At 63.5% G+C, this 912045-nt stretch carries 805 protein-coding genes, 3 tRNA genes, 29 pseudogenes and 3 riboswitches (2 of these 840 only partly in view); of the genes and pseudogenes, 476 read left to right on the forward strand and 361 right to left on the reverse strand.

All coding sequences use genetic code 11. The features are described 5' to 3' along the window. From ACNJYB_RS07735 to ACNJYB_RS07745, 3 genes are all read left to right on the forward strand, one after another. On the forward strand, positions 1-70 hold the 3' portion of the coding sequence (locus ACNJYB_RS07735) for an MATE family efflux transporter (protein WP_439373405.1). It extends 1352 nt beyond the left edge of the window; only the last 70 of its 1422 coding nucleotides appear in the window; its start codon lies off the left edge, out of view; the stop codon is at positions 68-70. A gap of 201 nt (positions 71-271) precedes the next feature. After that, complete coding sequence (locus ACNJYB_RS07740; protein WP_439373406.1) at positions 272-829, forward strand: 4'-phosphopantetheinyl transferase family protein; 558 nt, start codon at positions 272-274, stop codon at positions 827-829. Beyond that, positions 829-999 carry a hypothetical protein gene (locus ACNJYB_RS07745; protein WP_439373407.1) on the forward strand — a complete coding sequence of 57 codons (171 nt, stop codon included), beginning with the start codon at positions 829-831 and terminating at the stop codon, positions 997-999. The genes ACNJYB_RS07740 and ACNJYB_RS07745 overlap by 1 nt, the downstream gene beginning before the upstream one ends. Positions 1000-1210: 211 nt before the next feature. On the opposite strand, the gene ACNJYB_RS07750 is transcribed toward ACNJYB_RS07745, so the two are convergent. The 11 genes from ACNJYB_RS07750 to ACNJYB_RS07800 form a co-directional block, all read right to left on the reverse strand. Continuing rightward, entirely contained in the window at positions 1211-2086 is an 876-nt protein-coding gene (locus tag ACNJYB_RS07750) for a hypothetical protein (RefSeq protein ID WP_439373408.1), read from the reverse strand. Between the two features lie 130 nt (positions 2087-2216). Next, positions 2217-3425 carry a hypothetical protein gene (locus tag ACNJYB_RS07755; RefSeq protein ID WP_439373409.1) on the reverse strand — a complete coding sequence of 403 codons (1209 nt, stop codon included), beginning with the start codon at positions 3423-3425 and terminating at the stop codon, positions 2217-2219. Positions 3426-3766: 341 nt separating this feature from the next. Then, the gene (locus ACNJYB_RS07760) at positions 3767-4417 is read right to left on the reverse strand and encodes a chloramphenicol acetyltransferase (RefSeq protein WP_439373410.1); all 651 of its coding nucleotides are present in this window, start codon (positions 4415-4417) and stop codon (positions 3767-3769) included. Positions 4418-4558: 141 nt separating this feature from the next. After that, positions 4559-5248, reverse strand: a complete 690-nt coding sequence (locus tag ACNJYB_RS07765; RefSeq protein ID WP_439373411.1) for an ATP-binding cassette domain-containing protein — start codon at positions 5246-5248, stop codon at positions 4559-4561. Then, positions 5235-5981, reverse strand: a complete 747-nt coding sequence (locus ACNJYB_RS07770) for an ATP-binding cassette domain-containing protein (RefSeq protein ID WP_439373412.1) — start codon at positions 5979-5981, stop codon at positions 5235-5237. Before ACNJYB_RS07770 ends, ACNJYB_RS07765 begins: the two co-directional genes overlap by 14 nt. Continuing rightward, on the reverse strand, positions 5978-6994 hold the full coding sequence (locus ACNJYB_RS07775) for a branched-chain amino acid ABC transporter permease (protein ID WP_439373413.1): 1017 nt from the start codon (positions 6992-6994) through the stop codon (positions 5978-5980). Before ACNJYB_RS07775 ends, ACNJYB_RS07770 begins: the two co-directional genes overlap by 4 nt. Before the next feature lie 4 nt (positions 6995-6998). Further along, on the reverse strand, positions 6999-7862 hold the full coding sequence (locus tag ACNJYB_RS07780) for a branched-chain amino acid ABC transporter permease (protein ID WP_439373414.1): 864 nt from the start codon (positions 7860-7862) through the stop codon (positions 6999-7001). A gap of 84 nt (positions 7863-7946) precedes the next feature. Beyond that, a complete protein-coding gene (locus ACNJYB_RS07785) occupies positions 7947-9182 on the reverse strand; it encodes an ABC transporter substrate-binding protein (protein ID WP_439373415.1) in 1236 nt (411 codons plus the stop codon). A 117-nt stretch (positions 9183-9299) separates the two neighbouring features. Further along, a complete protein-coding gene (locus tag ACNJYB_RS07790; protein ID WP_439373416.1) occupies positions 9300-10535 on the reverse strand; it encodes an ABC transporter substrate-binding protein in 1236 nt (411 codons plus the stop codon). A 125-nt stretch (positions 10536-10660) separates the two neighbouring features. After that, positions 10661-11497 carry a phosphodiesterase gene (locus ACNJYB_RS07795; protein ID WP_439373417.1) on the reverse strand — a complete coding sequence of 279 codons (837 nt, stop codon included), beginning with the start codon at positions 11495-11497 and terminating at the stop codon, positions 10661-10663. Positions 11498-11524: 27 nt separating this feature from the next. After that, a complete protein-coding gene (locus ACNJYB_RS07800) occupies positions 11525-12697 on the reverse strand; it encodes a cobalamin-independent methionine synthase II family protein (RefSeq protein ID WP_439373418.1) in 1173 nt (390 codons plus the stop codon). An 869-nt stretch (positions 12698-13566) separates the two neighbouring features. Between ACNJYB_RS07800 and ACNJYB_RS07805 the strand changes: the two genes are divergently transcribed. After that, positions 13567-14463 (forward strand): LysR family transcriptional regulator, encoded by an 897-nt coding sequence (locus tag ACNJYB_RS07805; RefSeq protein ID WP_439373419.1) that lies wholly within the window; start codon positions 13567-13569, stop codon positions 14461-14463. A 781-nt stretch (positions 14464-15244) separates the two neighbouring features. After that, the gene (locus ACNJYB_RS07810; protein ID WP_439373420.1) at positions 15245-20461 is read left to right on the forward strand and encodes a Ulp1 family isopeptidase; all 5217 of its coding nucleotides are present in this window, start codon (positions 15245-15247) and stop codon (positions 20459-20461) included. Between the two features lie 386 nt (positions 20462-20847). On the opposite strand, the gene ACNJYB_RS07815 is transcribed toward ACNJYB_RS07810, so the two are convergent. From ACNJYB_RS07815 to ACNJYB_RS07830, 4 genes are all read right to left on the reverse strand, one after another. Beyond that, the gene (locus tag ACNJYB_RS07815; RefSeq protein WP_439373421.1) at positions 20848-21495 is read right to left on the reverse strand and encodes an FMN-binding negative transcriptional regulator; all 648 of its coding nucleotides are present in this window, start codon (positions 21493-21495) and stop codon (positions 20848-20850) included. Positions 21496-21722: 227 nt separating this feature from the next. Beyond that, on the reverse strand, positions 21723-23165 hold the full coding sequence (phnY, locus tag ACNJYB_RS07820; RefSeq protein ID WP_439373422.1) for a phosphonoacetaldehyde dehydrogenase: 1443 nt from the start codon (positions 23163-23165) through the stop codon (positions 21723-21725). A gap of 157 nt (positions 23166-23322) precedes the next feature. Then, a complete protein-coding gene (locus ACNJYB_RS07825; RefSeq protein WP_439375499.1) occupies positions 23323-23685 on the reverse strand; it encodes a thiamine pyrophosphate-binding protein in 363 nt (120 codons plus the stop codon). 43 nt (positions 23686-23728) lie between these two features. Then, the gene (locus tag ACNJYB_RS07830; RefSeq protein ID WP_439373423.1) at positions 23729-24814 is read right to left on the reverse strand and encodes a methyltransferase; all 1086 of its coding nucleotides are present in this window, start codon (positions 24812-24814) and stop codon (positions 23729-23731) included. Between the two features lie 392 nt (positions 24815-25206). Here ACNJYB_RS07830 and ACNJYB_RS07835 point away from each other — a divergent pair, with 392 nt between their 5' ends. Then, a complete protein-coding gene (locus ACNJYB_RS07835) occupies positions 25207-26847 on the forward strand; it encodes a flavin-containing monooxygenase (protein WP_439373424.1) in 1641 nt (546 codons plus the stop codon). An 88-nt stretch (positions 26848-26935) separates the two neighbouring features. After that, positions 26936-29353: a CoA transferase gene (locus tag ACNJYB_RS07840; RefSeq protein ID WP_439373425.1), complete on the forward strand. Its 2418-nt coding sequence runs from the start codon at positions 26936-26938 to the stop codon at positions 29351-29353. Between the two features lie 288 nt (positions 29354-29641). On the opposite strand, the gene ACNJYB_RS07845 is transcribed toward ACNJYB_RS07840, so the two are convergent. Continuing rightward, positions 29642-30103, reverse strand: coding sequence for a hypothetical protein (locus tag ACNJYB_RS07845; protein ID WP_439373426.1), 462 nt, complete (start codon positions 30101-30103; stop codon positions 29642-29644). Positions 30104-30801: 698 nt separating this feature from the next. Then, the gene (locus ACNJYB_RS07850; protein WP_439373427.1) at positions 30802-31068 is read right to left on the reverse strand and encodes a thioredoxin family protein; all 267 of its coding nucleotides are present in this window, start codon (positions 31066-31068) and stop codon (positions 30802-30804) included. 1103 nt (positions 31069-32171) lie between these two features. Between ACNJYB_RS07850 and ACNJYB_RS07855 the strand changes: the two genes are divergently transcribed. The 4 genes from ACNJYB_RS07855 (at position 32172) to ACNJYB_RS07870 (ending at position 36872) form a co-directional block, all read left to right on the forward strand. Next, positions 32172-32942, forward strand: a complete 771-nt coding sequence (locus ACNJYB_RS07855; protein WP_439373428.1) for an outer membrane protein — start codon at positions 32172-32174, stop codon at positions 32940-32942. Between the two features lie 329 nt (positions 32943-33271). After that, the gene (locus ACNJYB_RS07860; protein WP_439373429.1) at positions 33272-34192 is read left to right on the forward strand and encodes a 3-hydroxyacyl-CoA dehydrogenase; all 921 of its coding nucleotides are present in this window, start codon (positions 33272-33274) and stop codon (positions 34190-34192) included. A 233-nt stretch (positions 34193-34425) separates the two neighbouring features. Then, on the forward strand, positions 34426-35325 hold the full coding sequence (locus tag ACNJYB_RS07865) for a 3-keto-5-aminohexanoate cleavage protein (RefSeq protein WP_439373430.1): 900 nt from the start codon (positions 34426-34428) through the stop codon (positions 35323-35325). A 221-nt stretch (positions 35326-35546) separates the two neighbouring features. Next, a complete protein-coding gene (locus ACNJYB_RS07870) occupies positions 35547-36872 on the forward strand; it encodes an MFS transporter (protein ID WP_439375500.1) in 1326 nt (441 codons plus the stop codon). A 326-nt stretch (positions 36873-37198) separates the two neighbouring features. On the opposite strand, the gene ACNJYB_RS07875 is transcribed toward ACNJYB_RS07870, so the two are convergent. From ACNJYB_RS07875 to metE, 3 genes are all read right to left on the reverse strand, one after another. Further along, a complete protein-coding gene (locus tag ACNJYB_RS07875; protein ID WP_439373431.1) occupies positions 37199-37705 on the reverse strand; it encodes an avidin/streptavidin family protein in 507 nt (168 codons plus the stop codon). Between the two features lie 248 nt (positions 37706-37953). After that, positions 37954-39167 (reverse strand): IS3 family transposase gene (locus tag ACNJYB_RS07880; protein ID WP_271580986.1). Its coding sequence is split into 2 segments (ribosomal slippage): positions 37954-38891 and positions 38891-39167, totalling 1215 coding nucleotides; the frame shifts between segments, so codons are not numbered across the junction. Between the two features lie 400 nt (positions 39168-39567). Next, positions 39568-41895, reverse strand: coding sequence for a 5-methyltetrahydropteroyltriglutamate--homocysteine S-methyltransferase (gene metE, locus ACNJYB_RS07885; RefSeq protein WP_439373432.1), 2328 nt, complete (start codon positions 41893-41895; stop codon positions 39568-39570). 106 nt (positions 41896-42001) lie between these two features. Beyond that, positions 42002-42222: riboswitch (cobalamin riboswitch) on the reverse strand. 562 nt (positions 42223-42784) lie between these two features. Here metE and ACNJYB_RS07890 point away from each other — a divergent pair. The 3 genes from ACNJYB_RS07890 (at position 42785) to ACNJYB_RS07900 (ending at position 47657) form a co-directional block, all read left to right on the forward strand. Next, positions 42785-43714 (forward strand): TauD/TfdA dioxygenase family protein, encoded by a 930-nt coding sequence (locus ACNJYB_RS07890; RefSeq protein WP_439373433.1) that lies wholly within the window; start codon positions 42785-42787, stop codon positions 43712-43714. A gap of 779 nt (positions 43715-44493) precedes the next feature. Further along, complete coding sequence (locus tag ACNJYB_RS07895) at positions 44494-46047, forward strand: carbohydrate porin (protein ID WP_439373434.1); 1554 nt, start codon at positions 44494-44496, stop codon at positions 46045-46047. 218 nt (positions 46048-46265) lie between these two features. Next, positions 46266-47657 (forward strand): aspartate ammonia-lyase, encoded by a 1392-nt coding sequence (locus tag ACNJYB_RS07900; RefSeq protein ID WP_439373435.1) that lies wholly within the window; start codon positions 46266-46268, stop codon positions 47655-47657. 144 nt (positions 47658-47801) lie between these two features. On the opposite strand, the gene ACNJYB_RS07905 is transcribed toward ACNJYB_RS07900, so the two are convergent. Both ACNJYB_RS07905 and ACNJYB_RS07910 read right to left on the reverse strand, forming a co-directional pair. Then, entirely contained in the window at positions 47802-48959 is a 1158-nt protein-coding gene (locus ACNJYB_RS07905) for a ribonucleotide-diphosphate reductase subunit beta (protein ID WP_439373436.1), read from the reverse strand. A 10-nt stretch (positions 48960-48969) separates the two neighbouring features. Continuing rightward, entirely contained in the window at positions 48970-51870 is a 2901-nt protein-coding gene (locus tag ACNJYB_RS07910; protein WP_439373437.1) for a ribonucleoside-diphosphate reductase subunit alpha, read from the reverse strand. Positions 51871-51990: 120 nt separating this feature from the next. Continuing rightward, positions 51991-52204: riboswitch (cobalamin riboswitch) on the reverse strand. Between the two features lie 436 nt (positions 52205-52640). On the opposite strand from ACNJYB_RS07910, the gene ACNJYB_RS07915 reads away from it, so the two are divergent. The 6 genes from ACNJYB_RS07915 (at position 52641) to ACNJYB_RS07940 (ending at position 58332) form a co-directional block, all read left to right on the forward strand. Next, positions 52641-53243 carry a DJ-1/PfpI family protein gene (locus ACNJYB_RS07915; RefSeq protein WP_439373438.1) on the forward strand — a complete coding sequence of 201 codons (603 nt, stop codon included), beginning with the start codon at positions 52641-52643 and terminating at the stop codon, positions 53241-53243. Positions 53244-53338: 95 nt separating this feature from the next. After that, positions 53339-53737, forward strand: coding sequence for a ribbon-helix-helix domain-containing protein (locus ACNJYB_RS07920; RefSeq protein ID WP_439375501.1), 399 nt, complete (start codon positions 53339-53341; stop codon positions 53735-53737). Positions 53738-53908: 171 nt separating this feature from the next. Beyond that, a complete protein-coding gene (locus ACNJYB_RS07925; RefSeq protein ID WP_439373439.1) occupies positions 53909-54064 on the forward strand; it encodes a hypothetical protein in 156 nt (51 codons plus the stop codon). A gap of 104 nt (positions 54065-54168) precedes the next feature. Next, on the forward strand, positions 54169-56409 hold the full coding sequence (locus ACNJYB_RS07930) for a tetratricopeptide repeat protein (protein WP_439373440.1): 2241 nt from the start codon (positions 54169-54171) through the stop codon (positions 56407-56409). Positions 56410-56765: 356 nt separating this feature from the next. After that, positions 56766-57944 carry a hypothetical protein gene (locus ACNJYB_RS07935; RefSeq protein ID WP_439373441.1) on the forward strand — a complete coding sequence of 393 codons (1179 nt, stop codon included), beginning with the start codon at positions 56766-56768 and terminating at the stop codon, positions 57942-57944. A 16-nt stretch (positions 57945-57960) separates the two neighbouring features. Next, on the forward strand, positions 57961-58332 hold the full coding sequence (locus ACNJYB_RS07940) for a DUF3088 family protein (protein WP_439373442.1): 372 nt from the start codon (positions 57961-57963) through the stop codon (positions 58330-58332). Between the two features lie 29 nt (positions 58333-58361). Here the strand turns inward: ACNJYB_RS07940 and ACNJYB_RS07945 are convergent, their stop codons facing one another. Together ACNJYB_RS07945 and ACNJYB_RS07950 are read right to left on the reverse strand one after the other, a co-directional pair. Then, positions 58362-59309 (reverse strand): LysR substrate-binding domain-containing protein, encoded by a 948-nt coding sequence (locus ACNJYB_RS07945; protein WP_439373443.1) that lies wholly within the window; start codon positions 59307-59309, stop codon positions 58362-58364. A 587-nt stretch (positions 59310-59896) separates the two neighbouring features. After that, complete coding sequence (locus ACNJYB_RS07950) at positions 59897-62017, reverse strand: prolyl oligopeptidase family serine peptidase (RefSeq protein WP_439373444.1); 2121 nt, start codon at positions 62015-62017, stop codon at positions 59897-59899. Between the two features lie 1158 nt (positions 62018-63175). Here ACNJYB_RS07950 and ACNJYB_RS07955 point away from each other — a divergent pair. The 16 genes from ACNJYB_RS07955 (at position 63176) to ACNJYB_RS08030 (ending at position 77783) form a co-directional block, all read left to right on the forward strand. Further along, positions 63176-63985 (forward strand): class I SAM-dependent methyltransferase, encoded by an 810-nt coding sequence (locus ACNJYB_RS07955; protein WP_439373445.1) that lies wholly within the window; start codon positions 63176-63178, stop codon positions 63983-63985. 878 nt (positions 63986-64863) lie between these two features. Next, on the forward strand, positions 64864-65271 hold the full coding sequence (locus ACNJYB_RS07960) for an HAD family hydrolase (protein WP_439373446.1): 408 nt from the start codon (positions 64864-64866) through the stop codon (positions 65269-65271). A 25-nt stretch (positions 65272-65296) separates the two neighbouring features. After that, a complete protein-coding gene (locus ACNJYB_RS07965) occupies positions 65297-65545 on the forward strand; it encodes an HAD family hydrolase (RefSeq protein ID WP_439373447.1) in 249 nt (82 codons plus the stop codon). 361 nt (positions 65546-65906) lie between these two features. Then, positions 65907-67079, forward strand: a complete 1173-nt coding sequence (locus tag ACNJYB_RS07970; protein WP_439373448.1) for an ABC transporter substrate-binding protein — start codon at positions 65907-65909, stop codon at positions 67077-67079. Between the two features lie 22 nt (positions 67080-67101). After that, a complete protein-coding gene (gene tnpA, locus ACNJYB_RS07975; protein ID WP_439369410.1) occupies positions 67102-67563 on the forward strand; it encodes an IS66-like element accessory protein TnpA in 462 nt (153 codons plus the stop codon). Continuing rightward, entirely contained in the window at positions 67560-67913 is a 354-nt protein-coding gene (gene tnpB / locus ACNJYB_RS07980; RefSeq protein WP_027577378.1) for an IS66 family insertion sequence element accessory protein TnpB, read from the forward strand. Before tnpA (ACNJYB_RS07975) ends, tnpB (ACNJYB_RS07980) begins: the two co-directional genes overlap by 4 nt. 50 nt (positions 67914-67963) lie before the next feature. Continuing rightward, positions 67964-69523 carry an IS66 family transposase gene (tnpC, locus tag ACNJYB_RS07985; RefSeq protein ID WP_439375492.1) on the forward strand — a complete coding sequence of 520 codons (1560 nt, stop codon included), beginning with the start codon at positions 67964-67966 and terminating at the stop codon, positions 69521-69523. Continuing rightward, complete coding sequence (locus ACNJYB_RS07990) at positions 69520-70143, forward strand: UPF0149 family protein (RefSeq protein WP_439369411.1); 624 nt, start codon at positions 69520-69522, stop codon at positions 70141-70143. The genes tnpC (ACNJYB_RS07985) and ACNJYB_RS07990 overlap by 4 nt, the downstream gene beginning before the upstream one ends. A 157-nt stretch (positions 70144-70300) precedes the next feature. Then, positions 70301-70453 (forward strand): hypothetical protein, encoded by a 153-nt coding sequence (locus ACNJYB_RS07995; protein ID WP_439373449.1) that lies wholly within the window; start codon positions 70301-70303, stop codon positions 70451-70453. Positions 70454-70508: 55 nt separating this feature from the next. Further along, a complete protein-coding gene (locus tag ACNJYB_RS08000) occupies positions 70509-71468 on the forward strand; it encodes a carbohydrate ABC transporter permease (RefSeq protein ID WP_439373450.1) in 960 nt (319 codons plus the stop codon). Positions 71469-71479: 11 nt separating this feature from the next. Beyond that, positions 71480-72340, forward strand: a complete 861-nt coding sequence (locus tag ACNJYB_RS08005) for a carbohydrate ABC transporter permease (protein ID WP_439373451.1) — start codon at positions 71480-71482, stop codon at positions 72338-72340. Further along, on the forward strand, positions 72337-73278 hold the full coding sequence (locus ACNJYB_RS08010; RefSeq protein WP_439373452.1) for a ribokinase: 942 nt from the start codon (positions 72337-72339) through the stop codon (positions 73276-73278). Before ACNJYB_RS08005 ends, ACNJYB_RS08010 begins: the two co-directional genes overlap by 4 nt. Continuing rightward, complete coding sequence (locus tag ACNJYB_RS08015) at positions 73275-74045, forward strand: SDR family NAD(P)-dependent oxidoreductase (protein ID WP_439373453.1); 771 nt, start codon at positions 73275-73277, stop codon at positions 74043-74045. Before ACNJYB_RS08010 ends, ACNJYB_RS08015 begins: the two co-directional genes overlap by 4 nt. Then, on the forward strand, positions 74038-74862 hold the full coding sequence (locus tag ACNJYB_RS08020) for an HAD-IIA family hydrolase (protein ID WP_439373454.1): 825 nt from the start codon (positions 74038-74040) through the stop codon (positions 74860-74862). Before ACNJYB_RS08015 ends, ACNJYB_RS08020 begins: the two co-directional genes overlap by 8 nt. Then, positions 74862-75974, forward strand: a complete 1113-nt coding sequence (locus tag ACNJYB_RS08025; RefSeq protein WP_439375502.1) for an ABC transporter ATP-binding protein — start codon at positions 74862-74864, stop codon at positions 75972-75974. Before ACNJYB_RS08020 ends, ACNJYB_RS08025 begins: the two co-directional genes overlap by 1 nt. A gap of 45 nt (positions 75975-76019) precedes the next feature. After that, positions 76020-77783 carry a phosphoenolpyruvate hydrolase family protein gene (locus ACNJYB_RS08030; protein WP_439373455.1) on the forward strand — a complete coding sequence of 588 codons (1764 nt, stop codon included), beginning with the start codon at positions 76020-76022 and terminating at the stop codon, positions 77781-77783. A gap of 8 nt (positions 77784-77791) precedes the next feature. On the opposite strand, the gene ACNJYB_RS08035 is transcribed toward ACNJYB_RS08030, so the two are convergent. From ACNJYB_RS08035 to ACNJYB_RS08045, 3 genes and pseudogenes are all read right to left on the reverse strand, one after another. Further along, positions 77792-78394, reverse strand: coding sequence for a hypothetical protein (locus tag ACNJYB_RS08035; RefSeq protein ID WP_439373456.1), 603 nt, complete (start codon positions 78392-78394; stop codon positions 77792-77794). A gap of 89 nt (positions 78395-78483) precedes the next feature. Next, positions 78484-78829: pseudogene (locus ACNJYB_RS08040) on the reverse strand (hypothetical protein). Next, a pseudogene (locus ACNJYB_RS08045) lies at positions 78811-78970 on the reverse strand (IS5/IS1182 family transposase); the annotation flags it as partial. The pseudogenes ACNJYB_RS08045 and ACNJYB_RS08040, both read right to left, overlap by 19 nt. A gap of 574 nt (positions 78971-79544) precedes the next feature. Between ACNJYB_RS08045 and ACNJYB_RS08050 the strand changes: the two are divergent. From ACNJYB_RS08050 to ACNJYB_RS08105, 12 genes and pseudogenes are all read left to right on the forward strand, one after another. Beyond that, positions 79545-80837: a M16 family metallopeptidase gene (locus ACNJYB_RS08050; protein ID WP_439373457.1), complete on the forward strand. Its 1293-nt coding sequence runs from the start codon at positions 79545-79547 to the stop codon at positions 80835-80837. Next, positions 80834-82207 carry a M16 family metallopeptidase gene (locus ACNJYB_RS08055; protein WP_439373458.1) on the forward strand — a complete coding sequence of 458 codons (1374 nt, stop codon included), beginning with the start codon at positions 80834-80836 and terminating at the stop codon, positions 82205-82207. Before ACNJYB_RS08050 ends, ACNJYB_RS08055 begins: the two co-directional genes overlap by 4 nt. Before the next feature lie 376 nt (positions 82208-82583). Further along, the gene (locus ACNJYB_RS08060; protein ID WP_439373459.1) at positions 82584-83873 is read left to right on the forward strand and encodes a cytochrome P450; all 1290 of its coding nucleotides are present in this window, start codon (positions 82584-82586) and stop codon (positions 83871-83873) included. Between the two features lies 1 nt (position 83874). Beyond that, entirely contained in the window at positions 83875-84183 is a 309-nt protein-coding gene (locus tag ACNJYB_RS08065; protein ID WP_439373460.1) for a ferredoxin, read from the forward strand. Positions 84184-84270: 87 nt separating this feature from the next. Then, positions 84271-85614 carry a cytochrome P450 gene (locus ACNJYB_RS08070; protein WP_439373461.1) on the forward strand — a complete coding sequence of 448 codons (1344 nt, stop codon included), beginning with the start codon at positions 84271-84273 and terminating at the stop codon, positions 85612-85614. A 136-nt stretch (positions 85615-85750) separates the two neighbouring features. After that, the gene (locus tag ACNJYB_RS08075) at positions 85751-86758 is read left to right on the forward strand and encodes a polyprenyl synthetase family protein (protein WP_439373462.1); all 1008 of its coding nucleotides are present in this window, start codon (positions 85751-85753) and stop codon (positions 86756-86758) included. 248 nt (positions 86759-87006) lie between these two features. Then, positions 87007-88557, forward strand: a complete 1551-nt coding sequence (locus ACNJYB_RS08080; protein WP_439373463.1) for a hypothetical protein — start codon at positions 87007-87009, stop codon at positions 88555-88557. Next, positions 88554-89455: pseudogene (locus ACNJYB_RS08085) on the forward strand (terpene synthase family protein). The gene ACNJYB_RS08080 and the pseudogene ACNJYB_RS08085 overlap by 4 nt, the downstream one beginning before the upstream one ends. Before the next feature lie 49 nt (positions 89456-89504). Further along, a pseudogene (locus ACNJYB_RS08090) lies at positions 89505-89748 on the forward strand (type 2 isopentenyl-diphosphate Delta-isomerase); the annotation flags it as partial. Between the two features lie 211 nt (positions 89749-89959). Beyond that, positions 89960-91213: a Tm-1-like ATP-binding domain-containing protein gene (locus tag ACNJYB_RS08095; protein ID WP_439373464.1), complete on the forward strand. Its 1254-nt coding sequence runs from the start codon at positions 89960-89962 to the stop codon at positions 91211-91213. After that, the gene (locus tag ACNJYB_RS08100; RefSeq protein ID WP_439373465.1) at positions 91194-92030 is read left to right on the forward strand and encodes a phosphoenolpyruvate hydrolase family protein; all 837 of its coding nucleotides are present in this window, start codon (positions 91194-91196) and stop codon (positions 92028-92030) included. The genes ACNJYB_RS08095 and ACNJYB_RS08100 overlap by 20 nt, the downstream gene beginning before the upstream one ends. 2 nt (positions 92031-92032) lie before the next feature. Beyond that, a complete protein-coding gene (locus ACNJYB_RS08105; protein WP_439373466.1) occupies positions 92033-93841 on the forward strand; it encodes an FAD-dependent oxidoreductase in 1809 nt (602 codons plus the stop codon). Between the two features lie 1275 nt (positions 93842-95116). Here ACNJYB_RS08105 and ACNJYB_RS08110 read toward each other — a convergent pair. From ACNJYB_RS08110 to ACNJYB_RS08125, 4 genes are all read right to left on the reverse strand, one after another. Then, positions 95117-96424 carry a type II toxin-antitoxin system HipA family toxin gene (locus tag ACNJYB_RS08110; protein ID WP_439373467.1) on the reverse strand — a complete coding sequence of 436 codons (1308 nt, stop codon included), beginning with the start codon at positions 96422-96424 and terminating at the stop codon, positions 95117-95119. Further along, positions 96424-96678, reverse strand: a complete 255-nt coding sequence (locus ACNJYB_RS08115) for a helix-turn-helix domain-containing protein (protein ID WP_439373468.1) — start codon at positions 96676-96678, stop codon at positions 96424-96426. Before ACNJYB_RS08115 ends, ACNJYB_RS08110 begins: the two co-directional genes overlap by 1 nt. 993 nt (positions 96679-97671) lie before the next feature. Further along, positions 97672-97851 (reverse strand): hypothetical protein, encoded by a 180-nt coding sequence (locus ACNJYB_RS08120; RefSeq protein WP_439373469.1) that lies wholly within the window; start codon positions 97849-97851, stop codon positions 97672-97674. 1143 nt (positions 97852-98994) lie between these two features. Then, positions 98995-99228 carry a DUF6894 family protein gene (locus ACNJYB_RS08125; RefSeq protein WP_439373470.1) on the reverse strand — a complete coding sequence of 78 codons (234 nt, stop codon included), beginning with the start codon at positions 99226-99228 and terminating at the stop codon, positions 98995-98997. Between the two features lie 551 nt (positions 99229-99779). Between ACNJYB_RS08125 and istA (ACNJYB_RS08130) the strand changes: the two genes are divergently transcribed. The 4 genes and pseudogenes from istA (ACNJYB_RS08130) to ACNJYB_RS08145 all read left to right on the forward strand — a co-directional run. Beyond that, positions 99780-101318 carry an IS21 family transposase gene (gene istA, locus ACNJYB_RS08130; RefSeq protein ID WP_439373471.1) on the forward strand — a complete coding sequence of 513 codons (1539 nt, stop codon included), beginning with the start codon at positions 99780-99782 and terminating at the stop codon, positions 101316-101318. Between the two features lie 15 nt (positions 101319-101333). Further along, positions 101334-101867: an ATP-binding protein gene (locus ACNJYB_RS08135; protein WP_439373472.1), complete on the forward strand. Its 534-nt coding sequence runs from the start codon at positions 101334-101336 to the stop codon at positions 101865-101867. A 49-nt stretch (positions 101868-101916) separates the two neighbouring features. Further along, positions 101917-102939 (forward strand): IS110 family transposase, encoded by a 1023-nt coding sequence (locus ACNJYB_RS08140; RefSeq protein WP_439373148.1) that lies wholly within the window; start codon positions 101917-101919, stop codon positions 102937-102939. 265 nt (positions 102940-103204) lie between these two features. Continuing rightward, positions 103205-103450: pseudogene (locus ACNJYB_RS08145) on the forward strand (ATP-binding protein); the annotation flags it as partial. A 1032-nt stretch (positions 103451-104482) separates the two neighbouring features. Here the strand turns inward: ACNJYB_RS08145 and ACNJYB_RS08150 are convergent. Then, entirely contained in the window at positions 104483-104629 is a 147-nt protein-coding gene (locus ACNJYB_RS08150) for a hypothetical protein (RefSeq protein ID WP_439373473.1), read from the reverse strand. Beyond that, the gene (locus ACNJYB_RS08155; RefSeq protein WP_439373474.1) at positions 104626-105282 is read right to left on the reverse strand and encodes a hypothetical protein; all 657 of its coding nucleotides are present in this window, start codon (positions 105280-105282) and stop codon (positions 104626-104628) included. The genes ACNJYB_RS08150 and ACNJYB_RS08155 overlap by 4 nt, the downstream gene beginning before the upstream one ends. 9 nt (positions 105283-105291) lie before the next feature. On the opposite strand from ACNJYB_RS08155, the gene ACNJYB_RS08160 reads away from it, so the two are divergent. Next, positions 105292-105606 (forward strand): hypothetical protein, encoded by a 315-nt coding sequence (locus ACNJYB_RS08160; RefSeq protein WP_439373475.1) that lies wholly within the window; start codon positions 105292-105294, stop codon positions 105604-105606. A gap of 486 nt (positions 105607-106092) precedes the next feature. On the opposite strand, the gene hemN is transcribed toward ACNJYB_RS08160, so the two are convergent. The 3 genes from hemN to ACNJYB_RS08175 form a co-directional block, all read right to left on the reverse strand. Continuing rightward, positions 106093-107427 (reverse strand): oxygen-independent coproporphyrinogen III oxidase, encoded by a 1335-nt coding sequence (gene hemN, locus ACNJYB_RS08165; protein WP_439373476.1) that lies wholly within the window; start codon positions 107425-107427, stop codon positions 106093-106095. Between the two features lie 261 nt (positions 107428-107688). After that, on the reverse strand, positions 107689-108270 hold the full coding sequence (locus tag ACNJYB_RS08170) for a hypothetical protein (RefSeq protein WP_439373477.1): 582 nt from the start codon (positions 108268-108270) through the stop codon (positions 107689-107691). Between the two features lie 563 nt (positions 108271-108833). Further along, positions 108834-109115, reverse strand: a complete 282-nt coding sequence (locus ACNJYB_RS08175; protein WP_439373478.1) for a LexA family protein — start codon at positions 109113-109115, stop codon at positions 108834-108836. 154 nt (positions 109116-109269) lie between these two features. On the opposite strand from ACNJYB_RS08175, the gene ACNJYB_RS08180 reads away from it, so the two are divergent. Next, positions 109270-109401 carry a hypothetical protein gene (locus tag ACNJYB_RS08180; RefSeq protein ID WP_439373479.1) on the forward strand — a complete coding sequence of 44 codons (132 nt, stop codon included), beginning with the start codon at positions 109270-109272 and terminating at the stop codon, positions 109399-109401. Positions 109402-109414: 13 nt separating this feature from the next. Here the strand turns inward: ACNJYB_RS08180 and istB are convergent, their stop codons facing one another. Both istB and ACNJYB_RS08190 read right to left on the reverse strand, forming a co-directional pair. Continuing rightward, the gene (gene istB / locus ACNJYB_RS08185) at positions 109415-110227 is read right to left on the reverse strand and encodes an IS21-like element helper ATPase IstB (RefSeq protein ID WP_439373480.1); all 813 of its coding nucleotides are present in this window, start codon (positions 110225-110227) and stop codon (positions 109415-109417) included. After that, positions 110224-110376, reverse strand: coding sequence for a hypothetical protein (locus ACNJYB_RS08190; RefSeq protein ID WP_439375816.1), 153 nt, complete (start codon positions 110374-110376; stop codon positions 110224-110226). The genes istB and ACNJYB_RS08190 overlap by 4 nt, the downstream gene beginning before the upstream one ends. Positions 110377-110428: 52 nt before the next feature. Here ACNJYB_RS08190 and ACNJYB_RS08195 point away from each other — a divergent pair. Next, positions 110429-110691: pseudogene (locus ACNJYB_RS08195) on the forward strand (transposase); the annotation flags it as partial. A gap of 239 nt (positions 110692-110930) precedes the next feature. Here ACNJYB_RS08195 and ACNJYB_RS08200 read toward each other — a convergent pair. Next, a complete protein-coding gene (locus ACNJYB_RS08200; protein ID WP_439369438.1) occupies positions 110931-111983 on the reverse strand; it encodes an IS110 family transposase in 1053 nt (350 codons plus the stop codon). 68 nt (positions 111984-112051) lie between these two features. On the opposite strand from ACNJYB_RS08200, the pseudogene ACNJYB_RS08205 reads away from it, so the two are divergent. After that, positions 112052-112964 (forward strand): annotated as a pseudogene (locus ACNJYB_RS08205) (IS3 family transposase); the annotation flags it as partial. Positions 112965-112999: 35 nt separating this feature from the next. Here the strand turns inward: ACNJYB_RS08205 and istA (ACNJYB_RS08210) are convergent. After that, positions 113000-114373 (reverse strand): annotated as a pseudogene (gene istA / locus ACNJYB_RS08210) (IS21 family transposase); the annotation flags it as partial. A gap of 355 nt (positions 114374-114728) precedes the next feature. Here istA (ACNJYB_RS08210) and ltrA (ACNJYB_RS08215) point away from each other — a divergent pair. The 3 genes from ltrA (ACNJYB_RS08215) to ACNJYB_RS08225 all read left to right on the forward strand — a co-directional run bounded on the left by ltrA (ACNJYB_RS08215) (position 114729) and on the right by ACNJYB_RS08225 (position 117955). Next, entirely contained in the window at positions 114729-116060 is a 1332-nt protein-coding gene (gene ltrA, locus ACNJYB_RS08215; RefSeq protein ID WP_439373481.1) for a group II intron reverse transcriptase/maturase, read from the forward strand. Between the two features lie 196 nt (positions 116061-116256). After that, a protein-coding gene (locus ACNJYB_RS08220; RefSeq protein WP_439375503.1) for an IS630 family transposase occupies positions 116257-117331 on the forward strand; the annotation gives its coding sequence in 2 pieces (ribosomal slippage) (positions 116257-116397 and positions 116399-117331; 1074 coding nt in all). 441 nt (positions 117332-117772) lie between these two features. Beyond that, entirely contained in the window at positions 117773-117955 is a 183-nt protein-coding gene (locus tag ACNJYB_RS08225; protein WP_439373482.1) for a hypothetical protein, read from the forward strand. 384 nt (positions 117956-118339) lie between these two features. Here ACNJYB_RS08225 and ACNJYB_RS08230 read toward each other — a convergent pair whose 3' ends face one another. Further along, a complete protein-coding gene (locus ACNJYB_RS08230; protein WP_439373483.1) occupies positions 118340-120136 on the reverse strand; it encodes a sigma 54-interacting transcriptional regulator in 1797 nt (598 codons plus the stop codon). Between the two features lie 7 nt (positions 120137-120143). Beyond that, complete coding sequence (locus ACNJYB_RS08235) at positions 120144-120434, reverse strand: hypothetical protein (protein WP_439373484.1); 291 nt, start codon at positions 120432-120434, stop codon at positions 120144-120146. 94 nt (positions 120435-120528) lie between these two features. Between ACNJYB_RS08235 and ACNJYB_RS08240 the strand changes: the two genes are divergently transcribed. The 3 genes from ACNJYB_RS08240 to ACNJYB_RS08250 all read left to right on the forward strand — a co-directional run bounded on the left by ACNJYB_RS08240 (position 120529) and on the right by ACNJYB_RS08250 (position 124195). Then, positions 120529-122004, forward strand: a complete 1476-nt coding sequence (locus ACNJYB_RS08240; RefSeq protein WP_439373485.1) for a benzaldehyde dehydrogenase — start codon at positions 120529-120531, stop codon at positions 122002-122004. Positions 122005-122086: 82 nt separating this feature from the next. Beyond that, positions 122087-123187 carry an NAD(P)-dependent alcohol dehydrogenase gene (locus ACNJYB_RS08245; protein WP_439373486.1) on the forward strand — a complete coding sequence of 367 codons (1101 nt, stop codon included), beginning with the start codon at positions 122087-122089 and terminating at the stop codon, positions 123185-123187. 249 nt (positions 123188-123436) lie between these two features. Then, a complete protein-coding gene (locus ACNJYB_RS08250; RefSeq protein WP_439373487.1) occupies positions 123437-124195 on the forward strand; it encodes an alpha/beta hydrolase in 759 nt (252 codons plus the stop codon). 813 nt (positions 124196-125008) lie between these two features. On the opposite strand, the gene ACNJYB_RS08255 is transcribed toward ACNJYB_RS08250, so the two are convergent. After that, positions 125009-125947: an ImmA/IrrE family metallo-endopeptidase gene (locus ACNJYB_RS08255; RefSeq protein ID WP_439373488.1), complete on the reverse strand. Its 939-nt coding sequence runs from the start codon at positions 125945-125947 to the stop codon at positions 125009-125011. Positions 125948-126084: 137 nt separating this feature from the next. Here ACNJYB_RS08255 and ACNJYB_RS08260 point away from each other — a divergent pair, with 137 nt between their 5' ends. Genes ACNJYB_RS08260 through ACNJYB_RS08280 form a run of 5 tightly spaced genes read left to right on the forward strand, consistent with a single transcriptional unit; the run spans position 126085 to position 130059 of the window. Continuing rightward, positions 126085-126351, forward strand: a complete 267-nt coding sequence (locus ACNJYB_RS08260) for a multiubiquitin domain-containing protein (RefSeq protein WP_439373489.1) — start codon at positions 126085-126087, stop codon at positions 126349-126351. A 1-nt stretch (position 126352) separates the two neighbouring features. Then, on the forward strand, positions 126353-126733 hold the full coding sequence (locus ACNJYB_RS08265; protein WP_439373490.1) for an E2/UBC family protein: 381 nt from the start codon (positions 126353-126355) through the stop codon (positions 126731-126733). Then, positions 126730-128070, forward strand: a complete 1341-nt coding sequence (locus tag ACNJYB_RS08270; protein WP_439373491.1) for a HesA/MoeB/ThiF family protein — start codon at positions 126730-126732, stop codon at positions 128068-128070. The genes ACNJYB_RS08265 and ACNJYB_RS08270 overlap by 4 nt, the downstream gene beginning before the upstream one ends. Continuing rightward, positions 128063-129535, forward strand: a complete 1473-nt coding sequence (locus tag ACNJYB_RS08275) for a hypothetical protein (protein ID WP_439373492.1) — start codon at positions 128063-128065, stop codon at positions 129533-129535. The genes ACNJYB_RS08270 and ACNJYB_RS08275 overlap by 8 nt, the downstream gene beginning before the upstream one ends. Before the next feature lie 5 nt (positions 129536-129540). Next, on the forward strand, positions 129541-130059 hold the full coding sequence (locus tag ACNJYB_RS08280; protein WP_439373493.1) for a DUF6527 family protein: 519 nt from the start codon (positions 129541-129543) through the stop codon (positions 130057-130059). A gap of 325 nt (positions 130060-130384) precedes the next feature. On the opposite strand, the gene ACNJYB_RS08285 is transcribed toward ACNJYB_RS08280, so the two are convergent. Further along, positions 130385-131029 (reverse strand): hypothetical protein, encoded by a 645-nt coding sequence (locus ACNJYB_RS08285; RefSeq protein WP_439373494.1) that lies wholly within the window; start codon positions 131027-131029, stop codon positions 130385-130387. Between the two features lie 128 nt (positions 131030-131157). Further along, positions 131158-131337: pseudogene (locus ACNJYB_RS08290) on the reverse strand (biotin-independent malonate decarboxylase subunit beta); the annotation flags it as partial. Here ACNJYB_RS08290 and ACNJYB_RS08295 point away from each other — a divergent pair. Beyond that, positions 131336-131695, forward strand: a pseudogene (locus tag ACNJYB_RS08295) (integrase core domain-containing protein); the annotation flags it as partial. The pseudogenes ACNJYB_RS08290 and ACNJYB_RS08295 sit on opposite strands and share 2 nt — an antisense overlap. A 467-nt stretch (positions 131696-132162) precedes the next feature. Here the strand turns inward: ACNJYB_RS08295 and ACNJYB_RS08300 are convergent. From ACNJYB_RS08300 to ACNJYB_RS08315, 4 genes are all read right to left on the reverse strand, one after another. Continuing rightward, positions 132163-133461, reverse strand: a complete 1299-nt coding sequence (locus tag ACNJYB_RS08300; protein WP_439373495.1) for a hypothetical protein — start codon at positions 133459-133461, stop codon at positions 132163-132165. Positions 133462-133576: 115 nt separating this feature from the next. After that, entirely contained in the window at positions 133577-134182 is a 606-nt protein-coding gene (locus ACNJYB_RS08305; RefSeq protein ID WP_439373496.1) for a DUF1134 domain-containing protein, read from the reverse strand. Between the two features lie 229 nt (positions 134183-134411). Beyond that, positions 134412-135062, reverse strand: a complete 651-nt coding sequence (locus ACNJYB_RS08310) for a Fic family protein (RefSeq protein WP_439373497.1) — start codon at positions 135060-135062, stop codon at positions 134412-134414. Between the two features lie 68 nt (positions 135063-135130). Further along, complete coding sequence (locus ACNJYB_RS08315; RefSeq protein WP_439373498.1) at positions 135131-135325, reverse strand: hypothetical protein; 195 nt, start codon at positions 135323-135325, stop codon at positions 135131-135133. Between the two features lie 323 nt (positions 135326-135648). Here ACNJYB_RS08315 and ACNJYB_RS08320 point away from each other — a divergent pair, with 323 nt between their 5' ends. Next, positions 135649-136134 (forward strand): YHS domain-containing (seleno)protein, encoded by a 486-nt coding sequence (locus ACNJYB_RS08320; protein ID WP_439375504.1) that lies wholly within the window; start codon positions 135649-135651, stop codon positions 136132-136134. Here the strand turns inward: ACNJYB_RS08320 and ACNJYB_RS08325 are convergent. Further along, positions 136128-136955, reverse strand: coding sequence for a 3'(2'),5'-bisphosphate nucleotidase CysQ family protein (locus ACNJYB_RS08325; protein WP_439373499.1), 828 nt, complete (start codon positions 136953-136955; stop codon positions 136128-136130). The two genes, ACNJYB_RS08320 and ACNJYB_RS08325, sit on opposite strands and share 7 nt — an antisense overlap. 185 nt (positions 136956-137140) lie before the next feature. Between ACNJYB_RS08325 and chpT the strand changes: the two genes are divergently transcribed. The 7 genes from chpT to ACNJYB_RS08360 all read left to right on the forward strand — a co-directional run bounded on the left by chpT (position 137141) and on the right by ACNJYB_RS08360 (position 144610). After that, complete coding sequence (gene chpT, locus ACNJYB_RS08330) at positions 137141-137794, forward strand: histidine phosphotransferase ChpT (protein WP_439373500.1); 654 nt, start codon at positions 137141-137143, stop codon at positions 137792-137794. Positions 137795-137991: 197 nt separating this feature from the next. Further along, positions 137992-140790 carry a hybrid sensor histidine kinase/response regulator gene (locus tag ACNJYB_RS08335; RefSeq protein WP_439372476.1) on the forward strand — a complete coding sequence of 933 codons (2799 nt, stop codon included), beginning with the start codon at positions 137992-137994 and terminating at the stop codon, positions 140788-140790. Positions 140791-140814: 24 nt separating this feature from the next. Next, the gene (locus ACNJYB_RS08340; protein WP_439373501.1) at positions 140815-141285 is read left to right on the forward strand and encodes a chemotaxis protein CheW; all 471 of its coding nucleotides are present in this window, start codon (positions 140815-140817) and stop codon (positions 141283-141285) included. Positions 141286-141357: 72 nt separating this feature from the next. Beyond that, entirely contained in the window at positions 141358-141723 is a 366-nt protein-coding gene (locus tag ACNJYB_RS08345) for a response regulator (RefSeq protein ID WP_439373502.1), read from the forward strand. A 75-nt stretch (positions 141724-141798) separates the two neighbouring features. Continuing rightward, complete coding sequence (locus ACNJYB_RS08350; RefSeq protein ID WP_439373503.1) at positions 141799-143001, forward strand: protein-glutamate methylesterase/protein-glutamine glutaminase; 1203 nt, start codon at positions 141799-141801, stop codon at positions 142999-143001. Then, a complete protein-coding gene (locus tag ACNJYB_RS08355) occupies positions 142998-143870 on the forward strand; it encodes a CheR family methyltransferase (RefSeq protein WP_439373504.1) in 873 nt (290 codons plus the stop codon). The genes ACNJYB_RS08350 and ACNJYB_RS08355 overlap by 4 nt, the downstream gene beginning before the upstream one ends. A gap of 308 nt (positions 143871-144178) precedes the next feature. After that, positions 144179-144610, forward strand: coding sequence for a hypothetical protein (locus ACNJYB_RS08360; protein WP_439375505.1), 432 nt, complete (start codon positions 144179-144181; stop codon positions 144608-144610). 56 nt (positions 144611-144666) lie between these two features. On the opposite strand, the gene ACNJYB_RS08365 is transcribed toward ACNJYB_RS08360, so the two are convergent. From ACNJYB_RS08365 to ctrA, 4 genes are all read right to left on the reverse strand, one after another. Continuing rightward, positions 144667-145827, reverse strand: a complete 1161-nt coding sequence (locus ACNJYB_RS08365; protein WP_439373505.1) for a glutathionylspermidine synthase family protein — start codon at positions 145825-145827, stop codon at positions 144667-144669. 3 nt (positions 145828-145830) lie between these two features. Continuing rightward, the gene (locus ACNJYB_RS08370) at positions 145831-146232 is read right to left on the reverse strand and encodes a hypothetical protein (RefSeq protein WP_439373506.1); all 402 of its coding nucleotides are present in this window, start codon (positions 146230-146232) and stop codon (positions 145831-145833) included. Position 146233: 1 nt separating this feature from the next. Continuing rightward, positions 146234-146638, reverse strand: a complete 405-nt coding sequence (locus tag ACNJYB_RS08375; protein WP_439373507.1) for a DUF350 domain-containing protein — start codon at positions 146636-146638, stop codon at positions 146234-146236. A gap of 408 nt (positions 146639-147046) precedes the next feature. Then, positions 147047-147748 (reverse strand): response regulator transcription factor CtrA, encoded by a 702-nt coding sequence (ctrA, locus tag ACNJYB_RS08380; RefSeq protein ID WP_008138878.1) that lies wholly within the window; start codon positions 147746-147748, stop codon positions 147047-147049. A 443-nt stretch (positions 147749-148191) separates the two neighbouring features. Here ctrA and fliI point away from each other — a divergent pair, with 443 nt between their 5' ends. The 7 genes from fliI to ltrA (ACNJYB_RS08415) all read left to right on the forward strand — a co-directional run bounded on the left by fliI (position 148192) and on the right by ltrA (ACNJYB_RS08415) (position 156566). After that, a complete protein-coding gene (gene fliI, locus ACNJYB_RS08385) occupies positions 148192-149517 on the forward strand; it encodes a flagellar protein export ATPase FliI (protein ID WP_439373508.1) in 1326 nt (441 codons plus the stop codon). A gap of 121 nt (positions 149518-149638) precedes the next feature. Beyond that, positions 149639-150058, forward strand: a complete 420-nt coding sequence (gene fliJ, locus ACNJYB_RS08390; RefSeq protein WP_011084990.1) for a flagellar export protein FliJ — start codon at positions 149639-149641, stop codon at positions 150056-150058. 316 nt (positions 150059-150374) lie between these two features. Continuing rightward, entirely contained in the window at positions 150375-150920 is a 546-nt protein-coding gene (locus ACNJYB_RS08395; protein WP_439373509.1) for a sigma-70 family RNA polymerase sigma factor, read from the forward strand. A 74-nt stretch (positions 150921-150994) separates the two neighbouring features. After that, positions 150995-152053, forward strand: coding sequence for an anti-sigma factor (locus tag ACNJYB_RS08400; RefSeq protein ID WP_439373510.1), 1059 nt, complete (start codon positions 150995-150997; stop codon positions 152051-152053). A 237-nt stretch (positions 152054-152290) separates the two neighbouring features. Then, a complete protein-coding gene (locus ACNJYB_RS08405; protein WP_439373511.1) occupies positions 152291-153250 on the forward strand; it encodes an AraC family transcriptional regulator in 960 nt (319 codons plus the stop codon). 103 nt (positions 153251-153353) lie between these two features. After that, a complete protein-coding gene (locus ACNJYB_RS08410; RefSeq protein ID WP_439373512.1) occupies positions 153354-154574 on the forward strand; it encodes an NAD(P)/FAD-dependent oxidoreductase in 1221 nt (406 codons plus the stop codon). A 612-nt stretch (positions 154575-155186) separates the two neighbouring features. Continuing rightward, complete coding sequence (gene ltrA, locus ACNJYB_RS08415; RefSeq protein ID WP_439368145.1) at positions 155187-156566, forward strand: group II intron reverse transcriptase/maturase; 1380 nt, start codon at positions 155187-155189, stop codon at positions 156564-156566. Positions 156567-156775: 209 nt separating this feature from the next. On the opposite strand, the gene ACNJYB_RS08420 is transcribed toward ltrA (ACNJYB_RS08415), so the two are convergent. From ACNJYB_RS08420 to ACNJYB_RS08455, 8 genes are all read right to left on the reverse strand, one after another. Then, positions 156776-156976 carry a hypothetical protein gene (locus ACNJYB_RS08420; RefSeq protein ID WP_439373513.1) on the reverse strand — a complete coding sequence of 67 codons (201 nt, stop codon included), beginning with the start codon at positions 156974-156976 and terminating at the stop codon, positions 156776-156778. 294 nt (positions 156977-157270) lie between these two features. Next, positions 157271-159412, reverse strand: coding sequence for a flagellar biosynthesis protein FlhA (flhA, locus tag ACNJYB_RS08425; RefSeq protein ID WP_439373514.1), 2142 nt, complete (start codon positions 159410-159412; stop codon positions 157271-157273). Positions 159413-159765: 353 nt separating this feature from the next. Then, on the reverse strand, positions 159766-160068 hold the full coding sequence (locus ACNJYB_RS08430) for a copper-binding protein (protein ID WP_439373515.1): 303 nt from the start codon (positions 160066-160068) through the stop codon (positions 159766-159768). 16 nt (positions 160069-160084) lie between these two features. Beyond that, positions 160085-160540 carry a cupredoxin domain-containing protein gene (locus ACNJYB_RS08435; protein WP_439373516.1) on the reverse strand — a complete coding sequence of 152 codons (456 nt, stop codon included), beginning with the start codon at positions 160538-160540 and terminating at the stop codon, positions 160085-160087. A gap of 32 nt (positions 160541-160572) precedes the next feature. Then, on the reverse strand, positions 160573-161910 hold the full coding sequence (locus ACNJYB_RS08440) for a copper oxidase (RefSeq protein WP_439373517.1): 1338 nt from the start codon (positions 161908-161910) through the stop codon (positions 160573-160575). A gap of 13 nt (positions 161911-161923) precedes the next feature. After that, positions 161924-163348 (reverse strand): TolC family protein, encoded by a 1425-nt coding sequence (locus ACNJYB_RS08445; RefSeq protein WP_439373518.1) that lies wholly within the window; start codon positions 163346-163348, stop codon positions 161924-161926. A gap of 9 nt (positions 163349-163357) precedes the next feature. Beyond that, positions 163358-163642, reverse strand: coding sequence for a hypothetical protein (locus tag ACNJYB_RS08450; protein ID WP_439373519.1), 285 nt, complete (start codon positions 163640-163642; stop codon positions 163358-163360). A 73-nt stretch (positions 163643-163715) separates the two neighbouring features. Continuing rightward, positions 163716-164120, reverse strand: coding sequence for a hypothetical protein (locus ACNJYB_RS08455; protein ID WP_439375506.1), 405 nt, complete (start codon positions 164118-164120; stop codon positions 163716-163718). Between ACNJYB_RS08455 and ACNJYB_RS08460 the strand changes: the two genes are divergently transcribed. Both ACNJYB_RS08460 and ACNJYB_RS08465 read left to right on the forward strand, forming a co-directional pair. Then, a complete protein-coding gene (locus ACNJYB_RS08460; RefSeq protein ID WP_439375817.1) occupies positions 164107-164409 on the forward strand; it encodes a hypothetical protein in 303 nt (100 codons plus the stop codon). The two genes, ACNJYB_RS08455 and ACNJYB_RS08460, sit on opposite strands and share 14 nt — an antisense overlap. Continuing rightward, on the forward strand, positions 164307-165572 hold the full coding sequence (locus ACNJYB_RS08465; RefSeq protein WP_439373520.1) for an MFS transporter: 1266 nt from the start codon (positions 164307-164309) through the stop codon (positions 165570-165572). Before ACNJYB_RS08460 ends, ACNJYB_RS08465 begins: the two co-directional genes overlap by 103 nt. Here ACNJYB_RS08465 and ACNJYB_RS08470 read toward each other — a convergent pair. Continuing rightward, positions 165569-165974, reverse strand: a pseudogene (locus ACNJYB_RS08470) (DUF4864 domain-containing protein). The gene ACNJYB_RS08465 and the pseudogene ACNJYB_RS08470 overlap by 4 nt on opposite strands. Before the next feature lie 66 nt (positions 165975-166040). After that, positions 166041-166680, reverse strand: a pseudogene (locus ACNJYB_RS08475) (TetR/AcrR family transcriptional regulator). Between the two features lie 250 nt (positions 166681-166930). Here ACNJYB_RS08475 and ACNJYB_RS08480 point away from each other — a divergent pair. From ACNJYB_RS08480 to ACNJYB_RS08490, 3 genes are read left to right on the forward strand one after another with little or no spacing between them, the layout of a single operon-like run. Next, complete coding sequence (locus ACNJYB_RS08480) at positions 166931-167428, forward strand: (2Fe-2S)-binding protein (protein WP_439373521.1); 498 nt, start codon at positions 166931-166933, stop codon at positions 167426-167428. Continuing rightward, a complete protein-coding gene (locus ACNJYB_RS08485; protein ID WP_439373522.1) occupies positions 167425-168480 on the forward strand; it encodes an FAD binding domain-containing protein in 1056 nt (351 codons plus the stop codon). The genes ACNJYB_RS08480 and ACNJYB_RS08485 overlap by 4 nt, the downstream gene beginning before the upstream one ends. Beyond that, entirely contained in the window at positions 168473-170734 is a 2262-nt protein-coding gene (locus tag ACNJYB_RS08490; RefSeq protein WP_439373523.1) for a xanthine dehydrogenase family protein molybdopterin-binding subunit, read from the forward strand. The genes ACNJYB_RS08485 and ACNJYB_RS08490 overlap by 8 nt, the downstream gene beginning before the upstream one ends. Positions 170735-170779: 45 nt before the next feature. Here ACNJYB_RS08490 and ACNJYB_RS08495 read toward each other — a convergent pair whose 3' ends face one another. Both ACNJYB_RS08495 and ACNJYB_RS08500 read right to left on the reverse strand, forming a co-directional pair. Beyond that, positions 170780-170932: a hypothetical protein gene (locus ACNJYB_RS08495; protein WP_439373524.1), complete on the reverse strand. Its 153-nt coding sequence runs from the start codon at positions 170930-170932 to the stop codon at positions 170780-170782. 198 nt (positions 170933-171130) lie between these two features. Continuing rightward, on the reverse strand, positions 171131-171679 hold the full coding sequence (locus ACNJYB_RS08500) for a cupin domain-containing protein (protein ID WP_018646206.1): 549 nt from the start codon (positions 171677-171679) through the stop codon (positions 171131-171133). Between the two features lie 149 nt (positions 171680-171828). Here ACNJYB_RS08500 and ACNJYB_RS08505 point away from each other — a divergent pair, with 149 nt between their 5' ends. Then, a complete protein-coding gene (locus tag ACNJYB_RS08505) occupies positions 171829-173157 on the forward strand; it encodes an aspartate aminotransferase family protein (RefSeq protein ID WP_439373525.1) in 1329 nt (442 codons plus the stop codon). Positions 173158-173227: 70 nt separating this feature from the next. After that, a complete protein-coding gene (locus ACNJYB_RS08510) occupies positions 173228-174493 on the forward strand; it encodes a D-amino acid dehydrogenase (RefSeq protein ID WP_439373526.1) in 1266 nt (421 codons plus the stop codon). Between the two features lie 458 nt (positions 174494-174951). Here ACNJYB_RS08510 and ACNJYB_RS08515 read toward each other — a convergent pair whose 3' ends face one another. Further along, the gene (locus tag ACNJYB_RS08515) at positions 174952-175608 is read right to left on the reverse strand and encodes a helix-turn-helix domain-containing protein (RefSeq protein ID WP_439373527.1); all 657 of its coding nucleotides are present in this window, start codon (positions 175606-175608) and stop codon (positions 174952-174954) included. Positions 175609-175789: 181 nt separating this feature from the next. Here ACNJYB_RS08515 and ACNJYB_RS08520 point away from each other — a divergent pair, with 181 nt between their 5' ends. Genes ACNJYB_RS08520 through ACNJYB_RS08535 form a run of 4 tightly spaced genes read left to right on the forward strand, consistent with a single transcriptional unit; the run spans position 175790 to position 179261 of the window. Further along, positions 175790-176548, forward strand: a complete 759-nt coding sequence (locus tag ACNJYB_RS08520; RefSeq protein ID WP_439373528.1) for an ABC transporter substrate-binding protein — start codon at positions 175790-175792, stop codon at positions 176546-176548. Between the two features lie 32 nt (positions 176549-176580). Then, positions 176581-177234, forward strand: coding sequence for an amino acid ABC transporter permease (locus ACNJYB_RS08525; protein ID WP_439373529.1), 654 nt, complete (start codon positions 176581-176583; stop codon positions 177232-177234). Then, positions 177231-177962, forward strand: a complete 732-nt coding sequence (locus ACNJYB_RS08530) for an amino acid ABC transporter ATP-binding protein (RefSeq protein WP_439373530.1) — start codon at positions 177231-177233, stop codon at positions 177960-177962. The genes ACNJYB_RS08525 and ACNJYB_RS08530 overlap by 4 nt, the downstream gene beginning before the upstream one ends. Positions 177963-177974: 12 nt before the next feature. Continuing rightward, positions 177975-179261, forward strand: a complete 1287-nt coding sequence (locus ACNJYB_RS08535; protein ID WP_439373531.1) for an NAD(P)/FAD-dependent oxidoreductase — start codon at positions 177975-177977, stop codon at positions 179259-179261. Positions 179262-179310: 49 nt separating this feature from the next. On the opposite strand, the gene ACNJYB_RS08540 is transcribed toward ACNJYB_RS08535, so the two are convergent. The 4 genes from ACNJYB_RS08540 to ACNJYB_RS08555 all read right to left on the reverse strand — a co-directional run bounded on the left by ACNJYB_RS08540 (position 179311) and on the right by ACNJYB_RS08555 (position 182033). Beyond that, positions 179311-179541, reverse strand: a complete 231-nt coding sequence (locus ACNJYB_RS08540; protein WP_439373532.1) for a hypothetical protein — start codon at positions 179539-179541, stop codon at positions 179311-179313. A 194-nt stretch (positions 179542-179735) separates the two neighbouring features. After that, positions 179736-181325 carry a gamma-glutamyltransferase family protein gene (locus tag ACNJYB_RS08545; RefSeq protein WP_439373533.1) on the reverse strand — a complete coding sequence of 530 codons (1590 nt, stop codon included), beginning with the start codon at positions 181323-181325 and terminating at the stop codon, positions 179736-179738. 287 nt (positions 181326-181612) lie between these two features. After that, positions 181613-181789 (reverse strand): hypothetical protein, encoded by a 177-nt coding sequence (locus tag ACNJYB_RS08550; RefSeq protein ID WP_439373534.1) that lies wholly within the window; start codon positions 181787-181789, stop codon positions 181613-181615. A gap of 10 nt (positions 181790-181799) precedes the next feature. Beyond that, on the reverse strand, positions 181800-182033 hold the full coding sequence (locus ACNJYB_RS08555) for a DUF6894 family protein (RefSeq protein ID WP_018646193.1): 234 nt from the start codon (positions 182031-182033) through the stop codon (positions 181800-181802). A gap of 232 nt (positions 182034-182265) precedes the next feature. Here ACNJYB_RS08555 and ACNJYB_RS08560 point away from each other — a divergent pair. The 3 genes and pseudogenes from ACNJYB_RS08560 (at position 182266) to ACNJYB_RS08570 (ending at position 186408) form a co-directional block, all read left to right on the forward strand. Then, a pseudogene (locus ACNJYB_RS08560) lies at positions 182266-184301 on the forward strand (PQQ-dependent sugar dehydrogenase). Continuing rightward, a complete protein-coding gene (locus tag ACNJYB_RS08565) occupies positions 184258-185196 on the forward strand; it encodes an SMP-30/gluconolactonase/LRE family protein (protein ID WP_439373535.1) in 939 nt (312 codons plus the stop codon). The pseudogene ACNJYB_RS08560 and the gene ACNJYB_RS08565 overlap by 44 nt, the downstream one beginning before the upstream one ends. 186 nt (positions 185197-185382) lie before the next feature. After that, positions 185383-186408, forward strand: coding sequence for a histone deacetylase family protein (locus ACNJYB_RS08570; protein ID WP_439373536.1), 1026 nt, complete (start codon positions 185383-185385; stop codon positions 186406-186408). A 137-nt stretch (positions 186409-186545) separates the two neighbouring features. Here the strand turns inward: ACNJYB_RS08570 and ACNJYB_RS08575 are convergent, their stop codons facing one another. The 4 genes from ACNJYB_RS08575 to ACNJYB_RS08590 form a co-directional block, all read right to left on the reverse strand. Beyond that, complete coding sequence (locus ACNJYB_RS08575; protein WP_439373537.1) at positions 186546-187526, reverse strand: LLM class flavin-dependent oxidoreductase; 981 nt, start codon at positions 187524-187526, stop codon at positions 186546-186548. Beyond that, positions 187523-188254: a 4'-phosphopantetheinyl transferase family protein gene (locus ACNJYB_RS08580; protein ID WP_439373538.1), complete on the reverse strand. Its 732-nt coding sequence runs from the start codon at positions 188252-188254 to the stop codon at positions 187523-187525. Before ACNJYB_RS08580 ends, ACNJYB_RS08575 begins: the two co-directional genes overlap by 4 nt. Before the next feature lie 247 nt (positions 188255-188501). Continuing rightward, a complete protein-coding gene (locus ACNJYB_RS08585; protein WP_439373539.1) occupies positions 188502-188672 on the reverse strand; it encodes a hypothetical protein in 171 nt (56 codons plus the stop codon). A gap of 144 nt (positions 188673-188816) precedes the next feature. Next, complete coding sequence (locus ACNJYB_RS08590) at positions 188817-195251, reverse strand: amino acid adenylation domain-containing protein (protein ID WP_439373540.1); 6435 nt, start codon at positions 195249-195251, stop codon at positions 188817-188819. 135 nt (positions 195252-195386) lie between these two features. On the opposite strand from ACNJYB_RS08590, the gene ACNJYB_RS08595 reads away from it, so the two are divergent. The 3 genes from ACNJYB_RS08595 (at position 195387) to ACNJYB_RS08605 (ending at position 200693) form a co-directional block, all read left to right on the forward strand. Continuing rightward, positions 195387-198857 carry an ATP-binding protein gene (locus ACNJYB_RS08595; RefSeq protein WP_439373541.1) on the forward strand — a complete coding sequence of 1157 codons (3471 nt, stop codon included), beginning with the start codon at positions 195387-195389 and terminating at the stop codon, positions 198855-198857. Next, positions 198854-199648: a protein-L-isoaspartate O-methyltransferase family protein gene (locus tag ACNJYB_RS08600; RefSeq protein ID WP_439373542.1), complete on the forward strand. Its 795-nt coding sequence runs from the start codon at positions 198854-198856 to the stop codon at positions 199646-199648. The genes ACNJYB_RS08595 and ACNJYB_RS08600 overlap by 4 nt, the downstream gene beginning before the upstream one ends. A 94-nt stretch (positions 199649-199742) precedes the next feature. Further along, the gene (locus tag ACNJYB_RS08605; protein ID WP_439373543.1) at positions 199743-200693 is read left to right on the forward strand and encodes a DUF6492 family protein; all 951 of its coding nucleotides are present in this window, start codon (positions 199743-199745) and stop codon (positions 200691-200693) included. Positions 200694-200730: 37 nt separating this feature from the next. On the opposite strand, the pseudogene ACNJYB_RS08610 reads toward ACNJYB_RS08605, so the two are convergent. Both ACNJYB_RS08610 and ACNJYB_RS08615 read right to left on the reverse strand, forming a co-directional pair. Further along, positions 200731-201799, reverse strand: a pseudogene (locus ACNJYB_RS08610) (endo-1,4-beta-xylanase). Continuing rightward, entirely contained in the window at positions 201796-202884 is a 1089-nt protein-coding gene (locus ACNJYB_RS08615; protein ID WP_439375507.1) for a glycosyltransferase, read from the reverse strand. Before ACNJYB_RS08615 ends, ACNJYB_RS08610 begins: the two are co-directional and overlap by 4 nt. A gap of 262 nt (positions 202885-203146) precedes the next feature. Between ACNJYB_RS08615 and ACNJYB_RS08620 the strand changes: the two genes are divergently transcribed. Both ACNJYB_RS08620 and ACNJYB_RS08625 read left to right on the forward strand, forming a co-directional pair. Then, entirely contained in the window at positions 203147-204583 is a 1437-nt protein-coding gene (locus ACNJYB_RS08620; protein ID WP_439373544.1) for a lipopolysaccharide biosynthesis protein, read from the forward strand. 246 nt (positions 204584-204829) lie between these two features. Further along, positions 204830-206392, forward strand: a complete 1563-nt coding sequence (locus tag ACNJYB_RS08625) for a L,D-transpeptidase (protein WP_439373545.1) — start codon at positions 204830-204832, stop codon at positions 206390-206392. A gap of 21 nt (positions 206393-206413) precedes the next feature. Here the strand turns inward: ACNJYB_RS08625 and ACNJYB_RS08630 are convergent, their stop codons facing one another. Then, complete coding sequence (locus tag ACNJYB_RS08630) at positions 206414-207226, reverse strand: class I SAM-dependent methyltransferase (RefSeq protein WP_439373546.1); 813 nt, start codon at positions 207224-207226, stop codon at positions 206414-206416. Between the two features lie 101 nt (positions 207227-207327). On the opposite strand from ACNJYB_RS08630, the gene ACNJYB_RS08635 reads away from it, so the two are divergent. The 5 genes from ACNJYB_RS08635 (at position 207328) to ACNJYB_RS08655 (ending at position 210764) form a co-directional block, all read left to right on the forward strand. Beyond that, positions 207328-207492 carry a hypothetical protein gene (locus ACNJYB_RS08635; protein ID WP_439373547.1) on the forward strand — a complete coding sequence of 55 codons (165 nt, stop codon included), beginning with the start codon at positions 207328-207330 and terminating at the stop codon, positions 207490-207492. A gap of 73 nt (positions 207493-207565) precedes the next feature. Beyond that, positions 207566-208150: a HutD/Ves family protein gene (locus ACNJYB_RS08640; RefSeq protein ID WP_439373548.1), complete on the forward strand. Its 585-nt coding sequence runs from the start codon at positions 207566-207568 to the stop codon at positions 208148-208150. Positions 208151-208228: 78 nt separating this feature from the next. Further along, entirely contained in the window at positions 208229-209419 is a 1191-nt protein-coding gene (locus ACNJYB_RS08645; RefSeq protein WP_439373549.1) for an adenylate/guanylate cyclase domain-containing protein, read from the forward strand. 103 nt (positions 209420-209522) lie between these two features. Continuing rightward, on the forward strand, positions 209523-209702 hold the full coding sequence (locus ACNJYB_RS08650; RefSeq protein ID WP_439373550.1) for a hypothetical protein: 180 nt from the start codon (positions 209523-209525) through the stop codon (positions 209700-209702). Positions 209703-209966: 264 nt separating this feature from the next. Further along, positions 209967-210764, forward strand: coding sequence for an adenylate/guanylate cyclase domain-containing protein (locus ACNJYB_RS08655; RefSeq protein ID WP_439373551.1), 798 nt, complete (start codon positions 209967-209969; stop codon positions 210762-210764). Positions 210765-210809: 45 nt separating this feature from the next. On the opposite strand, the gene ACNJYB_RS08660 is transcribed toward ACNJYB_RS08655, so the two are convergent. From ACNJYB_RS08660 to ACNJYB_RS08670, 3 genes are read right to left on the reverse strand one after another with little or no spacing between them, the layout of a single operon-like run. Beyond that, complete coding sequence (locus ACNJYB_RS08660) at positions 210810-211823, reverse strand: SIS domain-containing protein (RefSeq protein ID WP_439373552.1); 1014 nt, start codon at positions 211821-211823, stop codon at positions 210810-210812. Beyond that, positions 211820-212776 carry an N-acetylmuramic acid 6-phosphate etherase gene (locus tag ACNJYB_RS08665; protein ID WP_439373553.1) on the reverse strand — a complete coding sequence of 319 codons (957 nt, stop codon included), beginning with the start codon at positions 212774-212776 and terminating at the stop codon, positions 211820-211822. Before ACNJYB_RS08665 ends, ACNJYB_RS08660 begins: the two co-directional genes overlap by 4 nt. Before the next feature lie 19 nt (positions 212777-212795). After that, positions 212796-213719 carry a BadF/BadG/BcrA/BcrD ATPase family protein gene (locus ACNJYB_RS08670; protein WP_439373554.1) on the reverse strand — a complete coding sequence of 308 codons (924 nt, stop codon included), beginning with the start codon at positions 213717-213719 and terminating at the stop codon, positions 212796-212798. 118 nt (positions 213720-213837) lie between these two features. Between ACNJYB_RS08670 and nagA the strand changes: the two genes are divergently transcribed. The 10 genes and pseudogenes from nagA (at position 213838) to ACNJYB_RS08720 (ending at position 224936) form a co-directional block, all read left to right on the forward strand. Beyond that, positions 213838-215016: an N-acetylglucosamine-6-phosphate deacetylase gene (nagA, locus tag ACNJYB_RS08675; RefSeq protein WP_439373555.1), complete on the forward strand. Its 1179-nt coding sequence runs from the start codon at positions 213838-213840 to the stop codon at positions 215014-215016. Then, positions 215017-216249 carry an aspartate kinase gene (locus tag ACNJYB_RS08680; protein ID WP_439373556.1) on the forward strand — a complete coding sequence of 411 codons (1233 nt, stop codon included), beginning with the start codon at positions 215017-215019 and terminating at the stop codon, positions 216247-216249. It abuts the gene before it with no gap. A 177-nt stretch (positions 216250-216426) separates the two neighbouring features. Beyond that, positions 216427-217176, forward strand: coding sequence for an IclR family transcriptional regulator (locus ACNJYB_RS08685; RefSeq protein WP_439373557.1), 750 nt, complete (start codon positions 216427-216429; stop codon positions 217174-217176). Between the two features lie 86 nt (positions 217177-217262). Beyond that, positions 217263-218210, forward strand: a complete 948-nt coding sequence (locus ACNJYB_RS08690) for an amidohydrolase family protein (protein ID WP_439373558.1) — start codon at positions 217263-217265, stop codon at positions 218208-218210. Then, entirely contained in the window at positions 218207-219130 is a 924-nt protein-coding gene (locus tag ACNJYB_RS08695) for an SMP-30/gluconolactonase/LRE family protein (RefSeq protein ID WP_439373559.1), read from the forward strand. Before ACNJYB_RS08690 ends, ACNJYB_RS08695 begins: the two co-directional genes overlap by 4 nt. A gap of 488 nt (positions 219131-219618) precedes the next feature. After that, entirely contained in the window at positions 219619-220983 is a 1365-nt protein-coding gene (locus ACNJYB_RS08700; RefSeq protein ID WP_439373560.1) for an MFS transporter, read from the forward strand. A gap of 3 nt (positions 220984-220986) precedes the next feature. After that, entirely contained in the window at positions 220987-221901 is a 915-nt protein-coding gene (locus tag ACNJYB_RS08705; RefSeq protein WP_439373561.1) for a DUF1932 domain-containing protein, read from the forward strand. Positions 221902-221950: 49 nt separating this feature from the next. Beyond that, a pseudogene (locus ACNJYB_RS08710) lies at positions 221951-223266 on the forward strand (MFS transporter). Next, positions 223263-224222, forward strand: coding sequence for an amidohydrolase family protein (locus ACNJYB_RS08715; protein WP_439373562.1), 960 nt, complete (start codon positions 223263-223265; stop codon positions 224220-224222). Before ACNJYB_RS08710 ends, ACNJYB_RS08715 begins: the two are co-directional and overlap by 4 nt. A 36-nt stretch (positions 224223-224258) precedes the next feature. Continuing rightward, positions 224259-224936 (forward strand): RraA family protein, encoded by a 678-nt coding sequence (locus ACNJYB_RS08720; protein WP_439373563.1) that lies wholly within the window; start codon positions 224259-224261, stop codon positions 224934-224936. A gap of 155 nt (positions 224937-225091) precedes the next feature. On the opposite strand, the gene ACNJYB_RS08725 is transcribed toward ACNJYB_RS08720, so the two are convergent. After that, on the reverse strand, positions 225092-225589 hold the full coding sequence (locus ACNJYB_RS08725; RefSeq protein WP_439373564.1) for a winged helix-turn-helix transcriptional regulator: 498 nt from the start codon (positions 225587-225589) through the stop codon (positions 225092-225094). Positions 225590-225794: 205 nt separating this feature from the next. Between ACNJYB_RS08725 and ACNJYB_RS08730 the strand changes: the two genes are divergently transcribed. The 9 genes from ACNJYB_RS08730 (at position 225795) to ACNJYB_RS08770 (ending at position 235911) form a co-directional block, all read left to right on the forward strand. Then, complete coding sequence (locus ACNJYB_RS08730; RefSeq protein ID WP_439373565.1) at positions 225795-226433, forward strand: 2-hydroxychromene-2-carboxylate isomerase; 639 nt, start codon at positions 225795-225797, stop codon at positions 226431-226433. Between the two features lie 60 nt (positions 226434-226493). Continuing rightward, positions 226494-228041, forward strand: a complete 1548-nt coding sequence (locus ACNJYB_RS08735; RefSeq protein ID WP_439373566.1) for a class I adenylate-forming enzyme family protein — start codon at positions 226494-226496, stop codon at positions 228039-228041. A 45-nt stretch (positions 228042-228086) separates the two neighbouring features. Next, positions 228087-228824 carry an SDR family oxidoreductase gene (locus ACNJYB_RS08740; protein WP_439373567.1) on the forward strand — a complete coding sequence of 246 codons (738 nt, stop codon included), beginning with the start codon at positions 228087-228089 and terminating at the stop codon, positions 228822-228824. Between the two features lie 11 nt (positions 228825-228835). Beyond that, positions 228836-230017 carry an acyl-CoA dehydrogenase family protein gene (locus ACNJYB_RS08745; RefSeq protein WP_439373568.1) on the forward strand — a complete coding sequence of 394 codons (1182 nt, stop codon included), beginning with the start codon at positions 228836-228838 and terminating at the stop codon, positions 230015-230017. Positions 230018-230039: 22 nt separating this feature from the next. Further along, positions 230040-231170 (forward strand): acyl-CoA dehydrogenase family protein, encoded by a 1131-nt coding sequence (locus tag ACNJYB_RS08750; RefSeq protein WP_439373569.1) that lies wholly within the window; start codon positions 230040-230042, stop codon positions 231168-231170. Positions 231171-231185: 15 nt separating this feature from the next. After that, positions 231186-232376 (forward strand): acetyl-CoA C-acyltransferase, encoded by a 1191-nt coding sequence (locus ACNJYB_RS08755; protein WP_439373570.1) that lies wholly within the window; start codon positions 231186-231188, stop codon positions 232374-232376. Positions 232377-232395: 19 nt separating this feature from the next. Continuing rightward, complete coding sequence (locus tag ACNJYB_RS08760; protein ID WP_439373571.1) at positions 232396-233406, forward strand: NAD(P)H-dependent flavin oxidoreductase; 1011 nt, start codon at positions 232396-232398, stop codon at positions 233404-233406. A 72-nt stretch (positions 233407-233478) separates the two neighbouring features. Further along, entirely contained in the window at positions 233479-234639 is a 1161-nt protein-coding gene (locus ACNJYB_RS08765; RefSeq protein ID WP_439373572.1) for an iron-containing alcohol dehydrogenase, read from the forward strand. A gap of 72 nt (positions 234640-234711) precedes the next feature. Beyond that, positions 234712-235911, forward strand: coding sequence for an ABC transporter substrate-binding protein (locus ACNJYB_RS08770; protein ID WP_439373573.1), 1200 nt, complete (start codon positions 234712-234714; stop codon positions 235909-235911). Between the two features lie 268 nt (positions 235912-236179). On the opposite strand, the pseudogene ACNJYB_RS08775 reads toward ACNJYB_RS08770, so the two are convergent. Next, a pseudogene (locus ACNJYB_RS08775) lies at positions 236180-236299 on the reverse strand (LysR family transcriptional regulator); the annotation flags it as partial. A 434-nt stretch (positions 236300-236733) separates the two neighbouring features. Between ACNJYB_RS08775 and rpoH the strand changes: the two are divergent. Continuing rightward, the gene (gene rpoH / locus ACNJYB_RS08780; RefSeq protein ID WP_439373574.1) at positions 236734-237627 is read left to right on the forward strand and encodes an RNA polymerase sigma factor RpoH; all 894 of its coding nucleotides are present in this window, start codon (positions 236734-236736) and stop codon (positions 237625-237627) included. A 43-nt stretch (positions 237628-237670) separates the two neighbouring features. On the opposite strand, the gene ACNJYB_RS08785 is transcribed toward rpoH, so the two are convergent. Continuing rightward, positions 237671-237898, reverse strand: coding sequence for a hypothetical protein (locus ACNJYB_RS08785; protein WP_439373575.1), 228 nt, complete (start codon positions 237896-237898; stop codon positions 237671-237673). 290 nt (positions 237899-238188) lie between these two features. On the opposite strand from ACNJYB_RS08785, the gene groES reads away from it, so the two are divergent. The 5 genes from groES (at position 238189) to ACNJYB_RS08810 (ending at position 242133) form a co-directional block, all read left to right on the forward strand. Then, on the forward strand, positions 238189-238503 hold the full coding sequence (gene groES, locus ACNJYB_RS08790) for a co-chaperone GroES (protein ID WP_439373576.1): 315 nt from the start codon (positions 238189-238191) through the stop codon (positions 238501-238503). Positions 238504-238538: 35 nt separating this feature from the next. Then, positions 238539-240161, forward strand: a complete 1623-nt coding sequence (gene groL / locus ACNJYB_RS08795) for a chaperonin GroEL (protein WP_439373577.1) — start codon at positions 238539-238541, stop codon at positions 240159-240161. Between the two features lie 197 nt (positions 240162-240358). Further along, on the forward strand, positions 240359-240700 hold the full coding sequence (locus ACNJYB_RS08800) for a hypothetical protein (protein WP_439373578.1): 342 nt from the start codon (positions 240359-240361) through the stop codon (positions 240698-240700). Positions 240701-241221: 521 nt separating this feature from the next. Then, positions 241222-241677 (forward strand): Hsp20 family protein, encoded by a 456-nt coding sequence (locus ACNJYB_RS08805; protein ID WP_439375508.1) that lies wholly within the window; start codon positions 241222-241224, stop codon positions 241675-241677. A 12-nt stretch (positions 241678-241689) separates the two neighbouring features. Further along, positions 241690-242133, forward strand: coding sequence for a PDZ domain-containing protein (locus ACNJYB_RS08810; RefSeq protein ID WP_439373579.1), 444 nt, complete (start codon positions 241690-241692; stop codon positions 242131-242133). A 62-nt stretch (positions 242134-242195) separates the two neighbouring features. Here the strand turns inward: ACNJYB_RS08810 and greA are convergent, their stop codons facing one another. Then, complete coding sequence (gene greA / locus ACNJYB_RS08815) at positions 242196-242675, reverse strand: transcription elongation factor GreA (RefSeq protein WP_439373580.1); 480 nt, start codon at positions 242673-242675, stop codon at positions 242196-242198. Between the two features lie 319 nt (positions 242676-242994). Between greA and ACNJYB_RS08820 the strand changes: the two genes are divergently transcribed. Both ACNJYB_RS08820 and ACNJYB_RS08825 read left to right on the forward strand, forming a co-directional pair. Beyond that, a complete protein-coding gene (locus tag ACNJYB_RS08820) occupies positions 242995-243219 on the forward strand; it encodes a hypothetical protein (protein ID WP_439373581.1) in 225 nt (74 codons plus the stop codon). 287 nt (positions 243220-243506) lie between these two features. Then, positions 243507-243710: an ATPase domain-containing protein gene (locus ACNJYB_RS08825; RefSeq protein ID WP_439373582.1), complete on the forward strand. Its 204-nt coding sequence runs from the start codon at positions 243507-243509 to the stop codon at positions 243708-243710. 212 nt (positions 243711-243922) lie between these two features. Here the strand turns inward: ACNJYB_RS08825 and ACNJYB_RS08830 are convergent, their stop codons facing one another. Further along, a complete protein-coding gene (locus ACNJYB_RS08830) occupies positions 243923-244066 on the reverse strand; it encodes a hypothetical protein (RefSeq protein WP_439373583.1) in 144 nt (47 codons plus the stop codon). On the opposite strand from ACNJYB_RS08830, the gene ACNJYB_RS08835 reads away from it, so the two are divergent. Further along, positions 244065-245009 carry an ATPase domain-containing protein gene (locus ACNJYB_RS08835; protein WP_439373584.1) on the forward strand — a complete coding sequence of 315 codons (945 nt, stop codon included), beginning with the start codon at positions 244065-244067 and terminating at the stop codon, positions 245007-245009. The genes ACNJYB_RS08830 and ACNJYB_RS08835 overlap by 2 nt on opposite strands. A 141-nt stretch (positions 245010-245150) precedes the next feature. On the opposite strand, the gene ACNJYB_RS08840 is transcribed toward ACNJYB_RS08835, so the two are convergent. The 3 genes from ACNJYB_RS08840 to ACNJYB_RS08850 all read right to left on the reverse strand — a co-directional run bounded on the left by ACNJYB_RS08840 (position 245151) and on the right by ACNJYB_RS08850 (position 246937). Next, positions 245151-245648 carry an Hsp20/alpha crystallin family protein gene (locus ACNJYB_RS08840; protein ID WP_439373585.1) on the reverse strand — a complete coding sequence of 166 codons (498 nt, stop codon included), beginning with the start codon at positions 245646-245648 and terminating at the stop codon, positions 245151-245153. Positions 245649-245729: 81 nt separating this feature from the next. After that, positions 245730-246185, reverse strand: a complete 456-nt coding sequence (locus tag ACNJYB_RS08845) for an Hsp20 family protein (protein ID WP_439373586.1) — start codon at positions 246183-246185, stop codon at positions 245730-245732. 215 nt (positions 246186-246400) lie between these two features. Then, entirely contained in the window at positions 246401-246937 is a 537-nt protein-coding gene (locus tag ACNJYB_RS08850; protein WP_439373587.1) for a hypothetical protein, read from the reverse strand. A 125-nt stretch (positions 246938-247062) separates the two neighbouring features. Between ACNJYB_RS08850 and ACNJYB_RS08855 the strand changes: the two genes are divergently transcribed. Continuing rightward, complete coding sequence (locus ACNJYB_RS08855) at positions 247063-247647, forward strand: hypothetical protein (RefSeq protein WP_439373588.1); 585 nt, start codon at positions 247063-247065, stop codon at positions 247645-247647. Between the two features lie 209 nt (positions 247648-247856). Further along, complete coding sequence (locus tag ACNJYB_RS08860; RefSeq protein WP_439373589.1) at positions 247857-248639, forward strand: LuxR C-terminal-related transcriptional regulator; 783 nt, start codon at positions 247857-247859, stop codon at positions 248637-248639. Here the strand turns inward: ACNJYB_RS08860 and ACNJYB_RS08865 are convergent. The 4 genes from ACNJYB_RS08865 to ACNJYB_RS08880 form a co-directional block, all read right to left on the reverse strand. After that, complete coding sequence (locus ACNJYB_RS08865; RefSeq protein WP_439373590.1) at positions 248636-250054, reverse strand: HlyD family type I secretion periplasmic adaptor subunit; 1419 nt, start codon at positions 250052-250054, stop codon at positions 248636-248638. The two genes, ACNJYB_RS08860 and ACNJYB_RS08865, sit on opposite strands and share 4 nt — an antisense overlap. A gap of 80 nt (positions 250055-250134) precedes the next feature. Continuing rightward, complete coding sequence (locus ACNJYB_RS08870) at positions 250135-251841, reverse strand: type I secretion system permease/ATPase (protein ID WP_439375509.1); 1707 nt, start codon at positions 251839-251841, stop codon at positions 250135-250137. Between the two features lie 138 nt (positions 251842-251979). Next, a complete protein-coding gene (locus ACNJYB_RS08875; RefSeq protein ID WP_439373591.1) occupies positions 251980-252438 on the reverse strand; it encodes a hypothetical protein in 459 nt (152 codons plus the stop codon). Positions 252439-252687: 249 nt separating this feature from the next. Next, the gene (locus ACNJYB_RS08880; RefSeq protein WP_439373592.1) at positions 252688-253851 is read right to left on the reverse strand and encodes a hypothetical protein; all 1164 of its coding nucleotides are present in this window, start codon (positions 253849-253851) and stop codon (positions 252688-252690) included. An 894-nt stretch (positions 253852-254745) separates the two neighbouring features. On the opposite strand from ACNJYB_RS08880, the gene ACNJYB_RS08885 reads away from it, so the two are divergent. Then, the gene (locus ACNJYB_RS08885) at positions 254746-256695 is read left to right on the forward strand and encodes a PAS domain S-box protein (RefSeq protein ID WP_439373593.1); all 1950 of its coding nucleotides are present in this window, start codon (positions 254746-254748) and stop codon (positions 256693-256695) included. A gap of 625 nt (positions 256696-257320) precedes the next feature. Here the strand turns inward: ACNJYB_RS08885 and ACNJYB_RS08890 are convergent. The 5 genes and pseudogenes from ACNJYB_RS08890 to ACNJYB_RS08910 all read right to left on the reverse strand — a co-directional run bounded on the left by ACNJYB_RS08890 (position 257321) and on the right by ACNJYB_RS08910 (position 262761). Then, positions 257321-257548, reverse strand: a complete 228-nt coding sequence (locus tag ACNJYB_RS08890; RefSeq protein WP_439375510.1) for a hypothetical protein — start codon at positions 257546-257548, stop codon at positions 257321-257323. A gap of 375 nt (positions 257549-257923) precedes the next feature. Beyond that, a pseudogene (locus tag ACNJYB_RS08895) lies at positions 257924-258215 on the reverse strand (site-specific integrase); the annotation flags it as partial. Between the two features lie 139 nt (positions 258216-258354). Continuing rightward, positions 258355-259731: a SagB/ThcOx family dehydrogenase gene (locus ACNJYB_RS08900; RefSeq protein ID WP_439373594.1), complete on the reverse strand. Its 1377-nt coding sequence runs from the start codon at positions 259729-259731 to the stop codon at positions 258355-258357. A 93-nt stretch (positions 259732-259824) separates the two neighbouring features. Then, positions 259825-262071 (reverse strand): TOMM precursor leader peptide-binding protein, encoded by a 2247-nt coding sequence (locus ACNJYB_RS08905; RefSeq protein ID WP_439373595.1) that lies wholly within the window; start codon positions 262069-262071, stop codon positions 259825-259827. Between the two features lie 219 nt (positions 262072-262290). Continuing rightward, the gene (locus ACNJYB_RS08910) at positions 262291-262761 is read right to left on the reverse strand and encodes a hypothetical protein (RefSeq protein WP_439373596.1); all 471 of its coding nucleotides are present in this window, start codon (positions 262759-262761) and stop codon (positions 262291-262293) included. Positions 262762-263056: 295 nt separating this feature from the next. Between ACNJYB_RS08910 and ACNJYB_RS08915 the strand changes: the two genes are divergently transcribed. Continuing rightward, entirely contained in the window at positions 263057-263866 is an 810-nt protein-coding gene (locus ACNJYB_RS08915; protein WP_439373597.1) for a VOC family protein, read from the forward strand. A 402-nt stretch (positions 263867-264268) separates the two neighbouring features. Here ACNJYB_RS08915 and ACNJYB_RS08920 read toward each other — a convergent pair. Further along, positions 264269-264344, reverse strand: a tRNA-Ile gene (locus ACNJYB_RS08920). 383 nt (positions 264345-264727) lie between these two features. Beyond that, positions 264728-265702: a Bug family tripartite tricarboxylate transporter substrate binding protein gene (locus tag ACNJYB_RS08925; RefSeq protein ID WP_439373598.1), complete on the reverse strand. Its 975-nt coding sequence runs from the start codon at positions 265700-265702 to the stop codon at positions 264728-264730. A 107-nt stretch (positions 265703-265809) separates the two neighbouring features. Here ACNJYB_RS08925 and ACNJYB_RS08930 point away from each other — a divergent pair, with 107 nt between their 5' ends. Continuing rightward, on the forward strand, positions 265810-266772 hold the full coding sequence (locus tag ACNJYB_RS08930; protein WP_439373599.1) for a TAXI family TRAP transporter solute-binding subunit: 963 nt from the start codon (positions 265810-265812) through the stop codon (positions 266770-266772). A 114-nt stretch (positions 266773-266886) separates the two neighbouring features. Here the strand turns inward: ACNJYB_RS08930 and ACNJYB_RS08935 are convergent, their stop codons facing one another. Further along, positions 266887-268101, reverse strand: a complete 1215-nt coding sequence (locus tag ACNJYB_RS08935; RefSeq protein WP_439373600.1) for an ABC transporter substrate-binding protein — start codon at positions 268099-268101, stop codon at positions 266887-266889. Between the two features lie 104 nt (positions 268102-268205). Further along, positions 268206-269099: a substrate-binding domain-containing protein gene (locus tag ACNJYB_RS08940; protein WP_439373601.1), complete on the reverse strand. Its 894-nt coding sequence runs from the start codon at positions 269097-269099 to the stop codon at positions 268206-268208. Positions 269100-269400: 301 nt separating this feature from the next. Between ACNJYB_RS08940 and ACNJYB_RS08945 the strand changes: the two genes are divergently transcribed. From ACNJYB_RS08945 to ACNJYB_RS08955, 3 genes are read left to right on the forward strand one after another with little or no spacing between them, the layout of a single operon-like run. After that, positions 269401-270234 carry a substrate-binding domain-containing protein gene (locus ACNJYB_RS08945; RefSeq protein WP_439373602.1) on the forward strand — a complete coding sequence of 278 codons (834 nt, stop codon included), beginning with the start codon at positions 269401-269403 and terminating at the stop codon, positions 270232-270234. Between the two features lie 54 nt (positions 270235-270288). Beyond that, complete coding sequence (locus ACNJYB_RS08950) at positions 270289-271395, forward strand: molybdopterin-binding protein (RefSeq protein WP_439373603.1); 1107 nt, start codon at positions 270289-270291, stop codon at positions 271393-271395. Between the two features lies 1 nt (position 271396). Continuing rightward, a complete protein-coding gene (locus tag ACNJYB_RS08955) occupies positions 271397-273355 on the forward strand; it encodes a molybdopterin biosynthesis protein (RefSeq protein ID WP_439373604.1) in 1959 nt (652 codons plus the stop codon). A 102-nt stretch (positions 273356-273457) separates the two neighbouring features. On the opposite strand, the gene mobA is transcribed toward ACNJYB_RS08955, so the two are convergent. Both mobA and fdhD read right to left on the reverse strand, forming a co-directional pair. Continuing rightward, positions 273458-274099 (reverse strand): molybdenum cofactor guanylyltransferase MobA, encoded by a 642-nt coding sequence (gene mobA, locus ACNJYB_RS08960; protein ID WP_439373605.1) that lies wholly within the window; start codon positions 274097-274099, stop codon positions 273458-273460. Continuing rightward, a complete protein-coding gene (gene fdhD / locus ACNJYB_RS08965; protein ID WP_439373606.1) occupies positions 274080-274970 on the reverse strand; it encodes a formate dehydrogenase accessory sulfurtransferase FdhD in 891 nt (296 codons plus the stop codon). Before fdhD ends, mobA begins: the two co-directional genes overlap by 20 nt. 210 nt (positions 274971-275180) lie before the next feature. Here fdhD and mobB point away from each other — a divergent pair, with 210 nt between their 5' ends. The 8 genes from mobB (at position 275181) to ybaK (ending at position 285215) form a co-directional block, all read left to right on the forward strand. After that, positions 275181-275708, forward strand: coding sequence for a molybdopterin-guanine dinucleotide biosynthesis protein B (gene mobB / locus ACNJYB_RS08970; RefSeq protein ID WP_439373607.1), 528 nt, complete (start codon positions 275181-275183; stop codon positions 275706-275708). Positions 275709-275717: 9 nt separating this feature from the next. Then, positions 275718-276974 (forward strand): molybdopterin molybdotransferase MoeA, encoded by a 1257-nt coding sequence (locus tag ACNJYB_RS08975; protein WP_439373608.1) that lies wholly within the window; start codon positions 275718-275720, stop codon positions 276972-276974. Positions 276975-277018: 44 nt separating this feature from the next. Then, positions 277019-277282, forward strand: a complete 264-nt coding sequence (locus tag ACNJYB_RS08980) for a sulfurtransferase TusA family protein (protein ID WP_439373609.1) — start codon at positions 277019-277021, stop codon at positions 277280-277282. A 316-nt stretch (positions 277283-277598) separates the two neighbouring features. Further along, on the forward strand, positions 277599-279254 hold the full coding sequence (locus ACNJYB_RS08985) for an OFA family MFS transporter (RefSeq protein ID WP_439373610.1): 1656 nt from the start codon (positions 277599-277601) through the stop codon (positions 279252-279254). 86 nt (positions 279255-279340) lie between these two features. After that, a complete protein-coding gene (locus ACNJYB_RS08990; RefSeq protein WP_439373611.1) occupies positions 279341-279622 on the forward strand; it encodes a hypothetical protein in 282 nt (93 codons plus the stop codon). 285 nt (positions 279623-279907) lie between these two features. After that, positions 279908-281611, forward strand: coding sequence for an NADH-ubiquinone oxidoreductase-F iron-sulfur binding region domain-containing protein (locus ACNJYB_RS08995; RefSeq protein ID WP_439373612.1), 1704 nt, complete (start codon positions 279908-279910; stop codon positions 281609-281611). Beyond that, the gene (fdhF, locus tag ACNJYB_RS09000; RefSeq protein ID WP_439373613.1) at positions 281608-284376 is read left to right on the forward strand and encodes a formate dehydrogenase subunit alpha; all 2769 of its coding nucleotides are present in this window, start codon (positions 281608-281610) and stop codon (positions 284374-284376) included. Before ACNJYB_RS08995 ends, fdhF begins: the two co-directional genes overlap by 4 nt. A gap of 365 nt (positions 284377-284741) precedes the next feature. After that, complete coding sequence (ybaK, locus tag ACNJYB_RS09005) at positions 284742-285215, forward strand: Cys-tRNA(Pro) deacylase (RefSeq protein ID WP_439373614.1); 474 nt, start codon at positions 284742-284744, stop codon at positions 285213-285215. 9 nt (positions 285216-285224) lie between these two features. Here the strand turns inward: ybaK and ACNJYB_RS09010 are convergent, their stop codons facing one another. Next, on the reverse strand, positions 285225-285908 hold the full coding sequence (locus tag ACNJYB_RS09010; protein ID WP_439373615.1) for a GntR family transcriptional regulator: 684 nt from the start codon (positions 285906-285908) through the stop codon (positions 285225-285227). A 158-nt stretch (positions 285909-286066) separates the two neighbouring features. Between ACNJYB_RS09010 and tcuA the strand changes: the two genes are divergently transcribed. The 3 genes from tcuA to tcuB are packed head-to-tail and all read left to right on the forward strand — an operon-like array spanning position 286067 to position 289622. Then, the gene (tcuA, locus tag ACNJYB_RS09015; protein ID WP_439373616.1) at positions 286067-287458 is read left to right on the forward strand and encodes an FAD-dependent tricarballylate dehydrogenase TcuA; all 1392 of its coding nucleotides are present in this window, start codon (positions 286067-286069) and stop codon (positions 287456-287458) included. Between the two features lie 30 nt (positions 287459-287488). Continuing rightward, positions 287489-288517 carry an esterase gene (locus ACNJYB_RS09020; protein WP_439373617.1) on the forward strand — a complete coding sequence of 343 codons (1029 nt, stop codon included), beginning with the start codon at positions 287489-287491 and terminating at the stop codon, positions 288515-288517. A gap of 4 nt (positions 288518-288521) precedes the next feature. After that, entirely contained in the window at positions 288522-289622 is a 1101-nt protein-coding gene (gene tcuB, locus ACNJYB_RS09025; protein ID WP_439373618.1) for a tricarballylate utilization 4Fe-4S protein TcuB, read from the forward strand. On the opposite strand, the gene ACNJYB_RS09030 is transcribed toward tcuB, so the two are convergent. Continuing rightward, positions 289623-290297, reverse strand: a complete 675-nt coding sequence (locus ACNJYB_RS09030) for an esterase/lipase family protein (protein WP_439373619.1) — start codon at positions 290295-290297, stop codon at positions 289623-289625. Positions 290298-290302: 5 nt separating this feature from the next. Further along, entirely contained in the window at positions 290303-293707 is a 3405-nt protein-coding gene (locus ACNJYB_RS09035) for an acyl-[ACP]--phospholipid O-acyltransferase (RefSeq protein ID WP_439373620.1), read from the reverse strand. Between the two features lie 671 nt (positions 293708-294378). On the opposite strand from ACNJYB_RS09035, the gene ACNJYB_RS09040 reads away from it, so the two are divergent. Then, a complete protein-coding gene (locus tag ACNJYB_RS09040) occupies positions 294379-294999 on the forward strand; it encodes a TetR/AcrR family transcriptional regulator (RefSeq protein ID WP_439375511.1) in 621 nt (206 codons plus the stop codon). Positions 295000-295012: 13 nt separating this feature from the next. On the opposite strand, the pseudogene ACNJYB_RS09045 reads toward ACNJYB_RS09040, so the two are convergent. From ACNJYB_RS09045 to ACNJYB_RS09055, 3 genes and pseudogenes are all read right to left on the reverse strand, one after another. Next, positions 295013-295159 (reverse strand): annotated as a pseudogene (locus ACNJYB_RS09045) (GGDEF domain-containing protein); the annotation flags it as partial. 93 nt (positions 295160-295252) lie between these two features. Beyond that, complete coding sequence (gene pncB / locus ACNJYB_RS09050) at positions 295253-296557, reverse strand: nicotinate phosphoribosyltransferase (protein WP_439373621.1); 1305 nt, start codon at positions 296555-296557, stop codon at positions 295253-295255. Positions 296558-296638: 81 nt separating this feature from the next. Then, complete coding sequence (locus tag ACNJYB_RS09055; protein ID WP_439373622.1) at positions 296639-297568, reverse strand: LysR family transcriptional regulator; 930 nt, start codon at positions 297566-297568, stop codon at positions 296639-296641. A gap of 94 nt (positions 297569-297662) precedes the next feature. On the opposite strand from ACNJYB_RS09055, the gene pcaH reads away from it, so the two are divergent. Both pcaH and pcaG read left to right on the forward strand, forming a co-directional pair. Then, the gene (gene pcaH / locus ACNJYB_RS09060; RefSeq protein WP_439373623.1) at positions 297663-298451 is read left to right on the forward strand and encodes a protocatechuate 3,4-dioxygenase subunit beta; all 789 of its coding nucleotides are present in this window, start codon (positions 297663-297665) and stop codon (positions 298449-298451) included. 4 nt (positions 298452-298455) lie between these two features. Continuing rightward, a complete protein-coding gene (gene pcaG, locus ACNJYB_RS09065; protein WP_439373624.1) occupies positions 298456-299082 on the forward strand; it encodes a protocatechuate 3,4-dioxygenase subunit alpha in 627 nt (208 codons plus the stop codon). A 23-nt stretch (positions 299083-299105) separates the two neighbouring features. Here pcaG and ACNJYB_RS09070 read toward each other — a convergent pair whose 3' ends face one another. Both ACNJYB_RS09070 and ACNJYB_RS09075 read right to left on the reverse strand, forming a co-directional pair. After that, a complete protein-coding gene (locus ACNJYB_RS09070) occupies positions 299106-299717 on the reverse strand; it encodes a LabA-like NYN domain-containing protein (RefSeq protein ID WP_439373625.1) in 612 nt (203 codons plus the stop codon). Between the two features lie 351 nt (positions 299718-300068). Continuing rightward, complete coding sequence (locus ACNJYB_RS09075) at positions 300069-300974, reverse strand: helix-turn-helix domain-containing protein (protein WP_439373626.1); 906 nt, start codon at positions 300972-300974, stop codon at positions 300069-300071. Positions 300975-301024: 50 nt separating this feature from the next. Here ACNJYB_RS09075 and pobA point away from each other — a divergent pair, with 50 nt between their 5' ends. Continuing rightward, complete coding sequence (gene pobA / locus ACNJYB_RS09080; protein ID WP_439373627.1) at positions 301025-302197, forward strand: 4-hydroxybenzoate 3-monooxygenase; 1173 nt, start codon at positions 301025-301027, stop codon at positions 302195-302197. An 87-nt stretch (positions 302198-302284) separates the two neighbouring features. Here the strand turns inward: pobA and ACNJYB_RS09085 are convergent, their stop codons facing one another. Further along, a complete protein-coding gene (locus ACNJYB_RS09085; protein WP_439373628.1) occupies positions 302285-304435 on the reverse strand; it encodes a CHASE2 domain-containing protein in 2151 nt (716 codons plus the stop codon). Positions 304436-304454: 19 nt separating this feature from the next. Next, the gene (locus ACNJYB_RS09090) at positions 304455-305123 is read right to left on the reverse strand and encodes a hypothetical protein (RefSeq protein ID WP_439373629.1); all 669 of its coding nucleotides are present in this window, start codon (positions 305121-305123) and stop codon (positions 304455-304457) included. Positions 305124-305783: 660 nt separating this feature from the next. On the opposite strand from ACNJYB_RS09090, the gene ACNJYB_RS09095 reads away from it, so the two are divergent. After that, the gene (locus tag ACNJYB_RS09095; protein ID WP_439373630.1) at positions 305784-306230 is read left to right on the forward strand and encodes a hypothetical protein; all 447 of its coding nucleotides are present in this window, start codon (positions 305784-305786) and stop codon (positions 306228-306230) included. Between the two features lie 125 nt (positions 306231-306355). Beyond that, positions 306356-306640 (forward strand): hypothetical protein, encoded by a 285-nt coding sequence (locus tag ACNJYB_RS09100; RefSeq protein WP_439373631.1) that lies wholly within the window; start codon positions 306356-306358, stop codon positions 306638-306640. Between the two features lie 200 nt (positions 306641-306840). On the opposite strand, the gene ACNJYB_RS09105 is transcribed toward ACNJYB_RS09100, so the two are convergent. Both ACNJYB_RS09105 and ACNJYB_RS09110 read right to left on the reverse strand, forming a co-directional pair. After that, positions 306841-307092: a hypothetical protein gene (locus ACNJYB_RS09105; RefSeq protein WP_439373632.1), complete on the reverse strand. Its 252-nt coding sequence runs from the start codon at positions 307090-307092 to the stop codon at positions 306841-306843. 228 nt (positions 307093-307320) lie between these two features. After that, entirely contained in the window at positions 307321-307494 is a 174-nt protein-coding gene (locus tag ACNJYB_RS09110; RefSeq protein WP_439373633.1) for a hypothetical protein, read from the reverse strand. A 331-nt stretch (positions 307495-307825) separates the two neighbouring features. On the opposite strand from ACNJYB_RS09110, the gene ACNJYB_RS09115 reads away from it, so the two are divergent. Both ACNJYB_RS09115 and ACNJYB_RS09120 read left to right on the forward strand, forming a co-directional pair. Continuing rightward, positions 307826-308464, forward strand: coding sequence for a hypothetical protein (locus ACNJYB_RS09115; RefSeq protein ID WP_439373634.1), 639 nt, complete (start codon positions 307826-307828; stop codon positions 308462-308464). Positions 308465-308515: 51 nt separating this feature from the next. Beyond that, on the forward strand, positions 308516-308938 hold the full coding sequence (locus tag ACNJYB_RS09120) for a hypothetical protein (RefSeq protein ID WP_439373635.1): 423 nt from the start codon (positions 308516-308518) through the stop codon (positions 308936-308938). An 18-nt stretch (positions 308939-308956) separates the two neighbouring features. Here the strand turns inward: ACNJYB_RS09120 and ACNJYB_RS09125 are convergent, their stop codons facing one another. Next, positions 308957-309691: a metallophosphoesterase family protein gene (locus tag ACNJYB_RS09125; RefSeq protein WP_439373636.1), complete on the reverse strand. Its 735-nt coding sequence runs from the start codon at positions 309689-309691 to the stop codon at positions 308957-308959. Positions 309692-309861: 170 nt separating this feature from the next. Then, on the reverse strand, positions 309862-310140 hold the full coding sequence (locus tag ACNJYB_RS09130; RefSeq protein WP_439373637.1) for a hypothetical protein: 279 nt from the start codon (positions 310138-310140) through the stop codon (positions 309862-309864). Positions 310141-310481: 341 nt separating this feature from the next. Here ACNJYB_RS09130 and ACNJYB_RS09135 point away from each other — a divergent pair, with 341 nt between their 5' ends. The 3 genes from ACNJYB_RS09135 (at position 310482) to ACNJYB_RS09145 (ending at position 314334) form a co-directional block, all read left to right on the forward strand. Next, positions 310482-311906, forward strand: coding sequence for an undecaprenyl-phosphate glucose phosphotransferase (locus tag ACNJYB_RS09135; protein ID WP_439373638.1), 1425 nt, complete (start codon positions 310482-310484; stop codon positions 311904-311906). 142 nt (positions 311907-312048) lie between these two features. After that, on the forward strand, positions 312049-313146 hold the full coding sequence (locus tag ACNJYB_RS09140; protein WP_439373639.1) for a hypothetical protein: 1098 nt from the start codon (positions 312049-312051) through the stop codon (positions 313144-313146). Between the two features lie 27 nt (positions 313147-313173). Beyond that, positions 313174-314334, forward strand: a complete 1161-nt coding sequence (locus tag ACNJYB_RS09145; RefSeq protein ID WP_439373640.1) for an acyltransferase family protein — start codon at positions 313174-313176, stop codon at positions 314332-314334. A 17-nt stretch (positions 314335-314351) separates the two neighbouring features. On the opposite strand, the gene ACNJYB_RS09150 is transcribed toward ACNJYB_RS09145, so the two are convergent. The 6 genes from ACNJYB_RS09150 to ACNJYB_RS09175 form a co-directional block, all read right to left on the reverse strand. Then, positions 314352-315020, reverse strand: coding sequence for a hypothetical protein (locus tag ACNJYB_RS09150; protein ID WP_439373641.1), 669 nt, complete (start codon positions 315018-315020; stop codon positions 314352-314354). A gap of 115 nt (positions 315021-315135) precedes the next feature. Beyond that, positions 315136-317346, reverse strand: coding sequence for a Wzz/FepE/Etk N-terminal domain-containing protein (locus ACNJYB_RS09155; protein ID WP_439373642.1), 2211 nt, complete (start codon positions 317344-317346; stop codon positions 315136-315138). A gap of 20 nt (positions 317347-317366) precedes the next feature. Further along, on the reverse strand, positions 317367-317951 hold the full coding sequence (locus ACNJYB_RS09160) for a hypothetical protein (protein WP_439373643.1): 585 nt from the start codon (positions 317949-317951) through the stop codon (positions 317367-317369). Between the two features lie 328 nt (positions 317952-318279). After that, a complete protein-coding gene (locus ACNJYB_RS09165; protein WP_439373644.1) occupies positions 318280-318921 on the reverse strand; it encodes a transglutaminase-like cysteine peptidase in 642 nt (213 codons plus the stop codon). Positions 318922-319082: 161 nt separating this feature from the next. Further along, the gene (locus tag ACNJYB_RS09170; RefSeq protein ID WP_439373645.1) at positions 319083-319685 is read right to left on the reverse strand and encodes a hypothetical protein; all 603 of its coding nucleotides are present in this window, start codon (positions 319683-319685) and stop codon (positions 319083-319085) included. 74 nt (positions 319686-319759) lie between these two features. After that, positions 319760-321139 carry an O-antigen ligase family protein gene (locus ACNJYB_RS09175; RefSeq protein WP_439373646.1) on the reverse strand — a complete coding sequence of 460 codons (1380 nt, stop codon included), beginning with the start codon at positions 321137-321139 and terminating at the stop codon, positions 319760-319762. Between the two features lie 362 nt (positions 321140-321501). Here ACNJYB_RS09175 and ACNJYB_RS09180 point away from each other — a divergent pair, with 362 nt between their 5' ends. The 6 genes from ACNJYB_RS09180 to ACNJYB_RS09205 all read left to right on the forward strand — a co-directional run bounded on the left by ACNJYB_RS09180 (position 321502) and on the right by ACNJYB_RS09205 (position 328152). After that, on the forward strand, positions 321502-322692 hold the full coding sequence (locus tag ACNJYB_RS09180) for an acyltransferase family protein (RefSeq protein WP_439373647.1): 1191 nt from the start codon (positions 321502-321504) through the stop codon (positions 322690-322692). Positions 322693-322698: 6 nt separating this feature from the next. After that, entirely contained in the window at positions 322699-324051 is a 1353-nt protein-coding gene (locus tag ACNJYB_RS09185; RefSeq protein WP_439373648.1) for a hypothetical protein, read from the forward strand. Positions 324052-324127: 76 nt separating this feature from the next. After that, on the forward strand, positions 324128-325180 hold the full coding sequence (locus tag ACNJYB_RS09190; RefSeq protein ID WP_439373649.1) for an acyltransferase family protein: 1053 nt from the start codon (positions 324128-324130) through the stop codon (positions 325178-325180). Between the two features lie 72 nt (positions 325181-325252). Continuing rightward, positions 325253-326683 carry a lipopolysaccharide biosynthesis protein gene (locus ACNJYB_RS09195; protein WP_439375512.1) on the forward strand — a complete coding sequence of 477 codons (1431 nt, stop codon included), beginning with the start codon at positions 325253-325255 and terminating at the stop codon, positions 326681-326683. A gap of 31 nt (positions 326684-326714) precedes the next feature. Next, positions 326715-327293: a serine O-acetyltransferase gene (locus ACNJYB_RS09200; protein ID WP_439373650.1), complete on the forward strand. Its 579-nt coding sequence runs from the start codon at positions 326715-326717 to the stop codon at positions 327291-327293. A gap of 211 nt (positions 327294-327504) precedes the next feature. Beyond that, a complete protein-coding gene (locus ACNJYB_RS09205) occupies positions 327505-328152 on the forward strand; it encodes a class I SAM-dependent methyltransferase (protein ID WP_439373651.1) in 648 nt (215 codons plus the stop codon). Positions 328153-328299: 147 nt separating this feature from the next. Here the strand turns inward: ACNJYB_RS09205 and ACNJYB_RS09210 are convergent, their stop codons facing one another. Then, on the reverse strand, positions 328300-332655 hold the full coding sequence (locus tag ACNJYB_RS09210; protein WP_439373652.1) for an RHS repeat protein: 4356 nt from the start codon (positions 332653-332655) through the stop codon (positions 328300-328302). Between the two features lie 856 nt (positions 332656-333511). Between ACNJYB_RS09210 and ACNJYB_RS09215 the strand changes: the two genes are divergently transcribed. After that, positions 333512-334711: a glycosyltransferase family 4 protein gene (locus ACNJYB_RS09215; RefSeq protein WP_439373653.1), complete on the forward strand. Its 1200-nt coding sequence runs from the start codon at positions 333512-333514 to the stop codon at positions 334709-334711. A 12-nt stretch (positions 334712-334723) separates the two neighbouring features. On the opposite strand, the gene ACNJYB_RS09220 is transcribed toward ACNJYB_RS09215, so the two are convergent. From ACNJYB_RS09220 to ACNJYB_RS09240, 5 genes are all read right to left on the reverse strand, one after another. Beyond that, positions 334724-336115: a hypothetical protein gene (locus ACNJYB_RS09220; RefSeq protein WP_439373654.1), complete on the reverse strand. Its 1392-nt coding sequence runs from the start codon at positions 336113-336115 to the stop codon at positions 334724-334726. Positions 336116-336186: 71 nt separating this feature from the next. Next, positions 336187-337398, reverse strand: a complete 1212-nt coding sequence (locus ACNJYB_RS09225) for a glycosyltransferase family 4 protein (protein WP_439373655.1) — start codon at positions 337396-337398, stop codon at positions 336187-336189. Between the two features lie 57 nt (positions 337399-337455). After that, positions 337456-338652 carry a glycosyltransferase family 4 protein gene (locus tag ACNJYB_RS09230; protein ID WP_439373656.1) on the reverse strand — a complete coding sequence of 399 codons (1197 nt, stop codon included), beginning with the start codon at positions 338650-338652 and terminating at the stop codon, positions 337456-337458. A gap of 33 nt (positions 338653-338685) precedes the next feature. Then, positions 338686-339999, reverse strand: coding sequence for a hypothetical protein (locus tag ACNJYB_RS09235; protein ID WP_439373657.1), 1314 nt, complete (start codon positions 339997-339999; stop codon positions 338686-338688). A 138-nt stretch (positions 340000-340137) separates the two neighbouring features. Further along, the gene (locus ACNJYB_RS09240) at positions 340138-341367 is read right to left on the reverse strand and encodes a polysaccharide biosynthesis/export family protein (RefSeq protein ID WP_439373658.1); all 1230 of its coding nucleotides are present in this window, start codon (positions 341365-341367) and stop codon (positions 340138-340140) included. Between the two features lie 425 nt (positions 341368-341792). Here ACNJYB_RS09240 and ACNJYB_RS09245 point away from each other — a divergent pair, with 425 nt between their 5' ends. Beyond that, complete coding sequence (locus ACNJYB_RS09245; protein ID WP_439373659.1) at positions 341793-341936, forward strand: hypothetical protein; 144 nt, start codon at positions 341793-341795, stop codon at positions 341934-341936. An 11-nt stretch (positions 341937-341947) separates the two neighbouring features. On the opposite strand, the gene ACNJYB_RS09250 is transcribed toward ACNJYB_RS09245, so the two are convergent. Further along, positions 341948-343108, reverse strand: coding sequence for a glycosyltransferase (locus ACNJYB_RS09250; RefSeq protein WP_439373660.1), 1161 nt, complete (start codon positions 343106-343108; stop codon positions 341948-341950). An 82-nt stretch (positions 343109-343190) separates the two neighbouring features. After that, the gene (locus ACNJYB_RS09255) at positions 343191-344645 is read right to left on the reverse strand and encodes a glycosyltransferase family 4 protein (protein WP_439375513.1); all 1455 of its coding nucleotides are present in this window, start codon (positions 344643-344645) and stop codon (positions 343191-343193) included. Between ACNJYB_RS09255 and ACNJYB_RS09260 the strand changes: the two genes are divergently transcribed. The 3 genes from ACNJYB_RS09260 to ACNJYB_RS09270 all read left to right on the forward strand — a co-directional run bounded on the left by ACNJYB_RS09260 (position 344598) and on the right by ACNJYB_RS09270 (position 348183). Continuing rightward, positions 344598-345608, forward strand: coding sequence for an NAD-dependent epimerase/dehydratase family protein (locus tag ACNJYB_RS09260; protein ID WP_439373661.1), 1011 nt, complete (start codon positions 344598-344600; stop codon positions 345606-345608). The genes ACNJYB_RS09255 and ACNJYB_RS09260 overlap by 48 nt on opposite strands. Positions 345609-345768: 160 nt before the next feature. Then, positions 345769-347082, forward strand: coding sequence for a UDP-glucose dehydrogenase family protein (locus ACNJYB_RS09265; RefSeq protein ID WP_439373662.1), 1314 nt, complete (start codon positions 345769-345771; stop codon positions 347080-347082). Between the two features lie 210 nt (positions 347083-347292). Beyond that, complete coding sequence (locus ACNJYB_RS09270; RefSeq protein WP_439373663.1) at positions 347293-348183, forward strand: aldose 1-epimerase family protein; 891 nt, start codon at positions 347293-347295, stop codon at positions 348181-348183. Between the two features lie 30 nt (positions 348184-348213). On the opposite strand, the gene ACNJYB_RS09275 is transcribed toward ACNJYB_RS09270, so the two are convergent. Next, positions 348214-348381, reverse strand: a complete 168-nt coding sequence (locus tag ACNJYB_RS09275; RefSeq protein WP_439373664.1) for a hypothetical protein — start codon at positions 348379-348381, stop codon at positions 348214-348216. Between the two features lie 89 nt (positions 348382-348470). Between ACNJYB_RS09275 and ACNJYB_RS09280 the strand changes: the two genes are divergently transcribed. Further along, complete coding sequence (locus ACNJYB_RS09280) at positions 348471-349286, forward strand: winged helix-turn-helix domain-containing protein (RefSeq protein ID WP_439373665.1); 816 nt, start codon at positions 348471-348473, stop codon at positions 349284-349286. A 2-nt stretch (positions 349287-349288) separates the two neighbouring features. Here the strand turns inward: ACNJYB_RS09280 and ACNJYB_RS09285 are convergent, their stop codons facing one another. After that, complete coding sequence (locus ACNJYB_RS09285; RefSeq protein ID WP_439373666.1) at positions 349289-350422, reverse strand: alpha/beta hydrolase family protein; 1134 nt, start codon at positions 350420-350422, stop codon at positions 349289-349291. A gap of 225 nt (positions 350423-350647) precedes the next feature. On the opposite strand from ACNJYB_RS09285, the gene pgm reads away from it, so the two are divergent. The 4 genes from pgm (at position 350648) to ACNJYB_RS09305 (ending at position 355396) form a co-directional block, all read left to right on the forward strand. Beyond that, the gene (gene pgm / locus ACNJYB_RS09290) at positions 350648-352303 is read left to right on the forward strand and encodes a phosphoglucomutase (alpha-D-glucose-1,6-bisphosphate-dependent) (RefSeq protein ID WP_439373667.1); all 1656 of its coding nucleotides are present in this window, start codon (positions 350648-350650) and stop codon (positions 352301-352303) included. A gap of 284 nt (positions 352304-352587) precedes the next feature. Continuing rightward, positions 352588-353637, forward strand: coding sequence for an aromatic ring-hydroxylating dioxygenase subunit alpha (locus ACNJYB_RS09295; RefSeq protein ID WP_439373668.1), 1050 nt, complete (start codon positions 352588-352590; stop codon positions 353635-353637). A 6-nt stretch (positions 353638-353643) separates the two neighbouring features. Beyond that, positions 353644-354405, forward strand: a complete 762-nt coding sequence (locus ACNJYB_RS09300; RefSeq protein ID WP_439373669.1) for a GntR family transcriptional regulator — start codon at positions 353644-353646, stop codon at positions 354403-354405. 10 nt (positions 354406-354415) lie between these two features. Further along, on the forward strand, positions 354416-355396 hold the full coding sequence (locus ACNJYB_RS09305; RefSeq protein ID WP_439373670.1) for a PDR/VanB family oxidoreductase: 981 nt from the start codon (positions 354416-354418) through the stop codon (positions 355394-355396). Between the two features lie 141 nt (positions 355397-355537). Here ACNJYB_RS09305 and ACNJYB_RS09310 read toward each other — a convergent pair whose 3' ends face one another. Further along, positions 355538-357499, reverse strand: coding sequence for a putative bifunctional diguanylate cyclase/phosphodiesterase (locus tag ACNJYB_RS09310; RefSeq protein ID WP_439373671.1), 1962 nt, complete (start codon positions 357497-357499; stop codon positions 355538-355540). Positions 357500-357732: 233 nt separating this feature from the next. Here ACNJYB_RS09310 and ACNJYB_RS09315 point away from each other — a divergent pair. The 4 genes and pseudogenes from ACNJYB_RS09315 to ltrA (ACNJYB_RS09330) form a co-directional block, all read left to right on the forward strand. Continuing rightward, a pseudogene (locus ACNJYB_RS09315) lies at positions 357733-357994 on the forward strand (TetR/AcrR family transcriptional regulator); the annotation flags it as partial. A gap of 53 nt (positions 357995-358047) precedes the next feature. Then, entirely contained in the window at positions 358048-359673 is a 1626-nt protein-coding gene (locus tag ACNJYB_RS09320; RefSeq protein WP_439373672.1) for a GMC family oxidoreductase, read from the forward strand. A 25-nt stretch (positions 359674-359698) separates the two neighbouring features. Beyond that, entirely contained in the window at positions 359699-360679 is a 981-nt protein-coding gene (hemC, locus tag ACNJYB_RS09325; RefSeq protein ID WP_439373673.1) for a hydroxymethylbilane synthase, read from the forward strand. Positions 360680-361273: 594 nt separating this feature from the next. Next, positions 361274-362653: a group II intron reverse transcriptase/maturase gene (ltrA, locus tag ACNJYB_RS09330; protein ID WP_439371053.1), complete on the forward strand. Its 1380-nt coding sequence runs from the start codon at positions 361274-361276 to the stop codon at positions 362651-362653. 423 nt (positions 362654-363076) lie between these two features. Here the strand turns inward: ltrA (ACNJYB_RS09330) and hemE are convergent, their stop codons facing one another. Further along, positions 363077-364111, reverse strand: coding sequence for a uroporphyrinogen decarboxylase (gene hemE / locus ACNJYB_RS09335; RefSeq protein ID WP_439373674.1), 1035 nt, complete (start codon positions 364109-364111; stop codon positions 363077-363079). 106 nt (positions 364112-364217) lie between these two features. Here hemE and ACNJYB_RS09340 point away from each other — a divergent pair, with 106 nt between their 5' ends. Next, positions 364218-364433, forward strand: coding sequence for a hypothetical protein (locus ACNJYB_RS09340; protein ID WP_439373675.1), 216 nt, complete (start codon positions 364218-364220; stop codon positions 364431-364433). 172 nt (positions 364434-364605) lie between these two features. Further along, positions 364606-366507: a sensor domain-containing diguanylate cyclase gene (locus tag ACNJYB_RS09345; protein ID WP_439373676.1), complete on the forward strand. Its 1902-nt coding sequence runs from the start codon at positions 364606-364608 to the stop codon at positions 366505-366507. Between the two features lie 16 nt (positions 366508-366523). On the opposite strand, the gene ACNJYB_RS09350 is transcribed toward ACNJYB_RS09345, so the two are convergent. Next, positions 366524-366694 carry a SlyX family protein gene (locus ACNJYB_RS09350; RefSeq protein ID WP_439375514.1) on the reverse strand — a complete coding sequence of 57 codons (171 nt, stop codon included), beginning with the start codon at positions 366692-366694 and terminating at the stop codon, positions 366524-366526. Between the two features lie 37 nt (positions 366695-366731). Continuing rightward, positions 366732-367484 carry an oxygen-dependent tRNA uridine(34) hydroxylase TrhO gene (trhO, locus tag ACNJYB_RS09355; protein WP_439373677.1) on the reverse strand — a complete coding sequence of 251 codons (753 nt, stop codon included), beginning with the start codon at positions 367482-367484 and terminating at the stop codon, positions 366732-366734. Positions 367485-367689: 205 nt separating this feature from the next. On the opposite strand from trhO, the gene ggt reads away from it, so the two are divergent. The 5 genes from ggt (at position 367690) to ACNJYB_RS09380 (ending at position 373902) form a co-directional block, all read left to right on the forward strand. After that, positions 367690-369276: a gamma-glutamyltransferase gene (gene ggt, locus ACNJYB_RS09360; protein WP_439373678.1), complete on the forward strand. Its 1587-nt coding sequence runs from the start codon at positions 367690-367692 to the stop codon at positions 369274-369276. A gap of 221 nt (positions 369277-369497) precedes the next feature. Next, a complete protein-coding gene (locus ACNJYB_RS09365) occupies positions 369498-370061 on the forward strand; it encodes a (2Fe-2S)-binding protein (RefSeq protein WP_439375516.1) in 564 nt (187 codons plus the stop codon). A 4-nt stretch (positions 370062-370065) separates the two neighbouring features. Next, the gene (locus tag ACNJYB_RS09370; protein WP_439373679.1) at positions 370066-371082 is read left to right on the forward strand and encodes an FAD binding domain-containing protein; all 1017 of its coding nucleotides are present in this window, start codon (positions 370066-370068) and stop codon (positions 371080-371082) included. A gap of 2 nt (positions 371083-371084) precedes the next feature. Further along, on the forward strand, positions 371085-373376 hold the full coding sequence (locus ACNJYB_RS09375; RefSeq protein WP_439373680.1) for a xanthine dehydrogenase family protein molybdopterin-binding subunit: 2292 nt from the start codon (positions 371085-371087) through the stop codon (positions 373374-373376). A 61-nt stretch (positions 373377-373437) separates the two neighbouring features. After that, positions 373438-373902: an FKBP-type peptidyl-prolyl cis-trans isomerase gene (locus ACNJYB_RS09380; protein ID WP_439373681.1), complete on the forward strand. Its 465-nt coding sequence runs from the start codon at positions 373438-373440 to the stop codon at positions 373900-373902. A gap of 56 nt (positions 373903-373958) precedes the next feature. Here the strand turns inward: ACNJYB_RS09380 and ACNJYB_RS09385 are convergent, their stop codons facing one another. After that, positions 373959-374177 (reverse strand): CsbD family protein, encoded by a 219-nt coding sequence (locus ACNJYB_RS09385; RefSeq protein ID WP_439373682.1) that lies wholly within the window; start codon positions 374175-374177, stop codon positions 373959-373961. Positions 374178-374305: 128 nt separating this feature from the next. Here ACNJYB_RS09385 and ACNJYB_RS09390 point away from each other — a divergent pair, with 128 nt between their 5' ends. The 3 genes from ACNJYB_RS09390 (at position 374306) to ACNJYB_RS09400 (ending at position 375908) form a co-directional block, all read left to right on the forward strand. Then, positions 374306-374821 (forward strand): cupin domain-containing protein, encoded by a 516-nt coding sequence (locus ACNJYB_RS09390; protein ID WP_439373683.1) that lies wholly within the window; start codon positions 374306-374308, stop codon positions 374819-374821. A 135-nt stretch (positions 374822-374956) separates the two neighbouring features. Next, complete coding sequence (locus ACNJYB_RS09395) at positions 374957-375385, forward strand: VOC family protein (RefSeq protein ID WP_439373684.1); 429 nt, start codon at positions 374957-374959, stop codon at positions 375383-375385. Positions 375386-375419: 34 nt separating this feature from the next. After that, on the forward strand, positions 375420-375908 hold the full coding sequence (locus tag ACNJYB_RS09400; protein ID WP_439373685.1) for a VOC family protein: 489 nt from the start codon (positions 375420-375422) through the stop codon (positions 375906-375908). Between the two features lie 254 nt (positions 375909-376162). On the opposite strand, the gene ACNJYB_RS09405 is transcribed toward ACNJYB_RS09400, so the two are convergent. Beyond that, complete coding sequence (locus ACNJYB_RS09405; RefSeq protein WP_439373686.1) at positions 376163-377359, reverse strand: hypothetical protein; 1197 nt, start codon at positions 377357-377359, stop codon at positions 376163-376165. 2 nt (positions 377360-377361) lie between these two features. Further along, positions 377362-378063 carry a FecR family protein gene (locus ACNJYB_RS09410; RefSeq protein WP_439373687.1) on the reverse strand — a complete coding sequence of 234 codons (702 nt, stop codon included), beginning with the start codon at positions 378061-378063 and terminating at the stop codon, positions 377362-377364. Between the two features lie 52 nt (positions 378064-378115). Here ACNJYB_RS09410 and ACNJYB_RS09415 point away from each other — a divergent pair, with 52 nt between their 5' ends. After that, complete coding sequence (locus tag ACNJYB_RS09415) at positions 378116-379543, forward strand: phospholipid carrier-dependent glycosyltransferase (protein WP_439373688.1); 1428 nt, start codon at positions 378116-378118, stop codon at positions 379541-379543. Between the two features lie 65 nt (positions 379544-379608). On the opposite strand, the gene ACNJYB_RS09420 is transcribed toward ACNJYB_RS09415, so the two are convergent. Next, entirely contained in the window at positions 379609-380250 is a 642-nt protein-coding gene (locus ACNJYB_RS09420; protein WP_439373689.1) for an OmpA family protein, read from the reverse strand. 73 nt (positions 380251-380323) lie between these two features. Between ACNJYB_RS09420 and ACNJYB_RS09425 the strand changes: the two genes are divergently transcribed. The 4 genes from ACNJYB_RS09425 to ACNJYB_RS09440 all read left to right on the forward strand — a co-directional run bounded on the left by ACNJYB_RS09425 (position 380324) and on the right by ACNJYB_RS09440 (position 382625). Then, complete coding sequence (locus tag ACNJYB_RS09425; RefSeq protein ID WP_439373690.1) at positions 380324-380605, forward strand: hypothetical protein; 282 nt, start codon at positions 380324-380326, stop codon at positions 380603-380605. 119 nt (positions 380606-380724) lie between these two features. Continuing rightward, complete coding sequence (locus ACNJYB_RS09430) at positions 380725-380970, forward strand: hypothetical protein (RefSeq protein ID WP_439373691.1); 246 nt, start codon at positions 380725-380727, stop codon at positions 380968-380970. Positions 380971-381088: 118 nt separating this feature from the next. After that, entirely contained in the window at positions 381089-381343 is a 255-nt protein-coding gene (locus ACNJYB_RS09435) for a hypothetical protein (protein ID WP_439373692.1), read from the forward strand. Positions 381344-381458: 115 nt separating this feature from the next. Further along, positions 381459-382625: a winged helix-turn-helix domain-containing protein gene (locus ACNJYB_RS09440; RefSeq protein ID WP_439373693.1), complete on the forward strand. Its 1167-nt coding sequence runs from the start codon at positions 381459-381461 to the stop codon at positions 382623-382625. Between the two features lie 68 nt (positions 382626-382693). Here ACNJYB_RS09440 and ACNJYB_RS09445 read toward each other — a convergent pair whose 3' ends face one another. Further along, positions 382694-383158: a DUF2809 domain-containing protein gene (locus tag ACNJYB_RS09445; protein ID WP_439373694.1), complete on the reverse strand. Its 465-nt coding sequence runs from the start codon at positions 383156-383158 to the stop codon at positions 382694-382696. Positions 383159-383251: 93 nt separating this feature from the next. On the opposite strand from ACNJYB_RS09445, the gene ACNJYB_RS09450 reads away from it, so the two are divergent. The 10 genes from ACNJYB_RS09450 to ACNJYB_RS09495 all read left to right on the forward strand — a co-directional run bounded on the left by ACNJYB_RS09450 (position 383252) and on the right by ACNJYB_RS09495 (position 397414). After that, entirely contained in the window at positions 383252-384583 is a 1332-nt protein-coding gene (locus tag ACNJYB_RS09450; protein WP_439373695.1) for an MFS transporter, read from the forward strand. 287 nt (positions 384584-384870) lie between these two features. Continuing rightward, entirely contained in the window at positions 384871-385977 is a 1107-nt protein-coding gene (locus ACNJYB_RS09455; protein WP_439373696.1) for an efflux RND transporter periplasmic adaptor subunit, read from the forward strand. 174 nt (positions 385978-386151) lie between these two features. Next, entirely contained in the window at positions 386152-389289 is a 3138-nt protein-coding gene (locus ACNJYB_RS09460) for an efflux RND transporter permease subunit (protein ID WP_439373697.1), read from the forward strand. 33 nt (positions 389290-389322) lie between these two features. Next, a complete protein-coding gene (locus ACNJYB_RS09465; RefSeq protein ID WP_439373698.1) occupies positions 389323-389922 on the forward strand; it encodes a TetR/AcrR family transcriptional regulator in 600 nt (199 codons plus the stop codon). A gap of 193 nt (positions 389923-390115) precedes the next feature. Further along, positions 390116-390739, forward strand: a complete 624-nt coding sequence (locus ACNJYB_RS09470; protein ID WP_439373699.1) for a flavin reductase family protein — start codon at positions 390116-390118, stop codon at positions 390737-390739. Positions 390740-390919: 180 nt separating this feature from the next. Continuing rightward, the gene (locus ACNJYB_RS09475; RefSeq protein ID WP_439373700.1) at positions 390920-393187 is read left to right on the forward strand and encodes an acyl-CoA dehydrogenase; all 2268 of its coding nucleotides are present in this window, start codon (positions 390920-390922) and stop codon (positions 393185-393187) included. Beyond that, entirely contained in the window at positions 393187-394470 is a 1284-nt protein-coding gene (locus tag ACNJYB_RS09480) for an acetyl-CoA C-acetyltransferase (RefSeq protein ID WP_439373701.1), read from the forward strand. Before ACNJYB_RS09475 ends, ACNJYB_RS09480 begins: the two co-directional genes overlap by 1 nt. Positions 394471-394472: 2 nt before the next feature. After that, a complete protein-coding gene (locus ACNJYB_RS09485; protein ID WP_439373702.1) occupies positions 394473-396569 on the forward strand; it encodes a 3-hydroxyacyl-CoA dehydrogenase NAD-binding domain-containing protein in 2097 nt (698 codons plus the stop codon). 21 nt (positions 396570-396590) lie between these two features. Then, entirely contained in the window at positions 396591-397001 is a 411-nt protein-coding gene (locus ACNJYB_RS09490) for an acyl-CoA thioesterase (protein WP_439373703.1), read from the forward strand. A 221-nt stretch (positions 397002-397222) separates the two neighbouring features. Then, on the forward strand, positions 397223-397414 hold the full coding sequence (locus tag ACNJYB_RS09495; protein WP_439373704.1) for a hypothetical protein: 192 nt from the start codon (positions 397223-397225) through the stop codon (positions 397412-397414). 220 nt (positions 397415-397634) lie between these two features. Here ACNJYB_RS09495 and ACNJYB_RS09500 read toward each other — a convergent pair whose 3' ends face one another. Further along, positions 397635-398102: a nuclear transport factor 2 family protein gene (locus ACNJYB_RS09500; RefSeq protein ID WP_439375517.1), complete on the reverse strand. Its 468-nt coding sequence runs from the start codon at positions 398100-398102 to the stop codon at positions 397635-397637. Positions 398103-398256: 154 nt separating this feature from the next. On the opposite strand from ACNJYB_RS09500, the gene ACNJYB_RS09505 reads away from it, so the two are divergent. Both ACNJYB_RS09505 and ACNJYB_RS09510 read left to right on the forward strand, forming a co-directional pair. After that, a complete protein-coding gene (locus ACNJYB_RS09505; protein WP_439373705.1) occupies positions 398257-398943 on the forward strand; it encodes an HAD family hydrolase in 687 nt (228 codons plus the stop codon). A 92-nt stretch (positions 398944-399035) separates the two neighbouring features. Beyond that, positions 399036-399881, forward strand: a complete 846-nt coding sequence (locus ACNJYB_RS09510) for a DeoR/GlpR family DNA-binding transcription regulator (protein WP_439373706.1) — start codon at positions 399036-399038, stop codon at positions 399879-399881. Between the two features lies 1 nt (position 399882). On the opposite strand, the gene ACNJYB_RS09515 is transcribed toward ACNJYB_RS09510, so the two are convergent. After that, positions 399883-400308: a type II toxin-antitoxin system VapC family toxin gene (locus ACNJYB_RS09515; RefSeq protein WP_439373707.1), complete on the reverse strand. Its 426-nt coding sequence runs from the start codon at positions 400306-400308 to the stop codon at positions 399883-399885. Further along, entirely contained in the window at positions 400305-400589 is a 285-nt protein-coding gene (locus ACNJYB_RS09520; RefSeq protein ID WP_439373708.1) for a type II toxin-antitoxin system Phd/YefM family antitoxin, read from the reverse strand. Before ACNJYB_RS09520 ends, ACNJYB_RS09515 begins: the two co-directional genes overlap by 4 nt. A gap of 233 nt (positions 400590-400822) precedes the next feature. Here ACNJYB_RS09520 and glpD point away from each other — a divergent pair, with 233 nt between their 5' ends. From glpD to ACNJYB_RS09555, 7 genes are all read left to right on the forward strand, one after another. Beyond that, positions 400823-402373 (forward strand): glycerol-3-phosphate dehydrogenase, encoded by a 1551-nt coding sequence (glpD, locus tag ACNJYB_RS09525; protein WP_439373709.1) that lies wholly within the window; start codon positions 400823-400825, stop codon positions 402371-402373. Next, positions 402370-403446, forward strand: coding sequence for an ABC transporter ATP-binding protein (locus ACNJYB_RS09530; protein WP_439373710.1), 1077 nt, complete (start codon positions 402370-402372; stop codon positions 403444-403446). Before glpD ends, ACNJYB_RS09530 begins: the two co-directional genes overlap by 4 nt. A 12-nt stretch (positions 403447-403458) precedes the next feature. Next, a complete protein-coding gene (locus ACNJYB_RS09535) occupies positions 403459-404544 on the forward strand; it encodes an ABC transporter ATP-binding protein (protein WP_439373711.1) in 1086 nt (361 codons plus the stop codon). Next, positions 404544-405518, forward strand: coding sequence for a carbohydrate ABC transporter permease (locus ACNJYB_RS09540; protein WP_439373712.1), 975 nt, complete (start codon positions 404544-404546; stop codon positions 405516-405518). The genes ACNJYB_RS09535 and ACNJYB_RS09540 overlap by 1 nt, the downstream gene beginning before the upstream one ends. After that, positions 405518-406324 (forward strand): carbohydrate ABC transporter permease, encoded by an 807-nt coding sequence (locus ACNJYB_RS09545; RefSeq protein ID WP_211407701.1) that lies wholly within the window; start codon positions 405518-405520, stop codon positions 406322-406324. Before ACNJYB_RS09540 ends, ACNJYB_RS09545 begins: the two co-directional genes overlap by 1 nt. A gap of 11 nt (positions 406325-406335) precedes the next feature. Further along, positions 406336-406665, forward strand: coding sequence for a DUF2160 domain-containing protein (locus ACNJYB_RS09550; protein ID WP_439373713.1), 330 nt, complete (start codon positions 406336-406338; stop codon positions 406663-406665). 129 nt (positions 406666-406794) lie between these two features. Continuing rightward, positions 406795-408537, forward strand: a complete 1743-nt coding sequence (locus ACNJYB_RS09555; protein WP_439375518.1) for an ABC transporter substrate-binding protein — start codon at positions 406795-406797, stop codon at positions 408535-408537. A 191-nt stretch (positions 408538-408728) separates the two neighbouring features. On the opposite strand, the gene ACNJYB_RS09560 is transcribed toward ACNJYB_RS09555, so the two are convergent. The 6 genes from ACNJYB_RS09560 to ACNJYB_RS09585 form a co-directional block, all read right to left on the reverse strand. Further along, the gene (locus tag ACNJYB_RS09560; RefSeq protein WP_439373714.1) at positions 408729-409829 is read right to left on the reverse strand and encodes an alkene reductase; all 1101 of its coding nucleotides are present in this window, start codon (positions 409827-409829) and stop codon (positions 408729-408731) included. Positions 409830-410007: 178 nt separating this feature from the next. After that, entirely contained in the window at positions 410008-410511 is a 504-nt protein-coding gene (locus ACNJYB_RS09565; protein ID WP_439373715.1) for a DUF1993 domain-containing protein, read from the reverse strand. 50 nt (positions 410512-410561) lie between these two features. Then, positions 410562-410762, reverse strand: coding sequence for a hypothetical protein (locus ACNJYB_RS09570; RefSeq protein WP_439373716.1), 201 nt, complete (start codon positions 410760-410762; stop codon positions 410562-410564). Between the two features lie 14 nt (positions 410763-410776). Then, positions 410777-412078, reverse strand: coding sequence for a lytic murein transglycosylase (locus ACNJYB_RS09575; protein WP_439373717.1), 1302 nt, complete (start codon positions 412076-412078; stop codon positions 410777-410779). A 91-nt stretch (positions 412079-412169) separates the two neighbouring features. After that, positions 412170-414110, reverse strand: coding sequence for a glycosyltransferase (locus ACNJYB_RS09580; protein WP_439373718.1), 1941 nt, complete (start codon positions 414108-414110; stop codon positions 412170-412172). Further along, positions 414107-415450, reverse strand: coding sequence for an HlyD family secretion protein (locus ACNJYB_RS09585; RefSeq protein ID WP_439373719.1), 1344 nt, complete (start codon positions 415448-415450; stop codon positions 414107-414109). Before ACNJYB_RS09585 ends, ACNJYB_RS09580 begins: the two co-directional genes overlap by 4 nt. 265 nt (positions 415451-415715) lie before the next feature. Between ACNJYB_RS09585 and htpX the strand changes: the two genes are divergently transcribed. Both htpX and ACNJYB_RS09595 read left to right on the forward strand, forming a co-directional pair. After that, on the forward strand, positions 415716-416678 hold the full coding sequence (htpX, locus tag ACNJYB_RS09590; protein ID WP_439373720.1) for a zinc metalloprotease HtpX: 963 nt from the start codon (positions 415716-415718) through the stop codon (positions 416676-416678). A 135-nt stretch (positions 416679-416813) separates the two neighbouring features. After that, a complete protein-coding gene (locus tag ACNJYB_RS09595) occupies positions 416814-417449 on the forward strand; it encodes a tetratricopeptide repeat protein (RefSeq protein ID WP_439373721.1) in 636 nt (211 codons plus the stop codon). 64 nt (positions 417450-417513) lie between these two features. Here ACNJYB_RS09595 and ACNJYB_RS09600 read toward each other — a convergent pair whose 3' ends face one another. Together ACNJYB_RS09600 and ACNJYB_RS09605 are read right to left on the reverse strand one after the other, a co-directional pair. Further along, complete coding sequence (locus ACNJYB_RS09600; RefSeq protein WP_439373722.1) at positions 417514-417864, reverse strand: hypothetical protein; 351 nt, start codon at positions 417862-417864, stop codon at positions 417514-417516. 160 nt (positions 417865-418024) lie between these two features. Then, positions 418025-418825: a hypothetical protein gene (locus ACNJYB_RS09605; protein WP_439373723.1), complete on the reverse strand. Its 801-nt coding sequence runs from the start codon at positions 418823-418825 to the stop codon at positions 418025-418027. 231 nt (positions 418826-419056) lie between these two features. Here ACNJYB_RS09605 and ACNJYB_RS09610 point away from each other — a divergent pair, with 231 nt between their 5' ends. Next, positions 419057-419350, forward strand: coding sequence for an antibiotic biosynthesis monooxygenase (locus tag ACNJYB_RS09610; RefSeq protein ID WP_080137665.1), 294 nt, complete (start codon positions 419057-419059; stop codon positions 419348-419350). Positions 419351-419486: 136 nt separating this feature from the next. On the opposite strand, the gene ACNJYB_RS09615 is transcribed toward ACNJYB_RS09610, so the two are convergent. Next, on the reverse strand, positions 419487-420932 hold the full coding sequence (locus ACNJYB_RS09615) for a helix-turn-helix domain-containing protein (protein WP_439373724.1): 1446 nt from the start codon (positions 420930-420932) through the stop codon (positions 419487-419489). A gap of 291 nt (positions 420933-421223) precedes the next feature. On the opposite strand from ACNJYB_RS09615, the gene ACNJYB_RS09620 reads away from it, so the two are divergent. The 3 genes from ACNJYB_RS09620 (at position 421224) to ACNJYB_RS09630 (ending at position 423852) form a co-directional block, all read left to right on the forward strand. Beyond that, positions 421224-422858, forward strand: coding sequence for an isocitrate lyase (locus ACNJYB_RS09620; protein ID WP_439373725.1), 1635 nt, complete (start codon positions 421224-421226; stop codon positions 422856-422858). A 31-nt stretch (positions 422859-422889) separates the two neighbouring features. Then, positions 422890-423099, forward strand: a complete 210-nt coding sequence (locus ACNJYB_RS09625) for a DUF4170 domain-containing protein (RefSeq protein ID WP_008560963.1) — start codon at positions 422890-422892, stop codon at positions 423097-423099. A gap of 198 nt (positions 423100-423297) precedes the next feature. Then, a complete protein-coding gene (locus tag ACNJYB_RS09630; RefSeq protein WP_439373726.1) occupies positions 423298-423852 on the forward strand; it encodes a hypothetical protein in 555 nt (184 codons plus the stop codon). A gap of 98 nt (positions 423853-423950) precedes the next feature. Here the strand turns inward: ACNJYB_RS09630 and ACNJYB_RS09635 are convergent, their stop codons facing one another. Further along, positions 423951-424832 (reverse strand): metallophosphoesterase family protein, encoded by an 882-nt coding sequence (locus ACNJYB_RS09635; RefSeq protein WP_439373727.1) that lies wholly within the window; start codon positions 424830-424832, stop codon positions 423951-423953. 92 nt (positions 424833-424924) lie between these two features. Between ACNJYB_RS09635 and ACNJYB_RS09640 the strand changes: the two genes are divergently transcribed. Together ACNJYB_RS09640 and ACNJYB_RS09645 are read left to right on the forward strand one after the other, a co-directional pair. After that, complete coding sequence (locus ACNJYB_RS09640; protein WP_439373728.1) at positions 424925-425416, forward strand: NUDIX domain-containing protein; 492 nt, start codon at positions 424925-424927, stop codon at positions 425414-425416. A gap of 268 nt (positions 425417-425684) precedes the next feature. Then, positions 425685-426200, forward strand: a complete 516-nt coding sequence (locus ACNJYB_RS09645) for a GNAT family N-acetyltransferase (protein ID WP_439373729.1) — start codon at positions 425685-425687, stop codon at positions 426198-426200. A gap of 209 nt (positions 426201-426409) precedes the next feature. Here the strand turns inward: ACNJYB_RS09645 and ACNJYB_RS09650 are convergent, their stop codons facing one another. The 6 genes from ACNJYB_RS09650 to ACNJYB_RS09675 form a co-directional block, all read right to left on the reverse strand. Beyond that, the gene (locus ACNJYB_RS09650) at positions 426410-428824 is read right to left on the reverse strand and encodes a TonB-dependent receptor (RefSeq protein WP_439373730.1); all 2415 of its coding nucleotides are present in this window, start codon (positions 428822-428824) and stop codon (positions 426410-426412) included. A 147-nt stretch (positions 428825-428971) separates the two neighbouring features. Then, complete coding sequence (locus tag ACNJYB_RS09655) at positions 428972-429376, reverse strand: DUF2946 family protein (protein ID WP_439373731.1); 405 nt, start codon at positions 429374-429376, stop codon at positions 428972-428974. Positions 429377-429711: 335 nt separating this feature from the next. Further along, positions 429712-431775 carry a hypothetical protein gene (locus ACNJYB_RS09660; RefSeq protein WP_439373732.1) on the reverse strand — a complete coding sequence of 688 codons (2064 nt, stop codon included), beginning with the start codon at positions 431773-431775 and terminating at the stop codon, positions 429712-429714. A 67-nt stretch (positions 431776-431842) separates the two neighbouring features. Beyond that, a complete protein-coding gene (locus ACNJYB_RS09665) occupies positions 431843-434656 on the reverse strand; it encodes a DUF4159 domain-containing protein (RefSeq protein WP_439373733.1) in 2814 nt (937 codons plus the stop codon). Then, positions 434653-435597: a DUF58 domain-containing protein gene (locus tag ACNJYB_RS09670; protein WP_439373734.1), complete on the reverse strand. Its 945-nt coding sequence runs from the start codon at positions 435595-435597 to the stop codon at positions 434653-434655. Before ACNJYB_RS09670 ends, ACNJYB_RS09665 begins: the two co-directional genes overlap by 4 nt. Then, complete coding sequence (locus ACNJYB_RS09675; RefSeq protein WP_439373735.1) at positions 435597-436595, reverse strand: AAA family ATPase; 999 nt, start codon at positions 436593-436595, stop codon at positions 435597-435599. Before ACNJYB_RS09675 ends, ACNJYB_RS09670 begins: the two co-directional genes overlap by 1 nt. Positions 436596-436858: 263 nt before the next feature. On the opposite strand from ACNJYB_RS09675, the gene ACNJYB_RS09680 reads away from it, so the two are divergent. The 6 genes from ACNJYB_RS09680 to ACNJYB_RS09705 all read left to right on the forward strand — a co-directional run bounded on the left by ACNJYB_RS09680 (position 436859) and on the right by ACNJYB_RS09705 (position 441728). Further along, complete coding sequence (locus ACNJYB_RS09680) at positions 436859-437470, forward strand: DUF1285 domain-containing protein (RefSeq protein ID WP_439373736.1); 612 nt, start codon at positions 436859-436861, stop codon at positions 437468-437470. After that, on the forward strand, positions 437467-438150 hold the full coding sequence (locus tag ACNJYB_RS09685; protein WP_439373737.1) for a CoA pyrophosphatase: 684 nt from the start codon (positions 437467-437469) through the stop codon (positions 438148-438150). Before ACNJYB_RS09680 ends, ACNJYB_RS09685 begins: the two co-directional genes overlap by 4 nt. Beyond that, positions 438147-438410 carry a DUF6111 family protein gene (locus tag ACNJYB_RS09690; RefSeq protein ID WP_439373738.1) on the forward strand — a complete coding sequence of 88 codons (264 nt, stop codon included), beginning with the start codon at positions 438147-438149 and terminating at the stop codon, positions 438408-438410. Before ACNJYB_RS09685 ends, ACNJYB_RS09690 begins: the two co-directional genes overlap by 4 nt. 10 nt (positions 438411-438420) lie before the next feature. Next, positions 438421-439689, forward strand: coding sequence for a CCA tRNA nucleotidyltransferase (locus tag ACNJYB_RS09695; protein WP_439373739.1), 1269 nt, complete (start codon positions 438421-438423; stop codon positions 439687-439689). Continuing rightward, positions 439686-440456, forward strand: a complete 771-nt coding sequence (locus ACNJYB_RS09700; RefSeq protein ID WP_439373740.1) for a sulfite exporter TauE/SafE family protein — start codon at positions 439686-439688, stop codon at positions 440454-440456. The genes ACNJYB_RS09695 and ACNJYB_RS09700 overlap by 4 nt, the downstream gene beginning before the upstream one ends. Positions 440457-440744: 288 nt before the next feature. Continuing rightward, entirely contained in the window at positions 440745-441728 is a 984-nt protein-coding gene (locus ACNJYB_RS09705) for an ABC transporter substrate-binding protein (protein ID WP_439373741.1), read from the forward strand. Positions 441729-441953: 225 nt separating this feature from the next. On the opposite strand, the gene ACNJYB_RS09710 is transcribed toward ACNJYB_RS09705, so the two are convergent. The 3 genes from ACNJYB_RS09710 to ACNJYB_RS09720 all read right to left on the reverse strand — a co-directional run bounded on the left by ACNJYB_RS09710 (position 441954) and on the right by ACNJYB_RS09720 (position 444098). Further along, positions 441954-443087 carry a L,D-transpeptidase family protein gene (locus ACNJYB_RS09710; protein WP_439373742.1) on the reverse strand — a complete coding sequence of 378 codons (1134 nt, stop codon included), beginning with the start codon at positions 443085-443087 and terminating at the stop codon, positions 441954-441956. Between the two features lie 339 nt (positions 443088-443426). Then, entirely contained in the window at positions 443427-443861 is a 435-nt protein-coding gene (locus ACNJYB_RS09715; RefSeq protein ID WP_439373743.1) for a cupin domain-containing protein, read from the reverse strand. Between the two features lie 21 nt (positions 443862-443882). Continuing rightward, a complete protein-coding gene (locus ACNJYB_RS09720; RefSeq protein ID WP_439375519.1) occupies positions 443883-444098 on the reverse strand; it encodes an MmyB family transcriptional regulator in 216 nt (71 codons plus the stop codon). 98 nt (positions 444099-444196) lie between these two features. Between ACNJYB_RS09720 and ACNJYB_RS09725 the strand changes: the two genes are divergently transcribed. Beyond that, entirely contained in the window at positions 444197-445129 is a 933-nt protein-coding gene (locus ACNJYB_RS09725; RefSeq protein WP_439373744.1) for a transglycosylase, read from the forward strand. Between the two features lie 910 nt (positions 445130-446039). Here ACNJYB_RS09725 and ACNJYB_RS09730 read toward each other — a convergent pair. The 5 genes from ACNJYB_RS09730 to ACNJYB_RS09750 are packed head-to-tail and all read right to left on the reverse strand — an operon-like array spanning position 446040 to position 449189. Continuing rightward, positions 446040-446780: an HAD family hydrolase gene (locus ACNJYB_RS09730; RefSeq protein ID WP_439373745.1), complete on the reverse strand. Its 741-nt coding sequence runs from the start codon at positions 446778-446780 to the stop codon at positions 446040-446042. Beyond that, positions 446777-447676, reverse strand: coding sequence for an oxygen-dependent coproporphyrinogen oxidase (gene hemF, locus ACNJYB_RS09735; RefSeq protein ID WP_439373746.1), 900 nt, complete (start codon positions 447674-447676; stop codon positions 446777-446779). The genes ACNJYB_RS09730 and hemF overlap by 4 nt, the downstream gene beginning before the upstream one ends. Before the next feature lie 4 nt (positions 447677-447680). Beyond that, positions 447681-448046 (reverse strand): 6-pyruvoyl trahydropterin synthase family protein, encoded by a 366-nt coding sequence (locus tag ACNJYB_RS09740; RefSeq protein ID WP_439373747.1) that lies wholly within the window; start codon positions 448044-448046, stop codon positions 447681-447683. A 17-nt stretch (positions 448047-448063) separates the two neighbouring features. Continuing rightward, the gene (gene queE / locus ACNJYB_RS09745) at positions 448064-448696 is read right to left on the reverse strand and encodes a 7-carboxy-7-deazaguanine synthase (RefSeq protein ID WP_439373748.1); all 633 of its coding nucleotides are present in this window, start codon (positions 448694-448696) and stop codon (positions 448064-448066) included. A gap of 10 nt (positions 448697-448706) precedes the next feature. Further along, on the reverse strand, positions 448707-449189 hold the full coding sequence (locus ACNJYB_RS09750; RefSeq protein ID WP_439373749.1) for a tRNA (cytidine(34)-2'-O)-methyltransferase: 483 nt from the start codon (positions 449187-449189) through the stop codon (positions 448707-448709). Between the two features lie 280 nt (positions 449190-449469). On the opposite strand from ACNJYB_RS09750, the gene petA reads away from it, so the two are divergent. From petA to ACNJYB_RS09775, 5 genes are all read left to right on the forward strand, one after another. After that, entirely contained in the window at positions 449470-450000 is a 531-nt protein-coding gene (petA, locus tag ACNJYB_RS09755; protein ID WP_011085272.1) for a ubiquinol-cytochrome c reductase iron-sulfur subunit, read from the forward strand. A gap of 62 nt (positions 450001-450062) precedes the next feature. After that, the gene (fbcH, locus tag ACNJYB_RS09760) at positions 450063-452135 is read left to right on the forward strand and encodes a cytochrome b/c1 (RefSeq protein WP_439373750.1); all 2073 of its coding nucleotides are present in this window, start codon (positions 450063-450065) and stop codon (positions 452133-452135) included. A 240-nt stretch (positions 452136-452375) separates the two neighbouring features. Beyond that, positions 452376-453050: a dienelactone hydrolase family protein gene (locus ACNJYB_RS09765; RefSeq protein ID WP_158670283.1), complete on the forward strand. Its 675-nt coding sequence runs from the start codon at positions 452376-452378 to the stop codon at positions 453048-453050. A gap of 317 nt (positions 453051-453367) precedes the next feature. Next, positions 453368-455533: an anthranilate synthase component I gene (locus tag ACNJYB_RS09770; protein ID WP_439373751.1), complete on the forward strand. Its 2166-nt coding sequence runs from the start codon at positions 453368-453370 to the stop codon at positions 455531-455533. Between the two features lie 147 nt (positions 455534-455680). Further along, on the forward strand, positions 455681-456220 hold the full coding sequence (locus tag ACNJYB_RS09775) for an adenine phosphoribosyltransferase (protein ID WP_439373752.1): 540 nt from the start codon (positions 455681-455683) through the stop codon (positions 456218-456220). 40 nt (positions 456221-456260) lie between these two features. On the opposite strand, the gene ACNJYB_RS09780 is transcribed toward ACNJYB_RS09775, so the two are convergent. The 8 genes from ACNJYB_RS09780 to ACNJYB_RS09815 all read right to left on the reverse strand — a co-directional run bounded on the left by ACNJYB_RS09780 (position 456261) and on the right by ACNJYB_RS09815 (position 465977). After that, a complete protein-coding gene (locus tag ACNJYB_RS09780) occupies positions 456261-456929 on the reverse strand; it encodes a hypothetical protein (RefSeq protein WP_439373753.1) in 669 nt (222 codons plus the stop codon). A 62-nt stretch (positions 456930-456991) separates the two neighbouring features. Next, positions 456992-457744: a hypothetical protein gene (locus ACNJYB_RS09785; protein WP_439373754.1), complete on the reverse strand. Its 753-nt coding sequence runs from the start codon at positions 457742-457744 to the stop codon at positions 456992-456994. A gap of 207 nt (positions 457745-457951) precedes the next feature. After that, positions 457952-459160 (reverse strand): M48 family metallopeptidase, encoded by a 1209-nt coding sequence (locus tag ACNJYB_RS09790; RefSeq protein WP_439373755.1) that lies wholly within the window; start codon positions 459158-459160, stop codon positions 457952-457954. A 32-nt stretch (positions 459161-459192) separates the two neighbouring features. Continuing rightward, positions 459193-459753 carry a LemA family protein gene (locus ACNJYB_RS09795; protein WP_439373756.1) on the reverse strand — a complete coding sequence of 187 codons (561 nt, stop codon included), beginning with the start codon at positions 459751-459753 and terminating at the stop codon, positions 459193-459195. Positions 459754-459892: 139 nt separating this feature from the next. Then, complete coding sequence (locus ACNJYB_RS09800; protein WP_439373757.1) at positions 459893-460870, reverse strand: small ribosomal subunit Rsm22 family protein; 978 nt, start codon at positions 460868-460870, stop codon at positions 459893-459895. Between the two features lie 128 nt (positions 460871-460998). Beyond that, positions 460999-464463: a chromosome segregation protein SMC gene (gene smc / locus ACNJYB_RS09805; protein WP_439373758.1), complete on the reverse strand. Its 3465-nt coding sequence runs from the start codon at positions 464461-464463 to the stop codon at positions 460999-461001. Between the two features lie 216 nt (positions 464464-464679). Continuing rightward, positions 464680-465351: a DsbA family protein gene (locus ACNJYB_RS09810; RefSeq protein WP_439373759.1), complete on the reverse strand. Its 672-nt coding sequence runs from the start codon at positions 465349-465351 to the stop codon at positions 464680-464682. Positions 465352-465479: 128 nt separating this feature from the next. Next, positions 465480-465977, reverse strand: a complete 498-nt coding sequence (locus ACNJYB_RS09815; protein WP_439373760.1) for a DUF721 domain-containing protein — start codon at positions 465975-465977, stop codon at positions 465480-465482. A gap of 109 nt (positions 465978-466086) precedes the next feature. Here ACNJYB_RS09815 and mutY point away from each other — a divergent pair, with 109 nt between their 5' ends. Together mutY and ACNJYB_RS09825 are read left to right on the forward strand one after the other, a co-directional pair. Next, a complete protein-coding gene (gene mutY / locus ACNJYB_RS09820; protein ID WP_439373761.1) occupies positions 466087-467205 on the forward strand; it encodes an A/G-specific adenine glycosylase in 1119 nt (372 codons plus the stop codon). Between the two features lie 52 nt (positions 467206-467257). Beyond that, the gene (locus tag ACNJYB_RS09825; RefSeq protein WP_439373762.1) at positions 467258-467677 is read left to right on the forward strand and encodes a PaaI family thioesterase; all 420 of its coding nucleotides are present in this window, start codon (positions 467258-467260) and stop codon (positions 467675-467677) included. Between the two features lie 214 nt (positions 467678-467891). Here the strand turns inward: ACNJYB_RS09825 and ACNJYB_RS09830 are convergent, their stop codons facing one another. Continuing rightward, entirely contained in the window at positions 467892-469172 is a 1281-nt protein-coding gene (locus tag ACNJYB_RS09830) for a flavin-dependent oxidoreductase (RefSeq protein ID WP_439373763.1), read from the reverse strand. A gap of 129 nt (positions 469173-469301) precedes the next feature. Between ACNJYB_RS09830 and ACNJYB_RS09835 the strand changes: the two genes are divergently transcribed. The 4 genes from ACNJYB_RS09835 (at position 469302) to ACNJYB_RS09850 (ending at position 475668) form a co-directional block, all read left to right on the forward strand. Next, positions 469302-469922 carry a glutathione S-transferase family protein gene (locus tag ACNJYB_RS09835; protein ID WP_439373764.1) on the forward strand — a complete coding sequence of 207 codons (621 nt, stop codon included), beginning with the start codon at positions 469302-469304 and terminating at the stop codon, positions 469920-469922. 194 nt (positions 469923-470116) lie between these two features. Beyond that, the gene (locus ACNJYB_RS09840) at positions 470117-470857 is read left to right on the forward strand and encodes a biliverdin-producing heme oxygenase (RefSeq protein ID WP_439373765.1); all 741 of its coding nucleotides are present in this window, start codon (positions 470117-470119) and stop codon (positions 470855-470857) included. Beyond that, entirely contained in the window at positions 470854-473397 is a 2544-nt protein-coding gene (locus ACNJYB_RS09845; RefSeq protein ID WP_439373766.1) for an HWE histidine kinase domain-containing protein, read from the forward strand. Before ACNJYB_RS09840 ends, ACNJYB_RS09845 begins: the two co-directional genes overlap by 4 nt. 261 nt (positions 473398-473658) lie before the next feature. Then, positions 473659-475668, forward strand: a complete 2010-nt coding sequence (locus ACNJYB_RS09850; protein ID WP_439373767.1) for a methyl-accepting chemotaxis protein — start codon at positions 473659-473661, stop codon at positions 475666-475668. Between the two features lie 52 nt (positions 475669-475720). Here the strand turns inward: ACNJYB_RS09850 and ACNJYB_RS09855 are convergent, their stop codons facing one another. The 3 genes from ACNJYB_RS09855 to ACNJYB_RS09865 form a co-directional block, all read right to left on the reverse strand. Next, positions 475721-476407: a glutathione S-transferase family protein gene (locus tag ACNJYB_RS09855; protein ID WP_439373768.1), complete on the reverse strand. Its 687-nt coding sequence runs from the start codon at positions 476405-476407 to the stop codon at positions 475721-475723. A gap of 130 nt (positions 476408-476537) precedes the next feature. Then, positions 476538-476864: a hypothetical protein gene (locus ACNJYB_RS09860; RefSeq protein ID WP_439373769.1), complete on the reverse strand. Its 327-nt coding sequence runs from the start codon at positions 476862-476864 to the stop codon at positions 476538-476540. A gap of 190 nt (positions 476865-477054) precedes the next feature. Continuing rightward, positions 477055-478185 (reverse strand): site-specific DNA-methyltransferase, encoded by a 1131-nt coding sequence (locus ACNJYB_RS09865; RefSeq protein ID WP_439373770.1) that lies wholly within the window; start codon positions 478183-478185, stop codon positions 477055-477057. 415 nt (positions 478186-478600) lie between these two features. Between ACNJYB_RS09865 and ypfJ the strand changes: the two genes are divergently transcribed. After that, positions 478601-479539: a KPN_02809 family neutral zinc metallopeptidase gene (ypfJ, locus tag ACNJYB_RS09870; protein WP_439373771.1), complete on the forward strand. Its 939-nt coding sequence runs from the start codon at positions 478601-478603 to the stop codon at positions 479537-479539. A gap of 98 nt (positions 479540-479637) precedes the next feature. Further along, positions 479638-480201, forward strand: a complete 564-nt coding sequence (gene moaB / locus ACNJYB_RS09875; RefSeq protein ID WP_439373772.1) for a molybdenum cofactor biosynthesis protein B — start codon at positions 479638-479640, stop codon at positions 480199-480201. 209 nt (positions 480202-480410) lie between these two features. On the opposite strand, the gene ACNJYB_RS09880 is transcribed toward moaB, so the two are convergent. After that, a complete protein-coding gene (locus ACNJYB_RS09880) occupies positions 480411-481340 on the reverse strand; it encodes a bifunctional helix-turn-helix transcriptional regulator/GNAT family N-acetyltransferase (RefSeq protein ID WP_439373773.1) in 930 nt (309 codons plus the stop codon). A 68-nt stretch (positions 481341-481408) separates the two neighbouring features. After that, positions 481409-481984 (reverse strand): glycosyl transferase, encoded by a 576-nt coding sequence (locus ACNJYB_RS09885; protein ID WP_439373774.1) that lies wholly within the window; start codon positions 481982-481984, stop codon positions 481409-481411. Positions 481985-482307: 323 nt separating this feature from the next. On the opposite strand from ACNJYB_RS09885, the gene ACNJYB_RS09890 reads away from it, so the two are divergent. After that, positions 482308-483150: an RMD1 family protein gene (locus ACNJYB_RS09890; RefSeq protein WP_439373775.1), complete on the forward strand. Its 843-nt coding sequence runs from the start codon at positions 482308-482310 to the stop codon at positions 483148-483150. 190 nt (positions 483151-483340) lie between these two features. Here the strand turns inward: ACNJYB_RS09890 and ACNJYB_RS09895 are convergent. Together ACNJYB_RS09895 and ACNJYB_RS09900 are read right to left on the reverse strand one after the other, a co-directional pair. Continuing rightward, a pseudogene (locus ACNJYB_RS09895) lies at positions 483341-483624 on the reverse strand (acetate/propionate family kinase); the annotation flags it as partial. 24 nt (positions 483625-483648) lie between these two features. Then, positions 483649-486063: a phosphoketolase family protein gene (locus tag ACNJYB_RS09900; RefSeq protein ID WP_439373776.1), complete on the reverse strand. Its 2415-nt coding sequence runs from the start codon at positions 486061-486063 to the stop codon at positions 483649-483651. 209 nt (positions 486064-486272) lie between these two features. Between ACNJYB_RS09900 and ACNJYB_RS09905 the strand changes: the two genes are divergently transcribed. From ACNJYB_RS09905 to ACNJYB_RS09920, 4 genes are all read left to right on the forward strand, one after another. Then, on the forward strand, positions 486273-487436 hold the full coding sequence (locus ACNJYB_RS09905) for a PA0069 family radical SAM protein (RefSeq protein WP_439373777.1): 1164 nt from the start codon (positions 486273-486275) through the stop codon (positions 487434-487436). A 24-nt stretch (positions 487437-487460) separates the two neighbouring features. Continuing rightward, entirely contained in the window at positions 487461-487916 is a 456-nt protein-coding gene (locus tag ACNJYB_RS09910) for a VOC family protein (RefSeq protein ID WP_439373778.1), read from the forward strand. A gap of 77 nt (positions 487917-487993) precedes the next feature. Further along, positions 487994-488842: a ribonuclease HII gene (locus ACNJYB_RS09915; protein WP_439373779.1), complete on the forward strand. Its 849-nt coding sequence runs from the start codon at positions 487994-487996 to the stop codon at positions 488840-488842. 99 nt (positions 488843-488941) lie between these two features. Further along, positions 488942-490450, forward strand: a complete 1509-nt coding sequence (locus tag ACNJYB_RS09920; RefSeq protein WP_439373780.1) for a glycosyltransferase family 39 protein — start codon at positions 488942-488944, stop codon at positions 490448-490450. Positions 490451-490569: 119 nt separating this feature from the next. Here the strand turns inward: ACNJYB_RS09920 and ACNJYB_RS09925 are convergent, their stop codons facing one another. Then, positions 490570-491373 (reverse strand): uracil-DNA glycosylase family protein, encoded by an 804-nt coding sequence (locus ACNJYB_RS09925; protein WP_439373781.1) that lies wholly within the window; start codon positions 491371-491373, stop codon positions 490570-490572. A gap of 235 nt (positions 491374-491608) precedes the next feature. On the opposite strand from ACNJYB_RS09925, the gene ACNJYB_RS09930 reads away from it, so the two are divergent. The 3 genes from ACNJYB_RS09930 (at position 491609) to ACNJYB_RS09940 (ending at position 496344) form a co-directional block, all read left to right on the forward strand. Continuing rightward, entirely contained in the window at positions 491609-493270 is a 1662-nt protein-coding gene (locus tag ACNJYB_RS09930; RefSeq protein WP_439373782.1) for an electron transfer flavoprotein-ubiquinone oxidoreductase, read from the forward strand. A 307-nt stretch (positions 493271-493577) separates the two neighbouring features. Beyond that, complete coding sequence (locus ACNJYB_RS09935) at positions 493578-495374, forward strand: tetratricopeptide repeat protein (RefSeq protein WP_439373783.1); 1797 nt, start codon at positions 493578-493580, stop codon at positions 495372-495374. An 85-nt stretch (positions 495375-495459) separates the two neighbouring features. Then, a complete protein-coding gene (locus tag ACNJYB_RS09940) occupies positions 495460-496344 on the forward strand; it encodes a 4-(cytidine 5'-diphospho)-2-C-methyl-D-erythritol kinase (RefSeq protein ID WP_439373784.1) in 885 nt (294 codons plus the stop codon). 103 nt (positions 496345-496447) lie between these two features. On the opposite strand, the gene ACNJYB_RS09945 is transcribed toward ACNJYB_RS09940, so the two are convergent. The 5 genes from ACNJYB_RS09945 to ACNJYB_RS09965 form a co-directional block, all read right to left on the reverse strand. After that, a complete protein-coding gene (locus ACNJYB_RS09945; protein ID WP_439373785.1) occupies positions 496448-497326 on the reverse strand; it encodes an alpha/beta fold hydrolase in 879 nt (292 codons plus the stop codon). After that, on the reverse strand, positions 497319-497951 hold the full coding sequence (locus ACNJYB_RS09950) for a LysE family translocator (RefSeq protein WP_439373786.1): 633 nt from the start codon (positions 497949-497951) through the stop codon (positions 497319-497321). Before ACNJYB_RS09950 ends, ACNJYB_RS09945 begins: the two co-directional genes overlap by 8 nt. A 44-nt stretch (positions 497952-497995) precedes the next feature. Further along, positions 497996-499258, reverse strand: coding sequence for a beta-ketoacyl-ACP synthase II (fabF, locus tag ACNJYB_RS09955; protein ID WP_439373787.1), 1263 nt, complete (start codon positions 499256-499258; stop codon positions 497996-497998). Between the two features lies 1 nt (position 499259). Continuing rightward, the gene (locus ACNJYB_RS09960; protein WP_439373788.1) at positions 499260-499775 is read right to left on the reverse strand and encodes a winged helix-turn-helix transcriptional regulator; all 516 of its coding nucleotides are present in this window, start codon (positions 499773-499775) and stop codon (positions 499260-499262) included. A gap of 264 nt (positions 499776-500039) precedes the next feature. Beyond that, on the reverse strand, positions 500040-501047 hold the full coding sequence (locus ACNJYB_RS09965; protein WP_439373789.1) for a polyprenyl synthetase family protein: 1008 nt from the start codon (positions 501045-501047) through the stop codon (positions 500040-500042). Positions 501048-501183: 136 nt separating this feature from the next. Between ACNJYB_RS09965 and ACNJYB_RS09970 the strand changes: the two genes are divergently transcribed. The 6 genes from ACNJYB_RS09970 (at position 501184) to glyS (ending at position 506879) form a co-directional block, all read left to right on the forward strand. Continuing rightward, positions 501184-501411: a putative signal transducing protein gene (locus tag ACNJYB_RS09970; protein ID WP_439373790.1), complete on the forward strand. Its 228-nt coding sequence runs from the start codon at positions 501184-501186 to the stop codon at positions 501409-501411. Further along, positions 501404-502171 (forward strand): tRNA1(Val) (adenine(37)-N6)-methyltransferase, encoded by a 768-nt coding sequence (locus ACNJYB_RS09975; protein WP_439373791.1) that lies wholly within the window; start codon positions 501404-501406, stop codon positions 502169-502171. Before ACNJYB_RS09970 ends, ACNJYB_RS09975 begins: the two co-directional genes overlap by 8 nt. A 215-nt stretch (positions 502172-502386) precedes the next feature. After that, on the forward strand, positions 502387-503295 hold the full coding sequence (locus ACNJYB_RS09980; RefSeq protein ID WP_439373792.1) for a S49 family peptidase: 909 nt from the start codon (positions 502387-502389) through the stop codon (positions 503293-503295). Between the two features lie 105 nt (positions 503296-503400). Further along, positions 503401-503592, forward strand: coding sequence for a hypothetical protein (locus tag ACNJYB_RS09985; protein WP_439373793.1), 192 nt, complete (start codon positions 503401-503403; stop codon positions 503590-503592). 222 nt (positions 503593-503814) lie between these two features. Next, on the forward strand, positions 503815-504750 hold the full coding sequence (locus ACNJYB_RS09990) for a glycine--tRNA ligase subunit alpha (RefSeq protein ID WP_439373794.1): 936 nt from the start codon (positions 503815-503817) through the stop codon (positions 504748-504750). Beyond that, complete coding sequence (glyS, locus tag ACNJYB_RS09995; RefSeq protein WP_439373795.1) at positions 504750-506879, forward strand: glycine--tRNA ligase subunit beta; 2130 nt, start codon at positions 504750-504752, stop codon at positions 506877-506879. The genes ACNJYB_RS09990 and glyS overlap by 1 nt, the downstream gene beginning before the upstream one ends. A gap of 237 nt (positions 506880-507116) precedes the next feature. Here the strand turns inward: glyS and ACNJYB_RS10000 are convergent, their stop codons facing one another. After that, complete coding sequence (locus ACNJYB_RS10000) at positions 507117-507470, reverse strand: DUF1236 domain-containing protein (RefSeq protein WP_439373796.1); 354 nt, start codon at positions 507468-507470, stop codon at positions 507117-507119. A gap of 224 nt (positions 507471-507694) precedes the next feature. Here ACNJYB_RS10000 and ACNJYB_RS10005 point away from each other — a divergent pair, with 224 nt between their 5' ends. The 3 genes from ACNJYB_RS10005 (at position 507695) to ACNJYB_RS10015 (ending at position 512703) form a co-directional block, all read left to right on the forward strand. After that, positions 507695-507850: a DUF3096 domain-containing protein gene (locus tag ACNJYB_RS10005; RefSeq protein ID WP_074077234.1), complete on the forward strand. Its 156-nt coding sequence runs from the start codon at positions 507695-507697 to the stop codon at positions 507848-507850. Between the two features lie 96 nt (positions 507851-507946). After that, a complete protein-coding gene (gene ppdK, locus ACNJYB_RS10010) occupies positions 507947-510796 on the forward strand; it encodes a pyruvate, phosphate dikinase (protein ID WP_439373797.1) in 2850 nt (949 codons plus the stop codon). 452 nt (positions 510797-511248) lie between these two features. Next, positions 511249-512703 carry a cell wall hydrolase gene (locus tag ACNJYB_RS10015; protein ID WP_439373798.1) on the forward strand — a complete coding sequence of 485 codons (1455 nt, stop codon included), beginning with the start codon at positions 511249-511251 and terminating at the stop codon, positions 512701-512703. 137 nt (positions 512704-512840) lie between these two features. Here ACNJYB_RS10015 and nadC read toward each other — a convergent pair whose 3' ends face one another. The 3 genes from nadC to nadA all read right to left on the reverse strand — a co-directional run bounded on the left by nadC (position 512841) and on the right by nadA (position 516621). Then, the gene (nadC, locus tag ACNJYB_RS10020; protein ID WP_439373799.1) at positions 512841-513719 is read right to left on the reverse strand and encodes a carboxylating nicotinate-nucleotide diphosphorylase; all 879 of its coding nucleotides are present in this window, start codon (positions 513717-513719) and stop codon (positions 512841-512843) included. Positions 513720-513730: 11 nt separating this feature from the next. After that, positions 513731-515338 carry an L-aspartate oxidase gene (locus tag ACNJYB_RS10025; RefSeq protein WP_439373800.1) on the reverse strand — a complete coding sequence of 536 codons (1608 nt, stop codon included), beginning with the start codon at positions 515336-515338 and terminating at the stop codon, positions 513731-513733. Between the two features lie 179 nt (positions 515339-515517). After that, the gene (nadA, locus tag ACNJYB_RS10030) at positions 515518-516621 is read right to left on the reverse strand and encodes a quinolinate synthase NadA (protein WP_439373801.1); all 1104 of its coding nucleotides are present in this window, start codon (positions 516619-516621) and stop codon (positions 515518-515520) included. Positions 516622-516940: 319 nt separating this feature from the next. On the opposite strand from nadA, the gene ACNJYB_RS10035 reads away from it, so the two are divergent. The 6 genes and pseudogenes from ACNJYB_RS10035 (at position 516941) to ACNJYB_RS10060 (ending at position 524101) form a co-directional block, all read left to right on the forward strand. After that, positions 516941-518191 carry an MFS transporter gene (locus ACNJYB_RS10035; protein ID WP_439373802.1) on the forward strand — a complete coding sequence of 417 codons (1251 nt, stop codon included), beginning with the start codon at positions 516941-516943 and terminating at the stop codon, positions 518189-518191. 41 nt (positions 518192-518232) lie between these two features. Further along, positions 518233-519219: an acrylyl-CoA reductase (NADPH) gene (gene acuI, locus ACNJYB_RS10040; protein ID WP_439373803.1), complete on the forward strand. Its 987-nt coding sequence runs from the start codon at positions 518233-518235 to the stop codon at positions 519217-519219. Positions 519220-519332: 113 nt separating this feature from the next. Next, positions 519333-519932 (forward strand): hypothetical protein, encoded by a 600-nt coding sequence (locus ACNJYB_RS10045; protein WP_439373804.1) that lies wholly within the window; start codon positions 519333-519335, stop codon positions 519930-519932. A gap of 165 nt (positions 519933-520097) precedes the next feature. Then, positions 520098-520241: pseudogene (locus ACNJYB_RS10050) on the forward strand (DUF6894 family protein); the annotation flags it as partial. A gap of 205 nt (positions 520242-520446) precedes the next feature. After that, positions 520447-522180, forward strand: a complete 1734-nt coding sequence (locus tag ACNJYB_RS10055) for a methyl-accepting chemotaxis protein (protein WP_439373805.1) — start codon at positions 520447-520449, stop codon at positions 522178-522180. A gap of 232 nt (positions 522181-522412) precedes the next feature. Beyond that, the gene (locus tag ACNJYB_RS10060) at positions 522413-524101 is read left to right on the forward strand and encodes a methyl-accepting chemotaxis protein (RefSeq protein ID WP_439373806.1); all 1689 of its coding nucleotides are present in this window, start codon (positions 522413-522415) and stop codon (positions 524099-524101) included. 180 nt (positions 524102-524281) lie between these two features. Here ACNJYB_RS10060 and ACNJYB_RS10065 read toward each other — a convergent pair whose 3' ends face one another. The 6 genes from ACNJYB_RS10065 to ygfZ form a co-directional block, all read right to left on the reverse strand. Beyond that, on the reverse strand, positions 524282-526993 hold the full coding sequence (locus ACNJYB_RS10065) for a DUF2339 domain-containing protein (RefSeq protein WP_439373807.1): 2712 nt from the start codon (positions 526991-526993) through the stop codon (positions 524282-524284). A gap of 48 nt (positions 526994-527041) precedes the next feature. Further along, complete coding sequence (locus ACNJYB_RS10070; RefSeq protein ID WP_439373808.1) at positions 527042-528010, reverse strand: NUDIX hydrolase; 969 nt, start codon at positions 528008-528010, stop codon at positions 527042-527044. 205 nt (positions 528011-528215) lie between these two features. Then, positions 528216-528722, reverse strand: coding sequence for a tyrosine phosphatase family protein (locus ACNJYB_RS10075; protein WP_439373809.1), 507 nt, complete (start codon positions 528720-528722; stop codon positions 528216-528218). A gap of 146 nt (positions 528723-528868) precedes the next feature. Next, positions 528869-529483 (reverse strand): YfbR-like 5'-deoxynucleotidase, encoded by a 615-nt coding sequence (locus ACNJYB_RS10080; RefSeq protein WP_439373810.1) that lies wholly within the window; start codon positions 529481-529483, stop codon positions 528869-528871. Further along, positions 529480-530106, reverse strand: coding sequence for a DNA-3-methyladenine glycosylase I (locus tag ACNJYB_RS10085; RefSeq protein ID WP_439373811.1), 627 nt, complete (start codon positions 530104-530106; stop codon positions 529480-529482). Before ACNJYB_RS10085 ends, ACNJYB_RS10080 begins: the two co-directional genes overlap by 4 nt. Further along, complete coding sequence (ygfZ, locus tag ACNJYB_RS10090; RefSeq protein ID WP_439373812.1) at positions 530103-530978, reverse strand: CAF17-like 4Fe-4S cluster assembly/insertion protein YgfZ; 876 nt, start codon at positions 530976-530978, stop codon at positions 530103-530105. The genes ACNJYB_RS10085 and ygfZ overlap by 4 nt, the downstream gene beginning before the upstream one ends. Positions 530979-531074: 96 nt before the next feature. On the opposite strand from ygfZ, the gene ACNJYB_RS10095 reads away from it, so the two are divergent. Both ACNJYB_RS10095 and ACNJYB_RS10100 read left to right on the forward strand, forming a co-directional pair. Next, the gene (locus ACNJYB_RS10095) at positions 531075-532409 is read left to right on the forward strand and encodes a dihydroorotase (RefSeq protein ID WP_439373813.1); all 1335 of its coding nucleotides are present in this window, start codon (positions 531075-531077) and stop codon (positions 532407-532409) included. A gap of 164 nt (positions 532410-532573) precedes the next feature. Continuing rightward, on the forward strand, positions 532574-533443 hold the full coding sequence (locus ACNJYB_RS10100) for a sulfurtransferase (protein WP_439373814.1): 870 nt from the start codon (positions 532574-532576) through the stop codon (positions 533441-533443). 14 nt (positions 533444-533457) lie between these two features. Here the strand turns inward: ACNJYB_RS10100 and ACNJYB_RS10105 are convergent, their stop codons facing one another. From ACNJYB_RS10105 to ACNJYB_RS10120, 4 genes are all read right to left on the reverse strand, one after another. Next, a complete protein-coding gene (locus ACNJYB_RS10105) occupies positions 533458-533724 on the reverse strand; it encodes a hypothetical protein (RefSeq protein WP_018648760.1) in 267 nt (88 codons plus the stop codon). Between the two features lie 165 nt (positions 533725-533889). Then, positions 533890-534267 carry a TIGR02301 family protein gene (locus tag ACNJYB_RS10110; protein ID WP_439375520.1) on the reverse strand — a complete coding sequence of 126 codons (378 nt, stop codon included), beginning with the start codon at positions 534265-534267 and terminating at the stop codon, positions 533890-533892. 45 nt (positions 534268-534312) lie between these two features. Further along, entirely contained in the window at positions 534313-534747 is a 435-nt protein-coding gene (locus tag ACNJYB_RS10115) for an NUDIX hydrolase (protein ID WP_439373815.1), read from the reverse strand. An 18-nt stretch (positions 534748-534765) separates the two neighbouring features. Then, on the reverse strand, positions 534766-535266 hold the full coding sequence (locus tag ACNJYB_RS10120; RefSeq protein WP_439373816.1) for a hypothetical protein: 501 nt from the start codon (positions 535264-535266) through the stop codon (positions 534766-534768). A gap of 63 nt (positions 535267-535329) precedes the next feature. Between ACNJYB_RS10120 and ACNJYB_RS10125 the strand changes: the two genes are divergently transcribed. After that, complete coding sequence (locus tag ACNJYB_RS10125; protein WP_439373817.1) at positions 535330-536094, forward strand: SOS response-associated peptidase; 765 nt, start codon at positions 535330-535332, stop codon at positions 536092-536094. A gap of 113 nt (positions 536095-536207) precedes the next feature. Here ACNJYB_RS10125 and ACNJYB_RS10130 read toward each other — a convergent pair whose 3' ends face one another. From ACNJYB_RS10130 to ACNJYB_RS10155, 6 genes are all read right to left on the reverse strand, one after another. Further along, a complete protein-coding gene (locus ACNJYB_RS10130) occupies positions 536208-537401 on the reverse strand; it encodes a CaiB/BaiF CoA transferase family protein (protein ID WP_439373818.1) in 1194 nt (397 codons plus the stop codon). Between the two features lie 35 nt (positions 537402-537436). After that, positions 537437-538366, reverse strand: coding sequence for a glycine reductase (locus ACNJYB_RS10135; RefSeq protein ID WP_439373819.1), 930 nt, complete (start codon positions 538364-538366; stop codon positions 537437-537439). Positions 538367-538514: 148 nt separating this feature from the next. Continuing rightward, positions 538515-539096 carry an NUDIX domain-containing protein gene (locus tag ACNJYB_RS10140; protein WP_439373820.1) on the reverse strand — a complete coding sequence of 194 codons (582 nt, stop codon included), beginning with the start codon at positions 539094-539096 and terminating at the stop codon, positions 538515-538517. 201 nt (positions 539097-539297) lie between these two features. Beyond that, the gene (locus ACNJYB_RS10145; protein ID WP_439373821.1) at positions 539298-539741 is read right to left on the reverse strand and encodes a GNAT family acetyltransferase; all 444 of its coding nucleotides are present in this window, start codon (positions 539739-539741) and stop codon (positions 539298-539300) included. Then, positions 539738-541165, reverse strand: coding sequence for an FAD-binding oxidoreductase (locus ACNJYB_RS10150; RefSeq protein WP_439373822.1), 1428 nt, complete (start codon positions 541163-541165; stop codon positions 539738-539740). The genes ACNJYB_RS10145 and ACNJYB_RS10150 overlap by 4 nt, the downstream gene beginning before the upstream one ends. A 99-nt stretch (positions 541166-541264) precedes the next feature. Further along, the gene (locus tag ACNJYB_RS10155; protein ID WP_439373823.1) at positions 541265-542350 is read right to left on the reverse strand and encodes an L-threonylcarbamoyladenylate synthase; all 1086 of its coding nucleotides are present in this window, start codon (positions 542348-542350) and stop codon (positions 541265-541267) included. Between ACNJYB_RS10155 and ACNJYB_RS10160 the strand changes: the two genes are divergently transcribed. Further along, a tRNA-Pro gene (locus ACNJYB_RS10160) sits at positions 542323-542399 on the forward strand. The genes ACNJYB_RS10155 and ACNJYB_RS10160 overlap by 28 nt on opposite strands. Positions 542400-542462: 63 nt before the next feature. On the opposite strand, the gene ACNJYB_RS10165 is transcribed toward ACNJYB_RS10160, so the two are convergent. Then, entirely contained in the window at positions 542463-543671 is a 1209-nt protein-coding gene (locus tag ACNJYB_RS10165; RefSeq protein ID WP_439373824.1) for a tyrosine-type recombinase/integrase, read from the reverse strand. An 843-nt stretch (positions 543672-544514) separates the two neighbouring features. Between ACNJYB_RS10165 and ACNJYB_RS10170 the strand changes: the two genes are divergently transcribed. The 5 genes from ACNJYB_RS10170 (at position 544515) to ACNJYB_RS10190 (ending at position 547828) form a co-directional block, all read left to right on the forward strand. After that, on the forward strand, positions 544515-545204 hold the full coding sequence (locus ACNJYB_RS10170; RefSeq protein WP_439373825.1) for a helix-turn-helix domain-containing protein: 690 nt from the start codon (positions 544515-544517) through the stop codon (positions 545202-545204). Positions 545205-545330: 126 nt separating this feature from the next. After that, positions 545331-546320, forward strand: a complete 990-nt coding sequence (locus tag ACNJYB_RS10175; RefSeq protein ID WP_439373826.1) for a hypothetical protein — start codon at positions 545331-545333, stop codon at positions 546318-546320. Positions 546321-546966: 646 nt separating this feature from the next. Further along, complete coding sequence (locus ACNJYB_RS10180) at positions 546967-547155, forward strand: hypothetical protein (protein WP_439373827.1); 189 nt, start codon at positions 546967-546969, stop codon at positions 547153-547155. After that, a complete protein-coding gene (locus tag ACNJYB_RS10185) occupies positions 547155-547538 on the forward strand; it encodes a hypothetical protein (protein WP_439373828.1) in 384 nt (127 codons plus the stop codon). Before ACNJYB_RS10180 ends, ACNJYB_RS10185 begins: the two co-directional genes overlap by 1 nt. Before the next feature lie 119 nt (positions 547539-547657). Then, a complete protein-coding gene (locus tag ACNJYB_RS10190; RefSeq protein ID WP_439373829.1) occupies positions 547658-547828 on the forward strand; it encodes a hypothetical protein in 171 nt (56 codons plus the stop codon). Positions 547829-548170: 342 nt separating this feature from the next. Here ACNJYB_RS10190 and ACNJYB_RS10195 read toward each other — a convergent pair whose 3' ends face one another. From ACNJYB_RS10195 to ACNJYB_RS10205, 3 genes are all read right to left on the reverse strand, one after another. Then, positions 548171-548863 carry a recombinase family protein gene (locus ACNJYB_RS10195; RefSeq protein ID WP_439373830.1) on the reverse strand — a complete coding sequence of 231 codons (693 nt, stop codon included), beginning with the start codon at positions 548861-548863 and terminating at the stop codon, positions 548171-548173. A 130-nt stretch (positions 548864-548993) separates the two neighbouring features. Then, positions 548994-549218, reverse strand: coding sequence for a hypothetical protein (locus tag ACNJYB_RS10200; RefSeq protein WP_439373831.1), 225 nt, complete (start codon positions 549216-549218; stop codon positions 548994-548996). A gap of 12 nt (positions 549219-549230) precedes the next feature. Next, positions 549231-549395, reverse strand: a complete 165-nt coding sequence (locus ACNJYB_RS10205; RefSeq protein ID WP_439373832.1) for a hypothetical protein — start codon at positions 549393-549395, stop codon at positions 549231-549233. A 379-nt stretch (positions 549396-549774) separates the two neighbouring features. Here ACNJYB_RS10205 and ACNJYB_RS10210 point away from each other — a divergent pair, with 379 nt between their 5' ends. Both ACNJYB_RS10210 and ACNJYB_RS10215 read left to right on the forward strand, forming a co-directional pair. Continuing rightward, positions 549775-551202 carry a phage tail tape measure protein gene (locus ACNJYB_RS10210; RefSeq protein ID WP_439373833.1) on the forward strand — a complete coding sequence of 476 codons (1428 nt, stop codon included), beginning with the start codon at positions 549775-549777 and terminating at the stop codon, positions 551200-551202. Further along, a complete protein-coding gene (locus ACNJYB_RS10215; protein WP_439373834.1) occupies positions 551199-551939 on the forward strand; it encodes a hypothetical protein in 741 nt (246 codons plus the stop codon). The genes ACNJYB_RS10210 and ACNJYB_RS10215 overlap by 4 nt, the downstream gene beginning before the upstream one ends. 648 nt (positions 551940-552587) lie before the next feature. Here the strand turns inward: ACNJYB_RS10215 and ACNJYB_RS10220 are convergent. Further along, complete coding sequence (locus tag ACNJYB_RS10220) at positions 552588-553343, reverse strand: phytanoyl-CoA dioxygenase family protein (RefSeq protein ID WP_439373835.1); 756 nt, start codon at positions 553341-553343, stop codon at positions 552588-552590. A gap of 181 nt (positions 553344-553524) precedes the next feature. After that, positions 553525-554049 carry a 4'-phosphopantetheinyl transferase family protein gene (locus tag ACNJYB_RS10225; RefSeq protein WP_439373836.1) on the reverse strand — a complete coding sequence of 175 codons (525 nt, stop codon included), beginning with the start codon at positions 554047-554049 and terminating at the stop codon, positions 553525-553527. 247 nt (positions 554050-554296) lie between these two features. On the opposite strand from ACNJYB_RS10225, the gene ACNJYB_RS10230 reads away from it, so the two are divergent. The 11 genes from ACNJYB_RS10230 to tnpC (ACNJYB_RS10280) all read left to right on the forward strand — a co-directional run bounded on the left by ACNJYB_RS10230 (position 554297) and on the right by tnpC (ACNJYB_RS10280) (position 577411). Then, positions 554297-554503: a hypothetical protein gene (locus ACNJYB_RS10230; protein ID WP_439373837.1), complete on the forward strand. Its 207-nt coding sequence runs from the start codon at positions 554297-554299 to the stop codon at positions 554501-554503. A gap of 314 nt (positions 554504-554817) precedes the next feature. Beyond that, positions 554818-556203, forward strand: a complete 1386-nt coding sequence (locus ACNJYB_RS10235) for a hypothetical protein (RefSeq protein ID WP_439373838.1) — start codon at positions 554818-554820, stop codon at positions 556201-556203. 160 nt (positions 556204-556363) lie between these two features. Then, a complete protein-coding gene (locus ACNJYB_RS10240; protein WP_439373839.1) occupies positions 556364-557320 on the forward strand; it encodes a 2OG-Fe(II) oxygenase family protein in 957 nt (318 codons plus the stop codon). 51 nt (positions 557321-557371) lie between these two features. Further along, entirely contained in the window at positions 557372-558283 is a 912-nt protein-coding gene (locus ACNJYB_RS10245) for a CmcJ/NvfI family oxidoreductase (RefSeq protein ID WP_439373840.1), read from the forward strand. A gap of 217 nt (positions 558284-558500) precedes the next feature. After that, positions 558501-569486: an amino acid adenylation domain-containing protein gene (locus ACNJYB_RS10250; RefSeq protein ID WP_439373841.1), complete on the forward strand. Its 10986-nt coding sequence runs from the start codon at positions 558501-558503 to the stop codon at positions 569484-569486. Positions 569487-569499: 13 nt separating this feature from the next. Beyond that, a complete protein-coding gene (locus ACNJYB_RS10255) occupies positions 569500-570513 on the forward strand; it encodes a 2OG-Fe(II) oxygenase family protein (protein ID WP_439373842.1) in 1014 nt (337 codons plus the stop codon). A 113-nt stretch (positions 570514-570626) separates the two neighbouring features. Next, entirely contained in the window at positions 570627-571799 is a 1173-nt protein-coding gene (locus tag ACNJYB_RS10260) for an aminotransferase class V-fold PLP-dependent enzyme (protein WP_439373843.1), read from the forward strand. Between the two features lie 375 nt (positions 571800-572174). Beyond that, entirely contained in the window at positions 572175-573500 is a 1326-nt protein-coding gene (locus tag ACNJYB_RS10265) for an IS5 family transposase (protein ID WP_439371789.1), read from the forward strand. 1541 nt (positions 573501-575041) lie between these two features. Then, a complete protein-coding gene (tnpA, locus tag ACNJYB_RS10270; protein WP_173637247.1) occupies positions 575042-575437 on the forward strand; it encodes an IS66-like element accessory protein TnpA in 396 nt (131 codons plus the stop codon). After that, the gene (gene tnpB, locus ACNJYB_RS10275) at positions 575434-575781 is read left to right on the forward strand and encodes an IS66 family insertion sequence element accessory protein TnpB (protein ID WP_050382259.1); all 348 of its coding nucleotides are present in this window, start codon (positions 575434-575436) and stop codon (positions 575779-575781) included. The genes tnpA (ACNJYB_RS10270) and tnpB (ACNJYB_RS10275) overlap by 4 nt, the downstream gene beginning before the upstream one ends. A gap of 94 nt (positions 575782-575875) precedes the next feature. Continuing rightward, positions 575876-577411, forward strand: a complete 1536-nt coding sequence (gene tnpC, locus ACNJYB_RS10280) for an IS66 family transposase (RefSeq protein ID WP_439375521.1) — start codon at positions 575876-575878, stop codon at positions 577409-577411. Here the strand turns inward: tnpC (ACNJYB_RS10280) and ACNJYB_RS10285 are convergent. Both ACNJYB_RS10285 and ACNJYB_RS10290 read right to left on the reverse strand, forming a co-directional pair. Further along, positions 577341-577703, reverse strand: coding sequence for a restriction endonuclease (locus tag ACNJYB_RS10285; protein WP_439375522.1), 363 nt, complete (start codon positions 577701-577703; stop codon positions 577341-577343). The two genes, tnpC (ACNJYB_RS10280) and ACNJYB_RS10285, sit on opposite strands and share 71 nt — an antisense overlap. Next, positions 577631-577945, reverse strand: a complete 315-nt coding sequence (locus ACNJYB_RS10290; protein ID WP_439375818.1) for a hypothetical protein — start codon at positions 577943-577945, stop codon at positions 577631-577633. Before ACNJYB_RS10290 ends, ACNJYB_RS10285 begins: the two co-directional genes overlap by 73 nt. A 313-nt stretch (positions 577946-578258) precedes the next feature. On the opposite strand from ACNJYB_RS10290, the gene ACNJYB_RS10295 reads away from it, so the two are divergent. From ACNJYB_RS10295 to ACNJYB_RS10305, 3 genes are all read left to right on the forward strand, one after another. Continuing rightward, a protein-coding gene (locus ACNJYB_RS10295; RefSeq protein ID WP_439368046.1) for an IS3 family transposase occupies positions 578259-579436 on the forward strand; the annotation gives its coding sequence in 2 pieces (ribosomal slippage) (positions 578259-578556 and positions 578556-579436; 1179 coding nt in all). Between the two features lie 363 nt (positions 579437-579799). Continuing rightward, positions 579800-580315 (forward strand): hypothetical protein, encoded by a 516-nt coding sequence (locus ACNJYB_RS10300; protein ID WP_439373844.1) that lies wholly within the window; start codon positions 579800-579802, stop codon positions 580313-580315. Then, positions 580312-581175 (forward strand): Kiwa anti-phage protein KwaB-like domain-containing protein, encoded by an 864-nt coding sequence (locus tag ACNJYB_RS10305; RefSeq protein ID WP_439373845.1) that lies wholly within the window; start codon positions 580312-580314, stop codon positions 581173-581175. Before ACNJYB_RS10300 ends, ACNJYB_RS10305 begins: the two co-directional genes overlap by 4 nt. Positions 581176-581188: 13 nt before the next feature. On the opposite strand, the gene ACNJYB_RS10310 is transcribed toward ACNJYB_RS10305, so the two are convergent. From ACNJYB_RS10310 to ACNJYB_RS10330, 5 genes are all read right to left on the reverse strand, one after another. Further along, positions 581189-581968 (reverse strand): hypothetical protein, encoded by a 780-nt coding sequence (locus ACNJYB_RS10310; protein WP_439373846.1) that lies wholly within the window; start codon positions 581966-581968, stop codon positions 581189-581191. Positions 581969-582214: 246 nt separating this feature from the next. After that, the gene (locus ACNJYB_RS10315) at positions 582215-583483 is read right to left on the reverse strand and encodes an IS256 family transposase (protein WP_439370872.1); all 1269 of its coding nucleotides are present in this window, start codon (positions 583481-583483) and stop codon (positions 582215-582217) included. A 613-nt stretch (positions 583484-584096) separates the two neighbouring features. After that, complete coding sequence (locus tag ACNJYB_RS10320; RefSeq protein WP_439373847.1) at positions 584097-586469, reverse strand: Piwi domain-containing protein; 2373 nt, start codon at positions 586467-586469, stop codon at positions 584097-584099. Continuing rightward, positions 586459-587400 (reverse strand): PD-(D/E)XK nuclease family protein, encoded by a 942-nt coding sequence (locus ACNJYB_RS10325; protein ID WP_439373848.1) that lies wholly within the window; start codon positions 587398-587400, stop codon positions 586459-586461. The genes ACNJYB_RS10320 and ACNJYB_RS10325 overlap by 11 nt, the downstream gene beginning before the upstream one ends. Continuing rightward, entirely contained in the window at positions 587400-587753 is a 354-nt protein-coding gene (locus ACNJYB_RS10330; protein WP_439373849.1) for a helix-turn-helix domain-containing protein, read from the reverse strand. The genes ACNJYB_RS10325 and ACNJYB_RS10330 overlap by 1 nt, the downstream gene beginning before the upstream one ends. Before the next feature lie 185 nt (positions 587754-587938). Between ACNJYB_RS10330 and ACNJYB_RS10335 the strand changes: the two genes are divergently transcribed. From ACNJYB_RS10335 to ACNJYB_RS10345, 3 genes are read left to right on the forward strand one after another with little or no spacing between them, the layout of a single operon-like run. Beyond that, positions 587939-588628 (forward strand): dual OB domain-containing protein, encoded by a 690-nt coding sequence (locus ACNJYB_RS10335; RefSeq protein ID WP_439373850.1) that lies wholly within the window; start codon positions 587939-587941, stop codon positions 588626-588628. A 59-nt stretch (positions 588629-588687) separates the two neighbouring features. Next, positions 588688-589299: a DUF488 domain-containing protein gene (locus tag ACNJYB_RS10340; protein ID WP_439373851.1), complete on the forward strand. Its 612-nt coding sequence runs from the start codon at positions 588688-588690 to the stop codon at positions 589297-589299. A gap of 3 nt (positions 589300-589302) precedes the next feature. After that, positions 589303-589755 (forward strand): DUF488 domain-containing protein, encoded by a 453-nt coding sequence (locus ACNJYB_RS10345; RefSeq protein WP_439373852.1) that lies wholly within the window; start codon positions 589303-589305, stop codon positions 589753-589755. 455 nt (positions 589756-590210) lie between these two features. Here ACNJYB_RS10345 and ACNJYB_RS10350 read toward each other — a convergent pair whose 3' ends face one another. Both ACNJYB_RS10350 and ACNJYB_RS10355 read right to left on the reverse strand, forming a co-directional pair. Then, positions 590211-590537 (reverse strand): hypothetical protein, encoded by a 327-nt coding sequence (locus ACNJYB_RS10350; protein WP_439373853.1) that lies wholly within the window; start codon positions 590535-590537, stop codon positions 590211-590213. Between the two features lie 202 nt (positions 590538-590739). Beyond that, the gene (locus ACNJYB_RS10355) at positions 590740-590964 is read right to left on the reverse strand and encodes a hypothetical protein (RefSeq protein WP_439373854.1); all 225 of its coding nucleotides are present in this window, start codon (positions 590962-590964) and stop codon (positions 590740-590742) included. Between the two features lie 234 nt (positions 590965-591198). Between ACNJYB_RS10355 and ACNJYB_RS10360 the strand changes: the two genes are divergently transcribed. From ACNJYB_RS10360 to ACNJYB_RS10380, 5 genes are all read left to right on the forward strand, one after another. After that, positions 591199-592158, forward strand: a complete 960-nt coding sequence (locus tag ACNJYB_RS10360; RefSeq protein ID WP_439373855.1) for an N-carbamoyl-D-amino-acid hydrolase — start codon at positions 591199-591201, stop codon at positions 592156-592158. A gap of 405 nt (positions 592159-592563) precedes the next feature. Next, entirely contained in the window at positions 592564-593184 is a 621-nt protein-coding gene (locus ACNJYB_RS10365) for a TetR/AcrR family transcriptional regulator (protein WP_439373856.1), read from the forward strand. A gap of 52 nt (positions 593185-593236) precedes the next feature. Beyond that, positions 593237-594430: an MFS transporter gene (locus ACNJYB_RS10370; RefSeq protein WP_439373857.1), complete on the forward strand. Its 1194-nt coding sequence runs from the start codon at positions 593237-593239 to the stop codon at positions 594428-594430. Between the two features lie 168 nt (positions 594431-594598). Continuing rightward, entirely contained in the window at positions 594599-595015 is a 417-nt protein-coding gene (locus tag ACNJYB_RS10375; protein WP_439373858.1) for a DUF4118 domain-containing protein, read from the forward strand. Positions 595016-595154: 139 nt separating this feature from the next. Continuing rightward, a complete protein-coding gene (locus ACNJYB_RS10380; RefSeq protein WP_439373859.1) occupies positions 595155-595364 on the forward strand; it encodes a hypothetical protein in 210 nt (69 codons plus the stop codon). Between the two features lie 240 nt (positions 595365-595604). Here the strand turns inward: ACNJYB_RS10380 and ACNJYB_RS10385 are convergent, their stop codons facing one another. Further along, entirely contained in the window at positions 595605-596582 is a 978-nt protein-coding gene (locus ACNJYB_RS10385) for a LysR family transcriptional regulator (RefSeq protein WP_439373860.1), read from the reverse strand. A gap of 120 nt (positions 596583-596702) precedes the next feature. Here ACNJYB_RS10385 and ACNJYB_RS10390 point away from each other — a divergent pair, with 120 nt between their 5' ends. The 9 genes and pseudogenes from ACNJYB_RS10390 to ACNJYB_RS10430 all read left to right on the forward strand — a co-directional run bounded on the left by ACNJYB_RS10390 (position 596703) and on the right by ACNJYB_RS10430 (position 605565). Then, entirely contained in the window at positions 596703-597740 is a 1038-nt protein-coding gene (locus tag ACNJYB_RS10390; RefSeq protein WP_439373861.1) for a class 1 fructose-bisphosphatase, read from the forward strand. Positions 597741-597752: 12 nt separating this feature from the next. Further along, positions 597753-598628: a phosphoribulokinase gene (locus ACNJYB_RS10395; RefSeq protein ID WP_439373862.1), complete on the forward strand. Its 876-nt coding sequence runs from the start codon at positions 597753-597755 to the stop codon at positions 598626-598628. A gap of 16 nt (positions 598629-598644) precedes the next feature. Continuing rightward, a complete protein-coding gene (gene tkt, locus ACNJYB_RS10400; RefSeq protein ID WP_439373863.1) occupies positions 598645-600663 on the forward strand; it encodes a transketolase in 2019 nt (672 codons plus the stop codon). Positions 600664-600674: 11 nt separating this feature from the next. Then, positions 600675-601760 (forward strand): class II fructose-bisphosphate aldolase, encoded by a 1086-nt coding sequence (fba, locus tag ACNJYB_RS10405; protein WP_439373864.1) that lies wholly within the window; start codon positions 600675-600677, stop codon positions 601758-601760. Positions 601761-601786: 26 nt separating this feature from the next. Further along, on the forward strand, positions 601787-603247 hold the full coding sequence (locus ACNJYB_RS10410) for a form I ribulose bisphosphate carboxylase large subunit (protein WP_439373865.1): 1461 nt from the start codon (positions 601787-601789) through the stop codon (positions 603245-603247). Between the two features lie 11 nt (positions 603248-603258). Further along, entirely contained in the window at positions 603259-603666 is a 408-nt protein-coding gene (locus ACNJYB_RS10415) for a ribulose bisphosphate carboxylase small subunit (protein WP_439373866.1), read from the forward strand. Between the two features lie 99 nt (positions 603667-603765). Then, positions 603766-604692, forward strand: a complete 927-nt coding sequence (cbbX, locus tag ACNJYB_RS10420) for a CbbX protein (protein ID WP_439373867.1) — start codon at positions 603766-603768, stop codon at positions 604690-604692. Between the two features lie 59 nt (positions 604693-604751). Further along, positions 604752-605158, forward strand: a pseudogene (locus ACNJYB_RS10425) (ribulose-phosphate 3-epimerase); the annotation flags it as partial. Between the two features lie 206 nt (positions 605159-605364). After that, entirely contained in the window at positions 605365-605565 is a 201-nt protein-coding gene (locus ACNJYB_RS10430) for a hypothetical protein (RefSeq protein WP_439373868.1), read from the forward strand. Between the two features lie 14 nt (positions 605566-605579). Here the strand turns inward: ACNJYB_RS10430 and ACNJYB_RS10435 are convergent, their stop codons facing one another. Next, positions 605580-606416 carry a universal stress protein gene (locus ACNJYB_RS10435; RefSeq protein ID WP_439373869.1) on the reverse strand — a complete coding sequence of 279 codons (837 nt, stop codon included), beginning with the start codon at positions 606414-606416 and terminating at the stop codon, positions 605580-605582. 210 nt (positions 606417-606626) lie between these two features. On the opposite strand from ACNJYB_RS10435, the gene ACNJYB_RS10440 reads away from it, so the two are divergent. Then, complete coding sequence (locus ACNJYB_RS10440) at positions 606627-608168, forward strand: Do family serine endopeptidase (RefSeq protein ID WP_439373870.1); 1542 nt, start codon at positions 606627-606629, stop codon at positions 608166-608168. A 243-nt stretch (positions 608169-608411) separates the two neighbouring features. Continuing rightward, positions 608412-608774: a hypothetical protein gene (locus ACNJYB_RS10445; protein ID WP_439375523.1), complete on the forward strand. Its 363-nt coding sequence runs from the start codon at positions 608412-608414 to the stop codon at positions 608772-608774. 12 nt (positions 608775-608786) lie between these two features. Here ACNJYB_RS10445 and ACNJYB_RS10450 read toward each other — a convergent pair whose 3' ends face one another. Together ACNJYB_RS10450 and ACNJYB_RS10455 are read right to left on the reverse strand one after the other, a co-directional pair. Further along, on the reverse strand, positions 608787-609068 hold the full coding sequence (locus ACNJYB_RS10450) for a DUF6496 domain-containing protein (protein WP_439373871.1): 282 nt from the start codon (positions 609066-609068) through the stop codon (positions 608787-608789). An 80-nt stretch (positions 609069-609148) separates the two neighbouring features. Continuing rightward, complete coding sequence (locus tag ACNJYB_RS10455; RefSeq protein ID WP_439373872.1) at positions 609149-609343, reverse strand: DUF3072 domain-containing protein; 195 nt, start codon at positions 609341-609343, stop codon at positions 609149-609151. A 115-nt stretch (positions 609344-609458) separates the two neighbouring features. Here ACNJYB_RS10455 and ACNJYB_RS10460 point away from each other — a divergent pair, with 115 nt between their 5' ends. Next, positions 609459-609683, forward strand: coding sequence for a hypothetical protein (locus ACNJYB_RS10460; RefSeq protein ID WP_439373873.1), 225 nt, complete (start codon positions 609459-609461; stop codon positions 609681-609683). An 18-nt stretch (positions 609684-609701) separates the two neighbouring features. Further along, the gene (locus tag ACNJYB_RS10465; protein WP_439373874.1) at positions 609702-609911 is read left to right on the forward strand and encodes a hypothetical protein; all 210 of its coding nucleotides are present in this window, start codon (positions 609702-609704) and stop codon (positions 609909-609911) included. Positions 609912-609998: 87 nt separating this feature from the next. Here the strand turns inward: ACNJYB_RS10465 and ACNJYB_RS10470 are convergent, their stop codons facing one another. Together ACNJYB_RS10470 and ACNJYB_RS10475 are read right to left on the reverse strand one after the other, a co-directional pair. Further along, on the reverse strand, positions 609999-610232 hold the full coding sequence (locus ACNJYB_RS10470) for a hypothetical protein (RefSeq protein WP_439373875.1): 234 nt from the start codon (positions 610230-610232) through the stop codon (positions 609999-610001). 93 nt (positions 610233-610325) lie between these two features. Beyond that, positions 610326-610595 carry a hypothetical protein gene (locus tag ACNJYB_RS10475; RefSeq protein ID WP_439373876.1) on the reverse strand — a complete coding sequence of 90 codons (270 nt, stop codon included), beginning with the start codon at positions 610593-610595 and terminating at the stop codon, positions 610326-610328. 140 nt (positions 610596-610735) lie between these two features. Between ACNJYB_RS10475 and ACNJYB_RS10480 the strand changes: the two genes are divergently transcribed. Beyond that, on the forward strand, positions 610736-610957 hold the full coding sequence (locus ACNJYB_RS10480; protein ID WP_439373877.1) for a hypothetical protein: 222 nt from the start codon (positions 610736-610738) through the stop codon (positions 610955-610957). Here ACNJYB_RS10480 and ACNJYB_RS10485 read toward each other — a convergent pair. After that, positions 610954-612444 (reverse strand): HWE histidine kinase domain-containing protein, encoded by a 1491-nt coding sequence (locus tag ACNJYB_RS10485; protein ID WP_439373878.1) that lies wholly within the window; start codon positions 612442-612444, stop codon positions 610954-610956. The genes ACNJYB_RS10480 and ACNJYB_RS10485 overlap by 4 nt on opposite strands. A 13-nt stretch (positions 612445-612457) precedes the next feature. Then, complete coding sequence (locus ACNJYB_RS10490; protein WP_439373879.1) at positions 612458-618754, reverse strand: HAMP domain-containing protein; 6297 nt, start codon at positions 618752-618754, stop codon at positions 612458-612460. Between the two features lie 282 nt (positions 618755-619036). Here ACNJYB_RS10490 and ACNJYB_RS10495 point away from each other — a divergent pair, with 282 nt between their 5' ends. Next, positions 619037-619333 carry a hypothetical protein gene (locus ACNJYB_RS10495; RefSeq protein WP_439373880.1) on the forward strand — a complete coding sequence of 99 codons (297 nt, stop codon included), beginning with the start codon at positions 619037-619039 and terminating at the stop codon, positions 619331-619333. Positions 619334-619338: 5 nt separating this feature from the next. Here the strand turns inward: ACNJYB_RS10495 and ACNJYB_RS10500 are convergent, their stop codons facing one another. Continuing rightward, positions 619339-619845 carry a DUF4142 domain-containing protein gene (locus ACNJYB_RS10500; protein WP_439373881.1) on the reverse strand — a complete coding sequence of 169 codons (507 nt, stop codon included), beginning with the start codon at positions 619843-619845 and terminating at the stop codon, positions 619339-619341. A 96-nt stretch (positions 619846-619941) separates the two neighbouring features. Here ACNJYB_RS10500 and ACNJYB_RS10505 point away from each other — a divergent pair, with 96 nt between their 5' ends. The 3 genes from ACNJYB_RS10505 to ACNJYB_RS10515 all read left to right on the forward strand — a co-directional run bounded on the left by ACNJYB_RS10505 (position 619942) and on the right by ACNJYB_RS10515 (position 620673). Next, positions 619942-620136 carry a hypothetical protein gene (locus tag ACNJYB_RS10505; protein WP_439375524.1) on the forward strand — a complete coding sequence of 65 codons (195 nt, stop codon included), beginning with the start codon at positions 619942-619944 and terminating at the stop codon, positions 620134-620136. Positions 620137-620254: 118 nt separating this feature from the next. After that, positions 620255-620386: a hypothetical protein gene (locus tag ACNJYB_RS10510; RefSeq protein ID WP_439373882.1), complete on the forward strand. Its 132-nt coding sequence runs from the start codon at positions 620255-620257 to the stop codon at positions 620384-620386. Positions 620387-620466: 80 nt separating this feature from the next. Then, entirely contained in the window at positions 620467-620673 is a 207-nt protein-coding gene (locus ACNJYB_RS10515; RefSeq protein WP_439373883.1) for a hypothetical protein, read from the forward strand. Between the two features lie 155 nt (positions 620674-620828). Here the strand turns inward: ACNJYB_RS10515 and ACNJYB_RS10520 are convergent, their stop codons facing one another. After that, positions 620829-621077, reverse strand: coding sequence for a hypothetical protein (locus ACNJYB_RS10520; RefSeq protein ID WP_439373884.1), 249 nt, complete (start codon positions 621075-621077; stop codon positions 620829-620831). A 173-nt stretch (positions 621078-621250) separates the two neighbouring features. Between ACNJYB_RS10520 and ACNJYB_RS10525 the strand changes: the two genes are divergently transcribed. After that, positions 621251-621409: a hypothetical protein gene (locus tag ACNJYB_RS10525; protein ID WP_439373885.1), complete on the forward strand. Its 159-nt coding sequence runs from the start codon at positions 621251-621253 to the stop codon at positions 621407-621409. 148 nt (positions 621410-621557) lie between these two features. Here ACNJYB_RS10525 and ACNJYB_RS10530 read toward each other — a convergent pair whose 3' ends face one another. From ACNJYB_RS10530 to ACNJYB_RS10555, 6 genes are all read right to left on the reverse strand, one after another. Then, entirely contained in the window at positions 621558-622040 is a 483-nt protein-coding gene (locus ACNJYB_RS10530; RefSeq protein ID WP_439373886.1) for a DUF3147 family protein, read from the reverse strand. Beyond that, complete coding sequence (locus ACNJYB_RS10535) at positions 622040-622387, reverse strand: DUF3147 family protein (protein ID WP_439373887.1); 348 nt, start codon at positions 622385-622387, stop codon at positions 622040-622042. The genes ACNJYB_RS10530 and ACNJYB_RS10535 overlap by 1 nt, the downstream gene beginning before the upstream one ends. Further along, a complete protein-coding gene (locus ACNJYB_RS10540; RefSeq protein WP_439373888.1) occupies positions 622384-622959 on the reverse strand; it encodes a phosphatase PAP2 family protein in 576 nt (191 codons plus the stop codon). The genes ACNJYB_RS10535 and ACNJYB_RS10540 overlap by 4 nt, the downstream gene beginning before the upstream one ends. 114 nt (positions 622960-623073) lie before the next feature. Continuing rightward, complete coding sequence (locus ACNJYB_RS10545) at positions 623074-623625, reverse strand: DUF4142 domain-containing protein (protein ID WP_439373889.1); 552 nt, start codon at positions 623623-623625, stop codon at positions 623074-623076. 76 nt (positions 623626-623701) lie between these two features. Continuing rightward, complete coding sequence (locus tag ACNJYB_RS10550; RefSeq protein WP_439373890.1) at positions 623702-623929, reverse strand: hypothetical protein; 228 nt, start codon at positions 623927-623929, stop codon at positions 623702-623704. Between the two features lie 3 nt (positions 623930-623932). Continuing rightward, positions 623933-625720 carry a thiamine pyrophosphate-requiring protein gene (locus ACNJYB_RS10555; protein WP_439373891.1) on the reverse strand — a complete coding sequence of 596 codons (1788 nt, stop codon included), beginning with the start codon at positions 625718-625720 and terminating at the stop codon, positions 623933-623935. 132 nt (positions 625721-625852) lie between these two features. On the opposite strand from ACNJYB_RS10555, the gene ACNJYB_RS10560 reads away from it, so the two are divergent. The 5 genes from ACNJYB_RS10560 (at position 625853) to ACNJYB_RS10580 (ending at position 631060) form a co-directional block, all read left to right on the forward strand. Then, complete coding sequence (locus ACNJYB_RS10560) at positions 625853-626227, forward strand: PRC-barrel domain-containing protein (RefSeq protein WP_439373892.1); 375 nt, start codon at positions 625853-625855, stop codon at positions 626225-626227. 479 nt (positions 626228-626706) lie between these two features. Further along, positions 626707-627774 (forward strand): NAD(P)H-dependent flavin oxidoreductase, encoded by a 1068-nt coding sequence (locus ACNJYB_RS10565; protein ID WP_439373893.1) that lies wholly within the window; start codon positions 626707-626709, stop codon positions 627772-627774. Between the two features lie 40 nt (positions 627775-627814). Further along, positions 627815-628234: a hypothetical protein gene (locus ACNJYB_RS10570; protein WP_439373894.1), complete on the forward strand. Its 420-nt coding sequence runs from the start codon at positions 627815-627817 to the stop codon at positions 628232-628234. Positions 628235-628520: 286 nt separating this feature from the next. Beyond that, positions 628521-630095, forward strand: a complete 1575-nt coding sequence (locus ACNJYB_RS10575) for an alkaline phosphatase D family protein (RefSeq protein ID WP_439373895.1) — start codon at positions 628521-628523, stop codon at positions 630093-630095. Between the two features lie 146 nt (positions 630096-630241). Continuing rightward, a complete protein-coding gene (locus tag ACNJYB_RS10580; RefSeq protein ID WP_439373896.1) occupies positions 630242-631060 on the forward strand; it encodes an aldo/keto reductase in 819 nt (272 codons plus the stop codon). Between the two features lie 70 nt (positions 631061-631130). Here ACNJYB_RS10580 and ACNJYB_RS10585 read toward each other — a convergent pair whose 3' ends face one another. Next, positions 631131-631358: a hypothetical protein gene (locus ACNJYB_RS10585; RefSeq protein ID WP_439373897.1), complete on the reverse strand. Its 228-nt coding sequence runs from the start codon at positions 631356-631358 to the stop codon at positions 631131-631133. Positions 631359-631455: 97 nt separating this feature from the next. Then, positions 631456-631908, reverse strand: a complete 453-nt coding sequence (locus tag ACNJYB_RS10590; RefSeq protein ID WP_439373898.1) for a hypothetical protein — start codon at positions 631906-631908, stop codon at positions 631456-631458. 157 nt (positions 631909-632065) lie between these two features. On the opposite strand from ACNJYB_RS10590, the gene ACNJYB_RS10595 reads away from it, so the two are divergent. Beyond that, entirely contained in the window at positions 632066-632338 is a 273-nt protein-coding gene (locus tag ACNJYB_RS10595; protein WP_439373899.1) for a helix-turn-helix domain-containing protein, read from the forward strand. A 7-nt stretch (positions 632339-632345) separates the two neighbouring features. On the opposite strand, the gene ACNJYB_RS10600 is transcribed toward ACNJYB_RS10595, so the two are convergent. Continuing rightward, the gene (locus ACNJYB_RS10600; RefSeq protein WP_439373900.1) at positions 632346-633578 is read right to left on the reverse strand and encodes a PLP-dependent aminotransferase family protein; all 1233 of its coding nucleotides are present in this window, start codon (positions 633576-633578) and stop codon (positions 632346-632348) included. Positions 633579-633664: 86 nt separating this feature from the next. After that, positions 633665-634186, reverse strand: a complete 522-nt coding sequence (locus tag ACNJYB_RS10605; RefSeq protein ID WP_439373901.1) for a DUF3124 domain-containing protein — start codon at positions 634184-634186, stop codon at positions 633665-633667. Between the two features lie 67 nt (positions 634187-634253). On the opposite strand from ACNJYB_RS10605, the gene ACNJYB_RS10610 reads away from it, so the two are divergent. From ACNJYB_RS10610 to ACNJYB_RS10625, 4 genes are all read left to right on the forward strand, one after another. Then, positions 634254-635981, forward strand: a complete 1728-nt coding sequence (locus tag ACNJYB_RS10610; RefSeq protein WP_439373902.1) for a cation:proton antiporter domain-containing protein — start codon at positions 634254-634256, stop codon at positions 635979-635981. Positions 635982-636170: 189 nt separating this feature from the next. Beyond that, the gene (ribB, locus tag ACNJYB_RS10615; RefSeq protein WP_439373903.1) at positions 636171-637247 is read left to right on the forward strand and encodes a 3,4-dihydroxy-2-butanone-4-phosphate synthase; all 1077 of its coding nucleotides are present in this window, start codon (positions 636171-636173) and stop codon (positions 637245-637247) included. A gap of 193 nt (positions 637248-637440) precedes the next feature. Further along, positions 637441-638655, forward strand: a complete 1215-nt coding sequence (locus ACNJYB_RS10620) for an acyl-CoA dehydrogenase (protein WP_036004014.1) — start codon at positions 637441-637443, stop codon at positions 638653-638655. 152 nt (positions 638656-638807) lie between these two features. Beyond that, positions 638808-639728 carry an MBL fold metallo-hydrolase gene (locus tag ACNJYB_RS10625; RefSeq protein WP_439373904.1) on the forward strand — a complete coding sequence of 307 codons (921 nt, stop codon included), beginning with the start codon at positions 638808-638810 and terminating at the stop codon, positions 639726-639728. Positions 639729-639867: 139 nt separating this feature from the next. Here ACNJYB_RS10625 and ACNJYB_RS10630 read toward each other — a convergent pair whose 3' ends face one another. Next, positions 639868-640722: a DUF1499 domain-containing protein gene (locus ACNJYB_RS10630; RefSeq protein ID WP_439373905.1), complete on the reverse strand. Its 855-nt coding sequence runs from the start codon at positions 640720-640722 to the stop codon at positions 639868-639870. A gap of 139 nt (positions 640723-640861) precedes the next feature. Continuing rightward, entirely contained in the window at positions 640862-642490 is a 1629-nt protein-coding gene (locus ACNJYB_RS10635; RefSeq protein WP_439373906.1) for a fatty-acid--CoA ligase, read from the reverse strand. A gap of 65 nt (positions 642491-642555) precedes the next feature. Here ACNJYB_RS10635 and ACNJYB_RS10640 point away from each other — a divergent pair, with 65 nt between their 5' ends. After that, positions 642556-643638 carry an extensin family protein gene (locus tag ACNJYB_RS10640; RefSeq protein ID WP_439373907.1) on the forward strand — a complete coding sequence of 361 codons (1083 nt, stop codon included), beginning with the start codon at positions 642556-642558 and terminating at the stop codon, positions 643636-643638. Between the two features lie 36 nt (positions 643639-643674). Here the strand turns inward: ACNJYB_RS10640 and ACNJYB_RS10645 are convergent, their stop codons facing one another. After that, positions 643675-644361 (reverse strand): L,D-transpeptidase, encoded by a 687-nt coding sequence (locus ACNJYB_RS10645; RefSeq protein WP_130370235.1) that lies wholly within the window; start codon positions 644359-644361, stop codon positions 643675-643677. A gap of 349 nt (positions 644362-644710) precedes the next feature. Here ACNJYB_RS10645 and ACNJYB_RS10650 point away from each other — a divergent pair, with 349 nt between their 5' ends. Together ACNJYB_RS10650 and ACNJYB_RS10655 are read left to right on the forward strand one after the other, a co-directional pair. Next, the gene (locus tag ACNJYB_RS10650) at positions 644711-645688 is read left to right on the forward strand and encodes a magnesium transporter CorA family protein (RefSeq protein ID WP_439373908.1); all 978 of its coding nucleotides are present in this window, start codon (positions 644711-644713) and stop codon (positions 645686-645688) included. A 205-nt stretch (positions 645689-645893) separates the two neighbouring features. Further along, positions 645894-646127: a hypothetical protein gene (locus ACNJYB_RS10655; protein ID WP_439373909.1), complete on the forward strand. Its 234-nt coding sequence runs from the start codon at positions 645894-645896 to the stop codon at positions 646125-646127. A gap of 521 nt (positions 646128-646648) precedes the next feature. Here ACNJYB_RS10655 and ACNJYB_RS10660 read toward each other — a convergent pair. Continuing rightward, positions 646649-647401: an SDR family NAD(P)-dependent oxidoreductase gene (locus ACNJYB_RS10660; protein ID WP_439373910.1), complete on the reverse strand. Its 753-nt coding sequence runs from the start codon at positions 647399-647401 to the stop codon at positions 646649-646651. A 50-nt stretch (positions 647402-647451) separates the two neighbouring features. Further along, positions 647452-648093, reverse strand: coding sequence for a pyridoxamine 5'-phosphate oxidase (gene pdxH / locus ACNJYB_RS10665; protein ID WP_439373911.1), 642 nt, complete (start codon positions 648091-648093; stop codon positions 647452-647454). Between the two features lie 113 nt (positions 648094-648206). On the opposite strand from pdxH, the gene ACNJYB_RS10670 reads away from it, so the two are divergent. Next, positions 648207-648614, forward strand: coding sequence for an RT0821/Lpp0805 family surface protein (locus ACNJYB_RS10670; RefSeq protein ID WP_439373912.1), 408 nt, complete (start codon positions 648207-648209; stop codon positions 648612-648614). A 109-nt stretch (positions 648615-648723) separates the two neighbouring features. Next, positions 648724-649686 carry a DnaJ C-terminal domain-containing protein gene (locus tag ACNJYB_RS10675; protein ID WP_439373913.1) on the forward strand — a complete coding sequence of 321 codons (963 nt, stop codon included), beginning with the start codon at positions 648724-648726 and terminating at the stop codon, positions 649684-649686. Between the two features lie 416 nt (positions 649687-650102). Here ACNJYB_RS10675 and ACNJYB_RS10680 read toward each other — a convergent pair whose 3' ends face one another. Both ACNJYB_RS10680 and ACNJYB_RS10685 read right to left on the reverse strand, forming a co-directional pair. Further along, positions 650103-650876 carry an anti-sigma factor family protein gene (locus ACNJYB_RS10680; RefSeq protein WP_439373914.1) on the reverse strand — a complete coding sequence of 258 codons (774 nt, stop codon included), beginning with the start codon at positions 650874-650876 and terminating at the stop codon, positions 650103-650105. 76 nt (positions 650877-650952) lie between these two features. After that, a complete protein-coding gene (locus ACNJYB_RS10685) occupies positions 650953-651441 on the reverse strand; it encodes a sigma-70 family RNA polymerase sigma factor (RefSeq protein WP_011085414.1) in 489 nt (162 codons plus the stop codon). Between the two features lie 173 nt (positions 651442-651614). Between ACNJYB_RS10685 and fabI the strand changes: the two genes are divergently transcribed. The 6 genes from fabI to ACNJYB_RS10715 all read left to right on the forward strand — a co-directional run bounded on the left by fabI (position 651615) and on the right by ACNJYB_RS10715 (position 657199). After that, entirely contained in the window at positions 651615-652430 is an 816-nt protein-coding gene (fabI, locus tag ACNJYB_RS10690) for an enoyl-ACP reductase FabI (RefSeq protein WP_439373915.1), read from the forward strand. Between the two features lie 12 nt (positions 652431-652442). Next, entirely contained in the window at positions 652443-653042 is a 600-nt protein-coding gene (locus ACNJYB_RS10695; RefSeq protein ID WP_439373916.1) for a histidine phosphatase family protein, read from the forward strand. Positions 653043-653138: 96 nt separating this feature from the next. Beyond that, on the forward strand, positions 653139-654227 hold the full coding sequence (gene aroC / locus ACNJYB_RS10700; protein WP_439373917.1) for a chorismate synthase: 1089 nt from the start codon (positions 653139-653141) through the stop codon (positions 654225-654227). Between the two features lie 114 nt (positions 654228-654341). After that, positions 654342-655532, forward strand: coding sequence for an adenylate/guanylate cyclase domain-containing protein (locus ACNJYB_RS10705; RefSeq protein ID WP_439373918.1), 1191 nt, complete (start codon positions 654342-654344; stop codon positions 655530-655532). 173 nt (positions 655533-655705) lie between these two features. Beyond that, a complete protein-coding gene (locus tag ACNJYB_RS10710; RefSeq protein ID WP_439373919.1) occupies positions 655706-655984 on the forward strand; it encodes a hypothetical protein in 279 nt (92 codons plus the stop codon). A gap of 33 nt (positions 655985-656017) precedes the next feature. Continuing rightward, positions 656018-657199 carry a radical SAM protein gene (locus ACNJYB_RS10715; RefSeq protein ID WP_439373920.1) on the forward strand — a complete coding sequence of 394 codons (1182 nt, stop codon included), beginning with the start codon at positions 656018-656020 and terminating at the stop codon, positions 657197-657199. Between the two features lie 80 nt (positions 657200-657279). Here ACNJYB_RS10715 and clpS read toward each other — a convergent pair whose 3' ends face one another. The 5 genes from clpS to ACNJYB_RS10740 are packed head-to-tail and all read right to left on the reverse strand — an operon-like array spanning position 657280 to position 660023. Continuing rightward, positions 657280-657585, reverse strand: coding sequence for an ATP-dependent Clp protease adapter ClpS (gene clpS, locus ACNJYB_RS10720; RefSeq protein ID WP_439373921.1), 306 nt, complete (start codon positions 657583-657585; stop codon positions 657280-657282). 44 nt (positions 657586-657629) lie between these two features. Next, entirely contained in the window at positions 657630-657971 is a 342-nt protein-coding gene (locus ACNJYB_RS10725) for a DUF190 domain-containing protein (RefSeq protein WP_439373922.1), read from the reverse strand. Positions 657972-657973: 2 nt separating this feature from the next. Further along, entirely contained in the window at positions 657974-658399 is a 426-nt protein-coding gene (gene crcB / locus ACNJYB_RS10730; RefSeq protein WP_439373923.1) for a fluoride efflux transporter CrcB, read from the reverse strand. A gap of 6 nt (positions 658400-658405) precedes the next feature. Then, positions 658406-658795, reverse strand: coding sequence for a fluoride efflux transporter CrcB (gene crcB / locus ACNJYB_RS10735; RefSeq protein WP_439373924.1), 390 nt, complete (start codon positions 658793-658795; stop codon positions 658406-658408). Between the two features lie 22 nt (positions 658796-658817). Further along, the gene (locus ACNJYB_RS10740; protein WP_439373925.1) at positions 658818-660023 is read right to left on the reverse strand and encodes an MFS transporter; all 1206 of its coding nucleotides are present in this window, start codon (positions 660021-660023) and stop codon (positions 658818-658820) included. Between the two features lie 96 nt (positions 660024-660119). After that, a riboswitch (Fluoride riboswitch) is annotated at positions 660120-660195 on the reverse strand. Positions 660196-660509: 314 nt separating this feature from the next. Here ACNJYB_RS10740 and ACNJYB_RS10745 point away from each other — a divergent pair. Continuing rightward, a complete protein-coding gene (locus tag ACNJYB_RS10745) occupies positions 660510-661373 on the forward strand; it encodes a DUF1194 domain-containing protein (protein WP_439373926.1) in 864 nt (287 codons plus the stop codon). 166 nt (positions 661374-661539) lie between these two features. Next, positions 661540-662175, forward strand: a complete 636-nt coding sequence (locus ACNJYB_RS10750) for a hypothetical protein (protein ID WP_439373927.1) — start codon at positions 661540-661542, stop codon at positions 662173-662175. A gap of 312 nt (positions 662176-662487) precedes the next feature. Here the strand turns inward: ACNJYB_RS10750 and ACNJYB_RS10755 are convergent, their stop codons facing one another. Continuing rightward, a complete protein-coding gene (locus tag ACNJYB_RS10755) occupies positions 662488-663546 on the reverse strand; it encodes a class I SAM-dependent methyltransferase (protein ID WP_439373928.1) in 1059 nt (352 codons plus the stop codon). Between the two features lie 220 nt (positions 663547-663766). On the opposite strand from ACNJYB_RS10755, the gene ACNJYB_RS10760 reads away from it, so the two are divergent. Then, the gene (locus ACNJYB_RS10760; protein WP_439373929.1) at positions 663767-664369 is read left to right on the forward strand and encodes a hypothetical protein; all 603 of its coding nucleotides are present in this window, start codon (positions 663767-663769) and stop codon (positions 664367-664369) included. Between the two features lie 5 nt (positions 664370-664374). Here ACNJYB_RS10760 and ACNJYB_RS10765 read toward each other — a convergent pair whose 3' ends face one another. From ACNJYB_RS10765 to ACNJYB_RS10800, 8 genes are all read right to left on the reverse strand, one after another. Continuing rightward, positions 664375-665622, reverse strand: coding sequence for a class I SAM-dependent RNA methyltransferase (locus ACNJYB_RS10765; protein WP_439373930.1), 1248 nt, complete (start codon positions 665620-665622; stop codon positions 664375-664377). Then, positions 665615-666349, reverse strand: a complete 735-nt coding sequence (locus ACNJYB_RS10770) for a TlyA family RNA methyltransferase (protein WP_439373931.1) — start codon at positions 666347-666349, stop codon at positions 665615-665617. Before ACNJYB_RS10770 ends, ACNJYB_RS10765 begins: the two co-directional genes overlap by 8 nt. 24 nt (positions 666350-666373) lie before the next feature. Further along, a complete protein-coding gene (locus ACNJYB_RS10775) occupies positions 666374-666928 on the reverse strand; it encodes a nucleoside 2-deoxyribosyltransferase (protein ID WP_439373932.1) in 555 nt (184 codons plus the stop codon). 193 nt (positions 666929-667121) lie between these two features. After that, positions 667122-669050 carry a 1-deoxy-D-xylulose-5-phosphate synthase gene (dxs, locus tag ACNJYB_RS10780; RefSeq protein ID WP_439373933.1) on the reverse strand — a complete coding sequence of 643 codons (1929 nt, stop codon included), beginning with the start codon at positions 669048-669050 and terminating at the stop codon, positions 667122-667124. Positions 669051-669627: 577 nt separating this feature from the next. After that, on the reverse strand, positions 669628-669879 hold the full coding sequence (locus tag ACNJYB_RS10785) for an exodeoxyribonuclease VII small subunit (protein WP_439373934.1): 252 nt from the start codon (positions 669877-669879) through the stop codon (positions 669628-669630). 74 nt (positions 669880-669953) lie between these two features. Continuing rightward, positions 669954-670883 (reverse strand): histone deacetylase family protein, encoded by a 930-nt coding sequence (locus ACNJYB_RS10790; protein ID WP_439373935.1) that lies wholly within the window; start codon positions 670881-670883, stop codon positions 669954-669956. 133 nt (positions 670884-671016) lie between these two features. Further along, on the reverse strand, positions 671017-672675 hold the full coding sequence (locus ACNJYB_RS10795; RefSeq protein WP_439373936.1) for a bifunctional metallophosphatase/5'-nucleotidase: 1659 nt from the start codon (positions 672673-672675) through the stop codon (positions 671017-671019). 274 nt (positions 672676-672949) lie between these two features. Beyond that, positions 672950-673708, reverse strand: coding sequence for an enoyl-CoA hydratase-related protein (locus ACNJYB_RS10800; RefSeq protein ID WP_439373937.1), 759 nt, complete (start codon positions 673706-673708; stop codon positions 672950-672952). A gap of 307 nt (positions 673709-674015) precedes the next feature. On the opposite strand from ACNJYB_RS10800, the gene ACNJYB_RS10805 reads away from it, so the two are divergent. Next, entirely contained in the window at positions 674016-675269 is a 1254-nt protein-coding gene (locus ACNJYB_RS10805; RefSeq protein WP_439373938.1) for an MFS transporter, read from the forward strand. A gap of 138 nt (positions 675270-675407) precedes the next feature. Here the strand turns inward: ACNJYB_RS10805 and ACNJYB_RS10810 are convergent, their stop codons facing one another. Further along, a complete protein-coding gene (locus ACNJYB_RS10810) occupies positions 675408-677186 on the reverse strand; it encodes an acyl-CoA dehydrogenase (protein ID WP_439373939.1) in 1779 nt (592 codons plus the stop codon). 273 nt (positions 677187-677459) lie between these two features. On the opposite strand from ACNJYB_RS10810, the gene ACNJYB_RS10815 reads away from it, so the two are divergent. After that, a tRNA-Gln gene (locus tag ACNJYB_RS10815) sits at positions 677460-677534 on the forward strand. Between the two features lie 321 nt (positions 677535-677855). On the opposite strand, the gene ACNJYB_RS10820 is transcribed toward ACNJYB_RS10815, so the two are convergent. Next, positions 677856-678836, reverse strand: a complete 981-nt coding sequence (locus tag ACNJYB_RS10820) for a LysR family transcriptional regulator (protein ID WP_439373940.1) — start codon at positions 678834-678836, stop codon at positions 677856-677858. Between the two features lie 102 nt (positions 678837-678938). Here ACNJYB_RS10820 and ACNJYB_RS10825 point away from each other — a divergent pair, with 102 nt between their 5' ends. The 11 genes from ACNJYB_RS10825 to aroQ are packed head-to-tail and all read left to right on the forward strand — an operon-like array spanning position 678939 to position 687207. Next, positions 678939-679883 carry a ketopantoate reductase family protein gene (locus tag ACNJYB_RS10825; RefSeq protein WP_439373941.1) on the forward strand — a complete coding sequence of 315 codons (945 nt, stop codon included), beginning with the start codon at positions 678939-678941 and terminating at the stop codon, positions 679881-679883. A gap of 4 nt (positions 679884-679887) precedes the next feature. Then, positions 679888-680274: a VOC family protein gene (locus tag ACNJYB_RS10830; protein ID WP_439373942.1), complete on the forward strand. Its 387-nt coding sequence runs from the start codon at positions 679888-679890 to the stop codon at positions 680272-680274. A gap of 12 nt (positions 680275-680286) precedes the next feature. Then, entirely contained in the window at positions 680287-680757 is a 471-nt protein-coding gene (locus ACNJYB_RS10835; RefSeq protein ID WP_439373943.1) for a MaoC family dehydratase, read from the forward strand. Then, positions 680754-681980 carry a CaiB/BaiF CoA transferase family protein gene (locus ACNJYB_RS10840; RefSeq protein WP_439373944.1) on the forward strand — a complete coding sequence of 409 codons (1227 nt, stop codon included), beginning with the start codon at positions 680754-680756 and terminating at the stop codon, positions 681978-681980. The genes ACNJYB_RS10835 and ACNJYB_RS10840 overlap by 4 nt, the downstream gene beginning before the upstream one ends. 3 nt (positions 681981-681983) lie before the next feature. After that, positions 681984-682811, forward strand: coding sequence for a shikimate dehydrogenase (gene aroE / locus ACNJYB_RS10845; protein WP_439373945.1), 828 nt, complete (start codon positions 681984-681986; stop codon positions 682809-682811). Positions 682812-682818: 7 nt separating this feature from the next. Continuing rightward, positions 682819-683673, forward strand: a complete 855-nt coding sequence (locus ACNJYB_RS10850) for a shikimate dehydrogenase (RefSeq protein WP_439373946.1) — start codon at positions 682819-682821, stop codon at positions 683671-683673. A gap of 51 nt (positions 683674-683724) precedes the next feature. Continuing rightward, positions 683725-684393 (forward strand): amino acid ABC transporter permease, encoded by a 669-nt coding sequence (locus tag ACNJYB_RS10855; protein WP_439373947.1) that lies wholly within the window; start codon positions 683725-683727, stop codon positions 684391-684393. Positions 684394-684403: 10 nt separating this feature from the next. Next, positions 684404-685060: an amino acid ABC transporter permease gene (locus ACNJYB_RS10860; RefSeq protein WP_439373948.1), complete on the forward strand. Its 657-nt coding sequence runs from the start codon at positions 684404-684406 to the stop codon at positions 685058-685060. A gap of 52 nt (positions 685061-685112) precedes the next feature. Further along, positions 685113-685940, forward strand: a complete 828-nt coding sequence (locus tag ACNJYB_RS10865; protein WP_439375525.1) for a transporter substrate-binding domain-containing protein — start codon at positions 685113-685115, stop codon at positions 685938-685940. A gap of 57 nt (positions 685941-685997) precedes the next feature. Next, on the forward strand, positions 685998-686744 hold the full coding sequence (locus ACNJYB_RS10870) for an amino acid ABC transporter ATP-binding protein (protein WP_439373949.1): 747 nt from the start codon (positions 685998-686000) through the stop codon (positions 686742-686744). Positions 686745-686757: 13 nt separating this feature from the next. Further along, positions 686758-687207: a type II 3-dehydroquinate dehydratase gene (gene aroQ, locus ACNJYB_RS10875; RefSeq protein WP_439373950.1), complete on the forward strand. Its 450-nt coding sequence runs from the start codon at positions 686758-686760 to the stop codon at positions 687205-687207. Positions 687208-687636: 429 nt separating this feature from the next. On the opposite strand, the gene ACNJYB_RS10880 is transcribed toward aroQ, so the two are convergent. Then, positions 687637-688359 (reverse strand): Crp/Fnr family transcriptional regulator, encoded by a 723-nt coding sequence (locus ACNJYB_RS10880; RefSeq protein WP_439373951.1) that lies wholly within the window; start codon positions 688357-688359, stop codon positions 687637-687639. Positions 688360-688539: 180 nt separating this feature from the next. Here ACNJYB_RS10880 and ACNJYB_RS10885 point away from each other — a divergent pair, with 180 nt between their 5' ends. The 3 genes from ACNJYB_RS10885 to ACNJYB_RS10895 all read left to right on the forward strand — a co-directional run bounded on the left by ACNJYB_RS10885 (position 688540) and on the right by ACNJYB_RS10895 (position 689649). Then, positions 688540-688764 carry a hypothetical protein gene (locus ACNJYB_RS10885; RefSeq protein ID WP_439373952.1) on the forward strand — a complete coding sequence of 75 codons (225 nt, stop codon included), beginning with the start codon at positions 688540-688542 and terminating at the stop codon, positions 688762-688764. Between the two features lie 246 nt (positions 688765-689010). Further along, positions 689011-689211 (forward strand): hypothetical protein, encoded by a 201-nt coding sequence (locus tag ACNJYB_RS10890; protein ID WP_439373953.1) that lies wholly within the window; start codon positions 689011-689013, stop codon positions 689209-689211. A gap of 18 nt (positions 689212-689229) precedes the next feature. Next, complete coding sequence (locus tag ACNJYB_RS10895) at positions 689230-689649, forward strand: hypothetical protein (RefSeq protein WP_439373954.1); 420 nt, start codon at positions 689230-689232, stop codon at positions 689647-689649. A gap of 181 nt (positions 689650-689830) precedes the next feature. Here ACNJYB_RS10895 and ACNJYB_RS10900 read toward each other — a convergent pair whose 3' ends face one another. After that, a complete protein-coding gene (locus tag ACNJYB_RS10900) occupies positions 689831-691513 on the reverse strand; it encodes a helix-hairpin-helix domain-containing protein (RefSeq protein ID WP_439373955.1) in 1683 nt (560 codons plus the stop codon). Positions 691514-691904: 391 nt separating this feature from the next. Here ACNJYB_RS10900 and ACNJYB_RS10905 point away from each other — a divergent pair, with 391 nt between their 5' ends. Next, the gene (locus tag ACNJYB_RS10905; protein WP_439373956.1) at positions 691905-692090 is read left to right on the forward strand and encodes a DUF3606 domain-containing protein; all 186 of its coding nucleotides are present in this window, start codon (positions 691905-691907) and stop codon (positions 692088-692090) included. 1079 nt (positions 692091-693169) lie between these two features. Beyond that, positions 693170-693514 carry a response regulator gene (locus ACNJYB_RS10910; protein WP_439373957.1) on the forward strand — a complete coding sequence of 115 codons (345 nt, stop codon included), beginning with the start codon at positions 693170-693172 and terminating at the stop codon, positions 693512-693514. A gap of 359 nt (positions 693515-693873) precedes the next feature. On the opposite strand, the gene ACNJYB_RS10915 is transcribed toward ACNJYB_RS10910, so the two are convergent. Beyond that, complete coding sequence (locus ACNJYB_RS10915; protein WP_439373958.1) at positions 693874-694056, reverse strand: hypothetical protein; 183 nt, start codon at positions 694054-694056, stop codon at positions 693874-693876. A gap of 327 nt (positions 694057-694383) precedes the next feature. On the opposite strand from ACNJYB_RS10915, the gene ACNJYB_RS10920 reads away from it, so the two are divergent. The 3 genes from ACNJYB_RS10920 to ACNJYB_RS10930 all read left to right on the forward strand — a co-directional run bounded on the left by ACNJYB_RS10920 (position 694384) and on the right by ACNJYB_RS10930 (position 696299). Next, positions 694384-694866, forward strand: a complete 483-nt coding sequence (locus ACNJYB_RS10920; RefSeq protein WP_439373959.1) for a hypothetical protein — start codon at positions 694384-694386, stop codon at positions 694864-694866. A gap of 147 nt (positions 694867-695013) precedes the next feature. Further along, positions 695014-695799, forward strand: coding sequence for a succinate dehydrogenase iron-sulfur subunit (locus ACNJYB_RS10925; RefSeq protein WP_439373960.1), 786 nt, complete (start codon positions 695014-695016; stop codon positions 695797-695799). Between the two features lie 71 nt (positions 695800-695870). Beyond that, positions 695871-696299 carry an NUDIX hydrolase gene (locus ACNJYB_RS10930; RefSeq protein WP_439373961.1) on the forward strand — a complete coding sequence of 143 codons (429 nt, stop codon included), beginning with the start codon at positions 695871-695873 and terminating at the stop codon, positions 696297-696299. A 285-nt stretch (positions 696300-696584) separates the two neighbouring features. Here the strand turns inward: ACNJYB_RS10930 and ACNJYB_RS10935 are convergent, their stop codons facing one another. From ACNJYB_RS10935 to ACNJYB_RS10950, 4 genes and pseudogenes are all read right to left on the reverse strand, one after another. Then, the gene (locus ACNJYB_RS10935) at positions 696585-697619 is read right to left on the reverse strand and encodes a patatin-like phospholipase family protein (protein WP_439373962.1); all 1035 of its coding nucleotides are present in this window, start codon (positions 697617-697619) and stop codon (positions 696585-696587) included. After that, entirely contained in the window at positions 697616-697864 is a 249-nt protein-coding gene (locus tag ACNJYB_RS10940) for a DUF3551 domain-containing protein (RefSeq protein ID WP_439375526.1), read from the reverse strand. The genes ACNJYB_RS10935 and ACNJYB_RS10940 overlap by 4 nt, the downstream gene beginning before the upstream one ends. Positions 697865-698769: 905 nt before the next feature. Next, a complete protein-coding gene (locus tag ACNJYB_RS10945; RefSeq protein WP_439375527.1) occupies positions 698770-699867 on the reverse strand; it encodes a tetratricopeptide repeat protein in 1098 nt (365 codons plus the stop codon). Positions 699868-700122: 255 nt separating this feature from the next. Beyond that, positions 700123-700353 (reverse strand): annotated as a pseudogene (locus ACNJYB_RS10950) (winged helix-turn-helix domain-containing protein); the annotation flags it as partial. 144 nt (positions 700354-700497) lie between these two features. On the opposite strand from ACNJYB_RS10950, the gene ACNJYB_RS10955 reads away from it, so the two are divergent. The 3 genes from ACNJYB_RS10955 (at position 700498) to ACNJYB_RS10965 (ending at position 703434) form a co-directional block, all read left to right on the forward strand. Beyond that, the gene (locus ACNJYB_RS10955; protein ID WP_439373963.1) at positions 700498-701859 is read left to right on the forward strand and encodes an FAD-binding oxidoreductase; all 1362 of its coding nucleotides are present in this window, start codon (positions 700498-700500) and stop codon (positions 701857-701859) included. Between the two features lie 24 nt (positions 701860-701883). Then, positions 701884-703068: an MFS transporter gene (locus tag ACNJYB_RS10960; protein WP_439373964.1), complete on the forward strand. Its 1185-nt coding sequence runs from the start codon at positions 701884-701886 to the stop codon at positions 703066-703068. Positions 703069-703218: 150 nt separating this feature from the next. Beyond that, positions 703219-703434 (forward strand): hypothetical protein, encoded by a 216-nt coding sequence (locus ACNJYB_RS10965; RefSeq protein WP_439373965.1) that lies wholly within the window; start codon positions 703219-703221, stop codon positions 703432-703434. Between the two features lie 122 nt (positions 703435-703556). Here the strand turns inward: ACNJYB_RS10965 and ACNJYB_RS10970 are convergent, their stop codons facing one another. The 4 genes from ACNJYB_RS10970 to ACNJYB_RS10985 form a co-directional block, all read right to left on the reverse strand. After that, a complete protein-coding gene (locus tag ACNJYB_RS10970) occupies positions 703557-704705 on the reverse strand; it encodes an amidohydrolase (protein ID WP_439373966.1) in 1149 nt (382 codons plus the stop codon). 107 nt (positions 704706-704812) lie between these two features. Further along, complete coding sequence (locus ACNJYB_RS10975) at positions 704813-705901, reverse strand: mandelate racemase/muconate lactonizing enzyme family protein (protein WP_439373967.1); 1089 nt, start codon at positions 705899-705901, stop codon at positions 704813-704815. 145 nt (positions 705902-706046) lie between these two features. Continuing rightward, entirely contained in the window at positions 706047-707240 is a 1194-nt protein-coding gene (locus ACNJYB_RS10980) for a M20/M25/M40 family metallo-hydrolase (RefSeq protein ID WP_439373968.1), read from the reverse strand. 67 nt (positions 707241-707307) lie between these two features. Then, on the reverse strand, positions 707308-708549 hold the full coding sequence (locus ACNJYB_RS10985; protein ID WP_439373969.1) for an MFS transporter: 1242 nt from the start codon (positions 708547-708549) through the stop codon (positions 707308-707310). A 240-nt stretch (positions 708550-708789) separates the two neighbouring features. Here ACNJYB_RS10985 and ACNJYB_RS10990 point away from each other — a divergent pair, with 240 nt between their 5' ends. Then, the gene (locus ACNJYB_RS10990; protein ID WP_439373970.1) at positions 708790-710208 is read left to right on the forward strand and encodes a TAXI family TRAP transporter solute-binding subunit; all 1419 of its coding nucleotides are present in this window, start codon (positions 708790-708792) and stop codon (positions 710206-710208) included. A 110-nt stretch (positions 710209-710318) separates the two neighbouring features. Here the strand turns inward: ACNJYB_RS10990 and ACNJYB_RS10995 are convergent, their stop codons facing one another. The 4 genes from ACNJYB_RS10995 to ACNJYB_RS11010 all read right to left on the reverse strand — a co-directional run bounded on the left by ACNJYB_RS10995 (position 710319) and on the right by ACNJYB_RS11010 (position 713675). Next, the gene (locus tag ACNJYB_RS10995) at positions 710319-710870 is read right to left on the reverse strand and encodes a hypothetical protein (RefSeq protein WP_439373971.1); all 552 of its coding nucleotides are present in this window, start codon (positions 710868-710870) and stop codon (positions 710319-710321) included. Positions 710871-711019: 149 nt separating this feature from the next. Then, a complete protein-coding gene (locus ACNJYB_RS11000) occupies positions 711020-712534 on the reverse strand; it encodes a CYTH and CHAD domain-containing protein (protein ID WP_439373972.1) in 1515 nt (504 codons plus the stop codon). 269 nt (positions 712535-712803) lie between these two features. Next, positions 712804-713073 carry an HGGxSTG domain-containing protein gene (locus ACNJYB_RS11005; RefSeq protein ID WP_439373973.1) on the reverse strand — a complete coding sequence of 90 codons (270 nt, stop codon included), beginning with the start codon at positions 713071-713073 and terminating at the stop codon, positions 712804-712806. Next, positions 713070-713675 carry a hypothetical protein gene (locus tag ACNJYB_RS11010; protein WP_439373974.1) on the reverse strand — a complete coding sequence of 202 codons (606 nt, stop codon included), beginning with the start codon at positions 713673-713675 and terminating at the stop codon, positions 713070-713072. Before ACNJYB_RS11010 ends, ACNJYB_RS11005 begins: the two co-directional genes overlap by 4 nt. A gap of 408 nt (positions 713676-714083) precedes the next feature. Between ACNJYB_RS11010 and ACNJYB_RS11015 the strand changes: the two genes are divergently transcribed. Continuing rightward, the gene (locus tag ACNJYB_RS11015) at positions 714084-715067 is read left to right on the forward strand and encodes a Bug family tripartite tricarboxylate transporter substrate binding protein (protein ID WP_439373975.1); all 984 of its coding nucleotides are present in this window, start codon (positions 714084-714086) and stop codon (positions 715065-715067) included. 78 nt (positions 715068-715145) lie between these two features. Here ACNJYB_RS11015 and ACNJYB_RS11020 read toward each other — a convergent pair whose 3' ends face one another. Beyond that, complete coding sequence (locus ACNJYB_RS11020; protein ID WP_439373976.1) at positions 715146-715607, reverse strand: NUDIX domain-containing protein; 462 nt, start codon at positions 715605-715607, stop codon at positions 715146-715148. Positions 715608-715703: 96 nt separating this feature from the next. Between ACNJYB_RS11020 and ACNJYB_RS11025 the strand changes: the two genes are divergently transcribed. Continuing rightward, positions 715704-716804, forward strand: coding sequence for a DUF1236 domain-containing protein (locus tag ACNJYB_RS11025; RefSeq protein ID WP_439373977.1), 1101 nt, complete (start codon positions 715704-715706; stop codon positions 716802-716804). 48 nt (positions 716805-716852) lie between these two features. Here the strand turns inward: ACNJYB_RS11025 and ACNJYB_RS11030 are convergent, their stop codons facing one another. The 4 genes from ACNJYB_RS11030 to ACNJYB_RS11045 all read right to left on the reverse strand — a co-directional run bounded on the left by ACNJYB_RS11030 (position 716853) and on the right by ACNJYB_RS11045 (position 720356). After that, on the reverse strand, positions 716853-717815 hold the full coding sequence (locus tag ACNJYB_RS11030) for a lytic transglycosylase domain-containing protein (RefSeq protein ID WP_439373978.1): 963 nt from the start codon (positions 717813-717815) through the stop codon (positions 716853-716855). A 205-nt stretch (positions 717816-718020) separates the two neighbouring features. Continuing rightward, positions 718021-718158: a hypothetical protein gene (locus ACNJYB_RS11035; protein WP_439373979.1), complete on the reverse strand. Its 138-nt coding sequence runs from the start codon at positions 718156-718158 to the stop codon at positions 718021-718023. A 22-nt stretch (positions 718159-718180) separates the two neighbouring features. Continuing rightward, a complete protein-coding gene (locus ACNJYB_RS11040) occupies positions 718181-718996 on the reverse strand; it encodes a VOC family protein (protein WP_439375528.1) in 816 nt (271 codons plus the stop codon). 169 nt (positions 718997-719165) lie between these two features. After that, a complete protein-coding gene (locus ACNJYB_RS11045) occupies positions 719166-720356 on the reverse strand; it encodes a urate hydroxylase PuuD (RefSeq protein ID WP_439373980.1) in 1191 nt (396 codons plus the stop codon). A 239-nt stretch (positions 720357-720595) separates the two neighbouring features. Here ACNJYB_RS11045 and ACNJYB_RS11050 point away from each other — a divergent pair, with 239 nt between their 5' ends. Beyond that, positions 720596-721927, forward strand: a complete 1332-nt coding sequence (locus ACNJYB_RS11050) for a PQQ-dependent sugar dehydrogenase (protein ID WP_439373981.1) — start codon at positions 720596-720598, stop codon at positions 721925-721927. 156 nt (positions 721928-722083) lie between these two features. Here ACNJYB_RS11050 and ACNJYB_RS11055 read toward each other — a convergent pair whose 3' ends face one another. Further along, positions 722084-722884 carry an SDR family NAD(P)-dependent oxidoreductase gene (locus ACNJYB_RS11055; protein ID WP_439373982.1) on the reverse strand — a complete coding sequence of 267 codons (801 nt, stop codon included), beginning with the start codon at positions 722882-722884 and terminating at the stop codon, positions 722084-722086. A 249-nt stretch (positions 722885-723133) separates the two neighbouring features. Here ACNJYB_RS11055 and ACNJYB_RS11060 point away from each other — a divergent pair, with 249 nt between their 5' ends. From ACNJYB_RS11060 to cyoD, 4 genes are read left to right on the forward strand one after another with little or no spacing between them, the layout of a single operon-like run. Then, positions 723134-723967 carry a cytochrome ubiquinol oxidase subunit II gene (locus ACNJYB_RS11060; protein ID WP_439373983.1) on the forward strand — a complete coding sequence of 278 codons (834 nt, stop codon included), beginning with the start codon at positions 723134-723136 and terminating at the stop codon, positions 723965-723967. Then, complete coding sequence (gene cyoB, locus ACNJYB_RS11065; RefSeq protein ID WP_439373984.1) at positions 723957-725957, forward strand: cytochrome o ubiquinol oxidase subunit I; 2001 nt, start codon at positions 723957-723959, stop codon at positions 725955-725957. Before ACNJYB_RS11060 ends, cyoB begins: the two co-directional genes overlap by 11 nt. Continuing rightward, positions 725957-726598, forward strand: coding sequence for a cytochrome (ubi)quinol oxidase subunit III (locus tag ACNJYB_RS11070; protein ID WP_439373985.1), 642 nt, complete (start codon positions 725957-725959; stop codon positions 726596-726598). The genes cyoB and ACNJYB_RS11070 overlap by 1 nt, the downstream gene beginning before the upstream one ends. Continuing rightward, positions 726595-726984, forward strand: a complete 390-nt coding sequence (gene cyoD / locus ACNJYB_RS11075) for a cytochrome o ubiquinol oxidase subunit IV (protein WP_018646144.1) — start codon at positions 726595-726597, stop codon at positions 726982-726984. The genes ACNJYB_RS11070 and cyoD overlap by 4 nt, the downstream gene beginning before the upstream one ends. Before the next feature lie 214 nt (positions 726985-727198). Here cyoD and ACNJYB_RS11080 read toward each other — a convergent pair whose 3' ends face one another. Continuing rightward, the gene (locus ACNJYB_RS11080) at positions 727199-727987 is read right to left on the reverse strand and encodes a thermonuclease family protein (protein WP_439373986.1); all 789 of its coding nucleotides are present in this window, start codon (positions 727985-727987) and stop codon (positions 727199-727201) included. 196 nt (positions 727988-728183) lie between these two features. On the opposite strand from ACNJYB_RS11080, the gene ACNJYB_RS11085 reads away from it, so the two are divergent. From ACNJYB_RS11085 to ACNJYB_RS11100, 4 genes are all read left to right on the forward strand, one after another. After that, the gene (locus ACNJYB_RS11085) at positions 728184-729782 is read left to right on the forward strand and encodes a GMC family oxidoreductase (protein ID WP_439373987.1); all 1599 of its coding nucleotides are present in this window, start codon (positions 728184-728186) and stop codon (positions 729780-729782) included. A 197-nt stretch (positions 729783-729979) separates the two neighbouring features. Continuing rightward, positions 729980-730429: a hypothetical protein gene (locus ACNJYB_RS11090; RefSeq protein ID WP_439373988.1), complete on the forward strand. Its 450-nt coding sequence runs from the start codon at positions 729980-729982 to the stop codon at positions 730427-730429. 102 nt (positions 730430-730531) lie between these two features. Beyond that, positions 730532-731551: a S1C family serine protease gene (locus ACNJYB_RS11095; protein WP_439373989.1), complete on the forward strand. Its 1020-nt coding sequence runs from the start codon at positions 730532-730534 to the stop codon at positions 731549-731551. 58 nt (positions 731552-731609) lie between these two features. Further along, positions 731610-733334 (forward strand): FAD-dependent oxidoreductase, encoded by a 1725-nt coding sequence (locus ACNJYB_RS11100; protein ID WP_439373990.1) that lies wholly within the window; start codon positions 731610-731612, stop codon positions 733332-733334. 161 nt (positions 733335-733495) lie between these two features. On the opposite strand, the gene ACNJYB_RS11105 is transcribed toward ACNJYB_RS11100, so the two are convergent. Beyond that, on the reverse strand, positions 733496-736972 hold the full coding sequence (locus tag ACNJYB_RS11105) for an indolepyruvate ferredoxin oxidoreductase family protein (RefSeq protein WP_439373991.1): 3477 nt from the start codon (positions 736970-736972) through the stop codon (positions 733496-733498). Between the two features lie 167 nt (positions 736973-737139). Between ACNJYB_RS11105 and ACNJYB_RS11110 the strand changes: the two genes are divergently transcribed. The 3 genes from ACNJYB_RS11110 (at position 737140) to ACNJYB_RS11120 (ending at position 740873) form a co-directional block, all read left to right on the forward strand. Beyond that, positions 737140-738105: a hypothetical protein gene (locus ACNJYB_RS11110; protein ID WP_439373992.1), complete on the forward strand. Its 966-nt coding sequence runs from the start codon at positions 737140-737142 to the stop codon at positions 738103-738105. A 391-nt stretch (positions 738106-738496) separates the two neighbouring features. Then, entirely contained in the window at positions 738497-739195 is a 699-nt protein-coding gene (locus ACNJYB_RS11115) for a cysteine hydrolase family protein (protein WP_439373993.1), read from the forward strand. A gap of 10 nt (positions 739196-739205) precedes the next feature. Beyond that, positions 739206-740873: a regulator gene (locus ACNJYB_RS11120; RefSeq protein ID WP_439373994.1), complete on the forward strand. Its 1668-nt coding sequence runs from the start codon at positions 739206-739208 to the stop codon at positions 740871-740873. A 55-nt stretch (positions 740874-740928) separates the two neighbouring features. On the opposite strand, the gene ACNJYB_RS11125 is transcribed toward ACNJYB_RS11120, so the two are convergent. The 10 genes from ACNJYB_RS11125 to ACNJYB_RS11170 all read right to left on the reverse strand — a co-directional run bounded on the left by ACNJYB_RS11125 (position 740929) and on the right by ACNJYB_RS11170 (position 750260). Next, positions 740929-741753 (reverse strand): carbohydrate ABC transporter permease, encoded by an 825-nt coding sequence (locus ACNJYB_RS11125; protein ID WP_439373995.1) that lies wholly within the window; start codon positions 741751-741753, stop codon positions 740929-740931. Then, positions 741750-742688, reverse strand: a complete 939-nt coding sequence (locus ACNJYB_RS11130; protein ID WP_439373996.1) for a carbohydrate ABC transporter permease — start codon at positions 742686-742688, stop codon at positions 741750-741752. Before ACNJYB_RS11130 ends, ACNJYB_RS11125 begins: the two co-directional genes overlap by 4 nt. Then, a complete protein-coding gene (locus ACNJYB_RS11135) occupies positions 742685-744010 on the reverse strand; it encodes an ABC transporter substrate-binding protein (protein WP_439373997.1) in 1326 nt (441 codons plus the stop codon). Before ACNJYB_RS11135 ends, ACNJYB_RS11130 begins: the two co-directional genes overlap by 4 nt. A gap of 79 nt (positions 744011-744089) precedes the next feature. Continuing rightward, a complete protein-coding gene (soxA, locus tag ACNJYB_RS11140; protein ID WP_439373998.1) occupies positions 744090-744866 on the reverse strand; it encodes a sulfur oxidation c-type cytochrome SoxA in 777 nt (258 codons plus the stop codon). Continuing rightward, a complete protein-coding gene (soxZ, locus tag ACNJYB_RS11145; protein WP_439373999.1) occupies positions 744863-745180 on the reverse strand; it encodes a thiosulfate oxidation carrier complex protein SoxZ in 318 nt (105 codons plus the stop codon). Before soxZ ends, soxA begins: the two co-directional genes overlap by 4 nt. After that, entirely contained in the window at positions 745180-745647 is a 468-nt protein-coding gene (locus ACNJYB_RS11150; protein WP_439374000.1) for a SoxY-related AACIE arm protein, read from the reverse strand. The genes soxZ and ACNJYB_RS11150 overlap by 1 nt, the downstream gene beginning before the upstream one ends. 4 nt (positions 745648-745651) lie before the next feature. After that, the gene (gene soxX / locus ACNJYB_RS11155; RefSeq protein ID WP_439374001.1) at positions 745652-746053 is read right to left on the reverse strand and encodes a sulfur oxidation c-type cytochrome SoxX; all 402 of its coding nucleotides are present in this window, start codon (positions 746051-746053) and stop codon (positions 745652-745654) included. A gap of 226 nt (positions 746054-746279) precedes the next feature. Beyond that, complete coding sequence (locus ACNJYB_RS11160) at positions 746280-747563, reverse strand: FCSD flavin-binding domain-containing protein (protein ID WP_439375529.1); 1284 nt, start codon at positions 747561-747563, stop codon at positions 746280-746282. Between the two features lie 48 nt (positions 747564-747611). Further along, on the reverse strand, positions 747612-749798 hold the full coding sequence (locus ACNJYB_RS11165) for a molybdopterin cofactor-binding domain-containing protein (RefSeq protein WP_439374002.1): 2187 nt from the start codon (positions 749796-749798) through the stop codon (positions 747612-747614). A gap of 12 nt (positions 749799-749810) precedes the next feature. Beyond that, positions 749811-750260 (reverse strand): (2Fe-2S)-binding protein, encoded by a 450-nt coding sequence (locus ACNJYB_RS11170; protein WP_439374003.1) that lies wholly within the window; start codon positions 750258-750260, stop codon positions 749811-749813. A gap of 313 nt (positions 750261-750573) precedes the next feature. On the opposite strand from ACNJYB_RS11170, the gene ACNJYB_RS11175 reads away from it, so the two are divergent. Next, a complete protein-coding gene (locus ACNJYB_RS11175) occupies positions 750574-752193 on the forward strand; it encodes a B12-binding domain-containing radical SAM protein (RefSeq protein WP_439375530.1) in 1620 nt (539 codons plus the stop codon). A gap of 4 nt (positions 752194-752197) precedes the next feature. Here ACNJYB_RS11175 and ACNJYB_RS11180 read toward each other — a convergent pair whose 3' ends face one another. Further along, on the reverse strand, positions 752198-753586 hold the full coding sequence (locus ACNJYB_RS11180) for an MFS transporter (protein ID WP_439374004.1): 1389 nt from the start codon (positions 753584-753586) through the stop codon (positions 752198-752200). A gap of 170 nt (positions 753587-753756) precedes the next feature. Between ACNJYB_RS11180 and ACNJYB_RS11185 the strand changes: the two are divergent. Further along, positions 753757-754817 (forward strand): annotated as a pseudogene (locus ACNJYB_RS11185) (isocitrate/isopropylmalate dehydrogenase family protein). 260 nt (positions 754818-755077) lie between these two features. Further along, positions 755078-756178 (forward strand): calcium/proton exchanger, encoded by a 1101-nt coding sequence (gene cax, locus ACNJYB_RS11190; protein WP_439374005.1) that lies wholly within the window; start codon positions 755078-755080, stop codon positions 756176-756178. Between the two features lie 87 nt (positions 756179-756265). Here cax and ACNJYB_RS11195 read toward each other — a convergent pair whose 3' ends face one another. Continuing rightward, entirely contained in the window at positions 756266-756712 is a 447-nt protein-coding gene (locus ACNJYB_RS11195) for a hypothetical protein (protein ID WP_439374006.1), read from the reverse strand. 375 nt (positions 756713-757087) lie between these two features. Between ACNJYB_RS11195 and ACNJYB_RS11200 the strand changes: the two genes are divergently transcribed. The 3 genes from ACNJYB_RS11200 (at position 757088) to ACNJYB_RS11210 (ending at position 759233) form a co-directional block, all read left to right on the forward strand. Next, on the forward strand, positions 757088-757528 hold the full coding sequence (locus tag ACNJYB_RS11200; protein WP_439374007.1) for a hypothetical protein: 441 nt from the start codon (positions 757088-757090) through the stop codon (positions 757526-757528). Between the two features lie 117 nt (positions 757529-757645). After that, complete coding sequence (locus ACNJYB_RS11205; RefSeq protein ID WP_439374008.1) at positions 757646-758761, forward strand: HWE histidine kinase domain-containing protein; 1116 nt, start codon at positions 757646-757648, stop codon at positions 758759-758761. Positions 758762-759041: 280 nt separating this feature from the next. Further along, complete coding sequence (locus ACNJYB_RS11210; RefSeq protein ID WP_439374009.1) at positions 759042-759233, forward strand: hypothetical protein; 192 nt, start codon at positions 759042-759044, stop codon at positions 759231-759233. A 264-nt stretch (positions 759234-759497) separates the two neighbouring features. Here the strand turns inward: ACNJYB_RS11210 and ACNJYB_RS11215 are convergent, their stop codons facing one another. The 3 genes from ACNJYB_RS11215 to ACNJYB_RS11225 all read right to left on the reverse strand — a co-directional run bounded on the left by ACNJYB_RS11215 (position 759498) and on the right by ACNJYB_RS11225 (position 761459). Then, positions 759498-759842: a response regulator gene (locus ACNJYB_RS11215; RefSeq protein ID WP_439374010.1), complete on the reverse strand. Its 345-nt coding sequence runs from the start codon at positions 759840-759842 to the stop codon at positions 759498-759500. A 13-nt stretch (positions 759843-759855) separates the two neighbouring features. After that, positions 759856-760065 carry a hypothetical protein gene (locus ACNJYB_RS11220; protein WP_439374011.1) on the reverse strand — a complete coding sequence of 70 codons (210 nt, stop codon included), beginning with the start codon at positions 760063-760065 and terminating at the stop codon, positions 759856-759858. A 443-nt stretch (positions 760066-760508) separates the two neighbouring features. Further along, a complete protein-coding gene (locus tag ACNJYB_RS11225; protein ID WP_439374012.1) occupies positions 760509-761459 on the reverse strand; it encodes a helix-turn-helix domain-containing protein in 951 nt (316 codons plus the stop codon). A gap of 241 nt (positions 761460-761700) precedes the next feature. On the opposite strand from ACNJYB_RS11225, the gene ACNJYB_RS11230 reads away from it, so the two are divergent. After that, positions 761701-763356, forward strand: coding sequence for a winged helix-turn-helix domain-containing tetratricopeptide repeat protein (locus ACNJYB_RS11230; RefSeq protein WP_439374013.1), 1656 nt, complete (start codon positions 761701-761703; stop codon positions 763354-763356). A 196-nt stretch (positions 763357-763552) separates the two neighbouring features. On the opposite strand, the pseudogene ACNJYB_RS11235 reads toward ACNJYB_RS11230, so the two are convergent. Further along, positions 763553-763738 (reverse strand): annotated as a pseudogene (locus ACNJYB_RS11235) (hypothetical protein); the annotation flags it as partial. Between the two features lie 277 nt (positions 763739-764015). Here ACNJYB_RS11235 and ACNJYB_RS11240 point away from each other — a divergent pair. Beyond that, the gene (locus ACNJYB_RS11240) at positions 764016-765017 is read left to right on the forward strand and encodes an ABC transporter substrate-binding protein (RefSeq protein ID WP_439374014.1); all 1002 of its coding nucleotides are present in this window, start codon (positions 764016-764018) and stop codon (positions 765015-765017) included. A gap of 165 nt (positions 765018-765182) precedes the next feature. On the opposite strand, the gene ACNJYB_RS11245 is transcribed toward ACNJYB_RS11240, so the two are convergent. The 4 genes from ACNJYB_RS11245 to ACNJYB_RS11260 all read right to left on the reverse strand — a co-directional run bounded on the left by ACNJYB_RS11245 (position 765183) and on the right by ACNJYB_RS11260 (position 767936). Then, a complete protein-coding gene (locus tag ACNJYB_RS11245) occupies positions 765183-765446 on the reverse strand; it encodes a GlsB/YeaQ/YmgE family stress response membrane protein (RefSeq protein ID WP_439374015.1) in 264 nt (87 codons plus the stop codon). A gap of 39 nt (positions 765447-765485) precedes the next feature. Then, the gene (locus ACNJYB_RS11250; RefSeq protein WP_439374016.1) at positions 765486-765941 is read right to left on the reverse strand and encodes a YidB family protein; all 456 of its coding nucleotides are present in this window, start codon (positions 765939-765941) and stop codon (positions 765486-765488) included. 146 nt (positions 765942-766087) lie between these two features. Further along, positions 766088-766567, reverse strand: coding sequence for a DUF2269 family protein (locus tag ACNJYB_RS11255; protein ID WP_439375531.1), 480 nt, complete (start codon positions 766565-766567; stop codon positions 766088-766090). Positions 766568-766892: 325 nt separating this feature from the next. Beyond that, positions 766893-767936 carry a medium chain dehydrogenase/reductase family protein gene (locus ACNJYB_RS11260; protein WP_439374017.1) on the reverse strand — a complete coding sequence of 348 codons (1044 nt, stop codon included), beginning with the start codon at positions 767934-767936 and terminating at the stop codon, positions 766893-766895. 176 nt (positions 767937-768112) lie between these two features. Here ACNJYB_RS11260 and ACNJYB_RS11265 point away from each other — a divergent pair, with 176 nt between their 5' ends. Both ACNJYB_RS11265 and ACNJYB_RS11270 read left to right on the forward strand, forming a co-directional pair. Then, positions 768113-768424, forward strand: coding sequence for a hypothetical protein (locus ACNJYB_RS11265; protein WP_439374018.1), 312 nt, complete (start codon positions 768113-768115; stop codon positions 768422-768424). Between the two features lie 219 nt (positions 768425-768643). After that, the gene (locus tag ACNJYB_RS11270; protein ID WP_439374019.1) at positions 768644-770209 is read left to right on the forward strand and encodes a winged helix-turn-helix domain-containing tetratricopeptide repeat protein; all 1566 of its coding nucleotides are present in this window, start codon (positions 768644-768646) and stop codon (positions 770207-770209) included. 9 nt (positions 770210-770218) lie between these two features. Here the strand turns inward: ACNJYB_RS11270 and ACNJYB_RS11275 are convergent, their stop codons facing one another. Next, a complete protein-coding gene (locus ACNJYB_RS11275) occupies positions 770219-770473 on the reverse strand; it encodes a DUF1127 domain-containing protein (RefSeq protein WP_439374020.1) in 255 nt (84 codons plus the stop codon). Positions 770474-770633: 160 nt separating this feature from the next. Here ACNJYB_RS11275 and ACNJYB_RS11280 point away from each other — a divergent pair. Continuing rightward, positions 770634-770903, forward strand: a pseudogene (locus ACNJYB_RS11280) (winged helix-turn-helix domain-containing protein); the annotation flags it as partial. A 348-nt stretch (positions 770904-771251) separates the two neighbouring features. Here ACNJYB_RS11280 and ACNJYB_RS11285 read toward each other — a convergent pair. Next, positions 771252-771995 (reverse strand): SDR family NAD(P)-dependent oxidoreductase, encoded by a 744-nt coding sequence (locus tag ACNJYB_RS11285; protein WP_439374021.1) that lies wholly within the window; start codon positions 771993-771995, stop codon positions 771252-771254. A 147-nt stretch (positions 771996-772142) separates the two neighbouring features. Between ACNJYB_RS11285 and ACNJYB_RS11290 the strand changes: the two genes are divergently transcribed. From ACNJYB_RS11290 to ACNJYB_RS11310, 5 genes and pseudogenes are all read left to right on the forward strand, one after another. Then, entirely contained in the window at positions 772143-772913 is a 771-nt protein-coding gene (locus ACNJYB_RS11290; protein WP_439374022.1) for a methyltransferase domain-containing protein, read from the forward strand. A gap of 210 nt (positions 772914-773123) precedes the next feature. Continuing rightward, a complete protein-coding gene (locus ACNJYB_RS11295; protein WP_439374023.1) occupies positions 773124-774125 on the forward strand; it encodes a DctP family TRAP transporter solute-binding subunit in 1002 nt (333 codons plus the stop codon). Between the two features lie 334 nt (positions 774126-774459). After that, positions 774460-774678, forward strand: a pseudogene (locus ACNJYB_RS11300) (TRAP transporter small permease); the annotation flags it as partial. Positions 774679-774969: 291 nt separating this feature from the next. Beyond that, positions 774970-776253: a TRAP transporter large permease gene (locus ACNJYB_RS11305; RefSeq protein WP_439375532.1), complete on the forward strand. Its 1284-nt coding sequence runs from the start codon at positions 774970-774972 to the stop codon at positions 776251-776253. 267 nt (positions 776254-776520) lie between these two features. After that, positions 776521-778449: an alkyl/aryl-sulfatase gene (locus ACNJYB_RS11310; RefSeq protein ID WP_439374024.1), complete on the forward strand. Its 1929-nt coding sequence runs from the start codon at positions 776521-776523 to the stop codon at positions 778447-778449. Positions 778450-778627: 178 nt separating this feature from the next. Here the strand turns inward: ACNJYB_RS11310 and ACNJYB_RS11315 are convergent, their stop codons facing one another. Next, entirely contained in the window at positions 778628-779698 is a 1071-nt protein-coding gene (locus tag ACNJYB_RS11315) for a glycosyltransferase family 4 protein (protein WP_439374025.1), read from the reverse strand. Positions 779699-779973: 275 nt separating this feature from the next. On the opposite strand from ACNJYB_RS11315, the gene ACNJYB_RS11320 reads away from it, so the two are divergent. The 4 genes from ACNJYB_RS11320 to ACNJYB_RS11335 are packed head-to-tail and all read left to right on the forward strand — an operon-like array spanning position 779974 to position 785894. Next, positions 779974-781737 (forward strand): ABC transporter ATP-binding protein, encoded by a 1764-nt coding sequence (locus ACNJYB_RS11320; protein ID WP_439374026.1) that lies wholly within the window; start codon positions 779974-779976, stop codon positions 781735-781737. A gap of 57 nt (positions 781738-781794) precedes the next feature. Next, positions 781795-783999: an amylo-alpha-1,6-glucosidase gene (locus ACNJYB_RS11325; RefSeq protein WP_439374027.1), complete on the forward strand. Its 2205-nt coding sequence runs from the start codon at positions 781795-781797 to the stop codon at positions 783997-783999. Between the two features lie 23 nt (positions 784000-784022). Further along, positions 784023-784556 carry a PRC-barrel domain-containing protein gene (locus ACNJYB_RS11330; RefSeq protein WP_439374028.1) on the forward strand — a complete coding sequence of 178 codons (534 nt, stop codon included), beginning with the start codon at positions 784023-784025 and terminating at the stop codon, positions 784554-784556. Positions 784557-784580: 24 nt separating this feature from the next. Then, complete coding sequence (locus ACNJYB_RS11335; protein WP_439374029.1) at positions 784581-785894, forward strand: MFS transporter; 1314 nt, start codon at positions 784581-784583, stop codon at positions 785892-785894. Between the two features lie 38 nt (positions 785895-785932). Here the strand turns inward: ACNJYB_RS11335 and ACNJYB_RS11340 are convergent, their stop codons facing one another. The 4 genes from ACNJYB_RS11340 to fixL all read right to left on the reverse strand — a co-directional run bounded on the left by ACNJYB_RS11340 (position 785933) and on the right by fixL (position 789336). Next, positions 785933-786631, reverse strand: coding sequence for a helix-turn-helix domain-containing protein (locus ACNJYB_RS11340; protein ID WP_439374030.1), 699 nt, complete (start codon positions 786629-786631; stop codon positions 785933-785935). Positions 786632-786734: 103 nt separating this feature from the next. After that, the gene (locus ACNJYB_RS11345; protein WP_439374031.1) at positions 786735-787157 is read right to left on the reverse strand and encodes a response regulator; all 423 of its coding nucleotides are present in this window, start codon (positions 787155-787157) and stop codon (positions 786735-786737) included. 43 nt (positions 787158-787200) lie between these two features. After that, positions 787201-787818 carry a response regulator FixJ gene (gene fixJ, locus ACNJYB_RS11350; RefSeq protein ID WP_439374032.1) on the reverse strand — a complete coding sequence of 206 codons (618 nt, stop codon included), beginning with the start codon at positions 787816-787818 and terminating at the stop codon, positions 787201-787203. A 3-nt stretch (positions 787819-787821) separates the two neighbouring features. Beyond that, entirely contained in the window at positions 787822-789336 is a 1515-nt protein-coding gene (fixL, locus tag ACNJYB_RS11355) for a sensor protein FixL (protein ID WP_439374033.1), read from the reverse strand. Positions 789337-789542: 206 nt separating this feature from the next. Between fixL and ACNJYB_RS11360 the strand changes: the two genes are divergently transcribed. The 10 genes from ACNJYB_RS11360 (at position 789543) to ccoS (ending at position 799113) form a co-directional block, all read left to right on the forward strand. Further along, positions 789543-790376 (forward strand): universal stress protein, encoded by an 834-nt coding sequence (locus ACNJYB_RS11360; RefSeq protein ID WP_439374034.1) that lies wholly within the window; start codon positions 789543-789545, stop codon positions 790374-790376. Between the two features lie 37 nt (positions 790377-790413). Then, positions 790414-790839: a CBS domain-containing protein gene (locus ACNJYB_RS11365; RefSeq protein WP_439374035.1), complete on the forward strand. Its 426-nt coding sequence runs from the start codon at positions 790414-790416 to the stop codon at positions 790837-790839. Positions 790840-791100: 261 nt separating this feature from the next. Next, the gene (ccoN, locus tag ACNJYB_RS11370) at positions 791101-792750 is read left to right on the forward strand and encodes a cytochrome-c oxidase, cbb3-type subunit I (protein WP_439374036.1); all 1650 of its coding nucleotides are present in this window, start codon (positions 791101-791103) and stop codon (positions 792748-792750) included. A 12-nt stretch (positions 792751-792762) separates the two neighbouring features. Beyond that, the gene (ccoO, locus tag ACNJYB_RS11375) at positions 792763-793497 is read left to right on the forward strand and encodes a cytochrome-c oxidase, cbb3-type subunit II (RefSeq protein ID WP_439374037.1); all 735 of its coding nucleotides are present in this window, start codon (positions 792763-792765) and stop codon (positions 793495-793497) included. 13 nt (positions 793498-793510) lie between these two features. Beyond that, positions 793511-793675, forward strand: coding sequence for a cbb3-type cytochrome oxidase subunit 3 (locus tag ACNJYB_RS11380; RefSeq protein WP_018646866.1), 165 nt, complete (start codon positions 793511-793513; stop codon positions 793673-793675). A gap of 6 nt (positions 793676-793681) precedes the next feature. Then, positions 793682-794554 (forward strand): cytochrome-c oxidase, cbb3-type subunit III, encoded by an 873-nt coding sequence (gene ccoP / locus ACNJYB_RS11385; protein WP_439374038.1) that lies wholly within the window; start codon positions 793682-793684, stop codon positions 794552-794554. A gap of 221 nt (positions 794555-794775) precedes the next feature. Next, on the forward strand, positions 794776-796242 hold the full coding sequence (ccoG, locus tag ACNJYB_RS11390; RefSeq protein ID WP_439374039.1) for a cytochrome c oxidase accessory protein CcoG: 1467 nt from the start codon (positions 794776-794778) through the stop codon (positions 796240-796242). Positions 796243-796257: 15 nt separating this feature from the next. Beyond that, the gene (locus tag ACNJYB_RS11395; protein ID WP_439374040.1) at positions 796258-796743 is read left to right on the forward strand and encodes a FixH family protein; all 486 of its coding nucleotides are present in this window, start codon (positions 796258-796260) and stop codon (positions 796741-796743) included. Between the two features lie 10 nt (positions 796744-796753). Continuing rightward, complete coding sequence (locus tag ACNJYB_RS11400) at positions 796754-798946, forward strand: cation-translocating P-type ATPase (RefSeq protein WP_439374041.1); 2193 nt, start codon at positions 796754-796756, stop codon at positions 798944-798946. After that, on the forward strand, positions 798946-799113 hold the full coding sequence (gene ccoS / locus ACNJYB_RS11405) for a cbb3-type cytochrome oxidase assembly protein CcoS (protein ID WP_439374042.1): 168 nt from the start codon (positions 798946-798948) through the stop codon (positions 799111-799113). The genes ACNJYB_RS11400 and ccoS overlap by 1 nt, the downstream gene beginning before the upstream one ends. 97 nt (positions 799114-799210) lie before the next feature. Here ccoS and ACNJYB_RS11410 read toward each other — a convergent pair whose 3' ends face one another. Then, entirely contained in the window at positions 799211-800410 is a 1200-nt protein-coding gene (locus ACNJYB_RS11410; RefSeq protein WP_439374043.1) for an MFS transporter, read from the reverse strand. A gap of 248 nt (positions 800411-800658) precedes the next feature. Continuing rightward, a complete protein-coding gene (locus ACNJYB_RS11415) occupies positions 800659-801138 on the reverse strand; it encodes a cupin (protein WP_439374044.1) in 480 nt (159 codons plus the stop codon). A 15-nt stretch (positions 801139-801153) separates the two neighbouring features. On the opposite strand from ACNJYB_RS11415, the gene ACNJYB_RS11420 reads away from it, so the two are divergent. The 3 genes from ACNJYB_RS11420 (at position 801154) to ACNJYB_RS11430 (ending at position 802456) form a co-directional block, all read left to right on the forward strand. Then, entirely contained in the window at positions 801154-801327 is a 174-nt protein-coding gene (locus ACNJYB_RS11420; RefSeq protein WP_439374045.1) for a hypothetical protein, read from the forward strand. 48 nt (positions 801328-801375) lie between these two features. Next, entirely contained in the window at positions 801376-801660 is a 285-nt protein-coding gene (locus tag ACNJYB_RS11425; RefSeq protein WP_439374046.1) for a hypothetical protein, read from the forward strand. Between the two features lie 79 nt (positions 801661-801739). Next, positions 801740-802456 carry a peroxiredoxin-like family protein gene (locus ACNJYB_RS11430; RefSeq protein ID WP_439374047.1) on the forward strand — a complete coding sequence of 239 codons (717 nt, stop codon included), beginning with the start codon at positions 801740-801742 and terminating at the stop codon, positions 802454-802456. A 199-nt stretch (positions 802457-802655) separates the two neighbouring features. Here the strand turns inward: ACNJYB_RS11430 and ACNJYB_RS11435 are convergent, their stop codons facing one another. Then, on the reverse strand, positions 802656-803543 hold the full coding sequence (locus tag ACNJYB_RS11435; RefSeq protein ID WP_439374048.1) for a LysR family transcriptional regulator: 888 nt from the start codon (positions 803541-803543) through the stop codon (positions 802656-802658). A gap of 197 nt (positions 803544-803740) precedes the next feature. Between ACNJYB_RS11435 and ACNJYB_RS11440 the strand changes: the two genes are divergently transcribed. Together ACNJYB_RS11440 and ACNJYB_RS11445 are read left to right on the forward strand one after the other, a co-directional pair. After that, entirely contained in the window at positions 803741-804889 is a 1149-nt protein-coding gene (locus tag ACNJYB_RS11440) for a DUF3734 domain-containing protein (RefSeq protein ID WP_439374049.1), read from the forward strand. Between the two features lie 91 nt (positions 804890-804980). Next, positions 804981-805967 carry an oxygenase MpaB family protein gene (locus ACNJYB_RS11445; RefSeq protein ID WP_439374050.1) on the forward strand — a complete coding sequence of 329 codons (987 nt, stop codon included), beginning with the start codon at positions 804981-804983 and terminating at the stop codon, positions 805965-805967. A gap of 136 nt (positions 805968-806103) precedes the next feature. Here the strand turns inward: ACNJYB_RS11445 and glgA are convergent, their stop codons facing one another. Further along, positions 806104-807519: a glycogen synthase GlgA gene (gene glgA / locus ACNJYB_RS11450; RefSeq protein ID WP_439374051.1), complete on the reverse strand. Its 1416-nt coding sequence runs from the start codon at positions 807517-807519 to the stop codon at positions 806104-806106. A gap of 196 nt (positions 807520-807715) precedes the next feature. Between glgA and ACNJYB_RS11455 the strand changes: the two genes are divergently transcribed. From ACNJYB_RS11455 to ACNJYB_RS11470, 4 genes are all read left to right on the forward strand, one after another. Then, a complete protein-coding gene (locus ACNJYB_RS11455; protein ID WP_439374052.1) occupies positions 807716-808912 on the forward strand; it encodes a CaiB/BaiF CoA transferase family protein in 1197 nt (398 codons plus the stop codon). Positions 808913-809059: 147 nt separating this feature from the next. Continuing rightward, positions 809060-810127 (forward strand): alcohol dehydrogenase, encoded by a 1068-nt coding sequence (locus tag ACNJYB_RS11460; RefSeq protein ID WP_439374053.1) that lies wholly within the window; start codon positions 809060-809062, stop codon positions 810125-810127. Between the two features lie 165 nt (positions 810128-810292). Beyond that, the gene (locus ACNJYB_RS11465) at positions 810293-811372 is read left to right on the forward strand and encodes an isocitrate/isopropylmalate dehydrogenase family protein (protein WP_439374054.1); all 1080 of its coding nucleotides are present in this window, start codon (positions 810293-810295) and stop codon (positions 811370-811372) included. An 11-nt stretch (positions 811373-811383) separates the two neighbouring features. Then, positions 811384-811800: an ASCH domain-containing protein gene (locus ACNJYB_RS11470; RefSeq protein WP_439374055.1), complete on the forward strand. Its 417-nt coding sequence runs from the start codon at positions 811384-811386 to the stop codon at positions 811798-811800. 118 nt (positions 811801-811918) lie between these two features. Here the strand turns inward: ACNJYB_RS11470 and ACNJYB_RS11475 are convergent, their stop codons facing one another. The 5 genes from ACNJYB_RS11475 to ACNJYB_RS11495 form a co-directional block, all read right to left on the reverse strand. Beyond that, positions 811919-812200 carry a hypothetical protein gene (locus ACNJYB_RS11475; RefSeq protein WP_439374056.1) on the reverse strand — a complete coding sequence of 94 codons (282 nt, stop codon included), beginning with the start codon at positions 812198-812200 and terminating at the stop codon, positions 811919-811921. Positions 812201-812303: 103 nt separating this feature from the next. Then, positions 812304-813119, reverse strand: coding sequence for an enoyl-CoA hydratase (locus ACNJYB_RS11480; protein ID WP_439374057.1), 816 nt, complete (start codon positions 813117-813119; stop codon positions 812304-812306). A gap of 121 nt (positions 813120-813240) precedes the next feature. Continuing rightward, positions 813241-814590 carry a L,D-transpeptidase family protein gene (locus ACNJYB_RS11485; protein WP_439374058.1) on the reverse strand — a complete coding sequence of 450 codons (1350 nt, stop codon included), beginning with the start codon at positions 814588-814590 and terminating at the stop codon, positions 813241-813243. A gap of 400 nt (positions 814591-814990) precedes the next feature. Then, entirely contained in the window at positions 814991-815362 is a 372-nt protein-coding gene (locus ACNJYB_RS11490) for a helix-turn-helix domain-containing protein (RefSeq protein ID WP_020608151.1), read from the reverse strand. A 17-nt stretch (positions 815363-815379) separates the two neighbouring features. Further along, the gene (locus ACNJYB_RS11495) at positions 815380-816438 is read right to left on the reverse strand and encodes a LysR family transcriptional regulator (RefSeq protein WP_439374059.1); all 1059 of its coding nucleotides are present in this window, start codon (positions 816436-816438) and stop codon (positions 815380-815382) included. 485 nt (positions 816439-816923) lie between these two features. On the opposite strand from ACNJYB_RS11495, the gene ACNJYB_RS11500 reads away from it, so the two are divergent. Together ACNJYB_RS11500 and ACNJYB_RS11505 are read left to right on the forward strand one after the other, a co-directional pair. Beyond that, positions 816924-817190, forward strand: a complete 267-nt coding sequence (locus tag ACNJYB_RS11500) for a hypothetical protein (RefSeq protein WP_439374060.1) — start codon at positions 816924-816926, stop codon at positions 817188-817190. Between the two features lie 203 nt (positions 817191-817393). After that, positions 817394-818125 (forward strand): cytochrome c biogenesis CcdA family protein, encoded by a 732-nt coding sequence (locus ACNJYB_RS11505; RefSeq protein WP_439374061.1) that lies wholly within the window; start codon positions 817394-817396, stop codon positions 818123-818125. Between the two features lie 27 nt (positions 818126-818152). Here ACNJYB_RS11505 and ACNJYB_RS11510 read toward each other — a convergent pair whose 3' ends face one another. The 5 genes and pseudogenes from ACNJYB_RS11510 to ACNJYB_RS11530 form a co-directional block, all read right to left on the reverse strand. Continuing rightward, entirely contained in the window at positions 818153-818809 is a 657-nt protein-coding gene (locus tag ACNJYB_RS11510) for an HAD family hydrolase (protein WP_439374062.1), read from the reverse strand. Between the two features lie 229 nt (positions 818810-819038). Then, positions 819039-819956, reverse strand: a complete 918-nt coding sequence (locus ACNJYB_RS11515; RefSeq protein ID WP_439374063.1) for an MBL fold metallo-hydrolase — start codon at positions 819954-819956, stop codon at positions 819039-819041. Positions 819957-820048: 92 nt separating this feature from the next. After that, positions 820049-820285 (reverse strand): annotated as a pseudogene (locus ACNJYB_RS11520) (NAD(P)/FAD-dependent oxidoreductase); the annotation flags it as partial. 824 nt (positions 820286-821109) lie between these two features. Then, complete coding sequence (locus tag ACNJYB_RS11525) at positions 821110-822618, reverse strand: sensor histidine kinase (RefSeq protein WP_439374064.1); 1509 nt, start codon at positions 822616-822618, stop codon at positions 821110-821112. Positions 822619-822909: 291 nt separating this feature from the next. Next, entirely contained in the window at positions 822910-823248 is a 339-nt protein-coding gene (locus ACNJYB_RS11530; protein WP_439374065.1) for a DUF1236 domain-containing protein, read from the reverse strand. Positions 823249-823385: 137 nt separating this feature from the next. Between ACNJYB_RS11530 and ACNJYB_RS11535 the strand changes: the two genes are divergently transcribed. Continuing rightward, entirely contained in the window at positions 823386-823619 is a 234-nt protein-coding gene (locus ACNJYB_RS11535; RefSeq protein ID WP_439374066.1) for a hypothetical protein, read from the forward strand. Between the two features lie 148 nt (positions 823620-823767). On the opposite strand, the gene ACNJYB_RS11540 is transcribed toward ACNJYB_RS11535, so the two are convergent. Then, on the reverse strand, positions 823768-825042 hold the full coding sequence (locus ACNJYB_RS11540) for a serine hydrolase domain-containing protein (RefSeq protein ID WP_439374067.1): 1275 nt from the start codon (positions 825040-825042) through the stop codon (positions 823768-823770). A gap of 163 nt (positions 825043-825205) precedes the next feature. Between ACNJYB_RS11540 and ACNJYB_RS11545 the strand changes: the two are divergent. The 12 genes and pseudogenes from ACNJYB_RS11545 (at position 825206) to ACNJYB_RS11600 (ending at position 840221) form a co-directional block, all read left to right on the forward strand. Beyond that, a pseudogene (locus tag ACNJYB_RS11545) lies at positions 825206-826122 on the forward strand (intradiol ring-cleavage dioxygenase). Between the two features lie 464 nt (positions 826123-826586). After that, complete coding sequence (locus ACNJYB_RS11550; RefSeq protein ID WP_439374068.1) at positions 826587-827903, forward strand: CmpA/NrtA family ABC transporter substrate-binding protein; 1317 nt, start codon at positions 826587-826589, stop codon at positions 827901-827903. Positions 827904-827964: 61 nt separating this feature from the next. Next, a complete protein-coding gene (gene ntrB / locus ACNJYB_RS11555) occupies positions 827965-828861 on the forward strand; it encodes a nitrate ABC transporter permease (protein ID WP_439374069.1) in 897 nt (298 codons plus the stop codon). A gap of 13 nt (positions 828862-828874) precedes the next feature. Next, complete coding sequence (locus ACNJYB_RS11560; protein WP_439374070.1) at positions 828875-829669, forward strand: ABC transporter ATP-binding protein; 795 nt, start codon at positions 828875-828877, stop codon at positions 829667-829669. A 337-nt stretch (positions 829670-830006) separates the two neighbouring features. Next, positions 830007-831398 (forward strand): MFS transporter, encoded by a 1392-nt coding sequence (locus tag ACNJYB_RS11565; RefSeq protein ID WP_439374071.1) that lies wholly within the window; start codon positions 830007-830009, stop codon positions 831396-831398. Positions 831399-831575: 177 nt separating this feature from the next. Continuing rightward, positions 831576-831992: a globin family protein gene (locus tag ACNJYB_RS11570; protein WP_439374072.1), complete on the forward strand. Its 417-nt coding sequence runs from the start codon at positions 831576-831578 to the stop codon at positions 831990-831992. Positions 831993-832014: 22 nt separating this feature from the next. After that, entirely contained in the window at positions 832015-833232 is a 1218-nt protein-coding gene (locus ACNJYB_RS11575; RefSeq protein ID WP_439374073.1) for an NAD(P)/FAD-dependent oxidoreductase, read from the forward strand. A gap of 1 nt (position 833233) precedes the next feature. Then, positions 833234-835936 carry a molybdopterin-dependent oxidoreductase gene (locus ACNJYB_RS11580; protein WP_439374074.1) on the forward strand — a complete coding sequence of 901 codons (2703 nt, stop codon included), beginning with the start codon at positions 833234-833236 and terminating at the stop codon, positions 835934-835936. Positions 835937-836145: 209 nt separating this feature from the next. Then, positions 836146-837042 (forward strand): SMP-30/gluconolactonase/LRE family protein, encoded by an 897-nt coding sequence (locus tag ACNJYB_RS11585; protein ID WP_439375533.1) that lies wholly within the window; start codon positions 836146-836148, stop codon positions 837040-837042. A 74-nt stretch (positions 837043-837116) separates the two neighbouring features. Then, positions 837117-837956: an aldo/keto reductase gene (locus ACNJYB_RS11590; RefSeq protein ID WP_439374075.1), complete on the forward strand. Its 840-nt coding sequence runs from the start codon at positions 837117-837119 to the stop codon at positions 837954-837956. Between the two features lie 188 nt (positions 837957-838144). Further along, positions 838145-839086 (forward strand): DMT family transporter, encoded by a 942-nt coding sequence (locus ACNJYB_RS11595; protein WP_439375534.1) that lies wholly within the window; start codon positions 838145-838147, stop codon positions 839084-839086. A gap of 55 nt (positions 839087-839141) precedes the next feature. Continuing rightward, a complete protein-coding gene (locus ACNJYB_RS11600) occupies positions 839142-840221 on the forward strand; it encodes a zinc-binding dehydrogenase (protein WP_439374076.1) in 1080 nt (359 codons plus the stop codon). A gap of 193 nt (positions 840222-840414) precedes the next feature. Here ACNJYB_RS11600 and ACNJYB_RS11605 read toward each other — a convergent pair whose 3' ends face one another. Beyond that, positions 840415-840876: an Lrp/AsnC family transcriptional regulator gene (locus ACNJYB_RS11605; protein ID WP_439374077.1), complete on the reverse strand. Its 462-nt coding sequence runs from the start codon at positions 840874-840876 to the stop codon at positions 840415-840417. A 136-nt stretch (positions 840877-841012) separates the two neighbouring features. Between ACNJYB_RS11605 and ACNJYB_RS11610 the strand changes: the two genes are divergently transcribed. Next, a complete protein-coding gene (locus ACNJYB_RS11610) occupies positions 841013-843376 on the forward strand; it encodes a transketolase (RefSeq protein WP_439374078.1) in 2364 nt (787 codons plus the stop codon). Between the two features lie 262 nt (positions 843377-843638). Further along, complete coding sequence (locus ACNJYB_RS11615) at positions 843639-845069, forward strand: aldehyde dehydrogenase family protein (RefSeq protein WP_439374079.1); 1431 nt, start codon at positions 843639-843641, stop codon at positions 845067-845069. A gap of 185 nt (positions 845070-845254) precedes the next feature. Here the strand turns inward: ACNJYB_RS11615 and ACNJYB_RS11620 are convergent, their stop codons facing one another. Then, a complete protein-coding gene (locus tag ACNJYB_RS11620) occupies positions 845255-846232 on the reverse strand; it encodes an SMP-30/gluconolactonase/LRE family protein (protein ID WP_439374080.1) in 978 nt (325 codons plus the stop codon). 89 nt (positions 846233-846321) lie between these two features. Here ACNJYB_RS11620 and ACNJYB_RS11625 point away from each other — a divergent pair, with 89 nt between their 5' ends. From ACNJYB_RS11625 to ACNJYB_RS11635, 3 genes are all read left to right on the forward strand, one after another. Next, positions 846322-847146, forward strand: coding sequence for an NAD-dependent epimerase/dehydratase family protein (locus ACNJYB_RS11625; RefSeq protein ID WP_439374081.1), 825 nt, complete (start codon positions 846322-846324; stop codon positions 847144-847146). Between the two features lie 241 nt (positions 847147-847387). After that, positions 847388-847684, forward strand: coding sequence for a hypothetical protein (locus ACNJYB_RS11630; RefSeq protein ID WP_439374082.1), 297 nt, complete (start codon positions 847388-847390; stop codon positions 847682-847684). Between the two features lie 180 nt (positions 847685-847864). Beyond that, positions 847865-848482 carry a hypothetical protein gene (locus tag ACNJYB_RS11635; protein WP_439374083.1) on the forward strand — a complete coding sequence of 206 codons (618 nt, stop codon included), beginning with the start codon at positions 847865-847867 and terminating at the stop codon, positions 848480-848482. Between the two features lie 175 nt (positions 848483-848657). Here ACNJYB_RS11635 and ACNJYB_RS11640 read toward each other — a convergent pair whose 3' ends face one another. Continuing rightward, a complete protein-coding gene (locus ACNJYB_RS11640; RefSeq protein WP_439374084.1) occupies positions 848658-849209 on the reverse strand; it encodes a hypothetical protein in 552 nt (183 codons plus the stop codon). 42 nt (positions 849210-849251) lie between these two features. Further along, complete coding sequence (locus ACNJYB_RS11645) at positions 849252-850253, reverse strand: TAXI family TRAP transporter solute-binding subunit (protein ID WP_439375535.1); 1002 nt, start codon at positions 850251-850253, stop codon at positions 849252-849254. 469 nt (positions 850254-850722) lie between these two features. Between ACNJYB_RS11645 and ACNJYB_RS11650 the strand changes: the two genes are divergently transcribed. Beyond that, a complete protein-coding gene (locus ACNJYB_RS11650; protein WP_439374085.1) occupies positions 850723-850986 on the forward strand; it encodes a GlsB/YeaQ/YmgE family stress response membrane protein in 264 nt (87 codons plus the stop codon). A gap of 23 nt (positions 850987-851009) precedes the next feature. Further along, complete coding sequence (locus tag ACNJYB_RS11655; protein WP_439374086.1) at positions 851010-851423, forward strand: hypothetical protein; 414 nt, start codon at positions 851010-851012, stop codon at positions 851421-851423. Between the two features lie 16 nt (positions 851424-851439). Here ACNJYB_RS11655 and ACNJYB_RS11660 read toward each other — a convergent pair whose 3' ends face one another. Beyond that, complete coding sequence (locus ACNJYB_RS11660; RefSeq protein ID WP_439374087.1) at positions 851440-852372, reverse strand: hypothetical protein; 933 nt, start codon at positions 852370-852372, stop codon at positions 851440-851442. A 572-nt stretch (positions 852373-852944) separates the two neighbouring features. Continuing rightward, on the reverse strand, positions 852945-853622 hold the full coding sequence (locus ACNJYB_RS11665; protein ID WP_439374088.1) for a GntR family transcriptional regulator: 678 nt from the start codon (positions 853620-853622) through the stop codon (positions 852945-852947). Positions 853623-853796: 174 nt separating this feature from the next. On the opposite strand from ACNJYB_RS11665, the gene ACNJYB_RS11670 reads away from it, so the two are divergent. From ACNJYB_RS11670 to ACNJYB_RS11685, 4 genes are all read left to right on the forward strand, one after another. After that, on the forward strand, positions 853797-855512 hold the full coding sequence (locus ACNJYB_RS11670) for an IlvD/Edd family dehydratase (protein ID WP_439374089.1): 1716 nt from the start codon (positions 853797-853799) through the stop codon (positions 855510-855512). A gap of 55 nt (positions 855513-855567) precedes the next feature. Further along, the gene (locus ACNJYB_RS11675) at positions 855568-856575 is read left to right on the forward strand and encodes a TRAP transporter substrate-binding protein (RefSeq protein WP_439374090.1); all 1008 of its coding nucleotides are present in this window, start codon (positions 855568-855570) and stop codon (positions 856573-856575) included. Positions 856576-856758: 183 nt separating this feature from the next. Continuing rightward, positions 856759-857337, forward strand: coding sequence for a TRAP transporter small permease (locus ACNJYB_RS11680; RefSeq protein WP_439374091.1), 579 nt, complete (start codon positions 856759-856761; stop codon positions 857335-857337). Then, a complete protein-coding gene (locus tag ACNJYB_RS11685; protein WP_439374092.1) occupies positions 857334-858674 on the forward strand; it encodes a TRAP transporter large permease in 1341 nt (446 codons plus the stop codon). Before ACNJYB_RS11680 ends, ACNJYB_RS11685 begins: the two co-directional genes overlap by 4 nt. Here the strand turns inward: ACNJYB_RS11685 and ACNJYB_RS11690 are convergent. Both ACNJYB_RS11690 and ACNJYB_RS11695 read right to left on the reverse strand, forming a co-directional pair. Next, complete coding sequence (locus ACNJYB_RS11690; RefSeq protein WP_439374093.1) at positions 858634-859242, reverse strand: histidine phosphatase family protein; 609 nt, start codon at positions 859240-859242, stop codon at positions 858634-858636. The two genes, ACNJYB_RS11685 and ACNJYB_RS11690, sit on opposite strands and share 41 nt — an antisense overlap. Then, positions 859239-860033: an enoyl-CoA hydratase/isomerase family protein gene (locus ACNJYB_RS11695; RefSeq protein ID WP_439374094.1), complete on the reverse strand. Its 795-nt coding sequence runs from the start codon at positions 860031-860033 to the stop codon at positions 859239-859241. The genes ACNJYB_RS11690 and ACNJYB_RS11695 overlap by 4 nt, the downstream gene beginning before the upstream one ends. Positions 860034-860261: 228 nt before the next feature. Here ACNJYB_RS11695 and ACNJYB_RS11700 point away from each other — a divergent pair, with 228 nt between their 5' ends. After that, positions 860262-861482 (forward strand): NAD(P)/FAD-dependent oxidoreductase, encoded by a 1221-nt coding sequence (locus tag ACNJYB_RS11700; RefSeq protein ID WP_439374095.1) that lies wholly within the window; start codon positions 860262-860264, stop codon positions 861480-861482. 152 nt (positions 861483-861634) lie between these two features. Here the strand turns inward: ACNJYB_RS11700 and rbsK are convergent, their stop codons facing one another. Both rbsK and ACNJYB_RS11710 read right to left on the reverse strand, forming a co-directional pair. Beyond that, positions 861635-862543, reverse strand: coding sequence for a ribokinase (rbsK, locus tag ACNJYB_RS11705; protein ID WP_439374096.1), 909 nt, complete (start codon positions 862541-862543; stop codon positions 861635-861637). Beyond that, positions 862544-863437: a sugar kinase gene (locus ACNJYB_RS11710; RefSeq protein WP_283020814.1), complete on the reverse strand. Its 894-nt coding sequence runs from the start codon at positions 863435-863437 to the stop codon at positions 862544-862546. A gap of 204 nt (positions 863438-863641) precedes the next feature. Between ACNJYB_RS11710 and ACNJYB_RS11715 the strand changes: the two genes are divergently transcribed. The 10 genes from ACNJYB_RS11715 to ACNJYB_RS11760 all read left to right on the forward strand — a co-directional run bounded on the left by ACNJYB_RS11715 (position 863642) and on the right by ACNJYB_RS11760 (position 874076). Continuing rightward, on the forward strand, positions 863642-864490 hold the full coding sequence (locus tag ACNJYB_RS11715; protein ID WP_439374097.1) for a VOC family protein: 849 nt from the start codon (positions 863642-863644) through the stop codon (positions 864488-864490). 194 nt (positions 864491-864684) lie between these two features. Then, positions 864685-865392: a TetR/AcrR family transcriptional regulator gene (locus ACNJYB_RS11720; RefSeq protein ID WP_439374098.1), complete on the forward strand. Its 708-nt coding sequence runs from the start codon at positions 864685-864687 to the stop codon at positions 865390-865392. Positions 865393-865672: 280 nt separating this feature from the next. Next, on the forward strand, positions 865673-866482 hold the full coding sequence (locus ACNJYB_RS11725; RefSeq protein WP_439374099.1) for an ABC transporter permease: 810 nt from the start codon (positions 865673-865675) through the stop codon (positions 866480-866482). A gap of 57 nt (positions 866483-866539) precedes the next feature. After that, positions 866540-867532 (forward strand): ABC transporter substrate-binding protein, encoded by a 993-nt coding sequence (locus ACNJYB_RS11730; RefSeq protein ID WP_439374100.1) that lies wholly within the window; start codon positions 866540-866542, stop codon positions 867530-867532. Further along, complete coding sequence (locus tag ACNJYB_RS11735) at positions 867529-868374, forward strand: ABC transporter ATP-binding protein (protein WP_439374101.1); 846 nt, start codon at positions 867529-867531, stop codon at positions 868372-868374. Before ACNJYB_RS11730 ends, ACNJYB_RS11735 begins: the two co-directional genes overlap by 4 nt. A gap of 235 nt (positions 868375-868609) precedes the next feature. Beyond that, complete coding sequence (locus tag ACNJYB_RS11740) at positions 868610-870007, forward strand: hypothetical protein (protein ID WP_439374102.1); 1398 nt, start codon at positions 868610-868612, stop codon at positions 870005-870007. Then, positions 870004-871155: a Gfo/Idh/MocA family protein gene (locus ACNJYB_RS11745; RefSeq protein WP_439374103.1), complete on the forward strand. Its 1152-nt coding sequence runs from the start codon at positions 870004-870006 to the stop codon at positions 871153-871155. The genes ACNJYB_RS11740 and ACNJYB_RS11745 overlap by 4 nt, the downstream gene beginning before the upstream one ends. A 128-nt stretch (positions 871156-871283) precedes the next feature. Continuing rightward, positions 871284-872474 (forward strand): dihydrodipicolinate synthase family protein, encoded by a 1191-nt coding sequence (locus tag ACNJYB_RS11750; protein WP_439374104.1) that lies wholly within the window; start codon positions 871284-871286, stop codon positions 872472-872474. Continuing rightward, positions 872474-873337 carry a sugar phosphate isomerase/epimerase family protein gene (locus tag ACNJYB_RS11755; protein ID WP_439374105.1) on the forward strand — a complete coding sequence of 288 codons (864 nt, stop codon included), beginning with the start codon at positions 872474-872476 and terminating at the stop codon, positions 873335-873337. The genes ACNJYB_RS11750 and ACNJYB_RS11755 overlap by 1 nt, the downstream gene beginning before the upstream one ends. A 529-nt stretch (positions 873338-873866) precedes the next feature. Continuing rightward, positions 873867-874076, forward strand: a complete 210-nt coding sequence (locus ACNJYB_RS11760) for a hypothetical protein (protein WP_439374106.1) — start codon at positions 873867-873869, stop codon at positions 874074-874076. 42 nt (positions 874077-874118) lie between these two features. On the opposite strand, the gene ACNJYB_RS11765 is transcribed toward ACNJYB_RS11760, so the two are convergent. After that, entirely contained in the window at positions 874119-874727 is a 609-nt protein-coding gene (locus ACNJYB_RS11765; protein ID WP_439374107.1) for a tetratricopeptide repeat protein, read from the reverse strand. 19 nt (positions 874728-874746) lie between these two features. Then, the gene (locus ACNJYB_RS11770) at positions 874747-876345 is read right to left on the reverse strand and encodes a hypothetical protein (RefSeq protein ID WP_439374108.1); all 1599 of its coding nucleotides are present in this window, start codon (positions 876343-876345) and stop codon (positions 874747-874749) included. Between the two features lie 426 nt (positions 876346-876771). On the opposite strand from ACNJYB_RS11770, the gene ACNJYB_RS11775 reads away from it, so the two are divergent. Further along, the gene (locus tag ACNJYB_RS11775; protein ID WP_439374109.1) at positions 876772-877629 is read left to right on the forward strand and encodes an HD domain-containing protein; all 858 of its coding nucleotides are present in this window, start codon (positions 876772-876774) and stop codon (positions 877627-877629) included. 183 nt (positions 877630-877812) lie between these two features. Here the strand turns inward: ACNJYB_RS11775 and ACNJYB_RS11780 are convergent, their stop codons facing one another. Next, positions 877813-878334, reverse strand: a complete 522-nt coding sequence (locus ACNJYB_RS11780) for a Cache 3/Cache 2 fusion domain-containing protein (protein WP_439374110.1) — start codon at positions 878332-878334, stop codon at positions 877813-877815. A gap of 709 nt (positions 878335-879043) precedes the next feature. Between ACNJYB_RS11780 and ACNJYB_RS11785 the strand changes: the two genes are divergently transcribed. The 3 genes from ACNJYB_RS11785 (at position 879044) to ACNJYB_RS11795 (ending at position 880360) form a co-directional block, all read left to right on the forward strand. Next, positions 879044-879610, forward strand: a complete 567-nt coding sequence (locus tag ACNJYB_RS11785) for a hypothetical protein (protein WP_439374111.1) — start codon at positions 879044-879046, stop codon at positions 879608-879610. 255 nt (positions 879611-879865) lie between these two features. Next, positions 879866-880054, forward strand: coding sequence for a hypothetical protein (locus ACNJYB_RS11790; RefSeq protein WP_439374112.1), 189 nt, complete (start codon positions 879866-879868; stop codon positions 880052-880054). 120 nt (positions 880055-880174) lie between these two features. Continuing rightward, on the forward strand, positions 880175-880360 hold the full coding sequence (locus tag ACNJYB_RS11795; protein ID WP_439374113.1) for a hypothetical protein: 186 nt from the start codon (positions 880175-880177) through the stop codon (positions 880358-880360). Positions 880361-880685: 325 nt separating this feature from the next. On the opposite strand, the gene ACNJYB_RS11800 is transcribed toward ACNJYB_RS11795, so the two are convergent. Next, a complete protein-coding gene (locus tag ACNJYB_RS11800) occupies positions 880686-882095 on the reverse strand; it encodes a GGDEF domain-containing protein (protein ID WP_439374114.1) in 1410 nt (469 codons plus the stop codon). A gap of 531 nt (positions 882096-882626) precedes the next feature. Here ACNJYB_RS11800 and ACNJYB_RS11805 point away from each other — a divergent pair. Continuing rightward, entirely contained in the window at positions 882627-884324 is a 1698-nt protein-coding gene (locus ACNJYB_RS11805; RefSeq protein ID WP_439374115.1) for a putative bifunctional diguanylate cyclase/phosphodiesterase, read from the forward strand. Continuing rightward, a complete protein-coding gene (locus ACNJYB_RS11810) occupies positions 884317-884457 on the forward strand; it encodes a hypothetical protein (RefSeq protein ID WP_439374116.1) in 141 nt (46 codons plus the stop codon). Before ACNJYB_RS11805 ends, ACNJYB_RS11810 begins: the two co-directional genes overlap by 8 nt. A 53-nt stretch (positions 884458-884510) precedes the next feature. Here ACNJYB_RS11810 and ACNJYB_RS11815 read toward each other — a convergent pair whose 3' ends face one another. The 5 genes from ACNJYB_RS11815 to ACNJYB_RS11835 all read right to left on the reverse strand — a co-directional run bounded on the left by ACNJYB_RS11815 (position 884511) and on the right by ACNJYB_RS11835 (position 893334). Next, on the reverse strand, positions 884511-887882 hold the full coding sequence (locus ACNJYB_RS11815) for an AAA family ATPase (protein WP_439374117.1): 3372 nt from the start codon (positions 887880-887882) through the stop codon (positions 884511-884513). 36 nt (positions 887883-887918) lie between these two features. Then, the gene (locus ACNJYB_RS11820; RefSeq protein WP_439374118.1) at positions 887919-888305 is read right to left on the reverse strand and encodes a YybH family protein; all 387 of its coding nucleotides are present in this window, start codon (positions 888303-888305) and stop codon (positions 887919-887921) included. A gap of 439 nt (positions 888306-888744) precedes the next feature. Then, positions 888745-890379: a Spy/CpxP family protein refolding chaperone gene (locus ACNJYB_RS11825; RefSeq protein WP_439374119.1), complete on the reverse strand. Its 1635-nt coding sequence runs from the start codon at positions 890377-890379 to the stop codon at positions 888745-888747. A gap of 289 nt (positions 890380-890668) precedes the next feature. Then, positions 890669-891883: an ornithine--oxo-acid transaminase gene (rocD, locus tag ACNJYB_RS11830; protein WP_439374120.1), complete on the reverse strand. Its 1215-nt coding sequence runs from the start codon at positions 891881-891883 to the stop codon at positions 890669-890671. A 230-nt stretch (positions 891884-892113) separates the two neighbouring features. Further along, on the reverse strand, positions 892114-893334 hold the full coding sequence (locus ACNJYB_RS11835) for a cytochrome P450 (protein ID WP_439374121.1): 1221 nt from the start codon (positions 893332-893334) through the stop codon (positions 892114-892116). A 105-nt stretch (positions 893335-893439) separates the two neighbouring features. Between ACNJYB_RS11835 and ACNJYB_RS11840 the strand changes: the two genes are divergently transcribed. From ACNJYB_RS11840 to cnbZ, 9 genes are all read left to right on the forward strand, one after another. Continuing rightward, complete coding sequence (locus ACNJYB_RS11840) at positions 893440-893982, forward strand: phosphonopyruvate decarboxylase (protein ID WP_439374122.1); 543 nt, start codon at positions 893440-893442, stop codon at positions 893980-893982. Further along, positions 893979-894569, forward strand: a complete 591-nt coding sequence (locus ACNJYB_RS11845; RefSeq protein ID WP_439374123.1) for a thiamine pyrophosphate-dependent enzyme — start codon at positions 893979-893981, stop codon at positions 894567-894569. Before ACNJYB_RS11840 ends, ACNJYB_RS11845 begins: the two co-directional genes overlap by 4 nt. 131 nt (positions 894570-894700) lie before the next feature. Continuing rightward, positions 894701-895402, forward strand: a complete 702-nt coding sequence (locus ACNJYB_RS11850) for a TetR/AcrR family transcriptional regulator (RefSeq protein ID WP_439375536.1) — start codon at positions 894701-894703, stop codon at positions 895400-895402. A gap of 1 nt (position 895403) precedes the next feature. Further along, entirely contained in the window at positions 895404-896597 is a 1194-nt protein-coding gene (locus ACNJYB_RS11855; RefSeq protein ID WP_439374124.1) for an efflux RND transporter periplasmic adaptor subunit, read from the forward strand. Between the two features lie 70 nt (positions 896598-896667). Then, a complete protein-coding gene (locus tag ACNJYB_RS11860) occupies positions 896668-899763 on the forward strand; it encodes a MexW/MexI family multidrug efflux RND transporter permease subunit (protein ID WP_439374125.1) in 3096 nt (1031 codons plus the stop codon). Between the two features lie 162 nt (positions 899764-899925). Continuing rightward, positions 899926-902526 (forward strand): ATP-binding protein, encoded by a 2601-nt coding sequence (locus ACNJYB_RS11865; protein WP_439374126.1) that lies wholly within the window; start codon positions 899926-899928, stop codon positions 902524-902526. Next, on the forward strand, positions 902523-902912 hold the full coding sequence (locus ACNJYB_RS11870; protein WP_439374127.1) for a response regulator: 390 nt from the start codon (positions 902523-902525) through the stop codon (positions 902910-902912). The genes ACNJYB_RS11865 and ACNJYB_RS11870 overlap by 4 nt, the downstream gene beginning before the upstream one ends. Next, entirely contained in the window at positions 902909-904159 is a 1251-nt protein-coding gene (locus ACNJYB_RS11875) for an adenylate/guanylate cyclase domain-containing protein (RefSeq protein ID WP_439374128.1), read from the forward strand. The genes ACNJYB_RS11870 and ACNJYB_RS11875 overlap by 4 nt, the downstream gene beginning before the upstream one ends. A 10-nt stretch (positions 904160-904169) precedes the next feature. Then, positions 904170-904916, forward strand: coding sequence for a 2-amino-5-chloromuconate deaminase CnbZ (gene cnbZ, locus ACNJYB_RS11880; RefSeq protein WP_439374129.1), 747 nt, complete (start codon positions 904170-904172; stop codon positions 904914-904916). Positions 904917-904981: 65 nt separating this feature from the next. Here the strand turns inward: cnbZ and ACNJYB_RS11885 are convergent, their stop codons facing one another. The 7 genes in view from ACNJYB_RS11885 to ACNJYB_RS11915 are tightly spaced (at most 22 nt apart) and all read right to left on the reverse strand, a layout consistent with a single transcriptional unit that may run on beyond the window. Then, a complete protein-coding gene (locus tag ACNJYB_RS11885) occupies positions 904982-905869 on the reverse strand; it encodes an ABC transporter permease (RefSeq protein ID WP_439374130.1) in 888 nt (295 codons plus the stop codon). A 3-nt stretch (positions 905870-905872) separates the two neighbouring features. Further along, entirely contained in the window at positions 905873-906814 is a 942-nt protein-coding gene (locus ACNJYB_RS11890) for an ABC transporter permease (RefSeq protein WP_439374131.1), read from the reverse strand. A 10-nt stretch (positions 906815-906824) separates the two neighbouring features. Then, the gene (locus ACNJYB_RS11895; RefSeq protein WP_439374132.1) at positions 906825-908336 is read right to left on the reverse strand and encodes an ABC transporter substrate-binding protein; all 1512 of its coding nucleotides are present in this window, start codon (positions 908334-908336) and stop codon (positions 906825-906827) included. Positions 908337-908358: 22 nt separating this feature from the next. Then, positions 908359-909465 (reverse strand): ABC transporter ATP-binding protein, encoded by a 1107-nt coding sequence (locus ACNJYB_RS11900; protein ID WP_439374133.1) that lies wholly within the window; start codon positions 909463-909465, stop codon positions 908359-908361. Beyond that, positions 909465-910454 (reverse strand): ABC transporter ATP-binding protein, encoded by a 990-nt coding sequence (locus ACNJYB_RS11905; RefSeq protein ID WP_439374134.1) that lies wholly within the window; start codon positions 910452-910454, stop codon positions 909465-909467. Before ACNJYB_RS11905 ends, ACNJYB_RS11900 begins: the two co-directional genes overlap by 1 nt. Next, entirely contained in the window at positions 910451-911161 is a 711-nt protein-coding gene (locus ACNJYB_RS11910; RefSeq protein ID WP_439374135.1) for a DUF1028 domain-containing protein, read from the reverse strand. The genes ACNJYB_RS11905 and ACNJYB_RS11910 overlap by 4 nt, the downstream gene beginning before the upstream one ends. A gap of 9 nt (positions 911162-911170) precedes the next feature. Further along, on the reverse strand, positions 911171-912045 hold the end of the coding sequence (locus tag ACNJYB_RS11915; protein ID WP_439374136.1) for a gamma-glutamyltransferase family protein. The gene runs 931 nt beyond the window's last position; 875 of the gene's 1806 nt are visible here — the last part of the coding sequence; its start codon lies beyond the right edge, outside the window — the gene reads right to left on this strand; its stop codon occupies positions 911171-911173.

Consider the following 912045-nt stretch of genomic DNA (forward strand, 5'->3'; position numbering starts at 1 on the left):
CATGTTCCACCAGTTCGCTGAGCTCCGACGAGCGTTACGGACTCCCTACGGCGTCACTCAAATCGCATGATGAGCTTGTCTCCGAGTCTTAAATCTCTTGTGGTCTCAGGTCCACCGCAGCCTCGTGCGCCTCGAAAAACGGCACGTCATAGCTATGAAAGCGCTCACGACTATAGGAGCTGCCCTCAGTGCAGCCTCGCGGCATGAAATCACCTTTTCGGGCGGGCCAATACATGATCCTGCTCCCTCTCCGTTTCTTCCTGAAGCTAGAATGCTCGGAAATGTGTCCCCACGTCGTCGGCGTGAATTCGCTTGGGGGCGGCATCATGCTCGTGAGGCATTGCGTCGCCTTGGTTTCGCTCCTGTTCCGATTTTGTCTAGAGGTGATCGGGCTCCCCTTTGGCCTCCAGGGGGCGTCGGGAGCATCTCCCATTCTTCGTCTGATTGTGGCGCCGTTGCGGGACGCTCAAGCGACGTCCTCGCTCTGGGACTGGACATTGAAGATGAAGAGCCGCTCGGGGCTGATCTTCTGCCAATCATATGCAGCTCCGCGGAACTACAACGTCGGGAATGGTCCAGCAATCGCTTTGGCCCTAAACTAATCTTCGTAATCAAGGAGGCTGTCTACAAATTATATTCGCCAGTAACTCGTGAATTCCTGGATTTTCAAGATGTCAGTGTCAGGACGGGTGATCACACCGGGCTGTTCGAGGCCGAGATCATCAACCCGGAAAAGCCGACGAGTTTCGGCAGTCGAACAATCAATGGAATTTACCTTCCGTTTCGCGGAGGCATTCTTGCACTGGCCGTGCGATTTCGAGGCGCGTAATGTACCGTTTTTTATCGGCCATCTCGCTCGACGTCTTTCCGATCATCCCGCTCATCGGGATAATAAAGTCCGCGCACCGACGGCTGCGGATTTGGAAGCCGCCAAACCAGCTCCAGGTCGATGTCCAGGCCAGCCGCGTGCCCTGGTCTGATGATCCCTGGTTCGATTGAATGCGACCCTTGATCTGATGTTCATGAGGGATGCGGCGAAGCTGGATAGAGAGCGTCGGGCCATTCAGCTCGACACGCTCAGAGAGCACCTCGGGAGCGGTGAGACAGCCTTGATCGAGTGGGCGTCTGACGACCTGATCGACCGCGACCGGCTCCTGATCGAGCCAGTTGCTTTTGCCACAATAATCATGACGCCGCTGCGGTTACGTCGTCACCCCTTACGTCTATATTCTCGGATCCACGCAGCCGTCTGCCGAAGGCCACCGAACCCGAAGAAGTGCGCTCGTAATGATCGCAACTGAATTGTTGTCTCCATTTGTTGCAAGATTCTATTAATTAGCTCCCGCGGCTCATAACCGACCACAAGACGGCTTAATCTATGACCCTGAGCGCGCAACGCATGAGCAGAGTTTGATACCCCACATATGAGCGCCAAACGCATGACGCTCTTTAGCGTGGCAGGTCCCGCCAATCCGACGCGAACATCGTTCATTATCCCTCGCACCTGCAAGCGTCTGATATGCGCTGTTATCGCGTCTGGCTCGAAGCAGAACTGGCTCACCACCCAAGGCGTCATCCCCTGCCGAACGGTGAGCGAAACCTTTTGATCGAGTTCGCCATTTAATACGTCGGTCGTGATGTGCGGATGGCGTTGCGGATAGGTAGCGAAGCCAAGACGTTCGAACCCATAGCGAGCGAATAGGCCCGTTTCAAGCAACGCTCGACTGGAAGGAAACGGGCCGACAACGTGCGCCACGTCGCCACCCAGCAACAGTGCTCGATCGACGCCGACCTCTTGCAGTCGGCCCAGGGTCGTCTCGAGTTGATTATGGCTTTCGTATCTGCGTGCAACCACGTGAGGGACCGGAATGAACCCTGAGGTCCTGAGTTCTTGCGCTCTTGCAATCACCGTCTCTACCGGCTCTCCTGATAAACTCGGAAGGTAAATCTCTGTCCCGGGCGAAAGGGCCCGCCTCGCCATCTCAACCGCGCGGTTATCGCGCGGTACGATTTCAATGGAATACTGACCGAGGAATTGCTGGCAAGCGTCCCCCTCGTTGCAAGCGTGGGCCGTTGATCCGGTCATGAACTGTTCCTATTTCGGCCGCAACGCGAGCGCGCGGCAACTCTCGGGCAGAGGCTCGGTGTCACCGGCCGGGTCTGGATTGAGGTTGGAAGCGTGCGAAGGTCCCGCGCCGAAGCGGAGGAGCGAACTATCATGGCTCGTGGTTTCGGGAGATGACGTAAGATTCGTCCCAGAACCATAGTCCATTGTGCTTGCGCAGGATCTCCTTAGTGCATGCCAGGTACCGATCGTCCGTCATCGCCCGGGCCAGTCGCTCGTCCTCAATCTGTGCCACGTAGTTTGCATTATTCCAGGCTGCAAACAGGGTCGACGTACCGATGGATGTGGCCTCCGCGTCAATTTCGTTGGGCAACGTATACATCACATACTTGAATTTTGACTGCTCATCGCTCAGCGCATTGAAGCTGTACTGACGCGCCTCCTGCCCCATGGCGAGCATGGTTTCGCGCAGTATATCTCGTCGACCGTTTGCGAAGGGTTCTTCCTTGGGCCACACGGTCTGAATGAGCTCCAGACCTGGATCCCCGCCGCACGAATGAATGCCTACCAATCGACCTCCCGGAGCAAGCGCGAGCGCCAATGGCGCAACGACCTTTTTTGCCTTGAACTCCGCCGAGGCCCGTGCCCGATAGGGCTGCGAAGCGATGACAAGATCGTAGTCCGCCCTGATCGCGCCTTGTCTGGGAATGATTTGGTCCAACAGGAACCGGCAGCTTTGCAGATACAGCACCAGAACGACCGGGCGCTCGTAGATCGGATTGCCGGATCTTTTGCTTACGCTGGCCCTCCAATGCTGAGCTAGGAACGGCTCAAGATCATTGATCTGGCGCTCGTACTCGGCCGCCGTCCGCCCGCTCAGCGCCACTTCATGCCAGATGAGGCTGGATGCGGATGATGCCGAGCTTGCCGAAAGATATGGGGCTTCGTGATAGTAAAGGTTGGTCAGAACGATGACTGTCGCCGGGTGCTCGTGGAACCGGTCAGGCAGCTTCTCGAGCGTCAGGCGAATGTCTTCAAGACTGATCTCTTTGCCGACGACGTAAAATGGCAAATGCTCGTAGCGCCGATGCATTGATCGCAGCACGCGGGCCAGAACCGTCCCATCGCCAACACCCGCATCAAAGACCCGTACAGCAGGCGGACGCGGACGAATCCGATCGAGTTCGAGTGCTATTCGTTCCGATACGACGCGCTTCTCGCTGCACGTATTGACAAACATCAGGTACTTTTGTCGATTGTCATAAAATCGAAAGTTCTTTGCGGGTTCAGTTTCTTCAGTCGCTTGAATCTCAGCGTTCGCAAACTGTGCAACGGACAACACGTCAGTCTCTTCCTTCATGATGGTAATGTTTCATTCGCGGCGTAGCCGTAGCCAATGCACGGCTCAGCCCGCACGAGACCAATGAGCGTGATCAGATCTTTCGGACGAGCTCGACATCTGCTTCGTGGCCGGCCTGTAAGCTTCACATTTCTGACTAAGGGTCCCAAAGGTCGCGCTTGGCTTCCGGAGTGCGCGACTGGAGAAGTGCGCTCATTTCTTCCGCCAAGCGGGAGCTAACTGATCTTAGCGACGCAATCGGGACCGAAACGGGATCCCCATCTCGGTGAGCGGTTGCGAGAGCGGCCAAAGGGAACAAGCCGCGAGCCTTTGATAACCAAAAGCCAGTTTGCTCGAACCGATCAACGCGGAGAATCCAACCTGGCAGGGTCGACCGCTTCGTACTTGCTTAGGAAATCTTCAATCGTTAGCTTGCGGAAATCTGCCAGCGCCGCATGCAAGCATTCGTGATCCCAGTCCCACCAGGCAAGCTTGGTGAGCCGCCCGGCGATGTCGTCCGAGAACCTCGGCCTGACGAGGCGGGCTGGATTGCCCGCTACGATTGCGTAGGCCGGCACGTCTTTGGTAACGATTGCACCGCCTGCGACCACGGCACCGGTACCGATGTTGCGGCCTGGAAGTACGATTGAGCCGTGACCGATCCACACATCGTGACCGATGTGGACCTGATGCTCCCTCCGCCAATCGAAGAATTCTGCCTCGTCACTCTCACCGGGAAAATAGGCGCTCGCCCGATACGTGAAATGCGATTGGCTCGCGCGGTGCATCGGATGGTTGCCAGGGTTGATGCGGGTCATTGCCGCAATCGAGCAGAATTTTCCGATCGTTGTGTAGGTGATTTGGGAGTCGTTTTCGACGTAGGAATAATCACCCATCGTCACTTCTCGCAAGATCGTGCGCGCACCGATCTCGCAGTATGCGCCGAGTTTTGTATCGTGCAGCTGCGCGGCGGGATGGATGGTCGGTTGGACTGAGAGGCTTTTAGGGGTCATAGCTGCTCTGCAAATGAACGGTGGGCACTGGTCTTGAACCGATTGATCGTGATTTTCGGACTGATAGAGGCTGCCTTGCGAAATCTGGACAGCAGGACACTGTGACCTCCAGCATCGCTGGGGCGCAGGGCCGGCATGAGCTCAGTCCCTGTCGAAGACACTATCGGCGAGGAGTTCAGTCGGATTGCGCTCCGCCACGATCTGTCCTTTCTGGACGACAAGCGCTCGGCCGACCAGCGAGGCTACGAAACTGAGATCCTGATCGGCAATGATCATGGCAGTCTTTTCCAACCGATGAATGGATAACAGGCATTCGGCGATTTCGTCGGTGATCGAAGGCTGAATGCCCTCTGTCAGTTCATCGAGCAGAAGAAGCCGGGGCGAGCGAACCATGGCGCGTGCCAGGGCAAGCAACTGCCGCTCGCCGCCGCTCAACGCAGCGCTGGGGCGAGAGAGAAGCTTTTCAAGCCTTGGAAAGAGACACAATATTTCGGCAAGCGGCTTTGCCTTGCTGACACCCGGCATCATGCCCGCGAGCAGCAAGTTCTCCTTGACGGTCAGGCAGGGAAAACCCGCACCGCCTTGCGGCGTGTAATTGAAGCCCAGACGACTGCGCTGATGGGCAGGCAGAGTTTCGATGGCAACCCCGTCCAGCACGATCCGGCCACCTTCGATCGGCAACAAACCCATGACAGTCTTGAGCAAGCTGGTCTTGCCCATACCATTGATGCCGATGATCCCCAGGATCTCCTGAGCGCCGAGATCAAAGCTTAAGCTGCGCAGCACCTGTGTCCTGCCATATCCTGAGACCAACCGTTCACCTTTCAGCATGAATGGTCTCCTTCTTGCGGCCGAGATAGATGTCTCGAACAGTCTCGTTTGCCTCGATCTTGTCCATGGTGTCCTCAACCAGAACTTTTCCTCTGTGCAAGACGGTAACTCTTTGTGCGAGACGGGCGATGAACTCCAGGTCGTGCTCGACCACGATCACCGTTGCGCGGGTGTTGAGACGTTTGATGATATCGACGGTCCTTAGCATCTCCTCGCGCGTCATGCCGGAGGTTGGCTCGTCGAGCAGCGCAAGACGGGGATCGCTCGCGAGCAGCATGCCGAGCTCGCACCACTGGCGATGAGCGTGCGACAGCGTAACCGCCGGCTGGCTGGCAAGACGCGAGTCGAAGCCGATCTCGGCCAGCACCAGATCAACGACCCTGTCCAGCTCCCGCTTCGCAAGGCGTCTACGCAGCGCCGCAATGCGGATATTCTCCCGAGCGTCTAAGTTGGCGTAAACGCTGGGGATCTGGTTCTTGATGGCAATCCCCAGGCGCGCAATATGATGGGTCGCCAGCCCCTGTAGGTCTCGGCCCTCGAAAAGAACGTGGCCGCTGGTCGGTTGGTGCTGATGGGTCAGGCATTTGAACAGCGTACTCTTGCCGGCGCCGTTTGGGCCGATCAGGCAGCGGATTTCACCGGCCGCCACATCCAGGTCGACGCCGTCAACCGCTGCAACGCCGCCGAAACGCTTAACGAGACCTCGCGTTGCGAGAATTGGCCTGCCGCTCATGCCGGTTTCTCCTTCCGCCGCAAGCTGCCGAAACGGTTGGGGAAGCTCAGATTCGACAGCTTTAGAATCATCGGCAGCAGGCCCTGCGGCGCCAGCAGGACGAACAGCATGATCGTCGCGCCGAAAATAAGCTCGGTATTGAGAACCGCGTTGGCGCCGAGGTGGCTGCTGAGAAGCTGGAAAGCGACGCTTGCTACGACCGGCCCGACGAAGGTCCCGAGTCCCCCGGCAATCACCCACAGAACGAATTGCGAAGCTTGTGGGAGATCGAAGACGTTCGGGCTGACGAAACCCATCACTGCTGTGTAAAGCGCCCCGCCAAGGCCCGCAATGGCAGCACTTATGGCAAAGCCAACGAGCTTATAGAATCGGATGTCGTAGCCAAGAAGCTCGCTTCGCAACTCGCTTTCGCGGATCGCGGTCATGATCCGGCCGGCATCGCTCGTACGCAGGAACGAGAGCAGGATGTAAATGCCGGCGAGCGCCATCAGGCAGATCGAGAACGTTGCCTCGGTCGACAGAAATCCCTGCGCATCACCCGGGATATTGAGCGATGGTACTGCCGTGATGCCATTGAAACCACCGAGCGGCACCGGACCGATGTGAAACCAGGGATCGGCCGTTGAGGTCATGAAGGAATAGAAAATCAGCGTCACGCAGAGTGTAATGACGCCGAGATAGACGTCCCCCAGACGGCTGAAGAACAGAAAGTAGCCAAGGACTAGAGAGAATACGACCGGAAGTACGGTCCCAACCAAGACCGCAATCGTACTGTCGCCGACGTTGGAGACGGCGATGGCATAGGCGTAGGCTCCCAGACCGAAAAAAACCGAATGTCCGAGGTTCAGGATCCCGAGTGTCCCCCAGACGAAGGCGAGACCGAGAGCTGCAATCGCCATGGCCGAAAACGCGGACAGATTGACGAGGTCGAACGGCTCGAGAATGAACGGCCCAAGGATCGCGAACAGCACGAGAGCGGCCGGAAACAAAGCATATCTGAGTTGGCGCAGCATGATTCTATCTCCCTCCGGTCCAAAAGCTGGAGACGCCCGTCGGAAACAGGCGCAGGATGATCACGGCCAAAAGCAACAGCGAGGCCTGACCGACGACCGGTGTCGCGAAATAGGAAAGCAACGCCTCAACTGGCCCGAGGATCGTTGCAGCCGACAGGAAACCGGTAATCAGGGCGCCACCACCGCTGATCACGGTGACAAAGGCGCGTGCAACGTAGGCCGCGCCCATGTGCGGAAGGACACCGGATATCGGCGCAAGCAGCGCGCCGGCCAAGCCGCTGATTGCGGCGCCGATAATGAAGGTGACAGCATAGACGCGATCACAATCGACCCCGAGGGTCGCGGCCATCTCCGAGTTCTGCATCGCAGCCCGTGCGATCAGACCGTATTTCGTCCAGTGCAATGCCAGGAGAGAACATAGAACGAGCAGAGCTGTGATCGCGATCAAGACGAGTTGGTAAGCACCGATGGAATAGACACCAATCGGAATATTGCCCAGCGGCGAGCTCACGCCCATCGTTGTATTACCAAATATGGCGGTCACCGCGCCAATTAAGAACAGGCTGAGCCCCCAGGTCGCCAGCATCGTCGTCACCAGATGCCCGTAGAGCCGGCGAATAATGAGGCGCTCTACCAAAGCGCCGATCAGGCCGACGGTTATGGGGGCGACAACCATCATAGAAAGCCAAAGATTGAGGCCGGCATGATTGGCGATCACAGTGGCGTATCCGCCGAGCATGATGAACTCGCCATGGGCGAAGTTGATCACCCGCATCATGCCGAAAATGATCGAAAGCCCCAAGCTGATCAGGGCGAGAAGCGCAATGGAATTAACCACCGCGAAGCACAATACGACGAATTGATCCATAATTCATCTCGGCTCGTGAAAACGGAGACAGGCGAATCGGGCTGCGGCGCCGCGTAAAATGCGGTGCCGCGAGCGCCGGCCCACCTAGATCTGCGGCATCAGAAAATCGGTCTGATTGGGATTGGTGAAGACGTTGCATTTGCCGCCATATGTATCCGGCGGAATCTGCTCCTTTTTCTCGATCAGGCTCCAGCCGCGATTCTTGACCTTGATGATGTGAACGTCTTGGGTCGTGTTGTGGGTGGGGCCGTCCGTGGTCATGATCCCGGCCGGACCGTCCCAGCGGATACCGCCTTCGAGGGCAGCCAGAACCGCCTCCCGCTCGAAGCTGCCGGCACGCTTGACGGCTTCGGCCCAGAGCATGACACCGCTATAGCCGCCGAACACCTCGCCGTTGATATAGGGATGGTTCTTGCCGGCGACGGCTTCGACCTTCGCCAGGAATTCCTTGTTCCTCGTCGTATCGAGTTCCTGGAAGTAGTTGTAGGCGACGATCACGCCGTCGGTTTCTTCTGGAGCAAGAACCTCGTGCTCGTTGCCTGCGGCAAACACGATTGAGATGATCGGAATCTTGTTCAGCATTCCAGCCGCTGCCCACTGCCGATAGAACGACATGGCCGGGCCGCCAACGAGGCAGGAATGGACGATATCTGGCTTCGCGGCCTGGATTTTTGCGATGGCCGCGGTGAAATCCGTCACATCCAGCGGGTAGTAGTCGTCGGCTACGACTTGGCCGCCTTCGCGCTTGGCCATCACGTGATTCCAGATGCCGAAGTTGCGGGGGGCGTTATAGTCCGACGCGATATAGTAGAGCTTCTTGCCGAGATTCTTGAATGACCATTCGAGTAGCGGAACGACTTGTTGGTTGCCACCCGTGTTGACGCAGAACGTGTTCTTCTCGCAAAGCTCGCCTTCATAAAAGGAGCCATAGATGAAGGGTATCTTGTGCTTGCGTAAGACGGGGCGCGTGGCCTCGCGCGCGGCGCCGCTAAGTGCTCCCTGCACCATGACGACCCGATCATTCAGCGCCGCCTTCTGCGCATATTGCGGGTACTTGTTGATATTGGACTGCCCGTCATAGACCCTGAGCTCGACCTTCTTGCCGAGCAGACCGCCGGCGGCATTGATCTCCTCGACGGCGACCCTCATGCACAAATTCGATGGCACACCGTAGATATCGAGAGGCCCCGACAAATCGTGCAGTGAGGCGATAGCGACGGTATCTGCCGCGGCCCAGGCGCGTTTGGAAAATGATCCGGCGATGGACGCAGCGGAAAGCGCGGTGGAAGCGCCAAGAAACGTACGACGGGACAATTTCACGAGAATTCTCCTTCGGCGGCCCGGCAAAAGAGCAATGCTCTCCCTTCGGGTTGTGTGAGACACAGGCATCAGGCCTAGGCGCCGCTTGGAAAAATGCGGCGCCGCGAGCTCGATTTGCTAGATCTGCGGCATAAGGAATTCCGTCTGGTTCGGATGGGCGAACACGTCGCACCTGCCGCCATAGCTGTCCGGCTGGATCTGCTCTTTGGTTGCAACAAGGCTCCAGACGCGATTTTCGACCCTGATGATACGCACGTCTTGGGTCGTGTGGTGCGTCCGCCCGTCTGTGACCATTTTTCCGCCGGGCCCTTCCCAGGTGATCCCGCTTTCCCAGGCCTTCATAACCGCATCGCGCTCGAAGCTGTTCGCGCGCTTGACAGCTTCGGCCCACAACATGACGGTGTTGTAGCCACCGATCGCCTCGCCATTGATGTAGGAGTGATTCTGCCCCATCGCCTCGGCGAAGCGCGCCAGGAAGGCCTTATTTTGTAGCGTATCGAGCTCCTGGAAATAGTTGTACGCCGCATAGATCCCGTTCGTCTCTTCAGGCGCCAAGATCTCGTGCTCCTGCCCGCCACCGAAAATGATCGACACAATCGGGATCTTCTTCAGCATCCCCGCTGCAGCCCACTGCCGGTAGAAAGACATCGAGGGGCCACCAACGAGACATGAGTGAATGAAATCCGGCTTTGCCGCCTGAATCTTGGCGATTGCGGCGGTAAAGTCCGTTACGTCGAGCGGATAGTAATCGTCGGCCAGCACCTCACCGCCTTCGCGCCTGGCCATCAGGTGGTTCCAGGCGCCGAAGGTGCGCGGCGCGTTGTAGTCGGAGGCGATGTAATAGAGCTTCTTGCCGAGATTTTTGAACGACCACTCGAGCAGTGGAACGACCTGCTGGTTGCCTTCAGTGTTGCAGCAAAAGATGTTCTGCTCGCAGGCACCGCCCTCATAGATCGAACCATAGAAGTAGGGCACCTTGTACTTGCGCAGGACCGGCCGGGTTGCCTCCCGGGCAGCTCCCGTCAGGGCGCCCACGGCCATGACCGCCTTGTCCTTGAGCGCCGCTTGCTGCGCGTATTGGGGCCCCTTGTTGATGTCCGACTGGCAGTCATACGCCTTCAGGACGACCTGCTTGCCAAGTAGCCCTCCTGCTTTGTTCAACTCCTTTACGGCGAATTCCGTGCACATGTTGGACGGAGCGCCGTACACGTCGAATGGTCCGGACAGATCGTAGACTGAGGCAATGGTGACGGTGTCCGATGCTGCGGACGCCGAGCTGGCAAGTGAGCCGACCACGGCCGCAGCCGAGACCGCCGCAGAAGACTGGAGAAACGTACGGCGTGACAAATGCATGTGAATGCTCCTTCGAGTCCTGAAAATAAGAGCCCAATGGCGCGAACAACCGCTTCCGCCGGGGCCAGACGACGGACGGCAAGGCGTGAAATGGCCGGCGAGGAGCCGCCTCGCCGGGGGCGGATTTAGGATTGCGCTCGTCGTGCCATTGGAACGACTTGCCTCTCGACGGGTAGGTCCGGCTCGTACAGGTATTTTGCGCTTGCATCGAGAAAGTCGTGGGTGTGGATCACCACGGCATCCGGGTTCAGGAATGCGATGGCATAGGCCGGCGGCTCCATGCTGCAGGGAATCCCTCGCTTGTGATTGAAATCGAGCCACAATTGATGATTGAGCCCTCGCAAGGTGGAAAAGGGAATGTTCTGCCAGCTTCCGGCGATTGGACGATGCACATGCCCGAAGAACAAATGACGGATGGGATGTCCCTCAAGGATCTTTCCGAATGCTGCCCCGTGGTCGAGCATGATGTCGTCCGCGGGCCGGAAGTGAACCTGCAGCGGCGGGTGATGCATGAACAGATAGATTGGCCGGCCTTGCGCCTCCTCCAAACGAGCGCGTAGCCACGTCTGTCGGTCTTTACAATAGAGGCCCGCATGGCTGTCGGAGCGCTTCGTATCGAGGAAAAGAAAGCGCCCGGCCGGCGTGTCGAGCGCTGATTGGACGAAGCCGAAATCATCGAGGGGGGCGTCGGGAAATACAGTGTGGAAACTAGCGCGATCGTCATGGTTTCCCATGAGCAGCTGCACCGGCATCGGCAGCACCTGAAGCGCTTCACGCAAACGAACATAGGCGTCTCGCTCGCCGTGGTGAGCGAGATCGCCAGTGATGACGCAAAGTTCTGCATCTGCATGGTGCTTGGCGACATCTGCGAAGCAGGCCTTTAGGCGCTCACCCGGGTCGTTGTCGAAGAGACGATCGCCAGGCGGGACCAGGTGAAGGTCGGTGATTTGAATGATTTTCATCTCAGCTATCTGCAGACTGATTAGGTGTCAGGAGGCGACGGCCTTAGCGGTCGACCTGGAATTCGCCGTCCAGAGCCGGCGAGATGCAATCTCGGCGCCTTGCACAAGTGATTCGAGCTTGCGCCAGGCGATGTCGGGATCGACAGTGTGGAAAGTTGCAAAGCTGGCAAAGCCGCAGTCGGTGCCGGCGATCACTCGTTCCCGCCCGACCAAATTGGCGTATTGTTCGATGCGCTGAGCAACGACCTCGGGATGTTCAATGTAGTTCGTGCAGGTGTCGATGACGCCGGGCACGATGACTTTGTCGTCGGGGAGCCGCGTCTCCTTGAAGAAGCTCCATTCGTGCGAGTGACGTGGATTTGCCGCCTCCAGCAGAAGTGCCATCGGCCGCGCCTTGATGATGATGTCGAAGATCTCATGCAGATCGATATCGTGATGGTGGGGCGATTCGTAATTGCCCCAACATAGATGTAGTCGCATACGATCGGCGGGAATGTCGCGGAGCGCATGATTGAGGACTTCGACGTGAAGGGCAATTTCCTCGCGAAATTCCACCACTTCCATCGGTTTCGCCCGGAAATGCCGTCCAAGCGCCAGATCAGGACAGTCGATCTGCAGAAGGATGCCAGATGCAGCAATAGCGTCGTATTCCTTCTTCATCGCGTCGGCCAACGCATAGAGATAAGCCTCTTGCGATGGATAATATTTGTTCGGCATGTAGTGTGCCATGATGCCCGGAGAGGAGGCGTTCATAAACGCTTCCTCTACAGAAACCGTATTGAGTGCCGCATCGAGATTGGCGATATCTGTCGCCACAGCAGCCTCTCCCTGATACTCGATGGGTCCCACGCAGGCCGGAGTTTTGATATCTAGATTGACCCTCTTTGCGAAATTCGAAAACTCCGCCAACTCCGATAATGCAAGTGGCTGATCAACCCCGGTCAGGCCTGTCATGCGCTCCCGCGCATAGGTCGAATACGCGTATTTGCTCATCTCGCCGTCATCGACAATCGCCAGGCCAATGAGCGATTGCTTTTTTACGATGTCGAGGACCGCTGAACTGATGCTTGGCGACAGCAACGGACTGCGGTCGCTGTCCAGTTCGCTTTTCTCCTTCGCCAAGAGCATTTCCTCCAATGCAGGCGGCCGCGGTAGACTGCCGACATGGGTTGTGAGGATTCGGTCGCTGCTTATTTTCATTCGTCTCTCCTACTCGTTCGTAGCGAAGTCGGCAGACGGCGCCCCAATTCCCGTTCTGATGGGGAGAGGGCCACGACACGCGCGATTTCGTCGTGCGTAAGCATTGCGCTCTCTATGGTCCTTGAGAGTACAGCCGTTTGCGACCTGCTTCCGGAGACGAGGCGTAGCAAGCGTAATTAACGCGGAAATGTCTTGTTATTAGTCCTGCTAATGGTTGAAGCATTGCTTCAATTAAATGGCTGGCATCAAATCGACTGCGCCAACCTTATTCTGCACAACAGCCAGAACATGCGCAGCAAATCATTTCAGATCTGGCAGAGTTCGCCGAGAAAATGCGTCGTACAAGCTATTTAAATACTGGAGGGGTCCCTCGCGAAAACGGTGCACAAAGGGCGCAGTCGGAATTAAACGCTGTTTTTTTTGTCGCGTCTCCTGCCGAGCAGGGGGGCATGTTTTGCTTATGCTCTAGAATAGTAGCAGCTCGCGAGCAGTGTTTAGAAGCAGCAGAAGTGTGGCTTTTCAGATCCCTGTCTGATGTTCATTTTCAACTACGGGGGTAGGAACTCTACTGCGAGGGAGCCGCGGGATCTTTCGTCGTTCTACGATCTTGAAGCGCATGGTGGGGGAGGGCGATATGGGACAGTCACGCCGACAAGCCATTTCGATCGTCACTCGTGATGGTGATCAAAATACATCAAGAAGGAGCTTGAGAATGTCCGCCTGAATGACCTGAACATGTGGCGCTAGGGCCACCTTTGGCCCAGCACATACGGTGTCCGATCTCGCGGGGATAGGTAGGGGTGCGCGAAAGGCCTTGAACCCGCGTTGGAAATTGCATTCGCGGCAACAGGAGGAGTAGGCGTCGAGGCATGAAAATCAGTTCTCACCAGATTGCGGCCTTCACAGAGGTCTTCCGGCAGAGAAGCGTTTCAGAAGCGGCAGCTGTTCTCGGTGTCACCCAATCAGCCGTCACTCAGCACCTTGCCAAGCTTGAGCAACACATGGGGACGACACTCTTTATCCGCCATCGCAGCGGACTCGAGCCGACCAAACCGGCTCAGGAACTGTTTGCGCTAACTGATCGCGTTCGCGTCCTTGAGCAGCTCGTCGGGGAGAAGATCAATGCCTACAGTGACCTGTCGGCCGGACATCTAACCGTGATCGCGAACGCGCCGCGTCCGGCGATGCCAATTATTTCCGAGTTCAACCGGCATTTTCCCGCAGTAAGAATCACGTTCTCACTCGTGCCCTGGGAGCTTGCTAAGCAACGACTTGAAGCGCGGGATGTCGATATTGCTATCATCACTGAGCCTGATGACATTGCCAACCTATTCCACGTAGAGCTAAGCAAAACTCGGCTAATGGCGCTCATGCCGCGAGAGCACCGACTTGCCTCTAGACCGACGCTCACTCTTGCTGAACTTGCACAAGAAAGAATCATTTTGACCGAGGACGGTTCGCTGACGCTCCGCGAAGTAGAGAAAGCGTGTCTTGAGAATAGTATAAACACGCCTAATGTTATCAAAATGGCGACTTATCCTGTTCTGAAGGAGGCTGTTCTGCATGGAATTGGCATCGGAATTCTTCTCGAAGACAGCGTGTTTCCGGCAGAGGAGCTCGTTTATAAAACAGTCGACGAACTCAGCATCGATTTCAAAACGTATATAGTTACGACGTCCGATAAAAGACGCCTACGATGCGTTAAATCGTTCTTCGAAACCGTAGAAATCTCTTTAGAAGACCAAGGAAATAGTTTTCGTCGTTAGATAGATTTGAGTTGCTGACGAAGGGTGGAATACATCGGAGCTCGAAGGACTTGCCTGAGCCTTGTGCGACAGCGGAAAATCTCCATCAGCAAGTGCGCTGCCGCTGCAGAATGAGTTTGGCGGCGCATCGAATTCAGGGTCGGCATATAATCCGGCTACGACCCAGGTCCGCTCGTCTATCAATGTACCTGCCTTCAGCCGTCCGGCACGGGCGCAACGAGCCCCGGTAATATTTGATAGAGACAATGCGCTTGCTTACCGTGCTGCCGAGCGCGATTTTCCCGGAAACGAATTGTCCCCTCCACGGCGTGAACGAACCGCGAAGTTGAAGTCATCGCGCCAGGAGGATTTTGAGGCTTCTATGCCCCACCTGAACTCCTAATCGCTTGGTCCGTTCTCCGGGAGGGCTATTCTTGCCATCGGCTCGCCCGCTCGCCAGATGCGACGAGGAACTCGGCGATAAGGTCAAAGCCAGCTTCTCGCCAGCGACGCCCCCGCGGCGCACGCCGTGTGTGGTATGACCTGCTCACCCCCAACCTCCGAGGCACGCATGCTGCCTTGGCGCGGCACTCGGAAGAGCGTCGTCGTCAGGTTCTCGACAGCTATCGCCCATAGCTGTCCAGATGGCAATCATAGCTTGCCGATCGGATGCAAGAACATGGGGCTCGTGGTTGGATGCTTGAGGAATGGGACGTTCACGGTAGCTTTCCGCCGGTTCCGACGATGCCGAGTCGAGGCAGACCAGGCTTCAATTTGTGCCATATTCTGAAGGCGAGAACGAATGGAGTTCCCATCAACAAACCGGGTGCGTCAACAATCGGGCAGCGCAGGCGCGCAAGAGAGCTCACCGGTTCAGTCCGCGGATGCGACGGCCTTTGAGCAGCAGCTGAGCGAAATAGGCAATTCAGGTGGTCGCGTGCTGATGCAGCCGCTCATCCATCGACCGGGTGCATCGGCATCGGAGGCTCAGCCCATCTTGCAACGGAGCGGGGCACAAGATAGCGCGGCACCACATCGTGGCGGCGGAGGCGGCTCGGCGCAACCGAGTAAGTCAACTGGGGTTTTGGTCGGTCACAGCAATCGCCCTGTCTATTCCGAAGATGCGCTCATCATTTCGAGACTTGGGCCAGCCCTCGTCAAAGGAAACGCTGCGAAGTGCACCGCAGAGAACAATGTAAGTAATCTTCTCACTCTCGACCGCTGGCTCTTTGAAAATAGGAGGGGGACTATCGCTGCTCGGCTCGACGACGAGTCGCTGGCGGCTGATGTCGAGGAGTTCATAAAAAACGGCGGTACCAAGAAGGTCCGTAAGGCACTAGATCATCTTCGCACCTCCGAGTCCGCGGGCGGAGTTGTGCCGATCGCGGGCGTCGTTAAGTTGAGCCCTTATCCAGAGGACGCGGTCCTCATCAGGCAGTACAAGAACGAAACACGGACCCCTACTGGCCAGAACAACGCAACTGCTCTTACCAGGTTCAGTGACTACCTACGCGAAAAGAACAAACGGAGGATTGCTGGCCGGCTTTCCGACCAGTCGCTGGACCATGATGTCGACGACTATAAGAAAACGCCCGGATATGACCCGAAAATCGTGTCCGCATTGGGTCGACTCCGAAAATCCCAAGCGGGCGTACAAGCGATTGAAGTCGAGCGCCGTATCCCGCCAGCTCCATGTTCTGAAGACGCGGTCCTGACGGAGGCGACGTGCATTGGGGACGGCGCTACGCAGCCGGACGTAGGTATCAGCTGGCCAGAGGTCCTTCGTGCGGAAGGTCAGGATGGGGATGTTTCTTTGGAGGTGATGGACGAAGCGGACCGCTCGTCGTCTCTCCAGTCGAGTACCCAAGTAGGCGCATCGCTCGGGGGTGCGCCGCTCATCATGCAACTGAACGTGCAGGACAATTCGCCAGCTCCGTATGGTGAGGACGGCAGAGCGATGCTGAGCGCCTCGCTAGTGCAGTCGGCTCGGTCAGCTGCGGTTTACGTCGATGGCAGCGTGCTCCCTCTCTATTCCGATGACGCATCCCTTATCCTCGGCCTCGAGGAGACCGTCGTTGGGTCCAATGGAGAGCAGTTGCTCAACTTAGCTCGCTGGCTCTTTGCAAGTGATAAGCCGGGCATCGCAGCTCGGCTGCACGACGACTCTCTAACTCAGGATGTCGAAGAGTTCGAGAGAAGCTGTGGCTCCTCGTCCGTCGTTACGGCACTAACTCTTCTCAAGGCTCCCCGGTTGGAAGACGCTGCCCCGCCGCGCGTGAAACGCGCTGTCCTCAATCCTTATCCCGAGGACGCGACCCTCATCAACGAGTACAAAAAAGCGCCTGCGGAAGGGATCACTCAAGATACCGCCAAGACTTATGCAACTCTGCTTGCCGATTTCAGTAACTATCTGCGGAACAAAACCAAACCGGGCATTGCGGCTCGGCTTTCCGACAGGTCGCTGCATGAATTGCCTAAGGATGTCGAGGGCTATAAGGGCTCCGGTGGCAAACGGAAGATCCGTACCGCACTGGCTCATTTCCTTAAGTCGTCGTTGGGCGTCAGAGCGATAGAGCCCGAGCGCTGGAGTCCACCCGGTCCTGATCCCGCCGTGGTCCTGACAGAGCCGAGACAGGTCGAAGAGGATGCTACGCAGCACAGCGCGTCGCTGGGAGCTGTCAGCCTCCGTGCGGAGAGGGACGATCAGAATTTGGCTTGCGAGATGATGGACGAAGCCGGCCCGTCGTCGACGCTTGAGCTAACCGCGCAACTCGCTGCATCACTAACGGAGACGCCCCCCATCATGCAGGCGAGCGGGCGCGAACACACCCCCGAATCGCAGGAAGGCGGCGCAGCGCTGCCCGGCGCGTCGGCGCTGCAGCCGGGCCAATCGCCTTGGGCTTTCGTCGGTCTCATCGGGGACCCTCTCTATTCCCAAGACGCATCTCTGATCAATAAACTAAGGCCAGCACTCATCAAGCGCGGTTTCAAGCCGCGCACCATCAGGGATAATGTCAATGCGCTTCTCAGATTGGGGCGTTGGCTCCTTAAAAGTAACAAGCCGGAAATTGCTGCTCGGCTTAACCACGAGTCACTGGATGAAGATACCCAGGCATTCGACAAGACTCCGAACGGGTCCATCCTTACGGCATTACGTCATCTTCGGGCTTCTCAGTCCGAAAGCGGTGGCACGCCCATCGCAAGCCGCGCAGGATTGAATCCCTTCGATGATGATGCGGCCCTCATTAAAGAGTACAAAGCAACCACCACCAAGAACGTCAAAACGACGAGCACATACGCAACTGCTCTCACCGGTTTCAGTGACTACCTCCGTAGGAGCAACAAGCCGGGATTTGCTGCGCGGCTTTCGAACAAATCGTTGGATAAAGATGTCTCGGCTTATCGGAAGGAGCCCGGCAGCAATCGGAAGATCGGTGCCGCACTGTCTCGCCTGCGAGAATCGCCGACGGGCACCCGAGCGATCGAACTCGAGGAGCCATCACGCGAAGAGGTCCTCATTAACGATGAGCGAGACACACAAGACACAGTGGGGTTAACGCTGGCGGAGAGAACGGATGCCTTAGACGATTCGCAAGCCGTTCCCACTGAGCGCCAGCTCGACGGGAGCGATAACTTAGGCGGTCGCGCGCCACAGGCTTTCACGGATGAAGTGGAGCCGGCCTGGCAGGAAGCACCGCCCACGATGTATGCCGGCGGATATGGATACGCGACCTTATCGCAATCTGTAGGCGGGTCAGTCGCGTTTCCTGCCAGCATGACAGCAGAGTCTCATCGCCAGTTCCGTGTGGGCCGAGGGGCGAGCACGCGGTCGATCTATCCTGAGGATGTGACTTTCATCTCGGGGTTTAAGGAAGCGATGATGTCGGCAGGTTACCAGGAGAGTACCGCAGTTGAGAATGTACGGGCTCTGCGCAGGCTGAGCCATTGGCTCTTGGTCAACGAGAAACCAGCAATAAGTGCTCAGCTTGAGAGCGAATCGCTCGACCGGGATGCCGAGAAGTGCGGTGGGTACTTCGCCGGTCTGGCACTAAACCATCTCCGGGCGTTCAAATCGGCCGGCGGAATCGCTCCAATGACAGGGCGAGGCAGGAATGCGGTGGCACAGGGCGCCTCCCAGAGGCCTTTTAACTGGCCAGCGGAGCTCTCTCCCGGGGAGGATGACCAGAGTGTTCCTGAGCAAACCTTAGGCTGGCCAGGGATGCCGTCAGCAGAGGATAACGACCAGCTGTCTCTCGATCTGGCTGCGAGCGGGTACCAGGCTCGCGGCCCTGGCGAGGTCTTCCCGCCTCCGAGCTGGCGGCATGAGCACCGTCAGGATGCGCTAGATGTAAGCAACCTTCCGCAAGGCGAAGAGGTGATGATCAACTATGAGCATGGAACAGTGGATTCCGCGCCGGCGAAGAGGCGGAGGATCTTCAGTCCGGAAAGTCTTGCCACGACCACTCACTCGGCCAGCCAAGTGGGGGCCGTTGACGAGTCTCCTTATCCCGACGACGCGGACCTCATCAAGAAGTACAAAATGCAAGCTGCGACTGAGGGTACTTCAAGTACAGCTAACAGCTATGCGAGCCTGCTCATCGATTTCAGTCGCTACCTTCATCAGAACAAGAAACACAGCATTGCTGCTCAACTTAACGACACGTCCGTCAATGAACTGGATCAAGATGCCAACCTCTATAGAAAGGCCGGCGGTTATAAAGCTGTCAATGCGGCGCTCGCTCATCTCCGGGACGGAGCGAGCAAACGCACTCCCGCTGCCATTTACTCTGCGGACGCCTCCCTTATTACAGGTCTCGAGCCTGCACTGATAGGCGCGGGGTACGAGGCGATTACGGCTAAAACCCTATATGTTCGTCCTCTGCGCAGATTCAGCCAGTGGCTTTTTGCAAACCACAAGTCGGGAATCGCTGCTCGGCTCAATGATGGCTCGCTGGACCTCGATGCCGCGAACTTCGAAAAAGGTCTTAAGAGGCGAGCCGTTCCTACGGCTCTAGATCGTCTCCGGGACTTCCGGTCCGAGCGCGGAATAGCGCCGATCGAAGTCCGCCAGCGAAACGTCGAGGGCGTCGCTCTTGAGCACAGTTGGCCAGAGGAGCTCCCTCCGGACGGTGACGATCAGGATCTGCTTTGCGTGGTAGAGGAAGAGGGCCCATCGTACGGCATGACCATCCCTGAACAGACGCAGGAGGTAGAACAAGCTCCACGGCAGGAGCCTGCCGGGTCCGCCTCAACCTGGTCGCTACAGATACCGTCTGACTTTGATTGGAGTCTGTGGCCGGCCTGGGAAGCCGCGCCATCATTGCCTGTCGCCGCGCAGTCGCCGTCCACACCGTACGAGCTGCGTGACGATGCTCACAATGCATTTCCGCGCACACCGTCCGATGCTATGGTCGGGACTTGGGATCCGACAGCCTCGATCCACGGACACCGCGGGCGGGTGCTCGGCAACATGGAATGGCTGGGCGACGAGCATATCGCGGCGGATTACGCACTCCTGCTACGGCACTTGCAGAGGGACAATCCGGATCTGGCGGCCCGGACTCGGTTCGTAGAGCCCGTGACAACCCATGTGCTGCGCAGGACCCTGAACGAGGACGTTCTCCTGGAAAACTGGCAGGGGATTGTCAACGACCAGGATGGTAACGATACCGCCCGCTTCCTGTTTCTGCCAGTGAACGATGATGTGGACGATGGCGGCCGCCATTGGTCCCTGCTGCTCCTTGATCGCCACGCGCCGGAAGGGCCGGTTGCCTATCACTACGACTCCGCCGAGGGACGCAATCACACCCATGCAGCAAAGCTCGCAGAAGTGCTGCATGCCCGCCTCGAGCGACCCCGCATGGCCCAGCAGCAGAACAGTTATGATTGTGGCGTCTACGTGGTGGATGGCACGCGAGAGCTGGTTAGCCAATTGGCTCAAGGGCAACCGCCCGAGCTGCTGAACCTCGACAACCTCGTCGCGGATCGGCGGGCACTGCAAAACCGTCTCAGCGGCTGACCGCGGTACGTCCGATGGACGATCAACCCGGGCGGCCGGAGTTGCTCCAGTCCATCCTCGATCACTCGGGGTCTTCAAGTATATCTCGCGGCAGAGCCGTGGGCTGGTGCCGGATGTCGGCTCCCAGCTACTGGCTGCGAAGTTCTCGCATGTTCTCTGGGGCCGCCTCCAGCCCGGTGCGGGCCCGGCAGTAGCTCGGCCCGGCCGATCTCAATTCAGCTTCCACTTTGTTCACATGAAGGACTGATCCGAAGCACGTCTGCAATGGCACGAACGCCCTCACCCAGGTCAGGCGCTCGCCAGAGCGCGTTCACAAAGATCTTCCGAACAGGGGCACGTCATCGATGAGATTGTCTCCTCTGAGAACCCCGGTTCAGTCAAAAACGTCATCTTCCAGCGGTCGTGTCCGCTGGAAGCGGAATGAGAGCAGCGACCTCGCGATCCCGAGCGCTCTCGCTCACAGCGAGGCCCGTAGCGACGCCGACACGATCCGCCTCCCGACGGTTCTGACTCATCTTGCGCTTGCCCTCGAAGCGAGTGACCGGCATCCGGATCCCCACGATGCCGCGCAACTCGGATGCGATGAAATCCGCGGGCGCATCCGGGACAGCCCACGGCTTGGGGCGTGCACTCTCATGTTTGTTGGTCAGGCGCGTCACAGCACCCAGTAGCCGTTCCGGCTCCTGAAAGAATTCGACAGGCCCGTAGGCATGGACGACGACGTAGTTCCACGTCGGCACGACCTTGTTGGTCTCCTGCTTGGTCGCGTACCAGGACGGCGTCACGTAGGCCTCAGGGCCCGCGAAAATTGCGAGGGCCTCGCCCAGCGGCGACAGACGCCAGTGCGGATTAGCCTTCGCGAGGTGTCCATACAGCGTGCCGTGTTCGCCCTCGCTCTCATCAAGCAAAAGCGGAACGGGGGTGGCAATCGGCCCGTCCGTAGTGGCAGTGACCAGATTGGCCAAGCGGGCGTTGCGGATGGTGGTCCGAATGCTCTCGACGTCGTCGTCCTTGAAGGCGGGGGGAATATACATCGTGCGTCTCCGTTCTTAGAAGGCGGGCTAGTCCGAATCTGCCCGCTAGAAACGACCAGTGTCAGCTGCATGTTGTCTGCTCTTCCCCAATGGCGATCCCCCCGTGTCGAGGTGGGAAGGTGATCATTGAGTTTCGACACGATGCCCTCATTTAAAGTCAGTGGGCTGCCGCCGAGTCTGGCTCAGATCGTCATGAGATGCAGGCGGAGCAGGAAAGCCGCTGGCGCCTAGGCTGACCATGGAAGCGAGTAGGTCTTCAACTGCGTGAAGCTCCGCATCGCCTCCAGCACACCCTCTTTGTGTCCAAGCCCGGACTGCTTGATTCCCCCGAATGGGGTCAATTCGGTGCGGTATCCCGGAACTTCCCAAACGTTCACGGAACCTACGGCGAGACCGTTGATAAGCTTCGTCACATGATCGAGCCGGTTCGAGCACACTCCGGCAGAAAGTCCGAACTTGGTCGCGTTCGCGATCGATATGATCTGATCAACATCGTTAGGACAACGGATGATCGGCAGCACCGGGCCGAATGTTTCTTCCATAACAAGTTCGGACGCTGGTGAGACGTGATCCAATAGGGTGGGCGGATAAGATGCGCCGTTAGGCAGGTTGCCGAGCAACAGGGTAGCACCAGCATCGATGGCATCGGAAACCCGCCGAGCAATCAATTGGGCAGCCTCTCGATTGATGACGGTCCCGAGGTCAACCGATGGATCGCTGGGGTCGCCAGTCGAGAGTTTTCGCATGTGATGCAGCGCCCGTTCGGCAAATTCGTCGGCAACAGAGTCAACCACCAACGCCCGCTTGACGGCTGTACATCGTTGGCCCGAGTTCTTGGTCGCTCCTTGAACAGCCAAATACGCCGCCCGATCGACATCGGCATCCTCAAGCACGATGATCGGATCGTTGCCACCAAGCTCCAAGACGAGCTTCCGGTAACCGGCTCGTTCTGCAATATGGTGCCCAACGCGAACGGAGCCAGTAAATGTCACGAGCTCAGCATTCGGATCGGTAAACATCGCGTCTCCCAACTTGTCGGGAGCCCCGGTCACGATCGAAAGCATTCCCTCCGGCAGGCCTTGCTCGTAGAGAATCTTGCCAAGTGCTAGTGCGGTCAATGGCGCCCGCTCAGAGGGCTTCAAGACGACACGGTTGTTCGTTGCAATCGCCGGCGCCAGTTTATGGCTGATGAGATTGAGAGGATGGTTAAACGGTGTGATAGCTGAGATCGCGCCTAAGAGAGGCGTTCGCATGGAGAAAATGCGCCGATCATGTGGGGTTGCGCCAATATCAGATGGGTAAATCTCGCCGTCGCTCTGGATCAATGTATGGGCAGCAAATGACCAGACGTCGCATGCGCGGCCGGTTTCATGCAAAGAGTCCTTCAGGCACAGACCTGTTTCTGCCGTGATAAGCCGAGCAAGCCGATCTTGATCTCTCTTAATCGCGCCTGCCGTCCCCAGCAGGATATCCGTCCGTTCGCGGCGTGTGAGCCGAGGATGACTCCGCGCGGCTGCTTCAAATGCTTGGCGTGCATGTTCCGGTCTGCTTTGTGGGACTCTGCCAAGAAACATTCCGGTGAATGGATTCCTCACGTCGATCGTCGCGTCCGAATGAGCAGGCGCACCTGCGATAAGCATAGGATGATAGTCTTGATCGGTATCGTACATGTATAACTCTACTGAGGCGTTGGCAACAACGAGATCGCGATAACCCGCAAAACGTCACTTTCGTCATAGGTCCGTGGCCGCGCTGCGAGCAGATCTTCATCGCTCTAATTTGAAAATATCAACCGGGTTGTCGTCAAAGACGTGTTCCGACGACCTCCTACATCCGCTTCGAAGAAACGCGATACCGCTCGTGGAACCCACGAACGGATAACAGGAGCAGGACTGGAATCTGGTTGACCATCAACAGAGATGTTATCGGATTTATGATGTTTCCGAGACCAGAATTTTGAAGCGCAACGACCGCTCGTTGACCTGAGAGGGTCGCGCCAGCAGCTAGTGCAACTGCGCTGCCTTCGTTCGCGGCAGGCACGGCCAGCATTCCCGAAGCTTTGGCGACTTGATCGAATAGATCACCGAAATTGGAACACGGCACCCCAGAGAAGACCGTGTACCCGGCCGTGCGGAGCTTCGACAACAGAAGACAGGTTGGGATAGACATGTCGTGCTCCACACACCTCATTGAGAGCGGCAGCGAAATGAGGCGGTCCTCCAACGCGGCATGTTCATTGGCGTCGGGAGGTCTTTCTCGCGACGATAAGGCTGCGATTGCAGATGGATTTGTGGTAACTGATCTCCTGGAAGCCGGTGCTCTCGAGCATAGCCCGCATATCCTCGAAGGTGTAACAGCAGCCCTCATAGCCCGTGGTCAGCAGCACAGAGTATTCTGCCTCAGCCGCCGGCGACGGGCGCCCTCCGCGGTCATCAGGGTGGCAGCTGAAAATTGCTATTCGACCACCAGAAGAAATGCTCTCGAACGACTTGCCCAGGAGCTGATTGACCTTGTCTGGTCCCCAATTGTGTAGCACGTGCGAATAGAGGTGGAGGCTAGCATCCGCAGGCAGGGGATCGACGAACATGTCGCCAGCTATGACATTGGCGCGACCCGGGTATAGATTACGATCTTTCAGACACGTCCGTGCAAGTTGATCAACCGGTGGACGCTCAAGGATTGTTGCTGAGAGTGAAGTATAGCGCATCAACAAATGCGCGGAATACACGCCCGATCCTCCACCTACATCGAGTACGTGGGTATCGTTCGTGCAATCCAGCAGCTCTGCGAGGTGCGGAGCAAAGATCCGTCCCCGTTCCTCCATCCCGCGTGTGTTGAGATCTGCGAACTCATCCGTCTGCATCAAGGCGTCCCAAGTCTTGGTTACGCCGCGCTCAATGTGCCAGGTATCAGAGCCATCCTGTCGCAGGATCTCATAAAGCTCCCGAACAGAAGGTTTATATTTCATCGTTGCAATATAGGACGAGATGTTGTCCGCGGAATTGCCGCTCAGATACTGGAGGGCTGTTGCGGTTGCGTGCAGTCGGCCAGATTGTTTGGAGATCAGGCCCCAGGATTCGAAGAGTCGAGCCATGGTCCGTGTTGGCCGCTCGCGAAGAGAGAAGTGAAGTCGCAGCTCCTCTTCAGTTACCGGCTGGCCATCCAGGTAAGTAAAGAGGTCAAGCCATGAGACTGCGGCGATAAAGAGATCGGCGGCATAGGAGCTGTCGCGCCACTTAATGATTTGAGCAATATCGGGAGAGGGGACAAGTGCAGCTTCAGAGGTCTGGGCGTGTGACGTCGGTAGAGACGAATGCATAGCCACAAGTCCTTTTCGAAACGACTTCGGTCTGAATGAGCTTAGCTGCATGTCGGAAAGCCTGCACTCCGACGTTCAGCAAGTAATCAGTGACACACGTCTGTCATCTCGATCAATTGCTAGCGTTGGTAGTTGACCGTTTGCAAACTTGCTCGCGCAGGGTTCGGAGCAAAGGCCGTCACTCCGATAATCGGAAGCTCTTGTTATGAGGAAAATAAAGGTTACGCGCGGTGTCATACTGCCGACGCATGTCGCAATTGCTTCAAAGCGCATAATGCATCAGGCCCCGACTTTCTAAGGCGTTGCGTTTCCGCCCAACTATCGCGGCCTACCAACTGGTACGGTCCTTGCTGTTCTCCTCGCCAACTCGCCAGAACAGCCTTGGAGGAGAGATGATCCAGACCACGACTAGGCCCAACGGTGGTAATGGCGGGCATGCGACAGCGAAACTCGATGCCCTCGTCATCGGAGCCGGCATAGCCGGCCTTTATCAGCTTTATCGGCTACGAGAACTCGGGCTTAACGCCAGGGCGATTGACGCGGCCCCGGAGGTCGGCGGTACCTGGTATTGGAACCGATATCCTGGTGCGCGGGTCGATTCGGAGGGTTACGTCTACCACTACCTTTTCTCCGAAAGTCTCTACAAAGGATGGAGCTGGAGCGAAAGGTTTCCGAGCCAGCCCGAAATCGAACGCTGGCTGAATTACGTTGCGGACCAGCTTGATCTGCGCAAGGACATTCAGCTCGGCACGAGAGTTCAGAGCGCTCATTTCAACGAAGCGACGGAGCGATGGGTGGTCGCGACCGACAAAGGTGATGTGCTCGATACGCAGTTTCTCGTCACATGCTGCGGTATGCTTTCGGCACCCCATGTGTCCTTCCCTGGGCAGGATACGTTCAAGGGGCAGGTGTTCCATACGGCGCGATGGCCCCGGCAGCTGGTTGAGCTTGCTGGCAAGCGCGTCGGTGTGGTTGGCATTGGTGCGACGGGGATCCAGGTCATCCAAGCGATCGCGGAAGAAGTTGGCCATCTCAAGGTATTCGTTCGCACGCCGCAATACATCCTCCCTATGAAGAATCTCAAGTACTCGGCCGCCGATGTCGAAGCCTACAAGTCAAAGTTCAAAGCCCTTACCGAACGGCTGCCACACACGTTCACGGGCTTTGAATTTGATGTCGAGCACGCCTGGGCCGAATTGTCAGCGCAACAGCGCCGTAAGGTGCTTGAGGACTGCTGGAACGATGGCTCTGTGAAGTTGTGGATAGCTTCCTTCGTCGAACTGTTCTTCGATGAAGCGGTGAACGCTGAGATCTCCGAATTCGTGCGCGCTAAAATGCGCGAGCGGCTGGCGGATCCAAAACTGTGCGACCTGCTGATCCCGAGCGATTACGGATTCGGCACCCATCGCGTCCCCTTGGAGCAGTATTTCCTCGAGGCGTTTCATCGAGCAAATGTGGAAATTGTCAGCGTTAAGACGAACGCAATCGAGCGCATTACGGCTGAAGGAATTCAGACCAGCGACGGCACAGTTCACGCGCTCGATATCATCATCCTGGCGACCGGATTCGACGCAGGAACAGGCGCTTTGACACGCATCGACATCCGCGGTCGCGGTGGACGATCGCTGAAGGAGGAGTGGGGCAGGGACATCCGGACCACCATGGGGTTGCAGGTGCACGGCTATCCCAATCTATTCACGACCGCGGTGCCGCTGGCCCCCGCTGCCGCGCTTTGCAACGAGACCACCTGCTTGCAGCAACAGGTCGAGTGGATAACTGGATGCATTAGCTATCTCCGCGACAAAAACTTGAAGATGATCGAACCCTCCAAAGAGTTGGAAGATCAATGGGTGGCGCATCACGATGAGCTCGCCAACGCAATGCTGATGTCCAAGACGAATTCCTGGTACTTGGGATCGAACGTTGAAGGCAAGCCGCGCCGAGTCCTCTCCTACACCGGAGGCGTAGGAAACTATCGGAAAAAGTGCGACGAAGTTGCCGCAAGTGGCTATCGCGGCTTTGTCACACACTAGGGTTCCTGCCTAAGCCGAACCCGGCGCGAGCAATTGTGACAGTCAAGACCTCTCGGTGGAAGACCTTGACTGTAAAAATGGAGCCACGATGGGAGTGCTGTCGCATCTGCGGGTCGTCGAAATTGGTAGCTCGGCGGCAACCAGCTATTGCGCGCGAATGTTTGCCGACTTCGGGGCCGATGTTCAGAAGGTCGAGCCGCCGGCAGGCGATCCAATTCGGCGCTGCGCGCCGCTCACTCCGGTGGGCCAGAGCGCTTGGTTCGCTTTCCTGAACTTCAACAAATCAAGCACGATCATTGACCCCGCTGCTCCGGACGCGGTCGCACAGCTGACCGCGATGATTGACAACTGCGATATTCTGGTTGACGGCAGGGACATTGATCCGGCGAATTGCCCCTCAGTCGATATGGCCGCAATCCGCCAGCGGCGATCCGGATTGATGCACCTCCAAGCGAGCTGGTTCGGCCGTGAGGGTCCTTATGCAGGCTTCGCCGCAACCGATGCGACCATCCGTGCGCTCGCCGGGCTAATCAAGCTTGTTGGACCGGCCGAGGGCCCGCCGTTGCACGCACCGGATTTCCAGACCGGTATCCTCGCCGGCCTGTGGGGTTTCATCGCGGCGGCTTCTTCGGCGATGGCACAAATGGAGGGTCAAGCAGGACGGTCGTGGTCGGTCAGTATCTTCGAAGCGAGCCTTGCTATCAGCGAATATCTCATGTTCGAAGCTTCGGCGCGCGGTGAGGTCATGCGCCGGATTGGCATTAACCGCTTCTGGCCGGTTTTTCCGGGCGGCATTTACGAAGCCAAAAATGGTTGGCTCGGCGTTACGACGTTCACGCCGGCACAATGGCGTGCATTCTGCGATATGCTTGAGCTGTCCGAACTCGGCGATGATCCGGCTCTGGTCCTCGGCGAAGAGCGTCTGCAGCATGTCGAGCGGATCGAACGAGAGATCACGCCACGGCTGAAGGTGCGGACCGCGCAGGAGTGGTTCGCGGAGGGACTGAAGCGGAAGATCCCGATTGTACCAGTACCCGACATATCCGATCTGCTCCTCGACACAGAAAAAAAGGAGCGCGGCGCAATCGTGCCTGTCGTCCTAGGCCAGGAAGACGGCTTGACGGTAGGATCAACGCAGCGCCTGACATTGACACCCCCGCGTCGAGGAGGCAAGGTTCCAGCTCCCGGCGAGCAACAAGCTGCCACTGATATCCGAAAGCAGCTGCCTTTGGCTGCGCCGCGGTCGTCCACGTGCATCGATGCTGAACGACAGCCCTTGCGTGGGATTCGCATAATCGACTTCACGATGGGCTGGGCTGGCCCGTTGTGTACGCGCACCCTGGCCGATCTTGGCGCCGATGTCATCAAGATCGAGTCCACCAAATATCCGGATTGGTGGCGCGGCGTTGACCGGCGGCCCGCTTACGTCGACACTCAGATGTACGAAAGGAGCCAAGCCTTCTGCGTCATGAACCGCAACAAACGCGGCATCACGCTCGACCTCACGAAGCCCCGAGGCCTCGCTCTTGCCAAGCGTCTTGTGGCCGGAGCCGATGTCGTCGCAGACAATTATTCGGTTGATGTGTTGCCAAAGCTCGGGCTTGGCTACGATGTGCTCCGAAAGCTCAATCCTCGGCTTGTCATGTTGTCGATGTCAGCCTTTGGCGCGAACAGCCTCTATCGTGATTGTCGAGCCTATGGTTCGACCCTCGAGCAGGGGTCAGGGTTGCCCATCGTAGTCGGAAATCCGGACGGACCTCCCGTAATGAGCCATGTCGCCTTCGGGGATGCCGTCGGTGGGTTGAACGGATGCGCAGCAGTTCTGGTCGCGCTGATTCACGCTCGTAATACCGGGCGTGGACAGTTCATTGACCTTGCGCAAATCGAATGCATGATGCCGTTTGCGGCGCCGTGGATTACCCTTCAGTCGATAGGCGGCATGTCGCCCCCTAAGTATGGCACTCGACATCCGCAGTTCGTTCCGCATGGCTGCTTCCGGTGCTCAGGTGAGGATAGTTGGGTCATGCTAGCCGCGATCGACGAGAAGATGTGGCAGAGGCTTGCCATCCTCATTGGACGGCCAGACTGGGCGATAGATGCATCGCTGCAGTCTGCAGAAGCTCGGCGCTGTATCGAGGACGAGATAGAGAGGGCCATCGAAGCTTGGACGCTCACCCGCGATGCCGACCAGGCCATGTCGAACCTGCAGGCGGGACGAATTGCGGCCGGTGTGGCCCGTCAGCCAACTGAACTGCTCAAGGACCCGCATCTCAGGTCGCGTGCATTTCTACAGGAAGTGGATCGCACGTTCATCGGCTTGCATCCACAACCGTCAATGCCGATCCGCGATGGTTCGGGGCCGTTTACCATCCGCACAGCGGCGCCAACTCTCGGAGAGCATAACAGCGAGGTACTATCAGGTCTTCTCGGGCTCTCCTGCGCCGAGATCGCACAATTGGCCTCGGAGGGCATCATCGGGACGTCGATGCTCTCCGAAGGTAGCTAGCAAGCAAAAAACGGTCGTGAACGTAACAGTCGGGACAAAAACGTCGTGATGTCGGTCGTTCGGCTCTGCTGGTCCGAGAGTAGCGGCGCAAGGGAGCCCGTACCGGGTTCGCCTACTAATGCGGTCAGGCACGGCTTGGCTGACGATCATAGCCGGCCCGGATTGATATTGGTGGCTTTGCTAGCTGCGGAAGTGAACATCATTGCGACCAACGCGCCAAGGACATGTGCTCACGGCGCTCCTTCAGAAGGAACCTTTCATCCTGTGAACTCTTCGAAAGCCCAACTTTCAACGCTCTGGTCGACATCCTTCGATTCGGAGCGTTGGCAGCTGCCAAGAACCGTAATGGAAGTTGATCCCAGCCCCGGCTGGCAAGTTGAACGGTGCCAAAGGAGGGAAGAGAGCTGTCGGCTTGAAGAGCTCCGGGCTGAACAGCGGAAGATCGGCGCTCGCGAGAGCTTTCGCGGTGTCAATCGAGTACATCACATCCTGCGATATCCGCTGCGTGGCGCTTTTCATCCAGATCTGAAGATAGCCGATTTGATCGTTTGGTGATGTCGTGGAAGTAAGCTTCCCCAAGAGCTCTATCGCCTGCGTAGATTCGGTTTGAATTCGCTCCTGCCAATGCCAATAGATGTCGAAAAACCGTTTCGAGAACTCAGTCTGCGTTCCGATGGTTTGCTTGGCAAAGTCTTGAAATGCGCCTGTTCCACCACCTACGTCGTCGTTAATTCCGGCTTCCTTCGTCATCCTCATCTCCTTGTCATGATCGCGCGGCAGGGCTGATGCGCTGGATTCGTCCGGCCTGGCAAAGGCATCGATAGAAAATGTAGCTCGTCGAGACACGCCAGCAATCCGCGGCCGGCGCGCGTTCGGGACCCATGTGCAACAACATGCGGTGGGAGTGAACTCTGCGGTTTGCTCAGCTCGGCGCCGCGACACCAGGGATGACTCCGCATCTGACGTGCGTTAGCATCAGCATGACTTCGATTGATCGATTGAGAAGGCCTCATCTTAACCCCTGGGCCGGAGAGCAGAGCGCGTCGTCGCCCGCTCTCCAAATAGGTCCCAGCAATTGCCATGCCACGAATGACGTATTCCAGCCTCATTTATGAAGAGGAAAACATGTGCTTTGCGCAGCACCCCCGGAATGCGTCGGACTTCGTGTAGAAGTTCAGTCATCCGTGTCTTAAGGCGGACAGAGCCAAAGATCCCAAAAGGAGAGCGATCGCTGGACGAAGACATTCGTAGCAGCCGCTGGAGACGCGATCTCACCAGAGCGCCTCGAAAGATCCGAAGGCTAACAGGCTGTTTGAGACCACCGAAGTGCCGCCCTTTAACGGCCGGAAAGTAACTTCGCGCTCAGGGTTGATCGACCTCATGATGAAGCAATGGGAGGGCGGCGATGATCGCGCAACAGAAGGACACATCCATCGAGGCATCATTTGTCAGCCCGCGAACACGCTAGCCTCTGATGTCGATACCGCGGTACGAGCCGCGAAGCGCCGGGCGCCCCTTGAAGACATTAGCGTCGGAATCGGCTTCTCACCGTACTTCGATGCGGTCTTCGAGCTCTCGTCGGCGTTGAGCTTGACAATCCTGGCCTTGTCGCCCAGCGCGCCGGCGATCTCGTCGAGCGCGGGTGCGACCATCCGGCATGGGCCACACCATTCGGCCCAGAAATCGACGACCACCGGGCCGTTCGCCTTGAGCATTTCGGTTTCGAAGTCGGCGTCACAGAACGGCCATTAGAGCACCTCGTTGAGTTCAAGGAAAAGGCGGAGGCGGAATCGCGCGGAGATCATGGCCTCACCTATGAACGAGCGCCTTGCCCGGAAGGACGCTCACGCTGACATGACAGGGATTATGGTGCCCAGTTGGCTGATCAGCCGTTCGACCAACCAGCGTCTCTCCGAGAGCCGCCGGCCTCGTACTCACGAATGAATTCGCTATATCGCGCAGGGTCAACGGTCTTCAGGCGGCTAAGCGCGCGCTTAGCTTCCAGATCGGCGTCTCGGCGATGACGGTCTTTGATCTTGTTTACCGCGTCTACCATGTTTTTTTAGCCGCCGCATTGGTGTTGTCTGCCCGGAGTTCTCCACGAAGGTCTCGACTGTAGGTGTCTGTCCGAGTGCCTTCGCGAGCGTCCTGAGCTTTTCATCAAGTTCTTCCACAGCGTCGGATAGGGTGTCGAACCGTTCAGTTACGCTAATCGTTTTCGCTACATCCTGGTCGAGCCGCGCGCCAACATTCGTTTCCATGTCCTGATTAACTGCCCCGCTGAGGGGCGCAAAGAATGGAAAAGAGTACCATGAGAACCAATTCTGGTTTGACATCGATATCCTTTGACCATCGAGATGGTGGCTTTCTTTCGTAGTCCGTTTGAGCAATTGGTGTGCCAATCGACGTGATGATGCCACGCGCGACCGTATGAGTTCTCCTACGCCGATGAACCAAAAGCGGCCTCAGCTCGCGGCACTGCTAGCCCCGTGGAAGGATGCGCATCAGTGCAACATAGCTTCCTTCGGTGCTGCGCGGCATCGAGGCGGACGAGCCGAATTCTCGCATGCTTAGTCAATGTCGCTTCTGCTGTAGCTACATGAAAGTGAACGAGGAATGAGAGCCAGATGGAGGTTAATCGATCGGCTGCTCGGACGAGTCATCACCAACTGACATGAACTTCTGTCCCTCAGTCGAATGCCCAGGGAAACCTTGCGGTGCAGTCAACTACCAGCCTTGGCAATTGATGGATAGGACCGACACGTGGCTATCGTGGTCGATCGCCCATCAAGAAAATCGATACGCAACGGAGCCAAAGTTGAAAAAAGTCCTGCTGGGCACGGTAGCGCTTATCGCGCTGACCGCGCCGGTCTCCGCCGCTGATCTGGCGGCGCAGCCCTCCACCAAAGCGATCCCAATGGTGACCCAGATCTACGACTGGAGCGGGTTCTACACCGGCGTTAACGGGGGCGGTGGTTCCGCGCATCACTGCTGGGACGTCGTCAACGCCGGCGGCTTGATCATTGCTCCGCCGCTCGCCATGGGGTGCCATAACGCGACCGGAGGTACCGTCGGAGGTCAAATCGGCTATCGCTGGCAGATAGCGAACTCGGTGTTCGGCCTTGAGGCGCAGGGCAACTGGGCCGATTTCAAGGGCTCCAACGCCAATCTCGCTTTCGCCGGCGTCCAGGACGAATCCAAAATCGATGCATTTGGCTTGTTCACGGGTCAGATCGGTTACGTCTGGGATAATGTGCTGCTCTATGTGAAGGGCGGTGCCGCTGGCGTTCGCGACAAATATCGGGTCTTCGATTTTGCAACTGGGCTGACAATCGACAATGGCAGGGAAACCCGTTGGGGCGGTGCGGTAGGCGCGGGCCTTGAAGTTGGCTTCGCTCCGAATTGGTCCGTCGGCATTGAGTACGATCACTTGTTCATGGGCCGTCGGGACGTAGACTTCTTTTTTTCAGCCGGAAGCGTAGGCATTCCAGCGGGCGCTCGTGCAGGCACCGCCCGCATCAGCCAGGACGTCGACATCGGGCTGGTTCGTGTGAATTACCGCTTGAGTGACGCGGTCGCGAAATATTGATCTTTGTCTGAAGAATGCATTCTTTCGCTGAAAGCGGAGATGGAAGGTGATGTTTGGGCGACTGTCCGCCGAATTGAAGCTTCAGCTGATTGGTGTGGTCGACAATCGATGAGCTGAATGGTTCGGCAATTGGCCCGGCTCTTGCTCGATTGTTTATCGATAGCGAGCAGCTCGCCAGATTGCCTGCACTATAACACGTAAATGCAAGCTACTTCAGTGTGTGATGATCGAGAGTAATCCTCACCCGTGTGCGAACAAGGTGCGGTTCGGTCGTACAGACTGGAACGCGACCTTGCGCCTAGCACATCCGCTCAATCGTGAGGGAGAACATGACGGACGCTAACGCCGTCAAATCGGAAGTGTCGCCCGACCGGAAGTTGCCAGTTCGTCGGCTGTTCTTTCTCGAGGTGAGCACCAACCGCATTCAAGCCATGAATCCAGATGGTTGCGATCGAAACGTTATTGTTACCGAGTGTCAGCTTCCCGACGGAGTCGCAATTGATGCCCGCGCTGGTCATATCTATTGGACCAACATGGGCTCCGGTGTGACCGCCGATGATGGCTCGATCGAGCGTGCCAATATCGATGGAACAGCTCGCAGAGTCATCGTTCCCCGCGGTGCAACTTTCACGCCGAAGCAGATCCAGCTCGATCGCGAATGCGGCAAGCTGTACTGGTCTGACCGCGAAGGGATGCGGGTTATGCGGTGCAATCTCGACGGCTTGGAGATAGAGACGCTCATCGAGGCAGGCCGCGGTGAGGTGGACCGCCGTGACCCGACCAGGTGGTGCATTGGCGTCACCATCGACACCGAGCGCCGCCAGATCTACTGGACGCAAAAAGGTCCGGACAATGCCGGTCTAGGCCGAATCTTTCGGGCCAACATCGACATTCCGGATGGTGAGAGCCCCGCAAATCGCTCAGACATCGAGGTGCTATTCGATGGCTTGCCGGAACCGATTCACCTTGAGTTGGATCTCGCCAACCGGGTTCTCTATTGGACCGACCGCGGTGATCCTCCGCGTGGCAACACAGTCAATCGCGCGCGCGTCGATCTAAAGACGGAGCCGGAAATTCTGATCACGCACCTGATGGAGGGAATCGGCATCGCGCTCGACGTTCCCGGCAATCAGATGTTCATCACGGACCTCGCCGGTTCGATCTATTCCGCCGACCTTGATGGAAAGAACAAACACAATCTTCTCTGGTCCCAAGGCAACTTCACGGGCATTGCGTATGCCGAAGTCTGACCTGTCGAAGCAATGCAATGACCGGATCACGCCGATTCCGACGACGGGACATCTCCGCCGCCCAACTTGTCGGAACGAGCTAGACAGCTCCGTTTGCGAGCAGGAGAGCGGAGATCGTCCCAAATGGCGTGCAGAGACCAAAACGTGCGCTGAGGCGGTATGTGGCGACTCGTCTGGAGCAGATCTGAATGTACCCTTGAGTGACGTAAGCGGTCGATGACAGGAGACGCAGTATGAAGTTTGAGAGCAAAGTGATTGTCACGATTGCTCCGACGGGAGGCGTGGTGAAAAAATCGCAAAACCCGCACCTGCCGACCCAGCCCAGCGAGATCGCCGAGGATGTGTACCGGTGCTACGATGCAGGTGCCTCTATCGTGGCGCTGCATGCGCGCAGGACGGACGACGGCGCGACCTGTAATCCGGAAATCTACCAAGACATCAATTCTCGGATCCTGACAAAGTGCGGCATTATCATCAACAACAGCACTGGCGGGGGTGTTGATGGCGACATGGTCCGTTCCCTGGAGCCCGGTCTTGACGAAGTTATATTCGAAGAGCGTCTAAAAGGGCTCGAGGCCGGTGCCGACATGGCGACATTTGACGCTCACACTGTTCTGGCCAGCTTTGCCGGACGCGAGATTGTCGTTAACACCTCGCCGGCCCGCTGCGACATCATGGCGAAACGATTCCAAAAGACAGGCATCAAACCTGAATGGGAATGTTTCTCACTTTCCCATCTTGTCCAAGATCCGATACGCCTCATCAATAAAGGCTTCGATAAGCCGCCCTATTGGGTTAATTTCGTTCTCGGAGCCGATCGTGGAATTCAGGGCGGATTGCCGTACACTCCGCAGATCCTCGATATGCTGATCGGAAATCTTCCCAAGGGAGCGATGTTTTGCGTCAGTGGGATCGGTCGAGCGCAGCTACCCGCAACAACTCACGCGGTGCTCGCCGGTGGCCATGTTCGTGTCGGGTTAGAGGACAATCTCTATCTCGAACAGGGTATACTTGCCACTAACGTGCGGCTGGTCGAAAAGACAGTCAGGATTATCCGAGAACTTGGGTATGAGCCCGCCACCGCAGTGGAGGCTCGGGCGATGCTTGGTCTGGCGCCTCGCAAATTAGGATAGTCACCGCCCTCAAGTGGAAGCGATGTGCATGGCCAGTCCATTCGATGCGGCGCTCTAGGTAGATCCGGGGCGCGGGCGCTACCAGTAGAAGTGTTCTCGATCGGACACTCGGGCCGCCCGTTCGAAACGATCTGTCTGATGTTGCCGCCCAGCTCCAAGGCTCGAGCAAAAATGTGCGGGTGGGCAGCGACTTGCTTTAGGAGCAGAACGAATTGTTGGACGTGGTCGCTGGCCAGTGTCATGCCGACGAAAGGGGAAGGTCTGGCTTGATCGCGAGCGCTGTCGCCAAGAATACGCGGCGGCTCGTCCCGCTTTTGAGCCTCGCTTATTTCTTCAACAACCTCGACCGTACCAGTGTCGGCATCGCCGCCTTGCAGATGAACGAAGACATTGGCTTAAGTGCCGAACAATTCGGCTGGGGCGCCGGGATCCTCTTCTTTAGTTACTGCCTGCTGGAAGTGCCCAGCAACATGATGATGTACCGTTTCGGTGCGCGCCGTTGGCTGGCTCGCATCATGATGACCTGGGGCCTTGCGGCCGCGGCGACGGCGTTCGCTGTTGGACCATACAGCTTCTACGCGATCCGCTTTCTTCTGGGTGTTTTCGAGGCAGGCTTTTTTCCCGGCGTCATCTGGTACATCTCCATCTGGTTTCCGGCGCGAGCGCGAACAGGCGTCCTCGCCTGGTTCATGGCTGCAACACCGTTGTCTTCTTTGATCGGCAATCCTCTATCGGCTTCGTTGTTAGAAATGGATGGAGTGTGGATACTGGCCGGCTGGCAATGGATGTTTTTGATCGAAGGTCTACCGGCCTGCCTGCTCGGCTTCCTATGTCTCGTTCTGTTAGCCGACACGCCGGACAAAGCAGCGTGGCTGACGTCCCGAGAGCGCGAAGCGTTGCTGGACGAGCTCGCCAGGGAAAAGCACGATAAAGTAAGAAAGGACCTCTGGGCTGCGATGAAGGACATTCGCATTTTAATGTTGACGGGCATCACTTTCGCTTTCACGATCAGCTCCTATGGAATTGGCATCTGGCTCCCTCTGATCTTAAAGAGCCACAACTTGAGCAACATGCAGGTCGGCTGGCTCGCCGCCCTGCCTTATTTCTTTGTGACAATAGCCATGTTGCTCTGGGCGCGCCGTGTCGATCGCAAGGGGCAAAAGATCTCTAATTTGATAGCCGCATTGGTGCTTGGCGCCACCGGACTTCTATTTTCGGTAATGCTCACCTCGCTCGTACCGGCGCTCACATGCATGACACTTGCTCTAATCGGCACGATTTCCGCGCGCACGGTTCTCTATACGATCCCGCAGAGTTTCCTTGCCGGTCCCGCTGCCGCCGGCGGCATCGCATTTATCAATTCCATTGGTGCCTTTGGCGCCTTCGTCGGCCCGTACATGGTCGGCTTACTTAAGGACAGGACCGGATCCTTTGAAACTGGCATGATCGGAATGGCAATAATTCTAATTGTTGCAACGGGCATCGCTGGCGGTCTCGGGCTCCTGGTTACGCACAATGATGACATTCCTGTCTGGACACCTAAGTAGAGGACGCTCGGGTCTGTCCGCAGCGCGGCGACTTCGGTGCGGACCTGCTAAAGGAGATTGCGGTAAAATCGGCTTAAGGCGCGATCCCTACGAGTGTGCGCAAAACAGGCCCAGGCGCCCCGCGTTCGAACCTTGGCCCACCGATACGTCAACCTGCCTAAACTTCCAATGGTTAAACGAGCCTGAACAGGTACGCCATTCAGGCTCGGCAGGGATCGATCTCGAGGTCGACATCAAATCAGCTTTGGGAGCGACCGTCGGCGCATGATAAAGTAGGATAAAAGATTAGCGTGATGCGTTTCTTCACTTGTCACGCGCAAGTCATGTCATTTGCGGTTCTTTGTATTCGAGAGCTTCTCGCCTGCACCGCTCTTGGCCGCCTCTCCGCTAACGGAAGGCAGTTTCGACTTGTCGCCGCTTGCAAAGGTAAAAGTGTCCGCGCCGGCGCTGATTCCATTCCATGCCACCGGTTCGGCGAGTGAAAGTAGCCAGAGCCCCTGAAATCCCGATGCAGCGTTCAGCTGCCCGGTCCACACCGTTGTCGAGCCGCAGCCCACAAAATTTACAGAAAAGCTGATCGCCGCGCCGCTATTGGTCTGCGCGAGCCAGCCCGTCAACGCCTGAGGAATACCTTCATCGCAGCTATTGCTCGCATTGTTCGTGTAAGTGCCGGAAATCGCACCTGTGTTTGAATTATAATTGTCGACCGCTAGCGTTGAGCCGTATTGGTTGGTCCAGGTCCAGATCGGTTGCGCCGCTGCAGGCGCCGCTAGAAGTAGACCTAGGCAGGCTGCACCCATCCAGTTCGTCAGTTTCCACTTTGCTTCAGACATTTCCGACTCCATATCGCTCCAGCAGCGGAGCGGACTAAGTCATAAAACTTTTTAAGAACAATTTAAACGAGTGATTGGATTGATAGCGCTAACAGGTTGAATGTGATTGACGCCTGGCTTCAGCTCTCGGGGCGGTGTGGTGCGGTTCAGACGCGAGCAGCCAAATCGCAACTGTGAAATGGACCCGCGGAGCGGGACCGCTTGAACCGGTTTGTTAGTTGGAAACTGACCGCTCCTGATCCTTTCTATCACGCTGCCAGAGACTCTGTCTGCTGCTGTTGCTGTGGGCATGTGGTCAACGCGTCAGCGTTGTCCACCATGTCCACAGCCTTCGCGGCCTGCATCCGTTCGCGCCAGACCGCCATCGGCGTGCGATAGCCGAGGGACTGATGAAGGCGACGATCATTGTAGAAGGCGATCCAGCTCGCGATCCCTGCCTTGGCCTCGCGGCCGTCGGCATAGCCCTTGAGATAGATGTCCTCATGCTTGAGAGACCGCCACAGCCGCTCGATGAAGACGTTGTCCATCCAACGACCGCGGCCATCCATGGAGATCTTGATCTTTGCGGCCGCCAGCGCGCCGGTGAAGGCCACGCTGGTGAACTGGCTGCCCTGGTCGGTGTTGAAAATCTCCGGCGTGCCGTACTTCGCCAGCGCCTCTTCCAGAGCCGCCACGCAGAACGAGACGTCCATCGTGTTCGATAACCGCCACGCCAGAACCGCACGGCTCGCCCAGTCGATGATGGCGACGAGATAAAGAAAGCCGCGGCCGATGGGCAGATACGTGATGTCGGCCGCCCACACCTGGTTTGGCCGGTCGATCGTCATGTTGCGCAGCAGATAGGGATAGATCTTGTGGCCCGGTGCCGGCTTTGTCGTGTTCGGCCTTGGTCCCAGCGCCGCGATGCCCATCTTGCGCATCAACCGCTGCACACGCTTGCGATTGACCTGAAGCCCCTCAGCCTTCAGCATCGCGGTCATTCGCCGCGAGCCCAGGAACGGCCAGGCGGTGAATAGCTCGTCGAGGCGCCGCATCAGGGCGAGGTCGTTGTCGTTGGCCGGCCGTGGCGGCCGGTAGACCCCAGAGCGGGCGATACCAAGCAACATGCATTGCCGGCGAATCGACAGCGCCATGTCGGCGCGATCGAGCATTCCTCGACGGTCCGGCGTGCTCATCTTCCGGACCTCCGCGCTAAAAAATCGCGCTCGACTGTCAGTTGTCCAATCTTGGCGTGCAGCTTCTCGATCTCTCGTTCGCGAGCGTCCTCGCTCTCCCGCCCGACACCCGCGTCAAAGGCCCGGGCCGCCTGGTCCAGTAGCTGCTTCTTCCAGGCATAGATCTGGTTCGGGTGAACCTCATAGCGCTGGGCCAGATCGGCCACCGTCGTCTGCTCCCGCACGGCTTCCAGCGCGATCTTTGCCTTCAGTGCCGCGTCGATCTTGCGTCTCGTCTTCGTTGTCATCATGCGCTCCGTCTATCAAACGGAGCAGCCCCTTCCAACTAAGCACGTGGTCCCACAATCGGGGTCCATTTCAACTGGGCCGGCCCTTGGTTGAATTGTCGTTAGCTCGGCACCACGTACCCGCGCCAGTCTTCATGTCCTCCAGTTCAGCGCCCCGCGTCTGTCTAGGTACATATGGCCACCGCGGAAGTGGGACACAGTCCAAATGCGGCTCACTGTGACTTGATGCGTCAGATGCAATCGACGCTCGTGGCGCTTCGGCTGTATGTGATCATTCGCGGTCGCGAATGCTGCCGGACGCGCCGTCAACCTGCTAGGCGCCACCCACTCAGCGCCTAGAGGGGGAAACCCATTGGGAAGCTTCGTCAAACATACCGTTTAACCGCTAGCTACCCTGGCATCAGGACGCCTTGCGCATTTCGCGGGCCGCTGCAACCATGTTGACGAGCGCCGGACGGACTTCGGTCCATTTGCGGGTCTTTAGGCCGCAATCCGGATTGATCCAGAGCTGTGAGTCCGAGAGTCGTCGGCGGGCCCGCGCGATGAGATCCCCCATCTCGGCAGCTTCGGGAACCCGCGGCGAGTGGATGTCATAGACGCCGGGGCCGATGTCGTTTGGATATTTGAAGGCAGTGAATGCATCGAGCAGCTCCATCTTAGAACGGGACGTTTCGATGGAGATGACATCTGCGTCCATCGCGGCAATTGCATCGATGATGGCGTTGAACTCCGAATAGCACATATGGGTATGGATCTGCGTCGCATCGGCAACACCGGAGGAACAGAGGCGGAAGCTCTCCACGGCCCAGTCGAGATAAGACTTCCAATCGGAACGCCGGAGGGGCAAACCTTCGCGTAGCGCGGCCTCATCGATCTGGATCATGGTTGCGCCGGCCTTTTCCAGGTCGGCAACCTCGTCACGGATCGCGAGCGCGATCTGACGGCAGGCCTCGCTGCGCGGAATATCGTCACGGACAAACGACCAATTCAGGATCGTCACCGGCCCGGTAAGCATGGCCTTCATCGGCTTTCTGGTTAGCGACTGCGCGTAGCGCCACCATTCGATGGTCATCGGCTTCGGCCGCGAGACATCGCCGAACAGAATCGGCGGACGAACGTAACGTGAGCCGTAAGACTGCACCCAGCCATGTTTAGTGAACACGAAGCCGGAGAGCTGCTCAGCGAAATACTGCACCATATCGTTGCGCTCGAACTCGCCGTGAACAAGAACGTCGAGCCCAATCTCCTCCTGCCACAGGACCGCGCGAGCCGTTTCCTCCTTCAGGAAGTCTTCATATTCCGCCTTGGTCAACTCTCCATGAGCATGGGCGGCGCGGGCGTTGCGTACTTCGGTGGTCTGTGGGAACGACCCGATCGTGGTCGTGGGGAAAAGCGGCAGGCCGAAGCGCTTGCGCTGAACCTCGCTACGGGTCGCAAAAGCGTCGTTGCGCCGGCACATAGCCTCGTCAATCGCCTCCGTCCGCTGGACGACGGCCCTGTCATGTATCTTCGGCGATGCCCGGCGAGTTTTCGCTGCGAGGTCTGATTCTGAAAGTGCGGCAGAGGCATTTCTGTCGCCTGCAAGCGCTTTCGCCAAGGTCGCGAGCTCGTCGATCTTCTGGACCGAGAAGGCAAGCCACCTCTTCACGTCCGAATCGAGATCGGTCTCGAGCTCAACGTCGATTGGGACATGCAAGAGCGAGCAAGAGGGGGCGAGCTGCACGCGATCCTTGCCGAACTTTGCAATGAAAGGTTTGAGCCGCTCAACCAGGACCGACAGATTCGAGCGCCACACGTTCCGGCCGTCGATGACCCCGAGCGAAAGCACGAGGTCCGCGCGGGCGCCAAATTCAATTTGGCTCAATTGTTGGGGGGCGCGAACCAGATCGACGTGCAGGCCGGCCACGGGCAATCCCAGAGCCGTCGCCAGGTTGTCACCGATCGCTCCGAAATAAGTTGCAAGCATGATCTTGATGCCAGGCACCTCCTCAGCGAGACGCCCATAGGCGCGCCGGAGCGCATTCCGCGTAGTCTCGTCGAGATCAAGCACCAAATAGGGCTCATCAAGCTGGACCCACTCGGCTCCACGTTTCGCCAGTTCCTTGAGAACCTCGACATAGACGGGCACTAGGCTCTCAAGAAGCGAAATCGGATCAAAGGTTGGATCCGAGCTCTTGCCGAGCTTCAGAAACGTAACCGGTCCGACCAAGACAGGGCGCGTTTGATAGCCAAGGGCTTTCGCTTCCTCATATTCCTCGATCGGTTTGCGGGAGGAAAGCCTGAAGGTCTGTCCTTTATGGAATTCGGGCACCATGTAGTGGTAGTTGGTATCGAACCACTTGGTCATCTCCTGCGCAGCGACGCCATGATCTTGCGCGTGACCGCTGTTCACATCGTGTTCCTTGTCTTGCGAGCCCCGTGCCATGGCGAAATAGGTCTTCAGCGATACGGGACCGCCGTCCCAGCCATACGCCTCAGGAATGGCGCCAACCATGACGCTCGTATCGAGAACCTGGTCGTAGAGTGAAAAGTCGTTCGACGGAATCACGGTAACGCCAAGCGAGTTCTGACGCGCCCAATTGGCGACGCGAAGACCGGCCGTTGCTTCGAGAAGCTGCGAGTTGCCGATCTTGCCGGCCCAATAGCCTTCGAGCGTCAGCTTGAGCTCACGGCGTGGTCCGATACGCGGCGTGCCGAGTGTTGCGACAGGAAGTGAAAGAAGAGACATAGCTTTAACCCCATTGTGTGGGGGCAAAGGCCATGGCGGAAACGCAGGCAGGAGGCCGCGAAAGCGAGGCCCGCTACTAGGCGTACCACCGGACACCCCGCCCGTGGACGAACACGTTGTCGGGGCAGGTCTCCTGGCTCGCGGGTCATCGCCTGCATCCGGCCTTCCCGAAGCTTCTGCTTCAGTGACACGTTTGGATGCGGGCTCGCCGCTTACAGTTGCGGGGGCAGCGCCGGCATTACTTCAATCCTGAACGGATCGAGAGCGCACCGGCTTCCCTCTTAGCTCCAGATCGAACGCTGGAGAACCTCGACGCCTCCGATTATCTGCAACAGAAGCGATACGTCAACCCTGAGATCGTCTTTGCTGCGGCAAGAAAGCTCTTACCAATGGAAGTATCGAGGTCACCGACCACAGCGGCGTGAAGCATTGCGCGCCTTCCCACTTTAACGATGCGTGTGGTCGTCACGCCGTCAGGTGCGATCGCGCCCTGTAGATGTTTACTAGCCCTTGTCGTCCACGCTGTGCTGTTGTCGGCTAGATGTATCGTGCAGCTCCGAACTCCGCCGCTGTACGCGCAAATCGGCCATTGTTCTCTGACTCTTGCGCCTCGAGAAGAAGTGAAGAGAGGCTTCCGCTTCTTGTCGCTTCAGTGTCACTATCGCCGATTTGCGGCTCTTTGCGCTGCAGCTTCAGCTTTTCACACCGGTCAACTACCAGTTCTGGCAATTGATCAATCCGACAGTTCTCGCCAACTTAGATCAAGATCGTAGCGAAGCCGCACCAATAAGTCGGAGCTCGCTTTAGGAGCGTAGCAGGAACTCGACGCTGTCACCATTACTCTGGCAGATTCCGTATGCGGAAGCCGGCAAATTGGAGATTTCGAGCCATGACTGCCACGGTCTTGTCGGATGGCGTCGCTCCTCGCAGCGACGTCGTCAAATGCGCAGCGCGCATCGGCGCAGAAATCCGAAATGTCAAGCTATCGGGCGATTTGCCGGAGCAGACAATCGGCTCGATCAACGAGTTGCTATTGGAGCACAAGGTCATCTTCTTTCGCGACCAAGGGCACCTCGACGATGCGGAGCAAGAGCGATTTGCCCTTCGTTTCGGGAAGTTGGCACCTCATCCGACGCTCGGTGCGATCAAAGGCACGGCGTCGATCATCGAGCTTGATTCCGCGCGCGCCGGTAGCCGGGCCGACTTGTGGCACACCGATGGAACCTTCGTCGATGCCTACCCCAAGATTGCGGTACTGCGAAGTCTCGTGATGCCACCATTTGGTGGCGATACGGTCTGGTCGAACACCGTTACGGCGTACCTCGACCTAGCGCCGCCGCTGCAACGGCTTGCAGACAAGCTCTGGGCGGTTCACAGCAACGCCTTTGACTACGCAATATTGCCCCACGTCAGCGAGCTCGACAAAAAACATCTGGACGAAATCTTCACGAGAACGATCTATCAGACTGAGCATCCCGTGGTGCGCGTGCATCCCGAGACCGGTGAACGCGCGCTAGTGCTTGGCGCTCTGGTGCAAAATTTTGTTGGTCTTCCAAAATACGACGGTCAGAAGCTGTTTGATCTCTTTCAGTCTCATATCACGGCCCTCGAGAATACCGTGCGGTGGCGCTGGAAGGAAGGCGATGTCGCGATCTGGGACAATCGCGCCACGCAACATTATGCGGTGAACGACTACGGCGACCAGCATCGTCTCGTTCGTCGCGCAACGGTCGTCGGCGAAGTGCCCGTTAGCATCGATGGAAAGAGCAGCGTAACCCGCGTAAAAGCCTCCAAGGAACCGGCCGCGAAGGTCGCCTAGCGGGGTTACAACGTTGCTCGCGGTAGCCTGCTTCGCCACACATTCAAACATGAATGTCTTGCTGCGAGTACTCGAATAAAAGCCGAGCCGCACCTAGCCCTGAGAGGCGCGCCATCGAGTTCAGCAGCTGCGCGCGCAGTGCAACAATTTCATTGGAGCAGTAAGCCGTATCTTCGGCTCCTCTCCGACGTGTTGAGCTCGAAAGTGCGCTCGTTGGGAGCGCGGCTTTCGAAGAAACCTCTCGAAGGTGTTTACGCGCAACCTTTGCCTACACACACGCCGATCTCACGGTCTGGTTGTTCATCCGCTATGGTCTCAATTGTTGCCGAGCTGCCGCCAGGACTTTCGCAGTCACAATCGACAGGCTTCTGTTCACTTTGCGGCGGGCGCTTTCGGCGTCCTCTAATCTCTAGATGATTCGAAGCACCGAGGCTGGAGAGATGAGCGCCGATTTGATCTCGTGCCATCGGACCTGAGGGCGCGAATCGAGAAGCAATGCACTGAGGCTCATGTCACCTACCAACCCTAACAATTGATGCGGATGTCGGACGCATGGCATTCGTGAACAGCGAGGGTCGAACTCATACGTTAAGGAAGTCGGGATGCAATATGGATCTGACGGCGCCAGCAGGCGTGATGGATCTAGTGTCTCGTCTTCCGCAGTAATCAGGTCTACTCCTACCGCGATCCCTCCCGCCTCAGGGAAGTCGTCAGCAAACCGTCTCGCTCAGTCCTCGAGCGCTGAGCCCTCAACGATTTCAGCGCTTGGCGCTGGTCTATTGTTTCGTTTCGCTATCGCCCTGACAAAGCAACGTCAGGAAGCCAGCGCCCAAAGATGGATTGCTGTTGCACTGTCCATCGCTTCGAGCCCTCTCGGGGGTGCGGCGCTGGCACAAGCTGTCACCGTCCCTGGTCCAGAAAGTGGCGCTCCCAAAAAGATGACCCAAGGAGTAAATCAGAAGAAGAATCGCGTGGCTACGCTCCCTCGAAGCTCCCGACCCGACGAGGCCCTGGCACAAACTGCCAATGCATTTGCAGCAACGCGGGACAATGCGGTTTCAGTTGCCAAGAATAGAACGCAACGGAAGGTTGATCCATTTGTGAAGTTCGAGGGCCTCCGCGAAAAAGGTATGTGGCTCAGTATTCCTGGTCCGGCAGATACGATAGATCAGGACTACGGCGGCTTTAGATCTGCGCTGGCAGAAGTCGGGATCGGCTATATTGGCGGGACGGTGAACACCTTCGTAACCAATCAGCTACCGAATGCTGCGAGGAGCACCATCCGCGATCAGCTATATTCTGGTCAGAACCCCACATTTAATACCCTCAACTTTTTGATCGTGACCTACGATCTCAGTCGATTTGGGATTCCCGATGGCCAGATCATCGTGGGAGCTCAGCAGCAGTATTGGACCTGGAAGCCCGGGGGGCCAGATAGAGCGGGGATCAATACGATTGCCTATTATCAGACGCTTTTTGACGGGAAGCTCGAACTCAAAATGGGTTATCTTAGAAACATAAATGAGTTCACGGGTACCGTGGTCGGAGGGAACGCAGCAGTAAACGTCTTTGGGGCTTCGTCCAATATCCTGTACCAGGCCGGCATGAGCAATAATGCTGCGCCGACGCCAGCTCTCAATCTGAAGTACAATTTTGACGAGCGATTCTACAATAGGACGTCAATACAGCGCTCACTCAGTCCAGACGGTCAATTTGCACACATTACCGAAAATCCGACCGGCTTAGATTGGAGCACGGCTAACGCAGGCGTTCTTCTCCTCGACGAAACTGGCTACAACAGCAAAGCTGCTCCAGGCTTGCCAGAAACCTGGTTGCGGGCAGGCGCCGGTTTCAACACCAGCAGCTACGCCGACTTGCAGTACCCGACGCAACCGAGAGCCAAGGGTAATAGCATCTATTACGTTGCAGCGGACAGGCAACTCTGGCAGTCCGATCCGCAGGGTTCGGCAGCTCGTGGCATCTATGCAGGATTTTCTGTGATGTACGCGCCGCCGGACCTAAACAGGGTCAATCAATATTACGAGCTCCGTCTTTATGCAAAGGGCTTGTGGGACAGCCGTCCACGCGATCAGATTGCCCTTGTTGCCACCAATACTGCGTGGAGCAACGTTGCAGTGGATGCTGCCGTCGCTAAGGGCCATCTTGTCCATCGCGACAGTACGGCGATATCGGGAACATACACCGCGCATCTGGCGCCCGGGATATACTCGAGCGTAGGACTGACGTACATCAACAACCCGACAAGCATCACATACACACGCAAAACAGGACATGCGTTGAACCTGTTGGTGTCCACGTCGGTATTCTTCTGAGCCAAAATCCAAGGTACGGCGATGCTGAGCTTGCGAGCCTCCGTCGTATGCTAGCGGGTTTAGGGCGAAGGTCACAGCCAGCGCGCGCGAGACCGCCGCATAGGTAAATCTTGGCTAGCAAATTAGCGACGTTGCTCGAATCGAGCTTGAATTTGCTATGGCGACGCCGGTTGGAATCGAGGGTCGTAGAAACACTAATCGTTATTGTCATGGTCCAAATGCGAACCGAAGAAGATGTTCTTGGTAAGAGGGAACTGCCCGCGGACGCACTCCACGGAATCAATACTGTTCGGGCTTTGGAGAATTTCCCACTCACGGGCCGCACGATCGCGGCGCTGCCTGAGTTCGTCCCGGCGTTGTCCATGATAAAAGAAGCCGCGGCGCTCGCCAATCTAGAGATCGGAGCGCTTTCAGCGCAGAAAGCGGAAGCCATCGTTGCGGCGTGTCAAGAGATCCGCACCGGAAAGTACGATGCTCACCTCATTGTCGACGTGCTCGAAGGCTCGGGTGGCACGTCGTCGAACATGAATCTGAATGAGGTGATCGCAAATTTGGTCGCGCGGTTGGCCGGAATGCCGATTGGTGACTACAGCTTCGTCCATCCAAATGATCACGTCAATTGCGGTCAATCCACCAATGACGTGATTCCGACGGCCATAAAGCTTGCGCTCTTTCGGGTGTCCGAGGGGACGTCGCTTGCCCTGATGCAACTGGCCGCCGCCTTTTCGGAGAAGAAGAGGGAGCATTCCCAAACCCTGCGGCTTGGCCGGACATGTTTGCAGGATGCCGTTCCGATGCTATTCGGTCAGACGTTCGGGGGATATCAGGCAGTCATAGAACGCCATGCGAAGCACGTCGACGAGTTACGGCGCCAACTCTTGGTCGTTCCGCTCGGGGGTACCGCGGTCGGTACCGGATTAAACGCGAGACCAGGCTACAAATGGGCCGTTTTCCGCCATTTGTCAGCTTTGATTGGCGACGAGATCAAACCCGCGGCCGATCCATTCGACGGCATGCAGAACTTAGACGCGTGTGCCCGGTTGTCAGCTGAACTCCGAAATTCCGCAAACTCCTTCTGGAAGATAGCCAACGACCTCATCGTGCTATCGTCAGGCCCTGTCGGTGCTGTCGGAGAAATTGCCTTGCCTGCGATGCAGGCTGGATCGTCGATTATGCCCGGCAAGGTGAATCCAGTTGTTCCAATAGCGGTATGCCAGGCAGCGTTTGCTATCTCCGGGAACGACGCTGCCATAGCAATGGCCTGCCAACAGGGACTGCTGGAGATCAATTGCTACGGCATGCTGGTCTGCGATCGCCTGATCGATTCCATCACTCTTCTCCAACGTTCAGCGACCATCTTCGAGCGGTGTGTGCGCTCGCTCACGGTCAATGAGGAGCGGTGCCAGCAAAATCTGCTCGCGTCGTCTGCACTAGCAGCAGCGCTGGTGCCCGAGTTCGGCTACGCAAACGTGGCCGCAATCATGCGGGCGGCGCACGATGAACATCGATCGTTTCTCGAGGTCGCTATTGATCGTCGATTGCTGGAGCAGAAAGAGGTGCACTCGGTCTTGCGCCGCGCTGCCGATGTTTCGACGAGCACGGCGGAGTGAGTCAATGACGACCAGTCACGAAGTCTTAGAGCAGGGACCGCTTGGCGATCTTCTGCAAAGCTTTCGCTTTCGTTGGCGTGCATAAAGCGCCGAAGGGCCTCGCGAACGTTGCGAGGCCTCCGCCAGAGATCGCCCTGTGTCAGGTCATTCCCAATTCAACGCGCCTCCGTTCTGATATTCGATGACGCGAGTCTCGAAGAAGTTTTTCTCTTTCTTCAGGTCCATCGTCTCCGACATCCAGGGGAACGGGTTCTCGACTTCGGCGAATACAGGCGAAAGCCCGATCTGTGCGCAGCGCCGGTTAGCGATGAAATGCATGTACTGCTCGCACAGAGCCGAATTCAGACCAAGGAAGCCCCGCGGCATCGTATCGCGGCCGTATGCGGCTTCGAGCTCTGTTGCGTCACGAAGCATGCCGCGAATCTCATCCTGTAATGCGGGTGTCCACAGATGCGGGTTCTCGATCTTGATCTGGTTAATGACATCGATGCCGAAATTCAGATGAATGCTCTCGTCGCGCAGGATGTACTGATACTGTTCGGCGATGCCGACCATCTTGTTGCGGCGGCCGAGCGACAGGATCTGAGCAAATCCGGTGTAGAACCACATGCCTTCGAACACGACGTAGAAGGCAACGAGATCGCGCAGGAAGGCGCGGCCATCGTCCGGCGTGCCGGTCTCGAACGACGGATCGGCGAGGTGCTGCGTGTGCTTGAGCGCCCAAGCCGCCTTGTCGGTGATCGAGGGCACCTCGCGGTACATGTTGAATAGCTCGCCCTCATCTAGCCCAAGGCTTTCGACGATGTACTGGAAGGTATGGGTGTGGACTGCCTCCTCGAAGGCCTGCCGCAAGAGGTACTGCCGGCACTCGGGATTGGTGAGATGGCGATAGATCGCCATCACGATGTTGTTGGCGACGAGCGATTCCGAAGCGGCGAAGAAGCCGAGATTGCGCTTTATCGTGCGCCGCTCGTCCTCCGTCAGCCCGTTGCGCGACTTCCACAAAGCGATATCAGACTGCATCGAGACTTCGGTCGGCATCCAGTGATTGTTGCAAGCGGACAGATATTTTTCCCAGGCCCATTTGTACTTCAGCGGCAGGAGCTGGTTGACGTCGGCCCGGCAGTTGATCATCTGTTTCTCATCGACCGATACGCGGCCGCCGGCGCGGTCGATCACACCGAGCCCCGTCGGATCGGCCACCTCGAGCTTGAGCCGCGTCTTTTGAGGCCGGGTGGTGGTGGGGTTTGGGGCGGCGGGAGCCGCCGTAGCCATCGTTTCGGTATTGGACCAATCAAGCATCGTCATCTCCTTACTGGCAGGCTTCGCATTCGGGATCGTTGATCCGGCAGGCCGTCATGCCGTCGAAGTCCGGCCCCGCAATCGCGGCGGGGACCACGATCGGCGCGTACGAGATCGCCGCCTTGGCCGAGACGGCGTTGAGCTTGCCGTCAGTTCCCTTCAGGGTCGATTTCTCGACATGGGTGGCACCGTGAGATCGCAGATAGTAGGTCGTCTTCAGTCCACGGCGCCAAGCCAACCGGTAAAGCGCATCGAGCTTTTTGCCGGATGGATTGGCGATGTAGAGGTTGAGCGACTGCGACTGGTCGATCCATTTTTGCCGGCGCGCAGCCGCTTCAATCAGCCAAGAGCTGTCCACCTCAAATGCTGTCGCATAAAGGTTCTTGAGATCGTCGGGCACCCGATCGATCTGGCCGACGCTGCCGTCGAAATATTTCAGGTCGGAGACCATCACCTCATCCCACAGGCCGCGGGCCTTAAGGTCGCGGACCAGGAGCTCGTTCACGACCGTGAAGTCCCCGGACATGTTCGATTTGACGAAGAGATTTTGATAATTTGGCTCGATCGACTGCGACACGCCGCAGATGTTGGAGATGGTCGCTGTCGGCGCGATTGCCATGACGTTTGAGTTGCGCATTCCGCCAGCGACGACCTTCTCGCGTAGGCGATCCCAGGGCAGCGTCGAAGAGCGGTCGAGATCGAGTCCGCCGCGGGCATCGTTAAGAAGTTGGATAGAGTCGAACGGCAAAATACCTTTCGACCAGAGCGAGCCTTCGAAGCTTGGATAGCGTCCGCGCTCGCTTGCGAGATCTGAGGACGCCTCGATGGCGTGGAAGGAAATCGCCTCCATGCTGATATCCGCGAACGTGACTGCCGCATCCGATGCGATCGGGATGCGCTGGACCTGAAGCGCCTCCTGAAAGCCCATCAGGCCGAGACCGACCGGCCGGTGACGCATGTTGGACCGGCGCGCCTCCGGGATGGTGTAGAAATTGATGTCAATGACGTTGTCGAGCATCCGGACGGCGGTCGTCACCGTCCGCTTCAGTTTTGCCTCGTCGATGCCGTCGGGGCCGACATGACTAAGCAGGTTGACGGAGCCCAGATTGCAGACGGCGACTTCGTCGGCCGAAGTGTTCAGCGTGATCTCGGTGCACAGATTCGAGGAATGGATCACGCCCATGTGGCGCTGTGGCGAACGCAAGTTGCAGGGGTCTTTGAAGGCGATCCAGGGGTGGCCGGTCTCGAATAGCATGGTCAGCATGCGACGCCAGAGGTCGGTAGCTCGCACCGTCTTGAAGAGGCGTATCCCGCCGTCCTTGGCTCTGGCTTCATAGGCCTCGTACGCGGTCCTGAATGCCTCGCCGTAGAGGTCATGCAGGTCCGGCGTCTCATCCGGCGAGAACAGCGTCCACTCGCCGTCGGCGTCGACGCGCTGCATGAACAGGTCCGGAATCCAGTTTGCGGTGTTCATGTCGTGCGTCCGGCGGCGGTCATCGCCGGTGTTCTTGCGGAGGTCGAGGAATTCCTCGATGTCGACGTGCCAGGTCTCAAGGTAAGCGCAGACCGCGCCCTTGCGCTTTCCACCCTGGTTGACGGCGATCGCAGTGTCGTTGGCGACTTTGAGGAACGGGATGATGCCCTGGCTCTCGCCATTGGTGCCCTTGATGTGAGCGCCTAGGCCGCGAACTGGCGTCCAGTCGTTGCCGAGGCCACCCGAATATTTGGCGAGCAGCGCATTGTCCTTGATCGACTTGAAAATGCCGTCAAGGTCATCGGCGACGGTGGTGAGGAAGCAGGACGACAGCTGCGGACGCAGCGTGCCAGAATTAAACAGCGTGGGTGTCGAGGCCATGAAGTCGAACGATGACAAGAGATCGTAGAACTCGATCGCCTTTGCCTCGCGATCAATCTCGCGCAGCGCCAGCCCCATCGCAACCCGCATGAAGAAAGCCTGCGGCAGCTCGATTCGCTTGCCGTGCTGATGTAGGAAATAGCGGTCGTAAAGCGTCTGAAGACCTAGGAACTGGAAGTTTAGGTCCCGTTCCGGCTTCAGCGCTGCGGCGATCCTGTCGAGATCGAAGCGGGCAAGTTCGGGATCGAGCAGCTCGGCGTTGATCCCGACCCTCACATAGGCCGGAAAGTATTCGGCATAGAGCGTCGCCATGTCGGCTTGCGAGGCCGACGTCGCAACACCATGAACGTGCGAGAGCACCTCGCCGCGGAGCTTGTCGAGCAGCAAACGCGCGCTGACGTAAGAATAGTTTGGCTCGTGCTCGACGAGGGTACGCGCTGCCATGATCGAAGCCAGCGCCAGCTCGTCCTGGCTGATGCCGTCGTAGAGATTGCGCCTGGTCTCGGCCAGCACGGGCTCCACAGAGACGCCATCGAGGCCGGCGCAGGCTTCGCCGATGATCAGCGCGAGGCGATTGGTATCCAGACCGACACGGGAACCGTCCGTCAGGGTGACGTGAAGCGCCGGAGCGCCGGCGGGCGCCGGCTGCGCGGCCGCGTCCTCGGCGCGCTGACGCGCGCGCTCTTCGCGATACAACACATAAGCGCGCGCAACCTTGTGGTTCTCACTGCGCATCAAGGCGAGTTCGACCTGATCTTGAACATCCTCGATATGGAAGGTGCGTCCTTCGCCCGCGCGCCGCATGAGCGCAGCGACGACCTCGTCGGTCAATTGCACAACGCTCTCATGCACGCGGCGAGAGGCGGCCGCCGTGGTACCTTCGACGGCCAGAAAGGCCTTGGTCATGGCCAACCCGATCTTGGGGGAGTCAAATGGGGTGACCTTGCCGTTACGGCGAATGATCTGCATGGTCGGCTCGCTTGGCGCGAGCGTTCGCGGACGCGACTGGATAATGGCAGCGGACGCATTGTCCGCGTCGTGTAGGTTCAGTGACATCAATAGGCCCCGTGATGCGCGTTGTGTTTGAACGGGGCGATAAGGAAGGACGCTGACGCAGCGCCGGCAGATATGTTGCCGGACGGTGCGTGTAAGCGACCGCCGGACACCCCGCCCGTGGACGTTCTGGTCGTCACGGCAGGTCTCCTGGCTCGCAGGTCGTTGCACTTCCTGTCTTCCCGGCGCAGTCGCACCAGTGACGTCGTTCGGAAGCAGCTCGCTGCTGACAGTTGCGGGGGCAGCGCCGGAATTCCGCGCACAAGGCGCAGTTCACCGGCTTCCCTCTTAGCCACTAAATCTTGCGATCAAGCGGACCGTGATGACGATATGTAGTGATATTCGGGACGCGCTGTCAACAGCTGATGAGGCTCGTAGATTTTTGCACGCAATCTTGACGTCGTTCCCGCGCTCGCCCGCGGTGATGTCGTCTATCCGCCGAGGGCTCAGCTATGCGGACGGAGTCTGGCAGGCGACGATTTGGGTGAGCGGCGGCGCACGAGCGGGCAAAGCTCAAGTCCCTGAGATTCAGGCGCGGCGGGACGTACGCTTCCTTGGAGCCCCTGGTCGAGATATGAAAGTCTGCACCGTGTGAAGATAGCTTGTGACAAAGCGCGCGGATATTGCTCATCTTTCCGCGTACAATCCGACGACAGCGTGCACGTGCCGCTCGCTCGACTGCGTTAACGGGTTAACACCAAGTCTCGTCCGGCGTCTGTATCCTCAGACCGCGCAAAGAGCGAGCGTTGGAACCTAAGTTCGGAGGATAATGCATGAATGGCAAGCGCATTCTGATGATCGTCGGGGATTTTGGTGAGGACTACGAAATAATGGTCCCGTTCCAGGCCCTCCTCGCCGTCGGACACACGGTTCATGCCGTCTGCCCCGGCAAGGCCGCAGGCGACACAATCGCAACGTCGATCCATGATTTCGAAGGCCAGCAGACCTACAGCGAAAAGCGCGGCCACAACTTCACGATCAATACCACGTTCGCCGAAATCGATTCCTCATCTTATGACGCGCTCGTGATCCCGGGGGGCCGAGCTCCCGAATACCTTCGCACCGATGGACGGGTGATCGAGCTGGTTAGATACTTCTTCGCTGCTGAGAAGCCCGTCGCCGCAATCTGTCATGCGGCGCAGCTCCTTGCGGGCGCCGACGTGCTGAAGGGGCGCACCTGTTCGGCCTATCCGGCCTGCCGCATCGAGGTCGAACTTGCCGGCGGCGTTTATGCCGAGATCCCAATTAATGGCGCCGTGACAGATCGCAATCTGGTCAGCGCGCCGGCTTGGCCGGCTCACCCCGCGTGGCTATCGCAATTTCTTGCCGTTCTGGGGACGACGATCAGCCATTCCGGCCTGCGCCGCGCCGCATGATCGTTCGGCTTGACGACGTGAATGAGCGTAGGTACGGGCGCAGGGCGGGGTGATAGACTGTGACCCGGCTCTTTCTGCTGCCTGAGGCGGCGCCCATGTGCAGGCTCTTTGTCAATGCGGATGCGGAGCTTTGGCAGACCCGGCTGAAGTCCGTGCGAATGCGCGGTTTCTCCACCAGCATCCGCTTGGAGAACCTTTACTGGCGGATTCTGGAGGAGATCGCGCAGCGCGATGGCATGACACTCTCGCAGCTCCTGGACCGGCTGCATGAAGAATTGCTGGAGGACCGGAAGAATGTGGAGAACTTTTCCTCGTTCCTCCGCGTCTGCTGCGGCCGCTATCTGATGCTGCAACTCTCTGGCGACATCCCGCGCGATTTCGCCACACCGGTCAGATCGCTAGATGCCAACCGCATCCTCGAGCGCGAGGCACGACGCTTTGCTGCGGACGCCGGGAGCGGGAGTAACAAATCGAGGATTTCAGTCACTGGTTAGGCAGAATTGCGTCAATCGATGGCGGTTGCCGCAGCTCGTCTGGGGCCCACGCGACAAAGCCGAGCCTCCAGTCACAACGGTCCAAGCGCCAGATCGGGTCTTTTTGCTAGCGCCATCTGAGCCGCACTTCCAATTTTTTTGATAGCGACAGTCAAGGAATCTCGCTGCGGATTGGCGCAGCAACTCACTATTCTTTTCCTACACGACTGGCCGCACTTTCGCTTGGTCTGGCGTGCCAGAGAAGGAAAGGAGAACGTGATGAAGAAGAAGATCGCTGAGATCAAGACCACCATCCGCACCACCACTCCGTACACCGGTACGCTTTAGGTTGGTTCGACGAGTGCCTTGAATGCATCTACCTGATGAGAGCATAGCGGCAAGGAGGGTGGTCCTTTCGACCACCCTCCTTTGTGACAGTTCCGGAGAGTCGAATGGTTGATTTGATCCAGCAGCGCATTGCCCCGGCCATATCATCTTCCGTCGAACTCAGTCCGATCACTATTTTGAAGGCAGAATCGGGCATGGCCCCGATTCCGACGATCAAATCGGCACTCGCGCGCTCCGGCTGGGACATCTTAATCACTGACGGAGACTGGCGGACCGGCGGCTATCTTGCGGGCCTGCAAACGCTCATCGACGCCGAACTGACGTGGGCTGCTGAAAATGGCCCAAAGCTGGTTGAGGCGGCACAACAATCCTTGAAGCGGCTATTCCCTCTCCTGGTCAGCGATGCCTTTAGCGTGCCGAAGGATCTCACCAATACCTCGAGCAAGGAGGAGCGCACACGCTTCTATCATCATGAATACCAAAACAAACTCTTGGTTGGATTAGCCGAATTCCTGATCAGGTGTGCCCGAGAGCGCAACGAACGCCGCATCCTCGTCATCGACCGGGCGGCTACCCTGTCCACCCCGGCGAAGAACCTGATCAAGCTGCTCGATAGGCTGGACGACGATGCGCGCGTGTTTCGGTTTCTCCTGATCGATTATGAACAACGCCTCTATTTCCAGGACGCCAGCGAAGTTCATTTCGGCAGATATAGCATTCAGGAACTCGGGCCGATCCTGGATCGGAATCTCGCTACGGAGAAACAGCGGCAGATCTATGAGGCAAGTGGTGGGAATCCGCTGATCGCCGAGGCCTTGAGCAAATGCGCGGGAGCCGGATTGCCGGTCATCGGCTATCTCGAGCCGATCGCGATTGTGGATCTCCATCTGGCCACTCTCAACACCGGGGAACGACACAGCCTTCTCAAATCGTACATTGAATCCGATTGCACGATGCCTGATCTCATCGCGCAACGAAACTATGCGATCTTCGAGCAGGCGACCGCAGATCATCTGCACGAGCAGGTGCACCGCGCTTCCCTCGACCGCTATCTGGCGGGCGAGGCGCCGCTCGTCATGCTTCATGCGCTATCGATAAGGGACAAATACAAGCGTCTGGAACTGGTTGCAGAACCGAGTCAGATCCTCCAAAGCATCGGCCTGTATGACCTCTGGTTCGGCTACTTCGGGGAAATTTTCGCCGATCCTGCGCTTCGCACCTACGGCTCGGGAGATGCCCCGGCGAACGCCGCCTTCATCAACGCGGCTTTTGTACTGTATTCGCTCGGCTGCGGGCGGGTGTCCGTTCCCTATCTGAATGAATTCTACAAGACATTCCCGAAGAGCCGATACACGCCAACGGTTCTCTATGCCCAATCAATGACGTATGGACGCTATCAGCAGCCGGTCAACCTCACGGTGGCCGAAGAGTACGCCGTCCGAAATCTGGAGATTATCGAACGGGATTTCAAGGAACACGACAAGTACGATTATATCAAAGTGTTTGCAGAGAATGCCTATGCTTACATCAAGGCCAAGCAGGAGAAATATGAGGAAGCCCTCAGCCTTTGTTCGAAAGGTCATGGCAAGATGCTTAAGGCGTATGGCGACGAGCGCTTCAAGCTTCACCAGTCGATTCTTATCTACAACACCAGTCAGGTCTATGAACTCGTCGGCGATCTTCCTCAGGCTGAGAGGCAGTTGCGTGAGGCCATTGCCTACGATCCCTACTATGGAGAGTATCACAATGACCTAGGGAATCTGCTTTCTAAAGCACCCGGACGGGAAGCTGAGGCTCTAGAGGCATATGCGCGCGCCATTGAGCTCTGTCCCCCCTATTACGAAGCTCATCTGAATAGGGCCGCACTTCGCAACAGAATGGGAGATGGCGCAGGCGCTCTAGCCGATCTCGACAGAACACTTGTCATCAAGCCAAACGAATGGCGAGCTCACTTCGAGAAGGGCAACATCTTGATGCGGCAAGATAGGCCGAAAGCTGCTCTGGAGTCCTATCTAGCAGCAGCCAATATCAATTCCAAGAATCCCGATTTGCAGAGCAACCTCGGTTTCGCCTATTCCGAGCTTGGTAAAGCAAACGAGAGCATCGCGCACTATCTTCAAGCTCTTGAACTCAATCCTCGACATGCGCCCACGCACAACAATCTCGCCATCGAGTACTTCAACGAGGGCCGGCGAGATATATCACTGAACCACGCCACGGTCGCTGTCGAGGTTGGGGGAGATCCAGATTACCTCCTCACTCGTGAGCACATCCGGACAAGTCTGCAAGCTGACTTGGCTTCGCGGCGGGATCGAGCTTCTACGTCTTCCGCCAAGCCTTCATGAGCTGGCGGCTCATGGCATTATTGCCATCGAAGCCGAGCCGCGTGCGGCACGATCGCCAGGAAAATGATAGCTTCACCTCAAAGCTTAAGGGCAAAGTCTGGAGGATTCTGTCGCGCGACAAGCGCTACAAATTCAGAGACCGACCAGGCAACGGGATGCGGTTTGGCCGGCACGTTGTCCCGAACGACCGCACGCCACATGGGGGAGGCAGATATGATGCCTTCTAACCAGTCGTCCCGTTGCGAGAGCGTTCGTCATATCCTTACCGGCTCATCACACCGATGTGGCGGCACAAGACCAGCGTCATCCTCGCTTCCGCATCAAGCGAACCCGATGACACATTCGATGAGCTAGAAATGAGCTGGTCGAGCACACGGCAATTGGTTTATCTATCGCATTTGATCGTTCAGATCGGCGGCTGGGCATTCCGAATAGGCATCCTAATCGGCCTTGTCCAATCCGGCATGAGCGCCGCGGGTCTCGGCGTTGCCGTCACTTTTGCGCCTATCATGCTTGGGAGTCTTTTCTTGTCGCCGCTGGTCGACAGACGTGACCCGATCTCCGCCATGATGATCGTTAATGCGATTCGCATATGCGCACTGCTCGCCATCTTCGGCACCGACGGAGCCGATTCCTTTCTGAGCTATGCCTCAATGGCCGTCCTAAGTCTGGTCCAGCCCGTTTACTTGTCTGCAGAAGTTTCTTTCTTCCGTCGTATCACGTCGAAAGACGGCATGATCTCGGTGTTGCGCAACATTGCCAATATCGATCTGCTTACCTATCTGATCGGAATGTTCGCAGGTGCCATGCTCTCCGACCAATTGCACTTGCCTGGCGTTTTGGCGTTCAATTTATCGGCGATCATCCTGTCCTTGATCGTGCTTCTTGGCATTAAGCTGCAGTTCAGAAGGACACCAGCAATCCTTGAGAAGCAGCCTTCCGGAACCGTCCTGGATCTGACACCGCTCTATTCCGCATTCCTTGCTGTCTTTCTGCTCAATCTCGGCGCGGGCATCATCAATGTCTATCCCGCGATACGTGCGACAACTGGAGGGGTTCTCGACAGAGGCCTTATATTGACAATCATTATGACCAACGGCGTTTTGGCCCTGCTGGGGGCGCTAGCCGTCAAGCCGATTTTCAACCTATTGGGCGCCTTGCCGACGGTCGCCGGGGCCGCAATGCTGCTCGCGGCATGCCTTGCGATCATGTCGCTCGATGCTGGCCTGACCGTGGTCATCGCGTCCAGCAGCGCGATGCTCGGTTTTGGCCAAATATTTGCGGCTGCCGCCCACACGCACATGGTCTCCGCAGTTGCTTCGGATCGAGCCGGCCGCCTTTCCGGGTTATTTCAATGTTGTACCTATAGCGGGGTTGCGGGAAACGGCATTGCTGTCTCGCTTTTAGGTGACTGGCTCCCTTTCGGCACGATCGTGCTTCTATGCGCGGCAAGCGCATTTGTTGCTTTCGCTGTTGCGACCTTTGCAGTGGTGAGATCAAGGCACTCTCAAGGTTCATGTCCGGTCGATCGGTAGTTCAGGGATTCACGCGATGCCATGGGATCAGTTGTTCCTTTTGGAACGCTCGTTTGCAGATCCGTCCTTGCCAGGACGAGAATTCTATTGCTGGCAATGCTTGCTATTGGACGGGGTGCTGTCCGCGTTTCCAAGACGCGCCGCGATGCTCGACGTTCGTAGGGTTGCCTGGGCCAAGCCACGAACCGCACTCATCGAGAGGCTTGGGCAGGATCATCAGTCCGCGCCCGTTCTTATTCTCGAGAAGGGAGGAGGCCCTGCACCGGAGAATGCGAAGTACGCGAACGGGCTCGCCTATGTCGACGATCCATTTGCAATCCTTCATTGTTTAGCTGTGCGTCACGGATTTCCGGCGCTTTATCCCGGAGGAGTGGCGCCTTGGCCATGATGATCACGGCGTTGACGCCAGCATTGGCCTTAGGGCGAAGCTTCGATTGAGCGGCCTGCTTGACCTTGCGAGTTGCGGCCTAGGACAGGCGATGGCTGATGACTCGGGCCTAGTATTTCTGACAGTACCCAGCGTTCGAACTCGTTAACAGCCGCAATATTTCGCGTGTGCCCATTGACAAACATGTAGATTGAGCGATTGACCGGCACAAAGCCAACGGGAGCCACAAGCTCTCCCTTCTCAAGGTTGCTTCGGACCAGAATTTGCGAGGAAATCGCGGCTCCAAGCCCACTTTTTGCCGCCTCCACAGCCAAGGAAAATGTGTCGAACACGACGCGGCGCGACCTCTGTAAGCATATTCCAGCCGCGCTGGCCCATTCGCTCCAGGCGTTCAATCTTTCGGCCTCGTGCAGCAGAGGAATAGACAAAATGTCTTGCGGGCTTTTGATCGCCTTGAGCGTAGCAGGCGCACAGACAGGGCCAATCATCTCGTTCGCTATGTGCACCTCACGAACGGGAAGCGGCCGCTTCAACAGGCCGCAAACGAACAATACATCCAACGCACCAACAGCCAGCGCATCTAGATCGGCCTCGGTCTCAAAGACAAAATCAATGTCCTGGTAGCGTTGGCGGAACGCACCAAGGCGAGGCAACAGGCCGTGCGACAAAAATGTGGGTGAGCACCCCACGACCACGGAACGTCCTGCATCGTTCCTTCGTAGCTCATAGCATTCTTTCTCGAGCATTGTGAATGCGCTCGCACAGCTACTCTTTAGTCGATCGCCGTCGGACGTCAGCCGCACGCCCGAATTATGGCGAACGAATAGCCTCTTGCCGAACCAGTCCTCGAGAAGGCGCATCTGGTAGCTTACCGCGCCGGACGTCATATTTAGCCGCTCGGCCGCCCTTGAGAAGCTTGGAAACTCGCTGACCGCCTCAAACAAATGAAGGCTTTTCAGAATAGGTAACTTGCGCATCCGACTTACCTCATGGGCACCGCTAACTGCGATGAGCATTTGTTATTGAGCTCTCATGCGCCTGGTCCTTGGCAGCGCCAACGACCGCAATTGTTGGCTGGATGGACACACCTGACGAGTGAGACCTCTTCGGTGCTAGGCCTAGCAACGCGAGTTCAGCGATCAAGTTCGCAGCCGAGTTTCGACAGAGACACACGGACGCTTCCAGTCTTGTCGTGCTTGAGGCACGGTTGCGTGAGATTCCCGGTTGTTGCAGCGTTCATTGCTGTGCGCTCTCCTCCCGAAGGAGGCAACGGAATTTGGCAAGTCCTGGACCAGTCAGGCTCTGCAACAAGTTGGGACCGCCCGTCGACGGAGATACCGCCGGGCGAGCCACGCTGCAAAACGAGCAGCTAGTTAACTCGCTTGCTTCGAACGCTCCTCGCGCTCATGGAATTCCTCCGATCAATCTCAAGATCCGGCATAGCGTCTTGCCCGCCGATTGGGTGGTTCCCGGCTTTTGCCTCGCGATTCAGCCAGGAACGTGGTGACGTCGAGATAAGCAATGGTCCTGGATCTATCTGCTTCGATAAGCCCCTCCGCCGAATTTACTCCGAACAAAGCCTTTTCGATGCATAGGTGTATTCGAGCGCCAGTCGACGTGCGTGTTCGATGAGATTGGCCGCGGCGGCGTGTCCCCCATCGATGTTCTCGTAGTAGAAGTACGGCTGGCCCAGCGCGGCGAGTTTCGCGGCAGCCTTGCGCCCGTGCGCTGGATGCACGCGGTCATCTTTGGTCGAGGTGAGAATTAAGGGAGCGGGGTAGGTCTTGCCCGATGCCAGCTTCTGATAGGGGGAGTAGGCTTCAATCCACGAACGCTGCTCGGCGATGGCGGGATCACCGTATTCGGCAATCCAGGAAGCGCCCGCGCCCAGGCTGGTGTATCGAAGCATGTCAAACAGCGGCACCTGCATGATCGCCGCGTTGAAGAGCTCGGGACGCTGGGTGACTGCGGCGCCCACGAGTAGGCCCCCCTGGCTGCCGCCAATTACTCCTAGCCGGCGCGGACTTGTGATCTTGCGGCGGATCAGGTCTTCGGCAACGGCAATGAAGTCGTCCCATGTCGTCTGTTTCCCTGCCCCCTGAGCTGCTTGATGCCATTGTGGACCAAACTCGCCGCCCCCGCGCAGATTCGCAACGACATAGACATTGCCTTGTTCGAGCCAGAGCCGTCCCACTGGTCCGAGATAGGAGGGCAGAAGCGAAGCCTGGAACCCGCCATAGCCATAAAGAAGTGTTGGGATGCCGCCGTCAAACCTTGCGTACTTCGGCCGCACCAGAAAATAGGGAATTGACGTGCCATCACGCGAAGTCGCTTCCAACTGGTCCACGACGTGATTGGACGCATCAAAGGCGGTAGGTGTCGTCTTCAATTCCTCAACGTTTTGGGTTTCGGCATCAAAATACCAGATTGATGTTGGCCTGAGGTAGTCCGAGACCGTGAACATCGCCTGGTCCGCTTGCTCGGACGTGGCTGACACGTTGACATTTGTATGTTGCGGCAGCGGGATCGGCGTCGACGACCACGCTTTCTGTTCGTACCTATAAAGGAACGCTTTGCTTTGAATGTTCTCAAGGATCGTCAGGATTAAGAAATTCTTTGTGCTACTGAGCCCGCTCAGGGCCTGGCGGGGCCCAGGCTGGAAGACAAGCGAGGCTTTAGCGCGCAGCGGATCCTGCGTCCATTCGGCTAAGTCATACGAAATCAGTGAGCCGGTCCCAAATCTGACGTCATCGGGCTCCCATTCTTCGTCAAGGTTCACAAGCAGGCGGCCGCTCGCGAGTCCGACTATCGCCGCCTTCTTCGGCAGATTGAGCTTGATGGGCCCACCGGGGCGGAAGACCACGTACTCACACTCGACAGAGCTGATGGCACGGATGGCGCCGGTCGCATGTATACGTCCTTCACTGTCTCGAAGCACCCATGGCTCCGTCTGAACGTCGGTAGGCTCGCCGCGAAAGATCTCGCGAGCCTCACCGATCGGTTGAGCGCGTTTGAGCTCCTTCACCACAAAGGGGTAGCCGGCCTGCGTCAAAGATCCGCTGCCCCAGTCCCGTGCAACAAGGAGGGTGTCACCATCGACCCAGCTGACGTTCTGCTTGCCCTCCGGAAGATAAAAGCCGTCCGCAACAAAGGACTTGGTCTCACTGTCGAACTCGCGTATGGACGCGGCATCCTTGCCGCCATCGGAAAGACTAATCAGGCAGAGGCGCTCTTCAGGCGGAAGGCAACTGCCACCTTGAAACACCCAATTCTTGTTCTCGGCAATGGCCAATGCGTCCACATCGAGGATGGTTTCCCACTGTGGATCTTGGCTACGATAGCGTTCTAGGGTGGTGTGCCGCCACACGCCGCGCACATGCTCCTCATCTTTCCAAAAATTTTCTAAGCCGCGCCGTCCCAACGAAACGGATGCAATCCGATCCTTGGACTGCAGGATGGTGAGCGCCTGTTCGTAGAAGCGTCGATAGCGGGGATCTGCCTGGAGGACCCCGAGTGTCTTCTCGTTTTCGGCGCGAGCCCAAGCCAATGCGGCTTGTCCTTCGACGTCTTCGAGCCAGACGAATGGATCATCAGCCTCCACCAACGTCGTTCGCTCTTGCGCAAGCCCTGTGGACGCGGCGCGGGCAATCGATGGCGGCGCGGCGGAGAGGGGTGATGTGTTCATGGACTTTCTCCAGATGAGATCGACGGGCCACGAACACGCCTGGCGCGTCGAGCAGAAGCGGCGGAAAGCACGCAACGCATGGCATAGCGCAGGTTGCGGACCATTCATTGCAAACTGCGTGCCGCCTAAAGAGTCGGAAGTTTCAGCTGCTCAGGGCGGCACAGACCATGTCCGATTCCCGACATTGATCGCCAAGCAAACACGGGCAACATGTCGGCGATATCGTCTGTCAGACATCGCCAGTATTTCGATCTTCAGTGGTCAGGAAGGGAAACAATGATGCACCGCGCCAGCGCAGTCCTATCCCCATACGTGTAGGTTCTTCGCAGTTTCGGCGCTATCGGGCAGATTTGTCCGCGGCGGTCACCACGACAAAGAACAGCGCGCTGATCAGCAGCCAGATCGCGATCAGGTTAAGGACGGTGTACATGGCGATCTTCCAAGCCATCCGAAGAGGTGCCCCAAATAGTCATCGGACGGCTCGGCTCTTCCTGGCCAGGCGAAAGAGCTTGTATTTCTCCTGGCCAGGCGAAAGAGCTTGTATTTCCTCTCCGCCTGTCGGTGCGGCAAGATCTTCGACGAGCGCCCACAAGCCCTAATCCACCTGCGCCACCGAATGCGCCGCAGCGCGCTCGTCAACTAGCATGTCTAGTAGTTGATTGAGATGAAGGGCTCCTAACAAGCTAGATGCCATAGCAGAGTTCAAATGGGGCTAATAGTTCCAATGCACCGACCTTCATGCACGATCGTTTCGACAACTCTATCTCAAACAGCAGATCCTCTGGCACATCGGCTCCGATCAGAATCAAGTCCGATCCTTGGCACGTTTCGCTCGCACATTGCGGCTCGCTGCCATGCACCATCGCACTGGACGGCACACTTAGCTGATCTAGTCCCGCACCCGCTTCTCTCGCGGGGCCGTCTCAAAGCTCGCGAGGTCGTCTAAGATAAGGAACCGACTAAAAGACGAACAATGACACGTTTCAGACGTGGGTACCGAAGCTTCTTAATGTCGACCCGCTAATCGATGCCGATGAAAGCCAAGATGCCGGAAAATCCGACGATTAGCTCTTTGCCGTTTGGGCCGCTTATTCAAACTCCCGTGCAAATGCAGCTTCGATGGAATCAATTCGTCGGGGAATCGGCGAGAAGGACGCGATGAAAGAAGCGGTGGATGATCGCTTATTGGCAGCAATTGATCGGCTAGCAAATTCCTCCCGCGCGGTCGCCAATGCGTTGTCGACAATGCTTGGCAAGCAGGACATTGCAAATGAATACCTGCGCAAACTTGTAACCGCTGCGGAAATGTACGGGCTACCCAGGACAAACCATAGCTTGTTTCGTACTTTGTCAGCGATTGCGCAGCAGCAAGCCATTGAGATAATCCGCACAGAAATGGCGGACGCTATCTTTTTTGCCGATCACGATGAGTTCAGGTTTGATGCCTTGTCAAAAGCGGGTACGGGTGTCGCCCTCGAGTTCGGCGTCTATGGCGGTTACACTATCAGCACCATGGCCGAGCGATTTCCAGAGCGGCAGTTCTATGGCTTCGATAGCTTTAATGGCCTCCCGGAGCGATGGAACGGATACCTTCCAATGGACTTCGATCGTGGAGGCAAGGCGCCTGACGTGCCGGAGAACGTCGAGCTTATTGTTGGTCTGTTTGATGAAACGATTCCGGTGTTTGCTCGGCGCGAGCTGCCCGTTGCGTTCATCCACGTCGATTGCGACATATATTCAAGTACGAGAAGCATCTTTACGGGGCTCAAGTCTCAGATTCGTCCGGGATGCGTTATCGTGTTTGACGAATATTTCAACTACGTAGGGTTCGAGAAGCATGAAAGATTAGCTTTTGACGAATTCATCCGCGAGACCAACTATGGTGTCAACTGGATATCTTATTCAGGGCAACAAGCCGCTTGTCTACTGACGAGAGGGACCGAGGAGCACTTTCATCGACCTGACTGAAAAACTCCTCGCTACGATCCTGATCTGGATCGCTTCTTCCGCGATCTTCCTCAATGGCGTTCGCTCGCGCCACACTACCTTCGGGCATATGGCTATGACGTCCCCGTCTGGGTCCGCTTTCGTCCGGACAAAGCGGGTCTCGAATCCGCATGGATCGCTTAGTATCATTTCCAGAAGGCGACCTTCCGTCGTCATTTACCTTTCTCAGTTCATCGACAGCAGAGAGCAATGTGCCGGCGCGGATTTGTTTGGGGCGTGCTGGAGGGCTCCTGCTTCTGACGCTTCCTAATTCGGGAGGCCTTCTCATCTTCTCCGATAGAACGGTCAGGCTTGCGAAGCCAGTCTACCACGTCGGCCACGGATTGGCTCTCTCCTCTGCAAGTTGGCAGCGAATTGGCGGAGGCCTCCGTCGTCTCGCAGGAGCATAAACCGGCAAAGCCTGGATATGTGGTGCCCACGTCGCGTTCCAGACAACGTGTTGCGACCTCAAGTCGAGATCACTGCTGCTTGACAAGCCTGTCGTGTTTTACAGGTGATGATATGCGTCGAGTCACTCTGTTGATGCATTGGTACGACGCTTGCTTAAGATCGACAGACGATGTGTTCACGCTAGGCTGAACTTATCTCCTTCTAGCTCCTCAACAAGAAGATTAGCATGTCGGATATTGCCGGCGCGTTTCGCTCGCCTTTTACCCGTACCTCATCTGCCTTTCCTGGTTCTCTTGTCGTCGCTAGCGTGCGGGCATGACAGTCTCGATCTCGCATCATCCACGTTCGAGACGCTAACCGCAGAAGGGCATAAACATGCGGATAGAGGCTTGCAGAATTGAATGGCGAATCGTCCCTATGCGCAATCCATCCCTGCTTAAGGTAGAATCATGAACCCCGCTCTTGTGTTCGATTGGAATGGCACGCTGCTGGACGATGCGCACGTGCTCCTCCAGACGACAAATGCAATACTTGGTCGCTTCGGTCGCAGACCTATCGATATTGATACATTTCGGAGCCATTGCGACGTTCCACTTTCTATCCTCTATCGCAGTCTGGGGTTGTCGGACTCGGAAATTGCGGACGTGGATCGAGATGCGGCTGCAATGTTTCACGACGCCTACGAACAGTTTGCGAGCAAAGCTGACCTGCGCGAGGGCGCTCGCAGAATTCTGGAAATAGCGCGCCAGAAAGACGCTTCGTCCATCATCGTGAGCAACCATGTCGTCGAGCCTCTTCGATCGCAATTGCGAAGGCTTGGAATCGATGACTACATTAACGAGGTGATCGCCTTTTGAAAGCCGCGCCACGCAGTTCAAGTCAATGAGCAAAGGCGAACGGCTTCGTCGCTATATTCAAGAGAATGACCTCAAACCATCGGCGACCTTCATCATCGGCGATATGCCAGTCGAAACCAATATTGCTCGCGACCTCGGGCTCATAAGCGTATCCATTACCGGCGGATTTGTCTCCGATTCGCGATTGCAGGCAGCAGAACCGGACTACATCATTCGCAGCCATCATGAGCTGTTGCCGATCTTGCAGCGGCACGGCTTTTTCCGGGACGCATAAACATAATTGAAGACCAAGAACGCCACGTCCTGCTCCAGCGCTGACGCATTGCCTCTCAGTTAAGCTGAGAATGCCCCGACCAGCGCGCCAAAGACCGTTTATTGTAGCGGTCACGAATGGAATTTGAACTGTTCTGCCGATTTTCTTGCGGCAGAGTTGCGCGAGTCGCCTTCCAGACGGTTCGCTGCGACGGACGGTCCGACATCAAGACCCTCGAGCCGCGCTTAGCGATCCGAGACGTAGTTCGGGACGTCATTCTCACATTACCCAAACTTACCCAATCTTCCTCTGGAAAGGCCGCTTACGGCTGATAACGGCGGCTAGCCTTCGCGCGGGCCAAAGAGCCCAAACGGAGGGGAACATGCCAAGGACGCTCGCCGCTCTGCGCGGCAATTCAGCTAATTTTATCAAGAGAGCCCTTATCTGCTCCACGCTTTTGGCCGCAACGGCCATCACCCAAGCTAACGCGGACGACATCAACTGGCGCCAGTTCGAAGGCACCTCGATCGTCTGGGCCTACGACATTCATCCCTATGCCGATGCAGTCGCAGCCCAGCTGCCGGAATTCGAGAAACTTACCGGCATCAAGGTGACGCCCGAGCTTTATCCCGACGACGCCTACTGGAATAAGCTGACCATCCAGCTCAGCACAAAATCGCCGAGCTGGGACGTCGTGGGCACCGGCATTCAACCGGCCTGGGATCTTGCGCCAGGCGAATTGCTCGAGCCACTCGACCGTTATCTAAACGATCCTAAACTCACCGCGGCCGGCTACGACTACAAAGAGTTCTTCCCTGCCTTGCGGGATGCACTGACCTGGAAGGTTAAGGAAGGGCAGATCGAGCCGGGAAGCGGGCAGGTGTGGGCCATTCCACACGGCTTTGAGAACATCCAGCTGTTCTATCGCAAAGACATCCTGGATAAGCACGGCATCAAGGTCCCGACCACGCCGCCGGAGATGTCGGCTGCCTGCGGGAAACTAAGGGCTGCGGACCCCGCGATCACTCCTTTGGGCGTGCGCGGTGTGCGGTTTTGGAGCAGCATCCACACCGCTGCGATCTCGATTGCGAGGTCCTACGGCGTGCATGATTTCATCATCAAGGATGGAAAGCTCGACACAGGCCTGGACTCACCCGAATCGATCGCGTTCCACAAGGACTATGTGGACATGATCAAGAAATGTGCGGCTCCGTCCTTCGCCAACGACAACTGGTACCAGGTCGTCGATGGCATCAATTCAGGACGCACCGCGATGGCGATCGATTCTAACATGTTTGGCTTTTGGAATGATGTGGCCGGCAAGCCCGCCTCAGGCAAGATCGCATTCGCGCCTCCATTGCGGGCTCCGAATAGCAAGAGCTTCGAATCCAACATCTGGATCTGGTCTCTTGCGATGAACGCTGCTTCCCAGAAGAAGGGGGCAGCCTGGCTGTTCATCCAGTGGGCAACCTCAAAGCAAGTCGAGCTGAACGTAACCGGCGTGACGCCCCCACCTAGCCATCCCTCGGCTTGCGCGCGATACAGCCTGGCATGAGCGGTTCGGTGGAGGTGGAACGATGGCAAATGCCATGCTTGATGCCAGGCAGGAAGGCGATTCCTATCGTCGCGTCGAGGTGATCACCGGGGAGCGCCGGCGGCGACGATGGACGGGCGAGGAGAAGGCGCGGATCGCGGCGGAGAGCTTTGAGGAGGGTGCGAACATCTCCGAGGTGGCGCGGCGCAATGGCGTTTCCCGCGGGCTGCTCACGGTGTGGCGACGCCAGGTTGCGGCGGCGGTGGCCGGCAAGGCGCCGAGCTTCGTGCCGATCCAAATTGGTGCCGAGAGCGACGGCGAGACGGCCGGCGAGTCCGAGCGCAGTTCGCCATCACAGACGAGGCCTTTCGAGATCGCCGCGCCGCCGGCGAAGGCCTGCGGGGTGATCGAGATCGAGCTGAGTGGGGTTCGCATCCGGGTTGAGCCGGGCGTGGAGCTGGCGACACTTTCGACGGTGCTGTCGGCGCTTCGGGGCATCCGGTGATTGCACTACGCTCCGACCTCAAGGTGGTGCTGGCGGCGCAGCCGGTCGACTTTCGCAAGTCGGTGCACACGCTGTCGGCGCTGGTGAGCGAAGCGCTGCGTGCGAACCCGTATTGTGGCGACGTCTTCGTGTTCCGCAGCAAACGCATGGACAGAGTGAAGCTCCTGGCGTGGGACGGCAGCGGCATGGTGCTGGTGACGAAGTGGTTGCACCAGGGGCGTTTCACCTGGCCACCGATCCGCGACGGTGTGGTGCATCTAAGTGCGACGCAGCTCGCGATGCTGCTCGACGGGCTTGAGTGGACGCGTGTCTCACCCAAGCCTGTGAAGCAGCCGGCCGTTGTCGGCTGAGAGGTGAGGATTTCGCTGGAGCGTGTAGCGTGCGCATGTATCGTTCGATCATGGCGATTCGCCCCGACGCTCTGCCGACCGATCCGTCAGCTCTGACCGAGATGGTGCTCGCGCTTGACGCCGAGAACGAGAAGCTGCGTGTGGCGATGCAGACGCTCAAGGAGATGATCTTCGGGAAGCGCTCAGAGCGACTTGCGGTGCTCGTGGACGAGCAACTCGCGCTTGAGCTGGGCGATCTCGAGACCGATGCCACGTTGCCTGTGCAGGCCAACGACGATGTGCCTGCGGCGAAGCCGCCCGGCAAGGTGCGCAAGAAGGCGCGCCGCAACATCGGCGCACTCCCAAAGCACCTGCCGCGCTGCGAGCAGGTGCTGGAGCCGGAGGCGACGGCCTGCCTGTGCTGCCAGGGTCAGCTCCACAAGATCGGTGAGGACGTCAGCGAGGTGCTCGACATCATCCCGGCGATCTTGCGGGTGCTGCGCACGATCCGTCCCAAATACGGCTGCCGCAGCTGCACCGATGGCGTGGTCCAGGTGAAGGCGTTGCCGCGCCTGATCGAGAGCGGCATGGCCTCGACCGCGCTCGTGACTCACGTGGTGGTCTCGAAGTTCGCCTGGTATTTGCCGCTGTATCGGCAGGTGCAGATTCTGGCCGGCCAGGGCGTCAATCTCGACCGGGCGACGCTTGCCGGCTGGGTGAAGCGTGCAGCCTGGTGGCTCAAGAGCCTCTATGAGCTCCAGCTGCGCACAATTCAGGCCTCGCCGCGCGTGTTCTGCGACGAGACCCCGATGCCCGTGCTCGATCCCGGACGACATCGCACCCGCATCTGCCAGTTCTGGGCGCATGCCATGGATGACCGGCCATGGGGTGGCCCTTCGCCGCCGGCGGTCGCCTACGTGTTCGCCGACGGCCGCGGCACCGAGGAGATCGCCGGACAATTGACGGATTTTTCCGGCATTCTGCAGGTGGATGGTTATGCCGCCTACAAGGCGCTCGCCCGCGGCCATGGTGGCGCGATCCAGCTTGCTTTTTGTCTCGCCCATGCCCGACGCAAATTCGTCGAGATCTACAAGATGATGCAGTCGCCATTCGCGCACGAGGTGATCGAACGCCTGCAGGCGGTCTATGCTATCGAGGCGGAGATCCGCGGCAGCAGCGCCGAGCAGCGGCTGGCCGCCCGCCGCACCAGGAGCGCACCGTTGATGGCAGCGCTCAAGGCGCGACTGACCGCCATGGTCGACCAGCTCTTCTCGCAGTCGAAGCTGACGGAGGCGATCAACTACACGCTCAATCACTGGGACGGGTTGACGCTGTTTCTCCGCGACGGCCGCGTCGAGGTCGACAGCAATACGGTCGAGCGTTCCATGCGCCCGATTGCCATGGGGAGACGCAACTCATTGTTCAGCGGTAGCGACGGCGGTGCTGAGAGCTGGGCAATCCTGGCGTCGCTCGTGAACACGGCAAAACTCCATGAGCTCGATCCGCAGGCCTATCTGAACGACGTGCTGGAACGCATCGTTTCAGGGCGAACCAAGAGCCATCAGCTGCACGAGCTGCTTGCCTGGAATTGGAAGGCGGCACGCGAGCGCGTCGCACAAGCTGCCGCATGAGCCCACGTCGCCATAAAACATCGTCGTCGATGGCCGCCGCCGCGATGCCGCTTGCGGAACTCGAGAGATGGCTCCAAGCTCGCGTCGATCAGCATCCTGCCGCCACCAGTCTTCCCATGCTCGACGGCTACGTCGCCGCGATCGTGGCTGGACCAGTGTCGATGAGCCCACTCGACTGGATCTGCCCGCTGCTCGCCATCGATGCCGATGCTTTCAACCACGGCGGCACTCCGGAGTTCGCGGCGATCTCCGCCGTTGCGCTGCGTCATAACGAGATCAGCCAGACCCTTTCGACCACGCCTCGCCAGTTCGCGCCGATGCACCGGCGTGAAGTCAATGGCGATATCGATGCGCGTCCCTGGTGCCAGGGCTTCTATGTCGCGATGCGGCTCAGGCTGTCGGCGTGGGCGCCGTTGCTGGACACCAGCAACGTCAATCACGGCCTGCTGCTACCCGTCCTGCTGCACTGTCGCGACGATCAGGGCCGTCCGCTGCTCGGACCGCCGCGAAGCGGCCGCGAGACCGAGGACTTTCTCCGCAACGCCCACCTCGATATTCCAGCGGCCGTCGAGGCGCTGCGCCAATACTGGATGCCGATCCGCTACGCACGCGCCCGCTGATCACAGCGGACGTGGGAGCTCATACCGGTTACAGCTGAACGGCGCTATAGCCGGCAAGCTCGTTAACTCTCCGCGCGCCTCGACGTGGAGCGACAAGGCTTGGCTCGAATATGCGGCAAAGCCTGAGTTCAACAACTTCGTCGAAACGTTCAAGACCGTGCAAGACAGGGCGCAGCTGGCCTTTACAGCCCGCGTCGGCTTTGCCGAGGCGATGAATGCCTGGGCCGTGGCCATGCAGAAAATGGTCAATGGAGCTGACGTCAAGGCAACGCTATCCAACCTCGCCTCCGAAATCCGTTCGTCCATGTGAGGGTAAAAGGCGGCAGATCTAGCTGCCGGCCTTTGCATGTTAGAGATACAGTGAGATGGACCTTCGAGGATTCGACGCAATCGTGACGCTGCAGTCTTCGGCCAGTCAACTGACCTCGTCAAAAGATGATCTCGTCGAGAACTCCGCGCCGGGGCGTGACTGGTGGGGTGTTGCGGCGATTGCTCCAGCGATGATTATATTGCTCGGATTTCTTTTTCTGTTCTTCTATGGCGTGTTTCAGTCCCTGACTGACCTCAAGCTCGGTCGGCCTCTGGTTCACTTCATTGGCCTCGACAACTACGCGGCTCTCATCAAGACAGATGACTTCTGGAACAGCATCCGGACCACTCTGGTGTACGCCGGGTCGGCGGTCCTTGCGGAAGCCGCGTTTGGTCTTGCACTTGCCAAGCTGTTCGCAACTGAGGTGTTCCTGGCGCGTGTGATGCGGCCCGTCATCCTCTTGCCACTCGTTCTGCCGCCGATGAGCGTTGCCCTCATGTGGACGACAATGATGGACCCGCAAAACGGGATCGCGAACTACCTATTGTCCCTTGCCGGCATCAGCCGATTTGCGTGGATCTCGGATCCGAACACCGCGATGTTCTCCCTGGTCCTCATCGATGTATGGACCTATACACCGTTTTTCGCATTGATCATCTTCGCCGGCCTTCAGGGGATCAATGAAGAGGTGAGGGAAGCCGCCCGTGTCAATGGTGCAAAGGGGTGGGCCACCTTTCTGCATATCGAGTTGCCGCTGATCGCACCCTACATTCTGATCGCCGCTGTGTTTCGGCTGATCGAATCCCTCAACCAGTTCGACATCATCTTCGGGACAACGCAAGGCGGGCCTGGAAACAGCACCTCCGTACTTTCGGTGCGCGCCTATATCACCGCATTCCAAAATCTCGCTTTTGGACGTGGTGCCACGCTTATGGTCGTCAATTGGATGATCGTCCTGGTCGGGACGTTCGCCATCGTCAAGTTGTGGCGCTTCGTCCGCCAGCGCGTTAGCTGAGGAGGCAATTTATGCGATTGAAACGCGCAACCTCCACAAATGTGATCCTTAACCTGCTCGTCGCCACCTGCGCATTAATCCTGACCTTTCCGCTCATCTGGATCGTGATGATGTCGCTGAAAGAGCAGGCGGAGATCATGACCTGGCCACCAACCTTCCTGTTCTCGCCGACACTGGAAAACTTCCGTGTCCTGTTTGATGTCGCTCCGGCCGGAGCGTCCAGCTACGGCACCATCAAGGTCGATTTTCTGACGCCGATCACGAACAGCGTCGTCATAGCGCTCGGCTCTGTTGTGGTTTCCCTCGTCGTCGGGGTGCCTGCCGGTTACGTTCTGGCGAGGCGGGACGTACCTTTCAAGGAAGATATCGCCTTCTTCATTCTGGGCTTCCGTTTCGCCCCCGTCCTTCTAGTGGTCATCCCGCTCTTCAGTGTTTTCCAGGCGATTGGATTATATGACACCTATATCGGCATGATCTGGGTCTACCAGGTCGTCACATTGCCGATGATCGTTTGGCTGAGTCGCTCCTATATCGAAGACATCCCGAAGGACATCGAGGAGGCGGCCGCCATGAATGGCGCCAAGCCGGTGAGGGTCGTGCTTCACATCGTGCTGCCGCTTTTGAAACCGGGCCTGATCGGCGCCTCGTTACTCATCTTTCTGCTGGCTTGGCACAATTTCGCCCTCGGTCTGATCCTCAGCTCGACCAAGGCACCGGTGACCGTCGCTCTTCTCAAGCTGCTCAATCCGGGTGTGCAGTTCTATCCCGTCATGGCCGCAGGGCTGGTTGTGACCATGGTCATTCCCGTCATTCTAATCGTCATCGGACAGCGTCACCTCGAACGGGGCCTTACCTTTGGTGCCGTAAAATGAGTGCCAGGCCATTGATTTTCTTTGGAACGACGAATCTTGATCCATGCTTCCAAGTCGAGCGGCTTCCAACGCCAGGTGAAAGCGTGATGGGAACGCTGATCCGCTACGCTGGAGGTAAGGGCGCCAATCAGGCCGTTGCTGCCGCCCGCCTTGGGCTTCAGCCACACTTCTACACGCGTCTTGGCGATGATGATGCCGGTCGCTTTTTGCTGCAGTCGCTGCGGGAGGCAGGCGTTCGCGCTAATACAATCACGATGTCGCCGGGGGAAGTCTCGGGCTCAGCCCTGGTCATGGTCAGTGATGACGGCTCCAATATGATAGTCATAGACCCAGGCGCCAATCTGAACGTGACGCCAGATATGGTCGAGAGCGCGGCCGAGCTCATAGAGCGCGATGCGATCGTGGTCGCCGAAATGGGCATGCCGATCGAAGCGCTCAATCGGCTGTTCGAGATGAAGCGCGACAAGGGCTTCGAGCTCGTTTTCAACCCGGCGCCGGTGAGGCCGGGGCTTTCATCAGCTGCGTGGAAAAGCGTTGATTGCGTCACGCCGAACCAGAAAGAAGCCTTCGAGCTAACAGGCGTCGAGGTCTGCGACTTGAACAGCGCCGCCAACGCCGCCTTGAAGCTTCTTGATCTCGGGCCTCGTGCTGCGCTGATTACCCTCGGGGCGCAAGGAGCTTATTATGCCGACGCAACAGGCTCCTTTGCTCTGAGTGCGTTTCCCGTGAAGGTCGTTGATACGACAGCCGCAGGAGATGCCTTTAACGGAGCGTTCGCCGCGTCACTGGCACAGCGCTTGCCTTTGAGGGAAGCCGTAAGAAGGGCTCTGGCCGTTGGCGCCCTGTGTGTGACGCGCCGCGGCGCTCAAATCTCCATGCCGACTGCAGAGGCCGTTGATGAGTTCATGAAGTCCCAAACCATTTTGGAGTTGGAATGACCGAACAGTTCTCCGTTTCAGACAGAACGGTGCTCGTGACCGGCGCGGGTGGCGGCATCGGGTCTGCCATTGTGAATGCGTTTCGGGCAGGAGGAGCGAATGTCCTTGCTACCGATGCTAACCTCGAAAATCTCGAAGACACTTTGGCAGCCTTGCCCTATGGTAACGGCGCATTGCCGATGGCAATGGACGTCGCGCGCGAGGACGATGTCACGAGGGTTCTCGATGAGGTTGCCAGACGCTTTGGCCGGCTCGACGTGCTAGTCAATAACGCCGGCATCAAATCCGCCCAGCCGCTCCTCAAAGGCAATGCGCAGACAATTGAGCGCACGATTCAGATCAATTCGGTCGCTGTCTTGCGCTGCTCAACACTCGCCATCGAACGTTTCATGAGGGCCAAGGGCGGCCGCATCGTCAACGTTGGCTCCTCACTGTCTTCGCAGGGGGCAGTATTCAACTACCAGGCCGGCGGCGCCGACTATTGCCTATCGAAAGCGATCGTTCACGACGTCACTAAGCTGCTTGCCTATGAATGCGCGCCCCTCAAGATCAATGTGAACGCTATCGCGCCCGGGATCATCGATACGCCAATGCATGGGCGGCCACGTGAGGAGACGGAAGCCCGGCACAGCGGTCGCATTCCGCTCGGGCGTGTGGGTGTGCCGGAGGATATCGCAGGGCTTGCGGTCTTCCTCGCAAGCCCGGCAGCGTCCTACATGACCGGGCAGATCGTGCACGTAAACGGCGGGATGCTGATGAATGGCTAGTACCGCATCTGACCTCAACTGGCCGCCCATCGAAGGGATCATTTCGGATCTTGATGGCGTCGTCTATCGTGGGAACGCTGCGATCGTCGAGGCCATTGAGGCATTTAAATCGTGGCAGGCGGCCGGATTGCCGTTCTGCTTCGTGACGAACAATTCGACGCACACTCCGCAAGAGGTCGCCCGCAAGCTGGAGAGTTTTGGGCTTGTTATCGGGTCGAAAGACGTTGTCACGAGCGCCGTCACTGCAGCTGAGCTTGTGCGGGTCAAATATCCAGATCTCAGGCGTGTGTTTGTCATCGGCGCGCCGTCCCTTGTGGATGCTGTGGCAGGCGTGGGGCTCGAGGTGACCGATCGGGAGCCAGAAGCTGTCGTCATGGGGTTGGACCGTCAGATTACCCATGAGAAGATGCGGATTGCGGTCGATGCTATCTTGAATGGGGCGGTATTTATCGGCACCAACCCCGATCTTCTCTTGCCCACCGAAGACGGATTCGAACCGGGCGCAGGAGCAACGATCACTGCTATCGCTGTGGCGACACAAGTCAAACCCTTGATCGTTGGTAAACCCGAGCCACACATGATCGAAACCGCACTTTCCCGCCTAGGAACAGCGCGCAGCGCCACGCTGATGATCGGTGATCAGATTCCGACAGATATTCAAGCTGGTAAGCGAGCTGGTCTTCCGGCCGTGCTGGTTACCACGGGGGTGCCGCCGCGCGAGGATCCTTCTCTGGCGCCGCCGGATTTCATCGTGTCCAGCTTGGCAGAAATTGTGGTGTCGCCCGCTGGCTCAAAGCCCCGACAGAGGAGAGCATGATGGCCGATGTTCGCCTGGAAGGCGTAAATAAAGCCTATGGGACTATCCACGTCCTGCGCAATATCGACCTGACGATCGATCACGGCGAATTCGTCGTCTTCGTCGGACCATCCGGATCGGGCAAGTCGACGCTCCTTCGAATGATCGGCGGACTGGAGCGCATCAGTGGAGGACGGCTACTGATTGACGACGTGATCGTCAACGATGTTGACGCCGCTGACCGCAACCTCGGCATGGTGTTTCAGAGCTATGCGCTTTACCCGCACATGACCGTGCGAGAGAACCTCGCCTTTCCTCTGCGGATGGCGAAAGTGGCGAGGGCCGGTATTGATGTCAGGGTCGCTGAAACTGCATCGTTGTTGCAGATTGATCATCTGTTGGATCGTAAGCCTCGACAACTCTCAGGCGGACAGCGGCAGCGCGTGGCGATCGGGCGTGCCATCGTCCGCGAGCCCAAGGTGTTCCTGTTCGACGAGCCGCTGTCGAACCTGGACACGGAATTGCGGGTGCAAATGCGGGTGCAGATTGCTAAGCTGCACAAGCAGCTTGGAAATACCATGATCTACGTGACCCACGACCAGGTCGAGGCCATGACGATGGCTGACAAGATTGTCGTGCTCAAGGACGGCAATATCGAGCAAGTGGGTAGCCCACACGATCTCTATCACAATCCGGCATCGCGCTTCGTCGCCGGATTCATTGGCTCGCCCAAAATGAATTTTCTCAATGGCCATGTCGAGGCAGCGCACGAGACGGGCATGGACGTCAGGCTCGACGCGGGGGCGATGCTCTCCGTACCCGTCCAGCCGGATCAACTGCTTGTCGGCAAGCCGATCACGCTCGGGATTCGCCCGGATGATTTTTCTCCATCCGCGGCGGAGAAGACCGACATCGGAATCGATCTCGATGTCGATTTCATCGAGCATCTTGGCAGCATCACCTACCTCTATGGCAACGCTGGGAGGGAAACGGTCGTTGCCAAAGCGCCGACGCTGGAGCCGCCCAAAAGGTCTGGCAGGATCCATCTTGCGGCTTCGCCTGCGAACTGTCACCTCTTCACGACGAACGGCAAAGCGCTACGACGGTTGCACGCGCCCGCGAATTGGAGCTAGTTTGAGCAACCGCCCTGCAGGAGGCGGGCCGGGATGCACACGCGAGTGGACCAGGTAAAGGGCGGCGGGATCAGGAAGTTCTTCCGGAATTCCCGTTCGTTCGTGCTAGGCGCAGCAATCGGATCGGGCATGACCGCGAGAGCCGCCGAACGCGCAGGAGCGGATTTCGTGCTTGCGCTCAATGCCGGCCGCTTTCGCGCTATGGGTGGATCTTCGCCGGCCTCAATTCTTCCTATCCGCAGCTGCAACGAATTCGTGGCCGGGTTCGGCCGAACAGAGATCCTGCCCAGCACAAAATTGCCAGTATTTTTCGGGGCCTGTACCTTCGATCCGCAGCTTGATATCGACCATTGGCTCGACCGGATCATTAGGTGGGGTTTCTCCGGCGTCACCAACTTTCCATCCGTGATCCACATCGATGAATACAGGAGGTCATTGCTCGAAAAGTGCGGCCTTGGCTACGCCCGGGAAATTGAGCTCCTCGTGAAGGCCGCAAGCCGCGGACTGATGACAATTGGTTATACGCGGACCCCGGCTGAAGTAAAACAGATGGTTGAAGCAGGCACTGAAGCCATCTGCATCAATTTCAATCTCAACCGCGGCGTGGAAAGCGGATCTGATCCGTCGATTAGCCTGACTGAGCTTGCTGCCCGTACGAGCGCTGTTGCGCGGGTCGCTCAATCCATCAACAGAAGCGTGATCTGCTTACTGGGCGGCGGACCGATAACCAAGCCCGACGAATTGCTGGATATTTGCCGCGAAACTGGTGTCCAGGGGTTCATCGGCGGCTCTTCGCTCGATCGCGTGCCATTGGAAATGTCAGTCCTTGAAGTCACCTCGGGCTTTAAGGCCATCCGCTTGCTGCGGGAGAAAGTCGATCTCCTTGAGCGCCAGCTTCAGTTGAGCGGGTTCAAGCACGGAGTGATCGCACAGTCCTCAATTATGAAGCGCGTCCTGGAGACTGCAAAACGCTTGGCTGCCAATCCCAATCCTGTGCTCGTTTGGGGGGAGGCGGGCTCAGGCAAAAGGCGGATAGCGAGCCTCGTTCATGCCTTCAGCGATCGGAAACACACCAAGCCGGCGCTGTTTCACTGCCGGCCGGGCCCGGCAATCGATACGATCGGTGCGCTGTTCGGCGCCGAACGAAGTGAGAATAGGCGGCGCCAACTGTCGCTATTGGAAAGTGCAAGCGACACTGCCGTGTTGCTGCTGCATCTGGATCAGCTGTCCCGGGACGGGCAAGAGCGTCTTGCCGATTACCTCGAGACCGGCGCTTTCACGCCGTTAAACGGGGTATCCGCTGTGCGCTCTACTGCGCGGATCATTGCAACCGCCTCTGTTGCTCGCGCCGCGAGTCTTAAAACTGTGATATGTCCTCGCCTTCTCGCCCTGTTTGCCGGGCTCGATATCGAGTTACCCGCCTTACCGGACCGGCTGGAGGACCTTCCACAGCTCATTCAGCATTTCACGGTCGAAGCGAAGGGAGACTCGAGCGCCCAAACGCTCGGAATTGAAAATTCTGGGTTCTTGTTGCTCGCTGGTCACAATTGGCCCGGCAATCTTAGGGAATTACGCCAGATCGTCAACCAGCTCGTGACGCTGCAGCAGATGCATATTACCGCTGATATCTTGAAGCCGCTCTTGACCGGGCCATCACCCGCCAAGCCGACAGCGACATTCTCCGAGCGCGAGTGGATCATCGAAGGTTTGAAGCGCAACAAGCTTCACCGCGGAAAGACCGCCAACTCTCTCGGTCTTTCAAGAAAAACATTATACAACAAGATCAAGAAACTGCGGATCCTGGAGTAGCTCCTAGTTCACTTGCGCATCGCGCCGGTCCCATCGAGGAGCACGAACGTTGGAACTGACGAACCCTGGTCATCGAGGCCGACCAGCTTCATATCTTTGCCAATGGACAGCTTGAGAGCTTCCTCCGGCAGATGAACGATGCCGTCAAGGTGCGAGCCAAGTCGCCTCTCTGCTGTTGCTACTTCGGAGCGATGACAAGCGGCGTACAGGATCTTGAATCCCAGCTGTGCAAACCATTCCATTCGACGAAGTTCGAGTTCCTGTCCGCTGTCAATTGGCACCCCAGTGGTTGATCGCTCAATGAGGGATGCAGGTGGGAAATTTATCAACCCGTTGATTCCGGTCTCGTTCAACAACTGGGCAACATCCTCCCAGCATGCGAAGGGATCGATCATGACTATCGCGGCATAGACATGATCGGATGTCCTCTTGTCAATTGTGCGCAAATCTTGCAAAAGACTGTCGTTCCAGTCGATGACGGGCAAGGTGGCCATGACGAGCAGGCAGCCTTCTGGAAGGCTTCGCAAAGAGGGCGCGTAGATTTCTACCGTCTGGCTATGAGATGCCGCCGACAGGTGGGTGACGAGTTTGCCGACAAGCCTCGCTTTCATCACTTCTACCAAAATCTACCCATTGAAGTTGCGCTGATCTTATACGCGGTCTCAGAATGGTCTAGCTAGACTGCAGGCTGTTGAAGAACTCAGCCGCCTTCGCAAACGAAGCCTGAGTCGTCGTCATTGTGGATGTAGAAGCGGCCGACGAGCCTGCCTGGAGTGGCCGATGATAGCCCATCCGCGACCGCAGTGCGGATCATTGTCGCCGTGCCCTTCCCATGAGAACTCGGCGCCGATTGACCGTCGCGGGTGCCGTAGCGCACGCCCAGAAGCCCTTGAGAGCCCCAAACGCGATTTCGCCATTGGACTTATAATTTAAGGTGAGAAGCGCCTCCTCGACAAGAGCGAGGAAGTCGCTGTCCCAGACGTCCATCTCGACGATGCGCCAGCGGCCGGCAAGGCCTTGGCGAAGCCGGGCACCTTGGCCGCCATCCAGCCTCCGGCGGCGCCGCGGCACACTCGCGCTCCAGCGCCGCCGGCGTCTCGTTCTCGATCATCCGGATCGCTCGCAGCGGATGATCCCGCTGCATCCGCTGCCTACAGGTCAACATAGCTAAACAGCTCGCCGATTATCGCCGCCGTGCACGCGCCATCCCGAATGTTATCGGAGCCAATGAAACATGATCGCTGGTCGGCGGCGGGCGCCGTTTTCAACAGCCTGCTAAAATTGGAGACGGCGGCCAACTGCGCTCCGCAAGAAGGAGTCTCTCGATGGCCCCTGTTGCAATGCGCGCACACCGTGTCTGATGTGCGACGATGTCGTGAAGATGCGGACAGGCGCGCCTTGGGGCGACCACGTTGTAGTTCAAAGAATTTCTTCTTTTGGCACGACTAATGCTTTGGGTTAGCGCGACGACGCGCTGGACCGATCCTATAGATGACTTCGATCGTGACCTCATTCCTCATGCAGAACCAATTGCAATGGAGCTCGCAAAAAAATATGGCGATGCAGCAGCTGACGAACCATGTTGATAACAATGCCGCGCCCCATCGGCGGCCCGATCGGGCTTTCGTTCTGAAAATTCTACTGCGACTGCTGTCAAGGCTCTCGACGTCCTCATCTCGATCGGTCGTTTGCCTTCTAGCGCTGGTCCTGACGCGCGCCTTCGCAATAGATGGCGCCTCAGCCGAGACTTTCGCGAGGTCCATGCCACCCACCAGCTTTGCGCTTGGAAATGGCCTGCAAGTGGTCGTGATCGCGGACCATCGCACACCGGTGGTGACGCAAATGATATGGTACAAAGTGGGTTCCGCAGATGAGGCGCCGGGCAAATCCGGGCTGGCCCATTTTCTCGAACACCTGATGTTCAAGGGCACGGAGCAGCACGCGACTGGTGACCTCTCGCGGATCGTGCATCGCGTCGGCGGGAACCAAAACGCCTTCACGTCCACTGATTTCACCGCCTATTTTCAGCATGTCTCACGCGAACAACTGTCGACCATGATGGATCTCGAGGCCGATCGCATGACCGGTCTCGTGCTCAAGGACGAGAACGTGCTGCCCGAGCGGGACGTCGTGCTCGAAGAGCGCAACATGCGGGTTGCCAACAGCCCCGAAGCGCGGCTGAACGAGCAGATTGAGGGAACGCTCTACCTCAATCACCCCTATGGACGGCCGATTATCGGTTGGCAGCAAGAAATCGAAAAGTTGGATCGCGAGGATGCGCTCGCATTCTATCGCCGCTTCTATGCACCGAACAACGCGATCCTGGTGATCGCCGGCGATGTCGAGGTCGAAGACGTGCGTCCGCTGGTCGAGCACCATTTCGGCCCGATCCCGGCTCAGCCGGCGATCGCCGCAAAACGCGTCCGTCCGCAGGAGCCGGAGCCGGACGGCCCGCGCACCGTCACACTGTCCGATCCGCGCGTCGAGCAGCCGAGCGTACGGCGCATTTATCTCGTGCCCTCAGCCACGACCGCGCCGCCCGGCGAGAGCGCCGCGCTCGACGTGCTCGCGCAACTGATGGGCAGCGGCAGCAACTCCTATCTCTACCGCGCGCTCGTCGTCGATAAACCGCTCGCGGTCTCCGCCAGCGCCAGCTATTCGAGCATCTCCCTCGACCCGAGCCAATTCGCGATCTCGGCCTCGCCCAGGCAGGGCGTCAGCTTCGCGCAGGTCGAGCAGGTGATCGACGATGTGATCGCCGACATCGTGCAGAACCCGATCCGCGCCGAGGATCTGGAGCGGGTCAAGACCCAGCTCATCGCAAGAGCGATCTACGCCCAGGACAATCAGGCGGTGCTGGCGCAATGGTATGGCAGCGCGCTGACGACGGGTCTGTCCATCGAGGACATCCGCAGCTGGCCCGATCGCATTCGCGCCGTCACCGCCGACCAGGTGCGCGCCGCCGCACAAAAGTGGCTCGAGAAGAAGCGCTCGGTCACCGGTTATCTGACCAAGGACACTACAACCGCCAAGCGCGAGGAGAAGCGTTCGTGACCTATTCCTTCCTCCGCGTGCGCGGCATCGCGCTCTCCGTCGTCGCCGCGGTGACGCTCTCCTTGGCGTCCATCTCGCCGTCGCAGGCCGCGGCCAAGATCCAGCATCTGACATCGCCCGGCGGCATCGAAGCCTGGTTCGTGCAGGACGCGACCGTGCCGCTGATCGCCATGGAATATTCATTTGCGGGCGGCTCGTCGCAGGACCCCAAGGACAAGCCGGGCGTCGCCAACCTCGTCGGTGACCTCCTCGACGAGGGCTCCGGCGATCTCAATTCCAAGACGTTCCATGAACGGCTCGACCGCCGCGCCATCGAGCTCTCCTTCAGCGCCAGCCGCGACACGCTCCGCGGCAGCCTGCGCATGCTCCGCGACAACAAGGACGAGGCTTTCGACCTGTTGCGGATGGCGCTGACCTCGCCGCATTTCGAAACCGCGGATGTCGAGCGCATCCGTTCCCAGGTGATCTCGGGCCTGCGCCGCGACACCACCAATCCGACAGCGCTTGCCAGCCGCAAGTTCCTGGAGATCGCCTTCGGCGATCACGCTTACGGGCGGCAGACCAGCGGGACGCTGGAAAGCGTACCGACCATCACCGTCGCCGACATGAAGGATTACGTCGGCCGCATCCTCGCCAAGGACACTCTGAAGGTCGCGGTCGTCGGCGACGTCGATCCCGCAACCCTCGGCAAGCTGCTCGACAAGACGTTTGGCAGTCTGCCGGCCAAGGCGAACCTCACCCCCGTCCCGGACGTCGCGTCAGCCGCGCCGCCGCAGCGCGCCTTCGTGCCGCTCGACGTGCCGCAGACCGTGATCACCTTCGGCGGCCCCGGCGTGAAGCGCAGCGATCCGAATTTCATGGCCGCCTACGTCGTCAACCACATCCTGGGCGGCGGCGGATTGTCCTCCCGCCTCTATCGCGAGGTGCGCGAGAAGCGCGGGCTGGCCTATTCGGTGTTTGAATCGCTGTTGTGGATGGAGCACTCGGCCGTATTCATCGGCAACACCGGCACGCGCGCCGACCGCGCCGGCGAGACGCTCGACGCCGTCGAGAAAGAGGTGCGCCGCATCGCCGAGGAGGGCCCGACGCAGAAGGAGCTCGACGAGGCGAAGTCCTACCTCAAGGGTTCGCAGATGCTGGCGCTCGACACCTCGTCCAAGCTGGCGCAGGCGCTGTTGCAATATCAGCAGGACAAGCTGCCGATCGACTATATCGAGAAGCGCAACGCCATCGTCGACGCCGTGACGCTGGATGACGCCAAGCAGGCCGCCAAGCGCCTGTGGGGCCAGGGCCTCCTGACCGTCGTCGTCGGCCGGGCACCCCAGGCGGCCGCGCAGCCCGCCGCGGCAGCCGCGCCGAAGTCGAATTGAAGTGCCTTTTGGATGAGACGCGCCCCTAAATCGAATTCGCCACCTCCACGACTGTTCTCGAAGAGACAAAATGAGCCTGTCTTGCACGATGTTTGATGCGCTGCGCTTCGCCGCTAAGTTCTTCCGAAGCGGCGATGCGCGACGTGGCGCCGGCCAGTCTGAAATTCAAGCTGGTTCTTTCAGCGCTTTCCCGCGCTGCGCCTCGCCGTAGCGCCCGAAGAACTGAAGTTGCGCAAGGAGATCATCACTGGCCGGTTCGAGCACTTCCCGGTGCTCTGGTGATGCGCCGGACGCCGCCGCGGATCGCGATCTTGTCTGCAATTTCCCGACGCGCCTAGCGCGCACTGGCAGATCAGCCAACCCACAGGTAACCAAGATGGGCGTGCAAGAAACCAAGGCAGCATGCCAGGACGCCTTCGCCGAACTGGCGTCGCTGGCGTGCATCCACGACCCGTACCCATTCATGCGGTGGTTGCGCGAGCACGATCCGGTGCATCGCGCGGCGTCGGGCCTCTTTCTGTTGAGCCGGCACGCCGACATCTGCTGGGCGCTCGAGGCAACGGGCGATGCGTTTCGGGGACCCGCGCCGGGCGAACTGGCGCGCTATTTCCCACGTGCGGCGACCAGCCTGTCGCTCAATCTGCTGGCGTCCACGATAGCGATGAAGGATCCACCGACGCATACACGTCTGCGGCGGCTGGTCTCGCGCCATTTCACCATGGGCCAGATCGAGAACCTGCGGCCGAGCATCGCGCGCATCGTCGCAGCGCGCCTGGACGGCATGGCGCCCGCGCTGGAGCGCGGGGAGGCGGTGGACCTGCATCGGGAATTCGCCCTGGCCTTGTCCATGCTGGTCTTCGCCGAACTGTTCGGCATGCCCCAGGACGACATGTTCGGGCTCGCCGCCGGCATCCGCACCATTCTGGAAGGCCTGAACCCGCACGCCAGCGATCCCCAGCTCGCCGCGGCGGACGCGGTCAGCGCCAGGGTGCAGGCCTACTTCGCCGGCCTCATACAGCACAGGCGCACCGATCCACGCCACGACATCGTGTCGATGCTGGTCAGCGCGCACGACGGCGATGCCGAGACGCTGTCGGATGCGGAGTTGATCGGCATGCTGTGGGGCATGCTGCTGGGTGGCTTCACCACCACTGCTGCGACAATCGACCATGCGGTCCTGGCCATGCTGGCATATCCCGAACAGCGGCACTGGCTGCAGGGAGACGCCGTGGGCGTGAAGGCATTCGTCGAAGAAGTCCTACGCCGCGACGCGGCCGCCATGTTCAGCGCCACTCCGCGTATCGCCCAGCACGATATCGAACTGGGCGGCGTGGTGATCCCGAAGAACGCGGACGTGCGCCTGCTGATCGCGGCCGGCAATCGCGACCCGGACGCCTTCGCCGATCCCGACCGCTTCGATCCCGCGCGGTTCTACGGCACCAGTCCTGGCATGTCGACGGACGGGAAGATCATGCTGACCTTCGGCCACGGCATCCACTTCTGCCTCGGTGCGCAACTGGCCCGGGTGGAGTTGGCCGAGAGCCTGCCGCGGATCCAGGCGCGCTTCCCCAGGCTGGCATTGGCCAAGCAGCCGACCCGGGAGCCCTCCGGCTTCCTTAGGACGTTCCGCGCGCTGCCGGTGCGGCTGCATGCGCAGGGGGGCTGAGATGCGCGTCGTGGTCGACCAGGATCTGTGCGGAACCTTTGGCCAGTGCGCGCTGACTCTGCCGAGTACCTTTCGCCAGCGCGAACCGGACGGCGTGGCCGAAGTGTGCGTGGCGACGGTCCCGCAGGCGCTGCACGGCGCTGTGCGGCTCGCGGCCAGCCAGTGCCCAGTCGCCGCCATTCGGTTCATCGAAAGCGACGCTGGGGATGACACGCGCGCCAGCGCCGACCCTGCGCCTTCTCCGGCGCATGCCGACCAGCATGCCGCGAAAGATGATCGCAGTCCAGGAGGACACGATGGGACGGTTTGAAGGGAAGGTGGCCGACGACGCTAGCAACAGCCACACCACGCGGCCTGCCGGCGACACCGCCGAAGCGGCCGCGGCGCCGCACTGCTGATGCACATGCTGCTCAACCCGCTGGACCGCCGACACCGGCTGCGCTGCGACATCCCGGTGGTGCCCGGCGCTTTCCCCCTGGTCGGGCATCTTCCCGCCATTGTCTGCGACCTGCCGCGCCTGCTTCAGCGCGCGGAACGGACGCTCGGCAGCCACTTCTGGCTGGATTTCGGTCCTGCCGGACACCTGATGACCTGCGTGGATCCGGATGCGTTCGCACTGCTCCGGCACAAGGACGTGTCCTCGGCGCTGATCGAAGAGATCGCGCCCGATTTGTTTTGCGGAACGTTGGTCGCCCAGGACGGCGGCGCGCACCGGCAGGCGCGCGATGCGATTAAGGCGGCGTTCCTGCCCAAGGGGCTGACCCAGGCCGGCATCGGTGAGCTGTTCGCGCCCGTCATCCGGGCGCGGGTGCAGGCGTGGCGCGACCGTGGTGACGTAAGCATCCTGCGCGAAACCGGCGACCTGATGCTCAAGCTCAACTTCAGCCTCATGGGAATACCCGCGCAAGACCTGCCGGTATGGCATCGCAAGTACCGGCAGCTGCTGCAATTGATCGTCGCGCCTCCGCTCGACCTACCCGGATTGCCCTTGCGGCGCGGCCGCGCCGCCCGCGACTGGATCGACGCCCAGTTGCGTCAGTTCGTCCGCGACGCGCGCGCGCATGCCGCGCGGACCGGGTTGATCAATGACATGGTGAGCGCCTTCGATCGCAGCGACGATGCGCTTTCCGATGACGTCCTGGTCGCCAATATCCGCTTGCTGCTGCTTGCCGGTCACGACACCGCCGCCTCCACGATGGCCTGGATGGTGATCGAGCTGGCGCGGCAACCTGCGCTGTGGGATGCCCTGGTTGAGGAGGCGCAACGCGTGGGCGCGGTGCCGACCCGGCACGCGGATCTGGCGCTGTGTCCGGTCGCCGAGGCGCTGTTCCGCGAGACCCTGCGCGTGCATCCGGCGATCACACTTCTGCCGCGTCGCGCGCTGCAGGAATTGCAACTCGGCCGACGGCACATTCCCGCGGGCACCAGTGTGTGCATCCCGCTGCTGCATTTCTCGACCTCGGCGCTGCTGCACGAGGCGCCTGATCAGTTCCGGCTGGACCGCTGGCTGCAACGCACGAAGCCGATCGAGCCGATTGACATGCTGCAGTTCGGTACCGGCCCACACGTCTGCATCGGCTACTATCTGGTATGGCTTGAACTGGTGCAGTTCTGCATCGCCTTGGCACTGACCATGCACAAGGCGGGGGTGCGGCCGCGGTTGTTGAGCGGCGTCGAAAGAGGCCGGCGCTATTACCCGACCGCACATCCGTCCATGACAATCCGCATCGGGTTCTCATGAGCCGGGATCGCATGCCCCGTGTGGAAAGGCAGCGGCGCCTGCGACACGCAGCATTGCCTCACTCGGCGCGCGCTGGGTGCGACGCAGGTAACACGGCGGTAGCTCGCCGTGGCTGTCTAATGTCAGGTCCAAGGACATGAACAAGATACAGACCGGTTCCACGCTACACGACGACCGAACTGGCGTTTCCGCGCTCGGCGGATTGAGCGCGCAGGCGCGCGACGCATCCGGCAGGCTGCAGCCGGAGATCTGGATGCAGGACGGCGCAAATCGGGTCGAACAAGCGCTGGCACGTCTTCTCTGCGCCGAAGACGACGGTGAGACCGAGCTGATGGCGGCGATGCGCTACGCCACCTTGCATGGCGGCAAGCGCACCCGCGCCTTGCTCTGCCTGGCTGCCGGCGCACTGGCCGACATGCCGGCGCACATGCTCGACGACGTCGGCGCCGCCATCGAGATGATGCACGCCTGTACCCTGGTCCACGACGACCTGCCCGCGATGGACGACGACGTGCTTCGGCGCGGCCTTCCGACCGTGCACGTCAAGTTCGGCGAAGCCACTGCGATCCTGGTCGGCGATGCGCTGCAGGCGCACGCCTTCCTGACCCTGGCGAGCCTGGATGCGCCGGCCGACAAGCGTGTCGCGCTCGTGCGCGAACTGGCGCAGGCGGTGTCCGCCGAGGGTGTCGCAGGCGGGCAGGCCATGGATCTGTCGCTGGTTGGAAAGCACGTCGAGCTGGACAGGATCGTGGCGATGCACCGGATGAAAAGCGGAGCGCTAGTGCGCGCGTCCGTTCGCATGGGCGCACTATGCGCCATCGCGGAGGATGCCGCGCATGCTGCGCTGTACTGTGCGCTCGATCGCTACAGCGCCTGTTTCGGCTTGGCGTTGCAGGTGATCGACGACATTCTCGACGTGACAGCGGATACCGCGGCGCTGGGCAAGACCCCCGGCAAGGACGCGGCGGCGCAGAAGCCGACCTGCGCGTCGATCATGGGGCTACAGGCAGCGCGCCAGTTCGCGCCGGATCTGTTGCGCGACGCCGGGGAGGCCATCGCCCCGTTGGGGCCGCGTGCGGAGCGGTTGGCGCAGATCCTGCAGCGGGCCAACGCGTATCTGTTCAAGCACGCGCCATGCGCATGAGCGCGGCCGTCCGCATAGAGTCGCCCCTGTGCCGCTGCGATCGGCCGGCGGCAGCGGTGCATACTGCACTATGTCCGAGTGCGCGGCGCCGATCGCAGTGGTTGCCTAGCACGGCCGCGGTGCGCTGCGCCCAAGCCTATGCGGCGCACCGGCACCAGCATCGGGGCGCATCGCCGGGCTTGCGGCGACGTGCGCGGCGTCTGCCCGATGCTGCTTCTCGTCAACCATCTGCAGAAAGTTCATCCCGCGTGAACGCGCTATCCCAACAGGTCCTTTCCGAATTGCGCCACGTGCTAAGCGAGATGAGCGATGGCGGCAGTGTCGGTCCGTCCCTCTACGACACGGCGCGAGCTCTGCAGTTCCACGGCAACGTCAGCGGTCGGCAGAACGCATACGCCTGGCTCATCGCGCAGCAACAAGCCGATGGCGGATGGGGAAGCGCGGACTTCCCGCTGTTCCGCCATGCGCCCACGTGGGCGGCGTCGCTGGCATTGCAACGTGCCGATGCTCTTCCCGGCGCTGCCGACGCAGTCCAGGCTGCAACCCGGTTTCTCCAGCGCGAGCCCGATCCCTACGCGCATGCGGTGCCGGAAGACGCGCCGATCGGCGTGGAGCTGATCCTGCCGCAGTTTTGCGGCGAGGCCGCATCCTTGCTGGGCGGCGTGGCGCTTCCGCGCCACCCGGCGCTTTTGCCGTTGCGGCAAGCGTGCCTGGTCAAGCTGGGGGCGGTGACGAGGTTACCGAGCGGCCATCCGTTGCTGCACTCCTGGGAAGCCTGGGGAACCTCGCCGACCACCGCATGCCCGGATGACGACGGCAGCATCGGCATCAGTCCGGCGGCGACCGCCGCGTGGCGTGCGCACGCTGTGACACAGGGGAGCACGCCACAGGTCTGGCGCGCCGACGCGTATCTGCAGGCGGCATCGCGGGCGACGCGCAGCGGCATCGAAGGTGTCGTTCCCAACGTCTGGCCGATCAATGTATTCGAGCCATGCTGGTCGCTGTACACCCTGCATCTGGCTGGGTTGTTCGCGCATCCCGCGCTCGCCGAGGCGGTGCGCGTGATTGTCGCGCAGCTCGACGCCTGCCTGGGCCTGCGCGGTCTGGGCCCGGCCTTGCACTTCGCGGCCGATGCGGACGACACCGCCCTTGCGTTGTGCGTCCTGTGCCTTGCAGGCCGCGCCCCGGCGGTCGATGCGTTGCGCCATTTCGAAATCGGCGAGCTGTTCGTCACCTTCCCCGGCGAGCGCAATGCCTCGGTGTCGACCAACATCCATGCCCTGCATGCGTTGCGACTGTTGGGAAAGCCCGCCGCCGGCACCACCGCCTACGTCGAGGCCAATCGCAACCCGCGCGGTCTATGGGACAACGAAAAATGGCACGTTTCGTGGCTGTATCCCACCGCGCATGCGGTCGCTGCGCTGGCGCAAGGCAAGCCCCAGTGGCGCGACGAGCGCGCACTGGCTGCGCTGTTACAGGCGCAGCGCGACGACGGCGGCTGGGGCGCCGGTCGCGCGTCCACATTCGAGGAAACCGCCTATGCGCTGTTCGCGTTGCACGTGATGGACGGGAGCGAAGAGCCGACAGGGCGCCGGCGCATCGCGCAGGCGGTGGCGCGCGCGCTAGAATGGATGCTCGCCCGTCATGCGGCGCATGCATTGCCGAAGACGCCGCTGTGGATCGGCAAGGAGCTGTATTGTCCCACCCGGGTCGTGCGCGTGGCCGAGCTCGCCGGGTTGTGGCTGGCGCTTGGTTGGGGCCGGCGCGTCCTGGCCGAGGGAGCCGGAGCGGCGCCATGATCGAGACCGAACGCGCGCTGCAGCAGGTGCTGAAGTGGGGGCGTTCCCTGACCGCGTTCGCCGACGAGCATGCCGTGGAAGCGGTCAGGGGCGGCCAGTACATCCTGCAGCGCATCCAGCCGAGCCTGCGCGACACCAGCACCCGCACCGGCCGCGATCCGCAGGACGAAACGCTGATCGTGGCGTTCTATCGCGAACTGGCGCTGCTGTTCTGGCTCGACGATTGCAACGACCTTGGCCTGATCGCGCCGGAGCAGCTCGCCGCGGTGGAGCAGGCGCTGGGGCAGGGCGTGCCGTGCGAGCTCCCCGGATTCGAGGGCTGCGCTGTGCTGCGTGCTTCGCTGGCCGCGCTCGCCTACGATCGTCGCGACTATGCTCAGCTTCTCGACGATACCCGGTGCTACTGCGCGGCGCTGCGCGCCGGACACGCGCACGCGGCAGGGGCGCAACGCTGGTCCTACGCCGAGTACCTGCACAACGGCATCGATTCGATCGCCTACGCAAACGTGTTCTGTTGCCTGTCGTTGCTGTGGGGGCTGGACATGGCGACCTTGCGCGCGCGTCCGGCGTTTCGCCAGGTCCTGCGGCTCATCTCCGCGATAGGGCGCCTGCAGAACGATCTGCATGGACGCGACAAGGATAGGTCGGCCGGCGAGGCCGACAACGCAGCGATCCTGCTGCTGCAGCGCTATCCGGCTATGCCTGTCGTGGAGTTCCTCAACGACGAGCTGGCCGGCCATACGCGCATGCTGCACCAGGTGATGGCGGAAGAACGCTTTCCCGCGCCGTGGGGACCGTTGATCGAGGCCATGGCGGCCATCGGCGCGCAGTACTACCAGACCTCGACCAGCCGCTACCGCAGCGACGCTGCGGGGGGAGACAGCGTGCGCCGGCCTGAACGCGCGGGAGCCGGCAGCGTGCGGGTGCTGCCGTCGGTCCGATCCGACGTGCCGTCGCCCGATCAGACGGAACAGCGAGCATGACCGACACCGCCCTAAGCCGGCGCAAGGACGACCATCTGGACATCGTCCTGGATCGACGAACGGGCCCGGCCACGGTCGCCCCGGCGGGGAGTACATCCGTTACTGCGCATTGCCCGCGTTGGACCTGACGCAGGTCGACCTACGCGCCTCGCTGCTGGGCAAGACCATGCGCGCACCGCTGCTGATCGGCTCCATGGTCTCACGGGTATCGGCCCATTCCGAAGCTTATGGAGAGCGAGCAATCCTACCTGCAAGGTGCGCCGTGCCGATGCCGAGCGCCGCGAGCCGAGCGCGCACCCTGTAACAAATTTCCAAGGAGGCGCTACCCAATCTTACCCAATCAGACTTTTGGCTGTTCTTATGCACGGTTTCAGCTCGGTCTAGACCTCTTGTGGTTAAAAATGGTCCGGGAGGAAAACGTGTCTCACCATTACGCGGACGGCCAAGTGTCGCTCCGGGATGGTAGCCCGTCCGAACTTCCGGGCGCGGTCGCGATCGTGGCGACCCTTGATACCAAAGGGCGCGAAGTGTCTTACCTCGCGAATATCATCGCGACTTGCGGGCGCAAGACCGTTCTGATTGACATCGGCACCTTGAGAATGGCGGCCAGAACGAAACAAGCCGATGGCAACTGCGATCGCGTTGCTTCGCCCGCCGAGTTATTGAAAGAGATAGCAGCAACAACGCGCCTAACTGTTCGTGATCTTGCGGCATCAGGCACTATCAGCGCGATTGTCGGGGTCGCCGGTGGGAAGGGGAGTGCGGCTTTCGGCGAGATCGTATCTGATTTGCCCTATGGTTTTCCGAAGCTTCTCGTGAGCAGTGCAAGGCCGGCGCTTCTCGCCGAATTGGCCATTCATAACGACATTATCCTCTATCCGACGCTGGTCGACCTATTCGGCATCAACACCTTTACTGAAAGGGTCCTTGAGAATGCCGGGCGGGCCGTCGCTGCGATGCACTATAGGCCGGCCAAAGCTTCGCGAAACAAGAAGATCGTCGCGATCACGGCATTCGGTGTGACGACTCCCGCGGCAAATCTGTGCATGACGTGCCTTGGCAGAGCCGGCGTAGACGCGATCGTTTTTCCTGCCAACGGTGCCGGCGGGCGGAAAATGGAGCAGCTGATCGCAGCGGGCGAATTCGACGCTGTCATTGATCTCACCACAACGGAGCTCGCTGACGAAATAGTGGGAGGGACCGCGAGCGCTGGTCCAGATCGGCTGAAGGCAGCGTCGCGCCAATTGATCCCGCAAGTGATAGCGCCTGGTGCGATCGATGTGGTCAATTTTGGTCCGCCTTCGAGCGTGCCTGATCAATTTCGCGGCCGACAATTCTACTCGCATACCCCCTATACGACGCTCATGCGAACGAGCATTTCCGAGAACGAGAGCATCGGCCGCCTCACGGCCGAGCGGCTGTCGCGGGCAGAAGGTCCTGCAATCGTCCTTTGGCCAACGAAAGGCGTTTCCGATTACGACCGTGATGGCGGAATTTTTCGCAACGCCGATGCCGACCGGGCTTGGCTCGATGCGGTCAAGAATCATCTCGCGCCAAAAATCACAATCCGCGAACTGAACTGCCACATCAACGATCCCGATTTCGCCGAGGCTGCCGCGACGTGGATCCTCAAACAATTGGGACAGGAGACTGATGGCGATGCGGATGTTTGAGCGAACCGAAATTCTTTCGAAGATTACAAGTCAGGTCGCCGAGCAAAAGGCGATCCTTGCCGCTGGAAGCAGCTGCGGCTTGGTTGCCAAGTGCGCCGTCCTCGGAGGCGCCGACCTGCTGGTGGTCTACAGCACCGGGCTTTCGCGACTGATGGGGCTCCCGACGAGCCGGATTGGCGATTCCAACGCACGTACGCTTGAGCTTGCGGCGGAAATTCGCAACGTCGTCTCTTCCGTGCCGGTCATCGGCGGTGTGGAAGCCTGGGATCCGCTCCGGCTCGACCTTAACGCGCTGCTCGACAAGTTCTGGGCTGCTGGCTTCTCCGGCGTGATCAACTATCCGACGATTTCCACCATGGGCGAAAAATGGCGCCAACGCCGCGGCCGCGTCGGGCTTGGCTTCGAGCGCGAGCTCGAGATGATCGCGATGGCTCGCAAGAAGAACATCTTCTCGCTGGCCTATGTCGCGAGCCCGGAAGACGCGAAAGCGATGGCCAGTATCGGAGCTGATTGCATCGTGCCACATGTCGGTGCCACACGCGGCGGCCTCTCGGGAAATGAAGAGGGGCAGTCAATTCGAGAAGCCATCAGGCGCATCAACGACATCAATGCGGCGGCGAGAAGCATGCGCTCCGACGTGATCCTGCTTTGCCATGGCGGCGCAATCGCCGAGCCTCAGGATACGGTCGAGGTCTATCGATCAACCCAGTGTGTCGGGTTCGTCGGCGCTTCGTCCATCGAACGGATTCCAATTGAACGGGCAGTGAAGGCGGCCGCTGAGGAGTTCAAGGCCGTCCCGCTTGCGCGAAACCACTGACGTTGATCGAGAAATATTGCGGCGGGACCGAGATGGACAAGCTATTAGGCCAAGCAGCTAAGCAAGAAGCCGCAGTATTCCCGAGAGGGAGCGGGCCGGATCATGATTGGGAAACAGATGTTCTCGTGATCGGGAGCGGTGCGGCCGGACTGTCAGCGGCCCTCTATGCGGCAAAGGCCGGACTGCGCGTCATCGTTTGCGAAAAATCCCCGCGTCTTGGCGGCACGACAGCTCTGTCCAATGGCATGATCTGGGTTCCTTGTTCACCCCAGGCGCGATCCGCAAAAATCGATGACTCGCTGACGAAAGCGAGGACCTACCTGAAGCATGAACTTGGCGCCTCGTATCGGGCGAACTTTGTTGAGGCCTATCTTGAGGACGGCCCAACGGCGCTCGCCGCACTGGAGAACGGGACAGAGGTCAAGTTCACGCTCTCCACTGCCCCTGACTACCATTCAAGCCAAGTGGGCGGGGTCGACAAGGGCCGGGCACTGAGCCCTGCACCTTACGATGGACGGCTTCTCGGCACCGACTTCGAGTTGATAGGCGACCCAATTCGCGTTGTGCTCGGTGGAATGATGATCTCGTCGGGCGAGGTGCGAAGCTTCCTGAACCCGTTCCAATCTTTAACTTCGCTGAAGCATGTTTTGCGCCGAGTCAGCCGGTACGCGTGGGATCGCTTAAGTTACGGGCGCGGCACGGAGCTTAGCGGAGGCAATGCTCTGATCGCGCGGCTGCTCGTGAGTCTACGCAAGCACTGCGTAGAAATCTGGCCCTCATCTCCTCTCGTAGAACTGATCAAGGAAGAGGGGCATGTCACGGGGGCAATCGTCAAGCTGATCGATTCTCATATTCGCGTGCGCGCCTCGCACGGAGTGATTCTTGCAACGGGCGGCTTTGCTCGTAATGCGCAATTGAGAGCGCAGCTCAGCGGCGCTCACCAGCATAATGAGACGCTGGCTCATGCCGATGTCACCGGTGACGGTATTGCGCTTGCAACCAAGCTCGGAGCAGCCATTGATAATGATGTCGCCTCAGCCGGCTTTTGGACGCCCGTGTCGCTGTTGAAGAACGGCAGCGCTGAGCAAATTGTCCCTTACGGCTGGCTCGATCGCGGCCGTCCCGGCGTCATTGCTGTGGGGCCAAATGCGAGGCGTTTCGTCAACGAGTCGAATTCGTACCACGACATTTGCCTCGCGATGTTCAAAAGCGGATATCCGGCAGATAAGCGGTTCTACTTTGTCTGTGACCAGGATTTCGTTCGCCTGAGAGGCATGGGACATTTGCTCCCGTGGCCCTGGACCTTAAGCATTAGCAAATATGCGCGCCTCGATTACATCAAGGTCGCCAGGACTCTTTCAGAGCTTGCGAAGCAATTGGGCTTGGACGCAGGAGAGCTGCAAAGGACGATCGAAGAACACAACGCACACGCGGCCGAAGGACGCGATCCGCTCTTTAAACGCGGCGAATCGGCTTTCAATCGCACGCTGGGCGATCCGGCGCTGAGAATGAAGAATCCAAATCTCGGACCTATCAGAAACGGTCCATTTATCGCGCTGCCGATTGTTCCGGCAACGCTCGGCACGGCGACTGGATTGGCAACTGATACTTACGGAAAGGTCTTGGACGGAAATGGCTGGCCGATCTCAGGTCTGTATGCTTGCGGTAACGACATGACCTCGCCAATGCGCGGAATCTATCCCGGAGCAGGCATCACGATCGGACCGGCCATCGTGTTTGCCTACCGCGCGATCAACAGCATCCTACTATCAGCTCAGCATGGGCAAAAGGTCGCGGGTTCCAGGGCTTGACGACGGCACTTGCATCTATGGAGCCCAAGCCATTTTGTAGCTTCCTGTGGGGTGCGCCAATCACAACATTCATGACTACATCGAGAGCCAGGGGCGCGCCTCGACCTCGCTTTGAACGGCTAGCTTTGTGGCCTGCAAAAGGATCAATGGCCCGCTCACTAGCAATATTGATAGAAGCACATGCTGGTCTCGCTTCAACCCTGTTCACCGAGCCGGTCTACCCAGCCCACCGGCCATTGATTTAGAACCCTCCTTTGGGGCAGTTTCCAATTCGTTGTGGGCCGCGCCGGCCACACGACACGAGCCAGCTCGCGACTGCAATTTATCTGGCCTTCGTGGCAGATGCTTCAGCAGGTTATTGAAATGAAATCGTTGCAGTCGCTCCGGTCCCTTTGGGCACGCTCTTTGCTTCATTGAAGTCACGATCTCCTGGGTGATTTATGGGGCGGCCCAACGCGCGGCCACCTCGAGGCGTTCGCGCGTTGGGTCGCCTCGCACTAGTTCTAGATGCCCAGCAATAGGTAGATTCATGAAGGTGCATGTTCGGGCTGCCGCGGCTGCGGTTGCCTTGGCTCACACTCTCGAGCGCGCTGTCGTCCGCGTTCACGAGGCCGAGGTCCCTGAATCTTACAGGATGAGCGTGTCTGTACGAGACGGTATAGTTAGCGCATACGACCACGGCAGGCATTGCTACGTTACCGGCGCCTTACCAAACCTGTACCACCATGGTGAACATTCGCATTTATTGATCAAAGCGAAAGGCTCAGGATTCTACTGCGGCTTCGATCACGGTACGTCATCTTACTTTTCCGTAACCGTCACGGGCGTCGAAGCCTACATTTACGACTACAAGGAAGGGTGGTGGTTCGCATACAACGTGTAAGCACGAATCCCGCTCGACTGCTTGCCATTGTTCGGCGTTTCGATCTCAGTTAAGGCGCGTCATTTGATATAAGCCCGACACTTCCGTGGCATCCGCGACAATATTTGACGACATTTAGAACAGCGCGGCTGTGGTGTGGCGGCGCTGAGCAAAGGCGATACACTATTACGAGGCAAATCGGATCGACGTTTCTTCGCTACTGAACCAGCGAATATTTTCCGGGTTCCGTCTCACTCCAGTGCGGACCCGGCCGGTCTTCATTGGTGCCGCAAAGTTTCAAAGCTTGACGTGCAAGCGTGGACGTCTCGTTCCGTACAGTGAACGCTCGCGAGACACCGACCGCGCGAGCCCCAGGAAATTCCGAGAGCCGTATTACCGCAATGAGAACGCTGCTAAGCTTCACTCATGACGGCAATGCGATGCAGTGCCGCAGTCCGTACAGAGTCCGTGAGCTCTGAAGGAAAACCTTTCGGGAGCTTTGCCATGACTTGGCCGAAAGCCGGTTCGAAGGTTTCTGCGAAAGACTTGAAAATAGAGTGGACGAGGGCGGTGCCGACGCCGGAAACTTCGGCGGTCTGGATGAAGTGGCGAGGCTGAATCTCGCTCATTCTATAATGCCGGTTCTTACCGACAGACATGGCGAGCTTGAACGCCTTGGGCTGAATCTGCCTCGCGTCGAGGCTGGGCTGAGCGGTCAGGACGTCATACAGAGGCGTGAGGCGGAAACGCCCTCCGGGACTTAGGAAGACGCTAAAGTTTTTGGCGTGCCCGTCCGTCGCTCCAATAATCCAAAAAGCGATACCCGCGCGCATGAACATCGCCAGATCGTCGGTCGCGGCGTCGCTGCCCCTAAGCAATCCCAGGATATCTTTCATTCCAGGGCCACCATCCGACTGATATTTTTTCGATGGCGGGATGGAGAGAGATTGGCAGCAATCTTCCTGCGGTAGCCGAAGTAGACGCTTATCGCTTGTCCAGCGCCGATCGAAGCGTTCCACAATCAGCGTTCGACGCCCTCCAAAATCAGCGAGCTCAACCTCGGCAGTTGGTACACCGAGAGCCGACAATAATTTCAGACAGAAATATTCATTCTCGACGCTGTTCGAGAGATCAATACCGTTTGGCAACCGGCCAATTTGCGGCTTTAGAATGTGCGTGGTCGCTGTGGTACCGACCGGTTTGTACCATTTCCCATCAAGACGAAGTAAAGCCGTCTTCTCCTGCGCACCCGCGATGGAAATTCTGAATTCGTCATCCTCGCTAAGACCAAGCGGTGCTGCGGCGAGGTTTTGAATGATGCTACTTACTTCGGCCTCACTGATGGGGTTGCCTTCGACTTTTCCGGCGGCACCGGGGTCGATGCCATCGGGCAAAAACTGGAGTGCACCCACGCAGTCACGCCCAAGTGCTGTGAGCATGCTGTGGGCGTCAATTCCACTGGCTCCTACTCGTTCCGCCAGGCGTCTTCGGATTGGTTCGCTGTCGGGCAGCAAATTGTCAAAAACCGCGATCACTGGCGCGCCGATGTAGCGGTCTTCCCGGAGTGGCAGAGATAGAGAGATCGGAAAAGTGGATTCCCAGGAAAGCCATTGCTGCTCGTACCGGAAATCAATTGCTCCGCTGGACGCGCGCCGAAGCACGCCAACCAGCCGTCCATTGACGAATACGTTCAAGCGCGCATTTGCTCGTGCACGGGCCATCAGAAGACACTTTCGATGTCAGCGGCGCTCGCCTTAGTGCGGGGACGAATGACAAGCTCAAGATCGAGCGCGGCCAGGGCCTCCATAAGCGTGCGCAACTGTATTGCGGGTGCGCCTCCCTCCAGCCGGGAAACAGTTGCCTGCCGTAGATGAATGCGTTTGCCCAGATCGGACTGAGTGAGTTTTGCCTGTTTGCGTGCCCGTCGCAGTATGGCTCCAAGCTGCTTTTCGGTGCGTGCGATCTGCTGTGTCATACCTATCCCTCCAGGTTTCAATATACGGGAATCCGTATAAGGAATCGATATACGCGTTCTAGTATATTTTAGTAATATACGCATATTGGTATAAAATAGAAATATACGCGATCGCGGATGGCCAAAGTTGGAGAGTTGCAGGCGTACGAGCGAGCAAATACTTACCCATCCCTAACAATTCTCCGCTCCCCAAGACGTGCTTGGTGGCCACGTTGGTCGGAGGTCTTTCCGGGACAGGGAAAATCGCGCCGCCACCAGCTTCCGTAAGCCACAAACACGCGAGCTGCGCAGCCGACCTCGCGCGCGAAGAGGGACAAACCGCCGCTGCGGCGGGAATAGTTTGGCAGAATAACCAGTTTGCCGACCGAGCATCGCCGCCGTCATCACCGGGCCGGGGTGAAACCGAGAGCGATGGGGAGCCCCTGTTTGGCGCCGACCATCCAGTCCTCCCGATCTCGGAACAGATCATTCAACTTGGCAGGCAGCGCGGCAAAGTTCGGCTGAGGCGGTCGATAGGAATCGTATGCGAGAGCGTGGCGAGACAGATATCGTCTGTGGCCGTGAACGCAGCGCTTCGATCCTTACACGGCGGATTCCGACCGGCCATCGACCATTCAAAGTCAGCCGACGTGTTCGAGCGTCCGTTTCATCAGCCAGAAGCGTCGATCCGCTCAATCGGCGATAGAGTTCTTCCTAATGTCTACCGAAATCTCTCGCTTTTCGCATGTAATAGCCCTGCGTCTGAACAGCTAACCTAATCTCATGACTGACGCCGATGACCCGTGTCTTCTTTTTTCGCCACTTCGCGAACGCGCCCGTGGCAGGCAGCGGAGCTCCCTGCGGAACTACCAGCAGATCATGTTTATCGTTTAGGTACACATCGAACATGTCCGGCCTTTGGCTGAAATCTTGGCTATCCCGGCTGGACAAGTGTCCCAGCGATCGAATGCGCAGGATTCGGTCGCGATACGCTGAATGCAAAAGTCACAGCTTTCACCGGACTTCGCTTGTGACACTATTTGGGTTTATGGTCAGCGACAGCGTGTGCGCCTGAAGTCCCTGCGGCAACACATGGCCTGCTGCAATGCCGATCTCGGGATGACAGGGAGCTGCGGCTCCCGGCCCGCAATCCTGATCAAAAGCTTCGCTGGACGATTGCTCCAGATAGTTCACGTTTATGCACGTGGCCATTTCACGTCTCTTGATCGATTAATCTATGGACCAAAGAAATTCGTTTTGGGCGCGTAGCGGACGAACCTGCCTGCACGCACCGCGAAGACTGCTTAAATTGCCTCTCCACGGTGTGTCGCGCAGTTGCTGCCACAACGGAGCGGCGAATTTACTCCTGTGATTGCAATCGTATCGTGCGTTTTTTGCTATCCTCTGCAGGATTAATGCGCCACTTCACGTTCGATTGCACAGACGTTAATGCTCCTGGGCTTCCAGACAGAACCGCTAGGAAGCCCGAGTCGTTCTACCGATCTCCTCCTTGCGCATGGCCGATGACTGCCGAATCCGCGCAAGGCTTAAAACCGATTGATATGTCGTTTGGCCTTGTGGACGTCTGCGAACCTGTACCGGACGACGGCTCCGGAGCGGGCCGAATCCCTTCAAGACTGGAGCCTAGAACTTCCGCGACAAAAGCGGTCGCCACGCTGTCTCTCGCAGTCCGAAGTTTCGAGGCTTGTTGTTTACCTTGTCAATGCCCGCCATCGCTGGCGCCGGTTCTAATCGCGGTTCGGCTGATGATCGCAACTGCGGTAAGGGTGTTTGGGGAGCTCTGCACATAGTGTTTGCGATGTCGCTTCGGAGGGTGAGCGCGTCAGGATTCGAGGTAAAGGAGAAGGGATCGACAAGTGTAGGTCTCTGATGCCATGCCTCGGTCCGAACCTGTGCAAATCCGCGAGAGCAGTGCATAACGGCCAGGTTTGCGGCGTGCAAGAGGACCAATGATCTTCCCTGCTTGTTGCTGACAGATCTCTGGGGCTTGAACCGGCGCCGCTCACGAACACGCTAGAACTGTCCATTACCACCTGGCGGGTGCGAAATAGTCTTCTCTCATGGCAACGAAATACAGGCGGCGAACGGCAAGTGCGCTATGGACCTCAAGCGCTCCGCTTTTCGGCATCGGAGCCGTATTGCAAGCCAATGATGCGACCGATAAGGCCTTATGGGAACCGCAACAGTTTATTAGCCGATGCTACCGATGTGTAATTTAGGCCCTGTCACCGGCGTCTGCACGGTGCGAGCGATAGCTATCAAAGCCTGGCTCACGACGGTTATCCGCATTCCTTAGATTCGGTCATTTCCGGTGGATCAGTTTAGCAATTTTCGGTAGACCCGGTGTCGCGCGATTTCGTTGCCGGAAGCATCAACTACGGATACCTCCGCATCTCCATAGTCAAAGTTGTCCGTGCGGATGTCATTCGCAACTCTCGCTCCGTAGTCATCCGCCTCACGCTGCGTCGCGAATTCCCTACCTTCGTCATCGACCGATAAGTGTTCGCCGCGCTCGCCATGCCGGATATGGAAAAAGTAACGCCTGGTCATCTCTCGCCTCAGAACCCATCCACGCGGTCTGTACCTATTGGCGGGTTCTGATTCCCTCGCGCCGAGTTGATGGGCACGAGGGACTTCGATGAAGGACTGTATGACCCCGCGACCTATCTGATCGATCACGCCCACGTAGCGACATGGAAAAACGGGCGGCGTTAGATCCGGACGTTGCTGCCGGGCATCGATTTTTGCTCTGCTGGATTGCGGCTCGGGCACATTGAGTAAAGGGGCGCGCCGCACGACACGTGCTCTCAGTCAACACCGACGAAAATGCAATAGTTGCCCCATAGGTGCAAAGAGCGCGTCGCGCATTAAACGGTAGGCGTTTTTCTCTAGTTCTCGACCACGACTGCGCGTTCCAGCCGATCGTGATCACCGATTCCAGGCCATCGTGATCACCCATTCCAGAGCATCGTGATCACCGTTTCCAGCCGATCGTGATCGCTATTTCCAGCGATCATGATCGGGGACAACCAGGAGGCGCCCACCGCTGACAGTCTGCAACCGGGGTAGCTCGGTCTTTTGCCCAACCGCAGAGGATCGAGATGCCGACAGAGAGACTGTCCATGCGCCACATTCGCGAAGTTCTACGCCTGCACTACAGCGTCGGCATGTCGCAACGCGCCGTTGCCCGCAGCCTCGGTCTGGCCCAGGGCACGGTCAGTAAGTACGTCAACCGAGCCCGCCGCGCCGGTCTGACCTGGCCGTTGCCAACGGAGCTCGATGACGACGTCCAGCTCGAGAACCGCCTGTTTCCGCCGCCTTCCGATCGGCCCAGCGACGAGCGTCCGCATCCGGACTGGGCGCTCGTGCATCGCGAGCTGCGGCGCCCGAACGTCACGCTGATGCTGTTGTGGGAGGAGTATTGCGACGCAAACTCCGACAGCTTCAGCTATGCGTGGTTCTGCGAACGCTATAAGGAATGGGCCGGCCGCCTCAAGCCGACCCTGCGCCAGGTCCATGTCGCCGGCGAGAAGCTGTTCGTCGACTATTCCGGCCACACCATGGAGGTAGTTGACGGGCTCACCGGTGAGGTGCGCAGCGCGCAGATCTTCGTCGCCGTGCTCGGCGCCTCGAACTACACCTACGCCGAGGCCAGCCTCACCCAGAGCCTGCCGGACTGGATCGCCTCGCACGTGCGGGCCTTTGCCTTTTTCGGCGGTGTGGCCCGGCAGACGGTGAGCGACAATTTGAAGGCCGGCATCACCCGGGCCTGCTTTCACGAGCCGATGGTCAACCGGACCTATGCCGATCTCGCCCGCCATTACCGCACCGCCATCGTCCCGGCGCGGCCGTATCGGCCGCGCGACAAAGCCAAGGTCGAGGTCGGGGTCCAAATCGTCGGGCGATGGATTCTGGCGCGTCTGCGCAACCGCCGCTTCTTCTCGCTCGCCGCCCTCAACGAGGCGATCCACAGCCTCCTTGTCGAGCTGAACGATCGACCTCTCCGGAGCTGGGGGCGAAGTCGGCGCGATCTGTTCGAAGAGTTCGATCATCAGGCGCTCACCCCCTTGCCGGATGAACCGTACGAGTATGCCGAGTGGAAGCGCTGCCGGGTCAACCTCGATTATCACGTCGAGATCGCCAAGCATTACTACAGCGTCCCTCACAACCTCTTGCATCAGGAGGTCGAGGCTCGCATCACCCAAAAGACCGTCGAGATCTTCCTCCGTGGCAAGCGCGTGGCCTCGCATCTGCGCAGCACCTTGCCGCATCGCCCGACCACGATTGCCGAGCATATGCCGAGTTCGCATCGCCGCTATCGTGACTGGACCCATGAGCGTATTCGTTCCGAAGCCGCCAAGGTCGGCCCCGACGCCGACACCCTGATCGACGTCATCCTGCGGTCGCGGCCGCATCCGGAACAGGGCTTCCGCTCCGCGATCGGCATTCTCGGGCTGGTCAAGCGCTACGGCCAGGAACGCGTCGACGCCGCCTGCGCCCGGGCCCTGCTGCTCAACGCCCGCTCGTACAAATCGGTCGCCGCCATCCTCAAGAACGGCACCGACAGAACCGCGCCTCCCGCCGAGGAGGCGCCCATCCTCTTCCACGCCAACATCCGTGGCCGCAGCTACTACAATTGATCAGGAGAGATCAGCATGCTTATTCACCCCACCGTCGATCGCTTGCGCGCCCTCGGCCTCGCCGCCATGGCCGATACCCTCACTGAACTGCAGAACAACCCCGAGGCGGCCGAGATGCCGCACGCCGATTGGCTCGGCCTCCTCGTCGATCGCGAGGTCACCGCCCGCGACAACCGCCGCCTCACGCGCCGCTTGACCAGTGCCAAGCTCCGGCAAGCCGCCGCCATTGAGAACGTCGACTATCGCACCGCTCGCGGCCTTGACCGTTCGCTCTTCCAAACCCTCGCCACCTGCCAATGGATCCGTGAGGCCAACCACCTGGTCATCGTCGGCCCAACCGGCACCGGCAAGTCCTGGCTTGCCTGTGCGCTCGGCAACAAGGCCTGCCGCGACGGCTTCTCCGTCCTCTACAAGCGAACATCCCGCCTGTTCGCCGATCTCGCCCAGGCGCGCGGCGAAGGCCGTCTGGCGCGCCTGATCGCCGCGCTCGAGCGCGTCAATCTCCTCATCCTTGATGGTGTGGACGGCCTCACCTCAACGGCATCATAGTGCCAAGGCGTGGTCACCAGAGCGCCACAAAGAAGGGAGACCGTCCGAGATGAAGTTTATTAGAATAGGCGTTGATCTCGCCAAGAACTATTTTCAGATTCATGCGCTGTCTAGTGAGGATGCACCAGCCGTAAAGCGCAAGCTGACGCGCCGGACGATGCGCGAGTTCTTCTCGAGGATCGAGCCGTGCCGCGTTGGCATGGAGGCTTGCGGCTCAGCGCACTATTGGGCGCGCGAACTGAAGGACATGGGACACGATGTGTCTCTGATGCCGCCGGCCTACACAAAGCCCTATGTCAAACGAGGTAAGAACGATGCCGTCGATGCGGAAGCCATCTGTGAAGCGGTCTCGCGCCCTGCCATGCGTTTTGTGCCGATCAAGAGCGCTGATCAGCAAGCGACCCTGATGTTGCACAAGACGCGCGAGCTGCTGGTCAAACAGCGAACGATGAGCGTGAACGCTCTACGCGGCCATTTGGCCGAATTCGGTCTTGTCGTCGCCAAGGGCACCGGCCGCGTCGACGAGCTTTTAGGCCTCGCAGAAGGCGACGCGACTCTTCCCGACGCCGCTGTCCTGGCCGCGAAGGTTCTCGGTCAGCAAATTGATGCGCTCGGAGGCGCACTCGATGATTTGGAGAGGGAGATCGCCAAGGCTCACGCGCTCAGCGAGACGAGCCGTTCGCTCGGAGAAATTCCCGGCGTTGGCAAGCTTGTTGCCTCGGTAATTACAGCCAGTGTACCAGACCCAAGCGTATTCAATTCGGGACGGGATTTTGCTGCCTGGCTGGGTCTGACGCCCAGGCAAATTTCAAGCGGGGGTAAACCAACTCTCGGAACCATCACCAAGGCGGGTAATCGATATATAAGGAAGTTACTCGTTCTCGGAGCAACATCGCTTCTAAACGTTGTGGAAAAACGCCGCGGCGGCTTGCGCGACTGGATTGTCGGGCTTTTGGCTAAAAAGCCGGCGCGGCTTGTGACCGTCGCCCTCGCCAACAAGCTTGCTCGGATCATCTGGGCAATGATGAAAACCGGAGAATGCTTCCGCACCGAGATGTTCGCCAAACTTTGAGTGTCGGACAGCCGCATCGAAGAGTTATAAGCTTGGTAAGTGCAAGAAAGGCATGATGAAAGACAACGGTCGCCACCGAAAACCAGGAAAACCCGACCAGTCGTGTGAGCCTCAAAGCTCGCATCCTTGATGTGACCCCTTGGTTCTCGGACTTCATCAGGGCCAGCGGAGATATGATCCGCGCTAAAGGCCGGACATACGATCGCAGCCGTCCAAGTCGTTCGAAGTGCCAAATTGTGCTTGCCATCAGAGGCCGTCCACATATGACGACTGGGGACCCGAACCGCTCACCGCCGACCAGCGCCGCGATCTGCTCGAGATTGTCGATGATCGCTACGACAAGGGATCCTTGTTGATCACAAGTCAGGTCCCCGTGTCGCAATGGCACGACGTCATTGCCGATCCCACCCTTGGCGATGCGATATTGGACCGCATCATTCACAATGCGCACCGCCTCGAGCTCAAAGGCGACAGTCTACGGCGTCAGGCTGGCGAAAAGAAAAAACCGTGAGCACCTCGCGCACGATCGCCCCGCCGGCCCACAGGCCCCTCCCGCGCGCGTCGCTCCGTCGCTCATGGGGGCACTCCGCGCCGCGCACGGGGCCCTCCCATGGACCGCCGGAACGATCTCCGAACCAACCCGCCAGCCTTGACCAGGAGACCATTTCCAGCACACATAAACCCGTCAGTCGTGTTCGCCTCCGCATCTGATCACGATCGCTGGAATCCGTGATCACCATCGCCTGGAACACCTGATCACCATCCCTGGAATGCGCAACCACGACGCCGGCAACCTTTTGTCTCGTCCCAGCGTACTGTGTCATCTCATCTTTGCAGTGGAGCAATCCCTGCATAACGCGGTGCGAGATGCGTTGAAGTCCGTCTTCAGCTAGGAATTAGAATCTGATTGAAAGGCCCACTGTTTTGCCCTTGCCAGGTACTTACGTCGGCGCTTTGATGGCGACATGCGCAGACCTATCCGTCGCGGCACTCTCTCCGATGGCCGACCGGTAAAGATCACCTTGGGTGAGATGCGCGTGACTGCTGTCCGCGATCTCCTAGTCTTCTGCGAGGACTATCGATGCAGCCACAATGTCAAACTTAGGGCGGGCCTATGTGGATGGATAGCCGGACCACTTTCGCCTGTCGGATCGACTCGCGGTTCATCTGCAAGGCCTGCGGCAGGCGCGGCGCGGTCCTGTGGGGTCGTTCAGAACCTACCATGATGAGCATCTTGCCAAGCTAGAAGCGCGTTAGATCAGACTTATGAAGCTCACCGCCGAAGTTCCCTTTGCCAACCCGGAAGCCGCAGCCGTAACCCGGACCACCTGTCAGGCTGGTTAAGAGAGTGCGCGCGAACCATCGTGCGAGGGAGCCCGGACCTCTTTTAGCTTTGATGGGCCGCTTGGAAACCTTGCAGCTAACGGGGTTGACAGGCGTTATGTCCGGTCATCGGTGCCGCGCTCCAACGACGATCGAATGCCGCGGAAAGAGCTGCTGAGGCTTCCTTAAACCGCGCACCATCCCCGTCGCGTCAAGATAGTCAGTCAAATATCCGCCGGCTGACGTTGATGATGAAGGCCGCTGGCACGCCGATTATTGCGCCGAGAAGCCCATAGCCGAACGCGCCAACCGCCCCGATCATCACCGCGCCATAGAAGAAGCCGATCCCAGAGCACAGGGCAGTCATGCCCAGCAAAGTCTGGTCGTTTCTCTCTTCGATCCGGTGCGAGCGCCGCTCTTGGGGCTTTGCACATAAGGCCCAGATGGCTCGCGCGAGCCGCAATGCGGACAGGCCACTGCGGAAAACGAAATATTGCCGCCGCAGTCATAGCACCCCATCAGCTCCCGTTGTGCGCGCTGGTTCGTCATCGGCCCCATGTAGCCTCCCCGTTCTGACGGCGCTATAAGCTTCACCCGTGACCCAAAGTAAGCGCTGCAAATCGCGGAGGAAGCAGAAATCCTTGGAGAGAGCCGCGCACCATCCGCAATCAAGCCGCTGCCGGCAATATCCCCGGTGCTGCAAAGCTGTTTGGGACCTGGATTTTCGACGTTGCGCTGTTGCAGGCCTTTGTTGCTTAGAAAGAACGTGAGACATCGAATGCCGGTCGGCGGCTCATGAGGCCGCGACGCCGAGAAACGCCACCCCCGCCACGCCAAAAGCCCAGCGTTGCTGAGACGATCGCGAAAATGCGGCTTAAACTGAAGCAGAGCCAGAACCAGACGAAAAGTGAAGGCAGCGAGCCCGGCAAGCCTAACCTCTCCGCGCTTATGGCGCCTGGCCAGAGCGAAATCGCGCCTCATTGATGTTTTCTGAGCAGAAAGACGGCGGCTGAAGGTCATTCTACGCTCATGCTCGTCGTGACCGACATGCTAAATTGCGCCTGCTGTTTGCCAGGGGTCAACATGGTCAATGAGCCACCACCTATGGACTTCTTCTATGAGCTGAAAAAAGGATCGCCTCTTCATAACGTTCGGAACAACAGCGCCGATTCGTTCAGCATCATGCCCATTGACGAAGGCTCTGATGCAGTACACCGATTCCAACGTGTCGCTCACGATGCGATCGCGTTCGCAAACGACGAATACACGGTGATCCCCCACAAACGCTCCCGGTTCGGCGTTAAACTGTATGACATGGTGGTGATACAACGGGCCTCCGCCTAAGCGCTCCGCTCAGCTTGTCCGGTCGAGGCTAGGATGCTCAGAAACGGCTCTCGCCGATGGACCAAGGAAGACGACAAGCGCCTTCTCTATCTCGCTTCAAATAACGAAGCGCCCAAGCGGATTTCCATCCTACTTGAGAGAAGCGAAAACGCAGTCGCTCAACGGCTCAGGCATCTTCGACTGAACCTCTCCAAAATACGGCCTCCCTCCTGAGTCAGTGGCCCAAACGCGCAGACCGAAGCCCCGCACCGGTTGCCACTGACAATCTCAGCCGACGCGCTCTCGACAGCTCGATCACAAAAGATCACAGCCAGCTCGGCTCACGCATCAGAGCACTATCTCCGGCGAACGTATGTGGCCTGGTGCGGCCGGCGGGTATCTGTCTTCTCTGTTCGAGACGGTTGCGGGACGGGATCGGAGTGCTTTCGCAAATCGCGTCAATATTGCCGCCTTGCGGGAGGCTTGGCCGTTCACCAAGTGGCTATGCTAACTGGGTGAGCGGTATGGATAAACGTCGAAAGCGGCAGCAACACATCGAATCAGAAAGCGGTGTTCCTGCCTCACGCGGATCAAACCATCTCTCATGTCTACTATCCCGTCTTCGGTGAGGAGGGCCAAACGTTCAGCTGAATGAAGAAGCGGAATTGGATCAAATCCGTGGGCGGCACTGATTGCCGGCACGTCGGCCTCCAGATCGCACATCAGCCGCTCGATTATGGCGCTTCGGACACGATCTTCCGGGGTGAGACAGTAGCCCTTTAACGCCGCCAGACGGCCAGCTCTGATCTGCCGGCTGTAAGAGCCTGCAGTAACTTCGTTCTGGACGTAGCCGTCTCCCAACCGCCCAATTGCAGACGGCCCGAGCCCGATAAGGGTTTTACAGGTGTCTGCCGAGTAACCCAAGGAGTTTCGCCGCAGGCGACCGGCTTTTTGCGCCAGCACGAGATCGTCCTCGTGCAAGGCGAAATGGTCGAGTCCAACTTGGCGATAGCCGGCGGCAACCAGCGTATCGGCCACCGCCGCTGCCTGTTCAGCGCGGGTACCGTTATCAGGCAACTCGGCCTCGTCGATGAGGCGCTGATTGTGCTTGAACGAAGGAATGTGCGCATAGCCGAAAACCGCAAGCCGGTCGGGGCGCATGGCCGCAGCTAATCTTGCACTCCGCACGCATGACTGCACCGTCTGCCTCGGAAGGCCGTAGATGAGATCGAAGTTGATACGGCTTATTCCATGCTCGCGCAGACTGTGGACAGTAGCCTCCGTCTGGGCCTCAGTCTGAGCCCGATTGATGGCATTTTGAACAATTGGATCAAAGCTCTGCACGCCCAGGCTCGCGCGGCTCACTCCGGCTGCAGCTAAAGCTTCGGCCATCTCTGCCGTGAATGCACGCGGATCAATCTCGATTGCGATGGTTGCCGATCTCCCGAATGCGAAGTGAAGACGCAAATGTCCCATCAAATCCAGGAACTCCGCCGGCTTGATGAGTGTGGGCGTCCCGCCGCCGAAGTGTACGTCGTTCACAGGTAGTTCTTTAGGCACTCGCTCCGTCACCAAACGGATCTCTTCACGCAGCACCGACAAATAATCAATGATTGGCGCATCGTGCAGGGTCACGCCCGTTGGAAAGCCGCAATACCAGCAAATCGAGCGGCAAAACGGAATGTGAAAATAGAGCGACACTGGCTCACACGGTGGCAGGCGGCTCAGCCAATTCTCATAGGCCTTGGCGCCGACCTCAGCGGAGAATTGTGATGCAGTTGGATAGATCGTGTACCAAGGCACCTGGGCATTACAATATTTCTTCAGGATTGACGGCTGCAATGGTTACTATCCTTTGCCTCTATTCGCATCGCCTTGCTCTCGATCGGTGAACTACAACACAATGCAGAGGCTCTCTTCTCGCTGCGAAAGAGTGCACGCGTTTGCGCCATGAAAGTTTCTTTGTGACCAATGCTGAGCAGCGGTCTCGCCGGTGTTCTCTCCTAAATCCGGTGCCCGCGATCGTTTGCCGGTCTCAAACCGGCTTATTATGGGCGAGCATCAAAAAGGACGTCGAACTAGAGTTTTGGCCTCGAGCCGATTTCATACGAAGCGATCAGCTGCCTTGACAGATCGGCAGAAGCTACCCGAAGGCGATGGCAGATCCTCCGCGCTTCCTGATTCCAATGTTGAACCCGCAGTGTTGAGAGGGCTGGCTAGCGAGTACCCGTGCTCGCGGGAGGCCTCCTCAGGTGCTTGAATGAGGTGGTCAACAACAGCGTAATCCGATCTGCCGGAGCCGTCCGTAAAGTGAACTTTCGTTTCTACTTGCAATCGATCGCGTCCTTCGATCGTCAAGGTTGCGCTTCTCACTGAGGACTTTGAGTGCCATTCCACTTCTAGGCTTCCAGAGTAGGCCTCGGAACTCTGCGTCCGTGCAATGCCCCAATAGCAGTCGGTCGGACGACATCTGCCCCATGCATGAACGAGGGCCTTGTCGAACTGCTGGTCGACAAATATGTGTGTAATAATGCCGTCGCTACGATTTTCGTTTGACCACGTTCCGGCAAACTCAGCCATTGTCGCTCCGCCAACGTTGCGTGCTTTCAAGGTATTGGTTTGCTCGCCAATAGCTGGTCGCAGAAGCAGGAGCGCGAGCAGCACGACGGCGGACGATCGCAACATTGTATTTGTCCAGTTAGTTTGACATTCGAAGGCTTGGCAACAACTGTGCCAGCCAGCTGGATCCGGAAATAGGAACGTTTGGAGTGGAGTTCCTGTCTACAGCTCAGAGATGCCTCGTCTGAAGTCCGACAATCCGTCGCCCCAGCAGACGGCGCGTGCCAGGCTTCTTACGTCCTTGTTCGATTAAATTGGATTTGAAGCTGCGTAAGTGCTCACTTACGGCATGAGCCAGAACGGCTTCATCGAGAGTTTTAATGCCGGAAGCGCGATGAACTGCTCAAGGAGACCTTGTTCTTCGATCCCCGCGCCAAGATCGGGTCGCTACAATCTCCGGCGGGCTCACTCGTCGGCTGCGCAACCCGGACCAGCTCTGCCGATCGTCCGTTGCTCCACCCGCGCCACTTGGGCGTACAAAACCCCGAGACCGCTTCAGTGGCAGGTCACTGCCATCCATTCTCACCTAGTTGATTCAGTTGTCATCCCGCAGACTTTAAACGAGGACACTCCGCCTCTAGAATGCTCTGCTCCGATCAGACTTTGTCACCCGACGGACTAGTGGTTCATCACCGTGATTTCGACGTTTTGATACCGAGCCATTCGAGGATCGGCAAGCTTTCCGGCGGCACGAGGATTTCGATGCTTCTGGGGACGCCGGGTTGACGCCGGATGAAGCCGTTTCGTTCGAGGGTGACGATCATCTGGTGGACCGAAGGCGGGCTGACGCGGAAGTGGCGCTGGATGCCGGCTTCGGCGGGTGGACGTCCGAACATGTGGGCGTAGGTATGGATGAAAGCCAGGTAATAACCCTGCTTCTCGGTGAAGCGCGCGCCTGATTTTTGACTCATCGTTGGATTCGTCCCGGCCTCCGACAAGGAGGCAAAGCATGAATGTACGTTATCGGGTGTGCGCCGTGCAAAGGCGGCGCTTTCCAGTGGGTGCAAGCCCCACCCGGCAAACGCTCCAGCCGGAAGCAATCGGAGCAGTCATGGAGGTAACGAAGTGGCTGAAGCCTTCGATGTAGCGCGTCGATCTGGATGGGAAGGCGCGGCAATCTGGATGGCGAGTCAGTGTCGCGGCGAGTTGATGATCGCCGCGCAGATTGTCGCGCGCAAGAGTTTTGTTGAAGTCTGATTGTCGCGGAGCGTCAATCAGCGACGGTTTTGATTGTCGCGTGCGAGGGCGGCCGTCCTGGACCGCGTTTTCGCTCGAGCGCGGTGCGCCTGCGGTAGCTCTCGACGTTCATCTCGACGATGGTAGCGTGGTGAACGAGACGATCGATGGCGGCGAGCGTCATGGCAGGGTCCGGGAAGACCTTGTTCCATTCGCCGAAGGGCTGATTGGCGGTGATCAGCATTGAGCGGCGCTCGTAGCGTGCGCTGATGAGTTCGAACAGCACGCTAGTCTCGGCCTGGTCCTTGGTGACGTAGGCAAGATCATCGAGGATCAGGAGATCGAAGCGATCAAGGCGGTTGATGGCGGCCTCGAGGTTAAGCTCGCGGCGAGCCAGCTGGAGCTTTTGCACGAGATCGGTGGTGCGGGTGAAGAGGACGCGCCATCCGTTCTCGATGAGGGCCAGGCCAAGAGCTGCCGCCAAGTGGCTCTTGCCGCCGCCGGGCGGCCCGAACAGGAGCAAATTGGCGCCTTTGCCCAGCCAGCTGTCACCGGCGGCGAGCGCCATCACCTGCGCCTTTGAGATCATCGGCACGGCCTCGAAGTCGAAGCTGTCGAAGGTCTTTCCGGCGGGCAGCCGTGCTTCGACGAGGTGTCGTTCGATCCGACGGCGGCCGCGTTCGGCGATCTCGTGCTCGGCGATGGTCGCGAGGAAGCGGCCGGCCGGCCAGCCTTCCTTGTCGGACTGTTCGGCAAATTGCGCCCACAGCACCTTGATGGCAGGCAGCCGGAGCTCGTTGAGCAACAGATTGAGGCGCGCGGCATCAACGGTGTTGGTCACGCTCATGCGGCACCTCCGGTCTCGGCGGTACCGATGAGGCATTCGTAGGTCGCAAGCGGCACGAGCTGCACCACGACGTTCGGCAGGTTGGCGGGGTCGGGGGCAAAGTGAGCACGCAGCCGGTTGAGGTCGGGCAGTCGGCCGTGACCTGCCACTGCGTATTTCCTCCAGAAGGAGTTAGAGTCCGGCCCGAAGAAGGACGGACAGATGAAGCGAGCAAGGTTCACGGAAGAGCAGATTATCGCGGTATTGAAGGAGCATGAGGCTGGGGCGAAGACAGCCGACCTGGCTCGCAAGCACGGTGTTTCCGAGGCGACGATTACAATTGGAAGGCCAGATTCGGCGGCATGGACGTTTCCGAAGCGAAGCGGCTGAGGGCCTTGGAAGAGGAGAACGCGAAGCTGAAGAAGCTTCTGGCCGAGCAGATGCTCGATGCGGCCGCCCTTCGCGAGCTCCTTTCAAAAAATGTATGGTCCGCACCGTCCGTGCAAGGGATCGTAACAGCGAAAATGACGCTTCCAGTTGCATAAATGTATCCGGCCTCTCGCGAGTGGACTGCTGTTGCAGCCAGGCCATGATGAGATCCGCGCACGCCGTTCCCAATAAATGGTTCGGGCACGAAGCCCGCTTTTTTGCACAGGGCTTACGGCATGTTGATCCACTGTTTCGTCATCACTATTCCCGAGCCTTGCAATCTCGCCAGAAGTCGTCAGGTGAAAGCAGGATCCCTGCGTTCGTAGAGTGCTCCTGGCTTGTTCAAGACCACCCAGACAATGCGAGCCATCTTGGCGGCTAGTGCGACAACGGCCTTATTCGGATGCATCCGAGCTTGGAGCCCGTCGAGCCAGCTTCCCAAGCGATCGCGCGTTCGGTCCAGATGCCGGAAGCAGGATCGCGCGCCATGCACTAGAAGTTTTCTCAAATAACGATTGCCGCGTTTGCTGATGCCAAGCAACGTCTGTTTTCCGCCGGTCGAGTATTGTCTGGGCACCAACCCCAGCCAGGCAGCAAGGTCGCGAGCCTTGCGAAACTGCAGCCCATCACCGATCGCGGCAAGCACAGCGGTCGCACCTAATGCGCCGATACCAGGGATTGTCATCAGCCGGCGTGTAACGTCCTCTCGGTTAGCGACCGCTTCGATCTCCCTTGTCACTTGGCGGATCCGTTCTTCGAGGCGGCAGAGATCGGCGTAGAGATCGCCGACCAGACGCCGCATCACCGGTGATATACCGTTTCCTTCGTCTTTCAAAGCGAGCGGTAGCTCGAGCTTGAATATTCCAGCACCCTGACGCAAAGGTACGCCATACTCGAGGCAGAAAGCCCGCATCTGATTGATCAGGCGTGTCCTCGCGCCGACCATCTGGTCACGGATTCGATGCAGCGCTTGAAGATCGACCTGGTCCTCCTCCTTCACGGCGACGAAGCGCATTGTCGGTCGCGTCGTGGCCTCAGCGATCGCCTCGGCGTCGATGATGTCGTTCTTGTTTGACTTCACGTAGGGCTTCACGAATTGCGCGGGGATCAGGCGCACCTTGTGACCAAGTGCCTGTATCTTCCGGGCGAGCCACTGTGAACCGGCGCAGGATTCCATGCCAACTATGCTTGGTTGTGCGCGAGCAAAGAACTGAAGAAGAGTGTCCCGTCGAAAGCGAACTTTCTGAACAGGTGTGCCGTCGCAGCTCAGGCCAACGACGTGGAACAGGTTCTTGCCAATGTCGATTCCATAGACAGCCGCAGGTCGCGGCAAATTGCGATGGGCCATGATACTCTCCTCTATTGATCTGACCTCCCCCATGATGAGGGAGGAGGACGGTGCGGACCATCCCATTAATGGTAGGGCCCGCCGCCAAGCGCGCTGCGATCGCGCATCTGCAGGCCGTCATGAGCCTGTCGGAACGGCGGGCCTGCTCGATTGTGGGGGCGGATCGGAAGATGATCCGCTATCGCTCCAGCCGGCCGCCGGACGCAGTTCTGCGTGGCCGATTGCGCGATCTCGCCAACGAGCGGCGGCGTTTTCGGCTATCGCCGGTTGTTCGTCTTGCTGCGGCGGGAGGGCGAGCCATCGGGGATCAACCGGATCTACCGGCTTTACCGCGAGGAAGGGCTCACCGTCCGCAAACGGCGGGCTCGCCGCAAGGCCGTGGGGACCCGTGCCCCGATCCTGGTCGAGGCGAGGCCGAACGCGCGCTGGTCGCTGGACTTCGTCCACGACCAGTTCGCCACTGGCCGACGCTTCCGCATCCTCAACATCGTCGACGATGTCACCAAGGAATGCCTGGGCGCCATTCCGGAGACGTCGATCTCGGGGCGGCGCGTGGCCCGCGAACTGACGGCAATCGTCCAGCGACGCGGCAAGCCAGGAATGATCGTGTCCGACCATGGCACCGAATTCACCTGCAACGCCATGCTCGCTTGGTGCAAGGACGCAGCCATCGATTGGCACTTCATTGCGCCGGGAAAGCCGATGCAGAACGGCTTCGTCGAGAGTTTCAATGGCCGGATGCGCGATGAGCTACTCAACGAGACCCTGTTCTTCGATCTCGATGACGCCCGCGCCAAGATCGCCAACTGGGTCGCCGACTACAATCTCCAGCGTCCCCACTCGTCGCTGAAATACCTGACCCCCGCGGCCTACGCCGCCCACCTCACCGCAACGGACGATCGGCTGCGCAACCCCGACCAGCTCCGCCGATCGTCCGTTGCTCCATCCGCGCCACTTGGCGTACAAAACCCGAGACTCTAACTGCCGCTGGATGAAAATGCAGTGGCAGGTCAGCCGGCGTCAAGGTCGACCGTGAGTTGATCGGCGAGTTCGGCTTCGCAGCCGCGGTCATGAGCGAGCGCGAGAAGATCGACCATCATCCGGCAGGCCTTCTTGTCCGGCAAGCGCTCGCGCAATCGGTCGAAGGTTCTCCGATAGCCCTCGCGCGGGAACAACCTGTCCCGATAGACCAGATTGAGAAGCGCCATTGGCTTGCGCCGCAGGGAATGGATCACGTGCCGATAATCGACGACCTGATCGTACTTGCCATTGGGATGCGGTCGCCCGCGCGGCAAGGTAAGGAGGTGCGTGCCGCCGACGAACACGTCGAGGTGATCGTCGTAGAGACGCGCCCGCAGCCGGTGACCGATCAGGCGCGACGGCACGGTGTAGAACACCTTGCGTAGGATGAAGCCACCAGATGACGTCACGCGGACGATCACCTCTTCGTAGTCGGAGGTGCGGCGATCAGGCAGCCCTTGCAACACCACGCGCTCGCTATCGATCCGCTTGGCGTTGCGGGCATTGCGGCGGCTAACGATCTCGTCGATGAAGCCGCGATAGCTGGCAAGATCGTCGAAGTCGACAGTTCCGCGCAGCAGCAAGGCGTCGGCGATTGCTCGCTTGAGATGACCGTGAGGCCCTTCGATCGAGCCATTCTCGTGGGCGACGCCTCGATTGTTGCGGGAAGGCCGCATGCCGTAATGGGCACAAAGGGCCTCGTATCGCTGCGTCAGATCGTCCCGTGCATCACGATCGAGATTGCAGAATGCGGCCGACAGACTATCGGTCCGATGCTCCCGCGGTGCCCCACCGAGCGACCAGAGGGCATTCTGCAGGCCTTCGGCCAGGGCAACGAAGCTCTCGCCACCGAGCACGACGTGGGCGTGCTCGAACCCGCAATAGGCCAACCGGAAGTGATAGAGGCGATGATCGAGCGGCACGCCAGCGATGGTGACCCCAAGCTCGCCCATGTCGGTGAAGTCGGAGAGGCCGAGTTGGCCAGGCTCGTGGGTTTGGCGGAAGATCACCTCCTGCTCCTCGCCATGGATCGCCCGCCAGGCGCGGATACGACGTTCCAGGGTACGACGGATACCGGTGCCGAGATCCGGATGACGTCGGAGCATTTCCTCGAAGACCGCCACCGGGCGTAAGCCAGGCGCCGACTTCAGGATCGGGACGATCTCGGCCTCGAACACCTCGCTCAACGGGTCCGGTCGTCGCCGGCCGCGGGGAGCCTTCTTTTGCGATGGAAGTCGGGGATCTGTCTCAATCCGATAAGCGGTCGATGCACTGAATGACGCCTTGGCTGCGGCCACTGGCGGGCTATCGGTCTGTCGGTACTTCATGTAGAGCCTCATCTGGTGATCTGTGATGTGTCGCGGTGACAGCGCGAGTGTGCAGGCCGTAACGCGAGTGAACGCCGAGCAAGCCTCGAAAAGGACGATGCGCAGGCCGACCCGACGACCCTTTCGGGGAAGGCTGATACGGCTGGGGGAATGAGCGAAGTAGTACGCTCAGCCGCTGCGCCGGGGTAGTGGCGACAGCATGTACACAAGGAAAGCGTACGCAACACGGGAGGCCCCACGACGTGGTCAGGGATGACCAACCGGACGCCCGCGAGGGACAGGTCGGGTGCCGTGGGGATGCGGAGGGGTTCGTAGTACCGGTGAAGCCGGGTAACGCCGGTGGAGGGAAGGGACCTCAGTTCAAGACGAACGCAAGACGTAGTGAGGGACCTGGGGATTGGGCAACCTATCGACTCCGAAGAGTGTTCAGAAACTGCAGACGGCGTTGCACGCGAAAGCGAAGGCAGAAGCCGGCTACCGCTTCTATGCCCTGTACGACAAGATCAGCCGGGAAGACCTCTTGGCCCATGCCTATGCTCAATGCCGCTCCAACAAGGGCGCACCGGGTGTGGACGGCCAGGACTTCGCGGACATCGAAGTGTACGGGGTGCAGCGGTGGCTTGGCGAACTGGCGCTTGCGCTCAGGCAGGAGACGTATCGACCGGACCCCATCAGAAGAGTGTACATACCGAAGGCCAATGGCAAACTCAGGCCGTTGGGCATCTCGACCTTGCGCGATCGAATCTGCATGACCGCAGCGATGCTGGTGCTAGAACCGATCTTCGAGGCCGATCTTCCACCAGAGCAGTACGCGTACCGTCCCGGGCGAAATGCCCAACAGGCGGTGGTCGAGGTGGAAGAGCAGCTGTTTCGCGGCCACCCGGAAGTCGTCAACGCCGACCTCGCGGACTACTTCGGGAGCATTCCGCATGCCGACCTTCTCAAGTCGGTGGCGCGCCGGATTGTTGATCGGCGCGTGCTGCATCTGATCAAGATGTGGCTGGAATGTCCCGTGGAAGAAACCGACGATCGAGGACGGAAGACACGTACGACCGAGGCCCGGGACAAGCGGCGCGGCATCCCGCAAGGCTCACCGATCTCACCACTGCTGGCTAACCTCTACATGCGCCGGTTTGTACTGGGATGGAAGATGCTCGGGCTGGAGCGAAGCCTCGGCTCTCGCATCGTGACCTATGCCGACGACCTCGTGATCCTGTGCAGGCGGGGCAAGGCTGAAGAAGCCTTGCGACAATTGCGCGCGATCATGGGAAAGCTGAAGCTGACGGTCAACGAGGACAAGACACGCATCTGTAAGGTGCCGGAAGGAGAGTTTGACTTCCTGGGCTACTCGTTCGGGCGGATGTACTCAGCGAGAACCGGCCAGGCGCGCCTGGGGTACCGGCCATCGAAGAAAAGCATCAAGCGCATGGTGGAAACCATTCATGCGCTGACGGCCCGAACTGGGACAGGGCAGGACACCGCAGAGCTGGTGGCGAAGTTGAACCGCACGCTGCGCGGATGGGCGAACTACTTCAATGTGGGCACCGTCACCAAAGCGTATCGGGCGATCGACAACTACACCGCTGTGCGGTTGCGCCGGTGGTTACGCAGCAAGCACAAGGTCAGGCGACGCAGGGGCGGGACCTATCCACTCTCGCACCTCTACGGGCACTTCGGGCTCGTACGCCTAACCGCGCTTGGGCGCGACCTGCCGTGGGCGAAGGCGTGAGGTCTTGTCCGAGAGCCGGATGCGGGCGATCTGCATGTCCGGTTCGACGAGCGGGATGTGGAAACGGAGCCATGGCTACACCACTAAGGCACCGCCAGACGAAAGAGGCGGAAACAGATATGTGCAGCCTAAAGCCACCGCGCCACATCTCGACTCCACCGAATTGAGCCAAACCGAGCGCGACGAATTGACGGCGATGCTCGGCGGTGGCAAACACGCCGCCCGCAAGCTTAAGCGATCGCAGATTTTGCTGGCGGCCGATAGAGGCTGCCGCGACGAGGAGATTGCCCGGACCGTGAGTGTCAGCCTCTCCACCGTCGGCCGGACCAAGCGCCGCCTTCGTGGAAGGCAATCTGGAGCGGGCCTTGAGCGAGGAGCCGCGTCCGGGCGCTGAGCGCAAGCTGACCGGCAAGGAGGAAGCCCTGCTGGTGGCGACCGCATGCGCCAAGCCGCCTGCCGGCTGCAAACGCTGGACGCTGACGCTGCTGGCCGACACGATGGTCAAGCTCACCGATCACAACAGCCTGTCGGGCGAGACCGTGCGTCGCCGGCTGGCCGAGAACGACCTCAAGCCGTGGCGCAGGGACATGTGGTGCATTCCCCATGTCGACGGCGAATACGTTGCCCGCATGGAGGACGTGCTCGACCTCTACGCCGAGACGCCGAATCCCGCCCGGCCGCTGGTCTGCTTCGACGAGACCCCCATCCAGCTGATCGGCGAGGTGCGCCAGCCGGTCCCGACCCAACCGGGACAGCGCGAGCGCTACGACTACGAGTATCGCCGCAACGGCACCGCCAATCTCTTTGTCACCTTCGATCCACATCGGGGCTGGCGCAACGTCAAGGTCACCGACCGCCGCGCCGCCGTGGACTACGCCCACTGTATGCGTGATCTCGTCGACGTCCATTATCCCGACGCCGCCTGCATCCGTGTCGTGCAGGACAATTTGTCGATCCACAAGCCTGGGGCGCTGTATGAGGCCTTCGCGCCCGCCGAGGCCCGGCGCATCCTGCGCCGCCTCGAATTCCACTTCACCCCGAAGCACGCCAGTTGGCTCAATATGCTCGAGTGTGAGATCAGCGTGCTACAGCGCCAATGTCTCGGCCGCCGCATCGACGACCCCAAAAGACTCCGAAACGAGATCGCAGCATGGCAAAAGAGGCGGAATAAAACCCGAGCCCGCATCAAATGGATGTTCACAACAGATAAAGCCCCCGCCAAACTCGGCCGCGCCTATCCAGCCACCGCCAAAGAGTCGAAATCACTGTGATGAACCACTAGTCAGGATTTGCTTCACGTGTTCGGCTTGCTCCATCGTCAGGTTGGCCGCCAAACTGGTCCCAATTTGAGCTGGACCCTTTCGTTCACGATCATAAACCATCCAACCCTTGCCTCCTTTCCGGATGAAAAATCTGGCCGGTGAAGACGTGCTCTCGCTCAAGCATAGGCCCTCCAGTTGCTTGACGAGGGAAGGGGGCCGTCCAGCACAGCGCATTTGCCTATGTGAATCTTCGGTGATCTTTTTGCGCAAATTCACATCCCCGGAAATCGCATCCAGACGAACGTCAAGTGCAGAACTGAACAGAACTGATTGCCAGACGCTCCTAGTGTCGCGATCCCTTGGCGATCACATGCCGCTAAGGAACCCTCCAACGACCCCGGCATTCGGGGTTGTGCTGGGGCCGTTCTCAAACGCTCCGGAGGAGAAATCTTGGGTATTGAGCGTATGCACTCGGCCAAATACTGGCGGATGCGAGCTGAGGAGTTTCGCACCAAAGCGGACAATTACGAGCACGGACAAACCAGGGACGCACTGCGCGAGGCGGCGAAACATTACGACGAACTTGCTTGGCGCGCGGAGAAAGTCCGTACCCTCGAAGACCTCGAATTGTGAGCTCGGCGGAGCTCTCGTGCTGCGGACATCGAGCAAGTTCTGGGCGAGGTAGAGCAACACCCCCCCGCCAGTCGTGGACACGTTCTGTTCTTATACAACCGCAAGCCAAATTTCAGGTTGTGTCACTCAGAACGAAAGAAGGTGGACCCGTTGGCCCGAACCGCCCGTGAGCGGCACCTGAAAGTGGGCGGAGCGCTAGCAGGCTTCGACGGACTATTGGGACTCGAAGTCCGGGTTCCTCCGGTAGGAAATAGTGCTTGGAGGGTTTAGCGATGTCGCTGACACTCGAACCTCTGCCGCGCCATACTCGAGCTTCGGCTTTCATCAGCGCGAGGAGGCTGACCGGCTCGCACTGGAAACCACAAAGGGTACATTTCAAGTTTGCTATGGCTTTAAGCCAAGGCGGCGGAGTCGATAGTCCAGTTTTGGTCTGCTGATCTTCAAAAGGCGCGCGGCGGCCGACACGTTGCCGTCGGCCTGGACGAGCGCGGAGCGATAGGCGGCGATCTCCATGTCTGCAAACGACTTATCCGCTAACGCCCCGCGACTGTTGAACAGCGTGGTGCCGTTCCTGTCGTCCGCTGACGGGGGCTCCACTTCAAGTAGCGGGATGCGTCCGAGCCGCCCCTCACTAGTGAGCTGGATCGAGAATGGCGGCAGCAGCTCTGAGCCGCTGAACAGATGTCCGATGTCGATGACGCCGCCATCGTCGGCATAGACGACGCCGCGCTCGATCAGGTTCTGCAGTTCACGGATGTTGCCGGGATAATCGTATTTGAGCAGCGCGTCGGTGGCGCGGCGGCTAAAGCCCCTGAGATGCCGGCCGTGCCGCGCGCAATACATGCCGAGGAAATGTGCCATCAGGAGCGGGATATCATCACGCCGCTCCCGAAGCGGCGGGATCGTAATAGGGAAGACACAGAGCCGGAAATAGAGATCCTGCCGGAAGCGCCCGGCCGCGACCTCAGCAGTCAGGTCAACGTTGGATGCCGCCACCACACGGACATCGAGAGAAACCGTCTTCGTACCGCCGATGCGTTCGATCTTGCGTTCCTGTAGCGCCCGCAGCACCTTCCCCTGCGCAGAATAGGTCAGTGACGCGATCTCGTCGAGAAACAATGTGCCCCCGCAAGCGCGTTCGAAATAACCGGCGCGCGAGGCGATGGCTCCGGTGTAGGCGCCCTTTTCGACTCCGAACAGTTCGGATTCGACGAGCTGCTCGGGGATCGCCGCGCAGTTGATTGCGACGAAAGGACCGTGGGAGCGTCGGCTGATGGCGTGAAGCTGGCTGGAGAATAGCTCCTTGCCGACGCCGGATTCGCCGACGAACAGCACGGTGGCGTCGGTCGCGGCGACCCGCTCGAGCTGGCGGCGGGTGCGGACGAACCCAGCGGAGACGCCGACCGCGACGGTGTTGTCATCGCCTGCGGGGGCAGGGCTTTCGTCCGCCCCGACCGGGACCTTGCCGACAGCGTGGACCGAGCGGCTCTTCCATTCCAACCCGAAATAGTTGCGCTCAGGCGCGTCGTCGCCCCATGCATCGGCGTGCTGGCCGACCACCACGCAACGCGGCGCGCCCATGCCGGCGCATTCGACTTCGCGGAAGATCACCGGCCAGCCGCACAGCTTGGTGGTGTAGCCAGAGGGATAACCGACCTGTAGCCAGCAGACCGGTTCGCTGGCGAGGCCGTAGCTCGCAAGGTGCTCGGCGGCCTCCGAGGAATCCTGCCACAGGAATTCACCGAAATAGGTGCACTTATCGCGGTCGAACTCGAAATGCCGTGTGGTCACCTTGACGAAGCCTTCCAGTGTATGCACGCGCGGCCCGGCAGCGAGCGCGTGGGTGAGGTCTTCGTTCGGGAAGCGCTTCTGGATCAACTCGGCGTCTCGCATACCCTGCACGTAGCCAACACGCATGAACAGCGCCCTTGCGGTCTCGATGCCGAAGGCGTCGATGATCTCGGCGCGCAGGCGCCCGAGCACCTGCGACTGCATCAGCACCATGCGCTGGTCGTTGAGCCAAATGCGGCCGTCGCCGAGCGCGAAATGCAACGACTCGGCGAGATCATTGAAGGTCGGCGCCGCGCCGGTTTCGAGCTCGCTGCTGGCGCCGCGCGCGAGGAGTCGGGCGGAGCGTCGGGACGCTTCCGCCAGTGAAATACGGGAGCCACGCTCCGCCATTAAGGCCTCACTCTTCATTAAATGGTGAAACGTCTTCTGGAGAGAGCTTCATTATTTCAGGAAAAGCAAGCGTTGATAGTCTCCTGCTGTCGAGCACCCCGGCATTGCCATTTCTGGCATAAGTATTTGTTTTAACATAGAAATAATAGAAATCGAGATGCCATCGTAGCCGGCCGGCATCAGCTGGCATCGGCCTTGCTAATTGCTGAGCCATTCGCGGGAGGAAGCGAGCAAGAAGGCCAATCAAGGTCTTGAGCCTGGGTGCGGTGAACGCCGGCGACCGCGCGGCGTGCAGCAAACGGTCTTGCGCCTCTTCCTCCCCGGCACGGCAAGCCGCGGTCGCAAAACCGCACAGTCAATCAATCCGCCCTGGGCGGAGGGAGGATCTTTCGATGAACATGCAGGCTCGCGATTTCATTGCCGCCGACCGTTGGCGCGGCAAGGCGTTCTTGGGCGAGTGGTGCGCCACCGCCGGCGGGGTGATGGAGATCAGCGACCCTGCGACGCGCGCTGTGCTCGGTTTAGTCGGTCTCGCCGATCCCAAGGACATCGCCAGGGCCGCACGGGAGGCGCGTCAGGCGCAGCCGGCGTGGGCCGCGAGGCTGCCGCAGGAGCGCGCGACAATCCTCAACAAGGCGGCCGACTTGCTCGAGCAGAACGGCGAAGAGCTGATCGGCTGGATCATGCGCGAGAGCGGCTCGATCCAACCCAAGGCTGCGATCGAGATCGAGCACGGCGCGGGCTTCGTACGCCACGCGGCAGCGATCGCGATCGAGCCCAACGGCATCCTGCTGCCGTCGATAGAGCCGGGGCGGTCGAACACGGCAAAACGCGTACCCCATGGCGTGGTCGGCGCGATCTCGCCGTTCAACTTCCCGCTGGTGTTGTCCATTCGTGCCATCGCCGCGGCACTGGCCGTGGGCAACGCTGTCGTGCACAAGCCCGATCCCCGCACCGCGGTCTCAGGCGGCATCATCATCGCCCGCATTTTCGAGGATGCTGGCCTACCCAAAGGCGTGCTGCAGGTCGTGCCGGGGGGAGCTGCGGCAGGCGAGGCGATGTGCGCCGACCGCAACATCGCGATGATCTCCTTCACCGGTTCGGCGGAAGGGGGCAGCAAGGTCGGCGAGGTTGCCGGTCGTCATCTCAAGAAAGTGCAGCTCGAACTCGGCGGTAAGAATTCGCTAATCGTGCTCGATGACGCCGATATCGACGTTGCTGCCTCCAACGCAGCCTGGGGCGCGTTCCTGCATCAGGGACAGATCTGCATGGCGACCGGGTTGGTGCTCGCGCATGCCAACATCGCCGATGCTCTGGCGACGAAAATCGCCGAGAAGGCGCGACGTCTGCCCGCCGGCGATCCGTCGTCCGGGCAGGTTGCGCTTGGCCCCATCATCAGTGACGCTCAGGTGACGAAGATCCAAGCGATCGTGGACGATGCAGTGGCGAATGGTGCACGGCTGCTGGCCGGCGGAGGCCATGACGGTCGCTACTACCAGGCGACCGTGCTTGCCGGCGTAAAGCCTGGCATGCGTGCGTTCGAGGAGGAGATCTTCGGACCCGTCGCCTGCATCGCCAGCTTCGCCACCGACGATGAAGCGGTCGAACTCGCCAACCGCTCCGAGTACGGCCTCGCTGCCGGCGTGATCTCCGGCTCGATTGCAAGGGCACGGGCTGTCGGCGATCGTCTCGCGGTCGGGCAACTTCACATCAACGACCAGACCGTCAACGGCGGGCCGTTCGCTCCGTTCGGCGGGCGCGGGCGTTCCGGCAATGGCAGCCGCATCAGCGGCCCGGCTATCTGGGAAGAGTTCACGCAGTGGGTGTGGACCTCGGAGAAGCCGCAAGCGACGCCCTATCCCTTCTGATGCGTTTCGCACATCGCACGCTTCCGGCGCGTCGCGCGCCGGAAGCTATCCGACCCGCAACGTCTGACCTCCGGAGACCAAGATGAAGATCCGTGCCGCCGTCGCCCGCGAAAAGGGCGCGCCGCTGAACCTTGAAACCATCGATCTCGAAGCGCCACGCCCTGATGAGATTCTTGTTAAAGTGAAGGCCACAGGCGTCTGTCACACCGATCTCGTCGTTCGCGACGGCATGCTGCCGACGCCGCTTCCGGTCGTGCTCGGCCACGAAGGTGCGGGCGTCGTCGAAGCGGTCGGCGCCGGGATCACCAAGGTGAAGCCCGGCGATCACGTCGTGATGACCTTCAACTCCTGCGGCGCCTGTCCGAGCTGCCAGGATCACGCGATCAGCTATTGCCATGAATTCTTCCCGCGCAATTTCTTCGCCACTCGCGTAGACGGATCGAGTGCGCTGTCAGCGAACGGTACGCGGATCAACGGCAACTTCTTCGGTCAGTCGTCGTTCGCCACCCATGCGATTTGCCACGAAGTCAATGTGGTGAAAGTCACATCCGATGTGCCGCTCGAGCTGCTCGGGCCGCTTGCCTGCGGCGTGCAGACCGGCGCCGGCGCAGTGATGAACGCGCTGAAGGTCTCCGCGGGAAAATCCTTCGGGGTGTTCGGATCGGGCTCGGTCGGGCTCTCCGCGCTGATGGCAGCCCACGTCGTCGGCGCCACCAGGATCATCGCGATCGATACCAATCCAGCCAGGCTCGAAATCGCGAAATCCCTGGGCGCGACGCATGTGATCGATCCGCGCCAGACCAGTGCGGTCGAGGAGATTATGCGGATCACCGGCACCGGCCTGAACTTCGCGCTTGATACCACGGGCCTGCCTGCGGTGATCCGCAGCGCCGTGGAGAGCCTCGGCCCGCGCGGCGCCTGCGGCATTCTCGGGGCGTCCGGTCCGGATGCGGAGATCCTTCTCAACGAGACGCATTTCATGAGCGCCGGTCGCCGCCTGATCGGTATCGTCGAGGGCGACTCCAACCCCGATGTCTTCATCCCGATGCTGATCGATCTCTATCGGGTCGGCCGCTTCCCCTTCAACAAGCTCGTCAAGTTCTACCAGTTCGACGAGATCAACGCGGCGATCCACGATTCCGAGACCGGCGCCGCGATCAAACCGATCGTACGGATGAACTAAGCGCGCGTCGTGGCGGGCGGAAGGTCGGCTTAGACCGGCACTTCGTTCGCCCCCGAACAAAATACGGCAACCGAGGCGGGTAACCCGGCACGCCGCTCACCGTCCACTGGAGGAAGAATGTCCAAGCAGCAACTCGAGGCGATCTTGCAGATGAGTGCTCAATTCCCGCCGCCGGCCAACGGCAGTCCGGCGGAGATGCGGGCATGGTTCGAGGCGATCAACGCGCAGACGCCGATCCCGGACGGTGCCATGATCGAGCGGGTGCCGTCGGGCCCGGTGGGCGGCGATCTGATCCGCTATCCCAATTCGGACGACAGGCGCCTGATCATCTATTTTCACGGCGGCGGCTTCTTCTTCGGCTCGTCGCGTTCGCACCGCGTCGTCGCCGCGAATCTCGCGCGTGCGTCCGGCGTAGCCGTTCTTGCTGCGGACTATCGGCTCGCGCCAGAGTATCCAGCACCCGCCGCGCATGACGATGCATTCGCCGTCTACAAATGGGCACTGGCGCAAGGTTTCGCGCCATCCGCAATCTGCCTGTCCGGCGACTCGGCGGGCGGTAACCTCGCCCTATCGACGGCGACGCGTGGCCGCGACAAAGGGCTGCCCAATGCGGGCGCGCTGGTGCTAATGTCGCCGGCGCTCGACTTCACCGGCCAGAGCGAGTCGTTTCGCACCATGACGGACGCTCCGCTGCTCACCCCGCAACTGACCGAACTATTCAAGCACGTCTATTTCGGCCACAGCGTACCGACGTCATCCTATCTTGTGCCGTTGAACGGTGACGTGTCGGAGCTGCCCGCGACCTTGATACACGTTGGATCGTGGGAGCTGCTGCGCGACGACAGCGTGCAACTTGCTGAACGACTGCGACAGGCGGACGTTTCCGCCGAGCTGAAGATCTGGGACGGCATGTGCCACTCTTGGCAGCTGTTCGCGCCAATGCTTGACGAAGGCATGGCCTCGATCGAAGAAGCGGCAGCCTTCGCGCGCGGGCATCTGACGTGTTGATCCGTCAAAGCGTTCACCGCGTTGGTCAGAGAATATCTTTCTCAAAACGTAACTTGGATGCGATTTGAACCTGTAATTTAGATCGGATGGAATCCACAAAACCGTGCGGAAGGAATAGCGGAATGGGCGCGCGATGTGGCGGGGATTGCACCTTACGAGGTGGCGCCGAATCACGGCTGGCGGCATCGGTTCAAGACCGAGTGTCGGCGCATTATGATGAACCAGGACGTCGCGTCATACTTGCAAGGACACACGTTTCAAACGATCGGCGATAGCTACGGTCACATACCGCTTGATGTGACCGGACCCTGGATGGAGATGTTTCCAAGCTACGACGCTGCTGGAAACGCTCTCAGGTTCATCGCACGGTCGACCCAAGCGTCTTGCTCCGAGCGATGACACAACTCGCTCAGATTGCCTCGGCCTCAACGGGAACGATGGCCCGTGCCGCCTAGTGCGGTTGCCAGATGCCACGGGTGACTTCGGCCCTATATTCCCAAGCTGCATACGAGGGTTCGATTCCCTTCGCCCGCTCCAATCCATATTTCCTTGTAAAATTAAGCGCTTGCGTGGTCCCATCGGGGGATGTTTGTCGTTTTCGTGTCTGACCCATACAACGCTCATACAAATCCATAATGAATCCTTGGCTGGCGCCGATTTCAATGTGTCATGCGACGATTGAACTTGTCAGCAGACGGGGAGGCGCGGTCTAGCGCAGCCCCCTCGCTTGCCGAGTGCTTGCATCTGCCTGGAGTGATGCTGCATCAGGAAATGCTTTGCTAGCGCCTTTTCGACTGAGGATCGGCGCGACTTTCAGTCAGAAGAAATTGCCACTCTCTTGCCGACGTGTTCGCGCCAAAGACCCAGCCTTTTCAGCCGGTAATCGACGAGTTCGGAAGACGTGCCGTACTTCTGTGCTATCTCCGCCGAGGACACACGGTCGGCAACCGCGGTAATCATAGCGGTTCGTGGAAGAAGTGTTGCGGCGGCAAGATAGAAGGCATCATGCTCTTCGGATTGGTCAAACGTCCTTCCATAACCGTCGGCAACGCGCGCTATCTTCGTCAGCTTATGGCCGAGGAGGATATGCCAATACTCCTCCATCAGAGTCACGCGCTGACGCTCCACTGTGTGGCAGTCGTTGAGCAGAACCGCCCAAGTATCTTCGGAGTGGTTGATAGGCACGCTCATTGCCGACCACTCGTCGCGCGCATTCGTCGATAGTTGCTTAACGATTGTACCTTCGAGTGACTTCGTTTCCGTAAGTTTGAAGAGTAGAACACCCTCGATCTCGACCTTGAGGGGATCCAGCGGTTGGTCCGCAAGAAGTGCGAGATCCTTCCGGAAGCGATCTGCGGTTTCCTCGAGTTCTTCTTTGGAAAGTGCGACGGGGTCACTAGCCTGGTTGGGAGACGAAGAAGACTCGCTAGCGAGGGCTAACTCAGATTTTCGGCGTATCAGATCGGCCGCTCGGAGGAGGGAATGTACTGTGGGCGAGCGGACGTTCTTGGCCGCTCGGAAGTGCACGAACGCCACTCTGTCAAAGGTCAAACCCGCTTCCTCGCCGTCAGGACCTAGCCATCCCAGCAGGCGAATTTTGGAATTGTTGTCGGGAAGACCTTCTCCACGCTCGATGCGAGCTAGCGTAGAGAAGCTTACGCCTACAAGCGAAGAGAGCGCCCGGATGCTGAGTCCTTCAGCCTCCCGTTTACGCCTGACCGCTTCAATCAGTCGTTTTTCGAAAGAATCCATAGGCTTCGTGCGAATGACACGGGTTGACACGGTACTTGGGAACCGGCATCGTGTGATTTGCACAGATTCGCACATCGGCCGGATGGAGGGAAGCCCGAGCCGGCCGAGGCGCGGAGAAGTAAACAAGGAACTGTCAAATGACCGAGAAAGACAACGGTAAAAGCGGCCATCAGGAAACGTACTTCTTCTTTGTCGGCGGAAAGAAGTACGAGACGGACCAGCCGGCGTTGACGGGCTTGCAGATCAAGGCTCGCGTGACGGATTGGGATCCGTCGCACGACCTCGTGCTCGAAGGTCATGGGAACGATCCGGATCGCATCATCGCGGACGACAAGTTAGTGTCCCTCGAAAAGGACAAGGGGCCGCTCCGCTTCTCTTCGGCGCCGAAAGCGAATTTCGGCTGAGATGAGCATTCAGGAAGTCCAGATTGACGGTCTGCGGCAGCGCTATGCCGATCTGAGCGCGCGTGCCCTCCCGGGGGGAGCGATACTGATTACTGTCGCTTCGGTGGCTCTGCCCGCCGGGTGGAACAAGACTTCCACATCGATCCGTTTCCTTGTCCCCGCAGGGTACCCCTTCGCCGCACCCGACTGCTTCTGGGCAGACAATGATCTGTTGCTCGACGGTGGGCGCATGCCGTGCAACGCAGCCAACAACAACGTCATTCCGGAGACCGAGGAGTCGGGCCTTTGGTTCTCCTGGCACCTGCTTGGCTGGAATCCGAACCGCGAGACGCTATCAAGCTGGATGAATACGATCGCCGACCGCTTGAGGCGCCTGCAATGAGCGGACTGCGGTTCTCCGCCTCTGCATACCGGGCGATGTCTACGGAGCTTTTCTCAGTTGCGCCCTTAGAGAGCTGCGCGGTCGCGTATTCGACCCACGATCCGCGAACCGGCACCTGGGTGGTCGACGATATCGAGGTCGCGTCGGGAGCCGCATACGAGCGGCGCGACGAGACGTCGGCGACACTTAAGCCAGCTTTCGTAGTGGAGATCGCAAACCGCGCACGCGCCCAGGGCCGAAGCGTCGTGCTGATACACACTCACCCCTTCGAGCAAGGCTGTCCGCTATTCTCTGCGGTCGATGACGCGGGGGAGGTGGCCCTTGCGGACTATCTGCAACGGCGCGCTCCGGCGGGCAATCACCTGGCCCTGGTGCTAGGGCAGGCCGGCTGTCGCGCGCGCCGGATCGGAACAACGGAAGAAGTGGCGACCTGGCTTGTCGGGGAAAAGCTTGTTCTGCTGTCGCAAGACGCAGCCGCCGAAAGCGCTCAAACCCGATATGACCGCCAAGTTCGCGCTTTCGGCGCCGACGGGCAGCGTGCGATTTCGTTGCTGAAAGTGGGGGTGGTCGGTCTGGGCGGGACGGGATCTGTGCTTGTGCAGCAACTGGCCCGACTTGGCGTGTGCGACTTCGTTCTGATCGATCCAGATGTGGTGGAAACCACCAATCTCAATCGTTTGGCTTGCGCCGGTGCGACCGATGTGGGGGCCGCAAAGATCGATGTTGCGGCGAGGGACATCCGTGCAAGCTCGCCCGGTGCCAAGGTGCACGCCCTGAAAGCCGATGTGGTCGATCAGCATATCGCTGCAGAGCTGACGGGCGTCGACTTCATCTTTTTATGTACGGATTCACACGCCAGCAGAGCCGTTGTTTGCCAGCTGGCCTATCAGCATCTCGTGCCGGCAATCGACATGGGCGTGAGCATCACGGTGCGGGACGGCGCAGTCACCCATATTACGGGCCGCGTTCAGATGCTCGCCCCGGACCTGCCGTGCCTGACGTGCACTGATGCGCTAGATGGCAATCAGATCCGACGAGAGATGATGAGCCCAGAGCAACGCGCTTCGGATCCGTACATTGTGGGGGCCCACGAGCCGCAACCCGCGGTCATGTCGATCAATTCGACGGTTTCCAGCCTGGCTGCGACGATGTTCATAGCCGCGGTAACGTCCATTCCCGGCAAAGCGCGTCTTCAGCTCTACGACGGAATTCGCGGGACGGTTCGGCCCACGGTGGCGAGGATCGTCGAAGACTGTCTCGTATGCTCGAAAAAGGGATCGTTCGCCAAGGGACTATCGTGGCCGCTCCCGGTGCGGATGAGGGCCAGCAATGGCTGACACTCGCCTCGAAGTGCTTTGGTTCGGAGCGCCACCGGCAGAGGCGACAGCGCGCGAGTTTCGACAGCGAAATCTGAATATTCGGTGCTGTGACGCTTCGGTACCCATCGAGCCTACCAACGCCTGCGCTGCGGTCTTCTGGTTTGGAAAGAATATTCCCGAGGATGTGCTGCGCGCCGCCAATACCCACGCCCGGACGTTCGTCGATAGTGGACTGAGAATCGACCTCGTTGCGGACGACGACGAAACAATGGGCCGGGTTCAGGTAGCACCAGGTTCGGTCCTGAAACTGCCCGGAGTGGTCGCTCGCACCGATCCGCCAGCATACTCTTTGGCAGAGAACATCGCGCGACACGATGCCGGGCACCGGCCTTATGCTGCTTTGCAGATCGAGGTCGCGCGCAATGGCGAGCCGGTGCGCGACGTCGATGAGATACTGTTCAAGCGGGCCTTCGCTCAATGCAGCCGCATCGTCCTTGAAGAGCTTACAGGGGGGCTGTCGCAAGCTCGGGTGTTCGCCGTTCACATGACGGTACACACATCCAACGCAGGAGCGTGGCCACAGCCCGCCTTCGCGAAGCTTGATCGGTGTGACAAGATCGAAGCCGAGTATCGAAACTACAGCGAGTATGCGGAAAAATACATACCTTTCGGACTAAGGCCCAATATCCACCATCGGATATCTGGCGCAGAGCGAAGCTTGCTTGTTGGCAACTTCGTCGATCGCTCGGAGTCGCTCTGGAAGCTTGTCCGTAGCAATCTCGGGGGAAGGGCGATAACGTCGCTGATCGAGGAGACCCTCGGAGGCTGGCGCGATCAAGCCTACGCGCAAGACCCCGTCAAAGGCTCTGTTGCCGAAGCAATGATCGGCGCCCGCATCTTTCAGCCGGATCTGCTCAAATCACGCTACTCCGAAGACGCGATGCGTCTCGGGGTCAAGGCCGACCCAATAGCCATGATCGACCAACTACGTGGCCTGGAGCAGCGCTATCGCACCGCGCCGGCGCATGGTGATCTGCATGGCGAAAACGTTCGCGTTCGCAATGATCATGCGATCGTCATCGACCTCGCATCCGTGGTCAATCCCGCTCCCCTTACGACGGATCTAGCCGCCTTGGAGACCTGGCTGGCCTTTCAGCTTCCGCCAGAACGTGATCCGAGAATATACGAGGACACCGTTTGGGCTGACGAGATTGACCGCGTGTACGCTCCGGAAGCATTTCTACATCCGCCCGGTCGCTGCGATCCGACAAGCGAGTTCTGCTGGATGTCCAATGTGGTCAGGCAGCTGAGGCGCATGGGCATTGCGATTCAATCTTGTCCGACGGAGTACCAAGCGGCCGTCGCCGTCCAGCTTCTCAGACGCTGCCAATGGGATGACGGGCCGGCCGCCGATCGCTTCAGGCGCACGAAAGGATATGCGGTGGCGTCTCAACTGACGCAGGCTCTTTTGAACAAGGGGTAGGAAGCATGGTTGCAAGGAAAGTGAACCTCCTCGGAGCGGCAGAATATCGCGACGAAGGCGAGAACATGCTTCGGACTGCCGGTGATGCGGTCGTTATTCGTCGCGGCGCTCTCCGTTCGGTGCTGATGAGCTGCCCTGACGGCTGCGGGGAGACGTTGGTCGTCAATCTGGATCCCCGGGCTGGAAAGGCTTGGAAGCTCGATATGCGCGCCGGGAAAACCACGTTGTATCCTTCGGTGTGGCGTGATGGTGGATGCGGTAGCCATTTCATAGTCTGGCGCGATCAGATCGTTTGGTGTGATCGGTTCGAAGAAGGCAATGTCGAGCCAAGCTACGACATCGCCGCACTCCAACGCCGCGTACTGGTAGCTTTGCAGAAAGGTGAATTGCGTAGCGCCGAAGGAATTGCAGCAGAAATAGATGAGATTCCTTGGGAAGTCGCCAGAGCGGGGCATGCGCTGACGCGTCTCGGGTTAGCTGTATCCGGGTCGGGAAAGCAGCGCGATTGGTTCGCACTCGCCTAGCCGCGCGTGAGGGGTGGCGGAGAATCAACGCCACTCCTGCCCAGATCGCTTAAATCCTTCGAGTTACCGAACCAAAATCGGCTGAAGTTGCTGCAGATGCAATCAAGTAGCGAGCTGGGGCGACGAAAATCATATGGCGTCCGTCTCTTCCGAGAGAGCTATTGCCGCTCCGAGCTCTTTGGCGCTGTGAATACGTACACCGTCTTGCCGCCCATCTGCGGGTTGTCGTCGAGCTCGCTCGTCTGGTGCAGCGAGATTCGCGGCAAACGGTGCTTGATCCTCCGTCGGACTTCGGTCGCCGGAAATGTCAGCCGGTGAAAGAAGCCTAACGTCCTGCCGCTCTTGCCGGCGAGAGCCTGGGGGCCTTCACCCAATCGCCTGCGACGGCCCTGCGCTCCATCCTGATGGCGACGTCGAGGTCGCCGAGACTATCGCTGTCTGTCAGGTAAGAACCGAACACGCGCACCTCCGTCACATAATGGAGAAGCTCGCTGTCTCTGTTGATGCTTTCAACGCGTGAAAGGACCTCCTTGAGCAGAGACTCGGCAGCAGCGCGGTCCATGCGTGGAACCAGGGACTTCATCCCGGTCGCGTGGCCCTCATCGGTGACCCGATAGACCATGCGGCCATCGCTTTCCCGGCCTTCTTCGCAGATGAGCTTTTGCGCGAGCAACGCTTCAATCAGGCCGCGGGTCTCATCCGCAAAATCCGGCACTTTGGGCAGACGCACGCCGTAGATCTTGTCGCGTTTGCGAGCCGTCGTCCAAAGGCGCAGGGCGTGGCCGCGATTGGATCCGTCGAGCTGGTCGGTTTCGATCAGTTCATCGATGGCCGCGCGCCACCATGCCCTGAAGAGGTGCTCGTCGACCAGGTCGGGATAGAACCCATTGGAGTTGGTGGCATCGGCCAATAGGTCGCGGACGAGCTTTGCCGGCTGCCCGCCGATCCGGGTGTTGCGGTCGAGCTTCATAGCGCGTCCTGCTGTCTTACGATGTCGGCCACCTCTTTCGGAAGTAACTTGACGGGGCCGCTCATGATTTCGTCGTCTCACCGAAGCTGTGAATCGCTTCCTGCAGCCGTTTTCGGAATTTGCCGAGCGCGTAGCTGACGGCGATTCTGCTCGGCTTCGAGAACCGCCGCGTCGCAGCTACGATTGCCCTTGAGCGCGCCGATCGCCGCCTGGCGAAAAGCCAGCGCCTCGTCGTCGACGAAGATATCGGCGCCGCCGATGAGATAGCGGTGCTTACCGCCCATCGTGCGCCAGACGAGCGCGCGGTCCGCGTCCGGACGGCGCGTCGCCCGCGAACTCACAGCAATCGTCGAACAACGCGGCAAGCCGGGAATGATCGTGTCCGATCATGGCACAGAGTTCACCTGCAATGCCATGCTCGCCTGGTGCAAGGATGCCGCCATCGATTGGCACTTTATCGCGCCTGGCAAGCCGATGCAGAACGGCTTCATCGAAAGCCTTAATGGGCGCATGCGCGATGAGCTGCTCAACGAGACCCTGTTCTTCGACCCCGACGACGCCCGCGGCAAGATCGCGAACTGGGTCGCCGACTACAATCTCCGACGCCCTCACGCATCGTTGAAATACCTGACCGCCGCGGCCTATGCCGCCCACCTCGCTGGATGAAAACTCAGAGCATGCTGGTGAAGGCTGTTTGCGATCGGACTGCTTGGGCTATGCTTCACCACCAAGCCGCGGCGGAGACTGGATGCGCCAAGTCTCTCGATTGGCTGCGGGATCGCGGCGGCAGACGAGGCCAGACGAGGCCATGACGATTTTTTGATCAAGACCAAGTGCCCCTGTTGTGCCCCAGCTTTTCGGGGGCACATGCTTAGGGAATTTCATCTCTAAGCTATTGATTTCAAGGCTTAATGGTGGGCGCACAAGGGATCGAACCTTGGACCTCTCCCGTGTGAAGGGAACGCTCTCCCGCTGAGCTATGCGCCGGGACCATCATGCAGGCGGCCGGACTTTCGGCCGGCCGACGCATCGGAGCCCGCGATTTAGAAGTGCGGGCTCGAGGTGTCAAGTTTCCAGGCGCCATGGACCCCGAAAACCTTGCCTCGGCCAGAGAAACCGGCCTTTTCGGCCGCTTACGCGCCTTGCTGGCGGGCGCGGGAGGCGTGGGCCTGCAGCGCGCGGATGCGTTCGGCCAGCGTGCCGCCGCCCTCGGGCAGGGTCGGTGCGGCCGCGCCGCTGGTCGCGGCGTCGTTGGCCGGGCGCGGTGCCGGCTTCGGCGGCTGGCCGGCTTCGGCCGCGAGCAGCGCCTCGATCGGCGAGTTCGGGCCTTCGAGCTGCATCGCGAGCTTCGCCACTTCGGCGGCGATGTCGTTGATGCGTTCGCGCAGCAGCGCGTTCTCCATCCGCTCGGTCGCCCAGGAGCTTTCCGCCTGCTGCTGGATCGCGTTGATGTCGCGCTGGAGTTTTGCGCGCTCGTCGCGCGCGGAGCGGAGCTGCTCCTCCAGCGCGGTCTTTTCCGCGCGCAGCATCTCGAACGCGGCCGATGATTTGCCGCCGCTCAAGGCCGCGATCTCGACGCGCAGCTCCTTGACGGTACGCTCGGAGGTCTCATTGGCCTGGCGGAGCTGGTTGTTCTCGTAGTCGCGCTCGGCGAGCAGCTTGCCCTGGGTTGCGAGGCGGCCCTCGAGGTCGGCGACGCGCGCCGACAGCATCTCGGCTTCCTTGACCTGCACGATCAGCTGGCGATCGAGCTCGGTGACGCGCTGGCTCAGGTTCTCGACGCGGCCGCGGGCATCGCCGAGCTCACGCGAGGCGGTCTCGGATTCGGTGCGCTCCTGCGCGAGGCGCGCTTGCGTAGCGGCGAATTCCTTCTCGGCATCGCCGACGCGGTTCTTCAGCTCCTCGATCTGCGCCCGCACCGTGACCAGCTCGACCTGGCGGCTCTCCGCCATCATCGAGCGGTCGGACAGTTCGGAATTGATCTTGGCGAGCTCGTGCCGCTTGTCGGTCAGCGCATTCTCGGCAGCGCGCAAGCTTTCGGTCTTGGCGGCGAACTCCTCCTCGGTGGCGCGGAGCTGCTCCTTCATCGCCTTCTCGCGCGCTTCGAGTGCGAAGATCGTGGCGTTCTTCTCGCCCAGCTCGATCTTCATGCGGTTGATGGCATCGCTCTTCTTGCCAAGCTCGGCGAGCTGGCTCGTGGTCTTGTTCTTGAGCTGCTCGACGCTCATCTCGAGCCGTCGCGCCGACATGGCAAATTCGGCGCGGAGCTGGTCCTTGTCGGCCTGGATCTCGGCCATCGACAGCGGGGTGGCCGCCTCGAGCCGGCGCGTGGTCAGGCGCACCGCGCGGTTATGCACCAGCGGCACGATGGCAAGCCCGCACAACATCGCCAGCAGGAAACCGATCGCCAGGTACATGATCGGTTCGACCATGGGCCAGAACTCCGAAGCTTAAGGAAAAACACCAACGACAATGCATGCGGCGCCAGCAAAAAGCCAGCCCCGGCGCTGTCGTTAACCTTGATCCCTCACAGGATGGGGAGGAGTCCTAGAACGGGTTCCAGGTCGCGCGCGGCGTGTATTTGAGGTAGCCGATATTGGCGCCCAGCCGCAGGCCGAGGCCCGAACGGATCGGCACCAGCACGATGTTGTTGGCCGTGAGCGCCGTCATGCCGAAGCCGCCGATGATATAGGCCGAGCCGTCGATCCCGGCGAAGCGCTGGTAGATCGCATTGGTGGCGGGCAGGTTGTAGACCAGCGTCATGGTGCGCGCGCCGTCGCCGCCCCAGTCGAAGCCGAGCGAGGGACCCTGCCAATAGACGCGGAGGTCGCCGGCGTTCTTGGTGTAGAGCGTGCCTTCGCCGTAGCGCAGGCCGGCGACGAAAGCGCCGGAGCCTTCCTCACCCAGGATGTAGCCGTTCGGCAGGCCCCATTGGCTGACCGCCTTCTCGATGATCGAGGCGAGCCCGCGCGAGACGTTGCCGAAGAAGCGATGGCCGGCCGTCACGAGCTCGTCCGGCCCAAAGGTGTTGGGCGTCGGGGTACGCTGCGGCGGCGGCAGATTGGGCGCCGGGGCCTGCTGGGCCGAGGCCGGCGCGAGCCAGCCGACCATCGCGGCAAGCGCGAGCGCAGCAAGGCGTGATGCGAAAGTCATAAAAGAACCCCTGGTATCGAATCCGTCGCTTCCTTAACCTGACGCCAATAGGCACGGCCCTAGGTTGCGCCGGATGTCCCCTCGACTCGGATGTTATCCGCAGCAACTATGACGGCACAACGGCAGGGACTGAATTGCAGTGCCACGAAAGCGCCTTCATCGGGCAACGAAGATGGCGAAGCGACGGCGAAACGGACCAGAGCGGATCGATTTTTCCTGACACGCAAGATTAGGGGGTTGGGATGCTCGCGATCTGGATCTGCAGTAGCCCATTAAGGTAGGTTTTCATCTGGGCTAGATCCCGCGCATTAGGGTCCCCTGCCGCGGCCTGATCTGCAACTCGGATCGCTGCCTCATACTCGGGCCGAGTAAGCATGATCTGGTCGATGACCGTTGTTGTGCCGGGCAACATAACGCCTAGCCGAGCGTTCAAACAAGCGTAGCAAAATGCTCTGGCTGTCCGGCCATTTCCGTTCTTAAAAGGATGTATCCAGTTGATCCGCCACAGAGCAAAAGCTGCAGCGTCAAGCGCATCGCCAGAGTGCCAAATCTTTATGAGCTCCTCAAAAAATTCCGCCACCAGTTTGGGCACGTCCTCAGGCGGCGGTGCCTGATAAAGCACCTGCCCAGTTTGAACATTTGCTACCTGAACAGGTACTTCCCGATACTCGCCCGGCTTATCTAAAAGGAATAGTGTCCCGCACCGGTGCAGTTCTCGAAGCGCCATTTCGTTTGGGGCATAGGGCAGTTGGTCGGGCTTGTTGTGACTAATGAGGTAGGTAACTAAGGCTTCCAACACGTTGATCGTATTCGCTGCATTCAACTGCTCAATGTGATGGGCAGGAGGCCCATTTATCAATTCCCAATTACTGTCGAGCATTGTCCCGCTCAAATTAAAAAGCCCAGTAGATACTGGGCTTTTCTATTAGCGGTTGTCCTTTTGCATCGTCAACCGGCTTTCTTCTCTGCCGTTTCATGACCTTCGTTTTGGTCAAGAAAACTCGACACTTCGTCACGGGTAAGCGTCGAGTTTCTCGAACGCAGACCCATGATTAGACTTACCCTCTGAGCCTTCCGCTCAGCGGGCGTCACGCGGTGGTTTCGCGCTTTCTCGGCGATCTGTTCTAGTGTCAGCGTAGCCATGGCAACTCCCCGGGGGGCGGCCCCAGCATCATGCTTCTGATTGTTCAACAATTCCCTACAACTTCTGTTCCAAGGGGCCAGCCTGCGGCACCATCATATGCATATTCGGGGTTGTACCGACAAGCCCATAGCTGACCAACGCCTTGGAGTTTACCTTTGGAGGTGGCTCCGTACGGAGGAGAGGCATCAGATTTTAGGAATTGGGTGAGATAGAAAAAACCGTCCCAAGCGGGGTGATTTTCAGCATCTGGCGGTTTCTCGCCACCGGCCCAAGTGAACAGGCGTGGTTGAAGATGACGGCACAACGGCAGGAAGATAGCCCTTTGCGCCCCGGAATTGCCTTGATCGGCCGTCTCCTCGGCCTGCTGGTGGGCATTTGGATCGCCTGCCCGGGATTACCGGTCCGGGCTGCCACCACCGAGCGGATCGTCGTCAACCGGTTCAGCGGCGTCGCCATCGAGGGTTTCGACCCCGTCGGCTATTTCGTTGATGGCGCCGCCGAGCAGGGCAAGGCCGAGTTCGAGGCCAACCTCTGGGGCGCAGTCTGGCGCTTCCGGAACGAGGGCAACCGGGCCTCCTTCCTGACCCATCCCGAGGTCTACGGTCCGCAGTTCGGCGGCTATGACCCCGCCGACATCGCCCGCGGCGTCACCATTGCCGGCAACCCCCGCTTCTTCGCAGTCGTCGCGCAGCGGCTATATTTGTTCAGCCGGGAAGCCAATCGCGATGCCTTCGCCGCCGATCCGGAACGCTTTCTCTATGAGGTCGGCAAGCGCTGGCCGGCGCTTCAGGAGCAGCTCAGTCAATAGCGAGCTACCGCCTGCGGGTCGCCCCAGGCGATGAACTCCGGGATGATGAAGCCGGTGTCGCTTCGCTGGCCGAAGCCGAGCTCTCCGCCCTTGCCATCGGTCACCCTGCCGCCCGCTGCGGTCACGACCGCGCAGCCGGCCCCGACGTCCCATTCCGAGGTCGGCCCGAACCGGGGATAAATGTCGGCGCTGCCCTCCGCAATCCGGCCGAATTTTACGGCCGAGCCACAGGTCTTTCTCAGCGCGTTGGGCCTGTTGTCGATGAACGCTTCGCTTTTGGGATCGCCATGCGACCGGCTCACCGCTGCGACCCACGGCGCGCCCGGCGCCGGCAGCTTGCGGGTGTGGATCGGCTCGGCGGCGCCGATGCTCGCGCCGTCGAATCTCACGCGCTCGGCGCCGCGGCCGACGACGCCGCGCCAGAGCAGCCCGAGCGCGGGTGCGCTGACGATGCCGAGCAAGGGAACACCCCGGGTCACCAGCGCGAGATTGACAGTGAACTCATCGCGGCCGGCGACGAACTCCTTGGTGCCGTCGAGCGGATCGATCAGGAAGAAACTGCCCTGGAACGGCGGCGCGGCGAGCTGGGTCCGCTCTTCCGAGAGCGTCGGGACGTCGCCTGCAAGCTGGGCCAGGCCCTCGGCGATGATGCGGTCGGCAGCAAGGTCGGCTTCAGTCACCGGCGAGCCGTCCTGCTTGCCGTCGACCCGCATCGCCTCGCGGTTCACGGCGAGGATCGCTTCGCCCGCCTTCACCACCAGCGCGGTGAGCGGCTCCATCAATCCGGACGCGGCCTCGGCCTCGATGATCCTCACCTGCATGCCTCATTCATCGGCAAGTCTTGCCTTCTCAGTTGATTCGCCCGCCCTGTTATGGCCGCTTCGAACCTATCGCAAGCTAGCTGCCACAGGCTGGCGAATGTTAGAACCCGCAGCATCCGTCAAGCATGCGTGATTCGCGGCGCCTGGCGCCGTGCAATTGCAGGAACCCTCCAGGACCCCATTATATGTCTGACGCCTCGTCGCCCGCGACCGCTACTGCTCCCGATATGCTCGAACTCGCCGCGCTGCTGTGCTCGCGGGTCTGTCACGATCTCATCAGCCCCGTCGGCGCCATCGTCAACGGGCTCGAAGTGCTCGACGACGATCCCAAGCCGGAGGACCGCGAGTTCGCGCTCGACCTGATTCGCAAGAGCGCCAAGACCGCCTCCGCCCGGCTCCAGTTCTGCCGTCTCGCCTTCGGTGCCGCCGGCTCTTCCGGCGCCCAGATCGACCTCGGCGATGCCCAGACCATGGCGAAGGGCCACATCGAGGACGGCAAGTGCTCGATCACGTGGAATCTGCCGCGGCTCCTGCTGCCGAAGAATCGCGTCAAGCTGCTGCTCAACATGCTGGTCGTGGCCCAGCACACCATCCCGCGCGGCGGCCTGCTGACGGTCGATCCGATCGGCGAGGGCGAGACGATGAGCTTCCGCATCACGGCGACCGGACACAATGCGCGCCTGCCGCAGAACATCTCGGACCTCCTGAGCGGCGAGCGGGGACCTGCCGCCGATGCGCACGCGATCCAGCCTTATTATACACGGCTGCTCGCGCAGGCCTGCGGGCTCACCGTGACGCTCAAGCCGGAGGGCGAAGCGATCATCGTTACCGCTTCGTAAACGCGCAACTCGCGCTCAGAGATTAATCGGATCTTTACGAGGCGCTTCGGCTTGTCCGGAGCGCCTTATCTCTTTGTTGGTTCCGTTCTTTTCCACATACTCAACCAATATTAAACGCTTTGCGGTGAAGCTGGCCCCATTCGGAAAATGGCGCATCACGTCTCGTACGCGCCCTCCCTGTATGAAGGCCTGTTTTCATGGATGATCTGTTGCGGGAGTTTTTGACGGAGACCAGCGAGAGCCTGGACACCGTCGACAATCAGCTGGTGAAGTTCGAGCAGGAGCCGAACAACGCCAAGATCCTGGATAACATCTTCCGCCTGGTCCACACCATCAAGGGCACGTGCGGCTTCCTCGGCCTGCCCAGGCTCGAAGCGCTGGCGCATGCCGGCGAGACCTTGATGGGCAAATTCCGCGACGGCATGCCGGTGACCGCCGAAGCGGTGACGGTGATCCTGTCCTCGATCGACCGCATCAAGGAGATTCTGGCCGGCCTCGAGGCGACCGAAGCCGAGCCGGAGGGTACCGACCGCGACCTCATCGACAAGCTGGAAGCGATGGTCGAGCAGGGCATGGCGGCCATGTCAGGCTCGGCGCAGCCGATGCCGGCCGCCGGGGCCGCTCCCGTCGTCGAGGCGCCGCCGCTGGCGCCGGAGGCCCCCATTGCCGCGCCGGCCAAAGCGATGACCACGGGCTCGCTGGTCGAGCAGACCCTGGAGCGCCCCTTGCGTCCCGGCGAGGTCTCGCTCGACGAGCTCGAGCGCGCCTTCCGCGAGACCGCGATCGAAGCCCCGGTCCCCGCGCCGGTCGCCAAGGCCGCGCCGGCGCCGGTCGCCGCGGCCCCTGCCGCGAAGCAAGCTGCAAAGCCCGCCGCCAAGGAGAAGGCCGCGCCGAAGAAGTCGATGGCCGACGAGACCGCGAGCGAGGGCGACCGCGTCGCCAACCAGTCGATCCGCGTCAACGTGGATACGCTGGAGCATCTGATGACCATGGTCTCCGAGCTGGTGCTGACCCGCAACCAGCTGCTGGAGATCTCCCGCCGCAACGAGGACACCGAGTTCAAGGTGCCCTTGCAGCGCCTCTCCAACGTCACCGCCGAGCTGCAGGAGGGCGTCATGAAGACGCGCATGCAGCCGATCGGCAATGCCTGGCAGAAGCTGCCCCGCATCGTCCGCGACCTCTCGAGCGAACTCGGCAAGCAGATCGAGCTGGAGATGCACGGCGCCGACACCGAGCTCGACCGCCAGGTGCTCGATTTGATCAAGGACCCGCTCACCCACATGGTGCGCAACTCCGCCGATCATGGCCTCGAGACCCCCGCCGAGCGCCTGGCGAGCGGCAAGGGCGAGCAGGGCACCATTCGCCTCTCCGCCTATCACGAGGGCGGCCACATCATCATCTGCATCGCCGACAACGGAAGAGGCCTCAACACCGAGAAGATCAAGGCCAAGGCGCTCTCGTCAGGTCTCGTCACCGAGGCTGAGCTGGAGAAGATGTCGGAAGCCCAGATCCACAAGTTCATCTTCGCGCCGGGCTTCTCGACCGCGGCCGCCATCACCTCGGTGTCCGGCCGCGGCGTCGGCATGGACGTGGTGCGCACCAATATCGACCAGATCGGCGGCACCATCGACATCAAGAGCGTGGCGGGCGAAGGCTCCTCCGTCACCATCAAGATCCCGCTGACGCTCGCCATCGTCTCGGCGCTGATCGTCGAGGCCGCCGGCGACCGCTTCGCCATCCCGCAGCTCTCGGTGGTCGAGCTGGTCCGTGCCCGCGCCAACAGCGAGCACCGCATCGAGCGCATCAAGGACACCGCGGTGCTGCGCCTGCGCAACAAGCTGCTGCCGCTGATCCACCTCAAGAAGCTCCTGAAGATCGACGACGGCGCGGCCTCCGATCCCGAGAACGGCTTCATCGTGGTCACGCAAGTCGGCAGCCAGACTTTCGGCATCGTCGTCGACGGCGTGTTCCATACCGAAGAAATCGTCGTGAAGCCGATGTCCACAAAACTCCGTCACATCGACATGTTCTCCGGCAACACCATTCTGGGCGATGGCGCGGTGATCATGATCATCGACCCCAACGGCATTGCCAAAGCGCTCGGCGCCGCCGGCTCCTCGGCCCATGACATGGGCGACGAGAACGGCGCGCACCACATCGGCTCGGGCGAGCAGACCACCTCGCTCCTCGTCTTCCGCGCCGGCTCCTCGCAGCCCAAGGCGGTCCCGCTCGGCCTCGTCACGCGCCTCGAAGAGCTGCCGGCCGACAAGATCGAGTTCAGCAACGGCCGCTACATGGTGCAGTACCGCGAGCAGCTGATGCCGCTGGTGGCCATGGAAGGGGTCACCATTGCGAGCCAGGGTGCCCAGCCGATCCTGGTGTTCGCCGACGACGGCCGCTCCATGGGCCTCGTGGTCGACGAGATCATCGACATCGTCGAGGAGCGCCTCAACATCGAGGTCGGCGGCTCCAGCCCGGGCATTCTCGGCTCGGCCGTGATCAAGGCCCAGGCCACCGAAGTGATCGACGTCGGCCACTTCCTGCCGATGGCGTTCGCCGACTGGTTCACCCGCAAGGAGATGAAGCCGTCGATGCATTCGCAGTCGGTGCTCCTGGTCGACGACTCGGCCTTCTTCCGCAACATGCTGGCGCCGGTGCTCAAAGCGGCCGGCTACCGCGTCCGCACCGCGCCGACCGCGCAGGAGGGCCTGGCGGCGCTGCGCGCCCAGAGCTTCGACGTGATCCTGACCGACATCGAGATGCCGGACATGAACGGGTTCGAGTTTGCGGAAGTTATCCGCTCCGACAACAACCTCGCCGCGACGCCGATCATCGGCCTCTCGGCGCTGGTGTCGCCGGCGGCGATCGAGCGCGGCCGGCAGGCCGGCTTCCACGATTACGTCGCCAAGTTCGACCGCCCCGGTCTGATCGCGGCGCTGAAGGAGCAGACCGCGGGCGCCGCCGGCGCCTCGGAGCTGAGCCGTGCGGCGGCCTAACCAGCGGGATCAGGAGATACGCTTATGAGCAGCAAGACCCAGTCCGGCGGAGGCGCCATGGTCGAATACGTCACCGCGATGATCGGCGGCCAGCTGTTCGGCCTGCCGATCTCCCGGGTCCAGGACGTGTTCATGCCCGAGCGCGTCACCCGCGTGCCGCTGTCCTCGCGCGAGATCGCCGGCGTCCTCAATCTGCGCGGCCGCATCGTCACCGTGGTCGACATGCGCTCGCGTCTCGGCCTGCCCAGAGACGAGGACGGCAAGACCCCGATGGCGGTCGGCGTCGATCTGCGCGGCGAATCCTATGGCCTGCTGATCGACCAGATCGGCGAGGTGCTGCGCCTGCCCGAGGACGGCAAGGAAGAGAACCCCGTCAATCTCGATCCCCGCATGGCCAAGCTCGCCGGCGGCGTCCACCGCCTCGACGGTCAGCTCATGGTCGTGCTCGACGTCGATCGCGTCCTCGAGCTCGCGCCGGAGATGATGGCGGCCTGATACGGCGGCATTGCCGCCGACGGACTTGCAATCGGAAGTGTCCCCGCGAGGGGACAGGAAGCAGAGGTTCACATGCGAACTTGTCTCGTCGTTGATGATTCCAGCGTCATCCGCAAGGTTGCGCGCCGGATCCTGGAGGGCCTCGACTTTCAGATCCTCGAAGCCGAGGACGGCGAGAAGGCGCTGGAGGTCTGCAAGCGCGGACTGCCCGACGCGGTGCTGCTCGACTGGAACATGCCGGTGATGGATGGCTACGAGTTCCTCGGCCATCTCCGCCGCATGCCCGGCGGCGACCAGCCCAAGGTGGTGTTCTGCACCACCGAGAACGACGTCGCGCACATCGCACGTGCGCTGCACGCCGGCGCCAACGAGTACATCATGAAGCCGTTCGACAAGGACATCGTGACGGCGAAGTTCCAGGAAGTGGGACTTATCTGAGCGAACCCCCGGAGGCTGAACGGACCCTTCGGAGATTGTTTTCAACTGAACCGTTTCAGTCTGAGTTGGTGAGTAATGAGTGTTGCGTTCGCAGGTAATTCGACCACGGGCACGTCGCGCGAAGCCGGGCCGCTGCGGGTGATGATCGTCGACGACTCCGTCGTCATCCGCGGTCTGATCTCGCGCTGGATCGGCGCCGAGCACGACATGGAGGTCGCAGCTTCCTTGCGCACCGGGCTCGAGGCGGTCAACCAGCTCGAACGTATCAACCCCGACGTCGCCGTGCTCGACATCGAAATGCCCGAGCTCGACGGCCTCTCGGCGCTGCCGAAATTGCTGGCGAAGAAGCGCGATCTCGTCATCATCATGGCCTCGACGCTGACCCGCCGCAACGCGGAGATCAGCTTCAAGGCGCTGTCGCTCGGCGCGGCCGACTACATTCCGAAGCCGGAATCGACCCGCGAGGCATCGGCTGCCGACACGTTTCATCACGACCTGATCCAGAAGATCCGCCATCTCGGAGCGCGGCTGCGCCGCAAGCCTGCGGTCGCGAGCCCGCCGCTCGCGCCGGCGAGCCCGGCCCCGGCTGCGCGCGCACCGGCCATCGCTCCCCGGCCTGCCGCGCCTGCTCCGGCTCCGGCCTTGCATGCCCCGTCGTCGGGGGCGCTGTCGACGCGTCCGTTCTCGACCCAGGCACCGAAGGTGCTGCTGATCGGCTGCTCGACCGGCGGTCCGCAGGCGCTCATGGCGCTCGTCGCCGAGCTGGGGCCCGTCATCGATCGCTTCCCGGTGCTGATCACCCAGCACATGCCGCCGACCTTCACCACCATTCTGGCCGAGCATCTGGCGCGTTCGAGCCGCCGCCCGGCGGCCGAGGCGGTTGACGGCGAGCCGGTGAAGCCGGGACGCATCTACCTCGCGCCAGGCGGCAAGCACATGCGCCTCACGCGTAGCGGCGTAGACACGGTGATCGCGCTCGACGACGGCCCCGCCGTCAACTTCTGCAAGCCCGCGGTCGATCCGCTCTTCACTTCCGCCATCGACGTCTGGCACGGCGCCATCCTCTCGGTGATCCTGACGGGCATGGGCTCGGACGGCATGCGCGGCGGCAAGGACATCGTTGCGGCCGGCGGCAGCGTGATCGCGCAGGACGAAGCCTCCAGCGTGGTCTGGGGCATGCCGGGTGCGGCGGCCAACGCCGGCATCTGCGCGGCGATCCTGCCGCTCAACCAGATCGGCGCCAAGGTCAACCGCCTGTTCGCGGGAGACCGCGCGTGACCCCGACGGACTACGATTATCTGCGCAAGTTCCTGAAGGAGCGCTCGGGTCTCGATCTGTCGCCCGACAAGCAATATCTGGTCGAGAGCCGGCTGCTGCCGCTCGCGCGCAAGGCAAGTCTGTCAGGCATCCCCGATCTCGTGCTGAAGATCAGGAACGGCGACGGCCGGCTTGCGACCGATGTGGTCGAAGCCATGACCACCAACGAGACCTTCTTCTACCGCGACAAGATCCCGTTCGATCATCTGCGCGAAACGATTTTGCCGGGCCTGATCCAGGCGCGCGCGGCGCGCAAGAGCTTGCGCATCTGGTCGGCGGCCTCGTCGACGGGGCAGGAGCCCTATTCGATCGCGATGTGCGTGAAGGAGATGGGCGCGGCCCTCGCCGGCTGGCGCATCGAGATCGTCGCCACCGATCTGTCGCAGGAGGTGCTGGAGAAATCCAGGGCTGGCGTCTACAGCCAGTTCGAGGTGCAGCGCGGCCTGCCGATCCAGCACCTGATGAAATACTTCACGCAAGTCGGCGAGCTCTGGCAGCTCAACGCCGACATTCGCGCCATGGTGCAGTTCCGTCAGCTCAATCTGCTGCAGGACTTGTCCCATCTCGGAACGTTCGACGTGATCTTCTGCCGCAACGTGCTGATCTATTTCGATCAGGACACCAAGGCGGTGATATTCGAGCGCATGGCAAAGGTGATGGAGGCCGACGGCACGCTGCTGCTCGGGGCTGCCGAATCCGTCGTCGGCATCACTGACGTGTTCCGTCCCATCACCGAACGACGCGGCCTGTATCAGCTCAACCCGGCACGCTCCGGCCGGGCGATGGGCGGGCTGATGCCGCAGCCGCTGAAGGTTGCCGCGGCGAGGTGAACTGGCCGAACGGCGGGCGCTCGGCGAGAGCGCCATCGTTGTGGACGATCGGCAAAATCCGAGGAGATGTCCTCCGTCATCGTGCGCGACTCTGCACGAGCATTTGAGCGCTCGCGAATTACTCCGCTACCGCGCAACAGAGATTGCGCCGCGATGCAGCATGATCGCGGCGCTGATGAGCATTTGAAGGTTGTGCTATGCTGCCGATGATCCCGCTCAACCCAGGCGGGATTCCATTCCATCATGAACGAATTTGAGGAGGGCATACCATGCGAATGTCTTGTGCCTCGTGCTTTTTATTGATCGCGATGTCGTTGTCGGCGACTGCTCGCGCCGGCGAGCAAGTGCTCGAATTCAAGCTCGTCACGAAGCCAGTGGACGTCAAGGTCACCGAGGTCGCGAATGTCGAAGGTCAGATGGTCATGTCCGGCAAGATGTTCGGCGTTGCCTTCTTCAAGGACGGCCGCATTGCCGTGAAGGACTTCGTCAATTCCTCCGACTTGCTCAAGGGCTCAGGACCAATGTTCGGCTACAGTACCTACACGTTCGACGACGGCTCTTCGATCACGGCGCGCTATACCGGCGCGGTGAAGGACGGAAAGGCAAAGGGCGAATATACGATCCTGTCGGGCACCGGGACGTACGCAAACGCGACGGGCACAGGCGGCTTCGAGAGCGTGCAAAGCGGGTTCAAGGGCGCGGGCCTGTATGACGGAAGATTTATCGTCAAGACACCTTAGGTGTGCACCCGAACCTTCGCGCTCGCGTCCCTCGCCAATAAGGCCGCGAGCGCATTTCACAAAATTGCATGCGGCAGAAACCGCGAGCCGTTGCCCGTGATCGGGCTTTCGTCCTCGCGGATCGAGAGGCCGCACGGCTCGTGATTGACCAGCCAGCTTCCGATCACCGGATAGATGCCGGAAAAGTTCGGCAGCGGTGCCAACGCCTGTCGTATGAAACCTTCAGCGCCATAGGGGCCCGCCTGCTCGTCGAGCGGAGTGCCACCCGATACCAGCGTGACATTGGCGCCTTCGCGCGACAGCAGCGGCTTGCGGACATACGATGTTCCGAGCTCCGCCGCCCGCGCGTCGTCCTCGAAGAAGGCCGGCAGCAGATTGGGGTGGTTCGGAAACATCTCCCAGAGCAGTGGCAGGATGCCCTTGTTGGACAGCACCGCTTTCCATGGCGGCTCGATCCAGCGCGTCGGGGCCTCTTTCAGCTTTGCGCCGAAGGCGTCCTGGAACATCCATTCCCAGGGATAGAGCTTGAAAGCGAGCGCGATGTCGGCTTCGTCTAGATCGACGAAGCCGCCGCCCTCGTCGCGCCAGCCGACCTGTTCGATGTCGAGCAGCGTGGTCGAGAGCCCGGCTTGGCGCGCGGTGTCTTCGAGATAGGCTAGCGTGCCGGCGTCCTCGTCGTTGCCGGTGGCGCCGGTGAAATGCAGGTGACGGCCGGCGGCGATCGCTTTCCATGCTTCGATCAAGCGCTCGTGGATCGAATTGAACTGATCGGCGCGCGAGGGAATGATGCCGCGTTCGATCGCCTGTTCGAGCCAGGTCCATTGAAAGACGGCGGTCTCGAAGATCGAGGTCGGCGTATCCGCGTTGTATTCGAGCAGCTTTGCCGGCGACTTGCCGTCGTATTTCAGGTCGAGCCGGCCATACAGGCTGCGGTCGCCGCGCTTCCAGCTCTCGGCGATGAAGTCCCAGTACGCCTCCGGAATCTTGAGACGCCGCAGCTGCCGCTCATTGCCGATCACGCGGGCGGCAAGCTCGAGGCACATCGCGTCGATCTCGCCGGTCGGCGTCTCGATGCCGCGCTCGATCTCGTCGAGCGCGAGGGCGTAATAGGCGCGCTCGTCCCAATAGCGGTCGCCGCCGATGGTGTGGAAGACGAAGCCGCATTGCGCTGCGGTCTCCCGCCAGTCGTCCCGCTCGAGACAGGTGATGCGTTGCATGGATCAGCCGCCGCCCGAAAAACCATGACCGAACGCGCCGAAGCCGCCGCGGCTCACGCTGCTGTGGCCGGAGTCGGACGACGTGCTTGACGAGGAATGACTGGAGGAATCGCTGTTGTAGAAGCTCGATCGTGACGAGGAGCCCGAGCCGCCGCTGCCGCCTGACGAGTTGCTGCTGCTACTGGTGCACGTTGTGACTGTTTGCCCCGGCACGGCGCCCGGCGGGGGCTCGCAGGTCTGCCGCGGCATCAGCGTGTAGGCGGTGGTGCCGACCGCGATCGTGCCCATCACGAGCAGCGCCACATGTCCGGAGCGCTTCACCGGCTCCCTCGGCGGCAGCGGCAGGTCCGCCGGCAAGCGCGGCCGGCGCCTGCCAAACTCCTTGGTGGTGGGTTTGTCGGCCATGTCAGTAAATCATGCAGGAGGCGTTGAGGAGGCCCGCCGCAAGCGAGGACAGCCCGAGCCAGATGGCGGGCGCAAGCTCGCCAGCGGCGATCCGCGCCGACAGGTTCGGCACCGGCACCTTGACGAGAAAGAACACGATGACCTGCACGATCAGCGCGATCATCGCCCAGATCAGGCAGTCCAGCACATTGGCCGAATGCGCGATGGCGCTGACCAGCGGCGCCACGAAGCCAAGCAGGCTGAGGCCAAGCGCGATCGCGGCGGCCGGCTCGTCGTCGCGGATCAGCTGGAACTCGTTGTAGGGGGTGATGCGGGTATAGACGAACAGATACGCCACGATCGCAATCAGCCCGGTGCAGAAATAGACCAGGAAGGCGGGCAGGCCGGCGAGTGATTGCAGGATCATCGTTCCCCCATCGTGCAGCGACCATTCGTCGGCGGGAAGAGTGTAGCGGTTCAAAAGTTAAGAGAGGGGAGGTTGTAGCCACGGGCTCTGCGGCGCATCCTTCGAGACGCCCGCCTCCGGCGGGCCCTCGAGGATGAGGGCGCGGTGCGTGGCAGCAGTTTCGACGAGCGCCGATGCCGCTGAGCCCCATCTTGAGGAGCTCGCTGGAAGCGGTCGTCTCGAAGGACGAGGCGCGCCCTCAAGCCGCGCAAGATGCCGTAAAACGGGGCTCTCTCGATGCGGAGACAGCCTCACCCCGGCCCTCTCCCGCAAGCGGGAGAGGGTACCCAAAAAACGAAAACCCCGCCATTGCGGCGGGGTCCAGGCTGGGAGGAGCAAGCCCCGGGGCTTGCGACCTAAAGGCTAGGATCAGGCGGGGATGCGCTCTTCGTGCTCGTGCGGCTCGCGCAGCACGTAGCCGCGGCCCCACACGGTCTCGATGAAGTTGCGGCCTTCGGAGGCGTTGGCGAGCTTCTTGCGGAGCTTGCAGATGAAGACGTCGATGATCTTCAGCTCCGGCTCGTCCATGCCGCCATAGAGGTGGTTGAGGAACATTTCCTTGGTGAGGGTCGTGCCCTTGCGGAGCGAGAGGAGCTCCAGCATCTGGTATTCCTTGCCGGTCAGATGCACGCGCTGGCCGCCGACTTCCACCGTCTTGGTGTCGAGGTTGACGACGAGGTCGCCGGTCTGGATGACCGACTGGGCATGGCCCTTGGAGCGGCGCACGATCGCGTGGATGCGGGCCACCAGTTCGTCCTTGTGGAAGGGCTTGGTCATGTAGTCGTCGGCGCCGACGCCGAGACCCTTGACCTTGTCCTCGATGCCGGCGAGGCCGGAGAGGATCAGGATCGGTGTCTTGATCTTGGAGACCCGGAGCTGCTTGAGCACGTCGTAACCGGACATGTCGGGCAGGTTGAGGTCGAGGAGAATAATGTCGTAATCGTAAAGTTTACCGAGATCGACGCCTTCTTCCCCCAAATCGGTCGTGTAGACGTTGAAGCTCTCAGACTTCAGCATCAGCTCGATCGACTGCGCGACGGCGCTGTCATCTTCAATCAGCAAAACGCGCATGCCAGTTCCCCATAGTCGCCGCTCCCGGGCGTCAGGTCGGCCGCATTCGCGGCACTCAACAAAACGCCTTTGAACAACTGATTCGGATCCTGACAACAGATGGTTAACAAACTCTGATTCTGGAACGCAAGTCCCCCCGGTGCAATTTTTGCCGAATCGCCCTAAGGTCTTGCGCAGGAAGCAGCTTTCGTCACCCCGATCCGTTCAAGCTCCACTTTAAGAGACGGGCCTAACCGACTCCCGCGACTCAGCCTTCTTCTGAAGGGGAGTCACGCTCAGTCACAAAGACAGTGACGCAATGATTAATGATGCGGGTAAACACGGAGTTAAGCGCCGTTCAGAAATATGGCGAAACTTAAGGGTTTCACAGTGAACGCCCGGACATGCTAGCGATCACCTCATGAAGGCCCTCTTGCGAAGGCGCGTTGCATGAAGGCCCTCGTATGAAAGCTCTAGCCGAACAGATCGGCGACATCGACGGCGTCAACATCTATGGGCGCGTGGTCGGCGTGCGCGGCCTGATGGTCGAGGTGGCAGGTCCCATCCATGCGATGTCGGTGGGTGCGCGGCTCGTGATCGAAACCGGGGCCAACCGTTCCATTCCCTGCGAGGTGATCGGCTTCTCCGGCAACAACGCCGTGGTGATGCCGTTCGCCGGGCTCGACGGCGTGCGCCGCGGCTGCAAGGCGGTCATCGCCAATGCGGCCAACCAGGTGCGGCCCTGTGCGGCCTGGCTCGGCCGCGTCGTCAATGCGCTGGGCGAGCCGATCGACGGCAAGGGGCCGCTGCCGCAGGGGTCCTCGCCGATGCCGTTCCGCAATACCCCACCGCCGGCGCATTCGCGCAAGCGCGTAGGTAGCCCGCTCGATCTCGGCGTGCGCGCGATGAACACGTTTCTGACCTGCTGCCGCGGCCAGCGAATGGGCATTTTCGCGGGCTCCGGCGTCGGCAAGTCGGTGCTGCTGTCGATGCTCGCACGCAACGTCGATGCCGCCGTCAGCGTCATCGGGCTGATCGGCGAACGCGGCCGCGAGGTGCAGGAATTCCTGCAGGACGATCTCGGCGAGGAGGGCCTCGCACGTTCGGTCGTCGTGGTCGCGACCTCGGACGAGCCGGCGCTGATGCGCCGCCAGGCGGCGTATCTGACGCTCGCGGTCGCCGAGTATTTCCGCGACGAGGATCAGGACGTGCTCTGCCTGATGGACTCGGTAACGCGCTTTGCCATGGCCCAGCGCGAGATCGGCCTGTCCGCCGGCGAGCCGCCGACCGCCAAAGGCTACACGCCGACCGTCTTCACCGAGCTGCCGAAGCTGTTGGAGCGAGCAGGGCCTGGCCTCGGCGAGGGCGCGATCACCGCGATCTTCACGGTGCTGGTCGACGGCGACGACCACAACGAGCCGATCGCGGATGCCGTCCGCGGCATTCTCGACGGCCACATCGTGATGCAGCGCTCGATCGCCGAGCGCGGCCGCTACCCCGCCATCAACATCCTCAAGTCCGTCTCCCGCACCATGCCGAAATCGGCCGATCCACAGTTCTGGCCGGTCATCCAGAAGGCGCGGGCGGTGATGGCGACCTATGCCGACATGGAGGAATTGATCCGGCTCGGCGCCTACCGGGCCGGCTCCAGCCCCGAGGTCGACGAGGCGATTCGCCTGCACGAGCCGCTGGAAGCGTTCCTGCGGCAGCGCAAGGACGAAAATGCCTCACTGGCGGAGGGCTATCGCCAGTTGGCGCAAATCCTCGGCAATTTGGAAACGGAACGCTAACTTTGTCGGTCCATCATCCGATCCCACAGAGTAGCAGAGCCGGTCTTGGCCCTCACGGGGCCTGTGGGGAGACCGGTGCCGTCCCACGTGCAGCTAGGGGACTTCTGGGGAGTACGAGTCGATGAAGTCACGTGATACCCTCATCCGCCTGAAGAAGTTCCAGGTCGACGAGAAGCGCCGCCGGGTCACCCAGATCGAGACCATGATCGCCGATTTCCAGCGGATGTCGGTCGATCTCGAACGCGAGATCCAGACCGAGCAGGAGCGTGCCGGGATCAACGATCCCTCGCACTTCGCCTATCCGACCTACGCCAAGGCCGCGATCCAGCGCCGCGAAAACCTGACCCGCTCGGCCGACGAGCTGAAGGGACAGCTCGACGAAGCCAAGGCCGCGCTGGCCGAGGCCTTCGAGGAGCTGAAGAAGGTCGAGCTCCTCGACGAGCGCGACCAGGCCCGCGAACGCGCCGAGGAGAACGCCCGCGAGCAGGCCGACCTCGACAGCATCGGCCTGATGCGCGCCCGCATCGGCGCCGTCGCCTGACGCGCCAGCCGCAAACCTGCCGAGAATTTGCCAAGCCCGGACCCGCAAGGTCCGGGTTTTCGTATGGGCTTTCCACAGCGTGGCGCCACGCCCCTTGGTGGTCGGCTTTGCCGCGCGCTATGGTAGCGGGAATGAATGCTGTGCCAGCGACGGCGGTGCCCACCTCTCTCTTGGGAGAGGTCGGCGCGGAGCGCCGGGTGAGGGGTGACGGTCTCCCGTCAGTCCTGCGCCCCCTCACCCGATTTGCTGCGCAAATCGACCTCTCCCCGTCGGGGAGAGGTGAAGGGATGCGACGGGCCGCGTTGCAGGGGGCTGAATGCTGACGCCAGCAGAGCTGGTCGGGCTGATCGAGGCGGTCGCCAGGGGCGATCAGGCCGCGTTCGAGCGCCTCTACGTCGCCACGCGCGCGAAACTTTATGGCGTCGTTCTCCGTATCTTGCGTCGGCAGGATCTCGCGGAGGAGGTCATTCAGGAGACCTACGTGAAGATCTGGAACGGCGCTGGTCAGTTCGATCCGGCGCTCTCATCGCCGATCACGTGGATGGCGTCGATCGCGCGCAACCGTGCGATCGACATCGTACGCAAGAAGTCGGAAGCCTCCATCGAGGAAGAGCCCCAGGCGATGGAGGTTGCCGCCGAGAGCCCCGATCCGCTGGCGCGCCGCGAGATGACCGAGGAGCTGAAGCGGCTATTGGAATGCATCGGCCGGCTCGAGCCGGACCGTCAGAAGCTCGTGCTGCTCGCCTACTACAACGGCTGGAGCCGCGAGCAATTGGCGGAGAAATTTGCAGCGCCCGTCAACACGGTGAAGACGTGGCTGCGGCGCAGCATGCTGGATATCCGGGAGTGCCTCGGACTTTAGAGGATGATGAGAGTGTTTATGCTGACGCAGCGTTCTCGCTTCACCTCTTCCGCAGGGAGAGGTGAAGGAATGTGATGGCCTACACGGAGGACCATATCGCGCTCGCCGCGGAATATGCGCTCGGCACGCTCGACGCCGACGAGCGCGCGCAGGTCGAGACCATGATGGCGGTGGACAAGGCGTTCGCCGAAATCGTGCAGTCCTGGTCCTATCGGCTCGGTGTCCTCAACCAGATGGTCGGCACGATCGAGCCGCGCCCGATCGTGTGGGAGAACATCAGGGCCGAACTCGCGCGGACGGGCTTTGCACAGGAGCAGCCCGCGCCGGCCGAAGCCGCGCCGCCTCCCGCGCCTGCGCCGGAACCGTCCCCGTTTGACGCTGTGTTGCCGCCACCCTCGGACAGCGCGCCGCCGGCCGAGCCGCAGCCTTCCGCAGCGGAGTCGCCGGAAGCGGCGCGACCGGCTTCCGATACGCTGTCCGACGTCACGCCGATCTTCATGCCGCGGGTCCATGCGCCGGATCCGGACGTGGTGCATGAGCCGCGGGCGCCGGTCGCGGACAACAGCAATGTGATCCGGCTCGAGGGCCGTGTGAAGCGCTGGCGCACCATCGCGTCTGCCGTCGGTGCGCTCGCGGCCGCGCTGCTGGTGACGCTGTCGCTCCAGATCTTCCAGCCCGACGCGCTGCCGGGCGCGTTGCGTCCGGCGCCGCGCATCCGGACTGTGGAGGTGAAGACGCCGGCACCGCTCGCCGCGTCCGCGCAATACGTCGCGCTGCTGCAGGGCCAGGGCGGCGGTCCGGCCTTCATCCTCACCATCGACGGCGCGACGCGGAATTTCACCGTGCGCAAGGTCGGCGCGACGCCTGAGCCCGGCAAGAGTTTCGAACTCTGGCTGATCTCCGACAAGCTGCCGCGCCCGCGCTCGCTCGGCGTGATCGGCCAAGGCGAGTTCACCGCGCGTCCGCTGCTCGCCGGCTACGACGCCGACCTCGTCAACGACGCCACCTATGCCGTCACCATCGAGCAGGCCGGCGGCTCGCCCAACGGCCAGCCGACCTCCGCGCCGGTGTTCACCGGCAAGTTGATCGAGACCGTGCCGCCGGCGCAGCCGCAGGCGCCCGCGAAGAAGTAGGGGCTGCCGTAGCCCGGATAAGCGAAGCAATATCCGGAGAAAGTGCTCCCGCATGTCGCTTCGCTCATGCAGGCTACAAGAACGTTCCTGTCGCCCCCGTCCACCCCACCGTCGCATTTCGACAAGCCGGGCCAAATCCCATGCCGGTTTGAACCTCCCGGCAATTCGCCGCGTCAAATCCCCGGAATTTGCAGTCGGCGCGGCCGATCATTGTGCCGAAGAGGGGCGGGACATCAGATGGATGCAGCGAAAACGCCGGGCATCTTCATTCACCGATATGCAGGCCTGCCGCACGGTCCGGCCTTCGAGCATTGGCGCGACAGGGCCGTTGGGGCCTGCGGCCTCGACATCGGGCCGAGCCAGGGCGACAGCATCGATTGCCGGCTCCAAATCAGCGTGGTCGACAATATCGTGCTCGCCATTCCCGAAGGCGCCTCCGCGCAATATTCGCGCAGCCAGAGCCACCTCGCCGACGGCAGCGACGATCTCGTCCTGATCGCGGCACATGCGGGCCTCGTTCGCGTCGGGCAGAACGGCCATACCGTCGAGCTTGCGCCCGCGCAGATGCTGCTCGTCGACATGGGCATCACCGGCACCGTCGGCCACACCAATGAGGATCGTTTCACCAGCATCCGCATGCCGCGCCGCGCGCTGCTGGACATCAATCCGCGCGCCGAGGAGAAGCTCTCGCAGGTGCTGTCCGACGGCGCGATTGCCGAGACCATCTTCCGCTATCATGCGCTCGCCGCCAACCACGCGCCGCATCTCGACGCCGTCGGCCAGCGCCTGACCGCGCAGCACATGGTCGATCTCGTCGGTCTGCTGCTCGGCACCGATGCCGAGCACGCAAGCCTTGCGCACGGCCGCGGGCACGCGGCGTCCCGCCTCGACCTGATGCGGGCCGACGTGATGGCCGCGCTCGGTCGCAACGATCTCTGTTTGGCTGACGTCGCGAAGCGCTCGGGGCTCAGCCCGCGTCAGGCACAGCGCCTATTCGAGCAGGCTGGCACGACCTTCACCGAGTTCGTGCTGGAGCAGCGCCTCTTGCTGGCGCGAAAGCAGCTCAGTGATCCCCGTGCGCGGGCGCGCAAGATCAGCGACATCGCGCATTCCTCGGGTTTCTCCGACCTGTCCTATTTCAATCGCGCCTTCCGCAAGCGCTTCGGTGCGACGCCGTCGGAACTGCGCCAGGCGTGAGCGCAGCGGCCCAGCGGCGCCCCGTTGCCGATGCCGACGAATGAGCTATATCTAGCCCGCGGGCAGGCGGCAGGATCTCTTCGGAAAGTGCGAGTAGGCGGACATGGCGCGTATCGTCGTGCTCGGCGCCGGGTTTGCAGGGCTGTGGGCGGCCATCGGCGCCGCGCGCAAGCGCGACGAGATCGGCGCAGGCGGCCATGACATCGAGATCCGTGTCATCGACCGCAACCCCTATCACAACATCCGCGTGCGCAATTACGAGACCGACCTCAGCGAGGTCGCGCTTCCGCTTGCGCAGTTGCTGGATCCGATCGGCGTCGCGCACAGCCTCGGCGAGGTCGAGTCCATCGATCCGGCGCATCGTCGGATATCGCTCGTCACCAGCGGCGGCGAGGACACGCTGAGCTATGACCGCCTCGTACTCGCGCTCGGCAGCGAGGTGATGCGTCCCGACATTCCGGGCCTCGCCGACCATGCGTTCGATGTGGATACCTATGCTGCGGCGCTTCGGCTCGAGGATCATCTCGCCTCGCTCGGACGCAGCGCGCCGTCGCCGGGGCGTTCGACCGTCGTGGTGGTCGGCGCCGGTTTCACCGGCATCGAGGTCGCGGCCGAAATGCCTGACAGGCTGGCGCGCGCCGGCATCAGCGGCAGCCGTCGCATCATCCTGGTCGATCCCAATCCTTCCGTGGGCGCCACCATCGGCGCGCATGCGCGTCCCGTCATCGAATCCGCCCTGTCATCGCTCGATGTCGAGACGCGGCTCGGCGCGCGCGTCGTATCGATCGAGGCCGCCGGCATCCACCTCAGCTCGGGCGAGTTCCTCCCGACCCAGACCGTGATCTGGTGCGCCGGCATGCGTGCGAACCGGCTGGCCGAAAACTTTCCGGGTGCGCGCGATCGCCTCGGGCGCCTGCTGGTCGATCCCTTCATGCGCGTTGCGGATCTGCCTGGCGTGTTCGCGGCCGGCGACGTCGCCTCCAGCGTGGTCGACGGGCTGCATCCGACCGTGATGTCCTGTCAGTTCGCCCGGCCCATGGGCCGCTTCGCCGGCCACAATGTGGTGGCTGATCTTGTTGGTGAGCCGATGCTGCCGCTGCGGATCGACTGGTACGTGACCGTGCTCGATCTCGGGGGCTGGGGCGCGCTCTATACGGAAGGGTGGGATCGCGCGGTCCGCACGACCGGTCAGGCCGCGAAGGCGACCAAGCAGACCATCAACTGCAAGCGCATCTATCCGCCGCTCACCGGCAGCAAGGACGATCTGTTCGCGGCCGCCGCGCCGACCGTGCAGGCACCGCCGCCGACGTATGGGGCGAGGTAGTTGGGAGGCGAGGGCCGTGCCCCTTGCTCCGTCATTGCGACCGCAGCGAAGCAAGTGAAGCAAGTCCAGAATCTTTCGGCGGGAGGCCGTCTGGATTGCTTGTGCGCCAGGCAAGCTGGCGTGGTCCAACCGGTGGAAGTCCGGTCCGGGTAAGCGGTAGCGAGCGCCCGGTAGTGAGTGTTGCGTGGCCGTCGGCAACGGCGGCTGCGAAGCGTACACAACGATGCTGTGGGGTGGGCTATTGAGCCGCGAAAGACAGAAACTCGCAGAGGCCGAGCCGGTAAGCAACGTCGAAGGCAACATGTGCGGCGCCGTTATGCGAGGCGCTGACGCTCTGCCGTGGTCGAAGACCCCATCACGCAGCAAAGGACCGCGTCGGAACCTGGGAGGTCCCGCATCTGACCGATGGCAACATGCCCCCAAGGTCCGCATCGGGAAGGCGAGGAGCCAAAGCCGATGACGAACGGATGCGGGAAGTCGGAGGCGGCCGTAGTAGCGTCGAAGCCTGCGAACGAAGCGGAGCGATCCGCGGAGGAGTTGGTGGAGCGAAGGGCCGCGACCAAGGGGAATGCGGACCAGCAAAGCACGCCCCGGACGCCGAGCCGGACAAGCGTGACACAGGCGTTGGAACGCATACGGCGAACTGCAAGGGAAAGGAAGAAGGAGAGGTTCACTGCGCTGCTTCACCACATCACGCCTGAACTGCTCGAGGCGGAGTTCTTCGCGCTGAAGAAGCATGCCGCGCCGGGTGTGGACGGAATGATGTGGCGGGACTACGAGCAAGACCTCAAGGCCAATCTTGAGGACCTGCATGCTCGTGTTCACCGGGGAGCGTACCGGCCGCAGCCGTCGCGGCGGGTCCATATCCCGAAGCAGGATGGGCGGCAGCGACCGCTGGCGATTGCGTCCCTCGAGGACAAGATCGTTCAGCGGGCAACCGCTACGGTGCTCAACGCGATCTACGAGGAGGACTTCCTCGGGTTCTCGTATGGGTTCCGGCCCGGGCGCAGCGCGCACGATGCGATGGATGCGCTGCTGGTCGGAATCGAGAGCCGGCGGGTGAACTTCATTGTTGACGCCGATATCCGCTCGTTCTTCGACATGGTGGACCAGGAATGGCTCATCCGCTTCGTCGAACATCGGACCGGCGACCAGCGTATCATCCGTCTGATCCGCAAATGGCTCAAGGCGGGTGTTCTCGAAGAAGGAACGGTCAGGGTCAGCGAACAGGGGACGGCACAAGGGGCGGTGATCTCGCCGCTGCTTGCCAACATCTACCTGCACTATGCCCTCGATCTGTGGGCCGAACGCTTCAGACGGCGCGAGGCCGCGGGTGACATGATCATCGTGCGCTACGCTGACGACTTCATCGTCGGCTTCGAGCATGAGAATGAGGCCCGGCACTTCCTCGAAGAATTGCGCAAACGGCTGCAGGAGTTCGCGCTGTCACTGCACCCTGAGAAAACCCGGCTGATCGAGTTCGGACGTCATGCGGAGGACAACCGCAGGCGGCGCGGGCTCGGCAAGCCGGAGACCTTCAACTTCCTCGGCTTCACCTTCATCTGCAGCCGATCCAAGCAAGGCAAGTTCCAGATCAGGCGCAAGTCTCGCAAAGACCGCATGCGGGCGAAACTGCAAGCCGTGAAGCAGGGAATGCGACGGCGTATGCACCAGTCGGTGCTCGAACAGGGCAAATGGCTGCGGCAGGTCGTTACCGGGTACTTCAACTACCACGCGGTACCGACCAACAGCCGAGCGCTCAGCGCCTTCCGCTACTTCGTCACCGAACAATGGAGGCGGATGCTTCGGCGCCGCAGCCAGATTGACGGGACCACGTGGCAGCGGGTCGCGCGGCTTGCCTCCGACTTGCTCCCCAAGCCACAAATCCTCCATCCTTGGCCCCGAACACGCTTCACCGCTACTCACCCGAGGTGGGAGCCGTATGCGGGAAAGCCGCACGTACGGATCTGTGCGGGGGGCGCCCAGCAATGAGCGTCCCTACCGCGACCGCTGCGGTCGCAATGACGAGTTTGACGCGCGTGCGCTCGCAATGACGAAGGTACCCCAGACGAGAGAAAGCGCCCGTGGGGGGCGGGCGCTTTCCGTAGTCGACTTGGGGTTGGGGTCGTCTACATATCCACGTGGCGACTTTGGGGGGCTGGTAAAGAGCCGCGTGAATTCACAAAACTTCTCAGATCTCCTTATCGAACGAGGGACGCGTTCGAGCTGGTGATAACGACCGGCTTGCCGGCCTTGATGACGCGGGCCGTCTGGGTCAGACCCTCATCCGAGCCCAAGCGTGCCGTGATGCCGAAGCCTGCCACCACGAACCCTGCGACGAGGGCGACGACCACAACCTTCAAATGGGTCGCGCGATCGGCGCTGTAGATCGAGTGGTTCATGGAAGTCTCCTGCCGCCACCTCCCTGAAGTAGTCGCCGGCCGGTTAAGGCAGGTTCATGCTTCCGGTGTCAAACAACGTAGTATTGGCGGGATTCGTTCCCAAGAGGCGATCACAAGAGCGTGACGGAACGTGAAAGATCGCGATCAAAAGAATCTGTTGATCGCTCTTTTTTATAATCATTTCAAAGGTGTAATGTGCCCACAGGGCGTCTTTCGAGGCTTTGGTCCACAAGGCGCCAGGAACTCAAAAACCATTTGCATGTGGCCGAAAAACACACGGCTTCTTAAGGCAAATCAGATGCTTCCGACCGTTTTCAACCGCGCCCTGGGGTGGATTTCAGCTTGCGACAACACGGTGGTCTGGGCTCGGAACCGCTCCACGAGCGAGCGCACGAAGGGACGAATTGCCGCAGAGGTGACCAGCACCGGCGCCTCGCCTTCGCGGGCAGCGCGCTCGAACGCCTCGCGCACGGCGGTCATGAATTCCGACAGCTTCGAGGGCTGCATGGCGAGGCTGCGCTCCTCGCCCTGGCCGATGATGGATTCGGCGAAGGCCTGCTCCCACCGCGCCGACAGCGCGATCAGCGGCAGATAGCCGTTGTAGGAGGTGTTCTGCGCGCAGATCTGCCGGGCCAGGCGGGCGCGGACGTGCTCGACCATGGTGGAGGGATTGCGCGAGAAGGCGAGCGAGTCCGCGATGCCTTCGAGGATGGTCGAGAGGTCGCGGATCGAGATGCGCTCGGCGAGCAGCAGCTGCAGCACGCGCTGGATGCCGGAGACCGTGACCTGGCCGGGGACGATGTCCTTGACCAGCTCGCTCTGCTCCTTCGGCAATTCCTTGAGCAGCTTCTGCACCTCGCCATAGGAGAGCAGGTCAGACATGTTGGCCTTGAGCAGCTCGGTGAGATGGGTCGAGAGCACGGTCGCGGCGTCGACGACGGTGTAGCCCTTGAGCGAGGCCTCCTCCTTGAGGCTGGCATCGACCCAGGTCGCGGGCAGGCCGAAAGTCGGCTCGGTGGTGTGGATGCCGGGCACCTGAACCTGGCTGCCGCCGGGGTCCATGACCATGAACTGGTTCGGCCAGATCTTGCCGGTGCCGGCGTCGACCTCCTTGATCTTGATGATGTAGGTGTTGGCCTCGAGCTGGACGTTGTCGAGGATACGCACGGCCGGCATCACGAAACCCATCTCGATCGCGAGCGAGCGGCGCAGCGCCTTGATCTGCTCGGTGAGGCGGTCGGTGCCGTCGGGTCCGTTGACCAGCGGCAGCAGCGCATAGCCGAGCTCGATCTTGAGGTCGTCGATCTTGAGCGCGGCCGAGATCGGCTCTTCCGCCGCCGCGGCGCCGGCTGCACCCGGTACACCGGCGGCAGGCGCAGCGTTGGCGGCTTCCTCGGCCTTCACCGCGGTGCGCTTGTGGTTGCGGGCGTGCCAGGCCAGCGCGCCGGCGCCAGCACCGAGCGCCAGGAAGGGGATGGTCGGAATGCCCGGCAGCGCCGCCAGCACCAGCATCACGGCCGAGGACATCGCCAGCGCCTGCGGATAGCCCGAGAACTGCTTCATCAGCGCCTTGTCCGCGGCGCCGGACACGCCGGCCTTGGAGACGAGCAGGCCCGCGGCGGTCGAGACGATCAGCGCCGGCACCTGGGTGACGAGGCCGTCACCCACCGTCAGGAGCGTGTAGCTGCGCCCGGCGTCGGCGAAGGACATGCCCTGCTGTGCCACGCCGATGATCATGCCGCCGACGACGTTGATGAAGACGATCAGGAGGCCGGCGATGGCGTCGCCGCGGACGAACTTGGAGGCACCGTCCATGGCGCCGAAGAAGCCGCTCTCGTCCTCGAGCTCCTTGCGCCGCTGCTTGGCGATCTTCTCGTCGATCAGGCCGGCGGAGAGATCGGCGTCGATCGCCATCTGCTTGCCGGGCATGGCGTCCAAGTGGAAGCGCGCGGCAACTTCGGCGATGCGGCCCGAACCCTTGGTGATGACGACGAAGTTGACGATGATCAGGATGGCGAAGACGATGATGCCGATGACGAAATTGCCGCCCATCACGAAGCTGCCGAAGGCTTCGATGACGTGACCGGCGGCGTCCGTGCCCTCGTGGCCGTGCGACAGGATCAGGCGGGTCGAGGCCATGTTGAGCGACAGGCGCAGCATGGTCGAGATCAGCAGGATGGTCGGAAAGGCCGAGAATTCCAGCGGCGCCTGGATGAACAGCGAGGTCATCAGGATCAGGATCGAGAGCGTGATCGAGATCGCCAGGAACAGGTCCAGCACGATCGCGGGCAGGGGCAGGATCAGCACCACCAGGATGGTGAGGATGCCGAGCGCCAGCGCGATGTCGCCGCGCTTGAGGATGTTGACGATCTCGTTGAGGGAGGGGACGCCGGGCTTTCCGCCGCCTACGCCCTGTCCCGCGGTGACGTCGACCATGGTAGCTGCCTCCCCGCGCGACTGCCGGCCGCGCGCCCCAAACGTCTGCGCGGCGGCCGATGGGCCGCCGTTCCGAAAGTGAGGCACCGCACTGGCGTCCACGGGAGCTCCCGTTCTACGCGGCTGACGACACTCGACTTCACCCGGCAATTTTTGCCCGGTGTATGGTTAGCAAAGGGTTAACGGAGGGGCGGCAGAAGGACCGGGGTGTTTTGGGGCCCACGGGAGGTCATTCCGGGGCGCGCGAAGTGCGAACCCGGAATCCATCGCGATGAAAGTGTCGTGGAGACTCGGATTCCGGGCCCCCCGCGCCAGCGGCGCGTCCGGAATGACCGTGAAGGGGGAAGGCGCCCCTACTTCGCCTTCTCCATCTTCGTCACCGTGTACCCCGAAGTCGCCTCCTCGGCCTCGAAGGTCACCTTGTCGCCGACCTTCACCTGCTTGAGCAGGGCGGGGTCCCTGACGCGGTAGACCATGGTCATGGGCTCCTCCATGCCGAGGCTCTTGGCCGGACCGTGCTTGAGCGTGATCTTGCCCGCGCTCTCGTCGATCTTCTTGACCTCGCCGCTGATCGAAGCGCTCTGCGCCGCGAGGGCGCCGAAGGTCAGACCTGCGCTCAACGCGAGCGCCGTGGCGATGCGGATGATGTTGTTCATGGCTCTTTCCTTTGACTCATTTCACCGTGACGTCGCCGACCATGCCGTACTCGCGATGGTCGGGGATCAGGCAGGAGAATTCGAAGATGCCTGCCTTGGTGAATTTCCAGACGATCTCGGCCGTCTTGTTCGGGGCAAGCCGCACCCCGTTCGGCTCGTCATGCTCCATGTGCGGATGCTTCTTCATCATCTCGGCATGCGCGAGATTCTCCTTGGTGGTTGCGAGCAGGAACTCGTGGTCCTCCTTCCCCACGTTGCGCAGCACGAAGCGGATCTGCTCACCCTGCTTGACCTCGATCTTCGACGGTTCGTACGACATCTCGCTCAGCACGATCTCGATGGTGCGCGCCGGCTTCTTGGGATCGCCGGGCTCGCCCGCGGAAAAGGACGTATGACCGTGATTTTCGTGCGCGCCGGCGGGTGCGATCGAAAGCGCAGCCAGCGCAAGGCCGAGTTTGACAGTCTTCTTCATTGTAGTCTCCGCTTGGTGGTTCATCGAAACGCTCACATCTTCATGTTCTTCACCGGCGGGCTGCCTGGCTTTTGTCGCGCCGGCTCCGCGGCCGGTGCCGTGACCTCGTAGGCGACGGTGCCTTGCGGGAATTTGTACGGACCGGGATCGCGGTAATCGTCGCGCGCGAGCTCCTCGCGGATCTTCATCACCGTGAACATGCCGCCCATCTCGATCGGGCCGAACTGCCCGGTGCCCGTCGTCATCGGCAGCGTGTTGTCCGGCGCGGGCATCTCCATGCTGCCCATCGCCATGCCGGTCGAGCCCATCGCCATCGCATCCGGCGCGAGCTTGCCGACGGCCTTGGCGAGATCCTTGCGCGACACGCCGATGAGGGTGCGCACCGCGTGCCCCATTGCGTTCATGGTGTGGTGCGACTTGTGGCAGTGGAACGCCCAGTCGCCGGGATTGTCGGCGAGCACGTCGAACACCCTGATGGCGCCGACGGGGACGTCGGTGGTCGTCTCGGGAATCTGCGCGCTCTCCGGAATCCAGCCACCGTCGGTGCAGGTCACTGCGAAGCTGTGGCCGTGCAGATGGATCGGATGATTGGTCATGCTGAGATTGCCGATGCGCACGCGAACCTTGTCGCCGAGCCGCACCGGCAGCGGATCGATGCCCGGAAACACCCGCGAATTCCAGGTCCACATGTTGAAGTCGGTCATCTCGTTGACCTGTGGCAGGTAGCTGCCGGGATCGACGCGATAGGTGCTCATCACGAAAACGTAGTCGCGGTCGACGGGCCGGAAGTTCGGATCGCGCGGATGCACGACGACCATGCCCATCATTCCCATCGCCATCTGCACCATCTCGTCGGAGTGCGGGTGGTACATGAAGGTCCCGCTCTTCTTCATCTCGAATTCGTAGACGAAGGTCTTACCCGGATCGATGTGCGGCTGGGTCAGCCCGCCGACGCCGTCCATCCCGCTCGGGATGATCATGCCGTGCCAGTGCACGGTGGTGTATTCGGGCAAGCGGTTGGTGACGAAGATGCGGACCTTGTCGCCCTCGACCGCCTCGATGGTCGGGCCCGGCGACTGGCCGTTATAGCCCCACAGATTCACCTTCATGCCCTCGGCGAATTCGCGCACCACGGGCTCGGCAACGAGGTGAAATTCCTTCCAGTCGCCGTTCATGCGGAACGGCAGCGACCAGCCGTTCAGCGTGACGACGGGGCGATAGTCGGGCCCGCTGGTGGGGTGCAGCGGCGGCTGCATCACCACCTTGTCCATGGTGGGCGCTTCCGGAATCGATGCGGCCTGGACGCGGCCGTTGATGGCCGACGCGCTGGCGAGCGCGGCGGTGCCCAGAAATCCTCGGCGGGAAAACATGCTGGCCTCCGTCTCAGTGCTCGCCATCGGCGGACGCTGCCGCGGCGATGGTGGTTGAAGTGTCGCCGCCGGAAGCGGGCGAGCCGCCGCCATTGACGGCGGTCTGCAAGTCGGACTGTGCGAGGTAGAACCTTTGCCTGGCATCGATGGCGCCGCGTAGCGACGCCAGGCGCTGCCGCGCCTCGGTCAGCAGCGCGAAGATGTCGACCTGCATGCTGGAGAAGCGCAGCTGCATCTCCTCGGTGATGATCTTGCGCAAGGGCACGATCTCCCGCTGGAAGTGGCTGGCGATGTCGTAACTGGAGCGATAGACACGATAAGCATCGCGGGCTTCCGAGCGAACGTTCACGGCACGCTCGGTCAGGCGGTTGAAGGCGAGATTGTAGGTCTCCGCCGCCTGCCGTACGCGGACCTCGCCGCCGTCGAAGATCGGGATCTGGAACTGCACGTCGAAGCCACGCTCGCGGAACGGCGGCCCTTCCGGATCCTGGGTGCGACGGGAGATGCCGGCGAGATCGAGCAGCGTCACGAAGCGCGTCGCCTCTGTGAGGTTCAGCGATTTAGCCAGCGCCGTCAGTTCCAGCCGTGCGATCTGCAGATCGATGCGATGGGCGACCGCGTCGGCCTCGATCGAGGGCAGGGCCTGCGGCCGGCGCGGCAATGGCGGCAACTGGTTGGGCAGACGGAAGTCGAGGCCGTCGTCCCACAGCCCCATCAGGCGCGCCAATCTTTCGCGCGTGCTTGTCGCAGCCTGCCGCGCGGTCGCGAGGTCAGCAGTGGTCTCGGCGTAGAACACCTGCTCGCGGGCCTGGTCGAGCTTGTTGATCGAGCCGGTCTCGCCCAGCTTGACGGCGAGCTGGGCCGTCGATTCCGCCGTCGCCTTCGCGTCCGTCAGCAGCACCGCCAGCTCGTTGCAGCTGACAGCACGGACATAGGCGCGGCGCACCTCGGCTGCGAGCCGCAGCGTCGCCAGCGCAGCGCGCAATTGCGCCTGGCGGAAGCGGTCGCGCGCGATCTCGGAGCGGAACGGCAGGGTTGCGAGGGCGAGGATGTCACCGACAACCTGCCGCTCGATCTCGTTCGCGCCATTGCCCGAGATGCGCGAGATCGAGAACACGGGATTGGGCGGCAGGCTCTGCTCGACCTGCTCGGTTTCGGCCAGCGCCAGCGCGTTGTAAGCGGCTTGCAGCCCCTTGTTGTTGAGCAGCGCAATCTGCACGGCAGTCTCGGTGGTCAGCGTGCGCGCCAGTAACCGGCGGATGGTCGCGCTCACGGCCTGGGCACCTTCGGCCGATCGGACGAAGGCGACATCCTTGTTGATCGTCTGGCTCGCAAGGTCCGAGACCGTCGTCATGCCGCCGTCCGGCGAGAACGCCATGCAGCCGGACAGCCCGAACGCGGTGAGCAGGAGCAGGCTCCGCGCAAGATGGTGTGCCATGGCGCGTCCCTACCGGCCTTGCTTCGGCTGCGGTGTCACGGCGTCGTTGCGGTCGCGCCATGGCGCCGGTGTTGCAGGCCGCAGACTGGTATAGGGCGCAATGGTCGAGCGATAGCCGACGCCTGCCACCTTCGCCGCGGGATCGGCCGGGTCGGCGCTGGCGATTTGTGTCGTTGCCGGCATGCAGCCGGACAGCGCCAGCGCGGCAAAGGCCGGCAGCAGCCAATTGAATCGAAAATGTCGTCCACCCACCGCAGATGCGGCGGCAGACTTCGCCCCGGAAAGCGCAAGCATGATTCATCCCTGATCTCGAAATCACAGGTTCGCGCGCGCAAAAGCGCGCTCGGACCGACGTTGTTGCGTCAGATCAGGCGATGGGGGGGCGGTAGTGCTGGGGCGGCGCCGTGCTGTGCAGGCTGGCCGCAATCTCGGGCGCGCAGGTCGACGTCGGCTGGACCGGTGTGGCGACGCTGGGCAGATCGGCCGGCAGCGCGCTCACGCACATCATCGCGCAGCAAGGACCCACGGTTCTCTTGCCGCCATGGTGATGCGGAGCGGGTGCGTCCTTTGCGGCAGTTTGGTGATGCGCGTGAGTTCCCGCATGTTCGTGCGACGCATCGCCATGCTGATGGCTCGCCATCTGCTGATGCGCCGGCACCGGACCGGCGAGGAATGCGCCGTCAAGGCACGGCGCAGGGCCATTGCTCAGGGCAAGGCTTGCTGCCGGCGCGAGCACGCAGAACAGATAGGCGAGGGCGATGATCCGCCCCACCCTGATCCGCATCGACCGCGTCAACCGCAACAACATTCCGCCGACAGGCTCCTCGCGCGGCAAGGTTGCACACGCTGATTGCAAACTAGTGGCAAAACGCGCATTCGCCAAGCGCATTTTACCGCAGTGCACCGCGCATGGCCAATATATCGCCACGTTGCTTGACCCTTCGCTGATCCGCGAGCCATGGTCGGGCCCGTGCACGCGCCAAATGATCCAGAACAAAGACCACACTCGTTCAGTCCTGATTCCCGTCAGGCCTGGATGCGGCTCGTCATTGCGCTGGTGATCGGCTCGATCGGCGGCGTCGGCATGTGGGCGATCGTCGTCATGATTCCGGCGGTGCAGGCCGAATTCGCCGCCACGCGCGGCGCGGTGTCGCTGGCCTTCACCCTCATGATGTTCGGCTTCGGGCTCGGCGGCGTGATCGCCGGCAAGATTACGGACCGCTTCGGCATCGTGCACGCGATGGCGATCAGCATCGCCTTCCTCGGCGTCGCCAATACGCTGGCCGGACTTTCGACGCAGCTCTGGCAGTTCATAGCGGCCTATTTTCTGATCGGGCTCGGAACATCGGCGACCTTCGCGCCGCTGATGGCGGAGGCCTCGCACTGGTTCGAGCGTTATCGCGGACTTGCCGTGACCATCGTTGCCAGCGGCAATTATGTCGCCGGAACGATGTGGCCCCCGATCGTCAACTGGGGCATGCAGTCGATCGGCTGGCGCCACACCCATATCGCAATTGGCCTCGTCTGCGTCAGCCTGATGACGATCCTGGTGCTGGTCCTGCGCGCGCAGATGGGCAATGACACGGTCCATGACCACGCCAAGGCACCTCCGCCGCGGGTCGATCTCAAGCTGTCGACCAACACGCTGACGGTGCTGCTCTCGATCGCCAGCATCTCCTGCTGCGTCGCCATGGCAATGCCGCAGGTGCATATCGTCGCCTATTGCGGCGATCTCGGCTATGGCGTCGCGCGCGGCGCCGAGATGCTGTCGCTGATGATGGGCTGCGGCATCGTCAGCCGCATCGGCTCGGGCTATCTCGCCGACAAGATCGGCGGCATCCGCACGCTGCTGGTGGGATCGCTGGCGCAAGGCTTTGCGCTGGCGTTCTATCTGTTCTTCGACAGCCTCACCTCGCTTTATATCATCTCGGCGATGTTCGGCCTGTTCCAGGGCGGCATCGTGCCGAGCTACGCCATCATCGTGCGCGAGGCGATGCCGGCGAGCGAAGCCGCAACCCGCGTCGGCATCGTGATCTTCGCCTCGGTGTTCGGCATGTCCTTCGGCGGCTGGGTGTCCGGCGTGATCTTCGATGCCACCGGCTCCTACGGGGCGGCTTTCGCCAACGGCGTCGCCTGGAACGCGCTCAATATCGGCATCGTCGTGCTGCTGCTGATCCGCTCGCGGATAGGCTCCGTCAGGGCCGGTCCAGGCTTTGCCACTTAAACTGCCTGTCCCGCCTTCAGGAGCGAGCAGCCGGTGATCTTGTAGCTGCCGTCCGCCTGCTGCTCGAGCGTGTAGAGCGCCTCCCAGGCTTCCCCATTGGCGTCGACGATGTGGACGCGCTGCGCGATCCAGTTGCCTTCGCTCCTGCTCTCGCCAAATTCAAAACTCTTGTGACTAGACCGGCGCGTAGCCGCTTTGCACCATGGACATGAAGAGGCCGGGGGCGGGGAAGATCTCCTTGATTGCAGGCGCGGCGTGAGAATAGGCCGCGGCCGCATCGTCGCGTGCAAAGGCCTGCTCCTGGGCTCGAATGACGCCCTGTGCCGCCGAGACATCGCCGGCGCCTGCCGAGACAGGACCAAGGGCAAGAGTGAGAGCGACCAGCAAGGCGGTAATGCGCATGAGAGGCTCCGCGTTGAAATCCCGGCGGTGCTGATCCTAGCACGCCCCATGGGACATACGGGCACGCTATCGTTTGCGTTTCACCGCCGGTTTCGCTGGCCTCCCCGCCGGGCGCAGCCTGGCCTTGGCGGCCATCTGCACCCGCAGGCCGTCGACGAACACGTCGAGCATCCGCAGCACCGAGGATTGCCAGCCGGGCTGGTCGTGCATGTAGCACATGCCGAAGAACGCGCGCAGCAAGTCCTCGGGACTGATGTCGGCGCGCATCGCGCCGGCCGCGACGGCCCGATCGAGCAGCGAGCCGATCGCCGTGGTCAGGCGCTCGAACGAGAAGGCATGCAGCTCGGAGCCGCTCTGCACTGCGAGTGCCAGGGCTGCCACCATGCCCTTCTTGGTGGCAACGAATTCGACACCCGAGCGCAGCCAGCGCCTGAGCGCGTCGATCGGATCCTTCGTAGTCTTCAACTGCTCGGCGAGCTCGCTGAGCTGCTCGACCTCGCGCCGGTACACTGCCTCGAACAGGTCCTCGCGCGTCGGAAAATGCCGGTAGAGGGTGCCGATGCCGACGCCGGCGCGTTTGGCCACAGCTTCCACTCGCCTCGGGGCCGCCGGCGTTGAACACGGTCTTCGCGGCCTCGAGCACGCGCTCGCGATTGCGCACGGCGTCGGCGCGGGGCTTTCGGGTCTGGTCGGTATGGTCGTCCATGCCGGTCAATGTAGATCACGAATTGGTTAGATTGAACCCTTGCCGGACCTGTGCAGGGCTGCATCGCGTTGGTGGCGCGGGGCTTTCGACGAATTCCAAATATTTCCAGGCGACCCTTGTTAAGCGGAGGGTGCCTCCGTATCTTCGATCGAGCGTCGGCCGCGTCATGTTGGGGCGGCGCTATTCGACGGCGGCCACGGCGGTGGCGCGCCGAACGATGAGCCATGTCCATATCTGATCGGAGCCTTGTATGAACCACTCCATCAGCCTCACCGTGAACGGTGCGCGGCGCGACTTCGTCCTCGACGATCCGCGCGTCACGCTGCTCGATCTCCTGCGTGAGCGCCTCCATCTGACCGGAACCAAGAAGGGATGTGACCGCGGCCAGTGCGGCGCCTGCACCATTCTCGTCGACGGCAAGCGTATCAATTCCTGTCTCGCCCTCGCCATCAGCCATGACGGCGCCGACATCCTCACCATCGAAGGCCTCGCGCGCGGCGACCAGCTTCACCCGGTCCAGGCCGCCTTCATCGCGCATGACGGCTTTCAGTGCGGCTTCTGCACACCCGGGCAGATCATGAGCGCGATCGGCATGATGCAGGAGGCACAGGCCGGCAACGATCCCGAACGCATCCGCGAATGCATGAGCGGCAATCTGTGCCGCTGCGGCGCTTATGCCGGCATCGTCGATGCCGTGCTCGAAGCGCAGGCCGGCATCGACGAATCCAACAAGAGGCGCTCCACATGAAACCGTTCGATTATGTCAGGCCGGCCACGGTCACTGAAGCCGTTGCCGCCGCCGCGCAGCCGGGCGCCGTTTATCTCGCCGCCGGCACCAATCTGCTCGACCTGATGAAAGGTGGCGTGAGCCGGCCGGATCGCCTCGTTGACGTCACGCATCTCCACGGGCTCGATGCAATCGAGACTCTCGCCGACGGGTCGTTGCGCATCGGCGCGCTCGTCAGCAATGCCGATCTCGCGCATGACGCAAACTTCGCGAAGGCCTACCCGGCCATCGCCGAGGCGCTGCTCTCCGGCGCGTCCGCGCAACTGCGCAACGCCGCGACCGTCGGCGGCAATCTGCTGCAGCGGACGCGCTGTGCGTATTTCTACGACACCGCCAGCCGCTGCAACAAGCGCGAGGCCGGCTCCGGCTGCGACGCCCGCGACGGAGAGAACCGCGGCCATGCCGTGCTCGGCTGGAGCGAGAGCTGCATCGCCACCCATCCCTCAGACTTCTGCGTGCCACTCGTCGCACTCGATGCCGTCGTCGAGATCGAAGGCAGGAACGGGCGGCGCGAGATCGCGCTCGACGCCCTGCATCGCCTGCCGGGCAAGGCGCCGGAGCGTGAGTCGGCGCTCGAGCCCGGCGACCTCATTGTCGCCGTGCGCCTGCCGCCCACGGCGCGCGGATTTTCAGCGCATGCGCGCTACCTCAAGGTTCGCGAGCGCACTTCCTATGCTTTCGCGGTCGTCTCGGCCGCAGCCGCGTTGCGCATCGAGACCGGCAAGATCGCGGAGGCGCGGGTTGCGCTGGGCGGCGTGGCCGCAAAGCCCTGGCGCGCCCGCGCCGCGGAGGATGTGCTCAAGGGCGTCGCGCCCACCGCCGACGCCTTCCAGGAAGCCGCCTGGCGCGCGCTCACCGACGCAAAGCCGTCCGGCGACAACGCCTTCAAGATCGAGCTCGCGCGCCGCATCGTGGTGCGCGCGCTGACCCTCGCCGCGGCCGGTACGCCCGCGCGTATCCCCGCGCTGCCGGCCTCTCCCTTTGCCTCGACCTCCGGAGCCATTCATGCCTGAGCTCAACCTGACCAGCGCTCCCGCTCATTTGCGGCACGGCTCGAACATCGGTCAGCCCCTAACCCGCCGCGACGGCGTCCTCAAGGTCAAGGGGCAGGCGACCTACGCCGCCGACAATCATCCGCAAGGCATGCTGTTTGCGGTGATGGCGGTGTCCAGCATCGCACACGGCCGCGTGACCTCGCTCGACGTCGCGGCAGCCAAGCGTCATCCGGGTGTGGTCGACGTTATGACGCCGAGCCACAGGCCACAGCTCGCGATCGACCCCGAGATCAAGACCAATCCGTTCGTGTTCCGGATGGAGGTGTTGCAGAGCGACGAGATCCGCTATGCCAACCAGCCGATCGCCGTCGTGATCGCCGAGACGCTGGAGGCGGCGACGGAAGGCGCGCTGCTGCTCGCGCCGCGCTACGAGACGCTGCCGGCGCTCGTGGGGCTCGATGCCGGCGAAAGCTTCGTGCCGCCGGTCGTCGGCGTCGGCAATCCCACGGAAGTGAACCGCGGCGATGTCGAGGCGGGCCTCGCCTCGGCCGAGAAGCAGATCGACGCGACCTACGAGACGCCGCCGCAATATCACAATGCGATGGAGCCGCATGCGATCGTCGCCTCCTGGGACGGCGACCGTCTGCAGATCGACATGCCGACCCAGGGCCTGATGCTGTCGCTGGCGCGCATCGCCGAATTGTTCGGCATCGCGCACGACAAGATCCACATCCGCAGCCCGTTCCTCGGCGGCGGCTTCGGCTCCAAGGGATTGATGGCCGGACCGCAGGCGCTCGGCATCATGGCGGCCAAGCTGGTCGGCAAGCCGGTCAAGCTGGTGCTGCGCCGTGAACAGATGTATGGCCCGGTCGGTCACCGCGCGCCGACGCGTCAGCGCTTGCGCATTGGCGCCGATGGCGAGGGACGCCTGATCGCGCTCGATCATCATGCCAGGACCGTTTCGAGCACGTTCGACGATTTCTACGAGCCTGCGGCCGATGCCTCGCACACGCTCTATGCCGCGCCTGCGATCCGCACCTCGCACGAGGCCGTGCGGGTCAACACCGGCACGCCCCTCTTCATGCGTGCGCCCGGGGAGGCGACCGGCTCGATTGCGCTCGAGAGCGCGATCGACGAGATGGCTTGGGCCTGCGGCCTGGATCCGCTCGCCTTCCGTCTGAAGAACTACGCGGAGGTCGAGCCGATCAGCGACAAACCCTTCTCGTCCAAGGCGCTGCGAGCCTGCTACGAGCAGGGTGCGGCGCGGTTCGGCTGGGCGAAGCGTTCGCTTCAACCGCGACAGATGCGCGACGATGCCGGTCTTCTGGTCGGATGGGGCGTGGGCACCGCGACCTTCCCGGCGCTGATGTTCCAGGCCGACGCCCGCGCGGCGATCCGCCGCGATGGTTCCGGCGTGATGGAGATCGGCGCGCATGACATGGGGCAGGGCGCCTGGACGGCCCTTGCCCAGATCGCGGCGGATGCTGTCGGCCTCGATATCGACCGCGTGGAATTCAAGGCCGGCACGTCCGACCTGCCGGATGCCGGCATCGCCGGCGGCTCGGCGCACACGGCGACTGCGGGTGCTGCGATCCACAGCGCCGGCGCGGCCGTGATCGCAAAGCTTTCCGATCTCGCCACCGGGGACGAGCGCTCGCCGCTGTTCGGCGCCGGCAATGCCGGCGTGATCGCGCGGGACGGCAGGCTGATCCGCCGTGACGACGAGCGCCGCAGCGAGAGTTATGCCGAGATCCTCGCCCGTGCGGGAGTGGCGGAGGTCGAGGCCCGCGGCACCGGCGCGCCGAACCCTGCGGCGATGGAAGAATATGCGATGCACGCCCATGGCGCGGTGTTCGCTGAGGTGAAGGTCGATCCCGATCTCGGCCAGGTGCGCGTCACCCGCATGGTCGGCGCCTTCGCCGCCGGGCGGATCGTCAATCCGCACCTGGTGAAAAGCCAGCTGTTCGGCGGCATGATATGGGGCCTGTCCTTCGCGCTGCACGAGGAAGCCATCACCGACCGCCGCAGCGGAAGGATCATGAATGCCAATCTCGGCGAGTACCACATCCCCGTGAATGCCGATGTCCCCCCGCTCGACGTCATCACTGTCGAGGAGCACGACCCGCATGTGAATGCGCTCGGCATCAAGGGCGTCGGCGAGATCGGCATCACCGGCAGCGCCGGTGCGGTCGCCAACGCCGTCTGGCACGCGACCGGCGTGCGCGTCCGCCGCTTCCCAATCAAGATCGAGGAATTGCTGATGCAGTCCTGAGAGATAAGAGGCGCGGCGAGATCATGTCGCTCCGCCCGGGACTTGCTAATGCAGCTTCTTGCGGACTGCTTTGAGCGCCGCGCGCTGCGTCTCGATGTAATCGGCGATGACCTTGCGCAGCTCCTGCGAATGGAGCTTGTCGGCATCGCGCTGCACTTCGTCGAGCGCAGCCTCTGCATTAGCGAGCGTGATCTTCATCTGCGAGCCCTGTTACGAAGCGGCCCCGGAGTGCCCAAAAAGCTGAAGCATCCGCCGCCATAACCTCAGCACCTCTAAAAGCCAGGCTGCTCTTCTACGGTTCCTAATATATAGCGGCGCGGCCTGCGGAAATTGAGATGGCTCAAGCTCCGGAGGAAACCGGTGGCTCCGTAAGATCCCGGATGTGCCGATCGCGCCTCAGAACGTCGGCGGCGTGCAGGCCGAGATCACTTCGCACGGCTTGCCGCCGACGCAGCGGAAGCGATGCGGACGGCGGCTCTCGAAGTAATAGGCATCGCCGGGATTGAGAATGCGACGCTCGTCCTCGACGGTGACTTCGAGCTTGCCTGAGATCACGATGCCGCCTTCCTCGCCGTCATGGACGAGGTGGACGCGTCCGGTATCGCTGCCGGGCTCGTAGCGTTCCTTCAGGATCTGCAGGCTGCGGCCGAACAGATTGTCGCCGACCTGCCGATACGAAATCGGCTTCTTGCCGACCTCCGTCAGCTCCTCCGCGCGGTAGAAGATCTTGCGCCTGGACTCCGGCTCCAGCGCGAAGAACTCGGCGAGCCCCATCGGGATGCCGTCGAGGATGCGCTTGAGCGCGCCGACCGACGGGTTCATCTGGTTGGATTCGATCAGCGAGATCGTCGAATTGGTGACGCCGGCGCGTTTGGCGAGTTCGCGCTGCGACAGCTTGTGGCGCGCCCGGATGAATCGCAGCCGTCCACCGATGTCGACGCTCATAGCCCAGATCCCGTGTTGCAGGTGTTGCGGATCGCGCAAATATGGACCGGCGGCCCCAGCTAAATCAATGGCTTGCAGGTCGTCAGAAAAGGACTTGTTGCGCTTTCGAAGCCGTGGCTCTGCTAGCGGGTCAGCAAAGGAGCGCGGCCGTGACCCTCCATCAGATTCCGAACACGATCAAGACCGACTCGTTCTGGATGCCGTTCACGGCCAACCGGCAGTTCAAGAAAGCGCCCCGCCTGTTCTCCTCGGCCGAAGGCATGCACTACACCACCGTCGACGGCCGCAAGGTGATCGACGGCTCCGCGGGCCTCTGGTGCGTCAATGCCGGCCACGGCCGCAAGCAGATCGCCGCCGCGGTCGAGCGGCAGCTGATGACGCTGGACTTCGCGCCCACGTTCCAGATGGGCCATCCGCTGGCGTTCGATTTTGCCGAGCGCCTCGCCGAGATCGCGCCGAAGGGCCTCGATCGCGTTTTCTTCACCAACTCCGGCTCGGAGTCGGTCGACACCGCGCTGAAGATCGCGCTCGCCTATCATCGCGCCAACGGCCAGTCGAGCCGCACCCGTCTGATCGGCCGCGAGCGCGGCTATCACGGCGTCGGATTCGGCGGCACCTCGGTCGGCGGCATGGTTGCCAATCGCCGCGCCTTCGCGACCCTGCTGCCGGGCGTCGACCACATCCGCCACACTCACGATCTCAGCCGTAACGCCTTCGCCAAGGACCAGCCCGAGCACGGCGTCGAGCTCGCCGAGGATCTCGAGCGCCTGGTCGCCCTGCACGGCGCCGAGACCATCGCCGCCGTCATCGTCGAGCCCGTGCCGGGTTCGACCGCGGTGCTGCCGCCGCCGAAGGGCTATCTGCAGCGCCTGCGCGAGATCTGCGACAAGCACGGCATCCTCCTGATCTTCGACGAGGTCATCACCGGATTCGGCCGCCTCGGCACACCGTTCGCCGCCAACTTCTTCGGCGTCACGCCGGACCTGATGACGACGGCCAAGGGCATCACCAACGGCACCATTCCCTGCGGCGCCGTGTTCGCGAGCCGCAAGGTGCATGACGGCATGATGGTCGGGCCCGAGAACCAGATGGAGCTGTTCCACGGCTACACCTATTCGGCGCATCCGACCGCCTGCGCCGCCGGCATCGCGACGCTCGACATCTACAAGGACGAAGGCCTGCTCACGCGCGGTGCGTCGATCGCCGAATACTGGCGCGATGCGCTGCATTCGCTCAAAGGTCTGCCGAACGTCGTCGACATCCGCAATTGCGGCCTGATGGGCGCGGTCGAGCTGGCCCCGCGTGACGGTGTCGTCGGTGCGCGCGGCTACGACGTCATGGTCGATTGCTTCAACACCGGCCTTTACCTGCGCATGAGCGGCGACAGCTTCGCGATGTCGCCCCCGCTCATCGTCGAGAAGAGCCACATCGACCAGATGGTCTCGATCCTCGGCGACGCTATCAAGAAGGTGGCCTGATAATTGCTCTCGCCGTTGCGAGTTGTTTCCTTGCAGCGGCGAGCGTGATGCCGCGGGAGTTTGACCAAGCGTGAAAGTTCTGATCCTCGGCAGCGGTGTCATCGGTGTCACCTCTGCCTACTACCTCGCGCGTGCCGGCCACGAGGTGACGGTCGTCGACCGTCAGCCTGAGCCGGCCTTGGAGACCTCCTTCGCCAATGCCGGCGAGGTGTCGCCCGGCTATTCCTCGCCCTGGGCCGGCTCTGGCGTGCCGGTGAAGGCGGTGAAGTGGCTCTTGATGAAGCACGGCCCGCTGGTGATCCGGCCGAAGCTCGATCCTGTCATGTGGGTCTGGCTGCTCAAGATGCTGCGCAACTGCACCAGCGAACGCTACGCGGTCAACAAGAGCCGGATGATTCCGATCGCGGAATACAGCCGCGATGCCTTGCGCGCTCTGCGCCGCGACATCGGCATCCAGTACGACGAGCGTTCGCAGGGCACGCTGCAGCTGTTCCGCTACCAGTCCCAGCTCGACGGCACCGGCGAGGATATCGCCGTGCTCAAGCAGTACGGCGTGCCCTTCGAGGTGCTGAGCCGCGACGGCTGCATCGCGGTCGAGCCGGCGCTCTCGGGCGTGAAGGAGAAGTTCGCCGGCGGGCTTCGCCTGCCGCAGGACGAGACCGGCGACTGCCACATGTTCACGCAGGCGCTGGCCAAGCATGCGCAGGCGCTCGGCGTGCGCTTCATGTTCAACACCGGCATCGACCGCATGGTCACCGACGGCGCGCGCGTCAGCGGCGTTGCGACTAGCGCCGGCCTGTTGCAGGCAGACAGTTATGTGCTCGCGCTCGGCAGCTGGTCGCCGCGGCTCGTCGCGCCGCTCGGCATTTCGCTGCCGGTCTATCCGGTGAAGGGTTATTCGATCACGGTGCCGATCAAGGACGCCTCCGGCGCGCCGGAATCGACCGTGATGGACGAGAGCTACAAGGTCGCGATCACCCGCCTCGGCAATCGCATCCGCGTCGGCGGCACGGCCGAAATCTCGGGTTATTCGAGCAAGCTGTACGACGCCCGCCGCGCCACGCTGGATCATTCGCTGACCGACCTGTTCCCGCGCGGCGGCGATCTCTCCAAGGCCACCTTCTGGAGCGGCCTGCGCCCGATGACGCCGGACGGTCCGCCCGTGATCGGCCCGACCCAGTACGCCAACCTTCACCTCAACACCGGCCACGGCACGCTCGGCTGGACCATGTCCTGCGGCTCGGGCCGCGTGCTCGCCGACATGGTGTCGGGCAAGAAGCCGGACATCGACGTCAGCGCGCTGTCGGTGGAGCGGTACAAGTATCGGTTCGGGTGAGGCTCTGTCCCCTCGTCATTGTGAGGAGCTCTTGCGACGAAGCAATCCAGGCTGTCTCCGTGGTGAGTGTCTGGATTGCTGCGCTTCGCTCGCAATGACGATGTGGAGGCGGCGCGTATCCAACTCCATCACCGTCACCCTGAGGTGGCCGCTTCTTCAGCGGCCCTCGAAGGGCGACGGCCCGGCTCTATCGGGGCCGCTCATCCTTCGAGGCTCGCTTTGCTCGGGCCTCAGGATGACGGGAAGTTGGTGGCGCCTGGCTCAAAGCTTGCTGCGCTCAGATGTGATCCGGGCGATATCCCTGGGGGGATGAGTCCCGCGTGCGGAGGTCGGCCCAGATCGATTGGGCTCGTCTTCAGCCATCGCCGGATCGCAGCGATGATGAGGTCATCCATCGTGGTTTACCCTCGCCGTGCTGAACACTCTCACATTATGCCGACAGGTGCAGCACCGGCAAACTACCCCGCCCCCGGCACGCAGTTCACCCACAACACCAACGCTTTCGCATCCTGCGCCGGATTGGAAAACCGGTGCGGCCTGCGGCTGGCGAACCGAAAACTGTCGCCCGTCTTCAGCGACCATGTCTCGCTGTCCACCGTCAGCATCATCTCGCCTTCGAGCACCAGCCCGGCCTCTTCGCCGTCGTGGGTGTAGAGCTCGTCGCCGGTCGAGCCGCCGGGCTCCAGATGCACCAGGAACAGGTTGAGCCGGTTGTCGGTGCTGGCCGGACTCAGCAATTGTTTCGAGACGCCGGTCCGCCACAGCTTCAGCTCGGGGCGCTGCAGGCCGCGCGTCACCACCCGGTCGGAGACGCCGTCGGCGCTCGGGCTCGCGCCGAACAGCGCGGCGATGCCCACGCCGAGCACGTCAGCGAGCGTTGCCAGCACGCGCAGCGACGGCGACGACAGGCCGCGCTCGATCTGGCTGAGGAAGCCGATCGACAGCTCCGTGCGGGCGGCCACCGTCTCCAGCGACAACTGCCTGGCGCGCCTGAGATCGCGGATGCGGCGGCCGACCGCGACGTCCATCGCGGGCTCGGCCGGCTTGGTGACAGGCTTGGCGACGGCCTTGGCTTTCACCTTCCTGGCCGGCTTCGCGGCGGCCGGTTTGCGCATTCTTTTGCCACCGCTCACGTCAAACCGCTTCCTTCATGTGCATGAAAACCGCTTGCATCAACTGCGAAAGTATGACCAAATTTTCATACTGGTGAAAATAGGCCGAAACGGCGTGGGCCGCAACGTCTGCGATCAAGACATCTGCGAGCGCCGGCACCGGCCGGACCCAAAGGGGGATGCGATGAAGCGTTTTGTTCAGGCCGCAGTCGCGGCGCTCGCACTTGCGGCCGTGGCGCCGGTTTCGGCGCAGCAGGTGCTGAAGGTCGGCTCGACGCCGACAGGCATTCCCTTCACCTTCCTCGACACCAAGACCAACACCATCCAGGGCATCATGGTCGATCTCGTTACCGAGATCGGCAAGGACGCCGGCCTCAACGTGCAGATCGAGCCGATGGCGTTCTCGGCGCTGATCCCGTCGCTGACCTCGAGCAAGATCGACATCATCGCCGCCGCGATGTTCATCACCGCGCCGCGCAAGGAGGTGATCGACTTCTCCGACCCGATCTACACCTATGGTGAAGGCCTCGTGGTGCCGAAGAGCGACACGAAGGCTTACACAACGCAGGACGACCTGAAGGGCGAGACCGTCGGCGCGCAAGTCGGCACCGCCTTCGTCGACGCGCTGAAGAAGACCGGCCTGTTTGCCGACGTGAAGGCGTACGATACCATTCCCGACATCCTGCGCGACGTGAACACCGGCCGCCTCAAGGCCGGCTATGCCGACTATCCGATCCTTGCCTACAATCTGAAGCAGGGCGGCTTCCCCGAGGTGCGCCTCGTCGACGGCTACAAGCCCGTCACCGTCGGCTCTGTCGGCATCGGCGTGCGCAAGGGCGAAACCGCGCTGCTCGGCAAGATCAATGCCTCGCTCGCAAAGCTGAAGGCCGACGGCACCATCGACAAGATCCTCGAGAAGTGGGGACAGAAGGCGCAGGGTTGATTGGCAAGACCTGATCGATCGAAGGCTGCCCGATGAAAGGCTTCCTGCACGACGCCGCCGAGTTCTTCCCGATCCTGATGAACGGCGTCGCACTGACGATCGTCGTCACCATCGGCTCGCTGCTGCTCTCGACGGTACTTGGGCTGATCTGGGCGATGATGCGGGTCTCCGGCATCAAGGCGCTGTCGATGCTCAGCGCCAGCCTGATCAACGTGATCCGCGGCATCCCGATCATCGTGCTGCTGTTCTATCTCTACTTCGTCATGCCGGATCTCGGCGTCACACTGTCGGCCTTGCAGGCCGCCATCCTCGGGCTCGGCATCGCCTATTCGGCCTATCAGGCCGAAAACTTCCGGGCCGGCATCGAGGCGATCGACAAGGGACAGATCGAGGCGGCGCAGTCGATCGGCATGGGCTGGTGGCTGACCATGCGGCGCGTGGTGCTGCCGCAGGCGGTGCGCATCGTGCTGCCGCCCTACGGCAACGTCATGATCATGATGCTGAAGGACTCCTCGCAGGCCTCGACCATCACGGTCGCCGAGCTCGCACTGCAGGGCAAGCTGATCGCGTCCTCGACCTTCAAGAACACCAACGTGTTCACGCTGGTGGCGCTGATGTATCTCACCATGAGCATCCCGCTGATCCTGCTGGTCCGTCACTTCGAGAAGCGGGCCGGCAAGAAATGATCGAGCTGAGCGACGTCCACAAGAGCTTTGGCAAGGTCGAGGTGCTCAAGGGCATCACGGCTTCCGTCGAGAAGGGCGAGGTGGTCTGCATCATCGGCCCCTCAGGCTCAGGCAAGTCCACCATCCTGCGCTGTATCAACGGGCTCGAAAGCTACGATCGCGGCGAGATCGGCGTCGAGGGATTGAGGGTCGACCGCGACGCGCCGTCGATCGTGAACATCCGCACCCAGGTGTCGATGGTGTTCCAGCGCTTCAACCTGTTCCCGCATCGGACAGTGCTGGAGAACGTGGTCGAAGGTCCGCTGTTCGTGAAGAAGGAGCCGCGTGCCGAGGTGCTCGAGCGCGGCCGTGCGCTGCTTGCCCAGGTCGGCCTCGCCGAGAAGGCCGACGTCCATCCACCGCAGCTCTCCGGCGGCCAGCAGCAGCGCGTCGCGATCGCGCGGGCGCTGGCGATGCAGCCCAAGGCGATCCTGTTCGACGAGCCGACTTCGGCGCTCGATCCCGAGCTCGTCGGTGACGTCCTCGGCGTGATGCGCAAGCTCGCCGACGACGGCATGACCATGGTGGTCGTCACCCACGAGATGGGCTTTGCCCGCGACGTTGCCGATCGGGTGCTGTTCATCGACGGCGGCGTCATTGTCGAGCAGGGGCCGGCGAAATCGGTGCTCAATCAACCGCAGCACGCCCGCACGCAGGACTTCCTGCGCCGCGTGCTGCATCCGCTCTGACCGGACTTCGCCATGACGACGCGCCTGCCTCTGCCGCCTTCGCTCTATGCCGACACCGCGGTCGCGCCGGTCGCGACGCCGCCGCTCGATCTCGACAAGACCGTTTCCGTCGCGATCGTCGGCGGCGGCTACACCGGCCTGTCCACCGCGCTGCATCTCGCCGAGCAGGGCGTCGAAGCGCTGGTGCTGGAGGCGCAGGAGCCGGGCTGGGGCGCATCAGGAAACAACGGCGGCCACACCAATCCTGGCCTGAAGCACGATCCCGATCAGATCGAGGCGGACTTCGGCGCCGAGCTCGGCCGCCGCATGATCGCGTTCTCCTACGGCACGACGAACTTCACCCACGATCTGATCCGCCGCTACCAGATCCCATGCGAGGCGCGGCAGAACGGCACGCTGCGCGCAGCCTACAACGAGACCAGCGCCGCTGCAATCGAGGCGACCGCGCAGCAATGCATCCGCCGCGGCATGCCGGTGTCGTACCTGAACCGCGAGCAGCTGCGCGACATGACGGGCACCGACCGCTACATTGGTGCCATGCTGGATACGCGCGGCGGTGACCTGCATCCCCTGAGCTACGCCCGCGGCCTCGCGCGCGCCGCAATATCGGCGGGCGCGAAGGTGCATGGCGAAACGCCCGCGCTGTCGCTTCGTCGCGACGGCAATCACTGGCGCATCGAGACGCCGCGTGCGGTCGTGCATGCGGACAAGGTGCTGCTTGCGACCAACGGCTTTACCGACGATCTCTGGCCGGCGCTCCGCCGCACCATCGTGCCGGTGTTTTCCTCGATCGCCGCCACCGCGCCGCTGTCGGACGCGGTGGCCCGTTCGATCATGCCGACGCGTCCGGTTCTCTACGAGAGCGGCCACATCACCGTCTATTATCGCATCGATCAGCAGAACCGGCTTCTGATGGGCGGCCGCGGCCCGATGCGCTGGATCAGCGCGCCGCACGACGTTGCCTATCTCATGCGCTATGCGGAGAGGCTATGGCCGCAGATCAAGGGCGTCGCTTGGACCCACGGCTGGAACAGCCGCCTCGCCATCACCAAAGATCATTATCCGCATGTGCACGAGCCCGCGGAAAACGTCCTGATCTCGCTCGGCTGCAACGGCCGCGGCGTCGCGCTCTCGACGGCGATGGGCGCGCAGCTCGCCCGCCGCCTGATCGGCGGCGCCAGGGCCGAGATCGACATGCCCGTTACCGGCATCAAGCCGATCCCGATGCATGCGTTCTGGCCCGTCGGCGTGACGACCGCCGTGATTGCGGGCCGCGTGCGGGATCGGCTGGGCATTTAAAAGGCGCCGCCCTGTTACGGGCGACGCCTTGCAGGAATGCCAGCCTGCGTCAGCAGCGGCCCTGCTTCCACAGTCCGGGCGGGCAGCCGTGACCGCGCCAGCCGATCTTGCGCCCATGGTACCATCCGTACGGCGCGCCATGGTGATGATGACCCATCGAATGGCCATGACCATGGCCGTGACCGTGTCCACCGCCATGGCCGCCCTTGGCCATCACGGGACTGGTGAGCGTGAGGCCGGCTGCAACGATCAGCGAAGCTGCGAGCGCAAGTTTCTTCATGTGTGTCCTCCAGTGGGGCGAGCGCACTTGTCCGTTCAATGAACGAACGATGCGCAGCTAAGTTCCTCGCAAATGTGGACGGGTCGTGACGCTCGTGGAGATGTTCAATCGCGCATCGGCGCAACGCGTGCTGGCACATTCTCGCTCGCGACGTGCAAGCGGTTCACCGGGGGTACGCTCTCTCGTCAGCGGACTCAGGCTTCCGCCACAGCATCGGCCCAGGGCTGGAAGATGTCGACGGCGCCGGAATTGACCTCGCCCTCGCGCATCACGACGCTCGGGCAGGCGAATTTTTGCGGCAGCGCCTGCACCGGGCTCTCCTCGTAGTCGAAGCGCGCGGCCAGCGTCTTGCGTATGCCCGCCGGCAAACGTGGATCGCCGATCACCACCGCGCCCTCGCTGGCGTCGATGCGCGGCTGGTGGATGGCGGCATCCAGATCCATGCCGTAGTCCATCGCAAAGGATACGAGCTGCATCACCGACGGCAGGATGCGGCGGCCGCCGGAGGCGCCGGCCGCAAGACGCTTGCCGTCCTTCGTCTCAGCGATGACGGGCGTGTAGTTGCAGAGGCAGCGCTTGCCAGGGGCGAGCGAGTTGGTGGTGCCCGGCGTCGGGTCGAACCACATGATGCCGTTGTTCATGGCGATGCCGGTGTGCGGCGTCACGTATTTCGAGCCGAAGGACGACAGCAGCGTCTGCGTCACCGCGGCGATGTTGCCGTGGCGGTCGACCACGGAGAAATGCGTGGTGCAGGCGGGCGCGAGATATTCGGCGCCGAGCGAGCGCTTGCCGTCGGCATCGCCCATGTCCTTGAGCCGCTCGCGGAAGGCGGCCTGCAAGGCGAGCGCATATTCACCGTAAGCGGCTGCATCGGGCTCGCTTGCCGGCTTCAAATTCTGCTGCAGCAGACGCAGCGCATGCGCCAGGGTTGGCCCGGCCGTGAGCTCGGGCGTCGCATACACCTTGCCGTCGCGATAGGGAATCGCCAGCGGGTCGCGCAGATGGCTGCGGAACGCGGCGAGATCCTCCACCGACAGCGAGCCGCCATCAGCCTTGATGTCGGAGGCGATGCTCCTGGCGAGATCGCCCTGGTAGAAGTCGCGCGGCCCGGCCTCGGCAAGATGCGACAGCGTCGCCTTCAGACCGTCCAGCGGCAGCCGCGTCTCGGACTTGATGCCCCAGGGCGCGCTCGGCGGCAGGCCTTCCTTCAGGAACGTCGCCGCGCTTGCGGGATAGCGCCTGAGGTCCGCCGCCGAGTTCGCGATCGTCAGCGTGGTCCACCAATCGACCAGCATGCCTTCGCCGGCGAGTGCGACAGCCGGCGCGACCAAATCCTTCCACGGCAGCTTCGCGTAGCGCTGATGTGCCTCCTCCATGCCGGCGACGACGCCTGGCACTGCGACCGAGCCTGGCCCGTGGATGTTGCGATCGTCCTTCACCCGCGACCAGGGGAAGAGATCGGAGGCCGCACCCTGGCCGCCGAGCGGATAATCCGCAACGCGCAGACTTTGCGGCGCACACATGCCGTAGTCGATCACTTCAGTGCGATTTTCCCTGGCGCGGTGGAGCACCATCGCGCCGCCGCCGCCAATACCGCTGTTCCAGGGCTCGAGCACGTTCAGGGCAAAGGTGGTTGCCACGATCGCGTCCACGCAGTCGCCGCCCGCCGCCAGCACCGCCGCTCCCACCTCGGCCGCCCGCCGCGACTGCGCAGCGACGATGCCGCCCTTGGACTTGACGGCGGGTTTGCGGACGGTTTGGGCGAGGCTGAACTGATGAGGCATGGCGTCGTGTTTTCTGTGTCTTGTTCTATGTGTTGGATTCGTTGCGTTGGCGTCGAGGCTCCGCGTTGGCGAGCCTGCGGACAATGGCACAGTGCGGCCAACGAGAACAAAGGGAGGCGCGACATGGCAGGTGTGAAGCAAGCGCGGGGTGGCGCGGTCGGAGTTCCGACCCTCGACGAGCCCGCGAGCCTGAACGCGATGACGCCCAAACGCATCATGGCCGGGACAAGCCCCGGCCATGATGCGAAGGACACTGAATCAGCTGGAAAGCGTGGAGGCCGCAGCGCTCAGAGCGAGCGGTCGAGCCGGCTTGCCTGATACTTGGCGCGCCATTTCGGACCCGGGCCGCGCATGTAGTGAAGCTCGGGGCGGTAGGGGTTGCCGGCGACCTTCACCAGCGTCTGCCACTTGCTGACGACGAAGGTCAGGGGCTGGCGAAGCAGGCTGAGTGAAGCGAGTATCATGGCATCGACCTCAGTGCGGCTTGCCGAGCATGGCGGTGAAGGGGAGATCGAAGATCTCCTCGCCGTCGTCATCGCTGACATGGATCACCCAGTCGCGCCAGTCCTCGGCACCGGGCGTCTGGATCATCGAGTGCATGATCTGGGTCGCGCGGTCGCGCGCCTCGGTGAGACTGGCGACGGCGGCGCCGTAACGGTCGATCAGCGTGCCCTCGGTGTTGGAGCAGTGAAAATAGACCTGGACCATAAGCGCCTCCTGTAGAAAGCGATTGGGCAAACAGATACCACCCCAAGCCTTCGCGAAACATTCGGGTCGAGCCCGGTAAGGGAATTTACGGAGATTGGTCGGCACCAAAGTCGTTACAGGTTTAGTCACAGGCGAGGGATGACTGGACGGCGCCCAGGCGTCATGGAACAAGCGTCCCCGGGAGTCGGGGGCCACCGTGAACCAGTTCAAATTCGGGAGCGAACGGCAACATCTGCGCCTTCTGGCTGCGGTCTTGGCCGGCGCACTGCTCGGCTTGGCCCCGGCTTCGTCCGAACCGATCAGGAAGAGCGGCTACGCGATCGGCACCGGTAGTTGCGGCAGCGGCGACCTCGTTTTTCCCAGGATCCAGATCGACATGAAGGCGGGATTTTGCGCCGGCCTCGTTGCCAGCGAAGAAGATCGCCTCAAATTCCCACGCTCGATCGTCCAGGTGCCTGGTCGCGACCTGTTCGTGGTGGCCGACATGGGCGGCTGGGGTCACACCGACGGGCGGCTGTTGCTGCTCGATCCGCACGCGCCCCGGGGCAACGCTTCAAGGAGCTGCTGACGGGGCTCGAATACCCGTTCGGCCTCGTCGTCGGCCCGGACAGGAAGCTCTATGCCTCGACCGCCGAGGCGATCTTCCGGTTCGACCCGCTCGCGGACAATCCACACGGCACAATCGAGACCATCGTCCGTCATATGCCCGGCCGCCGGATCACGCTGCCTGACGGCACGAAGCTCGACGAGAGTGCGCACCCGCTCAAGCAGTTCGTGTTCGATCGGAACGGCCGGCTGTTCGTCAATGTCGGCTCGCACAGCGACGACTGCATCACGCCGGCGCCGATCAACAAACCCTGCGCCGCGGCCGAAGGTGGCTCGGCGATGGCCGCGATCTGGCTGTTCACGCCGCCCGCAGGCGGCGTCTTCCCGGCATTGAAACCTGGCGACCCTGATCCGCCGCACACGGTCTATGCGCGCGGCCTCCGCAACTCGATGGCGCTGGCGCTGCATCCGATGTTTCCGGATGCCGGCTACGCCTTCCTGCAAGGCGAGAACGGCCGCGACCTACCCGATAACTTCAAACCGAACGAGGAGATCAATGCGATCGAGCAGGGCCGGCACTACGGTTGGCCGTATTGCTATGACCTGTCGACGCCGAGCCCCGAATTCAGGCTCGTGCTGCAATCGGGCATCTACAAATCGTTCTGCTCAGCCAATCCGCTCTACAAGCCGCCAATCTCGCTGATGCCGCCGCACGGCGCGCCGCTCGCGATGCTCTATTACCACGGAGCCAAATTTCCGGAGCTGGAGGGCAAGCTGCTGGTCGGCCTGCACGGCTACCGTCCGACCGGCAGCCGCGTCCTCATCTACGATGTCGACGATCACGGTTTCCCCAAGCCGAGCGCTCCGCCGGTGCGATATCACGTCAGTTGCGCTGCCGATCCCACGCGCAGTTTCCAGACCGACGCCGGCGAGGTCGCTGCCGCGCCCTTCGATGAGCTGATCGCAGGCTGGCACCGCGTCAACGGAGCGCGGCCGCAAGGCGCGCCGGTCGGCATGACGGTCGCGGAGGACGGCGCCATCTGGCTGGTCGAGGACAAGAACCAGACCGTGATCCGCATCGATCGCGCCGCGGGCGATCCGCCTCAGCCGCTCTCCTGCGACGCGCGCAGCCAGGCGATGATCGACCAGCTCGCGGCCTTCGTCGTCAGCGATGCGCAGAACAGCATTCGCCTCACCACCTTGCGCAAGGGCCTCGTCGAGAAGCACTGCCTCGGCTGCCATTCCGATTTCGGCCTTAAGGCAAGCCAAACTGACGCGGAGAAGGACGCAATAGCGCTGCGCTTCGTGCTGGCGCAGGACGGCTGGATCTATCCGGGAGATCCCGATGCCGGCAAGCTGCGCACACGCCTGCGCGGCCTCGGCGCCGAGAAGCTGATGCCGCCGGGCGGCGAGAGCCTGCCGAAGACGGAGGCCGGTTACACGCGCCTGCTCGATACGGCGGACCTGCTCGTCGCCAAGATGGTTCCTGGCACGCGGATGCGGATCAAGCCCGGCCCGCCGCAGCGTAAGTTTTTCAGCAAAGCCAACAAGGAATGCGGCGAAATACCGGCCGCCAAGGTCGTCGTCGTGACACAAAGGAGCGCTGTAGACAGACCCGGCTTCAGTCGCTTCTTCCGGCCGGCCGATCCCTATCTGAATGGCGAGTGCACCGACGACGATGGCTACTACATCCGGCAGGAATTTCTGGTGCCTGTGCAGTAGCATCCTGCTTGTCGCGACGCCGCCGGCCGCTGCCGAAACAAAACTGTTCGATAGCGTGCAGGTGACGCCCGCCGGCGAATACACATTCGGCATCGAAGGGCCCGCCGCCGATCTCGACGGCAACCTGTTCGTCGTTAATCTCGGCAAGCCCGGCACCATCGGCAAATTGCCCGCGGGCGCCGCCGCTTCGGCGCTGTTCGCGACACTCCCCGAAGGCAGCGTCGGCAACGCGATCCGTTTCGATCGCAGCGGCACCATGTTCATCGCCGACTACAAGAAGCACAACATCTTCGCGATGGCGAAGGGTGCGACCGAGCCTGCCGTCTGGTTTCACTCCGACGAGATGAGCCAGCCCAACGATATCACTATCGCCCGCGACGGCACGATCTATGCGAGCGATCCGAACTGGAGGGGACGCGAGGGCCACATTTGGCGCATCGCCAGGCGAGCAGACGGTACGGTGCAGGGCCAGGTGATGTCGGCGCCGCGCGCGATGGGCACTACCAACGGCATCGATCTCAGCCCTGACGGCAAGACGCTCTATGTCGGCGAATCCAGCAGCGGCCAGATCTGGTCCTACGCGATCAACGGCAACGAGCTCACCGGTGCAAAGCTTGTCAAGGCGTTCCAGCCCGACACGATCGATGGCCTGCGCACGGACGTTGCCGGCCGTCTCTATGTCGCGCGCATTCTCAAGGGCACGATCGCGCTGATGAAGCCGACCGGCGCGGTCGAGCGCGAGATCCCGCTGAGGGCCAAGGAGCCGACCAACCTTGCCTTCGGCGGCAGCGACGGCAAGACCGTCTTCGTCACCCAGCGCCAGGGCGGCTTCATCGAGGCCTTCCGCACCGACCAGCAGGGCCGCGAGCACTGTCTCCAGCGCGGGCGCTGCTGAGCCGGCGGTCTGCTTCCCGTGCAGAACAGTGGCGTGAGGGCGGCATTCTTCTTGCTTGCATCGGGCCGCCGCAGGCATCAAGACAGCTGTGGCACCGTCAAAGCGTTTTCAAGCGAAGTGGATACCGGTTCGCGCAAAAAAACGCGTCAGAACAAGAATCCAGCACGAGACCCACGGAGTGTTTCAGTGAAAGCCGTCCATACCGAACTGCACCGCAGCCACGATCCGCAATTCTTCCTGGTGCGCGGCGTCGTCAAGCGCACCACCGAGCAGCCCGAGCGCGCCGACCGCCTGCTCAAGGGCCTCAAGGACGGCAAGCATCAACTGGTCGAGCCGACGGCATTCGGGCAGGGGCCGCGCGCACGCATTCACAGCCCGGAATATCTGTCGTTCCTGAGCGAAGCTTGGAACGCCTGGACCGCGCTCGGCGATTCCGGTCCGGAGATGATCGGCAACATCCATCCCGTGCGCCACGCCGCGACCTATCCCACCCACATCGTCGGCAAGCTCGGCTGGCATACCGCCGACACCGCGGCGCCGATCGGTCCGGGCACCTGGGCCGCGGCCTGTGCCGCAACGGACGTTGCGGTCACTGCCGCGCAAATGGTGATGGATGGGGAGGATGCGACCTACGCGCTCTGCCGTCCGCCCGGCCATCACGCCTATCGCGACATGGCCGGCGGCTTCTGCTTCCTCAACAACAGTGCGATCGCCGCGGCGCATCTGCGGCTCAAGCACGAGCGCGTCGTGATCCTCGACGTCGACGTTCATCACGGCAACGGCACGCAAGGCATCTTCTACGCGCGACCGGATGTGTACACGATCTCGATCCATGCCGATCCGGTCGCGTACTATCCTTATGTGTGGGGTTACGCGCATGAGCGCGGCGAAGGCCCGGGCCTCGGCGCCAATCTCAACATTCCGCTGCCCATCGGCACCGGCGATGACGGCTACATGCAGGCGATGGACGTCGCACGCAAGGCAATCGAGTCCTTCGCACCCGGCGCCCTCGTCATCGCACTCGGCTTGGATGCCTCCGAACACGATCCGCTGAAGGGCCTCGCCGTCACCACGCCCGGCTTCCGCCGCATCGGCCAGGCCATCGCGAGGCTGGCCCTGCCGACCGTGTTCGTGCAGGAAGGCGGCTATCTCTCGGATATCCTCGGCGCGAATTTGACTTCGGTGCTGGCGGGATTTGAAGAGGCAAGGTGACTTTCGCTGAATGGACCGTCATTCTCCTTCATTGCGAGCGAAGCGAAGCAATCCAGAATCTTTCCCCGGCATCAGTCTGGATTGCTTCGTCGCAAGGGCTCCTCGCAATGACGATGTGGATGCAGTGTGATCAGTAGTCAAAACATCCCGCTTGCCGTCAGCGCCTTGCAGACGTGCTGCATCTCGGTCTCGTCCGCGACCATGTCGAGCATGATCGTGGTCAGCCCCTTCGCCGCAAACGCCCTCAGCCTGGCGCCGATCTCCTCGTAGCTGCCGACGAGATAGGGGCAGTCCGCCTGGAACGTCAGGAACGGCAGCAGCCAGTAGCCGTTGGGCTGAAGCTCGCCGCTTTGCCCCTCGTACAGCCGCCGCTTCCACACGGAGTCGCTGTTCTCAACGGTGAGTGCGAGCAGCTCGCGATCATCGGGGCTGTCGCGGAAGCGCGCCTTGGCCGCCTGCCGCGCCTCTTCGCTTCTCTCCCTTGCGAAGATGCCGAAGTTCATGCCGGGTGCCGCGAGGCCATCATCGAGATCTGGCGGCAGCATCTGCATCTTGATGCAGCCGGTCTCTCTGGCGACGCGCTGCGCCGCTTCCGATTGGCCGGCGATCAGGAATTCCGGCATCAGCTCCGCCGGCAGGCGCGGACGAAGCTGCAGGTTGCTCGCGCGATAGAACCGGCCCTTGATCGTCACCGGTCGCGGGCTCGAGAGCAGCTGGCGCATCAGCGCGACGAACTCGCCGAGCCTGACATAGCGATCGGCATGGGTCTGCTCGTCGCCGAGCCCCTGCAGGTCGCTGATCGCCGTCCCCGTGATCATGTTGAGATAGACCTTGCGACCGTAGAGCTGTGCAAAAGACGAGACGAATTTCGCCGCCGTAAACGGGTGCATGTAGACCGGGTTGACGGCGATCAACGGCGAACTCTGCGTCGTCTTCGCCATGATGTGCTGGGCCATCGCCCAGGGCTCGACGAACACGTCGTTGCCTTCGAACAGCAGAATGCCTTCGAAGCCGTTGCGGTCGGCGAACTCCGCCACCCGCATCAGCTCACCGACATATTGCTTGGGATCGCGGTTGCGCGAGATCGCAGGGAAGACACGCAGCCGCGAGGACGTCATTCAGCGGCTTCCTGGAGCGGCCAGGCATTGTGGTTGATGGGAAGGCCGCCGTGCGCCCGGGAGCCGTCGGCGATCGCGAGGCGATGCGAGGGCGAGGGCGAGCACAGCGAGAAGTGCCAGCCGTCGGGATCGTCGGCGATGTCGGGCTTGAAGCTGATCTCGATGGCCTCGCGCGAGATCTGCATCGCGAAGGCGTCGAGCGGCAGGTTGAGGCCGAAACCCTTGGCCTTCAGATAGGCTTCCTTGAGCGTCCAATAGTCGAAGAATCGCTCTATCGCCGCCGGCTCTGGCAGCTTGCGCAACGTTTCGACCTCCTCCGGCGCAAAGAAGCGATCCGCAGTGGAAAGCGGGGCGACACTCCGTGACACGGTTTCGACGTCTACGCCGACAGCCTCATGCCCGGATACGACGCAGGCAACGCAGCCGTCGGCGTGCGACAGGCTGAAATGCAGCGCGGTCGAGGTTTGGGGCGATGCAACAAACGGGCGACCATAGCGGCCGGCCCCAAAGGACCAGGCGGTCGGAGCGACATTTGGCGCGACCTGCGACAGCGCCAGACGGAGCATGGCGTGCGCGTAAATATATTGCCGCCGATGCCGCTCGAACTTGAAACGGTCGGCGCGGATCCGTTCGTCGACCGACAGCAGCCGTCGGCACGCATCGGCTGCGCCTGGCGTGTCAATGGTCGCGATCAGTCCGACAAACAGTTCAATTCTGTCGTCTGCCATCAATTGGGCCTTTGGCGTCAGGCAGAGGCCCAAGCCCCGGCTCTGACGGAAGAATCAACTGAGCAAGAATCAACCAGTGGACCAGTCTTAGCGGTCCACCCAGGCAAATTCTTGTCGATTTGCAGGCCGGTCTACGGGCGCAAGCTTGCGCGAGACCCCAACTCGACCAGCGAGCGGCCCGATTTAAAAACCGGAGGCCGAAAAAATGAAGCCTGAAAGATTGGTGCGGCGTCCCTGCCGACTAGTCTTACTTTTTCTTCTTGGCCTTCTTCTTCGTGCCGCCCAGCATCGAAAGGCTGGCATCGACGTCCTTCAGCGCGGACTGCAGCTTCTTCTTCTCGCCGGCCAGCAGTTTTTGCAGGGCCTTGCGGTCCTTGTCGCTCAACGAGGTACCCTTGGTAAATTTGATGAAACCCATAACGCACTCCCCCGGTTTTGAAAAAAATCGTCCAAATCAAAAAGACGCGAATAATCTTGCGCGGTGGCGCCAAATAATCAAGATGCAACTTGATCATGCACAGCTTTGACGAGTGAACCTGTATTCGACCTCGTGCACGGCCGGTCATGCCGCCTTGCGCGCGAGCAATTGGCCGAGTGGTGTGCCGGGTTGGGCAACCGCTGCCTCCAGCAGCGCGACGAGCTCTGCCATCCATGTGCGAACCGTGCCGCCGTCCAGGAGCTCGTGCTTGTAATTACATGAACCGGTGATTCCTGTCGGGCGCTCTTTCAGCATGAGCGACAGCCAGGTCTGGTCGATCGGCAGCACCGGCTGGCCCTCGCGCGCGACGTTTCCGATCGATTGCACCGCAATCTCCGGCAGGTCGAGCGGCTGGCGCAGCGGATTCTGCAGCGTGAAATAGACCTGGAGCAGCGCTGCGGGGTCGATCCCCTCCCGCTCCAGATGGTCGGCCAGCATGTTGAACGGCAGCTCCTGCCGTGCATGCGCATCGAGCACACTCTGGCGTACCCGGTTCAGGGCCTGCGTGAACGACAGATCCGCAGTGATTGTCGTACGGACGATCACCGTGTTCTCGAACGGGCCGACGATGCGGTCGGTGTCCGGCTGGGCGCGATTGGCCATGGCGGTGGCGACCGAGATGTCGGTGCGGCCGGTCCGCGCCAGCAGCACGGCCTTCAGGCCGGTGAGCAGGCACATGAACAGCGTGCCATTGTGCTGACCGGCGAACGCTGTGAGCCGTGCGATCAGATCGGGCTCGAGCCCGAGCGGATGGTGCCCGGTGGACGCGCCCGGGTCCGCTTCGCCCTCGAAGATCGCGGCCGCGCCGCGAAGATTCTCCGTCCAGTCGGCGGCCTGGCGGCGGGCGGCGTCGGTGCCGCACCACCAGCGCTGCCAGCGCGCGACGTCCGAAAAGGCCGGAGGCGTCGGGAGCGGCGGCGCGGGGCGCCCGGCCAGCGCCGCATAGCGGTTCGACAATTCCTCGAACAGCACGCCGATCGACCAGCCATCGGCAATGACATGATGGATCGTCAGCAGCAGCACGTGGTCGTCGGCATGGAGCCGCAACAGCCGCGCCCGCAATAGCGGCGGCCGCGCGATGTCGAACGGCGTATAGGTCTCCTGTTCGATCAGCAGATCGATCTTCCGCAGTTCGAGCGCCTTGCGCCGCTTGTTGTTGTGCGGCCGACCGTCGCCGATGACCTCGACGGTGAGGACGGGCCCGAGCTCGCTGGGAGTGGCGATGCGGCTGACGGGCTCGTCGCCGTTCCGGCCGAAACCGGTCCGCAGCGATTCGTGGCGGCGCACGATGTCGCCGAATGCTTGCGCGAGGATGGCCGGATCGAGCGGGCCCTCTAGACGGAAGGCAAAGGGCAGGTTGAACAGCGGCAGGCCGGGCAGTTTCTGCTCGATCCGAATCATCTGGTCCTGTGCCATCGAGAGCGTCGGCGGCCCGCTTGCGATCAGCCGCGAGACGCTTGTGGCAAGGTTGCGCGGCTTCGCTGCCACGGCTTCGTCGACACGACGGGCAAGCTCTTCGACGGTCGGCGCTTCGAAAATGGTCTTGATCGGCAGCGATACGCCGAGCGCGCGGGCGACGCGCGCCATCACCTGGCCGGCCAGCAGCGAATGGCCGCCGAGATCGAAGAAATTGTCTGTCACTCCCAGGCTCTCGACCTTCAGCAGGTCGATCCAGATGTCGGAGAGCACCTTTTCGGTGAAGCGCCGCGCCGGCACGGCGGCATCGGGGTCGGTCGTTTGCAGCTGCGCGGGCGCCAGCAGCGCGGAGCGATCGATCTTGCCATGGGCGTTGAGCGGCACCTGGTCGAGGAACAGGAAGGCGGAGGGGACGGCATGGCCGGGCAGCCGGCTCTTCAGGAATTCGCGCAGGTCGCTGGCGCTGACCCGGCTGCCGGGCTTCGCAACGATATGGGCGATGAGCCTGACATCGCCGCTCGCCTCGCGGCGCGGTTCGACGATGCCGGTGCGCACGCCAGGATGGTCGGCAAGCGCATTCTCGATCTCCTTGAGCTCGATGCGGTAGCCGCGGATCTTGACCTGATGGTCGGCGCGGCCGAGGCATTCGATCATGCCGTCGGTGCGGCGACGGGCGAGATCGCCGGTGCGGTACAGGCGGGAGCCTGCCTGGCGCGAAAACGGATCGGGCAGGAACCGCTGCCGGCTCTGCGCGGGATCGTTGACATAGCCACGGCCGACGCCGGCGCCGCCGATGCAGAGCTCGCCGGTCACGCCGACCGGCTGCGGCTGGAGGTCGGCGTCGAGCACGTAGAGCTGGGTGTTCGGCAGCGGCGCGCCGACCGGAACGTTGCCCGTCGCTATCGCGGGCGCCCTGGTCAGACGATGAAGCGACACGTCGTCGGAACATTCCGACGCTCCATAGGCATTGATCAGCGGCACGTTCGGACAGCGGGCGAACCAGGTGCGGCAGAGGTCGATGGGCAAGGGCTCGCCGGTCGAGATCAGGAGCCGCAACTTCGCGAAGGCGCGCCGGACCGGCGCTTCGTGCATGCGATCGAGGATCACACGGAGCAGCGAGGGGACGATCTCGAGCACGGTGATGTGCTCGCGCTCGATCTCCCGCGCGAGCAGGATCGGGTCCTGCACGATCGCGGTGCCGCAGACATGTACGCGCGCGCCTATCATCGGGCCTGCGAGAAATTGCCAGACAGAAATCACAAAACTCTGCGGCGCGGTCTGCGCGATCACGTCCTTGGGCGACAGCTTCAGCTCGGAAATCAGCGAGGCCAGATGGTTCGACATGCCGCGCTGCTCGATCATGACGCCCTTCGGCGCGCCGGAGGAGCCGGACGTATAGATGAGATAGGCAAGGCTCGATGCTGTGCGCCGCGCGGCGCGGGCCGGCTTGGTTGCGCCTGGGGCGATGGTGTCGTCGATCTCGGCCACCTGGATGCGCTCGACCAGCGGCTCGAGCAGCGCGGCGACCATGGCCGATTGGGCGCGCCCTGTCAGCAGCACGCGGGCGCAGCTCGATCCGAGGATGGTCGCCAGTCGCGCCGTCGGCTGGTCCGGATCGAGGTTCAGGAAGGCCGCGCCCACGCGCTGCACCGCGATCATGGCGGCGAGCAGATCGGGGCCGCGCTCGGCGAGCAAGGCGACCACCGTCTCGGCCCCGACGCCCTCGAGCACGAGCCAGCGCGCGATCGCCTGGCTGCGGCGCACCAGCTCGCGATAACGCAGGGATGCGCGGCCGTCCGACACCGCGATCGCGTTCGGCGTCTTCTTCGCCTGGCGGTCGAAGCGTTCGCAGAAATTGCCGCGTGCGGCGAAGTTGGCGGGCACGCCGTGGCCTTTTGCCAGCAACTGCCGGCGTTCGGCCTCGGTCAGCAGCGGCAGGCGCGAGATGCGCTGTTCCGGGTCTGCGATGACGGCCTTGAGCAGTGTCTTGAACTGCGCGGCCATGCTTTCGATCGTTGCCGCGTCGAACAGATCGGTGGCGTATTCGAAGAAGCCGGTGAACCGCCCGTCGGCCTCGACCAGTTCGAGGGTGATGTCGAAGCGCGCAACTAGCGGATCCACCTCCAGCCGTCGCGTCGACAGGCCGGGAAAGCGTGCCGCCTCGATCGAGGCGTTCTGGAGGATGAACATGATCCGGAACAGCGGATTGCCGTCCGTCCTTCGCGCGACCTGCAGCGCGCGCAGTACCTCCTCGATCGCAAGGTCCTGGTTGCGGTAGGCGTCCAGCGTCACCTGACGCACCCTCCGCAACATCTCGCCGAAGCTCGGATCGCCGCCAAAATCGTTGCGCAGGATCAGGGTGTTGGCGAATAGCCCGATCAGGCGCTCGCTCTCGATCTGGTTGCGATTGGCAATCAGCGATCCCGTGGCGACGTCTTCGTGTCCAGTGTGGCGGAACAGGAGACACTGGAAGGTCGCGAGCAGGGTCATGAAGGGCGTGACGCCCTGGGCCTGGCTCAGCGCACGGACGTCGCCCGAGAGGGTCCTGGAGAACTCGAAATAGTGACGGGCGCCATGACCGCTCCAGACCTCCGGCCGTGGCCGGTCGGTCCGCAGCGGCAGCGTCGTGACGCCGTCGAGCTGCGTCCGCCAGTAATCGAGCTGCTCCTTCGCCGCCGGCGTCTGCGCCCAGTTCTGCTGCCAGAGCGCGAAGTCGCGATACTGGAAGGCGGGCGAGGGCAGCGCCGCCACGTCCTTCCTGTGTGCCGCGGCATAGTGGGCGGCGAGTTCCTCCCAGAACAACCGCTGCGACCAGCCGTCGGTGACGAGGTGATGGACGTTGACGACCAGCGCGTGGCTGGATGTGTCGAACGACAGCAGCGTGACTTTCAGCGGCGCTTCGTGTGCCAGATCGAATGGATACTGCGCGAGCTTGAGTGCCTCACGCCTGATCACCCCGACCCGCTTGTCCGCGGGGCAGGGCTTGAACTTGATCCGCTCGAACCGTGGCGGGGATTGCAGCACGCGCTGCGCGGGCTCGCCCTGCCGTTCGATGAAGACCGAGCGCAGCGCCTCGTGGCGTGCGCAGATCGCGGTGAGGCTCGCGGAAAGTGCGGCGACGTCGACCGGGCCTTTCAGCATTGCGACTTCGACGACATTGTAATTGTAGCGGGTGGGGTCGAGCCGCGAGAGCAGGTACATCCGTTGCTGCTGGAACGACAGCGGCGCGTCCGCTGCCGCCGCCTGGCGCCAGGCCGGTAATGACGCATCGCGATGGGCTGCCGCGGTCTCCAGCCGGGCCGCGAGCGCCGCCACCGTGGCGCAATCGAAAATGTCCTCGAAGGAGAAGTCGACGTTGAAGCGTTCGCGCAGGCGCGAGCGCATCTGTGTCACCGCGAGCGAGTCCGCGCCGAGCGCGAACACGTCCTGATCGATGCCGACCTGGGGCAGCTCCAGCAAGCCGGCCCAGATCGCGGCGAGCTGAGTCTCCAGCGCATTGCGCGGCAGGCGCGTCTCGCCGGCATCCGCAGTCTCCGCGATCAACCCGGCCAGCGCATTCCGCTTGACCTTGCCGCTGGCGCCCTTCGGCAGCGCGGGCACGCCGCGGATCAGGCTCGGCACCTTGTAAGCCGCAAGGCGCTTTCGCGCGAACTGGCGCAACTGGTCCGAGCTCGCCTCGGAATTCGGCCGCAGCACCACGACGGCGGCGACGTTCTCGCCGAGCTTTGGGTGCGGAACGGCAAATACGCCGGCCTCCAGCACCGCCGGATGGCCGAGCAACACGTCTTCCACCTCCAGCGGCGAGACCTTCTGGCCGCCGCGGTTGATCACGTCCTTGATGCGGCCGACGATGAAGAGATAGCCGTCGGCGTCGAGATAGCCGAGATCGCCGGTCCGGAACCAGCCATCGCGGAAGGCCGCTTGCGTCGCCGCCTCGTCATTATAGTAGCCGCGCGTCATGTTCGCCCCGCGCAGCACGATCTCGCCGCGCTCGCCGCTCACAAGCGTACGGCCCGTCTCGTCCATGATGGCGATCTCGGGCCCCGCGGCGCGGCCGACCGACCCGACCTTGCGCAGCTCGAATGGGTTGGCGGCGATCTGCGAGGCCGCTTCCGTCATGCCGTAGGTCTCGAGCACGGGAACGCCGAACGTCGCCTCCAGCCCGGCAAGGATCGCGGGCGCGAGTGAGGCCGAGGCCGAGCGGATCACGCGCAGCGACGAGGCCCCGACGCGGTCGGGATTCGCTTCCGCCGCCGTCAGCAGCGCGCGATGGATGGTCGGCACCGCCGTGTACCAGGTCGGCTGCAGCTCTCGCATCCAGCCGAAGAAGGACGCGGCGTCGAAGCCGTCGGTGCAGATCACGCTCGAGCCCGCGGCCAATGCCGTCAGAAGACCGGAGATCAAGCCATGGGCGTGAAACAGCGGCAGGACGTTGAGCAGGCGATCATGCGACGTCAGCGACAGCACTCGGCCGGCATTAAAGGCGGAGAGGCACACGTTACGATGCGTCAGCGGCACCATTTTCGGCCGCGCCGCCGTGCCCGATGTCAGCAGGATGAAGGCATCCTCGTCGCCGCGCGAGGCGCCGCTCGTGCCCGCAGGCCCGATGGTCGGGCCCATGAAAGTGCAGCCGCCGAGATCGTCTTTCGGCCCCGGCACGAAATCGATCACGGTGATGCCAAGCGCCTTGGCGACGTCGCGACTGGGCGAGTTCATGTCGGCGCGGGTGACGAGTGCGGTCAGCTTCAATTCGCTGAAATAGCGTTGCAGCTCGTCCGCGGTCAGATCGGGATTGACCGGGATGCAGGCGCAGCTCGAGGCGACCGCGATCAGCGCGAGCGCGCTGTCGGCGCCGCGCGGCAGCGCAACGGCGATCCGGTCCGCAGGCGCGATGCCGAGCCCGCGCAGCATGCGCACGAGATCCTGCGTCCGCTCGCCAAGCGCGCCATAGGTGAGTGCCGGCCGGCCGGGGGCGAGGAGAGCGGGCGCCGCAGGAATCCTGCGGGCGTGGAAGTCGAGAAGGCCGCCGATATGGGAAAAGATCTTCGTTTCCAGGCTCGCGCCGGCCGATCCCGCTCCGGATGCAATATCCGACAATGCCATTCCCTTTTGGTCTGATTGGGCTATTCTTCTCAAGAGTTAGGGAACGCGTCCAGTCTGAGGTGACGTTCGGGCCCCAAAATCTGTGGTTGAGGGGCCCAAAGCCCTTCGACGGAGTGATGGTCGGGCAGAATCACCATGCTGGAGAATGAGCCAAGTACGGCGACGGAAGGCGGGCTGAAGCGCTGGCTCGAGGGCGTCGGCCTCGGCCACTACTCCGATCTTTTCGCGCGGCACCGCCTGGATCTCGACGTACTGGGGGATCTGACCGAATCCGATCTGGTCGAGCTCGGATTGCCGCTGGGCGACCGCAAGCGGCTCCACCGGGCGATGGCGGCGCTATTCCGGGCCGAAACGGCGGAGCCGCCGGCCGCGGCGTCGCGCCCGCAGACCCGGACAGAGGTCGGGGCCGAGCGGCGCCAGCTCACCACGATGTTCTGCGACATGGTCGATTCCACCGCGCTCTCGGTGCAGTTCGATCCGGAAGACGTGCGCGACATGATTGCGAGCTTCCGTGAGACCTGCGTCCGCGTGGTCAAGCACTACGAGGGCTTTGCCGCCCGTTACGTCGGCGACGGCATCCTCGTCTATTTCGGCTATCCGACCGCACATGAGGACGACGCCGAGCGTGCGGTGCGTGCAGGGCTCGAGATCGTGCGGGTGCTGTCGACCGCGCGCGCGATCGAGCCGCGCGGCGCGCTCAGCCATTCGCCAGCTGTCCGCATCGGCATTGCGACCGGCCTCGTCGTGGTCGGTGACCTCGTCGGGCAGGGCACCGAGGAGCGCGACTCCGCGGTCGGCGAAACCGTCAATCTTGCGGCGCGCCTGCAAGCCCTGGCGCCACCCAACGGCGTCGTGATCTCCGCCTCGACGCAGTCGCTGCTGAAGGGCAAGTTCGACTACCGCAATCTCGGTGTCCATGCGCTGAAGGGCATCTCGGAGAAGGCGCAGGCCTGGCATGTGGTGCGCGCCACGCGGGTCGAGACCCGCTTCGCCGCGGCGATGGGGGCGCGGCTGACGCCGCTCGTCAACCGCGAGGAGGAGATCGCGCTGTTGATGGGCCGCTGGCAGCAGGCCAAGGACGGCGACGGTCAGGTCGTGGTCAAGTTCGGCGAGCCCGGCATCGGCAAGTCGCGCATCATCCAGGAAATCTTCGAGCGGATATCGGTCGACCGGCATGGGCAGGTCTCCTTCCAGTGTTCGCCCTACTACACCTCGACCGCGTTCTATCCGTTCGCCGAGCAGCTCAAGTTCTCACTCGGCCTCGACCGCGAGGATACCTCGGCGCTGTCGCTGGCGAGCCTGGAGACCGCGATCGCCGCCGCGCACGGCGACATCGAGCAGGTCACGCCGCTGTTTGCCGCGCTGCTGTCGATACCGACCGGCGACCGCTATCCGCCGCTCGGCCTGTCGCCGCAGCAGCAAAAGGATGCGACCGTCGCGGCGCTGGTCAATCACTTCCTCGGCCTCGCGCGGGAGATGCCGCTGGTGATCGCATTCGAGGATCTGCACTGGATCGATCCGACCTCCCGTGAGGTGATAGACCTGCTCGTCGACCGGGTGCAGAACCGGCCGATCCTGGTCATCATCACCGCGCGCTCCGAATTCCAGCCGAGTTGGAACGCGCATTCGCACATCACCACGCTGGTGCTCAATCGTCTGAGCCGGCAGCTGCGCACGACGCTGGTCGAGCGTGTCGCCGGACGGGAGCTGCCCAAGGAGGTGGTCGAGGAGATCATCGTCAAGACCGACGGCGTGCCGCTGTTCCTGGAAGAGCTCACCAAGACGGTTCTGGAATCCAATCTCCTGACCGAGCGGCACGGACGCTACGTGCTGTCGGGCCCGTGGCGGCAGCTCGCGATTCCGGCAACGCTGACGGACTCGCTGATGGCGCGGCTCGACCGGATGGGCCCGTTCAAGCGGATCGCGCAGATCGGCGCCACCATCGGCCGCGAGTTCTCCTACGAGACGCTCCAGGCCGTCGCCAATACGCCGGCCGAGCAGATCGAGGCCGCGCTCAACCATCTGGAGGAGGCCGGGCTGGTCATGCGGCGTGGCCATCCCCCGGATGCGCTCTACTCGTTCAAGCACGTGATGATCCAGAACGCCGCGCATGCGAGCCTGCTGCACAGCGAGCGCCGCAAGCTGCACGCGCGCATCGCGCAGGTGCTCGGCGAGATGTATCCCGAGAAGACCGATCGCGAGCCGGAGCTGCTGGCCCATCATCTGACCGAATCCGGCCAGAGCGAGGGCGCCGCCAGCTTCTGGCTCAAGGCCGGCAAGCAGGCGGCCAGGAGCGGCGCCAATCTGGAGGCGATCGGCCATCTGCGCCGCGGCTTGAGCGTCGTGCAGGCCAATGCGCGCATGCAGGGCGCCGACGAGATGGAACTCGAGCTGCGCATCGCGCTCGGCAACGCGCTGATCGCCGCCAAGGGCTATGCGGTGCAGGAGGTCGAGGAGAACTACATCCGCGCGCTCGAGCTGGGCCAGCAGCTCGACGACGACGAGAAGGCCTTTGCCGCCACCCGCGGCCTCTGGGTCTGCCACTTCATCCGCGCCGATCTCACCCGCGCACACGATCTCAGCGTCGAGCTCATGAAATTCGCCAAGCGCGAGCGGCTGAACGAGCGGTCGGCGCCGGCGCAGCAGACCGGTTACCTGATCGAGGCGCACCGTTCGATCGCGATGACCATGCTCTATCGCGGCCGCTTTGCCGCCTCGCAGCATCATCTGCATCGCTGCATCAACCTCTACAGCCCCGACCTGCATTCCGATCTGATGGAGCGGCACGGCACCGATCCCGGCGTCGTCTCGCTGTCCTATCTCGGCTATCTGCTCTGGTTCCTTGGCCGGCCCGACGCGGCGCGCCAGCACAGCGAACAGGCGATCGCCAATGCCGAGAAGATCCGACATCCGTTCACGCTGGCCTTCGCGCTCATGTTCGGCGCCTACCTCTGCCAGCATTTGCGCGACGTCGAGGGCACGCGCGATCACGCCAACCGCGCCATGATCATCGCGACCGAGCACAATTTCCTGCACTGGAAGCAGCAGGCCGCGATTCTGCGCGGGTGGGCGCTGACGCAGCTCGGCGAGGCCGACGAAGGTCTCAGCCAGATGCGCTTCGGCCTCGACGAATACGAGGCAATGGATTCCTGGCTCGCCGGCTGCTGGTTCCGCTGCCTGCTGGCTGAAGCCTATGCCAAGGTCGGGATGCGAGAGGCCGCCTTGCGCGCGCTGGACGGCGCGCTCGCGACTGCGCGGCGGACGGGCGATCATTCCTACCTCGCCGAGGTCTATCGCCTGCAAGGCGAGATCACGCTGTCGGACGGCGACCCGGCCTCGGTGCAGGAGGCCGAGGAGCTGTTCGGCCTGTCGCTGGACGTCGCACGCAAGCAGGGCGCGCTGTCGTGGGAGCTTCGCACCGCCACGAGCCTCGCGCGGCTGTCGCGCCAGGCCGGCAAGCGTGAGCACGCGCGTCTCCTGCTCGCGCCGATCGTGGGCAGGTTCAGCGAGGGTTTTTACACGCCGGACCTCAAGCAGGCGATGCAGCTGGTCAACGAGCTCGATGCGGATGCGCCGGTTCCTGAACAGGCCGATGCGGCGAGATGAGCGATCTCGCCGCCGCGCGTGCGCGCTATGTGGAGTTGATTGCCAGGCGCGAGCGGATTTCCTCACCGCGCCTGCTCGAAGCGCTCGCTGCCGTTCCGCGCGAGGATTTTCTGGCCAGGGGACCCTGGCGTATCAAGAGCGAAGCGGCGCGCAGCTACCGGTTGACGCCGGACGCCGAGCCCATTCATCTCTATGACAATGTGCTGGTCGCGATCGACGCGCGCCGCAAGCTCGACACCGGTCTGCCGAGCCTGTGGGCGCATCTGATCGACGTGCTCGACGTCAGGGCGAAGGACCGCGTGGTCCAGATCGGCTGCGGCCTCGGCTATTTCTCGGCGGTGCTGTCGAAGATGGTTGGTCCAAAGGGCAGCGTGCATGCGATCGAATGCGACGAGCGGCTCGCAGCGCGGGCTGCGGACTACCTTCGTAGCTATCGCAATGTCGAGGTCATCAACGGCGACGGTTGTGCGGAGATCGGCGAACCCGCCGACGTGATCATCGTCCACGCCGGCTTCTCGCATCCGTATCCGCTCTGGCTGCAATCGCTCCGCCCGCGCGGCCGCCTCCTGGTGCCGCTGACCCAGCGGGACCGCGAAGGCGCCGCCCTCAAGATCACGCGCAGGGGGAAGGGCTTCGAGGCCGAGGCGGTGCAGCAGATCCGGATCTTCCCCGGCCAGGGCCGCGGCGTGACCGCGCTCGACGACCGCGTCGCCGACTGGTGGCAGCGCGCCTCGGCCCTGGCGCCGCTGCGCTTTCGCGGGCTCGAGCAGGGGCTGCCGTCGGATGGCTAATTCTTCGTTTCATTTTACCTTGATTCCGTTTGTGAGTTTCCCGCATCTCGCGGTGCGGCTATGAGTGTGGCCTGATCGCCATCCGAGCGCGCCCATGCATTCCGTTGCCCTGCTGACTGCGAGCTATGCCAAGGATATCGAACGCTTTTCGCTGCTCAGCGAGAGCATCGACGCCTGGCTGACGGGATACACGCGGCATTATGTTCTCGTTAACGATGACGACGTCCCGCTGTTCGCGCGCTTCGCGTCCGACAAGCGCGTCATCGTTCCGGCCTCGCGTTACTTGCCGAAATGGCTGTTCGCGCTGCCGCCGGCGCTCCAGTTCATCAGCAAGCGGCGCGTCTGGCTGTCGCTGCTGTCGTCGCCCGTGCACGGCTGGCACATCCAGCAGATCCTGAAGATCGCCGGCGTCCTCAACGCGCCCGAGCAGCGCGTCTGCATCCTGGATTCGGACAATCTGTTCTTCCGCGAATTCGACGTCGGCCGGTATGCCGGCGGCGAGAAGACGCCGCTCTTCGTCACGCGCAACGGGATCGACGCCGGTCACCCCCTGCATGTGCTGTGGCTGCGCACAGTCGATCAGCTTCTCGGTGTCAAGGAACGCTCGTTCCCGGCCGACGATTATGTCGGCAACGCGCTGGTCTGGGACAAGGGCACTGCGCGCGCGATGACCGATGCCATCAAGTCGGCAACGGGCCTGAGCTGGGCTCTGGCGCTGTGCCGGAAGAAGAAGTTTTCGGAGTATCTGCTTTACGGAAACTTCGTCGCCGGTTCGCCGAAGCATCTGGCGGCCCATCGGGTCACGGAAGACAGCATCGCTGTCTCGCACTGGGATGACACGCGCCTCGATCGCCCGGCGATCGAAGCCATGATGGGCGCCGCGTCCCCCGAGCAGGTCGCGCTCTGCATTCAGTCCTACTCGTCGACCTCGATCGATGACGTCCGCGACGTCTTCCGGCTAAACTCGGCTGACAGGCGCAGTCCGAGCCTGGCTCCCGATCAGATCGGGGACACACAAGCGTTCGAGGCGCCCAAGACGCGCTAGCCTTCAAGACGCGCTAGCCTTCAAGACACGCCAGCCTTCAGACGTCCTTCGTGAACTTGCTGATGACGTCCATGAACGGCTTTGGCTTGAACTCGCCGTCGAGCGGCAAGGGACGGTTCGGCTGCTTGTCCTTCCGGGCGAAGGTGCCGTTGATCCAGCTGTAGCGATCCGAGATGCCCCAGGTCAGGATCGAGCGCACCGGTCCGCTGGCCGAGACGGCGGTCAGCAGATCGTCGACGCGCTTGGCGACAATGGCGTCGCGCTCCGCGGGACCACCCGCCAGCTTCTGGTCAATCGACGTCGAGCTCGGTGACGAGGACCTCGAGGCCCCAGGTGCGCAGCTCGGTGACGAATTCGGCGAGGCCATGCGTGTCGATCTCGAGCTCGGCATGCAGATGCGATTGCAGCCCTACGGCGTGCAGCGGAACGCCTTGGTCGAGCAGCTCCATGATGAGGTTGCGGTAGGCCGCGCGCTTGGCGATGAAGGAGTCCTTCACCGACTCGATGTCGTATTCGTTGATCGCGAGCTTCACGGAGGGATCGGCCGCGGCCGCCGTGCGGAAGGCCAGCGGAATCCAGCTCTTGCCGAGATGCTGCGTCCAGAACGTGTCACGTCGGTCGGTGATCCCCTTTGGATTGTCCGGGATCGGCTCGTTGACGACGTCCCATGACGTCAGCTTGTCTTTGTAATACGACACGACGGTGCCGATGTGGTCGAGATAGGTGCGCTCGACGCCCTTGGCGTCCTTGATCTGCTTGGTCCAGTCCGGAATGTCGTGATACCAGGCGAGCGTATGTCCGCGCATCGCCAGATCGTTCGCCCGCGCGAAGTCCAGGATCGAATCGGCGCGCTCGAAGGCAAAGGTGTGCGCGTCCGGCCGCAGCATCGGCCATTTCAGCTCGAGCACCGGCACCACCTGCGTGCAATAGGTGCTGATGGCTTCGCCGAGCCTGGGATCGGCTTGCAGGTCCCAGAGCGTGGCCGCTGCACCAAAGCCCTGACGGCGCTGGGCGAGCCTCGAGGCCGGTAACGCCGACGCGGAGACGCCCGCCGCGAGCGTCGCGGCGCTGCCGAGGAGGAATTGGCGTCGGTCGAGCCTGATCACGCGTGGTTCTGCATCACGGCTTCGGCGATCTCGTAATAGTGAAGCGCGCCCTTCTCGAGCGTCAGATTCTCGGTCACGTAGTCGCGTGGCGCGAAGCCGCCGGCGCTCACATGCGACCAGAACCCGCTCCAGCCGGAGATGAAGCGGGCAGCATCGGTAAAGGTTGCGCCGCAGCGTGCGTCGAAATAAGGTACCGACGAGACGCCGCCTTCGTACCTCACCTTGTGCGGGAAATATTTCGGATCCTGCCACGGCCCGCCGCGATCCCACGCAAAGACGGGAATGCCGCTCGACAGCGCCTGCTGGCAGGCGATCCCCTGGCTCTCATGCTCGCACAGGAAGATCATGCTGCGGCAACGCGCCAGCGCCGCCTTGTAGTCGTCTTCCTTGTAGTGCCCGTAGCGGATCACCTCGACCGTGCGGCCGCTGGCCTCGAGATGCCGGCGGATCGGCTCGATCAGTTCGGACTCGTATCGCCCGTAGTCCCAGCGAACCTTGTCATAGAGCAGCACGTCCATGCGCTTGCGGTCGGCCGGCGCCGGTGTCCACAGGTCGGTGTCGATGCCGACGGGCCAGGCGTCGACATGGGGCCAGTGCGGACGGAACATGTCGGCGTACCATCTGCACGGCACCAGCACGCGCTTCACCTGCAGGTCCTTCAGGCGCTCCGGTGCATCGACCGGGTGATCGTACATGGCGACGCCGAGCAGGAGCGGGTTCTTCCATTTGAACCAGTCGAGGACGAACGGCCGCCCGATGATGCAGGCGAGCTCCTCCGGGTGCTTCTGGATGTAGCGATAGTCGTTGACGCGATAGCGGATGCCGAGCCGGTCGAGGCCCGCGCACAGATTGAGCAGGACACGCCGCTGTCCGCTGATGAAGGACTCGCCCTTGACCACGCGCCGCAGCAGCGGCCGGAGGTGCCGATCTCCCGGAAACCAGCGGTCGTCCCGCTCTTCGAAGAAGAGGTTGAGGACCATCCTGTCGCTCCTTTGCGTGCCGAAGTCCGCCGGAACCAGCGGAGCGTCAGTGTCACCATGCGGCCAGGAAGTCGGGTGCGCCCGCGTTCGTTCGGCAACGTCCATGTCAGTCACGTCCACGCATCGGATGGGTCGGGCGACCTTTTGATATTGTTGCTTCTTTTCTGTGATCCCGCCGGTTCCTACAAGGACAGGGCAAATTTAACGCTAACGCGCGATAACCGCGGACATGTTTCATTCGCGATCCGATTTGCAGGCTTATGCGACTATCTTGACCGGCGCTGGCGGCGCAGTGCGGTGGCCGCAGCAAAGGCCAACTGCTTTAACGCTCCGTTAATCCTCGAGGCGCCGACGATCCCGAGCTCGCATGCTGAACCGCCATTTCTCCATTTACCTCGCCGCCTACATCCTGCCGGCGGCGGTGGGTTTCTTCGCCGTCACCGCCTACACGCGGCTCCTGAGCCCGGCGGAATACGGCGTCTATGTCGTCGGTATCAGCCTTGCCGGCATTCTCGGCGCGATCTTCTTTGCCTGGATCAAGCTGTCGGTGTCGCGCTATCAGGCGATGTCGGCGGAGGTGGATTTTCGCGGCACGGCGATGGTCGCCTTTGGGCTCACGGTCGCAGTGCTTTGTGCCACCACGCCGCTCGTATTCCTGTTCCGCAGCGATGTCAGTGTCGAGCTGCTGCTTGCCAGCATGTTCGTTGCGATCATGGCCAATGCGGTCGATGTCGGGCAGGAGTTCGAGCGCGCCAAGCTGCGCCCCTATCGCTTCGCCGCGATCTCGATCGGGCGCAGCGTGGCGAGTGTCGGCTTCGGGCTCGCCGGCATCTGGCTCGGCTGGGGCGGACTCGGCCTGCTCGCCGCGTTCGGCCTCGGCTCGCTCACGGGCATCATCCTCAATCTCGTCGGCGACCGCAGCAAGATCGCGCGCTTCCAGCACAGCCAGTTCATGCAACTCGCGCGCTACGGCCTGCCGCTGACGCTGGTCGGCCTCTCGGTCGCGCTGTACTCGAGCTGCGACCGTCTCATCGTCGCCTATCTGCTCGGCAAGGACGCCGCCGGCATCTTCGGCGTTGCCGCCGACCTGCCGCGCCAGTTCATGGTGATGATTGCGTCCAGCGTCGCGGCTGCGACCGTGCCTCTGGTGTTCCGGTCGTTGTCGGAGAACAACAAGGAGACGACGCGCGAGCGGCTGACCGAGAGCCTCGAGCTGCTGCTCGGCGTGGTCGCACCCGTTGCGGTCTGGCTGGCGCTCGCAACCGACCAGGTTGCGGGCACGCTCGTGGGCGTCGATTTCCGCGCCGGCGTGTCGGCATTGCTGCCGACACTGGTGCTCGCCCGCTTCCTCGGCATCGCCAACCAGTTCTACGTCCAGATCAGCTTTCAGCTCGCCGAGCGTCCCTTCATGCTGGCGGCGCAGTCCTTCCTCACGCTGGTGGTGAGCGTGGTGCTGATGTTCGCGCTGGTTTCAGGCTACGGGATCTATGGCGCCGCGCTGGCGACGCTCGCGACCGAGGCGATCGGCTTCGTGGTTGCGGTCGTCCTGATGCAGCGCGCCCATCCCGTGCCGTTCGACGCCGCCCGCATCGCCGGCGTGGCTGTCTCCGCAGCGGCGATGGCGGTTGCGATCCTCCTCGCCCGGTCGCAGACCAGTGGCACCGGCTTCGTGGCGCTGACCATGGTGAGCCTTGCCGGCGGGCTCGCTTACGCGGCAGCGGCCTGGCTGCTCAATGTCGCGAATGTCCGGGCCCTTTCGATGCGTTTCCTGCGAAATTTGAACCGGAAGGCACTGGGCGTTTGACGGGTCGGGCGGCCGCAGTCCCGGCGGGGTGGACATTCTGCCGCAGCGGTGGACCGCCAGCTCCGGACCGGCCTGGGCCGCAAGCGCCCTTCCGTCCGTGCGGGCCGTCGTATATGAGAGATTTGCCGCCGGAACGTGCCGAATCTCGCCACAGACGGAACGTATGGCAGCTGTGATTTCTTAATTTAGAGATCGCAAACTGACATTTGACCGGCACGCGCGGGCGGCATTTCGACCGAGGATGGCATGAAAAACCTGATGACAACGGCGCAATCCACCTTGGCGGTGCGGCGTTGGGGGCCTCCCGGAGTTGTGACCCTGGCGGCTATGGTCGCATTGGCGACGCTGGGCCCGGCGTCCGCAGCCAAGCAGGCGCGTCAGGTCGCCGAGGCGGTGGCCCAGCGCGAGGCCGGCGAGCCGATCATGGCGATCGTGTCGATCAAGAGCCAGCAGGTCACCTTCTACGACGCCGATGGCTGGATCCTGCGTGCGCCGGTCTCGACCGGCACCACCGGGCGCGAGACGCCAGCCGGCGTCTTCGCCATCGTCGAGAAGGACAAGGACCACCGCTCGACCATGTATGACGATGCCTGGATGCCGAACATGCAGCGGATCACCTGGAACGGCATCGCGCTGCATGGCGGCCCGCTGCCGGGCTATGCCGCCTCGCATGGCTGCGTGCGCATGCCGTTCGGCTTTGCCGAGAACCTGTTCGACAAGACCAACATCGGCATGCGCGTGATCATCTCGCCGAACGACGCGGCGCCGGTCGATTTCACCCACCCCTCGCTGTTCGTGCCGAAGCGGGAGGCCATTGCGGCAGTGCCGAGCCGGGCCGACAAGCTCTCGGCCGAGGCCGAGGAGGCCACCAGGGCCGCCGACGAGACCAAGAAGGCGGCGGCCGCGGCCGCGAAGGAGGCGGCCTCGCTCCCAGCCTTGCTGCGCAAGCTGGAGCAGCAGAAGGCCCGCGCCGACGCCGAGCTCGCCTTCGCCGACAAGACGCTCGCGAATGCAAAGACCGATCAGGCCCGCGTCAAGGCCGAGGAGCTGAAGCAGAAGGCGGCGACGAAGGCCGCCGATGCGGCGACGCAACTGGACGCCGCCAAGGCTGCGGCGCAGCCGAAGCGTGACGCGGTCGCTGCGACGAAAGAGGCGGCGAAGGTGGCTGCGGCGAAGAAGGCCGACGCGGTGAGGGCCGCGACCGATGCCAAGCTCGCGTTGGAGCCGGTCTCGGTCTATATCAGCCGCGCGACGCAGAAGCTCTACGTGCGGCGGAACACGCACAAGCCGGCGCCGGACGGCGGCGGCGAGGTGTTCGACACCAGCATCGAGGTCCCCGTCACGATCCGCAATCCCGACCAGCCGCTCGGCACGCACATCTTCACGGCCATGGCGAGGACCGACACGGGCCTGCGCTGGAGCGTGGTCACGATCGACAGCGGCGACGACGCCAAGGCCGCGCTCGACCGCATCACCATCCCGCAGGACGTGTGGGATCGCATCGGACCGACCGCGCTGCCGCGCTCCTCGATCATCATCTCGGACGAGCCGCTGAGCAGCGAGACCAACTACCGCACCGAGTTCGTCGCGGTGCTGAGCAACCATCCCCAGGGCGGCTTCATCACGCGCAAGCCGACCGCCCCGTCGATGGACATTGCCAGCGATGACGGCTGGGACAATGGCGGCAACGGCTTCGGCTACTTCTTCCAGCAGCGCGATCCGTACGCGCAACCGGTCAACCCGCGCCGGCAGCGCGGCGGGTACCAGTACTATCAATCGACGCAGCCGATGCAGCGGAGCTGGTGGTAACGCGTGCGGCGAAGCTCGCGATTACCGACGCGCCTCGATCACGATCGCCTGGATCTTGCCGTCGATCGCCCCGGAGCCATGGCGCGCCCGGAGCGCCTCGGCAACGACGTCGGTTGCAGCCTGAAGCTTGCTGGCGTCCCTGGCCTCGATCTCGCTGCGCAGCGGCGTGCCCTGGCAGAGCGCGATCGCGACGTATTCGGCCGACGGCGCGCGGCTGGTCTCGGATCGCGTTTCGATCGATATGTCACCGAAGCCCGCACGTTCGAGGTCGGTCCTGATGACGGCCTTGTCGTGATAGCCGTGCGGCGTCCGGACCATGAAACGGGGCGGATCGTCGGGAAACAGCTTTGCGAGCGCGACCGTGGCTTCGTGTGTGAGCACATTGTCCTCGATACGATCCCAGACATTGAACACGAACGTGCCATCGCCCTTCAGGACTCGTTTCACCTCTCCGTAGGCCTTGACGCGGTCTGGGAAGAACATCGCGCCGAACTGGCAGCACACCACGTCGAACTCGGCATCGCCGAAGGGTAGGGCCATTGCGTCCGCCTGCCGCCAGGTGATGCGATCATCATCGGCCTGGCGCTGCGCGGCGACCGCGAGCATGGGCTCGTTGAGATCTGTCGCGACGTAGCGGACCCCTGGCGGTAGCGCCGTCGCCATGGCGCGCGTCACGGCGCCGGTGCCCGCGGCGATCTCGAGCAGCACGGAAGGAGAGCGGGCCGCAACGCGCCGTGCCAGGTCCTGCGCATAGATGGAGAAGATCAGCGGGACGAGATACTCGTCATAGATTTTCGGAATCGAGCCGGCGAAAACCTTGTCAGTGCTGGACATGCTTGCCTCGCTGAAGGTTGGACGCGAGGCTCACGTTAGCATGGTTTCCCCCCGGTCGCGCCAGCAACGAAGTAGACCACGCCTTCCTGCCTGGTCTCGCGTTGCGAGCAACGGGCAAGACCGGGCTCGACAACGTCAGGGCCGAAGAGTGGAACAGGATCTACGACGTCAACGTCCGCGGCCCCATTCTGTGTTGCCGCGCCGCGATGCCGAAGTTCGACAATGCGCAGACGCTCGCGATCGATAGCGGCCTGAGCGGGATGTAGCTCCTGTCGCGCAATCCGGGCTGCGAGATGTGCTAATACATCCGTTCATGCTTCTCCCTGACGACCCCGACACATGAAAACCACGCTGCTGAAACCCGAACAGTACACCCGTTCGCCCTGGAAGAACGGCGGCGGCATCCTCACCGACATTGCGGGCGCCCATCGTGCAGACAGCCCGGTAAAGGACTGGGACAGCCTGCTCTGGCGCTTTGCGTCCACGCCGATCGTGACGCCCGGTCCGTTCTCCCACATGCCCGGCATCGACCGCCTGCAGATGGTCGTCAAGGGGCGCGGACTGGTGCTGAAGTCGCCGACGCAGCAGTTCGACGAGCGTGAACCTTTTACGACGGTGCGCTTCTCCGGCGAGCTCGAGATCGTCACCGTGCTGGAGGAAGGTCCCGTCGAGGTCGTGAACCTGATGGCGCGGCGGGGCGCTGCAGAGATCGAGCTTGTCGCCCTGAGGGAACTGGGCGAGCGCCCGTTGCCCCCCGGCACGCACCTCGTCTACGCGGTCTCCGGCGCTTGCAGCATTCGCCTCAATGGGGAGGGTTTCGTCGTTCCCGACGGCAGCACGCTGAAGGTCGAGCTGACCGAGGCGTCCGGTCTGGCGCTCGTTTCAGGCTTGGCGGTGTTGGCGTCGATCCAGCTCGTCGGCTAGGCGGCAACCGCCTTCGGATGCGCACAATTACCGGCACACGATATCTGCTCGATGAAGGCCGCCGCTAAGGGGCAGGATATGAACGCGCCACACCCAAATCCCCCCACGCTGTCCGACGGCGTCGTCCACTGGCTGACCAACGGCACGCGCGACGAGCGCTTCATCGACAATATCTTTGCGGAGATGTGCATCCGCCTCCAGCAGGCCGGCATCCCGCTCAAGCGATCGACGCTTCACATGCTGATCAATCACCCGCAATGGCTCGGCGCCCGCTTCATGTGGTCCCACGGCATGCGCGAGGCGGAGATTGCATTGGTCGACTACGACGTTCGCGAGCGGTCCGAATATATCGGCAGCCCCGCCAACGAGATGCAGAACGGCGCGAGCGAGCTGCGGGAGAACCTCGAACGCGACCCCGCGCTCGGCCGCAAGCATGCGCTCTACGACGAGATGCGGCAGAAGGGTCTGACTGACTATGTGGCCTGGCCGCTGTATCACACGCTGGGCAAGCGCCATCTCATCACTTTCGCTACCGACCGGCCCGGCGGCTTCGAGGACGCGCATATCGCGGCCCTGAAGAACCTGCTGCCGGTGCTGGCGCTGGTCAGCGAGATTCGAGTCAAGAACCGCCTGGCGCGAACGCTGCTGGAGACCTATGTCGGCGCCCATGCCGGCGAGCTGATCCTGGCCGGCGCCACCCGGCGCGGCACCGGCACCACGGTGCGCGCGGCGATCATGATCTGCGATTTGCGCGATTTCACGAAAATCTCCGACAACTGGCCTCGCGACGACGTCATCGACCTCCTCAACGACTATTTCGACGCGATGTCGGAGCCGATCACACGGCATGGCGGCGAGATCCTGAAATTCATCGGCGACGGCCTGCTCGCCATCTTCCCGCTGAGCCAGCCCGATGCCTGCGCCAACCTGCTGCATGCCGTGAGAGAAGCGAGGGAAGCCATGGCCGCGCTGAATGAGCGCAACAGGAGCAGCGCCCGCGCGCCGCTTAACTACGGCATCGGCGTCCATGTCGGCGACGTCATGTACGGCAATATCGGATCGTCGAGCCGGCTCGATTTCACCGTGATCGGTCCCGCCGTCAACATGGCCTCCCGCCTCGAAGCGCTCACGAAGCAGATTGGGCGCAACGTGCTGCTGTCGCGCGACTTCGCCGAACTCGTGCAGCCGAAATTCGAACTGGAGCGCGTGGGCAAATACGACGTCCGCGGCTTCAGCGATCCGATCGAGCTGTTTGCGTTTCCTGGGTGAGGGATCGGCAAGGCCGTTCGGCGCCGGCGATCACTTCCGGTTCGCTCCGGTTGAGCCGGAGCCCGGTATCGCCTGCTGGCCTCCTTCGGTTTGCCTGGAGTCGTTGTCGCGCGGTCGTTCGGTCGTCGATCTCGCCGGCGCGCTGGATCCGCCGCCATTGTTGTCGGACGACGTGTTGAGGCTCGAGGCTCCCGCGCCCGTGGTGCCGCCGGTGCCGGATGAATCGATGCTGGAGCCGGTCCTCGACGGACCCGTGCCGCCTTGCGCGAACGCGCAGGATTGAGCGGCGAGAGCCGCAACGAGGCCTGCCAGAACAAGCGCTTTCATGTGCGCTCCTTTGCTTGAGGTCGGACGGCGCCGGCTCTGGTCCAGGGGGCGGAGTTCGAGCCGGCGCCGTTTGCCGGACGATGTGGGACCCGGCACGGGTCAATGCGCGGTGAGGTGAGGCTGTTCCTATTTGCGGGGAGGTTGCCAATGCCGCATTGTACGACTACGCTTCGCAGCAAGCCTACTATGCCCAGACGGTCCTGCGATCAGCCGCCCGTTTATGCCAAAATTCCTTCGCATCGGTGTCCATCAGTCGAACGTCTCCGGCTACACCTCGAAAGCGTGGTGCATCAGGCGTGCCGGCACGACGATCTTCCTGAAGTGGGGCGCCGTGGAGGTGCATGGCGCAGGCAGCGGGCGAAAGGTCTACTGGGCGCGCGTGCCGCAGGAGAAGACGATCCGCTGCCGCACGCCGCAGCGCGCCCGGGACTATGTCAAGGCCGCGATCGCGCGTCGCCGCAACCACCGCTATGAGCCGCTGGCCGGGGCCATCGCGAACCGGCGCCCATCGGCCGCACGCACCGCCGAGCTCAAGCACGCGCTCGCCACCATCCTGATCGTCGACATCGTCGGCTCCACCGCCAAGGCCGCCAAGCTCGGCGATGCGCGCTGGACCAAGGTGATGGGTCACTACTACGCCGCTGTCCGCAAGGAGCTGAAGAGCTCGCGCGGCAAGGAGGTCGTGACCACCGGCGACGGCGTGCTGGCGACCTTCAAGGCACCCGCCGCCGGCATCACTTGCGCAACCGCGATCCAGAACGCCGTGCGGACGCTGGGCCTCGAGATCCGGGTCGGTCTGCACGCCGGCGAGTACACGATCAGCGGCGGCGAAATGGTGGGCCTTGCCTTCCACATCGGCACCCGCATCGCCGCCAAGGCGCGCGCCGGCGAAGTCCTGGTCTCGAGCGCGGTGAAGGAGCTGCTGAAGGCGCAGTCCGCGATCAGCCTGAGAGATCACGGCGTGCACCGGCTCAAGGGCGTGCCCGAGCGGTGGCGGCTGTGGCGGGTGGAGGGGTGAGACGCGCGCTCCGGCTTGGTCGCCAGGCCTGCGATCAATCAGCTGTCAAAACGTCTCGGTGATCTTGCTCAGGCGAGGGGGACGATCCGGGTCAAATCCGCGGGCGCGTGCCGCCTGCTCGATCATTCGATAGGCCGGAACGAGCATGGTGATCGCGTCGGTGGCAGGGTCATCCTCGGCCAGCCAGGGCAGCGAGCCATGCGGTCCGCCGCAGAGATGCAGCGCGAACTTCTGCTCGCGCAACTCCTCCGCAAGTGCGTCCACGCTGGCCGCAGTTTCATCCATGAGGCGCAGCATGAGGACCGGCGTACGCGACGACAGCGCGGCACGTGGCCCATGCTGCAGCTCGGCGGCGCTCAAGCCGATGGAGGGCAGGCGCAGGATTTCCGAAAGCTTGAGCGCGATCTCCCTCGCCGACCCCAGGGCCAGGCCTCGAGCTGCCACAAACACGGCCGACGCCTTGACGAGATCATCGGCAATCGCGGACCAGTCGAGCGCCAGCGCAGGGCGCAGGCGCTCGGGCAGCCGGTCGAGGGCTGACCGCAGCGCACGATCTTGCGCCAGCTCGGCAACCAGTCCGGCACCGGCGGCCATCGAGCCGATGACGGTCTTTGTCGCCGCAACTGAATGCTCCTGGCCGGCTTCGATCGGAACGACGAACTCCGCTTCGTCAGCCACCGGCGACGAGGTCGTATTGACGATGGCAATGGTGCGGGCGCCCGAAGCGCGCGCCGACCTTGTCGCTGCGACGAGATCCGGGCTGCGCCCGGATTGCGAGATCACGATGAACAGCGCATCGCGCAGCATCAAGGGTGTGCGAAATGCCGTGACCACCGAGGGAGCACTCGCTGAAACGGGAAGGCGAAGCCGCGTCTCGACAAGGTATCTCAGGAAAACTCCGGCATGCCCGGAGCTTCCCCGACCACACACGACGCACAGGGGGGCGGAGCCTATCTCGATTCGCTGCGCGATGTCGCGGGTGGCTGGACGACCACGAACGATTTTCGCGACGGTATCGGCGCTTTCCAGGATTTCACTCGCCATCGCGGATGTCGTCACGATTCGGCCGCTCCCCCCTGCTTTCGTGCCGGCGGTGCCTTGGGATGCCGGTCACGATGCGAGTCCCGATCTCTGGCGAGCTCGGCAAACACGCGCCGGAGATTGCCATCGCCGTCCCTCAGAATGGTCTCGGCATCAGCCCTATCGACGCCCAGCGCCAGAAGGACTGCCGTCTTGACGTCTCCTTCGGCCTGCTCGAGCGAGCGTGCCGCGTGCGACGGATCGCAGCCGGCGATTTGCGCCACCATCGCCTCGGCACGCCGCTTCAGCTTGGCATTGGTCGGCTGCATGTTCACCATCATGCCGCGATACACCCGGCCAAGACGCAGCATGATTCCCGAGGAGATCAGGTTGAGCACGACCTTCTGCGCAGTGCCGGCCTTCATCCGCGTGGAGCCGGCGATCAGCTCGCGGCCAGTCTCGATCAGGATGGGAAACCTGGCCGACGCCAGCAGGGCGGTGCCGGGATTGTTGGCGACACCGATGATCACGGCCCCGCAGGCGCCTGCCTGCTGCAGCGCCGCGACCGTGAACGGCGTCGTCCCGCTGGCGGCGACCGCAATCACCACATCATGCGCCGTGAGCCGCGCCGCATTGATCTGCGCAACCGCATCATCGATGTCATCCTCGGCGCCCTCGATGCTGGTGACGAAGGCACTGTCTCCCCCGGCGACGACGAAGCGGACGCGCTCTTTGGGCCAGGCGAAGGTCGGCGTCAGCTCGGCGCCGTCCTGGACCGCCACGCGCCCCGAAGTGCCGGCGCCGACATAGACAAGGCGACCATGATCGCCGAGCGCCGCTTTGGCCGCTTCGGTCGCCGCGGTGATCGCGGGGAGGGCATGGCCGATCGCTGCGACGGCCGCAAGCTGGCCCTCCCACATCGCCTCCATCGCGGTGGCCAGCGACCATGCATCAAGATCGGCAAAGCGGGGATCGACTTCTTCGGTGGCCATATTGTTGATCCATGCGCCATCAAACGCGGAACTTTGCAGCCGGCTCATGCTCGGTTTCCATTCTGGGTAGCTTGAGCCGTCCTCGCGCCACCAGTAACGCGCCGGCCGCCGCATCGCCGTCAGGACGCTTCAGGCGGGCGCGCAGGTCGGGCGTCAGCCAGGGCGTGATGGCATCCGCGAGCCCGCCCACCAGCGAGAGCCGGTCGATTCCTCTCGCCAGGAATAGATCGAGCAGATCGCCAATGGCATCTGCCGCGCGTTCGACAATGCGGCGGCCGACCGGATCGCCTCGATTTGCGTGCCGCATCACGATCGGTGCGAATGCGGCGTAGTCTGCGGCTCTGGCTTGTTCGGACCAGGCCACCGCCTGATAGGGATCATCATCGAAGGCGCCGAGCACCTCTGAAAGCAATGGCGTCAACTCGCCGCGGCGATCGGCGGCCCGCAGCGCCAATCGGACAACCTGCAGGCCGATGTCGGCGCCGCTGCCTTCGTCCGACACTGGAAAACCGTAACCGGCGAGACGGACCTCGCGGCCGTCGACCAGGCCGACACCGACCGAGCCTGTGCCGGCCACGACGATGGCTCCGTCCGCCCCGCTATGGGCGCCAAGACAGGCCGCGAGGCCGTCGCTGATCAAGCTAACGGACGCAAAGGGATGCGCGATCTCGCTGAGCGCCGCTTTCGCGCCCCGGCGGCCGATGCCGGCAAGGCCGATTCCGGCGTGCATTTGGGCGAAATCCTCGCGGCTCAGTCCGGCCCGTGCGGCCGCCGCTTCGGTCGCCTCCATGATGGACCGCCAGGCCTTGTCCACGCCGATCCGCGTCGTGGCCGGCCCCGAGCTCGCTTCTCCGAGCGCCTTGCCGTTTTCGTCCTCGATCCGGGCGCGGCAGCGGGTTCCGCCGCCATCAATGCCGAGATACGTGGTACCTTTTGTTCCCATGGAAAGTTAACGCGAAGGTTTCGCTTGGGGTCCGCACAAGCTCCCTCTGGCGTACATATGAACTCCTGTGCGAGACTCGCCTCACGAGTCCGTGACGGCCATTCCCGGATCGATACAGATGGACCACGCTGGTTCTGCCGCTCTCACGATTGCTGCCGAGCACATCTTTGATGGCATCGACATGCGCGGGCCGGGGTCGGTCAGGATCGCGCAGGGACGGATTGAAAGCATCAGCTTCGACGAGGCCGCGGGGGCGTCAATCCGCCTTCCCCGAGATGCGATCCTTGCACCCGGATTCATCGACATCCAGGTGAACGGAGGCGGGGGCGTGCTTCTCAACGACCAGCCGACCGAGGCCGGCGTTCGCCGTATCGTCGAGGCGCACCGCACGGCTGGCACTACTGGCTGCTTGCCGACCCTCATCTCCGATCGAACCGAGGTCATCGAACGATTGGCTGCAACAGCCGAGGCGTGCCTCGAAATTCCCGGCGTGCTCGGCTTTCACCTGGAAGGTCCGGCCCTCAACAGGTCCCGCAAGGGCATTCACCCGGACGCCGAGATACGCGTTCCCGATCGGCGCGACCTCGCCGCCATCAAGAGTTTCGGGCACCGCGGTCGCTCCATTGTGACCCTGGCCCCGGAATGCGTGCCCGCGTCCATGATCGATGAATTGATCGACGCCGGATTGCGTGTCGCGGCGGGCCACAGCGACGCCAGCGCAGCCGAAACTGGGGAGGCGGTCGATCGCGGTGTCTCGGGGGTGACCCATCTGTTCAATGCCATGTCGCAGTTGAACGCCCGAGAGCCGGGCCTGGTGGGCGCCGCGCTCGGGGATGACCGGCTGTTTGCAGGGATCATCTGCGACGGCATCCACGTCGACCGGGTCGGTTTGCGTGTTGCCTTCCGCTGCAAGGGGCGCGATCGATTGATGCTGGTCACCGATGCCATGCCATTGGCGGGAACGAGCGGCCGGCAATTCATGCTCCAGGGCAGGGAGATCACGTTGCACGAGGGGCGCCTGACGGGCCCGGACGGCACACTCGCAGGCGCTCACCTCACCATGATCGAGGCGGTACGCAACGCTGTTGCCCTCATCGGAATCTCTCTCGTCGATGCCCTCATCATGGCGTCCCGGACACCCGCTTCGTTTCTGGGCCTTGACGCCGAGCTTGGACGCGTCGCGCCGGGATACCGCGCGGATCTTGTCGCTTTCAATCCGAATTTTGAGGTCGTCGGCACATGGATCGGCGGTAGGGGTGCGATGGGGGAGGCCAGCAAGGCTTTCGAGCGAGGTTAGATGCGCAATCATCCCGTCATCGTGCAGAAATACGGCGGTGTCTGCCTCGAGACACCGGCGAAGATTCGCGCGGTTGCGCGCAGTCTCGCCGACCTGCACGGCCGCGGTCACCGCGTCGTGGCGATCGTCTCCGCCATGGGCACGACCACCGACCAGTTGATTCAGATGGCTCATCAGGTCAGCCCAGCTCCCAACCGCCGTGAGCTCGACATGCTGCTGACGACGGGTGAGCGCATCAGCATGTCCCTGATGAGCATGGCGCTTTCCGATCTCGGCGTGCCTGCGATCAGCTTCACCGGCAGCCAAGCCGGCGTGATGACCGACGACTCCCACTCCTCCGCACGCATTCTGGACGTGCGGCCCATTCGCGTGCTCGAGGAGCTCGATCGCGGACGCGTCGTGGTGCTGGCGGGATTCCAGGGCGTGAACCCGGCGACCAGGGAAATCACCACGCTCGGCCGGGGCGGCAGCGACACCACGGCCGTCGCGATGGCCGCCGCGCTGAAAGCCGAACGCTGTGAAATCATCAAGGAGGTCGACGGAATTTGTTCGGCCGATCCGCGCATTGTGCCGGATGCAAGACCCCTGCGGCAGGTGGACTTCGCATCCCTGTCGGAGATGTGCTTCTGGGGTGCGAAGATCCTGCATTTTCGCAGCGTAGAGCTGGCGCACAGTCAGGATGTGCCTCTGGTCCTCAAGCAATGGGGCGGCGTCGAGCACAGTACCCAAGTGATGAAAGAGGTTTCAGGCATGGAAAACGGGAAGGTTCTCGCCGTCAACTCGATAGCCCGCATTGAGCATGTGGAAATCGATTCCAGGGATCTCAATCACGGTTTCGAGAAGCTCGCGCAGCATCTCAAGCAAAACAGCCTGTCGTGGCCGCAGCTCCTTGCATCACACTTCGCCGCAGGAAAAACCAGCATGACGGTGGCATGCGATACTGAGTGGCTGGATGCCTTGCTGCGCACGCTGGAGCACGCTGGCGATCTGCGCAAGCAGCGCGAAGCTTCGAGTGCGGTGAGTCTCACCTGCTTCGGTGGCGTCTCATCGGAACTGCCGTTCAGGGCATTGCAGGTCCTTGGGGCTCACGGGATTGTCCCCGACAGGTACGTGTTGTCACCGCATTCGGTCAGCCTGTTTCTGCCCGTGGAGGACCGGGATGTCGCGGTCAAAGCGTTGCATGCGCTTGTCCAGCAAGCCCAGGATCCGAGCAGCATCGCGAACGCGAACTGACGCGAGAGCCGTCTGCGAGATCGCTCCTTGGGAATCCGGTCGCGGCGGCGGTCACCAGCCTTCGCCCTTCGGCGTGGCAGCCTTCGCTCGCTTCGCTTTGCATATGTGGTGCTGACTTGCCTACCCCTTCTACCTGCAAGAAGAATGACGTAAGGATTGCAAGGAAGAGGATTTGAGATGGCCAAGAACACCGAGAAAAAGCCGCCTGCACTCAAGGGCGTGTCGGCAGCCGAACGGGCTTTGGCGGTGTTAACGGCCTTCCGTCGAGGCGACAGTGCCTTGAGCTTGGCGGAGTTGGCCGAGCGCACCGGACTTGTCAAAAGCACCATTCTGCGGCTTGCTTTGTCGCTGCAACAATACCGGCTGCTCGCGCGTTTGCCGGATGGTTCTTACCGGCTCGATGCAGAGACGTTGCGCCTCGGCACGGCCTATCAACAGGCGTTTCGTCTTTCCGATCACGTCATGCCCGTGCTCGAGCAACTCGCAGCGAGAACCGGCGAGACGACGTCCTTCTACGTTCGCAATGGCGAAGAGAGGCTGTGTCTTTTCCGGGTGGAGAGCACCAGTCGCATTCGGATGACCGTGCAGCCGGGCGACACCCGTCCGATGGATAAATCGGCCATCGCCCAGACCCTTCGTCGGTACGAGTCCGGAGTCCCCGGTCCGGACGACGAACTGCCGCTCTTCAGCTCCGGCGTCACCGATCCTCATGCCGCCGCGCTCGCCATGCCTGTGTTCGGCATCGGCGATTCCCTGGTCGGGGCGCTGGCGATTTCAGGGCCGGTCAGCCGCCTTACGGCTGCGCGGGCGGAGCAGATGAAAGGTGCGCTGGTCGAGGCCGCCACCAAGCTCACCCTGGCGTGTGGCGGGCCCCCCCTCTCCGGCACCGGAAAGGCCTCCCGAAAGCGGTCCAGTTTGACCGCATGAAACGAAACGTCGTTCTATTTTTGCTTGCCGCGTCCGCCGCCATCGGCCTATAAGCCTTCATAACAGACGATGGGAGGACGAACGTCGTGGCAGCAACGCTCACGCGCAGGACTGTCCTTGCTGGACTAGGCGCATCACTCGTTCCGCACCTCGCGGCGGCGCAGGCAGAGGGAGTGCGCTGGTCGAGCGGTTCCGAGAAGCCGCGCTTCTTTGCGCCGGCAGGCTCCACCGACTGCCATTTCCACACCTATGACAAGACCTACCCCGTCATGAAGGGTGCAACCCTGCTGCCGGAGGACGCCTTGCCCGACGATTATCGCGCCCTCCAGCGCCGGATCGGCACGACGCGGGGCGTCATCATCCAGCCCTCCACCTATGGTACCGACAACCGGCTGCAAATCGCCTCACGCCAGGCGCTGGGCGCGGAGAACTTTCGTGTTGTCGCGGTCGTGCCGGAGGACGTATCGGATGCCGACCTGCGACGGCTCGACGAGCAAGGTGTTCGGGGCGTTCGCTTCAACCTCGGATTTCCCGGCGTGTTGACGGTGGAGTCGCTCAAGCCACTCGCGCCGCGGCTGGCCGATCTCGGCTGGCATTGCCAGATCAACATGCGCCCCCAGCAGATCGAGGACCATGCGGACCTGCTGGCTTCTCTGCCCGGGCGTCTCGTGTTTGATCATCTCGCGCAGGTGCCGCAACCGGGTGGCGTCGAGAGCGCTCCCTACAAGATCGTTCGTGGCTTGCTCGACCGCGGCAAGACCTGGGTCAAACTGTCGGGTCCCTACGTGTCCAGCAAGCACGGCGCGCCGGACTACGCCGACGCAGGTGCCGTTGCCGCAGCTTACGTGAGGGCTGCACCGGAGCGGATGGTCTGGGGCAGTGACTGGCCGCATCCCTCGGAGCGCGACAGCAAGCCGGATGATGCGCGCCTGTTCGATCTCTTTGCCCAATGTGCAGGAAGCGACCTCGCGTTCAAGCGCATCCTCGTCGACAACCCAGCCGAGCTCTACGGCTTTCCGAAAGTCGCCCCATGACGTTTTTCAACCCGCCGCGCCGGATCGAAACCAGCATCTTCACGCGGCTTCCGGATCAGTTTCGCAAACCACGCCGCACGACCTGGGCGGATGCCAACCAGGGTGGACGTGAGATCGATTCGTTCCTCGAGGGACCTTCATTCGATCGGCAGGGCCGGCTCTACATCGCTGACATTCCCTACGGGCGCATCTTCCGGGTCACCCCAGAGGGAAAGTGGGAGCTCGTGTCGGAGTATGAAGGATGGCCGAACGGACTGAAGATTCATCGCGATGGCCGCGTCTTCATCACGGACTATAAGCGCGGCATCATGCTGCTTGATCCGGCCAGCGGCACCGTGACGCCGTTCCTGGAAACGGCCGCGAGCGAGAGCTTCAAGGGCGTGAACGATCTCGTCTTCGCACCGTCAGGCAATCTTTATTTCACCGACCAGGGGCAGACGGGGATGCACGATCCCACGGGCCGGGTCTGGAAGCTGACGCCCGACGGCCGTCTCACCTGCCTGATCGACACCATCCCGAGCCCGAACGGCATCGTGGTCGACGCCGAGGAGAGTTTTCTGCTGGTTGCGGTGACGCGGGCCAACCAGATCTGGCGCGTGCCGCTGCCGGCGAGTGGACTCACCACCAAGGTCGGCATCTTCTCGCATCTGCATGGCGGTCCGGGCGGACCTGACGGGCTGGCACTGGACGACGGCGGTAACCTCCTGGTCTGTCACACCGGCTTCGGCTCGATATGGCGGCTGTCGCCACTCGCCGAGCCGCTCGACCGCATCGTCTCATGCGCCGGCGTCGGCACCACCAACCTTGCCTTCGGCGGACCGGAGCGAAAGAGCCTCTTCATCACCGAAAGCCGTACCGGAACGCTGCTGCGCGCCGAGCTCGAAACGCCTGGCCTGCCGATGTTCTCGCACGCGGACTAAGTCAGGCGCGGCGCAGACAAGCCAGCAACGCCTCCGCCAACATGCCATTCCGAGCGGTAGTTCAGCGTCGAGCGGGGCGGCCACGACGCGCACGATGCGAACGAGGTCGTCGACGCCGCGCGGAAACGCCTTGGGAAGCAGCTGATAGATCGAATTGCCGGTCGCCGAGACGACGCGATCCGCGTGGGCCAGCGCCAAATCGCCTTCGGCCCCCCCGCAGCCGACGCTCCGCGGCCGGCTCGCCATGCAGCGGAGCAGGGGCCCGCATATCGGATACGCGTGGCGGCATCCAGTTCCTCCCGGCTGGCGGAAGCCGTAACTCACGGCCGGCGCTCTATTTTTCCATGGGAGCGCCTCTGTTCGGATGATGCAAGCGCCCGCCGTCGGTCTCTACAAAATGAAATACCGTTTCAAAAAAAATTGCAACGGCGTTCTATTTTTGTTAAGGGGCGTCATGGCCGGGGAAACACCGGCTCTGGAGGAAACCAATGGCCAGTGTCACTGCCGCGTCAGCTGTCGCGAGCTTCACGCCCGAGCAGGAGAAGATCCTCTCGAAGGTCATGTGGCGGATCGTGCCGTTCCTGCTGCTCTGTTACATCATCGCCTATCTCGACCGGGTCAACGTCGGTATCGCCAGCCTCACGATGAACCAGGACATCGGCATCTCGCCCTACCAATTCGGTTGGAGCGCGGGGCTGTTCTTTTTCGGCTATTTCCTGGCAGAGGTACCGAGCAACTTGGCCTTGCAGGCGATCGGCGCCCGCAAATGGATTGCCCGTATCCTGATCACCTGGGGCTTGATCTCGGCCGCCACCGCGTTCGTGGCCGGTCCCGTGAGTTTTGGCCTGATGCGCTTCCTGCTCGGGCTCGGCGAGGCCGGCTTCACGCCCGGCGTGTTCCTCTACTTCACCTACTGGTTTCCGGCGCGCATTCGGGGCAGGGCGACTGCAGCATTTCTGCTCGGTATCCCGATTGCCAACATCGTCGGCGCGCCGATCTCGAGTTCGCTGCTCACCCTCGACGGTCTTGCCGGCCTGCATGGCTGGCAGTGGCTGCTGATCCTCGAGGGACTGCCGGCGACGCTACTTGGCTTCGTGTGCTTCTTCACGCTCACCGACAAGCCAGAGCAGGCCAAGTGGTTGAGCGAGGAGGAGCGGCGCTGGCTGGTCGAGGTGCTCGCGGCCGAGCGGGCGGCAATTGCCGCCAAGCACTCGTCCCGGCTCAGGGATGCCTTCGTCAATTGGCGGGTTCTTGTCTGCGCTGTCGTCAACTTCTGCGCCATCATAGGCTCTGTCGGCCTCGGTCTATGGATGCCGCAGATCATCAAAGGCCTCGGCTTTGGCGTTGTCGCCGTCGGCTTCATCGCGGCCGTTCCCTATATTTGCGGCGCCATCGCCATGATGTTGTGGGCCCGCCTGTCGGACAAGGGAGGTGAAAGGAGCTGGTTCGTGGCATCCGCGCTGCTCGTCGGCGCAGCCTCGTTGCTTCTCTGCGGTTACGCGACATCGTCCGCGCTGATCTCGATCCTCGCGCTCTGCGGCGCCGTGATCGGGATCATGTGTTACCAGTCGACCTTCTGGCCGATCCCGTCGAGCTTCCTGACCGGCAGCGCCGCAGCTGGCGGCCTCGCGATGATCGTCTCGATCGGCAATCTCGGCGGCTTCGTCGGTCCCTATCTCATCGGCGTGATCCGGCAATCGACCGACAGTTTCTCTTGGGCCCTGATCTCGGTGGCCGCCTTTCTCACTCTCGCCGCCATCCTGATCCGGGTGGTCGGCATCAGCTTGCAGCGACAGGCGGGGACGGCCGACGGTCGCACCAGCTCGATCACACCTCTATCGAAAGGAATTTGAAAAATGAGCGACAAGCAGCAGTTTCGTCTCGGTCTGGTCGGCTATGGCGAGATCGGCAGCACGTTGGGCAAGGGGCTCCGTGGAGCCGGCCTGCAGCAGATCTTCTGCTACGACAAGTACGCTTTCGACGGCCCCTATGCCGATCTGATCCAGAGCCGCGCCAAGGCGGCAGGCGTCACCCTCGTCAAGTCCAACCAGGAACTAGCTGACGCGGCCGAGCTGATCTTCAGCGTGACGCCTGGCTCTTCGTCGCTCGAAAGCGCAGAGGCGTTCGCACCTGTGCTCGATGGCCGCCACACCTTCCTCGACTTCGCCTCCGCCACGCCGAAGGTGAAATACGGCGTGGCCGAGCGGCTCGCCAAGACGGGCGCCACACTCGGGGACGGCTCCATCATGGGGACGCCGAAGAACGGCTATTCAATGCACATGATGTCGAGCGGTCCCGCGGGACAGCGTGTCGTCGATCTGCTCGTGCCCTGGGGCATGAGCATCGAATTCGCCGGCGAGAAGCTCGGCACGGCGTCGGGAATCAAGATCCTTCGCTCCGTCCTGATCAAGGGCATCGAGGCCCTGATCGACGAGACGCTGCTAGCCGCCCGATCCTATGGTCTGGATGAGACGGTGCTGGCTTCGGCCTCGAAGACGCTGACCCGTCCCTTCATGGATACCGTCGAGAGCCTGACGCCCTCCGGCGTGATCCATGCCAAGCGGCGGACCGAAGAGGTCGAGATGGCTGCCGAGGCGGTCGCGGATGCGGGAATCGAGCCGTTGATGGCGCGCGCGACGGCGGCGCGGCTGCGCTGGAAGGACAGCCTCGGCCTGAAGGACCACTTCAAGGGCGTCGTGCCCGAAAACTACAAGATCGCCATCGATGCGATCGTGGCCAAGACGCAGGCCGGAGCCAAGGCGGCGGAATAGAGCCAAGACAACAGAAACGGCAACCAAGTAACAGAACAGGGAGAGAAACGTGACGGCCGCTCGAACTGATGCCGAAGACATCGAGAAGGTGACGATGCGCAGGGTGATCCTGCGCCTCGTGCCGTTCCTGATGATCTGCTACTTCTTTGCGCTGCTCGATCGCGTCAATGTCGGCTTCGCGGCACTGCAGATGAACAAGGATCTCGGGCTCACGCCGGCGATGTTCGGTTTTGCCGCCAGCCTGTTCTTCGTCTCCTACTTCCTCGTGGAAGTGCCGAGCAATCTGGCGCTGCAAAAGGTCGGCGCGCGGCGCTGGATCGCACGTATCATGATCACCTGGGGACTGATCACCGCGTGCATGGCCTTCGTGGTCGGTCCGTACTCGCTCTACGCCATGCGCTTCCTCCTCGGTGCGGCGGAGGCCGGCTTTTTTCCCGGCGCCATCCTCTATTTGACCTATTGGCTGCCGTCGCAATATCGGGCGCGCATCCTGGCGACGTTCACCGTGTCGATACCGCTCGCCACTTTCCTGGGGTCTCCGCTTTCGGTCGGCCTGCTCGAACTGGACGGTATGCTCGGCATGCGCGGCTGGCAGTGGCTGTTCATCCTGGAAGGTCTGCCGACCGTTCTGCTGGGCTTTGCGTGCCTGTTCGTCCTGACCGACAGGCCGGCGGAGGCGTCCTGGCTCACCGTCGCGCAGCGGGAATGGCTGACGGGCCGCATGGAGGCGGAGGCTGCCGCGCGCAAGCCGGTCGGACATCTCTCGCTCTGGCAACTCGCCACCAACAAGTATTTCCTGGTCATGGCCCTGGTCTGTTCCGGCGCCTCGGCTACCGGCAGCGTGTTGTCGGTCTGGCAACCGCAACTGCTCAAGTCGTTCGGCCTCACGAACCTGCAGACCGGCTTTGTCAATGCCATTCCCTACGGCATCGCGACCGTGCTCATGGTGCTGTGGGGACGTCATTCTGACAGGTCGGGGGAGCGCCGTTGGCACACGGCTATCCCGCTCCTGCTCGCCGCCGGCGGCTTCACGGCGTTACAGGAACCGCGGTCGTGCCGACGATCATCATGGTCACGTGCTGTCTGGTGGGTGCGTACGCCTTCAAGGGTCCGTTCTGGGCGCTTTCGGCAAGCTGGCTATCGGCGAGTACGCTTGCAGCGGGCCTCGCCGGGATCAACGCGATTGCCAATCTGATCGGTGGCGGGCTGATGGTGAACGTGGTCGGCGTGGTCAAGGAATGGTCGGGTAGCTTCGTGCTGGGGATGTTGCCTCTCGCGCTGCTCTGCGGCGTCGCTGCAGTTTGCGTTCTTGTACTTGGACGTAGCGCCGCGCGTGCAGCAGACATGGTGGCGGTGAAATCATGAGCCCGCGCAGCAAGCGACAAAAGCACGGCATCACGCGACGCGGGGTTCTCGCCGGCATGCTGGCGGCCAGCACGGGCGCGTGGGCCGCCGGAGTTGAGCAGGCGGTCCCCAACAGCACCGGATCCGCGCCGCCGCGCCTGGATGCGCCCGCGGGCGCGTGCGACTGCCACCACCACATCTATGATGAGCGGTTTCCCGTCTCGTCGCACTGGCGCCAGGGCTTTCCGCCCGGTGCGACCGTCGCGGATTATCGATCGCTGCAGCGCCGGCTCGGTACCAGCAGGAGTGTGGTGGTGCAGCCATCGACCTATGGTATCGACAACCGGTGTCTCGTGGATGCGCTTGGACAACTGGGCGCCGCGTCGCGCGGCGTTGCCGTCGTCGATACCGAGGTCAAGGATGCGGAATTGCGGACGCTCGCCGAGGCCGGCGTTCGCGCCATCCGCGTCAATTTCGTTTCTCCCCAGACTTGGGGAACGACTACACCGGAAATGCTGACCACGCTCGCAAAACGCGTGAGGCCGCTCGGCTGGCACGTGCAGATCCTGATGACGGGCGATCAGATCGTCACCCATGAGAGCGTCATCCGCTCGCTTCCCACCAGGGTGGTGATCGACCATCTCGGGCGGATCCCGCAGCCGGACGGCCTCAAGCATCCGGCGTTCTCAGCGGTTCGCCGTATGCTGGATGAGGGCCGTACCTGGGTGAAGGTGACCGAACCTTATGAGGACTCCAAGCTCGGTCCGCCCTATGCCGACTCCAGCGAAGTCGCTCGCGCCTATGTCAAGGCTGTGCCGGAGCGCGCCTTGTGGGGCACCGACTGGCCGCATCCGACGCAACGCGGCGCCAAGCCCGACGATGCCCTGTTGCTCGATCTCCTTGCAGACTGGGCACCGGACGAAAAAACGCGCCAGCGCATCCTGGTCGACAATCCCACCGAACTGTTCGGCTTCTAGGGCTTCGATGCTCAGGGAAACAGAGAAAGGTAACGCATGTCCGTAGGGTTCAGAATTCTGAAGCGGCAAAGAAAAGTGGCTACCGAGATCGTCGAACGCTATGCTCGCTTGCCGGTTGCAAACGTCAGCGACGGCATGTCCCGGATGACGGCCGCAGGAGCGCGGGTTCGGCCGATGCATCGGACCGGGGGAATGGCGGGCGTGGCGCTCACCGTCAAGACGCGGCCAGGCGACAATCTGATGATCCACAAGGCGATGGCACTCGCCGAACCCGGCGATGTCATCGTGGTCGATGCTGGGGGCGATCTCACCAATGCGCTGATCGGCGAAATGATGCTCACGAGGATCATCAAGAGCGGGCTTGCAGGCATCGTTATCGATGGTGCGGTTCGGGACGCCGGCTTCATTCGGGGCCAGGACTTTCCCGTGTTCGCAGCAGGCGTCACCCATCGCGGACCTTACAAGAACGGACCCGGCGAGATTAACGTTCCGATCGCGATCGATGGCATGGTGATCGAGTCCGGCGACCTCATCATCGGAGACGATGACGGGATGCTCTGCGTACCGTTTGACGACGTGGGTGAGGTGCTGAAAGCTGCCACAGCAAAGTACGAGGCTGAGCAGAAGCAGATTGCGAACATCATGGCGGGTACGCACGATGCTTCGTGGGTGGACAGGACGCTGCGCGAACTGAACTGCGAAGGTCTGGATTGAAGAGGTCAGTTTCGTGAGGCGCACGATCATACTCACCTCGGATGTGAGCATGATCGAGGCGACCCGGGATCGAACATTCAGGAAAAACTGAATGCCGTGCGGGTGCACGGCGCTCCAGCGGACCTGCCTTCCTGCAGCTGTTGAGACGTTGGACGTCAACCCGCGTTCTTCGCCGAAACGCCGATGCTCGTCGGCGAAGGCCGTCTCGCGCCGGGGCCCGGATGAACATGAACTGCCTTCGCCGTCAGCGGCTCGCCGCATTCGGAGCAGACCATGACAGGATCAAACATCTTGTGGCAGTTCTTGTGTTCATGCAGCAGCGGTCGTCCGCGCGAATCGACCATGTGGACGTTGCCCCAGTGCACAATCGACATGATGATCGGATAGAGATCGAGACCCTTTTGCGTGAGGATATACTCGTAGCGCTTCGGCGCCTCTTGGTACGGAATCTTGCGAAGTACGCCAAAGCGGACAAATTTCTTCAGCCGATCGGCGAGCAGATGTCGGGTGATTCCGAGCGAGGTCTGGAAGTCATCAAATCTGCGGACGCGCAAGAAACATTCGCGCAGGATGAGGAGACTCCAGCGGTCACCGATCACCGCCACGGTGCGGGCGAGGGAGCATGGCTCCTCCTCGAGGGTATCCCATTTCATTTGACGTCTCCAGCAAAGCCGTCGCAGCACTGCAAATAAATTCTAAATAAGAACTGACGGAAAATCAATGGGATGCTCGCATTCGCGCGCTGCCACGCGCATTGTATGATAAACATCATATTGACAGTTCTAAAATAGAACTTTATTGCTGCGGCACGATCAATCGGGTGGCGAGCAACGCCGCCGTCAACGGGAAGGGCGTTCCATGGCTGCTCCGCTCAAGGTCGAGTTTCATTTCGATTTCGGCAGTCCCAACGCTTACCTCGCCGAGCTCGCGCTGCCCGGCATCGAGCAACGAACCGGCGTCAAATTCGAATACGTGCCGGTCCTGCTCGGCGGCGTCTACAAGGCGACCGGTAACCTGTCGCCCGCCGAGTCGCTGCGCGGGATCAGGAACAAGCCGGAATACAACGCGCGCGAGACCCAGCGCTTCCTGCGCCGGCACAACATCACCAAGTTCACGATGAACCCGTTCTTCCCGGTGAACACGCTTGCGCTGATGCGCGGCGCGGTTGCCGCGGAGTTCGAGGGGGCGTTCGAGCCCTACTTCCGCGCCGCCTACCACCACATGTGGGTGGAGCCCAAGAAGATGGACGATCCGCAGGTCTTCCGCGACGCATTTCTGTCATCGGGGCTGGACATCGATCGCATCATCGCCCGCGCCCAGCAGGACGACGTCAAGAAGAAGCTGATCGAGAACACGACCAACGCGGTGGCGCGCGGCACGTTCGGCTCGCCGACGTTCTTCGTCGGCGAGGAGATCTACTTTGGCAAGGACAGCCTGCGCGATGTCGAGGACGAAATCCTGGCGCAATCGGCCGCGGCGCAGCGCAAGAGCGCCTGACCGCGCCGAGGCATCCAAAACGAGCCGAGCCCGCAAAGGGCCTTTCATTGGGAGGTTTCATTGGCGAACTGGCAGCAGGCTGCAGCCGAGATCACGAAGACGTTGCCGCACCGCATCCATGAGGTGATGGACACCTATGTTGCTTCCACGCCAGACCGGACGGCGCTGATCGAAGACAACGCTTCCATGACCTATCGCGAACTGGACAGGGCGGTTGGTGCCACGGCGGATGCGGTCCGCGGGCTCGGCGTCCGCGCCGGCGATCGCGTGATGCTGGTCAGCGAAAACTCGATCGCGCTCGCCTGCCTGCTGTTCGCCTCAAGCCGCCTGGACGCCTGGGCGATCGTCGCCAACCCTCGGCTGTCGCCACGTGAGCTCGATCAGATCAGGGATCACAGCGGCGCCCGGCGCATGTTCTTCACGGCAAAGGTCTCCGAAGAGGCAGCCGCGCATGCGGCCCGTTACGACGCTCCGGTGCAGGATGTCGGGCCGTTGCACGGCATCGGCGTGTCTGCCCTGAACCAGGACACGCAGGCCGAGCCGGTCGAGGCCGACGGCGCCCGCCAGGTGGCGGTGCTCATCTACACGTCCGGTACGACCGGAACGCCGAAGGGGGTCATGCTCACGCATCGGAACCTGCTGTTTTCCGCGAGGACCACCGCCAATCTGCGCAGCATGACGGCGGACGACGTGCAGTATTGCGTGCTGCCGATCTCGCATATCGTCGGCATCTCGCTGCTGACGATGACGCTGATGGTCGGTGGCGTCACCCGGTTGGTCAGCAAGTACAACCCCGCTGCGCTTGCCAAGGCGCTGGCCGAGGAAGGCATCACGCTCCTGAACGGCGTGCCCGCCACCTACCAGCGGCTGCTGGAATACAAGCAGACGGCAGGCCTGCCGAAGCTGGAGCGCGGTGCACTGCGCCTGATGAGCGTCGCCGGCGCGCCGCTCGACCTCGAGCTCAAGGCAAGGGTCGAGAAGGAGCTCGGTCTTCCGCTTGGCAACGCCTTTGGCATCACCGAATGCTCGCCCGGAATTTCCGGCGTGCGGCCCGAGGCGCCGCGCAGTGACAACTCGGTCGGCACCCTTGTGCCGGGTATCGAGGCCCGAATCGTGGCCCGGGACGGCGCCATCGTGACGAACGGCGACATCGGCGAACTGCATGTCCGCGGACCAAATGTGATGCGCGGCTATTATCGCGCGCCCGACCTCACGGCGAAAGCAATCGACGCGGACGGGTGGTTCAACACCGGCGACCTCGCGCGCTTCGAGGGAGATGCGATGTTCATCGTTGGCCGCACCAAGGAGATGATCATTCGCTCCGGCTTCAACGTCTATCCGGCCGAGATCGAGGCGGTGCTGAGCACGCATCCAGACGTGGTGCAATGCGCCGTGGTCGGGCGGCCGGTCCCAGGCAATGAAGAGATCGTGGCCTTCGTTCAGCTGCTCAAAGGCTCCTCGGCAACGGCGCAAGACGTGATGGCGCATGTCGCGCCTGAGCTCACCTCCTACAAGCGACCGTCCGAGATCATCCTCATGGACGCGCTGCCGGCCACGTCGACTGGTAAGCTCCTGAAGCACAAGCTCGCGGAATCGCTCCGCAATTGAGGCGGGCGAAATCGCTTCAACATCTCACGAGGCTGGAGAAGTCCCATGCAGAAGAGAAACAGGACGGTTGCGGTGATCGGTGCCGGTGACTTTATCGGCGGCGAGATTGCCAAGAAATTCGCCTCCGAAGGCTTCACGGTGTTCGCCGGCCGCCGCAATGGCGACAAGCTTGCGCCCTTGGTCAAGGATATCGAGGCTGCCGGCGGCGAGATCCACGCCCGCTCGCTTGATGCGCGCAAGGAGGAGGAGATCATCTCCTTCCTGAACGACGCGGACAAGCACGCGCCGCTCGAAGTCTGTATCTTCAACATCGGCGCTAACGTCAATTTCCCGATCTTGGAGACCACCGAGCGGGTGTTCCGAAAAGTCTGGGAAATGGCCTGCTATTCGGGCTTCCTTGCCGGCCGCGAGGCGGCACGGCTGATGCTGCCGCGTGGTGAGGGCAACATCTTCTTCACCGGCGCGACTGCGAGCTTGCGCGGCGGCTCCGGCTATGCCGCCTTCGCCAGCGCGAAGTTCGGCCTGCGAGCCGTCGCACAGGCGATGGCGCGCGAACTCGGGCCGAAGAACATCCATGTCGCGCATCTCATCATCGACTCCGGCGTCGATACCGAATGGGTGCGGCAGCGCCGGCTTGAAGCGCTCGGCCCCAATGCGCTCGACAATCCGGACCTGCTGATGCCGCCAGCGTCGGTGGCCGCGTCCTACTGGCAGCTCTACCAGCAGCCAAAGAGCGCCTGGACGTTTGAGCTCGAGATTCGTCCATTCGGCGAGAAGTGGTAGGGATCGCCCCGATGGAGCTCGCGCTATCCCCGGACGATGCGGCCTTTCGCGACGAAGTCCGTGCATTCATCAAGGACAATTATCCGGCTGAAATGCGCGTTCCCAATCCGGAGACCGACCTTTCCAAGGAGCAGATGCTTCTATGGCATCGCATCCTTCATAGGAAGGGCTGGATCGCGCCGCTCTGGCCCAAGGACTATGGCGGGCCCGGCTGGTCCATCACCCGCCGCTTCATCTTCGAGCAGGAGACCACGCGCGCCGGCACCATGCCGCCTTTGGCATTCAGCGTCACCATGGTCGGCCCCGTCATCTATACGTTCGGCAATGAGGCGCAGAAGAAGAGGTTTCTTCCCCGCATCCTCTCGGGCGAGGACTGGTGGTGCCAGGGCTATTCGGAACCCGGCTCGGGCTCGGATCTCGCCACCGTACGCACCAAGGCGGTGCGCGACGGCGACCACTACATCGTCAACGGCCACAAGACCTGGACCACGCTGGCGCAGCATGCCGACTGGATCTTCTGCCTGGTGCGGACCGATCCGACCGCAAAGCCGCAGTCCGGCATCTCCTTCCTGTTGATCGACATGAAGTCGCCGGGCGTCACCGTGCGTCCGATCATCACCATCGACGGCTCCCATGAGGTCAATGACGTCTTCCTGGAAAACGTCCGGGTTCCCGTCGAAAACCTGATCGGCGAGGAAAACAAGGGCTGGACCTACGCCAAATTCCTGCTCGGCAACGAGCGCACCAGCATGGCCGGCATCGGCCGCTCGACGCGCTATATCGACAAGCTGAAGAAGATCGTGAAGGCGGAGATTCCCGCAGACGATCCGGCCCATATCGAATTTGTCAGGGACATCGCCCGCATCGAGCTCGATGTGCTGGCGCTGGAAGCGACCGAGCTGCGCGTCGTTGCTCAAATGGCCCGCGGCATCGATCCGGGACCCGCGGCCTCGCTGTTCAAGATCCGTGGCACCGAGATATTCCAGGACATCACCGAGCTGACGCATCGCGCAATCGGCAATTACGGGCTGGCCATCCGCGAGCATCCCGTCAGCGCCAATCACTTCATGCCGGGACCGGACTACGGCCACACCGCATCGGAGAAGTACCTCAACTCGCGCAAGCTCTCCATCTACGGCGGATCGAACGAGATCCAGCGCAACATCATCGCAAAAGCGGTGCTCGGCCTCTAGCGATCGACAGACAGGAAATCGGATGGATATCCAGTTCACGGAAGAGCAGGAGCTACTGCGATCAAGCGTTCAGCGTCTGCTGCGCGATCAGTACGATTTTGATGCGCGCCGCAGGATCCTCGCGAGCGAGGAGGGGTACAGCCGCGAGCAACGGCACACCTTTGCCGAGCTAGGCTTGCTGGCGGCGCCGTTCTCCGAGGACGTCGGCGGTCTCGGCGGCGGCGCGCTGTCGACCATGATCGTCATGCAGGAGTTCGGCCGTCATCTCGTAGTCGAGCCCTTCGTCGAGACCGTTGTGCTCGCCGGCGGCCTGCTCGAGCGCGTCGGATCCGCCGCACAGAAACAGGCGTTCATTCCGGGCATCATCGCCGGCACCGGGACCTGGGCGCTCGCCTGGACCGAAAAGAACTCGCGCTTCGATCTCGCCAACGTCACCACCGCGGCACGGCGACAGGGAAACGACTATGTGTTGACCGGCGAGAAGACCGCAGTCATCGCCGCGCCCTGGGCGGACTTTCTGATCGTTTCGGCGCGCACCTCCGGCCAGCAGCGCGATCGCGGGGGCGTCAGCCTCTTCGTGGTCGATCGCCGTGCCACCAACCTCGATCTGCAAAGCTTCAAGACGATCGATGGCCGCCGCGCGGCGGAGATCAGCCTGCGTGGCGTCACCGGCCAATTGCTGGGTGAGGAAGGCGAGGGGATAGCCGCGCTGGAAGCCTGCCGCGACCGTGCCATCGGCGCGCTCTGCGCCGAGGCGGTCGGTGCGATGTCCGAACTGAATGCCGCAACGCTGGACTATTCCAAGACCCGCAAGCAGTTCGGCACGACGATCGGCTCGTTCCAGGTGCTGCAGCATCGGATGGTCGACATGTTCATCGCGCATCAGGAAGCGCTGTCGCTGATGCAGCATCTCACGCTGAGCCTGGATGCAGGCGAGCCCGCCGTCTCGCGGCTCGCCTCGGGCGCCAAGTCGAAGATCGGTTATGCCGGCAAGTTCATCGCCGACCAGGCAGTGCAGCTGCATGGCGGCATGGGCATGACCGACGAATTGAATGTCGGACATTATTTCAAGCGGATTTCCTCCATCAACATCCAGTTCGGCGATCCCGCCTACCACGTGCTGCGTTATGCGCAGCTCGACGCGGCCGCCTGAGACAGAGAGGCAAGCATGTCATCACCCGAAGCAGTGATCGTTTCCACCGCGCGCACCGGCGTCGGCAAGGCCTATCGCGGCGCGCTCAACAACACCGATGGTCCGACCCTGGCGGGCCACGTGATGGCCGAGGCGGTGAAGCGCGCCGGCATCGCGCCCGGTGAGGTCGAGGACGTCGTGATGGGCTGCGCCATGCAGCAGGGTACCATGGTCATGAATGTCGCCCGCAAGGGTGCGATCCGCGCCGGCCTGCCGGTCACGGTCGCGGGCACCACGATCGACCGGCAGTGTGCCTCTGGGTTGCAGGCGATCGCAGTGGCTGCGCGTTCGGTGATATCAGACGGCGTCGAGATCGCAATCGGCGGCGGCATCGAGTCGATCAGCCTCGTGCAGAACGATCACATGAACAAGTTCCATGCCATCGATCAGGATCTCATGGCGATGAAGCCAGAGATGTACATGTCGATGCTGGAGACGGCCGAAGTGATCGCCGAGCGTTACAAGATCGGCCGCGACCGGCAAGACGAATACAGCCTCGAATGCCAGCGCCGGGTCGGCGCGGCGCTGCAGGGCGGCCGTTTCGACGACGAGATCGTGCCGATCACGACCAGGATGGCGGTCGTCGACAAGGACACCAAGCAGGTCAGCTATCAGCAGGTCACGCTGAGTCGGGATGAAGGCCCGCGGCCGGATACCACGGCGGAAGGCCTGTCGAAGATCAAGCCGGTGTTCGAGGGCAAGACCATCAGCGCAGGTAATGCCAGCCAGCTCTCGGATGGCGCCTCCGCTTGCGTGATCATGAGCGACAGAATCGCCGCGCAGAAGGGCTTGAAGCCGCTCGGCATCTTCCGCGGTTTCGTCGCCACCGGTGTCGAGCCGGACGAAATGGGCGTGGGGCCGGTCGCTGCGATCCCGCGGCTCCTCAAGCGTCACAACCTCAAGATCGATGACATCGATCTCTGGGAGCTCAACGAGGCTTATGCGGTTCAGGTGATCTATTGCCGCGACAAGCTCGGGATCGATCCGAACAAGCTGAACGTCAACGGCGGCTCGATCGCAATCGGTCATCCCTACGGCATGACCGGCGCGCGGCTCACAGGCCACCTCCTGCTCGAAGGCCGGCGGCGCAAGGCGAAGTACGGCGTGGTGACCATGTGCATCGGCGGCGGCATGGGCGCGGCCGGCCTGTTCGAAATCGTCCACTGAGCGGAAACGGAGTTTTCACGTGAAGACAGCAATAACCGAACTGTTCGGCATCCAGCATCCGATCATCCAGGGCGGCATGCACTATGTCGGCTTCGCCGAGATGGCTGCGGCCGTGTCGAATGCCGGCGGTCTCGGCATCATCACGGGCCTGACGCAGAAGACGCCGGAGCTACTCGCCAAGGAGATCGCGCGCTGCCGCGACATGACCGACAAGCCGTTCGGCGTCAATCTGACCTTTCTGCCGACGCTGTCGGCCCCGCCCTATCCGGAATACATTGCCGCGATTCGCGAGGGCGGAATCAAGGCGGTCGAGACCGCGGGCCGCAGCCCGGAGGCCTACATGCCGGCGCTGAAGGCCGCCGGCATCAAGGTGATCCATAAATGCACCTCGGTGCGGCATTCGCTCAAGGCCGAGAAGATTGGCTGCGACGCCGTCAGTGTCGACGGTTTCGAATGCGGCGGTCATCCCGGCGAGGACGACATCCCGAACATGATCCTGCTGCCGCGGGCGGCGGATGAGCTGAAGATCCCGTTCGTGGCCTCCGGCGGCATGGCGGACGGACGCAGCCTTGTCGGTGCGCTCGCGATGGGCGCGGCCGGCATGAACATGGGCACCCGCTTCGTCGCCACCAAGGAAGCGCCGGTCCACGACAACGTGAAGCGGGCGCTGGTCAAGGCGACCGAGCTCGACACCGTTCTGGTCATGCGCGCATTGCGCAACACCGAGCGCGTACTGAAGAACAAGGGCGTCAATGAGCTGCTCGAAATCGAGCGCGAGAAGGGCGCAAATCTGAAGATCGACGATATCCTCGACCAGGTGGCCGGCGTCTATCCGAAGGTGATGGTCGACGGTGAGATGGATGCCGGGGCCTGGAGTTGCGGCATGGTGGTCGGGCTCATCCACGACATCCCCACGGTCAAGGAGTTGATCGACCGCATCATGGCAGAGGCGGAAGCGATCATCCGCCAGCGGTTGACCGGCTTCCTCGACGGCAGGGTCGAGACGCAGCGGGCGCGCGCGGTCGCCTGAAGACCGGGGTGGCTGACGCGTCGTGACCCGGCGACGCAGCGTGCGGAGAAAATCACATCAGGGAGGAAGAGCATGCCTGTCGTCGGTAGCCATCAATATCCCACCATGGAATCCGTGATCTACGGCAAGCCCGCGGCGGAGGCGCTGCGGGAGGAGGCCGAGCGCCTGGGCGCCCAGCGCGTCTATCTGATCGCGAGCCGCACGCTCAACACCACGACCGACGAGATCGAGAGGATCCGGAAGGCGCTCGGCGGGCGCCATGCCGCGACCTTTGACGGGGTGCCGCAGCACACGACCCGGGACGTGGTGACGCAGATCGCCCGGCAGGCCAAGGACGCCCAGGCCGACCTGGTCGTCGCGATCGGCGGCGGTTCGGTGGTCGATGCGGCAAAGATCGTGCTGATGTGCATGGAGCACGACATATTCGAGCCCATGGGGCTCGATGGGTTCGAGACCACGCCGGACCGCCGCTTCGGGCCATTCCGAACCCCGAAAGTGCGCATGATCGCCATCCCGAGCACGCTCTCCGGCGGCGAATACAATTCGGGCGCGCTGGTCACCGACACCAGCCGCAAGCTGAAGCAGATCTTCAATCACCCGATGATGATGCCGCGAAGCATCATCCTCGATCCGGCGATCACGAAATACACACCCGAGAAGCTCTGGCTGGGATCAGGCACGCGCGCAATGGATCACGGCATCGAGGCGATCTGCTCCAGCCGTCCCGGTGTGCTCGTCGACGCGGTGTGCCAGCACGGATTGCGCTATCTGTACGACGGGCTCCGGCGCACCAAGGACAAGCCGAACGATGAAGCGGCGCGGCTGAACTGTCAGTTGGGGTCCTGGATGTCGGCCTTCGGATTGCAGTCGCGCGTTCCGATGGGTGCCAGCCATGCCATCGGCCATGTCCTCGGCGGGACCTGTGACGTGCCGCATTATTTCTGCACGGCCGTGATGATGCCGAGCGTGCTCCGATACAATCGCCCCGCCACGGAAGCCGCACAGAGGTTGGTCGCCGCGGCGCTTGGCGCACCGGAACGGGATGCCGGCGACGCTTTCGCGACGTTCGTCGCGGAGCTCGGCTTGCCGCGCAGGCTCGCGGACGTCGGCGTTGCCGAGGACCGTTTCGAGTTGATCGGCAAGAACGCAATGCTGTCGATCTTCACGAGGGCGAACCCTCAGCCGATCCGTGAGCCCGGCGACGTCGTCAAGATTCTCAAATTGGCCGCCTGAAGAAGCGCCAACTGTCCGTCACGGCCTGCCGCACGGAGGCCGCGCGCAAAAGCAACACTGGAGGAACACGTGATGTTTAGGAGCATCCGACTGGCCTGTGCACTCTTGATTGCGGCAGCCGCACCCTGCTGGGCGGGCGATCCGGTCGGTGTCACCGCAACAAGCATCAAGATCGGCGGCATCTTTCCTCTCAGCGGGCCTGCTTCCTCGATCGGCCAGGTCGGACATGGCGTGCTGGCGTATATGCGATCGGTCAACGAGCGCGGCGGCATTAACGGACGCAAGATCGACTACCTGATGCTCGACGACGCCTACAGCCCGCCGAAATCGGTGGAGCATGCACGAAAACTGGTCGAGAGCGACGAAGTGGCGTTCATGTTCAGCCAGCTCGGTACCGCAGGCAACACTGCGGTGGCGAAATATCTGGCTGCCAAGCGCGTGCCGACGATTGCGATCGTCACAGGCGCGAGCAAGTTCACAAGTGTCAAGGACTATCCGCTGACCACCACCGGACTCGTCAGCTATGACACCGAAGGGAAGATCTACGCGAAGTATCTGATGCGCGCGTTGCCCTCGGCAAAATACGCCATTCTCTACCAGAATGACGATCTCGGCCGCGACTACGTCAGCGCGTTCAAGGCAGTTCTCGGCGCCGATTTCGACAAGCGCGTGGTCACCGCCAGCTACGAGGTCACCGAGCCGACGATCGACTCGCAGGTCATGGCGCTGAAGAGTTCCGGCGCGCAGGCGCTGTTCATCGCCGGCACGCCCAAGTTCGCCGCGCAAGCCATTCGACGCGCGGCGGAGACGGCATGGAAGCCAACGATCCTGATCAATTTCCCGTCCTCGTCGATTGCCGGAACGATCAAGCCGGCGGGGCTGGAGAATTCCGTGGGCGTCATCGTCGGCACCTTCAACAAGGATCCAAACGACGAGAGCTGGAAGGACGATGAGGCCATCAAGGCCTATCGCGCCTTCTTCGATCGGTATCTGGCAGGCTCCGATATCACCAATACGAGCTATCTGACCGGCTATCAGCAGGGCATGCTGCTGGAGCAGATCCTCCACCAATGCGGCGACGACCTCTCGCGCGAGAACATCATCAAGCAGGCGAAGTCGCTGAAGAACTTCACGTTGTCGACAGCACTGCCGGGCATCTGGATCAACACCAGCGAGACCAACAACATGGTCTGGACGCAACTGCAGCTTCAGCGCTGGACCGGGAGCCGCTGGGAACCGTTCGGTGGGATTCTTGATGCGAGCTCGGAGTAGCCCATCCGACGCGTGACGTTCTAGGCCTCGAGGTGCGGTCCGACGAGGCCTGGAAACGATCAGGATGAATCCACCATGGTTGACCTGCGGATACTCCTACGTGCCGGAGTCCCCGGGTCTGAAAGCGACCATCGCGGCGCGAGATGGCTGCGTTCGCGAACGACAATCCGCCTTCCGGATGGTGTTGCGTTGGAGAGCAGCAGGTAGGCACACCATCCGCTTGCATGGGCTGCTGCTTGCCCACAGGTATTGCTCCAACGACCGATCGCTAGCCTCCATGGGCGGGCTTGTTGATCCCAGGTGTTTGCGCGATCTGTGCCGAGAGAAAGTCGGCCAGCAAGCGCACGCGGGCGATGCCCAACCGTTCCGGTACGATCAGCATGTTCAGCCCCGAGCATGCAACTTCGCGCCGGGCTCGGGGCTCCCGGGACAAGCGGATTCGCCCATCACCTCGACCGAGGAGGTCATGGCCGGCAGGAGAGCAGGGGGCACTGGTCGGGCTCATCCCCCGTCTCATCGGGCCGCGGCAGTTTGGCTTCCGGCGAATTGGCTAGCTGACACGAGGAACAACCTATTGGGTTCGCAGTTCTTTTGGCGCCGCCGGCCTGAGTGCCGTTGGGCGCCTCAGGGCCCAGCCAAGCCAGGCGACACGGCGGCTCGTACCATTTTGCTCCATGGAGGATTTGGATATGAAAGCTAACCGTATCGTCGCTTGGCCGTCGATCAGTCTCACTCACCTCGGTGAGTCCCGGCGGCTGCGTCTTCCCTCTGGCCGCTCGTTAGGGCTCGAGAGCGCCGATGGCTTCTGAAGGAGGGCAGGTCATGTCGATCAAGTCAGCCCTCCCTGCCATCCATTCGGAAGCCGGGTTGTCCCGGTATCTGCAAGAGATCCGTAGCTTCCCGCTGCTCGATGCATCCGAAGAAGTAATGTATGCGAGGCGTCTTCGGGATGCCGGGGATCGCGAAGCTGCCTACCGTCTGGTGACGAGCCATCTACGATTGGCTGCCAAGATCGCCCTGAGATACCGGCGCTATGGATTGCCCATCGCCGACCTCATCTCGGAAGCCAACGTCGGATTGATGCTGGCCGTCAAGCGGTTCGACCCTGAGAAGGGATTTCGCCTGGCGACCTATGCCGCTTGGTGGATCAAGGCGTCCGTGCAGGAATTCGTCCTGAGATCGTGGTCACTCGTTAAGCTCGGCACGACTGCGGCGCAAAAAAAGCTGTTCTTCAACCTTCGAAAGTTGAAGAGACGCCTTGGTGCGTCGGACGATGGCGAGCTTTCGCCGGTGCAGGTGAAGCAGATCTCTGAGCATCTTCAGGTCAAGGAGACCGACGTCGTCGAGATGAACGGGCGGATCCGTGGCGACATGACGCTGAACGTTCAGCTCAGTGACGAAGAAGGCGAGCAATGGCAGGACAGGCTCGCCGATTCATCTCCTGATCCTGAAACCCAGCTCGTTGAGACCGGAGACCGTGAACGGCGGAAGGCCGCACTCTCGGAGGCGCTGGGTGCGCTTTCTCCGCGAGAACGCACCATCGTCGAGGCCCGCTACATGGTCGAAGAGCAAAGAACGCTCGACGATCTTGCTCATGCCTTCGGGATCTCTCGTGAGCGTATCCGCCAGATCGAGCAGCGTGCGTTGAAGCGCATCAAGACGATGCTATGCGCACGCCTTCCGGATCTTGAGGCTGCTTCAGCAAGCGCGTACTAGAAGCAGAACACGAAACTCCGCTGGCCGGCTGCTGATCGATGGATCAGCAGCCGGTGCAGATATCAGGCACGATGGCTCTCGCCGAGAATTCACGGCCCTTGCCGCCATCGGACCTTGTTCTTGCGGGCTTGCGCGGCTGGCCGCTTTGATTGCTGACAAACTGCTTGACGGCGGCGTCTGAGCTTTGCACTGCTCGCGGCGAATCGGCTTCTTTCGCCTGCAGGGACACCGCCATCCGCAGTAGAGGGGCAAGTATCAGCAAAATCCGCATCTCTGGTTATCCTCCTTTCGATGATGCTCCAATTGCTGCGCAGAGTTGCTCTGCAGCCGAGCAAACATCTTGGTTTGCAGATCTAGGTTTTCAACGTGCGGCGAGCGATTCCGGACGCTGGGACGGGTCTCCTTGGGCCAGCCGCGAGCGATAGCGGCAGCCGGCCCTCGTCGCAAAAATTTCTTCCCTCCTCTTGAAAGTAGATCCCTCGCGCCTAGGTGCTTTTTCGCCCGGGGGCCGTTACGGACCCGGATTTTGGACATCGCTGAACCTACCCAAGGAGGATGTGCATGCATTTCCGCCCCTTGCACGATCGCGTGCTCGTGCGACGTCTCGAGGCCGAGGAGAAAACCGCCGGCGGCATCATCATTCCCGACACAGCAAAGGAGAAGCCGCAGCAGGGCGAGATCGTCGCCACTGGCCCCGGCGCACGCAACGAGCAGGGCCAGCTCGTTCAACTCGACGTCGAGCCCGGTGACCGTGTCCTGTTCGGCAAGTGGTCTGGCACGGAGGTTAAGATTGACGGCGAGGAATTCCTGATCATGAAGGAGAGCGACCTTCTAGGTGTTGTCGACACGACAGCGACCGTCAAGAAGGCAGCATAGCGCGCTGACAGTCATAGAGGAAAGGAGAGATCAAAATGGCTGCCAAGGACGTGAAGTTCGCAACCGAGGCCCGAGAGCGCATGCTGCGGGGCGTCGACACACTGGCAAACGCGGTGAAGGTCACACTCGGTCCGAAGGGGCGCAACGTCGTGATCGAGAAATCGTTCGGTGCGCCGCGCATCACCAAAGATGGCGTGACCGTCGCCAAGGAGATCGAGCTGGAGGACAAGTTCGAGAACATGGGCGCGCAGATGGTGCGCGAAGTCGCCTCGAAGACGAGCGATGCCGCCGGTGACGGCACCACGACGGCCACCGTGCTCGCGCAGGCCATCTTCAGGGAGGGCAGCAAATCCGTCGCCGCCGGCATGAACCCGATGGACCTGAAGCGCGGCATTGACCTGGCTGTCGACGCTGTCGTTTCCGACCTGAAATCACACGCCAAGAAAATCACCTCAAATGACGAAATCGCCCAGGTGGGCACGATCTCGGCCAATGGTGATACCGAGATCGGCCGCTTCCTGGCCGACGCCATGAACAAGGTCGGCAACGAGGGCGTGATTACCGTCGAGGAGGCCAAGAGCCTGCATACCGAGCTGGAGGTGGTCGAGGGTATGCAGTTCGACCGCGGCTACATCTCGCCATACTTCGTCACCAACACCGAGAAGATGCGCGTCGAGCTCGAGGATCCCTACGTTCTGATTCACGAGAAGAAGCTGTCCGGCTTGCAGACCATGCTGCCGCTGTTGGAGCAGGTCGTTCAGTCCGGTAAGCCGCTCCTGATCATCGCGGAGGACATCGAAGGCGAAGCGCTCGCGACATTGGTCGTCAATAGACTGCGCGGTGGACTGAAGGTCGCGGCCGTCAAGGCGCCGGGCTTCGGCGACCGGCGCAAGGCCATGCTGGAGGACATCGCGATCCTGACCGGCGGCAATGTCATCAGCGAGGACCTCGGCATCAAGCTGGAAAAGGTCACAGTGAAGATGCTTGGCCGCGCCAAGAAGGTGGTCATAGACAAGGACAACACCACCATCGTCGGCGGCGCGGGCGCCAAGAAGGACATCGAGGCGCGCGCCCAGCAAATCAGGCTGCAGATCGAGGAAACCACCTCCGACTATGATCGGGAAAAACTGCAGGAGCGCCTCGCCAAGCTTGCAGGAGGCGTTGCGGTGATCCGGGTGGGCGGCGCGACGGAGGTCGAAGTCAAGGAACGCAAGGATCGCGTCGATGATGCGATGCATGCAACTCGCGCGGCGGTCGAAGAGGGCATTCTCCCGGGCGGCGGGGTGGCCCTGCTGCGTGCCTTCAAGGCGCTGGACGGCATCAAGACCGAGAACGCGGACCAGAAGGCCGGCATCGACATCGTTCGCCGCGCCATCCAGATGCCGGCTCGCCAGATCGTGCAGAACGCCGGCGAGGATGGCTCAGTGATCGTCGGCAAGCTTCTGGAGCACCAGAGCCACAACTGGGGCTTCAACGCGGCGACTGGCGAGTACGAGGACCTCGTGAAAGCCGGTGTGATCGATCCCGCCAAGGTCGTCCGCACCGCCTTGCAGGACGCCGCGTCGGTCGCATCGCTGCTGATCACGACCGAGGCACTCGTGGCCGAGAAGCCGAAAAAGGCTGAACCTGCTCCGGCCGCTCCGGCCATGGACTTCTGAACAAGCGAGCCCGGCCGATCAAGGCCGGGCTCTACCAATGAGAGGAGAGAAGACCGCTTCCAAAGATGGAGTCTGCCATGAACAAGTCCAATCGTCGTCAGCTCAGGATGAGGCAGGACACGATCCACTGGTTCATGTTCCACCTGAGCTTTGTCACCATCGCCTGGATCTGTTTTCGAACGATGGGAGGAGTATAGATGCTGAGCCATCACCATACGTTCTCCGCCCGGACGGAGACCAATCGCAAGCTGCCGGGACGCCTGCTCGCTCTGGTAATGGGCAGCGCAATGTCCCTGACGGCCTTCGGTGCGTGCGGCGTGGAAAGCCCGCGGGGACCCGAGGCCTCACAGGGTGCCTTCACTGGACTACCACTGCCGCCAATCCCGTATCCCGACACGATGCCGTGGCTGAAGTGGCAGCCTGCGGCGGCAACGATGAAGATCGACATCTTGCTGCCGCCGACCCCTACGCCGACCGGTATTTGGCCGCAGCCGACGCCCGCCCGACCGGACTGGCGGCAACAAGCTGAACGTCAGTGAGCGGCCTGCGAGGCCGCTCACTAGCTCATGCAAGATCAGGAGCGAGCGACAATCATGTCCGGGCCGAATTCGGCAGGACATCTCCTGCGCGGGAGCTCCGACGCTGCCACCGGCGCGACGATGGGAATCCGGCGTCCGGGACTTTCTTATCCGAGGCAGCGAGAAAGTGATCGCTCACTACGAGCGCCTGCTCCGAACTGCGAAGAGCGAGCAAGAGCGCCAGCTCTATCGAGCGCGAATTGAGCGAGAGCAACGAGTGATGAACGATTTACGCCAGGGCGCTTTCCCGGATCGCTTCGCCGCGTAATTACTGAGCCCCCGGCGAGCGTCTGCTGCAGAAAAAAATGCGCACGTCCTCTTGAACTCCCGAGTGCCAGTTCTAGTTCGTTTCTCGACCGCGACTGCGGTGTGCCGAGCGCCAGGCCGGGCTCGGCACGAGGCTGGACCGGGGTGTCCGACCATGATCGAAACTCCCATCCTGCCTTGCTTCGTATCCATATTGCTCTTTGGAGGACTTGGCTATGAGGACACTTGATTTCGCGCCACTTTGGCGCACCACGGTCGGCTTCGATCATCTGGCTGACCTCGTCGACGGCATGTCGCGCCAGCCGACCGAGGACAACTACCCGCCGTATAATATCGAGCGGTCCGGCGAGGACCACTATCGAATCACGCTGGCGGTGGCAGGCTTCGGTCCCAACGACATCTCCGTGACTGCCGAGCAGAATGCTCTCGCGATCGAAGGCAGGAAATCCGATGGTGCTGCGCGCGAGTATCTGTATCAAGGTATTTCGGCGCGACCGTTCCGGAGAGTCTTCAGCCTGGCCGACTACGTTCAGGTGAAGCAGGCATCCTTCCGAGATGGTCTCTTGATCATTGATCTCGTTCGAGAGATTCCGGAAGCGATGAAGCCGCGCAAGATCCAGATCGGAAGTGGAACGGCTGCTTCGTCGCAAATTGAGCATGAAGCCGCTTAGTAGCCTCGATCCATGCTGAGCGCTGTGATGGTCACGGACGCTGTCCTGGGCATCGTGCTGCTCGGCCATGCCGCGGCGTTCTGGGCAATTCCGATCGTAGCATTGCAACGGGCGATTCTGCCGCTGCCTGGTGATCCCATGCGTGGCCGCATTGGCGTTTCACTGCGCGAGCTTCAACCGTCGACCAACCAACAAGGCCGCAACGAAGGGACGGTGATCGCGGAGGTCGCGCCAGGCTCTCCGGCTGAAAAGGCCGGCTTGCGGAAGGACGATATCGTGATCATGGCAGATGACCGTCCGATCCGAGCCTCGCAACTGCGCAATAAAATCGGCCTTGCACGCGTCGGTCAGGACGTGAAGCTTACCATCCTGCGGGGCGGCCAAACCAGTTCTGCAGTCGTGAAAGTTGCCCCGCCCATCCAGGCAAGCAGCAAATCCACTCGTCTGTTGCGCTGATGCGGGTGCGAAGCAATGTGGCAGTCAAATCGCAGGTTGGCTCAAAGCTGGCCCTTCTGCTCCTAGGGAAGCCACCTAACACGCTCAATCTTGTAACTCTTCTCGCCTCCTGGAGTCTCGACAGCTACGACTGCGCCCTGGGACTTGCTTATCAACGCCCGTGCGAGAGGCGAGCTGACTGAAATCCTGCCTCTGGCCGCATCAGCTTCCGGCTCGCCGACGATGTGGCAAATTCGCTCCTCGCCCGTATCCTGATCCGTCAGCGTGACCGTCGCGCCGAATTTGACAGTTTCGCCGGAGAGCTTCGAGACATCGATGACCTCTGCACGTGCAAGTTTGGTTTCCAACTCGGCTATGCGAGCCTCGTTGAAGCCCTGCTCGGCCAGCGCGGCCTGGTACTCCGAATTCTCCATGAGATTGGGCTCGTCCGCGATCGCTTGCTGAATACGCTCGGCAAGATGGGGCCGCGTATTTCGTATGCGGTCGGCTAATTCGTTCTGAAGAGCGGCATGACCGGCCGCAGTCATAGGGAGGGTTGGCATCGCATTCGCTACCGAGTTTCCTGAGAGCGCTGCCGAGAGCCGAGAACGGCCACGCTGTCGTCTGTCGGCCGACGCGAACTCGGTGCTATTCGGCTGGCAACTATGCTGAACATCGCCTGTTCCAAGGAGCGCCTGTGCCCACAGCCGTGGCCCCCCTCCGCTGGACGGATTGCTTGATAGCGATCCCTCTTGGCGACCGAGGAACTGACGTTCCGGTCGTGAGTTTTGCGCGTATCAAGGTGGACTTGGCACGCTCCCGGCCGAGCGCCTCGGAGCGTCGCCTTCGTTGCATTGCGACAATGAAGATAGGTGGCGACCGATGTACCAGCATCCCGAACTCACGCCTCGGATGACGAGCGTGGCAATGCTCCTCACTCGAAAGCAGCACCTGATCAGCCGCCTCGAAGAAGATCCAGGTCCAGGGGAGCGCGAGGAGATCGAACGTCTTCTCGAAAAAATAGATGCCGAACTGGACGCAGTTGATAGCCCGGATAGGCTTCGAGAACCGCGGCGGCGAGCCGCGCAGCGGCCGAGCAGGGAGTGACTTCAACTCGGCGGCCTAGTCGCGCGGGGTTCGTGGCGAGGGTTTGACATCATGCCGCCGGGTAACTCCAATCTCCTATTCGGGTTCCGGCCCGCGACAGTTTCGGCGGCTTGACAGAACGCCGGAAATTCGCACGAAAATACCCTCCAGGAAGATGTTTGCAGCCATGGTGCCTGCTCAAGGGCTTTGGCCCTGTCTTCGCGAAAACCACGCCAATCACATCCAGCCACGCCAGTCGGCGGAGCGACGCCTGCTGGCCGGCCCGCGCTTGGACATCCGGAAGGCAAATGAACGTTCCTGAAGGCAAAACGCAGGCAATCTCTACCGGCATCGCCGGCTTCGATGGCATTCTCGATGGCGGATACGCATCGCACCGCGTGCACTTGATCGAGGGCCAGCCGGGAACCGGAAAGACCACCCTGGCCCTGCAGTTTCTTCTCGACGGTGCCTCCAGGGGAGCGCTGTCTGTACATTGCGCTCTCCGAAAGTAAGGACGAACTGCGGCAAGTAGAGACCCACGGCTGGGATCTCGATGGGATCGAGATTTTTGAGCTCGTCCCGGCGGAACTCAGCCTCGACCCCAAGCAGCAACAGACCGTCGTCTATGCCTCTGATCTTGAGCTCGGCGAAACCACAAAAATGACTTTCGACGAGGTGAAGCGGGTTGCACCTAAGCGGGTCGTTTTCGATAGCCGCTCCGAAATCAGGCTGCTCGCGTAATCCGCTGCGATACCGCCGGCAGGTCATTGCTCTGAAGCATTTCCTGGCCCAGGAGGGCTGCACCGGGTTGTTTCTGGACGACCTCACCGATCAGGCCGACGATCTCAATCTGCACAGTCTCGTCCATGGCGTCGTCAGGGCTCGAGCATAATGCGCTTCAATATGGCGCGGAGCGTCGCAGGCTGCGCATCTTCAAGATGAGGGGGCGCAGCTTCCGTGGTGGCTTCCATGATTTCGTCATCCGCAAGGGCGGAATAATTCTGTTTCCGCGGCTGATTGCGTCCGAGCACCTCGATGGCAAGCCGCCGGCAGAACCGCTCCTGAGCGGTATCAACGAGCTGGATCAATTGCTGGGACCTGGTCTCGACCGTGGCACGAGTACCCTGCTCATGGGGCCGTCTGGCTCCGGCAAATCATCCATCGCCATGCAGTTCGTCATGGCGGCGCTCGCTCGTGGTGAGCGCGCCCTCTTTGTGACCTTTGATGAGACCAAAGCAATCCTGATGAAACGTGCAGCCGGCATGGGCTGGCACTTGGATCAGCCGGTTGCATCAGGGCAGTTGGTGCTCGAGCAGGTCGATCCCGCTGAGCTTTCCCCAGGGGAGCTCACAGGGATGATCCGCAAGCGCGTCGAGGCGGACAATGTTCGGGTCGTGGTGCTGGACAGCCTGAGCGGCTATCAGAATGCCATGCCTGCCGAGCAGTTCATGACTGGACGTCGGACTCGAGCTTCAACGGCAGCAGCCCGGCCTGCCGGTCGTGTACTGCAGCGGCTATCCAGATCTCATCGAAGAGACCGGCAGACATATGAACGGCAGTCTGCTCCTCAGCAAGCCGTTTTCCTCGCGGGAACTCTCGGCCAAGCTGGAAGCGGTGCTACGCACCAAAGCCAGCCAACAGCCTGCTTGACTCGGACGCACGCCAACTTGAATCCGCGCCGGTTTCAGTCGAGGCCGGTCCGCACCATGGCGCGAGCCAGCTCGAGTTCGCTCATGGCTTGGCGCAGCGATCGACGGGCAGCATTCTTGTCTCCGTTTGCACAGGCCACTTTCAATTCCTTGATGTGCTGAGCCGCGATCTCCGCATGCGCAACGACATCCGCAGCGCCTGCAAAACTGGATTTCCGCTTTGTGTCCATGGTCGGGCACTTCCCCGGGACGATTGCTCTGGTAGAAGCACGACGGGAGCGGCGGCCGCTCCCGTCGATTTTGTCATTTCGAGTTGATCGCGATACGCTTCACCTTGGATTCCGCTTGCGGCAGCTTTGGCATGGTGACCGTCAGCACTCCGTTCTTGAACGCAGCAGAAATCTTGTCCTGGTCCACGTCTTCGATCGAGATGCGCCGTTCAAATCTGCCGTAGTACCGCTCGCTGAACCGGCGATCCTTGTCTTCCGTCTCGGTCTTCTTCTCTCCCTTGATCGAGAGAACGCCATTGGCGAGTTCGATCTGGACGTCTTTCTCGTCGAGACCCGGCAACTCCGCCGTGACCTTCACGTCCTTGTCACTCTCGTTGACCTCGATGCTGGGCCAATTCATCGACTGGTCGAGAAGGCTGCCGCCAAATGGCGCAACATCGAAGCCGCGGAAGACATCATCGAATAGCCGGTTCATCTCCCGATGCAGGGTTAGAACCGGATTGTAGTTTTCGGAGCGACGGGCGGTCAGATCACGACCGCGGCTCCAGGGGATCAGATCAGTGATAGCCATAGAGCTTCTCCTTTACCTTTGTTCCAAAGCTTCGCGACGCGGCGAAGCCACGCGGCAAAATTCAACTGGGAGCAGGCGGTGTCATGCCGCCTGCTTGTTCTCACCTTGCTGGTGATCACCACCTGTGCTGATCGCAATCTGGCGCGGCTTCATCGCCTCGGGAATCTCCCGAACCAGATCGATCTTGAGCATGCCATTCTCGAACGAGGCGCCCTTCACTTGCACGTACTCGGCCAGATTGAAGGTCCGTCGGAACGGGCGCGAAGAGATGCCTTGATAGAGATATTGATGGCTGCCCTTTTCGGCCTTGCGACCCTCAACGCTCAGCGTGTTCTGCTCGGCCGTGATGGAGACCTCGTCAGGCGTGAAGCCGGCAAGAGCAAGCGAGATTTGGTAGTGATCCTCGCCGACACGTTCGATGTCGTAGGGCGGGTAATTGTCCCCACCGGTCCATCGGCCGGTGTCCTCGAGGAGGTCGAACAGACGATCGAACCCAACGGTCGACCGCCACAGGGGGGCAAGATCAAGCGTGGTCATAGCCATATCCTCCTTTGAGCAACATGGATAAGAGCACCCGGACACCTGCCGGGTGCCCGCTGACCGGGCCCTGTACCAGGCGCCCGATCGTGCCGTGCAATTGCTGCGCGGCTAACCATGAAATTAGAAGCGGGTCGTATCGTTTCAAGGCCTTCCAGGCACTTGCGAAAATTGCAGTGTCGCACCCATGTCTGAGACGAATGTGGAAGGGGTTCCTATCGTCCTGCTGCGCCTCGGCCGGTCCCTCGAAGCTTAACCCGACGTGAGACCGACCACGGCCCAGGCAGCCCCTGACGACGTGATCGATACAGCTCTTCTGGAATCATTTCCTGCGAGCGATCCGCCGTGCTTCGCCGCGCTCGGCTGCCGCGAAGATCGACAACGCCGATGAGGCCTGCTTCCGCGATACCATTGCGCCGCTGCTCGACGCCCCGGGGGTAGAGTTCATCGGCGAAATCAATGAGAGCGAAAAGACGGAATTTCTCGGAAACGCCGCAGCACTGCTGAGCGGGAGAATATTGGTCAGCTTCGTTGATCTTCCTGCGGTCTTGCTCGATCCCAGTTGCCTTCGTTCCGTTTCCTTCACGCCGTTCTGGTGCGAAACTGGTTCGAAACTCCGGAATTGGCCTGACGGCCAGAGGCCGGTGATCGGCAGCTTGTGGTGGTGCAAGGCGGACCTTCGAACACGCAAGTTGCAGAGGGCCTCTTGCGGCAATCTCGGCCCGGGTCTGGAACTCGATCTGATCCTTCATCAAGGCATGGGCCAGACGACTGCGCGCTTAATGGGCGTTTAACGCTTTTGCGCAACAGATGGATCACCAGCGCGGAATTAGTCCTAGTTACAAGTGCGAGCCGAACTCCCAGGGAGGGGAATCGGATGGGACTGCTTTTTGTTGGAGTGCTGGCAGGAGTCCTGATCGGCTTTGGCTGGTTCGCGCCTTCCCAAGGCTATTTCCTTGGGTGTGGGTCCCCACCCTGTTTCGACCGGGTTGCGGTCGCCCGAGCCGCGCAGCCAACCCCGACGGCATTGGCGCCGGATCCCGTGATCGTCAAATCGAATTCTGCAACTGCGGGAAGGTCCGGCAAGAAATCTTCTCCAAAGAAGAGCGGATCGGTCGACCTCGCCACAGCGGCGTCACCGCGGACGAGCATCAGCGTCCCGGCTTCCGAACGGCCCGCGGAAGCATCAGATCCTGTCCTGGAGAAGGCGAAGGTCACCATCGCGACGAAGATGGAGGATCCAGGATCGGCCGAATTCATCGAAATGAAGCGCACGATGCGAAAGAACACCCTTGGACGTCCCGTGGATACGATTTGCGGGCGTGTGAAAGGAAGAAGCGCATCAGGCGGCGAGACCCGAGAGAGACCGTTTCTTTATCTCGTGAAGGAGGATGAAGCATATGTCGTCGACGGCAAGTCGGGGTCGGCGGCGTCAACGGCGTATCGAAATATCTGCAATTAGGGAATGCGTCGACGGCGTCACCGCGCGGTACGCGCCGAAATGAATTTGAGCGGAAAGAATTTCCACCCAGACGCCAGGTAAACCCGCAGAAGGCACTGGCGGCTGCACTGCGCCGCTCTCGTGATGATCATTCAGGATGAATGCAGCAGCAGGGGAGAAGCAATACGGAATGGGAATTTCGCGGAAGCTCTTTTCATCTCGAGGAAATCATGGACGACATAACCAACTCCTCAAAGCGGTTCGATGGATCGCTTCACCTGCCGGTTCTGGTGATCGTCGAACCGTTCCTGCTGCCTCGCACATGTATTCTGAACGTCCTCAGGCGGGAATTGGCGGAATTCGAGATCCTCGACATGGCAACGGTCGAAAGCCTGGACTGCACGTCGACCCGCGATGTTCGTCTGGTGGTGCTGAGTATCGCAGACAAGCCCATCGACGATCCCGCGGTTGAGGGCAGTCTCGCCTTCGTCGCGGAGTGTTGTCCCAACGCCGCCGTTGCAATCCTGTCAAACCATGACGACGAGCCGACCGTGCAGGCCGCGATGCAGCGCGGCGTACGCGGCTTTCTTTCTACCTCGCTGCCGATCGAGATCGTCATAGCTGGCCTGCGCCTTGTCCTTGTCGGCGGCGTCTACAGGCCGTTGCCCTTCGCCGGGATGAACAGGATACCGGATTTCGAGGCGCCAGACTCACGCGGGCTTGCGCGCGCATATCTCGTGAACGAGGGAGCCGGAGTGACTATCGAGAGGAGCGTCACGGATCTCACGCCGCGTGAGCAACAGGTTCTGGCGGAATTGGAGCTCGGCCTCCCCAACAAGCTGATCGCCGCCAAATTGAACCTCTCGGAAAGCACAGTCAAAATGCACATCCAGCATATCATGCGCAAATGTGCTGCGCACAATCGCACGGAAGCCGTGCTCCGCTGGCGCGGCCGGTTGCCGGCGCAGGGTCGCGATCACGAACCCGGCGCAGGTCCGATGCAGGAGACTTAGTCCTCTCTGAATGCGCCACGGAAGCTGTCGAGCAGGGGCCTGAGCGCGTAGAGAGCGACCGTACCGCGCCCTGTCGTGATGAACACCTGAACCGGCATGCCGGGGACGATCTGGATGTCGTTTGCGACGATCTGCGCGTCGTCGATCCGGATTTTGGCCGCGTAGTATGGCTGGTCGGTACGCTTGTCGAGGAGCCGGTCTGCGGACACGTGCACGACGGTTCCCTTCAGGCGGGGCACGCGACGCTGATTGTACGGTACGAGGTGAACCTCGGCATTGAGGCCGGGATGAACCACATCGATGTCCTCGGGCCTCAGGCGCGCGGTCACGATGAGACGGTCTTGCCGGGGCACCAGGTCCATGAGCGGAGCGCCCGGTCCGATGACGCCGCCGGCTGTATGAATCCGCAAATCGGTTATCACGCCGTCCTCCGGCGCCTTGACCTCCGTTCGCGATAGCTGGTCCCTGGCCGCGAACAACCGCTCGCGGAGCTGGAATATCTGGTTCTGTGCTTCACGAAGCGACTGTGCGATCTCGTTCTGCCTCTCGCTCTCGAGCTTGAACAATGTGGCCTGCTGTTCGCTGATGACTTGCGCGGCGCGGGAAATCTGCGCGGCGATCTCGCCGCGGCGGCCCTCGACGTCGGCCAGCTCCCGCTGCAGGTTCAGAAGGCGCGGCCGCCGTTCGAGCCCCTTGTTGACGAGGGTCGTGACCATATCCAGTTCCTCCCGGACGATGCCGACCCGCTGCTCGGTGGCGCTCTCCTGCGCCGTGAGACCTTCGATCTCCTTTTCGACTTGACGCCTTCGTTCGCGAATGACCGCGAGCTGTGACTCGTGAACCTGCAGGCGTGCCTGAAAAATGAACTGCTGCGCCGACATCGCAGCGGCTGCCACTCCGTTCTGCCTGCTGTCCTGTTCCAGCGCGTCCGGAAACGCGATCCTCTCAAATCTCTGCTGCTCGGCTTGAAGCCGCGCGGCACGCGCGACTGCATCCCACAATTGGCCCTGAAGGCTTTGCATCTCCGAGCCGGCCCGGGTGTCGTCCAGCGCGATCAGCGTTTGGCCGCTTCGTACGATATCGCCGTCCGAAACCAGGATCCTTTTGACGATACCGCCTTCGAGATGCTGTATCGTCTTCCGGCTCGATTCCGATTCCACGACGCCCGACGCGATCGCGGCGCTCTCGAGAGGCGCGAGGCTCGCCCATGTACCAAGCCCCAGCATGAAGCAGAGCACCAGCAGGTTACCCGCGACGGTGATAGCGCGAAGCCTTCCCCGTGGCGAGGTCGGCGTAGGCGTCGAGCACCATGGAAATTCCAGAGGCTCGAAATCGTCGATTGCGGTTACCACGACGCCAGATCGTCGGGCGGGCGGGGGGCGCGCCGGCGCTCGCACGAGCTGGTCCCAGATCATGGGAAGCCTCGAGACGGCGGGATGCTTCCAGATGGCGAGAGAATTCCAGATCATGGCGCAACCCGTGAAGTAACCTGGGGTCAGCTCAGGTGCCGTTCAAAGATGTCCTCGCTGTCGCCGAACGCGGCGACCGCACCGTCTTCCATGATGGCAATCTTGTCCGTGGCGGCGAGGAGACCCATCCTGTGAGTGACGACGACAAGGATGACGCCTGCGAGCTTCATGCGCTCGATGGCATCCAGGAGCATTCGCTCGCCCCCGTAGTCGAGGCTGGCGTTGGGTTCGTCGAGAACGATGAGGCGTGGACTGCCGAAAAATGCGCGGGCAAGACCGAGACGCTGCCGATAGCCGCGCGAGAAGATCGTTTCACTGTGAACCACCGTGTCGTAACCCTGCGGCAGGCGCATGATCGCCCCATGGATTCCCGCGAGCTTGGCAGCTTCGACGACCTTCCGCCGGTCGGCATCTTCAAGGCGTGCGATGATGTCGTTGATGGTGTCGCCGATCAGATTGATGTCCTGGGGGAGATAGCCGAGGCCGTCGCCGTTTCGGCGCTCGCGAAGCAGCGAGACGTCGGTATTGTCGAGGAGGACGCGGCCATGCGTCGGCATCGACAGCCCGGCGATCACCTGGCCGAGCAAGGACTTGCCTGACCCGGACGCACCGATGATGCCAAGGCATTCTCCGGGCATGAGGCTGAAGGAGACGCCGTTCAGCAGAAGATGGTCGGTCCCCGCAAGCCACACGCCCACATTGTCGACGACGAGGCCGCTTCGCGCCTGCGGCGGGAAAGCGCCCGCGCTCTCCTGCCGGGCGACGGGGAATGCGGCGAGAAGTGCGCCGAGCCGCTGACAGGCGCTCACGGCCGTCACGAGTGATTTCCAGCCTGCGACCGCACTTTCGACCGGCGCGAGCGCCCGGCCGAACATCAGCGTGGAAGCAAAGATGATTGCCGGACTTTTCCCGTGATCGAGGACGAGCCACGCGGCAGCCCCCATGATCAAGACCTGCGACAGCGCGCGAACCGGCTTGGCCGCCAGAGAGACGATCTCGCCTCGCCGGAGTACCACATCGTGCTCCCTGCGTGCCTGCTGCGCATCATGGTGGATCATGCGCGCAACGCTATCGAACATTCCCATGGCGCGGATCAGGTGGATGTTGCCCGCGGCAGTCTGAAGGCGGCCGTAGCTTCTGGAGAGCGCGGCGCTGGACCTGAGCAAAGCGTCTTCCGTGACGAGCTCTCCGGCGATCGTGAGTGCGAACAGGAAGGCGACGCAGCAGGCGCCCACCACGCCAAGCAGGGGATGGATCAGAAAGAGGACCAGGAGGAACAAGGGCGACCAGAGCGCGTCGAACAGCATCGCACATGAGCCGGACTCGACGAACTGGCGCAGCACGGTGAGATCCCGGTATGCGCCCGACGCTTGCGTCCAATCGCTGCGAAACGCCGATTCGAGGCTGGCCGAAAGCACGCAAGGACGAAGGCGATCGTCGAGCCAGGCGCCGAGGCGTCCAAGGACGGCGCGTCGCAATGCATCGAACACGCCGCCGACGACCACCGTGATCGCGACGATGAGCGTGAGCAGGAGCAACGTGTCGCCGCTCCGGCTCGACAGCACCCGGTCGTAGATCTGAAGAAGATAGATCGAGGGCGCAAACAGCAGCAAGTTGTAACTGCAGCTATATGCGAATACGAGACCTAGCGGTCCCACGCAGGACCGGAGGGCTGTGTGCAGTGGCGTCCGGATCTGCGGCAGTATGGGCAACCGAATGGGCGGCATCAGCATGATCGTCACCGCCTGAAATCGAGGTCCGGCGCACTTTGATAGTCAACGCAACCCGGCAACCACATCGGTGGATCTTTGGCGTGAAATCCGGGACCGGCGGCCGCGGCAGCCGGTCCTGCCAGTCGGACGAGCGGCTCGTCAGAGCGTGTCGAGATGGAAGGTCACTCCGCCACCCCAAGCGAAGTTGCCGTCTCCGCCATCGCCGCCGATGCCGGCGACGACTTCCTGGTGCTGGTCCACCGCGAGCTTGTTGATCTGGGTGGCATCCGTATTGGCGTAGACCTTGGAGGTATCGTAGCCGCTATAGGACTTCTGGCTTCCGTTCGACTCGGCGTCTCCGCCATAAGCCTTGGAGAACACCGAGGCCTTGGCGTTGGCGCCGCCGGCATCCCAATCCGCCGTCTGTTTGACGTGATCGCCGGTGCTCACGTGCACGTCGGCGCCTTCCGCCTTGTTGGTCGGATCGTAGTTGACAGTCGGCTTGCTGATGATGGCTCCCTTGAAAGTTCCGTCACCGCCATTTCCGGCACTTTGACCACCGGTGTCGATCGATTTGACCTTGATCGTATCCGAGATGTTGATTGCCTTTGGCATCATTTGAGGCCTCCGTCGTTTTGTTGGGTGTCGTGCAACATCCATCCCGATCAGGCGGACGCGCACGGCAAGTCTGGTCCGCCCGTGCGCCAGAGCGATAGATGTCAAATCGAACACCATCCGGCTTGGTGGGCCTACCTACGAAAGTACGACATTTCGTCCGGGGAGGGCGCCTCTGCGCGGCTTTGCAGGCGAAGAGTGGCGACGCGCGTGCCGCGATGCGAGCGGCCATGCGAGCGATACGACGTTTCGCTATGCCACCAGGTGAAGATCCGACAAGAGATGCGCGGCATCGCCACCTGCCGCGAGGTTGCCGTAGCCGCCGTCGCCGCCAACGCCGGCGATCTGGGTCGCGCTCTGGTCGATGTGCACGTCGTTGACCTGATCGGCCACGGCCGTCGAATGTGGGCCTGCGATTGCTATGTTGATGGGTGCATAGATCGCGACGCTGACGTCGATCAGACTGCCCGCAAAATAACCGTTGCCGCCATTGCCTGCGCTGTTCGAACCGGTCGCGATCGTATCGGACCCGCCCCACAGATTATGTGAGAGAAGGTTTGCATGGCCGCCCGCGGCGGCGTTGTCGTTGCCGCCGTGCCCGCCAATGCCCGCGATCTGAACCGCGGATTGATCCACGGAGACATCATTTATCTGGACCGCGTAAGCGCTGGAGCCATAGCCCGCGATCGCGACGTTGATCGGGTTGTACACCACAAACGAGGTATGGACGAGTTCCCCGTAGAACAGGCCGTCACCGCCGTTGCCGGCCTGGCTCCCGCCGGTTTGAACGTCAAAGACGCTCGATCCCCAACTGGGGTCGAGCGTGATGACGCTGCCGCCGGCGGCCACATTGCCATGTCCGCCACTTCCGCCGACGCCCGCGATCTGCGTGGCCGATTGGTCGATGTCGACCGTGTTCGACTGACTTGCATGTGCAGTGCCGCCCGAACTCGCCAACGCAATATTGATCGGATGATAGATCACCACGGGAGCGTCCACGATCGCACCCGAGAAATAGCCGCTGCCGCCGTTTCCGGCGCTGTTGTCGCCGCTCGTGATCACGCCGGAGCCTGAAAACGCACTGATGCTCCCACCGGCGGCAATGTTGTTGTCGCCGCCATGGCCGCCGACGCCGGCCATTTGCAAAGCGGATTGATCGACATTCAAATTGTTGGACTGGTTCGCCAGGGCGACCGAGCCGTATCCCGCGCTGATCGAAATGTTGATCGGTTCGTAGACCAACAGGGACGCGTGAATGATGCCGCCGTAAAAATGGCCATCCCCGCCGTTCCCTGCCGTGTTCGCCCCACTCTCGACCGAAGCTATGCCCTTCTCGGGAAAGGATGCGCCGGCAGCAGGCTTCGTGGACGAAACCTCCAGGCCCGCTGCAGCGTGGTAGCCGGCGTGGCCGCCCATCTCGCCTCCCGATGGGGGATGTTTGAATTGAACCGGGTCGGAGTCTCTGTGCTGGGTATTCGCGCTCGCGGCGTTTGCTCCAGGACCAGCAAACGGGCCGGGACGATGGACCAGGGCGCCACTTCCGACCGGGTCAGCCATGAACGGAGCTCTGGGTGCAGGGCCCAATTCGCCCGCGCCATCGTACCCATCGTGGTGATGAGAGGCGTGATGCAGCCGGATTGCATCCGACATCCGCGTAAAATCCATCGTAGCCTCCCTCATCGCAATCGCTCCGCGCGATCGGACGGGTTCTGGACTCCGGAGAGAATGTCGTCCCGGGAAGGTCGAATGCCCAGCCGTCAGTTCGGATATAGCGCTGGTCTGGCAGCCGTAACATCGGCTACATCCGTTCGGGTGCGGTTACAGCCTTTGCATCAATTCCCCCAAGTCCGCGCACTCATCTCGCCTGCGGCCAAGATGAATCCGCCGCATTGCCGGATTTGAGCCGTATTGCGACCTGGGTCGCGTAGCGGGGCTGACCGGCCCGACGAGCGGCACGGTGACTGAAAACGGGCCTTGGCCTTTATCCAACGTTTACTATCCGTCGCTTTAGAAACATTCCATTGCGCGGCGACGCAAAATTCGTTGCAGGGGCCAAGCGCATGGTCAAGGGATTGGACATAGTCGGAGTTCCAGAGGGATGATGTCCACCTCGGTCAAAATGCGAAGAACTCGATTCGAGCAAAACTGGTCCGCTGCTGCCCTCTAATCCGACCTGAAATCAGAGGGGTCGGCACTTCGCTGAAGGCCCACGAGCTGACGTTCGCCTCCATGCCACCAACCGCTCCGCGCTCGCTCGGAACCTGTCCCAAGCTTTGGAGTTGGTCCCACTCCCCTTTTTGAGTTCCAAAAATGAAAAAGACCCCTGTCGGGGATGCCCGCAGCCTCGAACTGATGGTCAACGCGATTGTCGATTACGCGATCTTCATGCTCGATACCAAGGGCTTGGTCAGGACCTGGAACAAGGGCGCCGAGCGCCTCAAGCTCTATGCCGCCGATGAGATTGTCGGGAAGCCCTTCTCGACCTTCTACACGCCTGAAGATCGAGAGAAGGGTCTGCCGAACAGGGCGCTGGCGACAGCCGCGGAGACCGGGCGCTTCGCCTCCGAAGGCTGGCGAGTCCGGAAAGATGGCAGCCGCTTCTGGGCGCTTGTCGTTCTCGACGCCATCCATGACGAGGAAGGCCGCCTCGTCGGGTTTGCGAAGGTGACGCGGGACATCACCGAGCGGCAGCAGGCCCACAACGACCTTCTGGAAAGCGAGAGACGATACCGCCGGCTTGTGGAAGCCGTCGTCGACTACGCGATTTTTCAGCTCGACCCTTCCGGGAATGTCGCAACCTGGAATCCCGGAGCCGAGCGCATCAAGGGCTATCGGCCGGAGGAGATCATCGGCCGGCACTTCAGCACGTTCTACACGCCTGAGGATCTCGAAAGAGCGGTGCCGAAAGCGGCGCTGGCGGAGGCCACCGAGAAAGGGCGGTTCGAAGCCGAGGGCTGGCGCATGCGCAAGGACGGCACGCGCTTCTGGGCGTCGGTCGTCATCGACCGAATTACCGACGAGAGTGGCGCGATCATCGGCTTTGCGAAAGTCACGCGTGATCTGACCGAACGCAAGCAAGCACAGGACGAACTTCAACGCGTCCAGGAGCAGCTCGTCGCCTCGCAGAAGCTCGAAGCGGTCGGACAGCTGAGCGGCGGTATCGCTCACGACTTCAACAATCTTCTGATGATCGTCCTCGGCAATCTCGAGAACGCGGAGCGGAGCAGCCGCAATATCGGGGGGCCGAACCTGCACCGCGCGCTGACGAATGCGAAGCGCGGCGCTCAACGGGCTGCGGCACTGACAAGCCGGTTGCTCGCCTTCTCACGCCGCCAAGCGCTGGACCCGAAGCCGGTGAACCTCAATCGCTTCCTGAGTGGCCTGCAGGATTTCCTTCAGCGCACCCTGGGCGAGCGCATCGAAGTTCAGACCGTCGGCGCAGCCGGCCTCTGGCAGATCGAAGCGGACGTCAACCATCTGGAATCGACCATCGTCAACTTGGCCATCAATGCCCGGGACGCGATGCCGAATGGCGGAAAGCTGACCATCGAGGGGGCGAATGTCTCCGTCGACGACGACTATTCGCGCATCAATCCGGAACTCGCGGCCGGGCAATATGTCGTCATCAGCGTGAGCGATACGGGCTCCGGCATGACAACAGAGGTGCTCAATCGTGCGTTCGAACCGTTCTTCACCACCAAGGAGCCGGGGCAGGGTACAGGTCTTGGACTTAGCCAGGTCTATGGCTTCGTCAAGCAATCGGGCGGACACGTGAAGATCTACAGCGAGGTCGGGGAAGGCACGAGCATCAAGATGTATTTCCCCCGCTACGCCGGCAATGCGCAACCTGCGCCGGACGATCCGGACGAGCTCATATCGGAAGGCGTGTCTCCAGAGACTATTCTCGTGGTCGAAGACGATGCCGATCTCAGGACCTACGTCTCGGACGTGCTGCGGGATCTCAACTACCGGGTTTTGTCAGCCGCCAGCGCGCAGGCCGCCTTGACCATTCTGCTGCAGGACGATCAGCATGTTGATCTCCTTCTGACCGATGTCGTCATGCCCGGCATCAACGGCCGTGAGTTGGGAAGGCGCGCGCAGCAGATCAGGCCGCATCTCAGGACCCTCTACATGACTGGTTACTCGCGCAACGCCGTCGTTCACCAGGGACGGTTGGACGAGGGTGTCGATCTCCTGGAGAAACCGGTCACCCAAGCAAGGCTGGCGTTGAAGGTTCGCGAGCTTCTGGATCGAACCTGAAGAACGCCAGATTGCAGCCCGCGTTATCAATATTTGAGCAGCTGGCTGGACTCCGCTTCGTAATTCTAGATGCGAGCTCGGTTCTTCAAGCCGATACTTGAGCAATACCACCAAATATCATTGCCTCTCCCACCCATGTTTATCGCGTCTTTCATGGCAGCCGGCATAGGTTTGGTAGTTGTGGACGTTTCGGCTCTCCGAGCGCAGTTCGGCAAGGGAGCAGCAGAGGTCTCATGCGGAGCCGAAGTTCAAGACGCCGCCCTCCGTGACATAGGAAATCTCAGCGCCGTTCCTGGACGGTTGGAGATTGTCTAGGGTGCCGGGTATTTGCTGAGCCTGCCAATAAGGGATGGCGTGACTGCATGAAGGCGTTGTTATCGCTTCAAAGCGAAGAATGGTTCGCGACGGACCAAGCCCCCTAGTTTGCCTTGACTTTCTCACTTCGTCGATTGCACTGCCAAAGCAAAGCCCGCGACGGATCGCTCCGCGCGGGCTGCTGTTTGGCTTGCTCGGAAGAGCTTGGCCTCCGTTGCTCAGTGCATGTGGCCGATCAGATAGACGCCACCACCGAGCACGATCACGGCCGGAACGGCCCAAAGCAGAAGTACGGGCATCGTTTCTCTCTTTAGTTCGAGCTGCAAACCTTGACGGTCTTCATGCCGGCCTCGGCTTCAGACCGGGTCTTGTAGACGGTGTCGCCGCTGACGACGGTGGTTTCCGTGGTCGTGGGCTTCGTCTCGGTGATCGTGCATTTCTTGGTCTTGACGTCCTGCACCACGTAGAACGACTGCGCGAACGCAGGCGCCGCAAACGACGTCAGCACGGCGGCGGCGATGATGGTCTTGATGTTCATGATGTCCTCCTCCAGTAGTCCGGTCATCCGGTCTGTCTTCTACAAACGTCAAAAATTGCCGCTTGTTCCCGAGGGGATCTCCGAACCAACCCCCTGTCCCAGCGTTGAGGTGCAAACTGGAGGCTTCCATGCGGGATGTGAGACTTGTGACGACTTCTCTGGCAATGCTAGTTGCGCTGGGTGCTGTAGCGCAGGCCGAGCCTGTGAAGGACCACATGCCCGCCACTGTTCAAAGCGCCAGCGATGGTCGCCCTATTCGCGTGGTGCTCCCTGCGCCTTGGGAGCCTGCCAAGGCTCAAGCCGAAGCGTCGACTCCACCGTCGAGGCGGTGAGCGGCAAGGCCGCCGCCCAAAGTTCTAAGATTGAAGACGAGAGTGGCAACCACGGCCAGGCGATGCGCTCCGGAACGGTGTCATGACCAAGCGTCACACCGTAGAAGAACCGAGTGCGCAGACGATCTGGTTCAGCGCCGCCAAGACAACCCCGTCGCAACCAGATGAACCTGGAAGGCGCGGATATCCTCCAGGTCGAGGCGGTCGGGAGAACGACCGAAATATCGGCTCAACTTCGCCACGGCGTTGAGGTAGGATTGCTGCGTCGCCGGTGACAGATTGCGGACCGTCATGTCCTCGATCATGCGGCGGCGAAGCGGACTGATCTCAGCCATCGGAAAACCTCCTGTCTAAAGGGTCGGGCTTCGAAAACCCGCAATCCTCTCAGACAGGAGGCAATCTTGCTATGCCTCCCTACATGCCGCGCCAGCGGCTTCGTTCAATCCCAAATCGATTCACTAACCCCCTCCCGCTTTAGCTGGGGATTGACGGCGTCTTGCCGCGCCCGAGCGCGAATTGACCGACCGGGCTCTCGACGTGGAATGCAAGCCCCGTCGTCTCTGCAAACAGCTCGATGTTGTTGGTGCCGATGGCGCAGCCGCCAAGGCCCATATCGGTCGCGGCCAGGTAGAACGTCTGGATCAGATTGCCGACATTCTTCAGGATCAGCGAATATGCGATCGAGCTGTATTTCCAGGAGATCCGCCCGAAGCGTGCGGCGATGGTGATCAGCACCTGCGGCGGACCGGGGGCGTCCATGGCAAACTCGGCGGCCATCGCAAGCGCCTGGAGTTGCTGGGCGGAGGCATCGATCGCGACCAGCGCGTGGCGGCCCGCATCGTAGTGATAGAGCCCACGCGCAAGCCCCTCGCAGTTCAACGCCGCCAGGTACAGTTCGAGCTCGTACGCGCTGCCTGCCGACGGATAGGGCCTCGCGCTGTAGCTGCTCTCCGGAGTGCCATCAGGATTCGTTCCGGTCGTCCATTCCGACAGCACCCGAGCCGTGGTGCCGAGAAACTGCGCGAGTTCGGCGAGCATGATCGGGTGCTCATCGTCGAAGTCGCGTATCGATTGACGCGCATGCAAGAGCGTCGTGAAGGGCGAGGCCGGCCGCGGCGCGGAGAATTTGCCGAGGTCGATTGTCTTGCCGGGCCAGGGCGGGCGCACCGCCGGCAGCGGTGGAACGGCGCGCGCATAGGCATATGCGCCGCCGACCGGATCGGCATGGCGGCCCTCCGTGCTGCGCGTGTGAAACAGGAGATCGTGGAAATCCCAGAGAACGAGATTGCCGTCGCCTTCATTCAGCTGAAGGCCGTCGCCGTCTTCTGCGCCGAGCTTGATCAGCATCTTGCTGTCGAGCAGCAAGCCGAGCAGATCGAGGTTGAGGGGGGCCGCGATGCGGCGAAGCTTGCTGATCTTTTGCGGCCGCGACAGGGCTGCGAGCGTGGCCGCGATGGCGGGATCGCAGATCCGGAACAGCGCGCCGGCGCGCGGCGATTCCAGCACCATCTCGTTGCCACGCCGGCGCAGATAGGCGAAGCGCGACAACACGATGGTGTCGCCATTCCCGAGCTTTGCGCGCTCCGGCCAGAATTCGGCGAGGTGCGGCTCGATGACCACGAGGTCCTGCCCGTCGCGCGGAGAAGTGAGCGCATATTCGAGCAGCCTGGCCCGCCCCAGTCGCTGCACCAGGGCATGAACCTGCCGCGCAAGGACGCTTCTGCCGGCAAAGGAGGCGAGCGGCAGGCCGGCGGCGAGTTGTCCCACGCGCTCGATCGCTGCGGCGCTGACATGCCCGAGATTGACCGAATTGCCGGTCGCGGTGGCGGCGATGCTCCCGTCCGCCTGCATGTGCAGGGAGCAACGACCGTTCAATCGGGCGACGATGATGGGTGCGATTGTCCTGGTCGATTTTTTCCGAGGCGCGCGCACGGAGTCGAACCCTCAGGTGTGCGGAAGGAACGGCGTCAGTTCGCTTTCCAACCGTGGGCGATCCAATAGTCCAAGCTTCACCGGCACATCGTAGAGCCGGCCCGGCCCGAAGCGGCGATAGAAATGCCGCAGGCCCGGGACGAGCACCCTGACCACGGGGACCTCGACGTCAGGCCGCGTCTGGTCGAGCACGAGGAAATCATATCCCGCACGCGTCGCAATCTCGATGCAGGCATTGGCCTGGTCCCGCGTATTGTTAGGAACCTTGAGGCCTGGCGCCGGCGGCACGGTCGGCTTGTCGCTGGGGATCAGGAACGGATAGTCGTCGAGCCGCAGCGGCGTCACGCCGTCAAGCGACGGTTTCTCGCCGCTTCCGCCGCCCATCATGCCGATCGACATGAATTGGGTCAGCTCGGTGAGGGAGCGCAGCAGCGCGATCCGGCGATCGAAATGCGAGCCGGAGCCGAACTCGATGTTTTCGTGCCCGTTCTGCATCCAGTGCATGATCGCGACGTATGAGGGAATGCCGAGATCGCTGGTGATGTCGAGCACCCAAAGCCGGCGCCCCGCATCGGCAAACTGGGTCTGCAGATCCCGCACATAGGAATCCTCGAATTGCGTGAGGTCGAGCTCGGCACGCCGCACCCGGTTGTACCACCAGATGGCATAGGCGTCGCGTTCGACCAATTCGAGAAAGCCCTGGACGATGGCCTCCTCGCGGGTGTTGCCGGCCGCGCATCCGTTGGAATCGGTGTGGAAGCCGCCGTAGAAGAAGTACAGCAGGCCGGTCGGAAGATATTTGAAGCGCTGGTCGCGGATCGACCAGACCGGCGACCATTCGGCTTTGGCCGAGGGATCGAATGGCTCGGGGACCGGATGTGAATCGTCCGCTTGCGGGGCATGCCTGTTTTCAAACTGCGCCTCGCTGAAGAGCTGGACGTCGTTGGGAAGCAGTGCGTCACCGGGAGCGAAATCGCTGAAGCGGCGGGTCGCCCTGATCTCGTCACCCTGGAAAATGCCGGAGTAACGCTCGATCGCCTCCATCAGCGCGCTCGCCTCGCCCTGTTCGGCGGTGGAGCCCTTGCCGAAGCTGCCGCCGCTGAGGCCGGATCTGAGCTGGTCGACGTTCCAGGCCGGCGCGGAGAAATTGTGGTGGGCGAAGAAATTGGTGTTCATCGGCAGGTCGGCCTCGATCCGCTCGAGTCGCGAAACCACGCCGGTCAGCGGGCTCACGTGCTTGCGGAAGCGCGCGACGGTGGCGCGCGACGTCACGGTGCGGTATCCGCCGCTGGTCATGACGAGCTTTCTCCCCTCCGCGATTTCGATCGGCGCTGCCGCCCGGCGCGGATTCTGCAGCTTCTTGCTGCCGCAGGTCGGACATTGCGGGCGGCGCGCGACGTAGTGCTTGGCGATGACGGCGCCGGTCAGGTCGAAGCTTGCGATGTGATCACGCAGATCAGTGCGGAACCCCGAGGCGATCGCCTTCGCGATTTCGACAGCAGCGAAGTGGATGGCGGTCTGTCCAACGGTGTTGCTGACCAGCGGCGATGTTGCGACCCGATGTGCCGCTCCGCGCTCGAGGAATCCCTTGATCTCCCGATTGCGGATCATGCGATCGAACAGGCAGGTCCAGCAGGCGCTCTCGCCCGGCTTGAACACGGGTCCCACCAGCGGAAACACGCCGGACGGCTGCACCAGCAGCCAGGGCGTCTTGTCGGCCACGCGCTTGCCGTTCGCCTCGGCGAGCCGCCGTTCGAGATAGTCGTTGACCAGCGTGATGGTCAGCTTGGGCGACCGCTTGGTGACGTGAACGCCGAGCTGGCTCAGAGCCGCGCTCAGCTCCCTCGCGCCTTTGACGTCGATCGATTCCACCCGCACCGGGCAATTGCGCAGATTCTGTTCCGCGGCCTCGGTCGGCAGGCCGAGGCTCTCCCAATATCCATCGACGGCGATTGCGGATGCGCGTGGTGGGGCGCTGACGACGTATCGGCGCTCCACGAGCCGCCTGATCGCTTCCTCGATCTGGTCGACGGGAAAATTCTTCGATAGCTGGCGAACGATCTCCGCTGCCGCCTTTCCATTCTTTCCGATCGCGGCAGTCACGGCGCAATACAGCTCGCCGTGCAGGAAGAACTTGCGGTTCTCGGAATAGAGACAGACCGCGTCGGGAGGAAGCACGTAGGCGGTGAAGTTCGGCGCGAATCGCAGAACGCCCTTGCGGGTCTGCTTCGCAGCTCGGCTCTTGGCATTGACTGTCATCGGGTCAGCACGCTGATCCTGTTCCTCAACCGCCGGCTCCGTCAGGCTTGCGCACCGAACGCCACGATTGGCATTGCTTGAAACAAGTTGGAACACACTCGCCCGCCATCGGCAAGCTGACCGTCAAGGCGCAGCAAACGTCGTGACGAAAAATTGGCCGGGTCGTTTGCCGACCCGGCCAATGAAATTGCGATGTTTCGATGCACGGTCGAGAGAGCGCTAGCACCAGCGGCAGCGGCCCCACGATGCGCAGCACCCCGCGCATGTCACCCATGGCACGCCGATCCAGCCGATGCCGCAGCCGCCGCATCCACCGCAACCGACGCCGCAGCGGCAACCTCGGCATGCCCTGCATCCGCCGCAGCCTCGGCAACCGCCGCAGCCTCTGGCGCCGCCGCAGCCGCCACAGCCATGGCCGCAGCCGCATCCCCGCGCAAGCATCACGCCGCTGGCGGTTTTTTGATCGTCGAACAGATGGAAGGTCGCGAGACTGACGTCGGCCAGTTCTTCCTCGCTCAGCGAGGTCACGTGGTTGGGCGTGAAGTTCGGTCTCTGCGGCGACTCGCCGGTCGGTACGGCCGACGCCAACGCGCTTCCCGCCAGCGAAAAACTGAGACCGGCCACGCCCAGCGCCGGTACCGCGGCTTTCGTCATTCGCTTCTTTTTCGAAGCTTGCTTCGCCCGCTGCATGGCCGCATCCTCCAGAGTTGGAAGAACGATTTTGAGAAGATTATCCTACGCCGAGCGAGCACCGCAGGCAAGATTTGCGAGCACGCAAAATGTAATGAGGCGCGTTCAGATTGCATTCATCTTCATGAACGATGTCGCCGCAGTTTCATGACTTGCATGACAGATCATGACAGTGCAGCGAATTGCACCAGGTGCGGCTTGATGCATTGCGCAATCAGCCGCCTGCATGAATGGGGAAATTGGCTTGGTCGATCAACTCGGACGCTTCGCCTGGTATGAGCTGCTGACGACCGACATGCCGGCGGCAGCCGCCTTCTACGGCAAGGTGGTCGGCTGGGCCGTGAACGACGCGACGACTCCGGAACTCGCCTACACGGTGCTTGCTGCTGGTGACGCACCGGTCGCTGGATTGATGGCGCTCCCCGAAGAGGGAGTGCGCTTGGGCGCAACGCCGAGATGGGTCGGCTACGTCGCCGTCGATGATTTGGATGCGAAGGCCGCGCAGGTCCACCGTCTCGGAGGCGCCGTCCTTGTATCGCCGACCGACAGCAACATCGGCCGCATTTCAGTGGTTGCCGATCCGGAAGGTGCGACGTTTGCGCTGGTCACTGAACTGGCATACGGCCAGCAGCAACCAGGCAAACTGAACGAGCCCGGGCGCGTGGGCTGGCACGAGTTGCTGGCCGTGGACGGCAACGGGATCTTTCCGTTCTACGGCAACCTGCTCGGCTGGCAGAAGGTGCGCGCTGAATCCGATCCGGCAGATCTGTATGAATTGTTCTCCGTGGCTGGACAGACCATCGGCGGCATGCTCACCAAGCTTCCAAGCGTGCCGCAGCCGTGCTGGCTGTTCTACTTCGATGTCGACGACATCGGGGCCGCCGCCGGGCGCGTTCACGCGGGCGGCGGCCGCGTTCTCCAGGGTCCGATCGAGTTGCCCGATGGTTGCTGGATCGTGCGATGCGCTGATCCGCAAGGCGCCCTGTTTGCGCTGCAAGGAGCCTGGGATCAGAGCGGCCAGCGAGCTTCGACAGTCGGCTGGTCTGCCAGCTGGGGCGGCATCGCTTCAAAAGGCAGGGTGGTCGTCCACAAGACCAGGCGCTGAAGCATGATCCGGAAAAGTGCGCAGCGGTTTTCCGGAAAGATCATGCTCAAACAACAACCTGAAGCGCGATGATGATTCATCCCGATCTCATCGCGCTTTAGCTTACGTTTGAGGCCATTGGCCTGCGTTGCGCAAAACCAGCGAGTGCTTGATGTTAGGCGTCAGGCTTTAGGCAGGAGAACTCGAAGCGCCTGGTGCCCATTTTGGACGATCCATGCACGAAACGATGCGTCAAGCAGTTCTTTCATGGTCAGCCCGCAATAGGCAGCACGGATCTCACCATCCGGATTACCTTAGTGACGCCGCTACTGCGCTCAGCAGTCGAAAGCCGCAATCGTTGATCGTTTCGTTGGCTGCAGAACGTCGGCGTCGAGTCCCACCAAGGCAAGCCGTTGAAACCACTGGTGGGCCCGGCAGGACTCGAACCTGCAACCAGACCGTTATGAGCGGCCGGCTCTAACCATTGAGCTACAGGCCCCGCCGCGGGACGGCCGCGGGAACGCGCGGCCGGCAGACGGTGCGTGGTTCGTTTACAGGGCCTGAGGCGGGGGTGCAATCCTCAAGCGTTTTCAAGGCGAAGTGGTGCTCGGTCCGCGTCGGGACAACGCGCCGAACGAACCGGGCCGATCAAGCGGAATGCGCCGCGCGCCAGATGATAGCTGAATTCGGAATAATCGCATTCTGCCACTGTTTTGCCCGACGAGTCAAACGTCCGTCACGCTCATCCGGCCGGGGCACATTCTACGCTTCCTTAAGCCCCTGTGATTGCTCACGTCTTCTACTGTGCATGGGGTTGTTTTCGCACTCTTGTTTGAGAGGGCCTGTTGGCCCTCTCAAAACTCTTCTCGCGGCGCCCCGCTGCTAATCCACCGACACCCCCGCGAACTCCACCACCTTGCGCCATTTCTCGGTCTCGTCCGCGACCAGCTTGCCGAACTCGGCGGGCGTCATGGGCCTCGGGATGCCGCCATTCTCGGTCAGCCGCGCGATCACCTTCGGGTCCTTCAGCGCTTCGCCGACGGCCTTGTTGAGGATCTCGATCAGTTCGTTGGGCGTGCCCTTCGGCGCGGAGATGCCGTAGAAGCCGACCGATTCGAAGCCCGGCACGGTCTCGGCGATCGCGGGCACGTCGGGCACGGTCGGCCAGCGCTGCGGCGAGGTCACCCCTAGCGCGCGGACATTGCCGCCGCGCGACTGCTCGAGCGCGGAGGGCAAATTGTCGAAGATCAGCTGCACCTTGTTGGAGATGATGTCGGGGAAGGCGATCGCCGAGCCGCGATAGGGCACGTGGATCATGTCGCACTTGGTCATCGCCTTGAACAGCTCGGCCGACATGTGCACCGAGGTGCCGTTGCCGGAGGAGGCGAAGGAGATCTTGCCGGGATTGGCCTTGCAATAGTCGATGAACTCCTGGACCGTCTTCGCCGGAAACGCGTTGGAGACGACCAGCATGTTGGTGAGCTGCATGATGCTCGCCACCGGCACGGTGTCGCGCAGGAAGTCGAACGGCAGCTTCTTGTAGAGCGAGGTCGAGATCGCGTTGTTGGGCGCGACGAACAGCAGCGTGTAGCCGTCGGGGGCTGCGTTGATCGCAGCCGCAGCCGCGATGTTGCCGCCGGAGCCGGTACGGTTCTCGACGATGAATTGCTGGCCGAGCCGGTCCGAGAGCGCCTGCGCCATGATCCGCGCCACGATGTCGACCGGACCGCCGGCGGCAAAGCCGATGAGCCAGTGCACGGGGCGGTCGGGATAGGCGGCCGCGGCGGGAGGGGTGGCGCTGAAAAGACCTAGGAGAATCGCGAGCCCGAAAACACCGTTACGCAAAATTCGCAACATGACGCCTCCCATTGTTCTATTGTCGTTGGGCTCCATGCTTTCACAAAAACGGGCGGCTGCCTACATCGCCGCAAGTCGGTGTTGACGCAGGCCCGCCGGGAACGACCATGAGATTCGCAACCATCCTTCTCGCAGCGGCGCTGCTCGCCAGTCCCGCCGCGGCCCAAACCGGAGGCAACGCCATTCCCGCCAAGACAATCAGCCTCGGCACCGCAACGCCCGGCGGCGGCTTTCCGCTCTATGGCAATGCCTTCGCGGAAGTGATGAACGCGGCCGATCCCGTCATCACCATCGCCCCGCGCAACACCAAGGGCAGCAACGAGAACATTCCGCTTCTGGAGAAGGGCGAGCTCGATCTCGCTTTGGTCGCAGGCGAGCCGGCCTATGAGGCTTTTGCCGGCATCGGCCGCGCGCCGGTGAGCTTGAAGATTCTCACCGCGATCTATTCCAACCCCGGCATGTTCGTCGTGCGCGCGGACAGTCCCTACAAGACGATTGCCGATCTCGTCGGACAGCCCGTCGCGTTCGGCGCCAAGGGCTCGGGCCTGCCGATCCTGGCGCGCTATGTGCTCGATGGCCTCGGCCTGAAGCAGGACGAGGACTTCAAGGCGGTCTATCTCGACCGCGCCGGCGACGGCCCTGCCATGGTCGAGGACGGCCGCGTCGCCGCGCTCTGGGGAGCCGGCATTGGCTGGCCCGGCTTTGCCGCAGTGGCCTCCAGCGCGTCAGGCGCACGCTTCATCGCGCCAAGCGCGGAGGAGATCACCCGCGTCCGCGCCAAGCATGCGTTCCTGAAGCCGCTGACGGTGCCGGCGGGCAGCTACCCCAAGCAGTCCGAGCCCATTGCCTCGCTCGGCTCGTGGAGCTTTGTGCTGACACGCGAGGATCTGCCCGACGACGTCGCCTATCGCCTGGCGAAGACGCTGCATGGCAATGAGGCGACGTTCTGCAAGACACTTGCGCAGGCCTGCGAGACCACGGCCGCGAACACCGTCGCGGCCGCGCCGCGACCGGAGCTGATCCATCCAGGTGTGATGAAGTATTTTCGCGAGATCGGAGTGGTGAAGTAGGGAACGCTCCACGCGCGCGCTTTCTTCCTTCTCCCTTGTGGGAGAAGGTGGCGCGAAGCGCCGGATGAGGGGGCTAGGGGGTGCACCGTCATCGCGGCCTCATCCTCGCCAAACCTATTTCTTCACCAGCGGACACGCCGGGTCCGGCGGGCCGAACGCCTTGTCGCCGGAAATCGTCGTGAGGATCTTGTAATAGTCCCACGGATATTTGCTCTCCTCCGGCGTCTTCACCTGCACCAGCCAGAGGTCGTGCACCATCAGATTGTCCTCGCGCAGTTTGCCGTTGCGGGCGAAGAAATCCTCGATCGGCTTCTCGCGCATCTTTGCCGCGACCTTGAGCGGGTCGTCGGTGCCGGTCTCCTTGATGGCGTTGAGATAGTGCATCACGCTGGAATAGACGCCGGCCTGCCACATCGACGGCATCTTGTTCATCTTGGCGAAATAGCGCTTCGACCATTCGCGCGTCTTGTCGTCCATGTCCCAGTAGAACGAGGTGGTCAGCAGCAGGCCCTGCGCGGCCTGCAGGCCGAGGCCGTGGATGTCGGTGATCAGCGCCAGCAATGCCGCCATCTGCTGGCCGCCCTTGAACACGCCGAACTCCGAGCCGGTCTTGATCTCGTTCATGTTGTTGGGGGGACCAGCGGCAATGCCGATGATCTTGGCCTTGGAGGCCTGCGCCTGCAGCACGAAGGAGGAGAGATCAGGCGTTGCCAGCGGCGGCCGCACCGAGCCCAGCACCTTGCCGCCATTGGCAGTGACGACGCTGGAGGCATCGCGTTCGAGCGAGTGGCCGAAGGCGTAGTCGTCGGTGATGAAGAACCAGCTGTCCCCGCCGCGCTTGACCACGGCATCGGCGGTGCCGACCGCGAGCGCGCGGGTATCGAACACCCACTGGATCGCGAAAGGCGAGCAGAACTTGCCGTGGAAATCGGCGGTACCGGTGGAGTGGGTGATGAACAGCCGCTTCTTCTCGTTGGCGATGTTCTGCACCGCGAGCCCGACCGCCGAGACCGGCACGTCGACGATCAGGTCGACCTGGTCGACGTCGTACCAGCGCCGCGCGAGCGAGGCGCCGATGTCGGCCTTGAGCTGATGGTCGCCGACCACGATGCTGATCGGCTTGCCGAGCACGGCGCCGCCGAAATCGTCGACTGCCATCTGCGCCGCGGTCACCGAGCCCTGGCCGGTTGGCGCGGAGGCCGGACCGTTCATGTCGGTGAGAACGCCGATCTTGACGACGTTGTCGGACACCTGCGCCATGGCAGCGCCCGGCAGAACGGCCGCTGCCAGCGCGGCCGCGACCGGCAGTCCAAATCTCGCTCGTTTCACGTTTGTCCTCCCCTGGGTCCGGCGCGTTGGCCGGTGTTGCTTTCGCCGGGTATGGCCCGGCTGAATTGGTTTCTTTTGCAACTATTTTGGGGTGGGCGTCAACGTCAGGCCGCGAAGCGGATCTGTCCTGCCGGCGAGGGGTCGTAGCCGGTCAGCTCCTCGGCGCGCTGGAGCAGCCGTCTTTCGCTGAGGAACCGGATCAGCGCCTGCATGGCGGGACGGAAGTAGGTGCGCTGCCGCATCGCGAGGTCGAAATTCTCCCAGACCAGCGGCACGAAGTCGAGGCCGGCCGAGCGCGCCGCTGCGCGCGTCGCGATCCCGCAATCGGCTTGTCCGGCGCGGACCATTTCGGCGAGATCCGGCCCGGTGAGGGCCGGCGCCTCCACCCGGCGCAGATCGCGCGTCGTGGCGTCCACGCGCTTGAGCAGCACCTCGAGCAGCATCTGCGCGCCCGTGCCCTGTTGTCGCATCGCCATCCTGGCGCCGAGCGCGAGCACGTCGGCGAGGTCGCTCAGCTGTCTCGGATTGCCCGGCGGCAGCACCAGGCCCTGCTCGCGTCGCACGAATGCGACCAGCAGGGCGTCATGCAGGTCCGGAGCGTTTTGCAGAGCCGTCACACTGGCATCGGCGGCAAGATTGCCGGTGGAATCCAGGCTGTGGAAGTGCACGGCCACGGCCATCACCTCGTCGCGCTGCAGGCGCTCCAGCCCGCGCGCGCTGCCCTCGCTCATGGAGCCGAGGCCGGAGCCGGATTCGCGCAGGCTCCAATCCAGCAGCTCGTCCTGGCTGCCGCCCACGACGGGCGGCGGCTCGGTGGTCAGCATGCCCGCCGGACGCGCGAGGCCCGAGAGGACCCAGAGGTCGAGCTCGTGCCGGGGGAAGAGCCACTTGCCGGTCACCTTGCTGCAGGGGATCGCACCGGTGGTGACGAGTTCGTAGAGCTTGCGCTCGCCAAGTCGGAGATAGTCAGCGGCTTCACTGGTCGTCAGGAATTCCATCCTGCATTCCTATGCAAATTCTTGCTTCATTTTGGGCGTTCGTCGCAGGTGGAATTCTGCAGTTCATTTTGTGTCCGCGGGAACCATGCCCGATCATCTCGTTGCTTTGCAACACATCCGCGCACGCGATTTCTGCTTTGGTGAACGATCCCGAAGCGCGCACCTTGCGGGCGTCGCGAATGCTTTGCGATCGCTGAGCCGCGTTATACCTTGCCGAAATATCCCGAACAGGGCGCGATTGGCGTCACGAGTGCGGCGCAATCCATCATCATGATCGCGTCATATCGAAGGGAACCAGCTCATGGCCGCTCGCCGCCTGTCCGTTGCATTCGCGCTTCTCTGCGGCCTTGCTGTGGGCGTTGCGGCCGCTCTCGCGGAGGATCGTGCGGTCGTGCTGGCCGCGACGACATCGACACAGGAGTCCGGCCTGCTCGATCATCTGCTGCCGATCTTCCGTGACAAGACCGGTGTCGAGGTGAGGGTGATCGCGCGGCGCGCCGACGAGGTGCTCGACGGCGCGCGAAAGGGCGAGGCGGACGTCGTGCTGACACATGCGCGGCCGCAGGAGGAAAAATTCGTTGCCGACGGTTTTGCCGTGAAGCGCTTCGACGTCATGTACAACGACTATGTGCTGGTCGGGCCGAAGAGCGATCCTGCCGGCATCAAGGGCAAGGACATCGCGACCGCGCTCAAGGCGATCGAGGCCAAGGGCGCGCCGTTCGTGACCCGCGGCGATCGCTCCGGCACCCATGCTGCGGAGCTCGCGCTCTGGATCGTCGCCGGCATCGACGTCGCCGCCGCCAAGGGGGCCTGGTATCGCGAGGCCAAGCAGGGCATGGTCGCAGCACTCGAGGCCGCGCGCGCCGCCAATGCCTATGTGCTGTCGGACCGCGGCAGCTGGATCGGCTTCAGGGATCGCGGTGATCTCGATGTCGTCGTCGAAGGGGACAAGCGGCTGTTCAACCAATACGGCGTGATGCTGATGAGCCCCGAGAAGTTTCCGAACGTGAAGAAGGAGCTGGGGCAAACCTTCATCGACTGGCTGATCTCGCCGGAGGGACAGGCTGCGATCGCAGCCTACAAGGTCGACGGCCAGCAGGTGTTCTTTCCAAATGCGGACAAGACGGCCGGCTGAGATCCTCATCTCCTGCGGTTGCCAAACCGGACGAGGCATGATCCATCATGGCGCATGACCCAGCGTCTGCCGCCATCTTTGACGCCGCTCGATACCGCACTCGCCGCGTTGCTGCGAGGCGTTGATCCGGTTGCGCCGGTCGTGTTGCCGCTGTCCGAGGCCATTGGCTGCGTCGCAGCGGGCGCGCCGCAGGTGGCGGCCTATCCGCCGCATGACATCGCTGCCGCGGACGGCTGGGCGCTGCGCGCCAACGATCTCGTCGGTAGCTCCGCCTATGCGCCGCTGCCCTTGGCGAGGGCCCCTGTTTGGGTCGATGCCGGCGATGCGATGCCGGAGGGATGCGACTGTGTGCTCGATGCCGACGCCGTGGAGGTCTCGGGGCCGCTTGTGCAGGTGCTGGCGGAGGGCGTGCCGGGGCAGGGTATCCGGCGCGCCGGAGGCGATATTGCCGCTGGCACGACGGCCGGTGCCGAGGGGTACCCGATCGGCCCGGCCGACCTGTTGATCGCGGGCGTCGCGGCGGCAGGCGGGCTGAGCGTGCGGCATCCGCGGCTGCGCATCGTCAACGTGCCGGGCGCGACGACGACGGCGCATATGATCGCGGGCATCGCCCGCGCCGCAGGACAGGATGTGCGGACGCTTGAGGCCGCCGCGCGCGATGAAGCATCGATCGCTGATGTGCTCGATGCGTCCGCCTGCGACCTGTTGTTGACGGTCGGAGGCAGCGGCCTCGGTCGCCAGGACGCGGCGGTGACCGCGTTGGCAGGGTGCGGCGAGGTGCTCGCCCATGGCCTTGCACTTCAGCCCGGCCGCACCGCTGCGGTCGGACGGCTTGGCAAGGTTCCCGTCGTTGCCTTGCCCGGCTCGCCGGATCATGCGCTCGCGGCCTGGCTGGCGCTGGTGCTTCCGCTCATCGATCGTCTGTCGGCACGGCAGCCGCGTCGGCCGATGACCCTGCCGCTCGCGCGAAAAATCGCATCCACGGTCGGCATCGCCGAAATCGCGCTGCTGGCCGAGGAACATCGTGCCTGGATGCCGCTTGCGGTGGGGGAGTGGCCGTTCCAGGTCATTACCCGTGCGGATGCATGGCTGATCATTCCCGCCAGCCACGAGGGATTTGCGGCGAGTACGCCCGCCGATGCCTATCTGATGCGGCAGTGATATGGGTTCCGGCATGACCACTCCGCAATCGCAAGCCCGCAGCGCGCTCGAGCAGGAGCAGTTCCTCAAGATCCTCTCGCGCGAGGAGGCCCTGGCGCGCTTCGAGGCCGCGCTGTTCCCGCGCGCGATTCCGAGCGAGCTGCGCAAGCTTGGCGATACGCTAGGCACGGCGCTCGCCGAAAATGTCACTGCGCCGATCGATGTGCCGCCGTTCGATCGCTCAAACGTCGACGGCTTTGCCGTCCGCTCGGCGGATCTCGCTGCGGCCAGCGAAGGTGCACCGAGGCGCCTTGCGTTGAATGCGGAGACCATTCACTGCGGCACCGCGCCGAGGATGCAGGTCGCGGCGGGCACCGCCACACCGATCGCTACCGGCGGCCCGCTGCCGCGCGGCGCCGATGCCGTCGTCATGGTCGAGCACACCCAGCCGGCCGGCCCTGATGCGATCGAGGTCCGCCGTGCCGTCTCGCCCGGGCAGTTCGTGTCCTACGCCGGCTCCGACATGGCGCGCGGCGAGGCGCTGCTGCGCGCGGGCACCATCATCGGATCGCGCGAGATCGGCATGCTGGCAGCCTGCGGGATCGCGGAGGTCACCGTCGTGCGGAAGCCGCGTGTTGCGGTGATCTCCACCGGCGACGAGCTGGTCCAGCCCGGCAAGGCGCTCGCGCCCGCGGAGATCTACGACACCAACGGCGCGATCGTCGCGGCCGCGATCGACGAGAACGGCGGCGAGGCGATCTTCCTGGGTGCCATTCCAGATGACGAAGCAAAGCTCGAAGCGGCGATGCGGCGCGCGCTTGCGGACGCCGACATGCTGGTGCTCTCGGGCGGCACCTCGAAAGGCGCGGGCGATCTGTCCCATCGCATCATCGGCCGGCTCGGTCAGCCCGGCATCATCGCGCATGGCGTCGCGCTCAAGCCCGGCAAGCCGCTGTGTCTCGCGGTGTGCGACGGCAAGCCGGTGGTGATCCTGCCGGGCTTTCCGACCTCGGCGATGTTCACTTTCCACGACATGATCGTGCCGGTGCTGCGCAGGATGGCCGGGCTGCCGCCGCGCTCCGACGCCAAGGTCGGTGCGACCGTGCCGGTGCGCATCGCCTCCGAGCTCGGCCGCACCGAATTCGTCATGGTTTCGCTGCTCGAGGGCAAGGGCGGCCTGATCGCTTATCCCATCGGCAAAGGCTCCGGCGCGATCACCTCGTTCGCGCAGGCCGACGGCTTCCTGCGCATCGACGCGCTCGCGGACCAGATGCCGGCGGGCAAGGAGACCGAGGTGACGCTGTTCACGCCGCATGTGCGCGTGCCCGATCTCGTCATCGTCGGCAGCCATTGCACCGGCCTCGATCTCGTTACCGCGCAGCTCGCGCATGCCGGCCTGACGGTGCGCTCGATCGCGGTCGGCAGCCTCGGCGGCCTTGCGGCGGCGAGGCGCGGCGAATGCGATCTCGCGCCGATCCATCTGTTCGACGACAGGAGCGAGACCTACAATACGCCCTACCTCGTCGAGGGGCTCGAGCTCGTCCCCGGCTGGCGGCGGATGCAGGGCATCGTCTTCCGCCGGGGCGACACGCGGTTCGAGAGGCTCAGTGCCAAAGAGGCCGTTGCTGCGGCGCTCGCCGATCCCGCCTGCATCATGGTCAACCGCAATCAGGGCGCCGGCACGCGCATCCTGATCGACCGGCTGCTCGGCGCTGCGCGACCGGAAGGTTACTGGAACCAGCCGCGTTCGCACAACGCCGTTGCCGCGGCTGTCGCGCAGCACCGCGCCGATTGGGGCATGACCATTGCGCCGCTCGCCCATGCGGCCGGCCTCGGTTTCATTCCGCTCGCCGAAGAGCATTATGACTTCGCGCTGGTGACGACGCGCAAGGACCGTCGGGCGGTGCAGGCGTTTCTCGATGCGCTCGGCTCGAATGATGCGCGTACGGCGCTGGAGCGGGCGGGCTTCCGGCCCGCGTAGACATGCCGCGTTTCACCGCGGCGGTCGGTCTGTGCGGCCTGATCGCCTTCGCGATCATCTGGGCGCAGCTCCTCAACGAGTTTCCAAAATCGTAAAGCGAGCTCAAGCCGCGTCGTCGAGCGCCGCGAGCCGTTCCGCCTCGGCGATGTCCTCGACCGTGTTGGCGTTGAAAAACGGATCGAGCGGCTCGGTCGGCCAGGTCACCGTCGCGAGCGGGTAGCGCGCGGTCCAGCGGTCGATCTTGCGGAGGTCTTCGACGACGAGTGCGTGACGCAGCTCGTCGCGCAGGGCGACACGCCACAAGCCGATCACCGGATGCGACTGCTCGCCTGAAGCCGCGACCGCGAGCTGCGCGTTCTCCCGGCTCCGCGCTTCGTGCAGGCGCGCGACGAGATCGCGCGGCAGGAACGGGCAATCGCCGGCTGCGCTGAGCACCCATGCGATGTCAGGCCGGTTGTGCGCGGTCCAGTCGAGCGCGGCGAGGATGCCGGCGAGCGGGCCGGGAAAGCCAGGCACGTCGTCGGCGACGACCTCCAGGCCGAAGGCGGCGAAACGCGCGGGATCGCCGTTCGCGTTGAGGATCAGCCCGCTGCATTGGGACGACAGGCGCGCGATCACGCGTTCCAGAATGGTGCGGCCGCCGATGGTGCGCATCGGCTTGTCGCCGCCGCCCATGCGCCGCGCCAGACCGCCGGCGAGCAGCACGCCCTGCGTCAGCGGAATTTCAGTCGTCACCACCTTCACCCTTGCGCTTGTGCTTGGCCGACTCTTCCTCGACGTAAGCGAGGTTCTGGTCGTGGACGATGCGTTCCTCGCCCGCGAGTGCGATGAAGCGCTTCCCGCGCGTGCGGCCGACCAGCGTCAGCCCGACCTGTCTTGCGAGATCGACGCCCCAGGCGGTGAAGCCGGAGCGCGACACCAGGATCGGAATGCCCATCCGCACGGTCTTGATCACCATCTCCGAGGTGAGGCGTCCGGTGGTGTAGAGGATCTTGTCGGATGGATCGACGCCGTGCCGGTACATCCAGCCGGCGATCTTGTCGACGGCGTTGTGCCGGCCGACGTCCTCGGTGTAGCAGAGCGGCGTGCCCTCCTTGCACAGCACGCAGCCATGGATCGCCCCTGCCTCGAGGTAGAGCGAGGGCATGGTGTTGATGGTCTGCGTCAACTGATAGAGCCAGGAGGTGCGCAGCTCGGCCTTCGGCAGCGCGACGCTTTCGACCGCCTCCAGGAGGTCGCCGAAGGCGGTGCCCTGCGCGCAGCCCGAGGTCTGCGTGCGCTTCTTCAGCTTGGCCTCGAAATTGGTGTGGTGCTCGGTGCGTACCACGACCACCTGGAGATCGTCGTCGTATTCGACCTCGGTGACCGCGTCGCTATATTTCAGCATGTTCTGGTTCAGCAGGTAGCCTAGCGCCAGATATTCCGGATAGTCGCCGATCGTCATCATGGTGACGATCTCCTGGGCGTTCAGGTAGAGCGTCAGCGGCCGCTCCATCGGCACCTTGATCTCGACCCTGGCGCCGGTCTGGTCGGTGCCGGTCACGCTCCGTGTCAGTCGCGGGTCGTCCGGGTTGGGGACGATCAGGGGCACCGGGGCTTTGTCGATCTTCATCATGGCCGCGACGTTAGCATGACATTCCGCTCAAGCCGATATAAGCATGGCCGGGAGAGAGCGAAATGCCGCCTCGTCGTCATTGCGAGCGCAGCGAAGCAATCCAGAACTATATCCGCGGTGACAGTCTGGATTGCTTCGCTGCGCTCGCAATGACGGGGATAGCCGGCGGGTTCCATCGGCCGGCGAGCCGTTGGCGGAGATCGAAGAGTTATGAAAGTCATCGGCCTTGCAGGCTGGAGCGGTGCGGGAAAGACCACGCTGTTGACGCGGCTGATCCCGCATTTCAACGCGCAAGGCCTGCGCGTCTCCGTCATCAAGCATGCGCATCATCAGTTCGACGTCGACGTGCCCGGCAAGGATTCCTGGCGCCATCGCGAGGCCGGGGCGGCCGAGGTGCTGGTGGCCTCGTCGAATCGCTGGGCCTTGATGCATGAATTGCGCGGCGCGGCGGAGCCGCGGCTGCCGGAGCTATTGAGCAAGCTCTCCGCGGTCGATCTTGTCGTGGTCGAGGGCTTCAAGCGCGAGCCGCATCGCAAGATCGAGGTGCATCGCGCCGCCAATGGCAAGCCGCTGCTGTTTCCGGACGATCCCGGAATTGCCGGCATCGCGACCGACAGCGCCATTGAAACCCGGCTGCCGACCGTCCATCTCGATGATATCCCCGCTGTGGCCGCGCTGCTGCTGCGTGCGGCCATGCCGGTCGAGGAAGCGGTGGCAACAAGCGTCGCGACACGCTGACGAGGCACCATGGCGCAACTGTCAGACGATTGCTTTGCCTTCGGCGGACCGATGATGTCGGTCGACGAGGCCGTTGGCCTCATCACGACGCGCGTCAACGCGATTGCCGATCTGGAAACCGTGGCGCTCGTCGATGCGGACGGGCGCGTGCTGGCGCGCGACATTGCCGCGCCCTTGCCGCTGCCGCCGTTCACCAACTCTGCGGTCGACGGTTACGCCGTCCGCAACGCGGACCTTCCGCAAGCTGCGGAGCAGGCATTCCCGCTCGATGGCCGCATCCAGGCCGGTGGTCTTGCGCAGGCACCGATCAAGCCCGGCCACACCGCGCGAATCTTCACGGGCGCGCCGATGCCGCCCGAGGCCGAAACCGTCTTTATGCAGGAGGATGTCCGCATCGATGATTCCGGCCGGATCGTGCTGCCGCCGGGGCTGAAGCAGGGCGCCAATGTCCGCCCCGCCGGCGAGGACATTCCGAAGGGACACGTTGCGCTGCGCGCCGGCCAGCGCTTGCGGCCACAGCATGTCGCGCTTGCCGCGGCGTTCGGCCTTGTCGGGCTCGACGTCGTGAGGCGCATCCGCGTCGCGGTGTTCTCGACCGGCGACGAGCTGGCTTCGCCGGGAGAGCCGCGTGCGACCTCGCAGCTGTTCGATTCCAATCGCTTCATGCTGATGGCGATGCTGCGCCGGCTGGGCTGCGAGGTCAGCGACCTCGGCATTTTGCGCGACGAGCGAGCGTCGCTTGCGAGCGGCCTGAAGCAGGTGGCAGGCGCGCATGATCTGATTCTCACCACCGGCGGCGTCTCGACCGGCGAGGAGGATCACGTCAAGGCGGCGGTCGAGAGCGTCGGCTCGCTGGTGCTGTGGCGGATGGCGATCAAGCCGGGTCGGCCCGTGGCGATGGGCATCATCGGCGGCACGCCGCTGATCGGCTTGCCCGGCAATCCCGTCGCCAGCTTCGTCACCTTCGTCCATGTGGTGCGGCCGACGGTGCTGGCGCTGGCGGGTGCCCTCCCGGAGCCGCTGTTGCCGATCCCGGTGCGTGCGGCATTCACCTACAAGAAGAAGATCGGCCGCCGCGAATATGTCCGCGCCTCGTTGCGGCGCGGGGAGGACGGCGCGCTGGAGGCCATCAAGTTCCCGCGCGAAGGCGCCGGACTGTTGTCGTCGCTGGTCGAGACGGATGGCCTGGTGGAACTCGGCGAGCCCCTCGCAGTCGTCGAGCCCGGGCAGAGCGTCGGCTTCCTGTCTTATGCCGATCTGCTGTGAGTGGTTGCGTTGACGCCGTCGCTGCACCCCGCCATGGTGCGCCCATGACCAGAACCACGCTCGATCTCACGGGGCTGAAATGCCCGCTGCCTGCGCTCAAGACGCGCAAGGCGCTGAAGCCGTTGCAGCCCGGCGATCAGCTCGAAGTGCATTGCACCGACCCGCTGTCGGTGATTGATATTCCAAACCTGATCCGCGAGACCGGCGACAAGGTGGAGATCACCGAGCGCAACGACGCGCGCATCGTGTTCTTGATAGAGAAAGCAAATGGTTTGATAGCAAACGTCAATGGTGCGCTGCGGTCTTGAGCACGTTACCGCGCTGATACCGACCTTTTGTCTATCGACATCAATCACCGCTTCTGTCCACACTGACAGTCTCCGTGCAGGCGCGGAGGTTGACTCGTGTCTGCGACACGCGGGACGCGGCTGCACTCACGAAGCCTGCAAGGTCGCATCGGGGACAAACCCTCATTGAGGGACTTTTCGAACACGCGCGTGACGATCCTGGCGCGCGTCGGACGATCGTGCGGAGCTGCATAGACAGTTGACTGCACCGCAATGGCTGAGGGGCAGGATCATAGCGGCAGGCTTGCTCAGAAGGGCAGCCTTAGGGGAGGACTGTATGTCTACTATTGAGAGCGCTGGAACAATTTCGGGCGCTGGTGCGGGTTTTCTTGATCGCGAGCGGACCATCGCGACCGCCGGCTTCAATCGCTGGCTGGTGCCGCCGGCGGCGCTGTGCATCCATCTCTGCATCGGCATGGCCTATGGCTTCTCGGTATTCTGGCTGCCGCTGTCGCGCGCGATCGGCGTGACCGCGCCGAAGACCTGCGGTGACATTTCGCTGTTGCAGGAGCTGTTCACGACCAGCTGCGACTGGAAGGTCGCCAGCATGGGGTGGATGTACACGCTGTTTTTCGTGCTGCTCGGCATTGCCGCGGCGGTGTGGGGTGGCTGGCTGGAGCGCGTGGGTCCGCGCAAGGCCGGCTTCGTCTCGGCGCTGTGCTGGTGCGGCGGACTCTTCCTCGGTGCGATAGGCGTCTACAGCCATCAGCTCTGGCTATTGTGGCTGGGGTCGGGCGTGATTGGCGGCGTCGGCCTCGGCCTTGGCTATATCTCGCCGGTGTCGACGCTGGTGAAGTGGTTTCCGGACCGCCGCGGCATGGCGACCGGCATGGCCATCATGGGCTTCGGCGGCGGCGCCATGATCGGCGCGCCGCTGGCGAACCTGCTGATGAACTATTTCAAGACGCCGACCTCGGTCGGCGTCTGGGAGACCTTCGTCGCGATGGGCGTCATCTACTTCGTGTTCATGATGATCGGCGCATTCCGCTATCGCTTGCCGCCGCCCGGCTGGCAGCCCGAGGGCTGGACCCCGCCGGTCAAGGCCAACGCGATGATCTCGAAGAATAACGTCCATCTCAACGATGCGCACAAAACCCCGCAGTTCTGGCTGATCTGGTGGGTGCTCTGCCTGAACGTGTCCGCGGGTATCGGCGTGATCGGCATGGCTTCGCCGATGCTCCAGGAGATCTTCGGCGGCAAGCTGATCGGCCTGCCGGACGTCGGTTTCAACGCGCTCGATGCCGGGCAGAAGGCGCAGATCGCGGCGATCGCCGCCGGTTTCGCCGGATTGCTGTCGCTGTTCAACATCGGCGGCCGCTTCTTCTGGGCGTCGCTGTCGGACAAGATCGGGCGCAAGAACACCTACTACACGTTCTTCATCCTCGGCATCGTGCTCTACGCGCTGGCGCCGACCTTTGCTGCGATGGGCTCGAAGCTGCTGTTCGTGCTCGGCTTCGGCATCATCCTGTCGATGTATGGCGGCGGGTTCGCCACCGTACCGGCGTATCTCGCCGACATGTTCGGCACCCAGTTCGTCGGCGCGATTCACGGCCGGCTGCTGACGGCGTGGTCGACGGCCGGCATCATCGGCCCGGTCGTAGTGAACTACATCCGCGAGTTCCAGCTCGCGGCGGGCGTGCCGCGCGACCAGCTCTACAACACGACGATGTACATCCTGTGCGCGATGCTGATCGCGGGCCTGATCTGCAACTATCTGGTCAAGCCGGTCGAGTCGAAGTGGCACATGAAGGAGGCCGATGTCGCCAAGTTGCAGGCGGCGAGCGCCAGCGCCGCCGCTGCGGGGCCGCATGGCTCCTACGGCATCGGGTTCGGTGGGCTTGACATCAAGGCGGCGTTCTTCTGGGCGATCGTCGGCGGTCCTCTGCTCTGGGGTGTCTGGAAGACGCTGGAGAGCGCGGTCAAGATATTCTGATCGCACATTCATCGCGAGCGGAGCGCGCCATGCGCGCGCTTCCGCCGCTCATTTCGATGGTTCAAAATCACCCCTGGGGGAATTCGATGGTTCGTAAGCTCGTTTGTGGCGCCGCCATGCTGCTCATTGCCGGCGCCCTGCAATCCGCATCCGCGCAGACCGCCGGTGCACCGGCCGCAACGCCGCCCGCCGCGACCGAGGCCAAACCCGGCAAGATCAAGCTGACCGTGCAGAAGCTCAAGGACATGAAGGCCAAGTGGAGCGCCAACAAGCCGAAGCTCAAGGAGTGCCGCAAGGACGTGAAGGCCAAGGGCCTCGCGGGCGACGATCGCTGGTTCTACATCGAGGAATGCATGGGCAAAAGCTGACCCATCGGCATCGGGGGCATGGAGGGTCACCTGTCGCCTCGGAGCGGGAGCGCGATACGATTTCGCTATCGCAGCATAGGAGGCCTTTATTGATCTCCAGACCGATTCAGGCTTCGTTCTATCGCTTGGCGCGTTGACCGACCGCAACGCCGTGTCCGGGCAGCGATCCAGGGTTGCCTTGGGGACGCGCTTAACTGCCTCCGCGAGCATGATAATTCGCTTGGCATCTGGCATGCCAGAGGCTAGAAGTGGAGCCGTTCTAAAAGACGAGATCGAGACGAATCGATGAGCCACGACGCGCAGAAGGTCCGCCCGTTCGAGCATCCCGGCGAGGGACGCCGACGCGCCAAGGCCACGCCCAAGGGGCGGCAGGTCGACCCGATCGCCGCGCACGAGATCGAGCAGTTGCTCGGCGACAGGCCGCGGCGGCGCGACCTCCTGATCGAATATCTGCACCTGATCCAGGACAAGTACCATCAGATCTCGGCCGCGCACCTTGCCGCGCTCGCCGACGAGATGAAGCTCGCCTTCGCCGAAGTGTTCGAGACCGCGACCTTCTACGCGCATTTCGACGTGGTGAAGGAGGGCGAGCCCAACGTTCCGCCGCTGACGATCCGTGTCTGCGATTCGCTGACTTGCGCCATGCTCGGCGGCGAGAAGCTGCTCGAGGATCTGCGGAGTGCGTCCGGTCCCGGCATCCGCGTCGTGCGCGCGCCCTGTGTCGGGCGCTGCGATACCGCGCCTGCCGCCGAAGTCGGCCACAACTTCGTCGACCATGCGACCGTCGCCAATGTGATGGCGGCCGCGAAGGCCGGCGACACTCACGCGCATCTGCCTGATTGTGTCGACTACGACGCCTATGTTGCCGGCGGCGGCTACAAGTTGCTGAACCGCGTGCGCTCGGGCGAACTGTCGAAGGACGATCTCCTGAAGTCGCTCGACGATGCCTCGCTGCGCGGCCTCGGCGGCGCGGGCTTCCCGACGGGACGCAAATGGCGCGCGGTGCTGGGCGAGCCCGGTCCGCGGCTGATGGCGATCAACGGTGACGAGGGCGAGCCCGGCACGTTCAAGGATCGCTATTATCTCGAGACCGATCCGCACCGTTTCATCGAGGGCATGCTGATCGGCGCCCATGTGGTGCAGGCCTCTGACGTCTACATCTATCTGCGTGACGAATATCCGGCCTCGCGCGAGATTCTCGAGCGCGAGATCGCAAAGCTCCCCGCCGGCGGCCCGACGCTGCATATGCGCCGCGGCGCCGGTGCATACATCTGCGGTGAAGAATCCTCGCTGCTGGAAAGCATCGAGGGCAAGCGTGGCCTGCCCCGGCACAAGCCGCCTTATCCGTTTCAGGTCGGCCTGTTCGGTCTGCCGACGCTCATCAACAACGTCGAGACGTTGTGGTGGGTGCGCGACATCGTCGAGAAGGGCGCCGACTGGTGGAAGGGGCATGGCCGCCACGAGCGCCACGGCCTGCGCAGCTTCTCGGTCTCGGGCCGCGTCAAGCATCCCGGCATGAAGCTCGCGCCTGCGGGCATCACCGTGCGCGAGCTGATCGACGAATATTGCGGCGGCATGGCCGACGGTCATCAGTTCTACGCGTATCTTCCTGGCGGCGCCTCCGGCGGCATCCTGCCCGCGTCGATGGACGACATCCCGCTCGATTTCGGCACGCTGGAGAAATACGGCTGCTTCATCGGCTCGGCCGCGATCGTGATCCTGTCGCAGAAGGACAGCGTGCGCGCAGCGGCATTGAACCTGATGAAGTTCTTCGAGGACGAGAGCTGCGGCCAGTGCACGCCGTGCCGCGTCGGAACCCAGAAGGCGGCGCTGCTGATGCAGAAGCCGGTCTGGAACCGGGCATTGCTGGAAGAATTGAGCCAGACGATGCGCGATGCCTCGATCTGCGGGCTCGGACAGGCCGCATCGAATCCGCTGTCCTCCGTGATCAAATATTTCCCTGACGAGTTCAAGGAAGCGGCCGAATGACCAAGATTACGTTCGAGCTCGACGGCAAGCAGGTCGAAGCCAAACCTGGCGAGACGATCTGGCAGGTCGCGAAACGCCAGGGCCGCGACATCCCGCATCTCTGCTACTCGCCGGCGCCGGACTATCGACCCGACGGCAATTGCCGCGCCTGCATGGTCGAGATCGAGGGCGAGCGCGTACTGGCGGCATCCTGCAAGCGCACGCCGTCCGTCGGCATGAAGGTGAAGACGGAATCAGCGCGTGCGGTGTCGGCGCAAAAAATGGTGATGGAGCTGCTCGTTGCCGACCAGCCGGCGCGCGAGACCAGCCACGATCCGGACTCGAAGTTCTGGCACTGGGCCGAGACCACGGGCGTCACCGAGAGCCGCTTCCCCGCCGCCGAGCGCTGGGAGACCGATGCCAGCCATCCGGCGATGCGCGTCAATCTCGATGCCTGCATCCAGTGCGGCCTCTGCGTGCGGGCCTGCCGCGAGGTCCAGGTCAACGACGTCATCGGCATGGCCTATCGCAACCATGGCGCCAAGATCGTGTTCGACTTCGACGATCCCATGGGCGAGTCCACCTGCGTCGCTTGCGGCGAATGCGTGCAGGCCTGTCCAACCGGCGCGCTGATGCCGGCCGTGATGCTCGACGAGAACCAGACCCGCGTGACGTACGCGGACAAGAAGGTCGATTCGCTCTGCCCGTTCTGCGGCGTCGGCTGCCAGGTGACCTACGAGGTCAAGGACGACAAGGTGATCTACGCGGAAGGCCGTGACGGCCCCGCCAATCACAACCGTCTTTGTGTGAAGGGCCGCTTCGGCTTCGACTATATCCACCATCCGCATCGCCTCACAAAACCGCTGGTGCGGCTGCCGAATGCGAACAAGCATGCCAACGACCAGGTCGATCCCGCGAATCCCTTCACCCATTTCCGTGAAGCGAGCTGGGAAGAGGCGCTCGATATCGCCGCCAAGGGTCTCGTCAAGATCCGCGACGAGAAGGGTGTGAAGGCGCTGGCCGGCTTCGGCTCGGCCAAGGGATCGAACGAAGAGGCCTATTTGTTCCAGAAGCTGGTGCGCACCGGTTTCGGTTCGAACAATGTCGATCACTGCACCCGCCTGTGCCACGCTTCGTCGGTCGCGGCGCTGTTCGAAGGCCTGAGCTCCGGTGCGGTGTCGGCGCCGTTCTCCGCCGCGATGGATGCCGAAGTCATCATCGTGATCGGCGCCAACCCGGCCGTGAACCATCCGGTCGCCGCGACCTTCATCAAGAACGCGGTGAAGCAGAACGGCGCAAAACTGTTCGTGATGGATCCGCGCCGGCAGTCGCTGTCGCGTCATGCCACCAGGCATCTGCAGTTCAAGCCGGGCTCGGACGTCGCGATGCTGAACGCGATGATCAACACGATCATCACCGAGGGCCTGACCGACGACCAGTACATCGCCGGCTACACCGAGGGTTTTGAGGACCTCAAGGACAAGATCAAGGAGTTCACGCCGGAGAAGATGGAGCCGATCTGCGGCATCCCGGCGCAGACGCTGCGCGAGGTCGCGCGCACCTATGCGAGGGCAAAATCGTCGATCATCTTCTGGGGCATGGGCATCAGCCAGCACGTCCACGGCACCGACAATGCGCGCTGCCTGATTGCGCTCGCGCTGATCACCGGCCAGGTCGGGCGTCCCGGCACCGGCCTGCATCCGTTGCGCGGCCAGAACAACGTGCAAGGCGCCTCCGATGCCGGCCTGATCCCGATGTTCCTGCCGGACTACCAGCCGGTCGGCCGCGACGACATGCGCGGCGCTTTCGAGAAGCTGTGGCAGCAGGATCTCGACCCCGTGCGCGGCCTGACCGTGGTCGAGATCATGAATGCGATCCATGCCGGCGAGATCAAGGGCATGTACATCGAGGGCGAGAACCCCGCGATGTCCGACCCGGATCTGCAGCATGCGCGCCATGCGCTCGCCATGCTCGATCATCTCGTGGTGCAGGATCTCTTCGTCACCGAGACCGCCTTCCACGCCGACGTCATCCTGCCGGCGTCGGCCTTTGCGGAGAAGGACGGCTCCTTCACCAACACCGACCGGCGCGTGCAACTCGCGCGCCAGGTGATCAAGCCGCCGGGCGATGCGCGCCAGGATCTCTGGATCATCCAGGAGATAGGCAAGCGCATGGGCCTGCGCTGGAATTACGCCGGCCCCGGCGACGTCTATACAGAGATGGCGGAGTTGATGCCGTCGCTCAAGAACATCAGCTGGGAGCGGCTGGTGCGCGAAGGCGCCGTCACCTATCCAGCCGACGATCCGAACAAGCCCGGCAACGAGATCATCTTCACCACGGGCTTCCCGACCGCGAGTGGCCGCGGCAAGATCGTGCCGGCCAAGGTGATCCCGCCGGACGAACTGCCCGACGCAGAATACCCGATGGTGCTGTCGACGGGCCGCGTGCTGGAGCACTGGCACACCGGCTCGATGACCCGCCGCGCCCAGGTCCTCGACCAGATCGAGCCGGAGGCGGTCGCCTTCATGTCGCCGAAAGACATGCGCAAGAAGCAGCTCGCGCCGGGCGATTTCATTCGCCTGGAAACGCGCCGCGGTGCCGTCGAGGTCAAGGTCCGGTCCGATCGCGATGTGCCGGAGAACATGGTGTTCATGCCGTTCTGCTACGCTGAGGCGGCCGCGAACCTGTTGACCAATCCCGCGCTCGATCCGTTCGGCAAGATCCCGGAGTTCAAATTCTGCGCGGCCCGGGCCGAGCGCGCGGAGATGCGGGACGCGGCGGAGTAGGGGCTCCTCTCTGTGGAGTTTGGCGGCATGGCACCGCCAAACTCCGCTGCCGTCCCTGCGAACGCGGCTTGCCACATCCACCGCTGTCATGCTCCGGCTTGACCGGGGCATCCAGACCGCCGCGGCGGATGTAGTGGGAGCGAACGCTTCAAAGCTCGCCTCTGGAATACTGGATCGCCCCGTCAAGCCGGGCGATGACATCGAGGGTGTGGTAGGCAAATGTGCATCGTCATTGCGAGCCACCGGGTCCGCGCGAAGCGCGGCCCGATGACAGGCCCCGTGAAGCCATCCAGACTGCCTCTCCGGCGGGATTGCGGATTGCTTCGTCGCTTCGCTCCTCGCAGTGACGGTGATAAACGTGGCCCATGTCCAAAGTCACCCCCGCCACCCGCGCGCTCACGGCCGCCGGTGTTGCCTTCACCGTCCACACCTACGACTACGATCCCGACGCCGGGAGCATCGGGCTCCAGGCGGCTGCCGCCCTCGGCGAGGACCCCGCGCGCGTCCTGAAGACGCTGATGGCGCTGGTGGACGGCAAGCCGGTTTGCGTGGTCGTTCCGTCAGACCAGGAGGTCTCGATGAAGAAGCTCGCGGCGGCGGCGAGCGGCAAGTCGGCGCAGATGATGAAGCCGCCGGAGGCCGAGCGCGTCACCGGTTTCAAGGTCGGCGGCATCAGCCCGTTCGGGCAGCGCAAACCCGTGCGCACCGTGATGGAGCAGAGCGCGCTCCTGCATGACCTCGTCTATCTCAACGGCGGCCAGCGCGGCTTGCAGGTGCGGCTGAAGCCCGGCGACGTCAGGGATGTCCTGAAGGCGGTCGTCGCGGACGTGCTCGCGTGAGCGTCCCGTCTATTGCTTCTGCAGCAATTTCAGCCGGCAGCGCAGCGCTTCCCGGATATGCGCCCGCGCCAATTGCTCGGCCTTGTCGCCGTCGCGCGCGGCGATCGCCTCAATGATTGCCTGATGCTCGCCGTGGCTGGTTGAGGGGCGTCCGGGCACCGTGAAAGTGGTTGGACCGAGCAGGGCGATCCAGTCCTGCAATTCGCGCGAAGCGTTGTCGAGATACCGGTTGCGCGCGGCGCGGCAGATCGCCTCGTGGAAGGCGCGGTTGAGCCGCGCCATCTCGGCGGCGTCGGTCTCCGACGCATCGACAAAGGCCTGCTCGATATCCCTGATCGCGTCCACCTCGGGGGCGGAGGCATGCGCGGCGGCGAGGCGCGCGGCGGCGCCCTCCATGATCTCGCGCATGGCGTAGAGTTCGAGCACCTCCGAGATGTCGAGGTTGCGCACGATCAGGCCGCGGCCGCCGGCGGGTTCGACGAAGCCGCGCGCCGCGAGCCGGCCCAGCGCCTCGCGCACCGGCGTGCGGCTGACTTTCAGCCGCTGCGCGACTTCCTCCTCGCGCAGGCGGTCGCCGGCCCGGTAGCTGCCGGCCTGCAGCGCCTCGCACAGCGAGCGGAACACGGCTTCACCGAGCGCCACCGCGCCGCCGCGTCCGATGGATCCACCTGTCTTTGCCGGGCGTCTGGCCATGCATCCTCGTCTGCCGCCAAGCGCGTCCTGCCCATGCAGAGATGTCGCTTGCGCACCTACTGTATATCTTTGTATACAAAAGTACGCAATGGCTGGCGCGGTTGTCCGCGCCGGCCGGCGGCAGAATGTCTCCAACTTCGTCGCATTGGGCAGGCGTCATGAGCAGCAAATACGACGTGCTGGTGATCGGCGGCGGCAACGCGGCACTGTGCGCGGCGATCAGCGCCAGGCGCGACGGCGCCTCGGCGCTCGTGCTCGAAGGCGCGCCAAAATTCTACCGCGGCGGCAATACCCGCCACACCCGCAACATGCGCTGTGCCCATGACGCGGCCAGCGAAATCCTGACCGGCCCCTACACCGAGGAGGAGTTCTGGGAGGATCTCTTGCGCGTCACCGGCGGGAAGACCGACGAGGAGCTGGCCCGTCACATGATCCGGGAGTCCAAGGACATCCTGAACTGGATCGTGGAGCAGGGCGTGCGCTGGCAGCCGTCGCTCGGCGGCACGCTGAGCCTCGGCCGCACCAACTCCTTCTTCCTCGGCGGCGGCCGGGCAATGCTGAACGCGCTGTATCTCACCGCCGAACGGCTCGGTGTCGATGTCGAATACGATGCCGAGGTCACCGACCTCGTGATCGAGGACAGCATGTTCCTTGCCGCGCGCCTCAAGCGGCCGATCAACGGCGAAAGGGAAATCCGCGCGACCTCGCTGGTCGCCGCGGCCGGCGGCTTCGAGGCGAACATCGAATGGCTGAAGCAATATTGGGGCGATGCCGCAGACAATTTCCTGATCCGCGGCACGCCGTATAACCGCGGCTCGATCCTGAAGATGCTGCTCGACAAGGGAGTGCAGGAGGTCGGCGATCCCACCCAATGTCATGCGGTTGCGATCGACGCCCGCGCGCCGAAATTCGATGGCGGCATCATCACGCGCCACGACTCCGTCGTGTTCGGCATCGTCGTCAACAAGCACGCCCAGCGCTTCTACGACGAAGGCGAGGACATCTGGCCAAAGCGCTACGCCATCTGGGGCCGGCTGGTCGCAGCGCAGCCCGACCAGATCGCCTACATCATCTTCGATTCCACCGTCGTGACGAGCTTCATGCCGACGCTGTTCCCGCCGATCGCCGGACGGACCGTCGCCGAGCTCGCCGGCAAGCTGGAGCTCGATCCGGCCGCGCTGGAAAAGACCATCACCGATTTCAACGCCGCGGTCCGCCCCGGCACCTTCGACCACACGATCCTGGATGACTGCGTGACCGAGGGCATCACGCCGCCCAAGACGCACTGGGCGCGCAAGATCGAGACGCCACCTTATCTCGCTTATCCGGTGCGGCCCGGCATCACCTTCACCTATCTCGGCACGCGCGTGAACAAGGAGGCACGGATGCTGATGGCTGACGGCAAACCGTCCGCGAACATGTTCGCGGCCGGCGAGATCATGGCGGGCAATGTGCTCGGCAAGGGCTATGCGGCCGGCATGGGCATGACCATCGGCAGCGTGTTCGGACGCATCGCGGGTCGGGAAGCGGCGCGCCACGCCAAGAACTAGGGATCAAGAAGAAAGCCAAAGGGAGAAACCATGTCGCGCATTGCCATCGCTTCGATCACGGCGCTGCTGATCGCCGCCCAGGCCCGCGCTGCCGAGCCCATCAACCTGCGCGACATGGGCTCCTTCCATGTCGGCGGGCGCCTCGTCGAGATATCCGGCAAGCCGGTGAAGGAGGTCATGTTCACGCCCGGCGGCGTGCCGGCCAAGGTCGATCCCAACGGCACCTACCAGGTCGAGCAGATGTACGTGCAGTACTTCCTGCCGGTCAACCAGAAGGGGGCCTATCCGCTGCTGATGTGGCACGGCGGCGGACTGACCGGCGTCACCTACGAGAACACGCCCGACGGACGCGAAGGCTGGCTGAACTACTTTCTGCGCAAGGGATGGGCGGTCTACAATTCCGATGCGGTGGAGCGCGGACGCGCTGGCTGGGCGCAATATCCCGATATCTTCAAGAGCGAGCCGGTGTTCCTCACCACGGCCAATCCGTTCGAGCGCTTCCGCATCGGCGATGGGCCGAACTCCTACGACCCCGATCCCGCCAAGCGGAAGGTGCTGCCTGGCAACCAGTTTCCGGTCGAGGGCTACGAGAACTTCGTCAAGCAGAACGTGCCGCGCTGGACCACGACCGACGATGCGACCATCGCCGCCTACATCGCCGAGATCGATCGCGTCGGCCCGTCGGTGATCCTGTTCCACAGCCAGGCCGGCAGCTTCGGCTTCAAGGTGGCGCAGGCCCGGCCCGACAAGGTCAAGGCACTGATCGCGATCGAGCCGGCCGGCATCGGCGACCCCGCCAAGGCGGATGTGCTGAATAACATTCCGACCCTCATCATCTATGGCGACTATATCGAGAGTGATGCCCGCTGGCCCAAGATCCGCGCCAACGGCGTCGCCTTCGCCGACGCGATCAAGGCGGCCGGCGGCAGCGTCGACGTCATCGACCTCCCGCAGGCCGGCATCAAGGGCAATTCGCACATGGTGATGATGGACAAGAACAACCTCGAAGTGGCTGGCCTGATCCAGAAATGGCTCGAGGCAAAGGGCCTGACGAAGTAGAGCCATGCACGGAACCCAAATCCTCGACGAGGCCGACCGTCTGATGACGGTGTGCAATTCCTGCCGCTACTGCGAGGGATTGTGTGCGGTATTTCCAGCGATGGAGATGCGCCGCGCCTTCTCCGACGGCGACCTCAACTATCTCGCCAATCTCTGCCATGCCTGCGGCGCCTGCTACGTCGATTGCCAGTTCTCGCCGCCGCACGAGTTCAACGTCAACGTTCCCAAGACGCTGGCGGTCGCGAGGGCAGAGTCCTATGCCGCCTATGCCTGGCCGCGGGCGCTGTCCCGCGCCTTCGCGCGCAACGGCCTGGTCATCAGCATCGTTGCCGCGCTCAGCATGGCCGCCTTCATCCTCGGTTTTGCCGCCTTCAACGACCGCAGTGTTCTGTTTGGTGTCCACACCGGTCCCGGTGCCTTCTACAAGCTCATGCCGCACAATGCGATGGCTGCATTGTTCAGCGCCGCCTTGCTCTACGCCATCCTGGCCCTCGTCATGAGCGTGCGCGCCTTCTGGCGCGACATCGGTCCAGCCATCGGTGGCCGGGCCGATGGCGGTTCGATCTATCAGGCAATCCGGGATGCCGGCGAGCTGCGCTATCTCCATGGCGGCGGCGTCGGCTGCTACAACGAGGACGACAAGCCCACTGACCGGCGCAAGCTATACCACCACATGACCTTCTACGGCTTCCTGCTCTGCTTCGCCGCGACCTCGGTCGCGACGCTCTATCACTATCTGCTCGGGCGCGAGGCGCCGTATCCGTGGTGGGACCTGCCGGTCGCGCTCGGCACGCTGGGCGGCATCGGCCTGATCGTCGGGCCGATCGGCCTGTTCACGGCCAAGATGCAGCGCGATCCCGCACTGCTTGACGAGAGGCGCTACGGCATGGACGTCGGCTTCATCGCCATGCTGTTCCTGACCGGGCTCACTGGAATGCTACTGCTGATCCTGCGCGAGACTGCCGCAATGGGACCGCTGCTCGCATTGCACCTCGGCGCCGTGTTCGCACTGTTCATCACCATGCCCTACGGCAAGTTCGTGCATGGCATCTATCGCTTCGTAGCCCTGGTCCGCTATGCGCAGGAGCGCCGCTCGGCCACCTGATCAGGTCGGTCGGAAGCGGCCGTCGCGCAGAAAGGCGATCGTCTGCTTGATCGCGGCGGGGTGACGCGGAAGCGCGGTGTGGGACGCCTTCACGACGACATGGTCGGCCATGCCGGCCAGCATCGTGCTCTGCACCGATACGCGCCCGTCATTCGGTTTTGGCAGAACGAAGTGGCCGGCGACGGGATCGATGAAGCGGTTTCCGGCGATCACGCCGACCGGATAGTCGATGGCGGGGAGGGCGTTCGTCGCGGTCGCAGGCGTGGTGGTGAGCTCGAGGCCGGCCGGCCCGTAGAATGCGCGGTAGGGCGGAAATCCCTGCAGGAGATCGGCGACCTCGCTGCCGCTGTTCGGCGTGCCCAGCATCACGACGCGGCCAAGCCGGGCGGGGCGGTGACTTGCGATATAAGCGCGCACGACCAGGCCGCCCATCGAATGCGCGACGAAATGCAGCGGTGCGTCGCGTTCGGCGAAACGGGCGATCGCCGGATGAATGTCGTCTGCGATGGCCGCGATCGGCTTGCTGCGGCTGGGATAGTCGATGCTGAGCGCCGTGAATCCGCCCGACTGGAGCGCCCGCTCCAGCTTCGTCAGGGATGCCGAGGTCCGCGCGATGCCGTGAAGCAGAACCACTCCGGGGCATCGCGCGTCGCCTGATCGAGGCGCCTCGTCCATCTCGTTTACGCGACCTCGCGCTCCGGCGAGGACGCCTGCTCGCGGGCCATCGTCGTTGCCGTGACATAGTCGGTCTTGCCGGTGGCGAGCAGCGGCACCTTGTCGACCACCATGATCGTCGCGGGCACGGTCAGCTCGGAGGCACCGATCGCCTTGGCGTGGGCCTGCATCGCGCTGCGCTCGGCGTTCTTCTCCGTCGTCAGCAGCACGATGCGTTCGCCCTTGCGCTGGTCCGGGATCGACACCGCGACCGAGGCGGCCTGCGGCCACAGCGCCGTCGCGATGGCTTCGACCGCCGACAGCGAGACCATTTCGCCCGCGATCTTGGCAAAGCGCTTGGCGCGGCCCTTGATGGTGATGAAGCCCGCCGAGTCGATCGCCACGATGTCGCCGGTGTCGTGCCAGCCTTCGGGAAGCTTCTCGAGCACGCCGGGATTTTCGACTCGCAGATATCCCAGCATCACGTTCGGCCCGCGCACCGAGAGGCGTCCGCCTTCCTCGATGCCTGGGACCGGATCGAGACGGCTTTCCATCAGCGGCGAGAGGCGACCGACGGTGCCGGGACGGTTGGCCATCGGCGTGTTCATCGCCAGCACCGGCGCAGTCTCGGTGACGCCGTAGCCCTCGAGGATGCGGATGCCGTAGCGCTCCATGAACACCTGCCGCGTGCGATCCTTCACCGCCTCGGCCCCGGCGATCACCAGACGCAGGGTCCGGAAGTCATAGGCGTGGGCCGAGCGGGCGTAGCCGGTGAGGAACGTGTCGGTGCCGAACAGGATGGTGGCGCCGGTCTGGTAGATCAACTCGGGTACGATGCGATAGTGCAGCGGCGAGGGGTACATGTAGATCGGAATGCCCGCGAGCATCGGCATCATCATTCCGCCGGTCAGGCCGAAGGAGTGGAACACCGGCAGCACGTTGAACACCTTGTCATCGGCGTTGGCGTCAACCCGCGCCAGCGCCTGCGCCGCGTTGGCAAGGATGTTGCGGTGGGACAGCACCACGCCCTTGGGCGTGCCTTCCGAGCCCGAGGTGAATAGCACGACGGCCGGATCATTCGCCTGGCGGGACACGCGCGGCGCGGTGCCCGCGAGCAGGCCCTTGATCTTGTCGGCCAGCCCGATCGAGGCGCGGACGTCCTCGAGATAGACGATGCGCGCCTCGGCGGAGATCGCGGCCATCAGCTTGTCGAGCTTGCCCTTCTCGATGAAGGCCTTCGAAGTCAGCACGGTCTTGACCTGCGCGGCCTTCATCGCGGCGAGCACGTTGACCGGCCCGGCCGAGAAGTTGAGCATCGCCGGCACGCGGCCGATGCTCTGCAATGCCATGAAGACGACGGCGACACCCGCGGAGTTCGGCAGCAGCACGCCGACATTCTCGCCGGCGCAGGTGCCGGTTTCGAGCTTGCGGCTCAAAACCTGCGCGCCGAGGATCAGCTTGCGATAGGTCAGCCTGGTGCCGAGCGCGTCCTCGATGATCACCTTGCCGGTGTCGCGGTCGCGATAGGCATGGCCAAGCGCTTCGAACAGCGTGTGATCGAGCATGGCGTTCTTGACCATCGCGTCGATCATCACGTCCTGGAGTGCGGCGCCGGCGGCATTGCGACGCGCCTTGCCTTTCAGGGCTTCATCGACCGGAAGCTTGACTGGCGGCAGGATCGTGACCGTCACCCGCGGAAACCAGGAACGCTTGATCTGGCTGGAGTTGAGATAGCTGAGATGCGAACGCTGCGCGCCTTCGATGCGGACCGGCACGACCACCGCGTCGGCCTTGTCGGCGATCATCGCGGTGCCGTCATAGACCTTCATCAGCGAGCCGGAGACGGTGATGCGTCCCTCCGGGAAGATGACGACGGGCTCGCCTGCGGCGACCAGCTTGATCAGGTCGCGCGCGGCCAGCGGCTTGGTCGGGTCCATGGTGTAGTGCTTGACCACGCGCAGGAACGGCTTGGCCCACCAGGCCTTGGCGATGCCGGTATCGACCGCGAAGCTCGCGTCGATCGGCAGTACGGCGTGCAGCAGCGGGCCGTCGATCAGGCTGACATGGTTGGGCGCGATCAGCATCCGCGTGCCCGGAGGCGGCAGGTTCTCGAGGCCACGCACCTCGGTGCGAAAGAGGGCGCGGAACAAAAGTCCGCCGGCATCGCGCACGCCTTCCTTGCCCCATTTCGTCAGCACGAACCACACCGCGCCGAAGCTGGCGAGGCCAAGGCCGAAGAAGATCCAGCCGACATGCAGCCCGCCCGCCTGCAGCAGCGCGACGAACAGCGAGCCGACCACCATGAAGGCAGCCTGCAGCACGTTGCCCGCGGCGATGATGCGGGCGCGCTCGGAAGGGTCCGACCAGGCCTGAACCGCGGCGAAGGATGGGACCACGAACAGGCCGCCGCCGAACGCGAAGGCGACGAAGTCGGCCAGCATGCGCAGCCCCGCGAACGAGGTCGCGAAATCGATCGCGGTGATGTCCTGGCCCTTGGTGGTCACACCGATGGCGAAGGCGAGATCGAGGCCCGCAAAGCCCATGATGATGGCGCCGATCGGCACCAGCGCGAGGTTGGGGCGAACATGGCTCAGGCTTGCGGCAAACAGCGAGCCGATGGCGATGCCGATCGCGAAGATCGCAAGACACAGCGTCACCACGCCTTCGGTGCCGCCGACCACCTCCTTGATCAGCGCCGGCAGCAGCGACAGCACGATGGCGCCGACCAGCCAGAACCAGGAGACGATCACGGTGCCGTCCCAGAGCCGGTGATCGGCGTAGAGCGTCTTCAGCAGGCCGAGGGTCGAGGTCCAGGGATTGGCGTCGACGGGCAGGTCGGGCGCGGAAGGCGTCGTCTGCGGAATGCGGGAAGCGAAAGCCCAAGACAGCAGAGCCAGCACGACCACGGCCGAGGCGACCCAGCCCATATGCGCGGAGCCGGCCACGAATTGGCCGCCGGCGACGGTGCCGAGCAGGATGGCCATGAAGGTCGCGCCTTCGACCAGCGCGTTGCCGGTCGCGAGCTCGCCGAGCTCGAGCTGGTCCGGCAGCATGGCGTATTTCACGGGGCCGAACAGGGCGGCGATGGTGCCGAACAGCGCGAGCGCTGCAAACAGCAGCGGCACCGAATGCAGGAAGAAGCCGGCGGCAGCGAAGCCCGCGGCGAAGATCTCGACGAATTTGAGCCGCCGCGCGACGACGGACTTGACGTATTTGTCGGCGAGCTGGCCGCCGAGCCCGGACAGGATGAAATAGGGGAAGATGAAGACGGCGCCTGCCACCGTCACCAGCGCATCGCCGTGACCGGTCGCGGCACTGTAAAGCAGGATGATGACGAGTGCGTTCTTGAGCACGTTGTCATTGAGCGCCGAAAAGAATTGCGCCCAGAACAGCGGCGCGAAGCGGCGTGACGACATCAATTCCCTGATCATGACAAGTCCTGTTTTGGAAAGGCAGCCTGGGTTGTTGCTTTGGCGGTGAAAGTGTCACGACCGGAAGGGCGTGGGACGAACGATTGCAGAATGACTGTTGTGGTCGGTCTGCTCTGTCCCCTTGGTCCCTCTGATCCTGTTGGTCTCCAAATGGTCTCGTTAGGTTCGCAATTCCCGGCGCGGCCGCGTCAGCCTTGGGCGGAAAGGGCCACTCTGACCCGGATAGGCGGCCGGCCGTGAGCAAAAGTTGAATTGGATCGATGAGACCCGCGAGATCGGCTGCGAATGTTGGCCAATGGTAAGTCCATCATTGCGGCCTTTCCTTGCATTCGAGCCGTTTCGCGGCGCGCGTCTCAGGTGAGATGGGCGAGGTGGCGAAAGGGCGAGAGGCGACCAAGCAGGCTGAACCGAGGACCTTCGCGACGGACGCGGCCACGGTTGGCCCGCCACATCCGGGAGGTGGCGCGCCGCTCGGCGAGCACGCCGGCAATGTCGCAGGCATTGGCGATGCGATCGATCGGCGCCATCACGAACCTGAGCAGGGCCCGGCCAAGGCCGGTCACGAGGGCTGCGGCGTCATCGACGAAGGTGGCGGCGATATCAACAGCGAGGGTTTGCATTTTGCGGGTCTCCGAGATAAATTGAACAATGTTCACATTGGTAGCCTGAAAATGAACAATGTTCAAGAAGAATCGCCGCGGGATCAGAAAAAAAATCGGCGCCGGCTCCAGATCCTGGAGATCGCCCGCACCATCATTACGCTTAAGGGCTTGAGATCACTGAAGGTTCGGGACGTTGCGGAGGCCGCGGGCTGCTCGGTTGGCAGCGTCTATAACGAGTTCGGCGATTTCGACGGGGTCATCCTGACCGTTAACCGGGAGACCGTTCAGGCGCTCACGGCCCGGCTGCGTGGGGTTCCGGCAGAGGATCCCATCCGCCAGCTGTACGGGCTTGCCGAGACCTATCTCGAATTCTTTGCGGAGCACGCCAATCTGCTGCGCTCGCTGTTCGAGCATCGGATGGAGGACGATCGTCCGTATCCGGACGACATCCTTCAGATGGTGATGGACGCCTTCGCGCTGATGCACGCGCCTTTGGTGCGGGTGCTACCGAATGCGGATGACGTGAAGATCGCGCTGCTGTCGCGCACCCTGTTCTCCGCCGTGCACGGCATCATCTCGCTCGGCCTCGAGGAGCGCATGGTGGCCGTGCCGCCACAGATGCTGCGCCAGCAGGTCGAGCAGTTTATCGATACGCATCTTGCCGGTCTTGGAATTCAGCCCCTGAGATAAGGGGCCTGCAGCGTCAGGCCCGCGCAGCTTCGCGCGGCCGTGTGGCAACGAGCACGACGTCGGGCCGCACGCTGTCGACCTGAACCCGATTGCGGCCCTTTTCCTTGGCGCGGTAGCAGGCGGCATCCGCGCGGCGCGTCGCCTCCTCGAGGGCTGCAGATCGCCTCAAATGCCGAGAAAGCGGAACTCGAGCGATATCGACAAATCAATGCCGCGCATTCGTCGCGTGCTGTTTACCCGATCGAGAGAATTGCTAGACCAGCACCGGCTTGCGTACGCGGCCGGCATCGCCGAACACACGCAGGTAACGCTCGATCTCCGAAGGCAGGCCGGTTGCCTTTTCCGGATTGTCGGAGAGCTTGACGGCCGGATGGCCGTCGACCGACGACACCTTGCAGACCAGCGAGATCGGATCGAGATTGAACGAGCCGTCCGGCGTGCAGCCGACGAAGTCGTTGGTGAGGTTGGTACCCCAGCCGAACGACAGCCGCACGCGGCCGGTGAAATGGTGATAGGTCTCCTCGATCGAGCCGACGTCCATCGCGTCGGAAAACACGAGCAGCTTGTCCCTGGGATTGCGACCCTTCTTCTCCCACCAGGCCATGATCTCCTCACCGGCCTGGATGGGCGGTGCGCTGTCGGGGCGGAAGCCGGTCCAGTCGGCGACCCATTCCGGCGCATCGCGGAGGAAAGCCTTGGTGCCGAAGGCATCGGGCAGTGCGATCAGAAGGTTGCCGCCATAGGTCTGGCGCCACTGGTCGAGGATGCGGTAGGGGGCCCAGCGCAATTCCTCGTCGTCCCTTGCGAGCGCAGCCGCGACCATCGGCAGTTCGTGCGCGTTGGTGCCGATGGCTTCGAGATCGTTGTCCATCGCGAGCAGCACATTGGACGTGCCGATGAAGGAGGGGCCCAGGCCTTCCTTCACCGCCTCGACGCACCAGCGCTGCCAGAGGAAGCCGTGGCGGCGGCGGGTGCCGAAGTCGGAGAGCCGCAAATTCTCCAGCTTGCGCAGCCGCTCGACCTTGGTCCACAGCTTGGCCTTGGCGCGTGCGTAGAGAACGTCGAGCTCGAATCGGCCGCGGCCCTTCATCGCGGCGCGCGAGCGCAACTCGTTCAGGATCGCGAGCGCCGGAATCTCCCACATCGAGGTGTGGGTCCACGGCCCGTGGAAGTGCAATTCATACTGGCCGTCGACCTTGCGCAATTCGTATTCGGGAAGGCGGAATTCGGCGAGCCAGCGGATGAAATCCGCCGAGAACATGTGGGTCTTGCCGTAGAACGTGTTACCGGCCAGCCAGATCAGCTCTTTCTTGGTGAAGCGGATGGTGCGCGCGTGGTCAAGCTGGGCGCGCAGCTCGCCCTCATCGATGATCTCGGCGAGCCGCACATGGCGCGAGCGGTTGATGACCGAGAAGGTCACCTGCTGATCCGGGTAATCCTCCCGAATCATCTGTAACATCAATAGCTTGTAGAAATCGGTATCAAGCAGGCTGCGGATGATGGGATCCAGCCGCCAGCTATGATTGTAGGTCCGGCTCGCAATGTCGGTCACTGTCATGGAGCTAATTCTAGCGTGGTGACCCCCGCCCAACCAGTGGGTTTGGCGAGGGGCTGACTTTCCCGAAATTGGAGCGTGGGTTCAGTCTCCGGCCGCCGTCGTCGCGACGGTCTCGAGCTGGCTTCGAATCCAGCGATGGGCCGGGTCCTTCTGGTAGCGCTGGTGCCAGACCATGAACATCGGCAGCTCGGCCAGCGTCCGGGTGCGCGAGGCCAGCGGAATGCGGGCTTGCGCGAAGCCGCCCATCACGCCGGATGCGAGCAGGCTCGGCATGCTCGCGAGCATCTGCGATCCGCGCAGGAACGAGGGCACGCCCGAGAAGCTCGGCACCGAGATGGCGATGTCGCGGTGGAAGCCATTGGCCGCGAGGCGGCGGTCGAAGTCGAGCCGCTCGTTATCGGTATAGACGACGGTGATGTGGCGCGCCGCGAGGTATGCGCTGCGGCCGGCGGGCGCCGCGCGTGCCTTGGGATCGTAGTAGCAGACGTAGTGATCGCTGAGCAGCCGCTTCTGCACGATGTCGATGCCGGACGGCGGCAGAGGAGTGATCATGAGATCGCAGCGGTTCTCGCGCAGCATCGCGGGCGAGGGGGATTGCGAGGGGATGACGCGCAGGTTCAGCTTCTTCACCTGGCCGGCGACATGGTCGAAGAAGCGTGGCAGCAACAGGTCGCGCTGGAAGTCGTTGGCGGCGATCGTCAGCGACAGCTGCGCCTGTGCCGGCACGAAGCTGACGCCGCCGGCAAAGCTGCGCATCTCGTCGATCAGTGCGCGCGCCTTCGCAGCCAGCGCCTGGGCGTGCGCGGTGGCGACGATGCCGCGACCGGACTTCGCGAACAGCGGGTCGCCGGCAATCCGCCGCAGCTTGTTCAGTCCGTGGCTGACCGCGGATTGCGTCAGGCGGAGCCGTGTTGCCGCCGCCGTCACCGATCCCTCCTCCAGCACCGCGAGGAACAGTTCGAGGGCGTGGCCGTCGAGCGCCAAATGATCGATTTTCTTCATGCAATTCATTATAATCGATCTATTTATCTTGAGAATAGGTGGCGGCATTATCGTCCAACAAGCCGCGCGCCCGGACCGGGCGCCACAGGGAGAGACAACGCCGATGAATGCCCAGGCGACAGCCTTGCAGGATCCCCGCCTCAACCGCCCCGAGCCGTTCACGCCGCCGCTCGGCGATGGCGGCTTTTTCCAGCGCGATCGTTCGATCCATCCGCCGGCGCATGCGCCCGGTTACAAATCCTCGGTGCTGCGCTCGCCGCGCCAGGCACTGCTGTCGCTGGAGAACTCGGTCTCGGAGATCACGGGGCCGGTGTTCGGCCACAACGATCTCGGTCCGCTCGACAATGACCTGATCCGCAACTACGCCAAGGACGGCGATCCCGTCGGCGAACGCATCATCGTCCACGGCCGCGTGCTGGATGAGACCGGCCGCGGCGTTCCGAACACGCTGGTCGAGTTCTGGCAGGCCAATGCCGGCGGCCGCTATCGGCACAAGAAGGACACGTATCTGGCGCCGATCGATCCGAACTTCGGCGGTTGCGGCCGGGCGCTGACCGACGACACCGGCTACTATTATTTCCGCACCGTGAAGCCGGGCCCCTATCCCTGGCGCAACTACGTCAACAGCTGGCGTCCCGCCCACATCCACTTCTCGGTGTTCGGCTCGGGCTTTGCGCAGCGGCTGATCACCCAGATGTATTTCGAGGGCGACCCGCTGATCCCGGTCTGCCCGATCCTGACGACGATCCCGGACAAGGATGCGCTCGACCGCCTGGTTGCGCCGCTCGACCTCAACGCCTCGACGCCGTTCGACTCGCTCGCCTATCGCTTCGACATCGTCCTGCGCGGCCAGCGCTCCACCTATTTCGAAAATCGCACCGCGGGGAACTAAGTCCATGCCGCAGCCGCTCAACTATCTCAAGGAAACCGCCTCGCAGACCGCCGGACCCTACGTCCATATCGGCCTGATCCCGGCTATGGCCGGCTTCGACATCTTCGAGAAGAACTTTTCCAACGTGCTGGTGAGGCCGAACACCAAGGGCGAGCGCATCACGCTGGAAGGCAGGGTGCTCGACGGCAGCGGTGCGCCGCTGCGCGACGTGCTGCTGGAAATCTGGCAGGCCAATGCGGCCGGCCGCTACAACCATCCGGCGGATCGCTCGGCCGGTGCGCTGGAGCAGGAGTTTCGTGGCTGGGGCCGCGCCGGTTCCGATTTCGACAGTGGACTCGTCACCTTCGAGACCATCAAGCCCGGCGCGATCACCGACAAGGCGGGGCGCAAATGCGCGCCGCACGTCAATGTCTGGATCGTCGCGCGCGGCATCAATATCGGTCTCAACACGCGGCTCTATTTCTCGGACGAAGAGGCCGTCAATGCCGCCGATCCCGTGCTCAACCTGATCGAACCGCCGGCGCGTCGCAAGACGTTGATCGCAACGCGCAGCGAGCGCGCGGGCAAGGTCGTGTATTCCTTCACGATCAATTTGCAGGGGCCTGAGGAGACGGTGTTCTTCGACGTGTGACGATCCGGCGGTGTCCCGCAGGGTCACTCCACCCGGTCGCCGCGTTTGATCGTTCCGCGCGCGAGGAATTGCGGTGGCTGCCGCACCTCGCGCGATCCCGGCCGCTCGACCGGATCGCGCCCCACTCTTTGTCTCAGTTCAGCCAAATCCATGAATACGTCCGCCTGCCGGCGCAAATCGTCGGCGATCATGGGTGGCTGAGTGGAGAGTGTGGAGACGACCGTCACGCGAACACCGCGGCGTTGCAGGGATTCCACCAGCGAACGAAAATCCCCATCGCCGGAGAACAACACGATCTCGTCGACATGTTCGGCGAGCTCCATCGCACTCACGGCGAGATCGACATCCATGCTGCCCTTCACCTTGCGGCGGCCGGTAGTCGCGTCGACGAACTCCTTGGTGAACTTGGTGACGACGGTGAATCCGTTGTAGTCGAGCCAATCGATCAACGGGCGGATTGACGAATATTCCTGATCCTCGATGAGGGTCGTGTAGTAGAAGGCGCGCAACAGCGTGCCTCGGCCTTGAAATTCGCCGAGCAGACGCCGGTAATCGATGTCGAAGCCGAGCGCCTTGGAGGTGGCATACAGATTGGCGCCATCAATAAAGAGTGCGATCTTCCCAATCGAAGACATTATGGACAAATCTCCAGTTCCGCACGAAGCCAGCCTGTTCGGCCGCAGGGCACCGTGTGTTCGGCGGGAAACACTGAAGGCGCCGACGGCTTGCCAAAAAAGCGGCGCCGGCGACCGGACAGGGGTGGCCGCCTTGCGCCAAGGTTAGGGAGGGGTCGATGCCACCAGCGCCAGGGCGCCGAATGCAGCCACGGTAGGGCGAGCGCATTGCCTGCTCAATTGTACGGAGGTAAAGGGCCTCTATCCAAAGGATAGCACCCCATATACGAAGGTAAGTGGGGCGCACCGGCAACCAACGCGACTGCGGCGGGGCCTCCGACCATCAGCGCGCGTGGTCCTTCGTCCGATGGGTCAGCCTTCGCCGTCATGAAGCTGCGTGCGAAAGGCGCGCGGCGACAGTCCTGTGGCGGCCGCATAGACCCGGCTGAAATAGGCGGGGTCCTCGAAGCCGAGCGCGTAGGCGATCGTCGAGACCGGCAGGTTGGTGTAGACGAGGTTGCGCCGCGCCTCGCGGATCAGCCGGTTGAGGATCAGGTGCGAGGCGGTGTCGCCCGTTGCCGCCCGCGTCACGCGGTTGAGATGGGTCGGCGTGATCGACAGCGCGCCTGCGTAGTCCGCAACGCTCCAGCGCTGCAGATGGTGCTGTTCGAGCAGCGCCTCAAAGCGGCGGAACAGGCTGCTTTCCGCAGTGCCATTGCCGCCGCTCCCACTGGTGATCGCGCGGGCCACCAGTCCGATCATGGCCGCCGACAACGCCCGCAAAACATGCGCGCGGCCGTAATCACGCCCCGCGTGCTCAGCAAAAATCTGCTTCATGGTGGTGCGGATCTGTGGCGTGCCGCGTACGATGGCAGATCGCGACAGGACTCCCCGCAAGCCTTCGGCCGCGAGCAGCGCCTCGTCCAGGATCTCGGCGGCGATGGTCAAGACCCAGCCCTGGGTATCCGGCTCGAAGCGGAAGCCGTGGACGTGTCCGACAGGCACGTTGACGATCTGCATCGGCTTCAAGGGCGCGACGCGCCCGTCGAGCGTCGCCTCGCCGCCGCCGCGCTCGATCAGCAGGACCTGGTGCAGTCGGGCATGGCGGTGCACCGCCAGGGTCCAGTCGTGCAGCACCGAGCGGGATGCGATCGTCTCGCAGTGCACGACGTCGGGCAGATCGCCGGATTCGCCGAACAGGTTGTAGACCCGGATCGCCGGGGCGGGGGCTGTGCTTCTCATGTTCGAATAGTACAAGACAATGGCAAAACCCTCCATCGGTTTGCGGCGTGATATCTGCAAAAAAGTGCCGGCGGGAGGACGCAAAAATGAAAGTTCAGGTCTGTATCATCGGTGGTGGGCCATCCGGGCTGCTGCTGTCCCAGCTGCTGCACCTCAAGGGCATCGACACGGTCGTGCTGGAGAAATACAGCCGCGACCACGTGCTGGCCCGAATCCGCGCCGGCGTGCTCGAGCACGGTTTTGCGAAACTGATGCGCGAGGCGCAATGCGGCGAGCGGATGGACCGCGAGGGCGAGATCCACAACGGGTTCGAGATTGCCCATGACGGCATGCTGTCGCATATCGACCTGCACAGGCATTCCGGCGGCAATTCGGTGCTGGTCTACGGCCAGACCGAGCTGACGCGCGATCTCTACGAGGCGCGGGACCGCTTTGGCGGCATGGTCGTGCACAATGCGCAGGATGTGACGCCGCACGATCTGACTACGGACCGGCCTTACGTGACCTATCGATCGAACGGCGAGACGATCCGCATCGATTGCGACTACATCGTCGGCGCCGACGGCTTCCACGGCGTCAGCCGCAAATCGATCCCGAAGGATGTCCTGCGCGAATACGAGAAGGTGTATCCGTTCGGCTGGCTAGGGGTGCTGTCGCGCACCAAGCCGGTGTCGCCCGAGCTGATCTATGTGAAACACGCGCGCGGCTTTGCACTCTGCTCCCTGCGTTCGCAGGTGCTCAGCCGCTACTACATCCAGGTGCCGCTGACCGACAAGGTGGAGGACTGGAGCGACGATGCGTTCTGGGCCGAGCTGAAGCGCCGCCTGCCGGACGACGTCGCAGGCCGCCTGATCATGGGGCCGTCGATCGAGAAGAGCATCGCGCCGTTGCGCAGCTTCGTCGCCGAACCGATGAGCTATGGCCGCCTGTTCCTCGCCGGCGATGCCGCCCACATCGTGCCGCCGACCGGCGCGCGCGGACTGAACAGCGCCGGCTCCGACATCTACTATCTCTATCACGCCATGCTCGCGCATTATCAGCGCGGTGACGGTTCCGGCCTCGAAGGCTATTCCGCCAAGGCACTGGCGCGGATCTGGAAGGCGCAGCGCTTCTCCTGGTGGATGACGATGATGCTGCATCGTTTCCCCGACCGGATCGAATATGAGGACCGGCTGCAGCAGACGGAGCTCGACTATCTGCTCTCGTCGGAGACGGCGCAGCGGTTGCTTGCGGAGAATTATGTGGGGTTGCCGTTTTAGGCCTGTTGCGCCAGCGCCGCTGTCTTCCCTTCTCCCCTTGCGGCCCGCAAGGGGAGAAGGGAAGTTCAGCTCGCTTGAATCGCTGCGCTACTTCCCTTCCAGCGTATTGACCGGCGTCCAATCCGGAGGTGGCGGACTTGCGGCAAGCGCCCTTGCACGCTTGGCGAACAGTGCCGCGGCCGGATCGATCTTTGCTCCGCCGTCGAACGCATCGGCTGCCTTCGCAAACTCCCTTGCCCGCCAGCAGGCCAGCCCTTCCGCATACGTGGCCGCCACCTTCGCCTGCGCGGCGCTCTCCGCGCCCCTCTCGGCCAGCGGCTCGAACACCCGGATCGCCTCGCCGCGGCCCATCACCCTGATCGCGTCCAGCTCGCGCCAGGCGAAAGAGTCGCCGGTCTGCGCGGCCGTCGCTTCCGAGGCCATGATCGCGGTGCCGTAATATTTGTTTGCGCCTTCGAGCCGCGAGGCGACGTTCACGGTGTCGCTCATCACGGTGTAGTTGAAACGGCGGCGGGAGCCGATATTGCCGACCACGGCTTCGCCGCTGTTGAGTCCGATGCGGTGCGACAGGCCGTGGCCGGCGAAGGCGGGGTTGCCGGCATTGAGCTCAGCGAGCTTCTCGTGGCACTTCAGCGCCGCGCGAACCGCGTTGCGGGCGTGGGCAGGATCGTCGGCGGGTGCGCCGAACATGGCGACGATGGAATCGCCGATATATTTGTCGACGTAGCCGCCATGGCCCTCGATGATGTCGGTCATGGCGGAGAGATATTCGTTCATCAGCGTGACCAGTTCGCCCGGTGTCATCGTCTCCGCGATCGAGGAGAAGCCGCTGAGATCGGAGAAGAACATGGTGACGTTGCGCATCTCGCCGCCGAGCGCCGGCATCTTGCCGGAGGTGACCATGGTGTCGATGACCTCGGGCGCGAGATAGAGGGCAAAGCTCTTGCGCAGGAAACGCTCGTCGCGATCGGCCAGCACGAAGCGATAGCCGATCATCATGGCGAGCGCGGCGAGGCCGGCAAGTACGGGTTCGGTCAGGGGAAGCGCGATGGCATGCGCGAATGTGCTGACGGCGACGATGGCGTAGGCAATGGTGAGCGAAAGCCAGGTGATCGCTGCACCGGTCGGAGCGAGCAGACAGGCGGCACCGGCAACGATAGCGGCGAACAGCATTGTGAGGATCGGTCGCCACGGCGAGCCGAGCTCGGTGACGGCATCATGCTCGAGCAGATTCCGCACGACTGTGGCGTGGACGAAGACGCCGGCGACTGCGCTGCGGGTTTGTTGCGCGCTGGTCGCAGGCGCGGGCAGGGCGCATCGTGGCCCGGGTGTTCCATCGTATCCGGCAGCCAGGCGCATCGAGGTGAGCTTGCGATCGTCGAAGGTGAGGATGCTGCCGAGCAGCACGATCTTCCCGTCGAAGGCGCGGCGAAAGAAGTCGGTGTCTCCCTTCTCGACACAGGCGCGCAAATCCGCGAAGGAATAGGTAGGGACGTCGCGGCCCATGCCGCGGAAATTGAGCGTGAGCGTGTTGGGGACCGCGCTTGGGATCGCGTAGCCGAATAAGTTCGTCACGCCGGCCGGCCCGGTCTCAGGCTTCGCACCGAGCGCGCGCGCGGCGAGTTCGACGGCCATCGCAGGCACGGGTTGGCCATCGATGGAAAAGCTCAACGGCATCCGCCGGATCACGTCGTCACCGTCGGTATGGACGTTGAGGGCGCGGATATTCGATTTCACGGCGACCTGCTGGGCGCGATCGGGTCTGTCCGGATGATCGTTGCTCAGGATTTCGCCGAGCACGAGCTTGCCGCTGTCGGAGAGTCGCCTGAGTGCAATCAGATAGTCCCGGTCAAATCCCCTTACGCGGCTGCCGAACGACGCCTCGCCAAAGGGAATTTCCGATTGCTCGATCGAGCTCGGAAAGATGACGTCGAAGCCGATCACCTTGGCGCCGCCCTCGGTGATGCCGCCGAGCACGCGGCCGATCTCGCGCGTCCAGGTCTGGGTCGGCGATCCCTTGAAGGGCGGGGTCTCATACGTCTCCCCGTCGATCGCCACCACCACGACCGGCGACGTCGCGGGATCACGGCGGTCGGGGGCGATCTTGCCGCGCAGCGCCGTGAGGATGTCGAGCGAGAGACCTTGCAGCGCCTGAAGCGGTGGTGACGTGAAGACCGCGCCCGCAAGGAGCGCAATCAGGATCGCCGCAACGATGTCCCGCCTGCCGATCCGCCGCATCGCGCCTTCGCAGAGCCGCCTATTCGAGCCGCAGCAGGCGGCCGACGATCGGCGTCGGCGAGGACGTGGCGCCGGCATCGATCTGGAAGGCGTAGCGCTTGGCGCCGAGGATGGCGAGATAGCTGCCGCCGGGGGTCAGCGACTTCCCGGCCTTGGCGAAGTCATAGAATTTGCCGCCAACCATGACCTCGTTCTTGAGCGGCACTGTGATGGTGGGTTCCTTGCCGTCGGTGCGCTCGATCACCAGCGTGCTGCCGCTCTTGGCCTGTACCAGGGGGGCCGTGCCGTAGAGCGTCGGCAGCTTGGCCGGGGCGCCCGTGGCATCCGAGCGCATCGTGCGGAAGGTGGTCGCGGCGCTCTGGTTGGCCTCGCGCTCGGACAGCTTTGCCGCATTGGTGTCGCAGGGCACCTTCTCGCGCTTGACCTCGCCGATCTGCACGGTGCTCTGCTCGGCGCCGACCAGCACCACGCCCTCACTGATGGTCTCGCGCTGGCAGGATTTCAGGTAGCTGAGCGTGATGCTCGCCTTGGGCCCGAGCTTGATGATCTTGCCCGCCGCCACGTAGTCCATGAACGCGATGCCGTCGACCTTGCCCTGGACGTCCTCGACGATTGCAGCCGGGGTCTCCGCCAAAGCGGGGGCCGCAACACAGAACGCGCCGGCAACGGCGCCGATCAGGCTTTTCATGGGTATTCTCATCCAATTCGACCGATGCTGTGCCGGTCGTGCCCCGATCCGATGCTTAGTAGCGGCCCGCCCAGGCACGTGTGACCAGAATCACTCTTTAATCTTGGTGCCACCTTAGCAGGAACAGGTTCAACCCGGCGACCGGAGAAAACGGCGCCGCGGCAAGCTGTTGGCGAATGGATAATGTCAGGCGGCTGGCACGGCCGCGGGTGAACGGTCCTCGGCCGGACCGCCTTCAGCCGGCTCGTCGACGAGGGCGCCGAATTCGAAGGCCTGATGAATTCGCCGAAAGGCCTGATGACCAGGCTTGCCGAAGGCTCGGCGGCGTGCCTGCTGTTGCGGCGCGCCTCGAGCGCGTGAGCGCGGGCGCGCAGCGGCCGCAGCCGCAGGACGAGGCCAACCTCGACGATCTCTTTGCGTGCTACACGCTGGAACGCGAACGCGACGTCCACCGCGAATTCTTGCAGACGCTTGGGCTTGCATCGAGCGGCGCCTCGAGGCGGTCGAGATCTCGGCGCCGCCACCGCACGCCTCGGCAGCAATTCGACGGATCGGGTTTCGAGGGCGTTAACCTTGGCGTTAGCGGCGGCGGTTTGGTCATTGTCGCGCCCCGGAGTTGGTTGCAAATACCTCGGTCAAAATCACGGCGAGAAATTCCGTATGTTGAGAGACGGCAAGTATGCTGCCTGGTTCAGGACCCCGCGTGGTCAGGGCACCGGCCTGGTGGACCTCACCGACGGCCGGATTTCAGGCAGCGACAGCTTCTTCACCTATGGCGGCTCGTACCGGGTCGATGACGAGCGCTTCTCGGCGGTCTTGACCGTGAACCGGCACTCCGATGGTCCGCCGAACGTGTTCGGGCCGGACCGGGTCGAGGTCGATCTCTCGGGTGTATGCAACGGCCTGCTGGCGACCTGCACGGGAACGGCCAGGGAAGCACCCGACGTGAAATTCGAGGCGACGCTGATCTACAGCCAGGAGAATGCGCCGGCCTCCGACGCCCGATGCGCGGTGGTGAAGCTCAATGCCGACAAGCTGCCGAAGGGCCTCGACAACCGGGGCCGGCCACGCCCTCGGTTCACGCCGACCAAGACTCCCCTGTCCTGAAGCTCCGGTGTCTTAGCTTTGCATTGACGCTGTTGGCGCGAAAGCATCGTGAGCCTTTACTGCAGCAACTCTGCTTTTAGAGGTGACGTCTAGGTTGAGGCCCATACCAAAAGGCGGACAGGGACATGCCTCAGATCTGGATGACATATGACGAACTCGCGACACTCAACGGCTGCAGCGCTGCCGAAGCGCGGCTGCTGGCGCTGCATCTGTCGCTCGACCGCCGCAAGAGCCGCGACGGGAACACCCGCGTCAAGCTGAGCGCCGCATTGATGGCCCGGTTCTTCGAGACCGTTCGCGAACCCGACTTTGCTCTCGACGATGCAATCGCGGCGCTGCGCGAGACCCATCGACGGATGTCCGCTGTTCTCGCGACTGAACAGGACAGCCTCAGGCGCGGCGTGGCGTAGCTCCGTCGCGCCACTGGCCGCTTCAGGAGGCCCGCGGCCACGGCAGGAAAGCCAGGGTGGTCCGCCGGCGGCCTTCCGCAGCACATCTATGAGCCGCGGGTCACGATCCGGCGTGACTGCTTGCAGAATTTCAACTCCGATCGCGACAGACGCGAAGCCACGCGCCTGTCGGTGACAAAGGCGTTCGCGGGACCTGACGTTCAGCGCCGGTTGTAGGACCAGCCCTTGTCGACATTGGTCGGATAGTGGGCCGCGAAGTACGGATTCTTGAGGCAGTTCCGCGCCGGATCATAGATCCAGTCCGCGCATTCCCGGTAGTTGAGGAATCTGCAATCGAAGCCAAAGGCGCACCACGGCGCACCGTTCGGAAATCCGAACCGTACGGGGACTTGCGCCGACGCCATCGAAGGCAGAGCCAGGAGCAGGGCTGCGGCGAGTGCGCGAGACAACATGGCGCATTCCTCCAACCAACCGACCGGGCGGCCACCGCAGCCGGTCGGGCGATCATTCGCCGCCGAAAAAAGACGACGCTCAATCTTCGTCAGAGGGCAGCTTAACATCCCGGCGCGGAGAGATCGAGTGTGCTGAAGGTATTCGGATTGTGTCGTTTGGCCCCGCGTCGCTTGATGCGGCGAGGCGCGCACGTCCGTGAACTGTCGCGCGGGCCGGGGCGGCGGGCGTCAGTTCTTCTTGGTGCTCTTGGATTTCAACGACAGGCCGAGGCGCAAGGCCATGCGCTTGATCGCGTCGGGCGAGCGACCGAGAAGCCTCGCCGCCTCTTCCAGCGATGTTGAAGACTTGGCCAACTCCATCAGCCGGCGGTCTTCCTTGAACGACCAGGGCCTGCGCGCCATAACCGAAATCATCCTCTCGTCGACACAACGACAAAGCCGCCAAGCGGACCCACGTTCGCTCGACGGCTTTGCTTGGTGGGGCCGGGCCTGGGGGAGCCCGGTGCGAAGATGGATACGCGATCCTTCGGCATTCGCAACAAACACCGCGGATTAAGCTAACCTCTCAACCTTACCGCGATGAAATCGGTGCGCGACGGCCCGTAGTACCACGGCCTTTTGGTCAGCCGAGGCCGAACCGCGGCTCCGATGGTCGCCACGGATTTCGAAAATCCTCGCAAGGACTCGCGGCGGGGCTCGCGTTCGAGCTCGCCGCGACACATGGCGTGAGGTCGTGGCCGCGCCGATCCGCGGCGAAGCCCAGAGTGGGCATTCGAAGGCGCATTTTCAGCGTTGCGCTGATTGCGATGGCGGGATGGGTGTATTTCATCACGCCCTTGCAGGTGAGGTTGTTCCTGTGGTTCTTCAGCTGAGCGCGAGACGGATCGCTTCGCCAGCACGGTGCTGCGAAAAAATCCCGGGCGTGGCAAGAAAATCAGCGTCGCCCATCATGATCTCGACACAACTCGCAGACGAGACTGGCGCATCGCGTCCGCGGCGGCGGTGCATGTATTTCGATGGCTGTACAACCGGCGTGCAGGCGCCGGCTTGCGTGGCAGGGGAGTGGATCATGACGGGAACGCGGGTAGACGCCTTCACCAGTTCGACGGACACCGCGCCGCGGCGGTATTTCGTCGATGCGGGAGGCCGGCGCGTCCTGATTGGCCTGACGCCCGAGGAGACGTTCGAGTTCGAGCGGCTCGACAGCGGACAGGCGCCGGGCCGGTTGCAGCTGGCGTCCGACGGCCGAGATACGTGGCCGGATGCCGGCGAGCGGCGCCGGATTGAGCTCTACGAGAAGCACGAGGGCGCCTGGAAGGCATGGATCGCGCAAAGCCGCACCGAACGGCGGGAAGGATTCAATCTTTATTAACCATCCCGGACCCATTTTCAGGTCTGGCGCCTCGAACCGGAAAATGCACGCATGTTTCAGCTCTTCTTGCGGGCCCGCACCCAGAACTTCCTGAAAGACCGTTTCGGGGGAGAGCAGGCGTTCCGGGCGCGCTCGCCCGAGCGAGACGCCGAAACCGATCGCACGCGCATCGAAGCCATCATGACCGCGATCGAGGATGCACTCCAAGCGGCGGAGCGCGAACAGTCGGGGTTGAACCGTCGGGTGGAAGACGTGCTGGCGCGTGCGGCGGTGACCATCGGCAACGGCGACGACGAATATCTCGAGCGCGAAGCGCTCGACAACCATCACCAGGATCTGTTCGACAAGGAGATCCTGAACGGCCAGCGTCGGCTCAAGGAGCTCAGCGCTTCGATCGCGCATTTCAAGTTCCTGAAGGCGGCGATGCTGAGCCGCTTTCCGGAATACAAGCCTCCCGCAAGCTCCACCAACTAGAACGTCGCGCGCAGGCCGCTAGATCGCGAGCATGCTGTTGCCCTGGATGGACAGCAGCGTCAGATTTCCGGTGGCATATGCACCGGTATCGATGTTGGCGCGGTTCGCCAGCAGCTCGGCCTGCTTCACCGGCGTGTGACCGTGCACGACGTACTTGCCGAACCGCCTCTTGCTCTGGAGGAATTCGTCCCTGATCCACAACAGATCGGACTCGCGCTGTTCGGAGAGCGGAATGCCCGGGCGCACGCCGGCATGGACGAAGAAGAAGTCGCCGCATGTGAATGTCGGCCGCAGCTGGCGCAGGAAAGCGATATGCTCCGGCGGCATCGCCGATGCGAGCTCGCGCACGAGCTCGGACTGTTCGTCCTTGCTGAGGCCGGGCGCCGCCGACACGCCGTAAGACATCAAGGTCTGCAGCCCGCCGAACTGAAACCAGTCGGCGGTGCGCGAGGGATTCTCCAGCACCGAGGTGAAATAGGCCTCGTGATTGCCCTTGAGAAACACCGTGTTGCGGCGGCGGCTGCGCCTGATCAGGAGGTCGAGGGTGTGGCGCGAATCCGGTCCGCGGTCGATGTAGTCGCCCAGGAAGACCTCGATGGCGCGATAGGGTTGGCTGTTCGCCATGTCCGCGTCGATGACGGCCAACATCTGTTCGAGCAGATGCGCGCAGCCGTGGATGTCGCTCATCGCATAGATGCGCACGCCGTTGGGTAACTTCGGCCGAGGCGAATTTTTGGGCGCGGTCATGGGCATGGGGTACAACTCTTGAGAGAGCTTCGCCCGGGATGTCTATACGCTATCGACGAAAACGCTGCACCACGAGCCGCTTTTTCCCTGCCTTCCGCGCGTAAAGGTTGATTTCTGCGGGCCGGTCGATATCCCACCGCTTTGCGAACCGTCGATCCCCAGGCGCGTCCAGCCGACTAGCCGAAGCTCCGGCCGTCGAACGACGGCGCGGCCTTGCCGCGATAGGCGGACGCCCGCGCGCGGACCAGAGCCGCGCCGCAGAAATAGCCAAGCTGTAGCACCGCCGCAAAAACAAGAATCGTGACAACGGTGCGAGCCGAATCATGTCCCTGCCAGGTCGAGCCCGCACCGAGGATCGCTGCACCGACAACGATGACGGGCGGCAGGATGAAGATGCGGAATCGGCCTCCCAGCAACGATCCAATCAACAGGCTGAAAACGGCAACCGTACTCACGACGCAACTCCCCGAATTGGTCACGAGTGTTAATGGCGGCGAGCTAATAACGGCTTAAGCGGAATGGTTGAACAGTCGTTCAAATGCGCGCCACGCGCGGCGCGCAAATGGCGCGATTTGACGGAAATCGTGGCGTGATGCCCGCACAATTATCACGTGTGTGACAGTAGTTTGAGCATTCTCTCGCAGCGGCGCTGCATTGCATGAGAATCGATTTGATTTTTTCGGTGCACTGCCGCAATGTCGCTTTGTTTAGTTAAGATATACTCTGGCGCAGGTCGAGAATTTGCATCGATTTGCTCGCATTGATTGCGGGAACGTGACGAGGCAGCGAGGTTCGGATGGCTGTAGCAACTTACGGTTCGGAAAACTATTATTCGGGTATATCGAACCGACGCGGTGCCCTCCAGAGACCCCTCCAGATGGCTTTGATCGCCGGTGACTTCGTCGCGGTGCTGCTCAGCTATTTCGCGGCGAGCGGTTTGTATCGCGCGCTCGTGGTCGAGCAGGATTCGTCGGTCGGAGCCGGTCTCGTCGTCGCCGCGGTGTTCGTGATGATCGCCTACTTCCAGGGCGTCTACGATCACCATCGCCTGCTGAACACCATGTGGCAGCTGCGCAAGAGCCTGGCGGTCTGGCTGATCTCGCTGACCATTCTCGCCGTCGAGGCGTTCCTGCTCAAATCGTCTGCGGATCTGTCGCGCGGAACCACGCTGCTCTTCGCCGCGACCGGCGGCATTGCCCTGGGCGGGCTGCGCGTGTTGTGGCGCCTGGGTCTCACCTCGAGCTACGCCAAGGGCCGTCTCGTCGACCGGAAGGTTGCGCTGCTCAGCCTCAAGGCGCTCGATTTCACCTCGACCCGTTTCAAGGATCTGCGCAAGCACGGCTTCAACGTCGTGCGGCATTTCGTGCTCGAGCCCTCCGAGGAGGGCGCAGGCTGGGATCGCGAGATCCGCGACATCATTCGTCAGGCCCGGACCGCAGACGTGGAAGAATATCTCCTGGTCATCGACTGGGACGAGATGCCGCTTCTCCAGAAGCTGAGCCAGCACCTGCGCGTCGTTCCCCAGCCGATCCGCCTGCTGCCGGATTTTCCGATCGCCGATCTGGTTTCGCGTCCGTTCCAGCCCGTCAGCGGGACGGTTGCGATCGAGATCCAGCGTGCGCCGCTGAGCGTGTTCGAGCGGGCGCAGAAGCGCTGCCTCGATATCGGCATTGCCTCCTTCGCGCTCTTGTTGCTGGCGCCGCTGCTGGTGACGGCCGCGATCATGATCAAGCTCGATTCCAAGGGCTCGGTGATCTTCAAGCAGTTCCGGCGCGGCTTCAACGGCAAGCAGTTCGAGATCTGGAAGTTCCGCTCGATGACCGTGGCGGAGAATGGTCAAGTCGTCACGCAAGCGACAAAGAGCGACGCGCGGGTGACCCGTGTCGGCCGCGTGCTCCGGCGGACCAGCATCGACGAGCTGCCGCAGCTCTGGAACGTTTTGCGCGGCGAGATGTCGCTGGTCGGGCCGCGCCCGCATGCGCTCGCGCATGACAATTACTACGACCAGCTCATCAGCAACTACGTCTACCGGCATCACATGAAGCCGGGCCTGACCGGTTGGGCCCAGGTCAACGGCTTCCGCGGCGAGACCCCGACCATAGATCTGATGGAAAAGCGGGTCGAGTACGACGTCTGGTACGTCAGCAACTGGAGCATCTTTCTCGACATCAGGATCATCCTGAAGACCGCGCTGGCGCTGATCCACCAGGAGGCCTACTGAGCCGGGCTGCATCTGGCGCGCATTCGTCGCGCCGGATGTGCACGATCGGCCGCGCGGAGAGGAAACGGCCTGCATCTTGCAGCACGCGAACCGTTGCTGCCCATCCGGCCATTGGCACCCCCGAAACGCGGAGCATTGCAGATTGAGCCATCGCCTCGCCAGGTTCGCCGTCTTGCCGCTGTTGCTGGCCGTGGCGGTCGTCGCCGCGTCATGCTCCGATGCAGTCGCATTGGAATGGGGAGTCGGTGGACCGCCGCAGAAGCGCAGGGATCTCGAGCCGATCTTTCAGCTGATGAAGGCGCGAGGCCTGACGCAATACCGGACCGGTCTCAATCTCACGCAAGATGCCGAACCAGTCGAAGCGCCGATGTTCCGGAAAACCGTCGCGCTGGCCAAGAAATATTCGATCACGCTGCATCCTCTCATAAACTTTCCGTTCCGCTACGGCGATCGCACTGACAGGGGGCGCTATCCGAAGGGAGACGGGGAGGCCCTTTACAGGCAGGGCTACGATCGCACCTACGCGTTCGTCCGGCAGTTCAAGGACGATGTGCTCGACTGGGAGCTCGAGAACGAGATCAACCTGCTCGCGCTCGATTCCGACGGGAAGAAGCTGTTCGGGCGCGGGATGACCGCAGCAGATTTCGAGATGCCGGTGATGGAGGACTGGGCCCAGGTGTTGCACGGCGCCTCCGACGCCATCGACCGGATCAATCGCGAGACCGGCAGCCGTCTTCGCAAGGTGCTGAACACGACGTCGACGATGCTGGGCTTCCTGGACTTCATGGAGTCCAGGGGCGTGAAATACGACGTGATCTCCTACCACTATTACGAGGTGGCGGGACAGAATCCGCGTCGGCACTGGAATGGACGAAACCTGCCCTTCGACCTGTTCAAGAAGCTCGCGTCCTATCGCCGCCCGGTGACGTTCAACGAGGTCAATTGCGGCGAGATCTACAAGCCGGCTTATGGCAACCAGCCTGGCGATGCCCTGACGGAGCAGTGCCTGCGCTCGCTGCGGGACACGTTCCAATATCTGAAGAACCAGAAGGACGTCGAGATCGAGAGCATCATGGTCTACGAGCTGTTCGACGAGCCGCAGAAGAAGCCGCCGGAGAACAGGTTCGGGCTGATGTACGAGATCGACAGGCCCAAGGTCGCGCTCTTTCTGCTGACGCAATTCGCCGGCGGCCGTCTGTCGGCCGAGGAATTGGCAGAGTTGAGAACCCGGGGACTGTAGGTCTCCGTGCAAGAAGAAGAACCAGCAATGTCCCCACTTGGATCTGACCGCCCCAACGCCGAGAAGTCGGCCAGCATCCTAGGCTTCAACGGATTGCGCGGTCTCTCGGTCATTCTGGTCTATCTCAATCACAAGTGCGGACTGCAGTTCTACTCGGGCAGCGTCGGCGTCTGGATATTCTTCATCCTCAGCGGCTTCCTGATCATTGGCGAACTCAACAGGCAGCGCAGCAAGGCCGAGACCGACGCGTCGCGGCCGGCGGCGGAAATCGTCACCTTCTGGGTCAAGCGCGCGACGCGCATCTTTCCCGCCTATTATGCGCTTCTGGCCGTGCTGTTCCTGACCCGGTCGTATTTCCAACACGCAGGACCCGATCTCGGCTTCCGCTATCATTTCGTGTATCTGTCCAATTACTGGATCGGCAGCGTCATCGGCGGCACCGCGGGTCCCTTCGGTGTGCTCTGGACGCTCTCGGTCGAGCAGCAGTTCTACGTGGTGGCGCCCTTCCTGTTCATCCTGCTTCCCCTGGAGCGCCACTTCGTAACCTGCATGTGCGTCGTCGCCCTCGGGCTGATCGGCCATTTCCTGATGTATTCGTCGGGCTTCAACCACACCGCCATCCACACTTTGTCGCCCTGGAATTTCAGCCTGATCGCGTTCGGCGGCGCGATCACGATCCTGCACCTTCACAGGCAGGGATGGGCTCCGAACGGCCACGGCACGTTCGCTTGCCTGCTCGTCGTCGCCTTCGCATTGTGTTCGAACGGCGTGTTCTACGACGCGCCTGCTTATCTTTCCCCTGCGATCGACATTGCGATCGGACTTTGCCTGGTCGCGCTGGTCTGGTGGGTTCGCGCCAACCAGGAGAGCGTCTTCGTTCAGGCGCTGGAGTGGAAGCCGCTCGAGCATCTCGGCAAGATCAGCTACGGCTTCTATCTCGTTCATAACTTCATTCCGAATCCGCTCGGCAAGGCGCTCACGCTCTATGGCGGGGTGTCGGTGCCAAACAGCGTGAAGATCACCGCGGGCGCAGCCATCGGCTTCGTGATCTCCTACGCTGTCGCGCATGCGTCCTGGAAGTACTTCGAATCGCCGATCCTGCGCAGCCGCCGCGGGCTGACCGGGTTCTTCCTGCAATACCTGCCGGAAACCCGCTCGCAGGGCGAGCCTCGAACCGAGCTGAAATAGCTCCAAAGCGCGATGCTTTAGCGGCTCACACGAAAGCCGTCGCCGTCGGCCGGATAACAGCGGTGACGAATCCGAAGACCCTTCTCCGCGACGAAATGCGAGAACAGGTCGCGATCGGCTTCGGGCGCCGTGCAAGTGCGGTCGAGCACCGCGAGTCGCGCCTCGCTCCCTGCAGCCTGATAGAGAGCGGCGGCGCTGGGGAACAGGCGGGCCTGGAAGATGTCGGCGAAGTCCTGGGCGGCATAATCCCTGAGCGCGGGCGAGGCAGCGTGGAAGACGCGAAGCGCCAGGGGGGCGCGGATGAGCTGGAGCCAGGCCTCGTGCGGCGCGAACCGATAGGAAAGCTCGAGCAGCTCCGCCGTCCGCGGTCCAAAGCCGACTTGGCGAATTTCGGCCCAGTAGCTGCCGAACCAGCCCAGCCCTTCGGTCGGTGCGCACGCCAGCAAGGCCCGGCTTGTGGACGCGACCGCGTCGGCGTCGACGTCGATCTGTTTCAGGTTGCCTGAGCGCGTCGATTCGTCGGCGATCGCGAGCTGCAGCAGCAGCAGTTCGCGCAGCGTCTTGGCGCTGCATAGCCGGCGGGCGGACGGCATATTGTCCGCAACGATCCATCTCAGCCGATCGACATCATAACGCTCGCCGCGCGCGACGCGGCCCGCGATCTGCGGAACCGCCGGATTGGTCACATCGGGAACGACGGCAGCGATCCAGACCAGCGTGACCGCGGCGAGTGCGACGGTCGATCCGCGCAGAAGCCAGCGAAACGCCGGCTCTCCCGCCTGCGCTGCCGGTTCGGCGGCGCTAAGCTCCCTCGACATAATAGCTGTTGTAGTGCGAGCCTTTATACGCCTCGATCCGCTTCAGCATCTTCGGATTGGCACGGTTGAGCACGGCGCCCAGGAGCTTCTTCTGGATGCCTTCGGAGCTCGCCATCGACTCCTGCAGCGCGTTGCGGCTCGTGCGTCCCCACTCGATGACGTAGACCATGGCGTCGACGAGATGGCTGACGGCCTTGGCGTCCGCCACGGGCATCACCGGCGCGAGGTCGATGACGATGTACTCATACTCCTCGCGCACGACCGCGAGCAGGTCGGCCATCGCCTTGGAGGCGATCACGTCCGCCGAGTTGACCATGCGCGATGCAACGACGGACGGCAGGAAGTCGAGCCCGCTCTCCTTGCTGCGCTGGATGTGATAGCCGAACGAGCGCGGATCCTTGAGGGCCTCGACGAGGCCGGTCGTGGAATGGGGCGCCAGCGCCCGCGTCAGCGAACGCGTATGCAGGTCGCCGTCGATCAGCAGCGTGCGATGGCCGGTCAACGCGGTCAGATGACCGAAATTGGCGGCGACGGTGGTTTTTCCCTCCTTCGGCAGGGAGGAGAGGATGCCGATCACCTTGACCTCGCGCGACAGGCGCGCGACGTCGATCGATACCTTGATGTTCCGCAATGTCTCGGCAAATCGCGAGAATGGGTGTTCGACGACGTAACTTGATACGTTCGCTTCCGGATGGTCCGGGGAGGTCCTTGCCGGGCGAATGTCGGGAAGGACGCCGAGGCATTTCACCCCGAGCTGATCCTCGACGTCGCTCGGAGAGCGCAGCACGTCGCTCATCAGTTCCTTGGTGAACGCGGCACCGAAGCCGAAACAGAGGCCCCCGAGCAGGCCGCCGGCCAGAGCCAGCAGCGTCTTGGGCGAGCTCTTCTTGTCGGGCTTGACGGCGGTGCCGATGATGCGGGCTTCGCTGATCGGGAAGCTCTGGTTCTGCGTCGCGTTCTGGAGCTTCTCGAGGAAGTTGTTGTAGAGGTTGCGATAGGTGTCTGCCGCGCTCTCGAGATCGCGCAGCTTGACCTGGGCCTGGCTGGTGCTGCCGGCCTGGGAGACGAGGTTCTTGAGGTTTTCCTCGAGCGACGTCTCGCGGCTCTTGGCGATCTCGTACTCGCTGCGATAGGCGTCCGCGATGCGGCGGACTTCGTCGGCGATCGCCTTGCGCAGCTCGTCCATGCGGTTGGACAGGTTGATGGCCGCCTGATGGGTCTTGCCGTAACGGCTCGACCAGTCGGCATACTGGGCCGCAAGGTCGAGATACTGCGCGCGCAGGCGCGTGATGACCGTGTTGTTGAGGGCGTCGGTCACCGTTGGCTGGACCAGATCCTTGTCGAGCAGCGCCTCGATGCGGTCGAGGCGGGCCTTGGCCTCGGCCGTTGCGGCGCGCGCGCCAACGAGCTGGGAGTTGGCGTCGGCGAGCTGCTGCTCGCTCATCAGGCCGCGGCTGGTGCCGACGATGTTGTTCTCGGCCTTGAAGGTCTGCACCGCGCGATCGCTAGCCGTTGCCTGCTCGCGCAGCTCGGCGCTGCGCTGCTGCAGCCACTCGCCGGCGCGCTTGGTCGACTGATATTTCGCCTCCAGCGCGCCCACGATGTAGGCGTCGGCGATCGCGTTGGCAATCTGCGCGGCCTTGTTCGGATCGATCGAGCGGTAGTTCATCGAGAGGACATAGGTCGTCAGCACGCGCTCGACCTTGAGATTCTTCTGGAGCAGCTCGACCGCGCCCCGCTCGACGCGCTCCTTGCTGGGAGGGCCGTCCGATCCGAACAGCGCGATGACCTTGCCGATCACCAGCGGAATCAATCCGGGATCGGAGCCGTTGAATTCCGGATCGTCGGTGAGCTTCAGGCGCCGGACGATCGACAGCAGCAGGTCGTCGGATTGGAGGATCTCGACCTGGCTGTCGACAAAGCCCGGGTCGATCAGCGCATTGGATGTGCCGCTGTCCTTGTCCAGCACCTGGGTCTGACGCGTGTCCATCAGGATGCGCGCATTGGCGGTGTACATCGGCGTCGCGAGGATCAGGTACAGGAGAACGAGCGCGAGCGTGCCGGCCACCACCGCTGCGATCAGCGGCCATTGGCGACGCACGATATCCAGAGCGCGCTCGGCGCTTAGCGTCGTGGCGCCGACCTCAATGGCATATCGCGGGCGTTGGGGAAACTGATCTCGTGGCTGAAACATTTCTGGGAATCTTGAGGTTGTCAGTCGGGAAGGGGAACGGGCTTGAACGGATCGGCGAGTTCGGTCTTCCATTCACCCGACATCAGACCGGAGGCCGCACCGGTTGCTGCGGGCATGTTGGCTGTCGATGGAGCAGGGCTCCCGGAAGCGGGTGCAATGCCGGCATCCTGATCCTGGAAATATCCCTTGAGCACGGCGCCGTCGTGCAGCTTTGTGACGAACTCGCTGATCCTGCGCGCCACGTCGGGCTTGCTTGCGACGCAGCGCTCTTCGGCGCGGTGAAGCGCGGTGCCGATCGCGATTCGGTCGGCCTGGCTGGCTTCACGCAACATGTTCCGGACCGGCTCGAGCGCTGCGACGTCGGTCACGACCAGTCCGGCGAGCCGGCCCGACAGCTTGTCCCTGTCGTTCTTGGTCTGGCGCAGCAGAGCCGCGGGGTCCGCGACGAAGGCGGTGATGGCCGCCTGCGGGGCGCGTTCGGTGCGATCGACGCATTGCGCCCGCGCCGGCGTTGCGGCGAGCGCAACGAGGACGGCCGCAGCTATCCGTGGGCTCGCAGCATGGCCACGCAACAAGCTATCGAGTTTGAGGAGGATCGCGCTCATATCTCGTTGCGAAGGATGGATGGCAGAGTATCGATTTAGGCCGTAGGTCCCTGATGGCCCGAAACTATGTCAAATTGTTGTGCGGCGCAAAATATAGACCGGCGCGAACTGAATTGCCATCCTTGCCTGGCCCTACACGCAACTCAACATGAACGACGCTCGTGCTGCCATTGGGCGCAGATTCAGCGAACGTCTGTACATGCGTGAAGCACGATTCTTAGGCAAACACCACCACCCAAAACGAAGGCGCGAGGGCGGTCTATCGACCATCTCCTCGCGCCTGTCAGAACTTGCGACTCAAAGGCCGGTAGACCGAAACGTCGTGCGGTTATTGGACGGTCCGCAGCATCGCCAGACGGGTGGCACGAAGGCGCTCGCCATGCTGGCCGATTGCGACCCAGAACCGCGGATTGCCGGCGGATTGCATCGAGATCCACTCGTATTCCACCGCATTCCAGGGCCGCACCGAACCGGACAGATTGTCCAGGACGAAGTCGCCGCTGGCGATCCGCGCGACGAGCACGAGGTGGCCTTGACCGCCATTGGTCAGGACAACAGCAAGTCGCAGCGCCGATGTCGGCCAGCCCATCTCGATCAGTTGATGACGTTTGGTGACGGCGTAGTCGTTGCAGTCGCCGGCGGACGGCGCAATCGTCCAGCGCGCCACCATCGGATTGGTCGATTTCTGCATCGGCGTGATCGACGCGTTGACCGCGCTGTTCACCTCGCGCAACATGCTCATTGCCTGCTCGCCCGAGGGCAGGGTCCGCTCCGCGGTGTCGGGAGCGCATTCGCTGCCGTTGTTCATGCAGAACTTGACGAACTGCAGCGGCGCGAGCGCATTGTCGTACTCGCGAATGAATGCGCCGTTCGCCTGGTTGAGCGAACCGTCGTTCACGATTTCGGCCTTGGCGGCGGCGCCGGTCGACGCGATGCCCATCGCGACCAGCGATTTGATGACCCAGTTCATGACATCCCCGTCTCGTCTTTTCTTGTTGACGGTACTGGTATTTCACAAACGATTTGAGCTTTGGTTCCGCGGAAATTTACAATTGTAGCGGAATCGGCCGGTCGCTAGACCGGGGGGCAGCTAGGATGGTTAATGCGCTGCCGCCGCAGCCATTTCCGTCATCAGCGAGATGGGCTTACCGAGGTCAGGACCGAAGTCGAAGTGGTCGTCGTCGCTGCAAACAGGGTCTGCGACGCTGCGCCGGGCCCCGCTTGATTCAGGACCGTGGGTGTCGTCGAGCTTGCCGCGCCACCGCGGGCTTCCGCGGGGGGCGCGCTCGGGCCGCCTCCGGCTGTGGTCTCGCCGGTCGGATCGGCGCCGTTCGTCGCTTCCGTCGGGATATCGCCGGTGATGCTGGTGAAAGACGTGATGAGGTCAGGATTCTCAGTCCTCAGGACCGTCTCCTGGATCAGTTGTGCAACCTGAGGCTGCGACAGCACGCAGGTCGAGGCGGCAGTGCCGAGGCCCGCACCGATGGCGCGGCTTTGATCAGCGCTGCTGGCCTTGGCCAGAGAGACAACGCCCTCGACAGTTTCGGGGCGCGCGGTCAGGAGATCGCGAACGGCCGAGGCGAGACCGCCTTGTCCGTCCTTGAACTGGTCGAGCAGGCCGCTCGGATTGGCGAGAAAATCGATCGCCCGTTCCGCCGAAACGATCCCGGTATTGGCGACGCAGCCCGCGCTCACACCCGTTGCGCCGAATGCCGCCGGCGTTTCGGCGAACATCGCCAGTGTCCCGACGATCACGCTAAAGCGCGCACCACAATTCCAAATCATCGTCCTGCCCATTTCCAATATTTTTAGCGTAACTCGATTTGCACCAATTTGCCACGTTCTTTTCGAAACTGCGATGGTAGCGATTGCGCGAGGCCGCATCCGACAATCGCCGCGAAGAACACGCCGTAGCCGGGAATTTGCAGCGAGAAATCGATGCAGCTATGTGCAACCCCCAACACGGCGACGCTCGCGCCGATAACCGGTATGTAGCGATCGCGCTTTCGGCGCAAGCTGCCGGTGAACAGATGGTAAGAGCACCAGAAGCTGACGCAAGCGATCACGGCGAAAGCGGGAATGCCTAATTCGACGGCAATTTCAAGTGGTGTGCTGTGAGCGCGATCCCAGATGCCGAGACTGCCGAGTGCTGCGGGCCGAATGGCGGAAAAAACAGCTTCGAAATTGCCCAGCCCGACACCAAGCAGCGGGTGATGGACGATGATTCCCGTTGATGCCTGATAGGCGGCAAGCCGCTGGGGATCGATCAGCCCATATTCTACGATCCGGCCGGCCACGAGGCCGCCGACGAGCTGCAACAGAACCAGCCCCGCCGCCGCCGAACCTCCGAGCACCAGCCATTTCCTCGACCTGCCGAGCTCGAGAGGGACGAGATACAGGACGACGGCGAGCGCAAACGCACTCACCGACAGCAGCAGGCCCGCCCGCGATCCGGTCATGGCGAGCGCAATCGTGCAGATCGCGAAGCCTGCGCCGAGCGCCACCGGCGTGGAAAGAGCTTGCTCCAGCCGCGATCGCCAGTTCGGTTGCGCTGGCGAGCCGCCTTCCTGACGGTGCATGCTGCGCAGGAACGGCACCAGAAACAGCAGGGCGCAGGTTCCCCAGAACGTCGCCGCCGTATTTCGGTTGACGAACGTTCCCGTGGCAAATCCCAGATAGGCTTCCTTCTGCCTGAACAGGACCATGTCTGGCGCGATCAGCTCGGCGAGAATTCCATAGAGTGCATACAGGCAGCCCGCCCACGCTAATATCCGTAGCAGCGCGCGCGCGGAGCCCGCATCGTTTGCAAGAATGATCGCACGGGTGAAGGCGAGCGCCAGCAGCAGGACCGAACCAAACGCCAGCCACGGACCGCGCGCGGTCGCGGAGAGGCGGTCCGGCAGTGCGAGGCCGAACAGGCGTCGCGGCAGTTCCCAGATGGCTGCGGATTGTGCAGCAGGGGCGCTCCACATTTGTAACGCGGCCATGACACCCGCCGTTGCGACGGCAATTGCCACCGGAATCAGCAGCGTGGCGGTGCGACGGCTCACGACCGCGAGATCAGCCGTCAGCAAGCTGCAAACGAGCAGAAAATTCCAGAAGCAAATCCACGCGAGGTCGAGGGATCCGAGCGGAAGCGGCGCCAGCACAAACACGGCTGCGGCGAAAAATCGCGATATCGCGCCCAAAGGCCCCTCTGTTCCGCAGCTCAGCGGGGCCGAGCTATCAGAACTTCGCGCAAGATCAAGTCACTGCGCGCCGGCCTGTTGACCGCCATTCGCATTGTGCCAGGAAACGCGACAAAGATTCGCGCGTGCAGGTCTGATCTGTTCAAACGCAAGGCCTGCTGCCTCACGATTGCTGAAGTTTGTGCGCACGTCGCAGCAGCTGAAGCAAGATTGCCCGCGGGCTTCTTGCTGCCGCATCTTTCGTGCACTGCGCCGCGCGGACCGGGTGGTTAACGCCGTTTTTGAGTTGAATAACCGAACCGGTGGAGGCATATATTGCACCGCAGCATTTCGCCTTGGTCGAATCGTAGAGCGTCTTTCTAGTGCTAGTTCATCAAACAAAGGCGCACTACGTTCCGCTGGACAGCGTCCGCGGTCTCGCCGCGCTCTGCGTGGTCGTCCATCACTTCGTCGGATCGGATCCGCTCGCCGTTGCGCTGCCTCATCGCGCCTGGATCGACGTCGCCTTCTTTCACAATTCCTGGCTCTTCGTCGACCTGTTCTTCGTGTTGAGCGGAATCGTGATCTCGATGAGCTACGTGCAGCCGGAGTTCAGGGAATTCGACGTCCGGACCTTCACGTTGCGCCGTCTCGCGCGCATCTATCCGCTGCACATCGTCATGCTGTTCGCGTTTCTGGCGTTTCGCCTGATGCGACTCACGCTCACCGAGCTGGACCTGTTGCACTTCTCGACCAACGAGGCGGCGGAGCTGCAGGTTAACAATGTCTATTCATTCGTCGCGAATGTGTTCTTGCTGCATGCCATGGGCGTGCTCGACTATCTGAGCTGGAACGGTCCGAGCTGGAGCATCAGCGCCGAGTTCTACACCTATCTCGTCTTTGGCGTCGTCGTCGTCCTGGCGCAGCGCCTCGGCTACATCAAGCTCGTCTGCGTCCTGAGCGCCGTGCTGGCGGTGCTGGGCGCGGTTCTCATTATTTTCGTGCTGAGGCATGACACGCTCGATTTCCAGACCAACGCCTTCACCCGGTGCTTTCTCGGCTTCTTCGTCGGCGTGCTCACGCTTCGTTTCGTCTCGGGGAAGGGCCGTTCGGTGAGTCCGTTCGTTCAGTCGGCCTGTCAGCTCGGTGCTGCCGCCGTTGCCATCGTGCTGGTTTGCGTCGTCGGCTTCGACGAGCGGCTGAGCTTCGTGGCGCCGATCGTTTTCGGCGCCCTGCTGGGCGCGCTGATGGCCTTTCCCGAGCGGCTTCTGCCGAAGCTGCTATCCGTTCGTCCCCTGGTTTGGCTCGGCAAGCGTTCCTATTCGATCTACATGACGCACGCGCTGATCCTCGTTCTCATCCAGTACTTCGCGCGCGGCGTCGGGACCGGGCGCCTGCAAATGGTCGACAACATTCTTCCTGGCCTCGCGGCCTCGCTGCTGCTCGCCATATTCGTCGCGGCCGTGCTCGTGCTTTCCAACTTCACCTACCTGTGGGTGGAGATGCCCGGTTCGCGATTCGTGGTTCGGCTGTTCAGCCGCCGTGCCGTGCCCTCTATTGCCGCGGCGGAGTGAGGCGCGATGTCCAGCAACTCCTCGGCTCTCCCGGGTTCGGAATGGCGCATGGTCGATCCGGTGCGAATGCCGCTGCATCACCAGCAGGAGGGCAGCGCGTATTTCAGCCTCGAGGCGATCGCGCTTCTGCTTTATTTCTACCGCGACGCGCTCGCAGGCGCGCTGCGCTATTATCTGGCGGTTCTCAAGATCAGCCCGTTGTGGTTCCTGCCCGATATTTTTGCCCTGGTCTGCATTTTCGCCTTCGTGCAGCGCTACATTCTGATGGGGCGAAGCCTCGTCGCGATTCTCACCCTGTTCTACATCTGTTTTGCGCTCTACCTCGGATACGTGTTCCTGGGGTATTTCAGCGGCATGATGTCGTCGTTCAAGATGATCGCGCCGGTCTTCGTCGGCTTCTGCTTCTGCGGGCGCAATTTCGGCGATTACGAGCGACTGCAACGCTGGCTTCACCCTATCTTCTACCTGACGATCGTCGGGATCATATTGTCGTCCCGCATGCAGTTGCCGTGGGTGGGCTATGCCTATGAGACGTTCGGCACGACGCGGCAGGCGACGCGGCTGTGGTGGTCGGCTTCCGAGACGCGCCTCGCAGGCCTTGCCGCCGACAGTACGATGGCCGCGTTCTTCGTGTTCATTTCCTTCGTGATCATCTCGGTGCGCCGAAGCCTGTTGTGGTGCCTGTTCTGGACGCCCATCGGTCTCTACGCCATCAAATTGACCACGAACAAGACCTCGCTCGGCGTGATGGTGATCTACGTTCTTTGCCTGATCATCGTTCGTCTGGTTCCCGAGCGCGAGAAGTTTCCCATGCTGCGGCGAATGGCGCTGCTTTCGTTCCTGTCGATCCTGGTGCCGGCGGTGCTGATCGCCTTGTTCTCCGGGAACAGTCTCGTCAGCATGTCGCGCGGCCTGTTCAGTCTGCAGGACCGCGTCAACAACAGCTGGCAGCTGCCGTTCGTCTACATGGCCGAGCTCATGCCGGTCGGCTTCTTCGTCGGCTGCGGCCTCGGTTGCTTCAACTATCCGCAGCTGCTGTTCTCGAACAAGCTCAGCTATTACGTCCCGGTGGACAATTTCTACCTCGGCACCTACCTGATGTTCGGGCCGATCTTCGTGGTGTTCATGATCCTTGTCATCATCGCGGTCGCAAGAACCAGGGACATCTACAAGCTGTCGTTCGCGGTCGCGATGAATCTCTTCACCATCACGGTTCTGGCCTATGGTCCGGCGAGCGGCTTGATCATGCTGGGCGTGGCATTCAGCGAGGTCTTCGCGCGCGACAAAGGTGTCAGGATCGTCCCGAGTGCGGCCCCGCTTGCGCCCGACGTCGACGATCTGGTTTCACGGCCAGCGTGATCGCCATGCATGCAATGAGCTGCGGTGCGCGGCGCGGGCTCCGGTCCGGAAGTTTCCTTGGGATCGGATCGCGGCGGTGAGCGGAGACAGCAAGAATTTCGTGGAGGCGATCCAGGGGCTGCGCGGCGTCGCGGCGCTCAGCGTGCTGATCGTGCATCTTCAGGACATGCCGCTTCTGGCGGGCTTCCTGCCTCCGATCTGGCCGTGGCTCGAAGCCACGGTCAACATGGGTGGGCACGGGGTCGAGCTGTTCTTCATGATCAGCGGCTTCCTGATCCCTGCGAGCCTCATGCGTCACCGTGGTGTCGGGAAGTTCTTTCTCGATCGCGCTCTGCGAATCCTGCCCGTGTTCGTCATCCTGCATCTGATCCTGTTCACGGCGGGACCCCTGGTCGGCTACAAGTTCTTCAAGGGGATCGACCTGGCGACATATCTCGAGCTGTTCTTCGTCAATCTCGCGTTCCTGCCGGACGCGCTGGGATTGCCGATCGGCCAGCAGAATGCCTGGACGCTGAGCTATGAATGGGCGTTCTACATTCTGTTCGCGCTGGTCTTCACGATGGTGGTGCAGCGGAGGAACTGGTTGCTGGCGGCGCCGTTCCTCCTGCTCGGTGTTGCGGGCATCGCCTATCGGCCTATCGCTGCCTTCTTCCTCGTCGGATTGCTGTTCAGCCTCATCGACCTGCGGGTCCGGATCGGCGGCTGGCCCGGGTTGCTGGCCGGCATCGTCTGCGGCGCCGCCATGTACGTGTCGATCGAATATGTGCATCCGCTGGTCGGGCTGCTCCCGGGCGCGCTGCTGTTTGGAATGGTCCTTGCTCCGGACTCCGGTGTTGCCGTGGCGCTGAGCGGCAAGTTCCTCCAGCTCCTTGGCAAGATCAGTTACAGCCTCTATTTGGTCCATCCTTTTGCGCTATTCCCGCTGCAGATGCTCGGCGTGAAGCTGGCTGCGCGGGGGGGCAATCTGTGGCTGCTCTGGGCCGCCTTTGCGGGCCTCGGCCTGGTTGCTTCACTGATCGCGGGTGCGGTCAGCTACGAACTGATCGAGGTGAGGCTCCGCCGCTTGCTCGATCCGGCGCTGCGGGGGTTGTTTTTCGGAGTGCGTCGTGAAGCCCGTTATGTCGCCTGAGCGCGTCGCCACGCCATCGTTTCAGCCGGATCACGTACGGGTGACGTCATGATCATCAAGAATCTGCTCTCGATGTCGAGCGTGAACATCGTGAAGTCGGCCGTTCAGTTCCTCATCACGCTGCTGATTACCTATTTCGTGACGCCGACCGAATTCGGGCTCGTGGCGTTTTCGCTGCCGTTCATTGCCTTCATCTCCATGCTGACCGATCTCGGGCTGTCGAGCGCGATGATCCAGAGGAGTTCGTTGACGAAGGAGGAAGCCGGTGCAGCGACGACCCTGATGGTTGCGATCGGGATCGGCTGCGCCCTGGTGCTGGCCGCAGCCTCCAAGCCGCTCGGGGCTGCGGTCAACATGCCGGGCCTGCCCGCCGTGCTGGCCGCGCTCTCCGGTTCGGTGGTCTTGTCGATCTCTGCGATGGGACCGCGCGCGGTTCTGGAGCGATCCCTCCGGTATCAGACGATCGCCCTAATCGAGGCCGGAGCGGCCCTCATTGCTGCGATCGTCGGCATCGTCGGCGCCGTGCTGGGCTGGGGAATCTGGGCGCTGATCGCGTATTACGTTTTGATGCAAGCGGTACGTGCCCTGGCGTTCTATGTGAACACCAGGCGCCACATTCACCTGTGCTTCAAGTGGCGCAGCGTTGCTCTGATGCTGTCGTTCGGTGGCTGGGTGCTGGCTTCGAATGTCCTGAACTTCGCGGCGAGAAACGTCGGCAATCTCATGATCGGCGCCAAATTGGGCGCGGCGGCGGTCGGTCTGTTCGGTCTTGCCTTCCAGTTCATGACGCTGCCGCTGATGATCCTCTCGTGGCCCGGCGGCGGAGTTCTGATGGCCACCCTAAGCCGCATGAACGGCGAGCGGGAACGGGAACGGCGCAAGGCGGCGATTTGCGCGGTTCTCGGCATGACGGCGATGATCACGTACCCGACGATGATTTATCTGACGTTCGGGCTGAAATATCCCGTCGCGTCCTTCCTGTCCGCCCACTGGCAGGACGTCTTGCCGCTGATCGCCATTCTCGCGCCGGCGGGCGCCGCGCAGTCGATCGCAGCCTATGCCGGCCCGATTCTGCTGGCTCACGACAAGGCACGACTTCAGTTCTGGGTCAGCACCGCCAACAGCGCTAGCATGGTTCTCGCCTTCCTCGTCGCGTTGCCGTTCGGGCTCACGGCGGTGGCAGTCGTGTATCTGGTCGTATCGATCCTGGTTTGCGCGCTGATGCTGATGATCGGAGCTAGGCACTGCGCGGTCTCCTATGCATCGTTGTTCGGGGCCCTGATGCCGGCCACGGTCGCTACGACGCTCGGCGCGGTGTGCGCGCTCGTGGCAACGAAGGGCGATGTCGCAAGCCTGTCGCATTGGATGATCGCGACGGCGGTCTATGCGCTGATCGTGCTTGGCAGCTACGTGGTATTCAGGCGGCGGATCTGGAGCAGCGTGCAATCGCTGCTTGGTGGGTCGGCTCAGCCGATTCAGGCAAATCTGCCCTCGGCCAGTTAGTAGAGATTGTTGGATGTCTTCAGGAACTGCAATGGGGAGCGAGCCTCAGGCGGGAATTCCGTGGCGTGAGGACCTGATGGCGAATACCGGCAAGTCCGGTGTCGGGGCAGCCCTCATCGGCTTGCTCACGAGCCCAGGCTTTGCCGTGATCACGACCTGGCGAATAGCCAAGATGCTGCGCTTCCAGACGCGCTGGGGCCACCAGATTACGTGGCTGCTGGTGCGGGCGCTGATGCGGCGCGGCTGCTACATCTCCGTTCTCGCGGAGATCGGCCCGGGCCTGATCCTGCCGCACCCGACCGGCGTCGTGATCGGCGAGGGGGCGCGGATTGGCCGTTCCGTGATGCTGTATCACAATGTCACGCTCGGGCGGCGCGCCTGGGATGAGCCGGGTTGTCCGACCATCGGCGACAACGTTGTCATCTATACCGGGGCCGTCATCGTCGGCCCGACGTCGATCGGCGAAGGCGCGAACGTCGCGGCCAATGCGGTCGTGACGCGTGATGTTCCGCCGCATTCCGTCGCCGCGGGAGCACCCGCGCGCGTCGTGCGGTCGCAGGCACCGGGGCGGATGAGCGCCCAGTCTAGAGCAACGACCACCGCACGTTAGTCTGTTGCTGGATCAGCGGCCATTGTCGTTCGCTGAACAGGTTCCATCACGTTGAACTGACGGCGGCGCCGACGCGACAATCGGCATGTGCGCAGATTCCGTCCGTCGCCTGCGTCCTTCTCATCAGCCTTGGCGCAAAACCGGTCACAATTCTGATTGCTTGCTATGTATAGTTGTGTCGGGAAACCAACCATGTCAGCGAGGCCAGCCGATGTCGTCGATCATTACCGACTTTTCGCAAGTCTATCCCTATCTCGACGGCTCGAAGTTCAAGGATACAATTGTCGTACAATATCGGGGAGACGGCGACGTCAGATACAGATGCGATGTCCTGGTGGACATCTGTCGGGGCAAGCGGGTCCTGCATGTCGGATGCTGTGACCATCTGCCGCTCATCAAGCGCAAGATCGACAACCGCGATTGGCTGCACGGCCTGATCACGGAGGCTTCCGAATACACGGTCGGCGTCGATATCGATGCGGATGCGGTGCGGGAGGCATCGCGCATATCCGGGCTCGACAACATGGTCGCGGGCGACGTGACGTCCGCTCAGAAGATCGATGCGATATCCGGCCGGAAATTCGACATCGCCGTGTTCGGCGAAGTCGTCGAGCACATTCCGAACCCGGTCGCGTTCCTGTCGCGCTTCAGGGAGAATTACGGCGACGTCGTCGACCAGATCGTGATCACGGTTCCGAACGCCTTCAGGGGCGGCAACATCAAGGGCATCCTGAAGAACGTCGAGACGATCAACAGCGATCACCGGTTCTTCTTCACGCCCTATACGATCGCGAAGGTCGCAATCGACGCCGGCTATGCACCCGTCGAGGTGAGGATGGCGACCTTCATGCGTGCCTGAAAGCTGAAGTCGATGCTGCTGAAGCAGCTTCCGCTGCTCGCCGAGGACATCATCTTCATCGGCGCGGCGATGCGGCCGCACTGACGTCGTTTCATCCGTGTTCGCGCCGTCACAGGCCGGCGGGTTTACCTGCCGGCCTGTTGCGCGTCAGACGAACAGGAAGTTGCCGTGATCGAGCGTCGTCGTGTTCACATTCTTCAAGAGGATGGAATCGGTCGAGGTGAGCTGGACCAAGGTATCCGAGCCCGATTGCGAAATCTGCAGGTGGCTGTAGTCCGCCACCAGTGATTTCAGGATCTCGATCGTGTCGTGATTGGACGCGGTTCCGGCGTGGAAGCTCTTGATCTGGTCGTTGCCGCCATCGAACATGACGGTGGTCGTGCCGGGTGCCGTGGAGAAGACGTCGTTGCCGCTGCCACCGGCTACTGTCAGCCCTGCGGTCACGGCCGTGACCGTGTGGGTGCCGTCGGTGTTGCGCACGTCGATCGTGAGCAGCCCGCTGCTGTTGTAGCTGTCGTGCTCGACGGCGCCCGGCAGGCCGGAAACCGCGAACTTGAAGACGTCAGTGGTTCCGTCGGCGTTGTTGAGGGTCTCCGTGGTCTTGACGCCGGTGGAGTCGTAGACGTCTGTGACCTTGCTACCGTCCGACTTGATCACCTGGGTGTAGTCGAGCGTGCCGTCCGCGTGCGAGCGGATGAGCGACGTCATCTTGCCAGACGGGTCGATGTGCTGCTGCTCCGTCACGTAGCTCTTGCCGGTGATGCCGTAGATCGTGTTGTCGTGCGAGCCGTCGGCGTTGTTGGCGTAGACGGCGGTCTTGACGCCCGACGAATACACGGTGGTCGAGTTCGAGCCGTCCTTGTTCAGTACGTAATCGCTGGTCAGGCTGCCGCTGCTGTCGAACAGCTTCGTCTCCTTGGTGCCGTCGGCGTTGACGACGTAGATAGACGAGTTCAAGCCGTTCACGTAGTTCGTCGTCGTCACGTCGCCGCCGGCAGTCTTGACCACATGCTGGCTGACGTCACCGGACGAATTGTAGACGTCCGTCGTGGTCGACCCGTCGGTGCCGTTGAGCACCTCGCTCGTCTTGTGACCGGTGCTGTCATAGAGGTCGGTGACCTTGCTGCCGTCGCTGTTGATCACCTGCTTGTAGGCAAGGGTGTCGTCGGCATGAAGCCGGGTCAGGGTCGTCAACGTGCCGGCCGCGGTAAGGTGCTGGATCTCGGTCGTATAGCTCTGGCCGGTGATGTTGTAGAAGGCGTTGTCGTGGCTGCCGTCGGCATTGGTGACGTAGAGCTTCGTCTTGACGCCGGCCGAATAGACCGTGTTCGAGGACGAGCCGTCCTTGTTCTGCACCAGGTCGCTGGCGATCTTGCCGCTGGAATCGTACAGCTTGGTGTCCTTCGATCCGTCGACGTTGACCACGTAGACCGACGCCAGCAGAGCGCCGTTGTAGTTCGTCGTGGTGGTGCCGGTGCTCGTCTTGACGATTTCCTGCTTCAGGGCGCCGGATGACGGGTCGTAGGTGTCGGTCGTCGTGCTCGACGACGTGACGGTGACGACCGAGGTCTTGTGACCGGTGGAGTCGTACTGGGTCGTGACCTTGCTGCCGTCGCTGTTCAGCACCTGGCTGTAGGCCATCGAGCCGTCGGCATGGGTTCGGCTGACCAGTAGCAGCTTCCCGCTGGGGTCGATGTAGTCATGCTCGGTCGTGTAGGATTGGCCGGTGATGTTGTAATAGTAGTTGTCGTGGCTGCCGTCGGCGTTGGTGACATAGGCCTTGGTCTTGACGCCGGCCGTGTACAGCGTGTTCGAGGACGAGCCGTCCTTGTTCTGAACGAGGTCGCTCGCGATGACGCCGTTGGAGTCGTAGAGTTTCGAATCCTTCGAGCCGTCGGCGTTCACCACGTAGACCGACACCAGCAGCGCGCCGTTGTAGTTGGTCGTCGTCACGTTGCCGGATGTCGTCTGCACGACCATCTGCTTGAGCACGCCGGCAGTGGTGTAGTAGTCCGTCGTGGTGGCGGTCGACGTCGTGGTGACGACCGAGGTCTTGTGACCCGTGGAGTCGTACTGGGCCGTGACCTTGCTGCCGTCGCCGTTGAACACCTGGCTGTAGGCCATCGTGCCGTCAGCGTGCGTTCGGCTCACCGACAGCAGCTTGCCGCTCGCATCGAGATGGTCGTGCTCGCTGGTATAGGACTGGCCGGTGATGTTGAAATAATAGTTGTCGCGGCTGCCGTCGGCGTTGGTGACGTAGGTCGTGGTCTTGACGCCCCCCGTATAGAGCGTGTTCGACGAGGAGCCGTCGGCATTCTGAAGCAGGTCGCTCGCGATGACGCCTTTGGCGTCGTACAATTTCGACTCCTTGGACCCGTCGGCATTGACCACGTAGACGGACACCAGCAGCGAACCATTGTAATTGGTCGTGGTCACGTTGCCGGAGGTCGTCTGCACGACCGTCTGCTTGAGCGCGCCGGCCGTGGTGTAGAAGTCGGTCGTGGTCGCCGTCGACGTGACGGTGATCACCGTGGTCTTGTGGCCCGTGGCGTCATACTGGGTCGTGACCTTGCTGCCGTCGCTGTTGAAGACCTGGCTGTAGGCCATGGAGCCGTCGGCATGGGTCCGGACGACGGACAGCAGCCTTCCGCTCGCGTCGAGCTGGTCGTGCTCGCCGGTATAGGACTGGCCGGTGATGTTGTAATAGTAGTTGTCGTGCGTGCGGTCGGCGTTGGTGACGTAGACCTTGGTCTTGACGCCGGCCGTGTAGAGCGTGTTCGAGGACGATCCGTCCTTGTTCTGGACGAGGTCCGCGACCAGATTGCCGCTTGCGTCGTAGGTCTTGGTGTCCTTGTCGCCGATCGGCGACACCGTGACGTCACGCACCATCTTGCCGTCGGTATAGGCGATGTTCTCCGACGAGCCGTCGGTATTGAGCGTGACCTTGCTGGTGATGACCCCGTTCGTGAAGTTGGACGTGCTGGTCGATACAAGCCTTGCCGAGGAGTCGTAGACCCTGGTCACGCTCCAGGTGTCGGTCGAATTGGTGACGGAGAACTGGTAACCGCCCTGGATCGCCGCCAGCGCGGTGGTGTAGTGCGAGATCATGTACTCCATGGTCGCGATCGAGGCGACCGGAAGAACATGCGTGTCGGTGAGCGTGATGGTCTGAAGCGAAGTCGAGGCGTTCAGCTCCGACATCTGCGACACGATGTCCTCGGCGGTTCCGCTGACGTCGGTCACGGTGGGCGGTGTCGTGCCGCCTCCTGTCGGAGCGTCGATCTCGATGATCAGGGGATGATCCGTGACCGGAACCACGATCTGGCTGACGTCGGTGTAGGTGGCGACCGGCGTGCTGCCCTTCAGCGGATCGTAGACGCTGATCAGGTGATGGACGCTGCTGAGGTTCACCGTGACGGAACTGGTCGGGTTCGAGATCTCGGTGTCGGTCGCGTCGTTCCAGACCCTGGGCTCGGCCCAGACCACCAGCTCATAGGCGCCGTTGCTCTTGCCGAGCACCATGCTGTTGCCGCTCGCAGGCAGGCCGTCGAGCGTGTAGTTCAGCGAGGCGGTCGGCGTGCTGCCGCCCTTGCCCTCGTCCGCCAGGATCGTCGTCAGGTTATGGACTGCGGTCGCCGCGAGCTTCGGGGTTCCGTCGCTCTTGAAGAGGCCCCAGTGCGATTCGGAATCCGTTGGGTCGTTGCTGCCCGATGCGTCGAGCAGCTGATAGAGATAGGTGGAGCTGACGCCGTCCTTGTATGCGTCGACCAGCGTATTCAGGATCGATTTCGCCTGCACGTTCTCGCTGGCGCCGACATAGGGCGTGTCGCTCTTGGTGGTGTAGCCCGTCTCCGTGATCACGACCGGCTTGCCGCCGGTGACCGACGTGGCGTTACCGAGCAATTGCTCGAGGGCGGCTTCAGGCGTCAGGCCGGTGCTGACATAGGCGTGCGAGTTGGCATAGTCGGTCGATCCCGACATGTCGCCAAGGTTGGCGTAGTCGGCGAGGTCGTTGTAGCCGATCGACAGGTTGTAGACGGGAATGTTCTTGAGCGCGGCATCGGCCTTGATCGCCGCGTAATAGACGGCCTGGAACTGGGCCGCGGCCGCGATGCTGGAACTCCCGTTATAGGTGAACTCCTGGATGTTGACCTCGTTGAGGCCTTCCATCGCGATGACGCTGCCCGGGTGCTCGGCCGCGAACTCCTTGACCGCGGCGAGATAGTCCTGAAGCGCAGCGGTGCCGCCGGCCGGAACGCCCGATGGGACCACGAGATCGAACTTGTAGCCGTCGTGTGCGAGACCCGCGACGATCGGCGACGCCTCGGGACTCGTTGCCAGTCCGCCGCGCAGCTTCGTCACGCCGAGATATTTGAGATCGTCTTCGACCAGGGCGAGGTTGTCGTAGGCCCCCCACGAATAGCCGACATGAACATTGACGCCGATGGAACTGATGAAGGTGCTCGCCGACAGGATCGTTTGATCTGGTGCTGCGGTGGTCATCGGGATTTCAGAGCCTTTTCTGGAACGCGAGAGTTCGTTGCCGCTTGCGTCTGTCGTATCGACCAATCTCTGTTTTTCGAGTTGGTGAGATCGGTAAAAATGGAAGCACCCCGGAGATTCTCTGGCCGAGACTTTTCCGCGCGACGCTCACGGCGCACGATTCTGCTTACACTGAGCTTCATCTGTGCAGACCATGCTAATGTGCTTGCAGCATGACGTCGCGATGGCGATGCAACGACGTTGTTCGAGCGATGTTGTGCCGATGCCCAATCGCAACGCATCTGCTTCTCGCGCGAGCAGATTCGTTTCTCTTGCGCCCAGCGCTGAGTCGTAGAAACACGGATCAAGCTTCGAATATGACACTTGGTCTCGCGACAAAATCGAATCGCGCTTTCCAAATTTTCCCGAGGAGCTGGCAAGCAGTGCCACGGAACTTTCGGAGATTTTTTTCTGTCTCTTCTCGACTTTGTGGTGGGCGCGTCGATGTCGATGAAATTTTCGTCTGCCTTCGGAACGAGCAAGAGATGATCTTCCCCGGAAGGCGAGAGGAGTCGAACGAACGACGCGATCGGACGGGGGCATCGAGGAGTCGAGACGAATACAACCGGGCCTTGCATTCGCGATACGGTTGTCGAGCCTGCCCACCGCCGGGGCGTGAACGCAGGTTCGAGCGACGCGGCCATGCCGGACGGCGTGTCGCAGATCCGCAACGCCAATATGTTGGGCGCGCAAAACTGTCGCGGGCAACCGCTGGCACGGCACGAATTTTGCCGCTAAGCACTGGTAAGGTCTCGTTGATCGAACGGAGTAGAAGGTCATTCCTATGCAGGATCCCACGTCGGGCGCCCCGAATGTCATGTTTTTGGTTGAGGTCGTGAACTGCAACGACGGGATTGCATCCTATTGCGAGACCTTGGCCACGGGGCTGCACGCCCGTGGCGTGCAGATCCACCTGGTCTCCGGCATCGTGCGGTCGGACGAGAAGTCGGAATACAAGCGCCAGAAGCTGGCGGCGGCCGTCAAGCAGTGGCACGTCGTTCCCGGACTTCGCAAGCTGCCCTCGCTGGCGATCTTCATGCAGTTCCTGAAGCTGATCCGGGAGAACGACATCTCCGTGATCAACGTCCATGGGCTCGGCATGCTGATGTGGGGCCGGCTGCTGTCGCTGCTGACCGGCGCGCGCTGCGTGGCGACCTATCATCCATCGGTGCTCGGGAACATCGACAAGGTGCAGAACGCGCCGCAATCGACGTTCAGCCTGGTCCAGATCCTGTACTTCAACCTGTTCTTTCCGCACACCCTCATTCTGATGTCCGAAGAATCGCTCCGGCATCTCAAGCGGTACGTGCTGTTCGGCAAGAACCGCATCGCCAAGGTATATGGCGGCGTCGACACCGTGCATTTCCGCCCGCCGTCGGATGCGGAGCGCCGCGACGCCCGGGCCAAATTCGGCGTAGCTGAGGGCGAGTTCATGTGCCTGCTGGCGGCGCGCCTCGCCTGGGTGAAGGGCCACGACCTTCTCATCAAGGCGGCGCGCAAGATCCGTGACAGCGCCACGTCTTCGCCGATCGATATCAAATGCTACTTCGTCGGCAGCGGCGGCGCCGAGCGCGAGAAGGAGATCAAGTCGTTCGCCTTTGCCGGCGAGAGGGACAGGGACACCTTCAAGTTCCTCGGCTTCATGGGCGACGTGCGCGAGATCCTCTGGGCCGCCGACGTGTTCGCACTGCCGAGCCGGTTCGAGGGATTCCCGCTCGGCGTTGCCGAGGCCATGGCGACGGGCCTGGTTCCCGTGCGGACCCCGGCAGGGGGCGCCACGGACCAGATCATCGAGGGCCAGACGGGCTTCATCGTGCCGTTCGAGGACGTCGATGCGCTCGTGGGGGCGCTCGAGAAAGTGGCAGATCCCGCAACACGCGCTGCGCTGTCGCGCAACGCCCTTGCACGCGCCCAGCAATATTTCGGCGTCGGGCCGATGGTCGACGAGACCCTCAGGATCTACGGCTTGACCGGAGACACCAGCGGCACTGCGCTGGCCCACGCGGTGAGGGCTTGATCCAGGCTTGCTCTAGCGACGTGCCGAAGCCAGCAGGTCGCCTCGCCACGTCACCAGGACGACGGCGAGGCCGGCAACGGCGATCTTTCCCGCGAGCCAGAGCAGGGAATCTGACGGGGCTGTCGCGAGCATGGCAATCGCGGCGGCCGCGACGGTTGCCTCGACGACCAGCAGCGCGCGCGGCGCCGCCCGGAACCGGATCAGTGGGCCGCTGGCGAAGAGGATGACGAGCGCGGTGGCCAGTGCCGCGCTCGCGATTTGTCCGGCGACCGATATGTGCAGCTGCGCCCCGATCGAAGCTGCCGCGGACACCAGCACCAGCTGGCACGCCGCGACGACCACCAGCCGCGTCGCGGACTTGGTCAGGTGCGGCACGATCGCGAGCGTGGCCTGAAGGTGGGTGTGCAGGAAATAGAAGATCGCCGCGACCGGCGCTGCGCCGAGAAAATCGACCAGCAGATCCGCCGGAACGAAGAGGTGCGCGGCGTTCGGCAGCAGACCGATCAGCCCGCCCAGCATGACGATCGTCGCACAGAGGATGAAGTCGAGCATGCGGGCGGTCGTCCTGCGGGCTTCGCCGTCGATGCTCCGCTCGAACTGGACCACGACATTGGGGTAGCAGACGGTGTGAATGGCAGCCACGAGAACGGAGAACGGCCGTTGCAGCAGGTCGATCGCCATCGAGAAGCCGGCGGCTCCCGTGGTGGCCCGGCCAAGCGTCGCGATCACGATCAGGCGCAACGTGACGGGGACCGAGAGATGAATGACGGAGGCGGCCGCGGCCATGATGCCATAGCGGCAGAAATTGCCCCAATCTCCCAGCATGGCATTCGGCGAGGGTCGCTGCAGCGAGGTGCGATGTACGAGCAGGCTCACGAGAAGCACGGCGCCATAGCCCGCGGCGATGCCGCACAACGTTGACGCCGCGGTGCCGTGGAGATACGCGGCCGCCACGGCGCCGGCCAGAAGGACGCTGGCGCGCAGGATCAGCAGGGCTGATGCTGTCGCCAGCCGATCCGACACGCGCACTATCATGAAATACAGGTCGGTGGCGCCTTGCAGCACGGCCATCGTCAGCGCCAGCACGACGACGCCTGCGTGCAGCGTGCCCAGCAGGCCCGCCACGCTGCCGGCGAGCAGCAGGACCAGCGTACTAAGCCCTCCCGCGGCAAACAGCGAGAAGCGCAGGCGCGCCGCTTCTGCGCCGCAAGCGGCGGCGAGGAAACGGACGCCGGCCAGTTGCAGCCATTCGAACACGAAGACGCAGGCCAGCTGGCTCGTGGCCAGCGCCAGCGAGAACGAGGTGTACTGGGCCGGAGAGAGGATATGGCTGACGGCGAAGATCAGAATGATCGCGGACGCACTCTGGTAGATGTAGCTGCCGAATGCGAGCAGGCTGGTCATGTCTGACGATGCGCGAAATAGAACATGGGGGAAAGGTCGAGGGGCGTGAGCGGCATCTCGGTCCGTCAGGCCTAGGTGCGAGCCATGCTGCGGCTGCGCATGATCTGGTCGAAGGCGGTGCGATAGCCGGTGACCACGTCGTCAAAGGCCCATTTATCAATGCCGGACTTCAACCGACCGCTCATCTCCTGAATCTGCTCTGGAGATTCGATGATCGCCAGAATGCTCTTGGCGATCGAGGCCGGATCGGGTGACGTCAGCCAGCCGGTCAAACCGGGCTTGATCGATTCCTGGATGCCGCCGAAGGGGGTGCCGAGCAGGGGCTTGCAGGCGGCTTGCGCGTCGGCGACGACGAGCGGGCTTGGATCTTCCCAGACCGAGGGCACGACCACGACGTTCACCTGTTCGTAAAACTGCTTCGGCTGCACGAAGCCGAGATACTCGATCCGCGCGTTCGGAGCCAGCTCCTTGATGTGCTTGCGCTGGCTCTCGGAGGCGTGCCCCGCGATGACGAGCCGGATCCGCTCGGGCGGGAGCGTCGCGATGGCGCGAATGAGATTGTAGATGCCCTTTTCTTCGGTCAGCCGGCCGATGAAGCCGAACGTGACGGTGCCGTCCACGATGGCCGTCTCTTCGCTGCCGACGTCGGCCGTCGAGGCGTTTCGAATGACGATTTTCAGTGGTGTCTGCGTGAAGAGACCAAGCCGGGTATGGATGTCGAGAATGCGCTGGCTGACGCCGACCACGGCGTCCAGATGTCTCGTCGCCCCGCGGCGGCGAAGGGTCAGCAAGTGGCAGCTCATGCAGCTCGATTCGCAGGCGTGTCCGTCCGAGAAGCGCGAGCAGCGGGGGCAGGTGAGATAGTAGTCGTGCAGCGTGTGCAGGACCGGAATGCCGAGCTCCGCCGCAGTCCGCCACACGGCCGTGGTCAGCCCGGAGAGATTGTTGGAGTGCAGGATATCAGGCTTGAACGCCTTGATCCTCGCAGCGACGATCTCCGACATCTGCTGCCAGTCCTCGATCGCGTGCCAGATGCCGCGCACGGGCGCGCTGTGATGCTTGGCAAAGGGGAAATAGATGTTGTGCACGGGCGCCGAATACACGTCAATGCCGTTGCAGCTCTCCGTTGGCTGGTTTGAGACGGACGCAGCACGTATCACTTCCACGCTGTCGTTCCGCCCCACCAGAGTCTCGGCGAGGCGGCGGACGAAAGTTTCCGCGCCACCGACCACCTTCGGAGCCAACGGCGTCGGATAGAGGGATGACGTGATAAGGATCTTCATCGAAAAGGTCTGTCCAGCTTTCCCAGCCAAATGGCTTTTTGAAATCTCCGTTTCGGCTTATTGCCGGTTGGTGCGAATATTATTCAAATAGACGTCCAAATATTGTCCTGTCACTGAATCTGCCGAGAACCTTTCGGCAAATCCCGGCTGTGGAGGGCGCGCAACTTTCCAGCGCGATCTCTCGCTGAGGGCCTTCAGCATCAATTCTCCCAGTCGCTCATGGTCGTTGGGCTCGTAGGACCCGACCATGTTGGAAAACCCCGCGATCTCGGGAATCCCTCCCGCCGTCGAACAAATAGTCGACCGGCCAGCGTTGATGCTTTCGATCAGCGTCCGCGGCAGCGGCTCCGGCCAGACCGAGCTCACCAGGCAGATGTCGATGCTGGCATAGAATTCGGCCGCCCTGGCAAAGCCGAGCCATTCGACATTGCTCCTGCTGTGGCTCTTGAGCGCCCGCACGTAGTCCTCGAGTCCCTTTCCGGCAATTTTCAATTGCCACCCCTCGTTGGGGAGCTGCTCGGTGGCCTTGAGAACTACCTCGACACCCTTTTCGGCCTCGATCCGGCCGATGAACCCGAAGATCAGGTCATCCGAGCTCGATGGAGGTGAGGGCACCACCGAGCTCGGATCGGCGATGTTGAAGATGACGCGGCCGTCGGTGCCCCGGAAATATTTCAGCCTGGTGTGCTGATCGAGCACGAACTGGCTGTTCGAGACCACCGCATCGACCATGCGCGAGGCCAGCAGATAGGGCGACGTCATGGCCGCACACAGCGTGCAGCGCTGCGTGCATGTCGCGTCGCCGCGAAACAAGGTCGAGCGCTTGCAGAGCAGGGAATAGTCGCGCAGCGTATGCACGATCCGGATCTTGCGCCGCTTGACCTCCGACCACAACGAGACCGAAAATCCGGTGAGGTTGTTGGTGTGGACGACATCCGGTTTCTCGATGTCGAGAATTTCGGCGAAGCGCGCCGCGGATTTGCGGTTCCAGGTATCCTGAAGATGCCACTTCAGACGCTGGACCGAGGACGGCTTCCTGCCGTTGCCGAACGGCCAGTAGTCATTGTCGAGCGGCACACGATACACCCGCACGCCATTGAGGTCGTCGACGCTGCGATCCTGCTTGTTTTGAAGGCAGACCACGGAAACCTGGTGTCCGCGCTGGACCAGCGCTTCCGCCAGCAGCGACACGGACACTTCGGCACCGCCGATGATTTCTGGCGGATAGAGCGTGTTAACGATCAGTATCTTCAAGGGGAGCCCCGGATTCAGCAGCCAGCCGTAGCGTCAGTTCGATGGTCGAATCTCGAAATCCGGCACGGCCGAGCCCTTGACGCTGACAAGCAGCGGCGTCGTCGATAACGCCGTCCAGGCGCCAGGCGCAGAACTCGGCGCTTGCTGACAGACATAGCCGATCTCGGCATTCGGTTCTGCATTTTTTAATCGAACCTCGAAGCGCTTCGACGAATCCTCCGACCACAACGCCAATTTCGTTTCCGATCCGCTCTCGCTGCGGATCTGCACGACACCGGGCGCCGGTGTGGTTCGCGTCGCCTTCAGGCTGCTGCGGATGAAGGCCCAGCTATCGCGAATGGAGCACACCGCGGGCTTCGGCGAATTGTCGAAATGATAGATGCCGAAATTGTCCTCGAGCTCGCCGCCCTTCGTACCGCTGTCCTTGAGCTCGTAGAGCCATATCCCCTTGAGCCAGGGACCTGCGGTCGACGCCCAGAGGATGATCTGCGCCATGTTGTCGGCGGACAGCTGCTCGTTGACGCCACATTTCGCGCTTGGTGTCGGCCATCCCGTCTCGGTCAGATAGATCGGATAGTCGGGCTTGCCGGTCGCCTGTGCGACGCGCCGATGAAGGTTTTCCAGCCGCTCGATCGCTTCGGTCGCGGTGCGTCCGACCGGCGGCAGGCAATGGTTGTAGATGTGGATCGACATGCCATCCGCGATGTGGGCCACGTCCGTCTTCAGAAGCGCGTCGGTGAATTTCCAGCCCGGATCATCGCCGAGCGCGCCGATCACGAAGGGCGCGGAAGGGACCGCCTGCTTGACGGCGGGCTGCACCAGGTGGGCAAGCGTCACGTAGTTTTCGACCGTGAATTGCGGCTCTGCGCGCGCCCGGAGATTGTACTCATTCCACAATTCGAAGATCGGCTGCCGCATGGCCACCGCCTGCGCGGCCGCCGCGGCATAGGTGACGAATCTCTGGCGCGCCTCGTCGGTCGTCGGCGGATCGGAGTTCGGGACGAGATGATGGCCGGCGCCGAGAATGAGCAGCGGCACGCCGCCGCTGGTCCTGATCTGGGTCTCGAGGCGGCCGTTCAGGGCATTGAAGCCGAGCCGCTTGCCGGGCAGTTCGAAGTCCGACCAGGGCAAGTCGTCGCGGAACGAGGTGACCCCGAGCTCCTTCATCTGCTTGATGGCAGTCGCGGGCACGTAGCCGCGAGCGCTGGTGACCCCGCCGAGGCCCTGATGTGTCCCGACGCCCAGCAGGAAGCGCTGATCGAGTGGTTGCGCATTCTGCGCGTTCGCAGGATAGACGAGGCCGGCCGCGGCGCAGAGCCCGCATATCAACGTCCGGAAACGACGCATCGCGCGTTTCCTCTTTTGCTCCGTCACGCTCGTATCCACTCCTGCTCGCGTCAACCCGACAAGGCTAGTCCTCTTCTGTGGCCCCAATTGGGAGAGGCGACCAGTCTGCGCGCTCGTCATTGAGCGCGCCGAGTTGGGCTATTTGGAGTTCACGACCACCGTGCTGATGTTGTCCGCGTTCACGCTCGCCGCGTTCAGCGGGTTCATGAGCTTGACGAATTCGGTCGACGGCGATTCCGCCACCGAGATCACGTCATGATCGCGCATCCTGAACGTATCCGCCTGGAACCAGCCGTCGGGCTTGCTCATGTCGAACTTGTAAACGGCAGGCACCGTCTTGGTCGGGAATTGCGACACGTCGACGCCGATCTTCTCCAGCAGCGGCTTCGGCTCGAACCGGTAGACGTAGATGGACTTGGAGTCTGCGCGGTTGCCGTCGAGGCCGCCGGCCTTCGCGATGGCTTCGGCCAGCGACATGTTGTCGTTCTCGAACGAGAAGCGGCGGTTGTTGGTGCCGCCGATCGATCCCGGCGACGGCGTCGAACCGAAGGCCATGTAGACGCGCGGAATGCGGGTCAGGAAGACGACGTCGCCCGGCGCCAGCAGGATGTCCTCGCCGGGATGGTGCACCACCGTCGACATCGACTCGTTGTAGGTGCGGCCCTCGCGCTTGATCGTGATCGTGCTCTCATAGGAGGGATATTTGGGGCCGCCGGCGCGCGCGATTGCGCCCATCAGGCGAATTCCGCCCGGGTCGACCGGGAAGCGCAGCGGCGAGTTGACCTCGCCGAGCACGCTGATCTGGTTGCCGCGCTGTTCGGCGACGCTGACGACGGCTTGCGGGTCGATGGCGCGGTCCTTGAGGCGCTCGCGGATGATGTTCGAAACGGCGCGCGGCGTCAGCCCGGCGACCTTGATCGATCCCGCATAGGGAATGTTGATGTTGCCGGACTGGTCGACCTGCTGCCGCGGAATGTCGACGAAATTGCCCGGCCTCACGCCCGCTTCGCGTGGAATGAACAGGCCGCCCGCCTGTGCCTCGTAGACGGTCACGGTGACGATGTCGCCAATGCCGATCGTGACGTCACGATAATTGCCACCCGGAAGGCGCGAGAACACCTTGCCGGAGGAGTCCGTGAACGCGTTGGTCGCCTGGAGGATCGCCGGATTGGCCGGCATCAGGGCATAGGCCAGCGGGGCTGATGGCTCGGTGACCAGCGCAGCATTTGTGTGCGTGGCAACGGCATCCGGAGCGTCCAAGGGAATGAAGCCGGCGCAACCCGCCAGGGATACGCTGATCGCAGCAACTGCCAGGACTCGGCTAATCCCGAAATGAAAAGAAAAACGTTCGGTCTTAGCCACCGCCATTCCCTCGTACTCGTCTAACTTCGGAAGCACCGTACAAATCCCGTGCTGTGGAGTCACTGCTACGTCTTCGACTCTATGGTAAAGCACCTATGGTTGTGACCTTATTGCCACTTGTGAACTGCGGTTCACGCGAGAATGGCCGTTCAAAATCTGTGCGACGGGTCTCTGTTTTATGAGCAGTTTGCAAACTGGTCATACACGTGTCGGACGGATGTCACGACTGAGGCTGTTGTCGAACTTGTTGGTCGCATGCCTGATGATGGTTCGTTTGCCCTCGTGATCGGTTGCCGGCGGAAATTTCCGCGGCGGGATTTCGCCTCCGTTAACGCTTGGATTCGGAAGCTGGCGGCACGCTTCCGTCCGTAACGCCTTCCTAATCCCGATCCGGCTAGTAGCACGCTCAAACAACAGGGAAGGCGAAGACAATGTTGCAGACCGGATCGCTGGTGTTCGCGGCAGGCTTTCTCACCTGCGCGATGATCGTTGCGTCTGCAATCGCCTGGTCGTTCTCCGACAACCGGGTGAGCGACGGCGAGTTCGCGCGGGAAGATGCCCGCCGGATGGCTTGATCGGACGGTCATCACGGCCGCAGATTGTTTGGAAGGTCGGACTGCAGCTTCGCCTGCTGCCCGGATTCGCTCCGGCGCATGTGCAGGATGTCGGCATAGACCTGACTGAGCGTCCGGTGCGTCTGCTCGATGTCGTAGAGCCGGGCGAAGCGCTCATAGCCGGCCCGGCCCACCGCAAGCAGGTCCATTCGGGTTGCGCGTTGAAAACCTTCGACCAGCTTTTCGGCCGAGACCTCGTCGCAGAGCACGCCCGTCGCATTGTCTTCCACGATTTCCGGCAGGGCGCCGATGCGGAACGCGATGATCGGTTTGGCGGCACGCATTGCCTCGATCGCAACCAGCCCAAATGCCTCCCAGCGTGACGGAATTGCGACCATGTCGGCCTGGTCGAGCTCGGCCTCGATCTGGTTGCGATTCATCCAGCCCAGAAATGTCACGTTGGCCGGCAGGTCGCTGCGGCGGAATTTGCTGATGACCGAAGCGCCGATCAGTCGTACGTCGAGCGTATTTCCGAGCGCACGCGCCGCCTCGATCAAAAGGTCATACCCCTTCTGGCGGTCGAGCCGTCCGATGAAGAGGACCTTGATCTTCTCCGACCGCCACGGCGCTGCGCTCTGGTCGAGCACGGGACGCTGCCTGGAAATCCCGTTGTGCACAAGAACGAGGCGATTCGCCGCGATTCCGAGCTGTGTGGCGTCGGTCCGCTCGCTCTCCGAGATGCACACGATGCGATCGGTGAATTTGGACAGCACGAGTTCGGTGAACCTCGTGACCTCGCGGCTGAGGCGGCCGGTCTCGCGGCCGAACGCCCATCCGTGCGGGCAATAGACGATCCGCGAACGCCGATAGGTCAGCCAGAGCACCGGGCGCACCACGAGCCCGGCGAACGAGGAGTGGAGATGGATGATGTCGGGCCGCAGCTGCCGCACCGCGCGCATCGTCGCGAACAGCATGCGAAACAGGCCGAGCGCGTTGCGGCCCTCGCGCGGAAACGTGGTGACGGCATCGTCCTCGATGTTCACCAGATCGCCGCGATGGTCGGACGGAACGACATAATTGACGTTGCCGCGGCCGAAGCTGGCGCATTGATGCGGATGCAACTCGTTGAGATAGGTCGCGATGCCGCCTCTGACCGTCTCGGCGACATGCAGTATTTTCAGGCCGCTGGACAACGGTCATTCCTTCCTTGACTTGCAGGCGCCCGATCTTGCGGAAACGCATCTAGCGCCGCCAAGCAGCAATATTTGGGCCGCCTCATTGTACGAGGCGCCCCGGTGCGGTTTGCGGAGCCGGTTTGGCGAGAAATTCGAGCATTGCTGCGGCCGACTTGGCCCAGGAATAAGTTGCAAGACGCTTTCGCTGCCTCTCCTGTTCCGCAGGTGAAATCCTGCCGAGTTGAATTCTTTCGTGCATCCGCGCCGACAACCCGTCCGCATCGAGCGGATCGAAATAGACGGCGGCATCGTCGCAGGTCTCGCGCACCGCCGCGGCGGAACTCGCAATCACCGGGCAGGCGAAGTACATCGCTTCCAGGGGAGGGATGCCGAAGCCCTCGTAAAGGCTCGGAAAAACGAACGCTGCTGCCCGGGCGAACAGCGCCGCGATTTCCTCGTCCTTGAGGCGGCCGGCGACCACGATCCCGCTTCGCGTCTCGGTGGTACCGCCGCCAAAAACCTTGCTGTTGTCGCCGCCGACCACGACCAGCGGAAAATCGGCGCGGCCGAGACGCTCGGCCGCGCGAACGGCGGTGTCGACATTCTTGTTCTTCGTCATGGAGCCGACGAACAGGAAGAACTGGTGGGGCGCAAGACGCAGTCGATCGACGATCGAGAAATCCGGTGCGACGGTTGCGAAGTGCTCCGCGCTGTTCGGGATGACCGGGATCGAGGCGGGATCCAGCGACAGCACGTCGGCAAGTTCGTTGCGCGAAAAAGCCGAAACTGTTGCGATCGTTGCGGCCCGGGCCAGCAAATGGTCGAGCGTCCGATGCAAGGCGAGGTAGCGCCAGCTGAAGAAGTCCGGCCGTCTGAAAACCTGCGCGTCGTGGATCACGACCAGATGGTCGCGATGGAGCACCGGGCCGGAATTGGCGAGGCTGATCAGGCGCGTGCCGGCGGCTGCGCGCGCGAGGTCGATCTGGTCCCACGCGTGGCCGTGCAATGATCCGACCTGCTTGATCTTGATGCGGCGAAGACCGGAAAGCGACTGCGCATTTGGTGGCGCGAGAATCTGCCACTCTGCGTCCAAAAGTCGTCGTGGAGCCTCTCCGCTCGCGAGCAAGCGGTCCATCGCCTTGACGATTTCGGCGGCGTAGCGCTGCACGCCCGTAAGCGATTGTGACAGGAACCTGCCGTTGATGGAAAGTTTCAAAGCCGATCTTTTCTTGGTGGGGGACTTGTTCTTGGTGAGCGTCTGGCGCGAGCGTTGCCTCAAGTCTTTCGCGCCGAAGAGGCGATCCATGACGTGTAGCACAGTCGGCGCTATCGTCCGAGCATCTTCGCGAGGCCGATAGCATGCGGCGATGCATGGCGCCATCATGTTTCCTACACATTTCGATGCGCTTACATGGACGCCTGATGTGATGAGTGTCGCAATCGTCCAAACCTTGCCTCTCGTGTCCTGGTCTGGCATTGCATGCGCGGAATCAACGAGGTGACGACTTTGCGGCCAGTGATCGTGACCGGTGCTGCCGGCTTTATCGGGATGCATGTTTGTGAACGGCTGTTGGGGCGCGGCGAGCAAGTCGTTGGCATCGATGCTGTCACACCGTATTACGATCCGGCGCTGAAGCGTGCGCGTCTTGCAACGCTCGAGAACCGTCCTGGTTTCAAATTTGACGAGATCGATCTTGCTGATTTCGCCGCAGTGACGCGCGTGTTCGACGAGGTCTCGCCCGACCGCGTCGTGCATCTGGCGGCGCAGCCCGGCGTGCGTGCGTCGATCGACGATCCCATCACCAGCATCCGCGCCAATTGCGACGGCTTCGTCACCGTGCTCGAGGCCGGCCGGCGCCATGGCCTCGAGCATCTCGTCTACGCCTCGTCGAGCTCCGTCTACGGCGCCAACCGCACCTTGCCGTATTCGACCGAGCATTCGGTGAACCATCCCGTCAGCCTCTACGCCGCGAGCAAGAAGGCGAACGAGCTGATGGCGCACACCTTCGCGCATGTTCACAAGCTGCCGGTCACCGGCCTTCGCTTCTTCACGGTCTATGGTCCGTGGGGCCGGCCCGACATGGCCGCCTGGCTGTTCACGCGCGCGATCTTCGCCAATGAGCCGATCAAGATCTTCAATAATGGCGACATGTGGCGCGACTTCACCTATGTCGACGATATCGTCGAAGGCGTGATCCGCACGCTCGATCGGCCTGCGGTGCCGAATCCCGCGTGGAACGCCGAGCGGCCCGAAAATTCCTCGAGCTATGCGCCGTATCGCGTCTACAACATCGGCAACAACCGCTCGGTCAATCTGATCGAGTTCGTCGAGACGCTGGAGAAGATCATCGGCAAGCCCGCGATCCCCCAGTTGCTGCCGATGCAGGCCGGGGACGTGCTGGAGACGCGCGCCGATATTTCAGCCCTCCAGCGTGACGTCGGTTTCTCGCCGTCGACGTCGATTGCGGACGGGCTAGGCCGTTTCGTCGAATGGTACCGCAAGTATCACGGCCTCTGATTCCGCGATCGGCGGCTCCTTGCGTGCCGCCCGGGGATGCCCATTCTTGCAGTGGTTCGTTCAACGATGCAACCTGCCCTAATGTTGTGCGTGCGGCCTGATAGAAAAATGGTCTAGGGTGTTCAGTGGAACATCCGTCTTTCAACGGAAAGAGTTTTTCATGCGAATCGCGATGATCGGGACGGGCTATGTGGGACTGGTGTCCGGAGCCTGCTTTGCGGATTTCGGTCACGACGTCACGTGCGTCGACAAGGACGAGCGGAAGATCGCGGCCCTGCACCGCGGCGAGATCCCGATCTACGAGCCCGGCCTCGACGAGCTGGTTGCAACCAACGTCAAGGCCAAGCGGCTCGACTTCACCACTGACCTGTCGAAGCCGGTTGCGGATGCCGATGCGGTGTTCATCGCGGTCGGCACGCCCTCGCGCCGCGGCGACGGCCACGCCGATCTGTCCTACGTCTACGCCGCCGCGAAGGAGATCGCGCAGTCGCTTCAAGGCTTCACCGTGGTCGTGACCAAGTCGACCGTGCCGGTCGGCACCGGCGACGAGGTCGAGCGCATCATCCGCGAGACCAATCCGAAGGCGGACGTCGTGGTCGCCTCCAACCCCGAATTCCTGCGCGAGGGCGCGGCGATCCGCGACTTCAAGTTCCCCGACCGCGTCGTGGTCGGCACCTCCGACGAGCGCGGCCGCAAGGTGATGGGCGACATCTATCGCCCGCTGTCGCTGAACCAGGCGCCGCTGATGTTCACCGCGCGTCGCACCGCGGAGATGATCAAATACGCCGCCAACGCGTTCCTCGCGACCAAGATCACCTTCATCAACGAGATCGCCGATCTCTCGGAAAAGGTCGGCGCCAACGTGCAGGAGGTCGCGCGCGGCATTGGCCTCGACAACCGCATCGGCACCAAGTTCCTGCATGCCGGTCCCGGCTTCGGCGGCTCGTGCTTCCCGAAGGATACCAAGGCGCTGATCAAGATCGCGCAGGACTACGACGTGAATCTGCGCATCGTCGAATCCGTGCTGGCGGTCAACGAGAACCGCAAGCGCGCGATGGCGCGCAAAGTGAGCCAGGCGCTCGGCGGGAGCTTGCGCGGCAAGACCATCGCCGTGCTCGGCCTCACCTTCAAGCCCGATACCGACGACATGCGCGATGCGCCCTCGATCCCGCTGGTGACGGGCCTGCTCGACATGGGCGCGAAGGTCAAGGCCTTCGATCCCGTCGGCATGGAGCAGGCGAAGGGTGAGCTGCCCAACATCACCTATTGCGAAGACGCCTATTCCTGCGCGCAAGGCGCCGACGCCCTGGTCATCGTCACCGAATGGGTGCAGTTCCGCGCGCTCGATCTCGACCGGCTGAAGGCAACCATGGCGCAGCCCGTCGTCGTCGACCTCCGCAACATCTACCGCCCCGAAGACATGGCGGCCGCCGGCTTCACCTACGAGAGCGTCGGGCGCTCGTCGCAGGCTTAGCCGTCGACCTGCATGGTTCGGACGCCCGCTTTGGCGGGCTCCTCACCATGAGGGTTGAATATCTCGCCCCACCTGACCTCATCCTGAGGGCCCGCCATGGGCGGGCGTCTCGAAGGATGGAGACGGGCCAAACTCCAATGCGATATGATCCGGTCGCATCAGGCCGCTGCGCATTGGCCCGTCAGCCTCGCTGCCGCCAGGGAGATTGTCATGACTGACGACACGCATACGATCCGCAGCAGCGGGCTGACTGCGACCATCAAGGCGCAAGGCGCCGAAATGTGCTCGTTGAGGAGCGATGCCGGCGTTGAATTCGTCTGGCAGGCCGAACCGGTCTGGCCGCGCCATGCGCCGCTGCTGTTTCCGATCGTCGGTCGTCTCGCCAATGACGAATTGCGGCACAAGGGCAAGACGTACCGGATGACCCAGCACGGCTTTGCGCGCGACAGCCGCTTCCAATGGGCGCAGCGCGGCGAGAGCCGCTGCGTGCTGGTGCTCGAAGACAACGAGACGACGCGGGCGCTCTATCCGTTCGCGTTCCGCCTGACGGCCATCTACACGATCGACGAGACCGGTCTCGATCTCTCGCTTACGGTTGCGAACACGGGCGAGGAAACGTTGCCGGCGTCGCTTGGGGGCCATCCCGCCTTCAACTGGCCGCTTCGGCCCGGCGTGCCCAAGGAAGGCTATGCGCTGACCTTCCCGAAGGCAGAGTCGTCTCCGATCCATCGTCTCGACGGCGGCTTGCTGCGTGAGGCAGCGGAGCCAACTCCCGTCAGAGGCACGGTGCTGCCTCTGTCCGACTCCCTGTTCGTCGACGACGCCATCATCTTCGACCGGATCGAGAGCACCGCGGTTCGGTTTGCCGCAGGCGAGGGCGCACCGAGCGCGCCCTGGCTCGAGATGTCATGGCAGGGTTTTCGCGAACTCGGTGTCTGGTCGAAACCGTCAGGCGCACCGTTCCTCTGCATCGAGCCCTGGCGTGGCCATGCCAGTCCCGCGGGCTTCGACGGCGAGTTCAGCGACAAGCCCGGCCTGATGCATATCGCGCCTGGCGCGGAAGAGCGCTTGTCGTTCCGGATCGAGGTGGCATCGGACTGAGATCGACGGTCCCTCAGACCTCGATCCGCGTCAGGTCCTCGCCGAGAACCACCGGACCTGAATAATCTTGTCGCAGATGCCGCCGGTGGCGCGATCGGCGATGAAGGACAGTGCGACGATGGCGGCAAGGATCGCACCGCATCGTTCGGACCACGCCGGAAGGATGATGTGCCGGATGAGAAGTGTGGGGTAGTTCATACTTAATGCGGCGAGACCGTGACTAATATGGTTCGGGCAGCACAATACGCCTAGTATTGGTCAGACAATTTCGGGGGCTCGAACCAGCTGTGAATGTTCGTTCACATGACAGTGCGCTGCGCGATGGCGCGACTTTTCAGGCCGGGTCGCACGCGCACAGGACATCCAACATCGTGGCTGATCCAGCACGTCAGGAAGGACGTCCTGCGGGCCGCGAGCGGCTGATCGTGGTCGAAGACGATCACGTGACGCGGACCATGCTGGTCGGCTATTTCAGCGACAACAATTTCGACGTTGTCGGCGCCGGCTCCGTTGCTGAGTGCCGCCAGGCGCTGCGCTCGCGCACCGATCTCGTCTTCCTGGACGTGCAGCTGCCCGACGGCAACGGCTTCGAGCTCGCCAAGGAAATCCAGGCGTCCAGCAACGCGGGCATCATCTTCGTGACCCGCCGCGACACGGACGTGGATCGCATCCTCGGTCTCGAGATCGCCGGCGACCATTACGTCACCAAGCCGATCAATTTGCGCGACCTGCTCGCGCGCACGCGCAGCGTGCTGCGGCGGCGCTCGATCGACTGCAAGGCGGCGCGCAACCACAATTGCATCGCCTTCGGCGACTGGATCATCGACCTCACGCGGCGCGAGCTGCTCGGCGCCGACGGCAAGCCGGTGGCGCTGACGCGCGCCGAATTCGACCTGCTCGCCGCGCTGGTCGGCGCCGACGGCCGGCCGCTCAGCCGCGACTATCTGATCGAGGTCGTCAGCAACCGCCAGGTCGAGGTCGACATCCGCACCGTCGATGCGCTGGTGGCGCGGCTGCGCCGCAAGCTCGTTGGCAGCGGCACGCCGGTCATCGCGACCGTCACCGGCGTCGGCTACAAGCTCGCGGTCAGCGAACGGCTCTAGCGCTATCGCGCGCGTGCGCTCTGGTCCGCCGGTGGCTTCTGCGCAGGACCGGTCAGGCGGTCGTCGACCGCATAGAGCGTGCAGGTCGTCGAGCATTTCAGGCAGGCGGCGAGCGAATCGCGCTGGGCCTCGTCAGTGGTGGCCCGTCCCGAGCGCCAGCCGTAGCCGCCGTTCGGCGACACCGCAAACGCCTTGTGCGGCAGCGTGCTGGCGAGATAGCGCGCGAACTCGGCGCGGGCGGCCTCGTTGAGCTGGGCCGGCGGCGGCAGCGGATCTGGCGCGCTCAGGATGTCGTGGTTCAGCCCGCGCTCGCGCAGGAACGCGTCCACATACGGCGTCCATTGCGGACGGCCGGCCACGGAATAGAGATAGTGTCCATCGTCGCCATAAGCCGGCGCTGCGACGAATTTTGCGGCGCCGCCATTGCCGCGAAACCCGTCATAGAGCCGGCGCGCCAGATCAGGACCGAAGAAGTTGTCGTTGGCCGCATAGACCCACAGCATCGGTACCCGCGAGGTCTTGCCGAAGGTGGCGAAGGCCTGCACCAGCCCATCCTCGTTGCAGACGTCGTCGTCGTCGCGCGAGCCGCGGCCGCCCGCAAAACTGATCGCAGCGACGAGGCCGGGTGGCGCCTGCGCCGTGAGCGCGACCGTTGCGAGCCCGCCGGCGGAATGGCCGGCCGCGATCATGCTTGACGTCGTGACGTCGCTCCGACGTGCCATCGCATCGATCGCCGCGCGCAAGTCCGCGACCGCAACCGCCGCGGCCGGTAGATAGGCGGCATTGGCGCAGCTGCCGACGCTGTCGACGCGGCCGCCGGGCGAGGTGCCATAGCCGCGCCGCATCACGATCAAAGCGGCGAAGCCGCGCCGGGCATATTCCAGCGCGATGCCGTAATATTTGTGCGCCGACATGGTCGCGCGATCCTCGAACTTGCGCGGCGAGCCGTGGCTGAGCAGCGCCAGCGGATAGCGCTTCGTCCCCGCTGGCCGCACCAGGAACGCCTCCAGGCCCTGCGGTCCCGCCTCCGCCATCGGGATGCGAAGGTCCTCGGTATAGAATTCCGCAGCCCGCGCCGGTGCGCTCGCCACGACGAGGCCGGCAATCAGCAGAAGCAGCATGCGCGAAGGGGTCATGGGACGATTCGGAAGGCGACGATGGCGGCGAGCATAGCATGATCCCGTCGCCCGGATGAGCAAGGCGACATCCGGGCGGCTGGTCCGGCATGTCGCTTCGCTCATGCGGGCTACAGCACCTCCGCCGACCAAGGAACGCCCGCCCCCTCGCGCGTGTTGTGCATTTGGCGGACACCGTCCGGGTGCTATGGTGTCGCGCACCCACGACAAGACGAGGATCATTCAGTGGCTGATGTTCATCCCGCGGCGGGCAAGCAGGTCTCGCCGGACGCGCTCACCAACATTCCACGGCTTGTGACGGCCTATTTTGCGGACAAGCCCGATGTTGCGGATCCGGCGCAGCGGGTCGCGTTCGGCACCTCCGGCCATCGCGGCACCTCGTTCAAGAACACGTTCAACGAGGGCCACATCCTCGCGACGACGCAGGCGATCTGCGACGACCGGAAGGAAAAGGGGCTGACCGGCCCGCTCTTTATCGGCATCGACACCCATGCGCTGGCCGAGCCGGCGCTGGTCAGCGCCGTCGAGGTGTTCGCCGCCAACGGCGTCGACATCATGATCGACAAGGATGGCGGTTACACGCCGACGCCCGTGATCTCGCACGCGATCCTCACCTACAACAAGGGCCGTACCTCCGGTCTCGCCGACGGCGTCGTCGTCACGCCCTCGCACAACCCGCCGGAGGACGGGGGCTACAAATACAATCCGCCGCATGGCGGCCCCGCCGACACCGACGTGACCGGCGTGGTCGAGAAGCGCGCCAACGCCTATCTCGCCGACGGCCTCAAGGGCGTGAAGCGCCTCGACTACGCCAAGGCCCGCAAGGCCGCGAACGTGCATGCTTACGACTTCATCACGCCCTACGTCGCCGATCTCGGCAGTGTCGTCGACCTCGACCTCGTCAAATCCGCCGGCATCAAGATCGGCATCGATCCGCTCGGCGGCGCCGCCGTGCATTACTGGCATCCGATCATCGACCGCTACGGCCTCAACGCCACCGTCGTCAACGAGGCGATCGACCCGACCTTCCGCTTCATGACCGTGGACTGGGACGGCAAGATCCGCATGGACTGCTCCTCGCCCTACGCGATGGCGAGCCTGATCGGCATGCGCGACCGCTTCGATGTCGCCTTCGCCAACGACACCGACGCCGATCGGCACGGCATCGTCACGCGCACCGGCGGCCTGATGAATCCGAACCACTATCTGGCGACCGCGATCTCCTATCTGTTCGCGCACCGTCCGGACTGGGGCAAGGATGCTGCGATCGGCAAGACCGTGGTGTCGAGCTCGATCATCGACCGCGTCGCCAAGAAGCTCGGCCGCAAGCTGGTGGAGACGCCGGTCGGCTTCAAATGGTTCGTCGACGGCCTGGTCGGCGGCGGCTTCGGCTTCGGCGGCGAGGAGAGTGCGGGGGCCTCGTTCCTGCGCCGCGGCGGCACGGTGTGGACCACCGACAAGGACGGCATCATCCTCGGCCTGCTCGCCGCCGAGATCATGGCGAAGACCGGCCGCGATCCCAGCCAGCTGTTCAATGACCTCACCGCCGAGCTCGGCGTGCCGCACTATGCGCGCATCGATGTCGCCGCCAGCACGCCGCAGAAGAACATCCTCAAATCCGTCACGCCCGAGCAGCTCGGCCTGAAGGATCTCGCCGGCGATCCGGTTCGCGCGACGCTGAGCAAGGCGCCCGGCAACGGCCAGCCGTTCGGCGGCATCAAGGTCGAGACCGATTTCGGCTGGTTCGCCGCGCGGCCGTCGGGGACGGAGGACGTCTACAAGATCTATGCGGAAAGCTTCCGCAGCACCGAGCACCTGAAGCGGATTCAGGAAGAGGCGCAGGCGGGGCTGTCGAAGGTGTTCGCTGCGGAAGGGCCCTGAGGCCGGTGCTGCTTTCACGCCTCTCCAAGGCAGGAGGCGCCGTATTCCCCGGTGTCATCGCCCGCGCAGGGCGGGCGATCCTGTACTCCGCGGCGGAAGTCGAGTGAACCCAATGTCCGCCGCGGCGTACTGGATTCCCCGCTTTCGCGGGAAGGACAGTGGAGATCGTGGTGTATACAGTGCACTAAAAATAGGTATCATAATACAGCAAATTTGGCCTTGAACGTTTCTGTCTCCCAGCTATTGTATACATAACGCATACATAAGCCGCGGGAGCGAGACCAATGACAAAACCCTTCCCCATGAACGCCTGGTACGCCGCCGCCTGGGATGCGGAGGTGAAGCCGGCGCTGCTGCCGCGCACGATCTGCGGCAAGCACATCGTGATGTACCGCAAGGCGGACGGCTCGGTGGCCGCGCTGGAGGACGCCTGCTGGCACCGGCTGGTGCCGCTGTCCAAGGGCCGGCTCGAGGGCGACACCGTCGTCTGCGGCTATCACGGCCTGAAATACAACGCGCAGGGCCGCTGCACCTTCATGCCCTCTCAGGAGACCATCAACCCGTCGGCCTGCGTGCGCGCCTATCCCGTGGTCGAGCGCCACCGCTACGTCTGGCTCTGGATGGGCGATCCCGCGCTCGCCGATCCCGCGCTCGTGCCTGACATGCACTGGAATCACGATCCGGCCTGGGCCGGCGACGGCAAGACCATCCACGTCAATTGCGACTACCGCCTCGTGCTCGACAATCTCATGGATCTCACCCACGAGACCTTCGTGCACGGCTCCTCCATCGGTAACGACGCGGTGGCCGAAGCGCCGTTCGACGTCACCCATGGCGAGAAGACGGTGACGGTGACGCGCTGGATGCGCGGCATCGAGGCGCCGCCGTTCTGGGCCAAGCAGCTCGGCAAGCCCGGCCTCGTCGATCGCTGGCAGATCATCCGCTTCGAAGCGCCGTGCACCATCGCGATCGACGTCGGCGTGGCGCCGACAGGCACCGGCGCGCCGGAAGGCGACCGCTCGCAGGGCGTCAACGGTTTCGTCCTCAACACCATCACGCCGGAGACCGAGAAGACCTGCCATTACTTCTGGGCCTTCGTGCGCAACTACCAGATCGGCGAGCAGCGCATCACCACCGAGGTCCGCGAGGGCGTCTCCGGCATCTTCCGCGAAGACGAGATGATACTGGAAGCGCAGCAGCGCGCCATGGACGAGAACCCCGATCGCGTCTTCTACAACCTCAACATCGACGCCGGCGCGATGTGGTCGCGCAAGCTGATCGAGAAGATGGTGGCGAAGGAAAATCCGCCGCCGCGCCTTCAGGCCGCGGAGTAGGGGCAAATGAAAGCAGCGCCCGAGCGTGAGGTCGACCGCTCCATCTCGCAGACCGTGAAGGCGCAGCTGGCGTTGCGCGACCAGATCCTGTCGGGCTCCTTGCGCCCCGGCGAGCGCATCTCCGAGCTGCAGGCGGTGGAGACCACCGGCGCCTCGCGCACACCGGTGCGCATGGCCTTGGTGCGGCTCGAGGAGGAAGGCCTCCTGGAGGGGATCCCCTCCGGCGGCTTCATGGTGAAGGCGTTCTCCGAGCGCGACATCTCCGATTCCATCGAGCTGCGCGGCACGCTGGAGGGCCTCGCTGCGCGCTTCGCCGCCGAGCGCGGCGTCTCCGCGCGCGAGCTCGAGCCGCTCAAGGAATGTCTTGCCGCGATCGACGAATTGCTGCGTCAGGTGCCGATCTCGATCGAAGCCTTCTCGTCCTATGTCACGCTGAACGCGCGCTTCCATGCGGTGCTCACGGAACTGTCGCGCAGCCCGCCGCTGATCCGGCAGATCGACCGCGCCTCCGCACTGCCGTTCGCATCCCCGAGCGGGTTCGTGATGGCGCAGTCGGCGCTCCCCGAGGCGCAGCAGATCCTGATCATCGGGCAGGAGCACCACCGCGTCGTCATCGACGCCATCGAGAACCGCGAGGGCGCACGCGCCGAAGCCATCATGCGCGAGCATGCGCGGCTGGCGGTTCGCAACTTGAGGCTTGCGCTGCGCAACCGGACCCATCTCGACCTGTTGCCGGCGCTCGCGCTGATCAAGACCGCAACCGACTGAGGCAGTCACCATGCGCTTCATCGAAACCTGGACTCCGGCGACGCTCGTCTCGATGCGCGATCTCGCCCCCGGCATCCGCGAATTCCTGATCCGCCCCGATCAGTTCGATGGTGCGGCCTATCCGGTCGGCAGCCACATCAATGTCAGCGTGACCATTGACGGCCAGCCGGAGACGCGGTCCTATTCGCTCGTCGGCGAGGCCTCGTCGCGGGGCCTACGAATTGCGGTGCGCCGCGCCGATGATTCCCGCGGCGGCTCGCGCTACATGTGGTCCTTGCAACCAGGTGCGCGGCTCGACATCACCCAGCCCGCCTCGCTGCTCGCGGTAGACTGGGCGCGCGAAAACTATTGCCTGATCGCCGGCGGCATCGGCATCACCCCGATCCTCGGGGCCGCACAGGCGCTGGCCCGCCGCGGCGCAAACGTCACGCTGCATTATGCCGTGCGCTCGCGCAATGAGGCCGCCTATCTCGACGATCTCGACGCGATGCTCGGCGACCGCCTGGTCGTTCATGCCAGCGATGAAAACAGGCGCCTCGACCTCGACGCGCTGTTTGCTTCGCTTCCGCAAGGCGCGCTGGCGGTGTTCTGCGGCCCGATGCGGATGTTGGATGCCGCCCGTCACGCCTGGATCGGCGCCGGCCATCCGCTGGCCGATCTCCGCTACGAGACCTTCGGCTCCAGCGGCACGCTGCCGACCGAAAGTTTTCGCGTGCGCCTGAAGGGCACCGACGTCGAGCTCGAGATCCCGCGCGAGCGCTCGATGCTGGACGTGCTCAACGCCAGCGGCCACGACGTGATGTACGATTGCAAGCGCGGCGAATGCGGCCTCTGCGCCATCGACGTGGTCGCGGTCGACGGCGAGATCGACCATCGCGACGTCTTCTTCAGCGATCATCAGAAGCAAAGCAACCGGAAGATCTGCGCCTGCGTCTCTCGCGCGCGGGGCACAATCACGGTGGACACGCTGCTGCGGGCGGATGCGGTTTGATCGGGCCTGAGGCGGAGCCCGTTGAGAGAAATGGACGGCCGGTGAGGGCTCTCTCCTCTGGGGGATTGCCCCCGTTGCGGAGAGACCCTCTCCCGCAACCGGGAGAGGGAGCCCACCGTCCTCGTGGTCGGCACTCAGGCCCTACGCCGCGTAGATCGCCCGGTACTTCTTCGTATTCAGCAGCGCCAGCACGCGATCGGCCGACACCGGCCGGCTGATCAGATAACCCTGCACCTCGTCGCAGCTGATCTGGCGCAAATATTCGAGCTGGTCGACGGTCTCGACGCCTTCGGCGACCACGGCGATGTTGAGATCCCGCGCCAGCGAGATCACCGACTTCACGATGGCGGCGCAGTCCGGCTGCACCAGCATGTCGCGGATGAAGGACTGGTCGACCTTGATGCGGCTGAACGGCAGCTTGCGCAGGTAGGTCAGCGACGAGAAGCCGGTGCCGAAATCGTCCAGCGCGACGGTGACGCCGAGTTGCAGCAGCGCGTTCAGGATCGAGGCGGCCGAGCCGTATTTCGACAGCAGCATCGATTCCGTGATCTCGATCTCGAACCGGTTGGGCGAGACCTTCGCATCGGCGAGGGCCCGCACGATGGTCTGGAGGATGGTCGTGTTGTGAAACTGTGCCGCGGAGAAATTCACGGCGACCCTGATGTCCTCGGGCCAGTCCGAAAGCGTCGCGCAGGCGCGCCGGATCACCCATTCGCCGATCTCGTGGATCAGGCCGGTCTCCTCGGCAATGGCGATGAACTCGCTCGGCGGCACCAGCCCGCGCGAGGGATGCTGCCAGCGCAGCAGCGCCTCGAAGCCGGTGATGCTGTTGCTGCCGAGATCGAGGAACGGCTGAAACACCAGGAACAGCTCGTCCCGCGCGATGGCGCCTTCCAGATCCCTTTGCAGCGCCTTGCGGTCGCGGGACAGTCTTTCGTCGGCCTGCTCGAAGAAGCAGACGGTGCCCGGTCCCGCCTTCTTGGCGCGGTAGAGCGCAGCGTCGGCGTTCTTCATGATGTCGAGTGCCATGTTGCCGTCGCGAGGTGCCAGCACGATGCCGACGCTGGTGGCGCCCACGATCTGGCGGCCGTCGATCTGGAACGGTTCGTCGAAGGCCGCGACGAAGCGCTCGGCGATCTCCAGCGCATCCTCGGGCCGTGCCAGATTGGCCATCACCAGCGCGAACTCGTCGCCGCCGATGCGAGCGACATGCTCGGCCGCGCGGGTGCAGCGCTGCAGGCGGCCTGCGACCTGCACCAGGAATTCGTCGCCGGCGGGGTGGCCCAATTTGTCGTTGACCTCCTTGAAGCGATCGAGATCGAGCAGCAGCACCGCGAACTCCTCACCGGACAGTGCGAGGCGCTTCAGTGCGGCATCGAGCGTCTCGTTGAAGGCGAAGCGGTTGGGCAGCTGCGTCAGCGGGTCCTGCCGCACCGTGCGCTCCGCCTCGATCTGCCGCATCACGCGCCGTGCGAACGAGAACGAATTGACGAACACGCCGCGCAGCAGCACGCTGCCATAGACCACGACGAGGAAGGCAATCAGCAGGAAGGCGGGGTCGCCGTTCCTGCTGAGGCAGATGGCGATGCCGACGAAGATCGGGGCCGTGAAGGCGATGGCCGCGATCGGGATCGTGGCGAAGGCGAGTGCGCCGCCGGCCAGCATTCCCGAGCACAGGCAGGTGATGACGAGCTGGCCGCCGGTCGAAGCGTTGGCGAAGAAGGCGACCGGGACGATGCCCCAGGCAGCCCCGAGCAGAAAGGCGTTGCGCACCAGCCGATGCATGGTGCGCTGCGAGACGAACTGCGGCTTGGTGATGCGCCGGGCGCCGTGGGATTGCAGGCCGAATGCGATCGCGGCGACGGCGACCGTGCCCGCCCAGATCAGCGCGAATGTCCGGTCCGGCGAGGTCCACAGCGCGATGGCCAGCACGATGGCATTGCAGGCGTTGGCCAGCATGATGCCGACCGAATAGCCCAGCACCAGCGACATCTGTTCGGCGCGGATGTGGCCCGCCACGGCTTCGTCCGCTGCGGGACCGCCGAACGCCGACAGATCGCCGGCGAACAGCCGCGCGAAATAGCTGGTCATTTGAGTCCGCATTTCAGAGCCTAGCAGCACGGCTGTTTGTCCGGCTTGTTTCCGGAGAATTCGTCGCAAACCTTTGACGAACTATGAATTATCCACGCTGGCGGGGGTGCTCGTGACCACTTCTGCGTGTTCAAAGCAAGGTATCGATAACAAATCGATACAAATGCGGCGCTCCCCGTTACGGATGTAACGCAAGGAACATGTTCGCCGCCAATTCCGCGGTCATGCTGGGCGATGATGACACCGGTCCCGCCGTGCTTGGCTGGGAACGCTGGTGCGAGATCGGACGCGCAGCATTTCGGTGGCAAGATGCCGCGTGCGCTTTCCGCGGCGATGGAGGCCGGCCTGATCGCGCGGCAGCCGGTCGAGCCGCTGGCGCGGCTTTTGCTCGGCGCGGTGACGGAGGCCGCGGTCGCCTGCGCCGGCCGCCCGGATATCGCAAGGGCCGGCGCGGAATATGCCCGTGCGTTCAGGTCGCTGGTCGAGGCGCTGCGCGTCAAGCCATGATTGTGCTAGTGACGAAGCGGAAACGCCCTCACCAACAAGAAGAACAGTAGCGCATGAACGCAAATTCCTCCCTCACGCCGTCAGATCCCGAATTCGACTACATCATCGTCGGCGCCGGCTCCGCCGGCTGCGTGCTCGCCAACCGCCTGTCTGCGAGCGGCAAGCACAGCGTGCTCCTGCTCGAGGCGGGCCCGAGGGATTCCAACATCTGGATCCACGTCCCGCTCGGCTACGGCAAGCTGTTCAAGGAGAAGTCCGTCAACTGGATGTACCAGACCGAGCCGGAGCCCGAGCTGAAGGGGCGCCAGGTGTTCCAGCCGCGCGGCAAGACACTGGGCGGCTCGAGCTCGATCAACGGCCTGCTCTATGTCCGCGGCCAGCACGAGGACTACGACCGTTGGCGCCAGCTCGGCAACACCGGCTGGGGTTACGACGACGTGCTGCCTTACTTCAAGAAGGCCGAGAACCAGGCGCGCGGTGCGGATCAGTATCATGGCACGGGCGGTCCGCTGCCGGTCTCCAACATGATCGTGACCGATCCGCTGTCGAAAGCCTTCATCGACGCCGCGGTCGAGACCGGCCTGCCCTACAATCCCGACTTCAACGGCGCCACGCAGGAAGGCGTCGGCCTCTTCCAGACCACGACGCGCAATGGCCGCCGCGCCTCGACCTCGGTCGCCTATCTCGGCCCGGCGAAGAAACGGGGCAATCTCAAGATCGAGACCGAGGCGCTCGGCCAGCGCGTGCTGTTCGAGGGTCGTCGCGCCGCCGGCATCGAGTATCGGCAAGGCGCAACCGTGCGCCGCGCGCGGGCGCGGAGGGAGGTCGTGCTGTCGAGTGGCGCCTACAACTCGCCGCAGCTCCTGCAGCTCTCCGGCGTCGGTCCCGGCGATCTCCTGCGCAAGCACGGCATCGACGTGGTGCTCGATGCGCAAGGTGTCGGCCACGACCTCCAGGACCACATGCAGGTTCGCATCGTGATGCGCTGCTCGCAGAAGATCACCCTGAACGATACCATCAATCATCCGCTCCGCCGTACCATGGCCGGCGCACGCTATGCACTGTTCCGCAAGGGCTGGCTGACGATTGCGGCCGGTACCGCGGGTGCATTCTTCAAGACCAGCCCGCGGCTCGCTTCGCCCGACATCCAGGTCCACTTCCTGCCGTTCTCGACCGACAAGATGGGCGAGAAGCTGCACGATTTCTCCGGCTTCACGGCCTCGATCTGCCAGCTTCGTCCCGAAAGCCGCGGCTCCCTGCGCATCAAGAGCGCCGACCCGACCGTGCCGCCGGAGATCCGCATCAACTACATGTCGACCGAGACCGACCGCACCACCAACGTCGAGGGCATCAAGATCCTGCGCAGGATATTGAATGCACCGGCGCTCAAGCCGTACGTGGTCAGCGAGTATGATCCCGGGGCGAAGGTATCCACGGATGCCGAGATCCTGGATTATTGCCGCGAGCGCGGCAGCACCATCTATCATCCGACCTCGACCTGTCGTATGGGCAGCGACGCGCTCGCGGTGGTGGACCAGCGGCTGAAGGTGAGGGGGCTCGAAGGCCTCCGCGTCGTCGACGGCTCGATCATGCCGGACCTCGTCTCGGGGAACACCAACGCGCCGATCATCATGATCGCCGAAAAGGCCTCCGACATGATATTGGAGGATGTACGGTAACTACGCCGCTCGAGAGGGTTTGGACTTGGCTACGCGACTGAAGATCGGCACCCGCAAGAGCGCGATGGCGCTGGCACAGACGGAAGAGATCGCGCGCCGCCTGACCGCCGCCGTGCCGGATCTGGACGTCGAGATCGTCAAGTTCGACACCACCGGTGATCTCGACCAGACCAGCAAGCTCTTGCCGCATGGCGGCAAGGGCGGTGCCTTCGTGGCGCAGATTCGCGCCGCCGTGCTCTCGGGCGAACTGCAGGCGGCGATGCATTCGCTGAAGGACATGCCGGGCAACGAGGACACGCCCGGCCTCGTCATCGGCGCCACGCTGTCGCGCGATCCGCCGGGCGACGCGCTGGTGCTGCGCGATGGCGTGACGCTGGAGGCGCTGCGCCAGTCCCGCGGCAAGGGTTTCAAGATCGGCACCAATGCGGTGCGCCGGGCCGCCTATGCGCGGCGCCTGTTTCCCGATGTCGAAGTGATCCATTTCCGTGGGGCCGCTGACACCCGCGTGCGAAAACTCGACAATGGCGAGAAGCAGCGCCTGCCTGATGGCGGCGCGGTGGGCCCGGCGGATGCGTTGATCATGGCGCGCTCGGGCCTCGACCGCGTCGGTCTGGCTGATCGCATCGCCTACGAATTCACCGCGGCGGAGATGCTGCCGGCGGCCGGGCAGGGCATCGTTGCCGTCGAATGCGCGGCGCAGGACTGGCAGACGCGAAAAATCCTGTCATCGATCGACGATCCCGCCGCGCACGCCTCAGCCGATGCCGAGCGCGAGGTGCTATGGGTGCTCAACGGTCACTGCAATTCGCCGGTGGCGGGTTTCTCGACCATATCAGGCGATGAGATGTCCCTCACCGCATCCGTGCTCGATCTCTCCGGCAACACCATCATCGAAGCCTCGCGCGCGGGCCCGGCCAACCGCCCGCGCGAGCTCGGCCGTGCAGTGGGTTTCGATCTGCTGGCGAAGGGCGCGGCGGAGATCATCGAGCGCAGCCGCCCGCGCTGAGGCGCTTTCCACCATCGCCGTCGTCATTGCGAGCGCAGCGAAGCAATCCAGACTGCCAACCGCGGAAAGATTCTGGATTGCTTGTGCGCCAGGCAAGCTGGCGTGGTCCAACCGGTGGAAGTCCGGTCCGGGTAAGCGGTAGCGAGCGCCCGGTAGTGAGTGTTGCGTGGCCGTCGGCAACGGCGGCTGCGAAGCGTACACAACGATGCTGTGGGGTGGGCTATTGAGCCGCGAAAGACAGAAACTCGCAGAGGCCGAGCCGGTAAGCAACGTCGAAGGCAACATGTGCGGCGCCGTTATGCGAGGCGCTGACGCTCTGCCGTGGTCGAAGACCCCATCACGCAGCAAAGGACCGCGTCGGAACCTGGGAGGTCCCGCATCTGACCGATGGCAACATGCCCCCAAGGTCCGCATCGGGAAGGCGAGGAGCCAAAGCCGATGACGAACGGATGCGGGAAGTCGGAGGCGGCCGTAGTAGCGTCGAAGCCTGCGAACGAAGCGGAGCGATCCGCGGAGGAGTTGGTGGAGCGAAGGGCCGCGACCAAGGGGAATGCGGACCAGCAAAGCACGCCCCGGACGCCGAGCCGGACAAGCGTGACACAGGCGTTGGAACGCATACGGCGAACTGCAAGGGAAAGGAAGAAGGAGAGGTTCACTGCGCTGCTTCACCACATCACGCCTGAACTGCTCGAGGCGGAGTTCTTCGCGCTGAAGAAGCATGCCGCGCCGGGTGTGGACGGAATGATGTGGCGGGACTACGAGCAAGACCTCAAGGCCAATCTTGAGGACCTGCATGCTCGTGTTCACCGGGGAGCGTACCGGCCGCAGCCGTCGCGGCGGGTCCATATCCCGAAGCAGGATGGGCGGCAGCGACCGCTGGCGATTGCGTCCCTCGAGGACAAGATCGTTCAGCGGGCAACCGCTACGGTGCTCAACGCGATCTACGAGGAGGACTTCCTCGGGTTCTCGTATGGGTTCCGGCCCGGGCGCAGCGCGCACGATGCGATGGATGCGCTGCTGGTCGGAATCGAGAGCCGGCGGGTGAACTTCATTGTTGACGCCGATATCCGCTCGTTCTTCGACATGGTGGACCAGGAATGGCTCATCCGCTTCGTCGAACATCGGACCGGCGACCAGCGTATCATCCGTCTGATCCGCAAATGGCTCAAGGCGGGTGTTCTCGAAGAAGGAACGGTCAGGGTCAGCGAACAGGGGACGGCACAAGGGGCGGTGATCTCGCCGCTGCTTGCCAACATCTACCTGCACTATGCCCTCGATCTGTGGGCCGAACGCTTCAGACGGCGCGAGGCCGCGGGTGACATGATCATCGTGCGCTACGCTGACGACTTCATCGTCGGCTTCGAGCATGAGAATGAGGCCCGGCACTTCCTCGAAGAATTGCGCAAACGGCTGCAGGAGTTCGCGCTGTCACTGCACCCTGAGAAAACCCGGCTGATCGAGTTCGGACGTCATGCGGAGGACAACCGCAGGCGGCGCGGGCTCGGCAAGCCGGAGACCTTCAACTTCCTCGGCTTCACCTTCATCTGCAGCCGATCCAAGCAAGGCAAGTTCCAGATCAGGCGCAAGTCTCGCAAAGACCGCATGCGGGCGAAACTGCAAGCCGTGAAGCAGGGAATGCGACGGCGTATGCACCAGTCGGTGCTCGAACAGGGCAAATGGCTGCGGCAGGTCGTTACCGGGTACTTCAACTACCACGCGGTACCGACCAACAGCCGAGCGCTCAGCGCCTTCCGCTACTTCGTCACCGAACAATGGAGGCGGATGCTTCGGCGCCGCAGCCAGACTGACGGGACCACGTGGCAGCGGGTCGCGCGGCTTGCCTCCGACTTGCTCCCCAAGCCACAAATCCTCCATCCTTGGCCCCGAACACGCTTCACCGCTACTCACCCGAGGTGGGAGCCGTATGCGGGAAAGCCGCACGTACGGATCTGTGCGGGGGGCGCCCAGCAATGAGCGTCCCTACCGCGACCGCTGCGCTCGCAATGACGGGTGTGGTGAGGAGCCGTCGTCTAACCCGCTTCAGCGAAGCAGGTAGCACCCTGGCCTTTCGCAAGACGGCCAGCGGCGCGATGATGCCATCCTGCTCCTGTTTTGCCCGACGTGTCAAACCTCGGCGCGATCGGGTGCGATGACCGGCTCGTCCGATTTCAGCGCATGCCAAGTCGTTGATCGGGCGTGGTCGCTCTACTGTGCATGGGGTTGTTTTCGCACTTCTTGTTTGCTGGCTTTCTTTTTCCTCAACTCATGGTTCGAGACGCGCCGGCGCGGCGCTCCTCACCATGAGGAGTTGCGCAGACCGCGAACACCGGCCTCATCCTGAGGAGACCGCTGGAAGCGGTCGTCTCGAAGGACGGCCGCAAACCGAGATGCCGATCGCTAGCCCCGCACCCGCCTGATCATCTGCTCGACATGGGCGATCGGCGTCTCCGGTTGGATGCCGTGACCGAGATTGAAGATGAACCTTCCGGCAGAGAAATTGGCCAGCACGTCGTCGACCGCGCGGTCGAGCGCGGCGCCGCCGGTGATCAGCACCAGCGGGTCCAGATTGCCCTGCACGGTGACCCTGCTTTGCACGCGCTCGCGGATGAAGGCCGGCTCCGCGGTCCAGTCGATGCTGACGCCATTGACGCCGGTCGCCTCGACGTAGCCAGGCAATTGCGCGGCAGCTCCGCGTGGAAAGCCGATGATCTTGGCGTCCGGCACCTTCGCGCGCACGCCCTCCACGATGCGCCGCGTCGGCTCGACCGACCATCGCACGAATTCGGTCGGCGGCAGCACGCCGGCCCAGGTGTCGAAGATCTGCAAGGCATCGGCGCCGGCGGCGAGCTGCGCCAGTAGATACTCGATCGAGCTGTCGACCAGCACGTCGATGATCTTGGAAAACGCCTCGGGATGCCGGTAGGCCATCATCCGGGCGGGTGCCTGGTCCGGCGTGCCTTGGCCTGCGACCACGTAGGTCGCCACCGTCCACGGCGCGCCGCAGAAGCCGATCAGCGCGGTCTTGGGATCGAGTGCGCCGCGCACGATCTTCAGCGCCTCGAACACCGGTTGAAGCTTGCCGAGATCGGCGTGCGGCGCCAGCGTTGCGACCTTCGCCGGATCATCCAGCGGCTCGAGCCGTGGACCTTCACCGACCTCGAAGCGCACCGAGCGGCCGAGCGCATAGGGGATCACGAGAATGTCGGAGAAGATGATCGCCGCGTCGAAGCCGAACCTCCGGATCGGCTGCAGCGTGACTTCGGCTGCAAGGTCCGGGTCGAAGCAGAGATCGAGGAAGCCGCCGGCCTTGGCGCGCACCTCGCGATATTCCGGCAGGTAGCGGCCGGCCTGTCGCATCATCCAGATGGGCGGGACGGGCTGGCGCTGGCCGGAGAGCACGTCGATGAAGGGCTTTTTTGCAGGCTGGGGCACGAATGGTCCTGAACGAGGTTATGGCTCCTGATACAACGCCCCGGCGCTCAGCGGAACAGGGGAACCAGCGCAATCGGGTCGCGTTGACCAGCCAAAGGAGGAGATCATGGCCGAGAGATTCAATCCCGCCCCGCACGACAAGCATGCCGACGATCTGCGCGAGGCGCTTGCCGCGGATCGTCACGCCAAGCTCGATACCGGCCTGAAAGACACCTTCCCCGCCTCCGATCCCGTGAGCGCGGCCCAGCCGACGCCGTCGAAGGCCGATGCGGAGGCAGATGCGCCTTCGCTCTGGGACAAGGTTAAGGCGATCTTCAGCTAGGCGTGGGACGCCGGATTCCGATCGGCTTGCTAAGGTCTTGTTAGCGATGCGCTGATCCCGTCGTCCGTAAGACTACTGGAAAACGGGGAGATGACCGCGTATTGCGGTAGTGATTTCAGAGTTCACTAAGAGAAGCGGCAGAGTTTCCGAAACGATCGGAGAACTCTGCCGCATGAGCGCTACCCAAAGAGCCGGATGGAGCCGCCTGCCGCTGCGTGCGGCGGCGTTCGTCGTGCTGACCTGCACGACCATCCTCGGCGTCAGCGCCTGGCGTGAATGGGCCGCGCGCGATGCGGTGCTCAGGGGCGCCGAGACCGAGATGGCGAACGTTGCGCGCTCGCTGACGCAGCATGCCGAGGACAGCCTCGATCTGCTCGATTCCGGCGTCGTCGGCGTCGTCAGCCGGCTGGAGATGGACGGCACCGACCCCGCCACGATCGCCAAGCTCAGAAACCTGATGGAGGTGCGCAAGAAGGCGACGGAGCGCGTGCACAGCTTCGCCATCATCGACGACCAGGGCAACTGGCTGAGCTCGCCCGGCACGATCGGCTCGACGCTCAGCGACGACGCATTCTTCCGCCATCACCAGCTCTCCCCGAAACGAGAGGCCCATCTCGGCCGTCCCGTGAAGAGCCTGATCGATGGCGAATGGGTCGTCACTTTGTCGCGCCGCTTCAACAAGCCGGACGGCAGCTTTGGCGGCGTGGTGCTCGCGACCATCAGCTCCGGATATCTGTCGCATTTCTACCAGCAGTTCGAGATCGGCCGCAACAGCTCCGTCGCGCTGACACATGGCGACGGCCTGATCGTCGCACGCTACCCGAGCAACGAAAAATTCGTCGGACGCAGCGTCGCCGACAAGCCGCTGTTTCGCAACCCGAGCCTGCAACGGCCCAGCGGCGTCTATCACTTCAAGTCGCCGCTCGACGGCGCCGAACGCCTCAGCTTCTTCAAGCGCTCGGGTCGCTATCCGTTCTTCCTGCTCGCCACCGTCGACAAGGACGCACTGCTGGCACCCTGGCGCGCGGCCGCGGTTTCCCGCATGCTCCACGTGCTTGCGCTCGTCATGCTGATCGCGATCATCGGCGCGGTGCTGGTGCGCCAGTTGCAGCGTGGGCAGCGCATGGCGGCGGCGCTGGTCGAGAAGGAAGCGCATTTTCGCCTGCTCGCCGAGGGATCCAGCGACATGGTGACCCGGATTGGACTCGACGAGCGGCTGCGCTATGTCTCGCCGTCGTCCGTCCGCGTCATCGGCTGGCGCGCCAATCAACTGATCGGAACGCCCGCGCTCGCCGGCATTCATGCCGACGACTTGCCGCAGGTCCAGGCCCTCGTCGACGCCATGAAGCGCGGCGAGGAGGAGGAGGCGCGCGTCACCTACCGCAACTCGCACCGGCAGAAAGGTGAGGTCTGGCTCGAATCGACGATGCGGGTCACGCTCAAGGACGACGGCCGTGTCGACGGGGTGGTCGCGATCTCGCGCGACATCACCGAGCAGAAGACGCTGGAGACCAGGCTCGAGACGCTCGCGACCGAGGACAGCCTCACCGGACTTGCCAACCGTCGCCGCTTCGACGAGCGTCTGAAGGACGAGTGGGCGCGGGCCTATCGCGACCGCTCCAGCCTCGCTTTGCTGATGATCGACGTCGACCACTTCAAGGCGTACAACGACGAATACGGCCATCCCGCAGGCGACGCCTGCCTGCGCGTGATTGCCGGGATTCTCGCGGCCACGATGCAGCGCGCCGGTGATCTGGCGGCGCGCTACGGCGGCGAGGAATTCGCCATGCTGTTGCCGAACACCGATGCCGCGGGCTGCGCCCGGATCGGTGAACGGATCCGCGAAGCCATTCACCGGGAAGGGCTCGTCCATGCCTCGAGCCCGATTTCGGGACGCGTGAGCGCATCGCTCGGCGGCGCGGCCTGCCGCCCCGCGTTCGAGCGAACCGCAGGGATCGCTTCGCTGGTGGAGGCCGCCGATCGCGCGCTCTACGCCGCCAAGGATGCCGGCCGCGACCGCCTGATGATGTCGGGCGAGGTCATGACCCTGCTGCCGAAGGCGTCAGGCCAGTAAGAGCCGTCAATGTCGCTCAATAATGCGGCGGGCGCTCGTTGGCAGGGCCCGGCGCATGGGCCTCGGCCTCCTGCAGTCGCTCGCCGAGCTCTGCGATCCTCCGCGTCAGCATGTCGATCTGCTTCCACTGCGCGGTGATGGTCTGGTTCAGCGTCTCGATGGTTTCGTCCTGATAGGCAATGCGCATCTCCAGCGTGTCGATGCGCTCGCTCAGCGTCCTGATCTCATTCGTCACGTGCCGCGTCCTTGTCCCGTTCCCGCAAGCCATGGCCAAGCGCAACGCGCTCGTCGAACACAAAGCATTCGCCGCGCCAGCGGCTCTGCGCTTCCGGCACCACCTCCAGATATTTCAGGATGCCGCCCTTCAGATGATAGACCTCGGCAAAGCCCCGCGCGAGCAGGTGGGCGCTGGCCTTCTCGCAGCGGATGCCGCCGGTGCAGAACATCGCGATCCTACGGTGTTTTGCTGGATCGAGCTTCTGCGTGGCAAACTCCTTGAATTGGCCGAAGCTCTTGATGTCGGGATCGACCGCGCCCTCGAACGTTCCCATCGCCACTTCGAAGGCGTTGCGGGTATCTAACACCAGCGTTTCGGGGGCCGCGATCAGCGCGTTCCATTCGTGCGCGTCGACATAGGTGCCGACTCGGCGCGTCGGATCGGCGGCCGCATCGCCCAGCGTGACGATCTCCTTCTTCAGCCGCACCTTGAGCCGGCCGAACGGCATCCTCGCCGCCGTCGAGAACTTCAATTCGAGATTGTTCAGCCGGCCGCCGAACAGGACGCCGTGTGCGAGCTCGTGGGCGAACGCGTCGATCGCCTCGGGGGCGCCCGCGATGGTGCCGTTGATGCCCTCGCCCGCCAGCAGCACGCTGCCCTTCAGCGCAAGACCGGCGCAGAACGCGCGCAGTGGCTCGCGCAGCTCGCGGTAATCTGGCAGGGCAGCGAATTGATAGAAGGCGCAGACCTTGTAAGTCATGCCGCCCGTTTAGCAGGCGACCAGCGCTCAGAAAACCCGCATGGCCGAAGGTAATTCCCGTCCATACGCCCAGCGGATGGCAGCCATTTCCCTGGTATGCCAGCATTGCCCGGACCGGCCGGAATGTGTCATGTAGACCCGGTTTTCCGAGAGGGCGCGAGGCGCGCATCCACGGCCAAGAAAGCCTAACGAGAGCAAGAATTCGATGAGAAACTTCCATTTCCCCGGCAGGTCCACGGTCCACGCCACCAACGCGATGGTCGCGACCTCGCATCCGCAGGCCTCGCTGGCCGCGATCGAGGTGCTGCGCGAGGGCGGCACGGCGGTGGACGCGGCGGTCGCGGGCTCGGCCCTGCTCGGCGTGATCGAACCGCAATCGACCGGCATCGGCGGCGACTGCTTTGCGCTGATCCAGCCGCGCGGCGAAGGCAAGATCATCGCCTATAACGGCTCCGGCCGCGCCCCGAGGGCGGCGAATGCCGACTGGTATCTCGAGCGCAAGATCAATTCCGTTCCGCTGACCTCGGCGCATGCGGTCTCGATCCCCGGCGTGATCGATGCCTTCGCGACCGTGCTGCGCGACCACGGCAAGTTCGGCTTCGACCGCCTGCTGCAGCCCGCGATCAAGGCGGCCGAGGAGGGTTATGTCGTCGCCCCCCGCATCGCCTTCGACTGGAAGAACCAATTCGCGAAGCTGAAGAATGGCACCAACACCGTGCGCTACCTGCTGCCGGGTGGCAAGCCGCCGGCGGCCGGCGATATCATCCGCCAAGCCGAGCTCGGCAAGACGCTGCGCGCGATCGCCAAGGATGGCCGCGACGCCTTCTACAAGGGGGCGATCGCGGAGGACATGGTCGAGACCCTGCGCGGCATCGGCGGCCTGCACACGCTCGACGACTTCGCCGCGCACACGACCGAAGTGACCACGCCGATCGGCACCACGTACAAGGGCTACGACGTCTGGCAGTGCCCGCCGAACGGCCCGGGCGTCACGGCGCTCCTGATGCTCAACATCCTGTCGCGCTTTGACCTGACCAAATACGCGCCCGTCAGCGTCGAGCGCTTCCATCTCGAGGCGGAAGCCGCGCGCATCGCCTACATGAATCGCGAGATGCATGTCGCCTCGCCTGCGCACATGAAGATCAACGTCGCCGAGATGCTCGAGAAGGGCTTTGCCGACGAGTACATCAGCAAGATCCGCATGGACGGCATGCTCGACCTGCCCAATGTCGCGCCGCCGATGAACCCCTCGACCATCTACATCACCGTGGTGGACAAGGACCGCAACGTCTGCTCGTTCATCAACTCGGTCGCGCACTCCTTCGGCTCCGCGATCGTCTCCAACAAGACCGGCGTCTTGTTCCAGAACCGCGCCGGCGGCTTCCGCATCCAGCCGGGCCACCCCAACTGCATCGAAGGAGGCAAGCGCCCGTTGCACACGATCATGCCGGGCCTGCTCACCAAGGGCGGCCGTTCCACGATGTCGTTCGCGGTGATGGGCGGCCAGTACCAGCCAACTGGTCAGACTCATCTGCTGACCAACATCCTCGATTATGGCTGCGACGTGCAGGAGGCGATCGACATGCCGCGCGGCCTGCACTACGAGGGCCAGTACCAGCTCGAGGACAGCGTTCCCGCCGATATCGTCGAGGGCCTGAAGAAGCTCGGCCACAAGACCACCAGCGTGGTCGGCCCGCTCGGCGGCGCCCAGGCGATCTGGATCGACTGGGACAGGGGCACGCTCACCGGCGGCTCGGATCCGCGCAAGGACGGCTGCGCGCTCGGCTATTGATTGCCGGCCGCGAGACAGGTTCCTTGCAGGCGATCAGGAAAAGTTGACGGAGGGCGGCGCGGCATCTGCTGCGCCGCCCGTTCTCGTTCGGAACGGGACTCATCGCTTCAAGTTAAGGGCGGAGCAGCGCAGGTGCGCGCTGCTTGATCCGAAAGCGGCGGAGGCCGTCCATGCCCGACAATCCGAGTTCCAAACCATCCGGCTTCGACCGACGCGCCTTCATGGCCGGCGCTGCCGGCAGTGCGCTTGTTCCGATTACTGCGCGTGCGGCCTCGCAGGACCCACGCGCACCAGCCGCGCACGACCCATCGGCGCCGGTCGAAGTCACGCTCAATGTGAACGGCAAGGATCGGCGCCTGCGCATCGATGCGCGCACGACCGTGCTCGATGCGCTGCGCGAGCACATGGGCCTCACCGGCAGCAAGAAGGGCTGCGATCACGGTCAGTGCGGCGCATGCACGGTGCTGATCGGTGACCGCCGCGTGGTGTCGTGCCTGACGCTGGCGCTTGCAGCCGAAGGGCAGGAGATCACGACGATCGAAGGTCTCGCCACAGATGATCGCCTGCATCCGATGCAGCAGGCCTTCGTCGACAACGACGCGTTCCAATGCGGCTACTGCACGCCCGGCCAGATCATGTCGGCGATTGCCTGCGTCAAGGAAGGTCATGCCGGCTCCGAGGCCGACATCCGCGAATACATGAGCGGGAACATCTGCCGCTGCGCCGCCTATCCCAACATCGTCGCGGCCGTGAAGCAGGCTGCGCCCGAGATCTTGAAAGGCTAAGCGCATGCGACCCTTCCTGTATCAGAGGGCGACGGACCCCGACATGGCGGTGCAGGCGCTCAGCGCCGCTGCACCGGCCAACAATCCGCTGACACAGGCGGCGGCGCAGCCGCTCGCCGGCGGCACCACGCTGATCGACCTGATGAAGCTCGACGTGATGCGGCCGACCGCGATCGTCGACATCAATCCGTTCGCGCGAGACTGGTCGGCGATCCAGCCTGATAGCGAGAACCTGCGGCTCGGCGCGCTCGCGAAGATGTCCGACGTCGCAGCGCATGACGAAATCCAGCGCAACTATCCCGTGATCGCCGATTCGCTGAAGCTCGCCGCCAGCGCCCAGCTGCGCAACATGGCAACGCTCGGCGGCAATGTGATGCAGCGGACGCGCTGCAGCTATTTCCGCGACGTCTCCTACGAGAACTGCAACAAGCGCAATCCGGGCTCCGGCTGCGCGGCGATGGACGGCATCAACCGGATGCATGCGGTGCTCGGCGTCTCCGACCAGTGCATCGCGACCTATCCGGGCGATTTCGCCCAGGCCCTGATCGCGCTGGATGCGACGGTCGAGATCACGGGAAAGTCCGGCAGCCGCAGCATGCCCTTCGCGGAGCTGCACAAGGCCCCCGGCAATTCGCCAGACATCGAGACCACGCTGCAGCCCGGCGAGCTGATCTCGGCCTTTACTGTCTCCGGCCGCTGGCCGCGCTCGGTCTACCTCAAGGCGCGGGACCGGCAGTCCTACGAATTCGCGCTGTCGTCCGCTGCGATCGCGCTCGACGTGCAGGATGGCGCGATCCGGGACGCGCGTGTCGCGCTCGGCGGCGTCGCCACGGTCCCCTGGCGCGCCCGCGAGGCGGAGGCGCTGCTGAAGGGGCAGAGGTTCGATGACGGCCTGGCGCAGCGTGCTGCCGATGCCGCCTTTGCAGACGCGCGCGGCCGCCGGCACAACAGCTTCAAGATCGCGCTCGGCAAGCGCGTGGTGGCACGCGCGCTCCAGCAGGCCGTAACGATGGAGATCTGACCATGACAGCTGCTGCTCCCGAGCCGAAGGCGAACATGGGCCAGCCCGTGCCACGTTATGACGCGCACTCGAAGGTCACGGGGCGAGCGACCTACGCGTCCGACATGCCGCTGGCCAATCCGGCCTATGCCTTCCTTGTCACCAGCGCCATCGCAAAGGGCCGCATCGACAGTTTCGATCTCGACGACGCCAGGGCCGTTCGCGGCGTGATCGACATCGTCACGCACGAGAATGCGCCAAAGCTGAAGGAATCAAAACTGTTCAGCAATGGCGGCTATGCCGGGACCACGATCCAGCCGCTGAAGTCGCCCGAGATCGCCCATGACGGCCAGATCATCGCGGTCGTCATCGCCGAAAGCTACGAGGCCGCGCGCGAGGCGGCCAACCGCGTCAAGGTCAGCTATACGGTCGCTACGCCCAGCGCGACCTTCGACTCGCCGGGCACGACGACAGCCGCCGCGAAGGGGCAAAATTCGCAGTTCAAGGAGGACCCGAAGGTCGGGGACTTCGCGAACGCGTTCGAGGCAGCCGAGATACAGCTCACCGCCGCCTACGAGACGCCGACGCAGCACCACAATCCGATGGAGCTGTTCACGACGAGCTGCGCCTGGATCGGCGACGATCTCGTCATCTACGAGCCCAGCCAGTACGTCTATGGCCTCAAGAACGGCGTCGCCGAGCAGCTCGGCATCGACGCCGACAAGGTGCGCGTGGTCAACCCTTACGTCGGCGGCGGCTTCGGCTCGCGCGGCTCGATGACGCCGCGCACCGCGATCATTGCCAGCATCGCCAGGCGTCTGAACCGGCCGATCAAGCTGGTCCCGACCCGCGACCAGGGCTTCACCATCACGACCTACCGCGCCGAGACCCGCCACGAGATCAAGCTCGGTGCCAGCCGCGACGGCAGGCTGGTGGCGCTCAGGCACGAGGGCGCCGAGGTCTCCTCGCGGCCGGACGCGTATTGCGTCGGCGGCACCAAGACCACGACACGGCTCTATGCCTGCCCGAATGTCGACAGCCTGGTGTCGATCGTGCGCGCCGACCGCAACACGCCGGGGTTCATGCGCTCGCCGCCCGAGGTGCCGTATCTGTTCGCGCTGGAGAGCGCGATGGACGAGCTCGCCGAGAAGCTCGACATGGATCCGGTCGAGCTCCGCCGCATCAACGACACCACCAATGAGCCGATCGGCGGCAAGCCCTATACGTCGCGATCGCTGATGGCATGCTTCGACCAAGCGGCCAAAGCCTTTGGCTGGGCGCAGCGATCGCCGCGGCCGAAGTCGATGGCGGAGGGCGACTGGCTGATCGGCTATGGCTGCGCGGCCACCTGCTATCCGACCCAGATGGGTCCGGCCGCCGCCCGTGTGCGCCTCCAGCGCGACGGTCGCACCCGCGTCGAGATCGCCGGCCATGAGATCGGCACCGGCGCCTATACGGTCATCGCGCAGACCGCGGCCGAGCGGCTCGGCGTGCCCCTGGAGAAGGTTGCAGTTTTCATCGGCGACAGCGATCTGCCGCCGGCCCCGGTCGCGGGCGGTTCTAACTCGACCGCCAGCACCTGCTCGGCGGTGATGATGGTGTGCGACCAGATTCGCCAGCGGCTGTTCAAGGCGGTGATGCCGAGCGACAGCCTCACGGACAAGGCCAAGGAGACCGTTGGCATCAGCCAGGCGCCGAGCACGCAGGCCGCGAAGAGCGATCGTCCGCTCGATATCGAGAAGGCCTTCGAGGCGCTCGGCGTCAGCGTGGTCGAGGAGTATGGCGAGTGGAAGCCGGAGGGCGCGCCGCTCGACTCGTTCCGGGCCATGCACAGCGGGCACGTACGGCTGGTCGGCGGTCACCAAATGAAGGACAAGATCGCCTACGCATTCGGTGCCGAATTCGTCGAGGTCAGGGTCAACCGCTTCACGCACGAGATCCGTTGTCCCCGTCTGGTCGGCGCGTTCGCGGCCGGGCGGATCATGAACCCGCGCACGGCCCGCAGCCAGCTGATGGGCGGCCTGATCTGGGGCATGTCCTCGGCGCTGCTGGAGGCCACCGAGATCGACGAGCGCAATGCGCGCTACGTCAACGATAATCTTGCCGATTATCTCGTGCCGGTGAGTGCGGACGTCCCCGGCGTCGAGGTGATCCTGCTCTCCGAGCAGGACGATCACATCAATCCCGCGGGTGCGAAGGGCCTCGGCGAGCTTGCCAATGTCGGCACCAATGCCGCGATCTGCAATGCGCTTTATCACGCTACCGGTCAGCGCATCCGCAAGCTGCCGGTCCGGCTGGAAAATATCGAGGTCTAAAGGGGTGGAAACGGCGATGGCATTGGGCTAGACACCTCCCGCCTCAAATGGAAGGTGTCTAATGCAGCGTTTCCAGCGCGTGCTCCTCGTTATCATGTCGGCACTCGCGATCACCGTGATCGCCAGCGTGTCCGATTTCGTTTCCACCACGGCCTCGGCCCAGACCGCAGGAAAGACCATGACCACAGCTTCAGGCTTGCAGATCATCGACACCGCCGCCGGCACCGGCGCCTCGCCGCAGCCCGGCCAGATCTGCGTGATGCATTATACCGGCTGGCTCTATGAGAACGGCCAGAAGGGCAAGAAATTCGACTCGTCCGTCGATCGCAAGGAGCCGTTCGAGTTTCCGATCGGCAAGGGCCGTGTGATCGCGGGCTGGGACGAGGGCGTCGCCTCGATGAAGGTCGGCGGCAAGCGCACGCTGATCATTCCGCCGCAGCTCGGCTACGGAGCGCGCGGCGCCGGCGGCGTAATCCCGCCGAACGCAACGCTGATGTTCGACGTGGAATTGCTCGCGGTGAAGTGACGGCAAAAAAAAGACCGGCCTCTCGGCCGGTCTTTTCGTTTGCAGTTCTACGCGCGTCATTCCGCCGCGCGGCGTGCCGCGGCTGCGGCGCGATCGACCGCGTCCTTCGCGGCATCCTTGGCATCGCCCATGGCCTGCTGGCCCTTGCCCTTGACTTCCTGGACCGCGCCCTCGCCCTTCATGCGCTCGGAACCGGTGGCTTCACCGATACCCTGCTTGGCTTTGCCGATCGCCTCGTTGGCCGTGCCTTTGATCTTGTCGGTCGTGCTACCCATGAAAATTCTCCTTCGATTTTGCGTGCGAGAACAACGTCAGGCGGCTACGAGAGTTCCGATTTTGGTATGGCTTGCGGATGCGGCTTTGGGTTAGTTTGCCGCGCAGGAACCAACAGAAAGCAAGACCAATGACCGGCCATGACCATTCACATTCCCACCATGACCACGATCATCACGACGATCGCTGGAAACATGACGGCGTGCGCGTCATTCCCGGCAACCAGCTCGATACCAACGTGCCGTCCACGGCCGGCATGGACCGTGCGGCCGCGATCAATTTCGCGCGCGTCGGCGCACAGAAATTGTGGGCGGGCACCGTCAGCATCAAGCCCGACGCCAAGACCGGAGCGCATCACCACGGTCATCTCGAGAGCGTCATCTACGTCGTGAAGGGCAAGGCGCGGATGCGCTGGGGCGAGAAGCTGCAATTCACCGCGGAGGCCGGCCCCGGCGATTTCATTTTCGTGCCCCCTTACGTGCCGCACCAGGAGATCAACGCCAGCCCGGACGAGGTGCTGGAATGCGTGCTGGTGCGCAGCGACGGCGAGGCGGTGGCGATCAACCTCGACATCGAGCCGGTCGAGAAGCCCGAGACCGTGCTGTGGATCGACCCCGTGCACCGGGATCCGAACGAGAAGAGGTAAGGCCGGCCTGGAAGCCTGCCGGCTCTGTGCGACAGAACCCCGCAGGTGGGGCCTTAAAAAAATATCCGGGAAGCCGTGTCGGGCGGCCGTCGGCCCGTCCGTCCTTGGTCGGAACCCCCGCCCAAGGAGCTTCCGATGCCCAGGATGATTTTCGTCAATTTGCCGGTGACCGACCTCAAGCGCGCCACTGCCTTCTACGGGGCGGTCGGCGCGACCAGGAACCCGCAATTCAGCGACGAGACGGCGAGCTGCATGGTCTTTTCCGAGACCATCTTCGTCATGCTGACGACCCACGACAAATTCCGTCAATTCACGCCGAAGCCGATCGCGGACGCGAGGACCTCGAACCAGGCGCTGTTCTGCCTGTCGGCCGACAGCCGGAGCGAGGTCGACGATATCGTCGCCAGGGCCGCGGCTGCAGGCGGGGTGGCCGATCCCAGCCCGAAGGACGAATACAGCTTCATGTACGGCCGCAGCTTCGAGGATCCGGATGGCCACATGTGGGGTGTGAACTGGATGGACCTCGCGGCCTTCGCCGCGAAGTCCGACATGGCGAGCGCCTGATCGAAACCCAGCCAGCTGAAGAGGAGCATTCAAGATGCCCAAGCTCGTGCCCTGCATGTGGTTCAACGGCGATGCCGAGGAAGCAGCGAAGTTCTACACCTCGCTGGTGCCGAATTCCGAGATCACGCACGTTCAGCGCAATGTTTCGGACGGCCCGTCCGGCAAGACCGGCTCCGTGCTCGTGGTCGAGTTCACGGTGGCCGGGCAGCCCCTGGTCGCGCTCAACGGCGGCATGAAGATGGAATACACCCACGCGATCTCGCTGATGATCCATTGCGACGACCAGGCCCAGGTCGACAGTGTCTGGAATGCGTTCCTCGCCCATGGCGGCAAGGAGGAGCAGTGCGGCTGGCTCAGGGATCGCTGGGGCGTGGCCTGGCAGGTGGTGCCGCAGGTGATGTTCGAGTTTCTCACCAGCCCCGACAAGGCCGCCGCCGCGCGCGCGATGCAGGCCATGATGAAGATGGTGAAGCTGGATGTCGATGCGTTGCGGCGCGCGTTCGAGGGCAAGTCGGCGGCGTGACGTCAGCCCAGGTTCGTCAGGGGGCAATGGCGCGAAGCGCCGTGCCCGCCGTCTGGCCTCAACCGGCAGAGTTGGTGGGCATGCTGTCGCCTTGCCCGCGCTACTGGACTCTCGCCACACCCTCGGTGTCATCGTCCGGCTTGACCGGGCGATCCAGTACTCCGAGACGGCAGTGATTGAACGGATCGGCTGCGGCGTACTGGAAGCCCGGTCAAGCCGGGTATGACAGCGGAATTTGAGGCGAAATTTCGCCTCTAGTAATTGATCCTCAGCCCCACGCCGCCGTGGATGGTGTTGCCGACCGGCTGCGGGCCCAGCGTGCCGTTCGCGAACAAGTCCACGATCCAGCCCTTCTGCACGCGGAAGCCGAGGCGGCCGCCATATTCGAACCAGCCCTGGTTGCCCATCGTCGGCACCACCGTGCCGTTGCCGGTTACCGTGGCCACGATGCCGCTATGGCTGGCGAACGACTGCACCCAGCCACCGTTGATGTTGGTCTCGATGTTGCTGGCGAACAGATGCGTCCACTGGCCGCCGATCTTGACGAGGCTGGTGCGATCGGTGCCATCAGCGATGCTGGCGTCGAATGGGTTGAACGCCACCGCACTGTCTTTATAGCGGGAGACGCGTTGCCAGAGCTGCCAGAGCTCGATCGAGGCTGCGACCTCGTCGCGCGGCGACACGCGGCTCATCCAGCCGGCGCGGCCGTAGACCGCGTAGTTCGAAGCGTTGGTCGAGCTCGTGACGCTCACGGGGCCGAGGCTGGTATCGTAGCTGCGCGTGTAACGCGCCTTCTCCCATGGCGTCAGGATGGTGCCGACGTCGAAGAACGGGCGCGAGGAGCCCCAATCGGTGAAATCGTAGCGCAGCGCAAAGGCGCCGATCGGCGCGCTGGTGATCTTGTAGCCGCCTTCGTTGTATTGCGTGTAGGCGATGCCGGCGAGCAGCGACAGATTGTTGGTCAGCTCCTTGCGGCCGTGAATGCCGGCCGAGAACGAGCCGGCCGAGCCGAACGCGCTGATGCAGTCGCTGCAGTTGATCTGCTCGTTGACGCCAAGCAGCACCGTGCCGAGCACCCGGTTGGTGATCATCTGGTTGAAGCGCTGACCCGCGAGGCCGCCGATCGAATTGCCGCTGGAGTCCGCGCCGCTCGGGCCCGGCGGTAGAGACGGGCTCGGCGAGGGCGACGGATAGGGGGTCGGGGACGGCGAGGGAGAAGGTGTCGGCGTTGGTGTCGGCGTCGATGTGGGCGTGGGTGTGGGTGTGGGTGTCGGTGTCGGGGACGGCGAATACGTCGGCGACGGGTAGGGATGCGGCTCGCCGCACTCAGACTCGCACTCAGTAGCTCGGGCTGCCGCCGCCGGCCGCGCATTGAACGCCACAAGCGAAAACGCGGCGGATGCGGTCAGTGCAGCGGCGAGGATGAGGCGCCTGATGTCGAACTTCACCATCGTCAGCGCCCGCACAGGATGCCGTCGTCATGGACGGCGGGCGTGATGGTCGGCGAGGCGTCGGCATATTGGTTGACCGCGCACAGCCCGGCGCTCGCGGCGCAGTTGGCGGCGAAGGTCCAGGGCGGCGTGCTGGTCTTGCTGATGGAGACCTTGCCGCCGGTCGAGGTGATGATCGCGGTGTCCCCGGGCTGGGTGAGCTGCACGCATTGGAAGTTCGTCGTGCAAACGCTGGCGGCACCGTCCTGAAGCACGACGACGGAGCGGCCGCGCTGGGAGAGGATGTCGAGCGTGGTGCCGCGCACGCCGATGGTCGCGAGCGGCGTCGTGATCTTGTAGGCGGTCTTTTCCGAATGCCCGGTGACGAAGCGGAATGCGCCGGTCGTCATGCGGATCGCGACGTCGCGATAGCTGTGCTCGTCGTTGAAGACGGTGCGGTCGAGCTTCAGCGTGGCGCTGGGCCCGAGCGACAGATTGGTGCTGTCGGCCATGACGAAGCGGGCCGCGCTGTCGGCGCCGGTACGCACGGTCTCGTCGCGCAGCATGCTGTCGCCGACGCTGATCGGCGTCGTGGTCGCGGCCACCCGCACCACCTCGTTCTGGATCACGACGGCTTCGCCGACGCGCGTCTGTGCCTGCGCGCACGGCGCCGCGCACAGGGCGGCCGAGAGCAGCGTCGGGAAAAACCAGAAACGCAAATTCATTTCGCAACCGATCGATGTGTCCCCTGATCGTACCGGATCGCGCGCGCTTCTGATGTGGCGGAATTATCACAAGCGGCGCGGGACGTGCGCTATGCTTAGTGACAGTTGCGGCAGAATGCGTTCAATGAAAAGTGCCGTCTTTGTTTTTCTCCGCGGTGAAGCCAATTTGCCACGCAAACCATCCCCACAACAGTCGCTCGAATTGTCCGCGGTTCCGAAGATGTCGCGAAGCGCAGTGATTGCTGTCGCGATTTTCCTGATCGCGCATCTGGCATTGCTGATTGGACTCACCACGCCGGAAAAGTTCGTCTTCGACGAGGTGCATTACGTCCCGGCGGCGCGCCAGATGCTGGCGCCGGTGATGTCGCAGCCGATGCTCAATCCGATGCATCCGCCGCTGGCCAAGGAGCTGATCGCGGCGTCGATCGCGGCCTTCGGCGACAACGCGCTGGGCTGGCGCTATCCCGGGACATTGTTCGGCGCACTCGCCGTCGTCGCGATCTATCTGTGCGGCCTCGCGCTGTTCACCGCGCAGGGGCCCGCGATCGCCGCCGCGCTGATCGCGGCCTTCAACCAGATGCTCTACGTGCAGGCGCGCATTGCGATGCTCGACATCTTTGCGCTCGGCTTCGGTCTGCTCGCGACCGCCGCCTTCATGCACGGCTTTCGCAGAGAGCGCCCGCATGGGCTGTTCGCAGTCGCGGGCGCGCTGTTCGGTCTTGCCGCAGCCTGCAAATGGAGCGGCCTGTTTCCCCTCGGGGTCTGCATCGTCATCGTCGCGGTGATCCGCCTGATGCAGGGCTGGCGCACGCTGTTCGCCGACGCAAGTCCGGACGATTGGTACCGGCCCGGCCTCTGGCCCGACTTCAGCGCGCTCCACGTCGCCCTCTGCTTCGTGCTGCCGGCGATGACCTATCTCGCCAGCTTCGTTCCGCTCTATGGAGCGTCGCTGCCGGATCTGGTCGAGGCGCAGCGCCGGATCTTTGCCGACAACACCACGACCGCGATCGCCGGTCACACCTATATGAGCTCGTGGCCGTCCTGGCCGCTGCTCGCGCGTCCGGTGTGGTTCCTGTTCGACAAGACGGCGGAGGACAACGTCTCCGCGATCGTCTTCCTCGGCAATCCTCTGGTGGCGTGGCCGGCGCTGGCCGCGCTCGCGATCGTGCTGCGCGATTTCATCGTCGCGCGCCGGTGGGATGCGTTCCTGATCGCGGCGTTCTACTTCGGGCCCTGGCTTGCCTGGGCGTTGCTGCCGCGCACGCTGGGGTTCGTCTATTACTACCTGCCGGCCGCCACCGCGGCGTCGCTTGCACTTGTCTACGTCCTGCGCCGGCGCGGCATGCCGCGCTGGCTGCTGTGGGCCTATGTCGGCGTCGCCGCGATCGGCTTTGCGGTCATGCTGCCGGTCTCGGCGGCCTTCGTCGGCACGTCGATGCAGACGTTCAATCGCCTGATGCTGTTCCAGAGCTGGATTTGACGACAGAAGGCCGCCTGCCGTTCGCGCGGCAGGCGGCCTTGTTCGGTTGACGACTACTTTTCAGATCATTTCGACGCGGTCTTGGTGTCCATGTTCACGACCTGGACGCGGCGGTTGATCGGGTCGGCGCCGTTGGCGGCATCCTTCAGCTTGGTCTTGCCGTAGCCGACGGTGACGAGATCGTTGCCGTTGAGGCCGTAGTTCTGCACCAGGTACTTCTTGATGGTGTCGGCACGCCGTTCGGAGAGGCCCTGGTTATACTCTTCGCCGCCGACCGCATCGGTGTGGCCGGCGACCACGAAGGTCGAGCCTTTCAGCGCCGGGTCGGACAGCGCCTTGCCGAGCGCCTGCACCGACGGCACCGAGGTCTTGGCGATGTCGGCCGAGTTGTAGTCGAACTGGATCTCCAGATCGATCTTCGGCTTGGTCGCCGCGAGTTCGGCGATCTGCTCGCGCTCGCCCGTCGAGAGCGAGCGGGTCGAGCGGTTGCGCACCGTGTTCAGGAACGCCGCTTCCTTGGCCTGCGCGGTCGGATCGGCCTGCGGACCGACGGACAGGCCGCGGGTCACAGGCTTCGGCTTCAGTGCATCCAGGATCTTGTCGGTCGAGACGTTGTTGTCGCCGGCCAGGGCCAGCCCCGCCGTCATCGACATCGCGGCGGAGAGGGTGATCGCCTTCAGTCCAAAAAACTTATCAAAACGGGTCATTGTCGTAGTCCTCGCTGTAACGCCTGATGACGATTTGATGCTGCGAGCATAGGGGAGGTTCAAAAGCCGAAGTGTGATCCTGCTCACGGTGGAAGTGGACGCCTCCGAGGCCATTCCGGCGCGATTTGCGGTTTTCTGGCGCACGACGGCCGAGCCGCCCGGGACAGGCGCGCGGGGAGAGAAGTGGTCGCATCCTTTCCGGCGCGGGTTCGAGCTGCGGTTGTCCTGGCGTGACCCGGATAGCCGCCGCGAACCGCAAGGCCGGTTCACCATGAAACCTGTGCTCATCGATCGTCGCAAAGCCGTCGCGCGGTGGCCAGTCTGCGAACAATTTTTCGGCCAGATGCGCGCTTAGCAGGATGCCTTATCCGACGAGAGCGAATGAAGGGAGCCGAGTTCCGTCCAGTGCCGAGGCCCAGTGACTATCAGTTCTATCGCAGCGGCCCGCCGGATCGGACTGTGTCCCTGAGCTCGATGCCCATCTATATCGGGGCGGCGATGATCGCGCTGGCGATCCTGCTGTCGACCCTGATCACGAGCCTCACCTCGCGCTATGTCGGCCTCGAAGCGCCGACCGAGGAGAACATGTGGCTGGTCGACCGCCTCACCGGCAGCGTCTATCGCTGCCAGGCCGAAGGGCGCGGCAAGGCGTCGTGCGAGCCGGACGTTGCCACGGGCAGCCTGGGTGACCGGTCCGGGGCGCCGAAGAACAGTCGCTGACCGCTTCTGCCTTCGCGCCGCAGCAAGGAAATTGTCTTCTCTGCGAAACGTCTGCGCGGGAATACGTAACTGCGTAGGCCGGCATGACGCCGGTTTCGTTTTACGGAGGGGACTTTTGATGAAGATCTTGCTCACGGCCGCAGCCTTTGTCGCGTTCACTCTTTCGCTGTCCCCCGCATCCGCCGCCATGATGGCGTGGACCAAGGACAACATGATGAAGACCGCAGCCATGATGGGCGGCACACCCGACACGCCAGCCAAGATGGCGGCGAACAAGGAAATGGCCATGGCCAACACCGACATGAGCAATGGCAAGATGAAGAGCGCCTGCATGCACGACATGAAGTCGCAGGAGGCGATGTCGATGAAGTAGGCGCGCTGCGCGCCGTCCGGCCGCGCTGTCAGCAGATGGCACGCGGCTCTTTCCTTGACGGCTGCTTTGCTCCCTTCTTTCTCCTGGCGCGAATCCCGCTACATTGTGTCCTGCAATGTCCTGCGCGCCCAAACTCCTCCCCCTTACCACCACACAGGCCCGGCAGATCTGGCTTCATGCCCAGCGGCTGGACGAGCGCACCCCGTTCGGCGAGGGTGCGCAGGCCGTTGCGGCCGCGGTCGCTCATCTCGGCTATGTCCAGATCGACACCATCAACGTCATCGAGCGCTGTCACCACCACATCCTGTATAGCCGCATCCCGTCCTACCGCCGCGCCGATCTGCGGCAGGCCCAGAGCGTCGACAAGAGCGTGTTCGAATACTGGACCCATGCGCTTTCCTACGTGCCGGCGGCCGATTTCCGCTTCTTTCTCCCGGCGATGCGCGAGCATCGCCGCGAGGGCCACAAGTGGTACGCCTCGGTCAAGCCTGCCGACGCGCGCAAGGTGATGCGGCTGCTGCGCGCCGGTCCGCTGACGATCCGCGACATCGAGGACGACGTGCTCACCGAGAAGGAGCACCTGTGGCAGAGCCGCAAACCCTCCAAGCGGGCGTTGCAGCTCGCCTTCTATACGGGCGTTGCGACCATCAGCGAGCGCCGGGGCATGCTCAAGACCTATGATCTCATGATGCGTCATTTCGGCTGGGACAAGCTGCCGAAGCCGGCTTCGAACAAGGACATCACGGCCTATCTGCTCGATCGCGCGCTCCGCTCACAGGGTGTCGTCAGCCTCGATTCGACCTGCCATCTCGACGCGCCGCGCAAGACGGCCGTGGCGGGCCTGATTGCCGCGCGCGTCCGCCGCGGCGAGCTTGTCCCTGTCGCGATCGAGGGGGCCGGCAAGCAGGAGCATTGGGCGCAGCCGGCGGTGCTGGAGGCGGGCGGCGAGAGGCCGCCGCCCGATCTCGTCCACATCCTCTCGCCGTTCGACCCGCTGATCATCCAGCGCAAGCGCACCAACCTCATCTTCGGCTACAATCATCTGTTCGAGGCCTACGTGCCGAAGGCCAAGCGCAAGCTCGGCTATTTCGCGCTGCCGGTGCTGGTCGGCGAGGAGATCGTCGCCGCGCTCGACCTCAAGACCGACCGGCAGGCAAGGAAGCTGCTGATCCAGAAATGGACCTGGGTCGGGCAGGGCAGGAAGACGGCGGGCCGAAAGGAGCTCAAGCGCGTGATCGAGGACGAGCTCGATCGTTTCGAGCGGTTTCAGCTGGCGGAGTGAGCGTCGTTGGGTGGATTAGCCCTGCGTAGTCCACCACTGCTCGTATCCGCGGGAACAGAAGCGGTGCGTTATGCCAGCGGATTGCGCTTCACGCAGCCGCAAGGCTGACGCACCCTATAAAGTGGGGCGAGCTGATCGATCCAGGCGCCGAACGCAATCCCCACAGCATATGCCACGAGATTCCACAGCGAGAAGATGCGCCCGAGCAGCAGCGCGCCGGCGGTGGTGAGCCGGAACGTATCGAGCCACGGCACATGCACCAGCCGCGAAAACTCGACCACGAGCGCAATCACCATCGCGATGGCCGCGAGCTGCCTCGGCGTGAGCCCCGGCAGCAAAACCCCCACCAGGAAGAACACCATCGTCGCCCACAGCAGCGAGCCGCCGTACTTCACCACGAAGGCGGGGAGGCCGAGCGGAAATCCGTACCAGCGCAAGGACAGCCCGCAGGCGATCACGACGAGCGCGAGCGCGGCGCGGGTCAGCGATGTCCGGAGCGGTGCAATGGAGTTGACTGGTTGCGTCCCGTGCATTGCTCGCTCCATTGACTCTTCGCCCGCAATGCGGAAAACCGCGAGCCAGCCCATAACCAGCCCATAAAAAGCAACAACCCCGGGGGGAAAGCCATGAGCCAGATCACGACCTATGCCGGTTCCGCCGGCGCCGCCAAGAGCGAAATCGAGACCTCGACGATCCGCGCCATCTCCTGGCGCCTGATCCCGTTCCTGGTGCTGGCCTACTTCTTCTCCTATCTCGACCGCGTCAATCTCGGCTTCGCCGCGCTGACCATGAACGCGGAGCTGAAGTTCACGCCGCTGATCTTCTCCTGGGGCGCCGGCATCTTCTTCATCGGCTATTTCATCTTCGAGGTGCCGAGCAACCTCGCGCTGGAGAAATTCGGCGCCAGCCGCTGGATCGCCCGCATCATGGTGACCTGGGGCATCATCTCGGCGCTGATGGCGATGGTCAGTGGCGTGACCAGCTTCTACGTCCTGCGCTTCCTTCTCGGCGTCGCCGAAGCCGGCTTTTTCCCCGGCATCATCCTCTATCTCACCTATTGGTATCCGGCCGAATATCGCGCCCGCTTCCTCGCCGCCTTCGCCGTCGCGGTGCCGGTCTCGACCGTGATCGGCGCGCCGATCTCGGGCCTGCTGCTCGGGCTCGACGGCCTGATGGGGCTGAGGGGCTGGCAGTGGCTGTTCATCATCGAGGGCATCCCCTCGGTGCTGCTCGGCATCGTCACCTGGTTCTACCTCACCGACAAGCCGGAGAAGGCGAACTGGCTCTCGGCCGAGCAGAAGGCCTGGCTCAAGGCGAAGCTCGATTCCGAGATCGCCGCCAAGCAGGCGGTGAAGCATCTCTCGCTCGCCGAGGCGCTGTCCTCGCCCAAGGTGATCGCACTCAGCCTGATCTATTTCGGCTTCGTCGGCGCGCTCTACGGCATGCAGTTCTGGCTGCCGCAGATCGTCAAGGCGTTCGGCCTCACCAATGCGCAGACCGGCTTCGTCACCGCGATCCCGTACCTGTTCGGCACCATCGCCATGATCCTGTGGGCGCGGCATTCCGATAAGACGCGCGAGCGCGTGATGCATGTCGGCGCGCCGCTGCTGCTCACGGCCGTCGCGCTCGGCATCTCCTCGTATCTGACCGATCCCACCATGACGATGGTGGCGCTGACGGTCGCCGCAATCGGCGTGTTCTGCTGCTTCGGCGTGTTCTGGACCCTGCCGACGGCCTGGCTCTCCGGCACGGCCGCCGCCGGCGCCATCGCGCTGATCAACTCGATCGGCAACCTCGCCGGCTTCGGCGGTCCGTATCTGATCGGGTGGGTCAAGGAGGCCACGGGGCAGACCTCGACCGGTCTGCTCGTCCTGGCGGTCCTGCCGCTGCTTGCCGGCATTCTGGTGTTCGTGGGGGGCCACGACACCAAGCACGAGTTCGCCGGACAGGGGCGGTAGAACGAATAAACGGTCCCGCAGGGTGGCGCGCGCCCTTTGCGCGCCAGCCACCATCTTCCCCTGGGAGAATGGTCTGGCGGGCACGCTTCGCTTTGCCCACCCTGCGATAGCACCTTCCTGGCGGCAGTCCCCAATCCTAACCGAGGTAACGGGCCTTGGCTTTTGCCAGGGCGAAGCGGAGGGTTACCACCCCTTAACGATCACGCTTTCCTGATGACTGACGATTATTGACTTTTATCAGTGATTAGTCAACATTCCTCTCATTGCAGCCGCAGGAGTGCCCTCCGATGTTCGTCCGGTCAGTTTTGTCCAGCTATTCCAAGCTTTTGGCGGGTGTGTCGCTGGCCCTGTTGGCCGCCACCCTGGCTGGGTGCAATGACACCGTTGCCGAGAAAGCCGAGCCGCCGCGGCCCGTTCTGGTCGCGACCGCCCATTATGATGCCGAGACCCCCGAGCGGAGCTTCGTCGGCACCGTCCGGCCCCGGATCGAGAGCGATCTCGGCTTCCGCGTCGCCGGTAAAGTTGCAAAACGCCTCGTGGAAGTCGGCCAGACCGTCGAGGTCGGCCAGCCGCTCGCCACCCTCGACGAGGTCGATCTGAAGCTCCAGGCCGAGCAAGCGGTCGCCGAGCAGAGCGCCGCCACCGGCGTGCTGGCCCAGGCCGCGGCCGCCGAGCAGCGCGCCAAGGACCTGAAGGCCAAGGGCTGGACCACCGATGCGCAGCTGGATTCGAGCAGGGCGTCCGCCGATGAGGCGCGAGCGCGCCTCGACCGCGCGGTGCGGTCCGTCGAGCTGACCAAGAATTCCCTTTCCTACGCGACGCTTGTTGCCGACGCCCGCGGCGTCGTCACCGCAACGCTGATCGAGCCGGGCCAGGTGGTCGCCGCGGGCCAGGCTTCGATCCGTGTCGCCCGCTTTGCCGAGAAGGAAGCGGTCGTCGCGATCCCTGAGACGCTGGTTGGACGCGCCAAGTCGGGCGTCGCCAGCGTCACTCTTTGGTCCGAGCCGGACAAGAAGTACGCAGCGAAGCTGCGCGAGATCGCGCCGGCGGCGGATCCTGCCACCCGCACCTATCTCGCAAAATTCTCGCTGCCCGAGGCCGACGACAAGGTCGCGCTCGGTATGACCGCGACGCTGACGCTGTCGGACGCTGCCACCGAGCGCGTCGCGCGGCTGCCGCTGTCGGCGCTGTTCAACGAAGGCGGCAAACCCTCTTTCTACGTCGTCGACGAAAACGGCGCGGTCACGCTCAAGCCGGTGACGGTGAAGTCCTACGAGAGCAACGACGTCGTCATCACCGGCGGTGTCGACGAGGGCGCCAAGATCGTCGCCCTCGGCGTGCAGAAGCTCGATCCGAGCCAGCGGGTGCGGGTCGTGTCGTCGCTGTCGTTCTAGGTTTTTTACGAGTTACGTCTTGTGAGGTGAGTTTCGGCCCTTGTCCCTAAGCAAAGGCTGAAGCGGCGAAGCGATCCAGAATCTGCCCGGCCCCCTGGATTGCTTCGCTGCCTTGCGACGACGTTTGAACAGAGTGGCTGTCGTTTTTAATTGGATCGACCTTCGGAGAGTGCGATGAAGCGCTTCAACCTTTCGGCCTGGGCCGTCAGCCATCCGACGCTGGTTCTCTTCCTGATGCTCGTGCTCGGCGTCGCCGGCTTCTTCTCCTATGAGAAGCTCGGCCGTGCCGAGGATCCGTTCTTCACGGTGAAGGTGGTCAACGTCTCCGTGATCTGGCCGGGCGCGACCGCGCAGGAGATGCAGACCCAGGTCGCCGATCCCATCGAGAAGAAGATCCAGGAGCTGCCTTACTTCGAGAAGGTGCAGACCTACTCCAAGCCAGCCTTCACCGCGCTCCAGGTCACCTTCCGCGACAACACGCCGCCGAAGGACGTGCCCTACCTCTTCTATCTCTTGCGCAAGAAGCTGGTCGACGTCCAGGGCCAGCTGCCCTCCGGCATTCTCGGACCCGTCGTCAACGACGAGTTCTCCGACGTCGATTCCATCCTCTACATGATGACCGGCGACGGCGCCGACTACGCCCAGCTCAAGAAGGTCTCTGAAGGGTTCCGCCAGCGCCTGCTCAAGGTACCCGGCGTCACCAAGGTCGACGTCTACGGCAATCAGGATGAGCGCATCTTTGTCGAGTTCAGCCACGCCAAGCTCGCCACCCTCGGCATCACGCCGCAGGCGCTGTTCGATTCGCTCGCCAAGCAGAACAACGTGACCCCGGCCGGCACGGTGGAGACCTCCTCGCAGCGCGTGCCGCTGCGCGTCACCGGTGCGCTCGACGGCGCCAAGGCCGTGGCCGAGACCCCGGTCGAGAGTAACGGCCGCGTCTTCCGCCTCGGGGATATCGCCACCGTTACCCACGGCTATGTCGATCCGCCGAGCTTCGTCGTCCGCCAGGAAGGCAAGGCCGCCATCGGCATCGGTGTCGTCACCGCCAAGGGTGCCAACATTCTCGAACTCGGCAAGGAGGTCGAAAAGGCGACCGCCGAGTTCATGAAGGCCGTGCCGCAGGGCATCGACGTCAAGCTGATCGCCGACCAGCCCAAGGTGGTCGAGCACGCCGTCGGCGAGTTCGTGCACTCCTTCTTGGAAGCGCTCGTCATCGTGCTGTTCGTCTCGTTCCTGGCGCTGGGCTGGCGCACCGGCATCGTGGTCGCGCTGTCGGTGCCGCTGGTGCTCGGTATCGTCTTCATCGTCATGAACACGATGTCGCTCGACCTGCACCGCATCACGCTCGGCGCGCTGATCATCGCGCTCGGCCTGCTCGTCGACGATGCCATCATCGCGGTCGAGATGATGGTGGTGAAGATGGAGCAGGGCTGGGATCGCATGCGCGCGGCATCCTTTGCCTGGGAATCAACTGCGTTTCCGATGCTCACGGGAACGCTGGTCACGGCCGCTGGCTTCCTCCCGATCGGCTTTGCCAATTCGGCGGTCGGCGAATATGCCGGCAGCATCTTCTGGATCGTGGCGATCGCGCTGGTCGCCTCCTGGTTCGTTGCGGTGATCTTCACGCCCTATATCGGCGTCAAGCTGCTGCCCGAGATGAAGGCGCACCACAACCACGATCCGCACGCGGTCTACGAGACCCGCATGTACCGCGGCCTGCGCGCCATCGTGCAATGGTGCGTCAACCACCGCATCACCGTGGTGGCCGCGACCGTCGGCGTGTTCGTCGCCTCGATCGTCGGCTTCGGCCACGTCCAGCAGCAGTTCTTCCCGCTGTCGGAGCGGCCCGAGCTGTTCCTGCAGCTGCGCCTGCCCGAAGGCACCGCCTTCAACGTGACCGAGAAGGCCGTTAAAAAGGCCGAGACGCTGCTCAAGGACGACACGGACATCGAGACCTATACGTCCTACGTCGGCCAGGGCTCGCCGCGCTTCTGGCTCGGCCTCAACCCGCAGCTGCCGAACGAGGCCTTCGCCGAGATCGTCATCGTAGCCAAGGGCGTGGAGGCGCGCGAGCGCATCAAGGCCAAGATCGAGAACGCGGCTGCCGAGGGCTTCCTCACCGAGGCGCGCGTGCGCGTCGACCGCTTCAACTTCGGCCCGCCGGTCGGCTTCCCGGTGCAGTTCCGCGTGATCGGCCCCGACCCCAACAAGGTGCGCGAGATCGCCTATCAGGTCCGCGACGTCATGCGCCAGAACAAGAGCGTCAAGGACGTCCAGCTCGACTGGAACGAGCAGTCGCCCTACCTGAAGCTCGTCGTCGACCAGGATCGCGCCCGCGCCATGGGCCTGACCCCGCAGGACGTCTCGCAGGCGCTCGCGATGCTGATCTCGGGCTCGCAGGTCACCACCGTGCGCGACGGCATCGAGAAGGTCGGCGTAGTCGCCCGTGCGATCCCGTCCGAGCGCCTCGACCTCGGTGGCGTCGGCGACCTCACCATCACATCGCGCAACGGCGTCGCCGTGCCGCTGCAGCAGATCGCCAAGATCGAATATGCCCACGAGGAGCCGATCATGTGGCGGCGTAACCGCGACATGGCGATCACCGTGCGCTCCGACGTCGTCGACGGCGTGCAGGCGCCCGACGTGACCAACCAGATCACGCCGAAGCTGAAGGCGATCAAGGATCATCTCGAGCCGGCCTACCGCATCGAGGCGGGCGGCGCGTTCGAGGAATCCGCCAAGGGCAATGCCTCGATCTTCATCCTCTTCCCGGTGATGGTCATGGTGATGCTGACGCTGCTGATGATCCAGCTGCAGAGCTTCTCGCGCCTGATCCTGGTGTTTCTGACCGCGCCGCTCGGCATCGTCGGCGCCTCCCTCGGCCTCAACGTCGCCAACGCCCCGTTCGGCTTCGTGGCGCTGCTCGGCCTGATCGCGCTCGCCGGTATGATCATGCGCAACACGGTCATCCTGGTCGACCAGATCGAGACCGACGTCAGCCACGGCCTGACCCGGCGCGAGGCGATCGTGGAAGCCACCGTCCGCCGGGCCCGCCCCGTGGTGCTGACGGCGCTCGCCGCCATCCTGGCCATGATCCCGCTGTCGCGCTCGGCCTTCTGGGGCCCGATGGCGATCACCATCATGGGCGGCCTCTTTGTCGCGACGTTCCTGACGCTCCTGTACCTGCCGGGCCTCTATGCCCTGTGGTTCCGCAAGAGCCTGGACGAGGCGGGGAACCCCGAGCGGCCTGCCGCGCCGCAGCATGGGAGCGATGACCAGCATGCAATTCCGCTTGCCGAAGCGGCTGAATAGATGAGAAGAGTGCTGATCGACGAGTCCTGACAGATGACACTGGTTGCGGAGCATATCGAAGGCGACACCCGGGATCGTATCCTCGAGGTGGCCGAGCGGCTGTTCCGCCAGATCGGCTACCAGAAGACGACGGTCGGCGACATCGCCAAGGAGCTCAGGATGAGCCCCGCCAACGTCTATCGCTTCTTCGAATCGAAGAAGGCGATTCACCAGGCGGTGGCGAGAGGCCTGATGGGCGAGGTCGAGCTGGAGGCGCAGCGGATAGTGGCCCGGCCCGGCCCGGTGCTCGCGCGCTTCCGTGAGTTGCTCACCACCATCCACCGCATGAACACCGAGCGCTATGTCGGCGACAACAAGCTGCATGAGATGGTCGCGATCGCGATGGAGGAGGACTGGGACGTCTGCGCCGCCCATATGGAATGCATCGCCGGCGTCATCGGCCAGATGATCGCGCAAGGTGTCGCCTCCGGCGAGTTCGAGGCGCCGGACCTGCAACTGGCCGCGCAGTGCGCCTGTACCGCGATGATCCGCTTCTTCCACCCCCAGATGATCGCCCAGTGCGCCACCAAGCCGGGCCCGACCATCGACCAGATGATCGATTTCGTCATCGCGGGTCTGTCGCCGCGCCACTGACGGGCGGGGCTGTTTCCTCTATAAACGGGCCGACCACCCCGGGACTGGCCGGCTGATGGCGACCCATGACGGATCAACATACTCCGTCATTGCGAGGCAGCGAAGCAATCCAGACTCCCTGCTCCTCAGGGTGAGGAGCAGCACTTCTGGATTTGCTTCGCTGCGCTCGCAATGACGAAAAGGAAGCAAGCCCGTGACCGACAAAGACCTTTACTTCTACGAGCCCTCCAAGGGCCACGGCCTCAAGCACGATCCCTTCAACGCCATCATTGCGCCGCGGCCGATCGGCTGGATCTCCTCGCGTGACACCAGGGGCCACGTCAACCTCGCGCCCTACAGCTTCTTCAACGCGTTCTGCTACGTGCCGCCGATCATCGGCTTCTCCTCCACCAACTGGAAGGACACGGTCGCCAACATGGAGCAGACCCGGGAGTTCGTCTGGAATCTGACCACGATGGATCTCGCCAAGCACATGAACGCGACGGCCGCGCATGTCGCTCCCGAGGTGGATGAGTTCAAGATCGCGGGCCTCACCGCGGTCCCCGGCAAGCTCGTCAACGTGCCGCGCGTCGGCGAGAGCCCCGTCGCCTTCGAATGCAAGGTCTCCGACATCGTTCGCCTCAAGGGCGCCGACGGCAAGGAGGCCGATGCCTGGCTGACGCTGGGCGAGGTCGTCGCCGTCCATATCGACAAGGCCATGATCAAGGACGGCGTCTACCAGACCGCCGCCGCCCGCCCCATCGTGCGCGCCGGCCGCCGCGGTGATTATTTCGAGATCAAGCCGGAAAACATGTTCGAGATGATCCGGCCGGATTAGCGGGGCCGCCTCTCTCCACGTCATTTCCTCTCCCGGAACTGCCACCACGCCCCGGCCGTTATGGCTTGGGCGGCTGCCCGGCCGCGGCCAATTCGCTTCGTTTTGCCCGCGAAGTGTTCACGCACCCCCGCCAGTTTCCGTTAAAATGCCCTGTCACCGCGCCGATGCATGAGGTCCGCCATGAGCTTCCGCCGCGACAACATCACAAAGCCGATATTCTCCTGGGCACGCGGCGTGCTGCCGGCGATGTCCGACACCGAGCGCGAGGCGCTGGAGGCGGGCGACGTCTGGTGGGATGCCGATCTCTTCACCGGCGATCCCGACTGGTCGAAATTGCTGAAAATCGCGCCGGCCAGATTGACCGAGGAGGAGCAGGCCTTCCTGAGCGGCCCCGTCGACGCGCTCTGCGCCATGCTCGACGAGTGGAAAATCTTCTGGGAATGGCGCGACCTGCCGCAGGACGTCTGGCATTTCGTCAAGCGCGAAAAGTTCTTCGGCATGATCATTCCGAAGGAGTTCGGCGGCCTCGGTTTCTCGCCCTACGCGCATTCGGAAGTGGTGCGCAAGATCTCGACCCGCTCAATCGCCGCCGCCGTCACGGTGATGGTGCCGAACTCGCTCGGCCCCGGCGAGCTCCTGATGCGCTTTGGTACGAAAGAGCAGCAGGAGCGCTGGCTGCCCCGGCTCGCCGATGGCCGCGACATTCCCTGCTTCGGCCTCACCAGCCCCGAGGCCGGCTCGGATGCCGCCTCGATGGTCGACACCGGCATCGTCTGCAAAGGCATTTTCGAGGGCCGCGAGGTCACAGGTCTCAGGCTCAACTGGCACAAGCGCTACATCACGCTCGGCCCGGTCGCGACGCTGCTCGGCCTCGCCTTCAAGGCCTACGATCCCGATCATCTGGTCGGCGAGCACGAAGAACTCGGGATCACCGTAGCGCTGATCCCGACGAACTTGCCCGGTGTCGAGATCGGCCGGCGCCATCTGCCCTCGATGCAGGTGTTCCAGAACGGCCCGAACCGGGGCCGCGACGTCTTCATCCCGCTCGACTACGTCATCGGCGGCAAGGAGCGTCTCGGACAGGGCTGGAAGATGCTGATGACCGCGCTTGCCGCCGGCCGCGGCATTTCGCTGCCGTCGCTCTCGGCGGCCGGCGCCGCCTATGCCGCGCGCACCACGGGTGCTTACGCCCGCATCCGCGAGCAGTTCGGTGTCTCGATCTCCAAGTTCGAGGGCGTCGAGGAGCCGCTCGCCCGCATCGTCGCCACCGCCTACCAGCTCGATGCCGCGCGTCGGCTGACCTGCGCGGCCCTGAACGCCGGCATTCATCCCGCCGTCATTTCCGGCATCATGAAGCTGCACGCAACGGAGCGGATGCGCACCGCGGTCGACGACGCCATGGACATTCACGGCGGCAAGGCCGTGATCGACGGTCCGCAGAACTATCTCGGCAATCTGCATCGCGCCGTGCCCGTCGGCATCACGGTCGAGGGCGCCAACATCCTGACCCGCAATCTCATCGTGTTCGGGCAGGGCGCCATCCGCGCCCATCCCTATCTGCTCGATGAGATGAATGCGCTGGCGGACACTGATCGCGAGCGAGGGCTCACCGCGTTCGATACCGCGTTCTGGAAACACCTCGGCCACAGTTTTCAGACGCTGTTCCGGGCCTTTGGCCGGAGCTGGACCTTTGGCGCCTTCGCGATGGCGCCCGATGCCGGCGATGCCACGCCATTCTACCGCCAGCTCTCGCGCTATTCGGCGGCTTTCGCTCTCTGCGCCGACATGGCGCTGCTGACGCTCGGCGGCGCGCTCAAGCGCAAGGAGATGCTGTCGGCACGCTTCGGCGACATTCTCTCCGAACTGTATCTGCTTTCAGCCGTCCTGAAGCGCTGGCAGGACGAGGGCCGGCAGAAGGAGGACTTTGCTGCGCTGGAATGGTGCATGGCGACCGGCTTCAAGACCATCGAGAGCCGGCTTGCCGAAATCCTCGCCAACCTGCCCAACCGCTTCGCCGCCGGCTTCCTCAAGCTCGTCGTGCAGCCCTTCGGCGCGCGCGTGCTCGGCCCGTCCGACCGCGTCGTGCACCGATGCGCCAGCCTCGTGCTCGAGCCGTCGGAGGCGCGCGAACGCCTCACGCCGGATCTCGCTTATGTCGACGACGACGGCGGTTTCGCCCGGCTGGAGCGTGCGTTCAAGCTGGTCGCGGACGCCGACGCCATCGCCAGGCGCATGCGTGCCGCGCACATCCGCGACTGGAAGGACGCGGTGACGAAGGGCGTGATCACGCAGGCCGAGGGCGAGCAACTCGCCGCCGCCCACCACGCCGTCACGAAAGTGATCGAAGTCGACGATTTTGCGCCGGAGGCGCTGTCGCCGATTTACAGGAAAGCCGCCGACGTGCATCAGTTCTTCCAGGAACTCGGTGAGCAGAGGGCGGCAAGCTGATGGCACGACCGGTTTTCATCGTCGACGGCAGCCGGACGCCTTTTCTGAAGGCACGTTCGGGGCCGGGTCCATTCACGCCGGTCGATCTTGCCGTGCAATGCGGCCGGCCGCTGCTGGCGCGGCAGCCGTTTTCTCCCGTTGATTTCGACCAGGTCATCCTCGGCTGCGTCAACGTGATCGCGGACGAGACGAACCCGGCCCGCGTCGCCGCGCTCCGGCTCGGCATGGGTGAGGACATGGTCGCCTTCACCGTGCAGATCAATTGCGGCTCCGGCATGCAGTCGATCGACACCGCCTATCGCTACATCCGCGAAGGCCATGCCGACATGATCCTGGCCGGCGGCACCGAGGCGCTGAGCCACGCGCCGCTTGTCTGGCCGAATTCCGGTGTGCGCTGGTTTGCGGGTCTCGCCACCGCCAAGGGCGTGGCGGCGAAGCTCGCCGCCGCGTTCAAGCTGCGGCCGCGTGATCTCAAGCCGATCATCGGCCTCGAGCGCGGGCTGACCGATCCCGTCACCGACCTGAACATGGGGCAGACCGCCGAGGTCGTCGGCCATCTCTTCGGCATCACCCGCGCACAGTCCGACGCCTATGCGGCCGAAAGCCATCGCCGGCTTGCGCATGCGCAGGCCGAGGGCTTTCTGAAAGGCGAGGTCGAGACCGCGTTCTCCCGCGACGGCAAATTCTTCGACCATGACGACGGCGTGCGGCCGGACTCGACGGCCGAGTCTCTCGCGAAACTGAGGCCGGTGTTCGAGCGGCCCTGGGGCCAGGTCACCGCCGGCAATTCCTCGCAGATCACCGACGGCGCGTCCTGGGTGATCCTTGCTTCTGATGCGGCCGTAGCCAAGCACAAGCTGGAGCCGAAGGCAGTGATCGTCGACAGCCACTGGGCCGCACTGGATCCCAGCATCATGGGACTCGGGCCCGTGATGTCCGCGACGCCGCTGCTGAAGCGCAATGACCTCACCATCAAGGACGTCGAGACCTGGGAGCTGAATGAGGCCTTTGCGACCCAGGTGCTCGGCTGCCTCGCCGCATGGAACGACGAAAAATTCTGCCGCGAGATCCTGGAGCTGGACGGTGCCGCTGGCGAGCTCGATCGCGAGCGGCTCAACGTCGATGGCGGCGCGATCTCGCTCGGCCATCCGGTCGGCACCTCCGGCAACCGCATCGTGCTGCATCTCGTCAACGCCATGCAGCGGCTCGGCACGCGGCGCGGCGTTGCCACCGAATGCATCGGCGGCGGGCTCGGCGGCGCCATGCTGATCGAGGCGGTGTGACCATGGATTCCAAGATCATGACCGCGCTCGGCGATCGCGTCCTGACGCTCGGGCCTCAGCCTGCGCCCGATGGTCCATACAAGCACTTCAAGCTGTCGCGCGATGCCGATGGCGTTGCCTGGCTGCTATTCGACCGTGACGGCGCGAGCGCCAACACGCTCTCTTCGGACGTGATGGAGGAATTCGACGCCGCCCTCGCGGCGATCGAGACCGAGCGTCCGGCCGGTCTCGTGATCCGCTCGGCCAAACCGTCCGGCTTCATTGCCGGCGCCGACGTCAACGAATTCCGTGGCGCCTCCGACCCTGAAGCGGTGGAGACGCGCATCCGCGCCGCCCATGCGGTGGTCGATCATCTGGAAGCGCTGAAGCTGCCGACGGTCGCGGTCATCCACGGCTTCTGTCTCGGCGGCGGCCTCGAGGTCGCGCTCGCCTGCCAGGCTCGCATCGCCATCGACGGCGCGCGCTTCGGCTTCCCGGAGGTGATGCTCGGCCTGCATCCCGGCCTCGGCGGCGCCGCGCGCTTCACCGCGCTGGTCAATCCGACCCAGTCCATGGCGCTGATGCTGACCGGCCGCACCATCGACGCGCGCCGTGCCAAATCGCTCGGCCTCGTCGACATCGTGACGCAGGAGCGCCACATCCGTGGTGCCGTGAAGGATGTGCTGTTCGGTCGCCTCAAGCGTGCCAAGCCTGGCCTGCTGGCGCGGGCGGCCAATCTCGGACCGGTGCGCGGGCTGCTGGCCAAGCGCATGCGCTCGGAGGCGGCGAAAGCTGCCCCCCGCGAGCAATATCCCGCGCCTTACGCGCTGATCGATCTCTGGGAGACACATGGCGGCAGCAAGGCCGCGATGCTGAAGGCCGAGCAGGCCTCGTTCGCCAGGCTGATGGTGACGCCGACCGCGCAGAACCTCATCCGCGTGTTCTTCCTGCGCGAGCAGATGAAGAAGGCCGCCGGAAGCGCCAATTCGGTGAAGCATGTCCACGTCATCGGCGCCGGCGCCATGGGTGGTGACATCGCGGGGTGGTGTGCGGGGCAGGGACTGCGCGTCTCGCTCGCCGACATGAAGGCGGAGCCGATCGCGGCTGCGGTCAAGCGCGCGGCCGATCTCTACGGCAAGATCATCCGCAAGCCCACCGAGGTGCGCGACGCGCTCGATCGCCTGATCCCCGACATGGACGGCGAGGGCGTCCGCAACGCCGATCTCATCATCGAGGCGGTCCCGGAAAAGCTCGAGCTGAAGCAGAAGGTCTATGCCGCCCTCGAGCCGCGGATCAAGTCGGGCGCGATCCTCGCGACCAACACATCGAGCATCCCGCTTCAGGATCTGCGCACCACGCTGGCGCGGCCGGAGCGGCTGGTCGGCCTGCATTTCTTCAATCCGGTCTCGCGGCTGCAACTGGTCGAGGTCGTCAGCCACGACGGCAACGAGCCAGAGGTGTTGAAGAGAGCGCTCGCCTTCGTCGGCGCGATCGACCGCCTGCCGCTCGGCGTGAAGAGCTCGCCCGGCTTCCTCGTCAACCGCGCGCTGACGCCCTACATGCTCGAAGCCATGGTGATGCTGGACGAGAAGGCCGACCAGCGGCTGATCGATGCTGCGGCCGAGCAGTTCGGCATGCCGATGGGGCCGATCGAGCTGGCTGACCAGGTCGGCCTCGACATCTGCCTCGACGTCGGCGACATGCTGCGGTCCAAGTTCGGCGACCTGCTGCCGCCGACGCCGGCCTGGCTGCGCGACAAGGTGGCCAGGGGCGAGCTCGGCCGCAAGACCGGCAAGGGCTTCTACACCTGGAAGGACGGCAAGGCCGAGAAGGCGCCGTTGCCGGACACCGGCCGGCGCGTCACCGACCAGATGATCGACCGCCTGGTGCTGCCGATGTCCAATGTCTGCGTCGCGGCCCTTCGCGAGGGCATCGTCGACGATGCCGACGCGGTCGACGGCGCCATGATCTTCGGCACCGGTTATGCACCGTTCCGCGGCGGTCCGCTGAACTATGCGCGCACGCGCGGCGTGGAAAACATTGTATCTACCCTGCGTGCGCTGGCGGAGCGGTTCGGCGGGCGCTTCGCGCCCGACCCGGGCTGGGACGATTTCAAGTGAGCAATCTCGAGTGAGAGCGGCATGAACGAGCAAGCCAATACCGGGCCGAGCGGGGATCTCTGCATCCGCACGCTGGCGATGCCGGCCGATACCAACGCGAACGGCGACATCTTCGGCGGCTGGCTGCTCAGCCAGATGGACGTCGGCGGCGGCGTGTTTGCATCGAAGGTCGCGAAGTCGCGCACGGTCACGGTTGCGATCGAGGCGATGAATTTTCGAAAAGCCGTCTATGTCGGCGATCTCGTCTCGGTCTACGCCAACCTCGTGCGTGTGGGGCGCACGTCCATCACCGTGCATCTGGAAGCGTGGGCTTTGCGCCGCGGCGAGCAGCATCCGTTCCTCGTCACCGACGGCAACTTCACCTATGTCTCGATCGACGAGCACGGCCGCCCGCAGGCGGTTCGTTCGGGCGGCACTGGCATCGCGACGTGATCGCGCGCGGCGCTCGGTCTCGTCTCACGAAAACCTGCAGCATACCAAACGCGGCGCGCGTGAGTCGTCGCGTCGCGGCTTCGCCAAGAACCAGTCATAAAACGGATGAGGTCCCGGCGTACTCGATTGGGTGTCGATTCGGGGTGGAAACGGCCTCAAATGCCTGAGGAACCTTTGGGCAGGAGCACCGTTATTTGCCCGCACTGAGGAATCCACGGACCATGCCGGACAGCTACATCATCGAAGTCGATTCGCAGACCGCAGGTATCGTCGTTCGTTCCCAAGGAGGCTACTGCTTCTTCGCCTCATCGCACCGCTTCAACCGTCTCGAAGGCCAGCTCTTCCGCAACGCCCGCGAAGCCGAGCGCGCTGCGCGCAGGCTGCTGAACCGTGATGTGAAGGAGGCGGCGTAAGCGCCCGCCGCTGGTGATTTCGACCCGCGAAACGTGGTCGGAAATTTTTGCCGCCCTCCCTTCTCCCCCGTGGGAGAAGGTGGCGCGAAGCGCCGGATGAGGGGTTGTCCTTGAAAACGCCGAACTGAGGGGTTCGCTCCGCGGAGAGAAACCCCCTCACCCGTCTCGCCGCTTTGCGGCGAGCCACCCTCTCCCGCGAGGTGTGAGGTCGGAAGCACCATCACAACTTCGTCGCCGCGCGCGACAAGAGCTTCCACTCGTCGCCCTGCTTCTGCCAGTTCATCAGGATGTGAAGGTTGGTCGATACTTTTTTCCCATCGGCTGCCATCTCCTGTTCTCCCAGCCAGTGGAACCGCACGATGGCGGCGGGGCCGACGACCTTGATGGTCGGGTCCTTGTACTCGATCGACAGGAATTTCGATTTGCCGTCGGTGGCATTGGCGATGAAGGTCGCCTTATCCTCGACCTTGCCGCTGGAATGGCTGTAGCTCAGATCGTCCCAGCACAGCGCGCCGAGCGCCTTCGGGTCGGCCGCGATCTGGGCGAGGCGGAAGGCCTCGACCTTCTTCGCCACGGCGTCCTCGTCCGCTGACGCGGCCAGCGCCGAACTGGTGAGAGCTAGCGTGGAAACCGCAAGAGCCGGGACAGCAAGAGTCGAGAGAGCCAGATCGCGTCGGTTGATCGTCATCGTTTCCTCCTTTTTGGTCTTGGCCGGAGTGTTGCAGCCGCGCGCGACTTTGTCGAGTGCCGCATTGTCGTCATGTGGATGCGTCATTGCGCGATCGAAGCCGTATTGATACGTCTCGCGCGTCGCTGCGTCGCGCATGTGGGAAAGTACGGAAATGATCGAGGCCAGCTACGATGCGATGGGCAGGGCGTTGTTGTTCGACATTGACGGCACGCTCGCCGACACCGATCCGTTGCACCTGAAGGCTTTCAACCAGGTGCTCGGACCGCACGGCCATGTCTTCGATCACGCACGCTTCTCCAGGGAGCTGCAAGGCTTCGCCAATGTCGCGATCGGCGAGCGCTTTCTTTCCCACGAGGCGCCGGAGCGGCGCGCCGCGATCCTCGACGAGAAGGAGAAGGTCTTCCGCGCGCTCGTGGCCGGGCAGATCGCGCCGCTGCCGGGCCTGATGGCCCTGCTCGACCGGGCCGACAGCGCCGGCATTCCCATGGTCGCCGTGACCAACGCGCCGCGTCTCAACGCCGAGCTGCTGCTTTCCGGTCTCGGCATCACGCATCGCTTCAAGGCGCTCGTGATCGGCGCCGAGCTGCCGCACGGCAAGCCGCATCCGCTGCCCTATCAGGAAGGGCTGCGTTTCGTCGGCGCGCGGCCGGAGACCTCGGTCGCGTTCGAGGACTCCCGCACCGGCGTGCAATCCGCCACCGCGGCCGGAATTCCGACCGTCGGGATCCGGACCAGCCTCAGCCATGCTGACCTGGTTGCATCCGGCGCGGTCACCTCCGCCAGCGCCTTCGACGATCCGGCGCTGCTCGCGCGCCTTGCTGGCAGCATGGCGTGGTGACGGCCCTTCATCCGTTAACCGTGATCGGCGCGCGCATTGACCGAAGGCGCGAACCGCCGCACCATGCATCATTCTGATTTGAGGCCTCTGCCGTGACCGGATTGACCCATCGCCAAGCCGAAATCCTCAACATCGCTCGCGCCTCCGGCCGCGTCATGGTCGAGGAGCTTGCACGCCGGTTCGAGGTCTCGGCCCAGACCATCCGCAAGGATCTCAACGATCTCTGCGAGCGGAGATCGCTGACCCGCATCCACGGCGGCGCCATCATCGCCTCCGGCGTGGAGAACCTCGCCTATGAGGCGCGCCGCTTCGTCGCCGCCGACGAGAAGAAGGCGATCGGGGCTGCAGCCGCCTCGCTGATCCCGAACGGCTGCTCGCTCTTCATCAACATCGGCACCACGACCGAGGAGGTCGCGAGCGCGCTGACCTCGCATGAGGATCTGCTCGTCATCACCAACAACCTCAATGTCGCGATGCTGCTGTACCGCCATCCCCGCATCGAGGTGGTGGTCGCGGGCGGCACGGTGCGGCGCGCCGATGGCGCCGTGGTCGGCTCGACTGCGACGCAGCTGATCGGCCAATTCAAGGTCGACTACGCCATCATCGGCGCCTCGGCGATCGACGAGGAGGGTGCGCTGCTCGACTTCGATTATCGCGAGGTGCAGGTGGCGCAGGCCATCATCGCCAATGCCCGCAGCGTCATGCTGGTCGCCGATTCCACGAAGCTCCGCCGCAGCGCGCCGGTGCGCATCGCCCATATCACCCAGATCCAGACCTTCGTCACCGACCAGGAGCTGCCCGAGCGCCTCGCCACCATCTGCCACAGCAAGGGCATCGAGGTGGTCGAGGCGATGCCGAAGGGCACTGACATCGATGATCCGCAGGCCGATGCCCAGGATGGCGCGCCTGAAGCCGCACCGGTGGTGCGGTTGAGATAGGCTAGACGTCGTCCCACGGATTGAGCAGTGGGACGCCGAACGCGGCAAAGTCCTTCACGTTGCGCGTGACGAGCGTGAGGCCGTGCGCGAGGGCGGTGGCTGCAAAGAAGCCGTCCATGACGGACAGCGCAACGCCGCTCCTGCGGCTCTGAGCCATCAGGTCGCCCCAGCGCTCCGCCACCGCGTGATCGATCGCCAGGACGCGTGCGGCAAAACGCGCCGGGAGATCGTGGGCAAGCCAGTCCGCCAGCGCGGTGCGCCGGCGTCCGTCCTCCAGCAACGCGATGCCGCCGCGAAGCTCGGCGATCGATGCAACGCTGATGAACGCACGGTCCTCGTCGATCGAATCCAGCCACGCCAAAACGTTCGGCGAAGGCGCGGGCCGCTGAACTTCCGACAGCACGTTGGTGTCGAGCAGCAGGTTCACGGCGTTTCGTCGCGTGGTGCGTCGTGCTCGCGTTCAAGGTCGAGGTCGGCGCCGCGCAGCGGTGATGCCAGCAGGAATTCGGCCAAAGTACCTTTTCGCGCAGTCTTGCGCGCCCATTCCTCGGCGGAAACGATCACGGCATCCGGCTTGCCGTGGCGGGTGATGACCTGCGGGCCGGCTTGGGCACGGTCGATCACCTCGGACAGTCGTGCCTTGGCCTTGGCAAGCGTCCAGATGTCCTCAGCCGGAAGCGCGTCGGGTGCAGTGTTTCGGTCGGTCATGCGGGCTGAAAACTAATATGACTATTATGACTATATGCTGCGCGTTTGATCATTCAAGAGCGCTGGGGCTTCTCGAATTGCCGTCGAACCTGCTTATTTCCGCGGCCTCTTGCCCACCAAAAAAGTTCCTCTTTTCACTTCCTTTCGCCTCTCTTTCATGTTGCTTTCGTTTTGTGGTGTGATCTAATCAAAAACGAAAGTAGCCGCTCGAAGGAACGGGCGGTCGCCGGGGGATGCGTCTGTTGGAGCGTATTTTCGATCTCGCCATCATCGGAGGCGGTGTTAACGGCTGCGGCATCGCGCGTGACGCGGTGGGCCGGGGCAACACGGTTTTCCTTTGTGAAATGAACGATCTGGCGTCCGGGACCTCCTCCTGGTCGACCAAGCTGGTGCATGGCGGCCTGCGCTATCTCGAATATTACGAGTTTCGCCTGGTCCGCGAGGCGCTGATCGAGCGCGAGATCCTCTGGGGCATCGCGCCCCACATCATCCGCCCCCTGCGTTTCGTCCTGCCGCATCACGCCGGCCTGCGTCCGGCCTGGCTGCTGCGGCTCGGCCTCTTCCTTTATGATCATATTGGCGGCCGCCATCTGCTGCCCGCCACGCGCTCGGTCGATCTCGAGCGCGACGAGGTCGGCAAGCCGCTGATCCCGAACCGCTATAGCCGCGCCTTCGAATATTCCGACTGCTTCGTCGACGATGCCCGCCTCGTCGTGCTCAACGCGCGCGATGCCGCCGACAAGGGCGCCGAGATCCGCACCCGCACCCGCGCCACCGAGATCCGCCAGGCCGACGGCGTCTGGACCGTCAGCATGCTCAACACGTTGACCGGCGAGCGCTCGCAGATCCGGGCGAAGGCGCTGGTCAATGCCGGCGGTCCCTGGGTCGAGGACGTGCTCGGCCGTGGCGCCGGCGTGAATGCGAAAGCCAAGGTCCGCCTGGTGCAGGGCTCGCACATCGTGGTCAAGAAGCTCTACGACCACGACCGCGCCTACATGTTCCAGAATGCCGACGGCCGCATCATCTTCGTGATCCCGTACCAGGACGATTTCACGCTGATCGGCACCACCGATCGCGACTATGACGGCGATCCCGCCAAGGTGAAGGCGACGGCTGAGGAGATCGAGTATCTCTGCAAGGCGGCCAGCGAGTATCTGGCCAGGCCCGTGACGCCCGGGGACGTGGTCTGGACCTATTCCGGCGTGCGGCCGCTCTATGATGACGGCGCCAGCGACGCCAAGGCCGCGACGCGCGACTACGTCTTCGAGCTCGACACGCCCGGCGGTTCCCCGCTGCTGTCGATCTATGGCGGCAAGATCACGACCTATCGCCGCCTCGCCGAGGAGGCGCTGGAGCGCCTTGCGCCTTATCTGCGCAGTGCGAAAGCGCGCGACGGCTGGACCGGAAAATGGCCGCTGCCCGGCGGTGACATGAACGTGTCGGATATCGACGGGCTGATCGTGGAGCTTCAGCGCGGCTATCCCTTCCTCGGCCATGAGCATGCGCGGCGTCTGGCCCGCGCCTATGGCACCCGCGCCATCAAGCTGCTCGGCGATGCCAAGTCGGCCGCCGATCTCGGCCAGGCTTTCGGTGCCACCCTGACCGAGCGCGAGGTCCGCTACCTCATGGCCAATGAATGGGCCGTCACCGCCGAGGACATCGTCTGGCGACGTTCCAAGCTGGGCCTGCGACTATCTGCCGACGAGATCGCGGCGCTTGACGACTGGATCAGGGCCCACGCCGTGTCGCAAAGTCCCCTGCTGGAAGCGGGAGGACGCTCATGAGCGTGACACTCGACCACGTGACCCGGACCGTCGACGGTATCGAGCACATCCGCGACGTCTCGCTGACGCTCGAGAGCGGCACGCTCAACGTGCTGCTCGGGCCGACGCTGTCGGGCAAGACCTCGATCATGCGGCTGCTCGCCGGCCTCGACAAGCCGACCACGGGCAGGGTGCTGGTTGGCGGCAAGGACGTCACCGGCGCCGACGTGCGCCAACGTTCCGTTGCCATGGTCTATCAGCAGTTCATCAACTACCCTTCGCTCACGGTGTACGAGAACATCGCCTCGCCCTTGCGCGTGCAGGGCAAGCCGCGCGAGGAGATCGAGGCACGCGTGGCCCAAGCGGCAAAGCTGCTGCGGCTCGAGCCGTTCCTGAAGCGCACCCCGCTCCAGCTCTCCGGCGGCCAGCAGCAGCGCACCGCGATTGCGCGCGCCCTGGTCAAGGACGCCGATCTCGTGCTGCTCGACGAGCCGCTCGCCAATCTCGACTACAAGCTCCGCGAGGAACTGCGCGCCGAGTTGCCGCGCATCTTCGAGGCCTCGGGCGCGATCTTCGTCTATGCCACCACCGAGCCCACCGAGGCGCTTTTGCTCGGCGGCAACACGGTGTGCATGTGGGAGGGCCGGGCGCTGCAGATGGGCGAGACCGCCAACGTCTACCGCCGGCCGCAGACCTTGCGCGTCGCGCAGGTCTTCTCCGATCCGCCGCTCAACCTCGTCGGCATCGAGAAGAAGAACGGCTCTGTGCAATATGCCGGCGGCACGGCGTCGCCGGCGTCGGGCCTCTATTCGTCGCTTGCCGACGGCGCCTATCGCGTCGGCTTCCGCGCCCATCAGCTCGCCCTTGCCAATGGCGAGACCAACCGCCATGCCTTCCATGCCACTGTCACGGTGACCGAAATCACCGGTTCGGAGAGTTTTGTGCATCTGACCCGCGATGGATCGAACTGGGTGGCGGTGCTGCACGGTGTGCACGAGTTCGAGCCGGGCCAGACTATCGACGCGGTGCTCGATCCCGACGATGTGTTTGTGTTCGACGCGGCCGATCGCCTCGTCGCGGCACCTGGTTGTTGAGGGAGATGCGCCATGGCCCGCATTGACCTCGTCGATCTCGCCCATTCCTACGGCGGCAATGATGCACCGCAGGAAAGCTTTGCGCTGAAGCCTGTCACCATGACCTGGCGGCAGGGCGGCGCCTATGCGCTGCTCGGCCCAAGCGGCTGCGGCAAGACCACGCTGCTCAACGTCATCTCCGGCATCATCACGCCCTCGCGCGGGAAAATCCTGTTCGACGGGGTGGACATCACACCGCTGTCAACGCAGAAGCGCAACATCGCCCAGGTGTTCCAGTTTCCGGTGATCTACGACACCATGACGGTGGGGCAGAACCTCGCGTTTCCGCTGAAGAACCGAGGCGTGGCGAAGGCCGACATCGACAGGCGCGTCGCCGAGATCGGTCGCCTGCTCGATCTCGAGCCCTATCTGAACCGCAAGGCCACCCGGCTCACGGCCGACGCCAAGCAGAAGATCTCGCTCGGCCGGGGCCTCGTGCGCAACGACGTTGCCGCCGTGCTGTTCGACGAGCCGCTGACGGTGATCGATCCCGAGCTGAAATGGCAGCTCCGGTCCAAGCTGAAGGCGCTGCATCGCGAGCTCGACCTCACGATGATCTACGTCACCCACGACCAGACCGAGGCGCTGACCTTCGCCGACACCGTGGTCGTCATGCATGACGGCCGCGTCGTGCAAAGCGGCACGCCGGCCGAGCTGTTCGACAAGCCGGCGCATACCTTCGTCGGTTATTTCATCGGCTCGCCCGGCATGAACATCCTGCCGGCGGAGGTCAGGGGACGCGAGGCGCTGATAGACGGCCACGTCATCGCGCTGAATCGCAGCTACGACAGCCTTCCGGCCGGTGCCAAAATCGAGATCGGCGTGCGCCCCGAATTCGTCGAGGTGGTCGCGCCTGCGCCCGGCCTGCTCACCGCCAGGATCGAGCGCATCGACGATCTCGGCCGCATCCGTTTCGCGCGGACGCGCCTCGGCGATGCCAAGCTCGCCGCGCGCGCACCTGGCGGCTTCACCAGCAAGGATGGCACGGCCGGGCTGAAATTCGATCCGTCGCACGTCCACGTCTATGCCGACAGCCTTCGGGTGGAGGGAGCCGCCTGATGGACAAGACCGTCAACCAAAAAGCCTGGTTCCTGGTGCTGCCGGTGTTCCTGGTCGTCGCCTTCTCCGCGGTGCTGCCGCTGATGACGGTGGTGAACTATTCGATGCAGGACACTTTCGGCAACAATCAGTTCTTCTGGAATGGCGTCGGCTGGTTCAAGGAACTGCTCGATCCCTCGACCGATCTCGGCGGCCGCTTCCTCGCCTCGCTCGGCCGCAATCTGTTCTTCTCGATGGTGATCCTCGCCATCGAGGTGCCGCTCGGCATCGTCGTCGCGCTGTCGATGCCGCGCGAGGGCTGGACGGTAGCGGCCTGCCTGATCATCCTCGCGCTGCCGCTGCTGATTCCGTGGAACGTGGTCGGCACCATCTGGCAGATCTTCGGCCGACCCGACATCGGCCTGCTCGGCTATGCCCTGAACGCCGTCGGCATCGACTACAACTACGTCTCCAACGAGGTCGATGCCTGGGTCACGGTCATCGTGATGGACGTCTGGCACTGGACCAGCCTCGTCGCGCTGCTCTGCTATGCCGGCCTGAAGTCGATCCCGGACGCCTATTATCAGGCGGCGCAGATCGACGGCGCCTCGCGCTGGGCGGTGTTCAAGGCGATCCAGCTGCCGAAGATGAACCGCGTGCTCTTGATCGCGGTGCTGCTGCGCTTCATGGACAGCTTCATGATCTACACCGAGCCGTTCGTGGTGACGGGCGGCGGACCCGGCAACTCCACCACCTTCGTGTCGATCGAGCTCGTCAAGATCGCGCTCGGCCAGTTCGATCTCGGCAAGGCTGCCGCGCTGTCGCTGGTCTATAACCTGATCATCCTGATCGTCTGCTGGATCTTCTACACCGTCATGACCAATGCCGGTGTCGAGCGGAAAGTTCAGGCTGAGAGCGAGCCGGCGGCGGAGCCGAAGCCTTCGGCCGCGCTCAAGCCGGTGCCGGCGCTCAAGCCAAAGGAAGGAGTGGCCTGATGCATTCGATCCCCGGCCGCCGCCTCATCATGGGGCTGTTCCTGGTCTTCCTGCTGCTGCCGATCTACTGGCTGGTCAACATGAGCTTCAAGACCAACAGCGAGATCGTCTCGACGATGACGCTGTGGCCGCACACCCCGACGCTGCAGCACTACAAGCGCATCTTCACCGACGAGAGCTGGTATTCGGGCTACATCAACTCGCTCGAATACGTCGTCCTCAACACCATCATCTCCATCTCGGTGGCGCTGCCGGCGGCCTACGCGTTCTCGCGCTACCGCTTCCTCGGCGACAAGCATCTGTTCTTCTGGCTGCTGTCGAACCGCATGGCGCCGGCGGCGGTTTACGCCCTGCCGTTCTTCAACCTCTATTCGGCGATCGGCCTGTTCGATACGCCATGGGCCGTCGCGCTCGCGCACTGCATCTTCAACGTTCCGCTCGCGGTGTGGATCCTCGAAGGCTTCGTCTCCGGCGTGCCGCGCGAGATCGACGAGACCGCCTTCCTCGACGGCTATTCCTTCCCGCGCTTCTTCATCAAGATCCTGGTGCCGCTGATCGCGAGCGGCATCGGCGTCGCCGCCTTCTTCTGCTTCATGTTCTCCTGGGTCGAGCTGCTGCTCGCGCGCACGCTGACCTCGGTGCAGGCCAAGCCCATCGCCGCGATCATGACGCGAACGGTGTCGGCGGCGGGCATGGACTGGGGCCTGCTCGCGGCTGCCGGCGTGCTCACCATCATCCCGGGCGCGCTGGTGATCTGGTTCGTCCGCAACTACATCGCGCGCGGCTTCGCGCTCGGCCGCGTGTAAGGGAGGCATCGATGGAATCCATCGCATGGATGGCCTGGACGCTGCCGACCGCGATCTTCTTCGCGGCGCTGGCCTGCACGCTGGCGGTCATGACGTGGCTCGCCGCGGTCTACCCCGAGGCCGAGCGCATCGGCGTGCTCAGTATTCCGACCACGCGCGGCGACCGCCTCTTCATCTCGCTGATCGCCGCGGCCGTCATCCATCTGCTCTGGATCGGCTTCGTCGGCACCGACGCGATCGCCACGGTGCCGATCGGCGAGGAAGGGTTTGAGATCTCGAGCCTGTGGCTCGCATCAGGAATTTCGCTGGTCACGGCCGCGCTTATTTTCCGCACGGTCTGAAGCTCGCGAAGGGACGGCCAGATCCGGGACCAACCCGGGCCTGTATAAAAGTTTGTCGCTGCAACGGAGGAAAACATGCGACAGTTTAGGAGAAGGAAAGGTCCATTGACCAAGAATAGTTTTCTGACCATGTCCAGCGTCGCCGCGATCGTTGCGGTGTCGCTCGCCGTCTCGGCGCCGGTCAGCGCGGCCGACGAGGCCGTGATCCAGAAGTGGATCGCGGAATTCCAGCCCTCGACGCTGTCGAAGGAAGACCAGAAGAAGGAGCTGGAGTGGTTCGCCAAGGCGGCCGAGCCCTTCAAGGGCATGGAGATCAACGTCGTCTCCGAGACCATCACCACCCACGAATACGAGTCGCAGACGCTGGCCAAGGCGTTCTCCGAGCTCACCGGCATCAAGCTCAAGCACGACCTCATCCAGGAAGGTGATGTCGTCGAGAAGCTGCAGACCCAGATGCAGTCCGGCAAGAACGTCTATGACGGCTGGATCAACGACAGCGACCTGATCGGAACGCACTTCCGCTACGGCCAGACCGTGATCCTGTCGGACTACATGACCGGCGAGGGCAAGGACGTCACCGACCCCATGCTCGACGTCAACGACTTCATCGGCAAGTCGTTCACCACGGCGCCGGACGGCAAGCTCTATCAGCTGCCCGACCAGCAGTTCGCGAACCTCTACTGGTTCCGCTACGACTGGTTCACCAACCCCGACTACAAGGCCAAGTTCAAGGCCAAGTACGGCTACGAGCTCGGCGTGCCCGTGAACTGGTCCGCCTATGAGGACATCGCCGAGTTCTTCACCAACGACATCAAGGAGATCAACGGCGTCAAGGTCTACGGCCATATGGACTATGGCAAGAAGGACCCCTCGCTCGGATGGCGCTTCACCGACGCCTGGCTGTCGATGGCCGGCAACGGTGACAAGGGCATTCCGAACGGTCTGCCGGTCGACGAGTGGGGCATCCGCATGGAAGGCTGCCGTCCGGTCGGCTCCTCGGTCGAGCGTGGTGGCGACACCAACGGTCCGGCCGCGGTGTACTCGATCACCAAGTATCTCGAGTGGCTGAAGAAGTATGCGCCGCCCCAGGCGCAGGGCATGACCTTCTCCGAGGCAGGCCCCGTGCCGGCGCAAGGCAACATCGCCCAGCAGATCTTCTGGTACACCGCCTTCACCGCCGACATGGTGAAGCCGGGTCTGCCGGTGGTGAATGCGGACGGTACACCGAAGTGGCGTATGGCTCCGTCGCCGCACGGCTCCTACTGGAAGGAAGGCATGAAGCTCGGCTACCAGGATGCCGGCTCCGCGACGCTGCTGAAGTCGACGCCGGCGGATCGCCGCAAGGCAGCCTGGCTCTATCTCCAGTTCATCGTCTCCAAGTCGGTGAGCCTGAAGAAGAGCCACGTCGGTCTCACCTTCATCCGTGAATCCGACATCTGGGACAAGTCGTTCACCGAACGTGCGCCGAAGCTCGGCGGCCTGATCGAGTTCTACCGCTCGCCCGCCCGCGTGCAGTGGACCCCGACCGGCAACAACGTGCCCGACTATCCGAAGCTCGCGCAGCTGTGGTGGCAGAACATCGGCGATGCGTCGTCCGGTGCGAAGACGCCGCAGCAGGCGATGGACGCGTTGGCCGCCGCTCAGGACTCCGTGATGGAGCGCCTGGAGAAGTCCGGCGTGCAGGGCGCCTGCGGTCCGAAGCTGCACAAGAAGGAGACGGCCGAGTACTGGTTCGCCAAGGCCCAGAAGGACGGCACCATCGCCCCGCAGCGCAAGCTCGCCAACGAGAAGCCGAAGGGCGAGACGGTGGACTACGACACGCTGATCAAGTCCTGGCCCGCCACGCCGCCCAAGCGCGCGGAAGCGAAGTAAGCGCCGCGTAGCGTCATCAAATGCGAAAGGCCGGGAGCGATCCCGGCCTTTTTGCTTGGCGCGTGTGGCGCGCTGCCTCTCCACGTCATTGCGAGCGCAGCGAAGCAGTCCAGAGTCTTTCCGCGGATGCAGCCTGGATTGCCTCGTCGCAAGGGCTCCTCGCAATGACGGGGGATAGAGCGACGACGTGGCTACTCCGCCGGCTCGGCCGCCAGCGTCGGATAGTCCGTGTAGCCTTTTGCGCCGCCGCCATAGAACGTGTTCTTGTCCCAGTCGTTCAGGCCCGCGCCCTGCTTCAGCCGCTCGACGAGATCGGGGTTGGAGATGAACGGCTTGCCGAAGGCGATCAGGTCGGCCGCGTTCGCCTCGAGCATCTTGCTGGCGAGATCGAAGTCGTAGCCGTTGTTGGCGACGTAGGCGCCACTGAAGCGCTTGCGCAAGCTCGCATAGTCGAACGGCGCGATGTCGCGCGGCCCGCCGGTGGCGCCCTCGACGACGTGGAGATAGACCAGCTTCAGCGCGCTGAGGCCGTCGACGATGTGGTCGTACAGGGCCTGCGGGTTGGAATCCGAGATGTCGTTGGCGGGCGTCACCGGCGAGATGCGGATGCCGGTGCGGTCGGCACCGGCTTCAGCCACCACGGCCCTGGAGACCTCCAGCATCAGCCGTGCGCGGTTCTCGATCGAGCCGCCATAGGCGTCGCCGCGCTTGTTGCTGCCGTCCTTGGCGAACTGCTCGAGCAAATAGCCGTTGGCACCGTGGATCTCGACGCCGTCGAAGCCGGCTTCCAGCGCGTTCTTCGTCGCGCGCTTGAAGTCGTCGATGATGCCGGGAATTTCGGAGAGTTCGAGCGCGCGGGGCTCGGAGACATCGGCGAAGCCGCCGTTGACGAACGTCTTGCCCCTGGCGCGGATCGCGCTCGGCGCGACCGGGGCTGCGCCATTCGCCTGCAGGTCGACATGCGAGATGCGGCCGACATGCCAGAGCTGGATGAAGATCTTGCCGCCGCGCTCATGCACCTTGTCGGTGACCTTGCGCCAGCCGGCGACCTGCTCCTTGCTGTAGATGCCGGGGGTGTCCTGGTAGCCCTGGCCTTGTTGCGAGACCTGGCTCGCTTCGGTGATCAGGAGCCCTGCGGAGGCGCGCTGGCCGTAATAGTCGGCGGCGAGCGCGCCCGGTACGAACGTGCCGGGAACGGCGCGGTTGCGCGTCAGCGGCGCCATGACAAGGCGGTTGGCCAACGTGATCGGGCCGAGCTTGTAGGTCTCAAACAATTTGGTCGAACGGCTCATGGGAATGCTTCCAGGCGGTGAGAGGTCCCGAACACTTGTGCATCGCGACATCAGGCGCAAGGGATGAGCCATACGGAAAGTGCAGGCGAGCTACGCGGCAGCGCCCGCGTAGCATAATTCATGTGCAATTCCGGCTGCGACAGCGGATTTCCGCTGACGCGGCGGTACGATTTGAAAATCAGTTCAGGCCCATGAAATCGCGCTTGCCGATCTCGACGCCGTTGTGGCGCAGGATGCCGTGGGCGGTCGCACAGTGGAAATAGAAGTTTGGCAGCGAGAATGCACTCAGGAACTGCTGGCCCTTCAAGGTCGTGGTCTTATCGGGCCCGGACGGGAAGGTGACGTCCCGGGTCTCGGCGCCCTCGAACTGCTCGGGCTTGAACGATTTGACGTAGTCGATCGTCTTCGCCAGCCGCTGCTTCAGCTCCTCAAACGTCTTTTCCGTGTCGGGATTGGAAGGCACTTCGCTGTGCGTGAGGCGCGCGCAGCCCTTGGTGGCGAAATCGCTGACGAGCTGGATCTGCTTCGACAGCGGCAGCATGTCTGGGAACAGGCGGGAGCCGAGCAGCACGCTTGGATCGATCCTCTTCGCCGCGCAATGCGCCTCGGCCTTGGTGAGAAGGCCAATCAGGCTGTTCAGCATTTGCAAATAGGCGGGAACGACGGCGTCGTAGAAGGACATGTGATGCTCGCTTCAATGATGGAGAAATCTCAGGAGAAAACCTGAGTCACTCACATGGGAGGCTCATGGAAAAATACAATCGCGAAAGCGGATTGTGCGATGCGAAAATTCTGTCGCGCCACCTTCTTCGGCGTCATCGCCGCCACACCCTCACTGTCATCGCCCGGCTTGACCGGGCGATCCAGTACGCCGAGACAGCTGTGGTTGAATCGATAGGCCGCGTACTGGATGCCCCGGTCGAGCCGGGGCATGACAGGGGAAAGGTTTACCGGATCGTCGCCTGGGGCTGCGCCTGCGCCGTGCTGCCGCGCATGCGGGCGAGCAGCTCGGCGGTGGGCCAGGAATCCGCAGGCAGGCCGTACTTGATCTGCATCGCTTTCACGGCCGCGCGGCTCTGCTGGCCGAGCACGCCATCGATCTTGCCGACATTGAAGCCGGCCTGGACCAGAAGCTGCTGCAATTGCTTGAGCTCGTTGAACGGCAGCTGCGCGACCGGCGCGGCCGGCCTGCGCATCGGGGTAGCGCCCGCAATCCGGGTGGCGAGATAGCCCGCGGTGGTCGAATAGATCAGCGAGTTATTCCACTCGGTGTAGGCGGCGAAATTCGCATACGCCATGAAGGCAGGACCGGTCCGTCCCATCGGCAGCAGCACGGAGGCCGCAAGATTGTCGTTCGGCAGCGGCCGGCCGTCGGGATAGCTGACGCCCAGCTGCGCCCATTTCGAGCGCGGCTGTTGCACGCTGAGATCGGTCTGCTCCCACGGCAGGTTCTGCGGCACCTTGATCTCCTCCAGCCACGGCTCGCCGCGCCGCCACTTCAAGCCGTTGGCGATGTAGTTCGCGGTCGAGCCGATCACGTCGTCCTCGCTGCGCAGAAGATCGCGCCGTCCGTCGCCGTCGTAATCGACGGCGTAATTGACGTAGTGGGTCGGCAGGAATTGCGTCTGTCCGAGCTCGCCGGCCCAGGAGCCGACCATCTCCTCGGGTGTGAGATCGCCGCGATCGATGATCTTCAGCGCGGCGATGGTCTCGTTCACGAACATCTCCGAGCGGCGGCAATCGTAGGCGAGCGAGACCAGCGATTTCAGCGTCGGCAGATTGCCCATGTTGGCGCCGAAATCGCTCTCCAGGCCCCAGAACGCGGCGATCACCGCCGGCGGCACGCCGTATTCCTTTTCGGCGCGCGCGAATGCAGAGGCGTGGTTCCTGATGTGCTGCTGGCCGTTCTGCATGCGATAGGGCGCGGCCATGCGTCCCGCAAACTCGGTGAAGAGCTGGCCGAACACGCGCTGGCCGCGGTCGCGGTTGACGATGCCCTGGTCGTAGACGAGGTAGGGCGAAGCCTCCGCGATCGTTCGCTGCGAGACGCCGGCCGCGACGGCCTTGCTCTTCACGTCGGCGAGGAAGCGATCGAAGCTCGCGCCGTTATGGCACGAGGCAGCGCGCGGCGAGGGCGCGGTCGCCTTGGGCGCCGCGGGTCTTGCGGGAGGCGCTGCGAACTGGGCAGAGACGGTCGTGGAGCAAGCGAGGAGCGCGACGGCCGCGATCGCAAATCGGGTCTGGAGCATAGGGGTTCCGGCGGGGAGGCAGGCGTGGATTCGCCCGAAGTCTAAAGCATGATCCGGAAAAGTGCGAAGCCGTTTTCCGAAAAGATCAGGCCTATCCAAACAGCCGCATCAGCAGCGCCTTGCCGACCGGGAGCGCCTTGACGCCCTGGTAGGCGCGCACATACTCGCCGGCATAGAACGCCCTGATCGCATGCACGCGCGTGTCCATGCCCTCCTCGAAGCGCACCGCGAATCCGTCGGTCGTCCGCCGCACCACGATCGCCGCGATCGAGCGGCCGTAGATGCGGCAGTCGATCGTGCTGCCGGGCGCCGGGGGATCGGGATCGATCAGCCGGGCGCCGGTGATCGAGATGTCGGCGAGCCGCGCCAGATGCGACCTGCCGTCCTGGCGCAGCAGCACCGGCTCGTTGCGCTGAAAGCGCTCCGCCTTGCGCTTGCGCGGCTGCTCGATGCAGACGAAGCAGACCACGGTCAGGATGACCGCGTTGTAGAGGCTCCATGCCAGCGCCAGCCCGCCATAGGCGATGTTCTCGCCGCGCAGATGCAGGATGAAGGCATAGGCGATCGAAGCGAGCGTGATGAGGAGCGTGGTGCCATAGATTCGCAGCAAGGGCCATTCGACGAATCTGTTGTCGCGGTCGCCGCCTTTCGCAGTGACCTTGAACTTGTGCCCCTGCGGCTTCAGCAGGCCGGCTGCCACCGCCTTCAGCACGGCGGGCGCGGCGATCAGTTGCGAGACATCGGTCATCATGGCGAGCGAACGGCCGCGCGACAGCCAGGTCATGGTGAGGCCGTGCCAGACATAGAACGGTAGGAATAAGCGCAACAGCTCGGTGAGGTCCGCCTGCACCGCCTTGATGCCGAACAACAGGAACAGCCAGGGCACGATCAGGCCCGCGACTTTCGAGGTGTAGACCGCGGCCCAGCTCATGAAGGCATCGACCAGCGAGAGCCGGTCGATGAAGGAAAGCTTCGACTGCTGCGACAGCGGTCCGCTGCGGCCGCGCACGATCTGCATCAGGCCGAGGCACCAGCGGGCGCGCTGGGTGATGTATTCCTTCAGCCCTTCCGGAGCGAGCCCGATCGTCAATCGCTCGTTGAGATAGATCGTGGTGAGGCCGCATTCCTTCAGGCGCAGCGTGACGAGATAGTCTTCCGTCACCGAGTCGGTTGGAAAGCCGCCGATCCGCACCAACCCTTCATAGCGAATGAGGGATGAGGTGCCGCAGCAGAAGGCGACGCCCCAGGCGTCCTTCGCCGGCATCAGGATATCGAAGAAGAAGCGCTGCTCGTCCGGCCAGACGTCGGTCGCGGCAAGGTTGGTCTGGATCGGGTCGGGATTGATGAAGTGCTGCGGCGTCTGCACCACGCCGACCGAGGGATCATCCATCAGCGAGATGGTCCGCGCCAGTAAATCGGGCCGCGGCACGAAATCGGCGTCGAGAATGGCCACAAAGACCGGCGGCTCCGGCAGCGCGCCGACATGCCGGAGCGCATGGTTGATGTTGCCGGCCTTGGCGTGGCGGTTGTCGGGCCGGGTCAGGTAGTGGCAGCCGAGTTCGCCGGCGAGCCGGCGTAGCCAGGGCCGCCGGCCGTCGTCGAGCACCCAGACGCGATAATGGCCGTACTCCATGCCGGTCGCGCCGATGATGGTGCGCTCGAGGATCGAACGCTCCTCGTTGTAGGTGCAGATGAAAACGTCGATCAGCGGCGCGTGCGGATCTCGTGCGCGGCCGTCGATCCTGGCCGCCTTGGTGCGGTCGAGCGTGCGGCTGAGGAACAGCAGCGACAGCGCGACCGCAACCAGCGAGGCCGCCTCCAGCAGCATGAAGGGATAGCCGATCACGGCATCCGCCGTCAGGTGCGGTGGCGGCAGCGTTGCAGTCGCACGCCAGTGGAGATAGCGCAGCAGCAGAACGAGCGATACCACGGCCAGAAACGAGCGCGCCATCGTGCTCTCGCGCCGGAGCAGCGGCACGATCGCCATGAAGGCGCCGAGCGCGATCAGGCCGGGCGTCAGCGCCGCCGTCACGGCGCGGTCTCTTGCCTTGCAAACACGACGCGGCCGGTGCGTCCCACCGTGCAGCCGTGGGCGGCGGCATCGGCGAGCGCAACGGTTACGCGATACGGCTCCTTGCTCAGCGCGTCGGGATTGATGGCGAGATTGGCCGGCGCGCCGGCGGCGCCGGTCAGATTGACCACGGTGCCGGAGATCGGCGCGCCGCCGTCGTTCGGCTCGAACGTCGCGCGGTCACCGAGCTGCAGGCGGTTGTAGACATTCTCGGTGACGTTGGCCGTGATGACGGCGCTGCCGCAATCGAGCACCTTGAGCAGCGGCTGTCCGGCCTGCACGTCCTCGCCCGGCGAAGTCATCATCTCCCAGATGCGGCCTGCGACAGGTGTCGTGATGTTGGCCTCGGAGAGATCGGCAAAGCGGACCTCTTCGACGATGATCTCGTTGGCGAGCCAGGCGATCTCGGTGTCGATGCGTGCGAGGTCGGCCTCGAGATCGCCGGCACGCTGGCGCATCTCCTCCTCGCGCTGCACCGAGCTCGGACGGTCGTTGTAGCTGTCGCCGAGAAAGGAGCCGCTCCGTGCCGCGGTGAGCTCGACCTTCGCTGCATCCAGCCGCTTGCGCGCACCGAGCTCGGTCTGCTGTGACACCGAGAGCTCGCGCGTCAGCCGCGCCAGCTCGACGGTCGAGACGTTGCCGGTTTTCGCCAGCGAGGAGGCGCGCTCGACGGCGGCGCTGGCCTCGTCCCGCCGGGCCGCGGCCGCCTCGATCGAGGTCTGGATCTCCGCGATGCGGGCCTCGAGCTGCAGCACGCGCCCGTCGCGGAATTGCGCGGCCTGCCGTGCCAGGTCCTTCTGTGCTGCCTGCGCGGAGGCAAGCTTGGCGGCGAGGCTCGGCCGCTCGTTCTCGAGGCGCGATTTCTGGCGCCGGAGATCGTCGAGCCGGGTGCGGTCGCCGCGCGAGTTGACGACGCGCAGGACCACGGCGCCGGCGTCTAACCTGGCCTGATTGGTCAGGCGCTGGGTGGCGACCACGCGCCCGCCGACCGGCGTGCGCAGGGTGACGAGGCGGGAATTCAGCACGGCCTCGACGCTCGAATATTCCCATATCGCCCGCAGCGGCAACCAGCCGAAGACCGCGAGGAGGGCAAGGCCGATGGCGATCTTGGCGCCACGCCGCAGATGCGGCCAGCGCGGCTGCGATTCCGCCGTGGTCTTCGCCTCGGGCGAATGACCGTGGTCGCCGTTGGCGAACAGCTGCTCGTGCAGCGCCTCCTGCAATCCCTTGGCCTCGGTCTTTGTGTCTTGAGAGGAGGGAGCGGCGGGGTCGACGGAAGCGGCGCGCGAGCGGTCTGCCATGACGGTCACCTTGCTGACGGGAGGTCAACGGAACCGGTCAATGCGCAAAGGCCGTGCAGCGTGCCCGGTTACCGCAGATTAGCCCAGGCTGTACTTTCCAAGTTGCTAATCCTGTGCGTGTGTTTTTCTACAATAGCTGGGCGGGAAAGGCTAGGCATCCATCTATCTGCGGCCCGGCGACGCACGAACCTTGCAGTGGCTGCCCGCATCCATACCTCGACGGTGCCGGCCGGAGGCTTGCCCGCGGCCGCCCCAGGAGACGGCCATGAACTATCTTCGTACCGCAATGCTGCTCGCAGGCCTCACCGCCCTGTTCATGGGCGTGGGCTATCTGATCGGCGGCGCCTCCGGTGCCATGATCGCGCTCGTGATCGCTGCCGCAACCAATCTCTTTACCTACTGGAACTCCGACCGCATGGTGCTCTCGATGTACGGGGCCCACGAGGTCGACCGCGCCAGCGCGCCGGAGCTGTTCGGCCTCGTCGCCGAGCTTGCCGGCCGCGCCTCGCTGCCCATGCCGCGCGTGTTCGTGATGGACGAAGCGCAGCCGAATGCGTTCGCGACCGGCCGCAATCCCGAGAATGCCGCGGTCGCCGTCACCACCGGCTTGATGCACCAGCTCAGCCGCGAGGAGCTCGCCGGCGTGATCGCGCACGAGCTCGCCCACATCAAGCATCACGACACGCTGCTGATGACTGTTACCGCGACCATCGCTGGCGCGATCTCCATGCTCGCCCAGTTCGGCATGTTCTTCGGCGGTCATCGCGACAACAACAGCGGCCCGGGCATCGTCGGCTCGATCCTGCTGATGATCCTGGCGCCGATCGGCGCCATGCTGGTGCAGATGGCGATCAGCCGCACCCGCGAATATGCGGCGGACAATCTCGGCGGCCGCATCGTCGGCCAGCCGATGTGGCTCGCCTCGGCTCTGATGAAGATCGAGGGCGCCGCGCACCAGGTCCCGAACTACGAGGCCGAGCGCAATCCCGCGACGGCGCACATGTTCATCATCAATCCGCTGTCCGGCCACGGCGTGGACAATCTCTTCACCACCCATCCCTCGACGCAGAACCGTATCGCTGCGCTTCAACAGCTCGCCGCCGAGCTTGGCGCGCATGCGGCGCCGTCGCTGGGCGCCAACGAGAACTATCCGCCGCAAGGCCCCTGGGGCCGCTCCTCGTCCTGGCGCGGTCCTTCCCGTGGTCCGTCACGCGGTCCCTGGGGTTGACGGAACCGGCCAGGATTTGCGCGGGGCTTTGTGACCTGGCGCACACAGGATCATTGCGGCGGGTGTTAACACCCCCCCGTGAGATTTGCTTCGAAAGGGGATGCGTGGCCGGCGCAATGTCGGCCGGCGTCGAAGATGACCAGAGTTGCCGTACCATTGCTGATCGTCCTGGCCGTGCTCATTGGCCTGTCCACGCATATGGTGGTCAATTGCGGGGACGCGGACGATCCTGATATCTGCGCGGCCGTGATCGGCTTCTCGCCGCTGCGCGGCTCGCTGATCGCCTTTGCCTATGAGGGGCGCGGGCGGATCGCGCTGCGCCACGGCGACTTTCGCCGGGCGATCGCCGATTTCGACGAGGCCATCCACCTCAATCCCAACCGCGCCTCGCTCTATCGCGACCGCGCGCTCGCACGCCGGCAGAACGGTGATCTGGAACTGGCCATCGAGGATTATGACGAGGCGATCGCGCATGATCCCAAGCACGCCGCGCCTTATCACCACCGCGGCCTCGCGCTCGCGGCCACCGGCGATCTCGATCGCGCCATCCTGAGCTACAACACGGCGGTGCGCCTCGACCCCTCGGACGCACAAGCCCGGCTCGATCGGGGCCTTGCGTTCCTCGCCCGCGGCCAGGTCGACGATGCGCGCGCCGATTTCGAAGCTGCCCTGACGCTGCCGGCCGGCAAGGACATCCGCACCCGCGAAGCCGCGCGCGCCAAGCTCGCCGAACTCGCCAGCGCCGAGCCGATCGCCGTGCCGAGGCGATGATGGAATTTGCGTAGTTCTGGCGTTCTTACCCTGTCCCCCTGCAAGGGGAGAAGGAAGAAAGAACTTACTTCGCCTTCCTGGCCTTCGCCTTTTTCACCTTGACAGTCTTCTTCGCCGGCTTCTCTTCCTTCTTCCCGACCTTCACCGCAACCGGCGTGCTGGCGGCGAGGCGCATCGCGCGGGCGTAGCTGTCGGCGACGTTGTCGGCGGACATCTGCAGTCGCTTGGCGGCGGCGGTGGCCTGCTCCATGGTGGCCTTGGCCATCATCTTGAAGCGGTCGCCGGTCTCCTTGCCCTTGGCCTTGGCCGCGAGGCCGTTGAAGCGATCCCGCCGCTCCTTCGCGCGGGTCATCAGGCCCGTATGCAGCTGTCTGGCCAGTTGCCGGATCACGACATCCAGGTCGGCGTCCGCCATGTTCTTCCATCCTCTTGAAAGCAGGTATCGATGCGGGCGGGACTATGCAGATCGGGCCCCGCCTTGGCAATCGGCGGCCGCCCGTCATCCGCAGCTTCCGGTCCCAAAACAACAAAGCCGCGCATTTTGCGCGGCTCTATTGCTCGGCGGTGTTTCCGCCTCACTTCAGCGAGGCAACCGGGCCGCTCGACGCTGCCGGGTCTGGGTCGAAGCCGAATACGCCGACCAGATATTTGTAATAGTCCGGCATCTTCTCCTTGAGCGTCTCGCGCGACTTGGGGTCGTGGAATTCGCTCTTTCCGGACAGGAAGATGCTGGCGGTCACGGCGAAGAACTCCATCGGATTCTTCATCGCATAGGAGTCCTTGGGCAGCATGTCCTTGGACTTGGCCAGGGCATAATGGCCGATCACGCCCTTGTTGGCGTAGCCGTCCGGCAGCAGCCGCGCGTGGAAGGCGTGCAGCATCTCGTGCAGCAGTACCGCTTCCTTCTCGTAGCGCATCATGTCCGGCCGCAGCAAGATCACGCCGAGGCCCGAATCGACCGCAAGGTCGACGGCATTCGGATTGGTCCAGCGCTGCTTGGCGGGATCCCAGACCGTCAGGGTCCGGGGCGCGGTGCGCTGCATGTCCGGCGTGACCCGGCCGTAGCAGGCGGTGGCGGCGCCTTCGTCGAGGCAGGCGAGCTCGCTCGCGACGATCGGAACGGTGTGGAAGAAGCGCAGCACCCGCGGGGAGAGGCCGACGCCTTCGACGACGTCGATCTGGCTCTTCAGGTTCTCGGTGAGCTTGTCGACGTCCTTGCGGTCGCGGTTCTCGGAAATGTCGAACATGTAGCCGCGATAGCTCTGGAAGCCCGGCGGCAGGGCCTGCGCCGCGTCGGCATCGAGCGAACCGGCATTGGATGGATTGGCAAAGAGCGCGCCGACAATGGTCGCGGTCAGCAGCAACGCAATGCGCATGATGAACCCCCTGATGTCACTTCGCCCGGCAGGATAGGCCGCCGTTGTTTGCGAAAAGTGAGTGGGGCGAGACTAAGGCAGCGATGTTGAGGCGTGCTTAACCGTTGGTTGCAGATCGCGAGGGCGGATTAGTCCCGGGTTAACCAAGCGTGGATCGGCGACGCACTTCGGCGTAACATCGTCGCCGGGCACGAGGCCCGAAAGTCCAGACAGCCGGAAGGGGAGGATGCCATGTATGCCGCCATCCGTCAGGCCAAGGCGAAAAGCGGGAGTGCGGAAGAGCTGACCCGTCGCATCAAGGACGGCGCCGTTCCGATCATTAGCGACGTCGACGGTTTCCGCGCCTATTACGTCGTCTATGCCGGCGACGACACGGTCACCGCGATCTCGATCTTCGACAAGTTCGAGCAGGCGGAGGAGGCGAACAAGCGCGCCATCGCCTGGATCGAGAAGGATCTCGGCCCGCTGCTCGCCGGCGACGCGCGCGCCGTGGCCGGGCCGGTGATTGTGCATACGCTGGCATAGGCCCTTCGTCATTGCGAGGAGCCCGCGACAAAATTGCGAAGCAATTGCGCGCTGGCGACGAAGCGATCCAGGCTGTCACCGCGGAGACAGTCTGGATTGCTTCGCTTCGCTCGCAATGACGTGGATGCAGCCGCGCTCACAACTCCCGCGCATTCGAGAACGCGAACGAACTCACCCTTCTCGTCGTCTCGTCCAAAATCAGCGTCCGCGTGATCGGCGGCTCGGCGCGCTGGGCGCAGTTTTCACGCTCGCAGAGGCGGCAGTTGACGCCGATCGGCGTGCCCTCGGTTTTCTCCAAATCCATGCCGGCGGCGTAGGTCAGGCGCGCGGCGTGGCGGATCTCGCAGCCGAGGCCGATCGCGAAGCGCGGCTGCGGCAGCGGATGCGGCGCGACCGGGCGGCGCACCATCTGCGCGATCGAGAAATAGCGCGTGCCGTCGGACAGCTCGATCACCTGCTTGAGCAGGCGATCCGGCGTGTCGAAGGTCGAGTGCACGTTCCACAGCGGACAGGTGCCGCCGAATTTCGAGAACGGGAACGTGCCGGAGGAAAAGCGCTTGGAGACGTTGCCGGCATTGTCGACGCGCAGGAGAAAGAACGGAATGCCGCGCGCGTTCGGCCGCTGAAGGGTGGTGAGGCGGTGGCAGACCTGCTCGAAGCCGGAGTTGAAGCGCTGCGCCAGCACGTGGATGTCGTAGTTGAGCGCTTCGGCGGCCGCGAGGAACGCGGGATAGGGCATCATCACGGCGGCCGCGAAGTAGTTGCCGAGCGTGATGCGGAACAGCCGCCGCGGTGCATCGTCGAGCGGGCCCGCGCGGCCGATGATCGTCTCCAGATGCTGCGCGCATTCGCCAAGCCCGAGCTGGAAGGCGAGCTGGAATGCGCGGCCGGGCGGATCGACCAGCTCGGAGATCAGGAGCTGCCGGCGATGGCGGTCGAAACGCCTGAGCGTCTCGCGCATCACGTCGACCGGCATGATCCGGGTCTGGATCGAATGCTTCTCGCGCAGCCGCGTGGCGAGCGCCGCATAAAGGCCCTCGGCCGGCACGTTCAGCTCGTCGCGCAGATTTTCCGCGGCCTGCTCCAGCTCCGGAAAATAGTTGCGGTTGGCCTCGATCAGCTCGCGCACGCGCTCGACCGGATTGGCCTCGTAGCGGGTGCCGACGTCGCGGTCGGCCATCTGGGCGGCGGCCAGCGTCTCGCCCTGGCGCGCCTCGGTATAGGCCGCGTAGAGCCGCTGCAGCGCGTGGGTGACGCCGGGGCAGAGCTCGGCGAGGTCACGCAGCTCCTGCTTGGGTACGTCGATCTGGCGGAACAGGGGGTCGGAGAAGATCTCGTTCAGCTCGGCGAAGAAGCGGTCCTCGTCGGCGGTGGCGAGGTCGCGCAGGTCGAGATCGTAGGTCTCGGCCAGCCGCAGCAGGATCTGCGCCGTCACCGGGCGCTGGTTGCGCTCGATCAGGTTGACGTAGCTCGGCGAGATCCCGAGCCCCTCGGCGATCTGGGTCTGCGACAGCCCCAATTGCTGCCGGATCCGCCGGAAGCGCGGGCCGACGAACAGTTTCTTCCCGGACTCGGCGGGCATCACCGGCTCCCTTCTTCGCCTCTCCCCGCGTCGAGGGGGAAAATAGCGGACTTGGCGGGCATGTCTCAGATCTCCAGACGCATCAAGGACAGACTTGCTGACCTATACTTTACATGATTTACAAAATAACATCTATTACATGTTCTGATGTTACATGACATCACCAATAAAAAACAAGCCATCTATACGAAGTTTGCGTTTTGGCGTTTAGCTCCTGACACGCATCTCGCAATGCATTGTCAAGAATGTCGATGACCTGTCATCGGCCATCGTCAGCGAAAGGATAGGCACATGAATTACCAGCCCCGCGGCATCAACGCGCTCCAGCGCCCGGCCTCGTATCAAGACGAGATCAAGGCGGCCCAGGCGCTCCTCGAGACCAAGCCGACCTGGAACGGGGTGACGGCCGAGGCGGTCGCGCGCATGCGCCTGCAGAATCGCTTCAAGACCGGCCTCGACGTCGCCCGCTACACCGCGGCGCTGATGCGGGCCGACATGGCGGCCTATGACAACGATCCGACCAAGTACACGCAATCCCTCGGCTGCTGGCACGGCTTCATCGCGCAGCAGAAGCTGATCTCGGTCAAGAAGCACTTCGGCGGCAAGACCGATCGCACCTACCTGTATCTCTCGGGCTGGATGATCGCGGCGCTGCGCTCCGAGTTCGGTCCGCTGCCCGACCAGTCGATGCACGAGAAGACCTCGGTGCCGGCGCTGATCGAGGAGCTCTACACCTTCCTGCGTCAGGCGGACGCGCGCGAGCTCAATGACATCTTCCGCAGCCTCGACAAGGCGCGCAAGGAAGGCGACAAGATCCGCGAGAAGGAGCTGATCGAGAAGATCGACAACTTCCAGACCCATGTCGTCCCCGTCATCGCCGACATCGATGCCGGCTTCGGCAATGCGGAGGCGACCTACCTGCTCGCCAAGAAGATGATCGAGGCGGGTGCCTGCGCGCTGCAGATCGAGAACCAGGTCTCGGACGAGAAGCAGTGCGGCCACCAGGACGGCAAGGTCACGGTGCCGCATGACGTCTTCCTTGCGAAGATCCGCGCCTGCCGCCACGCCTTCCTCGAGCTCGGCATCGAAGACGGCATCATCGTGACCCGCACCGACTCGCTCGGCGCCGGCCTCACGCAGCAGATCGCCGTCAGCCACAAGCCCGGCGACATCGGCGACCAGTACAACAGCTTCCTCGATTGCGAGGAAGTGACGCCGGAGAACGCCAGGAACGGCGACGTCATCATCAACCGCAACGGCAAGATGATGCGGCCGAAGCGGCTGCCCTCCAACCTCTACCAGTTCCGTCCCGGCACCGGTGCGGACCGTTGCGTGCTCGACTGCATCACCTCGCTGCAGAACGGCGCCGACCTGCTCTGGATCGAGACCGAGAAGCCGCATATCGAGCAGATCGCCAGCATGGTCGACCGCATCCGCAAGGTCGTGCCGAACGCCAAGCTCGCCTACAACAACTCCCCGTCGTTCAACTGGACCCTCAACTTCCGTTGGCAGGTCTACGACGCAATGAAGGAAGCGGGCCAGGACGTCAGCAAGTACAACCGTGCCGAGCTGATGAAGGCGGAGTACGACGATACCCCGCTGGCGAAGGAAGCCGACGAGCGCATCCGCACCTTCCAGGCGGATTCGGCCAAGCGCGCCGGCATCTTCCACCACCTGATCACGCTGCCGACCTATCACACGGCCGCGCTGTCCACCGACAACCTCGCCCGCGAGTATTTCGGCGAGCAGGGCATGCTCGGCTACGTCAAGAACGTCCAGCGGGCCGAGATCCGTCAGGGCATCGCCTGCGTGAAGCACCAGAACATGGCCGGCTCCGACATCGGCGACGACCACAAGGAGTACTTCGCGGGCGAAGCCGCGCTGAAGGCGGGCGGCGTCCACAACACCATGAACCAGTTCGGCTAACGCACCACGCGAGTTCGAGAGGAGACTGACAATGACCAAAGGCAGCAATTTCTGGGTGATCGGCGGCGAGTTCGGTTCGATGAACTTCCACAAGCTCGTGGAAGGCTCGGCCCAGGTCAAAGGTCCGTTCAAGACCCGCAAGGAAGCCGAGGACTGCTGGCGCGAGGTGTCGGAAGAGAGCCGCCACAAGGCCGGCGTCCGCTTCTCGATCGTGGAAGAGCCGTCGCGCGTCTCGGCCTGAGGGCCGGTTGCCGACCTGACTTAAGAAGAAGACGTCCAAGGACGGATGGTCCCATCCAGGCTCTGCCTGGGTGGGATCGTCTGTTTTTGGCACAGGTCTGTCGCCTGTGGGAGCCGTAAGTATCTGGAATTATGTGCCCTTTGCGCGGGGTTTGGTTGCTGATAGGTTAACGGGGATAAGTCGAGGACGAGGCCGACAATGTCAGAGCCCGAGACCAGCGGAACCCATCCCAGCCAGCCGCGCCCGGTGCGGCTGCGTGATGCGCTGCTGCGCGCACGGATCGAGGCCGCGGACCGGACCGGCGTCGTCGTCGACCTCCGCGACGCCGAGGTGGCGCGGCTCGAGATCCTCAACGACGCGCTCGATCCGCTGTTCGCCCAGGTGCCGGAGCAGATCGACCTGTTCGACCGCGGCATCAGCCAGGGCGACACGCCGAGGCTCTGGATCGATGTCGTCGCCCACATCATGATGGGGCGCGACAAGCGGATGTATCGTTTCGTCCAGGACACCCGCTTCGGCCGCATCGTGCTCGCCGAATCGCACGACACCGCGGTGATCGTCGATGCCGTCACCGACTATGTCGCCCGCCGCATGATCGAGCGCGAGCATGCGATGGTGGTCCCGCCCGAACCGCAAGCCCCGGCCGCCGAGCCGCCGCGCCGCTCGCGGGTCTGGCCGTTTCTATTCGGCTTTGTGCTTGGTGCGGCCGCGTTGTTCGGCGTCGCCGCGCTGGCGGTCTTGCGCGGCTGGTGACGCTCTCTCCGCCGTCATTGCGAGCACAGCGAAGCAATGCGGGAATCTTTCCACGGAGGGACTCTGGATTGCTTCGCTGCGCGCGCGATGACGGTGAATTAGATCAATCTCGCCTGCTTGATCGGCCCGATCTGAAACCCCGCCCCGAGCGCTCGCACCGTCTGCTCGCAGCGCCAGCCGGCGTTGTCCTTCTCGATCCTGAACAGATTGTACGCCGCCGCCGGATAGCGTCCGTGCGCGAGCGCGGAGGCCGAGGGTACGCCCACCGCGGGAATGTTGCCGTTGGGCCCCTCGAACCACATCGTCGAATGGATGTGGTCGTGCCCGTGCAGGATCAGTTCGGCGCCGTGGCGCTTCAACAGCGCGAGCAGATCGGCAGAGTCCGTCATCCGCTTCTGACGCGCAGCAGACTTGAGGGGATGATGCACCAGCAACACGCGGAAGACGTCCTCGGCTGCGAGCCGGTCGAGCACCTGCTCGAGCGCGGCGAGTTGATCGCGCCCGAGCGTGCCCGTCGCCATCAGCGGCAGGGTCGGCACCGCGGTCGACAGGCTGATCAGCGCCAGCGGCCCGCGCCGGCGCACGCTAGGAAAACCGGTGCGGCCGTCGTCGCCCGTGAGATAGGGTGCAAAGGTCTCGCCGAAGCGGTGAAGGGTCGCGCGGACATAGGCGTCGTGATTGCCGGGAATCGTGGTGACGCGGTCGGGCGGTCCGACCTCGTCGAGCCAGGCGCGCGCGGGGGCGAACTCGGCCTCCAGCGCCAGATTGACGAGATCGCCTGTCACCGCGATGTGGTCGGGCGCCTGGGCCTTCATGTCGGCAACGAGGGCGTCGAGCACTTCGCGACGCTGGTATTTGTGGCGGTTGCGCGTCCAGTTGATGTAGCCGAGCGCGCGCTTGCCGGCGAGCTCGACCAGCCGCGGCTTCGGCAGCGGCGCCAGATGCGGGTCGGACAGATGGGCGAGCGTGAAGGGGGCCATGGCGCGCGATTGCCTCGCTATTCGTCCACCGTAATGGCAAGGTCGCGAAGACTGCGCAAGCCGAGCCTGACGAGGGGACCTGAGAGAATCTGATGGGGCAGCGCCTGAACCGCGTTCGACGCAAATTCGAGCCGCTGCTGCGGCGGATCTTCCACCTCTATTTCCTGCTGGTGCGCGGCATGACCCTCGGCGTCCGCGCCGTTGTGCTGGACGCCGAGAACCGGGTGTTCCTGGTCAGGCACAGCTACATCAGCGGCTGGTATCTGCCCGGCGGCGGCGTCGATCTCGGCGAGACCATGGAGCAGGCGATGCGCCGCGAGCTCAAGGAGGAGGGCGACATCGATCTCACCGGCGAGCCCGTGCTGCACGGCATCTTCCTCAACAGCCACATCTCCCGCCGCGACCACGTCGCGGTCTACGTCGTCAGGCAGTTCAGCCAGGACAGGCTGCCCGCGCCCAACTACGAGATCGTCGAATGCGCGTTCTTCGCGATCAATGCGCTTCCCGAGGGGACGACGCTCGGCACAAGGCAACGAATCGCCGAGGTGCTGGACGGCCGGCCGCTGATTGCGACGTGGCGGTGACGCGGTTTGGCGGTGAGGCTCGCGGGCAAGTTGCGCAGCATTCCGTTATCGGAACTGGATCGATCCTTCACGCAGTATTACCTCCCGATTGCGATGCTGTGCTCTTGACGCTGCTGTTCGCGGCCATCCTCGGCCGCAGCACGGCCGGTAGTTCGGCCCGGTATGAGCCCGATGGACCGCAGCCCTCCGAGATGTTATTCCGCTTCCCTTATCGACGCGTTTTCATGACGCGAGCCCGGGTCCACTTCGCTCGAAGACGCATGCCGACATGAACGATCTCTCACTGACCATCCTTCCCGAAGCGGCCGGCGACGCCCAGGCGATCGAACGGCTGCACGAGCGCACCTTCGGCCCCGGCCGCTTCGTGCTCAGCGCCTATCGCATCCGCGAGCACGTCGACCATCTGCTTGAGCTGTCCTTCACGGCCCGCATCGGCACGCTGCTGGTAGGCTCGGTCAGGCAATTGCCGGTGCTGGTCGGCGACACGCCGGCGCTGCTGCTCGGTCCGCTCACCGTCGAACCGCCTTTCCGCGACCGCGGCATCGGCCGCCTGTTGATGGAGCGCGCGCTGAAGGACGCCAAGGAGCGGGGTCACCGCCTGGTGCTGCTGGTCGGCGACGAGCCCTATTACAGCCGCGTCGGCTTCAAGCAGGTGCCCAAGGGCCGCGTCACCATGCCGGGCCCGGTCGATGCCGCCCGCATCCTGGTGTTCGAGCTCGTCGACGGCGCCTTCGAGGGCGTGTCGGGCGCGGTCGGTCCCGACTGGAGCAAGGCGCGGAAATAACGGCGTGCGGGCTACGAATCCGTGAGTTGGATGCACGGTGTTGCCTCATACTCCGTCATTGCGAGCGCCGCGAAGCAATCCAGAATCTTCTGCGGAGGCAGTCTGGATTGCTTCGTCGCAAGGGCTCCTCGCAATGACGATCGGGGAGACAGCCCGGCAAATCGCGGGATGAAGTTTACCGGGGCCCTTTAGGTCCTGGCCGGAGCGGATCAGAACTTGAAGTTCGCGAATGCCCGGACGCCGATGCCGGGCATCAAGACCTCGTCCTTGGTGTAGGACACGGAGTTGCGGATGCTCTCGTTGAGGAGATTGTTGCCGACGATGCCGGCCGTCATCTCGCGCGCGCCGAACCAGTTGCGGTCGAGCTTGGTCTTGTAGCTCACCTCGGCCTTCAGCAGATTGTAGCCCGGCGTCGGCGTCTCCGCGATCGGGGCGATGTTGTTCTGCGCGAAGGCATGCAACAGGTTGACCCGCATCAGCCAGTTGTCGTCGCGCCAGAACACGCCGCCGCCCAGTCGCACGGGTGGAATGCGCGGCACGTTGGTGCCGTCGGTGAAGGTGGCGCGGACCAGGTCGAGCTGGTTCTCGATGCCCCATATGCCACCGCGGAACGCGCCGACATCGAGCTGCGACTGGAACTCGCCGCCGCGGAAGATCGCGTCGCGCTGTGAATATCTCGCTTGCATAAGCTCGAGCTGGTCCGGATTGGCTATGTCCACACAAGCCGCGCTGTCGCATGTGTTGCCAGTCAACCGGCGGAATATGAAGCCGTTGAACTTCGTGTAGTAGCCGGTGAGTTCGAATCGCAACGGCCCTGTCGCACGCCGTAACCCAACCTCGATCGATTTTGCGGTTTCTATGCCGAGATTCGGATTGCCGATATCGAAGGTGGCCGTGGCATCATGGGCCCCGCGTGAAAACAGCTCGGCCGGCTTCGGCGCGCGTTCGACGTATTGACCGGTAACGCTGGCGGTCAAATCCCACGGCAGATTCTGGATCAGGCCGATGCTCGCGCTCTTCGGCGTGAAGTTCAGATTGCGCGGCGTGGCGGGACCAATACTGGCGGGGTCGACGTTGACGTCGAACACGGGAGGGATGAATGCCGGCGTTGTCCCGGCGAGGTTGACGTGCTCGATGCGTCCGGCAATCTGCGCCTTGCTGGTCTCGCTGAATTTCAGCTCGTTGAAGACGTAACCGGCGACCCTGTTGTTGTTGTTCGGGTCCCACAATCCATTGAGCGGGCTGCCCGGATCGTCCGGGCTCGGCGCCGTCAGTTCCTGATGACCGGCCTGGAAGCCCAGCGCCGTCGTCACCTCGGCGAAGCGCGCGTTGAACGGCATCAGCTGCACCTCGGTGCGGATCTCCTGCTCCTTGTTGGTGAAGGTCTGCCTGATGCCGTCGCTGTTGAGATCGGCGGGATTGGCAAGGCCGATCTCGTTGTGCCGGTAGTCGGTCGCGCCGGCCCAGAAGCGGATCGTGTCGATCGCGGTCGCATCAGGGCGGTACTCGCCCTTGACGTTGATCTTGGTCTGGTGGCCGTCGATGCGCGTGTGGTGGTCGGCGCCGTCGATGCCGGGGATGTGGTAGAGCGAGTCGTTCTGTGTGATCGCAGCCCCGATATAGCCGCCCTGGAAGAAATAGGAGCCGCCGATCGAGCCCCCGTCCGAGCGCGTCGCCGAATTCGGCTGGCGGCCGTTCACGGGACGCGACTGATCGTTCAGATAGGGATAGCTCGGGATCGCATAATCCGAGGTCGTGCGGCCATAGGCATCGGCATGCAAGGCGAAATTGCCGCCGCCGGTGTCGAGCAGCACGCCGCTCTCGACGCCGCGATCGACCGAGCTGAACGCGGTGCGCGTCTCCGCGGTGACGCAAGGCGATGTCGCGGCTGATGCGAGCGGCGCCTTGGTCGGCAGGCCGTAAGTCTGGAACGACGGTGCGCAGGACGGCGGCGCATCCGGAATGCGGTTGTTGGTGGCGCTGACGACGCCGCCGATCGAGGTCGAGCCGTAGCGCAGCGCAGCCGGCCCGCGCACCACCTCGACCTGGTTGGTCGCTAGCGGATCGATCGGCACGAAATGATCCTCGCCGAGGTCGGAGGCGCCGCCGCCATTGGTACCGTTCTCGACGATGCCGACGCGATTGACGTCGAGCCCCCGGATGATCGGCCGGCTGGAGGCGCCGGGCGCGAAGCTGGAGCCGGTGATGCCCGGCTTGGAAAAAAGCAAATCGCCGAGCTGGCCGCCGCCCTCGCGGCGGATCTCGTCGTTCGGCACCACGGTGACCGTGGCGAACTGGTTGGTCACGATCGGCAGCACGCCCTGCTGAGGCGCGGCCGTCGCGGGAGCTGGCGCTGGCGGCGTTGCCTCCGCCGTGCGTTGCTGGCTGCGCACGCGTCCGCTGCGGGCGACACGCACCGGGCTGCGGGTCGGCACCACCCTGCGGACGATCGGGCTCGGCGCCGTCACGGTGACGGCCGGGATCTCCGTCGACGACTTGTCTTGCGCAGGTGGTTGGGCGGGCGCCTGTGCGGGTTCTTGGGCGAGCGCCGAGGTGGCGGCGGCGCCGAGCAGGAGCAGGCTCGCTCCGGCAAGACGCTGCACGCGTAGCAATTCAAATGACATGGTCCTGATTCCATCAGGCGCCGTCCGCATATGGGTGTGCTGATCGGAGGCGGCCTGCCGTCGCGGCGCGACGGAATTCGACTTCAACTTCTCCCGGCGATAGCCGATGCGCGGCGAGGCCGGGGCGCGATCACGCGATGTCTGGAGTTAGGACGCGGGAGGGGCGCGCGGCTGGAACGCCGTGCCGGCCGATTTCAGATGGATGAACTCGGCATCAGTGGTGCGATGGAGCAGCTCGATCGGCTGCGGCAGCTGCAGGAGCGGCGGCGTCGCGAACAGGACCGTGCCTGCCATCGCGACCAATGCGCAGATCGCGCAATTGTCGTCGCCCGGCTGCTCCCGGTCGGGGGCAGAGGGCGATTGCTTCTGGACCGCGGCACGGTCGACCGAAGCGATGTCCTTGCCGCTCTTCGTCTGCTGGAGCGAGAGCTGGGCGAGGGGGGCGGCCTGGGCGAACCAGTGGCTGTGGCCGAAGGTCAGCGCGAATTGCACCAGCATCGCGAACAACGCGAACCGTGCACCGTGTCTGATATGCGACCGGACCCACTTCATCTGCAGACGCCACCCCACATCGCGAGGCGCCAATCCGCGGCGGCTACGATGTTATAGTGTAACATCGCCCGGCCGGTCGGCTGATGTCAATGGTGGGAGGATCGGCGGCAGCGGGCGGCCGATCCGATGTGTCGTTCGGGCAACTAACACGTGATGGGGAGGGGCCTGATGGAGCAACGACGGAGGTGCGCGCCCTCTCCCGCTTGCGGGGGAGGGTTGGGGGGAGGGTGTTTCCGCAATGAGACAATCTCGCAGAGGGGAAAGCCCTCACCCGGCGCTTCGCGCCGACCTCCCCCGCAAGCGGGAGAGGTTGAACGGCCCCGCGACCAAGGCGTTCACCGCCCCTCGCGCGCCCAGGTCGCCGCAAACGCGCCGAGCAGCAGCAGCAGGCCGATCAGGCCGGCGAAGATCGGCAGCACGCCGACGCCCTTCACCACGCTGGCGTCGCGCATGCGCACGCCCATCCAACCGTCGCCGGCGAAGACACTCGCCGAGCGCGACGGCACGATGCGCGGCAGCTCGACGCTGTTGCCGTCGACGACGCGCACGGCATTGCCGCCGGTCGCCTGCGTCAGCGGTTTCAGGGTCTCGATGGTCGAGGTGACCTCCGAAAACTCCTTCGGATTGGTCGGGCCGACATTGATCAGCGCCTTCAGCGTGCCGTCGGTCGCCTGCCACAGGCCGAGCTCGTTCGCCGGCAGGCTGGCGCGCCACTCGCCGGGATCGCCGGCGCTCAGCGTCAGGTCCTGCGACACGCCCGAGGGCGAAGTCACGCTCACGGGCTGGACGCTGTCCGCCATGGTCTGGCGCAGCACGACGAGATTCTTGCCCTGAACCTGAAGGCGCAGAGCTTCCTCATCGAGGTCCGGCTGCTTCATCAGCCAATGCGACATCCGCCTGAGCAGATCGAGGTGCGGCCCGCCGCCCTCATAGCCGCGCGCCCACAGCCAGATGTGGTCGGAGAGCAGCAGGGCGACGCGACCCTCGCCGAACCTCGACAGGAACAGCAGCGGCTTGCCGTCGAGGCCCGTCATCACCGGCGGGTTGACGGAATTGCGGGTGTCGACGGTGCGGAAGAAGCGGCTCCAGTGCGGCGGCTCGGATGCCGAGCCTTCCAGCCCGCGCGTGACGGGATGGCGTTTGCCGAGGTCGGACAGATGCGCATAGAACGGTTTCTCGGTCACGCCGACCGGTTCGGCCGGCAGCACCGAATCCAGCGGCGTGCGCCAGATGCTGGTGTTGGAGGCATAGTCCGGCCCGGCCGAGACCAGCACCGCGCCGCCCGCGCGCACATAGCGCGCGATGTTGTCGAAATAGGCGATCGGCAGCACACCCTGCCGGGCGTAGCGGTCGAAGATGATCAGCTGGAATTCGTTGATCTTCTGCTGGAACAGCTCGCGGGTCGGAAACGCGATCAGCGACAATTCGTTGATCGGCGTGCCGTCCTGCTTCTCCGGCGGCCTCAGGATCGTGAAGTGCACGAGGTCGACGCTGGCGTCGGACTTCAGCAGGTTGCGCCAGGTGCGCTCGCCGGAATGCGGCTCGCCCGAGACCAGCAGCACGCGCAGCTTGTCGCGTACGCCGTCGATGGCGACGACGGCGCGGTTGTTGACCGGCGTCAGCTCTCGCTCGAGCGGCGAGGCCTCGATCTCGACGATGTTAGGCCCGGCATGTTTGATGTCGACGTCGACACTCGCGCTCTGGCCACTCGAGAGCGTGCGCTCGGTGATGACTTCGCCGTCGCGGCGCACCGTGACCTTGGCGCGCTCACCGGAGACGCCCTGATCGTCGAGCCGATAGGTGATGGTCTGGGTCTGCCCGACGATGCCGAAGCGCGGGGCGGCCGTGATCGCGATGCGGCGGTCGCGCTCGTCCTTCTGTCCGGTGATCAGCGCGTGCACCGGCGCCTGGAAGCCGAGCGCGGCGGCGCTCGCCGGAATGTCATGGACGCGGCCGTCGGTGATCAGGAACGCTCCAGCCACGCGGTCGACCGGCACGTCCGATAACGCCGATGCGAGGGCGCCGAACAGTCTCGTGCCGTCGGTCTCGCCGTCGGCCTGTCCGGCTTCCACGACGCGGACCTCGAGGCCCTTGATCTTCTTCAGGCCGTCGACCAGCGCCTCCTGCGCCTGCGCGGCCTCGCGATTGCGGTTGCCGAAATTCTGGCTCGGGCTCTTGTCGACGACGACGGCCGCGACAGAGGTGAGGGGATCGCGGTCCTCGCGGGTGAAGGAGGGATTGGCGAGCGCCAGCAGGAACAGCGCCAGCGCGGCGACGCGCACGGCCGCACCGCGCGCACGCGCCACCAGCAGCAGGATGGCGATGACGACGATCGCGGCCAGCGCGAGCCACAGGACGATCGCGGGAACAAGCGGCGTGAACGCGATGCCGTAATTCATGTCGAGCTTCTATTCGTTGTGCGCATGATCTCGCCGGAAAACCGGCTTCCACTTTTCCGGATCATGCTCATTGCCCCAGTCGTTCGATCAGGGCCGGTGCGTGCACCTGGTCGGCCTTGTAGTTGCCGGTCAGCGTGTACATCACGATGTTGGCGCCGGCGCGGTAGGCGAATTCGCGCTGGCGGGGGTCGCCGCTGGTCACCGGCAGCATGTACTGGCCGTCGGGCCGGACGGCCCAGGCGCCGGCAAGATCGTTCGAGGTGATGATGATCGGCGAGACGCCGTCGCCGCCACGCGCCGGGCGCTGCGCGCTGTCCTCCTCCTCGTCGCGCGGCAGGGTCTCGACCCAGGTCTGGCCGGTGTTGAAGCGGCCGGGGAAGTCGCGCAGCAGGTAGAAGGTCTTGGTCAGCACGTGCTCGCGCGGCACCGGCTCGAGTTCGGGCACGTCGAGCGAGGACAGGATGTCGCGCAAGGCCCGCATGCCGGGCGTCTGCGAGGCGCCGTTGTCGCCCGGCGGCGCCTCATAGGCGTCGCGGGTGTCGAACAGCACGGTGCCGCCCTGCTTCATATAGGCGTCGATCCTGTTGATGGCGTCCTGGGGAGGCTTCGGCGCGCCGGGCACGATCGGCCAGTAGATCAGCGGGAAGAAGGCGAGTTCGTCGTGCGCCGGATCGATGCCGACGGGATCGCCGGCCTCCAGCGCCGTGCGCTGCGCCAGGAACAACGTCAGTCCGGTGAGGCCGGCCTTGACGATGGAATCGACGTCGGCATTGCCGGTGACGACATAGGCGAGGCGGGTCTGCGACACCGCCTTCATCGCGAACTCGTCGGACGCGCTATCGGCGCGTGCGGGCAGCGGCGGCAGCACCGAGACGCCGGCGAGCACGAGGCCGAGGAGGATTATCGCAGGCGCGGCGCGGCGGCGCAGCAGCGCGGCGAGGCCGCCGCCGAGCAGCGCGACGATGATGGCGTCGATCAGGAACAGCCCGAGCGCGGTCGACAGCAGCCAGCCGCGCAAATCGCGCGGCTCGGCATTGGTGTAGGTGGCATGCCGGGCGCGCAGGCCCGCGGTGTTCAGGGCTGCGATGCGGTCGGCGCTGGCAAGCGTGTTCACGGCGAGCGGTCCTTCTGCCGGACCATAGAAGCCCGGCGGATGATCTGATGTGGCGCGGTCGCGATAATCCGCGGGCAGCGGCTTTGCGGTCGCCGGCGGCGGGCCGAACGCGCCAAAACCGTCGAGGATGTGCAGCGGCGCCACCGTTTCGGTGGTCGCCTCACTGGCAACGCCGGGGCCTGGCTTGGTGGTGTAGCCGGACATGTCGACCACACGCCTGAGCATCTCGACGAAGATGCCCGACATCGGCAGGTCCGACCAGCGCATGTCGGCGCTGACATGGAACAGGCTGACGATGCCCTTGCCGCGATGCTCGCCGGTGACGAGCGGCGTGCCGTCTTCCAGCGAGGCCCAGCTCTTGGTGGCGAGCACGGCATCGGGCTCGGCCAGCACCTGTCGGCTCACGGTGACGTCCTTGGGCACCGCGACGCCGGCGAATGGGCCGTCGGCAGCGAAAGAGGCGAGATGCTGCGGCTTCTCCCAGGTCAGGCTGCCGCCGAGCGTGCGGCCGCCCTTGCGCAGCTTCACCGGCACGAGGTCGTCTTCGGCCTGTGCGAGACGGGGCCCTGCGAACCGCACCAGCACGCCGCCCTGGTCGATCCAGCCATTGAGGCGCTCGCGGATTTCAGGGGCGATGGTGCCGACATCGGCGAGGATGATCATGGGCAGCTTCTGGTCCAGGAACTGCGTGATGCCCTGCTGCGGCGAGCCCTTGTCGGCGAGCCGCACGTCGGCGAACGGCGCCAGCGCGCGGGTGAGATAGAAGGTCGGCGCCAGCAGCGGCTGCGCGGTCTCGCTGGTCGAGCCCGAGACGATGCCGATGGCGCGGCGCCGCCAGCGCTTGTCGAGCAGCTGCACCGCGCCGGCGGAGCGCTCGCCCGAGATCTCGAGCCGGGTGATGTCGTTGCGCAGCTCGACCGGCAGGTCGAATGCGGCGTCGGTCTCCTTGTCCTGGGGGCCGAAGGAGAAGCGCGCTTCGCCGATCGGCGAGGCCTTCTGGTCCAGCGCGCGCACGGTGCCGGTGGCGATGCCGCTGTCGGTGCGCAGCACCTTCACGGTCATCTTCGCCGCGGCGTTCTCGGCCGCCGCCAGCGCCAGCGGCGAGGAGGTGCCGCCTTCGAAGATGGTCAGGCTGCGATCCCCCAAGGTCTTGCCGAGGCCAGCCACGAACTCCTCGCCGCGACCGGTGTCGACGCCGTCGGACAGCCAGGCGATCTCGCAATCGCCGGTCGCTTTCAGGAAACGATCGACGGCAGCGAGCGTGTCGACGCGGTCGATCGAATAGGGCTTTGGCGCGAGCTGGCGCAGCGCCACGCGCGCCGCGCCCGCGGGTATAAGGGTGATGTCGCGGTTCGGCTCGGACAGCGGCACCAGCGCGATGGCGCGGCGCTCGTTGTCGGCGTTGGCGATCAGCTCGTCGGCGGCCCTGATCCTGACGTCCCAGTTCGAGGCCGCGCTCCAGCCGTCGTCGAGCATGATCATCAGCGGCGCCTTGCTGCCGGCGAGGCCCGTCTGCGGATTCCAGATCGGCCCGGCGGCGGCGAAGATGACGAGGGCCGCAGCGAGCAGGCGCAGCGCGGTCAGCCACCACGGCGTTCGCGACGGCGTCTCCTCGCGCGGGGCGATGTCGAACAACAGGCGGGTCGGCGGAAACTCGATCCGGCGCGGCCGCGGCGGCATCACGCGCAACAGCCACCACAGCACCGGCAGGCTGACGAGGCCGATCAGGAGCAGCGGTTCGGTGAAGGCGAGCGGTAATCCCATCATGCGGCCGGCCCCGCCTTGATGGTCGTGGTGCGCGCGCCCGATTTGCTCACCTGCATGCCGGCGTGCAGATACAGCAGCAGCTCGGCGGCGGAGCGGTCGGTCGCATGGGTCGTGAACAGCCAGTCCAGCCTCGATGTCTCGGCGCGGATCTGGTCGCGATGCAGCGCGAGGCGCGCGGTGTAGTCCTGCGCCCAGCTCTCGGCGCGGCCGGCGGTGATCACGCCGAAGCCCTCGGGCTCGACGAACTCGATGCGGCCGGAATAGGGGAACGACTCCTCGGCGGGATCGACGACCTGCACCATCGTGCCATGCGCGCCGGAGCCGGACAGCCCGGCGAGCGTCGCACCGATCTCGGAGATCGGCGACCAGAAATCCGACAGCACGATGATCTCGGCCAGCGCCGACGGAACGAAGGAGGGCGGCAGGCTGAGGCGGTCGGCGTCGTCATGCAGCATCGCCTGCGCCATCTTGTCGATGACGCTGCGGCTCGCGGTCGGCGCCATCAGCCCGGGAATGCCCACGCGTTCGCCGCCCGACACCAGCAGCTCGGCCAGCGCGAAGGCGACGATCAGCGTGCGCTCGAGCTTGGATTCGCGCGCAGCCTTCGAGGCGAAGGCCATCGAGGGCGAGCGGTCGGGCCAGATCCAGACCGTGTGCGAGGCTTCCCATTCGAGCTCGCGGACATAGAGATGGTCGTCGCGCGCCGAGCGGCGCCAATCGACGTTCTGCGCCGGTTCGCCGGAGACGAAGCGGCGGTACTGCCAGAAATTCTCGCCCGAGCCGGCGCGGCGCCGGCCGTGCAGGCCGTGGATGACGTTGGCGGCGACGCGGCGGGCTTCCAGCACCAGGCGCGGCAGCGAAGCGGCGAGCGTGCGGCTCTCGCCATCGGCACGTCGGATCGCGATGATCTCCTTCGCTGTGTGCCCGGTCTCTGCGGCCATCAACCGATCCGTGTCTTCAATTGCCGGATCACGTCCGGAATCGTGCGGCCTTCGGCGCGCGCCTGGAACGTCAGTGCCATGCGGTGCTTCAGCACGGGCTCGGCGAGGTCGAGCACGTCGTCGATCGAGGGCGCGAGGCGTCCGTCGATCAGCGCGCGGGCGCGCACGGCGAGCATCAAGGACTGGCTGGCGCGCGGACCGGGGCCCCAGGCGATGAACTTGCCGGCTTCGCCGCTTTCCTCGCCCGGACGGGCCGAGCGCACCAGCGACAGGATCGCCTCCACCACGGAATCGCCGACCGGCAGGCGGCGGACCAGCCGCTGCGCGGTGATCAGTGCATCCGCGGTCATCGAGCCCTTCGCCAGCGTCTCCTCGGCGCCCGTCGTCTCGAACAGGATGCGGCGCTCGGCGTCGCGGTCGGGATAGTCGACGTCGATCTCCATCAGGAAGCGGTCGAGTTGCGCTTCCGGCAGCGGATAGGTGCCTTCCTGCTCCAGCGGGTTTTGCGTCGCGAGCACGTGGAAGGGTTTCGGCAGATCGTGGCGCGCGCCGGCCACGGTGATGTGCTGCTCCTGCATCGCCTGCAACAGCGCCGACTGCGTGCGCGGGCTGGCGCGGTTGATCTCGTCCGCCATCAGGAGCTGCGCGAACACGGGACCGGCGATGAAGCGGAAGGCGCGCCTGCCCGCGGTGCTCTCGTCCAGCACCTCGGCGCCGAGGATGTCCGACGGCATCAGGTCGGGCGTGAACTGGATGCGCTTGGCATCGAGACCGAGCGTGACGCCGAGCGTCTCGACGAGCTTGGTCTTGGCAAGGCCGGGCACGCCGATCAGCAGCGCATGGCCGCCGGAGAGGATCGTGACCAGCGTGTTCTCGATGACGCGGTCCTGACCGAAGATGACGGAGCCGATTGCCTCCTTCGCCGCGCGAATCTGGGCCGACACCTGCTCGGCCGACCGAACGATCCCGTCCTCGAGTTTCTCGACACTCTCCGCCATTTCGCTCGCTCCTTAAGCCTGCCATGCGGCTTGCTTGCGTCGTCACGTTGCCGCGTCGTCACGCCATCACATGGGCCCTATGCTAGACTTGCGGGAAGGCCATGTATTCGTTGAATTAACCTATCCCCACCTTATCGGCTTAAGGGTATGTAGGGCATCACGAAGTGGCGACCTCCACACCGGACTTTTCCGGATGGAACCGAGCACCAATCGACAACGTAGACCTGCACCAATCGTGCCAAGTGACAAAGTCAGGGCAAACCATGGCGAACCAAGGGCAGAGCGCCGAGCGCGGTCTTGATGGGCTGACTGCCGCCGCCAAAAGTGCTGCCGGTGCCGAAGGCGCCAAAAAGGGCCTGCCTCCGGTGCATTTGTGGAATCCGCCGTTTTGCGGCGATCTCGACATCCGAATCGCCGCCGATGGTACTTGGTTCTACATGGGCACGCCGATCGGCCGTCACGCCCTCGTTCGCCTGTTCTCGACCATCTTGAAGCGCGAGGGCGACAAGCACTTCCTCGTGACGCCGGTGGAGAAGGTCGGCATCCGCGTCGACGATGCGCCGTTCATGGCGGTCGAAATGCAGAAAGACGGCGCTGACAACCATCGCGTGCTGAGCTTCCGCACCAATGTCGACGATTGGGTGACATGCGATGCCGCGCACCGGCTGCGCTTCCAGCAGGCGGCGGACGGCGGCCTCACGCCTTACCTGCATGTCCGCGCCGATCTCTGGGCCAAGGTGACCCGGGCGCTGTATTACGATCTGGTTGACATGGGCGAGGAGCGGATGGTCGATGGCCAGTCGATGTTCGGCGTCGAGTCGGCCGGCGAATTCTTCGCCATGGCCGACGCGGAGCAGGTGAGGGCCGCGCTTTGAACAAGCCTATCCCCAATAGCGAGCCTGAACGCGAACCCGTCGCGCTGGGCGCTGCCGATTTCTTCGCCCGCTCGCGGGCGCGGCTCGGCTTCGACGTGCCGCCCGGCCTCTACGATCCCAACATCATCCCGGCCTCGGGCGATCCCGGCACCGACAAGATGCTCGAGATCATCGCGCGCGAGCAGCCGGTGCGCCCCGCAGCGGTGCTGATTGCCGTGGTCGACCATCCCGAGCCGACCATCCTCTTGACGCAGCGCTCGGCCCATCTCAACGATCACGCCGGTCAGATCGCCTTTCCCGGCGGCAAGATCGACGCGACCGACGCCTCGCCGCTCGATGCCGCGTTGCGCGAGGCCGAGGAGGAGGTCGGCCTGTCCAGAGACTTCGTGGAGCCGATCGGCTATCTCGATCTCTACGGCACCGGCTTCGGCTTCCGCATCCTGCCGACGGTCGCGAGGGTCAGGCCCGGCTTTTCGCTCACCATCAACCATTCGGAGGTTGATGACGCCTTCGAGGTGCCGCTATCCTTCCTGATGAATCCGGTGAACCACCAGCTGCACAGCAAGGAATTCCGCGGCATGGAGCGCTTCTACTACGCGATGCCGTTCGCGGAGCGCTACATCTGGGGTGCGACGGCCGGCATGCTGCGTGTGCTGTATGAGCGGATCTACTCGTCATGATCCGGCCGGTCCTGACCGAGATCGGAATTTTCCTCATTCCCTTTGCCGTCTATGCGTTGTTCCTGGCCGCCTCCCGCTCCGGCCTGTTCGTGCAGACGTCCTGGCCGGTCACGATCGTCTCCCGCCTCGTCCTCGTTGCGCTCGCGCTGGTGATCGCGGGCCTGGTTGGCCTCGCACAATTCTCCGGCGGCGGACCGAATTCGACCTACGTTCCCGCCCATATCGAGAACGGCAAGTTCGTGCCGGGCACGGAAAGATAGAGGCCGGACCATGAGCGCGGAGCCGATCCTTGCGCCGATCCTTGTCGATGCGCCCTGGCTGACCGCCGGCGGGACCGCGCGCGTCCTGCAATTGCTCGGCACTGATGGCGAAGAGGCGCGGGTGGTCGGCGGCGCCGTGCGCAACGCGCTGCTCGGCCTCATGCCCGGCGACATCGACATCGCGACCACGGCGTTGCCGGAGGAGGTGATCCGCCGCGCCAAGGCCGCCGGCATCAAGAGCGTGCCGACCGGCATCGACCACGGCACCATCACGCTCGTCATCGACCGGCATCCTTACGAGGTGACCACGCTGCGCGAGGACACCCAGACCTTCGGCCGCAAGGCCAGGGTCGCGTTCGGCCGCGACTGGGTGAAGGACGCCGAGCGGCGCGACTTCACCATGAACGGCCTGTCGGTCGACGCGGCAGGTGTCGTCCACGACTATGTCGGCGGCATCGACGATGCCAGAGCGCGCCGCGTGCGCTTCATCGGCGATCCCGACCAGCGCATCGCCGAGGATTATCTGCGCATCCTGCGCTTCTTCCGCATCCACGCCGCCTTCGGCGCCGGCGAGCCCGACCGCAACGGCTATCTCGCCTGCATCCGGGGACGTGCGGGCCTTGCCAGCCTGTCGGCCGAGCGCGTGCGGATGGAGATGCTGAAGCTGCTGGTGGCCGGCGGTGCCTCCGCGGCCGCGCTCGCGATGGCCGACGGCGGATTGCTGCAGGCGCTGATCGGCGGCGTTGCCTATACCGGCCCGCTGGACACGATGATCGCGATCGAGCGTGAGCTCGGCCTCACCCCCAGCAGCACGCGGCGCCTCGCCGCGCTGACGGTCGCCGTGACCGAGGACGCCAAGCGCGTCGCCGCGCGCCTGCGGCTCTCCAATGCCGAGGCCAAGGCGCTGGACTCGATGGGCCATCGCTGGTGGCGCTTCGCCGCCATGGACGAGGCGCATGCGCGGCGGCTGCTCTACCGGCTCGGCACCGAACGCTATCACGATCGCGTGTTGCTCGGCTGGGCGCGCGCCGCCGGCGAGATGCATTCGCCGCGCTGGCGCGCGCGCGCCGAGCTGCCGCAGCGCTGGACCGCGCCGAAATTCCCGCTGAAGGCCGCCGACTTCATCGCGCGCGGCCTCGCCGAAGGGCCTGCGCTCGGACATGTGCTGACGCTCGCCGAGGACGCTTGGCTTGCGGCGGATTTTCCCCTAGAGGAAGCCGCGCTCGCTTCCATCGCCGATCAAGCTGCGGCACGCGTCAGCCGCGACGGGAAAACGTGACCATCGTTTCAGGCTTCGCCGACATCTCGATCCTTCAGCTTTTGCTGGTCGCGTTGATGGCGTTGTTTGCTTCGATCATCGGTGGTCTCGCCGGCTACGGCACCGGCGCCTTGATGCCGCTGGTGCTGGTGCCGCTGGTCGGCGCCGAGCCCGTGGTTCCGATCATCGCCATCTCCGCGATCTTCACCAATTGCAGCCGCGCGGTCGCTTATCTGCGCTATGCCGATCGCCGCCGCGCGCTGATCGCGCTGGCCTGCGCAGGCTTGACCACCGCGCTCGGTGCCTACGGCTATACGCGCCTCACCAATGCCGGCGCCGCCCTCGTGATCGGCACCATGCTGATCCTGAGCGTGCCGCTGCGCCGCGTGCTGCGACGGCGCCAGGTCAGGATCGGCGACACCGGGCTTGCCGCCGGCTCCGTCGGTTACGGCGTGCTGGTCGGCGGCACCTCCGGCTCAGGCGTGATCCTGCTCTCGCTGCTGATGGCCGCCGGCCTCGAGGGCGCCGCCGTGATCGCGACCGACGCGATGATCTCGCTCGGCACCGGCCTCATCAAGATCTCCGTGTTCGGCCTCGCCGGCGCCGTCACCGCGCAGGTGCTCGCCTTCGCGCTGCTGATCGGCGGCATCGCGATCCCCGGTGCGTTTCTCGCAAAGGCCTTCGTCGAGCGGATGCCGGTGCATATCCACACCGCGATCCTCGACGTTGCCGTGATCACAGGCGGGCTGGTCATGATCACGGCTGCGGCGAGGCAGCTCGTCGCCTAGATGCGGATCGAAGCCTGTCGGGGCGCGTATGCACAGATGTCGGCTTCCGGAGCGCAAACCGGAAGTCGTCCGGCTTCGCCGTCATTGGCGGCTAATGTGAAGATGCTATGGGGTGGGCGGCGAGGGTATGGGACCTTGATGCCGGCCGGCATTCTACCGCGCGAGCGGTTTAGTCCTTTGACCCAACTCGGACTTCTCGTGTTGAGTAGTCATGGCCGTGTCGTGGCCCCCTTCAATTGCCGCTCAAAGTGCTAGACTGCCCATCCCACTGGTCCTCGGAGGGGACAAATGCGCCGCCGAGAATTCATCAGGGTTCTTGCGGGGACTGTCGCCGCGTGGCCGCACGGGGCACGCGCGCAGCAGAAGGCCCTGCCCGTGATTGGGGTTCTCAACGGCAGGGGAGCCAATGAAGCCCCGCAGCTCCTCGCGGCTTTCCGGCAAGGTCTGAAGGAGTTGGGCTTTGTTGAAGGTCAGAATATCGCAATCGAATATCGCTTTGCGGATCATCAAAACGAGCGGCTGCCGGCACTTGCAAGCGAATTGGTGCGTCGTCAGGTGATGGTGATTGCCGCCACCAACACGGCGGCTGCAGTCGCGGCTAAGGCCGCAACGACAAGCATTCCGATCGTCTTTTCAATTGCCGGTAATCCAGTTCAGCTCGGGCTCGTCACGAGCCTGAACCGGCCCGGCGGCAATGTTACAGGCGTGACCCAATTGGCGCTGGAGGTCACCCCCAAGCGGCTGGAATTACTGCGCCAGCTTCTTCCTGTGGCCACGACCATGGCGCTTCTCATAAATCCGTCCAATCCCGTTCTCGCCGAGCCGCAAATCAGTGACTTGCAAGCCGCAGCCCCGAGCCTTGGGCTGGAGCTACATGTCCTGAATGCCAGCAGCAAACGGGACTTCGATGGCGTCTTTGCAAAGCTTTCGGAGTTGCGCGCAGGGGGCCTCGTGATCGGCGAAGACACGCTTTTCACAAGTTATAGCGAGGACCTTGCACGGCTCGCTGCACGGCATGCCATGCCGGCGATTTACGACAGCCGCGAGTTCGTCGCAGCCGGTGGCCTCATGAGCTATGGCGGGAGCCATACCGACGCCTATCAGCTGGCCGGCGTTTACACCGCTCGCATTCTGAAAGGCGAAAAGCCGGCCGACCTGCCGGTGCAACAGCGCACGAAAGTGCAGTTGCTATTGAATCTCAAGGCCGCCAAAGCGCTCGGTATCACGGTGCCCCTGCCATTGCTTGGCCGCGCCGATGCGGTGATCGAATGATGGCTGCGTTTGCTGCGGTGCGTGAGTCAGTTGTTGGGCCCTTCGCGACCTATTGCATCGCGAACCAACTCGGTCGCTAACGGGGCATAGCGGAAATCGACGGCGCGTCATCAATCGCAGAGACCGACGCTCGTGACCCAAGCCGGTCCTCACGCCGGATCGCATTTGATCACCAATTTCGGCGTAACGGGGGCCCCGCCGCAAGCCTGAAGTAGACCGGGCGCTCTAGCACCCGTCGTCTCCTTCTACGACGGTCGACAGGAAGCTGGAACGTGCCAGATCACATGCAATCGGTTTTGAGAACGAGGTGCCAAACCATCTACTCGTCAACGAACCATCGTTGGTGACCCAAGGGATTGGCGGCAGTTGCGGCAGATAAGATGCATACGGCATCACTTTCGCAAGCGTCACTCTGACCAGATACTTTGCTAGAAAAGCCTCGTTCATTCCGCCGTCCAGTCCGCTGTAGATCGGGGCTGCCGGCACGTTGTCGTTGAGCAATCGCGCGAATTCGAGTTCGTCGGTGCGTTGCTTCTCAAGCGCCCGCCGCGCAATTTTGGAATCCACGACAAACGCGGGGCATTTATCGGTGGGGCTGAACACGAGAGGATAAGGCGAATTTGGTGGAGCTTGCGCATCGAACACATAGCGTCGATTGCACACGTCCACCTTGGGTTCGAGATGCGTCGTCTCGAAGTGATCGTTGCCGACCTTGAGCATTTTCCAGAAGGAGAGGTTCGGGCTATTTCGATGCTGCGCCAGGTTTGCCGGCGTCAGGCGGAATGGATAAGCCTGGACCTGAAAGGACGGGCGGCCGCCGAGGAATGAGTCCCGCGCTAGCGAATAGATCTCGCTTATCTGTTCGTCGGTCATGGCATAGCAACCGCTCGATGAGCAGTCGCCATGGATCATGAGTAAGCTGCCGTCGCGATTGTTTGCCTTGTCGAAGCTGTTGGGAAAGCCGACGTTGATCGCAAGATGGTAATCGGAGTTGGGATTCATCAGCTCAGGAGTAATCGTATAGAACCCCTCTGGAGCCTGACGGTCACCCTCCTTCAGTTTCGGCCCGAGATCCCCCGACCACCGACAGATCGGGTACACCTTGAGGATTTTGAAAAGGCCGGTGGTGTCCTGTTTCCAGACTTCGAGCTCCGCCTCTTGCTTGAAGACGCGCACAAGGATAGGCGAGTATTTTGGCATCTTCTTTTGTCGGAGCAGCGAGAGCAACTGGGGTGGTAGCTCCTTTGTTGCCTTGGCCGGCAAGCGGTTGCTGTTTTCGCCGAGGCAGGTGGCCGGCGACAAGGCCGCGAAAAAAGCTGCAGTCAGCACAAGCGCACGGAGTGCCGTGGCGCCGATCATGACCTTGCCTCGGGCGTGGAATCTGCTCATTTGGGTAGCGTGTAGTTAGTGGGTTCGTAAGGCAAGCCCAGATGGGCGCGGTCATCGGAGAAGTTCGAGCTTGTCGTCGGCGCAGGGTGCACACAATCACGGTCGAGAATACCGAGTTCGAGTTGGCTCTTGCGCAGGAATGCTCCGCCACGAACTTCCAGATCAGTTGGTCCTCGATCATCGGATCATCGCCAGCAACGGGCTAATTGCACCGCGCGTCACGATGAGCCGTCGCCTATTGCTTCGCCGTGTCGCCAACCGCGGTCTCCGCGCGAGCGGTTTAGTCCTCTGACCCCTAGGTGGACATCGCTACGGAGCCGGAGAAGCGAGCGGCTTTCCCTTCTCGACAACGTAGGTGGCGATTACTTTCGCGCCGTTCGGCCGAGCTTTGGCGTCGTGAATGATACCGGGTGCAAGTTGGTAACTCTCCCCGGTCTTCACCGTCTTGTCTGGTTGACCGTCCGCCATGAGCACCATCTCGCCATCAAGCATAAAGCCTGACTCAGGACCTGGATGGGTGTGGCGTCCGATATTCACGTTGGGCATGACTTCAGCTATTCCAACTACGGTCTCATAGTTCGTGCCGGGCACGTCAAACTTCTGTAGTGGCGTCCGCTTTATTGTCGCGGTTTGCTGGGTCGCCGCTGGCGGATTTTGCTGAGCCGCAGCGATATTAGTCATCGCCAACGAGGCTACGGCGGTGCAAAGCAATAACCTGACAAGCATCGCTTCCTCCAAATTCATGATTGAGAATGCCGGACTCTATCAAATGTTTCGGTCTTTGACATGTCTGACCATGGCCGGATGGTTGAACGTGCGTTCGCCGCCTTCGCGCGCCAGCACCACCTGTGTCTGCCAGCAGTGCGCGAAGTCGGAGCTTGCAAGGCTCAGTTCGGCGACGAGCCGGCGAATGTCTCGCGCCTGTTCGGCGAGGAACGCGCCGCCCGCCGCGGCGATAAGGGTGTCGCATTTTGGTAACAGTCAGCTTCGCTAAAGCGCCGGCGTGCCCGCCTCGCCTTGGATGGCGGGGAATATGGGTGTAGCTTTTTCGCGGGGACCCTGCCGCGGAGTTGGGGGCAATGAAAGCCTTGCAGGCCGCCTGCATCGTGGGTGTCATTGCATTCACGGGGACGATTCATCGCGCCGGAGCGGAAGAAGCTGGGGCGCCGCCTGCAGCAACGCTCGGGTCAGTCTCCGGGGCGGCTTCTGCTCGGTCATTGGTTGCCCAAGCCAAGATCGATGACGACTCCAACGCGACGAAATCGAACGCATTGGACCGCCGCGATGCTGCGCAGCCGGTGCCGGCAATGCGCGATGCATCGGATGATGCGTCCAGCCCCACGCCGGCGAGCCAGGACTTCCGGTACCTGATCTATTATATATGGTCCGAATATCCGCCCGCCGAGAAGCCGGCGGATATCGTGTTGAGGTCGCTCAAGGACACCGTGGTCGGAACGCCGGTCGAGGAGATCAAGCGCGCGTCCGATGCGTTCGGTCTCGATTTCAATTTCATGAAAGCGGTCGCGAAGGTCGAGTCCGGGTTCGATCCCAAGCAACGCACCGGGTCGTATATCGGCCTGTTCCAACTGAGTGAATATGAGTTCAACAAGTTCGGCTCGGGGCAGATTCGCAGTCCCCGCGACAATGCCGTAGCAGCAGCCTACAAGGTCATTACCGAAGGCGTGCTGTTCGAGTGGGTGACGCACCAGAAGCCGACCTTGAGCGATCTTTACCTGATCCACCAACAGGGCTGGGAAGGCGCCGCCGAGCACATCAGCCAACCGGATCGCATCGCCTGGAAATCCATGTGTGCCACCGGCGAGGGCAAGGAAAAAGGCGAGAGATGGTGCAAACGTGCGATCTGGCGGAACACTCTTCCGGCCGTCAAGCAGGCGTGGAAATCGGTCGACAAGCTGACATCCGGAGCGTTCGTCGAAATGTGGCGCGCGCGGATTGCCGAACTCTATTCGAAATATATGGCCACGGCCGCCGCCGGAGCGGCGAAGCAGTAGCTTTCGTTGAGGGGTCGCCTTGTAAAGAGCTTCGACTTTGAGTTCTGGAACTCAACCAAGGGCTCGCAAGCAGCGCGAGCGAAAACAGAGGGGCACCTCTGTCCGTTCCTAGTACTGCCCTGGCTGTGCCGGCGGGCTTGGCCAGTCAGACCTGTGATTGTTCGGATCGGCGCGATCGAATAAGTCTTGTCGCAATACGCCCCGCCGCACCGGGGGAGCCCCCGGACTGGCGGCTTCAGTGGGGCGGCCCTGGACGCCAATGGTCCGAACGTCCTTGCCAGCTACAGCAGCGGGCGAGATGAGGTTGATCTGCGCAATCGCGAACAAGGTGAAGCAGCGAACGAGTACGGTGGCTCGTCTCAGATGTTGTGCTGCGGCCATTGCTCCCTCCGCTCGATCAGTCGCTGGAAGGACGATGCAATGCGGTACATTTGAAATACTCCAGCATGTTCGGTAAACGTTCTTTGCAAGCAAGCCACGCGGGTCCAGAAACGGCGTTGATCCAGATCAACGCAAGCGGGCGCTCAGAGATCGGCGCAAGTCACGGCCTTCCGCGATTAGCTATTTCTTGGCGAAGTCCGCTCTTCGTGCGGTCATGTAGCGCTCGGCGGGGCCAATTCACTCCGGGACCGTATGCCAGACACCTACCTGCCTTACCCGTGCGGACTGCCGGCCTTTGCCGAATTCAAGAGAACGATTGAAGCAACCTAGGGCGCCGCGGTTTCTTCTTCGCCGAGTGTCTGCCAGCTTCCCGTTCCTCGAAGGTCCATCGCAGGTTCCCAGGATGGCAATATGCCCCTGTTTTGCCCGACGGGTCAAACTCGATTCGTAAAATCCGTAAACCCTTCATTTTGCAGCAGCCGGCTACTGTGCATGGGGTTGTTTTCCCAAGTCTTGTTTGCGTGCCCTGTTACGGCTGGTCCGGCACGAGCTCGGTCAGCGAGCGGATGATGCGGTCGGGCTTGACGGTCGAGCCTTCGGGCAGGCCGTCGCCATGCACGTCCATCCAGATCGCATAGATGCCGAGGCGCTGCGGCGTCACGACTTCCCATTCCAGGTTGTCGCCGATCATCCAGGTGTCCCTGGCGGTGACGCCGAGCGCTTCCATCGCGTGCAGATAGGCGCGCTCCTCGGGCTTGCCGAAGCCGTGCTCGCCCTCGATCTGGATGTGGTGGAAGCGGTGCGCGAGCTCGAAGCGCTCGACCTTGGCGCGCTGCATGTCGGCGGCGCCGTTGGTGACGAGCGCGAGCTTGATGCCGAGCGCCTTCAGCCTGTCGATCGCCTCGTGCGCGCCGGGGAAGACGAACATCTCCTCCTCGCGATAGGCGGTGAAGCGGTCGGCGAGGCGGATGGCGAGATCGTCGGGCAGGGCGCGATGGCCGGCCGCCGCGAGCGCGGCAAAGCCGCCCTTGACGGTGATGTGCCGCGCCTCGGCGAGCCTCATCCGCCACGAGGCGTCGGCATTGGCCCAGAAGTTTCGCGCGAACGCCAGCACGGCGGTTGCGACCTGCGCCGGCGGCAGCGGCGCAAGCTCCTCGGCGAACTCGTTCGCGATCGTGTTCCAGGCGATCTCGGGCCGGCCATAGGCCGACAGGATGGTGTCGTCCATGTCGATCAGCATGGCACGCGGCAGTGGCCGAACGGCACTCATGGCCACTTCACCTCCGGCGGCAGCGACGACAGGATGGAGTCCACGTTGCCGCCGGTCTTGAGCCCGAAGATGGTGCCGCGGTCGTAGAGCAGGTTGAACTCGACATAGCGGCCGCGCCGGATCAATTGCTCCTCGCGGTCCGCGGCGGTCCAGGCGCTCGCGAAGTTGCGCCGGACGATGTCGGGGTAGATCTTCAGGAAGGCGCGGCCGACATCCTGGGTGAAGGCGAGGTCGGCGTCCCAGTCGCCGCTGTCGTGCCAGTCGTAGAAGATGCCGCCGACGCCGCGCGCCTCTTTCCGGTGCGGCAGGTAGAAATACTCGTCGCACCATTTCCTGTACTTGTCGTAGTCGGCGATGCCGTTCGGCTGGTCGCAGGCTTCCTGCATCGCGGCGTGGAAGGCGATGCTGTCCGCGTCCTCCTGTGTGCGCCGGCGTTCGAGCACGGGCGTGAGATCGGCGCCGCCGCCGAACCAGGCTTTCGTGGTGACGACGAAGCGCGTGTTCATGTGCACGGCCGGGACGTGCGGATTGCGCATATGCGCGATCAGCGAGATGCCGGAGGCCCAGAACTTCGGGTCCTCCGCAGCGCCGGGGATCTGGGCGCGAAACTCGGGGGCGAATTCGCCGTGCACGGTCGAGCAGTGCACGCCGACCTTCTCGAACAGCCGGCCATGCATCATCGACATCACCCCGCCACCGCCGGCCGCACCGGTGTGGTCGGTGCGCTGCCAGGGCGTGCGCTCGAAGCGGCCGGCCTCGCCGGGATAGAGGCTTCGCGGTGCGTCGTCTTCCAGCCGCTCGAAGCTCGCGCAGATGTCGTCGCGCAAGCGCTCGAACCAGGCGCGGGCGCGGGCCTTGCGTTCTTCGATCACGGTTGGGTCCAATGTCGATGTCATCCCGTTAGCCCTGCGGACCGTAATAGGTGCAGCTCTCGTTGCAACTGTCGCGGTGGATGCTGACGCGGGCCAGCTTGCCGATAGGCTGTAGCCGCTCCCAGACGAAGCGCGACAGGTTTTCCAGCGTCGGCTTGCCCAGCGCCTCGATCTTGTTGAGGTACTTGTGGTCGAGCGTGAGCCGCACGTCCTCGATGGCGCGCTGGAGCAGGCCGAGATCGACCACCATGCCGGTGTCGGGATCGGGCGTGCCGCGCAACGTGACCTCGGCGCGGAAGGAGTGGCCGTGGATCTCTTCGCTGGCTGCGCCAAAGGTCGTTCCCGACAGCGAATGCGCCGCCTCGAAGCGGAACGATTTCGTCAATTCCCACATCTGTTCGAAAACCGATCCTATCTGATGCCGAGCGATTTATGCGTCTGCGCGCTCAGCCGCCATTGCGGATGCTGCAGGCAATAGTCGATCGCCCGCGCGGTGTTTTCGGCGACCTCGGGGCCGTCCATCGGCTGCAGCGAGAAGCGCTCGAAGGCGAGGTCCGCGAACGCTTCCGGGGCGGCGAGGGCCTGCGGATAGACCAGCTTCAGCTCGTGGCCACGGCGCAGCACGAGCTCGCTGCCGCCCTTGGGGCTGACGCAGATCCAGTCGAGCCCTTCGGGCGCCTCGATCGTGCCGTTGGTCTCGACGCCGATCTCGAAGCCGCGCGCATGGAGCGCCTCGATCAGGGCGTCATCGACTTGCAGCAGCGGCTCGCCGCCGGTCAGCACCACATAGCGGTTGGCGGCGGTCGCGCGCCACTGCGCGGCGATGGTATCGGCGAGGTCAGCGGCTGAGGCGTAGCGGCCGCCGAGCGTGCCGTCGGTGCCGACGAAATCGGTGTCGCAGAACTTGCAGGTCGCGTCCTGACGGTCGGCCTCGCGGCCGCTCCAGAGGTTGCAGCCGGCAAAGCGGCAGAACACGGACGCGCGCCCGGCATGGGCGCCTTCGCCTTGCAGGGTCAGGAAGATCTCCTTGACCGCGTAACTCACTGGTCTCTCCTCAATCCTGTGGACCGCAATCCTGTGGAACACTCCGGTTCCGCACCTGCCGCAGCGCCTCGCCTGCGGCCATCGCCGCGCTCATGGCGACATTGAGCGATCGCAGCCCTGGCATGACCGGGATCACCAGCCGCGCATCGGCCGCCTCGACCACGGCGTCGGTGACGCCGGCGCTCTCGCGTCCGAATAGCAGGATGTCCGAGGTCTGGTAATGAAAATCGCGGTAGTCGGTGGCGGCCTTGGTGGTGAACAGCAGCAGCCGGTAGCCTTGGCCTGCGCGCCACTCCTCGAATGTCGTCCAGGAGACGTGCCTGACGATGCTGACATGGTCGAGGTAATCCATTCCCGCCCGGCGGAAATGCCGGTCGGAGACCGGGAACCCAGCCGGTTCGATGATATGGGCGGCGATGCCCAGACAGGCGCAGAGCCGGAGAATCGTGCCGGTGTTCTGGGGGATGTCGGGCTGGAAAAGTGCGATCTGCATGGGCGGCGGCGAATGGGTTGCGGGCCGGAAATGTCTCAATAAAACATCGCCTGCCCCGGAATTCGTGCATTGCACGCTTCCCCGCCGTTAGCGGGCTTGCGCTCGCCCGGCAAGGGTGCCAATAGAACGATTCTGGACTGCTGTTTTCGCCCTGTTTTGGCGGGACAAGCGAAAGTTCTGCCGCCGCGGGGGGCCGCGGGCGCCGGCAGCACTGTTCCGGGGACCTTGGGGGGCTCCTGGAGCGGTTCCACCGGCAGCATAAGAAGAAAGGGTTGGAATCGTGACGACAGCGTCTTCGGCGGACCATCCGACACGCCGTGATTTCTTATTCGTTGCAACGGGGGCAGCTGCAGCAGTAGGGGGCGCGGCCGCGCTCTGGCCCTTCATCTCTCAAATGAATCCCGATGCCTCGACCATCGCCGCCGGCGCGCCGATCGAGGTCGATCTCAGCCCGATCGCCGAGGGCCAGGACATCAAGGTGTTCTGGCGCGGCAAGCCGATCTACATCAGCCACCGCACCAAGAAGCAGATCGACGAGGCGCGCGCCGTCAACGTGGCGAGCCTGCCCGACCCGCAGTCCGACGAGGCCCGGGTCAAGTCCGGCCACGAGCAGTGGCTGGTCGTGATCGGCATCTGCACCCATCTCGGCTGCATTCCGATCGCCCATGAAGGCAATTACGACGGGTTCTTCTGCCCCTGCCATGGTTCGCAGTACGATTCGTCCGGCCGCATCCGCCAGGGGCCCGCGCCCGCGAACCTGCCGGTGCCGCCGTACCAGTTCGTTTCCGACACCAAAATCCAGATCGGCTGAGCCTCGGACCCGCGTCCGAAGCTTCGCGCCGTCTCGTCGTACTAATTCCTCAGGATCGCATCATGAGCGGACCATCCGACTACCAGCCGAGCAATCCGGCCCTGCAATGGATCGAGCGACGTCTGCCGATCTTTGGTCTCATCCATTCCTCCTTCGTCGCTTATCCCACCCCGCGCAACCTGAACTACTGGTGGACCTTCGGCGCCATCCTCTCCTTCATGCTGGGGATGCAGATCCTCACCGGCGTGATCCTGGCGATGCACTACACGCCAAATGCCGATCTCGCCTTCAAGTCGGTCGAGCTGATCGTCCGTGACGTGAACTACGGCTGGCTGCTGCGCAACATGCACGCGGTCGGTGCCTCGATGTTCTTCGTCGCCGTGTACGTCCACATGTTCCGCGGCCTTTACTACGGGTCGTACAAGGAGCCGCGCGAGGTGCTGTGGATCCTCGGCGTCATCATCTACCTCCTGATGATGGCCACCGGCTTCATGGGCTACGTGCTTCCCTGGGGCCAGATGAGCTTCTGGGGCGCCACCGTCATCACCAACCTGTTCTCCGCCATTCCCTATGTCGGCGAGAGCATCGTGACGCTGCTGTGGGGCGGCTATTCGGTCGGCAACCCGACGCTGAACCGCTTCTTCTCGCTGCACTATCTCTTGCCGTTCGTGATCGCAGGCGTCGTGGTGCTCCACGTCTGGGCGCTGCACGTCGCGGGCCAGAACAACCCTGATGGTGTCGAGCCGAAGACGGAAAAGGACACGGTGCCGTTCACGCCGCACGCGACCATCAAGGACATGTTCGGCGTCGCCTGCTTCATGCTGCTCTACGCCTGGTTCATCTTCTACATGCCGAACTACCTCGGCGACGCCGACAACTACATTCCGGCGAACCCGGGCGTGACGCCGCCGCACATCGTGCCGGAATGGTATTACCTGCCGTTCTACGCGATCCTGCGCTCCATCCCGAACAAGCTCGCAGGTGTCATCGCGATGTTCGGGGCGATCATCATCCTGTGCTTCCTGCCCTGGCTCGATGCCGCCAAGACCAGGTCGTCGAAGTACCGCCCGCTGGCCAAGCAGTTCTTCTGGATCTTCGTCGCGGTCTGCATCCTGCTCGGCTATCTCGGCGCGCAGCCGCCGGAGGGCATTTATGTCATCGCCGGCCGCGTCCTGACGGTCTGCTACTTCGCCTACTTCCTGATCGTGCTGCCGCTGCTCTCGCGCATCGAGACGCCGCGGCCGGTGCCGAACTCGATTTCGGACGCGGTGCTCGCCAAGACCGGGAGCCGATCGACCCCGATGGTCTCGACAGCGATCGTGCTGGCGCTCGCCGGTTCGCTGTTCGCAGGCTCGATCGACAGCGCGAAGGCCTCCGAAGGCAGCGACACCCCTCCGGGCAACAAATGGTCGTTCGCCGGTCCCTTCGGCAAGTTCGACCGCGGCGCGCTCCAGCGCGGCCTGAAGGTCTACAAGGAAGTCTGCGCCAGCTGCCACGGCCTGTCCTACGTCGCGTTCCGCAACCTCGCCGAGCCCGGTGGACCCGGCTATTCCGTGGCGCAGGCGGCGGCCTTCGCCTCCGACTACAAGGTCAAGGACGGCCCGAACGACGCCGGGGATATGTTCGAGCGCCCGGGCCGGCCGGCGGACTATTTCCCCTCGCCGTTCCCGAACGAGCAGGCCGCGCGTGCGGCGAACGGCGGCGCGGCGCCGCCCGACCTATCGCTGATCACCAAGGCGCGCTCGTACAAGCGCGGCTTCCCCTGGTTCATCTTCGACTTCTTCACCCAGTATCAGGAGCAGGGCCCGGACTACGTCGCGGCGGTGCTTCAGGGCTTCGAGGAGAAGGTGCCGGAGGGCGTCACCATCCCGGAGGGCTCGTACTTCAACAGGTACTTCCCGGGCCACGCCATCAAGATGCCGAAGCCGCTCAGCGACGGCCAGGTGACCTATGACGACGGCTCGCCCACCACGGTCGCGCAATACGCCAAGGACGTCACCACCTTCCTGATGTGGACGGCCGAGCCGCACATGGAAGCGCGCAAGCGCCTCGGCTTCCAGGTGTTCGTGTTCCTGATCATCTTCGTTGGCCTGATGTACTTCACCAAGAAGAAGGTCTGGGCCGACTCGCACTGAGCGGCGAAGGGCGAGACGAAATGAAAAAGCCCCCGCAAAGGGGGCTTTTTTGTTGGCTGTGATTCCGAGCGATGCGTTAGCATCGAGCCCGGAATTCATTCATCCACCAACTCCGCGGCCCAATGGATTCCGGGCTCGCGCGATCGCGCGCCCGGGAATGACGAGAGTGTGGATTGCGTCATCTGCCGGCACCGGCCAGAATACCGCCAACCGCTCCCCAGAAACTCACCGGAGGACACCATGGGAACCGCCATCACCTTCAAGCGCCCGGACGGCAAGGACGCCTCGGGATATCTCGCCAATGCCGCGCGCGGCAACGCGCCGGGCGTGGTCGTGATCCAGGAATGGTGGGGCCTGTCCGACCAGATCAAGGGCCTGTGCGACCGCTTCGCGCTCGCCGGCTTCGATGCGCTGGCGCCCGATCTCTACAAGGGCAAGGTGGTGCCGTATCACGACACGGAGAGCGCCAACAAGGAGATGAACTCGCTCGACTTCATGGACGCCACCACGCAGACCGTGCGCGGCGCCGCGCAGTACCTGTCGCGCAACGGCGCCAAGGTCGGACTGACCGGCTTCTGCCTCGGCGGCGCCGTCACCATCATCGGCGCGACCAAGATTCCGGAGCTCGCCGCCGGCGTGGTGTTCTACGGCATCCCGCCGGAGCAGGCGGCCAAGCCTGCCGACGTCAAGATCCCGCTCCAGGCTCATTTCGCCAATAAGGACGATTGGTGCACGCCGGAGCTGGTCAACGGTTTCGAAAAGGCCATGAAGGCCGCCGGCAAGTCGCTCGAACTGTTCCGCTATGATGCCGAGCACGCCTTCGTCAACGAGCAGCGCCAGGCCGTGCATGACCGCGAGGCCGCCGAGCTCGCCTGGGGCCGGGCGACGGAGTTTTTTAGGAAGCATCTGGGTTGAGCGCCTGTAGGCCGGATGGAGCGCAGGGAATCCGGGGCTGTCTCGCCGCGGTACGAATCCTGGAATTGCGCTGCGCTCCATCCGGGCTACGGCACCGTGCCCACCCTTGACGCCGCCCCCGTGCCATGGTGAGTATCGCCCCCATGAGCACCGCCGTCCGCCCAGCCCGTCTTTGGTGGCGCACCTCCTGACGAGGTGGCCGGTGCGATTTCTTTTCCCAGAATCGTCGAAGGTCGCCGGCACAGCGCGGCGGCCTGATCGTTTGTCCTGTGTGGCGTTCCCTCGGCAAGTCTCGTAAGAGGACCCAAGAGGATCACATGAACAGGACAGTCTTTGCCCTCCCGGCCAGAAGTGAGTACGCGACCCGCGCGGGTCTCGCGATCACGCGCGTGGCGGAGCAATTCACCGGCGGCGCCAACAGGCTCGACGATCTCGTCAGCCTGCTCGACCGCCGCCGCGGCGTGGTGCTGTCCTCGGGCACGACCGTGCCCGGCCGCTACGAGAGCTTTGACCTCGGCTTTTCCGATCCGCCGCTCAAGCTCGAGACCGCGGGCGTCAATTTCAAGCTGGAAGCACTGAATGCGCGCGGGCAGGTGCTGATCGCCTTCCTCGGCGACGTCCTGCGCGAGCCCTGCGTCGTCATCTCCGAGAAGACGGCGACGCGGCTTGCCGGCCACATCATCCGCGGCGATGCCCCGGTCGAGGAAGACCAGCGCACGCGGCGCGCCAGCGCGATGTCGCTGGTGCGCGACCTCGTTGCCGCCTTCTCCGCCAGTGACGACGGGTTGCTCGGCCTGTTCGGCGCCTTCGCCTACGACCTCGTGTTCCAGATCGAGGACCTCGTGCAGAAGCGCGCGCGGGAAGCCGACCAGCGCGACATCGTGCTGTACGTGCCCGATCGCCTGCTGGCCTATGACCGCGCCACCGGTCGCGGCGTCGTGCTCAGCTACGACTTCGCCTGGAAGGGCAAGTCCACCGAGGGCCTGCCGCGCGAGACCGCCGACAGCCCGTACCTGAAGACGCCGCGCCAGGGCTTTGCAGATCACGCGCCGGGCGAATATCAGGCGACGGTCGAGACCGCGCGCGCGGCCTTTGCACGCGGTGATCTCTTTGAAGCCGTGCCGGGCCAGCTGTTCGCCGAACCCTGCGAACGCTCGCCGGCCGAAGTGTTCCAGCGCCTCTGCGTCATCAACCCGTCGCCCTATGGCGCGCTGATGAATCTCGGTGAGGGTGAATTCCTGGTTTCCGCCTCGCCGGAAATGTTCGTGCGCTCGGACGGACGCCGCGTCGAGACCTGCCCGATCTCGGGCACGATTGCACGCGGTACCGACGCGATCGGCGATGCCGAGCAGATCCGCCAGCTGCTGAACTCGGAGAAGGACGAGTTCGAGCTCAACATGTGCACCGATGTCGACCGTAACGACAAGGCGCGCGTCTGCGTGCCCGGCACGATCAAGGTCTTGGCGCGCCGGCAGATCGAGACCTACTCGAAGCTGTTCCACACCGTCGATCACGTCGAGGGCATGCTGCGCCCCGGCTTCGATGCGCTGGATGCCTTCCTCACCCATGCATGGGCCGTCACCGTCACCGGCGCGCCGAAGCTGTGGGCGATGCAGTTCGTCGAGGATCACGAGCGCTCGCCGCGGCGCTGGTATGCCGGCGCCATTGGAGCTGTGAATTTCGACGGCAGCATCAACACCGGCCTTACAATCCGCACCATCCGCATGAAGGATGGTCTCGCAGAAGTGCGTGTCGGTGCCACCTGCCTGTTCGATTCAGATCCCGCCGCGGAAGACCGCGAATGCCAGGTCAAGGCGGCCGCCCTGTTCCAGGCGCTGCGCGGCGATCCGCCAAAACCGTTGTCGACCTTTGCGCCCGATGCCACCGGCTCCGGCAAGCGGGTGCTGCTGATCGACCACGACGACAGCTTCGTGCACATGCTCGCCGATTATTTCCGCCAGGTCGGCGCCGAGGTCACCGTGGTCCGCTATGTGCATGCGCTCGACATGCTCAAGCAGAAGAGGTGGGATTTGCTGGTGCTGTCGCCCGGCCCCGGGCGCCCTGAGGATTTCGGGATCAAGAAGACCATCGATGCGGCGCTGGAGAGGAAGCTGCCGGTGTTCGGCGTCTGCCTCGGCGTGCAGGCGATCGGCGAATATTTCGGCGGCGAGCTCGGCCAGCTCACCCATCCCGCCCACGGCAGGCCCTCGCGGGTCCAGGTGCGCGGCGGCCGCCTGATGCGCAACCTGCCGAACGAGATCATCATCGGCCGCTATCACTCGCTCTTTGTCGAGCGCGACAGCATGCCGGAGGTGCTTGATGTCACCGCCAGCACTGACGACGGCGTCGCCATGGCGCTGGAGCACAAGACCCTGCCGGTCGCCGGCGTGCAATTCCATCCGGAATCGCTGATGTCGCTCGGCGGCGAGGTGGGCTTGCGTATTGTCGAGAATGCGTTCCGGCTGGATGCCGGGGCAAATTGAATGAGTGTCGTCATTGCGAGGAGCCCGCGAAAAATTGCAAAGCAATTTTGCACAGGCGACGAAGCAATCCAGACTGCTGCCGCGGAGAAGAACTGGATTGCTTCGCTTCGCTCGCAATGACGATGGAGAAGCCAGAGCGAGATAACCATGACCTTTGACCACGACATCAAGGCGAGCGTCCGCACCATTCCCGACTATCCAAAGCCGGGGATCATGTTCCGCGACATCACGACCCTGCTTGCGGATGCGCGCGCGTTCCGCCGCGCGGTAGACGAGCTCGTCAATCCCTGGGCCGGCAACAAGATCGACAAGGTCGCCGGCATGGAGGCGCGCGGCTTCATCATCGGCGGGGCGGTGGCGCATCAGCTCTCGGCCGGCTTCGTGCCGATCCGCAAGAAGGGCAAGCTGCCGCACACCACCGTGCGCATCGCCTACTCGCTCGAATACGGCATCGACGAGATGGAGATGCATGTCGATGCGGTCGCGCCCGGCGAGCGCGTGATCCTGGTCGACGACCTCATCGCCACCGGCGGCACCGCCGAGGGCGCGGTGAAGCTGCTGCGCCAGATCGGTGCCAACGTCGTCGCCGCCTGCTTCATCGTCGACCTGCCCGAGCTTGGCGGCGCCGCCAAGCTGCGCGCCATGGACGTGCCGGTGCGCACGCTGATGACGTTCGAGGGGCACTGAGCTGCACGCGGGCGAAGGCCTTCGCCCGTGAAATTTCCGCCTAAGACCTCTGCAGGATCAGGCTGAGCTCGAGCTCCCGGAACGCGAGGTAATTGCGCCGGGTCCACTGGTGCAGCTCGGTGGAGGAGTCCTTTTCCTGGCGCAGATAGCCGGTGAAGGAGAAGCTCAGCCGGTCGATATAGGTCTTGAGGAAGCCGGGCAGGGCGGGCAGGCGGAACAGCCGGCCGCCTCCCATCGCGGGGGGCAGCTCGCCGCGCACGACATACTCGTTGTCGACCGTAATCAGGTTCATCCGCGGGATCTGCGCGCGCAGCATCTCATGGGCGCGGGCCGAGACGCGGTCGGTATCGGCGACGAACAGGATCTGCGGCGCGACGTGGCGGCGTGCCGCCTCCTTGAGCAGGCCGATCTCCTCGGTCATCTTGAAGAACTCGTCGAAGGCGTGGAAGCCTAGGTCGATCACCTTGGCAAGGCCGTCATCGAGGATGACGCGGTCCATCAGCTGCATCTTGCCGTAGGTGTCGATCACGTCGGCGGTCTCGGTGATCTTCGGCAAATAATCGACCAGCGACGGTTCCTTCAGGTTGACGTCGAACGCCGCGACATTGCCGTTCTTGAGCAGCAGGAATTCGCTCAGCAGCCGCGCCAGCAGGGTCTTGCCGACCTGCGGGCGAGGCGAGCAGATGATGTAGACGGGGGTCGGGGACATTGCAGGCTATTATTTGAGCGAACTTGTCGCCCAATCCAGCCGTATCCGACCGGGGTCCGCAACTATTTTTCGGTGCTGCGGGTCGCCGGCTTCGAACCGACGATGTCGGTCAGGCGGATGCGGTCGAACTCGCTCCAGACATTGGCCAGCCAGTGCCGGACATAGCCGCGCAGCACGAACGAATAGTTCGCCGGCTCGTCGCTGATGCCCTTGTTGGCGACGAACTTCAGGAACGGAACGGAAGACACCTCGACCTGCTCATAGGCCATTTCGTTGAGCTTGGGGATGGTGAGCTCGGTCGCGTCCTTGATGCGATGGAAGTAGGAATTGTAGGTCGCCTGGTCCCACTGGAAGAACTGGGTGTCATTGATGAAGTTCTTCACCAGGAAATATTTCGCGCCGCTCATGAAGCCGGCAGTCTCGGCGATCTCCTCCAGTGAGGCGATCGAGGGTCCCAGGATATGGAACACCGCAAAGGTGATCTGGCCGGCCTTGGCGGCGTCGAGGAAGCCGATGTCGCGGAGCGAAGCCAGCGCCGGCGAGAGCAGGCCGGCGCGGACGTCGATGACGGTGACTGAAGGGCTGACAGCGTTGAGCGTGTCGAAGATCTTCATCTGGTCGGCCGTCGTCGTCATGTCGACGATCTCGGTGATGTCAGGGTGGAAGCGCTTCAGGGTTCCGCGCGGCGACTCCGTGTCGAACGCGCGGGTCGGCACGTTGTTGGCCGAGAAATAATCGAGCAGGGTGCGCGATACCGTGGTCTTGCCGACCCCGCCCTTGTCCGCGCCCACCACAACCACTGCCGGCTTTGCCATTGCTGTCCCCTAACGCGCGCCCCCGATCGCGACGTCGCAATCGGCCGGGCCCCAAATCGATGTCCCAAAAGACCCGAGTCTGCTGTTGGGCGCGAACATGGCAGAAACAAGGGAGAATTCAATTCCTTGCGCCCCGGTTGCGGCAATTCCCGAGGGTTTTTCCCGATCGGTGTCAAACTCGCCACGCACCACGGACGATCGCGTGGCTCAGTGACGGCCCCACGGTCCCATCGGGTTGCTTGCCGGGGCTCCTGAGGGGCTCGGTGCGGGAATGGGCGGCGGATTGGCCGGACCGGCTGCATCGCCCCATGGCCCCTGCGACAGCGGCGGCGGGGTATCGTCTGCCCCGGCTTGTTCCGCCTCGGGCTGATCCGTCTCCTCAGTGGGGTCCGGCAGCGGACCGGGGTCGTGGCCGCCGGCGAACTTGACCAGGGCGTCGACCCGGGACTGCACGGAAGGGTGGGTCGCGAACAGGTCGGCAAAACCCTCGCGCGGATTGTCGACGCAGAGCTCCATTACCGCCGAGGTTGCGCCTGGCAGCTCGCCGCGATTCTCGATCTTGCGCAGCGCCGAGATCATGGCGTCCGGATCTTTCGTCAGCTCGACCGAGCCGGCGTCGGCGAGGTATTCGCGCGAGCGCGATAGCGCGAGCTTCACCACCTGGGACATCAGCCAGGCCACCACGATCAGCACGACCGCGATGATGATGACGATCACCGCGCCGCCGCCGGAGCTCTTGCTGTCGCTGGACGACGAGGACGACCGCGACGACGAGGAGGAGCCCGAGGACCACGAGCCGCCGGAGTTCCAGCTCAAATTCGTGAACAGGCGGAAGAATAATTCGCCGAAGAAGCCGACCACGCCGGCGATGATGACGGCGACCACCATCAACTGCACGTCGCCGTTCCTGATGTGGGTCAGCTCGTGGCCCAGCACCGCCTCGATCTCCTTGTCGTTCAGCGCGCTGAGGAGGCCTGTGGTGACGGTGACCGAATATTGCCGCGGGTTGAGGCCAGTCGCGAACGCGTTCAGTGCCGGGCTCTCCATGATCTTCAGCTTCGGCATGGTGATGCCGCGCGAGATGCAGAGATTTTCGAGCAGGTTGTAGAGCCGCGGCTCCTCCTGCCTTGTGACGTCATGGCCGCCGGTCACCGCGTCGATCATCGACTGGTGGAAGAAATAGGCGATCACGACCCAGAGCGCCGTCACGATTGTCGCGACTGGCGCTGCGACGATCAGATCATGGAAGGCGTGGCTCAGGTAGAAGGCAACGGTCCCGTTGCTGTCGATGAGAACTTCGGCGACCAGTGCGCCGGCATAGACCAGCACGTAGACCAGCGCGAACAGGCCGGCGAGCAGCAGCATCGAACGAAACTTGTTCGAGGCGATGTGCGTGTAGAGACCGTACGCGGCCATGACGCGTTGCCCTGCCGGCCTATCGGCTCAAATCAGAACTTCACCTGAGGCGCGACCTCGACCTCGGTACGGCTGGCGCCGAGATCGAAGAAGTCCTTCCTGGTGAACCCGAACATGCCGGCGAACAGCGCGGCGGGCATCTGCTGGATGCCGGTGTTGTATTCCTGGACCGCGTTGTTGAAGAAGCGGCGGCTGGCCGCGATCTTGTTCTCGAGGTCGGAGAGCTCGGATGCGAGTTGCTGGAAATTGGCGTTGGCCTTGAGGTCCGGATAGGCCTCCGACAGCGCGATCAGCCGGCCGAGCGCGCCGGAGAGCTGGGTCTCGGCGGCGGACACCTGCGCCGGCCCCTGCGCGGACATTGCCGAATTGCGCGCCTTGATGACGTCGTCGAGCGTGCCGCGCTCATGCGAGGCGTAGCCCTTCACGGTCTCGACCAGGTTCGGGACGAGGTCATGGCGCTGCTTGAGCTGCACGTCGATGTCGGCAAAGGCCTGGCCGACGCGCTGGCTCAACGCCACCAGACGGTTGTAGGCACTGAAGGCCAGGAACACGAGAACGACGATGACGCCGAGAACGATCCAGCCGGTCGACATGGAGAACTCCTGAAGAGGGAAGAAGGCGGGCGCTAGGGTAGACCAAATTGGCGCAGGACGAGAGCCCTGGCGCGGAGGGGAGGCAAGACTTGGTCGGATCAGGAACCGTCCGAGTTCAAGGCAAAGGCCACGAATGAGGTTAACTTTCGGCAATGACGGCATCGCCCCAGCGCCAACGCCGGGCGCTTGCATAGGCTGCCTTGTCGCGGCGGGGCACCTTCGTGAGCCCCACTCCGTCCTCGGTGCAAAGCTTCGCGGCGATCTCGGCCTTGCCGACGTCCGGCGGCGCCAGCACGCGCGCGGCGCGAGTGGCGGGCGGCCTGCGGGTGAGGGCGACGTAGATGAAGCGCTCGTCCTCGAACGGCACCTCGGCACCCTTGATCTGGCGATGCGCCTGCGAGCGCGGCAGGCGCTGGCTGAAGTGGCACCAGTCGGGCGCGGCGAGCGGGCAGGGTTTTTCGTGCGGGCAGGGGGCGGAGACGTAGGCACCAGCGCCGATCAGTTGCTGGCGCAGCGCGAGGATGCGGGCGTAGCCGGCGGGCGTGCCGGGCTCGATCACGACCAGCGCGTGGCCGGCCTTGGCCCACATCGTTTCCGCAAGCTTGCGCTGATCGCCTTCGTTGAGCTCGCCGATGATGTAGCTGGCAATCACGAGATCGGCTTGCGGGACCTCGGCGAGGTTACCGCCGGCATCGCCCGGCAGATAGCGGCACTCCGCGAGGCGCGTGCTGTCGCGTGCCAGTTCGAGAGCGAGCCTGCTGAGCGTGGCGTTGGCGTCGAGCAGGGTGAAATCCTGCAGCGACGGAAACGCTTCCGCGGCAGCCCAGCTTGCGGTGCCCGGGCCGGCGCCGACATCGAGCAGCGTTTCAGGCGCAAGGTGAGGTGCGATCTCGGTCAGCGCATTCAGGCTCGCGGCGACCGCCGCATAGGTCGCCGGCATGCGCGCCAGCGCATAGGCGAGGGCATCGGCCTCCGACTTGATCGTGCCGGAGCCGCCGCCCGAGCGATAGGTGGTCGAGATCTTCTGCGAGCGCTGTGCGGCGCCGGTGCGCGAGAAGCCCTGCAGCTTGCCGTCGAGCGCGGCTTTGAGTTCGGCGGGGAGGGTGGGAGAGATCATGTTTGCCCACCCTCATTCCGGGGCGCGCGCGGCGCGAACTCTGATGCGCAATCGCGCATCAGAGGAGTTCGAGTGTCCAACATTTCGGAGTCTCGCTGCGCGAGCCCCGGAATGACATGCAAGCGATGTCACGCCACGTTCTGGTCGAGAATGTCCACGGCCTCGGCGAGGCTCACCGACACCAGCTGCGAGACGCCGCGCTCGGCCATGGTGACGCCGAACAGCCTGTTCATCCGCGCCATCGTGATCGGGTTGTGCGTGATGATGATGAAGCGCGTGTCGGTCGAGCCGGTCATCTCGTGCAAGAGGTTGCAGTACCGTTCGACGTTGTGGTCGTCGAGCGGCGCGTCGACTTCGTCCAGCACGCAGATCGGCGAGGGGTTGGTCAAGAACACCGCGAAGATCAGCGCCATCGCGGTCAGCGCCTGCTCGCCGCCCGAGAGCAGCGACAGCGTCTGCGGCTTCTTGCCCGGGGGCTTTGCGATGATCTCGAGACCGGCTTCGAGCGGGTCGTCGCTCTCGATCAGGTGCAGCGCTGCCTCGCCGCCGCCGAACAGCTCGACGAACAGGCGCTTGAAGTGGTTGTTGACGACTTCGAACGACGTCAGGAGCCGCTCGCGGGCTTCCTTGTTGAGGCTCTGGATACCCTGGCGCAGCCGCTTGATGGCCTCGACCAGGTCGTCGCGCTCGGTGACCAGACCCGTGTGCTGGGTCTCGACCTCGCGCAGCTCTTCCTCGGCGCGCAAATTGACGGCGCCGAGGCGCTCGCGGTCGCGGCGCATCTTCTCGAGGTCTTCCTCGATGTCGTGCAGCGGCGGCAGCTCCGCGCCGGGCTCGATCTCGGCTAGACCGGCGACGGCCTGTGGTTCGACCTCGAGCATGTCGCGGATCTCGCGCTCGATGTCTTCGAGCCGGCGCCGCGCGCCTTCCATGCGCTCCTCGGCGCGGGCGGTGGCCTCGCGGGCGCTGGAGAGCGCTTCGAGCGTCAGCTTGGCGACCCGGTCGGTTTCCGCCATCGCGGTCTCCGCGGTGGCGAGCGCGTCGGCGGCCATGCGGCGGTCGTTCTCGGCGTATTCGATCTCGGTGATCAGCGCGCTGCGCTTCTCGGCGAACATTTGCGGCGCGTTTTCGAGCTCGCTGCGCTCGATCGTGAGTTCGGCGATACGGGCCTGGATGGTGTCGATGTGGGAGGCCGCGCTCTCCTTGCGGTTCTGCCACTCGGTGCGCTCGGCGAGGATCGCCTGCACGCGGCGGTCGGCGAGCTCGGCCTCGCGCGCCAGCGCCTGCGCTTCGGCGCGGACCTGGGCGGCCATGCGGCGATGGGCTTCGATGTCGCTGCGAACGGCGGCGAGGCGGGTCTCGGTGTCCTCGCTCGATGGCAGCTCGGAGATGCCGGCCTGGGCGTATTCGTAGGCGGCCTCGGCCTCGGCGCGGTCGGCGGCGAGACGGCTGTGCGCTTCCGACAGCGTCGCCTTGCGGGCGGCGTGGCGGCTGATCTCGCGCTCGGCGGCGGCGTGGCGCTCGCGCGCGGCGTTGAGCTCGCGCTGCGCGGCGCGCCAGGCTTCGCGCGCAGCACCTTCGGTGCTCGCGGCCATCTGCAGCTCGGACTCGGCGTTCTCCAGCGCCTGGCGCTTGATCTGCGCGTCGATACGGGCCTGCTCGAGCTCGTTCTCGATGTCGACGAGGCGAGCGCGTTCGGCGAGGCGGCGTGCCGCGCCGGTCGGCGCATGGGCCGCGGCGACGAAACCGTCCCAGCGCCAGACGTCGCCCTCGGGCGAGACCAGCCGCTGGCCGGTCTTGAGCTGGGAGACGAGCTCGGCGCCGCGCTCGCGCGGCACCACGCCGATCTGAGCGAGACGGCGGGCCAGCTCGGCGGGCGCCTGCACATGGCTCGCGAGCGGAACGGCACCTTCGGGCAGTTCCGGATCGCCCTCGGTGTGTCCGACATTGGTCCAGCGCATCGGCGCCGACGGGTCGATCGGCGCGTCGAGATCGTCGCCCAGCGCAGCGCCGATCGCCTTTTCAAAACCCTTGTCGACGGTGATGCCGTCGATGATCGGCGGCCACAGATTCTTGGTCTCGCCGTTGACGATCTTGGAGATGGTGCGCGCCTCGGTCTCGAGGCGCTGCACGCGCTTGTCCGCTTCGTTCAGCGGCGAGCGCGAGGATTCCAGCGTCTGGCGTGCCGCGACATGCGCGGCTTCGCTGGCCTGCGCCGCGGCTTCCGAAGCCGCCAGCGTCTGCTCCGCGGTCTCGACCAGCGCGGTCAGCTCGTCGAGATCGCCGAAGCCACCGGTGGCCTCGGTGAGCTTCTGCTCTTCGGCGGCGACGTTCGCGATCTCCTGGTCGAGCCGGGCGAGCTTGTCGCGATGGGTGCGTACGTTGGCCTCGAGCTGGTTGCGCTTGGCGGTGAGGTCGGCGAGCGCGGTGGTGAGCTCGGCGAACTGCCGCTCGGTCTCGGTCAGCACCGCCTCGGCCTCGGCCACGCGCTCGTCGACGCCGGAGCGCTTCTCGACGCGCGACCTGATCTCTTCCTTCAGCTCCGCGTCCTCGGTGTCGAGGCGCTGCAGCGCGACATCGGCGTCCATGGTCTGCTGCTGGGCGCGCGAGATGTCGCCTTCGAACTGGGCGAGGCGGCGCTCGAGCTCGGCGACGCGCTCCTTGGCGCGCTCTTCCTCGCGGTCGAGCTGCTCGCGGGCATTGGTGAGGCGCTGCAGGCCGGCCGCGGCGCGCGCTTCGGCATCGCGCAGCGCCGGCATTTCGGCGGCGCGGATCGCCTGGATGCGGGCGGCTTCGGCCTGGTGCTGGGTGCGCTCGGCCATCTCGCGCACGGCGAGGTCGTGGGTCTGGCCAGATTCGTTGACGTCGGCATGGGCGCCGATCCAGCGTAGATGGAACAGGGTGGCTTCGGCCTTGCGGACCTTGGCGGCAACCTCGCGGTAGCGCACGGCCTGGCGGGCCTGCTTCTTCAAGCCTTCCATCTGGCCGGAGAGCTGGCCGATGACGTCCTCGACGCGGGTGAGGTTGGTTTCGGCCGCCTTCAGCCGCAGCTCGGCCTCGTGGCGGCGGGCGTGCAGGCCGGCGACGCCGGCGGCATCTTCCAGCACGCGGCGGCGCTGCTCGGGCTTGGCCTGGATGATCTCGCCGATCTTGCCCTGGTGGACGAGGGCCGGCGAGCGTGCGCCGGTGGCGGCGTCGGCGAACAGGATCTGCACGTCGCGGGCGCGCACGTCGCGGCCGTTGATGCGATAGACCGAGCCCGCTTCGCGCTCGATGCGGCGGGAGATTTCGAGGATCTGGCTGTCGTTCATCGCCGCCGGCGCGGTGCGATCGGCATTGTCGATCGTCATCGTCACTTCGGCGTGGTTGCGCGCCGGACGGTTGCCGGAGCCGGCGAAGATCACCGCGTCCATGTCGGCGGCGCGCAGCGACTTGTACGAGGTTTCCCCCATCGCCCAGCGCAGCGCTTCGACGAGATTCGACTTGCCGCAGCCGTTGGGGCCGACCACGCCGGTCAGGCCGGGCTCGATGACGAAGTCCGTGGGCTCAACGAAGGACTTGAAGCCGTGAAGTCGCAGGCGGGTGATTTTCATAAGCACGCATCTCTGTTGGCAGGCGCGAATCCCCTGCCGGGACAATACCATGAAAGGCAATGTCGCTATCCGGGCGAGTCGCGCGAGGCGCCTCATGCGGCTGGACAATGGCCGCGGTGCGCCGCGAGGGCAACCGGCGAAAGCTGCTTTTCCCAAGGGATTTATGCCGGGAAAGCGACGGCTTTCGAGATGCGAATCAGGTTCTTGACGAGCGAATCAGCTCTTCAGCAGCGGGTTGATCTTCTTGGCGAACTCCTCGAACGAGGCCTCGCCCTTGATCTTCTCGCCGTTGATGAAGAAGGTCGGCGTCGAATCCACCTTGAGCACGTCGCTGGCATATTTCTGGTCGGCGGCGATCTTGTCGAGCAGCGCCTGGTCCTTCAGGCAGGCTTCGACCTGCTGCTGGGTGAGGCCGGCCTGCTTGCCGATCCGCGTCAGGGTCTCGGTGGTGTTCTTCATCACCCAGTCGCTCTGCTGGCGGAACAGCATGTCGGTGACGGCGAAGTATTTCGGCGCATCGCCATTGGCGATGCAGCGTGACAGCATCGAACCGGCGGCTGCTTTGATGTCGAGCGGGAACTCGCGGAAGATGTAACGCACCTTGCCGGTGTCGATGTATTCCTTCTTGATCTTCGGGAACACCTGCTCGTTGAAGGCGGCGCAGTGCGGGCAGGTCATCGAGGCGTATTCGGTGATGGTGACGGCGGCGTCGTTCGGGCCCAGCGCCATGTCGGGCAGCGACACCGGCTTCGCCACATCGGTGGCCGACTGCGCCATCGCTTCAGGGATCATGGCCTCGGAGATGAACCGCAGCGGCGAGAGCCCGGCGACCGCGGCAAGCCCGGTCAGCGACAGCATCGTGGTGAAGGCCCGGCGGGTGATGATCAAGGTCGGCTCCCGAATTGGCAAGATGTTTGCCCGAGGTTCCCATTCGGGCGGCCTGTCGCTAGCTTGAAACGTCGCCCGAGGCAATGGCGGGCGGCAGCGACCGGTCCAGTTTGGCGGCGAAATGAGGCTCAATTTCGCTTGATGGCGGCCCCGAGCCGCGCCAGCGCCGACTTGAGCTGTTCATCTTCGATGTCGCTCAGGCCCTCCGCCACTTTGGCGACCGCCTCGGGGTCCGGAGGTCCGGGCCGCTTCCGGCCGCTCGGCCGCGACAGGGGGGCCTGGCGGAAGGCCAGCTTGCCGACCGCGCTCCAGCCGAAGAAGCGGTTGACCCGTTCCAGGATTACATCGGCCGAGTGCTGGATCTCCAGCGCCATCGGGCCCTCGACCCGCAGCACCAGCGTCGCCGGCTCCTGCGGCTGGCCTTCGACCGGCCGCGGCCATTGCATCTTGAGCGGCTCGGCATGAGCCGCGATCTCCGGCCCCGCGATCTGCGCCCAGCGCGTCACCAGCTCACGCGCCGCAAAGCCCTGCTTGGCATAGGCCTCCGCAAATACGTCGTTGAGCAGGATCCCGAGCGGTTTCGCGCTGATGGGGCCGGGCTTGAAGATGGGACCGGATTTCGACATGGGGGCCTTATAGCACTGCGGGCGGGCGACCACGAAGAAAGACGTGGATCCCCGCGACTGGCGCGGGCATGACGTAGAGAGATCGGCGTCGGGCCGTTACAGTGAACGCATGAGCCGCAGATCCGCCCCGAACGTGAAATCGGAACCAGTTCTGCCGGAGACCTCAGCGCGTCCGACGCTGCTCCTCCAGTGGTACGACCGTCATCGCCGCCGGCTGCCCTGGCGCGCCGCGCCCGGCGAGGCGTCGGATCCCTATCGCGTCTGGCTGTCGGAGATCATGCTGCAGCAGACCACGGTAAAGGCGGTCGGGCCCTATTTCGAAAAGTTCGTCGCGCGCTGGCCTGACGTCACGGCGCTCGGGCGGGCCTCGCTCGACGACGTGCTGCGGATGTGGGCGGGACTCGGTTACTATTCGCGTGCGCGCAATCTCTACGCCTGCGCGGTCGCGGTGACGCGCGAGCATGGCGGCGTCTTTCCCGATACCGAGGAAGCCCTGCGCGCGTTGCCGGGGATCGGGCCCTACACGGCGGCGGCGATTGCGGCGATCGCGTTCGACCGCCGCACCATGCCGGTCGATGGCAACATCGAGCGCGTGGTGTCGCGGCTTTTTGCCGTTGAGGACGAGCTGCCGCGGGCCAAGCCGCTGATCCAGCAATTGGCGGCGACGCTGCTCGCCAACTCGCGCGCCGGCGACAGCGCCCAGGCGCTGATGGATCTCGGGGCCTCGATCTGCACCCCGAAGAAACCGGCCTGCTCACTGTGCCCATTCACCGAGGATTGCACGGGGCGTGCACAGGGAACGCAAGAGACGTTCCCACGCAAGGCACCAAAGAAGAGCGGAAGGCTGCGGCGGGGCGCCGCTTTCGTGGTGACACGCGGCGACGAGCTGCTCGTCCGCTCAAGACCCGAAAAGGGCCTGCTCGGCGGCATGACGGAAGTCCCGGGCTCGGACTGGCTGGCCGGCCAAGAGGATGCCACCGCGAAGCAGCAGGCGCCGGAGCTGAAGCGGCTGTCGCGCTGGCAGCGCAAGGTGGGTGTCGTCACCCACGTTTTCACGCACTTTCCGCTGGAGCTGGTGGTCTACACCGCGGAGGCCGAGGCCCGCACCCGCGCGCCCACAGGCATGCGCTGGGTGCCGATCGCGGCGCTTGCCGACGAAGCGCTGCCCAACGTCATGCGCAAGGTAATTGCGCACGCGCTGGATCTTTCGTCGGGCCCATCCTCCTGACGGCACGCTGGCAGCAGCGTTAAGCTATGAGGACGCGACACGGAGGCTGCCGATGGTCAAGACCGCGCTCGACAATTTTCCAAGGCCGCCCTGCGCCGAGCTGCTCGGACGGCGCCTCCTCGACGCTCGCCCCGACGAGGGCTGGATCAGGCTCGGCTTCGAGGGCAAACCTGAGTTCTGCAATCCGGCGGGCTTCATCCAGGGCGGCATGCTCTCGGCCATGCTCGACGACACCATGGGTCCGGCCGTGCTGGTGATGAGCGAGGGGCGGCTCTACACCACCACCATCAGCATGACCGTGAATTTCCTCAGCCCTGCAAAGCCTGGCCCGATCATTGGTGAAGCCAGGGTGACGCAGCTCGGCAGGACGATCGCGTTCGTCGAGGCCAGGCTGATGGCGGAGGACGGCACGGTGCTCGCGACGGCCAGCGCGAGCGAACGGTTGCTGGAGGCGGCGAGGGTGGTGAAGTGAATACAGTTTGGCCGCGCATTCTTCTTCCCTTCTCCCCCTTGTGGGAGAAGGTGGCGCGAAGCGCCGGATGAGGGGGTATCTGTCCGCGAATTCAAATGCGAGTTGGAGTCGCGGAGGCAACCCCTCACCCAAGTGAGTTCTCGTCTACCGACGTCGCTGCCCCTCCCACAAGGGGCGAGGGCACATCAATGCGCATCTCGCTTCGCGCGAGAGCTCAAGCCTCGAGCCGCTTCGCACCAGCGCTCACGATCGGCTGCTTCGCGTTCAGCGCCTCGACCTGGAATCCCGCGACGCGCTTGTAGTTCGCGGCGATGTCCTCCAGCTCCTTTTGCGACAGCACGTCGGTGACGACCTTGTAGCCATCCGGCGCGCGTTCTTCGACCAGCTGCATGACCTGCTCCGGGCCGTTCCTGCGGTTGAGCAGGACGAGGTCGGTGGTCGCGGGCCGGCGCTCCGCCTCGTAAGCGAGCAGCGCGGCTTGCGTCGGACCATGCGCCAGGATCTCGCGGGCGATGACGCGGGCATCGAGGATCGCCTGCGAGGCGCCGTTCGAGCCGATCGGGTACATCGGGTGCGCGGCATCGCCCATCAGCGTGACGCGGCCGAACGTCCATTGCGAGACGGGATCGCGGTCGACCAGCGGGTATTCATAGGCGTGCGGGCAGTTCCTGATCAGGCCAGGCACGTCGAGCCAGTCGAATTGCCAGCTTTCGAACCAGGGCAGGAACTCTTCGAGCCGCGCCGTGCGGTTATAGTCCTCGCGCCGCCACTGATGGGTCGGCGGCATGTGGCGCTCGGCGACCCAGTTGATGAGGTGGTTGCCGGCCGCATCCGGCTCTTTCGAGATCGGATAACAGACGAATTTCAGGATCTCGTGCCCGGCCATGATCATGGTGCGGCCGGTCAGGAAGGCCTGTGCCGGCGTGACGCCGCGCCAGAGGATGCGGCCGTTCCAGATCGGCGGACCTTCGTTGGGATAGAGCTTTTCTCGCGCGGCGGAATGGATGCCGTCGGCGGCGATCAGGATCGCACCGTCATAGGTCCCCGCGGCCTTGCCGGTCGCCTTGTCGATGAAGTCGGCGCGCACGCCATTCGCAGTCTCGGTCCAGCCGGTCAGGTGATGGCTGGTGAGGATATTCTCGCGGCCGAGCCGCTCGACTGCGGTGTCCAGCAGGAGCTGCTGCAGCGTGCCGCGATGGATGGAAAATTGCGGCCATTTGTAGCCGGCTTCCAGCCCGCGAGGCTCGCTCCAGATCGGCTTGCCGTGCTTGGAGAAATAGGCGAGCTCGCGCGTGCGCACGCCGCTCGCATCCAGCTTGGCCAGCAGCCCGAGCTCGATCAGCTCGCGCACAGCATGCGGCAGCACGTTGATGCCGACGCCGAGCGGCCTCAGTTCCGCGACGCTCTCGAACACTTTCACGGGAACGCCAATTCCGTGCAGGCTGAGCGCAAGCGTCAGCCCGCCGATGCCGCCACCGGCGACGAGTACCGTCATGACAAAACCCCTCCGATTGCAGGCGTCTTGGCACAGCCGGGCGGATGTGGGCAACTGCGAAGAGAATGGTGTGCTATAGACCTTAGGGACGACAGTCGTTAGCTTCCGGCTTTCCCCATGAGGTCCGACATGCTCAAGCTCTACTACGCCACCGGCACCTGCGCGCTCGCCACCTACATGACCCTGGAGGAGGCCGGCGCCGACTACACCGCCGAACGGCTGAGCTTCAAGGACAACCAGCAGAACAGCCCGGACTATCTCGCCATCAACCCGAAGGGCCGGGTGCCGGCCCTGGTGACCGACCGCGGCGTCCTGACCGAGACACCGGCGATGCTGGCTTACATCGCGCAAACCTTCCCCAAGGCCAAGCTCGCGCCGCTGGACGATCCCTTCGACTTCGCCCAGGTGCAGTCGTTCAACTCCTATCTCTGCTCGACCGTGCACATCAATCACGCCCACAAGGTGCGCGGGGCGCGCTGGGCGACACAGGAGAGCTCGTTTGCGGACATGAAGTCGATGGTGCCGAAGACCATGGCCGCCTGCTTCAAGCTCATCGAGCAGAAGATGTTCAAAGGACCCTGGGTGATGGGCGATCAGTTCACGATCTGCGATCCCTACCTCCACACGCTCTCGCACTGGCTCGAGGGCGACAGCGTCGACATCAACGCCACGCCGAAGATTGCGGATCACTTCAAGCGGATGTCGGATCGCCCGGCGATCCGCAAGGTGATGGACGCGCAGAAGGCGTAAGCTCTTGTAGGGTGAGTTAGCTCCGGGGCTGCGCTTTGCGCAGCCGCAGGTCTAACCCACCCTAATGACGCTAGGACGCCGTCCGGCTCTCCGGTGCGGGCGGCGACGTGCAGCGCCCGAGATAGCCTGACACGACCTGCGAGCTGTGCCGCTCGATGCCCTTGGCTCGCAGCCAGGTGTCGATGAGCGGCGGGATGGCCGCGCCGTACCGCCAGCGCGTCGAGAAAGCGGATAGGGCCGTCGCGTTCTTCTCACGATGCCAGCGCCGGCGGAACTTTTGCGTTCCGCCGGCGTTCCCTCGGTTTCCGGGCGCAATTGCGCCTCTGGCAACCTGCGTTCTCGGGAATTTCATGCTGGCTGGGGCTTCGGACGTTTCAACGCAGGTGGGCCGCAGCTTCTCCGGACTCCGCGAACGGTTAAGAGACGCAACGTCGGCTGCGCATCGCGAGCTCGACGCACGACTCTCATCCTTTGATCTTACCGTTCTTTCCGGTTACCACCGCTTCCTGCACGCCAGCGCGGCCGCCCTGCTGCCGCTCGAAGCCGCGCTCGTTGATGCTGGTGTCGCAAGACTATTTCCGGACTGGCCGGAACGGTCGCGCAGTGCCGCGATCGCGGCCGACCTCGGCCGCCTTGGCAGCGTCATGCCGTGGACCATATCGGTGTCCCCGCTGACCCGCAGCGGCGTGCTCGGCACCATGTATGTGCTGGAAGGCTCCCGGCTCGGGGCGAAATTCCTGCTCAAAACAGTCGCTGATTCAGCCGATCCGCGTGTCCGGGAAGCGACCGCCTATCTCCGCCACGGCACCGGCAAGCGGCTCTGGCAGAGCTTTCTGTCGAAGCTCGCAAGCGATGGCAGTTGCGACGAGGACGAAGCGATCGAGGCGGCGCGCCTTGCCTTCTCCACGTTCGAGCGGGCGGCAGACCGCGCATGAACGAGCCCGTCGATCTCACCAATTGCGATCGCGAACCGATCCACATTCCCGGCAGCGTGCAGCCATACGGCTTCCTGCTCACGGTGCTTTCCGATTTCACGATCTGCATGGCATCGGAGAATGCCGGCGGCTTCCTCGGAAAGGACGTTGCCGACCTGCTGCAGCAGCCGCTGGCGAGCGTTTTTACGGAAGCTGCCGTCGAGACCATCCGCGCCCGTGTCGATCATCTGACCGGGCCGGACGCCACCGAGCGCCTGCTCGGGATTGAGCTCCAAGCCGGCAGGCCGCCCTACGACGTCTCCATTCATTTCTCCGCCGCCTATCTCGTCATCGAGGCGGAGCCGAGTGTGAACGAGCCCGGCGTCAATTCCGGCGAACTCGTCCGGCTGATGCTGGAGCGCATCCGCAAGACGCGTGGCACGAACGAGCTTGCCCGCGAAGCCTCGCGCCAGCTCAAGGTGCTGACGGGCTTCGACCGCGTGATGGTCTATCAGTTCCATCCGGACGGGTCCGGCGAGGTCATCGCCGAGACCGCGGAGGTGGGGCTCGAATCCTTCCTCGGGCTGCACTATCCGGCCTCCGACATCCCCCGGCAGGCCCGCATCCTCTACCAGCGCAACTGGCTGCGCATCATTGCCGACATCGACGCCAGCCCCGCCGCGCTGACCTCGACCGCCACGCACAATGCCGGGCTGCTCGATCTCTCGATGAGCGTGCTGCGTTCGGTGTCGCCGATCCATATCGAGTATTTGCGCAACATGGGCGTGGCGGCCTCGATGTCGGTGTCGATCCTGCGCGACGGCAAGCTCTGGGGCCTGTTCGCCTGCCATCATTATTCGCCGCGCTACATTTCGTTCGAGAAGCGCACGGCAGCCGAGCTGTTCGGGCAGATGTTCTCCTGGATCGTGGAGGGGCGCGAGCGCGAGCGCGACGTTGCCTACGAGACCCGCGCCCACCAGGTTCAGGAGAGGCTGATCGAGATCGCGGCCTCACACGAGCACAGCCGGCGCGCGATCGTCGATTTCCTCGGCGACTATCGCAAGATGATCGACTGCGACGGCGTCGCCGTCTGGTCCGACAACGAGATCGCACTCCAGGGGGAGACGCCGACCGAGGCCGAGGTGAAGGATCTCGTCGCCTTCATCAACCGATCCTCGCCGGGACGTATTTTCGCCAGCGCCGAGATCGCCAAGGTCTATGCGGCCGGCCGATCCTTCCGCGATCGTGCGGCAGGGTTTCTCGCCATTCCGATCTCGCGAACTCCGCGCGATTGCCTGATCTTCTTCCGCCGCGAGGTCACGCGGTCCGTGAACTGGGCCGGCGATCCTGAGAAGGTCTACGATGAAGGTCCGCACGGGCCGCGCCTGACGCCGCGCAAGAGCTTCGAGCTCTGGCAGGAGACGGTGGCCGGCCAGTCAAAGCCGTGGTCGGCAGCCGATATCCGCATTGCCGAGAGCCTGCGCGTCACGCTGCTCGAGGTGATCCTGCAATTGTCCGACCTCGCCGCGCGCGAGCGCCGCGGCGCGCAGGAGCGGCAGGAGCTGATGATCGCCGAGCTGAATCATCGCGTCCGCAACATTCTGAGCCTGGTCCGTGCGCTGGTGGCGCAGAGCAAGGACACTGCGATTAGCGTGGAGGAGTTCGCCAGCGTGCTCGGCGGCCGTATCCAGGCTCTGGCGCGCGCCCACGATCAGATCACCAACCTGAACTGGGCGCCGGTCGCGTTACGAACCTTGGTCGAATCGGAGGCAGGAGCCTATCTCGGCGCACGCGCCGGGCGCGTGAAGATAGGTGGGCCCGACGTCGCACTCGACCCCAAGGCGTTCGCAACGCTCGCCCTCGTCGTGCACGAGATGATGACCAATTCCGCCAAATACGGCGCGCTCGCCGATTCCACGGGTCAGGTCGAAGTGGTCTGGAAACTCGACCCGAGCTCGAGCCTGGTGATCGAGTGGAAGGAAAGCGGCGGTCCGCCGGTGCAGCCGCCCTCGCGCCGCGGCTTCGGCACCACCATCATCGAACGCTCCGTGCCGTTCGACCTCAAGGGCGAGGCCGAGATCCGTTTCGATCTACTGGGGGTCCAAGCCAAATTCGTCATTCCCCCCAACTTCGTCGAACTGATGCCAGCCATCGCGGGAGCCGCCATGCGCATAGAAGAACAGGAAGCCGCTCGCCCGCGTATTTCCGACACGGCGCTGATCGTCGAGGACAATCTGATCATCGCGATGGCCGCCGAAGTCATCCTGCTCGATCTCGGCGCCCGCCACGTCGACACGGCCGCGACCGTCGACCAGGCCCTGCGCTCGATCGAGCGTTCGCGGCCAAGCTTCGCTCTCCTCGACCTTAACCTCGGCAGCGAGAGCAGTATCAGGGTGGCGCAGAGGCTGAGCGAGATCGGCGTACCCTTCATTTTCGCCACCGGCTATGGCGAGCGCGCGCCGATCCCGGTGGAGCTCGCATCGGCGCCCGTGGTTCAGAAACCCTACACGCTGGAAGTGGTCGAGAACGCTCTCGGCAAATTGACGCAGGCGAGCGTCTGATCGACGGCGATCGTCGAAATGCTTGCGGCGTGCTGGTCGCAGGCCAAATCCTAGCGCAACCGGCTATAAAATCAGCAGAAGTTGTGCGCGTCGCAAAGAGTCTCCGCGAAAAATCAGAAGGTTCAATTAACGAGTGTCCTCCATTGTGTGGCGGTGCAGCGTGGGTCGCAAGGACGCGACGCGCGGCTGCCAGGGTGGCCGATGACGATCCTCGAACCGGGTCGGCCACTCGAAGTCGCATGCATCTGGTGGACAGTGGGAATGCCGAAATTTCGTTTGCGGATCAGGGGACGCCTGTATGCAGGCTTCATGGCCCTGGTGGTGGTTGGTCTCGTGACGGCGGTGGTTGCCGTCTGGAATTTGCGGGCCGTGCAGGATCAGGTCGCAAAGCAATCGGCGCTATCGGACAGTACCGCGCGGGTGCTGGAGATATCGACTCACCTCCAGGCGATCCAGCGGGCCAATCTGCGCTACATCTACGACGCCAGCGAACCTGCGATGAAGGAGGCTTCGGAACGGGAAACCGCGGCGACCGAGCTGTTGAAGGTTGGGGCGCAAGGGACGGCCTCCGAGGAGCGGCGCAAGCTTTACGAAGCTCTCATCACCGACATCGCACGGATGCGGAGCCTGCGTGACAATCTCGGGGACGCCGTCAACGAGGCACGAACCGGCAAGGCGACGCTGTTGCCGAGTGGAGAAGAGCTGACCGTCAAGATGGGCAAGCTGGTCGACGTGGCGCGAGCGGCCGTCGATGAGGACACCGCGGCCCTCGTCGCGGACCTCGAATCCCGTTTGCTCCAGGTGCAGATCGCCAACTGGCGTTTCCTCGCCCTGCGCGACACCAAGGGGCCCGCCAACTTCAGGACCAATGTGGACAGGGCGATGCAGCGCCTCTCGGCGCTCGAAAAGAGCCCGCAGGCGACGGAGCTGCGCACCACGCTCGCCCCGGTGAAGACCTCGCTCGGCATCTACAAAGCCGCGTTCGAGACGACTTCCGCGGCGATGCTCCAGGCCGACGAGATCTACCACAAGAACCTCGCCCCGCTCATCGTCGAGAGCATCGCCAAGCTCAGTGTCGCCGAAACCACGTTGAAGAAGGACTACACGGCGTCGCGCTCCGCCGCCGAAGCCGTGATCGAGGGCACGACGGCCGTGCAGATGATCGCGGGCGGCCTCGCCGTCCTGTTCGGACTGACCGTCGCCTTCCTGATCGCCCGCAGCATCGTCGGTCCATTGACCTCGATGACGCGCGCGATGGGGCTGCTGGCCGGCGGCAATCTCGCGATCGAGATTCCCGGCCGCGGCAAGACCGACGAGATCGGCGACATGGCCGAGGCGATCGAGGTGTTCAAGGACAACATGGTCGACACCGAGCGCCTGCGTCACGAGCAGACCGAGATCGAGGCCCGGCAGGCCGAGAGCCGCAAGCAGGACATGAGAAACCTGGCCAATCAGTTCGAACGTGCGGTCGGCGAGATCGTGGATACGGTGTCGTCGGCGTCCGGCGAACTCGAGGCGTCCGCCGGCACCCTGACCACGACGGCCACGCGCGCCCAGGACCTGTCGACGGAGGTCGCCAGCGCCTCGCAGGAAGCCTCGGCCAATGTGCAGGCCGTTGCCTCGGCCACCGAAGAGCTCTCTTCGTCCGTCAGCGAGATCGCTCGCCAGGTGCAGGAATCCGCCCGCATCGCCAGCGAAGCCGTCGGCCAGGCGAGCCGGACCAACGAGCGCGTCGGCGAGCTCTCCAAGGCCGCCGCCCGCATCGGCGACGTGGTCGAGCTGATCAACACCATCGCCGGCCAGACCAATCTCCTCGCGCTGAACGCCACCATCGAAGCGGCACGCGCGGGCGAGGCCGGCCGCGGCTTTGCCGTGGTCGCCTCGGAGGTCAAGGCGCTGGCAGAGCAGACGGCGCGGGCGACCGGCGAGATCGGCCAGCAGATTTCCAACATCCAGGCCGCCACCGAGCAGTCGGTCGGCTCGATCAGGGAGATCAGCGGCACCATCGAGCGGCTGTCGGAGATCTCGTCGACGGTCGCTGCCGCCGTGGAGCAGCAGGGCGCCGCGACGCAGGAAATTTCCCGCAACGTCCAGCAGGCTGCGCACGGCACCCAGCGCGTCTCGACCAATATCGGCGACGTGCAGCGCGGCGCGTCCGAGACGGGATCGGCGTCCTCGCAGGTGCTGTCGGCGGCGCGCTCGCTGTCGGCGGACAGCAACCGGTTGAAGCAGGAAGTCGCAAAATTCCTGAGCTCGGTCCACGCCGCATAAAAGCAGAAGGCCACGCGCATGCGCGCGGCCTTCAAATCGCAGCGAGGTGTGATCAGGCGACCTTGGTCGTCATGTGCTTGAACATGTTGGCGCGCGCCTCATCGTCCATCTCGGCCTTGAAGGTGAACTTGTCCTTCAGCGCGATCGCCCGCGCCGCTGCCGGCCGCGTCGAGATCTCGTCCACCAGCCGCTTCACGTTCGGGTAGCGCGCAAAGGCGTCGTCGCCGAGCTTGAAGGGGACCATCCGCGCCCAGCCCCACAGCGCCATGTCGAGGATCGAATAGCTGTCGCCGACCATGTAGCTGCGGCCTTTGAGGTGAGCGTCGAGAATCTTGTAGTGGCGATCGGTCTCGTACTGGTAGCGGTTATGGGCGTAGTCGTGGTTCTGGTCCTTCGGCGCGAAATGCTTGAAGTGCACGGCCTGGCCCGAATAGGGGCCGAGACCGGTGGCGATGAACATCAGCCATGACAGCGTCTCGCCGCGCAGGCCGGCGGCGGGCAGGAACTTGCCGGTCTTCTCGGCGAGATAGAGCAGGATGGCGTTGCTGTCGAACACGATCGTGCCACTGTCGTCGATCGCCGGCACCTTGCCGTTCGGATTGATCTTGAGGAACTCCGGCGTGAATTGCTCGCCCTTGCGGGTGTCGATCTTCACCGGCTCGTAAGGCAGGCCGGATTCTTCGAGATAGAGCGCGACCTTGGTCGGGTTCGGCGAGCCGTTGAAATAGAATTTGAGCATCACACATCTCCCCCAAGTTTCTTGCCGAAAGCGGGCGCGGCGTGATTGCCGCTGGTGCCTTCTCTTGCCCGACCCGCGTCGGAGAGAGCAACCGGCGAGTTTGCCGGGCGGTGTCTGCGCCCCACGCAGATCAGCCGGCGTAACAAAGGCCGATCGCCGCCGTAAGGATCATCGCCGCACCGACGGCTTCCAGGCGCAGCCCGAGCCGCGCGGCGAGATGCATGTCGGAGGCGCGCGCCGCGCGCTCCGATCCGCGCGCATAGCCGTGGACGATGACGTCGTGATTGAAATTGTCGTGCGCCTCGTTGCTGCTGGCGAGGCCGACGCAGATCACGAGCACGCCGAACAGCGCGAGGCCGAAGAAACCGAGCAGCGCAATCAGGAACATCGGAAACATGCCGAGCAGGAAGATCGGCAGCAGCGGCACCAGCAGCAATGCTTCGGACTGTCGTCGCATGGGGCCCAACCGGTCAGGACGGGGCTGATCGGACGAATCTAGTCCTGGCGGGCGCAGCTTTCAACCATCACTGCTGTCAATCCCGGGCGCGCCTCTTGTCGCGAGCCCGGAATCCATTGGGCCGCAGGTGCTGTGGTTGGATAGATTCAGGGTTCTCGCTTCGCGAGCCCCGGAATGACGGCGAGAGGATCTACTCCGCCGCCATGCCGGCGCGGATTTCGGCGCGGAGCTCGTCGATCAGCTTGAGACCCTTCTTGGTCTCGACATGCCAGAAGGTCCAGCCGTTGCAGGCCTGCGCGCCTTGCGCGACGGCGCCGATGCGGTGGATCGAGCCGACCTTGTCGCCGAGCATGATGGCGCCGTCGGCACGGACCAGCGCGCCGAGCTTCTTCTTGGCGTCGAACAGTTTCGTGCCGGGCATGATCATGCCGCGCTCGATCAGCTCCGAGAAAGCGACGCGCGGGGCTTCGCGTGCGGTCATGAACGGAGCGAGGCTTTCTTCCGGCAGCGGCTCGACCGCGGCGATGCGCGCTTCTGCCGCCTTCGCATAGGTCTTGTCGCGCTCGAAGCCGATATAGGAGCGGCCGAGGCGCTTGGCGACCGCGCCGGTGGTGCCGGTGCCGTTGAACGGGTCGATCACGAGGTCGCCGGGCTTCGATGAAGACAGCAGCACGCGCGCGAGCAGGCCTTCCGGCTTCTGCGTCGGATGCACTTTCTTGCCGTCGGCGCCCTTGAGGCGCTCCTCGCCGGTGCAGAGCGGGATCAGCCAGTCGGAGCGTGCCTGCACGTCCTCGTTGGCGGCCTTCAGCGCCTCGTAATTGAAGGTGTAACCCTTGGCCTTCTCGTCGCGCGCGGCCCAGATCATCGTTTCGTGCGCGTTGGTGAAGCGGCGGCCGCGGAAATTCGGCATCGGGTTGGTCTTGCGCCAGACGATGTCGTTCAGGAGCCAGAAGCCGAGGTCCTGCATGATCGCGCCGACGCGGAAGATGTTGTGATAGGAGCCGATCACCCAGATCGTCGCCGACGGCTTCATCGCCCGGCGCGCGGCAAGCAGCCAGGCGCGGGTGAAATCGTCGTAGGCGGAGAATGAATCGAACTTGTCCCAGTCGTCGTTGACAGCATCGACATGGGATTCGTCGGGGCGCTTGAGATCGCCCTTGAGCTGAAGATTGTACGGCGGATCTGCGAACACCAGATCGACGCTGGCTGCTCGAAGCTTCGACATCTCGGCGACGCAATCGCCGAGGATGACACGATGCGACGGGGACTCAAAGTTTGTGCGGGGCGCCCTTGCAGACGCCCCGCGACGCGACTCTACCATGACTCAAGAACTCTGACTCAGGCGACGCTGTCGGCGACGCGGGACCAAACAACCGACTGACCGTTACATTGAAGCGGCAAAGTAAAAATCGACTTAACCCGCCGCTTTCGTGAGCAGGCCGCGCGTCGCACCTCGCGTGCCGCCGGCCATTCGCATTCACCGTGTTTTGCAGTGTATTTCGCCTTTCTTCGCGTTGCGGGAGCGGCGCGGACGTCAAAAGGACTGCAAATTTCTCTCGGAAAAAATTGCACGTCCCTCGGAAAAAATTGCTGGCAGGCGCATGCTGTCGCACTAGGCAATTTTTGCCGAGCACGATATTGATAAAGGCAACGGAAATTTTACGTGTGTGGCGCGTTGAGCTTTCGCGCTTCTGCGCCCAAATGATGCCAATCGAGGATTTAAGGGAAAGCCCGCCATGCGCTACGATGATTTCCGCCGCAGCGACGACATCGAGGATCGTCGCGACGAGGGTGGCGGTGGATTCGGCGGCGGAGGCGGCGGGTTCGGCTTGCCGATGGGCGGTGGCGGGCTCGGCATCGGCACCATCATCGTGCTCGGCCTGATCGGCTATGCCTTCGGCATCGACCCGCGCATTCTGATCGGCGGCGCCGAGATCCTCACCGGCGGCGGCCAGGCGCCGAGCTATCAGACCGATCGCCAGTCGACCTCGGCCAAGCGCGGCGCGCCGACCGACGAGGTCGGCAGCATGATCGCCGGCATCCTCGGCGAGATCGACGACCGCTGGAGCGAGATCTTCCAGGCCTCGGGCCAGAACTATACCGGTCCGAAGGTCGTGCTGTTCCGCAACGCCACCAATGGCGGCCGCTGCGGCATGGCGCAGTCGGCGATGGGGCCGTTCTACTGCCCGCCGGATCGCACCATCTTCCTCGACACCGGTTTCTTCCGCGAGGTCGAGACGCGCTTCCGCGGCTGCTCCGGCAAGTCGGCGTGCAACTTCACCACCGCCTACATCATTGCGCACGAGGCCGGCCACCACATCCAGAACCTGCTCGGCATCATTCCGCGCGTGACACGGCTGCAGCAGCAGGCCGGCAGCAAGGCCGAGGCCAACGCGCTCCAGGTCAAGGTCGAGCTGCAGGCGGATTGTCTCTCGGGCGTCTGGGTCAATCGCGAGGCGAAGAAGCGTCCGAACTTCCTGGAAGCAGGCGACATCGACGCTGCGCTGACCACGGCAAGCGCCATCGGCGACGATACGCTGCAGCGCCAGGCCACGGGCCGCGTCGTGCCCGACTCCTTCACCCACGGCTCGGCCGCGCAGCGCAAGCAATGGTTCATGACCGGCTACCAGCAGGGCACGGTCCAGGCCTGCAACACGTTCGGCGGCGGGGCGTGATGCCTCATTCCGGGGCGCGAACCCGGAATGCGAATGTGATGGCGCGAGGTCCCGGGTTCTCGCTTCGCGAGCCCCGGAAGGACGAGTGAGGGTGAAGAATGGCGTCCATCGATGAAACAAAACAATTCATCCCGCTCAACATCGCGGTGCTGACCGTGTCCGACACGCGCGCGATTGCGGATGACAAATCCGGTCAGACGCTGGCCGATCGTCTCACCGGCGCAGGCCATCATCTCGCCGCCCGCGAGATCGTCACCGACGATGTCGAGGCGATCCGCGCGGTGATCCGCCGCTGGATTGCCGACAGCAGCGTCGATGTCGTCATCACCACCGGCGGCACCGGTTTTACCGGACGCGACGTCACGCCAGAGGCGATCGAGCCGCTGTTCGAGAAGCGCATGGACGGCTTCTCGATTGCATTCCACATGCTGAGCCACGCGAAGATCGGCACGTCGACGATCCAGAGCCGCGCCACTGCGGGCGTTGCGGGGGCGACCTACATCTTCTGCCTGCCAGGTTCGCCCGGCGCCTGCCGCGACGGCTGGGACGGCATCCTCGCCGCCCAGCTCGACTACCGCACGCGCCCGTGCAATTTCGTCGAGATCATGCCGAGGCTGGATGAGCACCTGCGCCGGCCGAAGGCGCAAGGCGCGACGGTGTAGCGGCGTTGCTGTAAGAGCACTCGTTAGCTGCGCGCTCGCGAAGCGCCCGATGAGGGGTATCTATCGGCACGGCGTGCTCCGAGAGATACCCCTCGCCCAAGCGAGCCCGCATCCACCAGCGACGCTGCCCTCTCCCACATCCGCCTTCACCGAGGCTTCGGCAGACATGAGGGGCGAGGGCACATTCATGCGCCTCTCGCTTCGTGTCGTTACAAATCCAGCTCCCACGTCTCGCCGACCAGATCGGTACCAAAACTGTGGTGTTTCTCTTCCTTCACGAGCTTGAAGCCGGTGCTCTTGTAGATGCCGCGCGCGGCAACCAGGATGCTTTGCGTCCACAGCGTCATTCTCTTGTAGCCCCGCTCGCGGGCGCCTTGGATGCATTGCTCGACCAGCGCGCGACCGACGCCGAGCCCACGTGCTTTCTTCTCCACCTGCAACAGGCGCAGCTTGGCGATCTCGTCCGTGGCCTTGACCAGGAAGATCGAGCCGACCGGCTCGCCACCGACTTCCGCGATCCAGCAGTGCTCGCGCGCGGGGTCGTAGTTCTTGATGAACTGCGCACAGATCTCGGCGACCAGCGCCTCGTAGCTGATGTCCCAGTTGTAATCAGCGGCATAAGCGATGCCCTGCCGGGAGATGACCCAGCCCATGTCGCCGACGCGATGGCTGCGCAGCACCACGGAAGCGGGCTGCTTTTGACGTGGCTCCAGCACGCTCTCGATCGTCGCCATGGCCTGCGTGAGCCGGGTCGCATCGTCGGCTGAAAGCCGGGCCAGCATCGCGGCGACCTCGTTTTGCGAGCTCAGGTTCAGATTGGCGAAGGTCTGCCGGCCCTTGGCGGTCAGGCTGAGCTGGTATTGCCTGCGATCGGCGGGCAGGGGCCTGCGCGTGATCAGCCCCTTTTCGTCAAAGCTCTGGACGATGCGGCTGAGATAGCCGGGGTCGAGACCAAGCTCGATTCCGATCTCCTTTGCCGCAAGGTCGTCGCGGTGCGCGAGCTCGTAGAGCACCCGGGCCTCGCTCAGCGAAAACGGGGTTTTTCCAAGGTGCTGGTCGAGCACGCCGAGCTTGCGGGTATAGAAGCGGTTGAAGGCGCGAACCGCTGCGATGTGGTCGTCTGTGCCGTTGAATGACATGGCTCACCTCGATAATTGCCATTGTCAAATAATTGTTTGACTTTGGCAAGTATCAAGACCGGCTGGCCTCAGCCGACCATGACGATCCGGCTGCGCAACATGGTCCGAGAGGAGCGGCCGAGCCGCCGCAGCAGCTGCGCCTCGGAATGGCGGGCCTGGGGCGGATAACCGCCGATCCGGTCGTAATGATCACGGGCGATCAAAAGGCCCTGATCGCCGAACGGGCCAACCACTTTGCGCGCCACGGCCCGGAGGACGTGGCGCAATCCGGTAGCGGCATAAGGCGTGCGTGCGTAGCGGAATACCGCCGCCCGCTCCTGGCCGCTGGTCGCGACGGTCTGGATGAACTGGGTGGTCTCCTCGATCCAGCCGGTTTCCAGCACCGCGCCTGCGGGGAGGAACATCAGCCAGGACGAACGAGCCTGAAGCGCGCCTGCGGCGAGCGCCGCGCCCTGCGAGGAACCCTCGACGCTGACGAAACGGCAGCCTGCCACGTCGGCAACGCGCTCGATGACGCCGTTGCGGGTGCCGTCGACCAGCAGGACTTCCCGGATGATGCCGGCGGCGGCACCGGGCACCAGCGCGGCCAGGGTTGCGACCGTCGTCTGCTCGACGCCTTCGGTCGGAATGATGACGCTCAGCATGATTGGGGCTTCAGTGTCCGCGCTTCGGGAGAAGCGCAATTCGCTATGATATTGTCATAAACACGCGGCATTGCCGAGTGCAACTTTTCGGGCAGGGCTTCGCGGTTCGATGGTAAACTGCCAGAGCCATCGCACATCCAAATATGTCTCCTGCGGGGTGGCAATGTTGCCGAATATTTCGGCGCGAATTCGCGGTGACGGTATTATCCCGGAGTTTCGCTGCGATCTTTGCGCAGCCTGCAGGCCACCGCAATCCTGCATGCGGAGGATGCGAGCGGACCGACACCCGGGTCGGCAATCCACGGTGCTGACGAGGGCCTTGCATGAACGCCGATCAACTCGCCGTTAGCGCGCCGACAACATCTCCCAGGGCTGACGCCGCGCCGAGCTTGCGGATCCGAGCGCTGATGCTGGGGGACCGCATCAATGCGTCCGGCCTCGAGATCGGCACGCTCGTGTCATCGACGCCGGCCGCCTTCCGCGTTCACGCCGGCCTCGCGGTGATCTTCCGCTACGGCGTCGTGGTGCTGATCGGCCTGCTGCCTTCGGAGGAGAAGGTACTGATCGACAGCCTCAAGTCGCGCGTGATCGGCGAGTTCAGCCCCTACGAGGAGGAGATCGCACAGGCGCAGCTGTGCAAGGATGAAAACAGCGAGGCGATCCAGCCGGGCGGGCCGATCTGCCTCTCCAAATTCTCGGACGACCGGCTGCTTCTGGTCGCGGACGCGCTCGCCAAAAGCACGTCGCTGGCCCGCGACGAGCGGCGGGTCGCCGCGGTGTTCGACGTCATCGAGCCGTTCGCGCGCGAGCTTGCCGAGTATGGCCGCACGCCGCGCCGCCGCAAGGGCATTTTGCAACTGATTGGCAACGCGCTTCTCGTCCAGCAGCGCGTCGCAGGCCGCGTTGCGGTGGCCGAGAAGCCCGACGTGCTTTGGGAGAAGCCCGAGCTCGACCGGCTCTATGGCCGCCTCGAGGACGAGTACGAACTGAAGGAGCGCCTCGACACGCTCGAGCGCAAGCTCACCGCCGTGTCGGAGACCGCCAACGCGCTCACCGACATCATCGACACCCAGCGCTCGCTTCGCCTCGAGATCGCGGTGGTGGTGCTGATCGTGATCGAGGTCGTGATCGGGTGCGTCCAGATTCTCTCGGGTATTCACCAATAGCGAGCTGCGCGTTACTGCGCCCTCTCCCCTTGTTGTGGGAGATGGCAGCGCCGCTAGGAGACAAGAACTCAATGGGGTGAGGGGTATCTATCCGCATACTCATTTGCAAACGTGGGCGCGGATAGAAACCCCTCATCCGATCGCCACCTTCTCCCACAAGGGGAGAAGGAAGGAACCGCCGCCTCATATTTCATTTGGCTCGCAGCACCCTTGCACAACGCCGCGCGATCGTCAGTTCCTCATTCGTTGGAATAATGAAGCCGCGCTATCGCCATCATTGATCCGCTCGCGTGCCGCGTCGTTCGCGGCCGCATCGATGTGCAGGCCGAGCCAGCCGAGACGCTCGCTGATCTGGCTTCGGATCTCCTTCGCATGCTCGCCGATGCCGCCGGTGAACACGAGGCAGTCCAACCCGCCGAGCGCGGTTGCCATCGTCGCGATCGCCTCGGCTACACGAAAGACGAAGAGCTCGATCCCTGTCGCGCCGCTGTCTCGACGTCAATCGCCGGCTTCGCGCGGCGTGTTGCCGCCGGAGCTGTTGGGCCAGACCCAGCCCTGGATCTCGGGCATGTCCTCGCCGTGCTCGCGGACATAGCGCGCGTGTTCGATCAGCTTGTCGCGGAACTGCTGCTTCACCCACGCTGCCCTGGTCGCAAGTCCCGGCACACGCTCGATCGCCTCGATCGCGAGGTGAAAGCGGTCGAGCCCGTTGAGCACGACCATGTCGAACGGCGTCGTCGTGGTGCCTTCCTCGGCGAAGCCGCGGACATGCATGCCAGCATGGTTGGTGCGGTTATAGGTGAGACGGTGGATCAAATAGGGATAGCCGTGGTAGGCGAAGATCACCGGCTTGTCGCGCGTGAACAGGCTGTCGAAGTCGCGATCCGAAAGCCCATGAGGATGCTGGTCGTTCGGGTGCAGCGTCATGAGATCGACGACGTTGACGACTCGGATCTTCAGGTCAGGCAGCGCCTTGCGCAGCAGGTCCACGGCGGCGAGCGTCTCCAGCGTCGGCACGTCGCCGGCGCAGGCCATCACCACGTCGGGCTCGGCATTCGTGTCCTCGTTGCCGGCCCAGGCCCAGATGCCGATGCCGGCATCGCAATGCGTCGCGGCCTCTTGCATCGACAGCCATTGCGGCGCCGGCTGCTTGCCGGCGACGATGACGTTGATGCGGTTGTAGGTGCGCAGGCAATGGTCGGCGATCCACAGCAGCGTGTTGGCATCCGGCGGAAGATAGATGCGCACGATGTCGGCCTTCTTGTTGGCGACGAGATCGACGAAGCCGGGATCCTGGTGGCTGAAGCCGTTGTGGTCCTGGCGCCAGACATGCGAGGTCAAGAGGTAGTTCAGCGAGGCGATCGGCCGCCGCCATGGCAGATGCCGCGTCACCTTCAGCCATTTGGCGTGCTGGTTGAACATGGAATCCACGATGTGGATGAAGGCCTCGTAGCAGGAGAAGAAGCCGTGGCGTCCGGTGAGCAGGTAGCCTTCGAGCCAGCCCTGGCAGAGATGCTCGCTCAGCACCTCCATCACGCGCCCGTCCTGCGCAAGATGAACGTCGTAGGGCTCCGTCGGCTCCATCCACACCCGCTCGGTCGCGTCGAACACGGCATCCAGCCGGTTTGACGCGGTCTCGTCCGGACCCATGATGCGGAAGTTGCGCTCTTGCGCGTTCAGGCGGATGACGTCGCGCAGGAATTTGCCGAGCTCGCGTGTCGCTTCTCCGATGACGGCGCCGGGCTGCGGCACGTCCACGGCGAAGCTGCGGAAGTCCGGCAGCTTCAGCTCCTTCTTGAGCAGACCGCCATTGGCATGCGGATTGGCGCCCATGCGGCGGCTGCCTTCAGGGGCGAGCGCCTGCAGTTCGGGGACGAGCGCACCATTCGCGTCGAACAGTTTGTCCGGCTGGTAGCTGCGCATCCAGTCTTCGAGGATCTTCAGATGCGCCGGATTCTCGCGGCAGCTCGCAACCGGCACCTGATGCGCGCGCCAGAAATCCTCGACCTTCTTGCCGTCGACCTCCTTCGGGCCGGTCCAGCCCTTCGGGCTGCGCAGCACGATCATGGGCCAGCGCGGCCGCTCGACCGTCTTGCGTCCGTCGCGGGCGTGTTGCTGGATCGAGCGGATGCTGGCGAATGCGACGTCGAGCGCGTCCGCCATCGCCTGGTGCATCAATTTGGGATCGTCACCCTCGACGAACAGCGGCTCGTGGCCAAGGCCGCGGAACAGATCGCGGATCTCTTTGTCTGGCAGCCGCCCGAGCACGGTCGGGTTGGCGATCTTGTAGCCGTTGAGATGCAGGATCGGCAGCACCGCGCCGTCATGGGCCGGGCTCAGGAATTTGTTGGAGTGCCAGGACGCCGCGAGCGGACCAGTCTCGGCTTCGCCGTCGCCGATGACGCAAGCCACGATCAAATCAGGATTGTCGAACGCCGCGCCATAGGCGTGCACCAGCGCGTAGCCGAGCTCGCCGCCCTCGTGGATCGAGCCGGGAGTTTCGGGCGCCGCGTGGCTCGGAATGCCGCCGGGGAAGGAGAACTGCCTGAACAGCTTGCGCAATCCGTTCGCATTGCGCGCGATATCTGGATAGATCTCGCTGTAGCTGCCTTCGAGATAGGTGTTGGCGACCATGCCCGGCCCGCCATGGCCGGGACCGCAGACATAGAGCACGTTGAGATCAAGCGCGCGGATCACGCGGTTGAGATGGGCATAGATGAAGTTCAAGCCGGGCGTCGTGCCCCAATGTCCGAGCAAGCGCGGCTTGATGTGCTCGGGCCGCAACGGCTCGCGCAGCAGCGGGTTGTCGAGGAGGTAGATCTGCCCGACCGAGAGGTAGTTGGCAGCGCGCCAGTAGCGATCGAGGAGATCGAGGTCGCCGCTCGCGGCGGCTGTTTTTTGTTGGATTGTCATGTTCCTGCCGACCTTCACCCAGCGATCGCCACCAACCCGGTTCCGGCGCGATCGATCCGTCGCTCATGAAACGGGATGGCCGTGACGCCGGTGTTGCGCGAGGTCAAGGCCGGCGCGCGAAGTTTGGGCAGCTCTACTGTGCATGGGGTTGTTTTCAGGTTTTTGCTTTGTGTTCTTGATTTGTTCCTTTGGCGTGCTATCTTGGCTGCATGAGTCCAGCATCTTCTTCTGCTCTCAAGCACCCGCCGGTCACGGCGCCCTCCGAGCCGGCGGGTGCGCCTTCCGACTTCCCTGAGCTGGCGGTCGCCATCGACCGCAAGCGCAGGCGAGGCCGGGGGGCCCAGTCAAATGCCAGCGGCCGCTACGAGGCCGAGGCGCGCGTCGCCTTCGACGACGGCTGGCAGAGCCTGGATGATTTGCCGCCGTTCAAGACGACGGTGGCGGTCGACGCCTCGCGCAAGGTGATCACCCGCAACGACTCCCCCGACATCGGCTTCGACCGTTCCATCAATCCGTATCGCGGCTGCGAGCATGGCTGTGTCTATTGCTTCGCGCGGCCGACCCACGCCTATCTCGGCCTGTCGCCGGGGCTCGACTTCGAGTCGAAGCTGTTCGTCAAGCCCGAGGCGCCGGTGCTGCTGGAGAAGGAACTCGCCGCCCCCGGCTACGAGCCGCGGATGATCGCGATCGGCACCAACACCGACCCCTACCAGCCGATCGAGCGCGAGCGCAAAATCATGCGCGGCATTTTGGAAGTGCTGGAGCGTACCAGGCATCCCGTCGGCATCGTCACCAAGTCGGCGCTGGTCGTGCGCGACATCGACATTCTCTCGCGCATGGCCAGGCGCAACCTCGCCAAGGTCGCGATATCCGTGACCTCGCTCGATCCGAAGCTGGCTCGCAGCATGGAGCCGCGCGCCTCGACGCCGCCGAAGCGGCTGGAGGCGCTGAGGCAGCTCTCGGAAGCCGGCATTCCCACTACCGTGATGGTCGCACCTGTCATCCCCGCTCTGAACGATGCCGAGATCGAGCGGATCCTCGATGCGGCCGCTCATGCCGGCGTCAAGGAAGCCTCCTACGTGCTGCTCCGTCTGCCGCTCGAGGTCCGCGATCTCTTCCGCGAATGGCTGATGGCGAACTATCCGGACCGCTACCGCCACGTCTTCACGCTGATCCGCGACATGCGCGGGGGGCGCGACTACGACGCGAAATGGGGCGAGCGGATGAAAGGCACGGGACCGATGGCCTGGACCATCGGCCGCCGCTTCGAGATCGCCTGCGACAGGCTCGGGCTCAACAAGCGCCGCTCGAAGCTGACCACGGATCATTTTGCGCGGCCGAAGCAGAACGGGGAGCAGCTCAGCCTGTTCTGATCAGGCAAGTGGAAGAGGCGCGGCATGAGTAAGGAAATTCCAGCCCCGATCCCGCGGCTGACCGTCATCACACTCGGCGTCAGCGACATCCGCGCCAGCATGGCCTTCTATGATGCCCTCGGATTCTCGCGCCGGCTGAAGGCGACCGACGAGGCCGTGGCGTTCTACGATACCGGCGGTCCGGTGCTTGCGCTGTTTCCCTGGGATCAGCTCGCGGCGGACGCGACCTTGCCGGACCAGCCAAGGCCGGTGGCTTTCCGCGGCACCACGCTCGCCTGGAACTGCCGCACGCGCGATGAGGTCGATGCGGTGCTGGCTTTCGCCGTCGGCAAGGGAGCAAGGCTGCTGAGGCCTGCGTGCGAGACAGATTATGGCGGCTATCGCGGCTACTTCGCCGATCCGGACGGTCATACTTGGGAGGCCGTGGTGGCGCCCGGCATCGAGGTCGGCGACGACCGGCGGGTGCATCTGGCCGGGTAGGGCGGCCGACCTGAATAACGGGAATTATCCGGGGTTCCCGGTTGCGCGGGCGGGGCCGCTTGCGCACGATCCCGGCCATGATTCGGGAAAAGTCCGCCAGGAAGCAGGCCAAAGGCGCGCCAAAAGGGGATGCTGCGAAGCAGGCAGCGCCTGCCGGGGCGGCCAAGCTTGCCGAGGTCAAGGTTCCGGCCGGCAAGAAAGGCGTTATCGCGATTGCGCCGCCGAGCTTCCGCCGCGAGCGCGCGCTGATCAAGCGCGGCGTCTGGCCGATTGCGGGCTGCGACGAGGCCGGCCGTGGCCCGCTGGCCGGCCCGGTGGTGGCGGCCGCCGTGATTCTCGACCCCGGCCGCATTCCGCGCGGCATCGATGATTCCAAGCGGCTGACCGCCGAGGAGCGCGAAAGACTGTTCGACAAGATCTGCGCCACGGCGCAGGTCTCGGTGGTGGTCGCCTCACGCGCCCGGATCGACCGGGACAACATCCTGCGCGCCTCGCTGTGGGCGCTGAAGCGTGCCGTGGCGGCGCTGCCCCAGGCACCCAAGCATGTCTTCGTCGACGGCCGCGACCGGCTCGACACGCCCTGCGAATGCGAGGCCGTGATCGGCGGCGACGGCATCGTGCTGTCGATCGCGGCAGCCTCGATCGTCGCCAAGGTCACACGCGACCGGCTGATGTGCGCGCTGGCGCAGGACTGCCCGGGCTATGGTTTCGAGCAGCACAAGGGCTACGCCGTCCCGGAGCATCTCGATGCGCTGGACCGCCTCGGCCCCACCGCCCATCACCGCAGCTTCTTCGCCCCCGTCGCCGCTGCCCGCGCCAAGCACATGCCCTGGACCATCGAGCCGGTGCAGGACCTGTTCTCGGTCTCCGAGGTGGAGGTACAGGTGGAAGCGGGCGACGAAATCAGCGCTCGAGCGGGCCTCTAGCGTAGAGGGTCGTTGCCACGACGCGCGACGCCCATTATCAAAACGAATGCGAGCGAATAGGGCCGGCTGGACGGGTTGGCTGCATCTTTCGGACGTTGCATGCGGTTTACCTCCCTGGTCATTGAGCTCATTCGCGCCCGGCCGCGGCTGATCGTGTGGATCGCCGTGCTGCTGCAGGCTTTGATGTGGCTTTTCGTGGCGCTTGTGTTCTACCGCAGCCCGCCCGGCTCGCTGGCGACCTTGCTGGCGTTCGGCAGGGAATATCAGGTCGGGACCGATCTCGGGCCGCCCCTGCCGGTCTGGCTCGCTGACATCGCCTATCGCCTCGCCGGCGGCCACATGTTCGGCGTCTATGTGCTCGCCCAGCTCTGCGAGATCGCGACTTTCATCGCGCTCTATCATCTCGCCCGCGCCGTGGTCGGCTCGCAGCAGGCGGTGCTCGCCGTGCTCCTGACCATGACGGTGCTGGCCTTCTCCTCGTCCGCGCTCGACTTCGGCCCGCTGGTGCTGGCGCGGCCGCTCTGGGCGCTTCTCCTCTTGCACTCCTGGCAGATCATCGGCCAGCGCCGCGGCAATGCCTGGTTCGCCTGGTCGATCGAGGCGGGCCTGCTGCTGCTCACCACGCCCGCGGCGGTCTTTCTTCTCGCACTGCTCGTCATCTTTGCGTTCGCAACCAGCGGCGGCCGCCGGACGCTGCGCGCGCTCGATCCGCTGTTCGCCCTGATCGTCGTCGGCGTGCTGGCGCTGCCCTATGCCGTCTGGCTGATGCGGGCCGAGACGCTGGTGCTGCCGGCCCTGCCGCAGGTGGCCGAGTTGAGCACCCGTGCGATCCACGCAGCCTGGCTGCTCGGCGGGCTCGTGCTCGGGGCTGCCGCGATCCCGGCGCTGACCTTTCTCAACACCCATCTGTTCGTCGCCCAGGGCGAGGAGGCACCGATCATTTACCGACCGCCGGTCGAGCCGCTCGCCCGCAACTTCGTCTATTTCTTCGCGCTGGCGCCGGCGCTCGGCGCGGTGCTGATCTCGGCCGTGCTCGGCCTCGACTTCGTCGTCGGCGGCGCCGGTGTCGTGCTGGTCATGTCCGGGCTTGCCGTGATCGTCGCGGCCGGCGACCTCATCGCGATGCGCCGTGTGCGGATGCTGCGCATGGTCTGGGCTGCCGCCGTCGTCGCGCCCGCCGCCGGCGTGGTGCTCGCGGTGCTGTTCCTGCCCTGGACCGGCGCCAATGAGATTGCGACCTCCATGCCGGCACGCGCGATCTCGGATTTCTTCGACGAGAGCTTTGCCCGCCGCACCAACCATCGCCTGCGCGCCGTTGCCGGCGAGACCCAGCTCGCCAGTCTGATCACGCTGCATTCCGGCCGGCCGCATCTCTTCATCGATGCCGACCCGGCGCGGACGCCGTGGATGAATCAGGCCAAATTCGCCGAGACCGGCGGCGTCGTGGTCTGGCGCGCCTCCGACACGGCGGGCACGCCGCCGCCCGAGATTCTCAAGCGCTTCCCCGGCATCGTGCCGGAAGTGCCGCGCGCCTTCGAATGGCTGGTGACCGGCCGCCAGCAGCTGCTGCGCATCGGCTGGGCCATCGTGCGGCCGAAGGGGACGTGACGCGCTCTCTCCACCGTCATTGCGAGGAGGCCTCGCGACGACGCAATCCGGAGTCTTCCCCGGAAAGATTTTGGATTGCTTCGCTGCGCAATGACGGGGAGAGAGCATTCTGCCCTTCACTACCCCGCCAGCACCTTCGCGATCGCCCGCAGATCCTGCCAAGCCAGCCGCTTGTACGCCGGCGAGCGCAGCAGGTAGGCGGGGTGGAACGTCGGAAGCGCGCGGATCGTGCGCTGGCCGGTGTCGTAGTCGAACCAGCGCCCGCGTGTGCGCATGATGCCTTCGCGGGTCGACAGCAGCGTCTGCGTCGAGGGATTGCCGAGCGTCACCAGCACATCCGGGTTCACCAGCTCGATCTGGCGCTGGATGAAGGGCAGGCACACTTGCGTCTCCTGCGGCGTCGGCGTGCGGTTGCCGGGCGGCCGCCAGGGAATGACGTTGGCGATGTAGGCGGTGGTGCGGTTGAGCCCGATCGCCCCGATCATGAGATCGAGCAGCTTGCCGCTGCGCCCGACGAAGGGCAGCCCCTCGATGTCCTCGTCCCGGCCCGGCGCCTCGCCGACGAACATGATGCGCGCCTGCGGGTTGCCGTCGGCAAACACCAGCCGCGTCGCGGTGTGCTTGAGCGCGCAGCCCTCGAAATTCTGCATCAGCTCGCGCAGGGCCTCCAGGGTCGGCGCGGTGCGCGCAGCCTCGCGCGCCGAAGCGATGGCGACGTCGGGTGCAGGGGCGGCCTCGCCGCGCATCACCGCGGGCGCGGCGACCGGACGGGGCGCCTCTACCGGCGCCGCGCGCGAGCTGGGTGGCGGCGCATCGATTTCCGCCAGGCGGTCTATCGGTTCCTCCGCCAGCGCGCAGTCGACTCCGGCCTCCAGATAGAAGGCGAGCAGCTCTCGGACAGTGGGCGCGGGTTCGGGGATCATGGGAAAGTCTGACTTTTATAGCATAGCGTTTTCAAGCGAAGTGGACACCGGTTCGCGTGAAGAAAACGCGTCAAAAAAGATCGGGACCTCCCCGGTTCTGGCGTACCAGAACCAGGCTGGACCCGTTTGGGCGGCCTTGCATCTGGCGGAACGTAATTCCGAGGTTGTCCTACCCGGAAAAATCGGAAACAAGAGGGCGCAAACGACCAAGGACCGTCTCAAGGGCTGAGATCAGATGAGCACCGAAGAACTTCCCCCGCGCGAATCCATGGAATTTGACGTCGTCATCGTCGGCGCCGGCCCCTCGGGCCTGTCGGCCGCGATCCGGCTCAAGCAGCTCAACGCCGATCTCAACGTCGTCGTGGTGGAGAAGGGCTCCGAGGTCGGTGCGCATATTCTCTCAGGCGCGGTGATCGACCCGGCCGGGCTCGACAAGCTTATCCCGGACTGGCGTGAGGATGCGGACTGCCCGCTGAAGACCCAGGTGAAGGATGATCGCTTCTACTGGATGACGGGCGGCGGTGCGATCAAGCTGCCGAACTTCATGATGCCGCCGCTAATGGACAACCATCACTGTTATATCGGCTCGCTCGGCAATGTCTGCCGCTGGCTGGCGCGCAAGGCGGAAGCGCTGGGTGTCGAGATCTATCCCGGCTTTGCCGCGGCCGAGGTGCTCTATGACGAGGAGGGCAAGGTCAAGGGCATCGCCACCGGCGACATGGGCATCGGCCGCGACGGCAAGCCGAAGGACTCCTTCACCCGCGGCATGGAATTGCTCGGCAAGTACACGCTGTTCGCCGAAGGCGCCCGCGGCAGCCTGACCAAGCAGCTCATCAACAAGTTCGCGCTCGATGCCAAGAGCGAGCCGCCGAAGTTCGGCATCGGGCTCAAGGAAGTCTGGCAGATCGATCCCGCAAAACACCAGAAGGGCCTGATCCAGCATTCGTTCGGCTGGCCGCTTGACCTCAAGACCGGCGGCGGCTCGTTCCTCTATCATTACGACGACAACCTCGTCGCCGTCGGCTTCGTCGTGCATCTCAACTACGACGATCCGTATCTGTCGCCGTTCGACGAATTCCAGCGCTTCAAGACCCATCCCTCGATCCGCGGCATCTTCGAAGGCGCCAAGCGGCTCGCTTACGGGGCGCGCGCCATCACCGAGGGCGGCTACCAGTCGGTGCCGAAGCTCAGCTTCCCCGGCGGCGCGCTGATCGGCTGCGCCGCGGGCTTCGTCAACGTGCCGCGCATCAAGGGCGTGCACAATGCGATGGGCACGGGCATGCTGGCGGCCGAACACGTCGCAGCTGCGCTCGCGGCCGATCGCGCCAATGACGAGCTCGTCGAATACGAGAATGCCTGGCGCTCCTCGTCGGTCGGCAAGGATCTGTTCCTGGTCCGCAACGTCAAGCCGTTGTGGTCGAAGTTCGGCACCGTGCTCGGCGTCGCGCTCGGCGGCTTCGACATGTGGTGCAACACGCTGTTCGGCGGCTCGCTGTTCGGCACCCAGGCGCACGGCAAGCCCGACCGCGCCACGCTCGATCCGGCGAAGAGCCACGCGCCGAGGAACTACCCGAAGCCGGACGGCAAGATTTCCTTCGACAAGCTGTCCTCGGTGTTCCTGTCCAACACCAATCATGAAGAGGACCAGCCGGTCCATCTCAAGGTTGCGGACATGAACCTCCAGAAGACGTCCGAGCATGACGTGTTCGCCGGTCCCTCGAATCGCTATTGCCCGGCCGGCGTCTACGAGTGGATCGAGGAGGGTTCCGGCCCGCGCTTCCAGATCAACGCCCAGAACTGCGTCCACTGCAAAACCTGCGACGTGAAGGACCCGAACGGCAACATCACCTGGGTTCCGCCGGAGGGTGGCGGTGGCCCGAACTACGAGGCGATGTAAAACGCGCCCAGCCAGAGCGGCCGAGGTCACAAAGGGTGATCCGGCGCGCGTTCGCGTGAGAACCCGGCCGCGGCTACCCGTTGCGGCCACGATAAGGCCATAGTACCGGCGTCTTGGGGCGGTCTTGATCCGCCAGCTGGCCGATTTGGGGCGTGCGGAGGGGATCGCCCGGTCCGAATCCTTGCGGTGAACCGCCAAAAGCGGCATTGTCGGCCCGACGGTTCCGGGTCCATGCCATCGGCCGCGTTCGCATGCGAGACGGCCTTCTGCTGCAAACCCAGGCACTACCAACTCAAGGCGAGCCCTGATGTTCTCAAATCGTTTCAACCGCTGGACTGTTGCCGCCATCGCCCTCTTGGGCACAGCGATCGCAACGGTCCCAGGCGCGGTCCTGGCGCAGACGCCGGATCATCCGGCCGATACGGCGGCGCAGTTTCCGACCCGAAACGATCTGAAGTCGCTCACTGGTGCCGGCAGCTATCTTGCCGCCCGCCATGCCAGCGTCGAGCGCGATGCGGCTTCGGCGGCCGCCTTCTACCGCTCGGCGCTTCGCACCGATCCCAAGAACAACGAGCTGCTCGACCGCGCCTTCATCTCCTCCGTCGCCGACGGCGACATCGATGAGGCGGTCAAGCTCGCCGAGCGCATCCTCACCATCGACAAGACCAACCGCGTTGCGCGTCTCGTCGTCGGCGTGCATGATCTGAAGCTGAAGAAATACGCGACCGCGCAGAGCAACATCAATCAGTCGATCCGCGGTCCGATCACCGATCTCGTCGCCACGCTGCTGTCGGGCTGGGCTGCCTACGGCGCCGGCGATGCCAAGGGCGGCGTTGCCACCATTGACAAGCTCGCAGGCCCCGAGTGGTATCCGCTGTTCAAGGATCTGCACGCCGGCATGATCCTCGAACTCTCGGGCAAGGAGAAGGACGCCGGCACCCGCTTCGAGCGCGCCTACAAGCTCGACGATTCCATGCTGCGCGTCACCGAAGCCTATGCGCGCTGGCTGTCGCGCAACAAGGATTCGGCCGCGGCGACCAATGTCTACCAGGCCTTCGACAAGAAGCTCGCCCGCCATCCGCTGATCGTGGAAGGTCTGCGCGACACCAAGGCCGGCAAGAAGCTGCCGCCGCTGGTCGATTCCGCGCAGGCGGGCGCGGCGGAAGCCCTCTACGGCATCGGCGCCACGCTGACCCGCCGCGGCGGGGAGGATCTGGCGCTGGTCTACCTCCAGCTCTCGCTCTACCTGCAGCCCAGCCATCCGCTGGCGCTGCTTTCGCTCGCCGATCTCTATGAATCGGTGAAGCGGCCGCAGATGGCGATCAAGGTTTATGAGCGCGTGCCGTCGAGCTCGCCGCTGAAGCGCAACGCGCAGATCCAGCTCGCCATCGACCTCGATTCGGCCGACCGCACCGACGAGGCGATCAAGATCCTCAAGAGCGTCACGACCGAGGATGCCAAGGATCTCGAAGCCATCATGGCGCTCGGCAATATCGAGCGCGGCCGCAAGCGGTTCGGCGACTGCGGCGCAACCTATTCGCAGGGCATCGATGTGCTGACGCCCGGCAACGACAAGGCCAACAGCGTCTGGTACTATTATCGCGGCATCTGCGAGGAGCGCTCCAAGCAGTGGGCCAAGGCCGAAGCCGACATGAAGAAGGCGCTCGAGCTGCAGCCCGACCAGCCGCATGTGCTCAACTATCTCGGTTATTCCTGGATCGACCAGGGCGTGAACCTCGACGAGGGCATGAAGATGATCAAGCGCGCCGTCGAGCAGCGCCCCGACGATGGCTACATCGTCGATTCCCTCGGCTGGGCCTATTACCGCATCGGCAATTACGAAGAGGCGGTGAAGAACCTCGAGCGAGCGATCGACCTCAAGCCGGAAGATCCCACCATCAACGATCACCTCGGCGATGCCTATTGGCGCGTCGGCCGCACGCTGGAAGCCAAATTCCAGTGGTCGCATGCGCGCGATCTCAAGCCCGAGCCGGACGACCTTCCGAAGATCGAGGCCAAGATCGCCAACGGCTTGACCGACGACAATTCCAACTCTTCCGCGGCGCAGGCCGAGAAGAGGAAGGACGACGGCAAGGGCGGCTGAGCTACGCGCATGATCCGGAAAAGTGTGTAGCGGCTTTCCGATCGGACGATGCGCAAACAAGTGAGTCTTTGGGGGCTGATCGCCAATGTCGGCGTTGATTGAAGAAGGGCGGGCGAAGGTCAATTTGAGCCTTCGCGTCGTCGGCCGTCGTGCGGACGGCTATCATGATCTCGAAAGCGTGGTTGCGTTCGCCGATTGTGCCGACCGGCTCACGCTGGAGCCGGGCGGTGAGCTGAAACTCACGACCACCGGGCCGCTGGCCGCGGCCTGCGGCGAGACCTCCGATAATCTCGTGATCAAGGCGGCCAAGCTTCTGGCCGAGGCCGTGCCGGGCCTGAAGCTCGGCGCCTTCGCGCTCGACAAGGTGCTTCCGGTGGCCGCCGGCATCGGCGGCGGCTCGGCCGATGCCGCGGCGGCGCTGCGTCTCCTGGCACGCCTCAACAATCTTTCGCTCGACGATCCCCGTTTGCAGAAGGTTGCGCTCGCGACCGGCGCCGACGTGCCGGTGTGCCTGCTCTCGCGCGCCTGCGACATGACCGGCGTCGGCGAGCAGCTGCTGCCGCTCGCCTTGCCGAGCATGCCCTGCGTGATGGTCAATCCGCGCGTGCCCGTTGCGACCAAGGACGTGTTCCAGGCGCTGGGCCTGCGCAATGGCGAGCTCCTGGTCGGTGCCACCTCGGTCCTCCAAGCCCCGGCCTGGCCGGAGGAGGGCGGGTCAAGCGCCGATTGGGTCGAGGTTCTCGAAACCGTCGCCAACGATCTCGAGGCGCCCGCTCTCAGGATCGAGCCCGTGATCGGCGAGGTGCTGGAAGCCTTGCGCGATTCCGCCGGCGTCAAGCTCGCCCGTATGTCGGGCTCGGGTGCGACGTGCTTTGCGATCTATGGCGCCGCGAACGATGCGCATGCCGCCGCCGAGAAGATCCGGCGCGATCACCCCGGCTGGTGGGTGCATGCGGGGACGTTGAGCTAGGTCTGTCCGTCATTGCGAGCGCAGCGAAGCAAATCCAGAATCTCTCAGCGGTGACAGTCTGGATTGCTTCGCTGCGCTCGCAATGACGTGGTATGTAGTTGAGCTAACCCGCGCCGTCCTCCGCCAATCCCAGAAACCGTCGGATCGCACCCAACACCTCGTGCGGCTTGTCGTGCTGCAGCCAATGCCCCGCGCCGGCGATGGTCTCGACACGCGCCTGCGGGAAGTAGCGCTGCAGGCCTTCGGCCCTGGCGCCGGCCAGAAAGCTTTCCCCTGCATTGAGCAGCAGGGTCGGGCAGGCGATGCGCGACCACAATGCGACGTGATCGTCCGGCCACAGCCGGTGCGGCGCAGAGGCGCGCTGATAGGGATCGAATTTCCAGCTGTAGGTGCCGTCCTCGTTCTGCCGTGCGCCATGGGTGGCAAGATGCAGCGCAAGCTCGCGGGACAGCCGCTTGTTATGCAGCACCATCTGTGCTGCGGCGTCGGCGAGGGTTGCGTAGCGGCGCGGCGTCCGGTCGTGCAGTCTGTCGAGCTGGCCGACCCATTTGCCGATGCGCTCGTGCACGGGCGGCTTCGGCGCATCCGGCAGCATGGTCACGCCATCGAGCACGACCAGCTTGGTGACGAGCTCGGGGAATGACCCTGAGAAGATCAAGCTCACCATGCCGCCCATGGAATGGCCGACGAGAGTTATCTGAGGCGCGGCGATGTTGCGGACCAGCTGCACGAGATCGTAGACATACTCCGTCAGCGCGTAGCTGCCGCCTTTGGTCCAGTCGGAATCGCCATGACCGCGCAGGTCGGGCGCGATCACGTGATAGTGTGGTTGCAGCGAGCGCGCGATGATATCCCAACTGCGGCAGTGATCGCGGCCGCCATGCACCAGGATGAGGGGCGGCGCGCGCTCGTTGCCCCAGTCGGCGTAATGCAGCCGCAGGCCTTGCGATTCGTAAGTGCGGTCTCGCGGGACGCTAGCCATTGGCCGGCCGCCGCGCCAGCGCGAGCGAGAGGCCGAGGCCGGCGATGAACACGCCGGAGCCCTGCGTGAGGCGCCGCATCAGAAGCGGTCGTCCGATCAGCTGCGTGCGCGTCGCGGAGGCCATCAGCACCACCACGGCATCGGCCAGCGTGTTCAGCGTCACCGAGATCGCGCCCAGCATGATGAATTGCAGCGTCGGGTTCGATCCCGCCGGATCGAGGAATTGCGGAATGAAGGCGAGGAAGAACGCCGCGGTCTTTGGGTTCAGCGCCTCGACCAGCACGCCGTCGCGAAATGCGCGCTTGTCGCCGACGGCTTCGCTCTCGAGCGACAGCGTCCGGCCGGCGCTGCGAAACGTCTTGATGCCGAGCCAGACCAGATAGAGCGCGCCGACGAACTTCACGGCAGTGAACAGTTCCGCGCTGGCGAGGATGATCGCGGAGATGCCGACACTGCCGGCCACGACATGGACCATCCCGCCCAGCGCCGTGCCCGCGGTCGAGGCAAAGCCGCTGGCGCGTCCATCCGACAAGGTTCGTGCCGCGACGTAGAAAATGCCCGGGCCGGGAACGGCGGCGATGAGAAAGGCTGCGGCCAGGAACAGCCAGAAATTCGTTTCAACCATCCCGTTTTCGTAGCGCAGCGCGCCGCGATTGCAAGTTCTTCCGCTCAGCCCATGCGGCGAATGATCACGCTGGCATTCACCCCGCCAAACCCGAAACCGTTCGAGATGGCGTGTCGCATCGGCATCGGCCGCGCGTGGCCTGAGACGATGTCGATGCCCTCGGCGCTCGCGTCGGGATTTTCGAGATTGAGTGTCGGCGGCGCGACCTGGTCGCGCAAGGCGAGCACGGTGAAGATTGCTTCCAGGCCGCCGGCGGCGCCGAGCAAATGGCCGGTCGCCGATTTGGTCGCGCTCACCGCAATGCCGCGGTTGCGGCCGAACAGCGCAGCGATCGCGCCAAGCTCGCTCTCGTCGCCAGCCGGCGTCGACGTTGCATGCGCGTTCAGGTGTTGCAGATCTGCGGGCACGAGGTTCGCCTGCCGCAGCGCGATCTCCATGGCGCGTCGGGCGCCCTCGCCATCGGGCGGACCCGACGTCATGTGGTAGGCGTCCGCCGTCGTGCCGTAGCCGACGATCTCCGCGATCGGCGTCGCGCCGCGCGCAAGCGCATGTTCGAGGTCCTCGATCACCAGGATGCCGGCGCCTTCGCCCATGACAAAGCCGTCGCGGTCGCGATCGAACGGACGCGAGGCGCGTGCGGGCTCGTCGTCGAAACCGCTCGACAGCGCGCGTGCCGCGGCAAAGCCGCCGAGGCTGACGATGTCGATGCAGGCCTCCGCGCCGCCGCAGATCGCGACGTCGGCTTCGCCCGCGCGGATCATGCGTGCGGCATCGCCGATCGCCTGCACGCCGGCCGCGCACGCGGTGACAGGCGTGCCCAACGCGCCCTTATAGCCGTATTTGATCGAGACGTGGCCGGCGGCGAGATTGGCGAGGAAGGAGGGGATCGTGAAAGGCGATAGCCTGCGCGCGCCACGCTGCTCGGTGATGCGCACCGCTTCCGCCATTGCCGGGAAGCCGCCGACGCCGGAGGCGATGATCGTCGCCGTGCGTTCCAGCGCGCCTGCATCTTGCGGCGTCCACTTGGCCTGCGCGACCGCTTCCGCCGTGGCGAGCAGGGCGAGCAGGATGAAGCGGTCCATCTTGCGCTGGTCTCTTGGCGCGGCAGCCTGCGCCGGGTCGAAGCCGCCTTCGGCATCATGGGACCTGTCAGGCACGGGCCCGGCAATGCGCACGGGTAACGCCTGCGCCCATTCAGGCAGAGGTCGTAGCCCACTTTGGCCGGCGAGCAGCCGCTGCCAGGACAGTTCAACACCGCAGCCGAGCGGGGACACCGCGCCCATTCCCGTTACGACGATACGACGCATGTCAGTCTCCCGTCGGCGCAACGGCCGGGTTCATGGCCTTGAGTGAGGCAAGCCGCTTGCGCATCAAGCGGCTGGCGCCCGGGCCTGCGATGACCACTGCATTGGCGAGCGTGATCGGCTGCATGCTGGCGGCGTCGACCACCACGGGATCGAGCGGGCGGACATCGCTTCGGTTCGCCAGCAGGATGGCTTCACCTTTAGGGGCGAGATGCTTGTTACCCCAGGCGAGCAGCGCCGCGACCACCGGGAAGAAATCCCGCGCCTTGTCCGTCAGCACATATTCGTAGCGCGGCGGACGCTCCTGATAGCGGCGGCGGACGAACATGCCGCTGTGGGTGAGGTGGGCAAGCCGCCGCGACAGGATGTTCGGCGCAATCCCGAGGCTTTTCGAAAACTCGTCGAACCTCGTCGCGCCCTGGAACGCATCGCGCAGGATCAGGATGCTCCACCACTCCCCGACGGTTTCCACGGCGCGGCCGACCGGGCACTCCAGGATCGAGGGGGATTTCGGCTGCATGGCGGGAAGGTAGGGCAGTGACTTGCAAAATGCAAGTCACCGGGGTGGAGGGCGGGCTGCTACACTGCGTAGCCGGCGCGATTTGAAAATGCGAGTTGGCGCACGATGGCCTCGCGCCATGCTGCGTCATCGCGGGCGCAGCGAAGCAATCCCGACTGCTTCCCCGGAAGGATTCTGGTGCTTCGCTGCGCTCGCAATGACGGTGTGGAGGTGGTAGCGACGCTATCTCAACGACGTCGTGGTAAGCAGTGCCGAAGCGCCGCCCTAATGCGACCGCGCCAGGCAGAACGCCACCACCTGCTCCAGCGCGCTCTTCATCGGCGAGGGCGGGAACAGGGCCAGCGCGTCGACCGCCATGGCGCCGTAGTGCTGGGCGCGGCTCAGCGTGTCCTCGAGCGCGCGGTGCTTGTTCATCAGACCGATGGCGTGATCGAGATCGCTGTCGCCGATCTCGCCGCGTTCCAGTGCCCGGACCCAGAAGGCGCGCTCGGTGTCGTTGCCGCGGCGGAAGGCGAGCACGACGGGCAGCGTGATCTTGCCCTCGCGGAAATCGTCGCCGGTATTCTTGCCGAGCTTGGCGCTCTTGCCGCCATAGTCCAGCACGTCGTCGACGAGCTGGAAGGCGATGCCGAGATTCATGCCGACCGAGCGGCAGGCGGTCTGCTCGGCCTTGGGACGGTTGGCGATGACGGGTCCGACCTCGCAGGCGGCGGCGAACAGCTCGGCGGTCTTGCCGCGGATCACGGCGAGGTATTCGTCCTCGGTGGTCGCGGTGTTCTTGGCGGCGGCAAGCTGCATCACCTCGCCCTCTGCGATGGTGGCGGCGGCCGCGGAGAGGATGTCGAGCGCGCGCAGCGAGCCGACCTCGACCATCATGCGGAAGGCTTGTCCCAGCAGGAAGTCGCCGACCAGCACGCTCGCCTCGTTGCCCCAGAGCATGCGTGCCGAGAGCTTGCCGCGGCGCATCTCGCTCTCGTCGACGACGTCGTCGTGGAGCAGGGTCGCGGTGTGCATGAACTCGACCGACGCGGCGAGCTTGATGTGGCCGTCGCCGGTGTAGCCGGCGAGGTTGGCCATGGCGAGCGTCAGCATAGGGCGCAGGCGCTTGCCGCCGGAGGAGATCAGATGGTTAGCCACCTCCGGGATCATGGTCACGTCCGAGCCGGTTCGCGACAGGATGGTGGCGTTGACGCGCTCCATGTCAGGGGCGACAAGGGCAACCAGCTCTTCGATCGACGCGCCGGGAGTTTCGAAAGGTACGATGACGGCCACGCCGGTCTCCAATATTTGCCCCGGAGGGGCTATTCTGATGGAAATACAATAGAAACTGGCGGCGAATGCGGCAAGGCCTGCGGAACCATTGACATTTGCCGCTTTTCACCCCCTTCAGGCAGAGGAGACCTCAGTTTTGCGTGAACTGGTTCGAACCAACGATATGGTGCTGGTGTCGGCGATCGGCGCGCTGCTCGATGGCGCCAACATCCACCATCTGGTGCTGGACCAGAACATGAGCATCATCGAGGGCTCGCTCGGCATTTTGCCGCGGCGGATCCTGGTCCACGAGGACGACGCCGCCGAGGCCAGGGCGCTCCTGACCGAAGCCGGCCTCAGCCACGAACTGCGCGGCGATGATTGAGGCCGCAGCAGATATCACCGAGGACGCCTTTCTCGGTGGGCAGTTGCTCCTGAAGCAGAAGCGGTCCGGCCATCGCGCCGGACACGACGCGATCCTGCTGGCGGCGGCGACGCAGGCCCGGGCCGGTGACCGCGTGGTCGATCTTGGCGCCGGCATCGGCACGGCGGGGCTGGCGCTGGCGCGGCGGGTGACGGGGATCAGGCTCAGCCTGGTCGAGATCGATCCGGAACTGGCGGAGCTCGCGCGCGTCAATGCGGCGGCGAATGCGATCGCCGCCGAGGCGATCGTGCTGGACGTCACCGCCGACGCGCAGGCGTTCGCGGCGCATGGGCTTGGGCCCGACAGCGTCGACATGGTGCTGATGAATCCGCCCTTCAACGATCCGGCGCGGCATCGTGGCTCGCCGGATCCGTCCCGCCATACCGCGCATGTCGCGACGGAGGAGACGCTGCATGCGTGGGTGCATGCAGCGCGGCGGATCCTTCGATCGAACGGCGTGCTGACCCTGATCTGGCGCGCAGACGGCCTAGCCGACGTCATGGCAGCGCTGTCACGCGGCTTCGGCAGCCTTGTGGTCCTGCCGGTTCATGGCGAAGCGGGACGACCTGCGATCCGCGTGCTGGTGCGCGCGGTCAAAGGCGGCAGGGCGCCGACACGATTGTTGCCGGGCCTCGTGCTTAACGAAGAGTCAATCGTGCCTAAAAAAGAGGTGAGGGATATTCTGGAGGGGAGGGCTGTATTGCCGCTGGCGGAGCCGTGAGGCCTTACTGCGGAAGCGATTCCGTCTGCTGTTCTTGCGGGGACGTAACGCGAATCGCCGTGAAAAGCGCACCGACCAGCAGCATCAGCAGATAGATCTTCATGGTGTTTCCTCCGCTGCCTATTGCAGCTTCCCAACCGGGATTCTGCAAAACACGTTCCAAGCACCTTCAATGACACTCGCGTGATAAGAAATGGTAAATCAGAGGTAAGGGCATGGCCGAACAATTGAACGATCGTGAGAGTTCCGGCCTGGCCGACAAGCTCATGCAATATCTGCCGGCGCGCTTCCGTCCCGGCGCGGCGGTCGTGCCGGTGGTGCGGCTGTCGGGCGTGATCGGCGCGGTAACGCCGCTACGTCCCGGCATGACGCTCGCGGGCGTCGCGCGGATACTCGAGCGGGCATTTTCGTATCGGAATGCCAAGGCGGTGGCGCTGGTGATCAACTCGCCCGGCGGCTCGCCGGTGCAATCGCGCCAGATCTACCTGCGCATCAAGCAGCTCGCGGCGGAGAAGAAGCTGCCGGTGCTCGTCTTCGTCGAGGACGTCGCGGCGTCGGGCGGCTACATGATCGCCTGCGCCGGTGACGAGATCTTCTGCGATCCGTCCTCGATCCTGGGCTCGATCGGCGTGGTCGGCGGCAGCTTCGGCTTCCAGGACGCGATCAAGCGGCTCGGCATCGAGCGGCGCCTCTACACCGCTGGCGCACACAAGGCGATGCTCGATCCCTTCCTCCCGGAAAACCCGGATGACGTGTCGAAGCTCAAGGCGATCCAGCGCGAAATCCACCAGATCTTCATCTCGCTCGTGAAGGAGAGCCGCGGGGCGCGCCTGAAGGGCTCGGACGACACCCTGTTCACGGGCGAATACTGGGCCGGCGACAGCTCGATCGCGCTCGGGCTTGCCGACGGCATCGGCGATCTCCGCTCAACTCTTCGTGGCCGCTATGGCGAGAAGGTTCTCACCCCCGTGATTGCGCAGCCGACCGGCCTGCTGTCCGGTCTTCTCGGGCGGAAATCGCCCGGCGCGGGACAGCTCTCGGCGCTGGAATCAATCGCCGGGCTGCCGGATGAGCTGATCTCCGCGGTCGAGACGCGGGCGATTTGGGCGAAATTCGGGTTCTAGGCGGCGCCCTCCCGCGCCATTTGGTCCGGCGCGAGCCAATTGCGGCGCAGCCCCGACTGCGCGACAATGCCGGTTGGGGGCTGAGCACTAGACAAGGATCGACCGATGCCGCCGTTCGTCGCTTTCGCGGGCGTCCTGGGTGGGCTTGCCGTGGTCCGCTGGGCCTACAAGACCGCTGTCCGGATCAACCAGGAGCTGGAGGAGATGCGCCTGTCGCGCGTCACTGAGGCCGGCCCTATGGGAGAGATCCGGACGTTGAAGCGTGACCCCGTGACCGGAGCTTACCGGCCGGGCTAGTTCTCGCCGCACGCTCGGCTCCCTCTCCCGCTTGCGGGGGAGGGTTGGGGAGGGGCTCTCTTCTTACTGCCCAAGAGGATAAAGCCCTCACCCGCGCCTTCGGCGCGACCTCTCCCGCAAGTCGGGAGGGGTAAGAAGCAGCCCCCTTTGCCTTGATTCCCATCCCCGCCGTCGATACGGTCCCGCGCGATTCAAAACCCCCCGCGAGAGCCTGATCTGACGATGGACGCCTCATTGCCCGCCCATATGCGCCCGGAACGCTCGTTCCAGGGCTTCATCCTCGCGCTCCAGCGGTTCTGGGCCGAGCAGGGCTGTGTGATCCTGCAGCCCTACGACATGGCGATGGGCGCGGGCACCTTCCATCCGGCGACCACGCTGCGCGCGCTCGGGCCAAAACCCTGGAACGCGGCCTATGTGCAGCCCTCGCGCCGGCCCAAGGACGGCCGCTATGGCGAGAATCCGAACCGGATGCAGCACTACTACCAGTTCCAGGTGATCATGAAGCCGTCGCCGCCGAACCTTCAGGAGCTGTACCTGAAGTCGCTCGCCGCGATCGGCATCGATTCCGCCGTGCACGACATCCGCTTCGTCGAGGATGATTGGGAGAGCCCGACGCTCGGCGCCTGGGGCCTCGGCTGGGAGTGCTGGTGCGACGGGATGGAGGTCAGCCAGTTCACCTATTTCCAGCAGGTCGCCGGCTTCGAATGCGCGCCGGTCGCGGGCGAGCTCACCTATGGGCTCGAGCGCCTCGCGATGTATGTGCAGGGCGTCGACCGCGTCTACGACCTCAACTTCAACGGCCGCGAGGGCGATGCCAAGGTCACCTATGGCGACGTCTTCCTGCAAGCCGAGCGCGAATATTCCAAACACAACTTCGAAGTCGCCGACACCGCGATGCTGTTCGAGCAGTTCAAGATGGCGGAAGCGGCGTGCAGAAAGTACCTCGATGCCGGCTGGAAGGACGACAGGCGCGAGGCGCACCTGATGGCGCTGCCGGCCTATGACCAGTGCATCAAGGCAAGCCACGTCTTCAACCTGCTCGACGCCCGCGGGGTGATCTCCGTGACCGAGCGGCAGAGCTACATTCTCCGCGTGCGCGAGCTGGCCAAGGCTTGCGGCGAGGCCTGGATCCATACTGAAGCGGGCGGAGCGGCCTGATGCCCGATCTTTTGCTTGAACTGTTCTCGGAAGAGATCCCCGCGCGCATGCAGGCCAAGGCGGCCGACGATTTGCGCCGCATTGTCACCGACAAGCTGGTTGCCGAAGGCCTCGTCTATGAAGGCGCGAAGGCGTTCGCGACGCCGCGCCGCCTTGCGCTGACCGTGCACGGCATTCCTGCGCGCCAGCCTGACCTGAAGACCGAACGCCGCGGCCCGAAGGTCGGCGCGCCGGATGCGGCTGTGCAGGGCTTTCTGAAAGCGACGGGATTGAAGTCGCTGGACGAGGCCAAGATCCAGCGCGACCCCAAGGGTGACTTCTACATCGGATTGATCGAGAAGCCCGGCCGCGATGCGATCGACGTGCTCGCGGAGATCCTCCCCGTCATCATCCGCACCTTTCCATGGCCGAAATCGATGCGCTGGGGTGCGCGTTCCGGAAAGCCCGGCTCGCTGAGCTGGGTGCGTCCGCTGCATGCGATCACCGCGACCTTCGGGCTCGAGACCGAAGAGCCCGATCTCGTGAAGTTCGAGGTCGACGGCATCGAGACCGGCCAGACCACTTACGGCCATCGCTTCATGGCGCCGGAAGCTATCTCCGTGCGCCGCTTCGAGGACTACGAGGCGAAGCTGAAGGCTGCAAAAGTCGTGCTCGATCCGGAACGACGCAAGAATACGATCCTGGCCGACGCCAAGGAGCTTGCATTTGCGCAAGGCTTCGAACTCGTCGAGGACCAGAACCTGCTCGACGAGGTCGCCGGTCTCGTGGAATGGCCGGTCGTTCTGATGGGCTCGTTCGAGCCGGAATTCCTGACGACGCCGGCGGAAGTCATCCGGGCCACCATCCGCAACAACCAGAAGTGCTTTGTCGTCAGCGACCCGAAGTCGGCCAAGCTCGCCAACAAGTTCATCCTGGTCGCCAATATCGAGGCGACCGACGGCGGCAAGACCATCATCGCCGGCAACGAGCGCGTCATCCGCGCGCGGCTGAGCGATGCGAAGTTCTTCTACGAGACGGACCTCAAGACCAAGCTCGAGGACCGGCTGCCGAAGTTCGAGGAGATCGTGTTCCACGAGAAGCTCGGCACCCAAGCTGCGCGCATCAAGCGCATTGAACGCTTAGCTGCCGAAATCGCGCCGCTGCTCGGCGCGGATGTGGCGAAGGCCTCGCGGGCCGCGCATCTGGCGAAGGCGGATTTGCTGACCGAAGTCGTCGGCGAATTCCCCGAAGTGCAGGGCCTGATGGGCAGGTACTATGCGCTCGCGCAGGGCGAGGACGCATCCGTGGCGGCCGCGTGCGAGGAGCACTACAAGCCGCAAGGGCCGGCTGATCGCGTGCCGACCGATGCGGTGAGTGTCGCAGTCGCACTTGCTGACAAGATCGATACGCTCGTCGGCTTCTGGGCGATCGACGAGAAGCCGACGGGAAGCAAGGATCCATACGCGCTGCGCCGCGCGGCATTGGGTGTGATTAGGCTGCTCATTGAGAACGGTATCCGACTCAATCTCGCCAAGCTTTTTGAGCGTCATTACGATACGGTCCTCGAGTCCATCGCGCAGCGTTTGCGCAGTGCTGGGGAGACGTTTGGCATAGGAAAGGGATCTCTTGATCTGCTTCCTTTCTTCGCTGACCGCCTCAAAGTGCAGCTCCGCGAGCAGGGCGCGCGGCACGATCTCGTCGACGCCGTGTTCGCGCTCGGCGGCCAGGACGACCTGCTGATGATCGTCCGCCGCGTCGAGGCGCTCGGAAAATTCCTCGACAGCGATGACGGCAAGAACCTGCTCGCCGGCACCAAGCGCGCCAGCAACATTCTCTCGATCGAGGAAAGGAAGGACAAGCGCACGTTCGACGGCCCGCCCGATGCTGCGCTCTACAGCCTCGCCGAGGAGAAGGCGCTCGCCAAGGCGATCGACGAGGTCAAGGCGGAAGCCAGCGCAGCAGTCGCCAAGGAGGACTTTGCCGCCGCGATGCGTGCGATGGCAAAGCTGCGTTCCCCGGTCGATGCGTTCTTCGACAAGGTTCGCGTCAACGACGACGATCCGAAGGTGCGCGAGAATCGCCTGAAGCTGCTGAATGAGATCCGCAGCGCCACGCGTGCGGTGGCGGACTTCTCGAAGATCCAGGATTGAGGCGCGCTCGCGCGGGAAGCACGCCGTCATCCCCGGCTCGCGCCAAGTGGCGCGCCGCGGAATGGCGAATATAAAAAGCCCCGCCCGGCGGGGGGAGACCGGGCAGGGCCTGATGTCCGATTTAACACTGCTCGCGCCAGCCTGATTGAAGTGACGCGCCGGACATCTGGTGGAACGGAAGCGTTTTCAAGCGAAGCGGTGTCGGCTCGCGTGACGAAAACGCGTCCAGGCAAGTGTCTAGTCCAGCACCTCGACGATGCGGCGCGAGCGCGGCTCGACCAGCACGGTCTCGCCGTTCACGACGGTGTAGCGATAGGTAGTGGGGCCGAAACGCTGCGGCACGTCATAATAGGTGACGCCGCTTTCGGGTAAGGTGGCGCCGACCACCACGTGATCCGGAATGCGAAAGGCCGGCACACGTTGTTCGACGACATACTCGCGGAAGGCCGGCCGCTGTTCGACCGCGATGGTCGGGCCGCTCTCGACCACGACGGGCGCGCGTCCAATCGTGACGCTGCTTTGCGCCTGCGCCGCCAGGGGCGAGCCGATCGCGGCCGCGAGCGCTGCAAGGGCAAGAATCCTGTTCCGCATGGGCAACTCCTTCGACGTGATTTTCGGGAAGCGCCAGTGGCGCGACTCGTTGCCAATGCATCCGTCTGGGCAATGTTCCGCGAAAACGCCCGCCGCATTCGCGGCAATTTCGGGCGGTTTTCGCGAAAGAGGGAACCCGCTCGCGCCTTTCCGCGTCTCTACTCGCGGAACCGGGATCGCTATGATCGCCGCCGATTCGCTCCACCTCCACAGAAAGATAGTTCATGCACATCACCGTCGCCCACATTTCGCCGATCCTGTCGTTGATTGCGGGCGTGCTCATCCTGATCATGCCGCGGCTGCTCAACCTGATCGTCGCGATCTTCCTCATCATCAACGGTGCGATCGGGCTCGGGCTCCTGAAGTGGCTCCATCTCTAGGGGTTCATTTTCCGGAACTGTTCGACTTGCGCGGGCCCGTCCAAAGTGGTGTAAGGCCCGCGATTTCCTTTTCCTCTCGCAGGTTGTGTGCAAGCTATGGCCAAAGCCGCCTCGAAGCCTAAGAAAATACCAGCGAAATCAAAGTCCTCCGCCAAGGCGAAAGCCGCGCCGGCGGCCCGCAAGACGCTCGCCAAGAGCGCGCCGAAGGGTGCCCCCAAGGTCGCATCGAAGAAGGCCGCACCCGCCAAGGCACCAGCCGCGGCCAAGGCCGGCAAATGGGTTTACACGTTCGGTGACGGCAAGGCCGAGGGCCGGACTGAGATGCGCGACCTGCTCGGCGGCAAGGGCGCCAACCTCGCCGAGATGGCCAATCTGGGCCTGCCGGTGCCTCCCGGCTTCACCATTCCGACCTCGGTCTGCACCTATTTTTACGAGCACGGCAAAACCTACCCCAAGGAGCTGAAGCCGCAGGTTGAGAAGGCGCTGGACTATGTCGGCAAGTTGACCGGCAAGGTGTTCGGCGACACCAAGAACCCGCTGCTCGTCTCGGTGCGCTCCGGTGCGCGTGCCTCGATGCCGGGCATGATGGACACGGTGCTCAATCTCGGCCTCAACGACCAGACCGTGGAAGCGCTGTCGGAGCTGTCGGGCGACCGCCGCTTCGCCTATGACAGCTATCGCCGCTTCATCACCATGTATTCCGACGTGGTGCTCGGCTTCGAGCATCATCACTTCGAGGAAATCCTCGACACCTTCAAGGACAGCCAGGGCTACACGCTCGACACCGACCTCTCTGCCGACGACTGGGTCGAACTGGTCGGCAAGTACAAGGACGCGGTCGCGCGCGAGACCGGCAAGGACTTCCCGCAGGATCCGCACGACCAGCTCTGGGGCGCCGTCGGCGCGGTGTTCTCATCCTGGATGAACGCGCGCGCGGTGACCTATCGCAAGCTGCACGATATCCCTGAGTCGTGGGGCACCGCGGTCAACGTGCAGGCCATGGTGTTCGGCAACATGGGCGAAACCTCGGCGACCGGCGTTGCCTTCACCCGCAACCCCTCGACCGGCGAGAGCAAGCTCTACGGCGAATTCCTGATCAACGCGCAAGGCGAGGACGTGGTGGCGGGCATCCGCACGCCGCAGGACATTACCGAGGAAGCGCGCAAGGAGTCGGGCTCCGACAAGGCGTCGATGGAATCGGCAATGCCGGAGGCCTTCAAGGAGCTGACGCGGATCTACACGCTGCTGGAGAAGCACTACCGCGACATGCAGGACATGGAGTTCACGGTCGAGCAGGGCAAGCTCTGGATGCTCCAGACCCGCGGCGGCAAACGCACCGCGAAAGCGGCGCTGCGCATCGCGGTCGAACTCGCCAATGAAGGCCTGATCTCGAAGAAGGAAGCGGTAACGCGAATCGATCCGGCCTCGCTCGATCAGCTGCTGCATCCGACCATCGATCCCAACGCCAAGCGCGACGTGATCGCCACGGGCCTGCCGGCTTCGCCGGGCGCGGCCTCCGGCGAGATCGTGTTCTCCTCGGATGAAGCGGCCAAACTTCAGGCCGACGGACGCAAGGTCATTCTGGTCCGCATCGAGACCAGCCCGGAAGACATCCACGGCATGCATGCAGCCGAAGGCATTCTGACTACCCGCGGCGGCATGACCTCGCACGCGGCGGTCGTCGCGCGCGGCATGGGCAAGCCTTGCGTCTCCGGCTGCGGGACCATCCGCGTCGATTACGGCCGCGGCACCATGAGCATCGGTTCGCGCACCTTCAAGACCGGCGACGTCATCACCATCGACGGCTCGCTCGGCCAGGTGCTGGCCGGCCGCATGCCGATGATCGAGCCGGAGCTGTCCGGCGAGTTCGGCACGCTGATGAACTGGGCCGACCAGGTCCGCAAGATCGGTGTCCGCGTCAATGGCGACACGCCCGATGATGCGCGCACTGCGATCAAGTTCGGCGCCGAAGGCATCGGCCTCTGCCGCACCGAGCACATGTTCTTCGAAGAGACGCGCATTCGAACGGTGCGCGAGATGATCCTCTCCGAGGACGAGCAGTCGCGCCGCGCCGCGCTGGCAAAGCTGCTGCCGATGCAGCGCGCTGACTTCGTCGAGCTGTTCGAGATCATGAAGGGCCTGCCCGTCACGATCCGTCTGCTCGACCCGCCGCTGCACGAGTTCCTGCCGCACACCCATGCCGAGGTCGAGGAAGTGGCGCGTGCCATGAACACCGATCCGCGGCGCCTGGCCGACCGCGCTCGCGAGCTCTCGGAGTTCAATCCGATGCTCGGCTTCCGCGGCTGTCGCATCGCGATCGCCTATCCGGAGATCGCCGAGATGCAGGCACGCGCGATCTTCGAGGCGGCGGTCGAGGCCGAGAAACGCACTGGCAAGGCCGTCGGCCTCGAGGTGATGGTGCCGCTGATCGCGACCAAGGCCGAGCTCGACCTGGTCAAGGCGCGGATCGACGCCACCGCGAAGGCGGTGATGCGCGAGACCAACACCAAGATCGGCTACCAGGTCGGCACCATGATCGAGCTGCCGCGCGCCTGCCTGCTCGCGGCGGAGATCGCGCAGAGCGCCGAGTTCTTCTCGTTCGGCACCAACGACCTCACGCAGACGACCTACGGCATCAGCCGCGACGACGCGGCGAGCTTCCTCGGTCCCTACGTGGCGAAGGGCATCCTTTCGGTCGATCCCTTCATCGCGCTCGATCAGGAAGGTGTGGGCGAGCTGGTCAAGATCGGCGTCGCGCGCGGCCGCAAGACGCGTCCGCAGCTCAAGGTCGGCATCTGCGGCGAGCACGGCGGCGATCCCGCTTCCGTTGCCTTCTGCCACAATATCGGCCTCGACTACGTCTCCTGCTCGCCCTATCGCGTGCCGATCGCACGCCTTGCGGCAGCGCAAGCCGCGCTCGGCAAGGCGGTCGCGAGCCAGGCGTAAGGCGGCGCGCAGGATCGAATCGAGAGAGGCGGGGCTTTGGCTCCGCCTCTTTTCATTTGTGCGACGCTCTCTTCACGCCGTCATTGCGAGCGCGGCGAAGCAATCCAGACTATCTCCGCGGAGGGACTCTGGATTGCTTCGTCGCAATTGCTCCTGCGTGGATCGCTTTGCGAAAACATTAACAGCGGAACTCACCACGCGTCCCGTATTGAGACGCGTCGGCAAGAGTTCCTTCACCATTCGTGTTGACCCATTGTTTACCGCTTCACGTCAGCGGACATTTACCACGCTCGCAATCGCCCCGTGAAAACCCCTGCAATCGCTTGAGTGTGCCGCGTGCGCAACGCCGATTAACGCCCCGGCAACCTAAATTGGATACTTACGATAAAGATCGAATTGCACGGATGTACTGAGTTCGATCAGACGAGCGTAAGCGTAGCGTGAGCGTATCGATGTCAGTGTTGCGTAAGCATCCGAAGGGCGCGCGGTTCGCGTCCTTCGGCATCGGTCTCTGCATCTTCGCATTGATGCCGAGAGAGACCGGCTATCAGGACATTGCCTCTCTGTTGGCGCGTCAGCCCGGCGTCGCCGAGCGTTGGCAGAAGCAGGTGTTCTCCTCGGCGTCCTCGATCCAGCTCGCCACCTACAGCTTCTCCCGGCCCATCGGCACTTCGGTTCCGCAGAGCGCGATGGTCCGCCTCGCAAGCATCGATGGCCGCGACGTCACCGGCGCGGTCAGCCGCAATCCGGCACTGCAGGCGCCGCCCCACTACCAGGCCGCAGATTTTCCCAAGGTCGATCGCTCGCTGAAGGGCGATCGCCTCGCAACCGCTACACCTGCACAAACGCCGGAGACGGTCGCTCCGTCCGCGACACCCCCGCAGGAAGATCCCGCGACGTCGAACAGCTCGGTGTTTGGCGCCAAGACCGCTGCATTGCCGGGAGCGATGTCGCCGGAGTCCGCGGCCGCCCTCGACCCGGAGCTCGCGGAAGCGATGCGCGCGCCGCCATTACCGCAATATGCCAATCCCCCGCAGGCCGGCGACGTTGCACGCTCGTTCGCGGTGCAGCCGTTGGAGGCCCTGAAGCGGGCCACTGCTCCGACGACGCCCGTGCGCGAACCCTTCAGCGTCAAGACCTCGAGCTTGTTCTTCGGCAACTCCTCGCTCGGCGGCAATCTCGAGAGCATCGAGAGCTGGCAGCCCGGCGCCGAGCCGCTGATCGTGATGCCCGACCCCGACATCAAGGTCACGGCCTCGCTGACCCCGCCGACGGCCGAGATCGCCAAGGACATCGAGAGCGGCGAGAGCGTTGCGCCGAAGGGGGAGGTCAACGCCGACAACCAGCGCGCCAAGTCGCCGGCGGAGCGACTCGCGCTCGACGACAAATCGCGCGCGAAGTCGGAGAAGTGCCTCGCCGAGGCCGTCTATTTCGAATCCCGCGGCGAGGCCGTGCGCGGCCAGATCGCGGTGGCGCAGGTGGTGATGAACCGCGTGTTCTCCGGAAAATATCCGGACACCGTGTGCGGCGCGGTCTATCAGAACAAGCACCGCCATTTCGCCTGCCAGTTCACCTTCGCCTGCGACAACAATCCCGATGTCATCCGCGAGCCCGAGATGTGGGAGCGTGCGAAGAAGATCTCGAAGGCGATGCTCGATGGCCAGATCTGGCTGCCCGAAGTCGGCAAGTCGACGCACTACCACGCCTATTGGGTGCGCCCGTCCTGGGTCGCCGAGATGAAGAAGATGTACAAGACCGGCGTGCACACCTTCTATCGGCCGCGCAACTGGGGCGACGGCAGCGAGGAACCGAGCTGGGGCACCCCGGCCCAGACCGCCGCGCTCACCGCGGCACTCGCGCAGGAAGCCAAGAGCTCGGCCGAGATGGGCAACACGGAGCGGCGGTAGCTGTCCTTCACCTCTCCCCGCTTGCGGGCAGAGCGTTGGGGTGAGGGGGACTCTCCGCGAAGACGGCGACAGTTGGACTCGCGGAGACTCCCCCTCACCCGGAGTCCGCGCTCTCCCGCAGGCGGGAAAGGAAGACATCAAGTCTCGATATCCAGCGCGCAGTCGAAATTCGGCGCCGAATGCGTCAGTGCGCCGGAGGACACATAGTCGACGCCGGTTTCCGCGATGGCCGCAATCGAGTCCAGCGTGACGCCGCCTGACGCCTCCAGCTTCAGACGGCCAGCGTTGATCCTGACAGCCTCGCGCAGCGTCGTAAGGTCCATGTTATCCAGCAGCACGGCGTCGGCCATTCCGGTGTCGAGCACCTCGCGCAGCTGGATCAGCGTATCCACCTCGATCTCGATCTTGACGAGATGACCGGCATGGGCGCGGGCGCGCTCCAGCACGGCATGGATGCCGCCCGCGACTGCGATGTGATTGTCCTTGATGAGGATCGCATCGTCGAGGCCGAAGCGATGGTTGAAGCCGCCGCCGCAGCGCACCGCGTATTTCTCCAGCGCGCGCAATCCCGGCGTCGTTTTTCGCGTGCAACAGATCCGCATCCTGGTGCCTTCGGTGCGTGCGACATAGTCCGCCGTAAGCGTGGCTATGCCCGACAGCCGGCCGACGAAGTTCAGCGCGGTGCGCTCAGCGGTGAGAATGGCGCGCGCGGGCCCGGTGATCGCCAGCACCTGCTGTCCGCCGGCAACCCGTGCGGCGTCGCGGACATGCGCGCGCACATCGATGTCGGCCGAGAGCCTTTGCAGCGTCGCCAGCGCCAGCGGCAGGCCGGCGATCACGCCGGACTGGCGCGCGACCAGGATGGCCTGCGCTCTTGTCGCTTCCGGAATCGTCGCGAGCGAGGTGATGTCACCGGCGCGGCCGAGGTCTTCGTCGAGCGCACGGTGCACTGCCTCGTCGATCGCGAGCGGGGAGAGGAAGGCGTCCGGATAGAGCAGGGAGGTCGAGGTAATCATGGAGGATTCCTTCAGGCGGTCACGGATTGCGCAATGCGCGGCAGCGGACGCTCGGTCAGGCTCTGCGCGACCTCGCGCGCTGCGGAAAGCGTGGTCATCGTTCTCTGCGCCAGCGCAGGGATGTCGGCCGGATGATCGGAACGGAAATGGGCGCCGCGGCTCTCGTGCCGCATCCAGGCCGCCGCTGCGACGAGCAGGGCTGAGATCGCCATGTTGCGGACCGTGAGGCTGGCGGCCTCACGCTCGAGCGCGGCAAAGCCGCGTGTTGCTTCTGCAAGCCCATCGCCATCGCGGATCACGCCGACATGCGCGCTCATCACTGCGCGCAGCCGTCTTACGTGAGCTGCGTCCGGCGCGCCGCCGCGTGGCGTCACGACTGCATCGGGGAGGCGCGCAGGCGAGGGCACCGTGCTGCCGGCGATGTCGTCGGCGATGCGTGCGGCGTAGACGACCGCCTCCAGCAGCGAATTGGAGGCGAGCCGGTTGGCGCCGTGTGCGCCGGTGGAGCACACTTCGCCGCCGGCCCAGAGCCCGTCGATCGAGCTGCGGCCGCGCGCGTCCACCGCGATGCCGCCCATGTGGTAATGCGCGGCCGGCGCAATCGGGATGGCTTGCCTCGCGGGATCGATCCCGGCGGCGATGCAGCTCGCATGCACGGTGGGAAATTTTTCGGCGAAACGCGTGCCCAGCGCTTCCCGTGCATCGAGGAAGGCGCCGCGCCCTGCGGCGATCTCGGCGAACACGCCGCGGGCCACGATGTCGCGCGGCGCGAGTTCGGCGAGCGGATGGCGCGCGAGCATGAAGCGCTCACCATGGCGGTTGATCAGCGTCGCGCCTTCGCCGCGCAAAGCTTCGGTCGCGAGCGGCGCCGGATCGCGGCCGACCGTGATAGCGGTAGGGTGGAACTGCACGAACTCAGGGTCGGCTATCACCGCGCCGGCGCGGGCGGCGATCGCAAGGCCGGAGCCGCTGGCCTCGAGCGGATTGGTGGTGATGGCGTAGAGATGGCCGAGGCCGCCGGTCGCCAGCACGACCGCCCGCGAGGCCAGCAGAATGGGCTTTGCCGAGGGATTGCCGACCTCGCGCAATTGAAGCCCGGTGACGGCACCGTTCTCGGTCAGCAGAGATTCCGCGACGAGGCCTTCGATGATGCGGATCGATGGCGTCCGGCGCACGGCTTCGCTTAGCGCCGCGATGATGGCGGCGCCCGCCCCGTCGCCGCGCACATGCACGATGCGCCGGGCCGAATGCGCGGCTTCTCGCCCCACGGCGAGCTTCCCTTCGAGGTCGCGGTCGAACGGCACGCCATAGGCGAGCAGGTCATGGATTCGCGGCGCAGCCTCACGGGCAATGCCGAGCGCGACGGCTTCGTCGACGAGGCCGCCGCCGACCCCGATCGTATCCGCGGCGTGTGCTTCGGGCGTGTCGCCTTCGGCGACCGCCGCGGCGATGCCGCCTTGAGCCCATGCGGACGATGCGCCCTGTCCAAGGGGCGCCGCCGAAATCAGCGTCACCGGCCGCGGCGCCAGCTTCAGTGCGCAGAACAGCCCGGCAAGGCCGCCGCCGACGATGACGACGTCGTCGGTGCCGCGGGTGAGGTGGTGGATGTTGTCTGTCATGGCTTTCTCCATTGTCGTCCTGGCGAAAAGCCAGGACCCGTGACCCCGACTGTTTGTTGTTGCGGCAGGCTGGAGCTACCAGCGCGCCAATATCGTGCTGTCGTTATGGGTCCCGGATCTGCGCGCGCTTGAGGCGCGCTTGTCCGGGACGACGGCTGTGGTTGTGGCGACTTGTGTCGCTAGTTCTTCAGATTGATCATCCGCTCCACCGATCGCCTTGCCCGCTCTGCAAGCGCGGGATCGATCGTGACTTCCTCGCCGAGCATCAGCAGGCTCTGTAAAATATTGGCGAGCGTGATGCGCTTCATGTGCGGGCAGAGATTACAGGGGCGCAGCATCTCGACATCAGGCAGCTCGGCTCGCACATTGTCGGCCATCGAGCACTCCGTGATCATCACCAGCCGTCGCGGCCGCTTGTTGCGCACCCAGTTGATCATGTGCGCGGTCGAGCCGGTGAAGTCGGCTTCCGCCAGCACGTCCGGCGGACATTCGGGATGTGCGATGATCTGCACGGACGGATCGGCCTCGCGAAACGCGCGCAGCTCCTCGCCCTTGAAACGCTCGTGCACCTCGCAGGCGCCCTTCCAGGCGATGATCTTCACGTCTGTCTTCGAGGCGACGTAGGTCGCGAGATAACGGTCGGGCAGGAAGATCACGGTCGGCGCATTCAGGCTCTCGACCACCTGCACCGCATTCGACGAGGTGCAGCAGATGTCGACCTCGGCCTTCACCTCCGCCGAGGTGTTGACATACGCGACGACGGGCACGCCGGGGAACTTCTCGCGCAGCAGCCGCACGTCGGCGCCGGTGATGCTGGAAGCAAGCGAGCAGCCGGCGCGCGAATCCGGGATCAGTACCGTCTTCTCCGGGTTGAGCAGTTTCGAGGTCTCCGCCATGAAGTGCACGCCGCACTGGACGATGATGCCGGCCTTCACCTTGGTGGCCTCGACCGCGAGCTGGAGCGAGTCGCCGCCGATATCGGCGACGCAGTGGAAGATCTCCGGCAACTGATAGTTGTGGGCGAGGATCACCGCGTTCCGTGCGCGCTTCAGCTCGTTGATCGCGCGAATCGTCGGCGCCATCAGCGGCCACTCGATCGGCGGGATCACGTGCTTCACGCGCTCATAGAGCGCCGCGGTGGCGTGCTCGACGTCCTCAGTCCATTCCAGCGAAGGCATCGGCAGCGCGGGCCCCCGCGCCGGGGCGGCGCGGGGAGAGGTGATGACGTGGCCCTGCGGCCGGTTGGCGAAATCGGCAGGGCCGTAAATTCCAGCGATCGGCATTGAAGCCTCCCTTCTATGGCATTTATACTCATATTGAGTATATTTGTGGTCTGAGTAATCCGGCCCGAGGGCCGGAGCGGACTTCAGCCTGATATGCTCATTATGAGTAAATCGAAGATAACACGCGACGCTCAGGATCGCTAGACGCTGCCGCACACATTCCCGTCAGATCGCGTCAGGCGAGGCCTCATTGAAATGCAATGCTCTCACGACACGTGGAATGCAACCGCTTTTGACTTGGGATTTTCATGCAAATGCATTAAACGGGCTGGCTCGCGGCTGCCTATTCCGGACCGCCAACAACAGACAAGGACACACCATGTCGACATCAATTGGCGAGCTCGGTTCGGTCTCACGTTCCACCTGGCGCACACCGGCGATCATCATTCTTTGCGGCTGCGCCATCGGCATGCTCGGCTTCGGCCCGCGCTCGGCGCTCGGCTTCTTCGTGCAGCCGATGAGCCACGAGTTTGCCTGGGGCCGCGACGTATTCGGCCTCGCGATCGCCGTGCAGAATCTGTTGTGGGGACTGGGGCAGCCGTTTGCGGGTGCGGTGGCGGATCGCTTCGGCCTTTTTCGGGTGATGTGCGTCGGCGCGCTGCTCTATGCCGGCGGCCTGCTCCTGATGCGTTACTCCTCGACGCCGTTGTCCCTGAATATTGGTGCGGGCGTGATGGTCGGCTTTGGTCTTGCCGGCTGCTCGTTCAACCTGGTGCTGTCGGCCTTCAGCAAGCTGCTGCCGGCAGAGAGGCGCGGGCTTGCACTCGGCGCCGGCACCGCGGCGGGTTCGTTCGGTCAGTTCCTGTTCGCGCCGATCGGCGTCGCGCTCATCGACAATTTCGGCTGGCAGCAGGCGCTCGCCGTGTTCGGCTTCCTGATGCTGCTGATCATTCCGCTGTCGCTGGCGCTCTCCACACCGCCGGTCGCAAGCACGACCAACGCGGCGGCCGCGGATGAGCAGACGTTTACGAAGGCGCTCGCGGAAGCCTTCGGCCACCGCTCCTATGTGCTGCTGGTCCTCGGTTTCTTCACCTGCGGTTTCCAGCTCGCGTTCATCACCGTGCATCTGCCGGCCTTCCTGGTGGATCGCGGCATCTCGACGCAAACCGGCGGCTGGGTGATCGCGGCGATCGGCCTGTTCAACATCATCGGCTCGCTCAGCGTCGGCTATCTCCAGAACTATCTGCCCAAGCGCTACATCCTCTCGACCATCTATTTCACGCGCGCGCTTGCGACGCTCGCCTTCATCTCGTTCCCGATCACGCCGTTCTCGGCGATCGCGTTCGGCGCGATCTCCGGCCTGACCTGGCTGTCGACGGTGCCGCCGACCTCGGCACTGGTGGCGCTGATGTTCGGCACGCGCTGGCTTGCGACGCTCTATGGCTTCGCCTTCGTCAGCCATCAGGTCGGCGGATTCCTCGGCGTCTGGCTCGGTGGCATCGTGTTCGAGAAGTTCGGTTCCTACACGCCGATCTGGTGGCTCTCGATCCTGTTCGGCGTGCTCTCGGCGCTGATCAACCTTCCGATCGTGGAGAAACCTGTCGCACGGGCGGTTGCGCAGCCGGCCTGATCGGCTAAACATCCCCGACAAACAAGTCAGGGAGTGCAGCCGTGGCCACATTCAAGGCGATCCGGATCGACAAGGCGGACAAGGGCACCACCGCGCAGCTCGCGCAGTTCGACGAGGCAGAGCTGATGGAGGGCGACGTCACCGTTCGCGTCGAATGGTCGACGCTGAACTACAAGGACGGCCTTGCGCTGACCGGCAAAGCGCCGGTGGTGCGCCGCTTCCCGATGATCGCCGGCATCGACTTTGCCGGAACGGTCGAAGCCTCCTCGCATCCGCAATGGAAGGCGGGCGACAAGGTGGTCTGCACCGGCTGGGGCATGGGCGAGACCCATCTGGGAGCCTATGCCGAGAAGGCGCGGGTGAAGGGCGACTGGCTGGTCGCCCTGCCGCAGGGCCTGACGGCGCGCGACGCCATGGCGATCGGGACCGCCGGCTTCACCGCCATGCTCTCGGTGCTGGCGCTGGAGAAGCATGGTCTGTCGCCGAAGAGCGGCCCCGTCGTGGTAACGGGCGCAGCCGGCGGCGTCGGCTCGGTCGCGACCGCCGTGCTGTCCAAGCTCGGCTACCACGTCATCGCCTCGACCGGCCGCGCGGCGGAAGCCGACTACCTCAAGCACCTCGGCGCCGCCGAGGTCATCGATCGCAGTGAATTGTCTGCCCCGGCAAAACCCCTGGCCAAGGAGCGCTGGGCGGGCGGCGTCGACAGCGTCGGCTCGACGACGCTGGCGAATCTCCTCTCGATGACCAAGTACGGTGGCGCGATCGCCGCCTGTGGCCTGGCGGCCGGCATGGACCTGCCGTCTTCGGTCGCGCCTTTCATTTTGCGCGGAGTGTGCCTTCTCGGCATCGATTCCGTGATGTGCCCGATCGAGCCGCGAAAAGCTGCCTGGCAGCGTTTGGCCTCCGACCTGGATCGGACAAAACTAGCTGAAATTACTCAGGAAATTTCGCTCGATGATGTTCCGGGATGGGGTGCGAAAATCCTGGCCGGCCAGGTCCGCGGCCGCGTCGTGGTAAAAATTGTCTGACGGCGTTCAGACTTTACCAACCAAGCTGCTCCAATGTTGCCATGGTTAGTATGGTAAGCAGCGGGTAAAGAGATAAGGCATAGCCCGCTGCGGGGGTCGGTTCGGAGTTGAGCATGCTTGCGCGTATTGTGTTGGGGGCTGTTACGGCGGCAGCGACGTTTGCGCCGGCCATTGCAGGTAGCATGAACGCCGACGAGGCGCGCCGCTTCGTGGCCGGAAAGGTCTTCGCCTTCACCTGTTTCGATGGTACCCGCGGCGCGGGCCGCATCCTCGACGACCTCGGCGCTGCCGGTGCGGTGCAGTTCTCGGGCTCGGGCCCGGTGAAACATCTCCGCCTGCCCGGCAACACCCTCCAGATCCGCGGCCAGAACGTCTGCGCCTCGATCAAGGGCATTCCGTTCGAGCCCTGTTTCAACCTGGAAAAGACCGACGAGCGCAGCTTCCGCGGTTCGGTGTCGGGCATGGGCTTTGCCTATTGCGACTTCCACCACCAGGGCGGCAACCAGATGCTGATGGCGCGCGCGTCGGCGCGCCCGCGCTCGCTGCGTTCCTCGGAGCACACCGGCTCGGTCGGTGCGCCGAACACCGAGGTCGCCGCGCGCGTCGAGACGCCGCGTGTCGAGAGCAGACGGATCGAGCCGGTGAGGGCCGAAGCGAAGTCGGAGCCCGCCAGGAACGAGGGTCCGCTGGAGCTGCGTCGCTCCACCCAGTGAGCCGGCGGTGCGGGTCAATCCGCGTCTTGCCGTTGCATATGTCCATCGAACATCGAGCCGCGCGCGCCCTAGTCATACGGACGGCGGCTTTCATCCCGGTAGCTGTTCGCGCCCCCGTTTTCGTGCGGCCGGGGGGGGGGGCGCGCCCTAGACAGGTGTTCAACAGAGATGACCGAGGTCTGCGCCAATCTGCTCGGCGGGATCGCGCGCAGCATGAAGCCGAATGCCAAGTGGAGCATGGAGCTGCTCGACGAGAAAAAGAAGCCGGTGTTCCGCATCAGCATTGTGGGCGAGACGGTGGTGCAGTAGGGGAGACCTATCCCTGGATGTGGTTAACCTGTTAAGCTCGCACTCCGTGCTGAATTTCAAGGGGTTTCCGCCCTAGTTCAGTATTTGAACGGTGGCGGTGTTAACCAATTTGGAATGGCTGGCGCTCACCTTTTGAGCAAGAGCGATCAACGCCAGGGGCCGCCGACAACGACTCGGCTGCGCGCATTGCTTTGGGGAAACACCAATGTTGAGCCTCGTTCGGAACTTGCGGATCGGGACAAAGCTGGCGATCGCGTCGGCACTCGGCATCATCCTGGTCGTTTGCATGATCGCAAGTCAGCTCGTCGGTAACGGCAATGTGCGGGGCTCCAACGCGGCCGCGGTCGCGCAGCTCGAGCTCGCGCGCGAGGCGGTGGAAGCCAAGCTCGCGGCGCGCAGCATGCAGCTCGCCGTCCGCGACATACGGCTCGCCGGCAACGCGGCCGAGCTGCAGAAGGCCGGCGCTGCTCTGGTCGAGCGCGCCGAAACGTTGACCAAAGTCGCTGAGACGATGCTGAAGCTGTCACAAGTGCCGGAAAACCGGACCCGGATGGAAAAGCTCAAGAGCCTGTCTGCGGGCTATCTCAAGGGCGCTCAGCAGAATGCCGCCGTTCGTGGCGAGGCCATCGCCCTTGCGGCGACGGACGCCGCCGCCGCTGCCAAGCTCTCCGAAGAAGGCACGCGCCTGGCGCGTGAGGTGACCCTGCCGATTGCTGCCCAGCTCGATACGATTACGAGCGAGATTGCGGATTTTGCCAGGCATAAAAGCGAGGAAGAACTTGCCGCCGCGACGCAGGAGATGGCCGCGAGCGAACGTCTCGGCGTCGCGGTCGGCATCTGCGCCATGCTCGTTCTCATCGGCTCCTGGCTGATGTCCTTCTTCACCATCGCCCGGCCGATCCGCGCGCTCACCGTGGCCATGGACAAGCTCGCCGGCGGCGACTTCTCCGTGGTGCTGCCCGGGCTCGGCCGCAGGGACGAGGTCGGTGGCGTCGCCGCGGCCGTCGAGAAGTTCAAGGCTGTGTCGGAGCAGAAGGCGCGCGAGGAGGCCGAGGCGAAGGTCAGGCAGGATCAGGCCGCAGCCGCACAGCGCAGGGCCGAGATGCACAGGCTTGCCGACGGCTTCGAGGCCGCGATCGGCGAGATCGTCGATACCGTGTCATCGGCTGCGACCGAGCTGGAAGCTTCGGCATCGACGCTCACCTCGACCGCGGAACGCGGCCAGCAGCTCACCACCATGGTTGCGGCTGCTTCCGAAGAGGCGTCCACCAACGTGCAGTCGGTAGCATCGGTTACGGAAGAATTGTCGTCGTCGATCACCGAGATCAGCCGGCAGGTGCAGGAATCTGCTCGAGTGGCCAATGAGGCGGTGGGCCAGGCCCGCACCACCACCGAGCGCGTCAGCGAACTGTCCAAGGCGGCGATGCGCATCGGCGACGTCGTCGAGCTGATCAACACCATCGCCGGCCAGACCAACCTGCTGGCGCTCAATGCCACCATCGAGGCCGCTCGCGCCGGCGAGGCCGGCAAGGGTTTTGCGGTGGTTGCCTCCGAGGTCAAGGCGCTCGCGGAGCAGACGGCGAAGGCAACCGGCGAAATCGGTCATCAGATTGCAAGCATCCAGACCGCGACCGAGCATTCGGTCGGCGCCATCAAGGAGATCAGCGACACCATCGAAAAGCTGTCGGAGATCTCCTCGACGATCGCTGCCGCCGTGGAAGAGCAGGGCGCGGCAACGCAGGAAATCTCCCGCAACGTGCAGCAGGCGGCGGAAGGTACCCATCAGGTCTCGTCCAACATCACCGACGTGCAGCGCGGCGCGACCGAGACCGGCTCGGCCTCCTCGCAGGTGCTGTCCGCCGCGCAGACGCTGTCGGGCGACAGCAACCGCCTCAAGCTCGAGGTCGGCAAGTTCCTCTGCACCGTGCGCGCCGCCTGACGCTCTCAGCTGCTCCGGCCGAATGTTTGCAACTTAAAGTTGCAGTAAAGGCACCGCTGCGCTCCCGTAGCTTCACTAGGTTCCTGTTAACGCCTGTTTGCGACTATGTGCGCAATCTTACCGGATAAGAACCAGCCAGCATCGTCGGAATGACTTCCATCCTGTCGTCGGTCGTGAGGATGGCGGCGCGGGGTGGTTTGCGCGTTGCCAGGTCTCATGGGGATTTGTCGTGATGTCGAAGTTGTCGATCGTCTTCAAGCTTCTGACCGTGTTGTCAGTCCTCGTGCTCGCGCTCGCCGGCGTCGGCGTGACGGCGATCGGCACCATGCAGAACATCAATGCCCACACGGTCGAGATTGCGGAAAGCTGGCTGCCGAGCGTGCGTGCGCTGGGCTCGCTCCGCGCCGACATCAACGAGCTGCGCGTTGCCCTTCGCCTGCACCTGATGCAGGACAGCGCCGAGGGCAAGGACGCGGCCGAGAAGCGGCTCGCCTCACTGCGCGAGCGTATCGAGAAGACGCGCAAGGTCTACGAGCCCCTGATCAACTCCTCCGAGGAGCGCTCTCTCTATGAGCAGTGGGCCAAGGCGTGGGCCGAATATCTGAATGGCGTGCAGGACGTGATGGCGCTGTCGCGCAAGAGCGTCGGCCGTTTCCCGACCGATGCCAATGAGATGTTGCAGACCAAGGTGGCGAAGATGGCCCAGGCAGCCGATCCGCTGCTGCAGAAGGGTATCGAGCTCAACAACAGCGGCGCCGAGCTGGAAACGAAGCAGGCGGCCGAAAGCTATGCGCTGATCTTCCGCGTCCTGGTCGGCATCATCGTGCTTTCGGTCGTGATCGCGATCAGCGCGGCCTATTATCTCGTGCGCGACGTTTCGCGTGGCATAGCTTCGATCATCAAGCCGATGCAGTCGCTGGGCGAGGGGGACCTCTCGGCCGAGGTGCCGCATCGCGGCGAGAAGACCGAGATCGGCTCGATGGCGGATGCGCTGCAGATCTTCAAGGAAGCCTTGATCGCCAAGAAGGCTGCCGATGAGGCCGCCAGGCTCGACGCCGAGGCCAAGATCGAGCGCGGCCGCAGGGTCGATGCCATCACGCGCAAGTTCGAGGCGATGATCGGCGAAGTCGTCGGCACCGTCTCCTCGGCCTCGACCGAGCTCGAGGCCTCGGCGTCGACGCTGACCAGCACCGCGCAGCGCGGCCAGGAGCTCGCCACCGTCGTCGCGGCGGCTTCCGAGGAAGCCTCCACCAACGTCCAGGCGGTCGCCTCCGCTTCGGAAGAGCTGTCGTCCTCCATCACCGAGATCAGCCGCCGCGTGCAGGATTCGGCACGGATGGCGGCGGAAGCGGTCGAGCAGGCGGCGCGGACCAACGAGCGCGTCAACGCGCTGTCGAAGGCGGCCTCCCGCATCGGCGACGTGGTCGAGCTCATCAACACCATTGCAGGACAGACCAACCTGCTGGCGCTGAACGCGACCATCGAGGCGGCGCGGGCAGGCGAAGCCGGCCGCGGCTTCGCGGTCGTGGCCTCCGAGGTCAAGGCGCTGGCCGAGCAGACCGCGAAGGCGACCGGCGAGATCGGCGCACAGGTGTCCGGCATCCAGGCCGCAACGCAGGAATCGGTCAGCGCGATCCAGGAGATCGGCGGCACCATCGAGCGGCTGTCCGAAGTGTCCGCCGCGATTGCCGCCGCCATCGAGGAGCAGGGCGCGGCGACGCAGGAGATCTCGCGCAACGTCCAGCAGGCCTCGGTCGGCACGCAGGAGGTTTCCTCCAACATCACCGACGTGCAGCGCGGCGCGATCGAGACCGGCGAAGCCTCGACAGAGGTGCTGTCGGCGGCCAAATCGCTTGCGACCGACAGCACGCGCCTCAAGGTCGAGGTCGCGAAGTTCCTGGAATCTGTCCGCGCGGCCTAGAGCGAAATGGCTCCGGGTTGAATCGATCGCTGCGGCTCGTTTACCGCTCCCGCATGCGGGAGAGGTCGGCGCGAAGCGCCGGGTGAGGGCTTTCTCCTCTTGGGATTGTCCCATTGCCGAGGCGCCCTCTCCCCGACCCTCTCCCGCAAGCGGGAGAGGGAGTGCTCCTCGCCCGACGCTTTAGCTGCCCGTCTGCGGAGCCGGCGGCGGGACCTGCCGACGGAACAGGATGCGCTGGTAGAGCCAGCCGATCGCGACCAGCACCACGCCGAGGCACATGAACGACAGCGCGCGGTAGACGCCCGTCAGCGTCGACATGTCGATGACGAAGGCTTTCAGGATCGTCAGCGCGATGACGGCGGCGGACGCCAGCCGCGCCCGTTCCGAGTTGACGAGAATGCCGACCCCGAGCAGTACCACGCCGAAGGCGAGCCAGCCGATCGAATAGGTGTATTGCTCGGCCCCCGTCGTCGGACCGGTGGAAAGGATCGGGCCATGATAGAAGCGGCGGATCTCCAGCGTGACATAGGCGAGCGCAAACACCAGCGCGCCGCCGGCGATGGTGTTGGCGTAGACCTTGCCGCGCTCGCCGACCACAGCATAGGACAATAGCAACATCAGCACGGCCGGCAGCGCGTAGCCCAGCAGCAACAGGTTGAACACCGCGCCGCCGACGTCGATGCGCCAGATCAGCGGGTTCTCCAGGATGAAGAGGCCGAACACGCTGATGAGGCCGGCGATCGCGGTCAGCACGACCGCGCCGACGTTGTGCACGATGCTGCGGCTGCGCAGCCGCAAGCGCTCCAGCCCGATTGCCATCGCAAGCGCGACGCAGACCTGCAGCGCGAATTCGAGCAACGACGGCGGCGAAATCATGTCACCGCCGGTCGCAAGGTGACGAACCTCCATGAAGGCGAGCAGCGCGGTGAACAAGATCGCGGCTGCCTCGACCACGCGCAACGGCGCGTCGTCGGCACGGCGGCGCAGAAAGACGCTCGCGCACCAGAACGAGGCCGCCGGCAGGCCGTAACCCCACAGCAGCCAGTTGAAGATCGGGGTTGTGCCGACGGCATCGCCGACAATGCGCGGATCATAGACGATGCGCGCGGTGACGATCGCGGCGAAGATGGCAGCCAACCGGCGCAGCACCGGGATCGGGCGCTGCAACGAGATCCAGGCGGTGCCGAGCGACATCAGCGCGAGCGCAATGGTGAGCCAGCCCTTCTCCAGCGCGAAGGTCAGCGCCAGCGCCAGCGCGCCGAGCGTGCCCGTCGCGAACAAGGCGATCGAGGTTGCAACGCCCGGTCGTTCTTCGCGACGAGTCAAGGCTTCGGTCGCGCCGCCAAAGGCCGCGGCGAGCAGCACCGCGAGGATCGCGAACGGGATCGAACGGTCGAGATGGGCGATGCGCGCATAGAGCGCAACCAGGATCGCGATCGGCGTGGCGACGCCCGCCGCAGACCACACAACCGGAATGATCGGCCAGTTCGAGCGGCCCTGCGCGAGAAAGCCCGCGACGCCGAAGCCGGCGGCGAAGATGGCGGCCGTCACCAGATGCAGCGTCACCGAGCTGTCGGTCGCGACAGGACCGATGCCCGGCATCGGGCCGCCCGGCAGCACCAGCATGTCAGGGTTGGCGCGCACAGCCCATTCGGCGAACACGACGAACACGGTCGCAGCAGCCGCGCCCAGCGCACCAGTCGCTGCCGGAGCACGCCAGGCGACGAACAGCGTGCCGCCGACCAGAAGGGTGAAGGCGATCAGCGCCAGATCGGCATGCGCGCTCGACAGCACGACCAGCATCGCGCCGAACAGATAGGCGCCGAGCGCGCCCGACGAGATCGGCTCGATCTCGCCGTCCTCGATGGTCGGGCCGAACATGAAGCCGCAGACCACGAGCAGCGCGGCGAGCACGAACCCCGCGATGACATGGAAGGCATGCGGCGCGACCTGCACCTCGTTGGTATCGAGCCCCGGGAAGATCCAGAGCACTGCGAAGGCGATGGTCGTGACCGCGAGCCAGCGCCACAGCCGGATGCGGGCGAGACCAAAGCTCGCGGCGGTGACGATGGCGAGATAGATGTAGAGCGCCCAATAATCCGGCTTGCCGCTGGAGACGAGGATCGGCGTCACGAAGGCGCCGACCACGCCAAGCCCTGCTAGCGCGGGCCCGTGCAGGAGCGCGGCGGCGAGCGTGCCCATCGCGACGATGCCGAGCAGCACGAAGGCGGTTGCCGGCACCAGGAAGCCGTACAGCGCATAGGCCGCGTAGATGGTCGCGAACGCAACCGCAGTGCCGGCCGCGGTGAGGATCGCGGGAATGTTCGCGATCGGCAGTGCGTGGATGCTGGAGATGCTCTCCTTGCGCCGCGTCCATTCGCCGGCCCCCAGCAGCGCGGCCGCGAACAGGCCGCCAAGGAAGACGCGCACGCCAGGGCCGACCAGGCCGGCCTCGATCGAATAGCGCACCATGAAGAAGCCGCCGAGCGCGAGCGCAAGGCCGCCGATCCAGACCACCCAACGCGTGCCGAGACGCTCTTCAAAGCCGGGTGCGGGCGCTGCCTCCGGCACCGGAGGCGGCGGTGTATCGGCCGCCGGGGTCGGTTCGAGCGGGGGCGGCGCAACCTCCTCGGCGACGAGCGGAGGCGGCGTGGGCTCGGCTTCCGGCGCAAGCGGCGGCGGCTCTGCGGCAGGCGTTGCGGGAGTTTCAGCCTGCACCTGCGCGGGCATCAGCGGCGGCGGTTGCACAACCGGGCGCTGCGCATAAAACTTCTCTTCAAGCAAGTTCAGCCGGCAGCGCAACTCGGTCGCCTGGCTGGACGCCTTGATCGCGATCAGGAAGGCGATGATCGCAATGATCAACGCAAAGACGTCGAAAGGGCCGTCGAACATGAAGCCTCCAGGCAACCGGCGGGCAGGGGCCGGTACCAAACTCAGGATCTAGCGCCGGGAGCGTACGCGCAAGCCCGGCGCGGGCCGCTCCTGGAGCACCTCGCGGCGGAAGCGGTAGAACGCTGCCGGTCGTCCGCCAGTCTGTGTCGACATCACGCCGGTCGGTTCGACCAAGGCTTCCGATTCGACCAGGCGCCGGAAATTCTGCTTGTGCAGATGCCGGCCGGAGATCGCCTCCACCGTATGTTGCAATTCCGTGAGTGTGAACTCGGCGGGCAAAAGTTCAAACACCACAGGACGATACTTCAGTTTCGCGCGCAGCCGCGCGATTCCCGTGGCGAGAATCCTGCGGTGATCGAACCGCATCGAGGTCCCGAGCGCCGGCAGCGCCTTGCGCGCTAATGCCGCAGGACGGCCGTCGCGGCGCGCCTCCTCGATCAGCCCGGCCTCGTACAACAGCTCATAGCGGTCGAGCACGCGCTCCTCGTCCCAGGGCGCACCCTCGAGCCCGAAATAGAACCGCACGCGATCCTTGCGCGGCAGCGCGCGCGTCGTCTCGGGGGGGTCTTCTTCGGCCCACTTGGTCAGCGCCGGGATGATGTCGCGGGCGATGATCGCGGGTGGCTCCTCGCGCCAGTCCTCCCAGGGCAGGAAGCGGTACCACGGCTCGAAGCTTGCGCCGTTTGCCGCGAGCTCGCCGCGCGCGGCGCGTGTGAGCGCGAGATAGCCGATCGACACCATATGCGCGCCGGTATCGCCGGCCTCGGCATGACGGCCGCGATCGCCGAAGGTGTAGAGCTGCTCGACATAGCCGAGCCGCAGGCCCGCCTGCTCCTCGACCCAGGCGCGCAAGCCGATCTCGAAGGTGCGATGGCTCAGCGCATCGAATGGCCCGAACGGCAGGCCCGCCAGCCCGTCACTGCCGCGTGCGGTGAGGATCAGCGGCTCGTGGTCCTCGATCGCGACGATCGCAGCGGTCAGGCCGATCTCGATCGGCGTCAGCAGCGTCTCGCTCATGCGGCTGATGTCGCGGGTGTTGTGAGAGAGGCATGCCGGTTGATCGAGCAGACCTCTCCGCGGCCTCGCTGCACCTCTGCCGCTTGCGGGAGAGGTCGCGCCGAAGGCGCGGGTGAGGGCTCTCGCCTGTTGGGGAATCCCAATGAGACGGCACCCTCTCCTCCAAGCGGGAGAGGGTGCGCACCTGCGATGTGGCGCGCAACTGTCATTCGAGCTCGATCACGAAGGGTCGGCCCTCGACCATCATCGCGCCCGGGCCAATCTCGTCGAGCGCGCGCAGCATGCGGCCGTTGCGTCCCAGCGCGCGGTCGGCGAGGGCGACGATACGCCGGTTCGGGGAGGCGATCGGCGAGGCGGCGCGGATCTTCTTCGCGATCTCGATCTCGTCGCGGTGCGGATTGAGCGCGCAGACAGCGGCGAAGGCGCTCGCGGTGGAGCGGCTGATGCCGGCATAGCAATGCACGACCAGCGGCGCGCTGCGGTCCCAGCCGCGCACGAAGTTCAGCACCTGCTCGATATGCGTCTCGGACGGCGCGACGAAGCCGTCCATCTCCTCGGTGATGTCGTCCATCGACACCTTGAGATGGTTGGCCGGCAGCACGGATACCGGACGTGCCACCTGCTCGACATTGGCCATCACGGTCAGCACGTGGCTGGCCTTGGTCAGGCGGACGGTTTCGGGAAGCGCGGCGAGGGAACAGACGTGGATCATGGCGGACCTTTTTGCCGTTGATTATAGCGAGCGCTTGTAGAGTGGGCAAAGGCGCATCGAGCCGTGCCCAGCATCTCGCAGTTGCGCGCATCGCGCCTGGTTTGGTGGGCACGCTTCCGCTTTGCCTACCCTACGAAGCGATGACGCTACGCAAACACCGCGCCGAACCGCTCCAGAAACTGCTTCTCCGCCCGCGCCGCGGTCCAGGGCGTGAGGTAGTCGCGCCGGACGCTGTCGGAGAGGCCCGGATCCTTGCCGAACAGGCGCCGCGCCTCGCTCTCGCTGAAGCCGGCGAGCTCGGTCGCCTCGAGATAGGCCGCGCCGCGATCGGCGGCCTTGATGGCCTGCGTGATCTCCTCAGGCAGCACCGGCGGCAAGCCGAAGCGGATGTGGATGGCGCCGAGCAGGCGTTTCTCCACCGCTTTGTAATGGCCATCGAGCACCGCCTTGAACGGCGAGATCATGTCGCCGATCACGTATTCGGGTGCATCGTGCAGCAACGCGGCGAGCCGCATGCGCTGGTCCACGCGCGGCATCTCGTGCCGCATCACGGTTTCTACCAGCAGCGTGTGCTGCGCGACCGAGAAGATGTGCGCGCCGGTGGTCTGCCCGTTCCAGCGCGCGACGCGCGCCAGCCCATGGGCGATGTCGGCAATCTCGACATCGAGCGGAGAGGGATCGAGCAGGTCGAGCCGCCGCCCCGACAGCATGCGCTGCCAGGCGCGGGATTCCGCGCCGCGCGTCGTCTTCTTCGCGCTCATTTGGGCTTGAGGCGCTGCTTGCGCTGCGTCTTGCCGCAGGTCGCGTGGCAATGGCAATCGACGAGATGGTCGTTGACCATGCCTGTCGCCTGCATGAAGGCATAGACGATGGTTGGGCCGACGAATTTGAAGCCGCGCGAGGACAGCTCCTTGGAGATCTGCACCGACAGCGGTGTCGAGGCCGGCACGCTCGCCGTGGTCTTGAAGTTGTTGACTTTGGGCTTGCCGCCCATGAAGTCCCACAAGAGCTTCGAGAAGCCCGGGCCCTTCTCCATGATGTCGAGATACGACTTCGCGCTCAGGATCGCGCCGTCGATCTTGGCGCGGTTGCGCACGATGCCGGCATCGTTCATCAGTGCATGGACCTTCTTCGCATTGTAGCGCGCGATCTTCTCAGGCTGGAAATCGTCGAAGGCTTTGCGGAAATTATCGCGCTTGCGCAGGATCGTGATCCAGGACAGGCCGGCCTGAAAGCCGTCGAGGATCAGCTTCTCGTAGAGCGCGCGGTCGTCATATTCGGGCACGCCCCATTCGGTGTCGTGATAGGCGACATAGAGCGGATCCTCGCCGGGCCAGGGGCAGCGGGTCAGGCCATCGGGATGCAGGCGGGGAGCGCGGCTCATGCGGTGGGCTGCTTGGCAGGAATACGGACGATTTCAGGTTCGGCAAGCGTCAGGGTGAGGCCGCCGGCGGTGAGCGGCTGGCCGGCATCCAGCGCGTCGGCGACGCGGTCGATGCGCACGAGCGCGATGCCCTTGCCTTGCGCCGACGAGCCCATGGTGCCGACCGGCTTGTCGCCGGCCATCACGCTGACGCCGACTTCCGGCGAGACGTCGTCGAGCAGCACCTTGATGCTGCGCGTGCGCGCCGTGCCGCGATGCTGCATGCGCGAGACGACCTCCTGACCGACATAGCAGCCCTTGTCGAAATCGACGCCCGCGAGGCGGTCCATATTGGTCTCGTGCGGGAACGCATCGCTGTACATGAAATCGAGCCCTCCGCGCGGTACGCCGAGCGCGATGCGGTGCGCCTCGTAGTCGGCCGCATCGACCAGGTCGGCGCCGATCAGGTCGGACAGTTTCTGCTTGAGATCCTCGCGGATCAGGATGCGCGTGCCGAGCTCGGCATTGCGCGGATCGGCGAAGGCAAGGTCCGGCTGCGCCGCAAGCTGGCCGCCCCACGCCGCGAGCACGCCGAGATCAAGGTTTTCCACGCTCACCTTGGCGCGCAGCTTGTAGAACTTCAGCTTGGTGGCGAGGGTGTCCGCCAGCGCCTTCGGACAGTCGATCAGGAACCCGCCGCCATGGCCGGCCGGCACCTCCGTGATCAGGAAATCGACGATGATCTTGCCTTGTGGCGTCAGCAGCGCGCCGAATCGCCCCAGCCCCGGCTTCAGCCTGTCGACATCGGTCGTGATCAGGCCGTTGAGGAAGTTGCGCGCATCCTCGCCCGCGACCTTGACCACGCCCCGGTCGGGAAGAAACGCTGATTTCATGCGAAAATCTCTTGCGACATGTTGCTCCGGAACGTAAGCCCGCAAGGCATAAACGACAAGACCTCGAGCCCTGCGCTTGGGGATGAGAGAGGCCCCATGACCGAGCGTTTCGATGTGATCCTAAAAGGCGGCACCGTCGTCAACCAGGATGGCGAGGGTGTTCGCGATATCGGCATCACGGGCGGTCGCATCGCCGAACTGGGGCCGCTGTCGCAGGCTTCCGCGGCCGAGGTTATCGACTGCAAGGGCCTGCACATCCTGCCTGGCGTCATGGACACGCAGGTGCATTTCCGCGAGCCCGGGCTGGAACAGAAGGAAGACCTCGAAACCGGCTCGCGCAGCGCCGTGATGGGTGGCGTCACCGCCGTGTTCGAGATGCCGAACACCTCGCCGCTCACGGTGACCGAGGCCACCTTCACGGACAAGGTGAAGCGCGCCCATCACCGCATGCATTGCGATTTCGCCTTCTTCATCGGCGGCACCCGCGAGAACGTGCAGGACCTGCCGGTGCTGGAACGGGCGCCCGGCTGCGCCGGCGTAAAAGTCTTCATCGGTTCGTCCACTGGCGCGCTGCTGGTGGAGGACGACGAGAGCCTGCGCCGCATCTTCCAGGTGATCCGCCGGCGCGCGGCGTTCCATGCCGAGGACGAATATCGTCTCAACGAGCGCAAGCCGCTGCGCATCGAGGGCGATCCGCGCTCGCATCCGGTCTGGCGCGACGAGACCGCGGCGCTGATGGCGACGCAGCGCCTGGTCAAGCTCGCGCGCGAGACGGGAAAACGCATCCACGTGCTGCACATCTCGACCAAGGAAGAGATCGAGTTTCTGCGCGACCACAAGGACGTCGCGTCCTGCGAAGCGACGCCGCATCATCTCACCCTCGTCGCGCCCGAATGCTACGAACGACTTGGCACGCTCGCGCAGATGAACCCGCCGGTGCGCGGCGCCGATCATCGCGCCGGCATCTGGCGCGGCATCGAGCAGGGCATCATCGACGTGCTCGGCTCCGATCACGCTCCGCATACGCTGGAAGAGAAGCAGAAGACCTATCCGGCCTCGCCCTCCGGCATGACCGGCGTGCAGACGCTGGTGCCTCTGATGCTCGACCACGTCAACGCCGGCCGCCTGTCGCTGGCAAGATTCGTCGATCTCACGAGTGCCGGCCCCGCGCGTCTCTACAACATGGCCTGCAAGGGCCGCATCGCCGCCGGCTACGACGCCGACTTCACGGTCGTCGATCTCAAGCGCAGCGAGACCATCAGCAACAAATGGGTGGCGTCCAAGGCCGGCTGGACGCCTTACGACGGGGTGCGCGTCACGGGCTGGCCCGTCGGCACCTTCATCCGTGGCCGCCGCGTGATGTGGCAGGGCGAGCTGGTAACGCCGTCGCAAGGCGAGCCGGTGCGGTTTCTGGAGACGCTGAAGCAGTGAGGTGATGTGTGGGAATGCACACTGCTTCCCCACCCGTCATTGCGAGCGCAGCGAAGCAATCCAGGGTCTCTCCGCGGCGGCAGTCTGGATTGCTGCGTCGCAAGGGCTCCTCGCAATGACGAGATGAGAGGTCTACATTTCATCTCGAACGGGAGTGGAGTCCGATGTCTCAGCCATCATCCCTCATCACCACCGAACAACTCGCCGCCATGCTCGGCGATCCCAGCCTCCGCCTCTACGACTGCACGACCTACAACGAACCGGTGCCGCCTGGCAGCGACGCGCCTTATCGCGCGATGCCCGGCGACAAGACGTTCGCAGCCGGCCACATTCCCGGCGCCAATTTCCTCGACCTGCAAGGCGAATTCTCCGACACCTCCGCGAGACCGCTCTACATGATGCCTGAGGTAGCCAAGCTGGTGGCGGCATTCGGCCGCCACGGCCTCGATGCGAACAAGACGATCGTGCTCTACAGCATCGGCACCATGATGTGGTCGACGCGGTTCTGGTGGATGCTGCGCTCGCTCGGCGCCGATGCGCAGGTGCTCGACGGCGGCCTCGACAAATGGAAAGAGGAGGGGCGACCGATCGAGACGGGCGCACCGAAGGGCTATCCGGCCACGGCCTTCAAGGCCGCGCCGCGCGCGGGCTTCTTCGTCGACAAGAATGTCGTGAAGGCACGGATCGGTGACCCCGGAACGGCAATCGTCAACGCGCTCGGGCCCCAATTTCACCAAGGCTTGGAGCCGAGCCGCTACGGCCGGCCGGGCCGCGTTCCCGGCAGCGTCAACATTCCCGCCGCCACGCTCGTGAACGCCGACAAGACGCTGACGAATCTTGCGGATGCGCAAGCGAAGTTCGCCGCCCAGGGCGTCACGCGCGAGAAGAATGTGATTCTCTACTGCGGCGGCGGTATCTCGGCGACGATCGACCTGCTGCTACTGACGCAGCTCGGCTACGACAAGCTGACGCTCTACGACGGTTCGATGGGCGAATGGGCGAGGGACTCATCGTTGCCGATCGAGACGGATTGAAGCGCCAACGGCGCTTATTGCCGGGAGATGTCGACGGAGAATTCGCCGTTGCGGATGCGGCCCGGAAAACCCTCGACGAATTTTGCCACCGCATCCTCGCCATAGGTGCCGACGAGCTCGGCGAATGCGGCGAACAGGCTCGCCTGCGCCAGGCAGTCGCCGTCGACGCCGTCATGGCGCGCTTCGGCCCAGGCCTCGTTGAGATAGCTCAGGGCTGCCTGCTTCTGCTCGTGATCAGGCAGCGGCGCGCGGTCGGGGGCGTATGAAATCGGCTGGCTCATGAAACTCGATCAGGGCTGGGGCGCGATCCACGGCGATGCGCTGCACGAGAAGGTGTAGCACGCGTATTAACACCCGCTAGGCCACATCTTTAGGAACGGTTAACGGCTGTGAACAAAGTCGATCACAGGGTTCCAGCCGTCGTCATTCCGCCGCCCGACGAGAAATCAGTTCGCGTAGCGCGCCGTTAGATCGCGCGATATCTTCGAGCCTTCCTCGATATAGCGGCGGATCGCGACCGTCGCGGCCGGCGTGCAGCTCCGGTAGGTCTGCTGGAAACCGTTATAGCCGCGGTTGAACCCGGCGATCATGCGGGTGCGGCGCTCACCTGACGGAGTTTCGGCGTCGATCAGCGCCTGCATCTCGCTGCGCCATTTGTTGCCTTCATTGGACCCGCAGATGCTGCGCAGATAGTGCAGCCCGCCGAGGATCTCGGCCAGCCGCTGCAACTCGCCGTCAAACGGCGCCGCGGCGTCCTGGGCCCGGACGGGCGGGCAGGCGCAGGCGAGAATCAGGGCGAAAATGGCCAGCAATCGCGTCGACATCGGCGGCTGTATGCCCCCTCGGGACGGCGGGCGCAAGGCGGGCCGTCAGGCCCCGAGCAGCCGGTGGGCAGACTGGATGACTTCCTCCAGCCCCCCGGTCAGCTTGAGGTCGCCGAGGCTCGCCAGGGCGTTCGGGGCGATCCAGCGGTAGTCGTCAAGCTCGTCGTTCAGGACCGGCTCCCGGGCCGCCCAGCGGGCGGCAAAGGACATGATCAGGTAGTGGCCGGCGCCGGGCGCGGCCGGCAGCACCTCGCGCCAACCGGCAAGGCCGACGATCTCGATCCCGAGCCCGGTTTCCTCGTCGACCTCGCGCTTGAGCGCCTGGTGCAGCGATTCGCCGAACTCGACCCGGCCGCCGGGCAGCGAATAGAACCCCTTTGCGGGGGAGCGGGCGCGCCGGGTCAGCAGCACCTTGCCGGCGCGAAAAATCGCGGCACTGACCGCGATCTGGGGATGACTGGGCTGGACGACCGCGGACATTTTCTGACGGGACCTGGCTCAATTCGACATGATGGTGTCGACCTCGGCCTCCGCGCCGCCATTGATGATGCCGCCGCAGGCGGCGATCAGCGGCTTGACCCAGAGGGTGGCCTGCTCGGCGAGGCGAACGCGGGTCGTGTCTTTCTCGACCTCACGCATGGCCGAGCCGACCGCAATAAGGATCGAAGTCATGGTATCAGTGATGTGGTCGAACTGGGCGCGCACGTTGGGATCAGCCTTTTCATAAGCCTCGATGGCGAGATCCCGTGCCTTGAAGTTGGACGCGGTGAAATGCTCGGCATAGGACAGCGGCGTCCAGGTCAGGAAGTCCTCGGCGCATTCGGGCATGTCAGGGACCATTTCGAGCAGCATCACCGCTTCATTGAAATGGTTGAGATAGTCCGTGGCAAGTCCGGTCCGCGGGTTGATGTTGGCCACGCGCAGCCGTTCGGCCCAGTCCGCAGCCTCGGGGCCCGTCTGTACATGCGTCCGCGCGGGTTGGGTGGCCGTTGAGCTCATCTGCCGCAGTGTTAACGTTCGGGGTTAAAAGGACCTGAATGCACCCTATATAGGCCCCCAAGGATGTGTGGACGCTTCGTCATAACTTCGGCCCCCGCGGCTTTGCGGCAACTGTTCGGCTATGTCGAGCAGCCGAATTTCCCGCCACGGTACAATGTCGCGCCGACGCAACCGATACCGGTCGTATTGGTCGAAAATGGCGCCCGCCATTTCCGTCTGATGCGCTGGGGCCTGCTGCCGAGCTGGGTCAAGGATCCCCGCGGATTTACGTTGCTGATCAATGCCCGCTCCGAGACGGTGCTTGAGAAGCCCGCGTTCAAGAACGCGATACGCCGCCGCCGCGGTCTGATCCCGGCCGATGGGTATTACGAGTGGAAGTCCGAGGGTGGCCGCAAGCAGCCCTTCTTTATCCACCGTGCCGACGGCGAGCCGCTTGGCTTTGCCGCTTTGTTCGAGACCTGGGTCGGGCCGAACAGCGAGGAGCTCGACACGGTCGCGATCGTCACCGCTGCGGCGGGCGAGGATCTCGCCGCGTTGCACGACCGCGTGCCCGTCACCATCAGCCCGCGCGATTTCGAGCGCTGGCTCGATAGCCGCGGTGACGAGGTCGACGCGATCCTGCCGCTGATGAGGCCCCCGCACATCGGCGATTTTGCCTGGCACCCCGTCTCCACCCGCGTCAACAGCGTCGCCAATGACGACGAGCAGCTGCTGCTGCCGGTCAGCGCGGAGGAGATGGAGGCGGAGGCAGAGGCGGCGAAGCCGAAGAGGGCGGCGCGGAAGGTTGCCGCTAGCCCGGTGGACGACGGGCAGGGATCGTTGTTCTAGACTAGCTGAATGATGTTCTAGCCAAGCTGGCGCGATTCACTCCGCTGTCGTCCCGGACAAGCGCGCGCCGCTGGCGCTTGCCCGGGACGACACTGAACGTGCGGCGCCGCCTTCTACACGATCGCCCTTGCCCTCAACGCCGCGATCTCTGCCGCATCGAATCCCAGCTCGCCGAGCACCGCATCCGTGTCCGCCCCCAGCTCCGGGGCCATCCGGTCCAGCCTGCCGCCGCCATGCGCCAATTTGAAGCCGCTGCCGGCAAAGCGCAGGCGGCCATAGGGCGTGTCGAGCTCCTGGATGGCGCCACGAGCCTTGATCTGCGGGTGATCGATGATCTCCTCGACCTTCCAGATGCTGGCGCACGGCGCCCCGGCGTCCTCCAGAATCGTCTCCCATTCGCGCGCCGGCCGTTTCGCCAGCGCCTCCTCGATGATGGCGCGCAAGGCCGGCTCGTTCTCGTTGCGCGAAAACCAGTCCGCAAAGCGCGGATCGCTCAGCGTGTCCTCGCGGCCGAGCGCGGCCATCAGCGCGCGGTACTGCTTCTCGTTGTTGACGGCGAGCAGGATGTGGCCGTCGCCGCATTTGAACAGGTTCGCGGTGGTCCTGCGGCTCACCGCCTGGTTGCCCGAAAGCTGTTGGCGATGGCCGGCGATCGACCAGTCGGCGATCTGCCCCGACAGGAACGCCAGCGTCGCCTCAAGCATGGAGACGTCGACGAACTGCCCCTTGGCGGTGCGGTCGCGCTGATACAGCGCGCTCGACACGCCGAATGCTGCGGTGGCGCCCGAGAGCACGTCGCACACCGCAAAGCCCGCGCGCGTCGGCCCGGTCTCGGGATGGCCGGTGATCGCCATGATACCCGAGAGCGCCTGCATCTTGCCGTCGTAGCCGGGCCGCAATCGATCCGGACCGGTCTGGCCGAAGCCTGACACCGCGCAATAGATCAGTTTTGGGTTGATCGCCGACAGCGCCTCGTAGCCGATGCCGAGCTTGTCCATCACGCCCGGCCGGAAGTTCTCCATGACGACGTCGACCTGCGCGGCGAGCTTCTTCACGATCGCGATCGCCTCTGGCTTCTGCAAATCGAGCGTCAGGCTGCGCTTGTTGCCGTTGATGGCCTGGAATGCGGGGGCGAGCCCGCGCTCGGCCCACTCGCGGGACAGCGGGGTACGGCGCATGTCCTCGCCTTCGCGCCGCTCGACCTTGATGACGTCGGCTCCCAGCAGCGCGAGCTGGTAGCTCGCATAGGGACCGGCCAGCACTTGCGTGAAGTCCAGGATCTTCACGCCCTCGAACGGTCGCGTCACGTCTCTCTCCCGATGGTTGTTGTTATTGGAGGACGTCAGGCGGCGCGGTTGCCGCGCGCAATCTCCTTCTGCTTGTCGAATTCGGCGCGGCGCCGCGCCAGCTCATCAGGGGAGAGCTGCGCGACGTTGTTGTAGTCGAGCTTCCAGGAGGCGTCCTCGCTCCAGCGCAGCGGCGACTGCATCGTGGTCTGCGGGCCGCTCGCGGTCTCCAGCAGCCTCAAGGCCAGTTCCAGGGTCTGTGCCTGCGAGGCGACGTCGTGCGGCCTGCCGGCGGAATTGCCGAGCGGGAAGTCGCTGAACAAAAAGCGCGGTACGGCGGCGTGCTCGATGATGTCCTTGGCGCAGCCCATGATCACCGTCGGAATGCCGTTCCGCTCCAGGTGCCGCGCCACCAGCGCGGTGGTCTGGTGGCAGACGGGGCAGTTCGGCACCAGCACCGCGACATCGACCTTGTCGGCGATGCAGCGCGCAAGAATCTCCGGCGCGTCGGCGTCGATCGTGACGCGATGGCTGCGGTTGGTCGGCGCGCCGAAGAAGCGTGGCGCGACTTCGCCGATGCGTCCGGCGGCGGACGCCTTCAACAGTTGCGGCAGCGGAAACCAGGTGCCGCTGTCGGTCGCCGAGGTGTGCTTGCGGTCGTAGCCGATGTGTGAGATGCGCAGATCCTGCGCTTTCGACGCGTCGCCGTCATAGACCTGGTAAAACTTCGCGCTGCCATTATAGGCCGCGCCCGGTCCCTGATCGCCCTTGGTGGGATCGTAGGGCGCCGCGGTGGTGATGATGGTCACGCGCGACTTTGCCAGCGGCTTCTTCAGCGGCTGGAACGGCGCCTCGGTGTAATGCGCCCAGCGGTACGGCGTGGTGTAGCCGATCGCCGCATAATAATCGCGCGTGCGCTGCATGTAGGGGACGGGGGAGTCGTAGTCGGGTGCAAAGCCGAATTCGTCGTCGCGCGGAGCGGACATGGGGCGCGTCTCCTGGTTCTTGGTTGGCGCCAGAGTAGAGGTAGTTTTGGGGTTGCTCAACGGGCAGAGCGGCGATTCAGGACAGAATTGCATCCGGCGAGGAAGCCACACGCACGGTGCCTCTCACCCTCCCTGGAGGGTAAGCAAATCACCTGAACACATGCAGGGCCACGTATTGCAGCAGCATGATCGCCTTGGCGTCGATGATGCGGCCGTCGGCGATCATCGCCAGGGCCTCGTCGATGGAGAGCTCCAGCACCTCGATGTCCTCGCCCTCGTGTTCCAGGCCGCCGCCGTCGCTGACACGCATCTCCGGCTCGTACTCGGCGACGAAGAAATGCAGCTTCTCGGTGATGGCGCCGGGGCTCATGAAGGCCTCGAACACCTTTTGGACGTGGTGCAGCCGATAGCCGGTTTCCTCCTCGGCTTCGGCGCGGATGCGCACCTCGGGGGAGGCATCGTCCAGCACGCCGGCGGCGGCCTCGATCAGCAGATCGTCGTAGCCACGGATGAACGCCGGCAGGCGGAACTGGCGCACCAGGATCACGGTGCGCCGGGCAACGTTGTAAGGCAGCACGGCGGCGGCGTTGTCGCGCTCATAGGTCTCGCGGTGCTGCGTCTGCCACGCGCCATTGGCGCGCCGGTACTCGAACGTCGTGGTCTTCAGCGGCGTCCAGTTGTCCGAGAGCACGCGGACGTCCTTGATGCGGACGCGGTCGGAAACGGTCATGGCTATCCTTCTTGTCTTCACCTCGCCCCGCTTGCGGGGAGAGGTCGGATTGCCCGGGCGATGCGAGGCATCGTCCGGCGCAATCCGGGTGAGGGGGGTGCAGGTCTCTCGCCGGTCGCATCTGCGGAGAGAGGCCCCTCACCCCAACCCTCTCCCCGTAAGAACGGGGCGAGGGAGCGCAGCTGTGCTCGGGGCCGCAGCTCAGTTGCTTGGCGTGGTTGCGCGGCCATCGAGCCACTTCTGGAACATCACCGAGGTGGATAGCTCGAAACCGAGCGAGCAGTAGAACGCACTGGCCTGCGCGTTTTCGCGCCGGACCAGAAGCTGCAGCTTTGCGATGCCGGCTGCGCGCAACCAGTCCTCCGCCGCCGCCATGATGACGCGGCCATGGCCGCGCTTCTGGCTATCAGGATCGACCGCGACGTAATAGACCCAGCCGCGGTGGCCGTCATGGCCGACCATGACGGTGGCGACGATCGCGCTGCCATCGCGGCCCACCAGCACGGTGGAGTTCTCCCGCCGCCGCGCCAGGGCGATGTCGGCATGCGGATCGTTCCAGGGACGCGTCAGGCCGCAGCGCTGCCACAGCGCGACGACAGGTTCGACATCGGCATCATCGAGCGCGTCGATCGCAAGAGCGTTCACAGCACCTTCCCCGGATTCATGATGCCGAGCGGGTCGAGCATCGCCTTGACCTGTCGCATCAGCTCGATCGCGGTCTTGTCCTTCACTTCAGGCAGCTCGTCGCGCTTGAGCACCCCGATGCCGTGCTCGGCCGAGATCGAGCCGCCCATGCGCAGCACGATCTCGAACACCACGGCGTTCATCTCGTGCCAGCGCGCCAGATAATCGTCCGTGTTGGCGCCGATCGGCTGGCTGACATTGTAATGCAGGTTGCCGTCGCCGAGATGGCCGAACGGCACCGGCCGCGCGCCGGGGATCAGCTTCACCACGGCGGCGTTCGCCTCCTCGATGAACGCCGGCACCGCTGCGACGGGCACGGAGATGTCGTGCTTGATCGAGCCGCCCTCCGGCTTCTGCGCCGCCGACATCTCCTCGCGCAGCTTCCAGAAATTGTTGCGCTGGGCGAGGCTGGCTGCGATCACGGCATCGTCGACGATCTCCTCTTCCATGGCGCGGCCGAGGATCGTCTCGAGCGGCGTGCGGGCATCGTCGCTCGGAGAGGACAATTCCATCAGCACGTACCAGGGATGCTTCTCTTGGAGGGGATCGCGCACGTCGATGCCGTGGCGGATCGAGAAGTCGACCGCCAATTCCGACAGCAATTCAAAACTCGTCAGCGCGTTGGCGGCTTCGCCCTGCGCGATCGTGAGCAGCTTCAAGGCCGCCGCCGGCGATTTCAGGCCGACATAGGCGGTCTCGACCGCCCGCGGCTTCGGAAACAGTTTCAGCGTCGCCGCCGTGATGATGCCGAGCGTGCCTTCCGCGCCGATGAAGAGATTGTGCAGATTGTAGCCGGTGTTGTCCTTCTTCAGCTTCGACAGCGCGTTGAGCACGCGCCCGTCGGCGAGCACCACTTCCAGCCCGAGCGCCATCTCGCGCGCGACACCATAGGCAAGCGCGGCGGTGCCGCCGGCATTGGTGGAGAGGTTGCCGCCGATGGTGCAGCTGCCTTCGGCGCCGAGCGACAGCGGAAACAGCCGGTCGGCGTCGGACGCCTTCTGCTGCGCGATTTGCAGCACGACGCCGGCTTCGCAGGTCATGGTGTTGGAGGCGGTGTCGACCTCGCGGATCTTGTCGAGGCGCCGCAGCGACACGACCACCTCGTCATTGTGCGGCGTCTGGCCGCCGACGAGCCCGGTATTGCCGCCCTGCGGCACCAGCGCGATTTTGTGCTCCGAGGCGAGCTTGCAGATTGCGGAGACTTCCGCGGTCGAGCCCGGGCGCAGCACCAGTGGCGAGCGGCCGTGGAACAGATTGCGCTCCTCGGTGACGTAAGGCTCGATGTCGGTCGCATCCGTGATCGCGTGGCGATCGCCGACGATCTTGCGGAATTGCTCGATCAACTCGGACGCAAGCGGAGGCGTGGCAGATTTGTTGATGTTCATTGTCTCGTCTCTTCGCTCTTATTCTCTCTTGCGCATGATCTTGTCGGAAAACCGCTGCACGCTTTGCGCTAACGCGGCCCTCCGGGTCCGGATCATGCGCTATCGTGCCACCGCGGCGCGCCGCAGTCGGTCATTGATTGCTTCGCCCAGACCTTCCTCGGGGATCGCCATCACGGCGATCGCCTTCGGCGCCTTCGCATCGAGGGTACGAAGATAGCCGAACAGATTGGCGGCGGCCTCATCGAGATCACCGGTGGGTGACAGATTCATGACGGCCGCGGCAGCATCGAGTCCGGGGAGCCGCGCGGGGCCAAAGGCCAGCAGCGCTTCATCAGGCGCGACGTCCTGCGCGCGGAGCCGCACATTGGCGCGCGGCGCGTAATGCGAGGCCAGCATGCCCGGCGCCAGTGGCTGGCTGTTGTCGTTCTCAGCCTCCACCGGCGGCCGTGCCAGGGGCATGCCGAGCACGGCCTCGATCCGTTCGCGCGACAGCCCGCCGGGACGCAGCAGCATCGGCGCATCGAAGCAGCCGACAATCGTCGATTCGACGCCGACCGCGACCGGCCCGCCGTCGACGATCAGATCGATCCGCCCCGCAAGATCGCTCTCGACATGGGCGGCCAGCGTCGGCGAGACATGGCCGGAGATGTTGGCGGAAGGGGCCACCACCGGCCCGCCAAAGGCGCGCAGGATCGCCTGCGCCACCGGGTGGGCGGGAATGCGGATCGCGACGGTGTCGAGGCCCGCGGTGGCGAGATCCGCCACCGGGCAGTCGTCGGTCTTCGGCACCACCAGGGTCAGCGGCCCCGGCCAGAACGCCCCCGCAAGCTTGAACGCGGGCGTGTCGAACCGGCCGATCCGGCGCGCAGCGGCGATGTCCGCGACATGCGCGATCAGTGGATTGAAGGCGGGCCGCCCCTTGGCGCCGTAGATGTGGGCGACCGCACTGGCGTTGGCGGCGTCCGCGCCGAGCCCGTAGACCGTCTCGGTCGGGAACGCGACCAGCCCGCCGCCCGCGAGCGTCCGGGCGGCGGCCCCGGCGGCGGCTTCGCCAGCCGGTAAAATCAGCGTTTCAAGACCCGTTTTCACAGGGATAAAATTCCTCATCTCGGCCGCTTGCGGTGCGCCAAACCCGACGCTATAAGCCGCCTTCTTGTCGGAGTGTGGCTCAGCCCGGTAGAGCACTGCGTTCGGGACGCAGGGGTCGCAGGTTCGAATCCTGCCACTCCGACCAAGACTTTCAGGCACTTAGCGTTTTGCACGTTTCTCAAGCCCAAGAAATAGCCCAAGATTGATATCAGACCACGACTTTTTTCATGGGCCGCTTGGCCGTGATACCGCGTACCGCGTCCGCCAGATGGTCCGGATGGTGATGGCCGTATACACGTTCCAGCACCTCGACCGTCATGCCGAGATAGCCGGCCGCCGTCCATAAATCGACACCCTGGTGCATCAACCACGTCGCCGCCGTGTGGCGTAGCGTATGGGGTGTGACGTTCTCGACGGTGGTGTCGATTTTGGCGAGCTTGACCACCGTCCTGAAGGCCTTTTTGACCGAGAGAACCGGCTTTCCGTTGTATTCGACGAAGTGCTCTTTAGCGACGCCCAATCGATCCCAGCGGCGCATATGCGTCAGGAGGCGAGGCGGGATAGGCGCGGGAGGCTGGCGCTTGTTCGTCGTCTTCTTGCCGATTGCCTTACGGTAGTACATGCCCCGTTCCAGATCGACATACGACTTGCCGATGGAACGTAGTTTCGACGCCGATGCGATCGCTCCTGCTCGGGTTCCAGTATAGCAACCGATCAGAAGGAAGCGGGCCACATGCCGAAGGGGCCGCCGGTCGGTGATCACCTTCTTACCCTTGTCTGGGCCGACATGAATCGTTTGGACCTCGCGATAGCGCCAGGCGGCCCAGATCATCGCGGCTGCCTCGCTTCGGGTGAGCCATCGGTCGCGAGCTTCACCTTTCTCTGGGAGCCAGACACTTATCTTTCCGTAGTGAAGGTTCTCAGCGCCGTGATGATTGATGGCCGCCCTCAGCATCTCCAGATCCCGGCGCGCGCCACCCGGGCCACCACCATCCTTCTGGCGGTGCTTGACATAGCCCTTAGCTTCGCGCGTGTTGATATCAGTCAGGGCTTTGCTGCCCCAATATTTGTTGAGGCGGCCAATCGTTTGCACTAAGTGGCGCTCTTGGGCAGTGAGTTCGCTTTCCGTCTTCTCCGGATCGATTTGATCGTCCAGGTAGATCGAAAGCACGTCGGCGATCGGAATGTCGTCGATCTCTCGCGCTTTCCTCTCGGGCCGCACCTGTTTGATCAAATAGTCCGAGAGGAATTTTACTGCTTCCGCTGGAGCCTTTGACTGATCCGGAGTTGCAGCAACTCCTGTGGAGATTTCCTTGTTTCCGTCGAGCACGACCCAGACGGGATTTCGTACGACTGCCCCGTTCTTTCGGCGCGCAGCACGCTTATAGAGGCGCGGTCCCTTACTGGTACGCGGCATAGTTTTCTCATGTCCTCGATATCATTGAGCGTGACATAATGTTTGTTCGCGATGATCTCGTAGGCGAGCCGGCCCCGCGCAATTTCGCGACGCAAACCGGCCACCTTCATTGATCCATCAGGGAAAGCGAGCCTCGCTGCTGCCTCGAGCCTCAATGGCGTTGTTGGTCCTATGACGCCAACGTCCGAAATGAGACTCTCTGCGGGCGGCTTAGACATCACTTGCCATCTAGTAGTGAGAGGATGGGTGTGAAGCGTTGGCGTCACACCCATAGTCGTCCGATTAGGAAATATCGCAGCCGCCTGGGAACTGCACCTCGTAAAGGAGGTCCCGGTGACCGCGCACAACTTTGATGAACCCCGCCACGGTCAGCTTCTGGATGGCCTTGACGGTTGCTGCCTCCGAGAGCTGCCCCATCGCGATTACTTGGGATAAATCGGGCAGGGTGTCGTTCCTCACTGCGTCCAAGTACATTGCTAATGCAACGAGCCTCTCGTTGCTTCCTAAGCCCGGCTCCCTTCCGACTTCTTGAAGTGCTCGCCCAACGGCATAAGCCTGGCGGACGAGTGGGTCTCTGAACTCCGTCTGACTGTTATCCTGGGGCGGGTGGTGCGGCTGACGCAGGAGCAATTCGGGCAACATAAGAGACCTTTCTGGCTTCGAAACGGCGCGGCGCCGTTTAAGTTTGCTTTATATAACAAAAATGCAAATAATGCAAGTGCCCTCAAATGACCTTGACCGTAATGGGGACTTCTGGCGCCTGCACTTGCGCTTGTGTAATCACAGGCTTGCATTATATTTGCATTTATGCTAATGAAAGTCACTCACCAGGAGAACGACGCGATGGCGCGTGGCCGCCAGAAGTCGAGCCGATCAAAAGAGGCGGTTATAGAGTGGATCAGACTGCTTATGCGAAAGCGGGATTGGACCGGCACAGATGTGGCCCGCAATGCTGGCATCTCGCCGTCAACGATTCTTCGAGCTCTTAACCAACCAGACTACGAATACGTCTTTTCGCAGCGGACGCTGGAGAAGATCGCTCGTGGAGCAGGGGAGCCGTTGCCCGTGCACCTGAGGGATCACGCAAGCGAAGTCGATCCGAGTAGTAAGGGCCATACGAAATGGGGATGGCAATCGTCGTCCCATCCCTACCGGCTAATCGAAGTCCGGAGCGTATCTGCTCTGCCAGTCAGCTCTCGCTCTAGGGTGAAAGCGCCGAAAGCTGACACCGTGCCGGCACCTTTTTATTTGGAAGACGATGTGACTGCGTTTGCTTTTCGAAATCCAGACGAGGCGCTTGGTCCTTGGTTTCGGCCTCGCGCGCTCATGTTCGCAACTAAGGCTCGCGACCCCAGTGGTGGAGATCTTGTGATGCTGACGGGAAAGGACGGTCGGACGAGAGTCCGGCTGCTGCTCGGGATAAGTGAGAACGGCTTGAGCCTGTCCAGGTCGATGCCGGCTCAGGAAGATGAAATGGTCCCGTTTGATGAAATCGGAGACATGGCCGTCATCGTCGAGGTCATGATGGACTGACAAGCCGGCCTGACCACCTCCTGTCGTGAAGACGGAGCCCTGACGAGAAACCAGCGACGTTGGCGTCAAGGCTTTCGTGTCATCAATCTGCGGACGTTCAATCCGCTTAAGCCGAACGAATGAGCTATGCCTGATAAACGCAAGAAGTCAAAATACGAAATCAAATTGCTGGACGAAAAGCGCGCCTTCGTCGTCGTCGCATTGACCAATAAGCTCAGCCTCGTCGGAAAGGCGTTAGCTGCAAACGCATTGGCGCATTACGACTCCCGCAAGGGTTACGCATACGCTGCTATCCCAAAGATGGCCGTTGAGGCAGGCTATTCAGCCACGTCAACGAAGACCATCAACGAAGGTCTGAAAGAAATGCACGACACAGGCGCGTTTAAGGTTGTTCGCACCAAAGGGGGTGCAAAGAACACGCATCACATTTGCCCGAACATGTCGTGGTTCAGGCACGAGTATGAACTTCTCCGGCAGTCCGGGCAGGTCGAAGAGGATGAGTTCTGGGACATCCGCGACGATCAAGGGGAAAATAACTCGGGTTCTCAACCCGAGATTAAGTCGGGCTGTGAGCAGGCGCACCTGGGTTCAGGACTCGATAACTCGGGTTCTCAGCAAAACAACTCGGGCTCTCAACCCCATAACCCGGGTTCAGAACCCGACGAAGAAGACCATAAGAAGAAGACCCTTGAAGAGGACCAAAAGAAGAGGACCAATCCAAGAGGGGCGCCCGCCGCTTCGTGTCGTGAACCCCTTGGTCGTTTTGTTGGTGATGATGCTCAACGCCAGAAGGGAGCGAATGACAACGTCAAGCAGGACGATGCGGATCTAGGTGCCAAGGTCGCACCATGGCCGGTCGATATGTATCAGAAGTTCATGGACATCTACCCGAAGGGTGGAAGCCCGATGAAGATCAAGAAAGAACTGGACAGGATCGAACGCGAAGGCCGAACCGATTACCGGTTCATCCTGAAGGGTGCCTCCAACTACAAGCGCGAGAAGGAGGGGACGCAATCCCAGTTCATCAGCGATCCGGCGAACTTCCTGCGCGATGGCGTTTACGAGGGATATCAGAAGGAACCGCCGTCCCGGTACAAGAGAACGGCGGCGATCTGATCGCCGGTCCTCTCATTCCAAGCCGGTGGCCCTAACAAGCCGCCGGCCTTCCACCTCATCACCACGACACCGGGCGCTTGGTATCAGCTTTCCGCGCGGCTGTTTCCTGACAGCGACGGCCGCCGCCCATGCGTTGCTTTCGGATGAGGTGGCCCGACACCCGCCGGCACACGATGGCCCTCTGTGGCTGCTCTATAGCCGTTCTAAATGCGTTGCCAGAGCATCACAGCCGGAACTGTCAGGTTGTGATGGTGGTCATTGGCATGTTGGTCGTCATCGCGTGTGCCCAGCGGCAAACCCCTCACGTATTCCCAAGCAGGAAACAGTACGCATTACCGCCGCGTGCTAATTGCTGCTTCGATGCCGTCCGACGTGAAGGGGAAAATGGTCGAAAAGAAGCAGTGCGGATGTGTTGTTCGCTCGGTCGGTGCTTCTCCGTAAAAGCGAGCATTTAGATTCCGCCTCGCATTTGCGGTGACCGGCAGCTTCTCTTGACTTTTCAGCCGTACCCGTGCATTATTTGCAATACGATACGAGAAGTTCGCACGACACAATAGGCCACCCCGGAGGTGGCCATTTTCATGTCTGCACCCACCAAGCCCGTCGCCGAGCGCGCGGGCTTTTTTATTTGGAGAAACCCACCACCATGACCGCCAAATCCTTCGATGCCGGCGCACTCGTTAGCTCGCCGATGGTCAACACTTCACTTCTGCTCCCCCGAGTCCTACTGGACGAAATCGACAAGGCAGCAATCCAAGACGATCCCAGCTCGCCGAACCGAAGCAGTTGGATGCGGCGTGCTCTGATCGACCGCCTGAAGCGAGAGGCTGCGTAATGACCACCCATCTTGAAGACCGCTTCGTCGCAGAGTGTCGCCGGCAGGGCTTCCAACCCGATCAGCACGCCATGCAAAAAGCAGCGATTGATCTCTGCGGCGCGAAGTTAACCTCTGACGGCCTGATCCATCTGCCGAACATTGGCAGCATCAGCCCGGGTGATTTCGTCCGCAGCATGCGCGACCAGATGCCGGAAGGTTTCGGAAGCATCGACGATGAGGTCCCCACCGCCAAAGCGGCTGGCACGCTCACCGAACGCTACCGAGCGGAGATCGCCGCCAGCCGGAAGCAGGGGCACATCACCGATGCTGATCTAAACCGCTACAGCGGCCTTACTCGCCAGTACATGGAAGAGCGGCAGCGCGCTACCCAAGCAAAGTAAGGAACAACAGAAAAATGAGACGACCTGGAACCATCGCTCGTCAGCACGCTGCCAAGCTGAGGACGGAGCAATACGCAGTCGGAGAAGGCGTCAGGGCCGCACGTGGCGCAGCCCTGAAGATGTTCGATCTCAAGCGCCGCAAGGTTGAAGTTGACGAGCGAGTGGAGAAGGCGCGGCTCAGGCTGGAGAACGTTGACGTCTTCGCGTTGCGTGCGGAGCTAGAAGCGGCACTGGCCGAACAGGCCGATGTCGACTCGAAGCTGGCCGAGCTACAGGGCAGCAGCTCTTGATGGCCGGCTAAAACCGGATAGAACGGCAGTGGCTGCTTTACTTTCGGCAGGCCGCCGTTCTTTGGGAGGCGCGACGTGATATGAGACTCGCCAGATTGCACGCTCTCGCGGTGGCTCTCACGGTCGCGTCTCCCGCCCTTGCCGGACCTGAACCCTACTGCACACCGGTCAACGGCCGCGACCAAATCGCCAAAGCTGGCATTGTGTGTCCGGTTGGGTATCGGGCGTCGGGACCGTGCTGCATCGCCCTCCATGTGGACACCCCACGCGCCTTCGCCCGTCTGCCCGGCCGATCGTGTCCATCCGGAACATTCACCAGCGCTGGCGAATATTGCGTAACCCTTAAGCGGTGAACGGCCGGTCCAAGATGTTCTTGACCGTCGTCGGATACCAGTTGCCGCCGTTCGCGGTGTGAATGCCCCTTGCGTTGAGCGCGTCCGCGATCTCTCGCAAGGTCTTGGCGCCTGCCTTTCGCACCGCCTCGATATTCGGAAGGATGTTCGTAGCGAACCGGTCCGCCTCCGCCTTCTTTGCCGCCTTAGCTGCCTCGCGGGCCTCTGCCAGCTTGGGACCGCCAAGCTTGGCTCCGCCGGCCTTCTTCGCCTGCAAGGCCTCACGGGTCCGCATTGCGATCATGCTGCGCTCTTTCTCTGCGAGGGCGGCGTAGACGTGCAGCATGAACGGGTCCACGTCCTTCCCCAGCTCAGCGACCACGAACGAGACCCGCTGAGCCATCAAGCCGCTCACAAATGCAACGTCACGCGATAGCCGGCACAGCTTCGCGACGCAGACCATCGCCTTGGCTCGACGTGCATCCCGAAGGGCAGCCGCGAGCTGAGGCCTGCGCTCCAGAGCGTCGTAACCCTTGCCGGTCTCGGTCTCCTCGCGCCAGCCGATAATCTCGAATCCTTCCGCATCGGCGAAGCGCTGGATGGCCGCGACCTGCGCCGCCTTGCCGAGACCGCTCTTGGCCTGCTTACCCGTGCTGACGCGAACGTAGCCGATCAGGGGCGTTTTTGCGATGGCTTCGGTCATCTCAGTACCTCAAATATAAGATCAGATCGAACGTATTGATCTTATACAGAGCGAACGCGCGGGGCTGCAAGCGGAATCTTCGGCCGGTCGGGCTGGTATTAGCAGCCAGCCCTTCCCCGTGGCACCTTGGCTAACCGGTGACGATCGTCTCGCCCGTGCTCAACACGCCAGCTTCACGGCACCAACGCTCAACCGCATTGAGTTCGCCCGCGTCCAAGACGGTGTTGCCTTCGACCAGGGCGAAAGGAGAGCCCATGCCTTGCCTCTCGGCTTGGCTCAGCTTGCTGATGTGGCGGTGCGGCTGGGAGCGCTCGAAACGGCGCCGTGCGGCGGTGAACGTGACAGTGTTGCTCATGACAATGATCCTTCACGCCATGCCGGGGATGGCCATGGCGTCGTGCATGTGTTTGCGGTGAAGATCGTTGCGTTGAGCACGGTCCCGCAGAGCGGAGCGCACGGGTCGATTGATCGACCTGTCGGCGTTGTACTCGACCTGATCACGATCGGTCAAATAGTCGGCTGGCGATAGCATCCTCGCCATCGTCGTCCTCTGCCGCAGAGGTTCCGAGCAACCCAGGCAGGGCGGGAGGTTTCCCAGCAGTGAAATCGAGGGGTCGGGTCGTCGTCGATATTTTTTTGCGAGTAGCCCCGTGCTGTTGGCTAAGCCAAAGACCTCGAATTTCTGAAAAGACGAATTATCGCCTCGGCGGCCCTTCGATGTACCCCCTGCCTTTCGGGAGGTTCATGCGCCTGCGCGAGGCCAGCCCATACGCCTCGGAAAACAGGCGTCACCCATTCATTCGGTTCATCGGTGCGAGCCGCCAAAAGACCGATTTAGCGACCGGCCTCCACGCCGGAACCTCCAATCACCGCGCTCCTAGCAGCGCTCCACCAAACCAAGGAAAACAAGAGTGTCAGACTCTATCAACATCCGCGCCACACTGATTGCGACCAACGAAATGTCTCCGGCGATCCGGCGGGTCATCGCAGATATCGAAAAGCTGAAGGCTGCCGCCAGGAATTTCAGCGCATCCTTCTCCAACGTCGGCCGCGCCGGTATGGCGTCGATGGACGGTTTCGACCGAACGATCAAAGCCACCGCAGCACAGATGCGAGGCCTCAGCAACGTCAGCAAGTCCAGCGCCCGAGACTACGTGGCTGATTGGGATCGGGCAACCAGCAAGCGCCTGGGTGACGCGCGGCGCATGTACCAGAGCCTTGAGAAGATGGAGGCCGGATATCAGCGCCAGCTTGAACGCCGCATGGCCGCAGAACGCCGTGCATCCCTCGCCAGTGCGTCATCTTCTAGAGGCGCTGGCCGACTGCCTGCGCCAAGCATCCGCAGCATGGCCATCGGTGCCGGCATTGCAGGCGCTGGCGTTGGCAGCGCCCTTAAAAAGCGGATGGAAGTTCAAGCCGCTGAAGTCCGGGCGCAGATGTTTGGCGATCTCACGGCGGCGGACGCTGCGTCCCTGCGAAAGGGCTTCGCTGACAAGGCCGGCATTAAGTTCGGCGTCGGCACCACCAAAGTTATCGACGTGGCGGTCGAGGGCCTTAAGGCCGGTATTGCCAAGGAAGTTGCCGGTGAATTTGCTGACCTTGCGCTGAAGGCACAGGCCGGTCTCGACGTTGACACTCAAGGCGTTGGCAAGTTGCTTGGCCGCCTCGCAACTCAAATGCCGTGGTCGAAAGACCGCTTCAGCAAAATCTTGAACGCGGTTGCCGTTTCGAACAACGCCACTGCGGCGGACGGAAACGAGATCATCGAGGCAATGCGGCGCAGTCTGTCGGCGCTTGCGACCACGAAGATGACGCCGGAGCAACTTGCAGCACTCGATGCTACCGGCATCAGCCTTGGTGTCCAGCCCTTCAAAATGGGCACGTTCGTTTCGTTCCTGACTTCTCAGATCGCCGGCGCAGGTTCCGCGCGTGGTCAGCAAGCGAATGACCTTTCATCTGCTGCTAACGCACTCGGATTTGGTGGTCGGCGCGCCATGGCGGAAGCCATGCGAGACCGACCGATGAAAGCAATTTCCCAAATCCTCGAGAACCTCGCGAAGATGCCGGAGGCGCTGAGAACCAAGATAGCCAAGCAAATCGGCGGCCGTGAGTGGATGGACGAATTGCTGACTCTCGTTCTCGGCCGCGACAAGCTGAAGGACGTTCTGAAGGACATCGAAGGCAAGCCCGGCTTTTTGGACAAGACGGCTCTGCAAAAAATCCGATCGATGCAGGGCAGATGGGCGTCCATCGCCGCTGCGTTCGGACTCGTCTCGGAAAAGGTCGGCGCTGGTTTCGAAAAATGGTTTGACCAGATTTCTGATGCACGGGAGAGATGAGCGGAGGGACCAACAACTTTGGTGTCGCTGGATCATCCAAGCAGTCTGGTTCGGCTGGTACCGGTTCGGCCGGCACTGGCGACGCCCTGTCCTGGACCGACAAGTTCATGGGCATGAACGAGTACACCGAGACCAAGGTGCTGGCAGCAACGCTCGGCGGGGACGTTCGAGGCAAGTCCAATGCCTGGTGCGCCCGGTTCGTCAACAAGGCTCTCGAGTCTGCTGGCGGGAAGGGCACCGGTAGCGCGGTCGCGAACAGCTTCCAGAGGTGGGGCTTGTCGGTCGATCCGTCGAAGGTCTCTCGTAACGACGTCCTGCTTCAGACGAAGGGTCTCGGCTACAACCAGCCTGGCGGACACGTCGGCCTCGCGACCGGCGAAACGCGGATGAACAACGGCAAGCTTCAGCTGAAGATGCGCGCCGGCAACGACAACGACTCGGTGCGCGAGCACTGGATCGATGCCGACAAGAACCTGATGGTGCGCAGGGGAAACCCCGCCGTGCCCGCTGGCATCACCAGCCAGGTGCCTCCTTCGAGCATGATCCAGAACGTGCCGCAGCCGTCCGCTATTCGCGGCGACGCGAGCATGGGATTGATGCGAGGTGGCGGCGGTCCGGTTGCGATCCACATCAATGGCAGCAGTCACGATCCGGAAGCTCTGGCTACGCTGGTGCAGCGCCGCGTCGACGAGTCGATGAACTGGCGCACGCACGACACCGCAAGCGAATACACATGAAGATAGGGGCGCGACACTGCGACTTAGGTCGCGCCCTTGCGCCAAAGTCGATTGTGCGGATTGGGAGAGCGCACGTGCGCACTTTGCTAGACTAAGGCGATCACCTCTTCAGGTGGTGATTCGGCCGAGTATGTACGGACGTGGAAGGATACGATCCACGACTTTGATCAGTGGAAAGCCAAAAAAGAGGGCACCGTGATCTGCCATGCAGTCGAGCCCGATGAATCTGAGGTCTTCTGGTTCGGGTTCGATGTGGACATCACGACGATGACATGGCGCCGAAGCGCTACGAACAACTGGAACGTTACAGGCCAAATGGACGTTTGCTTGAAGGGACGTATCGTGACCTGAGTTACTTCAAACGAGAGTGTGCCAAGCTCGCAGCTCAGTGGCGCAGATTGATCCGCTCCCTACCTCGGCTCTATCGGCGTGATCGATCGGATGCCTACGGTGAAATTACCTCCCGTGGGAATCCGTGTGCGTTCTTTCGCGAGATCGCATGCTGCTCTGTCGTAAGGAATAGGCCCAAGAGCATCTGTTATCCTGCCGATGCCGAGCTTTGGCGACTCGGCTCCCCAGTGAAGGTCTGTTCGGCTAACATCGACCAATCAATCCCGGTGATACGGCATCTTCGAATGTTTTTGAGGGCTACGTGAGAGCCCTAGGCTGAGTAAACTCGGGCGGACTCCGGAAGAATGCCCAGGGGTCTTGCATGAATTGCTTCAGCGCTTCATCACCGGTGCTTGGATCACAGAGAGGAGCAGCGGGACGGCGCTGAAAAATCATGTCGCGACGCACGTCCGAGGAGTTGGCTGACGTGCCGTGCGCTAGAAAAGAGTGCGCCACAATGATGTCGCCAGCGGCAAGTCGCGGTACAACGAGGCGGGCGCCAGGCAGAAGTCGGCGCATAGTTTGTAGCCTGACATTGCCCCAGTGCTGGCGCCTAAACGCGCGGGCGAACGCCTCATGCGAGCCCGGAAGGACATGAAATCCACCCACCGTGTCTGAGGCGACATCGGTCAGCGCGACTCCTAGCAAAATGTTGAAAACACCGAACTCCTTGCCGCCGTCGATATGGAAGTTCCGGCCGATTCCTCCCTTGGTCGTAAAACCTGGCATCGTCGAAGCGAGCTGAACGAAATCGACTGGTGGCGCGCTATCTAGAATCTCGGCGGCAAGCGGGTCGAGAGCAGTCGAAACGATTGCCATGAACTCATCGTCGCGGCAGCACCGCGCCTCACGCCAGAGTTCATCGCGCGTCCGCTCCCAGCCGCCGTTCGGGAAGATCTCGTTTAGACGCCTCCCTGCGGCTTGAGCAGCCTGAAGACGCCGATGATCTATCGCGCCGGAAACCACCGTGTAGCCCTGCCGGGTGAACTCCTGCCAATGCGACCTGTCGAACATGACCTCGGCATCGCCCCTTGCTAGCTGCTGACGCAAGTGAGACTTACTATAGCGAAGTCGACCAAACAAAAAAGCCCTCAGAAGCGGCGACGAGGTGAGGCATCAGACAAACCGATGTGTAATGACGAGGCACGATAACAAGGCACGGCTTACCTTGTTGGCACGTGGTCGCACAATAGCGCTAGTATAGAAGCGCAACAGCGAGCAAACGGGGAAGCGTTGCGACGCGAATTTGTAGTTCGCGGCCCGTCCGGGTTCGCGCGACCGACTCATTGGCGTAATACTCAATATCCTCAAAGCTAAGAAAAACAGCATCGACAGGATGTGTCGCCTTGTAGACCGCTTCCTTGACGCAAAACAATAATCGCAACGCCACGGGATCGCACATCAATTGGGCGCGCTCGCGCGGGGTCGCCACAATATCAGCAAGCGATGTATCAAGAGGCTCTGCAGGTTCGATGTCGATACCTACCGACCGAGCTACACCGCCCCGCGAAACGATTGCCACCGCAAAAAGCTGGTCGTGTGCCATGGAACCGATGAAGCCGGCAGGCCACTGCGGCCCCTGGCCCGGCTGCCGTGATAAATCAACGTCGGCGCCGCCCAACTGGTAGACGAGTTGTCGTGCAACGATGCGGGCTGCGCCGCTGGCCCGCCGGACACTCGGAATGGCGTGGCGTAAAGCGAATGCTTCACTTGGACGCAACGAATATTCGTCTCCGGGCGAGATTATCCTGCAACCGCTCTCCAATCCGACGTCGTGTGCGCCGCAGATTTGCCTAAGGCGCCCAATGATCTCATCTCGACAATGAGTTAAGTTGATTCCCAAAGCTCTTTATATCCTCTCGTATGAGCCCGTAGGATCGTTGGCAATGCCCTGTCGGAAGGAGCTTGCGCTTTCAGGTGTTTCGTGCGAATAATACAACCATCAATTAGCTGAAGGGAGTTTTTTCATGACGACAATGGAAAAGGCCGTTAAGCTATTTATGAAAGCGACCGAGAACGACTGGCGGACGGTTCAATCGACCGCACAGCAGGCTATTGCGCGTCACACTGCCAGCAACGTGGCTACGGCCGAAGCGAACGAGTTGATGAATGTGGCCCGCTCGATTCTTTTGAACGAGAATGGCGATCATCTCCGTCGTTCCGGCTTGGACTAGAGCGTTAGTTCATAATCTGTGCTCTTAACTCAGCGGCGAAGATGGCTGCGCTGACGTTGGGCCGTGCGCTCGGTTGGACCAATGAGATGGTTCATTGAGTGCGCGGCAGTCGGGTGCATTCTTATTCTGTCGTTGAGCATGCCAGCCGATTCCCTGGCAAGCCTTTGGGCTGACGAAGGCCTGTTATATGCGCGGTTAGTTGCGTCATTTTTGTTCTGTTTTAACGCGATTGATGGCGCCGTTTCTGTAGTGGGTATTCCAAAAGAAAACTCTAGTAACTTCCAGGCTGTTTCCCAGCAAGCGGCGTGCAGTGTATGTCAGTCGGTACGGAACGGCTTCATCCTTCTCAGCGCGAGTCGATTGACGCATTGCATGCGTTTCATGACGAGCTTCTTCCGGAAACCATAGCCAACGCACTCAAGACGACCTTCTTTCGCGAGCACTGGTCCGGCTACAACCTGGAGAATATTAGCCGCGCCACTCTCGCTGAACTGCCGACTGTCGGAAAGGAACATATCCGTTCGGCGGGTGAAGCAGCGCAGAACCGGGCGGGCGTGGTCTGTAACGATGTCTTTACGACGGGGACAACTGGAAATCCTCTGATCACAGTCCGGAGCGATCGCGAGCAAGAATTCATTCGTGACTTCTTTACACGACAATTGCGAGAGCGCCCGGCTCCGCGCTGTCTGCGCGGGTTGGAGTTCAAGAACCCGTATCACGGTCATCTCATCGGAGTTCCAGCCTCGATCCATTATCATCGCGTAAGCGTCTACGACGCGGGCAGTTTCGAGTATGGGAGGGCAACGCTTCTGCGATGTCACAATGACGAGAACGTGGAGCCTCGTTGTTCGGTATTGGCAGGCCTTGAGCGGTGCTTACGCGCGTTCACCCTCGACACGATGCAGAGGTTCCCGAATGGCTTCCCTCAGACTGCGTTGCGTCTCGTTGTATCCTACTCGCAATATCTTACCGCTGCTTGGCGCCGAAGACTTGAAGATACATGGGGTGCGCCGGTTGTCGATCGTTTTGGTATCAGCGAAGTGTTTGGCGGAGCCAGCCAGTGTCTGAATTGTGGGTGGTATCACTTCGAACCGTTTGTGGTCCCTGAAGTCATTGGTGCCCACAGTGGGCAGGTCCTTTCCACGGGCATGGGCCTTCTCGCCTTGACAGCTCTATATCCCTTCCAGGAGGCTCAGCCGCTCGTCAGATATCTGACGGGAGATCTCGTTGAGGTCACTCATGAGCTGTCCTGCCGTCCAGATACGACAGCAATCAAGCCCCTTGGGCGTGCGCGATACGGGGTACCCGAGCCCGACACGGATCGATGGCTCATCACTCCAGCGTCTGTCCTCGAGGCTGTAGACGAGGTCTCGGAAATAGCGCGTACGCCCAGGTTTGCCGGCGTTGGTCAAATCCAAGACCCCTATGCCATCGGGCACCCCAAGTACCGGACGCGCTGGAGCAAGGGGGCGTCAGGTTTGGGCGTAAAGGTTGAGCTGGCGCTTTCGAGCAATGTGTCAGACTCGCGTCGCTCGGAGGTGCTTTCAAATGTCTATTCCGATATCCTCAAGAGGAATCCGTCATTGGAAGAGGCGCTTCGAAGTCAGCGTGTTTCGTTTGTAGTGGGTGCGTGCGACGATCTCGAAGAGAGCGATCTTATAGCCCAGGCGCATTCTGGGGGCGTTTGGAGTGATGCATGAGGCAGGCAGGTGGTGTGCGATAGGCGGCAGTGAGACTGCTGTCGCAATGTTGAGGGGCGATTTGGTCGTACGTAAGATGGCTCATCGGAATGTTCGCGTTGCTGGGCGCTAAACGTTGCGCGCTGCCCTGATGGAAGTCGTTCCCTCCCGGAGAGGAAGAATGAGCAAAGTCAGAATACCTGAGTTTAGCCTGAAGGCACTGTCGATGCGGAGTGACTCGGGTGATCTTGCGCGGTGCGTGAGAGAGTTCGGCCTTTTCTATTTGACCGATTGCGATCTATCCGATGAAGACCATCGACCCGCGCGCGAAGCGGCAATGGCGCTCTTCAAGCAGAGTACCCCGGAGCAACGGCGGGAGCTCATGACGAAGAACAAGTCGATTCGTCGGGGGTATTCCGAGCTCGAGTCCGAAAGTACGGCAACTGTAACCAATACAGGGACCTATTCAGACTATTCCATGTGCTATTCAATGGGTGTTTCGGATAACCTCTTTCCTTCGAAGGCATTCGAGGAGATATGGTCGCGCTATTTCTCCCAGCTTTACCAGGTAGCGAGGGAGACGGCGCGCGCCGTCATTCGATCTCCGGGCACAAACAAGGACTACGATCTTGAAGATCTGCTGGATTGCGATCCAGTCCTACGATTTCGTTATTTTCCAGAAGTGCCGAGTCATCGTGTTGCCGAGCGACTGCCGCTGCGGATGGCCTCGCACTACGATCTTTCGATCGTCACGTTGATTCACCAGACCCCCTGCGCCAACGGTTTCGTGAGCCTCCAGGCTGACATTGGTGGCAGGTCCATCGAGCTTCCAACTGTGCCCGGCTCCATGCTGGTCATGTGTGGAGCCGTCGCGCGCATTGTCACGCAAGGCGCGGTACAAGCGCCACGCCACCATGTCGCTGCTCCGCCAGCGTGCATGCAAGCGGGAAGCGAGCGCACGTCGAGCGTCTTCTTCTTGCGCCCGAAGCCCTCATTTGCGTTCTCCGTCGCAAAAGCGCGACAATACGGCCTCGACGTGTCGCTTCCGATTGAGAACGCGACGTTCGCAGACTGGATTGGGGTCAACTATGTTGCGATGCATACAAGTGATCAACAACGCACGTCGCTCCAGGCGTGAGGAGATCATCGTGCTGACGTGATCATCGAGGCAGCATCTCACGGAGCGAAAATGGAGACGACACCGACGACCCTGTATTACTCGGCTCCGCTCGCTCCTGGCGGTCGGGAAGACAATTGGGAATGCGATGCCGCGACGCAGCCTCCGACGGTTTTGTGTAACTTCCGACTTAGTGTTGAAGTCAACGTGGGCGTTCTTGATCTGCGGACTGCCGATGATCAGCCGACACTCGATGGCTGGGGATTCGAAAAGCACTTGTTTCCCACTCGAGTGGATCAACGGGGGCTGATCGATCACGTTTCGCCCACGATAGAAGAATACCAGCACGAGATAGTGGGCGCGTTGAGGCGCCTCCTGAACGCTGACGACGTGGTGCTCTTTGACACCGTGGTGCGGCACAAGGACACGGAAGAGCCGGTCAAGATGATCGATAGCCCCTTTGTCGGCCCGTACATGCGAGTCCACGTTGATCAAAATCCGCGCAGTGCATGGGCGCGGCTCGGACACCACGGCGGCCCAAATCGAGTGTTTCGACGCTTTCAGATCCTCAATGCGTGGCGTCCTCTGCTCGAGCCGGTCAGAAACTACCCACTTGCGCTCTGTGATTATCGGTCCCTGGATCCTGAGGTCGATCTGGTAACTACACGCAGGGTCCTTCCGGAGTGGATGCACGAGCGCTGGGTCCAAGATCGCGAAGGCTATTCCCTTAAGCATCGCCCGGAACATCGTTGGTGTCATTGGAGCGCACTCACTCCGGATGAGACGATTGTTTTCAAATGCTACGACAGTGCGAGCAGCTCTCTCGCCCTGAAAGCCGATGGCGCAATACCGCCAGAGTTGGAAGGTGAACTGATCGAAGTGGCGGGCTTGTGTCCGCACTCCGCTTTCCTCGATCCATACGGTCCGACAAAGGGGCACCTTCGAAGTTCAATCGAGGTGCGCGCATTGGTTTTCTATGCCTGATTGCGAGGCCAGGCAGCTTCAGGGTTGTGAGGGCACTTGGCTCCAGATCTGACGACTTGGCTTGGATTTGAATATGTCTGAAGTGCTCGGGAGTTTAGATAGATCAGTCTCGTTGGCCAATCTCGATCAGCCAAGCCGAGGGTCCCCGCCTCCTGCAGTAAGTGACAGGTGGCGGCATCGTCTCGAAAGTCAGGGCAACTCTCGTTGTGATCTGGACGTGTTGCTCAAGGATAGTCAGCGGCACAGTTTTCCGCTGCGCGACCAGGGCATCTCCGAAGCCATGATAGCGCGGCACGCTCATCGCATTGAGGGTCGCGCCTACGGGGTCATCGATCTCTTTGTAAACGGGGGCGCTTCACGGACCGTTCGTGCACTCCTGCTTGTCGGTTTGCACGCCGCGTTGAGAGCTTACGGCGACGGCACGGTGACTGCAGTTGCTTGCGCGGAGGCGACACCGGGCGGATTGTGGCACGGGTTCCGCGTCTTGCCTTCGATGCTCGACCACGATGAGCAGGGGCGTCTCTCCTGCCTCGACGCCATCGAAGAGATCGAAGGTGACTTGGCGCGAGAAGGCTGCGCGGATCACGCCGGGCTATTGGGACGGGGCCTGTTCGATACAATTCTGATCGTGGCGGAGACAGCGAGCGAGTTACCAGATCTGCAGCAGTTTCCGTTGAGCGTCGTGGCCCGGGATTGCCCCTCCGAAGGGTGGCTCGAGCTCGTGGTTAACTATGCGCCCCAGGCCATCGAACGACGCGCAGTCGAGGGCTTCGCAGACGTTCTCCAGTCGTTTGTCCGCCAGTCCGTCTTAGATCCGACAAGATGCCTTGCCGACGTCGAACTGCTCAGTGATGCGCAAAGGCAGCAATTAGCGCAGTGGAATAATACTGACGGCGATTTCCCCGAAGGCAAACGGCTCGAGGAGCTTTTCGAGGAAGCTGTCCGGCGCTCGCCTGCAAAAGAGGCGCTGATCTACGGTGATAAGCGGTTTAGCTACAGTGAACTGAACGAACGCTGTGATCACTTCGCCGGATGGCTTCTCAGTCGGCTCGACAACCGGTCGAACGCGCTGATCGCGCTGTTTTTGGACAAATCCGAACTTACCGTTATATCCGAGCTGGGAATCTGGAAGGCCGGCGCTGGCTTTGTGCCGATGGACCCACAGTATCCGGCTGACAGAATAGGGTTCACGCTGCGCGATACGAAAGCGGTGCGTGTCCTGACCAACCGGCACCATGTAGGCAAGCTTCGTTCCCTGCTGCAGGGACAGGCCCTGCATCTGCCCATCGATGCGATCGAGGACGTTCTGGACGACGCCGCGGCGACGGAGCGGCCTCTCAGGACAGTTCCGGCAGATGCCGCCGGAGACATCGCTTATGTAGCCTATACCTCCGGCACGACGGGAGTGCCGAAGGGCGTCGCAAAACGCCATCGCAGTGTGGTGAACAGCATCACCGATCTGTCAACGCGGTACGGCATCGAGCATTCGGCAGAAGAGCGGATCGCGCTGTTCGCGGCTTATGTTTTCGAGCCGTTCGTGCGGCAGATGCTGATTGCCCTCATCAACTCGCATACGCTGGTCGTCGTCCCGGATGAGGTCAGGCTCGATCCGATTTGCCTGCCTCGATTCCTGCAGCAGAACCGGATAACCTATCTCAACGGGACGGGTTCTGTCCTCCAGCACTATGACTTGAGCTGCTGTTCCACGTTGCGAAAGATCCTGCTGGTCGGAGAGGAGCTGACGGCATCAGGCCTACGTGCATTGCGGAGAGGGTTTGCTGGCCACGTTATCAACGAATATTCGTTTACTGAAACGGCCTTCGTCACCGCTATAAAGGAATTTCCGGGAGAGGTTGCAGAACGCCGGGATCGCAGCATCGGTCGGCCGCTCCGCAATGTGAAATGCTATATCCTCACATCGGAGCGCAAGCAGGTGCCGCCCGGCGCGGTCGGGGAGCTGTTCGTCGGAGGAGAAGGCATCGCGCGCGGATATCTGAACCGCGATGATCTGACAGCGCAGAGCTTCTTCGAAAATCCGTACCGGACGGACGCGGAGAGACAACGCGGGGTGAACGACCTTATCTATCGCACCGGCGATTTGGCACGTTACCTGCCCGGCGGCGAGATCGAGTTTCTCGGCCGTCGTGACTTTCAGCTGAAATTGAACGGTGTTCGGATCGAGCCCGGCGAGATCGAAGCACGCGTGTTGGAATATTCAGGTATCCGCCAATGCGTCGTTGTGCCGCGCGAGAGCGGCGACGAGAGATATCTGGTTGCCTATTTCGTCGCGGAACCAGACCGCGAGGTTTCCGAAGCGGCGCTCCGCGCTCATCTCACTGCGCGCCTGATCAAGGCCATGGTGCCCAGGCGAATGATCAGGCTGCGGAGCTTCCCGACCAACATAAATGGCAAGATCGACCGGCGCGCGCTGCCGCCAGTAGACGATGACCGTAAGGATCGGGCGGAGGAGCTAGCCGAACCGATCGACAAAACCGCGCAAGTTCTGCGCACGATCTGGAGTGTCCTGCTCGGCGTACCCCAAGCACAATTGACTGACGATGATGACTTCTTTCTCCTTGGTGGTCAAAGCATCGCCTGCATCCGGCTCATTGCCAAGATATGGCAGCAGCTGCGCGTTCAGATCAACGTTCAACAGGTCTTTCGCCACAGCCAACTTGGAACCATGGCGGCGTACCTGCGGCAAGCGGGTCGAGAGGCGCCTCGCCCCAACCTCTTGCCATCGGATCCGGTCGCGACCGAACCGATGACGCTCCGTGCCAACGGCCTTCAACAAGGTCTCATGTACCATGCCCTGAAGAGCGGAGGTCTTGACGACGCCTATGTCGTACAATCAGTCTATCGATACCAGTCAGCTCTGAAGCCCGATTTGTTGAAACAGGCATGGCTGCATGCGCAGTCGAAATATCCCGGTCTGAGGTCGCGGTTCGAGTGGCGGGATGAGCCACTCCAGATCATCGACCCTTCTCAGCCTCTCAATTGGCGCTTCCTGGATCTGAGCGGACTTGCGGATTCGGCGAGCCAGGATGCGCGAATCAGGCAGCTGCAGCAGACCGACCGGTCCGAACCCTACCTGCTCACGAAAGGTTCCTTGTTCCGCGTTTACTTGGTTCGGCAGCGCGCCGACCTGTTCGCTCTGTTGTTCAGCTGCCACCACATCATCATAGATGGCTGGAGCCTTCAAATTCTTCACGACGAAGTGCATCGCATCTATCTTCAGCTCGTCAAAGGGGAGCAGCTAGCCCTATCGGTCGACACCGCATACGTCTCGGCCCAGCGGCATTGGGGAGCCCACCGTAAGGATCAACTGGAGTACTGGAATCGGCAGTTCGAGCGCGTCGTTGATCGCGGAGACCTTGGCGGCCTTCTCAGCTCTGCAAGTCGCTACAAGGTCAATCTGGTTGACTATGACAGGGTGCTCCAGCATCGCTGCAGAAAGCTCAAGCTGGACGGCCGACGCACACTCGCGCTGAAGCGCCAGTGTGTCGCGCACCAGGTGACACTGCATTCCGTGCTGCAATTTGTCTGGCATCGCACCCTCCACGCCTTCGGTGCCGCGCAGACCACCGTGGTCGGGACCATCGTCTCCGGGCGCGGGCTCCCGATTGACGAGATCGAGGCCTCCGTGGGGCTCTACATCAACACACTGCCTCTGATCGTCGATCACCAGGCGCTGGCGACGACCAGCGTCGCCGCGGCGGTCAGCGAAATTCAGCAACTCGTCAACGAGATGAACAGCCGGACCACCGTGGAGCTTGGCGAACTTCAGGACAGTCGGCTTAAGCACGGCATGTTCGATACCCTGCTGGTTCTCGAGAGCTATCCGAGACTCCTGACTGAGGCAGAGGCGAAACAGCACGACGATGTGCTTCGCTTTCAACACGAGTACGATTCGGACAAGGTCGACTACCCTATGGCAGTTGTCGCCCGGGAGGAAGCTGGCGAGCTGACAATCAGCCTATGGTTTGCGGGAGAACTCTTCGAAGACGACGCCATCGACAGGTTGCTAGGCACAGCCGAGGTTCTCTTTGATCAAATCGGGAGAGGATTTGCGACAGCCGTCTCGGACCTCGAATATCTGTCCGCTGCGGAACAGGCCAGTCTCGATGCATGGAACCATACGGAAGGCGCCTTTCCGAGACATCTCACGCTGCACGGCGTCTTCGAGGAGGTCGCGGCACGCTGGGCCGGTGAGCCCGCGGTGGCCTGCGGCGATGTTGCGTGGACCTACAGGGAGCTCAACGAGACCGCGAACCGCATCGCACACACCCTGTTCGCCACCGTACCGCTTCGTCCGGACGATCTCGTCGCTCTGGTCATGGACAAGAGTGAACGGATGGTCGCGACGATTCTGGCGGTTTGGAAGGCCGGCGCGGCCTATGTTCCGATCGATCCGGGCTCGCCCGACGCCCGCATATCATTCATGCTCGAGGACACCGACGCGCGGCTCGTGCTCGTCGACTCTCAATATGGCGACCGCCTCCGCGCGCTGGAGGGAGCCGCAGGCCGGATCGTGCTTGAAGTCGATCGGTTGGCGCTCGATGTCGCATCCGCGCTCAACCCGGAAACACTGGCATCGCCCACCAATCTTGCCTACGCCATCTACACCTCCGGAACCACCGGACAGCCCAAGGCCGTCCTCGTCGAACATCGCGGCGTCGTAAACCTCCACAGCTCGCTTGAGCGAATCTTTGACCTTGCGAGGCACAAGGGCCGGGAGTCGATCCTTTCGTTTTCAAATTATGTTTTCGACCACTTTGTCGAGCAGATGACGGACGCGCTGCTCAGCGGGCAGAAGCTCGTGGTTCTCGACGATACCATGCGGACTGATCCGGCGCGGCTCTATCGTTTCATGAACGATCAGCAGGTGACCTACCTGTCGGGTACGCCCTCGGTCTTGTCGCTTTATCAATATTCGACAATACCCTCCCTACGCCGTATCGACGCGATAGGCGAAGACTTTACGATACCCAAGTTCAACAAGATCCGCAGCACGTTCGAGGGACTGATAATCAATGGATACGGCCCGACCGAGATATCGATCACCAGCCACAAGAGGCTGTATGCCAACGACGAACCGCGTCGCGACAAGAGCATCGGCTACCCGGTCGCGAACGCTACCTGCTACGTGGTTAGCCGTGACGGGAAGCGCCTGCCGATCGGTGGCATTGGTGAGCTTCAAATAGGGGGCGAAGGTGTTGCGAGGGGCTATCTCAATCGCGAGTCTCTGACCAGAGACCGGTTCATTCCGAATCCGTTTCAGACGGACGAGCAACGATCGACGGGCGCCAACGCTCGCCTATACCGTACGGGCGATCTCGCCCGCTGGCTGCCGAACGGCGAACTTGAATTTCTCGGACGCAACGATACTCAGGTCAAGATCTCGGGTCACCGCGTGGAACTCGGCGAGATCGAAGCCGTGTTGTCGCACTTTCCGGGCGTGACACGGGCGGCGGTGGCCGCGCGCGACGATGCCGGCTCCGGCGAGAAGCATCTGGTCGCCTACTATGTGAGCGATGTCCCGATCGAGCGCGGGGCGATCGAGACATGGATGCGATCGAAACTGCCGCGGGCCATCGTCCCTACTTGGATTCAGCGCGTCGACGAAATGCCACTAACGATCAACGGCAAGCTTGACCTCCGGCGTTTGCCGGTCGTCGAACCAGCTGCTAAAGGCCGCGAACACTATGAGCCGCCCTCGGACGACCTCGAAGCACAACTATGCCTGATCTGGTCGCGCGTTCTGGCCGTGCCGTCCGAACGCATCGGCAAACATGACGATTTCTTCGGGCTCGGCGGTGACAGTCTACGGGCGATCATGCTGGCTCAATCCATTTCGACGGATTTTTCGCGCAAGATCGACATTGCCTCTGTGTTCGAGAACAGCTCAATTCACGCCCAAGCGGAGTACTTGAGGCAGCATGCAACGGTTCCCTGGAGAGCCGGCGAGAGCATAGACAACGTTGATGCGACGGAGGGTGGTGATCCGTTGGTCTCCTTCGCCCAGGAGCGGCTCCTCTTCATTGACGAGTTCGAAGGTGGTATGCCCGCGTACAACATCGCGATGGCATTGGAAGTTGCCCTCACGGGCACCACCTCGCCCCAATCGATCGTCGTGGCACTCAAGGCTCTGTTACAGAGACATTCCGCGCTCCGGACGCTGCTCCGAGGCGAGCGCAACGGTGTACGATTGCAACACGTCCTTTCCGCGAGCGAGGCGATTGAGAGGTTTTCGCTGACTTCAACAGTTGCGCGCAGCCCGGGAGAACTCGACGCGCTCATGGCTGGAGAGGCTGCGCATGTGTTCCGCCTGGAAACCGAGCTGCCCATTCGGGCCGGACTGTTCAAGCTGGCGGGAAGAGACGCAAGCATCTACGTCAGCATCGTTGCCCATCACACCTGCTTTGACGGAAGGTCCTGGCAGATATTTCGACGCGAGTTTTCGGTGCTCTGCGCCCAAGGAGACGCGGCCGAGATCGGCCAGCCGGCGCGATCCTATGTCGACTTCGCGCTGTGGCAGAGGCAGCGGCTGGTTGGGCAAAGGCTGGTCGAGCTGCGCCAATTCTGGCTCGCTACGTTGGCTGATCATGAGCCGCTCAATCTTCCCATGGATCGACCGCGGCCAGGCAAGTTGGACTACGCCGGTGGGCAACACACGTTCGATATCGATCCGGAGGTCACGCAGCGGCTCAGGGCGCTCGCCAGAGCCACGCGCGTGAGCTTCTACAGCCTGCTGTTAGGTGCCTTTGTCCTGGTGCTCAGAGTCTTTTCTGGGCAGAACGACATTGTTGTCGGAACCCCGTCCGCCAACCGGATCGATCCGGCGTTCGACAAGGTTATCGGGTTTTTTGCGAACCTCCTCGTGCTGCGGATACAGGTCGAGGGCGAGTCGAGCTTGGCGACCTATCTCCGGAAGGTCGCGGACGTCGTCGTCAGGGCGATGGCGCACCAGGAGCTGCCCTTTGAATTGCTCGTGCAAGCACTCAACACGGAGAAAGATCCCAGCCGTCATCCCGTTGTGCAGGCCGTCTTTGGACTGGTGACTGACGATCCCGAACCTCCAACGAGATCGGACCAGGCGTCCCTGCAAGCATACATGCCGCGGTCCGAGCGAAAGACATGGGCCAAATTCGATGTTTCGGCGACAGTGACCGAGTATGCCGGCGGCATGACTGTCGATCTTGAGTATGCTTCGTCTCTGTTCGAAGTGGAGACGATCGTAAGCGTTGCCGCCTCGTTCAACAGGATACTGGTCCAGCTTGCCGGCTATTCAGACGCGAAAGCGCAACTCGCGATCTCCGACCTTTGCTCTGGTGAACGACGGCCGGTTTCTTCGTCTTCGCAAATACAATTCGGTAGCCCCCGAACACTGCACGGCGTCTTCGAGGAGGTCGCGGCACGCTGGGCCGGTGAGCCCGCGGTGGCCTGCGGCGATGTTGCGTGGACCTACAGGGAGCTCAACGAGACCGCGAACCGCATCGCACACACCCTGTTCGCCACCGTACCGCTTCGTCCGGACGATCTCGTCGCTCTGGTCATGGACAAGAGTGAACGGATGGTCGCGACGATTCTGGCGGTTTGGAAGGCCGGCGCGGCCTATGTTCCGATCGATCCGGGCTCGCCCGACGCCCGCATATCATTCATGCTCGAGGACACCGACGCGCGGCTCGTGCTCGTCGACTCTCAATATGGCGACCGCCTCCGCGCGCTGGAGGGAGCCGCAGGCCGGATCGTGCTTGAAGTCGATCGGTTGGCGCTCGATGTCGCATCCGCGCTCAACCCGGAAACACTGGCATCGCCCACCAATCTTGCCTACGCCATCTACACCTCCGGAACCACCGGACAGCCCAAGGCCGTCCTCGTCGAACATCGCGGCGTCGCCATATTCGGTGATCAGATCGCATCGATGTATCAGGCGAGAAATCCATCCGCACAGGAGGCCGTGCTCCTGACTTCGAACTATGCGTTCGACTTCTCTATTGAGCAGTTGGCGCTTTCCATTCTGAGCGGCAACAGGTTGATCATTGTCGCGGCGTCGGTGTTCTCCGACACGTTCTATGACGAGGTCAATCGGCATCGGATCAGCTTCCTGAGCGGGACACCAACGCAGGTCGAGCAAATGGACCTGTCGCGCTTTCGATATTTGCGTCACGTGCTCGTCGCGGGCGAAGCGTTCCATCCGCAGCACTTCGACAAGATCAGGCGTGAGTATTCCGGCGTGCTGTTCAACGCTTACGGAACAACCGAAACGACGGTGTACAATCTCGTACGGGTCTTTCCGCCGGGCGAGCCGTATCGAAATGATCTCGGCCAGCCTCTCGCGAATGCGCGGGTTTGTATTCTCAACCGTGATCTGCGACCCGTGCCGCTAAGCGCTCTCGGGGAGCTGTGCATTGCTGGCCCATGCGTCGCCAGGGGGTATCACAACAGGCCTGAACTCTCACGAGAGCGGTTTCTGGCCAACATATTGCCGACCGAGGATGACCAGAATGCGCGCGCATACGAGGTGCTGTATCGTACCGGAGATCTGGTGCGGTGGCATCCAAATGGCGCCCTTGAGTATCTTGGGAGGAACGACTCACAAGTGAAGATCCGGGGCGTGCGGATCGAACTGAGCGAAGTAGCTGCCGTCCTGGCATCCTTTCCAGGCATCAGGCAAAGCGCCGTCATCGCGCGCGACGGCCGGCTAATTGGCTACTACGTGAGCGAGAATGACGACCCGCTTGACGAAAACGAGATCGTTGGCTTTTTGCAGAGTAGGTTGCTGCGCGGGATGGTGCCGGGCGCGCTTGTCCGGCTCGACGGAGCGCTTCCGCTGACGATCAACGGTAAGCTGGACAGCCGAGGCCTGCCTGACCCGGAGCCCGTCAACGCGAAGGCCTTGAGAGCGCGTCCACGCAATGGGACCGAAGCTCGTTTGCTCCGCTTGTGGACCGCGTTGCTGCCACACTCCGAGATCGGCATCGACGACGATTTCTTCCGTTGTGGCGGCGACAGTATTGCAGCACTTCAGTTGACCGCAAGAATGCAGCGCATGCTTGGACTCAAGCTGAGCGTCAAATCGCTCTTTGACTATCCAACGATCCGTGCCTATGCTCAAAATGCGCTTGGCGATGCAGCGACGGCGACCCCGAACGCCACGACGTCGGCACCGTCGACCGGTTCCTGTCCCTTGCTCCCGATCCAGCAATGGTTTTTTGCGAAGCCGCTTGCCTCCCATAGACATTGGAACCAGCATTTCGCCATCAAAACGCCCGCGCTTCACATCGAGCGGCTACAAACGGCTGTTGGCAAGCTCGTCGGCTATCATGACGCATTCCGCCTGCGTTTTCGTCGAGGCGACGAGGGGGCAATCGAGCAATTCTACACCGAGCTTGTCGCGGTCGCGCCGATAAAGGAAATGGATGTGCGCGGAATGTGCCGAGAGCAGATCGACTCCTGCCTCGCGGACAGCGACGGGGGTTTCGATCTGGAGCATGGCCCGCTCTATCGCACGGTCTACCTTCACGGTTTCGAGGACGGCTCCGCCCGAATCTGGCTCTCGGTGCATCACCTGATCGTGGACGTCGTCAGCTGGCACGTCCTGACACAAGATCTCGAGATCCTGTACAATGGCGGCTACCTGGGCCCGTCACGTACGAGCTATCGGCAATGGGCGGAGTCGGTGCGTGACTACGTCGGTTCAGCTGAAGAGCGCATCTATTGGGCGGAGATTGCGGCAAGGATCGAGGCTGCCCGGGCCACCGAACTTGGCTCGTCCGCCAGACCGTCCGCAGCAAACCACGGACGTTTCAGGCTGAGCGAGTCGCAGACCCATGAGCTGCTGGTCGTTTGTCCTGCCGCATTCGAGGTTTCGATCATCGATCTGCTGACGACGGTCCTGGGCTTGGCCTTGCGCGCCGTGACGGGCCGGGCGATCAATCAAATGACGGTTGAAGGACACGGGCGCGAAGCATTCGACGGCGCCCCGGACGTGAGCGATAGTGTGGGCTGGTTCACGACCATGTACCCGATCGAAATCGAGTCTCATAACGACATCGAACGCAGTATCGCAGCGGCGAAGGCGAGCAGGGCGCGGGCGCCCTATAACGGCATCGGATACGGGGCATTGCGCGGTCGGTATGGAAGTGCCGTAGCTCCCCTTCCGCCGGTCAGCCTCAATTATCTCGGCATCGTCGCAGACTGCCGTTACCCCAAAGAGGGGTGGCTATTGGATCCCGCCATGTGCGGGACCAGCCGCTCGACAGATGCGACCGACTCGCTGCTTGATGTCACCATCCAGTGCGTGGATGGCAGTTTGATTGTCGATATCGACAGTCGATCGCCCCTGGCAGTCACGCGCCGCCTCGCAGCGGAGTTCGAGCGGCAGCTCAAGCTCGTCGTATCGCGACAACGGCCCGGGCCTACCCTCTTTTCGCAGGTGGCGCGGATGCCGGCATCACCGATCGACGGATATGAACCCTACGTTCTCGCGAACGAAATGAAGCTGGGTCCAAGACTTTTCGTCCTGCCGCCGGGCGAGGGAGGCGCCGAGAGCTATCTGGGTAATCTTGGCAAGCACCTGGCCTCTACCAGCATGGTGCTGTTCAACAACGTTCACCGGGCTCGGCCCATGTCGTCCTTCGAGGCGCTTGCACGATACTACATCGATCAGATTCGGAGCATCCAGCGTGCCGGCCCCTATCATCTGTGCGGCTGGAGCTTTGGAGGGGTGCTAGCGGTCGAGATGGCGGTCCAGCTTACGCGCGCCGGAGAAAGCATCTCGAGCCTGATCCTGATCGATCCCTTCTTCGACGTGTCAAAGGCGCTGGCTGACCTCGACCTGCAGGGTGAAGCTCTTGGCCTCGATCCGATCTATCAACGCTATCGCCCGGCGTCGGAGGATCTGCAGCGCTTATGTCGACGCACGCAGGAGATTCTGTTGTTCAAGGCGACCCATCCTGACAGTCATCGCGATGACAGTCCGTGGAGTGCGCTGTTCGACTATTATGCTCGCTCGGACGCCAACAATCTTGACGTGTTGGTCGGGTCGGCCGCCTTTTCGACCGTCAAATTGCCTGGCCAAACCCACTTTTCGTGGGTCAACGATCGACACACTGTCAGTGCGATGGCGGATCGGATCGAGGCGGTACTGCGGCGGCCGGCGCATCGACCAGAACATGGCTATGTAGTTCCTTCACTATGACGGGAGATTGAATGTGGCCCTAGCTCTGAATCACCGCGATGCAGCCGCGACCGCACAAGAGCTGCCGACGCCCGTCATCGACATTGGTCCGCTGGCGGGTGACGACCTGGATGCCAAGATGCGGGTTGCACAACAGATCGATTTGGCCTGCCGGGGCTCCGGTTTCTTCTACGCGGCCAATCACGGCATTAATCTTGCCGAGCTCGAGAGGGTGACCGGCGGCTTCCATCGCGCGCTATCCGAGCAGGAGAAGTTCCGTCTGGCCATTCACGCCTACAATCCAGCTAGCCCACGGTCCCGGAGCGGCTACTACATGTCGATCGAGGGAAAGAAGGCGAACGAGTCGTTCTGCTACCTGACGCCGTCATTCACCAACTTCCATCCGCGGATCCGGGCGGCGACGCCATTGCATGAGGTCAACGTCTGGCCCGAGGACAATGAAGGGCACGGATGGAAAAATTTCTACGAACAATACTATCGCGACGTCTTCGGGCTTTCCGCTCGGCTACTTCGAGGCTTCGCGCTTGCCCTGGGCAGGCGAGAGAACTTCTTCGATGCTTACTTCCGCTTCGAAGACACGCTGTCCGCGGTTTCGCTGATTCGGTACCCTCATCTCGACAACTATCCACCGGTCAAAATCGGCGCCGACGGCACCAAGCTGAGCTTCGAGCAGCATCAGGACGTGTCGTTGATCACGGTTCTGTATCAGACGCCTGTCCCCAATCTTCAAGCGTTCACGCCGGAGGGATATCGCAACGTTCCGACCTCGGCTGATGCATTCCTGGTCAATTGTGGGACCTACATGTCCTACATTACCAACGACTATTACCCGGCTCCAGCCCACCGGGTAGCTTATATCAATGCTGAACGACTTTCGATCCCGTTCTTCGTGAACCTCGGGTACGACGACGCGATCGAACCCTTTTCGCCCAACGAGACCGAGCGACGCAACACGAAGGCGATAACCTATGGGAGCTATCTGGGGACGGGACTTCGCAACCTGATTGTCTCGAACGGTCAGACTTGATGCGACCGGCAACGGAGCCGGCATCGTCCGGGTGCGGCGCGACGGAAGGCAGTGCATCACGGCAGGAGTGCGGGTTGACTCCCTCCGCTGACTGGGCCGATGTCCGCGCTCGGATGATGATTGATCCGCGCACGGCATATCTTAATAGCGCTGCTTTCGGGCCGCTGCCGCGCGAGGTCTTAAGCCGTGTGACAGCGCTCCGCCGTTACCTCGCTGAGGACCCTGCAGATTTTCAATTGCGCCGCGTGCCCTCGCTCTTGTGGGAGGCGCGCGAGCGTCTGGCCGGCTTCATTGGGGGCGATCCCAATCGTTTGCTGCTGACGACGAACGCAACGACTGCGATTAATCTCGTCGCATCCTCGCTGGCACTCGAGGCGCCCGGCGAAATCCTGATGACAGACCAGGAATATGAAACCATGAGGTGGTGCTGGGAACGCAGCGCGCGCAGATTGGGGTTGACAGTCAGGACCGTCACTCTGCCCGAGCTACCCGAAAGCGCAGAAGAAGTCTTTGAGGCCGTACACTCCGCAATAGGACCGCAGACACGGCTGCTTTTCATCAGTCATATCTTGTCGGCAACCGGACTCGTCATGCCGGCTCGTAGCTTGTGCATTGCGGCTCGGGAGCGCGGCATCGTTACGGTGGTCGATGGCGCACAGGCCCCCGGCCTGATCGATCTGAAGCTTGAGGATATGAACTGCGACTTCTACGCCGGGAGCTGTCATAAATGGCTGCTTGGCCCCATGGGCACCGGGTTTCTGTATTTTGGCTCCAGCAAGATGGTGGGGCTCGAACCATTGCAAGTCAGTTGGGGCTATCGTGGCGATTTGGCCGCTGCGCCGTTGCACCAGCGTGACCGATTTGGCAGCACACCCGCCCTGCGCAGGCTTGAGTGCGAGGGTACACGCGACCTCTGCCCCTGGTTAGCGCTGCCATCTGCAATCGATTTCCATGCCGCCCTCGGAATGTGCAACATTGAGGCTCGACGGCACGAGCTTACCTGTCGAGTCCGCGATCGGCTTTGCGGAGAGCTCGGCTTTGGGCCCGCTACTCCCGCCAGCCGCTCACTAAGTGGTGCCATAGTGTCGTTTCGAATGCCCGACGGGACAGATGCGCCTGCACTGCGACAGGCTCTTTTCGAAGGCTTCGCAATCGAAACCTCTTTGATTGAGCGTTCGCACGACCTGATTCTCCGGGTGTCCACGCACTTCTTCAACAACCAAGCCGATATTGATCGGTTGACGGACGCGCTCCGAGACTTGTTGGGCCATGTTCAAGGTATTTGAGTCGATCGAATTGGGCCGTAAACGTCAGTAACGTCCAAAAACTGTGCGGAAGTGATCGTGATCGTCATGAGTACCGATCAGGACGGGATCGCCTTGAACAAATAAAGTGGCAGCGATCTGCGGATAAGTAGTGCCGCCGGACAGGCTTGAACTGGTGTAGCAATCCCGCTTATTATTGATTTTATTATTTTTTTTGGTCTAGTGAGTCCACCGTGAAGAATGCAGATCCACCTGACAGATAGACAGAATTTGTCTCGGTAAAGTATTCGATTTTGCAGGAAAGCTGGGTGTTGTACCTGGCTTTCTTGCGTTTTGGGATTTTGCTCTTGAGCGATTCGTGATTCCCTGACGGCGTCGTCGACATTGGGGAATGCGATGAGCAAACCGCGGGATGATCGCCAGAAAGACCTGCTGCTTCCGGCGCTGGATCAGATCATCGACATGGGTCATCCGCTGGTTCGGTTGGCGGCGCTGATCGACTGGAAGTTTCTGGATGAGCGCTTTGGTTCGGTGTGCCAGGCGGGGTCGGGGCAGCCTGGCCTGCCGACGCGGCTTGTCGCCGGCCTGTTCATTCTGAAGCACATGCACAACCTGTCGGATGAGGTGCTGTGCGCCCGCTGGATCGAGAATCCCTACTACCAATACTTCTGCGGCGAATTGAGCTTCTGCCACCGGCTGCCGTTCGATCGATCGTCGATGACACGCTGGCGTCATCGGCTCGGGGAGGAGCAACTCGTCGCGCTAATTCAGGAAAGTCTGTCGGTGGCGCACAAGACTGGCGCGATCGGCGCCAAGGACCTGGAGCGGGTGGTGGTCGATACCACAGTGCAGCCCAAGGCAGTTGCGCATCCGACCGATGCACGGCTGATGCATCGGGCCATCATCAAGCTCGTCGGGCTCGCCAAGCGCAACCGTGTGCCGCTGCGCCAGAGCTATCTGCGCCTGGCCAAGCGCGCCGCCATCATGGTCGGCCGCTATACCCACGCCCACCAGTTCAAACGCGCCCGGCGCCAGCTCAAGTTTCTGCGGACACGGCTTGGCCGGATCATCCGCGACATCCGCCGCAAGATTGATGGCGATTCGGTGCTGGAAGCGCGGTTCGGCCCGCTGCTCGGTTTAGCGCAGCAGGTGCGCAGCCAGGATCAGCATCAGCGCGGTCCGAAGGTCTATGCGTTACATGCCCCTGAGGTCGAGTGCATCGGCAAGGGGAAAGCCCGCGCGCCTTACGAGTTCGGGTGCAAGGTCAGTATTGCCACCCCTGTGACGTCTCCGAAGGGCGGGCAGTTCGTGCTCCATGCCAAGGCGCTGCATGGCAATCCCTTCGACGGGCACACGCTCGGCCCTGTGATCACCGATATGGAGAAGCTCACCGGCGTGGAGGCCCGCCGCATCCACGTCGACAAAGGGTACCGCGGCCACAACCACCCGCATCGGTTCAGGGTCTGGATCTCGGGTCAGGTCCGCCGCGTTACGGCTACCATCCGGCGCGAGATGAAACGTCGCGCGGCTGTCGAGCCTGTCATCGGCCACGTCAAGGCCGAGCACCGCATGGACCGCAACTATCTCAAAGGCCGCGCTGGTGACCGCATCAACGCTGTTCTCGCCGCAGCCGGATACAACTTCGGACTGCTGCTGCGATGGCTCGCAGGACTCTTACGTGCCATCATCCTGGCGCTTGCCCCGGCCCAAAAGATCGCTTGAAACGCCATTCGGCCGCGTTCTTCACGGGGGACTAGTGATCTGTTCTTGTGTGGCAATCTTGAGGGGCATTACGCAATAAAGATTACAACCTTCGGCGCAAGGTCGCGATCTTGAAATTACCTGCCCCAGCGCGCTGGGCACTTCACCTTTCGGCTCAAAGCAGACCAAGGCGAGCATGACGTCTGGTTAGCTGTGGGCCAGAAGGCGACCTGAGTCATCTACCTCGTTTCACAACGCAAGGCCAAAGCGTAGCTTGTGGCAAGCCATTCACAAGCGGTGCAAATCATCGTACGATGGAGCATCCGAATGATTCATGCCCCTTTCGATGCACTCTTTGTTGAGGGCTCTGTACAAGCATGGCGAGGGCCAAGCCTACGCGCATCAAGGTTCGCCGCATCAGAGTTCGCTGTCAGTCATGAGGCTCCTCGTCATTACTGCAAGCAAGTGCGCCCCAACAAAAAATGGCGTAGCCGCAAGCCTGCGTGCATCTCGTGGATAATACAGCCGTAACCGTTCACGCCAAAGACGGCCGCCCCCGGTGGATTGATATCGAGTGTCGCTATCGCCAGGATATCGACATGCGACAGGTCGATTGCGCAGCACATTCTGAAGGCGCTCGGCATACGCGCCGACTTACAGCTGGCGCTCGATCGGGAATACTTTGAGGCAGCGATTAAGCGGGCCCTTAGAGACGGTTGTGACGTGCTCCACGTCTCGTGCCATGGCGATGATAACGGAATCGGTCTGACTGATGACGATCCCGACCACTCCAACCGACAAGGGATCGATTGGAAAATGATTTTGTGCAACTATTCCAGGGGCCGCTATGACCCTCCTCAGGCCCTGGTCATGTCGGCGTGCTGCGGTGCTTCAAGTCTACTGAGTCGCGCATTCACCAACGTGGCGAAACGACCCGCGATGATAATCGGTTCATCGGACAAGCGGCCAGCCTCCGATTATGTGGCAGCATGGTCGCTTCTGTATCGGCGGTTCAAGCGGAAAGGCATCTTGAAGGGACCGACGCAAAGAGTGCTCGAAGACGTTTGTGCTGTCGTGAATGAGAACTTTCGGTACTTCCGGTGGAATGATGAGCGCGGGTGCTACCTGCGTTACCCTGGCACAGACGCGCATTTTGATGTCATCGAGGTTTAGGCGCGACAGTTCGCGATCGATCTGATGCTTCGGAGTCACCCAACCTCGGGCGATTCTAGAAGAGTCCCGTTTATAGCAAGTTTGCAGTTGAGGCGAGTACAGCTGCGAGGATTCATACTCAATAAGATGCAGTCTCGCGCCGGGTTGAGCTAACGGTGTCAGGACTTGTTGAGCGCATTCAGCCATTTGCGTAGCGCTGCGCCGTTCATGAGCTCGATTCTATGAGGAGGTGCCTTCGCCAGCCTGGGGTCTTCTAACAGCCGCGGTGCGAAGTCTGATGTCGTGGTCAGGATACCCTTGGAGTACGCATCCGGCGGGCGCCGTCTTGTCTGACACGCTGTAATTCGCCAAGCGTGTGACCTTAAGTCTAGCTTTAAGGTCATCAGGCGATGCGGGTCGAGGTTTTGGGCGGGCTGGAGCGTCGGCGGCGTTGGTCGCAGGATGACAAGGCACGGATTGTCGAGGAGACGTTGGCGCCGGGCGCAAAGGTGACAGCGGTTGCACGTCGCAACGGAGTAGCGGCCAGCCTGGTGTTCACCTGGCGTCGTCAAGCGCGGACATCCGAGCAGGTCGCACCGTCTTTTGCGCCGGTGCAGATCGCCGCCACGGAGGCGGAGGAAACTCCGAAGCTCTTACCTGCGGGTGATAGCCGAGGGCGGTCTGTAGTGGCCGCGCGTATTGGATTGATCGAGATCGACCTCGGTAACCGGCGACGCATCCGAGTGGACTCGCACGTCGATCCAGAAGCGCTGGCGCGGGTCCTCGAGGTACTTGAGCGCCGATGATTGCCATACCGGGTAATGTGCGGGTGTGGCTTGCGACCGGCCACACCGATATGCGCCGCGGCTTCCCGAGCCTCGCGCGTCTGGTCCAGGAGAGTTTGAAGCGTGATCCGCATGCCGGTGATCTCTATGTTTTTAGAGGCCGCCGCGGCGACCTGATCAAGATCATCTGGCATGATGGCCAAGGCGCGTGTCTGTTCACGAAGCGGCTGGAGCGAGGCCGCTTTTTGTGGCCATCAATGGCGGATGGCGTTGTGACGATCAGCGTTGCGCAGCTATCCTATCTCCTCTCCGGAATTGATTGGCGGATGCCGCAGGCAACCTGGCGTCCACAGGCTTCCGGTTAAATCGAGCGGGATTTTTTGCGACGAATATGGTTGATTCGTCCTCGTGACGACGCCCGCCGATCCGCTTCCCTCCGACCTTGCCGCAGCACACGCGATGATCATTGCGCAGCGCGAGCAGCTGACGCTGGCGAAGTGCGAGGTGACCGTCGGCCGGCTGGAGATCGAGCGGCTGAAGCTGATGCTGGCCAAGGCACGGCGAGAACAGTTCGGGCAATCTTCTGAGCGCAGCAAGCTGCTGGTCGAGCAGCTCGAACTCGCCATCGAGGATCTTGAAGAGACCCAGGCTGAGCAGGAAACCAAGGCCGAGCTCGCAGCGCCGGAAGCCGCCAAACAGCAGCGCGTGCAAAATCCACGGCCGCCGCGACGTCCGTTGCCGGACAATCTGCCGATCGAACGCATCGTCGAACCCGTTCCTTGCGTATGTGGCAAGTGCGGCAGCGAGCGACTGCACAAGCTCGGCGAGGTGGTATCGAAGACCCTGGAATGTGAGCCGCGGCGCTGGAAGATTATCGAGCATGTCCGCGAAAAGTTCTCCTGCCGGGATTGTGAGGCAATCACCGAGGCGCCGGCGCCCTCCCATCCGATCCCGCGAGGCTTTGCCGGGCCGAGCCTGCTGGCGATGGTGCTGGTCAACAAGTTCCTGCTGCACCAGCCGTTGAACCGACAGAGCAAGACCTATGCCCGCGAAGGGATCGAGATCGACGTCTCGACCCTGGCGGATCGGATCGGCGCCTGCGTGGTGGCACTCGATCCCATCATTGAGGCGATCCGGATCCATGTCATGAGCGCGGAACGCATCCACGCCGACGATACGACGGTGCCGGTGCTGGCCAAGCTCAAGACGGTTACCGGCCGGATCTGGACCTATGTTCGCGATGACCGGCCGTTTGGCGGCACGGATCCGCCGGCGGCCCTGTTCTACTACTCACGCAACCGGGCTGGAGAACACCCGCAAAGCCATCTTGCCGGCTATGTCGGCCTCATTCAGGCCGATGCCTTCGATGGGTATAACCAGCTCTACAAGGCCCAAAGGAAGCCAGCTCCGATCCTTGAAGCGGCCTGTTGGAGCCACGGCCGCAGAAAGTTCTTCGACCTGGCGAAATCTGGAGAGGCGCCGATTGCCAGCGAGGCCGTGCGACGCATCGATATCCTGTTCGAGATCGAGCGCACCATCAACGGCAAAACGCCGGAACAGAGGCTTGCGGTACGTCGTGATAAGTCGAGGCCGATCGTCGCCGATCTCGAAATCTGGATGCGTCAGCAGCGAACCTTGCTCTCATCAGGCAACGATACTGCAAAGGCGATCAACTACCTGCTCAACCGTTGGGCGGCGTTCACCCGCTTCCTGGACGATGGTCGCATCTGCCTCTCGAACAACGCTGCCGAACGAGCGTTACGCGGTGTGGCTGTCGGAAGACGAAATTGGACCTTCGCCGGTTCAGATGCCGGCGGCCATCGCGCCGCCGCCGTCTATACCCTGATCGAAACCTGCAAGATGAACGACGTTGATCCGCAAGCTTGGCTCGCGGATGTGTTGGCCAGGCTTCCAGATCACCCCGTCAACAAAGTCGCCGACCTGCTCCCGTGGAATTGGAAGGCGACCCAACAGTCCAGAGCGGCTGCCGCCTGAGCGCCACGGCTGACCGGCGCGCCTGCCCGGGGTGCTGACCGGATGCGTACCCCTTGGAAGCATTGGGGTCGAGTGCAACGACGCCCATAAGCGCGTGCACTTCTTCCTTCGTAACGAGGTTGCCGGGCTTGTAGGCTTTTACCGAGTCAAGCACCTTTATACTGCCGATGCCGTTCTTGATTGCGATGACGTCCCGGCCATGGTCGCCGGAACGTGGCGTCAGAACAACCTCGTCGAAACCAGCCTTGACGAAAGCGCCGGCAATAATCTCTTCCCAGATGCGCGAGGGAATGTTGTGCGCGTCTTTCCAATCATTCTTTCCAGCTCTTCTAGAACGCTGGTCCACACGATGGACGCGGCCTTGATTAAGGTGCCTTCTTCTACGTTACGCTCCGGCACCATGACGCTGGCAACGCTTAGGTCCACCTTTTGCGTCTTGCGTTCAATGAGGTTTTCGAGGAGGCGATCGTAGTTCGCTATGGTGACCAGCTGTGGATCGGTGACGGCAAATTTGCCGTTCAGTTCGCTTAGCATCGTTGAGCGACGCTCCTCAGCATTCATCGAAGGTCTATACGATTCAGCCCCGTGGGGGCGCCATGTCCGGAGAAGTGCATGATGGTGGAGTTGGTCTCTAAGAACTGCCTCTTCCATTCCGCTAGGAGGGAGTCTGCAAGGTGATCGGAAGCCACCTCGCTCTTTTTCCCTGTGTGTTACTATCGTCAGGCTCGTCTGACATCTGTACCCCCGTCGTCCTAGTACAGTCTAAGTGACGCCCAGATTGGTATTCATGAACCTCCTCCGAATTGATGGACACCCGTAGTAGGCTCGAAGAGCCAGGAGGTGTCGGATGGAAGGACGTCAACGTCGCTCGTTTACCGATGACTACAAGCGGCAAGCGGTTGATCTCGTAGCGTCTAGCGGTCGCTCGATCGGCTCGGTTGCCAAGGAACTTGGCTTGCGTGATTCCGTGCTACGGCGGTGGGTGGAGCAGCGAGGGGCCCGGCTGGAGCCGACGGCGGCGGCGCGGCGCCCCGCAACGCAGGCGACGCTGCCGTCGGCGGACCACGCGGCGGAGATCGCTCGTCTGCAGCGCGAGAACGACCGGCTGCGCATGGAGCGCGATATTTTAAAAAAGTCCATTGCGATCTTTGCTGGAGTTCAGAAATGAGATTTCGCTTCATCGAAGATCGCCGCGCCGACTATCCAGTGACGATCATGTGCGACGTGCTTGGCGTCTCGCCTGCTGGATATTACGCCTGGCGAGCGCGCCCTGAGAGCCAGCAGGCCATTGCCAACCGTGAGCTCGTCGACGACATCAAGCGGGTTCATCGCGACACAAACGGCCGCTACGGCAGCCCGCGCATCCATGCCGAGCTGAGAGCCCAAGGCCGTGGAGCGAGCCGTGGTCGCATCGAGCGGTTGATGCGTCGTCACGGTATCAGAGCCATCATGGCGAGGCCGCGACGGGTGCGCACCACCGACAGCCGTCACGATTTCCCGATCGCGGCGAACTTGCTCGAGCGCAACTTCGTCGCCGCCGCGCCGAACCGCATCTGGCTCGCCGACATCACCTATGTCCAGACTGATCAGGGCTGGCTCTATCTGGCCACGGTCATGGACCTCTACAGCCGCAAGATCGTCGGCTGGGCGATGGCGGATCATTTGCGCGCCGAGCTGCCTCTGGCGGCGTTGCGGATGGCAATCGCGGCGCAGCGGCCAAATGCCGGCCTGATCCACCATTCCGATCGCGGCGTTCAATATGCCTCGGCGGATTATCGCAAGCTGATGCAAGCCACCGGCCTCAGAGCCTCGATGAGCCGCAAGGGCGACTGCTATGACAATGCCCCGATGGAGAGCTTCTTTCACACGCTCAAGACGGAGCTCGTTCACCACCGGCACTATGAAACGCGGGCAGAAGCCACACGGGATCTCTTTGCCTATATCGAGGGCTTCTACAATCGAGTTCGCCGTCACTCCGCCATCGGCTTTATCAGCCCGATCGAGATGGAGCTAAAAGCAGCTTAACCCTGTCCATTTTTTCGGTGGAGGATCATCAATCTGTTCTAAGTCAGGCTCGCAGATTAGTTGGCTGGCCAGGATCCTTCTTAGCCGCGAGCGTGGGGCGAGGACAGCTTAGGCGCCTCTATGCTCTCTCGGGCGTACAGGTCTTGGTCCTCATCGGTCCCGGTTAGCATCGAAGGCATCGCCTTAGAGCGAATGGCTCCTACTTGGCATTCGGTCCCGGTGGTGAAGACATTTAGGGATCGTTCGTGGTCTCGCCCTCATAGCCCCCGAAATGGGTGCCGGCTGCGAGCTGCGTAGACCTTGCAATTAGGGCCACTTAGCGTATATTCACGTTATGTTCTTGTTGGCTCGGGTGGGAACTGGATGAGGAACACTCTCAAGACAGTTCTCTTTGTGGCCGCATTTTCGCCGGCGCTGATTAGCGTTGGCGTCGCTCGCCTGTTTGCCGGCGTGTCGTTTTGGGATGCGGTCTACTATATCTTCGCTGGCTTCATAGGTTGTCTGCTGGTCGTTTACATTTTGTCGGCTCTTAAGTGGAAAGGCGAGGAATTTCCATTCAGTGCTAAAAAGATTGAATCGAATGACGTGCTTCTTCTGGGCGTTGTGGTCACATACATCTTTCCATTTCTCGCAAGGGCGACCGAAATTACGATCAGCGCTATGGTGCTAATCGCCGCAGTAGTTTGGATCATTTTCTGGCTTACTGACGCGACAATACCAAGTCCGTTGATGCGGTTAATCGGGTATCGTTTCTACAAAGCCGAAGCAGCTAACGGCATGGTTTACACGCTCATTTCGCGGCGGGAAATTTTTGATCCCCAGCAGGTCAAGGCTGTCAAACGAATATCGGGATCAATGCTTTTGGAGATTGCTGAGTGAATTTGTTCGCCTTGATGAGTGATCGACGAATTGTCCGTATTCCGCTGACAGCCGAAGTGCAGCTCGAGATGGACGCGACCTTCGAAGTTCAAGAAAAGAGGTTCAGAACATCTTGTGAGGAACAGATCCCTTTTGATGGGAAGTATAAGCCAGATGATGGCGAATGCCTTTTCATCGACGATTACGACGATATAGACGGTCTCCATAGGGCGATTGCGAATCCTCTGAGCATACCACAGATCACGCCCACTTCAGACGAATTGGAGGGCATCAAGGCTCTCTTCACGGGGAAGAACGTGGACGGCCAGAGGATCGCGCTAATTCAAAACTTCGACAAGCGTAAGATTATTTCTAATCGGGGTTTCTCAATTTTCCACTCGGCCGACGTTTTCAAGAAGGTTGAGGGTGTCGGCTTGACGATTGGCATGAGCCTTTCCGCGATTCTAGAAGAAAAGAGGCTGTACTTTTTTAGTTTTTACTCTGCGCGGCAGATCTTTGATCTCAGTCAATATTTCAGAGAAGCAACAGACGAGGATCTCAGTGAATTTGCTGCGAGTGACATGCTCAAGATCAGCGATCCTGCAGCGTTCGTGGCGGCCTCCGATAACTGGGTGAGGAGGAAGGTGGCGCTAATTATGCAAAGCGGCATCCTGGAGAGGATTGACTTCGAGGCAACGAAGGCCTCCGCTCTTATTTTCGGTATCAACATCGAAACCGAGGCCAATGGTGATAAAGCTGCCTTGGTGCTCCCCACAATGAAACCCGAACTCAAGAAGCTTCTTCGCTTTCTCGACGAAGATTACTTTCAATCCGTGCTTTCCAGCACGCCGCATCTGTCCAATTCGAAGAGGCCGGTGTAGTTAGTCCAACCGTTCAGCCCCGCGGAGAGGACAGCAGGGTCGAGGCCTCATTGGACTCCCACTCTGCAAACGAGGCCGGCAATTGCCAGAATACTCGCCACGCATTGTTCAGGGTGTCACGCACGCGAGCATGCGCGGTTGATGTGGCGACTACGATCCCGATTTTCTCAATACCCTCTCTCGCTGTTAAAACAAGCGTTTCGATTTGCTTGTCTGGATAGCACAAGTAGTATTCGGCCGGCGCACGATAGCCCATCATGCTAATAAACTTGTGCCAGGTACGCTCAATCAACTGAGCTTCGCTGTCGAAAGCACCAAGCGATCGCAGCATAAAGAGTATCGCGCGCATGCGAGCATCATCAGCAGGGTGTGTTGATTCTCGTCTGATCGGTGTTGCGAATGGATCGCCGCCGCGCTTGACGGAAAGATGGTAGTGAGACCAGACATACGCCGGTCCAGCTGTTAAGACGCCAAACAAGTCACAGAAGAACTCTTCCGTCCAATACTTGGTCCAACACGTTCGCCACAGCCGGAGCTGAAAGAGCCTCGCCTCTTGATTGCGGAGGCGCTCCGCTGCCAGAGTTTGATTCTGAAAATAACCCACCATAGCAAATAGGCTCGCAGTAAATGCGTCAGCGTAGGGCTCGAGATTTGGTGCATCGAGGTGACTGTGCAGCGGATGACACAGCTCGTGATAGATATCGGGTAAATGAAGCAGGAACCTGCTTTCGAGAAGGGGAAGAAAAAGAAGATGGAAGTCTGAGTAGATATGAAAGTAGTCCTGCGAGGACATGTGACTAACCACAGGCAACATAAGAGGGTAATTAATCTCCGTTCCTATTTCTGTGATCAGCCGGTTTAACGCGGCGTCCGCGTCATTTGCTCGGCTAAGTGCAAATATTCCAACTCCTTCAACGGTATTCAACCGCTCGCTGAGACGCTTAAATTCGCGAAGTCTTTGAGGTGTTTGAAGGTCCCCATCGACTACGTTCTCTTCAAGAAGCGTACGAGCTATGCAGGATTTTGGGTGACGAGGCGATCAGGCGGCGTGGTTTGCCGGCATGTGGATGACCTCGATGCCGTCGTTGAATCTGACACCTGCGATGAGCTTCGGCAACTGATTTGTGCCTTTGAGCCGCCGCCACTTTTTTGATGCGGCGATAACCAGCTTGAACACCATCAGCCTGGCGGTCGTTGAGGACAGCGATCCTTTCGTTCGCACGGTTCTGTGTCGCACGGTCGCGAACACGCTTTCGATGGGGTTGGTCGTGCGCAAGTGATCCCAATGCTCGGCAGGAAAGTCGTAGAAGGCCAGCAGCGCGTCGCGGTCCTTTGCGAGGCATTCGACCGCCCGGCCGTACTTGGTGCGGTATTTCTCGGCGAAGACGTCGATCGCCACTTCGGCGGCCGCCCGGTTTGGCGCCCAATAGACTTCGCGCAGGTCCTTCTTCATGTTGGCCTGCACCGAGAGCGGGACCTTGTCCAGGACGTTGACGGTCTTGTGCACCCAGCAGCGCTGGTGCCGCGTGCCGGGAAACACCTCGTCAAGCGCCTTCCAGAAGCCGAGCGCGCCGTCACCAACGGCAATTTCCGGGGCGATTTGCAACCCGCGTTGCTTCACGTCGATCAGGAGCTCACGCCAGCTCTGCGCGCTCTCCCGGACACCGACCTGAAAGCCGATCAACTCCTTCTTGCCTTCCGGCGTCGCGCCGATCAGCACCAGCATGCACTCGCCGTGGTCTTCCATGCGTGCCTGCAGGAAGACGCCATCGGCCCACACATACACGTACCGCCGCGCCGAGAGATCGCGCTTCTGCCAACGCTCATACTCGCCCTGCCATTCGGCCGTCAGCCGGGAAATCACCGCCGGCGACAGGTTCGGCGCGTCCTTACCCAGCAGGGCCGTCAGCGCCTCCTGGAAATCGCCCGTCGAGATGCCACGCAGGTACAACACCGGCAACAGCGCATCCAGGCTCCTGGTCCGCCGCGCCCATAGTGGCAGAATCGCCGAGCTGAAGCGGATCCGCTCGCCATCGCCGGCTGCACCGCGGTCCCGGATCTTCGCCCGTGCGACCTCGACCGGTCCGATGCCGGTCGCAATCGTTCGAGCCGGGCCGTAACCATGCCGCACGACACGGGCGCGCCCGTCGGCAAGCTTCAAATCTTTCACCGTGGCAAGAAACGTCTCGACTTCGATCTCCACGGCCTGCGCCAGAAGCTGCCGAGCACCAGCTCGCAAAATATTGGTCAGTGGATCGTCGATCTCGTCGGGCTGACGAAGGGCAACAATATTGCTAGTCTCGTTCATGGCGTATCGCTCTCCTTGAGAGGTTCTGGCAGGCTCGACACCCGCCTCGATACGCCGCCTATCTCATTCCGTCATCACCCAGCTTCACGCATAGCTCCGAAGCGTACTGAACTCAGATTGAAGGCGATCGAGTTTGGCAAGGCAGTTTTGCCGAAGCCCGTCATATTCTCGCGGCGATCTTGAGAGAACGATGCCGCGTAGCTTTCGTATCCGCTCAAGCGATTGACTAATAGAGCCGACCAGATAGTCCTCTATCATCCTCGACCCCAAAGCCGCCCGGCTACCTCAGACCGTTGGCGCTCCAGACTCTGGGCAATTACCTCTAGTCGCTGCCGATCGGTCTGGCTTAGCTCTCCCGCTAAAAGCCGAGATCCTAGCTGAGGAAGGTCGACCGGAGTGTCGCCACGCGGGTCGCGCAAAAAACTATCTAGTATGAGTGCCTCGTAGGATCGCGAAGTCTGTCCATGATCGCCAGTGTCAACCAGCAATTGACCGAGGCGCCGTTGAGCCTCTCCGTGCGTCCCATTTCTTCGAGCCTCTTTGATGACGGTATCTATGAGCGCCGCAAACTGTTCTACACTCGCATAAATGCCCGTGAGTAAGCTGAGGTCGCTCATGTTGTGCCCTCCGCAACGTCATCATTGCCGAATGCAATCTCATCCTCATTTACGTCTGTAGCTTCATCGAACAAGCTCCGGTCGCAGAGCTTGATCGAGATCGGAACACGCATCGATCCTTCAGGCTGGGCCCATGTTAAACAACTCAAAGCAAAGACATCTTCGAGACACTGTTGAATGGGCATTTCACCAAAGGCGCGACGGATATGAAGAGGATTTGCGGTGCCAGGAATGCGAAAAGGCCTTCCCGTAGTGCACACGAAACCTTCATCGTCGTCGATACCGATCCAATTGCCAACTATCGGATTGTCGACGGAAGATTCGCGCCCGTCCCGCGCAGGGTGCATATCGAACATCCGCAACGGCGCGGCCGCTGTTTTAGAGATGTTGACGACTGTTAGTTGCCACTTCGCGTCGATGCTGCCATCTGCTGCGAGATGGGCGCAAGCATCTAACAAGCCAGCGATCTCGCTTGGCCAGGCGCGGCCATCGCGGTGAATTACTATTCGTCGTGGCAAGGACGTGAAGGACCGGCGTTCCTTACGAACAAGATCCTCCACGTACTGGCACACCTGATTTCTTAAAAGCTGCTCTTTCTGCCGCGAAGCGCTCGCAGCAAACCGGATTATCTTGCCGCCATCACCGATCAACGTAAACGCGGCGGTGCTATTTTTGACATCGATTCCGACAACCACGTCGGCATGAAGTCGAGAATCAAGAACGAATGGCCATTTGCCGCTGGTCAGGAGAATCTTGTTGATCGCTACGTTACGAAGGTAACCAGCAACTTGGCGTCTCTGCTTCTCATCAATGGCGTACTGTGTTTCCCGACCATTGTTTTTCGCATAATAGGCTTGGCGGACGGTATCGGTATGGATCACCGATGCTGTGATCTCGAATCGGTTCACGAATTCTTTCACGATCCAGGCTGCTAGTTGATCTGCGGAGCGCTTTCGCTGTTTAAAGCGGTGAACCATTACGAGCGCAAAGCTACCCGGACGGGTTCGTGTTTCTTCGAGCGCGATCTTAATTGCGCGGGATTGGCCCACGAAATCGCGGGTGCCTGTTAGGTCGTCGTAGACGATGATCTCCGGGGAGTATCCGCCGGGATTAGGAAAAAGTGATGCTACTTGAACCTTCAGATCCGCAAGGAATTGCTGGCCTGAACTGTTATAGATGCTCTTTGGCATAATGAAATATTGCCGCGCGAGCGGTGACTGCTCGTAAAATCCAACTTTACGGTCATCAAGCAGCGTCAGTCGGTTGCGAGCGTAATCGCGGATACCTTGCAGGTAACCATTCCGCGTATCTATCGAAAGCTTGGTGCCGTTTCCGAATCCCAACGCAGGTAGGCTGAACGATCTGCCGTTTGTTCGCGCGGGCCTCGGGCTTACCGTCAGAGATGCTGCTCCAATATTTGTTGAATGCAGGAATTTGCGTACGACCTCGTTAATCTGCGTGTGCCGCACGTCTGGTTTGATGGTGGTGAGCGACTGATGGCGCGCGCCAATATCGCCGTGTGTGTCTTCGACTAAGTAGCACAGTGCGGCAGGAGCGGACCGTTGTTCAGGTCCCCTAGTTCGATAATAGATGGCGTGACCATCCGGAGAAAGATTGGCGAGAGAGGAGGTGACAGGCTTAGCCGATTTGGTGTGAAGATAGTCGATAAGGCTAACGGCTTTTCCATCCAAGGAGATTGAGGGCTCGCCGAGTTTTTGATCACAAAGGCCGGCGATAGCGACTTCAAACCATTTCTCTCCCATCCGGTAGACGCAAGATCGGCCCTTTAGCCGGCTCACTTCGTCACTTCGAATTTTCTCGCCGAGTGCCGAACGCGCAATGAGCTTGCGTCGCAAGTCTACAAGGACACCGAAGCCGCCTTCCGGATGCGGTACGACACGCAGCGCAAATCCTTCAAATAACTCAAGTGCACCGAGGCTCTTTGTCGGCGATTTAAAGAAAAAGGGCTGACCAGCTCCAGGCTGCCAAAGCAGGGGATTCTTCCAAAGGGGATTTTGCAGTCCGAATTGCAGAAATCGCATCCTCACTGCGTCCCACTCGGGCGAATTACTAACGAAAGACAACTTTATCTTTTCATCCGTTTTGCGGATCGTTGCCACTGCCCCGACAAGAGTGATGTAGTCTGGTGGGCTGGTGTAGTCTGTCGGAGAGAGCAGAAAGGTTTCGTTGCCGCGCTCAAAGGTCGTGACCGGTGCCTTCATCTGCCGACTTAGGCGGTCGATGATTTTTTGCACGTTTGCGAAGTATTCGACACTATCGCGACGTAAGCCGACGAGCTGGTATATCTGATATTCGGCTTCGAGCTTCTCAAGTCCGAGAATTTTGAAGCAATTGGTTTCAGTTGGCATGCAAACTCTCCCAGCAAATCGTGCGAAACGAGCAACGCTGACAGCTTTCTGCGTACTGAGCGGCCTGAAAGTCTTTAGCGGATAGATCCTTGAATGGTTTGCCTTCCGTGAGACTTGTGATTTCGTAGGCAGAGCTGATCATGTATTCCTCTGCGTCAATTATCTCCTCTTCGCTGATCTGGTGTTCTCGGACCGACTGTGTGAGGAGCTGAGCTTCGATGAGGGCGACGGTGCTTGGATCGGAGGCTGGCTGGTCTGGAAAATCGACGTGGCGCTTGGCGCGCGAAAGCGCGATCGCGTAAATGGCGAGTTGAAGTCGCGCATCGTTCTCGCCGAATGCGTGAACTTTCCAATCGATGATGAGCGGTGGGCCTTCTGCGGCAAATGCGATTACGTCCGGGTATGCGAGAACCGTGACCCCATCCATCAGTTCAAATTGAAGTCCACGTTGTGCAACCAGATAGCTCGCGGACTTTAGTCCGTCGCGGATGCGCTCCATCTTAAACAGATTGGTCAGCGCTTCATCGACGTCTGACCAAGCTTGGGCAATGTCAATGTCTGACGGGCGCTGTCCGTATTCCATGTCGTAGAAGAGGGCGAACTCGTCGCCTTCGTCCGTCACCCGCAAGTTGGGGTCATTAATCGGATGCGCGAGAGCGAACTCAAGTTGACGATTGAAAAGGTCGGAAGCTCTCTCCTTTAGGCCCTTAAGTGTGATGTGACCGCGCCGATTCAGGACCGGGACAAGCATCGTTGAAATGACGTCATCGACTACTTTGCCTCTCCATGCGCTGAGGCTTTGCAGTTTCGACAAGAGAAATGCCCGACGACGAAGCGGGTCGTTCGCTCTACCGCTCGCGGCAATGTTTTTGAAGAACCACTGCCTTTGGCATTGGCGAAAGCTTCGACTTGCTGAATATGACCATCTCATCAGCGCCCCCGCTTTCGAGATCGGATAAATCGCAAATACTCGATTAGCTCGTCTTCTTCATCAGGAGTAACTGGGCCAATCCGGCCCGCGGCGCTTGGAGAGGTTTGAGGTTGGGCAGCTGTGTCGGGAACGGGGAAGCCGGCGAGCTCCATCAGTAGCTCGTAAGGCACTCGATACAGCTCGGCCAATCGATGCAGATTTTGAGGTGCGGGCGCGCGAATTTTTCCGGTTTCAAGCTGACTGAGGTAGGCGTTCGAAATTCCGGTCTCTCGCTCTACTGCACGCAAGCTTTTTCCGCTGGAGGCGCGGGCTTTGGCTAGGAATGGACCAAGTCTGTCTGTCATGGCGCTCATGATATCGAGCGAAGTGCTAAGTTTGTCAAGCGAAATCTCTAGATATCGGCTTACGTTAATTTTAGACACTAGATATGGTCGGGCTGGAGTAGCGCCACGAGGGTAATGCGCCTAAAGCTTGCGATTCCTCTTGCGGTAAGCGGCTGAGGCAGCCACAACCCATAGTTGGAAATGGGGAGGGAGCAATGGCCGTTTATTCAAAAACGATCGTAGTGTTGGCAAACTCGCGCAAGATCAGTGGTCGCTGCGTTGCTGGGAAGGAAATCGGATCCCAAGGAGCGATTGGTTCGTGGATCCGACCCGTAAGCAGGCGGCAGATGGGCGAGCTTTCAGAGGCGGAAAGGCAGTTTAGCGACGGTACAGACCCAAAGCTCTTGGACGTGGTCGAAATCCAGATGAACAGGCCGGTGCCACACGGCTACCAAACGGAGAACCATGAGATTAACGACCAGTTTCATTGGGTGCGTAAGCGGAAGTGCACGGCCGCTGATGTAAAAGCTGCCCTGGATACAGGTACTAACATCCTATGGGATAATTCGGCTCCCGATACCGCAAACGGCATGAATGACCGGGTCGATGACGCCACCGCCGCCAACCTGAAGGACTCGCTGCTCTTAATTGAAGTTCCAAAGCTAACGGTCAGCGTGTCGGTCGAAGGAGCGGGTTTTGGCAACGCGAAAAGGAAGGTGCGAGGCGCTTTCAAATACAAAAATGTGAACTATATCCTGATGATAACCGATCCTACGGTCGAAAGGGACTATCTAAAAAAGGCCGATGGCCGGTATGATGCGGGGCCGGCTACTCTTTGCATCAGCTTGGGAGAATCCTTCCAAGGGTATGCCTACAAGCTGATTGCAGGCGTTATCTTTCCGTAGTGCTCGAATCAGATTGGTCTCTCGAAAGCGCCACACCAAGAGAAGTTATGGACTGCGGCATGCGAACGATCTGGACGATTGGCCACTCGAACCATTCCTACGAGCAGTTCTTTGGCCTCCTGCGGCGGGCTGGAGTGACGGCTATTGCAGACGTTCGAAGCTCGCCTTTTTCGCGCCACCAAACTCAATTCAATAAGGACGATCTTCGCCGAGAGCTCCGCTTGGACAAGATCAATTATGCATTTTTAGGAGATGAATTGGGCGGCCGTCCAAAGAGCAATGACTTGTACTGCGACGGCGTTGCTGATTACGAACGAATGGCGCAGACCTCGGACTTTCAGCGGGGGCTTGAGCGAGTGATCAAGGGCTCCGAAGAGTACCGGATTGCGCTCATGTGTTCAGAGCATGATCCGATTGACTGCCACCGATGTTTGCTTGTTGGTCGCGCTTTAAGCCGCCGAGGCTTCGCAGTGAACCATATCCTGTTCGACGGGAAACAGAGGAGTCAAGCCGAGATCGAGGTAGTGCTTTTGCGCGCATCAAAACAGCATCGCGCGGACTTTTTTCCGGAAGAGCAGATGGCCAGTGCATATAGAGATCGGTCGATGAAGGTAGCCTTCTCAAAAATAGCGCGGCGACCCGTGAACTCATCAAGCGTTCCTACGGAGTAGGTAATGCAATCTAATACGGTCGACGTTTTCACAATTGGATTCACGCAATCGAACGCAGAACGTTTTTTCAATCGACTAGAAAAAGCTGGTGTTAGAACCGTCATCGATGTTCGTCTGCACAATACCTCTCAACTAGCGGCATTCGCTAAGGCTGACGATCTGGCCTTCTTCCTTCAGAAAATAAACAACATCCGCTACGTGCATCAGCCGCTTCTAGCTCCCACAGATGCGATGTTGAAGGCCTACAAGAAAGAAAAGGGAGACTGGGGTGTCTACGAAGGGCGCTTCCTCGACCTCATGGGGGAGCGTAAGATCGAGCAGCGCCTGAAGCCAGAAATGTTTGAGGGAGCGTGCCTTCTTTGTTCAGAAGCGCTTCCACATCACTGCCATCGGCGACTTGTCTGTGAGTACCTAAACGACAAATGGAACGGCGCGCTGTCCGTGCGTCATCTCTGAACGACGTGGCGCCGTCAAGGATAGGGGCCATCGACCGGCACCGCTGGCTTGCGGACGCGAAATGGTGCCGATGACCGGTTCCGGGCACAGGCGATCAGATGCAAGAACAGACGTTCTTAGGCCCAAGAAAGCCCAAGAATGACCGAGAACGAAAGCAGAAGATCGCAATGCAAGTGGTGCGAAAAGGCCTGTAGAATCAACAGAGCGCAAGCTGGCCACCCCGTTCGGGACGCAGGGGTCGCAGGTTCGAATCCTGCCACTCCGACCATTCTTCCAAAAGTCGACGTTTTGCAGAGACTTGGCGGACCGGCCGCCGGCGCCTCGGAGCGCCTTTTTGCAACGATTTTCGGAACGGGTCCACGGCGGATTTGGGTCGGCAGGGCCGCTTGTGCGCGCGGCATGGCTGGTCGTTCAGCCGCGCCGACTACATCGGTGCAGTACGTAGGTCAGAAGGCCTACCGCCGCACCACCAGCACGCCTACCAGAAACGCCAGCATCAGCGATGGCAGCGGCGCCTCGCGCACCATGCCGCGCACGATGTCCGTCCAGTGCTGCTCCGGGACCAGCCTTGGCGACCTGATTTCCACCATCGGCGTCATGCCCCAATCCGAGGCGAGATCGGTGATCTCGCTCGCGGCCAAACGCGAGCCGTCGCGGACGCGGAAGACCGCAGCTTCCGATCGATCACGCGGCGCGAGCGCCATCAGCGTCGCGATCGCCGTGCGCAACGTCATCTCGCCAAAACCCTGCAGCCTTACCGACTCCTCGGGGTCCGACGTCATGTGATCATCCCTCACAGCGCGAAATGGCGCGCGATGGTGAAGACCGCGGTCGCGCACAGGACCAGCGTGGATACCGCGCCGGCCACACCGCGCGCGAGATGGGCTCGCGTCAGGTGCCTGGTCATGATCTTGCTCCATGCTCAGCATGGAAATGACGGCGCGCAAGGTTGGTTCCTGCGCAAACTGCGAATCGGCAGGCCGGCTACCGCCGCAGCAGCTCGCTCAACGCCGCCGTCGCCTCCGCGCAGCGGATGTCGTCGATCTCGCGCGACAGGCCGAGAGCGCTCGATCTCAGCTCTTCGAGCTTCCATTTCTCCGGATTCTGGTTTTCGAGCTGGCTGAGACGTTTGTTGAGGTCATCCAGCCTGGATTGGAGTTGCTCGATACTGGCGGCCCCATTCACTTTCCAAACGCGTTGTGCGCGCATCGTGATTCCCCTGATAGTCTCACGGCTTTGTGAGAGCGGTTCGTGGCCGCAATGGGAGTTTCTTTTGTCCGGCTTCAGACGGTGGGGAACCGTTGCAGATTGGCAACGGAGCTTCCTCGATTGAGCACACAGGCCGGCTTGCTCTTGCGCAGCGCGCGTCACAGGCGCGGAATCTGCATGTACGCGGCGACGACGGCGTGTTGGCGTACGGCCGAAAGAGCGAAGGACAGACGCGTGGCGAGATTTGTGAATGTGGCGGCCGGTCAGCTTGGCCCGATTGCGAGGCGTGAGAGCAGGACCGAGGTGGTGGCGCGCCTGATGGCGTTGATGCGGCAAGCCCGGGCCAATGGCTGCGACCTGATCGTCTATCCCGAACTCGCGCTGACCACCTTCTTTCCGCGCTGGTATTTCGAGGATCAGGCCGAGATCGACAGCTTTTTTGAGCGCGAGATGCCGGGCCCGGAGACGCGAGCCCTGTTCGATCTCGGGAGCCAGCTCGGCATCGGATTTTACCTCGGCTACGCTGAGCTGACGGTCGAGGCGGGCAACATCAAGCGCTACAATACCTCCATCCTCGTCGACAAGAGCGGCGCGATCGTTGCGAAATACCGCAAGGTGCATCTTCCCGGCCATGCCGAGCACGAGCCGTGGCGCAAATTCCAGCATCTGGAGAAGCGCTATTTTGAGCCCGGCAGCGGCTTCGGCGTGGTCGATGCGTTCGGCGGTACGATGGGAATGGCGATCTGCAACGACCGCCGCTGGAGCGAGACCTATCGCGTGATGGGCCTGCAGGGCGTCGAGATGGTGATGATCGGCTACAATACGCCGGTGCACAACCCACCCGCGCCGGAGCATGACGATCTCTCGCTGTTCCACAATCATCTCGTCATGCAGTCCGGCGCCTATCAGAACGGCACCTTCGTGGTCGGCGTCGCCAAGGCCGGCGTCGAGGAGGGCGTCGACCACATCGGCGGCAGCTGCATCATCGCGCCCTCGGGCGAGATCATCGCGCGCTGCACGACCAAGGGCGACGAGGTCGCGCTCGCTCGCTGCGATCTCGATCTCTGCAATTCCTACAAGCGCACCACGTTCAATTTCGACGTTCATCGCCAGCCGCGTGCCTACGGGATGATCGTGGAGCGCAAGGGCGTGACGACGATGGCGGACGGCACGCCGGTGCGGCGGAAGGAATGATGCTCCTGTCTTCGTGCCGCCACACGCTCCGTTCTCGTCTCGGCCCAGTACGAAGGACATGTCTGCAAGTTGAGATGTGCATTGGAGGATGGTGACGCTGCGCCTTGCTCCGTCATTGCGAGCGCAGCGAAGCAAATCCAGAGTCTTTCCGCGGCGGGATTCTGGATTGCTTCGCTGCGCTCGCAATGACGATGTGGCGGCAGCATGGGCTCCTCCATCACCGTCACTCTGCTGCGCGCAGCGCTGTAGAGCAAGCTTCGACGGGCGACGGCCTGGCTGCATCTCGGCCGTTCATCCGCTCCGGGGCTCGGGATGACGGAGCGCGCACTGTGATGTTCGCCGGAAGGCCTCCTCATCACAGCCACGTGTCTTTATTTGGGAACAATCATTTCCTATTATACCGCAATGCAAAAAGTCGCCCGCCAATCCCCGCCTGTCGCCCGTCCTGCCGGCCGTCCCCGTGAGTTCGACATGGACACCGCGCTCGATCGCGCCCTTCGGGTGTTTCGCGAGCGCGGCTATCATGGCACCTCGATCAGCGATCTCACCGCCGCGATGCGGCTCGCCACCGGCAGCGTCTACAAGGCGTTTGCCGATAAGCATGCCGTGTTCCTCGCCGCTTTCGAGCGGTACACCGGCTTGCGCCAGGAGCAGACCCGTAGCGCCGCGGCGCGCGGGGAGAATGGCCGCGCGCGGCTGCGCAACGTCCTCTTGTCCTATGTGGAACACTCCGAGGGCATCGAGGGGCGACGCGGCTGCCTCGTGGTCGGCAGTGCGGTCGAATTGTCGGCGGTCGATCCGGTGATCCGTGCACGGGTCCATGCACAGCTCAAGACCAATGAAGACTTCATCGCCGGCCTTATTCGCGAGGGCCAGGCCGATGGCTCGATTCCGGGCCATGTCCATGCCGGCGACACCGCGCGGCTGATGATCTGCATCACGCAAGGTATGCGCGTCGTCGGCAAGGCGCGCCTGAGGCTCGACGGGACGCGCCTCGTCGGCGTCGCGATGAAGCTGCTCGCCTGAATTCATGTCATATTAGGGAACGATCGTTCCCGATTATCGGAGATCCACGTAAATGACCATGAATGCCACCATAGAGACCGCGCCCGAGCCGGATGCGGTGTCGCAGCGCCTGACATTCGTCCTTGCCGCGGCCTGTGGCATGGTCGCCGCCAACATCTACTATGCGCAGCCGCTGATCGCCCCGATCAGCGCCGCGCTCGACCTGTCGCATGCAGCGGCGGGGCTGATCGTCACCATGACCCAGATCGGCTATGGCGTGGGGCTGCTGTTCATCGTGCCGCTCGGCGATCTCGTCGAGAATCGTGCGCTGATCTGCTCGGTTATCATCCTCGGCGCCGCGGCGCTGCTCGCCGCCGCGTTCTCGACCCATGCCCTGCCGTTCCTGGTGGCCGCGCTGTTCATCGGCCTCGGCTCCGTCGCGGTGCAGATCATCATTCCCTATGCGGCGCATCTGGCGCCGGAAGCCATTCGTGGCCGCGTGGTCGGCAACGTCTCGACCGGCCTGATGCTCGGCATCATGCTGGCGCGGCCTGTGTCGAGCATCGTCACCGCGGCCTCGTCATGGCATGCGGTGTTCTTCGCCTCCGCCGCGCTGATGATCGTGCTCGCAACGGTGCTCTGGATGACGTTGCCCAGGCGTAAGCCCGTTGCGCGCCTGCATTACGGCACGCTGCTGCTGTCGATGCCGCATCTGGCCCTAACCACTCCGCTGCTCCGGCGCCGCGCGCTCTACCAGGCGAGCCTGTTCAGCTGCTTCACCCTGTTCTGGACGGTGGCGCCGCTCCAACTCGCCGGCGCGTTCGGCTTCACCCAGCGCGGCATCGCGCTGTTCGCGCTGGCGGGTGTCGCGGGGGTGTTCGCAGCTCCCATTGCGGGCCGGCTCGCCGATCGCGGCCATAGCCGCATCGCGACGCTGGTTGCGATGCTGCTCGCGGCCGCCGGCTTCCTTGTGACCTATCTCGGCGCGCCAGGTTCGATGCTGAACCTCGCCTGCCTGGTCGTGGCCGCGATCGCCATCGATATCGGCGTGCAGGGCAATGTCGTGCTCGGCTTCCGGTCCATCTTTACGCTTGGGCACGAGCATCGCAGCCGCCTCAACGGCCTCTACATGGCGACGTTCTTCGCAGCCGGCGCTGCCGGCTCCGCGGTCGGCGCCTGGGCGTTCGCGCAAGGCGGCTGGACGCTTGCCTCGGCCATTGGCCTCGCTCTGCCGGTCGCGGGCCTGCTGTATGCGGCCACTGAATAGTTACCGGGATCGTTGATTGTGGAATGCGCGCGTTTACCAAGCGGCGGACGAGAGGCCATCCGGTGTCTGACGAAGCCCCCGGCGCCGCAATTTCCATCTCGCCGTTTGGTTGCGGTTGTTGTACTTTCGTCGCAATGGGACCTGGTTAACGGGCGGCGGGGGAGGCTGATGAGGCAAGCGGGGCTGTTTGGCGTACCCCGGGTACGGCCATGGTCGTGGCAGGCGTTTCTGCTGGGCCTGGTTATCGTCGCGGTATCGGCCATGCTTCAGGGCATCTGCGTCGCGCTTGGCGCAAAGCTTTATTTCGCAGCGTTCCTGCCCAGCCTGTTCGTGCTCGCGCTTGTCGCGGGCGCGCCGGCGGCGGCATTCGCCGCGCTGCTCACCATTCCACTGGTGTGGTGGGCATTCATACCACCGTTCTTCGAGTTCACCCCGCTGACCAGCGCCAATGCCGATTCCATCAACCTGTTCTGCCTGCTCGCCGTGCTCCTGATCGGCCTTGGCGATCTCTGCCGCGAGACGACGATCATCAGACGCGGCGGGCTGAAGCCTTCACGCGAGAGCGCGGCAACGAAGTCGCAATAGTTCGGCCTTGTGCCAGCCTGCGCGTTGCACACGCGCAACAGTCCGGCAACCATGCGCGAGCTTGCCGGGCGCCGCTAACTTTTCGAAAAAGTTTTGGCCGCAATTTCTCCCCCCGGGAATGACGAGGGAGTTTTCGACCATGAACGGCCAGATCAACGGACACGCCATCTTGGAGAACGTGCGCCGCTATCGCGGCATCGCATCGCTCTATCGCCAAACCGCGGCGTTCCGCCCGGGCCAGAGCTGGTCGCTGCTGGAGCAGGCGAGGGAGTGGGAAGCGCGGGCGCTGTCGGAGCTCGAGGCCTATTTCGCCACGCGCATCGACTACGCCGCTCCGCTTGCGGCCTGATCGTTCACCGCGCAGGGCGTAGCGCGATCGACCCGCCCGGGCGCGCGACCCGGGACGACTACGGGATTGTCTCGGCGCCCGCTTGTGCTAGCAACATCCCGATCGAGATCTCCTTCAGGGAGGGCGGGGGCGAGCGATGACCACCTTCAACCGCATCTTCACGACAGAGCGCCTGCTGCAGATCATCGTCATTCTCGCGGCGACGATCGCGATGAAGTTGATGGCCTGAACGCGGGCTGCCTACCGCCCGCCGAGCCCGGGCACGTCGGGCAGATAATTCGACCCTTCCGATCCCAAAAAATCGAACATGGCCTGTGCCGGCGGCAGCAGCACCTTGTCGCTGCGGCGGATCACGTACCATTGCCGCACGATCGGCAGGCCGGCGACATCGAGCACGACGAGCCGGCCCTCGGCGAGCTCATGCGCGACTGTGTGGGCCGAGATGAAGGCGATGCCGAGCCCGGCGATCACCGCCTGCTTGATGGTCTCGTTGCTGCTCATCTCCATGCCGATGATCGGCTCCAGGTCCGACCTCTGGAACATGCCCTCCATCAGCGTCCGCGTGCCGGAGCCGGGCTCGCGGGTGAGGAAGGTCTCGTGCACGAGATCGGTCAGGCTGAGCCCGGAATCCTTCTCCAGCCAGTGCCCCTTGCGCGCGACGATGACGTGCGGATTGCGTCCGAGCTGACGGACGTCGACGCTGACGTCGGCCGGTGGCCGACCCATCACCGCGAAATCGAGGTCGTAGCCGTGCATGGCCTCGCGAATCTCCTCGCGATTGCCGATGGTGAGCTTGATCTCGATCTTGGGATGCCGCTTCGAGAACGCGGCGATGGCATGCGGCACGAAATATTTCGCGGTCGAGACCGCGCCGAGCTGCACGGTGCCGCCGGTCCGCCCCGCCAGCAGGTCGAGCGCGCCCTGGCAATCCATGATCGCGGCTTCGACCCGCTCGGCGAGCGCCAGCACCTCCTCGCCCGCCTCGGTCAGCAGCATGCCGTCGCCGGTCCGCTGCACAAGCGGCAAGCCGGCGAGGTCCTGAAGCTGCCGCAGCTGCTGGGTCACGGCTGGCTGTGTCAGCCCGAGGTGGCCGGAGGCCGCCGTCACGCTGCCCTTGGCCGACAACGCCGCAAGCGAGCGAAGCTGCCGGATCGTCAGATGCCGAAGCTGGGCCGCCGCATGGCCGGAGCCATTATAAGAAAATTCTTTGGCGCTCATTATGAATAGAAATTTTTCTTATTAAGCCGCCGCTGTCAATCTCCTCGTGCCGGGACTGACCGCACCGACCTCCAGCGTGGAGGGCAATGGATGCGGCGCCGGCCTAGGGGACGGACGCAAATGACTGGGCAACTCAGGCTCGACGATCACCTTCAGCGGTATTTAGAGACCAGGCCCCACGCACTGGCCGTTGCGGCCGCCGTCGATGCCGTCGCGGCGGCGGCGATCGAGATTGCCGATCTCATCGCGACAGGCGATCTCGCTGACGCCTCGGGCCTGACGACGGGCCGCAACAGCGACGGCGATGTCCAGCGCGATCTCGACGTGCAGGCGGATGCGATCCTGCGCCGCTGCCTGGGCAGGCTGCCGATCGCGGCGCTGGCGTCGGAGGAGATGCGCGAGCCGCAGATCGGCGACCGCGACGGCCGCATCTGCGTCGCGATCGATCCGCTCGACGGCTCCTCCAACATCGACATCAACATGACCGTCGGCACGATCTTCTCGATCCTGCCCGCACCCGACGATCTCGGTCTCGCCTTCCATCAGCGCGGCTCGGCGCAGCTCGCGGCCGGCTTCGTCACCTACGGGCCGCAGACCTCGCTGGTGCTGACGCTCGGCGAGGGCGTCGACATCTTCACGCTCGACCGCAACGCCGGCTGCTTCCGCCTCGCGCGCAGCGCCGTGCAGATCTCCGAGGCCTGCGAGGAGTTCGCGATCAACACCTCGAACCGCCGCCACTGGGATCCGCCGGTGCGCGCCTTCATCGACGAATGCCTCGCCGGCGTCGAGGGGCCCGCGAACAGCGATTTCAACATGCGCTGGATCGGCTCGCTGGTCGCGGAAGCCTACCGCATCCTCACCCGCGGCGGCGTGTTCCTCTATCCCTCCGATGCGCGGCCCGGCTATGGCGACGGCCGCCTGCGCCTCACCTACGAGGCGCATCCGATGGCCATGATCATCGAGCAGGCCGGCGGCTCGGCCTCGACCGGGCGCGGTCGCATCCTCGACCTCTCCGCACAGAGCCTGCACCAGCGCGTGCCGCTGATCATGGGCTCGAGCAACGAGGTGCGGCGCGTCGAGGAGCTGCATTGCGATCCGCTGCTGGTTGCCAGCGTCTCGGCGCCGCTGTTCGCGCGGCGCGGATTCTTCCGACTCTGAGCGAGGTGACGCATGTCCAGGAAGCATCCGATCATCTCCATCACCGGCTCCTCCGGCGCCGGTACGACCTCGGTCAAGAAGACGTTCGAGCAGATCTTTTTCCGCGAGAAGGTCAATGCCGCCTACATCGAAGGCGACGCCTTCCACCGCTACGACCGCGCCGAGATGCGCACGCAGATGGCGAAGGAAGCCGAGCGCGGCAACAAGCACTTCAGCCATTTCAGCCCCGAGACCAATTTGTTCGAGGAGCTGGAGCGCGCCTTCCGCGACTATGGCGAGACCGGCACCGCGGTGACGCGGCACTACGTCCACGACGTCGAGGAATCCGCGCTGCACGGCGCGGCACCGGGCACCTTCACCGACTGGAAGCAACTGCCGGAGAACTCCGACCTGCTGTTCTACGAAGGCCTGCACGGCGCCGTCGTCACCGACAAGGTCAACGTCGCGCGTTATGCCGACCTCAAGATCGGCGTCGTGCCCGTCATCAATCTCGAATGGATCCAGAAGCTGCACCGCGACCGCAGCGCGCGCGGCTATTCCACCGAGGCCGTGACCGACACGATCCTGCGGCGGATGCCCGATTACATCCATTACATCTGTCCGCAATTCACGGAGACCGACATCAACTTCCAGCGCGTGCCGACGGTGGACACTTCCAATCCGTTCATCGCGCGCTGGATCCCGACGCCGGACGAATCGATGGTCGTGATCCGCTTCAAGAACCCGCGCGGCATCGACTTCCCCTATCTGCTCTCGATGCTGCCGCAGAGCTGGATGTCCCGCGCCAATTCGATCGTGTGCCCCGGCGCGAAGCTCGATCTGGCGATGCAGCTGATCCTGACGCCGCTGATCATGCAGCTGATCGAGCGGAAGCGCAGCCTGAAGTGAACAGGGAGACAATCCGATGAACATCTCCGTCCACGCCGAAGCCGACCTCACGGCGGTCACGCACGACGATCTCGCCAATGCCGTCCGCTTCCTCGCAGTCGATGCCATCGAGACCTCGCAGTCGGGCCATCCCGGACTGCCCATGGGCATGGCCGATGTCGCGACGGTGCTGTTCTCGCGCTTCCTGAAATTCGACTCGGCGCATCCAAACTGGCCGGATCGCGACCGCTTCGTGCTGTCGGCGGGCCACGGCTCTATGCTGCTCTATGCGCTGTTGCACCTCACCGGCGGGGACGTCAGCCTCGATGACATCAAGGCCTTCCGGCAATGGGGCTCGAAGACGCCGGGCCACCCCGAATATGGTCACACGCCCGGCGTCGAGACCACGACGGGACCGCTGGGGCAGGGGATTGCAACGGCGGTCGGCCTGGCGCTCGCCGAGCGCATGGCCAATGCGCGGCATGGCGATGGCCTCGTCGATCACTTCACCTATGTCATCGCCGGCGATGGCTGCCTGATGGAAGGCATCAGCCACGAGGCGATCTCCCTCGCGGGCCACCTCCAGCTCGGCCGGCTGATCGTGCTGTTCGATGACAACGGCATCTCCATCGACGGTCCGACGTCGCTCGCGACGTCGGATGACCAGCTCGCGCGTTTCGCCGCCTCCGGCTGGTCGGTGCGCCGTGTCGACGGGCATGATCCCGAAGCCGTTGCGCAGGCGATTGCGAAGGAGCGCGAGACCGCAAAGCCATCGCTGATCGCCTGCCGCACCATCATTGGCTATGGCGCGCCTGATCTGCAGGGCACCGAGAAGGCGCACGGCGCGCCGCTCGGCACCGAGCAGACGATGGCCGCGCGCCGAACTCTCGGTTGGGACTATCAACCCTTCGTCGTGCCGATCCCGGTGCTCAAGGCGTGGCGGATGATCGGGCAGCGCGGGCAAGTCGATCGGCTCGCGTGGCTCGGTCGCTACGAAGACGCGACGCCGGAGCAGCGCGACCTGTTCGTCGAGGGCAAGACCGTCCCGCTGCCGGCCGCCTATGCGCTGGCCGCTGCGAAATTGCGCGGGCGCTTTGCCAGAGAGCGGCCGAAGCTCGCCACGCGGCAGGCCTCGCAACAGGTGCTCGACGGCATCGCCGGGACAATTCCCGGCCTGGTCGGCGGCTCGGCGGACCTGACGCATTCGAACCTGACGCATGCCAAGGCTCAGGCTCCCGTCCGGCGTGGCGCATTCGCCGGCGACTACATCCACTATGGCATCCGCGAGCACGGCATGGCCGCTGCGATGAACGGCCTCGCGCTGCATGGCGGCTTCATTCCCTATGGCGGCGCGTTCCTCGCGTTCTCCGACTACAGCCGGCCCGCGATCCGCCTTGCGGCGCTGATGCGGCTGCGCGTCATCCATGTGATGACGCACGACTCCATCGGCCTCGGCGAGGACGGCCCGACGCACCAGCCGGTGGAGCATCTCGCGGCGCTGCGGGTCATTCCGAACCTGCTCGTGTTCCGGCCGGCCGATGCCGTGGAAACGCTGGAGGCCTGGGACTGTGCGCTCATGGCGGAGCATCGTCCGTCCGTGCTGTGCCTGTCGCGGCAGGCCCTGCCGACCTTCCGCAGCGATGTCCGCGGCAGAAACCGCGTCGCACGCGGCGCCTATCTCATCGTCTCACCCCACGGCGGCCGCGACGTGACGCTGATGGCGACCGGCTCGGAAGTGTCGATTGCAATGGAAGCCGCGCGCCTGCTTGCAACTGAGAACATCCGTGCAGCCGTTGTCTCTGCACCCTGCTTCGCGCTGTTCGAGGAGCAGCCGGAATATTACCGCGCCGCCGTGCTCGGCACCGCGCCGCGCGTCGGCATCGAGGCGGCCGTCGCCGGCGATTGGCATCGCTGGATCGGTACCGACGGTGAATTCGTCGGCATGCGCGGTTTCGGCGCCTCGGCGCCGGCGCCAGTGCTGTACCGCGAATTCGGCATCACGCCGCAGAGTGTTGCGGAATCGGCCCGCCGGGCGATCGCCCGCAAGAGCCAATAAGGAGGACGACCTTGGCCCGTATCACACTTCGCCAACTGCTCGATCACGCCGCAAGCCACGGCTACGCCGTGCCGGCGTTCAACATCAACAACATGGAGCAGGGCATCGCGATCATGCAGGCGGCGGCCGAGGTCGACGCGCCCGTCATCATCCAGGCCTCGCGCGGCGCGCGCAACTATGCCGGCGATCTCATGCTTTCGCACATGATCGACGCGCTGGAGCGGACCTATCCGGACATCCCGCTCTGCATGCACCAGGACCACGGCAATGACGAGGCGACCTGCGCCTCCGCCATCGCCCATGGTTTCACCTCGGTGATGATGGACGGCTCGCTCAGGGCCGACGCCAAGACTGCGGCCGATTATGACTACAACGTCGCGATCACGCGCCGCGTCGTCGATCTCGCTCATTGGACCGGCGCATCGGTCGAAGGCGAGCTCGGCGTGCTCGGCTCGCTCGAACATGGCGGCGGTGAACAGGAGGATGGTCATGGCGTCGAGGGCAAGGTCAGCCACGATCAGTTGCTGACCGATCCGGACCAGGCTGTCGATTTCGTCCGCGCGACGAAGGTCGATGCGCTGGCGATCGCGATGGGCACCTCGCACGGCGCCTACAAGTTCAGCCGCAAGCCCGATGGCGACATCCTGGCGATGCGGGTGGTCGAGGAGATCCATCGCCGGCTGCCGAATACGCATCTGGTCATGCACGGCTCCTCCTCGGTGCCGCAGCCGCTCCAGGACATGTTCAACCAGTTTGGTGGCGAGATGCCGCAGACCTGGGGCGTGCCGGTCGAGGAGATCGTCCGCGGCATCAAGAGCGGGGTGCGCAAGGTCAATATCGACACCGACTGCCGCCTCGCGATGACCGCGATGTTCCGGAAAGTCGCCGCGCAGACGCGCTCCGAGTTCGATCCGCGCAAGTTCCTCAAGCCCGCGATGGACGCAATGCGCGAGCTCTGCCGCGAGCGGTTCGAGCAATTCGGCACTGCGGGCCACGCCAGCAAGATCAAGGTCGTTCCCTTGAGCGAGATGGCGCGGCGGTACCGTGCCGGCGAGCTCGATCCGGGCGTCGACGCGCGCGAGTCCGTGGCGGCCTAACGAATCAGAGAGAGCAGGAGAGAGACATGAACGCACATGCAGGCACGGTCCGCGGCAAGGAACGCTATCGCTCCGGCGTGATGGAGTACAAGCGCATGGGCTATTGGGAGCCCGATTATACGCCAAAGGACACCGACGTCATTGCCCTGTTCCGCGTCACACCGCAGGAGGGCGTCGACCCGATCGAGGCGTCGGCCGCGGTCGCCGGCGAATCCTCGACCGCGACCTGGACGGTGGTGTGGACTGATCGCCTGACGGCGGCCGAGAAATATCGCGCGAAATGCTATCGCGTCGATCCGGTGCCGGGCACGCCGGGCTCGTACTTCGCCTACATCGCCTATGATCTCGACCTGTTCGAGCCGGGTTCGATCGCCAACCTGTCGGCCTCGATCATCGGCAACGTGTTCGGCTTCAAGCCGTTGAAGGCGCTGCGCCTCGAGGACATGCGCTTTCCCGTCGCCCATGTGAAGACGTTCCAGGGACCGGCGACCGGAATCGTTGTCGAGCGCGAGCGGCTCGACAAGTTCGGCCGGCCGCTGCTGGGCGCAACGGTGAAGCCGAAGCTCGGTCTGTCCGGCCGCAACTACGGCCGCGTGGTCTACGAGGCGCTCAAGGGCGGACTCGACTTCACCAAGGACGACGAGAACATCAACTCGCAGCCGTTCATGCATTGGCGCGACCGCTTCCTGTATTGCATGGAGGCCGTGAACCGTGCGCAGGCGGTCTCCGGCGAGGTCAAGGGCACCTACCTGAACGTCACCGCAGGGACCATGGAGGACATGTACGAGCGCGCGGAGTTCGCCAAGGAGCTCGGCTCGGTCATCGTCATGATCGACCTCGTGATCGGCTACACCGCGATCCAGTCAATGGCGAAATGGGCCCGCCGCAATGACATGATCCTGCATCTGCATCGCGCCGGTCACTCGACCTACACGCGGCAGAAGAGCCATGGCGTGTCGTTCCGCGTCATCGCCAAATGGATGCGGCTCGCCGGTGTCGATCACATCCATGCCGGCACGGTGGTCGGCAAGCTCGAAGGCGATCCCCATACCACGCGCGGCTATTACGATGTCTGCCGCGAGGACTTCAATCCGACCAAGCTCGAGCATGGCCTGTTCTTCGACCAGCATTGGGCCAGCCTCAACAAGATGATGCCGGTCGCTTCCGGCGGCATCCATGCCGGCCAGATGCACCAGTTGCTCGACCTCCTGGGTGAAGACGTCGTGCTGCAGTTCGGCGGCGGTACCATCGGCCATCCCATGGGCATTGCGGCCGGCGCGACCGCCAACCGCGTGGCGCTGGAGGCGATGATCCTCGCCCGCAATGAGGGCCGCGACTACGTCCACGAAGGGCCGGAGATCCTGGCCAAGGCGGCCCAGACCTGCACGCCGCTTAAGGCCGCGCTCGATGTCTGGAAGGACGTCACCTTCAACTATCAGTCCACCGACACGCCGGACTTCGTGCCGACGGCGCTGGAAACCGTCTGAGGAGATTTGACATGAAACTGACCCAGGGCTGCTTCTCGTACCTGCCGGATCTGACCGACGAGCAGATCACCAGCCAGGTGCAGTATTGCCTCGCCAATTGCTGGGCGGTGAACATCGAATTCACCGACGACCCGCATCCCCGCAACACCTATTGGGAGATGTGGGGCCTGCCGATGTTCGACCTCCAGGACGCCGCCGGCGTGATGATGGAGCTCGCCGAATGCCGCAGGGTGTATGGCGATCGTTACATCCGGATCAGCGGCTTCGATTCCAGCCATGGCTGGGAGTCGGTGCGGATCTCCTTCCTCGTCAACCGGCCCCCGCAGGAAGCGGAATTCGAGGTCGTGCGGCAGGAAGTTGGCGGCCGCGCGATCCGCTACAGCACGGTACGAAAGCCCGCCGCCCACGCCGCGCAATAGCGATTCTCACTTCCGCGCGGAGCGCTCCCTGCTCCGTTTCCTTGGCGGACCACTGCTTCGCCGCTTCCCGGCGGCGAAGCCCTTTTGTTCGAGGTGCCGATGCTCGATGTCCCCCACGCAACGACGATCGATCCAAGCGAGACGCAGTTCGATCTTCGGAAGGAGGCCGAGGCGGCCGGTATCACCGAGACGCTGCAACAACTCGATCAGGAGCTGATCGGGCTCAAGCCGGTGAAGAACCGCGTGCGCCAGATCGCATCGCTGCTGCTGATCGAGCGTATCCGGCAGCGCGCTGGCCTCGCCGCGGCGCCACCGACGCTGCACATGTCGTTCACCGGCAATCCCGGCACCGGCAAGACGACTGTCGCGCTACGCATGGCCAAGATCCTGCATGGCCTCGGCTTCGTGCGGCGCGGGCAGGTGATCTCGGTGACGCGCGACGACCTCGTCGGCCAGTATATCGGCCACACCGCGCCGAAGACGAAGGAGATCCTGAAGAAGGCGATGGGCGGCGTGCTGTTCATCGACGAGGCCTACTATCTGCATCGTCCCGACAACGAGCGCGACTACGGCCAGGAATCGATCGAGATCCTGCTCCAGGTGATGGAAAACCAGCGTGAGGATCTTGTCGTGATCCTCGCCGGCTATGGCGAGCGGATGACGAGCTTCTTCGCCTCCAATCCCGGCTTTCGCTCGCGCATCGCGCACCACATCGAATTCCCTGATTATGCGGAGGCCGAGCTGCTCGTCATTGCCGAGCTGATGCTGAAGGAGCGCGGCTATCGCTTCTCGGCAGCGGCACGCGAGGCGTTCGAGAAATACATCGCCCTGCGCCGGACCCAGCCGTTCTTCTCCAACGCGCGCTCGATCCGCAACGCCGTCGATCGCATCCGCCTGCGGCAGGCCGACCGCCTGGTGTCCGATCTCAACCGCATGCTCGATGTCGCCGACCTCGAAACCATCGATCCGGCTGATGTCCTTGCAAGCCGCGTCTTCAGCGGTGGTTCGGTTGGGGAAGGAGCGTGAAGGCATGACCAGCGAGATCCTTATTGCCCCCTCGATCCTGGCCGCAGACTTCGCGCGTCTCGGGCGCGCATCTCGATCGCTCGCTTCAGGCGATCCGCGCGCTCGGCAAGAAGGCCGGAGTCAGCCTCTGCCCCCTCGAAACCGGACGGTCAATCCGGGCTTCGGCGGCCAGGCCTTCATCGAGTCCCAGCTCGAAAAGATCCGGCGCGTTCGAAGCATTATCCGCGCTAGGCCGATCCGGCGCGAGGTCGATGGCGGCATCACGCGTGACAATGCTGCAGCGATCGCCGCCGCCGGTGCCGATACGCTGGTGGCGGGCTCCGCCGTGTTCCGCGGCAAGAGCAATCCCGATTACGCCGCGAATATCGCGGCCATTCGCATCGCTGCCGAAGGCGGCCGGGTTCCGCAGGTGCAAGATAGTTCCGCGATGCGGATGCGCGTAAGCGATGGAGTCCGTATCGGGTAGACTATGGGAGGGGCACCCGGATGGCGATGGACCATTTCGGCATCGGCTCCTCCTCGCTGTAGGTTTGGAACCAAAATTCTTACCCGGCTTTCTCGAAAATTAACCCAGGTTAAGCGCGTTGTGCACGCAGCGAATGTTTTGCATAAACGCCATTGGCCTGACGCAAATCAGGGCAATAAGCCCAGGTGAATGCGCGGGAGGGTCTCATGGAGAACGTACGTCGCTACCGGGCGCTGGCGTCCCTCTGTCGTCAGCAGGCCGCCTACAGGCCGCTTCAGAACTGGGAACTCCTCGGTCAGGCCGAACATTTCGAATATCTCGCCGAGATGGCGCTGAAGGCGCATTTCGACGCGTGCAATGCGCAACGCGACGAGGCCGCGGAGTGGGAGACGCCCGCCGCGGCGTGAGAGCATCGGCTTCGCTAATGCGACATCAGCGTCGGGATCGTCATGGCCTCCAGCATGCCGCGGGTAACGCCGCCGAGAAAGCGCTCCTGTAATCGCGAATGGCCGTAGCCGCCCATCACCAGCAGATCGAGGTTCTCGTCGGCCGCCAGCGAGAGGATGGTCGGCTGGATGTCGGATCGGGCGGCTGACAGCCCGACGGTGCGGGTCGACAGGCCCCGCCGGCCGAGATGCCTCGCCAGATTGCTTGCCGATACTTCGCCCGGGACCGAATCGGCTGCGTTGATCGTGATGAGCACGATCCCTTCGGCGCGCGCCAGGAATGGTGCTGCGTCGCGCATCGCGCGGGCGGCGACGCGGCTGCCGTCCCAGCAAATCCCGATCCGCTTCGCCTTGAAGGCACCACGGAAGGTGTAGGGCAGGAACAGCACCGGGCCGCCGGCCTGGAACAGGATTTCGCCAGGCACGACATTGTCGAACGAACCTTGAGCCGGATCGGGCTGGAGCACGATGCTGAGATCGTGCAGCCGCGCCATTTCGCCGAGCGAGCTGGCCGCATCCGCGGGGATCGCGCCGAGCGGATGGCAGGTGTAGGAAATGCCGGTGTTGGCCGCTTCGCTTTTGAACACCTCGAGCGCGGCCTCGGCCCGCTCCAGGGCACGCTCGCGTTCCAGCTCGAACACGGCCGCTACGGCGGCGCCGCCGTCCAGCACGTAGGCTGCGCTGCTCGCGACATAGCCGACCGCGACCGCGTCGAGATGGGCGTTGAGATGCGCCGCGAGCGAGATCGAACCGTCGATCACGGCGCGCATTGGCCGTTCGGTCGGGATATGGACGAGAATATCTTTGTACATGGCGCGCCTCCGATCGACATCGTTGGACAGCCGCAGTCTTCCACACCGCGGTGGGGAGGCCTTGAGCTGCATCAAACGTGCGGCCGCGATTTTGAGTGGCGCCGGCCTCAGCACCTTTGCCAAGATTTAATCGCGTGGACGGAACGCCGTAAGGTGGCAACCCCCATGTTGGGTGCAAGGCGACACCTGACCCAACATGGATATTTCGACATGAACGATCGCGTCAATTCCGACATCACCACGACCCGGAAGATCCTGGGACCGCGCCGGCTTGCGCTGCTCGGTACCGTGGCCGCGCTTGGCGTGGCCGTGCTGGCCGGCTCTCCCGGTACGGCGCAGTTCGGCGTGACCTCCCTGATCTCGCCCGCGCACGCCGCGGAAAGCACCGCGACCCCGCCGGGCTTCGGCGACCTCGTCGCCAAGGTCAAACCAGCCGTGATCTCGGTGCGGGTCAAGATCGACCGCGACAACGACAAGAATGCGATGCTGCAGCAGAACCGGATGGATTCCGACGAGGACTCTCCGTTCGACCAGTTCTCGCGGCAGTTCGGCTTCCGCTCTCCGGGCGGCATGAACGGCATGCCTCGCCAGCGTCACCAGATGGTCACGGGCGAGGGCTCCGGCTTCTTCATCTCCGCCGACGGCTACGCCGTGACCAATAATCACGTTGTCGACCACGCCGAGTCCGTGCAGGTCACCATGGATGACGGCACGACCTACACCGCGAAGGTGGTCGGCACCGATCCGAAGACCGATCTCGCGCTGATCAAGGTCGACGGCAAGAGGGACTTCCCCTTCGTCAATTTCGCCGAGCAGAAGCCGCGGATCGGCGACTGGGTGGTTGCGGTCGGCAATCCCTTCGGCCTCGGGGGCACCGTGACGGCCGGCATCGTCTCTGCCAGTGGCCGTGACATCGGCAACGGGCCCTATGACGATTTCATCCAGATCGACGCGCCCATCAACAAGGGCAATTCCGGCGGCCCTGCCTTCGACATGAACGGCAACGTGATCGGCGTGAACACCGCGATCTTCTCACCGTCGGGAGGCTCGGTCGGCATCGGCTTCGACATCCCGGCGGCGACCGCAAAGCTCGTCGTCGCGCAGTTGAAGGACAAGGGCGCGGTGACGCGCGGCTGGCTCGGCGTGCAGGTGCAGCCGGTGACCGCCGATATCGCCGACAGTCTCGGCCTGAAGGAGGCACGCGGTGCGATCGTCGACAATCCGCAGGACGGCAGCCCGGCGGCGAAGGCCGGGATCGAGGCGGGCGACGTCATCACCGCCGTCAATGGCACAGCGATCAAGGACTCCCGCGACCTCGCCCGCACCATCGCGACGCTGGCACCGGGCACGTCCGTGAAGCTCGATGTCTTCCACAATGGCGGCAGCAAGACCGTGACACTCACGCTCGGCGAGTTGCCGAACGAGCGGCAGGCGAACGGTAAAGCCGAGGAGGGCAAGGTGCAGCCTGACAAGGGCACGCCGCGTCTCGGGCTTAGCCTCGCGCCGGCCGGAGAGGTGCAGGGCGCCGGTCAGAAGGGCGTCGTCGTCACCGAGGTCGATCCGCAAGGGCCGGCAGCGCAGCGCGGCATCCAGACCGGCGACGTCATTCTCAATGTCGGCGGCAAGCCCGTCGCCAATGTCTCGGACGTCCGAGCTGAATTGGCCCAGGCAAAATCGTCCGGCAAGAACAGCGTGCTGCTTCAGGTGAAGGGTGTGGAGGCGACCCGGTTCGTGGCGGTGCCGCTCGCTTAAGTCCTTCGCTCTGAAGGGTAATCCAAAAGGCGGCCGGAGGGCCGCCTTTTTCGCGCTGGCGTTAAGGATACCCACAGGCTCACGATAACATTCTCGTTAACGGCAGCATTGATGACGGGTTCGTCCGAAAAAGCCGCGTTCGCTCGTCAGACTTTGGAGTCCATACTGCTTGCATGGGGTGGAACTCCGAACGTCCGGCTGCTTTCTGGAACCAGCCGGTGTTCGCATTTGATCGGTGCCGACATGGATCGATTGAAGCTCTCGCTGAGACGTGCGCTGCTCCTGGTGCCGCTCGTGCTGTCGACCGGAAGCGCCCTCGGGCGCGACGACGGTCGATATGCCAATTCACCGCTCAAGCCCTGGTTCGACAGCTTGCGGAGCCATCTCGGCCCGTGCTGCTCGGACGCCGATGGATTTGCCGTCTCGGATCCAGATTGGGAATCCCACGACGGGCATTATCGCGTGCGACTAGACGGTCAATGGGTCGATGTGCCGGATGAAGCCGTGATCACCGAACCGAATCGGGCGGGGCGCACCATGGTTTGGCCGGTGAAGACGGCGTTCGGGATTTCGATCCGGTGCTTCATGCCGGGCAGCATGATTTGACGGGTGTCAGCGTCAGCGCTTGCTGGATTTGCGTTTCGACGATTTCCTGGTCGACTGCTTTTTGGACGTCTTTTTCTTGGATGTCTTCCGCTTGGACGCTTTCTTCGGGACCTTCTTGCCCTTCTTGCGAGCCTTGGAGAGTCCGATCGCGATCGCCTGCTTGCGGCTCTTCACGCGTCCGCCGCGACCACCGCGGCCGCTCTTGGCTGTGCCTTTCTTGTAGCGGCGCATTTCGCTCTCGACATCGCTGCCGGAGCTGCGCGAGTAACGTCGTTTCTTTGCCTTGCGTGCCATGCGTTTTCTCCCTTGGCCGGGGGAAAACCACGCGACACTGCCATGGTTCCGAAAGCGCGTCAGCGACGCTCCCGATGAAGCTAGAAGGAGTTCGCGAGCGCGATCTCAGCTTCGAGCGCCTGGATGCGGCGCGCGGCCTCGGTGAAGGACAGATCTCGCGCATATTGCGCAGGCTGATACGCCTCTTCACTCAGCCGCTTCAGCCGCAGGCCCTGCGCCCGGGTCATTTGGTCCATGAGAAAAGCTTTGGCGTCGTATTTACCCTGAATCTGCATGTCCGCTCTCCATTCTGAAATCGCGACTTGACTATATGTTCTTATTTTGTTCTAACAAGACATGGACAACAGAATTAATGAAATTCGACGTAAAATCAGCTCCTTAAGGTTAGAGATGGCCGACGTCGAGGCATCCGTGCGGGACCTCGTCGATCGGGGTCGGGACTGCACGGAAATGGCCCTGACGCAGATGGGCCTGCGCCGGAAAATCAACCTGTTGATCGGCGAATGGAGAGCGGCCGGCGGTGGCGATGTCCTGCCGGATGTCCGTGATCGTGTACGGCTTCGTCCGCTGAAGAAGAAAGTCGCAGATCCTGGCCGGACGATCGTGCGGCGCTGAGAGCTTTGGGAGTGCGTCATGGAGGAAGACCCGGACACGTACCGGATCCTGAGACTGCGCGCCGAGATTCTCGAACTGGGCTCCGCGATCCGGCAGTTGCAGCGGGAGGGGCTCGACGACGCTGCGGCCCAGCTCCTGATTGCGCGCAAGCGGGCGCAGCTCGACCATCTCGTGAAGATGAATACTGCGAGCGGTGGACTGAGCATCGCCGATATGCAACGCGACTAGCGCGCGCAATGCGGGGTCAGAGGGATCGCATCGGATGCCCAAGCGAGAAGGTCCCGCGATTGCGGGACCTTCGATGAGCAGCGCGCCCTACTTGGTGGTGCTCATGCCCTTGGTCATCGTGCCGCCCTGATCGGAGCCGGGGCCGGAGCCGCCCTGACCGGACGGATCGGGACTCCTGGCTTTCGTGTTGGCGCCGGTGGTCTGCGATGACGACATCGAGGATCCATGTTTCGCCTTGTGCGACTTGGCCTGCACGGCAAACGGAGCGGCGGCAAGGCCGGTTGCCAACATCACGGCGAGTGCGAGCTTGGTTGTCTTCATGCGCGGGAACTCCCTGGGTTAAATTGACGCAGGCAGCCAACTGCTGTTCGTCACAGGAGTTCCCGACAAGAACCCGCATCTTTCCCGCGACCTTCAAAATTCCTTGTCCTCGTCGATGATGAACACGACGCCCGTGAGTGTCGCACCGATCGCGAACGTTGTGACCAATGTGAGGGCGAACACCAGAATGGCCTGGCTTCCGCCGTGATTGAGCAGATTGGCGACCGCCGGATTGGACAGAGTGAGCGCGAGACCGAATGCGAGCCCGAGAGCTGCGCCCATCATCGCATGCGTCACCAGCTTGATGACGCCGGTGGGAGAGAGCAGGCTCGACGGCTTCTTGGGTGTCTTGTTCGCACGCATGGAACCAACCCTCGATTGCACATGCAAACGCGTGCGATGATCTCGGGTTCCATTCGCATGAAGGAATTGTCATCCGCCGCTTCATCCGGCGTTCATGCGGAGCTTGCGAGGATGAGTTCCATCAACATGGGACACTCGATATGGGTAAGGTCGTCTATCTCTATCGCTCGCTGGCCTATCGGAATGCGGCCGCGGACATGTTGCGCAAGGCGCGCAAGCTGCCGCGCGGCGCGGAGCAAAGCGCCGCCCGCCGCTATGCGAGGGCGCTGCGCGATCTCGCAACAACGGAAGCCTGGCTCGAAGGGCGCGTCGCTGACGAACCTCGGTCGATCCTGCGCACGAAGGTCGCCGCGTCCGGTTAACCCGACGCGCGCTGCAGCTCGGGCGAGGTGTCGGCTTCGGACTTATCCTGCGCTGCCGAGACAGGCGTCTTGCAGGTCAGCGGCACCTCCAGGCGGCACAACAGGCCCTCGGGCCGCCAATCGAATTGCGCCCGTCCGCCGAGCTGGGACTCGACGCTCGCAAGCAGGCTCCGCGTGCCGAAACCGCGAGACTTCGGCGTCCTCACCAGCGGACCGCCGGATTCCTCCCAGGTCAGCGCGAGGCGGCCTTCCTCGACCTGCCAGCCGATCAAGAGCCGGCCGGATCTCGTCGAGAGCGCGCCATATTTTGCGGAGTTGGTGAAAAGCTCGTGAAGAGCCAGCGCCAACGTCTGCGCCGTCGCAGGGACCAGCTGAACCTCGGGACCGGCCAATCGGATCTGGTCGCCGAGCGAATAGGGTGCAAGCTCCTCGTCGATCAGCTTGGAAAGCTCGGCGCCCTGCCAGCTCGAGAGCGACAGGATCGTGTGCACCCGCGCGAGCGCATTGATGCGCCCTTCGACGGCGTTGACGTAGGCCTTGACCTCGTCGGCACGAGTGAGGCGCACGATCGATTGCGCCAGCGCCAGCGCATTCTTGGCGCGATGATCGACTTCCCGCGCCAGCAGGTTTTGCCGTTCCTCGGCACGCTTGCGTTCGGTGATGTCCACGGTGACGCCGCTCACGCGCACCACGCGGCCGCTATTGTCGGCCGTGGCGGCGGCCGTGCCGACACACCAACGGACGTCGCCATCGGGGCGCACGATGCGGAACTCCGTCTCGTAAGAGCGCGTGCCCTTGTTGAATTCGGCGATGGCCTTGCGCAATTGATCGACGTCGTCCGGATGCAACAGTGCCTGAACGTTTGCGGGGTTGACCTCGAAGCTCTCCGGGCTCACGCCGAAGATGCGGTACTGGCCTTCGTCCCACATCCAGTCGCCGTTGATCCAGTCCCAGTCCCAGGACCCCATCTTGCCGGCGGCAATCGCCATGCTGCGGCGCTGCTCGCTCTCGCGCAGCTTGGCGGTGGAGTTCTCCAGTTCCGCCGTGCGGGCGCGGACTCGGTCCTCGAGTTCCTGGTTCAGCCGTTCGAGCTCGCGGGTCTTGCGGTAGAGTTCGGAAAACACCTTGATCTTGGCGCGCAGCACCTCCGGCACGACGGGCACCGGCACGTAGTCGACCGCGCCCATCTCGTAGCCGCGGAGCCGGTCGATGTCGCTCACTTGTATGGCCGAGATGAAGATCATCGCGGTCTTCTGGAAGCGCGGATGTTCCCGGATCATCGCCGCAAGCTCGAAGCCGTCGAGTTCGGGCATGCAGACGTCGACCAGGATCACCGCGACCTCGGTCTTGAGCAGCACCTCCAGCGCCTCGCGACCGGACGATGCGATCACGAGGTTCTCACCGAGATCCTTCAAGATCACCTCGTAGGCGAGCAGCTTGGCCGGCTGGTCGTCGACGAGGAGGATATTGACCTTTTCGTGGTCCATTCGCGGATCCAGCTCAGCGGTGCAGCCACATGCGGATCGCAAGCAGCAATTGATCGGTGTTGACGGGTTTTGCGAGGTAGTCGGAGGCACCGGCTTCCAGGCATTTCTCGCGGTCGCCTTTCATCGCCTTGGCGGTCAATGCGATGATCGGAAGGCGGGCGAAGGCCGGGTTGTCGCGGATCACACCGATGGTCTGATAGCCATCCATCTGCGGCATCATGATGTCCATCAGCACGATGGCGATTTCCGGATTGGATTCGACCAGCGTCACGGCTTCGCTGCCGGTGGTTGCCGTCAGCACCTTCATGCCGCGCCGTTCCAGCACGCTCGACAACGCGAAGATGTTGCGGGCGTCGTCGTCGACGAGCAGGGCGGTCTTGCCGATCAGGTCCTCGTCGGAACTGTTCAGCTTCTCCAACATGCGCTGCTTCTCGGCAGGGAGTTCCGTGATCACGCGGTGCAGGAACAGCGCGGTTTCGTCGAGCAGGCGTTCCGGCGATTCCACCCCCTTGACCACGATGCTGCGTGCCATGGTGTGCAGCTCGGCATCTTCCTCCGCCGAAAGCTCGCGGCCTGTGAAGACCACCACCGGAACGTTCGAGAGGGTTTCGTCATTGCGGATCTGGTCCAGCACCTCGAAGCCGCTCATATCCGGCAGGCGGAGGTCGAGCACCACGCAATCGCATGGCGCCTCGCGCAGCATCGAGAGCGCGCCGGCGCCGGTATCGGTCGCCACGATCTCGATGTCGTCGTGGTGCAGCAGCTCGCGGATCGAGAGCTGCTCGGCTTCGTTGTCCTCGACGATCAGGAGTCGCTTGCGCCTGGGACGCGCATATTCCTTGATCTGCGTCAGCGCCGCCGCGACGCCTTCGGTCGTTGTCGGCTTGTTGACGAAGGAGAAGGCGCCGCGCGCCAGCGCATGCTGGCGGTCCTCGTCGAGGGTGATGATCTGCACCGGGATGTGGCGGGTCAGCGGATTGTGCTTGAGCTGGCTCAGCACGGTCCAGCCGAGCATGTCGGGCAGGAACACGTCGAGCGAAACCGCGCAGGGCTGGTATTGCTTGGCAAGCTCGAGTGCCTCCGCACCGCGCGCGGCGACCAGCACCTTGAAGCCCTTGTCGCGCGCGAGGTCGACCAACACCCGCGCATAATGCGGATCGTCCTCGACGATCAGGAGGATGCTGTCGCCGGGCTCGAGGTTGAGCCGGTCGTCAGGCAGCTGCTCGATCACGCGCTGCTGCTCCGGCGCGGCCGCCTGCAGCGCCGGCGGCTGGTTGTATTGCTGCGGCGACGGGGCGGCGCGCGACGCCAGCGTCGGCCCGGAATATTTCAGCGGCAGATAGAGCGTGAAGGTCGAGCCCTTGCCCGGCGCGCTGCGCAGATGGATTTCGCCGCCGAGCAGGCTCGCGAGCTCGCGGCTGATGGCAAGGCCGAGGCCGGTGCCGCCATATTTGCGGCTGGTGCCGGCGTCGGCCTGCTGGAACGCCTCGAAGATCAGCTTCTGCTTCTCCAGCGGAATGCCGATTCCCGTATCCGACACCTCGAACGCGATCACGGCCGGCGCGGAGTTCAGCACCGGGTGATCGGTTCCCCAGCCGCCGAGGGCGGCCTCGACCTTCAGGCGCACTTCACCTTCGGCGGTGAACTTGAAGGCGTTGGAGAGCAGGTTCTTCAGAACCTGCTGCAGGCGCTTGGAGTCGGTGACGATGCTGCGCGCGAGGTTCGGATCGACGTCGATCTTGAACGAGAGGCCGCGGTTCTCCGCCTCGTGCCTGAACGGCCGGCCGACGGTCTCGAGCAGGTTGGCGGTCAGGATCTCCTCGGCATCGACCGTCACCGTGCCGGACTCGATCTTGGAGAGGTCGAGAATGTCGCTGATGAGGTTGAGCAGGTCGGTGCCGGCGCCGTGGATGGTGCGGGCGAACTCGACCTGCTTGGCCGTGAGGTTGCCGTCAGGATTGTCGGTGAGCTGCTGACCGAGGATCAGGATCGAGTTCAACGGCGTGCGCAGCTCGTGGCTCATATTGGCGAGGAATTCGGACTTGTACTTCGAGGTCAGCGCGAGCTCGGTCGCCTTTTCCTCCAGCGCGCGGCGGGCCTGCTCGATCTCCTGGTTCTTGCGCTCGACCTCGACGTTTCGCTCGGCGAGCTGCTGCGCCTTCTGCTCGAGCTGGTCGTTGGTCTGCTGCAATTCGCGCTGCTGGGTCTGGAGCTCGGTGGCGAGCTGCTGCGACTGCTTGAGCAGGCCTTCGGTCTGCATCGTCGCCTCGATCGAGTTGAGCACGATGCCGATGGAGTCGGTGAGCTGCTCGAGGAAGGTCATCTGCGAGGTCGTGAAGGAGGTGAGCGAGGCGAGCTCGATCACCGCCTTGACCTGGCCTTCGAACAACACCGGCAGCACGACGAGGTTCTTCGGGGCGACGCGGAACAGCGCCGAGTTGATCGGGACCACGTCGGAAGGAATGTCTCCGACCACGCGCGGCCGCCGGTCGAGCGCGCACTGGCCGATCAAGCCTTCGCCGAATTGCACCACGCGCTGATAGGGATAGACGCCGTCGCCGGCGTAGGAGGCGAGCAGCAGGAGCTGCGGATTGTCTTCGCTCTCGACCTGATAGATCACGCCGGTATGGGCATTCACCAGCGGCGACAGCTCGGTCAGCAGCAGCCGGCCCACGGTGGCGAGGTCGCGCTGGCCCTGCAGCATGTTGGTGAATTTCGCGAGGTTGGTCTTCAGCCAGTCCTGCTCGGTGTTCACGTCCGTCGTCAGACGGAGGTTCGTGATCATCGTGTTGATGTTGTCTTTCAGTTCCGCGACTTCGCCGCGGGCATCGACCTGGATCGAGCGCGTCAGGTCGCCCTTGGTCACGGCGGTCGCCACTTCCGCGATCGCGCGGACCTGCGAGGTGAGGTTGGCTGCCAGAAGATTGACGTTGCCGGTGAGGTCCTTCCAGGTGCCGGCCGCGCCGGGCACGTCGGCCTGGCCGCCGAGGCGCCCTTCGACGCCCACCTCGCGCGCCACCGACGACACCTGATCGGCGAAGGTTGCGAGCGTCTCGGTCATGTTGTTGATGGTGTCGGCGAGCGCGGCGACCTCGCCCTTTGATTTCACCGTGAGGTTCTGCTTGAGGTCGCCGTTGGCGACCGCCGTCACCACCTTGACGATGCCGCGCACCTGCTCGGTCAGGTTTGCCGCCATGAAGTTCACGGTGTCGGTGAGATCCTTCCATGTGCCGGCCACACCAGGCACCTGGGCCTGACCGCCGAGTTCGCCCTCGGTGCCGACCTCGCGCGCCACGCGGGTGACTTCGCCGGCGAAGGCGTTGAGCTGATCCACCATGGTGTTGATGGTGTTCTTCAGCTCGAGGATCTCGCCCTTCACGTCCACGGTGATCTTGCGCGACAGGTCGCCGCGCGCCACGGCGGTGGTCACTTCGGCGATGTTGCGGACCTGCGTGGTGAGGTTCGCAGCGAGCAGGTTGACGTTGTCGGTGAGGTCCTTCCAGGTGCCGCCGACGCCCGGCACGACGGCCTGGCCGCCGAGCCGGCCCTCGGTGCCGACCTCGCGCGCGACGCGCGTCACTTCGGCGGCGAAGGAGCGCAGCTGCTCGACCATGGTGTTCAGCGTATCCTTCAGCAGCAGGATCTCGCCGCGCACGTCCACCGTGATCTTCTTCGACAGGTCGCCGCCGGCGATCGCAGTTGCGACCTCGGCGATGTTGCGGACCTGCGCCGTCAGGTTCGACGCCATGAAGTTGACGTTGTCGGTGAGGTCCTTCCAGGTGCCGGCGACGCCGGGCACCTCGGCCTGGCCGCCGAGCTTGCCTTCGGTGCCGACCTCGCGCGCGACGCGGGTGACTTCGCCGGCGAAACCGTTGAGCTGGTCCACCATGGTGTTGATGGTGTTCTTCAGCTCGAGGATTTCGCCCTTCACGTCCACGGTGATCTTGCGGGACAAGTCGCCGCGCGCCACGGCGGTGGTCACTTCGGCGATGTTGCGGACCTGCGCGGTGAGGTTGCCTGCCATCGAGTTCACGCTGTCGGTGAGGTCCTTCCAGGTGCCGGCGACGCCGGGCACGTTGGCCTGACCGCCGAGGCGGCCTTCGGTGCCGACCTCGCGCGCCACGCGCGTCACCTCGCCCGCGAAGCGGTTGAGCTGGTCGACCATCGTGTTCAGCGTGTCCTTGAGCTGAAGGATCTCGCCACGCACGTCCACCGTGATCTTGCGCGACAGGTCGCCGCCGGCGATGGCGGTGGCGACCTCGGCGATGTTGCGGACCTGGGCGGTGAGGTTGCCCGCCATCGAGTTGACGTTGTCGGTGAGGTCCTTCCAGGTGCCGGCGACGCCCGTCACCTGCGCCTGGCCGCCGAGCTTGCCTTCGGTGCCGACCTCGCGCGCGACGCGCGTGACTTCGCCGGCGAAGGCATTGAGCTGATCGACCATGGTGTTGAGCGTCTCCTTCAGCTGAAGGATCTCGCCCGACACGTTCACGGTGATCTTCTTCGACAGGTCGCCCTTGGCGACGGCGGTGGCGACCTCGGCGATGTTACGGACCTGGCCGGTCAGGTTCGACGCCATCGAGTTGACCGAGTCCGTCAGGTCCTTCCAGGTGCCGGCGACGCCGCGCACCTGCGCCTGGCCGCCGAGCTTGCCTTCGGTGCCGACCTCGCGCGCCACGCGCGTGACCTCGCCGGCGAATGCGTTGAGCTGGTCCACCATGGTGTTGATGGTGTCCTTCAGCTCCAGGATCTCGCCGCGCACGTCCACGGTGATCTTCTTGGACAAGTCGCCGCCGGCGACCGCCGTCGTCACCTCGGCGATGTTGCGAACCTGTGCGGTCAGGTTCGACGCCATCGAGTTGACGCTCTCGGTGAGGTCCTTCCAGGTGCCGGCGACGCCGAGCACGTTGGCCTGGCCGCCGAGCCGCCCTTCGGTGCCGACCTCGCGCGCGACGCGCGTGACTTCGCCAGCGAAGGCATTGAGCTGGTCGACCATGGTGTTCAGCGTTTCCTTCAGCTGAAGGATCTCGCCCGAGACGTTCACGGTGATCTTCTTCGACAAGTCCCCGCCGGCGATGGCGGTCGCGACGTCGGCGATGTTGCGGACCTGCGCGGTGAGGTTCGAGGCCATGAAGTTGACGTTGTCGGTGAGGTCCTTCCAGGTGCCGGCGACGCCGGGCACCTGGGCCTGGCCGCCGAGCTTGCCTTCGGTGCCGACCTCGCGCGCGACACGCGTCACTTCCGAGGCGAAGGAGTTGAGCTGGTCCACCATGGTGTTGATGGTGTCCTTCAGCTCCAGGATTTCGCCCCGCACGTCCACTGTGATCTTGCGCGACAGGTCACCGCGCGCCACGGCCGTGGTCACGTTGGCGATGTTGCGGACCTGCGCGGTGAGGTTGCCGCACATCGCGTTCACGGAGTCGGTCAGGTCCTTCCAGGTGCCGGCGACGCCGGGCACGATCGCCTGTCCGCCGAGCTTGCCGTCGGTCCCGACCTCGCGCGCGACGCGCGTGACTTCCGAGGCGAAGGAGCGGAGCTGATCCACCATCGTATTGATGGCTTCCTTGAGCTGAAGGATCTCGCCGCGGACGTCGACGGTGATCTTCTTCGACAAGTCGCCGTTGGCCACCGCGATCGTCACCTCGGCGATGTTGCGAACCTGGTTGGTCAGGTTGTTCGCCATCGAGTTGACGCTCTCGGTCAGATCCTTCCAGACGCCGGTCACCTCCGGCACCTGGGCCTGGCCGCCGAGCTTACCCTCGGTGCCGACTTCGCGCGCCACGCGCGTCACCTCGGAGGTGAACACGCCGAGCTGCTTGATCATGGTGTTGACGATGTTCGCCGACTGCAGGAACTCGCCGCGGAGCGGACGGCCGTCAACGTCGAGCTTGACGGTCTGCAGCAGGTCGCCTTGCGCCACCGCCGCGACCGCCCGCGTCACCTCGCGAGTCGGCCACAGCAGGTCGTCGATCAGCGTGTTGACCGAGCCTTCCATGTCCGCCCAGGAGCCCGAGGCGAGGCCGAACTTCACGCGCTGCCGGGTCTTGCCCTCACGCCCCACCACTTGGCCGACCAGCTCGAGCTGCTGCGCCATGCGCTGGTTGGCGGCGATGATTTCGTTAAAAGTGTCGGCAATCTTGCCGTCGATGCCGAGATAGTCGCCGCTCATGCGTACCGAGAAATCGCCGCTGCGCATGGCTTGTAAGGCCAGTAGCAATTCCGCCCGGGAATCCGGCTCCGACATACCGTTGTTTTTTGGCTTTGGGACACGACGACCGGAGCGTGATGCAGTTCCGGGATCGAGGTCGCTCATACTTGATTCCCCCGCGGGCGTCGGCCGGACCTGCGGCAAGACGCAATTGATCAAACTAGAGCGTCAGCCAAATTCGAAATCAAGCGCCAAGGTCGCGGCACCCGGAAATGGAACCTGCTCTGCTCAGCCCGGTGCAAATAACGGCGAAAACCGCAAATGGTTCCAGAGGGTTTCACAAGTTTCTCGGCTCCCGCCCTCGACATTCTCGATGCTCCCGGACGCGCGGCTCAGGAACGGGCAATGGCCCCCGAGGTTGAGCCAGCAGACACAGGGAGAGTGCACATGAGAGCCGGGTTCGCCGTCTTGATCGTTACAACATTTGCTGCGGGATCGGCGCTGGCGCAGGCGGGCGCGCCCAGCGGGCGCGGAGCGGTCACCGGCGATCCCGCTGCGAGCTCCGCCGCCCCGCACGGGGATGCGCAGACCACGGGAAGCGCGGCCAGATCCAACCCCAGCGGAAGCGGCACGTCGACCTCGGGGGGCAAGGACGATAACGGGGATGCGGGCCGGGACAAGATGCCGGAGAGCGACCGCACGGTGCGACCGGAGAGCCAGCAGCATCATCCGAACGACGAGTAGGACGGCTATTTATTGGCCATGGTGCGCTCGGCATCCTTGACCTGCGAGCGCAGCGTCCGCAGCTGTTCGCGCGCGAACGCTGCAAGCGCGACATTGTCGGGTGTCCGGAGATAGCGTTCGAGCAGGGCGATGGTCGCCTCATATTCGGGGATCTGAGCGGCATAGAAAGTCCGGACGTAAGTCGGTCCGTCCGAACTGTCGGGCTCGGCGAGGCGAGCGCTCGCCCGCTTGCCGAAGCGGGGCTCGGCGCCGATCGCCTCCTGAATTTCCTTGAGGGTCTTGTCCCGTTTCGCAGCTTCTTCGGCGCGCAAGGCGGCAAGGTTCTTCACCTCCGCATTGCCGTTCAGCTCGGTGCTCTCCAGGAGGGCGTGCTGAAAGCGGCTGAACGCGTAGAGGCCGCTGATGACGTCGATGGCCGCCGGCGCGCGGTTATCAGGCCTTTGCTCGCCGGTGCTGTCGGCCAAGGCTGAGCTGCCGATGAACACCAGGATGATGGCAACAAGAACTCGCATCCATGGCAATGCCCGCGTACGGTGCGAAGTTCCGCAAACGTTACGATCCGGCAAAGGACGGTTGCGATGGAGGAGTTCCGTCCCCACGTCTTGGCCATGAAACAGTCTGACGTATTCAGGGATAACGCGGAGAACTGCCTGCAGCTCGCCGAGCGCGCGGAAGGGCAACCCGCCTACAGGCGCTATTCGCGCATGGCGGATGCCTGGACGGCGCTCGCAAGGGAGCAGGATTGGCTCGATGGCGAAATCCCGCCCGTGACCGTCCGCATCCCCCAAAACAAGGGGGCATAGACGGCTGTCGTCTTCGTCAGTCCGCGTGTGAGATGAAGCACGGACCGCAAGCGAGCAATGCAGGATCATGCGGGAGCAATCGATCGCGTGGATTTTGATCCCAGAAGGAGTTTTTGCAATGGCTCCACGTCTCGCCCTTCTTTCACTCATTCTAGCCTTTGGCGTCTCGGTCGCGTTCGCGACGGTGACGACGGTGCGGCAGGTGCAGCTCGGGAAGGCGTCTGCTGCGGTTCATGCCGCGCATAGCTAGCGCCGTCGCTTGCGCCCGGAACATTCGGCGCTGACCTGCGTAGCCGCTTCGATACATCGAGATAGAAGCGGGAGAATATCATGGCCCATTCCGACCACGGCATCGTCAAGGACCAGCGCGCGGAGGAGCAGCCGCGCGACAAGCAGCGCGCCCAGGCCGTGCACAAGACGGACCCGAAGGGCTCGCCGTCGCGCGAGGCGACGCGCGATCCTGAGCTTACCGACAAGAACAAGACGCCAGGCTCCGGCGTGATGCCGGATGATTCCGGCGACGCGCCGACCGGCTAGGGGTGATCCGCTAAAGGTTCTCGCAAGGAACGAATCCGCGCGCGAAGAGTCGACGGATTGCTTCCGGTAGGCATGCCCCCGGTGCGCCGGAAGCAATCTCCAAGGACGGCCCTGGCACCCACCGTGCCGGGGCCGTTTTGGCGTGCGAGGCTTGATCAGTCCTCTTTGCTGCCTTCGGGGTCGCTTTGAGTGTGACCGTCCGGCCCGCGGCCGAACACGCCGAAGCTGCTCGACTTCACGCCTGCAGCGGCATCGACGCCCGCTGCCGCCAGCCCAAACTTGAGCAGTTCCCGGACTGCCGCAGCGCGGGTCGGCATGCGGTGCTTGAACCGGAAATCATCAACCGCGGCCAGCTCGTCGGGTGAGAGCATGACCTGGAGGCGCTCGGCGCGAAGGTCATTCATGGTCGATCACGCAAAATGAGTAATTTGAGCAGTCTACTCAACAAACGAACTTAGCGGGAGTTCCACAAGAGTCGACGAACCTGCCAATTGAGTAAAAAGATATAGCAAAATCAATAAGTTAATGTTGAAACGAGTCGGGTACTGGCGCATTCTACTTCAAAGGGAGATCGGCCATGACGGATGAGGTCAGGTTACCCCGCAAGCTTTCCGACGAGCCAGAAGCAGCAAAGCCGGTGCGGCCAAGCCACCAGAAGGTCATCGATCAAGTTGAGCGCTGGGCGAACAGCCCGGGCCTGCAACCGCCGAGGACGGACGATGCGAAGACGGTCTGAACCCCACACGTTCGAACAGCGTCTCGACGCGCAGAGGCTGCGGCTCGAGCACGAGCTTGCAAGTCTGCCGGTGGGCGTTCAGCGGGATTCCGTTGCCGCGCGTATCGAACAGCTTCATGCTGCCGCGGAGATGTTCGAATTCCTCAAGCTACGAGACGCTTCGACGCCGCGCTAATCCCGACCTGGATTCGGACGGCACGCGATGCGAGACGATACGAAGTTTCCGTCTCATCCACCACGCCGACATCGATACCACGGCCCAGGCGAGGATGGCGCCGATGAAGGCGACTACGCTGCTCTGTGGGACCGTGACGTAGAAGACGGCGGCGAACGCAGCAAGACCGATGCTCCCCAGGCCGGCGCCGGCTGCGTCGAGCGCTGCGGCCTCCTGCCCGCGCCGGCGTCCGTCGAGACCTGCCTTCTCCTTGGCCCGCCGCTCATGACTTTCGATCAGCGTTGCACTGGCGCAGAAGATCGCGGGAAGGGCAAGGAAGAGCCCGCCTATCGAGGTGCCGAAGCTCGCACCCATGATGCCCGCCAGCACCGTCGCCAGTCCGCCAAGCACGAAGCGAATAGCGTATTCGTACCAGCGCGTTTGCTTCAGCGCCGATGGGGACAGCTTGACCAGCATCAGGCGGCACCTCCGAAGCTCGCGAGCAGGCCGAAGGCGACGCCCAGCCATACCGCGAAGGCGAGAATGGTGGCGGGCAGCGCGGCAAGACGAAACCGCATCAGCAGATGGCACACGGCGACGCCGTAGCAGGCAAGCGCGATCGCGCCATAGATCATGGTCCAGCTTTCGGCCGCGGCGTAAGCTCTGCCATGCTGCACGATCGCGATTGCGAGCGTGGCGAGCGCGACCGACGGGGCGGCGCCGAGCAGGCCGGCAAAACTCTTTGGCCGCAGCATGTCGCCAAGGATCGCAAAAGCTGAAACGATCACCCCGCCGGCGATGAAGCGCACGATGTATTCGGTCATGACTGCACCCGCTTGTGGTGCCGGCGCCGTGTCAATGTGAGCGGCCTGAGGAGTCGTTCGACGACAATGCCGAGGGAGAACCCCGCCAGCACGTCACTCGGCCAATGCGCCAGCAGCACAACGCGCGTCAGCGAAAGCGCGACCGCGATGACGCGTATCGCGCGGCGCGGCCTTGTCGGCAAGAGACCCGCTGCCGAGGCGAGGGCACCCATGTGCATGGCGTGGCCGGAGGGAAAGGCATCCCGCGCTCGCCCCGAGATGGGAACGCCATGTCCATGACCGCGAATGGTCGTGCGATCGGGTCTTGTCTGGTCGAACACGGACTTCAGCGCGTGCGGCAGCATCGCCGTCGCCAGGGTTACTGCCAGAATATGATTGGCGGCGGGGCGTGTTTCCGGGCGTCGCAATTGCGCGTACAGCCACCCTGCAACGGCAAGCGCCAGAAGCACGTGCTCGTCGGCCGCCCAGGTCAGCGTCTGTGCTGTCTGCTCCAGCCCTGAATTGGTGTGGTCGGCGATCTCATTCGCGATCGCCGTGTCGATCCGAGTGGGTTTGACTGTTACGAGTGCCATCGGTCCGCAGTTGCTGAAATGTCCTCCATGACTCTTTTGTAAAGCCTGTGTGACGGTGATGGTTCCTGCGGCTTAGGGCCGAGAGGGCGCCGGCAGAGCCGGCGCTCTAGAGTATTACTTCGACTGGCCGACGCTCGGCGCCTTGTCGAGCTCTTTCGCCATCTGGAGATGGTGCTTGAGCGCGGGCAGCGTCTTGCCGGCCCAGTCCTTCAGCTCGGCATTATCGCCGCCTTTGGCGTACCGCTCGAACAGCGAAACTGCGTCCTCGTGCGCACTGACCTGGTAGGAGTTGTAATCGGAGCTGAAGTCCTTTCCGGTCGCGCCCTTGAGCTTGTCGAGCTTGCTCTGGTGCGAGCTGTCGAGCGCCGTCGGCAGCGTTGCCTGGACCTTGCCGTTGCCGACGAGACCCTTCAGTTCGCCGCTGGTCTTGGTGTGGTCGGTCACCATCTGCTGTGCGAAGGATTTCTCCTTTGCGTTGCCCTTCTGCTCTGCGAGCTTGCTCGACTCGATCTCGAACATGTCGCTGATGGCGACTTCCTTGACGAAGTCGGCAGTCGCAGGCGCGACGCCGAGCGCCGAATTGACGCCGGTCTTTTCGCCGACCGACTGGGCGAGCGCGGGACCTGCGAGAAGCACGCAGGCGAGGGCGATGACGGTTCGTTTCATGGTTCGGTCCTCTGAATTGGCGGCGCGGCCGCTGGCCGCGCGACTTGCGATCAACCCGGGATCGGGACCGGGGTTCCTAATCGGTCGGATTGCGGCCGGTGCGCGGGTTGATCGGATCGGTCGCCCTGCGCCGCAGCCTTTCCGGCAGGAACGGCTCGCCTGGCGAGGCCGACGGCTCGGCGCGCACGTCCGCATGGCGCTGCGCGCGCTCGTGCGGCGTCTTGTTGTCGTTGAAGTGCTGCTTCACGTCGACGCCGTCGACGGGATCGTTGACGCCGTTCTGGATGTCGCGAAAGTCGCTCATGGCTCACTCCTTTCCAGGCAGGATCGTCTCGAGCACCTGCCGTGCTGCACCTTTGATGACGCCGCTCCCGTTCGGATCGCCTTTCATCAGCGCCAGCGAGAAGTTCTTGGCCTGCTGCAACGTGATGTGCGGCGGTAGCGGCGGCACCTCGGGGTCGGTTTTCACCTCCAGAACCACGGGCATCTCGCTCGCCAGCGCCTGCGCCCAGGCAGAGCCCAGGACCTGCGGACTGTCGACATAGATGCCGCGCAGCCCAACCAGCTCGGCAAAGCGCGCGTAGGACACATTCGGAATCTGCTGCGAGGCCTCGAACTTGGGATCGCCGTTGATGATGCGCTGCTCCCACGTGACCTGGTTGAGGTCTTCGTTGTTGAAGACGCAGACGACGAAACGGGGATCGCGCCAGGAACGCCAGTATTTGGCAGCGGTGATCAGCTCGGCCATGTTGTTCATCTGCATCGCGCCGTCGCCGACGAGCGCGATCACGGGACGATCAGGATGGGCATATTTCGCGGCGAGCGCATAAGGCACCGCCGCGCCCATCGAGGCGAGGCCGCCGGACAGCGAGGCCGTCATGCCGCGCCGTATCTTCAGATCGCGCGCGAACCAGTTGGCGCAGGAGCCGGAATCGCTGGTAATGATGGCGCGGTCGGGCAGGCGCGGGGACAACTCCCAGGCGACGAGCTGCGGATTGACCGGGGTGGCCGGCTGATGCGCGCGATCATCCAGGGTTTTCCACCATCTGGCGACATCGTCCTCGATACCCTTGCGCCAGGCACCATCGGTCTTCGGCTTGAGCCGCGGCAACAGCGCGCGAAGTGTCTCGGCAGCATCGCCGACAAGGCCGACTTCCATGGGAAAGCGGATCGACATCATGCTGGCGTCGATGTCGATCTGCACGCCGCGGCAGCTGCCTTCCTTCGGCAGGAATTCGGCATAGGGAAAAGCGGAGCCGACCAGCAGCAGCGTGTCGCAGTCCGTCATCATGTTGTAGCTGGGCTCGGTGCCGAGCAGGCCGATCGAGCCGGTGACCCAGGGCAGGTCATCGGGCAACGCGGCCTTGCCGAGCAGGGCCTTGGCGCAGCCTGCCGACAGCCGGTCGGCAACCGCGATCACCTCGTCGGTGGCGTGAAGCGCGCCGGCGCCGATGAGCATTGCAACCTTCTTGCCGGCGTTGAGCACCTCCGCGGCACGGTCGAGCTCGGCCTCGCGGGGCGTGACACGCGGCGCACTGTAGCCGATGCCGGAATGCAGCGTGCCATGGGCGCGGGGCGGACTTTCGTATGGTTCTTCCTGGAGATCGTTGGGCAGGATGAGCGCGGTCGGGGTCCGCCGGGCGAGTGCAATCCGCACGGATCGATCAACCAGATGGCGCACCTGTGCAGGCGAAGATGCCTGCATGACGTAGGCGCCGGCGACACCCTTGAACATGGAAACCAGGTCGAGTTCCTGCTGGTAGCTCCCGCCGAGCGCGTTGCGGGCCTGCTGGCCGACGATCGCGAGCACCGGCTGGTGATCGAGCAGCGCATCGTAGAGCCCGGTGATGAGGTGCGAGGCGCCGGGCCCCGAGGTTGCGATGCATACGCCGAGCTCGCCCGAGAATTTCGCGTATGCGGTTGCCATGAACGCCGCCATTTCTTCGTGCCGCGCCTGCACGAAGCCGATCCTGCCCTCCGCGCGGTTCATCGCGCCGAAGACGCCGTTGATGCCGTCGCCGGGATAACCAAAGATATGGCGCACGCCCCATTGATGCAGGCGCTGGACGATGAAGTCGGAAACGGTCTGGGACATCCGCATGGCCCTCTGTGAAGCTCAAAGAACCGCTCGTTCCCTGCGATGTTCCTGACCTGCCGGAGGAACCCGAGCCGGAACGATCGCACGGCTGTCCGGTTGGTCCACACATTGGCTGAGTGGAGAATTGCAATGTTGAATCAAGGCGAGCTGGACCGCAGCGAGATGGGCCGGTTGATCGGCAGCGACAAGGTCGAGGGAACATCGGTATACGGTGCCGATCGCAACAAGATCGGCTCGATCGAGCGTGTCATGATCGACAAGATCAGCGGCAAGGTTTCGTACGCCGTGCTTGGGTTCGGCGGGTTTCTCGGCCTCGGCAACGACCACTACCCCTTGCCCTGGCAGTCGCTGAAATACGACACGGAGCTCGGCGGATATGTCACCGGCATCACGGCCAAGCAGCTGGAAGGCGCACCGAAATACGGGGCGAAAAGCGATTGGAACTGGAGTGATGAATCCGCGGTTCGCGGCATCAACTCGTACTACGGTGTTCCATTCGCTTGACGAGCAATTGGCGGCGAGAGCGGCAATAAAGGCGAGCGCGGCACGGTGAGTGCCGCGCTTTCACAGGCAGTCGCCTGGGTCGGCAGGACCTTGCAGCAGCAGGTCGGCTTCCTCCCCTATATCGATGTGTTCTGGACGCGCGCGATCGTCGCGGTACTGATGATTCTGCGCCCGATCGACCTGAGGGCCCGGCGCGGGGGCATTGAGACAAGACCGTTGCCACTCAAGCGGGCGGAGCGATCAGACTGTCCCTGCGGACGGACTCTGGATGCTTCGTTGCAAGGGCTCCTCGCAATGACGGTGGAGAGAGGCCCGCTCGCCTCACTCACCCGACCGCTACCCTCCGTCCCGGACCTGCATGCACGTGCATGCCTGGACCTTCGAGATGGAGATCAGTCCGTTCGGAGAGAAATGGTGACCGCTTCGCAAAACTGCGGTTAGACTGATCCCACACAAACCAAATCCGGGAGGCGACTTACGTGAAGACCGCGATCACCGAACTGTTCGGCATCGAGCACCCCATCATCCAGGGCGGCATGCATTTCGTCGGCTTTGCCGAGCTTGCCGCCGCGGTCTCCAATGCCGGCGGGCTCGGCATCATCACGGGCCTCACGCAGAAGACGCCGGAGTTGCTGGCGAAAGAGATCGCGCGCTGCCGCGACATGACCGACAAGCCATTCGGCGTGAACCTCACCTTCCTGCCGACCTTCTCAGCGCCGCCTTATCCGGAATACATCGCGGCGATCGTCGAAGGCGGCATCAAGGCGGTCGAGACCGCGGGCCGCAGCCCGGAACAATACATGCCGGCGCTGCAGGCGGCCGGCATCAAGGTGATCCACAAATGCACCTCGGTCCGTCACTCGCTGAAGGCCGAGCGTATCGGCTGCGACGCAGTCAGCGTCGACGGCTTCGAGTGCGGCGGCCATCCCGGCGAGGACGACATCCCCAACATGATCTTGCTGCCGCGCGCGGCTGAGGAGTTGAAGATCCCGTTCGTCGCCTCCGGCGGCATGGCTGACGGGCGCAGCCTCGTCGCGGCACTCTCGCTCGGGGCGGCCGGCATGAACATGGGCACGCGCTTCATTGCGACCAAGGAAGCCCCGGTGCATCAGAACGTGAAAAACGCGCTTGTCGCGGCCACCGAGCTCGATACCCGGCTGATCATGCGCGCGCTGCGCAACACCGAGCGCGTGCTGAAGAACGCCAATGTCGATCGCCTGCTCGAGATCGAGCGCGAGAAGGGCGCCAAGCTCACCATCGACGACATTCACGACCAGGTCGCGGGCGTCTATCCCAGGATCATGCTGGAGGGACAGATGGACGCCGGCGCCTGGAGCTGCGGCATGGTCGCCGGCCTCATCCATGACATCCCCTCCTGCAAGGAACTCATCGATCGCATCATGGGCGAGGCGGAAACCATCATCCGCGGCCGCCTCATGGGGTTCCTGGATGGGACGGGGCGACGCGAAAAGTCGCCTGACACCGCCAAACTTCTTAACCACGGCGGCAATCGGCCGCTGGAATTGCCCGCGACGCCTCCTAAATAGGGGTAAATTACCCCTTAATAGTCAGTTTCAGGAGGCGTCCGTGGTCCTGAAAGGCGTTCCTTTTGCGGTTGCCGTAGCCCTCGTCCTTGCGTGGGGCGGCATCGCGCGCGCTGACGACTACAAGCCTGACGAATATCTTGGTCTTGACCTCTCCAAGGCGGTGCTGTCGCCGAAGCGTCTCGGCCCGGAGACGCAATTCGCGCCGGTGGCGCTCGAGGCGAAGGGCGGCAACGAGGCGCAGGCGCGGGCCGAGCCGATGGACGTGCCGAAGAAGGTCGCGGCTGAACGCGTGCACGTGTCGGAGCCGAAGCTCGCGCATGCCAAGGGCACGCAGCCCCGCGGTGCGGCGCGCACGAAGCTCGCGCATCGCCGCGGCAATCCGCTCGACGCCCAGGCGATGGACACCCGCATCCAGACTTGGCCCTGCCGCTCCGGCGGCATCTGCAATTGGAAGCGCTAGGCGCGACATTCTCTTCGCCTCTCCCCGCCCGCGGGGAGAGGCCGGAATTCGATCGAAGCTTGAATTCCGAGCCTCCGCGAGTCCAACTCTCACCGTCCGGGCGGAGACTCCCCCTCACCCCAACCCTCTCCCCGCAAGCGTAGCGAGGAACCGCTCCACGGCTGCGGCTGCACCTCGGCCCGTCATCCCCGCGTCGCAGAACCGTAGGCGTGGAGTCAAGAAACCATCAGGATAGGAGTCAAACGGCGCAGGCACCTTCCGTCGCGATTCGACGAAGGTCTCCTGAATGGCAACACTCTGCGCTCCGCGCGCATGGAGCCGGCGGCAATTCCTGGTCCGCTCCACCTCCAGCCTCGCCGTTGCCTCGCTCGGCACGCTCGCAACGCCCCACGTCAGCCGCGCTGCAGACCGCCCGCAGATTGCGGGCGGCATCCAGTCGGGCGATGTCTCGGATGACTCCGCCGTGATCTGGGCGCGCGCCGACAGGCCGGCGCGGATGCACGTCGAGTGTTCGACGGTCGAGAGCTTCAAGACCATCATCGCATCGGCTTCGCGCGACGCGCTGCCAGATGCCGACTTCACCTCCAAACTGCTGCTGAACGACCTGCCGACCGGGCAGGACATCTTCTATCGCATCCGCTTCGACGACATCGCCACCGGCATCGCCGGCGAAAGCCGCATCGGCCATTTCCGCACCGCGCCGGCCTCAGGCCGGTCGATCTCGTTCCTGTGGTCCGGCGACACCGCGGGGCAGGGCTGGGGCATCGACGTCTCGCGCGGGGGCTATCGCAGCTATCGCACTATGCTCGACAACCGTCCCGATTTCTTCATCCACTCCGGCGACCACATCTACGCCGACTGCACGATTCCCGCAGAGCGGAAGCTGCCGAACGGCGAGACCTGGCGCAACCTCGTCACGGAGGACAAGGCAGAGGTCGCGCACACGCTGGCGCAGTTCCGGGGCAATTACAAATACAACCATCTCGACGAGCATTTTCGCGCGTTCCACGCGCACGTGCCGATGTTCGCGCAGTGGGACGACCATGAGGTCACCAACGACTGGTCGCCGACCGGCAGCTACGATGATGCAGGCTTCGAGGACGACGGCACCCCGCGCCTGGTCGCGCGCGCCCGCCGTGCCTTCTTCGACTTCATGCCGATCCGCGATATCTGCACGCGGCAGGGCCGGGTCTATCGCAGGATCGCCTATGGCCCGCTGCTCGATGTCTTCATGATCGACATGCGCAGTTTTCGCGACGAGACCTGGAACAAGGGCGATGATCACGGCGGCTGGATCCTCGGTGCCGAGCAACTCGCCTGGCTGAAGCGCGAGCTTGCCGCCTCGCGCGCGACCTGGAAGGTGATCGCGGCCGACCTGCCGATCGGCCTGATCAGCCTCGACGCGGTCGCGCTCGGCGATGGTCCGCCGGACCGGCGTGAGCACGAGATCGCCGATCTCCTGGCCTCGATCAAGCGCGCGGGTGTGCGCAACATCGTCTGGCTCACCGCCGACATGCACTACACCGCCGCGCATTATTACGATCCGAGCAAGGCCCAGTTCCAGGATTTTGAGCCGTTCTGGGAATTCGTCTCCGGCCCGCTCCATGCCGGTACCTGGGGCCCGGGAGGGCTCGACAATACGTTTGGTCCGGTCGCGATGTACCAGAACGGCTGCAGCGCGGCGCAGGGCGAGAATCTCGCTCCTTGTTTTGGCTTGCAATTCTTCGGCCGTGTTGACATCGACGGCCCGAGCGGCGTGATGACCGTGACCCTGAAGGACGTCGACAATCGTGATCTCTGGTCGGTCGATATCGTGCCGCAGCCGCAGCCGCGTCCGGCCCTGGCTGCCCAGCACACCTGAGCTGCGCTAACCCGATCTTGATTGGCCGCCTCGCGTCGTCCGCGCTATGCTGGCCGTTCCCGCCATCTCCCTTCCATCACCGAAGAGTCTGCCCACGCGGTATCGCCGCGTGCATCCGGCGGGTTGAATACGTCAGGAGCCTGTTCATGGATCATCTGAAGACACAGGGCATCAGCATGCCCAAGCTCGGCCTCGGCACCTTCCGCATGCAGGGCGATGCCTGCCGGGTGGCGGTCGAGAGCGCGCTCGCGATCGGCTATCGCCACATCGACACCGCCGAGATGTACGCCAACGAAGAGGCGATCGGCGCCGCGCTTGCCTCAGCGTGCGTGCCGCGCAATGAGCTGCACGTCACGACCAAGGTCTGGCACGAGAACCTCAGCCCCGATGCGATCCGGCGTGCCTTCGACGCCAGCCTGACCAAGCTGCGGCTCGATCAGGTCGATCTCTATCTCGTGCACTGGCCGTCGAAATCGGCGAATTGGGGCGCGGTGTTCGAGACCTTGATGAAGCTGAAGGAGGAGGGACGCACGCGGGCGATCGGCGTTGCCAACTTCACCACCGCGCTGCTCAAGATCGCCGTCGAGGACATCAAGGCGCCGATCGCCTGCACCCAGATCGAATATCACGCGATGCTCGATCAATCGAAGGTGCTGGCCTATCTCAAGGCCAAGTCGATCCCGCTGGTTGCCTATTGCCCGCTGGCGCAGGGGCGTATCGCATCGGACCCGGTGCTCGCCGCGATCGGGGCCAGGCACAATGCGACCGCAGCCCAAGTCGCGCTGAAATGGCTGCTCGACCAGTACGGCGTTGCCGCGATTCCGAAGGCCTCTCGCCGCGAGAGCCAGCAGGCCAATCTCGACGCGCTGAAGATCACGCTCGACGAGGCCGACCGCAAGAAAATCGCGGCGCTCCCAAAGGACAGGCGCTGCGTCAATCCGGGCTTCGCACCGGCGTGGGATTGATTTCGCCGAGCGTTTCGATCACGCAAAGAAATGGCCCCGTGAGGGGCCATTTCCGCGTTTGCGTTACGCATTAGTCCCAGTGGTGACGATGGCTGCGCTTGATCACGACGACCTTGTCGCCATGATGGCGCCAGCCACGATGCCAGCCGTGGTCGCGATGCATGCCGTATTCGGCACGCGCAGCGTACGGGCCGTGGTGATGACCGCGCTTGATCACCACCGTCTCCGCGCTCGCCAGCGTCGGCGCTGCGATCGCGAGAGTGCCGAGGGCCGCAACCACATAACCAAGCTTCTTCATGATGTCCTCCTCCAATCGAATGCCAATCTAAACCGCGCATCCGCATGAACGTTCCGGAGGAATCGCAGGAGAATTCTGAACGGATGTTCAGATGAGGTTAATCGCAGCGCTGCTGCGCCGGCGTCGGCGCGCCCGTGGCGACGTATTTGCCGTCCCTGATCGTGTACTCGCCGCGCTCGCTCCGATTGTAGATCGCGCGCAGGCTGCCGTCCTTGTCCAGCAGCAGCCCGAACTCGCGGGCCTGATGCAGCGAGGGGAAGTACACCACCACGTTGAGCAGGCCTTCGGCGTTGACCGTGGCGGACACCACCTCGTTCTCGTCCCTGGCGTCGCCGAAATTGCGCCGGTACATCACCCGACCGTCCTTCCGGATCTCGTAGGTCAGGAGCGCACCCTTGTCGTGGTCCGGCCGGGCCGCGCAATCGACCGCCCAGGAGCCGAGCAGGCCCCATTGCTCGACCGTCGCCGCAAGCGTCTCCGCGTGGGCCAGGGGTATGAAGGCAACCCATAGCAATGCAGCCGTGGTCCAGCGGCTCAAGCAACGCGTCATGTCCCGGCAAGCCCCGCCTCGAAGAATTCCAGAGTGTAGCATCCCCGGCGCGGTCGTCCACGCCAGCTGCCGATCGCGCGCGAATTTGATCCGCGTCAATGAGGCCGGCCGCAGCGGGAGTAGGATGCCAGCTCCGAAGGCGAACGTGGATACACCAATGCTGAATCAAGTCATGGATTTTGCGGGCGAAGTGCTGCCGGGGAGCTGCGCCGCGCCGCCCTATTCGGAGGCCGCGTTTCTGGCCGAGCTGGGCGACCGCCTGAGATCCTCGCGCACCCGCTGCGACCTGTCGCGCCGGGAGCTCGCCCGCCGCTCCGGGATTTCCGAGCGCTACATCGCACAGATCGAGGCGGGCAAGGGTAACGTCTCGATCGTCCTGTTGCTGCGGCTGGCCTCAGCGATCCACGGCAGCCAGCCACAGGCGGCCTGACGCTAGCTCAGGCCCGCTTCTCCACATTGGCGCTCCGCGCCGGAACGCCAAACTCCCTGCGGCACACTTCCGCCAGCACGGCGACCCCCTCGCGGATCTGCTGATGCGTGGGGCTTGCAAAGCACAGCCGCAGCCGCGAGCTGGAATGGCTCTTATTGGTCGACCATTCCGGCCCGGGATTGATCGAGACGCCGGCGGCCAGCGCAGCCTGATAGAGTTTGAGCGTGTCGACCTGATCGGGCAGCTTGACCCAGAGGAAGATGCCACCCTTGGGCTCCTCGAACTCGGCGGCGGTGCCGAACTGCTCGCTCAGGGCTTCCATCAGCGTGTCGAGCTTGGTGCGCAGCGCCTTCGTCAGCGCAGGCACGTGGGTCGAGAAATGTGGCTTGCAATAGGCCGCCAGCACCATCTGCTCCAGCGCCCCCGAGCCGGCATCCGTCTTCAGTGACAGCATCCGCGACATCACATCCCACGGCGCGACGATGAAGCCGACGCGCAGCGCCGGCGCGATCGATTTCGAGAACGAGCCGATATGGATCACGCCGCCGTTCGGGCTCATCGCGTAGATCGCCGGCGGCCGCTGTCCCGACCAGACCAGGTCGGCGTAGCAATCGTCCTCGAAGATCGGCACGCCGAATTCGGCGGCGAGCCGCAGCAGCTCGGCGCGGCGGCTCTCGGGCATGATGCTGCCGGTCGGGTTCTGCACCGTCGGGATGGTGTAGATGTATTTCGGGCGTATGCCGCGGCTTTTCAGATCGGCCAGCGCCGTCGCCAGCGCGTCCATTCGCATCCCGTCCCTGTCGAGGGGGATGCCGACCACATTGACGCCGAGCCGCGCAAGGCGGGTCAACGAGCCCTGATAGCTGTCCTGCTCGAAGATCACGGTGTCGCCGCGCGTCAGCAGCGTGTTGTTGACGAGATCGAGCGCCTGCAGTGAGCCCGAGACGATCAGGAGATCGTCGACCGTGCAGTTGATGCCGGCATCGCGCTTGAGTTTTGTCACCAGGAATTCGCGCAAGGGAAGGTAGCCCTGCGGGCCGTGCGCCAGACCGTAGGTGGCGAGCGAACGGCCCTCGCGCCGCAGCACCGTGTTGGTCGCTTCGATCAGCTCGTCGAGCGGCACCTGCTCGGAATCATTATTGCCGCCCACGAAACTGTATCTGGCAAGGCCCGTCCAGCGCGCGGTGGGGGCCGGCAGCCCTGCGGGAAACAGGGGGGCGAAATCGAAGCTGGACGTCATGGAAGCGTTCCTCGTCTTGTTTTTGTTGAGCGGCCGGCGTTGCACCGGCCTGCTTTCCGTCTTGCTAGCCGCCCCGGGTGGGCAGCCTATTTCTTTCCGGCCGTCCGGGTCGGGCGGCCTTGGCTGATGAAAGCGTAATGCGCATTGGCGACGCCGCCAACCATCAAGGCTTCGACCACCGGCTCGGAGATCTCGCCTGTTGCGGCCCAGTCGACGATGAAATTGGCGCCTGTGCCGCCGCGCACGTCGTCGGTCGGGATGAAGATCGAGACGGTGGCGAGCGGCCTCAAGGCCACCGGCGCCTTCAGATAGCTCTCGACCTGCTTGCCTGCGGTGTCGAAATAGGCGATGCGCTTGAGTACCAGGGCTTGCGTCTCGGAGGCGTTGTGGACGCTCAATGTCACCGAGAAGTCGACGCGCAGCTTGCCCTGGCTCATCGCAACGCTTGAATACGCCGGCACGTAGAACCCGCCGGACACGGCGAGTTCCTCTTTCGGCAGCGCGGTCAGCGACTCGGCAAAGTTTTGTTCGATATCGACTTTGGATTGCGCGGCGGCCGGCAATGCGAACAGACGCAGCAGGGCTATCACAGAGAGCACGATCCGCATGTGACGAATTGCTCGCTTGCCGCGTCGCAACCCGCCACTACGGTGCGGCAAAACGGACCAATTTGGCATGCATGAGCTCATTCGCGACATCACCCTCTGTATCCTGTTTGCCTGGATGCTGGGCCTCCTGGCACACTTTTCCAGACAACCGCTGATCCTGGCCTACCTTATCGCCGGCTTCTGCATAGGTCCATTCGGTGCCGGCTGGGTCAAGTCGCAGGAATCGATCAGCGTCATCTCCGAGCTCGGCCTGATCTTCATGCTCTTCATGATCGGCCTTGAGATAGACCTGAAGAAGATCGTGCGGGCGGGCAGGGTGATCCTGTTCGCGGCGGGTGGCCAGCTCCTCGGCGGCTGCCTGCTCGGCGTGCTGTTCTTCGTCGGCATCGGCCTGTCGCTTGGTGGCGGGCATTTCGACGCGATCTATCTCTGCGTTGCCTGTGCGCTGTCGAGCACGGTCATCATCGTCAAGGTGCTCTATGAGAAGCGCGAGCTTGATACGCTGCCGGGCCGCATCACGCTCGGCGTGCTGGTGCTGCAAGACATCTTCGCCATCCTGTTCCTGGCGGTGCAGCCGAGCCTTGCCAATCTGGAAGTCACCGTCATCCTGCTCTCGATCGGCCGCGTCGCGGTGCTGGTTGCGGCCGCGCTTCTGGTCAGCCGTTATGTGCTGCCGCGCCTGTTCCACCAGATTGCCCGTCGTCCCGAGCTGATCCTGCTCGGCGCGCTCGCCTGGTGCTTCCTGGTCGCCGAGACCGCCGAGCGGCTCTCGCTGTCGCGCGAGATGGGCGCCCTGATCGCCGGCGTCTCGCTCTCGACCTTCCCCTACGCGCTCGACGTCACCGCCAAGGTCACCACGCTGCGGGACTTCTTCATCACGCTGTTCTTCGTTGCGCTCGGCATGACCATTCCCGTGCCCGGCCTCTCCGTGATCGGGCTCGCCCTGATGATCGCGGCGTTCACGGTGGTGAGCCGGCTCGTCACCACCTTTACGCCGCTCTACGTGATGAAGCAGGGGCTACGCGCGAGCCTGTTGCCGGCGCTGAACCTTGCGCAGATCTCCGAGTTCTCGCTGGTGGTGATCCAGACCGGCGTCAATGACCACCACATCGCAGCCGAGACGGCAAATGCCGCCTCTTTTGCCTTCGTGGTGCTGGCCGTGCTCTCGACCTTCGTGATTACCCGCAGTGACGACATCACCCGCCGGGCGATCGGTCCGCTGAAGCGGATCGGCCTGCGCGATCTCGATCACGGTTGCCATGCCGAGGAGAGCCACGAGGGCGGGCATGGCGAGTCCCGCCGGATCGTCATCCTCGGCTTTTTCCGCGCGGCGAGCGCGCTGCTGGCGGAGATCGAGCGGCAGGCCCCGGTGTTGCTGGAGCAGATCACGGTGGTCGATTTCAACCCCAATGTGTACCAGACCCTGCTTTCACGCGGTCTGCACGTGATCTATGGTGACATCAGCAGCGCCGACACGCTGCTCCATGCCGGCGTCGGCAAGTCCGAGATGATCATCCTCAGCGTGCCGGACGCGCTTCTGAAGGGCGCCAGCAACGAGAAGCTGGTCCGTCATGTCCGCGCCCTCAATCCGACCGCCATGATCGTTGCTACGGCCGATCTGCTGTCGGATGTGGAGGAGCTCTATGCGGCCGGCGCCAGCTACGTCACCGTGACCCGCCTCAGCGATGCTCATGAGCTGTTTACCGTGATCGAAGCCGCCCAGGCGGGCCTGCTCGCCGACAAGCGTGCGGAGCTCGATCTGCGGCTCGGCGAGCGGCGCGAGGTGCTGCCCTGACGGCGGTTTGCCGTCTTCCGTCCGGGCTCTGCGCACCTATATCGCTGGTATCTGCGGTGCAAGCCTGAGGCCCGCAGGCCGCCCCGCCATCAGGCATATGCGGTTGCGTCCAGGACACTAGCGCTTGGCGCCAAGTCCGGCTAAGGCGTCCGGCAGGCCTCCGGCCCCGTAACCGATAGAGATTGGGACATGCCCGATACCGTCCAGGAAGTCTTGCAGGCCTTTGCCAGGGGCGAGCTCGTCGTCGTCACCGACGACGAGGACCGCGAGGGCGAGGGTGACCTGATCGTCGCCGCCTCGCTCTGCACGGCCGAGAAGATGGCGTTCATCATCCGCCACACCTCCGGCATCGTCTGCGCCCCCGTCACCACCGAGGACGCGCGCCGCCTGCGGCTCGATCCGATGGTCGCCCACAACGATTCCGCGCACACCACCGCCTTCACGGTCTCGGTCGACTACAAGCCCGACGGTGGCACCGGCATCTCGGCCGAGGAGCGCGCCTCGTGCTGCCGCGCGCTCGCCAATCCCAATGTCGGCGCCAGCGACTTCGCCCGGCCGGGCCACATCTTCCCGCTGATCGCCAAGGACGGCGGCGTGCTGCTGCGGTCCGGCCATACCGAGGCCGCGGTCGACCTCTGCAAGCTGTCCGGCCTGCCGCCGGTCGGCGTCATCAGCGAGTTGATGAATGACGACGGCAGCGTGATGAAGGGCGAGCAGGTCGCGGAGTTCGCCGCCAGGCACAAGCTCAAGCACGTCACCATCGCGGACATGATCGCCTACCGCCAGGCACGCGAGAAGCTGATCGAGCGGGTCTCGACCTTCGTGACCGAGAGCCCGATCGGCCCTTTGCAGGGCTATGCCTACCGCTCGCCGTTCGATTCCATCGCCCACGTCGCCTTCGTCTACAACGGCGTCGGCGATGGCAAGAACGTGCTGACGCGCTTCCACAAGCCGAACATCGTCAAGGACACCTTCACCGGACACAAGCGCATGGCCGCCGTGCTCGAGCATTTCAAGAAAACCGGCCGCGGCGTGCTGGTCTATTTGCGCGACGGCGCCGCCGGCGTGCCCGTGTCCCCGCTGCCGGACGAGACCTCGACGGAGGCGGACCGCAACCGCCAGTGGCGCGAGATCGGCGTCGGCGCGCAGATCCTGCGCGATCTCGGCGTCACCTCGATCCGGCACCTCACCTCCTCGGTGCACGACTACAAGGGCCTGTCGGGCTTCGGCATCGAGATCGTCGCCAACGAGCAGCTCGAGATCTGACACGCAGTGTCATTCCGGGATGGGGCTGAAAGCGCCAGACCCGGAATCTCGAAGTGGCAGGGCAAAGGGTTTCCGGGTTCGCGCCGTTGCGCGACCCGGAATGACCGAAACCAGGATGCATTTGCACTTGTTGCTCCGGCGCTTTAATTTGTCGGGCGATTTTTAGACGGAACCAGACGCGAAAGGACGTTTCATGAGCGTGCGCCCTCAGGCCAAGGACAAGCCGGCTGCGGCTTCTTTCCAGTGGGACGATCCGTTCCTGCTCGACGAGCAGCTGACCGAAGACGAGCGCATGGTGCGCGACACCGCCCGCGCCTATGCCCAGGACAAGCTGCTGCCCCGCGTCTCCAAGGCGTATCTGGAAGAGAAGACCGACCGCGAGATCTTCAATGAGATGGGCGAGCTCGGTCTGATCGGCATTACGCTGCCGGAGGAATATGGCTGCGCCAATGCGAGCTACGTCGCCTACGGGCTCGTCGCGCGCGAGATCGAACGGGTCGATTCCGGCTACCGCTCGATGAACTCGGTGCAGTCCTCGCTGGTGATGTATCCGATCTACGCCTATGGCGACGAGAACCAGCGCAAGAAGTACCTGCCGAAGCTCGCCAGCGGCGAGTGGGTCGGCTGCTTCGGCTTGACGGAGCCGGACGCCGGCTCCGATCCGGCCGGCATGAAGACCCGCGCCGAGAAGGTCTCGGATGGCTATCGCCTGACCGGCAGCAAGATGTGGATCTCGAATGCGCCGATCGCCGACGTGTTCGTGGTCTGGGCCAAGTCGGCGGCGCACGACAACCAGATCCGCGGCTTCGTGCTGGAAAAAGGCATGAAGGGCCTCTCCGCGCCGAAGATCGGCGGCAAGCTCTCGCTTCGCGCCTCCATCACCGGCGAGGTCGTGATGGACGGCGTCGTGGTTCCCGAAGATGCGCTCTTGCCCAACGTCTCCGGCCTCAAGGGCCCGTTCGGCTGCCTCAACCGCGCCCGCTATGGCATCTCCTGGGGCGCGCTCGGCGCGGCCGAGGACTGCATGCACCGCGCCCGCCAGTACACCCTCGACCGCAAGCAGTTTGGCAAGCCGCTCGCGGCCACCCAGCTGGTGCAGAAGAAGCTCGCCGACATGGAGACCGAGATCGCCCTCGGCCTTCAGGGCTCGCTTCGCGTCGGCCGCTTGATGGACGAAGGCAAGTTCGCCCCCGAGATGATCTCGATCATGAAGCGCAACAATTGCGGCAAGGCGCTCGACATCGCCCGCACCGCCCGCGACATGCACGGCGGCAATGGCATCTCGATCGAGTACCACGTGATGCGCCACGTCCATAACCTCGAGACGGTCAACACCTACGAGGGCACCCACGACGTCCACGCCCTGATCCTGGGCCGCGCCATCACGGGCATTCAGGCGTTTTTCTGATCTGGTCATCCGTCCGCGGCGCGCGAAGCGCGAACTCAGCTGCGCAATTGCGCACCTGAGAATCTCGGGCCGCACGATTCCTGTTCCATCGAGATTCCGGGTCTGGCCTGACGAGCCAGCCCGGAATGACGTCAAAGAACAAAGAAGAAGCCATGTCCGACAACGACGACGTCCCGTTCAACCGCAACTTTCCGCTTCAGCCTGGCGTCGTCGAGGAAGTCCGCCCCGGCGTGCGGCGCGTGCTCTGTCACAATCCGAGCCCCTTCACCTTCACCGGCACGGTCAGCTACATCGTCGGCACGGGCAACGTCGCGATCATCGATCCCGGCCCTGATGATGCGGTGCATGCGGCCGCGCTGCTCGATGCCGTGCGCGGCGAGACGGTGAGCCACATCTTCGTCACCCACACCCATCGCGACCATTCGCCGAACACGGCGCGGATCAAGCAGGCGACCGGCGCGCCGGTCTACGCCGAGGGTCCGCACCGCGCCTCGCGGCCGCGCTTCGAGAGCGAGAAGCACAACCCGGAATCCGGCGTCGATCGGGATTTCGCGCCCGATATCAGGATCGCCCATGGCGACGTCGTCGAGGGCGCAGGCTGGCGCCTCGAGGCGGTGGCGACGCCCGGCCACACGGCCAATCATCTCGCCTTTGCCTGGCCGGAGCGGAAGTTCAATTTCGTCGGCGACCACGTGATGGGCTGGTCGACCTCGATCGTGGCACCGCCCGACGGCTCGATGATCGACTACATCGACTCGCTCGATCGTCTCGCCGCGCGGGCGGAGGATCTCTACTTCTCCGGCCACGGCCCCGAGATCCCGGACGGCCCGCGCTTCGTGCGTTTCCTGATCCGCCATCGCAAGGCGCGCGAGGCCTCGATCCTGCACCGCCTCGCCAAGGGCGAGGCCGACATCCCGACCATGGTGCGCGCGATCTATATCGGCATCGATCCGAGACTGACGACCGCCGCCGGCTATTCCGTGCTGGCACATCTGGAAGACCTCGTCGCCCGCGGCGTGGTCGCGACGGACGGCGATCCCGTGATCACCGGGACGTACCGGATGGCGGGCTAAATTCTCGTCATTCCGGAGCGCGCGTCAGCGCGAACCCGGAACCCATCGGGCCACAGTGTTGGTGAATGAATGGCTTCTCTGATGCGCAATTGCGCATCATAGTTCGATGCTGCGCATCGCCCCGGAATGACGGTGGGTGTTATTTCTTCACCGTCTTCGCCGGAGCCTTCGGCGGCGCCACCGGGGTCTTCTTCACCGGCTTGAGCGCGTCGGCATCGGCGGCGGTGTTGAGATCCTCGATGAATTTCTTCACGCGTGCGGCATTGCTGCCGAGATCGCTGTCGAAATAGCGCGAGGCGGAGCGGATATCGACGCGGGAATCCTCGCCGTCGGGCACGACCCTGATGGAAACGTCCTCGCGCAAGCCCATGATCGGCGTGCGGGCCACCGCCTCGATGCGGCCGATGCGGCGCGGCGGCTGGGGCGCGCGCTCGTCGATGACGAGCCATTTTCGCTTGTTGACCAGCTGCAGCGCGATCGCATAGGCGCGATCGACCGGGATCTCGAGCTCGATCGGTTCGATATCGGGGTAGAAGTGGCGCTGCTGCTCGGCCGAATAGAGGCCGGCATAGACTGCCGTGTTGGCGCCGTCGCCGGTGCGCAGACGTGCCAATGCGTCGAAGCGTGGCGGATCGATCGGGTCGGTGGTGATGTCGTGGATCGCCGGCAGCTTGCGGTATTGCAGGGCGAGATAGGCCGGGTAGGCGAGGATCGCGCCGTCGATCAGGAACGCGAGCAGGATGCGCGCCATGCCGCGCGGGCCGTTCTGCCAGATCGCAGCGAAGCCCGCGAGCCCGAACAGGATCGAGAGCCCGGCGATCGCAAGGCCCCCGAAGAAGGTTACGAGCGCCGGCTTCGGCTCCAGGAAACCGAAGCGGACGACAACGATCGACACCAGGACGGCCACCACCGCGAACACGGCGAGATTGCGCGCCCAGCTGGCGAGGCTGGACACGGGCTCCGTCTGGTAGGGAGCGGAAAACCTGCGGGCCATCGGGTGAAGCTCTGCCGGGGTCTTGGTGCCGGCCGATCTGGCCGCGACGATAAGCCGTTGAGACCACGGAGCCGCGGCAAATTCAAGGGTCGATCACCCTCCCCCTCCAGGCCGCTGGAGGGGGAGGGGGCGCCAAGCTCTACGCCGCCGCGTTCGGGAAGCGGTAATCCTTGAACTGGTCGCGCAGCGCCGTCTTCAGGATCTTGCCGGTGGCGGTGTGCGGGATGCCGTCGACGAAGGCGACGTCATCGGGCATCCACCATTTGGCGATCTTGCCGTCCATGTATTTCAGGATGTCCTCGCGCGTAGCCTGCTGCCCCTGCTTGAGCTGGACGATCAGGAGCGGCCGCTCGTCCCATTTGGGGTGGAACACGCCGATCACGGCGGCTTCCGCCACGGCCGGATGACCGACCGCGAGGTTCTCGAGGTCGATCGAGGAGATCCACTCGCCGCCGGATTTGATCACGTCCTTGGAGCGGTCGGTGATCCGCATATAGCCGTCCTCGTCGATGGTCGAGACGTCGCCGGTGTCGAAGAAGCCTTCCTCGTCGAGGATGTTGGCGTCGACGCGGTAATAGGCCTTGGCGACGGCCGGCCCGGAGACCTTGAGGCGGCCGAAAGTCTTGCCGTCCCAGGGCAGCTCCTTGCCGGCATCGTCGGTGATCTTCATTTGCACGGCGAAGGGCGCATAGCCCTGCATCTGCAGCACGTCGAGCTTGGCATCGCCGGTTGCGTTCTGGAACGGCGGCTTCAGCGCCGCGACGCTGCCGATCGGGCTCATCTCGGTCATGCCCCAGGCGTGGCGGACGTTCGAGCCCATGTCGAGAAAGGCCTTGATCATCGAGCGCGGCATCGCCGAGCCGCCGCAGATCACCATCTTCAGGTCCGGCAGCTTCAGATTGTTGGCGGTCATGTGCTGGAGCAGCATCAGCCACACCGTGGGCACGCCGGCGGTATGCGTCACCTTCTCGGTCGAGAGCAGCTCGTAGACCGAGGCGCCGTCGAGCTTGGCGCCGGGCATCACCAGCTTGGTGCCTTGCGAGGGCGCGGAGAACGCGATGCCCCAGCTGTTGGCGTGGAACAGCGGCACCACCGGCAGCATGGTCTCGCAGGCGCTGGTGCCGAGCGCGTCGACATTGTTGGCCATCAGCGCGTGCAGCACGTTGGAGCGATGCGAGTACAGCACGCCCTTCGGGTCGCCCGTGGTGCCCGAGGTGTAGCACATCGCGGCTGCCGTGTTCTCGTCAAAGTCCTTCCATTTGAATTTGCCGTCGGCCTGCGCAATCCAGTCCTCGTAGGCCACGGCATTCTTCAGCGTGGTCTGCGGCATATGCGCCTTGTCGGTGAGCACGATGTAGTGCTCCACGCTCGGCAGCTTGTCGGCGATCTTCTCCAGGATCGGAACGAAGGTGATGTCGGTCATCACGATGCGGTCCTCCGCATGGTTGATGATCCAGGCGATCTGCTCGGGGAAAAGGCGGGGATTGACGGTATGGCAGATGGCGCCGATCCCCATGATGCCGTACCACACCTCGAGATGGCGCCAGGTGTTCCAGGCGATCGTTGCGACCCGGTCGCCGAGCTTGATGCCGTCGCGTTCCAGCATCTGCGAGACCTTGAGCGCGCGCTTGTGGATCTCGGCATAGTTGGTGCGATGGATCGGTCCTTCGACCGATCGCGTGACCACCTCCTGCTTGCCATGAATTCTGGCGGCGTGTTCGATGATCCGGTGGCAGAGCAGGGGCCAGTCTTGCATCAAACCAAGCATTCCGACGTTCCTCCTAGAAGTCGCTGGGCGGGTTATCGCTCTCAGCGTTGGGCCAAAGACTTATCATGAATTTTAGCCTGCCGGACTTTCGCCGCAAATGGTCTTGTCGCGGCTATATGTCCGCCAGCGCGGCAATGGTTACCGCCGCGCTGGGGCTGACGCTTGTGCTGACCGAGCGGGCAGAGGCGCGAAAATATGCTGCGCCGCTCGATATCTTTGGCCTTGGTACACCACGGCCCCGTGCGAAGGTTCATTCCGCCAAGATCCCGCTGCCGAGACCACGCCCTGACGAGGCCCCGAAAGCGTCCGACGAGGCTCCGCCGGAGGAGGAAGGTAAGTCTTCAGCGGACAAGCCGGCTGACAGCAAGCCCGCGCAGGCTGCGCGGTCGCCCGAGAAGCAGGCCTCGGCCTGCCGCCTCGCGCTGACCGAGGATATCGCGATCGCGCCCTCCATCCCGGATATCCGCGGCCCCGGCGCCTGCGGCGGCGAGGATCTGGTGCGGCTCGAGGCCATCGTGCTGCCGGACAAGCGCAAGGTGACGGTGAAGCCGGCGGCAATCCTCCGCTGCACCATGGCCTCCGCGATCGCCGACTGGGTGCGCAAGGACCTGGTGCCGCTGGCCGCGAGCCTCGGGACGAGCATCACCGATCTCGACAATTTCGACAGCTTCGAGTGCCGGGGCCGGAACCGCATCGCTGGCGCGATGCTGTCCGAGCACGGCAAGGCCAACGCGCTCGACGTCCGTGCCATCAAGCTCGCCAACGGGCAGTCGATCGGCCTCACCGACCGCACCACGTCGCGCGACGTGCGCGAGCGCGTGCTGCATTCGGTATGCGCACGCTTCTCCACGGTGCTCGGTCCGGGCTCGGACTGGTACCACGAGGACCACATCCATCTCGATCTCGCGCAGCGGCGCAACGACTACCGGATCTGCCAGTGGAACGTCTGGGATCCCCTGCCGCAGGTCGCGCCGCTCTCGCCGGCGGAGCGCCCCGAGGAGGCGCCGCCGCGCGAGGTCGCGGCCAAGCCTGAGGCAAAGGAAGGGGCCGATGGCGAGGCGGCGGAGAAATCCTCCGCGCCTGAGGACAAGCCCACAACCGGGAAGAAGGCCCACCGGCCCAAGCCGGCAACAAAAAAGCGCCGGTAACACCGGCGCTTTTGGATGTCAGAGATCAGGAAGCGATCAGTAGCTGCCCGCCTGGCCGGTGCCGCTGCCCCCGAGCGCCAGCCGCGAATTGTAGGGCGAATCGCCATGCTTGGGCTCGAGTACCACCACGATGGTGCCGACCTTGACCCGGTTATAGAGGTCGATTGCGTCCTCGTTGGTCAGGCGGATGCAGCCCGACGAGATCGAGGCGCCGATATATTCCGGCTGGTTGGTGCCGTGGATGCGGAACAGCGTGTCCTTGCCGCCCGAGTAGAGATACATCGCGCGGGAGCCCATCGGATTGTCCGGACCCGGCGCGACATAGGTCGGCACGCCCAGGCGCGAAATCTCGCCCGGGGTGGGATGCCAGGCCGGCCACTCGGTCATGCTGCCAACCTTGGCGATGCCCGACCAGGCCATGGCTTCTTCACCGACGGTGATGCCGTAACGGATCGCCTTGCCGCCATCGAGCACGTAATAAAGGTAGTGATTGTCGGAATCGACCACGATCGAGCCCGGCGATTCCTTGCGGTGATACTCGACGATGGCACGGCGGAACGGCTCCGCGACGGGGGTGTTTTCATACCGAACCTTGGCAAGGAGTTCCTTGTCCTTCGGCTTGAATGCCTTGGTGTCGGTCGCCTCGAAATGCGTGGCCTGCATGCAGCCCGACAACATCAGGCCGGCGGCCAAAATTCCCAACTTAACTTTCAGCGACGACATGGTTTGGTTCCAATCAAAACAATACCGTGCGGAAGGCCTGAGCGTAGCGCCCAAGTTCCTCGACTCCATTAATCCCATTATCGTGGAAAGCTGCCACAATTCCAGCGCTGAAGGCCTTTTACCGCGCTGCAAGACCCAAGCTGTGGCTTTTCTGCCGCAAGTTTTGCGATGCTGTGGAGTTTTTGGGGCGAGGACGGCCTGAACTGTCGAGTCTGTGCCACAGTTGAGCCACCTGGCCGCCACAAATGCAAACGCTCCGTTAAGGTCGCCGTTAATGTTGTTGTCATCGTGAACTTGCCAGAATCGCGCTAAGGGCTGTCATTCTGTCGCAGGATCTCTGGAGTTGTTCATGTTTTCGGTGTTTGTTCCCTCCGAGTCCTCCCTCAAGAAGGCGGTCATCGAGGATCTCACGGCGCTGCCGGAGAGCGCGGTCTGGATTGACCTCATCAACCCCTCAGCCGCCGAGGACAAGGCAGTGGAGCGGCTGGCGGGGATCGCCATCCCGACCCGGGAAGACATGCAGGAGATCGAGATCTCCAGCCGCCTCTATATCGAGAACGGCGCGCGCTACATGACGGCGACGCTGATGTGCCACTCCGATACCGACATGCCCCGGACCACGGCAGTTACCTTCATCCTCGGCGACCACCGCCTGGTGACGGTGCGCTACGACCTGCCGAAGCCGTTTGCGCTGGTCGAGGCCAAGCTCGCCCGCTCCTGCACGCCGTCCATCACCGGCGAGATGGTGCTGATGGAACTCCTGGATGCCGTGATCGACCGCTGCGCCGACATTCTGGAGCGCTGCGGCGCCGAGATCGACCAGGTCTCGCACGACATCTTCGAGCCCGAGAGCGAGCGCCACGGCCATGCCAAGCAATATTCCCAGATCCTGATCTCGATCGGCCGCAAAGGGGATTTGACCTCCAAGGTTCGCGAGAGCCTGGTCTCGATCGGCCGCGTCGTCACCTTCCTGTCGGCGGTGGTCGAGGGCGTGAAATGGTCCAAGGACATGCGCGAGCAGCTCAAGACCATGCAGCGCGACGTCGCCTCCCTGACCGACCACGCCTCCTATCTCTCCAACAAGATCACCTTCGTGCTCGACGCCATGCTTGGGGTCGTCAATCTCGAGCAGAACAACATCATCAAGCTGTTTTCGGTCATGGCCGTTGTCCTGATGCCGCCGACGCTGATCGCCTCGATCTACGGCATGAACTTCAAGGTCATGCCGGAACTCGAGTGGGTCCACGGCTACCCGATGGCGCTGGTGATGATGCTGATCGCGGCCATCGTCCCGTACTGGATATTCAAGTTCAAGAAGTGGCTCTGATCTCGCCCCGCTCTCGAAAATAGCTACCGAGACCTTACGCTGGTCGCAGAGACACGGCGCATCGTGTCGCAGAATAGAGCGGGTTTGCGGCGCCGCGGTGACGCGTGTTTGCTGCCCCAATTCCTCACGTAAAATTTGAGCGGTGGGCTGAACGTTTGCGCGAAACTTGTCTGCGATAAGTAGTGCGTAGCCGCGAGGAATAGCCATGGTTGAAAAACACATAACGTCGCCCCGCAACGTCATCGATCTGGCGAACTATCGTCAGGTCCTGGCGAGCGGCAAGGCGTCGTCGATGTCGGCACGGCTGTGCCGGCACTGTGGTGCTCCGCTGCTCGATGGCGAGAACGACGACGACTGCTCGACCGCATTCAATGCCGGAGCTCCAGGTGCTGCAGCTCCAAGACTGCGCGATCGGTCGCGTCGGATTCGAGTCGATTGAGCAGCGGAAAGAAGGGCGGGCGATCCAGGTCTTGCGGCGGCGTTGTCTGGATCGCCTTGCTTCTCTCTACGAGCCGGGAGTGCTTGTTCTCGTCAGGCTAAAATCCGTTCTTCATATTCGGGATTCTTCCAAGCTTGTATCAATGTCAAATGGGCCATGTCGAAGGCCCTGGTGCTAGTTTTGCGACACGTTGCTGTAATCCGTAGCGCCGAGAAAGCCCGAGGCGGTTGAGAACAAGGTCAGGAAATTTGCGCCGTCCCGACCGAACCCGAACGAAGGGTGGAGCGATGAAGCAAAGCTCGGGCGAAATGCGCCGCGAGGATGCACAGGCACGTCTGCGATTCGAAACGCAAGAACGAAGAGCGGCGCTGCCGCCTCATACTCCGTCATTGCGAGCGCAGCGAAGCAATCCAGAATCCCACCGCGGAGAGACTCTGGATTGCTTCGCTGCGCTCGCAATGACGACTCGGAGAGAGCGAGCGCCCCGGGAGCAGCGCCCCAGGCGATGCGAAGCATCGGACTCAGACGTGCTGGCCGCCGTTGATGTGGATCTCGGCGCCGTTGACGTAAGAACTGGTGTCCGTGCAGAGCACGTAGACGATCTTGGCCACTTCGTCCGGCGTGCCGAGGCGGTGCATCGGGATCTGCTGATCGACGATCTTCTCGGTCCCCGGCGACAGGATCGAGGTATCGATCTCGCCCGGCGCAATCGCGTTGACGCGCACGCCGACGCGGCCGAAGTCGGAGGCCATCTCGCGCGTCAGCGCCGCGAGAGCGGCCTTCGAGGTGGCGTAGGCGGCGCCCGCGAAGGGGTGCACGCGCGAGCCCGCGATCGAGGTGACGTTCACGACGGAACCCTTGGCCGCCTTCAGCTCCTCGATCAGTCCGCGCGCCATCATGATCGGCGCGAAGAAGTTGACGTGGAAGACATGCGTCCAAGTCTCCAGATCGGTGTCGACCGAGCCGAGCCGGGAGCCGCCGGGGCCCTTCGGCGAGATCGCGGCGTTGTTGACGAGCGCATGCAGCGCGCCGCCTTCGAGCCGGTTGCGGATCTCGTTGATTGCGCGTGCGGTATCCTCGGGATCACCGAGATCGACCTGGATGTGGTCCTCAGGGCCAGCGTCCCACGGGCAATCCTCCGGAAAGGGATGCCGCGAACAGGTGATGACGCGCCAGCCCGCCGAGGAGAAGCGGATTACGGTGGCGTGGCCGATGCCGCGGCTCGCTCCGGTCAGGAGCAGCGTGCGACGCGGCAGGTTGGACGAATGCGGCATGGACATCTTTCAGGTCGGCCCAAAGCTCGGGACGAGGCTCGGGATAAGGCTCACGGATACATCCGCGTCTTGGACCATGGCTGGCCGGCGGCGTCACGACGAAATTCGATGCGGTCGTGCAGACGGAATGGACGGTCGTGCCAGAACTCGATGCGCATCGGCGTGATGCGCCAGCCGCTCCAGCCCGGCGGCCGCGGCACCTCGCCGATGACATATCTGGCCGCGACCTTGGCGATGGCCTGCTCGAAGGCGAAGCGGCTCTCCAGCGCTTCGGATTGCTTGCTCGCCCAGGCGCCGATCTGCGCCTGCTTCGGCCGCGTCGCGAAATAGGCGTCGGCTTCCGCGTCGGTCACCGGCGTCACGTTGCCGCGGATGCGGACCTGACGGCGCAGCGACTTCCAGTGAAAAAGTAACGCCGCCTTAGGATTTGCGGCGAGTTCGCGGCCCTTTTGGCTCGCGATGTGGCTGTAGAAGACATAACCCTCGGTGTCGAAGCCCTTCATCAGCACCATGCGCACATCGGGCAGCCCGTCGGGATCGACGGTTGCGAGCGCCATGGCATTCGGATCGTTCGGTTCGCTCTTGATTGCCTCGTTAAGCCAGGCCTCGAACAGCGCAAAGGGCTCGTCGGCGGCGGTGAAATCACCGGATGTTAAGGGTGTCTGGTGTTTCATCGAGGTCGTGTCGGTCATGTCTGGAGTCCGAGTTGCGTCCTGCGGCCCAAAACGCGTTGTTGTCCGCTACGGCCCTATATAGGACATGGGGACGCGTTGGCCTATCGGCGATCCGGCCGTCCGGCCTTGTCATGACGATCATTCTGATCGGGCTCGGTGCCGGCGGCTGCAGCTTCTCCCGGGGCGACAAGAGCGCCTATGGCAAGGCCGACGACAGCGACCTCACCGGCTCGATCATGCGGCCGGCGAAAGACACCGCGCCGACGGAGACCGATCTCGCCTTCGCCCGCAACGCCGCCTCGGACGTGCTGAGCAAGGGCGACAAGGATTCCAGCCAGCACTGGGAGAACCCGCAGACGGGGGCGCGGGGTTCGGTGACGCCGATCGCGCAGTCCTATGCCGCCGAGGACGGCCGCAAGTGCCGCGATTTCCTGGCGAGCTACGTCAACGGCAGCACGGAAAGCTGGCTCCAGGGCGCCGGCTGCCAAAGCAGTCGTGGCCGTTGGGAGATTCATACGCTAAAGCCGTGGCGGAGCTAGGATTCGGCGCACGCCCCTAGTTGCAAAAATGCCACTCTCTCCCCACATGAATCGCAGATGGGGCGGGGAGCCCTTTGAACAATTCGATTCCTTGAAGGAGACGTGACGGATGCGCGACCCCTATGAGGTCTTGGGGGTGCCGCGGAGCGCCAACGCTGCCGCGATCAAGAGCGCCTATCGCAAGCTCGCCAAGAAGCACCATCCCGACAGCAACAAGGGCGATCCCAAGGCCGCCCAGCGCTTCGCCGAGATCAACTCGGCCAACGAGATCCTCGGCGACGAGGACAAGCGCAAGCAGTTCGACCGCGGCGAGATCGACGCCGAGGGCAAGCCGCGCTTCCAGGGCTTTCCGGGCGGCGGCGGGCCGCGCGGTCGCGCGGGTCCCGGCGGGTTCGAGAGCTATACGTTCCGGAGCGGCGGTACGGCCGGCCCCGGCGGCGGCGCCTTCGAGGATATCCTCAACAGCATGTTCGGCGGCGGGATGCGCAGTGCGCGGCCCGGGGCCGGCGGCGGTGCCCAGTTCGAATTCGACACCGGCGGCATCGGGCTCGATCTCGACGTCAACGTCGCCATGTCCGTCTCGCTGGAAGAGGCGGTCAAGGGCGGCGAGAAGCGTGTCCGGCTGCCGACCGGCAAGGAGCTCAACGTCAAGATTCCGGCCGGCGTCACCGAGGGCCAGCAGATCCGGCTGCGGGGCCAGGGTGAGAGCGCTCAGGGCCACCCGCCCGGCGACCTCCTGATCACCATCAGCATCGCGCCGCACCCGTTCTTCAAAGTGGAGGGCTCGGACCTCAGGATCGACCTGCCGGTCACGCTCTACGAGGCGGTGCTCGGGGCCAAGGTCCGCGTGCCTACCCTCGGAAATGCCGTGGAGCTTTCGGTCCCCAAGAACACTTCGAGTGGCCGGACTTTCCGTCTCAAAGGTAAGGGCTTGCCGAAATCTGGCGGTACCGGGGATCTCTTCGTCACGATCAGGATTATGCTACCGGACGGGAACGACGCCGAGCTTGAAGCATTGATGGAGAAGTGGCGGGACCAGCACCCCTACAATCCACGTAGCGGGCTTGGCTAAAGCATGACCCGGACCCGGAGGGCCGCGTTAGCGCAAAGTGTGTAGCGGGAAAGATCATGCGCAAATGGGAAGCTAAAGCGCGAGCCATCGCGCTTTAGGGCGCGGTCGAAGTGAAGGGGTTTTTCCTCAAGGCCTGAAGCATCGCCCAAGAGATGATGCTCATCATATACCTGAGGCGCGCTAGCGCTTCATGGTCCCGACGTGTCGGCTGTCCGGCGGGGCAGCCGATAAAAAGGTGCGGCCTCGAGAGGGGGACCAGCGCGGTACCAAAAACCCCAATCGAGGCCGCCCGCGTCGATCGGCGGATCGAACGCCACTCATAATCGCGTGAACACCCGGTGCGATAATGAGACACGCCCGTGTCTTGATTCGAAATTTTCGATGACGGAATCGAGGCATCGCGATTCGGCGGTTGTTTAGGTGCCGTTTTTCTCTGCCTGGTCGTATACGGCTTGCGCCACCTTGGTCAGCCGGTCACGATCATTGCCGCCGCCACTGACGACGTAGCCGACACCGCGCTCGGCCCAAAACAGCGCGCCGTCCTTGTCCGTCCTGGCGTAGCGCATTTGCGTCGCACCATTCTCGGTCTTGGCCGAGTAGATCGTGTATCGCTCGCCCGAGGCGCTCTCATACATCAGGAACGATGCGGGTCCGTTCGGCCCCGGTAGCAGCCGGCCGCCGACGAGCTTCAGCCCGCTCGCCTCCAGGTTCGGCGCGAACACGGTCCAGCCGCAGCGCCTGGTCAGCCATGCCTGCAAATGGTCGCGCTCGTTGCCGCCGACTTCGACGGGGTGGCGGACCTCGACGACATAGAGGCGGTGAGCGTCGAGCGCGTCCGCCGTGAAGCTCTGGAAGGTCGAAGGCGCATTGGCGGCGCCATGCGCCACCCAACCCGCGGTGCCGCCGGCGACGAAGGCCACCAGCACGGCCGCGGCGGCGCCATAGAACCATTGCCGGGGACGGCGCTCCAGCCGATCGAGCTCGAGCCGTGCCGGCACGGGCTCCTGGGCCACGGAATCGTAGCGGGCGTGCAGCATCTCGGTCATGGTCCGCCAGGACTGCACCCGCGCGGCATCGTCGGGGTGGGCGGCAAGCCAGGCCTCGACGTCGGCGCTCCGCTCGGCCGGCAGCTCGCCGTCGACATAGGCGTGGAGCTCGTCCTCGGTGATGGGAATGTTGCGGTCGTTCATATCGGTCGTCTCTGGCTCTGCGGCCCAAAATATCCTTCGTGGCCCAACGTCGCGTCGCGATGCATCAACCCTGCCATCATTTCACCCGCCTGAGCGCCGGGCGTTCGCCCTCCAGCGAGGCTTTCACGTGGGCTCTCGCCCGTGCCAGGCGCGACATGACGGTACCGATCGGTACGCCCTGGATATCGGCGACCTCGCGGTAGCTCATGCCTTCCAGCATCACCAGCAGCAGCACCGAGCGTTGCTCCTCGACCAGCGTTGCCAGCGCCTTCTCGATGTCGCGTCCCTCCGCTTCCGTCCCGCTGGCGTCCGGATTGTTCTCCGTCAGCTGCATGAATTGCGGGCGCCTTGCCAGCGACCGCCGCCGGTTCTTGTTGAGGTTGGTCAGGATCGTATACAGCCAGCTCCTGACGTCCCCTCCGAGAAACAGGCGCTCCGAACGGAGCGCACGCACCAACGTGTCCTGTACCAGATCGTCGGCCGCATCCGCATCGCGTGTCAGCGCGCGGGCGTAGCGGCGCAACGCCGGGATCATGGCTTCCACACTCTGGCGAAACGCACTCATGCCGTCTTTGCTGTCCTGCCGTTCGGCGCGAGCGCCTCTAGCGATCATAACACCCGAATGGAACGGCTATTCCGGCGCTCGAAACAGCGTTAACGCCGCGTATTAGGGCTGTACCGCAGGGGAGGGCTGGTGTACCTCCAGACCTCAACGCGAGCTCGACGGGACGTTCAAAAATGGCGCAGAAGTCAGGTCTGATGCAAGGCAAGCGCGGGGTGATCCTCGGCGTTGCCAACAACCGCTCGATCGCCTGGGGCATTGCCAAGGCATGCCACGCCGCCGGCGCCGAGCTCGCCTTCACCTATCAGGGCGACGCGCTGAAGAAGCGCGTCGAGCCGCTTGCCGCCGAGATCGGCGGCCTCGTGCTCGGCCATTGCGACGTCACTGACGCTGCGACCATCGACGCCGCGTTCGCGGTGCTGAAGGAGAAGTGGGGCAAGATCGACTTCCTGGTGCACGCGATCGCCTATGGCGAGCAGCTCGATGGCCGCTACGTCGACACCACTCAGGAGAACTTCACCAAGTCGATGCTGATCTCCTGCTACTCGTTCACGGCCGTGGCGCAGCGCGCCGAGAAGCTGATGACGGATGGCGGCTCGTTGATCACGCTCTCTTATTACGGCGCCGAGAAGTGGATGCCTCATTACAATGTGATGGGCGTGGCGAAAGCGGCGCTGGAAGCCAGCGTGCGCTATCTCGCCGCCGACCTCGGCGAGAAGAACATCCGCGTCAACGCGATCTCGGCGGGGCCGATCAAGACGCTCGCGGCGTCCGGCATCGGCGACTTCCGCTATATCCTGAAGTGGAACGAGTACAATGCGCCGATGCGGCGCAACGTCTCCACCGAGGACGTCGGCGGCAGCGCGCTGTATTTCCTCTCCGACCTCTCGCGCGGCGTCACCGGCGAGGTGCACCACGTCGATTCCGGCTACCACGTGCTCGGCATGAAGCGGCCGGACGCGCCGGACATTTCGCTGGGGGGCAAGGACTAGTTCTGACCTGCAATGCCCGGGCCCACGATCTATTACCTTCGCCACGGCGAGACCGAGTGGAATGCGCTCGGCAGGCTTCAGGGCACCAGGGACATTCCGCTGAATGCGCGCGGCCGCAGTCAGGCCGTGCAGGCAGGCCTCGTGCTGGCCGATCTGTTCAGGGGTGACGGCCGCGACAAGGCCGCGCTGCCCTACGTGTCGAGCCCGCTCGGCCGCGCCCGCCAGACCATGGAACTCGCGCGGGGCAAGCTCGGGCTGCCACCTGCCGACTATGCGCTCGACGACCGCCTGCGCGAGATCGGCTATGGCAAATGGGAAGGGCTGACGCTCGCCGAGAGCGAGGCCGCCGATCCCGACATCTATGCCAGGCGCCTCGCCGACAAATGGACGGTGGCGCCGGCGGGCGCGGAGACCTACGCGGACGTGCAGGTCCGCGTGCGCGCCTGGTACGACCAGCTCCGGACCGATACCGTCGCGGTCGCCCATGGTGGGACCTGCCGGGCCCTGATGGTGTCCCTGGGGCTGGAGACCCCCGCCAGCGCCGCCGAGCTCTATATCGAGCAGGGCACCGTCTACGTGTTCCGCGACGGGCGGCTGGAGAAGTTCAGTTAAGCCGTTCAGGCGCCCCGGAATGACCGAGTGTGTTTGACCCCGGTGGTCCCCCGCGTTACCACCAAAAGTCAGAACTGACTTGCGAGCTAGAGACGGATGTCCTTCAACACCTTCGGCCACATGTTCCGCGTCACCACCTTCGGCGAAAGCCATGGGGTGGCGATCGGCTGCGTGGTCGACGGCTGCCCGCCGATGATCCCGCTCACCGAAGCCGACATCCAAAGAGATCTCGACCGCCGCCGGCCCGGCCAGTCGCGCTTCACGACCCAGCGCCAGGAGCCGGACCAGGTGAAGATCCTGTCCGGGGTGATGGCGCATCCGGAGACCGGCGTGCAGGTGACGACGGGCACGCCGATCGGCCTTCTGATCGAGAACACCGACCAGCGCTCGAAGGACTATTCCGAGATCAAGGACAAGTTTCGCCCGGGCCACGCCGACTTCACCTATGAAGCCAAATACGGCCTGCGGGACTATCGCGGCGGCGGCCGCTCCTCGGCGCGCGAGACCGCGATGCGCGTTGCTGCCGGTGCGATCGCGCGAAAGGTGCTGCCCGACGTGAAGGTGCGCGGCGCGCTTGTGCAGATCGGTCCGCACAAGATCGACCGCGAGAAGTGGGACTGGGACGAGATTGCGAAAAATCCGTTCTTCTGCCCGGACAAGGACAAGGCCGCGTTCTTCGAGACCTATCTCGACGGCATCCGCAAGAGCGGCTCCTCGATCGGCGCGGTGCTCGAGATCGTCGCCGAGGGCGTGCCGGCAGGTCTTGGCGCACCGATCTACGCCAAGCTCGATTCCGATCTGGCGGGCGCGATGATGACCATCAATGCGGTGAAGGGCGTCGAGATCGGCGCCGGCTTCGGCGCCGCCGAGCTTACCGGCGAGGAGAACGCCGACGAGATGCGCACCGGCAATGACGGCACGCGCTTCCTCTCCAATCATGCTGGCGGCATTCTGGGCGGCATCTCTACGGGGCAGCCGATCGTGGTGCGCTTTGCGGTGAAGCCGACCTCGTCGATCCTGCAGCCGCGCCTCACCATCGACCGCAAGGGGGCGGACACCGAGATCTTCACCAAGGGCCGCCACGATCCCTGCGTCGGCATTCGTGCCGTTCCGGTCGGCGAAGCCATGATGGCCTGCGTTCTGGCGGATCACTTCATCCGGGATCGCGGCCAGGTCGGGCGTTGAGTTCTTCATCTCCCCGCCGGGGAGAGGTGAAGACACTGCGGTGACGCTTTAATATCGCGGTACTCTCCCGCCGCGCAGCTTGACGTCCGCACAACTTCGTCCGCAAATGCGCGCATGGAAACCTCCGAGCTCCAGCGCATCACCAACTGGCTGATCGACGGCGCGAGGTCGTCCGGAACCCCGGCCAAGATGATCGCCGACGTCTGCGAGCATCTGGTCGAGGCCGGCCTGCCGCTGTGGCGGTTCGGCATCTTCATCCGCACGCTGCATCCGGAGATCTTCGGCCGCAACTTCATCTGGCGGCAGGGCGAGGAGGTCGAGATCGGCACCGTCGATTTCGAGATCCTGGAGACGCCCGAATTCGCCAAGAGCCCGCTTCGGATCGTGTTCGAGCGGGGGCTGGAGGTCCGGGGGCGCATCGGCGATCGCGACAACGAGCGGTTTCCGTTCCTCGACGACATGCGGGCCGAAGGGGCGACCGACTATATCGCGGTGCCGATGCCGTTCCTCGACGGCTCTGTCCATGCGACCAGCTGGGTGACGCGGCATCCCGGCGGCTTCAGCGACGACAACATCGCGGCAATCCGCTCCATCGTGACGCCGCTCGCGCGCGTCGCCGAGATCATCAGCCTGCGCCGCACCGCCGAAATGCTGCTCGACACCTATGTCGGCAACCGCGCCGGCGCGCGCATCCTCGGCGGCCAGATCCGCCGCGGCCACACCGACACCATGCAGGCCGCGATCTGGCTCTCGGACCTTCGCGGCTTCACCGCGCTGTCCGACCGGCTGCCGGCCGAGACCGTGGTCGAGATCCTCAACCAGTATTTCGACTGCCAGGTCACCGCGATCCGCGGTCACGGCGGCGAAGTGCTGAAATTCATGGGCGACGGCCTGCTCGCGGTGTTCCCGATCGACGAATATGTCGGCGATGCGGCCCATGTCTGTTCGCGCGTGCTCGAGGCCGCGCGCGAATCCCGCGCAAGCGTGGAGGCGCTCGCCTATCCGGTCGGCGACATCATCGAGCGCTTCCGCTTCGGCGTCGCGCTGCATGTCGGCAACATCCTCTACGGCAATATCGGCGGCGGCAACCGCCTCGACTTCACCTGCATCGGCCCCGCCGTCAATCTCGCCGCAAGGCTGGAGAAGATCGCAGGGAGGCTCGGCCGCACCGTCGTGGTCTCGGAAGTCTTTGCCAATGCCTGCCGCCACGACTGGCGCGCGCTCGGCGAATTTCCGATCGCGGGCTTTTCGAAGGCGCAGCGCGTTTACGGGCTCGGCGAGGAGACGCCGGTTGTGATGGCGTGAGGGCGTCGTTCCAGGAGCGATGTCTGCTCCCTGAGGAGGTCGAGCAGACCGGCCGGTCCCGACACATTGCCGCAACAATGGAAAAGGTATAGTATTCGTCATTGCTCAGCCGGCCCGATCGTCCGGCCTTTCGTTCGGTCCCTGCATTGCGTCGCGAAAAGGGGAGCATAATCATGCCGATTACGACGCTGAAGGTTTTTGCAAGCCTCATCCAATTGCATGGGCCTGGCGCTACCATTCAGAGCGACCATCAGGGTATCGACGCGTTGCTGAACGATCTGCGAGGACAGCGTGCGGAGCAGGGCGTCGTCTCCGGCGACCCGGTGGCGACCCAGGCTGCTTTCAGGCGAGGCGCTTTTGCCAAAGGCGCCAACGCAGGCGCCTTCCGCAGGGGGGCGGTCGCTCCGGGTGTCGGCGCGTTCCGCCGAGGTGGATTCGTTCGAGGGTACTAGACGACAATTCTTCCAGCTCGTCGCGGTGTCGGCATGTCGGCTGACGATTCAGATTGTGTCGCTTTCCAGGATCAGCCGATCACGCAGTTGCTGGTCAAGGTCGCAACGAGATGTAACATCGACTGCTCCTATTGTTACTGGTTTCGCGACGCGTCCGTTTACACCAAGCCGAAGCTGATGAGCCCTGACGTGCAGCGTCGTCTGCTGCAGCGCATCGAGGAGCACGTTGTCAGATTCTCGCTCGCCGAGTTTCCCGTCATCCTGCACGGCGGTGAGCCGTTGCTGTGGGGCGTCGAGAATTTCCACGGCTTTGCCGAATCCTGCGAGGCCATTTCATCGCGGACCGGATGCAGCATACCGATCGCGGTCACGACCAATGGTGTGTTGATCGACGATGAATGGCTGGCCTGCTTCGAGGCCCGCAACATTTCGGTTGCGATCAGCGTGGACGGACCGGCACATATTCACGACCTTCATCGCAGGACGTTTCAGGGGACGGGCACCCATGCCGCCGTGGAACGTGCCGTTCGCATGCTGGTGTCGCGCAACATTGGCGTCATTGCCCTGGCCGTCTGCAATCCCGCTTACCCGCCGCAGCAATACGCCGATTTTTTCGCCGCCTGTGGAATCTCCAACTACGACATCATGATTCCCGACGCGACGGTGGATGAGAGTCCGCCATCCATCGCCGCTTTCTACAAGGGGCTGTTCGAGCTGTGGCTGGAGGCAAATCGCGCGACGCCGACGACCGATATCCGCATCATCTCGGACATGATCACCGCCCTGCTTGGCAACAATTCACCGACGGAGGGCGTGGGCCACAAGCCTGTCGAGCTTTGCACCGTGATGACCGACGGCACCGTGGAGGCCCACGATGTGCTGCGGATCGCAGGCGACGGATTCACCAACACCGGGTTCAACATCTTCGATCACGCGATCGATGAGGTCAGGAATGAGCCGCGCTGGAAAGCCGCGCGCCATGCCTCAATCAATCTTTGTGCGAAGTGTCGCCAATGCAAGTTCATGGACGCCTGCGGGGGAGGCTATCTTCCGCATCGCTTCTCCAAGAAAAACGGCTACGACAATCCGTCCGTCTATTGCGACGATCTCTATTCGATGTTTGAGAACATGCAATCCGTATTGGAGAGCCATCTCTATGTCAGCAAGCCGGACGGCGTGCGTATCAACGTGCGCGACACGCCGGCGGGCGCCTAGCGGGCGTTGCTGCGCTGTCCGGCCCGCATCGGTTTCACGGTGTTGCTGATGATCTATGGCAGTCGAAAGACGCCTGCGGCCTATTCTTCCGGCTCGGTCGTGAACAGCAGCGGATAGCCCTTGGCACGACCGGCGTCCGTGGCGCGCGTCGCCTTGGTTTCGGCGACGTCCTTGGTGAACACGGCGACCACGCAGGCCCCGAGCTTGTGCGCGGTGATCATCACCTTGTAGGCCTGATCCTCCGTCATGCGGAATTCGGCCTTCAGCACCATGGTGACGAATTCGCGCGGCGTGTAGTCGTCGTTGATCAGGATGACCTTGTGCAGCTTCGGTCGCTCGACCCTGGTCTTGGTCCTGGTTTTCGGCTTGATGACGGTGTCGTTCATTCCGCCTCCTGGACACGGCGGGCTCGGGTTTTGCGCCGGAGCGGTCAGCCCGCGGCCTTCGCACCATATTGCAGGACCTGCACCTTCTCCAAGGTGATCAGCCCGCTCGACATCATGCCGTCCAGGATGGGCAGGAATGCATTGATGTTGTCCTCGCTGTCGACGATCTCGATCAGCAGCGGCAGGTCTTCCGAGAGACGCAGGATTTTCGCGGTGTGCAGCCGGCTCGACTTGCCGAATCCCATGGGACCGCGCAGCACGGTGGCGCCGGCGAGGTGCAGCTCGCGCGCCCTCATCACGATCGCTTCATAAAGCGGTTTGCCGTCATAATGGTCGCTCTCGCCGATGAAGATGCGGAGCGAAACTGCCTGGTTGGGGATTTGCATGGTCAGCTCCTGGTCAAGCGGTTGTAGCGGCTCGCCAGCATATGCCCGGCCCACACCGACACCAGCCAGCAGACGACGGAGGCCACGACATAGGCGAGCGCAGTGTATTTCATGCCGCCATGGAACAGGCGGAAGGTCTCCAGGCTGAAGGCCGAGAAGGTGGTGTAGCCGCCGCAGAACCCGGTCATGACGAATTGCCGGTGCTCGGGCCGCGCCAGCACGCGGCCGTCCGGGCCGGTCAGCGTTGCGTAAAAGCCGATGATCAGCGAGCCGGTGGCGTTGATGAACAGCGTCGCGGTGGGAAAGCCGGGCCCGGTGTCGAGCGCAAGCCCGACCAGATAGCGCGTCAGCCCGCCGACGATGCTGCCCGCGGACACCCAGGCATAGAGAACCGCACTGCGCCAGCGCTCGGTGGGAGGGGAGCCCATCAGCCTCTAGCCTCCCAAACGATCCGCAAGCAGGAAGCCGCAAGTCACGGCCGTGAGGCACAGCCCGACCGAGGCCACGATATTGCCGAGCGCGTGGATCGGCTCGCCGTTACGGGCGAGCGTCAGCGTTTGCAGGCTGAACGAGGACACCGTGGTGTAGCAGCCGAGGAACCCGGTCACCGCGAACAGCCAGGGATTGGGCGCGGCGAAGACCGAGCCCGGATGCGTCGCCAGCGCGCCAAAGATACCGATCAGGAAGGCGCCGGTGATGTTGATGGTCATGGTGCCCCACGGAAACGTCTCGCCGAGCCGCCGCGCGATCGCGCCGGAGACGAAGTAGCGCGCGCAGCCGCCCAGCACGCTGCCGATCATGATCGCAAGCACTCCGCTCAGCACGATGAACCGCCTTCCGTCATCATTAGCCCTCCGTTGCGAGCCCGTTGCCGATGGCGAGCAAGCCCGCGAGCGACACCAGTGCGAACCCGAGCCCGGCCAGGAACGTGCCGGCCGGGCCATAGGCATCCCACAGCGCCCCGGCGATCACGCTCGCCGCCAGCAGGGCAAGGCCCGTGAACAGGTTGAAATAGCCGAAAGCCGTGCCGCGCAGGCTCGGCGGCGCAGCATCGGCGACGAGCGCCGAGAGCAGGCCCTGCGTCAATCCCATATGCAGTCCCCACAGCACGACGCCGAGCGCCAGGCCGCCAAGGTTCGGCAGCAGCGCGAGCGCAAGGTCGGCGCCGGCGAGGAAGACGAGGCCGAGCGCGAGCAGGCCGGTGCGGTTGATGCGGTCCGACAGCACGCCGGCCGGATAGGCCGAGAGTGCGTAGGCGATGTTCATCAGCACCAGCACGGCCGGGACCCACATCGCATTGAGCCCGATGTTCTGCGCGCGCAGGATCAGGAAGGCCTCGCTGAAGCGTGCGAGCGTGAACACGACGCCGACCGCGACCACGCGCCAGTACACCGATCCGAGTTGCCGCATTGCCGTGAACTTGAGCGGATTGCCGGTACGCTCCCGGCTGGCGTCAGGCTCCGGCTCACTTACGGCAAAGGCGATCAGGCCGAACGAGAAGAAGGCCGGCAGCACGGCGAACCAGAACACGAGGGCAAAATTGTCCGCCGTCCACCACATCAGGCCGATCGCGAGCAGCGGGCCGACGAAGGCGCCGATGGTGTCGAGCGATTGCCGCAGGCCGAAGCTCGCGCCGCGCAGGCCGCGAGGTGCGATATCGGCGATCAGTGCATCGCGCGGTGCGCCGCGGATGCCCTTGCCGACTCGGTCGATGAAGCGCGCCGCCACCAGCCATCCGACGCTCGGCGCGAGCGGGAACAGCGGTTTTGTCAGCGCGGCTAGTCCGTAGCCCAGGGCAGCAAGCAGCTTGCGGCGGCCGAGCCAGTCCGACAGCGCACCGGAGAAGATCTTGGTGATCGAGGCGGTGGCCTCCGCAATGCCCTCGATGAAGCCGACCGCGAGCGTGGATGCGCCAAGCACGGTGACGAGATAGACCGGCAGCAGCGCATGGATCATCTCGGAGGAGATGTCCATCAGCATCGAGACGAAGCCGAGCACCCAGATTCCCCGGGGCAGTCCGCTGCGTGCAGCACTCGGTGTCGTCGTCGCCACGCCTTCTCCTTCTTCCGCTTTTCAGGCAACAAAAAACCCGCCATCGGCGGGTTTGTCCATGCTCCCGCCAAAGGCGGAGGCTCAATGATTGCCCCACCTCAAGCAGGAGTCGTCAGCCCACTACGGTCAAGCCGCCGGGCGGTTGTCGGGGGACTCCATCCCCATCTGTGCGGCCAGCCTAGCATGGAAATCGCGCCGGACAAGTGGGCGGGGTGCGTGTCTCCACTAACGCCGTCATTCCGGGGCGGTGCACAGCATCGAACCCGGAAGCTCGAGATTGTCAGGCGCGCCGGGCGCGCCGGAGTTCGTGCTTCGCGCGCCCCGGAATGGCTGCGCGAGCGATCGCGTGTTCCCGTGTCAGCGGCATGGCCAGACGGCGGCAACGCGCGGCGGCGATGCACTTGAATGTGAAGCGCAGGCGATCTTCGCACTTTGCGGCAAGGCGATTGCATGTCACCATCGCGCCATACGACGGAGACTGCTGCGATGCGCTTGCTGTTCTCGATCGGGGCTGTGCTGGTGGCCGGCGTGCTCGCCGGGGGGGACGTCGCGGGCTTGGCTGCACCAGGGCCAAAGTTTGAACCGCCCGGGAATCAGCCGCAGCGGCTGGCGGCCGACAAGGATGCGCAGACGGTCGATGTCGAGCTCATCCTCGCCGTCGACGTGTCCTACTCCATGGACATGGACGAGCTTGCGATCCAGCGCGAAGGCTATGCGCAGGCGATCCAATCGAAGGAGTTCTTGCAGGCGCTGAAGCTGGGTCCGAATGGACGGATCGCGGTGACCTATTTCGAGTGGGCCGCCTCCACCGACCAGAAGATCATCATTCCCTGGCGGCTGATCGACGGACCGGAGACCGCGGATGCGGTCGCCGCCGAAATCATGAAGACGCCGATCCGGCGCGCCTCGCGCACCTCGATCTCCGGCGCGATCACCTTTGCGATGCCGCTGTTCGAGGAGGATCCCTATCGGGGCCTGCGCCGCGTCATCGACATCTCGGGCGACGGTCCCAACAACAATGGCAGCCCGGTGACGGTGGCGCGCGATGCCGCGCTCGAGAAGGGCATCGTCATCAACGGCCTGCCGATCATGGTCAAGGAGCCCTCCTATTCGACCATGGATATCGACAATCTCGACTATTACTACGAGGACTGCGTCGTCGGCGGTCCCGGCTCCTTCGTGATCGCGATCAAGGACCGCGAGAAGTTCAAGGAGGCGATCCGAACCAAGCTGCTGATGGAGGTTGCCGGCCGCACGCCGGAGCGCCCCGTGGTGCGCGTTGCCGACAAGGAGCCGCGCGTCAACTGCCTGATCGGCGAGAAGATCTGGTCGGACCGCTGGGGCCGCTAAAGCCGCCCTGGATCAGACTCTTTGTCCGCCTCAGCCGACGGTTGAATTTAACCGCTCGTTAACTGGGCGCGGGCCTAATCGAATTGTTTCTGCAGGTCCGGCCGTCATCCTGGCCGGTCGGCGCGCAAACGAAAGCGGGGTGTCAGACCCGTATCCGAGCAACCCGATGGCTATCGTCACGTCGAGCACCAGCCAGATTTCGCCCGCCAACGAGCGAGTCTTTCACCAGAGCAGGCTGCTCGGTGAGTGGAAGGGCAATTGGGTCGGCAACAACCAGGATGTCAGCTTCAAGGTCGTGAACATCCGCGGTGCCCGGGCGCAGGTCGAGTACACCCATAACGGCCACACCGAGCGCGGCTTTGGCGAGGTCAACGGGTCTCTCATCACCTACGGCGGGGTCACGGTCGGCACCAAGGACGGCAAGAACATGGTGCTGCTGTTCTCGGTGAGTGGTGCCGGCAGGCAGACCGCGAATCTCCAGAAGCAGGACCCGCCGGCGTCCGACAGCCGCCTGATGGGCAGCTGGGGCGGCTATTCCAGCGACAACGGCAAGAGCGCGAGCTTCAAGGTGCTCTCGGTCAACGGCAAGGAAGCGCAGGTCATCGTCACCACCGACGGCGTCACCCGTCAGGGTACCGGCTACGTGTACAAGAACGCCATCATGTTCGGCCAGGCGCAGATCGCGACCGACGACGGCAAGAACGGCAAGATCATCTATCGGGTTGGCAGCAAGTCCTTCATGGTGCCCGTGACGAAATATCCGCCGGCGGATTCGTCGTCCTCTGTCGACAAGACCGCCTGAACGCGCCGCCCTGGCGAGAACACCGTCATTGCGAGCGCAGCGAAGCAATCCAGAATCTTTCCCCGGTGGCAGTCTGGATTGCTTCGCTGCGCTCGCAATGACGCCGGACTCCGTCATCCTAAGGCGGCCACCTCGGGGAGCGATGATGGAATCGCGCCAAGTCGACGGTTTCGCCGCAAGCGGCGGCAACGGGGGCACGCCGCCGTTCGGCGCTTCGGCCGCCAGCTTACGTTGCAGCGCGAGGGTCGGTGTGCAGCGAGGCTGCGGCATCGGCATGGCCGTATGCCGCCTCCACGGGCCGTGTGAGAAACGTCAGATCCGCGCTTCGAGGATCAGATTGAACGGCGTCTCCGCGGCGCGGCGGAAGCGCGACAGGCCGCCTTCGCGCGCGACCTTGCGCAGCCGCGCTTCGCCGGCCTGCGCGCCCAGCGCGAGGCCCACCTCCTGGTCGAGCGAGGCCGGCGTGCAGATCATGGTCGAGGCCGCATAGTAGACGCGCCCGACCGGATTGAGATTGTCTTCGAGGCGATCGCCTGCAAACGGCTCGACCAGCATGCAGGTGCCGTCCTTGGCCATGGTCTCGCGCACGTGGCTGATGGCGCCGACGGGATCGCCCATGTCGTGCAGGCAATCGAAGAAGCAGACGAGATCGTAGCCTTCGGCCGGATAGGACTTGGCGGAGTGAACGGCGAAGGAGACCCGGTCGCCCAGCTTTGCCTCGTTGGCCGCTTTCCGTGCCGCCTCGATCGAGCCCTCGTGATAGTCGAAGCCGTAGAAGCGCGAGTTCGGGAAGGCTTCCGCCATCAGCCGCGTCGAGACGCCGTGGCCGCAGCCGACATCGGCGACCTTGGCGCCGCGCGTCAGCTTGTCCACGACGCCGTCGAGCGCCGGCAGCCACTCCTGCACGAGATGATGCATATAGCCGGTGCGGAAGAAGCGGGCGGTGCCGCAGAACAGGCACTCGCTGCGCCGGTTCCAGCCGACACCCTTGCCGGTCTTGAACGCGTCGGTGACCTTCGGCTCGTCGAGAAACGCCGCGGCAATGACATTGCCGACCGCGCCGAGGAATACCGGGCTGTCCTGATCCGCAAGCGCCATCGCCTGCTCCGGCAGCATCGAGAATTTTCCTGAAGCAGTGTCGTATTCGACGTAGCCGGATGCCGCCTGGCTCGAGAGCCATTCGCGGACATAACGCTCGGTCGTCCCGGTGGCGCTGGCGAGCTCGGCGGAGTTCATCGGCCCCTTGGCGGCGAGGGCGCGGTAAAGGCCGAGCTTGTCGCCGAGCAGGACCAGCGAGGCGTTCATTGCCGCCCCCACCTCGGTGATCATCTTGCCCATAAAGGCATTCAACCTGTCGGAATTGACCTCCATGATAGCCTCCATGCAATGACGGGCATTTTTACAGGTCTGCGCATTCAAAGCGCGGGCGGGAGCTTGCGCGCGTCCCTTAAATGGGTCAATCCGACGTGGAGGAGGTTCAACGCGTCAGGAAGAGGTGATCGGGAACTGGAGGGCGCATCAGTGGCACCGCGTCGCTGGTATTTGCACGCGCCCGGGCGTATAATCCGCGCGCTTTTTGACGGTCGCCTGAATGCCTAGCCCTGCTCGTTCCTGTGGTCTCGCCACTCTCTTCGCCATGCTCTGCTATTGCGGAGCGCCCGCTCATGCGCAAGTCGCACCCCTCAGATATTGGATCCCGGGTGGGGCCTTCGGCTATGGCGGCAGCGATGGCCAGAGCTCCGAGGCTTACGCCAATTTTCCGGGCTTCAATGCCGGTGACGCAGGTGGACGTACCAGCTTTGCCAACGGCTTCTTCGTCGGCAGCCAGCGTGGCAACCTGAATTGGAGCGGCCTCAGCCAGACTGGCCTCGCCGGCAATTTCAGCGCGCTCTCCTATGACAGCACGCAGTTCGGCTACGACACCAAGACCGCGGGCGGCATGCCCGTCACGTTCTTTGCCGGGTTCGACACGCTGACATTCGGCAACGGCATCGGCAGCTCGATTGCGCCGCTGACATCCGGCGCCGCACCGGGATACAGCGCATTCGCGGGTGTCGAGTTCAAGCCGACCTCCAACCTCAGCCTGTCGTTCGGGGCCGGGTTCATCCAGCAGGACTCGGGCCGCATGGACAGCGATATCAGGTCGAACATGCTGCCCGGCGAGTCGCCGGCGCTGAGCGGGCTGCGCCGCTAGCAAAATCAGCGTGTGAACTTCGCCACCAGCTCCACATGCGGCGTGTGCCGGAACTGGTCGACCGGCACCACGCTCTCGATCCTGTAGCCGCCGTCGATCAGGATTCGTGCGTCGCGGGCGAAGGTGGCGACGTTGCAGGAGACGGCGACCACCGCCGGCACTTTGCTCGCGGCAAGCTTCAGCGCCTGCGCCTGTGCGCCCTGGCGCGGGGGATCGAACACCACGGCATCGAAGTCGCGCAGCTCCGGCGGCACCAGCGGGCGGCGGAACAGGTCGCGCGGCTCGGCCTTGATTGGCTTGAGCCCCGGCGTGCGCGCTGCCTTTGCGAGCGCTGCGATCGCGCCGGGGTCGCTGTCACAGGCGGTGACACGCGCCTTCTCGGCGAGCCGCAACGCAAACGGTCCGACGCCGCAGAAGAGATCGAGGACCTCCTTGGCCTTGCCGACGCGCTCTGCGACGAGCGCGGCCAGCGTCTCTTCGCCGGCGACGGTGGCCTGCAGGAACGAGCCGGGCGGCAGCGTCACCTCGGCGCGGCCCATTCGCACCGTCGGCGCGAGGCGTTGCAGCACCAACTCGCCATGGCGCGTCAGCCGTGCGAGGCGATGCTGTCCGGCGATGCGCGACAGCGCGGTGACCAGCGGCGTCGGCAGTGGGCCGGAGCCGCGCACGTCGACGTCGAGGCCGTTGATGGTGGCCGTGACCTGGATGTCGAGCGGCTTCGTCACGGGCATTTTCGACGTCAGTGGCTCTGCGATCGCCCAGGCCGCATCGAGCGCGCCTTCGAGTGCGGGATCGAGGATCGGGCAGCGATGGATCGGGATGACGTCATGCGAGCTCGTCGCCGAGAAGCCGACCTTGAGGACGTCATGCGTGCCGAAGCGGCCATGCAGCGTGATGCGCCTGCGCCCCGCGCCATGGGCATCGACCAGCGGTGCCACCTCGCAGTCGAGGCCGGCCTGCGCCAGCGTCTCCACCACGATGCGGCGCTTCCAGGCATGATACGGCTCCGCGGCCCAGTGCTGGATGGCGCAGCCGCCGCAGACGCCGAAATGCGGACAGAACGGTTCGATGCGCTCGGGGCTGGCGACGTCCACCGCCAGCAGCTTGCGGCGGTCGGGATGGTACCCCGCGACGTGGTCGACCTCGACGGTCTCGCCGGCAAGCGTATAGGGCACATAGACCGCATCGCGCGTGGTGAGCGAGACGCCGTCGCCGCGATGGCCGACATGATCGATGGTCAAGCGCTCAACCACGGCGCGCGCCCAGGAAGAATTCGATGTTGCCGTCGCCGCCCGCGATCGAGGAGGGGAACACCTCGACGTCGGTGCAGCCGAGCGAGGCCGCAAACGCCGCGATGTCGTCGCAGATCTCCTTGTGCACGGCGGCGTCGCGGATGATGCCCTTCTTGTTGTGCTTCCTGTCAGCCTCGAATTGCGGCTTGATCAGCGCCAGCAGGCTCATGGGCGCGGCCGCGAGCGACAGCGCCACCGGCAGCACGCTCTTGAGCGAGATGAAGCTGACGTCGATCACCACGACGTCCGGCCGCGCCGGCAGGCGCCTGCCGTCATAGGCGCGGATATCCGTCTCCTCCATCGACACGATCTTGGGATGACCGCGCAGCGAGGGATGCAGCTGGCCGGTTCCGACATCGATCGCGAACACCAGGCTTGCGCCGTTCGCCAGCAGCACTTCGGTGAAGCCGCCGGTGGAGGCACCGACGTCGAGGCAGACATGATCCTCGATCTCGATCGGATAACGCTCCAGCGCGCCCGCGAGCTTGACGCCGCCGCGCGAGACGTAGGGGTGCGCGGGATCAGCCTGGATCACTGCGTCCTCGGCGATGGTCTCCGACGGTCTTGAAACCTTCTTCTCATCGGCGGTGACGAGGCCGGCCTCGATCGCCGCGCGCGCCCGTGCCCGGCTCTCGAACAGGCCGCGCTCGACCAGCAATACATCCGCGCGCTTGCGGGCAGGTGACATTGGCTCTCCAACGAGAATTTGCGCTTATTTAGCGATCAATCGCGCGGCCGCGATCCGGACGCAAGTCTCGAACGCGGCAAGATCGTGCCAGACGTCGATGGGCATCGTGGCCGGCGTCACCAGCGGGCAGCCGTGCAGCTCCAGCGCGTGGATCATCATGAGGTTGTCGACGAGGCCGAAATCCTCGACCGTCAACCCCTGGGCATCGAGCAGCCGCCCGTCTTCGGACGTGACCTCCATGAACCGGCCGACGCGGTCGGCATAGACGGCGCCGTCGTTGGAATAGGCTAGGCAGAATTTGCGGCGGCCGGCCATGTAGCCGAGCTCGTAGACGGTGCCGGGATCGGCGCCGGCGCCGCGGAACGGGGTGAGGTTGGCGATGATGGCATCGGCCGCATCCATCATCGCCTCGTTGCCGCAAAAGATCTGCCGCGAGACGTCGGGCGCGGTGAGGTCGATCGCGTTGTCGAGGGGATAGAGGCCGGTGTGCCCGTGCGCCGCGCAGATATCGACCTTGCGCCGGCCGATCTCGACCGCATCCGGCAGGAACACGTCAGGACCTGCCAGATAGATTTTCATGGGACCACCGACCAAGGAGGCATCGAGTTGCCGCGGCGTCGGCGGTGCAAAACCTCTCCAGGAGGGAGAGGTCGCGCCGAAGGCGCGGGTGAGGGGTTACGCTCTCACGTGGGACCTGAACCCCTCACCCGGATCGCTTGCGCGATCCGACCTCTCCCTATGGGAGAGGTGGGTCCAGTGCCCCTAGGACGTATCAAGCCAGCTTGACCGTCTCGGCCTTCACGTCCTTGCCGAGCGCTTCGAACACCTTGGCGACGATACCCTTGGCGTCGAGGCCGGCGCGGGCGTACATCGCGGCGGGCGTGTCGTGGTCCTGGAACACGTCGGGCAGCACCATCGAGCGGAACTTGACCATGCCGGTGTCGAGCACGCCCTGATCGGTCAGGAACTGCGCGACATGCGAGCCGAAGCCGCCGATCGAGCCTTCCTCGATCGTGATCAGGATTTCGTGGTCGCGGGCGAGCTTGAGCACCAGCTCGGTGTCGAGCGGCTTCATGAAGCGCGCATCCGCGATCGTGGTCGACAGGCCGTGGGCGGCGAGCTCGTCGGCGGCCTTCTCGCATTCGGCGAGGCGGGTGCCGAACGAGAGCAGGGCGATCTTGCTGCCCTGGCGGATCATGCGGCCCTTGCCGATCTCGAGCGGAATGCCGACTTCGGGCATCTCGATGCCGCGGCCTTCGCCGCGTGGGTAGCGCAGCGAGCTCGGACGGTCGTTGATCGCGACCTGGGTCGCCACCATGTGCACCAATTCGGCCTCGTCCGCCGCCGCCATGATCACCATGTTGGGCAGACAGCCGAGATAGGCGTTGTCGAACGAGCCGGCATGCGTCGCGCCGTCGGCGCCGACCAGGCCGGCGCGGTCGATGGCGAAGCGGACGGGCAGATTCTGGATCGCGACGTCATGCACGATCTGGTCGTAGCCGCGCTGCAGGAAGGTCGAGTAGATCGCGCAGAACGGCTTGTAACCTTCGCTGGCAAGACCGGCGGCGAAGGTCACCGCGTGCTGCTCGGCGATACCGACGTCGAAGGTGCGGTCCGGGAACGCCTTGTTGAAGATATCGACGCCGGTGCCGGACGGCATCGCCGCCGTGATGGCGACGATCTTGTCGTCCTTCTGCGCTTCCTTGACGAGGCTCTGGCCGAACACGTTCTGGTAGGCCGGAGCATTCGGCTTGGCCTTGGCCTGCGTGCCGGTCGCGACGTCGAACTTGACGACGGCATGGTACTTGTCCGCGGAAGCTTCCGCCGGGCCGTAACCCTTGCCCTTCTGCGTCACGACGTGAACCAGGATCGGGCCTTCCTCCATGTCGCGCACGTTCTTCAGCACGGGCAGGAGGTGGTCGAGGTTATGGCCGTCGATCGGGCCGACGTAGTAGAAGCCGAGCTCCTCGAACAGCGTGCCGCCGTCCATCATGAAGCCGCGCGAATATTCCTCGACCCGGTTGGCGCGGTTGGCGATGATCTTGGGCAGGCGCTTGTTGATCTGCTTGGCCGCCTCGCGCAGCGTGCGATAGGTCTTGCCTGAGTAGAGCCGCGACAGATAGGCGCTCATGGCGCCGACCGGCGGGGCGATCGACATGTCGTTGTCGTTGAGGATGACGATCAGGCGCGAGTTCATCGCACCCGCATTGTTCATGGCCTCATAGGCCATGCCCGCCGACATCGCACCGTCACCGATCACGGCGATAACGTTGTTCTTGCCGCCGGAGAGGTCGCGCGCCACGGCCATGCCGAGGCCGGCAGAGATCGAGGTCGAGGAATGTGCCGCGCCGAACGGATCGTAGTCGCTCTCGCTGCGCTTGGTGAAGCCGGACAGGCCGCCGCCGGTGCGCAGGGTGCGGATGCGGTCGCGCCGGCCGGTGAGGATCTTGTGGGGATAGGCCTGGTGGCCGACGTCCCAGATCAGGCGGTCCCGCGGCGTATCGAAGACGTAATGGATCGCGGTCGTGAGCTCGACCACGCCGAGGCCCGCGCCGAAGTGACCGCCGGTCACCGAGACGGCGTCGATCGTCTCCTGCCGCAGCTCGTCGGCGACCTGGCGAACCTGCTCGATCTTGAGCTTGCGCAGGTCTTCCGGCGTCCGGATGGTGTCGAGAAGCGGCGTCTTACTGTATGCGTTCACGGCGATTTCCAATTTGTCAGCGCCGGAAGATCGTTCCGGTGCGCGATGGGTTTGCACAATATCGGCGCAGCGCGAGTCCTCAAACCGTCGGAGCCACCTGCATGGGGCAAGGCCCCGTCGTCAAGCTTAGGTGAGCTTTGGTACGCTCCGGTTCAGTCTCTGTGACCCCTGTCACTTAGATCGGCTTCGTCCGTCCCAGCCAATTTCATTAGCAATTTGAAGCGCTTGTCGTTGGTAATCAGTGCCTACGCAAGGCTTACAAAAAGCCACACTCCGCGCAGCTTTACACCAAAGCTTGGGCCAAAGCCAACCCGCTGGGCCGATTACGGGCATGCACGTGCAACCCCCGGGCCAGAAGTGGTTAATCGCAGCACCGGGTGAGGGGTTCCATTCTCGTCCGGTTCCGCGGCTGGATTTCGGCCGCAAGCAAGGGCTTTTGCGGCGGATTCCAGGGGCGGAGGCCCTCCGGAGAGGGTTCCCGGATCCTTGTCCCGGTCGGTCCGCCGCGCCCGGGAATCCAACAGCGTGCGATCATGAAAAATGCAGGCTTCAGATCTGGAGCGGGGGGCCCTCGACGTTACTGGACGTCGAGCGGCGCGGTGCCGGTGGGCTGGCCACTGGCATCGGTGGTGATCTTGTCGACACGGGCCTCGGCCTGGCGCAACAGTTCCTCGCAGCGGCGCTTCAAGGCCTCGCCGCGCTCGTAGATCGTCACGGATTCCTCGAGCGGCACCTTGCCGTCCTCGAGCCGCTTCACGATCGTTTCGAGTTCCTCGATCGCGCGCTCGAAGGTGAGCCTGGAGACGTCGACTTGGGTACTTTCGGCCATATCCGCTTCCGATCGCCCGATTCGCTTTCCCCGGAGTGAAGGCGGGTTTTGCGGGCTTAATGTGGCGAGTGCTTTCAGGCGCCCATCAGGGCGCCGACATGCGCCGTAACAGATTCTTTCAATCCTTGCAGGTCATAGCCGCCCTCGAGCACCGAAACAATGCGCCCCCCGGCAGACTTGTCGGCGAGGTCCATCAGCTTGCGCGTCACCCAGGCATAATCCTCCGCGCGCAGGTTCAGCGACGCCAGCGGATCGCGGTAATGCGCATCGAAGCCGGCCGAGATGATGAGCAGCTCGGGGCTGAATTTTTCGAGCTGCGGCAAAATCAAATTCTCGAACGCGGAGCGGAACTCGGGGCCGCCGTCTTCCGAGGCCAGCGGCGCGTTGACGATGGTGTCGTGGTCGCCGCGCTCGCTCTTCGCGCCGGTGCCCGGAAACAGCGGCATCTGGTGCGTCGAGCAGTACATCACGGTCGGGTCGGACCAGAAGATGTCCTGCGTGCCGTTACCGTGATGCACGTCGAAATCGACGATGGCCGCGCGCTTGATGCCGTATTTGCGCTGCGCATGGCGCGCGGCGATCGCGACGTTGTCGAAGAAGCAGAAGCCCATCGGCTTGCCGATCTCGGCGTGATGGCCCGGCGGGCGCACCGCGACGAAGGCGTTGCGGTGCTCGCCCGCCATCACCGCTTCGGTCGCCGCCACCGCACCGCCGACGCCACGCATCACCGCTTCCCATGTGCCCGGCGACATCGAGGTGTCGCCATCGATATAGACCTGGCCGCTGGTCGGCGCGATGTGGCGCAGCTCTGTGACGTAGTGCTCGTTGTGGCAGAGCGAGACGAGGTCGAGATCGCCCTCCGGCGCCTGATCGCGCACGAGAAACTGGAAACGCTCGTGCGACAGCGCTTCCTCCACCGCGCGCAGGCGGTCCGGTCGTTCGGGGTGTCCAGGCGGCGTGACGTGGTCGAGGCAGGCCTTGTGGGAAAGAAGAAGCGTGCTCATCAGGTCGGCCTCATGGGATGCGGGCTCTTGCCGTCGCTTGGCGCATCTCGCGCCAAAACGCAATGCCAAACCAATCTATGCGCTTGGTTACAAATGGCAAACGGTTGTCCCGTTCCGGCCGGTTTGATCCGGATCAATTCACGCGCAGGATGCGAGTCGGAGGCAGCGGGCCGATCGGCCCGTGCGCCCGGAAAAAGGCGAACAGTGCGTCGGCGTCGTAGCCGCCATATTGTGGCGCCGAGCCCTGCTTGGCGACCGTGAAGCCGTCGCCGCCGACGGCGAGATAATCATTGAGGGTGACGCGGTAGCCGCTGGCCTGCTCGATCGGCCTGCCGTTGAGCGTCATCTTCTCTGCGATCACGCGCTCGCCGAACGGCTTCGCGCTGTCCCAGGTGTAGCGGAACCCGTTCGACACCTGCAGGATCCGCGGCCGCTTCGGATCGAGCCATTGTTGTTCCAGCATGTCCTTGAGCTGGCTGCCGGTCAGCGTCATGGTGACGAGGCGGTTGCGAAACGGCTGGCTGGCGAAGACATCGCCGAACGTTATCGCGCCGTTCTCCTTCGGGACGATATCGGTGCGGATGCCGCCGGGATTGGTGAGCGCGATGACGGCGCCGCCATCCTTGCCGTCCCTGGTCGCGGCGAGCTGCGCATCCGCGATGACATCGCCGAGCGCGCTTTCGCCGGCCTCGTTCGGAACGCGCGACAACGTCTGCGTCACCGATCCGGCCGGCCGGTTGGCGATCGGCGCGGACAGCTTGTCATAGGCCTCGATCAGCGCGGTCTGTTCGGGGTCCTTCGCGAGCGGGGCATTGGCCACGATGACGTTCTCGGCCTTCGCGCCGACGATGTCGCGGGTCACAGGATCGAGCTCGAGGTCGATCGCCGTGACCAGCGTGCCGTATTTGTCGCCGCTGGTGACGAGCCGGCCGTCGATATCGCAGACATAGGCGCGGTGGGTGTGGCCGCTGACGACGACGTCGACCGCGCGATCGAACTTTCTCACGATGTCGACGATGGGCCCGGTAATCGCAGGGCATTCATTGTAGTCGCCCGAGGGCTCGCCGCCCTGGTGGATCAGCACCACGATCGCCTCGACGCCACCCGCCTTCAATTGCGGCACCAGCGCATTTACCGTCTCGGCCTCGTCGCGGAATTCGAGTCCTGCGATGCCTGATGGCGACACGATGCCCGCAGTCTCCTTCAGCGTCAGTCCGATGAAGGCAACGGGAATGCCCTCGTACTCCCTGATCTCGTAAGGCGGCAGCACGGTCTTGCCGGTTGCCGTCTCCACCGTGGAGGCCGCGAGATAATGGAATTTGGCACCTAGGAACGGATGCGGCCCCTGGCAGCCGTCGACCGGATGGCAGCCGCCGTTCTGCATCCGCAAGAGCTCGGTCCTGCCCTCGTCGAACTCGTGATTGCCGACCGAGGTGATCGCAAGGCCCATCATCGAGAGCGACTCGATCGAGGGCTCGTCGTGAAACATCGCGGACAGGAACGGGCTCGCCCCGATCAGATCGCCGGCGGCAACGAAGATCGTGTTCTTGTGCCCCTCGCGCAGCTGCTTGACCAGCGTCGCCATGTACTCGGCGCCGCCGGCCGCGACCATCACCTTCCTGGCCTTGTCCTCGGGGTCATTGATGCGGATGCCGCCCGGCGGCGGCCGCAGATTGCCGTGGAAATCGTTGATCGCGAGAATGCGCAGCTCGACGGGTGCGGCGGGCTGGGCGGAGGAGGGCAGGGGGGCTAGCGCGAGGGCGAGCGCAGCAAGGATGGATCGGTATTGCATGGCATCGAGACTAGTCGTTCCGCGCGAGGAGTTCACGATGCATTATCGTGAACGTGCCGCACTTTCTTCCTTCTCCCCTTGTGGGAGAAGGTGGCATAGGCGGCCTTCGGCCGCCGTTCTTGAGAACGCCGAAGCGAAGCTTCGGCTATGGCGCCGGATGAGGGGTATCTCTCCGCGAGTACCAATGTGAGAGAGGTGCTCGCGGGTAGAACCCCTCACCAGTCTCGCCGCTACGCGGCGAGCCACCCTCTCCCGCTAGGGCAGAGGGAACAGCTCACCGCTTCTTCCTGTTCGCGAACGCGTTGAACGCAGCCACGGCATCGTCCGATTTCAGCCGCTCGCCGAACAGATGGGCCTCCTGGTCGATGCGGCGGGTCAATCCTTCCGGCGGGGTGCGCAGCAGTTTGCGCGAGGTCGCGACGGCCTCGGCCGGCAGCCGGCAGATCTCGCGCGCCACCTTGCGCGCCTCGACCTCGGTATGTCCCGGCGAGACCACGCTGTTGACGAAGCCTGCGGCTTCGGCTTCCGCGGCGGTGAAGGTTCGCCCCATCACCAGCATCGCGAAGGCACGCTGGTACCCCATCGTGTTCGGCATCAGGAGGCTGGCCGCGCCGACCGGAACGAGCCCGAGCTTGATGTAGGGCGCGGAGAACGTCGCGGCCGTCGAGGCGAGCACGTAGTCGCAATGAAACAGCATCACGGTGCCCATTCCGATCGACGCACCATCCACGGCTGCGATGATCGGCTTGGTGTTGAGGGCGAGCGAATAGAGAAACTTGGCGCCGTTCGACAGCGTCTCCGGGCGCGCCGTATCGGCGTGGAGAAAATCGTCGATATCGTCACCGGCCGTGAATACGCCGGAGCCGCCGGTGATGATCATGCAGCGGATGTCGGGATTGTTCTGCGCGGTGTCGATCGCGTGGCTCATCTCCCGGTACATGTCCTGCGTGATCGCATTCTTCTTGCCAGGGCGGCGCAGCGTGATCACGCGCGTTCCACGCTCTTCAGTGACGATGATATTGCCGTTCGGCATAAGGACCCCCTGGGCTCGCCGAGACGCTTGACCTTGGCGAGTCTCGCAAACATCAGCCTACATCATCTTGCAGGCGTGCCAATCCGCCCGCGCGACCTTTTCGAAAGCTATTCCGTGAGCCCGGCGGATGACACCGCTGCCATAACTCTCTTCCGTCCGCCCCATCGCGTCAGATCGCGCCGGTTGTATTGTCTTGCACGCTCCATTGCGCGCTGCAACAAATGGCTACAATGTTTTGTTTGAAAGACCATTGGTTGTGAGGCACGATCGTGCCTTCTGCCGTTCCATCTGGCCGATTGCGCGATTGATGGTTGCCGCAACGAGCGTTGACGAATCTTCGCTGTCCTACCGCGGCTGGCGCGTCGTGCTGGCCTGCTTCCTGATGGCCTTCTTCATGTTCGGCTTCGGCCTCTACGGCCAGGGCGTCTATCTCGCCGAGCTCCAGCGCGCCCATGGCTGGCCGGGCACGCTGGTCTCCGCGGCCAGCACCTTCTCGTTTCTCCTGACCTCCGTCCTCGTCATCTTCACCGACGATCTCCTCGCCCGCGTCGGGCTGCGCTCGCTGATCCTGTGCGGGCTGTCCGCGCTGGGAGCTTCGACCGTGCTGCTGGCAGTGATGGAGACGCCCTGGCAGCTTTATCTCGCCTATGCGCTGATGTCGGTCGGCTGGACCGGCATGGGCACCGTGGTGATTGCGACCGTGCTGAATTCCTGGTTCGACCGCCGCCGCGGCCTCGCGCTCAGCCTCGCCTTCAACGGGGCCACCTGCGGCGGGATCATCCTCGTTCCGCTGCTGCTGTCGCTCACCGGCAGCATCGGCTTCCGCTCGGCGATGCTGGCGGCAACGATCATCATGGTGGTGCTGGTGCTGCCGGTGGTCGTCGGCTTCATCGGCTGGCCGGCCGGGACCTCACTGGCATCGGGCAGACGACCGTCCGGTGCGGGCACGGTGACGCCGGCCCGTTCGCGCAAGGCGCTGCTCGCCAATGCGGCGTTCTGGACCATGGTGCTGCCGATCGCCGTCGCGCTGCTGGCGCAGATGGGGTTCATCATCCACCAGGTGACGTTCCTCGAACCGCTGATCGGTCGCGCCAACGCGGGCCTTGCGGTGACGATCATGGCCGCGATGGCGGTGGTCGGGCGCCTGTCGCTCGGCCTGTTCGTCGACCGGCTCGATCCGCGGCTCACCTGTGCGGCCTCGATGACGAGCCAGGCGGCGGCGCTGTTCGTGCTTCTTCAAAGCACTAATCCGACCGTGCTGCTGGCGTGCTGCGCCGTCTACGGCTTCTCGATCGGCAACATGATCACGTTCCCGCCGCTGATCATCCAGCGCGAGCTCGGCTCCGCTGCCTTTGCCGCCGCGATGGGATTGGGCACCTCGATCAGCGGCATCGTCAGCGCCTTCGGCCCAGGCATCGTCGGCCTCGTGCGCAGCTTTGAGGGCAACTACACGACCGCGTTTGCGATGTGCGTGATGCTGGATCTCGTCGCCGCGGGAATCGTGCTGTGGCGGCCGGGGAAGAGGCCGGAAGATTCGCACACTCTGTCACCGTCACCCTGAGGTGCCGGAGCGAAGCGGAGGCCTCGAAGGGCGACGGCCCGGCTGCTGCATCTCGGCCGTGCATCCTTCGAGGCTCCCCACCCGACGCTTTGCGTCGCATTGCTCGCACCTCAGGATGTCGGGTTGGCAGTTGGCCCCTTATCCCAGCAACACCGCATCCGCCGCCGCGACCGACTCCGCGCTCTCCGTCACGGTGCGCTCGAGCGCACCGGCCTGCACAGTGATGTTCTCGGCGAAGAAACGCGCGAGCGAGACGTAGCGCGCTGCGTCCGTATTGCCGTCAGCCTTCGCGGCGAGAGCTTCGGAGGCCAGCATGCAGCCGCCGAGCGTCGCGCCGAACTGCTGCAAGTAAGGCGTCGCGCCGGCCAGCGCCTCGTTCGGTGCGGACGTCACGCGCTCCAGCAGCCATTTGCTGGTGCGCGTCAACGCCTCCAGCGCCTCGCGCAACTTGGTGCCGGTGGTGCCGAAAGCGGGATCGTTGGAAGCTTCGACCTGCTTGACGATGGCCGAGAGCTCGTCGAGCAGGGCCCACACGGCAGCGCCGCCATTGGCGGCGAGCTTGCGCGTGACGAGGTCGATCGCCTGGATGCCGTTGGTGCCCTCGTAGATCGCGGTGATGCGCGCGTCGCGATAATGCTGCGCGGCGCCCGTTTCCTCGATGAAACCCATGCCGCCGTGCACCTGCACGCCGAGATAGGCGACCTCGTTGCCAATGTCGGTGGAATAGCCCTTGGCCATCGGCGTCAGCAGCGCCGCGCGCGCGGCCGCGTCGGCGCGCACCTTCGGATCCGTCGCGCGGATGGAGACGTCGAGCGCGACGGCGGTGGCGTAGCAGATGGTGCGCGCGGCAGCGGTCTGCGCCCGCATCCGCATCAGCATCCGCTTGACGTCGGGATGCACGAAGATCGCGTCCGAGCCTTCGCCCTTCTTGCCGATGGCGCGGCCCTGCTTGCGCTCCTGCGCATAGGCGAGCGCCTGCTGATAGGCGCGGTCGGCGACGCCGACGCCCTCGAGGCCAACGCCGAGCCGCGCCTGGTTCATCATCGTGAACATGCAGCGCATGCCCTGGTTCTCTTCGCCCACCAAAAAGCCGATCGCGCCGCCATGGTCGCCCATCGTCATGGTGCAGGTGGGCGAGGCATGCATGCCGAGCTTGTGCTCGACGCCGCTGGCGAAAATATCGTTGCGTGCTCCGAGCGATCCGTCTGCATTGACCATGAATTTCGGCACGAGGAAGAGCGAGATTCCCTTGGTGCCGGCGGGCGCGTCGGGCAGGCGCGCGAGCACGAAATGCACGATGTTGTCGGTCATGTCGTGCTCGCCATAGGTGATGAAGATCTTCGTTCCCTTGATGCGATAGGTGCCGTCGGCCTGCTTTTCGGCGCGGGTGCGCAGCGCGCCGACGTCGGAGCCGGCCTGCGGCTCGGTCAGCTGCATGGTGCCGGTCCATTCGCCGGAGACGAGCTTTTCGAGATAGATTTTCTTCAGCTCGTCGCTGCCGTGGGCATCCAGCGCCTCGATCGCCGAGGCCGTCAGCAGCGGACAGAGACCGAAGGCGACGTTGGCGGCGCTCCAGATCTCGGTGCAGGCGGCGTTGATCGCCAGCGGCAGGCCTTGGCCGCCGAAATCCTCAGGGCCCGAGACCGCGTTCCAGCCGCCCTCGGTCCAGCGCTTGTAGGCGTCGGGCCAGCCCGGCGCGGTCGTGACCTTGCCGTCGTCGAGCTTGATGCCGTGCTCGTCGCCGACCTTGTTGAGCGGCGCCAGCACGTCGGTGGCGAACTTGCCGGCTTCCTCGAGCACGGCGGCCGCAATGTCGGCGTCGAAATCGCCGTAATGGCCGGCGTCCAACGCCGCCTTCAGGCCGGCGCCATGGTTGAGCGACAGCAGCATGTCAGAGATCGGCGCGCGGTATGTCATGGTTCACTCCCCGGAGACTGGTCTGGGCCGCGGTATTCCCATGAAATGCCGGCGGTCTCAACTGTCCGGACGCCGGACGGATCGGCTCCGGACAGGGGGTCTCCCGTCTGGACCCTATATAATGCTACATAATAGAGTGTGGCGCCGCCGATCCCGAGGCTGTGGTAGTTTGCCCCTCCAGGCGGTTGAAATGGCGTGCCGCACCCTATAGACCGACTGCGACCCGAGGGAATCTGCGGTAGCCGGTTCTTCCGTCGTCTCGAGGTCGCCTGATGGGGCGTAGCCAAGCGGTAAGGCAGCGGATTTTGATTCCGCCATTCGGAGGTTCGATCCCTCCCGCCCCAGCCAGCGGCTCAAGCTGTTGCGTTTCATTCGTTAAGCAGTTTCATCCTGGTCAGGTCTTTTGGGCGCGTTTGGAAACAGAGATTCTAGGGCGCGGTCCAGGCTGGAGCTAACCGGCCTGGCCGTGCTGGTTGCGAGGCTTCCATCCCAACCTATAACGCGGAAGCCGTCCGGGCAGGTCTGTTTTGCCCTCATCGTAGAATGGGCCGCCACGGCGAACGAAGCGGACGACCGCTCGAGATGCGCTTCTGCGGAATTGCAGCCGTGCCGCACTCCGCCCAGCCGGCGGCCTCGGGCGACGGTCGTTGCCCCTTCCATCGGGGACAATTACGGCTGCACATCGCGTGGCCTTCGTTTTCTTGGCCGACCGGAACGATGCAGACCCCGCACTTTCTGCTGTTGAAAAAGCTCCCCGCATACGTCTCGCAACCATTGGCTTGCCGGGTCGTGATGGAAGCGGGCATGCCAATATTGCTTCACCGTGAAGCCGGCGATCGCCAGCGGGCAGTCGAGCACGCGCAGTCCGTAGTAGTGAGCCAGCGTTTCGCCGATGTGCCTTGGAAGGGTGGCGATCAGGTCGGTCGTCCCGATGATTGCGGGTAACCCCAAAAAGCCGGGTAGCTCGAGCGCAACGTCGAGGACTATCCGCTGCTCCTGTAGCGCGTCCGCGAGCAACTGATGTCCGGTACCCGATCGAATGAGGACGTGCGCCTCATGCCTGAAATCCTTTGCGGTGATGCGGCCGCGGATTCGGGCATGTTTTGCGTTCGCCAGGCAGACCCAATCCTGCGGAAAGAGTGCCTGTTGGAAGTGCCCGGCGTCGAGGTCCGAGATGTAGCCGAGCGCCAGATCGGCCTCGCCGGACTGCAGCATTCGTGGCGTATCGCCGCCGATCTGCGCTGCCTCGATGCGGATGCCCGGAGCAACGCGGCGAACGTAGCCGAGGATGGCCGGAAGGAGCGTGATATGGCTCGCATCCGTCATGCAGATGACGAAGCGGCGCTTTGCTGTCGCCGGGTCGAACTCAGGACGAAGCTCCGCAAGACGACGCAGCATCTCCAACGCCTGCCTGGCCGTGCCGATGAGAGCTTCGGCACGCGGGGTCGGCAGCATTCCCTCCGCAGACCGAATGAAGAGCGGATCATCCAGCTCCTTTCGCAGGCGCGCCAGCCAGATCGAAATGGTCGGCTGGCTTTGACCGAGCTTTTCGGCTGCCTTGGTGACGCTGCCCGAGGAGAACAATGCGTCAAACAGCCGGAGCAGGCGCGGCTCCAGCAGGTTGGTCTCGGAGAGGTCCCGGTGCTTCATTGCGATCTTCAATAATGGATATAAGGACCATAGCATATCCAAATACGGAGCAGCCTGCTAGCACGCTTCCAATGCCAAGATGGGCGAGGGAGGAGCGTTCGGATGAGGATCTGCTTTATCGGCGCGGGAGCCCTGGGCTCGACCATCGGCGGCACGCTGGCGCGCGGTGGTGCCGAGGTTTGGTTGATCGACCCGTTTCAGGCTCATATCGACGCGATCAATGCTGCTGGTCTGCGGATGCTCGAAGGTGACGCCGAGACCGTGGTGAAGGTCTCTGCCTGTATCTCCGCGGACCAGGTCGGCGTCGTGGCGGACCTCGTCATCGTCCTCGTCAAATCCTATCACACGCGCGATGCGATCCGGGCGGCAGCGCCGATCATCGGGCCGCAGACGGTCGTGATGTCGCTTCAAAACGGTCTTGGTCACGAGGACATCCTCGCGGAGGAAGTCGGTCGTCACAGGGTCATGGCGGGCAAGACCTATGTTGGCGGCGTGCTGCTCGGCCCCGGTCATGTTCGCTCCGGAGTGGTCGGCAAGGAAACCATCGTCGGCGAGCTTGATGGACGCTTGACGGAACGCGCACAGCGGATTTCCGAGACGTTCAATCGTGCCGGCATTCTCACGCTGCTCAGCGACAACATCCTGGGCACGATGTGGGACAAGTTGTTCATCAACGTCGCCGGAGGCGGAATCACCGCCATTACCGGGCTGACTTATGGTGGTCTCTATTCGCTGCCGATCCTGGAGGATTGCGCGCTGGCCGCAATCTCGGAGGGCATCGCGGTCGCGCAGGCCGCCGGCGTGAAGATCTCGATCGCCGATCCGCGCCGGGCCTGGACGATGGCATCCGCTGGGCTGCCGCCCGAGTTCAAGACCTCGATGTTGCAGAGCTTGCAGGCCGGCAATCTGACCGAGGTCGATTACATTCACGGCTCCGTCGTGCGTTGGGGGGCGAAGTTCAATGTCCCGACTCCCGTCAACTCGACCCTCGTCGCGTTGATCAAGGGGCTCGAATACGCCCGCAGCGATTATCCAGGAAAGGCCTGAGACGATGTCGCTGCCGCGCGCCTATGTCGAACACGTCGCGATCCGCGTGCCGGACGTCGATCGTCACGTCGACTTCTTTCGTGAGGTGCTTGGTCTCACTATCCGCGACGAGCAACCCGCCGATGGTGCCCGCCCGCGTCAGGTATGGGTGCTCGGAAGCGTGCAGCTGATCGAGGATCCACATTTTGCCGGGCCAGAGGGGCGCCTCGCTCATCTCGGCATCATGGTCGACGATTACGAAGGTGTGCTCGCCCGTGCTGCGGCGTGGGGAGCCAAGGCACTCCCCGCCGGGCCGAACTGGCTCGAGCTGCCGGGCGGCCTGAACGTCGAAATCTTGCAAGCCAGTGCTGGTGCCGTGGAAGCGGCGCTGGCGATCAATCCACGGGCCTAAGGAACACGCGACATGACGGATGAGCGCTACTGGGACGATGCCAAGGTCGGGGACGAATGCGTCACTCCCTCAGTGACGGTTACCGAAACGATGGTGAATGCCTACGCCGAGCTGACGGGCGATTTCACGCCGGTCCATGTCGACGAGGAATACGCCAAGACCACACCATTCGGCACGCGCGTCGCGCACGGGCTGTTTGGTCTGTCGCTGGCAGATGGTTTGAAGACCCGTGCCGACTACCGCTTCCTTCCTGGAATGTCGCTGGGCTGGACTTGGGATTTCAAGCTGCCGATCAAGCTCGGCGATACCGTCCATGTGAAGTTCCGCGTTGGTTCAATGCGCGCCACGAAGCGGGAAGGGTGGGGCATCGTGGTGCTGCCCTCCGAGTTGATCAACCAGCGCGGCGAAGTTGTGCAGCTCGGCGAGCACCGGCTGATGATCCCGATGCGCCCGAAGACCAGCGCCGCAGGAGAGCAGGCATGACCGTGCAAGATCTGCCGCTCAAGGGCATTCGCGTCATCGACTACAGCCATTTCCTGGCAGGCCCCTTCATGGGCCGTTGCCTCGCCGCAATGGGTGCGGACGTCATCAAGGTGGAGCGTCCGAAGGCAGGCGATGCGGGCCGCGCCCATGGCTATTTCAAGGAGGGACAATCCGGTTACTTCCTGCAGCAGAACATGGGCAAGCAGGGGTTGTGCATCGACCTGCGCGATACGCGTGGCCTCGACCTGATGATGAAGCTGGTCGACACGGCCGACGTCTTCATCGAGAACTACCGCCCCGGCGCACTCGAGCGCCTCGGGCTTGGCTACAAGGCGCTCTCGGCACGCAATCCCGGGCTGATCTACTGCTCGGTCTCCGCCTATGGTCACACGGGTCCCTATGCCGACCGTCCGGGCTTCGGTCTGATCGCAGAGGCGATGTCGGGCGCTCTGGCGCAACTGGGCAATCCCGGCGAAGCGCCGCCGCTGCTGCGCATGCCACTCGCCGACATGTATACCGGCATTCACGGCGTGGCTGCCATCAATGCCGCGCTGGTCGGCCGCGCGTCGTCCCGGCGCGGTCAACACATCGATCTGGCGCTGTACGACTGCATGGTCTCGATGCACGACTATGCGGTGCAGCGCTACTTTCTCTCCGGCGGGACCGACCTGCCGAAGCAGACCGGCAGCGGACAGCCGGACTCGACCGTCTACGGCGTCTTTCCGGCCAAGGACGGCAATCTCGTCATCGCCGCGCAAGTCGATGATGCGTGGCGGCGCTTGGCGACGTTGATCGGAGGAAGCGCGTTGGTATCCGACGAACGCTTCACCACGCCTGCCGGGCGCAACGACCATTATGCCGAAGCGATGGAGATTGTGCGCAGCTGGACGCTGTCGCAACCATCTCGGGACGCCTGTCTTGCGGCACTCGAGGAGGCAGGTGTGCCGTCGGCTCCCGTGCAGACGATCGAAGAGGTCGTGAAGGATCCGCAGATCCACGCGCGTGGCATGCTGGTGGAGCAGGAGCATCCTGTGCTCGGCAAGGTGACGTTGCCGAACCTGCCGTTCCGGTTCTCCGATTGCGACACCACCGTGCGTACTCCGGCGCCGCTGCTAGGCCAGGACAATCGCCGCATTGCCGCCTCGCTGGGAGTGCCGGCCGAAACCATCGAGGCGATGGTGCGTGACGGCGTTCTCTACAACGAAGCCGCAGTGCAGGAGTGAGCCATGAGCGATCGTTACGCGGTGATCGGCAATCCGATCGGCTTCAGCAAATCACCTCTCATCCACGGCACTTTCGCCAGAATGACGGGGCAGGACCTCGTCTATGAGGCGATTGAGGGTCCCCTCAATGGCTTCAGAGAACGGGTTGATCAATTCCGGACGGAGGGCGCCAAGGGGCTGAACATCACTGCCCCGTTCAAGCTCGATGCCTTCGCCTACGCAAACGAGCTTTCAGAGAGCGCCGACCGAGCTGGCGCCGTAAACTGCCTGAAGTTCGACGGCGATCGGATCATCGGCGAGAATTTTGACGGGATCGGCCTTGTGCGTGACATCACCACCAATCTCGGTGTAAAAATGGCCGGCCAGCGCGTCCTGATCCTCGGTGCCGGGGGCGCGGCGCGTGGCGCGCTGCTGCCGTTCCTGCGCCAGGAGCCGTCCGAGCTGGTTCTCGTCAACCGAACACTGTCGAAAGCAATTGCATTGGCTGAAGAGTTTGCCGGTTGTGGTCCCCTGATCGTCAGCGGCTATGCCGAGCTGGCCGATCTTGCCGAGGGCTACGACGTCGTGGTCAACGCGACATCGGCCAGCCTGCGCGGTGAAGTGCCGCCGCTTCCAGGCAATGTCTTCCGCGGTGCGGAGCTGGCGTACGAACTTGCCTACGGCAAGGGATTGACCCCCTTTCTGCGAGCGGCCCGCGCCGAAGGTGTAGCCAAGCTGGCCGACGGCGTCGGCATGCTGGTCGAGCAGGCGGCCGAAGCTTTTTCCTGGTGGCGCGGCGTTCGACCGAGCACGGCTGAGGTCATCGCCGAGCTGACTGTCCCTTTGAGCTGACGGCGCCATGCATCAGAAGTCCAGCTTTCTCGTCGGCCTGATCGGGAGCGGCATCGCCGCGTCACGCACTCCGCCCATGCATGAGGCGGCCGCTGACGCTGCGGGCATCCGCTATCTCTACAGGAAGATTGACCTGACCGAGTTGAAACTTGGTGCCGAAGCGCTGCCGGAATTGCTGACGGCGGCAAAGCGGATGGGCTTTGACGGGCTGAACGTGACCCATCCCTGCAAGCAGGCGATCATTCCACTCCTGGATGAGCTTTCGCCTGACGCGGAGGCGCTTGGTGCCGTGAACACCGTGGTCGTGAGGAATGGCCGAATGATCGGCCACAACACCGACTGGTTCGGCTTCGCCGAGAACTTTCGCCGCAACATGCAGGGTGCATCGCTCGGTCGTGTCGTCCAATTCGGCGCCGGCGGGGCAGGCGCGGCGGTCGCTTTCGGGCTCATGAAGCTCGGCGTGCGGGAACTAACCATCATCGACGTCGACTCGGCCAAGGCGCAGAGTTTGGTGGATAGCTTGTCCCCCCGATTTGCAGAAGCGCGCTTGAACGTCGGCCAGGATGTCGCGGCCGCCGTTGCTGCCGCAGACGGAATTGTCAACGCGACGCCGATCGGCATGGACAAATATCCGGGCACGCCGCTGCCGACGGCGTTGCTGCGTCCCGATCTGTGGGTCGCCGAGATCGTCTACTTCCCGCTGGAAACCGCCCTGCTGCGCGCGGCGCGCGCCCTCGGCTGCCGCACCGTCGATGGTGGTGGCATGGCGATCTTCCAGGGGACCGAAGCATTTCGCCTGTTCACGGGCATCTCACCTGATCCAGCCGTCTTCTTCGCCACCTTTGCGTCCTTGGGCGGGTGACACCCGGCCGTTGGGCGAGCGGCACGCACAACGCCCCAGAGGAAACGCAAGATGGGCTATACGCTCGATTTCTCGGTGGTTTGGCATGCGATGCCCGCCTTGCTGTGGGGGTGCGTGGGCACGTTGGCCCTGGCGCTGGCCGGCATGGCACTCGCAATGGTGATCGGTGTCGCCGGCGTCGCAGCACGCGATGCCAAGGCGGCTTGGTTGCGTGCTCTCGTAATCGGCTTCGTCGAGATCGTGCGCAATACGCCTTTCCTGGTGCAGATATTCTTCCTGTTCTTCGCCCTGCCGCTGATCGGATTGAAGCTCAATCCGACGGCCACGGCCGTCATCGCGCTCGGTGTCAATGGCGGTGCCTACGCCATCGAGATCATCCGCGGCGGGGTGCAATCCATTCACAAGGGACAAATAGAAGCCGGTTACGCGCTCGGCCTGCACAAAGGGCAGGTATTCCGGTTCATCGTGCTCAAGCCCGCGCTTCGCGCGATCTACCCATCGCTCACGGGGCAGTTCATCATGCTGACGCTGACCTCATCGATCTGTTCGGCGGTATCGGCCTACGAATTGACGTCGGTTGCGCAGCGCATCGAAAGCGACACGTTCCGCAGCTTCGAGGTCTATTTCTCCGTCACCTTCCTCTATCTCGCGATCTCCTGGCTGCTGATGCTGGGCTTCGCGGCCGTCTCCCACCGCTTCTTCTCCTATCCGACACGCTGAGGGAGCGATCATGACACCGCATTTTGGTCTTGCCGAGTTCGGCTTCCTGCTGCGTGGGCTGCAATGGACGGTGCTGCTGACGCTGGTCGCCTTTGTGGGCGGCTGCACGGCTGGGCTGGCCGTCGCATTGCTCCGCACCTGTGGTCACAAGGGCGTGGAATGGGTCACCCGCATCTACATCGGGATATTCCAGGGCACGCCGCTGCTGCTGCAGCTCTTCGTCGTGTACTACGGATTGGCGCTCACCGGGCTGAAGCTCGACGCCTTCGTCGCGGTGGCGATCGGTTTCACCGTGAATGCCTCCGCCTTCCTGGGTGAGATCTGGCGCGGCGCGATCCAGGCCGTGCCGCGCGGCCAGACCGAAGCGGCGATGGCGCTTGGCCTGCACTATTCGTCCCGCATGCGCGACATCGTGCTGCCGCAGGCGATTCGCATCTCGCTGCCGGCGACCATCGGCTATCTCGTGCAGCTCATCAAGGGCACGTCGCTCGCGGCCATCGTCGGCTTCATCGAACTCGCCCGCGCCGGTCAGATCGTTTCGAACCAGACTTTCCAGCCGTTGCTCGTCTTCGGCGTGGTCGGCGCAATGTATTTCGTCCTCTGCTGGCCACTCTCGTGGTGGGGCAGTCGGATGGAGGCCCGGCTGGCCCTGGCCAGTCAAAGGTAGTATGGCGCACCTGCCCAGTCAAATACAGCCATCACCAGGAGGAGGAATCCCAATGTTGTTTTCACTCAATCGTCGCCGTTTCGGCATGGCGCTGCTGACGCTCGGGGCAATTGCCGTCGCAGGCCAATCGCAGGCGGGCACCCTGGAAGACGTGAAGAAGAAGGGCGTCGTCGTCATCGGCATTCAGGGCGACAATCCTCCCTGGGGCTATGTCGATAGCTCGGGAAAGCAGGACGGCATCGATGCCGACATGGGGCGCGCCTTCGCCGAATATCTCGGCGTGAAAGCCGAGTTCGTCCCGCTGGCGGTGGCCAATCGAATTCCGGCGCTGACCACAGGCCGGGTCGACATTCTGTTTGCAACCATGGCCATGCTGCCCGAGCGTGCGAAGGCGGTCCAGTATTCCAAGCCGTATGTTGCCAACGAGATTACGCTTGTCGCCGCCCAGGCAACCCCGATCAACAGCAACGCCGATATGGCCAAGTTCGTCATCGGCGTTCCGAGGTCTTCCACGCAGGATACTCAGGTGACCAACAACGCCCCGCCCGGGACCGAGATCCGCAGATTCGACGATGACGCCGCCACCATCCAGGCGCTGCTCTCTGGCCAAGTCCAGGCAGTCGGCGCCAATCTGTTTTATCCGCAGCGCCTCAACGCGGCAAAGCCGGAACTGGGGTTCGAGCCCAAGCTTCACTTCACCGCTCTTTACAACGGCGCTTGCACACGACTGGGCGACAAGGAGTGGAACGAGGCAGCCAACAAGTTCATCGACGAGATCAAGTCGAACGGCAAGTTGGCCCGTTTCTACGCCAAATGGATGAAGGTCCCGGTCCCTGTCTTCCCGGACTCCCTCCCCGGCGTTCCCTTCACCGTCCAGTAACCACCGCGAGCGGCCGACGCGATCCGCGTTGGCTGCCGCCCATCGGCGGAGACCAGCATGCAGGACCAGATCCTGATCGAAATGAAGGGCGTGCAGAAGTGGTACGGCGCGTACCAGGCTCTCCGCGACGTCGATCTCACCGTGCGCAAGGGCGAGAAGATCGTGCTCTGCGGTCCATCCGGGTCGGGCAAATCGACGCTGATCCGCTGTATCAACCGCCTCGAGGCGATCCAGCAGGGCAGCATCGTGGTGAACGGTCATCGGCTTGACGACAGCATCAAGGCTATTGATGTCGTACGTCAGGACGTCGGCATGGTCTTTCAGAGCTTCAACCTGTTTCCGCATATGACGGTCTTGCAGAATTGCATGCTCGCGCCCATTCGCGCGCGCCGCATCGGCAAGACCGAGGCGGAAACGATTGCGCGGAAATACCTCGAGCGCGTGCGCATCGGTGACCAGGCCGAGAAGTATCCGGCTCAGCTTTCGGGCGGTCAGCAACAGCGCGTCGCGATCGCGCGCGCGCTCTGCATGCAGCCCAAGGTGATGCTGTTTGACGAGCCGACCTCGGCGCTCGATCCCGAGATGGTCAAGGAGGTGCTCGATACGATGATAGGCCTTGCCAACGACGGTATGACCATGATTTGCGTCACCCACGAGATGGGCTTTGCCCGCCAGGTTGCCGACCGGGTCATCTTCATGGCGGAAGGCCAGATCATCGAAGAAGGCGCGCCCGACGCTTTCTTCCGCAATCCCCAACACGCCCGCACCAGGCAATTCCTTGGCGAGATCCTCGCCCATCACTGAACGGAGTTCTTCGATGAGTCGCCTTGTCTACGTCCTCAACGGACCAAATCTCAACTTGCTCGGCAAGCGCCAGCCCCACATCTATGGTCACGAGACGCTTGCGGACGTGGAGCGGGACTGTCTAGCGTTGGCTAAAGAGCTTGGCCTGGAGATTCGCTTCCATCAATCCAACCGGGAATACGAGCTGATCGACTGGATCCACGAGGCGCGCGAGACGGCTGCCGGGATCGTGATGAATCCTGCGGCTTTCACCCATACGTCAGTCGCCATCCTGGATGCTTTGAACACGTTCGAGGGGACAGTGATCGAGGTCCATATCTCCAACGTGCACAAACGCGAGGAATTCCGTCACCACTCGTTTGTCTCCAAACGGGCCGATGGGGTCATCGCAGGCTTCGGCACGCAAGGTTATCTGCTCGGCCTGCGCCGCGTGGCCAAGCTGCTTGATGAGAACAAGGGATAGCATCGGATGAGTGTACCCGTCCGCCTCTCGGTGATGGGAGCGGGCCTCATCGGCAAGCGACATATCGAACACATTCTCGCGCGGCCGGAGGCGGCACTGTCGTCGATCGTCGATCCGGCGCCCGCGGCCCGAGAGCTGGCAGTTTCGCACAAGGTGGACTGGTTTCCGTCCTCCAGGACATGCTCTCCGGAAACGGCGGGAAGGGGTGGCTGTCGCCCCCCAACCAGATGCACGCGGCCAACGGCATGGATTGCATCGTGGCTCGCGGCCGCGGCCCGTGGTGAGCGGGCATGAAGGGCTGAAGACCCTTGGAGTGATCGACGCGGTCAAACGCACGGCGGAAACGCGAGATTTCATATCGGTCCCACGCCGTGGTATCGGCGCCTGGAAATGTTCGCGTCCGAGATTCGCAGATGCCCGCACGAACCTTCAACGGCTCTTCATGTGCAAATAATCTGGATTGAAGTCACCAAGTCGCTTGAGCTCTCCCCAGTTCAGAACGATCAACTTGCCGTCGCGGAAATCCATGCTACCCGACGAACGCAATTGTTGAAGTGCGCGGTTGACCGAGGCGATCGCCATGGCGAGTGTCTCGCCGAGCTGGGGCAACGTCAGCGGAATCGAGCATCTGTTCCCGTCGTTGAGCTTGGAGAGGCGTGCCCGATAGAAGAGTTCGCAGAACAGATGCGCCATTCGGGTCGGCTTGAGCCTCGCGCTGTTGTTCGTGATGGCTTCCCGAAAGATTGCGGCATCCAGCAGCGTTTCTCTCCAGATGGCGATACCGAGCGAGGGACGTCGCTCGAAAGCCTTCAGGATTTCCTTGTGCGGTATGAAGGCGACGCACGCGGGACCAATCGAGCAAAGTGCATGATCCATTCTCTCGATGAAAAGCCCCTGTGCATCGGGCAGATCGCCCGACATGTGAAACGACAAGTATTGTCGATGCCCTCCTTTGAGGAGGTGATAGCGGGCGATCATTCCAGATACCACCAGAACCGCGTGTTTCGGATGGTCTCCCTGATGAATGAAGTCTTCATCGGGTGACAGCTCCTTGGTGGTCAACGAGAAGCTGCCGATTTCCGCAATGTCTTCCTCCCGGAGCCGTGAATGCTCCTTCAGGTTACGTATCAGCGTCTCGTGTGGGCGGTCCATTGCTCTCCAAACTTTTCCTCCGGACCCGTATCACCTGATACGACGGCGCGGTCCTCGCCGATCTAAACTCGGAATGTCTCTCGAAGTTTCCATGATTGAGTAGTCGGCCAGGAGAGTCGTTTTGTTCTCGGTGATGAGATCGCCAGTTGCGCTTCCGCACCATCAAACAGGGAGTCGCAATTGCCCATCAACTCGCTCATTTCCGGGAGTGTCGATTTGACTCCAGAGCAGCGGCACGTTCTCGAACTCGCCTTCAGGCGCACTCTACGCAAGCTTAACTTGGTAGATCGCAACGATCCGATCTGCGAGATCGTCGCGCGCAAGGTCATTGAGGTCGGAGCCACGGGCGTGACCAATGCTGTCGCGATCTCGGAGATCGCCTTTCGGGAGCTTCGTCCTTCGTAATCCGCCTCGGTTGGGCGGGTACCCCGCGCTGGCTCAAGTCGGCTCGGGATATCGAAGGCTCGGGCTGCGAAGCGTGCAACGCATGACTGCCGCATTGCAGCAATGTCGCACATCCCGCCCGCCCGCGGGGCCTCTGCCCCCAGGCCGCAACAATTACCGCCGCTTTCTCTGAAAAGCTTAACATTCCTGAATCGCAAAGCCGAAAGAACCACGATAAACTGGGGCTTTCCAGCATGGGGGCATCTCATGTTCGACACGGCCACCACCGCGCTTTTGCGCGCGGTCCTTGATGAAGTCTGCGAAGAGGTCTCGCAGCGCGAGATCGGAACACGTACGCACGTCGCCTCGAAGATCCTGGAGGCTGCAAAAAGGGGCGAGGTCCGTCCCGAGGGGCTCAGGCAGATCGGCCGTGACGCTCTCTCGCACGCGCCCACGATGTGGCGCTGATTGATCCGGAGCGGGCGCGTGAATTTCCAGGTGACGGTCCTGAAGATCCTGGCGAGCTATCCGGATGGCTTCGCCGTCATGGAGGATCTCAAGCGGGACATGGCCATCCTGGCGACCAGCGGCCGCGATTGGGCTGACCGGACCAGGCGCCTCGCGGCACGGGTGCCGGATCTCGACATCTTTTCACAAGGACTGGTCGAACGCATAAGCGGCGGGTGGAGGCTGACGTTCAAGGGGCGGGAAGTGCTTGAATTGATGGAAGCCCGCCCGGCCGCGCCCGAACCGGTCCAAGCGCCTTTCGTCGGGGAGCCTCCGGCAACGATATTGGCGTCGGCGCCCGTGCCGCCGCTGCCGCAGCCGGCCGATCGTGCCAGGCGCCGCGAACGCCACCAACGGCGTCGGGAGGCGCGCGAGCGGGCTAGGGCGAACGCCTCGTAAGATAAATTTGCGAACAAGAAAAAAGCCGCCGGCGTTTGTAGACCGCGCCGGCGTGTGCATCGACGTCGACGCCGTGGTCTCCCAAAAGCACGATTTGGTTCTGCGGCGACTTGCTGAAGGGGTGACCGCGAACGGCCGCGACACGACTTATCCCGTAGCGTGAGATCGTGCGCCGACGGCGTCAGGCGGCGCGAAGGAGCGAGCGGCGCTTCTGGCGGAGGTAACGTGTGATCTCCGGGAGCGGCATCGCGTTCAGCACCCTGTCCGGAGGCACCCCGCCCTTGCGCGCCATCTCAACGCCCCAGTGCATGTGGTCAAGCTCGGGGATCGAGTGGGCGTCCGGGTTGATGCTCATCATGCAGCCGAACTCAAGGGCCGCTTGGTGCCAACGCCAGTCGAGGTCGAGGCGCCACGGATGGGCATTGATCTCGACGACAACGTCATGCTTGGCGCATGCGCGAAGGATCTTCTCGATGTCGATTTCGTAGCCGGGCCGCCGCTGGAGCTGCCGTCCGGTCATGTGGCCGATGATGGTAGCGTGAGGATTGGAGATGGCCCGAAGCAGGCGCTGCGTCTGTGCCTTGCGGTCCAGCTTGAAACGGCCGTGGATGCTCGCGACCGCGAAATCGAAGCGCCGCAGCACGTCGTCCGCATAGTCCAGCGACCCGTCGGCCAGAATGTCGGATTCGATACCTTTGAGGATCCGGAAATCCTCGCCGAAGCGCTTGTTCAACCGGTCGGCATCACGATGCTGCTGCGTGATCTCGTCCACGGAGAGACCGCCCGCATAGTGCGCGGACTTGGAGTGGTCGGCGACGCCGAAATAGTCGAAGCCGCGCTGGCGGGTTGCTTCGGCCATGGTTTCAAGCGTCTCGGTGCCGTCGGAAGCATCGGTGTGGCAGTGGATTATTCCGCGGAGATCCTCGTCGGTGACGAGCTTCGGCAGCTTGCCCTTCAGAGCCAGTTCGACCTCGCCGCGCCCCTCCCTGAGTTCGGGGTCGATGAATGGCAAACCGAGGGCGCGATAGATATCGGCCTCCTCGCCGGCGACCAGGGTGCGGCCCTCGTGCAAGCCGTCGGCCTCCAACCGCATTCCTTTCTCCGCGGCCAAAGATTGAAGTTTCTCGATGTGAGCAGCGGAGCCGGTGGCGAAGAGAAGGGTGGCGCCGAAATGTCTGCGGTCGGACAGGCGGATCTGCAGTCCGTCCGCTGCGGTCGCTTTCGGCGTCTTGGCGGCCTTGGGAGCTTCCGCAACGATCGTGAGGTCGCCAACGAGCTCGCAGCCTCGGCGGAAATCGCCAGCGATCGTCACGCGCCTGAGTTCCGGCCGAGCCTTGCGCACCGACTTCTCTGCGTGCGCGAGCAGGGCGGCGGCACGGTGAAGGTGGAGGCGGCCCTCTCCGCTTTTCGCGATAGCCAGGTTCTGCAGAATCTTGCTCTGCAGCGCAGCGCCCAGTCCTTTGGCCTTCTTGATGCGGTCGTCTTTGGCGGCTGCCTCCAATTCGGCGAGCGAGGCGATCCCGAGATCCCTGTAGAGACGCAGCACTTTTTCTGGGCGCAGACCGGGCACGCCAAGCATCTCGAGCACGCCCTCGGGTGTCTCCTTCCGCAGCTTTTCAAGGCTTGGATGAGTACCCGTCTTGTGAAGCTTGGTGATGATGTCGGCGATCGCCTCGCCGACGCCGGGAATCTCCGTCAGCCGGCCTTCGGCGACGAGCACATGGAGTGGGACCGCGAGGGCTGCCAAACTGTCGGCGGCGCGCGCATAGGCCTTCGCCCTGTAGGGGTTGCCGCCACGCAACGCGGCGCGCTGTGCGTACTCTCGCAGGAGACCTGCTACGGCTCGCGAATCGAGGGAAGGCACTCAGCGAGCCTCCCGTCGCGCGCTCTGCGGCCCCGACAGGGCGGACCGACTTTGAGCAGTGGGGGCGTCTTCGGGATCCAGAGATCTCTCGAGCTTCTGCGCCGCCCGGAAGTCCTCAAGGTGCTGCGTGGCCATGGGCTGCCTCTTTATCGAGGAGAATCTCAATTCGGCTGGCGACCAGCTGCAGATGCTTCATTCTGCCCTGCGGCATCCATCGAGCCAAGGAACTCGAACGACGTAGCCCCGAAAGTAGTCAAACGCGTCCGACATGATGTCGTTCAACGCCACCTCTCGCCTAAAGTTCGGTCACCCGGGCGCCTCTGGCCGAATGGCGAAGCGGAACCTGCGAATCCTTCCTGGCGTTGCCGCGGTGCCAACATGAGGAATCAGCATGGCAAAGTCGAAAAAGCAGACGACGCGCGGCCGCAAGCAGGACCGGGCACGGGTCGCGGGCGGACAGCCTTACGAGGTTCGCTACGAGGCGAAGAAGACTGGCCGCTCGGCGTCCGCGGTGAAAAAAGCGGTCAAGAAGGTAGGCAGCAGCCGCAAGAAGGTTGAGCGGCGCCTCGGCCGGTGAGGAGGCCGTTCGGCCATCGCTCGTCAGGAACGACCCTACCCCCGTCGATGGGGTCAGTGATCAGTCTTCGGTGCCGTCACTTGTTGCCGCGACTAAGCTCCAGCGAGCGCCCCCGGCGGGCCGGGGCGTTCGCTTTTTGTGTCGGATTCACAAATGTGAATCCCTCCGGGATCGTTTTTTGGGATGAAGCGGTGTTTGCCGACGTTTGCCGACCAGACAGCGGCAGACCCCTCGGTCCCAGCTCGTTTTTCGATCCGGAAAAACCTCCAGGCTGGGGCCGATGTGGTCCGCCGGCGAGGCGGCCGGCGCTCACAGGGGCGACGGGAGTAATGGCCGGGGCGGCTCGGCGGCAAGCCAGCCGAGTGCAATGACATCCCGCCGGGGTTCAATTCCGCCCGGTGTCCTCCGGGCGCACCAACTCGTGCTGCTTGCAATATATTGCTGCCCCGCGTTACAATCTCCCCGTGCCTTGAGGCACGTGATATTGAGAGTTGGGACCCGCGATTATGTGCTCGCTGGGTCATTGCAGTTCAGTCTGTTTTTGAGAGCTCATTTTGCAAACGCATTTGGAACGCCCATGTCCTGTAAAGCACTCGTCTCGGCTTATGTACGTTTGAGGAACCAGCAGGCGCTCGAAGATATGCGACGTCTTCGGCGTGAATTGCTCCAGGTTGCTTCCGCCTCTGCGTTGGAGCACATCCAACGTGATCTCAAGTTGATCGAGGAGGGGCTGGAACAGTTGCGCAGATTGCGCCAAAGGCCGCCAACGAACAGCGCCGCGAGCGCTCGGTTGCATCCGGAGTGAGGGCACTCCCGTCCGAGGTACGCCGGTTGCTCCATCGCCGGTGACCTTTCTGTGGTGCAGGTTGTTGCGCCTGGGCTCGCATTCAGCCGTGCCTGGCCCGGGAACTTTGGCCCCAGCTCGCTCCCTCCGGCCCGAGTTGGGGCCTTCCGCAACTGAAAAAGCCCCGTGATCACCCACAGCAACGGCAGTGCTGCAGTGGACGCCATGACGCTCGAGTTGATGAACTGTTGGCCGGTGCAGACGTTCCAGATTTTTGCAATCAAGGATTCTTGCCGTGCCCCATGCAGTATTGGTCGTGGATGATGACCCGGACGTGCTCCACGTGATCGTCAGCATGTTGGAAGACCTGGGCTGCGAAACGGTCAGCGCGAAGAGCGGCGACGAGGCGTTGCACACTCTAAAATTCAACAACGAAATCTCGATACTCATCACCGATATCAACATGCCCGGCATGGACGGTCATGAGCTGGCCGAAAGGGCCAGGCGTTTGCGACCCGAACTCAAGATCTTGCAACTGTCCGGTCGGGAGCGACGGCGCGATGGGTATCCCATGATCAGGAAGCCCTTTGATGAGCAGGACCTCGCGCGGGTCATGCACGAAACCATGGGAGCGTGCTGAGCGTCGACCCCATCCACAGCCGCGGCCGCCTTGTGGCTATCGATATGTCCGTTCGGCTTAAGTGTTCATCGCCAGATTGATTACGGGAGTTCATCTTCCCATATGCGCCGGCGGCATCCTTGACATTGGAGGTAACGAACGTGGCAGTCCTTATGGGTCAAACACCTTGACCACCGTCAGCAAGCTGTCGCGGCAGTGTGGGCAGGTAAGTTCCGGTGCGGGCGGCTTTGCCATCGCCCCCTTATAATTCCAATGTCGTCAGGCTGGCATTGTCACAGGTTAGTCCCGTGGACGAATTAGGGCATCGCCTCGCCGCGCGCTGAGAGCTCCACGGAAGGTGCAGCTCCAGTCAGCGACGCCTAGTGCGTGTTCGATTTCTGCCATTTCTCGAGATCGAGCGGCGGCCGCTTAGGATCGATCTGGTCCTTCTCCGGGTTGCCGTGCCATGGCTTATCGGTCTGCCTGTGGGTGGGCATGTCCGTCTGCTGGCGCGGATCGTCGAGCGGCGTCTCTCTCGGGTCGTTCTCGGCTGCCTTTGGCATGTGTTCCTCATCGATTGTGTTGGAGAGCGGTCAAGTTCTGACCAACCGTCCGAAAAGTCAGTCGTTCCAGCTCGTGCGAACTGCAGCCAACGATTGCAGGAACGACCGCCGCGCCGGCTCATTTCCTCCGGTGAACGCGCAGGATCGCAAGCCCTGGAAAGGGACGGCGCGAGCCCGATGCAGCGGTGCCGAGAGCTCCAGCCAACACTCCGGGAACGCAGGTCTCCGGCGGAGGCGGGAGAGCGCGATCAGCACCACACGCATGACGACCGCCACGGGCGTTGATGGCCGCGACCTGCCACAGGCGGACGAGAACGGAGAGAGACGATGCGGATGACCAGCCTGGGACTCGCGCTGATTGCTATCCTCTTGAACGCTTCCATCGGTCCTGCTTCCGGGCAGGGTGGAGGAGGCGGGGGAGGTTCGGGCGGATCCGGTGGCGCCGGGAGCGCGAGCGGCACAGCGGGAACCGGAAACGCTGCCAGCGGCGGCACCTCGGGAGCCGCGAACCAAAGCAGCGGCACCACATCAGGCACGGTTAATTCCACAAATCCTGCCGACGCGGCACGGGGCACGACGGCGCCTGGCACCAACGGCGCCGGAACGGCTCAGTCAGGCGGCGGCAGCGGCCCCAGGGGATCGACCACCGTCGGTCGGCCCGGCAACCTGGCAGGCGGCGCGAGCAGCGGCCGCATCGACGGGACGACGACGCCCGGTCCGGCGCTGCAGGGCGACGATCAGATTCGCACCGAGAACTCGCAGAACTCCAAGGTCGATCGCAAGATCAAGAGCATCTGCAAGGGGTGCTAAGGGCAAGTTCAGGACGCCGGCTGCTCCGGCGTCCAATCCAGGTCTGTGTCGTCGTGAGGTTCACGATCAGGAGCGCACGGCCGATTTTCAAATCGTCCTCGAGCACCGCCTGGCCATCGTCGTCCTCAAGCGTGCCGGAGATAACCGATGGTTGAGTTCAGGCTTCCGAAACATTCGCGTATTGAAAAAGGAACGGTGTGGCCCAGGCCCGCCGGAAAGGCGCTGCGCGAATTTCAGGTCTATCGCTGGAATCCGGACGATGGCCGCAATCCCAGGCTCGACACCTATTTCGTGGACACGTCGGATTGCGGGCCGATGGTGCTGGATGGCCTGATCTGGATCAAGAACAACATCGACTCGACCTTGACGTTCAGGCGCTCCTGTCGGGAGGGCGTTTGCGGCTCCTGCTCGATGAACATCGCGGGCCAGAACACGCTCGCCTGCACCAAATCCATGAGCGAGGACGTTGTACACGGCGAGCCGCTGCGCGTGCTGCCCTTGCCGCATCAGCCGGTGGTGAAGGATCTTGTACCGGACCTGACGAATTTCTATGCGCAGCTCGCCCTGGTCGAACCCTGGCTGCAGACCACCTCGCCGGCGCCGCCGAAGGAATGGCGGCAGAGCCACGAGGACAGGGCCAAGCTGGATGGTCTCTACGAATGTATCCTCTGCGCCTGCTGCTCGACGTCGTGTCCCAGCTACTGGTGGAATTCCGAGCGCTTTCTCGGCCCGGCGGCTCTGATCCAGGCTGCACGCTGGATCAACGACAGCCGCGACGAGGCGACGGGCGAGCGCCTCGACATGCTCGAAGACCCCTTCAGGATCTATCGCTGTCACACCATCCTCAACTGCGCCAAGGCCTGTCCGAAGGGGCTCAATCCCGGAGAAGCAATTTCCGCCCTCCGCCTCAAGATGGTGGAGCGGAAGTTCTGATTGCGGCGGCCACGATCCACCGCAGGAACCATGGCCAATGCGTCGACTTGTCAACCCGTTGGAGAGGTCCGATGGGAAACAAACAGTTCGCCGCTTTGCCGTTTCGTCTGGACAATTCCGAGCTCCGCGTGATGCTGATCACGACCAGACGCAAGCGCAGGTGGAGCGTCCCAAAGGGCTCACTGATCCGCAATACGTCGCCACATCGCACGGCCGCGCTCGAAGCCTACGAGGAGGCGGGCGTGATGGGCGTCATCGCAAAGCGCGCGTTGGGCAGCTTCAAGCACCGCAAACGCAAGGGCGAGCGCACGCGGACCGTGGACGTCGCCGTCTTCCCGATGAAAGTGCATGGGCGCGAGCGCTGGTGGCCGGAGAAGGGCGAGCGCGAGGCGATCTGGGTCTCGGCCGAGATGGCGGCGCGTCTGGTGCACAAGGCCGAGCTGCGGCAGCTGATCAAGCGCTTCGCGGCGCAAACGGAGAAGGGCGGGCTCGTGTCCTGAGCCCATCAGCGGCAGGGCATTAGGAACGCGCGGACGATCCCGTCATTCAAGCTTAGATGAACCAGCGGCCGACCGGTCTCGTATCCGAAGAGCGCCCGCCACACGAAGTCCGCTGCGATCAGGCGGCGTTGTGCGATCCTCTTTGCCGGTGCGGGCGCCTCGATGGCGGTGGGGCCACCATTGCCCCGGCTGATGGCGTTGCCGCCGATGAGGCCTGGTCAAGTTTCTCCGCGACATCCATCAGTGCTCGATACTGACGGCTGACGCCGTTCGCACGAGACCGCATCACTTTGCCCGGCGCACGCTGCAGATGCCGCCCCGGCTGTCAGAAAGGCTCGCGGCATGCTGCATGTCCTGGAAGCCAGCTTGCCATCTTTGGGCCATCGCGGACTCCGACAGATCGAAGGATTTCTCGGGGCCGGCCTCTTCCAGGCCGGGCCGGTAGCTCAGGAGATGGACGAAGTCTTCGCGCGCCAGTCCCTGGAGCTCGGCGCGAAGCTGGCGAGCTTCCAGCGCGTGGCGCAGCCGCTGGAAGGTCTGGTTGCCGAAGGTGAGATCGCTCTTGCGTTCAGCTGCGGATTCGAGGCCGTCAGGGACCTTGCCGTCACGGGCGAAGAGATCGATGATAAAGATGCTGAGTGGATCCTCGCTTTCGAGCATCGGCTCGAATGGCGCGTTCAACGAGAAGCCGCCGTCGACGAGCCAGCGGCCGTTGATTTGGACCGGCGCGAACTCCGGCAGAAATCCGCAGCTGGCCAGGATGTGATCCATTTCGATCCGGTCGGACGACGAGTCGAAGAGCACGGCATCTCCGCTTTCGACGTCCGTGGCACAGACGGTGATGCGCGGCTCGCCCGCGTTCAGCCGTTCGAAATCGATCAGCCTTTTCAGCCGCTCGCGCGTCGGGCCGAGATCATAGAGGCCGCCGAAATGAGCCGTCGGAATTGGAAGCCTCGGATGAAAGAAGCCGGGATGGCCGAACAGCCGCGTGCTGATCGAACTTAGCCAGGCGAACGGATGCCGACTGACATTGGCCCATGTCGAGATCTCACCGGCACCATGCCAGTAGCTGCGCAAGCCCTTGAGGCGATCGGGCCCGGGGCTTCCCGCGATCAGCGCCGCGCTGATCGCGCCCGCCGACGAGCCGGCGACCCAATCGACCGGCAACGCCCGACAAGCGAGTGCCTCGAATGCCCCGCCATGATAGGCACCGAGCCCGAGGCCACCGGAAAACACGACCGCATTGATGGGCCTGTTCGATGCCGTCACGTCGTTCGGCCGGACACGGCCGCGCTCAGCCGAGGCATGGAAACCGCTCACCGATATCCCCGGTAGCGGCGCGCATAGGCATAACGCGGATTGATGCCGCAATAGGCATTGGTTCCCGACGCGCTGGCCATGCACTGCGCGTAGCTGGCGAACTGACAATTGCCGGGATAGCCCCAGATCCGGCCCTGCAGGCAATAGCGATCCTGCGCGAGGGCAGCGGTCGACGCACCAAGGCTGCCATCAGCGAGAGCGCTGCGGCAGCCATGAGCAAACGATGTTTCATTACAAATCTCCAATCTAGACAATGAACGTTGCCTTCAGGCCGGCGTTCCAAAGCCGCACTCTCATCGCGCTCAGTGTTTAAGTTGAAAGCGAAAATGTCTCACATCGCTCGCCCGCCGGCCGCCCTCGGCGGCCCGCTATTTGACTACAGCTCAGCGCATTCGTCACGGGCCGCTCGTTCATCTGCGCCACCTGACTGCGCTGTCGGGCCGCGACGGCCCGAGCACCGGCCCTTGGCCCAGGGGCTCGCACCCGCCGCGGAACGTGAACGTCCCATTGCCGTGTTTGGTGTCTTGCGCCTCGCGAGCTTCAACAGCTCCCCGCATTTGGACTTATGTGGACCGGTTTCTCCTCAGCGACCATGCGGAGGTTGCTTGTCATCAACGATGCAATTTTCGATCAGTTGAGGAAGCTGGAAAGCGACGTTGTTGAAGGGGAGCCACGGCTCGCCCGCCCCAGCGGCAGCTTCAGCAGGGCCGACAGCAACTTTTATCGCTGCTGCAACGATAGACCGTGCCGGAAGAGCGAAACGCAACAGAGCGCGAATCGCAACCGGCAGGTGAAAATTGCTTCTGCGTCATAATCATAATGACTCCAACGTAAAAAAAGAAAATAGTGTGCTTAAAAAGAAAAGAATGGGAGGAATGGATGGACACTGCGAGTCGCCTGCGCGCCATGGCATCATTGTGCCGTCAGACCGCCGCGCATAATCCAGATCGAAGCTGGAAACTGCTCGCGGAAGCTGAGTATTGGGAGCACCTGGCTCATGATGCGGGGCTCGATTCTTCCGAGCATTGCTCGGTGGGCTCGCCGCACTTAGCGGCAGAGCGGGAGAGCTCCGAGCGGGCTCCGGCCCTCGCGCAGTGAATGCGCGGCGCGGTCATTGCCAGCCGGCGCGCTGGTTCCTGCTGACCGATCGCTATGCGAAATCGGCAAGTTCGCCGCTCAGGCCGGCCTTGCGCAAGCCGTCGAGGAAATGGTCGCGGTCGACGGGATCCCTGTACCTAGCGGCGCGTATCCGGGCGAGCTCGAGTGTGTTGACCGGCAGCGCCTCGCCACGCCCGCTCAATTCCAGACCTCGCTCTCGAATGAATGCACGCACCTCGACGTCCGCCTCACTCGGTCGATCGATTTGCGCGTAGCACGCCGCAAGGAGCGCGTGGGACCAGCGATCACTCGATCGCGCTTCCCTGAGCACCTTGATCGCCTGTTCGTAGTCGCGCGCCGAATAGAGCGCCAGCGCGTGATACCAATGGTAGATGTTGGGAGGAAACGGGTTGAGCTGTTTGGCCGATCTGATCCATGTCAGCGCGTCCCGCCAATGCCCCCAATAGACTAGGATGTTGGCAAATGCTGCGGCGACGTCCGCATCGTTCGGGTTGAGCGTCAGAGCCCGCTTGAAGTGGGTTTCGGCCTCCTGGTGACGGTTTTGCAGGAAAAGAAGCTGGGCGAAGACGCCGTGCGACCAGGCATCATTCTCATCGAGATCGAGTGCGATCTCGATCTCGCGACGCGCATCGTCCAGCGAGGGCGCGGCGGGCGATTCCAGAAACGCGGCGCAGACGATGGTCCAGGCGATATTGGCGTGAGCGCGGGCATAGGCTGGATCGAGCTCCACGGCTCTTGTGAAGCAACCTCTCGCCTCATCCATGCTTGTCACGGTCAACTGACGCCATCGCTCGTTCCCCAGCAGGACGAGATCGTAGGCCGTGATGTTGGAAGTCTGCTTGCCTCTTGCGATCTCGCGGCCCGCGTCCTCAACCCGGCCGGGCAGCGCTGAGACGATTCTGCCGACGATTTGGTCCTGGATGGCGAATATGTCTTCGATCTCGCGGTCGTAGCGCTCCGTCCAAAGGGTGAAGCCGCTCACGGCATCCAGAAGCTGGACCGTCACCCGCACCCGTTTCCCGATCCGGCGCGCACTTCCTTCCACCACATATCGTACGCCGAGCTGGCGGCCGACCTCTCTGATGTCGGACGACCTTGCGCGGTAGAGGAAGCTGGAATGGCGGGCCACGACGAAGTGCGACCGGAAACGCGACAATTCCGTGATGACGTCTTCCGTGACTCCGTCGGAAAAGTAGTCCTGTGCCGGATCGCCGCTCAAGTTGGCAAAAGGCAGCACGGCCATCGATGGTTTGTCGGACGGAGCGAACGGGAGCAATGTCTGCCGTCCGCGATCGAACAGGGCCGCGGCTGGCGGGCCGACGTAGCGGTAACCGCGGCGCGGCAGGGTCTCGATCCAGCTGCTGCCGCCTTCGACGTCTGCAAACGTCCGCCGCAGCGCCGCGATCTGTACGGTCAGATTGCTTTCCTCGATTGCGAGCCCCGGCCAGGCCGCCTCCATCAGCGCGTCCTTGGCAACCGGCTTTCCAGCCTGCTCCAGCAGCAGCCGAAGCAGTGCGACCGCCCGCCCGCCGACACCCAGCGGCTCGGCGTCGCGAAACAGCGTGCCGGCCGCTGTCTCGAGACGAAAGGGACCAAACTCGTAGATCGTCGCCATGGCCTAGAGACACCATTTTTGGCGAAATTTGCAACTTTTTCCGGTTCGATTCAGGAAACGACCCGGCGTTCCGTGAGACGATGGATGGGGCATTGGCGGCGAGGAGCAAATGGGATGGAGCAGCGGCAGCCAGACGACAACTTGATGGGAAAACTGCACGCGGGACCCTTGTCCGCGCCACAACTGCGGCTGAAGGGCAAGGTGGTCCTCGAGGGGGACGCCGGCTACGACGAGGCGCGCAAGGTCTGGAATGGCGCCATCAACAGGAACCCGGCCGTGATCGCCTACTGCGCGGATGCGCAGGATGTGGTCGAGGCCGTGACGTTCGCGAGATCCCGCCTCTTCCCGGTGGCCGTTCGCAGCGGAGGCCACAATGTCGCTGGCCTCTCGGTCTGCGACGGTGGCATGGTCATCGACCTGTCGCGGATGAAACGCATTGACGTCGATCCGGTCCGTCGCACCGCATGCGCAGAGGCAGGTCTGTACCTCGGCGAGTTCGATCGTGCCACGCAGGCGTACGGTCTGGCGACCACCATGGGGGTCAACAGCGACACCGGCATCGCCGGGCTCACGCTTGGCGGCGGCTTCGGCAAGCTCGGGCGAAAATACGGACTGACCTGCGACAACCTGATCGCCGCCGAGGTGGTGACGGCCGAGGGAAAGATCTTGAGGGCCAGCGCGACCGAACATCCCGACCTGTTCTGGGGCCTACGAGGCGGCGGCGGCAATTTCGGCATCGTGACTGCGTTCGAATACCAACTGCATTCCATCGGCACGTCATTGCTCGTCGCGTCGGCGCTTCATTCCTACGATCAGGCACGCGAGGCCATGCGGTTCTACGGTGAATTCGCCCGAAACGCTGCCGACGAGGTCAATGTCGATGCCGCCCTTGTGACGCTGCCGTCGGGAGAGCGATATTTCGGTATCACTGGCTGCTATGTCGGCCCGCTTCACGACGGCGAGCAAGCGCTTTCGCCGATCGTCAAGTTCGGCTCCCCCGTCGAGACGCGGCTCGCAACCATTCCATATCTCGATATACAGTCGGGCGGCGATGCCCTGTTTCCGCGGGGACGTCGCTATTATTGGAAGGCGCAGTTCCTGCGCGAAATCGGTGCGGGGGCAATCGACACGCTGCTCGACGCCTATGCGAGAGCGCCCAACACGTCGTCGCTATTGGTCTTCCAGCACGTCGGCGGCGCAATCGCGCGGGTTCCGGCGTTCGACACGCCTTACGCAAATCGCGATGCAGCGTTCGACTGCTTCCCGGTCGCGATCTGGCATGATCCGGCCGACGACGACGCAAACATGCGCTGGGCGCGCGAGCTGTGGAGCGCCGTCAGGCCCTATTCGACGGGCGGCGTGTACGCGAACAATCTCGGCGACGAGGGCGAGGATCGCATTCGCGACGCCTATGGCGAGAATTATCAGCGTTTGGCCGCGCTCAAAACGAAGTATGATCCGACCAATTTCTTCCGCCTGAACCAGAATATCAAGCCGGCGCCATAGTTCATAACATTCGAGATCCGCCAAATGCGAAGCCGCTGGACCATACTTGTTGCTCTGTTCGTCGCGCGGGCCGCCATCGCCTTTCAGTTTCAGAGCGTCGCCGCCGTCGCGCCGCAGCTGAGCCAGAGTCTGGGTGCGAGCCTCGCCGATATCGGCGTTCTGATCGGACTCTATTTTGCTCCGGGCACCGCGCTTGCCCTGCCGGGTGGTGCGATCGGCGGCCGCTATGGCGACAAGGTGACGGTCCTCACCGGACTCGTGATGATGCTGGCCGGTGAACTGCTGATGACCACGTCAACGTCATGGAGCGCGCAGATCGCGGGCCGGCTGACTGCCGGCATCGGCGGTGTTCTCCTGAACGTTCTGATGACCAAAATGGTCGCGGACTGGTTTGCCGGTCGGGAAATCGCCACCGCGATGGCCATTTTCATCAATTCGTGGCCGGCTGGCATCGCGCTCTCTCTGATGCTTCTGCCAGCCATCGGCGACGCCCTCGGGCTCCATGCCGTTAATTTCGCCGTCGCAGGGCTGATCCTGATCGGGCTTGGCGTCATCGCCTTGGTTTATCGCGCGCCTGATGCGACCGTCGGGGCGGACGGCCAGCGCGGGAGCCTGACCGCCTACACGATCTGCGCCGTGATTGCCGCCGGCTTGATCTGGTGCCTCTACAATATCGGCTTCGCGATGATCTTCAGTTTCGGCCCATCGATGCTTGTGGAGCAGGGCTGGTCCGGTGCCGCAGCGGGATCGACAGTCAGTGTCGTGCTCTGGCTCGCCGCCCTCTCGGTTCCGCTCGGCGGATTCCTCGCCGATCGGACCAAACGCGGCGAGGCCATCCTCGTGACAGGTTGCATCGCCTTCGCCGGTCTGACGCTTCTTCTGTCGCGGAGCGGCATGGTGGTTCCCATCGTCGTTGCTCTCGGAATCCTCTGCGGCTTGCCTGCTGGGCCGATCATGAGCTTGCCGGCGCGTGTGCTCGACCAGACAATGCGGCCGATCGGAATGGGACTGTTCTACACGGTCTTCTACGCCGGCATGCTGGCCGGACCGGCGATCGGAGGCAAGCTCTCCACGTCGTTCGGCTCCGCGAGCGCTGCGCTCGACTTCGGCGCCGGCGCGCTCCTGGCCTGTCCCGTCGTGCTGTGGCTGTTCCGCCGTATCGTTGCCGGCCGCTCTGGATCGGCCCGGAGCGTTCGAGCTCCCACTTAGACTGGAGCGAGCTGCCGCGAGCGGCGCAGGCGCCGCCCGTGACAGCCGTTGTTTCAATGCCTTCCGGGCAAAGGCCGCGCTCGCCGCAAGGGGAACGTCGGTGCGGCAGATACGTTGCTGGCGAGCATGGCCAACGCAGGACCGGAACCGATGTACGCGCTGTTCGAGGGTAATAAGCAGATCGGCAATCCCTTTCCGACCGAGAAGGAGGTGTGGGAAGCCGCATTGATCGAGGGATTGGTGACCGATGTTCCGGTCGCCGACGAGGAGGGCGGCCGACTTCTTCCCGCAGGATATCACGTCGCGCGGGTCGACGAGACCTGCACGCCGCGACCGGACTGGAAGCTGCCGCGCGAAATCTCGTAAGCAGGGCTCGTTCTAGTCTAACACAGGATGAAATTGGGCGGGCCGTTGGTGATTCACCTCTCCCGGAGGAAGAGGTGAATCGAGCCCTGGGCGCGCATCGATTCAACCAAATCTCATCCGCTTTAGTTCGCGCTCAGCGCCGACTTGGCGACCTCGGCCATCCAGCTGGAGGTGACGGGAAGGATGGCGTCGTTGAAATCGTAGCGCGGGCCGTGCAGCTCGGCGCCGTCGCGCAATTCGCCGTTGCCGATCCAGACGAAGGCGCCGGGCCGATGCTTGAGGTAGAAGGCGAAGTCCTCGCCGGCCATGCTCGGTGCGAGGTCGCGGCGAACGGGAGCCTGCACCTTCTCGGCGGCGAGGCGCGCCAGGCCCGCCTCGGCCGGAGTGTTGATCACCACGCCGACGCCCATGACGATCTCGGGCGTGACCTTGACGCCGAAGCTCGTGGCGATGCCGGCGCAGGTCCGTTCGATCGCGCCCAGGATGGTGTCCTTGATCTCCTCGCGGTGAAACCGCAGCGTGCCGCGGATCACCACTTTGCCCGCGATCTGGTTCGGCGCGGTGCCGCCATCGATCGTGCACAGCGACAGCACCGCGGTGTCGAGCGGATCGACGCTGCGTGACACGATCGACTGCAGCGCCACGATCAGATGGCCGGCCGCCATCACCGGATCGCGCGTCAGATGCGGCATGCCGGCATGTCCGGCATGGCCCTCGATGGTGATGGTGACGCGGCCGCCGGAGGCCATGACGACGCCGTCATGGACCGCGATGCTGCCGGCCTGCAGACCGGGCCAGTTGTGAAAGCCGAACACCCGCTGCATCGGAAAGCGCTCGAGCAGCCCGTCCGCGACCATCATGCGCGCGCCGCCATAACCTTCCTCGGCCGGCTGGAAGATGAAATGGACCGTGCCGCTCCAGTCGGTATCGGCGGCGAGCAGCGCGGCCGCGCCGAGCAGCGAGGCGGTGTGTCCGTCATGGCCGCAGGCATGCATCACGCCGGGACTGGTCGAGGCGTAGGGCAGGCCGGTGTCCTCGGTGATCGGCAGCGCATCCATGTCGGCGCGCAGGCCGACGCGGCCCTGCGCAGACCCGCGCGTCAACGTTGCCACGATGCCATGGCCGCCGACGCCGGCTTCGAAGGGAATGCCGAGCTCGGTGAGCTTGTTCTGCACGAAGGCGGCGGTGGCCTTCTCCTGGAGGGACAGTTCGGGGTGGGCATGCAGATGCCGGCGCCACGCGGTCAGTTTCTGGTGCAGCTCGGGTGTCAAGGCAGGGAATCTTTCACTGGGAGGGCCGGCTTGCAGCCAGCATAGCCGAATACCGGGCCGAAGCATCAGGCGCCGGCGAATGCCCCGCGTGCAGCAATGCGCGTTGCCTACGCCGCCAGCTTCGCCAGGCCCTTCCAGTCGAAGCCGATGCCGTGGCCCGGACGGTCCGGTGCCAGCGCCTTGCCGTCCTCGAGCACCAGCGGATGCTCGATATATTTGTCGAGGCCAAAACCATGCGCCTCCAGATATGACCGGTTCGGGCACGCCGCGAGCAGATGCACGGTGATGTCGTGCGCGCCGTGGCTCGTGACGGGCAGGTTGAAGGCCTCCGCCAACCGCGCGATCTTCATGAAGGCGGTGACGCCGCCGCAATTGGTGACGTCGGGCTCGGGATAGGATACCGCGCCCGCAACGATGTAGTTCTTGAACTCCCACAGCGAACGCAAATTCTCACCCGCCGCGATCGGCACGCCGGCGGCCTGCATGATGCGGGCATGGCCCGCGACGTCATCGGGAATGACGGGCTCCTCCAGCCAGGTGAGATCGTAGTGCTGGAATGCGCGGGCGGCGCGGATGGCTTCCTCGACCGTCCACTTCATGTTGGCGTCCGCCATCAGCGGAAAGCCGTCACCGAGATGCTGCCGCATGGCGGCGACGCGCGCGACGTCGGAGGCAAGGTCGGGTCGGCCGACCTTCATCTTGATGGCCCGAAAACCTTTGGCGAGATTGCCCTCGGTCTGCTTCAGCAGCGCCTCGACCGAGAGATCGAGGTCGATGCCGCCGGCGTAGCAGGGCACGCGTGCATCGAAGCCGCCGAGCAATTGGTACAGCGGCAGCTTCGCGCGCCGCGCCTTCAAATCCCACAGCGCGATGTCGAGCGCGGAGAGCGCCAGCACCGTCGGCCCGCCACGTCCCCCGTAATGCAGGCCCCACCAGATATGATGCCAGATCGCCTCGGTGTCGTCGGCCTCTCGTCCCTCGAGCAGCGGCGGGATCTCGCGTCCGAGGATGTCGGCAATCGCCCCGCCATTTCGGCCCACGGTATAGGTGTAGCCGACGCCCTCGGCGCCCTCGGCATCGCGGATGCGGCAGGTGATCAGTTCGAACGCCGCGATCTCGCCATGCGTGGAGTCGGACAGCGTGACGGGGAGGGGGATCCGGTAGGGTCCGGTGTCGATGCCTGCGATGCGTACCATGTGGCCTCCCTGATGATTCTTTCTTCTTCTTCGTAGGCTTAGCTGGCGGCTGCGCGAAGCGCAGTCCGCTGGCGTGACCCACCACTTTTGTCGCCGCGGATAGATGCCGTGGTGGGTCACGCTGACGCGAACCCACAATACGGACTCACCGCATCGTCGCAATCTGCACGGCCAGCGCACAGGCGCGGTCGTATTCATCGAGATTGATCCATTCGTCGACCGTGTGCGCCTCGTTCTGGCCGGCGCCGAAGGTCACGGTCGGAATGCCGTGGCGGACCATCCAGTTGGCATCGAGGCCGCCATTGGCGGCGCGCACGTTCGGGGTGCCGCCCACGGCAGCCACCGCCTCGATCGCGCGCTTGACCACGGGAAGGTTCTCCTTCATGCGGAACGGATGATAGTCGGTCTCGGCCTTGAACTTGACCTTGCCGGATTTGCCTTGCGCGTTCGTCACCTTCCTGGCCGCCTTCTCGAACGCGGCCTTGTAGGCTTTCGTGATCTCCTTGAAGAATTTTCCGTCATGGCTGCGGCATTCGCCGCGCACATGGACGTAGTCGGTGACGACGTTGGTGGCATCGCCCGCGGGGCGACCTTCGCCGCCGGTGACGGGGCCGACATTGCTGGTGCCCTGCTGCTTGCCCTTCACCACCTTGCCGAACCAGCCGCCGGCCTTCACGTCGGCGAGCGCGAGCGCCATGATCATGGTCGAGGAGATGCCGCGCTCGGGCGCGACGCCCGCATGCGAGGCGCGGCCGAAGATCTCGACGGTCCAGCGGTCGGCGCCGACGGCGCCGATCACGACGTTGGACGCGGAGCCGCCGTCATAGTTGAACGCCATCACCGGCTTGCCGAGCTCGTCCAGCTTGACGTGGCGCGCGCCATAGAGCCCGCTCTCCTCGCGCACGCAGAACAATAGCGTGATCGGGGGATGATCCAGCTTCTGCTTGGCGAGCTCGGCCGCGAGCGTCACCAGCACGCCGCAGCCGCAGCGATTGTCGCCGCCGAGCGCGGTTTTTGCCTCGTTGACGATCTTGCGCCCGGCCTTCTTCGGCTTGGCGCCGGCGCAGAGCGGCACGGTGTCCATGTGGGTCATGAACATGATGCGCGGCTGGTTGTGCAGCGCGCCGCGGCCGGGCAGGTCGACGATGAGATTGCCGGTCTCGGTCGGCACGGGGATGCGCGTGTTGGCATCGTCGAACCGGATCGCCTTCGCCGGAACGCCGGCCTCCTTCAGCGCAGCCGTGAGCTCTCGCCCGATCGCCGCCTCCTGTCCGGTGACGCCCTCGACGGCGAGGAAGCGCATGAGACGATCGGTAGCGGCTTTGTGGTCGACAGGCATGGACTGGAATTCCCTTGAGGCAGATAGCGGCGCAGCATCCACTGCGGCTTGGCATTTCGCAAGGGGCTCAGACCGGCCGCGTGTAGATCAAAAAGATCAGCACGCCGAACGCCAGCGCGGCCGCCATGAACAGCAGCACGGCCGGCAGCCCCGCGAGCGCGGCCACCGCGCCGGTGACGGATTGCATCAGTGCGGTGCCGAGAAAGAACGCGAGATTGACGGCCGCGAGTGCTTTTCCCGCGACCTGCGCGTCGACGAGTTGCCTGGACATGCCGAACAGCAGCGGCTGCGCCGAGGTGAAGAGGCCGATCAGCACGAACAGTGCCAGGTCGTAGCATGGCGGCATGACGTTCACGCCGAACAGCCATGCAACGGGAAAGTGCGGCGCGCCCAGTGCCATCAGCGCGAGCAGCAGCGCCGCGACCGCGTGCGTGCCGGCAACCAGCTCGCGGCGGCGGCCGAGCCTGCGATCGATCATGCCGACCAGCAGGGGACCTGCGATCATCGCCAGCGTGAACGCACCGAGCTGGTTGCCGGCCTCGACCCGCGTCAGTCCCTTGATCTCCATCAGCCATGGCCCGCCCCACAGGCCGCGCAGCACCAGCGTGCTTGCCAGCGACACCAGCGCCAGCGCGATCACGCCGCGCAGCGGCCGCGACAGGCCGAGCCTTAGCACCTCGATCATCTGCGACAACGGCGAGGAATCGTCCTTGTGCTCGGCCGGCTGGCTCGGCACCAGCATGAACACTGCGAGTGCGACGAGGATGCCGCCGATCGCGGAGATCCAGAACCCGGCCCGCCAGCCATATTGGTCGATCACGAAGGCGAGCGGGCTCGACGACAGCAGCATCCCGATGTTGCCGATCGACAGGATGGCGCCCGACCATAATCCGAACCGCGCGGCGGACAATTGCTTGGCCGCAAGCGTCATCGGGCACATCAGCATGCCCGAGGTCGCGACGCCGAGCATGAACTGCCCGACGGCAAAGCTCGCAGGTCCCGTCGCAAAGCCCGAGGCCACCGCGCCGAACACGGTTCCTGCCAGCAGGCCGAGCGACACCGGCCGCACGCCGAACCGGTCCATCGCCGCGCCGACGGGGACCTGCGAGGCCGCGAAGGCGAAATGATAGAGCGAGGTCAGGCTCGCCAGCGCCTGCGGCTCGATGCGGAAATCCGCCGCCATCAGATCGAGACTGACGGCCGGAATCGTGCGCAGCAAGGTCGAGAGCATGTGCCCGCAGGCGAGCGCGACCAGCGCGAAAATCAATACGCGGCTGGCATCGCCCACGTTATCACCGGCAGCACCCATTGAGCATCCGTCCCGACAAAGCTTTTTGGTGCCGTTACACGATCGGAGGGCGCGTGCCAACAGCGGGAGGTGCGTGTCAGCCGACGAGACGTGAGGGCAGAGCAGTCCAGAAACCGGCCGGGGGCGTTCTGGCAGGGGCCTGCGCGGCGATTGCAGGCTTCAGCCAATATGAACCAAGTGGGCCGCCAAGACGTTGTGTATGCTTGGAAGCGGCAAGCGCCCTGATCTGCGGCAGCGGCAATGTCTTCGTCCCAGAGTACAAGTCAGACGACCGGTGACGCGGCCCGCCGAGAGCGGAGAAGGAGCAATTCCCTGCTGCTGGCCCTCGCAGTCGGGTTTCTTGTTTTTGGGGCCGCAACGGGTGCGCTGTATTACGCGTTGCGGCCGGATACGCTCCGGATTGCCGTCGGGCCGCCGGGCAGCGACGATGACAAGGTCGTTCAGGCGATGGCCGACGCCTTCGGCAGCGAGAGCCGAACGGTCCGGCTGTCCCCGATCAAAACCGAGGGCGCGGCAGAGTCTCTTGCCCTGCTTGCCGCCGGCAAGGCCGACCTGGCCATCGGCCGCGGCGACCTCGACATGCCCGCCGAGGCACAGGCCGTCGCGGTCGTGCGCAAGAACTTCGTTGTGCTGTGGGCGCCATCCGGACCTGCGGGCAAGAACTCGAAAAGGAAGCACTCGCCGAAAATCAAGGAGGTCGCCGATCTCGCCGGACGCCATGTCGGTATCATCGGGCGGACCGCGGCGAACGCCGCCTTGCTGCGGCTGATCCTGAGCAGCTCCGGCGTAGCGGCGGACAAGGTCGCGGTAACGCACTTTGGCACGGACAACATCGAGGAACTGGCGCGCGATGCGAGCCTCGATGCTTTCATGGCGGTCGGGCCGCTCGACAGCAAGATCACTTCGGACGCCGTCGCTGCCACGGCGCGCACGCGCGGCGAGCCGAAATTTCTCGCCATCGAGACGTCGGAAGCGATCGCCCTGAAGCACCCTCGGTATGAATCGGAGGAGATTCCGCCGAGCGTCTTCAATGCGGATCCCGCCTGGCCGGACGACAAGGTCGAGACGGTCAGCGTCAGTCACCTCATCGTGGCAAAAAAGACCTTGTCGGAAACGACGGTGGCCGCGTTTTTTCGGCAGCTCTTTGCCGTTCGTCAGGCGGTCGCGAGGCAGGTGCCCGGTGCCGCCCACATCACCAAGCCGGACGTCGAGAAGGACAGCGAGCTGCCGGTACACCGGGGGGCGGCGGCGGTGATCGACGGTAATGAACGCACCTTCCTCGACCGGTACGGCGACTACTTCTGGTTCGGGCTCCTCCTTCTCTCCGGGATCGGTTCGGCCGTCGCCTGGTTGCGTCGCTATTTGAATCGCGACGAAAGGGAGGAAAACACCAGCCATCGCAAGCGAATCCTGGCCATGGTTTCCAGTGCGCGAACCGCGGAGTCCAACCAGGAGCTTCTGTCCCTGCAGCGCGAGGCCGACGCCATCATCCATGAAACGCTCGAATGCTACGATGATGGCGCTATCGAGGAAGAAGAACTCGCGGCATTTGGGCTGGTGCTCGAGCTGTTGAGCAACGCCATCGCGGAGAGACGAGCCGCGCTGCAGCGCGCCAGTTTCGAAACCGTTCGAGGCGCCGCAACAGCGCCGCGAGGGTGAGGTGTCGGGCTAGCATGCCGTCGGCGGCACCTGGAGCGCGCTACTGCTCCTGGATGACCACCGTCATCGCCTGCGCGACAAGGTGAACGCGCCGGGCCTGTAGCGCCGGCTCACCCGACGCGCGGATTCACCACCGCATAGCCCCGCAGCGATCGCGCGTGAATGCGGGTGGCCCGGCCTCCTGAATTGCCGTCATACGCCATCCACACGTCTCCGCCGACATGCTGCTCCAGAACGAAGACGTGCCCGTGCCGCGCAGCGACCATCCCGGGCGCAGGCGAGGTCCGCGGAAAGCGCAGCCAGTTCGCAGCCAGATTCAATCCCGGCACGATGTGGCCAAACACGCGGATCGACGCCGCGCAACCGCAGAAGGAGCGCGGGCAGCCGGATGGACGGCCGCCGACGACCTGGCCTGCGCCGTCCGCTGTTGCAACCCGCATGATGGCAACGCGTCCCGTCATCTCTTGCGGCGCGCGAACACGCGATGCCGTCGTGCGCATGTTCGAGCCGGAGAAGTCGCAGGGCATGACGACGTTGCACTCGGGCGGCGACGCCGCGCGAAGGGATCGAGCGGGGCGTGCGTCGGCAGCGACCGATGAAATCGCAACAATGCAAATAAAGGAAAAGGAAAACGCAAACGCAAACGTAAAACGACGGTACATCGCAGGTCTCCAGCTTCATGAAGCCTGCCCCGCCGCAGAGAAGGAACAATCCTGGACCAAAATACGACGGCGAACCCGGAGGAAAATGAGGCGCTTTTGTGGCGAAGGGCGGAGCCGAACTGATTTCGCCGGCTCCGCTTCTCTAACGGTCACTCGCCCGGTGCGACGCGCAGCCGGTGCAATCGGCGCAGCTCGCCGGCGGCGTCCTCCATCAGCCTGTGCGCCGCCTCATGCTCCCGGCCGACGATGAAGCCCGATGCAAAAGCCTGCGCGCGTCGGTTGGCCGGCGGCGCTGTCAGCGCCGTCTCCGTCGCCAGCTCGCGATGCGTCATGAAGTCGTTGAGCGATCCCAGCGCGGATTGAATCGCTTTGAGTTGGCCGGAGAGGCTAGCGAGCTGCCCCTGGTCGTGATCGCTGTAGAGACTCCGAAAGAAGTCGACGGCGTAACGGATCTTCTTGATCCTGATCCGCAGCTTGTGACGCTGCCTCGGGTCGAGATCGTCAAGATGCTTGCCCTGCTTGCGCGCCTTCCTGATCCGGCGGTCCAGCACCGCGGCGGCGTAAGCAGCAATCGACCGCTCGTCGTCGGTGTGGGACTGGGCGGTCTCGATCCACTCGATCAGGTCGATCAGCAGGCGGCGGTAGCGGGGCGATTCGACCGCCTCGCGGGCGCGCGCGAAGGCGGCCCTTCGCTCCGCGGAAAACTTCCTGGCGATCGCGCGAGCGCCGCGTTTCGGCACGCCCTGATCGGCGATCGGCCGAATGCTTTCATTGAGGAAGACGTCGATCTCGCGCGCGGGCGCCAGCTCGCTTGTGAGCCATTTGAGCTCGGCCTTGATCCGTTCCGTGCTGGCGCGCGGCAGGACGTCCGAGAACAGCGAGATCGCGGCTCGCAAGCGCCGTAGGCCGACGCGCATCTGGTGGACGCCTTCCGAATCCATGTCCCGCACCGGATCGGCATTCGCCGTAATCTGGCGAAGCGTCGAATGCGCGATCACGCCGAAGGCAATGCGCGGCGAGAGCTCGCATTTGAGTGCGATCGGCTCGGCGTGCTGCGCGCCTGCGCCGTTTCCCGTCACGAGCTGAAAGCCTCGCTCCGCTTTGGAGCGCAGATCGAGCTCGGCGCCCGTCCTGCGTTCGAGATTGCGCGCCAGGCGGAACAGATCGGCGACCTGTCCTGACTTCAATTCCAGCTCGAGCTCGGCGACCGGCCGCGAGCGCTCCCCGGCGCCGATGCGGCCACGGTCGATGGCGAGCTCGATCTGGCTCTTTCGCACCCGCCTTGCCTCGGTGGTGCGATGGATCTCGGTCTGAAAAACCGGTCGCAGCTTGCGTGGAAGCTTCTTGGACGCGAGGTCCGCAAGAGGCGTGTTCTTGATCTTCTTGAAGTCGGGCGTTGCGCCCGCGACCTCATGTTCCCATTCGCCGCGCGTCACGGTTCCGGAGCCGCCCGCCTTCACGGTCTGCACGTAGCGATCGCCAACCTTGCGGATGCGGAGCGTGAGACCATGTCGCCTGAGCTTCTGCTTGCTGGTGTCGTAATAGGTCGACACCAGATCCTGCTCCGACCGGTCGCCGTGCCGTCCGTTTGAAGCTGCGGCCCGCAAGACGGATGACAACTTTCGCGGCGCAAGGCGGAATTTCAGTTCAGTTTCGGCATTCATCGGGCATGCTTCCGTTGCCCATTCAAGTGGTGCCAGCTCGAGAAGTTCCGGTGCAAAGGCATTTTGGATCGCGATGCGTCTGGCGGTGATTCACGTCGGCCCGTCATGGAAAATTCACGGAACTTGCCCCGAGAAAGGTCGTTGGCCGCCAATGGCGGGCGTCTCGAAGGATGGCCACAGACAAATTGCCCCCATATGCGATGGCTTTGATGGCGACGGCGAAGCGCAGCCGGCCCGCCCGCGAGAGTGGCAGCAGCGCCTGGTACACATCACTTCAACTCCTCCAGCAGTCTTTGCGCCTCGTCGAGCAGCAGTCGCACCTGTCCCGCCTCGGCTCTGGCCGCTCGCGTGAACAGTCCATGCTTCAGCGCATTCTCGTTTCCCTTCCGGGCGCCGCTTCGCTGCGCGCCTCCATGCATGCGACATCGCTCCTTCCCGTGCCGGGCCGGGGCGCGGCACGTGCCGCCATCGCGCGTCCTCGCGCCGCAGCGAGGGCTCGACTGCATCGGGGCCGTGTTGCGGGCGTGGGCGCCGGTCATGGGTTTGCCCCTTGCCTTGCCTCGCCCGCGCCTGTCTCCGCGACGAGCATGTTCCCATGCTGGGTCACGTTGCCGACGATCGCGCGTCCGCCGTCCTGCACGGACAGGTTTTGCACCGTGATCGCGCGTTCGTCGCTGTTGCGGTGGCGGCTCAGCGCCTCGACCTGGGCAGCGAAGGTGCGGAAGAGCCGGGTCAATGCGCGGGTGACGCTTTCCTGCTGCGGAAGGTCGTCGATGCAGGCGAGCCGGCAGGCGCAACGCATCGCCGCCATATGAACCGAGACCATCTGGGACACCAGCATGGCCTCGATGGAATCCTTCGGCGCGATGCTCCTGATCGTCGAGATCATGAAGGCGAGATTGGCCTCATCGGGCTTCTGTCCGATCGCGCTCGCCTTGACCAATTGCCGGAGCATTCCGTGCAGCGCGTCGCGGTCGACAGCACCGAGCGCCTCGGCCAGCAACCGCTCCCCGGCTTGCGGGTCCGGGTGGCTGATCGCAATGCGGCGCTTGTAGAGCTTGACCCGAGGGTTCGCGGCATCGCCGCTGCGATGGTTTGCCGCAAGCGGCGAGGCGATGTGGCGTTCGAGAGCTGTCGTCATGGGCCGTGTCCTTTGCTGATGCAGGCGCGCACGCGCGAGCGTTCGCCCGTCGCGCGCGGATGCGGATTTCGGAATGTCGATGAAGGGTTTATGCGCAGCCAGGTCGTGACATCCGTGGCCGGGTCGGCGGGGATGCTGACGATGGTTGCGATGGTGACATTATGCCCCTGTTTTGCCCGACGGGTCAAACGTCGTTGCGGAGCGTGCAAGTCCCCGTTCTTTCGCGAGCCGGCTACTGTGCATGGGGTTGTTTTCGCACGTTCTGTTTGCAAGCGGCCTTTGCCTGCCGCGCGGCGGAATGCGGCCGCGCAAACACGATTGCGGAATCCGGCGCGGCCGCTCATCATGGCTGCAGGCGCCGCACCAAGAAAGATGCACGAGCGGCGCGCGAGGTTGGGGAGAGAACGAATGCAACGGATGGCCCGCCTGCTGGCGCTCATCGCCGGACTATCCGCCGCGGCGCTGGCGACTGAGGCGCTCGCGCAGAAATATCCGTCCCGGCCGGTGAAAATCATGGTCGGCTTCAGCGCGGGTGGCCCCGTCGACGTCGTCGCGCGCATCGTCGGCGACCGGCTCGGCAACAAGCTCGGGCAGCCCTTCGTGGTCGAGAACCGCGCCGGCGCCAACGGCATGATCGCCGCCGAAGGCGTCGCGCGTGCGGACGCGGACGGCTACACCATGCTCGCCTGCAACTCATCCACCATCACGCTGAACAAGACGCTGTTCAAGGACATCCGCTACGATCCGGAAAAAGACTTCGCGCCGCTCACCACCGTCGTCTCGGCTCCGCTGGTGCTGGTGGTCAATCCGGAGAATCCCAAGACCGCCGACATCAAGACCGTCGCCGATCTCGTCGCGGCGGCGAAGGCGGCCCCCGGCGCGCTCGCCTACGGCTCGGGCGGCAACGGCAACCTCGCCCATCTCGCCATGGAGCTGCTCGCCCAGAAGGCCGGCATCAAGCTGATCCACGTGCCCTATCGCGGCGGCGCGGCTTCCGAGGTCGGCATCCTCGCGCAGGAGGTCCTGGCGGTGTTCGATCCGCTCTCCGCCGTCCCGCTGGTGAAGGCCGGCAAGCTGCGCGCGCTCGCGGTGTCCTCGGCCGAGCGGCTGCCGGCGCTGCCCGACGTGCCGACCGTCGCGGAGGCCGGCTATCCCGGCTTCGACATCTCGTTCTGGGTCGGCTTCTTCATGCCGAGGGCGACACCCGCGCCGATCCTCCAAACACTGCACCAGGAGATCGTTACTGCTGCGAAGGACCCGGCGGTCGCGGACAAGCTCGGCTCGCAGGGCGTCGTCAGCGTGCTGAGCCCGGCCGACTATGCCGCCAAGATCGCGAAGGAGACGAAGGAGCTTGCAGAGGTCGTCGCTGCCGCGAACATCAAGGCGGAGTAGGGGAGCTGGAGCCACAGGATCTGCTTGCGATAGCCGAGATCGTTCAGCAGCGGCGCGGGATCTCGATGTACGCGGCGCCTATCCGCCGCCCGCGACCTGAGCGAGGCGGTCGAGCAGCGGGCGTTGTCCTGCATTGATCTTCTGGTTCGCCTCTTCGACCGTGAACCATTCGGCGCGGTCGACCTCGGGAAACATTTGTCGCTTCCCGCTTCCCGGTGGCCATTCGATCTCGAACGTGTTGCTGCGAATGCTGCCGACGTCGATATCGAGCTCGGCCGCGAACGCGGTGACGATCTTGCCGCCGCGCTGCCTGATCTGACCAAGCGCGATCAGCGGCATCGTCACCGCAAGTCCCAGCTCCTCGGCAAACTCGCGCCGTGCGGTGATCTCTGCGTCCTCTCCGTCCGCGTATTCGCCCTTCGGGATCGACCATGCGCCGAGATCCTTGTTGCGCCAGAACGGCCCTCCCGGATGCACGAGCAGAACCTCGATAGCGTGGCGCTTGCGATAGGCGATGATCCCGGCGCTCTTGGATGGCATTGCAAGTTCCCTGCAGCCTAGGGTCGGGAAATCCTGGAACCGAGCTTCCCAACGCCGGTTAGTAACCAAAGTTGAACCGGCCAAAGGGAGACAAGCATGATCCGACTGTTAGCATCAACCGCATTGGGACTCGTCTTGGCAAGCGCCGCCTTTGCGCAATCGCCCGGCACGAACACGAAGTCCGAGCAGACGCCGCAATCCCAATCGAGTTCGGCAGCGCCGTCCACCACCTCGCCGTCGGGCGCGGCCAGCACGCAGCAGTCGCAACCGCAGCAATCACCGACGTCAGCGCAGAACACGCAGACCACCACGCCGTCGTCAGGAGCCAACGCCGGCTCCGGCACGTCCAATGCTGCCAACAGCACGGACACCTCCTCGCGGCCGCAAAGCGGGACGGCGAACTCGAGCACGACCGGGAACCAGCCGGCGACGCAACAGAGTGCCAATTCACCGGCAACGAACCAGGCGCAGGATCGGTCCAATCCGCCGCCGAACAACAGCAACCAGGCGCAGCAGGCCCCCAGCGCGACCGGAGCCAATCAGGCTCAGCAGGCGCCCAATGCGCCCGCTACCAATCAGGCGCAGGGTGAGCGGACGGGAACCGGTTCGCAGGCCGCCGCCCAAGGTGACGTCAATCTCAACCGCCAGCAGGAAACCAGGATCAGCGCCTCGATCTCGCACCTGAACGTCCGGCCGCTGACCAACGTCAATTTCTCGCTGAATGTCGGCACGGTGGTGCCGCGCGACATCCAGCTATCGACGCTGCCGCCCGACGTCGTCGAGATCGTGCCGCAATACCGCGGCTACAGCTTCGCGCTGGTGAAGGATCAGATCGTCGTGGTCGATCCTGCGACCTACAAGATCGTGACGGTCCTTCCGTATTCCGGGCAGTCCACCGCCACCACGACCACGCGCGAGCGCAGCGCCAGCAAGTTCTCTGATCGCGATCGGGAAGTGATCCGCAAGCATGCGAGGTCCCGCACCGAGGGACGGAGCGAAGCGCGGACCACCGGCAGCACCGCACGCACCGAGATTCATGTCGGTGACCGCGTCCCCGACACTGTCGACGTCGAGGAATTCCCGAGCACGGTGTACCGGGATGCGCCGGACCTGCGGGAATATCGCTACATCCATCGCGATACGCGGACCTATGTCGTCGAGCCACGCGAACGTCGCGTGATCGAGGAGATCGACTAGCCGCGATGGCAGTTGAAGCCGCTCAACCGAGCGGCTTCTTCATCCGCATCAGCTGGAGGAACGATCGCGCGATGCCACACGGATGGCACGCGCCTTCGCGCTCTTGCCGGCCGCACGCGCCGCAATCATGCTGCGCGCCTTGCCGTGAGCCGAACCGCTCTTGCGCAACAGCGAGGCGAACCGCTTGCGCGCGCGGTTGGCCGAAAGGCGCGCCGCCAGCTGCTCGGCCTTGCGCATGATGGTGATGACCGACGGCGCCAGGTTGACCGGAACCCAGGCGACGTCCTTCGACTTGGACAGGCTGCCGATGCCTTCGCAGGGGGCCTCGCGCGGCAGGTCGATCCTGATTGCGAGGGCCTCCGAACGCTCGGTCCAGTCCTCAGCCCTGGTGCCGGTGATGATGCGGACATAGTCACGTGTCTCGCGCGGCAGCTCGCTTTCCCTGGCGAGCCATTTCTGGATGCGGCCGGGCCCTGCGTTGTAGGCGGCGGCGGCGAGACCGAGATTGCCGAAATCGTCGCGGAGCTTGCGCAGGAACTTTGCCGACGCCGGCAAGGCCTTCATGGCATCGAAGGGATCATCGAGCCCGACTTCGGCGGCTGTCTCCGGCATGAACTGCGCGACACCCTGCGCGCCGGCCTGGCTGACCTCGTTGGAACGAAAGCGGCTCTCCTGCCAGAGCAGGCGCGCGAAGAACGGCACGGGAATGCCGCTGGCCTCAGCCGCTTCCCTCAGCGCGCGGCAGAATTGGTCGGTCGGCGAAGCCGGTGCCTGCACGACGGTTTCGATCGCGCGTGGCGGCTCGATCGTCTCCTCGTAAGCCGCGCGCGCATTCGCGAGCTCGATGGCCTGCACGCTCGCGAGGAAGAGATCGACCAGCGGAACCAGCGAAGGGGCGCGGTCGGACTTCGGAGTGGAATTGTCGAAGCTTGATGGCTGCCAGGAGGGTGGTGAGCCGACGTCGCACATCAGAATCAGGAACGCAGCGCAAGCCGCGACGAGAAATCGCATCTCGGTAAGAGTCCTCGAACTGTGGGGGAACGACCGGCGTCTGCGCCGGTGACGAGGACTTCATTAACCGCAATTGCGGCGAAGCTGCGATTCCGAAGGGCGCCCGGTGTTAATACGGTGTTCCCACGGCTGAACATGGGCGGTTGTCCCGCGGATCTACGGGAACCGTAGCGCTGTCACGCGTCGTGTGCGCAGACTGCAGCGCTTACGCCTTGGGGACATCCTTCCGCATCGCGATCTCGGCAGCATCGCCGGGCGACAGCACGGCCTCGTCGAAGGCGGCCCGCGGCTTCGTCATGATTGCCGGCGCGTCGTAGGCGATCGGCGATACCTCTTTGAACATGCGTCTGGTCCCGGCGTTAAGCTCAGCCGGCAATGAAGGCGAGCAGGGTGCCGTGGGCCTTGGCCGGCGGCACGCAGAGCGCTGCCCCGCTCCGCACCGCGGCTGACCCCAGCGCCTTCTCGGTCGCTGCGAGATCGCCACTGACGAGCACCAGCGCCGCGCCGCCGCGCTCGGAGAGGCCGGCAAGCGGGACGCCGGGATATCGCTTGGCCAGCTGGTCGAGCGTCAGATAGACGAAGTCGGCGCGGTCGCCCCCCGAGGGCACGGTCACCGCGCCATCGGCTTCGGCCTTCGGCTCGCGGTCGATCAGACGCGCGAGGTGCGCGGCGTCCGTCGCCGGCTCGCGCGTTGCGATCAGCGTCTGCTTGATCCGCTTGGCCGCATTGGCGTGTTTCATCAGCTCGGGGATCCACACCGTCTCGCGGGTCTTGTGCTGGCAGGCGAAGATGCGCACGCCACCCGGCGCCTCCGCGGTCGGCCACATGAAGGTGCGGAATTTTGCTGCCGAGATCGTACCGTCAGGCAGCGTCACGGGTCGCTCGAAATCGGTGGGGCCGATCGGCGTCAGTCCGCGCGCGCGGATCTCCTCCGCGCCGGCGGCGCTGTCGATCGCGGTGAAAGCGATGCGCTCGATGCCTTCGCCGTGCCGCTCGACGAAGGCGCGGGCCGGCGCATTGTGCTCGGTTGCCACGAGCACGCCGAGCAGCTCCATATAGTCGGGGTCGAACATGATGGTGTAGTTGCCGGTGCCCATATGTGCGCTGTGCGTGCCGCGCGGGGAGATGGTGAAGCCGAGCTGCCGATAGTTCTCGGCGGCCTTGTCGAGGTCTTTCACCATGACCACGGCGTGGTCGATACCGATGACGTTTTTGAGGGCAAGCCGACTTGGACCGCTGCGTCAGCGGCCGCCGTTCCTGTCTACGCCGGATGGGGGGTCAAGTCATTTTCAATTCGGTGCGAGAAGCGGAATTTCATTCCGCGAAATGCGGCATCGGCGCGCGACGGCCTCAGCGGGCCTGCTCGATATAGGCGGCGAGGATGGCACGCTCCTCGCTGGTCATTTCCGTGATGTTGCCGGGCGGCATCGCATTGGACCATGCGGCGACGCGGCCGATCAGGCGGATGTTGCGATGGATGTGCTCGGGCGCGTCGAGCAGGATGCCCTTCGGTGCGGTGACGATGCCGGCCCAGACCGGCTCGGCCGCGTGGCACATGCTGCAGCGGGACATCACGATCTCCTCGACAGTGGCAACCGTGACCGGCGTCGACAATGCACCGGTCTTCACCTCGCGCGGGCCGGCGGCGGAGAGGAAGAGGATCGCGATCACGCCGATGGTGGCCACGCCCCACACCCACCATGGCGATTTGCGCCCGGCATGACCCTCGTTGAAGAAGTGGCGGATCACCGGTCCCAGCGCCAGGATGATCGCGACGATGATCCAGTTGAATTTTGTCGCGTAAAGCAGGGGATAGTGGTTGCTGATCATCAGGACGACCACGGGCAACGTCAAATAGTTGTTGTGGACCGAGCGCTCCTTGCTGGCCTTGCCGAGCTTCGGATCGGGCGCCTGTCCCGCAATCAGCGCCGCCACGATCTTCTTCTGGTTCGGGATGATCAGCGTGAAGACGTTGGCGACCATGATGGTGCCGATGATCGCGCCGATCTGGTTGAAGGCGCCGCGGCCGCTCAGCACATGGGTGAAGGCATAGGTGAGTGCGACCAGGAGCAGATAGCCGCCGATGGCGAAGGGCAGCTCGCGCTGGGCGAGCCCGGTGCGACAGGCAGCCTCATAGAGCAGCCACGCCAGCGCGAGGCTGAAGAAGCTGAAGAGGCCGGCCTGGAACGGCGTGAGATCGAGGATCGACTTGTCGACCAGGAACAAATCGGCCTCGAGATAATATACCACCACCATCAGCGCGAAGCCGGACAGCCAGGTGGTGTAGGCCTCCCATTTGAACCAGGTCAGCTCGTCCGGCATCTGGCTGGGGGCCACCAGATATTTCATGATCCGGTAGAAGCCGCCGCCATGGACCTGCCACGCCTCGCCCTGCACGCCGTCAGGCAGGTCGGCCTTCGGCTTCAGGCTGAGGTCGAGGGCGATGAAATAGAAGGAACTGCCGATCCAGGCGATCGCCGCCACCACGTGCAGCCAGCGCAGCAGCAGGCTCGCCCATTCCGATATGATGGATCCCCACATGATCACCCCACCAGGTGCGACCTGGACGCCGCTGCTTTGATGACCGCAACCGGCGGCCGCTCCCTTGCAATGTGTTGCACCTATCCGTGGTGTTTTCCAGTACGATAGGCCGGGACGGATGCACATCGTGCGGGCATGAGCTGATGTGGGATGCGGCAGGCGCTTTGCCTGTCGCAGACCCATTGCGGGGTGAGCAACCGCGTTGATGCGTGCGACGTGCTGGCCGGGAGGAAGACGACGTGAAAAACAGGACTTCGACTGCGGCGATGTCTGCGGCGATACTGGTTGCCGCTGGCGCTCGGGCTGAGCCGGTATTGCAGGGCAAGGACGCCTATGGCGATTGGCGGGCCGACAAGCCGGGTACGGTCAGGTTGATCCGGCCGCAGGATCTGGTCAGGCCCGGCGCCACGCGCTCGGTTGCGAGCTCCGCGCGCGTGGTGCCGCGGCCGCCGGATGCCTCGCCGCAAGTGCCTCCGGGTTTCAAGATCGAGCTGTTCGCTGAAAGCCTGCGTGCGCCGCGCATCATACGTGTGGCGCCGAATGGCGATATCTTCGTCGCGGAGACGCGGGCTGGCACCATCCGCGTGCTTCGTGCAGGAGAGGGCGGCAAGGTTGCGACTAGTGAGGTCTATGCCAGCGGCTTGCGACAGCCATTTGGCATCGCCTTCTTCCCGAACGGCGACAATCCGCAATGGGTCTACATCGCCAACACCGACAGCGTCGTCCGCTTTCCCTATCAGCCGGGCGATCTCAAGCCGCGCGGCAAAGTCGAGACGGTCGTTGCAAGCCTGCCGCATGACGGCGGCCATTCTACCCGCGACATCGTCTTCACGCCGGATGGCAAGCGCATGCTGGTGTCGGTGGGGTCGCTCAGCAATGTTGCCGAAGGCATGGGCACCCCGCCGGGAGGGATGGGCGCGTGGTCGAAGACGCAGCCGCTTGGCGCGTCGTGGGCGAGCGAAACGGAGCGCGCCGCGGTGCTGGCCTTCACGCCTGATGGCAAGGAGCGGAAGATCTATGCCAGCGGCATCCGCAACTGCGTCGGCCTTGCGATCCAGCCGCAGACAGGTCTGCCCTGGTGCTCGACCAACGAGCGCGACGGTCTCGGCGACGATCTCGTGCCCGATTACGTGACCAGCGTGAAGGAGGGCGCGTTCTACGGCTGGCCGTGGTTCTATCTCGGCGGCAACCAAGACCCGCGCCACGCGGGCGCGCGCCCGGACCTCAAGGACAAGGTGACGGTGCCCGACGTGCTGATCCAGCCGCACTCGGCCTCGCTCGGCATGGCGTTCTACCAGGGCACGCAGTTTCCGAGCGAGTACCAGGGTGACGCTTTCGCCGCCGAGCACGGCTCCTGGAACAGGTCGAAGCGCACCGGCTACAAGGTGATCCGCATCCGGATCAAGGACGGCAAGCCGACCGGCGAGTATGAGGATTTCGTCACGGGGTTTGTGGTGAGCGACACGGAGGTGTGGGGGAGGCCGGTGGGCGTAGCCATTGCGAAGGATGGATCGCTGCTGGTGTCGGAGGATGGCAACGGCACGATCTGGCGAGTGACATATTCACGCTGAGCGCGCCTGCTCGCCTCTCCCGCGTGCGGGGAGAGGCCGACGCGCGCAGCGCGGCGGGTGAGGGGGACTCTCCACGAGTCCATCTGCCACCGTCCTCGCGGAGACTCCCCCCGCCCCAACCCTCTCCCCGCAGGCGGGGAGAGGGAGAGTAACGAACTACCCTCGCCTCACACTCGCGCCACCATCCACCGGCAGCGTCACGCCCGTGATGAAGTTCGCCTCATCCGACGCCAAGAACAGCGCGGCGTTCGCGACGTCCCATCCCGTGCCCATCTTCCTGCGCAGCGGCACCTTGCTGTCGCGTTCGGCCTCGACCTCCGCGCGGGTCTTGTGCCATTCGCGGGCGCGGGTATCGACCGCCATCGGTGTGTTCATCAGGCCGGGCAGGATGACGTTGGCGCGGATGCCGTATTCGGCGTTCTGGTAGGCGAGCTGTTCGGTGAAGGCGATCATCGCCGATTTGGTCGCCTTGTAGGCGACGTAAGGATAGGTGGTGATCGCCGCCATGGAGGAGATGTTGATGATGGCGCCACTCTTTTGCGCGCGCATGATCGGGATCACCTCTTTCGCCGCCAGGATGCAGCTCTTCAGATTGATGGCCACGACGCGGTCGAATGCCTCCTCGGTCAGCTGCAGCAATTCGGCATCGCCGCCGGAGAGACTCACGCCGACATTGTTGTGCAGCACGTCGATCCGGCCCCAGCGCGTTTGCGCGTCATTAATCATCGCCTTGATGTCGGCGGCCTTCGTCACGTCGGCCTTGAAGGCGGCGGCGGTACCGCCTTTTGCGGTTATCATCGCAACCGTTTCCTGCGCCGAGTCCAGGTGGTGATCGACGCACAGCACCCTGGCGCCTTCGCGCGCGAAGGTCAGCGCGGTGGCGCGGCCATTGCCCATGCCTTCGCCGGGGCTCTGGCCGGCGCCGACGACGATGGCAACCTTGTCCTTCAAGCGCATCTCAGCTCCCTCCCTGGATCGGTCCATCTCATTGTTTTCGTGCAGATTAGCAATGGCCCCGACCGGCGAGAAGGGCGCCGCTCCCGGGTTCATGTCATTGACATCACATGCAATTGCATGCTGCGGCGGGCTCAACGGGCATGGCTGCCCTTGCGGTTCAGGAACCGTTCCGAAGTCGCGGCGTTTGTTGCGGAGCCTTTTCCGCGCTAGGCTCCCTCCTGGGGCTTCCCAATCGCCAGTGGCTTGCCGATGAATCTGCTCGACCCACAAGGGCCCGTGGCTGCGGCCAACAGCACCATCCTGGTCGATTCCGTCTTCATCATGCTCGTGATCGTGGTCCCGACCATCGTCGCGATCCTGGCCTTTGCGTTCTGGTTTCGCGCATCCAATACAAAAGCGCGCTTCCAGCCGGACTTCGTCTATTCCGGCCGCGTCGAAATGGTGGTGTGGTCCATACCTGCGCTGACCGTCATCCTGCTCGGCGGTGTCGCCTGGATCGGCTCGCACCAGCTCGATCCCGCTGCGCCCGTGCCGGGGACCGGCAGTCCGGTGCGTATCCAGGCCGTCTCGCTCGACTGGAAATGGCTGTTCATCTACCCGGACCAGCGCATCGCGACCGTCAACACGCTGACGGTGCCGGCCGGCGCGGAGCTGAATTTTCAGCTGACGTCGTCGAGCGTGATGAACACGTTCTTCATCCCGCAGCTCGGCAGCATGATCTACACCATGAACGGGATGGTGACGCGGCTGAACCTGCGCGCGGACAATGAAGGCAAGTTGCAGGGCCTGTCGGCGCATTTCTCCGGCGACGGTTTTCCCCACATGATGTTCGACGTCAACGTGATCTCGCCGCTGGCGTTTCCCGACTGGGTCGCGACCACGGCGAAGAGCGATGCCGTGCTGAACGAGGCCAGCTACAAGACATTGATGCAGCAGGGCATCGAGCGGGCCCGGCCGACCTATCGCCTGGAAGATCCCCGCCTGTTCGACCTGATCGCGACCCAGCACATTCCCCCAGGTCCTGGACCGGAGCTCGCATCCGGGGCCGGCCGGCCGCACAGTGGAGGCCACGATGCTCGGTAAGCTCGACTGGTCGGCCATTCCGTTCGATCAGCCCATTCCGCTCGTCGCCGGCGCGGTGGTGCTGGTTGCGATCCTCGCCGTGCTGATCTGGGTCGTGGTGAAGGGGCATCTGCCCTATCTCTGGCATGAATGGATCACCAGCGTCGATCACAAGCGCATCGGCGTCATGTACATCCTGCTGGCCTCGGTGATGCTGCTGCGCGGCGGCAGCGACGCCATCATGATGCGGATCCAGCAGGCGGTCGCCTTCCAGTCGCAAGGCTATCTGCCGCCGGAGCACTACAACCAGATCTTTTCCGCGCACGGCACCATCATGATCTTCTTCGTGGCGATGCCGTTCGTGATCGGGCTGATGAACCTCGTCGTGCCGCTCCAGCTCGGCGTCCGCGACGTCGCGTTCCCGACTCTCAATTCGGTCGGCTTCTGGCTGACCGCGACCGGCGCGCTGCTGGTCAATGTCTCGCTGGTGGTCGGCGAGTTCGCGCGCACCGGCTGGCTCGCCTTTCCGCCGCTCTCCGGGCTGTCCTATTCACCCGGCGTCGGCGTCGACTATTACGCCTGGTCGCTGCAGATCTCGGGCGTCGGCACGCTGGTCGCCGGCATCAACCTCGTCACGACTGTGCTGAAGCTGCGCACAAGGGGCATGAACTATCTGCGCATGCCGATGTTCTGCTGGACCACGCTGGCCTCGAACCTCCTGATCGTCGCCGCGTTTCCGATCCTCACCGCGACGCTCGCGATGCTGCTGCTCGATCGTTACCTCGGCTTCCACTTCTTCACCAACGAAGCCGGCGGCAACGTCATGATGTTCATGAATTTGATCTGGGCCTGGGGGCATCCGGAGGTCTACATCCTCGTGCTGCCGGCCTTCGGCATCTTCTCCGAGGTAGTCTCGACCTTCTCGGGCAAGGCGCTGTTCGGCTACCGCTCGATGGTGCTTGCGACCATGGCGATCTGCGTCGTCTCCTTCATGGTCTGGCTGCACCATTTCTTCACGATGGGGGCCGGGCCGGACGTGAATGCCATCTTCGGCATCGCCAGCATGATCATCGCGATACCGACCGGCGTGAAGATCTACAACTGGCTGTTCACGATGTATGGGGGCCGAATCCGCTTCGCGACGCCGATGCTGTGGTCGGTTGGCTTCATGGTCACCTTCATCATCGGCGGCTTGACGGGCGTGCTGGTCGCCGTGCCGCCGGCGGACTTCATGCTCCACAACAGCATGTTCCTGGTAGCGCACTTCCACAACGTCATCATCGGCGGCGTGCTGTTCGGGGCCTTCGCCGGCTTCGAATACTGGTTTCCGAAGGCGTTCGGTTTCCGCCTCGACGAGCGCTGGGGCAAGGCCGCGTTCTGGCTCACCTTCACAGGCTTCTACATCACCTTCATGCCGCTCTACATCGCCGGCATGCTCGGCATGACCCGGCGCCTGCAGCATTATGACGTCGCGGCCTGGCGGCCCTGGATGATCGTCGCGGCAATCGGCATGGCCGTGCTGAGCATCGGGGTGATCTGCCAGATCATGCAGCTCGTGGTCAGCATCCGCAATCGCGAGGCGCTGCGCGATCGCACCGGCGATCCCTGGGACGGCCGCTCGCTGGAATGGGCGACGTCCTCGCCGCCGCCGGTGTTCAATTTTGCCTTCCATCCCGATGTTCGCGGTGAGGATGCCTATTGGGATATGAAGACCCGCGCCCAGCAGCAATCGCTCGAGCATGACGTGCCCGAGTACCAGGACATCGAGATGCCCCGGAACTCGCCGACCGGGTTCGTCTGTGCGTTCTTTGCCACCATCATGGGCTTTGCGCTGATCTGGCACATCTGGTGGATGGTGATCCTGGGCGGCCTCGGCGCGTTCGCGACCTTCGTCGTGTTCGCCTGGCGCGACCATGACGAATACGTCATTCCCGCCGAGGAGGTCGCCCGGATCGATCGCGTCAATCTCGAGGAGCGGCGCAGCCTCGTCAGCATGGCGGGAGCGGTCTGATGTCGATGACAGCAGCCGTCGGTCATGCGCACGCCGATCCCCATCACATCGGCATCGTCATCGAGCATCCCGGGCCCGCATCGAAGCGGATCGTCACTGCCTACGGTTTCTGGGTCTTCCTGCTTTCCGACATCGTGATGTTCTCCTGCTTCTTCGCGGCTTATGCCGTGCTTTCCGGCCAGACCGCGGATGGCCCGAAGGGCTCGGAAATCTTCGAGCAGCGGAACGTCGCGATCGAGACAGTCTGCCTGCTACTCTCGAGCTTCACCTGCGGGATGGCCAGCATCGCCGCCGACGTGCGCAACCGGTTCTGGTTCTATCTCGGCATGGCCGTGACCTGCGTGCTCGGCGTGATCTTCCTCGTCATCGAATTCCGCGAATTCGCCGATCTCGTCGCGCGCGGCTATGGCCCCTCGCGCAGCGCCTTCCTGACGTCGTTCTTCTCGCTGGTCGGCTGCCACGGCCTGCACGTCTCGGCCGGCGTGCTCTGGCTGCTCACCATGATGGCCCAGGTCTTCGCAAAGGGTTTTCGCGCCGACGTGTTGCGGCGGATGATGTGCTTTGCGCTGTTCTGGCACGCGCTAGACATCATCTGGGTCGGAGTATTCTCCGTCGTCTACCTGCTTGGGGGTGCCGCATGAGCGATCAGACCCATATTCCGACCGGGCACGATCTCGCGCCGGGCGAGGAAGAGCAGCATAGCGTCGGTGAGCGGATCCTGGGTTACGTCGTCGGCCTTGTGCTCGCGCTGTTGCTCACGGCGACGTCGTTCTTCATTGCCGGCACCGATCTGGTCTGGCAGCCTTCGATCCCGGTCGCGCTGATCGTTCTGGCGATCGCGCAGATGGGCGTGCATCTGGTGTTTTTCCTGCACATCACCACGGGGCCTGATAACACCAACAACGTGCTGGCGCTGGCCTTCGGGCTGCTGGTCGTCTTCCTGGTGGTCGGCGGCACGGTCTGGATCATGTCCCATCTGAACGGCAACATGCCGCCGATGGACCAGATCATGCGGATGCGAACGTAGGGACCCCCAAAAAGAAGAGCCGCTTGTTGTGACAAGCGGCCCAAGTCTAGGGAGGAAACGCCCGAGCAAAGACAATCCGATGAGGATCGTCTGCCAAGGAAGCGCTCGCGCAAAGCGCGTGCGCACTTTGATAAGTGCAGCAACTCCCGCCGAAGTTCAATTCCGGAGCAATACGGTCTCGGACTACCACTCACGCGTGCGTGAAGCCAATGATTCACTTTGGCCGGCGGCAATTGTAGGCCTTGCGGAAGCCTGCGGCCTGGGCGTCGTCCTCGGAGCAGAACCAGCGGTCTGGCTTGGTGGTCGCCGGATAGCTCGGGCATCCCCGCAAATGATAGATGCCGATATTGCCGGTGACGTGCGCACGCACCGCGAGCTTGCCCTTGATGCTGCAGCTCGGCGGCATCGTCAGCTCGTCCGGAAACAGCACGGCGCGGATCTCCTTGTCGCGGTCGGCGCGGCAGGCGGCGCCCAGCAGCGCACCGTCTCTCTTGCCGCTGCGGAATTCTTGCGGTGCAACAAAGCAGCCTTTCCAGATCCCGGTCGAGGCCGTCTTCGCCTCGGTCGCCGCCGGCTTGACGTTGGCCTTGATCGGTTCGCGGGCGATGGCATAGCCGAGCTTGACCAATTGCTCGTTCAAGGTCGCCTTGTCACCCTCGGCCGTGCAGATGGCGCGGTGGCGCTTGCCAAAGCTCTTTTCCGGCCCGACATCGTCGCAGCGCACGGAGCGCTTGTTGATCAGCTTCGTCAGCTGGTCGCGGGCCTCGATGCCGCAGGTCCAGGGATCGGCGTGATCGTCGATGCAGACCTGGTCCAGCTCGGGCGCGTCGACACCGTCGAGCCGGTAGGTGACGTCGCCGAGCTGAATCGAGTTGCCGTCGCGGACCGTCGCAGCGGCGGTCAGGGCGGAGGCGGGGCTCGAAGTGCCCGCAAAGCCGGACAAGGCGCAAAACAAAACGAGCGTAAAAGCGCGGGCGGCGGCAAAGAAAATTCGGAACGACATAAGGTCTCGCTATCGATGGCTCGTGCGCCCTGTTCCTAGCATCCGGACGTGGCGATACCAATGGTCTGCGCCCTGCGAAGTGCGACATTCCGGCCGCGCAGCTTTACTCGGCCGAGGCTCTCCCCCTATCGTTCGCCGGCCTCGCGGGCGAAAGGCCGAATCGCCCGGTAAGCGGCGAGGGGAGGAAAAGGCTGCGATGAAAGACCCCGTGGACGTCCTGATCATCGGCGCCGGCGCATCGGGCGCGGCGGTGGCGTGGTCACTGGCCGAGACCAGGATGCATATTCTCTGCCTCGAGCAGGGCGGCTGGATGAACCCGGCGGAATATCCCAGCACGGGCCGGGACTGGGAGGCCAAGTTCTACGGCGAGTGGTCGTCGAGCCCCAACGTCCGGGGCCGGCCCGAGGACTACCCGATCAACGATGACAATTCGCCGATCAAGGTCGTGAATTACAATGCCGTCGGCGGTTCGACCGTGATGTACACCGCGCACTGGCCGCGGCTGCATCCGTCCGATTTCAAGGTGAAGACGCTCGACGGCGTCGCAGACGACTGGCCGGTCGATTACGACGCGCTGACCCCGTTCTTCGAGGAGAACGACCGCATGATGGGCACGTCGGGGCTCTCAGGCGATCCGCTGTCGCCGTTGACGCATCCGCCGATGCCGCAGCAGCCGATGGGATTGTCCGGCGCGATCATCGGCAAGGCCATGAACAAGCTCGGCTGGCACTGGTGGCCGTCGGACACCACGGTCGCGACCATGGATTATGAGGGCCGGGCGCGCTGCATCAATCTCGGCCATTGCACGCCGGCCTGCGCGCAAGGCGCAAAATCCTCCACCGACATCACCTATTGGCCGCACGCGATCCGCGCCGGCGTCGAGCTGCGCACCCATTGCCGCGTGCGCGAGATCACCACCGACGAGAACGGCATGGCTTCGGGCGTGGTGTACTACGACAAGGACGGTGTCGAGCAGTTTCAGCCCGCGCATGTCGTCATCATCGCCTGCAACGGCGTCGGTACGCCGCGACTGCTGCTGAACTCGGCGTCCTCGCGCTTCCCGAACGGACTTGCCAATTCGTCGGGGCTCGTCGGCAAGAACCTGATGTTCCATCCGTATGCGCAGATCTACGGCTACGTGAACGAGCCGACCGACAGCAATCGCGCACCGCCGACCTGCCTGTGGAGCAAGGAATGGTATGACACCGACCTGTCGCGCGGTTTCGTGCGCGGCTACGGCGTCCAGTTCGTGCGCGGGGCAGGGCCGGTGTTCGAGGCCGTCGTCAGCGAGCAGAAGGGCATTCTGCCCTGGGGCGAGGATCATCATCGCGTCTTCCGCAAGCTCAACGGCCACCGCCTGGGTTTCTCCGCCATTTGCGAGGACCTGCCGGAGGAGCACAATCGCGTCACGCTCGATCCCGTGCTGAAGGACAGCCACGGCATTCCCGCGCCGAAGATCGACTACACGATCTCTGAGAACAGCCGGAAGATGATGGAGCATGCGCTGGCGCGCGGCCGCGAGTTTCTCGAGACGGCGGGTGCGAGCGACATCTGCGTCAACTCGCCGATTCCCTGGGGCGGCTGGCACCTGCTCGGCACGGCGCGGATGGGTACCGACCCCGAGCGCTCCGTCGTCAACGAATGGGGCCGCTCGCACGACGTGAAGAACCTCTTCATCGTCGACGGGAGCATCTTCGTCACCTCCGGCGGCGTGAACCCGACCTCCACCATCCAGGCCCTCGCGCTCTACATCGCCGACCAGATGAAGCAGCGCCTCGCCAATTTGTTCGACTGATCATGATGTGGATCCAAGCGAGCTCCGATCTCGGCGCACCTCTCCCGCTTGCGGGAGCGGTCGGCGCGAAGCGCCGGGTGAGGGTTCTCTCCTCTGGGGGAATCCCTCCGTGAGACACCCTCTCCCCAGCCCTCCCCCGCAAGCGGGGGAGGGAGCCCACCGTCACCTTAGCCGCAACGTTTCGACGCGAGGATGCCATGACTGATCAGCCCACCCTCACGCCGCGGCAGCGCCAGGACTTGCGCGCCATCGCTGCGATGATCATTCCACCGAGCGAGGAATATCGCGTCCCTGGCGCCGATGACGAGATCATCCAGGCCGACATCCTCGCAACCCTCGGCCGGGATACAAGGCCGGTCGTGGCTGCGCTCGACCATCTGGCGCGGCTCGCGGGGATGCCGCTCGCTGACCTCGCGCCCGACGCGCGCGACGGCGTTGCCCAGCAGTTCCGCAGCGCTGGCGGAGTCGCCGCCGCGACCCTCGTTCGCGTCGTCCTGCAATGCTACTACCGCGACGACCGCGTGCTGCGTTCGCTCGGGCTGGAGCTGCGCGCGCCGTTCCCGAAGGGCCATGTGCTTCCGGACGGCGACTGGTCGCTGCTCGATCCGGTCAAGGCAAGGGCAGGCACGCTGCGGCGCGCGCCCTAGCCACTTGGGCAGTCCACTGGGCAGTCCAGCCTTGCGCTCCAGGCGGGTCCTTGCGGTGGAGGGAACAGGCCACCATCTGTGTGAGCCTCAAGGACTCTTGCCATGCTGGATTTCACATCAGATGTCGCCGATGACGCACCGTCATCGCGAACGACAGCGGCCGCCCCGGCTGACGACGGGGCGCTGCTGGACGCCTATTCCAATGCCGTGATCGACGTCACCGACCGCGTCGGCCCTGCGGTCGTGCGCGTCGAGACCGGGCCCAAGGTGCCGAACGGCCGCGAGCGCGGCGGGCTCGGCTCGGGCATCGTGATCTCGCCGGACGGGCTCGTCCTCACCAACAGCCACGTGGTCGGCTCGTCGAAGGAGATCCGGCTGCGCGACGTCGAGGGCCATGTCGGCGATGCCCGGGTGCTCGGCGTCGACCCCGACACCGACCTTGCGCTGCTGCGCGCCAATGGCGTGCGCGACTTGCCCTACGCCGCGCTCGGCAACTCCAAGAGCCTGCGGCGTGGCCAGCTCGTGATCGCGATCGGCAACCCGCTCGGCTTCGAATCGACCGTGACGGCCGGCGTGGTCTCGGCGCTCGGCCGCTCGATCCGCTCGGTCAGCGGCCGCACCATCGAGGACGTGATCCAGACCGATGCCGCGCTCAACCCCGGCAATTCCGGCGGGCCGCTGGTGTCGTCGAATGCCGAGGTGATCGGCATCAACACGGCCATCATCAACGGTGCGCAGGGCATCTGCTTTGCGGTCGCCAGCAACACCGCGCAATTCGTGCTGTCGGAGATCATTCGCCACGGCTATGTCCGCCGCGCCTATATCGGCGTCGCCGGGCAGACCGCGCCGGTGCCACGGCGCCACGCGGTTGTCGCCGGCGTCGAGAACAAGATGGGCGCGCTGCTGATGCAGGTCGAGCCTGACGGCCCCGCGGCGAAGGCGGGTCTGTTGCCCGGCGACGTCGTGATCAGGCTCGACGGCGTGGAGATCAACGGCGTCGACGACCTGATCCGCGTGCTCGACCGCGACCGGATCGGCCGGCGGCTTGTCATGGACGTGCTACGGCTAGGCCGCCTGCGGGCCTTCGATATCGACCCGATCGAGCGCAAACCGCAGCGCTAGCTGCAAGCTTTCGGGCGAGCTATGACGGTGTCATGCCTAGACTCCGGACACCTGCCGCATGATGCCGGCGCACGAGACCTACGACGTCATTGTCATCGGCGCTGGAGCCGGTGGCATGACGGCCGCTGCGGTCGCCGCCGCCGAAGGTCTGCGCGTACTGGTGATCGAGAAGACCGCCTTTGTCGGCGGCACCACCGCCTGGTCCGGCGGCATGGTCTGGATCCCCGCCAATCCCAAGATGAAAGAGGCGGGGCTCTCCGACAGCATCACCGAAGCCGTCCGGTATTTGTCGAACACGGTGCCCGAGCCCGCCAATGCCGGCCTGCGCGCGGCCTTTCTCGCCCGCGGGCCGGAGGCCGTCGCCTGGCTCGAAGCCAACACCGAAGTGCGGCTCCAGCCCGTGACGGTCTATCCGGACTATTATCCGGAGCGGCTGGGCGCGACATCGGGCGGCCGTGTGCTCGAGCCGGTGGCTTTCGACGGCAGGCGGCTGGGCCGGGCTCTCGCACGGCTGCGGCCGCCGCTGCCGGAGTTCATGCTGTTCGGCGGGATGATGGTCAACCGGCTCGACATTCCGCATCTGCGACACGTCGGAAAATCTCTCCGTTCGACCTTGCGCGCGGCGCGGCTGGTTTCCGCATACGCGTTGCAGCGGCTGCGATCGCCGCGCGGCACCACCCTGCATCTCGGCAACGCGCTCGCCGCGCGGCTTTACGCCTCGCTGCTGGCGCGGCAGGTTGAGATCCTCTTCAGCGCAGATGTCGAGGATCTGTCGATGCAGGGCGATCGCGTCGCGGGGGTAGTGATCCGCCATGGCGCCCGTGATCGCCTGATCGCCGCGCGACGTGGCGTGGTGCTGGCGACCGGCGGCTTCTCGCACGACGCTGTTTTGCGCAAACGCTTTTTCCCGTCGGCCGCCGGATTGGTCTCGGCGGCCAATAGAGCAGCCACCGGTGATGGGCTTCGGCTTGCAGTCACGGCCGGCGCCGCGCTCAACACGGACGCGACCAGTCCAGCCTATTGGGTGCCGGCCTCGCTGTTCCGCCGCGCCGACGGCAGCCGCGGCGCGTTCCCGCACATGGTGACCGACCGCGCCAAGCCCGGCGTGATCGCCGTCAACGCCGCGGGTCGACGCTTCGTCAACGAGGCGCTGTCCTACCACGAGTTCGTGCTCGGCATGCTGCGCGATGGCCAGGGCGAGGTGGACCGGCCATTTTACCTCGTCTGCGACCGCGCGTTCCTCTGGGCTTATGGTCTTGGTCGCATCAAGCCGTTCACGCGCAAGATCCGGCGGTATCTGGCGGGCGGTGAACTGGTCGAAGCGCCCGACATCGCGCAACTGGCGGGGAAGATCGGCATCAAGCCATCCAGGCTTTCGGCAACGATTGCGGCCTATAACGAAGGTGCGAAGGAGGGGCGCGATCCCGAATTCGGCCGCGGCAGCACCATCTATCAGCGCCACCTCGGCGACGCCGCTCACAAGCCCAATCCCTGCGTTGCGCCGATCGTCCGCGAGCCGTTCTTCGCGATGCGGATCTATCCCGCCGACCTCGGCACCGCGATCGGCATGAGGGTCGACGCGCAGGCCCGCGTGCTGCGCGAGGACGGCACGCCGATCACGGGCCTCTATGCCTGCGGCAACGACATGGGCTCGATCATGAACGGCAATTGTCCGGGGCCGGGCATCATGCTCGGCCCGGCGCTGACGTTCGGGTATATCGCGGGACGGCATCTGGCGGAGGGGGCGGCGATGGCGTCGAGTGGCGCGAAAGCGTCTGTCTGATAGTTGTCTCCGCCGTATCCACCACCTCCGTCATTGCCAGCGAAGCAATCCAGAATCCTTCCGCGGAGGCAGTCTGGATTGCTTCGTCGCATGAGCGTAAAATTTCTGCGCAATTTGTCGCGAGCTCCTCGCAATGACGGGGAGAGGCTCGCGCCTAACGGCTACTCCGCCGCGGCCGCAAAGCGGCTGTTCTCCAGTTCCGCCTCGAGCCGCGCCTTCTCGGCCGCCGCCAGCTTGATATTGGCTTCCTTGACGTGCCCGAAACCGCGGATCGTTTCCGGCGCGCGCGCGAGCCGTGCCAGCAGCGGGATCTGTTCCGCCTTCAGCCCGGCGACCCGCTGATCGATCATGGCAAAATAATCCTCGATCAGCTTCCGCTCGGTCCGCCGCTCCCGGGTGCGGCCGAACGGATCGAACGCGCCGCCGCGCAGGAATTTGAGCCGGGCCAGCACGCGGAAAGCGAGGATCATCCAGCCGCCGAACTCCTGCTTCTGCAGACGCCCGGTCGCCTTGTCGCGCTTGGCGAAGATCGGAGGTGCAAGGTGGTATTTCAGCGTGAAGTCGCCGTCGAATTTTTCGGACACCTTGTTTGCAAAGCTGCCATCGGTGTAGAGCCGCGCGACTTCGTACTCGTCCTTGTAGGACATCAGCTTGAACAGGTTCTTCGCCACGGCTTCCGTCAACTCGGTGGACGCGGGAGAGGCAGCGCTCTCCGCCTTGCGCACCTTGGCGACCGCAGCGAGGTAGCGGTCGGCGTAGGCCTTGTCCTGATAGCCGGTCAAAAACTCAGCGCGCGTCGCGATGATGTCCTCGAGTGATTTCGCCGGCGCGGACGCCCGGGCCTTGAACTGCAGCACGCTGCGGACCCGCGACATGTCGTGGGCCGCAAGGCGGCCCCAGGTGAAGGCGAGTTTGTTCATCTCGATCGCGGCGCCGTTGATCTCGATGGCGCGGAGCAGGGCCTCCTGCGACAGCGGGATCGCGCCCTTCTGGAAGGCGAAGCCGAGCATGAAGGGATTGGTGGCGATGCTGTCGCCCATCAGCGCGGCGGCAATTCCCGTGGCGTCGATGATGTCGAGGTTCTTGTCGCCGACAGCGTCGCGCAGCACGGTCTGCATCGTGCCCATCTCGAAGTCGAGATCGGGATTCTGCACGAAGCTGGCGGTCGGCTGCAGATCGGCGTTGATATAGGCCTTGGTCACGCCGCGCTCGGCGCGGCTGAGCGCAGTCGGGCCGGCCGAGACGATCATGTCGCAGCCCAGGATGACATCGGCGCCGCCGGCGGTGATGCGCACCGCCGAGATGTCCTCCGGCTTCGGCGCGATGCGCACATGGCTCATCACCGCGCCGTTCTTCTGCGAGAGGCCGGTGAAATCGAGGGCCGTGCAGCCGCGACCATCGACATGGGCGGCCATGCCGAGCAGCGCGCCGATGGTGATGACGCCGGTGCCGCCGATGCCGGTGACGAGGATGTTGTAGGGTCCGTCCAGCTCGCGCGCCTGCGGCAGCGGCAGATCGGCGAACAGCTGGCCGGAATCTACGGCCGAGGTCTTCATCCGCTTCAGCGTGCCGCCATGCACGGTGACGAAGCTCGGGCAAAAACCCTCGACGCAGGAAAAGTCCTTGTTGCAGTTCGACTGGTCGATTTGCCGCTTGCGGCCGAACTCGGTCTCCAGCGGCTGCACCGAGACGCAGTTGGAAGCCTGCGAGCAGTCGCCGCAGCCTTCGCAGACCAGCTCGTTGATGAAACCGCGCTTGGCGGGATCGGGATAGAGGCCGCGCTTGCGGCGGCGGCGCTTTTCAGCGGCGCAGGTCTGGTCGTAGATGATGACCGTGAGGCCCTTGATGTCGCGCAGCTCGCGCTGCACGGCATCGAGCTCGCGGCGGTGATGGATGGTCGCACCTTGCGGGAAGTAGTTGCCCTCGGGGTATTTCGAGGGATCGTCGGAGACGATCGCAAGCCGCTTGACGCCTTCGGCCCAGACCTGATGCGCGATCTGCGCGACGTTGAAGCTGCCCTCGGCCGGCTGTCCGCCAGTCATCGCGACGGCGTCGTTGTAGAGGATCTTGTAGGTGATGTTGATGCCGGCAGCGGAGGCAGCACGGAGCGCCAGCAGGCCGGAATGAGTGTAGGTGCCGTCACCGAGATTCTGGAAAATGTGCTTCTCGGTGGTGAAAGGCGACTGGCCGATCCAGTTCACGCCCTCGGCGCCCATATGCGAGATCAGGTCGGTTCGGCGGGTCGGCATGCTCAGGGCCATGCCGTGGCAGCCGATGCCGGCCATGGCGCGGCTTCCTTCCGGCACGCGCGTCGAGGAATTGTGCGGGCAGCCCGAGCAGAAGAACGGCGTGCGCGCCAGCTTGATCGGCGCGCTCGCGGTGACCGGATTGTCGAACGCCTCGAGCCGGGCGAGGCGCTGCTCCAGCACCGGGCTGTGATGGCCGAGCTTGCGCAGCCGCGCGACGAGGGCGGAGGCAACGATCGTCGGCGTCAGCTCGCCTTCGCTTGGCAAGAGCGGCGCGCCGCGCTCGTCGCGCTTGCCGGTGACGGTCGGTCGCTTTGAAGCATCGGTGTTGTAGAGGATGCGCATCAGCTGGTCTTCGATGAAGCCGCGCTTCTCCTCGACCACCAGCACGTCCTGCAGACCTTCGGCGAAACGCTTCGCGCCGCTTTCCTCCAGCGGCCAAGTCAGCGCGACCTTGTAGATGCGAAGGCCGAGATCCTGCGCGTCCTTGTCGGTAATGCCGAGATCAGCGAGGGCCTGGCGCAGATCGAGATAGGCCTTGCCGGTCGCGACGATGCCGAGCCTTGCGGGCTTGGAATCGAGCACGATGCGGTCGAGCTGGTTGGCGCGGGCGAAGGCCTGCACCGCCTCCATCTTCGGCCCGAACAGGCGTCTTTCGGCTTCCAGCGGCGGATCGGGCCAGCGGATGTTGAGGCCGCCGGGCGGCATCTCGAAATCATCGGGCAGCTTGATCTGGATGCGCTCGGGGTCGCTGTCAATCGAGGCCGAGCTCTCGACGGTCTCGCTGATCGCCTTGAAGCCGACCCAGCAGCCGGAGAAGCGCGACAGCGCGAAACCGTAGAGCCCAAGATCGAGATAATCCTGGAGCGTGGCCGGATTGATCACGGGAATCAGCGCCGCTGCAAACACCTGCTCGCTCTGATGCGCCAGCGTAGAGGACTGGCAGCCATGGTCGTCGCCGGCGAGCGCCAGCACGCCGCCATTGAGCGAGGTGCCGGCCGCGTTGGCATGCTTGAGCGCATCGACCGAGCGGTCGACCCCGGGGCCCTTGCCGTACCAGATGCCGAACACGCCATCGACCTTGGCGCCGGGGAACAGGCCGACCTGCTGGCTGCCCCAGACCGCGGTTGCCGCGAGGTCCTCGTTCAGTCCCGGGACGAAGGCGATGTCCTGCTGTTGCAGGAAAGACTTCGCGCGCCACAGCGCGTGGTCGTACATGCCGAGCGGGGAACCGCGATAGCCGGAGATGAAGCCGCCGGTGTTGAGACCCTGGAGCCGGTCGCGTTCGCGCTGCAACATGGGCAGGCGGACCAGGGCCTGCGTGCCGGACAGGAATATCCGCTTTGATTCGAGCCGGTATTTGTCGTTCAGCTCGACCTGCATCAGCGTCATCTCAGGAGTCCTTGTCGTCGTGGCTCGGCGGGGATTTTGCGCCGCGGAAAAAGGTGCGGGCGTGCGAAGCGGGACTTGCCAGTCAAAAGCATGGACCACCGAAGTCAATATCGCTGGCCGCATCCGTGGCGGTCCTGTTAGTCATGGCTGGCTGTGGAGAAAAAGCCATGACTGCAAACGCGTTCGAGACCGAGATCACCGAGACAGCGGAGGCGCTGATCGGTCCGTGGCGCAAGCCGCGTCAGATGCTGCAGGCGCAAACTTACGATGCGCACGCCTCCATCCATGACGATGCCACCGCGCAGAAGCTGGGCTTCAAGGGCGGCACCATCGAAGGCCCGACGCATTTCAGCCAGTTCGCCCCGCTCGGCGCACGGCTCTGGGGCCAAGCCTGGTTCGAGAGCGGCTGCCTGTCCGCGCATTACCGCAGCGTCTGCTACGAAGGCGAGGAGGTGCAGGCGATCCTGTCCAAGCCATTGCCGGGCACAAGCCAGAGCCAAATTCAGATGATCAAGCGGGACGGCACCGAGGTGCTGCGCGGGACGGCCTCGGTTGGTGAACCGCATGTCCAAACCGCGCTCGAAGCGCGTCTCACCGAACTCAAACCGCTTGCCGATCCCGTCATTCTGCGCGACGTCAAGGTGGCGCAGACCGGCAGGCGGCAGACGGTGCGGATGGCGTTCGACCAGAACATGGGCGACCTCTATCCGTTCTCCCTCAGGCAGAAGCTCGCCGTCATCACCGAGAGCTCGCCGTACTATTCGGGCGCCGACAATCCTTCTTCAAATCCTTGGCGCAAGCCGATCATCCCGATGGAGATGCTGAGCGTGCTGTTCCAGTACCGCTCCAAGGAGGATCCGTTGCGGGCCAAGGGACCGGCCGTCGGCCTGTTCGCGGACCAGGAGATCCGGCTGGTGAAGGGCCCGCTCTTCGTCGACGAGGAGTACGAAGTCGAGCGCGAAGTGGTCGCGCTCTCCGGCAGCCGTCGCACCGAAAGCGCCTGGGTGAAGACACGCGTGTTCGACAAGGCCGGCTCGATGGTCGCGACCATGCTGCTGAACATGGCGACGCTGAAGGATTCCTATGCGCCGTATGATGAGGAGCATCGGCGGCTGTATGGGGCGGGGCGGTAGGCACGAGCCGGAGTTTCTTCGCCTCTCCCCGCTTTTGCGAGGCCGGATTGCATCGAAGATGCCATCCGGGTGAGGGGGGACCCTCCGCGAGTCCATTTGTCACTGTCATTGCGGAAGCAGCCCCTCACCCCAACCCTCTCCCCGTAAGAACGTTGAGAGGGAGAAGAGAGAGCGTCGCCCGGAGCAATGAGGGCGCAGCCTCCCCGCTCATCATCTAGGCAAATGCACGTCGCAAAGTCGTCGCACAGGGAATAAGCAGACGATGATCGCCGACGTAACCGTCTGACTAAACAGCAAATTCGTTCGCCGCCCGCGCTCCCCCACTATTGTACACAATGGCACGGCGCTTGCAGAACTCTCCGCAAAGAGAGTTCTCGCGGGGGCCTGCGTCATGTTGAACTCAGCCAAGCCGATGCCGGGCGTCATCAGCGCCGAGCCCGAGCCGATCAAGCTCGACTGGCCCGCCACCGCGCTCCTCATCATCGACATGCAGCGCGATTTCATGGAGCCCGGTGGCTTCGGCGAGACGCTCGGCAACGACGTCAGCCAGCTCGCGCGCGCGGTGAAGCCGATCGGCGCGGTGCTGAAGGCGGCGCGCGACAACGGCATGCTGGTGATCCACACCCGCGAGGGCCATCTGCCTGACCTTTCCGATGCGCCGTCGGCAAAGCTCGAGCGCGGCGCGCCGAGCCTTCGCATCGGCGATCCCGGCCCGATGGGCCGCATCCTCATTCGCGGCGAGGCCGGCCACGACATCATCCCCGAGCTCTATCCCCTCGACAGCGAGGTCGTGATCGACAAGCCCGGCAAGGGCGCGTTCTACGCCACCGAGCTCACGGACGTGCTGGAGAAATACGGCATCGAGAATCTTCTGGTGTGCGGCGTCACGACGGAAGTGTGCGTCAACACCACGGTGCGCGAGGCCAATGACCGCGGCTACCGCTGCGTCGTCATCTCGGACGGCTGCGCATCCTACTTCCCGGAGTTTCACGAGATGGGCCTGAAGATGATCAAGGCCCAGGGCGGCATCTTCGGTTGGGTCGCGGACTCAGCCGCAGTTCTGGAGGCAATGAAAGTTTCGACCACATAGGGGTATTATCATGAGCGCATTGACGGGGACGGCCGGTAAATCTGATCTGAGCAAGTCCGAGTTCAAGCCGGCGTTGTGGACATCGGGCGACTGGAACGCGTTCTTCGGCTTCGGCACCAACATCCTCGTCAACATGCTCGTGCTCACGGGCCTGTTGCGCTTCGTCTTGAAGATGCCCGACAGCCTCGTGTTCGGCCGCATGCTGCCCGCGCTCGGGCTGATGATGTGCCTCTCCACCTTCTATTATGCGTATCTCGCCTACCGTCTCGCGCAGAAGACCGGCCGCAACGACGTCTGCGCGCTGCCCTCGGGCGTCAGCGTTCCGCACATGTTCATCGTCACCTTCGTGATCATGCTGCCGATCACGCTGAAGACCGGCGATCCGCTCAAGGGCTGGTCGGCCGGCCTCGTCTGGGTGTTCTTCCAGAGCTTCATCCTGATGATCGGCGGCTTCATTGCGCCCTTCATCCGCAAGATCACGCCGCGCGCGGCGCTGCTCGGCACGCTCGCCGGCGTCTCCGTCACCTTCATCTCGATGCGGCCGGCGCTCGAGATGTACATGACGCCGCAGATCGGCCTCGTCTGCTTCGCCATCATCCTGCTTAGCTGGTTCGGCGGCGTGAAGTACTGGCGCGGCATTCCCGCAGGCCTCGTCGCCATCGCCGCCGGCATGATCATCGCCTGGGGCTCCAATTTGTTCGGGCTCGGCCTCGGCGGCCTGAGCATCGCCGGTGTTGGCGCGGCTTTCGCCAATTTCGGCTTCTCGGTGCCGATTCCCGCCGTGGGCTACGTCTTCTCGGGCTTCGAGTTCCTCGGCATCATCCTGGTCACCGCCATTCCTTTCGGCATCTACGACCTCGTCGAGGCCATGGACAATGTCGAGAGCGCGGAAGCCGCGGGCGACGAATACCCGACCACGCGGGTGCTGACGGCCGACGGCGTCGTCAGCCTGATCGGCTGCCTGATGGGCAACCCCTTCATCAACGCCGTCTATATCGGCCATCCCGGCTGGAAGGCGATGGGCGGCCGTATCGGTTACTCGGCTGCGACCGGCATCATGGTGGTGGTGCTGGCCTGGTTCGGCATCATCTCGGTGCTGCTGGCGCTGGTGCCTGTCGTCGCGATCTCGCCGATCCTGCTCTATATCGGCATGCTGATCGGCGCGCAGGCGTTCCAGACCACGCCGGTCAAGCACGCGCCCGCGATCGTGCTGGCGCTGACGCCGCATCTGGCCGCCTGGGCCAAGCTCCAGATCGACACCATGCTGGCCTCGACCATGACGGCGGCGGCAACCGTCGGCGGCATGGCGGCCGACAAGGCCGACGCGGTCAAGACGGCTGCGGTGGCCGCGCTGCCGCAGCAGGGCGTGTTCTATCACGGCCTCGAGGTGATGGGCGGCGGCTCCATCCTCGGCGGCCTCATCTTAGGCGCGATCGGCGTCTTCATCATCGAGCGCGACTTCGAGAAGGCCTCGGCGTTTGCTCTGGTCGGTGCTGTGCTCACCTATTTCGGCTTCATGCATGGCGAAGCCGTCGGCATCGGCGGCGGCTTCGGCGTCACGCCCGCGGTGGCGTTAGCCTATGCCGTGATGGCCGCAGGCCTGTTCGCAGCCAGCAAACTCGGCACCACCGAGAACTACGCCGCGCATCCGGAGATGCACGCGGCGCCAGCGGAGTAGGGAAGCGACATATCGATTGGGCCGGGCGGCGAGAGCTGCCCGGCCGCCTCACTTGTTATCCGCCCTTCACGGCCCCCGCCGTCAGCCCCGCCACGATCTGCCGCTGGGCCATGACCGTTAGAAGCAGCACCGGGAAGGTGACGATGAGCGCGGCGGCGGCCAGCGGACCCCAGCTCAACTGGTCGAACGAGATCATGTTGTAGACCGCAACGGGCAGCGTGCGCGTCTCGCGCCCCGCCAGCACGATGCCGAACACGAAATTGTTCCAGGAGAAGATCACGGCGAGGATGAAGGCGACGGCGATGCCGGGCCTCGCGATGGGCAGCGCGACGTGCCGAAACACCTGCCAGCGGCCGGCGCCGTCGATGAGTGCGGCTTCTTCCAGCTCCATCGGCGTCGTTTCGAAATAGCCGATCATGATCCAGATCACGATCGGCACGGTGACGACGAGATGGATGATGATCTGCGGCACCAACGTGCCGAGCAGGCCGAGCCACTGGAACAGCAGGAACAGCGGGATCAGGTAGGACAGGCCCGGCGTGATGCGGGCGATCAGGATCACGATCGCGGATTTATGCGCGGCCATGCGCGCGATGCCGTAACCGGCGGGGACGCCGACGAGCAGCGCCAGCACGGTCGCACTGCCGGTGACGATCAGGCTGTTCATGAAATAGGTCAGGAAGCGGTTGGAGGCGAGTACGTCGGCATAGTTCTTCCAGGCGATGCGATCCGGAAAGAACACCGGCGGGTAGGCGGCGTTGTCGACCTCGAACTTGAGCGACAGCGAGATCATCCAGAGGAAGAACAGGATTGCCGGCGAGACGATGACGAACACGGAGAGCCACAGGCCGATTCTGCCGATGATCTGACGGGGTGTCATGCGCCGCTCGCGATTTCGGTCCACAGCATGCGCTGGCGGGCGTAGAGCATCACCGCCGCAAGCAGGACAATCAGCAGGAAGAAAACGACTGCGATCGCCGAGCCGTAGCCGAGGTCGTAATAGGTGAAGGCGACGCTGTAGAGATAGATGTTGATGGTCTCCGACGCCGAGCCAGGTCCGCCCTGCGTGATCGCAAAGATGATGTCGAAGCTCTTCACCGCGTCGATCATGCGGATCATGCCGGCTATGAACAGGAATGGCATGATCAACGGCAGCGTGATGAAGCGGAACACCTGCCAGAAGCTGGCGCCGTCGATCTGCGCGCTCTCGTAAGGCTCGGTCGGGATCGCGGCGAGGCCGCCGAGCACGATCAGCATCACCAGCGGCGTCCATTGCCAGGTCTCGACCAGCACAAGGGAGGGGATCACGGTTGCGGGGTGGAAGACCCAGAGCTGTGCGGGAATCCCGACCAGCGAGAGCAGATAGTTCAGCACGCCGAGCTGCGGGTGGAACATCATGGTCCACACCAGCGCGATCGCCACCGGCGTCGCCATCATCGGCATGATGAAGACGCCGCGCAGAAAGCCGCGGCCGGCGAAGTTCTGGTGAAACACCACGGCCGAGAGCGTGCCGAGAATCAGCGGCAGCACCACCGACAGCACGGTGTAGACCAGCGTGTGGCCGACCGCCTCGAGAAAGCGCGGATCGCTGGTGAGCCGCAGATAGTTGGAGAACCCGACGAAGGTCGTCGGCGAGCCGACCTTCCACTCGTTCAGGCTCATCCAGATGGTGAAGACCCACGGGAAGATGATGATGGCGAGCAGGACGACCAGCGCCGGCACCACGAACGGCCAGTAGGATGGCGGCCGCAGCTCCCTCTCCGGCGCGGCATCTGACCGTGCCGCGGCCGGAGTCGATTGTGTCAACGCACTCACGCCTTTTCGCTGCGCTCCAGGATCGGCCGATACTGCTCGTGAGCCTTCTTCAACTCGGCTGCGGGATCGGCGCCTGACAGGGTCGAGGTGAGCGCCGCGCCCACGAGATCGCGGAACTCGGCGACCGGAATCACGACGGGCAGGCCGAGCTTGCTGATTTTGGCGGAGTCGATCACCGATTGCAGCCACTCCTTGGGCATCTTCACGCCGCTCTGGATCTCGGGATCGTTCAGGATCGAGTTGCGGAACGGCACGCCGCCGCCAGCCTGCAGCAGCCGCGCGCCCTGCTTCTTCGAGACCACCCATTGGCAGAGCAGATAGGCGGCTTCCTTGTTCTTGCTCGCTGCCGCGATGCCGATACCGTCGCCGTAGGTGGCCGAATATTGCCCCTTCGGCCCGGCCGGCACGACAGTGTAGCCGACCTTGCCGACCACGCGTGACGCCGCGGGATCCTCCAGCGGCGGCGCCCAGCCGACGCCGTCGATCCACATCGCGGAGCGGCCCTGCGTGAACGAAGCCATCGACTCCATCCAGTTGAAGCCGGCGACGCCGGGCGGGGCGACCTTGGTCAGCAGCGTCTGATAGAGCTTCGTCGCCGCGATCGCTTCCGGGCCATCAGTCAGGATGTTGCCCGTGGCATCCAGGAATTCGCCGCCATAGTTGAGGAAGAAGTTGGTCCACAACGTCATGTTGGCGTTGCGCAGGCCCCGTCCGACGAAGCCGTAGGTGCCGTCCTTGGGGTCGGTGAGTTTTTCGGCAGCCGCGACCATCTCGTCGAACGTCTTGGGCACCGCGACGCCCTTCTTCTCGAACAGCTCCTTGTTGTAGTACAGGATGAAATAGTCCACCGACCACGGCAGCGACAGCATCTGCCCCTTGGCGTTCTTGGCATATTGCAGGCCGGCGGCCGAGAAGTCGCTCTCGACGAGATCCGGCGCGGTCAGCGTCGGATCCTTCATGTAGGGCGTCATGTCGGCGAGCCAGCCGGCCTTCTCGAACTGGCGCTTCTGCACGTGATAGCTGAGATGCACCACGTCGAAGCTCGGCCGGCCCGAGGTGAGCTCGATCACGACCTTCTGCCGCTGCTGCTGCTCGGGAATCTGCTCGGACTCGACCTGGATGCCGGTGAGCTCGGTGAACTCCTTGATGTTCTTTTGCAGGTTGTCGCCGCGCGGGCCCTTGGCGAGGATCACCTCCAGCTTGGTGCCGGCGTATTTCTTCCAGTTGACCTCGGCGCGTGCCGGCAGGCCGGTCAGGCTGAGCGCACCGGCCGCGGCGGTGCCTTTCAGCAGCGTGCGGCGCGAGATATTGTGGTTGGCCAATGCAGTCCCTCCCTCTGATTCATCTACTTTGGAAGGGATACTAGCGGCCGTACCACGCCTGCCTAGCCCTAATCTAGCATCAGGGACGTACGGCCGGCGTCTCCATCGGCATGCCGCGCGCCCGCGACATCAGGTACAGTTCGAGCGCGACCAGTTCGGGCGAGCCGTAATCATAGGCCTGGGCGCGGACGCCGCTCATGCAGCTGCGCAGCCGCCGCTCCAGCGATCCCAGGGTCTGCCATTCCAGCCGATAGAGAGGATAGCCCGTCGCTTGTCCCTGCGTGATCGGTGCGCCCGCGAGCTTCTTGTCGAAGTTGTCGTCGTGGCAATTGGTGCAAGCGAGGTTGAGCTGGCCTTCACGCTTCATAAAGAGGTCGCGACCCTGGTCGACGAAGGGTGTCAGTTGCGGATCGTCGCCGGCCGCGATCGGAACGCCACGCGACTGGTGCGCGACATAAGCCGATAAAGCGAGCAGGTCGCGGCCCTCGTAAGGTAGCGGCGTTGCCTGCTGGTGGTTGGCTCGGCAGGTATTGATCCGCTGGTCGAGCGTGACCGGGCGGCCGAGCTGCTTGTCGAAGGCGGGGTAACGCGCCGCGACGCCCTTCATGCTGCTGCGCGCATCGCCATGGCAATCAGCGCAGGCTTTGCCGGCGTCACCCATCCTCTTGCCCCAGAGCGCCTCGCCGTCGAGCACGAACAGCATGCCTGGATTGGAGGTGTCGTCGTCCTGCATCGCGCGCGTTTCTGGCCCCATGAACGAATAGCCGGAGCGGCGCGCATCGGGCGGAATCTCTCCGGCGAGCAGGGCGGGGCCCGTGACGAGCAGCATCGCCGCTATCGCGCGCCAAACAATCATTCGACCGTGATCGATGCGAAGGCGGTGGATGAATAGCCGTTGTCGCCGATCCATTCGAACTCGAACTTGCCGCTCTCCTTCGCGACGGTGAAGAACGACAGATAGGGATTCGCGGCGATCGCCGGAAACAGGTCGGCGCGGAAGATCTCTGCGCCGTTGTAGCGGCAGGTGAAGCTCGTGATGATGTCGCGCGGCACAAGTTCGCCGGCCGCGGTGTGGCGGAAGCCGGTCTCCATGATGTGCGAGGTCAGGGTCCGGATCTCGATGACGTCGCCCCGTTTGGCCCTGGCCGGGACGTTGATGAGTGCGGCCATCAGTTCATCTCCTCGGTGCAGGCGGCCAGCGTCACGACCACGTCGGCCATCACCTGCCAGAAGGTATCGTCGGAGAGGCGCGCGATCGCCACGACCTTCTGGGTGTCGGCGAGCCGGATCCGGGTCGAGACCTGGGCGCGACCGGAGGAGGGATTGAGATAGAAGTTGCCGATGCTCGGTTGCGGGTTCTTCTCGTTGAAAACGTGGATGCTCTTGACGTAGTCGCTTGCCGTCATCGGGCTCGTGACGCTCACCGTCATCGGCACGGTGTTGCCGTTCTCGACCAGCGGCGGGATGTCGAGCTTCACCTTGCCGGTACGAATCGGTGCCTCGCCGACGACGTTGCGGATCGCGGCGGTAAGCATCGCAGGCGTCGCCTCGAGCGGCCGCAGCGTGACGATGGGGACCGTCCCGGCAACCGTGGCACCTCCGGCAAGGCTCAAAAATTGTCGTCGCGTGGTCGGCATGAGCCTAGTCCCGAAGCGTTGCAAGAAAGGTTACGATGTCCTCGATCTCCGCAGCCGACAAGATCGGCTTGCCGGCAAAATTGCGCCCGACGCGGACGAAGCCATCATTGCGATAATAGGACGGCATGATCGTTTCCGGGTTGAAGCGTGCGGCGTCGACGAGACGAAGCCGCAACTGGCTCGCCATCCACCGGTTCCCGGCACCCGTGAGATCAGGCGCGAGGTCGCCCTGGAACCGCGTTTCCGGAAACGGGCCGGAATGGCAGAGGATGCAGGTCGTCGTGCGCGCCAGCACCAGCTCCCGCCCGCGCGCGGCGTCGCCGGGCGCGCCCGTAAGCGATTGCGGAATGCCATCGCCGACGATCTTGTAGGGCACAAGCTCGTCCGCTCGGGCGGGCAAGGCCAAGGCAAGGCTCGCTACGATGAATGCTGCGATCGCAGGTATTGGATTGAATGAGTTACGCACTCCTCTGACCTCTCCAGCTTGCGGGAGAGGTCGCCGCGCAGCGGCGGGTGAGGGCTTTCTCCTCCTGCGGTGGCTCGCGAGCGGAGACACCCTCTTCCCAGCCCTCCCCCGCAAGCGGGGGAGGGAGCGTACTGTGGTCGTGGCAGCGGCTTCGTCTCAGCATGTCCTAGCCAAAAGTGTCCGCCGTGATGGTTTGAAACCAGCGCTCGGCCTCGGCTGCTTCGCGAGCGCGCAGCTCCCGCGGCGCATCGACCGGGCTCGTCGTGCCGCCCTCGACCTCGGCAAAGATATCGCCCCTCGGCCGGTAGTTGCCGGCGAGCGAAAAGCCGTAGCCGGGCGCGACGGTGTTGTAGCAGACGCCAGTCAATCGCGGCGCCTCGGGCGCGCGGCCCGCGAGCAGGTTGATGATCACTGCGGCGCAGGCCTTGCCCTGAGCGCTCGCGGCCGAGGCTGATTTGGGGATGCCGCCGCCGAGACAGGCGTCGCCGATGACATGGATGTTCGGCACGAGTTTCGACTCGAAGGTGACGGGATCGATCGGGCACCAGCCGGTGTGGTCCGCCGCGCCCGCGATCTCGGCGATGCGTCCGGCGCGCTGCGGCGGGATGACGTTGGCGACGTCGGGGGTGTAGTTGCCGAATTCGGTGACGATGGTCCTGGTCGTGGCATCGACCGAAGTCACGCGGCCGCCTTGCGACAGCCCGATCCGCTCGATCATGTCGCCGTAGAGCTCCTTCCAAGCTTTCTCGAACAGTCGCTGCTGGGAGAAACTGTCCTTGGCGTCGAGGACCAGCACTTTCGAGCGCGGTTTCTTCGTCTTCAGATAATGGGCGATCAGGCTGGCGCGCTCGTAAGGCGCCGGCGGGCAGCGCGACGGATTGGCGGGAACTGCAATGGCGACCGTGCCGCCGTCTTCCATCGCCTCCAACTGCCGGCGGAGCAACAGCGTCTGCGCGCCGGCCTTCCAGGCATGCGGCATGTTTTCCAATGCAGCGGCGTCGTAGCCGGGCAGGGCCTCGACATGGAAGTCGATGCCGGGGGAGAGCACGAGGCGGTCGTAGGGCAGCGCGACGCCGTCGGTCGTCATCACGCTGCGCCGGTCCGGCTCGATCGTGGTCACGGCCTGGCCGATCACAGTGACGCCCTCGGCTGCGAGCTTGTCGTAGCCGAACTGCTGTGCGTCGATGTCGCGCAGGCCCGCGATCACCTCGTTGCTGAGGGGACAGGAGGTGAAGACCGTATTGGGTTCGATCAGGATGACCTGCAAATCTCCCTGCGCGCGCTTCAGCGCGCGAGCGCAAGCCGCGCCGCCGAAGCCGCCGCCGACCACGACGACACGTCCGGTGGATTGCGCGCGCGAAATCGATGGCCGCGCCAACGCTGCGGCCGCCATGGTGATGCCGAACACGGCATCGCGCCGTGTCACCGGGCGCGTGGTCATCAGGGACATCTGGAAAAGGGCCGCGGCGGCAATCTCTCGCCGCCGCAGCATGTTGCTCTAAGCGAAGGTGATGTTCTGGTCGCGCAGTGGCACCGAACGGATGCGCTTTCCGGTTGCCGCGAAGTACGCGTTGAGCACCGCCGGCGCCGCGACGCCGATGGTCGGCTCTCCGACGCCGCCCCAGAATCCGCCGCTCGGCACCATCACGGACTCCACTTTCGGCATCTCGTTGATGCGCATCGAGTTGTAGGTGTCGAAGTTGCTCTGCTCGATCTTGCCGTCCTTGACGGTGCAGCCGCCATAGAACAGCGCGGAGAGGCCATAGACGAAGGAGCCGGCAATCTGCCGCTCCACCTGCGCCGGGTTGACGACGTAGCCGGGATCGGTGGAGGCGACGATGCGATGCACCTTGATCTTGCTGCCGTCGGTGACCGAGATCTCGGCGGCGCCGGCGACATAGCTGCCATAGCCCATCACCTGCGCGATGCCGCGATAGACGCCCTGTGGCGCCGGCGTGGTCCAGCCGATCTTCTCGGCAACCGCATTGAGCACCGCCAGGTGTTTGGGATGGTTGCCCATCAGCTTGCGACGGAACTCGAGGGGGTCCTGGCCTGCGGCATGGGCGAGCTCGTCCATGAAGCATTCCATGTAGATCGCGTTGTGATTGACGTTGACGCCGCGCCAGAAGCCGGGCGGGACATGCGGGTTGCGCATCGCATGCTCGACCAGCAGGTTCGGCACCGAGTAGCCGAACGCGGCTTCGCCGGATTGGGCGACGCCCTGGAATGCGGCCGGATCCATGCCGTTCTGCAGCGCTTCGGGACGCAGCGAGAACAGGATCGACTGTCCGGACAGGCGGTAGTGCAACGCGACCAGATTGTTGTCGGCATCGAACGCGCCGGTCATCTTGCACTGGGTGATCGGGTGATACCGGCCGTGCGCCATGTCCTCTTCGCGCGACCACAACAGCTTGACCGGCGTGCCCGGCATTTGCTTGGCGATCATGACCGCTTGGCGGACATAGTCGGTCTGGCCGCGCCGGCCGAAGCCGCCGCCGAGCATCGCCTTGTGGACGTCGCACTTCTCCGCTGGCAGGCCCGAGGCCTCAAGCACGGCCGCGAAGGCCGCTTCGCCGTTCTGCGTGCCGCACCAGACCTCGCACTTGTCCGCCGTGTAGAGCGCGGTGGCGTTCATCGGCTCCATGGTGGCGTGGTTCTGGTAGGGATAGTTGTAGACGGCCTCGACCTTCTTGGCGGCGCCGGCGATCGCGGCTTTCGCATCGCCGTTCTTGTTGCCGACATAGGCGGGCTGCCCGTCGTCGAGACCCTCGGCCAGCCACTTCGCGATCGACTCGCTGGACACTATGGCATTGTCGCCCTCGTCCCAGACGATCGGCAGCGCTTCAAGCGCGGTCTTGGCGTGCCACCAGGTGTCGGCCACGACCGCGACCGCGGTATCGCCGACCTTGACGACCTTCTTGACGCCTTTCATGCCGGTGATCTTGGCCTCGTCATAGCTCTTCAGCTTGCCGCCGAACACCGGGCAGTCCTTGATCGCGGCGTTCAGCATGCCCGGAAGCTTGACGTCGATGCCGTAGATCATCGCGCCGGTGGTCTTGTCGGCGGTGTCGAGGCGCAGCAGGCCTTTGCCGACGATGGTCCAGTCCTTGGGATCCTTGAGCTTGACTTCGGCGGGCGGGGTCAGCTTGGCGGCGGCCTCGGCGACCCTGCCATAGGTCGTGGTCCGGCCCGATGCCTTATGGGTGATGACGCCCCTGGCCACGGTGCATTCGGACGCCGGCACCTTCCACTCATTGGCGGCGGCTTCGATCAGCATCACGCGCGCGGTGGCGCCGCCCTTGCGGACGTAGTCCTGCGAGGAGCGGATGCCCCGACTGCCGCCGGTGGAGAAATCGCCCCAGACGCGCTTGCGGGCGACGCTCTGGCCGGGAGTCGGATATTCGGTGGTGACCTTCGACCAGTCGCATTCGAGCTCCTCTGCGACGAGCTGGGCAAGGCCGGTGAGCGAGCCCTGGCCCATCTCGGAGCGGGCGATGCGGATCACGACGGTGTCGTCGGGCCTGACCACGACCCAGGCGTTGACCTCGGGCGATCCGTCGGCGGCGCGCACAACAGTGGGGCCGCCGAAGGGGAGGTCGAAGCCGATCGCGAGGCCGGCGCCGACAGCGGCGGTGCCGATGACGAAGGCACGACGGTTGATCTTGGGAGAGACGTGCTTGTTCATGGGGGCGGCTCCTTACGCGGCTGCGATCGTGTGGATCGCCTCGCGCACCTGCTGGAAGGTGCCGCAGCGGCAGATGTTGGTGATGGCCTCGTCGATGTCGGCATCGGTCGGCTTCGGCTTCTCGTTCAGCAGCGCCGCGACCGCCATGATCATGCCGCTCTGGCAATAGCCGCATTGCGGAACGTCCTTCGCGATCCAGGCTTCCTGCACCTTGTGCAGCGTGGCGCCGGAGGCGAGCCCCTCGATCGTGGTGATCTTCTTGCCCTCGGCCTCGGCGACCGAGACGCCGCAGGAGCGGGTGGCGACGCCGTCGATGTGAACCGTGCAGGCGCCGCATTGTGCGATGCCGCAGCCATATTTGGTGCCGGTCAGGCCGGCATTCTCGCGGATCGCCCAGAGCAGCGGGGTGTCCGGCTCGACGTCGAGTGAGAGGGTTTTTCCGTTTATTGTTAGGTTTGCCATCGCAGTCCCCTGATTGGACCAATCCACCGATTGGACTCAGGGGCGCAATCTGTCCGGCAAATTGGAACTCTTCAAATCAAGAGTCTGCGGGGTGGCCCGCCGAAGAAGCTGGCATGCGCCGGGAAGAATGTTGGGGGCGCGGTGTTGCGCCTTGCCGGCTTTCGGCAGGCGAGGCCTTTTCCAAGGCGCCGGCACCGGCCTCGCGCGACGTCCTGCGGTTCCCGCGGGCCAGGCCGGGCGACAGTTTTTCCCGTTTAACAGGGTGCAAGACGACCGCGCTTTGCTACACTGCATCCGAGTCAAAAGGAGTTCCATCGACGTGGCAAGCCCTTGCAATGTGCTAATGCTCTATCCGCTGTTCTCGGCAGAGTCCTTCTGGAGCTTTGGCGAATCCTGCAAAGTGATGGGCGTCAAGCGCCCTGCCGCCCCTTTGGGCCTGATCACGGTCGCCGCGATGTTGCCGAAGGACTGGACGGTCCGGCTGATCGACTGCAATACGCAGCCGTTCGGTGACGACGACCTCGCCTGGGCGGATGTCGTCTTCACCGGCGGCATGTTGCCGCAACAGGCCGATACGCTGCGGCTGATCGAGCTCTGCCGCGCCGCGCGCAAGCCCGTGGTGGTCGGCGGTCCCGATCCCACCTCCAGCCCCCACATCTACGAGAAGGCCGACTTCCGGGTGCTCGGCGAGGCCGAGGGTGTCATCGACGAATTCATCGCGGCCTGGGAAAGCGGGGCCCGCTCCGGTGTCTTCACCGCGCCGAAATTCCAGGCCGACGTCACCAAGACGCCGGTGCCGCGCTTCGACCTGCTCAAGTTCGAGGACTATCTCTATATCGGTGTGCAGTATTCGCGCGGCTGCCCGTTCACCTGCGAGTTCTGCGACATCATCGAGCTCTACGGGCGCGTGCCCAGGACCAAGACGACCGAGCAGATGTTCGTCGAACTCGAGACGCTCTACAAGATGGGCTACCGCGGCCATCTCGACTTCGTCGACGACAATTTCATCGGCAACAAGAAATCGCTGCGGCAGTTCCTGCCGCAGCTCGCCGAATGGCAGCGCGCGCACAACTATCCCTTCGAACTTTCGACCGAGGCCTCGGTCAATCTCGCCGACGATCCCGAACTCTTGGAGTTGATGGGGGCGGCCAATTTCTTCGGGATCTTCGTCGGCATCGAAAGCCCGGACCCGGCGACGCTGGTCGCGATGCGCAAGAAGCAGAACACGCGGCGCAACATCGCCGAGAGCATCCACAAGATCTACGCCGCCGGCATCCTGGTCACCGCGGGTTTCATCGTCGGCTTCGACAACGAGAAGGTCTCGATGGCCGAGGCGATGATCGATTTCATCGAGGAGGCCGCGATCCCGGTCGCCATGGTCGGCCTGCTCTATGCCTTGCCGAACACGCAGCTGACGCGGCGCCTCGAGCGCGAAGGGCGGCTGCATCCGGGTCACGACGTGGCGCCGACCATCGGCGCCGATCAATGCACGAGCGGGATCAACTTCGATCCGGTCCGCCCGCTGCGCGACATCCTGACGGACTACAAGCGGGTGCTGGAGCACATCTATAGCCCCGCGGCGTATGCGCGGCGTGTCGACCGCCTGATGACGCTGCTCGACCGTTCGAGGCAGCGCCATGAGCTCGCGGAGGGCGATATCCGCGCCAGGATCGGGGCGATGGAGACGGTGCATCGTGTGGTCTCCGCCCTTCCGGAGGCGCGCGGGCCGCTGTGGCAGACCTTCATGAACTGCGCCAAGCGCGACACGTCGTCGGCGCGCATTGCCGTGCAGATGATTGCCGCCTATGCGCATCTCGGGCCGTTCTCGCGCAAGGTCATCGAAGCCATCGACACACGCCTCGCTGCGCTCGATGACGAGCCGGTCATCCCGGCGCCGACGATCGACGCGACCGCAGCCGGGCATCTGGCCTGAAGCCTTACTTCACCGCCAGCCGCAAGAAGCTCATCACGCTGCCGAGCGCGGCAAAACCCGCGCCGAGGGCCAGCGCGACGGTTGCGCCGTCGTGGCCGGCAAGCGCAAAGCACAGCGCGGCGAGCGCCGCGCCCGTGGTCTGGCCCGTCAGGCGCGCGGTGGCGACGATGCCGGAGGCGCTGCCGCTGCGATGAGGCGGCGCGCTCGACATCACCGCTTTCATGTTCGGCGCCTGGAAGAAGCCGAAGCCCATGCCGCAGATCACCATCCGCCAGATGATGTCGGGGATGGCGGGATTGGACGGGAGCATCGCGAGCAGCGCCATGCCGAGGCCGAGCAGCACGAGGCCGATGCCGCCGAGCAGGCCGACCGCGTGGCGGTCGGACAGGCGGCCTGCGATCGGTGCCATGATGCCGACCACCAGCGGCCATGGCGTCATGAAGAAGCCGGTCTCGACCTGGGAGCGCCCGAGCACGTCCTCGAAATAGAATGGCAGCGAGACGAAGGCGAGGCCCTGCACGGCGAAGGAGCACACCGCGGTCGCGGCCGACAGCGCGAACATCGGCCGGGCGAACAGGTCGATCGGCAGCATCGGCGCGGGATGGTCGGCATGGCGGCGCGTCAGGATGAAGCCGAACGCGATGGCCGCGACCAGCTCGATGCCCACGACAACCGGCGACAAGTTGTGTGCGGCGCTGCCGATGCCGGTGATGAACAGGCCGAGGCAGGCCGAGGCCAGGATCGCGCCGAGGAAGTCAAAACCGTGATCGGCGCGCGGCGTCTTCGGCAGCATCGCAAAGCCGATGCCAGTCGCGATGAGGCCGAACGGAATGTTGACCGCGAACAGCCACGGCCACGGGCCGAGCGTGAGGATGGCGGAGGCGATCGACGGTCCGAAGGTGAAGGCGGTCGCGACAACGAGCGCGTTGTGACCAAAACGGCGGCCCAGCATCCTCCCGGGATAGACGAAGCGCACCAGCGCGGTGTTGACGCTCATGATGCCGCTGGCGCCGAGGCCCTGCAGCGTGCGCGCGACGAGGAGGCTCTCCAGCGACCATGCCACCGCGCAGAACAGCGAGGCGATGGTGAACAGGATCAGGCCACCGAGATAGATGCGCTGGTGCCCGACGATCTCGCCCAGCGCGCCAAGTGGCAACAGCGTCGCCACCAGCGCGATCTGGTAGACATTGACAACCCAGACCGACTGCTCCGGCGTGACGTGCAGATCGGCGGCAATGGCGGGCAGGGCGATGTTGGCGATCGCGGTGTCGAGCGAGGCCATCGCCAGCGCGGTGAAGATCGCGGCAATCGCCCAGCGCCGCTGCGTGGCCGGAAGGCCGTCGGCGCTGACGTGGTCGGGTGCGCGCGCTGCGGCAGGTAACGTGATTGTCATTGCGTTAGCGCGTGGCTCCGGCACCGAGGCTAAATGGACTTTGGCATGTACTACGCCCAAGGCCGCTTCCACAGGCATATGCTTGCATGCTGTGTATGCGCGAAGGTGAGGCGATGTCGCCTCGCGCCGGCGTATGATCGCGCCGGGTGCTGCAATGACAGGGAAACGCCATGCAACTCGTCGTTCTGCCCGGCGACGGCATCGGGCCCGAGATCACGACCGCGACATCGGGCGTGCTGCGCGCGGTGTCCGAACGCTTCCAGCTCAACCTGCGCCTGGAGGAACACGCGGTCGGGCATGCCAGCCTGAAGCTATCAGGCACGACGGTGCGGCCCGAGCTGCTCGACATCGTCCGCCCCGCCGACGGCCTGATCCTGGGGCCGACCGCGACGTTCGACTTCAAGGACGAGGCGCATGGCGAGATCAACCCGTCCAGGTATTTTCGCAAGAACCTCGATCTCTATGCCAATGTCCGGCCCGCGCGCACCTATGAGGGGCGGCCCGGCCACATCGGTGATTTCGACCTCGTGGTGGTCCGAGAGAACACCGAGGGATTCTACGCCGACCGCAACATGGAGCAGGGCAGTGGCGAGATGCTGGTCACGCCCGACGTCGCGATCTCGCTGCGCCGGATCACGCGTCTGTGCTGCGAGCGCATCGCGCACGCCGCCTGCCGTCTGGCGATGAAGCGGCGCAGGCATCTCACCATCGTGCACAAGGCCAATGTGCTCAAGATCGGCGACGGCATGTTCCTCGACATCTGCCGCGCGGCGGCGAAGGGCTATCACGGCCTCGAGGTGGACGACGTCCTGGTCGATGCCATGATGGCGCATGTGGTGCGCAACCCCGATCGCTTCGACGTGATCGTCTCGACCAACATGTTCGGCGACATCCTGTCCGATCTCACGGCGGAGCTCTCGGGCAGCCTCGGACTGGGCGGCTCGCTCAATGTCGGCGACCGCTACGCCATGGCGCAGGCCGCGCACGGCTCGGCGCCTGACATTGCAGGGCAGGACGTCGCCAATCCGATCTCGCTGATCCTGTCGGCGGCGCTGCTGCTGGCCTGGCACGCGAGAAGACGGGTGCCGTGCGTTATGAGGAGGCCGCGCGTGCGATCGAGGCGGCGGTGGCGAAGGCGCTTCGCGAGGGCAGGGCGACGCGCGACGTCGGCGGCAAGCTCGGCACGATCGCGGCGGGGGCTGCGATCGCGGAGATCCTGCAGGCCGGGTGAGGGCCTTCTTCGCTTTCTCCTCGGGCTCGAAACAAAAGTCGAAAAACAACCCCATGCACAGTAGACGGCCCCTTGATCGACCAGGGATTTTCGCGACGCGTCGCGACGGCACCCGCAGCTGCGATCAAGCTGACCCGTCGGGCAAAACACTGGCGGTACCCCCGGCGACATGGGCCCCGCCCAGGTTGAGCCAGATCAATACTCCCTCAGCGACGCCGCCGGACCTTCCCGTCAGCGCAGCGATGGAAGGGACGGCCCATATGCAGACCCTGCTCAGGGAAATCCGGGACACCCCTTTGCTCTGGATGCTGGCTTTCGTGCCCATCGTGCTCGTGGCCGAGGCGGTGGCCCCGCATTCCCATACGCTGCTGTTCGTGCTGGCCGTGCTGGCCATCGTGCCGCTGGCAGCGCTGCTCAGCCACGCCACCGAAGCGGTTGCCGCCAAGACCGGCGATGCGGTGGGCGGACTGCTCAATGCAACGCTCGGCAATCTGACGGAGCTGATCATCGCCATCACGGCGCTGCGCGCCGGCCAGTACATGCTGGTGAAGGCCTCGATTGCGGGGGCGATCGTCACCAACGCGGTGTTCATGCTGGGAGCCTGCCTGCTGCTCGGCGGCCTGCGCTACCACGTGCAGGAGTATAACCGCGCCGGCGCGCGGCTCTCGTCCGGCCTGCTGCTGATGGCAACCGTCGCCCTGCTTGCGCCGTCGGCAGTCGCCGATCTCGAGCACCTGCCGCAGGGCGGGGGTGTCCTGGACAAGCTCAGCCTCGGCATTTCCGTCCTGCTCATCATCGCTTACGGGCTAGGCCTCTTGTTCTCGCTTCGAACGCACAAGGAATTATTCGCAAGCTCAGATCACGGCGACGACAAGGAGGCGCACTGGCCGATCGGAATAGCCGTCGGCACGCTGCTGGCCGTCACGGTGCTGGTCGCGCTGGTCAGCGAAATCTTCGTGGAATCGGTGCAGAAGGCGGCGGAGACCTTCGGGATGAGCCCGGCCTTTGTCGGCTTCATCGTCGTCTCGCTGGTCGGCGCCGCCGCAGAGTTTGCCGTGGCCTTCGGCGCGGCGCGCAAGGACCGGCTCGACATGGTCGTGAGCATCGCGCTCGGCAGCGCCTCGCAGATCGCGCTGTTCGTCGCACCCGCGCTGGTGCTGCTCAGCTACGTCGTCGGGCCGAAGCCGATGGACCTGCAGTTCTGGCCGGGCGCCGTCACCATGATGATGATTGCAACGGTCACGTCGGCCTTCGTCACCGCCAGCGGGCGCTCGGCTTGGTTCGTCGGCGCGCTGATGATCTTCATCTATGCGGTCTTTGCGCTGACGCTGTATGTCGTCCCGCCGGCCGGCCAGGGATGAGCTTCGCTGGCCCGCCGGTATGAATCGGGTGGTCGGAGAATGGTGGCCCGCGGCAAGCCATCCTCCGAAGCGGCGAATACGTTTCCGCTAGTAAGCCCAGTAGCTGCCGGAGGGCGCGCAATAATCGCCGCCGTAGTCGTAGCCATAGTCGCCGCCATAGCCATAATATGACGCGGCCGGGTAGCCGTAGCCGTAAGCGGGATAACCGCCATAACTTCCATAATAGGCGCTTCGCGCGATCGCGCCGCCGACGACGGCGCCGGCCAGGCCATAACCGAGGCCGCGATAACCATAGCCACGATAGCCCCAGCCCCCACGATAGCCGTACCCGCCGCGATAGCCCCATCCTACGCCGCGATAGCCGTAGCCGCCACGCCAGCCGCCAACCCAGCGCACTACGGTCGTGGTCTGGTCGACCATCGATTTCATCGTCGAAAGATGCGTCGGGATCGGCCCGGCCTGGGCGCCCGTGCCGAGCAGCACGGCGCCGGCTGCAGCTAAAACGAGGCTGCGCAGGGAATTCGAGGAGGTCATGATCGATCATCTCCTTGGCTAGGGCGGCGCATTCTGCGCGGCCATCGATCCATTCCGTTGTGGCGCTGCCGTGGCGGCCTTGATCTGGATCAAGCATCTGGGACATGGTAGCGGGGCGCTCGGGCTGCCGGACAGGCGCAGGCCGCTTCAGAGAAGAGCGACGTTTTTCGGTTCGGCAGTCTTACGGGTTTCGACCAACAGCGGCCCCGTCAAGCGCTTCTGATCGAAGACCGCCTTTGCCCCCAGAGCGGAAGCGCCATCTAGCCCCTTGCGGCGCTGCTCAGCCGCGCCGCTTCGGCCGGGTTCAGGTCCATAGTATAAGGGCGATCGTGCCGGGTCGATGAATGCTCAGAGCGGTCCCCGTGGAGGCGCGGGTTGAACGAAATCAGATTTGAACGAGCCAGATCGGGTAGTCGCCCGCACGCAATCAAGGTGGCGCGACAGCGGCTGGTGCTCTGCCGCCTCATGATCGAGATCATGCGAAACCTTCATGGGACTTACGCGCCGAAAAACGAGCCTTTTGGGACCAGATTGGAGACCTTCTTCATAGGTCTTTGCGTTGCGCTTGGACAGTTCGAGCAGAAACCCTTTTCGGTCACCAAGATCGCCGCCTTCATGCACGTTCCCCGCACGACCGTCATCCGAAGGCTGGACCAGCTACAAAGCTGGGGCCTCGTTCAGCGGAATGGCAAGAAGTACTACATGGACGAGTTGGCGCTCAACTCTCTCTTTGGCTTGAAAAGCTATCGGCTGATCCGAGGACTTCTCGAGAAGGCACAAGCGGAGTTGACCGTTTTGGACACTTTGCCGGATTGACCCGAGGCGAGCCTAAGTCGATGACGTGTTGGTCCAGCAGGGCGAGCGGCTGGCCCAATTCTCTTCACTTGATTTTTTGGACGTCGTCGCAGATCGACGGCAGAACGGAGCCGGCCGATGCTGTTTGCGCATGCGTTCGACAGACCCAACCTGCTCGCCTGGATCCGCCGCCATCGCAAAAGCCCGCTGCGGGTCTATGGCTTGGCGCTCGGCTTGCTCACGTGCGCCACTCTTTTGCGTCTGGGCCTGCATCAGCAGCTCTCGACCGCATCGCCCTTTACCGCCTATGGCGTACCGGTGCTCTGTGTCTCTCTGGTCGGTGGTTTTTGGCCGGGGATGGTGACCCTGGCCGCATCGCTGATTACGGGCTCGATCCTCTTCCTTCCACCGGCTTTCAGCTTTGCCCTCGCCGAGGGGGCGGCGTGGCCGCTCCTGATGTTTGCCGCGTTAGGAATTATTTACGTCGTCTTGATTTCCGGAATGATGGCCAGCATCCTGCTTCATGACGAGCATCAGCAGTTTCTATTTGGCGAACTGCGACATCGCTCGCGAAACCTGTTCGCCGTCGTGCAGGGCATGGTTTCCCGAACGCTGATGGAAAGCGCGTCGCTTCGCGATGCGAGGCAAGCCCTCGAAACGCGATTGGCCTCGCTGGCGCGGACTCACGCCATGCTGGCGGATAACGGCTGGACCGGAGCTCCGCTCGACCAGATCGTATCGGAAGAGCTAACAAGCTTCGCAAACCAGGTCGACTGCGCTGGATGCGAACTCATTCTGGATACGCCGGCAGCTCAAAGCTTCTCGCTTATTATTCACGAACTTGCGACTAACGCCGTCAAGCATGGCGCGCTATCGCGACAGGGAGGCCGGGTCGCGATAAACGGCTCGATCCTATCGAACGAGAACGGGGAAGTGTTGCGGTTTGTGTGGACAGAAAGCGGAGGACCGGCTGTCTCGGCTCCAGGGCGCAAAGGCTTCGGTAGCTCCATCCTGAATACGATGGCAAAGCGATTCGCCTGCGGTGTCGAAGCGGACTTTCGCCCCGAAGGGCTGGTCTACGAACTGCAGGTGCCGCTTCACTCGGTCCTGGCGCCGCCGCAATCGAGTCAAAGTCACAGATTCTGGAAGAACATTGAAGGGTTCTTCCCCGCGTCGAAGCCCCCCGTGTCGGCGATGGACCCGGCATATGCAACGGCGCAGGGGCGTCTGGACATCTCAACTCAAAAGCGCTGAGGCTCTCTGCTGTGTTCAGACTCGGTGGCAACGGTTACTTGGCCTGACCGCGAAGTTCCGAAGATGGGAGGAAAGGTCTGCTTGTCCGCCTACGAAATCCGGCATCGTCCGCCTGTCGGATGATCAAGTCGGATGGTCGAGGTAAACAAGGCCTGATCGCGCATCGACAATACCACGCAATAGACAGTCACCCGAACTCCTGACCAGCTTGGAACGACCGCCCCGTTCCAGCATAGGAACAACCTCGCGCTTCGCCGGTTATGTGATGCGTGGAGGCGCCATGAAGCTGTTGGTCGAGTATTTAGAGCGAGCTGTTCAACTTGAACGGCTGGCGGCGAGTGAACGCGATGCGGGTTTCAAGGAGCAATTACTTACACAGGCGCAAGCCTATCGGAAACTCGCCGCAAAACGAGCGAAGGACTATGGGTTGCCTGCTCCGAGCCCGTCGGAACTGGCGCGTGCAGCCAATTGAGCGCACCGTTTAGCTTCGCCGACTGATCTATTTCAAGCGAGGGATCGTAGTTCGTTTTCCCGCAACACTGCCCATGAGCGATCATCAGACATCCAATTCTGAACAGGTTTCCACCTCCTACTCGCAAAAGTGCACCGCCTGTGGGGGCTCGTCGGTCCGCGTGCTGGCGATGTTAGATCCTCGCTCCGGCCTAACCGTTCGCATTTTGAGGTGTGACTGCGGGAGAAGCAGCTGGCAGGATTCAGGCGGCAATGTGTTTGGTGCTTAGGCTAACAGTTGAGTGAAACAGCGTTCAAGCTGCTCTATCGGGAACGGCTTTTGGAGCCGTGGCCGTTCGCGGAATCGTTCTGGCACTCCCTCTGCTCCAACGCCGCTTGCGAATGCGAATGGGATGTCGCGATTTGCGAGAGCGGTCGCGACTGGCTCAATGCTGTCGCGACCTAGCCATACATCCAGCACGGCCATGTCGAAGACAGCGCTGTTGGCGTACTCCAACGCCGACGGCAAGTCCCCAGCTTCGGCCGCAATCTTATGGCCAAGCTCGGTCACCATGTCCGCCACCATCATCCGAATGAGCGCCTCATCCTCTACCAAAAACACCGAAGCCATGGGCTGCCCCCGCTCAGTTACTATCGTGTAGCTTGGTTGCGTTCGCGAACGCCCGCAGAGCCACCCTGCGAAGCTCGCCCAAAGTGCCTTGGCCTGCTTCGGCGGCTTGCAAAAGCTGTTCGGCGATCAGTCGTCGGCTCTCCTGATCCCCGCCGTGCGGAACCTCCCGGCAAGTCTCTTCCCCAAATTCCATGTTCGACTTCACGCGGTCGGACAGAGTCATCGAACTTTCTCCGGCTCCGATGTCCGGAAGTGGAAGTGATGGTAATATGGAACCACCCGAAGGGCTCGTCAAGACGGCCGTCGCGCGCCGCAAAACATGTAACCGTTGCTGTATCAAGCGGCTCTTCATCTGCGCTTGTGATCCCTGACTTCCGCTCTTCGAGAGCCGAGCGGACCACTGTCCCGGAGTTGCCGAGGCAGCCTTTGGGCCAATGCCAAGCCTGCAGCGCCAGTTCCATTCCCTCAGCGATCGTCAGGCACATGGCTTTCTGCCGATTAGGCATCTGGGGCCACGCCAATGTGCTCGTTAGGCTCCCGATCCGATCGAGGCACTGCTCTTGCGCAACGCCTCGAGTGCGACGCGGGTGTGGTGGACGGCTTCTTGGTTGCGGGCTTGCCCGCTTGCATCCGGAGCTCGCAATGATGCTGTTCCCGGCATAGGCGTCAACATGCACGCCGTCGCCAATTGCTCGGGGTCTCGCCGGTCAGCTTCCTGAAGGCGGCGGCGAACGCGGTCTGGGAGGAATAGCCAAGCGCGACTGCGACCGAGATGACCGACGCGTCGGTATCGCGCAGCATGTTTTTGGCCTCCTCGAGCCGGTGCTGACGCAGCCAGGCATGCGGCGACAGCCCGGTGCTTTTCTTGAAAGCGCGGCAGAAGTGGAAGCGCGACAGACCGGCATCCGAGGCGAGCGCGGCTAGGGAGACGTCCGCATCGCTGTCCAGTCGCAGGCGTTCGATGGCGCGGCTCAGCACCTTCGGCGAAAGACCACCCATGGTCGGCTGGATCGCGGCTGGCGAGCCGGTGTGCGCAGCCAGGAGGCGCGTGGCCAGAAGGCTTGTCAGTTGACGCCTGAACAGCGTATCCAGGGCCGCATTGCCCTCCAAGGTATCTGCCGCGGTCAAGAGCAATCCGGATGTAACGGGGTCGGGATGCGCCGTTCGTTCCAGGAGATTGATCGGTCCGGCGGTGTCGGCTTCTTCGGCCACACGCTCGAGCGTCGCGTGCGGAAGATAGAACTCAACGACATCAACAGGTTTTGGAATGTCCCATCGGGAGCTTGATCCTTCCGGAATGATTATCACAGCCCCGGGACGGAACGTTCCGGTCGCAACTGATCGTCCCGACCGCCGTTCCATGCGCTGCACCGAGCCGTTGTAAGCCATGATGACGTGGTGGGTCTTAGGCCCGCAGGTGTCGTGCACTCGTTCATATTTCCGGCGGGCGATCGCGGCGCCGGAGGTATCCAAAGCCATGCGAAATGCCGTGGTCCCGAGCACCCGCGCCATTTCCGCCCCGGCGTGAGGGCGCTCGGCATTGGCCGGACTGACTTGGCACGCCTCAGGCGCAACTGACGCCTCCTCCAAGGAATCGCGCAAGACATGCTTGTTCATGAACCTATCCTCGCATCGGGGATGCGATGCAGGTGGCGGGAAGAAATGCCGGGCGGCCTGATTTTTTGCGTCAATAGCGAAGCTCAATGTGCGTCAGTTGCGGACCGGGCCAGCCACTTCTCGAACCGGGCTTGTTCCCGAAGGGTGAGAAAATGTGTACTGTTCCGAGCGGAAAAAGCCTTGCAGCCGGCCTGAATTGCGATTGGGTTTTCCGTGGCTTCTTGTCCAAGAAGGATCAGAAGTGCCGTTTCTGTTCGAAGATTATCGCCTCGATGCTGACCGGCGCGAGCTCAAGCGAGGCTCCGAGCTCATCCCCGTTGGACCCAAGGTGTTCGATCTGCTGCTCTTCCTGGTCCAGAACCGGCAACGGGTCGTCACAAGGGACGATCTTCTGAACGCGGTGTGGGAAGGACGGATCGTGTCCGAATCCACGCTGACTAGCCACGTCAATGCCGTGCGCAAGGCAATCGGGGACACCGGCAAGGAGCAACGCCTGATCAGAACGGTTTCTCGCAGAGGCCTCCGGTTCGTTGGCAAGGTCATCGAGGAAGAAATGCCCGCGCGAGCCCCGGTCACAGACCCGGGTGCGGATCGTGGCGTTCGACGTGTCAGGGCCTTTGGGGACGGTGCGCTGACTGAAACGCGAGAGGCTGCGCCAGTTTTTGCTGCCGAGGCCGAGAGGCGGCCTCCGCTGCCCGACAGACCTTCCATTGCGGTGCTTCCGTTCCAGAATATGTCTGGCGATGTCGAACAGGAATACTTCGCCGATGGAATGGCCGAGGACATCATCACGGCGCTGTCCCGTTTCAAGGCGCCATTTGTCATCGCTCGAAACTCCAGCTTCACCTACAAGGCGCGTGCCGTCGACGTGAAGCAGGTGGGGCGGGAGCTTGGGGTGCGCTACGTATTGGAAGGCAGCGTTCGCAAGGCAGCAAACCGAGTGCGCATTACGGGACAACTCGTCGATGCCGCCACTGGAGCACATATTTGGGCCGATCGGTTTGATGGCGAGCTCGGCGACATCTTCGATTTGCAGGACCAGGTGACCGAGAGCGTTGTCGGGGCGATCGCGCCTGCAGTGGAAAAAGCCGAGATCGAGCGTGCCAAGCGCAAGCCGACCGCCAGTCTCGACGCCTATGCCCTCTATTTGCGCGGTCTGGCCCGGCTTCATCAGTTTGGTAACCGGCAAGCAAACGACGAGGCATTGCGCCTGTTCAACTGCGCGATCGAGCTCGACCCGGAATTTGCCACTGCCTACGGTCGTGCAGCCTCTTGCTACCTCTCTGCCAGGATCAATGGCTGGATTTCAGACACGGCGAACGCGATTGCCGAAGTGAAGAAGCTCACCCAGCGGGCAGTTGAGTTGGGCAAGGATGACGCGATCGCGCTCTCCGCCGGCGGAAACGCCTTAGCGTTCGTTGTTGGGGATGTCGGGGTGGGCGCCGGCCTGGTCGATCGCGCGCTTGCGCTCAATTCCAATTTGGCTGAGGCATGGCATTTCGGCGGCTGGGTGAAGATCTGGCTCGGCGAGCCGGAATCCGCAATCGAACGCTTTGCTCGTGCCATTCGCCTGAGCCCGCTTGATCCATGGCTGATGGGAATGCGAGCTGGCACCGCGTACGCGCATTTCTTTTTGGACCGCTATGCCGAAGCGGCATCATGGGCGGCAATGGCATTGCAGTGCTCTCCGGACTATCGACCTGGATTACGTATCGCTGCCGCAAGCAACGCAATGGCCGATCGGCCGGAGCAGGCACGGAAGGCAATGGCTCGGCTGCGGGAACTGAGCCCCACGCTGCGCCTTTCCAATCTCAAAGACGTGTTCGGCCCTTATCGACGTGCTGAGGACGTCGCGCGATATGAAGAAGGATTGCGGAAAGCAGGGCTGCCCGAATGACCATCTCGGCCAAGGTACTCGCCTTGGCAACGAGGTGATCGAATAATCGCCGCTTCCGCCAATCTAAAATGTTGGGCAGAGCATGTCGGCTCTTCCCGCCTAGTTCAGACGTCCACTTGCTCTGCTATCGCAAGCGCATCGTGCACTTCAATGCCGAGCTAGCGCAACCGTGCTCTCGACCCTGGTATGCCCCAGCAGAAGCTTTCAAGGCTACGTCGTCGCAACGGCGCAGCTTGTTCTCGATGGCGAGGTTGAACAGCGCCAGATCGCGCATCCGGCCTTCAACCTGGAGCTTGGTTCGGATTGACCAGACGTGCTTGGGCCGGAGTGGCGGCGCGAGGAGGCTATCACCTCGAAAGGCGAGCGATGTCCCGTAGTCGATCGCGCTTTTGCTGAGTTGCGCGGCCGATCAGCCAGTCGCTCTCGCCTTCGTCCAAACGCACAGGCGAGAGCCGCGGCGAAGATAACTCCTCCCAATTCAGGGCCGCAGGACCAGTCCCACCTCCACAAAGGTACAGGATGGGTAGGGCACTTCATGGGTTTCGCTGCCCCCACCCAACCGGACGGGCTGGACCCGAAGCAGGCTCTCACCGGCCCGATTGCTCTTCCATGGCGCCGGCTTTTGTCTGTACGATGGTTCGTGCCTGGTTGAGGGCCTCATGAAACGGCGCAAGTTCATTACTCTCGTCGGGGGTGTGGCTGCCACGTGGCCGTTCGCAGCGCATGCTCAGCAATCGACCGGGCCTCGCCAGATTGGCGTGCTTTCACTCGGCCGCGGCGACAAGTCCGACGCAAGTCTGAAGACACTCGATGCGTTTGTGCCGGCATTGCGTGAGCTCGGCTTTGCCGAAGGAAAGGATGTCGCATTTCACCGCAAATTCGCGGACGGCGATGCCGACAAGCTCAACGAACTCGCGCAGGAATTCGTGGCGGGACGGGTCCACGCAATCGTTGCTTTGGCTACACCGGCTGTCCGCGCCGCCAGGAATGCGACTTCCACCGTTCCTATCGTCGGCATCGGCATGGCCGACCCCGTCGAGGACGAACTCGCTTCCAGCCTGGCGCGGCCGGGCGGCAATGTGACCGGGACGACATTTCTTGGCCCGGAGCTGGTGTCCAAACGACTTCAATTGCTCAAGCTGATCGTTCCCAGCCTTTCGCGCGTCGTCGTGCTGTGGCACCCCCGGGCATACGGTGAGCGCACGATGAAGGGGATGCTGAACGAGATCGAGAGTGCGGCTCGATCTCTCGGAACTAACCTTCAATTTGTGCCGGCGGAGAGTCCTGCCGATCTTGAAGGCGCGTTCGCTGACCTGGCCAACGCGCGCGCCGATGGCCTCGTCCTGTTTCCCAGCCCGATGCTGTACAGCCAGTACGCGCGGATTGTGCCATTTGCCGAGAAGAACCGCCTGCCGGCGATCTATGCCGCCAGAGAGGCAGTGGATCTCGGGGGCCTGGTCTCCTATGGCGTCAACCTGCCTGACTTGTCGCGTGCCACCGCCAGCTATCTGGCGAGAATTCTCAAAGGCGCAAAGCCGGCCGACTTGCCGATACAGCAGCCAACCAAGTTCGAGCTGGTCATAAATCTTGCAACCGCCAGGACGCTTGGCTTGTCGATTGGTCGAGACCTTCTCCTGGTCGCGGACGAGGTGATCGAATGAGCGGCCGAATGTCACAGCCGCCCAGGTTCTGATCCTGCGCGCTCTGAAGCTTCCTTGACGAGGTGAGAAAGGGCGGGGGGCGCGCGCAACCGGCGCCCCTTTGCGTGAACCAGGCAGGAACGCTTCGTGCGCGGGTCACTGCGCAAAAGTCCGCTCTTCAGCTCTTCAAATCGCGCGCCGTTGTCTTCCGGCGAAGAGGCCATACACAAAGAGCACGATGATGGCGCCGACCACGGCACCGATGAGCCCGGCGCCCTCTCCAGGACGGTACCAGCCCAGCGCCTGGCCGAGATATGTAGCAACGAAGGCGCCAACGATCCCGAGGATGGTCGTAAGGATGAATCCCGAGGGTTCGTTGTCACCCGGCATGATGAATTTTGCGATCACCCCCGCGACAAAGCCGATGATGATCGTCCAGATAATGCCCATGCTGCTCCTCCTGAATAAACAACGACGACAGTTCGATGACTATGAGCTCGGCACACGCCCCTCAGGCGTGTACTTGTCGATTGCCTGGGGAAGCTCGCGCGATAACCTTGCGAGAATCTCTTCCTGAGAAAGCCCGGTCTCCTTCTCGAGTTTGTCCAACACGTCTGGGCCGATTGCTTCCCGCAGCTGCGGAGGCGAGATCTCCTTGTTAGGCCCCGAGCCGACCCAAGACCGAGCCGCGTCGCCGTGGCCGTTTTGGTTGAATTTCTCCAGCAACTCGCCGATCCCTCCCTGGAGCAGTCCTCCGACACCTGCCCCGCTCAGCATGCCCGCGAGGTTGCCGAGCAGGCCGCCGAGCGGCTGTTGGGCATTGGCGGGCGCGAGAGATCCAGAGCCCGGGCCTTTGAGAAACTCCGCCAGCTTGTCCCGATTCTGATAACCCGCGATGGCGAGCAATCCGAGCAGTGCAGTCATGGACGGCATTCCGCGGCTCATTTCGTCTCTCCGTGAAAAGGTTAGACAGCTCGAACTCGGTCAGTCCGGTTCTGTTCCTGGCCGTGCATTCTAGGCTTGCCTGATCCGGCGCAGGCCAGATGGAAGAGGGGTGTGAAGAGCGGCGGAGCGCGCGAAAGATGCGTCAATCAGTCCCAGTACGGAATAGCCGGGCGGGCGATCATCAACCAGAAGATCGCCAGCACGGCTGCGAACGCCGGGAATCCGAACGCGAACCACCAGCGGAATAGACGGTAATATGCGGCAGGCAGCTTGGCGTCGGTCTCGATCGCGCGAACGGCAAGGTCGCGCATTCGCATTTGCATCCACACCACGGGCAGCCAGAAGGCGCCTGTCACCACATAGAGTGCGATGGACGCCGCAACCCATCCGTCGCCAAGGGAATACCCGCTGGACCAGGCGAGCCATGTGCCCGTGATCGGCTGCAGGATGACCGCGCTCGCCGTGAACAGGAAATCGGCCAGCACCACCGTCCGCGCGACCGCCGCGATCTCGCGGGGGTCGCCGCGAAGATGAGCCACCAGCATGAAGAAGGCAATGCCGGCGCCCGCGCCGAGCAGGACGGCAGCACCGATGATGTGCACCATCTTCACGAGGAAATAGAACATCAGCGATCCTCGAATCGCCGTGGCGACGAGAGGCGGACAGCCTGGCGTGGATTGCCGATCCAATAAGCCCGTGCCCCCAACGAGAAGGATGCGCATGAACGGGTCGTCCTTCCGCTCGCGGCCCAGACCGCGAACCGCTGATCAGGACTCCGGAGGTGCGAACGAATAAGGCGGGGCTGATGCAATCGTTCCTCATGGCGGAACTCGTGGGCTGCAAAGCAGCGTCCTCCGCTTGGCTAACTCGCGGGTCTCGCTGCTGCACCGGTGCCACCTTCCTTGGCGGCTCCTGAGCCGGGAAGCGGACGTATCGTGCCGGCGGGCCGCGTCAGGCGGCGCGCTGGCTGCGTCGCGGGGAGAGATCAGGGCAAAGTACGAGCTTGCCCTCAAGACCGCCACCCTCGAGGCGGCGGTGAGCATCGGCGACCTCCTCGAAGGAGATCCGCCCGGCGATGCGCGGCCGGATGGCACCACTTGCCAGCAGCTCGAACAGTTGCTCCAGGTCCTCCTTGAACCAGGCGGGATGACGCGCCCGCATGGCGTTGACCGAGTAAAAGCGGGCTCGCTTTCCGCCGGGCAGCCATCTCCAGAGGTAGAGGCGCGCGATCTCCATCACGATCGGGAGCATCCGACGCTGTGCCTGCACGCTTGCCGAGAAGCCGATGGCACAGAGCAGGCCACCTGGCTTGAGCGCCGCGTATGAGCGGCGATAGCCGTCTTCGCCGACGCCATCGACGATGACGTCGAACCCGCCCGGCAGAATCCGCGTGAAGTCCTCGTGCTGGTAGTCGATCGGCGCTGCCCCCAGGTTTTGGACGAGCGCCATGTGCTCGCTGCGTACGGTGCCCCACAGTTCGAGGCCGGCCAGTCTCCCGAGCACGAGCAGCGCCTGGCCGACCGCGCCGGCAGCCCCGTGAACGAGGACGCGCTGGCCCTGCTGGACCTTGGCCGCGCGGTGCAGAAGTTGGTACGCGGTGGTCCAGCTCAGGATCAGCGCGGCCGCTTCAGCGGCGTCCACGCCCACCGGCACGCGGGTCAGGTCGGTGGCCCGAAGCGTGCGATACGCGGCGTTCGATCCGACCACCGTCATGTCGGCCACGCGGTCGCCGATCTGAAAGTCGTGCACGCCTTCGCCGAGCTGATCGATGACGCCCACCACGTCGTATCCCATCACGAAAGGGGGGCGGAGGCGCATCGTTTGCGGGTAGAGATGGCGCCTGATCAACACCTCGGTGTAGTTGAGGCTCGACGCAAGGACGCGAACGCGCACCTCGCCCCGGCCAGCGGTCGGCAGGCGAGCGTCGACGATCTCCAGTGCCTCGGGATCACCGAAGCGGCTGACCTGAACAACCCGATTGCGCTGCTGCATCATGGGCGATCTCCACGCAATGCCGTCAACCAGCGCAAGGGCGGCAACCTGCGGTCAAGCTGGAAAGATGGAATTGATCCAGATCAAGCTCGAGGCCGCATTGTCTGGAATTCTCCTCGGGCCGAATGACCAGCGGGGTCATTTGGTGCCATCATTTGTATTGTTTATTGGAGGGGAAGATGCCTGCAGTGGTTATGCAGTTCGTTTCGCATCCAAGACCCGGTAGCGATCTTGCGACCGTCCTACAGCTGGCAAAAGAAGGCGCGACACTCTGGAGGAAGCACGGGGCCGATGTCAGCTTCTGGTCGGTGATCGGCGGCGAGGTCGGAAACTACGCCTTCGCCGCTCGCTTCGACAGCGTGGAAGCTTATGGGCGCACCCTGGCGTCACTGGGCGCCGATCCGGCTTTCGTTGAATTTCAAGCCAAGCGGTTGAAGGCCGGGCAATCGGATTGGGTACGCTCCAACGTAGCCATCCAGGTCGATCTTTGACGGCGCGCCTTCTCAGCCGCGAGACCGCCTTCGGGCGGTCTCTTGCTGCCACGCGTCGTGCCGAGGTCGATCAGCTTCCCGTCACTCAGGTCGGACGACGCGGAGCGCAATTTGTGGCGCTCAACTTACGTTTCTTCACCGGCAGCTTAGCCTTGCGATTTCCACCGGACCAAAGCGCCGCCGGTGACCGAGCCCTCTGATTTCAGGGAGTTTCGCAGCTTGCGGTATCTCTTCGAGGACTACGCATTGGATCCCGACCGTCGCGAGCTGTATCGCGGCGCGAACGTGGTCCCCGTGGCGCCGCAAGTCTTCGACCTCCTGGACTACCTCATCCGCAACCGGGAGCGGGTCGTCAGCAAGGACGATCTCATCAATACCATCTGGCACGGGCGCAGCGTCTCGGACGCAGCGCTGACGACGCGCCTGAACGTTGCCCGGAGCGCGGTTGGCGACAGCGGCGACGTGCAGCGTCTGATCAAGACGTTGCCGCGGAAGGGCTTCCGGTTCATCGGACCAGTGCGGGAAGAAGGGCGCGATGGCGCGGTGATCGCCGGCAACAGAGAACCAGAAACACCTGCGCTGGCCGTCCCCGACAAACCTTCGATCGCCGTCCTCCCGTTCGCCAATCTGAGCTCCGATCCGGAGCAGGAGTATTTTGCAGACGGCGTCGTGGAAGACATCACGATGGCCCTGACCCTGTTTCGCTGGCTGTTTGTGATCGCACGCAATTCGAGCTTCACCTACAAGGGCCGGGCCGCGGACGTGAAGCAGGTCGGCCGCGAGCTTGGCGTGCGCTACGTGCTCGAAGGCAGCGTGCGCAAGGCCGGAAACCGCGTTCGTATCGCGGGTCAGCTCATCGATGCCGAAACTGGAGCGCATCTCTGGGCGGACCGCTTCGAGGGGCCGATCGAGGACATGTTCGATCTGCAGGACGAAGTGACGTCCAGCGTCGTGGGCGCGATCGCCCCGAAGCTGCAGCATGAGGAGATCAAGCGCGCCAGGCGCAAACCAACCGCAAATCTGGACGCGTACGACTATTACCTGCGTGGGCTGGCGAAAGCGCGTTGGACCAAGGACGCGAACAGCGAGGCGCTCGGACTGTTCTACAAGGCGATCGAGCTCGACCCTCATCTGGCCTGTGCCTATGGCATGGCCGCCTGGTGCCATGTTCGACGCAAAGCGCTCAGTTGCATGAACGATCAAGCGCTTGAAAGTGCGGAAGGCACGCGGCTGGCCCGGAAGGCCGTGGATCTCGGGGCGGACGATCCATTCGCGCTATGTATGGGTGCATACGCACTGGCCTTTCTGTCCCATGAGTTCGATGACGCCGCGGCCTTCATGGACCGGGCGCTGGCCGTCAATCCAAACCTGGCCAGAGCCTGGATGCTCAGTGCCTGGTTGCGAGTCTGGATGGGCGAGCCGGACCTCGCACTCGAGCACGCCGCGCATGCCATGCGCCTGAGCCCGCGCGATCCGTCCATGTACTACACCACGCACGGAGCCATGGCCTATGCCCATTTCCTGGCGAGCCGCTACGATCTCGCGTTGGGATGCGCCGAACAGGCCGTGCGCGACAATCCGGGTTTTTTGCTGTCGATCTGCATCTCCGCAGCCAGCAATGCGGTCGCCGGACGGCTCGAGCCAGCAGAGAGAGCCATGCTGCGAGCGCTCGAATTCAACCCCGATTTGCGCCTCTCCAATCTAAGCGATTTGGCGCCGTTTCGCCGGACGGAGGACTTCGCGATCTTCGCCAGGGCACTTCGCGACGCGGGACTTCCGGCGTAACGCTACGCGCTAACCATGCTGCGGGCCGGACGACCGTATGCCTCGCGGGTCGGTATCCCGGTGCGAGGCCACGTAGTCGATCTCGCCAAAGGAAATCCCGATATCCATCAGCTCCCGATCGCTCAGGCTGCAGAGGTCGCGCCGCAGCCGCTCCCATTTCCGCCACTCCTGAAAGGCGGCCCAGCAATTCGTGAGGGCGCCGAAACTGCGCCGCTGCGATACGGCGGTCTGGACCAAGCCCGTTGTCGGGTAAATCGTGCTCATGGCAGCATCCTCGCGTGCCTGTTTCCACCCCGGACAGGTTGCCAAGGTCCGGCCCGGCACGCTTGACCTGCTGCTTACATTTTCCTTACCGGCGGCTTATTCTTAACCTGCCAGTGTTGCCGGGCCCGACCCGGGGGCCGCCCAAAAGGGATTCCGCGTCTTGCGCTATCTCTTCGAAGACTACGAACTGGATTCCGGCCGCGAGCTTTGCCGAGACACAAACCTCGTCGCCCTGACGCCACAGGACTTTGACCTGCTCGACTATCTCATCCGCAACAAGGACGCGCTCATCACCGCCGTCTGGAAGGGGCGGTGCGTGTCGGATGTCGCGCTGACGACCCGGCTCAATGCCGCCCGATCCGCAATCGGCGATTCCGGGGAGCAACAGCGACTAATCAAGAGGCTGCCGAGGAAGGCCTATCGCTTCATCGAACGCAAGGACGACGAAAACCCCCTCATTCGGAGCTGACACGAATTGAACTCAACGTTAGACTGTCTGCCGCTCGGTGAGCGGATCTCAGCTTGAACCAATCCGGGGAAAGTCATGACGTCAATTTTGAAAATCGCATTGGCATTGCTCATCATCGCCTCTCCGATCTCCGCCTACGCACAAACGCAGCCTCCTGCCAAAACATCGAGTGCTGCGAAGGCCAAGCCGAGGATGCACGACGGCTGCCACGGCAGGGCGGCTCAGATGTCCGGCAAACCCTGCCGCTGACGAATCCCAATCGAGAAGAGGCCGTCCGGTTGGCGGCCTCTCACTTTTCCGGATCGCGCTTTAGAACTGATAGCGCCGCAAGCCGCCATCCACCGGGATCACCGTGCCCGTGATGTACCGCGCCACCGGCGAGGCCAGGAACACCGCGAGTGCGGCGAGGTCTTCCGGCTCGCCCCAATAGCCGACCGGGATCTCCTCTTCCGCAAAGCGCTCGCGATAATCCGGCGGATAGTTGCGGCGGATCTGCTCGCTCATGATGCGGCCGGGCGGAATGCAGTTGATGGTGATGCCGTGCTCGCCGACCTCGCGCGACAAGCCTTTCGCCCAGGCGTGCACGGCGGCCTTCGCGGCGAAAGCGGCGTTGAGGCCTTCCGGCTCGGACTTGCCGGTGATGTTGACGATGCGGCCCCATTTGCGCGCGATCATCTGCGGCAGCAGCGCGTGCGCGATGCGGCGGTAGCTGGTGAAGTTCAGCGCGATCGCCTCATCCCATTTGCTGTCGGGCGCATCGACGGGCAGGGGACGGCTGCCGCCGGCATTGTTGACGAGGATGTCGACATGGCCGAGCTCCTTCAAAGCGAAGGCGGCGATTCTCTCCGCGGCGTCTTCGGCCATGACGTCCTGCTCGAGTGGCGTGATCAGCCCGGAGCCTTCTTCCCTCACCAGTTCGTTGAGCAGGTCGGTGCGTCGCGCCACGCCGACGACGCGCACGCCTTCGGCAGCGAGGCCCTTGGCGATGGCGCGGCCGATGCCGATGCTCGCGCCTGTCACGACAGCGGTTTTCGATGTGAGCCCGAGGTCCATGGTCGCACGCTCTCTTGCCTGGTTCTTGCTTGCTGCTCGTCGCTTCCTGCCCGTCCCGCAGGCCTTGCGAATTGCCTGAGCGGGACCAGCAGTGGTAACCAAGAGCGACGTTGAAGGAAACACGAAAAACAAAAAGGCGCCTGAGCGATGGTCTGGGATCCGCAGCAATATCTGAAATTCTCGGGCCACCGGCTCCGACCCGCCGTCGACCTGTTGATGCGGATTCCGGACTTCGCTCCGCGTGCGATCGCCGATCTCGGGGCTGGCGCCGGCAACGTGACGAAACTGATCGGGGAGCGCTGGCCCGAGGCGACGGTCACCGGCGTCGAGGGCTCGGCAGAGATGGTCGCCGCCGGCCGCAAGGCCGCACCTGACGTGGAATGGTCGCATGAAGACCTCGGCCATTGGCGCCCGGCGAAGCAGTATGACTTGATCTATTCCAATGCCGCACTGCACTGGCTGCCCAATCATGCGGCACTGTTTCCGTCAGTGATGGAGAAGGTGAAGCCCGGCGGCATGCTTGCGGTGCAGATGCCGCGCAATTTTCTCGCGCCGTCACACGTGCTGATCGGCGAGACCGCGCTTGATGGTCCCTGGCGCTCCAAGGTCGAGCATCTCGTTACCCCGCCGCCGGTCGAGGCGCCGGCGTTCTATCATGATCTTCTCGCTCCGATGTCCGCCAATATCGACATCTGGGAGACCGAATATCTGCAGGTCCTCGAAGGCGAGAACCCCGTGAAGGAATGGACCAAGGGGACCTGGCTGAGGCGCTATCTGGACATCTTGCAGGGCGACGAGAAGGCCGCGTTTGAAGCGGCTTACGGGAGGCGGGTCGCGAAGGCGTATCCGAAGAATGCCGCGGGGCAGACGCTGTTCCCGTTCCGGCGTCTGTTCATCGTTGCTCAGCGCCGAGGCTGATGACATTGCCGCAATGCGGCATGAATGCTCGCGCCGTTGGAGCGGAGAGGCGGCCGGGTTGCGCATGCAGCAGTCGTCAAGATAGCTTGGCTGCGGAAAATTGGGCTTAGGTCTAGTTGTTCGGGTGGCGGATTGCTGCCACTACTGACGTGCCAAACCGGACTGCAAAACAAAAAAGATCCGGTTCTAGAGGTTGTTGGGAGGTCCTTCATGCGCAAGCTGCTCCTTGCGGTCGCCGCCGCGGCTGTTCTCATGGCGCCCGCGATCGCCAGCGCCCAGAGCCCTATCGTCATCAAGTTCAGCCATGTCGTCGCCAACGACACGCCGAAGGGCAAGGGCGCGCTGAAGTTCAAGGAGCTCGCCGACAAATACACCGACGGCAAGGTCAAGATCGAAGTCTATCCGAACTCCTCGCTCTACAAGGACAAGGAGGAGATCGAGGCGCTTCAGCTCGGCTCGGTGCAGATGCTGGCGCCTTCGACCGCGAAATTCGCGCCGCTCGGCATCAAGGAATTCGAGGCGCTCGATCTGCCCTGGCTGTTCAAGGACGATGCGACCTATTCCAACGCGATGAAGGGCACTGTCGGCAAGTGGCTGTTCCAGAAGCTCGAAGCCAAGGGCATCACCGGGCTCGCCTACTGGGACAACGGCTTCCACATGGTGTCATCGAACCGGCCGCTGACGAAGCCGGAGGATTTCAAGGGGCTGAAGTTCCGGATCTCCGGATCGAAAATCGCCGACCAGTATTTCCGTCTGATGGGCTCGATCCCGCAGATCATGGCGTTCTCCGAGGTCTACCAGGCGCTGCAGACCGGCGTCGTCGACGGCTGCGAGAACACCGCCTCCAACTACCTGACACAGAAGTTCTACGAGGTGCAGAAGGACATCACCGTGTCCTACCACGCGCATCTGCAATATGCCGTGATCGTCAACTCGAAGTTCTGGTCCGGCCTGCCGCCTGACATCCGCGCCCAGCTCGACAAGGCGATGGTCGAGGCGACCGACTACACCAATTTGATCGCCCATCAGGAGAACGAGGACGCGCTGGCCGAGATCAAGAAGACGGGCAAGACCACGCTGCATTACCTGACCGACGCCGACCGCAAGGCGTGGCAGGACGCGATGCAGCCGACTTACAAATGGGCAAAGGGGCGTGTCGGGCAGGAAGCGCTCGATCTCGTTGCCAAGGAACTCGACGTCAAGATGAACTGACGCGGTTTTCGCAAGAACAATACCAACGGTCGGGAGTGCAGGCACTTCCGGCCGTTTCGTGTCGATAGGGGGACTTGATTTGCTTCGCATGCTCAACCAGGCGCTCAACCATCTCGAAGAGTGGTTGATCGCGACGCTGATTGCGGCTGCCACCGGCCTGATCTTCATCGCTGTCGTGCACCGCTACGGCGCGGGCGAATCCATCGCGCTCTCCAGGTGGGCGGCCGCGCACGGGATGACCTGGCTGGCGTCGCTGTCGATGGCGGTGTTCACCTTCCTGTCCGAGCTCGACCTGTCCTGGGCGCAGGAGCTCTGCATCTACATGTTCATCTGGATGGCGAAGTTCGGCGCGGCCTATGGCGTGCGCACCGGCATCCATGTCGGCGTCGACCTGCTGGTGAACCGCCTGCCCGAGCATTCGCGCAAGCACGTGATCCTGTTCGCGCTGCTGTGCGGGGCGCTGTTCACCGGCATGATCGCGGCCTTCGGCAGCTCCTTCGTGCGCGAGATGTTCCACACCGGGCAGCAGTCCAACGATCTGGAAGCGCCGATGTGGTTCGTCTATCTCGCGATCCCGCTCGGCTCCGGGCTGATGTGCTTCCGCTTCCTCCAGGTCTCCTGGTTCTACTACTGGACCGGCGATCTGCCGCACCATGACGAGACCCATGTCGAGGGCGTCGAGGCGGACGCCTCGCCCGCGCTGCATCCGCAGCCGGCCGGCGCCGCGACGAAAGCCGCCGCGAGAAAGGTATCGCCGCTCGGCGTCATCCTGATCATGGCGCCGGTGCTGATCTTCGCGATGTGCCTCGCCGAGAAGTTCGGCGTGGTGGTGCTGCCGCACTGGATGCGCGCGGCGACCGTGTTCGCGCTGCTGATCGCGCTGATGCTGACCGGCATCCCGGTCTCGATCGCGCTCGGCCTCACCGTGATGACGTTCCTGTTCACGCTGACCGCGGTGCCGATCGAGGCGGTCTCGATGAAGCTGTTCACGGGCATCGAGGGCTTCGAGATCATGGCGATCCCGTTCTTCATCCTTGCCGGCAACTTCCTCACCCATGGTGGCGTCGCGCGCCGCATGATCAATTTCGCGACCTCGCTGATCGGTCACTGGTATGGCGGCCTCGGGCTCGCCGGCATCGTCGCCTGCGCCATGTTCGCGCTGGTGTGCGGCTCGAGCGTCGCGACGGTGGCCGCGATCGGCGCCATCGTGCTGCCGGAGATGGTGCGGCACGGCTATCCCATGCGCTTCGGCGCCGGCATCATCACGGTGGCGGGCTCGCTCGGCATCCTGATGCTGCCCTCGATCCCGAAGATCGTCTACGCGGTCTCCACCAACACCTCGATCGGCGCGCTGTTCGTCGCCGGGCTCGTGCCCGGCATCATGCTGACGACGATGCTCTGCATCGTCACCTGGTGGATCGCGCGCCGGCGCGATTATCCGCGCCTGGCCAAGGCGAGCTGGGGCGAGACGGTCCGTACCTTCCGCGAGAGCATCTGGGGCTTGATGCTGGTGGTCATCATCATCGGCGGCATCTACAGCGGCCTATTCACCGCTACCGAGGCGGCCGCGATGGCCGCGGTCTACTCCTTCATCATCGCCGTGTTCGTCTACAAGGCCATCAAGATGGCCGACGTGCCGCGGGTGCTGCTGCGGGCCGCCAACACCAGTGCGATGCTGCTCTACATCGTCACAAACGCGGTGCTGTTCTCCTTCGTGCTGTCCAACGAGAACCTCCCGGCGACGCTGGCGGACTGGATCGCGGCGCAGAACCTCGGCTGGGTCGGCTTCCTGCTGGTGGTCAACATCCTCCTGCTGCTCGCCGGCAACTTCATGGAGCCGAACTCCATCATCCTGATCATGGCGCCGATCCTGGCGCCGGCGGCCAAGAAGCTCGGCATCGATCTCGTGCATTTCGGCATCGTCATGGACGTCAACATGGAAGTCGGCCTCTGCCATCCGCCTGTCGGCCTCAACCTCTATGTCGCGTCCATGATCGCGCGCATGCGCATCACGGATCTGGCGGTTGCGGTGATGCCGTGGCTGATCACCATGCTCGGCTTCCTCGTCATCGTGACCTACTGGCCAGACCTGACATTGTGGCTGCCGCGGGTGCTGGGGATGCACTGAGGCCACGGGCCGCATAGACGGTGCACCCTCTCCCCTTGTGGGACCCCTTGTAGGAGAGGGTGGCTTCGCGAAAGCGAAGCCGGGTAAGTGGTTCTCTCCTCACGACCAGTCTTGCGAGTGGAGACACACCCTTGATCCGGCGCTTCGCGCCACCTGCTCCCACAAGGGGGAAGGAAGAGGGCATCGCGTCCAACTTCGATAGCCTCCCAATAGCAATCAACTGCGAGATGCGGTTAAATGCCCGCGACGGGCCGGGAGGACATCAACATGACAGACAGCAGCAACGAGCCGAAGGACGCAACGCCGTCCGTCATCGCGCAGCATGAGGCCATGCTCAACGCGCTGCCGTTTTCCGACACGCGGGATTTCGATGATGCCGCGCGCGGCTTTCTCGGTACGATCGACAACGCGGAGATCACGAACGCGCAGGGGCGGACGGTCTGGACCCTGAAGCCCTATGGCTTCCTGTCGGATGAAGCGACGCCGCCCACGGTCAATCCCAGCCTGTGGCGGCAGGCGCGGCTCAACATGCATCACGGCTTGTTCGAGGTGGTGCCCGGCGTCTACCAGGTGCGCGGGCTCGACATCGCCAACATGACGCTGATCGAGGGCGACAGCGGTGTCATCGTCGTGGACACGCTGACCTCGATCGAAGGCGCGCGCGCCGCGCTGGATCTTTACTTCAGGCATCGGGGCCTGAAGCCGGTTGCGGCCGTCATCTTCACGCACACCCACACCGATCACTGGGGCGGCGCGCGCGGCGTGCTGGAGGAGGACGCGCTCGCGACCGGCGCGGTGCCGATCATCGCGCCGAACCTGTTCATGGAGCACGCCGTCTCCGAGAACATCATCGCGGGACCCGCGATGCTGCGGCGCGCGCAATACCAGTTCGGCCCGTTCCTCGCCAAGGGGGCGCGGGGGCAGGTCGACAACGGGCTCGGCAAGTCGATGGCGGCAGGCGGCGTTGCGCTGCTGCGCCCGACCGATTTGATCATGGCGACCGGCGACAAGCGCGTGATCGACGGCGTCGAATTCGAATTCCAGATGGCGCCGAACAGCGAGGCCCCGGCGGAGATGCACTTCTTCATCCCGCGCTACAAGCTCTTGAACCTGGCCGAGAACTGCACCCACAATTTCCACAATCTGCTGCCGTTCCGCGGTGCCGACGTGCGCGATGCGCTGGCGTGGTCGAAGTACCTGGGCGAAGCCTTGCGGCTGTGGGACGGCAAGGCGGAGGCGATGTGCGGCCAGCATCACTGGCCGGTGTGGGGACGCGCGCGCATCGGCACGATGATCCGCCAGCAGCGCGACCTCTACAAGTTCGCGCACGACCAGACCATCCGGCTGATGAACCATGGCCTCAACGCCGCCGAGATCGCCGAAACGATCCAGCTGCCGAACAGCCTCGAGGGCGCCTGGCACGGCCGCGGCTATTACGGGCACATCCGGCACAATGTGAAGGCGATCTACCAAAAGTATCTCGGCTGGTACGATGCCAATCCGGTCAATCTCGATCCGCTGCCGCCGGTGGCGTCGGGCAAGAAATACGTGGAGTATATGGGCGGCGCGGACGCCATCCTCGCGCGGGCGCGCGCGGATTTTGACAAGGGTGAATTCCGCTTCGTCGCGCAGGCGCTGGGCCATCTCGTCTTCGCCGAGCCCGACAACGCGGCGGCGCGGGGCCTGCTGGCCGATACGCTGGAGCAACTCGGCTATGCCGCCGAGAGCTCGACCTGGCGCAACGCCTATCTGTTCGGCGCGCAGGAGCTGCGCCAGGGCATGCCGAAGACGCCGCCGCGCCCCCCGATGCCGCGCGAGACGCTGGCGGCACTGCGCACGTCGCAGCTCTGGGACGTGCTCGGCATCCGCCTCAACGGCCCCAAGGCGGAAGGCAAGCACATCGTGCTGAACTGGAGTTTCTCCGACACCGGCGAGACCTTCGTGCTCAATCTGGAGAACTGCGCGCTGACCTATAGCGAGGGCGTGCAGGCAGAGAACGCGGATGCCAGCTTCACGCTGGCGCGCGCGACGCTGGACGAGGTGATCGCGAAGCTGACGAGCTTTCCGGAGGCGGTGGCGGCCGGCAAGGTCAAGCTGTCGGGCAATCCGTTGAAGCTCGCCGAGCTGATGGCCCTGATGGACGAGTTTCCAAGAATGTTCGAAATTGTGGAGCCGAAGCGGGCGGTGGTGGGGTAGCCATCGCTGCTGCGTCACACTCGTCGTTGCGAGCGCAGCGAAGCAAGCCAGAATCTTTCCGCGGAGATAGTCTGGATTGCTTCGCTGCGCTCGCAATGACGAGTTGATGGAGTAGGGGCGCAACATACTCGGTGTCGTCCCGGCGCAGGCCGGGACGACGACAGAGGATCGTCGCTTCCTACTCTGCGCTGCTCACCAGCTTGATCCGCGGCGCCTGTTCCTCGGTCAGGCTGCGATAGGCGGCGAGGTAGTCCAGCGCCATCCGCCGCGCGGTGAAGCGTGTTTCGAACTGTTTGCGGATCGCGGCGCGGTTCAGTTGCGGAAGCCGCTTGACCACGCCAGCGGCGCTGATGACGTCCTCGACCACGAAGCCGGTGAGGCCCTCGTCGATGATTTCCGGCACCGAGCCGCGGTTGAAGGCGATCACCGGCGTTCCGCAGGCCATGGCCTCGATCATCACGAGGCCGAACGGCTCTGGCCAATCGATCGGCAGCAGAAGCGCGAGGGCGCTGCTCAGGAAGTCGGACTTCTCGTGATCACCGATCTCACCGATGAACTCCACCAGCGGATTGTTCTCGATCATCGGCTTGATCAGCTCGTCATAGTAGTCCTGGTCGGCACGATCGACCTTGGCCGCGATCTTCAGCGGGATGCCGCAATGGGTCGCGATCTTGATGGCGCGGTCGACGCCTTTCTCCGGCGCGATGCGGCCGAGCACGGCGAGATATTCCTGCTTCACCGGTTTCGGCGTCAGCAGGTTTTCGGGCAGGCCGTGGTGGATCGTCGTCACCCAGTTCGCCTGCGGCACCGGCCGCCGCTGCGCGTTCGAAATCGAGATCACCGGCATCTTGGAGAAGGTGTTGAAGACCGGTTGATGCTCCGGCAGGTCGAGCCGGCCGTGCAGCGTGGTCAAGAACGGCGTCGGCTGGCGGTAGAACAGCGACCATGGATAGTAATCGAGGTGGAAGTGGAGGAAGTCGAACTCCTCGTCGTCACATTTCTGCCGCACGCGCTCCAGGAGCACCATGTGCAGTGCGTTCGGGTCTCGTACGGAACCGTCGAGGCGAAGCGCCCGCGGCCATAATGCATCGAGCTTTGCGGATGTCTGCGAATCGCCACTGGCGAACAGCGTCACGTCATGCCCCAGGGCTACCAACTCTTCCGTCAACCAATGCACCACCCGCTCAGTGCCGCCATACAGCTTGGGTGGAACAGCCTCCGTCAACGGAGCTACCTGCGCGATGCGCATCTCACCTTCTCCTCTGCGATCATGGATGTTGAAACCCCCACCTATGCGGCACTGGCAATGCCAGCCAAAGGAACGTTCCCGCAGTTGCGAAGTTCCTTCTTGCGAACGTTACTTATTCGACACCCTCTGGAATGGTCGCGATGCTGCCATCACATCTTCGCAGATCGTCCGCATCCGCATGTCGTGATCAGCGAGCCCGGGAACCGGGACGAAGCGGTCGATGTTCAGTCGATCAGAACCAAAATCCAAAATCTTCTCGACGGGGCGACAGCCATATGGATCAGCTTTCTGGGTACGCGCGCCGGCCATTTGCCTTCGTCTTGCGCTATCTTCGACGTCGCCTCGCATCACATCTGGTGATCCTGACGGCGGTCGTGGCTGCCGTTGCCTGCTCCGTGGGCACTCAGTACGGCGTCAAATTCCTGGTCGACAGTCTGTCGGCCGGAACGTCGCATGGCGGCAGCGTATGGCTGGCATTCATTCTGCTCATGTCGCTGATCGCCGCCGACAACTTCCTGTGGCGGATCGCAAGCTGGACAGCGAGCTTTACCTTCGTTCGGGTCACCGGTGATCTCAGGCGTGATATCTTTCGCCATCTGACCGGGCATGCGCCGAGCTATTTCTCAGATCGCATGCCCGGCATGCTGACGAGCCGCATCACGGCGACGTCGAACGCGGTGTTCACGGTCGAGAACATGTTCGTCTGGAACGTCTTGCCACCGTGCATTGCCACAATTGCGGCAATCGTGCTGATTGGAACCGTCAGCCCCTACATGGCGCTCGGCCTTGTCGTGGTCGCCGGCGGCATGGTGATCGCGATGTTCCATCTGGCCGCCGCCGGCAAGCCGCTGCACGACGACTTCGCCGACAAGGCGGCGGTCGTCGACGGCGAAATGATCGACGTCATCAGCAACATGCCGCTGGTTCGCGCTTTCTGCGGCATCAGCCATGAGCACGAGCGGTTCGATGCGACCGTCAATCGCGAGCTCACCGCGCGCGGCCGCAGCCTGCGTTATCTCGAGAAGCTTCGGCTGATCCATGCCGGCGTGACCGTTCTGTTGACCGTGGCGCTGATGGCCTGGGCCATCATGCTCTGGGAGCGCGGCACGGCGACCACCGGCGACGTCGTGCTGGTCTGCACGCTCGGCCTTTCCATTCTCAATGCGACGCGAGATTTGGCGGTGGCGCTGGTCGACGTCACCCAGCACGTCGCGCGGCTGACCGAGGCGATTGCGACACTGCTGGTGCCGCACGAATTGCGCGACCATCCCGAGGCCGAACCCCTGGTCAAGAGCGGCGCCGCGATCGCATTCAACAACGTCACCTTCGGCTATCCCGGGGCTGAAAAGATCTTCGAGCGCTTCAGCCTGCGGCTGCAGCCCGGCCAGCGCGTCGGTCTGGTCGGCCATTCCGGCGGCGGCAAGTCGACCCTGTTCACGCTGCTGCAGCGCTTCTACGATGTCGACGAGGGCAGCATCACCATCGACGGTCAGGACATCTCAAAGGTGACCCAGCTGAGCCTGCGCGAGGCGATCTCGGTGGTGCCGCAGGATATTTCCTTGTTTCATCGCTCGATCCGCGAGAATATCCGCTATGGGCGGCCGAACGCGACCGACGACGAGGTGCTGCGCGCGGCGATTGCGGCGCGCTGCGACTTCGTCGAGAGCCTGCCCGAGGGCCTCGACACCATGGTCGGTGACCGCGGCGTCAAGATGTCCGGCGGCCAGCGCCAGCGCATCGCGATCGCGCGGGCCTTCCTAAAGGACGCGCCGATCCTGCTGCTCGACGAGGCCACGGCCGCGCTCGACAGCGAGTCCGAGGAGGCGATCCGCGAGGCGCTGACGCGCCTGATGCGCGGCCGCACCGTGATTGCGATCGCGCATCGCCTTGCGACGCTGCGCAATTTCGATCGCGTCGTGGTGCTGAAGGCCGGCAGGATCATCGAGGACGGCGCGCCCGACCGGCTGATGCAGGGCCACGGGCCCTACCGTGAGCTGGTGACGCAGGAGATGAGCCGGCTCGCGAAAGTCGCCGCGTAAGCTCGACAGTCGCGTTCGCGTTGGTTGCGTCTCGAAACAAGCGCAGGGGAGCAGCTCATGGCAGCCGAAGTCGTCACCAAGTTCGTCTCCGTGGCGCGGACCGCGGAGCAGGTCGTGGAGCAGCCCTTCTATATCCCGATGACGGGGCCGTCGGCGCGCCCGCGACGCTCGCTCAAGCACGATGACACCTTCATCGTGCTCGACAGCCATGGCGACATCGGCGCATCGGCCGGCGGGCCGGACGGGCTGTTTCACCACGACACGCGCTATCTCGCGCGGCTGGAGCTCGTGCTCGACGATCTCCAGCCGCTGCTGCTCGGCTCCAACCTGCGCGACGACAATTCGGCGCTGACGGTCGATCTCACCAACCCCGACATCTACCGCGACGGCAGCCTCGTGCTGCAAAAGGACCTGCTGCACATCGTGCGCACGGTCTTCCTGTGGCGCGGCACCGCCTATCAGCGCATCGGCGTGCAGAACCACGGTGACAGGCCGGCCAGCTTCGAGCTGACGCTGCTGTTCGACAACGACTTCGCCGATCTGTTCGAGGTCCGCGGCGAGCGACGGCCGCGCCGCGGGACGGGCACGAGCAAGCTGCTCGGGCCGACCGACGTGCTGTTCGAATATCGCGGTCTCGACGATCGCGAGCGCACCACCGGCCTGCATTTCGATCCGCGTCCGACGCGGCTCTCCGTCAATGCCGCCACCTGGCAGCTCGAGCTGGATCCGCACCAGTCGAAATCGTTGTTCGTGGCAGCGTCCTGCAACCGGCCGGTCGCGGAGAAGCCGGCGCGCTTCTTCAGGGGCCTGCTCGCCCACCGCCGCGAGATGCGGCAGTCGACGATGGGCGCGACCAGCATCGAGACCTCCAACAACATCTTCAACGAGGTGCTGTGCCAGGCCATGGCCGACCTCAACATGCTGATGACGGAGACGCCACAGGGCCGCTATCCCTATGCCGGCATTCCCTGGTACTCGACGACGTTCGGGCGCGACGGACTGATCACCGCGCTGCAGATGCTGTGGATCGATCCGCGGATCGCCAAGGGCGTGCTGAGGCGGCTCGCGCATTTCCAGGCCAGGGCGATCGATCCGCTGGCCGATGCCGCGCCGGGAAAGATCCTGCACGAGATGCGCGGCGGCGAGATGGCGGCGCTGCGCGAGGTGCCGTTCGCGCAATATTACGGCAGCGTCGATTCGACCGCGCTGTTCGTGGTGCTCGCCGGAAGCTATTTCGAGCGCACCGGCGACGTGAAGACCCTGGTCGAGCTGTGGCCCGCGATCGAGGCGGGGCTCGCCTGGATCGACGGTCCCGGCGATCCCGACCAGGACGGCTTCGTCGAATATCAGCGCGCGACGGAGAAGGGGCTGGCGAACCAGGGCTGGAAGGATTCCTACGACGCCATCTTCCATGCCGACGGCCAGCTCGCGGAAGGCAATATCGCGCTCGCGGAGGTCCAGGGCTACGTCTATATGGCGAAGCAGCTGGCTGCGCGCTGCGCGCTGCGCCTCGGCAAGCCGGACCTCGTGCGCAAGTTCGAGGCCGAGGCCACCGCGCTGGCCGAGCGCTTCGAGCAGGCGTTCTGGTGCGAGGAGCTCGGTACCTACGCGCTGGCGCTCGACGGCAAGAAGCGGCCCTGCAAGGTCCGCACCTCCAATGCCGGGCAGGTGCTGTTCAGCGGCATGATCCGGGAGGACCGCGCCCGTTTCGTCGCGGCCGACCTGATGCGGCCGCATTTCTTCTCGGGCTGGGGCATCCGCACCGTCGCCGTCGGCGAGGTGCGTTACAACCCGATGTCCTACCACGACGGATCGATCTGGCCGCACGACAACGCGTTGATCGCGCTCGGGCTCGCGCGCTACGGCCTCAAGCATTCGGTGGCGCATGTCTTCAAGGGGCTGTTCGACGCCGCCACCTATATGGACCTGCGCCGGCTGCCCGAATTGTTCTGCGGCTTCCGGCGCGAGAAGCGGCGCGGGCCGACGCTGTATCCGGTCGCCTGCGCGCCGCAGGCCTGGGCCAGCGCGACGCCGTTCACGCTGCTGGAGGCGGCGCTGGGCCTCGAGTTCGACGTGGCGCGCGGCGAGATTCGTTTGCGCAATCCGCATCTGCCGGCGTTCCTGAACGAGGTCATCCTGCGCGATCTGCGCCTCGGCGATTCCAGCGTGGATCTGCGCGTCAGCCGCCACGGCGACGACGTCGCGCTGGAGGTGTTGCGCACCCGCGGCCAGATCCAGGTCTCGATCGTGCTGGCGCGCTAGCGGCGCGCGGTGAGGAGGGTGTTATGCGTGCGGCCGGATGGTTGGTCCTGAGCGCGATCGTCGCAGGCCTGACGGCCGCGGTATCCCGCGCTGCGGAGGAGTTGCCTGCAGGCGCTCCGACTGCTCCGCCCAGTGAAGCGAATGCGCCGGCGCCGGCCCAGCCGCCGGCTTCCACCGTGCCTGTGACGCCAAAAGACGCCGCGCCCCCGCCGTCGGTGACCATCATCGGCGCGAGCGATGCCCATGGCGTGCTCGGCCGGGACGTGCGCAGCGCCGCCGACGAGGACATGGGCCGCATCGTCGATGTCATCGTCGACCGGGACGGGCACGTGCGCGCGGCGGTGATCGATTTCGGCGGCTTCCTCGGCGTCGGCAGCCGTAAGATCGTGGTGGACTGGAACGCGATGCGGTTCGGCAAGATCGCCAACAAGAAGGACAGCATCACGCTGGAACTGACCAAGGCGCAGGTTGCGGCCGCGCCGGAATACAAGGAAGACACGCCGATGGTCGTGCTCGGCGCGTCCGGCAGCCTTCAACCGCTGCAAGCGATCCAGTGAGGTCCCGGGGAGGGCTGACCGCCTGTGCTGTTGTCCAGGAAGCCGAAGCATGCAGATCGCGATGGCCACGTTGAACCGGACAACGTCGCCGCGCTGCCGCCTGCGGGCATTCCGGCGCCGTCGCGTCAGAGCCTGCGCGGCCTCGACTGGTTCATCTTCTTCCTCGCCGACGTGCAGACCGGGTTCGGTCCCTTCATCGCGGTCTACCTGACGACGCAGAAATGGACGCAGGTCGAGATCGGCCTCGTGCTGTCGATCGGCGGCATCGTCGCCCTGATCGGACAGGTGCCGGGCGGCGCGATCATCGATGCCGCGAAGTCCGAACGGCTGGTCGCAGCGCTCGCGATCGCGACCATCGGCGCCTGCGCGCTCGCCTATGCCGCGATGCCGGTCTTCCCCGTGGTGGTGACGGCCGCCACCCTGCACGCCATGGCGAGCTGCGTGCTCGGGCCGGCGATCGCGGCGATCAGCCTCGGCCTCGTCGGTCCGCTCGCGATCGGCGAGCGGCTCGGCCGCAACGCGCGCTTCGCCTCGCTCGGCAACGGCGTCGCCGCCGCCGTGATGGGCACGGCGGGATATCTCTTGTCGAGCCGCTCGGTGTTCCTCGTCACCTTCCTGCTCGCGATCCCGACCCTGATCGCGCTGTCGCGGATCCGCGAGGAGGAGGTCGACATCAGGCGCTGTCACGGCGAGATGCCGCCGGAAGCCGCCGACCTCGGCGACACCAATGTCTGGCATTTGATCCGGCAACGTCCGCTCATCGTGTTCGCGCTCAGCATGCTGCTGTTGCAGCTCGCGAACGCGGCGATGATGCCGCTGATGGCGAGCGCGGTGACGGCGCGGTCGAGCCAGTGGGCGACCGTGCTGGTCGCAGCCTGCATCATCGTGCCGCAGGCGATCGTGGCGCTGCTGTCGCCGAGCGTCGGGCGCAAGGCGCAAGCCTGGGGCCGCCGGCCGCTGCTGTTGATCGGATTCGGCGCCTTGACGATTCGCGGTCTGCTGTTCGCGACCGTGCGCGATCCCTACCTGCTGGTCGCGGTGCAGGTGTTCGATGGGCTGACCGCGGCGGTGTTCGCAGTGATGATTCCGCTGATCGTCGCCGACGTCGCCTTCGGCAGCGGCCATTTCAACCTGGCGCAGGGCATCGTCGGCACCGCGAGCGGCATCGGCGCGTCGCTGAGCACGGCGCTCGGCGGCTATGTCAGCGACAAGTTCGGCAACGCCACCGCCTTCATCGGGCTGTCCGGCGTCGCTGCGACCGGGCTGCTGCTGATCCTGTTGGTCATGCCGGAGACCCGGCGCGCCGGTATGACCGTGACGAAAGAAATGGCCGGCTGAGGACTTCAGCCGGCCAAAGTAGGCAGGGAGGAAGAGAGTCAGGCGTCGAGATTGTGCAGGCGCTGGCGGTTGCGCAGCACGATCTGGCGGGCGCCGGAGAAGCCGAGAATGCCCTGGGTGTGCAGCTGGGACAGCGCACGCGACACGGTTTCGAGCGTGAGGCCGAGATAGTCGCCGATGTCGCGGCGGCACATCGGCAGCGCCATCATGCCGGCAACCGCGAGACGGCGGTCCATCTCGAGCAGGAAGGTCGCAACGCGCTCCATCGCGGTCTTGCGGCCGAGCAGCAGCATGTGATCTTCGGCGTGACGCAGCTCGGACGCCGTCATGGCCCAGAGCTTGCGGGCGACCTGCACGTCGGTGCCGGCGGCCTTCTCGAGGCTGGCGCGCTTCGCGAGGCGCACATTGGTGTCGATGATGGCTTCGGCAGCGAGGCGGTGGGTAGCGCCGGATTCGAGGCCGAACACGTCGCCGGGAAGATGGAAGGCGCCGATCTGGCGACGACCGTCGGAGAGAAGCTTGTAGCTGCGCACCGCGCCTGAGACGACCTGGTAGACATATTCGGCCGGCTCGTCCTCGCCATAGATCTCCTCGTCCTTGCGGTAGGAGAACTCGGTGGCGACGAGACCGACATGGCCGGTGATCGCGCCGAACTGGTCGGAAACGGGGTGGGCAGGGGCAATCTTGCCACGAACTTGCGTGTTGATCGCGTGGGTCTTGAGTGTCTGGGTCAGCATCTGCGCCATCTCCGTTGTGATGGAACACTGCTACCCGCGTTTGCGCAATCCGGAAATTTCGCGCGTTATCTTAAGGACGTTTACCTACGTAGAAACCCGTAGGTCAATTACCGCGGCGGTCCTGGATGGCTCCCCGGATGCACTTGACCAGGTTTTCATCGAGAAGCGGCTTCAAAACGACGTCCCTGACGCCCGCCGCGGCCGCCCGGGTCGAGATGTTCTCGTCCGGATAGCCGGTGATCAGGATCACGGGCGTGTCGCTGTCGGATTTGCGCAGGCGACCGGCAAGGTCGATCCCGTTGATATCGGGCATCTTGTAGTCGATGACATAGCAGTCCGCGCCCGGCGCGCCGGAGGCGTTAAGCAGCGCCGTCGCGCTCCTGAACGTCCGCACGGCGAAGCCGTCGGTTTCGAGCAGGAAGCGCAGGGAGCCCAGCACGGCGGCATCGTCGTCGACCACGTAGACGGTGGGCTTTGCCGATGACACCATCCGGACATGCTGAGGGTGCGAGCCAATCTCGATCATCTTGACTGGCTAGCACAGGCGGCCACAACCGCCTTGACTTGCCTCAATCCTTGAGCATGCCGGCGCGCATCGCGAGGCGAACCAGCTCCGAGAGAGAGTTGGCCTGCATCTTGGTCATGACGTTGGCCCGGTACACTTCGATCGTGCGCGGGCTGATGTCGTATTCGCGCGCGATCAGCTTGTTGGAAAGACCTGCGATCAGTCCCTCCATCACCTGGCGCTCCCGGGGACTCAAGGATGCGACGCGGGCGGCGATGTCCTGCGCGACGGCCTCGTTCTTGGCGGCCGGCTCGGCCTGGCGGATCGCAGTTTCGATCATGGCGGTGAGACGATCGTCCTCGAACGGTTTCTCCAGGAACTCGACCGCCCCGAGCTTCATCGCCTCGACCGCGAGCGGCACGTCGCCGTGCCCGGTCATTATCAGGATAGGAAACGGGCTTTGCTGCGCCTTCATGCGCTTCAGAAGCTCGATGCCGTCGAGGCCCGGCATGCGCACGTCGGAGACGACGCAGCCGAAGGCGAGGCCGGGCAGGGCGTCGATGAAGCTCTGCGCGTTGTCGAACAGCGTGACGCCGAAGCCGGAGGAATCCAGCAGAAAGTTCAGCGAGTCCCGCATCGCCTCGTCGTCATCGATGACGTAGACATGTCCCTTGGTCGTCATGCATCAATTCTCGTCGGCTGCCGGGAGGGTGAAGCGGAATGTCGCCCCGCCCGATGCGTTGCTCTCGGCCCACATGCGTCCGCCGTGAGCCTCGATGATCGAGCGGCTGATCGACAGTCCCACGCCCATGCCGGTGTCCTTGGTGGTGAAGAAAGTCTGAAACAGGTTTGGAATGACGTCGTCCTGGAAGCCGGAGCCGGTGTCCGACACCTCGATCTCGATCATGTCGTCGGCAACGGGCGTGTTGGTGACGACCAGCTCGCGCCGCGGCGACGGCGCCATCGCCTCCAGCGCGTTGCGGAACAAATTGACCAGGACCTGCTGGATCTGCACCCGGTCGGCGAGAACGAGGTCGGCTTCCGGATCGAGGCTGAAGCGGAGCTGCACGTTCTGCTCGCGCGCGCCGGCGAGCCCGAGCGCGCCGGCCTCCTCGATCAGCTTGGACAGGCTCTCGACCCGCTTCTCCGATTCGCCGCGGGAGACGAAGTCGCGCAGGCGCCGGATGATCTGGCCGGCGCGCAGCGCCTGCTCGGCGGCACGATCCAGCGCGCTCTCGACCTTCGCCGCGTTCGGGTCGACGCTGCCGGCCAGCAGCCGCCGCGAGCCCTTCATGTAGTTGCTGATCGCCGCCAGCGGCTGGTTGAGCTCGTGCGCGAGGGCGGAGGCCATTTCGCCCATGGCGCTCAACCTGGAGACGTGGATGAGCTCGGATTGCAGCTCCTGGAGCCGCGCCTGAGTCTGCTGGTGCTCGGTGAGGTCGCGGACGAAGCCGGTGAAATAGGGCTCGCCGCCGGACTGCATCTCGCCGATCGACAGGTGCATCGGGAAGGTGGTGCCGTCGCGGCGCCTGCCGGTGACGATGCGGCCGATGCCGATGATGTGGGGATCGTGGGTGGTGCGGTAGCGGGCGATGTAGCTGTCATGCCGGGAGCGGTCGGGCTCCGGCATCAGGATGCTGACGTTCTGGCCGATCGCCTCGTGCTCGGACCAGCCGAACAGGCGCTCGGCGGCGGTGCTGAAAAGCTGGATGATGCCGTGGCCGTCGATGACGATCATGGCGTCGGGGATCGTGTGGAGGATGGAGCGGAGGTGGGTCTCGCGGGTCCGCAGCGCTTCCTCGACCTGCTTCTCCTCGTCGATATCGAGGAAGATGCCGCTGAGATGCCGGGCCGAGCCGGCTTCGTCCCGGATGACGCCGGCGCGGGCGCGAATCCACTGTCCTCCGTTGGCGCCCGCGACCTTGAAGGACACGTCGAAGCCGCCGCCGCGTTCGCTGACGTGCTTGATCGCGCTTTCCACGCGGTCGCGATCCCTGGGCTCGAGACGCGACAGGAAGAGGCCGTAGCTCGCGGGCTGGCCCTGCGCGATGCCAAGCAGCGTCCTGGCGGTGTCCGACCAGTCCAGTTCCCGCGTTGCGAGGTCGAGATCCCAGGTGCCGACGCCGAATCCCTCGATCCGGACTCGGAAATGCTCGCCGCGACCATCGTCTGGCGGATGCGTTACGCGGGTCGGCGACAATCGACGGCTCCCATCTTGATGCGGCGGGCAAGGTGCCGCGAGACTGAGGGCAATTTCACCCATGGGCGGGCCGGAGGCAAGTTCGGATGTCTGATTCCATTGCCGGATTCCCCGCGACCGGGCGGCCGGCGATTTGATCTAGCTCATCCTGCCTTGCACCGGCGAGGCTAGATTTCGCGCCAGTTCATGCCGTGCGGAGAATCCCGATGACATACGCGACCGTGATGGTCAGCCTGGCGCTCGATCGATCCAATGAGGCGTGTCTTCAGGTCGCGGGCGAGCTCGCCGAGCGATTCGAAGCGGCCATCGTCGGGGTTGCCGCGGCGCAGTTTGCGCCGCCGCTCTACTTCACCGACGGCGCCGAGGGCCAACGGCTGATCGAGGAGGGCGAAGCGTCCGTCAAGCGGCGCCTGGCGGGTCTCGAGGCGCAATTCCGCGCCGCGACGAAGAATCGTGGCGGGCACGGGGAGTGGCGCAGCGCCCTGGACTTTCCGGCGCGCTTCGTGCTGGCGCACGCGCGCTGCGCCGACGTCGTCGTCAGCGGCGGGCAGAGCCCGGCAGTCTCCGACGCCTTCGCGCTGGCAAGCCCCACGGATCTTGTGATGCAGCTCGGCCGTCCGCTTCTCGTCGTGCCCGACCGCGTCAACTGGCTCGATCTGCGCAGCGTGCTGGTGGCGTGGAAGGATACGGCGGAGGCGCGGCGGGCGGTGGCGGACGCGCTGCCCATGCTGCGCAAGGCGAGGGACGTCACCGTCGTCGGGATTCCGGAGCAGGGCGACGACCACTCGAGCGTGATGGCCGGCGTCACTGACGTCGCCGCCTGGCTCGCCCGTCACGGAGCCACCGCGACGGCGCGTGTCTCGGAGGCTGCGCGGAACGAACCCGCCGCCGTGCAATTGGAGAAGGCCGCCGCCGACGTCGGCGCCGGCCTGATCGTGGCGGGTGCCTACGGGCATTCGAGGTTCCGTGAGCTGATCCTGGGCGGCGTCACCCGGCACCTGCTCACGCAATCCACGCGTTGCGTGCTGCTGTCGCACTGACGGCCGGTCGGCCATAGCGAGTTGAGGAGGACGCGCCGTGTACAGATTTCTCGAGCAGACCGCCGGTGGCTACATGACGCGCAAGGTCAAGACGGTGCAGCGCGACCGCAACATGCTCGAGCTCAGCGAGATGTTCGAGCGCGACGATTTCAACTCCTATCCGGTCGAGGACGACGGACAGGTGGTCGGCATCGTCACCAAGTTCGACATCCTGAAGTGCTTCGCCTTCAGCCCAAACCAGATGCTGCCGCGCTACCATGACCTGATGAGCCGCAAGATCGGCGACGTCATGACACCGGAATTCATCTATGTCAGCCCCGATACGCGCCTGACGCGCGTGCTCCAGATCATGGTCGAGCACCGCATCAGGAGTATCATCGTGCTCGACGGCGCGCAGAAGCTGGTCGGAATCATCGCCCGCGAGGACGTCATCAAGGCGCTCAAGGCCACGGCAAGCGACTGACTTCTTCCTTCTCCCCCTGCGGGAGAAGGTGGCATAGGCCGCCTACGGCGGCCGTTCTTGAGAACGCCGAAGCGAAGTTTCGGCTATGGCGCCGGATGAGGGGTCTGTCTCCACGGAGACGTGCCCTCTCCCGCAAGGGGAGAGGGCGCATCAACCGGCCGCCGTCTCCCATGAGCGGAAATCCATTTGTGTTGATTTCAATCAATTCCCCGCGAGGGTGAATGTGGTTTCTGGCTCCGTGTTCTTTCAGAGAGAATCCACATGAGCCAGCCCTCCATCTCCAAATCCATGACCATCGGTGAAAGCGGCCTGGCTGTCGTGTTTGCAGCCACCGCCTTCCTCTGCGTGGTCGCCGCGGCCAAGGCGCTCGACGCGCCGTTCGCCTTCCATGCCGCGCTCAGCGCGGCGGCGAGCGTGGCGGCGGTGTTCTGCATCATCAACCGCTACTTCGAGCGCCCGGCGGCGCTGCCGCCGGCGGAGATCAACGGCCGTCCCAATTACAACATGGGGCCGATCAAGTTCAGCTCCTTCATGGCGATGTTCTGGGGCATCGCCGGCTTCCTCGTCGGTCTCATCATCGCCTCGCAGCTGGCCTGGCCCGCGTTGAACTTCGATCTGCCGTGGATCCAGTTCGGCCGGTTGCGGCCGCTGCACACCTCGGCCGTGATCTTCGCGTTCGGCGGCAACGTGCTGATCGCAACGTCCTTCTACGTCGTGCAGAAGTCCTGCCGCGTTCGCCTCGCCGGCGACCTCGCGCCCTGGTTCGTCGTGATCGGCTACAACTTCTTCATCCTGGTCGCGGGCACCGGCTATCTGCTCGGCGTCACCCAGTCGAAGGAATATGCCGAGCCGGAATGGTACGCGGACCTGTGGCTGACCATCGTCTGGGTGGTCTATCTGCTCGTCTTCCTCGTCACGATCATCAAGCGCAAGGAACCGCACATCTTCGTCGCGAACTGGTTCTATCTCGCCTTCATCGTCACGATCGCGGTGCTGCATCTCGGCAACAATCCGGCGCTTCCCGTCTCGGCGTTCGGCTCGAAGTCCTACGTCGCCTGGGGCGGCATCCAGGATGCGATGTTCCAGTGGTGGTACGGCCATAACGCGGTCGGCTTCTTCCTGACCGCCGGCTTCCTCGCCATCATGTACTACTTCATTCCGAAGCGCGCCGACCGGCCGATCTATTCCTACCGCCTGTCGATCATCCACTTCTGGGCGCTGATCTTCCTCTACATCTGGGCAGGTCCCCACCACCTGCACTACACGGCGCTGCCTGATTGGACGCAGACGCTCGGCATGACCTTCTCCATCATGCTGTGGATGCCGTCCTGGGGCGGCATGATCAACGGCCTGATGACGCTGTCGGGTGCCTGGGACAAGCTGCGCACCGATCCCGTGCTGCGCATGCTGGTGGTCTCCGTCGCCTTCTACGGCATGTCGACCTTTGAAGGCCCGATGATGTCGATCAAGGTGGTCAACTCGCTCAGCCACTACACCGACTGGACCATCGGCCACGTCCACTCCGGCGCGCTCGGCTGGGTCGGCTTCGTCTCCTTCGGCGCGCTGTACTGCCTGGTGCCGTGGGCCTGGAATCGCAAGGGCCTCTACAGCCTGAAGCTCGTCAACTGGCACTTCTGGGTCGCGACCCTCGGCATCGTCCTCTACATCTCGGCGATGTGGGTGTCCGGCATCCTCCAGGGCCTGATGTGGCGCGCCTACACCTCGCTCGGCTTCCTCGAATATTCCTTCATCGAAACCGTCGAGGCGATGCATCCCTTCTACATCATCCGCGCCGCAGGCGGCGGCCTGTTCCTGATCGGCTCGCTGATCATGGCCTACAATCTCTGGATGACCGTTCGCGTCGGCGAGGCGGAGGTCCAGATGCCCGTCGCTCTTCAGCCGGCGGAATGAGGAGCTCAAGCAATGTCGTTCTGGACACGCCACCAAATCTTCGAAAAGAACTCGATCATCCTGATCGTGGGCATCCTCCTGGTGATCTCGATCGGCGGTCTCGTCGAGATCACGCCGCTGTTCTACCTCAAGAGCACGATCGAGAAGGTCGACGGGGTCAGGCCCTACACGCCGCTCGAGCTTGCGGGGCGCAACGTCTACGTCCGCGAGGGCTGCTATCTCTGCCATTCGCAGATGATCCGGCCGCTGCGTGACGAGGTCGAGCGCTACGGCCACTTCTCGCTCGCCGCCGAAAGCATGTTCGACCATCCGTTCCAGTGGGGGTCCAAGCGCACCGGTCCGGACCTTGCGCGCGTCGGCGCCAAATATTCCGACGACTGGCACGTCACCCACCTGATCAACCCGCGCGCGATCGTGCCGCAGTCGGTGATGCCGGGCTATCCGTTCCTCAGCCAGAACGAGGTGGATGCGGACACGATCGCCGACCACATGCGCACGCTGCGGGCCGTCGGCGTGCCCTACACCGACGACCAGATCGCCAACGCGGGCGCCGATATGAAGGCCCAGGCCGATCCGGACAATGCGGGCTCCGACGCCTTCAGCAAGCGATACGCCAAGGCGGTGGTGCGCAACTTCGACGGCAAGACCGGTACGCCGACCGAAATGGACGCGCTGATCGCGTACCTGCAGATGCTCGGCACGCTCGTCGACTTCAAGATCTACAACGAGAAAGCCAATCTTCGCTGAGAAGGCATCAACGATGAAAGCCATCCTGACAGCCCACAATCTTGCGTCCGAACTGGTGACGACGATCTGGACGCCGGTGTTCGTCGCGATCTTTCTCGCGATCATCGCCTACGCATTTTGGCCCCGTAACAAGGCCGCGTTCGACGAAGCGGCACGCCTGCCGTTGCGGGAGGAGTGAAAGACCATGACCGATCATAGCGAAGTCGATACCGTCACCGGCAAGTCCACCACCGGACATGAATGGGACGGCATCAAGGAGCTCAACACGCCGCTGCCGCGCTGGTGGGTGATCAGCTTCTACCTCACCATCCTCTGGTCGATCGGCTACTGGATCGTGTATCCGGCCTGGCCGCTGATCTCGAGCCATACGACCGGGCTGCTCGGCTACTCGACGCGCGCCAGCCTCGCGGTGGAACTCGCCAATCTCGAGGCGTTGCGCGGCGAGAAGATGGCGGCGTTGGCGGCGGCGCCGCTCGCCGACATCGAGAAGGACCCGGCCTTGCTGGCGCTCGCCCGCGCCAAGGGCAGGACCGTGTTCGGCGACAACTGCGCGCCGTGCCACGGCTCCGGCGGTGCCGGCGCCAAGGGCTACCCGAACCTGAACGACGACGACTGGTTGTGGGGCGGCACGCTCGACCAGATCATGCAGACCATCCAGTTCGGCGCGCGTTCGGGGCATGCCAAGACGCATGAGGGACAGATGCTCGCCTTCGGCAAGGACGGCGTGCTGAAGGCCGACGAGATCGTCACGGTCGCCAACTACGTGCGCTCGCTGTCAGGCCTTTCGACCCGCAAGGGCTTTGATGCGGTGAAGGGCGAGAAGATCTTCACTGAGAACTGCGTCGCCTGCCACGGTGACGGCGGCAAGGGCAACCAGGAACTGGGCGCCCCGAACCTGACCGACAAGATCTGGCTCTATGGCTCGGACGAGGCCGCCCTGATCGAGACCATCAGCCAGGGCCGTGCCGGCGTCATGCCGGCTTGGGAAGGGCGGCTCGACCCCGCCACCATCAAGGCTATGGCGGTTTACGTGCATTCGCTGGGTGGCGGAAAGTAGCAGATCCGGAGCGACGGAACGCAGCAACCGCATGTGGCATTTGGCACGGCCTGAGCGCGTGGCGTCGTCCTTCGAGACGACCGCGCCGCAGGGAAGCCGCTTCCCTATGCGCTGGCCTCGGTCCAGACGGGGGCGAACAAAAACGCCCCCGTTTGAGCTGGATCAACTGACGCGGCGGTGTCGGGTCTAGGTTCAATCGCACCTTCGAGAAGCTCCAGGCGATGAACAAGACCGTGAACCCCAAAGACCTCACATCGGAAGACGACTATGGGCCGCTCTACGCGGCCCGGAAGAAGGTCTATCCCCAGAGCGTCCAGGGCACGTTCCGACGGATCAAATGGGGCCTGATGGCGTTCTGCCTCGGCGTCTACTACTTCCTGCCCTTCGTGCGCTGGAACCGCGGCCTCGGCGCGCCCAGCCAGGCGGTGCTGATCGACCTTCCCAACAGTCGCTTCTATTTCTTCTTCATCGAGTTGTGGCCGCAGGAGGTTTACTACTTCACCGGCCTGTTGATCGTGGCAGCCGTCGCGCTGTTCCTGATGAACTCCATCGGCGGCCGCATCTGGTGCGGCTATCTGTGTCCGCAGACGGTCTGGACCGACCTGTTCTATGCCGTCGAGCGCCTGATCGAGGGCGACCGGCGCGAGCGGATGAAGAAGGACGCGTCGGCCGATCCGATGAAGCTCGAGCGCATCTCCGAGATCGTGCTCAAGCATTCGATCTGGCTGCTGATCGCCTGGTGGACCGGCGGCGCCTGGGTGCTCTACTTCAACGACGCGCCGACCCTGGTGAAGCAGCTCGTCACCTTCCAGGCGCCGACGATCGCCTATATCTGGATCGGCATCCTCACCGCGACGACCTATCTGCTCGCCGGCTACATGCGCGAGCAGGTCTGCACCTATATGTGCCCGTGGCCGCGCATCCAGGCGGCGCTCACCGACGAATGGGCGCTCAACGTCACCTATCGCTACGACCGCGGCGAGAAGCGCACCTCGGTGAAGAAGGCGGCCGAGCTGCGCGCGCTCGGTCAGCAGGTCGGCGACTGCGTCGATTGCTACCAGTGCGTTGCGGTCTGCCCGACCGGCATCGACATCCGCAACGGGCCGCAGATGGAATGCATCCAGTGCGGCCTCTGCATCGATGCCTGCGACAACGTGATGGCCAAGATCGGCCGGCCGAAGCGGCTGATCGGCTACGACAACGACATCAACATCCATCGCCGCCAGGAAGGCAAGGCGCCGATCTACCGGATCGTTCGGCCCCGCACGATCGTCTACAGCGCGATCATCGCCGCGGTCGGTGGCATCATGATCTATACGCTGGCGACGCGCAGCCTGCTCGACGTCAACGTGCTGCACGACCGCAATCCGGTGGCGGTCAAGCTCAGCGACGGCTCGATCCGCAACGCCTATACCGTGCGGTTGTTGAACAAGAGCGGTTACGACCGCGTCATCGCGATCGACGCGGACGGCCCGCCCAATCTGACCGTCCTTGTCGTCGGCGTGGATTCCGTGACGCCCGACCGGCCGATGGTCGTGGTTCCCCGCGATGCCACCAGCGAGCTGCGCCTGCTCGTGACGGCGCCGGCGGAAAGCAATCCGGAGAAGTCGGTCCCGGTCCGCTTCCACGTCACCGATATCGGCCTCGGCGAAGTCGCCTCCGCCACCGACAATTTCGTCGCGCCGTAGCATGAGGAGACTGCCATGGCATCCAAGCCGCTGACCGGAACCAAGGTGCTCCTGATGCTGGTCGCCTTCTTCGGCCTCGTGATCAGCGTCAACGTGACCATGATGAAGCTCGCGATCGCGACGCTGCCGGGCACGGACGTCGACAGCCCCTATGCCGCGGGCCTCACCTATGACCGCGAGATCTCGGCGGCGCAGGAACAGGCCGCGCGCAAATGGCAGGTCAGCGCCCATATCGAGCGTCGAAACGATGGCGGCGCTGCGATCCAGGTCGAGGCGCGTGATGCGAGCGGACAGCCGATCTCCGGACTGAAGTTCGGCGGACGCCTGGAGCGGCCGACTGACAAGCGCGGCGATCTCAAGGTCGAGCTGGCGGAAGCCGGCATCGGCATCTATCGCGGCAATGCCGCGTCCGTCGCGCCGGGACAGTGGGATCTGGTGATCGAGGGCGAGGCGCGCGGAGGGCGCGTGTTCCTGTCGCGCAACCGCGTGATCCTGAACTGAGGATGCCGCCATGCAGGTCACACGCGATTTCTCTCACTATGTTCGCGACGCCGGCGCGGGCCTCCGGCATATCGACCTCGCGGTCGAGGGCGTTCATTGCGCCGGCTGCATGGCCAAGATCGAGCGCGGCCTTTCTGCCATTCCTGATGTCACGCTGGCGCGCGTGAACCTGACCGATCGCCGTGTCGCACTGGAATGGAAGGCCGGCACCCTCGATCCCGGCCGCTTCATCGACCGGCTGGAGGAGCTCGGCTACAAGGCCTATCCGTTCGAGACCGAGAGCGCGGAAGCCGCCGAGGTCGCCGAATCCGGCTTCCTGCTGCGCTGTCTCGGCGTCGCGGCATTCGCCACCATGAACGTGATGATGCTGTCGATCCCGGTATGGTCCGGCAACGTCTCGGACATGCTGCCGGAGCAGCGCGATTTCTTTCACTGGCTGTCGGCGCTGATCGCGCTGCCGGCCGCGGCGTATGCCGGCCAGCCGTTTTTCCGCTCGGCTTGGCGGGCGCTTTCGGCCAAGACGACCAACATGGACGTGCCGATCTCGATTGGCGTGATCCTGGCGCTCGGCATGTCCGTGGTGGAGACCATCCACCACGCCGAGCACGCCTATTTCGACGCGGCGATCATGCTGCTGACCTTCCTGCTGGTCGGCCGCTTCCTCGACCAGAACATGCGGCGGCGGACCCGCGCGGTCGCAGGCAATCTCGCAGCGCTGAAGGCGGAGACCGCGGCCAAGTTCGTCGGGCCCGACGAGATCTCGCAGGTGCCGGTGGCGGCGATCCATCCCGGCGACATCGTGCTGCTGCGGCCCGGCGAGCGCTGTGCGGTCGATGGCACCGTGATCGAGGGCCGCTCCGAGATCGACCAGAGCCTGATCACCGGCGAGACGCTCTATGTTACCGCGGAGCATGGCACGCCGGTCTATGCGGGATCGATGAACATCTCCGGCACGCTGCGGGTGCGGGTCTCGGCGGCCTCCGAGGCGACGCTGCTCGCCGAGATCACGCGGCTGCTCGACAACGCGCTCCAGGCGCGCTCACGCTACATGCGCCTCGCCGACCGCGCCTCGCGGCTCTACGCGCCGGTGGTGCATGCGACAGCGCTTCTGACCATTCTCGCCTGGGTCATCGCCGGTGCGTCCTGGCATGATGCGATCGTGACCGGCGTCGCCGTGCTGATCATCACCTGTCCCTGCGCGCTGGGTCTCGCGATCCCGACCGTGCAGACGGTGGCCTCGGGCGCGATGTTCAGGGCGGGTGTGCTGCTCAATGCGGGCGATGCCATCGAGCGGCTGGCGGAAGCCGACCATGTCATCTTCGACAAGACCGGCACGCTGACGCTGCCTGATCTCGAAGTGATGAACGCAGCCGATATCCCCGCCGACATCTTCGAGCTCGCCGGACGTCTGGCGCTGTCGAGCCATCATCCCGTCGCCGCCGCGGTGGCGCAGGCCGCGGGCGCCAGGTCACCTGTCATCGGCGCGGTCGAGGATGCCGGGCAGGGGGTGCATGCCACCGTGGATGGCGTCGAGATCCGCCTCGGCCGTCCGTCCTTCTGTGGTGCCGAGGGTCTCGCCGGGCTGACCGACGATCTCGATCCCGAAGCTTCCATCGTTGCGTTCAGCAAGGGCACCGCAAAATTCATCCTTTCGGTGCGCCAGGGCCTGCGTCCGGACGCGCAGGCCGTGATCACGGCGCTGAGGGCGCGCGGCATCGGCATGGAGATCCTCTCCGGCGACCGCGAGCCGGCGGTGACGGCGGCGGCGCACGCGCTGTCCATTCCCGAATGGCGCGCCGGCGTCACGCCGGCCGACAAGATCGCGCGGATCGAGGAGCTGAAACGGCGAGGCATGAAGGTGCTGATGGTCGGCGACGGCATGAACGATGCGCCCTCGCTGGCGGCCGCTCATGTCTCGATGTCGCCGATCTCGGCCGCGCATCTCAGCCAGGCCACCGCCGACCTCGTCTTCCTCGGCCGGCCGCTGGCCCCCGTGGTCGCCGCCATCGACGCCTCGCGCAAGGCGCTGCATCTGATGCGGCAGAACCTCTGGCTCGCGATCGGCTACAACGTGCTCGCCGTGCCGGTCGCGATCAGCGGCGTGGTGACGCCCCTGATTGCGGCGGCCGCCATGAGCGGATCCTCGATCCTGGTGATGCTGAACTCGCTGCGCGCCCGCAGCGCCTCGCGGGAGATGGTGTGATGGAGATCCTGGTCATCCTGGTGCCGCTGGCCTTGATGCTCGGAGGTGCCGGTCTCGTCGCCTTCCTCTGGTCACTGAAAAGCGGCCAGTACGACGATCTCGACGGCGCCGCCTGGCGCGCCATTGCCGACGACGAGCCGCCGCAGGACGCACCGGTCAAGCGCTAAAGCATGATCCGGAACAGTGCGAAGCGGTTTTCCGGAAAGATCATGCGTAAGCAACGATCTAAGGCGCGATGACGATTCATCCAAATCTCATCGCGCTTCAGGGCCTCAGCGCGAGGGCGAGCAGGGCCGCCAGCGCAAGGGCTGCGCCGACGCCGGCGACGCAGGCGTGCCAGCCGAAGCTGTCGAACAACCGGCCGAGCACGGCCGTACCGACCAGGCCGCCGCAGAAGTAACACGCGAGATAAGTGCCGCTGGCGATGCCGCGATTCTCGCTTGCCGCCTGCCCGACGAAGCCTGTCGCAGCGGCCTGCGCGAAGAACGTGCCGACGCCGACCAGGACCATGCCGGCGAGCACTTCGCCGAGATGCGGCGCCATCATCAAGGGCAGGCCGAGCCCGGCGACGGCGAGCGCGCCCCAGATCGTCGGCCGCGTTCCGAGCCGAGCGACGGCCTTGCCGGCCAGAAGCGTCGTGACGACCGAGGGTAGGAAGACGAAATAGACGAGGCCGAGGTCCATCATGCCCAGCGCCAACGGCGGCCGCACGAGCACGAAATTCACGAACGTGAAAGTGCCGATGAAGGCGAACAGGATGCAGAAGCCGATGCCGAAGGCCGCACGGAGCCGCGGATTGCGCCAGTGCGCGATGGCGGCGGCGAGCGGCGAAGTTGGCATCATCGCGGGCATCGGCTGCATGCGTCGGATCGTGAAATAGACCAGCACCGCGCCGGTGAGATTGAGCGCTGCGAACAAATAGAAATTCCAGGCGAGGCGGAGGCCATCGACGACCGCCGCCGAGATCAGCCGGCCGACGAGGTTGCTCGCGACGTTGCCGGTGATGTAGGCGGCAAAGGCGCTGCCGGCGTCCATCGCGCTGCATTGCTCGCCGAGATAAGCGAGGGTGAGCGCGAACGCGGAGGCCATGCACAGGCCCTGCGCGACCCGCAACGCGGTGAAGACGGCAAGGTTGGGCGCGGACGCGAGCAGACTGGTGGGGATCGCCAGCAGCGTCAGGCTGAGCAGGATGCCCGTCCGCCGGTTGATGTGCGGGCTGAAGAAGCCGACGACGAGGCTGGCTATCGCCATGCCGAAGGTGCTGGCGTTGACGGCAAAGCCCATCGCTGCGGGGGTGACGCCGTAGTGTCGCGTCAGCGAGGGCAGGATCGCCTGCGTTGCGAAGAGGTCGACGACGGTCAGGAATGCGGTGAGGCCGATCACGAGCGAGCGCAGCGCAAGGCCCGGCGAGTGCGCCGCCATCGTTATTGCGGCCGGTCTGATCGGCGCGGAAAGATCGGTCATGTCGTTGCGTCTCCTCATGCCGGATGTCATTCCGGGTGCGGCTTCGCGAGCCGGAATGACGTAGGGCTATCGCACTTCTCGTTTTGTCAGCCCCGAGGGTGCGCCTCGTCCTTCGAGACGACCGCTTCCCGGTCTCCTCAGGATGAGGCTGAGCGACATCGGTGCCCTTAGGCTGCTGCCGCGCACACACCGTCCTCATCCTGAGGAGCCCGCCTGAAGCGGGCGTCTCGAAGGATGGCCACAGCGAATTACATGTGATGATCGTTGGGATCCTTGCGGACGTCGCCGACATAGAGAATGACGGTCTCCTTGCCGAGGTTCTTCCACCAATGCGAGGTGCCGTAGACCTCGGGGCGGATGTCGCCGGCCTTGTGCATGATCGGGTCGACGCAGTTGGACGCGTATTCCACGATCTGGCCCTGCTGCACGAAGATCAGGGCGGGGCGGTCGTCATGGCTGTGCCAGGGCACGATGCCGCCGGGGGCGATGGTCAGCTTGCGGAAGCGCAGCTCCCGGCCCTCGATATGGGCGGGCTGCTTGCCGAGGTCGATCGTGCCGAGCGTCACGTCGGTGACGCCGACCGGCTTGAAGTCGACCATCTGCTGTGCGTTCGGCTTGATCTTGTCGGCGGGACATTCGCCCGCCAGGATCGGCGTCGCGAATGTCAGTGCACCGAGTACGGCTGCGCCCGACCAGACCAGGCGCGACAACATGCGTTGCTTGAACATGGGAAGTCTCCTCTGTTGGCCGCAACCTCGCTGGTCGCCGGCTATGGCAGGAGCTTCGTCGAGACCGCGCCGATGTTGAAATGCCGGCTTGCTTTCGATGCGATAGCCCTGCGCTATCTTGATGCGCGGCGGCTATCGAACCGATTGGGCATCGGCATTTCCGCTTCCGGGGGATCTGGCGTCCGATGACAGGGCGCCCGATTGGCGGGCGTTCACGTCAATCCGGAGAAGCATCTCATGACGAAAGTGTCAAAAACCCTGATCTTTTCCGCCGCCTTCGCGGTGATCGCCACATCGGCCTTCTCGGAAGCGGCCTGGGATTTGAAGGCCGACATGGCCTATGTCTATGGCGGGCCGGGCAAGATGTCGGCGATGGCCATGGCCCCGGCCGAGAAGAACCACGAAGCCATGATGAGGAACGCCAAGAAGGTGCCCGCCAACACCGTCTTCTTCATGGACAACGGCACGCTGTATTCCACGTCGGGGCGGCTTGATCCCACCGGCAATTTTTACGTGAACTGAACCGGTCCACGCGCGACGGCCGCCCTTGCGGGCGGCCCGATCTCACCTACTATTCGCATCAGGAACGCCGGAGCGGAAGATGACGTCTCTCTCACCAGCCGACACCGATCGACTGAGGCTCGCGTTCCAGCGTTGCCGCGACATGGAGGGGACGCTGAACGATCAGCTCCGGGCCTATGCGGATGCGAGCCGTCAGGTGTTTCCGGCCTATGGCGAGGCGGTGGATCGCCTGGTGGCGAGACTGAACGGCAACGGCGGAGGCGAGACCGCCCCGCGTCCGGGCGATGCCATGCCACCATTCATGCTGCCGGATGAAAGTGGAAGTCTGGTCGCGCTGCCCGCGCTCCTGGAGCAAGGTCCCGTCGCGGTGATGTTCTTCCGCGGACACTGGTGCCCTTATTGCCGGCTCAATGTCCGCGCCGTGGTGCAGGCGCAGGAGCGCATCAAGTCGATCGGCGCGCAGGTCGTCGCGATCATGCCGGAGACGCAGGAATACACGCGGCAGGTCAAGGCCGACTCCGGCGCGCCGTTTCCGATCCTGACCGATCTCGACAACGGCTATGCGCTGTCGCTCAATCTCGCGATCTGGCTCGGCAGCGAGATCCAGGGCCTGTTGTCGTATCAGGACATGGCGAAGTTTCACGGCAATGACGGCTGGATGCTGCCGATCCCCGCCGTGTTCGTCGTCGGCCGCGACGGGATCGTCAAGGCGCGCTTCGTCGATCCGGATTTCCGCAAGCGCATGGAGATCGACGATCTGATCGAAGCGCTGGAGCGTGCGAGCCGGGAGAATTGAGCCCGCTTTCTTCCCTTCTCCCCTCGTGGGAGAAGGTGGCGCGAAGCGCCGGATGAGGGGTATCTATCCGCGTGCACTGATGCTCGCGGAGACATACCCTCACCCAAGCGAGTCTGCGTCTGCCAGCGTCGCTGCCCCCTCCCACAAGGGGCGAGGGCACAGCAATGCGCACCTCGCGTGGTGCAAGAGCGCTCATCTGCTATCCCGCGATCTCCCGCCAGTCCGCGCCGCGCAGCATCCGCATCATCGCATTGGCGACGGCCGTTCGCTGCCGGCCGGCGACGCCGTAGAGGCTGACGGTGCGGCGTGCGTCGAGCCCGGCGACTGCCGCGCGTTTGACGCTCTCCGGCACCGGCGAGGTGTGCGGCATCATGGCGATGCCGATATCGGCCTCGACCAGCTCGATCAGATCGCGCTCGCTCGAAATCTCGTGGCCGTGATCGACGTCGATGCCGTGCTCGCGCAGGCTGGCGGAGATACGGCGGGAATGCTCGCAGTAATTCCGGCCGAGCAATTGCTCCGCGCGCAAATCATCCGGCTCGACCGTGTCGTGCCCGGCAAGACGGTGCTTCCTGCTGACGACGAGATCGAAGCCTTCCGTGAACAGCGGCCACACGTCGAGCCGCTCCCAGGTTTCGTCGATCTCGGCGGCGATGCCGAGTTCGGCTTCGCCCTTCTTCAGGATTTCACCGACCTCGCGGCTGGTCCCGCGCAGGAAGCGCAGCTCGAGCCGGTTGAACTGCCGCCTGATTTCGTTGAGATGCGGAATGAGCAGGGCCAGGTCGATCGAATGCGTCAGCGCAATGCGCAGCGCGCCGATCTCGCCGCTCTGGAACGAGGAAGCGAGCGAGCGCGCGCCGCTGGCGGCGTCGAAGCATTGCTTCAGCAGCGGATGCATGCGCTGGCCGAGCTCTGTCAGTTGTGCGGCCGGCCGTTCGCGGCGGAACAGGTCGCCGCCGAGCTCGGCCTCGAGCTGCTTGATCGCGCGCGTCAGCGAGGGCTGCGTCACGTTGCATTCCTCGGCGGCGCGGGTAAAATTCAACAGCTGCGCCACCGCGAGGAAATAGCGGACCTGGTGCATTTCCATGGATCGGCTCCCAGCTGGATCGAGCGGAATCTAGCCGATCCGGACAGGGAATGACATCCCGGGCTCGATAGCGCCTGCGTATGGTTATGGAAGCCAGCCGGCATTTCCAAAAGGCCCGACAATCGCCGAGAACGGCAGGATGTAACAATGGCCTTACGCCCGACGAATGATAACCATAGGCTCGACAGGAGCGAGACATGAGCGGGATCCGGGACAATGCGCAGCGCAAGGGTATGGACCTGCCGGGGCAGGTGGTTCTCGTGCTCCAGGGCGGCGGCGCACTCGGGTCCTACCAGGCCGGGGTCTACCAGGCCTTGCAGGAAGCCGGCATCGAGCCGGACTGGATCATCGGCACGTCGATCGGTGCGATCAATGCGAGCCTGATTGCCGGCAACGCAAGGGAGCACCGCCTCGCGCGCTTGCGCGAGTTCTGGAAGCGAATGGAGCAGCAGCCGGTCTGGGACTGGCGCACCGCGTTTCCCGGCTTCAACGAGAAGCTGGCTTATTGGTCGACGGTCACCCACGGCATTCCAGGTTTCTTCCGGCCCAATCCGCTGGCGCATGCCGGCGATTCCTATCCGCTGGGTCCCGATCACGCCGGCTTCTATTCGACAGTGCCGCTGGAGAAGACGCTGAGCGAGCTGGTCGACTTCGATCTGGCCAATCGTTGTACGCCGCGCCTGACGGTCGGTGCGGCTCATGTCGGCACCAGCGAGATGCGCTATTTCGACAGCCGCGACGGCGAGCTGACGGTGAAGCATGTGATGGCTTCAGGTGCACTGCCGCCGGCTTTTCCGGCGGTGCGCATCGACGGCGAGCTCTATTGGGACGGAGGCATCCTGTCGAACACGCCGACGGAGGCGGTGTTCGACGACAATCCACGCAGGGATTCGCTGATCTTCTCCGTGCATCTTTGGAATCCCGTCGGACCGGAGCCGACCACGATGGCGGAGGTGCTGAACCGGCACAAGGACGTGCAATATTCCAGCCGCATCGCCAGCCAGATCGTCCGACAGCAGCAGGCCCATCGTCTGCGCCATGTCATCAACCAGCTCGCGGCGCGGCTGCCCGAGAGCGAGCGCAACGATCCCGCGGTGCGGGAGCTGACGAGCTACGGCTGTCCAACCCGCATGCATGTGGTGCGGCTGCTGGCGCCGCAGCTCGAGCACGAGACCCATACCAAGGATATCGACTTCAGCCCGTCCGGGATCACGCGGCGCTGGCATGCCGGCTACGCTCACACGCGATCGGTGCTGGCGCGCAGGCCTTGGATCGGCGAGTTCGATCCGCTCGCCGGCGTGGTGCTGCATGAGCATACGGACGAGATGCCGATTGCGGCGGAGTGACGGTCCTGTCCGTCATTTGTTTCGGCGATGACGATGTCAAGAGCGTGCGGTCTGGGCTATGATCGCGGCGTCTTCGGCGCGAGACTCGCAAGTGGTCGGTGAGAAAGATCTGGAAGCGGCACTCGACAAGGTCCGCGCGAATGCGGCGGGCCCGGTTGCCGGCGTGTTCGGTCCCGACACGGTGACCTGGCAGATCGACCGGGAGGCCGTGAACTTCCTCGGCGCCGGTCGCGCGCTGCTGCTGCAACTGTCGCATCCCTGGGTCGCCGCCGCCATCGCCGAGCATTCCACAACCTTTGCCGATCCGATCGGCCGCTTCCACCGCACCTTCGACATCGTCTTCGCCATGGTGTTCGGCTCGCTCGACAGGGCGCTGCTGTCGTCGCGGCAATTGCACCGGCGCCACGGCATGATCGTCGGGCAGATGCCCGAGACGGTCGGTCCATTCGCGGCAGGCTCGCGCTACTATGCCAACGACATTCCGTCGCTGCGCTGGGTTCACGCCACGCTGGTCGACACCGCGCTGATCGCGCATGATCTCGTGCTGCCACCGCTCTCGGCGGAGGAGCGCGAGCGTTACTGGGCCGATAGCCGGACGTTCGGTGCTCTGTTCGGACTGAGGGCGGACGACCTGCCGGCGGATTGGTCCGGCTTCGCCGCTTACACCGCAGCGATGGTACAGTCGGACACGCTGACGGTCAGCGCCGCGGCACGCGAGATCGCGACGCAGATCTTCACGGGCGCGCGCCCGTGGCTGCGTCCGCCACGGTGGTATCGCGCGCTCACGGCGAGGATGCTGCCGGAGCGCTTGCGTGCCGGTTTTGGTTTTGAGCTCGACGAGGGCGACGCCAGATCCGCCGACAATGCACTGCGATGGATCAGGCGCGTCTATCCTAGACTTCCCGAAAGGCTGCGCTATGTCGGCCCCTATCAGGAGGCCCAGGCGCGGCTGCGGGGCGAGTTGCGGCCCGACTGGATGACCCGCTGCCTCAACCGCGCCTGGATCGGCCGGCCGCAGATGGACGTGCGCGGCGGGAGGTCGGCTGGTCCATCATCAGCCCCGTCGTCCTCAGGGTGACGGTGATGGATGCCTGCGCGCTGCTCTCCTCCTCGTGATTGCGAGCGCAGCGAAGTAATCCAGACTGCTGCCGCGGAAAGATTCTGGATTGCTTCGCTGCGCTCGCAATGAAGGAGTGCGCGGAAACGGCTCAGCCTCACACCGACGCCAGCTTCCTATACAGCGCGCTGTAGCTGCCGGCCGAGATGCGCCAGGAGAACGATCGTCCCATGGCGCTGCGGCGCATGGTGTCGAGCTGGTCGTGGGCCATGAAGGCCGCGAAGGCCCGTCGCACGCCGCCGAGGAAGGATTCATGTGACGGTTTCGAGAACAGGAAGCCGGTCTCGCCGTCGCTGATGGTTTCGGCAAGGCCGCCGGTCTGGTGACCGATCGGCAACGAGCCGAAGCGCTGTGCGTACATCTGGCTGAGGCCGCAGGGCTCGAACCGCGATGGCATCAAGGTGAAGTCGCTGCCGGCAAAGATGCGCCGCGCCTGGGCGTCGTTGAAGCCGATCGCGACCCCGATGGCGTCGGGACGGCGGCGGTGGGCGTTGATCAGTGCCTGCTCGAGCGCCGGCTCGCCGGAGCCCGTGACCACGATCTGCCCGCCGGCATCGATGATCTCGTCGGCCGCAGCCAGCACGAGGTCGATGCCCTTCTGGTGCACGAGGCGGGCGACGATGCCGAACATCGGTCCGCGCGATACCGCAAGCCCGAACTGCTTGCGCACGTAATCCGCATTGGCCTTCTTGCCGACCCAGTCGCCGGCGCCGAACTGCTGGGCGAGCTGTGCGCAATAGCGCGGGTCCCAGCTCTCGTCGATGCCGTTGAGGATGCCGGTGAGTTCGGCCGCGTCCGAGCGCAGGCGGAGCAGGCCTTCCAGCCCGCAGCCGAATTCGGCCGTGGTGATCTCCCGCGCATAGGTGCCGCTGACGGTGGTAAGGTGCGAAGCGTAGACGAGGCCCGCCTTGAGGAAGGAGACCTGATCGTAGAACTCGACGCCGTCGATGTGGAAGGAGCTCTCCGGTGCGCCGATCCGTCGCAGCGACTCCTTCGGGAAGAGGCCCTGATAGGCGAGGTTGTGAATGGTCAGGATCGACGGCAGCCTCGCGCCGCGCCAGGCGAGATAGGCTGGCACGAGCGAGGCCTGCCAGTCGTTGGCATGGACCAGGTCCGCTGCCCAATTCTTGTCCAGCTTGCCCATGGCCAGCTCAGCGGCTGCCGAGGCGAAGCGCGCGAAGCGGATGTCGTTGTCGGGCCAGTCGTGCCCGGCCTCATCGCCATAGGGATTGCCGGGCCGATCATAGAGCTGCGAGCACAGCAGCACATAGACCGGCAGGCCGTCCTTGGTCGCGGCACGGCCGAGCGAGCAGGCCGGCAGCTCCGCGAACGCCGGGCAGCGGCCGACGATCTGGATGTGCGTGAGTTGCTCGATGATGTCGCGATAGCCGGGCAGCATGATCCGGATATCGGCGAAGGGGCGCAGCGCCCGGGGCAGGGCAGCGGAAACGGCTCCAAGTCCGCCGACGCGGACGAAGTCGTCCATCTCTGTCGTAACGAACAAGACCCTCAAGAACTGCTGCCCTCATCCGATCCCGTTTGCTGCTATGCAAGAACGGGTCCAGTTGCCCCGGAAATTCTCAAGTCCGCCGCAAGACGCGTCTGTTCGGTAAAGACTTTCCTACTCGGCCGCCGCCCTCTAGGGTCGCCGCACCAACAAGAGAGAACATCCATGGTTCCTGAGGGGGCCCCAGGGAGACGCGGCACGCATGCAGCTACAAGATCAGCGTAAGGGGACGACGACAAAGGCTTTCGCGGGCCTGCGGGTCCTGGATTTTTCGACAACGATCGCCGGTCCGCACTGCGCGCGCATGCTAGCCGACATGGGCGCCGAGGTCATCAAGATCGAGACCTATGGCGGGGAGACGATGCGGACCCGGCCGCCCCTGCGCAAGGGCTGCAGCACCGCGTTCGGCCAGCTCAATGTCGGCAAGAAGAGCCTGGTGCTCGATCTCAAATCCGAGGACGGCAGGGACGCCGTCTACCGGCTGGCCGCGACCGCCGACATCCTGGTCGAGAACTTCCGCCCCGGCGTGATGCACCGGCTACGGCTCGACTATGACAGGCTGCGTGCGGTCAACCCGAGGCTGATCTACTGCTCGATCTCCGGCTATGGCCAGACCGGCCCCTCGGCGGAGCTGCCGGCCTATGCGCCGGTGATCCACGCCGCGTCGGGCTACGACATGGCGCATCTCGCCTATCAGCCGGGCCGTCACAGGCCCGACTATTGCGGTATCTATCACGCCGACGTCGTCACCGGCACCTACGGTTTTGGCGCGATCGCGTCCGCGCTCTATCAACGCACCGTGACCGGGCTCGGCCAGCACATTGACGTCTCCATGCTGGAATCGATGCTGTCCTTGACTCTGACCGAGTTGCAGAGCTCGCAATTCGAGGTGGCGCCGCCGCCGCGCCCGATGTTCGGGCCGACCGAGACGGCAAGCGGCTATGTGATGATCACGGTCGCGAGCGAGAAGACATTCCAGGCCCTGATGGGAGTGATCGGCCGCCCCGAATGGGTCTCCGATCCACGCTTCGCCAGCTACGCCCCGCGCCGCGAGAACTGGGCGGCGCTGATGGACGGCGTCGAGGTCTGGTCGCGGCAGCTTTCGACCGATGCATGCCTGCTCGCGCTTGGCGCGGCCGGCGTCCCGGCCTCCGCTTATCGCACCGTGTCGGAGGCGTTGGCCGATCCGCAGCTTGCCCATCGCCAGGCGCTCTCGGAAGTGCGGGACGAGGGCGGCTCGTTCCAGGTGCTCAACCTGCCATTCCGGATGTCGGGGGCCGACACGACGCCGGCCAAGACGGTGTCCGCGCTTGGCGCGCACACTGATGCATTGCGACATGAGATCGGCCTTGCGAGCGGTGCGCTAATTCCGTCAGGCAAAACGGCCGAGACAGGCTGAACGGCTTCGTGCCGCAAGCAATGCGGCCTTGCACGCCGTCGGGTTGCTATTCTCGATCGCCGTAAACTAGACAGGAGCGAATTTGTCTCGTCTCGCCGGTCATGGCATGGTGAGGGCGAGAACGACAAGGATGCCGGGAGGATTCCGATGAAGAGTTTCAAGGTTGCCGATTTCAAGGCGCCGCTGCAGGAGTTCGACGAGGCGACGCCGCGGCCCTCGGGCACGCAGGTGCTGATCAAGGTGAAGGCCGCCGGCGTCTGCCACAGCGACCTCCACATCTGGGAAGGTGGCTACGATCTCGGCCACGGCCGCAAGCCCCTGTCGCTGAAGGATCGCGGCATCAACCTGCCGCTGACGATGGGGCACGAGACCGTCGGCGAAGTGCTGGCCTTCGGCCCCGATGTGAAGCCGACCGACCAGGGCGATCTCAAGCTCGGCGATGTCGGCCTGGTCTATCCTTGGATCGGCTGCGGCAAGTGCGCCACGTGTCTCGGCGGTGACGAGAACATGTGCCTGACGCCGCGCTCGCTCGGCGTTTATTGCGACGGCGGCTACTCCGACCACATGCTGGTGCCGCATCCGCGCTATCTGCTCAACCTCAAGGGGCTCGATCCCGCGACGACCGCGCCCTATGCCTGCTCGGGCGTCACCACCTACAGCGCGCTGAAGAAGGTCGAGCAGCATTTCGACACGCCGATCGTGATGTTCGGCGCCGGCGGCCTCGGCCTGATGGCGCTGTCGCTGCTGAAGGCGATGGGCGGCAAGGGCGCGATCATGGTCGATATCGACGCCAGGAAGCGCGAAGCCGCCGAGAAGGCCGGTGCGCTCTCGACCGTCGATCCCAGGGCGCCGGATGCGCTGGAGCAGCTTGCGAAGAAGGCGGGCGGGCCGATCCGCGCCGTGATCGACCTCGTCGGCAACTCCGCCACGACCCAGCTCGGCTTCGACTGCCTGACCAAGGGCGGCAAGCTCGTCATCGTCGGCCTGTTCGGCGGCGGCGCGACCTGGGCGCTGCCGCTGATTCCGATCAAGGCGGTGACGATCCAGGGCAGCTATGTCGGAAACCTGCGCGAAACGCAGGAACTGCTCGATCTCGTCCGCACCAAGAAGGTGCCGCCGATCCCGGTGACGACGGCCCCGCTCGCCAAGGCCAACGACGCGCTGGTGCAATTGCAGCAGGGCGCGGTGGTCGGCCGCACGGTGCTGACGCCGTAGTCACAAGTCTGTCCACCGTCATTGCGAGCGCAGCGAAGCAATCCAGAAATCCCTCCGCGGAAACAGTCGGGATTGCTTCGTCGCACCAGCGCAAAATCGCTACGCAATTTTGTCGCGGGCTCCTCGCAATGACGAGATTACTCCGACCATCGCGCAGGAACCCCCATGTCCGCAAACAACGCCTTCCACATTGCCGTGCTCGCCGGAGACGGCATTGGTCCCGAAGTCATGGCGCCGGCGCTCGAGGTGCTGCGCAAGGTCGGCGAGAAATCCGGTCTCGGCTTCCGCTTCACCGAGGCGCCGGCCGGCGCGAACAATTATCTGGCCACCGGCAAGTCGATGCCGGACAGCACGATCAAGCTGTGCGACGAGGCCGATGCGATCCTGCTCGGTGCCTGCGGCCTGCCGTCGGTGCGCTATCCTGATAACACCGAGATCGCGCCGCAGATCGAGCTGCGCTTCATCTTCGATCTCTATGCCGGCGTGCGCCCGGCGCGCCTCATCCCCGGCGTGCCGAGCCCGATCGTCGGCGCGGACAGGCGCGGCATCGATCTCGTCGTGATCCGCGAATCCACCGAGGGCCTGTTCGCCTCGATGGGCAAGGGCGTCGTCACTCACGAGGATGCGCGCGAGACCATGGTGATCACGCGAAAGACCTCCGAGCGCCTGTTCGAGTTCTCGTTCCGCCTCGCGGAACGGCGCAAAGCGCGCGGCAAGCCCGGGATGCTCACCTGCGTCGACAAGGCGAACGTGTTCAAGGCGTTCGCGTTCTTCCGTAGCATCTTCGACGAGATCGAGAAGAAGCATCCCGACGTGAAGACCGACCGGCTCTATGTCGATGCCTGCTCGGCGATGCTGGTCAAGCGTCCCTGGGATTTCGACGTGATGGTGATGGAGAACATGTTCGGCGACATCGTTTCCGACATCACGGCGAGCCTGATCGGCGGTCTCGGCATGGCCCCGTCCGCCGACATCGGTGACAAATACGCCGTGTTCCAGCCTTGCCACGGCACGGCGCCCGACATCATGGGGCAGGGCAAAGCCAACCCCACCGGCATGATCCTGTCGGCCGCGATGATGCTGGACTGGCTCGCCGAGAAGCATGGCGTGGAGAGTGCGGCGGAAGCTGGCGAGACCATCGAGCGTGCCGTGGACCGTGTCTATGCCGGCGGCATCAAGCCGATGGAATTTGGCGGCAGCAACGGCACCGCCGACATCACGAAAGCAGTGATCGCCGCACTCTGAAAAGGAAGCGGATGAGCAGGCAGGTCCCCGAACGCTATCAACACCTCCGGACGTTTGCTTTCGGCGACAGTCCTGGGCTCGCAGACGAATTGCTCGATCTCGTCGTCAGGGGCATCAAGACCGCAACTTGCAGCACGGAAGACGAGCCGAACACGTCTACGCCCGGCGAGCGCTGGGTCGTGCTCGATGGACGGGGAGAGCCGCGCTGCGTCATCGAAAGCACCGAGATCACATATCGGCGCTTCCATGACGTCGACTGCGCGTTTGCCTATGACGAGGGCGAAGGCGACCGAAGCCTGGCCTATTGGCGCAGCGCTCATCGCGCCTATTTCGGCCGGCTCGGACGATTCAGCGAACACATGATGCTCATGTGCGAGCGCTTTCGCCTGATCGAGGTGTTTGGGGCGCGGCCGCCAACGGAACCATAGCTGACTTTAACTCGGCGATGATCCCTTCCTCGTTTCCAGAAGCACGTGCTGGCTATCCGGACCGAGCGCTGGTCGGCTGATCAAACGCCTCCGACGAAAGGGGGCCTTGCGGCCCCCTTCACCAGCGGTGCCAGTGGCGGTGGCCCCAGCCCCACGGGCGCGGTCCGTAGAACCGGCGCGGGCCGCCATAGTAGCCGTAGGCGCCGTAGTAGTTCGGGCGCCAGAAGCAACGGCCCCAGGGGTTACAGACCCAACGCACCTGGTCGAGGTCGGCGGCCGGGCCTTTTGCCATCTGGTCCGCCTGTGGAATGCCGTTCGGCATTGCCGCAAGGGCCGGTCCCGAAGCGACCGCCATACCGCCCATGGCAGCCAGACCAAGAACAGCAAGTTTGAGTTTCATCGCAATCTCCCTCGTTGGTAGCCGGAGAACTTGCGACAGATCAATTGGTTGCTCCCGCAGCGCAGGCGGGAGAGGAATTTAATCTTCCTGAATGCGGGTTCATTCACCGCCCCTGAAACTTCGGCTTGCGCTTCTCCATGAAGGCCTGACGGCCCTCGCGGAAATCCGCCGAATCCATGCATGCGGTGCCGATCGCCTTGATCGCGTCCATGTTGCGCGCGCCCTCGTCCTTCAAGACCTGCGCGATGGTGATCTTGGCCGCCTTGATCGCGAGCGGGGCGTTCTGCGAGATCGTCTCGGCGATCGCCATGGTCTCGCCCCAGAGTTCGCCCTCCGGGAACACGCGCTCGACGAGGCCGATGCGCAGCGCCTCGGCGGAATCGATGCGCATGCCCGCGTACATCAGAAGCCGCGCCCAGGACGGGCCGACCAGCGACACCAATTGCTTCAACCCGTCATAGCCATAGGCGATGCCGAGCCTCGCCGCAGGAATGCCGAACTGGCTGTCCCGCGAGGCGATGCGGATGTCGGCGAGCATCGCGACCTGCATGCCGCCGCCGAGGCAAAAACCCTGGATGCAGGCGATGGTCGGCTTCGGATAGTCGGCAAGCAGCGCGCGCTGGGCGACGCTGCGCCTGGCGTATTCCTCGGACGCGGCGGCGTTGTGACGGGTTTTCTCGAACTGGCTGATGTCGGCCCCTGAGACGAAGGCCTTGCCGCCGGCACCGCGCAGGATCACGACGCGCACTGCGTCGTCGTCGCGCAAGGCCGTCAACGCCTCGCCAAATCCCTGCCACATCTCCAGCGACATCGCGTTGCGCTTGTCGGGATTGTTGAAGGTGATCACGCCGACGCCATCGGTGGCGTGCTGCAGGATCTTGCCGTCGGCATATGACTTTTCGTCGGAAATCTCGGGCATCGCGGCGCTCGCGTGTTGTTGGCGAGGCGCAATGTGCGGCCGGGCCGAGGCCGGGGTCAACCGCGGCCAGGCGAGGGGCTTCGCACCCGCCTGTGCCGCAATTGCATGGGCCGAGAAGCGCCTACTGCGTCACATGCATGTGCGCGGTCAGCGGATGGTCGGCCGCCTTACCGAAGAACGCCGCCTCTTCGGCGGTCGCCTCCAGCAGCTGCTCGTCCTGATTATAGACGTCGTTGCGGAACTGGATGGTCTGGTCCTTGGTCATCCACGCCGTGAGATAGATCCAGGCCACCGGCACCTTCTTCGCCATGGCGACCTCCAGGTGCTGGCCGCTGGCGATTTCCGCGTCGATCGCGGCGCGGCTCCATTTCGGCTGATCCTTGAGCAGCCAGGCGGCGAGATCGCGCACATTGTCGACGCGCGAGCAGCCGTGGGAATCGAAGCGGTAGTCGTCGCTGAACAAATTGCGCTGGTTGGTGTCATGCATGTAGACCGAATAGGAATTCGGCATGTCGATCTTGACCGCGCCGAGCGCGTTGAAGGTGCCGTTTTGCTGGCGCACCGTGAAGTTCGGCGTGTGCGTGCCGGACCAGTCGACCGAATGCGGATCGATCGGATTGTCGTGGGCGTCGAGCACCTCCATGTGCATGCGCGACAGATAGGTCGGATCTTTCCGCATATGCGCGGATATCTCGGTCCTGGCGATCGAGGCCGGCACCGTCCAGGTCGGGTTGAGGACAACGCTGGTGATCTGGGCCGTGAGCGTCGGCGAGGGCTTTTCGGTCTTGCCGACGATGACGCGATAGCGCCGCACCACGACGTCGTTCTCGACCGCTTCGGCAAAGGCGGCGGGGATGTTGACCACGACATAGCGCTCGCCGAAGCCGAAATTCAAGTTCTCGAGCCGTTCGAGCGAGGCCTCGAGCTGGCGGATGCGCTTCTGCACGGAGACGTTCATCGCCGCGAGCGTGCGCGGCGTCACCGTGCCGGTGGGCGCGAGGCCGTGACGTGCCTGGAAGCGCTTCACCGCGTCGACGAGATCCTGGTCGAAGGCGCCGGTGGTTTTGTCGGCGGACAGATCGCCGGAGAGGATCAATCGCTCGCGCAGGAGATCGTCGCTGGTGCCCTGGACGCCGAGTGCGAATTTGGCATCCGCAGGGATCGTCGGCCAGCCGCCGCGCACGGCGAGTGCGGAATAGCTGAACGCGGCCTCCTTGATGCGCTGGGCGGAGCCTTCGTCAAAGGTCGGCTCGTGCGTCAACGCGAGCGCCGCGGCCGAGCGGCTTTCCGGCGTCGAGGCGGGCGTCGTTGCGGCTTTCGGCGCAGCTGCGTGGGCCGGATTGGCCGCGGCCGACACTGTCCCGGCCGTCGCCGGCTTGGGGGTGGCCTGTCCGACGGTCTCGGTTTGTGCCAGCGCAGAAGCGCTGGCGAGCACGCCGACGGCGATGATCATCGCATGGCATTTCGACATGTGTTTCATCTTCCCCAAGAGAGCGAGGCCGGGACGGGCGCTCGCATGGGCAATTTTCGGCCGCCGCGCTGCGTACGCCGATTCGCGAATCGACGGAAAATTAGGGCACCGGTGTTGAGGTCCCATTAAGCGCGGCAGTCGAAAGCTCCGCGCGTCCGCCCGCGGCGTCTCTCGATTGGGTCGCGGCAAGGGCGGATTCGGTTCGCGAAAACCGCGATGGGGGAGGGGAAAAGGCAGAAAAAGGGGCGGCCAGGCCGCCCTGAAATACGAAGGCCGCGCGCGGATGGCGCACGCCGAACCCGGTTCAGAAGATCTGATCCAGCCGATCTCGTCAATCCGGCCGCGCCCCCGCGACGCGGCGGATTGAACGTTGGCCGTCAAGGCCAGACCGTCGATCGGCTCAGCTTTCGTTGGCCGCGATCGATTCCATCAGCGAGACGAGCTGACGCTGTACCGTCTGGTCCTTGATCTTGCTGTAGGCGCGCAGCAGGCGGAGGCTGAAAGCCGAATCGAGGAAGAGCAGGCTTTCGACTTCGCGTGCCTTGTTGTCGCCGTCATAGAAGAACGTCACGGGCACGTCGAGGGCGGAGGCGATCTGCTGCAGGCGGGCCGCACCGACGCGATTGACGCCCTTCTCGTACTTCTGGACCTGCTGGAAGCTCACGCCGAGCTTTTCGCCGAGCTCGGCCTGCGAGATCTTCATCTCGACGCGCCGCAGACGGATCCGCTTGCCAAGCTCGATGTCCGGCTTGCCGGCACTGCGCTGCTTCATTCTTTTCGCCGCTGTTTTCATAGTCGTTTCTCACGTTCTTCGGTTGAAAATCCCCCGAAGAGCTGGGTCAGGGGTTCGCCCATGTACGAGTCCTTGAATTCATGCGGGTGCACGAACTCTTCCTTAAACCACGGGAAGCGAGCCGGATCGAAAGCCTCGATCAGCCAGTCAATCATGTGCCGAACGCGCGGGATGCGGCCGCTACCGGGATGGTAGGACAACCAGATATCCAACGGCCGGTTCAATTCGACCTCCAGTGGAATCAGCTTCCCGCCAAGCGCAATGGCGTAACTCGGGAATACGCCGATTCCGGCGCCATTCGCGACCGCCCAGTAATTGGCGCTTGAGACGTTCGTCTTCATGACCAGAAGATCACGTTCCTGAACGCCCGGGAAGAAGCTCTCAAAAGTCTCCTTGGCCGCGAGTTGGTCGGCGAATTGGAGCACCAGGCGATGCTTGATCAATTCATGGGCCGAGCGCGGCGTGCCGTATTTCTCGAGGTACTTCTCCGAAGCCCAGAACATCAGATGCATGCGGCCGAGCCGCACCAGCTTGACGTCGAGCGCAGAAGGCCGCGACAGGTGGATGGCGACGTCGGCCTCGTGGCGCGAGACGTCGGCCGAGCGCATCGCGCAATGCAAGTCGACCAGGATCTTCGGATAGGTCTGCTGGAATTCGACCAGGCGCGGAGCGAGCCAGAACGTGCCGAGACCCTCGGTGACGGCGACGCGGACCTCGCCGGACAGGACGTTGCCGGTCGAATCGCTGGTGCGCAACACGTCGAATGCGGCTGCTTCCATCCGCTCGACGGCGGAGACGACGAGCGCGCCCTCGTCGGTCAGATGAGTGCCGTGGACGTCGCGGGTGAACAGAGTGGTGCCGGTCTGGCGCTCGAAATCGTCAATGCGGCGCCGGACAGCGTTGATCGACAAGGACAGCCGTTCGGCCGCCGAGCGGAAACTTCGGCAGCGGACGACTTCCAGGAAGATGCGCGCCGCGTCCCAATCGGAGAGGCCGCTGAGATTTGTTTTTGGGCGTTCCTCTGGAGGAACGCCCCTTTCCGCCAAGGAGTGCATACAAGTCCCTTCAGGCGGCTAAACTGGCAGAATCTGGCGCAAACCACAACCACGGCGGGTTGCGGGGGTGACGAGTTTTGAACGCCATCCTTACTGCCGCGCGGTTGGTATCATGGTGCGGCCAAGGGCTGGGAATCAGGCAGACGATCGCCTGAATTGAGGGGTGTCGCGTGAGTTCCGTTGCGAGCCTTCAGATGGCTGCGGGATTGTCGGCGCTGTCCGCAATGGACATCCTTGTGCTAGCGGCACTTCCAACTCCGTGCATGGATCAATCCCAACGCAACAGGCGTTCTCTCCTTGGCTCTCTCGACGATGGCCAACGTTGCGGCGGGCCGATGTGCGCCGGAACCGCCGAATCAGCGCAGAAACACATTGAAATCATGTTCAGAGGCGTCGCGCCCTCGTGTTATCCTTGGTCTCCCATGGGGGCCAAAGGGGTCGTCGCAAATACGTCTCGCAGGCCGAATTAACGGAAAGAACGCCCGGTGTCGCATTCAGACGAACAGTTGCAGTCGGTGCTGGAAACGCTCGAGGAGTGCCGCAGGGCGCTCAGCGAGATGAACAGTCGCGAGTCGGCCGAGCTGCTGTCGATTGTCATCCTCGACGTGCGGATGAAACTCAAAGGAATTGACAGCGCCGATCTCAAGGCGCTGTGCGACGAAATGCTGCGGAACGCCGGAAGCGAACCGCCGCCCCGTTCCAAGCAGACGCAGGACCAGCCCCGGCGTCCGCTGCTCCGCGTGGTGAAGTAGCCAAGCCGCCTGGTCTCGCTTTTTGGCGAGGTTTGTGTGCGTCCCGATGCCGCATCTGTGATCACGGACGGCATCGGGAGGAGCCCTGGTTTTGTGCGCCCGTGTTGCGCATTTCCCGGCATCGGCTACACCAGAGCCGGCGCTCCGGGCCGCGTGCGTTTCCTGCGCGCCGCACGGGGGCCTGGGATGGCTCCGACTGCATCATGCAAAATGTTTCGATCCCGGCGGCGCTGATTGCCGGCCTCGTCAGCTTCCTCTCCCCTTGCGTCCTGCCACTGGTTCCGCCGTACCTGATCTATCTCACGGGCGCGACGATCGAGCATGTCGAGAGCGAGGAGCCGGCCTCGGCCTCCAAGCGCGCGATCATGATGTCGGCGCTGCTGTTCGTGCTCGGCTTCTCCACAGTGTTCGTGGCGCTCGGCGCCAGCGCCTCGCTGATCGGCGGGCTGATCCGGGCCTGGTCGGCCGAGCTGTCGATCCTCGCCGGCATCGTCATCATCATCATGGGCCTGCACTTCCTCGGGCTGACGCGCATCGGCCTGTTGATGCGCGAGGGCCGGCTGCCGATCCCAAGACCCGTCGGCCTCTGGGGTGCCTACATCATGGGTCTCGCCTTCGCCTTCGGCTGGACGCCCTGCATCGGCCCGATCCTGGCGGCGATCCTCTCGATCGCCGCGGCCGAAGCCACGGTGACGAAGGGCGCGGGCCTGCTCGCGGTCTATTCGGCGGGCCTCGGCATTCCCTTCCTGATCGCCGCGCTGATGATCGAGCAGTTCTCCACGCTGTTCGCGCGCATGAAGGGTCAGCTCGTCAACGTCGAGCGCGCCATGGGCGTGTTGATGGTGATCACGGGCATCGGCTTTCTCACCGGCGCGGTCTCCAATGTGAGCATCTGGCTGCTCGAGACGTTCCCGGCGCTGCAGACGATCGGGTAGGTCGTGTGCCATGGCGGAGTGCCGCGATCATTCCATGCGTAGCAAAGCCGGCAGGTCGCTCATTCGATGAAAGAGGTCGTCACAGGCCTCCGACAATTCTCGCTCAGCTCCGATATCCCCTCCGGTAAAACCGAGGACTTTCATTCCTGCGGCCTTTGCCGCGCGAACTCCGGACAACGAGTCCTCAACAACGATGCAACGTGAGGGGTGAACGCTCAACGTTTGTGCGGCATGCAGGAACAGGCCGGGGTCCGGCTTCCACGAACCAACCTCATACGCACTGAAGATGCGTCCTTCGAAATGCTCCAGCAGTTTGGTCAATCCGAGGGCATGCGTCAGCTTCGACATGGGGCCGTTGGATGCTACGCAAACCGGAACGTCGATTTCGGCCAATGCCGCATGGATTCCATCGACGGGCTTCAGTTCGGCATCAAACGCCAGCGCGGTTGCTCGCCGAACGTCGTCGATGAAACTGTCCCGGACGCTGCGGCCTAGCCGGTGCTCGATTTCACGCACGCAATCGGCCATCTTGACCCCGCGGAAAGAACGGATGGCGTCTTTGACGCTGATCGATATCCCTTCCTGGGATGCCGTTTGAACCAGCACGGTCAGTGCAATGATCTCGCTATCGACCAGGACGCCGTCCGAATCGAAAATGACAAGTTCGGGATTTGCAGAGGTCATTCCTGCGAGGCTCCAAGCACATCGTTCAACGGAATGTCTCGCTATATCCGGGACGATGGACGGAGGCCATACTGGCCGTCTGGAATTGTCGCAGGCGGGATCGTGAGGGCCCGAGGCGGGTCCTCGCATGTGCCGCGGATGCCGAGCGCATCACTGGTGATTTGAACCAGGGCGCGGACTCACGAAGGTCATGAGCACGCGCCCCGGTTTGGCCTCGCCTGATACGCCGTCAGTAATCCCAGAACACCGGCACCCAGCGGAACGCCTCGCCATCAATCGCCACGCGGCCCACTGACGGGAACGGCAAATGCGTGGCCACCAGCATCTCGCCGGTCTCGGCGAGCTCGCGCAGCAGACGGATACGAACGCGCGCTGCCTCCTGGGGGTCGTGCTCGAAGCCGTTGTGCCAGTCGGGCTGTTCGAACCCGACCGCAAACACGGCATCGCCCGCGAAGGTCAGTGCGTCGCCGCCGGACGCCACGCGAACCACGCTGTGTCCGGGGGTGTGACCGCCGGTGCGACGAGCGATGACGCCGGGCGCGATCTCCTGCGTCTCATCGAACGTCCGCAACTGGCTGCCGTACTCCTTCACGAACCGCTTGGCGGTGGCCCGAAGCGCGTCCGGGAATCCCTGCGGCATGTTGGTGTGGGAGAAATCGGGCGCCTCCCAGAACCTGACCTCGGCGGCCGCCACGTGGATGCGCAGGTCCTTGCGCAGCCGCTGCTTCACGCCGTCGACGAGCAGCCCGCCGACGTGGTCCATGTGCAAATGGGTCAGCACCAGATCGGTCACGGCCGAAAGATCGATGCCGGCGGCCTCCAGGCGCCTGATCAACTGCCCGGCCCGCGGCAGCTGCAAGTCCGGGTCGGAGCCCAGGCCCGCGTCGATCAGGATGGTCTTGTCGCCGCTGCGCACCATGACCGCGTTCAACGCCCAGTCGAAAGCGTCCTGCGGCAGGAACATGTCGTGCAGCCAGGCCGCCCGCTCGGCGGGGCTGGCGTTGTGCGCCAGCATCGTGGTCGGCAGCGGCAGCACGCCGTCGCTGACCACCAGCACGTCGATATCGCCGATCTTCAGCGCGTAGCGCGACGGCACCAGCTCTTCGGGACCCGATGCCTGGGGATATGAGGTGTTGTGCAGGTTCATATGTGTGGCTCCTGTCTCATGGACGGCTTCTGGCTGGTCCTGGTTGAACGGGCCACGCAGCCAGGACGCGTGGCCGTCATCGCTTCGCCCGTCTAGAGATCGGTCACACCCTCCGGATCGGCTGAGGCTGGCGCGGCGGCGCGCTCGGGCTTCGGCGGGTAGATCCAGATGGTGTTGATCTCCCGCTTCGGCTTCTTGGCGACGTCGCCGACCATCTCGACCTTGCGTTCCCAGCCGCGCGTGAACAGCGCGCCGGCTTCGCCGAGGTCGAGACAGGCCTTCTGGTGGTAGGGCCTGGTCGGAACGCCCAGCAGCTCCGCGGCCGCGTTCAGTCGCATGTGATTCACTCCTGAGTTCGGTTTCGGGACAGAAGTGCGTCGTCGCCGCCGCTCAAAATCGGCGGAGCCTGCTGCGGGCGGCGATGACGCCAAGTGGTGAAACGGTGGACGCTGCGGCCTTACGGGGCAGTGCAGGCTGGCAGCGACGACAGCAGCGCGGGGCTTCCACAGGCGGCCCGGCAGCTTCTCGGGCTTGATGCCCAGCCGCGCAGCGCCACCGGCACGGCAGCTTTCCTCGGCCAATCATCATTGATCAGGATTGACGTTAGCGGAGTGGCGCCCAGTGCCGGTGTCTCCTCGGCGGTCGGTGAGGTGAGACGCACGGTGAGTGAGAACCCGTACAGGAGCGCCGTTGCGATGGCTTTGCGGCGTGGAGCAATTGCAAGGCATTTCCAGTCCATTGTTGTCTCCGTCGGCATGGTCCGTTCCTGCGATATCTAGCGAACCGGATGTTCGACTGCCCCAGCGCGATTGCCGTCCCTGTCGCGGGATTGCTGCTAACGCGTCCGTCTGAGCCAATCGCTCGGCGTTTCGCCCGTCAGCTTCTTTGGCGAGGGATTGCTCATGGGTGCGGTGCTCCCGATCATTGTGCGGCTCCTCCTGATCGTCTCAGGCTGCACATCAGCCGTCCGTATTTGCACGGGTCGGCGCGTGTTCTATGGGCGTGACGGCACAGCGTCTTTCCTGAAGCGGCCATGCTTTGCCCGATCCTGCTCCGGGCGGGTGCGCGTTATCGCAAACGCACGCCGGGCCGCGCCGAGCTGTCGCGGCGTTGAACGCGCGAGAGACGGTTAGATGCCGTCGATGGTCCCTGTTCAGCGTGTCTCGTCCAGCGTGCAAGTCACCGTGCAGACGACGCCGCGCGGCAGGAAGTCGACGGTTGCCTCGCCGCCGAGCTGGTCGCGGGCGCTGCGCTCGATCAGGCGCGAGCCGAAACCGCGCCGCACCGGCGCGGTTACCGGCGGTCCGCCCATCTCGGTCCAGATCAGGCGCAACCGCGGCTTCGGCGTCTCGGCGATGATCTCCCAGTCGAGCGTCACCCGGCCGGTCTCGTTCGACAGCGCGCCGTATTTCGCCGCATTGGTGGCGATCTCGTGCACGATCATCGACAGCACCACGGCGAGTCGCGGCGACAGCGGCACGGCGGGGCCGGCCATGCGGATGCGGTCGGGACTGTTCAGCAGGAACGGCTGAAGCGCACGGGCGATGACGTCCCTCAGCTCCGAGCCCGCCCATTTCTCCTGGCTGAGCAGATTATGCGCCTCCGCCAGCGCGCCGAGCCGACCCTCGAACTTGGCCCGCTCGTCACGGCTTGCGCTGCGGAAGGTCTGCACCGCGATTGCCTGCATCAGGGCCAGCGTGTTCTTGACGCGGTGGTTGAGCTCCTCGATCAGGAGATCGTGCAGCATCTCGCCGCGCGCGATCGCGGTTGCCATCCGGACCGCGAAGGTGAGGCCGATCAGCAGCAGGATGCCGCCGATCAGGCCGGTGATCGCGATGTTGCGCCAGAGCGGGGCGATCAATGAGCTCTCGGGGACGCCCGCCGCCACCGTCCAGCCGGTGAGCCGGGATCGCGTGTAGGCGGAGGCGAGCGCAACGCCGTCGAGCGAGACCGACGACAGCGTTGCCTCGGGCGCGCGAAACATTTCCGCGTATAGCGAAGGCGATGCGCGCTTGCCGAAGGTCTCGCCGGGATTTGGCACGCGGGCGAATACCGTGCCTGAGGTGTCGAGCAGGGACACCGTCCATTGCTGGTCCGGCCGCTGCTTCTCGATCAGCTCCTGGAAGACGCCGATCGGCGGGCTGAAGCTGAGGGCGTAGATCACCTCGCCATTCCGAAGCACTGGCACCTCGACGGTCAATACCTGCCGTCCATTGATCGCGCCCGTGAACAGATCGGAATATTGCGGCGTCCCGGTCGCGAACACCTTCTCGACGATCTCCAGATTGCCATGCAGCGGCAGGCTCGCAGTATTCTCCGAGGTGCTGGAGAACAACAGCCTGCCCTTGCGGTCGGAGATCAGCAACAGGCCGTCCTTCCCGTACTGATTGAGGAAGCCGAGCGCGATGCGACGGAAGTTCGGGAAGTCGTCGTTGCTCAGTGAGTTCGTCAGCGCCAGCACCTGCAAACTGCCGGTCATGCGCTGCACCTCCGAATCCAGCACGAGGCGCATGCTGCGCACGTTCTCCAGCACGCGGCGCGCCGCGTCGCTGCGGTCCTGCTTGTAATGGTAGAAGGCAATGCCGACCGCGAAGACGATCATCGGCAGCGTCGTTCCCGCGACCAGGAGAGCGAGCCGGACCGGCAGGGTGAGCTTTGACAAACGCGCTTGTCCCGCTTCCGGCGCGGCGGCGCCGGCTTATGATTTTGGCGAGAACCATACGGGCAGGACTGGCACGGCGCCATGGTTTTCGCATGCGACGAGCGGTCCAGAAGGATTTTGCAGCGCGCGCGCCGATCTCCGCGCCTCAGCTCATGCTGATTGCGGTCAGCAACAGACACACGGCGTAGATGGCCGCCAGAATGACCCCGGCGATCCCCGCCTCTCGATGCGGTTTCATGCGATCAATTCCGGCAGGCGACCGCCTGCGCGGCGGCCGCTCGCCCGTCAAGATCAATCGATTTCCTGAACGACCGTCCGTGTGCCCGGATCCACCAGCATCACGCGTTCGCCGGAATAGACGTAGCGATATTTGGTGAGGGACGCGCCCCAATCGGCCGGAACCGCTTCGAGCTCGACGTCGCTCGGCACCTTTGCGCCGACGATGATCTTCTCCTTCGTCGTGACCGGACGCACCCGGTGCTCGGTGACGTAGGATTTGATTCTGGTGCGATATTCCGGCTCGATCTGAACGACCGCGTGACCGGTTCCGGTCGTGGTCACGGTGGATTGCGCGAATGCGCCGGTCGAGATCAGAACGGCCGCCGCGGTTAGCAGGAACAGTCTCTTCATGTTCTCCTCCTCGTTGAATAAGCGCCGCAACAACCTTTCGCCGCGCGCGACGTTCCCCGAGGATAGGAACAAATTACCATTTATTCCCGTTGATGGGCCGACCGGGCCGAGGTCCGGCAACTGGAGGAGGAGACGAGATGAAACTGAAGATTGCGACTGCAGCGCTGATGGTTGCTGCGTTTTCCCTGCCGGCGTTCGCGGCCGACGAGTTCTACGTGGTCCAGGATGTCAAGACCAAGAAGTGCACCATCGTGGACAAGAAGCCGACCGACGCCTCCATGACGGTCGTCAGCCCGTCGGGCACGGTCTACAAGACGCGCACAGAGGCTGAGACCGGCATGAAGAGCGTCAAGATCTGCACATCCAATTAAGGAGCATGTGATGCCAGTGTTCATTCTCTGGGCCGTACCGGCGATCATCGTGATCGGCGGCGGCGTCTATCTGATTGGTCACATGCACTAGCGGAACAGCAATGGGCCCCGCGATGTCGTGGAGCCCCTTGCAGCAAATGTCATAAATTTAAAGATTGCTCTCGGTGATCGCGGCATAGACCATGCTGCGCAGCTCGCGGCGGAGCGGATAGGCGCTCGACGGCAGGACCTGCGTCATGAAGATCGTGATCAGCTCCTCTGCCGGATCGATCCAGAACGAGGTCGTCGCCGCGCCGCCCCAATTGTATTCGCCGGGGCTGCCGGCGATCAGCGTCTCGGCCGGGCGCATGGTCACGGCGAAGCCGAGGCCGAAGCCGATGCCGTTATAGGTCGCTTCCGAGAACAGCGAGCGCGACACCTCCGGCAGCGCACGGCCGCCGGGAATGTGGTTGGTCGTCATCAGCGCCAGCGTCTTCGGTCCGATCAGCCTGACGCCGCCGAGCTCGCCGCCGTTGAGCAGCGCGCGGCAGAAGGTGAGATAGTCGGCAGCCGTCGAGCACAATCCGCCGCCGCCGGAGATGAAGGAGGGCGGTGACAGGAACGAGCTCGTCGTCGGGTCGTCCTGGAGCGTCAGCCCCTCGCGGCGCTGGCCGGCGTGGAAGGTCATGCCGCCGCCCGGGTCGGCCGAATAGCAGGCCGCGAAGCGGTGCGCCTTCGAGGCTGGGACGTGGAAATCGGTGTCGCTCATGCCGAGCGGATCGAGAACGCGTGTCTTGAGGAACTGCTCGAACGGCACCCCTGAGATCTTGCCGATGAGGTAGCCGATCACGTCGGTCGCCACCGAATAGTTCCAGGACTCGCCCGGCGAGAATTCCAGCGGGATTTTCGCCAGCCCCTCGATCATGGTCTGCAGCGTGCCCGACTTCTCGACCTCGCCGAGCTTCTCGGCGCGATAGGCCGCATCGACGTTGGAGCGCTGCTGGAAGCCGTAGGTGAGGCCGGAGGTGTGGCGCAAGAGGTCGACGATCAGCATCGGCCGCGACGGCGGCCGGGTCAGGAACGCCGGCGCGGTGCCGGCGACGAACACGCCGAGATCCTTCCATTCCGGAATGTATTTGGCGACGGGCTCGTCGATCGCGACGAGGCCTTCCTCGACCAGCATCATGAAGGCGACGCTGGTGAGCGGCTTGGTCATGGAATAGATGCGGTAGATGGTGTCGTCCTTCACCGGCACCTTGCGTTCGATATCCGCAAGGCCCTGCACGGAGCTGTGGGCGATCTTGCCGCGGCGATAGACCAGGAGCTGCGTGCCCGGGAAACGGCCGGCATCGATGTATCGCTTCTTCAGATGCGCATCGACGCGGTCGAGCGCGGCCTTGGACATGCCGACGGATTCGGGCGAGGCGGGGGTGGGGGCGAGCATCAGTTCCTCCGGGCAGTTTCTAGGGGACCGTGATAGCCAAATGGCGGGCCCATTCCAAGCCGGTCGCGCTTAACGCGGGGCCGCCGACTGGTGTAGGCTCCAGCCTGGAACACCTCCAGACAGCCCGCTTGGGCCAACGAAAAAACGCGAGGGCAAGCGCACCATGACCCAGTTCAACGAGACCGATCTCACCGAAGCCGTCGTCAAGAGCTTCGAGCAGACGCCTGATACGCGGGCGAAATTCCTGCTCCAGGAATTGGTGAAGTCGCTGCACGATTACGTGAGCAAGACCGGTCTCACCTTCGAGGAATGGGAATACGCCATCGATTTCCTGACCCGGACCGGGCAGAAGTGCACCGACACCCGCCAGGAATTCATCCTGCTGTCCGACGTGCTCGGCGTCTCCATGCTGGTCGACGCCGTCAATCACCGGGATCGCGAGGGCGCTACCCAGACCACGGTGCTCGGGCCGTTCTATGTCGGCGAGCACAAGGTGACCGCGCACGGCACCGACATCTCGCCGAACAATCAGACCGGCGAGCGGATGTTCGTGCAGAGCCGCGTCACCGACCTCAAGGGCAAGCCGCTTGCGAACGTCCCCGTCGACGTCTGGCATGCCGACGACGACGGCTTCTATGATTCACAGAAGGCGAATTATGACGAGGTCGGCGCCTCCGCGCGGGCGCGCTTCATCACCGATGATGATGGCCGCTTCTTCTTCCGCACCATTTTGCCGTGCAGCTATCCGATCCCGACCGATGGTCCCGTCGGCGAGATGATCCTGCAGACCAATCGTCATCCGATGCGCCCCGCACATGTGCACTTCCTGGTCAATGCCAAGGGCTACGAGCCGCTCATCACTCACGTCTTCATGGACGGCGACAAATATCTCGATTCCGACGTGGTGTTCGGTGTGAAGGACGACCTCGTCGCCAAGGTCGAGCCGCGCAACGATCCCATGATGCCGATGGTACCAAGGCGAACGGGCGCTGGCACCTGATGAGCTACGAATTCCACCTCAAGCCTGGCGGCGGCGTGGCGCCGAAGCCGCTGGGGACGAAGGCCGCGGAGCCGGCGTGATCCGGCTATCGTAACCGGGCTGCGAAGCATTGAGCTTCCTGATGCAGCCGCCAGAGGCTGCAACGATGCGGCACGGCGCAGGGCAGGCCGGCTTCGGTCCGGCTTTGGCCCGCCTTGCCGCCTGGTGCTTGGGCGTCTGCACAACGTTTGTGCGGCGCACAAGCATTGAGCAAATCGCAAATTTCGCGTGCGGAGCCGCCTGCGACAGTCTGGCGCGTCATATATAAGTAGCTGATTTATATTTATTTTTTGTTGTTGCGTGCTTGGCATGAAGCTTGAATAGTTCCATGCCGACGCCATTGAAGCCGTCCCGCGAGACTTCTCATCCGATTTGCCGACGCCACCCGAACGGGGGTCTCCCCGTCGCGCGTTCGCATGCGCCCTTTTCTGGCGTCACGGACGGACGGGCTGCTCGTGCGCACTGACGCAATCATTCCGCAACGAGGCAAAGGACGACACTACACATGACCAAGCGCATTCGCCGGCCCTCCGAGACTGGCTTCAGCCGCCGTCAATTGTTGAAAGCCGCCGGCTCGACTGCTGCCCTTCTCGCCGCCGCCAAACTCAATTGTCCCGCCGGCGCCTTCGCGCAGGATTCAGGCCCTGAGGTCAAGGGCGCCAAGCTCGGCTTCATCGCGCTCTCCGATGCTGGCCCGCTCTTCGTCGCCAAGGACAAGGGCCTGTTCGCCAAGCACGGCGTGCCTGACGTCGACGTGCAGAAGCAGGCGTCCTGGGGCACCACGCGCGACAACCTCGTGCTCGGCTCCGAAGGCAACGGCATCGACGGCGCGCATATCCTCACCCCGATGCCGTACCTGATCTCGGCCGGCAAGGTGACGCAGAACAACCAGCCGACGCCGATGTACATCCTGGCGCGGCTCAATCTCGACGCGCAGTGCATCTCGGTCGCCAAGGAATATGCCGACCTCAAGCTCGGCACCGATGCGGCGCCGTTCAAGGCGGCGCTGGAGAAGAAGAAGGCCTCCGGCAAGGCCGTGAAGGCCGCGATGACCTTCCCCGGCGGTACCCATGATCTCTGGATCCGCTACTGGCTCGCCGCCGGCGGCATCGATCCGGACAAGGACATCGAGACCATCGTGGTGCCGCCGCCGCAGATGGTGGCCAATATGAAGGTCGGCACCATGGACTGCTTCTGCGTCGGCGAGCCCTGGAATCTGCAGCTCGTCCATCAGGACATCGGCTACACCGCGGTCAATACCGGCGAGATCTGGAGCAAGCATCCGGAGAAATCCTTCGGCATGCGCGCAGCCTTCGTCGACAAATATCCCAAGGCGACCAAGGCGATCCTGATGGCGGTGCTGGAGGCCCAGCAATGGGCCGACAAGGCCGAGAACAAGCAGGAACTCGCCACCATCATGGCCAAGCGGCAGTGGATCAACTGCCCGGTCGAGGACGTCTACGACCGCACTGCCGGCAAATTCGACTACGGCAACGGCAAGGTGGTCGAGAACTCGCCGCACATCATGAAGTACTGGCGCGACTTCGCCTCCTATCCGTTCCAGAGCCACGATCTCTGGTTCCTCACCGAGGACATCCGCTGGGGCAAGTATGAGGCGAACTTCGACACCAAGGCGCTGATCGCCAAGGTCAACCGCGAGGACATGTGGCGCGATGCAGCCAAGACGCTCGGCGTCGCGGCCTCCGAGATTCCCACCTCCACCTCGCGGGGCAAGGAGACCTTCTTCGACGGCAAGGTGTTCGATCCCGAAAATCCGGCTGCTTATCTGAAGTCGCTCGCGATCAAGCGGGTCGAAGTCTGATGCGGCCTCGCGGTCGCCCATGGGCGGCCGCATCGTCTTTTGCAGCCGGAGAGATATTGCGATGAACATGCCTGCCACCAAGATCGAGGTCGAGACCGCGACGCCGGCGGCCGCCGCCGCGTCTGTCGTTGCGATGACGCCGAAGCGGCCGCCGCGCAGTGAAGCCTACGCACGGATGGCAAGGGAAACCGCTGTGCGCGTCATCCCGCCGCTGGTCGTGCTCGCGCTGTTGACGCTGGTGTGGGAGCTGGTCTGCCGGCGCGCCGGCTCGGCGCTGCCGCCGCCGTCAAAAGTCATGAAGGACACCAAGGAGCTGATCCTCGATCCGTTCTTCGACCATGGCGGCATCGACAAGGGCCTGTTCTGGCATCTCTCCGCCAGTCTGCAGCGCGTCGCGCTCGGCTATTCGCTCTCGGCGATCGCCGGCATCGCGCTCGGCGTGCTGGTCGGGCAGTCGGTGTGGGCGATGCGCGGGCTCGATCCGCTGTTCCAGGTGCTGCGCACCATTCCGCCGCTGGCCTGGCTGCCGCTCTCGCTCGCCGCGTTCCGCGACGGCCAGCCCTCGGCGATCTTCGTCATCTTCATCACCTCGATCTGGCCGATCATCATCAATACCGCGGTCGGCATCCGCAACATCCCGCAGGACTATCGCAACGTCGCCGCGGTGGTGCAGCTCAATCCGCTCGAGTTCTTCTCCAAGATCATGATCCCGGCGGCCGCGCCCTACATCTTCACCGGCCTGCGCATCGGCATCGGCCTGTCCTGGCTCGCGATCGTCGCCGCGGAAATGCTGATCGGCGGCGTTGGCATCGGCTTCTTCATCTGGGACGCCTGGAACTCCTCGCATATCAGCGAGATCATTCTGGCGCTGTTCTATGTCGGCATCGTCGGCTTCGTGCTGGACCGCCTGATCGCGGGCCTCGGCAAGATCGTCACCCGCGGCACCGCGACAAGCTAAGGGGAAGGGACACATGACCGCCTATCTGAAGCTCGACCACATCGACAAGATCTTTACCCGCGGCGCTGCCACGACCGAGGTGCTGAAGGACATCAACCTGACCATCGAGAAAGGCCAGTATGTCTCGATCATCGGCCATTCCGGCTGCGGCAAGTCGACCCTGCTCAACATCATTGCCGGGCTCACGACCGCCACCACCGGCGGCGTGCTGCTGGAGAACCGCGAGGTCAACTCGCCGGGCCCCGATCGCGCCGTGGTGTTCCAGAACCACAGCCTGCTGCCGTGGCTCACCGTCTACGAAAACGTCAGGCTCGGCGTCGACAAGGTCTTCGCCCGGACCAAGACGAAGGCCGAGCGGGACACCTGGGTGATGCACAATCTCAACCTGGTGCAGATGGCGCATGCCAGGGACAAGCGTCCCTCGGAGATCTCCGGCGGCATGAAGCAGCGCGTCGGCATCGCACGGGCGCTGGCGATGGAGCCGAAGGTGCTGCTGCTGGACGAGCCGTTCGGTGCGCTCGACGCGCTGACCCGCGCGCATCTGCAGGACTCGGTGATGGCGCTGCACCAGAAGCTCGGCAACACCATCCTGATGATCACTCACGACGTCGATGAGGCCGTGCTCTTGTCCGACCGAATCGTGATGATGACGAACGGGCCGAGCGCGCGCATCGGCGAGGTGCTGGAGGTGCCGCTGGCGCGCCCCCGCAAGCGGCTCGAGCTCGCGACCAACACCACGTATCTGAAGTGCCGGCAGCGCGTGCTCGAATTCCTCTACGAGCGTCATCGCTTCGTTGAGGCCGCATAACCAAAGTTAAGACGCGAGACGTCCGCGCCTAATAAATCGACATCAAGCTCAATCCTTGTGCGTCGCATAAGGATTGAGCGAACCGCAAATTCAACGTGCGAAAGATCCCTGCAAAAACTTCGGGCAATACGAATAACGTGCTGAAATCCCTGTATTTCCAGCACGCGCGCAACTGGCACGGAAATTGAAGCGTCCTTGCGCGACGCCAACGACGACGTCCCTCAACATCATCAATCAGCATCGTGAACTCGCCACCGGGGTGAAGCCCCGGAGCGCGCCTCCGTGACCGGAGGCAGGGCCTGCAACGACGCAGCGGTGAGCCTGGAAGGGATAATGTATGACCAAGAATTCGACTCTAAGTCAGACTTGGATTTCTGACTGGCGCCCCGAAGATGAGGCGTTCTGGAATGCGGGCGGCAAGACCATCGCGCGGCGTAACCTGATCTGGTCGATCGTCGCCGAACACATCGGCTTCTCGGTGTGGCTGATCTGGAGCATCGTCGCCACCAAGCTGCCGCAGGCGGGCTTCCACTACACCACGGACCAGCTGTTCCAGCTCGTCGCGGTGCCGGGGCTGATCGGCGCCTTCATGCGCTTTCCCTACACCTTTGCGGTCACGACCTTCGGCGGCCGCAACTGGACCATTTTCAGCGCGGCGATCCTGTTCATCCCGACGCTGTCGCTCGCCTATTTCGTCAGCCATCCCGATACCCCGTTCTGGCTGATGCTGCTGGTCGCCTCGACCGCAGGCCTGGGCGGCGGCAATTTCGCCTCCAGCATGACCAATATCTCGTTCTTCTTCCCCGACCGTATGAAGGGCTGGGCGCTCGGTCTCAATGCGGCCGGCGGCAATATCGGCGTCTCCAGCGTGCAGCTGTTGACCCCGATCCTGATGACTCTCGCCGTGATCAACCTGTTCCAGGCTAGCCCGGTTGACGGCATCTTCCTGCAGAATGCCGGTCTGATGTGGGTGCTGCCGATCGCGATCGCGGTGTTCGGTGCGGTGTTCTTCATGAACAACCTGACCACGGCCAAGTCGTCGATCAGGAACCAGCTCGCGGTGGTCAAGCGCAAGCACACCTGGATCATGGCGTATCTCTATATCGGTACGTTTGGATCCTTCATCGGCTATTCCGCGGCGTTCCCGCTGCTGCTCAAGACGCAGTTTCCGTCGGTGACGATCTCGATCGCCTTCCTCGGGCCTCTGGTCGGTTCGCTGTCGCGCCCGTTCGGCGGCTGGCTCGCCGACAGGATCGGCGGCTCGGTCATCACCTTCTGGAATTTCATCGTGATGGCGGCGGCGACGGTCGGTGCGCTCTACTTCGTCGGGCACAAGGACTTCATCGGCTTCCTGTCGATGTTCCTGATCCTGTTCGTGACGACGGGCATCGGCAACGGCTCGACCTACCGCATGATCCCCTCGATCTTCCGCGAGCAGAACCTGTCCAAGGTGCGCGGCAAGGGCGATGCGGTACGCAGCGCGGCCCTGAAGACGGCGAGCATCGAGAGCGGTGCGGCGGTCGGCTTCATCGGCGCGATCGGTGCCGTCGGCGGCTATCTGATCCCGAGCGGCTTCGGCAAGTCGATCGCCCTGACCGGCGGTCCGCAGCTCGCGCTCGCGGTCTATCTCGCCTTCTACGCCTCCTGCCTCGGCCTGACCTGGTGGTTCTATCTGCGTCGCAGCCCGCAGGGCGAAGGCGCGCCAGGCCTCGCCGAAGCGCGCGTCTGAGCATGATCCGGAAAAGTGTGAAGCGGTTTTCCGACCAGATCATGCTCAAAAAATAAGACTTGGTACGAATCTCGCTTCTCCCCGGACGCGGGGAGAAGACTCTCTGATGACGTTTGACCCATGAACCTTCTCCGCAACGGCGCGGACAAAGGCAGACCGAACAGACCGGAGAACATCATGACGCCCGAACAGATTACCCTCATCCAGCAGAGCTTCGCCAAGGTCGCTCCGATCTCGGAAGCCGCCGCGGTGCTGTTCTACGATCGCCTGTTCGAGGTGGCGCCGTCCGTGCGCGCGATGTTTCCCGAGGACATGACCGAGCAGCGCAAGAAGCTGATGAGCATGCTCGCCGCCGTGGTCGGCGGCCTGTCGAACCTGGAGTCGATTCTTCCTGCGGCCTCGGCGCTCGCCAAGCGTCACGTCGCCTACGGCGCCAAGGCCGAGCACTACCCCGTGGTCGGTGCGACCTTGCTGTGGACCCTGGAGAAGGGCCTCGGCGAAGCCTGGACGCCCGAACTGGCAAAGTCCTGGACCGACGCCTACCGCGTGCTGTCCGGCTACATGATTTCCGAGGCCTACGGCGCACAAGCGTAGGCCGCCGAATAGGAGATGCCTTGTGAGTGAACCGCTGGTCATCGTCGGTAACGGTATGGCGGCCGCGCGGCTTGTCGATGAACTCGCCAGGACCGCACTCGGCCGTTACGCGGTTGCCGTCATCGGAGATGAGCCTCGGCTCGCTTACAATCGCGTGCTGCTCTCCTCCGTGCTGGCCGGCGAGACCGGTTCGCACGAGATCGAGCTCAGGCCGGCGGACTGGTGGCGTGAACGCGGTATCACGGTGCGCTGCGGCTACCGCGTCACCGAGGTCGACACCGGCCGCCGCGAGCTCAAGATCGCGGGCGAAGAGAGCATGGAATATTCCAGGCTCGTGCTCGCCACGGGATCGACGCCGCTACGGCTGAACGTGCCCGGCGCGGATCTTGCCGGCGTGCACACGTTCCGCGATACGCGCGATGTCGACCTGCTGCTGACGCTCGCCGCGGCGAAGAAGCGGGTCGTCGTGGTCGGCGGCGGGCTGCTCGGCCTGGAAGCGGCCTATGGTCTCGCCAAGGCCGGGGCGTCGGTGACTCTGCTGCATCTGATGGACCGACTGATGGAGCGCCAGCTCGATGCGCCCGCGGCCGACCTGCTCAAGACGCTGGTCGAGCGCAAGGGCATCCGCATCCTGCTCAGCGCCTCGACCGCCCGCATCCATGGCGAAGGCCACGTCGAGGCCGTCGAGCTTGCCGACGGCAGCCGCATCGAGGCAGATGCGGTGATCTTCGCCGCCGGCATCAAGCCGAACGTCGCGCTGGCGAAAGAGGCGGGGATTGCGGTCAATCGTGGCGTCGTGGTCAACGACGTGATGCAGACCTCCTCCTCCGACATTTTCGCGCTCGGCGAATGCGCCGAGCATCGCGGCACCTGCTATGGCCTGGTCGAGCCCGCCTACGAGCAGGCGCGCGTGCTGGCGCGGCATCTTGCCGGCCGTCCCGCCGCCTATCAGGGCAGCGTGGTCTCGACCAACCTCAAGGTCTCCGGCGTCAGCGTGTTCTCGGCCGGCGACTTCATGGGCGGGGAGGGCAGCGAGAGCCTCGTGCTGTCGGACCGCAGGCGCGGCACCTACAAGAAGCTCGTCATCGCCGGCGGCCGGCTCACCGGCGCGGTGCTGATCGGCGATACGCTCGATGCGCTCTGGTATCTCGAGCTGATCCGCAATCGCGACAAGGTGGCGGCGATCCGCACCGACATGATGTTCGGCCGCGTGCTCGCGCAGCCTTCGAAAGCAGCTTGAGATGACGGCGATCGACCCAAATCTCCGCACCACCAAAACGACCTGCCCCTATTGCGGCGTCGGCTGCGGCGTGCTGGCAACGCCGGACGGCAAGGGCGGCGCGGCGATCGCGGGCGATCCGGATCATCCCGCCAATTTCGGCCGATTGTGCTCGAAGGGCTCGGCGCTCGGCGAGACCGTCGGGCTGGAGAGCCGGCTGCTCTACCCGATGATCCGCTGCAAGGGCGTTTTGGAGCGCGTCGCCTGGAGCGATGCGCTCGACCACGTCGCCCACCGCATGCACCATATCGTGGCCCGCGACGGCGCCGACGCGGTCGCGTTCTATCTCTCCGGCCAGCTCCTCACCGAGGACTATTACGTCGCCAACAAGCTGATGAAGGGCTTCGTCGGCACGGCGAATGTCGACACCAATTCGCGGCTCTGCATGTCGTCCTCGGTCGCTGGCCATCGCCGCGCCTTCGGCGCCGACACCGTGCCCGGCTGCTACGACGATCTCGACCAGGCCGATCTCCTGGTCTTCGTCGGCTCGAACGCGGCCTGGTGCCATCCCGTGCTGTTCCAGCGCATGCTGAAGAACCGCGGGGAGCGCGGCGCGCGCATGATCGTGATCGATCCGCGCCGCACCGACACAGCGAGCGACGTCGATCTGTTCCTCGGCCTCAAGCCCGGCACCGACACTGCGCTGTTCTCGGGCCTGTTCGTCCATCTCGCCGACAATGGCGCGCTGGACCAGGACTATATCGCTGCGAATACCAGCGGTTTCGACGAGGCGCTGGCGCGCGCGCGCAACATCGCCGGCAGCGTCACTGCGACCGCTCTCGCCACGGGCCTCTCCGAGCAGGACGTCGGCTCCTTCTTCAAGATGTTCCGTGACACCGAGAAGGTCGTCACGCTCTATTCGCAAGGGGTGAACCAGTCGGCGCAGGGCACCGACAAGGTCAACGCGATCCTGAACTGCCATCTTGCCACGGGGCGCATCGGCAAGCCCGGGGCCTCGCCGTTCTCGCTGACCGGCCAGCCCAACGCGATGGGCGGCCGCGAGGTCGGCGGCCTCGCCAATATGCTCGCCGCGCATATGGGCTTTACGCCGCCCGATATCGACCGCGTCAGGCGGTTCTGGAAGGCGCCGCGCATCGCCACGCATGAGGGCCTGAAGGCGGTGCAGCTGTTCGAGGCGATCAACCGCGGCGAGGTCAAGGCGCTCTGGGTGATGGGCACCAACCCCGCGGTGTCGCTGCCCGATGCGGACTTCGTGCGTGCGGCGCTGAAGAAGCTCGAGCTGTTCGTGGTGTCCGAGAACGTGCTCTCCAACGACACCGTCGAGGCCGGCCCGCATGTGCTGCTGCCGGCGCTCGCCTGGGGCGAGAAGTCGGGCACGGTGACCAATTCCGAGCGGCGCATCTCGCGCCAGCGCTCGTTTCTGCCGGCCCCGGGCGAGGCGCGCCCCGATTGGTGGATCCTGAGCGAGACCGCAAAGCGCCTCGGCTTCGGCGACAGTTTCAATTACAAATCCGCCGCCGATATCTTTCGTGAGCATGCCGCGCTCTCGGCTTTCGAAAACGACGGCAGGCGCGATTTCGACATCGGCGCGCTGAGCTCGCTGTCGGACGAAGCCTTCGACGCGCTGAAGCCGGTGCAATGGCCGGCGCGCGCAGGCGCTGAGCCGGGTGAGCGCTTCTTCGCACAGGGCGGCTTCTTCACCAATGACGGCAAGGGCCGCTTCATTGCGCCGGAGGTGCCGACGCTGCGCGGCGAGACCGGTCCGTCGCGTCCCTTGCGGCTCAACACCGGGCGCATCCGCGACCAGTGGCACACCATGACGCGTACGGGCCTCAGCCAGCGCCTCGGCGCGCATCTGCCCGAGCCGTTCGTCGAGATCCATCCCGATGACGCCGGCAAATACGGCATCGCCCATGACGGCTATGCCCGCATCACCACCGACTACGGCCAGTGCATCCTGAAGGCCGTCGTCAACGATGGGCAGCAGCGCGGGACCCTGTTCGTGCCCATCCACTGGAGCGCGATGAACGCCTCGCACGGCCGCGTCGGTGCGCTGGTGCAGTCCTTCACCGACCCGTTCTCGGGCCAGCCCGAGTCCAAGGCGACACCGGCCGCGATCGCGCCCTATGAATTCGTCTTCCGTGGCTTCGCGCTCTCGCGAAAACAGCTCGAGCTGCCGCAGAACCTGTTGTGGACCCGCGTCACCGTGGCTGGCGGCTTCGGCTATCTGTTCGCCGACAATGCGGACCTCGCGCGCTGGCCAGCCTGGCTCGTGAGCGTCGCCGGCGAGGACGTTGCCGAGTATCGCGACTTCGGTGGCGGCGTCTATCGTGCCGCCTCGTTCGCGGACGATCGCATCGAGACCTGCCTGTTCGTCGGCCCCGCCCACGACGCCGGCGATTGGGAGGTGGTGAAGAGCCTGTTCGTGGCCGACCAGGTCACCGACGACCAGCGGCGCATGCTGCTGTCGGGCAAATCCAGCGAAGGCGTCGCCTCGACCGGCCCGATCGTCTGCGCCTGCTTCGGCGTCGGGCGCGGCACCATCTGCGACACCATCGCCAGCGGCGCGCGCACCGCGGCCGAGATCGGCGCAAAACTCAAGGCCGGCACCAATTGCGGCTCCTGCATCCCCGAGTTGAAGCGCCTGATCGCGACGACGGACATCGCGCCGGCGCAGCAGAAGGTCGCAAGCGCGGGCGGGTAGGGCTGGCTCTCTCCATCGTCATTGCGAGCGGAGCGAAGCAATCCAGAGTCTTTCCGCGCAGGGATTCTGGATTTGCTTCGCTGCGCTCGCAATGACGACTTTGCGGAGGCGGGGCACACCCGTCTCCCCATCGTCGTCCTGTCGACGCGTCCTCCATTCTGCCCTATGCTGTCGCGCATCCCGCCAGCCCAACAACGATAACAACAATGATGTATCTGGAAACGCCGCCGCGCCTGATCGAGACCAGGCTGTTCTCCGCGATGCCCGAAAAATTCCGCCGCAAAGGCGAGCGGACCGATTGGGCTGACGCCAATCGCCCGGGCGTGCCGACGGACTCCTTCATCGAAGGTCCGTCGTTCGACAGGGACGGCAATCTCTATGTCGTCGACATTCCGTTCGGCCGCATCTTCCGGGTCGCGCCGGACGGCGAATGGTCGCTGCTGATCGAATATGAGGGCTGGCCGAACGGGCTGAAGATTGCCGCCGACGGCCGCATCCTGGTCGCCGACTACATGCATGGCATCATGGAGCTCGACCCCAAGGCGGGGCGCATCAAGTCCATCCTGACCGCGCGCAATTCGGAGTCGTTCCGCGGCTGCAACGACCTGCATCTGGCGTCCAATGGCGACATCTATTTCACCGATCAGGGCCAGACCGGTCTGCATGATCCGAGCGGGCGGGTCTATCGTCTCGCATCGAATGGCCGGCTTGATTGCCTGCTCGACACCGGCATCAGCCCGAACGGTCTCGTGCTCGATCCGACCGAGACCGTGTTGTTCGTTGCGATGACGCGCGACAACGCGGTGTGGCGGCTGCCGTTCATGAAGGACGGTAGCGTGTCGAAGGTCGGCCGCTTCTGCTCGCTGTTCGGCACCAGCGGCCCTGACGGCATGACCATGGATGCGAAGGGGCGCTTGTTCGTCGGCCATGCCTCGCTCGGACACGTTTTCGTGTTCGCGCCGAACGGGGAACTGATCGCGCGGATCAAGTCGTGCGCCGGGCCGAACTGCACCAATGTCGCCATCGGTGGCGAAAACCGGGATCGGCTCTATATCACGGAGTCTGCGACCGCCAGCGTTCTGATGGCGGATATCGGTGGACTGTGAGCTCTTCGCCTCTCCCCCGTAAGAACACCGTAAGAACCGGGAGAGGGTGAAGAAACAGCGAGATCGGACCCAACATGAACACACGCCCCTTCGGCAAAACAAACGCCAAGGTCTCCGTCATTGGGCAGGGCACCTGGTACCTCGACCACGGCGACCGCAAGCACGCGATCGCGGCGCTGCAGCGCGGGCTCGATCTCGGCATGACCCACATCGATACCGCCGAGATGTATGGCGATGCCGAACTCGTCATTGCCGATGCGATCGCGCGCCGGCGCGATGAAGTGTTCCTCGTCTCCAAAGTGCTGCCGAGCAACGCCTCGCGCCGTGGCACCATCACGGCGTGCGAGCGCTCGTTGAAGCGGCTGAAGACCGATCGGCTCGACTGCTATCTCCTGCACTGGCGCGGTTCCTATCCGCTCGAAGACACCGTCGCCGCGTTCGAGGACCTGGTGACATCAGGCAAGATCAAATCGTGGGGCGTCTCCAACTTCGATGCTGACGATCTCGACGAGATTCTCGATGTCTCGGGCGAAGGGCGGATCGCCTGCAATCAGGTGCTCTATCATCTGAAGGAACGCGCCATCGAGCATGCGGTGATCCCGTGGTGCGAGCAGCATGGCGTTGCCGTCGTCGCTTATTCGCCGTTCGGCCACGATGATTTCCCGGCGAGCAACAGCAAGGGCGGCGCCGTGCTCGCGCGTATCGCCGAGGCGCGACGCGCGACACCGCGCCAGGTCGCGCTGAGCTTCCTCACTCGTGCGACTACGGTCTTCGCGATCCCGAAGGCTTCGTCCGCGGAACACGCCGGCGAAAATGCGGCAGCGGGTAATCTCGTGCTGACGAAAGAGGAGATTTCGGCGCTCGATGCGGCGTTTCCGCGCGGTCCGAAGCCGCGTAGCCTGCCCATGCTGTAGTGCACAAACGCGCATTGTTAATGGGGTATTGACGCGCGCGGCGATCAGCGCATATCGGCATCCTGTTTTCGGAAGTTGTGAAAGCGGCGCATTTGTCGTTTTTTACAAGCACACTCGATTCTCATTCTTCCCGAGTTCCAGCCGTGACCCCGCCGCCAGCCGCAGCCGCAAGGCTCGACAGTATTTCCGTGCCCATGCCCGAGAAGAAGCATGTTCGCCGCCGCGCACCCGCGCGCGTCGATCATCCCTTCAAGGGCATCGCGCTGATCCTGCTGTCGACGGTATTCCTCGGCTGCTCCGACACCGCCGCGAAATATCTCTCGACCAGCCTGCCGTCGATCGAGATCACCTGGATCCGCTTTCTCACCTTCGCGCTGATCTTCACGCCGGTGATGCTGCGGTCCTCGCCGTATTACGCGATGCGTACCGAGCGTTCCGGATTGCACGTGATGCGCGGCGCGGTGCTGCTCGGCTCCTCGCTGTTCTTCATCACGGGCCTCGGCTTCCTCCCGATCGCGGAGGCGTCCGCCACCGGCTTCGTCGCACCGCTGTTCGTGACGGCGCTCTCGATCGTGTTCCTCGGCGAGAAGGTCGGCATGCGCCGCTGGTTCGCCACCGCGCTCGGCCTCGTCGGCGTGCTGATCATCCTGCGCCCGGGCACCAGCGCGTTCCATCCGGCTGCTTTCTTCCCCGTCGTCTCGGCGGCCTGCTGGGCCGGCACGCTGATCCTGACGCGGATGATGAGCGGCCGCGAGGCCGTCGTCACCACCATGGCCTATTCCTCACTGACCGGTCTTGCGATCCTCACCGCAATCGTGCCGTTCGTCTGGGTGACGCCGTCCTGGACCGCAATCGCGCTTGGCATCTTCATCGGGGTCGCCTCGACCGCCGGCCAGTGGATCGTCGTGCTGGCCTATCGCTACGGCGATGCCTCGGTGCTGGCGCCGTTCTCCTACTCTCAGTTGTTGTGGGTCAGCATTCTCGGCTTCTTCATCTTCGGCGAGGTGCCGAGCATCTGGACCATCGTCGGCGCGGCCTTCATCGTCGCAAGCGGTCTCTACATCGCCCATCGCGAGCGCGTCCGTCGCGCCCAGCTGCTGGTGCAAGCCGAGCGTTCCCCGAACGCCTGACGCAAGTTCTCGCGCTTCGTGCTATCAACGGCTCCAACAATACGGGAGGAGCCGGATGCGCGCCGCGATTTTCAGGGATGGCGAGATTGTCGTTGGGGAGATGGCCGAGCCGAAGCCCAGTGCCGGTCAGGTTCTGGTCAGGACGCTCGCCTGCGGCATCTGCGGCTCCGACCTGCATGCCCGTCAGCACGCTCCGCGCATGGTGGAGATGGCACGGAAGACCGGTCGCACGCCGATGGATCTGTCGCGCGACGTCGTGTTCGGTCACGAGTTCTGCTGCGAGATCGTCGATTACGGCCCGGGCACCGAACGTCGGCTCAAGCCGGGGACGCATGTCTGCTCGCTGCCCGCGCTGCTGACGCCGGAGGGCATCAAGGGCATCGGTTATTCCAACGAATTCGTCGGCGGCTATGCGGAGCAGATGCTGCTGAGCGAACCGTTGTTGCTCGAAGTCCCCAATGGTCTTCCGCCGGAGCACGCCGCGCTGACCGAGCCGCTCGCGGTCGGCGTCCATGCCGTGGCGAAGGCGAATATTCAGGGCGGCGAGGTGCCGCTGGTGATAGGCTGCGGCCCGGTCGGGCTCGCGGTGATCGCTGCGCTGAGGATCAGGGGTCTGCATCCGATCGTTGCCGCGGACTACTCGCCGGCGCGGCGCGCGCTCGCCGAAAAACTCGGCGCCGACATCGTCGTCGATCCCAGGGTGTCGCAGCCCTACGCGACCTGGGCCGAGCACGCGCAGATGTCGGAGGCCGAGAAGGCGGCGCGGCCGCCGTTCCAGGCCATGCTGCCGGCGCTGAAACCGGCGATCATCTTCGAGTGTGTCGGCGTGCCCGGCCTGTTGCAGCAGGTGTTCGAGGGCGCCCCGCGCGATGCGCGCATTGTCGTGGTCGGCGTCTGCATGGAGACCGACGAGAGCGAGCCGATGCTCGGCATCATGAAGGAGCTCAACGTCCAGTACGTGCTCGGCTACACGCCGGAGGAGTTTGCAGCGTCGCTGCGCCTGATTGCGGACGGGCAGGTGGATGCGGCCGCCATGGTGACGGCGGAGGTCGGTATCGACGGCGTCGCCAAGGCGTTCGCGGATTTGGCCAATCCGGAAGTCCACACCAAGATCATCGTGCAGCCGTGGCGGTGATCGCTTCGTAGGGCGGGTTTGCCCTGCGGCCGCGCGAAGCGCAGTCCGCGCGGCGTAACCCACCATTTCTCTTGCCGCGATGGCAGAAGAGGTGGGTTACGCCGATCAGGCGCGCTTCGCGCATCTGCCCGGCTAACCCATCGAGGCAGTCTGGATTGCCTCGTCGCGAAGGGCTCCTCGCAATGACAATCCATCACACCGGCAGCGCGATTGAATACTTCACCTGGCTCAGCGCGAAGCTCGATTCGATCGAGGCGATGCCGTCGAGCCGGGTCAGCTTGGTCTTGAGGAAGGCCTCGTAGGAGGCGAGATCGGCCGCCACCACGCGCAGCAGGTAGTCGCGGTTGCCCGTCATCAGGTAACATTCCAGCACCTCGTCCCATTTCGAGATGGCGCGGGCGAAGCGGTTGAGGTCCTCTTCCTTTTGCCGTGCCAGCTTGATCGAGATGAACACGCTGACGTGCAGGCCGAGCGCCTTCTGGTCGACGGTTGCGACATAGCGCGAGATGACGCCGCGTTCCTCCAGCAGCTTGACCCGGCGATGGCAGGGCGAGACCGAGAGCCCGACCTTGTCGGCGAGCTCCTGCATGGTCAGGCGGCTATCGTTCTGGAGGTGGCTGAGGATCTTGCGGTCAATGGGGTCGAGCTCGGGCATTGGAATGAAACCTGTCTTTGGCGGACCAAGTTAGTAAAGTATCCCAATAATTGGAGGTATGGCGCGAAAAATTGAGAAGTTTGGTGCCGGCGGTCGGCGTATCATCGCCAGAACCTGTTTCCGGGAGCGCATTGCCATGCCCGTTGATTCCGCCCGCCTCGACATATTGACCGCCCTCAGCCGCAAGGCGCTGTGGCTGTCGTCCTGGACCATCCACCACGCCAACCATATCCGCGCGAATGCGGACGGACTCAAGGTCGGCGGCCACCAGGCCTCGTCCGCCTCGCTCGCGACCATCATGTCGGCGCTCTATTTCCATGTGCTGCGGCCCGAGGATCGCGTCGCGGTGAAGCCGCATGCGAGCCCGGTGTTCCACGCCATCCAGTATCTGTTCGGCCGGCAGAGCCGCGAGAAGCTGGAGAATTTCCGTGGCTTCAAGGGGGCGCAGTCCTATCCCTCGCGCACCAAGGACGTCGACGACGTCGATTTCTCCACCGGCTCGGTCGGCCTCGGCGTCGCGCAGACGCTGTTCGCCTCGCTGGTGCAGGACTACGTCAAGGCGCATGGCTGGATGAAGGACCGCCGCGAGGGGCGGATGATCGCACTCGTCGGCGACGCCGAGATGGACGAGGGCAACATCTTCGAAGCCCTGGCCGAAGGCTGGAAGCACGGGCTGCGCAACACCTGGTGGGTGGTCGACTACAACCGCCAGTCGCTCGATGCCGTCGTGCGCGAAGGTCTCTGGGAAAAGTTCGAGACCATGTTCCGCAATTTCGGCTGGGACGTCGTCATCGTGAAATACGGCCGCCTGATGCGTGAAGCCTTTGCGGAGCCCGGCGGCGAGGCGCTGAAGCGCTGGATCGACAATTGTCCGAACGCGCTCTATGCGGCGCTGTGCTTCCAGGGCGGCTCGGCCTTCCGCAAGCATCTGCATGACGAGATCGGCGATCAGGGGCCGATCACGAAGCTGATCGACAAGCGCAGCGACGAGGAGCTGCTGGCGCTGATGTCGAATCTCGGCGGCCACGACATGGCGAGCATGCTGGAGGCGTTCGGGTCCATCGACCACGATCGCCCGGTCTGCTTCATCGCCTACACCATCAAGGGCATCGGCCTGCCGTTCCAGGGTCACAAGGACAACCATGCCGGCCTGATGACGGTCGCGCAGATGGAGAAATATCGCGACAGCCAGAACATCCGCCCCGGGCACGAATGGGACAAGTACGAGGGCCTCGCGCAATCCGCCGCCGAGCTCGATGCCTTTCTCGCAAGCGTGCCGTTCAACCAGGACGGTCGCCGTCTCACCGCGCCTGTCATCGAGGTGCCCGCGCAGCTCAGCTTCAAGCCGTCGCCGCAGATGTCGACCCAGCAGGGTTTTGGCCTCGTGCTGAACGAGATCGCGCGCGGCGAGAGCGAACTCGCAAAGCGCATCGTCACGACCTCGCCCGACGTCACCGTCTCGACGAATCTCGGTCCCTGGGTGAACCGGCGCGGCCTGTTCGCCAACGCGGAGAAGGCGGACTTATTCCGCAGCGAGAAAATTCCTTCCACCTATAACTGGGACGCCTCGCCCAAGGGACAGCATCTCGAGCTCGGCATCGCCGAGATGAACCTGTTCATCATGCTCTCGGCGCTCGGCCTGTCGCACCAGATCAACGGCGCGCGGCTGCTGCCGGTCGGCACGCTCTACGATCCCTTCATCGAGCGCGGTCTCGATGCGCTGAACTATGCCTGCTACCAGGATGCGCGCTTCATGGTGGCGGCGACGCCGTCCGGCATCACGCTCGCGCCCGAGGGCGGCGCGCACCAGTCGATCGCAACGCCCCTGATCGGCATGGCGCAGGATGGGCTCGCCTCGTTCGAGCCGGCCTTCGTCGACGAACTCGCCGTGATCATGGGCTGGGGGTTCCAGCACATGCAGCGCGAGCCGGGCGAGGGCGGCTCCGTTTACCTGCGCCTGTCCACACGCAGCATCGAGCAGGCGCAGCGGATCATGACGGGCGAACTGCAGCAGGGCATCACCGACGGCGCCTACTGGCTGCGCAAGCCGGGCCCGAATGCCGAGGTCGTGATCGCCTATACCGGCGCGGTCGCGCCCGAAGCGATCGAAGCCACCGGCTTCATCGGCGAAAGCCGCCGCGATGTCGGCCTGCTCGCGATCACCTCGGCGGATCGCCTGCATGCGGGCTGGACCGCCGCACGGACATTGCGGCGGGACCGCCGCGGCGTGCAGCATCTCAGCCACATCGAGAAGCTGCTGGCGCCGCTGCCGCGCGACTGCGGCATCGTGACCGTGATCGACGGCCATCCATCCGCGCTCGGCTGGCTCGGCAGCGTCCGCGGCCATCGCGTCGAGGCGCTCGGCGTCGAGCAGTTCGGCCAGACCGGCAGCATCGCGGACCTCTATCGCCACTACGGCATCGACGCCAACGCCATCATCGATGCGGCCGAAAGCCTCACCACCGGCGCCCCGGTGCTGCATCGGAAGATGGCGGTGTAGTGGGAAGTAACCTCCTCGTTCGCCCTGGCGAAGGCCGGGGCCCATACCCCGCGGCGGGTGTTGGGACCGCAGCTGGTAGCCACCTTGGCAAACCAACTCCGCCTTGTGGTTGTGGCGCCACCTTGCCTCGTTCCCGCCACCGGCTCATATAACCTCCGTCCGCCGCAACGCTGGCCCCGCATATGGCGGGTTCAATTGCCGGCGCTTTCGTGCAAGGATGCCTGCCGAAACGCCCCCTCCAAGCCCCAAGAAGAGGTTAACGATGGTCAATCGCATGCAATTCTACATCGACGGCGCCTGGGTCGATCCCGCCGTCAAGAAGTCCACCGCCGTGGTCAATCCCGCGACGGAAGAGGCGATGTACGAGGTTGCGCTCGGCTCAAAGGCCGATGTCGACAAGGCCGTTGCCGCCGCCAAGCGCGCCTTTGCAACGTTCTCCCAGAGCAGCCGCGAGGAGCGCGTCGCGCTGCTCACCAAGATCATCGAGGTCTACAAGACCCGCATCAAGGAGATCGGCGCCGCCGTCTCCGACGAGATGGGCGCGCCGCTGCCGATGGCGGAAAAGCTGCAGGCCGGTGCCGGCCTCGGTCATCTCATGACCACGCTCGACGTGCTCAAGAACTATCATTTCGAGGAGCCGGTCGGCACCGCCATGGTGCTGCGCGAGCCGATCGGCGTGGTCGGCATGATCACGCCCTGGAACTGGCCGCTCAACCAGATCGCCTGCAAGGTCGCGCCTGCGCTCGCCGCCGGCTGCACCATGATCCTGAAGCCGTCGGAGTTCACGCCCACCTCGGCGCTCATCTTCGCGGAAATCCTGCATGAAGCCGGCGTGCCGAAGGGCGTGTTCAACCTCGTCAACGGCCTCGGCCCCGAGGTCGGCGCCGCCATGAGCGAGCACCCTGATATCGACATGATCTCCTTCACCGGCTCGACCCGCGCCGGCATCGACGTGGCCAAGCGCGCGGCGCCGACCGTGAAGCGCGTCAGCCAGGAGCTCGGCGGCAAGTCGCCGAACGTCATCCTCGAGGGCGCCGACCTCACCAAGGCGGTGACCGGCGGCGTGATGCACATGTTCAACAACTCCGGCCAGTCCTGCAATGCGCCCTCGCGCATGATCGTGCCGGCCTCGAAGATGAAGGAAGTCGCCGCGATCGCGAAGGCCGTCGCCGACAAGACCAAGGCCGGCGATCCGCGCGCCGAAGGCACCACCATCGGCCCCGTGGTGAACCGCGGCCAGTGGGACAAGATCCAGGGCCTGATCAAGAAGGGCATCGACGAGGGCGCTACCCTCGTCGCCGGCGGCCCGGGCCTGCCCGAAGGCGTCAACAAGGGCTTCTATGTCCGACCGACCATCTTCGCCGACGTCACCCCTGACATGACGATCGCTCGCGAGGAGATCTTTGGGCCGGTGCTGACCATCATCGGCGCCAAGGACGAAGCGGACGCCGTGCGCATCGCCAACGATACGCCGTATGGTCTCGCCGGTTATGTCACGGGCCCGACGGTCGAGGACGCCAAGCGCGTCGGCCGCCAGATCCGTGCCGGCAACGTCAACCTGCAGGGCGTGCCCAACGACCGCAGCGCGCCGTTCGGCGGCTACAAGCAGTCGGGCAACGGCCGCGAGTGGGGCAAGTTCGGCCTCGAGGATTTTCTCGAGGTGAAGGCGGTCGCCGGCTTCAACGCGGCGTAAGTCTTAGCGGTTGAACGAACGAAGCGCCGGAGCGGGCAACTGCTCCGGCGTTTTTGTCGTGATCGTGCGGAAGCAAAGGAGCGTGAGCGACGTGTCCGCCGTCATTGCGAGCGAAGCGAAGCAATCCAGAGTCTCTTTGCTTCGTCGCAAGAGTTCCTCGCAATGACGGGAGGAGAGACCACCGCCTATCCCCCCACCGCGCCCTGCGTATTCACATACAGCGCGTAGATCGACTGGCTCGCCGCCATGAACAGGCGGTTGCGCTTGACGCCGCCGAAGCAGACATTCGCGCAGCGCTCGGGCAGCGCGATGCGGCCGATCATGACGCCGTCGGGCGCGAACACCACGACGCCGTCAAGCTCGGGATCGCCCATGCCCCAGCCGCACCAGAGATTGCCGTCGATGTCGCAGCGCATGCCGTCGGGCGTGCCGGGGCCGGCATCGATGTGAACGCGCTTGTTCGAGATCGTGGTGCCCTCAGGCGAGACGTCATAGGCGAGGATTTTTCGGTTCGGCACGCCACGTGATTCAACGACGTAGAGGATCTTCTCGTCAGGCGAGAAGCACAGCCCGTTCGGGCCGAGCACGCCCTCGGCGACGATCGTCGCCTTGCCCGTCTGGGGATCGAGCCGATAGACGTTCGGCTCGATCTCGGGCTCGGCCTTGTAGCCCTCGTAATTGCCGAGCAGGCCGAAGGTCGGATCGGTGAACCAGATCGAGCCGTCCGATTTAACAACGACATCGTTCGGCGAGTTCAACCGCTTGCCGTTGAATTGATCCATCAGCACGGTGATGCTGCCGTCATATTCAGTGCGCACCACGCGCCGCCCGCCATGCTCGCAGGTGATCAGCCGGCCGTGGCGATCCCTGGTGTTGCCGTTGGCGAAGTTGGAGGGCTTGCGGAATACGCTGACGGCGCCGGTCTCCTCCTCCCATTTGATGATGCGCTGGTTCGGAATGTCGCTGCAGAGCAGATAGCGCCCGTCGCCGAACCACACCGGACCCTCGGCCCAGCGCAGGCCAGTCGCCAGCCGCTCCACCGCCGACAGTTTCAGCCAGTATTTTTCGAAACGGGGATCGAGCGCACGGACCGCCGGATCGGGATAATAGCCCGCGGGCCGCCAGCCCGGCCGCTGCTGGGTGTGGGACGATGCCTCATTCATGCCGGTTCTCTCGTTTCGTTCCCTCTGGACAAACCTGCTATCATTAGAGACACGTGACCGCAAATCGGTCACCAACGGCGAGGGACGACATGCCGCGTATCTTGATGACGGGAGCTTCGGGTGGGATCGGCACGAGCCTGCGAAGACTGCTGCCGCCGATCTACCCGGATCTCCTGCTCTCCGACATCAAGCCGCCGGCCGATCTCGGCGCGAACGAGAAATTCAAGGCGGCGGACCTCGCCGATCTCGCCCAATGCGAGGCGATCTGCGAGGGGGTCGACGGTATCATCCATTTCGGCGGCTATTCGGTTGAAGGTACCTGGGACCAGATCCTCCAGGCCAACATCATCGGCGGCTACAATCTGTTCGAGGCCGCGTACCGCAAGGGCGTCAAGCGCGTGGTGTTCGCCTCGTCGAACCATGCCGTCGGCTTCTATACGCGTCACCACAAGATCGGCACCGACGTCACGCCGCGCCCGGACGGGCGCTACGGCGTGAGCAAGGTGTTCGGCGAGGCCGTCGGAGCGCTCTACGCCGACAAGCACGGGCTGAAGGTGACTTGCCTGCGCATCGGCAATTTCGGTGACATGCCGCTCGACCAGCGCCGGCTCTCGATCTGGCTCAAGCCGGACGACCTCGTGCAGCTCTGCCGCATCGGGCTAGAGCATCCCGACATCCATTTCGAAATCTTCTACGGCGCTTCCCTCAACGAGCGCGCCTGGTGGGACAACCACCGCGCCTACGAGTTCGGCTATCGTCCAACGGGGCGCGCCGAGGATTTCCGCGAGCACGCGATGGCGCAGCAGGCCAAGCTGAAGCCGGATCCGGTCGGCGATTATTTCCAGGGCGGTACGTTCTGCAGCATGGAGTTCGACGCCGACCCGAGCCGCATCATCGACTGGAATAAGCGGTAGCGTCGACGTTTAAAGGAATGCCCTCCGGCTCGGCTTGCGGAGCCGGGAGAGGGGCATGATCGCTCCGACGGTGGAGGTTTGAACCGCCCCTCCGCCTAACGTCTGAATTCACACCGTAGAGTTCCGGATTTCCGTTTTCGGAAATAGGCGTTCTATTGTCGGAACACGTGAGCGTTTCTTCTATCCATTGCTACGCGCGGACGTGACTGCCTTTTCATTCTAGCGATTGCGGAAAAGCAAAATGCGCAGGATGGTTCTCTCAGGGGCCGCGGTGTTGACGGTCGCTCTCGTCGCGGCGGTATCCTGGCCTACGCCGCGCCCGGACGTGGAGCGTTTCGGGGACAGTGTCTACGAAACCATCTGGTTCTGGCGCATCCCGGCCTACGCCCACAATTCAGCCTGGAGTGTGCGCTGGATGTGGAACGATCCGCTGCGCGCACAGGCAAGATGCTGCCGCGCCACGCCGCAGCCGATATCCGAACCGGGCTCGCAGGTTCCTCCGGCCGGTCAAGCGATCGCGCGTCTGGCAGCCAAGTAAAGCGGCTTGAATCGCTTTAGGACGCGCTGTGCCGGAAGGGCGCACATGGTTCCGGAGATAGCTCGCATTTCTCTCAAATGAGTTCCTTGCTTTAAGCTTAACCAGAAACCTAATCGTCGATTTACAGCTGCAATCTACGGTTTACCTTGTTCTTGAATCGGTCATTCAAGGACGCCAGCAATGCGGCGCTTAGCGCTCAACTCATGTCTCATAATTGTTCTGGCGGCATCGGTTCTCAGCGCGTACGCCGACGAGAGGAAGTCCGATGGCGCCAGCTCGGGCACGCTCGCTCCGCGTACGAAGATCGAATGCTCGCTCAAGCACAAGCCTGGTGAACCGCTCGATCCCCCGTCGACGGCCGCCATCCCCCGGACCGAATCCTTCGTTGCCAGCGAGTATTTCAGGGAGGACATTACGCCGACCGCGCGCGTGAAAATTTCGTGGCTCGGCGCGACCTTCGCGCGCCGGTTCGCCGTCAAGGTCGAAACCACGGACGACACGTCCCTGCAGACGCATGTCTTGAACAATCCCGCAAATGCCGCGCAGATCGTCGATGAGCTGGGCGCTCGCGCCGAGAGCAAGCTTGCCGATGTCTGGTGTCTGTTGAAGCTGCAGGCCAACGGCGAGAGCGGGGCGCTGCAGACCGGCTCCGTTCCAAACCTCTTCTTTGTCCGTGACGGCATGGGCGATCTCGGCGTGGTTGACGCCCTGTGGGGTGGCGCGGGCTGGGAAATCGGGGCCAGTCCCATCAGAAACCCGCGGGCATGGATTTCCGGTACGCGCGTCTTCTCTCACTGAGGCGGAGACGTCCTCTCAGACTTCGCAAGGGGGGTGGCGGCCGATCCTTCTCGGCCGGCTTGCGGCTCAAGGCTGGCAATTGTCGTGTATCAAGGCATTTCCGCGAGCGCCGGCGCGGATCGTCCGTGACTCGTCGGACAAGCTAGGGGCCCGTGATCGCATTTGCTGTCGCACCTCATTTCGCAACGCGCGCTTCCTGTTTCCTGGTCACATGCCAGAGCACCACGTGGTAATGCGGCACGTCCACGCCAGGGTGACCCGGGTTGAAGTAGAGGCTGACGTGATCAACTGGTGTCGCTGACCCCGCCCCATCCAATGACTTGTGGTCGTCAATGTCCTTGATCGGGACCATGTACACGGTCGCCACCAGACGATCCCTGCGATCGAAGCACAGGAAGGGCCCCAGCGGCAAAGTGTCCGGCTTGACGAAGATGATGCCGAGGCCCGGAAAGAACTTCGGGAAGTTCACGAGATCGCTGACCCGACGATATCCGTTCGTTTCGGCGACCTTCCGTTGGTTTGCCGGTGGACGAACGACTTCGCGCTTCCGGTGCGCCTTGCTGCGTCGGTGAGGGGCTGCCCTGGTTTGCTCGGCCGGTGGCGTGGCGGTCGGTGCAAGCGTCTGCGGCGCTGGCGGCAAGAAGGGAGCAAATTGGGCGGCGGGATGCCTCACATCGCCGATCAAGGCGAGCAACGCAACCAGGGCTGTCCCCACACCATTGCGCATCGACATCTCCCGAGGTTTTCCTGCCGGATTTGCTTGCCAAGCTCACTTGCCCGGGTTGCGTTCTCGCCAGCGCAGGAAATCCCGGAACAATTCTTCCCGGTCTGGCGGATTGGCCGTTGGCTTTCCCTCCAGAAACCGGCCGAACGCCTTGCGAAGCGCGGCTTCGCCGCCGGATTGTTGCTGGAGCCAGCGCTCTGCCGGTGCGAACCGTCGCCATCCCGGGAGCAGCGCGGCCAGGTTCACCTCGTGCCATTTGGGATGATGTGCATCGCCGAGAAATTCAGGAAAGCGCGTGAACAATGTCCGGACGAATAATTCCAGCAACCGAAATCGCTCACTGCCGCCCGGCCAATTGTAGGCGAAAAGCGCGGATTTGATCGCGATCGTGTCGACGCTTGCTTCGGCGGCGATGATATTCGGGTAGTCGTTATGACGGAGCGTCGATGGCAGATAATCTTTTTCCAGCAGCTCCTTGAAGTAGGGGATGGGGAGCAGGTGAATTCGATCGAGTTGCGAGACCTGCGTCAGGAAGCTGATCGGTTTTCCCGAGACGAGCAGAGCGGCGGAGATATCTCCCTTTCTCAGGCCTTCCAGCGCGGCCTCGGGTCCCAAGTTCGACTCGCTGATCTTGACGCCCAGACGGTTCAGCACTTCGCGGCCAAGAACGGCGCTGGCACTGCCGTCCTCCCCGAGATTGACTCTCTTTCCCGTCAGTTCCGTCAGGCTTCCGATCTCCGGCCGCGCCAGAAGATGGAACTCCTCGATATGGAGCGGGGCAATGTAGGTAAGCCTGTCGGAGATGTCTCCGAAGGTTCTTGTCTCCCGGAGCCGGTCGGCCAGGACGACGGGCGCGATCGCCACGTCGGCACCTGCGAGGGTGAGCACATCAAGGACGTTGCGGACTCCGCCGTTTCCCACAATGGGCAGGACTCGCAATGCGACCTCGCCATGGGGGCCCGTCTCTTGGCCGCTGGCGAGTGTGGTCGCAATGTCCTGAGCTATTGCGAATTCAGTGCATTGCGGGGTACCGGTCAAGAATCCCACCGTAAACGGGTCCGCCGGCCGTCTCGTTTCTTTCCTGGGGGCGCTTTCTTTTCGCGGAGACGCTTTCCCGGATTCGCTCGGAGAAGCGGAAGATTGCGCTTGTGCGAGTGACTCCTGGGCCTGTCCGCCGAGCCAGGCCGCTGCAATCAATGCGATGAACAAACCGGCCCGCATTGCTCCGCAGACCCTCATTGTTCAAACCGGCGCGGCAGCCAACCCTTCTCGGGCTGACATGCCCGATGAATCCTCACCGTGCGTCCGAAATACGATGGACGAATCTCGAGGCTTCCAACGCGCTGGGGCAAGCGGCGTTCCGTCTCGGATATATGCGGCTCGTTTCGTGGCAGCTAGCCGGCCGCGTCTTCCCATTGATCTAGATCAACGTCGTTCGGGGGATCGTCTGGCCCATCCAAACGATCACGTATTCGTTCAGACCTTATTGTGCGAATTGACCGGATGGAGCATGGACATGGGCATCCTTTGGACGATCATCATCGGATTTCTCGTCGGACTGGTCGCGAAGTTCATCATGCCCGGCGACAAGTCCGAGCCCAAGGGCTTCATCTTGACCACGGTCCTGGGCATTGTCGGCGCCTTCGTCGCGACATGGCTCGGTCAGGCCGTGGGATGGTACCGGTTCGGAGAGGGCGCCGGCTTCATCGGAAGCGTGGTCGGCGCCATCATCCTCCTGTTTGTGTACGGCCTTGTCATAGGCCGTCAGGGGCGCGCCTGATCGGTCCACATGATCGGCTGAGCATGAAAATCAAGTTGCCTGCTGTCGCACTGCTCGCGATGATCGTGCCAGGGCCGGCGCAAGCCGCAGCTCTCAGCGAGGCCGAAGCGACGTTTCTCGACCAGCTCGTCACCGCATCCGCGGTGCTGGAGCAGCGATGCACGGACTATCAGGTCGACGGCAGCGGCAGCGTTCAACTCGGCGCCCGGCTTCTGGGCAGCCCCGATGCGGCGATGGCGATGATCGACGCCTATGCTGCGGCCATCAAGGCCTTTGATGGCGAGAGCTACGATCCCGGAAAATACCGCCCCGAGGTGGCCGAGGCAGCCAGAAGAACATTCCGGCAGGTCCGGACGGACTTGATCAGGAACCCGACACGGGCCTGCGCCGATCATGGCGAGACCAGCGTGGCGCGCGGCCTGCTGAGACGGTACTGAACGGACTTGCGCGACATCAGCCGCGGGCCATGTCCTGACTTATCTTTTGCAGTCGCGTGAAGGCGGCCCACGCTTTTGGATAGTCGGCGTCCCTGGAATCGATCGTGAGCAGCGCGCGGCAGGCCTCGTTGATCTCTTCCGGCGAAGGACGCATCGAGCTGCCGGCCGATGACTCCGCCTTCTTCCAGCGGTCCTCGACGTCCTTCGCCAGGGCCAGTGCTTCGGACGGAGTTCGTTTCAGGGTTGATCGCGCCAATGCGTGATCCGGAGGGAATGTGGGCCAGGCGGCCGGAGGCCGATCGGCTTGCCACTCACTCTCCTTCACCCTGGCAGCCCCGCGGGCCGCGGCCGGATTTGACCCCTGTCCATTTGCAGCATCAGGCGAGGTCTTTGCGGCGAGTTCGCGGACCTGCTGCTTTATCGTGCCACCGGACGACGATCCGCCCGCCGAGCCTCCAGGCATCGTCAGGCCGGCGGCAACCGACGTCTGCACGTCGGGCGCGACTTTCTGAACGGTTTTGACGACCGCCGCCACGCCGGGTGACACGCCCGGCCGCTGCTGCGCGACCTTGTCCTCCTCGGTGGGGCAAGGTCGGTATCCCGAGCGCTGATGCGTGATCCGTCCATCGTCATCGATGCGGGCAAAATCAATGGCCACGGTGTAGACGAAAGCGACATCGATGAACTGGCCGGACGTGTCCCTGGCTTTGACGCCGCCGCAAACATACCTCGCCGCGCCGGCCTCGACTGAATGCAATGCGCTGAATTTGGCCGAGGCCGGATCGATCAGCACATGTTTGACGGCTGCGCGCGCTTTCGAATGTTCCGAGGAGAACGTGCTGAACAGGACGTCCGGGTCGAGGAAAGCGGGTTGGTAGTACCACGCATACTCCGCGGCGAAGAATGCTCCGCCAAAGGCCACTGCGATCAGGAAACCGGGTACATTCATGTGATTGCTCCGGGCAATGGAACCCGGCATGGTTGTTATGTTTTTCAAAAACCATTTGGGATAGAGTCGTCTAACAACCGGTTAATCGGTTGAGTGATTGAGCGTCATCTACCAGAAGAATATTCGTCTGCTTGGATGAATTCCGCCAACGTTGCCCCGTTGCTGCACCGGCGGGGCGGCAACGCAGGTACGCTCCCTCGCCCCGCTTGCGGGGAGAGGGTTGGGGCGATGGGGAGTTTCCGCAGGGACGGTGAGAGTTGGACTCGCGGAGAGTCCCGCTCACCCGGAATTTGCTCTCGCAAATTCCGGCCTCTCCCCGCAAGCGGCAGGGCTATCGCATTTGAAGACTTTTCCCGCGGCCATCCTTCGAGACGCCCGCTTCAGGCGGGCTCCCCAGGATGGGGACGGAGCTGCGCGGCAGGGGTTTCAACGGGCACTGACGCCGATTAGGCTCATCCTGAGGAGGCGCATGAGCGCCGTCTCGAAGGGCGCGGCGTGCGCGCAGGCCGCCGCAACGAGTCATATGCGATAGCCCTGCCGCAAGCGGGGAGAGGCGAAGGAGTGGCCGCGCCCTAGCTGTCGCCTGCAATCCTCGCCAGATAATCCGACTTGCTGAACTGCATGTGATCGACGCAGAGCTGCGCCAGCGCCCAGCTGTCGCGGCCCTTCAACAGCTCGATCATCAGCTCGTGCTGGCGCCGCGATTGCGCGAGGCCCTCACGGTCGGCGAGGTTTTTTGCGCGCATCGGCAGCGTCAGGTTCATGTAGTCCTGCAGCGAGCGCACCAGATAGGGATTGCCGCAGGCCGAGAACAGCGCGAGGTGGAAGGCGTCGTTGGCCTCATGGATGCCGCGCAGATCCTGCACGTCAGCCCTGGCGCAATATTGCCGTTGCAGCGCGCTCAGCTCGTCGATCAGGCCTTGCGGGGCAGGCAGGGGGATCATCAGCGCGGCCTGCCGGGTCAGCATCTCCCTGACCTCGTAGATCTGCCGCACCTCCTCGGCCGAGTAGAACCGCACGGTGGCGCCGACATTCTTCTCGCGCCGGACGATGCCACGCCGCTCCGCATCCACCAGCGCCTGCCGCACGAAGTGCCTGGAGGTGCCGTAGCGCGACATCAGCGCGTCCTCGGTAAGGCGCGCGCCGGGCGCGAGGCGGCCGAAGATGATGTCCTCCTCCAGTCGCGCGACGACGTCGTCCGGATCGTCGCGCCGGACCGTCATGGCGTCTGCGGTGCGGATGTCGGACATGCCCTCGGCCTCCCGGCTTCCAGCCGGTCCCGACTGTGGAGCAGGGAAGGTGAGGATTGTCAATAATCTGGCAGTTTGGAAGGGCAGCGATCCAGAAAACTGCTGGGCTTTCGCCTGACTTATTGACAATCAGGGCGCAGGCTGTACCACAATGGCAACTTCAGGAGTGACGTGATGACGAGTGGCTTGCGCAAGGGTCTGACCAGCTACGGCGATGCCGGCTTCTCGCTGTTCCTGCGCAAGGCGTTCATCAAGGCGATGGGCTATTCCGACGACGCGCTGGAGCGCCCGATCGTCGGCATCACCAATACCTATAGCGACTACAATCCCTGCCACGGCAACGTCCCTGAGATCATCGAGGCCGCCAAGCGCGGCGTGATGCTGTCGGGCGCCATGCCGTTCGTGTTCCCGACCATCTCGATTGCCGAGAGCTTTGCGCATCCGACCTCGATGTATCTGCGCAATCTGATGGCGATGGACACCGAGGAGATGATCCGCGCCCAGCCGATGGATGCGGTGATCGTGATCGGCGGCTGCGACAAGACTCTTCCCGCACAGGTGATGGCTGCGATCAGCGCAGACCTGCCGACCGTGGTCATCCCCGTCGGACCCATGGTGGTCGGCCATCACAAGGGTGAGGTGCTGGGCGCCTGCACCGACTGCCGCAGGCTGTGGGCAAAATATCGCGCCGGCGACATGGACGATGCCGAGATCGAGGCGGTGAATGGGCGTCTCGCGCCGTCCGTCGGCACCTGCATGGTGATGGGCACGGCCTCGACCATGGCCTGCATGATCGAGGCCATGGGACTGTCGCTGCCCATGAGTGCGACGATCCCCGCGCCGCATGCCGAGCGGTTCCGACTTGCGGAGGCCAGCGGCAAGGTTGCCGCCGAGATGGCCAAGACCAAGGGTCCGAAGCCGAGCGAGCTCCTGACGCCGGCGTCCTTCAGGAACGCACAAGTCGTGCTCCAGGCCATCGGCGGCTCGACCAACGGCCTGATCCATCTGACCGCGATGGCGCATCGCTCGCCGCATCGGCTCGACCTCGAAGCGTTCGACCGGATCGGCCGCGAGGTGCCGGTGCTGGTCGACCTCAAGCCATCAGGCGAGCACTACATGGAGCATTTCCATCACGCCGGTGGCGTGCCGAAATTGCTGGCGCAGCTCGGCGATCTCATCGATCTCGATGCGAAGACCATCACCGGCCAGACGCTGCGCGACGTCGCGGCAAATGCCGAGGACGTGCCCGGCCAGGACGCCATCCGTCCGCGCGACAATCCGATCAAGAAGGAAGGCGGCCTCGCCATCCTCCACGGCAATCTCGCCCCGCGCGGCGCGGTCATCAAGCAGTCGGCCGCGAGCCCGAAGCTGTTGCAGCACACCGGGCGCGCGGTGGTGTTCGAATCCGTCGAGGACATGACGTTGCGGGTCGACGATCCCGATCTCGACGTCACCGCCGACGACGTGCTGGTGCTGCGCAATGCCGGCCCGAAGGGCGCGCCCGGCATGCCAGAGGCGGGCTATCTGCCGATCCCGAAGAAGCTCGCGCGCGGCGGCACCAAGGACATGGTGCGCATTTCCGACGCGCGCATGAGCGGGACCGCCTTCGGCACCATCGTGCTGCACATCACCCCGGAATCCGCCGTCGGCGGGCCACTGGCGCTGGTGAGGAACGGCGACATGATCAGCCTCGATGTTGCCAAGCGCAGCATCGAGCTGCTGGTCGGCCCCGCCGAGCTGGAGCGTCGGCGCGCCGCCTTGAAGCCGGCCGTCGCCCCCGAGGAGACGCGGCGCGGCTACGCCTGGCTGTTCAACGAGACCATCATGCAGGCCGATGAGGGCTGCGATTTCGACTTCATGCAGAGGACTGGGAAGACCGAGAAGGGCTGATAGCAAGCGAACGCTCAGACCGCACAAGCGGCGGGCGACAAAACAGGGGGAAACGATGATTGCGCGATCCACGCCAAGATTCCTACATGGGTTGGCGGCTGCGGCCGCCGTGCTGTTCGTCACGGGAGCGGGGGCGCAGGAGGTGAAGCATTATCGCTTCGCCTATGACCAGCCGCGCAACACCGGCTATTCCATCGCGGGTGACCTGTTCGCCGAGAAGCTCAAGGAACTGAGCAAAGGCACCATGATCATCGACCAGTATCCCGGCGCGCAGCTCGGCCAGGAGCCGCAGGTGCTCCAGCTGGTGAAGGCCGGTGACGTCGAGTTCGCCATCATCTCCTCCGCCAACACCGCGACGATCTCGCCGCAGGCCGGCGTGATGTCGCTGCATTTCCTGTTCCGCGACGAGAATCACGTGATCAAGGGCCTCGCCGACCCGCGCGTGTTCGAGGCGCTCAAGACCATGATCGACGAGACCACGCAGGGCCTGCACGTCATCGCGACCGGCTCGCAGGGGGTGCGCCACATGTACTCCAAGAAGGAGATCCATAATGTCGGCGACATCAAGGGCCTGAAGGTCCGCGTGCAGGCGACCGCGACCGAGGACACCATGTTCCCGGCTTACGGCGCCCAGACCGTGCATATGCCGTTCGGCAGCGTCTACACCAGCCTGCAGACCGGCGTGGTCGACGTCGCCGAGAACAGCATCAACGTCTACCTCGTCAACAAGCATTACGAGGTCGCCCCCGTCCTCAACATCACCGAGCACGAAGCCAACAACGCGCTGGTGTTCATCTCCGACAAGCTCTGGCAGAGCCTCTCGGCCGAGCAGAAGGGCTGGGTGCAGACCGCGGCCAACGAGATCAGCTCCAAGGAGCCGGCCAAGGCATTCGAGCTGGAGCGCACCGCGGCCGACAAGCTGAAGAAGATGGGCGTGAAGATCGTCGACAACGTCGACAAGAAGAGCTTCACGGCGATCGCCGATCCCTATCTCGACAAGCTCGCCAAGGATCTCGGCCCGCACGCCGAGAAGATCAAGAATTTGATCCGGTCGATCAACTAGAGCGCCCGCGGCCATCCTTCGAGACGCCCGCCTTGCGGCGGGCCTCAGGATGAGGTCGCGTTTCGCGGCGAACCTCATGGTGAGGAGCCCGCCAAAGCGGGCGTCTCGAACCATGCAGGCCGAGTACGATCGGCAGCTTCCCAGCTGTCGCATCCCGATAGCTTTGGAACGATGGGGATATTGATGGCCATCGCCGACAAACTGCTCGTTCAACGCCAGCGCCACCTGAAATGGCGCGCGTTCGATTGGCTCGAGCTTGCGTTGATGATCCTTTGCGGCCTGCTCTGCTTCGGCTTCTCGCTGTCGGTGACCGCCGACATCGTGACGCGCACCATCGGCCATCCCTGGCTGTGGCTCCAGGAGGTCACCTCGACGCTGTTCATCTACGCGATCTTCATCGGCACGGCGGCCGCGACCCGGCGCAACGACCACCTCTATCTCACCGCGATCTCCGAGGCGATGCACGGCACGCCACGGCTGATCGTTGAGGTGATCATCCGCCTCGTCGTGCTCGGCGTCGCTTTCTGCCTGATCTGGTACGGCTCCCAGAACTATCTGCGCGGTTTCGGCAGCTTCCGTCTGCCGTCGGGAACACCGATCGCGTCGCTCTACGCAATCATCCCGCTCTCGGGCGTGCTGATCTGTCTGTTCACCATCGAGCAGCTCGTCAATGGCCTGCGCAAAGGCTTTGACCATCCCGAGCCGCCTGAGGAGGACGGAGCACCCGTTGTCACCGAGGCGCAGATGAGGGCGCAGCCGTGAGCGCACCTGTCGTCCTGGCGTTGATGTCGATCTGCTTCCTGTCGTTCGGCTATCTCGGCGTGCCCGTGCCGTTCTCGCTGATGGCGGGAGTCTTCATCGGCGCGATCCTGTCCGATGTGTCGCTCGCCGCCATCATCCAGAAGATTTTCGACGGCGTCGATTCCGAGGCGCTGCTGGCCATTCCGTTCTTCCTCCTGGTTGGAGAACTCATGAGCTCGGCCAACGTGGTGGTACGAATAGCCAATCTTTCGGTGTCGCTGGTCGGGCATATCAGGGGCGGGCTGTCGCAGGTCGTGGTCGTCTTCAGCATGTTCTTCTCGGAAATGTCGGGTTCGACCACCGCCGACGTCGCAGTGATGAGCCGCGCGCTCGGTGGCCCGATGAAGCGGGAGGGCTATGAGCCCGCCTTCATCGCCGCGATCATCGCCTCCGCCTCGACCATCGCGGCGCTGGTGCCGCCGAGCATCACGGCCGTGGTGTACGGCGCGGTCGGCAACGTCTCGATCGCCGGCCTGTTCATGGCGGGCGTCGTGCCCGGCCTGATGATCGGCTTCGGCCTGATGATCTACTGCTATTTCTTTGGCCCGTCCGGCCTGCGCAAGCCGCGCGCACCGCTGCGGCAGGTGGTGTTCGCGGCGGGCGACGCGGCCCTGCCGCTGATGATCCCGGTGATCCTGCTGGGGGGCATCCTCACCGGCTGGTTCACGCCGACAGAGGCCGGCGTCGTTGCCGTGGCCTGGATCATCCTGGTCGTGATCCCCGCGCTCAACCGCGGCCACATCAGGAAGATCCCGTACGATTTCTGCCTCGCCGGCCTGATCTTCTCGCTGCCGCTGATCACGATCGGCGCCGCCAATGCCTTCGGCTGGATGCTCGCCTATTTGCGGGGCGCGACCTATATCGCCGAGTGGATCACGTCCATTGCCGGCAACGATCCGCATCTGATCATGCTGCTGATGGTGCTGCTGTTCACCGTGGTCGGCGACTTCATCGAGCCGGTCCCGACCATCATCATCTTCATGCCGCTGGTCAACGCGCTGACGGAGGCCGGCGACATCAACGGTGTCCATATGGGCGTGGTGCTGATCGCAACGCTCGCCTTCGGCCTGATCACGCCGCCCTACGGGCTCGTCCTGCTGATGGCCTCGAAATTCGTCGGCATCAGCTTTGCCAGGGCGCTACGAGCGGCACTGCCGATCTACGTGGTCTTCTTCACCACCATCGCGTTCGCGATCTATTTCCCGAGCGTGGTGCTGTGGCTGCCGCGGCACGTGCTCCCCGAATCGGTCGGCTGCTTCAAGTCGCCGGCGGGGACGGGCTATATCTGTCCGCAATAGCGACCTGCTCGACACGCCATTGCGGCTGCTCGCGCACGTAACGGAACGGCATGCCATGGCTGTTCTTGAAATAGCTGCCGCACAACGCGTTCGCCATGCCCTGCATCACGGCGTCGTGGCAGACGAACAGGAGCTCATCGTCGGGATGACGGTCGAGCCAGGCGGAAACGCAGACGAGCGACCGTTTCGTCATGGCGTCCCAGCTCTCGCCGTCGGCCGGCAGGATCGAGACGAGGCCGGTCGCCGAGCTGACGCCGTGCTTGATCATGAGGTCGCGGACGGGCAGGCCCTCGAAGCTGCCGAAGTCGAATTCGATGATGCCTTCGTCGATCGCGAGCGGCACCGAGATCGCGTCCGCGATGATCTCGGCCGTTCGCGCCGCGCGCACCAGGGGGCTTGCGACGATGCGGCTGATGCCGGCGCCGCGCAGCATCTCCACGGCTTCGTGCGCCTGCCGCAGGCCGTCCTCGTTCAGCGGATTGTCGGTGCGGCCCTGGAATCGCCCCTCGCGATTCCAGTCGGTCGCGCCGTGACGCAGGCCGTAGAACGTGCGTGCGGGCGTCGTCACTTCGACTTGCTCGTGAACTTCTTCACGGCGGTGCGGAACGCCTCCGTGTTCATCGCCATGATGATCTTGTGCTCCTCGGCGTCGAGCTGCTGTTTTACGGGCGTGGTGGCGGCCTGGTAGACCAGCTGCTTGGTGCCGGCGATCGCCGCCGGCGGGTTCTGCGCCAGCCGCTCGGCAAGTTGCCGCGTCGCCGCCTTCAGCTCGGTCGCGGGAACGATCCTGGCGACGAGGCCCCATTCATGGGCCTGCTGCGCGGTGAAATTGTCCTCGGCGAGAAAGACCTGCAGCGCGCGGCGCGAGCCGACCGTGCCGACGATGCCGACCGTGGAGCCGCCGTCCGGCGACACCCCGATCTTGGCATAGGCCGGCGTGAACTTGGCATCGTCAGCGGCGATGCAGAGATCGGTGACGAAGGCGAGGCCCATGCCGGCGCCGGCGGCCGAGCCGTGCACGCTGGACAGCGAGATCTTCGGCATGCGCCTGATGATCTCGATGAAGGCGTGATAGTGCTTGAGCAGCTCGCCGACGACGGGCGTCACCGTGCCTGCTTCGGCCGCTGCGCCAATCGTCTGCAGATCGCCGCCGGCGGAGAAGGCCCGGCCTTCGCCCTCGAGCACCAAGACCCTGATGGAATCGTCGTCTTCGATATAGGCCGCGAGCTGCTCGAGCTTCTGCGCGATCGGAAGGTTGATCGAGTTGAACGCTGTGGGGCGGTTGAGCGTGATGGTTGCAATCGGGCCATCGATCCGCAGCAGGGCGGGATCGTCGGGCTTTGAGACGGGAGCTGGCATCTGGAATATCCCCGGCGTGAGGTTCGTTGCTGCAACTAAATCGCAGAAGGCGAGGGGTGACAATCCCCGACCGCCGCTCTTGCGCCGGGCGGAACGATAGGCTCAAATGGACCCGCCTTCGCCAAGGGACGGACACGAGCGCCGGCTCCTCGAAGGCCAGCAAACCAAAATCAGCGAGAGAGGAGACGACATGGGTCACGCTCGTGTCTCCGGAAGTGGGCTGCTCCAATGACGGGCGGTCCGGTGATCATCGTCGGTGCCGGCCATGGCGGTTACCAGGTCGCAGCATCCCTGCGCCAGGCGGGTTTCTCCGACCGCGTCTGCCTGATCAATGACGAGGCGCATCTGCCCTATCAGCGGCCGCCGCTGTCCAAGGGCTACATCAAGGGCTCGGCCGGCCCGGAGAGCCTGATGTTCCGCCCCGAAAAATTCTACCAGGACCAGAAGATCGAGCTGATCTCGGGGCGCGCCGTATCGATCGAACGCGCCGGGCACAAGGTGCTTCTCGCGTCCGGCGAGACGCTGCCTTACGGCCACCTCGTGCTGGCCACCGGCGCGCGCAACCGGCTGCTCGATCTGCCCAACGCCAATCTGCCCGACGTGAAATATCTGCGCATCCTCGACGACAGCGAGTCGCTCAGGCACATCATGCCGTCGAAGAAGCGTGCCGTGATCATCGGCGCCGGCTTCATCGGCCTCGAATTCGCCTCCACGGCGCGGATCAAGGGGCTCGAGGTCGACGTGCTCGAGCTCGCCCCGCGCGTGATGGCGCGCGCGGTGACGGCTGAGGTGTCCGAGTATTTCCAGGCGCGCCACCGTGAGGCCGGCATCCGGATCCATCTCGGCGTGCAGGCAACCTCCATCGAAGCGGAAGGCGGCAGGGTCACCGGCGTCTCCTTGAGCGACGGAAGGCATCTGCCGGCCGACCTGGTCGTGGTCGGTGTCGGCGTGCTGCCGAATATCGAGCTCGCGGCGGAGGCGGGGCTCCCTGTCGCAGCCGGCATCGTCGTCGACGAATATCTGTCGACGGCTGATCCTGACATCTCGGCGATCGGCGATTGCGCGCTGTTCGCGAGCCCCCGCTTCGGCGGCTCGCTGCGGCTGGAATCGGTGCAGAACGCCACCGACCATGCCCGCTGCCTCGCGGCGCGGCTGACCGGCGACAAGAAGCCGTACGACAGCCATCCCTGGTTCTGGAGCGACCAGGGCGACGACAAGCTCCAGATCGCCGGCCTCACCACCGGCTACGACCGCGTCGTGCTGCGCGGCGATCCCGCCAAGAAGGCGTTTTCCGCGTTCTGCTATCACGGCGACAGGCTGCTCGGCATCGAATCCATCAACCGCGCCGGCGATCACATGTTCGGACGCCGGCTGCAGGCCATGGACCGTTCGATCACGCCGGAGCAGGCGGCGGACGAGAGCTTCGATTTGAAGAGCACGCTGGCGTGAGTCTCTTCTCCCCCGCCCCGCTTGCGGAGGCCGGGTCGGGGTGAGGGGGACTCTCCACGGGGTCGGTGAAAGTCGAATGCCTGGAGACTCCCCCCTCGGCCGGAATTTGCGTCCGCAAATTCCGGCCTCTCCCCGCACGCGGGGAGAGGCGTCTACATCGCCGCCGCCACCTCGGCGGCCGTCGGCATCGACGGCCCGGCGCCCATGCGCTGCACGCTGATCGAGGCTGCGGCGTTGGCGAAGGTCAGCGCGTCACGCAATTGCGTGCCCTCGGCGAGCTGCGCCGCCAGCGCGCCCACGAAACAGTCGCCGGCGCCGGTGGTGTCGACCACCTTCACAGCGCGGCCGGGCACGGAAATCTCCTCGCGCCCCGCCAGCGCCAGCACGCCGCGCTTGCCGAGCGTGATGCAGATGGTCTGGTCCGCGCGCGCCTGGAGTTGTCGCGCAACACCGATGATGGGCGCGGCCTCGTCGCTCTCGGACAGCTCCACGCCGGCGAGGAAGCCGAGCTCGGTCTCGTTCAAAACGAGGATGTCGACCAGTGCGAGCAGCTCGCTCGACATCTTCTGCGCCGGCGCCGGGTTGAGCACGGTCACGGCGCCCGCCTCGCGCGCGCGCCGAAAGAACGCGGCGATCGTCGGCAGCGGGATCTCGAACTGGCTGACCGCGACGTCGCCTTTGAGCAGCGGCACGACGCTGACGTCATCCTTGCCGACCAGCGCATTGCTGCCGGGAATGACGACGATGGTGTTGTCGGCGTCCGCCACCGTGATGATGGCGGTGCCGGTGTGGGCCTCCGCCGTCTGCTGGACATAGCCGAGGTCGATGCCCTGGGCGCCGAGGAATGCCTTCAGCTCGGCCCCGAAGGGATCCTTGCCCAGCCGTCCGATCAGCGTCGTCGGCGCGCCGATCCGCGATGCCGCCACCGCCTGGTTCGCGCCCTTGCCGCCCGGAAAATAAAGCACCTGCCGCCCGGCGACGGTTTCGCCGACGCGCGGGTGGCGATCGGCCGTCGCCACCACGTCCATGTTGATGCTGCCGGCGACGAAGACGCGCCCCATCTAGACCCTGACCTCGAACTCGTGCCTGACCTTGGCGATGTCGACAAGCGTCGGCAGACCCGCCTCGTTGCCGAGGCGCTGGATCTTGAAGGTCGAGGCGGCGCGGGCGAAATCGAAATGCTCGCGCCAGCTTTTGCCGGGATGGGCGAGGTAGGAATAGACATAGGCGCCGTGGAAGACGTCGCCGGCGCCGTTGGTGTCGATCACGCGCTCGCGCGGGATCGGCATGGCCGGCATGGTCTCGACCGCCCCGGTCTCGTTGTACCAGAGCAGGCCCTTCTCACCCATGGTGACGCCGCCGATCTTGCAGCCGCGGCTCTTCAAATAGTCCAGCATCTTCTCCGGCGTGAGGTCCATCTGCTCGCACAGCCGCTCGGCGACGATGGCGACGTCGATGAACTCGAGCAGCTCATGCGTGTTGGTGCGCAAGCCCCCGCCGTCGAGCGAGGTCAGGATGCCGGCCTCGCGGCACACCTTGGCGTAGTGGATCGCCGCATCGGGCTGGTGCCCGTCGACATGCAGCGCGCGGCAGCCGCCCAGATTGAGCATCGGGAAGGGGTGAATGTGGTGGTCGTCGCGGCAGCGGACGATGGCGCGCTTGCCGTCCTTGGGCATGATGAAGGACAGCGAGGACTGGTTCACCTTGCGCGCATGCAGCGAGATCGCGTATTTCGCGCACATGTCCTGGAACATGCGTCCCAGCCAGTCATTGGCGGCGGTGGCGATCAGATCCGGCACGATGCCGAGCTTGGCGCAGCAGAACGCCGCGGTCACCGCATTGCCGCCGAAGGACACCGCGTAGTCCGAGGCGACGTGCTTCTCGTCGCCGGTCGGCATGTGGTCGGTGATGAAAACGACGTCGATATAGGTCTGTCCGATAAAGAGAGCCTGCATTGGTTGTCCGTGATGCGCTGGGTGGTCCCGACCGGCGGTTTACCTTAGCACCGCTTCGGCGGGAGCCAAAATATTCGCAAAGTCATGGCGATAGAGGCTTGAGGTCGGCCTGGGGGCGGAATACGACCGTGGCGGGGCGAGCTGCCCGGGCAGAGCCAACGACCTCGCCGGCATTTCGGTTCCGGCCCGTTGCGGAGGGGGAACATGATCACCGGCCTCGATCACATCGTCGTTCTGGTCAGGGATATCGGTGCGGCGACGGCGGCCTATCAGACGCTGCTCGCCCGTGCGCCGGCCTGGCGCAACTCGGGCGAGGGCGCCGACCGCGTGCTGTTCACTCTCGAGAACATGACGATCGAGTTGATGGCGCCGAGCGGCTTCAGCGTCACCGCCGACCGCATGCGCGCGCTGCTCGACGACCAGGAGGGTGTGCTCGCCAGCCTGTGCTTTCGTGTCGCTGACATGGCCAGGACGCACCGCCGGTTGGAGCGGGTGGCCTTGAGGCCCGATCCGGTCGCCGAGGTCGAAAGCAGCGATGCCGCGACCGATGCCGTCCTGCACTGGAAGCGCACGCGGGCCGCCACCGAGCTCACGCGCGGCGTGCGCATGTTCTTCCTCGAGCTTGCCGAGGAGCGGCCCAAATCGGTCGCGACCGATTTCGCGCCGATCGACGGGCTCGACCATGTCGTGATCACCACCGAGGATTCCGAGCGCGCCGCCGCGCTCTATGGCGCGCGGCTCGGGCTCGATCTCGCGCTCGATCGCTCGCACCAGGATTGGGGCCAGCTGATGTTCTTCCGCTGCGGCGACCTCATCGTCGAGGTGGTGCGCCGCCCCGTCGCCGGGGGCGACGCGGCGCACGACCGGCTCTGGGGGCTGAGCTGGCGCGTCGCCGACATCGATGCCACCCGCGCCCGCCTGATTGCTGCCGGCCTCGACGTCAGCGAGGTGCGCAACGGCCGCAAGCCGGGCACGCGGATCATGACGGTCAGGAACGGTACGTGCGGGATACAGACGGTGCTGCTGGAGCGCTCGCCGAAGCCGGTGGAGTGAGGGGCACCGTTCTCTCCTCGTCATTGCGAGAAGCCCTTGCGACGAGGCAATCCAGACTGTTTCCGCGGTAGCAGTCTGGATTGCTTTGCTGCGCTCGCAATGACGGTGTTGAAGCAGGTGCCTGCCTCTCTCCTATGCGGCGGGCCGCTCGCATGATAAAGGCGAGCTAGGCGACCACCCAGCGAGCACCCGGTTTGGCACAGGCAAAGCGAACTCTGAAATGGCAGCGCGACCCCGAGGGGATGCGGCTGCGCATTCTCGAAGCCGCCAAGCAGGAGTTTTCCGCCCACGGGCTCGCCGGCGCCCGCGTCGACCGCATCGCGGCCAAGGCCGGCGCCAACAAGCGCATGCTGTACTACCACGTCGGCAACAAGGACGAGCTCTATCTGGCGGTGCTCGAAGGCGCCTATGACAAGATTCGGAGCGAGGAGCGCGGGCTCGATCTCGAGCATCTCGATCCGCCCGAGGCGATCCGCCGCCTGATCGAGTTCACCTGGAATTACTTCCTGCGCAATCCGGAATTCCTGTCGCTGCTGCAGACCGAGAACCTCGCGCGCGCAAAGCACCTGAAGAAATCGACCAAGGTCAAGTCGATGCATTCGCCCTTCGTCGAGATGATCCGAACCGTGGTGCGGCGCGGCGTCGACAGCGGCGACTTCCAGGTCGCGGTCGATCCTGTGCAGCTCTACATATCCATCGCGGCGCTCAGCTTCTTCTATCTCTCCAACTCGGCGACGCTGAGCGTGATCTTCGGCCGCGATCTGCTGGACAAGAAGGCGAAAAACGAGCGGTTGGCGCACATGACCGGCCTCGTGCTCGCCGCGCTGACCGGGCGCTCGGCCGAGCTGTTCGAGATCGCCAAGGCTCCGACGTCGCGTAGCGCGGTGGTGCAGACGGTGTAGCCCGCGGCCCGGATGGAACACAATCCCGGGTTACGACGCGCTGATCCCGCATCTTGCTCCGTCATTGCGAGCGTAGCGAAGCAATCCAGAATCTTTCCGCAGCGGCAGTCTGGATTTGCTTCGCTGCGCTCGCAATGACGAGGTGGCGCGCGCCCCCGACGCAGCCTCGCCGCCACAAACGCCCGGGAACCGCCCAAAACGCCACAGGGAATCCTCTGGACAGTATTTATCCAACGGGTTAATTTCTCCACACAACGAAGAAGACTGCCGGGAGTGAAAATTGGCCGAGCCGAAGCCACAGAATGCGATCTCCAAATTGCTGAATGCGGCCTGGGTTCGGCCCTTCTTGTTCCTCGTCTTCATCGTCGTGGCCTGGGATCTCGCGATCCGGCTGTTCAGGATCCCCGCCTACCAGATCCCGTCGCCGGGCGATGTTCTCGCCGTGCTGCGCACCGAATGGCCGGAACTGCTGCGTCAGTCCTGGCCGACCACCTATGCGACCGTCTGCGGCTTCCTGCTGTCGGCGCTGTTCGGCATTCCCGTCGCGATGCTGATCGCGGGCTCGAAGACGGTCGAGAGCTACATCTATCCGCTGCTGGTGTTTTCCCAATCCGTGCCGAAGATCGCGATCGCGCCGCTGTTCGTGGTGTGGTTCGGCTTCGGCATCATTCCCAAAGTCATTTCAGCCTTCCTGCTCGGCTTCTTCCCGGTGGTCGTCTCGGCCGTGCAGGGCTTCAAATCGGTCGACCCCGACATGGTCGATCTCGCCCGCGCCATGCAGGGCAGCCGCCTGCAGGTGTTCCGCGCCGTGAACCTGCCGCATGCGCTGCCGGCGATCTTCTCAGGCCTCAAAGTCTCGGTGACGCTCGCCGTCGTCGGCGCCGTCGTCGGCGAGTTCGTGGGCTCCAATTCCGGCATCGGCTACGTCATGCAGCGCTCGATCGGCACCTTCGACCTGCCGACGATGTTCGCGGCCCTCGTGATCCTGGCGCTGCTGGGCGTGATCCTGTTCTGGATCGTGGACCGGATCGAGAAGCTGGTCATTCCCTGGCATGTCAGCCAGCGCGAAGACGTGATTTTCGCCTCTTGAGCTCAGGCATCGATCGGCCACCAACGGCCGACGCAACAACGAACAGGGAGAGTGACGATGAGGAAGTGGATTGGGGCTGCATCCGTGGTGCTGATGGCGTTTGCCGCCGTGCCGGCGCAGGCTGCCGACAAGGTCGTGCTGATGCTGAACTGGTACGTCTACGGCGAGCACGCGCCGTTCTATTATGGCAAGGCCAAGGGCATCTACGCGGCCGAAGGCATCGACCTCGAGATCCAGGAAGGCCGCGGCTCGGCCGCGACCACCCAGGCGGTGGCCGCCAAGACCGCCGATTTCGGCTATGTCGACGTGCCCACCATGATGCGCGCCGCCATCAAGGGCGCGCCGGTGGTTGCGACCGGGGTGCTGCTGCAGACTTCACCGATGTCCGCGATGGGCTTCGTCGACAAGAACATCAGGAAACCCGAGGACATCAAGGGCAAGACGGTGGCGATCACGCCCGCGGACTCCATGACCCAGATCTGGCCGCTGTTCCTGAAGAAGACCGGCCTGAAGGAGAGCGATTTCCAGACGGTGGCCGGCGACGGTCAGACCAAGCTCAACGCCGTCATCAACGGCCAGGCCGATCTCCTGCTCGGCTACGTCATGGACCAGTCGATGAAGATCAAGGATGCCACCGGCAAGGACGTCTATCCGATCAAGTTTGCCGACTACGGGATCAACATGGTCTCCTCGGGCATCATCGCCAACGCCGACTATGTGAAGGCCAATGCCGATCTCGTCCGCCGCTTCATGTCGGCGACGACCAAGGCGGTCGAGGCCGCCGAGAAGGAGCCCAAGGCGGCGGCGCAATCGATTCTCGATGCCAACCCCAAGGGCGGCAAGATCGACACGCTGACCCAGGGCTTTGAGCTGACGATTCCGCTCTACCGGACCGCGGAGACGAAGGCCAAGCGGCCGTTCCAGGTCACCGACCAGAACATGAGCGAGACGGTCAATCTGCTGGTCGAATATGGCGGGCTCGACGCCAAGGCCAAGGAGAACCCGAAGGCCTTCTACACCAACGACTATCTGCCGAAGAGTGGCTCGTGAAGCTGCCGGCGATCGTGAGCGAAACCGTACAGCCGGCCGCGCATCTGAGACTGGTGCGCGACCGGGCCGGCGGCGCGTCGGGCATCAAGCTGTCCGGCGTGTCGAAGACCTACCGGACGCGCGACGGCGACGTGCCCTCGCTGCGGCCGCTCGACTTCCACATCAATGACGGCGAGTTCTTCGTCGTGGTCGGCCCTTCCGGCTGCGGCAAGTCCACGCTGCTCAAGCTGATCTCGGGCCTGTTGCCGCCGACGTCGGGCGAAATCCTGGTCGAGGGCGAGAAGGTGACGACACCGCACGGCAATGTCGGCATCGTGTTCCAGAACGCGCTGCTGCTGCCCTGGCGCAATATCCTCAACAACGTGATGCTGCCGATCGACATGAAGCGGCTGCCGCGGCAGGAATATCTCGATCGCGCCAGGTCGCTGTTGAAGCTGGTCGGGCTCGAAGGATTCGAGAAGAAGCTGCCCTGGCAGCTCTCCGGCGGCATGCAGCAGCGTGCCTCGATCTGCCGCGCCTTGGTACACGATCCCAGGATCATGCTGATGGACGAGCCGTTCGGCGCACTCGATGCGTTGACGCGCGAGCGCATGAATGTCGAATTGATGCGGATCCAGCGCGAGACCAAGAAGACGGTGCTGCTGATCACGCACTCGATTCCCGAGGCCGTGTTCCTCGCCGACCGCGTGCTGGTCATGACCGAGCGGCCCGGCGCGGTCGCCGCGATCTACGACGTGCCGCTGCCGCGCCCGCGTTCGCTCGACGTGATGGCCGATCCTGTCTTCACCGAGCTCGTGCAGCGCATCCGCAAGCACTTCTTCTCGCAAGGTGCATTGGATTAGAGTTGATGAGAGTCACCTTGGCGACCGCACGAACGGTGCGCTCCCTCCCCCGCTTGCGGGGGAGGGCTGGAGAGAGAGTGACTCCACTCGCGAGGACCCCCCAGAGGAGAAAACCCTCACCGGGCGCGGGACGATGCTTCGCATCGCCCGGAACGCGCCGACCTCTCCCGCAAGCGGGAGAGGTGCACTGCCTGCGCCGCTGCACCAGCGTTACTAACGATCATTCGGGTGCATCATGCCCCCGCGCCTGAAGCTGCGAGACGTCGCCTTCTTCGAACGAGCCGTGCAGTTCGCGCGGCCGTTCCGCTTTGGCGCGATCACGATCAACGCGACGCCGCAGCTGTTCGTGCGGGTCGAGATCGAGGTCGAGGGCAGGGGGACCGCGATCGGCGCCAGCGCCGAACTGCTGGTGCCGAAATGGTTCGACAAGCGGCCGGAGCTGTCGCCGGCGCAGACGGTCGATGGCCTGCGGCGGTCGCTGGAGATTGCGCGCGGGCTTTATCTGGCGCGGACCGGATTTCTGACGGCGTTCGATCTGCATGCCTCGTGCATCGGTGACCAGATCGCGACATGTGGCAAGAAGAACATTCCGGCGCTTGCCGCAGCCTATGGCCCTGCCGAGATCGACAAGGCGATCCTCGATGCGCTGCTGCGCGCCGCCGGGACCAGTTTCTTTGATGGGATGGCCGGCAACATCGCCGGGATCGATGCGCGGCTGTCGCCCGATCTGAAGGACGCGGATCCCCCGGCGTTCCTGGCGGGCCGCAAGCCGCTGTCGCGCGTCGCGATCCGGCATACCGTCGGCCTCGACGACATCGTCGAAGGCAAGGGCGGCGTCGCCGACCCACATGAGAATGCCGGGGCACGTTATTTCAAGCTGAAGCTGGCGGGCGAACCCGCAGCCGATGCGGCGCGGCTGGCACGGATCGGCAAGGAGCTCGATGCGCTCGGGCGCGACTACAAGGTGACGCTCGACGCCAACGAGCAGTACGCCGATCTCGCTGCGCTGCAGGCGCTGATGGACCGGATCGCGCGTGATGCCGCATTGCGTCCGATCGCCTCTCGCCTGCTCTACGTCGAACAGCCGATGCCGCGCGATATCACGCGGCAATCGCCGCTGGGGTCGCTGGCGGCGCACGGCTTCATCATCGACGAGGCCGACGATTCCTACGATGCATTCCCCGCAGCGCGTGCGCTCGGCTATCGCGGCATCTCGTCAAAATCCTGCAAGGGCCTCTACAAGTCCATCGTCAACGCGACGCGCGCAGCCAAATGGCGCGCCGACGGCGCGCGGTACTTCGTCGCGGGCGAGGACCTGACCTGCCAGGCCGGCCTTGCCGTGCAGCAGGATCTCGCGCTCGGCGCCTTCATCGGCATCACGCACGCCGAGCGCAACGGCCACCACTATGTCGACGGCTTCGGCGAGACGCCGGTCGCCGAGGCCCGAGCCTTCGCCGCCGCGCATCCCGACCTCTACGCCGATGCCGGGCAGGGCGTTCGCCTCAACATTCACAACGGCGATCTCCTGACGGGATCGCTCAACACAGTGGGCTTTGCGACGTCGGTCCATCCGGACTGGTCGGCGCTTCGTCCGCTGGAACAGCCAAATTCACTTCAGGAGCAATTGACATGACCACCCAACGTCTCGGTCTCATCATGAACGGCGTCACCGGCCGCATGGGGCTCAACCAGCATCTGATCCGCTCGATCGTCGCGATCCGCGACCAGGGCGGCGTTCGCCTCAAGAACGGCGACCGCGTCATGCCCGATCCGATCCTGGTCGGCCGCAGCGCCGAGAAGGTCGAAGCGCTGGCGAAGCGCTACAACATCACGCGCTGGACCACCGATCTCGATGCCGCGCTCGCCGACAAGAACGACACCATGTTCTTCGACGCCGCGACCACGCAGGCGCGCCCCGGTCTGCTGACCCAGGCCATCAATGCGGGCAAGCACGTCTATTGCGAGAAGCCGATCGCGACCAATTTCGAGGACGCCGTCGAGGTCGTGAAGCTCGCCAATGCCAAAGGCGTCAAGCACGGCACCGTGCAGGACAAGCTGTTCCTGCCGGGGTTGAAGAAGATCGCCTTCCTGCGCGACTCCGGCTTCTTCGGCCGCATCCTGTCGGTGCGCGGCGAATTCGGCTATTGGGTGTTCGAAGGCGGCTGGCAGGAGGCGCAGCGGCCGTCCTGGAACTATCGCGACGAGGACGGCGGCGGCATCATCCTCGACATGGTCTGCCACTGGCGCTACGTGCTCGACAATCTCTTCGGCAATGTCCAGAGCGTGGTCTGCATCGGCAACACCGACATTCCCGAGCGGTTCGACGAGCAAGGCAAGAGGTACAAGGCGACCGCCGATGACTCGGCTTACGCGACGTTCCAGCTCGAGGGCGGCATCATCGCCCACATCAACATGTCCTGGGTGACGCGCGTCTACCGCGATGACCTCGTCACCTTCCAGGTCGACGGCACGCTCGGCTCGGCGGTCGCGGGCCTTTCCGACTGCATGATCCAGGCGCGACAGGCGACCCCGAGGCCGGTGTGGAATCCCGACGAGAAGCGGCTGCACGATTTCTACGGCGACTGGCATAAGCTGCCCGACAACGTCACCTACGACAACGGCTTCAAGGAACAGTGGGAGATGTTCATCCGTCACGTCTACGAGGATGCGCCCTACAAGTTCACGCTGCTCGAAGGCGCCAAGGGCGTGCAGCTCGCCGAATGCGCGCTGAAGAGCTGGAAGGAGCGGCGCTGGATCGACGTCGCCCCGATCAAGGTCTGAGGTCGAGAGAGCCCGAATGTCAGTTGAGCCGTCATTGCGAGCGAAGCGAAGCATAGAGTCTTCCGCTGGGGAAGGCTGGATTGCTTCGTCGCTTTGCTCCTCGCAATGACGAGGAGAGGTCTGAAGTCATGAACAAGCCCGTCCAAACCATGTCGTCGTTATCCCTGAAGCTGCCGAAGGCCGATCGCTCGATCGAGACCTACCGGCTCGCGGCCTCGCGCACGTTCCCGGCAAGGCTCGAGGGATCGTTGAACCGCATCGCCTTCTCGGCCGTGCACACCGTGGCCGATCCCTTCGCGGACAACGATCCCTGGCTCTCGGTCGCCGTCGACTGGGACAAGACCATCGGCTTTCGCGAGCACGTCTGGGACCTCGGCCTCGGCGTTGCCGAAGCCATGGACACCGCGCAGCGGGGCATGGGGCTGGACTGGCCGACCTCGCTGGAACTGATCACGCGTTCGGTCAGCGCCGCCAGGCGGCGCAATGCGCTGGTGTTCTCGGGCGCCGGCACGGACCATCTCGCGGTCGAGGACGCCAAAAACCTCGACGACGTGATCCGCGCCTATGAGGAGCAGATCTCGGCCGTCGAGAAGGTCGGCGGCCGTATCATCCTGATGGCTTCGCGCGCCCTCGCCAAACTCGGCCGCAACGCCGACGACTACGCGAAAGTCTATGACCGCGTGCTCTCGCAGGTCCGCGAGCCCGTCATCATCCACTGGCTCGGCGACATGTTCGACCCGGCGCTGACGGGCTATTGGGGCACGAAAGATCTCGACAAGGCGATGGACGCGGCCGTCGCCATCATCAACGGTAACGCCGGCAAGGTCGACGGCGTCAAAGTCTCGCTGCTCGACAAGCAGCGCGAGATCGACATGCGCAGGCGTCTCGACAAGCGCATCAGGATGTACACCGGCGACGACTTCAACTACGCGGAGCTGATTGCCGGTGACGAGCAGGGTTTCTCGCACGCGCTGCTCGGCATCTTCGACGCCATAGCGCCGGCAGCGTCCTACGCACTGTCGCGGCTTGCGGTCGGCGACGAGGCCGGCTTCCACGACGTGCTCGGGCCGACGGTGCCGCTGTCGCGTCACATCTTCAAGGCACCGACGAGGTTCTACAAGACCGGCGTCGTCTTCATGGCGTATCTCAACGGCCACCAGGACCATTTCACCATGGTCGGGGGACAGGAGAGCACGCGCTCCACGTTGCATCTGGCCGAGCTGTTCCGTCTCGCCGACAGGGCCGGCCTGCTCGCCGATCCCGAGTTCGCGACGCAGCGGATGAAGACCGTGCTCGCCACCCACGGGATCGAATCCTGATGCGCGATTTCTCGTCCGACCACCGCTGGCTGTCGCTGAACACGGCGACCGTCCGCCAGCAGGGTAACCTCGTCGAGATCATCGATGCCTGCGCGAGGCACGGCATCCGCGCCATCGATCCCTGGCGCGACCAAGTCGCCGCCGTCGGTCTCGACCGCGCTGCACGTGCGGTGCGCGATGCCGCCCTCGATCTCTCCGGCTATTGCCGCGGCGGCATGTTCACCTCCGACGCCACGCGCCGGGCCGAGGTGCGCGACGATAACCGCCGCTGCGTCGATGAAGCCAAGGCGCTGGGCGCGCCGTGCATCGTCCTCGTCGTCGGCGGCCTGCCGCAATATTCGCGGCCCGGCAGTGGGGCCTCAAAGGATATCGCGGCGGCGCGCGGGCAGGTCGAGGAGGCTCTCGCCGACATGCTCGACTACGCCAAACAGGCAAAGCTGCCGCTGGCCATCGAACCCTTGCATCCGGTCTATGCGGCGGACCGTGCCTGCGTGAACACCACAAAACAGGCGCTCGACATCTGCGATCGGCTCGACCCCGGCCGCACCGGCGTGCTCGGCGTCGCGCTCGACGTCTATCACATCTGGTGGGATCCGGAGCTGATGGGCCAGATCGCGCGTGCCGGCAACGATCGCCTGCTCGCCTTCCATGTCTGCGACTGGCTGGTGCCGACCAGGGACATCCTCAACGACCGCGGCATGATGGGTGACGGCGTCATCGACATCAAGTCGGTGCGTCAAGCCGTCGAAGCGCAGGGCTTTGCCGGCTATTCGGAGATCGAGATCTTTTCCAACGAGTGGTGGGGCAAGCCGATCGACGAGGTGCTGCGCACCTGCATCGCGCGCCACCGGACGGTGGTGTAGAGCTACCGCGCGTGCAGCCCGTGGCCGGTCGATGACGCTTGCGAAGCAGCAAGCTGGTGGGAGTACCACCAATGATGAGGTGGACGGCCATCAGCTTTCAGGCAGAATATCATCATTCCGATGCCGCAGCCTCGCCACAGTCTGTGCCAGATCGGATGTGGTAATCAGTGGCATCAACGATCAGCACGCTCGGCGGATGTACCCATGCATGTTGATCTTGAATGGCCCCGATGTGCAACCGTCGGGGCCATTGCTGTGATCGGCGTGACGAGGCTGCGAGCTTTACCGAAGGCACCGGCGTGCTTTGTTGCGGCGAAAGATCGCCAGGGACGATCCTGCAATTCGATGCACCGGGCCACACTGGTCGAGGTCGAATTCTGTCGGGCTCGGCTGTTCAGTGAAAAGTCAGACGATTGCGCTATCATCGATCCTCCGTCAAACACCGGGCTATCACTCGTCAATTCGATCTGCGAAGCTGTGCACGACACAAATGCGCTTGCAAACAAGCAAGCGTGAGGGGAGGTTCGCAGTGGATAAAGTGCGACGCTTGCGTGCGATGAGCTCACTGTGCCGTCAGCAGGCCGCGTACAACAGCATGAACAAGTGGCAGCTGCTCGCAGAAGCCGAATACTGGGATCATCTGGCCGAACTTGCCTTGTCCTCTCACTTCCAGCAATGCAACGCCATTGTCTCGAATGAGGTAGAGCAGCCTCAGCCGATCACAGACGCGAAGTGCTGAGCGGAAGCCGTGCGCCCAAATTCCGACGCGGCCGATCTGCCCTCAATGTGCAGCGAGCGTTCTGTATGCCCCGATGGCGCGCTTGAGATCGTCATATTCCTGGCAAGGAAGAAGGAGGCAGAGATTTTCCAATGCAGCCAGATGTTGCTCAGCTTTGGTGGGCTCGCCTAGCACCAGATAAGCCTCGCCAAGATGCTCGTGCGCGCTGCGGTGACGCGGATTCAGCATGAGCGCCCGCTGATAGTGTCCAATAGCCGGCCCGAGTTGGCGCAAGCGTCGATAGGAATAACCAAGGTAGTTCTGGATATCGGCATTGAGCGGGTCACGCAGGGCGGCGCGCATGAACGATGCAATGGCCCCGTTCCAGTCCGCAGCGGCAAGCGCCCTCTTGCCCGCCTTGAAATCGGGATCGAGCTCCACCCATTCAGCATCCGCCGCCACCGGTGCCATCGTGGTGCAGATCGGCCAGGCTTCGGGCGTGACTGCGTTCGTGCCTTTGCCGGTGGTCTCGCTGAACAGCTGTATAATCCCCCATTCCGTCCGGGCATTCCCGTAGACGGCGAAACAGGCGAGAAGCCCACCGAGCACCGTCGCCGCAGCGATTGCCGGGATCAGCGTTGTCATCCCTACATTGACGGCGCTCTTTGGCATGGGGCGGACTGCCGAAGCATCATTGTCGTGAAGTGCCCACGGTGTCGTTCCGCAGTTGTGCTTTGGCTTCGCGGATTTCCTGCCGCTCCGTGTCGGCGTTCCTGGCGAGCTCTATCAGCTTGCTGTAATACTCGGTCGACTTCCGACGGTCGCCGGAGCGGTCGGCAGCGCGCGCGGCGCCCCAGAATGCGCGGAAGCGATTGGGAGTTTGCTTGAGTGCGGTCTCATACTCGTTCAGTGCGGCTGTCGGCTGTCCCACCTCGAGGAGCAGTTCCGCCAACAGTTCGCGCAACGGAAAGAGGCGGTTCTCCATGGCCACGTGTTTGACACTGCCGTCTTCGCTGTCGGCGGCTGCCCGCATCAACTTGAGGGCCCGCTCGTGGTCGCCTTCCTTCAGTGCGACCCACGCGGAAACCGCAAGCATTTGCTCTTCGGTGCGTTCGGCCCAGTAGGACTGGTCCGCCCCCTGCAGCGTCGTGCGCAACACCTTCATCTCCTCGATCTCTTTATTGGCGCCGGCGATATCGCCGACACGCGCCATGCCGAGGCCGCGCGTGAAGCGGATCAACGAATCCGCCATCGGATATTTGGTCGGCGTCATCGCCAAGGCGGCAGCGCCGGCCCAGTCGGCACGCTCCAAGACATAGCGCGCCGGCATGGCGGCCTTGGCAGTGAAATTGACGAAGTTGATCGGTCGGTCGCCGCGATCGGCGGTGGCCAGCGACCTTTTGATCATCGCGTCGGCTTTGGCGTCTTGCGCGAGCTGCAGATGCGCATACACCGTGAAGTCCGATGCGTGATAGTAGTCGGGCTGAATCTCAAGCGCTGAGGCGTTTGAGGCGATGGATTCCTCCCAGAGCCCGACCATGGAATAGATGTGAGACGGCATGTGCCGCGCATGCGGGACCGCCGGAGCGATGCCGGCGTAGCGACGGGCCGACGCAATGCCCTTTTCGGCAAGCGCAGCAAAATCGTAGGCGTGAATGAGGTAATGCGTCACACCCGGATGTTGAGGGTTCTCTTCGAACAGGCTTTCCAGAAGTGCCGCGGATTTCAGCTGGTTGGTGTACGAGAGGTCGTTCTTCTTCGCTGAAGCTTGTAGCGTGAGCGCGTAGTACGCCTTCGCCTCGTAGTCGTCTGGATAGGTTTGCACCAGGCGCTCCATCGCAGCATTGTACGCCGTCAGACGGGCATCAACGGGAACCTTGTTGTAGTCGCGGAAATAGGCGCTCAGCGCCTCGATCCAGTCCCGCTCGCGCGGAGTCTTCGCTCCGACCGACCGTGCCTTTTCAAGTGCATCCCAGGCCGCTTGTGCCTCGACATTTGATGGCGTGGTCGCAAGCGTGTTGCCAAGGAGGTCCATCGCCACACCCCAATATGCCATGGCGCAGCCGGGATCTTGTTGCAGGATCGCTTCGAATTTCCGGCGCGCGATCAGGAACCAATATGAATGCAGCATGGCGACGCCGCGGTCGAACTCGCCTTGTACGGCGGGATCGCAGGAGGTGGGGAATGTCACCTTACCGAGCTGCTGGTCTTGCTGACCAATTGCGCCGCTCGTGATGGCAGCACCCAGCAGGGTTATCGCAAAAGATATCTTTATCGAGTGAGTCCTCATCTAACTCTCCGCTCCAGAATGCACGCGGTGACGTGCGTGACCCGCCGCGTGCAAAGTTGCGACAAAGACCAAGCCCAGGGAGGCGTATTGCTGGATTGGTTGAACTCGCTCGGAGCTTACTACACGCGCCAGCTCCTTAATAGGACAGCGAAATTTCCGTTATCGGACGCGTGGCTGACTTGTGCTCTTGTGCTCGCACTGTCCACTTCCGAAGGTTAGGCGGAATAGCCTCGTGGAGGTACCGAGGGCAGCCGTTGGGCACCAAGCGGAAGTCGCTACTGCGCACACGCGTAGTCCGGCGTCGCTGCTGTTGATCTAAGTCAATTGTTACCCATCCTTTGGCTTCACACCACTACGATCGTCCTCTCCGTCCCGATCCTGCAGAAGGCCTCCTGAAGGTTCGGCGACCAAAGTGAGAGATTGCTCATGATAACAATCCCGGAACTGACGTCCCAGGCGCTCGGTGCGTTCCTGATCTCGGAGACAAGAGGTCGCTTCGGCTCGTCCCACGCCAGCTTGCCGGAATTGCTGCCCTATGCAGCAAAGCTGGCCTTGGAATGTATTGGTAACAGCGATGCACTCTACCACAACGTCGAGCACACCCTGTTGGTCACGCTGGTGGGGCACGACATCCTGATCGGGCGCTCCCTTCTTAGGCCAACGACGGCTAGCGACTATGCTCACTTCATCCTGGCGTGCCTGCTTCACGACATTGGCTACGTTCGGGGAATAGTTCACGGAGACCAGGACGGTGCCTATGTGGTCGATGGTACCGGGCGAACGGTCGAGTTACCGATCGGCTCCTCCGATGCAGCGCTTGCGCCCTATCATGTCGACCGCTCAAAATTATTCGCCGTGGAGCGCCTTGACCCAGTTGACGAAATTGACGCCGCTCGCGTTGCACAAACCATCGAATACACTCGTTTTCCCTATGCAGACGCATCAGCAAACGAACTCAAGGATGATCTTGACGAAGAGGAAGGTTTGTTGCTTCGCGCCGCCGACCTGATCGGTCAGCTCGGCGATCCGAACTACATGAAGAAATCAAATGCGCTGTTCTACGAGTTCCAGGAGATAGGACTCAACAAATCGCTCGGATACACCACGCCCGCGGACGTGGTGTACAAATATCCTCAGTTTTACTGGACGAAGGTCGCACCGCACATCCAAACTGCCATCCGCTATTTGAATGTAACCTCGAGCGGAAGACAATGGATCAGCAGTCTCTATGGCAATGTCCTTCGCGCTGAGCGAGAGGTCGGACTTTCTGGTCCGGAGCTATAGGCGAATACCGCGACTTCAGGTTGATCCCGTTCAATTCTCCGACGACCCGAGGCAGACATTCCGCAAGTCCCGGGAAGCGCGAACCCAGAATTGTAGTCACCGATCCAATCGTTTCGTGCCCTCACCCCGCGCCAAGCGCGATTGGCATGGACGTTGAGGCCGTGGCGGCGCGACGGACGGCATCTACTTCAAATAGCCAACGTAGTAGATGCCGACCACGTTTTGCGAGGCATCCCGGATAGGCTTGTAGCCCGTGACATAGGGCTTGCCGAGGATGTCGACCTCGCCATAGAACGCTTCGCCCTTCCTGATGGACTCGATCGCCTTGCCCTTGGGATCCAAAATGGTTCCGATCGCTCGGGAGCCATCATCTTTCTTCACGTTAGTCGCGACCCGAACATACTCGTCACCGCTTCTGACGAATATTGTGGCCGTGCCCTGCGCTTTCCTCACGACCTCGTCGACCAGGTCGAAACTATTGTTCATCTTTGCCGAACCAAAATAAATGACGGGTACCTCCTTGCCTGCAACGGGTTCAGTACCCTCGACCCTTGGCGGACCAAGCTGGGCCGCGATCGACACCAAGAGGTCCATCGCCGCCTTGATTCTCGGGTCTTGAGGTTCGCTTGGCTGAGCGAAAACTGACGTGGTCCAGGTGAGACACGCGGCGGCAAACATGCGGATTGCGGTTTGCTTGAGTTGCATGAGGTCTCCTCCTTCCCTGGAAAGGCAGCGATACCTCTGGATGACTCGGATCTGGGGCTCTTGCGCACAAAGTGCGTCGTCAGTTCGCATTGCGAGCCGCATTGCGACTCATACAAACGTATCCGCTACCGATGTGAACCTTGCGGGAATCTCAACTCCCTTCAGATATCTCCGTTTGTTCAGCGCACGGATCGGAAAGTTCAGGCGATGAGGCAAAAAGTCGCGCCGGAGGTAAAGGCGGTTGGAGATGAGTCAGCGCTTCTAACGCGAAGGGCAGCCGTTGGCCCGACTGCGAAGTTCGGTAGGGCCTCCAAGAAAGGTCCGCTTGCCAGTAGACGATCGACAAGAGTCAGATTGCGCATGCGTAGTCGGTCAGCACAGCTGACGATAAGCGCCGTGCGTTGCGGGCCTGACGGCTGACATCCGCCACGCTCCATGCTACGATGCGGCTCGCTTCGGATCATGCGGTCATGCCTTGGTGTTGACCGTTTATCAGCATTGGCTGAGCCGGTTCACCAAGAACCGCATGAACCAACGATCGAAGCGACAATCGCTGCATACTTCGTCGGTTTGAGACGGAGCATCGTTAGGGCTTGTCGCGTTGGCGTTCAGCCGACGCACAACTCGACTCTAGCAAGGAAACATTTCCAACTTGGCGGCAGCTCACCGCAGAGCCTTGAAGCCGCCTTTTGATTCCAGGGAGGGATCCATGAAGTGTATTTACCCGAGCATAGTCGATACACCCGCCGCAGCCTGGAGGTTTGCGAAAACAACGGCATTTGTCACAGCGCTCGTGGCCATCGCCCCGGCGGCTGTTCAGAGCGAACCGATTGAGAAGAAGGGTACAACCCCCTATGTAACGCACTTCATATTTAGGCCGTTGATGACGATTGATACTGCCGAACTTGGCAAGGCCACCACGCTGGAGGCGATCGGAACAACCCAAAACATGAAGGGAGAGAAGATGCTGGACAAGATGTCCGCGCGTTGCGTGGCGCTGAACGTCTCATCCGGTGAGAAGAAATACATTGATGGAGCCTGCGTGCTGGCCGACAGCGACGGTGACAAGATTTTCTCGACCTTCGATACTCGGGACCTCGACAAATCCCAGCCAAAGATGGACTGTGGAACCCATATCATCACCGGCGGTACCGGCAAGTATAAGGGGATCACTGGGAGCGAGCCATTTGCGTGTATTACTATGCCTGCGCTGGCTGGCTCCGGCGACTATTTTGCAATGGACATCCCGCACAACACGTCGTGGGAGATCAAATGATCCTGACCTCGATGTCGCCTTAACGCTGGTTATCGATAGCGGCGTCAATCACTGAAAGACAGCCTGGCCAACAGCCGGGCTCTTTTTTCCGCAGATGCTCATCAGCGTCGAAGCCCCGGTGATCGGAATTCTCGACATGACACGGCCAACTAAACCGATCGTGACGTCAGTCACAGAAATTCGGGTTTGGGTTGGCGTACCCCCTTTTCTACCGTTGAGGAATGGTCCTCACCGAGAGGCTACAGGGGAATGATCATGCGGGAGCTCGACAATGCGCGTGAGATCGAGATCAGCCAGTTGCACCAAGTGAGCGGCGGAGCCAGCCTTTCGTACGGTAAACCCGAGATCGTTTACACGCCGCAGAAGCCGGACGGCACAGCCCAGTTCAGGACTGGTGATCCGGATGAGGGTGGGCAGTTCCACTTTCAGTTGCGATTGGCATAGCGAAAATCTCTCTCTTGCGCTCGCACGATATCGGCAGGACAGTTCAAATGAACATTGCACACTGAAGTGTAGCAAGGCTTGAGGATGGAATCTTCGGCAATTGCAAAGAGGAGAGTGATCATGACGAAGTCGAACAACGAAATGTGCGAGTTGAGCAACGACGAACTCGAAGGCGCGTCCGGCGGAAACCAGATCTCGATCGTAACCAAGCTCCCGAATTATCAGGGCCCAAAACTCCATGTGCCGGGGTCAATCGCTCAAGGTGATACCCTCGACAACACCCTGACATTCGATCAGCTGCCGTAATCCGGGGCCGTCTCTCCAACGATTGGTGGGACAAGCCGATCGATGAGGTGCTTCGCACCTGTATCGCGCGGCACCGAAGCGTGGTTTAGGATCATGACTCGAGCAACGCCAAAGACGCGGCGCCTGCGTGGCTGCCCCTTGGGATGAGGTCGTCGGCCCATGCCAGACCCCTCATGGCGCACCGCGTGCCGTCTCGAACCACAAGGCGGACGTTCGCCAGTTCCATGGCCGATGCGTTGGAGATGCCGTCGCTGGCCGAGTCAAACCCGAATGGTGCGCCCTCTCGAACGCGGGACCACCAAAGCGCCCGGATGAACGATGGCACCTACGCGACAATCACACGATTGCGACCTTCATGTTTTGCGCGATAGAGCCGCTGATCGGCGACGCTCAGGAATCCGTCAAGCGTGTCTCCATCGCGCCCGAACTCCGATACCCCGACACTGATGGTGACGCCGACCGACGGTTGGGCTCCAACGTCGAATGCAGCGCCTTCGATGGCCGATCGAAGGCGCTCCGCTACAGTGCAAGCCGTGTCGAGCGTTGCCCCCGGCAGCAACACCATGAACTCTTCGCCGCCCACGCGCGCGACGGAGTCGTAAGGGCGGATCGCCTCCAGGCACTTGCGCACGAATACGCGCAGGACCTCATCGCCGACACTGTGACCACGCGAATCATTGATATCCTTGAAATGGTCGAGGTCGAGCGACAGCAGGGATAGTGGAGCACCGGTTCGCTTGGCGCGCGCGATCTCGGCGCCGATATGTTCGATGAAGTGGCGCCGATTTCCGACACCGGTCAGCGGGTCGGTGGCAGCTAGGCGTTCCAACCTTTGATTGCTCAGCTGCACTTGCTGTAGTGCCCTTTGAGTGTCTGCCATCGACGCGGCCAGGCGGGCCGCCATTTCTGCCTGGCTATAGATGGTCGAGAATGATTGCGTCGTTCGGAAAGCCTGGACAACGCCATAGCTGAGCAGGAAGAAGCCGCCAGCAAAGATCGCGTGGGCGAGCCACCACATATGATTCCACGGCCCCGCCAGAATGAATGCAAGCGACGATAGCGCAAACCACGCGACCGAAATGCCGAAAACAAGCATGAGCGGCGAATGAATCCGTCGCATGAGCATGGCCGCGACGTTCAGCGTACTGAACACCAGCGCGCCGCCCTCCATGGACAAGCGTACCGCCGGGTGTCCGGCAAAGGGGGAGTAGGCGATCACGGCGACGGCTATGTCCATCATCAGGAACAGGCCAATCCACATCAGCCATGCGCGCGCATCCGCACGCTTCTCGACCTTGTCTGACGGCTGGTTGTAGCTGAGCAGCCCAACGAGGAGCAGAATCGACATCGCGAGACGCGACGCCGGTCCATAGAGCAGAAACAGCCATATGTTGCGGTGTGCCATCCCGGTGAAGGCGCCGTGCGGCGCATAGATCAGCACGAAGCCGAGAAAACCCAGCGTCAACCAGCGCAATAGAGGTTCGCCTGAAGACCGGTAGCAACGCCATGTCACATAGGTGACGAACAGCCCTTCGAGGGTGGCAACGGCGATCGCGAATTCGTGGAACAGGTGATTTTCGAATTTTAGCGTGGGATCCTGCTGGAAATACAGGTAGGCGATGAACAGGGCGGGCATCAGGGCGAAGGCGATGAGGAGAAGGCTCATATACGCCTGTGTGATCAGCCGGAGCGCGTTGGGCGGCTCAGATACCGCAAGATCGGTGCTCATATGCATAGACCGTCTCCCATGGTGATACCTGCAGTCGTTTCATGGACCGTCGGCGGCTCGCCGGCCGCGAGAGCGCGGTTAAACCGAGACGATTTTCGGGAGTCGCGCAGCCGGTCGAGAAAGATTCAGGACATCGATCGTAACACGCCAAGACCGTAAATTCCAGGGCATGCAACCTTCCCGGGAGGATTTGCAGCGATTGCCCGGGGCCACGGCGTCGTGGTTGAGGCGTGCCGGTGGAGCCGCCAGATCACGTCAATCTACCGATCGACATGGCCGGTAGAAGCCGCTTGGGACAGCTGCGATGCTTCTGCCATTGGTTGGCTTGGCAGTCGCGCGCCTTCAAAGTCTTGAAGCGGCACCTTGCGGGCGCAAGTCGTCGCTTTGGCCGCGTTAACGATGTGCGACCGGCCGGGTCGATCGCAAACCACTTTTGCCGGAACGACGATGCGATCTGACGGCGCGTTTACCGTAGCAGCTTTGCGAAGCGTTACTCGAGTTCCAACGATCGGCGCACAGCACAACATCTGGTATTAAGTGGACATCTATGCTACCTGTAAGAACATCACTGGAACAACCACCGGCCTCAGTGAAGGTTCGACTGTGATGAAGTCAACTCCACGATCGGGCGTCCTGCACGCCGATTGGTTCGATTGGCGTAGTTCTGCCACAAGGGATTTCATTGCTCTCTTTGGGGGCGTCGTTCTCGCTTCGATCTTGGCGCATGTCTATGGGCTTGGCTCTCGTCTGTTTCAGCTGGGACTGGGCTATGCGGATTCGGCACCCGACGAAATCGTTTTCATCATATTCGTCGCGTTCTTCCTGAGCCTTGCGCTGACAATCTTTAGTGTTCGCCGCTATCGGGAGCTCGTCTGCGAAACCAAAGCACGGACCATTGCAGAAGGAGAAGCGCGCGATCTGGCGCGACACGATCCCTTGACCGGCCTGCCTAACCGTCGCCTGTTTGATGAAAAACTTGATGCGTGCCTTGGCCTCGCCAGCGACACGCACCAGGTGGCCGTTCTGATGCTTGGCCTTGATGGCTTCAAGAGGATCAAGGACACGCATGGCCACGCAGCGGGGGACAAGGCGCTATGCGAATTTGCCAACAGGGTCGCCGACATCTTGCGCAAGGATGGCGTGCTGGCGAGGATTGGGGGCGAGGAATTCGGGATTGTCCTGCCAGACATCAGCTCCCTCGACGTTCCCACCAATCTGGCGCGCCGTATTGTGGCGTCCGCCGCCGGCACTTTCGCGATCGAGACCGGGGCAGCCGAGCTTGGTGTCGGAATTGGCATCGCCATCGCTCCGATCAACGGCGTCAATATCGACGAATTGGTCCGGCGCGCAGATCGTGCACTTTATCGCGCACAAGGCGAAGGAAGGTCGTGTGTTCGCTTTTTCGAACCAGAGATGGACATGCACGTCGAGCGGCGCATCCAGATCGAGCGAGAGCTTCGCAGCGCCATCATGGCCGATATTATCGAGCCGCACTACCAGCCGCTGGTTTCACTCAAAGGTCAGTGCATCATCGGGTTCGAGGCCCTGGCGCGTTGGGAAAACAGGACGTTGGGGCGTATTCCACCCGACGTGTTCATTCCGATTGCAGAGGAAACGGGCCTCATCAACGCGCTTGGAGATCAGCTTTTTCGCCGCGCCTGTTTCGATGCCAATGCGTGGCCGGAGGCGTCTATGCTTGCCTTCAATATCTCGCCCATTCAATTGCGTGATCCCGCGCTTGGACAGCGCATTTTATCGATCCTTAGGCAAACCGGCGTCAGTCCGCGCCGCCTGGAGATTGAAATTACCGAGAGCGCGTTCGTAGAAAAGACCGGGGTTGCGAAGGCCGTGATTGATGAACTCCGTCAGGCCGGCGTCCGCATCGCGCTCGATGACTTCGGAACAGGTTATGCGACGCTTAGCCAGCTGCTTTCCTTTCGCCTCGACAAGATCAAGATAGACCGCAGCTTCGTGTCGCGTCTCGACGACAGTACCGACAGCCGGGTGATCGTTCGTGCTATCCTCGGCCTCGCAAAAGGATTTGGCTTGACGACCACGGCCGAGGGCGTCGAAGACGCAGGCCAACTGGCCTATCTGGTGGCCAATGGCTGCACAGAAGGACAAGGCTACCTGTTCAGTGATGCCGTCCCGGCCGCGGGTATTCCCGCGTTGCTTGATCGCGAATTCGGCCGCACGGCGTTTGCTGATGATGGCCAAAGAAGTCTGCATGCGTGAGCCGATGTGCGCTTACGCCAACGATTGGTGGGGCAAGCCGATCGACGAGGCGCTGCGCACCTGCATCGCGCGGCACAGGACGGTGCGTCGAATCCCGGACTATCACTCGTCACTGCGATCTGCGAAGCTGTGACAACACAAATGCTCACTGTACGGCAACCTCTGAAGCTTGGAAAAGGCGCGCGATCATGGTTGGGTAAGCTCCTCTACGAGAGCCTTAGCGGAACGAAGGTCTGGCGTTTCGAAGCCTTCCGTAAACCAGCCGTAAACCGAGCCAAGAAGGCACCGCGCGTCGGCCATCCTGCCCTGGTCGCGCCAAAGCCGAGCCAAACCCATTGCGGCACGTAATTCAAAGGACTTTGCGCTCTGGCTTTGGGCAATCTTGAGTGCAGTTTGCAAATACCCCTCGACCTCGTCAGCTGGAGCACCACGAATCCGGTGCAGTTCGCCATCGATGCATGCAAGTTCTGCGTCCCACATATGCTCGTCGCTGCGCGCGGCAAGGACCTTTGCTTCGGCAAGGGCAGCGCTGCCGCTGTCGCAGTCACCTAGGCGAAGGTAGGTAGCCGCGAGCATGCACAGGTACCGAACCTGGTACCAACTGGCTCCGAGCCTGTTCCGCTCGTTCAGACTGAGGCGCATAAGCGCCAGGCCGCCCTCCACGTTGCCTTCTTGCGCCATCGCCCAGCCCCGCAGGATGAGGCCGCTCACGCGCCAATAGCTCAAGCTATTCTGATCGGCGAGATCGATGATGGCCTCAGCGTGCGCATGTACGGCCGCCACGTTTCCCATTAGCTCCGCGATGGCCGCCCCGCCATAGACCTGCACATGCGCGGTAAGGTTCGTCTGGTTCAACTCAATGGCGTATTGAGATGCGGCACGGCTAATGCGCTGAGCCTGTTCGGGGTAACCCAAAATCCAAAGCACAATCGCCAAGTAGGGTAGCGCCGAGGCCTTCGGGTCATGTACGTAGTGCACAGGCGGTGGTCGATGCGTCTCTGGTTGATAGCGACTCAAGATCGTTTCGAGCTCCGAGCGTGCGGTTAGAAAATCACCGGCATGCATGGTGGTGAGCGCAGCCAGACGATGCGCAGCCAATTCCAGTGCTGTGGCCCCGGTGCGCTCGGCGGCGCGCTGCGCTTCAGCAACGAGGCTCTGCATGGCAACAAAGTCGCCGCGCACGAAGTGGAAAATGAATTTGCCGCTAAGGGTGGAGAACAAGGCACCGGTGTCGTCGAGTTCATAGCAGAGCGCATGAGCCCTGCTGAAGGCTGTGCCAAGCTGCGGAGCCGTATATCCGTGAATGGCAATCAGTGGACCTCCGATTGCTGTTTGCAGAGCGAGTTCCTGACGATCGCGCTCCGGCCCTTGTGGATTGGACTTGAGCGCCTCCAGTCCCCTTGTCAGATGAGTGATTGCTTCGAGATTGGCGGAACGCCCCGCGGCAATGCGGCCGGCCCGCAGCCAGTATTCGACAGCCTTGCCCGCTAGTCCACCCTCCGTGAGATGCAACGCGATCGTCTCCGGCTCCGCCTCCGCGCGGGCGGGGTAATGTTGTTCGAGAATTGCAGCTATGCGGGCATGGATCTGCTGCCGCTTGCTCTTTAGCAGACTCTCGTGTGCGATGTCCTGCACCAGCGCATGTTTGAAGCTGTAGCCAACATTCGGAGGTGCACCACGACGGAATATCAGTTCCGCTGCCAACAGATCATTGAGGGCATGCTGGAGCGCGTGCTCGTCGAGCGCCGTTACGAGGAGCAGAAGATCGTGTCCGAATTCGCGTCCGATGCAAGCTGCAATCTGGGCAACTTCCTTTACCGGCGCCAATCGATCAAGGCGGGCCATCAAGGAGTCCTGCAGCGTCGTCGGGATCGCCAGCGGCGGCAGTGGGCCGATCAATTCATAGCGGTTGCCCTGGTCTTTGAGCAGCCCGGATTCGACGACGGCCTTGGTGAGCTCCTCGACGAACAACGGCACGCCATCGGTCTTGGCCAAAATCTGCTCAAGCACCTCGTGTGGCAGTATTTTGCCGCCCGTGATCCGGTCGACGACTGCCGCCCCTTGCCGACGTCCTAATCGACTTAGAAAGAGAGCTGTAACGTGTCCATGACCCGTCCACCGCGGAACGAACTCGGGCCGGAAGGTAACGATCATCAAAATCGAAAGTCGCTGCACCTCGTCGACGAGCCGATCTAGAAGTTCAAGCGTGGTAGGGTCTGCCCAATGTACGTCCTCGTAAACGGCAAGGACCGGCTGTCTTGCCGCCAAGCCTTGTATTTGTTCCAGAAGGGCCTGAAACGTTCGCTCCTTCTTCTGGTGTGGACTAAGTGCAAGGGGCGGGTATCTGTCCCCTGTCGGGATTGCCAAGAGGTCCGCGAGAATCGGCGCGCTCTCATGCGCATCATCCGCACCAAGAGCGAGCATGGCCTCGAGTTTATCGAGCTGTTCATCGGAAGCGTCCTCCCGCCGTATTGCCGCTGCCCGTTCAAGGAGGCCAACGACCGGATACAAGGCGGTATTGGTATGAAATGGTGAACAGAAATGGCTCAGTGGCGTGTGCGGCACACCTGCGACCTGGTCGCGTAAGGCCCGCACGAGCCGCGATTTGCCAATGCCGGCTTCGCCTCCGAGCAGGACGATCTGTCCTTCCCGCTCTTTCGCCCGCTCCCAGCGATCCAACAGCAATGCAAGTTCTTCATTCCGCCCGACCAGTGCGGTCGTTGCCATGCCGTGCTGGGCCTCGAACCTGCTCTCTGCTGCGCCTTCACCAATGACAAGCCACGCCTGCACCGGTTCCGGGAAACCCTTGAGAGGCACCGTGCCGAGGTCGCGGTATGTGAAAGCCTCTCCGAGTAGACGGCGCGTTGACTCGGCAATCACCACATCACCTGGCTCGGCCAGACCTTGCAGTCGGGCGGCCAGGTTTGGTGTTTCGCCGATGACTGCGCGCTCGCGAGCCTCTCCCTCGCCAATCAGCTCGCCGACCACGACCAGTCCGGTTGCGATGCCGACGCGAGCGGCGAGCGCAGCACCACCCGGTTCGCTAAGGGACGCGACCGCCTTGGTCACTCGAAGCGCAGAGCGAACGGCGCGCTCCGCCTCATCCTCGTGCGCCCGCGGCCAGCCGAAATAAGCGAGAACGCCATCGCCCAAGAACTTGGCTATATGACCTTCGAATCGGTCGATCTCGCCCACCACGGTGTTGTGGTAGGCGTGCAAGAGGTCACGCATCTCCTCGGGATCGCGCCCTGAAGCAAGTGCAGTCGAGCCGACCAGGTCGACGAACATGACTGTGAGCTGTCTACGCTCCGCGTCCGAAGGGATCGATGGCTTCCCGTAGTCGGCAGGTCGATCGGCCTCGACCGCCACCGGAGTGATCGGTGGAGCGAGTGCATGGATTGCTCTTAGCACAGCCTTGCGCGGGCCCAGTGGCAAGCCAAGCTCCCGCAGGTCGGCTTCGGTCAGTTCTGGCAAAACCTCGGACGTGATTTCAGCATCACAAAAGGTCTTTATGTAGCGCTCCAGCCCGAGACCGCGAAGCCATTGCGCGATATCCACGAGAAGCCTCCTCGTGCCGGATCAGCGACGGTCAGCTCAATTGAAAGTATGCAACTTCAGCTTCAGCGAACCATCCTCCTGACGCTCAAACACGTGGGTTGCTATCCCGCCTGCAGGTTGGCGGGTGCCCTCCGCTGTCTTACCGCTGGCACTCCAATGGGCCGTGCCGTAGACGATCTTCTCATCTCCACCGGCGTCTATGACGACCAACCTGTGATCGGTGAATCCGCTTGAAAACAGCCCAGCAAAGAAGCTCTCGATCTCAGCCGGACCGGATATCACCTGATGCGTCGGCGGCAATAATTTGGCGTCTGACGCGTAAGTCGCCGCGATAGCCTTGGCATCTGCTTTGTTGAATGCCGAATCCCACGCGGCGTACGCCGCAGAAATGTCGTCTTTTATCGAGGAAGCTAGTGCTGTCATGATCCCTCCCTCAAGCTCTGTTTGGAGGCGCAGCCGACCAGGACTTCCTCCGGTCCGATTTTTGGACGGCTGGCGAACGCAGATATTAAATTTAATTGGGGGGAAAGGTTCAACTGCAATCGAAAATTGGACAGTGGAACCCGCATATCAATAAGCGGATTTCGCGGACGCAGTTGCAAGAGAGAATTTCTCATTGTGAATTTGAGATGGCTCTACCTCACCAAGCGAGTGATTTCCAAACCAGGAGATCCGTGAGGCGGAGCTCTCCACCCTCTGGAAACGGAAGTGTTGGCTGCATCCTGCATTCCGAGTCGGCTCGAACTGCTTGGCGAAAACGGGTCCGCATCGGTCGCGGACTTGCCTTCGCAGGAGAGCAATTACGTCAACCTGCTTCGTTCGACCGCTGCGCAAATCGCAACGAGAGAACGCGACGCCGTCCTCACGGCCCTGCGACCTGTTGCAGCGTGTTGAAGCGCGCCTTCTGCTCGCTGCTGAGCGTGGCGTAGAACTCGTCCAGCGCAGGCTCGACCAGCTTGGCGACCGTCAGCATCGCCTCGAGCCGGTACTGCATCGCCTCCAGCCGTCCGACCGGGGTCAGCGGGACATCGTTCGGGCAAGCCGCCTGCAGGGCCTCAACGCCCCTGGCTGTTGCATCACCGAGGCGGTCGAGCGCCTCCTTCTGCTTGCCGGCGGGCTGGAGCGCAGCCTCGATCCTTTGAATTGGCAACTGGGTCAGGCCGGATTTCGGATCGCCACAACCCTCGGCGCGGGCTTGCTGCTGCTGCGGCGAGCGCTCGCCGACATTGGGACCGAGCGCGTTGAAGCGGGCCTGCTGCTCGTCACTGAGCGAGTTGTAGAAATTCTCCAGTGCCGGCCGCACGATCTTGACGGCTTCAAGCGTCGCGCTGAGGCGGTTCATCATCGCGCGCAGGCGGCCAGGCGGAGTCAGCGCATAGCTTTCCGCGCAGGAGTCCTTGAACACACCGGCAGCGTTGGCCGCCGCGGTCTTCAGCTCGTCGAGCAGCGCGCGTTGCTCCGGTGTCGGCCGCACGGCCCGCGCGATGTCGGCAAGCGGCCAGGCGGTCACGCCCTTGTCCGGCGTGCCGCACAATTGCCGCAGCGTTTGCGGGCCGACGCTGCCGCGCTGGCGAACGCGGCCGCCGCCGGCTTGCGGATAGTCGTATGGGTTGATGCTGGCATAGGCGGAATAGGGGCTGTCACCGCCCCAGAACACGGTGTCGACGAAATCGTCATACGCGTACGCCCAATAGCCGGGCTCGTAGGCGTAGGACCAGAACGTGTAGTCGAAAATGTCGGAATAGGCGTAAGGCCAGAACACCGGTCCAAGCCAAGCCACGAACACCGCGGGATGGCGGTGTCGCCAGGCCTGCCGGGGAGCCCAGCCGCTCTGGCGCGTGGTGAGCGCCGCCTGGGCTTGTTGCGCAGGGGTCTGTTCGCGGAAGCGCTCGGCGAACCGTCCGCGCTGGGCAGCCTGCGCAGCGGCTGCGGCCGCGGCTGTAGTCGCTGCCGCCCGCCCGGCCGAAGCCTGGAGGCCAAGCCGCTGCTGGCGCGCAAGGTCGCTTTGCTGCGCGCGCTGCTCACGCTGCAGCAGGCGGTTCTGCGCCTGGAGCGTCCGTTGCTGCTCGCGCAGCGCCCGCGCGCCTTCCGGTTTCTGCGACTGCAGCTGCTGCACGCGCTGTTGCAGGCGATCGATCCGGGTCTGACGCTCCGTGGTCTGGCGCGACAGCATCTCGCGCTGCCGCTGCTGCACCATTTCCTGGCGCTGCTGGCGCTGCTGCGCGCGCTGTTCGATCTGATCCCGCCCCGACAGCCGCTCGCTCGCGGCCGGCGTTCCGCCGGGCCGCGAGGGAGCGGCCGAGGGAGCGGCGATGTGCGGCGTCGGGCGGGGTGCCACGGCCGGGCGTTGCGGTGCTGCCGGCGCCCGATGGAATTCAGGCCGCGGCGCCGCCACGTGCGGGGCCGCCCGCGGCGGCGGTGCGGCGATATGTGGCGCCATGGCCGGTCGCTGCGGCATGGCCGGGGGATGGAAGGCCGGTGCGGCGGGACGTGCCATGGCTGGCGGCGCCGCCGGACGGGCCATGGCCGGTGGTGCTGCTGGCCGCGCCGAGGGCGCTGCGGCGGCCCCGGGTGGCCCGCCTCGTCCATGTCCCTGGCCTTGCGCGAACGCACTGACGCTCGCCGTCAGCATCCAGAGACCAACTAAAACACTCGTCAGGCAAACGCCCTGCGGAAGCATGATCGTCGCTCCCAGCTCGTAATCGCCCACGACCTTCAACGCTCAGCCGGCGGAATCGTTCGTGGGCGGTTGCGGCCGGCATTGCGATCTTCCGACGCAGGCCGCCTCAGGAGAAATCCTGCGTCAGGGTGCTGGCGAGCCGCTCCAGCGCCCAGTCGACCTGATCGCTGGTGATCACCAGCGGCGGAGCAATGCGGATCGTTTGCTCATGGGTATCCTTGGCGAGGATGCCCTTGCCCTGGAGCGCCTCGCAGTAGCGGCGCGCGCGGCCGGCCTCGGGATGCAACTCGACCGCCAGCATCAGGCCGCGCCCGCGCACCTCGCGGATCGTATTGGCGCGAATGTCTTTCAAGCCTTCCAGAAAGCGGGCGCCTTGCCTCGCCGCGTTCTCGATCATGCCTTCCTCGACCAGCACGCGCATCGCCGCGCGCGCCACCGCGCAGGCAAGCGGGTTGCCGCCGAAGGTCGAACCATGCTGCCCCGGTCGCAAGGTCCCGAGCACGTCGTTGTTCGAGAGCACGGCCGATACCGGATAGAAGCCGCCGGACAAGGCCTTGCCGAGCAGCGTCACGTCCGCCTCTATCCCCTCGTGCTGCTCGGCGAGCAGCTTGCCGGTGCGGCCGAGCCCGGTCTGGATCTCGTCGAGCACCAGCATCACGTTGTTGGCGGTGCAGAGCTGGCGGACCTCTGTGAAATAGCCGGCGGGAGGAATGACGACACCGGCTTCGCCCTGGATCGGCTCGACCAGGAAGGCGACGGTGTTTGGAGTGATCGCCTTCTTGAGCGCCGCGGCGTCGCCAAACGGGATGATCTTGAAGCCCGGCGCGAACGGCCCGAAGTGTCCGTGTGTCTCGGGATCGGTCGAAAAGCCGACGATGCCGAGCGTGCGTCCGTGGAAATTGTTGGCGCAGACGATGATCTCGGCCTGACCGTCCGGCACGCCCTTCACCTCGTAGCCCCATTTGCGGACCGACTTGATCGCGGTTTCGACCGCCTCCGCGCCGCTGTTCATCGGCAGCACCTTGTGGGAACCGGTGAGCGCCGCGATCTCCTCGTAGAACAAGGCGAGCTGGTCGTTGTGGAAGGCGCGCGAGGTGAGCGTCAACCTGTGCGCCTGTTCGACCATCGCCGCCAGGATCTTGGGGTGGCAGTGGCCCTGGCTGACCGCGGAATAGGCCGAGAGGCAATCGAGATAGCGGTTGCCTTCGGTATCCCAGACCCAGACACCTTCTCCGCGCGACAGGACGACCCCGATCGGCGCGTAGTTTTGGGCGCCAAAGCGTGCTTCCGTTGCGATGAAATCAATGACCGACGAGCTCATCTGTCGTCACTCCATTGCTGCGCGCGGATGTGTCAATCGACTGCACCGGCGGCCTTCAGTCTGATTTGGGTATCAGCCCGCCGCCTTGGAAGCCTTACATGCCCCCCGATGCGCGGCGCAGCCCGATTTGCCCGATACGTCAGATGGTTCTGCCGAACCACCAGGTGTCGCTCGTCGACTCGGCCTCTACTGTGCATGGGGTTGTTTTAGACGTTTTTGTTTGGAGGCCTTCACCCGATCGAGCAAGCCACGCTCAAAAACCCGCGGAACCGCACCCGACCGCCCCTTACCGGCTGGCCGCTCACGGCGTAATCCGGAAAGCGCGCCAGGAAGCGCGAGATCGCAATCGCCCCTTCCAGCCGCGCCAGCGCCATGCCGGCGCATTGATGTGCGCCGGTGGCGAAGGCGAGATGCCGGTTCGGCGTCCGCGCGACGTCGAAACGCTCTGGGTCGGGAAACTGCGCGGGGTCGCGGTTGGCGGCCCCGATGCACAGTGTGACCGATGTCCCGGCCTCGAGCACGACGCCCCCGAGCTCGACCTTTTCGGTGGTCATGCGGTTGCCGAGCTGGTTCGAGCTCTCGTAGCGCAGCATCTCCTCCACAGCGGTCTTGATCATGCCAGGGTTGGTGATGAGCCGCTGCTTCTGGTCCGGATGGCGGTCGAGCGCGACCAGGCCGTTGCCGATCAAATTGGTCGTGGTCTCGTGGCCGGCATTGAGCAGGAAGATGCAATTGTGCAGCAGCTCCTTCTCGGTCAGCCGCTCGCCGCTCTCTTCTCCCTGGATCAGCCGCGTCAGCACGTCGCGCTCGGGACTGCCCGGCTTTTCGCGCCGCCGCGCGACCAGCGTTTCGAGATAGGCGAGAAAGTCCGCCACCGCCTTGTTGCCGCGCGCGGCGACGTCGGGTGAGACCACGGGTTCGAGCGCGCCGAGGATCGCCAGCGACCAGTCGCGCAGCGGTCCGCGCTCGTCATGGGGCACGTCGAGCAGATTGCCGATCACCTCAATGGGAATCGAGGCGGCGAAATCCTCGATCAGCTCACACGCGCCCTTGGCGGCGATGGCGTCGAGCAGGCCGTCGACCAGCTTGACGAGATCGCCCTCCATCCCCGCGATCGCGCGCGGCGACAGCGCGCCCATGATCAGGCGGCGCACACGCGTGTGCGAAGGCGGATCGTTGAAGACGAGGCTGGTGGTGTGGTGCTCGTAGAGCGGCGTCTCGCCGTATTTCGGCGCGAACTCGCGCTTCTTGTCCGAGCTGAACGATTTCGTGTTCTTGTAGGTGGTGACGAGGTCGTCATAGCGGGTCAGGAACACGGTGCCGTTCGGCAGGCGCTTGACCGGCTCGTTCTCCCGCAGTGCACGATAAGTCGGATAGGGGTTGTCGTAGAATTCAGGCGTCAGCTTCTCGAGGTCGAAGCTGGCCGCCAGCGTCTTCGCATCTGCGTTCATCCCGTTATACTCGCCGGTTAAAGCCGTTATGCCGTTTTTGTTGTTCTGGTCGGCGCGTGCATGCGTCTACAGTCTTTGCACCTTGCTAGCCGACCGGACAGGAAAATGCACGCACGCGCTGACGCTGCCGACACGGCGCCGAACTGGCCCGACGATATTTTCGCTATCCTGCAACGCTTCGACGTGCGGCAGGTGCCATACGTGCCCGATGCAGGTCATTCGAAACTGATCCAGCGCGTGCTGGACTCCTCCACCATGCGCGGCATTGCGCTGACGACGGAGGAGGAGGGCGTGGCGCTGCTCGCCGGCGCCTGGGCAGGTGGCCAGCGCGGCGTCCTGCTGATGCAGTCGAGCGGCGTCGGCAATTGCATCAACATGCTGTCGCTGATCCCGATCCTGCGCTTCCCGTTCCTCACCCTCGTCACCATGCGCGGCGAGTGGGGCGAGTTCAATCCGTGGCAGGTGCCGATGGGGTCGACCACGGAGGGCGTGTTCGAATTGTCGGGCATTCAGGTGCTGCGCGCCTCGCACGCGGCCGAGGTGCCCGCCGTACTCGAGGCGGCTGCATCGCAAGCCTACAACGCGCTCACGCCCACCGCCGTCCTGCTGTCGCAGCGCCTGATCGGCGCCAAGGTTTTCACCAAATGAGCAAGGCCAATCTCCTCGACCGCCGTCAGGTGGTCTCCACCCTGCTTGCGAACCGCAAGGACGTGGTTGCGATCGGCGGCCTCGGTGCCTCGACCAACGACATGTGCGCGGCGGGCGACCACGCCCGCAACTTCTATCTCTGGGGCGGCATGGGTGGCGCCGCAATGATCGGGCTGGGTCTGGCACTGGCACAGCCAAAGCTGCCAGTGCTGGTCATTACCGGTGACGGCGAGATGCTGATGGGCCTGGGCAGCCTTGCCACCATCGGTCTGCAGCGGCCGGCCAACCTCTCGATCGTCGTCCTCGACAACGAGGCCTATGGCGAGACCGGCGGCCAGACCAGCCACACCTCCGCCGCCGCCGACCTCGTCGGCGTCGCCAGGGCGTGCGGCATCAAGGACAGCCAGTCGATCTCGACCATTGCCGAGGTGGAGGCCTTCGCCAAAGCGGTCCATGACGTATCGGCGGGCCCGCGATTTGCCAATGTGAAGATCGACAGCGCCAATCTGGATCGAATTCTGCCTGTCCGGGACGGGACCTACATCGTCAACCGGATCCGCGGGGACCTCGGCTTCCACCCGATTTAAGTCGTCGCGCATCGGGTCCCTGCACGCGCTCCGTGCGGACTGGATCAATTTCCACTGATTTTGCACCGCGTACAGGTTGCGATGCAGCATAGTGCTTGACTTTTGCGTGGGTGAGTGCTTACTCACTAATCATGAGCTCATTGCGTATGACGAGCGACCTGAGGCGTCAGTTGATCCTCGGTGCCGCGAAACGCTGCTTTGCCCGCCACGGATACAACGGCACCACGACGAAGAGCGTGGCGGCCGCTGCTGCCATTTCCGAGGCGCTGCTGTTCAAGCATTTCCCGTCCAAGGCGGCGCTGTACGCCGAAATCCTCAGCGACGAGTGCGAGGCGGATCCGGCCTTGATGGAGCTGCTCGAGCGCGAGCCGTCGACGGCCGCCCTGGTCGAGCTGATCCGTGGCATGGTCCAGCACTTCCTCAACATCGCCGACGGTCCCGACCAGGAAGAAGCGCAGCGCCTGCGACTGATGGCCACGAGTCATTTGGATGATGGCGAATTCGCCCGTCTGCTATATGCCAAAATCGAGAAGTTGATCGGGGCGGTCTTCGTCGCCTCGCTCGAGCGTGCGGTTGCCAGCGGTGACGCGCGGCCTTTCAGCGGCGATCCGCTCAACCTGTTCTGGTTTGCGCATCACGCGGTGATGATGGCTGCGCTCACCAGGCTGCCGGCTGCGCCCTGTCTCGCTTACGGCAAGGCGAACGAGCTGGAGCGGCAGCTCTGTGAGTTTCTCCTGAGGGGTATCGGATTTAACGACGCCGCAATTGCTTCGCATTTGGGCCGCGATCAGGCCGCGGATGCGGGCAAGACGGCGATTGCAGAAAGTGCATGACATGAACATCGTAGCCGAACACAAGATTTCGGGCGAACCGATCGACAACAAGGCTCCCAAGCGTCCGGTCCGGCCGGTGCTCTGGTTCATCATCGTCGGCACGCTGCTAGCCGTGCTCGTCGGTGGCCTCGTCTGGTTCAACAATTTCCGCGGCCAGATGATCAAGCAGTTCTTCGCCAACAACAAGCCGCCGCCGACGGCCGTCAGCGCAGCCGAGGCGAAGTCGGAGGTGGTGCCGAACCTGCTCACGGCGGTCGGCAGCCTCGTCGCCGTGCACCAGGTCGACGTCAGCGCCGACGTCAACGGCCGCGTCACCGAGATCAAGTTCGAGCCGGGAACGCGTGTCGAAGCCGGCACGCCGCTGGTGCAGCTGTTCGACGCGCCGGATCAGGGTGATCTCGCCAACTACAAGGCGCAGGCGACCGTCGCGCAGCTCTCGCTGGACCGCGCCAAGCAGCTGGCCTCGCGCCAGTTCGGCCCTCAGGCAACCGTCGATACTGCGCAGGCTGCCTACGACCAGGCACAGGCGGGGATCGCAAAGACCGAGGCGCTCATTTCGCAGAAGCTCGTGCGCGCGCCGTTCTCGGGTGATCTCGGCATGCGCAAGGTGGAGGTCGGCCAGTATCTGACGGCCGGCACCCCGATCGTGTCGTTGACCGACCTGTCGGAACTGTGGGCCAACTTCACCGTCACCGAAAAGGATTCCGGCAGCCTCAAGGTCGGCCAGACCGTTCGGCTGAAGGTCGACGCCTATCCGGGCCGCACCTTCGAGGGCAAGATCACCACGATCGAGCCGCAGATCGCGACCGACACCCGCAACATCCGCGTGCAGGCCACGATCGCCAATCCCGAGAAGATCCTGAAGCCGGGCATGTTCGTGACCACGACGGTGGTGCTGCCGGACAAGCCGGCGGTGATCACCGTCCCGGAAACGGCTGTCGACTACACGCTGTACGGCGACTCGGTATTCGTGATCACCGAGAAGAAGGAAGAGGACGGCAAGACCAGCCTTTCGGCGGTGCGCACCTTCGTGCAGACCGGCAACCGGGTCGAAGGCCGCGTCGAGATCGTCAAGGGCTTGAAGGCGGGCGACAAGGTCGTCGCCGTCGGCCAGCTGAAGCTGCAATCGGGCGCGCCGGTCGCGATTTCGACCGACCCGGCTCCGCAGATCCCCGCGCAGCCGCCGCGCTACTGACAACCTCCTCGCGTGATCCGGCCCGGCCGGATCACGCATCTTGAGACAAAAGAAATCGAGATCGCCCGCGATGGCCTTTACCGATATTTTCATCAAGCGCCCGGTTCTGTCGGTCGTCGTCAGCCTGCTGATCCTGCTGATCGGCCTGCGCGCGGCCATGGTGCTGCCGATCCGGCAATATCCGAAGCTGTCGAACACGGTCATCAACATCACGACCGTCTACCCCGGCGCGTCCGCGGACCTGATCCAGGGCTTCATCACCACGCCGATCGAGCAGGCGGTCGCCTCCGCCGAGGGCGTCGACTACATCACCTCCTCCTCGGTGCTCGGCACCTCGACCATCCAGGTCTACATCAAGCTCAACTTCGATCCGAACCAGGCGCTCACCGAGGTGCTGGCGAAGACGAACTCGGTGAAGTACCTGATCCCGAAGGAATCGAACGATCCGATCGTCACCAAGACCACGGGCCAGACCACGGCCGTGATGTATCTCGGCTTCTCCTCGGAGGAGCTGTCGGGTTCGGCGATCTCCGACTATCTGACGCGCGTGGTGCAGCCGGTGCTGTCGACGGTCGACGGCGTCGCCTCGGCGGACATCCTCGGCGGCCAGACCTTCGCGATGCGGCTCTGGCTTGATCCCGTGAAGATGGCCGGCCGCAACGTGTCGCCGGCCGACGTTGCCGCTGCCATCCAGGCCAACAACTTCCAGTCCGCGGCGGGCCAGACCAAGGGCTACCTCATCGTCTCGAACGTGTCGACGAATACCGGCCTGACCGACGTCAACCAGTTCAAGAAGATGATCGTCAAGGCCAAGGACGGCGGCTTCGTCCGGATGGAGGACATCGCCACCGTCGAGCTTGCGGCCCAGAGCACGGACGCCAGCGTCGCCTTCAACGGCGAGCACGCGATCTTCATCGGCGTGCAGGCAACGCCGCAAGGCAATCCCCTGACCCTGGTCAAGGGCGTGCGCGCGCTGTTCCCCGAACTCGAGCGCAATCTGCCGCCGTCGATGAAGATGAAGGTCGCCTACGACTCGACCAAATTCATCCAGTCCTCGATCGACGAGGTGGAGAAGACGCTGGGCGAAGCGGTGATCATCGTGATCGTGGTGATCTTCCTGTTCCTGGCCTCGCTGCGCTCGGTCATCATTCCCGTCGTCACCATCCCGCTGTCGATGATCGGCGTCTGCACCCTGATGCTGGCGCTCGGCTTCAGCTTCAACCTGCTGACGCTGCTCGCGATGGTGCTCGCGATCGGCCTCGTGGTCGACGACGCCATCGTCGTGGTCGAGAACATCCATCGCCATCTGGAGGAGGGCAAGACGCCGGTCCAGGCGTCGCTGCAGGGCGCGCGCGAGATCGTCGGGCCCGTCATCTCGATGACCATCACCCTCGCGGCGGTGTATGCGCCGATCGGCTTCCTCGGCGGTCTCACCGGTTCACTGTTCCGCGAATTCGCCTTCACACTTGCCGGCTCGGTGATCGTGTCGGGCGTGATCGCGCTGACACTGTCGCCGATGATGTGCTCGGTGCTGCTGAAGAACACCGAAGAGAGCCGCTTCGCCAAGCTGGTCAACCGGGTGTTCGGCGCGATAACGCGCTGGTATGGCCGCAAGCTCGACCGCTCGCTCGACTACAAGGCGATCACCGGCCTGTTCGCGATCACGATCCTCGGCCTCGTCGGCTTCCTCTACATGCACACCTCGAAGGAGCTGGCGCCTGAGGAAGACCAGGGCATCGTGTTCGCGGTGACGAAGGCGCCGAAATACGCCAACATCGACTATGTCGATTTCTACGGCGACAAGCTCGACAAGGAATTCCAGAAATTCCCCGAGACCGATCTGCGCTTCGTGCTGAACGGCATCAACGGCCCGCAGGGCGGCATCGCCGGCATGCTCTTGAAGCCCTGGGACGAGCGCAAGCGTTCGTCGATCCAGCTGAAGCCGCTGGTGCAGGCCGAGCTCTCCAAGATCGAGGGCGTGCAGGCCTTCGCGTTCAACCTGCCGCCGCTGCCGGGCGGACCGGGCGGCCTGCCGATCCAGATGGTGATCAATTCCACGGCCGGTTTCCAGACGGTCTATGAACAGATGGAGAAGCTGAAGGCCGCTGCGCGCAAGAGCGGCATGTTCATCGTCTCCGACAGCGACCTCGCCTACAACCAGCCGAACGTGAAGGTGACGATCGACCGCACCAAGGCGCAGGATCTCGGCATCAACATGCAGAACCTCGGCTCGACGCTCGCGGTGCTGCTCGGCGGCAATTACATCAACCGCTTCAATCTCGAGGGCCGCTCCTACCAGGTGATCCCGCAGGTGCCGCGCGGCAAGCGGCTCTCGCCGGAATCGCTCGGCGGCTACTATGTGACCACCAACACCGGCCAGCAGCTGCCGCTGTCGACCGTGGTGTCGATCGAGACCAGGACCGACCCGAATTCGCTGACCCATTACAACCAGCTCAACTCGGCGACGTTCTCGGCCGTGCCGATGCCCGGTGTGACAGTCGGTGCCGCGGTCGACTTCCTCGAAGGCGAGGCCAAGAAGCTGCCGCAGGGTTTCAGCCACGACTATCTGGCCGACTCCCGGCAGTATGTGCAGGAGGGCAACCAGCTCGCGATCACCTTCGGCTTCGCGCTGATCATCATCTTCCTGGTGCTGGCGGCGCAGTTCGAGAGCCTGCGTGACCCGTTCGTGATCATGATCTCGGTGCCGATGGCGATCGTCGGCGCTCTGATCCCGCTGTTCTTCGGCGTGGCGACCATGAACATCTACACCCAGGTCGGTCTGCTCACCCTGGTCGGTCTGATCACCAAGCACGGCATCCTGATGGTGGAGTTCGCCAATGAGCTCCAGGTCAAGGAGCGGCTCGACCGCCGCTCGGCCATCGAGATGTCGGCCCGCATCCGTTTGCGGCCGATCCTGATGACCACGGCCGCGATGGTGACCGGCCTGATCCCGCTGCTGACCGCGACCGGCGCAGGTGCGGCCAGCCGCTTCTCGATCGGTCTGGTCGTCGTCGCCGGCATGTCGATCGGCACGCTGTTCACGCTGTTCGTGCTGCCCGCGGTCTACGTGGTGCTGGCGACCGACCATCGTGCGGCGGCCGATTCCGAGCGGAACAAGCAGGTCAACGAGCTCGACCTCGGCACCAAGGCGCTGCGTCCGACCTGAGTCGCGGAAGCAAGCCAATCGGAGGGCGGCAACGGCGGGTCCGCTGCCGCCTTTTTCGTTGTTCCCGGCGCCGGTTCTGATGCGACAGCCGAAGCCATAAGGCGGGCCCTTGGCCGCGCGGGCGAGAGACAAGGTCGGGTCTTCTTGCTAGATTCCGCGGAAATGACCCTCTCCCTCCATCCCGACACCCCGCAAGCCACGAGGTCGCCGAGCACGGCCACGGATCGCGTCGTGCCGGGTGAGGGAGCGGGGCGGGGGATCAGGACCCGGCTGTTTGCCAAATACGTCGCACTGTTCGTGGCGGTCGTCGCGGTCGCGCTGCTCGCCAACGGGCTGTTCGAGGTCTTCTTTTACTATCGCGAGCACAAGGCCTCGCTGATCCGGGTTCAGCATGAGCAGGCCGAGGCGGCCTCGGCCAAGATCGGCCAGTTCGTCAAGGAGATCGAGAACCAGCTCGGCTGGACGACGCAATTGCCCTGGTCGGCGGGCTCGATCGAGCAGCGCCGGTTCGACGCGCTGCGGCTCTTGCGCCAGGTGCCGGCGATCACCGAGCTCGCCCAGGTCGATGCGACCGGCAGGGAGCGGCTGCGCGTGTCGCGGCTCGCGATGGACGCGATCGACAGCGGGGTCGACTTGTCCGATGACCCCAAGTTCACCCAGGCCGTCGCGCACAAGGTGTTCTACGGGCCGGTCTACTTTCGCAGGGACTCCGAGCCCTACATGACGCTGGCGCAGGCGGGGTCGCGCAAGGACGCTGGCGTCAGCATCGCGGAAGTCAACCTGAAGCTGATCTGGGACGTCGTGTCCCAGATCAAGGTGGGCCAGCACGGGCACGCTTACGTCGTCGGCCCGGAGGGGCGGCTGATTGCGCATCCGGATATCAGCCTCGTTCTGCGCAACACCGACATGTCGAACCTTGCGCAGGTGCGCGCCGCGCTGGCCGGGGGCGGGGGGACTGCTGACGCGCTCTCCGAGGCGCGCAACATCCAGGGCCAGAAGGTGCTGACCGCATGGGCCCCGATCGAGCCGATGCACTGGACCATGTTCGTCGAGCTGCCGGTCGAGGAGGCCTATGCGGCGCTCTATGCCGCGCTGGAACGGCTCGCATTCGTGCTGCTCGCGGCCTCGGTCTTCGCGGTGCTGGCCGGGATCTTCCTGGCGCGTCGCATGGTCGGGCCGATCCAGGCGCTGCGCAGCGGTGCCGAGCGGATCGGCGGGGGCGATTTCGCCCAGCGCATCTCGATCAAGACCGGGGATGAGCTGGAGGGGCTGGCGGACCAATTCAACCACATGGGCGAGCGCTTGCAGCAATCCTATGCCGACCTGGAGAACAAGGTCGAGCAGCGGACCGCCGAATTGAGCGAGTTGCTGCAGCAGCAGACAGCGACCTCTGAGGTGTTGGAGACCATCAGTTCGTCCGCGGGCGAACTCCAGCCGGTCTTCAACAAGATGTTGGCCAATGCAACGCGGGTCTGCGGTGCGAGCTTTGGCGTCATGGATCTCTGGGACGGGGAACGATACAATCTCGTATCGGACTACAATCTGCCCCCAGAATTTGCGGCCAGGCGACGGCATGTCGGAATGCTTGCTCCACATCCCGAGAGCGGCCTTGCTGAAGTTGTCAGAACACATCGGGTCGCCCATGTTCTCGACGTCCGTGAAGCCCCTGCCTATCGTGCTGGAGCCGAGATGGCGGTCTTGATTGCTGACGTCGGCGGCGCCCGCACGACGCTTATGGTCCCGCTGTTGCGGGATAACGAGCTGGTCGGCGTGATAACTATCTTTCGTCGCGAGGTTCGTGCGTTCACAGACAAGCAAATCGCCCTGGTAGAGAATTTTGGCAACCAGGCGGTTATTGCCATTGAGAACGCGCGACTGCTCAAGCAGCTTCGCGAACGCACGAGCGAGCTTTCCCAATCTCTCGACAATTTGCGCGCCGCCCAGGATCGTCTGGTGCAGACCGAGAAGCTCGCCTCGCTCGGCCAGCTCACCGCCGGCATCGCGCACGAGATCAAGAACCCGCTCAACTTCGTCAATAACTTCTCCTCGGTCTCGACCGAGCTGATCGACGAGCTCAACGAAGTCCTGCAATCGGTCTCGCTCGACGACAAGACCAAGGAGGAGATCGACGAGCTGACTGCTATGCTCAAGAGCAATCTCGAGAAGGTGGTGCAGCACGGCAAGCGTGCCGACTCCATCGTCAGGAACATGCTGCTGCATTCGCGCCAGGGGTCTGGCGAACATCGCCCCGTCGACATCAATGCGGTCGTGGAGGAGAGCCTCAATCTCGCCTATCACGGTGCGCGCGCCGAAAGGCCCGCCTTCAACATCACACTCGAAAGCGCGTTCGACCCCGCCGCCGGCATGGTGGACATCTATCCGCAGGAGATCACGCGCGTCTTCCTCAACCTGATCTCGAACGGCTTCTACGCCGCTGCCAAGCGCAAGGCGAGCGCGGCGGAAGGTTTTGAGCCCACCCTGCGCGCTGCAACGCGGAACCTCGGTGACAAGGTCGAGATCCGGATCCGCGACAACGGCACCGGAATTCCGCCCGAGGTGCAGGAGAAGCTGTTCAACCCGTTCTTCACGACCAAGCCGGCCGGCGAAGGCACCGGGCTCGGCCTGTCCATGAGCCATGACATCGTCGTCAAGCAGCATGGCGGCACGATCGACGTGAAGACCGATCCCGGTGTATTCACCGAATTCATCATCACGCTGCCGCGGACGATGGCAGCTGGCGACACCCCCGGAGGCAAGACTTGAACGTTTACATTCTGGTCGTCGACGACGAGCCCGACGTCGAGCCGCTGTTCAGGCAGCACTTCCGGCGCGACCTGCGCGCCGGCCGTTTCCAGATGGAGTTTGCGCCCTCTGCAGCCGACGCGCTGAGGCGTGCCGCCGAGGTTCGGGATCCTTCGCTGATCCTGATCCTGTCAGACATCAACATGCCTGGCATGAGCGGGCTCGACATGCTGCCGAAGGTGCGCGCCGACTATCCGCATGTCCCCGTCATCATGATCACGGCCTATGGCGACGCCGAGACGCGCCGGAAAGCGATCGAGCGAGGCGCCCACGGGCTTTTGACCAAGCCGATCGACTTTGCGCTGCTGCGCCAGGAGATCGATACGAGGCTCGAGCAAGCCGCATGACTGCGACCATCCTCTTCGTCGACGACGAGCCGGACCTCGAGGCGCTGATCCTGCAGAAGTTCCGCAGGCAGATCCGCGATGGGCAGTTCGCCCTGATGTTCGCCCGCGACGGCCTCGAGGCGCTTGAGGCGCTGGAGCAGAACCCGCATGTCGACATGGTGGTCTCCGATATCAACATGCCACGGATGGACGGCTTGTCGCTGCTGGCGAAGCTCCAGCAGGTCGAGGAGAAGAAGTCGACCATCATCGTCTCGGCCTACGGCGACATGAGCAATATCCGCACAGCCATGAACCGTGGCGCGTTCGACTTCCTGACCAAGCCGATCGATTTCGCCGACCTGGAAACCACGATCCAGAAGACCATCCGCCATATCGATATGCTGCGCGAGGTGCGCCGCCGGCAGATGGAGGCGGAGCGGGCCCATGCCGCGCTGTCGCGCCATTTCTCGCCGGAGCTTGCCAAGCGTCTGGCGGCCAGCGGCGAGGGTGAGGGGATCGAGGTGCAGTGGCGCGACGTCGCGACCATCTTTACCGACATCACCGGCTTCACGTCACTGGTCGAGACGGCGCCGCCCGAGACGCTGGGCCAGCTCCTCAACGAATATGTCGGAGGCATGACCGAGGTCGTCTTCGCGCATGAGGGGACGGTCGCAAAAATCATCGGCGACGCACTCCAGGTGCTGTTCAACGCGCCCGGCGATCAACCCGATTATGCGACGCGTGCGATCGCCTGCGCTCATGATCTCGACGCCTGGGCGCAGGACTTTTGCGCACGGCAGAAGGCCAAGGGCGTAAGCTTCGGCGTCACCCGTATCGGCATTCACGCCGGGCCGGCATTGGTCGGAAACTTCGGCGGCAATCGTTTCTTCGACTACACCGCGTATGGCGATACCATCAACATCGCGGCGCGGCTGGAAGCCGCCAACAAACACCTGGGCACGCGCATCTGCGTCAGCGCCGGCGTCGCGAAGGCGGCCGAGAGTTTTCAAGGACGTCCCGTCGGCGAGCTGATGCTGCGCGGACGCAGCGAGCCGCTACGTGCGTTCGAACCACTGCTGCCCGGGCAATTCGAAGCGCCGCAGACGGCGCTCTACGCCGAGGCTTTCGCCAAGATGGAGGCCGGCGACGCCGCAGCCATGCCGGCCTTCGCCGCGCTGGTCGGCATGCATGCCGGCGATTCCCTGGCCGGATTTCACCTGAAGCGCCTTCTCAACGGCGCCAAGGGCATTCGCATGCAACTGGAATAGGAGTTCGTCAATGACGCGTGAATTCTCCGCCGGCAACTATCGTTTCATCCCCTCCGTGTTCCAGTATTCGGCCGGTGCTGCCGCGGATGAGGGCTACGAGATCGAGCGCGTTCGCTTCGACCGCCTGGTGCCGCTCGCCGAAGGATTTGCGCTGGCCGCAAAATTCATCGAGGCGGCGGGGCGCCCGCTGACGGCATTCTGTGCCTGCGAGCTGCGTTCGCCGGCCGCCTTCAGCGAGGAAGGCTTTCGTGCGTTCAACCTGCATTATGTGAAGACGCTGGCGGAATGGGGCATCTTCGACGGCACCACCAATCCGGTGGCCCGCAGCAATGTCTGTCCGGAGATCGATCCGCCGTCCGAGCCGTCGTTCTACGCGTTCTCCTTCACGCGGCCGGCGAATTCGAAAGCGCCGTCCTTCGTGATTGCCGGTGGCGCGGAGGCACGCGAGGGCAGCGGCACCTACGTCGAACGTACCGTGCGCTACCGGGACCTCAGTCCGGAAGGCCTTCGCGAGAAGGTGCGCTTCACGACGACCTCCCAGATGGAGAACCGGATGGCGGCGTTCGGTTTCGGCTGGAAGGACACCACCGGCGTGCAGGCCTACTCGGTGCACGACTTCCATCACGCGCTGGTCGACGAGCTCGTTCGGCGCGGCGCGCTGCGCTCGGGTCTCACCTGGCATTTTGCGCGCCCGCCGGTGATCGACCTCGAATATGAGATGGATTGCCGGCGCGTGATGCGGGAAGTTGTGATTTGATATCCATCGGCTTGTGATCCTTACCTCTCCCCGTCGGGGAGAGGTGGAGTGACCTCGACACAACCTCAGCGCTGCCGCGGGTCCAGGGCATCGCGCAGGCCGTCGCCGAGCAGGTTCAGTGACAGCACCACCAGGAAGATTGCCAGCCCGGGCCAGATCGCCATCCATGGCGCCTGGGTCAGGAAGCGTTGCGCCGCATTGAGCATGCTGCCCCAGGACGGTGACGGCGGCTGCTGGCCGAGCCCAAGGAACGACAGCGCGGCTTCCGCGATGATGGCTGCGGCGATCGACAGCGTCGCCTGGACCAGCAGCGCGGGCAGAATGTTCGGCAGGATGTGCGAGACCGCGATCCGCCAGGGCGGATTGCCGAGCGCGCGCGCCGCCTCGACATAGTCCTCGGCCTTGACGCTCAACACCTGACCGCGGGTAAGCCGGATAAAGACCGGCGTCGCCGTGATGCCGATTGCGATCATGGCATTGCCGAGGCTCGGACCGAGGAACGCCGCCAGCGCAAAGGCCAGGATCAGGAACGGACAGGCGAGCATCGCATCGGTGATCCGGCTGATCAGCGCATCGACGAATCCGCCGCGATAGCCTGCGAGAAGGCCAAGAGGCACGCCGATGCCAAGCGCGATCGCCACCGAAATCAGGCCTGCCAGCAGCGAGGCGCGCGCGCCATAGATGACGCGGCTCAGAATGTCGCGGCCGAGCTCGTCGGTGCCGAACCAGTGCGCGGCTGTAGGCGGCTTGCGCACCAGGCTCCAGCTTGTCGCGAGGGGATCGTAGGGCACCATCAGGGGCGAAAGCAGCGCGAGCAGGATGAAAACGACGAGGACCACGAGGCCCGCGACCGCCGCCTTGCGCTTGAACAGGCGACGCCGTGCCCGGCGCGCCGGACTGTCCAGCTCGCCGGCATCGGTGACGGGGGTGGCCGCGAGCACAGCGTCGGTCATGGCCTAGCTCCTCAGCCGCGGATTGACGAGGATATAGGCGACATCGGCGACCAGGTTGAGCGTGATGTAGACTGTGGCGGTCACCAGCACGACGCCCTGCACGACGGCGTAATCGCGGTTGAAGACGGCGTCCACGATCAGCTTGCCGAAGCCGGGAATGGAGAAGATCTGCTCGGTCAGCACCGCACCGGACAACAGCGTGCCGAGTTCGAGCGCGCCGAGCGTGATGATGGGCGTGAGCGCATTGCGCATCGCATGCTTGAGGATCACCGAGCGCTCGGAAAGGCCTTTCGCGCGCGCCGTGCGGACATAATCGCTCTCCAGAACCTGGAGCATGGCGCTGCGGGTATGCCGCATCAGGATCGCGGCGATCGCATTGCCGAGCACGAAAGCCGGCATGATGGTGGCGGCGAGACTCGCGCGCCAGTTCTCGGTCAGCGGCACATAGCCCGAGGCCGGCAGCCAGCCGAGCTCGATCGAGAACAGGAAGATCAGCATGATGCCGAGCCAGAAGTTCGGCGTCGAGATGCCCCACAGCGCGAAGAAATTGGCGCCGTAGTCCCAGGCCGTCCCCTTCTTTACGGCCGCGACGATGCCGGCAGGGATGCCGATCAGGAAGGCGATGATGATCGCCATGGCGCCGAGCTGCAGCGTCACCGGCAGCTTTTGCGCAATCAGCTGGCGCACCGGTACCTTGATGCGCAGCGACTCTCCGAAATCGCCGGACAGCACGCCTTTGGCCCAGTAGGCATATTGCATGGGCAGCGGCTGGTCGAGCCGGTATTGATGGCGGATCTGCTCGATGACTGCGGGATCACGCTCTTCGCCCGCCATCACCAGCGCCGGATCGCCCGGCAAGAGTTGCTGGAGCGAGAAGATCAGCACCGACACGAAGAACAGTGTCGGTACGATCTGCACGATGCGGCGGGCGAGGAAGTTCAACATCCTTTTGGCTTCACTTCAGCTTCAACCCGACGACGCGTACCAGCCCGTCAGGCACCTGCTTGTAGCCTTCGAGCTTGGAGGTGTGAGCGATCAGGATGCGGCGATGGTAGACATAGATGATCGGCTCATCCTCCATCACGAGCTTGGTGAGCTTCTCGTAGATCGCCTTGCGCTGCGCCAGCTCGGTCGCGAGCCGGGCGTCGTCGAGCGCCTTGTCGGCCTCCGCGTTGGTCCAGAAACTGTAATTCTGTGGCGCGTCAGTGTGCAGGAAGATGAAGGAGTTGCCGTCGGGATCGATACGGCCGCTCCATTGCAGGTGGAAGGCCTGATATTCGCCGGCCTCGGCCTGCTTCAGCGACGTCGCAAGCTCGGTCACCCTGATCTTCATGTCGAAGCCGGCTTCTGCGGCCATCGACTGGACGACCTGGGCGACGGCCTCGAACTCGGTGCCCCGGGGCACCATGTAGTCGACGCTGATCGGCGGTGTCACGCCGGCCTCCTTCAGCAGCGCCTTCGCCTTGGCGATGTCGCGCGCCCGGACCGGAAAGTTCTGCTGGTAGTAGGGATGGTCCGGGTTGACCCATTGATTGCCCGGCTTGAACTCGCCGTTGAAGGCGACCTGATTGATCGCTTCTCGGTCGATCGACAGATCCAGCGCCTGACGGACCTTCGCCGACTGGCTGAGCGGTCCCTTCGCCTTGTCCTTGCCGATGTTGAGTGTGATGCCCTGATAGCCGAGCTCGATGGCGGTCGCGAGCTTGAGGCGGGAATCGGAGCGCACGTCCTTGATGTCGGTGGCGAGCACACGCTCGATCAGGTCGAGGGCCCCGGATTTCAGATTGGCAAGCCGCACCGTCGCATCGACGATCGGCTGAAACACGATGCGGTCGATGAAGACGTTGTCCTTGTTCCAGTAATCGGCGAATTTCTCGAAAACCATGCGGTCCTGCTGCACGCGCTCGACGAATTTATAGGGGCCGGCGCAGACGGGGTGCAGGCCGAATTTGTCGCCGGCTGCTTTTGCGGCCTTGGGAGAGACCATCATCCCGGCGCGGTCTGAGAGTTGCGGGATCAGCGGCGAGAACGGAGCCTTCAGGACGAGCTTGATGGTCAGGGGATCAACGACATCGACGTGATCGAGCGATGCGAGTTCCGGTTTCCTGAACGATCCCGGAAAGGTGAGATGTCGCTCCAGGGAGAATTTCGCCGCTTCGGCATCGAGGGCTTCGCCATCATGAAACTTGACGCCCGGCCGCAGCTTGATCGTGACTTCCTTGCCATCCGCCGACGTCTCGTACGACAGCGCGAGCTGCGGCACGATGTTCAGCTTCTCGTCGATGTCGAACAGCTTGTCGCAGAACGATGCGAAGACGATGCGGCCGACATAGGTGCGTGCCATGGTCGGATCGAGGACATCGGGGTCTTCGGCAAGCCCGACGCGCAGCGTGGTCTGGGCCTGCGCGGCAGCCCCGAGCCACATCAGCAATGCGGTCGCCATGGCGGCCGGGCGAAACATTTTCATCGGACAATCCCCGTTGTATCGGCTAGGTCGTTGTTGGCCATGCATCTTGTATACCAACACCGGCCGGGTTCACGCCTTCCGTCTTTCGGCTGAAAGCCGCGACTAATTTTGCCAGGGCCGGCGAGAATCCGGCCGCTGCGGGCAGGATCGCGTCGGCCGCGGGCAGCTCGCTAACGCGATGGCAGGCGGCGGCGTGGCCCGTGCCGTCAGCCACCAGCGCCGGCGCTGAGGTGCGGCAGCGGTCGATCACGAAGGGGCAGCGGGTGTGGAAGCGGCAACCGGCCGGCGGATTGAGTGCGCTCGGGATCTCGCCCTGCAGCACGACCTTCGTCCGCCTGGCATGAGGCTGCGGCAGCGGGATGGCCGACAGCAACGCGCGGCTATAGGGGTGGCGGGGCTCGGCGAACAACTCGTCCGCGTCGGCCTCTTCGACGATGCACCCGAGATTCATCACCGCGACGCGGTCCGCGATGTGCTTGACTACGGCGAGGTCGTGCGACACGAAGATGTAGGCGAGGCCAAGCCGATCCTGCAGCTCGCGCAGCAGATTGAGGATCTGCGAGCGTATCGAGACGTCGAGCGCCGAGACGGGTTCGTCGCAGATGATGAGCTTCGGTTCGACCGCGAGCGCGCGGGCAATGGCGATGCGCTGGCGCTGGCCACCGGAGAACTCGTGCGGATAGCGCCGGGCGAGGCGCGGCTCCAGCCCGACCAGCCGCAGGATCTCCGCGACGCGCTCGGGTCGCCGCGCCGCCGGAACGAGATCGTGCAGCGCCAGCGGTTCGGTCAGGATCTGGCCGACCGTCATGCGCGGATTGAGCGAGGCGTAGGGATCCTGGAAAACGATCTGCGCCTCGCGGCGGAAGGCGCGCAAGCCGCTGGCATCGAGCGAGAGCAGGTCGCGGCCGTCGAAGCGCACCGTGCCGGCATCCGGCTCGATCAGCCGCAGCACCAGGCGGCTGACCGTGGACTTGCCGCAACCGGATTCGCCGACCAGCGCCAGCGTCTTGCCGGCCTCCAGCGAGAAGGACACGCCATCGACGGCTTTGACATGGGCCAGCGCCCGGCCGAACAGCGAGCGCTCGGCGACGAAATGCTTGACCAGGCCTTCGACGTCGAGCAGCGCCATCACGCCACCAGCAATTCGAGAGGCGCGCGGATGCAGCGCGAGAGGTGGCCGGCGCTGACTTCGATCAGCGGCGGCGGCGCGTTGGTGCAGGCGTCCAGCACGAAGGGGCAGCGCGCGGCGAAGCGGCAGCCGGCGGGCGGCTGCGCCATGTTCGGGACCATGCCTTCGATCGTTGCGAGCTGCTCGGCGCGGTGGTCGAGCCGCGGGATCGAGCCGAGCAGGCCCACGGTGTAGGGATGCTGCGGCGTGGCGAACAATTCGTCCACCGGCGCGCGCTCGACGATCTCGCCGGCATACATCACCGCGACCTCGTCGCAGACTTCGGCGACGACGCCGAGATCGTGGGTGATCAGGATGATCGCAGCCCCGCTCGCCGCCTTCAGCTCTCGCATCAGCTCCAGGATCTGCGCCTGCAGGGTGACGTCGAGGGCGGTGGTCGGCTCGTCCGCGATCAGGAGCCGCGGGTCGCAGGCGAGCGCCATCGCGATCATCACGCGCTGGCGCATGCCGCCGGAGAGCTTGTGCGGATATTCGTCGATGCGGCGCTCGGGCGAGGGGATGTGGACGCGGCGCAGGAGCTCGATCGCCCGCTCGCGCGCGCTCTTCCGCGAGCCGCCACGGTGACGCAAAATCGTCTCGGTGACCTGGTCGCCGATCGTAAAACTCGGGTTGAGCGACGTCATCGGCTCCTGGAAGATCATCGCCAGCCGGTTGCCGCGCAAATCGCGTAGCGTCTGGTCCGGGGTCTTCAGCAGGTCGAAGCCGTCGAAGCGGATCGCGCCAGTGATCTCCGCGCTCTGCTTTGGCAGCAGGCCCATGATCGCCAGCGACGTCACGCTCTTGCCGCAGCCGGATTCGCCGACGAGGCCGAGCGTCGCACCATTGGCAACGCTGAGATCGACGCTGTCGACGGCGTGGGTGACGCGGCCGTCGTCGCCGTGAAAGCGGATACGGAGATCGCTGATCTCGATGAGGGGGCTGGCGCTCATGATTGCCTTGCGCGCGCTGCTGCGATGCTGGCGTCAATGACGTTGCGATCGGTGTTGCCGGCCGGATTCTGCCGCGTCGGCATGGAGGGGCGGAAGTGCACCCACAGCTCCTGGCTGACGCGCTCGAGCCGTTCGAGCTCGCCGAGCGGATCGGCATGGTCGTCCGCGCGGATGTCGAGCGCCGGCCATTCCTCCTCACCGTGGATCAGCAGCGCGGCGGATTGCTTGCCGCGCTTGTCGCCGCCGGCGGCTTCGCCGGCGCGCATCGCCGCGAGCAGGCGACGCGGGAAGGGCAGGCTGTCATTGGCGATGTAGGTCTTGGCGGTCTCGTCGAGCACGTCGGCGCCGGCGAGCATGTTGCCGGCGATCGAGAAGCCGCTGCCGGCAATGTGGCCGCACCAGTCGACGCAGTCGCGCCCGGTGTGCGCCGCGATCTCGCCGCTGGCATCCATGATGTGGACCTGGCGGCTCTCGCGGCCGTCATCGGTCGCGAGCAGGGTGGCGAGCACGTCGTGGACATTCAAACCTTCGCGCAGCAGCCTGACGCCGTCGATGCCGTAATAGGGATTGACGAAGGCCTGCGTCGCGATCGCGCCGATGCCGGCGGCGATATAGGGCACCCGCGCGCCCACGGCGAAGAAGCGGGTCGCAACCGCAATGCCGAACTGGCCGGTAGCAGGATCGCGCGCGATGATCGACCAGGTCATGTGCTGCCTTCAGCGTCCCGCGGCGTAGCCCTGCATGCCGCGCGGATTGGCGGCGGCGCGGCGGCGTACCCCGACGCGCGAGGCCGCGGTGAGGCGTCCTTCCGACCAGTCGGGGCCGACCTCGACGATATGCCCGCGCTCGCGCAGGTTCTCGATCGTCGCCTTCGGCACGCGGTTCTCGACCACGAGGACGCCGGGCCGCGCGGTGCGCGGCCAGAACGAGATCGGGAAATGCTCGGAATGCCAGGCCGGCGCGTCGATCGCTTCCTGGAGATTGAGATTGCAATGGACGTGGCGCAGGAAGAACTGCGTGATCCACTGGTCCTGCTGGTCGCCGCCAGGCGAGCCCCAGGAGAGGTACGGCTCGCCGTCGCGCAGCGCCATGGTCGGCGACAGCGTCGTGCGCGGGCGCTTGCCCGGGGCGAGCGAGCCTGGCTGATTCTCCTCCAAATCGAACATTTGTGCGCGGCTGCCGAGGCAGAAGCCTAGCTCGGGAATGACAGGCGAGGATTGCAGCCAGCCCCCTGAAGGTGTCGAAGACACCATGTTGCCAGCCTTGTCGATGATGTCGAAATGCACGGTGTCGCCGCGCACCTCGCCGAAGCGCCCTACGGTTGGTTCACCGGCGCCGAACGCGCCAACGGCTTCGCGTTGGCCCTCGGCGCGGCGCAGCTTGACCACGCCGCCGAAGCCCTCGACCGCGCCGGGCCGGAGATCGAGCGAAGCCTTCTCGGTGACCAGCTTGCGGCGCTCATCGTTATAGGCGTCCGACAGCAGCGTCGCGATCGGGATCTCGCTAAATTTGGGATCACCGTAGAATTTTTCGCGGTCGGCGAAGGCGAGCTTGGCGCATTCGATCTGGAGATGGATGAACTCCGGCCCGG

Origin of the sequence: Bradyrhizobium sp. SMVTL-02 (assembly GCF_051853005.1) — a bacterium.
GTDB lineage: Bacteria > Pseudomonadota > Alphaproteobacteria > Rhizobiales > Xanthobacteraceae > Bradyrhizobium.

Excerpts from the sequence above, each read along its gene's own strand:
- ACNJYB_RS10805 (WP_439373938.1), top strand. The coding sequence starts at position 674,016 with ATGGTTGCCGCAACGAGCGTTGACGAATCTTCGCTGTCCTACCGCGGC.
- ACNJYB_RS10975 (WP_439373967.1), bottom strand. The coding sequence starts at position 705,901 with ATGGTACGCATCGCAGGCATCGACACCGGACCCTACCGGATCCCCCTC.
- ACNJYB_RS11680 (WP_439374091.1), top strand. The coding sequence starts at position 856,759 with ATGGCCATCGCCGACAAACTGCTCGTTCAACGCCAGCGCCACCTGAAA.
- ACNJYB_RS10450 (WP_439373871.1), bottom strand. The coding sequence starts at position 609,068 with ATGGCACGCAAGGCAAAGAAACGACGTTACTCGCGCAGCTCCGGCAGC.
- ACNJYB_RS09940 (WP_439373784.1), top strand. The coding sequence starts at position 495,460 with ATGTCGGCGTTGATTGAAGAAGGGCGGGCGAAGGTCAATTTGAGCCTT.
- ACNJYB_RS11845 (WP_439374123.1), top strand. The coding sequence starts at position 893,979 with ATGAGCAAGGCCAATCTCCTCGACCGCCGTCAGGTGGTCTCCACCCTG.
- ACNJYB_RS09370 (WP_439373679.1), top strand. The coding sequence starts at position 370,066 with ATGCGACCCTTCCTGTATCAGAGGGCGACGGACCCCGACATGGCGGTG.
- ACNJYB_RS10215 (WP_439373834.1), top strand. The coding sequence starts at position 551,199 with ATGAGCGGAGGGACCAACAACTTTGGTGTCGCTGGATCATCCAAGCAG.
- ACNJYB_RS08125 (WP_439373470.1), bottom strand. The coding sequence starts at position 99,228 with ATGACCAGGCGTTACTTTTTCCATATCCGGCATGGCGAGCGCGGCGAA.
- pncB (WP_439373621.1), bottom strand. The coding sequence starts at position 296,557 with ATGACAGTGACCGACATTGCGAGCCGGACCTACAATCATAGCTGGCGG.
- ACNJYB_RS10510 (WP_439373882.1), top strand. The coding sequence starts at position 620,255 with ATGGCTCCACGTCTCGCCCTTCTTTCACTCATTCTAGCCTTTGGCGTC.
- ACNJYB_RS09030 (WP_439373619.1), bottom strand. The coding sequence starts at position 290,297 with ATGGACGAGGCGCCTCGATCAGGCGACGCGCGATGCCCCGGAGTGGTT.
- ACNJYB_RS11715 (WP_439374097.1), top strand. The coding sequence starts at position 863,642 with ATGATCACCGGCCTCGATCACATCGTCGTTCTGGTCAGGGATATCGGT.
- ACNJYB_RS09705 (WP_439373741.1), top strand. The coding sequence starts at position 440,745 with ATGCGCCGCCGAGAATTCATCAGGGTTCTTGCGGGGACTGTCGCCGCG.
- istB (WP_439373480.1), bottom strand. The coding sequence starts at position 110,227 with ATGAGCGTGACCAACACCGTTGATGCCGCGCGCCTCAATCTGTTGCTC.
- ACNJYB_RS10000 (WP_439373796.1), bottom strand. The coding sequence starts at position 507,470 with ATGCGGAACAGGATTCTTGCCCTTGCAGCGCTCGCGGCCGCGATCGGC.
- ACNJYB_RS07920 (WP_439375501.1), top strand. The coding sequence starts at position 53,339 with ATGTGCAGGCTCTTTGTCAATGCGGATGCGGAGCTTTGGCAGACCCGG.
- ACNJYB_RS09680 (WP_439373736.1), top strand. The coding sequence starts at position 436,859 with ATGGCGAACCAAGGGCAGAGCGCCGAGCGCGGTCTTGATGGGCTGACT.
- ACNJYB_RS10810 (WP_439373939.1), bottom strand. The coding sequence starts at position 677,186 with ATGACATACCGCGCGCCGATCTCTGACATGCTGCTGTCGCTCAACCAT.
- ACNJYB_RS10440 (WP_439373870.1), top strand. The coding sequence starts at position 606,627 with ATGAACGATCGCGTCAATTCCGACATCACCACGACCCGGAAGATCCTG.
- ACNJYB_RS11905 (WP_439374134.1), bottom strand. The coding sequence starts at position 910,454 with ATGAGCGCCAGCCCCCTCATCGAGATCAGCGATCTCCGTATCCGCTTT.
- ACNJYB_RS11630 (WP_439374082.1), top strand. The coding sequence starts at position 847,388 with ATGCGCAGGATGGTTCTCTCAGGGGCCGCGGTGTTGACGGTCGCTCTC.
- ACNJYB_RS08730 (WP_439373565.1), top strand. The coding sequence starts at position 225,795 with ATGGCTGCTCCGCTCAAGGTCGAGTTTCATTTCGATTTCGGCAGTCCC.
- ACNJYB_RS09255 (WP_439375513.1), bottom strand. The coding sequence starts at position 344,645 with ATGCATCCCGATAAAGCCGGCAGCACCGGTCACGATCACTGGCCGCAA.
- ACNJYB_RS08110 (WP_439373467.1), bottom strand. The coding sequence starts at position 96,424 with ATGGCCCGTGCACGAGCAAATGCGCGCTTGAACGTATTCGTCAATGGA.
- fbcH (WP_439373750.1), top strand. The coding sequence starts at position 450,063 with ATGAGCGGACCATCCGACTACCAGCCGAGCAATCCGGCCCTGCAATGG.
- ACNJYB_RS10930 (WP_439373961.1), top strand. The coding sequence starts at position 695,871 with ATGGGAAACAAACAGTTCGCCGCTTTGCCGTTTCGTCTGGACAATTCC.
- ACNJYB_RS11560 (WP_439374070.1), top strand. The coding sequence starts at position 828,875 with ATGACCGCCTATCTGAAGCTCGACCACATCGACAAGATCTTTACCCGC.
- ACNJYB_RS09845 (WP_439373766.1), top strand. The coding sequence starts at position 470,854 with ATGAACGAGCCCGTCGATCTCACCAATTGCGATCGCGAACCGATCCAC.
- ACNJYB_RS10230 (WP_439373837.1), top strand. The coding sequence starts at position 554,297 with ATGACGACAATGGAAAAGGCCGTTAAGCTATTTATGAAAGCGACCGAG.
- ACNJYB_RS08875 (WP_439373591.1), bottom strand. The coding sequence starts at position 252,438 with ATGATGCCAAAGGCAATCAACATCTCGGATACGATCAAGGTCAAATCG.
- ACNJYB_RS11465 (WP_439374054.1), top strand. The coding sequence starts at position 810,293 with ATGTCCGCAAACAACGCCTTCCACATTGCCGTGCTCGCCGGAGACGGC.
- ACNJYB_RS11490 (WP_020608151.1), bottom strand. The coding sequence starts at position 815,362 with ATGAAGCAGCGCAGTGCCGGCAAGCCGGACATCGAGCTTGGCAAGCGG.
- ACNJYB_RS08270 (WP_439373491.1), top strand. The coding sequence starts at position 126,730 with ATGAGCGGACTGCGGTTCTCCGCCTCTGCATACCGGGCGATGTCTACG.
- ACNJYB_RS10110 (WP_439375520.1), bottom strand. The coding sequence starts at position 534,267 with ATGTCGACGCGATTGCTGGCCATTTTCGCCCTGATTCTCGCCTGCGCC.
- ACNJYB_RS11255 (WP_439375531.1), bottom strand. The coding sequence starts at position 766,567 with ATGTTCTATTTCCTCGTGAAGATGGTGCACATCATCGGTGCTGCCGTC.
- phnY (WP_439373422.1), bottom strand. The coding sequence starts at position 23,165 with ATGTACGATACCGATCAAGACTATCATCCTATGCTTATCGCAGGTGCG.
- ACNJYB_RS09890 (WP_439373775.1), top strand. The coding sequence starts at position 482,308 with ATGAACGCCGATCAACTCGCCGTTAGCGCGCCGACAACATCTCCCAGG.
- ACNJYB_RS10840 (WP_439373944.1), top strand. The coding sequence starts at position 680,754 with ATGACCGTGCAAGATCTGCCGCTCAAGGGCATTCGCGTCATCGACTAC.
- ACNJYB_RS09775 (WP_439373752.1), top strand. The coding sequence starts at position 455,681 with ATGACCTTTGACCACGACATCAAGGCGAGCGTCCGCACCATTCCCGAC.
- ACNJYB_RS09010 (WP_439373615.1), bottom strand. The coding sequence starts at position 285,908 with ATGGCCAGACGCCCGGCAAAGACAGGTGGATCCATCGGACGCGGCGGC.
- ACNJYB_RS07790 (WP_439373416.1), bottom strand. The coding sequence starts at position 10,535 with ATGCATTTGTCACGCCGTACGTTTCTCCAGTCTTCTGCGGCGGTCTCG.
- ACNJYB_RS10350 (WP_439373853.1), bottom strand. The coding sequence starts at position 590,537 with ATGACGTCGGACCCCGAGGAGTCGGTAAGGCTGCAGGGTTTTGGCGAG.
- ACNJYB_RS09040 (WP_439375511.1), top strand. The coding sequence starts at position 294,379 with ATGAACAATGTTCAAGAAGAATCGCCGCGGGATCAGAAAAAAAATCGG.
- ACNJYB_RS08945 (WP_439373602.1), top strand. The coding sequence starts at position 269,401 with ATGGCCGCTCGCCGCCTGTCCGTTGCATTCGCGCTTCTCTGCGGCCTT.
- ACNJYB_RS11395 (WP_439374040.1), top strand. The coding sequence starts at position 796,258 with ATGGCATCCAAGCCGCTGACCGGAACCAAGGTGCTCCTGATGCTGGTC.
- ACNJYB_RS11585 (WP_439375533.1), top strand. The coding sequence starts at position 836,146 with ATGTATCTGGAAACGCCGCCGCGCCTGATCGAGACCAGGCTGTTCTCC.
- ACNJYB_RS11310 (WP_439374024.1), top strand. The coding sequence starts at position 776,521 with ATGACAGACAGCAGCAACGAGCCGAAGGACGCAACGCCGTCCGTCATC.
- ACNJYB_RS11475 (WP_439374056.1), bottom strand. The coding sequence starts at position 812,200 with ATGAAACTCAAACTTGCTGTTCTTGGTCTGGCTGCCATGGGCGGTATG.
- ACNJYB_RS09215 (WP_439373653.1), top strand. The coding sequence starts at position 333,512 with ATGTTTTTGGTTGAGGTCGTGAACTGCAACGACGGGATTGCATCCTAT.
- ACNJYB_RS08480 (WP_439373521.1), top strand. The coding sequence starts at position 166,931 with ATGAACCACTCCATCAGCCTCACCGTGAACGGTGCGCGGCGCGACTTC.
- ACNJYB_RS11540 (WP_439374067.1), bottom strand. The coding sequence starts at position 825,042 with ATGCTCGCCCCCACCCCCGCCTCGCCCGAATCCGTCGGCATGTCCAAG.
- ACNJYB_RS11825 (WP_439374119.1), bottom strand. The coding sequence starts at position 890,379 with ATGGCACGTCCCGCCGCACCGGCCTTCCATCCCCCGGCCATGCCGCAG.
- ACNJYB_RS11580 (WP_439374074.1), top strand. The coding sequence starts at position 833,234 with ATGACGGCGATCGACCCAAATCTCCGCACCACCAAAACGACCTGCCCC.
- ACNJYB_RS07935 (WP_439373441.1), top strand. The coding sequence starts at position 56,766 with ATGAGCTGGTCGAGCACACGGCAATTGGTTTATCTATCGCATTTGATC.
- ACNJYB_RS08175 (WP_439373478.1), bottom strand. The coding sequence starts at position 109,115 with ATGAGTCAAAAATCAGGCGCGCGCTTCACCGAGAAGCAGGGTTATTAC.
- glpD (WP_439373709.1), top strand. The coding sequence starts at position 400,823 with ATGCGTCTGTTGGAGCGTATTTTCGATCTCGCCATCATCGGAGGCGGT.
- ACNJYB_RS11440 (WP_439374049.1), top strand. The coding sequence starts at position 803,741 with ATGAGCGGGATCCGGGACAATGCGCAGCGCAAGGGTATGGACCTGCCG.
- ACNJYB_RS09935 (WP_439373783.1), top strand. The coding sequence starts at position 493,578 with ATGTTCTCAAATCGTTTCAACCGCTGGACTGTTGCCGCCATCGCCCTC.
- ACNJYB_RS11245 (WP_439374015.1), bottom strand. The coding sequence starts at position 765,446 with ATGGGCATTATCTGGACGATCATCATCGGCTTTGTCGCGGGGGTGATC.
- cyoD (WP_018646144.1), top strand. The coding sequence starts at position 726,595 with ATGAGCGATCAGACCCATATTCCGACCGGGCACGATCTCGCGCCGGGC.
- ACNJYB_RS09405 (WP_439373686.1), bottom strand. The coding sequence starts at position 377,359 with ATGGTGAAGTTCGACATCAGGCGCCTCATCCTCGCCGCTGCACTGACC.
- ACNJYB_RS07775 (WP_439373413.1), bottom strand. The coding sequence starts at position 6,994 with ATGCTGCGCCAACTCAGATATGCTTTGTTTCCGGCCGCTCTCGTGCTG.
- ccoP (WP_439374038.1), top strand. The coding sequence starts at position 793,682 with ATGACCGATCATAGCGAAGTCGATACCGTCACCGGCAAGTCCACCACC.
- ACNJYB_RS10310 (WP_439373846.1), bottom strand. The coding sequence starts at position 581,968 with ATGTCCTCGCAGGACTACTTTCATATCTACTCAGACTTCCATCTTCTT.
- ACNJYB_RS10045 (WP_439373804.1), top strand. The coding sequence starts at position 519,333 with ATGCTTGCGCGTATTGTGTTGGGGGCTGTTACGGCGGCAGCGACGTTT.
- ACNJYB_RS09200 (WP_439373650.1), top strand. The coding sequence starts at position 326,715 with ATGGGGAGCGAGCCTCAGGCGGGAATTCCGTGGCGTGAGGACCTGATG.
- ACNJYB_RS10330 (WP_439373849.1), bottom strand. The coding sequence starts at position 587,753 with ATGAGCGCCATGACAGACAGACTTGGTCCATTCCTAGCCAAAGCCCGC.
- ACNJYB_RS07930 (WP_439373440.1), top strand. The coding sequence starts at position 54,169 with ATGGTTGATTTGATCCAGCAGCGCATTGCCCCGGCCATATCATCTTCC.
- ACNJYB_RS10470 (WP_439373875.1), bottom strand. The coding sequence starts at position 610,232 with ATGAAGACAACCAAGCTCGCACTCGCCGTGATGTTGGCAACCGGCCTT.
- ACNJYB_RS10200 (WP_439373831.1), bottom strand. The coding sequence starts at position 549,218 with ATGAGCAACACTGTCACGTTCACCGCCGCACGGCGCCGTTTCGAGCGC.
- ACNJYB_RS11250 (WP_439374016.1), bottom strand. The coding sequence starts at position 765,941 with ATGAGCCGCGGAATGCCGTCCATGACTGCACTGCTCGGATTGCTCGCC.
- ACNJYB_RS08840 (WP_439373585.1), bottom strand. The coding sequence starts at position 245,648 with ATGGCTATCACTGATCTGATCCCCTGGAGCCGCGGTCGTGATCTGACC.
- ACNJYB_RS09340 (WP_439373675.1), top strand. The coding sequence starts at position 364,218 with ATGGCCGAGAGATTCAATCCCGCCCCGCACGACAAGCATGCCGACGAT.
- nadA (WP_439373801.1), bottom strand. The coding sequence starts at position 516,621 with ATGCCGATCGCTGGAATTTACGGCCCTGCCGATTTCGCCAACCGGCCG.
- ACNJYB_RS08495 (WP_439373524.1), bottom strand. The coding sequence starts at position 170,932 with ATGAAGATCACGCTCGCTAATGCAGAGGCTGCGCTCGACGAAGTGCAG.
- ACNJYB_RS10430 (WP_439373868.1), top strand. The coding sequence starts at position 605,365 with ATGGAGAACGTACGTCGCTACCGGGCGCTGGCGTCCCTCTGTCGTCAG.
- ACNJYB_RS08035 (WP_439373456.1), bottom strand. The coding sequence starts at position 78,394 with ATGAAAGCGAGGCTTGTCGGCAAACTCGTCACCCACCTGTCGGCGGCA.
- ACNJYB_RS10195 (WP_439373830.1), bottom strand. The coding sequence starts at position 548,863 with ATGACCGAAGCCATCGCAAAAACGCCCCTGATCGGCTACGTTCGCGTC.
- ACNJYB_RS10925 (WP_439373960.1), top strand. The coding sequence starts at position 695,014 with ATGGTTGAGTTCAGGCTTCCGAAACATTCGCGTATTGAAAAAGGAACG.
- ACNJYB_RS10125 (WP_439373817.1), top strand. The coding sequence starts at position 535,330 with ATGTGTGGACGCTTCGTCATAACTTCGGCCCCCGCGGCTTTGCGGCAA.
- ACNJYB_RS09350 (WP_439375514.1), bottom strand. The coding sequence starts at position 366,694 with ATGCGCATTGCCTATCAGGACGAAACCATCGAGACGCTGAACCAGACC.
- ACNJYB_RS10905 (WP_439373956.1), top strand. The coding sequence starts at position 691,905 with ATGGCAAAGTCGAAAAAGCAGACGACGCGCGGCCGCAAGCAGGACCGG.
- ACNJYB_RS09100 (WP_439373631.1), top strand. The coding sequence starts at position 306,356 with ATGCCTCAGATCTGGATGACATATGACGAACTCGCGACACTCAACGGC.
- ACNJYB_RS08625 (WP_439373545.1), top strand. The coding sequence starts at position 204,830 with ATGAAAAACCTGATGACAACGGCGCAATCCACCTTGGCGGTGCGGCGT.
- ACNJYB_RS11435 (WP_439374048.1), bottom strand. The coding sequence starts at position 803,543 with ATGGAAATGCACCAGGTCCGCTATTTCCTCGCGGTGGCGCAGCTGTTG.
- ACNJYB_RS08440 (WP_439373517.1), bottom strand. The coding sequence starts at position 161,910 with ATGTTTTCCCGCCGAGGATTTCTGGGCACCGCCGCGCTCGCCAGCGCG.
- ACNJYB_RS09825 (WP_439373762.1), top strand. The coding sequence starts at position 467,258 with ATGGTCAAGACCGCGCTCGACAATTTTCCAAGGCCGCCCTGCGCCGAG.
- ACNJYB_RS08430 (WP_439373515.1), bottom strand. The coding sequence starts at position 160,068 with ATGAACAACATCATCCGCATCGCCACGGCGCTCGCGTTGAGCGCAGGT.
- ACNJYB_RS08745 (WP_439373568.1), top strand. The coding sequence starts at position 228,836 with ATGGAGCTCGCGCTATCCCCGGACGATGCGGCCTTTCGCGACGAAGTC.
- ACNJYB_RS11290 (WP_439374022.1), top strand. The coding sequence starts at position 772,143 with ATGGTCTGGGATCCGCAGCAATATCTGAAATTCTCGGGCCACCGGCTC.
- ccoS (WP_439374042.1), top strand. The coding sequence starts at position 798,946 with ATGGAGATCCTGGTCATCCTGGTGCCGCTGGCCTTGATGCTCGGAGGT.
- ACNJYB_RS07950 (WP_439373444.1), bottom strand. The coding sequence starts at position 62,017 with ATGAACACATCACCCCTCTCCGCCGCGCCGCCATCGATTGCCCGCGCC.
- ACNJYB_RS09205 (WP_439373651.1), top strand. The coding sequence starts at position 327,505 with ATGTCGTCGATCATTACCGACTTTTCGCAAGTCTATCCCTATCTCGAC.
- ACNJYB_RS09435 (WP_439373692.1), top strand. The coding sequence starts at position 381,089 with ATGAAGATCTTGCTCACGGCCGCAGCCTTTGTCGCGTTCACTCTTTCG.
- ACNJYB_RS08345 (WP_439373502.1), top strand. The coding sequence starts at position 141,358 with ATGCGAACTTGTCTCGTCGTTGATGATTCCAGCGTCATCCGCAAGGTT.
- ACNJYB_RS11895 (WP_439374132.1), bottom strand. The coding sequence starts at position 908,336 with ATGAAAATGTTTCGCCCGGCCGCCATGGCGACCGCATTGCTGATGTGG.
- ACNJYB_RS07760 (WP_439373410.1), bottom strand. The coding sequence starts at position 4,417 with ATGACCCCTAAAAGCCTCTCAGTCCAACCGACCATCCATCCCGCCGCG.
- ACNJYB_RS09160 (WP_439373643.1), bottom strand. The coding sequence starts at position 317,951 with ATGAGCGCGATCCTCCTCAAACTCGATAGCTTGTTGCGTGGCCATGCT.
- ACNJYB_RS08025 (WP_439375502.1), top strand. The coding sequence starts at position 74,862 with ATGGCCGATGTTCGCCTGGAAGGCGTAAATAAAGCCTATGGGACTATC.
- ACNJYB_RS07800 (WP_439373418.1), bottom strand. The coding sequence starts at position 12,697 with ATGAAAATAAGCAGCGACCGAATCCTCACAACCCATGTCGGCAGTCTA.
- ACNJYB_RS11470 (WP_439374055.1), top strand. The coding sequence starts at position 811,384 with ATGAGCAGGCAGGTCCCCGAACGCTATCAACACCTCCGGACGTTTGCT.
- pcaG (WP_439373624.1), top strand. The coding sequence starts at position 298,456 with ATGCCGCAGCCGCTCAACTATCTCAAGGAAACCGCCTCGCAGACCGCC.
- ACNJYB_RS09715 (WP_439373743.1), bottom strand. The coding sequence starts at position 443,861 with ATGAATTTGGAGGAAGCGATGCTTGTCAGGTTATTGCTTTGCACCGCC.
- ACNJYB_RS09675 (WP_439373735.1), bottom strand. The coding sequence starts at position 436,595 with ATGGCGGAGAGTGTCGAGAAACTCGAGGACGGGATCGTTCGGTCGGCC.
- ACNJYB_RS10475 (WP_439373876.1), bottom strand. The coding sequence starts at position 610,595 with ATGCGTGCGAACAAGACACCCAAGAAGCCGTCGAGCCTGCTCTCTCCC.
- ACNJYB_RS11730 (WP_439374100.1), top strand. The coding sequence starts at position 866,540 with ATGAGGAAGTGGATTGGGGCTGCATCCGTGGTGCTGATGGCGTTTGCC.
- ACNJYB_RS11380 (WP_018646866.1), top strand. The coding sequence starts at position 793,511 with ATGAAAGCCATCCTGACAGCCCACAATCTTGCGTCCGAACTGGTGACG.
- ACNJYB_RS08865 (WP_439373590.1), bottom strand. The coding sequence starts at position 250,054 with ATGATCTGGGACCAGCTCGTGCGAGCGCCGGCGCGCCCCCCGCCCGCC.
- ACNJYB_RS08700 (WP_439373560.1), top strand. The coding sequence starts at position 219,619 with ATGGCCAGTGTCACTGCCGCGTCAGCTGTCGCGAGCTTCACGCCCGAG.
- ACNJYB_RS09560 (WP_439373714.1), bottom strand. The coding sequence starts at position 409,829 with ATGAGCCGTTCGACCAAATTGTTTGAGACCTACAAGCTCGGCCCGATC.
- ACNJYB_RS10865 (WP_439375525.1), top strand. The coding sequence starts at position 685,113 with ATGTTGTTTTCACTCAATCGTCGCCGTTTCGGCATGGCGCTGCTGACG.
- pcaH (WP_439373623.1), top strand. The coding sequence starts at position 297,663 with ATGAATGCCCAGGCGACAGCCTTGCAGGATCCCCGCCTCAACCGCCCC.
- ACNJYB_RS09165 (WP_439373644.1), bottom strand. The coding sequence starts at position 318,921 with ATGAACTGGGTCATCAAATCGCTGGTCGCGATGGGCATCGCGTCGACC.
- ACNJYB_RS10120 (WP_439373816.1), bottom strand. The coding sequence starts at position 535,266 with ATGAGCTCAACGGCCACCCAACCCGCGCGGACGCATGTACAGACGGGC.
- ACNJYB_RS08490 (WP_439373523.1), top strand. The coding sequence starts at position 168,473 with ATGCCTGAGCTCAACCTGACCAGCGCTCCCGCTCATTTGCGGCACGGC.
- ACNJYB_RS09035 (WP_439373620.1), bottom strand. The coding sequence starts at position 293,707 with ATGATCAGGGAATTGATGTCGTCACGCCGCTTCGCGCCGCTGTTCTGG.
- ACNJYB_RS08980 (WP_439373609.1), top strand. The coding sequence starts at position 277,019 with ATGACCAGAACCACGCTCGATCTCACGGGGCTGAAATGCCCGCTGCCT.
- ACNJYB_RS10235 (WP_439373838.1), top strand. The coding sequence starts at position 554,818 with ATGTCAGTCGGTACGGAACGGCTTCATCCTTCTCAGCGCGAGTCGATT.
- ACNJYB_RS10880 (WP_439373951.1), bottom strand. The coding sequence starts at position 688,359 with ATGGACCGCCCACACGAGACGCTGATACGTAACCTGAAGGAGCATTCA.
- ACNJYB_RS10300 (WP_439373844.1), top strand. The coding sequence starts at position 579,800 with ATGAGGAACACTCTCAAGACAGTTCTCTTTGTGGCCGCATTTTCGCCG.
- ACNJYB_RS10480 (WP_439373877.1), top strand. The coding sequence starts at position 610,736 with ATGGGTAAGGTCGTCTATCTCTATCGCTCGCTGGCCTATCGGAATGCG.
- clpS (WP_439373921.1), bottom strand. The coding sequence starts at position 657,585 with ATGAACGACACCGTCATCAAGCCGAAAACCAGGACCAAGACCAGGGTC.
- ACNJYB_RS10605 (WP_439373901.1), bottom strand. The coding sequence starts at position 634,186 with ATGCGGATCGTGCTCTCTGTGATAGCCCTGCTGCGTCTGTTCGCATTG.
- ACNJYB_RS08925 (WP_439373598.1), bottom strand. The coding sequence starts at position 265,702 with ATGTTGCGAATTTTGCGTAACGGTGTTTTCGGGCTCGCGATTCTCCTA.
- ACNJYB_RS08850 (WP_439373587.1), bottom strand. The coding sequence starts at position 246,937 with ATGAAGGATCAGATCGAGTTCCAGACCCGGGCCGAGATTGCCGCAAGA.
- ACNJYB_RS11170 (WP_439374003.1), bottom strand. The coding sequence starts at position 750,260 with ATGGCAAACCTAACAATAAACGGAAAAACCCTCTCACTCGACGTCGAG.
- ACNJYB_RS10320 (WP_439373847.1), bottom strand. The coding sequence starts at position 586,469 with ATGCCAACTGAAACCAATTGCTTCAAAATTCTCGGACTTGAGAAGCTC.
- ACNJYB_RS09395 (WP_439373684.1), top strand. The coding sequence starts at position 374,957 with ATGCCCAGGATGATTTTCGTCAATTTGCCGGTGACCGACCTCAAGCGC.
- ACNJYB_RS08720 (WP_439373563.1), top strand. The coding sequence starts at position 224,259 with ATGTCCGTAGGGTTCAGAATTCTGAAGCGGCAAAGAAAAGTGGCTACC.
- ACNJYB_RS09540 (WP_439373712.1), top strand. The coding sequence starts at position 404,544 with ATGGACAAGACCGTCAACCAAAAAGCCTGGTTCCTGGTGCTGCCGGTG.
- ACNJYB_RS07750 (WP_439373408.1), bottom strand. The coding sequence starts at position 2,086 with ATGACCGGATCAACGGCCCACGCTTGCAACGAGGGGGACGCTTGCCAG.
- ACNJYB_RS09750 (WP_439373749.1), bottom strand. The coding sequence starts at position 449,189 with ATGCAGATCGCACTTTTCCAGCCCGACATCCCCCAGAACACCGGCACG.
- ACNJYB_RS11400 (WP_439374041.1), top strand. The coding sequence starts at position 796,754 with ATGCAGGTCACACGCGATTTCTCTCACTATGTTCGCGACGCCGGCGCG.
- ctrA (WP_008138878.1), bottom strand. The coding sequence starts at position 147,748 with ATGCGCGTTTTGCTGATTGAAGATGACAGCGCCGTCGCGCAGTCGATC.
- fdhD (WP_439373606.1), bottom strand. The coding sequence starts at position 274,970 with ATGATGAAGATCGACAAAGCCCCGGTGCCCCTGATCGTCCCCAACCCG.
- ACNJYB_RS11210 (WP_439374009.1), top strand. The coding sequence starts at position 759,042 with ATGAAGCTGTTGGTCGAGTATTTAGAGCGAGCTGTTCAACTTGAACGG.
- ACNJYB_RS11505 (WP_439374061.1), top strand. The coding sequence starts at position 817,394 with ATGCAAAATGTTTCGATCCCGGCGGCGCTGATTGCCGGCCTCGTCAGC.
- ACNJYB_RS11710 (WP_283020814.1), bottom strand. The coding sequence starts at position 863,437 with ATGCAGGCTCTCTTTATCGGACAGACCTATATCGACGTCGTTTTCATC.
- ACNJYB_RS08740 (WP_439373567.1), top strand. The coding sequence starts at position 228,087 with ATGCAGAAGAGAAACAGGACGGTTGCGGTGATCGGTGCCGGTGACTTT.
- ACNJYB_RS10715 (WP_439373920.1), top strand. The coding sequence starts at position 656,018 with ATGTCGGCTGACGATTCAGATTGTGTCGCTTTCCAGGATCAGCCGATC.
- ACNJYB_RS10150 (WP_439373822.1), bottom strand. The coding sequence starts at position 541,165 with ATGAACATCAACAAATCTGCCACGCCTCCGCTTGCGTCCGAGTTGATC.
- ACNJYB_RS10325 (WP_439373848.1), bottom strand. The coding sequence starts at position 587,400 with ATGAGATGGTCATATTCAGCAAGTCGAAGCTTTCGCCAATGCCAAAGG.
- ACNJYB_RS10835 (WP_439373943.1), top strand. The coding sequence starts at position 680,287 with ATGACGGATGAGCGCTACTGGGACGATGCCAAGGTCGGGGACGAATGC.
- ACNJYB_RS09120 (WP_439373635.1), top strand. The coding sequence starts at position 308,516 with ATGTTTCAGCTCTTCTTGCGGGCCCGCACCCAGAACTTCCTGAAAGAC.
- ACNJYB_RS08310 (WP_439373497.1), bottom strand. The coding sequence starts at position 135,062 with ATGCTCGACAGTAATTGGGAATTGATAAATGGGCCTCCTGCCCATCAC.
- ACNJYB_RS10335 (WP_439373850.1), top strand. The coding sequence starts at position 587,939 with ATGGCCGTTTATTCAAAAACGATCGTAGTGTTGGCAAACTCGCGCAAG.
- ACNJYB_RS09185 (WP_439373648.1), top strand. The coding sequence starts at position 322,699 with ATGTCCAGCAACTCCTCGGCTCTCCCGGGTTCGGAATGGCGCATGGTC.
- greA (WP_439373580.1), bottom strand. The coding sequence starts at position 242,675 with ATGCCAACCCTCCCTATGACTGCGGCCGGTCATGCCGCTCTTCAGAAC.
- ACNJYB_RS08530 (WP_439373530.1), top strand. The coding sequence starts at position 177,231 with ATGATCGAGCTGAGCGACGTCCACAAGAGCTTTGGCAAGGTCGAGGTG.
- ACNJYB_RS10005 (WP_074077234.1), top strand. The coding sequence starts at position 507,695 with ATGCACATCACCGTCGCCCACATTTCGCCGATCCTGTCGTTGATTGCG.
- ACNJYB_RS10965 (WP_439373965.1), top strand. The coding sequence starts at position 703,219 with ATGTACGCGCTGTTCGAGGGTAATAAGCAGATCGGCAATCCCTTTCCG.
- ACNJYB_RS11320 (WP_439374026.1), top strand. The coding sequence starts at position 779,974 with ATGGATCAGCTTTCTGGGTACGCGCGCCGGCCATTTGCCTTCGTCTTG.
- ACNJYB_RS08450 (WP_439373519.1), bottom strand. The coding sequence starts at position 163,642 with ATGCTTGCGCTTTCCGGGGCGAAGTCTGCCGCCGCATCTGCGGTGGGT.
- ACNJYB_RS08950 (WP_439373603.1), top strand. The coding sequence starts at position 270,289 with ATGACCCAGCGTCTGCCGCCATCTTTGACGCCGCTCGATACCGCACTC.
- ACNJYB_RS10795 (WP_439373936.1), bottom strand. The coding sequence starts at position 672,675 with ATGCAATACCGATCCATCCTTGCTGCGCTCGCCCTCGCGCTAGCCCCC.
- ACNJYB_RS11530 (WP_439374065.1), bottom strand. The coding sequence starts at position 823,248 with ATGAAGAGACTGTTCCTGCTAACCGCGGCGGCCGTTCTGATCTCGACC.
- ACNJYB_RS10680 (WP_439373914.1), bottom strand. The coding sequence starts at position 650,876 with ATGAACGACCGCAACATTCCCATCACCGAGGACGAGCTCCACGCCTAT.
- ACNJYB_RS11600 (WP_439374076.1), top strand. The coding sequence starts at position 839,142 with ATGCGCGCCGCGATTTTCAGGGATGGCGAGATTGTCGTTGGGGAGATG.
- pobA (WP_439373627.1), top strand. The coding sequence starts at position 301,025 with ATGAAAGTTCAGGTCTGTATCATCGGTGGTGGGCCATCCGGGCTGCTG.
- ACNJYB_RS10760 (WP_439373929.1), top strand. The coding sequence starts at position 663,767 with ATGCCTAGCCCTGCTCGTTCCTGTGGTCTCGCCACTCTCTTCGCCATG.
- ACNJYB_RS11305 (WP_439375532.1), top strand. The coding sequence starts at position 774,970 with ATGCGCGCGGCGACCGTGTTCGCGCTGCTGATCGCGCTGATGCTGACC.
- ACNJYB_RS11615 (WP_439374079.1), top strand. The coding sequence starts at position 843,639 with ATGGTCAATCGCATGCAATTCTACATCGACGGCGCCTGGGTCGATCCC.
- ACNJYB_RS08565 (WP_439373535.1), top strand. The coding sequence starts at position 184,258 with ATGGCTACTACATCCGGCAGGAATTTCTGGTGCCTGTGCAGTAGCATC.
- ACNJYB_RS10785 (WP_439373934.1), bottom strand. The coding sequence starts at position 669,879 with ATGGCCGAAAGTACCCAAGTCGACGTCTCCAGGCTCACCTTCGAGCGC.
- ACNJYB_RS10240 (WP_439373839.1), top strand. The coding sequence starts at position 556,364 with ATGAGCAAAGTCAGAATACCTGAGTTTAGCCTGAAGGCACTGTCGATG.
- ACNJYB_RS10575 (WP_439373895.1), top strand. The coding sequence starts at position 628,521 with ATGGCAACACTCTGCGCTCCGCGCGCATGGAGCCGGCGGCAATTCCTG.
- ACNJYB_RS08835 (WP_439373584.1), top strand. The coding sequence starts at position 244,065 with ATGGCGTCGTCAGGGCTCGAGCATAATGCGCTTCAATATGGCGCGGAG.
- ACNJYB_RS11875 (WP_439374128.1), top strand. The coding sequence starts at position 902,909 with ATGACTGCGACCATCCTCTTCGTCGACGACGAGCCGGACCTCGAGGCG.
- ACNJYB_RS08820 (WP_439373581.1), top strand. The coding sequence starts at position 242,995 with ATGTACCAGCATCCCGAACTCACGCCTCGGATGACGAGCGTGGCAATG.
- ACNJYB_RS10385 (WP_439373860.1), bottom strand. The coding sequence starts at position 596,582 with ATGAGCGCCAAAGAATTTTCTTATAATGGCTCCGGCCATGCGGCGGCC.
- ACNJYB_RS09320 (WP_439373672.1), top strand. The coding sequence starts at position 358,048 with ATGAACGCAAATTCCTCCCTCACGCCGTCAGATCCCGAATTCGACTAC.
- ACNJYB_RS11180 (WP_439374004.1), bottom strand. The coding sequence starts at position 753,586 with ATGACAATCACGTTACCTGCCGCAGCGCGCGCACCCGACCACGTCAGC.
- ACNJYB_RS08985 (WP_439373610.1), top strand. The coding sequence starts at position 277,599 with ATGTCTACTATTGAGAGCGCTGGAACAATTTCGGGCGCTGGTGCGGGT.
- ACNJYB_RS08370 (WP_439373506.1), bottom strand. The coding sequence starts at position 146,232 with ATGGCCGACAAACCCACCACCAAGGAGTTTGGCAGGCGCCGGCCGCGC.
- ACNJYB_RS08880 (WP_439373592.1), bottom strand. The coding sequence starts at position 253,851 with ATGGGCGGCCACGCCGGCTACCACGCTGCAGCGGGCCTGGAGGTTTCG.
- ACNJYB_RS10105 (WP_018648760.1), bottom strand. The coding sequence starts at position 533,724 with ATGAGCCAGCCGATTTCATACGCCCCCGACCGCGCGCCGCTGCCTGAT.
- ACNJYB_RS09765 (WP_158670283.1), top strand. The coding sequence starts at position 452,376 with ATGGGAACCGCCATCACCTTCAAGCGCCCGGACGGCAAGGACGCCTCG.
- ACNJYB_RS09660 (WP_439373732.1), bottom strand. The coding sequence starts at position 431,775 with ATGAATTACGGCATCGCGTTCACGCCGCTTGTTCCCGCGATCGTCCTG.
- ACNJYB_RS08860 (WP_439373589.1), top strand. The coding sequence starts at position 247,857 with ATGGACGACATAACCAACTCCTCAAAGCGGTTCGATGGATCGCTTCAC.
- ACNJYB_RS09665 (WP_439373733.1), bottom strand. The coding sequence starts at position 434,656 with ATGATGGGATTACCGCTCGCCTTCACCGAACCGCTGCTCCTGATCGGC.
- ACNJYB_RS10955 (WP_439373963.1), top strand. The coding sequence starts at position 700,498 with ATGGGAAAACTGCACGCGGGACCCTTGTCCGCGCCACAACTGCGGCTG.
- ACNJYB_RS11740 (WP_439374102.1), top strand. The coding sequence starts at position 868,610 with ATGCCCCCGCGCCTGAAGCTGCGAGACGTCGCCTTCTTCGAACGAGCC.
- ACNJYB_RS10035 (WP_439373802.1), top strand. The coding sequence starts at position 516,941 with ATGTCGACATCAATTGGCGAGCTCGGTTCGGTCTCACGTTCCACCTGG.
- ACNJYB_RS11225 (WP_439374012.1), bottom strand. The coding sequence starts at position 761,459 with ATGAACAAGCATGTCTTGCGCGATTCCTTGGAGGAGGCGTCAGTTGCG.
- ACNJYB_RS08265 (WP_439373490.1), top strand. The coding sequence starts at position 126,353 with ATGAGCATTCAGGAAGTCCAGATTGACGGTCTGCGGCAGCGCTATGCC.
- ACNJYB_RS09625 (WP_008560963.1), top strand. The coding sequence starts at position 422,890 with ATGACCAAAGGCAGCAATTTCTGGGTGATCGGCGGCGAGTTCGGTTCG.
- ACNJYB_RS11220 (WP_439374011.1), bottom strand. The coding sequence starts at position 760,065 with ATGACTCTGTCCGACCGCGTGAAGTCGAACATGGAATTTGGGGAAGAG.
- ACNJYB_RS11485 (WP_439374058.1), bottom strand. The coding sequence starts at position 814,590 with ATGTCGAAATGCCATGCGATGATCATCGCCGTCGGCGTGCTCGCCAGC.
- ACNJYB_RS09595 (WP_439373721.1), top strand. The coding sequence starts at position 416,814 with ATGACCAGAGTTGCCGTACCATTGCTGATCGTCCTGGCCGTGCTCATT.
- ACNJYB_RS10260 (WP_439373843.1), top strand. The coding sequence starts at position 570,627 with ATGATGATTGATCCGCGCACGGCATATCTTAATAGCGCTGCTTTCGGG.
- ACNJYB_RS10685 (WP_011085414.1), bottom strand. The coding sequence starts at position 651,441 with ATGAGTGCGTTTCGCCAGAGTGTGGAAGCCATGATCCCGGCGTTGCGC.
- ACNJYB_RS10995 (WP_439373971.1), bottom strand. The coding sequence starts at position 710,870 with ATGTACCGTCGTTTTACGTTTGCGTTTGCGTTTTCCTTTTCCTTTATT.
- ACNJYB_RS09210 (WP_439373652.1), bottom strand. The coding sequence starts at position 332,655 with ATGACCACCGCAGCACCAGATCAAACGATCCTGTCGGCGAGCACCTTC.
- ACNJYB_RS09920 (WP_439373780.1), top strand. The coding sequence starts at position 488,942 with ATGCGGTTTACCTCCCTGGTCATTGAGCTCATTCGCGCCCGGCCGCGG.
- ACNJYB_RS08335 (WP_439372476.1), top strand. The coding sequence starts at position 137,992 with ATGGATGATCTGTTGCGGGAGTTTTTGACGGAGACCAGCGAGAGCCTG.
- ACNJYB_RS10365 (WP_439373856.1), top strand. The coding sequence starts at position 592,564 with ATGCAAAAAGTCGCCCGCCAATCCCCGCCTGTCGCCCGTCCTGCCGGC.
- ACNJYB_RS08540 (WP_439373532.1), bottom strand. The coding sequence starts at position 179,541 with ATGAAGAAACTTGCGCTCGCAGCTTCGCTGATCGTTGCAGCCGGCCTC.
- ACNJYB_RS08605 (WP_439373543.1), top strand. The coding sequence starts at position 199,743 with ATGCATTCCGTTGCCCTGCTGACTGCGAGCTATGCCAAGGATATCGAA.
- ACNJYB_RS11835 (WP_439374121.1), bottom strand. The coding sequence starts at position 893,334 with ATGAACGCAGATGCGAAGACGCTGGCGGCCAGCTTCGACCTCGAGAAG.
- ypfJ (WP_439373771.1), top strand. The coding sequence starts at position 478,601 with ATGCGCTACGATGATTTCCGCCGCAGCGACGACATCGAGGATCGTCGC.
- ACNJYB_RS07740 (WP_439373406.1), top strand. The coding sequence starts at position 272 with ATGCTCGGAAATGTGTCCCCACGTCGTCGGCGTGAATTCGCTTGGGGG.
- ACNJYB_RS09545 (WP_211407701.1), top strand. The coding sequence starts at position 405,518 with ATGCATTCGATCCCCGGCCGCCGCCTCATCATGGGGCTGTTCCTGGTC.
- ACNJYB_RS10415 (WP_439373866.1), top strand. The coding sequence starts at position 603,259 with ATGAAACTGACCCAGGGCTGCTTCTCGTACCTGCCGGATCTGACCGAC.
- ACNJYB_RS10015 (WP_439373798.1), top strand. The coding sequence starts at position 511,249 with ATGTCAGTGTTGCGTAAGCATCCGAAGGGCGCGCGGTTCGCGTCCTTC.
- ACNJYB_RS08590 (WP_439373540.1), bottom strand. The coding sequence starts at position 195,251 with ATGGCATTGTCGGATATTGCATCCGGAGCGGGATCGGCCGGCGCGAGC.
- ACNJYB_RS11070 (WP_439373985.1), top strand. The coding sequence starts at position 725,957 with ATGTCGATGACAGCAGCCGTCGGTCATGCGCACGCCGATCCCCATCAC.
- ACNJYB_RS07945 (WP_439373443.1), bottom strand. The coding sequence starts at position 59,309 with ATGCGCAAGTTACCTATTCTGAAAAGCCTTCATTTGTTTGAGGCGGTC.
- ACNJYB_RS08315 (WP_439373498.1), bottom strand. The coding sequence starts at position 135,325 with ATGGCTACGCTGACACTAGAACAGATCGCCGAGAAAGCGCGAAACCAC.
- ACNJYB_RS10165 (WP_439373824.1), bottom strand. The coding sequence starts at position 543,671 with ATGCCGCGTACCAGTAAGGGACCGCGCCTCTATAAGCGTGCTGCGCGC.
- ACNJYB_RS10375 (WP_439373858.1), top strand. The coding sequence starts at position 594,599 with ATGAGGCAAGCGGGGCTGTTTGGCGTACCCCGGGTACGGCCATGGTCG.
- ACNJYB_RS08065 (WP_439373460.1), top strand. The coding sequence starts at position 83,875 with ATGCGCGTCGTGGTCGACCAGGATCTGTGCGGAACCTTTGGCCAGTGC.
- ACNJYB_RS08365 (WP_439373505.1), bottom strand. The coding sequence starts at position 145,827 with ATGCAACGCATCACCTGTCTCGAGCGGGACGACTGGCGGGAGACCGCA.
- nagA (WP_439373555.1), top strand. The coding sequence starts at position 213,838 with ATGGACCACGCTGGTTCTGCCGCTCTCACGATTGCTGCCGAGCACATC.
- ACNJYB_RS08620 (WP_439373544.1), top strand. The coding sequence starts at position 203,147 with ATGCTGAACCGCCATTTCTCCATTTACCTCGCCGCCTACATCCTGCCG.
- ACNJYB_RS11055 (WP_439373982.1), bottom strand. The coding sequence starts at position 722,884 with ATGCGCTTGAAGGACAAGGTTGCCATCGTCGTCGGCGCCGGCCAGAGC.
- moaB (WP_439373772.1), top strand. The coding sequence starts at position 479,638 with ATGGCGTCCATCGATGAAACAAAACAATTCATCCCGCTCAACATCGCG.
- ACNJYB_RS09300 (WP_439373669.1), top strand. The coding sequence starts at position 353,644 with ATGAAAGCAGCGCCCGAGCGTGAGGTCGACCGCTCCATCTCGCAGACC.
- ACNJYB_RS09385 (WP_439373682.1), bottom strand. The coding sequence starts at position 374,177 with ATGGGTAGCACGACCGACAAGATCAAAGGCACGGCCAACGAGGCGATC.
- ACNJYB_RS11620 (WP_439374080.1), bottom strand. The coding sequence starts at position 846,232 with ATGAATGAGGCATCGTCCCACACCCAGCAGCGGCCGGGCTGGCGGCCC.
- ACNJYB_RS09095 (WP_439373630.1), top strand. The coding sequence starts at position 305,784 with ATGTTGAGAGACGGCAAGTATGCTGCCTGGTTCAGGACCCCGCGTGGT.
- ACNJYB_RS10540 (WP_439373888.1), bottom strand. The coding sequence starts at position 622,959 with ATGGCACTCGTAACAGTCAAACCCACTCGGATCGACACGGCGATCGCG.
- ACNJYB_RS11610 (WP_439374078.1), top strand. The coding sequence starts at position 841,013 with ATGCCCGTTGATTCCGCCCGCCTCGACATATTGACCGCCCTCAGCCGC.
- ACNJYB_RS10625 (WP_439373904.1), top strand. The coding sequence starts at position 638,808 with ATGTCCGACAACGACGACGTCCCGTTCAACCGCAACTTTCCGCTTCAG.
- ACNJYB_RS11000 (WP_439373972.1), bottom strand. The coding sequence starts at position 712,534 with ATGAATGCCGAAACTGAACTGAAATTCCGCCTTGCGCCGCGAAAGTTG.
- ACNJYB_RS09245 (WP_439373659.1), top strand. The coding sequence starts at position 341,793 with ATGTTGCAGACCGGATCGCTGGTGTTCGCGGCAGGCTTTCTCACCTGC.
- ACNJYB_RS10290 (WP_439375818.1), bottom strand. The coding sequence starts at position 577,945 with ATGCTAAGCGAACTGAACGGCAAATTTGCCGTCACCGATCCACAGCTG.
- ACNJYB_RS11750 (WP_439374104.1), top strand. The coding sequence starts at position 871,284 with ATGAACAAGCCCGTCCAAACCATGTCGTCGTTATCCCTGAAGCTGCCG.
- ACNJYB_RS09785 (WP_439373754.1), bottom strand. The coding sequence starts at position 457,744 with ATGGCAAAGCCGGCAGTGGTTGTGGTGGGCGCGGACAAGGGCGGGGTC.
- ACNJYB_RS09285 (WP_439373666.1), bottom strand. The coding sequence starts at position 350,422 with ATGACCCCTTCGCGCATGCTGCTTCTGCTGATTGCCGGCCTCGTCGTG.
- ACNJYB_RS09085 (WP_439373628.1), bottom strand. The coding sequence starts at position 304,435 with ATGCGGCGGATCGGCAGGCGGGACATCGTTGCGGCGATCCTGATTGCG.
- ACNJYB_RS08420 (WP_439373513.1), bottom strand. The coding sequence starts at position 156,976 with ATGAACCACTCGATCTACAGCGCCGATCGCGCGACCCATTTGAAGGTT.
- ACNJYB_RS11285 (WP_439374021.1), bottom strand. The coding sequence starts at position 771,995 with ATGGACCTCGGGCTCACATCGAAAACCGCTGTCGTGACAGGCGCGAGC.
- ACNJYB_RS07850 (WP_439373427.1), bottom strand. The coding sequence starts at position 31,068 with ATGCTCAAGGCGAACGGCCCGGTGGTCGTCGATTTCTGGGCCGAATGG.
- ACNJYB_RS08340 (WP_439373501.1), top strand. The coding sequence starts at position 140,815 with ATGAGCAGCAAGACCCAGTCCGGCGGAGGCGCCATGGTCGAATACGTC.
- ACNJYB_RS08465 (WP_439373520.1), top strand. The coding sequence starts at position 164,307 with ATGGTCGGGCCCGTGCACGCGCCAAATGATCCAGAACAAAGACCACAC.
- ACNJYB_RS09390 (WP_439373683.1), top strand. The coding sequence starts at position 374,306 with ATGACCGGCCATGACCATTCACATTCCCACCATGACCACGATCATCAC.
- ACNJYB_RS08825 (WP_439373582.1), top strand. The coding sequence starts at position 243,507 with ATGAACGTTCCTGAAGGCAAAACGCAGGCAATCTCTACCGGCATCGCC.
- ACNJYB_RS08885 (WP_439373593.1), top strand. The coding sequence starts at position 254,746 with ATGAAAAAGACCCCTGTCGGGGATGCCCGCAGCCTCGAACTGATGGTC.
- ACNJYB_RS09135 (WP_439373638.1), top strand. The coding sequence starts at position 310,482 with ATGGCTGTAGCAACTTACGGTTCGGAAAACTATTATTCGGGTATATCG.
- ACNJYB_RS08915 (WP_439373597.1), top strand. The coding sequence starts at position 263,057 with ATGCCGGCGGCAGCCGCCTTCTACGGCAAGGTGGTCGGCTGGGCCGTG.
- ACNJYB_RS09415 (WP_439373688.1), top strand. The coding sequence starts at position 378,116 with ATGTGGCGGAATTATCACAAGCGGCGCGGGACGTGCGCTATGCTTAGT.
- ACNJYB_RS10775 (WP_439373932.1), bottom strand. The coding sequence starts at position 666,928 with ATGAAAATCTATCTGGCAGGTCCTGACGTGTTCCTGCCGGATGCGGTC.
- glyS (WP_439373795.1), top strand. The coding sequence starts at position 504,750 with ATGCCCGATCTTTTGCTTGAACTGTTCTCGGAAGAGATCCCCGCGCGC.
- ACNJYB_RS08830 (WP_439373583.1), bottom strand. The coding sequence starts at position 244,066 with ATGGACGAGACTGTGCAGATTGAGATCGTCGGCCTGATCGGTGAGGTC.
- ACNJYB_RS08665 (WP_439373553.1), bottom strand. The coding sequence starts at position 212,776 with ATGGCCACCGAAGAAGTCGATCCCCGCTTTGCCGATCTTGATGCATGG.
- ACNJYB_RS11060 (WP_439373983.1), top strand. The coding sequence starts at position 723,134 with ATGAATCTGCTCGACCCACAAGGGCCCGTGGCTGCGGCCAACAGCACC.
- ACNJYB_RS11455 (WP_439374052.1), top strand. The coding sequence starts at position 807,716 with ATGCAGCTACAAGATCAGCGTAAGGGGACGACGACAAAGGCTTTCGCG.
- ACNJYB_RS11910 (WP_439374135.1), bottom strand. The coding sequence starts at position 911,161 with ATGACCTGGTCGATCATCGCGCGCGATCCTGCTACCGGCCAGTTCGGC.
- ACNJYB_RS09900 (WP_439373776.1), bottom strand. The coding sequence starts at position 486,063 with ATGACAATCCAACAAAAAACAGCCGCCGCGAGCGGCGACCTCGATCTC.
- ACNJYB_RS08400 (WP_439373510.1), top strand. The coding sequence starts at position 150,995 with ATGGCCTACACGGAGGACCATATCGCGCTCGCCGCGGAATATGCGCTC.
- soxA (WP_439373998.1), bottom strand. The coding sequence starts at position 744,866 with ATGATTGTTTGGCGCGCGATAGCGGCGATGCTGCTCGTCACGGGCCCC.
- ACNJYB_RS09055 (WP_439373622.1), bottom strand. The coding sequence starts at position 297,568 with ATGAATTGCATGAAGAAAATCGATCATTTGGCGCTCGACGGCCACGCC.
- ACNJYB_RS11775 (WP_439374109.1), top strand. The coding sequence starts at position 876,772 with ATGATAACAATCCCGGAACTGACGTCCCAGGCGCTCGGTGCGTTCCTG.
- crcB (WP_439373923.1), bottom strand. The coding sequence starts at position 658,399 with ATGGGCTCCCCTCCCACCGAGCGCTGGCGCAGTGCGGTTCTCTATGCC.
- ACNJYB_RS09365 (WP_439375516.1), top strand. The coding sequence starts at position 369,498 with ATGGCCGGCGCTGCCGGCAGTGCGCTTGTTCCGATTACTGCGCGTGCG.
- cax (WP_439374005.1), top strand. The coding sequence starts at position 755,078 with ATGCAGACCCTGCTCAGGGAAATCCGGGACACCCCTTTGCTCTGGATG.
- ACNJYB_RS09445 (WP_439373694.1), bottom strand. The coding sequence starts at position 383,158 with ATGCACGGGACGCAACCAGTCAACTCCATTGCACCGCTCCGGACATCG.
- fabI (WP_439373915.1), top strand. The coding sequence starts at position 651,615 with ATGGCGCAGAAGTCAGGTCTGATGCAAGGCAAGCGCGGGGTGATCCTC.
- ACNJYB_RS09535 (WP_439373711.1), top strand. The coding sequence starts at position 403,459 with ATGGCCCGCATTGACCTCGTCGATCTCGCCCATTCCTACGGCGGCAAT.
- ACNJYB_RS08595 (WP_439373541.1), top strand. The coding sequence starts at position 195,387 with ATGCTGGAGAATGAGCCAAGTACGGCGACGGAAGGCGGGCTGAAGCGC.
- ACNJYB_RS08725 (WP_439373564.1), bottom strand. The coding sequence starts at position 225,589 with ATGAAATGGGATACCCTCGAGGAGGAGCCATGCTCCCTCGCCCGCACC.
- ACNJYB_RS09225 (WP_439373655.1), bottom strand. The coding sequence starts at position 337,398 with ATGAAGATCCTTATCACGTCATCCCTCTATCCGACGCCGTTGGCTCCG.
- ACNJYB_RS11535 (WP_439374066.1), top strand. The coding sequence starts at position 823,386 with ATGAAACTGAAGATTGCGACTGCAGCGCTGATGGTTGCTGCGTTTTCC.
- ACNJYB_RS11125 (WP_439373995.1), bottom strand. The coding sequence starts at position 741,753 with ATGACACCCCGTCAGATCATCGGCAGAATCGGCCTGTGGCTCTCCGTG.
- chpT (WP_439373500.1), top strand. The coding sequence starts at position 137,141 with ATGTCTGACGCCTCGTCGCCCGCGACCGCTACTGCTCCCGATATGCTC.
- ACNJYB_RS10830 (WP_439373942.1), top strand. The coding sequence starts at position 679,888 with ATGTCGCTGCCGCGCGCCTATGTCGAACACGTCGCGATCCGCGTGCCG.
- ACNJYB_RS09860 (WP_439373769.1), bottom strand. The coding sequence starts at position 476,864 with ATGCGACGACAGTCCGAAGCATTGCTGCTGGTGCCGCTGCTGCCGATC.
- ACNJYB_RS08755 (WP_439373570.1), top strand. The coding sequence starts at position 231,186 with ATGTCATCACCCGAAGCAGTGATCGTTTCCACCGCGCGCACCGGCGTC.
- ACNJYB_RS07745 (WP_439373407.1), top strand. The coding sequence starts at position 829 with ATGTACCGTTTTTTATCGGCCATCTCGCTCGACGTCTTTCCGATCATC.
- ACNJYB_RS08460 (WP_439375817.1), top strand. The coding sequence starts at position 164,107 with ATGATCCGCCCCACCCTGATCCGCATCGACCGCGTCAACCGCAACAAC.
- ACNJYB_RS10960 (WP_439373964.1), top strand. The coding sequence starts at position 701,884 with ATGCGAAGCCGCTGGACCATACTTGTTGCTCTGTTCGTCGCGCGGGCC.
- ACNJYB_RS09460 (WP_439373697.1), top strand. The coding sequence starts at position 386,152 with ATGAAGCGCTTCAACCTTTCGGCCTGGGCCGTCAGCCATCCGACGCTG.
- ACNJYB_RS10490 (WP_439373879.1), bottom strand. The coding sequence starts at position 618,754 with ATGAGCGACCTCGATCCCGGAACTGCATCACGCTCCGGTCGTCGTGTC.
- ACNJYB_RS08000 (WP_439373450.1), top strand. The coding sequence starts at position 70,509 with ATGGACCTTCGAGGATTCGACGCAATCGTGACGCTGCAGTCTTCGGCC.
- ACNJYB_RS08990 (WP_439373611.1), top strand. The coding sequence starts at position 279,341 with ATGGTTCGTAAGCTCGTTTGTGGCGCCGCCATGCTGCTCATTGCCGGC.
- ACNJYB_RS10070 (WP_439373808.1), bottom strand. The coding sequence starts at position 528,010 with ATGAGCGAGACGCTGCTGACGCCGATCGAGATCGGCCTGACCGCTGCG.
- ACNJYB_RS08485 (WP_439373522.1), top strand. The coding sequence starts at position 167,425 with ATGAAACCGTTCGATTATGTCAGGCCGGCCACGGTCACTGAAGCCGTT.
- ACNJYB_RS11410 (WP_439374043.1), bottom strand. The coding sequence starts at position 800,410 with ATGACCGATCTTTCCGCGCCGATCAGACCGGCCGCAATAACGATGGCG.
- ACNJYB_RS10985 (WP_439373969.1), bottom strand. The coding sequence starts at position 708,549 with ATGGGTGCTGCCGGTGATAACGTGGGCGATGCCAGCCGCGTATTGATT.
- ACNJYB_RS09880 (WP_439373773.1), bottom strand. The coding sequence starts at position 481,340 with ATGTCATTCAACGGCACAGACGACCACATCGCAGCGGTTCGCGCCTTC.
- ACNJYB_RS08155 (WP_439373474.1), bottom strand. The coding sequence starts at position 105,282 with ATGACCTTCAGCCGCCGTCTTTCTGCTCAGAAAACATCAATGAGGCGC.
- ACNJYB_RS11850 (WP_439375536.1), top strand. The coding sequence starts at position 894,701 with ATGAGCTCATTGCGTATGACGAGCGACCTGAGGCGTCAGTTGATCCTC.
- cbbX (WP_439373867.1), top strand. The coding sequence starts at position 603,766 with ATGCTCGATGTCCCCCACGCAACGACGATCGATCCAAGCGAGACGCAG.
- ACNJYB_RS11430 (WP_439374047.1), top strand. The coding sequence starts at position 801,740 with ATGACGTCTCTCTCACCAGCCGACACCGATCGACTGAGGCTCGCGTTC.
- ACNJYB_RS08555 (WP_018646193.1), bottom strand. The coding sequence starts at position 182,033 with ATGGTCCAGGTCTATTTTCACTGCTCCAACACCGAGGGCACGCTGATC.
- ACNJYB_RS07960 (WP_439373446.1), top strand. The coding sequence starts at position 64,864 with ATGAACCCCGCTCTTGTGTTCGATTGGAATGGCACGCTGCTGGACGAT.
- ACNJYB_RS10560 (WP_439373892.1), top strand. The coding sequence starts at position 625,853 with ATGTTGAATCAAGGCGAGCTGGACCGCAGCGAGATGGGCCGGTTGATC.
- ACNJYB_RS08580 (WP_439373538.1), bottom strand. The coding sequence starts at position 188,254 with ATGGCAGACGACAGAATTGAACTGTTTGTCGGACTGATCGCGACCATT.
- ACNJYB_RS11860 (WP_439374125.1), top strand. The coding sequence starts at position 896,668 with ATGGCCTTTACCGATATTTTCATCAAGCGCCCGGTTCTGTCGGTCGTC.
- ACNJYB_RS11260 (WP_439374017.1), bottom strand. The coding sequence starts at position 767,936 with ATGATGCAGCAGCGCAATCGGGTTGTTCAGGTCAGCCGCTTCGGTGAT.
- fabF (WP_439373787.1), bottom strand. The coding sequence starts at position 499,258 with ATGCGTCGTATCGTCGTAACGGGAATGGGCGCGGTGTCCCCGCTCGGC.
- ACNJYB_RS08900 (WP_439373594.1), bottom strand. The coding sequence starts at position 259,731 with ATGCAGGCGGACGGGAGCATCGCCGCCACCGCGACCGGCAATTCGGTC.
- ACNJYB_RS09480 (WP_439373701.1), top strand. The coding sequence starts at position 393,187 with ATGGCACGACCGGTTTTCATCGTCGACGGCAGCCGGACGCCTTTTCTG.
- ACNJYB_RS09910 (WP_439373778.1), top strand. The coding sequence starts at position 487,461 with ATGAGTAAGGAAATTCCAGCCCCGATCCCGCGGCTGACCGTCATCACA.
- ACNJYB_RS08585 (WP_439373539.1), bottom strand. The coding sequence starts at position 188,672 with ATGGGTTTCATCAAATTTACCAAGGGTACCTCGTTGAGCGACAAGGAC.
- aroE (WP_439373945.1), top strand. The coding sequence starts at position 681,984 with ATGAGCGATCGTTACGCGGTGATCGGCAATCCGATCGGCTTCAGCAAA.
- ACNJYB_RS08250 (WP_439373487.1), top strand. The coding sequence starts at position 123,437 with ATGATCGAGCGGGTGCCGTCGGGCCCGGTGGGCGGCGATCTGATCCGC.
- ACNJYB_RS08405 (WP_439373511.1), top strand. The coding sequence starts at position 152,291 with ATGGATGCAGCGAAAACGCCGGGCATCTTCATTCACCGATATGCAGGC.
- ACNJYB_RS10500 (WP_439373881.1), bottom strand. The coding sequence starts at position 619,845 with ATGCGAGTTCTTGTTGCCATCATCCTGGTGTTCATCGGCAGCTCAGCC.
- ACNJYB_RS11635 (WP_439374083.1), top strand. The coding sequence starts at position 847,865 with ATGCGGCGCTTAGCGCTCAACTCATGTCTCATAATTGTTCTGGCGGCA.
- ACNJYB_RS10635 (WP_439373906.1), bottom strand. The coding sequence starts at position 642,490 with ATGCTTGGTTTGATGCAAGACTGGCCCCTGCTCTGCCACCGGATCATC.
- ACNJYB_RS10850 (WP_439373946.1), top strand. The coding sequence starts at position 682,819 with ATGCATCAGAAGTCCAGCTTTCTCGTCGGCCTGATCGGGAGCGGCATC.
- ACNJYB_RS09455 (WP_439373696.1), top strand. The coding sequence starts at position 384,871 with ATGTTCGTCCGGTCAGTTTTGTCCAGCTATTCCAAGCTTTTGGCGGGT.
- ACNJYB_RS11105 (WP_439373991.1), bottom strand. The coding sequence starts at position 736,972 with ATGACGCTGATGCAGGTCGAGCTGAACGACAAATACCGGCTCGAATCA.
- ACNJYB_RS07755 (WP_439373409.1), bottom strand. The coding sequence starts at position 3,425 with ATGAAGGAAGAGACTGACGTGTTGTCCGTTGCACAGTTTGCGAACGCT.
- ACNJYB_RS11345 (WP_439374031.1), bottom strand. The coding sequence starts at position 787,157 with ATGATCGAGATTGGCTCGCACCCTCAGCATGTCCGGATGGTGTCATCG.
- ACNJYB_RS11080 (WP_439373986.1), bottom strand. The coding sequence starts at position 727,987 with ATGTCGTTCCGAATTTTCTTTGCCGCCGCCCGCGCTTTTACGCTCGTT.
- ACNJYB_RS11785 (WP_439374111.1), top strand. The coding sequence starts at position 879,044 with ATGAAGTGTATTTACCCGAGCATAGTCGATACACCCGCCGCAGCCTGG.
- ACNJYB_RS07770 (WP_439373412.1), bottom strand. The coding sequence starts at position 5,981 with ATGAGCGGCAGGCCAATTCTCGCAACGCGAGGTCTCGTTAAGCGTTTC.
- metE (WP_439373432.1), bottom strand. The coding sequence starts at position 41,895 with ATGTCTCTTCTTTCACTTCCTGTCGCAACACTCGGCACGCCGCGTATC.
- ACNJYB_RS09670 (WP_439373734.1), bottom strand. The coding sequence starts at position 435,597 with ATGGCCGCAGAGACCGGGCACACAGCGAAGGAGATCATCGCGATCCGA.
- ACNJYB_RS10710 (WP_439373919.1), top strand. The coding sequence starts at position 655,706 with ATGCCGATTACGACGCTGAAGGTTTTTGCAAGCCTCATCCAATTGCAT.
- trhO (WP_439373677.1), bottom strand. The coding sequence starts at position 367,484 with ATGACTTACAAGGTCTGCGCCTTCTATCAATTCGCTGCCCTGCCAGAT.
- ACNJYB_RS07810 (WP_439373420.1), top strand. The coding sequence starts at position 15,245 with ATGGAGTTCCCATCAACAAACCGGGTGCGTCAACAATCGGGCAGCGCA.
- ACNJYB_RS11115 (WP_439373993.1), top strand. The coding sequence starts at position 738,497 with ATGTTGAACTCAGCCAAGCCGATGCCGGGCGTCATCAGCGCCGAGCCC.
- htpX (WP_439373720.1), top strand. The coding sequence starts at position 415,716 with ATGAACTATCTTCGTACCGCAATGCTGCTCGCAGGCCTCACCGCCCTG.
- ACNJYB_RS07815 (WP_439373421.1), bottom strand. The coding sequence starts at position 21,495 with ATGTATATTCCCCCCGCCTTCAAGGACGACGACGTCGAGAGCATTCGG.
- ACNJYB_RS08955 (WP_439373604.1), top strand. The coding sequence starts at position 271,397 with ATGGGTTCCGGCATGACCACTCCGCAATCGCAAGCCCGCAGCGCGCTC.
- ACNJYB_RS09550 (WP_439373713.1), top strand. The coding sequence starts at position 406,336 with ATGGAATCCATCGCATGGATGGCCTGGACGCTGCCGACCGCGATCTTC.
- ACNJYB_RS10410 (WP_439373865.1), top strand. The coding sequence starts at position 601,787 with ATGAACGCACATGCAGGCACGGTCCGCGGCAAGGAACGCTATCGCTCC.
- ACNJYB_RS08050 (WP_439373457.1), top strand. The coding sequence starts at position 79,545 with ATGCCACCCACCAGCTTTGCGCTTGGAAATGGCCTGCAAGTGGTCGTG.
- ACNJYB_RS11035 (WP_439373979.1), bottom strand. The coding sequence starts at position 718,158 with ATGTTCAAAGAGGTATCGCCGATCGCCTACGACGCGCCGGCAATCATG.
- flhA (WP_439373514.1), bottom strand. The coding sequence starts at position 159,412 with ATGGTCGACGTCACCGCGGGACAGGGCGTAGGCGGCGGAAAGCCCGGC.
- ACNJYB_RS08005 (WP_439373451.1), top strand. The coding sequence starts at position 71,480 with ATGCGATTGAAACGCGCAACCTCCACAAATGTGATCCTTAACCTGCTC.
- ACNJYB_RS10495 (WP_439373880.1), top strand. The coding sequence starts at position 619,037 with ATGAGAGCCGGGTTCGCCGTCTTGATCGTTACAACATTTGCTGCGGGA.
- ACNJYB_RS08410 (WP_439373512.1), top strand. The coding sequence starts at position 153,354 with ATGGCGCGTATCGTCGTGCTCGGCGCCGGGTTTGCAGGGCTGTGGGCG.
- ACNJYB_RS07940 (WP_439373442.1), top strand. The coding sequence starts at position 57,961 with ATGCCATGGGATCAGTTGTTCCTTTTGGAACGCTCGTTTGCAGATCCG.
- ACNJYB_RS11460 (WP_439374053.1), top strand. The coding sequence starts at position 809,060 with ATGAAGAGTTTCAAGGTTGCCGATTTCAAGGCGCCGCTGCAGGAGTTC.
- ACNJYB_RS11890 (WP_439374131.1), bottom strand. The coding sequence starts at position 906,814 with ATGTTGAACTTCCTCGCCCGCCGCATCGTGCAGATCGTACCGACACTG.
- ACNJYB_RS07825 (WP_439375499.1), bottom strand. The coding sequence starts at position 23,685 with ATGAGGTGTGTGGAGCACGACATGTCTATCCCAACCTGTCTTCTGTTG.
- ACNJYB_RS07795 (WP_439373417.1), bottom strand. The coding sequence starts at position 11,497 with ATGAAAATCATTCAAATCACCGACCTTCACCTGGTCCCGCCTGGCGAT.
- ACNJYB_RS09240 (WP_439373658.1), bottom strand. The coding sequence starts at position 341,367 with ATGGCGGTGGCTAAGACCGAACGTTTTTCTTTTCATTTCGGGATTAGC.
- ACNJYB_RS10660 (WP_439373910.1), bottom strand. The coding sequence starts at position 647,401 with ATGCCGCATTCGTCCAACCTGCCGCGTCGCACGCTGCTCCTGACCGGA.
- ACNJYB_RS08640 (WP_439373548.1), top strand. The coding sequence starts at position 207,566 with ATGAAAACCACGCTGCTGAAACCCGAACAGTACACCCGTTCGCCCTGG.
- ACNJYB_RS10645 (WP_130370235.1), bottom strand. The coding sequence starts at position 644,361 with ATGTCGTCGCTGAAAGTTAAGTTGGGAATTTTGGCCGCCGGCCTGATG.
- ACNJYB_RS08890 (WP_439375510.1), bottom strand. The coding sequence starts at position 257,548 with ATGAACATCAAGACCATCATCGCCGCCGCCGTGCTGACGTCGTTTGCG.
- ACNJYB_RS09915 (WP_439373779.1), top strand. The coding sequence starts at position 487,994 with ATGATTCGGGAAAAGTCCGCCAGGAAGCAGGCCAAAGGCGCGCCAAAA.
- ACNJYB_RS09905 (WP_439373777.1), top strand. The coding sequence starts at position 486,273 with ATGAGTCCAGCATCTTCTTCTGCTCTCAAGCACCCGCCGGTCACGGCG.
- ACNJYB_RS08060 (WP_439373459.1), top strand. The coding sequence starts at position 82,584 with ATGGGCGTGCAAGAAACCAAGGCAGCATGCCAGGACGCCTTCGCCGAA.
- ACNJYB_RS09710 (WP_439373742.1), bottom strand. The coding sequence starts at position 443,087 with ATGATCGGCGCCACGGCACTCCGTGCGCTTGTGCTGACTGCAGCTTTT.
- ACNJYB_RS10115 (WP_439373815.1), bottom strand. The coding sequence starts at position 534,747 with ATGTCCGCGGTCGTCCAGCCCAGTCATCCCCAGATCGCGGTCAGTGCC.
- ACNJYB_RS11265 (WP_439374018.1), top strand. The coding sequence starts at position 768,113 with ATGCCTGCAGTGGTTATGCAGTTCGTTTCGCATCCAAGACCCGGTAGC.
- ACNJYB_RS09110 (WP_439373633.1), bottom strand. The coding sequence starts at position 307,494 with ATGGCGCGCAGGCCCTGGTCGTTCAAGGAAGACCGCCGGCTGATGGAG.
- ACNJYB_RS10065 (WP_439373807.1), bottom strand. The coding sequence starts at position 526,993 with ATGTTCGACGGCCCTTTCGACGTCTTTGCGTTGATCATTGCGATCATC.
- ACNJYB_RS11780 (WP_439374110.1), bottom strand. The coding sequence starts at position 878,334 with ATGCAACTCAAGCAAACCGCAATCCGCATGTTTGCCGCCGCGTGTCTC.
- ACNJYB_RS09950 (WP_439373786.1), bottom strand. The coding sequence starts at position 497,951 with ATGGTTGAAACGAATTTCTGGCTGTTCCTGGCCGCAGCCTTTCTCATC.
- ACNJYB_RS11215 (WP_439374010.1), bottom strand. The coding sequence starts at position 759,842 with ATGGCTTCGGTGTTTTTGGTAGAGGATGAGGCGCTCATTCGGATGATG.
- ACNJYB_RS09635 (WP_439373727.1), bottom strand. The coding sequence starts at position 424,832 with ATGGCCCCCTTCACGCTCGCCCATCTGTCCGACCCGCATCTGGCGCCG.
- ACNJYB_RS10460 (WP_439373873.1), top strand. The coding sequence starts at position 609,459 with ATGGCCGACGTCGAGGCATCCGTGCGGGACCTCGTCGATCGGGGTCGG.
- ACNJYB_RS09980 (WP_439373792.1), top strand. The coding sequence starts at position 502,387 with ATGGCCGAACAATTGAACGATCGTGAGAGTTCCGGCCTGGCCGACAAG.
- ACNJYB_RS10485 (WP_439373878.1), bottom strand. The coding sequence starts at position 612,444 with ATGGACCACGAAAAGGTCAATATCCTCCTCGTCGACGACCAGCCGGCC.
- ACNJYB_RS09790 (WP_439373755.1), bottom strand. The coding sequence starts at position 459,160 with ATGGCCGCGTACGGTCTCTACACGCACATCGCCTCGAACAAGTTTCGT.
- ACNJYB_RS10825 (WP_439373941.1), top strand. The coding sequence starts at position 678,939 with ATGAGGATCTGCTTTATCGGCGCGGGAGCCCTGGGCTCGACCATCGGC.
- ACNJYB_RS11770 (WP_439374108.1), bottom strand. The coding sequence starts at position 876,345 with ATGAGGACTCACTCGATAAAGATATCTTTTGCGATAACCCTGCTGGGT.
- ACNJYB_RS08245 (WP_439373486.1), top strand. The coding sequence starts at position 122,087 with ATGAAGATCCGTGCCGCCGTCGCCCGCGAAAAGGGCGCGCCGCTGAAC.
- ACNJYB_RS11025 (WP_439373977.1), top strand. The coding sequence starts at position 715,704 with ATGATCCGACTGTTAGCATCAACCGCATTGGGACTCGTCTTGGCAAGC.
- ACNJYB_RS09070 (WP_439373625.1), bottom strand. The coding sequence starts at position 299,717 with ATGTCTTCGATTGGGAAGATCGCACTCTTTATTGATGGCGCCAATCTG.
- ACNJYB_RS09640 (WP_439373728.1), top strand. The coding sequence starts at position 424,925 with ATGGGGCAGCGCCTGAACCGCGTTCGACGCAAATTCGAGCCGCTGCTG.
- tnpA (WP_173637247.1), top strand. The coding sequence starts at position 575,042 with ATGCGGGTCGAGGTTTTGGGCGGGCTGGAGCGTCGGCGGCGTTGGTCG.
- ACNJYB_RS08140 (WP_439373148.1), top strand. The coding sequence starts at position 101,917 with ATGAAGTTTATTAGAATAGGCGTTGATCTCGCCAAGAACTATTTTCAG.
- ACNJYB_RS10345 (WP_439373852.1), top strand. The coding sequence starts at position 589,303 with ATGCAATCTAATACGGTCGACGTTTTCACAATTGGATTCACGCAATCG.
- ACNJYB_RS11480 (WP_439374057.1), bottom strand. The coding sequence starts at position 813,119 with ATGCCCGAGATTTCCGACGAAAAGTCATATGCCGACGGCAAGATCCTG.
- ACNJYB_RS08685 (WP_439373557.1), top strand. The coding sequence starts at position 216,427 with ATGGCCAAGAACACCGAGAAAAAGCCGCCTGCACTCAAGGGCGTGTCG.
- ACNJYB_RS09530 (WP_439373710.1), top strand. The coding sequence starts at position 402,370 with ATGAGCGTGACACTCGACCACGTGACCCGGACCGTCGACGGTATCGAG.
- ACNJYB_RS09855 (WP_439373768.1), bottom strand. The coding sequence starts at position 476,407 with ATGCTCAAATTCTATTTCAACGGCTCGCCGAACCCGACCAAGGTCGCG.
- rbsK (WP_439374096.1), bottom strand. The coding sequence starts at position 862,543 with ATGGGGCGCGTCTTCGTCGCCGGCAGCATCAACATGGACGTGGTGGCG.
- nadC (WP_439373799.1), bottom strand. The coding sequence starts at position 513,719 with ATGATTACCTCGACCTCCCTGCTCTATCCGGACGCCTTCCTCTCCCCG.
- ACNJYB_RS10075 (WP_439373809.1), bottom strand. The coding sequence starts at position 528,722 with ATGATCCACGTCTGTTCCCTCGCCGCGCTTCCCGAAACCGTCCGCCTG.
- ACNJYB_RS09105 (WP_439373632.1), bottom strand. The coding sequence starts at position 307,092 with ATGTTGTCTCGCGCACTCGCCGCAGCCCTGCTCCTGGCTCTGCCTTCG.
- ACNJYB_RS09270 (WP_439373663.1), top strand. The coding sequence starts at position 347,293 with ATGACTGACGACACGCATACGATCCGCAGCAGCGGGCTGACTGCGACC.
- tkt (WP_439373863.1), top strand. The coding sequence starts at position 598,645 with ATGAACATCTCCGTCCACGCCGAAGCCGACCTCACGGCGGTCACGCAC.
- ACNJYB_RS07805 (WP_439373419.1), top strand. The coding sequence starts at position 13,567 with ATGAAAATCAGTTCTCACCAGATTGCGGCCTTCACAGAGGTCTTCCGG.
- ccoN (WP_439374036.1), top strand. The coding sequence starts at position 791,101 with ATGAGCCAGCCCTCCATCTCCAAATCCATGACCATCGGTGAAAGCGGC.
- ACNJYB_RS10655 (WP_439373909.1), top strand. The coding sequence starts at position 645,894 with ATGGTTGAAAAACACATAACGTCGCCCCGCAACGTCATCGATCTGGCG.
- ACNJYB_RS11840 (WP_439374122.1), top strand. The coding sequence starts at position 893,440 with ATGCACGCACGCGCTGACGCTGCCGACACGGCGCCGAACTGGCCCGAC.
- ACNJYB_RS07765 (WP_439373411.1), bottom strand. The coding sequence starts at position 5,248 with ATGCTGAAAGGTGAACGGTTGGTCTCAGGATATGGCAGGACACAGGTG.
- ACNJYB_RS09495 (WP_439373704.1), top strand. The coding sequence starts at position 397,223 with ATGCCGGACAGCTACATCATCGAAGTCGATTCGCAGACCGCAGGTATC.
- ACNJYB_RS09945 (WP_439373785.1), bottom strand. The coding sequence starts at position 497,326 with ATGGCTAGCGTCCCGCGAGACCGCACTTACGAATCGCAAGGCCTGCGG.
- ACNJYB_RS10220 (WP_439373835.1), bottom strand. The coding sequence starts at position 553,343 with ATGTTCGACAGGTCGCATTGGCAGGAGTTCACCCGGCAGGGCTACACG.
- ACNJYB_RS10100 (WP_439373814.1), top strand. The coding sequence starts at position 532,574 with ATGTCTCAGCCATCATCCCTCATCACCACCGAACAACTCGCCGCCATG.
- ACNJYB_RS08230 (WP_439373483.1), bottom strand. The coding sequence starts at position 120,136 with ATGGCGGAGCGTGGCTCCCGTATTTCACTGGCGGAAGCGTCCCGACGC.
- ACNJYB_RS10525 (WP_439373885.1), top strand. The coding sequence starts at position 621,251 with ATGACGGATGAGGTCAGGTTACCCCGCAAGCTTTCCGACGAGCCAGAA.
- ACNJYB_RS10520 (WP_439373884.1), bottom strand. The coding sequence starts at position 621,077 with ATGAATGACCTTCGCGCCGAGCGCCTCCAGGTCATGCTCTCACCCGAC.
- ACNJYB_RS08705 (WP_439373561.1), top strand. The coding sequence starts at position 220,987 with ATGAGCGACAAGCAGCAGTTTCGTCTCGGTCTGGTCGGCTATGGCGAG.
- ACNJYB_RS08375 (WP_439373507.1), bottom strand. The coding sequence starts at position 146,638 with ATGATCCTGCAATCACTCGCCGGCCTGCCCGCCTTCCTGGTCTATTTC.
- ACNJYB_RS10640 (WP_439373907.1), top strand. The coding sequence starts at position 642,556 with ATGAATTTTAGCCTGCCGGACTTTCGCCGCAAATGGTCTTGTCGCGGC.
- ACNJYB_RS08525 (WP_439373529.1), top strand. The coding sequence starts at position 176,581 with ATGAAAGGCTTCCTGCACGACGCCGCCGAGTTCTTCCCGATCCTGATG.
- ACNJYB_RS11120 (WP_439373994.1), top strand. The coding sequence starts at position 739,206 with ATGAGCGCATTGACGGGGACGGCCGGTAAATCTGATCTGAGCAAGTCC.
- ACNJYB_RS11295 (WP_439374023.1), top strand. The coding sequence starts at position 773,124 with ATGCGCAAGCTGCTCCTTGCGGTCGCCGCCGCGGCTGTTCTCATGGCG.
- ACNJYB_RS07780 (WP_439373414.1), bottom strand. The coding sequence starts at position 7,862 with ATGGATCAATTCGTCGTATTGTGCTTCGCGGTGGTTAATTCCATTGCG.
- ACNJYB_RS09075 (WP_439373626.1), bottom strand. The coding sequence starts at position 300,974 with ATGGAGGGTTTTGCCATTGTCTTGTACTATTCGAACATGAGAAGCACA.
- ACNJYB_RS08750 (WP_439373569.1), top strand. The coding sequence starts at position 230,040 with ATGGATATCCAGTTCACGGAAGAGCAGGAGCTACTGCGATCAAGCGTT.
- ACNJYB_RS08785 (WP_439373575.1), bottom strand. The coding sequence starts at position 237,898 with ATGCGGATTTTGCTGATACTTGCCCCTCTACTGCGGATGGCGGTGTCC.
- ybaK (WP_439373614.1), top strand. The coding sequence starts at position 284,742 with ATGTCCAAAGTCACCCCCGCCACCCGCGCGCTCACGGCCGCCGGTGTT.
- ACNJYB_RS10705 (WP_439373918.1), top strand. The coding sequence starts at position 654,342 with ATGGAAACCTCCGAGCTCCAGCGCATCACCAACTGGCTGATCGACGGC.
- ACNJYB_RS08800 (WP_439373578.1), top strand. The coding sequence starts at position 240,359 with ATGCTGAGCCATCACCATACGTTCTCCGCCCGGACGGAGACCAATCGC.
- ACNJYB_RS10990 (WP_439373970.1), top strand. The coding sequence starts at position 708,790 with ATGTCTTCGTCCCAGAGTACAAGTCAGACGACCGGTGACGCGGCCCGC.
- ACNJYB_RS09420 (WP_439373689.1), bottom strand. The coding sequence starts at position 380,250 with ATGACCCGTTTTGATAAGTTTTTTGGACTGAAGGCGATCACCCTCTCC.
- fdhF (WP_439373613.1), top strand. The coding sequence starts at position 281,608 with ATGACCAAGATTACGTTCGAGCTCGACGGCAAGCAGGTCGAAGCCAAA.
- ACNJYB_RS09615 (WP_439373724.1), bottom strand. The coding sequence starts at position 420,932 with ATGCCCGCCGAGTCCGGGAAGAAACTGTTCGTCGGCCCGCGCTTCCGG.
- ACNJYB_RS07860 (WP_439373429.1), top strand. The coding sequence starts at position 33,272 with ATGACGGACGCTAACGCCGTCAAATCGGAAGTGTCGCCCGACCGGAAG.
- ACNJYB_RS11885 (WP_439374130.1), bottom strand. The coding sequence starts at position 905,869 with ATGACCGACGCTGTGCTCGCGGCCACCCCCGTCACCGATGCCGGCGAG.
- ACNJYB_RS11195 (WP_439374006.1), bottom strand. The coding sequence starts at position 756,712 with ATGACCTCCTCGAATTCCCTGCGCAGCCTCGTTTTAGCTGCAGCCGGC.
- ACNJYB_RS11765 (WP_439374107.1), bottom strand. The coding sequence starts at position 874,727 with ATGCCAAAGAGCGCCGTCAATGTAGGGATGACAACGCTGATCCCGGCA.
- ACNJYB_RS10135 (WP_439373819.1), bottom strand. The coding sequence starts at position 538,366 with ATGTCCGCTCCGCGCGACGACGAATTCGGCTTTGCACCCGACTACGAC.
- ACNJYB_RS09375 (WP_439373680.1), top strand. The coding sequence starts at position 371,085 with ATGACAGCTGCTGCTCCCGAGCCGAAGGCGAACATGGGCCAGCCCGTG.
- ACNJYB_RS11605 (WP_439374077.1), bottom strand. The coding sequence starts at position 840,876 with ATGCCCGAGCTCGACCCCATTGACCGCAAGATCCTCAGCCACCTCCAG.
- ACNJYB_RS09295 (WP_439373668.1), top strand. The coding sequence starts at position 352,588 with ATGACAAAACCCTTCCCCATGAACGCCTGGTACGCCGCCGCCTGGGAT.
- ACNJYB_RS11085 (WP_439373987.1), top strand. The coding sequence starts at position 728,184 with ATGAAAGACCCCGTGGACGTCCTGATCATCGGCGCCGGCGCATCGGGC.
- aroC (WP_439373917.1), top strand. The coding sequence starts at position 653,139 with ATGTCCTTCAACACCTTCGGCCACATGTTCCGCGTCACCACCTTCGGC.
- ACNJYB_RS11165 (WP_439374002.1), bottom strand. The coding sequence starts at position 749,798 with ATGAACAAGCACGTCTCTCCCAAGATCAACCGTCGTGCCTTCGTCATC.
- ACNJYB_RS08655 (WP_439373551.1), top strand. The coding sequence starts at position 209,967 with ATGCCAAAATTCCTTCGCATCGGTGTCCATCAGTCGAACGTCTCCGGC.
- ribB (WP_439373903.1), top strand. The coding sequence starts at position 636,171 with ATGCCCGATACCGTCCAGGAAGTCTTGCAGGCCTTTGCCAGGGGCGAG.
- groL (WP_439373577.1), top strand. The coding sequence starts at position 238,539 with ATGGCTGCCAAGGACGTGAAGTTCGCAACCGAGGCCCGAGAGCGCATG.
- ACNJYB_RS11625 (WP_439374081.1), top strand. The coding sequence starts at position 846,322 with ATGCCGCGTATCTTGATGACGGGAGCTTCGGGTGGGATCGGCACGAGC.
- fliI (WP_439373508.1), top strand. The coding sequence starts at position 148,192 with ATGAAAGCTCTAGCCGAACAGATCGGCGACATCGACGGCGTCAACATC.
- ACNJYB_RS07915 (WP_439373438.1), top strand. The coding sequence starts at position 52,641 with ATGAATGGCAAGCGCATTCTGATGATCGTCGGGGATTTTGGTGAGGAC.
- ACNJYB_RS07990 (WP_439369411.1), top strand. The coding sequence starts at position 69,520 with ATGAGCCCACGTCGCCATAAAACATCGTCGTCGATGGCCGCCGCCGCG.
- ACNJYB_RS08515 (WP_439373527.1), bottom strand. The coding sequence starts at position 175,608 with ATGCGCAAACCGGCCGCCGCGAAGCCGGCCAGGAAGGTGAAAGCCAAG.
- tnpB (WP_050382259.1), top strand. The coding sequence starts at position 575,434 with ATGATTGCCATACCGGGTAATGTGCGGGTGTGGCTTGCGACCGGCCAC.
- fliJ (WP_011084990.1), top strand. The coding sequence starts at position 149,639 with ATGAAGTCACGTGATACCCTCATCCGCCTGAAGAAGTTCCAGGTCGAC.
- ACNJYB_RS11330 (WP_439374028.1), top strand. The coding sequence starts at position 784,023 with ATGCGTGCGGCCGGATGGTTGGTCCTGAGCGCGATCGTCGCAGGCCTG.
- ACNJYB_RS10610 (WP_439373902.1), top strand. The coding sequence starts at position 634,254 with ATGCATGAGCTCATTCGCGACATCACCCTCTGTATCCTGTTTGCCTGG.
- ACNJYB_RS08975 (WP_439373608.1), top strand. The coding sequence starts at position 275,718 with ATGGCGCAACTGTCAGACGATTGCTTTGCCTTCGGCGGACCGATGATG.
- ACNJYB_RS11795 (WP_439374113.1), top strand. The coding sequence starts at position 880,175 with ATGACGAAGTCGAACAACGAAATGTGCGAGTTGAGCAACGACGAACTC.
- ACNJYB_RS08870 (WP_439375509.1), bottom strand. The coding sequence starts at position 251,841 with ATGCTGATGCCGCCCATTCGGTTGCCCATACTGCCGCAGATCCGGACG.
- ACNJYB_RS10180 (WP_439373827.1), top strand. The coding sequence starts at position 546,967 with ATGACCGCCAAATCCTTCGATGCCGGCGCACTCGTTAGCTCGCCGATG.
- ACNJYB_RS09500 (WP_439375517.1), bottom strand. The coding sequence starts at position 398,102 with ATGACGATCAACCGACGCGATCTGGCTCTCTCGACTCTTGCTGTCCCG.
- ACNJYB_RS11755 (WP_439374105.1), top strand. The coding sequence starts at position 872,474 with ATGCGCGATTTCTCGTCCGACCACCGCTGGCTGTCGCTGAACACGGCG.
- ccoG (WP_439374039.1), top strand. The coding sequence starts at position 794,776 with ATGAACAAGACCGTGAACCCCAAAGACCTCACATCGGAAGACGACTAT.
- ACNJYB_RS10890 (WP_439373953.1), top strand. The coding sequence starts at position 689,011 with ATGTTCGACACGGCCACCACCGCGCTTTTGCGCGCGGTCCTTGATGAA.
- ACNJYB_RS08805 (WP_439375508.1), top strand. The coding sequence starts at position 241,222 with ATGAGGACACTTGATTTCGCGCCACTTTGGCGCACCACGGTCGGCTTC.
- ACNJYB_RS09770 (WP_439373751.1), top strand. The coding sequence starts at position 453,368 with ATGAACAGGACAGTCTTTGCCCTCCCGGCCAGAAGTGAGTACGCGACC.
- ygfZ (WP_439373812.1), bottom strand. The coding sequence starts at position 530,978 with ATGAAATCAGCGTTTCTTCCCGACCGGGGCGTGGTCAAGGTCGCGGGC.
- ACNJYB_RS07830 (WP_439373423.1), bottom strand. The coding sequence starts at position 24,814 with ATGCATTCGTCTCTACCGACGTCACACGCCCAGACCTCTGAAGCTGCA.
- ACNJYB_RS10465 (WP_439373874.1), top strand. The coding sequence starts at position 609,702 with ATGGAGGAAGACCCGGACACGTACCGGATCCTGAGACTGCGCGCCGAG.
- ACNJYB_RS10595 (WP_439373899.1), top strand. The coding sequence starts at position 632,066 with ATGCTGAATCAAGTCATGGATTTTGCGGGCGAAGTGCTGCCGGGGAGC.
- ACNJYB_RS11640 (WP_439374084.1), bottom strand. The coding sequence starts at position 849,209 with ATGCGCAATGGTGTGGGGACAGCCCTGGTTGCGTTGCTCGCCTTGATC.
- ACNJYB_RS11005 (WP_439373973.1), bottom strand. The coding sequence starts at position 713,073 with ATGACCGGCGCCCACGCCCGCAACACGGCCCCGATGCAGTCGAGCCCT.
- ACNJYB_RS07840 (WP_439373425.1), top strand. The coding sequence starts at position 26,936 with ATGGGAGTGCTGTCGCATCTGCGGGTCGTCGAAATTGGTAGCTCGGCG.
- ACNJYB_RS11275 (WP_439374020.1), bottom strand. The coding sequence starts at position 770,473 with ATGAGCACGATTTACCCGACAACGGGCTTGGTCCAGACCGCCGTATCG.
- ACNJYB_RS09220 (WP_439373654.1), bottom strand. The coding sequence starts at position 336,115 with ATGACCAGCCTGCTCGCATTCGGCAGCTACATCTACCAGAGTGCGTCC.
- ACNJYB_RS10370 (WP_439373857.1), top strand. The coding sequence starts at position 593,237 with ATGACCATGAATGCCACCATAGAGACCGCGCCCGAGCCGGATGCGGTG.
- ACNJYB_RS08670 (WP_439373554.1), bottom strand. The coding sequence starts at position 213,719 with ATGGGAACAAAAGGTACCACGTATCTCGGCATTGATGGCGGCGGAACC.
- ACNJYB_RS09930 (WP_439373782.1), top strand. The coding sequence starts at position 491,609 with ATGAGCACCGAAGAACTTCCCCCGCGCGAATCCATGGAATTTGACGTC.
- ACNJYB_RS09885 (WP_439373774.1), bottom strand. The coding sequence starts at position 481,984 with ATGCTGAGCGTCATCATTCCGACCGAAGGCGTCGAGCAGACGACGGTC.
- ACNJYB_RS10695 (WP_439373916.1), top strand. The coding sequence starts at position 652,443 with ATGCCCGGGCCCACGATCTATTACCTTCGCCACGGCGAGACCGAGTGG.
- ACNJYB_RS08070 (WP_439373461.1), top strand. The coding sequence starts at position 84,271 with ATGCACATGCTGCTCAACCCGCTGGACCGCCGACACCGGCTGCGCTGC.
- ACNJYB_RS09850 (WP_439373767.1), top strand. The coding sequence starts at position 473,659 with ATGCCGAAATTTCGTTTGCGGATCAGGGGACGCCTGTATGCAGGCTTC.
- ACNJYB_RS09570 (WP_439373716.1), bottom strand. The coding sequence starts at position 410,762 with ATGCCCCGGCTCGACCGGGGCATCCAGTACGCGGCCTATCGATTCAAC.
- ACNJYB_RS10355 (WP_439373854.1), bottom strand. The coding sequence starts at position 590,964 with ATGCGCGCACAACGCGTTTGGAAAGTGAATGGGGCCGCCAGTATCGAG.
- ACNJYB_RS08520 (WP_439373528.1), top strand. The coding sequence starts at position 175,790 with ATGAAGCGTTTTGTTCAGGCCGCAGTCGCGGCGCTCGCACTTGCGGCC.
- ACNJYB_RS11030 (WP_439373978.1), bottom strand. The coding sequence starts at position 717,815 with ATGCGATTTCTCGTCGCGGCTTGCGCTGCGTTCCTGATTCTGATGTGC.
- ACNJYB_RS09610 (WP_080137665.1), top strand. The coding sequence starts at position 419,057 with ATGTATGCCGCCATCCGTCAGGCCAAGGCGAAAAGCGGGAGTGCGGAA.
- ACNJYB_RS09645 (WP_439373729.1), top strand. The coding sequence starts at position 425,685 with ATGAACGATCTCTCACTGACCATCCTTCCCGAAGCGGCCGGCGACGCC.
- ACNJYB_RS10445 (WP_439375523.1), top strand. The coding sequence starts at position 608,412 with ATGGATCGATTGAAGCTCTCGCTGAGACGTGCGCTGCTCCTGGTGCCG.
- ACNJYB_RS09690 (WP_439373738.1), top strand. The coding sequence starts at position 438,147 with ATGATCCGGCCGGTCCTGACCGAGATCGGAATTTTCCTCATTCCCTTT.
- ACNJYB_RS08075 (WP_439373462.1), top strand. The coding sequence starts at position 85,751 with ATGAACAAGATACAGACCGGTTCCACGCTACACGACGACCGAACTGGC.
- ACNJYB_RS11665 (WP_439374088.1), bottom strand. The coding sequence starts at position 853,622 with ATGTCCGACATCCGCACCGCAGACGCCATGACGGTCCGGCGCGACGAT.
- ACNJYB_RS09815 (WP_439373760.1), bottom strand. The coding sequence starts at position 465,977 with ATGTCGAAATCCGGTCCCATCTTCAAGCCCGGCCCCATCAGCGCGAAA.
- ACNJYB_RS11650 (WP_439374085.1), top strand. The coding sequence starts at position 850,723 with ATGGGCATCCTTTGGACGATCATCATCGGATTTCTCGTCGGACTGGTC.
- tcuA (WP_439373616.1), top strand. The coding sequence starts at position 286,067 with ATGAGCAGCAAATACGACGTGCTGGTGATCGGCGGCGGCAACGCGGCA.
- ACNJYB_RS10245 (WP_439373840.1), top strand. The coding sequence starts at position 557,372 with ATGGAGACGACACCGACGACCCTGTATTACTCGGCTCCGCTCGCTCCT.
- ACNJYB_RS11100 (WP_439373990.1), top strand. The coding sequence starts at position 731,610 with ATGATGCCGGCGCACGAGACCTACGACGTCATTGTCATCGGCGCTGGA.
- ACNJYB_RS11045 (WP_439373980.1), bottom strand. The coding sequence starts at position 720,356 with ATGTGGGGATCCATCATATCGGAATGGGCGAGCCTGCTGCTGCGCTGG.
- ACNJYB_RS10545 (WP_439373889.1), bottom strand. The coding sequence starts at position 623,625 with ATGAAACGAACCGTCATCGCCCTCGCCTGCGTGCTTCTCGCAGGTCCC.
- mobB (WP_439373607.1), top strand. The coding sequence starts at position 275,181 with ATGAAAGTCATCGGCCTTGCAGGCTGGAGCGGTGCGGGAAAGACCACG.
- ACNJYB_RS11015 (WP_439373975.1), top strand. The coding sequence starts at position 714,084 with ATGCAACGGATGGCCCGCCTGCTGGCGCTCATCGCCGGACTATCCGCC.
- ACNJYB_RS11745 (WP_439374103.1), top strand. The coding sequence starts at position 870,004 with ATGACCACCCAACGTCTCGGTCTCATCATGAACGGCGTCACCGGCCGC.
- ACNJYB_RS09925 (WP_439373781.1), bottom strand. The coding sequence starts at position 491,373 with ATGATCCCCGAACCCGCGCCCACTGTCCGAGAGCTGCTCGCCTTCTAT.
- ACNJYB_RS08695 (WP_439373559.1), top strand. The coding sequence starts at position 218,207 with ATGACGTTTTTCAACCCGCCGCGCCGGATCGAAACCAGCATCTTCACG.
- ACNJYB_RS08240 (WP_439373485.1), top strand. The coding sequence starts at position 120,529 with ATGAACATGCAGGCTCGCGATTTCATTGCCGCCGACCGTTGGCGCGGC.
- ACNJYB_RS11325 (WP_439374027.1), top strand. The coding sequence starts at position 781,795 with ATGGCAGCCGAAGTCGTCACCAAGTTCGTCTCCGTGGCGCGGACCGCG.
- ACNJYB_RS11655 (WP_439374086.1), top strand. The coding sequence starts at position 851,010 with ATGAAAATCAAGTTGCCTGCTGTCGCACTGCTCGCGATGATCGTGCCA.
- ACNJYB_RS07865 (WP_439373430.1), top strand. The coding sequence starts at position 34,426 with ATGAAGTTTGAGAGCAAAGTGATTGTCACGATTGCTCCGACGGGAGGC.
- ACNJYB_RS09155 (WP_439373642.1), bottom strand. The coding sequence starts at position 317,346 with ATGTTTCAGCCACGAGATCAGTTTCCCCAACGCCCGCGATATGCCATT.
- ACNJYB_RS08940 (WP_439373601.1), bottom strand. The coding sequence starts at position 269,099 with ATGGAATTCCTGACGACCAGTGAAGCCGCTGACTATCTCCGACTTGGC.
- tnpC (WP_439375521.1), top strand. The coding sequence starts at position 575,876 with ATGATCATTGCGCAGCGCGAGCAGCTGACGCTGGCGAAGTGCGAGGTG.
- ACNJYB_RS09345 (WP_439373676.1), top strand. The coding sequence starts at position 364,606 with ATGAGCGCTACCCAAAGAGCCGGATGGAGCCGCCTGCCGCTGCGTGCG.
- ACNJYB_RS08015 (WP_439373453.1), top strand. The coding sequence starts at position 73,275 with ATGACCGAACAGTTCTCCGTTTCAGACAGAACGGTGCTCGTGACCGGC.
- fixJ (WP_439374032.1), bottom strand. The coding sequence starts at position 787,818 with ATGACGACCAAGGGACATGTCTACGTCATCGATGACGACGAGGCGATG.
- ACNJYB_RS10185 (WP_439373828.1), top strand. The coding sequence starts at position 547,155 with ATGACCACCCATCTTGAAGACCGCTTCGTCGCAGAGTGTCGCCGGCAG.
- mutY (WP_439373761.1), top strand. The coding sequence starts at position 466,087 with ATGAGCCGCAGATCCGCCCCGAACGTGAAATCGGAACCAGTTCTGCCG.
- ACNJYB_RS08020 (WP_439373454.1), top strand. The coding sequence starts at position 74,038 with ATGGCTAGTACCGCATCTGACCTCAACTGGCCGCCCATCGAAGGGATC.
- ACNJYB_RS08715 (WP_439373562.1), top strand. The coding sequence starts at position 223,263 with ATGAGCCCGCGCAGCAAGCGACAAAAGCACGGCATCACGCGACGCGGG.
- ACNJYB_RS11415 (WP_439374044.1), bottom strand. The coding sequence starts at position 801,138 with ATGTTCAAGCAACGCATGTTGTCGCGCCTGGTCTGGTCGGGCGCAGCC.
- ACNJYB_RS09235 (WP_439373657.1), bottom strand. The coding sequence starts at position 339,999 with ATGCGTCGTTTCCGGACGTTGATATGCGGGCTCTGCGCCGCGGCCGGC.
- ACNJYB_RS10455 (WP_439373872.1), bottom strand. The coding sequence starts at position 609,343 with ATGCAGATTCAGGGTAAATACGACGCCAAAGCTTTTCTCATGGACCAA.
- ACNJYB_RS10725 (WP_439373922.1), bottom strand. The coding sequence starts at position 657,971 with ATGCAAATCCCCAACCAGGCAGTTTCGCTCCGCATCTTCATCGGCGAG.
- ACNJYB_RS08545 (WP_439373533.1), bottom strand. The coding sequence starts at position 181,325 with ATGCCTCATCAGTTCAGCCTCGCCCAAACCGTCCGCAAACCCGCCGTC.
- ACNJYB_RS11790 (WP_439374112.1), top strand. The coding sequence starts at position 879,866 with ATGCGGGAGCTCGACAATGCGCGTGAGATCGAGATCAGCCAGTTGCAC.
- ACNJYB_RS08905 (WP_439373595.1), bottom strand. The coding sequence starts at position 262,071 with ATGACAGTCAATGCCAAGAGCCGAGCTGCGAAGCAGACCCGCAAGGGC.
- ACNJYB_RS09450 (WP_439373695.1), top strand. The coding sequence starts at position 383,252 with ATGAGCCAGATCACGACCTATGCCGGTTCCGCCGGCGCCGCCAAGAGC.
- ACNJYB_RS09575 (WP_439373717.1), bottom strand. The coding sequence starts at position 412,078 with ATGCTCCAGACCCGATTTGCGATCGCGGCCGTCGCGCTCCTCGCTTGC.
- ACNJYB_RS11360 (WP_439374034.1), top strand. The coding sequence starts at position 789,543 with ATGACATACGCGACCGTGATGGTCAGCCTGGCGCTCGATCGATCCAAT.
- ACNJYB_RS08300 (WP_439373495.1), bottom strand. The coding sequence starts at position 133,461 with ATGGTCGAACCGATCATGTACCTGGCGATCGGTTTCCTGCTGGCGATG.
- ACNJYB_RS07965 (WP_439373447.1), top strand. The coding sequence starts at position 65,297 with ATGAGCAAAGGCGAACGGCTTCGTCGCTATATTCAAGAGAATGACCTC.
- ACNJYB_RS10435 (WP_439373869.1), bottom strand. The coding sequence starts at position 606,416 with ATGTACAAAGATATTCTCGTCCATATCCCGACCGAACGGCCAATGCGC.
- cyoB (WP_439373984.1), top strand. The coding sequence starts at position 723,957 with ATGCTCGGTAAGCTCGACTGGTCGGCCATTCCGTTCGATCAGCCCATT.
- ntrB (WP_439374069.1), top strand. The coding sequence starts at position 827,965 with ATGAACATGCCTGCCACCAAGATCGAGGTCGAGACCGCGACGCCGGCG.
- ACNJYB_RS09830 (WP_439373763.1), bottom strand. The coding sequence starts at position 469,172 with ATGACGGTACTCGTCGCCGGTGGCGGCATCGGCGGGCTGACGCTTGCG.
- ACNJYB_RS08930 (WP_439373599.1), top strand. The coding sequence starts at position 265,810 with ATGAGATTCGCAACCATCCTTCTCGCAGCGGCGCTGCTCGCCAGTCCC.
- ACNJYB_RS10870 (WP_439373949.1), top strand. The coding sequence starts at position 685,998 with ATGCAGGACCAGATCCTGATCGAAATGAAGGGCGTGCAGAAGTGGTAC.
- ACNJYB_RS10745 (WP_439373926.1), top strand. The coding sequence starts at position 660,510 with ATGCGCTTGCTGTTCTCGATCGGGGCTGTGCTGGTGGCCGGCGTGCTC.
- ACNJYB_RS09630 (WP_439373726.1), top strand. The coding sequence starts at position 423,298 with ATGTCAGAGCCCGAGACCAGCGGAACCCATCCCAGCCAGCCGCGCCCG.
- ACNJYB_RS07875 (WP_439373431.1), bottom strand. The coding sequence starts at position 37,705 with ATGTCTGAAGCAAAGTGGAAACTGACGAACTGGATGGGTGCAGCCTGC.
- ACNJYB_RS09145 (WP_439373640.1), top strand. The coding sequence starts at position 313,174 with ATGTCCCCACTTGGATCTGACCGCCCCAACGCCGAGAAGTCGGCCAGC.
- ACNJYB_RS09600 (WP_439373722.1), bottom strand. The coding sequence starts at position 417,864 with ATGGCGGACGCCGACCTGGATGTCGTGATCCGGCAACTGGCCAGACAG.
- ACNJYB_RS09565 (WP_439373715.1), bottom strand. The coding sequence starts at position 410,511 with ATGTCCTTCTACGACGCCGTCGTTCCCGCCTATTTGCAAATGCTGAAC.
- ppdK (WP_439373797.1), top strand. The coding sequence starts at position 507,947 with ATGGCCAAAGCCGCCTCGAAGCCTAAGAAAATACCAGCGAAATCAAAG.
- ACNJYB_RS09305 (WP_439373670.1), top strand. The coding sequence starts at position 354,416 with ATGCGCTTCATCGAAACCTGGACTCCGGCGACGCTCGTCTCGATGCGC.
- ACNJYB_RS09605 (WP_439373723.1), bottom strand. The coding sequence starts at position 418,825 with ATGCGCATTGCGTTGCTGCTGACCGCGACCATTGTCGGCGCGCTCTTT.
- ACNJYB_RS10190 (WP_439373829.1), top strand. The coding sequence starts at position 547,658 with ATGTTCGATCTCAAGCGCCGCAAGGTTGAAGTTGACGAGCGAGTGGAG.
- rocD (WP_439374120.1), bottom strand. The coding sequence starts at position 891,883 with ATGAGCTCGTCGGTCATTGATTTCATCGCAACGGAAGCACGCTTTGGC.
- ACNJYB_RS09740 (WP_439373747.1), bottom strand. The coding sequence starts at position 448,046 with ATGTGGGAATTGACGAAATCGTTCCGCTTCGAGGCGGCGCATTCGCTG.
- ACNJYB_RS10585 (WP_439373897.1), bottom strand. The coding sequence starts at position 631,358 with ATGAAGAAGCTTGGTTATGTGGTTGCGGCCCTCGGCACTCTCGCGATC.
- pdxH (WP_439373911.1), bottom strand. The coding sequence starts at position 648,093 with ATGACCGACACGACCTCGATGAAACACCAGACACCCTTAACATCCGGT.
- ACNJYB_RS10205 (WP_439373832.1), bottom strand. The coding sequence starts at position 549,395 with ATGCTATCGCCAGCCGACTATTTGACCGATCGTGATCAGGTCGAGTAC.
- ACNJYB_RS10390 (WP_439373861.1), top strand. The coding sequence starts at position 596,703 with ATGACTGGGCAACTCAGGCTCGACGATCACCTTCAGCGGTATTTAGAG.
- tcuB (WP_439373618.1), top strand. The coding sequence starts at position 288,522 with ATGCACGGAACCCAAATCCTCGACGAGGCCGACCGTCTGATGACGGTG.
- ACNJYB_RS11010 (WP_439373974.1), bottom strand. The coding sequence starts at position 713,675 with ATGACGACAGCTCTCGAACGCCACATCGCCTCGCCGCTTGCGGCAAAC.
- ACNJYB_RS09985 (WP_439373793.1), top strand. The coding sequence starts at position 503,401 with ATGCCGCCGTTCGTCGCTTTCGCGGGCGTCCTGGGTGGGCTTGCCGTG.
- ACNJYB_RS08160 (WP_439373475.1), top strand. The coding sequence starts at position 105,292 with ATGCTCGTCGTGACCGACATGCTAAATTGCGCCTGCTGTTTGCCAGGG.
- ACNJYB_RS09090 (WP_439373629.1), bottom strand. The coding sequence starts at position 305,123 with ATGAAAAGCCTGATCGGCGCCGTTGCCGGCGCGTTCTGTGTTGCGGCC.
- ACNJYB_RS09265 (WP_439373662.1), top strand. The coding sequence starts at position 345,769 with ATGCGAATCGCGATGATCGGGACGGGCTATGTGGGACTGGTGTCCGGA.
- cnbZ (WP_439374129.1), top strand. The coding sequence starts at position 904,170 with ATGACGCGTGAATTCTCCGCCGGCAACTATCGTTTCATCCCCTCCGTG.
- ACNJYB_RS10265 (WP_439371789.1), top strand. The coding sequence starts at position 572,175 with ATGAGCAAACCGCGGGATGATCGCCAGAAAGACCTGCTGCTTCCGGCG.
- ACNJYB_RS10055 (WP_439373805.1), top strand. The coding sequence starts at position 520,447 with ATGTTGAGCCTCGTTCGGAACTTGCGGATCGGGACAAAGCTGGCGATC.
- ACNJYB_RS09195 (WP_439375512.1), top strand. The coding sequence starts at position 325,253 with ATGTCGAGCGTGAACATCGTGAAGTCGGCCGTTCAGTTCCTCATCACG.
- ACNJYB_RS09275 (WP_439373664.1), bottom strand. The coding sequence starts at position 348,381 with ATGAACTACCCCACACTTCTCATCCGGCACATCATCCTTCCGGCGTGG.
- ACNJYB_RS11660 (WP_439374087.1), bottom strand. The coding sequence starts at position 852,372 with ATGAATGTACCCGGTTTCCTGATCGCAGTGGCCTTTGGCGGAGCATTC.
- ACNJYB_RS09410 (WP_439373687.1), bottom strand. The coding sequence starts at position 378,063 with ATGAATTTGCGTTTCTGGTTTTTCCCGACGCTGCTCTCGGCCGCCCTG.
- ACNJYB_RS09990 (WP_439373794.1), top strand. The coding sequence starts at position 503,815 with ATGGACGCCTCATTGCCCGCCCATATGCGCCCGGAACGCTCGTTCCAG.
- ACNJYB_RS08615 (WP_439375507.1), bottom strand. The coding sequence starts at position 202,884 with ATGGACGTTGCCGAACGAACGCGGGCGCACCCGACTTCCTGGCCGCAT.
- ACNJYB_RS10920 (WP_439373959.1), top strand. The coding sequence starts at position 694,384 with ATGCGGATGACCAGCCTGGGACTCGCGCTGATTGCTATCCTCTTGAAC.
- ACNJYB_RS09475 (WP_439373700.1), top strand. The coding sequence starts at position 390,920 with ATGAGCTTCCGCCGCGACAACATCACAAAGCCGATATTCTCCTGGGCA.
- istA (WP_439373471.1), top strand. The coding sequence starts at position 99,780 with ATGCCGACAGAGAGACTGTCCATGCGCCACATTCGCGAAGTTCTACGC.
- ACNJYB_RS11675 (WP_439374090.1), top strand. The coding sequence starts at position 855,568 with ATGATTGCGCGATCCACGCCAAGATTCCTACATGGGTTGGCGGCTGCG.
- ACNJYB_RS10170 (WP_439373825.1), top strand. The coding sequence starts at position 544,515 with ATGGCGCGTGGCCGCCAGAAGTCGAGCCGATCAAAAGAGGCGGTTATA.
- ACNJYB_RS09555 (WP_439375518.1), top strand. The coding sequence starts at position 406,795 with ATGTCCAGCGTCGCCGCGATCGTTGCGGTGTCGCTCGCCGTCTCGGCG.
- ACNJYB_RS10380 (WP_439373859.1), top strand. The coding sequence starts at position 595,155 with ATGAACGGCCAGATCAACGGACACGCCATCTTGGAGAACGTGCGCCGC.
- ACNJYB_RS08810 (WP_439373579.1), top strand. The coding sequence starts at position 241,690 with ATGCTGAGCGCTGTGATGGTCACGGACGCTGTCCTGGGCATCGTGCTG.
- ACNJYB_RS09505 (WP_439373705.1), top strand. The coding sequence starts at position 398,257 with ATGATCGAGGCCAGCTACGATGCGATGGGCAGGGCGTTGTTGTTCGAC.
- ACNJYB_RS08260 (WP_439373489.1), top strand. The coding sequence starts at position 126,085 with ATGACCGAGAAAGACAACGGTAAAAGCGGCCATCAGGAAACGTACTTC.
- ACNJYB_RS10025 (WP_439373800.1), bottom strand. The coding sequence starts at position 515,338 with ATGACAGACAACATCCACCACCTCACCCGCGGCACCGACGACGTCGTC.
- ACNJYB_RS10620 (WP_036004014.1), top strand. The coding sequence starts at position 637,441 with ATGAGCGTGCGCCCTCAGGCCAAGGACAAGCCGGCTGCGGCTTCTTTC.
- ACNJYB_RS09125 (WP_439373636.1), bottom strand. The coding sequence starts at position 309,691 with ATGCCCATGACCGCGCCCAAAAATTCGCCTCGGCCGAAGTTACCCAAC.
- ACNJYB_RS11550 (WP_439374068.1), top strand. The coding sequence starts at position 826,587 with ATGACCAAGCGCATTCGCCGGCCCTCCGAGACTGGCTTCAGCCGCCGT.
- ACNJYB_RS11110 (WP_439373992.1), top strand. The coding sequence starts at position 737,140 with ATGACTGCAAACGCGTTCGAGACCGAGATCACCGAGACAGCGGAGGCG.
- ACNJYB_RS11670 (WP_439374089.1), top strand. The coding sequence starts at position 853,797 with ATGACGAGTGGCTTGCGCAAGGGTCTGACCAGCTACGGCGATGCCGGC.
- ACNJYB_RS09400 (WP_439373685.1), top strand. The coding sequence starts at position 375,420 with ATGCCCAAGCTCGTGCCCTGCATGTGGTTCAACGGCGATGCCGAGGAA.
- ACNJYB_RS11515 (WP_439374063.1), bottom strand. The coding sequence starts at position 819,956 with ATGAACCTGCACAACACCTCATATCCCCAGGCATCGGGTCCCGAAGAG.
- ACNJYB_RS10790 (WP_439373935.1), bottom strand. The coding sequence starts at position 670,883 with ATGAGCACGCTTCTTCTTTCCCACAAGGCCTGCCTCGACCACGTCACG.
- ACNJYB_RS10755 (WP_439373928.1), bottom strand. The coding sequence starts at position 663,546 with ATGGAGGTCAATTCCGACAGGTTGAATGCCTTTATGGGCAAGATGATC.
- ACNJYB_RS11820 (WP_439374118.1), bottom strand. The coding sequence starts at position 888,305 with ATGACAGCACTAGCTTCCTCGATAAAAGACGACATTTCTGCGGCGTAC.
- ACNJYB_RS11150 (WP_439374000.1), bottom strand. The coding sequence starts at position 745,647 with ATGCCGACCACGCGACGACAATTTTTGAGCCTTGCCGGAGGTGCCACG.
- ACNJYB_RS09585 (WP_439373719.1), bottom strand. The coding sequence starts at position 415,450 with ATGGCAGACCGCTCGCGCGCCGCTTCCGTCGACCCCGCCGCTCCCTCC.
- ACNJYB_RS08435 (WP_439373516.1), bottom strand. The coding sequence starts at position 160,540 with ATGAAGAAGACTGTCAAACTCGGCCTTGCGCTGGCTGCGCTTTCGATC.
- ACNJYB_RS11205 (WP_439374008.1), top strand. The coding sequence starts at position 757,646 with ATGCTGTTTGCGCATGCGTTCGACAGACCCAACCTGCTCGCCTGGATC.
- ACNJYB_RS08600 (WP_439373542.1), top strand. The coding sequence starts at position 198,854 with ATGAGCGATCTCGCCGCCGCGCGTGCGCGCTATGTGGAGTTGATTGCC.
- ACNJYB_RS10060 (WP_439373806.1), top strand. The coding sequence starts at position 522,413 with ATGTCGAAGTTGTCGATCGTCTTCAAGCTTCTGACCGTGTTGTCAGTC.
- ACNJYB_RS09800 (WP_439373757.1), bottom strand. The coding sequence starts at position 460,870 with ATGATCTCTCCCACCCTCCCCGCCGAACTCAAAGCCGCGCTCGACGGC.
- rpoH (WP_439373574.1), top strand. The coding sequence starts at position 236,734 with ATGTCGATCAAGTCAGCCCTCCCTGCCATCCATTCGGAAGCCGGGTTG.
- ACNJYB_RS11570 (WP_439374072.1), top strand. The coding sequence starts at position 831,576 with ATGACGCCCGAACAGATTACCCTCATCCAGCAGAGCTTCGCCAAGGTC.
- ACNJYB_RS08395 (WP_439373509.1), top strand. The coding sequence starts at position 150,375 with ATGCTGACGCCAGCAGAGCTGGTCGGGCTGATCGAGGCGGTCGCCAGG.
- ACNJYB_RS11040 (WP_439375528.1), bottom strand. The coding sequence starts at position 718,996 with ATGGTGAAAGACCTCGACAAGGCCGCCGAGAACTATCGGCAGCTCGGC.
- ACNJYB_RS10590 (WP_439373898.1), bottom strand. The coding sequence starts at position 631,908 with ATGACGCGTTGCTTGAGCCGCTGGACCACGGCTGCATTGCTATGGGTT.
- ACNJYB_RS09695 (WP_439373739.1), top strand. The coding sequence starts at position 438,421 with ATGAGCGCGGAGCCGATCCTTGCGCCGATCCTTGTCGATGCGCCCTGG.
- ACNJYB_RS11160 (WP_439375529.1), bottom strand. The coding sequence starts at position 747,563 with ATGTCCCTGATGACCACGCGCCCGGTGACACGGCGCGATGCCGTGTTC.
- ACNJYB_RS10770 (WP_439373931.1), bottom strand. The coding sequence starts at position 666,349 with ATGTCACCTGCCCGCAAGCGCGCGGATGTATTGCTGGTCGAGCGCGGC.
- groES (WP_439373576.1), top strand. The coding sequence starts at position 238,189 with ATGCATTTCCGCCCCTTGCACGATCGCGTGCTCGTGCGACGTCTCGAG.
- ACNJYB_RS08100 (WP_439373465.1), top strand. The coding sequence starts at position 91,194 with ATGGCGATGCGGATGTTTGAGCGAACCGAAATTCTTTCGAAGATTACA.
- ACNJYB_RS10600 (WP_439373900.1), bottom strand. The coding sequence starts at position 633,578 with ATGACGTCCAGCTTCGATTTCGCCCCCCTGTTTCCCGCAGGGCTGCCG.
- ACNJYB_RS09620 (WP_439373725.1), top strand. The coding sequence starts at position 421,224 with ATGAATTACCAGCCCCGCGGCATCAACGCGCTCCAGCGCCCGGCCTCG.
- ACNJYB_RS09795 (WP_439373756.1), bottom strand. The coding sequence starts at position 459,753 with ATGTCGACCGGCTGGATCGTTCTCGGCGTCATCGTCGTTCTCGTGTTC.
- ACNJYB_RS09430 (WP_439373691.1), top strand. The coding sequence starts at position 380,725 with ATGCCCATCTATATCGGGGCGGCGATGATCGCGCTGGCGATCCTGCTG.
- ACNJYB_RS07890 (WP_439373433.1), top strand. The coding sequence starts at position 42,785 with ATGACTGCCACGGTCTTGTCGGATGGCGTCGCTCCTCGCAGCGACGTC.
- ACNJYB_RS11425 (WP_439374046.1), top strand. The coding sequence starts at position 801,376 with ATGACGAAAGTGTCAAAAACCCTGATCTTTTCCGCCGCCTTCGCGGTG.
- hemF (WP_439373746.1), bottom strand. The coding sequence starts at position 447,676 with ATGACATCGACATTGGACCCAACCGTGATCGAAGAACGCAAGGCCCGC.
- ACNJYB_RS09655 (WP_439373731.1), bottom strand. The coding sequence starts at position 429,376 with ATGAAGTGGGTCCGGTCGCATATCAGACACGGTGCACGGTTCGCGTTG.
- ACNJYB_RS10800 (WP_439373937.1), bottom strand. The coding sequence starts at position 673,708 with ATGCCGAACGGCAATATCATCGTCACTGAAGAGCGTGGAACGCGCGTG.
- ACNJYB_RS10085 (WP_439373811.1), bottom strand. The coding sequence starts at position 530,106 with ATGAGCCGCGCTCCCCGCCTGCATCCCGATGGCCTGACCCGCTGCCCC.
- ACNJYB_RS10515 (WP_439373883.1), top strand. The coding sequence starts at position 620,467 with ATGGCCCATTCCGACCACGGCATCGTCAAGGACCAGCGCGCGGAGGAG.
- ACNJYB_RS10650 (WP_439373908.1), top strand. The coding sequence starts at position 644,711 with ATGTTTTCGGTGTTTGTTCCCTCCGAGTCCTCCCTCAAGAAGGCGGTC.
- ACNJYB_RS07835 (WP_439373424.1), top strand. The coding sequence starts at position 25,207 with ATGATCCAGACCACGACTAGGCCCAACGGTGGTAATGGCGGGCATGCG.
- ACNJYB_RS08305 (WP_439373496.1), bottom strand. The coding sequence starts at position 134,182 with ATGACTTTCGCATCACGCCTTGCTGCGCTCGCGCTTGCCGCGATGGTC.
- ACNJYB_RS11240 (WP_439374014.1), top strand. The coding sequence starts at position 764,016 with ATGAAACGGCGCAAGTTCATTACTCTCGTCGGGGGTGTGGCTGCCACG.
- ACNJYB_RS09840 (WP_439373765.1), top strand. The coding sequence starts at position 470,117 with ATGGCCGCGCCGTACCGCCAGCGCGTCGAGAAAGCGGATAGGGCCGTC.
- ACNJYB_RS08575 (WP_439373537.1), bottom strand. The coding sequence starts at position 187,526 with ATGACGTCCTCGCGGCTGCGTGTCTTCCCTGCGATCTCGCGCAACCGC.
- ACNJYB_RS09485 (WP_439373702.1), top strand. The coding sequence starts at position 394,473 with ATGGATTCCAAGATCATGACCGCGCTCGGCGATCGCGTCCTGACGCTC.
- ACNJYB_RS11495 (WP_439374059.1), bottom strand. The coding sequence starts at position 816,438 with ATGCACTCCTTGGCGGAAAGGGGCGTTCCTCCAGAGGAACGCCCAAAA.
- ACNJYB_RS08200 (WP_439369438.1), bottom strand. The coding sequence starts at position 111,983 with ATGGCCCATCGCAATTTGCCGCGACCTGCGGCTGTCTATGGAATCGAC.
- ACNJYB_RS09650 (WP_439373730.1), bottom strand. The coding sequence starts at position 428,824 with ATGTCATTTGAATTGCTACGCGTGCAGCGTCTTGCCGGAGCGAGCCTG.
- ACNJYB_RS07910 (WP_439373437.1), bottom strand. The coding sequence starts at position 51,870 with ATGTCACTGAACCTACACGACGCGGACAATGCGTCCGCTGCCATTATC.
- ACNJYB_RS09380 (WP_439373681.1), top strand. The coding sequence starts at position 373,438 with ATGCAGCGTTTCCAGCGCGTGCTCCTCGTTATCATGTCGGCACTCGCG.
- ACNJYB_RS10555 (WP_439373891.1), bottom strand. The coding sequence starts at position 625,720 with ATGTCCCAGACCGTTTCCGACTTCATCGTCCAGCGCCTGCATCAATGG.
- ACNJYB_RS08680 (WP_439373556.1), top strand. The coding sequence starts at position 215,017 with ATGCGCAATCATCCCGTCATCGTGCAGAAATACGGCGGTGTCTGCCTC.
- ACNJYB_RS09960 (WP_439373788.1), bottom strand. The coding sequence starts at position 499,775 with ATGCAGCCGAAATCCCCCTCGATCCTGGAGTGCCCGGTCGGCCGCGCC.
- tnpA (WP_439369410.1), top strand. The coding sequence starts at position 67,102 with ATGGCAAATGCCATGCTTGATGCCAGGCAGGAAGGCGATTCCTATCGT.
- ACNJYB_RS08360 (WP_439375505.1), top strand. The coding sequence starts at position 144,179 with ATGTCGTTGTCGGCGACTGCTCGCGCCGGCGAGCAAGTGCTCGAATTC.
- ACNJYB_RS09440 (WP_439373693.1), top strand. The coding sequence starts at position 381,459 with ATGTCCTGCGCGCCCAAACTCCTCCCCCTTACCACCACACAGGCCCGG.
- ACNJYB_RS10140 (WP_439373820.1), bottom strand. The coding sequence starts at position 539,096 with ATGACCGTTTCCGACCGCGTCCGCATCAAGGACGTCCGCGTGCTCTCG.
- ACNJYB_RS08170 (WP_439373477.1), bottom strand. The coding sequence starts at position 108,270 with ATGTTGCGATCGTCCGCCGTCGTGCTGCTCGCGCTCCTGCTTCTGCGA.
- ACNJYB_RS09465 (WP_439373698.1), top strand. The coding sequence starts at position 389,323 with ATGACACTGGTTGCGGAGCATATCGAAGGCGACACCCGGGATCGTATC.
- ACNJYB_RS10855 (WP_439373947.1), top strand. The coding sequence starts at position 683,725 with ATGGGCTATACGCTCGATTTCTCGGTGGTTTGGCATGCGATGCCCGCC.
- ACNJYB_RS11315 (WP_439374025.1), bottom strand. The coding sequence starts at position 779,698 with ATGCGCATCGCGCAGGTAGCTCCGTTGACGGAGGCTGTTCCACCCAAG.
- ggt (WP_439373678.1), top strand. The coding sequence starts at position 367,690 with ATGAGAAACTTCCATTTCCCCGGCAGGTCCACGGTCCACGCCACCAAC.
- ACNJYB_RS10670 (WP_439373912.1), top strand. The coding sequence starts at position 648,207 with ATGACGATCATTCTGATCGGGCTCGGTGCCGGCGGCTGCAGCTTCTCC.
- ACNJYB_RS08285 (WP_439373494.1), bottom strand. The coding sequence starts at position 131,029 with ATGAAGCTCGACCGCAACACCCGGATCGGCGGGCAGCCGGCAAAGCTC.
- ACNJYB_RS08135 (WP_439373472.1), top strand. The coding sequence starts at position 101,334 with ATGCTTATTCACCCCACCGTCGATCGCTTGCGCGCCCTCGGCCTCGCC.
- ACNJYB_RS11900 (WP_439374133.1), bottom strand. The coding sequence starts at position 909,465 with ATGGCGCTGCTCGACGTCGAAGGCCTGGTCAAGCATTTCGTCGCCGAG.
- ACNJYB_RS11340 (WP_439374030.1), bottom strand. The coding sequence starts at position 786,631 with ATGCTGACCCAGACACTCAAGACCCACGCGATCAACACGCAAGTTCGT.
- ACNJYB_RS08280 (WP_439373493.1), top strand. The coding sequence starts at position 129,541 with ATGGTTGCAAGGAAAGTGAACCTCCTCGGAGCGGCAGAATATCGCGAC.
- ACNJYB_RS08770 (WP_439373573.1), top strand. The coding sequence starts at position 234,712 with ATGTTTAGGAGCATCCGACTGGCCTGTGCACTCTTGATTGCGGCAGCC.
- ACNJYB_RS08255 (WP_439373488.1), bottom strand. The coding sequence starts at position 125,947 with ATGGATTCTTTCGAAAAACGACTGATTGAAGCGGTCAGGCGTAAACGG.
- ccoO (WP_439374037.1), top strand. The coding sequence starts at position 792,763 with ATGTCGTTCTGGACACGCCACCAAATCTTCGAAAAGAACTCGATCATC.
- ACNJYB_RS11700 (WP_439374095.1), top strand. The coding sequence starts at position 860,262 with ATGACGGGCGGTCCGGTGATCATCGTCGGTGCCGGCCATGGCGGTTAC.
- ACNJYB_RS10535 (WP_439373887.1), bottom strand. The coding sequence starts at position 622,387 with ATGACCGAATACATCGTGCGCTTCATCGCCGGCGGGGTGATCGTTTCA.
- ACNJYB_RS10630 (WP_439373905.1), bottom strand. The coding sequence starts at position 640,722 with ATGGCCCGCAGGTTTTCCGCTCCCTACCAGACGGAGCCCGTGTCCAGC.
- ACNJYB_RS11090 (WP_439373988.1), top strand. The coding sequence starts at position 729,980 with ATGACTGATCAGCCCACCCTCACGCCGCGGCAGCGCCAGGACTTGCGC.
- ACNJYB_RS11695 (WP_439374094.1), bottom strand. The coding sequence starts at position 860,033 with ATGCCAGCTCCCGTCTCAAAGCCCGACGATCCCGCCCTGCTGCGGATC.
- ACNJYB_RS10080 (WP_439373810.1), bottom strand. The coding sequence starts at position 529,483 with ATGAGCGCGAAGAAGACGACGCGCGGCGCGGAATCCCGCGCCTGGCAG.
- ACNJYB_RS08845 (WP_439373586.1), bottom strand. The coding sequence starts at position 246,185 with ATGACCACGCTTGATCTTGCCCCCCTGTGGCGGTCGACCGTTGGGTTC.
- ACNJYB_RS08500 (WP_018646206.1), bottom strand. The coding sequence starts at position 171,679 with ATGAGCGTCGACATCGGTGGACGGCTGCGATTCATCCGGGCGCGCCAC.
- ACNJYB_RS10505 (WP_439375524.1), top strand. The coding sequence starts at position 619,942 with ATGAAACAGTCTGACGTATTCAGGGATAACGCGGAGAACTGCCTGCAG.
- ACNJYB_RS11020 (WP_439373976.1), bottom strand. The coding sequence starts at position 715,607 with ATGCCATCCAAGAGCGCCGGGATCATCGCCTATCGCAAGCGCCACGCT.
- ACNJYB_RS10550 (WP_439373890.1), bottom strand. The coding sequence starts at position 623,929 with ATGAGCGACTTTCGCGACATCCAGAACGGCGTCAACGATCCCGTCGAC.
- ACNJYB_RS08325 (WP_439373499.1), bottom strand. The coding sequence starts at position 136,955 with ATGCAGGTGAGGATCATCGAGGCCGAGGCCGCGTCCGGATTGATGGAG.
- soxZ (WP_439373999.1), bottom strand. The coding sequence starts at position 745,180 with ATGGCCGCACTCATCAACGTCCCGGCCAGGGCCAAACGGGGCGACGTC.
- ACNJYB_RS10395 (WP_439373862.1), top strand. The coding sequence starts at position 597,753 with ATGTCCAGGAAGCATCCGATCATCTCCATCACCGGCTCCTCCGGCGCC.
- ACNJYB_RS07900 (WP_439373435.1), top strand. The coding sequence starts at position 46,266 with ATGCGAACCGAAGAAGATGTTCTTGGTAAGAGGGAACTGCCCGCGGAC.
- ACNJYB_RS10175 (WP_439373826.1), top strand. The coding sequence starts at position 545,331 with ATGCCTGATAAACGCAAGAAGTCAAAATACGAAATCAAATTGCTGGAC.
- ACNJYB_RS09835 (WP_439373764.1), top strand. The coding sequence starts at position 469,302 with ATGCTCAAGCTCTACTACGCCACCGGCACCTGCGCGCTCGCCACCTAC.
- ACNJYB_RS09490 (WP_439373703.1), top strand. The coding sequence starts at position 396,591 with ATGAACGAGCAAGCCAATACCGGGCCGAGCGGGGATCTCTGCATCCGC.
- ACNJYB_RS09780 (WP_439373753.1), bottom strand. The coding sequence starts at position 456,929 with ATGTCCCCGACCCCCGTCTACATCATCTGCTCGCCTCGCCCGCAGGTC.
- ACNJYB_RS10915 (WP_439373958.1), bottom strand. The coding sequence starts at position 694,056 with ATGCCAAAGGCAGCCGAGAACGACCCGAGAGAGACGCCGCTCGACGAT.
- ACNJYB_RS09725 (WP_439373744.1), top strand. The coding sequence starts at position 444,197 with ATGAAAGCCTTGCAGGCCGCCTGCATCGTGGGTGTCATTGCATTCACG.
- ACNJYB_RS10095 (WP_439373813.1), top strand. The coding sequence starts at position 531,075 with ATGACCGAGCGTTTCGATGTGATCCTAAAAGGCGGCACCGTCGTCAAC.
- ACNJYB_RS11095 (WP_439373989.1), top strand. The coding sequence starts at position 730,532 with ATGCTGGATTTCACATCAGATGTCGCCGATGACGCACCGTCATCGCGA.
- ACNJYB_RS09865 (WP_439373770.1), bottom strand. The coding sequence starts at position 478,185 with ATGGTAGAGTCGCGTCGCGGGGCGTCTGCAAGGGCGCCCCGCACAAAC.
- ACNJYB_RS10860 (WP_439373948.1), top strand. The coding sequence starts at position 684,404 with ATGACACCGCATTTTGGTCTTGCCGAGTTCGGCTTCCTGCTGCGTGGG.
- ACNJYB_RS11855 (WP_439374124.1), top strand. The coding sequence starts at position 895,404 with ATGAACATCGTAGCCGAACACAAGATTTCGGGCGAACCGATCGACAAC.
- ACNJYB_RS09730 (WP_439373745.1), bottom strand. The coding sequence starts at position 446,780 with ATGAGTGCCGTTCGGCCACTGCCGCGTGCCATGCTGATCGACATGGAC.
- ACNJYB_RS09520 (WP_439373708.1), bottom strand. The coding sequence starts at position 400,589 with ATGACCGACCGAAACACTGCACCCGACGCGCTTCCGGCTGAGGACATC.
- ACNJYB_RS08275 (WP_439373492.1), top strand. The coding sequence starts at position 128,063 with ATGGCTGACACTCGCCTCGAAGTGCTTTGGTTCGGAGCGCCACCGGCA.
- ACNJYB_RS11590 (WP_439374075.1), top strand. The coding sequence starts at position 837,117 with ATGAACACACGCCCCTTCGGCAAAACAAACGCCAAGGTCTCCGTCATT.
- ACNJYB_RS09170 (WP_439373645.1), bottom strand. The coding sequence starts at position 319,685 with ATGTTCGCCGAAACGCCGGCGGCATTCGGCGCAACGGGTGTGAGCGCG.
- ACNJYB_RS10820 (WP_439373940.1), bottom strand. The coding sequence starts at position 678,836 with ATGAAGCACCGGGACCTCTCCGAGACCAACCTGCTGGAGCCGCGCCTG.
- ACNJYB_RS09020 (WP_439373617.1), top strand. The coding sequence starts at position 287,489 with ATGTCGCGCATTGCCATCGCTTCGATCACGGCGCTGCTGATCGCCGCC.
- ACNJYB_RS08765 (WP_439373572.1), top strand. The coding sequence starts at position 233,479 with ATGCCTGTCGTCGGTAGCCATCAATATCCCACCATGGAATCCGTGATC.
- ACNJYB_RS09310 (WP_439373671.1), bottom strand. The coding sequence starts at position 357,499 with ATGCGGACTCAAATGACCAGCTATTTCGCGCGGCTGTTCGCCGGCGAT.
- ACNJYB_RS08115 (WP_439373468.1), bottom strand. The coding sequence starts at position 96,678 with ATGACACAGCAGATCGCACGCACCGAAAAGCAGCTTGGAGCCATACTG.
- ACNJYB_RS08550 (WP_439373534.1), bottom strand. The coding sequence starts at position 181,789 with ATGATACTCGCTTCACTCAGCCTGCTTCGCCAGCCCCTGACCTTCGTC.
- ACNJYB_RS10980 (WP_439373968.1), bottom strand. The coding sequence starts at position 707,240 with ATGCCTGTCGACCACAAAGCCGCTACCGATCGTCTCATGCGCTTCCTC.
- ACNJYB_RS08535 (WP_439373531.1), top strand. The coding sequence starts at position 177,975 with ATGACGACGCGCCTGCCTCTGCCGCCTTCGCTCTATGCCGACACCGCG.
- ACNJYB_RS07970 (WP_439373448.1), top strand. The coding sequence starts at position 65,907 with ATGCCAAGGACGCTCGCCGCTCTGCGCGGCAATTCAGCTAATTTTATC.
- ACNJYB_RS11810 (WP_439374116.1), top strand. The coding sequence starts at position 884,317 with ATGCGTGAGCCGATGTGCGCTTACGCCAACGATTGGTGGGGCAAGCCG.
- ACNJYB_RS08010 (WP_439373452.1), top strand. The coding sequence starts at position 72,337 with ATGAGTGCCAGGCCATTGATTTTCTTTGGAACGACGAATCTTGATCCA.
- ACNJYB_RS08645 (WP_439373549.1), top strand. The coding sequence starts at position 208,229 with ATGAACGCGCCACACCCAAATCCCCCCACGCTGTCCGACGGCGTCGTC.
- ACNJYB_RS07905 (WP_439373436.1), bottom strand. The coding sequence starts at position 48,959 with ATGCTTGATTGGTCCAATACCGAAACGATGGCTACGGCGGCTCCCGCC.
- ACNJYB_RS08995 (WP_439373612.1), top strand. The coding sequence starts at position 279,908 with ATGAGCCACGACGCGCAGAAGGTCCGCCCGTTCGAGCATCCCGGCGAG.
- ACNJYB_RS10530 (WP_439373886.1), bottom strand. The coding sequence starts at position 622,040 with ATGCTGGTCAAGCTGTCCCCATCGGCGCTGAAGCAAACGCGCTGGTAC.
- ACNJYB_RS08150 (WP_439373473.1), bottom strand. The coding sequence starts at position 104,629 with ATGACTGCCCTGTGCTCTGGGATCGGCTTCTTCTATGGCGCGGTGATG.
- ACNJYB_RS07955 (WP_439373445.1), top strand. The coding sequence starts at position 63,176 with ATGAAAGAAGCGGTGGATGATCGCTTATTGGCAGCAATTGATCGGCTA.
- ACNJYB_RS10315 (WP_439370872.1), bottom strand. The coding sequence starts at position 583,483 with ATGAACGAGACTAGCAATATTGTTGCCCTTCGTCAGCCCGACGAGATC.
- aroQ (WP_439373950.1), top strand. The coding sequence starts at position 686,758 with ATGAGTCGCCTTGTCTACGTCCTCAACGGACCAAATCTCAACTTGCTC.
- ACNJYB_RS11865 (WP_439374126.1), top strand. The coding sequence starts at position 899,926 with ATGACCCTCTCCCTCCATCCCGACACCCCGCAAGCCACGAGGTCGCCG.
- ACNJYB_RS07845 (WP_439373426.1), bottom strand. The coding sequence starts at position 30,103 with ATGACGAAGGAAGCCGGAATTAACGACGACGTAGGTGGTGGAACAGGC.
- ACNJYB_RS10675 (WP_439373913.1), top strand. The coding sequence starts at position 648,724 with ATGCGCGACCCCTATGAGGTCTTGGGGGTGCCGCGGAGCGCCAACGCT.
- ACNJYB_RS08630 (WP_439373546.1), bottom strand. The coding sequence starts at position 207,226 with ATGTCCAGCACTGACAAGGTTTTCGCCGGCTCGATTCCGAAAATCTAT.
- ACNJYB_RS11800 (WP_439374114.1), bottom strand. The coding sequence starts at position 882,095 with ATGCATATGAGCACCGATCTTGCGGTATCTGAGCCGCCCAACGCGCTC.
- ACNJYB_RS10580 (WP_439373896.1), top strand. The coding sequence starts at position 630,242 with ATGGATCATCTGAAGACACAGGGCATCAGCATGCCCAAGCTCGGCCTC.
- smc (WP_439373758.1), bottom strand. The coding sequence starts at position 464,463 with ATGAAAATCACCCGCCTGCGACTTCACGGCTTCAAGTCCTTCGTTGAG.
- ACNJYB_RS08445 (WP_439373518.1), bottom strand. The coding sequence starts at position 163,348 with ATGGCACACCATCTTGCGCGGAGCCTGCTCCTGCTCACCGCGTTCGGG.
- tnpC (WP_439375492.1), top strand. The coding sequence starts at position 67,964 with ATGGCGATTCGCCCCGACGCTCTGCCGACCGATCCGTCAGCTCTGACC.
- ACNJYB_RS08910 (WP_439373596.1), bottom strand. The coding sequence starts at position 262,761 with ATGCAGCGGGCGAAGCAAGCTTCGAAAAAGAAGCGAATGACGAAAGCC.
- ACNJYB_RS10750 (WP_439373927.1), top strand. The coding sequence starts at position 661,540 with ATGGCTATCGTCACGTCGAGCACCAGCCAGATTTCGCCCGCCAACGAG.
- ACNJYB_RS10340 (WP_439373851.1), top strand. The coding sequence starts at position 588,688 with ATGCGAACGATCTGGACGATTGGCCACTCGAACCATTCCTACGAGCAG.
- ACNJYB_RS08350 (WP_439373503.1), top strand. The coding sequence starts at position 141,799 with ATGAGTGTTGCGTTCGCAGGTAATTCGACCACGGGCACGTCGCGCGAA.
- ACNJYB_RS11565 (WP_439374071.1), top strand. The coding sequence starts at position 830,007 with ATGACCAAGAATTCGACTCTAAGTCAGACTTGGATTTCTGACTGGCGC.
- ACNJYB_RS08855 (WP_439373588.1), top strand. The coding sequence starts at position 247,063 with ATGGGACTGCTTTTTGTTGGAGTGCTGGCAGGAGTCCTGATCGGCTTT.
- ACNJYB_RS11510 (WP_439374062.1), bottom strand. The coding sequence starts at position 818,809 with ATGACCTCTGCAAATCCCGAACTTGTCATTTTCGATTCGGACGGCGTC.
- ACNJYB_RS09975 (WP_439373791.1), top strand. The coding sequence starts at position 501,404 with ATGATTGAGGCCGCAGCAGATATCACCGAGGACGCCTTTCTCGGTGGG.